Source organism: Thermofilum uzonense, assembly GCF_000993805.1.
Lineage (GTDB): Archaea > Thermoproteota > Thermoprotei > Thermofilales > Thermofilaceae > Thermofilum > Thermofilum uzonense.
Genome location: NZ_CP009961.1, coordinates 798,783 through 1,611,988, shown reverse-complemented (window position 1 = coordinate 1,611,988; position 813,206 = coordinate 798,783). Strand labels below are relative to the sequence as shown.

At 48.4% G+C, this 813,206-nt stretch carries 880 protein-coding genes, 40 tRNA genes, 3 rRNA genes, 2 other RNA genes and 7 pseudogenes (1 of these 932 only partly in view); 481 read left to right on the top strand and 451 right to left on the bottom strand.

Features of this window, described 5'->3' with window-relative positions; all coding sequences use genetic code 11:
- Nucleotides 1-3 precede the first annotated feature (3 nt).
- Nucleotides 4-111: transfer RNA gene (locus tag MA03_RS08485), tRNA-Asp, on the top strand.
- 73 nt (nt 112-184) lie between these two features.
- A tRNA-Trp gene (locus MA03_RS08480) sits at nt 185-277 on the top strand.
- Here the strand turns inward: MA03_RS08480 and MA03_RS08475 are convergent.
- Genes MA03_RS08475 through MA03_RS08460 form a run of 4 tightly spaced genes read right to left on the bottom strand, consistent with a single transcriptional unit; the run spans nt 259 to nt 4,270 of the window.
- Nucleotides 259-765 (bottom strand): DUF371 domain-containing protein, encoded by a 507-nt coding sequence (locus MA03_RS08475; RefSeq protein ID WP_236944882.1) that lies wholly within the window; start codon nt 763-765, stop codon nt 259-261. The genes MA03_RS08480 and MA03_RS08475 overlap by 19 nt on opposite strands.
- A gap of 1 nt (nt 766) precedes the next feature.
- Complete coding sequence (fen, locus tag MA03_RS08470) at nt 767-1,756, bottom strand: flap endonuclease-1 (protein ID WP_052884824.1); 990 nt, start codon at nt 1,754-1,756, stop codon at nt 767-769.
- A gap of 40 nt (nt 1,757-1,796) precedes the next feature.
- Nucleotides 1,797-2,075: a hypothetical protein gene (locus tag MA03_RS08465; RefSeq protein WP_052884823.1), complete on the bottom strand. Its 279-nt coding sequence runs from the start codon at nt 2,073-2,075 to the stop codon at nt 1,797-1,799.
- Nucleotides 2,072-4,270 (bottom strand): CDC48 family AAA ATPase, encoded by a 2,199-nt coding sequence (locus tag MA03_RS08460; protein WP_052884822.1) that lies wholly within the window; start codon nt 4,268-4,270, stop codon nt 2,072-2,074. The genes MA03_RS08465 and MA03_RS08460 overlap by 4 nt, the downstream gene beginning before the upstream one ends.
- 132 nt (nt 4,271-4,402) lie before the next feature.
- Between MA03_RS08460 and MA03_RS08455 the strand changes: the two genes are divergently transcribed.
- A complete protein-coding gene (locus MA03_RS08455) occupies nt 4,403-5,188 on the top strand; it encodes a peptidylprolyl isomerase (RefSeq protein ID WP_191118583.1) in 786 nt (261 codons plus the stop codon).
- Here MA03_RS08455 and MA03_RS08890 read toward each other — a convergent pair.
- Nucleotides 5,124-5,588: a UPF0179 family protein gene (locus MA03_RS08890; RefSeq protein WP_219731637.1), complete on the bottom strand. Its 465-nt coding sequence runs from the start codon at nt 5,586-5,588 to the stop codon at nt 5,124-5,126. The two genes, MA03_RS08455 and MA03_RS08890, sit on opposite strands and share 65 nt — an antisense overlap.
- A 46-nt stretch (nt 5,589-5,634) precedes the next feature.
- On the opposite strand from MA03_RS08890, the gene psmB (MA03_RS08450) reads away from it, so the two are divergent.
- Nucleotides 5,635-6,243 (top strand): archaeal proteasome endopeptidase complex subunit beta, encoded by a 609-nt coding sequence (gene psmB, locus MA03_RS08450; RefSeq protein ID WP_236944881.1) that lies wholly within the window; start codon nt 5,635-5,637, stop codon nt 6,241-6,243.
- Between the two features lie 111 nt (nt 6,244-6,354).
- Nucleotides 6,355-8,271 carry a beta-CASP ribonuclease aCPSF1 gene (locus tag MA03_RS08445; RefSeq protein ID WP_052884820.1) on the top strand — a complete coding sequence of 639 codons (1,917 nt, stop codon included), beginning with the start codon at nt 6,355-6,357 and terminating at the stop codon, nt 8,269-8,271.
- 24 nt (nt 8,272-8,295) lie between these two features.
- Here the strand turns inward: MA03_RS08445 and MA03_RS08440 are convergent, their stop codons facing one another.
- The gene (locus MA03_RS08440; RefSeq protein WP_191118581.1) at nt 8,296-8,823 is read right to left on the bottom strand and encodes a PUA domain-containing protein; all 528 of its coding nucleotides are present in this window, start codon (nt 8,821-8,823) and stop codon (nt 8,296-8,298) included.
- Nucleotides 8,765-9,391, bottom strand: a complete 627-nt coding sequence (locus MA03_RS08435) for a hypothetical protein (RefSeq protein ID WP_052884818.1) — start codon at nt 9,389-9,391, stop codon at nt 8,765-8,767. The genes MA03_RS08440 and MA03_RS08435 overlap by 59 nt, the downstream gene beginning before the upstream one ends.
- Before the next feature lie 97 nt (nt 9,392-9,488).
- Between MA03_RS08435 and MA03_RS08430 the strand changes: the two genes are divergently transcribed.
- On the top strand, nt 9,489-10,022 hold the full coding sequence (locus MA03_RS08430; RefSeq protein WP_191118580.1) for a MogA/MoaB family molybdenum cofactor biosynthesis protein: 534 nt from the start codon (nt 9,489-9,491) through the stop codon (nt 10,020-10,022).
- On the top strand, nt 10,019-10,480 hold the full coding sequence (moaC, locus tag MA03_RS08425) for a cyclic pyranopterin monophosphate synthase MoaC (protein ID WP_052884816.1): 462 nt from the start codon (nt 10,019-10,021) through the stop codon (nt 10,478-10,480). The genes MA03_RS08430 and moaC overlap by 4 nt, the downstream gene beginning before the upstream one ends.
- Here moaC and MA03_RS08420 read toward each other — a convergent pair.
- Both MA03_RS08420 and MA03_RS08415 read right to left on the bottom strand, forming a co-directional pair.
- Nucleotides 10,455-11,159 (bottom strand): molybdenum cofactor biosynthesis protein, encoded by a 705-nt coding sequence (locus MA03_RS08420; RefSeq protein ID WP_052884815.1) that lies wholly within the window; start codon nt 11,157-11,159, stop codon nt 10,455-10,457. The genes moaC and MA03_RS08420 overlap by 26 nt on opposite strands.
- A gap of 11 nt (nt 11,160-11,170) precedes the next feature.
- Nucleotides 11,171-12,394 carry a M20 family metallopeptidase gene (locus MA03_RS08415; protein ID WP_052884814.1) on the bottom strand — a complete coding sequence of 408 codons (1,224 nt, stop codon included), beginning with the start codon at nt 12,392-12,394 and terminating at the stop codon, nt 11,171-11,173.
- 92 nt (nt 12,395-12,486) lie between these two features.
- Here MA03_RS08415 and MA03_RS08410 point away from each other — a divergent pair, with 92 nt between their 5' ends.
- Nucleotides 12,487-13,752 carry a DNA double-strand break repair nuclease NurA gene (locus MA03_RS08410; protein ID WP_052884813.1) on the top strand — a complete coding sequence of 422 codons (1,266 nt, stop codon included), beginning with the start codon at nt 12,487-12,489 and terminating at the stop codon, nt 13,750-13,752.
- A gap of 45 nt (nt 13,753-13,797) precedes the next feature.
- Complete coding sequence (locus MA03_RS08405; RefSeq protein WP_052884812.1) at nt 13,798-15,501, top strand: ATP-binding protein; 1,704 nt, start codon at nt 13,798-13,800, stop codon at nt 15,499-15,501.
- On the opposite strand, the gene prs (MA03_RS08400) is transcribed toward MA03_RS08405, so the two are convergent.
- Nucleotides 15,472-16,359, bottom strand: coding sequence for a ribose-phosphate diphosphokinase (gene prs / locus MA03_RS08400; protein WP_191118579.1), 888 nt, complete (start codon nt 16,357-16,359; stop codon nt 15,472-15,474). The two genes, MA03_RS08405 and prs (MA03_RS08400), sit on opposite strands and share 30 nt — an antisense overlap.
- Nucleotides 16,360-16,480: 121 nt before the next feature.
- Here prs (MA03_RS08400) and MA03_RS08395 point away from each other — a divergent pair, with 121 nt between their 5' ends.
- Complete coding sequence (locus MA03_RS08395) at nt 16,481-17,029, top strand: type III PLP-dependent enzyme domain-containing protein (RefSeq protein WP_052884810.1); 549 nt, start codon at nt 16,481-16,483, stop codon at nt 17,027-17,029.
- A gap of 24 nt (nt 17,030-17,053) precedes the next feature.
- Here the strand turns inward: MA03_RS08395 and MA03_RS08390 are convergent, their stop codons facing one another.
- Complete coding sequence (locus MA03_RS08390; protein WP_191118578.1) at nt 17,054-17,740, bottom strand: VTT domain-containing protein; 687 nt, start codon at nt 17,738-17,740, stop codon at nt 17,054-17,056.
- A gap of 130 nt (nt 17,741-17,870) precedes the next feature.
- Here MA03_RS08390 and MA03_RS08385 point away from each other — a divergent pair, with 130 nt between their 5' ends.
- Nucleotides 17,871-21,008: a DEAD/DEAH box helicase gene (locus tag MA03_RS08385; RefSeq protein ID WP_052884808.1), complete on the top strand. Its 3,138-nt coding sequence runs from the start codon at nt 17,871-17,873 to the stop codon at nt 21,006-21,008.
- Between the two features lie 38 nt (nt 21,009-21,046).
- Entirely contained in the window at nt 21,047-22,435 is a 1,389-nt protein-coding gene (pyk, locus tag MA03_RS08380) for a pyruvate kinase (protein WP_052884807.1), read from the top strand.
- Between the two features lie 7 nt (nt 22,436-22,442).
- On the opposite strand, the gene MA03_RS08375 is transcribed toward pyk, so the two are convergent.
- Together MA03_RS08375 and MA03_RS08370 are read right to left on the bottom strand one after the other, a co-directional pair.
- Nucleotides 22,443-23,153: an RNA methyltransferase gene (locus MA03_RS08375; protein ID WP_052884806.1), complete on the bottom strand. Its 711-nt coding sequence runs from the start codon at nt 23,151-23,153 to the stop codon at nt 22,443-22,445.
- A complete protein-coding gene (locus MA03_RS08370) occupies nt 23,150-23,434 on the bottom strand; it encodes a hypothetical protein (protein ID WP_052884805.1) in 285 nt (94 codons plus the stop codon). The genes MA03_RS08375 and MA03_RS08370 overlap by 4 nt, the downstream gene beginning before the upstream one ends.
- 76 nt (nt 23,435-23,510) lie before the next feature.
- Here MA03_RS08370 and rpiA point away from each other — a divergent pair, with 76 nt between their 5' ends.
- The gene (gene rpiA, locus MA03_RS08365) at nt 23,511-24,221 is read left to right on the top strand and encodes a ribose 5-phosphate isomerase A (RefSeq protein ID WP_052884804.1); all 711 of its coding nucleotides are present in this window, start codon (nt 23,511-23,513) and stop codon (nt 24,219-24,221) included.
- Between the two features lie 36 nt (nt 24,222-24,257).
- On the opposite strand, the gene MA03_RS08360 is transcribed toward rpiA, so the two are convergent.
- Nucleotides 24,258-25,259 carry a MarR family transcriptional regulator gene (locus MA03_RS08360; protein WP_052884803.1) on the bottom strand — a complete coding sequence of 334 codons (1,002 nt, stop codon included), beginning with the start codon at nt 25,257-25,259 and terminating at the stop codon, nt 24,258-24,260.
- 40 nt (nt 25,260-25,299) lie between these two features.
- Nucleotides 25,300-25,443, bottom strand: a complete 144-nt coding sequence (locus MA03_RS08885; RefSeq protein WP_191118577.1) for a hypothetical protein — start codon at nt 25,441-25,443, stop codon at nt 25,300-25,302.
- A 377-nt stretch (nt 25,444-25,820) separates the two neighbouring features.
- Between MA03_RS08885 and pdo the strand changes: the two genes are divergently transcribed.
- From pdo to MA03_RS08345, 3 genes are all read left to right on the top strand, one after another.
- Nucleotides 25,821-26,606 (top strand): protein disulfide oxidoreductase, encoded by a 786-nt coding sequence (gene pdo, locus MA03_RS08355; RefSeq protein ID WP_052884802.1) that lies wholly within the window; start codon nt 25,821-25,823, stop codon nt 26,604-26,606.
- Between the two features lie 179 nt (nt 26,607-26,785).
- The gene (locus MA03_RS08350) at nt 26,786-29,215 is read left to right on the top strand and encodes a valine--tRNA ligase (protein ID WP_052884801.1); all 2,430 of its coding nucleotides are present in this window, start codon (nt 26,786-26,788) and stop codon (nt 29,213-29,215) included.
- 46 nt (nt 29,216-29,261) lie between these two features.
- The gene (locus tag MA03_RS08345; protein WP_052884800.1) at nt 29,262-30,680 is read left to right on the top strand and encodes a tagaturonate epimerase family protein; all 1,419 of its coding nucleotides are present in this window, start codon (nt 29,262-29,264) and stop codon (nt 30,678-30,680) included.
- 383 nt (nt 30,681-31,063) lie between these two features.
- Here MA03_RS08345 and hypF read toward each other — a convergent pair whose 3' ends face one another.
- Nucleotides 31,064-33,340, bottom strand: a complete 2,277-nt coding sequence (gene hypF / locus MA03_RS08335; protein WP_052884798.1) for a carbamoyltransferase HypF — start codon at nt 33,338-33,340, stop codon at nt 31,064-31,066.
- Between the two features lie 44 nt (nt 33,341-33,384).
- On the opposite strand from hypF, the gene MA03_RS08330 reads away from it, so the two are divergent.
- The gene (locus MA03_RS08330; protein WP_052884797.1) at nt 33,385-34,620 is read left to right on the top strand and encodes a M28 family metallopeptidase; all 1,236 of its coding nucleotides are present in this window, start codon (nt 33,385-33,387) and stop codon (nt 34,618-34,620) included.
- Nucleotides 34,621-34,719: 99 nt separating this feature from the next.
- On the opposite strand, the gene MA03_RS08325 is transcribed toward MA03_RS08330, so the two are convergent.
- Nucleotides 34,720-34,932, bottom strand: coding sequence for a hypothetical protein (locus MA03_RS08325; protein WP_052884796.1), 213 nt, complete (start codon nt 34,930-34,932; stop codon nt 34,720-34,722).
- Nucleotides 34,913-35,158: a hypothetical protein gene (locus MA03_RS08320; protein ID WP_052884795.1), complete on the bottom strand. Its 246-nt coding sequence runs from the start codon at nt 35,156-35,158 to the stop codon at nt 34,913-34,915. Before MA03_RS08320 ends, MA03_RS08325 begins: the two co-directional genes overlap by 20 nt.
- A gap of 21 nt (nt 35,159-35,179) precedes the next feature.
- Here MA03_RS08320 and MA03_RS08880 point away from each other — a divergent pair, with 21 nt between their 5' ends.
- Both MA03_RS08880 and MA03_RS08315 read left to right on the top strand, forming a co-directional pair.
- Nucleotides 35,180-35,356, top strand: coding sequence for a hypothetical protein (locus tag MA03_RS08880; protein ID WP_191118576.1), 177 nt, complete (start codon nt 35,180-35,182; stop codon nt 35,354-35,356).
- A 927-nt stretch (nt 35,357-36,283) separates the two neighbouring features.
- Nucleotides 36,284-37,759: an RNA-guided endonuclease InsQ/TnpB family protein gene (locus MA03_RS08315; protein WP_236944880.1), complete on the top strand. Its 1,476-nt coding sequence runs from the start codon at nt 36,284-36,286 to the stop codon at nt 37,757-37,759.
- Here MA03_RS08315 and thiI read toward each other — a convergent pair.
- The gene (gene thiI / locus MA03_RS08310; protein WP_052884794.1) at nt 37,713-39,176 is read right to left on the bottom strand and encodes a tRNA uracil 4-sulfurtransferase ThiI; all 1,464 of its coding nucleotides are present in this window, start codon (nt 39,174-39,176) and stop codon (nt 37,713-37,715) included. The two genes, MA03_RS08315 and thiI, sit on opposite strands and share 47 nt — an antisense overlap.
- A 31-nt stretch (nt 39,177-39,207) precedes the next feature.
- Between thiI and MA03_RS08875 the strand changes: the two genes are divergently transcribed.
- Nucleotides 39,208-39,366, top strand: a complete 159-nt coding sequence (locus MA03_RS08875; RefSeq protein ID WP_191118575.1) for a hypothetical protein — start codon at nt 39,208-39,210, stop codon at nt 39,364-39,366.
- Here MA03_RS08875 and MA03_RS08305 read toward each other — a convergent pair.
- The gene (locus MA03_RS08305) at nt 39,358-39,783 is read right to left on the bottom strand and encodes an EamA family transporter (protein WP_052884793.1); all 426 of its coding nucleotides are present in this window, start codon (nt 39,781-39,783) and stop codon (nt 39,358-39,360) included. The genes MA03_RS08875 and MA03_RS08305 overlap by 9 nt on opposite strands.
- A 128-nt stretch (nt 39,784-39,911) precedes the next feature.
- Between MA03_RS08305 and MA03_RS08300 the strand changes: the two genes are divergently transcribed.
- A complete protein-coding gene (locus MA03_RS08300) occupies nt 39,912-40,151 on the top strand; it encodes a hypothetical protein (RefSeq protein WP_052884792.1) in 240 nt (79 codons plus the stop codon).
- 19 nt (nt 40,152-40,170) lie between these two features.
- A complete protein-coding gene (locus tag MA03_RS08295) occupies nt 40,171-41,007 on the top strand; it encodes a metallophosphoesterase (RefSeq protein ID WP_052884791.1) in 837 nt (278 codons plus the stop codon).
- Between the two features lie 24 nt (nt 41,008-41,031).
- Here MA03_RS08295 and MA03_RS08290 read toward each other — a convergent pair whose 3' ends face one another.
- From MA03_RS08290 to MA03_RS08255, 8 genes are all read right to left on the bottom strand, one after another.
- Nucleotides 41,032-42,945: an anaerobic ribonucleoside triphosphate reductase gene (locus MA03_RS08290; protein WP_052884790.1), complete on the bottom strand. Its 1,914-nt coding sequence runs from the start codon at nt 42,943-42,945 to the stop codon at nt 41,032-41,034.
- A gap of 340 nt (nt 42,946-43,285) precedes the next feature.
- Nucleotides 43,286-43,645, bottom strand: coding sequence for an ATP synthase subunit C (locus MA03_RS08285; RefSeq protein WP_191118573.1), 360 nt, complete (start codon nt 43,643-43,645; stop codon nt 43,286-43,288).
- A 36-nt stretch (nt 43,646-43,681) separates the two neighbouring features.
- On the bottom strand, nt 43,682-46,519 hold the full coding sequence (locus MA03_RS08280) for a V-type ATPase 116kDa subunit family protein (RefSeq protein ID WP_052884788.1): 2,838 nt from the start codon (nt 46,517-46,519) through the stop codon (nt 43,682-43,684).
- Nucleotides 46,520-46,613: 94 nt separating this feature from the next.
- Nucleotides 46,614-48,107, bottom strand: a complete 1,494-nt coding sequence (locus MA03_RS08275; protein WP_052884787.1) for an acetate--CoA ligase family protein — start codon at nt 48,105-48,107, stop codon at nt 46,614-46,616.
- Nucleotides 48,108-48,215: 108 nt separating this feature from the next.
- On the bottom strand, nt 48,216-49,103 hold the full coding sequence (locus tag MA03_RS08270; protein WP_052884786.1) for a V-type ATPase subunit: 888 nt from the start codon (nt 49,101-49,103) through the stop codon (nt 48,216-48,218).
- Nucleotides 49,104-49,706, bottom strand: coding sequence for a V-type ATP synthase subunit D (locus MA03_RS08265; RefSeq protein ID WP_052884785.1), 603 nt, complete (start codon nt 49,704-49,706; stop codon nt 49,104-49,106).
- A gap of 5 nt (nt 49,707-49,711) precedes the next feature.
- A complete protein-coding gene (locus MA03_RS08260) occupies nt 49,712-51,127 on the bottom strand; it encodes a V-type ATP synthase subunit B (protein WP_236944879.1) in 1,416 nt (471 codons plus the stop codon).
- Nucleotides 51,120-52,928, bottom strand: a complete 1,809-nt coding sequence (locus tag MA03_RS08255; RefSeq protein ID WP_052884784.1) for a V-type ATP synthase subunit A — start codon at nt 52,926-52,928, stop codon at nt 51,120-51,122. The genes MA03_RS08260 and MA03_RS08255 overlap by 8 nt, the downstream gene beginning before the upstream one ends.
- Before the next feature lie 124 nt (nt 52,929-53,052).
- Between MA03_RS08255 and MA03_RS08250 the strand changes: the two genes are divergently transcribed.
- Nucleotides 53,053-54,135 (top strand): transglutaminase-like domain-containing protein, encoded by a 1,083-nt coding sequence (locus MA03_RS08250; protein ID WP_191118571.1) that lies wholly within the window; start codon nt 53,053-53,055, stop codon nt 54,133-54,135.
- Here MA03_RS08250 and MA03_RS08245 read toward each other — a convergent pair.
- From MA03_RS08245 to MA03_RS08230, 4 genes are all read right to left on the bottom strand, one after another.
- On the bottom strand, nt 54,128-54,799 hold the full coding sequence (locus MA03_RS08245) for a zinc ribbon domain-containing protein (RefSeq protein WP_191118570.1): 672 nt from the start codon (nt 54,797-54,799) through the stop codon (nt 54,128-54,130). The genes MA03_RS08250 and MA03_RS08245 overlap by 8 nt on opposite strands.
- Nucleotides 54,800-54,886: 87 nt before the next feature.
- A complete protein-coding gene (locus MA03_RS08240; RefSeq protein WP_052884781.1) occupies nt 54,887-55,234 on the bottom strand; it encodes a hypothetical protein in 348 nt (115 codons plus the stop codon).
- An 86-nt stretch (nt 55,235-55,320) separates the two neighbouring features.
- Entirely contained in the window at nt 55,321-56,589 is a 1,269-nt protein-coding gene (locus tag MA03_RS08235) for a M48 family metallopeptidase (protein ID WP_052884780.1), read from the bottom strand.
- A gap of 16 nt (nt 56,590-56,605) precedes the next feature.
- Nucleotides 56,606-58,528, bottom strand: coding sequence for a carboxypeptidase-like regulatory domain-containing protein (locus MA03_RS08230; protein WP_052884779.1), 1,923 nt, complete (start codon nt 58,526-58,528; stop codon nt 56,606-56,608).
- Nucleotides 58,529-58,803: 275 nt separating this feature from the next.
- Between MA03_RS08230 and MA03_RS08225 the strand changes: the two genes are divergently transcribed.
- The 4 genes from MA03_RS08225 to MA03_RS08210 all read left to right on the top strand — a co-directional run bounded on the left by MA03_RS08225 (nt 58,804) and on the right by MA03_RS08210 (nt 61,348).
- Nucleotides 58,804-58,903 (top strand) — tRNA-Asn (locus MA03_RS08225).
- Nucleotides 58,904-59,027: 124 nt separating this feature from the next.
- Nucleotides 59,028-59,369, top strand: a complete 342-nt coding sequence (locus MA03_RS08220; RefSeq protein ID WP_052884778.1) for an RNA polymerase Rpb4 family protein — start codon at nt 59,028-59,030, stop codon at nt 59,367-59,369.
- 30 nt (nt 59,370-59,399) lie between these two features.
- Nucleotides 59,400-60,041, top strand: coding sequence for a DUF655 domain-containing protein (locus MA03_RS08215; RefSeq protein WP_052884777.1), 642 nt, complete (start codon nt 59,400-59,402; stop codon nt 60,039-60,041).
- Between the two features lie 35 nt (nt 60,042-60,076).
- Nucleotides 60,077-61,348, top strand: a complete 1,272-nt coding sequence (locus tag MA03_RS08210) for a tRNA pseudouridine(54/55) synthase Pus10 (protein WP_219731636.1) — start codon at nt 60,077-60,079, stop codon at nt 61,346-61,348.
- Between the two features lie 36 nt (nt 61,349-61,384).
- Here the strand turns inward: MA03_RS08210 and MA03_RS08205 are convergent, their stop codons facing one another.
- The 3 genes from MA03_RS08205 to MA03_RS08195 form a co-directional block, all read right to left on the bottom strand.
- Nucleotides 61,385-61,687 carry a 50S ribosomal protein L21e gene (locus tag MA03_RS08205; RefSeq protein ID WP_052884775.1) on the bottom strand — a complete coding sequence of 101 codons (303 nt, stop codon included), beginning with the start codon at nt 61,685-61,687 and terminating at the stop codon, nt 61,385-61,387.
- A 142-nt stretch (nt 61,688-61,829) separates the two neighbouring features.
- Nucleotides 61,830-61,930 (bottom strand) — tRNA-Leu (locus tag MA03_RS08200).
- A 390-nt stretch (nt 61,931-62,320) separates the two neighbouring features.
- On the bottom strand, nt 62,321-62,590 hold the full coding sequence (locus MA03_RS08195; RefSeq protein WP_191118569.1) for a 30S ribosomal protein S17e: 270 nt from the start codon (nt 62,588-62,590) through the stop codon (nt 62,321-62,323).
- A gap of 134 nt (nt 62,591-62,724) precedes the next feature.
- Between MA03_RS08195 and MA03_RS08190 the strand changes: the two genes are divergently transcribed.
- Complete coding sequence (locus MA03_RS08190) at nt 62,725-63,009, top strand: histone family protein (RefSeq protein ID WP_191118568.1); 285 nt, start codon at nt 62,725-62,727, stop codon at nt 63,007-63,009.
- Here MA03_RS08190 and MA03_RS08185 read toward each other — a convergent pair.
- Together MA03_RS08185 and MA03_RS08180 are read right to left on the bottom strand one after the other, a co-directional pair.
- Nucleotides 62,998-63,288 (bottom strand): hypothetical protein, encoded by a 291-nt coding sequence (locus MA03_RS08185; protein WP_052884774.1) that lies wholly within the window; start codon nt 63,286-63,288, stop codon nt 62,998-63,000. The two genes, MA03_RS08190 and MA03_RS08185, sit on opposite strands and share 12 nt — an antisense overlap.
- Nucleotides 63,289-63,344: 56 nt before the next feature.
- On the bottom strand, nt 63,345-63,689 hold the full coding sequence (locus MA03_RS08180) for a hypothetical protein (protein ID WP_191118567.1): 345 nt from the start codon (nt 63,687-63,689) through the stop codon (nt 63,345-63,347).
- Between the two features lie 62 nt (nt 63,690-63,751).
- Between MA03_RS08180 and tgtA the strand changes: the two genes are divergently transcribed.
- On the top strand, nt 63,752-65,413 hold the full coding sequence (tgtA, locus tag MA03_RS08175) for a tRNA guanosine(15) transglycosylase TgtA (RefSeq protein WP_052884772.1): 1,662 nt from the start codon (nt 63,752-63,754) through the stop codon (nt 65,411-65,413).
- Here the strand turns inward: tgtA and MA03_RS08170 are convergent.
- Complete coding sequence (locus tag MA03_RS08170) at nt 65,379-66,116, bottom strand: proteasome assembly chaperone family protein (RefSeq protein WP_052884771.1); 738 nt, start codon at nt 66,114-66,116, stop codon at nt 65,379-65,381. The genes tgtA and MA03_RS08170 overlap by 35 nt on opposite strands.
- A 101-nt stretch (nt 66,117-66,217) precedes the next feature.
- On the opposite strand from MA03_RS08170, the gene MA03_RS08165 reads away from it, so the two are divergent.
- On the top strand, nt 66,218-66,610 hold the full coding sequence (locus tag MA03_RS08165; protein WP_052884770.1) for a 30S ribosomal protein S8e: 393 nt from the start codon (nt 66,218-66,220) through the stop codon (nt 66,608-66,610).
- Entirely contained in the window at nt 66,607-66,909 is a 303-nt protein-coding gene (locus MA03_RS08160) for a signal recognition particle subunit SRP19/SEC65 family protein (protein WP_052884769.1), read from the top strand. The genes MA03_RS08165 and MA03_RS08160 overlap by 4 nt, the downstream gene beginning before the upstream one ends.
- Here MA03_RS08160 and gatE read toward each other — a convergent pair.
- Both gatE and gatD read right to left on the bottom strand, forming a co-directional pair.
- A complete protein-coding gene (gene gatE / locus MA03_RS08155; RefSeq protein ID WP_052884953.1) occupies nt 66,896-68,800 on the bottom strand; it encodes a Glu-tRNA(Gln) amidotransferase subunit GatE in 1,905 nt (634 codons plus the stop codon). The genes MA03_RS08160 and gatE overlap by 14 nt on opposite strands.
- Nucleotides 68,797-70,143, bottom strand: a complete 1,347-nt coding sequence (gatD, locus tag MA03_RS08150; RefSeq protein ID WP_052884768.1) for a Glu-tRNA(Gln) amidotransferase subunit GatD — start codon at nt 70,141-70,143, stop codon at nt 68,797-68,799. Before gatD ends, gatE begins: the two co-directional genes overlap by 4 nt.
- A 170-nt stretch (nt 70,144-70,313) precedes the next feature.
- Here gatD and MA03_RS08870 point away from each other — a divergent pair, with 170 nt between their 5' ends.
- A complete protein-coding gene (locus tag MA03_RS08870; RefSeq protein WP_191118566.1) occupies nt 70,314-70,469 on the top strand; it encodes a 30S ribosomal protein S30e in 156 nt (51 codons plus the stop codon).
- Here MA03_RS08870 and MA03_RS08145 read toward each other — a convergent pair.
- The 3 genes from MA03_RS08145 to MA03_RS08135 are packed head-to-tail and all read right to left on the bottom strand — an operon-like array spanning nt 70,452 to nt 71,570.
- The gene (locus tag MA03_RS08145) at nt 70,452-70,751 is read right to left on the bottom strand and encodes a ribonuclease III family protein (protein ID WP_052884767.1); all 300 of its coding nucleotides are present in this window, start codon (nt 70,749-70,751) and stop codon (nt 70,452-70,454) included. The two genes, MA03_RS08870 and MA03_RS08145, sit on opposite strands and share 18 nt — an antisense overlap.
- Before the next feature lie 44 nt (nt 70,752-70,795).
- Nucleotides 70,796-71,086 carry an RpoL/Rpb11 RNA polymerase subunit family protein gene (locus MA03_RS08140; protein WP_052884766.1) on the bottom strand — a complete coding sequence of 97 codons (291 nt, stop codon included), beginning with the start codon at nt 71,084-71,086 and terminating at the stop codon, nt 70,796-70,798.
- Between the two features lies 1 nt (nt 71,087).
- The gene (locus MA03_RS08135) at nt 71,088-71,570 is read right to left on the bottom strand and encodes an SAM-dependent methyltransferase (RefSeq protein ID WP_052884765.1); all 483 of its coding nucleotides are present in this window, start codon (nt 71,568-71,570) and stop codon (nt 71,088-71,090) included.
- A 119-nt stretch (nt 71,571-71,689) separates the two neighbouring features.
- Here MA03_RS08135 and MA03_RS08130 point away from each other — a divergent pair, with 119 nt between their 5' ends.
- A complete protein-coding gene (locus MA03_RS08130; protein WP_052884764.1) occupies nt 71,690-72,154 on the top strand; it encodes an Lrp/AsnC family transcriptional regulator in 465 nt (154 codons plus the stop codon).
- A gap of 7 nt (nt 72,155-72,161) precedes the next feature.
- Here the strand turns inward: MA03_RS08130 and MA03_RS08125 are convergent, their stop codons facing one another.
- The 4 genes from MA03_RS08125 to MA03_RS08110 are packed head-to-tail and all read right to left on the bottom strand — an operon-like array spanning nt 72,162 to nt 75,251.
- Nucleotides 72,162-72,899 (bottom strand): hypothetical protein, encoded by a 738-nt coding sequence (locus MA03_RS08125; RefSeq protein WP_052884763.1) that lies wholly within the window; start codon nt 72,897-72,899, stop codon nt 72,162-72,164.
- The gene (gene cca, locus MA03_RS08120) at nt 72,854-74,245 is read right to left on the bottom strand and encodes a CCA tRNA nucleotidyltransferase (protein ID WP_191118565.1); all 1,392 of its coding nucleotides are present in this window, start codon (nt 74,243-74,245) and stop codon (nt 72,854-72,856) included. The genes MA03_RS08125 and cca overlap by 46 nt, the downstream gene beginning before the upstream one ends.
- A 24-nt stretch (nt 74,246-74,269) precedes the next feature.
- Complete coding sequence (gene thpR, locus MA03_RS08115) at nt 74,270-74,845, bottom strand: RNA 2',3'-cyclic phosphodiesterase (protein ID WP_052884761.1); 576 nt, start codon at nt 74,843-74,845, stop codon at nt 74,270-74,272.
- Entirely contained in the window at nt 74,835-75,251 is a 417-nt protein-coding gene (locus tag MA03_RS08110; protein ID WP_052884760.1) for a helix-turn-helix domain-containing protein, read from the bottom strand. The genes thpR and MA03_RS08110 overlap by 11 nt, the downstream gene beginning before the upstream one ends.
- Nucleotides 75,252-75,368: 117 nt before the next feature.
- Between MA03_RS08110 and MA03_RS08105 the strand changes: the two genes are divergently transcribed.
- The gene (locus MA03_RS08105; protein WP_052884759.1) at nt 75,369-76,151 is read left to right on the top strand and encodes an ATP/GTP-binding protein; all 783 of its coding nucleotides are present in this window, start codon (nt 75,369-75,371) and stop codon (nt 76,149-76,151) included.
- 69 nt (nt 76,152-76,220) lie between these two features.
- Here the strand turns inward: MA03_RS08105 and MA03_RS08100 are convergent, their stop codons facing one another.
- The 4 genes from MA03_RS08100 to MA03_RS08085 form a co-directional block, all read right to left on the bottom strand.
- Complete coding sequence (locus tag MA03_RS08100; protein ID WP_052884758.1) at nt 76,221-76,916, bottom strand: orotidine 5'-phosphate decarboxylase / HUMPS family protein; 696 nt, start codon at nt 76,914-76,916, stop codon at nt 76,221-76,223.
- 35 nt (nt 76,917-76,951) lie between these two features.
- On the bottom strand, nt 76,952-77,908 hold the full coding sequence (locus tag MA03_RS08095; RefSeq protein WP_052884757.1) for a coiled-coil protein: 957 nt from the start codon (nt 77,906-77,908) through the stop codon (nt 76,952-76,954).
- A gap of 112 nt (nt 77,909-78,020) precedes the next feature.
- Complete coding sequence (locus MA03_RS08090; RefSeq protein WP_191118564.1) at nt 78,021-78,899, bottom strand: TFIIB-type zinc ribbon-containing protein; 879 nt, start codon at nt 78,897-78,899, stop codon at nt 78,021-78,023.
- Nucleotides 78,886-79,167, bottom strand: coding sequence for an H/ACA ribonucleoprotein complex subunit GAR1 (locus MA03_RS08085; protein WP_191118563.1), 282 nt, complete (start codon nt 79,165-79,167; stop codon nt 78,886-78,888). Before MA03_RS08085 ends, MA03_RS08090 begins: the two co-directional genes overlap by 14 nt.
- A 244-nt stretch (nt 79,168-79,411) precedes the next feature.
- Between MA03_RS08085 and MA03_RS08080 the strand changes: the two genes are divergently transcribed.
- The 3 genes from MA03_RS08080 to MA03_RS08070 all read left to right on the top strand — a co-directional run bounded on the left by MA03_RS08080 (nt 79,412) and on the right by MA03_RS08070 (nt 82,419).
- Nucleotides 79,412-80,644, top strand: coding sequence for a C/D box methylation guide ribonucleoprotein complex aNOP56 subunit (locus MA03_RS08080; RefSeq protein ID WP_052884754.1), 1,233 nt, complete (start codon nt 79,412-79,414; stop codon nt 80,642-80,644).
- Nucleotides 80,641-81,342, top strand: coding sequence for a fibrillarin-like rRNA/tRNA 2'-O-methyltransferase (locus tag MA03_RS08075; protein ID WP_052884753.1), 702 nt, complete (start codon nt 80,641-80,643; stop codon nt 81,340-81,342). The genes MA03_RS08080 and MA03_RS08075 overlap by 4 nt, the downstream gene beginning before the upstream one ends.
- Before the next feature lie 81 nt (nt 81,343-81,423).
- Complete coding sequence (locus MA03_RS08070) at nt 81,424-82,419, top strand: NOG1 family protein (RefSeq protein ID WP_191118562.1); 996 nt, start codon at nt 81,424-81,426, stop codon at nt 82,417-82,419.
- Here MA03_RS08070 and MA03_RS08065 read toward each other — a convergent pair.
- The 7 genes from MA03_RS08065 to MA03_RS08035 all read right to left on the bottom strand — a co-directional run bounded on the left by MA03_RS08065 (nt 82,406) and on the right by MA03_RS08035 (nt 87,361).
- The gene (locus MA03_RS08065) at nt 82,406-82,840 is read right to left on the bottom strand and encodes a translation initiation factor IF-2 subunit beta (RefSeq protein ID WP_191118561.1); all 435 of its coding nucleotides are present in this window, start codon (nt 82,838-82,840) and stop codon (nt 82,406-82,408) included. The genes MA03_RS08070 and MA03_RS08065 overlap by 14 nt on opposite strands.
- An 83-nt stretch (nt 82,841-82,923) precedes the next feature.
- On the bottom strand, nt 82,924-83,499 hold the full coding sequence (locus MA03_RS08060) for a DNA replication complex subunit Gins51 (protein WP_052884750.1): 576 nt from the start codon (nt 83,497-83,499) through the stop codon (nt 82,924-82,926).
- A complete protein-coding gene (locus tag MA03_RS08055; RefSeq protein WP_052884749.1) occupies nt 83,486-84,103 on the bottom strand; it encodes a phosphoribosyltransferase in 618 nt (205 codons plus the stop codon). The genes MA03_RS08060 and MA03_RS08055 overlap by 14 nt, the downstream gene beginning before the upstream one ends.
- Nucleotides 84,104-84,151: 48 nt before the next feature.
- Nucleotides 84,152-85,135 (bottom strand): ribose 1,5-bisphosphate isomerase, encoded by a 984-nt coding sequence (locus MA03_RS08050; RefSeq protein WP_052884748.1) that lies wholly within the window; start codon nt 85,133-85,135, stop codon nt 84,152-84,154.
- Complete coding sequence (locus MA03_RS08045) at nt 85,135-86,100, bottom strand: translation initiation factor eIF-2B (RefSeq protein WP_052884747.1); 966 nt, start codon at nt 86,098-86,100, stop codon at nt 85,135-85,137. The genes MA03_RS08050 and MA03_RS08045 overlap by 1 nt, the downstream gene beginning before the upstream one ends.
- A complete protein-coding gene (prs, locus tag MA03_RS08040) occupies nt 86,093-86,989 on the bottom strand; it encodes a ribose-phosphate diphosphokinase (protein ID WP_052884746.1) in 897 nt (298 codons plus the stop codon). The genes MA03_RS08045 and prs (MA03_RS08040) overlap by 8 nt, the downstream gene beginning before the upstream one ends.
- A 60-nt stretch (nt 86,990-87,049) precedes the next feature.
- Nucleotides 87,050-87,361: an Rpp14/Pop5 family protein gene (locus tag MA03_RS08035; protein WP_052884745.1), complete on the bottom strand. Its 312-nt coding sequence runs from the start codon at nt 87,359-87,361 to the stop codon at nt 87,050-87,052.
- Nucleotides 87,362-87,571: 210 nt separating this feature from the next.
- Here MA03_RS08035 and MA03_RS08030 point away from each other — a divergent pair, with 210 nt between their 5' ends.
- Nucleotides 87,572-88,198, top strand: coding sequence for a hypothetical protein (locus tag MA03_RS08030; RefSeq protein WP_052884744.1), 627 nt, complete (start codon nt 87,572-87,574; stop codon nt 88,196-88,198).
- Nucleotides 88,199-88,275: 77 nt separating this feature from the next.
- Here MA03_RS08030 and MA03_RS08025 read toward each other — a convergent pair whose 3' ends face one another.
- From MA03_RS08025 to MA03_RS08005, 5 genes are read right to left on the bottom strand one after another with little or no spacing between them, the layout of a single operon-like run.
- Complete coding sequence (locus MA03_RS08025; RefSeq protein ID WP_052884743.1) at nt 88,276-89,025, bottom strand: PHP domain-containing protein; 750 nt, start codon at nt 89,023-89,025, stop codon at nt 88,276-88,278.
- Complete coding sequence (locus tag MA03_RS08020) at nt 89,022-89,480, bottom strand: RNA-binding domain-containing protein (protein ID WP_052884742.1); 459 nt, start codon at nt 89,478-89,480, stop codon at nt 89,022-89,024. Before MA03_RS08020 ends, MA03_RS08025 begins: the two co-directional genes overlap by 4 nt.
- Nucleotides 89,477-90,037, bottom strand: a complete 561-nt coding sequence (locus MA03_RS08015) for a 50S ribosomal protein L15e (protein ID WP_052884952.1) — start codon at nt 90,035-90,037, stop codon at nt 89,477-89,479. Before MA03_RS08015 ends, MA03_RS08020 begins: the two co-directional genes overlap by 4 nt.
- Before the next feature lie 49 nt (nt 90,038-90,086).
- A complete protein-coding gene (locus MA03_RS08010) occupies nt 90,087-91,337 on the bottom strand; it encodes a hypothetical protein (RefSeq protein ID WP_191118560.1) in 1,251 nt (416 codons plus the stop codon).
- Complete coding sequence (locus MA03_RS08005) at nt 91,285-92,217, bottom strand: helix-turn-helix domain-containing protein (protein WP_052884740.1); 933 nt, start codon at nt 92,215-92,217, stop codon at nt 91,285-91,287. The genes MA03_RS08010 and MA03_RS08005 overlap by 53 nt, the downstream gene beginning before the upstream one ends.
- Before the next feature lie 130 nt (nt 92,218-92,347).
- On the opposite strand from MA03_RS08005, the gene psmB (MA03_RS08000) reads away from it, so the two are divergent.
- On the top strand, nt 92,348-92,959 hold the full coding sequence (psmB, locus tag MA03_RS08000) for an archaeal proteasome endopeptidase complex subunit beta (protein WP_052884739.1): 612 nt from the start codon (nt 92,348-92,350) through the stop codon (nt 92,957-92,959).
- Between the two features lie 67 nt (nt 92,960-93,026).
- Nucleotides 93,027-95,396 (top strand): DNA-directed DNA polymerase, encoded by a 2,370-nt coding sequence (locus MA03_RS07995; RefSeq protein WP_236944878.1) that lies wholly within the window; start codon nt 93,027-93,029, stop codon nt 95,394-95,396.
- A 3-nt stretch (nt 95,397-95,399) separates the two neighbouring features.
- Here the strand turns inward: MA03_RS07995 and MA03_RS07990 are convergent, their stop codons facing one another.
- The 3 genes from MA03_RS07990 to MA03_RS07980 are packed head-to-tail and all read right to left on the bottom strand — an operon-like array spanning nt 95,400 to nt 97,356.
- Nucleotides 95,400-96,053: a DUF47 family protein gene (locus MA03_RS07990; protein WP_052884737.1), complete on the bottom strand. Its 654-nt coding sequence runs from the start codon at nt 96,051-96,053 to the stop codon at nt 95,400-95,402.
- Complete coding sequence (locus MA03_RS07985; protein WP_052884736.1) at nt 96,046-96,321, bottom strand: hypothetical protein; 276 nt, start codon at nt 96,319-96,321, stop codon at nt 96,046-96,048. Before MA03_RS07985 ends, MA03_RS07990 begins: the two co-directional genes overlap by 8 nt.
- Before the next feature lie 60 nt (nt 96,322-96,381).
- On the bottom strand, nt 96,382-97,356 hold the full coding sequence (locus tag MA03_RS07980; RefSeq protein WP_052884735.1) for an ATP-binding protein: 975 nt from the start codon (nt 97,354-97,356) through the stop codon (nt 96,382-96,384).
- A 52-nt stretch (nt 97,357-97,408) separates the two neighbouring features.
- Between MA03_RS07980 and MA03_RS07975 the strand changes: the two genes are divergently transcribed.
- Complete coding sequence (locus MA03_RS07975) at nt 97,409-97,858, top strand: RFA2 family protein (protein WP_052884734.1); 450 nt, start codon at nt 97,409-97,411, stop codon at nt 97,856-97,858.
- Between the two features lie 37 nt (nt 97,859-97,895).
- The gene (locus MA03_RS07970) at nt 97,896-98,243 is read left to right on the top strand and encodes a hypothetical protein (RefSeq protein ID WP_052884733.1); all 348 of its coding nucleotides are present in this window, start codon (nt 97,896-97,898) and stop codon (nt 98,241-98,243) included.
- Here MA03_RS07970 and MA03_RS07965 read toward each other — a convergent pair.
- From MA03_RS07965 to MA03_RS07940, 6 genes are all read right to left on the bottom strand, one after another.
- Nucleotides 98,240-98,638, bottom strand: a complete 399-nt coding sequence (locus tag MA03_RS07965) for a helix-turn-helix domain-containing protein (protein WP_191118559.1) — start codon at nt 98,636-98,638, stop codon at nt 98,240-98,242. The two genes, MA03_RS07970 and MA03_RS07965, sit on opposite strands and share 4 nt — an antisense overlap.
- A gap of 37 nt (nt 98,639-98,675) precedes the next feature.
- A tRNA-Gly gene (locus MA03_RS07960) sits at nt 98,676-98,767 on the bottom strand.
- A gap of 95 nt (nt 98,768-98,862) precedes the next feature.
- Nucleotides 98,863-98,955, bottom strand: a tRNA-Met gene (locus MA03_RS07955).
- A gap of 47 nt (nt 98,956-99,002) precedes the next feature.
- Nucleotides 99,003-99,905 carry a CBS domain-containing protein gene (locus MA03_RS07950; RefSeq protein WP_052884731.1) on the bottom strand — a complete coding sequence of 301 codons (903 nt, stop codon included), beginning with the start codon at nt 99,903-99,905 and terminating at the stop codon, nt 99,003-99,005.
- 134 nt (nt 99,906-100,039) lie between these two features.
- A 23S ribosomal RNA gene (locus tag MA03_RS07945) occupies nt 100,040-103,124 on the bottom strand.
- Between the two features lie 158 nt (nt 103,125-103,282).
- A 16S ribosomal RNA gene (locus MA03_RS07940) occupies nt 103,283-104,782 on the bottom strand.
- 337 nt (nt 104,783-105,119) lie between these two features.
- Between MA03_RS07940 and MA03_RS07935 the strand changes: the two genes are divergently transcribed.
- Genes MA03_RS07935 through MA03_RS07925 form a run of 3 tightly spaced genes read left to right on the top strand, consistent with a single transcriptional unit; the run spans nt 105,120 to nt 107,202 of the window.
- A complete protein-coding gene (locus tag MA03_RS07935; protein WP_052884730.1) occupies nt 105,120-105,392 on the top strand; it encodes a protein translocase SEC61 complex subunit gamma in 273 nt (90 codons plus the stop codon).
- A gap of 11 nt (nt 105,393-105,403) precedes the next feature.
- The gene (locus MA03_RS07930; protein WP_052884729.1) at nt 105,404-105,880 is read left to right on the top strand and encodes a transcription elongation factor Spt5; all 477 of its coding nucleotides are present in this window, start codon (nt 105,404-105,406) and stop codon (nt 105,878-105,880) included.
- Complete coding sequence (locus tag MA03_RS07925; RefSeq protein ID WP_052884728.1) at nt 105,880-107,202, top strand: UbiD family decarboxylase; 1,323 nt, start codon at nt 105,880-105,882, stop codon at nt 107,200-107,202. The genes MA03_RS07930 and MA03_RS07925 overlap by 1 nt, the downstream gene beginning before the upstream one ends.
- Before the next feature lie 174 nt (nt 107,203-107,376).
- Here the strand turns inward: MA03_RS07925 and MA03_RS07920 are convergent, their stop codons facing one another.
- Nucleotides 107,377-107,838, bottom strand: a complete 462-nt coding sequence (locus tag MA03_RS07920) for a hypothetical protein (RefSeq protein WP_052884727.1) — start codon at nt 107,836-107,838, stop codon at nt 107,377-107,379.
- 958 nt (nt 107,839-108,796) lie between these two features.
- Here MA03_RS07920 and MA03_RS07910 point away from each other — a divergent pair.
- Complete coding sequence (locus MA03_RS07910; RefSeq protein WP_052884726.1) at nt 108,797-110,329, top strand: RNA-guided endonuclease InsQ/TnpB family protein; 1,533 nt, start codon at nt 108,797-108,799, stop codon at nt 110,327-110,329.
- Between the two features lie 54 nt (nt 110,330-110,383).
- Here MA03_RS07910 and MA03_RS07905 read toward each other — a convergent pair whose 3' ends face one another.
- Nucleotides 110,384-110,764 carry a hypothetical protein gene (locus MA03_RS07905; RefSeq protein ID WP_191118558.1) on the bottom strand — a complete coding sequence of 127 codons (381 nt, stop codon included), beginning with the start codon at nt 110,762-110,764 and terminating at the stop codon, nt 110,384-110,386.
- Nucleotides 110,765-110,784: 20 nt separating this feature from the next.
- Between MA03_RS07905 and MA03_RS07900 the strand changes: the two genes are divergently transcribed.
- A complete protein-coding gene (locus tag MA03_RS07900) occupies nt 110,785-111,450 on the top strand; it encodes a hypothetical protein (protein ID WP_052884724.1) in 666 nt (221 codons plus the stop codon).
- Between the two features lie 25 nt (nt 111,451-111,475).
- Here the strand turns inward: MA03_RS07900 and argF are convergent, their stop codons facing one another.
- The 6 genes from argF to MA03_RS07875 all read right to left on the bottom strand — a co-directional run bounded on the left by argF (nt 111,476) and on the right by MA03_RS07875 (nt 114,669).
- Nucleotides 111,476-112,414 (bottom strand): ornithine carbamoyltransferase, encoded by a 939-nt coding sequence (gene argF, locus MA03_RS07895; RefSeq protein WP_236944877.1) that lies wholly within the window; start codon nt 112,412-112,414, stop codon nt 111,476-111,478.
- 50 nt (nt 112,415-112,464) lie between these two features.
- A complete protein-coding gene (gene ftsY / locus MA03_RS07890) occupies nt 112,465-113,376 on the bottom strand; it encodes a signal recognition particle-docking protein FtsY (RefSeq protein ID WP_052884722.1) in 912 nt (303 codons plus the stop codon).
- Nucleotides 113,377-113,381: 5 nt separating this feature from the next.
- Nucleotides 113,382-113,777, bottom strand: coding sequence for a prefoldin subunit alpha (gene pfdA, locus MA03_RS07885; RefSeq protein WP_052884721.1), 396 nt, complete (start codon nt 113,775-113,777; stop codon nt 113,382-113,384).
- A gap of 50 nt (nt 113,778-113,827) precedes the next feature.
- Nucleotides 113,828-114,082: a 50S ribosomal protein L18Ae gene (gene rpl18a / locus MA03_RS07880; protein WP_052884720.1), complete on the bottom strand. Its 255-nt coding sequence runs from the start codon at nt 114,080-114,082 to the stop codon at nt 113,828-113,830.
- 298 nt (nt 114,083-114,380) lie between these two features.
- Entirely contained in the window at nt 114,381-114,560 is a 180-nt protein-coding gene (locus MA03_RS08865) for a hypothetical protein (RefSeq protein ID WP_191118557.1), read from the bottom strand.
- A gap of 12 nt (nt 114,561-114,572) precedes the next feature.
- A tRNA-Ala gene (locus MA03_RS07875) sits at nt 114,573-114,669 on the bottom strand.
- 156 nt (nt 114,670-114,825) lie between these two features.
- Here MA03_RS07875 and MA03_RS07870 point away from each other — a divergent pair.
- Both MA03_RS07870 and MA03_RS07865 read left to right on the top strand, forming a co-directional pair.
- Entirely contained in the window at nt 114,826-115,110 is a 285-nt protein-coding gene (locus tag MA03_RS07870) for a hypothetical protein (protein ID WP_191118556.1), read from the top strand.
- 40 nt (nt 115,111-115,150) lie between these two features.
- A complete protein-coding gene (locus MA03_RS07865) occupies nt 115,151-115,669 on the top strand; it encodes a CDP-2,3-bis-(O-geranylgeranyl)-sn-glycerol synthase (RefSeq protein WP_191118555.1) in 519 nt (172 codons plus the stop codon).
- Nucleotides 115,670-115,684: 15 nt separating this feature from the next.
- Here the strand turns inward: MA03_RS07865 and MA03_RS07860 are convergent, their stop codons facing one another.
- The 4 genes and pseudogenes from MA03_RS07860 to fen (MA03_RS07845) form a co-directional block, all read right to left on the bottom strand.
- Nucleotides 115,685-116,671, bottom strand: coding sequence for an MBL fold metallo-hydrolase (locus MA03_RS07860; RefSeq protein WP_052884718.1), 987 nt, complete (start codon nt 116,669-116,671; stop codon nt 115,685-115,687).
- 3 nt (nt 116,672-116,674) lie between these two features.
- Nucleotides 116,675-117,190, bottom strand: coding sequence for a type 1 glutamine amidotransferase domain-containing protein (locus MA03_RS07855; RefSeq protein WP_236944876.1), 516 nt, complete (start codon nt 117,188-117,190; stop codon nt 116,675-116,677).
- A gap of 40 nt (nt 117,191-117,230) precedes the next feature.
- Nucleotides 117,231-118,808 (bottom strand): annotated as a pseudogene (locus tag MA03_RS07850) (ATP-dependent DNA ligase); the annotation flags it as partial.
- A 205-nt stretch (nt 118,809-119,013) separates the two neighbouring features.
- Nucleotides 119,014-120,033, bottom strand: a complete 1,020-nt coding sequence (gene fen, locus MA03_RS07845) for a flap endonuclease-1 (protein ID WP_052884715.1) — start codon at nt 120,031-120,033, stop codon at nt 119,014-119,016.
- A gap of 34 nt (nt 120,034-120,067) precedes the next feature.
- Here fen (MA03_RS07845) and MA03_RS07840 point away from each other — a divergent pair, with 34 nt between their 5' ends.
- Entirely contained in the window at nt 120,068-120,394 is a 327-nt protein-coding gene (locus tag MA03_RS07840; protein WP_052884714.1) for a thioredoxin family protein, read from the top strand.
- A 98-nt stretch (nt 120,395-120,492) separates the two neighbouring features.
- On the opposite strand, the gene MA03_RS08860 is transcribed toward MA03_RS07840, so the two are convergent.
- Genes MA03_RS08860 through MA03_RS07835 form a run of 3 tightly spaced genes read right to left on the bottom strand, consistent with a single transcriptional unit; the run spans nt 120,493 to nt 121,995 of the window.
- A complete protein-coding gene (locus tag MA03_RS08860; protein WP_191118552.1) occupies nt 120,493-120,639 on the bottom strand; it encodes a hypothetical protein in 147 nt (48 codons plus the stop codon).
- Between the two features lie 17 nt (nt 120,640-120,656).
- Nucleotides 120,657-120,791: a hypothetical protein gene (locus tag MA03_RS09035; protein WP_257719664.1), complete on the bottom strand. Its 135-nt coding sequence runs from the start codon at nt 120,789-120,791 to the stop codon at nt 120,657-120,659.
- A gap of 46 nt (nt 120,792-120,837) precedes the next feature.
- Nucleotides 120,838-121,995, bottom strand: coding sequence for a hypothetical protein (locus MA03_RS07835; RefSeq protein WP_191118551.1), 1,158 nt, complete (start codon nt 121,993-121,995; stop codon nt 120,838-120,840).
- 28 nt (nt 121,996-122,023) lie between these two features.
- Here MA03_RS07835 and MA03_RS08855 point away from each other — a divergent pair, with 28 nt between their 5' ends.
- Entirely contained in the window at nt 122,024-122,365 is a 342-nt protein-coding gene (locus tag MA03_RS08855) for a hypothetical protein (protein WP_191118550.1), read from the top strand.
- 358 nt (nt 122,366-122,723) lie between these two features.
- On the opposite strand, the gene MA03_RS07830 is transcribed toward MA03_RS08855, so the two are convergent.
- From MA03_RS07830 to MA03_RS07815, 4 genes are all read right to left on the bottom strand, one after another.
- Nucleotides 122,724-123,365: a hypothetical protein gene (locus MA03_RS07830; protein ID WP_236944875.1), complete on the bottom strand. Its 642-nt coding sequence runs from the start codon at nt 123,363-123,365 to the stop codon at nt 122,724-122,726.
- Between the two features lie 5 nt (nt 123,366-123,370).
- Nucleotides 123,371-124,024, bottom strand: coding sequence for a hypothetical protein (locus tag MA03_RS07825; protein WP_219731635.1), 654 nt, complete (start codon nt 124,022-124,024; stop codon nt 123,371-123,373).
- A 118-nt stretch (nt 124,025-124,142) separates the two neighbouring features.
- Entirely contained in the window at nt 124,143-124,469 is a 327-nt protein-coding gene (locus MA03_RS07820) for a translation initiation factor aIF-1A (protein ID WP_052884711.1), read from the bottom strand.
- Nucleotides 124,470-124,550: 81 nt separating this feature from the next.
- The gene (locus tag MA03_RS07815; RefSeq protein WP_052884710.1) at nt 124,551-124,922 is read right to left on the bottom strand and encodes a 30S ribosomal protein S6e; all 372 of its coding nucleotides are present in this window, start codon (nt 124,920-124,922) and stop codon (nt 124,551-124,553) included.
- A gap of 519 nt (nt 124,923-125,441) precedes the next feature.
- Between MA03_RS07815 and MA03_RS08850 the strand changes: the two genes are divergently transcribed.
- Nucleotides 125,442-125,609, top strand: a complete 168-nt coding sequence (locus MA03_RS08850) for a ribbon-helix-helix domain-containing protein (protein WP_191118549.1) — start codon at nt 125,442-125,444, stop codon at nt 125,607-125,609.
- Here the strand turns inward: MA03_RS08850 and MA03_RS07810 are convergent.
- From MA03_RS07810 to MA03_RS07800, 3 genes are all read right to left on the bottom strand, one after another.
- On the bottom strand, nt 125,569-126,663 hold the full coding sequence (locus tag MA03_RS07810) for an NMD3-related protein (RefSeq protein WP_052884709.1): 1,095 nt from the start codon (nt 126,661-126,663) through the stop codon (nt 125,569-125,571). The two genes, MA03_RS08850 and MA03_RS07810, sit on opposite strands and share 41 nt — an antisense overlap.
- A 9-nt stretch (nt 126,664-126,672) precedes the next feature.
- Nucleotides 126,673-126,993, bottom strand: a complete 321-nt coding sequence (locus MA03_RS07805) for a DUF424 domain-containing protein (protein WP_052884708.1) — start codon at nt 126,991-126,993, stop codon at nt 126,673-126,675.
- 153 nt (nt 126,994-127,146) lie between these two features.
- Nucleotides 127,147-128,016, bottom strand: coding sequence for an ATPase domain-containing protein (locus MA03_RS07800; protein WP_236944874.1), 870 nt, complete (start codon nt 128,014-128,016; stop codon nt 127,147-127,149).
- A gap of 37 nt (nt 128,017-128,053) precedes the next feature.
- Between MA03_RS07800 and MA03_RS07795 the strand changes: the two genes are divergently transcribed.
- On the top strand, nt 128,054-129,586 hold the full coding sequence (locus MA03_RS07795) for a radical SAM protein (RefSeq protein WP_052884707.1): 1,533 nt from the start codon (nt 128,054-128,056) through the stop codon (nt 129,584-129,586).
- On the opposite strand, the gene MA03_RS07790 is transcribed toward MA03_RS07795, so the two are convergent.
- Nucleotides 129,566-130,738: an HD domain-containing protein gene (locus MA03_RS07790; protein WP_052884706.1), complete on the bottom strand. Its 1,173-nt coding sequence runs from the start codon at nt 130,736-130,738 to the stop codon at nt 129,566-129,568. The genes MA03_RS07795 and MA03_RS07790 overlap by 21 nt on opposite strands.
- A gap of 162 nt (nt 130,739-130,900) precedes the next feature.
- On the opposite strand from MA03_RS07790, the gene MA03_RS08845 reads away from it, so the two are divergent.
- The 5 genes from MA03_RS08845 (at nt 130,901) to MA03_RS07775 (ending at nt 135,873) form a co-directional block, all read left to right on the top strand.
- Nucleotides 130,901-131,010, top strand: a tRNA-Cys gene (locus tag MA03_RS08845).
- A 285-nt stretch (nt 131,011-131,295) separates the two neighbouring features.
- Complete coding sequence (dnaG, locus tag MA03_RS07785) at nt 131,296-132,576, top strand: DNA primase DnaG (protein WP_052884705.1); 1,281 nt, start codon at nt 131,296-131,298, stop codon at nt 132,574-132,576.
- A 257-nt stretch (nt 132,577-132,833) separates the two neighbouring features.
- The gene (locus tag MA03_RS08840; RefSeq protein ID WP_191118548.1) at nt 132,834-133,013 is read left to right on the top strand and encodes a 50S ribosomal protein L24e; all 180 of its coding nucleotides are present in this window, start codon (nt 132,834-132,836) and stop codon (nt 133,011-133,013) included.
- A 64-nt stretch (nt 133,014-133,077) separates the two neighbouring features.
- Nucleotides 133,078-134,892: a translation initiation factor IF-2 gene (gene infB / locus MA03_RS07780; RefSeq protein ID WP_052884704.1), complete on the top strand. Its 1,815-nt coding sequence runs from the start codon at nt 133,078-133,080 to the stop codon at nt 134,890-134,892.
- A 75-nt stretch (nt 134,893-134,967) separates the two neighbouring features.
- Entirely contained in the window at nt 134,968-135,873 is a 906-nt protein-coding gene (locus MA03_RS07775; RefSeq protein ID WP_052884703.1) for an SDR family oxidoreductase, read from the top strand.
- Nucleotides 135,874-136,081: 208 nt separating this feature from the next.
- Here the strand turns inward: MA03_RS07775 and MA03_RS07770 are convergent, their stop codons facing one another.
- The 5 genes from MA03_RS07770 to rpl7ae form a co-directional block, all read right to left on the bottom strand.
- On the bottom strand, nt 136,082-138,301 hold the full coding sequence (locus MA03_RS07770; protein ID WP_052884702.1) for a DEAD/DEAH box helicase: 2,220 nt from the start codon (nt 138,299-138,301) through the stop codon (nt 136,082-136,084).
- Nucleotides 138,302-138,355: 54 nt separating this feature from the next.
- Nucleotides 138,356-140,449, bottom strand: coding sequence for a minichromosome maintenance protein MCM (gene mcm, locus MA03_RS07765; protein WP_052884701.1), 2,094 nt, complete (start codon nt 140,447-140,449; stop codon nt 138,356-138,358).
- A 1-nt stretch (nt 140,450) separates the two neighbouring features.
- Nucleotides 140,451-140,999 carry a DNA replication complex GINS family protein gene (locus MA03_RS07760; protein WP_052884700.1) on the bottom strand — a complete coding sequence of 183 codons (549 nt, stop codon included), beginning with the start codon at nt 140,997-140,999 and terminating at the stop codon, nt 140,451-140,453.
- A gap of 86 nt (nt 141,000-141,085) precedes the next feature.
- A complete protein-coding gene (locus MA03_RS07755) occupies nt 141,086-141,304 on the bottom strand; it encodes a 30S ribosomal protein S28e (RefSeq protein ID WP_052884948.1) in 219 nt (72 codons plus the stop codon).
- 116 nt (nt 141,305-141,420) lie between these two features.
- Complete coding sequence (gene rpl7ae / locus MA03_RS07750; RefSeq protein WP_052884947.1) at nt 141,421-141,801, bottom strand: 50S ribosomal protein L7Ae; 381 nt, start codon at nt 141,799-141,801, stop codon at nt 141,421-141,423.
- A gap of 81 nt (nt 141,802-141,882) precedes the next feature.
- On the opposite strand from rpl7ae, the gene MA03_RS07745 reads away from it, so the two are divergent.
- Nucleotides 141,883-143,052 carry a PUA domain-containing protein gene (locus MA03_RS07745; protein WP_052884699.1) on the top strand — a complete coding sequence of 390 codons (1,170 nt, stop codon included), beginning with the start codon at nt 141,883-141,885 and terminating at the stop codon, nt 143,050-143,052.
- Here MA03_RS07745 and psmA read toward each other — a convergent pair.
- Nucleotides 143,049-143,762, bottom strand: coding sequence for an archaeal proteasome endopeptidase complex subunit alpha (psmA, locus tag MA03_RS07740; RefSeq protein WP_052884698.1), 714 nt, complete (start codon nt 143,760-143,762; stop codon nt 143,049-143,051). The two genes, MA03_RS07745 and psmA, sit on opposite strands and share 4 nt — an antisense overlap.
- Nucleotides 143,763-143,883: 121 nt before the next feature.
- Between psmA and MA03_RS07735 the strand changes: the two genes are divergently transcribed.
- The 5 genes from MA03_RS07735 to MA03_RS08835 are packed head-to-tail and all read left to right on the top strand — an operon-like array spanning nt 143,884 to nt 147,187.
- On the top strand, nt 143,884-144,588 hold the full coding sequence (locus MA03_RS07735; RefSeq protein WP_052884697.1) for a ribosome assembly factor SBDS: 705 nt from the start codon (nt 143,884-143,886) through the stop codon (nt 144,586-144,588).
- 19 nt (nt 144,589-144,607) lie between these two features.
- Nucleotides 144,608-145,306 (top strand): exosome complex RNA-binding protein Rrp4, encoded by a 699-nt coding sequence (rrp4, locus tag MA03_RS07730; RefSeq protein WP_052884696.1) that lies wholly within the window; start codon nt 144,608-144,610, stop codon nt 145,304-145,306.
- Nucleotides 145,303-146,049 carry an exosome complex exonuclease Rrp41 gene (rrp41, locus tag MA03_RS07725; RefSeq protein WP_052884695.1) on the top strand — a complete coding sequence of 249 codons (747 nt, stop codon included), beginning with the start codon at nt 145,303-145,305 and terminating at the stop codon, nt 146,047-146,049. The genes rrp4 and rrp41 overlap by 4 nt, the downstream gene beginning before the upstream one ends.
- Nucleotides 146,042-146,869, top strand: a complete 828-nt coding sequence (rrp42, locus tag MA03_RS07720; RefSeq protein ID WP_052884694.1) for an exosome complex protein Rrp42 — start codon at nt 146,042-146,044, stop codon at nt 146,867-146,869. Before rrp41 ends, rrp42 begins: the two co-directional genes overlap by 8 nt.
- Before the next feature lie 45 nt (nt 146,870-146,914).
- Nucleotides 146,915-147,187, top strand: coding sequence for a 50S ribosomal protein L37ae (locus tag MA03_RS08835; protein WP_191118546.1), 273 nt, complete (start codon nt 146,915-146,917; stop codon nt 147,185-147,187).
- On the opposite strand, the gene rsmA is transcribed toward MA03_RS08835, so the two are convergent.
- A complete protein-coding gene (gene rsmA, locus MA03_RS07715; protein ID WP_191118545.1) occupies nt 147,153-147,974 on the bottom strand; it encodes a 16S rRNA (adenine(1518)-N(6)/adenine(1519)-N(6))-dimethyltransferase RsmA in 822 nt (273 codons plus the stop codon). The two genes, MA03_RS08835 and rsmA, sit on opposite strands and share 35 nt — an antisense overlap.
- 94 nt (nt 147,975-148,068) lie before the next feature.
- Between rsmA and MA03_RS07710 the strand changes: the two genes are divergently transcribed.
- Nucleotides 148,069-148,171, top strand: a tRNA-His gene (locus MA03_RS07710).
- An 87-nt stretch (nt 148,172-148,258) separates the two neighbouring features.
- Nucleotides 148,259-148,801: a DUF359 domain-containing protein gene (locus MA03_RS07705; protein WP_052884692.1), complete on the top strand. Its 543-nt coding sequence runs from the start codon at nt 148,259-148,261 to the stop codon at nt 148,799-148,801.
- On the opposite strand, the gene MA03_RS07700 is transcribed toward MA03_RS07705, so the two are convergent.
- Together MA03_RS07700 and MA03_RS07695 are read right to left on the bottom strand one after the other, a co-directional pair.
- Nucleotides 148,760-149,557 carry a TFIIB-type zinc ribbon-containing protein gene (locus tag MA03_RS07700; RefSeq protein WP_191118544.1) on the bottom strand — a complete coding sequence of 266 codons (798 nt, stop codon included), beginning with the start codon at nt 149,555-149,557 and terminating at the stop codon, nt 148,760-148,762. The genes MA03_RS07705 and MA03_RS07700 overlap by 42 nt on opposite strands.
- A 90-nt stretch (nt 149,558-149,647) precedes the next feature.
- Nucleotides 149,648-149,884, bottom strand: coding sequence for an Lrp/AsnC family transcriptional regulator (locus tag MA03_RS07695; protein ID WP_052884690.1), 237 nt, complete (start codon nt 149,882-149,884; stop codon nt 149,648-149,650).
- A gap of 120 nt (nt 149,885-150,004) precedes the next feature.
- Between MA03_RS07695 and MA03_RS07690 the strand changes: the two genes are divergently transcribed.
- A tRNA-Gly gene (locus MA03_RS07690) sits at nt 150,005-150,098 on the top strand.
- Between the two features lie 97 nt (nt 150,099-150,195).
- Here MA03_RS07690 and MA03_RS07685 read toward each other — a convergent pair.
- From MA03_RS07685 to MA03_RS07660, 6 genes are read right to left on the bottom strand one after another with little or no spacing between them, the layout of a single operon-like run.
- Nucleotides 150,196-150,723: a nicotinamide-nucleotide adenylyltransferase gene (locus tag MA03_RS07685; protein ID WP_052884689.1), complete on the bottom strand. Its 528-nt coding sequence runs from the start codon at nt 150,721-150,723 to the stop codon at nt 150,196-150,198.
- Nucleotides 150,720-154,502, bottom strand: coding sequence for a reverse gyrase (gene rgy / locus MA03_RS07680; RefSeq protein WP_052884688.1), 3,783 nt, complete (start codon nt 154,500-154,502; stop codon nt 150,720-150,722). Before rgy ends, MA03_RS07685 begins: the two co-directional genes overlap by 4 nt.
- 59 nt (nt 154,503-154,561) lie before the next feature.
- Nucleotides 154,562-155,497, bottom strand: a complete 936-nt coding sequence (locus MA03_RS07675) for a thiamine pyrophosphate-dependent enzyme (RefSeq protein WP_052884687.1) — start codon at nt 155,495-155,497, stop codon at nt 154,562-154,564.
- On the bottom strand, nt 155,497-156,663 hold the full coding sequence (gene porA / locus MA03_RS07670) for a pyruvate ferredoxin oxidoreductase (protein WP_236944942.1): 1,167 nt from the start codon (nt 156,661-156,663) through the stop codon (nt 155,497-155,499). The genes MA03_RS07675 and porA overlap by 1 nt, the downstream gene beginning before the upstream one ends.
- A gap of 25 nt (nt 156,664-156,688) precedes the next feature.
- Nucleotides 156,689-156,985 carry a pyruvate synthase subunit PorD gene (gene porD, locus MA03_RS07665; protein WP_052884685.1) on the bottom strand — a complete coding sequence of 99 codons (297 nt, stop codon included), beginning with the start codon at nt 156,983-156,985 and terminating at the stop codon, nt 156,689-156,691.
- The gene (locus MA03_RS07660; protein WP_191118796.1) at nt 156,982-157,542 is read right to left on the bottom strand and encodes a 2-oxoacid:acceptor oxidoreductase family protein; all 561 of its coding nucleotides are present in this window, start codon (nt 157,540-157,542) and stop codon (nt 156,982-156,984) included. The genes porD and MA03_RS07660 overlap by 4 nt, the downstream gene beginning before the upstream one ends.
- Before the next feature lie 146 nt (nt 157,543-157,688).
- On the opposite strand from MA03_RS07660, the gene MA03_RS07655 reads away from it, so the two are divergent.
- Nucleotides 157,689-158,741 carry an arginase family protein gene (locus MA03_RS07655; protein ID WP_191118543.1) on the top strand — a complete coding sequence of 351 codons (1,053 nt, stop codon included), beginning with the start codon at nt 157,689-157,691 and terminating at the stop codon, nt 158,739-158,741.
- On the opposite strand, the gene MA03_RS07650 is transcribed toward MA03_RS07655, so the two are convergent.
- Nucleotides 158,738-158,983 carry a hypothetical protein gene (locus MA03_RS07650; protein ID WP_052884682.1) on the bottom strand — a complete coding sequence of 82 codons (246 nt, stop codon included), beginning with the start codon at nt 158,981-158,983 and terminating at the stop codon, nt 158,738-158,740. The two genes, MA03_RS07655 and MA03_RS07650, sit on opposite strands and share 4 nt — an antisense overlap.
- Before the next feature lie 171 nt (nt 158,984-159,154).
- On the opposite strand from MA03_RS07650, the gene MA03_RS07645 reads away from it, so the two are divergent.
- The gene (locus MA03_RS07645; protein WP_052884946.1) at nt 159,155-159,475 is read left to right on the top strand and encodes an AbrB family transcriptional regulator; all 321 of its coding nucleotides are present in this window, start codon (nt 159,155-159,157) and stop codon (nt 159,473-159,475) included.
- Here MA03_RS07645 and MA03_RS07640 read toward each other — a convergent pair.
- Complete coding sequence (locus MA03_RS07640; protein ID WP_052884681.1) at nt 159,472-159,882, bottom strand: hypothetical protein; 411 nt, start codon at nt 159,880-159,882, stop codon at nt 159,472-159,474. The two genes, MA03_RS07645 and MA03_RS07640, sit on opposite strands and share 4 nt — an antisense overlap.
- Nucleotides 159,883-159,982: 100 nt before the next feature.
- Between MA03_RS07640 and serS the strand changes: the two genes are divergently transcribed.
- Together serS and MA03_RS07630 are read left to right on the top strand one after the other, a co-directional pair.
- Nucleotides 159,983-161,341, top strand: a complete 1,359-nt coding sequence (serS, locus tag MA03_RS07635; protein WP_052884945.1) for a serine--tRNA ligase — start codon at nt 159,983-159,985, stop codon at nt 161,339-161,341.
- 47 nt (nt 161,342-161,388) lie between these two features.
- Complete coding sequence (locus MA03_RS07630) at nt 161,389-161,787, top strand: translation initiation factor IF-5A (RefSeq protein WP_052884680.1); 399 nt, start codon at nt 161,389-161,391, stop codon at nt 161,785-161,787.
- 327 nt (nt 161,788-162,114) lie between these two features.
- Here the strand turns inward: MA03_RS07630 and MA03_RS07625 are convergent, their stop codons facing one another.
- From MA03_RS07625 to MA03_RS08830, 10 genes are all read right to left on the bottom strand, one after another.
- A complete protein-coding gene (locus MA03_RS07625; RefSeq protein WP_191118542.1) occupies nt 162,115-162,339 on the bottom strand; it encodes a hypothetical protein in 225 nt (74 codons plus the stop codon).
- 401 nt (nt 162,340-162,740) lie between these two features.
- Nucleotides 162,741-162,872 carry a hypothetical protein gene (locus MA03_RS09030; RefSeq protein ID WP_257719663.1) on the bottom strand — a complete coding sequence of 44 codons (132 nt, stop codon included), beginning with the start codon at nt 162,870-162,872 and terminating at the stop codon, nt 162,741-162,743.
- Nucleotides 162,873-163,018: 146 nt separating this feature from the next.
- Nucleotides 163,019-163,279: a hypothetical protein gene (locus MA03_RS07620; protein WP_052884678.1), complete on the bottom strand. Its 261-nt coding sequence runs from the start codon at nt 163,277-163,279 to the stop codon at nt 163,019-163,021.
- Nucleotides 163,269-163,487 carry a hypothetical protein gene (locus tag MA03_RS07615; protein WP_191118541.1) on the bottom strand — a complete coding sequence of 73 codons (219 nt, stop codon included), beginning with the start codon at nt 163,485-163,487 and terminating at the stop codon, nt 163,269-163,271. Before MA03_RS07615 ends, MA03_RS07620 begins: the two co-directional genes overlap by 11 nt.
- A 189-nt stretch (nt 163,488-163,676) precedes the next feature.
- Nucleotides 163,677-164,258: an HAD family hydrolase gene (locus MA03_RS07610; RefSeq protein ID WP_052884677.1), complete on the bottom strand. Its 582-nt coding sequence runs from the start codon at nt 164,256-164,258 to the stop codon at nt 163,677-163,679.
- The gene (locus MA03_RS07605; protein ID WP_052884676.1) at nt 164,258-165,343 is read right to left on the bottom strand and encodes an ATP-grasp domain-containing protein; all 1,086 of its coding nucleotides are present in this window, start codon (nt 165,341-165,343) and stop codon (nt 164,258-164,260) included. Before MA03_RS07605 ends, MA03_RS07610 begins: the two co-directional genes overlap by 1 nt.
- Nucleotides 165,343-166,104: a polysaccharide deacetylase family protein gene (locus tag MA03_RS07600; protein ID WP_052884675.1), complete on the bottom strand. Its 762-nt coding sequence runs from the start codon at nt 166,102-166,104 to the stop codon at nt 165,343-165,345. The genes MA03_RS07605 and MA03_RS07600 overlap by 1 nt, the downstream gene beginning before the upstream one ends.
- Nucleotides 166,105-166,438: 334 nt before the next feature.
- Entirely contained in the window at nt 166,439-166,666 is a 228-nt protein-coding gene (locus tag MA03_RS07595; protein WP_052884674.1) for a glycosyltransferase family protein, read from the bottom strand.
- A gap of 19 nt (nt 166,667-166,685) precedes the next feature.
- Entirely contained in the window at nt 166,686-167,216 is a 531-nt protein-coding gene (locus MA03_RS07590) for a hypothetical protein (RefSeq protein ID WP_052884673.1), read from the bottom strand.
- Nucleotides 167,217-167,274: 58 nt separating this feature from the next.
- Nucleotides 167,275-167,427, bottom strand: a complete 153-nt coding sequence (locus MA03_RS08830; RefSeq protein ID WP_191118540.1) for a hypothetical protein — start codon at nt 167,425-167,427, stop codon at nt 167,275-167,277.
- Between the two features lie 155 nt (nt 167,428-167,582).
- Between MA03_RS08830 and MA03_RS07585 the strand changes: the two are divergent.
- Nucleotides 167,583-168,482: pseudogene (locus MA03_RS07585) on the top strand (aconitase X); the annotation flags it as partial.
- Nucleotides 168,483-168,488: 6 nt separating this feature from the next.
- Nucleotides 168,489-168,923 carry an aconitase X swivel domain-containing protein gene (locus tag MA03_RS07580; protein ID WP_052884671.1) on the top strand — a complete coding sequence of 145 codons (435 nt, stop codon included), beginning with the start codon at nt 168,489-168,491 and terminating at the stop codon, nt 168,921-168,923.
- A gap of 114 nt (nt 168,924-169,037) precedes the next feature.
- Here MA03_RS07580 and MA03_RS07575 read toward each other — a convergent pair whose 3' ends face one another.
- Together MA03_RS07575 and MA03_RS08965 are read right to left on the bottom strand one after the other, a co-directional pair.
- Entirely contained in the window at nt 169,038-170,045 is a 1,008-nt protein-coding gene (locus MA03_RS07575) for a lipopolysaccharide biosynthesis protein (RefSeq protein WP_191118539.1), read from the bottom strand.
- A complete protein-coding gene (locus MA03_RS08965; RefSeq protein WP_191118538.1) occupies nt 169,972-170,568 on the bottom strand; it encodes a lipopolysaccharide biosynthesis protein in 597 nt (198 codons plus the stop codon). The genes MA03_RS07575 and MA03_RS08965 overlap by 74 nt, the downstream gene beginning before the upstream one ends.
- A 141-nt stretch (nt 170,569-170,709) precedes the next feature.
- Here MA03_RS08965 and MA03_RS07565 point away from each other — a divergent pair, with 141 nt between their 5' ends.
- Both MA03_RS07565 and MA03_RS07560 read left to right on the top strand, forming a co-directional pair.
- Nucleotides 170,710-171,744, top strand: a complete 1,035-nt coding sequence (locus MA03_RS07565; RefSeq protein WP_052884668.1) for a glycosyltransferase family 4 protein — start codon at nt 170,710-170,712, stop codon at nt 171,742-171,744.
- A 5-nt stretch (nt 171,745-171,749) separates the two neighbouring features.
- Entirely contained in the window at nt 171,750-172,061 is a 312-nt protein-coding gene (locus MA03_RS07560) for a hypothetical protein (RefSeq protein ID WP_052884667.1), read from the top strand.
- 30 nt (nt 172,062-172,091) lie between these two features.
- Here MA03_RS07560 and MA03_RS07555 read toward each other — a convergent pair whose 3' ends face one another.
- Both MA03_RS07555 and MA03_RS07550 read right to left on the bottom strand, forming a co-directional pair.
- Nucleotides 172,092-173,045 carry a glycosyltransferase gene (locus MA03_RS07555; RefSeq protein WP_052884666.1) on the bottom strand — a complete coding sequence of 318 codons (954 nt, stop codon included), beginning with the start codon at nt 173,043-173,045 and terminating at the stop codon, nt 172,092-172,094.
- Between the two features lies 1 nt (nt 173,046).
- Entirely contained in the window at nt 173,047-174,186 is a 1,140-nt protein-coding gene (locus MA03_RS07550; protein WP_052884665.1) for a glycosyltransferase, read from the bottom strand.
- A 6-nt stretch (nt 174,187-174,192) separates the two neighbouring features.
- Here MA03_RS07550 and MA03_RS07545 point away from each other — a divergent pair, with 6 nt between their 5' ends.
- The 4 genes from MA03_RS07545 to MA03_RS07530 all read left to right on the top strand — a co-directional run bounded on the left by MA03_RS07545 (nt 174,193) and on the right by MA03_RS07530 (nt 175,689).
- Nucleotides 174,193-174,438 carry a hypothetical protein gene (locus MA03_RS07545; RefSeq protein ID WP_052884664.1) on the top strand — a complete coding sequence of 82 codons (246 nt, stop codon included), beginning with the start codon at nt 174,193-174,195 and terminating at the stop codon, nt 174,436-174,438.
- A gap of 153 nt (nt 174,439-174,591) precedes the next feature.
- A complete protein-coding gene (locus MA03_RS07540) occupies nt 174,592-174,789 on the top strand; it encodes a hypothetical protein (RefSeq protein WP_052884663.1) in 198 nt (65 codons plus the stop codon).
- A 265-nt stretch (nt 174,790-175,054) separates the two neighbouring features.
- A complete protein-coding gene (locus MA03_RS07535; protein WP_052884662.1) occupies nt 175,055-175,300 on the top strand; it encodes a glycosyltransferase in 246 nt (81 codons plus the stop codon).
- Between the two features lie 116 nt (nt 175,301-175,416).
- Nucleotides 175,417-175,689, top strand: a complete 273-nt coding sequence (locus MA03_RS07530; RefSeq protein WP_052884661.1) for a PRC-barrel domain-containing protein — start codon at nt 175,417-175,419, stop codon at nt 175,687-175,689.
- Between the two features lie 63 nt (nt 175,690-175,752).
- Here MA03_RS07530 and MA03_RS07525 read toward each other — a convergent pair whose 3' ends face one another.
- From MA03_RS07525 to MA03_RS07510, 5 genes are all read right to left on the bottom strand, one after another.
- Nucleotides 175,753-176,046, bottom strand: a complete 294-nt coding sequence (locus MA03_RS07525; protein ID WP_052884660.1) for a nucleotidyltransferase domain-containing protein — start codon at nt 176,044-176,046, stop codon at nt 175,753-175,755.
- Nucleotides 176,043-176,198: a hypothetical protein gene (locus MA03_RS08825; protein WP_191118536.1), complete on the bottom strand. Its 156-nt coding sequence runs from the start codon at nt 176,196-176,198 to the stop codon at nt 176,043-176,045. Before MA03_RS08825 ends, MA03_RS07525 begins: the two co-directional genes overlap by 4 nt.
- A 434-nt stretch (nt 176,199-176,632) precedes the next feature.
- Nucleotides 176,633-176,914 (bottom strand): transcriptional regulator, encoded by a 282-nt coding sequence (locus MA03_RS07520; protein WP_052884659.1) that lies wholly within the window; start codon nt 176,912-176,914, stop codon nt 176,633-176,635.
- 514 nt (nt 176,915-177,428) lie between these two features.
- On the bottom strand, nt 177,429-178,310 hold the full coding sequence (locus MA03_RS07515; RefSeq protein ID WP_052884658.1) for a radical SAM protein: 882 nt from the start codon (nt 178,308-178,310) through the stop codon (nt 177,429-177,431).
- A 161-nt stretch (nt 178,311-178,471) separates the two neighbouring features.
- Nucleotides 178,472-179,197: a Rossmann-like domain-containing protein gene (locus tag MA03_RS07510; protein WP_191118795.1), complete on the bottom strand. Its 726-nt coding sequence runs from the start codon at nt 179,195-179,197 to the stop codon at nt 178,472-178,474.
- A 178-nt stretch (nt 179,198-179,375) separates the two neighbouring features.
- Here MA03_RS07510 and MA03_RS07505 point away from each other — a divergent pair, with 178 nt between their 5' ends.
- Nucleotides 179,376-179,849, top strand: a complete 474-nt coding sequence (locus MA03_RS07505; protein WP_191118535.1) for a pantetheine-phosphate adenylyltransferase — start codon at nt 179,376-179,378, stop codon at nt 179,847-179,849.
- On the opposite strand, the gene MA03_RS07500 is transcribed toward MA03_RS07505, so the two are convergent.
- The 5 genes from MA03_RS07500 to MA03_RS07480 are packed head-to-tail and all read right to left on the bottom strand — an operon-like array spanning nt 179,836 to nt 182,834.
- The gene (locus MA03_RS07500; protein WP_191118534.1) at nt 179,836-180,057 is read right to left on the bottom strand and encodes a hypothetical protein; all 222 of its coding nucleotides are present in this window, start codon (nt 180,055-180,057) and stop codon (nt 179,836-179,838) included. The genes MA03_RS07505 and MA03_RS07500 overlap by 14 nt on opposite strands.
- A 5-nt stretch (nt 180,058-180,062) precedes the next feature.
- On the bottom strand, nt 180,063-181,076 hold the full coding sequence (locus MA03_RS07495; protein WP_052884654.1) for an MraY family glycosyltransferase: 1,014 nt from the start codon (nt 181,074-181,076) through the stop codon (nt 180,063-180,065).
- Nucleotides 181,076-182,056 carry a deoxyhypusine synthase gene (locus tag MA03_RS07490; RefSeq protein WP_052884653.1) on the bottom strand — a complete coding sequence of 327 codons (981 nt, stop codon included), beginning with the start codon at nt 182,054-182,056 and terminating at the stop codon, nt 181,076-181,078. Before MA03_RS07490 ends, MA03_RS07495 begins: the two co-directional genes overlap by 1 nt.
- Nucleotides 182,057-182,059: 3 nt before the next feature.
- The gene (gene spt4, locus MA03_RS07485; RefSeq protein ID WP_052884652.1) at nt 182,060-182,269 is read right to left on the bottom strand and encodes a transcription elongation factor subunit Spt4; all 210 of its coding nucleotides are present in this window, start codon (nt 182,267-182,269) and stop codon (nt 182,060-182,062) included.
- A complete protein-coding gene (locus MA03_RS07480; RefSeq protein WP_052884651.1) occupies nt 182,259-182,834 on the bottom strand; it encodes a DNA-directed RNA polymerase in 576 nt (191 codons plus the stop codon). Before MA03_RS07480 ends, spt4 begins: the two co-directional genes overlap by 11 nt.
- A 102-nt stretch (nt 182,835-182,936) precedes the next feature.
- On the opposite strand from MA03_RS07480, the gene ffs reads away from it, so the two are divergent.
- The 4 genes from ffs (at nt 182,937) to MA03_RS07470 (ending at nt 185,183) form a co-directional block, all read left to right on the top strand.
- Nucleotides 182,937-183,251: signal recognition particle sRNA (gene ffs / locus MA03_RS08820), an RNA gene on the top strand.
- Nucleotides 183,252-183,316: 65 nt separating this feature from the next.
- Nucleotides 183,317-183,610: RNase P RNA component (gene rnpB / locus MA03_RS09105), an RNA gene on the top strand.
- Between the two features lie 59 nt (nt 183,611-183,669).
- A complete protein-coding gene (locus tag MA03_RS07475) occupies nt 183,670-184,626 on the top strand; it encodes a DNA cytosine methyltransferase (protein WP_236944867.1) in 957 nt (318 codons plus the stop codon).
- Between the two features lie 68 nt (nt 184,627-184,694).
- Entirely contained in the window at nt 184,695-185,183 is a 489-nt protein-coding gene (locus MA03_RS07470) for a RecB-family nuclease (RefSeq protein WP_236944866.1), read from the top strand.
- Here MA03_RS07470 and MA03_RS08815 read toward each other — a convergent pair.
- The 3 genes from MA03_RS08815 to MA03_RS07460 form a co-directional block, all read right to left on the bottom strand.
- Nucleotides 185,163-185,360, bottom strand: coding sequence for a 50S ribosomal protein L37e (locus MA03_RS08815; RefSeq protein ID WP_191118533.1), 198 nt, complete (start codon nt 185,358-185,360; stop codon nt 185,163-185,165). The two genes, MA03_RS07470 and MA03_RS08815, sit on opposite strands and share 21 nt — an antisense overlap.
- 11 nt (nt 185,361-185,371) lie before the next feature.
- A complete protein-coding gene (locus MA03_RS07465; protein ID WP_052884648.1) occupies nt 185,372-185,593 on the bottom strand; it encodes an LSm family protein in 222 nt (73 codons plus the stop codon).
- A gap of 102 nt (nt 185,594-185,695) precedes the next feature.
- A tRNA-Ser gene (locus MA03_RS07460) sits at nt 185,696-185,799 on the bottom strand.
- Nucleotides 185,800-185,921: 122 nt separating this feature from the next.
- Between MA03_RS07460 and MA03_RS07455 the strand changes: the two genes are divergently transcribed.
- Complete coding sequence (locus MA03_RS07455; protein ID WP_052884647.1) at nt 185,922-186,671, top strand: ATP/GTP-binding protein; 750 nt, start codon at nt 185,922-185,924, stop codon at nt 186,669-186,671.
- On the opposite strand, the gene MA03_RS07450 is transcribed toward MA03_RS07455, so the two are convergent.
- Complete coding sequence (locus tag MA03_RS07450; protein WP_052884646.1) at nt 186,664-187,857, bottom strand: Cdc6/Cdc18 family protein; 1,194 nt, start codon at nt 187,855-187,857, stop codon at nt 186,664-186,666. The two genes, MA03_RS07455 and MA03_RS07450, sit on opposite strands and share 8 nt — an antisense overlap.
- A 199-nt stretch (nt 187,858-188,056) precedes the next feature.
- On the opposite strand from MA03_RS07450, the gene MA03_RS07445 reads away from it, so the two are divergent.
- The 3 genes from MA03_RS07445 to MA03_RS07435 all read left to right on the top strand — a co-directional run bounded on the left by MA03_RS07445 (nt 188,057) and on the right by MA03_RS07435 (nt 189,570).
- Nucleotides 188,057-188,157, top strand: a tRNA-Ser gene (locus MA03_RS07445).
- A gap of 106 nt (nt 188,158-188,263) precedes the next feature.
- Nucleotides 188,264-188,355, top strand: a tRNA-Glu gene (locus tag MA03_RS07440).
- A 66-nt stretch (nt 188,356-188,421) separates the two neighbouring features.
- A complete protein-coding gene (locus MA03_RS07435) occupies nt 188,422-189,570 on the top strand; it encodes a tryptophan--tRNA ligase (protein WP_052884645.1) in 1,149 nt (382 codons plus the stop codon).
- 21 nt (nt 189,571-189,591) lie between these two features.
- Here MA03_RS07435 and MA03_RS07430 read toward each other — a convergent pair.
- The 8 genes from MA03_RS07430 to MA03_RS07395 all read right to left on the bottom strand — a co-directional run bounded on the left by MA03_RS07430 (nt 189,592) and on the right by MA03_RS07395 (nt 192,916).
- Nucleotides 189,592-189,715: transfer RNA gene (locus MA03_RS07430), tRNA-Lys, on the bottom strand.
- 47 nt (nt 189,716-189,762) lie between these two features.
- A complete protein-coding gene (locus MA03_RS07425; RefSeq protein WP_052884644.1) occupies nt 189,763-190,464 on the bottom strand; it encodes a restriction endonuclease in 702 nt (233 codons plus the stop codon).
- A 12-nt stretch (nt 190,465-190,476) separates the two neighbouring features.
- Nucleotides 190,477-190,902, bottom strand: a complete 426-nt coding sequence (rpl14p, locus tag MA03_RS07420) for a 50S ribosomal protein L14 (protein WP_052884643.1) — start codon at nt 190,900-190,902, stop codon at nt 190,477-190,479.
- 6 nt (nt 190,903-190,908) lie between these two features.
- A complete protein-coding gene (locus MA03_RS07415; RefSeq protein ID WP_052884642.1) occupies nt 190,909-191,241 on the bottom strand; it encodes a 30S ribosomal protein S17 in 333 nt (110 codons plus the stop codon).
- A 61-nt stretch (nt 191,242-191,302) separates the two neighbouring features.
- Nucleotides 191,303-191,587 (bottom strand): ribonuclease P protein component 1, encoded by a 285-nt coding sequence (gene rnp1, locus MA03_RS07410; protein WP_052884641.1) that lies wholly within the window; start codon nt 191,585-191,587, stop codon nt 191,303-191,305.
- Complete coding sequence (gene rpmC, locus MA03_RS07405) at nt 191,584-191,799, bottom strand: 50S ribosomal protein L29 (RefSeq protein WP_052884640.1); 216 nt, start codon at nt 191,797-191,799, stop codon at nt 191,584-191,586. Before rpmC ends, rnp1 begins: the two co-directional genes overlap by 4 nt.
- Nucleotides 191,800-191,837: 38 nt before the next feature.
- Nucleotides 191,838-192,452, bottom strand: coding sequence for a 30S ribosomal protein S3 (locus tag MA03_RS07400; RefSeq protein ID WP_052884639.1), 615 nt, complete (start codon nt 192,450-192,452; stop codon nt 191,838-191,840).
- Between the two features lie 8 nt (nt 192,453-192,460).
- Nucleotides 192,461-192,916: a 50S ribosomal protein L22 gene (locus MA03_RS07395; protein ID WP_052884943.1), complete on the bottom strand. Its 456-nt coding sequence runs from the start codon at nt 192,914-192,916 to the stop codon at nt 192,461-192,463.
- A gap of 108 nt (nt 192,917-193,024) precedes the next feature.
- Here MA03_RS07395 and MA03_RS07390 point away from each other — a divergent pair.
- A tRNA-Pro gene (locus tag MA03_RS07390) sits at nt 193,025-193,136 on the top strand.
- 80 nt (nt 193,137-193,216) lie between these two features.
- Here the strand turns inward: MA03_RS07390 and MA03_RS08810 are convergent.
- From MA03_RS08810 to MA03_RS07375, 4 genes are all read right to left on the bottom strand, one after another.
- Nucleotides 193,217-193,411: a hypothetical protein gene (locus tag MA03_RS08810; protein WP_191118532.1), complete on the bottom strand. Its 195-nt coding sequence runs from the start codon at nt 193,409-193,411 to the stop codon at nt 193,217-193,219.
- Nucleotides 193,412-193,562: 151 nt separating this feature from the next.
- A tRNA-Arg gene (locus MA03_RS07385) sits at nt 193,563-193,683 on the bottom strand.
- A gap of 175 nt (nt 193,684-193,858) precedes the next feature.
- Nucleotides 193,859-196,732, bottom strand: coding sequence for a leucine--tRNA ligase (gene leuS, locus MA03_RS07380; RefSeq protein ID WP_350339225.1), 2,874 nt, complete (start codon nt 196,730-196,732; stop codon nt 193,859-193,861).
- Nucleotides 196,733-196,825: 93 nt separating this feature from the next.
- On the bottom strand, nt 196,826-197,074 hold the full coding sequence (locus MA03_RS07375) for a hypothetical protein (protein WP_052884637.1): 249 nt from the start codon (nt 197,072-197,074) through the stop codon (nt 196,826-196,828).
- Between the two features lie 64 nt (nt 197,075-197,138).
- Here MA03_RS07375 and MA03_RS07370 point away from each other — a divergent pair, with 64 nt between their 5' ends.
- The 3 genes from MA03_RS07370 to speB are packed head-to-tail and all read left to right on the top strand — an operon-like array spanning nt 197,139 to nt 198,949.
- Nucleotides 197,139-197,732, top strand: coding sequence for a hypothetical protein (locus tag MA03_RS07370; RefSeq protein WP_052884636.1), 594 nt, complete (start codon nt 197,139-197,141; stop codon nt 197,730-197,732).
- 38 nt (nt 197,733-197,770) lie between these two features.
- Entirely contained in the window at nt 197,771-198,028 is a 258-nt protein-coding gene (locus MA03_RS07365; RefSeq protein ID WP_052884635.1) for a DUF211 domain-containing protein, read from the top strand.
- A gap of 9 nt (nt 198,029-198,037) precedes the next feature.
- Complete coding sequence (speB, locus tag MA03_RS07360; protein ID WP_191118531.1) at nt 198,038-198,949, top strand: agmatinase; 912 nt, start codon at nt 198,038-198,040, stop codon at nt 198,947-198,949.
- Here speB and MA03_RS07355 read toward each other — a convergent pair.
- The gene (locus MA03_RS07355) at nt 198,896-200,536 is read right to left on the bottom strand and encodes a DUF2070 family protein (RefSeq protein ID WP_052884633.1); all 1,641 of its coding nucleotides are present in this window, start codon (nt 200,534-200,536) and stop codon (nt 198,896-198,898) included. The genes speB and MA03_RS07355 overlap by 54 nt on opposite strands.
- A 55-nt stretch (nt 200,537-200,591) precedes the next feature.
- Between MA03_RS07355 and MA03_RS07350 the strand changes: the two genes are divergently transcribed.
- From MA03_RS07350 to MA03_RS07330, 5 genes are all read left to right on the top strand, one after another.
- Nucleotides 200,592-201,347 (top strand): RNA methyltransferase, encoded by a 756-nt coding sequence (locus MA03_RS07350; protein ID WP_052884632.1) that lies wholly within the window; start codon nt 200,592-200,594, stop codon nt 201,345-201,347.
- A gap of 99 nt (nt 201,348-201,446) precedes the next feature.
- Nucleotides 201,447-201,953, top strand: a complete 507-nt coding sequence (locus tag MA03_RS07345; protein WP_052884631.1) for a 50S ribosomal protein L16 — start codon at nt 201,447-201,449, stop codon at nt 201,951-201,953.
- A 23-nt stretch (nt 201,954-201,976) separates the two neighbouring features.
- On the top strand, nt 201,977-202,669 hold the full coding sequence (locus MA03_RS07340; protein WP_191118530.1) for a DUF2192 domain-containing protein: 693 nt from the start codon (nt 201,977-201,979) through the stop codon (nt 202,667-202,669).
- Between the two features lie 50 nt (nt 202,670-202,719).
- Nucleotides 202,720-203,016, top strand: coding sequence for a 30S ribosomal protein S26e (locus MA03_RS07335; protein WP_052884629.1), 297 nt, complete (start codon nt 202,720-202,722; stop codon nt 203,014-203,016).
- Nucleotides 203,001-203,600, top strand: a complete 600-nt coding sequence (locus MA03_RS07330) for an RNA methyltransferase (protein WP_052884628.1) — start codon at nt 203,001-203,003, stop codon at nt 203,598-203,600. The genes MA03_RS07335 and MA03_RS07330 overlap by 16 nt, the downstream gene beginning before the upstream one ends.
- Before the next feature lies 1 nt (nt 203,601).
- On the opposite strand, the gene MA03_RS07325 is transcribed toward MA03_RS07330, so the two are convergent.
- Nucleotides 203,602-205,458, bottom strand: coding sequence for an ArsR/SmtB family transcription factor (locus MA03_RS07325; RefSeq protein WP_052884627.1), 1,857 nt, complete (start codon nt 205,456-205,458; stop codon nt 203,602-203,604).
- Nucleotides 205,459-205,597: 139 nt separating this feature from the next.
- Between MA03_RS07325 and MA03_RS07320 the strand changes: the two genes are divergently transcribed.
- From MA03_RS07320 to MA03_RS07310, 3 genes are all read left to right on the top strand, one after another.
- On the top strand, nt 205,598-205,975 hold the full coding sequence (locus tag MA03_RS07320; protein WP_052884626.1) for a hypothetical protein: 378 nt from the start codon (nt 205,598-205,600) through the stop codon (nt 205,973-205,975).
- Nucleotides 205,976-206,031: 56 nt separating this feature from the next.
- Nucleotides 206,032-206,364, top strand: coding sequence for a hypothetical protein (locus tag MA03_RS07315; RefSeq protein WP_052884625.1), 333 nt, complete (start codon nt 206,032-206,034; stop codon nt 206,362-206,364).
- Nucleotides 206,365-206,617: 253 nt separating this feature from the next.
- Nucleotides 206,618-208,678: a hypothetical protein gene (locus MA03_RS07310; protein ID WP_052884624.1), complete on the top strand. Its 2,061-nt coding sequence runs from the start codon at nt 206,618-206,620 to the stop codon at nt 208,676-208,678.
- Here the strand turns inward: MA03_RS07310 and MA03_RS07305 are convergent.
- The 10 genes from MA03_RS07305 to MA03_RS07260 all read right to left on the bottom strand — a co-directional run bounded on the left by MA03_RS07305 (nt 208,667) and on the right by MA03_RS07260 (nt 220,131).
- Nucleotides 208,667-212,878, bottom strand: a complete 4,212-nt coding sequence (locus MA03_RS07305; protein WP_052884623.1) for a coiled-coil domain-containing protein — start codon at nt 212,876-212,878, stop codon at nt 208,667-208,669. The genes MA03_RS07310 and MA03_RS07305 overlap by 12 nt on opposite strands.
- Before the next feature lie 48 nt (nt 212,879-212,926).
- Nucleotides 212,927-213,751, bottom strand: coding sequence for a hypothetical protein (locus tag MA03_RS07300; RefSeq protein ID WP_052884622.1), 825 nt, complete (start codon nt 213,749-213,751; stop codon nt 212,927-212,929).
- Between the two features lie 25 nt (nt 213,752-213,776).
- A complete protein-coding gene (locus tag MA03_RS07295) occupies nt 213,777-214,181 on the bottom strand; it encodes a hypothetical protein (RefSeq protein WP_052884621.1) in 405 nt (134 codons plus the stop codon).
- Between the two features lie 10 nt (nt 214,182-214,191).
- Nucleotides 214,192-214,521 (bottom strand): hypothetical protein, encoded by a 330-nt coding sequence (locus MA03_RS07290; RefSeq protein ID WP_052884620.1) that lies wholly within the window; start codon nt 214,519-214,521, stop codon nt 214,192-214,194.
- The gene (locus tag MA03_RS07285) at nt 214,514-215,137 is read right to left on the bottom strand and encodes a hypothetical protein (RefSeq protein WP_191118529.1); all 624 of its coding nucleotides are present in this window, start codon (nt 215,135-215,137) and stop codon (nt 214,514-214,516) included. Before MA03_RS07285 ends, MA03_RS07290 begins: the two co-directional genes overlap by 8 nt.
- Nucleotides 215,124-215,345, bottom strand: coding sequence for a hypothetical protein (locus MA03_RS07280; protein WP_191118528.1), 222 nt, complete (start codon nt 215,343-215,345; stop codon nt 215,124-215,126). The genes MA03_RS07285 and MA03_RS07280 overlap by 14 nt, the downstream gene beginning before the upstream one ends.
- A gap of 86 nt (nt 215,346-215,431) precedes the next feature.
- Nucleotides 215,432-215,725: a hypothetical protein gene (locus MA03_RS07275; protein ID WP_052884617.1), complete on the bottom strand. Its 294-nt coding sequence runs from the start codon at nt 215,723-215,725 to the stop codon at nt 215,432-215,434.
- Between the two features lie 41 nt (nt 215,726-215,766).
- Nucleotides 215,767-216,348, bottom strand: coding sequence for a hypothetical protein (locus tag MA03_RS07270; RefSeq protein WP_052884616.1), 582 nt, complete (start codon nt 216,346-216,348; stop codon nt 215,767-215,769).
- A gap of 2 nt (nt 216,349-216,350) precedes the next feature.
- Nucleotides 216,351-219,062, bottom strand: a complete 2,712-nt coding sequence (locus tag MA03_RS07265) for a hypothetical protein (protein WP_052884615.1) — start codon at nt 219,060-219,062, stop codon at nt 216,351-216,353.
- 46 nt (nt 219,063-219,108) lie between these two features.
- Nucleotides 219,109-220,131 carry a hypothetical protein gene (locus tag MA03_RS07260; RefSeq protein ID WP_219731633.1) on the bottom strand — a complete coding sequence of 341 codons (1,023 nt, stop codon included), beginning with the start codon at nt 220,129-220,131 and terminating at the stop codon, nt 219,109-219,111.
- Nucleotides 220,132-220,216: 85 nt separating this feature from the next.
- On the opposite strand from MA03_RS07260, the gene MA03_RS08905 reads away from it, so the two are divergent.
- The gene (locus MA03_RS08905) at nt 220,217-220,522 is read left to right on the top strand and encodes a hypothetical protein (protein WP_219731632.1); all 306 of its coding nucleotides are present in this window, start codon (nt 220,217-220,219) and stop codon (nt 220,520-220,522) included.
- Nucleotides 220,523-220,544: 22 nt separating this feature from the next.
- Here MA03_RS08905 and MA03_RS07255 read toward each other — a convergent pair whose 3' ends face one another.
- The 6 genes from MA03_RS07255 to MA03_RS07230 form a co-directional block, all read right to left on the bottom strand.
- Nucleotides 220,545-221,798, bottom strand: coding sequence for a hypothetical protein (locus tag MA03_RS07255; protein ID WP_191118527.1), 1,254 nt, complete (start codon nt 221,796-221,798; stop codon nt 220,545-220,547).
- Nucleotides 221,779-222,093, bottom strand: coding sequence for a hypothetical protein (locus MA03_RS07250; protein ID WP_052884612.1), 315 nt, complete (start codon nt 222,091-222,093; stop codon nt 221,779-221,781). The genes MA03_RS07255 and MA03_RS07250 overlap by 20 nt, the downstream gene beginning before the upstream one ends.
- Entirely contained in the window at nt 222,083-222,403 is a 321-nt protein-coding gene (locus MA03_RS07245; RefSeq protein ID WP_052884611.1) for a hypothetical protein, read from the bottom strand. Before MA03_RS07245 ends, MA03_RS07250 begins: the two co-directional genes overlap by 11 nt.
- Before the next feature lie 6 nt (nt 222,404-222,409).
- A complete protein-coding gene (locus tag MA03_RS07240) occupies nt 222,410-223,627 on the bottom strand; it encodes a hypothetical protein (protein WP_052884610.1) in 1,218 nt (405 codons plus the stop codon).
- 37 nt (nt 223,628-223,664) lie between these two features.
- Nucleotides 223,665-224,027, bottom strand: coding sequence for a hypothetical protein (locus MA03_RS07235; protein WP_191118525.1), 363 nt, complete (start codon nt 224,025-224,027; stop codon nt 223,665-223,667).
- A 113-nt stretch (nt 224,028-224,140) separates the two neighbouring features.
- Nucleotides 224,141-224,578: a hypothetical protein gene (locus MA03_RS07230; RefSeq protein WP_052884608.1), complete on the bottom strand. Its 438-nt coding sequence runs from the start codon at nt 224,576-224,578 to the stop codon at nt 224,141-224,143.
- Between the two features lie 99 nt (nt 224,579-224,677).
- Here MA03_RS07230 and MA03_RS07225 point away from each other — a divergent pair, with 99 nt between their 5' ends.
- From MA03_RS07225 to MA03_RS07210, 4 genes are read left to right on the top strand one after another with little or no spacing between them, the layout of a single operon-like run.
- Nucleotides 224,678-225,346 (top strand): ParA family protein, encoded by a 669-nt coding sequence (locus MA03_RS07225; protein WP_191118524.1) that lies wholly within the window; start codon nt 224,678-224,680, stop codon nt 225,344-225,346.
- Nucleotides 225,347-225,369: 23 nt separating this feature from the next.
- Nucleotides 225,370-225,765, top strand: coding sequence for a hypothetical protein (locus tag MA03_RS07220; protein WP_052884606.1), 396 nt, complete (start codon nt 225,370-225,372; stop codon nt 225,763-225,765).
- A gap of 2 nt (nt 225,766-225,767) precedes the next feature.
- Nucleotides 225,768-227,069: an ATPase, T2SS/T4P/T4SS family gene (locus MA03_RS07215; RefSeq protein WP_052884605.1), complete on the top strand. Its 1,302-nt coding sequence runs from the start codon at nt 225,768-225,770 to the stop codon at nt 227,067-227,069.
- Nucleotides 227,059-227,277, top strand: a complete 219-nt coding sequence (locus MA03_RS07210) for a hypothetical protein (protein WP_052884604.1) — start codon at nt 227,059-227,061, stop codon at nt 227,275-227,277. Before MA03_RS07215 ends, MA03_RS07210 begins: the two co-directional genes overlap by 11 nt.
- Before the next feature lie 41 nt (nt 227,278-227,318).
- Here MA03_RS07210 and MA03_RS07205 read toward each other — a convergent pair whose 3' ends face one another.
- Nucleotides 227,319-228,224, bottom strand: a complete 906-nt coding sequence (locus MA03_RS07205) for a ParB/RepB/Spo0J family partition protein (protein ID WP_052884603.1) — start codon at nt 228,222-228,224, stop codon at nt 227,319-227,321.
- Nucleotides 228,225-228,320: 96 nt separating this feature from the next.
- Between MA03_RS07205 and MA03_RS07200 the strand changes: the two genes are divergently transcribed.
- Together MA03_RS07200 and MA03_RS08805 are read left to right on the top strand one after the other, a co-directional pair.
- Nucleotides 228,321-228,644 (top strand): hypothetical protein, encoded by a 324-nt coding sequence (locus MA03_RS07200; protein WP_052884602.1) that lies wholly within the window; start codon nt 228,321-228,323, stop codon nt 228,642-228,644.
- A gap of 41 nt (nt 228,645-228,685) precedes the next feature.
- The gene (locus MA03_RS08805) at nt 228,686-228,835 is read left to right on the top strand and encodes a hypothetical protein (protein ID WP_191118523.1); all 150 of its coding nucleotides are present in this window, start codon (nt 228,686-228,688) and stop codon (nt 228,833-228,835) included.
- Here the strand turns inward: MA03_RS08805 and MA03_RS07195 are convergent.
- The 5 genes from MA03_RS07195 to MA03_RS07175 form a co-directional block, all read right to left on the bottom strand.
- Nucleotides 228,789-229,391, bottom strand: coding sequence for an nSTAND3 domain-containing NTPase (locus MA03_RS07195; RefSeq protein ID WP_191118522.1), 603 nt, complete (start codon nt 229,389-229,391; stop codon nt 228,789-228,791). The two genes, MA03_RS08805 and MA03_RS07195, sit on opposite strands and share 47 nt — an antisense overlap.
- The gene (locus tag MA03_RS08800; RefSeq protein ID WP_191118521.1) at nt 229,355-229,726 is read right to left on the bottom strand and encodes a C2H2-type zinc finger protein; all 372 of its coding nucleotides are present in this window, start codon (nt 229,724-229,726) and stop codon (nt 229,355-229,357) included. The genes MA03_RS07195 and MA03_RS08800 overlap by 37 nt, the downstream gene beginning before the upstream one ends.
- A gap of 139 nt (nt 229,727-229,865) precedes the next feature.
- A complete protein-coding gene (locus tag MA03_RS07185; RefSeq protein ID WP_052884599.1) occupies nt 229,866-230,399 on the bottom strand; it encodes a hypothetical protein in 534 nt (177 codons plus the stop codon).
- On the bottom strand, nt 230,389-231,354 hold the full coding sequence (locus MA03_RS07180) for an AAA family ATPase (RefSeq protein WP_052884598.1): 966 nt from the start codon (nt 231,352-231,354) through the stop codon (nt 230,389-230,391). Before MA03_RS07180 ends, MA03_RS07185 begins: the two co-directional genes overlap by 11 nt.
- A gap of 41 nt (nt 231,355-231,395) precedes the next feature.
- Nucleotides 231,396-233,537 (bottom strand): helicase HerA domain-containing protein, encoded by a 2,142-nt coding sequence (locus MA03_RS07175; protein WP_052884597.1) that lies wholly within the window; start codon nt 233,535-233,537, stop codon nt 231,396-231,398.
- Between the two features lie 52 nt (nt 233,538-233,589).
- Between MA03_RS07175 and MA03_RS07170 the strand changes: the two genes are divergently transcribed.
- Entirely contained in the window at nt 233,590-234,378 is a 789-nt protein-coding gene (locus tag MA03_RS07170; RefSeq protein ID WP_191118520.1) for a hypothetical protein, read from the top strand.
- Here MA03_RS07170 and MA03_RS07165 read toward each other — a convergent pair.
- The gene (locus tag MA03_RS07165; protein WP_052884595.1) at nt 234,365-234,694 is read right to left on the bottom strand and encodes a hypothetical protein; all 330 of its coding nucleotides are present in this window, start codon (nt 234,692-234,694) and stop codon (nt 234,365-234,367) included. The genes MA03_RS07170 and MA03_RS07165 overlap by 14 nt on opposite strands.
- Nucleotides 234,695-234,810: 116 nt before the next feature.
- Here MA03_RS07165 and MA03_RS07160 point away from each other — a divergent pair, with 116 nt between their 5' ends.
- From MA03_RS07160 to MA03_RS07125, 7 genes are all read left to right on the top strand, one after another.
- Nucleotides 234,811-235,746: a helicase HerA domain-containing protein gene (locus MA03_RS07160; protein WP_052884594.1), complete on the top strand. Its 936-nt coding sequence runs from the start codon at nt 234,811-234,813 to the stop codon at nt 235,744-235,746.
- Nucleotides 235,743-235,997, top strand: a complete 255-nt coding sequence (locus MA03_RS07155; protein ID WP_052884593.1) for a hypothetical protein — start codon at nt 235,743-235,745, stop codon at nt 235,995-235,997. Before MA03_RS07160 ends, MA03_RS07155 begins: the two co-directional genes overlap by 4 nt.
- Nucleotides 235,985-237,385, top strand: coding sequence for a helicase C-terminal domain-containing protein (locus MA03_RS07150; RefSeq protein ID WP_052884592.1), 1,401 nt, complete (start codon nt 235,985-235,987; stop codon nt 237,383-237,385). The genes MA03_RS07155 and MA03_RS07150 overlap by 13 nt, the downstream gene beginning before the upstream one ends.
- A gap of 244 nt (nt 237,386-237,629) precedes the next feature.
- Nucleotides 237,630-238,448: a hypothetical protein gene (locus tag MA03_RS07145; RefSeq protein ID WP_052884591.1), complete on the top strand. Its 819-nt coding sequence runs from the start codon at nt 237,630-237,632 to the stop codon at nt 238,446-238,448.
- Nucleotides 238,435-238,860 carry a hypothetical protein gene (locus tag MA03_RS07140; RefSeq protein WP_052884590.1) on the top strand — a complete coding sequence of 142 codons (426 nt, stop codon included), beginning with the start codon at nt 238,435-238,437 and terminating at the stop codon, nt 238,858-238,860. Before MA03_RS07145 ends, MA03_RS07140 begins: the two co-directional genes overlap by 14 nt.
- A complete protein-coding gene (locus MA03_RS07135) occupies nt 238,850-240,649 on the top strand; it encodes a helicase HerA domain-containing protein (protein ID WP_052884589.1) in 1,800 nt (599 codons plus the stop codon). Before MA03_RS07140 ends, MA03_RS07135 begins: the two co-directional genes overlap by 11 nt.
- An 875-nt stretch (nt 240,650-241,524) precedes the next feature.
- The gene (locus tag MA03_RS07125) at nt 241,525-242,670 is read left to right on the top strand and encodes a zinc ribbon domain-containing protein (RefSeq protein WP_191118519.1); all 1,146 of its coding nucleotides are present in this window, start codon (nt 241,525-241,527) and stop codon (nt 242,668-242,670) included.
- A 118-nt stretch (nt 242,671-242,788) separates the two neighbouring features.
- On the opposite strand, the gene MA03_RS07120 is transcribed toward MA03_RS07125, so the two are convergent.
- Together MA03_RS07120 and MA03_RS07115 are read right to left on the bottom strand one after the other, a co-directional pair.
- Nucleotides 242,789-243,871, bottom strand: coding sequence for a pelota family protein (locus MA03_RS07120; RefSeq protein ID WP_191118518.1), 1,083 nt, complete (start codon nt 243,869-243,871; stop codon nt 242,789-242,791).
- Nucleotides 243,872-243,953: 82 nt separating this feature from the next.
- The gene (locus MA03_RS07115) at nt 243,954-244,649 is read right to left on the bottom strand and encodes a 16S rRNA methyltransferase (RefSeq protein ID WP_191118517.1); all 696 of its coding nucleotides are present in this window, start codon (nt 244,647-244,649) and stop codon (nt 243,954-243,956) included.
- 11 nt (nt 244,650-244,660) lie between these two features.
- Here MA03_RS07115 and MA03_RS07110 point away from each other — a divergent pair, with 11 nt between their 5' ends.
- From MA03_RS07110 to MA03_RS07100, 3 genes are read left to right on the top strand one after another with little or no spacing between them, the layout of a single operon-like run.
- Nucleotides 244,661-245,026 (top strand): ribonuclease P protein component 4, encoded by a 366-nt coding sequence (locus tag MA03_RS07110; RefSeq protein ID WP_052884584.1) that lies wholly within the window; start codon nt 244,661-244,663, stop codon nt 245,024-245,026.
- Nucleotides 245,023-246,513, top strand: a complete 1,491-nt coding sequence (locus tag MA03_RS07105; RefSeq protein WP_052884583.1) for a DUF402 domain-containing protein — start codon at nt 245,023-245,025, stop codon at nt 246,511-246,513. Before MA03_RS07110 ends, MA03_RS07105 begins: the two co-directional genes overlap by 4 nt.
- A 5-nt stretch (nt 246,514-246,518) precedes the next feature.
- Nucleotides 246,519-247,037, top strand: coding sequence for an HIT family protein (locus tag MA03_RS07100; RefSeq protein WP_052884582.1), 519 nt, complete (start codon nt 246,519-246,521; stop codon nt 247,035-247,037).
- 46 nt (nt 247,038-247,083) lie between these two features.
- Here the strand turns inward: MA03_RS07100 and MA03_RS07095 are convergent, their stop codons facing one another.
- Both MA03_RS07095 and MA03_RS07090 read right to left on the bottom strand, forming a co-directional pair.
- Nucleotides 247,084-248,352: a translation initiation factor IF-2 subunit gamma gene (locus MA03_RS07095; RefSeq protein ID WP_052884581.1), complete on the bottom strand. Its 1,269-nt coding sequence runs from the start codon at nt 248,350-248,352 to the stop codon at nt 247,084-247,086.
- 65 nt (nt 248,353-248,417) lie between these two features.
- Complete coding sequence (locus MA03_RS07090) at nt 248,418-250,337, bottom strand: arginine--tRNA ligase (protein WP_052884580.1); 1,920 nt, start codon at nt 250,335-250,337, stop codon at nt 248,418-248,420.
- A gap of 118 nt (nt 250,338-250,455) precedes the next feature.
- On the opposite strand from MA03_RS07090, the gene MA03_RS07085 reads away from it, so the two are divergent.
- Nucleotides 250,456-250,584: transfer RNA gene (locus MA03_RS07085), tRNA-Val, on the top strand.
- 42 nt (nt 250,585-250,626) lie between these two features.
- Here MA03_RS07085 and MA03_RS07080 read toward each other — a convergent pair.
- Nucleotides 250,627-251,811, bottom strand: a complete 1,185-nt coding sequence (locus MA03_RS07080; protein ID WP_191118516.1) for a hypothetical protein — start codon at nt 251,809-251,811, stop codon at nt 250,627-250,629.
- Here MA03_RS07080 and MA03_RS08795 point away from each other — a divergent pair.
- Nucleotides 251,762-252,256, top strand: a complete 495-nt coding sequence (locus MA03_RS08795) for a hypothetical protein (RefSeq protein ID WP_219731631.1) — start codon at nt 251,762-251,764, stop codon at nt 252,254-252,256. The two genes, MA03_RS07080 and MA03_RS08795, sit on opposite strands and share 50 nt — an antisense overlap.
- 221 nt (nt 252,257-252,477) lie before the next feature.
- On the opposite strand, the gene MA03_RS07075 is transcribed toward MA03_RS08795, so the two are convergent.
- Complete coding sequence (locus MA03_RS07075) at nt 252,478-253,344, bottom strand: methyltransferase domain-containing protein (RefSeq protein WP_052884578.1); 867 nt, start codon at nt 253,342-253,344, stop codon at nt 252,478-252,480.
- A 75-nt stretch (nt 253,345-253,419) separates the two neighbouring features.
- Between MA03_RS07075 and MA03_RS07070 the strand changes: the two genes are divergently transcribed.
- The 3 genes from MA03_RS07070 (at nt 253,420) to MA03_RS07060 (ending at nt 254,945) form a co-directional block, all read left to right on the top strand.
- Nucleotides 253,420-253,504 (top strand) — tRNA-Leu (locus tag MA03_RS07070).
- 118 nt (nt 253,505-253,622) lie between these two features.
- Complete coding sequence (locus MA03_RS07065) at nt 253,623-254,204, top strand: KH domain-containing protein (RefSeq protein WP_219731630.1); 582 nt, start codon at nt 253,623-253,625, stop codon at nt 254,202-254,204.
- A 3-nt stretch (nt 254,205-254,207) separates the two neighbouring features.
- Nucleotides 254,208-254,945 carry a serine protein kinase RIO gene (locus MA03_RS07060; RefSeq protein ID WP_052884576.1) on the top strand — a complete coding sequence of 246 codons (738 nt, stop codon included), beginning with the start codon at nt 254,208-254,210 and terminating at the stop codon, nt 254,943-254,945.
- On the opposite strand, the gene MA03_RS07055 is transcribed toward MA03_RS07060, so the two are convergent.
- From MA03_RS07055 to MA03_RS08790, 3 genes are all read right to left on the bottom strand, one after another.
- On the bottom strand, nt 254,942-255,646 hold the full coding sequence (locus MA03_RS07055) for a Kae1-associated kinase Bud32 (protein WP_052884575.1): 705 nt from the start codon (nt 255,644-255,646) through the stop codon (nt 254,942-254,944). The two genes, MA03_RS07060 and MA03_RS07055, sit on opposite strands and share 4 nt — an antisense overlap.
- Nucleotides 255,634-256,623: a KEOPS complex N(6)-L-threonylcarbamoyladenine synthase Kae1 gene (gene kae1, locus MA03_RS07050; RefSeq protein WP_052884942.1), complete on the bottom strand. Its 990-nt coding sequence runs from the start codon at nt 256,621-256,623 to the stop codon at nt 255,634-255,636. The genes MA03_RS07055 and kae1 overlap by 13 nt, the downstream gene beginning before the upstream one ends.
- A gap of 183 nt (nt 256,624-256,806) precedes the next feature.
- Nucleotides 256,807-257,004 (bottom strand): hypothetical protein, encoded by a 198-nt coding sequence (locus tag MA03_RS08790; RefSeq protein WP_191118514.1) that lies wholly within the window; start codon nt 257,002-257,004, stop codon nt 256,807-256,809.
- 2 nt (nt 257,005-257,006) lie between these two features.
- Here MA03_RS08790 and MA03_RS09025 point away from each other — a divergent pair, with 2 nt between their 5' ends.
- The gene (locus MA03_RS09025) at nt 257,007-257,135 is read left to right on the top strand and encodes a hypothetical protein (protein ID WP_257719662.1); all 129 of its coding nucleotides are present in this window, start codon (nt 257,007-257,009) and stop codon (nt 257,133-257,135) included.
- 51 nt (nt 257,136-257,186) lie between these two features.
- On the opposite strand, the gene MA03_RS07045 is transcribed toward MA03_RS09025, so the two are convergent.
- Nucleotides 257,187-257,345, bottom strand: coding sequence for a 30S ribosomal protein S27ae (locus tag MA03_RS07045; RefSeq protein WP_052884574.1), 159 nt, complete (start codon nt 257,343-257,345; stop codon nt 257,187-257,189).
- A 12-nt stretch (nt 257,346-257,357) separates the two neighbouring features.
- Nucleotides 257,358-257,681 carry a 30S ribosomal protein S24e gene (locus tag MA03_RS07040; RefSeq protein WP_191118513.1) on the bottom strand — a complete coding sequence of 108 codons (324 nt, stop codon included), beginning with the start codon at nt 257,679-257,681 and terminating at the stop codon, nt 257,358-257,360.
- Nucleotides 257,682-257,786: 105 nt separating this feature from the next.
- On the opposite strand from MA03_RS07040, the gene hsp20 reads away from it, so the two are divergent.
- Nucleotides 257,787-258,296 carry an archaeal heat shock protein Hsp20 gene (gene hsp20 / locus MA03_RS07035; protein ID WP_052884572.1) on the top strand — a complete coding sequence of 170 codons (510 nt, stop codon included), beginning with the start codon at nt 257,787-257,789 and terminating at the stop codon, nt 258,294-258,296.
- Nucleotides 258,297-258,312: 16 nt separating this feature from the next.
- On the opposite strand, the gene MA03_RS07030 is transcribed toward hsp20, so the two are convergent.
- Nucleotides 258,313-259,581, bottom strand: coding sequence for an MBL fold metallo-hydrolase (locus MA03_RS07030; protein ID WP_052884571.1), 1,269 nt, complete (start codon nt 259,579-259,581; stop codon nt 258,313-258,315).
- A gap of 56 nt (nt 259,582-259,637) precedes the next feature.
- Here MA03_RS07030 and MA03_RS07025 point away from each other — a divergent pair, with 56 nt between their 5' ends.
- From MA03_RS07025 to sucD, 3 genes are read left to right on the top strand one after another with little or no spacing between them, the layout of a single operon-like run.
- Nucleotides 259,638-260,537: a hypothetical protein gene (locus tag MA03_RS07025; RefSeq protein ID WP_191118512.1), complete on the top strand. Its 900-nt coding sequence runs from the start codon at nt 259,638-259,640 to the stop codon at nt 260,535-260,537.
- A 56-nt stretch (nt 260,538-260,593) separates the two neighbouring features.
- A complete protein-coding gene (locus MA03_RS07020; RefSeq protein WP_052884569.1) occupies nt 260,594-261,712 on the top strand; it encodes a succinate--CoA ligase subunit beta in 1,119 nt (372 codons plus the stop codon).
- Between the two features lies 1 nt (nt 261,713).
- Nucleotides 261,714-262,586, top strand: coding sequence for a succinate--CoA ligase subunit alpha (gene sucD, locus MA03_RS07015; protein ID WP_052884568.1), 873 nt, complete (start codon nt 261,714-261,716; stop codon nt 262,584-262,586).
- Here sucD and pyrH read toward each other — a convergent pair.
- Nucleotides 262,570-263,256: a UMP kinase gene (pyrH, locus tag MA03_RS07010; RefSeq protein ID WP_052884567.1), complete on the bottom strand. Its 687-nt coding sequence runs from the start codon at nt 263,254-263,256 to the stop codon at nt 262,570-262,572. The genes sucD and pyrH overlap by 17 nt on opposite strands.
- Before the next feature lie 72 nt (nt 263,257-263,328).
- Between pyrH and prf1 the strand changes: the two genes are divergently transcribed.
- Nucleotides 263,329-264,573: a peptide chain release factor aRF-1 gene (gene prf1, locus MA03_RS07005; RefSeq protein WP_052884566.1), complete on the top strand. Its 1,245-nt coding sequence runs from the start codon at nt 263,329-263,331 to the stop codon at nt 264,571-264,573.
- Between the two features lie 116 nt (nt 264,574-264,689).
- Here prf1 and MA03_RS07000 read toward each other — a convergent pair whose 3' ends face one another.
- On the bottom strand, nt 264,690-265,019 hold the full coding sequence (locus tag MA03_RS07000; protein ID WP_052884565.1) for a hypothetical protein: 330 nt from the start codon (nt 265,017-265,019) through the stop codon (nt 264,690-264,692).
- Here MA03_RS07000 and MA03_RS06995 point away from each other — a divergent pair.
- The 4 genes from MA03_RS06995 to MA03_RS06980 are packed head-to-tail and all read left to right on the top strand — an operon-like array spanning nt 265,019 to nt 267,290.
- On the top strand, nt 265,019-265,423 hold the full coding sequence (locus MA03_RS06995) for a zinc ribbon domain-containing protein (RefSeq protein WP_052884564.1): 405 nt from the start codon (nt 265,019-265,021) through the stop codon (nt 265,421-265,423). The two genes, MA03_RS07000 and MA03_RS06995, sit on opposite strands and share 1 nt — an antisense overlap.
- 35 nt (nt 265,424-265,458) lie before the next feature.
- On the top strand, nt 265,459-266,079 hold the full coding sequence (locus MA03_RS06990; protein ID WP_052884563.1) for an METTL5 family protein: 621 nt from the start codon (nt 265,459-265,461) through the stop codon (nt 266,077-266,079).
- Nucleotides 266,080-266,123: 44 nt separating this feature from the next.
- Nucleotides 266,124-266,687: an exosome complex RNA-binding protein Csl4 gene (locus MA03_RS06985; protein ID WP_052884562.1), complete on the top strand. Its 564-nt coding sequence runs from the start codon at nt 266,124-266,126 to the stop codon at nt 266,685-266,687.
- A gap of 3 nt (nt 266,688-266,690) precedes the next feature.
- The gene (locus tag MA03_RS06980) at nt 266,691-267,290 is read left to right on the top strand and encodes a DUF2067 family protein (protein ID WP_052884561.1); all 600 of its coding nucleotides are present in this window, start codon (nt 266,691-266,693) and stop codon (nt 267,288-267,290) included.
- Here MA03_RS06980 and MA03_RS06975 read toward each other — a convergent pair.
- The 4 genes from MA03_RS06975 to MA03_RS06960 are packed head-to-tail and all read right to left on the bottom strand — an operon-like array spanning nt 267,287 to nt 270,154.
- Entirely contained in the window at nt 267,287-268,126 is an 840-nt protein-coding gene (locus tag MA03_RS06975; RefSeq protein ID WP_052884560.1) for an NAD(+)/NADH kinase, read from the bottom strand. The genes MA03_RS06980 and MA03_RS06975 overlap by 4 nt on opposite strands.
- Nucleotides 268,127-268,170: 44 nt before the next feature.
- Nucleotides 268,171-269,283: an ATPase domain-containing protein gene (locus MA03_RS06970; RefSeq protein WP_236944864.1), complete on the bottom strand. Its 1,113-nt coding sequence runs from the start codon at nt 269,281-269,283 to the stop codon at nt 268,171-268,173.
- Nucleotides 269,284-269,335: 52 nt separating this feature from the next.
- Entirely contained in the window at nt 269,336-269,581 is a 246-nt protein-coding gene (locus MA03_RS06965; RefSeq protein ID WP_052884559.1) for a KEOPS complex subunit Pcc1, read from the bottom strand.
- Nucleotides 269,582-269,602: 21 nt separating this feature from the next.
- Nucleotides 269,603-270,154 carry a hypothetical protein gene (locus tag MA03_RS06960; protein ID WP_052884558.1) on the bottom strand — a complete coding sequence of 184 codons (552 nt, stop codon included), beginning with the start codon at nt 270,152-270,154 and terminating at the stop codon, nt 269,603-269,605.
- Nucleotides 270,155-270,284: 130 nt separating this feature from the next.
- Between MA03_RS06960 and MA03_RS06955 the strand changes: the two genes are divergently transcribed.
- A tRNA-Arg gene (locus MA03_RS06955) sits at nt 270,285-270,395 on the top strand.
- Nucleotides 270,396-270,457: 62 nt separating this feature from the next.
- Here the strand turns inward: MA03_RS06955 and MA03_RS08785 are convergent.
- The 5 genes from MA03_RS08785 to MA03_RS06935 all read right to left on the bottom strand — a co-directional run bounded on the left by MA03_RS08785 (nt 270,458) and on the right by MA03_RS06935 (nt 275,261).
- On the bottom strand, nt 270,458-270,604 hold the full coding sequence (locus tag MA03_RS08785) for a hypothetical protein (protein ID WP_191118510.1): 147 nt from the start codon (nt 270,602-270,604) through the stop codon (nt 270,458-270,460).
- Between the two features lie 123 nt (nt 270,605-270,727).
- Nucleotides 270,728-273,130, bottom strand: coding sequence for an AAA family ATPase (locus tag MA03_RS06950; RefSeq protein ID WP_191118509.1), 2,403 nt, complete (start codon nt 273,128-273,130; stop codon nt 270,728-270,730).
- Nucleotides 273,105-273,308 (bottom strand): hypothetical protein, encoded by a 204-nt coding sequence (locus MA03_RS06945; protein ID WP_191118508.1) that lies wholly within the window; start codon nt 273,306-273,308, stop codon nt 273,105-273,107. Before MA03_RS06945 ends, MA03_RS06950 begins: the two co-directional genes overlap by 26 nt.
- Before the next feature lie 4 nt (nt 273,309-273,312).
- Nucleotides 273,313-273,939 carry a hypothetical protein gene (locus MA03_RS06940; RefSeq protein ID WP_052884555.1) on the bottom strand — a complete coding sequence of 209 codons (627 nt, stop codon included), beginning with the start codon at nt 273,937-273,939 and terminating at the stop codon, nt 273,313-273,315.
- Nucleotides 273,940-273,995: 56 nt separating this feature from the next.
- Nucleotides 273,996-275,261, bottom strand: coding sequence for a hypothetical protein (locus tag MA03_RS06935; protein ID WP_236944941.1), 1,266 nt, complete (start codon nt 275,259-275,261; stop codon nt 273,996-273,998).
- Between the two features lie 68 nt (nt 275,262-275,329).
- Here MA03_RS06935 and MA03_RS06930 point away from each other — a divergent pair, with 68 nt between their 5' ends.
- The 3 genes from MA03_RS06930 to MA03_RS06920 are packed head-to-tail and all read left to right on the top strand — an operon-like array spanning nt 275,330 to nt 276,563.
- Complete coding sequence (locus tag MA03_RS06930; protein WP_052884554.1) at nt 275,330-275,719, top strand: hypothetical protein; 390 nt, start codon at nt 275,330-275,332, stop codon at nt 275,717-275,719.
- Nucleotides 275,720-276,091, top strand: a complete 372-nt coding sequence (locus tag MA03_RS06925) for a hypothetical protein (protein WP_052884553.1) — start codon at nt 275,720-275,722, stop codon at nt 276,089-276,091.
- A 34-nt stretch (nt 276,092-276,125) separates the two neighbouring features.
- Nucleotides 276,126-276,563 (top strand): hypothetical protein, encoded by a 438-nt coding sequence (locus MA03_RS06920; protein WP_052884552.1) that lies wholly within the window; start codon nt 276,126-276,128, stop codon nt 276,561-276,563.
- 22 nt (nt 276,564-276,585) lie between these two features.
- Here the strand turns inward: MA03_RS06920 and albA are convergent, their stop codons facing one another.
- Nucleotides 276,586-276,864: a DNA-binding protein Alba gene (albA, locus tag MA03_RS06915; protein ID WP_052884551.1), complete on the bottom strand. Its 279-nt coding sequence runs from the start codon at nt 276,862-276,864 to the stop codon at nt 276,586-276,588.
- Between the two features lie 100 nt (nt 276,865-276,964).
- Complete coding sequence (locus MA03_RS06910) at nt 276,965-278,554, bottom strand: PINc/VapC family ATPase (RefSeq protein ID WP_191118507.1); 1,590 nt, start codon at nt 278,552-278,554, stop codon at nt 276,965-276,967.
- Nucleotides 278,555-279,071: 517 nt separating this feature from the next.
- On the opposite strand from MA03_RS06910, the gene MA03_RS06905 reads away from it, so the two are divergent.
- A complete protein-coding gene (locus MA03_RS06905) occupies nt 279,072-279,464 on the top strand; it encodes a hypothetical protein (protein ID WP_052884550.1) in 393 nt (130 codons plus the stop codon).
- A gap of 121 nt (nt 279,465-279,585) precedes the next feature.
- On the opposite strand, the gene MA03_RS06900 is transcribed toward MA03_RS06905, so the two are convergent.
- Entirely contained in the window at nt 279,586-280,167 is a 582-nt protein-coding gene (locus tag MA03_RS06900; RefSeq protein WP_219731629.1) for a CBS domain-containing protein, read from the bottom strand.
- Between the two features lie 212 nt (nt 280,168-280,379).
- Nucleotides 280,380-280,508: pseudogene (locus tag MA03_RS09090) on the bottom strand (hypothetical protein); the annotation flags it as partial.
- A 490-nt stretch (nt 280,509-280,998) separates the two neighbouring features.
- On the opposite strand from MA03_RS09090, the gene MA03_RS06890 reads away from it, so the two are divergent.
- The 3 genes from MA03_RS06890 (at nt 280,999) to MA03_RS06880 (ending at nt 282,736) form a co-directional block, all read left to right on the top strand.
- Nucleotides 280,999-281,101 (top strand) — tRNA-Leu (locus MA03_RS06890).
- A 73-nt stretch (nt 281,102-281,174) separates the two neighbouring features.
- A tRNA-Ile gene (locus MA03_RS06885) sits at nt 281,175-281,274 on the top strand.
- A 67-nt stretch (nt 281,275-281,341) separates the two neighbouring features.
- Nucleotides 281,342-282,736 (top strand): hypothetical protein, encoded by a 1,395-nt coding sequence (locus MA03_RS06880; protein WP_052884547.1) that lies wholly within the window; start codon nt 281,342-281,344, stop codon nt 282,734-282,736.
- Nucleotides 282,737-282,822: 86 nt separating this feature from the next.
- Here the strand turns inward: MA03_RS06880 and MA03_RS06875 are convergent, their stop codons facing one another.
- Nucleotides 282,823-284,169, bottom strand: a complete 1,347-nt coding sequence (locus tag MA03_RS06875) for an acetyl ornithine aminotransferase family protein (protein WP_052884546.1) — start codon at nt 284,167-284,169, stop codon at nt 282,823-282,825.
- 49 nt (nt 284,170-284,218) lie between these two features.
- Between MA03_RS06875 and MA03_RS06870 the strand changes: the two genes are divergently transcribed.
- The 9 genes from MA03_RS06870 to MA03_RS06835 all read left to right on the top strand — a co-directional run bounded on the left by MA03_RS06870 (nt 284,219) and on the right by MA03_RS06835 (nt 290,204).
- Nucleotides 284,219-284,770 (top strand): 2-oxoacid:acceptor oxidoreductase family protein, encoded by a 552-nt coding sequence (locus MA03_RS06870; protein ID WP_052884545.1) that lies wholly within the window; start codon nt 284,219-284,221, stop codon nt 284,768-284,770.
- The gene (locus tag MA03_RS06865) at nt 284,754-285,008 is read left to right on the top strand and encodes a 4Fe-4S binding protein (protein WP_052884544.1); all 255 of its coding nucleotides are present in this window, start codon (nt 284,754-284,756) and stop codon (nt 285,006-285,008) included. Before MA03_RS06870 ends, MA03_RS06865 begins: the two co-directional genes overlap by 17 nt.
- The gene (locus MA03_RS06860) at nt 285,005-286,156 is read left to right on the top strand and encodes a transketolase C-terminal domain-containing protein (protein ID WP_052884543.1); all 1,152 of its coding nucleotides are present in this window, start codon (nt 285,005-285,007) and stop codon (nt 286,154-286,156) included. The genes MA03_RS06865 and MA03_RS06860 overlap by 4 nt, the downstream gene beginning before the upstream one ends.
- A gap of 1 nt (nt 286,157) precedes the next feature.
- Nucleotides 286,158-287,045 (top strand): pyruvate synthase subunit PorB, encoded by an 888-nt coding sequence (porB, locus tag MA03_RS06855; RefSeq protein ID WP_052884542.1) that lies wholly within the window; start codon nt 286,158-286,160, stop codon nt 287,043-287,045.
- 52 nt (nt 287,046-287,097) lie between these two features.
- Nucleotides 287,098-287,256 (top strand): DNA-directed RNA polymerase subunit P, encoded by a 159-nt coding sequence (locus MA03_RS08775; protein WP_191118505.1) that lies wholly within the window; start codon nt 287,098-287,100, stop codon nt 287,254-287,256.
- A gap of 151 nt (nt 287,257-287,407) precedes the next feature.
- Nucleotides 287,408-287,695 carry a stress response translation initiation inhibitor YciH gene (yciH, locus tag MA03_RS06850; protein ID WP_052884541.1) on the top strand — a complete coding sequence of 96 codons (288 nt, stop codon included), beginning with the start codon at nt 287,408-287,410 and terminating at the stop codon, nt 287,693-287,695.
- 140 nt (nt 287,696-287,835) lie between these two features.
- A complete protein-coding gene (locus MA03_RS06845; protein ID WP_052884540.1) occupies nt 287,836-288,291 on the top strand; it encodes an Hsp20/alpha crystallin family protein in 456 nt (151 codons plus the stop codon).
- 558 nt (nt 288,292-288,849) lie between these two features.
- Nucleotides 288,850-289,149 carry a 50S ribosomal protein L14e gene (locus tag MA03_RS06840; RefSeq protein WP_052884539.1) on the top strand — a complete coding sequence of 100 codons (300 nt, stop codon included), beginning with the start codon at nt 288,850-288,852 and terminating at the stop codon, nt 289,147-289,149.
- 53 nt (nt 289,150-289,202) lie between these two features.
- Complete coding sequence (locus MA03_RS06835; protein WP_052884938.1) at nt 289,203-290,204, top strand: RNA-guided pseudouridylation complex pseudouridine synthase subunit Cbf5; 1,002 nt, start codon at nt 289,203-289,205, stop codon at nt 290,202-290,204.
- Nucleotides 290,205-290,329: 125 nt separating this feature from the next.
- On the opposite strand, the gene MA03_RS06830 is transcribed toward MA03_RS06835, so the two are convergent.
- Genes MA03_RS06830 through MA03_RS06820 form a run of 3 tightly spaced genes read right to left on the bottom strand, consistent with a single transcriptional unit; the run spans nt 290,330 to nt 293,382 of the window.
- Nucleotides 290,330-290,848, bottom strand: a complete 519-nt coding sequence (locus MA03_RS06830; protein ID WP_191118504.1) for an RNA methyltransferase — start codon at nt 290,846-290,848, stop codon at nt 290,330-290,332.
- Nucleotides 290,845-292,155, bottom strand: a complete 1,311-nt coding sequence (locus tag MA03_RS06825; protein ID WP_052884537.1) for a signal recognition particle protein Srp54 — start codon at nt 292,153-292,155, stop codon at nt 290,845-290,847. The genes MA03_RS06830 and MA03_RS06825 overlap by 4 nt, the downstream gene beginning before the upstream one ends.
- 33 nt (nt 292,156-292,188) lie before the next feature.
- The gene (locus tag MA03_RS06820; protein ID WP_052884536.1) at nt 292,189-293,382 is read right to left on the bottom strand and encodes an FprA family A-type flavoprotein; all 1,194 of its coding nucleotides are present in this window, start codon (nt 293,380-293,382) and stop codon (nt 292,189-292,191) included.
- Nucleotides 293,383-293,456: 74 nt separating this feature from the next.
- On the opposite strand from MA03_RS06820, the gene MA03_RS06815 reads away from it, so the two are divergent.
- On the top strand, nt 293,457-293,720 hold the full coding sequence (locus MA03_RS06815; RefSeq protein WP_052884535.1) for a UPF0147 family protein: 264 nt from the start codon (nt 293,457-293,459) through the stop codon (nt 293,718-293,720).
- The gene (locus MA03_RS06810) at nt 293,720-294,754 is read left to right on the top strand and encodes a radical SAM protein (protein WP_191118503.1); all 1,035 of its coding nucleotides are present in this window, start codon (nt 293,720-293,722) and stop codon (nt 294,752-294,754) included. Before MA03_RS06815 ends, MA03_RS06810 begins: the two co-directional genes overlap by 1 nt.
- A gap of 398 nt (nt 294,755-295,152) precedes the next feature.
- Here the strand turns inward: MA03_RS06810 and MA03_RS06805 are convergent.
- Together MA03_RS06805 and MA03_RS06800 are read right to left on the bottom strand one after the other, a co-directional pair.
- Nucleotides 295,153-295,241 (bottom strand) — tRNA-Phe (locus MA03_RS06805).
- Nucleotides 295,242-295,346: 105 nt separating this feature from the next.
- Nucleotides 295,347-295,420, bottom strand: a tRNA-Gln gene (locus MA03_RS06800).
- Nucleotides 295,421-295,597: 177 nt separating this feature from the next.
- Between MA03_RS06800 and MA03_RS06795 the strand changes: the two genes are divergently transcribed.
- A complete protein-coding gene (locus MA03_RS06795; protein WP_191118502.1) occupies nt 295,598-296,008 on the top strand; it encodes a hypothetical protein in 411 nt (136 codons plus the stop codon).
- A 65-nt stretch (nt 296,009-296,073) separates the two neighbouring features.
- Here the strand turns inward: MA03_RS06795 and MA03_RS06790 are convergent.
- Both MA03_RS06790 and MA03_RS06785 read right to left on the bottom strand, forming a co-directional pair.
- Nucleotides 296,074-296,175: transfer RNA gene (locus tag MA03_RS06790), tRNA-Leu, on the bottom strand.
- A 38-nt stretch (nt 296,176-296,213) separates the two neighbouring features.
- On the bottom strand, nt 296,214-296,978 hold the full coding sequence (locus tag MA03_RS06785; protein WP_052884532.1) for a tRNA (adenine-N1)-methyltransferase: 765 nt from the start codon (nt 296,976-296,978) through the stop codon (nt 296,214-296,216).
- A 72-nt stretch (nt 296,979-297,050) separates the two neighbouring features.
- Between MA03_RS06785 and MA03_RS06780 the strand changes: the two genes are divergently transcribed.
- Nucleotides 297,051-297,509 (top strand): 30S ribosomal protein S19e, encoded by a 459-nt coding sequence (locus MA03_RS06780; RefSeq protein WP_052884937.1) that lies wholly within the window; start codon nt 297,051-297,053, stop codon nt 297,507-297,509.
- 158 nt (nt 297,510-297,667) lie between these two features.
- Here MA03_RS06780 and MA03_RS06775 read toward each other — a convergent pair whose 3' ends face one another.
- Nucleotides 297,668-299,449: an ATP-dependent DNA helicase gene (locus MA03_RS06775; RefSeq protein WP_052884531.1), complete on the bottom strand. Its 1,782-nt coding sequence runs from the start codon at nt 299,447-299,449 to the stop codon at nt 297,668-297,670.
- A 66-nt stretch (nt 299,450-299,515) separates the two neighbouring features.
- Here MA03_RS06775 and MA03_RS06770 point away from each other — a divergent pair, with 66 nt between their 5' ends.
- Genes MA03_RS06770 through MA03_RS06760 form a run of 3 tightly spaced genes read left to right on the top strand, consistent with a single transcriptional unit; the run spans nt 299,516 to nt 302,410 of the window.
- Nucleotides 299,516-299,752 carry a hypothetical protein gene (locus MA03_RS06770; protein WP_191118501.1) on the top strand — a complete coding sequence of 79 codons (237 nt, stop codon included), beginning with the start codon at nt 299,516-299,518 and terminating at the stop codon, nt 299,750-299,752.
- Nucleotides 299,742-300,677, top strand: a complete 936-nt coding sequence (locus tag MA03_RS06765; RefSeq protein ID WP_052884529.1) for a thiamine-phosphate kinase — start codon at nt 299,742-299,744, stop codon at nt 300,675-300,677. The genes MA03_RS06770 and MA03_RS06765 overlap by 11 nt, the downstream gene beginning before the upstream one ends.
- Nucleotides 300,674-302,410, top strand: coding sequence for a radical SAM protein (locus tag MA03_RS06760; protein ID WP_052884936.1), 1,737 nt, complete (start codon nt 300,674-300,676; stop codon nt 302,408-302,410). The genes MA03_RS06765 and MA03_RS06760 overlap by 4 nt, the downstream gene beginning before the upstream one ends.
- Here the strand turns inward: MA03_RS06760 and MA03_RS06755 are convergent.
- The 4 genes from MA03_RS06755 to MA03_RS06745 all read right to left on the bottom strand — a co-directional run bounded on the left by MA03_RS06755 (nt 302,334) and on the right by MA03_RS06745 (nt 303,896).
- Complete coding sequence (locus tag MA03_RS06755; protein WP_052884528.1) at nt 302,334-303,008, bottom strand: translation initiation factor IF-6; 675 nt, start codon at nt 303,006-303,008, stop codon at nt 302,334-302,336. The genes MA03_RS06760 and MA03_RS06755 overlap by 77 nt on opposite strands.
- 9 nt (nt 303,009-303,017) lie before the next feature.
- Nucleotides 303,018-303,317, bottom strand: coding sequence for a 50S ribosomal protein L31e (locus MA03_RS06750; protein WP_052884527.1), 300 nt, complete (start codon nt 303,315-303,317; stop codon nt 303,018-303,020).
- A 17-nt stretch (nt 303,318-303,334) separates the two neighbouring features.
- A complete protein-coding gene (locus MA03_RS08770; protein ID WP_191118500.1) occupies nt 303,335-303,487 on the bottom strand; it encodes a 50S ribosomal protein L39e in 153 nt (50 codons plus the stop codon).
- A gap of 61 nt (nt 303,488-303,548) precedes the next feature.
- Nucleotides 303,549-303,896, bottom strand: coding sequence for a DNA-binding protein (locus MA03_RS06745; RefSeq protein ID WP_052884526.1), 348 nt, complete (start codon nt 303,894-303,896; stop codon nt 303,549-303,551).
- A 584-nt stretch (nt 303,897-304,480) separates the two neighbouring features.
- Here MA03_RS06745 and MA03_RS09020 point away from each other — a divergent pair.
- Entirely contained in the window at nt 304,481-304,612 is a 132-nt protein-coding gene (locus tag MA03_RS09020) for a hypothetical protein (protein ID WP_257719661.1), read from the top strand.
- A gap of 66 nt (nt 304,613-304,678) precedes the next feature.
- Here the strand turns inward: MA03_RS09020 and hxlB are convergent, their stop codons facing one another.
- Complete coding sequence (hxlB, locus tag MA03_RS06735) at nt 304,679-305,287, bottom strand: 6-phospho-3-hexuloisomerase (protein ID WP_236944858.1); 609 nt, start codon at nt 305,285-305,287, stop codon at nt 304,679-304,681.
- 45 nt (nt 305,288-305,332) lie between these two features.
- Entirely contained in the window at nt 305,333-305,803 is a 471-nt protein-coding gene (locus tag MA03_RS06730) for an Lrp/AsnC family transcriptional regulator (protein ID WP_052884934.1), read from the bottom strand.
- A gap of 144 nt (nt 305,804-305,947) precedes the next feature.
- Between MA03_RS06730 and MA03_RS06725 the strand changes: the two genes are divergently transcribed.
- Nucleotides 305,948-306,059, top strand: a tRNA-Arg gene (locus MA03_RS06725).
- Between the two features lie 14 nt (nt 306,060-306,073).
- Here the strand turns inward: MA03_RS06725 and MA03_RS06720 are convergent.
- From MA03_RS06720 to MA03_RS06695, 6 genes are all read right to left on the bottom strand, one after another.
- Nucleotides 306,074-306,301, bottom strand: coding sequence for a hypothetical protein (locus tag MA03_RS06720; RefSeq protein ID WP_191118499.1), 228 nt, complete (start codon nt 306,299-306,301; stop codon nt 306,074-306,076).
- 14 nt (nt 306,302-306,315) lie between these two features.
- Nucleotides 306,316-307,707, bottom strand: a complete 1,392-nt coding sequence (locus MA03_RS06715) for a DHH family phosphoesterase (RefSeq protein ID WP_052884523.1) — start codon at nt 307,705-307,707, stop codon at nt 306,316-306,318.
- Nucleotides 307,708-307,752: 45 nt separating this feature from the next.
- On the bottom strand, nt 307,753-308,199 hold the full coding sequence (locus MA03_RS06710) for a 30S ribosomal protein S15 (RefSeq protein WP_052884522.1): 447 nt from the start codon (nt 308,197-308,199) through the stop codon (nt 307,753-307,755).
- A gap of 101 nt (nt 308,200-308,300) precedes the next feature.
- On the bottom strand, nt 308,301-308,744 hold the full coding sequence (speD, locus tag MA03_RS06705) for an adenosylmethionine decarboxylase (RefSeq protein ID WP_052884521.1): 444 nt from the start codon (nt 308,742-308,744) through the stop codon (nt 308,301-308,303).
- 32 nt (nt 308,745-308,776) lie between these two features.
- Entirely contained in the window at nt 308,777-309,340 is a 564-nt protein-coding gene (locus MA03_RS06700) for an adenylate kinase family protein (protein WP_052884520.1), read from the bottom strand.
- A 12-nt stretch (nt 309,341-309,352) separates the two neighbouring features.
- Nucleotides 309,353-311,161, bottom strand: coding sequence for a type II secretion system F family protein (locus MA03_RS06695; RefSeq protein WP_052884519.1), 1,809 nt, complete (start codon nt 311,159-311,161; stop codon nt 309,353-309,355).
- Nucleotides 311,162-311,222: 61 nt separating this feature from the next.
- On the opposite strand from MA03_RS06695, the gene MA03_RS06690 reads away from it, so the two are divergent.
- A complete protein-coding gene (locus MA03_RS06690) occupies nt 311,223-311,549 on the top strand; it encodes a hypothetical protein (protein ID WP_191118498.1) in 327 nt (108 codons plus the stop codon).
- 69 nt (nt 311,550-311,618) lie between these two features.
- Here the strand turns inward: MA03_RS06690 and MA03_RS06685 are convergent.
- The 4 genes from MA03_RS06685 to MA03_RS06670 all read right to left on the bottom strand — a co-directional run bounded on the left by MA03_RS06685 (nt 311,619) and on the right by MA03_RS06670 (nt 315,943).
- A tRNA-Ser gene (locus MA03_RS06685) sits at nt 311,619-311,705 on the bottom strand.
- Nucleotides 311,706-311,745: 40 nt separating this feature from the next.
- Complete coding sequence (locus MA03_RS06680; RefSeq protein ID WP_052884517.1) at nt 311,746-312,795, bottom strand: DUF711 family protein; 1,050 nt, start codon at nt 312,793-312,795, stop codon at nt 311,746-311,748.
- Nucleotides 312,792-313,895 carry a hypothetical protein gene (locus tag MA03_RS06675; RefSeq protein WP_052884516.1) on the bottom strand — a complete coding sequence of 368 codons (1,104 nt, stop codon included), beginning with the start codon at nt 313,893-313,895 and terminating at the stop codon, nt 312,792-312,794. Before MA03_RS06675 ends, MA03_RS06680 begins: the two co-directional genes overlap by 4 nt.
- Before the next feature lie 62 nt (nt 313,896-313,957).
- Nucleotides 313,958-315,943: a type II/IV secretion system ATPase subunit gene (locus MA03_RS06670; RefSeq protein WP_052884515.1), complete on the bottom strand. Its 1,986-nt coding sequence runs from the start codon at nt 315,941-315,943 to the stop codon at nt 313,958-313,960.
- Between the two features lie 600 nt (nt 315,944-316,543).
- Between MA03_RS06670 and ppsA the strand changes: the two genes are divergently transcribed.
- Nucleotides 316,544-319,021: a phosphoenolpyruvate synthase gene (ppsA, locus tag MA03_RS06660; RefSeq protein ID WP_052884514.1), complete on the top strand. Its 2,478-nt coding sequence runs from the start codon at nt 316,544-316,546 to the stop codon at nt 319,019-319,021.
- On the opposite strand, the gene MA03_RS06655 is transcribed toward ppsA, so the two are convergent.
- Both MA03_RS06655 and MA03_RS06650 read right to left on the bottom strand, forming a co-directional pair.
- Complete coding sequence (locus tag MA03_RS06655) at nt 319,013-319,555, bottom strand: hydrogenase maturation protease (RefSeq protein ID WP_052884513.1); 543 nt, start codon at nt 319,553-319,555, stop codon at nt 319,013-319,015. The genes ppsA and MA03_RS06655 overlap by 9 nt on opposite strands.
- Nucleotides 319,552-320,235: a hypothetical protein gene (locus MA03_RS06650; protein WP_052884512.1), complete on the bottom strand. Its 684-nt coding sequence runs from the start codon at nt 320,233-320,235 to the stop codon at nt 319,552-319,554. Before MA03_RS06650 ends, MA03_RS06655 begins: the two co-directional genes overlap by 4 nt.
- A 244-nt stretch (nt 320,236-320,479) precedes the next feature.
- Here MA03_RS06650 and MA03_RS06645 point away from each other — a divergent pair, with 244 nt between their 5' ends.
- Genes MA03_RS06645 through MA03_RS06630 form a run of 4 tightly spaced genes read left to right on the top strand, consistent with a single transcriptional unit; the run spans nt 320,480 to nt 325,671 of the window.
- The gene (locus tag MA03_RS06645; protein WP_191118497.1) at nt 320,480-321,745 is read left to right on the top strand and encodes an NADH-quinone oxidoreductase subunit B family protein; all 1,266 of its coding nucleotides are present in this window, start codon (nt 320,480-320,482) and stop codon (nt 321,743-321,745) included.
- Nucleotides 321,745-323,535, top strand: a complete 1,791-nt coding sequence (locus tag MA03_RS06640; RefSeq protein ID WP_052884511.1) for a nickel-dependent hydrogenase large subunit — start codon at nt 321,745-321,747, stop codon at nt 323,533-323,535. Before MA03_RS06645 ends, MA03_RS06640 begins: the two co-directional genes overlap by 1 nt.
- 7 nt (nt 323,536-323,542) lie before the next feature.
- A complete protein-coding gene (locus tag MA03_RS06635; protein WP_052884510.1) occupies nt 323,543-324,334 on the top strand; it encodes a hypothetical protein in 792 nt (263 codons plus the stop codon).
- Nucleotides 324,331-325,671: a (Fe-S)-binding protein gene (locus MA03_RS06630; protein ID WP_052884509.1), complete on the top strand. Its 1,341-nt coding sequence runs from the start codon at nt 324,331-324,333 to the stop codon at nt 325,669-325,671. The genes MA03_RS06635 and MA03_RS06630 overlap by 4 nt, the downstream gene beginning before the upstream one ends.
- Nucleotides 325,672-325,731: 60 nt before the next feature.
- Here the strand turns inward: MA03_RS06630 and moaA are convergent, their stop codons facing one another.
- Entirely contained in the window at nt 325,732-326,712 is a 981-nt protein-coding gene (moaA, locus tag MA03_RS06625; protein WP_052884508.1) for a GTP 3',8-cyclase MoaA, read from the bottom strand.
- Nucleotides 326,713-326,992: 280 nt separating this feature from the next.
- On the opposite strand from moaA, the gene MA03_RS06620 reads away from it, so the two are divergent.
- From MA03_RS06620 to MA03_RS06595, 6 genes are all read left to right on the top strand, one after another.
- On the top strand, nt 326,993-328,285 hold the full coding sequence (locus tag MA03_RS06620; protein ID WP_052884507.1) for an ABC transporter substrate-binding protein: 1,293 nt from the start codon (nt 326,993-326,995) through the stop codon (nt 328,283-328,285).
- Nucleotide 328,286: 1 nt separating this feature from the next.
- Nucleotides 328,287-329,051: an ABC transporter ATP-binding protein gene (locus MA03_RS06615; RefSeq protein WP_052884932.1), complete on the top strand. Its 765-nt coding sequence runs from the start codon at nt 328,287-328,289 to the stop codon at nt 329,049-329,051.
- Complete coding sequence (locus MA03_RS06610; RefSeq protein WP_236944857.1) at nt 329,044-329,763, top strand: branched-chain amino acid ABC transporter ATP-binding protein; 720 nt, start codon at nt 329,044-329,046, stop codon at nt 329,761-329,763. The genes MA03_RS06615 and MA03_RS06610 overlap by 8 nt, the downstream gene beginning before the upstream one ends.
- 21 nt (nt 329,764-329,784) lie before the next feature.
- Entirely contained in the window at nt 329,785-330,684 is a 900-nt protein-coding gene (locus MA03_RS06605; RefSeq protein ID WP_052884506.1) for a branched-chain amino acid ABC transporter permease, read from the top strand.
- Nucleotides 330,685-330,690: 6 nt separating this feature from the next.
- Nucleotides 330,691-331,728 (top strand): branched-chain amino acid ABC transporter permease, encoded by a 1,038-nt coding sequence (locus MA03_RS06600; RefSeq protein WP_052884505.1) that lies wholly within the window; start codon nt 330,691-330,693, stop codon nt 331,726-331,728.
- A 104-nt stretch (nt 331,729-331,832) separates the two neighbouring features.
- Complete coding sequence (locus MA03_RS06595; protein WP_191118496.1) at nt 331,833-333,950, top strand: acetate--CoA ligase family protein; 2,118 nt, start codon at nt 331,833-331,835, stop codon at nt 333,948-333,950.
- A 56-nt stretch (nt 333,951-334,006) separates the two neighbouring features.
- Here MA03_RS06595 and MA03_RS06590 read toward each other — a convergent pair whose 3' ends face one another.
- The 3 genes from MA03_RS06590 to MA03_RS06580 all read right to left on the bottom strand — a co-directional run bounded on the left by MA03_RS06590 (nt 334,007) and on the right by MA03_RS06580 (nt 336,301).
- A complete protein-coding gene (locus MA03_RS06590; RefSeq protein ID WP_052884503.1) occupies nt 334,007-334,420 on the bottom strand; it encodes a secondary thiamine-phosphate synthase enzyme YjbQ in 414 nt (137 codons plus the stop codon).
- Between the two features lie 68 nt (nt 334,421-334,488).
- Entirely contained in the window at nt 334,489-335,325 is an 837-nt protein-coding gene (locus tag MA03_RS06585; protein WP_052884502.1) for an isopentenyl phosphate kinase, read from the bottom strand.
- Entirely contained in the window at nt 335,288-336,301 is a 1,014-nt protein-coding gene (locus tag MA03_RS06580) for a polyprenyl synthetase family protein (RefSeq protein ID WP_052884501.1), read from the bottom strand. The genes MA03_RS06585 and MA03_RS06580 overlap by 38 nt, the downstream gene beginning before the upstream one ends.
- 177 nt (nt 336,302-336,478) lie before the next feature.
- On the opposite strand from MA03_RS06580, the gene MA03_RS06575 reads away from it, so the two are divergent.
- The 4 genes from MA03_RS06575 (at nt 336,479) to MA03_RS08765 (ending at nt 339,417) form a co-directional block, all read left to right on the top strand.
- Nucleotides 336,479-337,384 (top strand): PfkB family carbohydrate kinase, encoded by a 906-nt coding sequence (locus MA03_RS06575; protein WP_052884500.1) that lies wholly within the window; start codon nt 336,479-336,481, stop codon nt 337,382-337,384.
- A 48-nt stretch (nt 337,385-337,432) separates the two neighbouring features.
- Entirely contained in the window at nt 337,433-338,653 is a 1,221-nt protein-coding gene (ilvA, locus tag MA03_RS06570) for a threonine ammonia-lyase (RefSeq protein WP_052884930.1), read from the top strand.
- Complete coding sequence (locus MA03_RS06565; RefSeq protein ID WP_052884499.1) at nt 338,654-339,040, top strand: RidA family protein; 387 nt, start codon at nt 338,654-338,656, stop codon at nt 339,038-339,040.
- A 182-nt stretch (nt 339,041-339,222) separates the two neighbouring features.
- Complete coding sequence (locus MA03_RS08765; RefSeq protein ID WP_191118495.1) at nt 339,223-339,417, top strand: hypothetical protein; 195 nt, start codon at nt 339,223-339,225, stop codon at nt 339,415-339,417.
- Between the two features lie 30 nt (nt 339,418-339,447).
- Here the strand turns inward: MA03_RS08765 and MA03_RS06555 are convergent.
- Nucleotides 339,448-339,550 (bottom strand) — tRNA-Leu (locus MA03_RS06555).
- A gap of 96 nt (nt 339,551-339,646) precedes the next feature.
- On the opposite strand from MA03_RS06555, the gene MA03_RS06550 reads away from it, so the two are divergent.
- Together MA03_RS06550 and MA03_RS06545 are read left to right on the top strand one after the other, a co-directional pair.
- Complete coding sequence (locus tag MA03_RS06550; RefSeq protein ID WP_052884497.1) at nt 339,647-340,228, top strand: 50S ribosomal protein L6; 582 nt, start codon at nt 339,647-339,649, stop codon at nt 340,226-340,228.
- A 5-nt stretch (nt 340,229-340,233) separates the two neighbouring features.
- Nucleotides 340,234-341,604 (top strand): tRNA(Ile)(2)-agmatinylcytidine synthase, encoded by a 1,371-nt coding sequence (locus MA03_RS06545; RefSeq protein WP_052884496.1) that lies wholly within the window; start codon nt 340,234-340,236, stop codon nt 341,602-341,604.
- 29 nt (nt 341,605-341,633) lie between these two features.
- Here MA03_RS06545 and MA03_RS06540 read toward each other — a convergent pair whose 3' ends face one another.
- The 3 genes from MA03_RS06540 to MA03_RS06535 all read right to left on the bottom strand — a co-directional run bounded on the left by MA03_RS06540 (nt 341,634) and on the right by MA03_RS06535 (nt 346,054).
- Nucleotides 341,634-343,838 carry an elongation factor EF-2 gene (locus MA03_RS06540; protein WP_052884495.1) on the bottom strand — a complete coding sequence of 735 codons (2,205 nt, stop codon included), beginning with the start codon at nt 343,836-343,838 and terminating at the stop codon, nt 341,634-341,636.
- A 141-nt stretch (nt 343,839-343,979) separates the two neighbouring features.
- Nucleotides 343,980-344,156, bottom strand: a complete 177-nt coding sequence (locus tag MA03_RS08760; protein ID WP_191118494.1) for a hypothetical protein — start codon at nt 344,154-344,156, stop codon at nt 343,980-343,982.
- Nucleotides 344,157-344,446: 290 nt separating this feature from the next.
- The gene (locus MA03_RS06535) at nt 344,447-346,054 is read right to left on the bottom strand and encodes a hypothetical protein (protein WP_052884494.1); all 1,608 of its coding nucleotides are present in this window, start codon (nt 346,052-346,054) and stop codon (nt 344,447-344,449) included.
- Nucleotides 346,055-346,150: 96 nt separating this feature from the next.
- Between MA03_RS06535 and MA03_RS06530 the strand changes: the two genes are divergently transcribed.
- The gene (locus MA03_RS06530; RefSeq protein WP_052884493.1) at nt 346,151-347,434 is read left to right on the top strand and encodes a tRNA (N(6)-L-threonylcarbamoyladenosine(37)-C(2))-methylthiotransferase; all 1,284 of its coding nucleotides are present in this window, start codon (nt 346,151-346,153) and stop codon (nt 347,432-347,434) included.
- Here the strand turns inward: MA03_RS06530 and ahcY are convergent.
- The 5 genes from ahcY to MA03_RS06505 all read right to left on the bottom strand — a co-directional run bounded on the left by ahcY (nt 347,431) and on the right by MA03_RS06505 (nt 351,829).
- Complete coding sequence (gene ahcY, locus MA03_RS06525) at nt 347,431-348,735, bottom strand: adenosylhomocysteinase (protein ID WP_052884492.1); 1,305 nt, start codon at nt 348,733-348,735, stop codon at nt 347,431-347,433. The two genes, MA03_RS06530 and ahcY, sit on opposite strands and share 4 nt — an antisense overlap.
- An 88-nt stretch (nt 348,736-348,823) precedes the next feature.
- Entirely contained in the window at nt 348,824-349,042 is a 219-nt protein-coding gene (locus MA03_RS06520) for a hypothetical protein (protein WP_052884491.1), read from the bottom strand.
- 288 nt (nt 349,043-349,330) lie between these two features.
- Nucleotides 349,331-350,131, bottom strand: a complete 801-nt coding sequence (locus MA03_RS06515) for an S-methyl-5'-thioadenosine phosphorylase (protein WP_052884490.1) — start codon at nt 350,129-350,131, stop codon at nt 349,331-349,333.
- 48 nt (nt 350,132-350,179) lie between these two features.
- Complete coding sequence (locus MA03_RS06510) at nt 350,180-351,145, bottom strand: MBL fold metallo-hydrolase (protein ID WP_052884489.1); 966 nt, start codon at nt 351,143-351,145, stop codon at nt 350,180-350,182.
- A gap of 3 nt (nt 351,146-351,148) precedes the next feature.
- The gene (locus MA03_RS06505) at nt 351,149-351,829 is read right to left on the bottom strand and encodes a phosphoribosyltransferase (RefSeq protein ID WP_052884488.1); all 681 of its coding nucleotides are present in this window, start codon (nt 351,827-351,829) and stop codon (nt 351,149-351,151) included.
- A gap of 38 nt (nt 351,830-351,867) precedes the next feature.
- Here MA03_RS06505 and endA point away from each other — a divergent pair, with 38 nt between their 5' ends.
- From endA to MA03_RS06470, 7 genes are all read left to right on the top strand, one after another.
- A complete protein-coding gene (endA, locus tag MA03_RS06500) occupies nt 351,868-352,449 on the top strand; it encodes a tRNA-intron lyase (RefSeq protein ID WP_236944856.1) in 582 nt (193 codons plus the stop codon).
- Nucleotides 352,437-352,811 (top strand): hypothetical protein, encoded by a 375-nt coding sequence (locus tag MA03_RS06495; protein ID WP_052884486.1) that lies wholly within the window; start codon nt 352,437-352,439, stop codon nt 352,809-352,811. The genes endA and MA03_RS06495 overlap by 13 nt, the downstream gene beginning before the upstream one ends.
- Nucleotides 352,792-353,004 (top strand): hypothetical protein, encoded by a 213-nt coding sequence (locus tag MA03_RS06490; protein WP_052884485.1) that lies wholly within the window; start codon nt 352,792-352,794, stop codon nt 353,002-353,004. Before MA03_RS06495 ends, MA03_RS06490 begins: the two co-directional genes overlap by 20 nt.
- A gap of 185 nt (nt 353,005-353,189) precedes the next feature.
- Nucleotides 353,190-354,389, top strand: a complete 1,200-nt coding sequence (locus MA03_RS06485; protein ID WP_191118493.1) for a redox-regulated ATPase YchF — start codon at nt 353,190-353,192, stop codon at nt 354,387-354,389.
- Nucleotides 354,390-354,402: 13 nt separating this feature from the next.
- Entirely contained in the window at nt 354,403-355,260 is an 858-nt protein-coding gene (locus tag MA03_RS06480) for an energy-coupling factor ABC transporter ATP-binding protein (RefSeq protein WP_191118492.1), read from the top strand.
- Nucleotides 355,244-356,077 carry an energy-coupling factor ABC transporter ATP-binding protein gene (locus MA03_RS06475; protein ID WP_052884482.1) on the top strand — a complete coding sequence of 278 codons (834 nt, stop codon included), beginning with the start codon at nt 355,244-355,246 and terminating at the stop codon, nt 356,075-356,077. Before MA03_RS06480 ends, MA03_RS06475 begins: the two co-directional genes overlap by 17 nt.
- Nucleotides 356,064-356,786: an energy-coupling factor transporter transmembrane component T family protein gene (locus MA03_RS06470; RefSeq protein ID WP_052884481.1), complete on the top strand. Its 723-nt coding sequence runs from the start codon at nt 356,064-356,066 to the stop codon at nt 356,784-356,786. The genes MA03_RS06475 and MA03_RS06470 overlap by 14 nt, the downstream gene beginning before the upstream one ends.
- Nucleotides 356,787-356,801: 15 nt before the next feature.
- On the opposite strand, the gene MA03_RS06465 is transcribed toward MA03_RS06470, so the two are convergent.
- On the bottom strand, nt 356,802-357,014 hold the full coding sequence (locus tag MA03_RS06465) for a hypothetical protein (protein ID WP_052884480.1): 213 nt from the start codon (nt 357,012-357,014) through the stop codon (nt 356,802-356,804).
- Between the two features lie 222 nt (nt 357,015-357,236).
- Between MA03_RS06465 and MA03_RS06460 the strand changes: the two genes are divergently transcribed.
- From MA03_RS06460 to MA03_RS06450, 3 genes are all read left to right on the top strand, one after another.
- Entirely contained in the window at nt 357,237-357,953 is a 717-nt protein-coding gene (locus MA03_RS06460; protein WP_052884479.1) for a metallophosphoesterase family protein, read from the top strand.
- 72 nt (nt 357,954-358,025) lie between these two features.
- Complete coding sequence (locus MA03_RS06455; RefSeq protein ID WP_219731628.1) at nt 358,026-358,937, top strand: RIO1 family regulatory kinase/ATPase domain-containing protein; 912 nt, start codon at nt 358,026-358,028, stop codon at nt 358,935-358,937.
- A 77-nt stretch (nt 358,938-359,014) separates the two neighbouring features.
- On the top strand, nt 359,015-360,982 hold the full coding sequence (locus MA03_RS06450; protein ID WP_052884477.1) for a DUF460 domain-containing protein: 1,968 nt from the start codon (nt 359,015-359,017) through the stop codon (nt 360,980-360,982).
- Here the strand turns inward: MA03_RS06450 and MA03_RS06445 are convergent.
- The 3 genes from MA03_RS06445 to MA03_RS08755 all read right to left on the bottom strand — a co-directional run bounded on the left by MA03_RS06445 (nt 360,979) and on the right by MA03_RS08755 (nt 362,727).
- Nucleotides 360,979-362,202 (bottom strand): methionine adenosyltransferase, encoded by a 1,224-nt coding sequence (locus MA03_RS06445; protein WP_052884476.1) that lies wholly within the window; start codon nt 362,200-362,202, stop codon nt 360,979-360,981. The two genes, MA03_RS06450 and MA03_RS06445, sit on opposite strands and share 4 nt — an antisense overlap.
- Nucleotides 362,203-362,265: 63 nt before the next feature.
- Nucleotides 362,266-362,583 (bottom strand): LSM domain-containing protein, encoded by a 318-nt coding sequence (locus tag MA03_RS06440; protein ID WP_236944855.1) that lies wholly within the window; start codon nt 362,581-362,583, stop codon nt 362,266-362,268.
- 42 nt (nt 362,584-362,625) lie between these two features.
- Complete coding sequence (locus MA03_RS08755) at nt 362,626-362,727, bottom strand: zinc ribbon domain-containing protein (protein ID WP_191118491.1); 102 nt, start codon at nt 362,725-362,727, stop codon at nt 362,626-362,628.
- Between the two features lie 171 nt (nt 362,728-362,898).
- On the opposite strand from MA03_RS08755, the gene MA03_RS06435 reads away from it, so the two are divergent.
- The gene (locus tag MA03_RS06435; RefSeq protein WP_191118490.1) at nt 362,899-363,210 is read left to right on the top strand and encodes a hypothetical protein; all 312 of its coding nucleotides are present in this window, start codon (nt 362,899-362,901) and stop codon (nt 363,208-363,210) included.
- Between the two features lie 127 nt (nt 363,211-363,337).
- The gene (locus MA03_RS08750; protein ID WP_191118489.1) at nt 363,338-363,496 is read left to right on the top strand and encodes a hypothetical protein; all 159 of its coding nucleotides are present in this window, start codon (nt 363,338-363,340) and stop codon (nt 363,494-363,496) included.
- On the opposite strand, the gene MA03_RS06430 is transcribed toward MA03_RS08750, so the two are convergent.
- Together MA03_RS06430 and MA03_RS06425 are read right to left on the bottom strand one after the other, a co-directional pair.
- Nucleotides 363,493-363,969: a ribosomal protein L13e gene (locus tag MA03_RS06430; RefSeq protein WP_052884473.1), complete on the bottom strand. Its 477-nt coding sequence runs from the start codon at nt 363,967-363,969 to the stop codon at nt 363,493-363,495. The genes MA03_RS08750 and MA03_RS06430 overlap by 4 nt on opposite strands.
- 55 nt (nt 363,970-364,024) lie before the next feature.
- Nucleotides 364,025-364,354 carry a hypothetical protein gene (locus tag MA03_RS06425; RefSeq protein ID WP_052884472.1) on the bottom strand — a complete coding sequence of 110 codons (330 nt, stop codon included), beginning with the start codon at nt 364,352-364,354 and terminating at the stop codon, nt 364,025-364,027.
- A 242-nt stretch (nt 364,355-364,596) separates the two neighbouring features.
- Between MA03_RS06425 and MA03_RS06420 the strand changes: the two genes are divergently transcribed.
- Together MA03_RS06420 and MA03_RS06415 are read left to right on the top strand one after the other, a co-directional pair.
- Nucleotides 364,597-366,759: a CDC48 family AAA ATPase gene (locus tag MA03_RS06420; protein ID WP_052884471.1), complete on the top strand. Its 2,163-nt coding sequence runs from the start codon at nt 364,597-364,599 to the stop codon at nt 366,757-366,759.
- A gap of 125 nt (nt 366,760-366,884) precedes the next feature.
- Nucleotides 366,885-367,931, top strand: coding sequence for a 4Fe-4S dicluster domain-containing protein (locus MA03_RS06415; protein ID WP_052884470.1), 1,047 nt, complete (start codon nt 366,885-366,887; stop codon nt 367,929-367,931).
- A gap of 4 nt (nt 367,932-367,935) precedes the next feature.
- Here MA03_RS06415 and MA03_RS06410 read toward each other — a convergent pair whose 3' ends face one another.
- From MA03_RS06410 to MA03_RS06395, 4 genes are all read right to left on the bottom strand, one after another.
- Nucleotides 367,936-370,320, bottom strand: a complete 2,385-nt coding sequence (locus tag MA03_RS06410) for a tRNA(Met) cytidine acetyltransferase TmcA (RefSeq protein WP_052884469.1) — start codon at nt 370,318-370,320, stop codon at nt 367,936-367,938.
- 2 nt (nt 370,321-370,322) lie between these two features.
- Entirely contained in the window at nt 370,323-371,657 is a 1,335-nt protein-coding gene (gene truD, locus MA03_RS06405) for a tRNA pseudouridine(13) synthase TruD (RefSeq protein WP_052884468.1), read from the bottom strand.
- Nucleotides 371,658-371,696: 39 nt separating this feature from the next.
- The gene (gene pth2, locus MA03_RS06400; RefSeq protein WP_052884929.1) at nt 371,697-372,044 is read right to left on the bottom strand and encodes a peptidyl-tRNA hydrolase Pth2; all 348 of its coding nucleotides are present in this window, start codon (nt 372,042-372,044) and stop codon (nt 371,697-371,699) included.
- A 66-nt stretch (nt 372,045-372,110) separates the two neighbouring features.
- Entirely contained in the window at nt 372,111-372,608 is a 498-nt protein-coding gene (locus tag MA03_RS06395; RefSeq protein WP_052884467.1) for an adenosine-specific kinase, read from the bottom strand.
- 117 nt (nt 372,609-372,725) lie between these two features.
- On the opposite strand from MA03_RS06395, the gene MA03_RS06390 reads away from it, so the two are divergent.
- The gene (locus MA03_RS06390) at nt 372,726-372,965 is read left to right on the top strand and encodes a hypothetical protein (RefSeq protein WP_052884466.1); all 240 of its coding nucleotides are present in this window, start codon (nt 372,726-372,728) and stop codon (nt 372,963-372,965) included.
- 4 nt (nt 372,966-372,969) lie between these two features.
- Here the strand turns inward: MA03_RS06390 and MA03_RS06385 are convergent, their stop codons facing one another.
- Nucleotides 372,970-373,464 (bottom strand): hypothetical protein, encoded by a 495-nt coding sequence (locus MA03_RS06385; RefSeq protein WP_052884465.1) that lies wholly within the window; start codon nt 373,462-373,464, stop codon nt 372,970-372,972.
- The gene (locus MA03_RS06380) at nt 373,464-374,255 is read right to left on the bottom strand and encodes a hypothetical protein (RefSeq protein ID WP_191118488.1); all 792 of its coding nucleotides are present in this window, start codon (nt 374,253-374,255) and stop codon (nt 373,464-373,466) included. Before MA03_RS06380 ends, MA03_RS06385 begins: the two co-directional genes overlap by 1 nt.
- A gap of 194 nt (nt 374,256-374,449) precedes the next feature.
- On the opposite strand from MA03_RS06380, the gene MA03_RS06375 reads away from it, so the two are divergent.
- Nucleotides 374,450-374,668 (top strand): hypothetical protein, encoded by a 219-nt coding sequence (locus MA03_RS06375; RefSeq protein ID WP_191118487.1) that lies wholly within the window; start codon nt 374,450-374,452, stop codon nt 374,666-374,668.
- Entirely contained in the window at nt 374,646-376,139 is a 1,494-nt protein-coding gene (locus tag MA03_RS06365) for a hypothetical protein (RefSeq protein ID WP_191118486.1), read from the top strand. The genes MA03_RS06375 and MA03_RS06365 overlap by 23 nt, the downstream gene beginning before the upstream one ends.
- 8 nt (nt 376,140-376,147) lie before the next feature.
- Here MA03_RS06365 and MA03_RS06360 read toward each other — a convergent pair whose 3' ends face one another.
- From MA03_RS06360 to MA03_RS06320, 9 genes are all read right to left on the bottom strand, one after another.
- Nucleotides 376,148-377,281, bottom strand: a complete 1,134-nt coding sequence (locus MA03_RS06360) for a TGS domain-containing protein (protein ID WP_052884460.1) — start codon at nt 377,279-377,281, stop codon at nt 376,148-376,150.
- A gap of 71 nt (nt 377,282-377,352) precedes the next feature.
- The gene (locus tag MA03_RS08900) at nt 377,353-377,655 is read right to left on the bottom strand and encodes a hypothetical protein (RefSeq protein ID WP_052884459.1); all 303 of its coding nucleotides are present in this window, start codon (nt 377,653-377,655) and stop codon (nt 377,353-377,355) included.
- Nucleotides 377,656-377,754: 99 nt separating this feature from the next.
- A complete protein-coding gene (locus MA03_RS06350; protein WP_052884458.1) occupies nt 377,755-378,108 on the bottom strand; it encodes a hypothetical protein in 354 nt (117 codons plus the stop codon).
- Complete coding sequence (locus MA03_RS06345) at nt 378,101-378,670, bottom strand: hypothetical protein (RefSeq protein ID WP_052884457.1); 570 nt, start codon at nt 378,668-378,670, stop codon at nt 378,101-378,103. Before MA03_RS06345 ends, MA03_RS06350 begins: the two co-directional genes overlap by 8 nt.
- A 1-nt stretch (nt 378,671) precedes the next feature.
- Nucleotides 378,672-378,950, bottom strand: a complete 279-nt coding sequence (locus MA03_RS06340; RefSeq protein ID WP_052884456.1) for a hypothetical protein — start codon at nt 378,948-378,950, stop codon at nt 378,672-378,674.
- Complete coding sequence (locus tag MA03_RS06335) at nt 378,947-379,192, bottom strand: hypothetical protein (RefSeq protein ID WP_191118484.1); 246 nt, start codon at nt 379,190-379,192, stop codon at nt 378,947-378,949. The genes MA03_RS06340 and MA03_RS06335 overlap by 4 nt, the downstream gene beginning before the upstream one ends.
- Nucleotides 379,189-379,722, bottom strand: coding sequence for a hypothetical protein (locus MA03_RS06330; protein ID WP_191118483.1), 534 nt, complete (start codon nt 379,720-379,722; stop codon nt 379,189-379,191). Before MA03_RS06330 ends, MA03_RS06335 begins: the two co-directional genes overlap by 4 nt.
- The gene (locus tag MA03_RS06325) at nt 379,704-381,839 is read right to left on the bottom strand and encodes a hypothetical protein (protein ID WP_191118482.1); all 2,136 of its coding nucleotides are present in this window, start codon (nt 381,837-381,839) and stop codon (nt 379,704-379,706) included. Before MA03_RS06325 ends, MA03_RS06330 begins: the two co-directional genes overlap by 19 nt.
- 1 nt (nt 381,840) lies before the next feature.
- Nucleotides 381,841-383,265 carry a hypothetical protein gene (locus MA03_RS06320; RefSeq protein WP_052884452.1) on the bottom strand — a complete coding sequence of 475 codons (1,425 nt, stop codon included), beginning with the start codon at nt 383,263-383,265 and terminating at the stop codon, nt 381,841-381,843.
- Nucleotides 383,266-383,362: 97 nt separating this feature from the next.
- On the opposite strand from MA03_RS06320, the gene MA03_RS06315 reads away from it, so the two are divergent.
- From MA03_RS06315 to MA03_RS06305, 4 genes are all read left to right on the top strand, one after another.
- Nucleotides 383,363-383,761 carry a hypothetical protein gene (locus MA03_RS06315; protein WP_052884451.1) on the top strand — a complete coding sequence of 133 codons (399 nt, stop codon included), beginning with the start codon at nt 383,363-383,365 and terminating at the stop codon, nt 383,759-383,761.
- Nucleotides 383,762-383,770: 9 nt separating this feature from the next.
- Entirely contained in the window at nt 383,771-384,874 is a 1,104-nt protein-coding gene (locus MA03_RS06310; protein ID WP_052884450.1) for a hypothetical protein, read from the top strand.
- Nucleotides 384,867-385,007 (top strand): hypothetical protein, encoded by a 141-nt coding sequence (locus MA03_RS08740; RefSeq protein WP_191118481.1) that lies wholly within the window; start codon nt 384,867-384,869, stop codon nt 385,005-385,007. The genes MA03_RS06310 and MA03_RS08740 overlap by 8 nt, the downstream gene beginning before the upstream one ends.
- Nucleotides 385,008-385,134: 127 nt before the next feature.
- A complete protein-coding gene (locus MA03_RS06305) occupies nt 385,135-385,371 on the top strand; it encodes an Lrp/AsnC ligand binding domain-containing protein (RefSeq protein WP_052884449.1) in 237 nt (78 codons plus the stop codon).
- A gap of 59 nt (nt 385,372-385,430) precedes the next feature.
- Here MA03_RS06305 and MA03_RS06300 read toward each other — a convergent pair whose 3' ends face one another.
- Nucleotides 385,431-386,564 carry a DNA topoisomerase IV subunit A gene (locus MA03_RS06300; protein WP_052884448.1) on the bottom strand — a complete coding sequence of 378 codons (1,134 nt, stop codon included), beginning with the start codon at nt 386,562-386,564 and terminating at the stop codon, nt 385,431-385,433.
- Nucleotides 386,551-388,092 (bottom strand): DNA topoisomerase VI subunit B, encoded by a 1,542-nt coding sequence (locus MA03_RS06295; protein WP_052884447.1) that lies wholly within the window; start codon nt 388,090-388,092, stop codon nt 386,551-386,553. Before MA03_RS06295 ends, MA03_RS06300 begins: the two co-directional genes overlap by 14 nt.
- Nucleotides 388,093-388,301: 209 nt before the next feature.
- Between MA03_RS06295 and MA03_RS06290 the strand changes: the two genes are divergently transcribed.
- Nucleotides 388,302-389,483 (top strand): glucodextranase DOMON-like domain-containing protein, encoded by a 1,182-nt coding sequence (locus tag MA03_RS06290; protein WP_191118480.1) that lies wholly within the window; start codon nt 388,302-388,304, stop codon nt 389,481-389,483.
- A 35-nt stretch (nt 389,484-389,518) separates the two neighbouring features.
- On the top strand, nt 389,519-392,881 hold the full coding sequence (locus MA03_RS06285) for a glucodextranase DOMON-like domain-containing protein (protein WP_191118479.1): 3,363 nt from the start codon (nt 389,519-389,521) through the stop codon (nt 392,879-392,881).
- A gap of 11 nt (nt 392,882-392,892) precedes the next feature.
- Here the strand turns inward: MA03_RS06285 and MA03_RS06280 are convergent, their stop codons facing one another.
- Nucleotides 392,893-394,941: an alpha-amylase family glycosyl hydrolase gene (locus MA03_RS06280; RefSeq protein WP_191118478.1), complete on the bottom strand. Its 2,049-nt coding sequence runs from the start codon at nt 394,939-394,941 to the stop codon at nt 392,893-392,895.
- 147 nt (nt 394,942-395,088) lie between these two features.
- Between MA03_RS06280 and MA03_RS06275 the strand changes: the two genes are divergently transcribed.
- From MA03_RS06275 to MA03_RS06260, 4 genes are all read left to right on the top strand, one after another.
- On the top strand, nt 395,089-396,558 hold the full coding sequence (locus MA03_RS06275; RefSeq protein ID WP_191118477.1) for an extracellular solute-binding protein: 1,470 nt from the start codon (nt 395,089-395,091) through the stop codon (nt 396,556-396,558).
- Between the two features lie 44 nt (nt 396,559-396,602).
- Nucleotides 396,603-398,078, top strand: a complete 1,476-nt coding sequence (locus MA03_RS06270) for a carbohydrate ABC transporter permease (protein ID WP_052884442.1) — start codon at nt 396,603-396,605, stop codon at nt 398,076-398,078.
- Nucleotides 398,078-398,938 carry an ABC transporter permease subunit gene (locus tag MA03_RS06265; RefSeq protein WP_191118476.1) on the top strand — a complete coding sequence of 287 codons (861 nt, stop codon included), beginning with the start codon at nt 398,078-398,080 and terminating at the stop codon, nt 398,936-398,938. The genes MA03_RS06270 and MA03_RS06265 overlap by 1 nt, the downstream gene beginning before the upstream one ends.
- Before the next feature lie 306 nt (nt 398,939-399,244).
- Nucleotides 399,245-401,101, top strand: a complete 1,857-nt coding sequence (locus MA03_RS06260) for a phosphoadenosine phosphosulfate reductase domain-containing protein (RefSeq protein WP_052884441.1) — start codon at nt 399,245-399,247, stop codon at nt 401,099-401,101.
- A gap of 228 nt (nt 401,102-401,329) precedes the next feature.
- On the opposite strand, the gene MA03_RS06255 is transcribed toward MA03_RS06260, so the two are convergent.
- Nucleotides 401,330-401,701, bottom strand: a complete 372-nt coding sequence (locus MA03_RS06255) for a hypothetical protein (RefSeq protein WP_052884440.1) — start codon at nt 401,699-401,701, stop codon at nt 401,330-401,332.
- A complete protein-coding gene (locus MA03_RS06250) occupies nt 401,698-402,786 on the bottom strand; it encodes a DUF1512 domain-containing protein (protein WP_052884439.1) in 1,089 nt (362 codons plus the stop codon). The genes MA03_RS06255 and MA03_RS06250 overlap by 4 nt, the downstream gene beginning before the upstream one ends.
- Before the next feature lie 222 nt (nt 402,787-403,008).
- On the opposite strand from MA03_RS06250, the gene MA03_RS06245 reads away from it, so the two are divergent.
- From MA03_RS06245 to MA03_RS06230, 4 genes are all read left to right on the top strand, one after another.
- Nucleotides 403,009-403,593: a hypothetical protein gene (locus tag MA03_RS06245; RefSeq protein ID WP_052884438.1), complete on the top strand. Its 585-nt coding sequence runs from the start codon at nt 403,009-403,011 to the stop codon at nt 403,591-403,593.
- Between the two features lie 94 nt (nt 403,594-403,687).
- The gene (gene tes, locus MA03_RS06240) at nt 403,688-405,520 is read left to right on the top strand and encodes a tetraether lipid synthase Tes (protein WP_052884437.1); all 1,833 of its coding nucleotides are present in this window, start codon (nt 403,688-403,690) and stop codon (nt 405,518-405,520) included.
- Nucleotides 405,521-405,534: 14 nt separating this feature from the next.
- Nucleotides 405,535-406,017 carry a hypothetical protein gene (locus MA03_RS06235; RefSeq protein ID WP_052884436.1) on the top strand — a complete coding sequence of 161 codons (483 nt, stop codon included), beginning with the start codon at nt 405,535-405,537 and terminating at the stop codon, nt 406,015-406,017.
- Nucleotides 406,018-406,119: 102 nt separating this feature from the next.
- Nucleotides 406,120-406,443: a hypothetical protein gene (locus tag MA03_RS06230; RefSeq protein WP_052884435.1), complete on the top strand. Its 324-nt coding sequence runs from the start codon at nt 406,120-406,122 to the stop codon at nt 406,441-406,443.
- A 16-nt stretch (nt 406,444-406,459) separates the two neighbouring features.
- On the opposite strand, the gene MA03_RS06225 is transcribed toward MA03_RS06230, so the two are convergent.
- The 5 genes from MA03_RS06225 to MA03_RS06205 form a co-directional block, all read right to left on the bottom strand.
- Nucleotides 406,460-406,951 carry a PUA domain-containing protein gene (locus tag MA03_RS06225; RefSeq protein WP_191118475.1) on the bottom strand — a complete coding sequence of 164 codons (492 nt, stop codon included), beginning with the start codon at nt 406,949-406,951 and terminating at the stop codon, nt 406,460-406,462.
- A 69-nt stretch (nt 406,952-407,020) separates the two neighbouring features.
- A complete protein-coding gene (locus MA03_RS06220) occupies nt 407,021-407,527 on the bottom strand; it encodes a TFIIB-type zinc ribbon-containing protein (protein ID WP_052884433.1) in 507 nt (168 codons plus the stop codon).
- Nucleotides 407,527-408,069 carry a tRNA (cytidine(56)-2'-O)-methyltransferase gene (locus MA03_RS06215; RefSeq protein WP_052884432.1) on the bottom strand — a complete coding sequence of 181 codons (543 nt, stop codon included), beginning with the start codon at nt 408,067-408,069 and terminating at the stop codon, nt 407,527-407,529. The genes MA03_RS06220 and MA03_RS06215 overlap by 1 nt, the downstream gene beginning before the upstream one ends.
- Complete coding sequence (gene hflX / locus MA03_RS06210; RefSeq protein WP_052884431.1) at nt 408,070-409,308, bottom strand: GTPase HflX; 1,239 nt, start codon at nt 409,306-409,308, stop codon at nt 408,070-408,072. It lies immediately after the preceding gene.
- 3 nt (nt 409,309-409,311) lie between these two features.
- Nucleotides 409,312-409,788, bottom strand: a complete 477-nt coding sequence (locus MA03_RS06205) for a multiprotein bridging factor aMBF1 (RefSeq protein WP_052884430.1) — start codon at nt 409,786-409,788, stop codon at nt 409,312-409,314.
- Nucleotides 409,789-409,877: 89 nt separating this feature from the next.
- Between MA03_RS06205 and MA03_RS06200 the strand changes: the two genes are divergently transcribed.
- The 3 genes from MA03_RS06200 (at nt 409,878) to MA03_RS06195 (ending at nt 410,564) form a co-directional block, all read left to right on the top strand.
- Nucleotides 409,878-409,969: transfer RNA gene (locus MA03_RS06200), tRNA-Arg, on the top strand.
- Nucleotides 409,970-410,102: 133 nt separating this feature from the next.
- Nucleotides 410,103-410,282 (top strand): zinc finger domain-containing protein, encoded by a 180-nt coding sequence (locus MA03_RS08735; protein ID WP_191118474.1) that lies wholly within the window; start codon nt 410,103-410,105, stop codon nt 410,280-410,282.
- A gap of 9 nt (nt 410,283-410,291) precedes the next feature.
- A complete protein-coding gene (locus MA03_RS06195; protein WP_052884429.1) occupies nt 410,292-410,564 on the top strand; it encodes an elongation factor 1-beta in 273 nt (90 codons plus the stop codon).
- A gap of 16 nt (nt 410,565-410,580) precedes the next feature.
- Here MA03_RS06195 and MA03_RS06190 read toward each other — a convergent pair whose 3' ends face one another.
- The 6 genes from MA03_RS06190 to MA03_RS06170 form a co-directional block, all read right to left on the bottom strand.
- On the bottom strand, nt 410,581-411,252 hold the full coding sequence (locus MA03_RS06190) for a helix-turn-helix transcriptional regulator (protein WP_052884428.1): 672 nt from the start codon (nt 411,250-411,252) through the stop codon (nt 410,581-410,583).
- Between the two features lie 142 nt (nt 411,253-411,394).
- Nucleotides 411,395-411,568 (bottom strand): hypothetical protein, encoded by a 174-nt coding sequence (locus MA03_RS08730; protein WP_191118473.1) that lies wholly within the window; start codon nt 411,566-411,568, stop codon nt 411,395-411,397.
- A 199-nt stretch (nt 411,569-411,767) separates the two neighbouring features.
- Nucleotides 411,768-413,168 carry a helicase C-terminal domain-containing protein gene (locus MA03_RS06185; RefSeq protein ID WP_052884427.1) on the bottom strand — a complete coding sequence of 467 codons (1,401 nt, stop codon included), beginning with the start codon at nt 413,166-413,168 and terminating at the stop codon, nt 411,768-411,770.
- Nucleotides 413,169-413,175: 7 nt separating this feature from the next.
- Entirely contained in the window at nt 413,176-414,327 is a 1,152-nt protein-coding gene (locus MA03_RS06180) for an ATPase, T2SS/T4P/T4SS family (RefSeq protein WP_052884426.1), read from the bottom strand.
- A complete protein-coding gene (locus tag MA03_RS06175; RefSeq protein WP_052884425.1) occupies nt 414,324-414,671 on the bottom strand; it encodes a hypothetical protein in 348 nt (115 codons plus the stop codon). The genes MA03_RS06180 and MA03_RS06175 overlap by 4 nt, the downstream gene beginning before the upstream one ends.
- On the bottom strand, nt 414,671-415,390 hold the full coding sequence (locus MA03_RS06170; protein WP_052884424.1) for a ParA family protein: 720 nt from the start codon (nt 415,388-415,390) through the stop codon (nt 414,671-414,673). The genes MA03_RS06175 and MA03_RS06170 overlap by 1 nt, the downstream gene beginning before the upstream one ends.
- 95 nt (nt 415,391-415,485) lie before the next feature.
- On the opposite strand from MA03_RS06170, the gene MA03_RS06165 reads away from it, so the two are divergent.
- Genes MA03_RS06165 through MA03_RS06145 form a run of 5 tightly spaced genes read left to right on the top strand, consistent with a single transcriptional unit; the run spans nt 415,486 to nt 421,333 of the window.
- The gene (locus tag MA03_RS06165; protein ID WP_052884423.1) at nt 415,486-415,974 is read left to right on the top strand and encodes a hypothetical protein; all 489 of its coding nucleotides are present in this window, start codon (nt 415,486-415,488) and stop codon (nt 415,972-415,974) included.
- A gap of 4 nt (nt 415,975-415,978) precedes the next feature.
- Complete coding sequence (locus tag MA03_RS06160) at nt 415,979-416,758, top strand: hypothetical protein (RefSeq protein ID WP_191118472.1); 780 nt, start codon at nt 415,979-415,981, stop codon at nt 416,756-416,758.
- Nucleotides 416,759-419,215, top strand: coding sequence for a hypothetical protein (locus tag MA03_RS06155; protein ID WP_052884421.1), 2,457 nt, complete (start codon nt 416,759-416,761; stop codon nt 419,213-419,215). It abuts the gene before it with no gap.
- Nucleotides 419,208-420,281 carry a hypothetical protein gene (locus tag MA03_RS06150; protein WP_052884420.1) on the top strand — a complete coding sequence of 358 codons (1,074 nt, stop codon included), beginning with the start codon at nt 419,208-419,210 and terminating at the stop codon, nt 420,279-420,281. The genes MA03_RS06155 and MA03_RS06150 overlap by 8 nt, the downstream gene beginning before the upstream one ends.
- A gap of 8 nt (nt 420,282-420,289) precedes the next feature.
- Nucleotides 420,290-421,333: a helicase HerA domain-containing protein gene (locus MA03_RS06145; RefSeq protein ID WP_052884419.1), complete on the top strand. Its 1,044-nt coding sequence runs from the start codon at nt 420,290-420,292 to the stop codon at nt 421,331-421,333.
- Here the strand turns inward: MA03_RS06145 and MA03_RS06140 are convergent.
- Nucleotides 421,305-421,742, bottom strand: a complete 438-nt coding sequence (locus MA03_RS06140; RefSeq protein ID WP_052884418.1) for a winged helix-turn-helix transcriptional regulator — start codon at nt 421,740-421,742, stop codon at nt 421,305-421,307. The two genes, MA03_RS06145 and MA03_RS06140, sit on opposite strands and share 29 nt — an antisense overlap.
- 48 nt (nt 421,743-421,790) lie before the next feature.
- Here MA03_RS06140 and MA03_RS06135 point away from each other — a divergent pair, with 48 nt between their 5' ends.
- The 3 genes from MA03_RS06135 (at nt 421,791) to MA03_RS06125 (ending at nt 424,418) form a co-directional block, all read left to right on the top strand.
- Nucleotides 421,791-422,954, top strand: a complete 1,164-nt coding sequence (locus tag MA03_RS06135) for a geranylgeranyl reductase family protein (protein WP_191118471.1) — start codon at nt 421,791-421,793, stop codon at nt 422,952-422,954.
- 51 nt (nt 422,955-423,005) lie between these two features.
- Nucleotides 423,006-423,124 (top strand): 5S ribosomal RNA (gene rrf, locus MA03_RS06130).
- Nucleotides 423,125-423,374: 250 nt separating this feature from the next.
- A complete protein-coding gene (locus MA03_RS06125; RefSeq protein WP_052884416.1) occupies nt 423,375-424,418 on the top strand; it encodes a Gfo/Idh/MocA family protein in 1,044 nt (347 codons plus the stop codon).
- A 178-nt stretch (nt 424,419-424,596) separates the two neighbouring features.
- Here the strand turns inward: MA03_RS06125 and MA03_RS06120 are convergent, their stop codons facing one another.
- A complete protein-coding gene (locus MA03_RS06120) occupies nt 424,597-424,821 on the bottom strand; it encodes a hypothetical protein (protein ID WP_052884415.1) in 225 nt (74 codons plus the stop codon).
- Nucleotides 424,822-424,856: 35 nt separating this feature from the next.
- Between MA03_RS06120 and MA03_RS06115 the strand changes: the two genes are divergently transcribed.
- The 6 genes from MA03_RS06115 to MA03_RS06090 all read left to right on the top strand — a co-directional run bounded on the left by MA03_RS06115 (nt 424,857) and on the right by MA03_RS06090 (nt 428,756).
- Nucleotides 424,857-425,372, top strand: coding sequence for a class I SAM-dependent methyltransferase (locus MA03_RS06115; protein WP_191118470.1), 516 nt, complete (start codon nt 424,857-424,859; stop codon nt 425,370-425,372).
- Nucleotides 425,373-425,514: 142 nt separating this feature from the next.
- Nucleotides 425,515-425,588 (top strand) — tRNA-Pro (locus MA03_RS06110).
- Nucleotides 425,589-425,772: 184 nt separating this feature from the next.
- A tRNA-Leu gene (locus MA03_RS06105) sits at nt 425,773-425,879 on the top strand.
- 144 nt (nt 425,880-426,023) lie between these two features.
- Nucleotides 426,024-427,679 carry a thermosome subunit beta gene (gene thsB, locus MA03_RS06100; protein WP_191118469.1) on the top strand — a complete coding sequence of 552 codons (1,656 nt, stop codon included), beginning with the start codon at nt 426,024-426,026 and terminating at the stop codon, nt 427,677-427,679.
- A 51-nt stretch (nt 427,680-427,730) separates the two neighbouring features.
- Nucleotides 427,731-428,303, top strand: coding sequence for an AAA family ATPase (locus MA03_RS06095; protein WP_236944853.1), 573 nt, complete (start codon nt 427,731-427,733; stop codon nt 428,301-428,303).
- A gap of 3 nt (nt 428,304-428,306) precedes the next feature.
- Nucleotides 428,307-428,756, top strand: a complete 450-nt coding sequence (locus MA03_RS06090) for an RNA-binding domain-containing protein (RefSeq protein ID WP_052884412.1) — start codon at nt 428,307-428,309, stop codon at nt 428,754-428,756.
- Nucleotides 428,757-428,794: 38 nt separating this feature from the next.
- Here the strand turns inward: MA03_RS06090 and MA03_RS06085 are convergent, their stop codons facing one another.
- The 4 genes from MA03_RS06085 to MA03_RS06070 all read right to left on the bottom strand — a co-directional run bounded on the left by MA03_RS06085 (nt 428,795) and on the right by MA03_RS06070 (nt 433,359).
- Complete coding sequence (locus MA03_RS06085; protein WP_191118468.1) at nt 428,795-429,745, bottom strand: MBL fold metallo-hydrolase; 951 nt, start codon at nt 429,743-429,745, stop codon at nt 428,795-428,797.
- Nucleotides 429,714-430,643 (bottom strand): TRM11 family SAM-dependent methyltransferase, encoded by a 930-nt coding sequence (locus tag MA03_RS06080; protein ID WP_191118467.1) that lies wholly within the window; start codon nt 430,641-430,643, stop codon nt 429,714-429,716. The genes MA03_RS06085 and MA03_RS06080 overlap by 32 nt, the downstream gene beginning before the upstream one ends.
- A 165-nt stretch (nt 430,644-430,808) precedes the next feature.
- Entirely contained in the window at nt 430,809-431,885 is a 1,077-nt protein-coding gene (locus MA03_RS06075; protein WP_052884409.1) for a DUF373 family protein, read from the bottom strand.
- 124 nt (nt 431,886-432,009) lie between these two features.
- Nucleotides 432,010-433,359, bottom strand: coding sequence for a cyclic 2,3-diphosphoglycerate synthase (locus tag MA03_RS06070; RefSeq protein WP_052884408.1), 1,350 nt, complete (start codon nt 433,357-433,359; stop codon nt 432,010-432,012).
- A 252-nt stretch (nt 433,360-433,611) separates the two neighbouring features.
- Here MA03_RS06070 and MA03_RS06065 point away from each other — a divergent pair, with 252 nt between their 5' ends.
- The 5 genes from MA03_RS06065 (at nt 433,612) to MA03_RS06045 (ending at nt 436,966) form a co-directional block, all read left to right on the top strand.
- Nucleotides 433,612-434,019 (top strand): PIN domain-containing protein, encoded by a 408-nt coding sequence (locus MA03_RS06065; RefSeq protein ID WP_191118466.1) that lies wholly within the window; start codon nt 433,612-433,614, stop codon nt 434,017-434,019.
- A gap of 66 nt (nt 434,020-434,085) precedes the next feature.
- Nucleotides 434,086-435,048 (top strand): transcription initiation factor IIB, encoded by a 963-nt coding sequence (locus MA03_RS06060; protein ID WP_052884406.1) that lies wholly within the window; start codon nt 434,086-434,088, stop codon nt 435,046-435,048.
- A gap of 57 nt (nt 435,049-435,105) precedes the next feature.
- Nucleotides 435,106-435,939, top strand: coding sequence for a diphthine synthase (gene dph5 / locus MA03_RS06055; protein WP_052884405.1), 834 nt, complete (start codon nt 435,106-435,108; stop codon nt 435,937-435,939).
- The gene (locus MA03_RS06050; RefSeq protein WP_052884404.1) at nt 435,900-436,586 is read left to right on the top strand and encodes a DUF357 domain-containing protein; all 687 of its coding nucleotides are present in this window, start codon (nt 435,900-435,902) and stop codon (nt 436,584-436,586) included. The genes dph5 and MA03_RS06050 overlap by 40 nt, the downstream gene beginning before the upstream one ends.
- A gap of 191 nt (nt 436,587-436,777) precedes the next feature.
- Nucleotides 436,778-436,966 (top strand): hypothetical protein, encoded by a 189-nt coding sequence (locus MA03_RS06045; RefSeq protein ID WP_052884403.1) that lies wholly within the window; start codon nt 436,778-436,780, stop codon nt 436,964-436,966.
- A 49-nt stretch (nt 436,967-437,015) separates the two neighbouring features.
- Here MA03_RS06045 and MA03_RS06040 read toward each other — a convergent pair.
- Nucleotides 437,016-437,127, bottom strand: a tRNA-Pro gene (locus tag MA03_RS06040).
- Between the two features lie 80 nt (nt 437,128-437,207).
- Nucleotides 437,208-438,122: a type II methionyl aminopeptidase gene (gene map / locus MA03_RS06035; protein WP_052884402.1), complete on the bottom strand. Its 915-nt coding sequence runs from the start codon at nt 438,120-438,122 to the stop codon at nt 437,208-437,210.
- Between the two features lie 69 nt (nt 438,123-438,191).
- Between map and MA03_RS06030 the strand changes: the two genes are divergently transcribed.
- From MA03_RS06030 to MA03_RS06020, 3 genes are all read left to right on the top strand, one after another.
- Nucleotides 438,192-438,830, top strand: coding sequence for a translin family protein (locus MA03_RS06030; protein WP_052884401.1), 639 nt, complete (start codon nt 438,192-438,194; stop codon nt 438,828-438,830).
- Nucleotides 438,827-439,480, top strand: coding sequence for an endonuclease V (locus tag MA03_RS06025; protein WP_052884400.1), 654 nt, complete (start codon nt 438,827-438,829; stop codon nt 439,478-439,480). The genes MA03_RS06030 and MA03_RS06025 overlap by 4 nt, the downstream gene beginning before the upstream one ends.
- Before the next feature lie 269 nt (nt 439,481-439,749).
- Nucleotides 439,750-440,490, top strand: a complete 741-nt coding sequence (locus tag MA03_RS06020) for a DUF72 domain-containing protein (RefSeq protein ID WP_052884399.1) — start codon at nt 439,750-439,752, stop codon at nt 440,488-440,490.
- 8 nt (nt 440,491-440,498) lie between these two features.
- On the opposite strand, the gene MA03_RS06015 is transcribed toward MA03_RS06020, so the two are convergent.
- From MA03_RS06015 to MA03_RS06000, 4 genes are read right to left on the bottom strand one after another with little or no spacing between them, the layout of a single operon-like run.
- Nucleotides 440,499-441,605 carry a bifunctional phosphoglucose/phosphomannose isomerase gene (locus tag MA03_RS06015; RefSeq protein WP_052884398.1) on the bottom strand — a complete coding sequence of 369 codons (1,107 nt, stop codon included), beginning with the start codon at nt 441,603-441,605 and terminating at the stop codon, nt 440,499-440,501.
- A gap of 30 nt (nt 441,606-441,635) precedes the next feature.
- Nucleotides 441,636-442,925, bottom strand: coding sequence for a histidine--tRNA ligase (gene hisS / locus MA03_RS06010; RefSeq protein ID WP_191118465.1), 1,290 nt, complete (start codon nt 442,923-442,925; stop codon nt 441,636-441,638).
- Between the two features lie 4 nt (nt 442,926-442,929).
- Nucleotides 442,930-443,937 (bottom strand): radical SAM protein, encoded by a 1,008-nt coding sequence (locus MA03_RS06005; RefSeq protein WP_052884396.1) that lies wholly within the window; start codon nt 443,935-443,937, stop codon nt 442,930-442,932.
- A 21-nt stretch (nt 443,938-443,958) separates the two neighbouring features.
- Nucleotides 443,959-446,070 (bottom strand): hypothetical protein, encoded by a 2,112-nt coding sequence (locus MA03_RS06000; RefSeq protein ID WP_052884395.1) that lies wholly within the window; start codon nt 446,068-446,070, stop codon nt 443,959-443,961.
- Nucleotides 446,071-446,173: 103 nt separating this feature from the next.
- On the opposite strand from MA03_RS06000, the gene MA03_RS05995 reads away from it, so the two are divergent.
- From MA03_RS05995 to MA03_RS05985, 3 genes are read left to right on the top strand one after another with little or no spacing between them, the layout of a single operon-like run.
- Nucleotides 446,174-446,518, top strand: coding sequence for a prefoldin subunit (locus MA03_RS05995; protein WP_052884394.1), 345 nt, complete (start codon nt 446,174-446,176; stop codon nt 446,516-446,518).
- Nucleotides 446,515-446,799, top strand: coding sequence for a hypothetical protein (locus tag MA03_RS05990; RefSeq protein ID WP_052884393.1), 285 nt, complete (start codon nt 446,515-446,517; stop codon nt 446,797-446,799). The genes MA03_RS05995 and MA03_RS05990 overlap by 4 nt, the downstream gene beginning before the upstream one ends.
- Before the next feature lie 11 nt (nt 446,800-446,810).
- Nucleotides 446,811-447,827: a DHH family phosphoesterase gene (locus MA03_RS05985; protein WP_052884392.1), complete on the top strand. Its 1,017-nt coding sequence runs from the start codon at nt 446,811-446,813 to the stop codon at nt 447,825-447,827.
- On the opposite strand, the gene MA03_RS05980 is transcribed toward MA03_RS05985, so the two are convergent.
- Entirely contained in the window at nt 447,824-448,444 is a 621-nt protein-coding gene (locus MA03_RS05980) for a 30S ribosomal protein S3ae (RefSeq protein WP_191118464.1), read from the bottom strand. The two genes, MA03_RS05985 and MA03_RS05980, sit on opposite strands and share 4 nt — an antisense overlap.
- 121 nt (nt 448,445-448,565) lie before the next feature.
- Between MA03_RS05980 and MA03_RS05975 the strand changes: the two genes are divergently transcribed.
- Nucleotides 448,566-450,455: a DEAD/DEAH box helicase gene (locus tag MA03_RS05975; protein ID WP_052884391.1), complete on the top strand. Its 1,890-nt coding sequence runs from the start codon at nt 448,566-448,568 to the stop codon at nt 450,453-450,455.
- Nucleotides 450,456-450,464: 9 nt separating this feature from the next.
- Here the strand turns inward: MA03_RS05975 and MA03_RS05970 are convergent, their stop codons facing one another.
- Nucleotides 450,465-451,037, bottom strand: coding sequence for a ZPR1 zinc finger domain-containing protein (locus MA03_RS05970; RefSeq protein ID WP_052884390.1), 573 nt, complete (start codon nt 451,035-451,037; stop codon nt 450,465-450,467).
- A gap of 55 nt (nt 451,038-451,092) precedes the next feature.
- Between MA03_RS05970 and MA03_RS05965 the strand changes: the two genes are divergently transcribed.
- The 4 genes from MA03_RS05965 to MA03_RS05950 all read left to right on the top strand — a co-directional run bounded on the left by MA03_RS05965 (nt 451,093) and on the right by MA03_RS05950 (nt 453,396).
- On the top strand, nt 451,093-451,482 hold the full coding sequence (locus MA03_RS05965; RefSeq protein ID WP_052884389.1) for an Sjogren's syndrome/scleroderma autoantigen 1 family protein: 390 nt from the start codon (nt 451,093-451,095) through the stop codon (nt 451,480-451,482).
- The gene (locus MA03_RS05960; RefSeq protein WP_052884388.1) at nt 451,448-452,170 is read left to right on the top strand and encodes a nucleotidyltransferase domain-containing protein; all 723 of its coding nucleotides are present in this window, start codon (nt 451,448-451,450) and stop codon (nt 452,168-452,170) included. The genes MA03_RS05965 and MA03_RS05960 overlap by 35 nt, the downstream gene beginning before the upstream one ends.
- A 163-nt stretch (nt 452,171-452,333) precedes the next feature.
- Entirely contained in the window at nt 452,334-452,627 is a 294-nt protein-coding gene (locus MA03_RS05955; protein WP_052884387.1) for a hypothetical protein, read from the top strand.
- Entirely contained in the window at nt 452,608-453,396 is a 789-nt protein-coding gene (locus MA03_RS05950; RefSeq protein ID WP_052884925.1) for a geranylgeranylglyceryl/heptaprenylglyceryl phosphate synthase, read from the top strand. The genes MA03_RS05955 and MA03_RS05950 overlap by 20 nt, the downstream gene beginning before the upstream one ends.
- Here the strand turns inward: MA03_RS05950 and MA03_RS05945 are convergent.
- The 4 genes from MA03_RS05945 to aspS form a co-directional block, all read right to left on the bottom strand.
- On the bottom strand, nt 453,356-453,559 hold the full coding sequence (locus MA03_RS05945; protein ID WP_191118462.1) for a preprotein translocase subunit Sec61beta: 204 nt from the start codon (nt 453,557-453,559) through the stop codon (nt 453,356-453,358). The genes MA03_RS05950 and MA03_RS05945 overlap by 41 nt on opposite strands.
- A gap of 138 nt (nt 453,560-453,697) precedes the next feature.
- Nucleotides 453,698-455,128, bottom strand: a complete 1,431-nt coding sequence (locus MA03_RS05940) for a hypothetical protein (protein ID WP_052884385.1) — start codon at nt 455,126-455,128, stop codon at nt 453,698-453,700.
- Between the two features lie 22 nt (nt 455,129-455,150).
- Nucleotides 455,151-455,471, bottom strand: coding sequence for an SWIM zinc finger family protein (locus MA03_RS05935; RefSeq protein ID WP_191118461.1), 321 nt, complete (start codon nt 455,469-455,471; stop codon nt 455,151-455,153).
- A gap of 9 nt (nt 455,472-455,480) precedes the next feature.
- Nucleotides 455,481-456,752, bottom strand: coding sequence for an aspartate--tRNA(Asn) ligase (aspS, locus tag MA03_RS05930; protein ID WP_052884383.1), 1,272 nt, complete (start codon nt 456,750-456,752; stop codon nt 455,481-455,483).
- Nucleotides 456,753-456,818: 66 nt separating this feature from the next.
- Here aspS and MA03_RS05925 point away from each other — a divergent pair, with 66 nt between their 5' ends.
- From MA03_RS05925 to MA03_RS05885, 9 genes are all read left to right on the top strand, one after another.
- On the top strand, nt 456,819-457,082 hold the full coding sequence (locus MA03_RS05925) for an eL34 family ribosomal protein (RefSeq protein ID WP_191118460.1): 264 nt from the start codon (nt 456,819-456,821) through the stop codon (nt 457,080-457,082).
- Between the two features lie 6 nt (nt 457,083-457,088).
- The gene (cmk, locus tag MA03_RS05920) at nt 457,089-457,646 is read left to right on the top strand and encodes a (d)CMP kinase (RefSeq protein ID WP_052884381.1); all 558 of its coding nucleotides are present in this window, start codon (nt 457,089-457,091) and stop codon (nt 457,644-457,646) included.
- Nucleotides 457,647-457,717: 71 nt separating this feature from the next.
- On the top strand, nt 457,718-459,019 hold the full coding sequence (tuf, locus tag MA03_RS05915) for a translation elongation factor EF-1 subunit alpha (RefSeq protein ID WP_052884380.1): 1,302 nt from the start codon (nt 457,718-457,720) through the stop codon (nt 459,017-459,019).
- Nucleotides 459,020-459,084: 65 nt separating this feature from the next.
- Complete coding sequence (rpsJ, locus tag MA03_RS05910) at nt 459,085-459,393, top strand: 30S ribosomal protein S10 (protein WP_052884379.1); 309 nt, start codon at nt 459,085-459,087, stop codon at nt 459,391-459,393.
- A 151-nt stretch (nt 459,394-459,544) separates the two neighbouring features.
- Nucleotides 459,545-459,653, top strand: a tRNA-Arg gene (locus MA03_RS05905).
- Between the two features lie 69 nt (nt 459,654-459,722).
- Complete coding sequence (locus tag MA03_RS05900; protein ID WP_052884378.1) at nt 459,723-460,553, top strand: UbiA family prenyltransferase; 831 nt, start codon at nt 459,723-459,725, stop codon at nt 460,551-460,553.
- A 47-nt stretch (nt 460,554-460,600) separates the two neighbouring features.
- The gene (locus tag MA03_RS05895; RefSeq protein ID WP_052884377.1) at nt 460,601-460,954 is read left to right on the top strand and encodes a hypothetical protein; all 354 of its coding nucleotides are present in this window, start codon (nt 460,601-460,603) and stop codon (nt 460,952-460,954) included.
- Between the two features lie 6 nt (nt 460,955-460,960).
- Nucleotides 460,961-461,542 carry a hypothetical protein gene (locus MA03_RS05890; protein ID WP_052884376.1) on the top strand — a complete coding sequence of 194 codons (582 nt, stop codon included), beginning with the start codon at nt 460,961-460,963 and terminating at the stop codon, nt 461,540-461,542.
- Nucleotides 461,543-461,608: 66 nt separating this feature from the next.
- Nucleotides 461,609-462,172, top strand: a complete 564-nt coding sequence (locus MA03_RS05885; protein ID WP_052884375.1) for a hypothetical protein — start codon at nt 461,609-461,611, stop codon at nt 462,170-462,172.
- Between the two features lie 33 nt (nt 462,173-462,205).
- Here MA03_RS05885 and MA03_RS08725 read toward each other — a convergent pair whose 3' ends face one another.
- The gene (locus MA03_RS08725) at nt 462,206-462,376 is read right to left on the bottom strand and encodes a hypothetical protein (protein WP_191118459.1); all 171 of its coding nucleotides are present in this window, start codon (nt 462,374-462,376) and stop codon (nt 462,206-462,208) included.
- 119 nt (nt 462,377-462,495) lie between these two features.
- Here MA03_RS08725 and MA03_RS05880 point away from each other — a divergent pair, with 119 nt between their 5' ends.
- Nucleotides 462,496-464,688 carry an STT3 domain-containing protein gene (locus MA03_RS05880; protein WP_052884374.1) on the top strand — a complete coding sequence of 731 codons (2,193 nt, stop codon included), beginning with the start codon at nt 462,496-462,498 and terminating at the stop codon, nt 464,686-464,688.
- Here the strand turns inward: MA03_RS05880 and MA03_RS08720 are convergent.
- The 4 genes from MA03_RS08720 to MA03_RS05865 form a co-directional block, all read right to left on the bottom strand.
- Nucleotides 464,685-464,870, bottom strand: coding sequence for an RNA-protein complex protein Nop10 (locus MA03_RS08720; RefSeq protein ID WP_257719660.1), 186 nt, complete (start codon nt 464,868-464,870; stop codon nt 464,685-464,687). The genes MA03_RS05880 and MA03_RS08720 overlap by 4 nt on opposite strands.
- Nucleotides 464,871-464,873: 3 nt before the next feature.
- On the bottom strand, nt 464,874-465,674 hold the full coding sequence (locus MA03_RS05875; protein ID WP_052884373.1) for a translation initiation factor IF-2 subunit alpha: 801 nt from the start codon (nt 465,672-465,674) through the stop codon (nt 464,874-464,876).
- 155 nt (nt 465,675-465,829) lie between these two features.
- Nucleotides 465,830-466,027: a 30S ribosomal protein S27e gene (locus MA03_RS05870; RefSeq protein WP_052884372.1), complete on the bottom strand. Its 198-nt coding sequence runs from the start codon at nt 466,025-466,027 to the stop codon at nt 465,830-465,832.
- A 1-nt stretch (nt 466,028) separates the two neighbouring features.
- Nucleotides 466,029-466,316, bottom strand: a complete 288-nt coding sequence (locus MA03_RS05865) for a 50S ribosomal protein L44e (protein ID WP_052884924.1) — start codon at nt 466,314-466,316, stop codon at nt 466,029-466,031.
- A gap of 166 nt (nt 466,317-466,482) precedes the next feature.
- On the opposite strand from MA03_RS05865, the gene MA03_RS05860 reads away from it, so the two are divergent.
- The 13 genes from MA03_RS05860 (at nt 466,483) to MA03_RS05800 (ending at nt 483,015) form a co-directional block, all read left to right on the top strand.
- Nucleotides 466,483-466,815, top strand: a complete 333-nt coding sequence (locus MA03_RS05860) for a transcription factor S (protein ID WP_052884923.1) — start codon at nt 466,483-466,485, stop codon at nt 466,813-466,815.
- 84 nt (nt 466,816-466,899) lie between these two features.
- Nucleotides 466,900-467,643 (top strand): proliferating cell nuclear antigen (pcna), encoded by a 744-nt coding sequence (gene pcn, locus MA03_RS05855; RefSeq protein WP_052884371.1) that lies wholly within the window; start codon nt 466,900-466,902, stop codon nt 467,641-467,643.
- 3 nt (nt 467,644-467,646) lie between these two features.
- A complete protein-coding gene (locus tag MA03_RS05850; protein ID WP_052884370.1) occupies nt 467,647-468,711 on the top strand; it encodes a hypothetical protein in 1,065 nt (354 codons plus the stop codon).
- A gap of 2 nt (nt 468,712-468,713) precedes the next feature.
- Nucleotides 468,714-469,817, top strand: coding sequence for a DNA primase small subunit domain-containing protein (locus MA03_RS05845; protein WP_052884369.1), 1,104 nt, complete (start codon nt 468,714-468,716; stop codon nt 469,815-469,817).
- Nucleotides 469,818-469,967: 150 nt separating this feature from the next.
- Nucleotides 469,968-475,139: a carboxypeptidase-like regulatory domain-containing protein gene (locus MA03_RS05840; RefSeq protein WP_052884368.1), complete on the top strand. Its 5,172-nt coding sequence runs from the start codon at nt 469,968-469,970 to the stop codon at nt 475,137-475,139.
- Nucleotides 475,140-475,202: 63 nt separating this feature from the next.
- The gene (locus MA03_RS05835) at nt 475,203-475,955 is read left to right on the top strand and encodes an AAA family ATPase (RefSeq protein WP_052884367.1); all 753 of its coding nucleotides are present in this window, start codon (nt 475,203-475,205) and stop codon (nt 475,953-475,955) included.
- Nucleotides 475,939-476,472 carry a hypothetical protein gene (locus MA03_RS05830; RefSeq protein WP_191118458.1) on the top strand — a complete coding sequence of 178 codons (534 nt, stop codon included), beginning with the start codon at nt 475,939-475,941 and terminating at the stop codon, nt 476,470-476,472. The genes MA03_RS05835 and MA03_RS05830 overlap by 17 nt, the downstream gene beginning before the upstream one ends.
- A gap of 31 nt (nt 476,473-476,503) precedes the next feature.
- Entirely contained in the window at nt 476,504-478,339 is a 1,836-nt protein-coding gene (gene rqcH / locus MA03_RS05825; protein WP_052884365.1) for a ribosome rescue protein RqcH, read from the top strand.
- Entirely contained in the window at nt 478,323-479,042 is a 720-nt protein-coding gene (locus MA03_RS05820) for a hypothetical protein (RefSeq protein ID WP_191118457.1), read from the top strand. Before rqcH ends, MA03_RS05820 begins: the two co-directional genes overlap by 17 nt.
- On the top strand, nt 479,011-479,514 hold the full coding sequence (locus MA03_RS05815; RefSeq protein WP_191118456.1) for a Mut7-C RNAse domain-containing protein: 504 nt from the start codon (nt 479,011-479,013) through the stop codon (nt 479,512-479,514). Before MA03_RS05820 ends, MA03_RS05815 begins: the two co-directional genes overlap by 32 nt.
- On the top strand, nt 479,495-480,139 hold the full coding sequence (locus MA03_RS05810) for a TIGR00296 family protein (RefSeq protein ID WP_052884362.1): 645 nt from the start codon (nt 479,495-479,497) through the stop codon (nt 480,137-480,139). Before MA03_RS05815 ends, MA03_RS05810 begins: the two co-directional genes overlap by 20 nt.
- Before the next feature lie 83 nt (nt 480,140-480,222).
- Nucleotides 480,223-481,104 carry a thioredoxin domain-containing protein gene (locus MA03_RS05805; RefSeq protein ID WP_052884361.1) on the top strand — a complete coding sequence of 294 codons (882 nt, stop codon included), beginning with the start codon at nt 480,223-480,225 and terminating at the stop codon, nt 481,102-481,104.
- A gap of 105 nt (nt 481,105-481,209) precedes the next feature.
- A complete protein-coding gene (locus MA03_RS05800) occupies nt 481,210-483,015 on the top strand; it encodes an ATP-dependent DNA ligase (protein ID WP_052884360.1) in 1,806 nt (601 codons plus the stop codon).
- On the opposite strand, the gene MA03_RS05795 is transcribed toward MA03_RS05800, so the two are convergent.
- Complete coding sequence (locus tag MA03_RS05795) at nt 483,016-483,588, bottom strand: hypothetical protein (RefSeq protein ID WP_191118455.1); 573 nt, start codon at nt 483,586-483,588, stop codon at nt 483,016-483,018. It lies immediately after the preceding gene.
- A 121-nt stretch (nt 483,589-483,709) separates the two neighbouring features.
- On the opposite strand from MA03_RS05795, the gene MA03_RS05790 reads away from it, so the two are divergent.
- The 5 genes from MA03_RS05790 to MA03_RS05775 all read left to right on the top strand — a co-directional run bounded on the left by MA03_RS05790 (nt 483,710) and on the right by MA03_RS05775 (nt 488,387).
- Nucleotides 483,710-484,618, top strand: coding sequence for a carbohydrate kinase family protein (locus tag MA03_RS05790; protein ID WP_052884358.1), 909 nt, complete (start codon nt 483,710-483,712; stop codon nt 484,616-484,618).
- An 85-nt stretch (nt 484,619-484,703) separates the two neighbouring features.
- Entirely contained in the window at nt 484,704-485,030 is a 327-nt protein-coding gene (locus MA03_RS08715) for a hypothetical protein (protein WP_219731627.1), read from the top strand.
- A gap of 54 nt (nt 485,031-485,084) precedes the next feature.
- Complete coding sequence (locus MA03_RS05785; protein ID WP_052884922.1) at nt 485,085-486,905, top strand: threonine--tRNA ligase; 1,821 nt, start codon at nt 485,085-485,087, stop codon at nt 486,903-486,905.
- 25 nt (nt 486,906-486,930) lie between these two features.
- Nucleotides 486,931-488,115 (top strand): radical SAM protein, encoded by a 1,185-nt coding sequence (locus tag MA03_RS05780; protein ID WP_191118453.1) that lies wholly within the window; start codon nt 486,931-486,933, stop codon nt 488,113-488,115.
- Nucleotides 488,116-488,123: 8 nt separating this feature from the next.
- Nucleotides 488,124-488,387: a DUF504 domain-containing protein gene (locus MA03_RS05775; RefSeq protein WP_257719677.1), complete on the top strand. Its 264-nt coding sequence runs from the start codon at nt 488,124-488,126 to the stop codon at nt 488,385-488,387.
- 1 nt (nt 488,388) lies between these two features.
- On the opposite strand, the gene gap is transcribed toward MA03_RS05775, so the two are convergent.
- Complete coding sequence (gap, locus tag MA03_RS05770; RefSeq protein WP_052884921.1) at nt 488,389-489,414, bottom strand: type I glyceraldehyde-3-phosphate dehydrogenase; 1,026 nt, start codon at nt 489,412-489,414, stop codon at nt 488,389-488,391.
- 253 nt (nt 489,415-489,667) lie between these two features.
- On the opposite strand from gap, the gene MA03_RS05765 reads away from it, so the two are divergent.
- Complete coding sequence (locus tag MA03_RS05765; RefSeq protein WP_191118452.1) at nt 489,668-490,426, top strand: helix-turn-helix domain-containing protein; 759 nt, start codon at nt 489,668-489,670, stop codon at nt 490,424-490,426.
- A gap of 6 nt (nt 490,427-490,432) precedes the next feature.
- On the opposite strand, the gene MA03_RS05760 is transcribed toward MA03_RS05765, so the two are convergent.
- The 4 genes from MA03_RS05760 to MA03_RS05745 all read right to left on the bottom strand — a co-directional run bounded on the left by MA03_RS05760 (nt 490,433) and on the right by MA03_RS05745 (nt 493,518).
- Complete coding sequence (locus MA03_RS05760; protein ID WP_052884355.1) at nt 490,433-490,867, bottom strand: Hsp20/alpha crystallin family protein; 435 nt, start codon at nt 490,865-490,867, stop codon at nt 490,433-490,435.
- A 14-nt stretch (nt 490,868-490,881) separates the two neighbouring features.
- Nucleotides 490,882-491,640: a proteasome assembly chaperone family protein gene (locus MA03_RS05755; protein ID WP_052884354.1), complete on the bottom strand. Its 759-nt coding sequence runs from the start codon at nt 491,638-491,640 to the stop codon at nt 490,882-490,884.
- 59 nt (nt 491,641-491,699) lie between these two features.
- On the bottom strand, nt 491,700-492,938 hold the full coding sequence (locus tag MA03_RS05750; RefSeq protein ID WP_052884353.1) for a phosphoglycerate kinase: 1,239 nt from the start codon (nt 492,936-492,938) through the stop codon (nt 491,700-491,702).
- Nucleotides 492,939-493,014: 76 nt separating this feature from the next.
- Entirely contained in the window at nt 493,015-493,518 is a 504-nt protein-coding gene (locus tag MA03_RS05745) for a hypothetical protein (RefSeq protein WP_191118451.1), read from the bottom strand.
- A 65-nt stretch (nt 493,519-493,583) separates the two neighbouring features.
- On the opposite strand from MA03_RS05745, the gene MA03_RS05740 reads away from it, so the two are divergent.
- A complete protein-coding gene (locus MA03_RS05740) occupies nt 493,584-493,976 on the top strand; it encodes a hypothetical protein (RefSeq protein WP_052884351.1) in 393 nt (130 codons plus the stop codon).
- Here the strand turns inward: MA03_RS05740 and MA03_RS05735 are convergent.
- Complete coding sequence (locus MA03_RS05735; protein ID WP_052884350.1) at nt 493,973-494,710, bottom strand: hypothetical protein; 738 nt, start codon at nt 494,708-494,710, stop codon at nt 493,973-493,975. The two genes, MA03_RS05740 and MA03_RS05735, sit on opposite strands and share 4 nt — an antisense overlap.
- A gap of 125 nt (nt 494,711-494,835) precedes the next feature.
- Here MA03_RS05735 and MA03_RS05730 point away from each other — a divergent pair, with 125 nt between their 5' ends.
- A complete protein-coding gene (locus MA03_RS05730) occupies nt 494,836-495,660 on the top strand; it encodes a winged helix-turn-helix domain-containing protein (protein ID WP_052884349.1) in 825 nt (274 codons plus the stop codon).
- A 24-nt stretch (nt 495,661-495,684) separates the two neighbouring features.
- Entirely contained in the window at nt 495,685-497,004 is a 1,320-nt protein-coding gene (locus MA03_RS05725) for an RsmB/NOP family class I SAM-dependent RNA methyltransferase (protein ID WP_052884348.1), read from the top strand.
- 55 nt (nt 497,005-497,059) lie between these two features.
- Here MA03_RS05725 and MA03_RS05720 read toward each other — a convergent pair whose 3' ends face one another.
- The 5 genes from MA03_RS05720 to deoC all read right to left on the bottom strand — a co-directional run bounded on the left by MA03_RS05720 (nt 497,060) and on the right by deoC (nt 500,834).
- On the bottom strand, nt 497,060-497,392 hold the full coding sequence (locus MA03_RS05720; protein ID WP_052884347.1) for a hypothetical protein: 333 nt from the start codon (nt 497,390-497,392) through the stop codon (nt 497,060-497,062).
- On the bottom strand, nt 497,379-497,798 hold the full coding sequence (locus MA03_RS05715) for a Zn-ribbon domain-containing OB-fold protein (RefSeq protein WP_052884346.1): 420 nt from the start codon (nt 497,796-497,798) through the stop codon (nt 497,379-497,381). The genes MA03_RS05720 and MA03_RS05715 overlap by 14 nt, the downstream gene beginning before the upstream one ends.
- A gap of 1 nt (nt 497,799) precedes the next feature.
- Complete coding sequence (locus MA03_RS05710) at nt 497,800-498,966, bottom strand: thiolase domain-containing protein (RefSeq protein WP_052884345.1); 1,167 nt, start codon at nt 498,964-498,966, stop codon at nt 497,800-497,802.
- Nucleotides 498,967-500,013, bottom strand: a complete 1,047-nt coding sequence (locus tag MA03_RS05705; RefSeq protein WP_052884344.1) for a hydroxymethylglutaryl-CoA synthase — start codon at nt 500,011-500,013, stop codon at nt 498,967-498,969.
- A gap of 104 nt (nt 500,014-500,117) precedes the next feature.
- Nucleotides 500,118-500,834: a deoxyribose-phosphate aldolase gene (deoC, locus tag MA03_RS05700; protein WP_052884343.1), complete on the bottom strand. Its 717-nt coding sequence runs from the start codon at nt 500,832-500,834 to the stop codon at nt 500,118-500,120.
- Between the two features lie 44 nt (nt 500,835-500,878).
- Here deoC and uppS point away from each other — a divergent pair, with 44 nt between their 5' ends.
- The 3 genes from uppS to MA03_RS05685 all read left to right on the top strand — a co-directional run bounded on the left by uppS (nt 500,879) and on the right by MA03_RS05685 (nt 504,784).
- Nucleotides 500,879-501,667 (top strand): polyprenyl diphosphate synthase, encoded by a 789-nt coding sequence (gene uppS, locus MA03_RS05695; RefSeq protein WP_052884342.1) that lies wholly within the window; start codon nt 500,879-500,881, stop codon nt 501,665-501,667.
- Nucleotides 501,668-501,728: 61 nt separating this feature from the next.
- Nucleotides 501,729-502,163 (top strand): hypothetical protein, encoded by a 435-nt coding sequence (locus MA03_RS05690; RefSeq protein WP_052884341.1) that lies wholly within the window; start codon nt 501,729-501,731, stop codon nt 502,161-502,163.
- Nucleotides 502,160-504,784, top strand: coding sequence for a carboxypeptidase regulatory-like domain-containing protein (locus tag MA03_RS05685; protein WP_052884340.1), 2,625 nt, complete (start codon nt 502,160-502,162; stop codon nt 504,782-504,784). The genes MA03_RS05690 and MA03_RS05685 overlap by 4 nt, the downstream gene beginning before the upstream one ends.
- 4 nt (nt 504,785-504,788) lie before the next feature.
- On the opposite strand, the gene MA03_RS05680 is transcribed toward MA03_RS05685, so the two are convergent.
- Both MA03_RS05680 and MA03_RS05675 read right to left on the bottom strand, forming a co-directional pair.
- Nucleotides 504,789-505,478 carry a diacylglycerol/polyprenol kinase family protein gene (locus MA03_RS05680; RefSeq protein ID WP_052884339.1) on the bottom strand — a complete coding sequence of 230 codons (690 nt, stop codon included), beginning with the start codon at nt 505,476-505,478 and terminating at the stop codon, nt 504,789-504,791.
- A complete protein-coding gene (locus MA03_RS05675; RefSeq protein ID WP_052884338.1) occupies nt 505,479-506,741 on the bottom strand; it encodes a metallophosphoesterase family protein in 1,263 nt (420 codons plus the stop codon). It lies immediately after the preceding gene.
- A gap of 537 nt (nt 506,742-507,278) precedes the next feature.
- Between MA03_RS05675 and MA03_RS05670 the strand changes: the two genes are divergently transcribed.
- The 5 genes from MA03_RS05670 (at nt 507,279) to MA03_RS05650 (ending at nt 511,420) form a co-directional block, all read left to right on the top strand.
- Nucleotides 507,279-507,382: transfer RNA gene (locus MA03_RS05670), tRNA-Ser, on the top strand.
- Nucleotides 507,383-507,485: 103 nt separating this feature from the next.
- A tRNA-Glu gene (locus MA03_RS05665) sits at nt 507,486-507,577 on the top strand.
- Nucleotides 507,578-507,681: 104 nt separating this feature from the next.
- Nucleotides 507,682-507,777 (top strand) — tRNA-Thr (locus MA03_RS05660).
- Nucleotides 507,778-507,845: 68 nt separating this feature from the next.
- Nucleotides 507,846-509,774 (top strand): alpha-amylase/4-alpha-glucanotransferase domain-containing protein, encoded by a 1,929-nt coding sequence (locus MA03_RS05655; RefSeq protein ID WP_052884337.1) that lies wholly within the window; start codon nt 507,846-507,848, stop codon nt 509,772-509,774.
- Nucleotides 509,765-511,420, top strand: a complete 1,656-nt coding sequence (locus tag MA03_RS05650; RefSeq protein ID WP_191118450.1) for a glycosyltransferase — start codon at nt 509,765-509,767, stop codon at nt 511,418-511,420. Before MA03_RS05655 ends, MA03_RS05650 begins: the two co-directional genes overlap by 10 nt.
- Nucleotides 511,421-511,429: 9 nt before the next feature.
- Here the strand turns inward: MA03_RS05650 and MA03_RS05645 are convergent, their stop codons facing one another.
- The 5 genes from MA03_RS05645 to MA03_RS08710 form a co-directional block, all read right to left on the bottom strand.
- Complete coding sequence (locus MA03_RS05645) at nt 511,430-511,876, bottom strand: transcriptional regulator (protein ID WP_191118449.1); 447 nt, start codon at nt 511,874-511,876, stop codon at nt 511,430-511,432.
- Nucleotides 511,866-512,645, bottom strand: coding sequence for a KaiC domain-containing protein (locus MA03_RS05640; RefSeq protein WP_052884918.1), 780 nt, complete (start codon nt 512,643-512,645; stop codon nt 511,866-511,868). The genes MA03_RS05645 and MA03_RS05640 overlap by 11 nt, the downstream gene beginning before the upstream one ends.
- Nucleotides 512,646-512,676: 31 nt before the next feature.
- Complete coding sequence (locus tag MA03_RS05635; protein ID WP_191118448.1) at nt 512,677-513,993, bottom strand: hypothetical protein; 1,317 nt, start codon at nt 513,991-513,993, stop codon at nt 512,677-512,679.
- A 72-nt stretch (nt 513,994-514,065) separates the two neighbouring features.
- A complete protein-coding gene (locus MA03_RS05630; protein WP_191118447.1) occupies nt 514,066-516,834 on the bottom strand; it encodes a hypothetical protein in 2,769 nt (922 codons plus the stop codon).
- 133 nt (nt 516,835-516,967) lie between these two features.
- A complete protein-coding gene (locus MA03_RS08710) occupies nt 516,968-517,141 on the bottom strand; it encodes a hypothetical protein (RefSeq protein ID WP_191118446.1) in 174 nt (57 codons plus the stop codon).
- Between the two features lie 219 nt (nt 517,142-517,360).
- Here MA03_RS08710 and MA03_RS05625 point away from each other — a divergent pair, with 219 nt between their 5' ends.
- The 7 genes from MA03_RS05625 to MA03_RS05595 all read left to right on the top strand — a co-directional run bounded on the left by MA03_RS05625 (nt 517,361) and on the right by MA03_RS05595 (nt 523,241).
- Nucleotides 517,361-518,545 carry an aconitase X catalytic domain-containing protein gene (locus MA03_RS05625; protein ID WP_052884333.1) on the top strand — a complete coding sequence of 395 codons (1,185 nt, stop codon included), beginning with the start codon at nt 517,361-517,363 and terminating at the stop codon, nt 518,543-518,545.
- Between the two features lie 41 nt (nt 518,546-518,586).
- Nucleotides 518,587-518,997 (top strand): aconitase X swivel domain-containing protein, encoded by a 411-nt coding sequence (locus MA03_RS05620; RefSeq protein ID WP_052884332.1) that lies wholly within the window; start codon nt 518,587-518,589, stop codon nt 518,995-518,997.
- Nucleotides 518,969-519,625 (top strand): type-4 uracil-DNA glycosylase, encoded by a 657-nt coding sequence (udg, locus tag MA03_RS05615; protein WP_052884331.1) that lies wholly within the window; start codon nt 518,969-518,971, stop codon nt 519,623-519,625. Before MA03_RS05620 ends, udg begins: the two co-directional genes overlap by 29 nt.
- A 23-nt stretch (nt 519,626-519,648) precedes the next feature.
- Nucleotides 519,649-520,260 carry a hypothetical protein gene (locus tag MA03_RS05610; RefSeq protein ID WP_052884330.1) on the top strand — a complete coding sequence of 204 codons (612 nt, stop codon included), beginning with the start codon at nt 519,649-519,651 and terminating at the stop codon, nt 520,258-520,260.
- A 329-nt stretch (nt 520,261-520,589) separates the two neighbouring features.
- A complete protein-coding gene (locus MA03_RS05605) occupies nt 520,590-520,991 on the top strand; it encodes a hypothetical protein (protein ID WP_052884329.1) in 402 nt (133 codons plus the stop codon).
- 38 nt (nt 520,992-521,029) lie between these two features.
- On the top strand, nt 521,030-521,680 hold the full coding sequence (locus MA03_RS05600; RefSeq protein WP_052884328.1) for a hypothetical protein: 651 nt from the start codon (nt 521,030-521,032) through the stop codon (nt 521,678-521,680).
- Between the two features lie 58 nt (nt 521,681-521,738).
- Complete coding sequence (locus tag MA03_RS05595) at nt 521,739-523,241, top strand: CCDC158 family protein (protein WP_052884327.1); 1,503 nt, start codon at nt 521,739-521,741, stop codon at nt 523,239-523,241.
- Nucleotides 523,242-523,245: 4 nt separating this feature from the next.
- Here MA03_RS05595 and MA03_RS05590 read toward each other — a convergent pair whose 3' ends face one another.
- Both MA03_RS05590 and lysS read right to left on the bottom strand, forming a co-directional pair.
- Nucleotides 523,246-523,572, bottom strand: a complete 327-nt coding sequence (locus tag MA03_RS05590; protein WP_219731626.1) for a hypothetical protein — start codon at nt 523,570-523,572, stop codon at nt 523,246-523,248.
- 23 nt (nt 523,573-523,595) lie between these two features.
- Complete coding sequence (lysS, locus tag MA03_RS05585; protein WP_052884325.1) at nt 523,596-525,218, bottom strand: lysine--tRNA ligase; 1,623 nt, start codon at nt 525,216-525,218, stop codon at nt 523,596-523,598.
- A 97-nt stretch (nt 525,219-525,315) separates the two neighbouring features.
- Between lysS and MA03_RS05575 the strand changes: the two genes are divergently transcribed.
- The 3 genes from MA03_RS05575 to MA03_RS05565 all read left to right on the top strand — a co-directional run bounded on the left by MA03_RS05575 (nt 525,316) and on the right by MA03_RS05565 (nt 529,318).
- Nucleotides 525,316-527,253 (top strand): hypothetical protein, encoded by a 1,938-nt coding sequence (locus MA03_RS05575; protein ID WP_191118445.1) that lies wholly within the window; start codon nt 525,316-525,318, stop codon nt 527,251-527,253.
- Nucleotides 527,254-527,530: 277 nt separating this feature from the next.
- Nucleotides 527,531-528,151 (top strand): hypothetical protein, encoded by a 621-nt coding sequence (locus tag MA03_RS05570; protein WP_052884322.1) that lies wholly within the window; start codon nt 527,531-527,533, stop codon nt 528,149-528,151.
- A 12-nt stretch (nt 528,152-528,163) separates the two neighbouring features.
- A complete protein-coding gene (locus MA03_RS05565) occupies nt 528,164-529,318 on the top strand; it encodes a lycopene cyclase family protein (protein WP_052884321.1) in 1,155 nt (384 codons plus the stop codon).
- On the opposite strand, the gene MA03_RS05560 is transcribed toward MA03_RS05565, so the two are convergent.
- Together MA03_RS05560 and iorA are read right to left on the bottom strand one after the other, a co-directional pair.
- Nucleotides 529,262-529,867: an indolepyruvate oxidoreductase subunit beta gene (locus MA03_RS05560; protein ID WP_191118444.1), complete on the bottom strand. Its 606-nt coding sequence runs from the start codon at nt 529,865-529,867 to the stop codon at nt 529,262-529,264. The two genes, MA03_RS05565 and MA03_RS05560, sit on opposite strands and share 57 nt — an antisense overlap.
- A gap of 5 nt (nt 529,868-529,872) precedes the next feature.
- Entirely contained in the window at nt 529,873-531,738 is a 1,866-nt protein-coding gene (gene iorA, locus MA03_RS05555; protein ID WP_052884319.1) for an indolepyruvate ferredoxin oxidoreductase subunit alpha, read from the bottom strand.
- Between the two features lie 35 nt (nt 531,739-531,773).
- On the opposite strand from iorA, the gene MA03_RS05550 reads away from it, so the two are divergent.
- On the top strand, nt 531,774-532,172 hold the full coding sequence (locus MA03_RS05550; protein ID WP_052884318.1) for a hypothetical protein: 399 nt from the start codon (nt 531,774-531,776) through the stop codon (nt 532,170-532,172).
- 7 nt (nt 532,173-532,179) lie between these two features.
- Complete coding sequence (locus MA03_RS05545; protein ID WP_191118443.1) at nt 532,180-533,043, top strand: hypothetical protein; 864 nt, start codon at nt 532,180-532,182, stop codon at nt 533,041-533,043.
- Between the two features lie 109 nt (nt 533,044-533,152).
- Here the strand turns inward: MA03_RS05545 and MA03_RS05540 are convergent.
- Nucleotides 533,153-533,227: transfer RNA gene (locus MA03_RS05540), tRNA-Ala, on the bottom strand.
- Between the two features lie 163 nt (nt 533,228-533,390).
- Here MA03_RS05540 and MA03_RS05535 point away from each other — a divergent pair.
- On the top strand, nt 533,391-535,106 hold the full coding sequence (locus MA03_RS05535; protein ID WP_052884917.1) for a glutamate--tRNA ligase: 1,716 nt from the start codon (nt 533,391-533,393) through the stop codon (nt 535,104-535,106).
- Here the strand turns inward: MA03_RS05535 and MA03_RS05530 are convergent.
- Nucleotides 535,103-535,504, bottom strand: coding sequence for a Trm112 family protein (locus MA03_RS05530; RefSeq protein WP_052884316.1), 402 nt, complete (start codon nt 535,502-535,504; stop codon nt 535,103-535,105). The genes MA03_RS05535 and MA03_RS05530 overlap by 4 nt on opposite strands.
- Nucleotides 535,505-535,609: 105 nt before the next feature.
- On the opposite strand from MA03_RS05530, the gene MA03_RS05525 reads away from it, so the two are divergent.
- From MA03_RS05525 to MA03_RS05510, 4 genes are all read left to right on the top strand, one after another.
- Nucleotides 535,610-536,932 carry a phosphohexomutase domain-containing protein gene (locus tag MA03_RS05525; protein WP_052884315.1) on the top strand — a complete coding sequence of 441 codons (1,323 nt, stop codon included), beginning with the start codon at nt 535,610-535,612 and terminating at the stop codon, nt 536,930-536,932.
- 159 nt (nt 536,933-537,091) lie between these two features.
- A complete protein-coding gene (locus MA03_RS05520) occupies nt 537,092-537,415 on the top strand; it encodes a V-type ATP synthase subunit F (RefSeq protein WP_236944940.1) in 324 nt (107 codons plus the stop codon).
- On the top strand, nt 537,397-537,747 hold the full coding sequence (locus MA03_RS05515) for a hypothetical protein (RefSeq protein ID WP_052884313.1): 351 nt from the start codon (nt 537,397-537,399) through the stop codon (nt 537,745-537,747). The genes MA03_RS05520 and MA03_RS05515 overlap by 19 nt, the downstream gene beginning before the upstream one ends.
- 4 nt (nt 537,748-537,751) lie before the next feature.
- Entirely contained in the window at nt 537,752-538,396 is a 645-nt protein-coding gene (locus MA03_RS05510; RefSeq protein WP_191118442.1) for a V-type ATP synthase subunit E, read from the top strand.
- Nucleotides 538,397-538,400: 4 nt separating this feature from the next.
- Here the strand turns inward: MA03_RS05510 and MA03_RS05505 are convergent, their stop codons facing one another.
- Together MA03_RS05505 and MA03_RS05500 are read right to left on the bottom strand one after the other, a co-directional pair.
- Entirely contained in the window at nt 538,401-538,691 is a 291-nt protein-coding gene (locus tag MA03_RS05505) for a V-type ATP synthase subunit F (RefSeq protein ID WP_052884311.1), read from the bottom strand.
- A 50-nt stretch (nt 538,692-538,741) separates the two neighbouring features.
- Nucleotides 538,742-539,602: a class I SAM-dependent methyltransferase gene (locus MA03_RS05500; protein WP_052884310.1), complete on the bottom strand. Its 861-nt coding sequence runs from the start codon at nt 539,600-539,602 to the stop codon at nt 538,742-538,744.
- A 33-nt stretch (nt 539,603-539,635) separates the two neighbouring features.
- On the opposite strand from MA03_RS05500, the gene MA03_RS05495 reads away from it, so the two are divergent.
- The 4 genes from MA03_RS05495 to MA03_RS05480 all read left to right on the top strand — a co-directional run bounded on the left by MA03_RS05495 (nt 539,636) and on the right by MA03_RS05480 (nt 543,652).
- Nucleotides 539,636-541,117 (top strand): amidohydrolase, encoded by a 1,482-nt coding sequence (locus MA03_RS05495; RefSeq protein WP_052884309.1) that lies wholly within the window; start codon nt 539,636-539,638, stop codon nt 541,115-541,117.
- Between the two features lie 108 nt (nt 541,118-541,225).
- A tRNA-Ala gene (locus MA03_RS05490) sits at nt 541,226-541,322 on the top strand.
- 91 nt (nt 541,323-541,413) lie between these two features.
- Nucleotides 541,414-543,327, top strand: a complete 1,914-nt coding sequence (gene acs / locus MA03_RS05485; protein WP_052884308.1) for an acetate--CoA ligase — start codon at nt 541,414-541,416, stop codon at nt 543,325-543,327.
- Between the two features lie 67 nt (nt 543,328-543,394).
- Nucleotides 543,395-543,652, top strand: a complete 258-nt coding sequence (locus tag MA03_RS05480) for a winged helix-turn-helix domain-containing protein (protein WP_052884307.1) — start codon at nt 543,395-543,397, stop codon at nt 543,650-543,652.
- Here MA03_RS05480 and MA03_RS05475 read toward each other — a convergent pair.
- From MA03_RS05475 to rnhB, 3 genes are all read right to left on the bottom strand, one after another.
- Entirely contained in the window at nt 543,647-545,254 is a 1,608-nt protein-coding gene (locus tag MA03_RS05475; protein ID WP_052884306.1) for a xylulokinase, read from the bottom strand. The genes MA03_RS05480 and MA03_RS05475 overlap by 6 nt on opposite strands.
- Nucleotides 545,255-545,337: 83 nt before the next feature.
- Nucleotides 545,338-545,940: an acyltransferase gene (locus MA03_RS09015; RefSeq protein WP_052884305.1), complete on the bottom strand. Its 603-nt coding sequence runs from the start codon at nt 545,938-545,940 to the stop codon at nt 545,338-545,340.
- 46 nt (nt 545,941-545,986) lie between these two features.
- A complete protein-coding gene (gene rnhB / locus MA03_RS05465; protein WP_236944851.1) occupies nt 545,987-546,628 on the bottom strand; it encodes a ribonuclease HII in 642 nt (213 codons plus the stop codon).
- Between the two features lie 33 nt (nt 546,629-546,661).
- Here rnhB and MA03_RS05460 point away from each other — a divergent pair, with 33 nt between their 5' ends.
- The gene (locus MA03_RS05460; protein ID WP_052884304.1) at nt 546,662-547,189 is read left to right on the top strand and encodes a nicotinamide-nucleotide adenylyltransferase; all 528 of its coding nucleotides are present in this window, start codon (nt 546,662-546,664) and stop codon (nt 547,187-547,189) included.
- 5 nt (nt 547,190-547,194) lie between these two features.
- Here MA03_RS05460 and MA03_RS05455 read toward each other — a convergent pair whose 3' ends face one another.
- Together MA03_RS05455 and MA03_RS05450 are read right to left on the bottom strand one after the other, a co-directional pair.
- Nucleotides 547,195-548,163: a hypothetical protein gene (locus MA03_RS05455; RefSeq protein ID WP_052884303.1), complete on the bottom strand. Its 969-nt coding sequence runs from the start codon at nt 548,161-548,163 to the stop codon at nt 547,195-547,197.
- Nucleotides 548,164-548,222: 59 nt separating this feature from the next.
- Nucleotides 548,223-548,573, bottom strand: coding sequence for a twin-arginine translocase TatA/TatE family subunit (locus MA03_RS05450; RefSeq protein WP_052884302.1), 351 nt, complete (start codon nt 548,571-548,573; stop codon nt 548,223-548,225).
- Nucleotides 548,574-548,639: 66 nt separating this feature from the next.
- Between MA03_RS05450 and MA03_RS05445 the strand changes: the two genes are divergently transcribed.
- A complete protein-coding gene (locus MA03_RS05445; RefSeq protein ID WP_052884301.1) occupies nt 548,640-549,602 on the top strand; it encodes an isoaspartyl peptidase/L-asparaginase family protein in 963 nt (320 codons plus the stop codon).
- Nucleotides 549,603-549,625: 23 nt separating this feature from the next.
- On the opposite strand, the gene MA03_RS05440 is transcribed toward MA03_RS05445, so the two are convergent.
- Complete coding sequence (locus MA03_RS05440; RefSeq protein WP_052884300.1) at nt 549,626-550,126, bottom strand: hypothetical protein; 501 nt, start codon at nt 550,124-550,126, stop codon at nt 549,626-549,628.
- A 61-nt stretch (nt 550,127-550,187) separates the two neighbouring features.
- The gene (locus MA03_RS05435; RefSeq protein WP_052884299.1) at nt 550,188-551,072 is read right to left on the bottom strand and encodes an AEC family transporter; all 885 of its coding nucleotides are present in this window, start codon (nt 551,070-551,072) and stop codon (nt 550,188-550,190) included.
- A gap of 59 nt (nt 551,073-551,131) precedes the next feature.
- On the opposite strand from MA03_RS05435, the gene MA03_RS05430 reads away from it, so the two are divergent.
- From MA03_RS05430 to MA03_RS05405, 7 genes are all read left to right on the top strand, one after another.
- Complete coding sequence (locus MA03_RS05430) at nt 551,132-552,055, top strand: sugar phosphate isomerase/epimerase family protein (protein WP_052884298.1); 924 nt, start codon at nt 551,132-551,134, stop codon at nt 552,053-552,055.
- Nucleotides 552,056-552,058: 3 nt separating this feature from the next.
- On the top strand, nt 552,059-552,451 hold the full coding sequence (locus tag MA03_RS05425) for a cyclophilin-like fold protein (RefSeq protein ID WP_236944850.1): 393 nt from the start codon (nt 552,059-552,061) through the stop codon (nt 552,449-552,451).
- Nucleotides 552,439-553,227 carry a class I fructose-bisphosphate aldolase gene (locus MA03_RS05420; protein WP_052884297.1) on the top strand — a complete coding sequence of 263 codons (789 nt, stop codon included), beginning with the start codon at nt 552,439-552,441 and terminating at the stop codon, nt 553,225-553,227. Before MA03_RS05425 ends, MA03_RS05420 begins: the two co-directional genes overlap by 13 nt.
- 169 nt (nt 553,228-553,396) lie before the next feature.
- Nucleotides 553,397-553,702 (top strand): ArsR/SmtB family transcription factor, encoded by a 306-nt coding sequence (locus tag MA03_RS05415; protein ID WP_191118441.1) that lies wholly within the window; start codon nt 553,397-553,399, stop codon nt 553,700-553,702.
- Nucleotides 553,689-554,054 carry a hypothetical protein gene (locus MA03_RS05410; RefSeq protein WP_191118440.1) on the top strand — a complete coding sequence of 122 codons (366 nt, stop codon included), beginning with the start codon at nt 553,689-553,691 and terminating at the stop codon, nt 554,052-554,054. Before MA03_RS05415 ends, MA03_RS05410 begins: the two co-directional genes overlap by 14 nt.
- Nucleotides 554,051-554,182 (top strand): hypothetical protein, encoded by a 132-nt coding sequence (locus tag MA03_RS09010; protein WP_257719659.1) that lies wholly within the window; start codon nt 554,051-554,053, stop codon nt 554,180-554,182. The genes MA03_RS05410 and MA03_RS09010 overlap by 4 nt, the downstream gene beginning before the upstream one ends.
- A gap of 2 nt (nt 554,183-554,184) precedes the next feature.
- Nucleotides 554,185-554,868, top strand: coding sequence for a hypothetical protein (locus tag MA03_RS05405; protein ID WP_052884294.1), 684 nt, complete (start codon nt 554,185-554,187; stop codon nt 554,866-554,868).
- A 1-nt stretch (nt 554,869) separates the two neighbouring features.
- Here MA03_RS05405 and MA03_RS05400 read toward each other — a convergent pair whose 3' ends face one another.
- Both MA03_RS05400 and MA03_RS05395 read right to left on the bottom strand, forming a co-directional pair.
- Complete coding sequence (locus MA03_RS05400; RefSeq protein ID WP_052884293.1) at nt 554,870-555,742, bottom strand: SPFH domain-containing protein; 873 nt, start codon at nt 555,740-555,742, stop codon at nt 554,870-554,872.
- Between the two features lie 26 nt (nt 555,743-555,768).
- Nucleotides 555,769-556,995, bottom strand: coding sequence for an NfeD family protein (locus MA03_RS05395; protein ID WP_191118439.1), 1,227 nt, complete (start codon nt 556,993-556,995; stop codon nt 555,769-555,771).
- 181 nt (nt 556,996-557,176) lie between these two features.
- On the opposite strand from MA03_RS05395, the gene MA03_RS05390 reads away from it, so the two are divergent.
- Nucleotides 557,177-557,998 (top strand): DUF92 domain-containing protein, encoded by an 822-nt coding sequence (locus MA03_RS05390; protein ID WP_052884291.1) that lies wholly within the window; start codon nt 557,177-557,179, stop codon nt 557,996-557,998.
- Here MA03_RS05390 and MA03_RS05385 read toward each other — a convergent pair.
- The 5 genes from MA03_RS05385 to MA03_RS08705 form a co-directional block, all read right to left on the bottom strand.
- Nucleotides 557,985-558,620, bottom strand: a complete 636-nt coding sequence (locus tag MA03_RS05385) for a hypothetical protein (protein WP_052884290.1) — start codon at nt 558,618-558,620, stop codon at nt 557,985-557,987. The two genes, MA03_RS05390 and MA03_RS05385, sit on opposite strands and share 14 nt — an antisense overlap.
- A 74-nt stretch (nt 558,621-558,694) precedes the next feature.
- Entirely contained in the window at nt 558,695-559,018 is a 324-nt protein-coding gene (gene rpl12p, locus MA03_RS05380; protein ID WP_052884914.1) for a 50S ribosomal protein P1, read from the bottom strand.
- A gap of 125 nt (nt 559,019-559,143) precedes the next feature.
- On the bottom strand, nt 559,144-560,205 hold the full coding sequence (locus tag MA03_RS05375) for a DUF354 domain-containing protein (RefSeq protein ID WP_052884289.1): 1,062 nt from the start codon (nt 560,203-560,205) through the stop codon (nt 559,144-559,146).
- 15 nt (nt 560,206-560,220) lie between these two features.
- On the bottom strand, nt 560,221-560,505 hold the full coding sequence (locus MA03_RS05370) for a hypothetical protein (RefSeq protein ID WP_191118437.1): 285 nt from the start codon (nt 560,503-560,505) through the stop codon (nt 560,221-560,223).
- Nucleotides 560,506-560,723: 218 nt separating this feature from the next.
- Nucleotides 560,724-560,921, bottom strand: coding sequence for a hypothetical protein (locus MA03_RS08705; RefSeq protein ID WP_191118436.1), 198 nt, complete (start codon nt 560,919-560,921; stop codon nt 560,724-560,726).
- 236 nt (nt 560,922-561,157) lie between these two features.
- On the opposite strand from MA03_RS08705, the gene MA03_RS05365 reads away from it, so the two are divergent.
- From MA03_RS05365 to MA03_RS05355, 3 genes are read left to right on the top strand one after another with little or no spacing between them, the layout of a single operon-like run.
- Nucleotides 561,158-562,315, top strand: a complete 1,158-nt coding sequence (locus tag MA03_RS05365; protein ID WP_052884287.1) for a Cdc6/Cdc18 family protein — start codon at nt 561,158-561,160, stop codon at nt 562,313-562,315.
- A gap of 47 nt (nt 562,316-562,362) precedes the next feature.
- Nucleotides 562,363-562,944, top strand: coding sequence for an ASCH domain-containing protein (locus MA03_RS05360; protein WP_052884286.1), 582 nt, complete (start codon nt 562,363-562,365; stop codon nt 562,942-562,944).
- Between the two features lie 55 nt (nt 562,945-562,999).
- On the top strand, nt 563,000-563,995 hold the full coding sequence (locus MA03_RS05355; RefSeq protein ID WP_052884285.1) for a DHHA1 domain-containing protein: 996 nt from the start codon (nt 563,000-563,002) through the stop codon (nt 563,993-563,995).
- Here the strand turns inward: MA03_RS05355 and MA03_RS05350 are convergent.
- A complete protein-coding gene (locus tag MA03_RS05350) occupies nt 563,992-564,507 on the bottom strand; it encodes a hypothetical protein (RefSeq protein ID WP_052884284.1) in 516 nt (171 codons plus the stop codon). The two genes, MA03_RS05355 and MA03_RS05350, sit on opposite strands and share 4 nt — an antisense overlap.
- A 109-nt stretch (nt 564,508-564,616) precedes the next feature.
- On the opposite strand from MA03_RS05350, the gene MA03_RS05345 reads away from it, so the two are divergent.
- The 6 genes from MA03_RS05345 (at nt 564,617) to MA03_RS05325 (ending at nt 571,677) form a co-directional block, all read left to right on the top strand.
- Complete coding sequence (locus MA03_RS05345; RefSeq protein WP_052884283.1) at nt 564,617-565,996, top strand: TrpB-like pyridoxal phosphate-dependent enzyme; 1,380 nt, start codon at nt 564,617-564,619, stop codon at nt 565,994-565,996.
- A 52-nt stretch (nt 565,997-566,048) separates the two neighbouring features.
- Complete coding sequence (mvk, locus tag MA03_RS05340) at nt 566,049-567,008, top strand: mevalonate kinase (RefSeq protein ID WP_052884282.1); 960 nt, start codon at nt 566,049-566,051, stop codon at nt 567,006-567,008.
- Nucleotides 567,009-567,087: 79 nt separating this feature from the next.
- Nucleotides 567,088-567,201, top strand: a tRNA-Thr gene (locus MA03_RS08700).
- A 77-nt stretch (nt 567,202-567,278) separates the two neighbouring features.
- Nucleotides 567,279-568,727 (top strand): proline--tRNA ligase, encoded by a 1,449-nt coding sequence (gene proS, locus MA03_RS05335; RefSeq protein WP_052884281.1) that lies wholly within the window; start codon nt 567,279-567,281, stop codon nt 568,725-568,727.
- 74 nt (nt 568,728-568,801) lie between these two features.
- A complete protein-coding gene (locus MA03_RS05330) occupies nt 568,802-570,151 on the top strand; it encodes an AAA family ATPase (protein WP_052884280.1) in 1,350 nt (449 codons plus the stop codon).
- Between the two features lie 2 nt (nt 570,152-570,153).
- Entirely contained in the window at nt 570,154-571,677 is a 1,524-nt protein-coding gene (locus MA03_RS05325) for a glycosyltransferase family 2 protein (RefSeq protein ID WP_191118435.1), read from the top strand.
- Here the strand turns inward: MA03_RS05325 and rimI are convergent.
- From rimI to MA03_RS05310, 3 genes are all read right to left on the bottom strand, one after another.
- A complete protein-coding gene (gene rimI, locus MA03_RS05320; protein ID WP_191118434.1) occupies nt 571,659-572,102 on the bottom strand; it encodes a ribosomal protein S18-alanine N-acetyltransferase in 444 nt (147 codons plus the stop codon). The genes MA03_RS05325 and rimI overlap by 19 nt on opposite strands.
- A gap of 5 nt (nt 572,103-572,107) precedes the next feature.
- Entirely contained in the window at nt 572,108-572,869 is a 762-nt protein-coding gene (locus tag MA03_RS05315; protein WP_052884278.1) for an MBL fold metallo-hydrolase, read from the bottom strand.
- 88 nt (nt 572,870-572,957) lie between these two features.
- Complete coding sequence (locus tag MA03_RS05310; RefSeq protein ID WP_191118433.1) at nt 572,958-573,782, bottom strand: sugar phosphate isomerase/epimerase family protein; 825 nt, start codon at nt 573,780-573,782, stop codon at nt 572,958-572,960.
- Between the two features lie 142 nt (nt 573,783-573,924).
- Between MA03_RS05310 and iolM the strand changes: the two genes are divergently transcribed.
- Genes iolM through MA03_RS05290 form a run of 4 tightly spaced genes read left to right on the top strand, consistent with a single transcriptional unit; the run spans nt 573,925 to nt 577,989 of the window.
- Complete coding sequence (gene iolM / locus MA03_RS05305; protein ID WP_052884276.1) at nt 573,925-575,121, top strand: scyllo-inosose 3-dehydrogenase; 1,197 nt, start codon at nt 573,925-573,927, stop codon at nt 575,119-575,121.
- A gap of 49 nt (nt 575,122-575,170) precedes the next feature.
- The gene (gene iolN, locus MA03_RS05300; protein WP_052884275.1) at nt 575,171-576,082 is read left to right on the top strand and encodes a 3-dehydro-scyllo-inosose hydrolase; all 912 of its coding nucleotides are present in this window, start codon (nt 575,171-575,173) and stop codon (nt 576,080-576,082) included.
- A 50-nt stretch (nt 576,083-576,132) separates the two neighbouring features.
- Nucleotides 576,133-577,146, top strand: coding sequence for a glyoxylate reductase (gyaR, locus tag MA03_RS05295; protein ID WP_052884274.1), 1,014 nt, complete (start codon nt 576,133-576,135; stop codon nt 577,144-577,146).
- Between the two features lie 51 nt (nt 577,147-577,197).
- Complete coding sequence (locus tag MA03_RS05290; protein WP_052884273.1) at nt 577,198-577,989, top strand: GTPase; 792 nt, start codon at nt 577,198-577,200, stop codon at nt 577,987-577,989.
- On the opposite strand, the gene MA03_RS05285 is transcribed toward MA03_RS05290, so the two are convergent.
- From MA03_RS05285 to MA03_RS05275, 4 genes and pseudogenes are all read right to left on the bottom strand, one after another.
- The gene (locus MA03_RS05285; protein WP_052884272.1) at nt 577,981-578,829 is read right to left on the bottom strand and encodes an N-glycosylase/DNA lyase; all 849 of its coding nucleotides are present in this window, start codon (nt 578,827-578,829) and stop codon (nt 577,981-577,983) included. The two genes, MA03_RS05290 and MA03_RS05285, sit on opposite strands and share 9 nt — an antisense overlap.
- Before the next feature lie 12 nt (nt 578,830-578,841).
- Nucleotides 578,842-579,525, bottom strand: a complete 684-nt coding sequence (locus MA03_RS09005; protein ID WP_257719676.1) for a phosphohexomutase domain-containing protein — start codon at nt 579,523-579,525, stop codon at nt 578,842-578,844.
- A 288-nt stretch (nt 579,526-579,813) separates the two neighbouring features.
- A pseudogene (locus MA03_RS09000) lies at nt 579,814-580,167 on the bottom strand (phosphoglucomutase); the annotation flags it as partial.
- Nucleotides 580,168-580,201: 34 nt separating this feature from the next.
- The gene (locus MA03_RS05275; RefSeq protein ID WP_052884270.1) at nt 580,202-581,371 is read right to left on the bottom strand and encodes a sugar phosphate nucleotidyltransferase; all 1,170 of its coding nucleotides are present in this window, start codon (nt 581,369-581,371) and stop codon (nt 580,202-580,204) included.
- 170 nt (nt 581,372-581,541) lie between these two features.
- Between MA03_RS05275 and MA03_RS05270 the strand changes: the two genes are divergently transcribed.
- Nucleotides 581,542-582,081 (top strand): hypothetical protein, encoded by a 540-nt coding sequence (locus MA03_RS05270; protein WP_052884269.1) that lies wholly within the window; start codon nt 581,542-581,544, stop codon nt 582,079-582,081.
- 84 nt (nt 582,082-582,165) lie between these two features.
- Here MA03_RS05270 and tpiA read toward each other — a convergent pair whose 3' ends face one another.
- Nucleotides 582,166-582,852 (bottom strand): triose-phosphate isomerase, encoded by a 687-nt coding sequence (tpiA, locus tag MA03_RS05265; protein ID WP_052884268.1) that lies wholly within the window; start codon nt 582,850-582,852, stop codon nt 582,166-582,168.
- Nucleotides 582,853-583,219: 367 nt separating this feature from the next.
- Here tpiA and MA03_RS05260 point away from each other — a divergent pair, with 367 nt between their 5' ends.
- From MA03_RS05260 to dph2, 3 genes are all read left to right on the top strand, one after another.
- Nucleotides 583,220-583,432 (top strand): hypothetical protein, encoded by a 213-nt coding sequence (locus MA03_RS05260; RefSeq protein WP_052884267.1) that lies wholly within the window; start codon nt 583,220-583,222, stop codon nt 583,430-583,432.
- Nucleotides 583,433-583,607: 175 nt separating this feature from the next.
- Nucleotides 583,608-584,717, top strand: coding sequence for a radical SAM protein (locus MA03_RS05255; protein WP_052884266.1), 1,110 nt, complete (start codon nt 583,608-583,610; stop codon nt 584,715-584,717).
- A 12-nt stretch (nt 584,718-584,729) separates the two neighbouring features.
- A complete protein-coding gene (dph2, locus tag MA03_RS05250; RefSeq protein ID WP_052884265.1) occupies nt 584,730-585,755 on the top strand; it encodes a diphthamide biosynthesis enzyme Dph2 in 1,026 nt (341 codons plus the stop codon).
- On the opposite strand, the gene MA03_RS05245 is transcribed toward dph2, so the two are convergent.
- The gene (locus tag MA03_RS05245; RefSeq protein WP_052884913.1) at nt 585,701-586,582 is read right to left on the bottom strand and encodes a TIM barrel protein; all 882 of its coding nucleotides are present in this window, start codon (nt 586,580-586,582) and stop codon (nt 585,701-585,703) included. The genes dph2 and MA03_RS05245 overlap by 55 nt on opposite strands.
- Before the next feature lie 163 nt (nt 586,583-586,745).
- Here MA03_RS05245 and MA03_RS05240 point away from each other — a divergent pair, with 163 nt between their 5' ends.
- The 7 genes from MA03_RS05240 to MA03_RS05210 all read left to right on the top strand — a co-directional run bounded on the left by MA03_RS05240 (nt 586,746) and on the right by MA03_RS05210 (nt 592,209).
- Nucleotides 586,746-587,885: a PhoH family protein gene (locus MA03_RS05240; protein WP_052884264.1), complete on the top strand. Its 1,140-nt coding sequence runs from the start codon at nt 586,746-586,748 to the stop codon at nt 587,883-587,885.
- A 5-nt stretch (nt 587,886-587,890) separates the two neighbouring features.
- Entirely contained in the window at nt 587,891-589,801 is a 1,911-nt protein-coding gene (locus MA03_RS05235; RefSeq protein ID WP_052884263.1) for a DNA topoisomerase, read from the top strand.
- A gap of 26 nt (nt 589,802-589,827) precedes the next feature.
- Nucleotides 589,828-590,553, top strand: coding sequence for an ERCC4 domain-containing protein (locus tag MA03_RS05230; RefSeq protein ID WP_052884262.1), 726 nt, complete (start codon nt 589,828-589,830; stop codon nt 590,551-590,553).
- Nucleotides 590,537-590,842 (top strand): metal-sulfur cluster assembly factor, encoded by a 306-nt coding sequence (locus MA03_RS05225; protein ID WP_052884261.1) that lies wholly within the window; start codon nt 590,537-590,539, stop codon nt 590,840-590,842. Before MA03_RS05230 ends, MA03_RS05225 begins: the two co-directional genes overlap by 17 nt.
- Nucleotides 590,791-591,402, top strand: a complete 612-nt coding sequence (locus tag MA03_RS05220) for a methyltransferase (RefSeq protein WP_052884260.1) — start codon at nt 590,791-590,793, stop codon at nt 591,400-591,402. Before MA03_RS05225 ends, MA03_RS05220 begins: the two co-directional genes overlap by 52 nt.
- 13 nt (nt 591,403-591,415) lie before the next feature.
- Nucleotides 591,416-591,889, top strand: a complete 474-nt coding sequence (locus MA03_RS05215) for a pyruvoyl-dependent arginine decarboxylase (protein ID WP_191118431.1) — start codon at nt 591,416-591,418, stop codon at nt 591,887-591,889.
- 80 nt (nt 591,890-591,969) lie between these two features.
- Entirely contained in the window at nt 591,970-592,209 is a 240-nt protein-coding gene (locus tag MA03_RS05210) for an Lrp/AsnC ligand binding domain-containing protein (protein WP_052884258.1), read from the top strand.
- Between the two features lie 108 nt (nt 592,210-592,317).
- On the opposite strand, the gene MA03_RS05205 is transcribed toward MA03_RS05210, so the two are convergent.
- The gene (locus MA03_RS05205; protein ID WP_052884257.1) at nt 592,318-593,199 is read right to left on the bottom strand and encodes a hypothetical protein; all 882 of its coding nucleotides are present in this window, start codon (nt 593,197-593,199) and stop codon (nt 592,318-592,320) included.
- 239 nt (nt 593,200-593,438) lie between these two features.
- Here MA03_RS05205 and MA03_RS05200 point away from each other — a divergent pair, with 239 nt between their 5' ends.
- Nucleotides 593,439-593,804: a hypothetical protein gene (locus MA03_RS05200; protein WP_191118430.1), complete on the top strand. Its 366-nt coding sequence runs from the start codon at nt 593,439-593,441 to the stop codon at nt 593,802-593,804.
- A 248-nt stretch (nt 593,805-594,052) separates the two neighbouring features.
- On the opposite strand, the gene MA03_RS05195 is transcribed toward MA03_RS05200, so the two are convergent.
- Both MA03_RS05195 and MA03_RS05190 read right to left on the bottom strand, forming a co-directional pair.
- Nucleotides 594,053-594,592 (bottom strand): ECF transporter S component, encoded by a 540-nt coding sequence (locus MA03_RS05195; RefSeq protein WP_052884255.1) that lies wholly within the window; start codon nt 594,590-594,592, stop codon nt 594,053-594,055.
- A 67-nt stretch (nt 594,593-594,659) separates the two neighbouring features.
- On the bottom strand, nt 594,660-595,286 hold the full coding sequence (locus MA03_RS05190; protein WP_219731625.1) for a CPBP family glutamic-type intramembrane protease: 627 nt from the start codon (nt 595,284-595,286) through the stop codon (nt 594,660-594,662).
- A 52-nt stretch (nt 595,287-595,338) separates the two neighbouring features.
- On the opposite strand from MA03_RS05190, the gene MA03_RS05185 reads away from it, so the two are divergent.
- The gene (locus MA03_RS05185; RefSeq protein WP_052884253.1) at nt 595,339-595,707 is read left to right on the top strand and encodes a hypothetical protein; all 369 of its coding nucleotides are present in this window, start codon (nt 595,339-595,341) and stop codon (nt 595,705-595,707) included.
- Nucleotides 595,708-595,739: 32 nt separating this feature from the next.
- Here the strand turns inward: MA03_RS05185 and MA03_RS05180 are convergent, their stop codons facing one another.
- The gene (locus MA03_RS05180) at nt 595,740-597,032 is read right to left on the bottom strand and encodes a hydroxymethylglutaryl-CoA reductase, degradative (RefSeq protein WP_052884252.1); all 1,293 of its coding nucleotides are present in this window, start codon (nt 597,030-597,032) and stop codon (nt 595,740-595,742) included.
- 62 nt (nt 597,033-597,094) lie between these two features.
- Here MA03_RS05180 and MA03_RS05175 point away from each other — a divergent pair, with 62 nt between their 5' ends.
- Complete coding sequence (locus MA03_RS05175) at nt 597,095-597,883, top strand: metallophosphoesterase (RefSeq protein ID WP_191118429.1); 789 nt, start codon at nt 597,095-597,097, stop codon at nt 597,881-597,883.
- Nucleotide 597,884: 1 nt separating this feature from the next.
- Here the strand turns inward: MA03_RS05175 and MA03_RS05170 are convergent, their stop codons facing one another.
- Nucleotides 597,885-598,139 (bottom strand): YhbY family RNA-binding protein, encoded by a 255-nt coding sequence (locus MA03_RS05170; protein WP_191118428.1) that lies wholly within the window; start codon nt 598,137-598,139, stop codon nt 597,885-597,887.
- A gap of 71 nt (nt 598,140-598,210) precedes the next feature.
- Here MA03_RS05170 and MA03_RS05165 point away from each other — a divergent pair, with 71 nt between their 5' ends.
- The 8 genes and pseudogenes from MA03_RS05165 to MA03_RS05135 all read left to right on the top strand — a co-directional run bounded on the left by MA03_RS05165 (nt 598,211) and on the right by MA03_RS05135 (nt 605,151).
- Nucleotides 598,211-598,435 (top strand): MoaD/ThiS family protein, encoded by a 225-nt coding sequence (locus tag MA03_RS05165; RefSeq protein WP_052884249.1) that lies wholly within the window; start codon nt 598,211-598,213, stop codon nt 598,433-598,435.
- A 20-nt stretch (nt 598,436-598,455) separates the two neighbouring features.
- A pseudogene (locus MA03_RS09095) lies at nt 598,456-598,509 on the top strand (hypothetical protein); the annotation flags it as partial.
- On the top strand, nt 598,489-599,427 hold the full coding sequence (locus MA03_RS05160; protein ID WP_338034404.1) for a TIGR00269 family protein: 939 nt from the start codon (nt 598,489-598,491) through the stop codon (nt 599,425-599,427). The pseudogene MA03_RS09095 and the gene MA03_RS05160, both read left to right, overlap by 21 nt.
- A 106-nt stretch (nt 599,428-599,533) precedes the next feature.
- Nucleotides 599,534-600,340, top strand: a complete 807-nt coding sequence (locus MA03_RS05155) for a hypothetical protein (RefSeq protein ID WP_052884247.1) — start codon at nt 599,534-599,536, stop codon at nt 600,338-600,340.
- A 54-nt stretch (nt 600,341-600,394) separates the two neighbouring features.
- Entirely contained in the window at nt 600,395-600,907 is a 513-nt protein-coding gene (locus MA03_RS05150; RefSeq protein WP_052884246.1) for a hypothetical protein, read from the top strand.
- A gap of 73 nt (nt 600,908-600,980) precedes the next feature.
- Nucleotides 600,981-602,237, top strand: a complete 1,257-nt coding sequence (locus MA03_RS05145; protein ID WP_052884245.1) for a hypothetical protein — start codon at nt 600,981-600,983, stop codon at nt 602,235-602,237.
- On the top strand, nt 602,234-602,767 hold the full coding sequence (locus MA03_RS05140; RefSeq protein ID WP_052884244.1) for a hypothetical protein: 534 nt from the start codon (nt 602,234-602,236) through the stop codon (nt 602,765-602,767). The genes MA03_RS05145 and MA03_RS05140 overlap by 4 nt, the downstream gene beginning before the upstream one ends.
- A gap of 5 nt (nt 602,768-602,772) precedes the next feature.
- A complete protein-coding gene (locus tag MA03_RS05135; RefSeq protein ID WP_052884243.1) occupies nt 602,773-605,151 on the top strand; it encodes a PX domain-containing protein in 2,379 nt (792 codons plus the stop codon).
- A gap of 34 nt (nt 605,152-605,185) precedes the next feature.
- On the opposite strand, the gene MA03_RS05130 is transcribed toward MA03_RS05135, so the two are convergent.
- A complete protein-coding gene (locus MA03_RS05130; protein ID WP_052884242.1) occupies nt 605,186-605,740 on the bottom strand; it encodes an XTP/dITP diphosphatase in 555 nt (184 codons plus the stop codon).
- 121 nt (nt 605,741-605,861) lie between these two features.
- Here MA03_RS05130 and MA03_RS05125 point away from each other — a divergent pair, with 121 nt between their 5' ends.
- Genes MA03_RS05125 through MA03_RS05105 form a run of 5 tightly spaced genes read left to right on the top strand, consistent with a single transcriptional unit; the run spans nt 605,862 to nt 610,094 of the window.
- Nucleotides 605,862-606,941, top strand: coding sequence for a SagB/ThcOx family dehydrogenase (locus MA03_RS05125; protein ID WP_191118427.1), 1,080 nt, complete (start codon nt 605,862-605,864; stop codon nt 606,939-606,941).
- Nucleotides 606,942-606,984: 43 nt separating this feature from the next.
- On the top strand, nt 606,985-607,428 hold the full coding sequence (locus tag MA03_RS05120; protein ID WP_052884240.1) for a hypothetical protein: 444 nt from the start codon (nt 606,985-606,987) through the stop codon (nt 607,426-607,428).
- A gap of 56 nt (nt 607,429-607,484) precedes the next feature.
- Nucleotides 607,485-608,564 carry an ABC transporter ATP-binding protein gene (locus tag MA03_RS05115; protein WP_052884239.1) on the top strand — a complete coding sequence of 360 codons (1,080 nt, stop codon included), beginning with the start codon at nt 607,485-607,487 and terminating at the stop codon, nt 608,562-608,564.
- 5 nt (nt 608,565-608,569) lie between these two features.
- Nucleotides 608,570-609,331, top strand: coding sequence for an ABC transporter permease (locus MA03_RS05110; protein WP_052884238.1), 762 nt, complete (start codon nt 608,570-608,572; stop codon nt 609,329-609,331).
- Nucleotides 609,324-610,094 carry an ABC transporter permease gene (locus MA03_RS05105; RefSeq protein WP_052884237.1) on the top strand — a complete coding sequence of 257 codons (771 nt, stop codon included), beginning with the start codon at nt 609,324-609,326 and terminating at the stop codon, nt 610,092-610,094. Before MA03_RS05110 ends, MA03_RS05105 begins: the two co-directional genes overlap by 8 nt.
- On the opposite strand, the gene MA03_RS05100 is transcribed toward MA03_RS05105, so the two are convergent.
- Entirely contained in the window at nt 610,091-611,176 is a 1,086-nt protein-coding gene (locus MA03_RS05100; protein WP_052884236.1) for a polyamine ABC transporter substrate-binding protein, read from the bottom strand. The two genes, MA03_RS05105 and MA03_RS05100, sit on opposite strands and share 4 nt — an antisense overlap.
- A gap of 105 nt (nt 611,177-611,281) precedes the next feature.
- Here MA03_RS05100 and MA03_RS05095 point away from each other — a divergent pair, with 105 nt between their 5' ends.
- A complete protein-coding gene (locus tag MA03_RS05095) occupies nt 611,282-611,842 on the top strand; it encodes a zinc metalloprotease (RefSeq protein WP_052884235.1) in 561 nt (186 codons plus the stop codon).
- A gap of 61 nt (nt 611,843-611,903) precedes the next feature.
- A complete protein-coding gene (locus MA03_RS05090; RefSeq protein WP_052884234.1) occupies nt 611,904-612,791 on the top strand; it encodes an Mrp/NBP35 family ATP-binding protein in 888 nt (295 codons plus the stop codon).
- On the opposite strand, the gene MA03_RS05085 is transcribed toward MA03_RS05090, so the two are convergent.
- Nucleotides 612,760-613,440: an ACT domain-containing protein gene (locus tag MA03_RS05085; protein ID WP_052884233.1), complete on the bottom strand. Its 681-nt coding sequence runs from the start codon at nt 613,438-613,440 to the stop codon at nt 612,760-612,762. The two genes, MA03_RS05090 and MA03_RS05085, sit on opposite strands and share 32 nt — an antisense overlap.
- Before the next feature lie 128 nt (nt 613,441-613,568).
- Here MA03_RS05085 and MA03_RS05080 point away from each other — a divergent pair, with 128 nt between their 5' ends.
- Genes MA03_RS05080 through MA03_RS05070 form a run of 3 tightly spaced genes read left to right on the top strand, consistent with a single transcriptional unit; the run spans nt 613,569 to nt 615,850 of the window.
- Nucleotides 613,569-614,402, top strand: coding sequence for an ABC transporter substrate-binding protein (locus MA03_RS05080; protein ID WP_052884912.1), 834 nt, complete (start codon nt 613,569-613,571; stop codon nt 614,400-614,402).
- Between the two features lie 48 nt (nt 614,403-614,450).
- Nucleotides 614,451-615,107, top strand: a complete 657-nt coding sequence (locus MA03_RS05075) for an amino acid ABC transporter permease (RefSeq protein ID WP_052884232.1) — start codon at nt 614,451-614,453, stop codon at nt 615,105-615,107.
- Nucleotides 615,108-615,109: 2 nt separating this feature from the next.
- Nucleotides 615,110-615,850, top strand: coding sequence for an amino acid ABC transporter ATP-binding protein (locus tag MA03_RS05070; protein WP_191118426.1), 741 nt, complete (start codon nt 615,110-615,112; stop codon nt 615,848-615,850).
- On the opposite strand, the gene MA03_RS05065 is transcribed toward MA03_RS05070, so the two are convergent.
- Nucleotides 615,834-616,652 carry a dehydroquinate synthase/iron-containing alcohol dehydrogenase family protein gene (locus MA03_RS05065; protein WP_052884231.1) on the bottom strand — a complete coding sequence of 273 codons (819 nt, stop codon included), beginning with the start codon at nt 616,650-616,652 and terminating at the stop codon, nt 615,834-615,836. The genes MA03_RS05070 and MA03_RS05065 overlap by 17 nt on opposite strands.
- Nucleotides 616,653-616,719: 67 nt before the next feature.
- On the opposite strand from MA03_RS05065, the gene cysS reads away from it, so the two are divergent.
- A complete protein-coding gene (gene cysS, locus MA03_RS05060) occupies nt 616,720-618,141 on the top strand; it encodes a cysteine--tRNA ligase (protein ID WP_052884230.1) in 1,422 nt (473 codons plus the stop codon).
- A gap of 15 nt (nt 618,142-618,156) precedes the next feature.
- Here the strand turns inward: cysS and MA03_RS05055 are convergent, their stop codons facing one another.
- Nucleotides 618,157-619,116: an ROK family protein gene (locus MA03_RS05055; RefSeq protein WP_052884229.1), complete on the bottom strand. Its 960-nt coding sequence runs from the start codon at nt 619,114-619,116 to the stop codon at nt 618,157-618,159.
- A 251-nt stretch (nt 619,117-619,367) separates the two neighbouring features.
- Nucleotides 619,368-619,697 carry a hypothetical protein gene (locus MA03_RS05050; RefSeq protein WP_052884228.1) on the bottom strand — a complete coding sequence of 110 codons (330 nt, stop codon included), beginning with the start codon at nt 619,695-619,697 and terminating at the stop codon, nt 619,368-619,370.
- A gap of 115 nt (nt 619,698-619,812) precedes the next feature.
- Between MA03_RS05050 and MA03_RS08690 the strand changes: the two genes are divergently transcribed.
- Complete coding sequence (locus MA03_RS08690; protein WP_191118425.1) at nt 619,813-619,974, top strand: hypothetical protein; 162 nt, start codon at nt 619,813-619,815, stop codon at nt 619,972-619,974.
- Between the two features lie 55 nt (nt 619,975-620,029).
- Here MA03_RS08690 and MA03_RS05045 read toward each other — a convergent pair whose 3' ends face one another.
- Together MA03_RS05045 and MA03_RS05040 are read right to left on the bottom strand one after the other, a co-directional pair.
- Nucleotides 620,030-620,629 carry a hypothetical protein gene (locus MA03_RS05045; protein WP_052884227.1) on the bottom strand — a complete coding sequence of 200 codons (600 nt, stop codon included), beginning with the start codon at nt 620,627-620,629 and terminating at the stop codon, nt 620,030-620,032.
- Nucleotides 620,630-620,635: 6 nt separating this feature from the next.
- Complete coding sequence (locus MA03_RS05040; protein ID WP_052884226.1) at nt 620,636-621,082, bottom strand: hypothetical protein; 447 nt, start codon at nt 621,080-621,082, stop codon at nt 620,636-620,638.
- 59 nt (nt 621,083-621,141) lie between these two features.
- Here MA03_RS05040 and MA03_RS05035 point away from each other — a divergent pair, with 59 nt between their 5' ends.
- Together MA03_RS05035 and MA03_RS05030 are read left to right on the top strand one after the other, a co-directional pair.
- Nucleotides 621,142-621,882, top strand: a complete 741-nt coding sequence (locus MA03_RS05035; protein WP_052884225.1) for a DUF2208 domain-containing protein — start codon at nt 621,142-621,144, stop codon at nt 621,880-621,882.
- A 107-nt stretch (nt 621,883-621,989) separates the two neighbouring features.
- A tRNA-Gly gene (locus MA03_RS05030) sits at nt 621,990-622,081 on the top strand.
- A 245-nt stretch (nt 622,082-622,326) separates the two neighbouring features.
- Here the strand turns inward: MA03_RS05030 and MA03_RS09075 are convergent.
- Nucleotides 622,327-623,505 (bottom strand): annotated as a pseudogene (locus MA03_RS09075) (RNA-guided endonuclease InsQ/TnpB family protein); the annotation flags it as partial.
- 1,122 nt (nt 623,506-624,627) lie between these two features.
- Between MA03_RS09075 and MA03_RS05010 the strand changes: the two are divergent.
- The 4 genes from MA03_RS05010 to MA03_RS04995 all read left to right on the top strand — a co-directional run bounded on the left by MA03_RS05010 (nt 624,628) and on the right by MA03_RS04995 (nt 625,772).
- On the top strand, nt 624,628-624,897 hold the full coding sequence (locus MA03_RS05010) for a hypothetical protein (RefSeq protein WP_052884221.1): 270 nt from the start codon (nt 624,628-624,630) through the stop codon (nt 624,895-624,897).
- The gene (locus MA03_RS05005) at nt 624,878-625,090 is read left to right on the top strand and encodes a hypothetical protein (protein WP_052884220.1); all 213 of its coding nucleotides are present in this window, start codon (nt 624,878-624,880) and stop codon (nt 625,088-625,090) included. The genes MA03_RS05010 and MA03_RS05005 overlap by 20 nt, the downstream gene beginning before the upstream one ends.
- A gap of 5 nt (nt 625,091-625,095) precedes the next feature.
- Nucleotides 625,096-625,284, top strand: coding sequence for a hypothetical protein (locus MA03_RS05000; protein ID WP_052884219.1), 189 nt, complete (start codon nt 625,096-625,098; stop codon nt 625,282-625,284).
- 182 nt (nt 625,285-625,466) lie between these two features.
- Nucleotides 625,467-625,772 (top strand): winged helix-turn-helix domain-containing protein, encoded by a 306-nt coding sequence (locus tag MA03_RS04995; RefSeq protein WP_191118424.1) that lies wholly within the window; start codon nt 625,467-625,469, stop codon nt 625,770-625,772.
- Nucleotides 625,773-625,823: 51 nt separating this feature from the next.
- Here the strand turns inward: MA03_RS04995 and MA03_RS04990 are convergent, their stop codons facing one another.
- On the bottom strand, nt 625,824-626,582 hold the full coding sequence (locus MA03_RS04990; RefSeq protein WP_236944847.1) for an oxygen-binding di-iron domain-containing protein: 759 nt from the start codon (nt 626,580-626,582) through the stop codon (nt 625,824-625,826).
- Nucleotides 626,583-626,731: 149 nt separating this feature from the next.
- Between MA03_RS04990 and MA03_RS04985 the strand changes: the two genes are divergently transcribed.
- The 5 genes from MA03_RS04985 to MA03_RS04965 all read left to right on the top strand — a co-directional run bounded on the left by MA03_RS04985 (nt 626,732) and on the right by MA03_RS04965 (nt 631,021).
- On the top strand, nt 626,732-628,147 hold the full coding sequence (locus MA03_RS04985) for an FAD-dependent oxidoreductase (RefSeq protein WP_052884216.1): 1,416 nt from the start codon (nt 626,732-626,734) through the stop codon (nt 628,145-628,147).
- Nucleotides 628,131-628,607: a 4Fe-4S binding protein gene (locus MA03_RS04980; protein WP_052884215.1), complete on the top strand. Its 477-nt coding sequence runs from the start codon at nt 628,131-628,133 to the stop codon at nt 628,605-628,607. The genes MA03_RS04985 and MA03_RS04980 overlap by 17 nt, the downstream gene beginning before the upstream one ends.
- Nucleotides 628,604-628,876 (top strand): (2Fe-2S)-binding protein, encoded by a 273-nt coding sequence (locus MA03_RS04975; RefSeq protein WP_236944846.1) that lies wholly within the window; start codon nt 628,604-628,606, stop codon nt 628,874-628,876. Before MA03_RS04980 ends, MA03_RS04975 begins: the two co-directional genes overlap by 4 nt.
- Nucleotides 628,866-629,999 (top strand): NAD(P)/FAD-dependent oxidoreductase, encoded by a 1,134-nt coding sequence (locus tag MA03_RS04970; protein WP_191118423.1) that lies wholly within the window; start codon nt 628,866-628,868, stop codon nt 629,997-629,999. The genes MA03_RS04975 and MA03_RS04970 overlap by 11 nt, the downstream gene beginning before the upstream one ends.
- A 65-nt stretch (nt 630,000-630,064) precedes the next feature.
- Nucleotides 630,065-631,021 (top strand): DHH family phosphoesterase, encoded by a 957-nt coding sequence (locus MA03_RS04965; protein WP_052884212.1) that lies wholly within the window; start codon nt 630,065-630,067, stop codon nt 631,019-631,021.
- Nucleotide 631,022: 1 nt separating this feature from the next.
- Here MA03_RS04965 and MA03_RS04960 read toward each other — a convergent pair whose 3' ends face one another.
- Nucleotides 631,023-632,759 carry a M28 family peptidase gene (locus MA03_RS04960; protein ID WP_191118422.1) on the bottom strand — a complete coding sequence of 579 codons (1,737 nt, stop codon included), beginning with the start codon at nt 632,757-632,759 and terminating at the stop codon, nt 631,023-631,025.
- Between the two features lie 61 nt (nt 632,760-632,820).
- On the opposite strand from MA03_RS04960, the gene MA03_RS04955 reads away from it, so the two are divergent.
- Nucleotides 632,821-633,009 carry a hypothetical protein gene (locus tag MA03_RS04955; RefSeq protein WP_052884210.1) on the top strand — a complete coding sequence of 63 codons (189 nt, stop codon included), beginning with the start codon at nt 632,821-632,823 and terminating at the stop codon, nt 633,007-633,009.
- Nucleotides 633,010-633,023: 14 nt separating this feature from the next.
- On the opposite strand, the gene MA03_RS04950 is transcribed toward MA03_RS04955, so the two are convergent.
- Together MA03_RS04950 and MA03_RS04945 are read right to left on the bottom strand one after the other, a co-directional pair.
- The gene (locus MA03_RS04950) at nt 633,024-633,275 is read right to left on the bottom strand and encodes a TIGR00304 family membrane protein (protein ID WP_052884209.1); all 252 of its coding nucleotides are present in this window, start codon (nt 633,273-633,275) and stop codon (nt 633,024-633,026) included.
- On the bottom strand, nt 633,272-633,520 hold the full coding sequence (locus MA03_RS04945; RefSeq protein WP_052884208.1) for a TIGR00304 family membrane protein: 249 nt from the start codon (nt 633,518-633,520) through the stop codon (nt 633,272-633,274). The genes MA03_RS04950 and MA03_RS04945 overlap by 4 nt, the downstream gene beginning before the upstream one ends.
- On the opposite strand from MA03_RS04945, the gene MA03_RS04940 reads away from it, so the two are divergent.
- Nucleotides 633,456-634,067, top strand: a complete 612-nt coding sequence (locus MA03_RS04940) for a YkgJ family cysteine cluster protein (protein WP_338034398.1) — start codon at nt 633,456-633,458, stop codon at nt 634,065-634,067. The genes MA03_RS04945 and MA03_RS04940 overlap by 65 nt on opposite strands.
- Here MA03_RS04940 and MA03_RS04935 read toward each other — a convergent pair.
- Nucleotides 634,064-636,730, bottom strand: coding sequence for an ATP-dependent helicase (locus tag MA03_RS04935; protein ID WP_052884206.1), 2,667 nt, complete (start codon nt 636,728-636,730; stop codon nt 634,064-634,066). The genes MA03_RS04940 and MA03_RS04935 overlap by 4 nt on opposite strands.
- Before the next feature lie 185 nt (nt 636,731-636,915).
- On the opposite strand from MA03_RS04935, the gene MA03_RS04930 reads away from it, so the two are divergent.
- Together MA03_RS04930 and MA03_RS04925 are read left to right on the top strand one after the other, a co-directional pair.
- Nucleotides 636,916-637,335 carry a PDDEXK family nuclease gene (locus MA03_RS04930; RefSeq protein WP_052884205.1) on the top strand — a complete coding sequence of 140 codons (420 nt, stop codon included), beginning with the start codon at nt 636,916-636,918 and terminating at the stop codon, nt 637,333-637,335.
- Nucleotides 637,336-637,361: 26 nt separating this feature from the next.
- On the top strand, nt 637,362-638,687 hold the full coding sequence (locus MA03_RS04925) for a RuvB-like helicase (protein ID WP_052884204.1): 1,326 nt from the start codon (nt 637,362-637,364) through the stop codon (nt 638,685-638,687).
- Here MA03_RS04925 and MA03_RS04920 read toward each other — a convergent pair.
- From MA03_RS04920 to MA03_RS04910, 3 genes are read right to left on the bottom strand one after another with little or no spacing between them, the layout of a single operon-like run.
- Complete coding sequence (locus tag MA03_RS04920) at nt 638,680-639,102, bottom strand: hypothetical protein (protein WP_052884203.1); 423 nt, start codon at nt 639,100-639,102, stop codon at nt 638,680-638,682. The two genes, MA03_RS04925 and MA03_RS04920, sit on opposite strands and share 8 nt — an antisense overlap.
- Before the next feature lie 9 nt (nt 639,103-639,111).
- Complete coding sequence (locus MA03_RS04915; RefSeq protein WP_052884202.1) at nt 639,112-640,257, bottom strand: site-2 protease family protein; 1,146 nt, start codon at nt 640,255-640,257, stop codon at nt 639,112-639,114.
- Complete coding sequence (locus tag MA03_RS04910) at nt 640,223-640,921, bottom strand: MBL fold metallo-hydrolase (RefSeq protein WP_052884201.1); 699 nt, start codon at nt 640,919-640,921, stop codon at nt 640,223-640,225. Before MA03_RS04910 ends, MA03_RS04915 begins: the two co-directional genes overlap by 35 nt.
- Before the next feature lie 46 nt (nt 640,922-640,967).
- Between MA03_RS04910 and MA03_RS04905 the strand changes: the two genes are divergently transcribed.
- The gene (locus tag MA03_RS04905; RefSeq protein WP_052884200.1) at nt 640,968-643,202 is read left to right on the top strand and encodes a DEAD/DEAH box helicase; all 2,235 of its coding nucleotides are present in this window, start codon (nt 640,968-640,970) and stop codon (nt 643,200-643,202) included.
- On the opposite strand, the gene MA03_RS04900 is transcribed toward MA03_RS04905, so the two are convergent.
- A complete protein-coding gene (locus tag MA03_RS04900; RefSeq protein WP_219731624.1) occupies nt 643,192-643,854 on the bottom strand; it encodes a methyltransferase in 663 nt (220 codons plus the stop codon). The genes MA03_RS04905 and MA03_RS04900 overlap by 11 nt on opposite strands.
- Between MA03_RS04900 and asnS the strand changes: the two genes are divergently transcribed.
- From asnS to MA03_RS04880, 4 genes are all read left to right on the top strand, one after another.
- Nucleotides 643,853-645,142 (top strand): asparagine--tRNA ligase, encoded by a 1,290-nt coding sequence (gene asnS, locus MA03_RS04895; RefSeq protein ID WP_052884910.1) that lies wholly within the window; start codon nt 643,853-643,855, stop codon nt 645,140-645,142. The two genes, MA03_RS04900 and asnS, sit on opposite strands and share 2 nt — an antisense overlap.
- Nucleotides 645,143-645,236: 94 nt before the next feature.
- Nucleotides 645,237-645,476, top strand: a complete 240-nt coding sequence (locus MA03_RS04890; protein WP_052884198.1) for a FeoA family protein — start codon at nt 645,237-645,239, stop codon at nt 645,474-645,476.
- The gene (gene feoB / locus MA03_RS04885; protein WP_052884197.1) at nt 645,473-647,581 is read left to right on the top strand and encodes a ferrous iron transport protein B; all 2,109 of its coding nucleotides are present in this window, start codon (nt 645,473-645,475) and stop codon (nt 647,579-647,581) included. The genes MA03_RS04890 and feoB (MA03_RS04885) overlap by 4 nt, the downstream gene beginning before the upstream one ends.
- Complete coding sequence (locus tag MA03_RS04880; protein ID WP_052884196.1) at nt 647,578-648,366, top strand: radical SAM protein; 789 nt, start codon at nt 647,578-647,580, stop codon at nt 648,364-648,366. The genes feoB (MA03_RS04885) and MA03_RS04880 overlap by 4 nt, the downstream gene beginning before the upstream one ends.
- Here MA03_RS04880 and MA03_RS04875 read toward each other — a convergent pair whose 3' ends face one another.
- Nucleotides 648,367-650,211, bottom strand: a complete 1,845-nt coding sequence (locus tag MA03_RS04875) for an MFS transporter (protein ID WP_052884195.1) — start codon at nt 650,209-650,211, stop codon at nt 648,367-648,369.
- Between the two features lie 123 nt (nt 650,212-650,334).
- Here MA03_RS04875 and twy1 point away from each other — a divergent pair, with 123 nt between their 5' ends.
- The 3 genes from twy1 to nucS all read left to right on the top strand — a co-directional run bounded on the left by twy1 (nt 650,335) and on the right by nucS (nt 653,323).
- Complete coding sequence (gene twy1, locus MA03_RS04870) at nt 650,335-651,408, top strand: 4-demethylwyosine synthase TYW1 (protein WP_052884194.1); 1,074 nt, start codon at nt 650,335-650,337, stop codon at nt 651,406-651,408.
- Between the two features lie 100 nt (nt 651,409-651,508).
- The gene (locus tag MA03_RS04865) at nt 651,509-652,468 is read left to right on the top strand and encodes a zinc metalloprotease HtpX (protein WP_052884193.1); all 960 of its coding nucleotides are present in this window, start codon (nt 651,509-651,511) and stop codon (nt 652,466-652,468) included.
- A 93-nt stretch (nt 652,469-652,561) separates the two neighbouring features.
- Complete coding sequence (gene nucS / locus MA03_RS04860; protein WP_052884192.1) at nt 652,562-653,323, top strand: endonuclease NucS; 762 nt, start codon at nt 652,562-652,564, stop codon at nt 653,321-653,323.
- Here the strand turns inward: nucS and MA03_RS04855 are convergent.
- On the bottom strand, nt 653,301-653,936 hold the full coding sequence (locus tag MA03_RS04855) for a PD-(D/E)XK nuclease family protein (RefSeq protein WP_052884191.1): 636 nt from the start codon (nt 653,934-653,936) through the stop codon (nt 653,301-653,303). The genes nucS and MA03_RS04855 overlap by 23 nt on opposite strands.
- A 65-nt stretch (nt 653,937-654,001) precedes the next feature.
- Between MA03_RS04855 and MA03_RS04850 the strand changes: the two genes are divergently transcribed.
- Nucleotides 654,002-654,694 (top strand): hypothetical protein, encoded by a 693-nt coding sequence (locus MA03_RS04850; protein ID WP_191118421.1) that lies wholly within the window; start codon nt 654,002-654,004, stop codon nt 654,692-654,694.
- Nucleotides 654,695-654,697: 3 nt separating this feature from the next.
- Here the strand turns inward: MA03_RS04850 and MA03_RS04845 are convergent, their stop codons facing one another.
- On the bottom strand, nt 654,698-655,546 hold the full coding sequence (locus MA03_RS04845) for a thiamine pyrophosphate-dependent enzyme (RefSeq protein WP_052884189.1): 849 nt from the start codon (nt 655,544-655,546) through the stop codon (nt 654,698-654,700).
- Entirely contained in the window at nt 655,547-657,247 is a 1,701-nt protein-coding gene (locus MA03_RS04840) for a 2-oxoacid:acceptor oxidoreductase subunit alpha (RefSeq protein WP_052884188.1), read from the bottom strand. It lies immediately after the preceding gene.
- Nucleotides 657,248-657,292: 45 nt separating this feature from the next.
- Between MA03_RS04840 and MA03_RS04835 the strand changes: the two genes are divergently transcribed.
- Nucleotides 657,293-657,787: a GIY-YIG nuclease family protein gene (locus MA03_RS04835; RefSeq protein WP_219731623.1), complete on the top strand. Its 495-nt coding sequence runs from the start codon at nt 657,293-657,295 to the stop codon at nt 657,785-657,787.
- On the opposite strand, the gene MA03_RS04830 is transcribed toward MA03_RS04835, so the two are convergent.
- The 3 genes from MA03_RS04830 to MA03_RS04820 all read right to left on the bottom strand — a co-directional run bounded on the left by MA03_RS04830 (nt 657,784) and on the right by MA03_RS04820 (nt 659,727).
- The gene (locus MA03_RS04830) at nt 657,784-659,010 is read right to left on the bottom strand and encodes a nicotinate phosphoribosyltransferase (RefSeq protein WP_191118419.1); all 1,227 of its coding nucleotides are present in this window, start codon (nt 659,008-659,010) and stop codon (nt 657,784-657,786) included. The two genes, MA03_RS04835 and MA03_RS04830, sit on opposite strands and share 4 nt — an antisense overlap.
- Nucleotides 659,011-659,151: 141 nt before the next feature.
- A tRNA-Tyr gene (locus MA03_RS08675) sits at nt 659,152-659,308 on the bottom strand.
- 62 nt (nt 659,309-659,370) lie between these two features.
- Nucleotides 659,371-659,727: a hypothetical protein gene (locus tag MA03_RS04820; protein ID WP_052884186.1), complete on the bottom strand. Its 357-nt coding sequence runs from the start codon at nt 659,725-659,727 to the stop codon at nt 659,371-659,373.
- Nucleotides 659,728-659,868: 141 nt separating this feature from the next.
- Between MA03_RS04820 and MA03_RS08995 the strand changes: the two genes are divergently transcribed.
- From MA03_RS08995 to MA03_RS04790, 6 genes are all read left to right on the top strand, one after another.
- A complete protein-coding gene (locus tag MA03_RS08995; protein ID WP_257719657.1) occupies nt 659,869-660,000 on the top strand; it encodes a hypothetical protein in 132 nt (43 codons plus the stop codon).
- Between the two features lie 509 nt (nt 660,001-660,509).
- The gene (locus MA03_RS04810; protein WP_052884184.1) at nt 660,510-661,409 is read left to right on the top strand and encodes a CBS domain-containing protein; all 900 of its coding nucleotides are present in this window, start codon (nt 660,510-660,512) and stop codon (nt 661,407-661,409) included.
- A gap of 97 nt (nt 661,410-661,506) precedes the next feature.
- On the top strand, nt 661,507-662,358 hold the full coding sequence (locus tag MA03_RS04805; protein ID WP_052884183.1) for a QueT transporter family protein: 852 nt from the start codon (nt 661,507-661,509) through the stop codon (nt 662,356-662,358).
- A 58-nt stretch (nt 662,359-662,416) separates the two neighbouring features.
- Nucleotides 662,417-663,196: an energy-coupling factor transporter transmembrane component T family protein gene (locus MA03_RS04800; protein ID WP_052884182.1), complete on the top strand. Its 780-nt coding sequence runs from the start codon at nt 662,417-662,419 to the stop codon at nt 663,194-663,196.
- A complete protein-coding gene (locus MA03_RS04795; protein ID WP_191118418.1) occupies nt 663,169-664,014 on the top strand; it encodes an energy-coupling factor ABC transporter ATP-binding protein in 846 nt (281 codons plus the stop codon). The genes MA03_RS04800 and MA03_RS04795 overlap by 28 nt, the downstream gene beginning before the upstream one ends.
- A 5-nt stretch (nt 664,015-664,019) precedes the next feature.
- Nucleotides 664,020-664,823, top strand: coding sequence for an energy-coupling factor ABC transporter ATP-binding protein (locus MA03_RS04790; protein ID WP_052884908.1), 804 nt, complete (start codon nt 664,020-664,022; stop codon nt 664,821-664,823).
- Between the two features lie 16 nt (nt 664,824-664,839).
- Here the strand turns inward: MA03_RS04790 and MA03_RS04785 are convergent, their stop codons facing one another.
- Both MA03_RS04785 and MA03_RS04780 read right to left on the bottom strand, forming a co-directional pair.
- A complete protein-coding gene (locus MA03_RS04785) occupies nt 664,840-665,151 on the bottom strand; it encodes a hypothetical protein (protein ID WP_052884180.1) in 312 nt (103 codons plus the stop codon).
- A 2-nt stretch (nt 665,152-665,153) separates the two neighbouring features.
- Nucleotides 665,154-666,011 (bottom strand): aldo/keto reductase, encoded by an 858-nt coding sequence (locus MA03_RS04780; RefSeq protein ID WP_236944845.1) that lies wholly within the window; start codon nt 666,009-666,011, stop codon nt 665,154-665,156.
- A gap of 138 nt (nt 666,012-666,149) precedes the next feature.
- On the opposite strand from MA03_RS04780, the gene MA03_RS04775 reads away from it, so the two are divergent.
- The gene (locus MA03_RS04775) at nt 666,150-667,532 is read left to right on the top strand and encodes a thymidylate synthase (RefSeq protein WP_052884179.1); all 1,383 of its coding nucleotides are present in this window, start codon (nt 666,150-666,152) and stop codon (nt 667,530-667,532) included.
- Nucleotides 667,533-667,535: 3 nt separating this feature from the next.
- Here the strand turns inward: MA03_RS04775 and MA03_RS04770 are convergent, their stop codons facing one another.
- A complete protein-coding gene (locus tag MA03_RS04770) occupies nt 667,536-668,777 on the bottom strand; it encodes an aminotransferase class V-fold PLP-dependent enzyme (RefSeq protein WP_191118417.1) in 1,242 nt (413 codons plus the stop codon).
- A gap of 88 nt (nt 668,778-668,865) precedes the next feature.
- On the opposite strand from MA03_RS04770, the gene pheS reads away from it, so the two are divergent.
- The 6 genes from pheS (at nt 668,866) to MA03_RS04740 (ending at nt 676,033) form a co-directional block, all read left to right on the top strand.
- On the top strand, nt 668,866-670,413 hold the full coding sequence (gene pheS, locus MA03_RS04765) for a phenylalanine--tRNA ligase subunit alpha (protein WP_052884905.1): 1,548 nt from the start codon (nt 668,866-668,868) through the stop codon (nt 670,411-670,413).
- A gap of 4 nt (nt 670,414-670,417) precedes the next feature.
- On the top strand, nt 670,418-672,094 hold the full coding sequence (pheT, locus tag MA03_RS04760; RefSeq protein ID WP_052884178.1) for a phenylalanine--tRNA ligase subunit beta: 1,677 nt from the start codon (nt 670,418-670,420) through the stop codon (nt 672,092-672,094).
- Nucleotides 672,076-672,786, top strand: coding sequence for an HAD family hydrolase (locus MA03_RS04755; protein WP_052884177.1), 711 nt, complete (start codon nt 672,076-672,078; stop codon nt 672,784-672,786). Before pheT ends, MA03_RS04755 begins: the two co-directional genes overlap by 19 nt.
- Before the next feature lie 60 nt (nt 672,787-672,846).
- On the top strand, nt 672,847-673,197 hold the full coding sequence (locus MA03_RS04750) for a hypothetical protein (RefSeq protein WP_052884176.1): 351 nt from the start codon (nt 672,847-672,849) through the stop codon (nt 673,195-673,197).
- Nucleotides 673,198-673,300: 103 nt separating this feature from the next.
- Nucleotides 673,301-674,848: a glycogen/starch/alpha-glucan phosphorylase gene (locus tag MA03_RS04745; RefSeq protein ID WP_052884175.1), complete on the top strand. Its 1,548-nt coding sequence runs from the start codon at nt 673,301-673,303 to the stop codon at nt 674,846-674,848.
- A 48-nt stretch (nt 674,849-674,896) separates the two neighbouring features.
- Nucleotides 674,897-676,033 (top strand): iron-containing alcohol dehydrogenase, encoded by a 1,137-nt coding sequence (locus tag MA03_RS04740; protein ID WP_052884174.1) that lies wholly within the window; start codon nt 674,897-674,899, stop codon nt 676,031-676,033.
- On the opposite strand, the gene MA03_RS04735 is transcribed toward MA03_RS04740, so the two are convergent.
- From MA03_RS04735 to MA03_RS04720, 4 genes are read right to left on the bottom strand one after another with little or no spacing between them, the layout of a single operon-like run.
- Nucleotides 676,030-676,575: an NTPase gene (locus MA03_RS04735; protein ID WP_052884904.1), complete on the bottom strand. Its 546-nt coding sequence runs from the start codon at nt 676,573-676,575 to the stop codon at nt 676,030-676,032. The two genes, MA03_RS04740 and MA03_RS04735, sit on opposite strands and share 4 nt — an antisense overlap.
- A gap of 5 nt (nt 676,576-676,580) precedes the next feature.
- On the bottom strand, nt 676,581-677,369 hold the full coding sequence (gene surE / locus MA03_RS04730; RefSeq protein WP_052884173.1) for a 5'/3'-nucleotidase SurE: 789 nt from the start codon (nt 677,367-677,369) through the stop codon (nt 676,581-676,583).
- A 27-nt stretch (nt 677,370-677,396) separates the two neighbouring features.
- Nucleotides 677,397-678,134, bottom strand: coding sequence for a 5-formyltetrahydrofolate cyclo-ligase (locus MA03_RS04725; RefSeq protein ID WP_236944844.1), 738 nt, complete (start codon nt 678,132-678,134; stop codon nt 677,397-677,399).
- A gap of 10 nt (nt 678,135-678,144) precedes the next feature.
- Nucleotides 678,145-678,975 carry a nucleotidyltransferase domain-containing protein gene (locus MA03_RS04720; protein ID WP_219731622.1) on the bottom strand — a complete coding sequence of 277 codons (831 nt, stop codon included), beginning with the start codon at nt 678,973-678,975 and terminating at the stop codon, nt 678,145-678,147.
- A 90-nt stretch (nt 678,976-679,065) separates the two neighbouring features.
- Between MA03_RS04720 and MA03_RS04715 the strand changes: the two genes are divergently transcribed.
- Genes MA03_RS04715 through MA03_RS04685 form a run of 7 tightly spaced genes read left to right on the top strand, consistent with a single transcriptional unit; the run spans nt 679,066 to nt 685,877 of the window.
- Nucleotides 679,066-679,464, top strand: a complete 399-nt coding sequence (locus MA03_RS04715) for an HIT family protein (protein WP_052884171.1) — start codon at nt 679,066-679,068, stop codon at nt 679,462-679,464.
- The gene (locus MA03_RS04710) at nt 679,418-680,194 is read left to right on the top strand and encodes a diphthine--ammonia ligase (protein ID WP_052884170.1); all 777 of its coding nucleotides are present in this window, start codon (nt 679,418-679,420) and stop codon (nt 680,192-680,194) included. Before MA03_RS04715 ends, MA03_RS04710 begins: the two co-directional genes overlap by 47 nt.
- 16 nt (nt 680,195-680,210) lie before the next feature.
- Nucleotides 680,211-682,040 carry an ASKHA domain-containing protein gene (locus MA03_RS04705; RefSeq protein ID WP_052884169.1) on the top strand — a complete coding sequence of 610 codons (1,830 nt, stop codon included), beginning with the start codon at nt 680,211-680,213 and terminating at the stop codon, nt 682,038-682,040.
- Between the two features lie 60 nt (nt 682,041-682,100).
- Nucleotides 682,101-682,772, top strand: a complete 672-nt coding sequence (locus MA03_RS04700) for a cobalamin B12-binding domain-containing protein (protein ID WP_236944843.1) — start codon at nt 682,101-682,103, stop codon at nt 682,770-682,772.
- A gap of 8 nt (nt 682,773-682,780) precedes the next feature.
- Nucleotides 682,781-684,055, top strand: a complete 1,275-nt coding sequence (locus MA03_RS04695) for a uroporphyrinogen decarboxylase family protein (RefSeq protein ID WP_191118415.1) — start codon at nt 682,781-682,783, stop codon at nt 684,053-684,055.
- 45 nt (nt 684,056-684,100) lie between these two features.
- A complete protein-coding gene (locus tag MA03_RS04690) occupies nt 684,101-685,273 on the top strand; it encodes an amidohydrolase family protein (RefSeq protein WP_052884167.1) in 1,173 nt (390 codons plus the stop codon).
- 40 nt (nt 685,274-685,313) lie between these two features.
- Complete coding sequence (locus tag MA03_RS04685; RefSeq protein WP_052884166.1) at nt 685,314-685,877, top strand: ATP cone domain-containing protein; 564 nt, start codon at nt 685,314-685,316, stop codon at nt 685,875-685,877.
- A gap of 70 nt (nt 685,878-685,947) precedes the next feature.
- On the opposite strand, the gene MA03_RS04680 is transcribed toward MA03_RS04685, so the two are convergent.
- The 5 genes from MA03_RS04680 to MA03_RS04660 all read right to left on the bottom strand — a co-directional run bounded on the left by MA03_RS04680 (nt 685,948) and on the right by MA03_RS04660 (nt 690,492).
- On the bottom strand, nt 685,948-686,829 hold the full coding sequence (locus MA03_RS04680) for an SPL family radical SAM protein (RefSeq protein WP_052884165.1): 882 nt from the start codon (nt 686,827-686,829) through the stop codon (nt 685,948-685,950).
- A gap of 10 nt (nt 686,830-686,839) precedes the next feature.
- Nucleotides 686,840-687,778 (bottom strand): zinc ribbon domain-containing protein, encoded by a 939-nt coding sequence (locus tag MA03_RS04675; protein WP_052884164.1) that lies wholly within the window; start codon nt 687,776-687,778, stop codon nt 686,840-686,842.
- A complete protein-coding gene (locus MA03_RS04670) occupies nt 687,775-688,728 on the bottom strand; it encodes a hypothetical protein (protein ID WP_052884163.1) in 954 nt (317 codons plus the stop codon). The genes MA03_RS04675 and MA03_RS04670 overlap by 4 nt, the downstream gene beginning before the upstream one ends.
- A 93-nt stretch (nt 688,729-688,821) precedes the next feature.
- Entirely contained in the window at nt 688,822-689,856 is a 1,035-nt protein-coding gene (locus tag MA03_RS04665) for a hypothetical protein (protein ID WP_052884162.1), read from the bottom strand.
- 81 nt (nt 689,857-689,937) lie between these two features.
- Entirely contained in the window at nt 689,938-690,492 is a 555-nt protein-coding gene (locus tag MA03_RS04660; protein ID WP_052884161.1) for a hypothetical protein, read from the bottom strand.
- A 157-nt stretch (nt 690,493-690,649) separates the two neighbouring features.
- Here MA03_RS04660 and radA (MA03_RS04655) point away from each other — a divergent pair, with 157 nt between their 5' ends.
- Entirely contained in the window at nt 690,650-691,717 is a 1,068-nt protein-coding gene (radA, locus tag MA03_RS04655) for a DNA repair and recombination protein RadA (protein ID WP_191118414.1), read from the top strand.
- Nucleotides 691,718-691,832: 115 nt separating this feature from the next.
- Nucleotides 691,833-692,162, top strand: a complete 330-nt coding sequence (locus MA03_RS04650; protein ID WP_052884160.1) for a 30S ribosomal protein S25e — start codon at nt 691,833-691,835, stop codon at nt 692,160-692,162.
- Between the two features lie 6 nt (nt 692,163-692,168).
- On the opposite strand, the gene MA03_RS04645 is transcribed toward MA03_RS04650, so the two are convergent.
- Nucleotides 692,169-692,909 (bottom strand): hypothetical protein, encoded by a 741-nt coding sequence (locus MA03_RS04645; protein ID WP_052884159.1) that lies wholly within the window; start codon nt 692,907-692,909, stop codon nt 692,169-692,171.
- 123 nt (nt 692,910-693,032) lie between these two features.
- Between MA03_RS04645 and MA03_RS04640 the strand changes: the two genes are divergently transcribed.
- Nucleotides 693,033-695,858 carry a DEAD/DEAH box helicase gene (locus tag MA03_RS04640; protein ID WP_052884158.1) on the top strand — a complete coding sequence of 942 codons (2,826 nt, stop codon included), beginning with the start codon at nt 693,033-693,035 and terminating at the stop codon, nt 695,856-695,858.
- Here the strand turns inward: MA03_RS04640 and MA03_RS04635 are convergent.
- The 5 genes from MA03_RS04635 to MA03_RS04615 are packed head-to-tail and all read right to left on the bottom strand — an operon-like array spanning nt 695,855 to nt 699,282.
- Nucleotides 695,855-696,868 (bottom strand): Gfo/Idh/MocA family oxidoreductase, encoded by a 1,014-nt coding sequence (locus MA03_RS04635; protein WP_052884157.1) that lies wholly within the window; start codon nt 696,866-696,868, stop codon nt 695,855-695,857. The two genes, MA03_RS04640 and MA03_RS04635, sit on opposite strands and share 4 nt — an antisense overlap.
- A 34-nt stretch (nt 696,869-696,902) precedes the next feature.
- Entirely contained in the window at nt 696,903-697,424 is a 522-nt protein-coding gene (locus tag MA03_RS04630) for a hypothetical protein (protein ID WP_052884156.1), read from the bottom strand.
- Entirely contained in the window at nt 697,414-698,361 is a 948-nt protein-coding gene (gene radA, locus MA03_RS04625; protein WP_219731621.1) for a DNA repair and recombination protein RadA, read from the bottom strand. The genes MA03_RS04630 and radA (MA03_RS04625) overlap by 11 nt, the downstream gene beginning before the upstream one ends.
- Complete coding sequence (locus MA03_RS04620) at nt 698,354-698,908, bottom strand: hypothetical protein (protein WP_052884154.1); 555 nt, start codon at nt 698,906-698,908, stop codon at nt 698,354-698,356. The genes radA (MA03_RS04625) and MA03_RS04620 overlap by 8 nt, the downstream gene beginning before the upstream one ends.
- Nucleotides 698,905-699,282, bottom strand: a complete 378-nt coding sequence (locus tag MA03_RS04615) for a hypothetical protein (RefSeq protein WP_052884153.1) — start codon at nt 699,280-699,282, stop codon at nt 698,905-698,907. The genes MA03_RS04620 and MA03_RS04615 overlap by 4 nt, the downstream gene beginning before the upstream one ends.
- A gap of 110 nt (nt 699,283-699,392) precedes the next feature.
- On the opposite strand from MA03_RS04615, the gene tmk reads away from it, so the two are divergent.
- The 6 genes from tmk (at nt 699,393) to MA03_RS04585 (ending at nt 704,286) form a co-directional block, all read left to right on the top strand.
- Nucleotides 699,393-700,175 carry a dTMP kinase gene (gene tmk / locus MA03_RS04610; protein WP_052884152.1) on the top strand — a complete coding sequence of 261 codons (783 nt, stop codon included), beginning with the start codon at nt 699,393-699,395 and terminating at the stop codon, nt 700,173-700,175.
- A 130-nt stretch (nt 700,176-700,305) separates the two neighbouring features.
- Nucleotides 700,306-700,881 carry a phospholipase D-like domain-containing protein gene (locus MA03_RS04605; protein WP_052884151.1) on the top strand — a complete coding sequence of 192 codons (576 nt, stop codon included), beginning with the start codon at nt 700,306-700,308 and terminating at the stop codon, nt 700,879-700,881.
- Nucleotides 700,881-701,165: a hypothetical protein gene (locus MA03_RS04600; protein ID WP_052884150.1), complete on the top strand. Its 285-nt coding sequence runs from the start codon at nt 700,881-700,883 to the stop codon at nt 701,163-701,165. Before MA03_RS04605 ends, MA03_RS04600 begins: the two co-directional genes overlap by 1 nt.
- 41 nt (nt 701,166-701,206) lie before the next feature.
- A complete protein-coding gene (locus tag MA03_RS04595) occupies nt 701,207-702,601 on the top strand; it encodes a thiamine-phosphate synthase family protein (RefSeq protein WP_052884149.1) in 1,395 nt (464 codons plus the stop codon).
- A 122-nt stretch (nt 702,602-702,723) separates the two neighbouring features.
- Complete coding sequence (alaXM, locus tag MA03_RS04590; protein ID WP_052884148.1) at nt 702,724-703,446, top strand: alanyl-tRNA editing protein AlaXM; 723 nt, start codon at nt 702,724-702,726, stop codon at nt 703,444-703,446.
- A 174-nt stretch (nt 703,447-703,620) separates the two neighbouring features.
- Nucleotides 703,621-704,286, top strand: a complete 666-nt coding sequence (locus MA03_RS04585; protein ID WP_052884147.1) for a class I SAM-dependent methyltransferase — start codon at nt 703,621-703,623, stop codon at nt 704,284-704,286.
- Nucleotides 704,287-704,301: 15 nt separating this feature from the next.
- On the opposite strand, the gene MA03_RS04580 is transcribed toward MA03_RS04585, so the two are convergent.
- The 8 genes and pseudogenes from MA03_RS04580 to MA03_RS04545 form a co-directional block, all read right to left on the bottom strand.
- Entirely contained in the window at nt 704,302-705,363 is a 1,062-nt protein-coding gene (locus tag MA03_RS04580; RefSeq protein WP_052884146.1) for an NAD(P)-binding protein, read from the bottom strand.
- Nucleotides 705,341-705,717, bottom strand: a pseudogene (locus MA03_RS04575) (DUF488 domain-containing protein). The gene MA03_RS04580 and the pseudogene MA03_RS04575 overlap by 23 nt, the downstream one beginning before the upstream one ends.
- 52 nt (nt 705,718-705,769) lie before the next feature.
- Nucleotides 705,770-706,027 carry a hypothetical protein gene (locus MA03_RS04570; protein ID WP_052884144.1) on the bottom strand — a complete coding sequence of 86 codons (258 nt, stop codon included), beginning with the start codon at nt 706,025-706,027 and terminating at the stop codon, nt 705,770-705,772.
- A gap of 76 nt (nt 706,028-706,103) precedes the next feature.
- On the bottom strand, nt 706,104-707,417 hold the full coding sequence (locus MA03_RS04565) for a C69 family dipeptidase (protein ID WP_052884143.1): 1,314 nt from the start codon (nt 707,415-707,417) through the stop codon (nt 706,104-706,106).
- A 62-nt stretch (nt 707,418-707,479) separates the two neighbouring features.
- Entirely contained in the window at nt 707,480-708,196 is a 717-nt protein-coding gene (locus MA03_RS04560; protein WP_052884142.1) for an energy-coupling factor ABC transporter ATP-binding protein, read from the bottom strand.
- Nucleotides 708,197-708,199: 3 nt separating this feature from the next.
- Nucleotides 708,200-708,928 (bottom strand): CbiQ family ECF transporter T component, encoded by a 729-nt coding sequence (locus tag MA03_RS04555; RefSeq protein ID WP_052884141.1) that lies wholly within the window; start codon nt 708,926-708,928, stop codon nt 708,200-708,202.
- A 2-nt stretch (nt 708,929-708,930) separates the two neighbouring features.
- Nucleotides 708,931-709,227 carry a PDGLE domain-containing protein gene (locus MA03_RS04550; protein ID WP_052884900.1) on the bottom strand — a complete coding sequence of 99 codons (297 nt, stop codon included), beginning with the start codon at nt 709,225-709,227 and terminating at the stop codon, nt 708,931-708,933.
- A gap of 11 nt (nt 709,228-709,238) precedes the next feature.
- Nucleotides 709,239-709,853, bottom strand: coding sequence for an energy-coupling factor ABC transporter permease (locus MA03_RS04545; RefSeq protein WP_052884140.1), 615 nt, complete (start codon nt 709,851-709,853; stop codon nt 709,239-709,241).
- A gap of 116 nt (nt 709,854-709,969) precedes the next feature.
- On the opposite strand from MA03_RS04545, the gene MA03_RS04540 reads away from it, so the two are divergent.
- Nucleotides 709,970-710,866, top strand: a complete 897-nt coding sequence (locus MA03_RS04540; protein WP_052884139.1) for a UbiA family prenyltransferase — start codon at nt 709,970-709,972, stop codon at nt 710,864-710,866.
- A gap of 25 nt (nt 710,867-710,891) precedes the next feature.
- Here the strand turns inward: MA03_RS04540 and cyoE are convergent, their stop codons facing one another.
- Nucleotides 710,892-711,746 carry a heme o synthase gene (gene cyoE, locus MA03_RS04535; protein WP_052884138.1) on the bottom strand — a complete coding sequence of 285 codons (855 nt, stop codon included), beginning with the start codon at nt 711,744-711,746 and terminating at the stop codon, nt 710,892-710,894.
- A gap of 62 nt (nt 711,747-711,808) precedes the next feature.
- Complete coding sequence (locus MA03_RS04530; protein WP_052884137.1) at nt 711,809-712,474, bottom strand: hypothetical protein; 666 nt, start codon at nt 712,472-712,474, stop codon at nt 711,809-711,811.
- A gap of 71 nt (nt 712,475-712,545) precedes the next feature.
- Here MA03_RS04530 and MA03_RS04525 point away from each other — a divergent pair, with 71 nt between their 5' ends.
- The gene (locus tag MA03_RS04525; protein ID WP_052884136.1) at nt 712,546-713,805 is read left to right on the top strand and encodes an MFS transporter; all 1,260 of its coding nucleotides are present in this window, start codon (nt 712,546-712,548) and stop codon (nt 713,803-713,805) included.
- Here the strand turns inward: MA03_RS04525 and MA03_RS04520 are convergent.
- Entirely contained in the window at nt 713,777-714,607 is an 831-nt protein-coding gene (locus MA03_RS04520) for an NAD+ synthase (protein ID WP_052884135.1), read from the bottom strand. The two genes, MA03_RS04525 and MA03_RS04520, sit on opposite strands and share 29 nt — an antisense overlap.
- Before the next feature lie 21 nt (nt 714,608-714,628).
- Here MA03_RS04520 and MA03_RS04515 point away from each other — a divergent pair, with 21 nt between their 5' ends.
- Nucleotides 714,629-714,916, top strand: coding sequence for a hypothetical protein (locus MA03_RS04515; protein WP_052884134.1), 288 nt, complete (start codon nt 714,629-714,631; stop codon nt 714,914-714,916).
- A gap of 41 nt (nt 714,917-714,957) precedes the next feature.
- Nucleotides 714,958-716,223, top strand: a complete 1,266-nt coding sequence (locus MA03_RS04510; protein WP_052884133.1) for an alkaline phosphatase family protein — start codon at nt 714,958-714,960, stop codon at nt 716,221-716,223.
- A gap of 77 nt (nt 716,224-716,300) precedes the next feature.
- On the opposite strand, the gene MA03_RS04505 is transcribed toward MA03_RS04510, so the two are convergent.
- Entirely contained in the window at nt 716,301-716,879 is a 579-nt protein-coding gene (locus tag MA03_RS04505; RefSeq protein WP_052884132.1) for a DUF998 domain-containing protein, read from the bottom strand.
- A gap of 71 nt (nt 716,880-716,950) precedes the next feature.
- Here MA03_RS04505 and MA03_RS04500 point away from each other — a divergent pair, with 71 nt between their 5' ends.
- The 5 genes from MA03_RS04500 to MA03_RS04480 all read left to right on the top strand — a co-directional run bounded on the left by MA03_RS04500 (nt 716,951) and on the right by MA03_RS04480 (nt 722,107).
- Nucleotides 716,951-717,679 carry a hypothetical protein gene (locus tag MA03_RS04500; protein WP_052884131.1) on the top strand — a complete coding sequence of 243 codons (729 nt, stop codon included), beginning with the start codon at nt 716,951-716,953 and terminating at the stop codon, nt 717,677-717,679.
- A 2-nt stretch (nt 717,680-717,681) separates the two neighbouring features.
- A complete protein-coding gene (locus MA03_RS04495) occupies nt 717,682-718,578 on the top strand; it encodes a pantoate kinase (RefSeq protein ID WP_052884130.1) in 897 nt (298 codons plus the stop codon).
- Nucleotides 718,579-718,670: 92 nt separating this feature from the next.
- Nucleotides 718,671-718,943, top strand: coding sequence for an acylphosphatase (locus tag MA03_RS04490; RefSeq protein ID WP_052884899.1), 273 nt, complete (start codon nt 718,671-718,673; stop codon nt 718,941-718,943).
- A gap of 6 nt (nt 718,944-718,949) precedes the next feature.
- Nucleotides 718,950-720,152, top strand: a complete 1,203-nt coding sequence (locus tag MA03_RS04485; RefSeq protein ID WP_191118412.1) for a molybdopterin molybdotransferase MoeA — start codon at nt 718,950-718,952, stop codon at nt 720,150-720,152.
- The gene (locus MA03_RS04480) at nt 720,149-722,107 is read left to right on the top strand and encodes a molybdopterin biosynthesis protein (protein ID WP_052884128.1); all 1,959 of its coding nucleotides are present in this window, start codon (nt 720,149-720,151) and stop codon (nt 722,105-722,107) included. Before MA03_RS04485 ends, MA03_RS04480 begins: the two co-directional genes overlap by 4 nt.
- Here MA03_RS04480 and MA03_RS04475 read toward each other — a convergent pair.
- The 4 genes from MA03_RS04475 to pstS are packed head-to-tail and all read right to left on the bottom strand — an operon-like array spanning nt 722,104 to nt 725,823.
- Entirely contained in the window at nt 722,104-722,883 is a 780-nt protein-coding gene (locus MA03_RS04475; protein WP_052884127.1) for a phosphate ABC transporter ATP-binding protein, read from the bottom strand. The two genes, MA03_RS04480 and MA03_RS04475, sit on opposite strands and share 4 nt — an antisense overlap.
- Entirely contained in the window at nt 722,880-723,725 is an 846-nt protein-coding gene (locus tag MA03_RS04470; protein WP_052884126.1) for a PstA family ABC transporter permease, read from the bottom strand. Before MA03_RS04470 ends, MA03_RS04475 begins: the two co-directional genes overlap by 4 nt.
- A complete protein-coding gene (locus MA03_RS04465) occupies nt 723,713-724,648 on the bottom strand; it encodes a PstC family ABC transporter permease (RefSeq protein ID WP_052884125.1) in 936 nt (311 codons plus the stop codon). Before MA03_RS04465 ends, MA03_RS04470 begins: the two co-directional genes overlap by 13 nt.
- Before the next feature lie 41 nt (nt 724,649-724,689).
- Nucleotides 724,690-725,823 carry a phosphate ABC transporter substrate-binding protein PstS gene (gene pstS, locus MA03_RS04460; protein WP_052884124.1) on the bottom strand — a complete coding sequence of 378 codons (1,134 nt, stop codon included), beginning with the start codon at nt 725,821-725,823 and terminating at the stop codon, nt 724,690-724,692.
- Between the two features lie 147 nt (nt 725,824-725,970).
- On the opposite strand from pstS, the gene MA03_RS04455 reads away from it, so the two are divergent.
- The 6 genes from MA03_RS04455 (at nt 725,971) to MA03_RS04430 (ending at nt 730,934) form a co-directional block, all read left to right on the top strand.
- The gene (locus tag MA03_RS04455; protein ID WP_052884123.1) at nt 725,971-726,750 is read left to right on the top strand and encodes a KaiC domain-containing protein; all 780 of its coding nucleotides are present in this window, start codon (nt 725,971-725,973) and stop codon (nt 726,748-726,750) included.
- 59 nt (nt 726,751-726,809) lie between these two features.
- Entirely contained in the window at nt 726,810-727,748 is a 939-nt protein-coding gene (locus tag MA03_RS04450; RefSeq protein WP_052884122.1) for an NAD-dependent epimerase/dehydratase family protein, read from the top strand.
- 144 nt (nt 727,749-727,892) lie between these two features.
- On the top strand, nt 727,893-728,705 hold the full coding sequence (locus MA03_RS04445) for a biotin--[acetyl-CoA-carboxylase] ligase (protein ID WP_191118411.1): 813 nt from the start codon (nt 727,893-727,895) through the stop codon (nt 728,703-728,705).
- A 76-nt stretch (nt 728,706-728,781) separates the two neighbouring features.
- Nucleotides 728,782-729,228 (top strand): MarR family transcriptional regulator, encoded by a 447-nt coding sequence (locus MA03_RS04440; protein ID WP_236944937.1) that lies wholly within the window; start codon nt 728,782-728,784, stop codon nt 729,226-729,228.
- Entirely contained in the window at nt 729,200-729,415 is a 216-nt protein-coding gene (locus MA03_RS04435; RefSeq protein ID WP_052884119.1) for a hypothetical protein, read from the top strand. Before MA03_RS04440 ends, MA03_RS04435 begins: the two co-directional genes overlap by 29 nt.
- A complete protein-coding gene (locus tag MA03_RS04430; protein ID WP_052884118.1) occupies nt 729,387-730,934 on the top strand; it encodes a B12-binding domain-containing radical SAM protein in 1,548 nt (515 codons plus the stop codon). Before MA03_RS04435 ends, MA03_RS04430 begins: the two co-directional genes overlap by 29 nt.
- Nucleotides 730,935-731,034: 100 nt before the next feature.
- Here MA03_RS04430 and guaA read toward each other — a convergent pair whose 3' ends face one another.
- Genes guaA through MA03_RS04415 form a run of 3 tightly spaced genes read right to left on the bottom strand, consistent with a single transcriptional unit; the run spans nt 731,035 to nt 734,730 of the window.
- Complete coding sequence (gene guaA, locus MA03_RS04425) at nt 731,035-732,597, bottom strand: glutamine-hydrolyzing GMP synthase (RefSeq protein ID WP_052884117.1); 1,563 nt, start codon at nt 732,595-732,597, stop codon at nt 731,035-731,037.
- Complete coding sequence (locus tag MA03_RS04420) at nt 732,587-733,681, bottom strand: amidohydrolase family protein (RefSeq protein WP_052884116.1); 1,095 nt, start codon at nt 733,679-733,681, stop codon at nt 732,587-732,589. Before MA03_RS04420 ends, guaA begins: the two co-directional genes overlap by 11 nt.
- Nucleotides 733,681-734,730: an IMP dehydrogenase gene (locus MA03_RS04415; protein WP_052884115.1), complete on the bottom strand. Its 1,050-nt coding sequence runs from the start codon at nt 734,728-734,730 to the stop codon at nt 733,681-733,683. Before MA03_RS04415 ends, MA03_RS04420 begins: the two co-directional genes overlap by 1 nt.
- A gap of 80 nt (nt 734,731-734,810) precedes the next feature.
- Between MA03_RS04415 and MA03_RS04410 the strand changes: the two genes are divergently transcribed.
- Complete coding sequence (locus MA03_RS04410; protein WP_052884114.1) at nt 734,811-735,764, top strand: phosphate signaling complex PhoU family protein; 954 nt, start codon at nt 734,811-734,813, stop codon at nt 735,762-735,764.
- Between the two features lie 27 nt (nt 735,765-735,791).
- On the opposite strand, the gene MA03_RS04405 is transcribed toward MA03_RS04410, so the two are convergent.
- Complete coding sequence (locus MA03_RS04405; RefSeq protein ID WP_052884113.1) at nt 735,792-736,124, bottom strand: GNAT family N-acetyltransferase; 333 nt, start codon at nt 736,122-736,124, stop codon at nt 735,792-735,794.
- Between the two features lie 131 nt (nt 736,125-736,255).
- On the opposite strand from MA03_RS04405, the gene MA03_RS08665 reads away from it, so the two are divergent.
- Nucleotides 736,256-736,702, top strand: coding sequence for a hypothetical protein (locus MA03_RS08665; RefSeq protein ID WP_191118409.1), 447 nt, complete (start codon nt 736,256-736,258; stop codon nt 736,700-736,702).
- On the opposite strand, the gene MA03_RS04400 is transcribed toward MA03_RS08665, so the two are convergent.
- Both MA03_RS04400 and MA03_RS04395 read right to left on the bottom strand, forming a co-directional pair.
- Nucleotides 736,643-737,101 (bottom strand): ParB N-terminal domain-containing protein, encoded by a 459-nt coding sequence (locus MA03_RS04400; protein ID WP_052884112.1) that lies wholly within the window; start codon nt 737,099-737,101, stop codon nt 736,643-736,645. The two genes, MA03_RS08665 and MA03_RS04400, sit on opposite strands and share 60 nt — an antisense overlap.
- 285 nt (nt 737,102-737,386) lie before the next feature.
- On the bottom strand, nt 737,387-738,403 hold the full coding sequence (locus MA03_RS04395; RefSeq protein WP_052884111.1) for a PhoU domain-containing protein: 1,017 nt from the start codon (nt 738,401-738,403) through the stop codon (nt 737,387-737,389).
- A gap of 284 nt (nt 738,404-738,687) precedes the next feature.
- Between MA03_RS04395 and MA03_RS04390 the strand changes: the two genes are divergently transcribed.
- The 19 genes from MA03_RS04390 to MA03_RS04300 all read left to right on the top strand — a co-directional run bounded on the left by MA03_RS04390 (nt 738,688) and on the right by MA03_RS04300 (nt 755,986).
- Nucleotides 738,688-739,128 (top strand): NADH-quinone oxidoreductase subunit B family protein, encoded by a 441-nt coding sequence (locus MA03_RS04390; RefSeq protein WP_052884898.1) that lies wholly within the window; start codon nt 738,688-738,690, stop codon nt 739,126-739,128.
- On the top strand, nt 739,103-740,731 hold the full coding sequence (locus MA03_RS04385) for an NADH-quinone oxidoreductase subunit D-related protein (RefSeq protein WP_052884110.1): 1,629 nt from the start codon (nt 739,103-739,105) through the stop codon (nt 740,729-740,731). Before MA03_RS04390 ends, MA03_RS04385 begins: the two co-directional genes overlap by 26 nt.
- The gene (locus tag MA03_RS04380; RefSeq protein WP_191118408.1) at nt 740,725-741,420 is read left to right on the top strand and encodes a 4Fe-4S binding protein; all 696 of its coding nucleotides are present in this window, start codon (nt 740,725-740,727) and stop codon (nt 741,418-741,420) included. Before MA03_RS04385 ends, MA03_RS04380 begins: the two co-directional genes overlap by 7 nt.
- A 7-nt stretch (nt 741,421-741,427) precedes the next feature.
- Nucleotides 741,428-742,396 carry a complex I subunit 1/NuoH family protein gene (locus MA03_RS04375; RefSeq protein ID WP_052884108.1) on the top strand — a complete coding sequence of 323 codons (969 nt, stop codon included), beginning with the start codon at nt 741,428-741,430 and terminating at the stop codon, nt 742,394-742,396.
- Nucleotides 742,393-742,827 carry a hypothetical protein gene (locus MA03_RS04370; protein ID WP_052884107.1) on the top strand — a complete coding sequence of 145 codons (435 nt, stop codon included), beginning with the start codon at nt 742,393-742,395 and terminating at the stop codon, nt 742,825-742,827. The genes MA03_RS04375 and MA03_RS04370 overlap by 4 nt, the downstream gene beginning before the upstream one ends.
- The gene (locus MA03_RS04365) at nt 742,824-743,120 is read left to right on the top strand and encodes an NADH-quinone oxidoreductase subunit K (RefSeq protein ID WP_052884106.1); all 297 of its coding nucleotides are present in this window, start codon (nt 742,824-742,826) and stop codon (nt 743,118-743,120) included. Before MA03_RS04370 ends, MA03_RS04365 begins: the two co-directional genes overlap by 4 nt.
- A 1-nt stretch (nt 743,121) precedes the next feature.
- Nucleotides 743,122-744,792, top strand: coding sequence for an NADH-quinone oxidoreductase subunit 5 family protein (locus MA03_RS04360; protein ID WP_052884105.1), 1,671 nt, complete (start codon nt 743,122-743,124; stop codon nt 744,790-744,792).
- Nucleotide 744,793: 1 nt separating this feature from the next.
- Nucleotides 744,794-746,086, top strand: a complete 1,293-nt coding sequence (locus tag MA03_RS04355) for a complex I subunit 5 family protein (RefSeq protein WP_052884104.1) — start codon at nt 744,794-744,796, stop codon at nt 746,084-746,086.
- Between the two features lie 123 nt (nt 746,087-746,209).
- Nucleotides 746,210-746,551, top strand: coding sequence for an NADH-quinone oxidoreductase subunit A (gene ndhC, locus MA03_RS04350; protein ID WP_052884103.1), 342 nt, complete (start codon nt 746,210-746,212; stop codon nt 746,549-746,551).
- Nucleotides 746,552-746,560: 9 nt separating this feature from the next.
- Nucleotides 746,561-747,079: an NADH-quinone oxidoreductase subunit B gene (locus tag MA03_RS04345; RefSeq protein WP_191118407.1), complete on the top strand. Its 519-nt coding sequence runs from the start codon at nt 746,561-746,563 to the stop codon at nt 747,077-747,079.
- Nucleotides 747,057-747,536, top strand: coding sequence for an NADH-quinone oxidoreductase subunit C (locus MA03_RS04340; protein WP_052884102.1), 480 nt, complete (start codon nt 747,057-747,059; stop codon nt 747,534-747,536). Before MA03_RS04345 ends, MA03_RS04340 begins: the two co-directional genes overlap by 23 nt.
- On the top strand, nt 747,520-748,737 hold the full coding sequence (locus MA03_RS04335; protein ID WP_052884101.1) for an NADH-quinone oxidoreductase subunit D: 1,218 nt from the start codon (nt 747,520-747,522) through the stop codon (nt 748,735-748,737). Before MA03_RS04340 ends, MA03_RS04335 begins: the two co-directional genes overlap by 17 nt.
- Before the next feature lie 5 nt (nt 748,738-748,742).
- Nucleotides 748,743-749,765, top strand: coding sequence for an NADH-quinone oxidoreductase subunit NuoH (nuoH, locus tag MA03_RS04330; RefSeq protein WP_052884896.1), 1,023 nt, complete (start codon nt 748,743-748,745; stop codon nt 749,763-749,765).
- Nucleotides 749,758-750,234: a NuoI/complex I 23 kDa subunit family protein gene (locus MA03_RS04325; RefSeq protein WP_052884100.1), complete on the top strand. Its 477-nt coding sequence runs from the start codon at nt 749,758-749,760 to the stop codon at nt 750,232-750,234. Before nuoH ends, MA03_RS04325 begins: the two co-directional genes overlap by 8 nt.
- Complete coding sequence (locus tag MA03_RS04320; RefSeq protein WP_052884099.1) at nt 750,221-750,718, top strand: NADH-quinone oxidoreductase subunit J family protein; 498 nt, start codon at nt 750,221-750,223, stop codon at nt 750,716-750,718. Before MA03_RS04325 ends, MA03_RS04320 begins: the two co-directional genes overlap by 14 nt.
- Nucleotides 750,715-751,023: an NADH-quinone oxidoreductase subunit NuoK gene (locus tag MA03_RS04315; RefSeq protein WP_052884098.1), complete on the top strand. Its 309-nt coding sequence runs from the start codon at nt 750,715-750,717 to the stop codon at nt 751,021-751,023. Before MA03_RS04320 ends, MA03_RS04315 begins: the two co-directional genes overlap by 4 nt.
- Nucleotides 751,016-752,527 (top strand): complex I subunit 4 family protein, encoded by a 1,512-nt coding sequence (locus MA03_RS04310; RefSeq protein ID WP_052884895.1) that lies wholly within the window; start codon nt 751,016-751,018, stop codon nt 752,525-752,527. Before MA03_RS04315 ends, MA03_RS04310 begins: the two co-directional genes overlap by 8 nt.
- A 17-nt stretch (nt 752,528-752,544) precedes the next feature.
- Complete coding sequence (locus tag MA03_RS04305; RefSeq protein WP_052884097.1) at nt 752,545-754,614, top strand: NADH-quinone oxidoreductase subunit 5 family protein; 2,070 nt, start codon at nt 752,545-752,547, stop codon at nt 754,612-754,614.
- Nucleotide 754,615: 1 nt separating this feature from the next.
- Nucleotides 754,616-755,986 (top strand): NADH-quinone oxidoreductase subunit N, encoded by a 1,371-nt coding sequence (locus MA03_RS04300; protein WP_052884096.1) that lies wholly within the window; start codon nt 754,616-754,618, stop codon nt 755,984-755,986.
- 28 nt (nt 755,987-756,014) lie between these two features.
- Here the strand turns inward: MA03_RS04300 and MA03_RS04295 are convergent, their stop codons facing one another.
- Nucleotides 756,015-756,752 (bottom strand): sugar isomerase domain-containing protein, encoded by a 738-nt coding sequence (locus MA03_RS04295; RefSeq protein WP_052884095.1) that lies wholly within the window; start codon nt 756,750-756,752, stop codon nt 756,015-756,017.
- Between the two features lie 139 nt (nt 756,753-756,891).
- On the opposite strand from MA03_RS04295, the gene MA03_RS04290 reads away from it, so the two are divergent.
- Nucleotides 756,892-757,167: an HPr family phosphocarrier protein gene (locus MA03_RS04290; RefSeq protein WP_052884094.1), complete on the top strand. Its 276-nt coding sequence runs from the start codon at nt 756,892-756,894 to the stop codon at nt 757,165-757,167.
- A 31-nt stretch (nt 757,168-757,198) separates the two neighbouring features.
- On the opposite strand, the gene ptsP is transcribed toward MA03_RS04290, so the two are convergent.
- On the bottom strand, nt 757,199-758,926 hold the full coding sequence (gene ptsP / locus MA03_RS04285; RefSeq protein ID WP_052884093.1) for a phosphoenolpyruvate--protein phosphotransferase: 1,728 nt from the start codon (nt 758,924-758,926) through the stop codon (nt 757,199-757,201).
- A gap of 99 nt (nt 758,927-759,025) precedes the next feature.
- Here ptsP and nagA point away from each other — a divergent pair, with 99 nt between their 5' ends.
- From nagA to MA03_RS04270, 3 genes are read left to right on the top strand one after another with little or no spacing between them, the layout of a single operon-like run.
- Nucleotides 759,026-760,180, top strand: coding sequence for an N-acetylglucosamine-6-phosphate deacetylase (gene nagA / locus MA03_RS04280; RefSeq protein WP_052884894.1), 1,155 nt, complete (start codon nt 759,026-759,028; stop codon nt 760,178-760,180).
- Nucleotides 760,181-760,182: 2 nt separating this feature from the next.
- Complete coding sequence (gene glmS, locus MA03_RS04275) at nt 760,183-762,012, top strand: glutamine--fructose-6-phosphate transaminase (isomerizing) (RefSeq protein ID WP_052884092.1); 1,830 nt, start codon at nt 760,183-760,185, stop codon at nt 762,010-762,012.
- 20 nt (nt 762,013-762,032) lie between these two features.
- Entirely contained in the window at nt 762,033-763,277 is a 1,245-nt protein-coding gene (locus MA03_RS04270; RefSeq protein WP_191118406.1) for a neutral/alkaline non-lysosomal ceramidase N-terminal domain-containing protein, read from the top strand.
- A 49-nt stretch (nt 763,278-763,326) separates the two neighbouring features.
- Here the strand turns inward: MA03_RS04270 and MA03_RS04265 are convergent, their stop codons facing one another.
- Genes MA03_RS04265 through MA03_RS04250 form a run of 4 tightly spaced genes read right to left on the bottom strand, consistent with a single transcriptional unit; the run spans nt 763,327 to nt 766,319 of the window.
- Entirely contained in the window at nt 763,327-764,445 is a 1,119-nt protein-coding gene (locus tag MA03_RS04265; protein WP_052884090.1) for a Gfo/Idh/MocA family protein, read from the bottom strand.
- Nucleotides 764,446-764,454: 9 nt separating this feature from the next.
- Complete coding sequence (locus MA03_RS04260; RefSeq protein WP_052884089.1) at nt 764,455-764,958, bottom strand: PTS system mannose/fructose/N-acetylgalactosamine-transporter subunit IIB; 504 nt, start codon at nt 764,956-764,958, stop codon at nt 764,455-764,457.
- A 15-nt stretch (nt 764,959-764,973) separates the two neighbouring features.
- Complete coding sequence (locus MA03_RS04255; RefSeq protein ID WP_191118405.1) at nt 764,974-765,429, bottom strand: PTS sugar transporter subunit IIA; 456 nt, start codon at nt 765,427-765,429, stop codon at nt 764,974-764,976.
- Between the two features lie 5 nt (nt 765,430-765,434).
- Entirely contained in the window at nt 765,435-766,319 is an 885-nt protein-coding gene (locus MA03_RS04250; protein ID WP_191118404.1) for a DUF7916 family protein, read from the bottom strand.
- An 87-nt stretch (nt 766,320-766,406) separates the two neighbouring features.
- Between MA03_RS04250 and MA03_RS04245 the strand changes: the two genes are divergently transcribed.
- Nucleotides 766,407-768,011, top strand: coding sequence for a PTS system mannose/fructose/sorbose family transporter subunit IID (locus MA03_RS04245; protein WP_052884086.1), 1,605 nt, complete (start codon nt 766,407-766,409; stop codon nt 768,009-768,011).
- Between the two features lie 10 nt (nt 768,012-768,021).
- On the opposite strand, the gene MA03_RS04240 is transcribed toward MA03_RS04245, so the two are convergent.
- Both MA03_RS04240 and MA03_RS04235 read right to left on the bottom strand, forming a co-directional pair.
- A complete protein-coding gene (locus MA03_RS04240) occupies nt 768,022-768,723 on the bottom strand; it encodes an HAD family hydrolase (RefSeq protein WP_052884085.1) in 702 nt (233 codons plus the stop codon).
- Nucleotides 768,724-768,765: 42 nt separating this feature from the next.
- Entirely contained in the window at nt 768,766-769,494 is a 729-nt protein-coding gene (locus tag MA03_RS04235; RefSeq protein WP_052884084.1) for a phosphoribosyltransferase family protein, read from the bottom strand.
- Between the two features lie 85 nt (nt 769,495-769,579).
- Here MA03_RS04235 and MA03_RS04230 point away from each other — a divergent pair, with 85 nt between their 5' ends.
- From MA03_RS04230 to MA03_RS04220, 3 genes are read left to right on the top strand one after another with little or no spacing between them, the layout of a single operon-like run.
- Complete coding sequence (locus tag MA03_RS04230) at nt 769,580-770,374, top strand: hypothetical protein (RefSeq protein ID WP_052884083.1); 795 nt, start codon at nt 769,580-769,582, stop codon at nt 770,372-770,374.
- A gap of 3 nt (nt 770,375-770,377) precedes the next feature.
- Nucleotides 770,378-771,208 carry an energy-coupling factor transporter transmembrane component T family protein gene (locus tag MA03_RS04225; protein WP_052884082.1) on the top strand — a complete coding sequence of 277 codons (831 nt, stop codon included), beginning with the start codon at nt 770,378-770,380 and terminating at the stop codon, nt 771,206-771,208.
- Complete coding sequence (locus MA03_RS04220; RefSeq protein ID WP_191118402.1) at nt 771,196-772,848, top strand: ABC transporter ATP-binding protein; 1,653 nt, start codon at nt 771,196-771,198, stop codon at nt 772,846-772,848. The genes MA03_RS04225 and MA03_RS04220 overlap by 13 nt, the downstream gene beginning before the upstream one ends.
- Here the strand turns inward: MA03_RS04220 and MA03_RS04215 are convergent.
- Both MA03_RS04215 and MA03_RS04210 read right to left on the bottom strand, forming a co-directional pair.
- The gene (locus MA03_RS04215) at nt 772,814-773,845 is read right to left on the bottom strand and encodes a type I phosphoribosyltransferase (RefSeq protein ID WP_052884080.1); all 1,032 of its coding nucleotides are present in this window, start codon (nt 773,843-773,845) and stop codon (nt 772,814-772,816) included. The two genes, MA03_RS04220 and MA03_RS04215, sit on opposite strands and share 35 nt — an antisense overlap.
- A gap of 75 nt (nt 773,846-773,920) precedes the next feature.
- Entirely contained in the window at nt 773,921-775,384 is a 1,464-nt protein-coding gene (locus MA03_RS04210) for a DUF2139 domain-containing protein (protein ID WP_052884079.1), read from the bottom strand.
- A 167-nt stretch (nt 775,385-775,551) separates the two neighbouring features.
- Here MA03_RS04210 and MA03_RS04205 point away from each other — a divergent pair, with 167 nt between their 5' ends.
- Together MA03_RS04205 and bgaS are read left to right on the top strand one after the other, a co-directional pair.
- Nucleotides 775,552-776,829, top strand: a complete 1,278-nt coding sequence (locus MA03_RS04205) for a spinster family MFS transporter (protein WP_052884078.1) — start codon at nt 775,552-775,554, stop codon at nt 776,827-776,829.
- 1 nt (nt 776,830) lies between these two features.
- Nucleotides 776,831-778,384: a beta-galactosidase BgaS gene (gene bgaS, locus MA03_RS04200; RefSeq protein WP_191118401.1), complete on the top strand. Its 1,554-nt coding sequence runs from the start codon at nt 776,831-776,833 to the stop codon at nt 778,382-778,384.
- Between the two features lie 99 nt (nt 778,385-778,483).
- Here bgaS and MA03_RS04195 read toward each other — a convergent pair whose 3' ends face one another.
- Nucleotides 778,484-779,410: a helix-turn-helix transcriptional regulator gene (locus MA03_RS04195; protein WP_191118400.1), complete on the bottom strand. Its 927-nt coding sequence runs from the start codon at nt 779,408-779,410 to the stop codon at nt 778,484-778,486.
- A gap of 51 nt (nt 779,411-779,461) precedes the next feature.
- Nucleotides 779,462-780,478 carry a galactose-1-phosphate uridylyltransferase gene (galT, locus tag MA03_RS04190; RefSeq protein ID WP_052884075.1) on the bottom strand — a complete coding sequence of 339 codons (1,017 nt, stop codon included), beginning with the start codon at nt 780,476-780,478 and terminating at the stop codon, nt 779,462-779,464.
- Between the two features lie 35 nt (nt 780,479-780,513).
- Here galT and MA03_RS04185 point away from each other — a divergent pair, with 35 nt between their 5' ends.
- A complete protein-coding gene (locus MA03_RS04185; RefSeq protein ID WP_052884074.1) occupies nt 780,514-781,704 on the top strand; it encodes a galactokinase in 1,191 nt (396 codons plus the stop codon).
- Here the strand turns inward: MA03_RS04185 and MA03_RS04180 are convergent.
- Both MA03_RS04180 and MA03_RS04175 read right to left on the bottom strand, forming a co-directional pair.
- Nucleotides 781,697-783,691: a hypothetical protein gene (locus MA03_RS04180; protein WP_219731620.1), complete on the bottom strand. Its 1,995-nt coding sequence runs from the start codon at nt 783,689-783,691 to the stop codon at nt 781,697-781,699. The two genes, MA03_RS04185 and MA03_RS04180, sit on opposite strands and share 8 nt — an antisense overlap.
- Before the next feature lie 53 nt (nt 783,692-783,744).
- Nucleotides 783,745-784,197 (bottom strand): metal-dependent transcriptional regulator, encoded by a 453-nt coding sequence (locus MA03_RS04175; protein ID WP_052884072.1) that lies wholly within the window; start codon nt 784,195-784,197, stop codon nt 783,745-783,747.
- 153 nt (nt 784,198-784,350) lie between these two features.
- Here MA03_RS04175 and MA03_RS04170 point away from each other — a divergent pair, with 153 nt between their 5' ends.
- From MA03_RS04170 to MA03_RS04155, 4 genes are read left to right on the top strand one after another with little or no spacing between them, the layout of a single operon-like run.
- Complete coding sequence (locus tag MA03_RS04170; protein WP_191118399.1) at nt 784,351-784,653, top strand: FeoA family protein; 303 nt, start codon at nt 784,351-784,353, stop codon at nt 784,651-784,653.
- Nucleotides 784,595-784,831: a FeoA family protein gene (locus MA03_RS04165; protein WP_052884071.1), complete on the top strand. Its 237-nt coding sequence runs from the start codon at nt 784,595-784,597 to the stop codon at nt 784,829-784,831. Before MA03_RS04170 ends, MA03_RS04165 begins: the two co-directional genes overlap by 59 nt.
- Nucleotides 784,813-786,810, top strand: coding sequence for a ferrous iron transport protein B (gene feoB / locus MA03_RS04160; protein WP_052884070.1), 1,998 nt, complete (start codon nt 784,813-784,815; stop codon nt 786,808-786,810). The genes MA03_RS04165 and feoB (MA03_RS04160) overlap by 19 nt, the downstream gene beginning before the upstream one ends.
- An 11-nt stretch (nt 786,811-786,821) precedes the next feature.
- On the top strand, nt 786,822-787,310 hold the full coding sequence (locus MA03_RS04155; RefSeq protein WP_052884069.1) for a hypothetical protein: 489 nt from the start codon (nt 786,822-786,824) through the stop codon (nt 787,308-787,310).
- 68 nt (nt 787,311-787,378) lie between these two features.
- Here MA03_RS04155 and MA03_RS04150 read toward each other — a convergent pair whose 3' ends face one another.
- Nucleotides 787,379-788,416, bottom strand: a complete 1,038-nt coding sequence (locus MA03_RS04150) for a UDP-2,3-diacylglucosamine diphosphatase (RefSeq protein WP_052884068.1) — start codon at nt 788,414-788,416, stop codon at nt 787,379-787,381.
- 133 nt (nt 788,417-788,549) lie between these two features.
- Here MA03_RS04150 and MA03_RS04145 point away from each other — a divergent pair, with 133 nt between their 5' ends.
- Nucleotides 788,550-789,683: a hypothetical protein gene (locus tag MA03_RS04145; RefSeq protein ID WP_052884067.1), complete on the top strand. Its 1,134-nt coding sequence runs from the start codon at nt 788,550-788,552 to the stop codon at nt 789,681-789,683.
- A 64-nt stretch (nt 789,684-789,747) separates the two neighbouring features.
- Here the strand turns inward: MA03_RS04145 and MA03_RS04140 are convergent, their stop codons facing one another.
- The 5 genes from MA03_RS04140 to glpK form a co-directional block, all read right to left on the bottom strand.
- Nucleotides 789,748-790,095 carry a hypothetical protein gene (locus MA03_RS04140; protein ID WP_052884066.1) on the bottom strand — a complete coding sequence of 116 codons (348 nt, stop codon included), beginning with the start codon at nt 790,093-790,095 and terminating at the stop codon, nt 789,748-789,750.
- Nucleotides 790,082-790,462 (bottom strand): hypothetical protein, encoded by a 381-nt coding sequence (locus MA03_RS04135; protein WP_052884065.1) that lies wholly within the window; start codon nt 790,460-790,462, stop codon nt 790,082-790,084. Before MA03_RS04135 ends, MA03_RS04140 begins: the two co-directional genes overlap by 14 nt.
- Before the next feature lie 6 nt (nt 790,463-790,468).
- Entirely contained in the window at nt 790,469-791,140 is a 672-nt protein-coding gene (locus MA03_RS04130; protein WP_052884064.1) for a succinate dehydrogenase/fumarate reductase iron-sulfur subunit, read from the bottom strand.
- 10 nt (nt 791,141-791,150) lie between these two features.
- Nucleotides 791,151-792,314 (bottom strand): FAD-dependent oxidoreductase, encoded by a 1,164-nt coding sequence (locus MA03_RS04125; RefSeq protein ID WP_052884063.1) that lies wholly within the window; start codon nt 792,312-792,314, stop codon nt 791,151-791,153.
- 71 nt (nt 792,315-792,385) lie between these two features.
- Nucleotides 792,386-793,960 (bottom strand): glycerol kinase GlpK, encoded by a 1,575-nt coding sequence (glpK, locus tag MA03_RS04120; protein ID WP_052884062.1) that lies wholly within the window; start codon nt 793,958-793,960, stop codon nt 792,386-792,388.
- A 94-nt stretch (nt 793,961-794,054) separates the two neighbouring features.
- Here glpK and MA03_RS04115 point away from each other — a divergent pair, with 94 nt between their 5' ends.
- From MA03_RS04115 to MA03_RS04100, 4 genes are all read left to right on the top strand, one after another.
- On the top strand, nt 794,055-795,833 hold the full coding sequence (locus MA03_RS04115; protein ID WP_052884061.1) for an alpha/beta hydrolase family protein: 1,779 nt from the start codon (nt 794,055-794,057) through the stop codon (nt 795,831-795,833).
- Between the two features lie 91 nt (nt 795,834-795,924).
- Nucleotides 795,925-796,335 (top strand): thioredoxin, encoded by a 411-nt coding sequence (trxA, locus tag MA03_RS04110; protein WP_236944841.1) that lies wholly within the window; start codon nt 795,925-795,927, stop codon nt 796,333-796,335.
- 70 nt (nt 796,336-796,405) lie between these two features.
- Nucleotides 796,406-797,119, top strand: coding sequence for a DedA family protein (locus MA03_RS04105; RefSeq protein ID WP_191118398.1), 714 nt, complete (start codon nt 796,406-796,408; stop codon nt 797,117-797,119).
- A gap of 144 nt (nt 797,120-797,263) precedes the next feature.
- Nucleotides 797,264-798,001, top strand: a complete 738-nt coding sequence (locus MA03_RS04100) for an HAD family hydrolase (RefSeq protein ID WP_052884060.1) — start codon at nt 797,264-797,266, stop codon at nt 797,999-798,001.
- Nucleotides 798,002-798,304: 303 nt separating this feature from the next.
- On the opposite strand, the gene MA03_RS04095 is transcribed toward MA03_RS04100, so the two are convergent.
- A complete protein-coding gene (locus tag MA03_RS04095) occupies nt 798,305-799,015 on the bottom strand; it encodes an SDR family NAD(P)-dependent oxidoreductase (RefSeq protein ID WP_052884059.1) in 711 nt (236 codons plus the stop codon).
- A 68-nt stretch (nt 799,016-799,083) separates the two neighbouring features.
- Between MA03_RS04095 and MA03_RS04090 the strand changes: the two genes are divergently transcribed.
- From MA03_RS04090 to MA03_RS04070, 5 genes are all read left to right on the top strand, one after another.
- A complete protein-coding gene (locus tag MA03_RS04090; protein WP_052884058.1) occupies nt 799,084-799,956 on the top strand; it encodes a lysine exporter LysO family protein in 873 nt (290 codons plus the stop codon).
- 114 nt (nt 799,957-800,070) lie between these two features.
- A complete protein-coding gene (locus tag MA03_RS04085; protein WP_052884057.1) occupies nt 800,071-801,180 on the top strand; it encodes an MFS transporter in 1,110 nt (369 codons plus the stop codon).
- 169 nt (nt 801,181-801,349) lie between these two features.
- Nucleotides 801,350-802,348 carry an ABC transporter ATP-binding protein gene (locus MA03_RS04080; RefSeq protein WP_052884056.1) on the top strand — a complete coding sequence of 333 codons (999 nt, stop codon included), beginning with the start codon at nt 801,350-801,352 and terminating at the stop codon, nt 802,346-802,348.
- Nucleotides 802,349-803,131 (top strand): hypothetical protein, encoded by a 783-nt coding sequence (locus MA03_RS04075; protein WP_052884055.1) that lies wholly within the window; start codon nt 802,349-802,351, stop codon nt 803,129-803,131. It abuts the gene before it with no gap.
- Nucleotides 803,128-803,883: a hypothetical protein gene (locus tag MA03_RS04070; protein ID WP_052884054.1), complete on the top strand. Its 756-nt coding sequence runs from the start codon at nt 803,128-803,130 to the stop codon at nt 803,881-803,883. Before MA03_RS04075 ends, MA03_RS04070 begins: the two co-directional genes overlap by 4 nt.
- Nucleotides 803,884-803,911: 28 nt before the next feature.
- Here the strand turns inward: MA03_RS04070 and MA03_RS04065 are convergent, their stop codons facing one another.
- Nucleotides 803,912-804,472, bottom strand: coding sequence for a flavin reductase family protein (locus tag MA03_RS04065; protein WP_191118396.1), 561 nt, complete (start codon nt 804,470-804,472; stop codon nt 803,912-803,914).
- A gap of 106 nt (nt 804,473-804,578) precedes the next feature.
- On the opposite strand from MA03_RS04065, the gene MA03_RS04060 reads away from it, so the two are divergent.
- Nucleotides 804,579-805,481, top strand: coding sequence for a carbon-nitrogen hydrolase family protein (locus MA03_RS04060; RefSeq protein ID WP_052884052.1), 903 nt, complete (start codon nt 804,579-804,581; stop codon nt 805,479-805,481).
- Between the two features lie 17 nt (nt 805,482-805,498).
- Here the strand turns inward: MA03_RS04060 and MA03_RS04055 are convergent, their stop codons facing one another.
- The 4 genes from MA03_RS04055 to MA03_RS04040 form a co-directional block, all read right to left on the bottom strand.
- A complete protein-coding gene (locus tag MA03_RS04055) occupies nt 805,499-806,134 on the bottom strand; it encodes an HAD family hydrolase (RefSeq protein ID WP_191118762.1) in 636 nt (211 codons plus the stop codon).
- Nucleotides 806,135-806,168: 34 nt separating this feature from the next.
- Nucleotides 806,169-807,260, bottom strand: coding sequence for an ABC transporter ATP-binding protein (locus MA03_RS04050; protein WP_052884050.1), 1,092 nt, complete (start codon nt 807,258-807,260; stop codon nt 806,169-806,171).
- Between the two features lie 65 nt (nt 807,261-807,325).
- Nucleotides 807,326-809,461, bottom strand: coding sequence for a transaldolase family protein (locus MA03_RS04045; RefSeq protein ID WP_052884049.1), 2,136 nt, complete (start codon nt 809,459-809,461; stop codon nt 807,326-807,328).
- A gap of 53 nt (nt 809,462-809,514) precedes the next feature.
- Nucleotides 809,515-811,182: a CTP synthase gene (locus MA03_RS04040; protein WP_052884048.1), complete on the bottom strand. Its 1,668-nt coding sequence runs from the start codon at nt 811,180-811,182 to the stop codon at nt 809,515-809,517.
- Nucleotides 811,183-811,460: 278 nt separating this feature from the next.
- On the opposite strand from MA03_RS04040, the gene MA03_RS09070 reads away from it, so the two are divergent.
- The 5 genes from MA03_RS09070 to MA03_RS04020 all read left to right on the top strand — a co-directional run.
- Nucleotides 811,461-811,634, top strand: coding sequence for a YHS domain-containing protein (locus tag MA03_RS09070; RefSeq protein WP_191118761.1), 174 nt, complete (start codon nt 811,461-811,463; stop codon nt 811,632-811,634).
- A gap of 15 nt (nt 811,635-811,649) precedes the next feature.
- Nucleotides 811,650-812,417: an HAD-IC family P-type ATPase gene (locus tag MA03_RS04035; RefSeq protein WP_052884047.1), complete on the top strand. Its 768-nt coding sequence runs from the start codon at nt 811,650-811,652 to the stop codon at nt 812,415-812,417.
- Between the two features lie 180 nt (nt 812,418-812,597).
- A complete protein-coding gene (locus MA03_RS04030) occupies nt 812,598-812,843 on the top strand; it encodes a ferredoxin (protein ID WP_052884046.1) in 246 nt (81 codons plus the stop codon).
- 132 nt (nt 812,844-812,975) lie between these two features.
- The gene (locus tag MA03_RS04025) at nt 812,976-813,155 is read left to right on the top strand and encodes a hypothetical protein (RefSeq protein WP_191118760.1); all 180 of its coding nucleotides are present in this window, start codon (nt 812,976-812,978) and stop codon (nt 813,153-813,155) included.
- 2 nt (nt 813,156-813,157) lie between these two features.
- Nucleotides 813,158-813,206 carry the start of a 2-oxoacid:ferredoxin oxidoreductase subunit alpha gene (locus tag MA03_RS04020; protein WP_350339220.1) on the top strand. Its footprint extends 1,865 nt past the window's final position, so the window shows 49 of its 1,914 coding nt (coding positions 1-49); it begins with the start codon at nt 813,158-813,160; its stop codon lies beyond the right edge, outside the window.

Below are 813,206 nucleotides of genomic sequence, written 5' to 3'. Positions count from 1 at the left end.
GTAGCCCCGGTCGTCTAGTGGCCCAGGAAGACCTGGTCCTGGAGTGGCGGCCTGTCGAGCCGCAGAGCCCTGTAGGCGCGGAGAACCCGGGTTCGAATCCCGGCCGGGGCGCTTTAACCTTTTTACTATGAAGCTGCATCTTCGAAGAAAAGTTTATGAGTATAGATTGTAAGTTGCTTTGAGGGGGCCGGTAGCTCAGCTAGGTAGAGCGGCGGTCTCTAGTAAGAGGTCGAGGCTCCAGACCCGTAGGTCGGGGGTTCAAGTCCCTCCCGGCCCACCTTTTCTTATAAAATCTTCTAGCTTTGCCAGAACTGCGTCCGGGCTATTTGTTGCTATTAGCAGTACCCTGATTGTCGCATCGGGACTTTTCAAGTATTCTCGGATTTTCAGGTGTATGTCTTTCGCTGCTTTATTGGAGTTTATGGCTATTGTCCTGCCATCAATGTAGCTACTTTTACGGATCACTAGTGATCTAGAGTCCGTGAAAAGCAGGGAAGGAGAGCCCCTAGCTACAAGGTAGTCATACTCGTTTATCTTAAGCGCGGATATTATGAACACCAGCCAAAGTCCGTCTTTGAGAGCCTTCTTTAATTGGGGATTGAGATCAGAAGCAGACTTGTTCGATGAAACAGCTATTATACAGTCTCCTCTGGGTGTTAGCCATGCATCTTTGGTTATTTCAAGGGTGGTTCTATGACTGGCTTTTATGTTCGGATGCCCACGCGCTACTATTTCATCAATGACTCCTAAATCGTGCTCAACCAACTTAAAACCCGAACCAGCTTTCCAGGGATGATTGCTTGAAGTACATCTTAAACGCTTTTTCAAGCCTTTCCAAGGCGTTCTCAACACGTTCTAGCGAAAACTGGTGTTCATCTACTAATAGCCTCTTTACACCCTCCTTGTCGGGCTCTCTCCAAGTTATAGTATAGTTATCTGTTACTTGCGGCTTTAGGAAAAGCTCGAGGATTTTCTCGGGTGGAACATCGAATTCCCAGGGAACCGCGCGGAAGATTTTCTCGGGATTCCTAAGCTCTTTCACTAGCTTCAGAGCTTTCTTCGCACCATATCCCTTAACACCGCCGGGATTATAATCTGTGCCTACCAGGATTCCAATAATGATCAACTGCTCACGTGTGATGCCATGGTAGGATAAGAGCTCGTTTAGCTCTATCAGCTCTGGCTTTACCTCCACGTATACATCTTTCCTCGGAAGCTTTCTCTTGCCGGTAACTGCGAGATTTCGTACAAGCCTAAGACTCCCGAAGAGTAGGGAGTCGAAGTCCTGGCTTCCAGACGCCCATGCGTCACCTTTTTGAACAATATAAGCTGCTTGTGCTTCTCCCTCGCTTGGTGCTTGAACGTAAGGGATACCCATAAATTGGAGGAGCTTTTTAGCATCTTCAACCATCGACGTAGACAATCTGCTTGTTTGCTGTGCGTAAATTCTGGCTTCTTCAAGTTCCCCGCGCTCCAAGGCCTCCCTGTATCTTTTCTCGGCCTCAACTTTAATTTGCTGTCTCTTCTCGAGCTCCTTCGCCTTTAACTCTGGTGGTTTGCCATCAAAGACATAGACGGGTTTTAAACCACTCTCTATATAGTTGATCGTTCTATAAAAGAGCCCGTTGAGGTGGCTTGTAATGTTACCTTGTGCATCCAGTAGCGGGGTTCCGTCTTTTTGACGTATCGTGGCTAAAAACTGGTAGAGAATATTATAGGCATCTATGGCTAAAACTTTCCCACTGAGGGATGACAACTCAGACTCATGTGCAACAGGTTCAACTAGCTCTTTAAGGTCAACCCCCGTTGGAGGACACCTCCAAGTTTCTTCTTACTTCGCGCTCACTTAAAAGCTGTATGCTCCTAACATTCCTTTTCAAGATCGAGACCCTAATTAGGCCTCGGGTCTCGAGCACTAATAAAATCTTGTTGAATTCTCGTATAGACAATGTATTGTCACCAGTCGCTTCTAACCTCTTAGACAGGGATTCATAGAGTTCTCGTTCGGTAGCCTGCCCTCCTTTACTCTTCAACTCTTCAATTATCTCTGGAATAATTTTGTAGAGCGACTTCATACATAGAAACCTGTTACCGTCAACTGTTGTTTAGTAATCTTTCTCGCTCTCTCATTCCATGACTCATAGAATTTTATAATATCAGGTGTCAACGATGGATGAATCTTCCTCAATGCCTCTTCAAAATGCCTCATATGAACTTTTTCTGTAGAAATGTCTTCCCTTAGAGCGATAAGGCCTGCCTCACGAACAAGAACCTCGATGTCTGCTCCTGTGTATCCTTCTGTTCTTTTGGCTAGTTCTGCTAGGTCTACGTCTTCTGCTAGGGGCATCCTCTTGGTGTGCACCTTGAATATTTCAAGCCTGGCCTTCTCGTCCGGCGGCGGGACGTATATGAGCCTGTCAAACCTCCCAGGCCTTAAGAGGGCGGGGTCAATAATGTCAGGCCTATTAGTAGCAGCTATAACCACGACACCCTCAAGACGCTCAAGACCATCCATCTCGGTCAAAAGCTGGCTAACAACACGCTCAGTAACCCCTGAGTCGGTTGAGACTAATCCTCGCATAGGAGCTAGAGCGTCTATTTCGTCAATGAATATGACACTGGGAGCGGCTTGTCTTGCCTTCCTGAATATCTCCCTAATAGCCCTCTCGCTCTCCCCAACCCACTTGCTGAAAATTTCAGGACCCTTTATGCTTACAAAGTTTGCCTCGCTCTCTGTCGCTACAGCCTTGGCTAGCAGGGTCTTACCAGTACCTGGAGGACCATAGAGCAGTATACCCTTAGGCGGGTCAATACCGATTCTCTCGAAAGACTCAGGGTACTTGAGAGGCCACTCCACGGCCTCACGCAATTGTTGCTTAACATAGTCTAAACCTCCAATGTCACTCCAGCGTACAGTCGGCACCTCCACTTCTATTTCTCGCAAAGCACTCGGCGTTATTTCTCGATAAGCGCTGAGAAAGTCATCCATTTCAACTTCAATAGTCTCGAGAACCTCTATTGGGATCTCTTCTTTCTCGAGGTCTATCTTAGGCAAGACCCTGCGGAGAGCCTTCATTGCCGCTTCACGACAAAGTGCCGCTATATCCGCGCCAACGTAGCCATGCGTAATCTCAGCGAGCTTCTCCAAGTCGACGTTCTTGGCTAACGGCATACTGCGAGTGTGAACCTTTAAGATCTCGAGCCGTCCACGCTTGTCAGGTATTCCGATCTCAATCTCCCTGTCAAACCTGCCCGGCCTCCTTAAAGCCGGATCAAGAGCATTAGGCCTGTTTGTCGCCCCTATAACTATAACGTCCCCGCGGGCCTCAAGACCATCCATCAGGGCTAGTAGTTGTGCTACTACTCTTTTCTCGACTTCTCCTGTTACTTCTTCTCGCTTGGGGGCTATTGCGTCAATCTCGTCGATAAATATAATAGCGGGAGCATGCTCCTTAGCCTCCTCAAAGATCTCGCGGAGCCTCTGCTCGCTCTCCCCGTAAAACTTACTCATAATCTCCGGGCCATTAATGGCGATGAAGTATGAGTCCGTCTCATTCGCCACGGCTTTGGCTAGCAGGGTCTTACCAGTACCTGGAGGACCATAGAGCAGTATACCCTTAGGCGGGTCAATACCGAGCCTCTTGAAAAGCTCAGGGTGCTTTAGGGGGAGCTCCACCATCTCCCTTATCTTCTGCTTAGCCTCCTCAAGATCACCGATATCATCATAGGTTATTCTCGGGATCCGGCCGATGTCTACAGGTCTTTCGAGAATCTTAAGCTGAGTCTTCTCAGTGACCATGACAACTCCTTTTGGCTTGATACTTACAACGTTGAAGTGTATGACCTGTCCCAGTACTGGTATCTGAATTATGTCTCCTTCAATAATAGGTCTATCTAAGAGCCTCTTCTTAACGTAGGCTACGAAGTTTTCGTCGACCGCGAGAGTCATAGAAGCAGGTGCCAGCCTTACCATTTGGGCCGGTTTTACCTCGGCTTTACGAACCTTTACTTTATCGCCAATACTTACGCCCGCGTTCTTGCGTGTCCAGCCGTCCATGCGTATAACTCCCTTTCCCTTATCCTCAGCGTACCCTGGCCATGCCACAGCTACTGTTTTCCTCTTTCCCTCAATTTCTACAACGTCACCTGCACTTATCCCAAGTGCCTCCATTGCATCCTCGTCAATCCTGACTCTTCCACGACCAGCCTCGTGTTGTCGAACCTCGTAGACCTTCAATTCTATTTCATTTGGTCTTTCCTCGTTGCTCACGACAAATCACCAGAACCTGTATTCACAATCCCACCCCTATATAAAAGGTTGTCAGTGGGGAAGATTTTTTCTGAATCCAGGAAATGGCAAAGCTTATAGCGTAATACCTTGAAAGGCAAAGAGGTGGGAGATTTGAGCACTGAGTCAAAGCAGTTCCTGCTGGTAAACTACACCATTAGCGTACTAGAGGACACAGGAGAAAGAGTGATAGACACCACGATAGAAGAAGTTGCCAAGGAGCACAACCTTTCTTCACAGAACATTTTTGAGCCGGAGCTTGTAATTGTAGGTGAAGGAGTACTCTTTAAGCCTATTGAGGATGCCTTACGCGAGCTTAAAGAGGGCGAGACAAAAGAGGTCATTCTCGAACCCTCTCAAGCCTTCGGAGAGAAAGACCCTAAGAACATCAAAGTTATCCCTGCTCGTGAATTTACAAGACAAGGAGTTATACCGAGGGTTGGGGAAGAGGTTCAAGTGGGAGGCCAGAGAGGAAGAATAGTCAGGGTCGGCGGAGGACGAGTAACCGTCGACTTTAATCATCCGTTCGCCGGGAAAAAAGTCAAAGCCGTTCTGAAAGTTGAGAAAAACATCACGGGAGACGATGAAAAAATTCGTGAATTATTCCATAGATGGTTTAGGGGAATTCCTCGAAACGAGATAAACGTCGAAGCCAAGGATGGAGAAGCTCTCTTAACAGTTCCAGCTACAACTCTTCTACATGAGAACTCCTATCATCTCATGAACGCGTTCATAAGGGACCTCCAAAAATATCTGCCTAACATAAGAACAGTCAAAGTTATTTTCAAGTTTGAAATACAGCAGGAAAAAGAAGCTACGCAGACACAATCCCAGGCTACCGTTTCCCAAGGAGCTTCCTCCGAGCCCGAATCCAAAGCCGAGGGTGAGGCGGGTCAATAAATTCAACCTCAACAATTGACAGATTATTCTTCTTTTCAACCTCTCTTAATATCCGTATCCTTTCTCCCTCCTCTAAGTAGGGAGGATCACAATCTTCACTGTTCTCTTGACATCCCGGCTTCCTATAACGTATGACGGCTCCAGGCATCGCGTCCCGTAAATCAACAAGGATTTTTACTGGAAGCTCTTCTACCTCAACGGTAATTAACTCCTCAGCTAAGGCTGGACAATACACTGCGTGTTTCCGGATGTTCACAACTTTGTAGTTTGCTAACGGCCTTAGATTACCAATACAAGCATTGAAAAACTGACATTCTATACACTTCGAGGTTACGTAGGGCTGGAATATAGTCCCGGGCTTAGCTATCAAAGGGGTAACCATTGTGACTGTTCGGCGCATAGTGTGGTTTTTATATCGGGCAGCCCCCTTTTAAGCTTGAACGCTTATGATGCAACAGAAGCTTCCGCCAGGCGTGCTGAAGGGTACTACCACCGTAGGTTTAACGGGTAGAGACTTCGTAGTTCTCGCCGCTGACAGGCGGGCTACAAGCGGTTATTTTATTGCCAGTAAGCATGTATGGAAGATCCTGGAAATAGACTCACACGTAGCTGTAACTATTGCAGGCACTGTTGGTGATGCCCAGCAACTTATCGACCGTTTGAAAGTCGAGGCTGGCTATTACAAGGCCACGAACGGCGAACGCATATCTGTGAAGAGCTTAGCCACACTTGCCTCATTAATACTCTTCACCTATAGACCCATCCTCATGGTACAAATGCTCATAGGTGGGCTTGATAAGGAGGAGGGGCCCTCCCTATACTCGGTTGACTGGCTTGGCACTGTAACTCGCGAGAAATTCACAGCTACAGGCTCAGGCTCCCCCTACGCCGTTGCAATGCTAGAACAAGAGTATCGCGAAGACCTGTCTTTAGAGGATGCTGTAAAACTCGCAATTAGAGCGGTTCATACAGCCTTAGCCCGTGATCCTGGAAGCGGGGAGGGAGTTGACGTGGCAACTATAACAGAAGAAGGAATAACTTTTAAGCGAACTTAACTCGTTGCTGTGGAAAGCTTCTATTAGACTTCTACGAATAAAAAGAAAAGGTTTATTAACTTCATATGGTTTGCGAATTCACTGTCCTATTGTTTTTCCCGGTGAACCATTTTGGAAACCATAACGTCTGTGGCCCGAGAGGTTAGAGAGGCTATATTTAGCAATGTACCGCCCAATGCAGAGATTACTAAGATAGACTTTGAAGGACCTAAAATAGCCATATACACTAGGCGACCTCAGATCTTCTTAGATAACGATAGCGAGTTGATCAAGAGAATAGCAAAGACTCTTCGAAAGAGGGTGATAGTTAGAGGAGATGAAAAATCCAGGCTCCAAGAAGAGACTTCACGTGAAATCATATCTTCGCTCATACCACGTGAAGCTGGCCTAAAAGATCTTTACTTCAATGAATCTATAGGTGAAGTCGAGATAGAACTCCTTTCACCGGAAAAGGTGGATCCAAACATTCTTACAAGGATCTTCGTGGAAACACTATGGTACCCAAGAGTTCTGCGCAGACCTCCCGTCGTGAGCCGAAGCATTAAAGAGATCCGGGACATATATCGCGCAGAGGTAGATTATAGGCGGAGATTCCTCAAGGAGTTAGGAAACAATGTGTATAGAACGCCACTCTTCGAGACCGATCGCGTAAGAATAGTCTCACTTGGAGCATTTCAAGAAGTAGGCAGAAGCGCAGTCCTTGTCCAGACTCCAGAGTCCAACATACTCCTAGATGCTGGCCTCAAACCCACGAGTGGGGGAGACGAGCTCCCACTATTTGACCTGCCTGAATTCGACCCTCAGAACTTAGACGCAGTCGTAATAACCCACGCACACCTTGACCACGTTGGAGCGCTTCCAGTACTCTTCAAGTATGGCTATAAAGGCCCGGTTTACATGACGGAGCCCACACTACACCTCGCCAAGCTTTTATTCGAAGATTATATAAAGGTCGCTGAGCGAGAAGGTAAACCCCAAATATACTCAGCACGAGAGATAGCTTCCGTCATACTCCACACGTATACTCTCAGCTATGGAGAAGTGACAGACATAGCTCCAGAGATAAGGCTCACGCTCTATAGATCCGGACATATTCTAGGCTCATCCCTAATACATCTCCACATCGGTGAGGGTCTGGTAAACCTCATCTACACGGGAGACATAAAGTTCGCACGAACCATGCTACTCGACCCTGCACACACAAAGTTTCCACGCGCAGAAATCCTGATCATGGAGACAACATATGGAAGTAAGAGCGATCTGCTTCCCAGTGAGGAGGAAGCGGTGCTTGAGCTAGGCAAGATAATAAAGGAGACGATCGATAAGGGAGGAATAACTCTGATACCCGTATTAGCGGTCGGGAGAGCCCAGGAAGTATTACTTGCAATCCTAAACCTGATCAGAAATAAACTGATTCCGCCTATACCAATATTTATCGAGGGCATGATAGACGAGGTCTCAGCAGTTCACATGACTTTCCCCGAGTATCTCTCTCAGGCTGTAAGGAACCAGATATACAATGACCAGAACCCCTTCACCTCCGAGAATATACACATATATCGAGGTGAGAATAAGGAGGAGGTTGTAGGGACTAGACCAGCAGTGATACTCGCTACCTCCGGAATGCTGACAGGAGGCCCCGTCCTCGAATACTTGAAACTTCTTGCAGATGACCCGAACAGCAGCCTTGTGTTCGTTAGCTACCAGGTAGAAGGGACACTTGGAAGGAAAATACTTCAGGGCCTGAGAAAGCTTACCTTCATAGAAGATGGAAAAATCATAACCAAGGAGTTAAAGATGAGCATCTATAGGGTTGAAGGGTTCTCGGGGCACAGCGATAGAAGGCAGTTGGAAGCCTACCTCAGAAGAATAGAGCCTACTCCACGAACGGTGATCCTAAACCACGGCGAGAAAGGCAAGATTGCTGAATTCCAGTCATATCTTCTAAGCGAGTGGTTCAAGAAGAAGACACATCTCACCTTCAACGTCCTTGCACCGCAGAATGCCGAGGCTATAAGAGTAGTATAAACCTTATCTGCCTTTTCAGCCCCTTCATGAAGACATCTTCCATATCTCGTCTCCAAGATAATGTAAGTTCCTTATACCCTTACCCTTTTGTTTGCCAGCGATGTCATCCGAGGAGACTAGTGAAAGCCCAATAGCTATTACCCTAGATCCTCCCAGCTCCCTTACAAGCACCCTCTCCCCAGCCCCAAATGAGCCTTCGATTCTCTTGATGCCAGGTATCATAACATCTGCACCATTCAAGATATGAGGGACTGCGCCTGAATCAACATATACTGATGGAAAATTTACTCGTAGTCCCATTTTGTAGAGATAGAATAGGCTGGGTATTAGCCCTATACCTGAAAATCTAATCGCGGAGATGATGCCATTAACAAGGTATACCTCTTCTACATTTTCTGACTTGATTTTAGCTATCTCTACTTGCTCTGCTTCCTCAATCTTCTTCGCAAATTCTTCTCCTATAGAAGTTGCAGCCTCCTCGACCAAACTTTTCTTATCCTTCTTGTTCAACTTGTACCTCGTCACTATCTTCAAACTCCGGGAGTCCTTCACGTAAAACACCTTCGACTATGTAGTATGATATAACTCCCTCTTTATCAACTATTGCCATTACAAGCTCTCTATCACTCTCTAAAGCCCTTCGGAACATCTCTTCAAACTCTCTGAAGCTCAGCCTGGTTCCCTCCTTAACAACCCTAATAAGGTACCTTTTGGTCTTGGTCTTTCTCTTCCAGTCCAGGAGAAATTCTAGATTATGTACACCTGGCATCACGACCAGGGCTCTGTTTCTGAGATCTGTGTAGACATTCAGCCTTGTCCAAAACTCGGGGTCGTATTCACCACCCAGGCGAAGGAGTTCCTCAAAGTTTAGCTCCTTACCACTAGAATCCTTTACTGTTAGAAGCCCCCTGTAGAGAAGATATGCTGCTTCAAGCAGCGATAATTTGAGACACTCTCCCTCTGTAAAGCCATAACCGCGTCTATACAGTTGTGTCACACCTTCTCTATCACATACGATGATATCTACCCCTCTCAGTTCCCCTGTAAAAACTTCTCTCAATGGCTCCTCAGCTACATCGTTTCCCTTACCAGTGATCCGTTCCTCCCGAGACTCGGCCACAAAAATAGTAGGACACCCGGCCCTATATAAACGACTTGTGATGTCCTCAAAAATAATATAATGTGACCTAATGACTTTTAGCTGTAAGGCTTTAAAGATGAAAACTAGTGAGATTCATAAGAAAGAAGCACCTAAAAGCGTGAGATTTGCTTTCGTGACTATAAGTACATCAAGGTATCATGCGTTGAGAATAGGAGAAGAGTTTGAAGACATTTCATTTAATATCGCAAAGGAAGTCATAACGTCTACTGGACACCAGCTCACTAGATACGTCCTTATCCCCGACAGCCCACGGTTACTCCTGGCGACCGCCCTGAATCTCATCGAAGACAAAGACGTGGACGCTATTATATTCAGTGGGGGCACTGGTCCAACACCTGACGATATAACCGTCCAAACTTTAAGACCACTGTTTGATAAAGAGCTCGAAGGCTTTGGAGATGTATTCAGAGGAATAAGCTTTCAAGAGGCGGGGTCTTCTAGTTTTCTCTCAAACGCTACCGCGGGTCTGGTTGCAGGGAAAGTCTTTTTCCTCCTGCCTGGCTCTCCGACAGCTGTGGAGACAGCGCTCAGAAAACTTATCTGTCCTGAGGCGGGCCATATAATAGCACTGGCTAGGCGAAAACTATGAGTGGGAGAGAAGTAAGAATGGTTGATATTACGGAGAAACCCGCGGTTTACCGTGAGGCAACCGCAAGGGGATACATACGTCTGAAACCTGAGACGCTTCAGGCGATAATCGAGGGTCGAGTCCCGAAAGGCGACGTTTTAAACGTGGCACGCACGGCTGCCATACTTGCCGTTAAACGGACGTGGGAAACACTACCTCTCTGCCATCCCATTCCAATAACGTCTGTATCTGTAGACTTTAATTTGGACGAGCGGGGCGTAGAGGCAGTTGTAACCGTTAAGACTACGGCGCAAACAGGGGTGGAAATGGAGGCTTTAACGGGCGTAAGCATAGCATTACTAACTATATGGGACATGGTGAAAGCGCTGGAAAAAGACGAAAGGGGGCAATATCCTCACACGATTATCCAGGAAATAAGAGTTTTAGAGAAGGTTAAGGGTGAGCAGAATAGGGTCTAGGAATCCTCCTCCCGTCACCCAGTATCCAGAACTCCCCGTCCTCGCGCTTTTCAAGCTTCCACACGTATACTTCATGCTTGACCCTCTCGAGAATGTCCCGCAGAGCCCGCAAAGCCACATCGCGACGTTCCGAAGCGACGCCTATGAATAGGACAGGCTCACCCGGCTTGGCAGAACCCTTCTTGTGGTAGATTGTCGAGTATATCAACGAGTGTTTTTTAGCCTCCTCTTCTCCTATGCTTGTAAGGGTGGATGTAGCCAAGGGCTCTAGTGCCTCGTAGTAGAGCTCATTGACGCTTTTCCCTTGAACCTTCCCTTTGACCCTGCCTATAAATATGGCTACGGCTCCGGCACCGTCATCAAGAGCTTTAAGAAGGCCGTCAAGAATAAGGACGGGGTCTACCCGATCAATGAATGCATAGGGCGAGCCGCCCGAAACTGGTGGCATTAGTATGAGCTCTGAGTCTGCTGCGACTTTATCTGAAACTTGGAGTACTCTCCCGTTGTTAACTATTATGATTTCTCCGGCTTCGAAATAATCTTTTAGAGATGGATGCCTCTCGAGTACGAGGTCTAGAACAGTTTTCACTGTAGCCTCCTGGCCTTGTATCTCGAGGACTTCATCCCCTTTACCGACGAGATCGCGGAACAGGGAAAGATATCTTATTTTAACCTGCATCCTTTTACCCTCTATAGAAGTAAATTCGACATGAAGTGCTTGAACATCGTCATGTCTTCAATGTAGACGAACTCTCCTTCCGAGTGGATGTTTGTTCCTCCCCTTATTGTTCCGAAGGCGACCACGTCCATTCCATAGACGTCGAAGTGGGTTCCATCGTTGCCTCCCAACTCGGCTGCTAGGACCGGCTCGCCCGGTAAACCTGCCTGCATGTAGGCTTTCTTGGCAGCATTGAGGACCTCATTAACAAACGCATTGTTTTTGGCAAACCAGCCTGGCTGGGCCGAGATGATCTCTAGGGAAGCATCTATCCCAAGTTTGGCTACAGTCGAGGAGAAGTAGCTGTAGAGCTCGCTTAGCGCCTCCTCGATTCTCTCCTCTGGTAAAAGTCGCATATCAAAGCCGGCCCAAGCTTCCCCTGGGATCCTGTTGTGCTTCTCAGGCTCATGTTCAGGCAGCTTAACCACGGTTACCGAGAACCTTCCCCACACTTTGGGGACTGGGGAGCCGGGTGGGGAGGGCTGCCTGGAGATTTTTCCACTCCTCATACTCTTGAACGCTTGAAGTTCTGCAAGTAGCTTTAAGAGGTCTTCGACAGCATTCCTGGCGGCGTGCGGATAGCCGGCGTGACCAGATTTACCCCTAACCTTTATCCAGCCGTGGACTACTCCACTCGCTCCCACAGAAACGTATTCTGAGCCTGAGTCAACGATAATGACCTTGTCCCATCTATATCCCTGTTCTAAGAGTGCCTTAATGCCGGTGCCGCCTACCTCCTCGTCTCCAGTGACGATGAGAAACGGGTTGTAGCGAAGCTTATCCTCAGAACCCTTCAAGGCCATAAATCCATCTAGCACTGAGGCTATCGCAGACTTATCGTCGGCTGCCCCTCTCCCGTAAACTTTCCCGCCTTTAACCACCGGTTCATATGGATCAATCTTTAGCCCTTCGACTTCCCAAGGACCTTTCGCTGGAACAACGTCGTAGTGAGTCACAAAAGCCAAACTAGGCCTGCTCTTAGGAGCGTTTTGAAGCCCTATCAAGAGGGTTGGTATCTCGCCTCCTAAAAGGTCTATTCGCGTAACGCTTAAGCCGAGTTCGGTTGCGGTCTTCTCTATTAAATCCGAGACTTCACGGTAGTTTTTCCTCACAATAACGCTCCCCTGATAGCTCGACTCACTGGGTATCCTTACTAGCTCGACCAGGAACTTAACGGGGTCAAAAGCTAATGACATCGTTAACGCTACCACGAAGTGAAAAATATACTTTTAGTGTTTAACAGACGGGTAACAATATAAGCACCCTGGAGGTATATTGTTATTAAATCATGGAGAAGCTTCGACACTATTCCTTTATCGCCGAGATGGATAGGATACTATTGGAGGCACGTGAGAGAGTAGAAGAACCACTTAGTATCGAGGGCAAACCGTTGGAGAAGCTGTGGTTTATCGACGGGAGTCACGCGATTAGCGAGAGACAGGGGGCTTTCGTCTCCTTGTTTTCAGTGGCATCACTCGGCGTTATTTCCAGGAAGTACTTGGAGGGTCTGCCTGGACGTGAACACTTGTTAACACACTTGATAATCCCCAAGGTGAATGGTGAGTCCCGCGCAGCCCTTTTAATGAGTTCACTAGAAATCATGGAGGCGCTTAGGGCTTCATCGATGGAGATGGACGCTGTGATTTTTGACGGAAGTTACCTTGCTTTACTTCTCTCAGCTTATGGCTCAAGCTCCCAGCTATTCTCTGAAACGCTTAGATCAATCTCCGGTGAGAACGTTACTCTCCGGAGTATAGTGGAGGACACTGACGCAGGCAAAATAATAGATGAAACGGTCGATACCTGGATAGAGAGAATAGTTAAAGAGAGAAGCATGCATGGATTCTATAAGTCGGCTTACAGCATATTTACATCGATTTATGATCTTGCGGAAAAACTTCACGACAAGCTTGCCTCCAATAAATTTATTGAGAACAAGCTCGGGAAGCGTTTCCTGATCGACTATACTCTTTTTTTCGCCGAGACAACCCTCTACTTGCGAGTGCTCGGCAGCTTCTTGAAACATGTCGAAGAGAACGACATCTTACCCCTTTGGGTAGCAAAGGAGAGTACAAGTAGGTTCCTCTCAGAAATACTGGATTTAAAGAGTTGGCTCAGCGACACTGTTCTTTTAGACTCCCTATGGAGTGGAAAGGAAAAAGTATTCATAATACTTGAAAGTCGCGAAAACCCTAAAGCCTTGAGACCCGTTAACCCGCCTAGTGAGCCTGTAGCGTCCCGAGAAACTCTAAGCCTGGTTTACAGGTGGAACAAGTTTGACATAGTGTACCTTAAAGTTTCGAGACACGGGCCTGTGCTCCAGGCTTCATACCCTCATGACCTTGCCTCCCGTGAGAGAGTCGAGAGCGCCTTAGCAGCGCTGGCATCACTGAGTGATCCCAAGAGAGGTTACCCCAGACCACTCTCATTAGTCCACCACAAAACCCTTATTCCCGGCACTCTCGTCGAGGCACTAGCGTATAAGATGTGGCAGTCCTCCCAGGGAGTTCTAAGGGGATTGCTCCAACCCCTCGGGCGCGAAACAGTACTCTAATGTTTTTAAAGAGAGAATGTACTATCTCGCTTAGGGTAGAGCAAGTTGGGACGCGAAATAGGCAAGATAGTCAACGTGTACGGAAGGAATATTTTACGAATAGCCGTCCCCGACGACTCCTTCGGGCATATTGCTAAGCCAGGTACATATATCAAATTTAGGTCTTCAACAGGGGTCCAACACTATGCTCTTATTACAGGTTACCTTTTGAGCGACGAATTATATAGGAGGGGGAAGCTCATAGAGGAACTCGAAGGCTACGAAGACATCACGGTTACACGTAACGAGGTAACGGCCATCGTTATCGGCTATGCTCGCAACGGCAAGCTCATCAAGGGCGTTGAAAGCTTACCGGCTCCCGGTGAGAGGATATATACCGCGGATACTGAAGAACTAGCCGGTCTGCTTTCAAAATTTGACCTGGACATAGGACGTCTCGCGTCAGCATTAGAAGTTAGCTTTACGCTTGACCTCAACATGCTTGTCTCACGACACTTTTCAATACTCGCTATGACTGGCTCAGGAAAGTCTAACACGGTTGCTGTTTTGGTTTCGAGAATTCTAGAGAGGTATAAGCATCCAAGGCTCCTAGTAATAGATACCCACAGCGAGTACATCCCTCTTACAAATCTCTTCCCAGGAAAGGTGCGAGTATATTCTCCAAGTGGCCAGATGCTTGAAATGCTGAAGGTTAGGTACGGCATAGAGCCTTCACCACTAGAAGTACCCTTGTGGACACTGGGCTTCGAAGAAATAGCAGAAATCCTCAAGCTTGACAGCAGGGCAACAAAACAGCTCTTGTACCTCCGCGATGCATTGCTTAAGCTAAGACGCCAAAAATGGAGCCTTGCTACCCCGAATGACCCCTTGCACTTTACGGCTCAGGAGCTGCTAAGCAGTATAGGTGGAGATAAGACGAGAGATGACTCTGCCATAGACCTCAAGTTGAAGATAGCAAGCCTTATAGAGGACCCCGAGTTAAAGTTCATCACATCTCCCGTCCTTTCCGAGGAGCTTTACAAAAGAACTCCCGGAGACGAGCCTTCCAAGAGCATAAGAGCATATGCTCAGATTTACCAGTCCCTCTTCAGCGAGGGGGCCACGATTATAGCTCTTGGCGGGCTTCCAAGCGAGATCCAGACTACTACTGTTGCAACGATACTGAGGGCTTTATGGAGAGTTGCCTCAGCCCACGTACAGGCAGGGCGCGTGCTCCCAATCTTAGTTATACTCGAGGAGGCACATATATACGCTCCTAAGGATCGAGAAGTACCTTCCAAGCAGATAATCGAGAAGATTGCAAAAGAAGGCAGAAAGTTCGGAGTGGGACTGGGAGTCGTAAGCCAGAGGCCTAGAGAACTAAGCCCAACGCTGCTAGCTCAGTGTGGTACACTAATTGCGTTAAGAACATCAAACCCAGAGGACCAGAGACATATAATGAGTAGCGTGGAGGATATAGTCGGAGAGCTTGTTCAAGGCCTGTCCAGCCTAAGTGTTGGACAAGCACTCGTATCGGGTGCTGCCGCCCCCTTCCCGGCAATAGTAAACATTTACAGCTTCGCCGACCTCTACAAGACCGAGCTAGGCGGTAAAGATGTGGATTGGAGCACAGCCTGGAGCGAACCTCAAGATTTCATAGACATTACCAGGTTCCTCGTTTCAAGAGAAGATGCACACAAGAGGGAAGGTGTGGAAGAGTCTAAGAAAAAGAACGCTGATCTACAGGAGTTCTTCAAGAAGGGATCTTAACTCCTCCACAGCAGCTGGAACGACAGAGATCTTAGACACGGGGGACGGCACAGTGTCGGTGGCTGCCACCTCGCTTATACCAGAGGATATGAGTAAGTCAAGAGCCCCTCTCACCATTACAGCATGCGTACAAGCGGCATAGACTTTTTCCGCTCCCTGGGAGAGAACAGTCCTGGCAGCAAGAGCCATTGTCCCTCCTGTGCTTATTATGTCGTCAACTATCAAGACGGTTCTCTCCTCCACGGTGAGATTTTTAGGCATAGCTTTCACCTCACCCGTGACCCTGTCACGCTCCTTGACGAGATAGTCGTACTCCGCGTCAAGGTGTGCTGCCACTCTCTTGGCGCGCTCTAGGGCCCCAACGTCGGGTGCAAGGACGACGGAGTTCCTCATCTTAGGGTGGAAGTATTCCGCAATCAACCTGTCTATGAAGACATTTCTCGATGGAATAGAAGTATACTCTGAGAGCACGGAAGGTTTATGAATATCTACTACGACGAGACCATCGAGTCCAAGAGTTTCAAGCGACTTGAGGATAACCCTTATGCTTATCGGCTCCCCTTCAAGGAATCTCTTATCCTGGCGTGCATAAGCCATATAGGGGACTACAGCTATCAGAGGCTCGTTACTCAACGCCTTGATAGCCTCGACGCTCATTAGTAGCTCGAAAATCCTCTTGTCAGGGTTCGGGTAGAGAGAAGCGACGAGAATCGCCACGCCTTCTGGCTTTTGGGGGACTCTTACATAGCTCTCACCGTCAGGAAAAATCTTATATTCTAGCTGTACGAGCTTGTCGCCTATACCCCTAGCTATGCCGGCCGCGATACCGTTAGAATTCTCGAGAGCGTACACTGTCACGAGAAATTTTACGACACTGAATATAAATACTTACATCTTACCCTCTTCCTAGAAAAAATCGATAACAAATATTGAAAATAAATGCTTATATAGTATCAAACGTGGGCAAGCCGGTAAAAACATGGAGGCTAGGAGCTTAAGAATGAAATACTTAGAGGCGATAAAACAGATAGACCAGCTGAAGGATTACCCTGTGCTTACAAACGAGGACGGTAAAATAATCCTTGGAGGAAGAAGATGGATACTGATGGACGTGGAGGCCTTCCCATCCTATATGATCAAAACGGCTTCAAACCTAATGGGAGAGAAGCTCGCCCAAGAGTTCGTCTACTGGTTCGGCTTAGCTTACGGGGAAAAAGTTGCAGAGAGGTATCAGAAGGTGGGAATACCGAATGACAAAATAATATTCTTGCTCCCCATGATCATCTCTGTTACAACCGGTTGGGGAGTAGCTGAGATAGTAGAGTACTCACCCCAGGAGGGTAGGCTGGTCGCAAAACTTTACAATGACTTCGAGAGTGAGTCAGCAATTCTCAACGGTGAAAAACCCACCAACAATTTTCTAAGAGGGGTGCTGGCTGGCATCTTTGCCAAACTGTGGAATGTAAAGGTACGTACAAGTACTGAGTTCAAGGATGGATATACCTTGGTCACCGTCACTAAAAGGTAAATTGAGGAAGAGTATTGAGCTTCGCTACTTATTGCGCCTGGCTAAGAGAACTCCAGCTAGTCCTTTCTTGCTAATTTCATCCCTTAGCCCCTTTAGACCCTTTTCGCCTAGAAGAGTTAGGATACCCTCCCAGTCTAGTAGTGAAATAATCAGCATTACAGCGATGAATAGAACAATAGAGACTAGAAGCTCGTACCAGAACATCCCACCAGTCATTTGCGCCACTATGCGTCCGCTGTAAGCAGTCGCTATACTTATGAGTATTTTCCCAGCGGTTATTCCGATGAAGAACTTAAGTGGACTGTAGCCCATCAGTCCTAGCGGGATCACTATTGCATCGTCGGGACTCGGAGTAGCGGCAAATAAGAAGACTGCCAGCATACCCCAGTTCCCAAGCATCTTAGAAAGTTTGTTGTATCTCTCACGGGTATCTTCTGAAAGCACTACGCGTGAAGCCCCCCTGCTCACTAGATAGACTATCAGCTTTCCAACGCCCCCGCCCACACCACTGATAATCCCGACTAGTAGGGGATTCGAGCCGGGTATCAGGGCTGCATAGAGGTACACAGCAATTAAATACGGTATGGGTATGAATGGGATGAAATTCCCAAGTATCGAAACTACAAATATTCCAAGATAGCCTCCGACCCCGCTAGCTATATTTAACAGCCAGTCAATTACAGGGTGCACAGAGAAGAAATCACTACGCACTTATAGGTTTTACCACAGCTTGCTCGATTAAGCTTCTTCTCTATACCATGGAAAAGTTAAACAGGGTGTTGACTCAAAGCTTTTTAGCGGTTAACCCCTCAAGTATTTCGCTATTGGGCGTAGGAGAAATATGCTGGATACCGGTGAACTATTAAAGAGGCTAGGACTTGAGTTTTACGCATATGTTGAGGGAGGAATAGAGCCGGAGAAGGCAGAGGTAACGTTTCGAGAAATCCTTAAGGCTTCTCCCAGTAGCCCTCGCCTCGACTATCTCCTCGATAAGAGACTGTACAAGCATCAGTACATGGCGTACCAGGAGCTCGTAGGAGGGAAAAACATCGTGTTGAAGTCAGGAACCGGGAGCGGTAAGACAGAGGCCTGGTGGCTTTACGCTGCCACGCATCACAAGAAGGTTTTGGCAGTTTATCCGACCCTTGCTCTATCATATGACCAGCTGTCAAGGCTGTCAGAGTACTGCCGGGCTCTCGGGCTTAAGATATCCCAAGTTGACTCCACTTCACGGTCTAAGAGGGAGGGGAAGAGTTACCCCCAGGTTAAGAGCGAGATACGGGCCTCAGATATAGTTGTAACTAACCCTGCTTTCCTTCTTATGGATATAAAGAGGGTGGCGTCGAAGCCTTCAAGCTCACTCCTATTAGGCTTTCTGAATGAGTTAAATCTCCTTGTTCTCGATGAGGTTGATTTCTATAGCCCGCGTGAACTCTCACTCTTACTGGCATTAGTCAGGATAATCGCTTCGCTACGAGAGGGGATACAGGTAGCTGTGTTGACCGCGACTCTCTCAAACCCTGAGGATATGTGCTCCGTTCTCAGGGAGTATACAGGTCGCGAATGCAGCATTGTGGATGGAACGGCCTTTAGGCGTGAAGACAGATATTATATCGTTCTCGGAAGGAACTTAAAGGATTACTGGAACAACCTACGAGACTACAAGAGCTTGTTGATACAGTCGGGTAACAAAGAAATCATTGAAGCAATGGAAGACTATGAGAAGTTCAGAAGGAACATCTATAAGGTTTTGGACGCACTCCAGACCTACGGCGTTGAAACACACCCTCCGCGCGTCGACCCAGTGGATATCATTAAGCATTATATAGATGACGAGTACGTGACCTTAGTCTTTACACGCAGCATTAACCGTGCCGAGGAGTTATATCGCAAGCTGAGAGAGCTCCTCCCTGACGAGAAAAAAGAGCTGGTTGCTTCCCACCACCATCTCGTAAGCAAGGAGAAGAGACAGACTATTGAAGACCTCACTAGACAAGGGAAAATCAAGGTAATCATTTCACCTAGAACTCTCACGCAGGGTATAGACATAGGTTTGATCGCGAGGGTTGTCCATGTAGGTCTCCCAGATGACGTAAGAGAGTTTCGCCAGAGGAATGGGAGGAAGGGCAGACGAGAAACAATACCTTATACTGAGACAGTTATTTTCCCTGGCTCAAGATGGGATAGAGAGCTATTGAGTCGAGGCGTAGATGTCTTGAGAGAGTGGATTGACAGCCCACCGGAGATCACCCTTGTAAACCCTGATAATAGGTATGGCTTCCTATTCTACTCGCTTTTCAAGGTAAAAAGTGGTCAAAGGCTGAACCAAAGTGAGGCTGAATTTCTAGAAAAACTTGGACTCTACCTTAAAGGGCAGTTAACAAAGAAGGGTGAACGCACATGGTACAATATCAATTTTTACGAGTTTGCTCCTCCCTACGGTATTAAACGTGTATACGTTGACGAAGAGAGCGAGAAATTCCTGGAGGATATATCTTTCTCAGACCTAGTCGAGAAGTTCCAAGTTGGTTGTATAGACTACTCTTCCGACGGCGTGGTAACGTCTATTCAAAAGGGTGGAGAAGCCGGAAGAGCTGTCCGAAAAGTCGTCGTGCAGCCACTTAGCGAGAATATCCTCTACAGATTCGAACCCTTCACCTATGCAATAGAAGAGTATAAGAAAATAAAGGCTAAGTGGGGTGAAAGGGCTAGCCTCTTCTACGATTATTTGAGGGGGAGGCTCCTCAGCGAAGCTATAAGCAACGTGATACCGCCCACAAGCGGTTTTGGAATGTACCACAAGTATCCGTGGAAAACGGTGTGGATAGTAGAGCGGGAGCACGGGAGGCCCGTCGAGACAGAGGCTGGGACGATAATAGTGAAAGATAGGAGGGTTGTCGAGATACCAGCCCTTACAGCCGGTAAGTATCAGGACTACACTTATGGCCGGTTAATCGAGCTAGACCATGGTGAGGATCTTCGGCGGATAAGGCTGGGGCTAGCATTCCTTATGGTTTTCCTTCGAGAGAAGTACAGGCTTCCCCTTTTTACTTTCTCCTATTCGCTTTCAAGCCTAGGAGGCAGGAAAACACTCGTCTTGTGGGAGGAGGAGTGTGCAGGACTAGTCGAGAAAATGGATTGGGGCGAGATATATCGCGAGCTAGAGCTATTCACTCCTAGCCAGCTAAGCGAGGTTCTCTTGCTAGCTAGGGACGAGGAGGCACATATAGAATGGATTGGACTTGGTGGTCGGTGGAACGTAGCGAAGGAGCTTGCAAAAAAGGTTGTCGGGTACATATTGCTCTCTGACAAGATCGCTATATCTCTGAAGGGCAAGGAGTTATACGTGCCGAAGCCTGGAAAGCACCTTAAGCTAGCATCCTTGGATTTGCTCCTTGTCCCACTCGACGAGAAGGGTGACATCGTATACGGCTATCTAGCCTTCTTCAACGGTGAAGAGGTTATAGTTGAGAAGATAACGAAAGAGTTTTACACGGTGCAAGGTGAGGGAGAGGTGGTGCGAAGACTGCAGGATTCATTGAACAACGGCTTCAAAATACTGGTGTTCGATATTGAGAGGCTCAGGGAGGAAATGCACATGCTCGGATTGACATACCACGCTGCGCTTCTAAGCGGTCTAATACAGATGAAACTGGTCAAGGATACAAGGAAAACTGCAGAGCAGTACCTGGGTGTAGAGGTTACGGGTCTCGAGCATGTGATAAGCAACCTTCCAGAAAACGTCAAGGCGAAGCTTGGCATAAACAGCTCGGTTAGTCTAGCTGACGTTGAGAGAGAACTAGCTAACAGTAGAAACTGGCTGGGTAAGAGGCTTTACAGGGATCACTCTAGAGGCACCCGCTTCCTAGATGATGCTTCCATAGCCTTAGCCGATTCCTATGTGAGAACTATCTACCTCCTTGGACTTATCTTGGAGGAGGAAAAGAGGAGCACAGAGAACATGGAGCAGAATAACTAAGTATTAAAACGAGACTCTTATCTTGTCTTTGTGCATGTATGACTGGTCGTAAAACCAAAATCATTGCAACCATCGGTCCGTCATCCTGGTCAGAGGATATCCTAAAAAGGCTATTTCTAGAGGGAGTTGAGGGGTTCCGTTTCAATTTTTCGCATGCGGATTACGAGGTATTTCGGGGTATAGCGGCGAAACTTAGAAGTCTTGAGACCCCGCAGAGACCCGTAACGCTGATAGCGGATCTTCAGGGACCCGTCGTTCGACTTGGAGGCTTCGACCCGATCCAGGTTCATCCGGGAGACAAGGTCACTTTTGTACAGGGAGAGAGATCCTCAGAAGGAATCCCTATCCCTCTCAGGACACTATTCGAATTAGCCTCACAAGGGGATCTCCTATACGTTGAAGGTGGCAGGCTTGCTTTCCAGGTGCTTTTTAATGACGGTGAAAAGATTCAGGCAGAATCTCTACTTGAGGGTGAGTTGAAGCCCAAGAAGACCATTACCATTAAAGGCAAGGAGTATCCACTCCCATCATTGACGGAGAAAGACGTCGGTGACGTCAAGTTTGCTGTGGAAAACGGGTTCGACGCCATAGCCTTGAGCTTCGTACGTCACGAGGGAGACATAAGGAGGTTACGAGAATTATTATACGATCTAAAAGCGGAGGACGTGAAAATAATCGCGAAGATAGAAACTAGGAGTTCAGTTGAAAACCTAGAGCCCATTCTCGAGCATAGCGATATGGTCTTAGTCGCGCGGGGCGACCTTGCAAACTTCTACAACTTAGAAGAAATATATCGGGTACAGGAAGATATCCTGCGGAAAGCCCGACTTAAGGGAAAACCAAGCATTGTGGCAACCCAGTTACTCGAGTCTATGATAAACAACCCTGTTCCCACACGCTCGGAGGTGGTGGACGTGATAACAGCGGTGAAGATGGATGCAGATGCCTTGATGCTCGCCGGGGAAACGGCAGCGGGCAAGTACCCTGTCGTGGCAGTGTCCTGGCTTAAGAGGATTATCGTGGAGGCGGAAAAACTCGAAAAAGGACAGTTAGCAGACTATGAGCCTCAAGACCACTTTGAAGCTATAGCTAAGGGAGTGGCTCTGCTCTCCAATATCATTGGAGGCAAAATCCTCGCTTTTTCAGAGAGAGGTAACACGGCTAGAAGACTGGCAAAGTTCAGGCCTTCCGCTGAGATGATAGTCTACACAAACTGGCCTCCCACTGCAAGATATATCAACTTATTAAAGGGTGTGAGAGCTGTATACGAGCCCTCCCTAAACAAGCACTCGCCATCTCTTTTCTCAGAGTTACTCGACAAAGCCGTGAAGATGGGGTTCGTATCCGTAGGCGATATAGTAGTCTTCACGGCTGGGCGTAGAAGAGGGTCAACGGACCTAATCAGCGTGGAACGCGTGCAAGTCTAGAGAACGATTAGTCACAGATAGATGGGTGTTTGCCCTCCCCAAGAGCCCTCGCCTCGTCTTCTTCAAGTTCGTGTAGGATGTAGTGAATCTCTTCCTGGGATATAACCACCTTGCCGTTTTCAACGGGATAGGCGTATGGCAGGTAAACTTCGAAGTGTCTTTTCTTGAGAGTTAAGCCCACCTGTACCGGAATTGAATTTAAGGGTCTCCCAAGCGATACCATTCTAGCCATATATATCGCTCCGTCTATTGTATACTGACCGCTACCTATGTTCCTGAACAGTACCCCACCACTCGCTCTTTCCGAAATCTCCTTTCTTGTACGTCCCCGTGGGGGATGATCCCCCATAATGCCTCCTACGACTATGATGGTATTCGAAGAAAAGTCAGTGGGTCTAAGCTCTTCTGTTCCTGAAGGATCAAGTATGATAATATTAAAGTCCCTCTTTAGCTCTTCAAGCTTGTCTAAGAAACTCTGGCTCTCAACACGTGAGGCAATGGAGAAAAGCTTCTCCCTCTCACACTCCTTCTTTACGTTAAAGACCCATAGGCTCTCGCGCCCAACTATCTTGGACGCGTGTGAAAGCTCTATGAACATCCACTTGCTTATGAATGGCTCTACAACCTCAACCGTAAAGATGGGGGACGCATACACCATCAGCGGGGTTCGACTCTTCACTAGTCCGCCCTTACAAGGCTCGTCATCTGGAGCATTCATATTATTTCAAGCTCTGTTATAAAGTATTTTTTATTCAGTGAGGGAAGCTTTACTGAGAGCCAGGCCTTGACCTCGGCTCCAAGATGCTTCTCCATAACGACTAGAGCTCTTTTCCCGCCAAGGGAGTCCTCGCTGATCGTTACCGTGACTGGGAGCCTCGAGATTTCTTTCTCAATACCCTTCTTATAGAGAGAATACGGGAAGTTAAAGTAGACATTTTTCTCGTCCTCGACAATAAGTATTTCCTCCTCCATCAGGGGCCAGTTAGGTAGATTCTCCATATTCCCCAGGGTATACCTATTCCAACTGACCATATTTAAAAAACGTTTAAGAAAAACGGCCAATACCCTATTATTTGTGGGCACTCAAACAGTTGAGGCAGATGTAGCAGAGGCTCGTCTTAGGGCAGTAGAAGAGGCGTTAAAACTCGTCAAGGACGGGATGCTGATAGGGCTTGGCAGCGGCACAACGCTCAGGCTCTTTATCGAGAAGCTTGCGGAGAAGGTTAGAAGAGAAAGGCTCGAGATATACTTCGTTGCAACCTCTTACGACACGAGTTTAACGGCGTCGAAGCTGGGATTAACAGAGAGACCTTTGCTAGACGAGTCACCCGAGATAGCATTCGACGGGGCGGACTACGTGTTCCCTGATAAATGGGTGGTGAAGGGTCTTGGAGGCGCTCTTTTCCGGGAAAAGATAGTGGACTACTTCTCCAGGGAGTACATAATCATAGCAGACTGGAAAAAGCTAAGAGAAAGGCCTACAGGCATCCCAATACCCGTTGAAGCCCACCCCTTCGCCGCCCAAAAAGTGGTATCGGCTCTAAAGTCCATGCCAGGCGTCATCCAGGCCTCCATCAGGATCTCAGGTAGTGGGAAGCTGGGACCAATAATCACTGACAACGGCAACTTCATAATCGACGCGGTGTTCCGGGAGGTTGAAAACCCGGAAACATTGGAAAAAGAGCTGATGACGATTCCCGGAGTAGTTTCAAACGGGGTATTCGCGCTCAAGAGACCCTCAAAGGTGTTAATAGGATATCCCGAAAAAGTTTCCGTAATCGTATAATTGTATACATGTCTGGAATTTGGGGAAAGAAATCTTTCATGTTTTCTCCTGTAGTTTGATTGGAATTTTTTGTTCAGGCCACTTCCACTCCTTCTTGTCCCGATCGAGCATTTCCCAGAGTCTAGGAACATCAGTGTATAGATCTAGCTTCATGTAGGATATGCCATATGGTGCCTCAACGTTATATGTCTGCGGTATCTCTAAGAACAGGGGATGATAACCGCAGAGAGGCTGACCCATATATATTGCATGATTCTCGCCGATAAAAGACATTCCATGTCCAGGAAGTAACGCTAATGCCTTTGCTACTCTCTCTGACTCGATACCTTTTAGATAATAAACAATGAATGGAGCCTCCATTGTACTTTCAAGCTTAAAGTAGGTTGTATAACGCCAACCCGGCTGGAAGTGTGCCCTGTAGTGATAGCTGAGCACCTGTTTTGATGGCGATTCGACTCCTCTGATTTTAGAGAAAATATCTGAGGGTCTAGTAAAGGGACCATATAAGAGTTTCCCCCATAATAGTATAAGGTCGTATTCATCGGGCATGCTTAGGGGCTTCGCTCTTGTCCTGGGTGGCACGTATTCAGCTGATCTATCTACGAGTTTCTCAAAATCTTTAGGCGTAACAGCTTCAAGTTCAGGATTAGGAAGCCATGCAATATACTCTTTACTAGTGAACCATTCAGAAACATCAACTTCTTCCCTTAAGGTTTCCATGTATTTGTCGACAAGTCGCTTTGGAATATAACTCATTATAAGCGTGCCAGATCCTTGCTCTGAAATTAGGGTTCTTAGACCTGTGGTTCCGAAGGGTACATGTCTAGGTACCCTCCCTTCTTGATCTAGTACTATAACTCGTGTAAGACCCCAAAAACTGTCATCAGTTATAACTCTAAATACTCCTTGTGTGGATAATTCTTTTAGTAAGCGTCTTACAGCTGTGTGCGATACTCCAGCGTTCCTGGCTAATTCGCGGAGGGTTCTAGAGTGTGGTATAGCATAGAGTAATTTTTTAACGTCAATTCTACTCCTCATAGAACGTTCAAAAATCAAAAGAAAAACAATAATTTAAACTTTAGCCAGATACGTATGGAGTCGGATAAGGATCCCTTTTCGGATCCGCAAGCCCGATTGCCGCATTCACCAAGAGTATGAGCAGCGGTATGAGTATGGCTGGATTCTTTAGCTGTTCTAGGACCAGTCTAATTTTGGTGTCCATGTTGGTCGTGATATATTGGCATAGGGTGTACTATAATTGTTTTTATTTTGGAATTTTATAAAAGGATTTTGTATTCCAATATCAAAAATTTATCTAGATGTAGTTTTATCGTTTACGCATGGGAGATGATCTCAAAATTGATATTTAAATACAATTTTTTTGATACGATTTATGATATTTTCTCATATTGTAGGAGGGCATTCTATTTTTACTTTGGAACTTGGATATTTATATAATTGGTGGAGTGTCAATAAGGGAAATTGTTTCCATGTGCTATGTGAAATACGTTGGGTTCCTGGTTTCCTTGGAGGGGTTGTGGGGTAAGGAGGGTGTAGATAGACTTAAAAATTGGGAGGTTATTTGGCTTCGGATTGTATATGCCAGTTGAATACGATGAGGAGCTTGTGGGAGAGCTCACAAAGATGTTTGCACAGTTGAGGAATCCTGTGACGATAAGGTACTTTAGGGATCCTGAAGCAGAGTGTATGTATTGTGAGGATACGGAGCAGATCCTGGAGCTTATCACTAAGACGTCAGGCGGGAAAGTTAGAATTGTTAAGCATACGAGTATGGATCCTGAGGCTAAGAAGTATAACATCCCGATGTTCCCGGCTATCCTGATTCATGGCGTTGACGAGTGGAATGTTCGGTATTTTGGGATTCCAGCAGGCTATGAGTTTGGCGCCTTTGTAGAGGATATTATTGATGCTTCCACTGGGCAACCCGAGGTTGACCCGAAGCTAGCAGAGCTTCTCAACAAATATGTTACGCAGCCTACGCGTATTATGATCTTTGTAACTCCAACCTGCCCCTATTGTCCGTTGGCCGTGAGGGCTTCTCATAGGTTTGCCATGATAAACAAGAATATCTACGGCGATATGATTGAGGCGCTGGAGTTCAGCGAGCTTGCAGACCAGTACGGTGTCTACGCGGTGCCAAAAAATGTAATACAAGTAAACGGCGTGGACAGGGTTGAATTCGAGGGAGCTGCCCCGGATCACTACTTTGTCGCAAAGATACTTGAGGCTTACCAGGTGGAGCTGCCTGCAGAGCTACGTGAGGCTATAGTTGGGATCACGACAGAAGAATCTGTTGTGGATGTAGAAGAACACGAGCACCACCATCACCACCACCATCATGAGCATCATCATGAGCACTACTAGATTTATCGAGAGCATAAAACCTTGAGACATTCTTCTCCTTCTTTTATTCTAAGAATTCGCGGTTGAGTATTGGAATCGATGAGGAGGAAATAGATGTGCTAAGATAAACTTTCTCTGGAGAGACGGGTCTAAAGAGGAGGTAAGGTTTTTATTCTCTTCCCAGTTGAAGATACGATTTTATGAGTAGTGGACTCCCTAAAGTCTACGACTTCAAGGCTGTCGAGAGTAAATGGCAGAGGTATTGGGAGGAGAAAGGGATCTATAAGTTCAACCGTGAGGATAGAACTAGGCCCACATATAGCATCGATACGCCTCCCCCCTACCCAAGCGGAGAGCTTCACGTTGGTAACGCGTTGAACTTCTCTTACATCGATTTTGTGGCCAGATACAAGAGGAAACAAGGGTACAACGTCTTCTTTCCGCAAGGGTGGGATTGTCATGGTCTGCCCACGGAGGTTCGTGTCGAGAGGATCACAGGTAAGAGGAAGAGCGAGTTTGAGCCTCAGGAGTTCATAGCTTTGTGCAAGAAGTATACCCTGGAATGGATCGACTCGATGCGTCGGGCCCTGAAGGGCCTGGGAATGAGTATCGATTGGTCGACGGAGTATATGACCATGGATCCCGACTATTGGAGGAGGACGCAGCTGAGCTTTGTGGAGATGTATAAGAAGGGATTGATCTATAGGGGAGAACACCCTGTTATATGGTGTCCCCGCTGTGAGACCGCGATAGCTGAAGCGGAGGTAGAGTATGTTGAGACTAATAGGCCTCTCTATTATTTCAAGTTCAAGGTCAAGGAGAGCGGGGAGGATCTAGTAATCGCCTCCACGCGTCCAGAGCTCCTGGCCTCCTGCGTTGCGGTTGCTGTAAATCCAAAGGATCAACGCTATGAGAAGATTGTAGGACTTCACGCTATCGTACCCATATATGAACGTGAGGTTCCCATAATAGCAGATGACGCTGTTGATCCCAGCTTTGGCACAGGTGCAGTCATGGTGTGTACCTATGGAGACAAGACAGATGTCAAGTGGCAGGTCAAGTATTCGCTTCCAGTAATTATCTCTATTACCGATAACGGGAGGATGAATGAGAATGCCGGTCCTCTAAAGGGGCTCACAATTGAGGAGGCACGTAAAAAAATCGTTGAACTATTGAAAGAGAAGAATCTCCTCGTAAAGGTCGAAAACACCCGCTCAACGGTCGGGACGTGCTGGCGTTGCCATACTCCCGTGGAGATTATTCCGAAGAAACAATGGTTTGTAAAGTCCACCGCGTTAAACAGCGCAGTACTCGAGGAGGCAAAAAGAATCCAGTGGGTGCCCCCCTACATGTATAAAAGGCTTGAATCATGGGTCTTAAGCCTTGACTGGGACTGGGTGATTTCACGTCAAAGGTTGTTTGCAACCCCGATACCAGTTTACTACTGCAAGGATTGTGGTTATGAGATGGTGGTCGAGCCGGAACACCTACCGATAGACCCCAGGTTTGACAAGCCCCCCGTCGAAAAGTGTCCGAGATGCGGTTCTAGAAATATTGTTGGGGAAAAGGACGTCATGGACACGTGGATGGACTCCAGCATAACTGCAGCTGTTCACGCTGGTTGGCCTGATAAATTCGATCTTCGCTTATTTCCTTCGGATCTTCAGCCAAACGGTTACGATATCATAAGAACATGGGACTATTATCTCCTATTGAGGGGAATTGCATTATTCGGGAAACCTCAGTTCAAGACTGCCCTCATTAACGGTATGGTTAGAGGAACGGACGGTAGAATGATGCATAAGAGTTACGGTAACTACGTTGCGGTCAGTGATGTTCTCGAAAAGTACGGCGCCGACAGCTTTAGGCTTTGGGTTGCTATGGCCGCTTCAACTGGGCAGGATGTAAGATTCTCCTGGGAAGGAGTAGACTATGCGCATCGCTTTCTCGTCAAGCTGTGGAACGCTTCAAGGTTGCTCTACAATTACCTAACGAATTATATGCTTCAAGCCGAAGACATGGCGTTTACAAGAAGCGTTGACCACTGGATGCTCGGGGAAGCAGCTAAAATGGTAGAAACTGCCAGGGAGGCTCTTGAAAACTTTGATTTCCAAAAGGCTTCCCAAGTTGTTGTCGAGACGATGTGGCATGAGTTCTGCGATCATTACCTCGAAGCGATTAAATACAGGTTATCAAGGGGTGATAGGGGAGCTTTGTATACCTCCTACATTGTCCTCCTTTCGGCACTAAACATACTCTCTGTTTTCGCACCTCACATAAGCGAGGAGATATTTGACGTCCTATTTAGATCCAAGGAGGGTCATGCTAGTATAACTACCGCTCCATGGCCCGAGAAGCCGATCTTCGACGAGAAAAAATCCCAGATAGGTGCCATGATTATAGCCACTATCGCGGAAGCTAGGAGGGCAAAACACGATGCTCGTATATCCCTGGGAGCCCCGATGAAATCCATTCACGTCCACTCTGAAAAACACTTTGAAATCCTTGGCGAATTTATAGAGGATTTGAAGGGTACCCTTAAGGCCGAGAATGTCATATTACACCGCGACAACTCGGGGAGCCGCAAGGTCCCTGAGTTCCCAGATATTTCAATAGACATAGAGCCCTGACTTAGCGAGGAATAAATTAATCTGTCCCAGCCTTCTCTTAACACATATGCTGGATACACCCAGGTATCTGGGCAAACTACCTCATCTCTCGGTAGGTGTACGACTTCCCGAAGTGTTTCTCGAGGGAATAATGAGTGGGTTCAAGACCGGCAACAGCGCAGGAGGGGTAATGCTTTCTTACCATCGGGAAACAGCGCCCGAATATGTTATAAATGCTCCTCCAGGGGACTTCGAGCTGACAAGGGGTCATACAGGTACAAGTATAAGGCACTACATAGAAGCCTCCGTAGCGAAAGCTAAGGAAAAAGGCGTTGTCGTGGAAGTAGAGGCAGACCATGTGTCGGTTTCTGTCTCGAGCGAGGCGGTGAAGAGGATCTCAGGTGGTGGCACGCACAGAGTGCTTAGCGAGGAAGAGGTGAGGAGTGCTCTAAAATACATTGAGGACGAGATCAGGGAGGCTGTGTCGACGAGAAACATTTACTTTTATACTATAGACACTTGTGACCTCATCGATTACTCGTCAGAGAAGATCGCTGTGGATGAGCTACGAACAGTGTTCAAGGACCTCTATCCAGCCAGCCTAATAGAGCGTTACAAGGACATAAACGTGGTGGTCAATGGAACCAGGATAAGGTTTGACGAGGAAAAAGTGATGCGCTTATCGCTAAAACTTATGAGGAGCATCGATGTCTCAGAAAGGATTTACAGGATAATAAAGGAAATGACTCCCTGGCCCTTCGGCATCGAAATAGCTTTTGACGAGACCCCGGTTACGTCTGACCCCCATGAGTTATTTTTCGTGCTAAACGAGTTGAGGACGAGAGGCATACCTGTAGACTTTATAGCCCCTAACGTCGGGTTTCAAAAAAGAGAGGACTTTACAGGAGACCTTGAGACATTACACTCGCGTGTCAAAACACTTCACGAGGTAGCTTCCTTTTTTGGATCTTTACTCTCTTTCCATAGCGGTAGCGGGAGTTCACCCTACTCTATGAAGGGAAAAGGAGTTCACGATATAATAAGGAGGGCTGCAGGAGGGCTATTCAAGTACAAGATATCAGGCGTATACTTCGAGCTTCTAATGCAGTTGATGTCAAGGAGCGATATTCCAAGCGTTAGACGCCTTTACGAAGAGATATATGACGCGGTAATAGAGCTTCTGGAGGATCAGGTTAAGAGGAAGGGCGAGCTGTACGACGAGGTTCTGGTGAAAAGGCTGGAGGAACATCGTAAAAAGAGCTTGAACGGATATGTAAGAGATTCTGAAAGCCCCGTGTTCCGTTACTACTCGTTTTTAGCTTTAAACATTAGGAGGAATGGAGAGAGATATCTTAGGAATGCCATTGTAGAATTATATTTAGAGGATAAGGGGTTCAGAGAACAGGTAGACAGAGAAATCTCAGCTCTCACGGTAGCCTTTCTTGACAGCTTGGGTTTTCGCGGCAATGTGAGATTACTCCGTTGAATATATAAAATACCCACTAAAGAATTGATACTTATGAGGGGGAAAAGCAGGGATTGCTCTTCATTATGTGAGGAACTAGTAGAGGAGTGTCAACGTAAATGTGACAAAGAGGTATCTGAGTGTATGGAGGACTGCGCAGGCCTGGAGGATGAGAGCTGTTTAGATGTGTGTGAAGAAACTTGTGAAAGAATGAGTAAGGCTTGCATTGATTTTTGCAAGAATGTTGAGAATAAGTGTCAGGAGCTTTGTGAAGAAGTAGAGGAGTAAATTCTGAAAAAGCTCAGTAGCGACGGCCCCAGTCACGATACAACTCCAATCGGGTTCAAGTCATCATAGCGTCTTGAATACTCGCGTAAACCTATTAAACTTGCCGTGGGATTATGTTAGGCTAAGCCTCTTATCTTAGCAAAATATACCTGTCCAGCCGATATACCGCCATCCCCGGGTGGGAGCTTTCGGGGGAGAAAAACCCTGTCGGATCCGAAGACGTGTTTAACCCCTTTGAGGATCACTGAGTTTACAGCTGCTCCACCTGAGACGTATATCTCCCTAGCACCATTCTCGTGAGCGATCTCAGCAAGGGACCTGCCTATCTCGAATTGGATTGTGTAAGCTATATCTCTTGTAGCAGCATTGTTGAAGCGCCCGTTCAGCATGTAGTCGTAGAAGAAGGACTTCGTGTAGACTTCTCCGCCACCATGCTCAAGGCGATAGTCTAGCTTGCTGCCGCCCCAGCTGAACTCCTCAAGTGTTATGGCAGGCTCACCTTCATAGGTTCTCTCCCATGAGACTCCTAGTAGAGCAGAGACAGCATCCAGGAAACGACCGGCGCTTGAACACTTTATACTTGCTCCAGCCTGGTTAAAGGCTATTTTTAGCTCTTGTATGCCCCCGGGTACCCTTTTGTCTAGGTGGTTATAAGATGCAAGTCTCAAAAACTCTTGGAGATCTACATGTTCTGCTAAGACTCCAGCTATTATCCTGGCAGGATATAGTGTTGATCTATCTCCACCGGGTAAGGGGATGTATTCTAGTCTCCCCAGTCGCTCGTAGCTCCCGTCCTCCGAGATATAGATCACCTCGCCACCCCATATCATTCCATCGTCTCCGTAGCCTACTCCATCGATAGCTATTCCAAAGCCTTCTCGAGTACCTCTTTCCAGCAGCGCGGCGGCTATGTGTGCTACATGGTGCTGAACCTCATATAACTCTGCGCCTGCCTCTGCAACCAGTTGATCCGCGAGTTTCCTATTGAGGAAATAGGGATGCTTGTCCACTACAACTAGGGATTCTGGCAAGCGAATCGAGTACGTCTCTACTAGAAATTTAAGGGATTCATGCAAGAAGTTTAGTGTTTCCATATTCTCAAGATCACCTATGTGCTGTGTGGGGATAATGTATCGCTCTAATCCCAACGCGCCTGTATTGTTGAGCATCGCTCCCAAGCCTATTACGGGTCTCCTGTATTCATTCGGTGCTCTTATCCACCTGGGCGCAAACCCTCTAGATCTTCTTAGAAACAAAGGCTCTCCGTCGCTTAGTCTTATAACGCTGTCGTCAACCCTGTTTACAATCTCACGGTTATGTAGAAGGAAGTAGTCTGCAACGTTTTTTAACTTGAGTAATGCCTCCTCATTATCCTTTATTATGGGCTCCCCGCTCTCATTGCCACTCGTCATAACTGCAAACTTGTCCACGGTGGCTTCGAGAAGTAGATAGTGGAGAGGAGTATAAGCAAGCATGACACCGACTGTCTTCAACCCTGGAGAGACTTGGTCAGAGACTTCGCGTGTCTTCGGAAGAATCACTATTGGACGCGCGGGGCTCAGCAGTAATTTTTCAGCAGCTTCGTCTACTACAGCTATTCTCCTGGCAACGCTTGTGTCCCTTGCCATTACAGCGAAAGGTTTCCTACCCCTTTTCTTGCGACTCCTTAGCTTCAAGAGTACTTCGTCATCCGTGGCTTTGACTGCCAGATGAAAGCCTCCGATCCCCTTGACGGCTACGATATAGCCTTCATCAACAAGCTTCGCTGCCTCAACCAAGGGGTCGCTGACCCGTAAGGGTGCTCCCTCACGATCCACGAGATAGATTTGCGGGCCACATGTAGGGCACGAGATTCCCTGGATGTGGAAGCGCCTAGTGTTTCCAGGGTCTGTATATTCCTCGCGACACTTATAGCATAGTGGAAAAGAGCTCATAGAGGTGTTTTCACGATCATAGGGAATCCTCTTTATAATTGTGAAACGAGGACCGCACCAGGCACAGCTGTGGAACGGGTACCGGTACCAGCGTGAAGAAGGGTCGAGTATCTCACGTCTGCAATCATCGCACATCCCGAGATCAGGGGGAATCATGGATATCTTTGTAAGCACCTTGCCGCTCTTCCTGATCTCAAAGCTAGGATATCCTCTAGGTACAACCTCCTCTACTTGTATCTCTTCTATTTCAGCCGAGGGGGGTGTCTCACGGCGTAATACTTCGGGGAATTTCTCTACTAGGACGGGGTCACCTTCAACCCATATCTCTACCTCGGACCCGCCCAGGTTCACTACATAGCCCCTTAAGCCTAACTTTGTTGCTATCCTGTACACGTGGGGGCGGAAGCCAACCCCTTGGACTATTCCCGAGACATGGAGTCTAATGGCCTTGAGGCTCATTTCTTCAGTAAAGCATTTACATTGGAATAAAAATAATATTGTCAATGTTCGAACACGAGTACGCCTATAAAGTTGCGGTAATGCTGTCCAGCAAGCCACGCTTCACTGGAACTCCAGGAGAGGAGGAAGCTAGACGGCTCATCGTCTCAGAGCTTGAGAAGAGTGGTTATTCCCCTAAGATGGAGGAGTTCTCGACAAAGGTATACGAGGTGAATAATGTCGACTTGAGGGTTAGAGAACCTTTCAACGAGGAGATCCCTGCTAGTCCTCTTGGTTTTAGCGGGGAAACGAGCGGTGTGGAGGCAGATTTACACTATATAGAGAACTCTGATAGAGTGCTCATCCCGGGAAGCGGTAACTGGATTGGGCTTGCCGTTGGAAGACCCCCAGCAGAACAGTGGAAGTTCCTGGCTAAAAGAGCCTCAGGACTAATAATAGCGGAGGGGACGCCCTACAGAAGCCTTAGCCACGTAGCTGTCCCGTGGGAGTGGAGGGAAAAATTCGGAAGCCTCCCCGCTGTGTACGTGAGTTATTGGAATGCAGTACGCCTGCTCAAGGCTAAGAAAGTCCACCTTGTGCTGGAGCAAGAATATAGAGACGTTAATAGCTATAATATTATAGCCGAGAAAAGCGGTTCAAAGTACCCAGAAGACGTTATACTCGTCACGGCACACTATGATAGTGTTAAAAATGTCCCCGGAGCGACAGACAACGCCGGTGGCACCGCGCTAGTGGTCGCACTCGCCTCCGCCCTCAGCAAGCTTGGCCTCAAAAGAACTATTAGATTTGTTCTGTTCTCTGGTGAAGAACTCGGCCTCAGAGGATCCCTAGCTTACGTAGAGAAACACAAGGACGAGTTAAAAAACATCTCCCTTGTAGTTAACTTGGATGTCCATGGAGGCGTTCTAGGCTCCTCTGCTTCAATTGTGAGTGGCTCGAAATCGCTTCGAAACTATGTGGAGGCTAAGGCAAAGGAGATCGGGGTAAACTTGTCAGTCTCAGAGGATGTTATGAGTAGCGACAGTACATCCTTCGTATGGAGGGGAGTGCCCGCAGTGAACTTCTTTAGATCGAGCGGTAGCGGAGCTGACATACATACCGAGAAGGATTCATTAGAACATCTACATCCAATAGCGTTTCAGCTGATCGGCCATCTCGTCTTCAAATTTATCGTGGACATCGCAAACTCCGAGGATCTACCCTACGAGAAAGAGGTGCCTGAAGAAATAAAGAAGAAGGCAGACGAGTATTTCAAGAAGAGGCTTGCTCTTGTGGATTAGAAGCTGACCCCCTCTGGCTGGAGCACGCAGTTCTCTCTCGACGGTTTGAGTGCTAAATACTTCACGATCAGCTTGCCCCTGGTATGTCTTCTCTGTCTCCTATTCCTCTAGGAGGCCTTCGATCCTGCTTTGGAGTTCTTCCAGCTCTCTGAGCATCGCGTCCATGCTGTTGAGTGTTTTCCTGTATTCTGGGAGGATGTCCGCGTATGCTCTAAGGGAGGCGATGCGTGTGCGTCGAATGTTCACCTCCTCGAACGCCTCGCTTAGCGCCTGGTAAGCCCTCCCCGCGTGGTCAACCTGCCAGGCCTGCATAGCCCTGGACTCCCCCCGGGTTAACATTGAGGCCACCGGCGAGGGACAACGCCCGGCTGTAAGCCTCCAAGGCCTCCCTGTACTCCCTCTCGACCACCCTCGACGCGTAGACAGCCAGCCTCCCGGCGGCCTCGACGCTAGGAGGGTTGGAGACAGCCGTCCACAGGAGACTCTCAGCCTCCAGCCTAGCACCCTCCTCGCCCTCCACCGCAGAGACGAGAAGCACGGTGTAAGCGAGGTAGAGCTTATGCGCCTGCTAAGCAGTACCAATTGCCTAGCACTGGCACGCTTCACGGCGGGGAAAAGCACGCCAAATGAAAGAGCCCTCCTAGCACAGCTCAAGGCAAGGGAGGGGGGCAGGCTCACAAGGCTTGGAGAAGCATTACTAGAGCTGTGCAGGCAAGCATACGCTAAAAAGCATTAAACAGGAACATTAAAAAGGTAAACAATTAGTCTTTTTATACCTGAATAATAATATTAATCACACAGGCCGCCGCAAGGCCCTCAACCCCCGCGACGAGGGGGATGAGCGGGCACACGGCCTCGACGGCTACACAGTGCTTCCCCGAGAAAACTGGGGCACACACGCCCCTGCACTCTCGGGGAAAAGAAAGCAGGGCGGGAGAGGGGCACGCATGCCCGGCGCAGCAAATGCTATGGGCCGAAACCAGACCCCCTCAAAACATAAGCCTTTTTTTACCCTTCACTCCCGCCTTTAGTGGTGGCACCCCCTTGTGAGGGGGTGGAGGGTCCTGTGAGGGCCCCGCCGGCCCCGTGGGCCGCAGGGCCCGAGGGGCGCCCCCCGGAGTAGCCCGAGGCGAAACGGGGGCGCTGGGAAAGGCTTGTGTTTTGAGGGGGTTTGGCGGTCGCGGGGCGGGCGCTAGGGGCGCGCGCCCGCTACCCCTCACCGGGGTGCCCCCGGCCATCATGGGGGTGTCCGCCTAGAGGATCGCCCCAATAGCAGGCCGGCAGCCCGCCCCCAGGGCTCCGGCCACAGCCCCTGAAGCCCCCTGGGCGCGGCTAAGCCCACGCGGAGTTTGGAATGGGTGGGAGTGGGGGGTAAAGAGGGGGGTTGTCACTGGGGGCGGCTCCCGGGTGGGCTGCGTGGGCGCCGAGACGCGGGGGGCGTCCAGGCATGACGGGGCAGTGATACAGGGGGGAGGGGAGGGGTCTGGGGCAGGGTTCCCGGGTAACCACCCCTCGGGGGGCCCGGGCCTACAGGCCTGCGCCCCTTCACTGGGGCCCCGGGCAACAGTACAGGAGCCCGGGCTACGCTGTGACGCGTGGACGCTGGCCACGGTTGGCGGCTCCACGCCGAGGAACCCGGGCCCCCGAGAGGGGTGAGTAAGGGATGAGCAGGAAGAAAGAGAGCGGAATTGCGGTGGCCCCGCCCCTCCAGGGGGGTGGGGGTGGGGCGAAGTCCAGGGCTTCAAGGAGAAAGAGGACGAGGAGAACCAACATAGTTAAACTCGTTGTAGATAAGAACGTCCATGAGAGGCTCGTTGAACTAGCGGTTCATACGGCCAAGTGCTGGAACACAGTGAACTGGCTGCGAATGCAGCAGTTCAAGGAGAGGAGGAAGATAGACTTTACAAAGACGGAAAAAGAGGTCTACGAGAGATACAAGCACATATTAAAGGTTAATGCACAACAAGTTGCTAGGAAAAACGCTGAGGCTTGGAGGAGCTTCTTTGAGTTAGTTAGAGAGAAGAGGGAGGGGAAATTACCAAAGTGGTTCAAACCGAGACCTCCAGGATATTGGAAGGACGAAAACGGCGAGTACAGGCTGGCCGTCATCGTGAGGAACGACCGCTACGAGGTGGACGAGGAGGATAGAACCATCTACCTGAAGGACTTCAAGCTCTCGCTAGAGTTTAAGGGGAAACTCAAGTGGCATGGGAAACAAGGGAGGCTGGAGATAATCTACGACAAAACCAGGAGGAGTTGGTATGCATATATCCCAGTCGAAGTCAAAAATGTAGCTGAAAATAAAGGCGAACTGAGGGCTTCAGTAGATTTAGGGATCGTAAACCTGGCCACGGTTTACGTCGAGGACGGCACGTGGTACATCTTCAAGGGCGGTAGCGTGCTTTCTCTATATGAGTATTACAGCAAGAGGATAAGCGTAGTCCAGAAGGTTCTAGCTAGACATAAGCAAAAGGGGAGTAGGAAGCTGAAACTGCTTTACGACAAGAGGAGGAGGTTCTTGAAACACGCTCTGAACAGTATGGTGAGAAAGGTGATGGAGGAGCTACAAGGAAAGGGCGTGAGGGAAGTAGTCGTTGGCTACCCAAAGGAGATCGCAAGGAACCACGGCAATAAACTCACCGCGAACTTCTGGAACTACAACTACGTCATAAAACGTTTCGAGGAAATAGGGGAGGAACTAGGTATCAAGGTCGTCAAAGTGAGCGAGGCAAACACTTCCAAACTCTGTTCCTTGTGCGGGGAAGCCCACGAGGGTGGGCGTGTTAAACGTGGTTTGTTCAGGTGTCCCCGCACGGGGAAGGTCATAAACGCAGACCTAAACGGTGCTATTAATATCCTACATATCTCCCTACATATCCCCGAGTCCCTAGGATCTGGGAGCAGGGGGGAACTCCCCGTGAGGGATAGGGGTAATGGGCTGAAGACCCAGCCCGTGGTCTACCGCTGGACGAGTGGAGCGGGGTGGGTGCGTTGTGCACCCACTAGCAATGAAGCGGTGAAAATGAAGGCGGTAAACCACAAACCCATGATCCGTCCTGAGGGAACCCTCGCCCTTCAGGGCGGGGAGGAGGTCAGCTTTTTACGCCTGCACGCCAATAGCGCCTCAGACCACCTCTAAGGCTGTATGCATCTACTCCCATTTTTCTTAAGAGAAAAGCAGCTTCCCGGCTTAACCCTCCTTCATCACAAACAACAACGTATTTCTTCTCTTTACCTAGGCTGGTTACGTAGTCTTCGAGAGACCATATGTCTACGTTGATGCTTCCCGGGATTCTTCCAGACCTATACTTCTCTGGAGGTCTAACGTCGAGAACAACAGCATTACTAGGTATTTCGTCCACCTCTAACTCTTGGAAGTTAGTGCCGCAGCCCGCGTCAATAGGAGACGAGCTATGTAGGTCTATTATCTCGACATTATCCAATGACTTTTCAAGAACACTTACGTCGATCTTTGCCTCTTCTTCAAGGACTTCGTCTAGCCTAGCATGTGTTGTGGGATGGAAAGAGTAAACACCGCATATCTCTTTGACTTGGCTAGAGGCCTCATATGTCCCTATCTTGCGAGCCAACTCAACTATCTCGTCTTTGTCGTATGCTATTACGGGTCGTAGGACGATAAGGTCTGATGACTTATCTATCACGTTGAGATTAGCCAGAGTCTGAGAAGAAACCTGTCCAAGATTCTCGCCAGTTACTATCCCCTCAGCACCAGTCTTCAGGGCGATTCTGTTGGCGACTCTATACATAAGCCTCTTCAGGACAACCCCTATTAGCTCGGGCTTCACCTTTTGTTTAAGTTCGTGGACCACAGTTGTAAAGTCGACAATGTATAGTTTCGGATGATATCCATAGCACCAATTGTCAGCCAGCGTCTTAACAACCCGCAATACATAACATTTCGAGACCGGTCCCCCTAGGTTAAGATAGAGAAAATCCACTTCAGCGCCCCTCTTAAGCATCAACCAGGATGCTACAATCGAGTCAAAGCCTCCGGATACCAGGGATATTACCCTGCCCTCGCTTCCTACAGGTAATCCACCCCAAGCCTTGATAATTTCAGTGAAGAAATAGGCTTTGTTACCTCGAACCTCGACGTATGCTGTGACCTCAGGGTTCTCAAGGTCTACTTTTGAAGCATATTTGAGTAACCTCTCGCCGAGAAGCCTGTTGACATCTATCGAGCTAAACGTATGGGACCCTACGCGTCTTGTCCTTACGGCGAATCTCTTTCCTAGTACTTTCTCCTTGAAGTACTCCTCAGCAGTCGCAATTAAGTCTTCTAGGTCCTTGAACTCATACTCCACAGCTGGGGAAAGGGACTTTATTCCGAATACTCTCCTCAAGACGTCTATAGATTCATAGGGCCCATAGATATAAAAACGCCCGAACTTCTTCCTTAACTCCGCCTCAATACCCGCACGTCTCAGAGCATCCATTATGTTGCGCTTCAATAAGTTTTCAAAGTGTTTTCGCGTAGCAAGCCCTTTTATGGTCAGCTCACCCAGACGTATCAGGACAACTTTCTTGAGAGACATAGAAATATACCCCCTCTAGGAGTAACAATTTGTGCCCGAAATAGTTTTAGGTCTATGGGACTTCATAGGGTTGGTCATCGGAACCATTGCTTTGATTGTCGCGATAGTAATAATCGCCATAGAATACCATCACTGGCGGTTGAGACGTGAATTAAGAAAAGTGATAGTCAAGGCTTCCAAGTTACAGTGAAATGAGAATTAGGGCTATAAGAACGAGGAGCGCCGCAATCCCCTTTTTCAACGTGATCTCTTCGCCGAGAATTAACGCCGCTAATATGACGATAAAGAGAATACTGGACCTGTCCACAACTGCGACATTGACGGCTTTACCGTATTGTAACGCTACAAAGTAGAGCAACCATGAGAGAGCTCCTGCTACACCGCTCAAAATTATAAATAATATCTCTCTCGACGTAAGGCTTGATATAAGCGCCTTATCCCTAATGACAAGCATAAGGGAAACGGTAAATATCATCATCACGATGGATCTGAGGCCTGTAGCGACGACAGGGTCTACTCTGGACAAACCCATCTTGGCTAAAATCGTTGCTAGGGCAGCGAAAAATGCGTCGAGAAGTGCATAAATAAACCATGTGAGGTCGCTCATAGCTTGAAATGGAGATAATTCCGATATTTATTTGTTCCTAAAAAATAGGTTATTCAGATATTAGGATTCCTGAACCAGTTAGGAAAGTTAAAGATAAAATCATGTGAATCCTGGATAGTCTTGTGTCCATGCAGGACTACAAGTATGAAATTCCAGTGAAAAAGCTAGAAACGGCTATGAGTGTTGACAAGGAACTCGTAGAGCAGTTAAGCAAGGCTTTGTCAAAGAAGATGATAAGTCAAATGAAAAAGGAGGCCGTAGACTGCCCTGTATTGAATAAAACAGTGGCTTTTCTACAATGCTATGGATGTAAAAACTTTGTCAGAAGAGTTCGAGGCATAGTCTATTGTAGGGGTAACCCTTTATAAGCGTGTACGGGTTACACGCGTGAGCACAAGCAAATCTTTTGAGGATTTTTTAAAAGAGCTTCGCCCCCTCAGAAGAGACTCCTTAATTGAACTTCTGGACGATGTCACCACTATACTGAAGAGTGAAGAACAGTTGATCAAGATAGAAGCTCCAAGAATTCTGTTTGTGGGAGACACTCATGGAGACGTAGAGTCGAGTATTAAAGCCCTTAAAAGCGATGCAAACGTGAAGGTATTCCTAGGCGACTATGTTGATAGAGGTAAATTCCAAATCGAAAACATAGAACTATTACTCTTGGCAAAGAGAGAGTATCCCGACAAAGTGTTCCTACTGAGAGGGAATCACGAGTCAAGAGAGATGAACGAGGTTTACGGCTTCCTAAGAGAAATGCTAAACTATTACGATTACGAGGTGTACGAACTCATGCTTAAAGTCTTCTCGAACATGAGCGTTGCAGCCACCGTAAACAACGAGATCTTCGCTGTTCACGGCGGTATTGCAAAGGGGCTGTATAGTGCTAATCAGATCGAGAATCTACCCAAGAGTGAGCATAATATCGACGACGAGATCATTTTTCAGATGCTCTGGAATGACCCAAGCGAAGAAGTTGAGGACTTTGCACCGAGTCCCAGGGGGTGGGGGATATACCTTTATGGAAGAAAGCCTGTTGAGAGCTTCCTAGAGGAAAGTGGTCTAAAGTTCATAGTGAGAGCACATGAACCCTTCCCAGAAGGATACAAGATTTTCTTTGATGGTAAATTGATCAGTATATTTAGTTGTCGATTCTATCCTATAGAAAATCCTAGGGCACTGCTTGTTGAGAACAAGAAGAGGGAAATCCAAGACCTAGTATGAGCGATGATTGAAAATAGCTTGGAGTCAATAAGTGACTCTTAGCTTAAACTCGGCCTTCTTGCCAGGGTTCCAGTTGCTAACGGGTCTGTAGTAGCCTACTATCCTACTCCAGTGTTCTAATTCGGCGCTTCCGCAGTAAGGACAGCTGTCAACGTATCCTGTAACGCTTCTGCCACACTTCTTGCAAACTGTGATTGTTGGTGTTATACTGAAGTAGACTACTTTGGTGTTAGTTACTATTCGATAGATGAGGTTCTTTAAGGCCTTGGGATCTGGCTGCTCGTGGAGGAATAAATGCATCATGACTCCGCCGGTAAACTCTTTTTGAACCTCTCCCTCCCATATCGCTCTTTGGTATATTGGAACGTCAGCATAGTAGGGTACTATACTGTTGCTGTAGAAGGGACTTATACCGTCTGACGGTATTAGGAGCTCGCCTTTCTCATAGTCATCCTTGAACATCTCAATGTCAGCTTTAGCAAGTTTATAGCCTGTACTCTCTCCTGGAACCTCCTCGACATTGTAGAGATAACCATCACTTTCCTCGAATTCTTCTGCGAGCTTCCTTATCATTGAGACCATTTTCTTCTCTATCATTATGGCTTCCTCCATCTCCCTTGTAGAGCTTTCAAACCAGAGCTTCGGATTCCTCATGAAGTTAGCAGCGGCCTCGGGGAGACCTATAACTCCTATTGTGTTGAAGTGATGTCTCAAGTGTCCAAGGTATAACTTTGTCAGCGGCATAAGGCCAGCCTTCATAGTATCCTCATATCTTTTGCGCCACGCTAGCAGGACTTTTCGTGCACTTTCGCTGAGAGAAATTAATAATTCCTCGAATACGGTCCACTCTCCCTTGCTAAGGTGGGCAAGTCTAGGCAGGTTAAGGGTTACGACGCCTATACTTCCCGTTGCGTCTGGTAAGGCCCATATTCCGTAAGTTCTAGAGCTTTCCCTTGACTTAAGGAATTTTTCCAATGCTTCCTCCTGGCTCGCCTTGTCTAGCCTTAAGGTAAGGGAGCCGTTACCCTTTGAGACAACATGGTTCACGTCAATTGTTAGACGACAGCACATCGCGTAGAGGGCTTCAACGTTGCTTGAGTAGCCGTTAAGCAGGTATGCCGATCCCTTCTTTGCAAGAGTCTCAAATATTAAATCAGTGAGCCCGTCCCACCTTCGGTTATTCCAGTCAAAATTCTTTGTAAGCATCAAAGTCGGTATCGGGAAAGTAAATGGCTGTCCAATCGCGTCCCCTTCAGCGTACAACTGGAAGAGCGCCTTGTCGACCTTTATTGCTTCGTCTATATAATCTCCTAGGCTTCCACTCTTAATTCCCCCGATTATAGCCTCGCCCTCAAGCATATCCTTGCTTGTGTCCAAAACTAGTGTAATGTTTGTGAAAGGTGACTGGTAACCTGCACGTGCAGGATAGTTAAGTTCAAAAAGCATCCCCTGCAATATTTGTTTGATCCGTGTAAACTCAAGCGAATCCGCCTCAACAAAGGGTGCTACGTACAAGTCGAATGCACTTACAGCTTGGGCTCCGGTCCACTCCTGAGCCCCCATGAAGAAGAAATTAGTGAGGTGTGCCACGGCGGTGTCGAAATGTTTGGCGGGAGCCGAGACGATGGTGGGCGTCTTTAAACCAAGCTGTAATATTTTCTTAAAGCTCCAGCCAGCACAGTAGGGAATCCACAAGCTGTCAGGAAGCTTGTGAATGTGTAAATCCCCCCTATAATGCTGCTCGACGGCGACAGGAGGAATATATTTTTTAAGTACTTCTGGGGTCTCTACGAGCTTCTCGAAGAGATAGTTGCGAAAGTTACTATAGCTTACGTTGTGATTAGCATTCTCATGCTTCTCCCAATCCAGGTCTGAAAGATACTTTTTCTCAAGTCTAATTATTTCATCTTCATGTCTTAAAACGACTGGAGTAACCATGTGAGTCTAAAAGACCATGTCTCTTTGGATAATAATAAACGATAAGGGGTATAGATTGAAAGTTAATGTTTTTGGTTTTATCGCATCTTCTATTTTTAAATTAAATATAATACAAAAATATAAAGAAGAAAGGAATTCACGCATATAGATTCATCTCAGTTTTACTATTTTTGAAGTAAATTCCATTGTCATGTGTAAGTTTTTCGTATAGGTTATTTATTTCTAGTGTGACACTGAGGTGACAGAGATAAAAGGTATGACTGACAGATAAAGTTTATAACTTCCCTATGTTTCGGTAAGAGATAATTTAAACAAGAAAAATCAAAGCTAATACTGGAGCTTATATTTTTCCTAGAATGAGTATAGCCAGTAGAAGTCCGTACACAGCAATACCTTCAGCTAGACCTCCCATGATGAGCATCCATGTCGTCAACTCGGGTTTCTCGACTGCCGCCGCAAAGCCAGCAGTTGCAACGCTTCTTAACGCTATACCAGAGGCCACGGTGGATCCGGCAACAGCGATTGCTCCGGCTAGCAGGGCTATGGCATCAGCCATTTGTAACGTCTTTGCAGGGGCTTCTTGAGCTGGTTCTATACCCTTTGAGACCTTAATGACTGTCGATGCAAATACGCTAAGGGATACAGCAAGTATAACAATGTTAATCGCTAATAGTATTAACATCGCCTTTCTTACGTTCATAACAGAATTCCTCATACTAGACCATCTATAAAAATATTATTCGCTTACAGCCTGTGATAAGTAACCAATTGGTTTAAACTCAATGCCCTCACCTTTAAAGAACTTGGTCGAGAACTCATAATAGGTAAGCCTTAAGGCTTGAATGCCTACAGCTAGAGCCTCAATGCCTAAAACCAGGAAGTTTGCTACCAAGTAGCTTGCCAGGCTACCAACCATTAATGCCATGTTTTCGGCTAATATGCTGAAAGCCTCGTGGGCCATCGCAAAAGCCGCTAGTCGTATAAATGACAGAGAGTTCGCTGGAAATGCTATTATCATCTCGATAACTTCCGAAAGAGCGTGCATGAGTTTCTCTTTATGGTGTGAAGTTATAGTCTCGTATATTCCGAATGAAAGAACAATTATTAATGATAAGACTACTAGACTTAGGAGTAACGTTACATCCGGGGAAGCGAGTGCGGAGAAGCTAAAGTTGTTCAGAGCAAGCTTGTACGCTATGGCTACACCCGAAGAATAGAACAAGATGCCCATGCCACCCATTCCACTGAAAATCGCGCCTAGCGTGTCTCCGAAGCGCAGCAGATTCAAGACGTTGAGTGTCATTGCCAGTAGTAATTGTAGGACGCCGAACCATAGCGCTACTGCTATTATCTCATAAACATCATGAATCGGGCTGAGGATAGGGGTTGCAAGAGGTTTCAAGAAAAACATGAATCCATACATGGCTCCAAATATCATGCTTGAGATGCCTGCGAGGGTTGCTAATGCCCCGAGAGTGCCCGCCCCTTCACGGCTTATACCCAGTAAAGGATATTTGGTTTTCAGCATGAATAATCCGAAAACAAACAGGAGTAATCCTTGTCCAACATCTCCGAACATCATACCGTACATTATCGTGAAAAGTCCTGTGAAGATGATGGTTGGGTCGATTTCCCAATAACTTGGAGTACCACGCATCGAGGTAAGCCTGTAGAGGTATTTCTTTAGCCCCTTATTCTCGATGTAGGATGGTGCTTTTTCACTTCTCTTAACTTCGTCGAACTTTAGATACAAGAGCCTTGGAACCCTACTTGAAAGCTCTCGTCTAAGAGACTCTTGATATCTTACTGGTATGTATCCTTCAACATATGTTATTCTTCTTGTTCTAAACACTCTTATCTCGCTGAGAAGAGGTTGGGCTCGGTGCATGGCTTCAAGGGTTGTCTCATAGGAGAGATACTCACCTATCTTCTGCAGTATGTCTCTTAAGAGTATTTTTTGAGTAGCGAGTTTTGAGAGTATTACCTCGGAGGGAAGCTCAAGAATGTTGTTAACCTCTTCTTGTACTTGTTTAATATCCTCCACTACGCTATCAATACTCGTTAGTAAGTTTCTCAAGAACGTAAAACGATCTTCTGTCGGCAAAGGTTTAAGTTGAACGTGCTCGAATGCTTTCTTGTAAAGCTCGACTAGATTAAGGAATTCATCGTCGCCTAGTACCTCGCCTACCTTCTGTAAATCGACCTTGAAATGTATTAGAGTTGTCTTGAGGATTTTCGCTATAAGGGAATTCTTAACTGCTTGTTTCTTCTTATCGAGCTCCTGGAGAAGTGATTCTAGATCTGTTTTATCACACCTTGTTACATAGACAAGTGCATTATATTTTGATCTAAGAACTTCTGGAAAAGTTTCCTCCAGGGTCTCTGGGATTGTTAAAATACAGCCATAACCCCATTCAACACAACCTTTCTGGATTTCAGTTGCACCATAAAGATTTAAGGCTTGAGTTTCACACAGCTCTTTAAGACCTTCGTCACCGTATGAAACAACTATTCTAGCATTGTTGCTGCAAAACTCACTAAGATTTTTTGTTAAAGCCTCTTTAAGGATGCTCAGGCTACCTACGTATTTGTTGAGAAGTATTATGCTGTTTGAAATTGATTGGGGATCTCTACTAAATGGAGGTAGTCGTGTCAGCTTCTCAATTCTCTCTTTGGTAAAGACTTTTTCTTCTAGAACTGATTGTACAAGTTCACAGTACTCTTTTGCTACTTTTAAGCGAGGTAAAACTTTTGCGTTTTCCTTGCATTCCTTGTAGGCTAGTTGAAGAGAGGCATAAGTATATAGGATGTCAGCTAGGGCTTCCTTATTTTTTCTAAGCTCTTTTAAAGCCCTATAAGCATTACCTATTGCTTCTAGCCTAGAAGCTTTTTCAAACTCGAAGGCATCACGAAGAACATTTGCAACCTCCACTAGTAGATGATGCAACTCCCCACGGATCTCATTCTCCTCCTCATTAATCCTCTTTAAGACAATTTCAGGTTTGTCGTAAAACCACGAGGGCAGCTCTAAAGGTTTAGAGTATATTTTTTTAAACTCCTCTACTTTTTCTTTAAGGTCTCTCTTGTATATGAGAAGGAGGACGTGCTCATATTCAGATATCCTTCCTCGGCGAACGATTGCTCCTAAAGAGAGAAATGAGGATATCGCGTCGTGTAAATTCTCGTCAGTAACAATAATTAAATCAGTAACTAACCCTAGTTTCTCCTTGCCCATATCTTCAGGTGAGACGCCTACTTCATACAGCCTGTCAACAATTTTCCTTAGTTTCAAAAGCTGTTTATAATACTCGACCTTCTCCTCGATTTGCTTAAGGAGAATATCGTCTGGTCTCAAAACTTTTCTAGCGACGTCTAGCGCCTCATTCACATCGAGTGTCTGGGGAGATATTTTTCCTTCTAAAACGTCGACGAGCATAGGGGGGAGTACGCTCCTAGCCTCCATCGTGCTTTCAAGGTGGACAATTCCTACAGATGCAAGAGCGTCTAGGAGGTTTACCTCGTATTCTGATGGAACAGCTACCCTGAATTTGTTGAGAGGTTCAGGCGTAATCAAATTGATCCCGGTGATTAGAATCTAGGTTGCAAATATAAATAATTGTGTGTATTTCTAACTCCCAAAAACCTTTTTATATAATTCTTTATATAATTCAATTTTTATATTTTCCGCCAAGAAAGCTCTCGATATATCTTTCTAAAGAGTTTTTGCTTTTCAGAAATTCGCCGTATTTATACAAGGCCCATAATGCCTTAACCGCCCTTTCGGGTGTAGGATATGCTGGAATCCCGTTCTTGTCGAACTCTTTGCGCTCGAGGATCGCCGCCTCGCTCCAACCGGTATCTACGGCTACAACGGGTTTAGAATACTCTTTTGTTAGCCTTGAGAGTTCTTTGGCAAGTTCTACTGGGTCAGGTATTCCAGGAACTTGGTGTAAAGCTAGAATAGCTACCATGTCGACCTCTGAGCTCTCCAGTAATATCCTAGTGGCTTCTACGAACATTTCGCTAGAAGCCGAGCCTGTTAGGTCAACAGGATTAGATATTTGGGCAAACTCCGGTATTATACCATTCTTTTTCAATTCCTCAAGCTTTAAACGCGCCTCTAGTTTGAGCTCTGGAACCTGTAATCCAAGCATCTCTGCCATGTCTGTTGCCATAACGCCGGCTCCGCCGCCGTCAGTTACTATACCTACTCTTGGACCCCTGGGAGGGGGTTGGCTTGCAAATACCTTGGCGAAGTCAAAAAGCTCTTCTATGTCCTGGGCGCGTATAACGCCACTGCGCCTGAAGGCGGCCTCATAAATCTCATCTGATCCTGCAAGTGATGCTGTATGAGACGCGGCTGCCCTCTTACCGGCCTGGGTTCTCCCCGCCTTCATAGCGACTATTGGTTTCTTTAGTGAAACTTTTTCAGCTGTATCTACGAATTCTCTCCCCCTTTTGATGCTTTCAACATAAAGTAGAATAACCCTGGTCTTATCATCTTCGCCTAACTCTCTAATTAACTCAACCTCGTCTATGTCTGCCTTGTTTCCTATGCTGAAAAAGTATGACAAACCTATTCCTTCGCCGTGCATATAGTCTAATGCTGCCGTGCCGACTGCACCACTCTGCGAGATTAGGGCTACGTGGCCACGCGTGGGTCTAGGCGCGCTAAGTATCTCTCTACCATCCTTTAGTTTCTTAGTGTATGGGAGGAAAATCGTGTCTAGGCCGCTCCACGGGGAATATATGCCAACACAGTTTGGCCCTAGAATTCTGACTCCCTTGCTCCTGGCCTCCCTGACGAGTTCTTCTTCTAAATCCACACGGCCTATCTCGCTGAAACCAGAGGAAATAATTACGGCCGCTTTCACTCCTTGTTCGCCTAGTTCTCGAACAACAGCCGGAACTATCTTCGCTGGAACAACTATGATTGCAAGATCTGCCCCGCTGGGAACATCCTTTATGCTTTTATACACCTTATGTCCGAGGATTGAGTCAGCATTGGGATTAACCGGATAAATGGGTACGCGTAGAACCCCTTTTTCATAGTTTTCTAGAAGAATTTTGAATATCACGTGTCCAGGCTTGTCTTCCTCCCTAGAAGCGCCGACGAGTATTATTCCACTCGGCTCAAAGAACGGCTTAAGTTCATTGGGCAAATCCGACCCACCATGTTGAATTTCAAGACGACTAAATATTATTTATTATCGGTGTTGCTTATATCAACATAGTATTCTCAACAGGAGTTGAAACGGTCGATAAAAAGACTACACAAGAATTAGGTTTCTGAGAATAACTTCTTCTGGAAACCCTAGCTCTTTTCCAATGATGATTTTCTCCAGGTTTCTCGCCTCCAGGAAAGCGAGCGCATTATAGTAGTAGACGAAACCGATACTAACGGGGAACCTCAGGCTGATTTTTACCTCAATATCCTTTAAGAGGCTCATCTCAACGTTTTGCATAAGCTCTGTTGTCTTTAGGTTTTTCCAATCATCTGGAATGCCTGGTATTCTTACACGGAATCTTAGAGAACTTGCTAACTTGTAAATAATACTTGAATCGATTACCCGGGACCATACCAATATCTTTTTCTCAAGCTCTTCCCTTATTAAGTTCTGCAAAGCCTCTTTGGAGTCATTCGAGACTTTTAGCTCTTCGACTTTTCTTAGCAGATAGTTGTAATATAAGAGATCCAGCAAAAGCTCTCTTTCAGATTCTAGCGGCGTAGTGAAGTTGGGCGAAGGGGGAGCCTGGTAAACTGTCCTTGAGAGAGCCTCCCACAGCATGCCCTCCGTCTTAATTGTTGAGAGCTTGGCTGGGCCTAAATGACGCCCATAAGGATAGTAGATTACTGGACGCTGGGCTCCTAGAATGTAACGTAAATGTATCTTTATGTTTTCGACTTCAAGCTTGTCGAGTAAGGCTAGGACGAATCCAGATATCTCGGGGCCCGCTTTAGAGATAGTCTCGAGACGTGACACATATACCCTATAGATTTTTTCAAGTTTGGCATCAAGGGCATCTGTGTCGAGAATCGAAGAGTAGTCTTTGAAATCTGACAGTTTTTTCTCGCCTTTAAGAATGTCCTCGTAGTCTCCCCTTGACAGAAGTCTCGATTTGAGCCCGTGTGCCCTAACAGCCGCATAGGTCTCCATTTACACACCCCCTAGGAGTTTTACACGGACGAAGTCTTCTAACTCCTCCTCGACAACTCTCTCCTCAATCCTCCTGAGAACATCTGTTAAAGCCGGTATTAGGTTTTTCTCAAGACTGTTGACAACCCTATTTATATATAAGAGTTGTTCACTGATCTTCTCAACTGCCACTTCCTTATTAGCGACATCTATCATTGTCTTAACAGCGTTCCATAGCTGTTCGATTGTCTCCTTGTAGTCCGGGTCGGTTATCTGTGAAAAATCGGGATCGTGTACAATCCTAGCCTGGGGGACGGGTATGCCTTGATAACTCACGATTATGCTTGTAATTTTGGGAGGCTTTACTAATGAGGATACCGACCTGAATTCGAACTCTCCACGAGCTACACGCATTAAAGCGGCTCTTCGCGCTGCCTGGATAAATTCCTGCTCTGCTTTCGGCCTCTTTTGAAGCTCATCCATTATGCTTAATAATTCTTTGGCTAGCTGGTCGCGCCGCATCTGCAGGACGTCTTTCCCCCTCTTTACGAGCTCGAGTCTTCTTCGCAGGAGCTGTAAAGTTCCTCTTGAGGCTGGCAGAAAGGCCAGCTCGCTTAACACCATAGCTCTCAGCTCCTGTATGCTGGATGGTACTTTTCGATTAGTTTCCTTGGAATCCTTACGAGCTCCTCTTCAGGAAGGACCGCGAGAACCTTCCATCCCCTGTCAAGGGTTTCCTCTACGCTCCTGTTCTCGTGAAACGCCTGGCTCACAAAGTTATTCTCGAACTCCTCGGCAAACTTGAGGAACCTTCGCATTCGATCGCTGAGTCCCATTTCTCCAATAATTCTCGCCAGATCCCTGGCTCTAACGCCTCGGGAATATGCGTCGTATAACTGGTCGGCAAGGTACCTGTGATCCTCTCTAGTTTTTCCAGCACCTATACCCGCTTTCATGAGCCTGCTGAGGCTTGGGAGGACGTTAACAGGTGGATATATGCCTTGGGCATATAACTCCTGGCTGAGAAAGATCTGACCTTCAGTAATATACCCCGTAAGGTCCGGTATCGGATGCCTGAGGTCTCCACCGGGCATGGTGAGGATGGGAAAGAGCGTAATACTCCCCTTCTTGCCCTTTATTATACCTGCCCTCTCATAGAGGGTTGCAAGGTCACTGTACATGTATCCAGGGTATCCCATTCTACCCGGGATTTCGCCCCTCGCAGAGCTTACCTCGCGCAGGGCTTCACAATAGTTAGTCATGTCAGACATTATGACGAGTACATGCATGTCCAGGTCGAATGCAAGGTACTCGGCCACAGTCAGCGCGATTCTCGGGGTCATAAGCCGCTCAACAGCTGGATCGTCGGCAAGGTTAAGAACAGCTACAAGTCTTTCTATAGCTCCAGTCTCGCGGAATTGTTCCATAAAGAACTCTGCTTCTGTCTTCCTGAGGCCTAAACCAGCGAAGACTACGGCAAACTTTTCCCCCTCACCTCGGACTGTTGCTTGCCTTGCAACCTGTGCTGCCAGGAGGTTATGAGGTAGTCCTGAGACGCTAAATATGGGTAATTTTTGTCCTCTAACTATGCTGAAGAGGCCGTCGATCACGGAGACGCCTGTCTGGATGAAGTCGTGAGGGTACTCCCTGGCAACAGGGTTTATTGGTTCGCCTGTGATGTCGCGAAGCTCGCCCGTTATGACTGGAGGTAGGCCGTCTATCGGCTCGAAGCGCCCGTTAAAGATTCTACCTAGAATGTCTTCAGAGACTCTTATCTTAAATGTTGACCCCGTAAACTTCACGAGGGTATCCGTTTCGAGTCCCTCTCGGTCGCCTAAGACCTGGACTACAGCACTTCCTATGCTTGTCTCGAGGACTCTGCCGAATCTCTCCCTTTTGTCTTTCCCATATATTTTTACTACCTCGTCGTACGCAGCGTCTTCTACACCATCAAGTATCAATAGGCTTCCGCGGATCTCCTTTACACCGCGGTATATCTTCCCGGGGTATCGTTCTAAAATGCTACTGATTACTTCATCAGGCACTCCCCACCACCCCACCAACAGGTATGGAAACTTGAACCCCATGCCTCTCAGCTATCTCGTCTAGTTTCTGCATAATTCGGTTGTAGAGCTCTTTAACGGCTTCTAGTCCGCGCTCGTCCTCTTTTACTCTCATCATCTCATATACCTCAGGCAGCTTAGTGATTTCTTCTATTGAGACCCTCTTCTTTACTAGCTCGTAGGCCTTGTCGAAGAAGTCTATCATCATCTTTAACATCCAGTACTGTTTCTCAGGCTTGCAGAAAACGTCTTCACCGGTTAAAGCTGTCTGCCTTAGGAAACCCTCCTTAATTATCTCGGAGGTTAAGAGAATTAAGCGTTGGTCGTCAGGGAGAGCTCCCTCACCCACAACAGAGGCTATGGCTTCGATCTCGCTAGCAACAGTCATTAGTCGGAGGGCTCTTCTCCTATATTGAGGAAACTCAGGTGAGACGTTCTTGACCCACCATCTCTCAACGATGTCGGCATACTGGCTGAAACTTCTAAGCCAGTTTATAGCTGGGAAGTGTCTCCTGTATGCTAGATCCGTATCGAGCGCCCACATTACGCCAACAAATCTCAAGGTGTGTATGGTGACTGGCTCATTGTAGTCTCCTCCCGGCGGTGACACAGCACCTAAAACAGTAACAGAGCCTGTTCTCTCTGGTGTCCCTAAAGGCTTAACACGACCACCTCTCTCATAGAACTCGGCGATCTTGTCTGGAAGATAAGCCGGATACCCCCTCTCAACCGGGAGCTCGCCTAGCCTCCCAGCTATCTCCCGCAGGGCTTCGGCCCATCGGCTGGTGGAGTCTGCGATGAGCGTTACATCGTATCCCTGATCTCTATAGTATTCAGCTATGGTTATTCCCATGTATATGGAGGCCTCCCTAGCCGAAACCGGCATGTTTGAAGTATTGGCGATCACTATGCTCCTATCAATAATTGGTCGACCCGACTTAGGGTCTATTAGCTCAGGGAACTCCATCAACATTTCCGCTATCTCGTTACCTCGCTCCCCACAACCTATGTATATCACTATTTGTGAGTCGCTGTGCATAGCCACCTTATGTAGTGTTACAGTTTTCCCTGTCCCGAAACCGCCGGGAATTGCGCCGGCGCCACCTTTAGCTATGGGAAAGAACGTGTCGATGACCCTTTGACCTATTAGAAGGGGGACCTCGCTGGATAATCTCTCCTTATAGGGCCTAGCCTGCCTAACAGGCCATTCCTGCCTCATATATACGGCAGCTTCTCTCCCGTCTAGCTCTATTGTAGCAATAGGATCCTCAATGGTATAATCACCTTCTGGCACTATTTCCTTGATGCGTCCTTTCATACCTGGTGGTATCATAATTCTGTGCTCAACAAGGGGGGTTTCCTGTACTACGCCAATGATGTCTCCGGCTTCTACGCGGGTGCCCTTGCTCACCCTTGGTGTAAAGTGCCATTTCTTGTTCCTAGGCAGAGGGTTAACCTTTACACCTCTTTTAACGAATGGCCCCACGAGTTCTCGTATATCCTCTAAGGGCCTCTGGACGCCGTCAAAGACGCTTGCCATAAGTCCTGGTCCCAGCTCAGCCACCAGGAGTTTGCCTGTTCCTATAATCGGCTCCTTTGGTCGGAGCCCGCTTGTATCCTCGTAAACTTGGGCTGCGAAGTAGTCTGGACCTATTCGCACAACCTCCCCTAATAGGCCTTCTTGTCCAACGTATACAACTTCGCCAAGCTTGACGTCGCTTATTCCCTTGCCTATAACCACAGGGCCAGAGATTCTGGCTATATAGCCCCTACGATCACTCATAGCGATTTACCTGCCCTTGAGACTTGTAAATAAGACACATTAATTTTTTTCCACACCTAGATGTGGTCGAGATCACGGCATTCAGTAACGGCAATTGTAAAATATGGTTTTAGAGCCAGTTACAATGAAGACAATGATACTTAAAGAGGTAGTCACTGTCGCCCTAATTGCGCTTGCGGTCACTAGCATCCCTCTCGAGTACAACAAAACACGCTACGTAATTGTAGCTCAGATGATAATTCAGGGAAACGGCGTTGTGGACAAAGATGTTTTTGCTAGAGCCTTTCGCATCGCACCCGACATCCCTGGCTGGCAGGAATTAAAAAATGCCACCTTGCTAATCAATTCGAGGACAACTGCGTTTTCCATGGTGAAAGACGAGGACGGAAACAAGTTTGCGTATCCTGGCCCACTATCATTCGCGGGAAAGGTGAACATAACGCTTGTACAAACAGTTGAGGTAATACGTCCGCCATTTCGTAAGGTGGCTGAGATGCCCTCTGACGTCGAGGGGTATCCCGCTAACATAAATGAACTTTCCAAATCCCAATTTTGGGCATGCAAAGCACAGAACGCAAACTTTACAAGTCTACTAAGCATAGGACGGGAAATAAAAGCCGCCTCAACCAATATTCGAGAGTATGTTTCAAGATCAGCCGATTGGGTTTATAGAAACATCAAATATACCGCGAACACTTTAGGTGGTGTTCAATGCCCCGGGGTGACTTTGTCGCGGAGAGAAGGGGCCTGCGCAGATATCCATGCATTGCTCACTGCACTGCTTAGGATTGGTGGGGTTGATGCTTACTTGGCTTATGCCTATGTTTTTATCCCTGAGAGGAACATAACCCAAAACATCGATAAGTGGACCTATACCCTCTACGCCGTAGAGCCGCACGTTTTTACCATGATAAACTCCTCAGGCTACGTCTTCCCGATCGATTTAACTGCTAACACTGCACCAGTTTTTCCCGACTTCACTAGGGGCTCTGCAGTGAACCAGCTCGACAATATAATAGTCATGGGGTGGATTAAGAAGTCCACTCCAGACACTTTCCTAGCGATCTTCGCGCCTAACGGCGCATCGAGGGTTAGCTATACTGTAAAGATTAGAGAGGATACTCAAGGCCCTCCTAGCATGTGGTTAGTAGTGATCGCAATACTAGTCTCAGCAGCTCTGATAATACACAAGGAGAAGTCTACTTGAGGGGGGCACCGCAGAAGGGACATATTAGGTGAAGGTCGCCGTAAGGCAGTTCACGCCCGCAGTGGGGACAAACCTTAACTCCCTGCCTGGATGGCTGAATAGGTTGAGTCTCAAAGCTAGGTTGTCGCGCTTGAACAGGCTTCTGTAAAGGCTGCTGCGGTCTTGCATAAGCTGATACTCGAGCTTCCCCCCTAGCTTGTTGCGGCTGTTGTAACAACATGTCTGAGGCGCTTTGTAAAACGGCTGGCTGCTGCGGGACACGTCGTTGCGGGGCCTGCTGGGGGACACCCGGGTGTACGGGCTTTAGGGGGCTCTGAACGCGTGAAGGCTGGGGTTGAGGTTGAGCCTGTTGTAGAGTCGGTATCGGCTGCTCTGTCCTCTGAGTAAGAAGCCCTGCTAATCTCATGTAAAGCTTATAGTTGTAGGCCTCCTGAAGATAATAGTTCATCAAAAGTAGTCCAAGACCGGCAAGAACAACTGCCATGATTGAATACATATGATCATAGCCGGGCGCCAGAAAATAAGCAATAATGAATAGCAGGGGAGACAGTATTAACGTAAGTCCTATTATAAGAGCCTTCAGCCTCATTCTCCGAAACTCTTCATTTACAGGATCCACTGGAGCTTCCCGTGAAGACACCCTTCTAGGTTTAGACCGACTCACACACTTCACGCTGCACAGCTAACTATTTAAGATTGCGGATGAGGCTTGTTTAGAGTAGGCACACCGGGAAAGGAGTAGTTGCCTCTACTACGCCTGTGTGGTCTGCTGAGCCGCTACGAGTTTTCTTATTATGGCTTTCTCGCCCTCTATCTCTATGTCTGCCATCGCGCTTTCACTAATAGTTTTGACGAGATCCTCGTCCTCCAAGAGCAACCTTGGAGATGAGAGCTTAACTTCGAGGCCCAGCGTCTCGGCCAGCTCTTGAAGCGTGTAAGTAATATCTCGAACCTTGCTTTTCACATCTACAACACTGTCCAATGCGGTGAGAAGATATTTCTGGATCTGTAAGAGAGCTTTCCTATGCTTGTCTGGAAGATCCTCGCTTTCGAGGAGATCCTCGACAACCTCTAATGCTTTGATAACCTGACTACGCATACATCTATACGTATGGCGTTGAAGTAAAAATCCAGGTTAAACTTGGCAAATCTTAGCTTCAATTCTATTACAAACGTATTACAAGATTACTTAAGAGAGAGAACGTAAAGTATCCTGTTCAAAGGATGGGGATGAGACGAAGGGATACACCGTGATTTTAACCTTTCTAGTGGTTTCTCGCTTCTGAGAAGCACGGGATACTCCAGCTTTACCAGTGCGCTAACCAGGTTTTCTGCACCGGAAGCTTGTGCCGCTTCTCGATCGGCGGCGAATTCTATCCTCCAGAGAAGGCGGGAGACAACATACATGTATGCGAGCAAGTACACTGCGATTACTGGAAACAATACATAAAATGACGTAATAAGGTAAGTTCTCACAATGTACTCTAGGCTGAGTAGCGAAAAAACCTTTAATATGTGCCTGTTCTTGAGGTGGGCAAGCTCGTGAGCCAGAACCGCCTCGACCTCCCTTTGGCTCAAATCCAATAACAAGCCCACAGTCAAATATATCCTCGCAAGCTTTGGGATTAAACCCAAAGCGTAAGCGTTCCTTCGAGAAGAGGGCACAATACACAAATCAGCTTTCACCCCAACTTTTTTACACACGGATTGCAGAATATCAGCAAGGCTTATCTCTTCAACAGTTACCCTCTCATAACTTAACCCTATGTCATCCAACAATCTCTTTATTCTCTCTTCGTCTAGAACTCTTCTTTCCCGTGAAAGAATGTGTTTCACTATAGCTAAGAGTGTTACATCCTCGCTTGATAGTTCGATAAGCTGCACTCGAACAAGGAAGAGAGTTTTAGAGTCCCGAGGAACCCTTATACAGCTTGACCCACGATAGACGAGTGGAAGTATTGACAGGAAAACGAGCAAGGCCATTATTGTCACAAGCGAGGCTAGCAAAGGTGTCGCAATCCCATATAGGCTGAAGAGAATGGGGAGAGCGACGGATGCAATGATAAGAAAGACGGGGACTAGATTTTGTGTTGCCTGGAAAAACCATGAGCCAAGTCCCATTTCAGGGTACGCTTCAATCTGCTTACCATCCGATAATACAAGTATAACCTCAGGGTTATCGCGACACTCCAAGAGAAAATGATCTAGTATCGTCTTCCTAAATATCTTTAGAGCTTTTTCGCTCTCCGAACAGGCCCTTATCACGCCCCCAGTGTATTCTAGAGTAATATCGAAGCCTTCAAGTGTAAAGCTTATGACACCACCATTACTTTCACTGGGACTGAATCCAAACCCTTGAAGCTTAGCGAGAAAATCTGATTTTGAAAAACCAGGAGATAAACAAACAAGCGGTAAAAAGAATAAACTACACTTTTTCTTGGGATGACCGCTCATCTTATCCTCCAAGCGTTTAGCCGATCTCTATTTCGGCCACTTCCTCTTCCTTCCTAGGCCTGAAGAACAGCGCCGAAGTCACCGCCGCTGCAGCAGAGACAGCTGCTACTTCCATGGCTGTAACAGGCCCTACGAAGGGTATATCGAAGAGTATGCCAGTGTTTATGTCGACATTCTTGTCACCGTCGAGTGTGACTTTCATCGATGATGTTATCCTCTTGTACTGTGCCGTGACGGTGTACACTCCTACTGGCATCTGGTTGAAGACCACGCTTCCGGAAGAGTCGCTCTCCAAGGTTTGTGTATAGTTGCCGTTAGTTATAGTGACTGAGGCTCCGGCGATAGGGTTGCCCAGTGCGTTTTTCACGTTTACAGTCAACCTGTATACCTTGCACTCTATGTTGAAGTCAGTGTCTATCAGTGTTCCAAGAGTCAGTGCAGCAATAGTTGAACCCTTGAAGTTGGCCCTGATACTGTAAACTCCTGGTGTATAGACGTTAATTGACGCTACACCGTCAACCCCGCTTACCACCTGGGCGGTCTGTGGGCCTTCCACAGAGACTTGGACACCTGGTACAGGGTTACCTTTAGGATCAGTGAATATCATCTTTACCGGCTTCCATGATATCTCGACAAAGTAGTCTCCCTCCTCTATACTATCCCCGTTCTTTACCTGTATTGATGCTTCAGTCTTTTCAATCACGGCACTGCGCCAAGTCCCAAGCCAGTTGGATGTGAAGCTCTCGACTCCCTCGATCTTCTGGCCTCCAGGTAGTGTTATCGATTGAATGGTAGCGATTGTTGGTACCTGTACTACCAAGTACGCACTATAAGCATCAGCCACGTCTTTCTTGTTTATGGTGGCTACAAGCCCTTTAGGCGTCCATGTTCCTATTTGTCTGTAATAGATCGGTATCACGATGGCTTGGATATCATGTCCCTCGTTATTGGAGATGACGGCTGAGTTACCGTAAACGAGGAAGGCCTTTATCCAGTAGTTCATCAGTAAGGGTGGTATTAAGAGAGATGCTCCCCTTATTTCGAATTCTTCACTCCTCTCGAATGCCTTGTCAACTAGAGCGCCTGTTACGCGAGCGTCACTTGAAAGGGGACCTGGAGTGACTGAGTATAAGACGATAATGAAGCCCAGGGTGTTCCAGCCTGCCTTGCTCTTCAACATGTAGTTTTTAGAAGTCTTGGCCGGAATAGTGACCTCCATGTATCGATCCTCAATTACGAGAAAGCTGTTTGGCAGCTTGTAGTCGTCCCCCACATTAAAAGCTATTTTGTACTTCCCGAAGCCTATCGTCGTAGCATCAAATTCTACGTGCTTAGGATCTACCTTGAAGGCCCCAGCGGGAAGCTTGTCCTGCATACTAAGGCTTGTGAGCTCATTCCCCTTCGGGTCAGTCACGGATTTGACGGCATAGGGCGCGTAATTGTCAATGGTGACTTTTACGACTACCTGGAGCCCAGTATCCTTGAACTCGCTCGTATCGATAGTTAAGTTGTCTTGTAGAGGAACCCAACTGCTCCTCTTGAAGACTGTTACCAGCTTAGCCTTCACCGTACCATTGTAGCCATTACTACCTAAAGTTATCTCTCCAGAAAACGAGGTGACAGACGCCAAAACATCCATGTTTTTACTTATCTTATCATATTCGATCGGGATCACTTGAGCTGGAGTTTTTCCTTCGAACACTACGGTAAAAGATTCGAGCGTGAATCCCGGGGGAGCGGCATAACTGGAGAGCTTTATTATGCTCTTGCTTCCAAAGTCAAGCTCGACGTTCTCCTCGGTTCTGAGCAAATAGTCTACACGCGCATAAAACACGGGTGTTGTCTCTGCTGCAAGTATCGTAGCAGCTACACTGCTTAGCAAGATTACGAGCAATACGGATACTATCAACCTTCTCATGTACGTCAAATATTCAAACATGAAACAGACAAAATTATGCTTCAAATACAAATGTGAAAAAGACGGATATAGTATCTTTGTACTACGCTAAGCCTACTCTTCTTCTATCCATGATCCCAGGAGCTTTAAGAGGCTTAGAAGAAGAGGAGAAAAGCCCGACTATCCAAAGTTATCGAGATACATGTTAATGCTTAAAGAAGAGTTTGCATGTGCACACAACGGTAAAAGCGCATCTATGCATCTCACAACAAGCCAAACATAAATTTTAAATGAGTCAGCTTAAATAAAGGAGTTGAGCCGGGGTAGCTCAGCCAGGTGGAGCGCCCGGCTGTTAACCGGGCGGTCCCGGGTTCGAAACATAGCCTATGAGGCTATGCGGGAATCCCGGCCCCGGCGCTTTTTACAGTGTATAGAAAGTAAAGGTAGGGTCTCTTCATGGTTCTTTGTTTTCGGGTATTTTTTCCTTTTCTTAAAAAATAGAAAAACATTAAATAGTTAAAAAGATAAAAATAAAGAATAGGTGTCATCTACATTGCCAAGGATTATTAACGAGAGGAATCTGACGCTCGCTGAGTTACGGGAAATCCTTGAGAAAGAGGAAAGGGTTAGAGAGCTTACAAACCTCGAGCGATACACTCTGGAGTATGCTAGAAGGTTTTCTAAGGAAAATGACCCCCAGCGAGCAAGGGCTAAAGTTGAGGAGCTTATAAAAACCTTTGACATACCAGAGGATATTGCGGTTCAACTCGTTAATCTGAAACCCCAAGATCCGGGAGAGATCAGACTCGTATTTTTACCATTGAGTAAAGTCTTTTCAGAAGAGGATTATAAACGCATCTTGGAGATCGTTAACTCTGAGTAACTTTTCACAAGCTTCTCTTGGGGTTGTCACATGTTTAGGCATGATTTCAGAAGAACCCTCAGGACTCCTGAGAGCTCCCTAATTGTATTAGACGTTCTGCCATATGGGGATCCTATAAGAAGGATACCTTATCCTCTCGTCCAGGGGATAGGCGAGGAGAAACTTTTACTGATGGAGCTCAGAGTGGATGAAAAGATAATACCCCAGGTGAAAGTAGGGGAGAAAATGGATCTTGCGGCAGGCGTAGAGGCCGGCCTTATACATTCTGTTAGAATTATAAGACATGAAGACCTGACAGGGAACGCTAAGTCTATCTTAAGAGACATCGTGTCGAATATTGTCCTAGAGAGGGAGAAAAAATTCGTAGAATTCTTTAATAAAGCGCAACCACTGTCTAAAAAGGCCCATGAGCTCGAACTCCTAAAAGGGATAGGTAAGAAGACGCTCTGGAAAATTCTCGAGGAACGGAGTAAAAAGCCTTTTGAGTCATTTGAAGATCTTGAGAGGCGAACGGGCATCAAGCCCGTAGAGCTCCTTGTGGATCGGATCTTGGAGGAGTTGAGCGAGCCCCAGGTACGCTATCTTTTCGTTAATCCACCTTTCGGCCCTTCTTCGCGTCCTTCACCCCCCTACGAGGGGCGCAGAGATACACACTTTAGGCATGGTTTTTAAGATGCCTGAAAGCCTAGTTGTAGGTCAAAATGATCGTGGAGGTTGCCAAGGAAATACTCGAAAATGGATACGTGCTTTGCGATTCGTGCCTCGGTAGGCTTTTCGGCTTAAGAGGTTATGGTCTAAGCAATGCTGAACGCGGGAAGGCTATAAAGACCGTTCTTTTTCTAGAAGCATATAAGAGCTCTCCCCGAGAACTTAACTTGAAACTTTTGAGGAGTCTTAGCGCTGGGGGGTTTGAGCCTGCGAGAATTATTCTTTCAAGTTTAGAGGGACAAACTACCGTCCGTGAGAAGTGTCACGTTTGTGGAGGTATAACCGAAAGATACGAGGATATAGCCGCTCAGGCTGCTAGGGAGGCTTTAAGCTACGAGTTTAAGACCTTCCAGTTTGGAGTTAGACTGCCACTTGAAACTCTTAAGAGGGAAGAAGAGTTGTGGCGCAGATATAAGCTCAGTGACGCAGAGTCACTCAAAAATGAAGTGACTCGTGAAGTAGGGAAAATTTTTTCAAGAATCACTGGAAAAGAATACGATCCAGAGAAGCCTGATTTACTCATAATACTTGATTTAGAGGGGGACAATATTGAGATGATCCCTCAACCGGTCTTTGTATGTGGAAGATATAGAAAACTCGTCAGGGGGCTACCTCAGAACCCTTGGCCCTACTCAGACGACAGAATAAAATACAAGACCTCTATAGAAGAACTTATCGCACAGCCAGCTATAGAGCTTTTCCAAGCAACGGGTGCAAGATTCCATGCAGGGGGAAGAGAAGATATAGATGTTAGGACACTTGGTACAGGCAGGCCTTTCGTTCTAGAGCTAAGGCGTCCTAGGAAACGTAGTGTAAACCTGGAAGAACTCGAGCGTCTAATTAATACTCGCGCGGGTGGATTAATTGAAGTTGAAGGCCTTGCTTACTGCGAGCGTAGAAGTATCAAAACGCTTAAGAGTCTAGCGGAAATAGCCAGGAAAACATATCGAGCCCTTGTTACTTTCTCGTCACCAATATCGGATGAGGACATAGAAAAAATAAACAGTAGTTTTAATGGCGTGACAGTTGAACAGAAAACTCCTACTAGAGTCCTACATCGGAGGGCCGACAAGTTGAGGCGTAAAGTTGTATACAGGGTTGAGGCCTCCAGAGTCTCCGACCGAGAAATCGAACTTCTAATTGATGCCCAAGGAGGATTCTATATCAAGGAATTTATTCATGGAGACGGGGGCCGTACTAACCCCAGCATAGCCGGAATTCTCGGGAAGAGCGTAGAGAAGATAGAACTAGACGTTATAAATATCGACTAGAGGAAGAAATGGCTATCGAGAACAGACAATTGAAGGCTAAGAGCCTGCTTGTTTAAATGGGATAATGTGTTCAGATGTTGTTATGATTTTCTTGATCTTGTTCCCAACTCGGATCTCGATAACGTAAGCCCTTCCTCTGCGCTCTATTATCTTCCCCACCTTTCCTTGATATCTACGATGTGGCGCTGTTTCTATGAACGTTGGGTTGACATCAATAACAACAGTATCACCTATATTGTACTCTTGCATTAGCCTGCTTAACCCTCTATATCCTCGTAACCTGGGGGTTATCCTAAAGATCTTTCTTCCGCGGCTTCTATAGCCATGGGAGTGCCTCATCTAACAGTACACCGCGTTGAATGTCTCTGGAGGTAATTTAAATGTTTCTTTTCATAGTGTGCCCGACAGAAGTATTTTTCTATATTTTCGGAGGAGTAGGAACATAGATGCTACACTAGGATAAGGTTTTAAATGAGAGAGGTGCGGGGGCCGGGATTCGAACCCGGGCAGGCCGACGCCAGCGGAGCTCTTATCTCTGTGATCCTAAGTCCGCCCCCTTTGTCCTAGCTCGGGCACCCCCGCCAGTGTTGATAAGTTAGTAAAAGGGTAAAATATTTTTCTAGGCTATAGACCGTGAGGAGCATAATAATTTTCACTACAAATCCAGAGCACTTTTCTATGAGGCCCCAGGCAGGCCGAAGCCATTCCCACTCTCTATAATCTCGGGGGAGACCCCTAGTATGTCCTCCCCACCTCCCAGTCCTCGAGGAGGCCTTAAATCCCGCTTTGAAGTTCTTCTAGCCTACCTGAGCATCACATCCATGCCGTCGAATGCCTTCCTGTAGTCTGGCATGACGTCAGCCTAGGACCTCACCAAGAAGAAAAAGACAACATCATCAGGAGCCAGAGAATACCCCTAAAGAAGGGTAACCGGGAGCCGGCCCCGGGTGCGCACGCGGCGGTGACGGTCACTTACACTCCTTCGATCTGTCGTATATATTCCTCTTCGTCTGTAGTTGTTATTTCTTGCCTGAGGCTGAGCTGTGTCTCTATCATCTTTTTGCGCTTTATTTGACGCGTAACATACCCTGCTATTTGGTTTCGAAGCTTTTTTGATGGCGTATCTATAAGCTCGGATACCTTTTCCTTGTTAAACTGGAAATCTGTCGTGAAATAGTCTCCAAACTTTTCCGCAAGCATCTTCGAGGTCCTCTTGACGAGCTTTGTCCGTACATTACCCATTCTATCTCCCTGGTCTTTCGCTGATATCCACTCTTAAAAATTTTTGCACTTGCTTGCTTATGCAATGTTCCAATTGGAACTAGGGCTTCATAAAACCTCTTTCGTTCAACAACAGAGGAAAAAATTTTTAATATATGTTTGAAATAAAACAGAAGGATAAAATTATGCCTGTAAAGAAAAAAGAATACGAGATCCCCCTAGCCCCTATTGACAGGATACTTCACAGACAGGGAGCTGAGAGGGTTAGCGAGGACGCAGTAATCCTACTGAGGAATTTTCTCGAGAAAATTGCTCAGGAAATCGCACGCGAAGCGGTTGACGCATCTAAACATGCGGAGAGAAAAACAGTGAGTGAGGAAGACATCAAATTCGCCATCAGTAGGCTTCAAAGGATTATATGTACACAGTTAAACCTTTAATGAAATTGCGCGCGTCAATGCCTGGACGTTAGGGTATACCTCCTCTTTACCCTCAAGCCTTATTATAATCTTGTCGAGGGTAAAGGCTTCAAGAATGTCCCAGGGCTTTTTCGTGCCAAACGCCTTGGCCCAGGACACAGCATTCCCACTCTGGTCTACAGCGCGAAACATTTTGTCTATTCTGAGCCTGTAGTTTGTCTCCCGGAAAAAGAAGTCTATAACTGCGTTCTTAGCTCTGGCCCACTCAAGTAAAGCCTCAAGCTGCTTAACATTTAACATAACTTGGCAAATTCTTATTTGTGGGCTTCAACTAAAAATCTAACGTCCAACTCCTATTAGAAGCGAAGCTTCAGGTAAACCTTTTCACCAATATCAATTTTATCGCCAAGGATTTTCGAGGGTATTACGACTTGCAACCCGCCCGCCGAGGCATAGATTTTTCCCTGTGCCTCTTGTTTAAGATATGTTTCGGCTGACATGACTATTTGCCAGTAAGATAGGTCTCCAGGCTCCCTAGAGAGCTCGACCTCAACTTCACTTCCCACTCTGGGGTCAGCTCCTACTTCCTGTAGTAGTTTGTCAGGTATTTCTACGTCTAGTGTTTCTCCCTCGATCTCTATCTGGACACGCTTAACATTAGCGTAGGACACGATGCCCATGCTTGTGATTGTTCCCTTCATTTTTCTCTCTCCGCTACACACTTAGCGTGAATTATAATAAGTTTTATGTTTCCTAAGAACGCGTGGTTTGGAACGAGGTATTTGAGATTGAAGAGATCGATATCTTTGGGCGACGGGGGAAACTTTATACCAGGCGGGGCGTTGTTGAGACGCCCACTCTGACACCTGTGATTAATCCAAGCAGGCAGATTATTTCCGCAAAGAGAATAAAAGAGATAGGCTTTCCCATGCTCATCACCAACTCTTACATCATAAAGAGGAACTACGGCGACCTGGCTAAGGAACTAACAGTTCACGGTATCCTGGGTGTGGACGGCCCAGTTTACACTGACTCAGGAGCTTACCAGCTTCTAGTCTATGGGAAGGTTGAGGTAAGCCCACTCGAAATCTTCACATATCAAATAGAGATCGGATCAGATGTCGGGGTCATATTAGACATCCCAACAAGGCGTGAAACCCCCTTCCAACAGGCTCGTGCGGAGGTTGAGGAGACTCTCAAGCGGTTACGCGAAGCCGCCCAGGTAGATAGAAAAGGCATGCTGCTTGTCGCTCCAATTCAAGGCGGTGTTCACACAAGCCTTGTCGCGTATTCTGCTCGAAAGGCTTCCCAGATACCAGCAGATCTTTATGCCGTAGGGGGGCCGACACAGTTTATGGAGGAGTATGATTACGAGGAGGTCGTTAGGCTTGTAATGACCGCAAGACTAAATCTACCGTGGGGTGCACCATTACATTTATTCGGAGCTGGGCACCCGTTGATCTTACCTCTCGCCGTAGCCATGGGTGTAGACGTCTTTGATTCCGCATCTTACGCACTATATGCTAGAAACAATAGGATAATAACTTCCAGGGGGACATTGAGGCTGCAAGACGTTGAAGAGCTACCCTGTTCTTGCCCTGTTTGCTCCAAGTATACCGCACGCGAGCTGCGAGAGCTTCCATCACAAGAACGCGTGGAGCTGATAGCTCTCCACAACCTTTACGTTATTTGGGAAGAGATAAAACGGATAAAACAAGCAATACATGAGGGCAGGCTCTGGGAGCTAGTGGAGGAAAAGGCCCGGGCCCACCCCGCGCTTACAAACGCTTTTAGGGAGTTTTTAAGGTACTCCGAGTTCTTTGCTAAAATTCATCCTTCTACGAGGTCCAATCCAAGGGGGATATTCTTCCTTGGAGCTCCTAGCAGATATAGACCAGAGGTAGTTAGACATGTCAATAGGCTCAAGACTAGGTATAAGAGTAGAAGCGACATTCTCATCTTATTTGAAGAAACCCCGCAAAAACCCTTTACGCGGTTTGGACTAATAAAGGAGTTTCTTACCAATGCTATGAGCATTCTTAGTGAGTATGATGTAGCTGTCATTTCGCCAGCATTTTCCATAATACCTGTAGAGCTCGACGGCTTCTATCCCTTGTCTCAATACGAGGCGAGCAGGCTCGTGTTCGAAGAGGCAAAGGATGAAATCCTTGCGGACGTGGTTTGGTTTATCTTAAACAAGGCTTACCGGGGGGTTGTTCTCGCATATTATTCTCTTCCAAGCAAATTCGTGAGAAAAATGGGGAACAAGTTAAGAGACGAGGGGGTCATTTTTATGGAGGTAAGCCTTCCCAGCTATGAAAAAGCTTTGAGTGAACATGAGAGAACTTCAAAGAAGATACTAGATGCAGTGGCCATCCTTAAAGGGATGATTACACGTGATAGACAGGAGGCTCTCTCTCCTTAACCATCTCTCTCATTTTCCTCTCAACTTCCTCTAACTCTCTCTCAAGCATTGTGCCCTCCTCGATCAACTCATCAACCGTTACGCTATAGCCATAAATCTCGTTGAACATCCGTAGAGCCTCGGCGGCTGCCTTGGGATCAGGTCTGTCCGGGGCTGCGTATGGCAGTATCGCTACTGCCGGTACACCCTCAGCTTCAAACACTGAAAGAAGAATTGCTAGGGGGCCAACCACCCCTAAGCCCTCCTCGATGAGTTTAAGCTTACCGGTTTCGAATAATTCCCTCCGCTCGTTATAGAACGCCGTGGTCGGTGCTAAGCGAATCTTGTCATCCTCCTTAAAACGATGGTCGAGTCCTCCAAATAGTATAGCCTCTCGCACTCCAACCTCGAGTGCGAACTCTGCTAGGCTCAAAGTGACTATGGAGGCATCCTTTTGACTTAGCGGGACGTTCGGCAAGAAATACAGGGTGTCACCGGTAAGGTAGAACTCATAGGGAGTCTTGACCCCCTTCTTTATCGATACAAATGGCTGCATGTAGGGTGAAAAAACGTATCCTACTCTCTCCGCATTGGTTTTTTCGACTAGGTGCCTCACTGATATCCATCCAACGTGGCCTATTCCGTGAAACCCAGCTACGAGATAGTGAGGTTGAACATCCCTGTTTAAGAGTATTTTAATCCTTCCCTTTTCAACGACCCTCATAATAGACCCATAACATTAGGCATTACGAGTAAATAAACTTGTGTTCAAACGGTAGCGAAAAACTAAAAAGGCTCGTAGAGTAGGGAGATAGGGTATAGGTCATGGGAATATACCACGGTAACGACTTGAGAAAGATAAGCGGAGGGCTTAAAAGTAGGCATGTAAAGGTTAAGAGAAAATACCTTACCGGTCGATACCCACTTAACCCTACGGTCGGCAATAGGACTGAAGTTAAAGTAATCCGTGCTCGCGGAGGAAACTATAAGGTTAGAGTGAAAGTTGCAGCAGAGGCTAACGTATATATTCCAAGCCAAAAGAAGACTATTCGCGTAAAAATTTTGAAGGTTCTGGACAATCCCTCCAACAGGAACCTTGCTAGGAGGGGAGTTATAACTCGGGGAGCAGTTATTCAAACGGAAGCCGGTAAAGCCGTTGTGACCTCGCGTCCAGGACAGGATGGCGTTGTGAATGCTGTTCTTGTGGAGTCTTCATGAAGAAAAGAGAAGGCAAGATAATCTGGACCGTATACTTTGATTCTCTAAAACCCCGGGATAAGGGGCGCCGCGTCCCTAAAGTTTTATCTGTCGAAAAGCCTCGCGTAGATGAACTGGTGTTAGCAGCTAAAAACGCCGGCTATACTGACGTCTTAATAGAGAGCGATAAAAAATTCCCGGCTTTCTGGTATGAGAGCGAGGGAAGAATTATCGTGAGGACGGCAGACCGGAAAAGTGTTGTTTTAAAAAAGATAGCTGTCGAGTTGGTTAAGCTAAGGAGGGAGCCTAAGAAGAAATAGCCTCAGTTATCTTTTTACGCACAACCTCTGCGACTATTTTTCCGTCGATTTTACCCCTAACCTTCTCCATGACTATTCCCATGATTGGGCTAAAAGCCTTTTCCTTTTTCTCCATTATCAACTGCTTCCTCTCAGATATAATCTCATCCACCAAACGCTCAAGCTCCTGCAATGTTAGACCTCGTAGAGACAGCTTCTCAATCACGTCCTCCACACTAGACTCAGGGTTCTCGGCTAGTGCTCTTAAGACTTCCGGTATTGCCTCCTTCGCTAGCTTGTTCTCGGCAACCGCCTTTAAAACCTTCTTTATGTGCTCCTCTTCTAACACTTCGACGTTAACTCCCTCTCGTCTCAGGCTTTTCAAAGTATTCGTGAGCAGGGTAGCAGCTATAACTGGCTGTACGCCCGTCTCCTGTACTAGCTCTTCAAAGAAGAAAAGGTACTCTGAGCTGAAAAGCTGCTGGGCCAACACGTCTGAGAGACCATAGTGTTTCTTTAATCTCTTTAAGGTTTCCTCAGGTGGCTCCGGAAGCTCTCCTTTAAGTTTTTCTATCAACTGTGACGATATTACGATAGGTCTAATATCTGTTTCCGGGTACATCCTTGCTTTACCAGGCCTAGGCCGCATAAACCGTGTGGTTCCGTCAGTGTTTGCCGCCCTCGTCTCCTCTGGTACTCCGGAGAAAGCTTCCAATACTCTCTTGTAAACAGCTTCAAGTGCTTTCAAGGCTTTTTCTCTCTCGTCAAATACCAGCACGAAGGCATCGTTTTCTCCTAGACTGAGAACCTCCGAGAGGATTTTAACTTCCTCCTCCGAGATGCCATAACCCGGAAGCTCGTCGCTGTGAAATATCCCTCCAACCCTCGCCCAGTAGCGAGCCCTGTCAGCCAACTCCGTACCAAACCTTCTACCCGGCTGTATCTCCTTTCCAAGGATGCCCTTGAACCCCTTGAGCTTCAAGGCCAGGGCAACACCGCCCTTTTCCAGGGCACTTCTCGCCACCTTAGACTTTGTTTTTTCAAAGTACTTGGAGACGTCGACGGGCTCGAAAAGGATGTCCGTTACAGAGAGCCCACGGGCGACAAGCTCGTCTCTTATTTCGAGGAGTTTTACCTGTCTTTTAACCTCGTTTTCAACAACAAGCGGGATTAAATCTAGGTACTGTACTCCCTTAACCTCAACCCTTGCACCCCCCTCAACAGATATGTTAAGATCCTGCCTTATAGTCCCTAGCCCCCTCTTTACTTTCCCCAGAGATCTTAAGAGAAGCCCGATATAGTGGGCCACTTCACGAGCCTCCTCAGGGGACTCGATTACCGGACCGGTTGCCACCTCAATTAGGGGTATTCCTAGCCTGTCAAGCCGGTAAATTACTGTCTGCTGGTCTTTTCTTTCATCGATCTTCCTAGCCGCATCCTCCTCTAAGCATATTGTTTCAATTGGTATCTCTTTGCCCTTCACGTTTATCGAGCCGCCAACAGCCACAAGCATTGTTCGCTGAAACCCCGTGGTGTTAGACCCGTCTATCACTATTTTCCTCATCACGTGGATTTCATCAATAATTCTCGCGTTGACTAGTAGAGCGAACTTAAGCGCAATAGTCAATGCTTCCATGTTTGTAGGGTGGGGCGGCTCCTCGTCCATTTCCACTAAACAAACGCTGTCATTGTAGCCCTCATAGAGGAATTGGAGCCCTTTCTCGAATTCAAACAAGGCAGCAGGGTCTATCTCGCCGATCTCGCTTCGCGCCAGCCTCAACCTCCGCAGGAAAGTGAAGTCTGGGGGATCCTTTCTGATTTTCGTGGGACAGGAACAGAACAGTTTTGACTGGGTGTCTAGCATCTGGTGTATCTCTATGCCGCACTTTATCTTCCTTGACAGTGTCGTCATTGCCACCACCAGGCTCCAGGGTAAAACTTGTACTCGTTCCTCTCAGAGGTTTCGAAGGCTATGTTCTTTTTGAATAACTTGACGGCCTCTTCGACCTCGGTAGTTTGGCCGAAAACCCAGCTTAGCTTAACGTATGATGTCTCAGGAAGCATGTTTCCAGCTGGTAAAACTCCAGCTCTAAGTAGCTCTACTCCTGTACGATAAACGTTCATGTTGATAGACCCCCAAAGGCATTGCGAAGCCATTACAACAACCATCCCATCTTTAACGAGCCCTCCCAAAACGCTAATCAACTTACTGTTAACATGCCCCAATCCCGTGCCTTCTATTACTAGACCATGATACCCCTTATCTCGGTAGAATTCAAAGATCGATGGATCCATTCCAGGGTAGAACTTTACTAAAGCCACTTTCTCGCTAAATTCAGGGTATACTTCTAGATCATTGCTCTTCTGTTTGTACTCTTTTGTTAACAGGCTGAGTTTCTTAGAATATGGATCTACAGATGCAAGTGGCAACTCATTAATGCTTATGAATGCGTCTCTCCTGCTCGTATGCATCTTCCTAGCACGCACACCCCTGTGAACGAGAAGCTTGTCATCGTTAACACTCCCATGCATTACTATAACCGATTCGGCAAATGGGGCATCGACAGCAGTGATTGTGGCTCCGATTACGTTTAGCGATGCGTCGCTGGAAGGCCTGTCGGATGATCTCTGGGCTCCTGTGAAGACAATGGGACCCGGTGCCTTCTGAACAGCGAACGCAATCGCGGAGGCCGAGTAGTGCATAGTATCGGTGCCGTGGGCTACCACTACTCCTGCAGGAGCATTTTGCTCGAACACCTGTTTTATCTTTCTGGCTATCTGGCTCCATTGTGATGGTGTCATATCCTCACTGAAGATGTTGAAAATTGTCTCGCTCTCAATTAGTGCAATCTCCTCAAGTTCAGGTATCATCGAGTACAGCTCTTCAGCTGTGAAATACGGATAAACCGCGCCCGTCGCGTAATCTACCCTTGAAGCTATCGTCCCGCCCGTACCTATAAAGTGAACTTTTGCCTTCGCGAGAGTTTTTCTCGTAGATTCCAAGATCTGCTCCTGCTTGACATGAGCCTCTTCTTCGAGCCTGATTTCCTTGATCCTATCCACAAGAATACCTACGTTGTAACCGTTCTCAAGCTTAAGAACAAGTGCGTCTCGTTCCCCGGTCGAAGGCCTGGGTAAAATAATACCTCTTAGGTTGATCCCATCTTTTAATTGCACCGAGACGAGGTCAAAGACTTTAACACTATTACTCTCTAACAACTCCCTTACACGCGGACTGTATCCAGAGTCCTCCATAGTTAACGTTTTCCAAAGTCTATGTGAATTTTTAAGTTTAACACAGTTTACTTCCATTCTGCCAAAGCCTGAATCAAGAGAAAATATAATCGAAAAGAAACTGTTTCCGCAGATCAACATTAGAGAAAAGCTTATATTATTGAATAAAAGAGGGAATCCGGGAATAATTTATGCCTTCACACGGTAGTTTAACGAAAGCAGGAAAAGTAAGAAATGCTACTCCCAAAATACCTCCAAAGCCCAGAAAAAACCTCATCCCGCGAAGGAGGAACCTTCGAAACTTTAAGCGAAGGATACTCGCCGCACAGTCAAGCACATCGTCTTAAGATCTCGTTTACCAGGATTGACAGAGCCTCCTCAATACTTTTGCCATTTTTAACAGCTGAGTAGACAATTTCCGCGGCCACCTCACAACTTATACAGTTTTTCAGCCAAGCGAAGCCAAGAAGCGATTCTACGCTCTCTCCGGGCTCAACATGGTAAGGTAGGCGCATAGAAGACAAGCCTGATAGATGATAAACCTTGTTTAAAAGCTTGCCGGGTACTTTAACCCCTTTTATTTTCCCCGTGGCCAGCGTGAGTGCAGCTGAAACTACAAAGTTTACCAAAGCATCTCCTAGCCTGGCCAGATCCTTATTTGAAAGTATAGAAATTAAGTCGTCCCTTTCCGTAAGGACTCCCGCAATGCTTCCAACTTGTTTTTAAGTGAGGATGTTGCTTCACGCAGAGCCTCTATAGGGGATAGTGTTCCATCTGTTTGGATCAGTAGATGGGCAAAGGGTAAAAGAGGGTGATCAATCTTATACGATGCTGTAACATGGGGATTCTTGTTTAGTTCATCTACGAGCATGTTTAGTATTGTATGCCCCTCGCCCCTGATTTTGACTTCCATGGAGTTTTTCGAGATATTTTCAACTTCCACAATAACCTCTTCAGAAGACATATCATGTCCTCCTACTCTCGCCGACTATATAAAAATAGATTTTGTGAGTCCTGCCGCCCTCTTCAACAGTCACTACCTCCACAGGCTTCCAGCCCGTTATTTCAAAGTCGTGTGAGACTATCCTCGTGTCCGGCTTAAGCTCTCTTTCTAGTTTCGGTCTGAGACGTTCATTTACTGAAGTTAACAAATAGAGGAAAACAACATCGGCTGGAGGAAACTTTATATCGTAGAAGCTTCCGTGTATCAGTAAAACCTTATCCGATACCCCCTCGTCCACTATCCTTCTCATAGCGGTCTCGAGTAAATCCTTCCTAATCTCAATACCCACACCTCTAGCCCCGAAGTACTTGGATGCTATTACGAGAGACCTGCCATCACCGCACCCTGGGTCAAGAACGAGCTCGCCCGGCTTCAAGTCAGCTATTTGGAACGCCTTTTTGATGACTTCGGGCGGGCTAGGCACATATGGAACACTTATACTCATAACTCCCTCTTTGATTAACCATGATTAAAAGTTTATGAGGGGTATGCTTCGTGAAACGAGTTGCTGAATCACCTGGGTAAATAAGAAAAATTTATTTTTACATTTGTATTAATAGACTTATGGATTCAGGAACCCTTACTGAAAAACAATTTGAACTACTAAATTATTTCTTCAAAAAAAGTCAACCAATCCGTGTCTATACAGTCACTGAAACCCAAAGCTCTATAGCTAAAAACTTGGGCATTACTAGACAGGCACTAAACATGCATCTCAAGAAGCTACGCGAGCATGGTCTTATACGCACGGGAAGAGGTTTTATTGATCTAACTGAGAAAGCAGTCCAAATGATCTCAGGGCAAAGCGGTACAGCTTTGATCATGCTAAAACTTGAGCCTCAAAAACGACTTCACATATATTCTATACTTAGAGAAATGCCGCTTGAAAAAGTGTACAGAGTGACCGGAGAATATGATGTTGTGATACAAGTTTCACAAAGCCTTCTTGACCAGGTCTTGAACAAGATAAATACACTTGAAGGGGTACGCGAGACAAAAACATATATCGTGATCGAGACCTTAAAATGAGAATTTCTCACTCTAGAAGAGCATAAATATCATAGAGAGAGGCCCTTCCCTTCTTGTAATTTCTTAATGTTTGCACTATTTCTTCGCGAGACTTTTTTACCCCTAGTTTCTCGTAGAGTATTCTCGCAAGCCGTGAGTTCTCATTAAGCAGAAAGCCAAGGAATTGAGGAATATTGGATGCAAACTTGTTTTCCGAGGATGACTCGAAATCGATAATCACAGGCGTACCGTCTCTCTGGACGAGTATGTGATCTTTAAACCTCGAAAGCTCATTATGTGCTACACCTATCCTGTCAAGAGTCCAGAGTTGGCTGAGGATAAGGCTAAAAGTGAGGCGTATTTCTGTCGCACTGCTTTTCAGTATCCATTCATCTAGGGGGACGCCCTCAACAAATTTCCAAACCAGGAAGTTTCTGGAAGCTGCTATGAGCCTGGGACCTACATTTAAAGCATTGATCTTATGAAGTATTCTTGCTTCGCGTAGAAGAGTGGGGCGTGATGCATCTAGTCTTCGTATTTTCACGGCAACACTCGTTCCTCCAATGAATTCAGCCCTGACAACTATACCTACGGTTCCCTTTCCTAGAACTCTCTTTCCTAGAACCTCGACTCCACCTTCTTCGATAAACCGCTTGATGCCTAGCATTCTGAACTCTGTAACCCTCCTAAAAAGCTCCTCGGAGTAGGGTACAGGATACGTTATAATTTGTGCCCACTCACGTATTTCTTCAAGCAGTAGATCCAAATCTCGCTCCCCGCTAAGACTCCTTTTATCTCGCGGTATTCATCCTCCGCAATCTTCCAGTAGGATTCCTCTCCTCTCATAATCTCCCATTCAAAGCCCTTGTATACTTTCAGCGCGTTCATGATCACTTCCTCGGCCTTCCTTATTTTTCGTTCCGAGATAACAACCCATCTGTCGCCGTCTATGAAGGGTGCCGGTGTATGAGAAGCCCATTTTCTCAGAAAGTTTTTAGAGTTTGTATGCCATACGGGGGGACCAATCTTCTTTTCAAGAGGAGGCAGAACAGATGTTTCGAGCTGGAATACGAGAAAGAAATCCCTTCTTGCATGAACCATAAGCCCTCTGAGAACATTGAACCCGTTTCTCTCTAGTGTGTTACGCGTTGAGTCAAGAATTCTTCTAAGCTTGCCGGCTAGCGCGTCATCGGATAGGGGTGGATGAGATAATAGGCGGAGAATAATTATGTTCTCGTCCAACATATAGTCGGGAACCTCTCTCTTACCCTCTAGCATGCAGCACAAAATCTCAGGATTTTCCACGAAGATTTTAGAGAAAGCAATGAATTTCGAGAGCTGCTCAAGACCGACAGCGGCAGCCGCGTTACGCCTTAAATCAACCGGATCTAGAACTATTAGGGGTGCTGTACCTATCAGGCTCCGGGGAGCATCATGGGGGATAAGTACCTTCCAGGGTATCCACCTCGACGCGGCTTCCAAAAGTGGGACGAGCCCATCATAGGCTATCACCAGTACTTCGGATAAGTAGCCTGAGAATCCTCTGACCTCCAACTCGGCACCGTAAATTCCAAGTCTTTTAAGCAAGACTTTCAATACGCGTATCTCTTTTTTGAGCCATGGTTTCCTAAGAAGGGATGAGGTTATGTAGGATGTGTGGAAGGGGGTTCTATCCACAGCCGTCCTCATTTCCCTAATGTCTTCTATCTTATATGCCGGGACTATTTCTACTTCAACCCTGTTAAACCCGATGACATAGTAAGGGTGAGAGGCAAAACGTGTTTCAATAGAAGCTCCCAGCTTCACAGCAACCTTGCCGCTTATCAGTTCTGTCATCTTCCTCATTTGTTCGAAGTCGAAGCTCTTATCGAACAGCAGGAAAACATCTACATCAGTGTCCTCGGGCAGCCATGTGTCTCTAGCAAAAGACCCTTGTACGGAGACCTCTCGGATCACTCCTCGAAGCCCTAGCTCTTCGATAACTTCATTGATTTTCGAGATAACCTCTCTGGTTATTTTCTCGATATTCTCGCGTTGTTCAGGTGTGGGTTCATATAGATACGAGTAGTCATTGACACACTCCAGGTTTACTTCAAGCGATTTGTCAGCCATACCTCTCATTTATTTGCATTTAATTCATGTTTGAGACAGTGGGTAGACTGCAAGGTCTGTGTAAATGGGACCCCTAGGAGTTAAAGTACTCTTTATTAGATGGAATTGGTGAACCTCCTGTTCACCGAAATGCGTTGAGCCGTTACTCTCTAGTATTTTTCTGACCTCGCTGTTTATTGGTGCCTTCACACGAGCTATCGTCAAGTGTGGGGTGAATTCCTCTGACTCGAACCTTATGCGGGATAAGGCTACGGCTTGCTGTACAGCCCTCGCGAGGGCGGATAGCTCGTCAGCTCCTTTCTTGACACCGACCCATATGACCCTAGGGTTGCGTATGTTCGGGAAGGCACCCAAACCCTCAAACTCGATCGTGAAGGGGGAGGCCTTAACCTCTTGAAGATTTCGTTGTATGAGGAGAACTTTCTCGTGGGGGATTTCACCTATAAATTGTAGAGTAATATGCATGTTCTCCAGCTCAACCATTTTCGCTTTTATACCAGCTCTCTCTAGGTCTTCCTGTACTCTCTTTATCTCTTCTAGCACTTGACTGTTGGTTATCTTAACGGCTACAAAGACCCTTAGGACTCTCTCATTGGTCACTTTCCAACCACCTTTTTAGTAGAGGACAAGAGAGGAAGTCTACCTCGCCACTGGCACATCTTGCGAGGTTTGGGCAATAGAAACAGGGTATCTCGTCGAGAAAGGCTGGTAACTCTATCTCCTTCCTGGCCCTATGTGCGGCTCTCACAATGTAAGTTTTCCTGCCGCGTTGGATTACCTGTTCTCTTTCGATCAATCCTTGTTCCTCCAGCCGTTTGATGATTTTAAGGCCTTTCCTGCTGTCAAGGCCAAGCTTCTTCCACAACTCTTTTTGAAGGATCCCAGAGTCTCCCTCATTCACAATAGTCTCTAGAACTTTCTTGAGAAGCAGGTCGAACTGCACTGACGACTCTTCTAGCTTCTCGATGTTCTCCTCAGCTAGGGAGATCTTTGACCGCGAGGACATTAGAGCGATCGCCTAAATGATCTTTATGAAAACATGAATTTATTGCTTGTTATATCCCCCAAAGCTTTGTAGAGCAATGTTTAATGCATATCTTCTAGTCTATCTTATTTGAGGATCATGAAGCTGCTCGTATACATAATTGGCCCGGCAGGCTCCGGAAAGTCGACCTTCACGGCAAGTTTTCGAGACTGGCTTCAGAGCCACAATGTACCTACAGCCACCGTCAACCTAGATCCAGCAGTTGAGAACCTCGATTATGTACCAGACGTCGATGTACGTGAATACGTGTTTGTACGGGATGTTCTGGAAGAATATGGGCTTGGCCCTAACGGCGCCATAATAGCGGCTACCGATTTATCACTGGAGCATTTACCTAAAATTAGTAAAAGCATTGACGAGGAGGCTGAGGGGTATGTGCTTATAGATACACCGGGACAAATGGAGGTGTTCACTTTTAGGCAGAGCGGAGGCATAATGGTCAACACATTGTGCTCGAAGGATAAGGCCTGCGCTGTCGCCTTCCTGCTTGACGCGTCACTATCAATTGACCCTTATAACCTCGTATCACAAATATTCCTAGCGGCATCAGCTTTCTACAGGTTTAAACTCCCACTCATAGTGCTATTGAACAAGATGGACTTGCTGTCCGACAGTGAGAAGGAGAAGATCTTGAACTGGCTGGCACATCCAGAGACATTGGAGTTTGAGATATCTAAGGTTCCCAGAGACTATGACGCTCATTTCACGGGAAGTGTTGTTAGGGTTTTAACAGAGTTCCTGTCCATAATACCCGTGGTTATGGTGTCGGCAAAGAAGAGCGAGAACTTTGAAGAAGTCTACTTCTACCTTCAACAGATCTATATGGGTGGAGAAGATTTCGAAACACCTCAAAGTGAGTGATTGAGATTGAATATGAAAGCCCAGACAAATACATGATTAAAAATTAAAAAGTTTCATTAGAATTCAAGGCTATAAGAACTCCAGAATTTTGTCGATGGTTGGGTTAGAAGTTATGTATCTACCTACAACATAAATGTCGGCCTTGAGCGTTTGCTCGATCTCGCGTTTTAGTTGAGGCGTGATTCCCCCGGCAACCGCTATTGAAAGCTCGGGTAGTGTTTTTTTAAGAGCCCCAGCCACGTCGGCGACCTCTCCGAAGAACTCTTCCACGCTTATCCCTCTTTCTTCATCTATCCCTCTGTGAAATTCGAAAACCAGGTTCTCGGTGGGAAAATTAATCTCGTGTACAATTTCTAGTATTCTCTTAGACCTAGCTCTCAGATCAGAGACTCCAAGGAAGTCAATTACGACCCCCCTACCGTAGTCCTTCCCCGTGATCAACACGGACCTGATTGTCGAGAATGGTGCCGCTGCTAAAACAGAAACGCTGTCCGCGGAAAAAGAGTATGCTAGTTCCGCCTCAAGTCGACCGACATCGGCCGTCTTTAAGTCTGCCATAAGCTTTGTTTTCGGAGATGCTAGCTTCATCCTCGACAAAATACTCATACCGTACATCTTTATCAGTGGGGTTCCAGCCTCAAGGATGATCCTCTTACAATCTAAAAGACCCTGGTTGCATGCTGTATCTACTAATCCAGCTATCCCTAGAGCCTGTTTTTCATCAGTGACGTCAACCGCTATCTGTAACTTGGTTGTTGAGCTCACAAAATAGGCATTATCTGTGGAAATTAATGTTTTTGTTAGGGATTACTTTTTTGAAGCTCTTTTCCAAGCATGTTAAACTCGACAAGCAGCTTGAATTCGTCCAACGTTAGAGACTCTCCCCTCTGGTATTTTTCGTAGGCCTCTAGAGCCTTGCCGTAAAGCAACTTTTTCCTCTCTTCCAGATGCTGTGACAACTCCTTTGCCTTTAAGAGGACTGATACTCTCTCAAGCTCTTCACGTAAAGTTTTCTCCTCTTGTAGTAATGAGATAAGCTCTTGATGATATGCATTGGCCTTTTCGCGAATGGAATCCCTTTGTTGTCTAAGCTCCTGGATTTTCTTGAAGAGCTCGCTCCTCTGTGTTTTCAGCTTCTGAACCTCCTCTTTAGCTTTAAGGTATTCATCTACAACCTGTTTTAATTCCTGGGACAACTTTGAAATTTTATCTTTAAGCTGGGGGATCTTCTGCCTGGTTTCCTCGAGGCGCGATCTTAACTCATTGAGGTGTTTAACGTTAACGTAAATAGACTCGAGGCTTCTAATCTTGTTAATTAGGATCTTCTCGACCTCGGGCGGCAGAGTCATAGTCTGGTACTGCCATTCAAGCTGCTCAATTCGGCTTCTCAGCTCTTCTTCATCGTAAGTTCTAGAGCCTAGAAAGCTTCGTAGCGACTTGTACTCGGCATTTAATCTTTTCAGGTCTTCCCTGCTCTTGTTAAGCTCTTCGATAAGCTTACGCCTCTCATCACGGATGGCCACAAGCTTATCGTAAAGCTCTTTTTTCCTTGCAATTAGTTGCGTCGCTTGATCCCGCATTTGGAATAATTGTTCGCGTAGGGATTTTATCTCAGCGGATAGTTTTTTCACCTCCGAGTTTGATAGATCTCGGTTGCTACGCAGCTCAGAAATTCGCTCATTCAACTCTTGCAGTTTTTTGCGCAACTCAATGAACTGTTGTCTTAAAGTCTGAATGTCCTCGTTAACTATAGCCATATGGTCACCATATGAAATTGCGGTTTGTGGCGCTTTACGAGCATTTTTGCACAACTTAATTCCCAATATAAACTTTACATTTAAAAACTTTTACTTATTCATTGGAGTAATCTTATATCTTTAGAACAATATCCGTGGAGTTTGTAATTTCTTTAATAATCCTTCTCACCGTTAAAGGCGAGACCTCCGCAATATTAGCTATTACATCCTGGTTAAGCCTGATCCCGGTTACACGCAAGAAAAAGTAGATAGTTGCGGCTGCCAAACCGTTAGGCTTAGTTCCCTGAAGATACTTTGAAAACTCCTCCGAGGCCTTGAGCAGTAGGTTTTGAGGGATTCTGTGAAAAAACGTTAGAACCTTACCTTTCTCCGGCGAGCTCTTTAACTCTTGTTCTATTCGACTAGTTATCTCTGGCAAATAGTGCCCAGGCTTCCTAGGAGTTGAGGGCTTCGGCGAATCAATATAGCCTTCTCTTACGAGAAACCTATAAAACCTGTAAATCCTCGTAATGTCCGACTCGGATATTTTCTCAAGCGTTTCTCTAGTGACCTTAACGTTTGGGTATTTTTTCGAGACAACATATAGGAGCGTTGCTATCACGAGCTTATGGCTTCTACCCTTCAAAACCCTTCCCTCTTGTAGTTTTTGAAAAAGCTTCCGGACCTCTTCTATAACATACTCGGGCACATTATACGTGCGCTGAACGCTCGAGAGATACATATCATACCTAACAACTCTAGCCTCATCCTGCTTCAGTAACCTCCGTCCTAGGGGATATTTTTTAATGAGTGATTTAGGCGTAGTGTCAGGGTTCCGCGACATTTTCTCGCTGTGAACTTTCATCCTGTACTCGTCCTTCGACCTTGGGATAAATGGCTCCCAGACTGGACCGTAAATATATCCACAATCAGGGCATATATATTCCCCAGAATCAGGGTTAAAGACAGGCGGCTTGGTTGATCCACAAGAGGGACACTTAACGTCGACCACCGCCTCCCCCCTTCCTAACCTTCCTTGCGCCTCGGGGCGTCCCCTTCCAATAAAGAATCTTCCCTATAAATGCCTCAGGCTTCCATCGACTCTCATCAACCTTGACCAAGACATAGGGAGAATTCACCGGACCTATAATATCGTATATATATCCTATCTGCGCCATTTTCTCGTCAAAGACACGCTCCCCTATCTCCGGAACCTCCTGCGCCTCAACCAGGAGATTCTTAGCACGAGTATAAAGTCTAACTTTCCCTAGAGGCCTCATGAAAACTTCTCCTAAGTAAAGAGCATTCACTACTTTAAGATTTTCGCCGAAGGACTACAGGCTCTCCAAATATACAGGAATACCCGCCCAATCACTTTTACAACGTTACATGGATCAAAGCATGTCTTTGTCTCTTAATGAAATATAATTAAAGAGAAGTAAGCATTCCCTAGAGATCATTTACGTAACTTTAAACTCGGGAGAGGTTTATATTTGAGACCAAAACAAATCTAAAGTGGTAGATATGTCTGTACTGTATCTATTTCCATCGCCCTTCGCCCTCTACTTACTCAATGAGAACGCGGAGCCAATTAAATATTATCAGATGTACCAAGCCCCCGATTTGGCCTCTATTGCAAACTACTTATACGAACTAGAACAAGGGAGGCTATCTGAAAACGCTCTCAAGTTCATCATGGAATCAACGAAAACTGGTGATACGATAATAGTCGAAGACGAAGATCTTGGACGGTTTCTCTCCTCGAATTTACGGAATATTAAGGTGGAGCACTCCCCCAACAACACTGTTTTCGCGAGAGCACGAGAAAAAATTGTTGTTCTCGTCGAGAAAACGCTAGGAATAAAGGAGGACGAGTACTACAAGATTCTACGCGATGCAGCCCTACATCTTGCTAGGCTAAAAGTAAAAGAGGTAGCCGAAAAGAGAGACCTATCCATAGCCCAGGCCATTAACGCCCTCGACGATGTAAACAAGACGATAAACCTCTTCGCGTCGAGAGTAAGAGAATGGTATAGCTTACACTTCCCCGAGTTAGATTCATTGGTTGAGGAACACGAGGACTACTTCAAAATAGTCAGTAATGCTGGCTTTAGAGAAAAAATTACCAAGGAATCACTAGTCAAGCTTGGTATTAAGGAAGAACTTGCAAATAAGATCGTCGACGCGGCAAGCAAAAGCATGGGCGCGGATCTCACCGAATTCGACCTTGAGGCCATCAGGCTGATCTCAGATACTGGTCTTCGCCTCTACATCGTAAGACGAAGCCTTGAAAAGTATATTGACGAGGCAATGTACGAGGTTGCTCCAAACGTAAGGGGACTCGTAGGCTCGCTACTGGGTGCCAGGCTCATCGCACTTGCTGGTGGGCTAGAAAAACTAGCCAAACTGCCTGCCAGCACGATACAGGTTCTAGGCGCAGAGAAGGCGCTTTTCAGGGCACTCAGATACGGCGCCAAGCCTCCAAAGCACGGCGTGATATTCCAGCACCCCTTAATTCACAAATCGCCCCGATGGCAAAGAGGAAAAATCGCAAGAGCACTAGCTGCGAAGCTGGCGATAGCAGCACGTATTGATGCATTCTCAGGCGAGTATCGAGCCGATGAGCTTCGAGAAGATTTAGAGAAGAGAGTCGATGAGATAAAGAAACTTTACGAGAAACCTCCTTTAAAGAAGGAGAGCGAGAAGCCTAGAAGGGTTAAAAAGGGTAAAAAACATTGGAAAGGTGATAGGAGATGATTAGAGCTATAAGTGTTCAGGAACATACGAGTTTCCCGGCTGTCTACGTCGTGTCTTTCGAGGACGGAAGTGAAAGATTGGCAACGGTAAACCTGGCACCAGGGATAAAGGTTTATGGGGAACAGTTAATTGTCCTAGAGGGAAAAGAGTATAGGATATGGAATCCATACAGGAGCAAGCTAGCGGGTGCCATATCAAAGGGACTGAAAATCAATCCCATTCGGCCAGGTACAAAGGTTCTCTACCTAGGAGTCGCCTCGGGAACCACCCCCAGTCATGTCTCCGATATTGTAGGCCCGAAAGGTATCCTCTATGGCGTCGAGTTCGCCCCCCGCGTCATGAGAGAATTTATCGAGAAAGTAGCCAATCACAGGATGAATGTGATCCCTCTACTAGCTGATGCAAGGTTCCCCTCAAAGTACGCGCACATAGTTGAGTCAGTAGACGTCATCTACGCGGACATAGCGCAGCCATTCCAGAGTAAGTACGTGGCAGACAATGCTGACATGTTTTTGAAAAAGGGCGGATGGATAATGATGGCGATCAAGGCCATGAGCATCGACGTAACTAAAGCTCCATCCGAGACATACAAGAAAGAAATGGAGCATCTTGAACAGCGCGGGTATAAAGTGCAGGAGTCGCTACACCTAGAACCTTACGACGAGGCCCATGCATTCATAGTGGCTCAGAAAGAATAGCCTACAGAAAGCATCATTTTCCACCACCATAATAACTCTGCTCATGTGATCATTTTGAATATTGAACTACAAAAGAAAAAAATGGTACTAGCTTACCGTGAGCCTAAAGACCTCTTCGAAAGAGCCGTTGAGGCTTGCAAGAGACGACCACCTCCGCCCCGGGTGGAAAAACTCGAGAGAATGAGACTCGACGCTCAACGATGCATAGAAAGATCTTTTAAGGTTGTAGACACACGTCTCAGGGCAATAGTAGAGACCAGTCCCTATCTCGACGACCTTCACCCACTCTTCCGTGATCTTCTACTTCTGAGTGTGGATCCCAATGAGTATAAGAAATGTGCAGCAAAGCTTGCCTCTGCCAGAAAAATCATTAGGAAAATCTACTCTGAGTCAAAAAGGAGGATAAAATCCTCCGCAAGTCAAGCCGAGGCAGTCAAGGCGAGACGGGCGTTCTTTGGACGAACACTATCTGTCTTGAAAAGCTTGGAAAACTGTTTCTCCACAGTAAGAAACGTCCAGGAAGCCTTCCTAAAGCTCCCAGAGATCGACACTGAGATCCCATCAGTAGTGATAGCGGGAGCACCCAACGTTGGAAAATCAACCCTCCTGAGGGCACTCACGAATGCCAAGCCAAAGGTCAGCCCGTACCCGTTTACCACGAAAGAATTACAAGTCGGCATTCTTGACCTCAAATGGTCCAGGGTTCAACTATTAGATACCCCTGGTTTACTGGACACGCCTCTCGAAGAGAAGAACAGGATAGAGCTCCAGGCCGTACTCGCAATCCGACACATATCCAAGCTCATACTGTTCGTAGTGGATCCTACGGAGATGTGTGGATTCCCACTAGAATATCAGAGGGCTGTTTACACAGGCATAGCAGGAAACTTTCCCCATATCAGACAAATAATAGTCCTAAACAAGATAGATGCTGCTAACGATGAACATCTTACTAGATTTAGGCAAGTCTTCCAAAACCTGGAGTTTATCGGTATATCCGCCGAGAAAAAGCAGAACCTAGAGAAACTAATCGAGGCTATCGAGGAAGCAATTGAGGAAAAGACTAGAAAGGTTTAACCGGAGAAATTGCTCCGCAAGCCATGCATTTGATCTGCATGATCTTCTTCTCCTTTACGAGGAGTGTGTCTGGGCTTTCGCATATGGGGCACTTTACATACTCGTTGAAGAACCTCTCCAAGAGCTTGTTCAGAAGCTGTGGAGAGACCTCACCCTGAATAACAGCTACCCCCTCATCGTATACGCCTGGAAGAGCTACTTCTTTAAGAAGAAATCTAAGCAAGACGTGAGGATCCCTGTTGAGAGTTTCTGCGACTTCCTTAAAGTTTATAATATAGACCCTTTTACCCGTAATGTTTACCTCGAACCTCGGTAATACAAATCTCTCTCCCGTTGATTTTGACCTGCGCCGGGGCAGTAGTTTATACGCTCTTTCAAGCAGTTCATCATACGAGGCGAAGTCACCTTCCATACTAGTCATTATCCTCACTCTCTCAAGGATAGCAACATATTAAGCTTTTCCGGCTACCACTCAGCTTACAATGTACAACGTTAAGTATGAGGTCAGGCAGGCGGTGTTATCTCAACAATCTCCTCGACATAACCCGAGTTGACAAGCTCCTTGGCAAGCCTTTTGGGAAGATAAGCTATGTCACCCTTATTGAATGGCCCCAGACTCAAGTCATGGTCGATTATGCGTGGATACGCCTTCAAGAAGAAGACAAGGGTTTTCCCCTCCTGTTTCACTTCGCTAACTATTGGAGGAGATCTAGAGCTTTCACCCCCAGGCTTCTGGGTGGAGCTCGTTTCACCCGTCTTTGGGGCATTGTCTTTCACGTCCTGACTAGGCTCCAGGGATTTCAAGGCGTCGATGATTTCAAGGAGGATTTTCTTTTCTAGTATTGGCAATGTTTCCACGTCGAGCTTAGAGGGATCTGTGACGAGCATCATAAGCTCCTTGGAAAGCCTCAGGATCAACATGACCTTTAGAGTATTTGATATGCTTCTCGCTAAAACCCTCTCACCTCTAAGCTTGTTGAGCTCATTAACTGTCCTTTCATAGAAATCTTTCTCAAGTCTTTCTAAATTCCTGTTCAATAGCTCGCTTATGAATTTAGCGAAGATGTTAGAGTAATCCATTGGTATTCCCTTGAGGTTCTCTAGACGTCCCCTCTTTTTCGGCGTTGAACATGCCGATAAGTGTTTTTATCTCCTCTAGAGTCTTTTCATCCAGCCCCAAATTTTCAGCGGTGTTAGCCGGGAGGGTTTCCATTGTTTCCCGGAGTTCATAAGGAAAAACCACCCAGTCCTCTACGATTTTAACGTAGTAATCCGGGAAGGGGTTAGCCCAGGGCTTGACATACGGGGCAGCACTCCTAACAATTCTGGGTTTAAGACTCTCGACATAGGCCAGGACAGCTTTCAAGGTTTCACCCGTGTCGACAATGTCGTCGACTATCAGTACACTCCTACCCTTAATTATACTCTCATCTATATCTGCTGAGATTACGGGTTTGTCCCGAGTGGTTCCGACACCCTTGTAAAAGGAGACCGGAAGGTTTACGAGCTCTTTAACTTGCAGGAGATCTGAGAGAATCCGTCCGACGACTAATCCTCCCCTCACAACAACGATAAGTCTTTCAGGGATAAAGCCGCTTGAAATAATTCTCTTAGCCAACTCTAAGGTGTCACTGAATAGTTCGCTCCATGAGATCGTTGTAATTTTAGGGGATCCACCAACCATATATCTAATAGTTTAAACGGCAAATTAGCTTTATCGCCTCTTAAGGGGTTAAACCTCCCCCTCATCTAATCCTTGGATCGGCTCGTGTCCAGCCTCACGCCCGTATACTTCCTCTAGCACGAGAAGGGCAGCGTTCGGCGGTATTAGACCTATCTCCGTGATTATCCCTGTTATGTAACTTGATGGCGTGACGTCAAAAGAGGGGTTAAGTATTTTTAACTTGGGATGCTTGTCTAGAAACTCTTGAGATGCTACTTCTGTTGGAGCCCTCTCTTCTATAACTACTGGCTCGCCCCAGACCGTGTAGGGGCTGAACTTGTAGGTCTCAGTTGCCACATAGAAGTCAGTCCTCCTTTCGTGAGCTATCAAAGCTATAAGGCTCGTGCCAATCTTGTTGACAACTGCACCGTTAGCTGTCACAGTATCAGCACCCACTATGACCTTGTCAATTCTACGAATAATGCTTCTAATGCTTGAGTCCGGTATTAGAGTTATATCCGCGCCAGCATCGAGAAGCATCCTGGCAGTGATATGTCCCTGATACAAGGGACGGGTCTCCGTGGCAAACACCTTAATGTTTTTTCCCTCACGAATCGCACGCCGGATGATAGAGGCAACAGCCTCGCTGTTACAATGCGTAAGAATGTTATCTCCGTCCTGTACCAACCTGCTCCCGATCTCGGCTATTCTCTCGAGAGCATCCTCCGAATATTTTATGAATGCTGAGGCACGTTCTAAAAGCATTCTCCTCGCCTCCTGCACGCTTTTCAAATCCCGAGCCTTAAAGAAGGGATTCACCACAAAGCTTACCGCGTTCGGAAGCGAGACAGCCGTGGGACGAGTCTTTACAAGATACTCAGCAACGAACCCGATGTACCTCCTAAAGTCTTCCAAGTCGTCCCCAGAATATTTCTCCACGGCCATGCTGAGAGCCCGAGCCGCGGCTCTCGCAATCCTCCCAGCGCCCCGTATCCTCATATCCTTTATGTCACGCGCTATCTCGACAACCTCCTCAGGGAGAGCTCGCTCCATCATCTGTCAACCCGTGCCAATTCCATGAGAGTCTCTTCAAGAAGAGGAGGTTTAGGAGGCCACCCGTAAAGGTCGCGAACAGTCATTATAGCAAAGGATGGCGCTACAAGGCCCTTCTCAGTTATGATCGCGTCTATATACTCGGGTGGTGTGACGTCAAATAGAGGGGCCCTTATCTTTACCTTATCCAACCCTTTCTTTAGCAACATTTCCCGCATTTCACTGGTATCAGCTTCAGGTATCTCCACGAGTTCGCCGACAAGTGTTTCAGGGCTAAACTTCAAAGTTGACGTCACCACGAACACTCTGACTCGAGCCTCGTGGGCTGCGAGCGCAATCTGACTGGAGCCCACCTTTGTAACATTCGCTCCATTAGCGGTGACGCTCTCAGAAGAAAGAAAAACCTTGTCAACATTTTTCATTACAAACCTGACCGCCGAGTCAACGATTAGAGTAACGTCTAAGCCCAGTGAGACAAGCTCTGAAGCCATTCTGAATCCCTCGCTACCGGGCCGCGACTCGGTTACAACCACCTTTAAATCTTTCCCCTTTTTAACCGCGTTTTCAAGGGTTCTCTTCACGAAAATACTGTAAGAAGTTGTAAGCAGGGTGTCACCCGACTCGATTCTCTTCTCGGCTATCGCGGCGGAAGATTCAACAGAGTCATGAATACGCCCCTTTAACTCTTCCACCTTCCTTCTGGAAAGCTCCAATATCTCCTCAATGCTGCTTTCCTTGTTCTTCAGTATTACTTGTGCAAGTTCCCGTGTAGCGTTCACTAGCAAAGCAGACGTGGGACGCGATTTCACAACTTTAAGTGCAAAATTAGCAAAACTGCTGAGCTTTTTCTCGGACTCAAGAACGTCAACCATCTTATTCAAGGCGAAGATAACCACCTCGGAAGAACTATGAATTCGTCCCGACCTTATGCTTTCAATAACCTCCGAGTAATCGATCTTACTCATCACCCATCACCCTTTTTAAGCCGGCGGCTAAAGCCGGAGCTACACTAACGCGGGCAAATGGGTTAGGAACGCTGTTCGTGGATATAATATCTTGTACACCGGAGGCAAATATCTTTGACTCCGCACCGCTCACGAAAAGACCGTGCGTACAGGCAACAAGTATTTCGCCCGCTCCCATAGCTTTTATATTCGAGGCTGTCTCTGCAATGGTAGAGCCAGTACTAATAATGTCGTCAACTATAACTACTCTGCCTTTATACGGGAGACCTCCTCTGACCTCGACGTCCTCATCACCCCTTCTCTCTTTCCTTAGAACTATGTACGGCGCGTTAACCTTTTCTGAAAAAACCCTAGCCCACTGTTCAGCCTCTTCATCAGGACCGACGACCAGGGAAAAATCACTATATCTTTGGGAGAGATAACTTGCGAGTTCGTTCATGGCAGTCACATTGACTGCTTTGATGTGAAAGACCTGCTCCATACTCTTAAACCTGTGAAGGTGCATATCTACCGTAACAATGCCTGAAACCCCAAGCCCCTCCAGCATTTCTGCCACGATCCTCAGGCTCTCGGCTTCCCCGGGATTGAACTCCTCATCCTGCCGCGCATAAGGGAAGTACGGCAGGGCCAGTACAACTTCACGAGCCCCCTTCTTGAGAAGAGTCTTCACCGTCAGGACACTCTCAACTAAGGCTGAGTTAGGCCTTCTCCCAGCACACTCGACGAGGAAAACTCTTTTCCCACTAACACCTAACGGAACCCTTACATAGAGCTCTCCGTCGGGAAACTCACGGGTAATCACTGGCTGAAACTCTACTCCCAGTATTCTCGAGACCTCGAGTCCGATGGCTGTACATGTAGAACCGCCTAACACTATCAACTCATTCATGATTTTTCAGGATAAAGGCACACTAACTTCTTATTAGGCTTTCCTACTGCGCAGGGCGGTTTAGACTTCATCCCTCCAACTGTCAGCTATACGTGAAGCCTTCCTTAGAGTCCCAGTGGTTTTCATCACATATATGCTCGAGGAACGATCCAACGTTAAGGAAGCTCTAAAGATTTTCAAGCCCTCGCGTCTAACCCTTATAACGGAAATCCCACGGTCATTACGGTAGACAACCTTCGGGAGCACTCTAGAGAGACCATCAACGCCGAAGAGTTGGAGTATAAGACTGGTTACTAGTCCCTCGATCTCTTCTGGAGACTTTGAACTATCCTTGACACGGACCACGACGTATCTGTGCTTGACGTCCCTCATACCAGGGCAACAGTAATTAAGCCGTAGATTCAGCTCCTAAAATATTTTTCACCTGGAAGAGATCTACTAAGGATACTTAGAGTAGCAGGGAATGAAACACTTACAGCGTCTGGTTTACACGATGGTTTAAATAATCGAAAAAATGGGTAAGAGATATTGTTAGAACCGTTTAGGAAAAGAAATAAATTCCTTCAAGATATAATTCAAAACATGGCTTCAAAAACAGCATCTCTCCTGCCACTGTATAAGGAATTATACCTCCGCTCACTTACAGGAAGACTCGTTGGAGAACATCTCTTCGATGGGCTCAAGAGGGTAGCCGTTCTAACGTATCCCGACAGAATATGCGCCGCCATGGCCGCATCCGCACTAACATCCTTCACATATGTTACGGGATATAGAGATGGAATAGGCGTAGTTTTTACCTACGAGAAGGAGAGAATTGAGGAGATAGCAAAAGAGATAGTCGAGGAAAAATTCGAGGCAGTATATATCTCATACGGTGGGGAGCAGAAGCTAAGCACGGTCAATGAAGCCACCATAGAGACCCTTAAAGCCCTAGCAAAGGCGAGATTCAAGGGAGTACTAGCTATTCACGTGCGGGTATGGCTGGCGACAAAACAACTATCCACTGTACTGTCACACGAAGATCTTAAAAAATACTTGGAGCAGTTGCCTGAGATCAGGGTCTTCACAGCAGACATACCAAACAAGAAATTCCTGTTCCACAGAGTAAAGCTTTCAGAGGGCAAAACGAGCTTAGCCACATACAGGGAGTGTCTACTAACAGATGAACATGTAGACCTCCTTAAAGGCTCGATACCTCCTCCAGAATAACCCGGCAACCTAATCGAGTATCCTTTCAAAATTATTTCTCTTTTTCTCTTATTAACCTATTACGAGCAGTCGGCGTGTTAAGCTTTATCAGCTTTTACGCGCACACCCTCTACGGGTCTTATCCCAAGTATCCTTTCCCTGTTCTCATGCAATCTTTTCTCGATAAGCGTTGAGGCTGACTTGACCAGAACTGAGTAATCGGCTCCCAGTGTAAGCTCGGCGAAAGAGAACAGAGCCCTCGGATCAATACTTCCATCCCCTCCACTAGATACGAGTACTGGCAACTTCTTCGCTATAATCTTTTGCAGCGAGGTGCGGGCGTGCATAATCTTCTTGGAAAAGATTAATGGGTCCGCGTCCCACATGTATGAAAAGGGGACCTCTACCAGCTTCTCGTATTCTGCTATGTAAAGGATATCACCACGGAACAGCCTTGGAGAGACACCTGGGACTAACGTTAGAATGTCAATCCTCCTGTCACGACTCGCAAAGGCTATAGATTCACGAGTTAGTCCCTCAATAGATGCTAAGTCGCATAACCTTCTAGCCCTAGCTAGGAAACTCTTAGCCTTTCCCTGACCCGAGACCTTAAGGTGACATCTCAAGTATAATTTGTGATTATCCTCTTGGAGAATATCTAGAACCCTGCGAGCGGCTCTAAGTTTCTCAAATGCCTCTCGTACATCGCTGGAATCCTCGATTATATAGACAATAGCACAGCCGGCGTAGCCGAGTCTTGACGCTCTCGTGTAGAGACCTTTAAGTTCGTACGGGTCTAGGTTTCCGACGAGGCCGCAGAAAACGTCGTAGAAACGTTTCCGTTTCATGATAAAACTCCTAGCTCCTTGAAAACTGATTCAAAGTCGCCACGCTTGCGTAGATGGGGCTTAAACTTTATAACGCATTTAATCACTTCATCCCCCTCGCTGAGTTTCAGATTCCCGTAGTACGCCTCCTGTTTATCGAAACGCAGGTAGAGACGCCCCCTGGCAAATCTTTTCTCAAAATCATCTAATATGCTTTTGATGTCCCCCTTTGGGAGATGGGAGAGTATATAGAGCGTTATCTCGTCAACTTGGGACTCTGGGAAATTTAGGCTAAGGAAGACTATAGGGTTCCCATAGTAACCATAACTGATGCTTTTCTTTACATCAACATATTCTAGGTTCCTGAGGTCAGGAGGAAGAAGGTTTTTCACGGCTTGAAGGACTCTTTCCTCTTCCTCTGTAGCGTGGATAAAACTAGAGATCTCGACGGATGTTGCTAACCTTGTCTTTTTCATTTTGAGTCTTTCTCCTCGCCTCCAGGAGACCACTCGAGGTTTGCTTTCTGTAGGATCTTTAATAGCTTTTCACGGGTGATCCTGTAGTCCTTCTTCACGCTGAACCCGGATATCCACCTCCTCTCGGGGTCGTTCTTTACAGCAGGATGGTTAGGGTCAGCCATGACTACCTCATACCATTTGTAGACTCCGTCTTCACCAACCCAGTATGAGCCAAGGACTACTAGATTTGGGAACTTCCTAGCTGCTTTTTCTTCAGCTATCCATTGCAGGCTCTTGTGAGGACTGTAGCCCTCGACGCCCATTCTCTTCGGCCTCCTGCCACTGCTTGGACGTGGCCTGTTCAAGCCGCCCTTTCTGACACGAACCCTGGCAACGACATAGCCCTGTTTAGCCTTGTAGCCTAAGGCTCGTGCACGGTTTATCCTTGTAGGCTTCTCGATTCTAACCACGGTGGGCTCTCTTCGCCAGAATATGAATCTTTCCTTCATGAGCTTTCCGTGATCCCCCTTGAGGGGTCTCTTCCAGATTTCAGCGAGGTATTTCTGATAGCCCATGAGATTCTCCCACGTCAAGATTACCCCTCCATACATAAAGTTTTCTTTTTCAGATAGAGCTCCACGCGTCCAGAATCGTTTTCAGGTCTGCGCGTGTCCTGAAGCCCTTGTCGTCAAAGTGGGTGTGAGAGGAGGGGTAACCAAGAGAATTCAGCCGGGTTATCAGATCATCAGGAGATACTTCGTGCGGGAGCTGGAATCGGGAGGCTATACTCTCGGTAGTGAAGTAGAAGCTCTCGTGGTGCAGCTCCTCGACGACTCTTTTGGCGAGTCTAGCCCCCTTCTTACACAGCCCTAGGGCGGTCACCCGAGACGTATAATGGTCTAACACTTTATTAGCGGCCTCATCGCCCCATAAGCTTCCCAGCCATAAGGGGCCTCCCAATACGGCTACGCCGCTAGGTGCCAGCTTGCCAGGCAGTCCATAAAGCTCCCGTAGAATGATCTTGTGGCGCTCCAGCGTTTCAGGGTTGTAGAGTATGAGACCCGTGTTTTCCTCGAGAAAACTACTTTTGGAGCTCTTTTCAATTATGACGCAGACTCTAATGTGATGATCAAGATAATATGTATAGAAGGGCCTTATACGCCTTCCTAGCTTAGCCGCTTCACGGGCGATAAAATAAAGAAGGATTCTAGCCGCCAGTTCACGTGAAAACTCCGACTTGAAGCTTAGAGAGAAGTATTTCCTGACACAGGCTGCAGGGTATTTTCCCAAAAGAGGTGGAAGGTCCGTTGCCGTGACGCAGAGCAGTCCTTTGTGCCTCAAAGCCCTTATCGCTGGATGGACATAAGGGGCCGGAGTCCCGAAGGGGTCGACGTCCACAATATCCGCCCTGAGAGAGGCTAGCAAGATGTGCGCCTCCTTATTCTCAACCGATGCTACATCCCGCAACCCGTTCAAATCGACATTCTGTCTTGCAAGGTCTACCGCCCTGGGATTCACGTCGTTCAAAATCACCCTTGAGATGCCCTCGACCTCGAGCGCATACCGTATCCCCCTCACGCCTGTCGCACTCATCACGTCGATAACCGTCAGGTTGCTTCTCCCGGTTAGCTGTGCGTAAGCCGCGACAACCGACGTTGAAATATCTCTTGAGCAACGCATCCTAGGATTGTAGAAAACCGGGGCCCAGGCAGGGTCAACAAATCCAGAGGCATCGGCATACTCGCTTAGATCGCAATGTCGTAGTACGGCTTTCCCCTCGCAAGTCTCCCGTATCCTGCAAAAGTCGGTCATGAAGTCAGCCTTACTGGAAGTGAACTTGCTGGCCTTCTCTCTTGAAGATGTTAAGGATGGCATCTCTGACTTTGCGTGGGTCCTTGCTCTTAACTACAACGAGGTTCTCCTCATCCCCTACCTCGTCAAGCGTGTTAGCTATGACGACAAGGGGGGTGTGAGTGTGCTCGGAGACCTTGCTAGCTATCATGATGTCTTTACTCGAGGACTCCTCTTTTATAGCTATCTTGACGTTTATCTTCTCGCGTGCGAACTTCACACCCGCGTCGAAGGGCACCTTGGAGAATACATAGTTCTTGAAGCCATAGGATCTAAGCTCTATGAAGACGGAGCGAAGTATAGCATCCCTGGGTTCAGAGTCTGGGGCCTTTATTTTCTCGTTGAAGATTTCCTTCAACGACTCTGTCGAGACCTCCTCGAAAATAACATCCCCGAAAAGCTTTTCTAGCTTCCAAGCGACGTCCAGGCTAACGTCACTCTCTCCCTCCTCGTAGTTAACTATAGCCTTGTTAGAGACACCTATCCTCCAGGCCAGCTCTCCCCTGCTCAACCCCATTTTTTCCCGAAGCTCCTTGAGCTTTTTACCCCTCACTTTGACGTATACGCCGCCGTGAGAGAAGTAGATGAGAGGTGCCCTGCCTCCAGTAAATAGATGCTTGAAAGTCTCGTGGCTCACCACCGGGATGTTGTGGCGAGAATATACAATGCTCTCCTCCAGCTTTTCTCCTGAAATCTTATTGGAGAGTATAATGGGAAGCGCGTCCAGGAAATCAGCTATAGTTTTAAGGGTGTTCGCTGTCCCCGGCGTTATCTTAGATGCGTCGTCAGACTCCTTTGCGAGAACCACATTCTTCTCAGCTACTAGTATATAGTCTATGCAATATTCACTTTCAGGGAGTTTCACATAGAGCGGTGAAGCATGCCTGGGCTTCTCCTCAGTCATATCTGGAGCCACGATACCCCGCTCTCTTAATTAGAAGACCTAATGGAAACTTATAAACTTATGTACGGGAGGTTCTCAATAGACACAAGGCTTATAGCCTAGCATATTTTGTTTTTAAGCGGTGTAACTGATGGGAGAGGCAGAGTTCCTCCCTGGTACTACAGTGGGTATTAGGGTTGCTGATGGTGTTGTGCTTGCAGCTGAGAAGAGGGTCTCCTATGGTCTATACCTGATGAGCAAGTCGGGTAAGAAGGTCTACAGGATACTTGACCGAATGGGCATAGCTAGTGCGGGACTTATGGCGGATATGCAGACACTGGCGAGAATCGTTGAGGCTGAAATGCGTTTGTACGCGTTGGACGCTGGGATTTCGCCTAGTGTATGGACAACGGCTAAACTGCTCTCTTATGTTCTCTATGAAAGGAGACTTTTCCCCTACTTCGCGGAGATAGTTGTCGGAGGGATAGACGAGGGTGGCTCTCATCTATACTCGCTCGACCCTATAGGAGCTATTATTGAAGATGACTATGTTGCGCTGGGAACGGGAACCCAGCTGGCGATAAGTATCATCGAGGACGCATATGACTCCTCTTTAAGCATTGAGGAGGCGGAAAAGCTGGCCGTGAAGGCAGTAGAAGCCGCCATGAAACGAGACGCGGCTAGCGGGGATGGTATAGACGTTCTAACCATATCAAAGGAGGGTGCTCGAGAGAAAAATCTTACCTGGCCTCTCCCCCGCTGAGACAAGATATGCATCCCGCACATTATCTTTTTTAAACAGCTCCCGATAGATAGTCTTGAAGATGGTCGTGTCTGAGGAAGTCTTTTGGCTTCTCGACGTTAGCTATGATGTGGTTAACGGGGTACCGGAGGTTAGATTGTGGGGTATTAGCGAGGCTGGCGAGAGGATAGTTGTCATCGACAAGAGTTTCCGCCCGTATTTCTACGTGCTGCCGGCCGGCGAGAAAATAACCGATGAGCTGCTGAGGTCTCTCCAAACGAGTCTTTCCAAGATAAAAGTGTTATCTTTAGAGAGAGTAGAAAAGAAGTACTTCGGTAAACCGGTCGAGGTCGTCAAGATAACCTTGTCGGATCCTCGAAGTGTTCCAGAAGCGCGTGAAGCCGCTGCGAAAGCCAAGGGTGTAAAGGAGGTTCTAGAGGCCGACATCAGGTTCTACATGAGGTACATGGTTGACAATGATGTCAGGCCCAGCGCCTGGCACAGTGTAAAGGTGAAGGAGGCTGAGAAACCACGTGTATGGCGGGTAGACCGTGTATTCGAGGCTGTGACGCCTCCGGAGCCCGTAGAGGAACAGAGACTTCCTGGTCTAAAAGTGTATGCCTTCGACATAGAATGCTATAACAAGTTTGGAGAACCGGATCCCGAGAGAGACAACATTGTCTTGATAAGTAGGGCGACGAGGAATGGCATAGAGACATTCGAAGCAGAGGACAAGAATGATTCTAGGCTGATTAGAGAGTTCGTAGATGATCTCTTAGAGGAGGATCCGGACGTAATCGTCGGGTATAATAGCAATAGGTTTGACTGGCCGTATATTCTGACGCGCGCCCGTAAAAACGGGGTAAAGCTGGATATAGCTAGAAGTACTGGCGAGCCTGCCCAAAGCGTTTACGGACACTACAGCATAGTTGGGCGTGCTAACATGGACCTCTACGACTACGCCAGCGAAATCCCTGAGGTCAAGATGAAGACCTTGGAGAATATTGTCGATTATCTCGGGCTGGTAAAGAAAGAGGAGAGGACGCTAATAGACCCGATGCTAGTCTATCAGTATTGGGATAACCCGTCCCAGCGTGACGTTCTAAGGCGCTATAATAGGGATGATGCGTTAAGCACATACAGGCTTGCCGAGGCAGTTTTACCTTTTGCCATCCAACTTTCAAGCCTTGTAGGGCTCCCATTGGACCAGGTCTTTGCGGCTTCAGTCGGTAACCGCGTGGAGTGGCACCTTATCCGCAAAGCATATTCTTTTAATGAACTGGTGCCGAACAGTAAGGAGAGGCCCCTTGAAACCTACGCTGGCGCTATTGTCCTTAAGCCTGAGCCCGGCATACACGAGAACATAGCTGTTTTGGACTTCTCATCTATGTACCCTAATATAATGATCAAGTACAACGTGTCGCCTGATACCTATGTTCCTCCAGACCTCGAGGTTGATCCAGAAGAAGTTAATATAGCCCCGGGAGTCGGTCACAGGTTCAGGAAGAGTCCAAAGGGGTTTTACTCAAAGGTACTGGAAGATCTACTAGAGGCAAGGCGAAAGATCAGGGAACAGATGAAGAAGCTCGACCCTGACAGCGATACCTTCAGACTGCTTGACGAGAGACAAAAGGCCATAAAGGTTGTCACTAACGCTACCTATGGGTATAGCGGTTGGAGCGTTGCAAGGTGGTATATGAGGGAGGTTGCAGAGTCCACGACGGCCTGGGGTAGAGAGCTTATAAAGACCACCCTGTCACGCGCTAAGGGTCTCGGCCTCCACGTGATCTACGGTGACACGGACTCTCTTTTCCTGGAAAATGATCCCAAGAAGGTTCAGGAACTCGTTGACTATGTGGAGAAAAACCTCGGCTTTGAGATAAAGGTAGATAAGGTCTATGTCAAAGTATTCTTCACAGAGGCGAAGAAGAGGTATTGTGGGCTTTTACAGGATGGTAGGATAGATGTTGTCGGGCTTGAAGCGGTTAGGGGTGACTGGGCAGAGATATCCAAGGAGATTCAAGAAAAGGTCATAGAGATCGTCCTGAAGGAAGGAGATCCCTGGAAGGCTGTGGACTATGTGAGAAAGGTCATTGCAGACTTGGAGGCAAACAAGATTCCCGCACAGAAGCTAGTCATATGGAAGACGCTTTCTAAAAGCCTTGACGAATACGAGGTAGACGCGCCACACGTAAGGGCTGCCAAGATTATGGCCAGTCAGGGTTGGCGGGTGGGCAAGGGGTCTAAGATAGGCTATATCGTGGTTAAGGGCGGGGAGAAAGTCTCTGAGAAGGCTCTTCCCTTCTTCATGCTGAAATCGCTCAGCGATGTTGACACAGAATACTATACTAAACGCCAGATTATACCTGCAGCTTTACGCATCCTGGAATATTTCGGCATAAAGGAGGAACACTTCTATAAGGGTAAGAAACAGTCCTCTCTATTCGACTTTGCCTAGATGTTATAGGAGATAGAATAGGAGTATGTAGACGTTGGTTGTCAAGTCGTAGACAGTGTCGGAGATATCTTCAAGCATCTCGGCGACGCTTAGGAGTAGGAGGGAAGTACTACTTGAGACGTTCGAGTCTAGGATGCTGAAGATCGTGGATCTATAAATTGAATCTATCTTGTTTTCAAGCTCCGATATCTGCTTGATAGAATCTAGGGCCTGTGCGGGGTTTGACTGTAGTTTATTGAGAAGTTCATCCATGGTCTGTAGCATTCTTCCTAGTTCTTCACTCATGTTTATGAGCCCGTCCTTGATGTTGGCGGGGACAACCCAGTTGCGCTGTATTAGAAAGCTTAGCCTGTTCGTGATGCCGCTTAGCCTGTCTATGATTGCCATTATTCTAGAGCCTATTCTGACCCACTCCTCCTTGTGCTCAAGCATCCGCGAGATTTTGGAGAGATAGGAGAGGTACTCTGTTTGAAGATCCTTGGTCTCGTTCTTCATCCTCTGGGCGTTTTCCAAGAGTTTCTTCTGCTCCTCGCGTTGAGTATCGTCTTCGATGGTCTTCAAGACCCGGGCTATGTCGTTGAGTATTGCCTGTGCGAGGGTAAGCTCCTTGCGTAGGATGGCTATTAGTTTAGCGTCGGCTATTGAGACGCTAGACACTCGTGCTCACCTCTCTAGCTCTTATAGTTGCTATTGTGTTATCAGCCACCCCCAGAGTTTTAAGCTCGTCGGTGTTGCACCAAACCTCGTTGGGAGGTACCTTGTCGAATGTTTGGCTCGAGAAGTGTAGTTTTTTCTTGCCGGCTATCACGACTTCAATCTCGGAGGTTATCCCGAGCTCGGCCATTGTTGAAGGATTCATGTAAGCCTTGCCCTCCGGCACCTCATCTTTTCTACGAATCCTTAATCTCCTCTCCTTCCTCTGCATTCAGACACCGAAGCTTAAACGTCGAACATTAATATATTTTATTTGCGTGAAGCTTATGACTTAGAGGATGCTGGCACGCCTAACCCGTAGAGGCTTGACTGTGTCAGGATATACAGCGTAGATAATTCCCCGTTTAGCTTTAAACCTTGTTCTTGATATTGTATCAGCTTGGAAACCTATCTTGAGAAGATCCTGGGGGTACGGGTTATGAATCAAGATGAGTTGTGAGTTTCTCACGACTCGCTCTGAAAGGTCGTCAAGCCTCTGCGAGACAGCTATGACTTGTTCGCCGAACTTCCTGACTTCCAGGAAGAGCCTCTCACCTATGGAGGGGGGGTCCCACCTGGCCCTGTAAGGAATTATATTCCATGCCTCCTCGATCAACGTGGCGTGAAGTATCCTTCCTGTGATTCCTCTAGCGAACACTGAAAAATCATAAAGGTGTTTTAAAATGACCAGGGCTAGTAACCCTCTGTACTTTAATGGGAGCGTGCTTAGATCGACGATGACGTTGTCTTCAAAAAGGAAATAGGGGGCTTCATCACCGTTCAAAACCATGCCCATAACGCCCTCGTTTAGTAGAGATAGCCTGCGGAGCAGGGCTGCCTTGACTTCAAACTCCTTGTAGTCTCGTGAAGGTTGATCCTCCACGGCTTCTATAAGATACGAGAGCTTTAAGCCATCTTTGCCTCTCTCTTTAAGGCTTTTAACTAGAAAATACCATTGAGGTTCAGTCAACTGGAAGACCTGAGACAAGAGGTCGACCACAAACTCCACGTCGATCTTGTCGTGGCCGGCGAGGATATTCATCGACAGGTTCTCACCGGGAACATATCTCTTCAGACCCTTGTATTCACCGTGCCAATCAAGTATCAAAACACTTACCCCTTTCTTTACGTACTCCTCGACAAGAACCTTAGCGGTATTCGTCTTACCTGACCCGGTTGGACCTATGATAAGTATGTGGCTGTCAGGTATCTTCAGCTTGCCGAAGAACCTATTTGATAGGTTTACGCTCAACTGCCTAGAAAGCATCACCGTTTAAATTAGCGAGGCTTAAATCGTTGCGAGATATGTTAGACACGTAATGGCTGAAGAACGCGTGATAACCGTTGATGGACACCTGCGGGTGCTACCATCAGAGATTAGGGCAGAGAACATTGTAAAGATCGGGGCCGCTGTATCGTTGAATCTAAGTTTTAAAGATGTAACTCTGCGTGCAAGGAAAATAAGCACAATTGGAGTAGTAAAGAGTCTTTACAAGTGGAGATCGTTTCAAGACTACACTCTCAGCTTTGAAGAGCATGAAGTGATTGTTCGTGTCTGGCCAGATAAAATACCGGTGGAGACGATGGGTTGGCTTGTCGAGGGTACGCCCGTGCTGGTATATGGGATGATAAGGGAGTTCAACGGTGTCATCTATGTCTCGGCAACTCTCATTAAAAAAGTCCCTGAGACCTATTTCGAGGTATTTAAAAGACAATTAGTCGTTGACCGCGAATTGATTTTGAGAAGTATAACTCCCACGAAAACATAATAAGCAATTCTCCGATTTGAATAAATGGTAAAAGCGGATGCCCTCTAAACGAAAAAAGGAGGAAAAACAGCCTAGTGGTGTAGACCTCACAGCATTCCTAACACCAGGGTCAGAGGAGAAGAAAACTGTAGAGGGGGAAAAGAGGGAGGAGCCCGGTATAGGGGCTCTACTGACAGAGGAGGTTGAAGAGTTAATACTTGAACGTTTGAAGCCGGAGGGCGGGGGGCTTACGCGCAGTCAACTCTACGAGTGGAGTAAGAAAAAGGGGATTAAGCCCGCTGTTTTCTACAAGGCCCTTACATCGCTTATCGAGAAAGGTGTAGTCGTCAGAAAATTTGACCCTAGCAAGGAAGAATATGTTTTCCAACTCTCAGGAAGCCCTTAAACCTTGGTAAACTTCCTTTTGAGCTCTCTGTACTCCTCCTGAGGAACCTTCATGGCCTCCCTCTTACCGTCATCCGTCAGGTTTACCTCGTATCCAGTCATTGAAACATAGCCTTTATCCTTCAACCCTCTTAGAGCCTCCGCGAATCCAGCAACAACACGTGCAAAGTTCGGGTTCTTGCGGGGGAGAAACTCCTCAGTGATAAACTCTGCTAGATACTCCTCAGGGGTGTTGCTGCTAGCCTGGAAGTATATTTTCCCGCCATACTCATAGTAGATATATGCAAGCACGAACCTTTCGACTCCCGTAAGGCTCACGAAATCACCACTGAACCCTTCCATTGATGCCGTTATAAGCGTTTTGCAACCAGGATTAGGAGTAGGCTGAGGATTCATTCACGCTATCCCCAAGTGACCAGAAGTGCATATGAGGTGCGGCCGCCGGGATTTGAACCCGGGTTCTCCGCGCCTACAGGGCTCTGCGGCTTGGGAGGCCGCCATCCTACCAGACTAGACTACGGCCGCACCACACGTATTAGTAAGGGTTTCACTCAAAAATTTTTTGCCACACACGAGGCACTAGGAAATCGATGAACGAGAGACCGGCTAGTAGGATATAGTGCCGGGGCCGGGATTCGAACCCGGGAAGACCGGATAGCTCATCCCGGTTGATTATGAGTCCGGCGCCCTAGACCAGGCTAGGCGACCCCGGCTTGAAAAATAAACTACAGAAAGAAAATATATCCGTTACGCTGCTCCTCTAGAAGGAAACACGGGAAGCGTATATCTTCTGGCGCATCTCATCTATGAACGTCTCTACTCCTCTGATGCGTGGCAATCTAGACATGACGTCGCGTTCAGTAAGTATACCTATAGGCCTCTGACCCACAGCCACCATGAGGGCCCCTACATTGTGGTTCTTCATCTTTAGTATGGCTTTTCCCACGTCCTCTTCAGGATCGACTGTTAACACAGGCCTGCTTGCAATATAGGATAGGGGCACGCCGTAAACAGCCTCCACTCTCCCAGAGCTCAATGAGTTCAGAGACTCCTCTGATGCTAGGAAGCCTATCATGTCCTTAACAGTGACGATCCCCTCCAGAGCACCACCCGAGATCAATGGGAGTCGACGAACCCTGCGCTCAGACATAACCTTCATTCCCGCAGCAAGAGTATCACTGGGCGACAAACTGACAAAATTACTCGTCATGATCTCCTTGACTTTAACATGGGTTTCAATATCCGCGAAAAGAGAGATCAGATGACGCTCCGAGATAAGCCCCCGCAACTTTCCATCCCTGTCAATAACGGCCAAAGCCCCAACCCCCTTCTCCAGCATCGTCTCAACAACCTCCCTTAAATCAGAGTCGACATAGACGAAAGGAGGCTTATAACTCAGTTCTCGGGCCTTCGTCGCTCGGAGAGCCTTCAACACATCACCGCCGAAAAGCCCCCCTACAACCGTCTCGAACCTTTTACCACCTAAAAAGTCAATAAGATCCCTCACAGAGACCATGCCGACAAGCCGACCATTACCGTCCACCAGAGGACAATGCCTTACACGCTTCGAGGCCATTCCTAGGAACACGTCCATTAGTGAAGCCTCAACATCAAGATACAGGGCGGGAGGGTATCGACCAATATGAATCTCGCTAACTCTCATCGTCATATACGTAGAAGGGGAGGTTAAAATTTGTTATCCAACTAAAAATGAATTAACAGTTGACGAATAAAAACATCAAAAGAATGAAGAAAATGAATTCGCGCCGCGCAGGAGATTTGTGCTCAGGCTTACACCAGTAGACAGCCTCGGGCTATTGGGAGTGGCCGGCTCGCACCTCGGAAACCCTCGGTGCCTACACCGCCACCCCATCAACCCCGTCTTCTACGGGTGCCCTCGTCCCGGCCACAAGCCTCGTCGCCGAGGCCCAATGGCCGGGAATGGCCGCCTCGTCTCGGGGTGGGTTTCCCGCTTAGATGCCTTCAGCGGTTACCCCTTGCGGCGTGGCTGCCCGGCAGTGCCCTACCGGACAACCGGTAAACTAGAGGCCACGGCCCGCCGTTCCTCTCGTACTGAGCGGACCATCCCCTCAGGCGGCCAACGGTCCCGGCAGGTAGAGTCCGACCTGTCTCGCGACGGTCTAAACCCATCTCACGTTCCCCTTTAATGGGCGAGCAGCCCCACTCTTGGCCCCTGCTGCAGGGCCAAGCTGGGAAGAGACGACGTCTGGGTACCAAACCGCGGGGTCGATGTGAACTCTCGCCCGCGACGAGCCGGTTATTCCCGGGGTAACTTTTCTGTCATGCCCGGCCCCCACCGAAGGGGGCACGAGCGTTCGCTAGGCCCCGGTTTCCCGCCTGCGCCCCATGCGTTTAAGGGCGCAGTCAGCCCGGCTTTTGGCCTTGCCCTCTACGGCGGAGTTCTGACCCGCCTGAGCCGAGCTTTGGGCACCCCTGATACCTTTTCAGGGGTGTGCCGCCCCAGCCGAACAGCCCACCTGGCGCTGTCCCCCAGGATCGCCCCAGGGTTAGGGATACAGCCACGAGTGAGCGGTGTTTCATGATCGCATCCACCAGCCCCGGAGGACTGGTTTCATCGCTCCCGCCTACGCTCCGCACCCGCAGCCGTATCCCAACGCCAGGCTGCTGTGAAGCTCCACGGGGTCTTCTCGCCCCACCGGGACTCCCAGGACTCTGCACCTGGTTGCGGGTTCAGCGGGTCCCGGGCTGGGACAGTGGGGACCTCGTTGATCCATTCATGCGCGCCGGAACTTACCCGGCAAGGCATTTGGCTACCTTAAGAGAGTCAGAGTTACTCCCGGCCTTCAGCGGCGCTTCGCCCGGTTGTACCCGGGTTTCACGTACCGCCAGTGGCCAGGATTCAGCCCCCGTACTCACCCTTTCGGGCTCGCGGGGACCTATGTTTTTATTAAACAGTCGGGTCCCCCTTGTCACTGCGACCTGCGGTCCCAGGGGTAGGCCCCAAGACCGCAGGCACCCCTTATCCCGAAGTTACGGGGCTAATTTGCCGAGTTCCCTAGCCCGGGTTACCCCGCCACGCCTTGGGCTTCTCACCCAGGGGCACCTGTGTCGGTTCTCGGTACGGTCGTGGGGGATCCTTCCCCACTCCCTTTTCACTGGCCCCGGGAGTCGGGGGAACCCGCCTAACGGCGGGCCCATCACGCCTTCACCCGTTTCTCGCCATGACGGCACTCCACGGGCTTCAGCGCTTGGATAGGGCGGTGGCCCTACTCCCCCTATCCCGCGGCGTCAGGAGTGGGGCCTTGCGTTGCCGCGAAGCGTACCCCCACGGCAGGGGAATATTAACCCCTTTCCCTTTCGGCGGCACCGGTTAAGGGCCGCCTTAGGACCGGCTAACCCTCAGCCGACGACCGTTGCTGAGGAACCCTTGCCCTTTCGGCGGAGGGGATTCTCACCCCTCTTGCGCTCTTACTACCGCCGGGATTTTCGTTCCGAGCGGATCCATCGGACCTCACGGCCCGACTTCTAGTCCACCCGGACGCCCCCCTACCGGATCACCCCACAGTGTGGGGTGCCCCGGGGTCTCGGCGGCCGGCTTAGTCCCGCTAATCTTCGGGGCCCCCCGCCTCGGCGGGTAAGCTGTTACGCACTTCTTAGCCGATGGCTGCTTCTAAGCCTACGGCCCCGCTGTCTAAGGCGGGGGACACCCTTCTGGCTTGACACTTTAGCCGGCACTTAGGGGCCTTAACCCCGGTCTGGGTTGTTCCCCTCTCGGCCTGGCGGCTTATCCGCCAGAACCCGTCTCCGCCCATCTACGGTGCCAATCGGTTCGGGGTTCGAAAGGGAGCCGGGGCCTTTCGGCCCCTAAACCCCCAATCGGTGCCCTACCCGATTGGCCACCTCCGGGCGGGCCGGGCTGGGACCCGCTTTGGGGGGAACCAGCTATCACCGAGCTTGATTGGTCTTTTGCCCCTAGGCCGAGGTCATGGGAACGAATTGCACGTCAGAACCCCTTCGGGCCTCCACCCGGCTTTCGCCGGGCTTCACCCTGCCCCGGCCTAGATCGCTCGGTTTCTGGTCTCACGGCTGTGACTCCGGGCCCTTTCAGACCCCGCCCCACACCGGTCTGACGACCAGCTACGGGCTTGTCGGTTTCCCTGCGCCTTCGGGGCTTGACCCCCTTAGGCTCGCCACAGCCGTGAACTCCCCGGCCCGTGTTTCTAGACGTAAGGCGTGACCCCGGTCCCCTCCCCTCGTACTACCCGGTCGCCCGGGGTTCCTTTAGGGAGGATCGACCCTTTCGGGCCACGCCACCTGTAACCGTCCGGTTTCAGGCTCTTTTCACCCCCCTTCCGGGGTGCTTTTCAGCTTTCCCTCACGGTACTAAGTTCGCTATCGGTCTCGGGACGTATTTAGCCTTGGAGGTCGGTGCCCCCCAGCTTCCCACAGCAAAACCAAGCCGTGGTACTCAGGGACACCCGCCATCTCCCCCCTCGGGTTTCGCCTACGGGGCTGTCACCCTCTGCGGCGGGGCCTTCCAGCCCACTTCGGCTACCCGAGGCCGGGAGGACGCGGGGCCCTACAACACCACATCCGCCCAGGCTTATCGCCTAGGAGTTCGGTTTGGGCTCTCCCCCTTTCGGTCGCCCCTACTCAGGGGATCCCTGTTGGTTTCTTCTCCTCCCCCTACTAAGATGTTTCCGTTGGGGGGGTTCCCGCTCGGTACTCCCCGAGAGGGTTTCCCGAGCGTTACGGGCTATTCGCCCGTAACAGGAGGTCCCATTCGGCGATCCTCGGATCAAAGCCTGCATGCGGCTACCCGAGGCGTATCGCCGCTTGCCACGGCCTTCCTCGGCGCCCGAGCCTAGCCATCCACCGGACGGCTTCGAGCTGTCTACTGGTGTAAGCCTGATCTGCACACTCCTGCGCGGCGCTCATCATCCCCCATGGCGTCGCATGGGGGCTTGCGCCCTTCACCCAGGAGGCCTGGCCTCCGGGGTTGCATCCATTATGAGTAGGCGTGAGGCGCGGTGCGCAGGCTTTCCGACCGGATCAAAAAGGAGGTGATCCGGCCGCAGGTTCCCCTACGGCCACCTTGTTACGACTTCTCCCCCCTTGGGAGGCCCAGATTCGACCTCCCACCTTTCGGCGAGAGGCCTCACCTGGGCCTCCCTCGGGTGGAGCGACGGGCGGTGTGTGCAAGGAGCAGGGACGTATTCACCGCGCGTTGGTGACACGCGGTTACTAGGGATTCCACGTTCACGAGGGCGAGTTGCAGCCCTCGATTCCTACTGAGGCGGGGTTTACGGGATTTCCTTCCCCTTTCGGGGTCGGAGCCCGCTGTCCCCGCCATTGCAGCTCGCGTGTAGCCCGGGGGTTTCGGGGCATACTGACCTGCCGTAGCCCCCACCTTCCTCCGGCTTATCGCCGGCAGTCCCCCTAGAGTGCCCCAGCCCCGAAAGGCTGGGTTGCAACTAGGGGCGGGGGTCTCGCTCGTTCCCTGACTTAACAGGACACCTCACGGCACGAGCCGGCGACGGCCATGCACCTCCTCTCAGCTCGTCTGGCAAGGTCGTTAGCCTGGCCTTCATCCTGCTGTCGCCCCCGGTGAGGTTTCCGGCGTTGACTCCAATTAAACCGCAAGCTTCACCCCTTGTGGTGCTCCCCCGCCAATTCCTTTAAGTTTCAGCCTTGCGGCCGTACTCCCCAGGCGGCGGGCTTAACGGCTTCCCTACGACACTGGGCGGGCTCGAGGCCCACCCAACACCTAGCCCGCATCGTTTACAGCTGGGACTACGGGGGTATCTAATCCCCTTTGCTCCCCCAGCTTTCGTCCCTCACCGTCGGGCGCGTTCCAGCCGGGCGCCTTCGCCACTGGTGGTCCTCCTGGGATTATAGGATTTCGCCCCTACCCCAGGAGTACCCCCGGCCTCTCCCGCCCCCTAGCCCGACAGTATCCCCCCGCTCCCACGGTTGAGCCGTGGGCTTTAAAGGGGGACTTGCCGGGCCGGCTACGGACGCTTTAGGCCCAATAATCGTCCCGACCACTCGCGGGGCTGGTATTACCGCGGCGGCTGACACCAGGCTTGCCCCCCGCTTATTCGCCCGGCTTTTTAGACCGGGCAAAAGCCACCCTCATCGGGTGGCACTCAGGGTGGCTCCGTCACGGTTTCCCGCATTGCGGAAGTTTCGCCCCTGGTGCGCCCCGTAGGGCCTGGGCCCTTGTCTCAGTGCCCATCTCGGGGCTCCCGCTCTCACGGCCCCCACCCGTTATCGGCTTGGCGGGCCGTTACCCCGCCAACTACCTGATGGGGCGCAGCCCCATCCTCGGGCGGCTGCAACGGGCATGGCGTTGCAGCCTTTTCGGCGCGGACCCATTCCAGGAGTCTGCGCCTATGGGGGATTAGCCCCAGTTTCCCGGGGTTATCCCCCTCCCGAGGGTAGGTTAGCCACGTGCTACTGAGCCGTCCGCCGGAGCCGGCCGTAGCCCCGGCTCCTAGACTTCCATGGGTTAGCCCCACCCTGATAGCAGTCGGGTCCGGCAGGATCAACCGGAGTCTGGCCGCGAGCGGGCGGAGCACCATTTATGAGCCTGCGCACCGCGCCTCACTTTCTTTTCCCCGAGAGTGCAGGAGCACGTTCTTGTGCCCCAGTTTTCTCGGGGAAGCACTGTGTTGCCGTGGACGGAGGCCGCCTTTTCATTGGGGGAGGTTGCCTCCCCCGTGATCCAGGCGAGCCGCCGGGGTCCACGGCAGCATTTTAGTGTTGTATATCAGACCTTTATATACTTTACTTTAAGGAATATTCCTATTATTGCGTGTTTCAGACCCGTCCCACGCGGTCGGCGGCAAAGTTTTTTATGATCGAGGGTTGATGAGGTACAGGGTGTAATGTTGTGGGCCTCAGAGAGACCTTCGAAGACTGGGTTAAAGTGTTGAAGCTTGCTACTAAGCCGACGAAAGAGGAGTACATGGTTACACTCAAAACAGTCCTGCTTGGCTTGGGGCTTCTGGGGAGCATAGGCTTTGCGTTCCAGCTTGTAGGAAGCATGCTCGAGTTTGCAAGGTTCACGGCTATCCCCCGCGAGTACATGGTTGTGGGGGGTGTGCTCGTAGCCCTGGTTCTCGTACTCGTCACAATGTACCTTAGGGGTAGAAGCAAGATTTAGGGTGTATACAAGTGGGGGAGAAGAGCTCGAAGGGCACACGTTTCTATGCCTTCCGCGTCACTGTGGGCCAGGAGTACAACGTGGCCCAGCTGTTGTATAACCGTGCGAAAGGCGGTGGCTACAGGGTATACTCTATCGTCGTCGTGCCGGGGGTTAGGGGCCTCGTGTTTATAGAGTGTGATGCCCTGTACGAGGCCCAGAGGCTCGTAATGGGGATGAAGCATGTACGAGGAGCTGTCAGAGGGGCTATAAGCTATCAGGAGATGGAGGCCTTGATCAAGCCGAAGCCCATAGTCGAAAGCGTGAAAGTCGGGGACATCATAGAGATTATAAGGGGCCCGTTTGCGGGGATGAGGGGTAAGATAGTCAGCGTCGACCCCACCAGGAACGAGGTCAAGGTGGAGTTAGCCGAGGCCGTCTACGTGTTGCCTGTAACCATCAGCGCTGAGGACATAAAGGTGGTCCAGAAGGCTGAGGCGCAGTCCTGATGTCTAATACTGGGGGAGGAAGGCCCGAGCTAGATTTGAGGCTTTTTCTGAAAGAGCTCTCATCGAGGAAAAGGCTTGTATCGCCTTCTTCGATGCTAAAGCTAGAGTTCCAGGTCGCCAGGTTTATTCAGGAGGCTCAGCCTAGTCCCATCCTGGTCAACTCCGAGAAAGGACCTATAGTCTCGAATCTGCTTGCCTCACGGGAGGCCCTGTATTTGGCTTTGAACGTGTCTAGCGACGCTGAGGCTTATTTGCAGATGTCTAGGGCCCTGGCATCTCCGAGGAAGATCGAGCTACTGGAAACCCCCTCGATGGCCTCGCTGGGAGATGACCTTTACAAACTACCCATCCCAAAGTTCTTCGAGCTCGACGGGGGCCACTACATAACGGCTGGAATCTTTGTGGCCAAGGAGTGCGACGGAAACGCTATCAATGCTAGTATTCATAGGGCTATGCTGCTCGACGAGAACCACTTAGCCGTCAGACTTGTCCCTAGACACCTCTACCACATGTTTACGAAAGCCGAGAAGAAGAGGCGCCCATTAAGGGCCGCCATACTTATAGGCGCTCCCCCAATCTTCTACCTGACCGCCGCATCAAGTCCCCCCTACGGGGTATACGAGGCCGAAGTGGCGAACAGCCTGGCAGGGGGTAGTCTAGCCGCCACAGTAGACCTGCTCGAAGGAGTCCCCCTACCGGTTCCAAGCGAATACGTGATCCTAGGAGAGTTCCTCCTTGATAGGAGGGCTAAGGAAGGGCCCTTCGTGGATATACTAGGCACGTATGATGAGGTGCGTGAGGAGCCTGTCTTCAAAGTACACGAGATTCTTGCACGTCCAAGCCCAATGTTTTACTCGATTCTGCCCTCAGGAGAAGAACACATATTACTTATGGGGTTCCCGCGGGAGGTAACCATATGGGAGTCTGTCAGTAAGGTTGTCCCTAGAGTCCATAGGGTCAGACTCCCGGTTTCCGGGGGCGGGTGGCTTTACGCGGTTGTCAGCATCGACAAAAACGTGGACGGGGATGCCAAAAACGCTATCTTGGCCGCCTTCGCAGCACACCCCTCGCTCAAGCTCGTCGTAGTGGTTGACGGCGACGTGAATCCCGACAACCCCCGAGAAGTCGAATGGGCTATAGCTACAAGGATGCAGCCGGACGAAGACGTAATAATATTGAGGGGGGTTAGGGGGAGTAGCCTAGACCCCTCAGCTGACCAGAAGAGCCTCATGACATCAAAGATGGGAATCGATGCTACACGTCCCTTAGGCAAGCCGGACTGGATGTTCAAGCGTGCCAGGATACCAGAAGCTCGCCAGTAACGTCTTGATGTGAACTTGACGGAAGATGAACTTCGGCGAGCAAGTCTACTGTTCCCTCCATGTTTAACGCCTGGAATTCATGGTTGCTTCGCAATTTAAAGCTTTTTGCTTTATTTACTTGGTTTGCCAGAGCCTTTAAAGACCGATCCTCGAGGCAAAGCCTTGGCATGCTTCCTATTCCTCGAGGAGTCCTTCAATCCTGCTTTTGAGTTCTTCCAGCTCTCTGAGCATCGCGTCAATATCGTTGAGTGTCTTCCTGTATTCTGGGAGGATGTCAGCGTAGATCCTTAGGGAGGCGATGCGTGTGCGTCGAATGTTCACCTCCTCGACCGCCTCGCTTAGAGCCTGGTACGCCCTCCCCGCGTGGTCAACCTGGAAGGCCTGCATAGCCCTGGACTCCCCCGGGTGTAGGTTGAGGCCACCGGCGAGGGACAATGCCCGGCTGTAAGCCTCCAAGGCCTCCCTGTACTCCCTCTCGACCACCCTCGACGCGTAGGCAGCCAGCCTCCCGGCGGCCTCGACGCTAGGAGGGTTGGAGACAGCCGTCCACAGGAGACTCTCAGCCTCCAGCCTAGCACCCTCCTCGCCCTCCACCGCAGAGACGAGAAGCATTACTAGAGCTGTGCAGGCAAGCATACGCTAAAAAGCATTAAACAGGAACATTAAAAAGGTAAACAATTAGTCTTTTTATACCTGAATAATAATAATATTAATCATACAGGCCGCCGCAAGGCCCTCAACAATGGCCCTCAACCCCGACAAGGGGGGATGAGCGGGCACACGGCCTCGACGGCTACACAGTGCTTCCCCGAGAAAACTGGGGCACAAGGACGTGCTCCTGCACTCTCGGGGAAAAGAAAGCAGGGAGAGAGGCAAAGCACAGCACGCATGCCCGGCGCAGCAAATACCATGGGCCGAAACCAGACCCCCTCAAAACATAAGCCTTTTTTAATCCTCCATCCCAACCTTTAGTGGTGGCACCCCCTTGTGAGGGGGTGGAGGGTCCTGTGAGGGCCTCGCCGGCCCCGTGGGCCGCCTGGCCCGAGGGGCGCCCACGGAGTAGCCCGAGGCGAAACGGGGGCGCCGGGAAAGGCTTGTGTTTTTGAGGGGGTCTGGCGGTCGCGGGGCGGGGCGAGGGGCACGCGCCCGCTACCCCTCACCGGGGTGCCCCCGGCCATCATGGGGGTGTCCGCCTAGAGGAACGCCCCAAGAGCGGGCCGGCAGCCCGCCCCCAGGGCTCCGGCCACAGCCCCTGAAGCCCCCAAGGCGCGGCTAAGCCCACGCGGAGTTTGGAATGGGTGGAGGCGGGGGGTAAAGAGGGGGTAGTCACTGGGGGCGGCTCCCGGGTGGGCCGCGTGGGCGCCGAGACGCAGGGGGCGTCCAGGCATGACGGGGCAGTGATACAGGGGGGCTGCGCGCTGGGGCATGGCTCCCGGGTAACAACCCCACCCCTCAGGGGCCCGGGCCTACAGGCCTGCGCCCCTTCACTGGGGCCCCGGGCAACAGGAGCCCGGGCTACGCTGTGACGCGTGGACGCCGGCCATGGTCGGCGGCTCCACGCCGAGGAACCCGGGCCCCCGAAAGGGGTGAGGGGATGGCAGCTGAAAAAGCGGAGAAGCCTGCAAAGGCCCCGCCCCGAGCGAGGGGTGGGGGTGGGGCGAAGTCCAGGGCTTCAAGGAGAAAGAAGCGCGACAACAGGCCGGTGAGGGCTCCCGCTCCTCCGGGGCCAAGCGGGGGCGAGGAAAGTGGCCCGGTAACTGATGAGATGTGTGCCCCCGTCGAAACGGGGGGTGTCCGGGCCGTCGTCCTGCGCCTCAAATTGAACCCCGAGGTGGAGCGGGAACTCGAGGCCCTCGCTGACGCTACGGCTAAGATGTACAACGAGGTGAACTTCATCCTCAGAAAGCTATTCTTTACTAGAAACTACACAGACGAGAAAGTGAGCAGAATAATCAGGGTGTTCTACAGGGCCTACAGCAGGGGGCTCTGCGGCAGGCCCCGTCTAGGGAGCTACATCGCGGACGGTGTCAAGGAACAACTCCAACAAGACTGGCAGAGGTTTTTTGGACTACTCAAGGCGAAAAAGGAGGGCAAGCTGCCCGGGTGGATGAAGCCTAGGCCGCCCGGGTACAAGAAGGATCGCTTGCTCGGAAAACGGGAAAAAGTGCTATTCGTCGAAGGGAGAGGTTACAGAGTTGTCAACGAGGGGGGGCGGAGGGGCAAACTCATAGTCTCTGTTGCCGGGAAGTGGATATCCTTAGCGTACCGCGGGAAACTGCGCTGGCGCGGCAAGCAGGGAACTCTCGTTGTCAAAGAGGTCAACGGGCGCTGGTACGCCTACATACCAGTAAACGTGGGCGTGCCGGCGCCACGGGAAAGGAAGTATAGCTACATGTACATCAACGGTGAGCGTGACAGGATCCAGTTGCAACAACCCCGGGGTGGGGAGAAGGCCTTCATCGACCTCGGGGTCAACAACGTCATTGCGGCAGTGACTACCACAGGGAGGGCCCTCCTATATCGGGGAGGGCCCATTAAAGCAGAATACGAGTACTGGAGCAGGGAGGCGAAGACGTTTCAGAGCCTCCGCGATAAGTGCAAGAACCACGGTTTGCCCTGGCATCGCTGGCACCTGTTTTACGCCAGAGCTGTGGAGAAGAGAACTAGGCGGATGCAGAACCTGAAACGCAACACCGTCAAGCACCTCGTCCGCCTCCTCTGGGAGGAGGGCGTGGACACAATCTACGTCGGCCTCCCATACGACATAATCCACGAAAAGGGCAACAAGTGGAACAGCAACGTCTGGGGCTACAGGAAAATCATCACATGGCTCGCCGAGGTCGCCAGCGAGCACGGGATGAAAGTCTTCGTCGTCGACGAGAGCAAGACATCGATCACGTGCTCTCACTGTGGCTACGAGGACAAGGAGGCCCGCGTCCACCGCGGCCTCTACAAGTGCCCCCGGTGCGGCCTCGAGATACACGCGGACATAAACGCATGCTTGAACATCGCCCACAAGGCGGGATACACCCCGCCGACACCGACGAGAATCGAGACCTACACCCCGACCCACCAAGGCGTAGTGGCCGCTAAACGAGGAGAAAAAAGTACCAGCCGGAAACAATAACCCCTAAGAAGGGTAACCGGGAGCCCGCCCTAGTGGCGCAGAGCGGGTAGAAAGCTAGAGACGTGACACTATTACTGGGGAGACCGCAGCACATTTTTTCTTCAGCAACTCGACAATCCACAACCCGAAGACGTCAGCGTGCACACGTCCAACCCCCTTTATTCTCTCAATGTTAATCCTGAAGAGGGGCCCAGCCTCTTCAACGCATATTGAGAAATCCTCGCCCCAAAGCCACCCTTCACGCTTCCTTAACCCGATTCTCAAATACCAACACTCGCCACTCCTCTCAATCCTCTTCACGCGTACCTCAACCCTGGAGAGACCTTGGGGTGTCTCGATTTGAATGCTCTGGGTAAAGTCCTTCAGACTGCTCAAGGTCTCCGTAATGTCTACTCCACTGCAGCCATCAACCTCGATGACTGTTTTTTTAACCAAGAGCACCAGCTAAGTATAACATGAACACCGTGATGAAGAAAAGGTTTACGCGATCCTTGAGGGCTTTCAGCCCCAGGACAGATGACGTACTCGTCGCCGTGACACTGGAGAATCTCCAGTCACTCCTATTGCTAGACCTTCTTCTCGACATAGAGAAGGAGTACAACGTGAGGATCCACCACCTACATATCGGTGAATCGATCCCGCGCGAGATAGAGGAAAGAGTGTCACGATCCCCGATTATAGCTTCCACTAGACTAATACGGTTGAAGCCTAAAAACTACACAGACGTAAAACTCAACGTTGTCTCAAACCTTGGCCAATATCCAAGTGACAGCTTGTACGTGCTCCCCTTCACGGCAGACGACCTGGCATGCTACTTCCTTGAAGAGCTCCTTAAAGCAAATCTAACAGGACTAGCACTGGAGGCTGAAGCCCGTACAGCCTACCCCCTGTACACGACTACCAATAGCGAGGTTGGCCAGGTGTATAGGGGTACCAGTCTTCGCGCCGCTACTATTAGGGACTGCGATCTTCTCCAAGCTCTCGCCGGTAGAGTAGCTCTACAGGCTTTCGGAAACTTTTACGTGGAAGCCTATGTTAAAAGAAGAGGTGGAGCAAGAGTCAACGTAGAGGGCGAGTTCCAGGGTCGCCTCGGAGCAGCGGGAGGAAACGAGGATGAATAATTTTGAGAAAATAGGTCACGGAACTTCAAATTCTCTGCCTCCAGTGCGGATTAAGCAGGTAGAGCAGAACAGCCTTCGAGGTGTGGAGCCTGTTCTCTGCCTCATCAAACACAACGCTTTGAGGACTCTCTATCACATCGTCTGTTATCTCCTCCCCCCTGTGTGCCGGGAGACAATGCATGACTATGTAGTCGTCCCTGCCAACCCTCTTTAAGAGCTCCGCATTAACTTGATACCTCGGCAAAAATGTTTTAATTCTCTCCTCACGCTCCTTCTCTTGGCCCATGCTCACGAAAACATCCGTATAAATCACGTCGACATCCCTTACCGCCTCGAAGGGATCCTCGTATACCTCAATCCTCCTGTAAATCTCTTCCCCAAGCACCCCCGGGTCAGGCCCGTACTGCCTCGGAGCGGCTACCCTGACCTTAGCCCCGAGCTTAACGCCTGCTATCGCAAGCGAGTTGAAAACGTTGTCGCGGCCGTCGCCTACAAAGGCTATCTTTACACCTTCAATTCTGCCCTTCTTCTCCATGATCGTCATGTAGTCCGCTAGGGCTTGCAGAGGATGGTACTGGTCGCTTAAAAGATTAATAACCGGCACGCTCGAGAATTTGGCTAGCTCAACGAGGTCAGAGTGCCGGAAAACTCTAGCCGCGAGAGCGTGGTGGTAGCGTGACAGCACCCTACCTAGATCCTTAACAGGCTCCCCCCTGGATAGCTGTAGCTCCTGGGCAGAATAGGAGATTGGGAACGCGCCTAGCTCCTCGATAGCCACCGTGAACGAGGCTCTTGTTCTCGTAGACGGTTTCTCGAAAATCATAGCGATGTTAAGGCCTGTAAGGTATGGCAGAACTGTCTTCCCGTGCTGTCTTAGCCTCTTCAAGAGTATTGCGTCATCTATGAGAAGCCTTATCTCCTCAGGGGTATAGTCCCTAAGCGTAAGAAAGTCGCGTTTGTGCACATTTAATCTTCCTCTACAATAATAAATTTTTAACTGTCTAAAAGCGGGTGCTAGAAGGATAGAACTGAGTCTATAAAGCTCTTGTAATCGAAAGGCTCTAGGTCTTCGAGACGCTGCCCTGTACCCACGTACAGCACAGGCCTCCCAGTCACATAGACTAGCGAGACAACAACTCCACCCTTCACGTCCGCGTCAAACTTCGATACTATGCTTCCATCTATTCCCACCTCCGAGTGGAAAGAGCGGGCCATCTCAACCGCGTCATTACCTGTCAACGCGTCCCCAACGAATATTTTGAAATCTGGCTCCACCACCCTTATGATCTTCTTCATCTCATCCATTAGGTTTTTCTTTGTATGCATCCTCCCAGCGGTATCTATCATGACCACGTTGTAACCTCCCCTTCTAGCCCTCTCAACAGCCTCATACGCGACGGCTGCCGGGTCGGCACCATACCCCATGCTGAAGACGCCGGCACCGGCGAGGCTAGCTATCTGTGAAACCTGCTCTATCGCACCGGCTCTGAAAGTATCGGCTGCGGCTATCAATACCCTTAGCCCCTTCTTCGAGAATCGATAGGAGAGCTTTCCAATAGTGGTTGTCTTCCCGTGGCCGTTTGGGCCTAAAAAGATGACCTTGAAAACTCCTTTTTGCCTGGCCTGCTCCATGGCTAACTTCTCAAGGTCTATCCAGCCTGCCCTCTCAAAAACCTCTTGAAGAGTTGCACGAAGCTCGGATTCTAGAAACTCTTTTACGCTCCTCCCCCTTTGAATCCTCTGACCCACGACCTTACTCCTAAGATCCCCTATTATCCCCTCAGCCACCTCTACCGCTACATCGCTCTGCACCAGCTCTATGAAAAGCTTTGAAGCTGCCTCGTCAAACCTCTCAGGCGTGAGCTCTTTGAAGGCCAGCGTGTCAACGAACTCTCTAAAAATCTTGGAGAGCTTTCTAGCGGACATCAATTCTACCTTAGTGAAGCCTGTAGCTGCTGTAGCCTTCCAAGGACATTGTTTAGCTCGTCTACTCTTCTCTCGATGATTTTTTGCAGCTCGCCCCTCCTCTGCTCAAGAAACTGCAGCGTCTCGTTTAAATCCTTCTCAACGAGGATGTTGGAGCCGATGGCAACAAGGAACTTTTCCTGTCTATTGATCAAAGCCTTCGCGTAGACTCCCGACGAGATGGGTATAAGTATCTCTTTTGACTCTCCCAGGGAGCTTATGTTCTTTAGAGTTATTACAGTAGCGTCGACCTCCTGCAACAGGTTTTGCGCCAGTGTGATCTCTTTTTGTAGCTCCTCGGCCAACTGGCTCAGCACGGTGTATTCTTGGGCTATTCTCTCCCTCGACTGCTGTGACGACATCAAGGGCTTGAACAAAAGCCTAGAATAAATATTCTTTGGCAGATCAAAACTTAGGCGTACAAGACAACCCTATCCGTAGCCGCTAGCGCCTTCACATAGACGTCTTCGACGTCGTCAGGGCTTACTTCCCTTATACCCGTGATCTTGACGTGGTTACGGGTAACCTTGTGGCGACTCCCCAACAGGCTGTAGAGTTTCTCCAATACGTCTTTTTCTCCCAACCCCCTGAGATATATTCGGAACTTGCGACGCTCGCCAAGCCGAAGCTTCATCTCCCCTGTAACCTCGAAAGTGCGTACGGCCATTGTTTACCGCCTACCCATGGCTTGGCATAATGGATAGAAAAACCTTTTGCTGGAAAGACGTGGAAGTAATAACAATAGGTAAGAGCGGACCACCGCCGACCGCGTGGGGCGGCTTCCGGGTTACCATTCCAGGGGGTTATTCTCTGGATCCTGGTGCTCGTATCCTGCTTTTTTTTCTCGGCAAGTGATATGACTCCTTGATGCGTCGGTACAAAGGCTTCGTTTTTAGCCGGCGCTGAGGCGTTGCATCCTGTCTTGTGGTCAATGTCCAAGCATGCATTGATGCCCGCGTTTATCTCTAGGCCGAAGTTCTTGCACGCGCATCGCCACCCTCAGGGCTTACGCGAGCATCGTCCCAGGCCAAAGGAAGGCACTTAACGGCATCGATGCAATGCTCAGGGAGCTGGAAGAACTCCAAAGCAGGATCGAAGGCCTTCTCGAGGAATAGGAAGCATAGAAGACATGCTAGAACCCCCAAAAATATAGAGAGTGGACCGGCCGGGATTCGAACCCGGGACCTCCGCCGTACTCGGAGCCCCTACATTAGCCCTTGCGAAGGCGACATCCTCCCGCTAGACGACCGGCCCTCAAATAACAAATGAATGTCCCTGTTTAAAAAATTTCTATGGTTTGATTTCTCCTTACACTTTCAGCGTTCTTGTTTCACATGCCGAAACTTTCAGGGTATTTGGCAAGGATTTTTGAGTCTCTATACAGCTGTATTCAACTAGTAGGGTGAATGCTTGGAAAATGATTGGATAAAGCTTGAGGGGGCTAGTAGGATGGTGATGAAGGATCCAACTCTGGGGGTATTGTTTGTAGATGGCGGGGAGGAGTCCCGGACACTTTTGTCAAGGTTGGGAGATATATCAGGAAAAATAAGGATTGTGGACGTCTCTAAGAACGGTCTTAGAGGTTGGCTGCTTATGGAGTACGGCACCACCGAGGTGCCTCTACTAGTCACCGAGAATTCTATCCTGAGTGGAGTAAAAAACATCATGGAGTTTCTAGAGAAACTCGCCCGCTAGATGATCAAAAAAGATATTTTTTACCCATTGTTACCTTTGTGTGTCAGTTCAGGATACCGTTATAGGCGCAATTCTCTGGATACTCCCAGCCTACGTCGCCAACGCTGCTCCCGTGCCCACAGTGTATTTTCTACGAAAACTCGGGGGAAAAACACACCCCCTTGATCTGGGGTTAAACTTTATCGACGGGAAAAGGGTTCTCGGCGACAATAAAACACTCGAGGGCTTTATAGGCGGACTGTCGGCAGGCTCACTTGTAGGAGCCGGGTTGCAACTTTGGGGGCTGCACAGCTTCCCATTGGCGTTGATCCTCTCCTTTGGCGCTCTAGCCGGGGATCTCGCAGGTGCATTCGTAAAGAGGAGACTTGGATTGAAGCCTGGAGACCCTGCACCGCTACTGGATCAGCTGGACTTTGTGCTGGGAGCTACAATACTATACCAGTTGTTTGCCCCAGTACGCCTGGAGTACTTCCTAATAGTCGTGATAATGACGCCACTCCTACATCTCGCCACGAACACTCTGGCATATCTCTTAGGCCTTAAATCCAATCCCTGGTGAATCACAAGCCGGGGACTATAAGTCCGAGCACTTCAGGGTTTTCCTCCTGAGAGATTCTAGGTAGGAGGCGGGAGGGGGGTCTGTCTCGTACAAAAGGTTTCTATATGCTTCAAGAGGAGTAAACTCGAAGCCCGCTATCTCGCTGTAAAGCTTGACCTCAGCGCCTGGAGCATACTCTTCTAGAACCCCCCTCCAATCCGGATCCCTGAGGATGTGATGTGAAAGCACGTTCACACGGTTGACCCTTAAAGCCTTAGAAAGGTTCTCGAGCCCCTTCTTCACCCTATTATCCCCGGACTCCCGCGTCAAGTACGTTGGGGGGCCGCCGATAACCGCTACCCTGAACCCCTCGCCTAGAAGGACCTGAAGTGCCTCGTCAGAGACAGGGCCTTGAACATCAGGCATAAACGCGAGAATCGGCTCCCCGGCGACGTAGAGCTTAAAGCAGAGCACCCACCCTAGCCGCTCGTCGCCGTGCATAGCTAGAAAACCAGATATTAATGTGTCACCTGCTTTGAAGCTGTTATTATCCAGGTACACGAGCCTTGCCCCGGCCTTTGACTCTTCTAGTGCTTTGACGAGGGCTCTTGCCCTCAGCTTCTGGCTGTGATTTATGTTGCTCTCCTGTGACTTGGCTAGAATTGTTTTACCGCTATACACTTCAAAGAATGTATCCCTTTCAGTACACTCGTATAGCGAGGCATACGGCGGCGTGAAATGATCCCGGTGATAATGTGAAATTGTGACAATCTCAGCCTTCTCCGCGAACTCAGCGACTCGTTCTCGATGCAAGTTCAGGGCTCGAAACTCCTCCGGGTGTGGGGGCAGGCCGTACCTGTGAGGCCCAAGGCTCACACCGGCATCGAAGAGTATACGGGTGTCAGGTGTCTCGACGAAGAGGCTCATCGACCTGACGCCGAGGCTCTCGTCTGCTATAGGTGTTATCGCCACGCTTGAGACTCTCAGCATCACCGCCACTTTGTTCTCGAGGAATTTGATCAACTTTTAGATATTTATCCCCTTTTCGCGGAGCGCCTCAAGGATAAGCTTGAACATTCCGGGCATTGCTTCGGGACCTGTACCCGTGACAATGTTCCCGTCCCTCACGAACGATGCGTCTACTAGAATCGCCCCCGCGTTCCTCAGATCATCATGTATCGAGAAAAACCCTGTAAGCCTTCTTCCTTTTGCTAGGCCTGCTGACACGAGAAGCCAGGGAGCATGACAAACCGCGGCGACAACGCCCCTTTCAGCTGTCTTTCTAACAAACTGGATTATCTCCTTGCTTCTCCTCAACCTGTCAGGAGCATAGCCTCCTGGAATCCAAACTACGAGATATTCCTCCTGTAACGCTGACCTTACGTCCTTTGTCGCCTTTAAGACTAGCCCGCTCTTCCCCTTGTACTCTTTGACCTCGGGGCCGACAACGTCCACCTGGAAGCCTAGCTCCTGAAGCCTGTATAAGGGATAAATGAGCTCGCGCTCGTCAAATAAATCTTCTATAAGAACCGCAACCTTCATCAACTCTAAGACCGCTCAGCAATTTTTATCCCTATCGTCTCTAAAGGCCAAGATTGCCTATACCCTTAACTCTTTGCTGCTCCTCGTACCTTCTCCAGAGCTCCTGCAGAGTCGTAACATCGTCTGGAGACTTATCCGGGCGCAAGCGTTTTATGCGTGCGAAGCGGAGGGCCAGGCCTGAGGCGTAGCGCGGACTCCTCTGTATCTCTGCGTAGTCCACCTCGACAACTATCTCGGGCCTAACGTGGACAACCCATCCCTCCTCTCTGACCTTTATCGCAAGCAGCTTCTTTGTTATTTCCTCGAACTCTGCGTCTGTTAAGCCCTTGAAGGTCTTCCCAACAATTGCGAACCCACCTGTTCTCTCGTCGCGGACAGCGAGATAGTAATCGCTCAGCCATCCACTACGCCTCCCGTGACCCCACTCTGCAGCCACGATTACGCAGTCGATGGTGTCAGTCTTCTTCAGCTTCAGCCACTTCCTACCCCTGTTCCCAGGCTCGTAAGCAGACTGGGGGTGCTTGCAGATGACGCCTTCGTGGCCTTCGTTCAGGGCTTCCTTGAAGAGTTTCTCGAGTTCTTCGGGGGTCCTAGCATATGTCTGCCTGGCTAGAAGCTCACCTTCCAGTTTTTCCTCTAGAATCCTTCTTCTATTCGTGTAAGGCTCGTCTATGAGCACTCTGCCGTCTATGTAGAGCAGGTCGAAGAAGTACACGTGAAGCGGTATCGTCTTTAGGAAGCTCCTCAACTCGCTCTTCCTCCTAAATCGCCTGGCGATGTCTTGGAAAGGTAGAGGCCTCCCGTTAACTATACCTACAGCCTCCCCGTCTAGCACCGCAGAGTCCGCCTTGAAGTATCCTTTCACCGTGTCGACTACCTCGGGCAGATAGTCTGTGATCCTGTTCATACGACGCGAGTATACCTCTACTTTGCCGTTTTTGACGTGAACCTGAACCCTCATGCCGTCGTATTTGTATTCGGCGGAAGTATAGCCCGAGTGCTCCTTCAGGATCTCCAGTGCGCTATAAGCCATGTCCGCGAGCATGGGCTTGACGGGCCTGAAGAGCTTAAGGGACACTTCCCTAACGTTGACTCCTTCGACGACCATCTGAGCGAGCTCGCTTATGTCGCCCACTAGCATGTAGGCCCGCCTTATCTCCTCTGGGCTATAGTCTCGAATCCTCGCGAGAGACTCAAGAACCACTCCCACGTTAGCCCCTATCCGAACCTCGCCGAAGATTATCCTTAACAGGTACTCTAACTCTTCACGGCTGAGTTGCGAGAAGAGCCCGCGTAGTAGGTTCATCTTCCTGTTTCGCGCGCCTTCACCTGTGACGCGTGAGATTTTATCAAGCGTTGAGTACACGTCCTTGAGCGTAGGCGAAGCCTGGATCAGATGCGTAATCCTTGTAGTCTCTAGTTGTTTGACTACGCTGGAGATCGTTGAGAATCCTATCCCGAGCTCACGCTCGTCCCCCTCCGGGAAAATCCTACCAGTCAGGAGTAAGACTGCGATCTTGGCATCCTCCGGGGTTAGCTTGCTGAGAAACGATGAGAGAATCTTCACCTTGTTTAACCGGCTGCTTGTGTTCTCAACCTCCTTAGCCACTTTCACGAGCTCGCTAAAGCTTACCGTGACACCCCCCTTTACTAAAAGATTAAGTGGGTGGTTAAATTTGCAATCAACGTTGCATCGAAACTAGACTGGGGAGACCTTTCTATTACAGGCAGAAGCCGTGCCTTGTAAGCTTATGCCCTAACGTTACCCTTGACTCGTCCTGGTGGGAGCCGCTAGGAAAGCATGAAGAGAAATTGTGTTGTTACTAGAACATGTCTAGGTGGGCCTGTAATTGTTTCCCCCAGGCACGTCTCAGCCGCTCAAGCAGTGTCTTAACACGATCTTCAGAGAACTCATTCTCATCCACTAGGAAATGCTCTAGTCCTTCATAGTCAGGCTCCCTGAACTCTAGCCTGTAAGTCTCGTAGACTATCGGTTTCATGAAGATGTTTAAGACGTCCTCATAGCCGGGTATGGATTTCTTAATGCTCTCGGGGAGTCTCTCAATGCTCCCATACGTCCTGATAAGCTTCAAGGCTTTTTTAGGGCCAACTCCCCTTACTCCCTCGTTATAGTCCGTGCCCACAAGGATTGCGACCTCTACAAGTTGGCGCCTACTGATCCCTAGCTTTTCCAGGACAACACTCATCTCTACAAGCTCTGGTTCAAGCCGTCTAGCCCGCTGCTTGCTTGGAAGCCACTCTGTCCCTGTTATAGTGACATAGCGTACTAGCCTCGGAGCGTTGTAGAGCAGCGCGTCCCAGTCCAAGGTAGCTACAGCCCAGGCGTCTCCGCGGGACACTATGTGTGCTGCCTGAGCCTCGGCATCATGCGGGGCCTCTATGACAGGCCACCCCATCAGGGCTATGAGCCTTTTAGAGCTCTCAATTATCCAATCGTCAACAGTCACTGCTACGACTGCTTTCGAGAATGCCTTCTCGTACTCTCCTAAGGAGATAAGCCTGTAGAACTCTTCTTCTGCTTTCTTTCTCATCTCCCTCCTTTTTTCGAGTTCACGTCTTTTGAGTGGATGGGGAGGCCCGTCGAAGACGAAGATGAAGCGGCACGAGTAGTCGATTGCCAGCCTTGAATAGCGGAATGCTAGGCCGACGAGGTGGGAGGTTATTTTCCCGTCACTTCTCCTTAGAGGTTCGCCTCTGGGGCCTCTTATGAGGGCTAGGAACTGATATATAGAGTTGAGGGCGTCGACTGCAAGGACTTTTCCAGCTAGACCCCTTAGGCCTATGCGTGTACGTGTGATTATCGGCGTGAGGTAAGTTCCCACAACGTTTTAAAGACTTAAGGGTTATAATTTTTGAATGATTGAAAACGCCTCACTCAGAGAGGTGGAGGAGCATATAAGAAGCGGGAAGGCAGTGGTGCTAGACTTCTACGCTGACTGGTGTATCCCTTGTAGGGCTATCGAGGAAATGCTTGAACAAGTTGCTAAGCACTTTAAGGACCGCGAAAAAGTCGTTTTCCTGAGGATAAACGTTGACCTAGAGAAAGAGGCGGCCGAGAGATTCGACGTCTACGGCTTACCCACGGTGATCGTGATACACAGGGGTGAAGAGGTTAAACGGTTCTCGGGCGTGCCGAGAAACTTCTCCGTAGAACTAGCAAAGACGCTGAAATCTCTCCACTAGTATTCAAATATATTATTTACCCTATGGGTTGAAACCCGGTTCGGGCCCGCTATCGGCTCGTTTTACTTTCAATGTCCCTGGTATGTCTTCTCCGCTTCTCATTCATCGAGGAGGCCTTCAATCCTGCTCCTGCGCTCTTCTAGCTCTCTGAGCATCGCGTCTATGCTGTCGAGTGTCTTCCTGTATTCTGGGAGGATGCCCGCGTAGATCCTTAGGGAGGCGATGCGTGTGCGTCGAATGTTCACCTCCTCGACCGCCTCCGTCAGGGCGTGGTACGCCCTTCCTGCATGGTCAACCTGCCAGGCCTTGATAGCCCCTCCACCGGCTTGCCCTGCGCGGCGAGCGCCGCTGAGAGAGTGGCTGCTAGGAGCGCTAGCCCTACGAATGCTAGCCTCATCGAGTAAATGAGAGAAAAAGCCAGTATTTATTTATCACTCAGCCCCTTAGGGCTGGAGCGATACCCGCACTTTGAGCTTAGCGCTGGCCACCCTAAAGAGGAGGTAGTTCTCCCTGGCCTGCGGGTCGGGGCCGACAGTGCTATACCCATCTCCCAGGCACCAGTACTCGGGCTTCTCGAGGACTCTGCCGTCCCTGGCGAGGGTCATCCTCACGTAGCTGGGGAAGGAGCTGCAGGTGCCCGCCCCCTTGTAGCGGAGGACGGGGTTGTTGCTGGTGACGACATAGACGTCGAGGTAGGGCTTAACGTAGCTATCCACGAGCCAAGCCTCCACGGTTACGAGGGACCAGTTCGGGGGCACCGCGATGTAGAGGTCGTTGCCGACTGGCTCGTCGATGAGCCAGGTGCCGTTGCCGAGGTACTCCACCTTCGCGGTCCACGGCCTCACGTCAAGCCACACGTGCCTCGGCACCGCCTCCGCCGGGATCTCCCTGCCGGCGTAGAGGACGCCTCCGGGGATGGGGCTGGGTATGCCGCCGACCACTTTCTGCACGATTGCCTCGAGCTCGATGTCGTAGACGGGGGTAATGGTGGTGTTAGCCGAGGCCGTGGAGTTGAGCACGCCCGTAGGCGCGTGCACCCTGACGGCCCAGCCGACGATGCAGGGCCTCGCCTCGGGGCTCGGGGGGCAGTAAGAGGTGACGTTCACGGGCTCGCCCGCTGTAGCCCCGATGACCTCCGAGCCGTTGACCACGCGCTCCCAGCTCTTCGAGGCCAGCTTCGCGGCGAGGCCCTTAGCGTCGACGCGGAGCACAACCTTCCTGGGCTCGAAGACTGCCCTGAGCTCAGTGTCCCCGCGCACCTCCACCGCGTAGACCGGAGGGCAGGAGGGGCAGCGCTCCACGGGCGTGCCGTTCACGTAGAGCCTAGCCTGAAGGAAAGGGCTCCAGGGCTCTAGGCTAGCGAGCAGGAGCACGCCCGGCTCGGCTTCCAGCTCCTTGGAGCCCGTGCCGTTCACGGCTAAGCTACCGTTCACGTAGAGCAACCCGTCACCAGCCACCACTAACACCACCCTCACCTTTACCCGCTCGAAGACAGCAGCGATGCTCGTGTTGCCCCTGATCCTTAGCCAGTCAGCCACCCCGGGCGAGCCGTTGACGAGGAGCTGCTTGAGCCTCCACCCGCTTGCAGGCCTGGCCTCCAAGCTGACGACACCGGGCCCCAGGAGCAGGGTGCTGTTCGAGACTGGCGTGCCGTTGAGGGCAAGGCTACCCTGCCCCAGCACGGTGGCCGAGACGAGGACCTGCCTGGGCGCCTCCACCCCACCGCCCTGCAGGCCGTGTTGCCCACCGCTCTGCCTCGACGGCGGGAAGACGAGCAACAAGGCGAGCACTGCCAGGACAGCCGCCACGAGGGCTGCCAGCCTCCAGCCCATCAACTGGAACACTCAAAGCGGTGAAAAAAGCTTTACTGCGGGCTTCACGACTCGAAGCGGTAGAGCCGCGCTGGGCAGGCCGAACAGCTGTGCTGGTCAGCAGGGGGAACGGGACACCGCCAGGCTACCAGCTGGCTAGCCTGGGCCGCCAGGGAACACGGCGTCAGGATCCACCGCGGCCTATACGTGTGAAAGAACTGCGGCCTCGAGATCAACGCGGACATAAACGCATGCTTGAACATCGCCCACAAGGCGGGATACACCCCGCCAACACCAAGCAAGATCGAAGCCTTCATACCGACACACCAAGGCGTAGTAGCCGCCACCGAGAAGAAAAAACACGGCCACCAGGCCAGAAACAATAACCCCTAAGAAGGGCAACCGGGAGCCGCCCCCCAGTGGCGCAGGGCGGCGGAATTTTCGACGCCAAGAATATCTACCTTAAAGCCTCGCTCGATCGATAAAGGAAAGAAAAACCTCTTAATAGCTAGTTGATCTCAGGGAACATATATCGCCGTAGCATAACCGTTGTTGAGCCAGATATGATTACCCTCCACTCTGTAGGGCTCAGTGTTGTAGAAGTACGCCCAATCCTGGAAAGTCGCGTAGCCTTTATTTGAAGCAATGGAGGCTAGGTCTTTCTCAGCGTACTCGCTGTAACCACTCCAAGTTTCTAGCGGATACTGGTCGTAGTGAGCCGTAGCCAGCACGTATTTGCCCCAGTAGCTATTATAGGCGTAGTCGGGAGGGTTAGGCGCATACACCCTCATGTGAAGGTAGACCCAGCTGTTCAGGTAGCTAGAAAATACAACACCCTTAGTGCCGCGATCCTCGTCCCATATCCAACCGCTTCCATCGTTCATATAGAAATACATTGGGTTAGCGAAAATTGTAACGCCCCAGTAGATGTTTTTGACCTTGTTTACATCCGCGTTCCCATAAAAGAGTAACCCTACAGGCCAGTCAACGTTCGTAGAAGATACGCTCGTGGAAGTAAAGTCGTAATTATAGAAACAGTCCTCTGCAACGCAGAGCGTGGTCAAGTTAGATGTGGATGCAGCCAGCGTCGTACGATAAACCAGAACGGAAAGTAAAATAATTCCTATAGCCAGGTATAGAGACAATGTCTTTACATTCATGACACTCACCTCTTGATGACGGGAGCCGTATACTTGTCTTCAACACTCATCGTCGCAAGGTTCACAGCTATAAAGTACTCGCCTTTCATGTCTTTCACGTAAAAGAAGGCAAGTCCCGTTGGATACTTGTCAGTGTAGAAAACACCGTTGAAGACTATTGACTGAGCCGTGGGGACACGATTAGCTACAACTTGTCTAGCTTTTTCCAGTCCAGGCAATAATGGCTCGCTGTACTGCGGTGGTATGGTCATCCCCGGAGAAATCGCCTCCACTTTTCTCCCACGGAGGTCGACTAAGACGTGCAAGCTACCGATCCATAATGCCGCGCGATAACTCTTACCATCGAAGTCCGAGAAGGAGCCTTCAACCCATACCGGCTCGTTAAGCCTTATAAGTAGAGCCGCCCCTACGAGCTCTCCGTTCTGTGTCCATGAACCCGCTTCAACAAGTGACCAGTTATTACCACTTAAAATTTTGGCGAGGAGGGGGTGCTGGAATACCACGCTAAGGGCAGCTTTCTTCTCGTCCTCGCTGAGTCCTGTGACGGGTGGAGACGTGGTAGTTACTTGAGGGGCGGGAGGGTTAGGCGGACCTAATTTTGCAGCAATCATAACGGCGAGAATCGCTATAATTATGGACATTAACAGCCCTAAGGGCAATCGCATTTTCTCAAAAATAACAAAACTGATGAATATAAACGTGTTGTTCTAAGGGGGAAGAGCCTATGTAGATATAGATCAAGACAATACAGAGTTGGCTTTAAACACTATCATTTGGTTAGCCGAGAAGCTGGTGAAGATCCTTTAAGAGCCCCTTTCTTTCAAGCCTTTGGATCTCGGTCCCTGTATATCTGTAAAGTATGTCGCCCTTGTCTGGCTGAAAGTCCCAGGGAGCGACTAGGACGAGGTCTCCCACCTTCATCCACATGCGCTTTTTGAGCTTTCCAGGGATCCTGCAAAGCCTGATTTTCCCATCGCTGCAGAAGACTCTGGCTCTGTCGAAGCCCAGGAGCTGTTGTATGACGCATAGGAGGGTTGTCTGGCCATCGGGGAGGGGTATTTCGGATTCTTCTGTCTCTTCGGGTTCTTTGGGATTTTTACTCATACGTGGGTGAAGCTCGTATAAACTTATAAAGGTTTAGGTTTTTCTGCAATCCCCGAGAGGAGAAGTGAAAGTGAACTGGCTTTAGGATTGCTGGGCACTTGCCTGGCTCCCCTCGATGATTACAAGGTTGATCTGAACCACGTCGTCTGTGATCGTGTTCCCCCTAACGTACCTGCGCCTTCTTTCCCCTTTCTCCTTAGGCTTATAGCCTGGAGGACCGGATAACAGGAAGTATCCTTTCCTGGCTCCGGGTATGTCTGGTCTCATGGGCTCGCCTGCCCTGCCGGATCCTCCGCGTATTTGGAGCTTGACTCCAGGCCTGCCTATAAGCCCTCCATCAATGATGTCTCCGATCTTGTAGCCTATTAGTCTTGAAGCTTGATCTCCTTTGAGCTCAATCTGTTCAGCTTTTCCCGTTGTGGGGTCAGAGATTACGAGCTTGAACTCCGGCATATCGAACTCAGACCTACGTGAGCATTATATGATATAAAGATTTTTCGCGGGAGCCGGCAACCAGTGACGCAGGACGGTTTACATTCAATAAAGGGTTCTGAAAGAATTATGCTTCGGATTTCTCTTGATCAAGAGGAGTCTCCTCTAGGCTCATCCAATTTAACAATGGGCTTCTTTCGACTATTTTCCCCTGCTTAACTGCATCCATTAGAAAGAAGTGGATTTGCGAGCTCCTGTAGTACTCTGCAATATGCTTCTTCTCCTGTTTCAGTTCCGTGTAAGCAACCTCTAAGGTTGTACCTAGTGTGCCTTAGCCGCTTCTCATTCCTCTAGGAGGCCTTCAATCCTGCTTCGGAGTTCTTCCAGCTCCCTGAGCATCGCGTCAATATCGTTGAGTGTCTTCCTGTATTCTGGGAGGATGCCCGCGTAGGCCCTGAGGGAACCCTCGCCCTTCAGGGCGGGGAGGAGGTCAGGCAGAGTGGTAACAACTATTTATCCGTGTTTGCGATAAGGATAATTGTGTCAGATAAGCCTCCCAGCGACTTGGTTAAGGTTAATTTCAGGATTAAAGAGCGCGAGTACCTTGAGATGAAAAGGCTAGTAGCGTCCAAGAAGTACTCTTCGATCTCTGAGCTTGTCAGGCACGCTATCGAGTTACTTCTTGAGGAGTACACTGGAAAGGTATAAGGTAAATTTTCTCTCCAAAGAGAAGTATCTTAACCTTTTCTGATACCGGGAACATCGTAAGTGCCTCCGCTTTCTCTAGGTATACCTCGAAGGTCTCGTATGTTCTCAGGTTTAATACCTGGAGAAAATTCCCACTCTTAGAAAGAACCAGGCCCTCGGCCAGATCTTCTTCGCTGGCAACTACGTTCATCTTTGAGGTTACCTCACGGGTGAGGTTTAATCGAACCTTCGTGTATCGCTGCAGGTTCAAGAGCTCTACATACCGCTGCGATAAGGCTGAGACATAATATAACTCCTGGTCCAATTTTACTACATCTCCGGGAACGAAGCCTGGGAGCAGCAGCCTTATAGTCCTCTTGTACTTCTCGCGACCACTCCCATCTACACCGATAAGCTTGCTTGTCTCGAGAACCTCAACGTACATCCTCCTGGACAGGGCCTCGGCGACCTTTCTGGCAGCGGGATACCCGGAGAAGTATATGTCGAGACCCTCAGGTTTTTGCTGAACCTCCACGGGAACCGCTGAAGGGTCGCGTGTTGAAAGCTCGGTAAGGGTATCCTCGATGATCTTGGAAATTTCCTTAAGCCGTTTCTCGCCTAGTCTCTGGTCGCGTGCCCTAATCTGTATTAAGGCGTGCTTCCTTCTTGAGACTTGTCCGAGGCATGCCTCGCAGACGGTCTTCCTAGTCAACACCTTCATCACATGCTCCTCCACGTAGTCGCTTCGAAGCTCGTTTGACGCTCTACCTTTAGCCTTAATAATTATTAGGGAAAGGTCCTCCGAGACTTTTATGTCAACTTCTCGAAGGAGCCCACGTACCCGTGCTATCTTTGAGATGTTCTTCTCGAGATCCTCCTCCAGATCCTCTCGCGAGGAGAGCCACTTGTCCTTCCTTATACTAAGCGAGCCACAAATCCTGCACACATGTAGCTCGACATGATCAGACTTCAACTCGAGTAAGGGGTGCTCTTTCCTATAGCAGTCCTCGCATAGACCCTCAACTAGCTTATCCGTCTCCCTGCCACAGGCTGGACATATGAGCAGCCTCTGCATCACAACCCGTCACATCGACTCGAACGGCATCTTAAAAATTTGCACATGGGGTATACCGGCTACCTCGACGCTGGCCTCGCGCACAGTTGGAAAAATCTTGACAAGCTTCTCGACACATGTTCTGCCAAAAGCCGTTATGCTGTCTGCACGTGACAATACTCTTTCTAGCTCGGGGGAATCCACGTCAAGCAGCAAGCCCCCGAAAAACTCATGGGTAAGCCTTACTTTTATCTTTCCCTGGGAGAACTCCCTCCCAAGCAACTCCTCATCACACATGGCCACCATGGTGTACTGGCTGGTCTCGTGAACCTTGACGGATACCCGGGCCACCGTTGATATACCTCAGATTCTTTACCTTTTACCACGGATAAAAAACTTGCCTCCCAACCTGCAAAAGCCTTTTGAGCGTGAAGCGAGCATGAAAAGTGGATGATGAGGGTTGGTATTAACGACCGGTGAGTTGTGATACCAGGACTGACAGTTCTAAGCCCTCAAAATATTGGCGAGTTTGTCTTTTACAACTATGCCCTTGCCATTCTGGATGTCAAAGACGTATATATCGGGGGGCACAGGCCTCCACCGCATCTTGCGGACGAAGAGTGTACGGTAAAAGGTGTTCTTGACTCTCTCGAGTCCAAGCACGAAGACTCCTGCAGCTAGGAACTCCTCTACGCCGAAGCGGCTTAGTGCGGTGCTTCCTGTCGGTATCTCTGATACGATGATGTTTGTCGTTCCTATCCTCTTCTCAAGGTTTATTATAAGGTTTTTAATATACTCGCGAGTCCAAGCGACATCACCCTCATTCACCATAAGGGGGGCTATAGGGTCTATTACCAGCCTTTTCGCCTCAATCTTCCTCGTCTCTTCCAGTATACCATAGACTATTGAGTCCACGACAGTGTTTGCGGGCTTGTTCTTGAGCCTCTCGACGAAGTCGGGCATGAGGGTTAACACGTTCAGCATCCCCTGGCTTATTAGGGATTCCACGTCCCAGCCGAAGTCGTTAGCACCCCTCACAAAGTCGTCGTAGTCCTCGTCTACAAGCACGTATATGCCGGGTTCCCCCATCCTGATACCTTGTATAAGGAACGTCAACGAGAATAACGTTTTTCCTGTTCCCGTCTCTCCTGTAACGAGATAAGACCTGCCTCGAAGCAACCCCCCTATTCTCTCGTCAAGTCCCTCTATGCCCGTCTTGACCAGGTCGTATCCCCGTCTCTCACCGCCTACAAGTGCCTTTTCCTCGTGGACCAGCTGCTCATCCGGAGTAGCCTCCGACGGGGGCTGCGCGTCTTCAACAGGTATATTGGTGGGGGAAGGCATGTTTTTGTCGAAACGCTTACGCCCAAGCATATGTTCTTAACCTGGACCAGCTAAATAAGTGAATCGCATGGGATTTGTAGAGATAAACGCCATCGTCAAGAGGCCCAGGAGCGGGACATTGAGAGTTGCACTGCTATACCCTTCGCTTTACCTAGTGGCGGCTGACTCGTTGAGCTATCAAATGCTCTACTACTATCTAAACCAGCAGGATGATGTTCATGCCGAGCGCTTTGTCCTCGATACTGATGGATCTCCTAGGGTTGAAAGCCTGGAAACAGGCTCCCACCTACGCCAGTTTGACCTCATAGTCGTCTCGGTGCACTACGAGCTAGACCTTGTCAATATTTTACGCTTCCTCATAGCAGCCGGGATACCGCCGAGATCAAGGGATCGGGTGGCTCCCATAATAATTGCTGGGGGACCACCTGTTATAGCTAATCCCGTGCCACTCTCTGAGTATATAGATGTACTAGCGGTGGGCGAGATAGAGGAGATAATGCCGTTTTTCCTCGAGAAAGTAAGAGAGAACGGTTTAGACAAAGACCAACTACTGGATGCCCTCCCCGCCTCCAAGGGGTTCTACGTGCCGCATCATAATAATGGAGAACCCGTAGACTTCATTTTCCCGAAAAGCCTCCCACGAGAATTCCACCCAGCTGCTCAGTTCCAGCCGCTGGAGTATAAAGGGTGGAGGCGCAGGACAGCTGTAGAGACTTCACGGGGGTGTTACAGGAGCTGCAGGTTCTGCTTGGAGGGCAGGATATTCAACGTCATGCGCGAGAGGCCTCTGAAGGATGTCATCGAGATCGCCTTAGAGGGAAGTAGCTCAAACAAGACGCGGCTAGTAAAGCTTGTAAGCCTCTCCTATTTCGATCACAGTAAGGCCAAGGAGATCTTGGAGAGGTTGATCGAGGAGGACTTCATGTTTTCAACACCGAGTTTTCGCGCAGAGACACTCGACGAGGACAAGCTCGAGCTTGTCAAGCAGGGCGGGCAGAAGACGCTAGTCATGGCTCCCGAGACGGGATCCAAGAGGCTTGCCCTTGCTATAGGTAAGTACCTAAGCCTCGACAGAGCACTCGAGGTTGCGGCCATCGCCAAAAGGCACGGCTTTAAGAGCCTTAAACTCTACCTGATGGTGGGGATTCCGGGAGAGACTATTGAGGACCTTGTAGAGACAGTGAAGTATATCGAAAGGATTTCACAGGAGTCCGGCTTCAGAGGGGAGAGAGAGCTTAAGCTAACGGTGAGCCCGTTTGTGCCGAAGCCACACACCCCCCTTCAAGACGCGGCATTCATAGGGCTTAGAGAGGCTAGGAGGAGAATCGATTTCCTGCAGAGAAGCCTTGGGGCAATAGCTAGTATCAGGGAGTATGATCCCAGGCTTGCAGCAATACAAACGGTGATAGCCAGGGGCGATGCAGAGGTGGGCAGACTGCTACTGGAGTGGGCTTTCCTCGGAGGTGGTTTAGGGGCGTGGCGTAGAGCAGCACATAATGTTGGATTGAATGTTAAGAGGTACCTTGGCGTTCTAAGTCAGCCCCACCCGTGGGACTTTATACGCCTGAGTCCACGCGCTTTACGGCTTAAGGCGGGCTAGCCTGGGCTGAATACACTCCCTAAGCCTCTTAGCATGTTCTCGCCTCGTGTAAACCCTTACAGGAGAATATGCAAAGTCCTTGAGAGCCTTTAACAGGCTTCCGTTGACGTTCATGATGCTCTCGAGTCTGTCCCCGCGTATGATCAGCAGGCTGTCCGGATCCTTTACAGGGATGAGCTTTGGGATGTGCACGATAACCCATTCTTGAGGAATACCGCACTCGGCTGAGGCTTCCAGAAGCTCGCCAGTAACGTCTTGATGTGAACTTGACGGAAGATGAACTTCGGCGACAAGGACTGGGATCTCTCCGTGTAAAAACATGCGGGAGGCCTCGCCCAGCCACCCTCCCCGCCTTGAGAGGCCCTTGATCTTTTCGAGTAAGAAGCAGTCGTCGAAGAAGCACCATTCCCCGCTAGCAATGATCTCGGATGGGGGTTCTAATAAGTTCTCTTCAATCATGTTGTTGTAAATTTTAGCGAGGAGGGCTTCTAAGGCTGTAACATGCTTGTGGTAGTAAACTCGTCTGAAAAGCTCGAGCCTAGTAATGATGAGCGCCTCTACGGCGACTTCTGAGCCTTCGCTGAAGGCCATCACCCATCTGCTGCCCAACTTCACAAGCCGAGCGTGTCTGATAACCCTCTCTAGGTCAACCCCCTTGTAGGGCAGGCCTAAATGGTGTGCATCACGTATAAGATAGTCTAACCTGTCAGCATCAACCTCGCCTGAAATGATAGGGCTTAGCTCGTGTCGTCCCTTTAGAACATCTATGATGGTTTCAAGGTAACTTGCAAGGTCATCCGCGAGATACTGTTTGATAATCTTGATCCCGAGAGCCTCGTGGTCGCCGGGTAAAGCATGTGAGAAGGGCAGGTGGCCAACATCGTGTAGAAGCCCTGCTAGCCGGATCACCCGTCTCTCCTCTTGCTCCGGCTCGCTAACCGCGCCAGAGTACAGCTTATCTGCCAGAAGCATTGTTCCCAGGGAGTGGGCATAACGGGTGTGAGTAGCGGAGGGGTACACATTGTAAGCAGGGCCAAGCTGTAGTACGTGGCGGAGACGGGTTAAGGCGCAGTTTTCGAGAACTTCCACCTCTGTCTGGTAGAGGTCTATGAAGCCATGTATCTCGTCGAAAATCTCCTTAACGGGTCGCATCGGTTCCAATAGCTTTAGCGTGGACAGGCAATAAAAAAGTGTTCGCCAGTTAACCTTTGTTAAGTCATGAGGCAGACCCATGACGATGGTGAGCGTGGGCGCTCTCTTTTGCAGTGGGACCCGCAAATAATAAAAACCCTGACTTCTCTTTATTTCTCGAGAGCCGGGGTGGCCGAGAGGTCAAGAGGCTTTAGGCCTGATACGCGTCGGGCTGCAGTGGTACCTAGCCGGTGAAACCCGATCTTTCCCGGGTTCAAGTCCCGGCCCCGGCTCTAAGGCATTATTTCATGCGAATTAACGATAATCCTGTTATATTGTATAATAATGATGTTTTATTCAAAAATATTGTCGATATTTTTCATCATAACATTATTTTATTCAAGTAAAACAAAAAACTTTATAGTCGCCAAGCGTTCTAGTTGTGGAAGCTGCACGCGTATTCCGCCAGCAGAGAGCACCTCGAGCTTAAGACGGTGTACCGTCTGCAGCGGTGAAAAGGTGTGTTAACTGGCGGGTACAGCGTGCAGTTTTAGGCTCATCATGGATGGTGGTGTAACATGGGTGGTTTACCCGTTTCAGCAAAGTATGTAGTGAAGGCTAGGATAACAGTGTCTGGGATAGTTGAAAAGCACGACATAATAGGTGCTATCTTTGGGCAGAGCGAGGGAATTCTGGGACGTGAACTTGACCTGCGAGAGCTTCAGAAAGTCGGGAGGATCGGCAGGATCGAGGTTGCTACTCGGGAGAGCGACGGGAAGCTTATAGCAGAGGTGGAGATCCCCTCCAACCTTGACATGGCCGAGACTGCTATTATAGCGGCTACGATAGAGACCATTGACAAGGTCGGGCCTTACAACGCCTCAGCCGAGATTATAGCGATCGAGGATGTAAGGGCTGAGAAGAGGAGGAAGATTATAGAGAGGGCTGTTGAACTATACCGGAAGCTTGCGGAGACTGTTCCAGAATCAAGGGAGCTTGTCGAGGAGGTCCTCGAGAAAGTCAGGACAGCAGAGCTCGTCGAGTGGGGTGAAAGCAAACTTCCCGCTGGCCCTGATGTTGACACGTCTGACACGCTTATACTGGTCGAGGGGCGCGCAGACGTAATCAACCTATTAAAGCATGGCTATAGGAACGTGATCGCTATAGGCGGTGCAATGATTCCTAGGGGGCTGAAAGAGCTCTGTAAAGGTAAGAAGGAAGTCATTCTCTTTGTCGACGGCGACAGGGGTGGCGAACTGATAGCCCGGAACGTCTTAAACGTTTTAGACGTTGACTATATTGCTAGGGCGCCTCCAGGCAGGGAGGTCGAGGAACTCACAGGCAAGGAGATAGCTAGAGCGCTCCAAAACAAGATACCCGCGGGAGCCTTCCTCGAGTCGATTGAGAAAGAGAAGAAACAGCAGAAAGAGGTCAAGGCTGAGGTAGTAATACCCCCCTCAAAACTGATAAAGTTTTCACGCAATAATCCGAGCGTGGTACAGGAGGTTGCTTTGCCGAGCCAAGTCATTGAGAAGATAGAGCAGCTCAAGGGGACTCTCGAGGCCGTAATATATGATTCCGATTGGCGGGAGATTGCACACGTACCTGTCAAGGAGCTCGTAGATAGGCTCAAGGAGCTCGACGGAGTTGCCCACGTCGTTCTGGACGGTATAATAACTCAGAGGCTTGTGGACACTGCTTTCGCGAAAAATATCAAGACCTTAATCGGGGTAAGGGTGGGCGAAATAATCCGGAAGCCGGAAGATCTTGTCATTACAACGTTCCAGAACGTAAAACCCCTCGAGAACCCTCAGACTACACAGGGAGGAGAAAATCAACAGGACGAACAACAGCAATAACTTCAAGAACCCTCTCAATAACAAGAGTAGGAGTCAAACAGGCTTCAACAACACCTTGCTTTTACAGGACAGTATTTATTTTAAGGCTCCATGGAGGTGCATCTCATCACTTCGTCAGTCCAGGTCAATGATGTCATCGCCACCTAACACTACGCGTTCAAAGATAAAATCCTTACCACCTATCACCGTGCTCCCTGACGGGCCTGGAAAACAAAAATAATATATTCCATGCTTGTGTCCACGGCTTAGGTGGTTGCATGCCGCGAATGCTGACCTGCAGCTTTTGCAAGAAGCCTATAAAGCCGGGAGAAGGCTTGATGTACGTGCGAATAGACGGCACCGTTGAGCGGTATTGCTCCTCTAAGTGTTTCAAGAGCGCGTTGAAGCTCCACAGGAATCCTAGGAGGACAAAATGGGTCGTAAAAAAGAACGCCTAGCCGCGTAAAATCAATGCGTTAAGACTATATTGTTGCGCGGTTTTGTTTTCCGTTGTGACTATTCATGGGGATGCAGACTACTGGCCAGCAGGACACTTATATTAGAGCTCCTATCGTAGTCGTTCTAGGTCACGTCGACGCCGGGAAGACTACGCTTCTAGACAAGATCAGGGGGACGGCTGTAGCCAAGCGCGAGCCTGGCACCATGACGCAACACATTGGTGCTTCCTTCCTACCATGGAAAGCCTTGGAGGAGATATCGGGGCCGCTTCTAAGCCAGATTAAAGTCGAGATAAAGATCCCTGGTTTCCTCGTCATCGATACCCCTGGACATGAAGCTTTTTCAAACCTGAGAGTTAGGGGTGGCAGTATTGCCGACATCGCCATCCTAGTAGTGGATGTACAAAGGGGCCTCGAGCAGCAGACCTTCGAGGCTATAGATATTCTAAGGAGTAAGAGGGTTCCATTTATCGTCGCGGTAAACAAGATAGATAAAATACCGGGCTGGAAGAGCTTCCCAAACAAGCCTTTTGTCGAGTCAGTTAAAATGCAGGACGAGGCTACCGTTTTAAAGCTGGAAGAGCTCCTGTCATATATTATTGAGCAGTTTAACTCGCTAGGATTCCGCGCTGACCGCTATGACAGGATAAAGGACTTTACCAGGGTTCTTGCGCTTGTACCTGTAAGCGCGCTTACAGGAGAAGGTATGCCTGACCTCCTATTAGTCCTTGCAGGCCTGTCACAAAGATTCCTTTTGAAGCGGCTTGTCGCTCGTGTAGCTCCCGCCCGTGGGGTAGTACTGGAGCTAAAAGAGGAGGTGGGTTTTGGAACTACTGCAACTGTAATCGTGTACGACGGTGTCTTGAAGAAGGGGGATCTGATCGTTGTGGGTGGAATCGAGAAGCCTATCACGACACGCGTGAGACTACTCTTAATGCCTAAACCCCTCGACGAAATGCGTTCACCCGAGGATCGGTTCATAGAGATTGACAGGATATCCGCAGCGGCGGGCGTGAAAGTCATAGCTGATGGGCTTGAAGGCAGTATTCCAGGAGCCCCCTTAATAGTAGCAGCCAGCGAGGATGAAATTAGCAGAATACTCGAAGAAGTCCAGGCCGAGGTTCAAGCGACACGGTTCCAGAGCGACATTGCCGGTGTAGTGGTTAAGGCTGATACTCTGGGGACACTTGAGGCCCTGGTGGGATACCTCAAGAAGAACAATCTCCCTGTACGACTAGCAGATGTAGGCCCTGTTGTTAGACGTGATGTTTTCGAGGCGAGCCTGGTAAAGAACATTGACGCAAAGTATGCAGCAATATTAGCTTTTAACGTCAAGGTGACGCCTGAAGCAAGGGAGGAGGCTGCCCAGAAGGGAGTACAGATATTCACGGAGCGAATACTCTACAGGCTAGTCGAGAACTTCCTTAAATGGTTCGAGGAGCAGAGAGCATTAGAGAGGAGGAGGATATTCGAGAAGGTCACGCCACCAGCTGTTGTGCAGATACTTCCCGGATATGTTTTCAGGCGTCGAGACCCGATCATTGTGGGAGTACGCGTCGTATGCGGTAGGCTCCGCCCAGGGATTAAGCTGATCACGGGGGATGGAAAAGAAATAGGGGATATCATGCAGATACGAGAGCATGAAAACGTGCTTGAAACCGCCGAGGAGGGCTCGGAGGTCGCCATTTCTATTAGAAGCAAGGCGATTGTCGGCAGGCAGGTTGAGGAGGGCGACTACCTGTACTCAGATGTCCCCCTGGAGGAGATAAACCTGCTTCTAGAAAAATACGGTGATGAGCTTACAGAGAAGGAGAAGGAGTACCTTAGAAAACTCCTGAGGTTTAGACTGAAGTTCTCTAACAGGATAGAGTACCCGTAGATAGTACTCTTTTTCTCAACTAGTGAAAAGTGTCGAGAATAACCTTAACTATCTGATCTCATCTAATAGTTTCATGTGGAACGATTCAAAGGTAAGGTCGCCATAGTAACGGGGGGAGCGAGAGGCATAGGAGCCGCTATAACACACAGGCTCGGGAGCGAGGGGGCCCAGGTAGCGATCTTCGACATTGATGCAGAGGCAGGAAAGAGGAGACTCACCGAGTTAAGAGAGCGGGGAGTCGATGCAATCCTAGTACAGGGCGATGTTTCGAGAGAGGGGGACGTCAAGCGATGTGTCTCTCAAGTTGTGGAGACCTTCGGCAAAATCAACGTCCTAGTTAACAACGCGGGTATTGGATTCTCGGGCAAGCCGATATTCGAACAAAGCCTCGAGGAATGGAATAGGGTTATCTCAGTGAACCTCACGGGGCCTTATCTCTTCGCCAAGCACGCCGCGGAGGTCATGGTAAAGAGCGGGGGAGGAGTAATAGTCAACATCGCGAGTACCCGTGCACTGCAGTCTGAGCCTAACACGGAGCCGTACTCGGCGTCTAAAGGCGGGCTTCTGGCGTTGACTCACTCGCTTGCCGTTAGTCTGGCACCGTACAGGATAAGGGTCATAGCCGTGTCTCCTGGGTGGATCGACACCGCAGGGCGGGTCGTGCCTCCCCATAAGTCACAGTTGACGACACTGGATCACGAGCAACATCCAGCGGGTAGGGTTGGGACGCCAGAGGACGTTGCCGCTCTCGTAGCATTCCTTGCGTCCGATGAAGCCGGTTTCATCACGGGCACGAACGTCATTATAGACGGGGGAATGACTGTGAAGATGCTGTACCTCGACGATAAAATCGTGGCTGATAGTCTTTTCCATCTGACAGGTGACAGGGAGTTTTCGGAGCTTGTGAGAAAAGCTGTCTTAGCAGGCTCCCTAGAAAGAGTTAAGAAGGTTCTTAAAAGCGCACTGGAGGAAGGTTTTTGAGGCTCTTTCACGTGGAGAAAACAAGCTATGATGAAAAAACGCCTTCAGAGTAGTGAAGAAGAGGAGTACCTCTGAGCCCGAACCTGGGGGACTTAGAGCGAAGATTTATACCCCCTTAAACTATGTGGTAGCGGATGACGACTTTGCCGAGTTCTGAGAAGTGATGAAACCATTCATGCGCCGACACACCATGACGCGGGTCGAAGTCTTAAAAGTAGGCGTCAAGGCCTTGCTCTGGCAACTCTTGTATTTTCTCTTCCTCTTCATGAGATTCCTCGGCTTCGGAGGACAACTGCTTCTTTATTGATCTAGCGAGGGCTCTACCTATTCCTGGAATCATTGCCAGGTCTTCTTCCCGTGCTGTAACCAGGTCTATCAGGGACTTGTAGCCGTGGGAGTAGAGGCTCCTAGCCCTGACCCTACCTATGCCTCTCAGCGATACTAGCTCGAGAAGCTCCTCCTTTACGCCGTGCTCTATCCGTTTACTTAGTACGGCGAGCCTAACCGAGTGCTCGTTGAAGCCTGTGAGCTTGGCTATCTCAGAGAGGGCAAAGGCGACCCATTCAGCTGTCTGTATCAAGGAGTAGATGTCTCCCGGACCAACATCGTATTTCTCAACTATATGTTCCTCTGGAACCTCGTTTATCCAGTCCTCTAGGAGCAGGGCCGTTTTTAAGCGTTGTAGGAAGAATTCGTACTCAATCTCGTCCTCTGGTGGTCGAGCCACGGGTCCTAGGCTCGAGCTTTTAAGGATGTCTTCAAGCCACTCCTCATCCCCTCTCCTTAGATGTATCGTTGAGGCATCCGGGGTAGAGGCTATAAGGTATAGATACGACAGCGTTGAGGCTTGATCCACCTTTTTGAAGAAGTCTAAGCCTGTCACGGCCGTCTCAGGGTCTATGTAGAGTTCGGCGACTCTAATTCCAAGCTGCGTTGGTTCAAGCTTATCCCCCCTAACCTCAAGGAAGCCTGCCTGCGCCAATCTATTCAGGATTTTTTTCGCTCTTTCGATCACGAAGAAGTAGTCCCTGTTTTGGTAGGAGTAGAAGGTGTTCAAGAGGAAACGCCCTAGCGAGTCGAGACTCCTCACTAATTCACTCGTGGCTATGACTGACAAGAGGTGTGATCGAAGCACAGGCTCTGAAGCCAGCTGGGAGGAGAGGTTCTCGGGTTCTGCCTCTACATATTCCTTGAATAGGAACTCGAGCTCCTGGAGTGAGCGAGCTATCAGCACGGATTCCCCTTCTTTGTCATAGCGCGGCCTCCCAGCCCTGCCCGCCATCTGTTTATACTCCATTACAGGTATCCTCTCGTAATATCCCAGCTCTACATTGAACCTCCTATAATCAGTGACCACTACCCGCCTGGCGGGAAGGTTCACCCCCGCGGCCAGGGTTGGCGTGGCAACGATTACCTTGAGAATCCTATCCCGGAACATTCTTTCAACGGTACTCCTAGCCTCTGAGGCTAGGCCTGCATGGTGGAAGGCCACACCCTTTTGGAGAAGCTCTAAGAGTTGAAGGGTCACTTTGTCGCTGTGCTCTGACTTAAGCCTCCTTATGTTCTCCCGTATCACCTTGAGTTCCCCCGGCGATATGAATTTACTTGTAATCGCGGAGAGTTTCCGCGCGTCACTCACAGCCGACCTTCGTGTAGGGCTGAACACGAGGAGCTGCCCGTCTTCCTTAAGGGTGTCATAAGCTAGGTCGAAAAGCGGGGCTCCATGGTTCTCAAGGGAAACGGATTGTCCATCGTTGTAGAAAATCTCTCCGTTGTAATACACGCCCTCACGTAGAGGAACGGGTCGCCAGTCAACCCTAACAGGCCTGGCTCCAAGCCACTCGGTAAGTTCTTCGAGATTGCCTATGGTAGCGCTGAGGCCGAGCAGCTGGGGCCTTTCAGGCATAAGCTTTGTACGTGTTAACAGTACCTCGAGCGTTGCGCCACGCCTATCGGAACCAAGGAGATGTATCTCGTCAGCAACTATAACCGATACCTTGTCGAACCAGGGGGCCTTGTGGCGTAGGAGGCTGTCCGCTTTCTCGTTCGTCGTGACTATGACGTCGTACTTTCCAAGCCATGCATCGTCGCTGTCAAAGTCACCCGTGCTTATAGCTGTCTTATAGCCGAAGACACCGAAGAAGTTTTTGAACTCCTCGTACTTTTCTGAGGCTAAGGCGCGAAGCGGAACCATGTATAGGGCTTTACCCCCCTCTAGAAGCCTCTTCAGGATGGTTAACTCTGCAACCAAAGTCTTGCCAGATGCTGTGGGAGCTGCGATTACAAGGTCCTTGCCTTCAAGGGCTCCCTGTCTAACTGCCTCGTACTGGGTCGGGTAGAGCTGCGTTATGCCTAAACGGTTCTTAAGGGTCTCAAGTATGTTTCTGGGAAAAAACTTTGCAAGTATGTCGGTGCTGTAGTAAGCCATGGCATTCACTCAAATTCATACCAGGATTATTAATACCAGGATTAAAGATTCACCTTAAATATTAACGGGTTTTATGCACTCTCTTCTTGGAGTCATGAGTTCACCCTCCCTTACGAAGCTCTCGATAACCTCTCTAACCATGCTTTCATCGATCCCTCTTGATGTAAGCTCTTCTATGACAGTCTTGATCTCAACGCATTCCCCGTTGTTCTCCTTGACGAGATGGCGTATAGTGTCCAAGATCGTTATTATCTTCTCACGTTTCGACTTAGGCTGACCCGTCATTATGGTGTCGATGTCTATTGTCTTTGTTTGGGTATCAATGCCAACGTTCCTGAGGAAGAACTCCATGAGCTCTATCGCTGTCTCAGCGTCTTCCTCGATGACAACGGGGCGGAGGTGTAGCCTGGCCCTCGCCTCGGCGAGTCTTATTAGGGCTTCTAGCTGGCGTGGAGTTATCGCGATGGGAGAGTTTGGATCCTCGCTTTTAGACCTCATCGCTACATAGTACTCAACTATCTTGCTTTTAGCTTCTGCGGAGAGCTTGGGTCGGATGTTCTTCCTCGCATAGGCTACGTACTTTTTCAAAAGATCGGCTGGAACTGTATGGCTGAGAGCCTCGGGATACGTCTCGCCATGGAAGTCCACGACATACTGTGCAAGCTCCCTGTCCCTCTCCCTGTTAGGAGTATCTTTTATCACAAATATAAGGTCGAATCTAGAAAGTATTGTTACAGGGAGGTCTATATTCTCGGAGATATTCTTGCCCGGAATATATCTCCCGAACACGGGGTTGGCGGCTGCGAGGATGGACGCCCTCGCGTTTAAGGTAGCGACTATGCCTGCTTTGGCTATACTAACCGTTTGCTGCTCCATGGCCTCGTGTATACTTACCCTGTCCCTAGCCTCCATCTTGTCGAACTCGTCTATACATGCTACACCACCATCTGCAAGTACTAGAGCACCGGCCTCGAGGTAGAACTCGCCGGAATTCTTCTCACGAACCACTGCCGCCGTCAGTCCGGCGGCGGATGCCCCCTTGCCGGACGTGTATATGCCTCGAGGGGCTAGGGAGGCGACGTACCTGAGTATTTGACTCTTAGCAGTTCCCGGGTCACCGATTAGCAGGATGTGTATATCCCCCCTAACTCTCACGCCGTCAGGGTATATTTTCGGGACACCGCCGAAGAGCAATAAGGCTACCGCCCTCTTGATCTCCTTATACCCGTAAATCGATGGAGCTATGGAGTTCAGGATTAGCTCTTCAATATCTTCACGACGCGAGAGCTCCAGAATCTTCTTTTCATCCTCGGGCGTGATCTCTACGTCAAGGGACTCCTTCGTGGCAACCTCGATGTAGTTAGCCTCTATGTATGGGTGGAAGATTGGTGGAGTGTTCTTTAATAGCTTCTTGTCCTCCTCCACCCTCATAAAACCGATAACAGTCGCTCTGTCTCCTGGACGCACGATATCCGCTAGATCCTCCCTAACTACAACATCGATTGATCTTGGAAGCTGGCCAGGTGGTAGCTCTTCAGGCTTCTCCTGTAGGACGAACTTCTGTATATCCACGAACTTACTCTTCTCTATCACTAGAGTGAAGCCCTGAGACCTCCTGCCCTCCTCTTCGCATCTCGGGCAGACAGTAGGCTTTGTAAACCCCTCGGATTCCTGCTTTACCTCCTGCTCATGGCCACAAGTCTTACACCTGAAGACGCCCACTATCAGCTCGTGTTTTACTGGAGAAATCTTCGTTACAATACCCTCTATCGCCAGGAGCTTGCCCAGGTGCTTTGCTCTCACATCCCTTATCTTGACGTGAAGGGCCTCCGGGAGTTTCCGGATCCTCACATGGAAATCTCGTACCCTCTGGGCGTACTCCGGGTTCTCTACGCTCATTACCTCGTAGACAGCTTTTGAAGCTGCTTCCAGGAAGACTGAAGGTGTTTCTGTTAGGGTGTCTGCTAGCGTCTTATCATACAGTAATATGTCCTCAAAGTCGACGACTAGAGAGACGCTGTTCTCGGCGCTCATCCGCCTTATCATTTCCCTGTATTTTTCACGGCCGTCAGGTGCACGAAAATCCTTGAGAAACTCTGTTAGCCTCTCGACGAGCGGTATGCTTTGAACAATGACCTGCCCCGCCATACTACACAACACCTACAAGCCTCTTCATCGAGTCGCTCCAAGAGCTTATCAAGCTGCATAACTGTGTGTAAAGCAATTGCTCTTCGCGAGTCATATTCCTCATTTTATCCCTCTCGGCCTGAGCACTCGCAACAGCAAGGGCTACGATCTTCTTGAGCCTTAGACTTAGAAGATCCGAGAAGGCTATCCTCACGCTCTTAAGCTCAGCCTCACGCTCCGCGTCACCCTTAGACGCCTCATACTTCAAATGTGAAACGTATAGCATCAGCTTCAGGTAAAACCCTTCTTCAAGCGGTTGTAAAGCCTCGGACTTCGACTCGTTCCAGCTCAACTTCTTTAAATTTAGGCTTGCCTTGAACGCTTCTACGTCTATTCTAGCCTCCTTTCTAGAGATGAGCTCGAGGGCATAAGTGTAGGGCAACTTTATCTTCATTCCAGGCTTGAGCTTGATATCTAGGCCAGCTATGCTCTCTTTACCCTCCTTCTCTATTATGAGGGGCACCTCTATATCCGAGTAAAACAGAGTATCCAGCAACCCTGGAACAAGCACACTTTATAACCTTTTAGATAGGTTTTTTCAGTTTTTCATTTATAAATGTTGAAAGTAAAACGTCGTTATATCGTAATATAATTGTACTACCTTGTAGCTAGCTTGCGGGCCTCGCGCTCTGTTTCGCGGAGAAGAACTATATCTCCAACCCTAACTGGCCCCCTAACATTTCTCGTAAGTATTCTGCCCTTATCTCTCCCTTCTAAGACGCGCACGCGAACCTGGGTAACCTCCCCTGTGACGCCGGTCCTGCCTATTATTTGAACAACCTCTGCCGGTGTAGCATCGCTCCACTTATCGGCCATTTTTACTACCCCTCTCGTCCAGAAGACTTTGACCATTTAAATTTTTTTGGTTACTTGGGAAAAAGGAAAAACAACCCAGAATATTAATGAAGGGTAAAGATGCACCCTCGAAATCCTTAAGCGGAGACCTTAAGCTTGTTAACATGCTGCACTACCTCGTCGACGAGTGCCTTCGCATCGCCGGGTTCAATTATAGCTGCTGCAGACGCTGCTACATTGATGCCCGCAGCCTTCCCCAGTCTTTCCTTGGAGGGGACATAGACGTAGGGTACCTTCTTCTCCTCACAGAGGAGAGGGAGGTGTGCAACTATCTCGGGGGGATCGACATCCTCCGCAATGAGTACTAGTACTGCCTGTCCTCTCTCGATGGCTTTGGTTGTCTCGTTTACACCTTTCTTTATCTTTCCTTTTTCCCGTGCCGCTGAAAGAGCGTTGTAGGCTTTCTCGGCAAGCTCTCCTGGAACTTCAAACTTTACATAAAACGGCTTCTTGGACATATCGCTCACCTTTCGCTCATCTACCCCTCACACAACATGCCCTGTCTTTATAAATCTTTGCTTAATAGTGAACAAGGCAACATGAAGACCTCTACAGGACTATTCCGGGAGAGTATGAGGAGTTATCTCGGCAAGTTCTATAGCCGAGAATACGTCAGGGAGCTCGAGGAGAGCTTGAGAACCCCGGGCTCGAGATATTTCATGAGAGTAAATACTTTGAAAGCCGACCCCTCAGAGGTAGCGTACATATTACGGGAGGAGGGCTATGAGGTATATAATCATCCACAGGTTCGCGAGGCTATCTACACGCATGTGAAAGGCCCATTTGATGTCAACATACACCGGGGACGAGTTATCATAGACTGGAAAACAGCTGAGAGCGTTTACGTGGGGGCAAACGTGTACGCTCCCGGAGTCCATAAAGTTGTAAATGCTGATAAAGGAGACTACGTGACTGTAACTTCTCCAGATGGTACAGTGGTTGCAGAGGGCGTTCTCGAGATGAGTCCCCCTGAAATATTTCGTGAGAGGAGGGGGCTAGCGGTGAGAACGACGAACTCCGTTTTCAGAATAGTATCACTACGTGAACACCCCTTCTTCAGGGAGGGTGTGATATACCACCAGTCCTTGCCGAGCATTGTAGCCGTTAAAGCTCTCGCACCCAAGCCCGGCTGGACGGTTCTCGATATGTGTGCGTCTCCCGGCGGTAAGGCTACACATGCAGCTACACTAATGGAGGATTCAGGCGAGGTAATAGCTGTCGATAGGAGTGAAAACAAGGTTAGGGCGATCGAGGAGAATGCTAGGAGACTAGGGCTCCGTTCCGTAAGGCCGCTCCTCTACGATTCGAGGTATATATCTGAGGTGCTTGGCGTGAATAGCGTAGACGCGGTTATCCTGGATCCCCCTTGTACAACTCTAGGAATACGACCCAAGCTTATCTACACGCGAGAGGAGAAGGATGTCTACCAGCTGGCTGAATACCAGCGTCAATTCCTCTCAGAGGCGTGGAGGGTCTTAAGACGGGGCGGGCTCCTCTTATATACGACGTGCACTTTGACGCCCCACGAGAACGAGTTCAACGTATTATATGCTACCTCGAAGCTGGGCTTCAAGACCCTCCGCGTTAATACACCTCTTAAACTGCGCACCCCCTATCTTGGAATAGAGGGAGCGGTATTTGACCCTGTGGTGAATGATACGCCTGGTTTCTTTATATCAGTTTTAAGGAAAAATGGAGAAAGCGGTTAAAGCTTAGATATGAAGTCCTGCACTTCACTAGTTGAGAAGATTTTGAAGGTTCTATCATAGACGTCGATCTTAGCGAGCTCAATGTTTTCCGCCGTAAAACCGTCCTCCATCGACTCTTTAAGTGCCCTGAGCGCCAGCAGTATTGCTTGATCGATCTTTATATTGTCGGTGTATTCCCTTGTAAACAGGTCTATTGCCTTCTGAGCCCCCGTGCCAATCGCCCTTGCCTTACATCTCAAGTAGGTTCCTCCGGGGTCAGTCTGGATTAGATGCACGCCTTTCCTGTCTACCCCGGCGAATAGGAAAGCCACACCGAAAGGTCTAACGCCACCGTGCTGGGTATACATCTGCTTGATATCACATATCCTCTTGACAAGTAGCTCGATCGGTACCGGCTCGCCGTATACGAGGCGATGGCTCTGAGCATAGATTCGGGCCTGGTCTATGAGGACGCGGGCGTCACCGAAGAGGCCTGCAAAGGCTACACCCACGTGTTGATCTATCATTTTAATTTTCTCAGTGCCTTCTACGAGGGGGGAGGCACTCCTCTTCTCTACTGCCAGAACCACGCCATCAACAGCTTTCACGCCTAACGCTGTCATCCCTCTCTTGACGGCCTCATATGCGTATTCGACTTGGTATAGCCTACCTTCAGGGCTGAAGATCGTAATGGCTCTATCGTATCCCGCCATTGGTGCAGCAGGAAACATGGAAACACCGTGTATATTCAATTAGTGCAGTTAATAATTCTTGCGTTACAAAGCTCCAACCGAGTACTAGTGGCAAATGTTTAATTTAATGTGATGAGTGTGAAGGTTAGGTGTGTTAAAAATGTCCAAGAAAAAGCTAAGTATCGCGAGGCTCGAAAAGGGCGGGAAAAGGTTTGAGGTTTTCGTTGACGCCGAGAAGGCCTGGGCCATGAAGAACGGTGAAAAGGTCAATATCCGAGAAATTATCGAGGGCGAGTTCATCTACAGTGATGCAAAACAAGGATTGAAAGCATCTGAGACCGACTTGAAGAAGTTCTTCGGAACCACCGACCCCTACGTTATCGCTGAGAATATCATAAAAAAGGGTGAACTGCTCTTAACGGCTGAGCAGAGGCGTGAGCTCATAGAGGCGAAGAGGCGACAGATAATAGAGTTTCTGTCAAGAAACACGATAGATCCTAGGACAAATACGCCTATACCGCCTAAGAGGATTGAGCTAGCCCTCGAAGAAGCTAAGGTGAGCATAGACCCATTCAAGCCCGTCGAAGCGCAGGTAAACGATATTCTGAAGAGCCTAAAGATGATCTTACCCCTAAAGGTCGCAAGAGCCATTCTAGCCGTGCATATTCCCGCGCCCTACGTCGGCAAGGCTTACGGCGCATTACAAAAAATAGGGAAAGTCCTACGGGAGAGCTACGCCACGGATGGCTCGCTCAACGTGGAACTAGAGGTTCCTGCCGGAATGCAGTCCTCTGTAATCGAAACCGTTTCGAGCCTTACCAAGGGGCAAGGAGATGTAAAACTGCTCAGAACTGAACAGGTGTAGCTGGCAGGGGTGGTTTGAGGTGAACCTCTACGTTAAGGATAGGCAGATAGTAGTCCCAGGTGAGCCTGTAGGCGAGGCGGGAAAGGTGAGCATTGAAGGACATGTCTACCGCGTAAACAAGAAATTCTTCTCTAAGGTACTAGGGGTAGTGTACGTTGACGAGGAGAGAAAGGTCGCACGGATAATTCCTCTTAAAGGAAAATATATACCCGTTGAGGGCCACAAGGTCATCGGGAAAATCGTGGAGGTGGGTTTTACTAACTGGGTTGTCGACATCAACTCTCCCTACACTGCCGTTCTTCCCGTGAGCGAGGTGACCTCCAAGCCTGTCAACATCTCCCGCAACGAGCTTGCAAGAATCCTCGATGAGGGCGACTTGATACTCGCTAAGATAGTCTCCTTTGACTTCACAAAGGACCCGGTAGTCAGTATTAGGGAGTCAAAGCTGGGTAAAATCCCGAGGGGGTCACTGGTGGAGATCAGTCCTCAGAAGGTCGCACGGATAATCGGTAAGAAGGGGTCTATGATCTCTATGATTGAGGAGATGCTCGGGGTTCAACTCATAGTCGGTCAAAACGGCAGGGTTGTTGTGGTAGGTAGTGACCCCTTGAAGGAGGAGATAGCTGTCCTGGTTATAAAGAAGATAGACGCAGAAGCTCATATATCGGGCTTGACGGATAGGATTAAGGAGTTTATAAAGGAGAGGCTGGGAGAATGACGAGGAATAAAAACGTGAAACTGCTAGACGAGAACGGAAGGAGAAGCGATGGGCGATTGCCTGACGAGATGAGACCGTTGAAAATAGAGGCCGGGGTTCTTAGAAACGCTGACGGCTCAGCCTATGTGGAGCTCGGCAATAACAAGGTTATAGCCGCCGTATATGGACCTCGAGAGGTAACTCCGCGCCATGAGGCTCTAAGCGACAGAGCCATACTCCGCTGCAAATATTCGATGCTTCCATTCAGCGTCGCTGAGAGGAAGAGCCCGCAGCCTTCCCGACGCGAGATAGAACTCTCAAAGGTCATACGGGAGGCCTTGACCCCCGCCATATTCCTCAACGAATACCCCAGGACGACGATAGACGTGTTTATCAACATCCTCGAGGCGGACGGGGGAACCAGAACAGCCAGTATAATCGCGGCAGCCGTAGCCCTTGCAGACGCTGGAATAGCGATGAGAGACCTCGTAGCAGCTATAGCCGTGGGAAAAATAGGGGACATACTGGTTCTCGACATTAATGGTCTCGAGGATCAACACGGAGACGGGGACATGCCTATAGCCATGATGCCAAAGCTAGGAGAAGTTACTCTGATACAGGCGGATGGAGTCTTCACCCCTGAGGAGATAGAAAGGGCATTATCCATGGTCTCCAAGCCGATCAAGAGAATATACGAGGAACAGGTGAAAGCGTTAAAAAGCAAGTATGAGTCGATTAGGCAAGAGGTGACTGAGAGTGAGTGATGAAGCTTCTAGGCTTCGAGTGCTACCTGTAATTAAAAAAGAGCTTCTACTAGCATCGCTCAGGAAGGGAGAAAGACTCGACGGGAGAAGTCCCGAGGAAGTCAGACAAATTACCATTCAGACGGGGATAATAGGCAAGGCTGAGGGCTCCGCACTCGTACAACTCGGTGAAACTAGGGTGATTGCAGGCGTCAAGCTAGGTCTAAGCTCCCCCTTCGGGGACACTCCAGACGAAGGAGTCCTGATAGTCAATGCGGAGCTTTCACCCTTAGCTTCACCCTTCTTCGAGCCTGGCCCTCCAGGAGAGGAGGACATAGAGCTTGCTAGGGTTGTTGACCGTGGCCTTAGAAGTGCCGAGGTTATAGACATGCAGAAACTTTCTATCATTCCAGGCTCCAAAGTTTGGGCTGTCTTCGTAGACATATATCCTCTCGACCACGCGGGCAATATTCTCGACGCTGCTGGTCTAGCCGCGATGAGCGCCCTGCTCAACTCTAAAATGCCTAAGACCACGGTTGAAAACGGGAGGATAACAATCCTAGAGGAGAAAGTCCCCTTGCCTGTGCGTAGTAGGATAGTCTACGTAACCCTGGCAAAAATCGGGGATTATATGGTCGTCGACCCCAGCCTAGAAGAGGAGCTCGTCTGTGATGCAAAAATAACATTCGGTGTAACAGAAGACGGGAAGATCTCCGCTATCCAAAAGAGCGGTGACGGCTCTATAAAGCCAAGCGAGTTGCTTCGAGCCAGAGACATGGCGATAGAGGTATCGAAGAAGCTGTTCGAAAAGCTGCCTCCGATTAGTAGTCAGGAGCAATGATAAAAAATATATTCAGCGGGATTGAACCCTAAAAGGCGATGCTTTATGGGTAAGCATACAAAAATCGTTGGAAGAGCTGGGAGGTTTGGTGCGCGCTATGGCGCTACACTGCGCAAAAAAACGGCTGCCATTGAGAGCAAGATGAAGGCCAAGCATAGATGCCCAAGGTGCCAAACAGTGGGAAGTCTGAGGAGGATTAGCATCGGGATATGGTCCTGCAAGAAGTGTGGCTACACATTTGCGGGCGGAGCATACCTCCCGCGAACCGAGTCAGGTAGAACCTTCACCCCCGAGGAGTTGAAAGCCCTCGGCTTGTAAGAGAAAATTTTAGTGCTAAGCTTAAAGCTTCGTCGGGCGAAATCTCGTCTACCCTTTTATCCGGATCTACACCCGACTCGCTCAAGATCCTGCGCACCTCTTCCTTTTTAAGCCCATATCCCAGAACTATACCCGTCGAGAGTTTCTTTCTCCTATAAGGGAATACTGATCTTGTGAAGGACTCAACGGCTTCAATGCTTTCAGGTGAGAGCTCCTTCCGGGGTATCAGCTTCACCACAACGGTCTCAACGTGAGGCCTGGGCTTGTAGGCTTCACGTGGTATCGTGAATAGTTTCTCGACTGAGAAGCATAGCTGTGTAAGTATGGAGAGCCTTCCATAAATACTTGTTCCGGGAGGGGCAAGCATTCTCTCACCCACCTCTCTCTGAATACCTAGAACCGCGTAAACCAGGGAGGCGTCACGGCAAAGCATTGCTATAATTCTTGAGGAGAGATAAAAGGGAGTATTCGAGACGACAACGTGTCTACTTTTACTAGTTGTAAAGAAGACTGCATCCGTTAGAACAACATCTACTTTCCCCATCCCCCCTCTACATTCCTTGAGAAGTTTTACGAGTGAGGGGTCAATCTCGCTACAAAAAACGTAGCTTGCGACCCTCGATAAAGGCAAAGTCAAGCTTCCGAGCCCGCAGCCTATCTCGTACACAACGCTACCCTCATCCACGACCTCTGCAAACATCGAGGCAAACCTCTCATCGACGAGCATGTGTTGCCCTAGTTGTTTACGAAATCTTAGAGAGTACGCCCTCCTAAGGCACTCCACCACCAACAACCCGGGTTCAAATCATGCATATAGATTAAAACGTGCCGTCGGGAAAACCCGAAAACCATAAATTTTCCTAAAAATCCGGTTAACAGGGGCCCGGATGGTGTAGCCTGGATAACACGCTGGCCTGTGGAGCGCGAACCCACAGGCAGCGCGCAGAGAGCCAGTGAACCCGGGTTCAAATCCCGGTCCGGGCCCTCCCAGGTTTACCCCAATACAATTTTCGAGCCAACCCTTGATCCCTTCAACAAAGCTTATCATGATGCTTCCTCCCTTAGGTTTTTGTGAATACAAGGCTGGTCTTGAAAAATGAGGCACGCCAAGCGCTTTCTTATGGTTGGGGCTTCCTTGTATTCAGAGAGCCGCCGGAGTCCATCCGCTTTTCCATCCAGCTTATCAAGGATTTGGGGCTTTGCGGTCCTGAGCCCTTACTCATCACGGTTGGCGACGTCGTCTCTTACAACTTTGCCGCTTACGGGCGTAGCGATGTGGCTGTGGTAGACGGTAAGACTAGACGCAGCATGCGCATTCAAGGTGTTGTCGCGGCGAACTCCTATAATTGCGTTAATGACCCAGGTACGATTTCTCAAGAATGCATAGAGGCTATTAAAAGTGCAATTGAGGAGGCAAAGAAGGATAGAAAGAGCATAGTATATGTGGATGGTGAAGAGGATCTTTTATCACTCGTTGCGCTAAAAGAGTGCCCCCTTAATGAAAGCTGGGTTATATATGGTCACTGGAAAGGCTTCTTGTGCCTGTTACCCTGTACAGAATTCTTTAAGAGGCTAGCCAACGTATTGCTCGAGACCAGTTTCGAGAAGGAGTGACTCTACCAGCGCTACATTGGCACGCAAAGAACTATAGGGTATTCCTAGTGCCTTTGAGATAAAATAAAGATTCAACCTAACATCTAGCCGATTCAATACGACAGCTATAACCGCGGCTAGAACATTTCGCCTACTCCTACCCGTCGAGAAGCGTCTAATGCGGCCAAGTATTAATCTAACATGCCTTCTGACTTCCTCCCTTGGAGCTATTGCGGCAACCTTCTCTAGAAGCTCTTCCAACTCGCCGTCCCACCCGTCATGAAGAAAGCCCAGCGCGCGGACAACCGGTATTATGTGTATCAAGTCTCCTGTACTGAGCTTAAAGCCGCGTAGCCGAAAGACCTTTACAACCTCCCTTAATCCCGTCCTGGGCCTCGACCGCTTGACCTCAAAATATACAAGAAAAGCTAGGAGCGCCGACTTCTTCCAGATCCTCAACCCGTTCTTAGCGGCACGTCTCAACAAGATCTCGTATTCTTCAATGATACGTGTACGTGTCTCATGGGTCAAGTTGAAGTCCAGTGAGACCGCGGATAGTATTCTCCAGGCATGGCCTGTAGAAAAACGTCCCGTGACTACATCGTTAAGCTGTTTCAAGCGTGGATCCAGCTTTAAAACGGCCTTTCGAGCCTGGGAGCCCTCAGAGAATCGAACTGTATCATCGAAGCCCTGCTGTATAACCTTACCGCAGGACGTACAAACATAATGCCCCCTCGGGTCAAAAACCACTAATCCACCGCACTCGCTGCATCGCATGTGTTGAGACCTAGAAAACACTGTTATATGCGGTGAAGGCTTAACGTCGGGGGGAGGGCTCTAAAAACACTAATAAAAACTTTTCCCAACCTAGACCTCTACGACCGGCATCGTCAGGGTTCGCTTGACGCCCGGGAGAAGCCTAATCTTCGTTAAAACCGTCTCGCGAACCTCGCGCTCATCCTTTCCCGATATCTTGACTATTATATCATAGACGCCGTAAAGGAGGTTGGCCTCTATAACGCCTGGAACCTTCCGTAGCTCTTCTAAAACAGCTCTCTCCTTGCCTATGTCACAATTAATAAGAACGTAAGCAGTAGCCGTCATCGATTTATATGGTGAGTCCATGTTTTTAAAGTTGTCACTTTTCGAACGGTCTCAGGATGCAGTTCATCGTCCAGGAATAGAGAAAAATATATGAATTAAGTAGTCCTCTACAATTCTGGTGCGGCCGTGGTCTAGTCTGGAAGGATGGCGGCCTTCCACGCCGCAGAGCGCCCTGCACGCGCGGAGAACCCGGGTTCAAATCCCGGCGGCCGCACCTTCTCTCGGAAAAGTTCTCGGAAAGAAATGCTCAGGATTGTGACTCAGGCGTTGAGAATGAGTTTAGGGAGCCAGCCCCAGTCCACAGCTGGCAGTTAGACAATGCCGTGGAGCCTATATATCCTTTGAACCCTTTGCTCTCCGTTTATAGCGTCGATTACCTTGGCTGTTGCTTGGGGGACGAGGTCTCGCCACTGCATGCCTCGAGCCATAAGAAGCCTTATGGAAGTCCCGGAATACTTCTCTCTGTCGAAGAATGGTATGGGCGACACTTGGTAGCCGGCCTCCTCTAATAGTAGTCGTGAAAGCTCGTCGTTGGTGTATGCGGTGTCGAAGGTCGGAGCGTACGTCCTAATGTTGCATATCCACTTCGAGTGTTCAGAGTACGTGTCCGGCACCATAACTATTAAGGCCCGCTCCAACAGGTTTTCCTGTTTGAGCGCCTCCCATATCATGAGGGCGCGTTCTCCAGCCGTGAACGGGTTTTTCGGCTCGAAGCTTTGTTGTGCGCTGCCTATGCCTATGATTACCTCTTTTTCACGCGAGAGAATCCATTTCAAAGCGTTAAGGTGGCCCAAATGGAATGGTTGGAAGCGCCCTATATAGAATGCACGTCCATTCATACTCGGCACCTTGTCTCTTCGATCTTCAACAACTCTCCGTAAAACTCTTTCAGGACGTCCCTATAGTCACGCTCTCCTTTCTCAACCTCATCCATCCGCTCTAGGATGTTCTTCGTCGTGTCCTCTGATATGTAGTCCCTGAAGTTATCGTAGAGGAACTGGTACACGCGTTGACCGAGATTGGTTGGAACAAGCTTCCCACCCTTGACTTCTATAACGTAGTTGCGCGCGAAAAGCTTTCTTATGATTTCAGCGTAAGTCGACGGCCTGCCTATGTTCTTCTCCTTCATGAGGCCCACAATGTCAGCCTGGGAGTAGAGCGGAATCAAAGGCCTTCTCTTATAGTCTACGTCGACGACCCTGTACCTCCCCGGCTCCAGTCTGAACGCCTGGCGTAGAGGCTGAACCTTCAGAAACCCCTCCTCAACGACCCCGGCAACAAACCGGTACTCCTTTGCGAAGTACTCCGACTTTACCTCCACAACCTTCTCCTTGACGCGGGCGGGCATCATCTGGCTAGCCATAAACCTTGAAAATATCAGCCTGTACAGTGCGAAGTGTTGACGCGTTAGCTGGATCGGGAGCTGGATCACCCCCTGCTGAATCTGGAGAGACAGCGTCTCGGCGTCGATGGGCCTCGTGGGACGAATACACTCGTGGGCCCCCTCAGCCCCCCACCTCCTGGCAGTGAACATCTCCGATCCAAACTTCTCCGAGATATACGTCCTAGCCACGTTTATACCTGCGTCTGACACCCTTGTGCTATCCGTCCTGTGATAGGTTATCAAGCCGCTTTCGAAGAGCTGCTGTGCCACCCTCATGGCGACGTCCGCACTCATACCAAGCAACTCGTTCGCGTCGCGCAGCATTGTGTCCGTGGTGTAGGGTGGTGGCGGGTTTAGGAGCTTCTCCTCGGTAGCCTTTTCTTCAACGATGACCTCGCTCCCTTGAAGCGCCTTGGCTACAATGCTCGGACGCTTGCCGTCAAGTTGAACATCCTCTATTATGAGGTAAACGTTGTTTTCTAGAACTACCTTGAACACGGGTCTAACGCTCTTCATGGACTCCCTGTACCTATCGATAACCCATCCCAGAACTGGGGTTTGGACACGTCCTGCAGAGAGCCACGTCATCCCGAAGTTCTCCTGGAGCTTTTTGCTGAGCGCGAAGCCAACCCAGCGATCCTCGATCCTACGGACAAACTGGGACTTCACAAGGTTCATATTGACGTCGCGTGGGTTATCGAGAGCCTCCTGAAAGGCCTTACGCGTTATCTCGTGGAACTCTATCCTCCTCAAGACGCGTGTGAAGGGCTTCAAAGTAACGTAGATGTCCCAGGCAATCTTCTCTCCCTCGGTGTCCGGGTCGGTAGCCAGGAGAACTTCATCCACCTCGTAGGCGAGGTCCTGAAGCTTCAAGACAAGATCCATCTTGTCGACAACCCTGTCGCTACCGCAGTATGGGCAGCGCTTGAGAGTCGACCCCTTACCTCCAACGTTGTATGTGTTGCCGTCTGCCTTGTAGTCCGTGAACTGGCGCCCGCAATCCAGACACTTTTTCAGAGAAGTGAAGACGGGGACAAAGGCGTTCTTTTCGGGATTAACCAGCACGCCGTACTTGTTGAGGGAATAGTTCTTGAAGAAGAACTCCGTTGACGTTATAAGGTCGTACACGTGGCCTTGCGACGCGACGATCTGCAGGATCCTATTTCCCGTCGTGGTCTCGTATACGAAGAGACTCCCCATTCTACGCCTGTTAGGCTTCCCGAAGAAGCTTGCAATTGTCTTAGCCTTGGTGGGTGACTCGACAATAACTAGCACAGACTTGACGAGATCTTTGGCGAGAGCAGCTGAGGCTCTACCCTCAATTATGGCCTTGATGACCTCACGTTCACGCGAGACCTCCTCCATTGTTCTTCCAAGATCTACCTCCTCGAGTTTCTTCCATTGTGATTCACCAGTGTAGAATCTTATCGCCCTGAAGAATTTCTCTAGGAGCACAGCGTCGTTCTCGAGAATTATCGAAAGCCCTTTCGAGATACCCCCTGCATAAAGCCTGGAAGTCCTCCCGGATGCTTGCAGGTAAGTGTAGACGTCGGGCAGTATGACGTAGTATTGACCCTCCTCCCTAAACATCTTTACTGTAGTCTCTTCGGATAGCCTCTCCAGCACTGATGGATCCGAGAGGTATTTTACCACAAGGTCCCGAAGCCTCAGCAAGCTCTTCACGAGAAAAGCATAACGCCCATTGGTCACCCCCTGCATGTACAACTCCTGGAGAGCCCTGTACTGAGAGGCGTCAAGCTGGAGAATACGAGATCTTATGTTCGCCACTAGACGGTTTATCTCCACGGCATCGCCTTTCTCGACTATTGAAACGAGATTCGATGCAAGCTGTAAAAGCCTGTTCGGCGTGAGCTCCTCGGGCACAAGCCTAAACTTGAACCTTGGGACGCCGACAAAGACGGCATACTTGACGACGTGGGGTAAATCCAAGCCCCTCACGAGAAGGCCATAGTAACTCGCAACACCGACAAGAACTCCTACTTCCCCGCTGCTAAAACGCTCTAACAGGTTTCTTTTTGCCTTGCCGTAAACGTATTCAGCCTTCAATCCCCTTGCCGCAAGCCTCTCGACCATTTTCGCGAGCTTATCCTCTGGTGTACCGATTGGAAAGAACACTAGGCCTCCAGGTCCCAGAGTGGACACGAGCTCCACTGCTTTATCGGTTAAATCCAACTCGCTACTCAAAGCATAGACGTCTAGAACATTCCTCAGCTGCTCGCTCCTAGAGCCGACCTCGAAGCCAAGGAGCTCGCGGAAAAGCTTGACCCTCTGCCCCCTCGCACGCCCGGTGGCTGTCGACACGACGAGGACACCTTTCTTCCCGCTCCTAGCAAGCATAGATTCAAGCTTCGACTGAAGCTTCTCAAGCTCGTCAGCATTATTCTCCGCATGCTTCCTGTTCCGCTGCATGATCAGCATCCTTGCCCTAAGCGTGACTAGCTCCAAGGCTGTCGAGATCTCCTCCTCCGAGAAGCCTAGCAGGACAAGTATCCTGTCAATATTCTTCGAGGACTTCAAAACAGAGTCAACGTCATCCACGAATACAAAGTCGAACCTGGCACCTTTGAGATACTCGAAGTTCCTTGCGAGGAACTGCGCGGTCGTTAAAAGAATCGAGTAGTCACCCCTAGACACCCTGTCCAGTACCTCCTCCCTCTCTTTGGGTGAGAGTCCTCCGTGATAAGCCATTATCCTCTCTCGGTCAAAGCCCACCCTCGAGGCGAACTGTAGGGCCTTATCGTAGACCTGTCCGAGAAGCGTCGTGGTAGGCAAAACGAGGTAAACCTTACCGCCCTTAGAGGCAAGATAGAGGCTCATCGTAAGCCCGAAAACAGTCTTCCCGACTCCGGTTGGCGCTAAGACCGCGAAGCTGGAGCCCTTTAAAACCCTCCTAGCCCATGTGACCTGGGCAGACCAGGGCCTACTACCCACAGCCTTCTCGAAGAAATCTATGAAACTAGAAAGCTCCTCCTCCAGCTTGACTACCTCGCCTAACCTGCCAACGCGACCCCTCTTCTCAAGCCGTAAAACAAGATCCTTCATATATGAGACGTACTCCGGGGTGGAGAGGTTGTCGGGAGCCCCGCGGAGCGTTTTAGTCGAGGGGAGGCAGACCTGGCAGGGTAGCCTGTTCTCCAGCCTCTGATCCGTCACAGGCCCGCCGCAGTTAGGGCAGAGCTCGCGGAATATAGCATGTATATTGTTATCCTCCACGTTTTTCTCAAGAGAAAAAGTAAGCGTGCAACGTTATAAAAAATTTATTAGTGTTAGCCTTAACCCTGAGAGGCAAGCTTTACGAGGCGGTTCCAGTTGTTCTCCACATCCCTCTTAATCTCTTCCAGGAGCTCCCTGTTCTGGGGTTCGAGCAGGTGCCTGAACCTCCCCTGTAGCTTGAAGTAATCCTCGATGGGTTTCGGCTCCTTGACTGGGACGGTTATCCTAATCTTCCCGTTCTCATACTCGTAGAGGGGCCAGATCCTGGTTTGAACCGCTAGACGTGCAACCTCGATGCTCCTTGAAGGGTCGAAGTACCACCCGGTAGGGCATGGCGTATAGTAGTGGAGGACTACGGGACCTGTAATAGACGCAGCCTTCACGAGTTTGTTATACATGTCTACGGGGAATGCTGGGTTCATCGTTGCAGCGTATGGGATGCCGTGAGCTATGGCTATCTCTATGAGGTTCTTCTTCCTCTCCTGCTTGCCCGGGATAACCTTGCCTGCGGGGCTCGTAGTTGTATGTGCACCTTTCGGCGTTGCACCACTCCTCTGTATACCCGTGTTCATGTAGGCCTCGTTGTCATAGCATATGTAGATCATGTCGTGTCCTCTCTCCAGGGCGCCGCTCAAAGCCTGGAAGCCTATATCGAAGGTGCCACCGTCACCGCCGAAAACTACGACCTTTGGACGCTGCTTACCGTACTTCTTCTCAAGGATCTTGAATGCCGACTCTATCCCGCTGGCGACAGCTGCCGCGTTCTCAAAGGCTACATGAACCCAGGGAACACCCCAGCTCGTGTAAGGGAATATCGTAGTCGCCACCTCGAGACAGCCCGTAGCGTTCACTACAACCTTCGGGTCCGGGACAGCCTTCAAAGCCATCCTGACAACCTGTGGTATACCGCAGCCGGCGCAGAGCCTGTGCCCAGGTGCAAAGTGTTCTACTCGGGGAACCTCCTTTAAAGTCTTAATAAACCTGGCTTCACCCATTACTCCTCACCTCTAACTCCTACCCATACAGGTTCCTCGGGGGACTCACCCCTCCTTAAAACCTCCTCAGCCTTCATAACGATCTTCTCGACGTCTCCCGGTGTTAGATCCCTCCCGCCGAGCCCGTAGACGACGTTGAATAGTAAGGGTCTCCTCTTTGCCTTTAGGAGGGCCGTCGAGGTGTCCATGAAGAGCTGGGCGCCGGGGCTCCCAAAGCTGACGCTGCGATCCATGACCGCCACTACCGACGCGCCGCTCAACGCTTCGATAAGCTCACGAACCGGGAAGGGCCTGTACTGGGTAAGGCTTACAACACCCACCTTTTTACCCTTCTCGGCAAGCTTCCTGGATACATAGCGAACAGTTCCCGCCGAGCTGCCTAGAACCATCAGCACGACCTCAGCTCCCTCAACGTTGAAGGTCTTCACCGGCGTGTATCTTCTTCCTGAGAGCTTCCCGTACTCCTCGAAGACCTCCTTTATAACGGGAGGCGTAGACATGAAGGAGGCGTATTGCAAGCGCCTGTGCTCCATATACCAGTCGAAAAGGTCTAGGGGACCATAGGTCATCGGCTTACTCGGGTCGATCGGGTTCACAGGCTTCTTCTTGGGCAGGAATGCCTTAACGTCCTCATCATCCAACACATACAGCCCCTCAGTAGCATGCGTCAGTATGAAGCCGTCCAGGTTAACTATGCTCGGGAACAGCACGCGGTGATCCTCGGATATCCTGAAGGCCATCAAGGTCAAGTCATAGGCCTCCTGCACGTTCTCGGCGAAGAACTGCAGCCATCCCGTGTCTCGCGCCGCGTAAGCGTCGTCGTGAGAGCAGTGAATGTTGATGTTTGGAGAGAGGGCCCTGTTACCCATGGCCATGACTATTGTTGTCCGCAGGCCTGCGGCTATCCATAGTATCTCCCACATAAGCGCTAATCCCTGGCTGCTCGTAGCCGTGAAAACCCTAGCGCCAGCGAGCGAGGCGCCCACGGCTGCAGAGAGGGCGGAGTGCTCGCTCTCCACCGGGATGAAGGCCGCGTTAAGCTCGCCGTTGTTCACGTACTCGGCGAGCGTCTCGACGATTATCGTCTGGGGGGTTATCGGGTACGCCGAGATAACGTCGACATCTGCCTGCTTAGCCGCGAAGGCTACAGCCCTGTCACCGTTCATTCCCACAAGTTTACCCTTCATATACTCACACCCCTAGCTTCATCTCGATAGCGTGTACAGGACAAACATTTGCACATATGCCGCATCCCTTGCAGTAATCGTAGTCTATCTTCACGGAGTCGTCGTCCTTTCGTATTATGGCAGGCTCGGGGCAGTGGATCCAGCATAAGAGACACTTTATACATTTTTTCTCATCGAGAACCGGGGTCATGGCGCGCCAGTTCCCCGTCTTGTTATAAAGGCTCGTGCTGGGCTCCGGGATGACGCCTCCAATAGGCAGATCCTTCCAGGTCTTAAGCTTTAATACTATACTCTCACTCATAACCTTCTCACCGTCTCGTAAGCCTTCCTAACAGCTTGAACATTGCTCTCAGCCAGCTTTGACTCCTTGCCGAACCGCTCGGCTACAACATCCAGGACAGTGTTAATGCTCACCAATCCGCTTGCCTTCACGAAGGCCCCCAGCATCGGGGTGTTGTAGAAGGGACGGCCGAAAACCTCCATGGCGATACTATAGGCGTCGACAAACCATAGGCCAGCCTTAAGCTTCTTCGCCGCCTCGACTATACCCTCGTGAGGTGTTGACGCGTTGACTACCAGGAGGCCGCCCTCCCTCAACCCATGGGTCACGGATTGCACCTCACTTTGGAGAGAGGGGTCTATAACCACGACGGCGTCGGGAGTATATATGCTCGAGTGGAGCTCAATTGGGTGAGTACTTATCCGCGTGTAGGCCCTTACGGGGGCGCCCCGTCTCTCAGGGCCGAACTCCGGCGCATGATAGACGTGCTTACCCTCACGCAGCGCCGCAAGTGCTAGAAGCTCGCTTGAGGTCACAACTCCCTGTCCTCCACGACCATGCCATCGTACCTCATAGATCTCCTCTTTCATTTTCTTGTCGGATGTATTAAGAAGGTGTTTGTAATAAGCCTTGTCACTTACCATCATTTAATAACTTCGGTTGAAGTCTGACACGGCGGGGTAAGGTATTTCTGTACGGTTCTCGAAATAACCTTGTGGCAGTTATGCGTGAGGTTTACGTCGCCTACTCTGAGGAGCTTACAAGAATATCCTTCACGCCTGCCTCCCTTCGAGAAAACTGGACCCGGAGAATAAGACTATTCTACGAGGAGTTTCTCCCAAGACTCGAGAGAAGGCTCCCCGTGAGCAGGGTACCAGTGGAGCCTGCCACCGAGAAGGAGCTCCTGCTTGCGCACGACCCCGAATACGTAGACTTCGTGAAGCAGAAGTCGAGGGAGGGGAGAGGCCTCCTCGACTACGGCGACACCCCAGCCTATCCACAGGTATTCGAGGCGGCATTAAAGGCTGTAGGCAGTACCTTGACGCTGGCACGTCTCCTTAGAGAAAAGCCGGGCATAGGCTTCACCCCTAACGGCGGCTTTCACCACGCTAGGCGTCGCGCCGCAGGCGGCTTCTGTGTTTTCAATGACCTGGCCGTGGCAGCGCTGTGGCTGAGAAGCCAGGGGGTAGGAAGAATCGCGATAGTCGACATTGACGCACATCACGGCGACGGGACGCAGCAGATACTTTATAGTGAGGACGTCCTCAAGATAAGCGTTCACGGGTATGGCTACGGGTTCTATCCCGGAACAGGATGGATCGACGAACTAGGGGATGGCCAGGGGCTTTGCAAGAATATAAACATCCCCGTGCCCCTGGGCTCAGGTGATGACGTTTTCAAGCTTGCCCTCGAAGAAATCATAGTACCACAGCTAGAACACTATAAGCCCGAATTCCTGATCATCCAGGCGGGCGTTGACGGCCACGACGGCGACCCGCTTACAGATCTTAGATTCACCGAGAACTCCTATATACGATTCGCTGAGAGCATCAGTTCAATTGCGCGAAACATACCTGTCCTGGTGACTGGTGGGGGAGGCTACGTGCCTGAGACCGTGGCGAGGATTTGGGCGTTAGAATTAGCGTTGATGGCCGGCGGAGATGCTAGGGAGTTCACTGTGGGAGAAGTCGAAAGCTCGAGCAGCATGGCGGCAGTAAATGCCCTGAGAGACCGCTTAAACTGGCTGAAAAATAAGCTTGAAGAATGCTCTCACTAATATACCTCTATCTCAACTCCGAAGGCGCTCCCCTGCATGCTCACGATGACGTCCACGTCCTTCGTGCCCGCTACCTTCATTATAGACTCGACAAAGCCGCCTATCTTCGTGAAGAGCTCCCCTGGGGTCTCGCCTACTCCGTCTATAGCAACCTTTATCCCTTTGCCGTCTACCTGAACCTCGAACTGCGCGTCCTTGAAAATACTCCTCAGCTTCTTCTCAACATCAGCTTTCGACAACACTTGAACCACTATGAAGGCGAAACTACCTTTACTTAAAAAGATATCGCGTTTATTGGTCAATAATTTGCGAGGGATTAAGCCCAGAGTGTAGAGATCCTTTTTATTTAACTGGGCTCTTAATGACAAAAAATATAAAACAATTTGAAAAAGAAGATAAACGAGGTGGATAGCTTGGGAGAAAAGCCAAGGAGGGGGACCCGCGGCCTCACTATAGAGTCCCTTCCCTACAGGATAAGGGTCTACTCAAACAACCAAGTCCTCATACCTGCGAGTCTCGTTAGAAAGCTCAACATCCAAAGCATAGAGAAGGCAAGAATCACCATCAGGGTTGGCGGGGAAGAGCACAGCTTCACCGCGAGACTTCTAAAGACGAAGTACACAGACTCGCGTCAGTTCACGATACCCAAGGAGCTCAGAGAGAGGGTTTCACTTGTGCCTGGCTCGGATATAGAGGTAGTGGATATAAAACCGTTTGAAGAGCCGAAGACCTAGACTACTCCAAAGCTCTCCTCTGTCGAGGCCCTCCCCTGTATAGACGCGACTATAAGTAGAGCGCCCATTATAAAGTTGAATAGCTCTGAGACCGAGCTCGCTACAAGTCCTACCAGCTGCTCCTTTTCACCCAGCGCGTATATGGGAGACACGTACTTCAGGCCGTTCATGACCCCGGACACGTATGAAAGAGTACTCTCGTAGTTCTTCAGTATCTCCTGACCTATCTTTGCGACACTCGGGTCGGAGATGTTTGCAATTATCTCCTCGCTAGCAATCTTGAGAAGCTTCTCTAGAACCTGGAGACCCAGCTGTATAGCCGAGTCATAGTCTTTCCTGGCAACGTATTCGCTGAACTTCCGCGTGTAGCTTCTCATCATCTCGCTAAGCTCTCCGACACTCGTCATGTTACCATGAAAGAGTTGGCACTCCAAGTATTTTGTTTTTATGTTGAATAAAAGAATTTATTACATGCGAGAATATAACATCAAGCCCGGTAGAGCCATTATGTGGAGCATCCTATACTATCTGCGAAACAACCCTGAAAAGCTAAGATGGAACCTCAAGGCAAGGTTCATGGACACATCCCTTGTAGACGAGGCCATTCGCCTGGACGAGTTGTGGCGGGCAAAGAAAAGAGAGTACGATGACGCAAGGCATGAGTTGAATAAGATATCCGAGCAGATAAGTAGGCTGCCTCCCGGCGAAAGGGAAAAAACTGTATCACAGGCCAGGAGCCTCCGCGAAAAAATACAGGCCATAGAGCAGGAGCTTGCAAACCTCGAGAAAGAAAGGGAAAACATCCTCCGAAAGATCCCGAACGTAATCCATGAAAGCGTGCCCATAGGTCCTGACGACAGCCACAACGCCCCCGTCAGGTACTGGGGTAGGCCGAGGGTCCCCAGAGAGTTCCTCGACGCCTTCCTTGCTGAGACGGAGAGGAAGGGGTTCAAGGTGGACTACGAGGTTGTTGACTGGAGGCCCGTTGGACACGCGGACTTCCTCGAGGGGAAGAGGCTAACGGGGACCGAGAAGGCGGCTGAGGTCGCTGGCTCGCGCTTCTACTACACCTTCAACGACCTCGTGTGGCTTGACCTCGCGCTGACGATGTACGCCCTTGAGAGCCTCGCCAAGAAAGGGTTTACTATTCTCCAGCCGCCCCTCATGCTTAGGAGAGAAGTCCTCGAGGGCGTTATAAGCTTCGATGACTTCAGGGACATGGTGTATAAGATCGAGGGTGAAGAGCTTTACCTGATAGGCACAGCTGAACACCCTATAGCCGCCCTACATGTGAACGACGTGATCCCTGAGAAGGACCTCCCGCTCCTGTACGCGGGTATAAGCCCCTCCTTCAGGAAGGAGGCGGGCGCACACGGGAAGGACATGAAGGGGATTTTCCGTGTACACCACTTCAACAAGGTGGAACAGTTCGTGTTCTCTCACCCGGACGAGTCATGGGAGTGGCATGAAAGACTCATAAGGAACGCAGAGGAGCTCTGGCAGGGCCTAGGCATCCCATACAGGGTAGTAAACATAGCCTCTGGAGACCTAGGGGTTGTCGCCGCTAAGAAGTACGATCTAGAGGCCTGGATGCCGGCCCAGGGAAAGTATCGCGAGATGGTCTCCTGCAGCAACTGCACGGACTGGCAGAGCTACCGCCTCAATATTAGGTACGCCGAGGCTAGAGGCGCGCCGAGCAAGGGGTTCGTCCACACGCTGAACAGCACAGCCCTCGCCATACAGCGCACAATAACAGCCATAGTCGAGAACTACCAGACTCCAGACGGCGTGATCCGCGTCCCAAGGGCGCTTAGAAAGTATCTTGAGCCTGTCGAGCCAAAGCTCCAGGTCTTCGTCCTCGAATAAACCGGTTAAATTTTTAAGTATCGAAGTCGAAGAGAGCAAGAGCAAATATGAGTACACGTCCAGAAGAAGCGGGGAATATCAAGGTCGGCTCCTTCGTAGTAATCGACGGCGAGCCATGCAGAGTCGTAGAGGTTGAGAAGAGCAAGACTGGGAAACACGGCTCGGCTAAAGCTAGAATAGTTGGAATCGGGTTCTTCGACGGCGCCAAGAGGAGCATAGTGGTTCCCACGGATGCCCGGGTAGACGTCCCCATTATCAGGAAGTTCAACGCACAGGTAGTCTCGGTTACAGGCGACTCCCTGATGCTGATGAGCCTAGACGACTACTCCACAATAGAAGTACCTATGCCCACCGAGGAGGAGATAAGGAGCAAGATAACAGAAGGAGCAGAAGTAGAAGTATGGGAGGTAATGGGAAGATACAAGATAATGCGTGTAAGAAGCTAAGTTTTTAGGCCTACCCCGTCCCACTATAAAAGGGAGATGATGACCCAGGCAGGCCAAGACCCCTAATGGGATGACCGAGATCTTGAGTGCTGACCCCACTCGTCTAAGCCTTTCCACCCTCACCTGATTAATCAAAGCATAAAAACATCAAGGTAACCTTGTAATTTTTATAATAAAACAGCAGGATTTTGCATTACCCCATAATGAAAATCCTCAAAACCATGATAGCCGGTTATAGGATCCCGACCGAATCGTCAATCTTGTGATCTTCTTGGAAAAGTTCTCGTACACTTTTTAGCCTGCTTTGCCACAAAATGTTTCAAGCTCTCAGCTCTCTATTCTTCTTATAACCCTGTTGAGACCGTATAGCATGAGTGCTGTGGTTATCAGGATCATCCCCACCAAGCCTGCCCCAAGAGCTAGGATGGCTATAGGAAGGCTAGAGTATCTTGTTGCATTAAATAATAGTAAGATGTGTGTTCCCAGCGCTATTGCTATAATGATGAATATCGTCCCTGGAAGGCCTAGATAAAGTAGAGGTCTCTCCTCCACAACCATTTTTCAGTATTGTACCGATAATTTCTGCCTCATGTGAGAGAGGCTGCTTTTTTGATGTTCTTGGCAGCCCCCCTTGTACCTTACTGTTACCGGAACCTCCTTTATCCAATCCTATCTTCAAGCTCCTTAACCCTCCCCACCAACCAGTTAGCACGCTCAAGCTTCTTCACAATGCTCACAACAAACTCACTCCATATGCTCTTCATAATGCCATAAACATAATAACTCCCGTTATAAAAGATACTATATGCTCAACTCTAAATTAAGAGCATGCTTACACTGCCGTAGTCAGCAGTTTAAAAAAGATAGATAAATAAACATGAGTAGCAACTTTTACTTCTGAAGAGTGCTCCAGACGTGGGATGTTAAATCCCCCGAAGGGAGTGAAAGTGAATTCAGATAGAGGAGCTTTCTCCAAGCTCTTTGAAGCTTATGAGGGCTTGGAGCGAGTTCACCCTGACGGGGTTGTAGGAAGATGCTGAGCCCTCGATGAACTCAAGAGGGAGACAAGGCCTGATGAAGACCAAGAGCTACATAGTCTTTAAGACATATGTAGCTCAGAACCCGAAAGGAAGGGAAGGATCCTCCTGACACACGACCATGATTTCCTGAGAATAGAATTGTATAAAAATTGTATAAACCCGTTTCCGGCACGTTGATATTGCCCGTATATTCAATAGCTGAGATGAAGGAAGTAGCTCTTCTCAACAAGCTCCCTCACCTCACCAGTCTCATCAAGAGGGGTATAGAGGGCCAGGCAGTCCCTTCTAAGCCCCTCCGATATCCATGAAGTAGTCCTCTCAGATTCTATCTCATTCAGGACGTTCTCAGGGACAAAAATTACCTTAAAAAGCCTGAAAATAGAGTCCATTTTCCTGTACCTGAACCAGTCTATGAGGAAGCATGTGTCAGCTACTGTGAACTCATGCGGCATTTGGTATCCCAGCCCTGATCCTCAGCTCATTGAACTCCTCCACCTTCAGGCCAGCGAGCCGAGAGGCTATGTATAGATCCCCCTTCTCCACACAGTACTTTGGGGCCTCCCTTATCCTGGGCTTTTGTGCCTCTATGAAATTCCAGTCTGCATTCTTCCTCCTTATCTCCCTAGCCTCCTCCTCTGAAGCAACATAGCTGATCTGCACCTGAAGAGAGGCTTGTATTAAATATATCCCTGCGATATATAAAAAGGAAATTTTGTTAAAAAAGACTAAAATCCTTTCTGTTTTATAAATAGCTTGACTGTGGTAGGAAGGGGCTTCAAGTCTCCTTAAAGAGCTTATGTTAAGATTCAGACAGGGGGCTTGAACTCATGAGACCTCATCTCGGGGCTATCAAGGGCTGTGCAGATCAGAGCTCTCCCTTCTAAACATCTCTTGTTGTAGTGAATTCAAGGATTCTGCTATCATGCTGATATCCCTTACGTGAACGCATTTAACGCCAAGATCCCTGCACTCATCCAGATTTCTCTTAAGATCGTCGATGAATATGAGCTCGGATGGCTCTATTTTCTCTATCTGCAGTATTCTCCTCAACATCTCACGCTTCGTTGGGAAATCCTCCCTGCTAAACACCCCAGATATATGTTCAAGCAAACTAAATTTCTCGAGAAATCTCAGGATCGAGGACCTAGACTGCATGCTCACTATGTACACCTTAATTCCCCTCTTGAATGCCTCCTCCACAAGCTTCACAGCTTCCTCAAATGGCTTTGCTGTCTCAACAGCTCTTTCCTCAAATTCCCTTACAACATCACTGATATCTTGAAATATCTTGCTTCCGAAATTGTCCCTCCAGAAGTCGAGCAGGCTTTCTATTCTGAACCCAGCCCTCAGGGAGGCAACCTCCCTGACCCTTCTCCAGTTAATGTTCAAGCTGGTCAGAACTCCATCAAAATCTAGGGCAATGACCTTCATCAGAGCACCCTGAATACCTCCTCCTTGTGCTTCAGGAGGACGCCGCAGTCAATGTGCCTTATGAGGTAAAGCTCCTCAGGAAAGAGATTTATCTCAGGGATATCCTGTTTCACCTCTCCGTTCAGCCCTATCTCAACGTAGATATAAGCTATATTATACTTTATATCATTTTTAAACTTGCTGAATGCATAACCCCACAGAGGTGCTGTTGTGTGCCATTTCCCATCAACTTCCGTCACCCTGGGCTTGCCATCAGCATCCTCCTTGATGTCAACAGAGTAGAAGCCATGGGGCTTTGATGATAGCGCTTTCACAGCTGAGATCCCGACTTTTGTCACCTCATCATCGTGCACAATCCTCGCTACTGTAGGAGTCCCTGTGACGCCAGAGAGGGATATGTGAGCAAATGGGTACTCAAGCCTCTCCCTTGCGAATGAAGTCACAAGTTTCCCGTTGTACCAGAGGGAGTCGAAAGCCAGATCCCTGCCAGGAAGGTATTCCTGAGCAATGAAATCGCCTGGCTTTGCCCTTCCCTGCATTACATTCAGCTCGATCCATGCTCTTGCCTCCCTTGGATTGTTGACCTTCAAGCTGAGCCTTCCTCCAGCCCCAGCTCTCGCTCTGATCCACAGGGGGGATCCGAGCCTTTCAAATGCGCCCTCTAGATCCGATGATATGAGCAGAGTTTGGGGAACTGGCACATTCCTCTCCCTCAACTTCTCATAGATTGTGTATTTATCTGGGGCTATCTCCTCAGGCCTTGGCAGATAGTGCTTAACTCTCAGCTCATCAAGCTTATCCTTGTTCTGCGATACCACCTTTGCCTCTGAGCTCGGATGAGGATGCAGGAACTGTATGTCATATCTTCTCACAATGTCCAGGAGAAAGGGGATGAACTCTACATCATCATGCCTTGGAGATCTCATCCTCAGATTGACATCAGGGAAGAGGATGTGATACTGGTTGTAATCAGTCCCCACTATGAAGTACTTCAGCTTTCCCATTCTCTCAGCAAGCCTCAGAGCTCTCACAAAGTTCACACCCCCTATCCCTCCGGATCCCGTCACCAATATTCTGATCTCCATTAAATAACCCTCCTCAGCAGGTCAACTCCTCTCATTATTTCCAGATCCTCCCTTGAGTAGAGAAACTCCAGCACCTTTCCATATGCCCTGCCTCCTCTCATCTTCACAGAGGAATCGTGCCAAAGCACTGTGATCACATCTTTCTTCATCCTCTTAGCGATGTCAATGGCCTCCTCGAATACCTTGATAATCCTTTCCTCATTTACATTCATATATGTGAATAGATAAGCATCCATTATCGTCACAGGGAAGACGACAACACCATCTATCTGAAGGTGGCCCATGTCCTTTGGATCTATCCTGTCCCTGAAGCTCTTCAGGGAGGAGTCATATAGGAAGCCTGCATCCCTTATCTTTCGGTAATCCTCTGTCTTTATCCTCAGGTAGTGGACTCTGCATCCAAGGGTTCTGACAGATATCTCCTCAATTTTCTCCTTCTGGGCTTTTACTGCATCCACAGAGGAGAGATCGTTTAGGTGAACTCCTATCTCCCACCCCTTCTTTGAGATCTCTTTAATTATATCAGAATAACAGTTCACATCAGTGCCGTCATCATAAAAGGGCCTGAAGAAGAAGGTGGATCTTACTCCGAGCCTCTCCTCCATTTCAACAATATCTGGAATTCCAAAATAGGGATTATAGCCTCTTAACACTTTTTCTATTATGTTGTCCTCAAATCTATCCCTTCTTGCCATTATGTGATCCATGCCCGGCCCATGCCTGGGCCAGTCGACATCATGGCTCAGGAAGATTGCCAGCATTGCCCAAGCTGAACTAAGAAGCTATAAACTTATATATTTTTTAGTTTTGTAGTACCTTCAAGAGAATGTATCAGAACAGCAGGCCGAGATAAAAACCTATCCTCATGGAGATAGCCCTCAAGGGGATAAGCAGTAGCAGTGGGAGGATGGTGCATGGATCCATGCGTGCACGGTTTATGAGAAATCTGTACTTTGAAAAAGCTTTGCTCCCTCTTGAGTGCCAGAGGAGAAGTACTTGCTGAAGAGATCAGATTTTCCGAATTTGCACAAAGCGATTGCTGTCCCGATGCCCTATGTAATATCTCTTCATCACTATGGATCGAAGTGAAATGCTCTAATCGTGCAGGATGAATGCATCATCGACCAGCGGTATGGTGCTGAGCCTCATTCCTGCAAGTTCCATCCTTAAGAAGAGATCAAGATCCTCCACATAGGGGATTCGTGAATCCTGAAGGCCAACTTTATCGAAGACCTCGCGTCTGAACAGCCTGTAGTGAACAACTCTGAACCCCTGTGGATATTTTATTATGTTTTCAGCTCTGCTTAAGCATTTTTCTTCCATAAGGGAATCTCAGGGATCCTTAGGGCCTCAACACCACTTTTCTCAGCATATTTAATTGATTTTTCTTATCAAATTTTGAGCTTATAATAATTCTATAATCTATTGTTTTATATACTATATACTCTACTAAAAAGTTGTATAATTGAGCTATCTTATACCTTGTATAGTACCAAAGCATTTCCTTGCTCAGCTTCCTCTTCAGCAATTCCTTGCCCAGCTGAGTATGAACCATGGCCACCATCAACTTTGAAGTTCTGCTGATACCCTTGGTTTCTGTGGAGCCATGATGTATATGATAACTCATGATAACCCAAGGTGTTGTTCTAATGTTGCTGTAGAACAGAGGCATCCCTAGAACTGTTTCATCAGTTAAAAAGTACCTAATCCCAGCATCGATGTTTTTAAGGGACTCTTCGATATTTTCGAACATGGAGTAGTTGAGAGATTCGAGCAGATCTTTGCTCAGCCTGACAGCTTGTTTTGATCCTATAAAAAAGACGGTTTTCCATAAATTAAATGCTCTAAATCCATAGACCTCAATTTTCCTCACAATCCATTTTTATAGATCCCAGCTTTATGCTTCTATCCCACTACCCCTTCACTTTTGCTCACGCATAATCTATAACAGTGTAGAAGCCGAACCTTTTCACAAGCTCCCTGTCAAACCTGGCCAATCTTCCATCCAGCACGTTATCGCTGTCCACGACCAATGCATCTAAGCCTTCTTCTTTAGCATCTCTTAAAATACTCATGAACGTCATATTTCAGTCGCGCCAATTGCCATGCCTGATCTCTATATCCTCTAGGACAATCTTTTTGAGCAAATCCAATTGCCTGTCTGTGTATACATTGTCGATATAAACTATTCTACGATTGGTACCCATTATTTCAGCATTTTTGATTATACAGTAAGCAGGAACAACTTGAGGATTTATTGCTCAGGCTTGGGCTCATGGACCGCGAAGCGTTCACGTGTACCCCATACTATATAGGCAACAAGCCGAGCTACGGGGACGTGCTAGCATGGGCGGAGTCGTCCGCCGTAATCTACGCCAATTCAGTGATAGGAGCCAGAACAAACAGAAACTCATCTATTATAGAGATCTTCTCAGGCATACTCGGAGAAACCCCTGAATTCGGGCTACTACTCGACGAAAACAGGAGGGCCAGCTGGCTAGTAGAGGTTAAAACATCCTCAAAGCCAGACCCCTTCATCCTAGGCAGCCTCATAGGCAAGACAGTAGGCGAAGACGTCCCATACATCACGGGGCTAGAGAAATGGGGCCTAGAGGAATACGAGCTTAAAGACATGGGCTCAGCCATGGCGTCCTGGGGTGCTGTAGGACTATTCCATGCCGAAGGGCTTACCGCAGAGGCACGCGAGGAAGGAGCTAGGCTAATCAAAGACGCTCACAGACGCCTAGTAGTAGACGATAAAGCCTTGAAGGAAATGGAGGCGGAGATGGCTAAAGGTGCTTCCCCCGAGAAGACTGACCTCATCATTATAGGCTGCCCACACCTTTCACGAGAACAAGTCTCTCACTGGGCCCGGAGGCTCGAGGACAGGAAATTCATCAAGAGAACCCTCATGCTTGCAGCTCCCAAGATAATATCCGATGTTAAAGGCTCAAAGGATTACCAGCGTCTCAGAGAGGCCGGGGTAAGGCTGTCAAGCATATGCCCATTAATGTTCACCAATATTCCAACGTCCAAGAGACTCCACATCGCAACAGTATCGGGCAAGCTAGCATACTATAGTCACGCTGTTTTCTTCCGAGAGGATGCTCTTGTCGAGACGTTTACCGTGAGGAGGTGAGAAGGTGTGAGCAGGGAGGAGTTTAGAGGCCGACCGGTTGTCGCCGGAGAGGCTGAAGGAGAAGCTGTAGTTAGCAGGAGCGGTCTAAACTGGCTTGCAACATACCAGAAGACCATTGTATCGAGAACCAAGAAAGCTGTAGGTGCGGACAAAAACAACCCCGACATTTACGGGAAGGACTTAACGCATAAGATACTGGTGATACCGCAAGGCATAGGCTCAACCACGGGAGGACTAGTGATAGCAGAGATAGCCTGCATGAGGCTAGAACCAAAGGCCATCCTATGCACCCGTCAAGCAGACACACTGACGGTAAGCGGGGTCCTACTCGCCAACAACTGGTTTAACTCTAAGATAATACTCGTAGACCAGCTCGGAGAAGAAGTCTTGAAACGTATATCAACGGGGACAGGATCAAAGTATACCCGGACGGTAGAGTAGAGGTTCTGGGAAAACATAGCGTATAAACCTCTTCCCGGCGGGAAGGCGGAAACTAAGAGCCGGGCATTCATAAGAACATGCAGAAGAAGCATGACTGGTCAGGAATAAGGTGTTCTATACGAGTCTACCGTGAAGTTCCCGCGTGAGGGAGAGGTATACCTCCCTAAATGGTTTTAAAAGCCATCCAATATAGGGCGTGCTTGTCAGGAACCCCACGAGTCCGCTCAGAACCTTGTCATCGAGAAAGAACGGTAGAAGAAGGAGGTACAAGATGACGAAGATGAGGCCGGAGGCGAGAAGGGAGGCAAGAGTGGAGTTGATCCAGTACGCCACGGCGCTCGCAGCCGCGAAAGACGCTAGCGCCGGTATCAGCCCCTTAAGCGAGCCCCTAAGATCGATTCTCACACTGTAAACCCTGCTGGCGACAAAGTATATTGTGGTGGCCGCGACGAGTTCACCAATGCTATACGAGAGCATGGCTCCAGTGGCTCCCAGCTTCTCCACTAACAGCATTGCGGCAAGGATAACCGTAGCCCCTCTCACCGTTGCTACAAGGCCATTCCAGCGGGTAGCCCCAACGGTTATGAAGTGGCTTCCCAGTATGTAGCTCCCTAATACTGCGTCTGCCAGGAAGCCGGCAACGTATATGTTTGCGTAGCTAGCGGCAAGCGAGTAGCTTGAGCCGTAGAGCAGGATGATCAGCCACGGCTGCACAGCCATGTAGCCGAGCATGAGACCTGTGAGGGCTACCGAGGCGTATAGAGAATAGGAGCTTGCACCATTCCTGAGAGATTCCTCATCGCCTAGGAGCAGTGGTAGAGAGGTTAAAGCTGCTGTGGAGACAGAGGAGGTTATCACAGCTATAGGCGTAGCAGAGATCATTGCCACCTTGTAGTTTCCAATAACGGTATCCGAGACTCGCCTGGCGACGAGGGTGTCTACCATGGGCGGGACGAGTAACCCTGCTAGAGTAGCCAGGTAGAGCGGAAGAGACAGCCCGATAACATCCTTGACAGCTTCCCGGGAGAGCCTAGGCCTCCCGAAAAACTTAAGGAATAATAGGAGATAAAGCACTGACAGCAGGGTATAAGCGATTGTAAAGGAGGCTACCGCGCCGAACACCCCCCAAACCCGCGAGTATCAAGGCGACGGCGAAAACACCCCTTAAAGTGCTTAGAGCGAGGCTCACAGAGCCGGCGAGCGCATATCTCCCGAACCCGACATACGCGGAGGACACAGCTGAGAGAGCCGCACCAGCAAAGACATAGAGAGACAGCGTGCTGAGAAGAGGGGCAAGATCAGGCCTCATTAAAAGCCCCGCAAAGAAGTCCGCGTAAAGGAATACTATCAGGGAGCCGATCAAACCCAGTAAAAGCTTGAGGACCACGCCAGACCACACGTGTCCGAGCCCGTCCACCCCGTTTGCAGCGGCATACCTGGAAACCACCGTCCCGATCCCCAGATCCAGCAAGCCGGCGAGCAGAGAAGGGTAGACCAGTGCAAGGTTCACCAGCCCGTAACCCCCAGGTCCCAGAAGCCTCGCCACAAGAATGCTGAAAACCACCGCAACAAGAGCCGACAAGAGCTGGCTAGCGCTAAGGATTATTGTAGCCGAAGCCATGCGTCCACCTACACTACTCTGCAATGATTCCACCCCTAAACATTGCGAGAGCTACCCCGGTAGCTAGCTTTGCTGCCGAGATAAAGGTTTCCACAGGATGCATAGGTGGCTACCCCTCAACAAAACATTATTTTTCCGCCGTAATAAAACCATAGATGTCCGGCTATGAGAATATTGCTTGTCAGCCCCAAGGTCACTGGAATCGGAGGGATCTCAAGACACGTCTCGGCTCTCGTGGAAAGGCTTCGAAGAAAGGGCTTAGAAGTAGAGGTCGTTTCGGCTGAAAACACGCCACACATACCCGTTAAGGGGCTATACAACCCAAGCTTCGCACTCACATCAGCCGTTAAGACCCTACTTTTGCGAGTGAAGAGAGACGGCTTCGACATTGTACACGGGCACAACCTCCCAGTTTGGTTAAGCGTTAAATCAGCTCCGGCTAGAGTCGAGGTGCTCACCCTTCATGGTATATATTCGGAGAGCATAAGGATACTCTACGGGGGACTTGCCGGCGACATAGCAACCAAGCTAGAGTCGTGGATGCTTAAAAGAGTGGATGCTGTAACCTGCGTCTCCCCACGCGTCTGCGAGTACTACCAAAAGATTGGTGTAAAAACATACTACATACCTAACGGCCTGGATCTAGAGAAGCTTCCCCGCGAGGGGGTGAGGCTGTACGAGAGACAGGTGGTCTACGCGGGCAGGCTCAGCTACGAAAAGGGCTTCGACATACTTCTAGAGGCAGTGAGACTTGTGGACCCCAGCATCCATATTGTCGTTCTCGGCTCTGGTCTCAAGGAGCTCGAAGAGCGGGCACGAAGACTCTCAAAAGAACTTCCGAACTTCCACTACCTGGGCTTCAAGGAGCACTTCGAGACCCTCAAGATCATAGCCGGAAGCGATGCCCTCGTGCTCCCCTCTCGTGCAGAGGGTTTACCGACTGTCATCCTGGAGGCCATGGCCCTGAAAGTCCCCGTTATAGCATCGAGAATACCCGAGATAACCAGCGCCTTCGGCGAGCCCCTAGCAGTGCTCGTAGAGCCCGAGAACCCTGTTAAGCTCGCTGAGGCTGTAAACAACACCCTCATGAACCCCCCTCGACACATGATTGATAGGGCACGCGAGAAAGTTGAAAGAGAGTTCAACTGGGACGTCATAACTGAGAAATATGTTCAACTTTACGCGGAGATTCTCCGGTAAAGCGTATGGTCTCCATCGCTGTGGCTCACTACTCCTCCCACAATGTCGGAGGGGCTGAGAGGCTCCCGGGCTCTCTCCTCAGAGCACTACGCGAGAATGAGTTTAACGCCGAGCTCGTAACGAGAGGGCTTGACCCAAGGATCTTCACGCTTTTAGGACTCCCCGAGCTACCCTACAGGATCATCCCAGAGCCCTTGACCGTGAAGGCAGCAGAAAGTCTCAACAAAAAGTTAAGGAGACTCGGAAAGTTTCTTTTGTACAAGAATCTACACAGTATTATGGAGAACGAGGAGCCTGAGCTTGCACCTTCCGCGTAACATGCAGCCTCCCAGGCATCTCAGAGAGCCTTAGCGCCTCGTCCTTCTCGCCCTCAACTCTCTCAACATACCGTACAGGAAAGCCCATCGACGTAACGTCCAATAAGGGAGCAGTCGCCAATCCCCCGACCATACGGCGAGGTACAAACCCTTGACGGGCGCTAAAATGCATGCAAAGATTGGGTAAAGGTAAATGAATTTTCCAAGTAGTTTGTATACTATATGGGACCATCTATAACACTTCCAGAAATCATAATGAGTCCTGTACTTGATTATCACATGAGCGTACCCTCTTCCCCACCCCATTTGCTGCTTAACGAGATCCAATAGGCTCCTTCTGTGCCTACAGTAGGATCCAAGTGAGGATACCACGGAAATCTTAAAGCCGGAGCGGTAAGCCCTGTAGCTGAAGTCCAAGTCATCAGCTCCATAGGGAGGGTGTTCCCAGAACCCTCTGATCCTCTCAAAAACATCCCGCTTGAACGAGATGAAGGAGCCGCCGGCAAAGCACCTATCCCTGGCAAGCTCACTCGAATAGGCCCTCCCCCATTCCCACACCTTCTGTTCAAGCTCCTCAACGGGGGATTCCGCAACCCCTTTCCCACCCTTCACGTCCACCAGCTCTGCCCCCCCGTCCTCTATTGCGTTTACGACCCTCACGAAGTGATCTCTGCCCACCACGCAATCGGCATCAACGAAGCAGATTATCTCACCCTTCGCTGAGGAAACCCCTATGTTCCTAGCTATTCCAATCCCCCTACCCTCATCGTGAATCACCCGGATGTACTTCCTGAAGGCCTCAAGTATCCTCGGCGTGTTGTCACTGCTGCGAGCATCTACTACAATGATCTCTCTCTCCCAGCCCTCGGGCACCGCGGCGCGCAGTACGCTTAACAACGTGTAGCCGAGAGTCCTTCCGTTATTCTTCGAAAGGATGATCACGCTGAGAGTCTTCATACGCGAAGGAGGCTCGGATACCGGCATATTAACCCTCTCTTATGCTACGTACAAACTCAGCGTACCTAGGCGCCAGCTTTGTCCACGTGAAGAGGCGGGCTCTCTCGCGTGCCTTTGCCCCCAGCTCTTCCCTCAGCTCTTTATCCTCTGCGAGCTCTACTATGGCTTCGGCGAGGCTCTCCGTGCTCCCCAGCTCGACATACATAGCAGCATCCCCCAAGGCGCTTGTAGCTCCAGGGGTCCGCTCTGCCAGTATCGCTCTTCCCGCCGCCATGTACTGGAACATCTTCACACGCTCGGCATAGAAAACCATGGGGTGCCTGCTGTTGGGTGCGAGGAGGACATCAGCTGCGGCGAAGGCGCTCTGCCTCAGGAAGCTAGCATAGGGGAGGGAGCCCAAAACCCTTACGCGCCCGCGCAGCGCCTTAACGGCACGCAGAGTCGCGTTGTCCATCCTTGGAACCTGCAGCACTAAAACAGCGTTCCTGAGCCTCCTCGCGGCAGACGCGAAGGCTGCCAGCATTCGGTCAGTACCCTGGAGATCTACCCCATTCACCTTCCATATCCCGCCACTGTACATGAAAACAATGCTGTCACCGAGCCGGTACCTTTCCCTGAAGAACCTAGCGTCGCCAAAGCGTGGCGGATTAAACAAGGGATCGACTCCATAAGGTATATAAGTGAAGCGTTGGAGCCCGAGCTTACGCGCTGCAACCTCCATTAGAGCTCTGCTCCAGAATATTATGCCGTTGGCCTCCCGCAGGATCCTGACGTCCAGCGGGTGAATAGATCCCTGGGGATCCATCCAGACATCCATCCAGTCTACAATAATGGTGGCATTGTCTCCCCACACCCTACGTGACGCCAGATACGGGTTTAAGGCGATCACAAGGTCTACCTTCATGCCTGTGAGTGCCACCCGGCTGAAAAACTCTCGCAACAGCGCACTTACGTAGCGATCCCCTCCGCTTGTGCTGAGTTTTGTGAATAAACTCTCAACTTTTGCAATTCGTGGTACCATTTTTAAAGGAATGTAACTCAACTTTCCAAACCTGTTAATGAGATATTTGTATGAGATAATTTTCAGGCCTGGAATAGCTTTTTTTGCAAATAAGGGACGCCTGTAGGCAAGGGGGTCAAAGCCAGTGACAAATACACTCTGCGTCATCAAAGGATGTATAAAGCTAGGGACTTATTAAAGGTTCACTACGAACCGCGGAAAGCCTCTCATACAGTGCTAGCGCAAGATTCGGATATGATGCTACTACCAGGCTACCTGAAAGGAATCCTTTGTACATTTCAGGAAAACCCTAACACTGTGAGTGTTTCCGGCTACATAGTCAACATAGGAAAGGCCAGTAGCACGGCAAGGCTGCTAGTACTCAGAAACCTGTTCAACCTAGTATTCAAAGCCTATTAGAGGTACCTCCCAAACAGGTGCAAGTTCTTCGAATACCCTTCCCAGCTTACAAGAACCGTAAACTGCGAGTGGCCGACAAGTAGTAACACAGCCTATAAGCATGAAGTCTTCTTAAAGTATAAGTTTGACGAGAACCTGGAAGGTTACTCCTGCATGGCGGACGTACTCCTCTCATATAAAATCTTCCGAGACCACCTGAAAGGCTTATACATAACGCCCTTAGCTAAATTTATCCGCGAGGAGGGCTCCAAGGATATCTACGGAAGCAATTTAGACAAACACAGGAATGACTGCTGTAAATACATCCTCGCCAAGCTCCTCGGCTTCAAAGGTCTCTTACTGTATCATTGACGGAATCTGGGTAGAGCCATCCTCAAACTGTTAAATATCGCGTGGCTCACAAGTCGTCGGAGAAAACATTAAATACATTCTCGAGATGAGTTCAAAGTTTCTTCAAAGAGGGCCTGACCCTTCTCTACAGCTACTTTGAGATTCGAGGAATCGTATCTTTAAAAGCTTCGGAAAGACTCATTTCGAGGTATGTAGGGTATTGTGAAAAACTCCTATAACTTTTACGAAAGTAAACTTTAGCTATAAGTGACGTACTAATAGAGTCATGGATGCCCCCGCTAAAAACGTCTTACCACGTGTTACTATATGCACCGTAACGCTAAACCGTGAAAAAGTCATAAAAGAGGCGCTAAGATCGATGCTCTCGCAGACGTACCCTAAGGACAAGGTCTCCGTCATCATAGTCGACGGGGGCAGCAGCGACAGCACAGTGGAGACGTGTAGGAGCATGCTACAAGGCACTGGACTCGCAAGCTACGAGATTATAGTCCAGAAGAGCACTATCCCATGAAACCAAGAGGTACGGACAGACCCATTCACGGCTACCATCCAACACGCTTTTCCTAAAACCTCCCGGAATACACACAGTCAAGCGGTAACCTTATATCTAATACCCGAAAACCCCTCATGATGCTCACCCGCGACCTCGTAGGCAAAGTCGTGGTAACCCTCGACGGATTCCATGTTGGAAAAGTAGAGGAGTTGGAAATCTCGGAAGACTGGAAAGTCCAAAACCTCGTCCTCAGACTCACAAGCGATGCAGCCAGAGAAATAGGCATACGGCTCTCCTTCAAGCCACGGGGAATCGTAAGCACCGCCCATGTGAAGGGCGTGGCGGACTACATCACTATTGACGTTGAGAAAGCACAGCTAAAAGAAACCGTAAAACCCCACAAGTAACTAAGCTTTTTTCAAGCTGTTAGTCGAATCAGAGAGCCCTAGAGCTATCCACTAATACCAGAGCTACACCTCGACAAGCTCGCCGGACGGGATGAATCTTTTATACCATGTCTCGAACTTCACCCGCGTCGTGACATGACCCTCTACAGGCTCCAAAACCTCCTCATACACGCTGACCATGACGTCATACTTGCGATCCACAAACTCCGAGACCACAAGTACGTCGATGTCACCGGCAGCAGTCCGGGGGCCGCAGACAGCAGAGCCGAATAGGAAAAACCTCGCCTCGGGGTCTATACTCTGTACTATTCTTTTAACCTTCACCGCGACCTCGAGCGGGTTGTTACGACTCTTCATCGGACACCCTCCACCAGCGGCCTGAATACCTCCCTGATGAACCTGTAGAGGTCCGGAGCCTTCCTCTCCTCAGGCCTGAGCCCCCAGAAGACACCGAAACGCAATGCACGCCTGTAAGCAGCGTAAACCAGACTTGGAGTCAGAACAGGCATCGAGGACGGGGGAGGCTCAAAGCCGGGTGGGCATCAAACAAAGACTCCAATTCTAAAAATGATTGTTTTTATATTTTTCACGCGTTTCGTCGAAAGATAGCTCATTTATTGTCGAAAGTAAATTGGTTGCATGCAAAAAGTCATCTAGACATTGTGCTAGGGATTGAGAGGACTTGAATTTATTCCGCTCTTGGGTCTAAGGAGCTTCCGGTCTAGCGTCAGGTTAGCCGTATATATCCGTTGAGAAGGTATCAGACGATGTGGTCAAGAGATTAATCACTCGAATTTCTATTTTCGATATTACAAACAACCAACTATATTGAGGTAGTCGGCTTGGAGAGAAGAGGATTGCGTGATGTATCCATTTTTACTTATAATGTCTTCCAGTGAAATCTAACCTATCCTAGAAAACATTGGATTCTTCTGTTTATTTCTTACTGCTTCTCAGAGTTTTCCTGCTTTTGCTCGGCCTCAAGCTTCTTGAGCTCCTCCTCGATCTCCTTCTCTATCTCCTCTATCGGCTTGGGAGGCGGAGTCGTGGCCAGAGTATACCCTATCCAGGCCAGAATCCCGAACACCCCTACCACAGCGATAAAAGCCGACAACTGTAACAGTAGCATGCTCCACTCGGTGAAGAAGAGGATCCACCCGTATACGATGATAACCAGGATAGATATGACGGCTAGTGCAACGCCTATAAGCTGATCTCTCGACATATGAGGCCAATTAACTAAAAATAATTAAATACTTAATTCTTTCGCATATTATTGGAAAGCTGGAATACTGTATGTTCCAAGCTATGTTATTTTTTGGGACTTTCAAGCTGTTAAGTCCTTTTCTTTATGTATCTCTTTGTTTAGCAGTTTTTCTACTTCTTCTAGTTCTTTTAAGGTGTTTACGGGTAGCCATACTCCTTTGGTGTTTCAGCGTAACCCATCCTTTTGCCCTCTCCTCCAGCCATAATTACTACACGTGTTGCCTCAATCTCTTTTCTAAGCAACTCAATCGCTTTCATACCTCCACCCTATAGGTCTTGGAATATACGCATGAGGGGAGTTAGGGCGAGCTTTCATCATGTGAAATTTCTCACAATTATAATATTTATTCACATTTTTTCTAGGGAATAGACCTAATGAGAAGAAATCTCCCTATGATAGCCTGAATTTATTAGCTTGAAAAGGAGTATATTGAGTAGGCCTTATGGAGAGTAGATATTTGGCGTGGTTCGTCTTAGGATCTGTATGTTCTTGTGATGAACTTTTCTCCGCGGTATTCGACTATTCTGATGAGGTTTTTCTCCTTGAGGCTTGAGAGTAGTTTTTCAGGGTTTTCTCCCTTCTTCTCTAGGAGCTTGACGGCATAAGTGTATCTGAGGGGGTGTACCGAGGTCGTGGATAGGATCCACTGGGCTGGGTCGCCGTGGAGTGTCTCGGGGGGTGGTTCAGGCATGTTTAGTAGCTCGACCTTGTCTCTTCCTATGTGTTCTGTGAAGGTGTTGTAGGCTTCTACTAGCTTCTCGGGCGGAGGTGGTGTAGCGTATGGCTCTGCGGGTGGGCGTACCGGGACTGCTAGGTAGGCTTTATGGGGGTTTATGCTCGCGATGAACTCGGCGACTGCTCTTATCTCGCCTCTGCTGTCGTTGAAGCCTTCTACGAGCATGGTCTCCGTTATAAGCCTTCCCTTGAAGGTGTTCGCGAACTCGCGTATTCCTTCAAGGATCTCGCTTAGCCTTAGGCTGGGGTGGGGCCTGTTTATCCTCTTCCAGACCTGCTCGCTCGCAGCGTCCACTTTGACCGAGACTAGGTCTGCCTCTGCCAGGTCGAGCCTGCACTGCTCCTGGTAGAGTAGCGAGGCGTTTGTCAGAACCGCTATCCTTGAGCCTGTCTCGTGCCTGATCCCTGTTATCTCGGCGGCTATATTCAGGTCGAGGAGTGGTTCTCCGTCCGGGACGAAGGTCACGAAGTCTACTTCACCCTTGGTCTGGGCGAGTGTCTCTGCTACGTCGCGTACTATGTCTTGGGGGTCATAGAAGGGTTTTCTCTCTATGGTCATTTTTATTGTTCTACCGAGCTGGCAGTATATGCAGGAGTACGTGCAGAGCTTGTAGGGGATATTGTTGACGCCTAGGCTCCTCCCGAGCCTTCTCGAGTAAACAGGGCCAAATGCATATCTAAACGTAGAACGCCACCATAAAAATGGCTTTCATTACAATGACTAGAAGCAGGCCGGCAGTTAAAAGCTTTTAGCGTTTTTGTTGCCTGGTAAGGCCGCGTCTAGACTCTCAGGTCTATAGCGTATGGGCGTCCGAGTTGAGGGTGTAGGGCTAGAGATACGTAGTTTCCGAGTTTTAGGTGTTGTACTGCGGCTTCTACGTTGAACTTCATGGAGGCTAGGACGTGTATCCTGGTCCCCTTGACGATTTCGGGGTGGAGTCCTGCTGTGGGACCCGTGAGGATGTTGAGCCCGTTGGAGTTCTCGAGGATCTTGTCGAGGGTGAAGTTGAGTAGAGTCATCCCGGTTATCACCAGCGTCTTACACGCTGGAAGCAGTATCTCCTCCTCAACCTCTGAGAATGCGTGGCGTCGCAGCTCTCTGGATCTCTCGAAAACGTAGACCCTGCGTCCCTGCCTCCTTAGTTGCTCAGCCAGGGGACCCATATTTCCTATGAGGCAAACCGGCTCCTCCCCTATGTACTCGTAGATGCTGGCTGAAACAGGCTCGGCTAGATGGTATTGTGAGACCGCGTTGAGCATTGCGACTCCGAGAACCCTGTTAAGTGGGTTTAGATCGACTACGAATTCAGGCATCTCTTCGAGCCTCGGTGGCTTGGTATCGCCTAAGTCGTGCAGGTCTTCGTGCGGGATGTGTGCGAAGCCAAGTGCCCTGCCCCTTGGACCCTCGACGACAACGTAAGCAGCTTTAAGGCAGAGACAGTAGTCGACCAGCCGGAGTCCCCCGGCCATCGCTAGAGCGCGTTCTGCGAATAGCTTTACAAGCATGTGTTTGGTGTTATGTACATGTGTATCAAGAGGGGGTTCCCTGGCATGAATGCCCATGTTTGCCTAGTAGTGGGAGGGTGATATATGTATTACTGGAAGATAATACTGTATCGCACTTAAGGGTGTGCCGCCGCTTGACTCATAGTGTTAGAACGCGTGTTTTGCAGGGGAATTGGACTTGACGGGGAATAGTGTGTACTGCGGGAAGCCTTGCAGGAGAGGCGTTGTGGGGGGGACTTTCTCCCTCCTGCATGAGGGGCACAAGCTGCTTTTACGCACGGCCACTGTACTTTCATGTAGTCTTCTCGTCGGGGTTACATCGGACGAGTATGTTTCCCGTCATAAGAGGCATCCTGTCGAGCCGTTCGATGAGAGGGTGAGGGCCGTGCTGGGCTTCTTGAAGGAGGTTGATCCGAGTGTTGAGGTGAGCATCTACAGGCTTGACGATGCTTTCGGGCCGTCTGTCGAGGACGAGGGGGCAGACTGTATATTTGTCTCTGAGGAGACGTTTCGTGGAGCCTTCCTCGTGAACCTTCTTCGGAGAATCAAGGGGTTAGAGCCTCTTAAGGTGTACTCGGTGGAGATGTTGACTGTTGGGGGCTTGAGGCTGTCGAGCTCGCTCCTTTGGAGTAGAAGGGTTAATAACGCGTGATCCGTGGGAGTATTTTGCGTCTCAGGAGTTCTACGACTACGACGGCGAGGGCAAGGAAGGCTGCGAGGATAAGGAGGCCGGTGATGCTTCTCAGGGGTTCTCGGAGGGTTTTAGCTACCAGGTCTGCGGCAAGCACTACTGCTATTAGCCCTAGCCATGCGGCTACCAGGAGCGATCCTATGAATGCTATGACTCTTCCAAGCCTCAACCTACTCACCTCATGAGCCAGGCGGAGACCAAGGCTAGGGCTGCTGCTACTGCTTCGAGCAGGATGTATGCCTTTGCGACCTCGGGTTCCCTGGAGGGGCCGCCTACTGCGAGGATTACTCGTGTAAGGGAGAGTGGTGCGTCAGGGTCTGTGCTGGCGGTGAGGATACCGTTGTTGTCGACTTGTATTGGTCTTTTCCTTATTTGGCGGTGCTCTTTGAAGCCTCGGAAGCTGACGAGCACGAAGAAGCCGTTGAGCAGGTGTGGCAGGAGTAGTGTTAGGGCTATGAATTCCATGTGGTCTACGACTGCTATCGCGCCGATGAGTGCGCCGAGGAAGAGGCTTCCGCTGTCACCGTTGAAGACTCTAGCGGGGTACGCGTTGTACTTGTAGTAGGCTATCAGGGCTCCTAGCACGGCCAGAGACGCTATAAGGGTTGCCTCCCGGCCAAGGATCAGGCTTGCCACTGCCAGGGCTGAGAAGGCGATTATCGATGTCCCGGGGATCACGCCGTTCATCACGTCCAGCATGTTCACGATGTTCGCTGCCCCGGCTATCGAGAGGGGCATGAGGGCCCAGTAGATTATTGTTATCCTGAGCCTTCCGATAAGGGGTAGTACGGGTCGACCCCACTCTATGAGCTGGGGGGCTTGAACGCCTGCGACGAGGACCGGGAGTATCCCGAGGAGCGTGAGGACTGTTTTAACGCCTCCCCTGAGTATCTTGACGTCGTCTACGAGTCCTACGGCGAAGCACGTTGCCCCGCTGGCGAGCATTATGAGTATTTTCAGGGATAGTGGTGTGGAGGGGCCTGCAAGGAGGATTGTTGTTAGGAGTGAGGACGTGACTCCGAGGAATAATATTACTCCTCCGCTGTGGGCTACCGTGGGGTTTCCGGGCTTGTGTGCGTCGGGCCTGACTATGCCCATGCGTCTGAGGAGCTTTATGAGGGGCTCTGCTAGTAGGGCCGTCAGTATTAGCGAGGTGGAGAAGGCTAAAACAGCTAAATATAATTCCATCAGACCACCCCAAGCTCCCTTGCAGCGTAACCGATTATGACCGGGAATATTATGGTGGCGTCCCCGGGTACCGTGACGTGGTTGGCTTTCGGCTTAATCTTCCCCCAGCTTATCGCCTCGCGGGTCCTCGCGCCGCTCAGGCTGCCGTCCCACTCTGGAGCCGAGGTTACGGCTACTGCGTAGTCTAGCCCTCCCCTGAACTGGGCCCACCAGATTGTATGGTGTTTGGAGATTCCGCCGCCGAGCATTACTCCTCCAAGCTTTTCTGCGGAGTATATTATGTCCGCTATTTTCTCCATGTCTCTGACCAGGTCTATGCGTATCGGCTTGACTGTCGAGCTTGCCCGGCTCTTCTCGTTAAAGGTGTATACTGCCGTCCCGAACGCGCCGTCCACTACGCCAGGAGCGAAGACAGGGGTGTTCTTTAGGTGTGACGCTCTGAGTATGGATTTCTCGTCGCTGAGCCTCCTGCCGGCCTCGAATGCCAGCTCGCTTGGAGACCAGTCTGTCTTGACCTGTGAAAGCTCCTCGAGCATCATGTGCGTGAAGCCCTCCACGGGTGGACCATAGTTCTCGGCTGGGACGAGTATGTTGCCGAGGCGGTGAATCTCGAGCTCCTTGAGGTAGGCGTCGTCGAGCTCGAACTCTCCCACGTAGTACTTGTATCCCAGCCCCCTGGCTATGTCGTGGTCGAATGTACCTCCAGTGGTTATGACGGCGTTGACTAGGCCGTGGCGCACCGTGTCCGCTAGGAGGCCTCTAAGGCCCGTAGCTACTAGGTTTGCCGGGAAGCTATAGATGACTGTTGCCCCGCTCCTGTACATCTCGAGCAGTATGTTTGCGCTCCTCACAACGTATCTCGCTGAGAAGCCGCCGAGCTTTTCGAGGAGTTTTACGAGCTGGCCTGCGTTCTCCGCGGCTTCATCAAGGCTTAAATCGACTACAGGGGTTTGTAGTAGCGAGGATCTGTCACCGCTCATAGTTCACCTTACCTTTAAGGCGTACATGCTGGGCTTGGGGGTTTTGAGTAGCTTGGCAATGCTTGAATCCTCCAGGGAGATGATCGCCACAAACCCGTCCCAGTCGTCTGAGAACTCGCGTCCACCGCACACAGGGCATACCTCGATCTCGTCTTGGACGAGGGCCTTGCAGGTCGTGCAAGCCTTTAGGGGTAGTTTTCTCTTACGAGGCATCCTTCTCACCCTTCTTCTGCTTCTCGATTAGCTCCTTTATATGCTCGAGCTTGCCGAGGTAGGGCTGGCGCATGGTGAGCCTTACCCGCAGCTGTCCCCTCTGCACGTCGTATGTAACGCCCGTGACTCTAGCCCTCACAACGTCGCCTCTCCTTATTATCCTCTTGCCGCTTTCCGCTATCACGACGCCTTGATCCCTGTCATAGATGACCTCTTTGCTCGGGAAAACCTGGGACCTGTGGATGAACCCGTCTACCGCGCCTAGCCTGACGGTTATGCCTATATTCTCTACTAAGACCACCTCGCCCTCAACCACCTCCTGGTTCACGGGGCTGAAGACGAGGGCGGTGAACCTCGCCTGGTGGTATGAGCCTGCATCTCCAAAGGTGAGGTAGCCCTCCTCGGAGACCTCTGCACCCAGCACCGAGACTACTAGCCCTATGCCTTCTAGGACCCTCCCCTCGAAGTCCTCCTTGAGGACCTCTAGGGCCGCCTCATTCAACGGCTTCCCGAAAAGCTTTGGAGGTATCTTGACCGTGTCCTCGAGCAATATTAGCTTATACATAATATCTCTAGAGGCTCACACGTTGGCATCGTTATATTTATTTTTCTTATGAACACGACTAAGGCTACATTTAATAGTCACCCAGCCAAGATTATCACGGCCCGGCGGGAGCCCCGGGGGGCTAGCCCTCCCCTGTAACCGCAAACGGGCTCAGGGCGGGGGGTGTCAACCCTCAGGGGCGCCTGTAAGCTGCATGCCGGGGCGAGAAGGCCCGCCCATGAAGCCTGGGCCCACGGGACGCCTCGCTCCGCGCTAACCCCCTCGTAGGAGGGGCGAAGCGCGGCAAGGCTGAAACGGGTTAGGCCCGGGAGGGAGCGGCCCTAAGGCCGGCGGGGCGTGTTCGTGGAAGCCTGGGGTGAGGAAGGAGCCCTCTCGCCCTGGTATGCACGCCCAGGCCACCCTGGGGGGACGCCGCCGGGCCTTTCACAGCTTGGAGTAAACTAAAAGTTTAAGCGCTTCTGAAGCATATTTTTCACGGCGCGGTGGGCCGCCGGGCGGGCGCCGGCCAGCATCGGCGACGTGCTGGCTGTGGAACCCCCTCCCCTCCGCGGCGCGCGGCTGCGCAAGCAGCTCGGCGAAGAGCCGAGGGAGGGCGAGGCCTCCCAGCGCGAATGGAGATGACCCCCGAGTCACGGGGAGATGACGCTCTGGGTTTGCGTGGAATGTCCTCCCCGCGGGGTTAGGGTCAAACAGGCCCTGTGAGGGGCCGCGGTGAGGGCCGGGTGGACCCTTAGACGGATCCCGCCTAAACAGAAGAGGGGGTACGAGCGGTCCACCGCGCCCTTGGCCTGGGCCCTGGGTAAAATAAATAACCGTTTACTTGAGAGATTTTAACGTGTTTGGTGTAGTGGACCTGTTCTCGGGGGCTGGGGGGTTCTCGAGGGGGTTTAAGGAAGAGGGGTTTAGGATCCTCCTTGGGGTTGAGAACATGCCCCCCGTAGCCGAGGCTTACGCTGCCAACTTTCCGGAGGCAAAGGTGTTACCGCTCGACATAAAGGAGGTTCATTCACTGGACGTGTACAAGATTACCGGCAAGCCCGACGTTATCATCGGTGGCCCCCCCTGCGAGGCCTATACGCGGGCTAATCCTCGTCGGCGGGAGGACCCGTATGAGAGGCTTTATGATGACCCTCTCGGCTCCCTGGTGCTCCACTTTATAAGGATGGTGGGGGACCTGCAGCCGAAGGTTTTCGTTATGGAGAACGTGCCGGGCATAATGGACGACGGCCTGGATCTCGTCCTCAGGAGGGAGTTTGCAGAGGCCGGGTATAGCAAGATCTACTTTAATATCCTCCACGCGGAGGACTACGGGACCCCGTCCCACAGGACGCGGGTTTTCATCTCGAATATCCCGATAGAGCCGCCTAAGCAGCGTAAGGTTGTCGTCGCGGAGGCGTTGGAGGGGCTGCCTCCCCCGGACCCCTTCTATGGCGTCCCGAACCACGAGCCTGTTCCTCTGGGTCACCGTCGCTTGAAGCGTATAGCCAGGTTGAGGTGGGGCGAGCCCCTGGTGAGGTATAGGGGTTATAAGGGTAGGATACTTGGGAACATCGTGAGGCTCCACCCTTACAGGGTTGCCCCCACGGTTATGGGTTCTTCCAGGTTTGTGCACCCGTTTGAGGATAGGCTTCTCACAGTGAGAGAGCAGGCGCGTCTAATGGGGTTCCCCGACTACCACGTTTTCCTGGGGGGCAGGGATGTCCAGTTTAACGAGGTGGGAGAGGCTGTGCCTGTCCCGCTTGCAAGGGCCATAGCAAGGGAGGTGAAAAAGTATCTTGAGACTCAAACCTAGTGTCCATGCTCGTGCCGCCAGGCAAAAATTTTAATGCTTATGCTTGAGAAAGCGTGGAGGGGGATAGCTTGGAGAAAAACTCTATAATCCCTGTGCTCCATAATACTCAGAGCTCTCAGCGCCTAGCCGAGGTTGCACGCACAGTCTATGGGCTCGGATTTAACTACCTCATAGTCACGAAAGCTGTGGGGTCAGCCGCCCAGGTGGGTGTCCCCGAGGCCCAGAAGCTTGCATACAAGTTCGGTAGAAACCTCCTAGTGTTGGCAGACCTCTCAGAGGCTATAGAGCTCCTACAGCCCAGGAAGGTTCTCCTGGTTATGCCTGGCAAGTATGGTGGGCGGGGGCTCCACGAGGCCCTGGCAGAGGCGGCTAAAGAGTTGCGAGAGGGTGACAAGGTGTTCCTGGTGTTCGGGGGTGTAGAGCCAGGGCTGTCGCAGCGCGAGTTAAAGCTTGGAGAAATGGTTAGCCCGGAGGGGGTTGAGGAGGATATAGGGACTGTCGCCCTGGTCGCTATCTCGCTTTACAGGGTTAACGAGCTACTTAGAAGGCAGCCTTAGACGGGTTATTGTTTTCTTGTTTTTCCAGTCGTAGCTGCGTATCCTCTTTGAGCGCCCGAATCCGCAGTGTGCGCAGTAGCCTTTCCTGACGTTGAAGCTGTGGTGGCCACACCTCCTGCACCGTATGTGCGTCTTCCCGGAGCCCCTCTTACCGAAAGAAGTCGTCCCCTTGACCATCCCGCCTCACCTTAGGCTGGCGCGGGGCTTATTAAAACCACGTTGTCGCCCCTGACAATTATTGTTCCATACTGTCTTGTCTTGTTGCCTTTCACCTCCTCCGCGTTCTCTAGTATAAGATTCAAATGATAATCGAAGCTCTTAAGGGTGCCCCGTATCTCTCGTCCACCTTTCAGCTTGACAAGCACGCTTTTACCCACTGATTCGGCGAGCAAGTCTACTGTTCCCTCCATGTTTAACGCCTGGAATTCATGGTTGCTTCGCAATTTAAAGCTTTTTGCTTTACTTACTTGGTTTGCCAGAGCCTTTAAAGACCGATCCTCGAGGCAAAGCTTTGGCGCCGGGGCCGGGATTTGAACCCGGGCGCCCTTGCGGGCAACGGATTTCTTGGATCGTGGGATCTCGAGTCCGCCGCCTTAGGCCGCTCGGCCACCCCGGCACCATGACATCTCAGGCGGGGAGGGTAATGAACTTTACCGCAACGACGCCTACTAGCTGGGCGTTCAAGACGCTACAAACACGTTTTTAAGGTGAGTGTTTTTCCTTTCATTTTGAGTTTTTATGAAGAATATTGTCGTTTTTCTAGGCCCAGCCGGGAGCGGCAAAACCTCCCTTACGGCAGCCTTCGGTAGATGGCTAAAGGCTAAGATGCTGATACCGTCAACCTATGTGAACCTAGACCCTGGTGTCGAGTATCTCCCCTACAGGCCAGACGTGGACGTGAGGGACTATGTGACAGTAGAGAAGGTGATGCAGGACTACAAGCTGGGCCCAAACGGGGCGCTCCTTAAGAGCGCCGAGATAGCCTGTAAGCATCTTCCGGAGATTAGGGAGAAGGTTGAGAAGTACCCCTCGCCCTACGTCCTCGTAGATACCCCTGGCCAGATGGAGTTGTTTCTTTACAGGGATTTCGGGCCGCGTTTCGTGGAGGAGTTCCGGGAGGTAGGGTACATAATAGGTGTCGTGATACTAGACCCGACGCTTGTAGCCAAGGCCCACGACGTGGTCTCGCTAAAGCTACAAGCGATGATCGTAAGCCTCAGGCTGGGGATAGACGCTATACCCGTGGTAAACAAGGCCGATGCCCAGACTTTTAACCCAAGGCTACTCACGGACGCGGCTTACCTACGTGAACAGCTCGCAGGGACGAAAGGCTTGAGCAGCGAGATATCGGAGAGGATACTGGAATTGCTGGACGAGTACAGGCTAGCTATAAGGATACCCCTGATTTCGAGCATTACGGGTCAGGGGCTTGAAGAACTGTACGATCTTCTTCACGAGATATTCTGCGCATGCGGGGACCTCACATAGACTCGAGGAAGAATTTGAGGAGCGTATCGCTGGCAAGACCCTCCTCCACGTTTTTTAGTGGCACGCCTATCGAGACGACTTTTGTCCTGCCGTAGCGTCCAAGGCTTATAACCCTGGCGTTTATAATGCCCACGACGTCGAGCTCATTAATTATGTCGCTGATTCTCCGCGAGGTTACGGGCTCCATCCCCAGCTTGTTCACGAGCTCCTTGTACTTGTCGTAGACCAGGCCTGTTGTTATCATTTTTGATCCCTCGTTTTTGGAGAGGAGGTATATAGATGCCAGGACCAGTTTGACGTGGAGAGGCATAGTCTTTATAATGTCTACGGCTAGGTTCTTCTCTATCTCGCTCCTAGCCTTGTCCACGTGAGTCAGGGTAACCTTGCTAGCCCCTTCACGATCAGCGATATCCGCTGCCTTAAGGAGTATGTCCAACGCTAGCCGGCAATCACCGTTCTGCCTTGCGGCTATAGCGGCAACCTTCTTGATAACGTCGTCCTCGATTGCTCCCTCCTTGAGCGCCTCCCTAGCCCTTCTCTGCAAAATGTCTTCAAGCTGGACAGCGTTGTAGGGCGGGAACACCAGCTCCTCCTCTCCCAGGCTGCTCTTGACCCGGGCGTCGAGAAACTCGGTGAACTTCAAATCGTTAGTTATACCTATGAGGCTCACCTTAGAGTTGGAGAGCTCCTCGTTGACCCTCGTGAGGAAGTAAAGTACGTCGTCGCCCTGCCTCTTAACGAGGTTATCAATCTCGTCTAGGACGACTATTATTATGCTTCTCTGCCTCTCCAGGCCCTGGATAAGCCTCTTCATGACTTCTCCGAGGGCTAGCCCTGTGAAGGGGACTTTAACCCCGACGTGTTTTGCCAGCTCAGCTAAGACTCTGTAGCTAGTGTTGTTTTGTCTGCAGTTGATGTAGACGTAGTCTATCCTTCGCTGAGAGCTTTCACGCATCTTCCTCAAGACATATTTGGTGACGGCAGTCTTACCGGTCCCCGTCAACCCGTATATGAAAACGTTAGATGGGCGAGACCCCGAGAGGGCGGGCGCCAGAACCTTTGCCAGGGTCATGATCTGTTCATCCCTATGGGGCAGCTCCTCAGGTACATAGTCGGGTAGGAGCTTTTCCCGCTGCTTGAAGATTTTAGACTCTAAGTACTGGTGAAAAATGTCCTCTACCGACATTAGATACCCCTGATTTTCATAACAGGAGAAATAATTTTACCAAAACAATTTACAATGCAAAGGCTTTCGGCTTTATAATGCTTTAAATACAATCGTATTACAAAGCAGTATACACGAAACGGTGGTGTCTCGGAGGTACATGCCCCTCGTTTACCTGAAGCGATGTTTATATATCCATTAACGAGCCTAATAACTTTGAGCCGGGGTGGCCGAGCGGTCCAAGGCGATGGCCTGGAGTTAGCTCCTCGGAGAGCCATTGCCCGCAAGGGCGCCCGGGTTCAAATCCCGGCCCCGGCGCCACGTCTTTTTGAGGACTCTTATTCTCAGGCGAGGACGTGAAGTAGTCTCAAAGACCTCCCGTTTGCGAAAGAAAAGTTTATCAAGATTTTTAATTTCTTTGAGTTAGGCCCCGGTCGTCTAGCCCGGTCAACTGCACAAGGCTGAGAGGATAACGGCCTTTCGAGCCGTGGATCCCGGGTTCAAATCCCGGCCGGGGCACTTTCCCCGGTTAGGTTAAATTTTCGAGTAAAAACTATTAAACAAGCAGGATATTGGGGATGAAGGATGTCTCAGGAAGGATATAACGTAACACCCTGGGAGGCTAGGGGAAAAATAGACTATGATAAACTGATCCAGGAGTTCGGGGTTGAAAGGCTCAGCGAACCTCTGCTGGCCAGGATTAACACCCTAGCGGGTGGTCTTCACCCTCTCCTCCGTAGAGGCTTCTTTTTCGCACACAGGGATCTCAGCCTCGTGTTGGACGATTACGAGGCTGGCAGAGGCTTCTTCCTGTATACTGGGAGAGCGCCTAGCAAGGCTCCTATGCATATTGCTCACATTGTTCCCTTTATCGCCACGAGGTGGCTTCAGCACTCTTTTGGGGTTAACACGTACATAGAGATCCCTGACGAGGAGAAGTTTCTCGCAAAAAAAGTTGACTCTCTTGAGGAAGTTGAGCCCTATATCAGGCAGGACATTCTTAATATAGCGGCCCTAGGATTTGACGAGAACAAGACATTCATCTTTCGCGACAGCGAGTACATCGGCAAGATGTACAGGCCGGCCGTGCTGGTCGCCCGGCATATAAACCTCTCAACCGCCAGGGCTGTTTTCGGCTTCGACAACGAGACTAGCATAGGGCTTATCTTCTACCCTGCGCTCCAGATAGTCCCGACACTCTTCGAGAACCGCAGACCCCTAATTCCATGCGGTATAGACCAGGATCCATACTTCAGGCTTCAACGCGATATAGCCCCCAGGCTGAACAGGTACAAGACTGCAGAACTACTATCCAAGCTTGCATGGGGGCTTACGGGCCCAGAGAGTAAGATGTCTGCCTCCGAGCCTGAGACCGCTATAATGCTCAACGATCCTCCCGAGGTGGTGAAGAAGAAAATAATGAATGCTTTTACAGGCGGTAGAGCAACTGTCGAGGAACAACGTAAGCTTGGAGGAGTTCCCGAGGTTTGCACGGTCTTCCACTGGTATAGCCTTTTATTCGAGGAGGACGACAAGAAACTAGAGGAGAGATACTGGGCCTGTAAGACTGGGAAACTCCTGTGCGGTGAATGTAAAGCGGAGCTGGTTAAGAGGATCAATCACTTCCTAGCCCTGCACAACGAGAAGGTAAAAGACGTTGAAAAGAAGGTTTCAAAGTACATGTATGACGGGAAGCTTGCGCAGGAGATGTGGAACTGGGAGTTCAAGCCCTGAGAACGACACTTCTTATAATAACGGGCCGGCCGGGACTCGAACCCGGGGCTTCCGCTACGCCGTGCAGATGCACGGCGCCTCTACGGGTTAAGAGCTTCGACCAGTTTTATTCGACCGCCGCTCTACCTGGCTGAGCTACCGGCCCTTAGCGAGCTAATATGAGGGTGAGAGGATATTAAATTTTTTTCTATGCTAGAAAAGACGTGTTCTGGGTGAGACTTGGAAACGTATAGGCTGAATCTCTCCGGTCCTGAGGAACACTATCACGTCCTCTGAGGCTATCTGGGAAAGACTCCTGAGATCTATTATCAGTGCTCCAAAATACAGAGGTATGGATGACCTGTATAGGGAGACCACGACTGGTATCATCTCGTAATCCCCTACGGGTATGTCGACCTGGGGCAAGCCTCTCTCGATTACCCTTGCCAACGCCTCGCATCGATGCCTTTGAGCCTCGGCGGCTTTAAGAAGCATGCTTTCACGTAGCCTCTCCCAACGCTTACAGTCAACGCATAGGGCTAGCCTGGACTTTACGGCCAGGATGTCTACCTCGTAGCGCTTTCCCTGGTGCTTGAATCTCAGCGCCCTGTAGGCATTGAAGCCTGCCTCGCGTAAGGCTTGCGCTACGACTTCCTCAAATGTGCTCCAACCAGAATTCAGTGCAAGCGTGACTACATCGTAGCCGGCTAGCCAGGCTCGAAGTAGGAGACTGTTAAGCGGGGTCTTGACTATTCCTTGCTCAACAAGTACCCCGATGCTTTTCAAAAAATCTTCGACAAATAATTGGTCGACTCCAGAAGCCTGAGCTATATTTGAAACACTTACAGTTTTTTGTTGAGAAAGCAATCGAACAGTAGACGTAAGGACTATTTCGGCTCTAAGAACAGAGCCCAAGCCCCTTAACCTTTAAATGATTATGGAGGCCATAGGGGGTAGTTTAGGCCACCTCTCGGCCGCCTCCTTCGCGAGGGGCCCCCTTATCTCTGTGCCCTTGGGGTCGCCTTCAGGCGTTATTATTACCACGGCATTGTCTTCAAAGGCGATCCAGGTTCCGTCCGCTCTCCTGTATGGTCTCCGCTGCCTGATCACTATCGCCCTCATGACCTGCTTTCTAAGCTCCGGCTTGCCTGCCCTTATAGAGACAACAACCATGTCTCCCACCGCGGCGCCGGGGACCCTCCTCCAGACTGCCTTATAGTGGGGGACGCCTATAACCTTGGCGAGTGTCGCACCGGAGTTGTCAGCAACCTTTACCAGGCTCTCCATGAAGATGCCAGGGGTCAATCCAAGCCTGTATGAAACGCCAACTGTCTTTGGGCCTCTCTTGGCCATTTAATTTCACCTCTGAACCTTTGCAAGAACGACGTAGGATATAGATTTTGCGAGGGGTCTTGTCTCGCCTATTATGACTCGGTCGCCTGGCTTCACCTCTATGCACTCGGGAACCCTTACGTGCTTCTTTGTTTGCCGACGCTCATACCTCTTGTACTTCTTATTGTAGTAGAGGTACTCGTGTACAACGACGGCAGCCCTGTTCATCTTAACGTCCTCCACTGTGACCTCTAATACCTGCCCTCTGACGGGCAGCGTACCGTGCCACGGGCATAGTGGGTCGTCGCATTTCTTATCGGGCGGGTTGAGACCCGGGATACCAACGTGTTTCTTAGGCATAATTTAAACACCAGACTAAGAGTGCCAATAGCGCGGGGCTTTTTAAAATTTTACTATCCTTCTAGTAACTGTAAAGCTTAGCCTTCAGTCTCTCCGCAGGCCGCCCCACGAGGTATCTCCCGTCGACCATTACGCGTGTACCGTCGGGGAGCTCGAATAAAAAGTATGCCTGGTGCTTTATGACCTTCCTTTTCTTACCGCCGGGCTCGCCTATAAGCAGAGTGTTCTTGGTCTCGTCGAGGACTAACCCCTTTATCCCTATAAGGCTCGGGTTACTAGCCTCGACAACCTCGACCTGAAGCCCGATAAGCTCGTGCCTTAGGATATTGCGAGGAGTGATTTTCATTGTTTTTGAGCCTTCGCGGCCTCCCTCTCCACTGTGAGTATCATTGCTATGGTCCTTCTAGTCTTCCTTATGAGGGAGGGCTTCTCAAGAGAACCTCTAGCGGCCTGTGTTCTTAGTCGGGCCAGCTCCGCCCTGAGCTCTGCTAGCTTCTTCCTCCTGTCCTCTGGGCTCATCTCCCTGATCTCCTTAATCGAGAGTAATCCCTTAGGCATAGGTCTCAACCATGAGGTTTGTCCACTACATATAAAACTTATGTAGAGGTAACGGTCTGGGGCGCTTTTAGCTCGATAGTATCCGGCATCTTGGACGGTCTCATTATCCTGACCTTGACGCCGTACATCCCCAGCTTCAGCAGGACGTGGACTATGGCCTCGTCGACGAGCTCCTCACCGGGTTCACCAGATTTTGGCAGGTATCCTCTCGTGAACCTCTCTGTCCTGTGTCTCTGGCTTGTAAGCTTCCCGCTTATAACGACCTCCGCCCCTCTTGCACCAGCGGCCATAATCCTGTTAAGTGCGATCATCGCTGCTCTGCGGAACCTTACTCCGCGAACTAGTGCCCTTGCTATCCTGTACGCCATTATCTTGGCGTTGAGGTCCTGGTTTGGAACCTCGACAACGTCAACCTGGGGGTTTTCTAGACCGAACTCCTTCTCGAGAACGTCCGCGAGAGCCTTTATATTTGCTCCCCTGCGACCTATAACCATCCCTGGGACGCCGGCATAAATGATGACCTTGGTTCCGATGGGTGTCTTAAAGACCTGCGTGTGTACATAGCTTGCACGGACAAACTGCCTCTGGATGTACTCGTGAAGCATCATGTAACGGATTCCTTGAGATATGGTTTCACGCGTGACCGTCGGCATTTAACCACCTAGACTCTCTCCTCCCCTATGACCTCCACGTGGACAAGTTGGTCGTAGTAGGGAGTAGCCCTTCCAAAGGCCCTGGGAAGATAATTCCTTATCTTGAAGCTTTTATGGGCAGCAGCATGGACTATCCAGAGGTTCTCCACGTCTAACCCCTTGAACTCGGCATTGTTCTCTAGGTTCTCCAGGAGGCCTAGCAGCTTCTTAGCCACCTTGACGGGATACCTCCCAGGACCGCTCACACCCTTCTTGTGCCCTACTTTTCCATTAAACCTCCTGTATGGGACCGGCTTCTTCATGGATGCTACTTCTTCAAGGATTTTTTTAGCCTCGCTTAGCTTCTTACCTTTGATGAGTCTTAGAGTCTCCACTGTAGCCTTGTACGACATGCTGACATCTCGTAGAGACGCTTTAACCGTCTTCACCGGGTCAAGCTCGACACTATAGCGCCATGTAGGCATACTAACCTCAGACCCTACGTGTACAACATAATATAAAGATTTTTTCACGGCCCCTCAGGATTAAGACGGAGAAATACTTTAAAACAAGGTGTGGAAACACTATCTGAGGGGGCCGTAGTCCAGCCTGGTAGGATGCCTGGCACGGCTTTTAAGCCGCGGGACTCGGGATACAGTCCATCGGGAGCCCAGGTGGTCCCGGGTTCAAATCCCGGCGGCCCCATTATCGGCTTGTTTTACTTCCGATATCCCTAGTATATCTTCTCCGCCTCCCATTCCTCGAGGAAGCCTTCAATCCTGCTCCTATACTCTTCGAGCCCCCCCGAGCATTACATCGATATCGTTTAGTGCCTTCCCGTAGTCTAGCAGGACGTTAGGGTATATCCACAGCGAGGCTATACATGTGCAAGACTTGGGCCCCGAAAGCAATGCAGACGTAAACACTACAAACATCGCCCACCTGGCAGGACACAGCCCACCCACACTGATTAAAATCAAAGCCTACACCACAACGCACAGCAAAGCCACAGCAAAAGACTAGAAGCAAAAGCTACGACCACCAGGAGAAAACACTTCAGAAGGGTAACCAGGGGAGCCCCCAGTGGCGCAGGCCGGCCAGCAAAGCTTCCCGAATAAATATGAGAAATAGCGGGCCCGCCGGGACTCGAACCCGGGACCTACGGCTGTCCCCGCTTTTAAGCGTTTTGATACACCGAAGTGCGGCGCTCGTGGAGCGTGGCCGCCGCGCTTCCTGACTGCGCTACGGGCCCCAGCGGCGTCCATTCACCTCCTTTACATCATCTCTCAGTTGTCAACGCTTAGATCATCCGCCGGTTACTAAAGAAAGTAGAAGCTAGAATAAAAAATTGCTGTCAGGCTGATAAGGGTAACATTATTCGAGAGAGATGTAGAAAAATGCAGGGTAAGCCTAGGAGAGTTTGGGTATCAGCGGGCAGTTACGACTATGATTGCGGGCCTTGCCGGGAGCGATTGTTTAGCCTTCTGGGTGTCTGTGGCTTCGTCTTCATATATGACTTCTACTCTTTTACCTATAGCTTCTTCAAAAGCGTGCTGAGCGTCTCGTAGAGCTTTTTCTTCTAGTTCGGGTGTTACAAGCAGGTCTAGAATCTCGCTGTTCTTTATTATGAGCTCTACCAGCCTGCCCGCCTGCTTCTGCAGCTCGGGTGGCATGAGGTGCAGGGCCTCGCGTACCGCCTGTTGGACCTTACCGTGTTTTTGGAAGCTCTCCTTGATTTTCTCAATGAACATGTACTTCCACTTAGCGGGAAGGACTATTCTAAGCTCCTGTATGGTCTCGACCTTAACTATTCTGAGTAGCTCTTGGATATCCTCTAGTACTTTCTGGACTATCTTCTCGGCTCTTTCCACCTCGTCGTTTATCTTGGAAGTGTCTACAGAAGGCCACTTCTCCTGCTGTATAAGCCCTTTCTTTCCTATTTTATCCCATATTTCTTCAGCTATGTGGGGTGTTATGGGGGCGAGTATTAGGGTCTGTTTCTCTATGAATTCCTGGAGGAGCCGTCTGTTTGGAGACCCTCGGCGTTTCAAATACCACTTGAACGAGTTTTGTAGGTTGAAGAAACCGTAAATGATGACGTTTTTCATGTTTAGCCTCTCATACTCTTCCTCTACGGTCTTCAAGGTGCGGTTTAGCACGCTTTCAAACCAGTCGTCGATGAACTTCCATTCTTCGTCGCCTTTACCATAATTCTCGATGGCGAAGCTATACCACTCGTAGAGCAGGTCGACGGCCCTTGAGGCGAATTCAAGCTCGAAGTTTCCATCGTCGAGACCCGTGTTCCCGGCGTAGGCGTTTGCCAGACGTGTAGCGTCGGCACCCCAGTAGTCGAGGGCTTCCCTGAGGAGTATGAAGTTACCCTTAGACTTCGACATTTTTTCGCCGTTGATGTTGATCCAGCCGTTTATCGCTATGCCTCTGGGCCAGTGAGGGGATGGGAAGATGGCTACGTGGTGCATTATGAAGAATACTAGGTGGTTGGGTATCAGATCCTTTCCTGAAACCCTGAGGTCTACGGGGTACCAGTACAGGAACTCTTCACGCATCCTTCTGAGGAGCCCGGCGTCCACTCCGAGCTTCTTGGCTACGGTTTCTGCGTCCCCGATGCCCAGGAAGACATAGTCGTAGAGCGAGCGGTCTATCCGCTGCCAGTCTATGTTGTATAGCTCGGGGTGCTGGAGGTATTTCGAGATAGTGTAGTAAGCCATGTATATCGTGGAGTCGCTTAGAGACTCCAAGACCCACTTCTCATCCCAGGGAAGCGGGGTTCCAAGCTCCCTTTCGTGGGTGCAAGCCCAGTCCTCATACCAGTCTACGAGCCTGTGAAACTCTTCCCTGAGCTCAGCAGGTAGAAATAGCATCGAGTTTATGCACTCATGCGCCTTGGCCTTCCATGAGGGATCGCTGTACCGCAGGAACCACTGGTCCTCAACTATTTTCACGTGTGTACGTGCACCGCACCTGCAGTAGACGGGCCTGGGAAGCGTATAGTGCCTGAACGCGTAGCCGTTCTTGACCAGGAATTCTATAATCTCCTCTTTAACCTCGAAAACCTTACGCCCACCCCACTTCTCGCCGTACACCTCTACCTTGAGAACACCGTTGTAGAACTCCTTCGAGTAGATCTCCCTGGTGGCTTCTTCAAGCTTCGACCTGTCTCCCTGGAACTTGACACCATACTTCCTCACAACTGTCTCTGCAGGATACTCACCGTATCCTTCGATCGAGATAAGGCTGACGGGCTGTACCGCGTCGAGAATCGTCGGGTCAACACCATACCTGTCGAGGAGATGGGGATCCCTTTTCAAGTCTTCTAGAGCCGCCCAGTCGTATGGCGCATGGGCTGGTACAGACATCACTATTCCCGTACCTGACTCTGGATCCACAAAGGATGCTGGGAGTATTGGGATTCGAGCCCCGGTCACCGGGTTTACCGCGAATCTACCCACCAGTTCTTTACCCTTGATCTTCCCCAAAACCTGAACTTTATGCCCCTGATCCTTGAGCTCGGCTATACTGTAGTCTCCCAGGACGAGTTTTTCACCGTCAACCTCCGCTATAACATACTCGGCATCAGGGTTAACCCATACGTTTACAGCGCCGTACACCGTTTCGGGTCTATAGGTGAGACAGGGGTAGGTAAGCCCATCCTCTCCTCTAAACTTTATCACGACAACTTCTTCCGGACCTATCCCTGCATACTCGTCAGGCCTGTCGTGATCGCCGACGACTTTCCCCTCCTTTGGACACCAGACGACCGGGTGGGATCCCTTCGTGATCAGGCCTTTTTCGCGGAGCACGCTGTATTGCCACTGTATAAACTTGTTGTAGGGCGGGTTAAGATACGTGGTGAAGAACTCTCTTCTCCAATCTATAGAGAGACCATACCTGCTGAAGTCCTCCTTAAACCCCTTGGAGAAGAACCTGACCCAGTACTCGGGATCCCTAAACTTAGGGATCTCATCGTCGCTGATGCCCATGGACTTCAAAATGCTTATCTGTTTAGGATCACCCTCCCGAACCCTCAACGCGGCGGCGACGATTGGTCCACCCGTTGCGTGCCAGCCCTGTGCGAACAGCACATTGTAGCCTTTCATCCTCTTGAAACGTGCAAGGATGTCAACCCTGAGCACCGTGTATGCTGTCCCGAGGTGCGGATAGGAGTTTATGTAGGGGTATGGAAAGGTCACAAAGAACTTAGGTCTCGAAGGATCCGGCTCGGCTTCAAAAACCTTAAGCTCTGACCAACGCTTCTGCCATTTCTCCTCTATGCTCTTCAGGAAATTCCTTCTCTCTTTGTTGACTCCGGGAAAGCTGATGCTTCGCGCGTTAGCAATCAGGCTTCACCTCTTGCAAGTTTAAAAAAACAAGTTTTAAAAAGAGTTTTCGCTACTCATGCCCTGGACGACCCCGAGGTAATCGTAAATCTCGCCGCTCCTAACAAGCTCCTCATATATTTTCCAGATTCTCTTAGGTGTTACGAGTCCCGCGTAGAACCCTTTCTCTTCTAGGCTCTCGCGTACACGCTCAACGAACTCGTCTGGTTTAATAAGAGGATCCTTTGCTAGAACCTCTAGTACCGCACCGCGTATATCGTTATTGTGAGGATATGGTTTCTTCACAAGTTGTTAAGGCTCCCAGCAATATTTATTTGCATACTTCTTCCGTTATTATTGGATATAGGTCATGGGTTTACTCGAAGACCTGCACAACTGGCTTCATTCTCTCATGAAGATCCCCTCGCTTGGGAACCTGGTACCGGGCGTGGCGAGGCGGTACATGGCGGTAAACCTGTATGATGGCTCGCTCCTGGCGCTTGGCGTAATAGTGAGCTCCCTACTAATTAACTTGCCCCCGAGCAAGACTGTTCTCAACGGACTGGTATTGGGTTTTTCGTCGGCCGTCTCAGGGTTTATGGGGGCATTCCTGGTCGAGCGGGCTGAGCTCGCACGTGAACTAAGGGAGCTTGAAAAGCATCTCTTTATCCGGCTTGGGAGAAGACAGGTCTACGTCGCGGGAATCTTTCTGAGCACTGTAAACGCAGCTAGCACATCAACACCTATTTTCCTTTCCCTAGTACCTTTCGCGTTATGCGAGCGGGGACTCCTCCCCATGCAGGCCGCAAGCGTCTCTGCCCTCGTCCTCGTTCTTCTCCTGCTTCTCGGCCTTGGCTACACACTGGGTAAGAGTGCCAGGGAAAACCCATTAAAATATGGATTGCTTGCGCTAGCCTCCGGTCTCCTGATCATAATGCTGGAGCTCGTCTTAGGCAAAGACTAGTTTTAATAATAGCTTATTCGTTAATTTTATCCTGTACTATGAGTGCTCGCATAACCCGCCTTTTGATAGACGCGTTGAAGCCACGGGACGTTAGTGTAGTTGAGATCGCCCGCACACTCATTAATCTCGACTCAGTGGCACGCGTAGAGATAAACGTGGCTGAGGTAGACGTCAAGACTGAGACGCTTAAGATAAGCCTGGAGGGATCACATCTAGACATACGGGAGATCGAGGCCGCTCTTGAAAAGTACGCGACCGTGATCAGGAGTATCGATTTCGTGGCAGCTGAGAAATAGGTGTTTATCTTGAGCGTCTTAGACCTTTATTTCTCCCCGCCTAGCCAGCCTCTCTTCGGCAGACATGGAAGGGGCCATGAACCCCTCGTGGTTTTCGGGATTCCCTTCGACAGCGCAGCGACGAGGATCCCTGGTCAAAGGTTCGCACCCAGGAGGATACGAGAGGTCTCGGTGGAGCTCGAGACTTTTTCCCCGGAGCTCAACATGTATGTCGAGGAGCTTGAATACTTTGATGCTGGGGACCTCCCGCTCACGACAGAATTCTCGGTTTTAAGAGACATAGTCTCTAAGACCGTACGTGAGTTTATAGAAACAGGTAAAACCCCTCTGGCGCTTGGCGGAGACCACCTGGTAAGCTACCCGTTAATCTCGGAGATCGCGTTTAACCTGGATGAACTTCTAGTAGTTGTCTTCGACGCGCACATGGACTTACGCGACGAGTACCCTCTAGGCACGCGTTTTTCCCATGCAACGGTGATGAGAAGACTCCTCGAGAATAACGAGAAAATATCTATAGCATACTTCAAGCCGCGGGGGTTCTCGCGCGAGGAATACGAGCTCGCGAGGACTGAAAAAAGGATATTTATCGTGGAGGACATTCAACGGCTTGAACAGCTACTTGGCTCCTATAGGAATATCTACGTCTCCCTGGACATAGACGCTCTAGACCCAGCTTTCGCCCCTGGAACAGGTACACCTGAGCCCATGGGACTTACCCCTCACGGGGTTGTAGAGGCGCTACGCGTGATCGCGGGCCAGGCTAGATCTCTTGTTGGATTTGACCTGGTCGAGGTCAACCCTATGGTCGACTGCAACGATATAACCTCTCTGCTGGCTGGCAAGCTTGTAATGGAGTTATTGTTTTCGTTAAAGGAGAAGGAGAAGGATGGGAAGGCTCAGCAAAGCCAACATGGCGAGTAACAACCCATCACGGACGTTCAGCCTTGTAACCCTTGAGAGGCCTTTGAGTTTCGAGCCATCCATGAAAAGCGCGTTAACTGGGACAACCCTGTAGGATACTCTACACTCTTTCAGGTTCTGGGATGCTTCCAGTAGACAGTCCCTTATATTCCTTAATATCTGCTCTTTGTTCAGTGAACCCACCGGGTAGTAGTCCACGCCTTGGAAGAGTCCTGTCATGACATGTGTATCCGTTGTAGCCAAGAGAAGGTAATCTAATCCCGAGGCAAGCTCCCGGTTGACAAGCGCCTTGAATACTGGATCCATATTGTTGCCATCTACGCTCACTATGGCGAGCTTCTTGTCGTCTATTGAGAAGACTGCGCAGGATATCCCGCCCTTCCCAACACTAAGTTTGTCACTGTACTTGACCCGTGCAAGCCCGGCCTTTAGAACCCCCTCGGCTCTCACATCCCGTAGAGACTCCAGGATAGTTTGCTTAACGTCGAGATGGAGTTCAGGGTTTTCCTGTGGGTCTTCAGGCAGCTGGATAAAGTTGTCGTCGATCATGTTGTGGAGATCCGCAACAACTACATGATCTTCTTCGAACTCCTCACGGAGGGTTGCTGGTAAGTCCTCCATGGATACTTGGGGATCGAGGAGGCATAGAGAAACCCCATTGGAAAACCTTAAAGATATACTCCTGACAAGCTTTCCGTCAGCTACCCCTAGGGTAGCCGAGCCGGTCTGCTCAGCCCTACTGGTCTCGCCGCAGACTTTCTCTGCTACTTTCTCGACGTCTCTACTCAAAGCCAGGTTCTCCCCATGTCCCGCAGGGGCTTTCAAGAAGAGTGCAGAGTGACATTTCTCGAGTATGGCTTCAGGGAGAGTGCTGCTCCCAAGGGTTCGGAGTGGGCCGGGATGAACGCCTGATACAACTATCCTGCCTAGGAGAACGCCATCACTGTAGAGCTCGAATACGTGTATTGGAACTGTCTTCTTAACAGCAGCTGCACTGAGACACTCTTCCACCTCCTTCTTCTCACCAGCCAACGTGTACCTGAGAAACGATCTAAGATACTTTAGTCCACCCACTCCTGCTACAAGCTTCACCCTCCTGTTGATGTTGTAGAGGATGGGAAATGCCACTGTAATGTACACGGCTACCGGTATGATGACATAGAGTAGAAACTGGTGTTGCAGAAAGTAAATCGTTGAAAGGTAAGCTGCAAGGAATGATGCTAGTGCGGTTCTCCTTGCTATTGCAAGAAAAACCAAGAAGGAGAGAAGCACGAAGGGTATCGTGGCGAGCAGGAGCTGTTTACCGAGAAGTATGACTGGAAACAGAAATACAAGATATATTGAGTAAAGCCCGAGTAAACGCTTCAGGGTAAGCACTCTTCTATCAATAATGAAGGTAACCGTGAACGGGATGGCAATCGACGCCAAGGCGACGAGCAAACTGTTTAACTCGTAGCCCTTTAGAAGCCCGAGAAAGATAGCTACAAGTAATAATAGTATATTGTATAACAACACCAGCCAGAGGCTTGGAAGACTGAAGAGCCACCTGTAGCTTTTCCTGAAGCCCTCGTACCTATCATCAACCACGCACCCCTAGGACAAAGATTAATTAAAAACCTTTACCGCTACTCGACGAAGAATAGTGTCCTCCGCCTGCACAAGAAGCACCGATATTAGTGTGGCGTTTGTCGAGCCACTCTACGAGCAGAACATAGGTTATCTTGCGCGCTGCATGAAGAACTTCTGCTTGTACAACCTGGTCCTCGTTAAACCGCGGTGTAGTGTTGGCTTGGACGCTAAGCGTTACGCCATGCATGCGGCTGACATTGTGGAGAAGGCAAGGATCCTCGAGTCTTTCCACGAGGTTGTCAGGGAGTTCGACATGGTAGTGTGCACTTCAGGGGTGAAAGGGGACAGGGTGCTTCGCAGATACGTCTCGCCTCGCGACGCTGCCAGGATTATCGCGGAGAGTAGTGGAAGGAAGGTCATAGTCATAGGAAGAGAGGACTGGGGGTTGTCCAACGAGGAGCTGTCTCAGTGCGACCTGCTTGTAACCATAGAGGCTAACCCGGATTATCCCTCTCTCAACGCCTCTCATGCCGCTGTAATCATGTTCTATGAGATTTTCAACGCTTTGAACGAGGTAAGATCACCGAGTATTGAGAGACCTAGACGTGAAGAGATAGACAAGCTTCTCGAATTTATTGATCTCTTGGGCCGGGAGCTAGGCTATGGAGAGGAAAGAAGGCAGAGGAGTAAGATTATCATGCGTAGAGTTATAACTGAGGGAAGGGTTTCGGCAATAGATCTGAGGGTCTTGTTAAGCTATTTAGGAGACTCGTACCGGTTCATAAGAGATAGATGTAAAGCCAGTAGCCGGGATGAAGGGCAGAAATGATGTGGTGTGACGGTGTGCAGGCGGCAGAGAACGTGTCGATGAGGGGGAAGATTTATAACAGAATTGTGCAGGCTATAAGCGAGCACACTGGTGATGTAGATGCCACTTAGGCCGGGCAAATGCTATAGACACTTTGGGACACCCCCTTACACTAGGCTGGAGTATATTAAGAGCAATCCTCCGGTGCTTATACCAAAGTTTGATCTAGGCAACGCCAAGGGCTCGTTTAACACTACCCTTAAACTTATGGTCCTGAAGCCAGGACAGATACGGGCAAACGCCCTTGAGGCGGCTAGGCAGCACGTCAACAAGTATCTTTCAGCGAAGGTGGGTGACGCCAACTACTTTCTACGCATAGCTGTTTATCCACACCATATACTACGCGAGAACAAAATGATGGCCATGGCTGGAGCAGACAGGCTTCAGGACGGTATGCGTCTCTCCTTTGGCACACCTGTCGGGCGCGCGGCAAGAGTAGAGACTAACCAGCCCATAATAATCGTAAAGATAGATGCGAAGAACGTGGAGCATGCAAAGGAGGCCCTGCGTAGAGCCGCGTCAAAAATCCCCCTTCCAACGCGTATCGTCGTGGAGCAGGCGAGCTAGTTGGGGGTCGCTGGTGAACAGTGTTGCAAGAACTACATAAGAAGCGAGTTGAGGTAGCCATCAATATTTGGGGTGAAATTCTTTCAGGTGCTTTTACCGATAGACGAGAACTTGCGGAGTATCTTCGCGAGATTTACAAGGAGAATAACCTTGAGCCGATACGCGGGAAGACAAAAATAGATATATACGACAAGGAGTTGGCTACCGTCTACCTTGTCGGGAAGTTCGGTCTCGGATTAGAGGAGGAGTTCGATAAATTCTCAGATCTCTTCAACATCGAAATACATAGTGAGAAGGTGATTCAGAAGATTCAGAGCGGGGAAAGCCCTAAGACCGCGATGAAGGAGGTTTTCGGCTCCTTTGATGAGAACATGGTGTTCCGCGTGCTGAGGCTGGCGATGACAGCAGTCCTACTCGGCTTTATGAGTGAGGATACATTCATAAACATTCTTTTCGAGTTTGAGAAAGATTTCCCTGAACTTGAAAAGAACTTTCAAGGATTCAAGAGGTTCTATATAGCGTACCGTATTGCAGAGGAGATAGCTGCTGGTAGAGTAAGAAACAGGATTGAGAAGGAGACGCTTAAACATGCTATGTGTGTTCGTCTAAATGCGGAGAAAGCAGCTCCACCCGACTGGTTTATAAGGGAGATTGCCGTGGAGGCTCTCAGGATCCCCGAGAGAAAGGTTAACTTTGCGTTGAGTCTGTCCGAGTAGATTCAACAAGATTTATATAAGACGCTACTCCTAAGGGGGTAGGATAATCCATGCCTAAAAAGAGGAAAAGTCGTGGACGTCACAAGGGAGGTAAAGGAAAAGAGGATCTAGTTCAGTGCGACGAGTGTGGAGCACTTATACCAAGGTCTAAGGCCGTAAAGATAACGAAGCCTGTGGTTGCGGTTGATCCCCAGCTTGTGAAGGAGCTCAGAGACAAGGGCGCTATTATTCCTCAGTATACTGTAACCAAGTACCTCTGCTTGCGCTGCGCCATTCACCGCGGCATAATAAAGATTAGGCCTGAAGATGAGCGTAAGAAGGAAAATATTAAATGGAACTTCTTCTAGGCGGGAAGCTTCCCAAACGAGTATTTGTACTCTTTTCGAACACTGGCGTCACTGCACCTAGCTTTTCCGAGAAAGACTATACGACTGCCGGAGGCAGGATGGACGTCGTCGCGCGCAGCGCAATCTACGCATTGTGGGACTTAAAGGATACAATTCGAGAGGATTCATACTTTATAGCTGTGCTTAATGGCCCACCAGACCCCCCTCTAACCCTCTTGTTTGAACCATTCCCCGTAGTTCCGAGTGAGACGACGATCATTAAGGAAATATTGAGGGGGATTCAGGGGCTCTCCCGGGCTGTAAAGGCACAGCGAGCCGGGATATTTGAAGTCGTTCAGTGGCTTAGAAGGAATGGCTACAAAGTTGTATTACTGGTCGAGGACGGCGTGGACATAAGTAGGATTACCATTAGTCCTGGCGAGAAGTACGCGTTCATACTAGGTGACCAGATAGGCTTCCCCGCGGATGTCGTTAGAGAGCTCAGGAGAAAAGCTCACTTCACCGTTAGTCTCGGGACAACATCGTATCTAGCCAGCCACTGTATCGCCTTTGTAAACGAGTGGCTTGACAGCTTGAAGATATAGATCACGCCAAGACTACTCGGTTGTCCACCTCCTCGAGCGTCCATTTATCGAGCCTCTCCCTCTTCACGTAGAATAGCTGTGGCTTAACCATGCCGGAAAGGTCTCTCGAATAGCATCGAGGGCACCGCGAAGCCCTGGAGGGTATCACGTGTCCACACGTGTTACAGACGTGTAGCCCCGTGAGGGTTATCGTAAACTGTTTGAGACCCTTTCTTTGGGCAAGCATGAAAATCTCCTTGAGACGCGTCCCGGTGAGCGACACAGTCCTGATGTCGAGTATGCTTATGGAGTCTCTGAGAATCCCTTGTAGGCTCGACTCCAGCTCAAGCAGGTTCTCCGCGGTTCTAAGCTTTCGATTAAATGAAAATGGGCTTAACGGGTTAATGTTTAGATGGTTGTTGTGTTTGTAGTGAAATGCCGTTAAGAAGGAGAGGTAGGGTACCGGAGTATAGAAGGTTGAGAACATCGGGACGTCGTCAGCCGTCGAATGGTTTATTGTCTCTTCCAACAGCTCAGAGGCATAACTTAAGACAAGGCGTTTATAGCTTTTAGGGTCGTCGAACGTCTGTGAGAACACAGGCATGTGCAGTAGTAAACCGGCTTCAAGACCCGCGAATGTTAGGTGAAAGGTATAGCTAGGCTCCCGCGACAAGTCCAACTCTATAACCCTGGTGATCCTCATTGCAAGCTTCTTATAGCTCGAAACGATGCGCTCTAATGGGGAGAACGCCGCCGCTATAAAGTCTCGGGGGTCGCTTAGAACCCTTTTCCTGTCTAGAACAAATGGCATGTTAAAACTAGCTGCGCCAAAGTGTATAGTAGGCGTATCGTCGTCTTTGAAGGCGTATAATCTTCCTGAGGGGAATATGTTTCCCGACGAGAAAACCACTTGCAAACCACTGTTTATTAGACGGGTTAGCAGCAGGATCATCTTTTCGGACACATGTTCCCATCCTTTAAAAACAAGGATAATGTTTCCTAGGGGTAAACGCGTCTCTATAGTTGACAGAATACTGCCGGTAAGCTCACCTGTCTGAGAGATATCCATAAGCAGTGTCGCAGAGCCGCTTGGACTAGCGGCCAGTAACAGATCTAGCAGATAATTAATCTCTCCTCCCGTCTCTGGCGATATCTTTAGAACTATTTCGGGGAAGAGCTCTGCGTTCTTTAATATTTTTTTCAACTGCTCACTGTTAGGCGAGGGAAGAAAAATAGAGGAAGCACCTCTCTCCCATTCTGAGTCGAATAGGATAAGGTTTGACCTGACGAGATCCCATAACCCAGCCTCTGAAAGAATACTCACAGCTTGTTCTGTGATCTCGCGTCCCATGAGGCCGAGAACATTACCCTGGAGCTTAAGGGGACATCTTAGCCTGGCAGCGTATACCTCCGCCATAGAGTTCACGGTGGACTGAGGGACCCCCTCATCGCTTCCTATAGCCTCTTTGACCTCCTTGACAACTTCGCTGAGAAGCCTCTTCCTGCAAGAGACTGTGCTTGATGAGAGGATTAAGTCCAGGTACTCTTCCAATGGTACGGAAAAACCGTAAGTGGTGTATACTTGAACATCTTGTGCTGATATTACATCCATGTTTTTTATCAGGTAGAGTATTTTTCTTCCCAGTGATGTTGTCTTGTAGACTTCGTTTTTGTGCTCGACTAGCCCTGCAGCCTCTAACTTCTTGAGGTGGTGCGCAAGCGCGGCCTGCGTTACCCCAAGTGCTTCTGCAATTTCCCCGTAACGCCTCGGGTTTTGCTCGAGGAACTCAAGTATCATTATTCTGTGCGGGTTCGCAACGGCTGATAGGATTGTGGCAAGTCCTCGTAGCCGTCTACTGCTGGCCATGTCCTTCGACATCAATGATACCTTTATTACCACACATACCGAAACTAAAATGTTCAATGCCCGTGGAGCCTCGCAGGAAGTACAATGTATTTCTATTGAAATATGAAGGGAGTTCAAGTCATGTTAAGTGTTCAACTAATGGACTAAGAAGATGTTCTGTCTGAGTGTGAGCGTCCCTCCACTTTACCGTAACTATGGAGAGTTTAGCTCCAAGGTTATACTGACGATCCTTGAGATGATCAGACATACTAGGGGTGGAATGATAACTTTCAACACGAAGAAGATAGCTGTGTTGGCAGGCATAGACACTCACCCAGTCGTGCTTACACTGATTAAAGACGTTCTAGAGAGGCTGAAAGAGCGGGAATACATAAACGAAGTAGGCAAATCCAAGCATGGCGTGAAGTACTCGGTCACACGGGACAGCCCTCTCTGGGCTCTCGCCAAAAACTATGACAAGGTTACTCTGAGGAGCCTCGAAGACCTTGACGAGATAATAAGAAAATTTGTGCTGAGGGTTGCAGCTTAAGGCTCTCGAGTATTAATCCTTATTTTTTGCACCTTATGATATTAGAGATGGTTTAGGTGAATAGGGATCAGCTAGCTAGGTTGCTTGAGATCGCTAAGTCCCTAGCGATGTTTGAGGGCCTCCAGCCACCTGATCTTATAACCGTTAAAATCGACAAGAAAATTCCGCACGGAAACACTGTCACAGAAGGGCTTGTTGTCGACGAGTACACAAATATCTTGTATATAGAAGATACAACTATAGATAACCTGGTTTACAGGATACTAGCAGGCATCTTTTACCTGTCGATATGGAATACTTACATGGCTAAGTCTCCCGGGAAGGCTTGCGAGCTAGCTAGGAAGCACTTTTTCAAGACACTCATCAGGATTACAGGAGGAAGTAGATGAGAATACTCGCCGCCGACTGTGGCCTGGAGCCTGTTTATAAGGCACTGTTCAAGCTCGCATCAGAGGTTTTGGACCTTAGAGGGGCTCGTATTGCTTAGCCCTCGCCGTAAGATTATCGAGAAATGCTCGGAGAAATTAACCCAACCAGAGGCGTTAAGATTCAGGAGGGGGCCTAAGAAGCTGGACCCTGACATTTAACAAAGTGTAAGCTTTAGTGGAAAAGATAAAAGCTCGCTTTGAGAAAACTTAAGATGTGGGACTTAGTGGTAGAAGCCTAATCCTGCTGGTAATCCTGATACTTATCCTAGCCTTTGCGGCACGCGTATCCTTTTCTGCTCCTACTTATTCTTCCCAGAACTTTGACGTGTACGACAATGCTGGCGCTGGATCAGCATACGCACAGAGCGTTGCCAATGCATTTGAGGCTGCACGATCAGCTCTTGTCAACCGGGGAGTAGGGCTTTCGTCCTCTTGTAACGGTAACAAGTACGCTGTCTACATTCAGAGCCTTTCCGGTAGTGAGGCTGGACTTACCACATGGCAGTACTCTTACGACCCTAATACTGGGAAGATTCTGAGCACCTGTATAGTGGATATAAAGATAGCTCCGGGTCTATCCCAGTCTGTCCTAACACACACTGCTTACCACGAGATGAATCACGTAGCACAGCTAGCCTATGTACAGTACAAGAACGTACTGGAGAGTTATCCATGGTACGTAGAGGCCAGCGCTGAGGGGGTTGCCGGGGCGCTCTCGGGTATCTGCGGGTGGGAGCCTTCCTACTTCCTCCAGTACAACCTCTACACCACCAACCCCTACTCCTTCAGCAACGCTGCCCCGCAGAGCTACGCTTATGGAGCCTTCTACAACTGGGTCATCTCGTCGGGGTATGCGGGTGCCGCTACCTCTTTCTCAGCATCGTTTTCAGGCAGCTCGGTCATCTCGGACTGGATAAACTCCGCCTACACGAGTTTTCTCATTGCACTCGCTAAAGGTGTCCAAATATGCGGGACGACATACCGACCTAGCTACCAGCAGGTAACGCTGGCCCCCTCTGGCTGGAGCACGCAGTTCTCTCTCGACGGTTTGAGTGCTAAATACTTCACGATCAGCTTGCCCTCACCGGGCCTAGTCACTATCTCCACGACAGGGACTCTAAGGAGCAATCTAGCATTAAACCAGCCCTTCTACGTGTCAAACGGAAGCCTCATCTTGGTCCTGGTAAATCCTAGTCTCTCCCAGGCGAACTATCAAGTCTCAATAACATTCTCACCACCACTTGCGGCAGAGATAAGGGATGGCGTCTTTAACCCCATAGATAGAACCCTCCAGCTTAGACTTTACGTAACTTATGCAGGCAAGCCCGTAGACGGTGCTGTACTAGTTAACGGGACGATGCTCACAGCCTCCTCGGGCTACGTGGACCTCACACTACAGGGCGTGAGCTGGGGCGTTTACCCCCTCGGCATAGAGTATTCTGGCGAGAAAACCACTATCACCGTTAGCGTTGAAAAGCCCTCCCTCCAACTCGTAACCCCGACCCCCCTCTACCTGTCTTCCAGTGCATATGGGAGCATAATCACGAGGGTGATTAACCCCAACAAGTTCAAAGTCTTAGCATTCTTGAAGGTTGTCGAGCCCAAGGTTGACAACCAGAGTATACTCGTGTACACCAACGTCCCCCAGAGCCTTACACTGCAGCCTGGAGCCACAGAGGTAAGGATAGAATTCAAGACTGTTGGATCTATTAGTAGAGCCCTTGGGAAAATTATACTCCAGCTAGACCCTGCCAATAATGTTGAGGCAAGCCTCCCTGTGGAGCCCGCCTCGCTTGCCGTGACCCTTGCCTCGTATAACTCCGAAAGCGACAAGACGATTGTCAGCGTAACTATACAGCCTCTATCATTACAGACACAGGTTCAGATCTCCGGCTTCTCGGGCAGTGTTGCCGTGCCGTACGCAACTTACTATGTTGGAGTTGTGACAGTAGACCTGCCCCGCTATACTGTAACTCTGACAGCCTCGCCGAAGATCGTGGCGCCCAGATGGTTACTCGCGAGCGTCAACGCCACGGTATTCACTTCGTCTTGTCCAGCTTATCCCGTGGAATACGAGGTGACCGTTAGAGTGAACTCCTCCATCATCGGAGTCTCCAAATTTCAATGCGGCAGCAAGCCTCAACTGTCCACTGATCTAAACTTCACCCTGAACCAGCTGAACGATATTATTCTCATAGCTAACGGCAACCCTTCCTGGAGCACGCGTGTCGCTGTAAAGCCACCGCGTATAGCCTGGAGGATCCTATTCCTCTAGGAGTCCTTCTATCCTGCTTCGGAGTTCTTCCAGCTCTCTGAGCATCGCGTCAATATCGTTGAGTGTCTTCCTGTATTCTGGGAGGATGTCCGCGTAAATCCTTAGGGAGGCGATGCGTGTTCGGCTGGCATGTACCTCCTCGACCGCCTCCGTCAGGGCGTGGTACGCCCTCCTCGCGTGGTCCGCCTGAAAAGCCTGCATGGCCCTGGACTCCCCCGGGTGTAGGTTGAGGCTCCCGGAGAGGGACAACGCCCGGCTGTAAGCCTCCAACGCCTCCCTGTACTCCCTCTCGACCACCCTCGACGCGTAGGCAGCCAGCCTCCCGGCGGCCTCGACGCTAGGAGGGTTGGAGACAACCGTCCACAGGAGACTCTCAGCCTCCAGCCTAGCACCCTCCTCGCCCTCCACCGCAGAGACGAGAAGCACGAGCTCGGCGAAATCCACCTCGAAATCCTCCCGTACCTCCAAAACCCTCCTCCTCGCCTGCTCCACCGCGGCGTCGAGCCCCAGCCTAACTACGTCGTCCATGGCGCTCGCCGCGGCCTCCTCGACTACCGCGCCCCTCAACACGAGCTCGCCGAGCTGGAGCTCCGGCTGGCGACGCGCCCTGACGTATATCGCCCCTACGGCCTCCCAGCTCCCCTCCACGTGCTCGCCCTCCGCGGCGAGCAGCCCGCCCTCGAGTATCCTGGCGAGCCTCCCGTCGCCGACCCGTTGAAGGACTCGTAGAAGGTCCTCCGCGTCCCTGACAGCCCTCCAATCACCCCTTGCAAGCCTGTCAAGGACTACACGCAGGTCCCAGACAGCCTCCCCGAGCTCCAAGGGGCCCGGCGTCGCCGCAGCCCTCCCCTCGACCGCTGCGAGCCTTTCAAGCCTCTCCGCGAGCTCGCCCAGCCCGTGTTGCCTGCAAAGCCCGGCGGCCTCCACCAAAAGCCTTCTAAAACTGTCAGCGTCCCGGGTGCTGAACGCCTCGACGAGCTTTGACTCCACGCTGCTCGGCAGCCCCATAAGGTTGAGGGCCCTACCGGCAATCGCGAGCGCCTCCCAAACGTCCACCTCTGCCCTTCGCGCGGCCTCCTCGAACAACCTCGCGGCTTCACTCCTCCCTGCAGCCTCGGCTACACGCCTCAACGCCTCGAGCTCCCTTCGAAGAGAGCCCGGCTCCGGCTCCGATAGACCAGCGTTTAGCTCCACAAACCTCTCCCACTCAAGCCCCCTGAGAAACTCGAGCTCCTGCCTTAGGTACGACTTGACCTCCGGGTTGACTATCGTCTTCAAGGCCTCCTCCAGCACCCTAACGTACTCCTTGAGCATCCCCTCCTCGAGCCCTGAGCCCAGAGCCCTCTGCAACGCCTCGCCAGCCCTCCACACGGCCGTTAACGCGTTAACCTCGGCCTCGCTCAAACCCATTACTCGAAGCCTGCCGCTTACAACTCTCTCAACATCCTCCAAAACCCTGGCAGCCCCTTTGACATCGCCAGACATCAGCCTGGCAGAGGCCTCGACAAGCCTCTCCCTAGCCCTCCTAGCCTCCACGTCCACTACGCCTAACGCGCCTGTAAAGCTCATGGCACGGCTGATCCTCACGCCTAGAAGCGCCACCGCGAGCGCGTCCCTTCCTACCACGGTGCGTGGAGTGTTGTACAACGCCATACCCGTGATGAACACTGCACGCTTGTAGAGCTCCCGGGGGTTTAGGAATGCCTCAAGCCACTCTATCCTGCCCGCAATGCTCGCCAGCACGCTAGCCCGGGGGTGTAGCTGGACGGGCACCTCCCCAGCCATCCTGCGGGCCTCGCTTCTAAGCGTCCCGGCCACAGCTCTAAGAAACGAATTCACGGCATGCGTGTCACGTTCCTCCCATACAAGCCTCGCAAACGTGACGGTTATCCTGGCGACGTCGCTTAGCCTGGTGGCCTCCGCGAGCCCCCTAACAGCGCTAACCACCCGGTCTACAGCACTGACGCCCGACAACAGCCGCTTATGCCTATTCAAGGCCTCCTCCACTACTGAAAGCCTGCCACTCACGTCTGCAAGCAGGGCCCTGCCTTTCTCCCTCAAGGCCTCCTTGAGCCTCCGCAGGGGATACGTGGACGCGTGCTGCCGTATCAGTCGCGGCAAAGCCTCCACGTAGACGCTTAAAGCAGCGTCATACGCGACCCTCGGCACCGGCAGCGCCTTCCCAGCCAGTGCAGACGCGATGCTCGGGAGCCTAGACACAACGATGCTCCAGTAGCTCCTACGCAGCCCCCTCGGCATGAACGCGAAGGTGACCGAGGGCCCCTCGAGGAAACCCGACAACGCGTCAACCCCTGCGACCGCGAGGCCGAATGTTATGCCTAGCAGGGCTATGAACTCGTACACGTTGATGAAGAAGCCCCTAGCCCTCTCGTAGAGCTCCAGCTTTTGCTCCGCCACCCACTCCAGCGACGAGTCGTAGAACGTGGCCGCCACCGTGGACGCGCCGACGCTTATATGCGTGTCCAGCGCTAGCCAATGCCTCACCCTCGCGGGCCTCACGAGGTGGCCGCAGTACCTCGCCTCCGCGAACTCAATAGGGATAAAGTCGTACGGTATCCCCCACTTGTAAGCGGGGTTCTCGAAAGTCGTGCACTTCGCCCAGTAGCCGGGCCCGGTCGTGGGGCAGATGTGCATCTTCGCCACCGTGTTGTTCACCAGCTCCAGGTAAACGTGGCCTCGGAGCGTAGCGTTGAGGACGCGTGCGGACTGGTTGAACCACGGGGCAATGGTTCGGCGCATCATGGATAGGTACGACTCAGGGTCGACCCCCAGGTAGCGCCTAACGGTGACTTTTACCTCGGGCACCAGGTAGTGCCTGGTCCCGTTCACCTCGATGTAGGTTAACCCCCTGTCCACTATTTGCGGGTCGCCGAGGAGCGTGCCGTACACGTACGCCTCGACCTCCGTGCAGTTCACAGTCACCGTCCTGTTACCCGGCAGCGTGACGTTACCCGTATACATCTTCTGCCTCCCCACGCCCCAGAGGCTTGCCTCGACGTAGTCTGCACGCGAGAAGTACGTCGCGTTGAACCACGGCTCCCTGCTCCACTCCACATTGACCCACGGGAAGTGGAAGCCGTCCGTAGCCACCCACGACGCGCCCTGGCCCGGCACCCACGTGATCGTGAAGACGTCGCGGTCCCTGCCGCCGGGCCCCCAGTGCACAACTATCGTGACGTTGTTGAACTCCGTGTAGTTCAGGTCCCGCACCCTGCCGGTGAGTGCGTCGGGGACCTCGCGCCCGGGCTTCACCCTAGCCGCGGGCTTCACCTCGAATACGCTAGGCGCTATCAACGACTCGTTCGGGCTCACACGTAGGGGGCCGAACCACACGGCTCTAACAGTGTAGTTGCCCGCCAGATCCACGAAGCACCTCCCCGACTGCCTAACAACTGTCCTGTTATGCGTGAGGTCCCCGAGCTCGACAAGTGCTGGAAAGCCAGCACACGTCGTGTTACCCCACTTCCCCACGCTGCCGCACGTGACGACGTTGAGGCACACCGCTCCGAGCGCGCCTTGCGGCGCCCCGGGGGCCTGAACCTCCTGGATCCTCCACGCCACAACATTTAGAGCGAAGGGCATGGCGTAGCCGAAGAACACGCCCACGGCAACAATCACCGCTCCAAGGGGCCTCGTCCTCCTGGAAACTGCCAGTGCTAGGCCGACGGGGACAAGCGTCCTCGCGTAAGGAGCCAGCAGTCCGGCTAGCTCGTAGAGGCGTGAGACCGCGTACATCGCCTGAGCACTCATCGTCGCCGCGTCCAGCGTCGCCTTGACGAGTCCGAGGCCCGCCGCCGATGCGTAGCCTATCAGGAGGCTGAGCCCGCCGCTGACTAGGGCCGCACCCCATGCAAGCGTTTCAACTATGGCTATGCCCGTGCCGAGCCACGCTGACCACCTCGGTAGCCCGCTCAGGGTTTGGTTAGCGGCCTGCTGAACCGCGTACGCGTACCTAAGCGTGAGGCTGTAGTCCAGGTAGCTGCCTGGGACGCCGAAAAGCCCTGCGACCAGGGCGACATCGAGAAACATTAACGGGAGGGCTACGACCAGTGCTGCAAGGGTTGACCAGAAGCGCTCCTCGTAGTCCCTCCTGCCCCCCACGTACAGCTTGTATGATATGTAAAGCGTCTCGAGTAGGAATAATACGTACGCTATAACAGGCGCTAGGCCTGGATCCACATTATAATAAACGTTGAACGCTTTAATAAATAATTAATTTCAGATTAATTACAAGCCTCTTACACGCGACATCAACGTGTCCATCAGGCCCCCAGAAGCCCTCGACAGCGCCGCCGCCACCGCCGTGATAACCGCTACCGCCACGGTTGCCACGGTAGCTATATAGCTTAACAGCTTGCCATCCTCTATCAGGTCTCGTAGCCGGTCTGTGAACAGCTGCTTGAACGCCTCGCTCAGCACGTCTATTATTCCTGGCTTATAACTGAACCTGAGGCTTTGAAGACTGTTGTAGACGAAGGGTGCGAGAGAGCAGCTTGCCACCACTATAGCAATCACACTAAAGACAAGGTATGATCCTATACTCCTCACGCGCCTAACACTCGCCAGGGCTATGCCTATGCTGAACATGAGCGAGCCGTAGCCTTTAACTATATACGTCAGGAAGAGCATAGCCGTCGAGAAGAACAACAGGTATTGCGCCATGAAGCGGGCAAGTATACTGCTAGCCCCGACTGTACCGGCGAGGCTGCTGAAAACCACGGTCAGTGATAAGTCACGCTCGAGCAACGCTATGCTTAACAAGTAATCTGACAGCCTCTGCTGGGCCTCCGCCCACATCCTTTCCGCTGTAGCCACGTCCACGCCCTTCACCCATCCCAGGATCGGGCCCTCGAATACGGCGATGGATAGGAGCAGTAGAGCTCCAAAGGTGAACCCCTCGAGGCTCTCCCATATCAAACTGTAGCCTCGCTCCCGTACGGAGGGCACGGGGCTATGCGTTAAGTGTAGCCCCCAGAGGGCCTCTACAAGCACGGCTGAGAAGGCCAGTGCCATGTATGACCAGTTTACTCCGCTGAGCAGCCACTCAAGCAAGACTTACACCGGTGGAAAAAAAATGTTAAGGGCTAAGGGGGTTATGCGTGTAAATATACGTCATGACGTCCACGATTAACTGCGGGACCTGTGGAAGCCCTAAAGCACTTGCCGCAATGTAGGCAATCCAGGGTGCTGCCAGGAGGATTATCAGCGTCCACACCAGCCCTGAGACAGCCTCCCATGTCTCTGTGTACCCCCTAGATGAAATTCCAGGTACACCGGTACTCGCCTGTAGCCTGCCGTAGGCCAGCTTTACAACCATGATTATCAGCACTGTGAATATCACAAACCAGTACGCGAAGCTTGCGATGAACTTCAACGTATCCGTAATCTGTGGTATGTTCGGCTGTGGGAGCTGAGCATACGCGTGCCTTGCTATTATGAGGCTCATCATCAAAACAAATACAATAAAGTTGGCTTTCTTCATCGAATAATTATTACTGTTTAGAGTATTTAAAAATTACCACTGCCTCACTGCCAGACCGGTCGGAGTACACCAGGAGACGGACCCTTCCCTGCAGTGTGGTGCTGTTCGCCGTCGCTACCCTTGCGGCGGCGAGGCACTCCCAGCAGTATAAACCGGTAGCGTTCACAGTTGTTGGGGGTAGGTAGTACACTCCCTCGACCACGGCGCCGTGCAGCGCGGCTTGAACGTCCCTTGCTAGGCGCCGGGCGTCGCTGCAGCGGTCGGGGCTGGGGGGCCTGAACACAGCCAACGCCGCGCCCAGCGCTATGATGAAGGCTAGGCCCGCGATAAGCCTATCCACGCACCACCACCCTGACGGGGATACCGAACTCGTCCCTCAGGGTGTAGTTGCCCGGCACCCCGACCCTCCAGAGGCATTGCTCCAGGGGCTTCACGTCCGCGAGGCCGGAGGGGTCGTAGATGCGCGGGCACAGCTGGGGGACGTTGAAGAACGGAGAGGCATAGCTGTGCATGTACCACAGGGTCAGGTTGTACAGCGTCCACTCCTTGCCCAGCCAGAACTTCCTGTATTTTCCAGAATACGGATAGCTCGCCGCGAGCACATAGACCTCTACGCTCTCCGAGGACGCCCTCAGCGTCTTAATCGTGAACACGGTCCTGTTCGCCACGCTCCAGCTCGACACCTCATACCTCGTATACTGGAGCACGGGGTACATCAGCATGGGCTCCGTCGCGTTCACCGCTAATACTCTCGAGACAAGCTCCTGCAGCGTCTCGTTCGTGCACCTCCCCGAGGCTAGGCAGGCCCTAGCGACGTGGACGAGCTGCGCGCACTGCATATGCCCCCTCTCGTACGCGTATATTGGCTCCACCGGGACCATGCTGGCCAAGGCTAGCAGCGTCACGCTTAACACTATGACTCCCAGCAGTGCGAGCTGGCCCCTACGCCTTCGCACACACCCTCACCACGTGGTATTGTGTAGCGTTCACCACGACTACGGCGTAGCACTGGGAGGGCCCCCCGAGAGAGCCCGCCACGAGCACTCCGTCAACATAGATGGCTTGAACAGGGACAGTTTCCCTGGTAGCGTTGAGGAAGCACTCGAGCGACTGGCACTTGAGCAGCGCGAAGGCTAAGGCCCTCTGCGCGCCGACCTGGTGCACCGGGTATACCTGGCTCACGTAGAGCCTGTACAGCAGTGTGGCTGTCACCGCCACCACGGATGCGATGGCCAGGGCTTCGAGGTGCCTCACCCTCCCACCCCGTACCCCCTATCCACGATTATGTAATTCCAGGATGAACCGGTGAAGCCTGAGAGGCTTGCAGGGTAGCACTGCCCCGCGTAGCACACCTTCCACGCCTCGCAGTGTACAGGCTTAGGCAAAACTATCATTGTCTCCGCATCGCTGGCACTAGCGTTCACCGCCTTTGCTACGAGCATAGGGTAGGGATCTCCGTGGAAAAGCCATAAACGTGACGCGAGGATAAGTAGCCCTGCGAGAAATACCGCCTCGGCTAAAACTATTATAGCCTCGTCAATCACAAGCGTTAAAACCGCTGGGAATAATTAAACATTTCCACGCGTCAACAAGAGCCGACGACGCGCCTTAGCACAATCAAGCTCCTTGCTCCGCTCCAGCAATAACCCGATACGCATCCCTGCTTAGACGCGAGTGTGAGCACGGCGTTGCCCTGCGAGGACACGCATAGGCTTGAAGCCTTCCCTGTAATGCTTGCGGAATAAAAGTATACATGAACAGTGGAGCCGTCGTCACGCACCCCAATCCAGCTCACTGCACCAGCATGAGTACCGTTGCCCCAGGAGCGCCAAGGCCTCGCCGAGGGCTCCTCGTAGACGGGCGCGCCCCTAGCCCTGAAGCAGACCAGCACCCTGCTTGCCTGGACGACGTACTCCCTACCGTCCACGGTGATGTTCAACAGCATCGGCACCTGGGAGACGTGGACCTCTAAGCCCGAGAGCCTGCCGGCCGTTAGGGCGTCCCTCACAGCGAGGGCAGCCTCGTAGCCGGGGAGGGGCTTGCTACTCAGCACGGAGGAGCGGTACGCGTACAGGGCAAGCGTGGAAGCCACTGCTAGCGCCAATACAAGCAATACTATCCTGAGATCCACGATGGGTAGAAGGGTAAAGAAATATTTATTTTTCACCCTTATGAGCGTGGCGGGTAGACCGCGGGTAAGGGCGCTATCAGCGCGGGCAGGTTGCCCCAGGCGTAGCGCTTACCCGCGAGGGAGTAGTCCATCGGCACCACGTACATGCCCACAGCGAGTCCCTTGCTCCCCTGCAGGTTCACGTTGACGCTAACCTCGGTCCCGCTCGAGCCATACGGCCCATACAATACTCCATTGTACTGGGTGAGGGGCTGGCCGCCCACGATGTTGTAGAACTCGACCCACGCGTTCACGTAGCCCACGGGCATGTCCAGGGGCGTGCTCCTGTTCAGCCACGCGAGGAGCTGTGCCCTGAGCGTGAAGCCGTCGCCTTCCCGCCACTCGAGGGGGTAGGCCATCGCCGGCACGATGTAGAGGTCCATTGCTTGCTGCTGCTCCACGGGACCCAGGGGCTGCCCGTAGGCGCCGAGCCACCACGCCTCGAGCCTCGCGGGCGTGAGCCTCCAGTCCAGCGCCTCGACCAGCCGTTCAGCGTCGAAGCTGAAGGTGAAGAACAAGCTGTTACCGCTCTCGCTCCTATTGCCCGCGACTAGCAGGGGCCTGCCGGCGACCACCAGTGCAGCTGTGAGCTCCTGCCTGGGCGGGTGGAGCTTGATGCCTAGCTTCTGCGAGTCGCTCAGGCTCGGGAGGTACGCCCAGGTGATCTCGGCGGTGAGCGTTGCGAGGATCGGCCTGTGCTGCCTCTCCGCGTCGAAGCTGCCGACCACGTATCTGGCCTGGACGTCCTTGACCTTCAAAGCGGATACTACTACGGGCTGGAGGAAGACCACCATGGTGCCGTTCTTGAAGGTGTAGGTGTACGTGAGGTTGTAGACCGCCAGCGTAGTCCCGTTGCCTAGCCAGCAGCCCGTGTCCCAGCTACCCCTGCCGACGCCGAGCCCTGCTGCCAGGGGCGACTTGTACGGGTCCCACGCCGCCAACCCGATGAGGTAGTAGGTGTCCTGCGGGAGGCCCGGCACGCCCCCCACCACCCTGGGGAAGTACATTGAAAGCTCCGTAGTATTCCTCGGGATCACCATGACGCTGCCCTTCACGTACCTCGCCCCACCCCTGCTCCAGTTCACGGGCAGCGTGACGTTGAGCTGCCGCACGTCCCTGCCTAGGGACACGTAGAAGTCACGCCCGCTACCAACGCCGTACAGGTGCGCCACGACGTACTCGCCACAAGAATGCAGGGGGTCGGCGCGGATCGCCCAGTCCCCAGCCCAGCCCCAGCTCGAGTTGAAGAGAGGCGACGCTATCGCCTCACCCGGCAGGAACAGCGTGCCAAGCCGCTCAAGGCCCACGAGCCGGGTTTGCGTCTGTGGCGTGGGGGAGATGTGTACGCGGTCCTTCGGCGCGTAGTAGCGGCACCCCGACCACCAGGTCGTGTCGCTGCACGTCGAGGTGGTCGTAGTCCCGTTGCTGAACCTGAAGACGGCGTAGCTGTACACCACGTGGTTCCCCGCCATGCACTTCCCCATCTCCACGTTCACGGTGAGCCTACCGCCCGTGAGCCGCGAAGGGTCGGGGTAGCCGTCGAGGGAGCCGTCCCACCAGTACCTCTGCACCGTGTAGACCGCAGAGGCGAAGCCGCTCGGCTCCAGCACCACGCTCCACGTCTTCTTGTAGCACTGATACGTCTCAGTCGGGTCGGGGGGGGATCTGGAGTACCCGATGACCCAGCCGCTCGGGTCTACGGGGAGCAGGGTCGTGAACGTGTTGCCCTCAGGGTCGGTGATCGTGGCCTTCACCGTGGTGGAGAAGGGGGCCGTCAGGACTAGCCAGGCCTCCGCGCCTTTCGGCGGGCACGAAGCGCTCGCCTCGACGGTGGCGCTCTTGTCGAGCGTCAGCGTGGCGACGCACCACCCGTCCTGCCAGGTGCAGCTCAGCCACTCCCACTGCGTGCTCCCCTCCCACAGCACGTGCATCCCCTGCCACGCGGCCCCGCTCTGCGCCCTACCCTTCACCGTGACGGTGGAGCCCTTCGAGTACGTGTAGGTTCCAGGCTTGGGGTCTATCTCCGCGCACCCGTCGACCTTCGTGGTCAGGGTGACGCCCTGCCCCCCTCCTCCGCCGCCACCGCCGCCGGCCTCCGCGAAGCAAGCTGCGTCGAGGTATGTGTAAGCAGAGACACCGAAGTAGTCGAGGCCGCTCTGCCCCCCGTAGACCTGCAGCCACACGGTCCAGTTGTACACGGTCACATTCGCCACTGCCCCCCCAGCCTTCACCACGTAGTCCTCGAAGAGGGTGCCTCCGATACCGCCCCCATACACTACGTAGCCCTTCATCGTGCCGCTCCGGTTGACGTACCACGTGGGCTTCAGCGATCCTCCCGCGGTCCTGTTGACCAGCTTGACGTCGAAGCTGAACTGGACAGTGTAGTTCATGCGATACCACGCGTCCCACGAGGCCCCAGACGGGTACGACAGGTACGTGGCATAGCGCCTCCAGACCGCGTACCACAGCGTCGAGTTCCAGGTGAAGTTCCGCAGGTAGACGCCGGGCCGGATGCTCCCGTACCTCTCCCTTATCTCGTTTCGGGGCACGTACGAGATCCATATCAGGTTGAGGTCGTAGGCGACGTAGCCCTTGCTGCCGTTGGGACAGGAGACGCTGACGAGGTCGGGCGACGCCGCGGCGAGCGCCGCTGAGAGAGTGGCTGCTAGGAGCGCTAGCCCTACGAATAGCCCTACGAATGCTAGCCTCATCGAGTAAATGAGAGAAACAGCCAGTATTTATTTATCACTCAGCCCCTTAGGGCTGGAGCGATACCCGCACTTTGAGCTTAGCGCTGGCCACGGTGAGGAGGAGGTAGCCCTCCCTGGCCTGCGGGTCGGGGCCGATAGTGCTGTACCCCCCTCCCAGGCACCAATACTTGGGCTTCTCGAGGACTCTGCCGTCCCTGGTGAGGGTTATCCTCACATAGCTGGGGAAGGAGCTGCAGGTGCCCGCCCCCTTGTAGCGGAGGACGGGGTTATTGCTGGTGACGACGTAGACGTCGAGGTAGGGCTTAACGTAGCTGTCCACGAGCCAAGCCTCCACGGTCACGAGGGACCAGTTGGGGGGCACCGCGATGTAGAGATCATTGCCGACTGGCTCGTCGATGAGCCAGGTGCCGTTGCCGAGGTACTCCACCCTGGCGGTCCACGGCCTCACGTCGAGCCACACGTGCCTCGGCACCGCCTCCGCCGGGATCTCCCTGCCAGCGTAGAGGACTCCGCCGGGTACGGGGCTGGGTATGCCGCCGACCACTTTCTGCACGATCGCCTCGAGCTCGGTGTCGTAGACGGGGACTACGGTTGTATTAGCCGAGGCCGTGGAGTTGAGCACGCCCGTAGGCGCGTGCACCCTGACGGCCCAGCCGACGATGCAGGGCTTCGCCTCGGGGCTCGGGGGGCAGTAAGAGGTGACGTTCACGGGCTCGCCGGCTACAGCCCCGATGACCTCCGAGCCGTTGACCCCGCGCTCCCAGCTCTTCGAGGCCAGCTTCGCGGCGAGGCCCTTAGCGTCGACGCGGAGCACCACCTTCCTGGGCTCGAAGACTGCTTTGAGCTCAGTGTCGCCGCGCACCTCCACCGCGTAGACCGGAGGGCAGGAGGGGCAGCGCTCCACGGGCGTGCCGTTCACGTAGAGCCTAGCCTGAAGGAAAGGGCTCCAGGGCTCTAGGCTAGCGAGCAGGAGCACGCCCGGCTCGGCTTCCAGCTCCTTGGAGCCCGTGCCGTTCACGGCTAAGCTACCGTTCACGTAGAGCAACCCGTCACCAGTCACCACCAGCACCACCCTCACCTTTACCCGCTCGAAGACAGCAGCGATGCTCGTGTTGCCCCTGATCCTTAGCCAGTCAGCGACCCCGGGCGAGCCGTTGACGAGGAGCTGCTTGAGCCTCCACCCGCTTGCAGGCCTGGCCTCCAGGCTGACGACGCCGGGCTCCAGGAGCAGGGTGCTGTTCGAGACTGGCGTGCCGTTGATGGCAAGGCTACCCTGCCCCAGCACGGTCACGGACAGCTTCACCTTTACAGGGGTTGTGGGGGGTGTTGAGGGGTTGAGGGGTGCCTCGCCGGGCCGGGCAGCCTGTTGCAATGCTATGAGTGCTAGAATGATGGCTGACGCTACGCCTGTAATAAATAATATTTTTCTATCCATCAAGAAAAAACGCGACACACTATAACATATACTTAACTTTGCGGGGGCTAGAAGACGTAGCGGTAGACGCTCCTCCGGCGAAGCCAGAGAAAAGCTGCGGCAGCCACGCCGAGCAGTAAGAGCACGAGAAGCCAGCTGGCGCCCTGCGGGGGCGTGGCCACAGCCGGCGTGACCACGGGGCTCGGAGTAGCGTTTTGAGGCGCCTGTAACGCGCTAGAGGCGTTTCCCAGGCCGGGCTTATACCCGGTAGCCTGCTCAACGGTTGACTGCTGGGCCTCGGGCTCCAGCCGTGTCGTCTTGTCGGGTTGAGCTGTGTCGTTACGGGGCTTTACGGGTGGCGTCGAGTTTCCATGCTGGGGGGTAACGCTGGTATTCATGGGTTTTAGAACAAGCTTCAGCCGGCCCCCAGCCAGCAATACATAGTATGTATCGCCGTCAAGCACCACTGGAGGCTGGTATATTCCCTCCAAATCAATGGAGGCGTTGAGGCTAGAACACTCGTAGTCACTGCACGCGAGGAAGCCCTCGTTAACCCTGCTTACGGCCAGCCCCTTGCCCCTCGGCAGGGGGAGTGCCGCTGCCAGCCTGCCAGCCGTATCGTAGACCTTGACCTCCCTGTCCACGACTGCGAAGCCGTCGAAGCCGTTCACTGGAAGGGCTTGGCCCCCCGTAGCCACAGGCTTCCCGTTAAAGTACACCGTGGCGTTCTTCACCCAGAGGGCGCCGGAGGGCACAGCCCACGCGGCGACCAGCCCCGTGCTGAAGACGTCCCAGAGCCCGGTGTCGAGGTCGAAGAGGAGGACGTAGCTCTCGACGCGCATCCTCACTGGGCACGTGCACGGGCTAGCGACGGTCACCGCCTTGGAGGCAGCCCTCGTAGCCGAGAGCACCTTGACGCACTTGGGCGAGGAGAGCTCGTCCAGCCTGAAGGCCTCGAAGCCCCAGGGAAGCGCGAAGGCCCGGATCACAGCGTCGCCGGCCACGAGCAGGAAGCGCTGCCCGACGAGGGGCTTACCGCTCGCCTCCACGCTCGCGAGTAGCCTGCCGCTAGGGTCGTAGACGTCCACCCTCCCGTACCTCTGGACCGCGATGTAGCCGTTCACGTCGCAGGAGAGAAGGTTGCCGGCGTCGAATAGCCTCTGTAGCGTGGGGAGCGAGAGCACGGTGCCGTTGTAGAGCACGGCTACACGGCCGTCAGTGCACGCGACGCCCGTGATTACAGGGTCGGCTAGCGCTTGGACGGCGAGCACCGTCAAGGCAGCGAGGAGGAGGGCGAGCCGGCTACCCGTCGACCCTGACAAGGACGACCACCCCGCCCGCGTTCGCGAGGGCGTAGGCGTAGCACCGGGACCTCGACGCCGAGCCCCTGGCCACGACGGTCCCGTTTGAGTAGTAGAACGTCACCCTCAACCCCCGCGGTGGCGTGTAGGCGAGGGGGTTGGAGGCGTAGAGCGACGCGTTCTTGGCTACTCGCTGCGCCGCAGCGTAGCAGTCGAGAGCGCCGGCGTATGCACTGTAAAGCCTCGCGTAGAGCGCGAGTAGTAGCAGGGTGCCCCCCACAGCCACTGCCATAGCCACAACGGCGTCAACCCTCACTCTCATCACCCGCGAGGAAGAGGACAAACCTGACGGGGTCGTGCTCCTCCCTGACTAGCCTCCAGGTGCCACGGCCGAGGGGGTCGGGGAGGCCGTTGAGGAGGAAGAGCTCCCTGAGCACAGCGTAGAAGCCTGATAGGTTTCTGGGGTGCTTGAAGCCGGCTCGCTGGAGGCGTTTCAGCGTGAGCACCGCGACCCTGCCTCTCTGCGAGGCGAGGAAGCGCGTGAGCACTCTGCTCAGCTCGTGCCAGTCGCCACTAGTCGATGCTTGCAGTGCGCTGTGATCCTCACCCTTAACTCCAGCCTTCACGCCTCGTCACCCGAACAGCGAGGGGGCCAGCGCGCTCGCAGCAGTGTAGAACAGCCAGACCGCGCCGGCGGTTATGGGTAAGTATATCGTGAGGAGGTGGGGCCGGCCCTCCCTGGCTCCCGCAGTGGCGGCCGCCAGCGTTAGACTGGTCAGAGCGAGTACGGGGTCGATGAGTTGCTGGAGCTCGAGGAGGCCTGCGGAGCTGATGCCGGCCCTGGAGAGCCACTCCCCGCCGCCCGCGAAGAGCGCTGACGTGGCGAGCACCACGGCGTATATGGCTCCGACTATCCCTGCCTCTATCAACGTGTATACCATGAATACGCGGGTCTTACTCCTAAGCCTCTTTACGAACTCCAGGATCTGGCTCGTGTACTCTTCGAGCTTGTGCAGGTTCTCGTAGCCCCCGTGCAATAGCACCTGCCACAAGCCCAGGGTGGCAGCCCTGGCGAAGCCTTTCCACTCCGGCTTCAGTAGATCCTCGGGGTCCTGAATCAATCCCTCTCTAACCAGAGAGTGGAAGGGGTTAACGACGGCCCTGGACGCGACCCTTACCATCTCCCTAGCCCTCTCCAGGCTTTTAAGCTCCCGCCTGGACCAGTGGAGATGCAGAACCGCTGCCGGGACGCTGCCCACAGCAAGCGACAGGGTCAGCGGCTGCGGGGCGTGGAGCAGGTAGGCGAGCAGGGCCACCGGTAGAGCTGCCAGTAGCGCCAGGTAAGTGCGCAGGGGCGGCGTGGGGGTGCCGAACTCCCAGGGGAAGATGACCACTCCGCTGATGAAGGCGAGCACCAAGCCGACCGATATGAGCGTGAGCGCTGCCGCGCCTGCTCCGCCGCCTACGAGCGCTAGGGTGGCGACTATCGTGGCTGGCACCGTCGAGGTGAACGTGCTGACGAGCGAGTAGAGGTTGCTGATGTTGTAGTCCGCGGTATCGAGGGTCGTGCGGAGCTCCGAGAGGACGTCCCTTAGCCTCTCCTCGAGAGCGCTTCGTGAGCCGCTGCGCTGCACCTCAACCGCCGCTTCGAGTACACGCCTCATCCGCTCGCTGTAGCCGTCCAGCCTCGCAGAGCCTAGGGCTAAATCCTCGGGATCCGGGAGGTAGTCGAAGCCGTGGCGCCTCACCTCCCTCAAAGTCGTGAGGGGTAGCTGGGGAGAAGACAGCATTATAAGCGCTAAGGGTACTGCGTCTGCCTCGCTCCTTATCCATGTAAGGCTGAGACTCATTATGATTAACCAGAAAAATTAATTTTTTAGCTTTACGCTACGGCTTTACCACTCGAAAGCTAATAGCTAGGCTGTTTCCACCCATGACCACTTGCGCCGTGCACAAGTCGCCGTCGTTCACGTTTCCCGTAACCGTGGCTTTCACTACATTGGTGCCGCCCTTGAGAAGGGTAAGGGGAGTACTGCTGCTCCAGGAGAAGCTGCCGCCGGACTGGCAGTTGCCTGAAACACTGCTGATAGACACGTCTGCGCCGCCCAAGTTGCGGAAGGTTATGTAGAGGGTACCACCAACGAGGTAGGCATCGCTGACGTCTATGACTGGCTGCCTTGTTGCGCTGTAAGTGGAAGAGAAGATGAACCATGTTACGAGGCCCGCGGCCACAATGCTAGCAATTGTCACCAGCACAGTGACAATGGGTGGTATCCCGCCAGCGCGCTTCATCGTTTAGAAAACGCAACTTGTAACTATAAATATTACGCAAGGGAAAAAAAGAAGTAGATTTTTAGGGCTTTTTAGGGCTTGGCCACGGCGAAGCTAACCTGGGTGCCGTCCGCGGTCTGGAGGGTGGCCAGCGCGCCGTCAGGTATGTTGCCGAGGTTGAAGCCCGCGCCGGCGCTATACTTGCATGAGAGGCTCCTGCCGGGGTCTAGGCTGGTGGCGCCGCCCAGGCAGCCGGCGAAGGTGAAGGTGACGGGGTTCTTGTTGACGTCCCCGACGACGATGAGGCTGCCGGTGAGGCCCAGGGGGGCCGTGCCATCGTTCTTCAGGGTGACGTAGAGCGAGCCGTTCGCGTAGACTGTTGGCTGGCCGACTACGCTTACGAGCGTGGCCCTGGTGCCCCGGGCAGTGGAGGCGTAGAGGAAGTATGCGACGAGAGCGGCTGCGACGACGCTAGCTATTATGATTATCACTGTAACAATAGGGGGAATGGCCGCTCTTCTTCGAGTCATCAATAATACTCTTCTGGCGACCCTTATATATAATTTTTCAAGACGCCTGTGCGGAGGCAAAAAATTAATACCCGTAGCACCATATTTGTGAACAGAGATATGATTGTTGTAACCTTCAGCGGAAGCAAGGGAGGAGTCGGCAAGACGACTTTAGCCATAGCTTTATCAATAGTATTGTCGCCGAGCCTGCTAGTAGATGCTAGTAGCGAGGGCGGCGCAACCTCCTACTTGCTAGGGGATGCCCCGCCACCCTACCTTAGCCAGGATCCAGCCGGAAGCCTCAGGAGAGTTGAGCTTTTCGACGGAGTGCCACTGTTCATGGCTGTGAACCGCGGTGCAATAGACCCTGGTCGAGTAGCCGAGTTTGTGCGTGGACTTAACGAATTCGACATAATCATAATTGATTTGCCCGCCCTCACGGATATCGAAACCATGAGGAGGTACTTGCCGCTTTTCTACATTGCAGACACGATTCTAAGCGTAGTAGAGCCGACACAGCCCTCGATACTCACGGGCTTGAAGCGCTTCGGCGAGAAACGGGTGGTAGTGGCTCTAAACGTGCCTAGGCCGCTGCCAGGCGTAGCCGTTGACACGTATAGGAGGATAGTTGAGAGTTTCGCGAGGAGGCACGGCTATGGTTTCGTGCTCGTGCCCTACGAGCCCGCGATAACGAGGCTAAGCCCAGCCACAGTCAACGTCTTAAACTACACCTCCCCGAGCTTTGACAAGGCAATAGCATCGCTTGCAAGGCTCATAAAGAATAAATAATAGCGTCAGGTATACTGTTTTCGATGAGCTTCATACTTAAGAAAGATAAGGACAAGAGAATGGATCCGACCGAGGACTTCTTCAGCATGGTTCGGGAGCCAGTGGAGCAGGTTAAAGCTGGGCAAGACGCGCCTTACGCGAGCCTGCCCCAAGCTCTAGACAAGAATGTTAAAGAAGTAAAGCCATCGCCCCTAGGGAATCAGGCTGTCGGTGAACCCCCTCTTATCACAAAGCTGGACGAGATCATGAATGCACTAAGAGAGGCTGGAGTAAACCCCAAGCCCCTCGAGGAGCTTAAGAGCCTGACCTTAGAGCTGGACAATCGCATTCAAATGCTTGAGAAAGAGATAGAGGAGAAGAAAAAGCAACTTGAAACGCTCCGCTACGCCCGTAGCATTTTGGCGAAAATGGGCATCTAGGCATGCCGCTGACCAGGATAAAAATATCTAAAAAGCGTGAGCCACGAGGAGGGCCGGAAAGTCAGCCTACTGAGAAGAAGCCCTCAAGGTTCAAGCTGGGCCTTCAGGTTCTCAGACCCCCCAGGGGCAAGCTTAGCAGCGGGGAGCCACAGATACACGAGCCCATCCAGGGAGAGGCGTTGAGGGTTAAGAGTGGCTATATTGTATTTGGGAATGGTGTTGTAAGAGTATTTCCTACGGTTGAGGGGCCCTGGGGGCCCTTGCAGCCGCTCATCGACTACCCGGGCACCCAAGAGGTGTTTATCAGGGAGGATAACGGCGAAGTACACGTCACGGCCGGGATAGGTGGCAGACGATATGTTGTTGAGCACCAGGGGTTGAACGTCGAGGCCTTAGCACAGCGTATAGCCATCGTGAGCGGGATACCGCTTAGCGAGAAGAACCCACAGGACTCGGGCGACTTTCACGGCTGGAGGGTAAACATCTCTCTGCCACAATTATCAGGGGGCTGGCAGATCAGCGCAGCGAGGATAGTAGTCAAGACGGAGCCCTTCAAAGCGGAGCCCCTGCTGCTGGCGCGCCTTGTGACCCTCGCGGCGTCGCCGTCCAGCATAGTCTTCGTGGGCCCGCCGGGCAGCGGCAAGACCACCGCGCTCATCGGGGTCCTCAGCACAATCGTGAAGCTGTGGCCCTCTTTAAGGGTATCTATCGTCGAGGAGGAGCCGGAGGTGGCGACGCGGGTCTACGGCCCCAGCATCGTCAAGTACTTCAGCTTCGGCGGCAGGACGGTGACGGACAACATACGTGCAACGCGCAGGTACGACAGGCCCGACCTGCTCGTGGTGGGCGAGCTGAGGGGTGAGGAGGTGCCCTCCTGGTTTGAAGCTGCGGGCAGCGGGATCCCCGTCTTGACTACGGCGCACAGCACCGGGCTGGTGGACGCGGTCAAGAGGCTAGACACGCTTATTCAGGCTTCAGGCCTGAAGGCGAGCGTATTGGACGCGGTGAGGGTATGGGCGGTATGCGGCAAGACTATAAGCAGCGAGGGGGGGATTCAGCGGGGCGTACAAGCTGTCTACGTGCTGACAGAGGAGGGCTTCACGCCAATCTTCAAGGGGAGATACCTGCCCGAGGAGGAGTTCCTGAGCCTCCTGCCGCCCGAGCTCCAGCTGGGGCTTGGAGAATCAAATGAGGCTGAGACGGTATACAGTAGGGTGAAGGAGGCCTTGGACGCCAAAGGGAAGGATTACATATTCCAGAAGTTTGAGGCTATACCTCTCGGGGTGGATACAGGTGACTTTTAGAGTACTAGAGGAGTTGTTGAAGAGGCTTGGGCTCATGGACGAGGAGGATCCATTGAAGAGAGAGATTGAAGAGGCAAGGAGGCTAGCGAGAGCTACCGTAAAAGCCACTGTTGAAACCGAGAAGAGGGCGAGAAAAAGGAGGAGAGCGGGAGGGCTTTTCTCCGTACGCCTGGAGGAGGAGCCTGTTCTCCCTGAGGAGCTCACCTAGGCCGCTGACCACAATTGGACTCTACGAGCCAAAATTGGACTCTACGAGCCAATCTTGGCTCTCTTTGCCAGCCCCTCTTCAAGGAGCTCGTTCACAGCCTCGTCGAACGTTACACTGCGGGACCTCGCGTAGTCCTCCACACGCTCCACAAGGTCGCGGCGCAGCGCGACTACACGCTCCACCATTTCGAGCCGCGCGACCTCCCTCATCACGCGCTCGAGCCTTGAAGGCTCGGCGAGGCTGGGGTTAGTCCATACTCGCTTCGCAACGATCTCCAGCTCGGAGGTCGATAAGCCGAGCTCTCCCGCCCTCCTTGCCACGTAGTCGAGCAGGGCATCCCTCTCCTGGGGCTTTATCTCGCCCCGTGCCGACAGCCTGTCGAGAACCGATGCGACGACAGCGATACCCGTGCGGCTCACGCCCCTCCTCCTCTCCGAACTCGGAGGCCTGCCTGGCCTGCTCCCATGGACGCGCTCCTGGATATGCTGCACCTTCCTATACAGCCTCAGTGCACGCCTTACTTGGTCAAGGGCGAGCATTAAGCGGAGGGAGATTTCCTCCTCGCTGAGCCCGAGCTCGTGGAGCCGTGCGAGGCCTAGGCCCACTTCCTCTGGGGTGAGGGTGTTTTGGCGGAGGTTCTCGGCTAGGCTGAGCTCGAGGGCTTCCTGGTCGCTGAGCTCCCTGACCTGGCATGGGACGCCGTTGGCGAAGAGCTTCGCGAAAACCTCGGGCTTCTCCCTCTGCAGGAGCTTGATCGCCTCGAGCCGCATCCTCCCGCTGACAACACCATAATAGTCGTCCTCTCTTCTGACAACCAGGGGGTGCAGTAGCCCCCTAACAGCGATATCCTCCGCGAGGGCGCGAACCCGCTCGGGATCTACGCGCTGCCTCACATTAACGATACTGGGCTTCAGCTTATCTGACGGTATGAGAGTAATCTGCTCCACGGGGAAAACAAAAAGGCATAAACGTAATAAGTTTTGCACACGTCAATTAAAAGTCGTCCATGATGCATATCAGTTATAATGCATGATCAATAGTATATGTCTTGTAACGAGGAGGAAGCCCAGAGGAAAGCCCTAGAACTGGTCGAGTCAGGCAGGGATCCAGACATCCTAGTCCTGCTCTTCATGTCCTTTTATGACTACGTGACGCTAATGGACATACGCTACGCGTTGGGGGGTGGTAAGCGCTTCACCAGCAGCACTCGCGCCCTTTCCGCCATCAATGCACTGAAGCAGGCCGGCTTGGTCGATGAGCTTGTTTTCAGGACCGCGCGGCGAGTAGTGCGGCTCTACAGGCTCAACGAGTGCGGGAAAAGGGTAGCCGAAAAGCTTAAATACCTGATTGAGTCCCCCCCGGAGTAAAACCCCTACCCTTTATAGCCCTTCCCCGCGTTTTTCCAGGCATGAGGCCCGGTGAAAAGCCTAGACTAAGGAAAAGGCTTGAAAGAGTTCTTGTATATGCTGGGCTTGAAGAAGTAAATGGTCTAAGGTTTACCCGGAGGACGGCTAAGCTTGCCAGGAGGCTGTTAGCCCTGCTAGCTCGGCAAGCTTAAGAAGGGCTATGCGCGCGTTTCCCCCTCTGCGGACACCCTCCTCGGCTGCCAAGCGTATATCATAGTCGCTTAAAGGTAAGTTTAGACGTATTACTCTTTCTCTCAGTATTTCTTCTAGCTCTTGTAGAGTGTACGGCTTTAGCTCTACTATTGGTAGATCTTTGAGCTCCTCTGCTTGGAGCTGCGGGTGAATTACGACGAGCTTCCAAGGGAGCTCTTTAACTAGCCTCACCAACTGGGCCGTCCTTTTAGCCAGGGTATAGTCGTCCAGTATGATTAGCCCCGGGGCTATACGCCGACGTATGCAGTCGTAAGTCCTGCACTGGAAGCAGTTGATGTAGGTTTGCTTGAAGCCTTTTGCAGCCATTAATGCCAGGGTTGTCTTGCCGACTCCTACTGGACCCCTGATGACTAGGCTTTCCCCGCCTCTAAGTAGCTCGAGAGTCTCGCGTAGCTTGTCCTCACGGAAGAGGAGCTTTTGAGGCGGGGCCAGCAACTGCTCTATAAGCTTGACCGCCACTACGTGTCCCTCTTCTTGTGAAGGACCTGCAGCCATGGATTGTCCTTCACGAAGTCCGGCAATTCCTCGTTAGTCGCAGGGTGAGGGGTGAGAGGCTGTCTTTGCAGTCCATGCAGGGCAGCCTCTAGCCTCTCGACGGCCTGGCGCAACTCTTCAACCGTTTTTCTAAGCTCTTCCAGCTCTAGAACAAGCTCCCGTAGACTCGGGTCATCATTCCTCCTGTGTTTCTTCATGTGGGCTGCGAGCTGTTGTGCGGTTGAGAAGGCTTCACCGCATATGCTGCAGGTGTAGAACTCGTTGCCGCACACCAGGCAGCGGCACTTGGAGCCACTGCATTGCACCTCATTGCTCCCGCACTTCGGACACTTCACAGTGATAATATAATTAGCACTGATTTAAAGATGACGCAGTGCGACGCATTACGCCCGCGCAATGCGACGTATTACGCTCAAGACAACGTAATGCGACGCATTACGGCGACGTAATACGTCGTAATGCAGTATTTTGAATTCAAGATAGCGCATTGCGGCGCATTACGCCGGCGCATTGCGACGTATTACGCTTTCTACAAAACGAGACTAAAGCCTCTATCGCTATTTCCTCCCAGTTGTTTATCTCCAGCTTCTCGTTCATGCCTATGATCGAGACTCTTGGACGGTATTGAAAGTTAAGCATAACTAGGAGGCCGTAGAGTGAAGCTTGTACTTTCTCATAGCTCTTGAAGCCGTCATAACTCTTCAGCTCGGCAACCTCTACAGGCAAGCCGTCTACAAATAGAACCTGGTCAACCACACCGAGAAGCCAGCCAAACCGGAACCTCCAAGCCACTGGGAGGGGGAGCGATATCCTTGAATGATTCAAAACCTCGAATGGGTCTAGACCCCATATCTTGGAGTGTACTCTGCGACCCTCGGAGACGCCCCTGCCCTGGCCACGGGACCCGGAGGCGACCTCGGTGACGTAGTATACGTCTTTCGCGGCCCGGGCTTTCTCCCACCTTTCGAGTGTAGCCCTCAGCTGGGCGTCTAGAAGGCTACCTGGCATCGTGGAGCCCGTCTTCCTCGATTCTAAACTCTACACTCGCGCCACGGGCGACGCGCGGGCTGTCCAAGACCTCGAGGAGGAATGCATCGCCCGTTTTCTTCAAAAGGAAGCGGTGCGTACTTGCATGGGCTATAATGTTGCCGCCCGCCGGTATCTTCAACGCGATACCGCTGGGCAACGGGTGGGTGAGGACCTGGTTGGTGATGACCGCGACGGCGCCGTACACCCTAGCCCACCTCTTAACCCAGTCAAGCAGGTAGTTGATCGCCTGCTGGCGCCTCGCGAGCCACTCGATACCCCTGTACTGGGCTCTATAAAGCGCTATAACAGAGTCCACTATGACAAGCCTGGCACCGGCTTCAAGGTAGCTGTTCAGCTGGCCCTTTACGAAGCTCTCGAGCTCGCCCGTGTTTAGCGGTCTATAAACAGTAATACTCTTTAGCGCCTCTGTGCCGTCTATGTTGAACCTCTCCGCAATCTTTTGTACCCTCGGAGGACTGAAGGTCCCCTCCGTGTCGATGTAGACAGCCTTGCCCTGCAGGCCGCCCTTTTCCGCGGGCAGCTGAACCATCACACTGAGCTGGTGGCAGAGCTGGGTCTTCCCGGTGCCGAACTCTCCGGCGAACTCGTAGAGGTCCCCGGGCCGCAGGCCTCCGCCTAGCAGCTCGTCCAGCGCCTTGACTCCGGTGGTGAGCCGTGGCCCCGCCTCCTCGAGCTCTAGGAGCTCCGCCGCCGTCACCGCGCGATTGTCGAAGCCGACGACCGACTTGGCGGCCTGACGAAGCCGCTGTGCGACATCGTAGCCGGACAAACCGAGGAGCTCGATCAACTCATCTGGTGTTGACGCGATGATGAAACGCATGCCACTCTCACTCAGGAGGCCCTGTGCCTTTAGCTTTCCTATGAGTGTCGGTCCCAGGCCGAGCCCTTTCAACTTTTCCAATATGTCTTCCACAATGAATTAAATGTACGCTACTCAATTTAATTTTTTACGATTCATGCTAATTGCGAGTATACCTCGGGCTTCGCGTACTCCTCCGGCTCGATCTCCAGCAGGACGTTATGAGGCTCGAAGCCCCTCCTGAGGACGGCCCTGCCCCTCAGGCCTCGCTGAAACCACGTCAGCTCAGCAGGCGTCAACGACATGTAGAACGCCGTGTCCTGCACGTACTCCGGAGAGCTGTGCGAGAGCGCTAGCTTCCAGCCGCAGTGTCTTATGTACGTCTCGTCCACGTCCCGCCAGTCATGCGTAATGAGGATTACTGCCAGGCCGAACTTCCGCAGCATCCTCGCCAGCGTTACCACCTCCGCCTCCCGCTCGCGGTGGGGCGGCCTCGCGAAGAGGTGGGCCTCGTCGACGATGAGCAGCCACTTTGGCTCTTGAACCCCCTTGGCGATGACGTGGTCCCGCATCATAGCCAGCATGACCGAGACGGCGAAACGCTGGTACTCCACCGGGATTGGCACGTACCTCCCGCTGGACGTGGAGCCTAGGCATAGTATGAACGGCTTACCCGAGTCTAGCAGGTCTTCAACCCTGAGCGTAGCGCGTGAGAAGTACGGCTTAATCAGCTCCAGCTTTCCCATGTTCAGCTCCCAAAGACTCTTCCCCGCCTCTAATGCCCTCTTCAAGACTAGAAACTCGTAGTCCGTCAACGGGCTAATATAATCGAAGGCGCGGCGGAGGTCGTCCGGTGAGACACGCGAGATGTCGAGCTGCCGGTCCCAGAGGTCGACTACCTCGAACCCCGCTTTGGCCCACAGCCTGTACTCCCCCGATGGGTCGATTATGATAGGCGTATACCCATGCTTCAACGCCCTGAGCGCCAGCGTGCGCGCGGTAGTACTCTTACCGCTACCCATGGGCCCCACGATGAGCCCGTGCACGTTCTCCAGGAGGTCGAGCTCCAGCCACACCTCCTCGTCCTTACGAAGCCCGTGGCCCAGGTATACTGCCTTGGGCGTGCGCCTCGTGCGGGGGCGAAGGAAGGCGTAGGGGCTCAGCGGGGCGAGCTGGTGGCTGATGTATATGTCGGGGTACGAGGGTAGGACTCCAAGCACTCTCAACGCCGATATGCGTGACCGGTGCTTCGGGGTGAAACCGGCCTTCATGAGCTCCCTGGCGAGATCCGGTGTGGAGGCGAGGCTGACGTGGAACGGCGCGGCGCCCTCCTGCAGCCTACGCCATAGAGTGAATATCCTCATAGCCTTGAACTCGTGGGCTAGTCTTCCCACCCCGGCCCTCGCGGCGTCGAGTACCTCCATGGCCCTCCTGGCTTGAGCCTCTAGCAGCGCTATGTCCGCGGGGGCTAGCGAGGCGAGCAACATCGCGCCCTCGGGCACCGTCATGGACAGGGTTGAAACTACTCGAACCGCTGAGGCGGCTGCCGCCTCGTCGGCGAGCGTGCTACGGTACTCGAGCTCGACCAGAGGCTCGACGACAACCGTCTCGCCGCCCCTCGCGACCTTGAGGTCGAAGGGTATGAGCGGCAGGAGGGGTATCGCTGCGAGTGCGAGAAGGGGCGCGTGGGTCAGCGCCACGGCTACTAGTATCCCGGCCGCGAGGAGCGTGAAGCGTGGAGCGCAGAGCCCGAAGAGCCTGGACTCGTGCGGCAGGAACTCAGCGGGGTCGGCTGCCTGGACGTAGACGCCGTTCGCTAGGAGCTGCCTGTGCGTGGATGCTATTGCCTCGCGGAGCACGTGCTTGTCCTCAGAATACATTGTCACATAGTAGTAGTAGCCGCCCTCCTGTAGCCTTGCAGCGATGCTGACACGGGTTGATGGGTTGTGGAGCGACGCGATGAAACGCTCCGCAGCACGCCCCAGGTTTTGGGGAGGATCATAGTCGTTGACGCGTAGCGAGGCAGCGTATAGTGTTTTCTTGGCCTGGCGTATGACAGCGTGGTCTCGCCGCCCCTTGACCTCTACAAACTCAACCAATGCTGGGTGGAGGAGGAGGACGCGCTCCCCGTAGAGCAACTCAAGAATCCACTCCCTCCTGGTATATACTATGTAGGCGAGAAGGATTGAAAGCGCTAAGAGTGGGAGCTGTGGGCTCACGGTTAGTGCCAGCAGGGCTAGTACAACTATAACTAAAAGCACGATTAAGTCTCTTAGGCCTGGGAGATATGGTATCACGTGTTACTATTCCATCACAAAAATTAAATTTCTTGTCATCGTAATGGATACGATGAGTGTAGACGAGTTCAGGAGGGCTGTAGAGAGAGTCGAGGAGGTAGCGTCGCACGCGGCGAAAGCCGACTTCTACCCGCTCCCCCCTCTCCCCCGGGACTTCTGGCTCGAGGACTACATAAGAAAGTACACAGGGCTTATGGTCGATCTACTGAGGCGGCCGAACGAGGAAACAATGCGTCTCTCGGCGAGGTGGCTCAACGCTATACTTCAAATCAACAGGCTGCTAGTGCTGACATGCCTCCGCCTCTACTCCCTTGCACTCGAGAAGACCAAGCGGGACCTCGAGGAGGCTGTGGAGGAATACGTGCTACACGTCACCGAGAGCGTGGGGGTACGCCTGGACTACCCCGGGAAGAGCGAGAGGTGGGTGATCGGGCGCAGGGATGGGAGGCCACTCGTCACCGGGGACCACGTACTAGTAATGCTCTCCAGAGTGCTCGTCATCAGCAGCCGCATCCACGACATAAGCACCCTCCTAAACCACGCGTCCAATCACCTGGACGAGCTCGCCGGCATGCTGGAGGCATTAAAGCCGCCCGACTACCCGTACCTCGAATCGGCTTACAAGGAGGCCGCGCTGTACAGGTCCTGGGCCGGCGAGCTCAGGAGGGAGCTCAACCGCCTCGACAAACTGCAGGCCATAGCGGTGGAAACATTGGAGTGGGGGAAGAAGGTAAGACCCCACGAGGACATCAACGTGAGAATAGGCGTGCTAGAGCAAGTGCTCGGCCCACTCTACGGAGACAAGATATCCCTGCTACGACTAGCCTTCAAGCTGCGTTAACAATATATGACCGTTTCTCGCCAATTATTACGATGAACCCGGCCACAAGGATGACGATGAACCCGTAGAGCCCCGCGTGGCCGGGGGACGGGGAGGAGGCAGGGGCACGCCAGCCCAGCCTAGACGCTAAAACACTCCACAACCTAATCATTGGCCCGCGGGTTGGCTCGGGTCCCACCGGGTAGGAGGGGGAGCGGGTAGAGCCGGGACCAGCCCCTACATCCTTTTCCAGGAAAAAAAGGAGTAGAGGGGGCTGAGCCCCGGCGATGAAGCCCGTGATGAAACTTTCCTCCCGATGAGGCCCACGCCAACCCACGCGGGGCCAATGATTAAGATCCGAACCACTGATATAAACCTTACCGCCTATATAAGCTTTACGGCAGAGCCGGGGCCCAGCCCTCTCCCAGGGGATTGCCCTGGGGGTGAGAAGAAATGAAGCTTTTTTCCCTCCGGGTTTGGGGGACCCGGGTTAAGAAAGCGTTCAGTGACCGCCGCCAAAGCCCCCGGGCGGCGGCACCGCACCCCCAGGGGGCGCTGTGGGGGAGGGCGAAAGTCACAGACCTCCTCATGCGCTCCCCGTCCCACATTGCCCTAATAGGGAGGACGGGGAGTGGGAAGACAACTGCGGCAAAGTGGCTCGTTACCGCTGCCATCACCTTTGGTGTCAAAGTTCACATCCTGGACTTCGACAATGAATACAGCGATTTGCCTCTACCTCGCTTCACACCGCCCTTCATTATTACCTCCAGTGCCCCGCTCCCCTGGCTCTTAGCACAGATGGAAAGGCCGGGGGAGGGGGGACATGGCATCGCCCTTGCCGTGGCATCGGCATCGGCAGCATCCCTGGAGGCGGTCGAGCGCGAGCTGCGGGCCATGTACAACGACCGAACCGCCACAGCTGCGGCGGCGCGTCTCCGGGTACTGAAGAAGTACATCGTTTTGAACAACGACGAGCCCCCCGCTCCGGGGATCTGGGACCTATCGATGATCCCGGATCCCGAGGAGCGGGCGATGCTCTCCCAGTTTTTGGCAAGTTATATCGTTGCCGCCTCTCCCGGCACCCATCCCAGCCTCCTGGTGATTGAGGAGGCCGGGATGGGGGCCACACAATATTTTCTACGTTCACTCCTTTACTTGTCGCGGCGGCGGGGTGTGCGTATCATTTACATCTCGCACGCCCTGCCGCCCACAGAGCTCATCGCAGATTTTGACTTACTGCTGTTTGATGCCGGTTCGATAGCTTACAAACTCCTGTCAGAACTTCGCTTGCCTATCCCCGCGCCCGCCGGGCTGAGGCCTGGCGAGGCTTGGTGGGTGCGGGGAACAAAAGCACGGAAAATACAATTTCCACCCTGGGTGAAAATATGAGGGGTAATAGTGAGTCTCTCGGCAAAGGCATAAGAAATCTTGAGGCGTTTTTGCGGAGCCTCGGGGTTGAGGAAAACATCTCTGCACGGATAACGAATAGGCTTAACGAGATTGACGGGGAGCTAAGCAGAATAAACAGTGAAATAGCAAGGCTAGAGCGTGAGAAAGAGAAGCTTCTGGCAGAGCGCGAGAAGATCATCAGAGCCTTGAGACTATTCTCCGGAGAGGTGGCAAAATCTTGCGTGTCCTAGAGGTATTCGAGAAGGCCGGGCTTAAGCCTAGGCCCGGACAGGTTGAGGCTGCTGAGGCTTTAGCTGGTGTCGAGGGTGATGCATTACTGGTAGCGCCCACAGGGTTTGGAAAAACCCTTGCCGTATTGTCTGCTTTTAGATCTTCTGGGAGGCTTCCTGTCTTGTGGCTGGTGAGGAGCCTGGAGCTCGGAAGTAGGATAAGCGGGGATGCCTTAAGGCTAGACTTGAAGCCCTTCATCGCAGCCGGGAGGGCCAGGTCCTGCAGCGTGAAGACGGACGACCCGGAAGAATACTGCTTGATTAACAGGTCACGCTGCCCCTTCTTCCAAAACTTGAAAGAGGGGGTTCCAGACCTCTTCTATACGAGTTGGGAGGAGATACCCTCCCATCTCTGCAGGTACTATGCACAAGACTTCTACATCGCCGCCGCCGACGTAGTGGTTCAGAACTATAGGCGGAGAGTAGTTGGAAGCTACAGAGCAGTAGTTGTGGACGAGGCACATAACCTCTTGAAGCCCAACATTGTTGAGATAAAGGGTTTAGGAGAGGCCCTAGACGCCCTAGACGCACTGAACCCGGAACTGGGGGAGAAGATAAGAGGGATTATCAATAAGGGGGTAGCCTCAATAGACTTGGATGTCATAGAAGAGACGCTCATCGTTTACAGGGAAGAATTCGCGAAGGGGTCATTCATGGCCCGGAGACTACTACCCCTGGTAAGGTTTCTCAAAGCCGCTTCTAGGGGAATCGTCTACAGGGAAGAGGGTAAAGTCATGGTCGCCCTGCCTCCCTGGAGGCCCAGCATCGGCCCCCGCATCTACCTTAGCGCTACTATTCCTAAACCCATCGAAGACCTCTTTCAAGCCGCCGTTATCCGGGTGCCTTCAGAGCCGAGGAAGGCCCTCGTGGTCGGCGACGTGACCACTAAGTACGGGGAGGAGACGATATGGGGGTACATGAAGCTGCTTTCAAGCCTGAAAAAGAGGCATAAACGCATCCTGGCATTCGCGACTGACAGGATCATAGTCAAACTGGTGAGCGTAATAGACTTTCTCGACGAAAAGCCCCCGGACGACTGGCGCGGCCTGGCAATGTTTAATGTCTTCGGGCGTTTCAGCGAGGGGGTAGACCTGCCGGCAGACGCTGTTGTAATGGTTGGGGCCCCCTTCCTTCCACCCGACGTGACGGAGCGCCTGCGAAAGTACTACTACCGGATGGGCATCGACCCCGACAACGCCTGGTGGATACCCATGGTTACAGCAACACTCCAGGCTATAGGCAGGGCCACGCGCAGCCCAGAGGCAAGCCCAGAGATCATTCTCGCCGACTACCGCTTCAAAAAGTTCGCCAAATACTTCGAGCCAGTACTCCACATTCAAGATTCCTAGTTCAGCCCTCCCCTAAACCTCTTTTTTTACCCTCTACTCCCACCTTTAGTGGTGGCACCCCCTTGTGAGGGGGTGGAGGGTCCTGTGAGGGCCCCGCCGGCCCCGTGGGCCGCAGGGCCCGAGGGGCGCCCACCGGAGTAGCCCGAGGCGAAACGGGGGCGCTGAGGGGGGTTTAGGGGAGGGGGCTGGCGTGCCCCTGGGGGCTCGCAATTTTTATTATTTTGTTTTCAAGCCGGTATAATGTATGCGTTTAGTTTTCAACTACAGGGATAGCTATGACTATACCATTAGCTTCAGGTGTGGCGCCAGGCTATACCTGCCTTTAAATTGCCGGGAGCTATGCTTCCTCACCGAGGAAAAAGACGTCCTAGAGGCGTACGCGGAGCTCGGGGGCTGCAGACTAGAGCAGGTGGCAGTGGTGAGCGATAACTGGCGCTACTGGTGGGCCCTGGCTTCGCTGGTCGACTACGACGCCCCCAGCCCGGTGATGTGGGCCCCGACGCCCGAGCTCGGGGCCTTGTCATCGCTCTACCTTGCGGGGAAGGGGAGGGTACTACTGGAGGTCCCGTGGCTGACGCCGAGGGTTGCCGTGCTGCTGGCAGGCGTAGACGTTGACGTGCTAGCGGTTCACGGCGGCGGGGCGGGCGACGTTGTAGTAGCGGCTAGACGTCCAGGGTTTAGAATTAGCCTACGCGAGATGAATCTAAGCGGTATTCAGCTTGAGCGGGACCACGCGCCCCGCATTGACCACAGCGGCGAGGTGGTTTTCGAGCCCTACCGCTCCCCCTGCACGCAGCCTCCCCCGGGGCTGGAGCAGAGGAGCCTGCCCGACCCGCTGGAGGTCGCCTTCCCGGGGGGCTCGAGCGATGCGAGGGCCATGTTGAGGGAGGTCTTCGCGAGCGGGACCATACCCGTCAAGACACTCGCGGACTTGGCGAGGGCGGAGCCGCAGCACTTGCGGGTTATGGAGCGGCTCGTGAGGTGGGGCTTCCTGGAGGTGTCGAGGGAGCTCGTCGCAGTGACTGCTAAGGGGTTGTGGGCGCTGGGCTATGAGGAGGCCTGAATACTATAACGAGAAGGTGGTGAGGCTGGCGTTGATCATGGCTCGCGAAAAGGTCAAGCAGTGCCTAGAGGGGAGGGACGTGAGCAGCATATGCAGCGTCGTGAGGGAGCTATATGACAGCGTGCCACGCGTGAGCTGGCTCGAGAGGGGGTTGGCACGATACGCGTTGAGGACCGTGCACCAGGTTTCACAGGGGGTTTGGAGGGTTGACGGAATACCTGCTCTGGGCGACAAGCACGCCTCGTACTTCGTAACGTTCAGGGATGGGAGGTACGAGTGTACGTGCTTCTCGCACACCTACGGCTACTCTAGGCGCGCCCGCATCTGCACCCACATCGCCGCCGTGATGCTCGCACGGCGGCAGGTAAAAATAACCGAGTACCGGCCGGAGGGTGGGGGAAGTGAGGGCTAGGTGGTTTGCAGCCGGCGTGCCCAGCGTAGATGGCGTGTGGATAGAGCCGATCATCGTATCATGTTCGAGGTTCGCGCTGGCGAACTACGGGAGGGGCCTGATGGTGGGGGTGCCCTCGGAGCAGGCGCCCCGATTCCTTCAAGCCGCAGAGGAGTACGGCTGGAGGTTAACGCCCGTGCAGGAACCCGGCCTGCCGCCGGCCAAGCCCTACAGCATCCCTGTTTGGCCCGTCACGCGTGGCCCCCGCCTCGGGGGCGTGGTGTGCCACGCGAAGCCTGCGGGAGGGTGGGTGGTGAGGCTGGAGAGGGCGTTCATCGACAGGAGGACTGGGCTACGTATACAGATGCCCCGCAGCGTGCAGGAGGCTAGGGACACCGCGATACAGTACGGCACCGTCTACAAGTGCTTCGCCTTCACCTTCGGGGAGGGTGGGGACGCTCGGCTTTCGAGGCTGCTTGAGAGGCTGGACATGCCTCTGCTGGCGAAGATATCCAGGGCGAGGGTGACGCCGCTCGACGTCGCGAACCTGACGCGGGATCTTACACATGGAGAGTACGAGCCCCCGCTGCCCAAGATGGTTGAGAGCGTACAGAACGTGCTAAGGGGCTTGTTCTTTGTAAGGCTGGTAGACGGCTATAATCTTCGCTTCGCCCGCGGCATGGACAACAGCCTCGCGATCATCGGGGCCCCGGGGACGGGCAAGAGCGTGCTGCTGGACTACATGCTCTCTCACGTGCCGGAGGACTACAACGTGCTGGTGCTCGACGCAACAGGCGAGCACGCCGGGCTCAAGGCCTTCGGGTACGAGGTGGCGCTGTCAGGCCTTGACGTCAAGCTGAACCCGCTCGCACTCGGCGAGGCTGAGGCACTGGAAGTCGTCGCCGGGGCCATCGAAGCGTATTGGGGCGAGCGGCTCACGCCGATAGTTTTGCACACGCTACAGAGCTGCCTGAGGGGCGCCGAGGACCTCGCTGAGGCGCTGGGCCGAGCGGAGGAGGTGGCACTGAGCAGCCAGCGAGAAGACGAGCGGAATGCGGCCGCCGCACTGCTTAGAAGGCTTCAACCCCTCTTGAGCCCTTCCCTGCTTGGCTTTGAGCCCCTGCCGACGGGTAGGCTGGTGCTAGACCTGAGCGTTGTGCCCGGGGAGGAGGCTAAGACCGCCTTCACGCTGACGCTGCTCTACGGGGTGTACGCGGCGGCCAGGCGCGGAGAGTGGGACGGTATTGTGGTGGTGGACGAGGCTGACAGGCTGGGGGACACTGAAATAGTGAACCGGATCGCGGACGAGCTGAGGAAGTACAACGTCTCGATATGGGCTGTAGGCCACAGCGTGTCACGCGTCGCTAAAAAGCTGATGGACGCCAGGGTTAGGTTATTCTTCGCCTCCAGCGACCCCGAGAACATACGCTACCTACAAATGCTTAACGTCAAGGCTGACCCTTCACGGCTCCAGACGGGGCAGGCGTTAATCCTAGCAAGGGGCGAGCCATACAGGCTGATAAGTATAACCGTGCCCCGCGAGATACTCGAGGCGAGAGGGGCGTGGAGGCCCAGGAGGCCACTATCCATCCACGAGACAGCCGAGAAGCACGGCGTGAGCGTTGTAGAGCTTATGCGCCTGCTAAGCAGGACGAATTGCATAGCACTGGCACGCTTCACGGCGGGGAAAAGCACGCCTGAGGACAGGGCACTCCTAGCACAGCTCAAGGCAAGGGAGGGGGGCAGGCTCACAAGGCTTGGAGAAGCACTACTAGAGCTGTGCAGGCAAGCATACGCTAAAAAGCATTAAATATTAACTTTAAAAAGGTAAACAATTGGTTTTTTATACCCGAATAATAATATTAATCATACAGGCCGCCGCAGGCCCTCAACAATAACCCTCCCGCGAGAAAGGCGATGAGCGGGCACAAGGCCTCGACGGCTACACAGTGCTTCCCCGAGAAAACTGGGGCACATGAACGTGCTCCTGCACTCTCGGGGAAAAGAAAGCAGGCAGGGCGGGAGAGGGGCAAAGCACAGCACGCATGCCCGGCGCAGCAAATACCATGGGCCGAAACCAGACCCCCTCCCCCTAAACCTCCTTTTTTTTACCCTTCACTCCCGCCATTAGTGGCGGCGCCCCCTTGTGAGGGGGTGGAGGGTCCTGTGAGGGCCCCGCCGGCCCCGTGGGCCGCAGGGCCCGAGGGGCGCCCACCGGAGTAGCCCGAGGCGAAACGGGGGCGCTGAGGGGGGTTTAGGGGAGGGGGCTGGCGGTCGCGGGGCGGGCGCTAGGGGCGCGCGCCCGCTACCCCTCACCGGGGTGCCCCCGGCCATCATGGGGGTGTCCGCCTATTGGATCGCCCCAATAGCAGGCCGGCAGCCCGCCCCCAGGGCTCCGGCCACAGCCCCTGAAGCCCCCTGGGCGCGGCTAAGCCCACGCGGAGTTTGGAATGGGTGGGAGTGGGGGGTAAAGAGGGGGGTTGTCACTGGGGCGGCTCCCGGGTGGGCTGCGTGGGCGCCGAGACGCAGGGGGCGTCCAGGCATGACGGGGCTATAATACGGGGGCACGCTCACCCAGCCCCGGGCTGGCGACAGGGCCCGAGAGGGCATGAAGCCCGACGGTGCGAGGCCTGCGCCATCCCCATCCCACCCCCGCACCGAGCGGGCGGATGGGGTGGGACGGGGATGGAGAAAAAATTCGGTTACAGGGTCTGGAAAATATCGGCTTCAAAGGAAGTCAGAACGAAGCTCTTGGGCTTCCGCTGCAGCTTTCTCAACGAGCCCAAGGATAATCTAAAGAAGTACTGGCAAGCTTGGCAAAAGGCGTTCGAGGAGGCCCGAGAAAAGTCGAAGAAGCGGACGCGGTTTAAGTCGCCGCCCCTCTTCCTCCCCGTCCGCTTCCAGTTGGGCGGGGTCGTGAGGGGCAACCATAATGCGCCCGTCGTCATCGACTTGCGTTCGCAGGGGGAGCTCCGGATCTCCCGCGCCGGGATCCGGTTCCCCCTCAAGCCCTCGCTGACGAGGGCGCTCAGGGAGGAGAACAGCCTTACACCGAGGCCCGAGTTCATTGCGCAAATCACTTCCCAGGGCAGGCTGCGCATCATCGCTTTCAGGCGCCCACGGGCGGAGCTGCGGCTCCCGATCCGAGTCATTGGGGTCGACATCAACAGTAGGCACGGAATCACAGTCGTTAGCCTCGACATTGAAGCTACCGGAGCTCGGCTCGTCAGCCGCCTCCGGCTCAAGCCACCCAACCACGGATGGCGGAAGCGGCTGACGAGCGAGCTGCAGCGTCACGCAGACACGGGCAGGGGCGAGGTGCCGCTGGCCCTCCCTTTCGTCTTAACGACGGAGAGAGCCGGGCGCCTCGCACGCAAGATGCGTCACAGGGAGAAGGGGCTCAACGCAGCCTTCGTGCAGCACGTTCTTGCCCTGCTCCGCCGCCTCATCCGCGAGGCAGTGGGGCGGGGCTACTCCGTGCTGGTCGCAATGGATCCCATAAACCCGGAGACGCTCAGGGGTACAGGGCTACAGGGTACGCTGCTGAGGGTCGTCCGACGGGTGGAGAACCTCGCTCTCTACGAGGGCGTGGCGCTGGCGCTCTTCGGCAGGAACGGCAACGGCGTCAGCGGCAAGCTCTGCCCCCTCTGCGGGGGGAAGGGGGTGGAGGTCGCCCCGAGGAGGTACCAGTGCCCGCACTGCCACATAGAGTGGAATCGAGATTACAATGCATCCTTTCGCGCAATCTTACTAGTCTTACAGAAAAGGGCGCCGGAGTCGGCCGAGGCCCTCCGGCGCTGGCTTCAAGAACACCCAAGAGCGCTTCTGTAGCCCCACCCCCTCGGGGCCCGAACCGTTGCCCCCGAGCCCTCAGGGCTCAGGGGGCGCCCTGCCGCCCGGGGCGACGAGGGATGAAGCAGACCCATGACGGGCGAGGGATGAGGCAGACTCATGACGATGGTGAGCGTGGGCGGCCAGCCGCTGGAAGCGTGTAAAAAGTCCTAGCTACGATCCCGCCCAACCTCTTTAGGACTCTTCCAGTTTCACTCTCCCCGTCAACGATTAGAAACTTCGAGTTTTGAAGTCTCGAAATTATGTTGAAGATCCTTTCCCTCGTAGCTTCATCGAAGAAGAGCTCATCGAGGACAATCAACTTCTCCACCACCCCCCACTCTGTAACGCGTTCAACATTTTCAATGCCCACGATCACTCTCTGCGAACCTTTAAGAAGCTCCTCTATAAGCGCATTAGCCTCTTGTGCCTCAGCCAGAGATCTGATCTCGGTGAAGAGATGCCTGAGATCCTGACGCCTCAAAAGCTCGTAGATTCCTGCCTCGCCCCCCTCGCTGACTTTTATAATCCGCGCCTTGATGCCCAGGCTCTCTAGAGTCTCCTTTACGGCCTCGACAAGCCTCTCAGTGGTAAGGACAAGTATCTCATCGTAGTTTGCAGGATCGTAAGCACTCCTAACAACTTCCAGGTGTTCCTTGAGAACAGGAAGTACCGACTCCCTAATACTGGCATCCTTGTCTGTCCTCCTTGGATAGTATGGGAAGCTACCCTTCAACTCAACACCTATGGGCGAGAGTACACCTATGCTGACCTCGTCGTCGCCAATAGAGATTGCGAGAACCCTCCGTATGATGGAGGTAGCCCTTGAAAGAATCTCCCTGTCAAAGTAACCGAGGCCTTCTTTCCTTATTATTGTGACCTCGTCTCCCACTCCTATGCTTAGCGTGTGGAAACTACCCTTTATGTGGAGATCCTCTGGAGCCTCAACAACCCTCCCGGTCAGCCTCATCGTCTTCGTGAACTTACTGTAACCTATCTTCTCAAGCTCGATCCCTACATACACCCTGACCCTCTCACCCTTCTCACTACCCAGCTCCCGCTCAACCCTGAGTTGACGGAAAGTCCAGGCATAGACTAAATCCCCTTTTCTCAGGATCATGGACAGGTAGTAGAGATCCTCAGGCGTCTCGATGATCACTTGCAGCCTTCCACGTCTCTCGTCCAGTTCGAGCACCCGCATAGATGAACCCTTCATTGACCGCAAGTCACGTAGAAAAATACTTGGTTCAAAAGACCTCTACTACTCCTTGAGTCTAGTAGTGTCACAGGGCATCCCAGAGCCCAAGGGCGTCCTCCAGGCTCGCGATAATCCTGGCTAGAACTGTCCAAGCGTCAAGGCTACGGCCCCCGAGAGAGAAGACCTGGTTTGCCACATTATAGACTTCATCGCTGAAGTCTCCATGAGGGTAGGCACCTATTATCACTGCGGGGTTCTCGTAGCCTATCAACTTTTCCGCTAGCCTCTTAGGGGTTGTCGGAGCGCCGGACTCGTTGAGGAGTGCCACGAAATCGGTATTATTCTCTTTTAAATGGTCGGTGAGGGACTTTCCAGTCTTCCACATCAAGATAGGCTCGCCCGAAGGGGGGACTCTCCCTATTGAGAGAAGTTGGCTCATAACCCCTAGGAACCTATTGTAGTTTCGAGGGACTCTCGTAGATGGGTTGACTTCGATCACTTCGCCGCTAATGGTGTGAATGGTTGTCTTCAGGAGGCCTAGCTGGTTTAGCAGGCTACCCTGGCTAATGAGGAGGCATACGTGTACAATGTCGGGGCGACCCCTCTTTTCCCTATACCTCAGCGTGTGCATAGCCGGGTAATGTAGGGACTTATCAAGAAGGATCTCTCCCGGCTTCTTACCCATTCTCCTCGCTGAGTTAAGTACCGCTGGATGCCACTGTATCTCTTTTGGAACCAGTTCGAGACTGGCGTCGGCAAGAATTAAATGTGCTTTCCGCATATTCGTCACGGATGAGGAAGCGCTTCGAGCTAAAAGATTTAGCCTTCGAGAGGATTGAGAGACTATTAGAGTTTGCGGAAAAAATCCACAGTATAGAGCCGGAGCTCGCCGACAGGTATGGCAGCCTCGCCATGGCTATCGCAAGGAAGGCGAGATTAAGATACCCTGACTTTCTCAAGTCGCGGGTCTGCCGAAAATGCGGCGCATTCCTTGTACCGGGTGTCACCATACGCGTCAGGGTTAAGAACAGGGGAAAAATGAAATATATCAGTGTGACTTGTCTGAAGTGCGGGTATACTCGGAGGTATCCCCTGAACTGGAAGGACCGCTTGACGCGTAGACCGTGGCTTGCCCTCTACCAGAGGTGGGAGACTTGATCCGTCTACGCGGGATATACTCGACAGCCCTTGCCGGTCTTTTATCTGAGGCCGGCTACACTTTCAGCGACATCAGCGAAAAGACTAGGAGCAGGATCCCCGGCTTAAGGTTTTCACCGGAGAGTGTTCGTGCAACGATAAAAGATCTAGAACACCATAAGGGAATAGTCATTATAGGCGAGGAGGATGCTGTCGCAAACATTTACTCTATAATCGAGTCGAGCATAGGGAGCGAGTACTCAATCTTTGTAAGGGATGGCCCCTACACCGTCTACCGGGCCCGGATAATTGAGGCTGTGAAGGGGGGCTACACTGTCGAGCTCCCGGGTAGGAGAAAGGGTTTTCTCAGGACCTTTCAAAGACACACTATTGGAGATGTCGTGACAGCCCATGTCGTCAAACCGGCTATTTTTTCCCCAGTACTAGAGGAGGGAATAGCAGTGTCGGGAGACTATGTACGCGTGGTTGAAGGGAAGAGACACTCTGTAAGTGAACACATACACGACCCTCAATTCACTCTAGAGCTTCTGACGCTTGCCTCGACCAAGGCTAGAGGAAAATGGGGTGTAAGGTTCAGAAGCTCGTGCCGGGGAACAGAGATATTAAGGATTATGGAGGAGCTGGAGAAGCTACTCGGAGAGGCTGAAAGAGTCAAACAGGCCTCCGAGAAGATAGACGCACCCGCGCTGGTTAGGGCGGGTGAGTCGATAGCCCTCATGTATTTCTCCTTCAAGAGTTTTGAGCGGTTCGATACTATCAGGAGACGGTATTACCCGACTGTGCAGGGCCATCACCTCGTGAAATCCCTTGGCGACAACAATATCAGCAATAAGGTGGACGAGCTTGAGGCCTCGGCTAGTGATGATTCCGTCAACTTCTCGGAGAATTACTTCGACGAACTGATAAGGGTACTGTCAACGGGGACCGTCAGGGTGGTCCACGAGAAGGCGATGGGTAGAGGCTACACTTGGCTAGCCAAAGCGAGCATCAGCCCCACCGGCTATATACAGCTAGAACGTGAAGTGGAATCCAATGGATGGTATGATGGGCTGAGGGTAGAGAAGGTGAAGGGGGACCGGATTTTCACCCTTACATATCCGTCTAGCCGTTTCCTGGTTCACAAGTACGTTGACAAAGAGGATAACTTGAAGGGCATCTATGTTAACCTCAACACGCCTCTAGACTTTTCTCTGATACCGCCGAGCCTCTGGTACCTTGACCTTGCGCTAGACATCGCGTGGACTCCAGGCGAGGAGGCTAGGATAATAGACCAGGCAGAGTTCGAGGTGCTTCGAGTATCGGGGTTATACCCCAAGGGAAGTATTGAACACTACCTGGAGGCGGCCCGAAAGATACGGGAGCTTTTATCTCACGAACCTTTAAAGCTTTTAACAGGGCCGGACTTCCTGGTGAGACTGCAAGACTCTGTTTGGGGGGATGAAGCGACAAAAATACTAATGTCCTTTTCGAATAGGTTGAGGGGCTGATAACATTGGATATTCTATGGGCCCCCTGGCGAATGAAATACATCGAGTATGCGAAAATCGAACAGGATAGTGAGTGCTTCATCTGTAAGGCCACCAATAGCAATGAGGACGAGAAAAACCTCGTCGTGTACAAGGGGGAAAGCGTGATAGTGCTTATGAACAGATACCCTTACAACACCGGTCACTTGTTAGTTGCTCCTACACGCCACATCCCCGAGCTAAAGGCACTTACAGACAAGGAGCTGTGCATTCTCCTAAAAACCGTTAAAAACTCGGTGGAAGTCATCAGGGAAGCCCTGAAACCTGACGGGTTCAACATAGGGGTAAACCTTGGACGGGTCGCAGGCGCAGGGCTCGAGTCGCATGTACACATTCATGTTGTTCCTCGGTGGAACGGCGACACGAACTTCATGCCCGTCATCGCGGATGCAAAAGTTATACCGGAGGCTCTTCAAGACACTTACAGGAGGCTCGTCGCCCACAAGGACCTCTACAGGAATTCTGAAAACTGCGAGCTCGCTTAAGTAACTCCTTCAGAGAGAGGTACCGCTAGCATCCTTCTAGTAAAAATTATTTGAGAAAACCATATCCTATAAGGCGCCATCGCCCCGCTATCTGTCTCGACAATGCTACCCTTGTCCCTTCATCCGCAACCACGGGAATCTTGAGCTTCATGTGTACCTCGTCATGCCTAGCCGTGGTGACCACGCCTACTGAAAGCATTGTCCCAACATTGACCATCAGTACTTCCCCGTTCCGCACGGGATCCACTTTAAGCGGCTGATCTGTTCCCACGACCCTCTCTAGCAAATGCACCTCTAGATCTATTTCATACAAGGGCTCCGGCAGGCTTCCAGGCTTGCCCACAACATTGCCTATCAGGTTGTCAGCCTTGGATATGCTTGGATCGAGCTCTGTCCCTATCGCTATAAGTCCCCCCGGATAAGCAACCTCTAGGGGCTCCTCGCCCGACTTGAGGGACGTTATAGTCGTATAGAGCGGCTCCCAGACCTCCTGGCCGCCCTTCTTGAGCTTGACGCCGGGCTTTATCTCTACCTCGTCGCCTACCCTGAACTTTCCCTGCACGATCGTTCCTCCAAGAACTCCCCCTACAAGCTCGTGAACCGGCGTCCCAGGCTTGTTCACGTCAAAGCTACGAGCCACGAGCATCCGGGGTGGTAGCGAGTGGTCGCGCTCGGGCGTTGGCACGTACTTCTCGATGGCCCAGACTAGTGCGTCTATGTTGACCTTGTGGAGCGCCGATACAGGGATTATGGGAGCGTCTTCAGCCCAGGTGCCCTCGAGGAACCTCTTTATCTCGTTGTAGCTCTCCCTGGCCCTCTCCCTACTCACCACGTCTATCTTGTTCTGGACAACTATGATCCTCCTCACGCCAATTATGTCGAGAGCCGTAAAATGTTCTCTGGTCTGCGGCTGTGGGCACTCCTTCGTAGCGTCTATTACAAGCAGCGCTGCATCCATCATGGCTGAGCCTGCCAGCATGATCGACATGAGCATCTCGTGGCCGGGCACATCCACAAAAGAGACCTTCCTCACATATTCCAAGGGAGTCCCACAATACTTACATTTCATATCGCTAGGCAGGTTAGCAGAAGTGTAGTATTTTTGCGGTGGTGGACACTTCGGGCACTGGTAGATAGCTGTGTCAGCGTAGCCAATCTTAAGGGTTATACCCCTCTTAAGCTCCTCGCTGTGATGAGAAGCCCAGATACCTGTTAATGCTTGGATGAGTGTGGTTTTACCGTGGTCTACGTGACCTGCGGTACCTACGTTCACGAGAGGCTGCTTCTTGAGAGCCTCCGCGTACTCACTGTCCATAAGATCCCCCTCTTTTTCTTAAACCCTACCTTATAAATAATGTAACCCCCGGTGCGGCGGTAGGATTACATCCTTTGGGGTGGTTGTATCCCTAGGAGACTCATGCCGTTGCTGAGGACCTGTGCTACGGCTCTAACCAGCTCTAGTCTAGCCTCGCGTAGGCCTTCAGGCGCCTTCAAGACGGGCGTCGAGTCATAGTATCTGTTGAACTCTGATGCTAACGTGTTGAGGTAAGATGTTACAATGTCTGGTCTAAGGTTGTCAGCAGCCTCGACCACGGTTGAGGGAAACTCTCCCAGAAGTAGGATTACTGTCTTTTCCTCGCTGCCCAGGAGCCTTGGATCGCCCTTACCCGTGATTCCCTGCTCGCTTGCCTTCCTCAGGATACTGGCGGCCCTGACGTAGGAGTACTGTATGAAGGGTCCACTGTTCTGCTCGAAGTCTAGGACGCGTTCCCAGCTGAAGGTTATGACGCGGTTGGGCGTCTGGCTCAGCATGAAAAACTTCAGTGCGCCGAGACCTATCTTCTCAGCGTCTTCCTCGGTTCCCAGACCCCTCTTCTTTATCTCGGTTCGTGCCCTGTCAACGGTTTCCTGGATTATCTCGTCAGCAGAGACGTATACCCCCTTCCTGCTACTCATCCTTGTCCCGGGAAGCATTACTATCTCGTAGGCGTAGTGCAGCAGCCTCCTGCCTATATCCCGGTAGCCGAGAGCGTATAGCGCTAGCCTGAGCTGAGCCTGGGCCAGGGACTGCTGGGTAGCTATCACGTTGATCACTTTGTCAGCCCTTGCGAGCTTCCAGATGGAGTAGGCTATGTCCCTAGTAGTGTAGAGCGTCGTGCCGTCTGAGCGTTTAAGGGTTAAGGGAACAACCGTGAAGCCTGTTGGGATTCCAGCTGCCTCGCGCACCTCCCGCGACTCAGCTAAAAGGTCGGCTCGAAACACGAGGGCCCCGTCCTTCCTCTCGACAAGCCCGGTCTCTGAAAGCTTCCTGAGGGCATCCTCTGTCGCCTCGCTCCAGACTGTTATCTCGCTCTCCCAGTCCCAGCTGTCGAACACTATTCCGAGTCTGTGGAGTGTCTCCTTTATCCCGTCCAGACAAGTGTTTATCGTTTCACGTGTTGCTTTGACGGCCCAAGGCTCTCCTTCCTCGTACCCACGGTTTATCCTCCTTATCTCTGCCTCGGGATCCTCGCTCTCCCGGACGAGGTCAGCCAGAGTGTTGAATACTTCGGGGTACTGCTCGCTGTACTCTTTGAGCCTCGAGACATACTCGTCTATCCTGGAGTTGATCTGGGCTACCTTGTGGGGATCCTGCTCTTTCTCAGCCTCTCGTTTAAGCTTCTTGAGCTCGACTAGGAGATTGACCATCGTGTAAATGGCTCCCACGAAGTGGTCTGGCTTCTCGCTGCCGCGTAGACCCTTGACTCGCTGGAACCCGTAAACGGCAAACGCTACCTGGAGCCCTACATCGTCGATATAGAAGTGTGCCTTTACGTCGTGGCCCCGTGACTTGAGAAGTCTTTGAAGAGCATCGCCGAGAATCCCGTTCCTCAGGTGTCCGATGTGCAAAGGATGTATAGGGTTGGCGCTTACAAACTCGACGATTACCCGCTCCCTCTTCTCTGAAGCGATATGCCCGTACCGGTCGCCATGGACACGGATGGATTCCAAGACGACCGGCGCGTACTCGCTTGGGTTTACCTCGAGGTTTAGAAACCCGTTCACGACGCCCTTGAATCTTAGAAGATTGTCGGGAACTCTCCCCGCGGCTTCCCCAAGCCTCTTGAAAAACTCCTCGGCAGATAGCCCCGTTGCCCTGTAAAGCTTGAAAAGGGGCACTGAGACGTCCCCGTACTGTTTTTGAGCCCTTTTGGCCTCGATCAGTCCAAGATTTACCTCTACCCCGGCCTCGGCAGCAATCCTCCCGATATATTCTTTGACCTTGTCTCTGAGGAACCAGGACGGCGATTCAACAGCCATGAGACACCAAGCCTTGTCTATCCACAATAGTACTGTCTTAAAAGCATTCCACCCCTGTTTCTCATCGCTCCCTTTTGCGCAAGGCTTTTATAATTCCTGCAGACCTTTCCCGTGTAGAGGGCCCGTAGTCTAGTGGTTAGGATGCCGCCCTAGCTCGGCGCAAGGCGCTGGGCGGCGAGTACAAGATAGTTGATGAAGGGGTTCCTAGGAGCGGCGGTGGTCCCGGGTTCGAATCCCGGCGGGCCCACTCTCTATAATCTCAGAGGGAGACTCTAGTATGTCTTCTCCGCTAGGGCTCCACCAAGACTTGAACCTCGATGTCGAGGTCGGATACGTCTATACGAAGCCAGCCGGCCTGGACGCCCGGCATGATCCTCCCCTTGTCGCTGGGCCCCCATTGAAGGTGCCCTGTGAAGGGCAGCTTGGGGGTTATCTGGAAGCATTTTTCCCAGTTTGGGTTCGCGGCGTCCAGTATGCACCTGTAGAAGGTGAAGGTGAACTGGCTCCCGGTATACCTCTCCAAGCCCGACTCCCAGCTGTCCCCCCTCGCCAGGAAGTACTCATCGTTCTTCAACACCACGGTGAAAGCAGCGTAGCCCCCCAGGTCCTCCCTCACGTTGACCCTGAGGACAACCCTGCTCCAGTTCCTGGGCAGCTCGACGTAGAAGGTCCCGAGCCCGCCCCAGAACCTCCACGTGCCGTTGCCGAGGTAGCTGTAGTTCCCGGTGAAGGGGATCACGTAGAGCTTGCTCGCCTCCACCCTCGCCGGGACCTCTACGCCCCCGTACAACACGCCCCCCACGCCGCCCCTTGGGCTCCTGTAGCCGACAAGCCACGCTGCATCGATGAGGGTGTCCCCCCTGACCACGAGGCTCGCGTTGGGGGTATTCAGCGTGTAGTTCAGCCAGGCGCCAGCCTTCTCGATGAACGTGGATACACGCCACACGGGGACCTGATCCCTTTTCTCGTCAAGGGGTATTATCTCGCCCCTGAGGAGGAGCGTGGAGTTGTAGGGTAGCGCGAGCTCCACGGGCTCGTCGACCCTGGACCCGTTGACGTAGACGTGCCCGCCCGCCGGGTTGACGACGACCCTGTAAAGCCTCCGCTGGAAGCGCGCCTCCACCACGCTGTCCGAGTCAAACCTGTACCCCACGCCCGCGGCTCCCCCGCATCCAGCGCAGGGCTTGAACGGCTCACCGTTCACGCTCAGACTCGCGTTGAAGCCCTCCAAAGGCACAGCCTCGACGAAGAGGAGCACGGGCTCTTCGAATACGAGGGATGCGTTGCCCACAGGGGTCCCGTTCACGTACAACTTGCCCCCGAGTCCATACACTGTGAACCTGACCTCGAACCCCCTCCAGAACACAACGGTTACGCTCGTGTTGCCCCTGATCCTTAGCCAGTCAGCGACCCCGGGCGAGCCGTTGACGAGGAGCTGCTTGAGCCTCCACCCGCTTGCAGGCCTGGCCTCCAAGCTGACGACGCCGGGCTCCAGGAGCAGCGACGCGTTACCAACGGGTGAGCCGTTCACGTACAACGCCCCCTCACCCAGCACGGTGGCCGAGACGAGGACCTGCCTGGGCGCCTCCACCCCACCGCCCTGCAGGCCGTGTTGCCCACCGCTCTGCCTCGACGGCGGGAAGACGAGCAACAAGGCGAGCACTGCCAGGACAGCCGCCACGAGGGCTGCCAGCCTCCAGCCCATCAACTGGAACACTCGAAGCGGTGAAAAAAGCTTTGCTGCGGGCTTCACGACTCGCAACGGTAGAGACTCCTCCACCGCTGCCAAAGCACCACCGCCTCGGCTACGAGGACAAGGAGGCCCTCGCCGCGACCTCGAGGCCAACGCGGACATAAACACATGCCTGAGCATTGCCCACAAGGCAGGATACACCCCGCCAACACCGACGAGAATCTAGACCTACATCCCCACACACCAAGGCGTCACACCACTCAACGAGAAGAAAAAGACAACCACCGGGAGCAAAACAATAACCCCTAGAAGGGGTAACCCGGGAGCCCGCCCCAGTGACGCAGGGTGGCAGGCTGACTTTATGCTTATAACCTTCTCCGTTTATTTAGTACGGCTGTGAAGAGCCTTTGCGAGGACTGATCTGTGCTGAGTCGGACCCCGCTGAGCCTATGTTTTGAGTGCAAGAATCCCGTAGCCCTTCACGACTTTTATTATTTTGAAGCCGGTGAGTCTGAGCCTCTCGGCTACTCCTCGCTGGATATTCACTCCTCTCTGCCTCCCCGGTGCACCCGTGTAGTGGAAGACCCTGGCTCCGGGTTTAAGTACGCGGTGGAGCTTTGCGTAAAATTCGCGGCTGTAGAGGCGTGGGGAAAACGCGAAGACAGGCGGGTCGTGGAGCGCGAAGTCGAAATTTTTCTCTGGAAGCTCGTCGAGAACGTCTAGCGCGTCGCCTAGAACTATGTCGGCGTCAGCCAGCTTCCTGGAAAATGGGTTGTGCTCCGCAATCCATAGCACGTTTGGGTCAGCCTCTATGGTCGTCACCACTGCTCCCCGGTTTAAAGACTCGATCGCGGTGTAGCCGAGACCAGTGCATATGTCGAGCCCTACCTCTCCCCTCTTGACCCTGAGCATCCCCACCTTCCGGCTAGCGTCTTGTAGGGGGGTTGTTTCCTTTATGTTGTGCATGTGAACGCCGTCTATCTCTATTGTCGGCGCCACGTTCTCGCCAAGGTACATCAGCTTGTAGTAATGCTTAGCTCTTATCTCAACAAAATAGAAGTCGCCCTCTGCTGATATGAAGAGAACTTTCTCGGATTCTGCAAGCCTCTTTACAACTCCTAACTCTATCATCGACTCTCCCAAAGCATGAGTAAGTATAACACCCTCGTCATTCCTCACAGCCTCGGCTCGACCAAGGCCAAAGTCTACGGGAACCTTTACGGGTCGTCCCAGTGGCAGCTCGAGAATTATTCGTGCAGTAAAGGGGGTCAAGACCGTCCCTTTTCTCGGCTTGAAGGCAATCCTCTCAGGCATTTAAAGACCGCATAGAAGGTACTCTGAATTCGTAGAAAAAATTATTATGCCCCTCAATACTTGATTCTTTTTGACGCGGGGGTGCCCGAGCTAGGTCAAAGGGGGCGGACTGAGGCTCCGCTGGCGTCGGCCTGCCCGGGTTCGAATCCCGGCCCCCGCACTATTCTACCTCACAAGCTCAAGTTTGATAATAGTAATAACCCGTGAGAGGGGTAGCCGGGAGCCCCCGGTGACGCAGGCGGTGGTGTTTTATAATTGTGGGTGCTTATCTTAGGCAGGTGTTGGAGTTGAGTACGGCTGGACGCCTTCCCGTGCCCGTCGACCCTGATCGTATAGCGCTTGTTATTGGGCGTGACGGATCGAATAAGCGGAGGATAGAGGAGGCATTCAATGTGAGGGTTAACGTTGACAGTGAGAAGGGGTTTGTGTTTCTGGAGCCTGGGGAGAATTCAACGATGTATAATGTCTTTAGGGCTAAGAAGGCCGTGGAGGCTTTGGCCCTTGGATTTAGCGTTGACGATGTTGTCCTGCTCGCAGAGGATGTTTATGATTTCGAGGTCGTTGATCTTGGTGAGGCTGCAAGGAACCAGGCTGATCTGGCCCGTATAAAGGCCCGCGTGATAGGCTCTGAGGGCAAGTTTAAGCGTACTCTCGAGGAGATAACGGGAGTAAAGATAGTAATTGGCGAGAAAGTAGTGGGGCTTATCGGGGACTATGAGCAGCTGAGGCTGGCCAAGGATGCTATCTCGCGTCTTATTCGTGGCCAGTCACATCAGACTGTTCTCAAGCTCCTTGAGCGTGAAAGTTATGGATTGAGGAGGCGTAGGCTTGACTTGTGGGAGAGGATGAGCCAGGTATAGGTTATGTGTCCGGACCGGCTTGAGAAGGACTCCGAGCTTAGGAAAGTCTTAGAGGATGTATTCGACTATCGGACAATCATGGCGGTTTACAGGCTGATGAACAAAGGTGTTCTTTCTAAGCTCTATGGAGTCGTGTCTACGGGGAAAGAAGCAAGGGTTTACAGGGGGGTTACCCCTGAGGGCGATGACGTAGCAGTCAAGATCTATCTTGTCTGGACGTCGGAGTTTAGGAAGAGTCGTCTTAAGTATATCCTTGGCGATCCCAGGTTTGAAAATGCTCCCCGAGACCCAATAGGTTTTATAAACGCGTGGTGCAGGAAAGAGTTTCGAAACCTTAAAAGGGCTTACTCTATTGGTCTCCCGGTTCCTCGGCCCATAGCCTTCGAGGAAAACATTCTGATTATGGAGTTTCTTGGTGAGAGCGGCGTCCCATACCCCCTTTTGAAGGATAGACCCCCCGATGACCCTGGAAAGGTTTTAGAGGATATAAAGGGCTTTATTAAGAAGCTCTACCTAGAAGGCGAGCTGGTTCACGCGGATCTCTCAGAATATAACATCATGATAAAGGAGAACGACGAGATCATGGTCATCGATTTCGGGTCGGCGGTTCTCAGGTCGCACCCCAACGCTGTAGACTTTCTGAGAAACGATATCATCAATATTTACAGGTATTTCAGGAGCCTAAACGTGGAAACTGGTAGACCGGAAGAATTCTTGGAAGAGATTCTGCATGAACGTTAGGATGTTCCAGGCAAGCCTTTGCGCCTCGATGCAACATAGCGACCTCTAAGCCGTATCTCGCGCATCCTGCTCAGAACCCTCTGCGTAGATTCGTCACCTGCCCGCTCCCTATACCCTTCTATGAAATGCGAGAACAACAAATCAGTTGAGATTGGATGCGTGCTTTCGAGCACGCGGAGAAAAAGGTGGAGATCTGTGCCTTTGTCCTCTTCTCTCTGCGAGAAAAAGCCGAGACCAAAGTCCACGAGCCACACATCGTTCCCGCTTACAAGAAAGTTGCTGGTGGTTAGGTCACCGTGTATTATCCCGTTCATGTGTAGTGATGCAACCATGGAGCCTGCACGGTGCAAGAGATGCGGAATTTCTTCATTGCTCCCCTTTTCAATTACCTCCTTTAGTTTCAGGCCCTCAATATACGACATAACCAGTAATCCATCTTCCGCGTCTAGGTAGACGATGTCCGGGACATTTACCCCTAAGAGCCCAGCCTTGGCCAACAGGCGTGCCTCTAAGCTTGTCCTAGCCTTGCGTAGCTTCACGTCGAGTTGTGGATCCCTGTATGGTTTCGGCAACCTGTATTTAGCCACGACTTTCTCACTTGAGAGGACGCCTTCCACGAGAACTGCTTCCGCCCCGACAGCGATGATCCTTGCAGGCGAGAGCCCTATCTTCTCCTCCAGTAGTCTAGCTACTTCCTCCAAGGTATGTCCACCTCGTCAAGCCTCCAGAGAGGCCTTATCCTGCTCTCCTCTACCGGGATCGTGATTCCGCTCGTGTATGCGAGTGCACCTGTATACGCGATCATCGCACCGTTATCCCCTGCTAGTTCTCCCAATACCCTCGCAAAGGAAACCCCTCTAGACTCAGCCATTAGCTGTAGTTTCCTTGAGAGTAGCTCGCTCCTGGCGACTCCCCCCGTCAATACAACTTCTCTCTTGCCCGTGTGAGCCACTGCACGCTCTGTGACCTCCACAAGCATGGAGTACGCTGTTTCTAAGAGGCTGAAACAGAGATCCTCGAGCTTATAGCTTCCCTCCTTGTAGAGTTTTAACGCATATGTTAAGAGCCCGCTGTATGAGAGATCTTGACCCTTGACTACATAGGGAAGCTCGATATAATTGGATCCTTTCCTTGCAAGCTCTTCCAGCTTTGGGACACCTGGGAAGCCTAAGCCTATCTCGCGGGCAAAGGTGTCGAGACAGTTTCCAATGGGTATGTCTAGAGTTTCCCCGAAGACCCTATACCTGCCAGCGTTAAATGCGGATATGATTGTGTTCCCCCCGGCTACGTAGACTATTACGGGATCCTTAAACCCCGTAGTTAGCAGTGCAATCTCGATGTGTGCTACCGCGTGATTAACAGGCACGAGGGGCTTATCATACTTTAAAGCCAGGTATCTGGCCAGAGTCGCCCCCACGCGAAGGCATGGGCCCATACCCGGGCCGAGGGCTACGGCTATAGCGTCAAGATCCGGGGGATCAAGTGAGGCCTTCCTCAGGGCCTCCTTAAGAACTCCAGGGGCTACCTTGCTGTGATGCTCGGCAGCCTCGCTTGGCTTTATACCGCCCGAGGGGGGCCGATACGTCTTAAAAACGTTTGCGAGAATCTCGCCGCGCTCTGTAGCTATGCCTACCCCGAAAGTGTGCGCCGTTGACTCGATGCCGAGAACAATCGTCATGTTACCATAGAAAGATCTGGCACCCCAGTATTTTGTCTTTACGTTGAATGGTAAGAGAAGTCCCTCCACCTGGTGTTGCACGACTCATAAAGCCAGCTTATCCAGAGACTGACTGAAGAATAGGCTGCTCAGAGAGATTGAATGATTGTAAAACGCCCGTTTGAGGGGTGAGGTGATAGCTTCTCAAGTCAAGGCTAGAGAAAGAATCCAGCCTCCGAGAAGGACTTCAATCCTGGCTGAGAGTTCTTCGAGCTCCCTGAGCATTGCATCTATGCTGTCGAGTGCCTTCCCCAGGTCTGGCGGGATGCCGGTGTACGCCCTGAAGGCTTCGATGCTTGTGCAGGAACTGTGGCCTAGAGATCGACGCTGGCATAAACACATGCTTGAACATCGCCAGGAAAGCAGGATACACCCTGCCGGCACCAAGCAAGATCGAAGCCTTCATACCGACACACCAAGGCGTCACACCACTCAACGAGAAGAAAAACACGCCACCAGGAGCCAGAGAATAACCCCAAGAAGAGTAACCCGGGAGCCCGCCCTAGTGTCGCAGAGCGGGTCAGTTATACAAACTCGGTGTAGCCGCACTTGCCGCAGGCCCAGCGCTCTACGGGCTTCTTATGGTGGGCCATTATGGAGCCGCATCTGGGACACTTCTTGTTTTTTAGCTTGATTGTGCCAGTCTTGTAGTCGTACTCGTATAGCTTGTTTATCTCGGCCACCTCTGCTCACCCCTATTGTGTCTGCTGGGTAGCCTGCTGTTCCTGGACTAGCCCATTCCTCTTGAGGATGTATTTTGGCTCGAATGCCTTTGCCCTCTCGATCGAGTCATAGACGTGGAGTAGTGCCCGTGTCACGTAGGAACCATAGGCTGTCACGGCTTTTCGCACCACGACGACTTTGTTTGCTGGGATGGCCAGTGCGTTTTTAACTCTCTCAGCTATCTGTTGTCTGCTAGGGGTTCCTGAGCCGAAATGGTTTATCTCCACGATAATCTCCTGTCTGGGTATCAGCTTGTTGAACCTATCCTTAATGACCTTTATGTCGCCTTGAGACATACTCTCCTTTTCCGGCAATGCTTTTACTCTTTTAAATATTTTCTTGCTTGTCGAGCAGTAAAGATATTTATCCAGCCTCCACGGATTTAAGAACCGGTGATCCATATGGAGGATTTTGACCAGTGGTTTAGGCGTGTTAGAAAGCTAATGGAGGAATTCGACAAAATGTTCGAGGAAATGGTTCGGGAGCCCTTCATCGGAGAAGGGGGAAGGACGCGAGTGATAGGCCCATACTACTACGGGTTCTCAGTCGAGATTGGACCAGACGGGGTGCCTAAGGTGCGTGAGTGGGGTAATATCCGCCCCGGTCCTGTGCGGCCTGTTGTTAAGGAGAGTATCGAGCCTTTCACCGACATATTTGACGAGGGAGACCATTACCGTGTAATCATGGATCTCCCCGGCGTCGAGAAAGAAGAAATCAACATCGAGGCGACTGAGAACTCGCTTGTAGTTTCCACGACTGGCGAGCGGAAATACTACAAGGAGGTTGCCTTCAAGGAGCCGATCAAGCCTGACACAGCGAAGGCACAATACAAGAACGGCGTTCTGACAGTAACTGTAGAGAAGAAGGAGAAGAAGGCAAAGGAGAGGGGAGTAAAGATAAAGATCGAGTAAAGGTCGACCACTGAAATTACATTTTTATTTCTACTTCTTCTCCGAGGCTTGGGGCAATAGCCATCCTGCCGTTTTCCTCAACATGCTTAGCCATGGTCTTCTCGGCCTCCGGCTCCCCGTGTACTAGAAGGAACTTGGCACTATTCTTGGATATCATGATGGACTCTATTAGCTCGCTTCTCCCAGAGTGCGCAGAGAAGTCGAACCATTCTATCCTTGCCTTTACGTTTCCCTTCTTCGTGGGGGAGGCGAAGACCCCAGTCTCGAGAACTTGCCTTGCAGGAGTCTGGGGTATTGCAAAGCTGACGAAGACCACGGCGTTTTTCTCGGCCTCCATTATCTTCTCCATGTACCACTCGCTAGGGCCGCCGTGAAGCATACCCGCGGGCGAGATTATAACTGATGGCTCCTCGACTGCTTTTTTGCGGTCGTTCCAGTCTCTGATTTTCCGCGCCATATCCACAGCCTTCTCGAAGAGCCCTGGATCCCTCAACAGATAGGCATCTTCGAGGATCAGATCGTTTGCGGCTCTTGCCATTCCGTCAACGTACACTCTGTGCGGGAAGTCATACTTGGCTAGTACACATAAGATTTCTTGAGCCCTTCCAACAGCGAAAGAAGGTATTAGGACTGTCCCCCCGCTCTCTACGACTTCGCGTACAGTGTTTATAAATTCTCTTTCGACCCAGTCCCTGGGCGGGTGATCATACTCCGCGTAGGTTGACTCGGTTATGATCAGGTCGGCCCTCGAGAACTCTGACTTGCTTCCCATGCGGAGGAGGCATGTATCGTGAAGCGCGTAGTCGCCGGTGTATAGTATCGTATAGCTTCCCGTGTCTATGCTTATCATTGAGCTCCCTGGGATGTGGCCGGCGTCTGATAGCCGTATCGTGATGCCGTCTATATCGTATTCCTCATTGTATCCCTTCAGTATGGCGTTATCCATGGCCTTCTCCACTTCTGCGTACTCGTAGGGAACATAGTACTTTGAGAGTTTCAGGAAGTCTCTTATTAGAAGGTCGGACAGGCTCAGAGTTAGAGGCGTCATTAGAAGTTGGGGTGAGCCCGAGATGTAAAGCAATGGAACTGCCCCGCTGTGGTCGAGATGTGCATGTGAGACCGCGACAAGGTTTATCTCTCTCGGCTTGACTGGTAGGGGAAACTGTGGTTCTTCACCCTCAAGGCTGACTCCATAGTCTAGCAGTATTTTCTTCCCGTCCTCTAGCTCAACGAGTATCCCTGATCTCCCAACCTCTTGAGCTGCTCCTAGGAGTTTTACTTTCATTAAATTATACCCAGTCAAGCATTTTAAAAACCAAAAATAAAGCTTTTTGATATCTATTGGATGTTCAGGCTATGCTTTGCCGCGAAGTATATGAATCATTGGAGCCCCTCTCAAGCAAAACTCGTGAGAGTAGGGACTTTTTCGGGGAGACCGTAAAGATGTTCGAGTTCGGATCACAGGATCATCCGCCCATCCTCCTAGTGAGTGATTTCTATGGGTGTCCACGTGCGACGGAAGTTATAGCTGACGCAGTGCTAAGGTTTACGGGCGACACACACCTGTTCGTCGTCCCCTGTGTTTTTCCCAGTATTGCCGGGGGGATCAAGACTCTCTCAAGGATAATGACTGGCGTTGAGCTCGTAGACTATGACTTGTTTAGAGAGTCTCTTCTAAAGCAATACAAGCCCATTTTCGACACAGAAGCTCAAACAGTTTTTATTCTGGGAAACGTTGTCCTGGTATTCACAGATGAGGATGAGGTGGGCCAGCTTAGTGAACATCTCGCGAAAGAGTACAAGGATTATTTGATCTTGGGTATACGACGAGATGGATCGGTCAAGGTGCTAAATGTTCCGGGAAGTGAGATTTTAACATCTCCTCTGGAAGTGCTACTTAGGGATCTCCCGGAACCTCTTCTAACGTTATATTTTAGCTGTCGTGATGCAGATGAGTCGTGCTTTATCGTCTCTGAGAGCTATGCAAACGTGCTTGCTGAGCTTTCGGGGCTTGCCACAAGTCAGCTTGACGAAGATATGCTCTGCGTCGAGGGCAGCGATGAGGATAGGTTTACAGCGGGTAGAGGAGTAAAGATCACAACTACTCTCTATGAGAGGTTGTCTGGGAGGCCTGCTAAGGTTATTGAGGTAAGCTTGGGACTGAAGAATTACGTTGAGGTCTCTAAGTCTGTTATAGCTTTGCTAAACGCTTCCTACATTCTTCATGCTCTGCTACGATAGCAAGGAGCGGGGTTACCTGCTAAAATTATATTAAAATTTACTTGTGTAATTAATTCGTGATCCCGTACGAGTTCGAGATAAAGAATATTATTTCACAGCGTGGAATCCCCGTCGAGCCTCACTGTATAATCTCGAGTGAAAACCTTGACAGCCTCGAGTCATGCCTTGACAGTTTTCCTCCCCCTTATGTCGTCAAGGCTCAGGTTAGGGGCTGGGGGAGGGCAAAGGCAGGGCTTATAGGCTTCGCCGATAACGCCGGGGAGGCTAGACGATTAGCCCACGAGTATCTTTCACGTAGCTTTAATGGGAAGCCGGTAAGATATGTCGTAGTTTCCAAACGTATGAGTGTCCAGAGAGAACTCTACTTGTCCATGATGATAGAATACAGTCCTCCCGGGATCCTATTGCTTGCGGCTCGTGAAGGTGGAATAGATGTGGAGTCCCAGGCTTCCTCGGGAGAGCTCCTTAGAATCCGTATTGACCCGTTTGAGGGGCTACGCGCGTATATGGTGCGGCGTACGGCAACGTTTCTCGGAATTCCGCATGAATCCGCACAGGTTATACTGGGAGCCATGTTCTCAACGCTCTGGGATTACAATCTCCACCTGCTCGAGCTTAATCCTCTAGCCGTGACCGAGGAGGGAATATTCGCCTTAGACTCCAAAGCCATTGTAGATGATGATGCCCTCGACATGAACCCGCTTCTTTCTGAGATAAAGAAGCGTTACGAAGCCGAACTCGAGCCCGAGGAAGCCGTGGCCAAGAAGGCGGGCTTCTCGCTGGTCCTGCTCAACGGGGACACAGCGGTGATCGGCAACGGGGCTGGCCTCACTATGGCGACTCTTGACGCAGTTGTATCTCTAGGTGCCAAGCCCGGCCTTTTCCTCGATCTTGGGGGAGGAGCTAGTTCCGAGAGAGTTAAAACAGCCCTAGGAATAGTCTTAGAGAAGTCAAGCGTAAAGCGTATACTAGTAAATATTCTCGGTGGCATAACGCGTTGCGACGAGGTAGCAACAGGGGCACTTGAGGCATTAAGGAATTCAAAGAGGAACGATGTCAAGGTTGTTTTCAGGCTTTCAGGCTTCAAAGAAGAGGAGGGCCGCAGGATACTCAGCGAGGCTGGTATCCCCGCGTATCGTGAGTTCCATGAGGCTCTTAAAGAGGTGGTGAGATAGCATGGGCGTAATCGTGGGTCCTGACACCGTTGTAGTGGTACAGGGTATTACAGGTCGTCAGGGGGCAATGCATACTGAAGAGATGTTAAAGTATGGAACCCGTATCGTCGCAGGAGTCTCGCCTGGAAAGAGGGGGTCGACTGTTCACGGGATCCCTGTATACGATAGTGTCGACGAGGCTGTGAGGAATCATCCTGAGATAAACACTTCTATAATTTTTGTGCCGGCGCCAGCTGCACCGGACGCAGTCTACGAGGCGGTTGACTCTGGGATCAAGAGGATAGTCGTAATCACCGAGCATATACCTGTTCATGAGACCCTTAAATTCGTCTCCTATGCGCGTAGCCGTGATGTTACCATAGTTGGACCGAATACACCAGGTGTTATCACTCCGCCCTACGCTAAGGTCGGCATAATGCCGGGTGAATATTTTAAGCCAGGCCAGGTTGGACTGGTTTCTAGGAGCGGGACCCTTACCTACGAGGTATCGCTTGAGCTTTCCAAGCAGGGTTTTGGTGTTTCTACTGCTATCGGTATAGGGGGTGACCCTGTAACCGGTCTTTCCTTTGAGGACGTGTATCTCTTGTTTCAGCGGGACCAGGCCACTAGGGCAATCGTGTTGATCGGTGAGATTGGGGGAAACAAGGAGGAGAAGTTCGCGGAGTTCTACGCGAAAACTGAGAACAGGAAGCCCGTAATTGCCTTTATAGCTGGGAGAAGCGCTCCGCCTGGAAAAAAGATGGGTCACGCTGGTGCGATTGTGTATGGACGTCAAGGCACTTATGAAAGTAAGGTTGAGGCTTTGACGCGTGCAGGGATAATGGTTGCGCGTACCCTCGAAGAGATACCTGTGCTTCTCAAGCAGGCTCTATGAGAGTCCCTATGTCCTCGCCTTCAATGGCTCTTATTATGTTTTCAGGTGGGTCGCCCTTTAGAACTCTTGTATGAATCTTGGCTCTCTTAATTATCTGTAGCGTGAGTGAGTCAAACAGCCTGTATTCTCCTGCCTTCTGAACCTTTGAAAATATGTCAATGAGGGAATCAATGCTCACGCTTTTGAGGAGCTTGGCGCTGGGATCACGCTTAGGGTCTGCCGTATACACCCCCTCAACGTCCGTCGCGATTATGAGTTGACTGCCAGTGGCCTCGGCAGCTAGTGCTGAAACCGTTGTTGTCGATTGTCCGGGTTGAAGACCCCCCATAAATATCACCGGGAGCGCTGACGCAACAATCCTGGCTAATTCCTCTAGCGAGCTAGGTATAACGGGGAACGTCTTATAATATATTGAGTGGAGTAAGGCAGCGTTTAGACGCGAGGCGAGTATACCCAGCTGGTCGAGGGCTGACTCGTTCTCTACATAGGGGCGGGCTTGGTGTATGTACTTCCTGGCAGTAACTCCTCCCCCCACGACGACGATTATCTTGGTATCGTCTTTAGCAGCTTCACGAAGCACTGTAAGAGTGTTCTTCACGAAGTCTATCTTGACCAACCCATCATCGTCGAATAAGAGGCTGCCCCCGAGCTTTACAACGAACCTCTTCATCGTCTCGTCTTGTCAAATGCTCAAAAGTAATAAAAACTTATTAGGTTTGTTTAACCGCGTAAGGGGTTCATAATGAGTACGCAGACTCACGTTGAGATCGAGCGCTACAAGATTGAGAAGCTCATAGAAGAGTTAAAGAAAAAAGAGGGGAGAGGTACTGAGCTCGTCTCCCTCTATATCCCAGCCGGCAGACCTATCGCTGACGTTTTGAACACGCTTAACTATGAGTACGCTACTGCCTCCAACATTAAGGATAGGACGACGAGGCATCACGTGCTAGATGCACTGGCAACGATTATTAACAGGCTTAAACTGTTCCGGGAAACTCCTCCTAACGGACTTGTCATGTTTGCAGGATATACGGCGAGTGATGTTCCTGGCCGCGAAAAGATGGAGGTCTATGTATTGGAGCCTCCGCAAAAGCTAAAGGTGTGGCTTTACCGTTGCGACTCGAAGTTCTACACAGAGATTCTTGAAGACATGATTAAGGTCAGAGATGTTTATGCGTTGATACTTATCGAGAGGGATGAGGCAGCAATAGCCATCCTACGGGGGAAAAGCCTTGAAATAGTCGATGAACTAACCTCTGGGATACCTGGAAAACACCGGGCCGGAGGACAGTCAGCTCGGCGTTTTGAGCGAATCCGTGAACAACTGGTGCATGAGTTTTATAAGAGAGTTGGGGAGCACGCTAACAAGATACTTTTACCAATCAAGGACGAGTTGAAGGGGATTATAATCGGGGGACCCGGCCTCTCCAAGAACGAGTTCGCGGAGGGGGACTACCTGCACTACGAGTTAAAGAACAAGATTATCGGTATATTTGACACAGGCTACGGAGGGGCTGCGGGTGTATATGAACTCCTCGAGAGGGCTAAGGATCTTATAAAGGATGTACAGTTTATGAGGGAGAGAGAAGTTGTTAATGAGTTTCTGTATCACCTCTCACGCGACGACGGGCTTATAACCTATGGTGAAGAGGAGGTTCGAGAAGCCCTAAAGAACAACGCTGTGGAAAAACTGCTTATCTCGGAATCGCTTAACAAGACACGCGTCAAGGCAGCCTGTAAGGTTTGCAGGCACGAGTTTACAACTACCGTGCAGGGTGAAGGCCAGATGCAGCTGCTTAAATGTCCTAAGTGTGGGGGCGAAGTGGAAATTCTAGAGGCCAAGGACATTGTCGAGGAGCTGGCCGAGCTGGCCGAGCAGGGGGGAGCCGAGGTAATATTGATCTCAGACCAGTCAAGTGAGGGGAAAGAGTTCCTTAGAACGTTTGGAGGCATTGGGGCAATACTAAGATACCGCTTGCAAAGGTAGCTTTACCGGATCCTTCCACGTTTGATGGAGTTCCTTGATTCAAAAATCGGTTTCTCATTACATCGCGAGATCAATTGATCTATATTTTTGGGGTTCTAGTATGTCTTCCCCGCTTCTCATTCCTCGAGGATGCTTTCAAGAGTGTCTCTGTGCTCTTCTAGCTCTCTGAGCATCGCTTCTATGCTGTCGAGTGTCTTCCTGTAGTCTGGGGGGATGGCCGCGTATATCCTTAGGGAGGCGATGCGTGTGCGTCGAATGTTCACCTCCTCGACCGCCTCGCTCAGGGCGTACCACGCCCTCCTTGCATGGTTCACCTGAAAAGCCTGTATAGCCCCTACATCCTCTTCTAGGAAAAAAAAAGAGTAGAGGGGGCTGAGCCCCGGCGATGAAGCCCGTGATGAAATAGTCCTCCCGATGAGGCCCGAGCCCAACCCGCTCCGGGCCAATGATTAAGATCCGAACCACTGGTATAAACCTTACCACCTATATAAGCCTTACCGCAGAGCCGGGGCCCAGCCCTCTCCCAGGGGGTTGCTTTGGGGAGAGGTGGATCGCGGAGAAGGCACAGGAGTACGGCGTCAAGATCCACCGCGGCCTCTACAAGTGCCCCCGGTGCGGCCTCGAGGCCAACGCGGACATAAACGCATGCTTGAACATTGCCAGGAAGGCCGGCTACACCCTGCCGGCACCAAGCAAGATAGAAGCCTTCATACCGACACACCAAGGCGTAGTGGCCGCCACCGAGAAGAAAAAGACAACCACCGGGAGCCAAAGAATAACCCCTAGGAGGGGTAACCGGGAGCCCGCCCTAGTGGCGCAGGGTGGATCAGTCATTAAGAGTCATTTATAACAATAATTAAGGCCGAGACTTCTATTAGTGTATGAATGCTTAAGCGCGAGTTGGAGCGTGTCCTTAACACGGTGCCTCATCACCCGAGTCCAAAAGCTGAGCTGGAACAGTATGCTACGCCATCAACACTAGCCGCAACCCTTCTATGGCTAGCTGAACACCACTTCGGGGACATTGCTGACAAGGTTGTCGCGGACCTGGGTGCGGGTACTGGAAGGCTTGGGATAGGTGCTGCTCTTCTAGGCGCATATAAGGTCGTGCTTGTCGAGGTGGATGATGAGAGTATCCGACAGGCATGGACTTGGGTTAAGGACTACGGTATTGACATACGCTTCGACGCACTTGTTGCCGACGTAAACAATCTCCCGTTGCGTTCAGGGTTTTTATTCGACACGGTCGTACAGAACCCTCCTTTCGGGGTTCACAGGAGGGGGGCTGACATGGCGTTCTTGAGAACCGCTTCTCGCGTAGCGAGGGTGGTCTACTCTATCCACAAGGAATCAAGTATTGATTACGTTGTTGAGAATGCTATAGGTTGGGGGTTTAAAGTATTGAAAGTCTACAGCGAGAAGATATGTTTGCCGTGGATGTTCGAGTGGCATAAGAAGAGAAGACATTGTTTTCCGGTCGTCGTTATACGCCTGGAGAGAGTGTAAAGCTGATTGATTATATATACCCGAGAAATTACTATGGTGGTAATATGAGTGAGGGCGACATAGTTGTACCCGGAGATGCTCTAGGCGTCGAAGAAGAGTATCTTCCCGGGTACGGGGTATATGTTGATGGAGGGTATTTGAAGGCTAAACTTGTCGGAACCCCTCAACTAGATATGATTCACCGTGTCCTCGAGTTAAAGTCTGTTAAACGTACGGCTTTACCCTTATCACCGAAGGACATAGTGTATGCGAGCGTTGAGTTCATCCGGGACCCTGTTGCTTACGTGAGGATCTTTTATGTTGAAAATAAGAAAACAGAGCTGCAGCCACCTGTCTCCGGAGTACTGACGGTTTCAAACATCTCCTCATCAAGGGTGAAAAGCCTCTACGACGTCATAGGCTATGGGGACATACTTAGGGCCTATGTAGCTGAACCTGGGGGACCACCATACCTGTTATCGATTAAAGGACGGGAGTACGGCGTCTTGGTTGCCCGGTGCCCTAAGTGCCTTACTCCCATGAAGCTGAGGGGGCTACGGTTGGTCTGTCCAGCTTGTAGGGCCAAGGCTCGGAGGAAGACTAGTAGTAAGTACGCCCTGAGGGGTTAGTTTTTGAGGGGGACTACCTTTACGCTTGTCTTCTCGTCTCCCGAGGAAGCATTGGAGTTTCTCGAGATGCTTGAGAGAATTCTGCCTGGGAAGAGTTTTCTAGGCGAGCTCAAGACTAACAAGGTTAAAGTTTTTGTCCCTGAGTCGGAGAACTCTGAGCAGGTTATTCGTAAAATCAGAGAGCTGTATAATCAGAAGAGAAGGCCTTACGCTTATGGCCTTGTGAAAGACTATGATATTTCCACCGTTTTTTCCTTGTCAAGACTTGAGCAGCCTATTCCTCTTTCGCTTCTCATAACTACCCTGAGGATACAGGGGTACAAGGCAGAGGCGGTTAGAGATAAGCTGCGTACCAATGCCCCTCTGGACCAGCTCACGAAAATGGTTGAAAAGCTTTCAAAACTTTACGGTGAGCTTCTCGAGATAAAGGCAACTGCTCAAGCCCGCCGCCTAATAGCGTTGTACTCGCTGACAAAAAACCTCCCTACGGAGGAGGCGATCAGACAGCTGTCAGAACAGGGATTCTTGACGGAGGATCGTGGAAGGATATCCCTCAAGCTCAATTATGAGACGGCGCTAAGAATAATCTTCCAGAAAACCTAGATTATCCGTGAGAGACCTCTATCTGTAAGCCTTAGTCTTATCCTTTCGTTGAAGGATCTCATGTAATCGCTGACTTTGACCAGTTTAAGCGCCATGTCTGAGGGCTTTACGCGTATAATGCTCGCATGTTCAAGGTTTGTAGTGTTTTGCCCGTCAACTGACATGAGAGCAGGTAACGTCATAACTTGAAGCTCTATTTCATGGGAATATGTTATTAAGGGTTTGATCAATGGTGAGAGCACGCCGGGAAAAACAACCTCGAGAACGGGAGTGTCAGGTGGCATTATTATTGGTGAGCCATATGAGAGAGCATGCGCAGTGCTTCCCGCCGCTGTTGCTACTATTATACCGTCTGATCTAGCATGGTAGAGTTTTTCACCCCCCACACTAACCTCGAACTCGATTAGCCTGCCAGTGTGCGGCCAGACAGATAACTCGTTGAGAAAAACCCCCTTAAATCTCTCGGCGACGTATTCTCCAAGCCTTACGCTTTCCACCCCGTACTTTCCTGAAAAAATGTTTGCTAGAACTTTCGGGTAGTCTTCCACTTTATAGTAAAGGAAGAAACCCACACCAATTACGGTGAAGCCGATTACAGGTGGTAGTCGGCCATTACTCTTTTGGACGGAGCGTAAGAGAGCCCCATCACCTCCCAAAATTATCGCAAAATCCGCACGCTCAGCTTCTGACTCAGGAAGAACCTCCCTCCTTAACACGTGCCCTAGAACAGGATCTACGTAAACCTCGACTCCGTTATTCTCGAGAAAAGAATCCAACTTTTTCACCCAGTCAAGTATATTAGAGTCTATACCGCTCGACTTTACCCATACACGCATAACTGCTCTAGAATTAAATTCTTGGTTGTTTTAAAAAATCTTGACTAGGCTCGGGCCCTCGTGACTCTTTTGAGATATTCGCTGAGCGGTTCTCTTATAACTATTCCTTTGCCCGATACAATGTCGAAGACGTACTTGCTTGGTTTTACTGGGGCCCATCTGGCCTTCCTTATATACATTATACGCTCAACGTTACCGTATATCTCCTCGATTCCAAGGACAATTATTCCAGATGCTAGAAACTCTTCTACCCCGAATCTGCTCAGCTTGGAGCTGCCGGTGGGTATTTCACTCGTCATTACGGTTGTAAGTTCTCCAGTCTTCTCGATCGCAAAAACCATTTCTCTTAGAAACTCTCTAGCGTAGAGAACGTCCTCCTCCCTGCCTCCGTATACTAGGGGCGCAATGGGGTCTATAACGAGCCTCTTCGCATTTATCCTTTTTGCGGCGTTGAGTATTTGCTCGATTATGTAACGAGGTTCAATATGTTTCCTTTCTTCACGCATGTATATCTTGCTAAAGTGTGTTCTCATATCTAGGAACATTAACTTACGCGAGGATATCAGGTCGCCTAAATCCCAGCCGAAGAGCCTAAGCCCCCTTAAAAGCTGATTTGTAGGCTCGTCAATAGCTATGTATAGTCCGGGCTCGCCCTGAAGAGCGCCATGTATTAGAAACTGGACTGAGAGGATCGTTTTTCCACAGCCTGCTTCACCAGCTACGAGGTACGTTTTACCTCGGAGGAAACCTCCTGCGAGGATCTCGTCGAGACCCGGTACGCCGGTCGGTGCGAAAAGATCTAGTCGGCGTGTCATGAGCCCTGTATTCGAGACCAGGGATCCTGTCTCGTATCCTGTGTATTCCGGAGAGGGATTATAGTAGTCTTCCACTGGCTCCTCGGGCTCTGCTCTGGCTACAGGTGTGGCATAGGCTACCTGTTCGACTGGAGAATTAGCAACCGGAATTGCGACCGGTGTCGATGTGGGTTCAGCCGTTGCTTCAGGAACGGGGGGCTGAGGTGCTTGAGTGTCTCCAAAGAGGCACGGAGGGTGTAGTGGATCCGGAACCTGTGTTTTTAGCTTGAGACAGTATGACCTTGAGGCTATATATAGCGGGCAATTATTACATGTTCTCGGCTTTCTCAGCCCATTCGCCACGCTAAATCACTGTTCTAGTTTTTAGAAAACCTAGAATATATATGTATGTTTTTCAATCTGGCGTTTCTAATTCGACTATCATCGATAAAAGCCTTAGAAAAGTGTTGAAGGCCGCTCTAAAAGAGGAGAGACGTTCAGCTTCTATACACACCTGAAGCATTTCCCCCTCGTATTCTACAGAAGATTTCGACTTATACCTTCTAGTCCCAAGTGTTTCTGGCTGTAATGCCTTGAAAACGTTGACGAGCGAGTCATCGCCATAAACGTATATGCACCCCTTATATGCGTGGTGCTTCATATCCAATCCTCGCGAAATTCGTTAAAAATAAGTTTTTATCTTTCTCACCAGGAGCTTCGGCCCGATAGGCTCCCCCATCTCCAGGAACTTTAAAACCAATGTAATGCCTTTAGATTCCACTCTTTCCACTGCAATTACACGCGAGTAAGATGTGAAGCTCCTCAAGTCTTCCAGCGAGTATCTGCCCAGGTATACTGTGTCGAATGCTAACGCAATGTCCTCTCCGTACTCTTCGCTTGAGCCTATGGAAACCACTGGTAACTTTGTCTCAGGAGTTTTAGGTCTGTTACTCACTCGAGAGAAAACCACTCCTCTAAGTCTTAAACTTAGAATCTGTTCGCTGGTCCCGTCATCGCTGATCTTAAGGAATGAAACACCCGCCGGGTTTCCGTGAAGCCCGCGACCTACAATAATTACACGCGACGCTCTCATGCTTTGTGCTAGTAGAGCTACCTCATTCATGCTCATTTTACCCCTGTTTATCCTCCTTGCGTATCCTAGTACCCATGCTAGCTCCTTTGCAAGCCTCCTTACGGGTGGAGTTGCATGTCGAGTCGTTGTAACTAGAATCACAAAGAGTCACTCTAAATCAGGTTCTTTGTAAATCCTTATATGTACTTATCATTACTCTACCCTCGTTTCAACCTTAGCATACTCCTTGTAACGAGAAAAATTTATCTTACCCCCCACCTAAGCTTCACGAGGGCCCGTAGCGCAGTCAGGAAGCGCGGCGGCCACGCTCTAGGAGCGCCGCAGTTCTATGTGCTGGCGCGAAGCCAGCCGCAGGTCCCGGGTTCAAATCCCGGCGGGCCCGCTCATATTCTAGCTTCGTGTTTTGAACATAAATTTTGAGAAACATAAGCGCTGGTTGCAAGGTTAATCATGTCTCACTATACTGTGAAAAGTGTTTGACTTGCACTTAGGACAATAGATGTATATCTTTTTAAACTCGTAAAGGTTGAAGCCCACATCCAGTATTTTTTCATTCCCGCAGCTTTCACACTTCAGAATCCAGCGTGTCATTAACAATCACCTCTGAGTATTTGAGGTTTGAGTCAGTGGCTGCTCGCACGCTCATACATCGCATAATAAGTATCTTCATCATCCCATCCATACTTTAAATTCGAGTTTAAAAACCTGAGGGTGCTATCTAAGCCTTATAATGTTTATACCTGATACCTTGGTTGTCAGCTCTTCAGCCTGCGTCGTAACTATGACCTGTGGTATGTCCTCACTCTCGGCGAGGGTTGTAAGGAAAGCCAGCTTTATCTCATCGTCAACGTTAGGTAGTGGTTCGTCTAGCATTATGAATCCAGCTTTGTGTCTGGTCTGCGAGTATATAGCGAGGAGTACTGAGAGTATTACTATTGTTTTCTGACCGTCGCTTAACAGCTCGTTAAACTTGTATCTACCACTACCTGTATTCACATATATGTCATAGTAGCTTGCCGGTGGAGCCCCCTTTCTAGTGTATTTTTCAATTATTTCCAGCTCTACGGAGCGGATACTCTCCGATGGGTAAACTTTTCTTATAATTTCATTTATTCTCCTGTTCAGAGCTTCAATCTTTTCGCGCCGTTGCTTATCGAGAATTTGTCTAACAGTGTTTCTCACTTTTTCTAGCTTGACGTAAAGGTTTTCAAGGTTTGATATCTTGGATTCGAGTCCGGAGATTTCCCTGCTAAGTTCTTCGAGGTGCTGTTCAACGTAAGATTCTTCCAGCGCGCTGAGCTCTGCCTCGACTTTTGTTAATGCGTCGGTTGCCTGTTTTTCCTCTTCTTTCAGTTTCGTGTACTGGGTAAAGTAGGGTTCTAACTCTTTCCTTTGTTCTTCAAGCTCAGCAATTTCCTTCTCGGTCTTCAGAATCTCGAGGCTTAATGAATACTCGTTTAATTTTCTTTTTAGATCACCTATCTTTTCATCTAAACTCGTCAGGACGGCGGAGATACTCCTATATTCGTGTTCTTTGCCTTTTATCACTAACTCGTCCTCTCTTATCTCCTCTTCTAGATCCTCTTTCCTCTGAATAAAATCTCTATACCTGTCATAGTCGGGCTCACGGCTAACAAGTGTGACTTTTAGCCCTCTTATATCCTCAAGTAGAGCGCGTAGCTCTTTGAGCCTTTTCTCGTTTTCCTGTATTTTCTTCTCGTAATCTAGTACTTGTTTTGCGATTTGGCTTAACTCGCTCCTTAACTCGTCTATAATCGAGGAATCAATTTGGGAGCCACAAACTGGACAGGTTACGCTAGTCCGGCGTAGGGCACTCTCGGCCAGGGACTGTTTAAGCTGCTGGATGCTCTTCAGCTGTTGTAGTTTTTTCATATTTTCGCGAAGTTCCTCCTCAATTTTCTTAAACTCTTTCTCCAGCTTTTCTTGTGTCCCATACTTAGCTTCCAGCTCTTGTAGCCTCTCCTCAGCCTCCTCGTACTCGGATATAATCGGCTCGAGCTCGACAAGCAGTTTTTCCAATCCTCTCAGCTCGCCTCTCCTCTGCTCGAGCTCGTTAACCGAGCTCTGGAAAGCCTCCCAGACCCTGTCATACCTCCTCCAAGCATCGTCCAGCAGCTTTTCCAGTAATGCAACTGTTTGGTGGAGATTTTCACTCGAAACCTGTACTTTTTCGAGAGTATTGAAGTAATCCTGTGAAACCACGAGCTTCTCGAAAACGTCCCGCAACTCACGTTTGACATACTCCACTTCTTCCATTATCCTGTAGGGGTCTAGTTCAGAGGGTGAGTGTTTGATTTTCTCTCTGAGCCTGTTAGCGTAGTTTTTATTGTCCTCGATTTTACGGCTTAGGTCTAAATAGTTTCTTACAGGCTCCTCAAGTTGTTTAAGCTGACCCTGAATGTCGGATAGCCGTTTTTGAAGCTCACTTTTCTTTGATTCAAGCTCTCGTTTCCTTGTTTTGACACGAGAGTAATTTTCCTCTGTCTCACTGTACTCTCTTCTCAGGTCTTCAAGATTTCTGCGTAGCTCATCAACTTCTTTCTTAATCCTTCTGGGATTGAGGGACTCGTAGAAAGCCCTTATGGATCTAATCCCTAGAAGAATGTCGAGGGCCCTACTCCTTGAGGCCTGACGCCCATAGGCCAACATATGCACGAGAACATATCCAAGCGAAACGGAACGTATAAACTCCTGAAAGTCTAGCCCTAGAAGCTCCTCGATTATTGCTTCAACTTCCACTGATCCGTTTACAACATCACCTTGGGGTGTTTTTAGAAATACTGTTTCGCGTAGCCTGCCCCCGCTTCTATCAAGGCTCCTACCTACCTGGTACAATCCATCCCCTGGAACCTCAAGGGTTAGCTGAACCTCGGCTCTCTCACATTCAACGTTTATAAGGCTCTCGCGCTGATAGAGATTCATTGCGGTGTTAAAGTCGAAACCATATAATGCGAACTGAATTGCGGAAAGTATGCTAGACTTCCCGGATCCCACGGGACCTACGACAACGGTTACACCGTCGGGAAATTCAAACATCCTTTGACTTCTAAATCCTCTGAAACAGTTGACTTCAAGCCTCCGTAGCTTCGCTTTCAATGTTCCCAGCCTCTAAAAGCTCGGCTATTCGTCTTCGTACGCCTCTTGACCCCTCCTGAACATATCTTTCAAGCAAGCTTAAAGCGATGCTTAAAGCCTCCTGATCGTCGCCAAGCAATTCCTTTAACTCCTCTCGAATGCTCTCCTCTAATCCCTTACCCATATGCCTGACAGACATTGCTTCAACCACCGCCTGCTCTACGCCTACTCAAAACACTCAGCCACGGATTGTCCTTGACGAAATCCGGTATCTTCTCCTCAGAATCAACCGTAGAAGGCCTGGCTATGTTCTCTGAAGGCATCTCTGGACGCTCTGAGCTCGGATTAGCAGGTAACCGCACCTCCTCTGAGAGTCTCGGCTGTATGATCCTTTCAACGACGGGGCTTTTAGGTTGAACAGGCTTCTGGATTCTCAAGCTTGAAGACATTACTTCGACAGTGTCTCCATGAGCATAGACCTCTATAAGCCCAACGCCTTTCTCCTTGAGAATTTCACGTGTGCGTTTCGCTATGTATATGAGCTTCTTGGAGGGTATCGCGAGATAAACGTAGTCTGCGTCAATCTCCTCTGCTTCATGAGCTTCATGTGTTACCTCGGTGTTTACGTAACTTATCGGAATTCTAGAAGATATCAGACGTACGGCGAGGCGAGCCCCCGTCGAGTCTACGCCAATTATCTCGATAGTATTGTCACGTGCAGAAACCCTGTCCACTCTACCCCTCTTCACATCTACTATGAACTTTTTAATATAATCAACATACATCAAGTCTTCACGGCTAAGAGTAGCCTCTTTCGACTCAACCCCCATTATCGATTACAATACATGAACACGATATAACCTAAAAGAATTTCGTACAACCCCCTTTAGTAGTGAACCCCACGCTTATACCACCCCTCACGACTCCTCCAGTCCCACTCAACGTCCTCGGGGAGCGCTATGCTGTAAACTATGGCACCCTTCCATACCGAGTACAGCGGGTCAGCTACGATGTGAACCCTTGAGTCTATCCCTAGCTCTGCAAGCCCAAGCCTGATTTTCTCAGCACTGTCAACAGCTACATCTTCCAGCCCTTTAGGCACCCTCCATGAGAAATTACCCCCACTGAGTATGATGTCATTGTACAGCCTGGGGAGAAGCTCTATGGACACCCTGCTTAAAGCCTCTTGTATCGCATTCACTAATGGGAGTGTCCCACGCACCACGAATTCTCCCATCACAGTGTCCCTTGGCCTGGGCATCCCCCTCTTATAGTAGCTTTCAAAGACCTCGTGTTCTGGGTTGAAGATAACCTCTCCAATTAGAAATCTCATCCAGCCATTCCTCTCAAGGTTTACCTCAATAGTTGTCCCGGGTATCTTGAAGGCCACAGCAAATCTCTCGGGGTTCTGCCGGGCAGCCTTTATAGCCGCGTCAAGGTTTCTGGGCACGAGGCCGACCGCCTCCTTAAACAATCGAACAAATTTTTCTTCACGAACCCTGTCGCCGAAGCCTAGATCCTTCAATATCTCCGCAGCTATGGCATCGGCCTCGGCTCCGCCACGGTTAAGAGCCACGATGGCGTTTCGAATAGGGTAGGCTGATATCGGCGTGATTTGAGTATTCCCGTGTCCACTCTCAACAACAACACATGTGACAGACTTCTCTGCGATCGCTACCGCAAGGGGCTGAGGGATTACAGTTACAGCTTTTACGCTGCGCTCCTCCTTATCGATCTTTGCATGTATCTCGAATAGTCGTTCATACATGTAGTCCGGCGCAATCGCGCTGAGCGCGGCTGTCACATAAAAGCCGTCGAAGTCGCGTGTCTGGGGTCTTGAAACTAGAAAGCCATACCTCGTGAGCTCCTCTATAATTCTCCAAGAGCGTCCATCATTCTTGTCTATTAGCCCGTCGCGCATCGGGTAGACAAGGTGGCGTGAGACATCCTCTATGCTTCCAAGATACTTTACGACGTCGGGACCTACGACGACTTCCTTCTCGATTCCATAAATTTTTAATAGTGTCCTGGATTCGCCTAGGAAGAGCCCACGGTTCTCTATAACAATCGGTTTTTCTCCAATGGGACCGAACTTGAACTGGCTTGTACCGTAGTCCTCACCGTAAGCATACCTTTGTTTATACGTCGCCACCGACAAAACAGTCACCCTAGCCTTACCCACTATAAACGCTTAAATAAATACGTGTTCCACAAAAGCCCGTGAGCGAAGTATTAGAGATAGAGATAAAAAAGTTCGGCTCAACCATCGCTAGAGGAGAAATACGTAGACAACTTGTACCCCTCAACTTCGACGCGATTAAAAAACTCGGCAAGACTCTCACAAGCGTTATCGCGATGAGCGGCTACCTTATAATAAACCTACCATTAAAACTGGTAAACGAGGGCAGCATATACACTGACTTCAAGCCAGGCGATATACTACTGGCTCCCGCGGCTGGCTCGCTTGCCATAGTCTTGAGTCGCCCCCCAGAAGCGAGGTTCCGCTTCTATAAGGCTGGCGAGATAACCGAGGGGCTTGAGGCATTATCAACGCTTAAAACAAACGACACGATAACACTCTCAATTACTGTTCGGGCCGGTGAAGGCTAGATGCCTGACAAAGATATTGAGACGATGATACCTGTAAAGCTCTCCACGCTTAACGATCTAGCCAGGCTAGCGGGCAGTACAAGCGCACTTGGCCACGTGACATATATTGTACACTTCACTGCTGCCTCAAAACACTACTACGGGATCTTCATAGTATTCCGTGACTACTACAAGCTATACGGCCTCCCAATGTTCTATTACATTGAGTTTGACAGAGAACTGCAAGGAAATTACGTATTGTTTAAGTCCGATGAAGCCGGCGAAACGGTTGAAGTGTCAAAGGGGACGCGGCCTGGTTTCATGGCGCTTCCCATAATAAACATTCAGCCTGACACTCCCTTACTGCAGAAAATTATCCCACTACTCGGGTAATCCGTCTTATAAATATCTCAAAATCTAATTAAGGATGGATAAACAAGAGAGTCGGCCCCGCGTTTTACCAAGCGGGAATCTGATCTACTCATATCTAATATTCAGTGGTATTGCAAAGGCCTTCAGTTCGAGTATTAAGCTTTTAGAGGATGGCGAGGAGGCCACGCCTGAGAGGGCTGCTGCAACGTACCTCCTACTTTTACAGCTTGAATTCTCGCTCCGGGACCTAGGATCAAAACTTCAACTGTATCAATTCTTTCAACGTGACGAGGTAACGAGGGTTGTTTATGGGTATATCGCTCGAGTAACCGATCTCGAGGCGAGTGTCGAGAAACTTAGAAAGATTCAAGCTGGAAGCTTAAACCCCCTGCTCCGTTCAATGCTTTCAAGAGTCCTGGAGGAGAGTCAGAGAGTTCTCGCTGAGAGTAAACGGTTGGATAGACTTATTGAGAAAATACTTGAAAAAGTCTAAGAAAAGAAAACAGGGCTAGCGATTATTTCCTCGCTAGCACGATCTCTATTGTAGAGATTGTTCGCTTCTTGTCAGCCTCGCCGACCTGCTCACTTCCAATCTTGATTGTCTCAACGTCGACTTCGCCCTTGAGGAATCTGCTCTTAACGATCTCGGCAACGTCTACTGCGCGGGAGATTGCACGGCCTCTAGCCTTGATTGAAACCCTTTTCGCTCCTTGGTTGAATTGAATTACTGTTGCTAAGACGTAGTTCATTACGTTTTTGTTCCCTATCAGTACGCTTCCTTCTGCTGCGCTCATTTATTTCACCGTTTTAGCGAAACGCATTATATTGGTTGGCCTAATAAAGGTTACGCATACCTGTGAGATAGACCTTCCTACGGGACCAAGACTCGGGGCTCTAAAATGAAGGTTTAAGCTCTAGACCGTAGCCGTACCTCCTAACTATTCTCTCAAGCTTCCTGCGCGGCTTGCCAGTGAGGTAGTTGTAGTACTCGGCGGATACTTGAATCACAACCATAGACGTGTTGGGATCAACGGTTACCTCGAAGCCCCCGTCTCCAAGCATCTTGCTCAGCGTCCTTTCAAGCGCTGACCTCATCTTATAGTCCTCCACGCTCACCCTCGCTGGTCCCCGCCTGACGGGAACCACGAAGGTCCTCTCGCCGAAGACATAAAGCTCGTACTCGGGGTCTCCCGTCATAAAGTCCCTGACAACGACTACAGGTCGCGCTAGGTCCTCTTCCTTTAAGCCATGTGGTATCTTTACCACGGTCTCGAGCGAGTAGACTTTCTCGACCTGTCCGTTCTTTATGTAGATTACAGTGTCAACTATCGAGGGTATCATGCCGAGCTCGACTCTGCCTATGAACCTCTGTACCGCGTCTATTGGACTCGTAGCGTGAACTACTCCAACCATACCTACGCCTGCAAGCCTTAAATCTGCGTAGATCTGAAAGTCCCGAGTGTCCCTCATTTCGTCGTAGAAAGTGTAGTCGGGCCTCGATAGAAGCAAAACGTCATGTATTTCCTCGGATGTCGCGTGTGACTTCGAGTACTGTGTGATTTCTGGTGGCAGGTGCATGTCTCTAGGGGACTCTATGGTCTTGACGACTTTACCCTTCCTGTGATAGTACTCGGCCAGGGCCTGCGCGAAGGTCGTTTTACCCATACCGGGCGCGCCCGCGACAAGAATGCCCTCGGCTTGCTTCTCAAGTCTGTCAATGAGTTTTTTCGGAAGGTTGTAGTCTTCAAGTCTTAACTTGGCTACCGGCCTGACCGCGGTTATCTCTATGCCATCCGAGAAAGGTGGCTTTGTTATGACGATTCGATAGGTGTCCAGCTGTATTATCACGACACCGACGCCTTCATACTCGATGAACCCTGTCTGGCTCTCATTCCTAACTCTCTCAAAGATCTGCCTCACATAGTCTTCGAGCTCCTCTCGAGTTAGCGGCTCCTCGCGTAGCTCAACAAAGCTCCACTTGCCAGGTACCCCCTTCTTTGCATAGGGTCGTGCCCCCTCCTTCAAGTGAACCGACATTATATCATGGTCGAAAAGCTCTTCGAGTATGAACTTGTCACGACCTCTTGTCGGAATGTAGAGAACCTCGATGCCAAGCGCCCTAGCTGCCTTAGCTGAGACATCATCGCATGTTACCAAGATCCCCCCGTGCTCATACGCTACAAGACGCGAAATTATATCAGGGTTAGCTTCACGAACCCCCCTCAGGGCCTGCGGCATATCGTATGCATATTCAAGCTCCACAAGCTCCTGCATTGACTCAATAGTCTCGCGTAGCAGGCTAAGCTCCCTTAAACCAGAGAGTCCACTACTCGCACCCTTCCGCGCAAGCTCCTCAAAATAGTTAATGAGGCTTACATGCAGGATGATACGCCCAGCTACCGTGCCCTCTTTAAGGGCTTCCCGTAGAACCCCGCTTAATATAGCGGAAGTATCAGGTATGTATATCTTCTCGTCTATACTCATTACTTTTACTCGATTCCAGCTACACTAATCGATTTTTAAAGGTTTCGCACAACCTCGATCCAGGGTCAATGATCTACCGTCAATTCTCGTAGACTTTTACAGGAAGAATGCCACCCCTCAGTTTCTACTGGAAATAGCTTTTATGAGGCGAAAATCAAGTTGTGTATAAAGATGTTTACAGCTTGAGCTTTATTCCACATGTTCCACAAGAAATCAAGGGGTCTGAGAAGGTTATACAAGTTCAGAGGATATTATACAGTTATAAACGTTAATGGTGGGGTGTTGAACGGGGGTTTAAATAACCCCTTGATTTCCACTGGAGCAAGTGGAAGAGTTGGTTAAATCACTGTAGTAACATTATAAACACAGAAATATTTTCTGTTTACCATAAATATTGGAGTTAGTAATGAAAAAAGGATAAAAAGCCGTTTTTGTTTTTATACATCTTCTACCTGTACCGTATAATTGTAAGGGTTTAAGTTATATAGCTCAATAACAAATACTTTAACAGGGATTAATGGCGCCTAAGATCAAAATCGAGGACACTCTGCCCTCAGGGGAAAAAGTCACTCTGTCTATCGAAGGAGGCGAACTAGACGAAGCTAAGATACTCCAGCTCGTCTCCGCGTTGAAGTCCCTTAAAGAAACATCCTTGATCGCGTCCCCAGATCCTGACGAGGAGTCTATCAAGGATAAGATATGGCGCATCATCGTTGAAAACTTCGGCGACGGGACCTGGTTTTCGCTTAAAGACGTGTATAATCTCGCCTCGCGGCAGATCCCGGATCTTAAAATCACAGCCGTATCCACATACGTTACGCGTTTGGTATCTGAAGGTAGGCTTGTAAAGCGCGGGACCAAACCGAACACGCGTTACAGGATAAAGAGCTTGATGGTTAGGGATGTGTAGGTCGCAAGGTCCCCGTAGTGGCTCGCTACGGGACCTGGATCACGGGAAAATATTTAGAGGGAATCGTAAGCCTTTTGCGATGAGAATGTACAGCCCCCTTCCTTGATTGAATTACATTGTGTTAGGTCTTCCGGGAGTACTCGGGTAATAGGAGCTTAGCTATATCGCTCTTTGTAATGATTCCGACCACACGCATCTCTTGCTCTACAAGAACCGCCGGTATGCCCTTCCCAAGCATACGCGCAATAATTCTCACTTTGGTCCCGCAAGGTACTATAGGGAGGGGATCCGACATAACATCAGCTACAGTCAATTGAGGAGCCCTGTCTCCTTCATGCATGAATGCCGTCAATATGTCATCGTCAAACAAGGTCCCGACGTTTTCGCTATTCTCGTCCCGCATGACGGGGAGCTGACTAAACCCTTTTTCCCACATTATCTTTGCCGCCTCTACGAGGCTCGTCTGAGGCTTAACAAAGACGACCGGATAACTCATGACGTCGCACGCGGTTAATTCGTCCTCGACGAAGCTCTTCAAGGCAGAATAAATCCGTATCAACGTTGATACACGAGGGTTAACTTTACCAGCCTCGATCCTAGCGATGAGGCTCTGACTCACTCCTGCCCGTCTTGCTACCTCGCTCTGCGTTAGGCCCGCTTTAATCCTTAACATTCGAAGCTCCTCTGGTGTAGGTATGGGCATACCGTAAAAATGATTAAAGTAATGACTGATATGCATTACGCTTTAGGGAGCAAAGAGTTTTCTTCCACTTTCACATCCATGAGAAAACCTTAACGGCGTAAGCAATCTATTTGCCCGATTCAAGATACTCTTGCAAGCCCACCCTGCGTCACTAGGGCGGGCTCCCGGTTACCCCTCTGAGGGGTTATTGTTTTACTCCTGGTTGTTGTATCTTACTTCTCGGTGGCGGCTGCGACGCCTTGGTGTGTTGGGATGTAGGTCTCGATCTTGCTTGGTGTTGGCGGGGTGTATCCTGCCTTCCTGGCAATGTTCAAGCATGCGTTTATGTCCGCGTTGATCTCGAGGCCGCACCGGGGGCACTTGTAGAGGCCTTGGAGGCTTACAGCCGGGCGTTGTCCCTTGCCGGTGGCCTCAACCTACACCCGGGGGAGTCCAGGGCTATGCAGGCCTGGCAGGTTGACCACGCGGGGAGGGCGTGGTACGCCCTGACGGAGGCGGTCGAGGAGGTAAACATTCGACGCACACGCATAGCCCCTCTAAGAATCTACGCGGGCATCCTCCCAGAATACAGGAAGACGCTCAACAGCATGGACGCGATGCTCAGAGAGCTAGAAGAACTCCGAAGCAGGATTGAAATCCTCCTCGAGGAATAGGAGGCGGAGAAGACATACCAGGGGTCTACCCGAGATTATAGAGGGTGGGAATGGCTTCGGTCTGCCTGGGGCCTCATAGAAAAGTGCTCTGAGTTTGTAGTGAAAATTATTATGCTCCTCGCGGTCTATAGCCTAGAAAAATATTTTACCCTTATTACTAAATTATCAACACTGGCGGGGGTGCCCGAGCTAGGACAAAGGGGGCGGACTTAAGATCCTGAGATGAAAAATTAGAAATCCGCTGGCGTCGGCCTGCCCGGGTTCAAGTCCCGGCCGGGGCGCTTTATCGCTTTTACTGTGAAGCTGCATCTTCGAAGAAAAGTTTATGAGTCTAGATTGTAAGTTGCTTTGAGGGGGCCGGTAGCTCAGCCAGGTAGAGCACCCGGCTCATAAACAGGCTCAATCGGCCTGTTTGGAGACCGGGGGGTCCCGGGTTCAAGTCCCGGCCGGCCCACTTTAGGGTTACGATTTTTGGGGTGACGATATATATCAGGAGATAGTATTGTATTATGGAATAGAAAATGGTGTTTGTGTTTTCACTTAAAAAACTCGCCGTTGTTTTCTCTTTTCTTGCGGTATTAATACTGGTAGTTGTTTTCTCTCGGAGCATTCTCCAGGAGCCCCCGGTGTATGGGCAGGCTGTAGCTCAGTCGCCTGTACAGTTGGATGCTAGGGTGGCTGTGATTAGCGAGGATCAGGAATTTGCCCGTTATGTTAGCGTCGCGTTGAAGCCTAAGACGCTTGCAGTCCTTTCAGTATCGAGGGCTGGGGAGGCGAGAGGCTATGACTTGGTGATCATCGGCTGGGATGCTCTGCCGAGAATTTCAGAGGAGCCGGGGTTCATATTATCTCTTTTAAACTCGTCCAGGGTTCTCGCTGTAGCCGAGCCCCGGCAAGACGCTTTGACGACCCTCTTCTCGCGCATTGTTAAGCCTGTGAGGCTCGGAGAGAAGGGGAGGCCTAGCGACCCGTTTGCGTTCTTGCCGTTGGTCGAGAGGGAGGGCTATCTTGTCCCTGGTTGTGGCTGCAGCGTGATTTTTCTCGGCGCGAAGAGGTCGCCGAGCGGCAAGTTTGTCGTGGACTATGTTGCGGCCGAGCTGCCCTCGAGGGAGATGCTTCCCAGGGCACTCGTTTCAATCATGGAGGATATAGGCGGGCCTCCCCGTGGGGTGAGACCGGAGTCGCTGGAAAACGCTGTCACGCGTATAAGTGTCCCGCTCTTACAGGTGAGTCCTACCTGGGTCTACATCGGAAAATATACGAGCAAATCTTACGATGTCACCGGTAGGTCTTCCGGCTCTACAGTGGGATACACCGACTTTGAGATTGACGCGGGCTGGGGCAGCAACTCGTACGACCCGACATGGCACACATACCAGTGGATATTTATGTTATATTATCATCGGGAATTGACCTTGAACGGATATAGCCCTCCAGTCAAGGTCCCTCTAGCATGGTTTCCGAATACTGTTACTTTTGACTCTCAAACCTATCTCTGGCCCAGTCAAAGGATAAACCGTGCGGAGCCAGGGGGGCCTGGGCAGGATGGGCAGATCAGCGTGACGATCTCATACCCATGGGGTGGAGCCATTACTTACACCCAAAATGTTAATCCCAACGTAACCTACGAGTCATATCTTTCAAGTAGCTACAGCGCGTTCTATGACGGGTACGTCCCTAGTAGAGCGTGGTGGAAGTGGGGGCTTACGAGTTATGACGGATCAGGACAGCAATATTATATGGCGGCCCTCACGACTATGGAGGCCCAGTCCCTCTTATACTTCAAGGTGACGATCAACGCTAACGCATACCTCTATATACCTTCTCTTGGTATCTTGGATACTGCTAGCTCTGGCGAGCACACGATATACTTCCGGGCGGATACGACGGAACTGAGAGCAGTAAGCGAGTCTTAAACTGGTGAATTTTTTACGGTGTCCTCGATCGCTCGGGGAGTTACAACCATTAGATTGTCGAGAATTGTTGATATGTATTAATGGGTCTAGGTTTGCTCGAGTGCTTTTTTCAGGGAGGCCTTCAGGATTTCTAGGCCCACGTCCATTTCCTCACGTGTTATTACGAGTGGCGGGGCGATTCTAATCGTGCTTAGACCTGACCCTATGACGAGTAGCCCTGACTTGAAGGCGATGTCTAGCGTGTTTTTAAGGAGCTCGGGGTTCGGCGAGCCGTCCGGCTTAACGAGCTCAACGCCTATCATCAAGCCTTTACCTCTGACGTCGCCTATGGATGGGATCTCTTCTTTCATCTCGTTTAGCCTCTTCATAGCGTGCTCGCCGACTTTCTGGGCATTTTCCAGGAGGCGTTCCTGCTCGATTACCTCCAGTGTGGCTATCGCTGCTGCACAACTTACAGGGTTTCCTCCGAACGTACTGGCATGGGTTCCTGGAGGGAGGTCCATTATTTCCCGTTTGCCTACGAGGGCGCCTAGTGGGAGTCCAGATGCTATGCCTTTAGCGATGGCTATGAGGTCTGGCTCTACGCCCCAGTGCTCTATCGCAAACCATTTTCCTGTGCGGCCGATGCCTGCCTGAACCTCGTCGTCAATGAGTAGTATCCCGTACTTGTCGGCGAGTTTTTTAAGCCTCTTGAAGAAGTCAGGGGGTGGGACTATGTATCCCCCCTCACCGGCTATCGGCTCGAAAGCTATAGCAGCAACCTCCTCTGGCGGGACGTATTTCTTCAAAACCCATTCCTCTATGAAGTCTACGCACCACATGTTGCAGTCGGGATATTTTTGCCTGAAGGGGCACCTGTAGCAGTAGGGGTAGGGAACGTGTACTACGTTTGGGACGAGGGGGCTGAAGCCTTTTCTCTGTACTGGCTTGCTGGCGGTCAGTGAGAGTGCCCCCATTGTCCTGCCATGGAATGAGCCTGAGAAGGCAATGATGTAGGGGCGGGATCCTTTGAAGTGTCCTCTAGCAACCTTTATTGCAGCTTCGATTGACTCGGCTCCGCTGTTCGTATAGAAGACTTTTTTCGGGAAGGTCCCCGGTGTGATCTTTACTAGTTTTTCTGCTAGTTGCACAGGCGTCTCATATAAGAAGTCGGTAAGCGAGTAGTGGAGAAGTAGCTCGGCCTGACGCTTTATAGCCTCTATTACCTTTGGGTGAGCGTGTCCAGTATTGTTTACGCCTATTCCCGAGTTAAAGTCAAGGTATTTGTTACCGTCGGGGTCTTCAAGCCAGACACCATAACCTCTTTTAGCGACGAACGGATACCAGCGTGCGAAGCTCTGCATTATCAGCTCTTGATCTTTCTCGATAATGGACTTGGATTTTGGTCCCGGAGGAAGGGTTTTAATTTCAGGCTTTGACACAGATTTAAGCATAAACAATAAAATATAAACTCTTCCACATTAATTTAGTAATGGATTTGAAATGAATGTATCAGTTGATGTAGTATGGCTTGGGAGAGGAGGACAAGGGGCTGTAACAGCTGCAATGCTGCTGGCCCAGGCCGCTCTCAACAGGGGGTTGTACGCGCTTGCGATACCCTTCTTCGGTGCTGAGAGACGTGGAGCGCCAGTATTTGCATACAATAAGATATCGAGCAGTACTATTTATTCTAGATCACGAGTAGAGCAAGGTGATATAGTCGCAGTTATGGATCCTTCACTGCTCATGTCCTATAAGCTTGAAAAGATCGCTAAGCCGGGAGGCACTATCATCGCATCCGGGACCAAGTGCCCCGAGATCCCCGGGGACTTTAAGACCTATATGTTAGACGCTGTCGGGATAGCCGAAGACCTGGGTTTAAAGGTTGCGGGGTTTGCTCTAGTAAACATGCCAATGCTAGGTGCGGTAGCCAGGGCTAGCGGGCTCGTTGGTAAAACGGAATTAGAGGAAGCGGTGAAACAACTTATCAAGGCGCATGTTGATAAGAACATTGAGGCTGTCAAGAGGGGATGGGAACATGTCAAATCGTGTTGAAATTCTTCTAAGCAAGCCCGTCGTGGGTGCCGTACCTGCTGGAACCTGGAGAACCGAGAGGCCGGTCGTGGATCAGTCAAAGTGCACTCTCTGCGGGATATGCTGGCTCTACTGCCCTGACGGGGTAATCGAGATCACCGATAAAGGGGTCGAGATAGACTATGAGTACTGTAAGGGGTGCGGGGTCTGTGCAGCTGAGTGTCCGATGAAGGCAATAAGCATGGTGAGGGAGGTATGAGTAGGCTTCTCTTGACTGGGAACTATGCTGCGGCTTACGCGGTTCGTGATGCTGAACCCGATGTGATTTCAGCTTATCCTATCACGCCCCAGACTCCCGTGATAGAGAAGATTGCAGACTTTATAGACGGTGGGGAGCTCAACGCCAAATTCGTGCGTGTTGAGTCTGAGCACAGCGCGATGGCAGCACTTATAGGCGCGGCAGGCGTCGGCGCCAGAACGTATACCGCTACTTCTTCACAGGGGCTCTTTTATATGTACGAGGTTATATGGTGGGCTTCAGGCGCGAGGCTTCCGATTGTTATGGGGGTTGTTATGCGTGCGTTGGGTCCCCCTTGGAGCATATGGAGCGAGCACACAGACTTCTATGCACTCAGGGACAGCGGATGGAACATGCTCGTGGCTTCCTCTGCCCAGGAGGTATACGACTTTACACTTCTATCGTATCGCGTTGCAGAGGATACGAGTGTGCTCCTGCCAACCGTGGTGGGATGGGATGCCTTTGAGGTTTCACATACATATGAGCCTGTAGAACTCGTAGAAAAATCTAAGGTAAAGGGATTCCTCCCCGCCAAGGGCTCCTGGAAGCCACCGCTGGATGCTCAGGATCCTGCGAGTCTCGGAAACCTAGCTTATCCTGAGGAGTATATACGCATAAGACACGAGATGAGGAAGGCAAGTGAACGGGCTCTCGGAGTAATCGAGGCAGCACTCAAACACTTTTCTATAGTATCGGGTCGACAATACTCCTTTTTTGAATGCAGACATTGTGAGGACGCGGATACAATCTTTGTGGTTCAAGGTTCTATTTACGGCGAGGTTCTTAAAGCGGTTGAGGAGCTACGGAGCGAGGGTGTTAAGACAGGTGTTATGAAGCTCTGGCTCTATAGGCCTTTCCCCTATAAGGCGGTCTCAAGGGCCCTTGAAGGGGCAAAGAGAGTAATTGTCTTAGCTAGATCCTCTGTATTTGGCTCCTTCAGTCCACTGGGCGCTGACGTGTCGTCCGCTATTAATCTCAGTGGCGGTGACCAGAAAGTCTTTGATGTAGTGCTCGGTGTTGGCGGGGTTGACGTTAAAAGCAGCGACATAGTATCGATATATAGGATGGTGGCGTCCGGTGGAGAGAGAACTTTCTGGTGGGTGAGATAGGATGGCGCATAAGGTTTTTCCCCGCGAAGAGTACCTGTTGAAGGGACACGCGGCCTGTCCGGGTTGTGGAGCTACCCTTTTGCTACGACATGTCTTGAAGACTCTAGGACCCGACACATACTTAGTAATACCTGCATGTTGTACCTCAGTGATAGCGGGGCCTCATCCGCGCAGCGCCTTCAAGGTGCCTGTTCTACACATCGCCTTTGCAGCCAGCGCTGCAGCGGCATCGGGGATGTCTGAGGCTCTCGAGAAGCTCGGAAAAAAAGGCAACGTGGTCGTCTGGGCTGGTGACGGCGGGACTGTTGACATAGGACTTCAAGCTCTAAGCGGTGCAGCAGAGCGTGGAAACAATATCATCTATATATGCTATGATAACGAGGCATACATGAATACGGGGATTCAGAAGTCGGGTTCTACCCCGTATAAAGCATGGACCACCACGACCCCAACGGGCAATCCTGGACACAAGAAAGACGTTCCCTCGATAATGGCGGCGCACGGGATTCCTTATGTCGCGACCATCAACCCAGCCTACCCGAACGACATTGCGGCAAAGCTGAAGAAAGCGTCCAATATGCATGGCCTTAAATACATCCACGCCTTCTCACCATGCCCTCCTGGGTGGAGGTATGACCCGGCTCTAACAGTGAAGATCGCGAGGTTAGCTGTAGAAACCGGAATTTGGATTTTATACGAGGTGGAGAACGGCGTTTTTCGACTCACTGGTCCAAGTGTAAGATTAATAGAGAAGAGGAATAGACGGCCCGTAGAAGAGTATCTAAAGCTCCAGGGTCGGTTTTCACACCTAAGTAAGGAGGATATAGAGGCAATACAGTCTAGCGTCGATCAACGCTGGGAAGAGATAGCCTCTCTAGTAAAACAGTGACGCAGACCGGCGTAGAAAACTATATAGGTTTGTCTTTCCCTTCTCTAAAGCTATGAGTTCTGGCGAGAAACCCTACAAGTGTCTACAATGTGGGAGAGAATTTACACGTGAAGAAGTCTTGATGCTGCCTGGCTTCAGATGCCCTTACTGCGGGTTTAGAATAGTGGAGAAGACGCGGCCTCCAATACCTAAACGCGTCAAGGCGATATAACCCCTAAGAGGGGTAACCGGGAGCCCGCCCTAGTGGCACAGGGCGGCGTGGATACATTACACTATAAGAAGGATCGTTTAATAAAAGCTGGTTTTCCACCATAAAAAATAAAAGGGTGAAAATCTAAGGAGTTAGTGCAAACAGGGTCGAAATGAGCGCCGAGATACTTGATAATATATTAAAGGGCGTCTTCAAGGAGCAACAAGTAATAAAGATAAGGGTTGAGAAAAGGAAGGGTCACAGAGATGTGACCATTATAACAGGGCTTGACACAAAGGATCCAGAGTTGAGGAAAATGGTATCAGAGCTAAAATCAAAGCTTGCATGCGGCGGCACCATAAAGGACGACCACGTGGAGCTACAAGGCGATCACAGAGACAAAGTTAAAGAGTACCTGATAGCTCACGGCTTCCCTGAAAGCAACATTTTAGTCGAGTAGTTTCTTTTGAACATTTTATTTTTCTTTTTCACTGCTCTTACACATTCTCAACTTAATTGTTTTCCAATGACCTATATAACTAAAAATGGTCGCGGTAATTCAACTAATCTATTTATACATGTTCAACAAATCTATAAACTGTGAGTGATCCCACACGTATTGCCGAGGAGCTAGCCGAGGCTATGGCTAAGGTTCAGAAAGAGCTCAACGAGACACTTCGAAATATCTGGGCGAAATATTCTTCACTGTACCCAGAAAAGCTTCGAGTGTATGACCCCCTCTACGATATAGAGGACAGAGGTGAGAGCATTGCAGTCTACTTGGACGTGCCAGGCTTCAAGAGGAATGAGATACGGATAAGGGTAACTGAAGACTCCCTTGAGGTGATAGCTGAGAAAGCCGAGGAAAGAGTAAAGGAAGAAGGCGAAAGGAAGTATGTCCAAAGGCAAAGGCTATACAAGCAAATATACAAGAAGATAATCCTACCCGTAAAGGTAAGGCCTGAACAGGCACGAGCAAGGCTGGAAGACGGAGTCCTAGTAGTTATACTGCCTAAGAGCGGAGCGGAGCGCGAAGTAGAAGTCAAGCTGGAATAGCCACCCGTCCCGCGGCACTGGGACCGGCTCCCGGGTCAACACTCTCTTGAGGTTATTCTCTGGCTCCTGGTGGCTGTATTTTGCTTTTTTCTTGACGGGTGATACGACTCCGCTGTGTGGGATGTAGGTCCCGATTCACGTTGGTTTGAGCGAGTTGTATCCCACTCTTCTGGTTATGTTCAAGCAGGCATTGATGTCAGCGTTTATCTCTAGGCCCCAAGTCTTGCACACGCATCGAAGCTTTCAGGGGGTATGCTGGCATTCTGCCATACGACAGGGTAGCGCTTGACAGCGTGGATGCAGTGCTCAGGGGGTTAAAAGAGCACAGGAGCAGGGTTGAATACTTCCTCGAGGAATAGGAAGATCATTCTCCCACTCCCTAGCCTTGGCTTGGGAAGCTACCACATTAACCCTCAAACCAACGTCTAATAATTATTCAATAAATAGCGAAGATAAATAATGATTACTCTGTAAACCTCAGGGGTGGGTTGTCTAGCCTGGCTTGTAGAGGCGAAAATTTTTAAAGTCTTGGTTTTAGTGAAGGGGTGAGGAATCGATATGCCGAAGGTTTTCGACGTCGGTAGGATATGCGTGAAGACAGCTGGACGTGAGGCGGGAAGAAAGTGCGTAGTCGTGGACATAATCGACGAGAACTTCGTAGTAGTTACAGGTCCAAAGAATATTACAGGCGTTAAGAGAAGACGTGTAAACGTGAAGCATCTAGAGCCCCTCCAAAACAAGATAATCATAAACAAGGGAGCTAGTGACGAGGAGGTTCTCACGGCTCTTGAGAAGGCTGGACTGATAGAGTTTATGCGTGAGAAAGTACAGCCAGTGATTGCTCCTGTTTTCTCATAGCTAACCCTTTTTAAACCCTCACTCTCTCTTGTATAAACAGAGGCTAGGTGGACTTGCAGAGCCTGCACCCCAAATATTTACGAGGGTCACCGCGACGCGAAGTCCTTATCAGGGCTGACTCTGAGACGGATCCAAGCTATGGTTTTCCGCCTGACAAGCGTCCAGTAGAGGTTCTTCTCAAATACTCTGTCATAAATCTCGACAAGCCTGTGGGTCCAAACAGCCATGAGATTGTTGCATGGCTTAGACGTGTCCTCGGGATTGATCGAGTTGCACATGCTGGGACGCTCGATCCCAAAGTCTCAGGTATTTTGCCTATAACGCTTAACAACGCTGTTAGGGTGCTCCCAGTTCTGTTACACGAGGATAAAGAGTATATCTGTGTGATGAGACTCCACGGGGACGTTGACCGTGAGAAGGTCGAGAGAACTGTATCCATGTTTACCGGGTCGATCTATCAGAGACCGCCGCTTAGATCAGCGGTGAAGAGAAATCTACGGGTCAGAAAAATCTTCGGGATAAGACTTCTTGAAATCCAGGGCCGGAACGTGCTTCTTCATGTGTGGTGCGAAGCTGGAACTTATATGCGCAAGCTCTGCCATGATATAGGAGAGGTTCTAGGTGTTGGTGCACATATGCAGGAACTAAGACGCATAAGATCCGGTTCTCTTACAGAGGAGAGCGGGCTCGCTACTCTGCATGACGTGGTGGACTCATACTTAATATGGAAGTCTCACGGCATAGAAGAATACTTGAGACGAGTCTTTCTACCCGTAGAGGAATCGATACAAAACTTGCCGAAGGTCTGGATTCGTGATACAGCTGTTGATGCTGTCTGTCATGGAGCTCCATTAGCCGTGCCTGGAATAGTTAAACTCGAGAATAATATACGTGTAGGAGACGAGGTAGCTATTCTTACATTGAAAAACGAGCTTGTAGCTGTTGGCAGAAGTAGAATGACGACTGAACAGATGATGTCTGCGAAGAGTGGGATTGCGATCGATGTAAAGCATGTAGTTATGGATCCTGGCACTTATCCTAAGGCATGGAAATGAGACCGCACTCGCTCTTTTGGATATTTTCTTAGAAGCTTTATTACTTATATTCTTAGACTTCACGGAAAGGAAGACTCTGAGACTTTTAATCAATGTTTTGACCCTGGCATTGAATATCGGGTGTTCTACAGGTATAAGCGATCAAGCTTCATATTTAGTATTGCTATCACTACATCTGGTTGTTTAGGCTTAGAAGTAACTTTAACCCTCTGGTTTTCTCTTACATCGTTAGGAAGCGTATTATGCAGCGGTATAATAAAGACAGGGCTTCCCGTAATTTTTGATATTACCAGTTCCAGCGGGGTTCCATGCTCATCAATAATAAAGCCAGGCTCGTCGCCAAACTCTACACTGCCTTCGAGAGTTATACCGTCATGAATTTTTATTTTCCTTGAAGCTACGGGGATCCTGGCCTCGATTTTTCTTATGATTCCAATAAGGGAAGCCTCGTCCACGTGCACATGTTTGAGGCTGCCCCCTTGAAACACAATTCTCCGCTTCGCGTCCCACAAGTAGAACTCGAGGGTTACATCGCGTCTTATACCGTGAGAGAGATAAAAAGACGATGAGATTATCCTTGTAAGAAGTGGTCTTCGTGATGAGAGGTCTTGTGAACCCATTACTACTATAAACCTGCGTTTCAAAGGTTCAACCCAGGGATACGTCTTCTAGAGCGGTAGAGCTGTCTGACTAGCTTCCTCATCTGGTGATACGAGTCAAGAAGCTTCCTGACATCCCTAACGCTTGTCCCAGACCCTCTAGCGATTCGCATCATACGGGACCTATCTATTATCTCGGGCTTCAAGAGCTCTTCTTGCGTCATAGAATTCATGATCGCTATCCACTTATCGAATTCTTCCTCACTACCCTCGATCGACCCCTTTAAGGGTAATGATGAACCTCCTAACATCTCTAAAACTTTCGATAGAGGGCCAAGCTTCCTGACCTCTAAAAGTTGTTCTTTAAGATCTAATAGAGTAATTTTTCCTGAGGCTATTAGTTTTGCTCTCTCCCTCTCCACAGCTTCAACTGCCTGAAACCTCTTGATTAGGGCCTCCAGGTCAGGCATTCCTAGGAGACGTGCAACAAACTTCTGGGGCACAAACGGTTCGAGATCTTCAAGCTTCTCGCCTGTTCCAATAAAGGCTATCCTCGCACCCGTTGCCGCTACGGCTGAAAGAGCTCCACCACCACGGGCAGAGCCGTCCAGTTTTGTAATAATGACGTGTCCAAGAGGTATACGCTCGTGAAAGGCTGCAGCCTGACGCGAGACCTCCTTCCCAAGAGTAGCATCGATAATCAACATGACATCGTCGGGTTTTAATGACTCATGGATTTCAACAACTTCCCTCATTAGGGCTTCTTCGTCTTTATGCCTGCCAGCCGTGTCGATTATGAGGATCTGAACATTCTTCGAGGTCAACTCCTTAACTCCTTCCTCGACTATCGCGAGGGGGGTCTTCGAGTGCGGGTTCCCATAGAAATAAACGCCTATTTTTTCGGCAAGCTGTTTTAACTGGTCATGGGCTCCTGGCCTGTACGTGTCAGCTGCGATCAAGCCTACCCTGTAACCTTGCTCCTTGAAATACTTGGCAAGCTTAGCTGCCGTTGTAGTCTTTCCTGAACCCTCGATTCCGACAAGCATGATTGTGTATGGAGTTTTAGGCACAACGTAGGGTGTAGTGTTTTCCCCTCCAAGTAAGGTTACAAGTTCTTCGTAGAGGATTTTTATTAAAACATCCCTCTTAGAGAACCCCGAGGGGATCTCCTGTGAGAAGAACCTCTTTTTAATCCTCTCGGATAGGTCAAAGACCAGCTTAACGTCTACATCGGCCTTTAACAATACACGTTGAAGATCTCGTATAATAGCGTCTACATCCCTTGTGTCGAGAAGTACGGAGTTTCTAATCTTTTCAACAACGCCCAAGAGGCTTGCCCGCAAACTCTCCATGAACAGACCTCCAGGAGAAACAATTAAACGATATTATATAGCTAATCGCCCAATAATATTCTGTAGCCTTTCGAATAGTTCTGCACCGGCTGCACCCTCCCATTCCACCGTTTCAACAATCGTGAACCCAGCACTTTTAAGGATCTCGGCGAGTTTTTTACCAGCCACACCGCTCCATGCGTATGGAGATAGTATGAGGAACTTCAAGTTCTTCCTATAGGAGAGTTTCTCTACTATAACGTCTACTATCCATTTCATGAGAGGCTGAACGTCTGCCTCGTAGGTAGCGCCGCCTATCACAGCAATCTTGGAGTCAGTGAGGCTCTCTAGGACGTCGGAGATTTTAGCCCGTTTCTCATCAGTGAAGCCGTAAGCTTCGACTTGTAGGCCGTGTTTTTCGAGATTTTCCTTGACCCCGGTGATTACGTTTTCCACATTCCCATACATCGAGACGTAAACTATCGTGGCCTTGTCCTTGTACTTGCCCTCTGCTATCTCACTGTAAATAGATATAACTCGGTCTATGTGACTTCGGATGATTGTTCCGTGTCCCGGAGCTATAATCTTAGGTCTCACCCCAAGAGTATTCAGCTTCGATATGGCTTTGGGGACAAAAGCGGTGTAGTGTCCTATCACCGTTACAAAGTACCTTCTTATCTCCTTCTCCAAGAGTTTGCCATCTATAGAGTCGTCGTATAGGGGCATTAGGCCATAGCTTCCGAAAGCATCACAAGTGAGCAGAACCTCCTCCTCCTCAAGATAACTCATAGCTGTTTCTGGCCAGTGGAGCCATGGCGTGTGTATGAAGCGTAGAGGAGTGCCAACATCCAGAACCGCGCCATCACTGAGGGGCTTGAATCGCGTCACCTTGTAGAAGCTAGCAAGCATTTTACCCGCGAGTGGATGACCGTAGAAGGTGGCTTTTGAATTGACACTGGCTAGCTTTGAAATGCTTCCGCTGTGGTCGGGCTCCATATGGTGGACTATGACCTCTGTTATGTCTCTAGGATCAACAACTCTCTTGATAGTCTCGATAAACTCGTCGGAGTATCTGGCCTTCCAGCCGTCGAAAAGCACCACGTGGTTTCCGCGTGTAAGGAGATATGCGTTATAGGATATTCTTTCAGGTATCTCCCATAAGGCTTCAAAGTAGTTGACACGGGTGTCGTCCACGCGTAGAACATATAGATCCTGTGTAACCTTGTCCACGTGAATGTGTTCACTCATAAGAAGAACTTAATCTAAGGGCTACATAAACATTATATCTGGCCCAGCTTTTAGCTTCAAAATGGTGTTAGGGTATGGCCCAGGAGATGGCTCCTCAGGTTAGAACTGCCATAGAGATTTTAAAGCAAATTGCTGATGACCGGGGGGTGCCCAGGAATATTCGCCGCGTCGCCACGGAGGCTATCGAGATACTGATGGATAACAAGATGTCTACCGGCCTGAGAGCAGCTACAGTCATCTCAAAGCTAGACGAGGTATCTACAGACCCCAACATGCCTCTGTTTGCACGCACCAAGATCTGGCAGGTAACCTCTCTACTAGAGCAGGTCAAAGATTAATGAATACACGTAGTCTTCCCACGGGCAGTATAGTCTACGGTAGACTACCCCCTGGCTGCAAACTGTGTCAGGAGGGACTTAAAACCATCATTTTTCTCACTGGTTTGTGTCCTCTCAGCTGTTTTTATTGTCCTCTAAGCACTTTCAGAAAAAACCGGGATGTGACCTTTGTAAACGAGGTTCAGGTGGATGAGTCAAACTTGGACAGAACAGCTGTATTGGAAGTGTTGAGATCCGCTTCAAGGGGAGCAAGCTTAACGGGCGGCGAGCCACTCATCAAGGTTGAAACGGCCTCAAGGATTATCCGGAGCTTAAAGGACACTTTTGGGGAGAAGTTTCACATACACCTGTATACCAGTGCGGTTCCACTCACAAGCCGCTCGGTTGAGAAACTGGTCGACTCTGGACTCGACGAGTTGAGGATACATGCGCCTCGAGACATTTTAGAGGAAAAACTTAGGATAGCCTCCGAGTACAAGGATAAGCTTCTGATAGGACTCGAATATCCCGCTCTCCCGGGGAATTCTGAGAGATTGTTCGAACTAGCCGAGACAGCTGAAAAGTACGAAGCAGCATTTATGAATCTAAACGAGCTTGAGTTTACAGAGACGAACAGTTCCTCGCTTCTGCTCCGTGGGTATAAGATGCGGAAGGATTACAGGAGTGCTATGGGCAGTAAGGAGACTGCATTAGACGTCATTCGAAGGGCTGAGGAGAAGGGCCTTAATCTTACAATTCACTTCTGCCCGGTTAGGGTGAAAGACTACCAGCAAACAGGTCTACGATACTATCGTGCAGCTAATCTCCTCGCTCGTCCCTACCAGTTGGTAACAGACGATGGTACCACCTTAGAGGTTACTTACACGGAACTAAAACAGGAGAAGAAGCATATTGCAGAGTACTACAGGAGCTCGCAAATCCACTTCTTTCTAATGGATGCAGTTAAGCAGGGAAAAATAGTCGAAAGAAGCCCATTGTTAAATTGGATGAGCCTAGAGGAGACTCCTCTTAATCAAGAGAAACCCGAAGCATAATTCTTTCAGAACCCTTTATTGAATGTAAACCGTCCTGCGCCACTGGGGCGGGCTCCCGGGTCACCCCTCTCTTGAAGTTATTCTCTGGCTCCTGTGGTCTTATCTTTTTATCCCTTGTCTTTTGGTGTGGCTTCGCTGCTGTGGGCGGATTTTATCCCACTCTTCTGGTTATGTTTAAGCACGCGTTTATGTCAGCGTTTATTTTGAGGCCCAAACCCCGCACACGCCTCGCTGAGGGCCTACGCTGGCATCCTCTTAGACCAAGGGAGGGCACTCCAAAGCATGGAGGCAATGCTCAGGGGACTCGAGGAGTACAGGGGCATGCTTGAAAGTCTCCTCGAGGAATGGGAAGTGGGGAAGACATACTAGGGATATTGAAAGTAAAACGGGGCCGAGAATGGTGCCGGGGCCGGGATTTGAACCCGGGACCTCTCGGTTTCTACTGGGAGACTTCAGCCGAGCGCTCTCCCAGCTGAGCTACCCCGGCTGACCCTAAAGTTGTGGTTTATTGGGGAAATAAATGGATTTCGCTCTTCGATTAATACAGTAAGTAATGTTCCTATGTAGGAACATTACTTTAAGAAACACGAAGTAGCCCGGCGGGGATTCGAACCCCGGATCTGCGGGGCCAGAGCCCGCCATGCTTGACCGCTACACCACCGGGCTCTACTTCTTTATTTAGTTGAAGGATTTAAATCTAGCTCTACTGGTGTCAAGAGACGTAAGATTAGAGTTTGTAAAAGTATTATGTGTTCAGACTCATATACATTGAAGGTCTACAGCGGGCACAACGAAGAGCTTATTTAGTGGGGGGTTTTTCGGGGTCTGGGAGGTCTTGTGCGGATGCGTGGTCTTAAAAGTATAGCCGCATTCTATGTGAACAGAGATGCAGAAGTTTTTTGGCTTGATTTAGGGGTTCTAGGCCTTAAAAAGACTAGGAGTAGTGAAAGGTACGCGATGTACTTTAAGAAGATTATTGAGTGGCTTGTGGAGTATGGATTGAATCCAGAAAGATACGTTGTGTCCGAGCACGTTTTGCGTTATCAATTACAGGGTGATCCGCCAAGAAACGCTTTAGTGCTTGCTGTGACCTTGTCGCATAAGGGACGCGTTATTTACGCCGTCCTGGCGTCCTTCACACCTGGCGTACTAATAATTCTTAGCAGTAGATTTCGGAATGCAGGCTGGAAAAGCGAGTTCCTTTTGGATATGGCGGCTGAGAGAATTCAAGGTTATAGCTCTACGGAAGAGTAAACCCAATTAGTCTTCCACTTTTATTCCTTAAAAACGCTAGAAAATGAGTATTATTCCAGGAGAGGTGCGGGGGCCGGGATTTGAACCCGGGTAGGCCGACGCCAGCGGATCTTGAGTGTGGGCCCTCATAGGGACCGCCCCCTTTGACCTAGCTCGGGCACCCCCGCTTGTTTTCTATAATTCAGATGGGGTTAAAAGCATTACACTATGGTTTCCGAGCCCTGATTATGTAGCCGGTATGCATGACTCCAAGCGTTAGTGGGCGTAGCTCGCCAGGAGTGACTTGGTATTTTCTCTGAATGCTCTCGGAAACCTCTATGAGTTTAAAATCAGATGATCGAAGACTGCGAAGCGTTTTTTCAACCTGCGTGAGAGTTGGTACAAACACTGTCAGGGAGCCTCCATGTGTTAGCTTAGCGTAAGCCTCATGAATAATTTCCCACGGGGATGGAAGATCTAAAAGAACCGCATCCACATCTTCCTCTTCAATACCGTCTCGGATGTCCCTGTTTTTCGCGGTTATATATGGTAGGACTCCAAGAAGCTCGAAGTTCTTTAGGGCCTGCTGGTAGAAATCCTTACGTATCTCATATGTGTATACGCGTCCACTCGGTCGCACGTACCAGGCCAGAGTAGCAGTTAGGAAACCAGTCCCCGTTCCAGCTTCAACTACAACACTTCCAGGTCCTACGCCTGAAGCAAGTAATATGTAACCCAGGTCTTTTGGATAAATTACCTGAGTTGTTCTTTGCAGCCCTTCAAGCCTCTCCATGAAGCTCGTTTTTGTCACTAGTAGTTTTTCACCTATATTCGTCTCCACGTAACTGCCGTATGGTACACCAATTAGTGATGAGAGGTCTATTGAGCCATGTGTTGAGTGAAACGTCTTTCCTTTTTCAACGCGTACGACATAGTTTTTTCTTTCATTGTAATACAACAGTACCCAGTCTCCTTCTTTCACATTGGACATAAACAAATCCTTTTCTTCTAAGAGACATAAATTTTATAAGTTGTGTCGAAGTGTGTAGGGAAGGTGAACTGTTTGGTAGATGCACGTTTCGTTCCCCCAAACATACTGATTGAAGAATTGGCTAAATATCTAAAAGAGAATGTAAAGGAAGTCCAGCCACCCGAGTGGTCATATTTTGCGAAAACGGGACCCACCCGGGAACGCATACCAAGTGATCCTGACTGGTGGTATAAGAGGTGTGCAGCTCTTCTCAGGAAGGTATACCTCTACGGGCCAGTAGGTATAGAGAGGCTGCGCACAGCGTATGGTGGTAGAACCAAGAATACTGTCAAGCGGAAACATTTCAAGAAGGGTGGCGGGGCAGCGGTCCGTAAAGCGCTTCAACAGTTAGAAGCTGCCGGTCTTATCGTGAAGACGAGCAAGGGGCGGGTTGTCTCCGATCAGGGCAGAGCGCTTGTAGACAAGATATCTATCTCGTTGTTCAAGAAAATGGCAGAGCAGAGACCCGAGCTAAAGAAGTATATAGAGTAAGTTTACCACTGCCTGCACCGCTGGGTGCCGGCTCCCGGTTACCCGTCTTGAGGGGCTATTATCTGGATCCTGGGGGTTGTATCTTTTTCTTCTCGGGGAGCCGCCCCGGTGACGCTGGCGGTAGTATTAGCAGAATGATAGGAAATGCAACGAATACTCTAATTCTTGCTTAATGAAGATATTATAGAAAAACTCAGCCCATAATCCTTTAAATACTCCAGGGCTTTCTCGTCTATCACCCGCTCATCTAAGAGATAAACTCTCACCCTGTCGTTTTCTGATCTAAGTCCTCTCCCAATGATTTGCAATACCTTATTAAGTGCTGGGTAAAGATATACCTGTCTCCACGCCCATTCCTTGTCGGATGAGAACGTCTCTAAGTGCTCTTCAAGCTTCTTATTTACGGGAGAGGGGGTTGGTACAGGTAGCCCCGCTATTACTATGGTATCAATGAGGTTGCTTCTCATAGCCTTAAATTCTACTCCTTCCGAAAACTTTCCCCATGCTGTTATTATCACAAGACATTTCTCATGACGCATCAAAAACTCGAGAATATCATCCAAGTGCGTGTCGTGCTTTTCTAATAAGCGCGGTGTAGATTCTATAAATGGATACGTATTCAACATGAAGGAGTAGGATGGAAAGACCGCTAACACATGTCGACTTTCCGGATCCTTGTATACCGAATCAATAAGATGTGCATAGAATTTGAATAACTCCTGGGTTCGCTCGACATATCTCGATGAAATACCTCTCTGAATAACTAGTGTGACATTTTCTCCCCATGTGAAAGGATAAGATATTTCTTGTAGTCTTTCTCTCTTTACGCCTAGAATAGCTGTATAGTAGTCTGCGGGGGGCAATGTCGCTGAAGTAAGTATTGCAGATCTAGAATCATCAAACACTCTTCGGGCAACTCTAGGAATGTTATAGAAGAAGATCTTATACGCGAGGCTAACATCCTCCCTAAGGGCTATTAATATAGAGTCACTAGGCATTTTTTCAACCTCCTCTAGGAAGTATACTATATGCCAAAGACTTGAGAAAACGCCAGTCTTTCCTTCATAGGATGTCGCAACTCTAGCAAGAATCCTGGAGTTAGGGGCAATCTCGAGAAAGGTTTCCACCGGAACTTCACTTCCATTTTCTGTTGCCGTCTTATGAAGATAGGCGAGCAGCTTTCTCAATGACTCTGCAATATTTGAATCCTCAGCGAATCTAGCCCTTTGAATCTCCCTCAGGGCTGCCCTTATAGAGCTTGCATGTAGTTCACTGCTAAGGCTATCTGTTATAAACCTGGGAAGATTATGCGCTTCATCAACCACGATCACGCTTTCGGATAAGTTTATCCCACCTTTACGGAGTAATATAATAGATAGGCGTGGATCAAACAAATAAGAGTATGAGGCAACTATTATTCTTGCAGTCCTAACAGCCTCCCATGCAATCTCATAGGGACATATCCCAGCCTCTCTTCCAATTCTTCTTAAGGTGTTTAGCGTAAGCAAGCTTGGTAACTCGCCTTTGTATCTCTTTTTGATATATGGACATTCACCGCTCAGCTTTTTCCTTGCACAGAACCTGAGAAATCGGTGAAAGTCCATACCCGATGTCAGGGAGCGAGGAAGCAGACACATATCAAAACGGCTCGCGAGGGTTACAAGGGATAATTTAACCCCGGTTTTTTCTAGTCTAACAACCTCTCTTATCGGTGCCTGGAACTGAGACTTTGTATGAGCCAGATAAATTATCCGGGGTACATCGGCAGCTAATAATCCCGCGAAAACAGCTGCAGTTTTACCAAACCCTACCGGGTAGCGAGCAAGGAGTATTTTAGAATTGACTACACTCTCGTATACCTTCCTAGCTAGCTCTAACTGACCCGGCCTCGGGTGTTCATAGGGAAAAAACTCTTTTATCCTTGAGGTAAGCCTCTCCATTACCAGGTCAAGTATCCTAACACAACACCTAAATACTTATTTTGTTCCACTTGTCTGGTGACGGGTTTGGAGCAAAAGCAACTGCGCTACTTCCGTCAGATCCTGGGATTGATCACGATCGTGGTTCTGGTTATTAGCGCCTACTATTCATATAAGGTGTTCGCTTATATAATGAACTGGGAAACCGGCTCCTCTCAGACCTACAGCGAGTACATGCGCTACCTGATCTACATGCTTTTCCTTCTCACCTCGGCTTTCATATTCTATGAGACATTTAGGAGAAGGGAAAATCGTGCTCAGTGAAAACTTAGTAGTTGAATGGATCACCTCAACTCTAGGCATAACATGGGGGGACGCTACAGTCATACAGATTAACAGTCATAAGAGAATAGCAGTAAACGTTGATGCCTTCGACGGGGAATTACACTGGCCCTCATTCTTAGACGCGTACTCGGCAGGACTACGGGCGTATCGTGGCTCGACCAGTGATATAATTGTGCGCGGAGCAAAACCCCTTGCCGTTCTCGTAGCTTTACGCGTTCCGCGCAACTTCCCCTTTGAGACACTAAAGGACTTCGTAAAGGGTATTTCAGATGCTGCACAGGAGTTTGATGCGGTCTACTTGGGGGGAGACACGGACATCGTTGAAACAGACTCTTTTAGAGCTGAAGTGGTCAGCATCGGAGCTCTTCATGGCGAACCTCTTACAAGAGGAGGTGCCAGACCCGGAGATCTCGTAGTGGCAGTTGGCGATTTCGGGGTTTCAAGTCTACTCTACGATGCTATTCAGGGTAATACTCCACCTTTACCGCTTAGAGAAGTTATAAGGACGTGGCTCAAGCCTAAATGGCCTCCTGTAAACAAATGGCTGGAAAACACCGCTTATGTTACCGCATCCATTGATAACAGTGATGGTCTCGCACTCTCACTCCATTATCTTTCAGAGAATTCAAACGTGCGAATTGAATTAGATGAGATACCTATTTATCCTCCTCTACTCGAGCACTATACGGAGAAGGAGGCACTGGAGCGAGCTCTCTACTTGAGCGGCGAAGAATACAACTTTATCTTTACAATTCACCCTAAGCACGAAGCATTACTGGATGAGCTCAACGCCAGAATACTCGGCCGAGTCACGACGGGAAGTGGCGTCTTTCTGAAAGGATACGGCCCAATACAGAAATCGGGATGGATCAGTGGGCTCGGATACGCCCGAGGCTCAAGATGACGCTTGCCGTTATTATTGACGGTTATACCGACGAGCCGGCAGGTTTAGGCGTGCCTCCATATATCGACGTTTATCCGCGTTACATCGCAGGCGCTATTTGGCATGCGGATAAATCTGCCCAAATACACTACTTTACGATAGATACCTACAGACTACACGAGGAGGAGATTTCCAAGCTTATCTCACGAGCCGATCTCCTAATCGTGATTGGTGGTGTTGTTGTTCCGGGACGATATCTTGGCGGAAAGCCTATCACGTCCCGCGAGGTAATTACTCTTCCAAAAAAGTATGAAAAACCTATCAAAGTTCTCGCGGGTCCGATAGCGCGCTTTGGTACAGGCGAGAAAGGGGGAGAGAGAGCGGTTACCCCCAGACAACTGGAAGATGCATACGACGTTGTAATTAGAGGAGATCCCGCCCTGGTTGTACACGACCTAGTGTCTACGAAGAGCCTAGAGAAGGTGAACCCATTTCGAATAGCTGGAAATTACAATCTAATCAACGTTTTCGCTACTATTGGTGCCCGAATAGTTACACAGCACCCAAACCATGGTTTCAACTTAACAGCAGAAATAGAGACTTTCAGAGGCTGTTCCCGATGGCTTACTGGTGGCTGCTCCTTTTGTATTGAACCGCGTTTTGGAAGAGTTATTGTGCGTGACCAGGAGGATATAGCTCGTGAGATCTCTCTACTATATGAACTAGGCGTAAGGTCTTTCAGGCTGGGCAGACAGAGTGACTTTCTCGCATACAAGGCTAATGGGATGAACGAGGTGGAGTATCCGGAGCCCAATCCTGTGGAGCTGAGGAAACTCTTCCAAATGATAAGGGCAGCTGCACCAAGCCTTGAAACACTACACATCGACAATGTTAACCCTATGACTATCGCCTTACACGAAGAAAAATCACGAGAGGCCTTAAAGATTATAGTAAAGTATCACACACCAGGCGATGTTGCTGCTTTTGGTCTAGAAAGTGCGGACCCCCGTGTCGCCCGCGAAAACAATCTGGGAAATGATCCTGAAAGCGTTATTAGGGCTATCGAGGTTGTAAACGAGGTTGGAGCTAGGAGGGGGTGGAACGGTTTGCCGGAGATGCTACCAGGCCTAAATTTCGTGCTTGGCTTGAAAGGTGAAACACGTGAAACATTTGTGCTTAATAAGGCTTTTTTGGAGGAATTGTTAGAAAGGAATCTACTTGTTAGAAGGATTAACTTACGAGAAGTCCTCCCCCTGCCTGGCACGCCGATGTGGGAGGTGGGCAATAGCATCGCAAGAAGACATACAAAGTATATTACAGGCTTTAAGAGGTGGGTCCGCGAGGTTTTCGATGAGAAAATGATCGAGAGAGTATTTCCTCGCGGCCTGATCATCAGACGCTGTTATGTTGAAGCCCTGGTAGATGGAAGATATGCTGCTCGCCCAACAGGGAGTTATCCCCCTACAGTCTTCCTTGACGATGCTCGTGTCGGTAGCAGGATTGACTGTATAGTTTACGGCCACAAGGCTAGAAGTCTACTAGGGGTAAAATTTCCCTTGGATATAAGCGAAAAAACATTTCTCCGGGTTTTCGGAAGTCGTGGAAAGGAGTATTACGAGAAGGTGAGAAGTGAACGAGTTAGCGACCTCCCATCGTGTGTTCTCAAATACCTGGGCGTCATGACTGGGAGAATATCCTCTGTATCTGCATTAGCTCATGACCAGTCGTCTCTGAACCGGCAAGAGCACCCTTAGTGTTTGCGACTAGTCCCGATCTGAGAAACATTCTGCCCTTGTTGATTGTTAAGAGCCCGCCTTGAACCTTAAAGATCTTCTCAAGTCTCTTCAATTCATCGTCCGAGACGAAGGGAGGGAGTGCCAGGCCCCTATTGGTGACTACTGCGAGCGAGCCAACAAAGGGGCTTCCACCGAGATCCGCTACAACGCATTCGACTCCCAGAGTATCAGAGATCAACTTTGAGGCGTTTTTAGGTAGTAGAGGACTAACCAGGCAAGCATTGTCGTTGGCGAGTACTAGATTCCCGAGTCCGGTTTCTTTTACTCCCTCGAGCACAGTCACGTTGAGCTTTAGGTTGTTTTTTATGATTTCAAGCTCTGAATCTAGGACGTTGCGTGGCAAAACTATCCCAGAGTTATTACCACATGCTAGGGACCCGATTAGCCTAGACCCAGCCACTGAGACTTTTAAAATCTCTACTTCTAATGCTTCCCTAACCTTAGCTTCAAGCTTCTCAGGGATGTCGGGTGGTACTAGAGCGTACTTATCATTGGCGAAGATGAATATACCAACCTGGGGGGTTCCGTAAATCTCGACGAGCTCAACTGAAAACATACAAGTGCACTAATCCTTTTTTTCTCCTGAGTGCAGATCCACCAAGGCTTCCACTGCTTCACCCTCCTCGACGTTTATTTTAACGGTAACTTTAACCTTCCTAGGCGGCTTCTCGATGCTTCTTGACCAGATATACTCGTTCAGTAAACCTCCTATCTTGACTCCACCCGTGAGGTGAAAATGCCTTGAAACCCATTCCCTGACTATACGGATTGCAACTTTCGCCCTCTTCTTCCTGGGAGCGCGGCGCGCGTCACGTAATGGTATAACAATGTCAAAGACATTTTCTCCCTCCTGGAGCTTAGGCATGCTTAATCACCTTATCCTTAGAGTTGCATTCTGCTTCTGCGCCAGTTTCTTCTCGGCTTTCTACGAACCTCGCCAAGAGTCTTTGAGATAACCCATATAGGAATTTGATGGTTTTCTCTGACAGCCGCAATGAGCCTTATTTTCTTACCGAAGGGTTTGTTGCGAGCCATTTATGCAAGCCACCCCTCCACCAAACGGGGCAGATTATAAAAAATTTTTCTCGGAGTTATGTTAACTAAAGCTGAACTTAACTTTGAACTCTTTCCTTGATGACGAGAACCTCGCCAAGATCTCTTTCAGAGTGTCATCGTCTATGGGAACTCTTATAGACCCGGTAGAGGCGAGTTGTATGAGCTGGATCTCGAGTGCCTCGACGAGTTCGGGTTTCACAAGTTTTAGATTCGACAACCTGGCGCGTGCCTCTGGAGTCAGTATCTTCCTTAGTATTTCCTGGCGCCTTGCCTCCTCGGCGGCCCGCTGGGCCTCAGCTCTCTGAGCCTCCTGAGCCTGTCTCTGATACTCTAAGAGTTTTCTCCGCTTTATCTCTTCAAGCTCCTCAGGACTATCCTCATAACTCATAGTATCACCACTAACACTAGCTTACAAAGCTAAAATCCTTATCGCTGGCGACGATGCTCCCTCAAGGTTAGGGGAGGATTTCTAGCCCTCTGGATGGACCTTCAATCCTGCTCCTGTACTCCTCGAGCGTCCCGAGCCTCGCATTCATGTTGTCGAGTACCTTCCTTTGGTCTAGCAACCGGCCTGCGCCATTAGGGGCCGGCTCCCGGTTACTCCTCCTAGGGGTTATTCTCTGGCCTGGTGGCCGTATCTTGTCTTTCTTCTCGGTGAGTGGTGTGACGCCTTGGTGTGTCGGGATGTAGGTCTCGATCTTGCTTGGTGTTGGCGGAGTGTATCCCGCCTTCCTGGCGATGTTCAAGCATGCGTTTATGTCCGCGTTGATCTCGAGGCCGCACCGGGGGCACTTGTAGAGGCCTTGGAGGCTTACAGCCGGGCGTTGTCCCTTGCCGGTGGCCTCAACCTACACCCGGGGGAGTCCAGGGCTATGCAGGCCTGGCAGGTTGACCACGCGGGGAGGGCGTACCACGCCCTAAGCGAGGCAGTCGAGGAGGTAAACATTCGACGCACACGCATCACCCCCTCTAATGATCTACGCTGACATCCTCCCAGACTACAGGAAGACGCTCAACGATATTGACGCTATGCTCAGGGAGCTAGAAGAACTCAAAAGCAGGATTGAAGTCCTTCTCGGGCTAGAAATCTTTCCTAGCTTTTAAGAAGCATTACCTTTTTAGTTAACAACAACAGGTTAAATAGATATAGTATTGATTTTCGATTTTCTATTATATACCCTCTATATTGGCATGCCTCTTCTTCATGTCTTCCTCTGCGATGCCTAGGAGATTCATAAGTGCATATACTACGCCGTCAAAGAATATCATAACGGTATCTTCGAATAGTGTCCCTAGAGGGGCTAACGGCTCGTAGAGACCCATGACTTGTCTTGCAAAGTAGTCTGTCTCTGTAGCGACCTTTGTTCTTCCAGGGATTTTTACGATAAAATCACTCATCTTGCCCAAGGGCGAGTCTTCGAATGAGGTAACTGCTACTACAGTAGCCTTAGCCCTCTTTGCGGCCGATGCTACAGAGAGAACTATCTGTGTACTCCCGGAGCCTGAAACAGCTATTAAAACATCGTTTTCGTGAACAGAGGGGGTAATTGTCTCCCCAACCACATAAACGTCAAATCCGAGATGCATTAACCTCATAGCGAAGGCCTTCGCGACAAGCCCGCTACGCCCTGCGCCGAGTACGAGTATCTTGTTTTTATTTGCGAGGGCGGAGGTGAGTATCTTTAGGAAACGCGTCGTGGTTTCATTGTCTATTTGTTGAGATGCTTTAATTATGAACTCAGCTATGCTATTCATGGCTTTCTTTACGTCCTCTGCCACACAGTGATAATGGTACTTATAGAAAAAGCTTTTTCGTATAACAGGTTACTCAATCTTGATCCTTGTATCCTCCTTAATGACTCTCAACACGTACATGGTTTTCGTATTTTCAACACCATCAATGTTTCCAATCTCGTCGATAAGCTTTGCAAGCTCCTCCTTGTTTTTAACTCTAACCTTCAGGATGGTGGAGTATTCTCCCGTAACGTCAAATATTTCGTAGACCTCAGGCATTTTCTCAAGTTGTTTCAATACTTGACTGTACTTTTGAGGTATAGCTACAACAGCTATTATCGCGGTTACTCTCTTACCCACCTTTTCAGGATCCACGACAGCCTGGAATCTCTTAATTATGCCAGCATTAACCAGCTTTCGGATCCGTAGATGAACTGTAGCCTCAGATATTCCAAGCTGGCTTGCAATCTGGGAATAAGGCGTTTTAGCGTTGTCCTGCATAATCTCTAGGATTTTTTTGTCAATGTGGTCGATTTTTCCCTCAGCAATCTGCTCACTCATAATTTTCACCAATATACTAGCGAATCACTGGTTAAAAAAATTTTAGCTAACATCGTAATCTATCGTTACGGTAGCCTAACGTCAAATTGAATCATTATACTAGTTGCAAAACATTTTTCTGGTAATTCCCTGTTTTGGAAAGCGGGGCCCGTGGCGTAGCCAGGAAGCGTGGCGGCCACGCTCTACTAGCGCCGCACTCCGGTGAGAATTGCTTGGAGATAGCCGTAGGTCCCGGGTTCAAATCCCGGCGGGCCCGCTTCGAGACGAGTTCTACTTCTCGAGAAGCTCTAACATTTGTAATAATCTGAGTATCTCGTTGATTATACCTTTCGCCTCGCCTAATCTTTCAGGTCTAAGTCTTATAGTGTAGAGTACTCTTTCTTCTTTCCAGTCAGAGGATAAGGACACTTCACGGGTACTGTAATCATCGACACTGAGGGCTTCATGAAACTCTCTTGATCCGGGAAGCTCAATTTTTATAGAAATTTCCCTTATCAAGACTTTCAACCCTACTATATTTTTTCGAGTAATTTATCCAATATTTTTTCATCGATAAGTGCTCCTCCAGCTGCTGGATGGCCACCACCCATGAATCCAAGTTCTCGAGACAGTTTTTGTAAAATATTTCCTAGGTCTATAGATTCATCAATCCTTCTAAAGGAGATCTTGTACTTTTCCCCGGTTGTCGGTGCAGCTATTCCAATAATTTTAATATGCGACGCCTTGAATTTCTGAGAAAAATCATTTGCAATAATTGAGCTCAAGGGACCCGTAAGTTTTGGGAGATTTTCATCGAGAAAATAGATTACACACTGTTTACCATGTCGTGCTATTTCTTCACCTTTCTCGAAGATCCTGGATAGCTGCTTAGCAAGAAGTCTCCTATATTCCTTTATGCTTTCCTCGACCCTAACTATGTATTTCCCCCTGAAGCCAAGGTTGAGCGCCATGGCTGTTCCATAGTGGTCAAGCCGGCCTAGCGCGTTTAGAACAAAAGCATATTCTCGAAGATCTTTTAATGGGCTAGCGTCAGGCTCTGGAACAAGATAATAGTTATATCCAAAGATTTTTTCGGCTTCCTTTACGTTTACGCCGTTACTAATCATGTATTTTATAAGCTCAGAAGCCAAGAGTTTTATCTCTTCCTGGGATAGAGAAGACGCTAATCGCGCGCTGTCGCCACTTCGAGGCTGGATACCTATCGACTCAAGAAACTTTATACATGCTGAGGGATTCCCGCTTAACCCCGGTATAAATGGATCCAGGGTGGAAGCTATGGCTTCAACTATGGTTTTCTTCTTGATGCCGAAAAGCCTGAGTGAAACAAACTCCTCTATTACTCCTAGCTTTTTTCCCTTCTCGACAATTTCCTTGTTTAAACCTGTAAGTGAGAATTTCTCACCAACATCGAGCCTGTCCCCCAAAGCCCCTGCAACGGCCACCGGGAGGAGACTAACTGAGTCTCCCAACACCCGCGATACAATACTGTAAGACAGGGAGGATGAACTTGTTTGAGTTGAGGCATCAACACCTACTAGGTAAGGATTTATCTCGATTAGGCCTTCCCAGCCATCACTTTTTGCAGGGACGTGGTGGTCAACTATTAATACTTGCTTGTTACTCGCGAACGTTTTTATAAAGTCTTTGTATCCGCTCCCAAGGTCGAGGAAAATAACGTGTTTGTAGTTAGAGAAGGGGAGCTCCTCTAGAGTATCAGGATATGTTTGTTCCACAAAGACTAGCTGGAAGGGGACATCGAGTCTTGTAAGCATCCACGAAAGGATGGATGCTGAGGACAGGCCGTCGGCATCATAATGTGAGACAACGAGCACAGGGCTTTTTTCTCGTTTTATACCTTCAAAGAAGGGCAAAGCATGCGAGAGAAGGTCCTGTATACCAGCCATCATAAAGCTTCCTTAATGAATCGGGCAGATCTAACCCTAAAACCTTTACGTGTACAGGGCCATTTTTTCTGGCTCGTACTTCCAGTCGGGAGGTAACACTCCTTCACGTTTATAGTACTTGGACAATCTGTGGATTTTACTCTCAGTTAGTTGCAGGCCCCTCTTTGAATGATAATCCTTTGGGTGTTCCTCTAGGTGTCTTCTTATTCGCAATGCTCTCTTTATGAGGTTCATCAGATCTTCAGGTATCTCAGGTGTAAACCCTCTTTCTCTCAAAATTTTCAAAATACTCTTACCGGTTACAGCTTTAACCAATGGGATACCATACTGGTCGCGGAGAATAAGTCCAATCATCGAAGGGGGGTAGCCTTTCCTGTAAAGGGAAACTACAAGTTCTTCGACTTCTTCTTTACGCATTGTAACCCATTCCGGCTTCTTCAACTCATGCGGTCTCTTTGAGCCCGAGCGGCCTTTTTCCTTCGATTTTCGCATGAAGACCCCTGGTTAATTGATTTCCAGTATTTAAAAACTTTCGTTGCGCAGGATTCTAGACGGCTAACCTGTGAAAAGATAATAAGGAAAGTAAAGAAGAATTATTTTGAGGTGACAAGGGCCTCGGCCTTCTTCTTCTCGGGTGGAATCCAGTAGCCTTCGTAGTTTTCAATTCCTACACCACGGACAATCTCTAGGACAGTCATCTTTTTAGCCCGTAACCGGTCCCTTAGCATGTCAAGCCCCTTCCAGGGATCGGTATGCTCTCCACATGTGAAAACGTCTATCGCTGCGTAGCCATACTCAGGCCAGGTATGAATTGATATGTGAGATTCAGCTACCAATACATATCCGCTAACTCCATGAGGCTTGAACCGGTAGAAGTCATAGCTCACTACAGTGCTGTTTGAAGCAACTGCAGCGTCTATGAGGGCAGAGCGAACAATGTCTACACTGTCAAGTACCGTAGGGTCGCACTCGAACATTTCTACTATGAGGTGGCGTCCTACGCCTCCTCCTCTCACCCCACGAGTTTTGCCAGCCATTTTTCTACATTAAGGTGTAATGAACTTCAAATTTAAATAATTCCCCCTTTCTTCTCAATGAGAAAATAGTATTTTGTTAGCCAATCAACTGATCCAGGACGGTATTCCTTACTGTTTTCTTGGATAATTTTCGTAATAATTTCAACAATTTCACCTATAGTTTTTCCCGTAGTGTCTACTTCATATAATCTATCTCTTTGAATCCTCTTCACAGCTTTAATAAGCACGTAATCTAGAATTTCTGCCTCCAGGTTTTCTTCAATCTTTTCATAAACATACCCCCTCTCTTTTAGCCGGTCACGTAGTACAAGAGGGTCTAGCCTTAGCACAATAGCTTTAGAAATTTTTTTAGGAGGTACAGCCTCTACAAGGTGAGTGTCCAAGATCTCCTTACACGTCAGAATCTGCTCAAGATAACGGCGTGTTTTTTTCAAATCCACGATATAAGAGTCTGTACGCGCATCGTATTGAGTATAGAGTCCTTTATCTTTAACGATGTCTCCGAGGTTAAGATATTTTAAGCCAAGCTTCGAGGCGAGTTGGTGTGCAACAGTTGTTTTACCCACTCCAGGGGTGCCCGTGATTAGTATTGACATCTGTTTCCCGTTCTATAACCTTGGCATCATACCCGCTGTTATCTGCGGAGCTATTATCATTGAGACAAGGTTTGCCAACATGAGTAAAAACGCGTGCAGGAAGCCGGCTGAAACTCTCTCAGAACCAATCTTACCCGCTGCTAAACCCATCATGTAACTGTTAATTATAACTGGTGGGAGGAATGTACTAGTCAACTGCTCGGTGGAGATGCTTTGCCCGGCAAACTTAAGCATAGAGCCCATGAAACTAACCAGGATCAAAACGACGATTGTTATGATGAGGGCACCCACGTAGGGCATCAGCATTAAAGGCCTCAGAGCAGCCTTCTTCTCCTTCTCTACCTGTTCAAGTGTCTCGGCGTAACTCGCGAGGGCCTCCAGTGTCTGTGGCGTCCCACCCCCCACCTCGATACTCTCAACGAGGAGGAACATGGAGATTAACGCGAACCAGTTTTTCATACCACGTGAAAATCTTTGAAAGATCTTGCCGAGGGATACACCCCATCCAACCTGTGTAGCCATTTCTTGAAGATATGGAGTGAATCGACCGTAGTCTCGATCTTTGAGGTTCGTGATGCATTTTTCGGGAGCCATGCCTGTCTTCCTCACCTCTACGAGGTCTCTCAAGAACCGGGTTAAGCCGTACTGTATGCCCCCGAACTTTAGGGTAGAATAGTTTTCGGCTATCATGGGTGGAATCAGGCCTATGCTTGTGGAGATAATCATGCCGACGCCGCTCTCATATCCACGCTGCATTCCCAGGGCCTTTGTAATTGACTCTACAAGTGTGACAAACGGATAGAATACCGTGCGCAGTGCTGTGGAGAGTGGTGGAGGCACGAGGAAGGGTAGTGTTGTTGCAATGAAAAGAAATATTGTTAGTGGAAGCCCTAGTGCGAAGTATATTATGTATGGGGTGCTATCGTAGACGGGGTACTTTGGTTGCATAAGGTCAGCCAAGTAAATGAAGAGCCCTGAAAGCATGGGCATCACTATGTAAGATACTATCACGAACTGGAACGCACCCTGCTGGAGCCCGAGACCCGCCTGTGCTAGAGCCATGTTCACGACGTAAAGCACATATAAAGTCATCGATGTGAGCAAAACAATTGCCATGTATGATTCCATCAGTGCACCTATTCTCTCTCCAACGGTCTTTACTTGTGATACTCGTTCACGTAGCATGACTTCCGTCTGTCTCTGGAGATAGTGTACAACGTCCCCTCCAGCTCTCAACGTTGCTGCATAGCCTAGCATGAGCTGCTTGTAGCCATTGTGAGGGACTCTTTTGGCGCTCTCCTCTATGGCGGAAAGCGGATCCATACCAATAGCCTTTACGCTTATGAAGAAGCGTGTAGCCTCCTTCCTGATTTCCTGGAACAATACCTTGGGTGCCTTTGCGAGGCGTTCAAAGCTTGTATAGGGAGAGATTCCACCAGTAGCCATAACTGTTATGTATACGGATAGGTAGGGTATCTCCAGGTCAAACCTAGATACACGGGACGACACTTTTAACCTAGGATAGAAAAGAGCAAGAATAAACGTCAAAGATGCCAGAATTATCGGAGCGAGAATTGAAAGGGAGACTATCTGTAAGAGCCCCGCGCCTAGACGACTCATTATCATGACGAGAGGAGCGTCGAAGGCAAAGCCCAGTGCAAGGGCTATCAGAGACAACATGACAACCCTCGCAGCATACGCAGGTGGATATACCTTCATGTCGGCTGAGGCTATGTCGTCCTTGAGCGGTGGGTAAAGCCGTATAATTGCCTCGCCGGCCCAGCCGAACAAGCTGTAAGCAATACCATCAAGAGAGGACATGCCTTTCGTAAACAAAGCTAGGAGTTTTGACAAATTAATTTTTTGCCGTGAGTCAACACAAATGCTACCCTGCGCCACTAGGGGCGGGCTCCCGGGGTTGCTCTTCTTGAGGGTTATGTTTCTCGCCTGGTGGTTGTATCTTTTTCTTCTTGGTGAGGTCTATGATGCCTTGGCATATTGGGGTGTAGGCTTCGATTCTCGTCTGTGTGGGCGGGCTGTATCCTGTTTTGTGGGCGATGTCCAAGCATTCGTTGATGTCTGCGTTTACCTCGAGGCCTCAGTCTTGCACATGCTTCGCTACGCTGACGTCCTCCCAGACCACAGGAAGGCAATCGACAGCATCGATGCAATGCTTAGGGGGCTCGGGGGGTACGGGGGGCATGCTTGAAGGCCTCCTCGAGGAATGGGAAGCGGGGAAGACATATTGGGGATATTGAAAGTAAAACAGGGCCGAGAATGGCGCCGGGGCCGGGATTTGAACCCGGGTTCCCTTTCGGGAAACGGATTAGCAATCCGTCGCCTTGGGCCGCTCGGCCACCCCGGCCTACTAGAGTAAGGGTTATGGGTTTTTATTATTTACGGGTTTAGGTCAACGGGGATATGACAGGGGTCTTACCGAACATTCCAAGGTCTATTTCTTCTCCCTCTTGATTCGGTGCTAGGATGATCCTCATACCTATAGTTTTTTTCTTGAGAAGATGTATCTCCCACAGATCTCTTAAAATGCCTTCTAACACGGTGTTTTCTGTTGAGTCTGGGATAACTACCATGTCTAGCCCGGCTACACAGTATGAGGCATAGTTTATCAAGTGGCTAAGTCTCAGCTGTCCTAAGCGTGCAAGTTCTTTAAGTCTGTTATCTTCTGCCAATGGGAGCATTAATTCGTTAAAGCCTGTACTTCTCAGGCTCCGACTCAAGTCTTCTAGATCCCTGTTAATTCTTCTTATAGCGGCTATCGTTCCTGGGAGAGTGAACATGACGCCAGATATGCGTTCAACAAGGCTAGCAACGCTGCGCTCCATCCATGGGCTCAAGGAGAAGTCTGTTCCGATAAAGTTTGGCCAGCTTGAAGCCGCGTTAGCCTGGAGATTCTCTAACAAGCGCTTGAGCTCAGGTAGTCTGCTCTGAGCATAGGCCTCAACGTAGAGCAGGCTCAGTGTTACGCCTTCTTTAATTGTTCGAGTTGCCGGGAAATACGGTGTCTGCAACAGGGGGCCAAAGCTCACGGCGTAGCGGGTAGCCTGTAGATGAGATTTCTCCGTTATTCTTCTAAGTGTTTCAACGATCTTTCCCTCATCCTCAGGCTTGTATTCTGTGGAGATAAAGAGCCTAGGATAATTTTCTAAGAGTTCAGAAGTTTTCTCGGGGTCTGTTTTCAGAATCGGGAGGCCTACGTAGTTTATACCGTTTGCCTCAGCTTCCTCATAAAGACCTATGGCTAACCTAGCACTCTCATATGTGTGTATCGGCGCGGCCACTATTCTCTTGCTCACCACCTTGAGACTAGTGGTTCTCGTGAAGTTGTCTAATCCTTCAAGGAACCGGGATATGGAATTGCTAAGCTTTTTACGATCCTCAATGGTTTCATTATTTACGTGTAATACAGCTGCCCTAATGTCTATCGAATCGGTCATAGCTTCTCAGCTTCCTGCAAGTAATCTAATAAACTGTCAACGTCTTTGAAAAGCTTTGTTGTATAATACTCAAAGAAGGGGCTAGCCTCTTCAAAGGGGAATATTGCGTACACTTCCTTGTTATGTGTATATCCGTACTTTATCTCGCTTAGAACACCAGGTGAAAGCATCCTGGTAGGGTAGAATACGACAATAATGTCGCTTTGGTTTATCAGCTGGTAATCACGCACCACGATCTGATCCTTGATGTCTCCCACCGCACTCATAATCTCGTGGATGTTTATCTCTCCTCTCTTTCCGTCCACCTCAACTTCAACCTTGTCCTTTCCCTTAGACGCGGCATCGTGCGCCATGTCAATCAATATCGAGTCCTCGATAGATATAGGGTCGAAGACGACTATCCCGGCATCCTTCAGCTTCTGCTTAGTCTCGTCTTTAGCCTTCATTACCTCAGGGCTACCCTTCACGTGAGTGATTGGATAGCTGAGGTAAGCTTTAGGCATAGGCTTCTCGCCTGCCCTTTTTGCTCTCTCAACTTTGAATAGAATTCGTTCCAGCATGTGTGGATCTTCGCGGCGCGGGAAGAGGTAGAATGGCTTCTTCTGGTATTCTGCAAGCATCCTTGTGATGAAGGCTTCCTCGTCCCTCCATATAAGGATCTCCTTTAACGTCAGTCTGTCGCGCCAAGCCTTGTCGTGTTGTAGGTTCACGTAGATGTTGTGAACGTTGTCCAGGACGTTTATATAGACGTCCGGGTTAAGGGTGTTTACATAGTGGAAATTAAAGGCGCTTATGAGATGTTTTTTCCAACGAAAACATACATGAGTGCTGATTGCTCCCACATCTCTTTGAGTCCTTATTAACTCTGCTTCCCGCAGGACATCTTCAAAGGTTGCAGCCCTGAGATAGTCAAGGGCTAGAGGGTCCATGTCGAGGATCTTCCCGTCAGGGATTGAAATCCCGAGGTCGTCTGACTTCTTGTACATTCTCGACCCTATGTCTATAATCCTAAAGGAGGGGTTGATTGCTTGGATTTCTCTTAAGAGGGGTAATCGACCAGCACCACTAACACCTGTGACGAAGGCTATGAGGGACTCCATTTTTTACTCGAAACTACTTTTCATAACTCGATAAAAAACTAACTATTATAAGCTTTGAAAGACTATTTCAGCCCAAGTTTCTTTACAAGAGCCTCGCCCTCGCTCGTCAGCCTGTAGCCCACGGTGGGTCTGCCCTCAACATATATAAGGGTTGGAATAACCAGACGCTTTCCACTCAGATCGCCCACGGCTTTCACGAACTGCTCACGTGAAAGTGCTGTTAGCGAGAAGACAGAGGCATGGTCACCCTCACCGCCCAGCACGGCAAGGGCTTTAAGGACGGCCGTCCCCTCAGGCGGTAAGGATGGAACGGGTTCTGCTATTGGCGTGCTATTATTCTCCTCTGGTATTTTCACCGTTGTTGATGTCTGTGCGGCAACTTGGGCGGCGGGCTGGATAGCAGGCTTGGCTACGACGGGTCGGGCCTGTGGAATGACTTCAACCACGGCCTTCGGCGTTATCTTTAAGGGTTGTGGGAGCGCGTTGGCCTCCTTCAGCTCGGCGTAGGCCGTCGCATAAACCTCATCCGGATACATATAGTACCTGTTGATCACTGTGAAGACGTCTTTAGTCTCCTTGATGCCTTTCATCTGCATCCACTTCAGCACCACTCTTCTACGCTCTATCTCCTTGTACATATCCTCGGGGGTTTTTCCAGTCCTTTCCGCGATGTGTTTTATATGATAGCTTTCAGAGATAACCCTATGAGTATCCTTTACCGGGTCCCATCTGACAACCTCTCTATATTTTTCGAAGTCTTCAACTTCCCAAACATGCTTTACCCTACGCGCAAACCCGCCTGAAGGAAGAACTGTTCTCTCAGATAACAGAGCTATGTTGAGAGAGGGGATATAAGCGGGTGAGACGTTCATAGGGGGGCTTGTGAGCCTCTTAACAGCACGATCAAGGGAGTCAGCGTGCATTGTCGACATTCCTCCGTGGCCCGTACTCATGGCCTGGAAGAGTACGAAAGCCTCCTCACCCCTAACCTCTCCGACTATAATGTAATCAGGACGATACCTCAAGGACACCTTAACGAGATCGTAGAGGGTTATCTGTCCAACCTTGCTCTCACCTAGACCATAGCTCTCCCTGCTGACCAGTTGAACCCAGTTCTCGTGCGGAAGGTTTAGTTCAGGCGTCTCCTCTATAGTTACTATCTTGAAGCCCGGCTTAAAGAAGTTCGCAATGGCGTTCAAAAGCGTGGTTTTGCCTGCGGCGGTAGCACCTATCACCATCGCCGTCATCCTGTTCTCAATCATCAGCCAGAGGTATGCAGCGGTCCAGTCATCAAGGTTCCCACCTTCTACCATCTCGACTATTGAGAGTGGCTTCTCACGGAACTTGCGTATAGTAAAGGTGCTACCCCTTGGAGAAACCTCTTCACCGTAAGTCGCCGCGAGTCGGTGTCTCCCAGGAAGCATCGCGTCGACTATCGGGAAAGCTGCAGAGATATGCTTACCTGACATGTGAGCGAGCTTGACGATAAACTCCCTCAGATAATCACGGCTCCTAAATACGATGTTTGTCGGTATACTCTCATATTCCCTGTGCCATACGTGTATAGCCCTGTCGACACCATCACAGCTGATGTCCTCGAGCCTGTAGTCTCGCATCAAGACCTCGATTGGTCCATAGCCGACAAGGTCACGCTCAATATAATATATCACCTTCCCCCAGCTCTCCTCCCCGATTCCACGAAGAGACCCCTTATATTTCTCAGCGAGACGTCTAGCCTCATCTATCACGTGTTGCCTCAAATCAACGTCAAAAGAGGCTGGCGGCTCAAGCTCCACGCTCAAAATATCGATGAGCTTGTCCACCGCCTTCCTCTCCTCCTCCGTAAGCTGAACCTCCTCCACAAAATACGCCCTCTGATTGCCAGCCTCAGGTATCTCAACTATCTTGACCTTAGCGTAGGGCTCCACAACCCAGTACTCTGTGACGACTTTGTAGTCCTCTCGAACCGGTAGATGAACTACTGTCTCCTCAGGCTTCTCCTCCTTCTTCCCCTTACCCGTGGCTTTCTTTGGCTTTCTCTTGGGCATTAGATTACGATAGATAATCCCCTAAAAGTCATATTTAATATTTTACGTTCCGCTCCACGTTCAAAAGAACATTTACTTATTCCTAACTTTCTCTTATCTGTAGCTTGACTAATCCCCTTTTTATTAATCGTCATAATACTGCAGTGTGTATCGTTGCTCGCATTCAAGTATCGGGTCAAAAAACTTTAAAAATAACTTATTATTTAATATGTGAGGGCGTGCCCTGAAATTCCACCCCCCGCTACCAGCAGCGGGGTGGGGAAGCCAGGTATCCCGCGGGGCTCATAACCCCGAGGTCGGTGGTTCAAAAGGGCACGCCTAGAATTCTATCTATCCATAACGGTGAAGCCCTCTCCCCACGCCCCCTTTCGGGAGCCTTTCGGTCATAGAGGGCATCCCATATATCTCCAACGTAATTATTTAATTTTGTGTCCACGAAACATAGTACAGGCCGAGACGCCTTCTTTTGCACAGGTCGAGTAAAGGTATAACTAACCTCAACACCCTCAAACATATATCCTTATTCTAGCCTAATATATTAATACAAGATCTTAAGGATGAAAAGTTTTAAACCACGCAGGGCTTTTAACCCTGACAAACATGAGCGGTAAGAATACCAGACTCATTCTCTGGTTTGAAGAGCTTACAAAAGAGGATGTGCCAATAGTTGGTGGCAAAAACGCCAACCTCGGCGAGATGATAAGAGCAGGCATCCCAGTCCCCCCCGGCTTTGCTGTAACAGCCTATGCCTATAAAAGGTTCATAGAGGAGAAAGGGATTAAGGACAAGATATACGAGATTATTCGTAAACACGTACCTCAAGGTGCAGCCAAGCCTGAAGACTACATGGAGGCATCCCAGGAGATTAGGAAGCTCATTGAGAGCACTCCAATGCCTAAAGACATCGAAGAAGAAATAAGGAAAGCCTACCGCGAGCTTAGCAAACGCGTCGGCAAGACAGAGGAATTCGTTGCCGTACGTAGCAGCGCCACCGCTGAAGACCTCCCTGACGCAAGCTTCGCTGGACAGCAGGAAACATATCTTAACGTCAAAGGCGAAGACGATGTCGTCGAAAAAGTCAGGAAGTGCTGGTCGAGCCTTTTCACTCCCAGAGCAATATTTTACAGGGAATCTAAGGGATTCGAGCACGAGAGAGTCCTCATCAGCGTTGCGGTGCAAAAGATGGTCAACTCTAGGTCTGCAGGAGTAATGTTCACACTCCATCCAGTAACTGGAGACAGAAACAAGATAGTCATTGAGGGACACTGGGGACTCGGCGAGTCGGTTGTAAGCGGTAAAGTAACCCCCGACGAGTGGGTAGTAGACAAGAAGTCCATGCAGATAGTCGAGAGGAATATCGTAGAGAAGAGGGTGGAGCTTGTGCGAGACCCCAAGACAGGCAAAAACATTGAGCGCGAAATAGAACCCGAGAGGCGGAATGCTCCCTCTCTCACAGATGAGGAAGTGCTGAGACTAGCGGAGCTAGCAGTAAAGATAGAGCAGCACTACGGGAGGCCAATGGACATCGAGTGGGCGGTTGACAGAGACCTCAAGTTCCCCGAAAGCGTCTTCATTGTCCAGGCCAGACCCGAGACGGTATGGAGCACCAGACAGCAAACGGGTGCCGAGACAACCTCAGTTAAAAGCGTCACGGAAGCCAAACCAGTTGTTAAGGGTCTTGCAGCCAGCCCTGGAGTAGCTTTCGGCAAGGCCAAGATCTGTCTCACACTTGAAGACGCCAAAACCAAGATGCAGCCCGGCGACATCCTCGTCACAAAGATGACCGATCCCGACTGGGTCCCGTATATGAAGATTGCGGCGGCCATCGTTACCGATGAGGGTGGAATGACGGCGCATGCCGCCATTGTTAGCAGGGAGCTGGGTATTCCGGCGATAGTGGGCACGAGAGAGGCGACTAAGGTAATGGTTGACGGGAAAGAGTACACTGTTGACGCGAAGACCGGGGTGGTCTATGAGGGGCGTGTCGAGGAGCTCCTCGGGAAGAAGGAGGAGAAGGCGGCTGCCGCTGCTGCCGCTCCGATCGAGATCATCTACAAGCCTATCACGGGAACAAAGATATACATGAATCTCGGTGTTCCTGAGAAGATTAAGGAATATAAGAACCTACCCTTCGATGGCATCGGCCTGATGCGCGTCGAGTTCATAATGGCGAGCTATGTGGGCGAGCACCCGCTATACCTCCTTGAAAGCGGGAGAGGCGACGTCCTCGTTAACAAGATGGCTGAGGGCATAGCTCTGGTAGCCCGTGAAATCTATCCGCGACCAGTAGTCGTTAGATTCAGTGACTTCAAGACCAACGAGTACAGGCAGCTTAAGGGAGGAGAGAAATACGAGCCACAGGAAGACAACCCTATGCTCGGCTGGCGTGGTGTAAGCAGGTACATCAGTCCGCAATACGAGAAGGCCTTCAGGCTTGAGGTGCGCGCCATCAAGAAGGTTAGAGAGGAGATGGGCCTCGGCAACGTATGGGTGATGGCGCCCTTCGTGAGGACGCTCTGGGAGGCAGAGAGGTTTGTAAAGCTCTTGGCAGAGGAGGGGCTTGAGAGTAATAGGGACTTCAAGGTATGGGCTATGGCCGAAGTTCCAAGCATAATCTTCCTCGCCGAGGAGTTCTCAAGGTACTTTGACGGCTTCAGCATCGGCAGCAACGACCTCACCCAATTGACGCTGGGTACGGACAGGGACTCCGCCATCTTGCCCAAGATAGATCCTAGATACTTTGACGAGAGGGATCCCGCGGTGAGGACTGCAATAGCGATGCTTATCGAGAAGGCTCACAAAAGTCCATATGGGTACAGGACCGTGTCCATATGCGGTCAGGCCCCCAGCGTTTATCCGGAATTTAGCGAGTTCCTGGTTAGACATGGTATAGACAGTATAAGCGTTAACCCCGACGTCGTGATGCAGACGAGGGAGCTTGTGGCCCAGATAGAGCACAGGATACTATTGGAGAAGACACTGGGAATCGAGAGAGTCGAAGAGGATCTTGGCTGGCCTGTAAGACGCGAGAAGCCGAAGCTTCCAAGGTTTGCAAGAAGAGTGGACGAGCTAGAATAACTTCTTCTTCAACTCTTCAATTTTTTCACTGAATCTTTTCCTTACACAGTCTTTGTCTAGTTTCTCGTGTAGTGTTTCCTCTAAAACTCCTAGTATCTTTTCGATGGAGTTGATTACAATGTTGCTTGGGGGTTGGCCAAACATTGTTTCTTTGACCACGGGTCCTATAACCCAGGCCTCGCCATTGAATGTACCCGAGGCATATGCCAGCGCGACAATATGTGCAGGTGTGACATCATGCGCACCTGTTTCACGGCTAATGAGTAGGGATAACTCCTCTCGGGATAGTTTCCTGGGATCTATCCTAACTCTTACTACTTCTCCCTCAGGGCCATATGACGGGTCAAATACATCTAAGAATATCACCGATCGAGACCCCTCTATGTATGAGGCAGATGTGAAGGCATCTGTCTCGGCGTTGATGCTGTTAGCTCCGCACTCCGCGAGCGACTCGGCAAGTAGAGGGCCTAGTGCGTCATCACCATAGAGTAAGTTGCCTACACCGACTATTAGGTATTTTTTCTCGGCTTTCATTGACAGTGTTCCCTGTGTATAGCCTCGATCACGGATGTGAGCTTGTCTGAGCAGTAGGATGGGTCCCCGCTACCCGGATCACACTCGACGACTTCTAGCTCGAGGCCAGGAGTGAATACGCGGAGGCCAGAGAGGAGGTCGTCAATGTCTAGGGATCCTTCTAGCGTAGCTCTGAGCGCGTCGGTTGCCTTTTCTTGAGGCTCAGGGGCCAGCTGAACAGTATAAGTGTAGAGGCCTGGCTGGCGTCCGCGCCTTTTGAGGGTTATTATCTTTGTCTTGGTTGGATTGTATTTATCTATGAGGTATTTTACCGTGAGGCTGTCTGTCGAGAAATCTTCAAACACTACGTGGCTGCACTCAGGAAGGGTTTGGGCATGCTCGAAGGCTTTGTAGACGACTTCCCCTTCTTCCCCGTAATAAGAGAGGAATCCTATCAGTATCTTTATCTGTGTTTTTTCAAGCTTCTCGAGGATCTCGGCATGGCCGCTCTCAACGAGGGTTCTCTTCATCTCGTCTATGTTTTCCTCGCGCGGCTTGAAGCTTGTGATGCGGTTGTATAGAGGTTTTGTTGCATCGGTGGCTTTGACATCGGGGATTAGCGACTTGGTTCCCTGCTCGAGTGCCTTGTAAGTCTTCATTAATGCTACTATAAATTTGACTAGCTCGTCTTGTTGACTCAAGGAGTTTAACCCCTGCTATAAATCTGATGAATCTTCTATGATAAAGCTTATGTTTTGATAATTATAAATATATTTATATTTTAATATGTAAGAAATAGTATTAAATAAAACGAATCTATTATAAAGAATTGATAAAAGTAGATTTGAAATTTTATTTTTTACTTAGTCTTTTCAAATTATCGCTAATTATATATGAAAGCTTTATTATAAACTAATATTGTTAAGTTAACGACAAGGTGGTAAAATGGTCTTATCAGGCTTGGGCTTGAACCGTCGCGATTTTCTCAAAATGGCAGGGACTACTGCTTTTCTAGCTTCGCTCAACTGGCGTGAGCTCGTAAAGCTTGCCGCGGCTCAGGCTCAAAGTGGGTCGATCAACATTGTATGGTTTGAGGCTCAAGACTGCGCAGGCAACACTACGGCTCTGATACAGGCAACTGAGCCTGACCTTATAGATGTTCTCGGCGGCTCTTTCTACCTCGTGGGACCCGGTAACGTGAAGCTGGTTTTCCACGAGACCGTGATGCCTCAGTGGGGTGAGAGTGCCCTTGACATCGCTAAGGCGGCGGCCGAAGGAAAGCTTGACCCGTTCGTCCTGGTGCTGGAAGGGAGCTTCCCACAGGATGAGAAGGCCGGAGGGCCTCCCGGAAGCGACTACTACTGTTTTATAGGGGAAGAGAACGGTAAGCCAATTAGCTGTGTAGAGTGGATGAGGAGGCTCCTACCCAGAGCTGTTGCCGTCGTGTCCATTGGCAATTGTGCCTCTTATGGCGGCCTTGTCGCAAACAAGGTTCTTGACAGGGTTCCAGGGCTACCCTCCTCAAGTTGGGGCGACAGCCCCACGGGAGCTGTGGGCTTCTTCGATGACCCCATCCGGGGGATCAAGGGACTTGTAAACCTTCTCCCAGAGGCGGAGCCATTCAGAAAATTCATATCAGGGCAGTGTAGCCTCGGTCCCGGAGAGATACGCCAGGATTGTAGGCCAGCGATGGCTGTGCCTGGATGCCCAGCTAACGGTGACGGGCAACTGAGGTCTCTTGCGGCTCTGGTGTTATGGGCCAAAGGGTTGCTACCCCTGCCGGAGCTGGACAGATACTGGAGGCCTAAATTTATCTACGGGCAAACTGTTCACGAGCAGTGTCCCAGGGCGGGTTCATACGCAGCAGGGGACTTCAGGGCATACCCGGGCGAGAACAGCTACAGATGTCTCTATGCGGTAGGCTGTAAGGGGCCTATCTCCAACTGCCCGTGGAACAAGCTGGGCTGGGTTAACGGCGTTGGAGGCCCTACGAGGACGGGTGGTGTCTGTATCGGGTGTACTATGCCCGGTTTTACTGACGCGTACGAGCCGTTCTACAAGCCTCTCCAGGCTCCACGTGTTCCCAGCGGCCTGGAAAGCGTAGCTGCGGTTGCCGCACTGCTCGCGGGTATCGGGCTAGCCTATGGTATATCTAAGGATATTGAAAGTAAGAAGGCAAGTTCATTAAAGGAGGTGGGGGGTGAGGCTTAATGAGTGTTAGGGAGGTTTTTATAGACCCTATTACGAGGATTGAAGGCCACCTTGCGCTGCGGGCTCTTGTGGATACGACTACAAGGAAGCCTAGTGAGGTATGGGTATACGCCACAATGTTCCGCGGTTTCGAAGTTTTTCTCAGGGGTAGACCGCCAGAGGACGCGATCCACATAACCTCGAGGATTTGTGGAGTGTGTGGAGCAAGCCACGCGAACGCGTCGATGCATGCCGTCGATATGGCTTACGGTGTTGTTCCAGAGCCTCTAGGCGTGGTGCTAAGAAACATGGCTTTCGCTATGACTGATCCCCTATACGACCACCCCTTGATCTTGAATATGCTCGGCGGGCCCGACTATAGCGAGCTCATAGTGAAGAAGCTGACACCCAGGGTATGGGCTGACGCTGAGAGGACTGATGCTCCTCACAGGGATATTCACGGGTTCTCAAAGATATCCGATATAATGCGTGCTTTAAACCCCATTGAGGGCAAGATATGGCAGCTGACCGTTAAATATCAGCGCATAGCTAGGGAGGGAGGTGTCTTAATATACGGCAGGCACAGCCACCCGAGCACTATAATTCCGGGCGGTATTTCTACTGATCTCACGAACGCAGAATACCTGCTTATAGGCTACACATATCGTTTGACAAAGTTAACAGCGTGGGCGAAATTCCTATACGCTATCTGGCAGGACATAACCTGGTTCTACGAAGAGTATGAGAACTACAAGGATCAAGGGCTAACCTATAGAAGACACAACATGGTTAGCGGTGGTGTCTTCGACGATCCGGAGGTTTATTCTTCTCTCGGCGAGACGCCTGAGGACATTTACAAGAACATCGACAAAGCCGCCTCAAAGCGTACCATTAAGCCGGGGGCATTCGTGAACGGCGAGCTAGTCACAAAGAGCTACAAGGAGATAAACCTGAGTATCATGGAACAAGTAGATAGATCCTTCTATGAAGACTGGGCAGGAAAGTTCCCATTATATACGGACAAGGATCCCGAAGGTAACCCGCTCCTATGGGGCAAGCAGGACCCAGCATACCATCCCTGGAACAAGATAACGATTCCTAAACCGGGCGCCAGGGACTGGAACGGAAAGTACAACTGGGCTGCAACAGTACGCTTTGTCTGGAAAGATGGTACAGTGGTTCCATTCGAGGTTGGGCCAATCGCAAGGTTAACGGTAACGGCCTACCAGCCAAACGATTTCGGCAGCGGGAACGGCGTATTGAAGGTTACCCTGCCTAGAAGCGGCGGCGCTGACGACCTACCGGCAAGTGTGGTGGAAGAGATGACCCTCGAGTGGAAGGCTCCACAATACTCCACTACGCTTCAAAGAGTCCTTGCACGAGCATTTAATGTGGTCGTGGACGTAGCTGATGCATGGCATAATGTCTTGAGAGCTGTAGAACTCGTCCGAAGCGGGAAGACAAAGACGTCTAGGCCATGGGTTGCCCCATCCCGAAGAACCTTTGGTGTAGGCTTCACGGAGGCGCCTAGGGGAACAGTCAGACACTGGGTTATACAGGAGGGAGGAAAGATCGTTAACTATCAGATACACGCGCCGACAACCGGCAACGTTTCACCCAAGGACAAGTGGGGCATGTCTCCCTTCGAGCAGAGCGTGGCTAACAGTGTCATCACAGAGGAAGTGCCTCCCGAGAAGTGGGAAGGTCTTGACTTTGTAAGGGCGATCAGGAGCTTTGACCCTTGCATAGCCTGTGCAGTCCATATACAGGTTGGGAACATAAAGACAATAAAGAAGATGATAGTGAGGTGAAAAAAGAATGGATCTCCTTGACATCGCGATATACCAAGCCCCCCCTATAGTCATAGCAATCTTCCTTTTGGGAGTAGGCTACCGGTTAGGGAAGTATGTCTTCCTATGGCGGGGTAGACCATCAGCTCCTAGGAGGGAAAGACCATTCCTTAGCCTGCTAGTGGGTCTAGTTTTCACTTTCCTGGATCCACTAATTCAAGGACTGAAGCGCAGGAAAAGCGACTTTATCGGCGGGCTAGTCCTGTTACATATCCTAGGAGTCATCCCCCTAATATTCCTATTAGCACAGCACGTAGCAATGTTTTCATACTGGTTCCCGCCATACTCGCTTCTCAAGCCCCTAGCTATACCATCTTCGATCACCTCATCGGATCTCGTCGTCTTGTCACACGTAACACCCGCCTCGGACATGTCCTGGACATTCGTCAACACGCTCTGGGGGCCATTGGTAGTGCTTCTCAACGGGGATCTGTTGGCAATACTTGCGATCCTGGGAGTCTCGTACAAGATAGGTGACAAGATAGTAAGGGCTTTTCACAGGCTAGGAAACACCCGTATAGGTGACTGGTATGCTTTAATCCTACTACTAGCCATACTCGTGACGGGCTTCATGGCTACTCATCATCTGCCTTCAGGTGAGATAGGGACTTATCGTTTTGTCCTCGGGACTCATATACTCCTTGCAGAACTCCTGGTCGCGACACTACCCTTCACCAAGTTCTGGCACTTCGTCTTCGGTTACTGGTACGGTAAGCTTCACGAGTGGTACGACCTTAAATTTAATAGGGGAGCACTATGAGTGGCTGGGAAAACTTCAACCCTGAGGAGGCTAAAGTCGCGATGGGCTCTGCTCTAAAACACCTTGACCCAGTTATGCTACACTTTTTCGAGAACTGCGTGAACTGTGGGTTATGCGAGGTCAACTGTCCATACACCGCGGCCGGTGAAGAGTACGGTCCAGTAGAAAAGGCTGAACTACTTAGGAAGCTTTACAGAGCCCAGGTACAAATTCTCCCAAGGATATTTCCTTGGCTCTTTGGAGCAGGACCGCCTAAAACCAAGGAGGAGGTCGATGAGTGGGTCGAGAAGGCCTACAGGTGCACAAACTGTGGGCTATGCTACGTTACATGTCCCTTCGGAATCCACAGCGGAGAAATGATAAAGGTACTTAGAGGGTACTTGGCGAGGGTTGGAAGGGTTCCCACCCTGCTTAAAGCCATGATAGATGCTGAAGCCTCGAACACCCTTCTAGAGAACAAAGGCCTAAAAGAGATTTGGAGTAATATGCTCGACAAGTTAAGGGAGGAGGGTGTGGAGTTCAACAAGAAGAACGCCAAATACCTCTATGTAACATCACTGGCTGAGGCCATGATGACACCGGGCTCCGTTATAGGCGCAGTTAAGCTCTTCAAAAAACTTGGGATAGACTGGACGATGTCTGACCAGCCGCTCTCGATGAGGGCTCCTATAGGGTCTTTGGCCGGGGACGATGAGGCGACACGTGTAGTGGCGAGGCGCATCTATGACTACATTAAGGATATGAATCCAGAGTACATTGTCTTGAGTGACGGAGGGTATCCTTATACATTCTTCAGGTTCGACCTTCCTAGAATCATCGGAGAGAAGCCGAGTTTCAAGGTTGTTCACATTGTGGAGCTTGTTGAGGAGGCACTGCATGAAGGCAAGATAAAGTTTAAGACGACCAGCGAGAGCGTCACATGGCACAGTCCGTGCAAAATGGGCCGTTTCGGAGGGCTTATCGAGGAGCCCGTGAAGGTTTTAAGCCAGGTTTCCAGCGGCTTCGTGAAGCTTGGGAGTCACGGTATATTCAACAAGTGTTGCGGGGGAGGTAGTTCGATAGCATGCATCGTGCCACCGACACAAGAGATGATGGAAAAGATTCTAGGTATGAGCCTTCAATTGACAGCCTCTGAGAAGTCTTTCCTCGACAAGCTGTACAAGGACATGCTCGTGGCAGGTAAGGCGAAGGTCGACGAGATTAAGGAAACGGGAGCATCAACAGTTGTAACGGCATGCGTCGGCTGCATGCATACTATCGGGATGACGACAAAGGCTTACGGAGTAAACGTAAAACTTAAGATGCTATCTGAGTTTCTCGCTGAAAATCTCGAGTAATTTTTTATTTTTTACCCTCCTTCATTGTTCATTTTCGAATTAATATTAAAAAATTTAACATTATATGTCCCTCAGCTGACAGCTGGAGCCATCAGCCGTTACAACTTTGCCATTAACCAGCCTGAAATAGGGCTCACGTTTAGAGTTTACCTCTTTTATTGCCTCCATTAGGGCATTTATTTTCTCGTCCCCGTTGAGGCTCGGAGTTCTAAGAATTGGAAGGATATTTACGGTGTTGTCGTTTCTATTGAGACAAGGCTTTAACTTTGCATCATGTGTTAGCCGTATCCGCGTACACTTCTGGCAAAAGAAGGGATTACAGAAGTTGGCCAATATCTCAACTCTGACACCGTTATTAAGGACATAGACAGGCCTGTTATGTAGTTCTCTCCTTTCAACTTTAACCGTCATACTCTCGATTAATGGAAGGATTTTTTCGACTGGAAAATAGATCTTGTCGAACTGTTCCTTTCCCCTACCAGTAGGTATAAGCTCTATTATGTTGACATTCGCCTCAAACCTAGACGCGAATTCGAGTAAGTCGCGTACCTCGTTGGCGTTCAGGGCTGTCAGTACAAAGTTAAGCTTTACAGGGACTCCGTGCTCCCTCAAAGCCTTTAACCCATCTATTACTCTGTCTCGTCCATCGACTCTGGTTATGACACGGTATTTTTCGACGCTCACCCCGTGGAAGCTCACATTTATCCTGTCTAAACCTGCCTCAGTCAGTTTTCCAGCATATTCGGATAGATAGAACCCGTTGGTTGTCATTGATACTTCCACGTCTTTTCCAAGTTGCTTAATGCGGGAGACAATCTCTGCGATATCCCGTCGAATAAGAGGTTCTCCACCTGTAAGTTTGAAAGACTTTATTGAATGCTTATAGGCAGCACTCGCTACAAGCTCTATATCGTCGGCTGTCAGCTCATCCGGGGTATTTTCTTCACCTTCTCGGTGACAGAATATACAGTTGTAGTTGCATTTACCTGTCACAGAGATTCTAAGGTTATTCAGGGGCCTGCCAAATCTATCGACAAGCAATCAAACACCATTACGAAACTATTCGGGAAAAGATTTAAGCGTTATGTTCAGCTAAAATAATGATAGAGGTATAACTAAAGTAGAGTCTTTTTTGATAATCTTGGTTTTATTATTAATACTTGTCTACTCGGTTTTTGAACCTAACGATTTGTTAGGTGGCTCCGCTACATCCCTTACGGATCTTCTCAAGAAAGATCTTCCAGTATTAATATAACTTTCTGTAGAAAATTTTAAAAGCCAAGACACGATCGCTTGAATCAAACATAACAATTGAAGCGGAATGCTTAAAAAATCACTTCTAAGAGAGACCACAATGACTCAGCAGGGATTTAAAAACAAACGTGCACTAGTCGGAACGACTGCACTTGTAGTTGTAGCCCTTTTCCTTGGAGTCATACTAGGATACTTTATAGCCCCTAGACAATCATCCTCAGCATCCACTCAGATAATAACGGTTCCTATAGGAGCACTTCTACCACTTACAGGAGACCTTTCATCCTTCGGTAAGAGAAACCAGCACGCCCTCGAGCTTGCGGTTCAGGATATTAATGCTTTCGCCGAGAGTGTTGGGTCTCCTTTCCGTTTCAAGCTTTTAGTCGAGGATACTGCTACTAGCCCTGAGCAGGCTAGGGCCAAGATACAGGTTCTAGCTGCTCAAGGCGTCCAGGCCATAGTTGGCCCCATGGCGAGTAGCGAGGTGAGCAGTGTTAAACAGTTCGCAGACGCCAACAAGATAGTTATAATTTCTCAGTCGTCAACGGCCCCCTCTCTAGCTATTCCGGGTGACTATATCTTCAGGGTGGTTCCCAATGATAACTATCAGGGTAGGGCCCTGGCCAGGCTTGTGTGGAGTAGTGGCTTCAAGTCTGCGGTCGTCATATACAGGAACGACGCCTGGGGCAAGGGGCTTTACGACTCCTTCACTGCTAGGTTCCAGGAGCTCGGCGGGAGGGTTGCAGGCATACCCTACGACCCCAACGCCCAGGACCTCTCAGGGGAGGCTGCGAGGCTCGCGCAGCAGGCCGCGGCCCTAGGCCCTGACACAGCAGTTGTGCTCGTGAGCTTCGAGGACGACGGGATAAGGGTGATACAGGCTGCAGCACAAAACCCCACGCTAGCCCACCTCAAATGGTTCGGAACAGATGGTTCCTCAGGCTCGTCTAAGATGGCTCAACAGATCGGAGACATTATCGTTTCCTTAGGAGGTCTTCCAAGCACCAACTGGGAGCCGGCTTCAAACCCGCTTCAGACAGCCTTTAAGGCCCGCTTCAAGAGTATTTACGGAGAGGATCCGGATGCTTATTCTATGAATGCTTATGATGCTGCCTGGCTAATAGCCCTAGCAGTAATGACGACAGGACAATACAACGGCGAAACAATAGCAAAAGCACTACCAACAATAGCACAACACTACTACGGAGTAACAGGAAACACAGCACTAGACCAAAACGGAGACAGATCAGCGGGAGACTACGCTGCATGGGCAATCGTAAAAACACAGGAAGGTTACAAGTGGGTCACCGTGGCAACATACACAACAGCTAGTGACACCTGGTCACCTGTGGGGAGCTAAGATGCTGAGTGAAGGACTACTAATGACTAGGAATGTTTCAAAAAGCTTTGGAGGAGTTGTAGCACTAAAAAATGTTAGCGTCTCAGTTAGGCCGCAAACCCTAACCCTCGTAATTGGACCCAATGGTAGCGGGAAAACGACGCTGATAAATGTCATAGGCGGGATCCTACAGCCGGACGAGGGACACGTGTATTTTTCCGGATTAGACATCACCAAACTTTCACCACATGAAAGGTTTCGGCTTGGTCTCGCACGCACTTTTCAAACCCCCCAGTTATTCACCAGTCTAAGTGTGCTTGAGAACGTCCTGGTCCCCGATAGAAGCTATTACGAAGAAAGAGTGATAGAGATACTTTTAAACAATGTTTGGAGGATAAAGGAAAAAGAGTATGTCGAGAAGGCGTTCAGCATTCTCCGTTTACTCAACCTTGATAGACTCTGGGATGCATCTGCACGCGAACTCAGCGGAGGTCAAATGAAACTCCTAGAACTTGCTCGTGTACTCATGAGCGACCCTAAGCTAGTCATCCTAGACGAGCCCCTAGCCGGAGTAAATCCATCCCTGGCAAATGAAATAATGGGGTATCTTACCAAACTGCGAAGCGGTCTCGGGACAACGTTCCTAATCATCGAGCACCGTTTAGACATAGCTCTGAAATATGTAGACCATGTGATCGCCATGCATCAAGGGCAAGTTATTGCCGAAGGATTACCGGATGAGATAGTGAAGCATCCGGCAGTCGTAGAAGCCTACCTGGGTGGCTAAGTTGGGATTACTAGTTGTCGAGAATCTCTCTGTTGGCTATGAAAAAATGGAGATTGTATCCGGTGTTAACTTTACCGTAGAGAAGGAAGAGATCTTTGTGATCGTGGGACCTAATGGTAGTGGAAAAAGCACCTTGCTAAAAGGCCTGTTTGGCCTCGTTAGGATTTTTGGGGGGAGAGTTATACTCGGGGGTCGCGACATAACACACCTTCCACCCTACAAGCGTTCTCTCCTGGGTCTAAGCTACCTGCCACAACTCGGAAACACCTTTGAAAGCCTTACCGTTTGGGAAAACCTCGTTCTAGCGGCACATGACCTGCCCCGAGACGAGTTTACGGGAAGGTTAGAAAACGTCCTAGAAATCCTCCCAGATATTAAACGCTTCATGAATAGGAAGGTTCATACGCTGAGCGGAGGTGAGCGGCAAATGTTAGCCCTAGCGATGGGGCTTCTCAGAAATCCCTTCCTACTTATGATGGATGAGCCTACAGCAGCCCTTTCACCTAAGCTAGCCTCGAGAGTTTTTCAACAAGTCCTCGAACTCAGAAAGAATCATGGTCTCTCGATACTATTAGTTGAACAAAACGCGCTGAAGGCGCTTGAAATTGGTGACAAGGCCCTCCTATTAGTCTCCGGACAGCCAAAGTTCTATGGCCCTGCCCAGGATTTATTAAAAAGCGAGGAGCTTGCCAGGCTCTATCTAGGAGTCTAAGCCGTATATGAGGGTTGGATTATGTTAGAAGAGATTTTTCTGAACGGCCTCATTTACAGTAACCTGCTAGCACTGCTCTCCATAGGATTGTCATTGACCATGCTAACCTCAAAGGTCTCAAACTTTGCGCAAGGTGATTTCGCAGTCGTTGGAATATATGCAGCCTATACAACAAGTCTACTCACGCGAGTCACGCCTTACATGCTTCTTCCAATAGCGTTTCTTGTCGGAGCTGCTGTAGCTGCAGGAGTATACTTGCTCGTGTTTGACAAGCTTAGAGGCAAGGCCAACCTAGTAACACTGATGATTGTCTCGATCGCGATTGACATCATCCTTAGAGCCTCAACCCAAATCTACGCAGACTTGCTTCAATCATCACTACACGTGTTTGGGAGAGGCTTCATATTCAACGACATAATGTATAATGTAGCCGGCACGAGGGTTAGCGGTGTTCTCATATACTCAACGGTAACAACCATTTTCCTGCTTGCTCTACTATACGTCTTACTCTTTAAGACTAAACTTGGTATCGCTATGAGGGCATCAATTGAAAACCCCTCTCTGGCAGAAACACTTGGCATAAATGTAAGAAAAGTCTTCACGATAAGCTGGGGCTTGTCAGGTGGGCTTGCAGCAGTTGCCGGGGTATTTTTACCCTTCAGAATGCCAGTAAACCCGGACACAGGATTCGCGATCCTACTTTCCATATTCGCAGCCGCTACTGTCGGAGGCATGACGAGTCTTGCAGGAAGTGTCCTTGGCGCGTATATCCTAGGCTTTTCAGAGACAGTCTTCACATTCTTACTCTCAAGCATTGGTTTAAGCACCGCGTACCGCCCGGCACTTGCCTTTACAGCTATAATTCTTACTCTCCTGGTAGCCCCAGGAGGACTATCATCGCTCTGGAACAGGAAAGGGTGAAAACTTGTGGACCTATTACTTTTCCTATTGGATCTCGGTGTTCTCTACAGCATCTACGCGATTCTAGCCATCTCTGTTGAAATAGAGTATGGTGAACTAGGCATACCAAACTTTGCCAAATCGGCTATGTATGCTCTGGGAGCTTACTCTGTTGGAGCTCTCGCGACACGCATAGGTGTATGGCTGATGGGCGTCACATGGCAAGGTGAGTTCAAGAATACAAGCTGGGTGTATGCGACTCTAGTCTCTTCAAATATTTCGAGAAATCCCTTGCTAGGGATAATCATCTTTGTGATTCCACTTATCGTGGCTTTGCCAATTGCAGCGTTCCTAGGGTTGATCGCATCCTATCCTGCGCTGAGACTGCGCGAAGATTACCTAGGCATAACCCTTATAGCCTTCAGTGAGCTGGTTCGGGTATTTGCTCGAAACTACGAGCCCTTGCTGGGCGGAACCTTTGGTGCTGGTGTACCCAATTTTCTTGCTTTTCTCCCTGTTCAGCTGAGAAGTCTTGCTTTCTTTGCCATTGCTATTGGTCTTCTGCTCTTGATATGGGCTTTATATTACAGGCTTACAACATCGCCCTTTGGAAGGGTGCTGCGCGCTATTCGTGATAACCAGGTGGCAGCTCAAAGCCTCGGCAGAGACATAGTTAAGATTAGGGCAATCGTACTTGTCATCGGCTCCATGCTGGCTGCCATTGCAGGGGTACTCTACGCCTTTTACGTAGGGTCTGTCAATCCCGATGATTTCACAGTTATGAAGACATTCATTGTTGTCTTGATGGTCGTTATCGGGGGTAAGGGAAGTCCTATGGGTCCTCTTGCCGGTGCTGGAGTATACATCGCTTTAGACAGATCCATAACGTTTCTAAAGCAGCAAGTAAGCCTACCCATCGACATAAACTATTTCTCGTATATCTTGTTCGGGGTTCTCCTAATCTCGGTTATAATGTGGCGTCCCGAGGGCCTTATACCTGAGAAACCTCCCCTAACAGTAAGCGGGTCTACCCTGGAGGTGCGCGAAAAACAAGGCTCTAGCTGAATTCGTCATTTGTTGAATATAGCTTTAGGAAATTGTTAAGTATTATAGTCTTTAATTATAAAAAGACTTTTAATACGATTACATGAATAGAATGGTGGCAATCATTGTCCAAGTCTTCCCTAGAATTATTACTCAGACCCGAATCTATAGCTGTTGTCGGCGCCTCTCGTAGTCCTGAAAAAATTGGTTACCAAGTTGTGCGGAATCTTCTAGAAGCCGGGTTTCCAAGGGAGAAGATATTTCCTGTGAATCCCCATGCAGATGAAATCCTAGGCCTGAAATGCTATAGGTCTCTGCTAGAGATCCCCTACGACGTTGATCTCGCCGTTATCGTCGTTCCAGCCCCCGCGGTTCCCGACATCATAGACGAGGCGGGCAAGAAAGGGGTGAAGGCCATAGCTGTGATAACTAGCGGGTTCAAGGAAATTGGTAACTACGAGCTTGAGCGAAAACTCGTCGAGGTCGCGCGTAAGTATAATATGCGTCTGCTCGGGCCGAATATAGTAGGAATATGTGACACCGTCAAAAATGTTAATGCAAGCTTTTGCCAGGGGCTTCCGAGCCGTGGAGAGATAGCGTTTATAACGCAGAGCGGCGCCTTGGGAATAGCGCTGGTAGGCTGGACTAAGCTTAAGGGTATAGGGTTATCGGATCTGGTAAGCTTGGGGAATAAAGCCGACGTGAATGAGATCGATCTTTTAGAGTTTTTCGAGGATGATAATCACACCCGTGTAATAACAGCTTATCTAGAGGGAATCGAAGATGGACGCCGTTTCATGGAGGTTGCCAGACGTGTGGTCAGGAAGAAGCCAATAATAATCCTGAAAGCCGGACGGGGTGCCAGGACAGCAGGTGCAATAAAGTCTCATACAGGCTCACTTGCGGGAAGCTTCGCAGCCTTCGAAGCTGCATTCAAGCAAAGCGGAGTGTTACTTGCTGACAGCTTTATCGACCTCTTCGACTGGGCTGTTGCGTTAGCGAAAAGCTACTTGCCTACTGGGCCAAACGTCGTTATCTTGACTAACGGTGGCGGAGCCGGTATAATGGCTACCGATGCCGCTGAAAACTGGAAAGTCAAGTTGATGGATATACCTGAGGATCTTGCTGGAAAACTAAGGAAACACATGCCACCTTTCGGCAGTGTTTTCAACCCCATAGATTTGACAGGCATGGCTGATGCTGAACAATACTATGGAGCTCTCAAAGACCTCCTGTTAGACACACGGGTGAATGCCGTAGCGGTTTTGTATTGTCATACAGCGATAACTAACCCGCTCGAGATAGCACAGGCCCTAGTGAGAGCTGTGAGAGAGACAGGAAGCAAGAAGACGATCGTGGCTTCCTTCATCGGGGGAGAAGAGGTAAGCAATGCATGTAGTTTTCTCACTGAAAACAACATACCATGCTATGAGTCACCCGAAAAGGCGATTGCGGCTCTCGGCATACTCTACAAGTATTCTAAGATTCGTGAACGGGTCGAGAAGAAAACACACATCAAGGTACAAGCGGATATTGATAAGGCACGTGAACTAATTTCGAGCGTTTTAAGGGAGGGCAGATATGTTCTAACACCTGCTGAGGCTGCAAGACTCGTGTCGTTCTACGGGATACCCGTTCTACAGAAAATCCTAGTAAGGTCACCGGAGGAGGCCTTAAGGACAGCCAGAGCTCTCGGCTATCCCGTGGTTATGGAGGTGGAGTCGCCGGACATCCTCCACAAGAGTGACATAGGTGGCATAATCCTAAACATTGATAGTGATGAGGCGGTTTTAGAGGCTTATAACAAGATCATGGATAACGTGGCTAAGAAAGCCCCCTCTGCTAGGGTGCAAGGCATAATTGTACGAAAGATGGCGGAGAAGGGTAAGGAGGTCGTTATTGGTATCCATCGAGACCCCGTCTTCGGGCCACTCGTAATGGTTGGGAGTGGTGGAGTACTAGTTGAACTGATAAAAGACGTAAGCTTCCGAATAGCTCCTCTCGCACTCGAGGATGCCGCCGAAATGCTTGAAGAGACCAAGGTCTACACTATACTGAAAGGCTACCGGGGCGAGCCCCCCTCAGACATAGACTCAGTTATCGACACCTTAGTGAAGATCTCTCAACTCGCCCTGGATATTCCCGAAATAGAGGACATAGACATCAATCCATTCTTCGTTTATGAGCAAGGTCGGGGAGCACTAGCAGTAGATGTGAAAGTTACCTTGGTGAAGCCAAGATAAATTATTGATTAGGTTAAATCATTATCCCAGTATTTTTAGTTTTGAGATTGTACGCTCTACTCACCCAAGACTTGAACTACTACCTTGCGGCTAGACCTAGGGCCATCCATTTCCACGAGGAATATTTCCTGCCAAGTTCCGCGGAGGAGTTGGCCGTTAAGTATCGGGAAGACAAGGTGAGCCCCTATTATCGCGGAGGCTATGTGAGCGTGTGCATTATCATCTATCCTATTATGAAGCCAGGGCTTATTTGGCGGTATCAACTCCCTTAATTGATTCAGGATATCTCTTATGAGGCCTGTCTCGTTCTCATTAGCTATGAGTGCGGCTGTCGCGTGAGGTACAAATATTAGGCAAATACCATTCTTAACATTCGACTCTCTGACTATTTTTTCCACGTAACCGGTTATGTTGATCAACTGGAACTTCTCACTCGATGAGACTTCTACAATTCTCGTGAAGACATGCATCGATTTGCTGTATAGAGTATAAGCTTATATAATTCGCCTTCTCAGAGCTTCCACTATCAATAACAGGATTAATCCGGTAAGACTCGTGTGTATGGAGCCTCTATACCATAAACCATTTCTTCCAAGTATTGAAGACCTCCTATAGCAACTCGTACCCCGCTCTTAACGGCTTTAAACGCACACTCCAACTTATGGGCTAGCCCTCCTGTGACATCTATCCCAGCCTCGGTACTCTCAGGCAAAGTTGAGCCTGGTCTTATTGCGGGCAATAACTTAGCCCCCGGCTGACCTGGAGGTCTATCGTACACTCCTCCAGAACCCATGACGAATACGAGTGTATCAGCCTTAAGCTCTACAGCAAGATATGAGGCTATGTCGTCACCCGACAATATCGACAAGCCGCGAACAGTGTCTATGACGGCGTCGCCGTAGAGTACAGGAACTATTAGTCTCTCCAGGAACATTCGCACAATCTCAACGTCGAGTTTTCTCATGATGCCGTTCATGCTGACCGCTATAGCGGATGTCTGGATCCCGACTGCCGGGATCCCCTTACTTAAGAGTTTTTCGACAACCTGTAGGTTGAGATAGCTCATCCAGTACCGCGTTTCTGCGAACCCGAATGCTTTCTCAAGTGATATTCCTCCCGCTGAAAGACCATACTTAGCAGCTGTAGGGTGGCCGAAGGAACCGCCTCCGTGGACAATAAGGAGACTAACACCCTTACTGTACAAGTTGGCTATGCGCTCCGAAAGAGTCTTAAGGTTATTTTCTCGTAGTGTGTAGGGGCTGTTTTTATCGGTGATGGCCGAGCCTCCTACCTTGATGACCGCTAGCATGCCCTCTGCTCCCTCGAAATCTCCTTGACTAAAACTCTCTTTTCTCGATAAACACTGCAAGCTCACGCAGCATTTCCCGGTAATTACTAGCAGGTAGTTTCTGCAACGCGGAAATCGCATGAAGAGTGTATTCCGATCGTAGTTTCTCAGCACGTCTAAAGGCATTAGTTTTCTTGATCTCGTCGACGGCTGCCGCAACCTCTTCCCAGGAAACCTCGGGCTTCGAAATGGTCTTATACAAAAGGCTATCTTCACCTAGCTCCTCGAGGGCCAGTTGAACCACAACGTTTCCCAGCTTATGTTCCTTTATATCTCCTCCGACCTTTTTGCCTGTTTTCCTCGCGTCCCCAAAAATATCAATTATGTCGTCGCTGATTTGGAAAGCGATGCCTATATTACGGCCGTATTCTCTTAATGCCTGAATAATTTCCTCTTCGACTATTCCCACCGAAAGGCCTCCAAAAACACATGACGTCTCGATGAGCACGCCGGTCTTCTTCTCGATCATGTTAAGATAATCCTCTAGTGAGATTTTTCGGTACCTGTTAGCCACAATGTAGGGTTCGTCCTCGCGTCCACTCTGCTCAAAGAGTATGTCGAGGCGTTCTCCGTCTGTTAAGAGTTTTATGGTGCGAGCCATGATGTCGTGGAATGTCTTAGGATCCCGTGTATCAGACAAGGCGTCAGCTATACTCTCGCGATAGTGAACTGCTACAAGGATCGCAGTGCTGAGCCCATACTTTTTCCAAACAGTGGGATAGCCCCTCCTAACCTCGCTATGATCAATTATGTCGTCTAGGATAAGCGAGTAATTGTGAGCCAGCTCGACGGCTGCAGCTGCCGGGTAAGCCTCCTCGGCCTTACCCCCTACAGCTAGTGCAGAAATAATAGTCAGGGCAGGCCTGACTCTTTTACCACCGATCTTAATTGGGTAGAGAACTGCTTCTTGGAACTCCGGGTTAGCATTTTTTAACAAATATTTCTCCATTATTGGGTCTATTTTCTTGCCATATTCTGCAAGTAAACTGACAGGATCACTCATTTACACGGCACCATGACAATCTTATCCGGCCTTTCAAGCTTTTAACAATTATGTGGTTATTTATGACGTTATATGCCGCGTTATAATGGTTAGAGGTGATTCATCACAAAAGTGTTTTGCAAAGTGTCACCGAAAATAATTTCTAACTTATCTTTATAACTAACCACGGGTTTACGCATGGATGTATTTCTTCTTGGACACCTAGTAGTAGACATAATCGTGCGAAAGGGCAACGTGAGGCGAAATCTCGGCGGAACAGTGACCTATGGCGCCATGGCGGCGCTTAGACATAGAGCAAGGCCACACATTATCTCAAAGATTGGCATAGATTTCCCGGACGAGTACTTCTTATTCCTCTCGAGAAGCGGTGTAGATACCACCTATATAACTGTCTCAAAAGATCTTCCTACTACTAAATTTAAACTAATTTATGAGGACTCTGACCGGACACTCTACCTGCTCTCACGCTGCGAGGATATCTTGTCAAGTGATGTTCCCCTAGAGAAACTCAAAGGTAATATAGCGATTATAGGGACACTCATCGGTGAAGTCTCGCCGGGAGTTGTCCAAGAGGTTTCTGAGAAAGCCGCACTAGTGGCTAGTGACCTGCAAGGCTATTTAAGGCGTGTCACACCTGATCGAAGAGTCATATTAAGCTCATCTCGTGAGGCATCTCTTGTGGCATCTCTCTCTGATATCGTCCATGCAGAGATCAGTGAGGGTAAAACACTCCTCGGCGATCTTCCGCCAGAGATTATTGCCAAAAAGCTCGTAGAGCTGGGTGCTGGAGTAGCCCTTGTAACACTTGGGGAAATCGGGGCGTATATCGCTACGTCTAATAAAACCTTCTTTGTACCCCCAGCTGAATCCAGCCGTGTGGTCGATAGAACTGGAGCCGGGGACGTCTTTACAACTGTCTTTGCTATTGAGTATCAGCGCTCGGGCGACATAAAAGAGGCTGCAAGTTATGCGTCTGCAGCCACCTCTTACCTTGTCGAGAAACCCGGAATAGATGGCTTGAAGAATAGATGGGAACTAGCCGGTAGGGCTGAGAAGGTTTTAATGAATATAAAGGAACTATAAATTCTTCGCCGTTAATTTTTTTATAATATTATCATGAATATATGCAATATGAGCTCACTGGTTGAAGACATAAACATCAGGATTAGAGAGGCCTATGACATCCTATCACCAGTAATTCACCACACACCTTTAATGCCGAGCAAGACTCTGAGCGACATGACTCAAGGCGAAGTTTTACTCAAACTAGAGAACTTTCAGAAAACAGGAGCATTCAAGGTTCGCGGCGCCTACTATAAGCTCAGCAAGCTCAAGCAAAAGGAGGGGGTTTCCCGAGTGGTGGCGGCAAGCTCGGGGAATCATGCTCAAGGCGTGGCTTATTCGGCGTCACAGCTAGGCATTGCGGCGACGATTTTCATGCCGCGTTACACTCCTTTCTATAAAGTCAACGCCACTAAAAGTTATGGCGCGCAAGTGATTCTGCACGGTGAAACATACGACGAATCATACAGGAAGGCTCTGGAGTTTGCTAACGCCCAGAAGATGCCCTTCATCCATCCGTTTGAGGATCCAGACATCATAGCAGGACAAGGTACCATTGGTGTCGAGATTTTCAAGGATGCACATCGAGTCGACGTTGTAGTCGTACCTGTGGGGGGTGGAGGGCTAATCTCAGGTATTGCTGTCGCTCTCAAGAAGCTAAATGATAAGATAAAGATCATTGGTGTTCAACCCTCTGGTGCGCCAGCAATGTATCTCTCTTATAAGCAGGGTAAGCTTGTGGAGACACCTAACGTGTTCAGCATAGCCGACGGCGTCATTGTTAAAAAGCCTGGGGAACTGACGCTGAAGATAATGGAGGAGGTCGTTGACGACATGGTTCTAGTGGACGACAAGGACACTGCGAGAGCGGTGTTCGTCCTATTGGAGAGAGCTAAGACCGTCGCCGAGCCCGCGGGTGCACTATCTGTGGCAGCACTTCTTTCAGGGGCCATCGACGTTAAAGGTAAGCGGGCTGTTGCTGTGGTCTCGGGCGGTAATGTTGAACCCTCCCTATTGTCACGGATAATCACACAAACGCTGTTCGTCGAGGGTAGACAGGTCAAGATTCGGGGAATGCTTCCCGACAGGCCAGGACAGTTGAAGAGAGTTATTGACGTAGTCGCTGACCTGGGATTAAATATCATATCTATAGAGCATGAACGTGTGAATCCTCTTGTGGCTCCCGGCCTCGCAGAGGTAACTCTTGGTATTGAGGTCCCCTCACGTGAAGTTATTAACCTGCTAATTGTAAGATTAAAGGAGCAAGGTCTCAGCTTTGAGGTGGTTTGAATGTCAAAGGAGGTAATTTTTACTGATAAGGCTCCAAAGCCTATAGGACCTTACAGCCAGGCAGTCAAGGCGGGAGGATTCATTTTTGTAGCTGGACAGATTCCGATAGATCCTAAAACGGGGGAACTAGTGACGGGGGGTATAAGGGAGCAGACGAAGCGCGTATTTGAAAACATAAAGGCGATCCTTGAAGCAGTGGGCGCCAGTCTCGAGGACGTTGTTTACGTCACTGTGTACCTTAAGGATCTAGGGATGTTCAAAGAGTTTAACGAGGTATACTCCTATTACTTTCAGAAAGACCCCCCGTCTAGGGTGACAGTCCAGGTAGCCGACCTCCCTCGAGGGGCTCTCATAGAAGTCTCCGTGATAGCAGCATCAAGACGATAAACACTGCTGCCGCCCTGCGTCACTGGGAGCCGGCTCCCGGTCATCTCTCTAAAGAGTTTTTCTCCTGGTGGTTGTAGCTTTTGCTTCTAGTCTTTTGCTGTGGCTTTGCTGTATGGGGGCGTAGGCTTCGATCTTGCTTGGTATTGGCGGGTTGTATCCCGCCTTTCTGGTGGTGTTCAAGCATGTGTTTATGTCAGCGTCGATCTCTAGGCTGCAGTTCCTGCACATGCATCGGAGCTTTCAGGGCGTACACCGGCATCCTCCCAGACTACAGGGTGGCGTTCGACAGCATGGATGCAATGCTGAGGGAGCTAGAAGAGTATAGGAGCAGGATTGAAGGCTTCCTCGAGGAATGGGAAGCGGAGAAGACATACTAGGATCTCTCCAAGATTATAGAGATGGGCTAGTGCGGGGGCCGGGATTCGAACCCGGGCAGGCCGACGCCAGCGGAGCCTGAGTGTGGGCCCCTCATAGGGACCGCCCCCTTTGACCTAGCTCGGGCACCCCCGCTAGTGATCATAACTGAGTGAAAAGTAAAATATTTTTCTTCCGTGAAGGCGGGAAAACATATATAAATTGTTTTTTCTTTATGCTGAGAGGGTTTCAATGGTCAAGGTATTTCAAGTCGAGGAAAGAGTTCCAGTACCAGAGAACGTAAAAGTTTCCATCAATAACAAGAGAGTTGTAGTCGAGGGGCCACTCGGAAGGACTGAAAAGGACTTTAGCTTTGCTAAGAAAATAGAGATCACATATGAAGACAATCAAGTGAAAATAGAGGCTTTTCTCGCCAACAAGAGGGAATACTCTCTTGTCAAGACAATCGCTGCGCACATCAATAATATGATTGTAGGGGTGACTAAGGGATTCCGCTACAAGATGAAAATAGTGTACGCACACTTCCCGATGAACATAAAGGTCGACAAGGATAAAGTGATCATCGAGAACTTTCTCGGGGAAAGAGGTAAGAGATATGCTGAGATTCTCCCAGGAGTTAAAGTGAAGGTCGAAAAGGAAGACATTATAATAGAGGGCATCGACAAGGAGGCTGTCGCCCAGACAGCCGCTAGGATTCATCAAGCAACTCAGTTGAGGGGCGATAGGAGGCCAAGTCCTCATGGACGCGAAGGAACAGGTCCTGGCGTGCTCGACGGGATCTACCTATACGCTGTAGAACACATGAAGGCTTAAACCTCATGCAGGTTCACATAGGAGTCGACGACACAGATTCTCCACAAGGGTTTTGCACGACATTCCTTGGTTTTCTACTTACTCTCGAGTTTAAGAGGCTTGGCCTCACATTCCTGGATTTGCCATATCTGGTCAGGCTAAACCCTAATGTTCCATTCAAAACGCGCGGCAATGCGGCTATATCACTTCACCTAGAAGCACCCAATTTGACCATAGAAGAAGTGGTGAAACTACTCTCGAATCTAATATCAAAGTATTCAGAGAAACATGGAAAGACTTCTCCCGGCTTTGTAGTTGTTGTTGGAGAAGTCAACGAGGAGTTAAGGAAGCTCTACTCCAGAACTTTGAGGGAAGTCGTCCCGCTATCATACGTCAAGGAACAGATCAAAAAAGGTGCCTACGGTGAGGTCGTGGTAGGAGGTATAGGTAGGGGTAGAGGCGTCGTAGGGGCTCTAGCAGCTGTGGGGGCTTATCCCCTCGAGGATTACACGTATGAGTTGCTCCTTTACAGGGATCACATGGAAAGAGAAACAAGTAAGTTGGTTGACGAAGAAATACTCATAGAGTTCGACAGGAAGCACAGACCGCTGGTATTCGCTACATATGACTACGTAGAAAAACGGCTGCTCGCGGTACCACGCGGAGCAGATCCCGTGCTGCTTGGAGTTCGTTCACTAAGCCCTAGACCTCTCTTAGAGTTTCTCGAGGTTTATGCCTCAAGGGCTTTAAAGAGCAAGCCGGTTGGCTACATCATCTATAAGACAAACCAGGCTACGAACAGTCATCTGCATCTTAAAAAAGAGGTGGGCCAGGTACGGCCATATGACTCCGTGGTAGTTGAGGGAGTCGTTAAGGGATACCCCAAGATAATCGAGTCGGGTCATGTTGTTGTCGAGCTCTGTGACGGTGAGGGTTGTGTTGAAGTAATGTTTTATCGCGAGACAGGCAGGCTTAACAGAGTTGCGAGGCTTCTTAGGCCAAGCGATAGGATCGAGGTTGGAGGTGGAATTATTCCTAGAAAAGGCTTAACCTTGAACGGAGAGTACGTGCGCATTATATCACTTCAGATGGACGTTATCATCCGAAACCCTATTTGTCCCAGATGTGGAGCACGGATGAAGTCGGCTGGTAAAGGAAAAGGTTACAAGTGTCTAAAATGTGGTTACAGGGCAAAAACACTCGAGAAATCTATAGAAGAGCGGCCCCGCATCTTAGAGCCGGGACTATACGTCCCCAGCATGAGAGCGTATCGTCACTTGACTAGGCCAAGAGAGATTGTAGGATTAGCACCGGAGCCTCTAGGAATTCTGCTTAGCAAAGGCGTCTTTGCTTCAAGAATGATTAGTCTGAATCCAGGGAAACAAGAAGAAATATGAAGACTATAATGTGGATGGTTTTCCGGGGGTTATGGGCCAAGGAAGTCCTCTATTCTTGGAAGCTTCTTTGGTAGACCCTTACGTTCCCTAATAGCGAGGGCTATCTCTTCTAGCTGTGAGGATGGGACGGGAGCCCATCTGTAGAATTCGTATGCAAAGAAAGCCCTCCCCTGTGTAGCCTCTCTTAACTCGTCTGCGATGTTAAAGCTTTCGGCAACGGGCAGCTCTGCCAAGACACGCATCACCATGCCCTTCTCCTCCATACCCATGATTTTCCCTCTGTGCCTGTTAAGGACATTAAGTACGCCGCTTACCTGAGCTGTAGGGACCTTAACGTCTACCTTCAGGATTGGTTCGAGAAGTGTTGGCTTACCCGAGAGAAGGGTTGCCATTATACTGTTCTTTGTCGCCGGCATTATCTGGGCGGGGCCTCTATGGGCAGGATCCTCGTGTAGCACGGCATCTACCAGAACAACTTTAACGCCTCTGACTGGTTCCTGGGCAAGAGGTCCAGCCTCCATTGTCCACCTGAAGCCCTGAACTATTGTGTCCTTTACTTCGCGAAGGTACTGTATACCCGAGGTCTTGTTTAATATTATGTTGAAGTTCTCATCGATGTCCCATATGTTGCGAGCCTCGTCTGTGTCCCATCCAGCGTATTCTCTTAGTATCTGAGCCCTTTCCCGCCAGTCTTGGTCCGCAAAAACCTTGCCTTCCTGGAGAAGTTTTATTGTTTCCTCGTTAAGTGGCTCTGCATAGAAGTAGAGCTTATTGTGCTTATTGGGTGATTTTCCTTCAAATACCTGGCCTTTCTCTCTTATAGTTTCCCTGTATCTCACGATAGGCGGAGACGTGACTATTTCAATACCCGTTCTTTGCTTAAGCTCCCAGAGTGTGATTTCTAGGTGCAACGTGCCCACACCGCTCAGGAGGTACTCGCCGGTCTCCTGGTTAATATATACTTTTAGCGTGGGGTCCTCTATGGCCAGTTTCCTCAAAATGTCCACGAGTTTTGGTAAGTCGCTACTTTTCTTAGGCTCCAATGCGATTGTCACAACGGGCTCCGCAACGTATGTCAGGTGTTCAAAGGGAGTCATTGAATCCTTGAATTTGGTGTCAACAACAGTTTCACCTGCTCTAGCCTTCTCCAAACCAAGCATAGCAACGATGTTTCCGGCAGATATTTGTTCTGTCTTCTCTCTATAGGGTCCCATGTAAAGGCCCACCTGGAGTACTCTAGCTGAGTCTTTTGCGTTGAGCAGGTAGACTTCTTGACCCTCTGTAACCGTTCCGCTGAAAACACGTCCCGTAGCGACATGACCTGCGTGCGGGTCTATAGTTATCTTGCTAACAGCGACCACTGTTGGCCCGTCGGGGTCACATTCGAGCATGGCTTTACCTATCTCGCTATTAAGATCTCCGCGCCACAGTTTCGGGACTCTATATCTCTGGGCCTCGCGTGGATTCGGTATGTGTTCTACAACCATGTCCAGAAGCGCAACGTACAGGGGGAACTCCTGGGCGAGCTGTTCCTTGTTATCATGCAGGTAAGCGTCCACAATATAGTCGAATTTCACCCCCTTCTCAATCGCGAGAGGGACGGTGAGCCCCCACTTGTGAAGCGCGCTTCCAAAGGCAACTTGTCCTTTCGAAAAATCAACCTTCCACTTGTCTTTGAACTCCTTGTCCGCGTAAAGGTCTATTAGAGCATTGAACTCCTTAACTATCTCGATAAAACGCTGCTGGATTTCTTTTGGCTCAAGCCGGAGCTCCTTAATCAGCCTATCAACCTTGTTTATATAAAGTAAAGGTCTAACATACTCCTGTAGCGCCTGTCTTACCACGGTTTCGGTCTGAGTCATTACTCCCTCAACAGCATCTACTACGACAATACCGCCGTCCATCATTCTAAGGCTTCTTGTTACATGTCCAGTAAAGTCAACGTGTCCAGGAGTGTCCACAAGGTTGATCACATAGGGCTTGCCATGCCACTCGTGGTAGAGTGAAACGTTGGCCGCTTTCACCGTCATCTGTCTCAGCTGCTCGATCTCGACGTAGTCTAGCGCTAGTGCCTGTCCAGCCACCTTAGGACTCAGGATGCCTGCCCCCATCAGGAGGGAGTCAGAAGTCGTAGTCTTCCCATGATCCACGTGGGCTAGAGTACCTATATTCCTCACTTGCTCGACGTTCCTCATTATTTTGACGATATCGGAGACCTGTTTATAGCGGACCATCCTTCACACCCATTTCGCTAACGAAAAACGGCTAACCTTTTATAAATCTTGTCGGGGTTCTCGTAGAGCCCGCCTACTTATACTGTTTTGGTTAAGCCGCCTGCGCCACTGAGGGCCTGCCCCCTTCACCCCTCTGGAGGGTTATGATTTGCTCCTGGCGGTGTTGTCTTTCTTCTTGGTGAGGTCTATGATGCCTTGGCATGTCGGGGTGTAGGCTTCGATTCTCGTCTGTGTGGGCGGGCTGCATCCTGTTTTGTGGGCGATGTTTAAGCATTCGTTGATGTCTGCGTTTACCTCGAGGCCCCCAGTCTTGCACATGCTTCGCTACGCTGTCGTCCTCCCAGACTACATGGTAGCGTTCGACGGCATCGATGCATTGCTCAGGGATCTAGAAGAACATCAAAGCAGGATCGAAGGACTCCTCGAGGAATAGGAGACAGAGAAGACATATTAGTGATCCCGCAAGATTATTGTTCGGTTTATCCTGGCTATTTTCCCGACTGGGACTTGACCAGAGGATGTAGAGCCACGTATTACGTCATAGGAAGCAGGGGGTAAGGTTGCATTATAGCTTACCTGTGAAGTAGAGGATCTGCCTAAATAAATTTTTAAATGTTTTTCTCCGCAAGTTCACGGAACTTTTGCGCAAGATTTCGCAGCTCGGTTTCCAATGATTCAATTCTCACATTGTATTCCTTTTTATCAAGTCTACCCACGCGGTAGTTTCGCTCTATTTTTTCAATCTCGTTCATCCTCTGATGTATTCCCTCCTTTATTCTCACCATCTCATTGGTTATTTCACGCCCAGCATCGCCTAGCTGCCCTAAAAGCTTCGAGACCTCTGTCTCGAGTGCGGTGTCTCTTTTCTCGTATTCCCGGATCACGGATACGATCTTCGTGGTTCCGGCTTTTCTGGCACGTAGGCTGTTCAGGTTCTCGATGGCTGTGATCAGAAGTTCTTCGCGGCGTAGGAGTATTTTATATATTGCTTCTGAAACCTCTCTCGGAACAGTTGTAGCGGTTAATACCTTTTCCTTTGCCTTCTCGACCTTGTTACGTCTAATTCTCGCAACTGCGAATACACCTGTAGCTAATAAGAGGATTAAAACAAGTAGAATCATTACCGTCTCGGCCAAGCTCAGACCTGTTGAAGGCTTAAAAACAATGTTCGAAACAGGTACTCTCGGATAGAGGTCAGCCTGGAAGAGGGGTCCTACAGGCTTTAAGACGTAGCATTGAAGGCTTCCAGTTACTGTCTCACCTGTGGTAAATTCCTGCGGGACTGTCAGCGACCCTCTTATACACAGCTTAACACTGTAGTCCGTTACGACAAAGCCAAGCCCCATGTATGCGTTGATCATGTTGCTACGGTTCGTATGATACCTTAGTGTCAGGACGGTTCTCTGTCCCACAAGCTGAACGGATGACATGAGTGTGATTAATATCAGAGTAGAATTTGAAGCGTTGTAGCTGTGCCAATAGTTCCTGGGATAGGGGCCCAGAAGCCCCTCGGCTCCATCAAAGACATAACTTACTGGAAGAGCTATCGCTAGGGACGTTATTGGATAGTTTGACAGTTGAAGTATCTCAACTGTGTCCTCGTAAACTATTTTGTCTGCCTCCAAGATTATTGTTCGGTTTATCCTGGCTATTTTCCCGACTGGGACTTGACCAGAGGATGTAGAGCCACGTATTACGTCATAGGAAGCAGGGGGTAAGGTTGCATTATAGCTTACCTGTGAACCCATTACTTTTCCAAAGGTGCTGTTGACATTTATCCCCGTGGAAAACGATGCAGTGCCACTAACGTTTGTAGCGTAGCCGAACGGGCTTAGAGGGATCGGGAACCTTATCTCGATCGTGGTGAGATTACTCGTTACTATGTCAAAGACAAAAGTAATGTTGACCTGCCTGGCGGGATCACTAAATGCAAACTTCATCTGACTCTTATCCACGACGGCTAACACATTCCTCTGCCTCTCCGTCTGAGCTACAGCTAGTACAAGTTTCCCAGTATAGCCTGAGACATTAAAAGAAAGTGAGGTCGTGGGCTCGGGAAGCTCTATATGATAAAATACTAGTCCATAACCATACTCGATGCGCGCACTAACAGTGGCCTTGGCCGGAATTGAGGGCTGAGCCGTCAGCAACGGTGCTAGAAATAGGGGCATCCATAATAGGATTGCTAGTATCTGGCTCAGAGTTTTGCGGTCCATTTAATCCCCTCTTGCTTAATCATCGCAGTTATAATTCTTTTTCCAGAGCCACTAGTTTTTTAATTTCTACTTCTTGTAGGTTCAAGGGAATATTAAGTGAAGGTTTTCATCGAGACGTTTGGCTGCTGGCTGAACAAGGGAGAAAGCGACATAATGAAGACTCTCTTAAGAGAAAGAGGACACGAGGTTGTAGACACACCAGAAAAAGCTGACACCGTGATTGTCAACACATGCGCTGTGAGAGGGGACACTGAGACGAAGATCTTTAGGGAACTAACGAGGCTCGAAGCCCTGAGGAAAAAGACCGGCTTCCGACTAGTCGTGACGGGCTGCCTCACAAACGTTCGACCCAAGTCTATCCTTGAGATTGCTCCCGAAGCCAGCCTAGTGGAGCCCGACTCCCTTGAGAGAATAGTAGAGGTTGTCGAATCCGAAAAACAGTTGCTTCTTCTACGCAGCTATCCTCGCATGAGAAACGTTCTGCCGGAGTTTGAAGGAGGCGTGACATATATCCTCCCAGTCCAGTCGGGTTGTCTCGGAGCGTGCTCCTTTTGCATCGAGTGGGTTACCCGTGGCTTAGGAGTAAAGAGTTACCCCTTGGACAGCATTGTCAAGGCCGTAGAAAATGCAGTGAAAAAAGGGGCAAAGGAGGTATACCTCGTCGGTCAAGATCTCGCCACTTACGGCTACGACCTTGGAACAAACCTCACGGCCCTGATCGAGGAGATTCTCCAAACAGTGAAAGGAGAATACAGAATAAGAATAGGAATGATGGAACCCATGCTCCTCAGGTCGCAGATAGATGGACTTCTAACCCTTGCGAGAGATGAGAGGCTCTATAAATACTTCCACATACCTGTACAATCAGGAGACGACAACGTCTTAAAGCTGATGAACCGAAAGTACACGGTTTCCGAGTACAGGGATCTAGTAGGTCGGATCCGGTCCCAGGGCTTATCCTCAAGCATAGCTACCGACATAATAGTAGGCTTCCCCGGCGAGGACGAAAATGCTTTCAACAACACTCTCAGGCTGCTAGGCGAGCTGATGTTCGATAAGGTTCACATAGCGAGATACACTTTGAGGCCCTTCACGAAAGGCTATCTTATGAAAGGACCCCCAGAGCCCCTCAAGAAGCTTAGAAGCAAAATCGCTACAGAACTCTCGTTCAGAATAGCCTATGAGATTAACAGGAAATACCTTGGAATGACAAAAGAGGTTCTAATAAACTCAGTTTCAATGAGAGGCGATTTTACCGGGCGAACACCAGAATACAAACCGGTGGTATTCAAAGACTATGACCTCGAACTAGGTGCCTTTGTAAAAGCGAGAATAGTAGATGCTTCACCCTTACATCTCGTAGGCGAGGTTGTAGACTAGCCACTCCAGCTCTCTAGGTACTTCTTCTGCTCCTCTGTAAGCCTCTCTAGGCGGACACCTAACGCCTTGAGCTTTAGCAGAGCTACGCGGTTGTCTATGCTGCGCGGGAGCTTATACACCTTTTTGTCCAGCTTTTCCCACTTTTTCACTATTGTCTCAACAGCGAGCGCCTGGTTCGCGAACGACAAGTCCATCACTTCACTTGGGTGCCCCTCAGCTGCGGCAAGGTTTACAAGCCTTCCCTCACCTATAAGATAAACTTTCCTCCCGTTAGGGAGCCTGTATTCCCGGACATTCTCGTTTATATCTCTTGAGCCTACGGCTATCCTTTCGAGATCGCGAACAGATATTTCGACGTTAAAATGCCCAGCATTTGCAAGTATAGCCCCATCCCTCATCTTTAGCAAATGTTCCGCACGGATAACATCGGTATTACCAGTCGCTGTTATGAACACGTCGCCGGTCTCGGCAGCAGAGGACATGTCAGTGACGTAGAAGCCCTCATAGTATGCTTCGAGGGCCCGGACAGGATCGACCTCTACAACAGTCACGCGTGCACCCATCCCTCTTGCCCTCCAGGCTATTCCCCTTCCAACCCACCCGTAACCAGCAACTACGACGTTTTTACCCGCGAGAAGAATGTTAGTAGCTCTCAATATTCCGTCAATAGACGACTGCCCTGTGCCAAACCTATTATCAAACATGAACTTGGTCAAGGAGTCGTTTACTGCAAAAACAGGGTAAAGGAGCTTTCCCTCCTTTTGGAGAGCTTTAAGTCTGATGACACCTGTGGTTGTCTCCTCAGTCCCCCCTCTTATCTTCTCCACGATGGAAGAGGAGAGAACCTTAGACCCTATCTCGTAGTCTATCCCACGCGCTTCACCTAACGCTACCTTGTGCAACATGACTGTTAAGTCTGCTCCATCATCCATCGTAACGTCTGGTCCCATCGAGGCTGCAGACGCGATCGCGGCGAAGTAGTCTTTCTCGCTCATCCCCCTCCAGGCGTAGACATGTATTCCCTCCTTAGCCAGGTATGCTGCGACATGGTCCTGAGTCGATAGTGGGTTTGAAGCCGCTAGAGCGATCTCGGCTCCGCCGTCTCGCAAGGTGAGCATTAGTACAGCGGTCTCCTTCGTTACATGCATACATGCAGCTATCCTCACGCCTTTCAAGGGTTTCTCTTTTTGGAATCTTTCGCGGATTAGTCGAAGCACCGGCATGTTCTGCTCTGCCCACTCGACTGCCAGTTTGCCTCGGTCAGCGAGTGAGATGTCTTTAACCTTATATTTTTCAGGCATTTTTGTTTCCTCGTGTTAATTCAAACAGGCACGGCTTTAACTAGTTTATTGTCGCTAGCCTAAGATTAGCCACCCCTCCTGCCCTGCGTCACTGAGGCGTGCTCCCGGTTACCCTTCTAGGGGTCATTGTTTTTGCTCCTGGTTGTCGTATCTTGTCTTTCTTCTTGGTGAGGTCTATGATGCCTTGGCACATCGGGGTGTAGGCTTCGATTCTCGTCTGTGTGGGCGGGCTGTATCCTGCTTTGTGGGCGATGTTCAAGCATGTGTTTATATCAGCGTCGATCTCTAGGCCGCAGTTCCTGCACATGCATCGAAGCCTTCAGGGTGTATGCTGACATCCTCCCAGACCACAGGAAGACACTCGACAGCATCGATGCAATACTCGAGGAGCTAGAAGAGCACAGGAGCATGCTCGACGGCCTCCTCGAGGAATAGGAAGCGGAGAAGACATACTGGGATCTCTCCAATATTATAGAGATGGGCTAGTGTGGGGGTCGGGACTTGATCCCGGGACCACCACCGCTCTGGAGGATCCCGCCAACCATGATTGGACTATGAATAGAAAAGAACGAATGAATACGGAGGAATACAAGGCTTAGAGAAGAGCTTCATCAAGGTAGTGTGCGCACTGGCATCCACGCTTCTCGGGTATTCTCGGTACCAGTGCAACTAGGAGTCTGCGAACTTTTTCCGTGTTTTCGGACATTACCCTTGCGACTTCCATTGCTGTAACGGGTTTCTCCGCCCAGACATCGTAGTCCGTCACCATGGCTATGTTCAGGAAACACATGCGGGCTTCCCTGGCCAGGTTCACCTCAGGCACTAGCGTCATACCTACTATGTCTGCTCCGAACTGTCTCCATAGCTTCGACTCAGCCCTAGTAGAGAACCTCGGCCCTTCGATGCACACATAGGTTCCCTTCTCATGTACCTTGATATTTAATTCTCGCGCAGCGTCTAGACAGAATCTGCGAAGCTCGGGACAGAACGGGTCAGCCATGGATACATGGGCGACTACCGGCCCATCATAGAATGTGTAAACTCGATTTTTAGTCATATCGATGAACTGATCAGTGCAGACGAAGTCGCCGGGCTTATATTCCTCTCGTAGGCTTCCTACCGCCGATACAGAGATTAGCCTCTCAACACCTAGTTCTCTCAGCGCCCAAATGTTTGCACGATAGTTTATTTTGTGTGGCGGTATAGAATGCTTCTTACCGTGCCGTGGTAGAAATGCTACTTTTACCCCTCTTATGTGTCCGATCATTATATCCGATGAAGGCGGACCGTAAGGGGTGTAGACCTTTATTTCCTGGACGTCTTCTAGGAAGTCTGGAGAATAGAGCCCGGAGCCCCCGATTATTCCTATCTTGACCCTAGGTATTTCTTTGCTCATTAATAGAAACGAATCACCTAAATTAATAAAATTTTACCGTTGGAAGATTTACAAGTTTAGTATAATTTCCTCTCCATTCGCTGTGGAAAAACCGTGTTCTCCTAATAGATAGGAAGACAACTCTTCTCTGAAGCCACATACAGGTATAACAATGTCCGGGCTGCTTCGACGAACGTAATCGATGATCTGCTTGAAATCTCCATGACTGCTCAATGGGATTCCGTTCTTCATAGCCCAACCCGTTAAGGGGATGCTCTGAATCCCTCTTGGGAACTTTCGAGAAAGACGAGCAACGAAGGGGGCGCCACGGGACGGGTTATTATTGATAGCATATCTCCCTAGAATTTCCCCAAACTTCTCATATATTTCATTGTAGACTGCTATTTCAGGCTCCACGAGAACAGGAAGATCTGTGGCCATGCTGAGCAAGGCTGTTACTTCTTGGGCCACCCCCAGTTTTCTAGCCTTTAAAGCTATTTCTCTATCGCTACCCTTTTCTCTTACTAAAGAGAGCAGCTGAGAATATATTTCCTGGCGTTTAGGAAAGACGTAGACGGGGAGTCCATATGTAGCATCGATCAAGAGTACATCCGAGCTCAACGGCTTGGCGGGTTCGAGGATAATTCTCTTCTCTAAATTGAAGTCTCCCGTATACACGAATGTCACATCAGCTAGCTCTATCCGAAACTGGAGACTACCGATTATGTGTCCAGCATCAAAGGCCTCAACCGTGAACTTCTCGGACTCAATTTTCTCTCCTGGATTAATTTCAACCACGTTTTTCAACCGTTTTTTAGGGTCTATGATCATCCTGCTAGCCGTGCTCATGAATATTCTGACACCGGTGGAGGATATCCGCCTGAGAACTCCGGGCGTGTAGTGGTCGCTGTGAGCATGCGAGACTAGTACGAGGTCTGGCCTCTTACTAGGTAGGACTAGCGGGTCGATTAGTATGTTTGTTGCGTCTCCTTCCAGAAAAACACCCTTGGAAATGTGTATCCTGAATTGTCGCATGATCTAACGCTGCTGTACGATGATTTTTTCTTCTCCCACTATACGGATTTTACCCTGTCGTGCCAACTTGTCTATTGCCAGTTTATAATAGCGATCCCCCACGTCTATCCCATACCACTCCCGGAATGTCTCTATGAGTTCCTTAAGCGTCAACTCGTTCCTCCCGCTCTTGGAGTACTCGACTAAAATTTTCTCTATGAAGTTTGTCGTGTCCTCGGCACGGGTCCACGGGTACTGGTACCAGACCCATTCCTTGACCTCGTCAACGTAGAAGTCTGGCTTTATCTTTGCAACGCTGCTTATCCACTGCATCACAGCAACTTTTATCTCTCCAGGCGAATAATTCTTCTCAATATACTCTTTTGCCACGATAATCGAGTCTCCCGTGTCGCAGATATCGTCGACTATGAGAACCTTTTTACCTTTGAGGTCGGCCTGAAAGCCATACCTCACGTGCGCGGTGGCAGTGATTTCCGCGGCCTTACCCCAGTGGAGGACCTGTATGCTTACAAGATCATTTATGTCGAGGAAATCGCATACCAGTCTGGCTGGGATGTACCCCCCGCGAGCAATCGAAACAACTATATCCGGGCGCCAGCCGCTTTCCTCAATCTTCTTCGACAAACTGTAGGTCCAGTTGACTATCTCATCCCAGGATACAAGCTTTGTGTTAACCTTGGGCACAATTAGTTTTAATTTATATGCCTTGATAAATATTCTTTGTGGCGAATTGGTTGCGGGAGGAAAGGATGGGTGAAAGGATAAAAGCTTTCCTGGTTGGTGGTCGGATCATCGTACTTGACCGTGAAAGGGCAAACACTCTTTATTTCCGGGAGGGGTTCTACGGCCGTTTTTTTACTGTCCCAAAGCCCAAAACGCCGGATGTTAAAAAAGAGCTAGAGCTCTCCCCGTTTGACGCGCTGTACCTGCTCGAGAATGGGGTCCTAGAGTTATACGACGAGAAACACGAAGTCATATCTATTGAGAGGTTCAAGGACCTCGCAAGGAAGTCCTATGAAAACTTTGATGATGCCTATGCTGTCTACAAGGATCTTCGAGGCAAGGGGTACGTCGTGAAGTCCGGGCTAAAGTTCGGTTCTACTTTTGCTGTGTACAAGGTGGGACCAGGCTTCGACCATGCCCCCTTCCTGGTTCACGTCCTAGCTTATGATAGTAAGCTTGACCCGCTCGAGATAATCAGAGCAGGTAGGCTCTCGCATTCAGTCAGGAAGAAGTTCCTCCTAGCCTATCGGGATCCTGTAGACGGTAACATAAGGTATTTCATTTTCCGGTGGCTCATGTAGGCCGCCCACGCTCACACGTCATGGGCCCTAGAAGGGGCCTCGACGCCGCGGTGGAGCAGGCGAGGAGGAGGGTTTTGGAGGTACGGGAGGATTTCGAGGTGGATTTCGCCGAGCTCGTGCTTCTCGTCTCTGCGGTGGAGGGCGAGGAGGGTGCTAGGCTGGAGGCTGAGAGTCTCCTGTGGACGGCTGTCTCCAACCCTCCTAGCGTCGAGGCCGCCGGGAGGCTGGCTGCCTACGCGTCGAGGGTGGTCGAGAGGGAGTACAGGGAGGCCTTGGAGGCTTACAGCCGGGCGTTGTCCCTTGCCGGGGGCCTCAACCTACACCCGGGGGGAGTCCAGGGCTATGCAGGCTTTTCAGGTTGACCATGCGGGGAGGGCGTACCACGCCCTGATGGAGGCGGTCGAGGAGGTAAGCATTCGACGCACACGCATAGCCTCCCTTAGAGCATACGCGGACATCCTCCCAGAATACAGGAAGACACTCGACAGCATGGACGCGATGCTCAGTGAGCTGGAAGAACTCCGAAGCAGGATTGAAGGCCTCCTCGAGGAATGAGAAGGAAAAGATATTGGAGCTAAATGTAGAATTATTATAGGAAGCCACAAATCAGAAATCGATGGCTCTATCACTTTTCAGGCTCGAGCTGCTTCATCATCGCTTGTTTTCCAGCTTGCTTGGATATTAGCTTTTCCCTATGATGTATGAAAAAGGATATTTCTTAGCCTGTTGTGAGTCAAAACGTGCCTATTCAGGTTGGCGTAGTAGGGAAACCCAACACCGGGAAATCTACTTTTTTCGCGGCAGCGACGCTTTTAGACGTTAAGAGAGCTCCTTATCCTTTCACAACTATAAACCCGAACATAGGGGTGGGATACGCGAAGCTGAAATGTGTATGTACGGAGCTTGGAGTAAAGGATAATCCTAGGAATTCTATATGCATTAACGGCTGGCGCTTTGCCCCCATTGAGCTGATAGACGTAGCTGGCCTTGTCCCAGGAGCATGGCAGGGTCGAGGTCTGGGAAACATGTTTCTTGACCATCTTAGGCGGGCCCCCGTCTTGTTGCATATTGTGGATTCGGCAGGGACTACGGATGAAGAGGGGAGGCCGGTTAAGCCGGGGACTCGCGATCCAGTCGAGGATGTTGCTTTTCTCGAGAAAGAGATATCAATGTGGATGTTCCAGATAATCAGTAAGGACTGGGAGAGGATTTCCAAGCTTATAGAGTTACAGAAGAAGTACGACGAGTTGTACACCCGCTTTAGCGGACTGGGAATCAAACCAGAGCTAGTATACGGGGTCTTAGAAGAGCTCGGTCTCCACTCTAAAAAGGCCACGGCATGGACCCAGGAGGATCTTCAGGCTTTAGTTGCTCTAGTTCGAGAAAAAGCTAAACCTATGGTCATCGTGGCAAACAAGGCAGACCTTGATACGGCTGAAGACAATATTAAAAGGATGAAAGAAGAGCTTGGGAATAAATACAGGATAGTACCGGCCAGTGCTGAAGCGGAACTGGCTCTCAAGAAGGCGGCAAAGGCAGGACTCATCGAGTATATTCCCGGTGAGAGTGATTTCCATGTAAAAGGGCCTCTAAAGCCTGAGCAGGAGAAGGCCTTAGAGTATATTCGCGAAAAGGTTCTCAAGCGCTGGGGTAGTACCGGAGTTCAAGCCGCTATAGACACGGCTGTTTTCGATGTTCTAGGGATGATAGCCGTTTTCCCCGTTGAAAACGAGAAAAAGTTCACGGACAGTCTAGGCAATGTACTTCCTGACGTATTCCTTGTTCCCAGGGACACGACTGCTAGAGGCTTTGCCTTCCTGATTCACACAGATCTTGGCGAGAGGTTTGTATCGGCGGTAGATGCGAGGACCGGTAGGCGTATCGGCGCTGATGAGAAACTCTCTCATCGAATGGTTATCAAGATAATAGCTCGTGCCTAGTCTGGGGATTCCTGTGCTTGTCGAGCTAGAAGGTGTCTACTACAGGTATCCTGATAGTAGTGACTGGGTATTAAAAAACATAAACTTCAAGGCGGGAGAGGGCGAGTTCATACTTATTCTAGGGCCCAGCGGTTGCGGGAAGAGCACGCTGGCGAGAGTCCTCAACGGGTTAATACCTAACTTTTACGGTGGTCTTTTAGATGGCAAGATCAATATAGTCGGGAATGATCCCAGGAAAGTTCCAACCTATGAAATGTCCAGGCATGTTGGTTTTGTCTTTCAGAACCCCGAGAACCAGCTGTTCTTCACAAACGTCGAACGCGAGGTGGCATTTGGCCTGGAGAACCTCGGATATCCTCCTGACGAGATTCGCAGAAAAGTCGTAAAAGTGTTGGAGGAATATGATCTCTTGGAACTCAGGGAAAAGTCTCCCTTTGAGCTGAGCGGTGGACAGCAACAAAAGGTTGCACTGGCTTCGGTGATGGCCCTTGAGCCTCGCGTATTAATTCTCGATGAGCCTACGGCGAACCTCGACCCGCTGAGTGCGTTGAAGGTTCTGGGCCTAGTCAAGAAAAAAACCCTAGAGTCGAAGCTAGCAACACTTGTCATCGAGCATCGGCTTGAGATAGTTCTTCCTTTTGCAGAGAGAGTTGTGGTAATGGCTGAGGGTGAAATCGTCTACGATGGGGATCCTCTAGGAGCTCTAGAAAGGTATGGTTACCTCACGGGTAAACCTTTCATCATAAGGCTTATCGAGAGATTGGAAAAGGAAGGAATACAACTTAAGGCCAAGTCCCTGTCCCCTGAGGATGTTGCCGCTAGTCTGTTAGATATTCTAGAGAGGGGTGTGACGCGTGTCGGAGGTAATTAGAGTAGAAGATCTATATTTTGAGTATACTGAGGGGGTACAGGTTTTAAAAGGTATTAATCTCTCGATACGTGCCGGGGAATTCATAGCCATCATGGGAGAAAACGGTGCAGGTAAAACCACGCTGATAAAACACTTTAACGGTGTCTTGAAGCCTATAAGAGGAAGGGTACTCCTTAAAGGCAAGGATACGCGTCACCTCTCGGTAGCCGAGGCTTCAAAGATAGTAGGCTTAGTGTTCCAAAACCCGGATCACCAGCTTTTCAACGAGACTGTTTACGATGAGGTTGCGTTTGCGCTTAGAAACTTTGGATATCCAGAGGATATAATTGAGCGGCGTGTCGAATGGGCTTTGAAACTGATGGAGCTTTATAAGTACAAGGACAGGTCACCCTATACGCTGAGCGTTGGCGAGCGAAAACGTCTAGCGATTGCAGCGGTTCTGGCTTATGATCCCGAAGTATTGGTTCTAGACGAGCCGACTGCTGGACAGGACTATGTGCAAAAAGAGAAGATATCCGAGACTCTAAACCTCCTGAGAACCTTAGGAAAAACCATAGTCATCGTTACCCATGATGTCGAGTTTGTTGTCGAGCATGTTAACCGCATCGTTCTGATGTCTTCGGGTCGTATTATAGCATCGGGCCCCCCTTTAGAATTATTTAGGAATCCAGCGCTGCTGAGAGAGGCCCGCCTGCTCCCTCCACAGGCTGTGAGATTTTCAAGGTTTTTGACGAGTAGAGGAGTGCTAATCAAAGACTGTTTTAACATCGATGCATGTGTGCAAGAGCTTCTAGGTGGTTTGCGTGGAGGCTCTTAAGGCGTTTAAGTTTACCCGAAAGAACAGTGTTGTTGATAAATTAGATCCCAGGACAAGGTTCTTCGTGACTCTCCTGTTAGCAGCGCTTTCGCTCTTAACGCTTGAGGTGAAGCGTCAACTACTACTCTTAGTACTGGTCTTCATAATTTCAATTATTGCAAAAAGATTCTCCCTGCTTATAAAGGGGCTTAAAGGCGTCGTTCCTATTGCCGTTCTTATCTTTCTGCTAAACTGGATAACAGAACTATCTCAAGGCTTTGCCACACCCTTAGCTATGACTCTTCGTTTCCTAGTGCTTACATCCTCATTTTCCCTCTTTTTCCTAACAACTCCTCCCGATGATCTAGCTCTCGCCCTAGAACAGATGCATGTTCCACGTGATTATTCTCTCCTTGTAACGATGTCCTTCAGGTTTGTTCCGACTCTAGCACAAGATGTCCAACTTGTTTTGGACGCTCTCAGGAGTCGGGGGCTGGAGGTCGAGAAAGGTAAACTGAGAGACAGGGTGAAAAATTATGTTTACCTTATGGTACCCTTGGTGGTGTTCGAGGTTCGTCGAAGCCTAATGATAGCTGAAGCTTTAGAGGCGCGAGGGTTTGGTGCGAGAGTGAAACCTTCTCGAATGGTAACATTGAAATTTGCGAAGAGAGATGCTATTGCGTTAGCTTTGATTTTAGGCTTTACTGCAATATTTCTCTCTATGAAATAAAGCCGCCCTGCGCCACTAGGGGGCGGCTCCCGGGTTACCCCTTCTAGGGGTTATTGTTTTGCTCCCGGTGGTTGTCTTTTTCTTCTCGGTGAGTGGTGTGACGCCTTGGTGTGTTGGGGTGTAGGTCTCGATTCTGGTCGGTGTTGGCGGGGTGTAGCCGGCCTTCCTGGCGATGTTTAAGCATGCGTTGATGTCCGCGTTGCTCTCTAGGCCGAAGTTCTCGAACACGCATAACCCCGCTTAGAGTATAAGCTGTCACCCTGCCAGACTACAGGGTAGCGTTAGACAGCATCAATACAATGTTCAGGGGGCTAGAAGAACTCCAAAGCAGGATTGAAGGCATTCTTGAGGGCTAGAAATCTTTTACTCTCCAGTCTTGGGGAAAGCTGTCACCCCATCCCTAAAACTAACGTTATAACAACCGTTACAATAAAAAGATAGGCTGAGACCATGAAGCTGCTCGCATTCGGTGATGTTCACTCGCCCGAATACCTTCCTATCTTAACGTCATCGTTGAAGAGAACAAAGCTCGATTCAGTTCAGCTCGTGCTCATTGCGGGTGATGTCGTTAAGAGGGGGGATTATAGGATGTGTGTTCCTGTTGAAAAAACTCTGCGAAATTACTTGCCCAATGTGGAGATAGTTGCTGTTTTCGGGAACGAGGATTACCCAGAAGTACGCGATAAGATGAGGGATGAATGCACAGAGATAAGATGGCTTGACGATGACTATGTTAGGCTCTCTCTTATATTAGAGACAATAGTCTTGGGTACGACTGGTGTTCTGGATAGGCCTACGAGATGGCAGCTGAAAAACGTCCCGGAGATAGTGAAAATTTATAATGAGAGAATTATCTGGCTCTCAAGGCTGCTTGAAAGTCTTCCTCAAGGCAAATTAACTTTACTTTTAACACATTATCCACCTAGATCCAAGACGTTGACCGGGGAGCCGCCCGAGGCCTGGGATGAAATGTCTAGCCGTCGGCTTACGGAAGTCTTGATTCATAGACCCGTAGACGTGGTGGTGCACGGGCACCTACACTACAGTGTGGTGCACAGGGACGTGATAGGTTCTGTGCCAGTCTATAATGTAGCGTTGCCTGCAACCAGAAATGTGTCGATAATAGATCTCAAACCCACGGGGCTAACCCAGTGGCTCTCCTATTGAGATGTCAGTTTGGTAGGATGTGTATTAGCCTTAATGGGAAAAGAATATCTCTACGTGAAAACTATTTTTCTCGTGAGTGTTAGGTTTTCCGTTTGGAGCCTACGTGAACTTACACAAAGAGATTTGCGAGTTCTAGTCTCAATAGAGCGAGGAATGATAAATCACGAGTACGTAGACGTTGAACTTATCTCGTCTATTTCTCGATTGGATTCAGAGCTGGTCGAAAGCATACTGAAGAAGCTAAACAAGCTAGGACTGGTTCAAAGATATCGTGGTAGCTATACTGGTTATGTTTTGACTAGTAGAGGGTATGACGTTCTGGCTTTAAACGTACTAGTTAAGCGGGGGGTTCTTGCAGCGGTCTCTGAGACGCCTATGGGCGAGGGGAAGGAGAGCGAGGTTTATATGGGTAAGACTCCAGGTGAACGCATTGTAGCGGTTAAGGTCCACAGGGCGGGTCGGACGAGTTTTAAGGGGGCTAAGAGGGTGAGAGGCTATGTTGGCGAGAGGAAACACTTCTCATGGCTCTACTTGTCGAGGCTCGCTGCACAGAACGAGTTCGAAGTCTTACGAATCTTATGGAAGAACAAGGTTGCCGTTCCAGAGCCTATTGACTGGAACCGGCATGTCGTAGTTACAAGTTTCGTAGAAGGAGTTGAACTTTCCGAGGTTCCTCCCTTAGAAGACCCTTTTACAGTCTTGCAACTCATAATCGAGGAGATTAAGAAGGTGTATAAAGCTGGAGTCGTTCACGGGGATCTAAACGAGTTCAACGTCCTTATTACCCCGGAAAACAAGGTCATCCTCTTAGACTGGCCACAATGGGTGCCAAGCTCCCATCCAAATGCCCTCTTTTATCTTCAAAGGGATCTTGAGAATATTATCGACTTCTTCATCAGGAAATACAGGCTTCGCGCTGATAAGGAGCTGTTGCTAATTGAATACATGAAGATGATAACCAAGAGCGATGAGAACCAGAGTTGACATCTCGCCTTGAGAAGAAAAGGACAAGTTTAAAGCTCAGAATAGAGTTTCCACTTAGGGGTTAGGGACTGCGTAGAGTGCTAGGCATTGATATACTCCCAGGGCACTCGCCTCAAGCCGGAGAGCCAGTTTTTGCAGCGGCCTTAGTTGAGGATGGGAAGGTTGTACTAAGACTTGAAGAGACTTCGCTGTCAGAGGTTTTGAAAATTATCGAGGAGAGGCGGGTTGATGCACTTGCAACTGACAACGTGTTCGAAATAGCCAGCGACTTTAACGAGTTGACGAGGATCTTCGGGAAGTATTCAGGTTCGGGTTTTCGACTAATAGAGGTAACGAGGATAGGTGATGAAAACGTAAAGATTGAAACGATATGTGCGCTAGTCGGTCTTTGCAAGGGAAAGCCCAACCCCATCGAGACAGCCGAAGCTGTTGCTCTTCTAGCCTACAAGGGCATCGGTTCCGAGGTTCTTCTCTTCGAGGAAGAGACGAGAATACAAGTTGGCAGAGGAAGAGTTCCGGGATCCGGAGGAATGAGCCGCGAGCGTTACAGGAGAAACATAGAGTTGCTTATCAAGCGTAAGGTGGCAGAGATAAGGGAGCATCTTAACAGGACAGGCATTGACTACGACCTTTTCATCAGGAAGAGCGGTGTCGGGCTCGTAGGAGCGACCTTCATAGTTTATGCTCCTAGAGATAAACTCAACGGAATTGTTAAACAGGAATCAGGACATGACCTCTTTGTCGAGATTCAGCCGATAAAACGTGAAAGCATAAGCTATAGACCTCTTGGAAAGGTCGAAAACAGAGCCTCCAAGAAGAGTGACAGGTACCTGATCGTAGGCTTGGACCCTGGGATAAGTACTGGTGTAGCAGTCCTGGGGCTCTCAGGAGAAATAATCAGCGTTTTTTCACGGCGCTGGTTGAGCAGGAGTCAACTCTTAAGGATAATCCTCCAATACGGTCGACCAGTAATTGTTGCAACCGATGTAAATCCTCCCCCCTCTTATGTGAGAAAGATCGCAGCACAGGTCGGGGCTACTCTATACGTCCCTCCGCGGTCACTCAGTGTTGAGGAAAAGAGAAGATTAGCCGAAGGTTATATGGGTGTTGAAAACACGCATCAGCGGGATGCACTAGCCGCGGCTATGAGGGCGTTGAGGGAGTACCGGGGTAAGTTTGACGAGGTAGAAAGGGAAGCAGTAAAATACAACGTGCCTTTCCCGATGGATTATGCAAAATATCTTGTAATTAGAGGTGTTCCTGTCTCCAACGCTATACAGGATGCTATAAAGGAGTACTTACACCTGACATCTAAAGAAGAGAAGTCGTTAAATGAAGCATTAGAGCAGGGACCTGAGGAGCTCCTTAAGTTCTACCAGAGATTAGTTGAAAAGATGGCTAACGAGAACCGCGCACTTCAAGTTGAACTGCGAGATATGCGAGAAAAGGTCAACAACCTAGAGGCAATCCTCAAAAATATTCTCGAAACACGAGTTGAGCTTCGTAGACAGAGTATGGATTACTCCAAGCTAGAGTTGAAAATCGAGTCACTTAACACAGAGCTAAACAAGATTCGGCTGCAATTAGATGAGAGTAGGAACGAGATTAATGTACTAAGGGGGGTTTTAAGGAATGTGGCTCTCGGCCGCTATATACCTGTGTTAAACATTTCACTATTATTGGAAAATCTGGGTCATCTGGAGAAACAGGTACAGCCCGTGATATTTATTGACAAGAATTACCCTGTGAGCACGCTCAAGGCGTTACTAGATGACCTGGCAGAATCCGGACGACAAGTTATCGTTATAACACGTAGCGGTAAGGAACTGCAAACCATCAGGAAGATTCTTCCAATTGGTTCACGTGCTACTTCCCTGGAGTACATTGATGAATGTATACAGCTTGAGGAAATGTTGCTCGTAAGAAGTGATAGTCTCAGTAGGGCCCTGGTGATGGCTGAGTCAGATGAGGGCTCTAAGATAAGGGACATCTTTGAGGAATATAAGAGAGAAAGAATACGTTCCTTTGAGGGGTTGCAGCGCTAAAAGAGCATGAGCTCGCCTCGTAGGAACCTTTCCCAGAGCCTGTTTATGCCATCAAGGTGATTTTCGAGAATTTCCTCTGCCTTGTGTTTGACTCTTGAGAGGGTGGCGTCATCCGCGTTTATAGCTACATAAGCTAATAGTGGCTCGTTTATAGGTTTACCTATCTGGCTTATTAGCTTGACATAAGCTTCCTTTATGTTGTCAAGCTGGATGATTTCTTGCGCAGCATTGAAGGCTACTACGTTGTAGAGCTTGCCGATATGGCTTACCGGGTTTTTACCGGCTGTTGCCTCTAGGGACATGGGCCTAAAGGGTGTTATAAGACCGTTTGTACGGTTGCCTCTTCCAGTAGCTCCGTCGTCTCCGTGTTCGGCGGAGGTTCCTGTTACAACGAGGTAGAGACCCCCCTTGTCACCTTTCGCTGGATTATCTCCTGTATTAATGTAGACCTCTACTTTTCTCTTTGTGATATCTGTGGCTTTCTCAATAACGAGCTTCTTGATCTGTTCCTTGACTGCAAGATATTCGTCAGTAGAAGAAACATGTCTCGAAATAATAGCAGCGGCAATAGTCAGGTATATTACATCGCCTTTTCTAACACCCATAACTTTTATATCCTCGCCCACAGCGGGCAGCTCCCTTTTAACCTTGGGAGAATTTAACAGTCTCTCAACCTCAAAGACAAGCCTCTCAGTTTCAGACAACGGTGCATATCCTACGCCCATAGATGTATCATTAGAGCCCGGATAGTCTTGTTTACGCTGATATATGTCTACGAGGTCACTAGAACCTTTGCCGATCCTATAATCAACTATGACGTGCTCGTCTGGATCAAGATACCTGAAGTTTTGTTTAATCCACTGTCTTGTTGCCCTAAGTAGTAGTGGTCCTACAGGAATAGATATTCTGGAACCATCAGTGTCAATAACTTCAGTTGTGGCTCTTCCAGAGATTAAAATGTATATTGGCTGTAGTAGCTCGCCTCCGCCAAACCTAGGAGCCGACTGGCCTCCGACTATCAGAACCTTGTCCAGGTTGTGGTGTAGGATACGTTTAAACCTGTCATAGTAGTATTTTGAAAGCTCCCTACTAGCTGCCTCAGAGATAGAATCAGCGATGTAGTCCGGATGCCCGGTGCCCTTTCTTTCAACTATTTCGACAGGCAACTGTTCGGGTGGAACATACGTCGATTTCTCGATTACGGTGTTTTTCTGCATCATCAAGAGTCTAGGCTATGTCACATTTGTTTATATGATTTTTCAATAATTACTCGTGGTAATAAGCTAATCCTCCTCTTCCTTCTTCTGTTCCTGTTGCTCCTCAGGTTTAGGCTGCTCTGGCTCTAGGAACCTTACTTTTTCAGGCTCGATCGAGATGAAGAGGAGGTTGCTTCCCCGTATGAATACGTTGCCGAAAATGGCAAGAATCTTGTTTGTCTCTGTAACCTCCTTGGCATCTGTGAGCACCACATTCATAGAGGGGTCGGCAATCATGAGCTTGCCCATGTATTCAGAGCCGTCTTTCAACTTTACAAAGACGTTTTTCCCATTATGGTGCTTCAGATATTCAAGAGGAAGCATTGTCTTCGATTGGGATTTCATTGGCTGGGTCACGATGACTCCCATGCAAAGATACTATAAATACTATTTGTTTCTCCCTCGCATGAGAACATCTACTGCTTTCCTGGCGATGTTTAAGCATGCGTTGATGTCCGCGTTGATCTCGAGGCCGCAGTTCTTGCACACGTGTATGCCGCGGTGGATCTTGACGCCGTACTCCTGTGCCTTCTCCGCGATCCACCTCTCCCCAAAGCAACCCCCCTGGGAGAGGGCTGGGCTCCGGCTCTGCGGTAAGGCTTATATAGGTGGTAAGGTTTATATCAGTGGTTCATATCTTAATCATAGGCCCTGAGCGGGTTGCCCTCGGGCCTCATCGGGAGGATGGTTTCATCACGGGCTTCATCGCCGGGGCTCAGCCCCCTCTACTCCTTTTTTCTGGAAAAGGATGTAGGGGCTATACAGGCTTTTCAGGTGGACCACGCGAGGAGGGCGTGGTACGCCCTGACGGAGGCGGTCGAGGAGGTAAGCCTTCGACGGACACGCATAGCCTCCCTTAGAGCATACGCGGACATCCTCCCAGAATACAGGAAGACGCTTGACAGCATCGATGCGATGCTCAGAGAGCTGGAAGAACTCCGAAGCAGGATTGAAGGCCTCCTCGATGAATAGGAGACAGAGAAGACATACTAGGGATATTGAAAGGAAAACAAGCCGAGAATCTCATGAGTTGTTTGGAATTGGAGTGGATGGTGTAAAAACATATAGTAATGGCTTGGTTTTAATTGGAGCGGACTAGATGTCTACCGGGAAGCCTAGGTGTAAAATCTGCGGGAGCGAGAATGTTGTAGCGAAGATAGAGGGAGAATACTACTGTGCCGTGTGCGGTATGCAGCTTGTGTTAGATCATTCAAGGGTTATTGTAGAGAACTACGAGAAAAAATTCCTTAAGCCTTAATCTCCTCCCTTAGTTCTAGCAGCCTCATGCCTCTTCTTCAGTAATCGTTCTCTTTTCTTCTTTTTCCATTTATAATGGTGCGTGTACCTGTATTTCAGAGATTGTAGACCGCGACCTCTTCTGCCTGCAGAAGTCTTTCCTTTGAAAACACGTGATGGGTCGGACTTGGAGACCACGAAGGTCGGTAATGCCGGTTTCGGGAGATTTGCGCCCTCCTCAAGCTGTTTTTTAAGGTTTGAGAGGTATTCTTTTAGGGTCTTGATGTTTTCCTCATGTACAGTTTTGCGCCTGGTGTCGACTCTTATGCCTAGGAGTCGGGCTTCTCTCTCGCTTAGATTAATAGCTTTTATTTCTCCAAGACTAAATCCTCTGCCTGTCCTAGCCGATTTTGCAACTATTCCACCATATCGCTTCAGGGGAACTGGACTTACTTGTGGTTGTGGAGGCAGAGGCACAGGAGTTTTTCCCGACATTTTAACCCGGAGTTTCACAATATATCTTTAATAAAAATGTTTCCTTATTAGTGACCTAGACCGTGTCTAGGAGTTGTTTAGCCTTATAGACTAATAATCCGACTATTACGAACCCGCCGATCAACGCGAATGGAACAGTTATAGGCAGTATGGATCTGGCCGAGCTCAAAGAATAGTCTTCAATTGCTCTGCGTAAATAGTATACCAGCAAGAGTGATACAACGGAGAAAAACAGCAGCAGTAATGCTGCGTACGTGTGTAGGCCTATCGGACCTGAAAAGAAGATATAGATTGGAGGTATTAGTACGAGGAAGGTATTGGCTATCAATGCTCGGGTTAATATTGATGAGGCTTTCTTTATAACATCCTCACGTTTCACAAACATAGGTTTCAGCCTTCTGATCTTCCAGTGATATTAAACTCTATCCACGGAGATTGCGTCTTACTTGGCTGTTCTTATAGATTAGAAGGAGTGGCCTAATGATTCAGGGGTCACTGATAGCCGCCGCCCGCGTCTAATACTATATTTTTTTTCATTTTTCATTTTCTAATACTTTTACCTTCTATTACTTTAGTGTTCCCTTTGTAGTAGAAAAATTATATATTTGTTGCAAGGAAATTTTCTTTATGTCTAGTACTCCAGAAGTAGTTTTACGAGTTGCAGAGGCGCGTCCACGGGACGTAGGACGGGGAATAGTGAGGATTGACAGAGGTGCAATGAGTAAGCTTGGTGTCGACCCCGGGGATGTAGTAGAGATCGAGGGTAAGAAAATTACAGTTGCGATTGTATGGCCGCAGGCATTAGAGGATGAAGGCGCTGGCATAGTACGTATGGACGGTCTTATTCGCCGTAATGCTGGTGTGGCAATTGGAGATCAGGTGAAAATCAGGAAGGCAAAAGTCGCTCCAGCTAAACGGGTGGTTTTAGCTCCGACGCTTAAGATGGGGTTCGAGATAGTGCCTGATCTCTTAGAATACGTTAAGAGCAAGCTGTTGGGACGACCTGTCATAAGGGGGGACATTGTTGAGATACCGGTATTCAGTGCATCTCTCCAATTCACTGTTGTTTCAACGTTTCCAGCACAAGCGGTTCAAGTCACTGAGGAGACAGAGATTTCCATCAGAAGCGAGCCAGTGAGTGGAGAGCTTACTATTCCACGCATAACTTACGAGGATATAGGGGATCTTGAGGAGGCTAAGCAGAAAATTAGAGAGATGGTTGAGCTTCCGCTACGTCATCCTGAACTCTTCAAACACCTGGGTATTGACCCGCCTAAGGGTGTTCTCTTTTATGGTCCTCCAGGTACTGGTAAGACCCTGCTAGCCAAGGCTGTGGCGAATGAGACGGGTGCATACTTTACAGCCATTAATGGCCCGGAGATTATGAGTAAGTTTTACGGGGAGAGCGAGCAGAGGCTCCGCGAGATCTTTGAGGAAGCCACCAAGAATGCTCCCGCTATTATATTTATCGACGAGATTGACGCAATAGCTCCCAAGCGAGAAGAAGTAACAGGAGAAGTCGAGAAAAGAGTAGTAGCACAACTACTAGCCCTGATGGATGGTTTGAAGGAGAGGGGTCAAGTAATAGTTATCGCTGCTACTAATAGGCCTGATGATATCGACCCCGCGCTTCGGAGACCTGGCCGGTTTGACAGGGAGATAGCGTTCCCGGTTCCCGATAAGAGAGCCCGAAGAGAAATACTTCAGGTTCACACGAGAAACATGCCGCTTGCCGAAGACGTGAACCTTGACGAGTTAGCTGAGATAACACATGGCTTTACGGGTGCGGATCTAGCAGCTCTATGCCGCGAAGCTGCTATGCGGGCTTTAAGGAGAGTTTTGCCTAAGATAAAGATTGAAACCGAAAAGATTCCTGCAGAAATACTAAACGAGTTAAAGGTAACTAGGATGGATTTCATGGATGCCTTAAAAGAGATCCAGCCAAGTGCGCTCCGGGAGGTTTACATAGAGGTTCCTGAGGTTCATTGGAGTGATATAGGGGGACTGGATGACGTTAAGCAGCAGTTACGCGAGGCTGTAGAGTGGCCATTAAAACACCCTGAATACTTCAAGGAAATGGGTATTGACCCGCCTAAGGGTATACTGCTCTATGGTCCTCCAGGTACTGGTAAGACCCTGCTAGCCAAGGCTGTAGCGACGGAGAGCGAGGCAAACTTCATCGGGGTCAAAGGTCCAGAAGTTTTAAGCAAGTGGGTTGGGGAGAGCGAGAGGGCTATTAGGGAGATATTCAGGAAGGCAAGACAAGCCGCTCCCTGTATAATCTTCTTTGATGAGATTGACTCCATAGTGCCAAGGAGGGGGCAGAGGTACGACGCCGGGGTTACAGATAGAATAGTCAACCAGCTTTTGACCGAGATGGATGGTCTTGAGCGTCTTGAGGGTGTCGTGGTTATAGCTGCTACTAATAGGCCTGACATTATTGACCCCGCCCTCTTAAGGCCTGGGAGGTTTGACAGGCTCATATACGTCCCGCCGCCAGACGAGAAGGCCAGGCTTGAAATATTCAAGGTGCACACCAAGAGGATGCCCCTAGCAGAAGACGTAGACCTAGCAGAACTAGCCAAAAGAACAGAAGGATACACAGGAGCAGACATCGCCGCTGTTTGTCGCGAGGCTGCGATCAGCGCCTTACGCGAGGCCGGTAAACCTACAAAAGTTACAATGAAATACTTCTTGAAAGCTCTTGAAAGCGTAAAGCCGAGCGTTACCAAGGAAGATCTCGAAAAGTACAAGAGGATAGCAGAAGAGTTTAGGAGAATGCTTAGCTAGCAACCTCATTAGATCAGTTGAGAGTTCTCATATCACAAATCATCTTTGGTACTCCTCATCATTTCAAAGTATGGTTGTCAGTATAATTATTTAAATTTTACAAAGAATAAATTCTCTGGGTCACATTGTCAAGACCTATATACTTCGCTGGTCTATCCTTGACCTCTCCCAGGGGCGTCAGCAGTGAGGATGTGGTGCTCTATAATATCCCAGAGTTCGCAACGGCATACAAAGAAAAGTTCGGCGTCTTTTTTTTGCCCACAGTAACAGACTCAGAATTGAGTTTCGAGAGAAATAAGACCCGAATACTCGTACACTATTTTTCTTCATGGAAGGACTATGTGATTGTCACGCGTCCATTCTCTTTTTCCGTGGAAGAGGTTGAAGCAATAGCTAGAAAAATACGAGAGGAATCAAAAGTGATAGCGTCGATCGCAGCATCGAGACTATCTTCACTTACAAGACTCTCGTCCCGCTTCATGGGGATCGTGGACGGTTTTGAAATCGACCTGGGTCTCACGAGTCTTCTCATTGGTGAACATAGGAGTTTCGAATCCTATGCTATAGATGTTATCGAAGAGTTCGTTTCTGTCTCTAAAAGACCTGTTTTTGTGAAGGTTTCGCCGAGCGTACAATTAAGCAGTGAATTCCTAGAAAATTTGAGGCAAACCGGTATTGCAGGAATGGTCTTTACGCCTCACATCGTATATTCGATTGGTAGAGAGTTTTTTAGAGTTCATTCACCATACCTATCGAAATTATATGCTCTAATATGGGCTAAGCTGATCGCTAGCACAGATATTCCAACAGCTTATATTAGCGACATTCCAGAACACCTACTCGGAGAGGTGTCGGTTGAGAAAACATTCGATATATTATTGTTCGACACGGCTCTTCTCTCCACTCTTGTTGATATGCCTGGAGTAGTAGAATTAGACAAAGAGATGCCTATTAGGTGGAGGTATATCCCTGACCCTCTAAGACCTGCCATTGACGTAGTACGTGAGCCACAGTGTCTCAATGTTTGTCCTTATAGAGCTTTTTCCAAGGAAAAGAACCTCCATGATTCTCCCTCAGGTCTAGCGGTTGCAGACGAAAAGTGTAATGTTTGTGGCTTGTGTCTCTCAAGTTGTAAGGACGTTAAACTTATGGCGACTCTTACGCCTGAGTAGACTTTCACAAAACGTCGTCCAGCCGTAAAAAGTAGAACTTTTCCGCCTCTTCAGGGCTATTAACCCCAAGAAAAGCGGCTGAAAATATTTTCGCTATTTCCTTCAACTCGGCTGTGACCTGTGACATGTTTGACTGGAGATCATCAAGAGTCGCACGCCAACTCTTCGCCTGTAAGACCTTAGAGATGAGGAGGAGTTTTTGAAATAGAGTTAATTCAGGGCGCTTTGAGACCTTAAAGTAGTGTTTTGTAAGGTAACCCAAGACATCCATCGAGTTTTCGACGGTCATATCTCCCCAAGCGTACATCAAGAACCTCGCTTTCTTCAAAAGGGGTAAATTGATTGGTGGGTCGGGGTTAGGAGTGGATTCCAACAGTAGCAGAGCGACAGGTGGTTCCAAGTCGTAGTACGGTGATGGAAGTGTGTCCAATAGTTTTTCCTTAAATTCTCTCGCTATAACGTTAACTATTCTTTCAGCCTTCTCACTTAACGGTTTGATCACTATAACCGTGTACTCTCCGCTGATGGGATTCCTCTCGGGACTTAGATGCACAGGGATAAAGCCGTTCTTAACCCAGAATCTGAGAAGCTCCTCGGTTACTCCGAAGCCAGCTCCTATCCAGTCGTAGCCCCCTCTCCGCGCCTCTTCCTCAATATGTTTAAGGGCAAAGCTCCCAAGCCCCCTTCTCATTACTTGCGGATGTGTGGCTATTCGGACAATCCGAATACCCTTCAGCTCTCCAAAGTCCACAATTTTATAATGTTTTATTATCCTATCCGGTATGATGTTTCCCATAAGCCAAGCCCCCTTAGCTGACTCACGCGAGAGATCAGGACCCAGGGGGCCCTCAATAGCCAGCTCGAGAGAAACTACCACCTTTCCAGAGGGGGTCTTGACGATTCGAGTAAAGTGATGCGGGGCCTCCATCATGATGCCTAGGTCGTTTGGGTTGTTCCTGTAGTGCGCCATTATGTATATGCCGACAAATTGTCGTAACTCGTCTTCATTTTCTAAGAACAGCTTTTTCTCGTCTGGAACTTGATAGAGAAGATTCGTCTCGTTGATGGCCTTAATATCCTCATCTGTCAGTTGGGCAGGTTCAGCGTCCAACAAGAGCGTATCAAATATCCATTCCTCAATCGGGTCTTGCTTGGCATAACGTATTGGCTCATCCATCTCGTACTCTATAACCTCCACATCGTTACGTGCGCGAAGACGTGTAAGAAACCTTACCGAGAAGCCGCGACCTGCACCTTCATACCCGTGTATCGTGGTGGAAAAAACAATTTTATCATACCTTTCCAGGAACTTAAACAACATTGTCACGGGTATTGCCGCTGCTTCATCCACAACAAGCACATCTCCACGGCTCTTTAAAGCTTCGAGAGGTGGTACGTATGAGATATCGATTCCTTTCCCAGAAATTCCCACTATTCTGTTTTCGCTATGGGTTAGCTCAACTGGATGATTGTAGAGCCTGAGAACACGGTCTGCGAATCGAAAAACCTCCTGCACGTTGGTCTCACTGGGCGAGGTGACTACTACCTTGCATTTTCCTTTGGCTCTGCGTAACCTGTGTACTAGCCACCCTAATCCTATACCGACTACAGAAGATTTTCCTCTACCTCTATCAGCCGTCAACACTAAGACCTGTTTTTTCAGGCTCTTAGCGTAGAGAAACTCGAATCTCTTGAGAACCTCCACCTGATCCTGTGTAAGGGCAAGCTTGTATACTTTAAGGGGAATTCGCGTCTTCTCAGGAATGATTATTTCCCGCGAGGTGTAATCCGAGGTTTTTTCTTGAGAGAATTTTCTGAGAAAGTATCTATTATCCGCGTCATATATCGCTATTCCATTGTGCTCGTAGAGCTTCTTTAACAATCGCTGTGTAAAATATCTCTTGAGCTGATCGGGAGTATAACCTGGGACGATTAAATTGCTTTGAAATCGCGTTATCGTCTCAAATATTCTCTGCTGAGAAGGTAAGAGAAGAATGTATAGTCCTCCTCCCCTAACTACACCCATTAAGCGACCGAGGTCGTTTGGCTCGAGGTTGTTTAACAGGTCTGCAATGCAGAGAGAGTACGTTCGCCCAAGTATTACATCCAGCTGGTGGTAAGATACATATTCTATGTTTAGATCCTTCGGTACCCCCCTAGCGAATAACTCCCGTCTCATGCCACCATCAGAGTAGAAAGCGTGATAAGTGTAGAGAATGGGATCCTCACCTACAAAGTCTCGTAACTCGTAGAGGAAGTCGAGGGCGGCAGTTACTAGACGGGAGTCGTCGTCGCTGAGTATTACAAGTAAACGTCTGTGGTGTTCACGCCTAGCCTTTATTAACTCATCGTGCACTTCGTCCAAGTGTTCTTTCGGGATCAACGGCATAATTAAAAACCCTGTAAGACAGGGTCTTTTGGCTTTATAAATTCACGCAAGAGTGTTGTCGCATACATTCCCTTCCTTAAAGCAAATGAGAAAATAATATCATCTCCATCTTCGTGTATTCTTAGATCTAGGGGCTTGAGACCCGCAGGGCGGTAAGTACCAGCCGAGGAGGCTTCAGGTATACTTTTCACGTAGAAACGTGTAACATCTATCCCCTCTTCCTTGAGTATGATCCTCTCTATTTCGCCCTGTTTACCCTGAGACAGTTGAGTATTATACCCAAATATCGGCAGGAGAAGCAGTGCTCTTCCATCCAATACAAGCTTGCGAAGTTTATCTATATTAGCTTCGTTAGCTACAAGTACTGAAGTATACTCGTGATGGTATGTGCTTGGGAAAATGCCAACGTAATCGCCAGGGGAGGGGAGCATCCAAGAGAGGTCCTCCTCTATTCTTCTGCTTAGAACCTTGTTAAAGAGATAGGCCTGGTATGCTCCAACGTAGAGCTTTCTGATGTAGCTAGAGATGCTTCTGAGAGCCCCAACATAGTCGTTAGGCCTTTTGGCAAGGTGGGCTATCACGCTTCTCTCGCTCTTCATACTCTTAGGAAAGATTTCTAAAGTTCCTATGTAGTCGCCCGTTGATGCAAGATATTCTCTTGCTTTTTTAGCGATGTCTGATTCATAAGGAAAAATCCTTAATAGAAGCTCCTCTACGGCTTCTTTAAAGTTTCCCATAACTATGTTTTTTCCAACGATATGAGTGATAGGTCTTATGCTGCCAAACCGTTGATAGCCAACATAGTTTGGAATGTAACTCACTTCTTTCAGCTCCTCTGTTAACCTTTTTAAGTTGCTTCCATCAGCCTCTCTTACACGTACGGTGAATTCGTTACCAAAAAGAAGGCCAGGCCGCAGCGCAAATGGTCGCCGGAAGGGACAATGTATTTTTATCCGTGTATTTGACTTGTTGAATTCCTCGATTAGTTCTTCATTTATGACCCCTTTAATGGATACAAATTGGAAAGTTACCGCTGATGTGTCTTTTAGACCTGCAAATCCGATGTCTTTCTTCCTCACATTCAGATATCTTTGTATTCTTTGTACAGCAGTAACCGAGTCTAGACCTCTCTTCTCGACAACTACCCATGTGTATTCTCCGCTTCCCTTTGGAAGATTGGTGCAAAGAGAAGTGGCTTTAATACCATCGATGCTTATTTCTTGCACAATGAAGTCGTCTATCTCTCTACGTATTCTTCCCCCTATACCATCAGAGTCCAGGCCATAGTATCTCATTTCTAAAAGGTTGTCGAGTTCTGCCAGAGCTGGACGAACCATCTTTTACACATGTCGAGGAATCCCCCCTATCTTAAAAATTCATAGTAGTTTAAGCTTCCCGGTGACCTTGTCCAGAAGGCTTGCAGGTGCAGGACCTATGCCAACGGACGTTATCGTACCAGGCTCGAGTTGCGTTAATCCCATATCTCTTACTAGTGAAACGGGTAAGCCTAGGCTTTTAGCCTCCTCATAAACACTTAGAAGCTCTTCAAGGGACTCGACCCTAACTACTATCTTCTTCTGCCCGCTTTCAAGCCATCTTTCTACCCACTCGGGCTTCATCCTTTGAGCCTCCAGGAACGCGCCAAGGGAAGCGTGTGCACCCTGAGCTACCATTTTGCCTCTTCCCATTTGGAGATCCCGTCTAACCACTATGACCTGCTTGATTTCTTCCTCCACAAGGCGTCAACTCTAACTTATTATCTTAGGATTCCCGCAGATTACAAGCAAGAGCTAGCCGCGCTTATAGCCAATTTTCCTGAGAAATTCGATTCTCTTCCTTTTGTCCGTCTCCGTCTCCACACCCACGACAGTGTAACCATCAATTACTCCCAAAACCCCTCTACCCTGCACGGTCTCGGCGACAATGACCTGGACAGGGTTTGCTGTTGCACAAAAGATATGTGCTATTTCGTCTATGTTTCTTAACTTGCTAAGCACGTTTATAGGCCAAGCATCTCGGATCAACAAGACGAAAACATGTCCAGCGCCTATTCTCTGCGCATTCTGAATTGCGGCATTTTTCAACTCTTCATCGTTTCCATCCCACCTGATGAGCCTATCACCGCTGGCCTCGTTGAAGGCTAGCCCGAATTTTATTCCTGGAACACTCGTAACCACTGCCTCGGCTATGTCTTCAACGCTCTTTATGAAGTGGGTCTGGCCGATTATAATGTTAGACTTCTCCGGCAGAATCATATCGATAATTTCGATTTTGACCCCATTGTTCATACAAGAACAAGTTTTTAGCTCTGCTAGAAAAAAATAACGCACTAGCTCATCATCCGTGTCTAGGTTATAGTAAACATTTTTTAATGTTCTTGATTTTCACAAACGTGGCATATTCCTATGGTTGATGACCCACAGAACTGTATGATGGAGAACTGTACGCGGCATGCCGAAATAATGCTAGAGGTAGGCGGACAGGTTATTTACCTTTGTAGACCACATTTCAGCCAACTTGTTTCGAGAATGGAGAAGGCTGCTGAAAGGAGAGGCAATATATCACCGAGAAGCTTGAAGATAGAAAAGTTAAACAATGGTAAAATAAGGGTACGCATAGCCCGGGCCAGGGCGGGAAAACGCTAGTTGTCTAACCTGTAAGGATTCTTATTTGTTCCTCTACAGTTTTCCTTAGTTCCTCGTATACTTCTTTCGAACTTATTATGCCATCTCGAAAACTATTCTCAATCTCTTCAAGTTTTTTCTTTGTCTCCTCTAAGCTCGTGTCTAGCGGGATGCCGATACGTTTCATGTGCTGGATACTCTTGAGAGACGCGTGTTCATAAGCAACCCATAGATTTTCAAGTTCATGAACCATAGTGACCGTTTCGGATGAAAGTTCATCGAACTTCTTCTGCGACTTCTCTTCTTCCAATAGCCCCAGTTCAACTTTCAATTGTATTTCCTCGAGTTCGCTGAGATTAGAGGATATCCTGGTTTTGAGGACAGCTATTTTTTCGAGCAAGGCAGGCCTTGTCTTTTCCCACTGGAGAAGGGCTTGTTTCGTTGTGGAAACATATTCTTCCCATGCCTTGTCGGCGCCGTCAAAGATATTTTTTATTTCTTCCAAGGCCATTGTAGCCATTACTCCTCGACCTCCTCCCGTATTCTCTCTAGTCTTTTAAGTTTAGCCTCCAATTCTGCCCTAAGTCTTCGGTATGTCTCCTCAGCCACCTCCCCCTCTTTGAACTTCTGTTCAAGCTTGTTTAGGGCTAGCCTTATCTTTGCTATTTCGGGTTTAACCTCAGCTACTTTTACGCGTTTGTAGTGAGGAATGACGAGCCTGTCAAGCTCATCCAGCTTACGCTTTATGTTATCCATCTCGGAGTTTTTCTGAGATATCTTTGAGTCGATCTCCGACCTCAGTTCTTGATAATGAGTGTCATCTAGAATACCTAATTTATGTTTTGTCTCTATCCTTTCCAGTTCCTCGGTTAATGTGTTTATCGAGCTTTTAACGCTGAGTAATTCTTTTTCCAGATAGTCTCTTAGGTTCTCCCACTTCTCGATAACCTCACGTGCATCGCGCTCATATTCCTCCCAAATTCTGGAGAGCTCGGAAGCGCGAGTTATCAATGTGTCTATTTCCTCTGTGATTTTTTCTAAGCCTGTTCTCTCTTCTTTGACTTCGGGGCTCAGAGTCTCTGGTTTTTCGATTTTAATTTGTGTCTGTGGTTGAGGAGCCGGGACTATTTGCTCGACAGGCTTTTTCTCCTCAGTGGATTTCTTCCTCCATTCTATGTAGTAGGGGCATTCCCAATATTCCATAAGGCAAGGCATGAATGCCGGGTCTACTTCAACGCCCCCAGCGTACTTGCAATAAAATCTTCCCCTTGTATCCCGATAAAGGCCCGGACAAACGCCGCCTGTAGACATCCAAAACCTATCACTATAGTGAATAGCCAATATTATTATTATCGTTGTGAATTGTGTTCAAAGCACATACAAATAGTGTTATTTTCTAGTGGTTTACCCATTACACACATAGGAGGCATGCAGCCTAGAGCCCCTATATGTTGCATGTGACGGTAGAGCTTATTTATCGCAGGGCGGTTTTTAGAGGGTTGTTTATGCTTGAGGAGTCGGTTTGCAGGTATTACAGACCAACAGCGAAGGGTAGTAGGTGTGTTTTCATAGGGGTTTCTGAGTGGAAAGCCCTTAACAATAAATACCTGCAGTATTGCAAAGCAGGGGGTTCGGGCTGTCCGGTTCTGGCGACAATAACGAAAAAGATGTCTAACAACCAAGCTAGAAAGGGTGGCGGTCGTGTCTTGCTTGAGGAGGGCTGACTATCTCCTATCACTTGGGGTCGTTCTGGCTTTTACGGGTGTTGTGGTAGTTTTGTTCACTTCAAAGGAAAGGGCCATGAGCCTTCCCCTGATTTTAGCCTTGTTGCCCGTGATCTCCATGCTCTTTTTGGGGGCATCAAGGCGTGGAAGAGACAGAATCGCAGTTTTACTGGTTGCCTCCATAACTATTGTTTTCTCATCACCTTTCTTGTCCCTAGCGATTGTAGGGCTAGAGGACAAAGTCAAGAGTGGGGTAATATCCTCTATATTCATAAATAATTTGACTACAGGTGATGGAAGGAGTACCCTCCTAATATACTCTTTACTAGTCTTTGCCTCCTTTATTTCATCCTTGTTGTTAAGTAGGATCTTCATTAGCTATTTTTTGCCTAGTTTAAGTGTAGATGGGATAGTGAACCCTATTTCAATGCTTACTCGTTTGGCAAGCATAAAGTCTTGGTCGATTTTTGGATTTCTCGTCGGTTTTATCCCTTTATTAATCTTCCCGGGAACTCTTCCTGAGTTTTTAACCTTAATTTATATGCTGGTCGCACCCATCCCTGTACAGTCTGCACTCTTGACTTTCGAGGTCTTGAGATACTTTGGCCTGGACTCATTGATAGGTTTTCCCGGAGTGCTCGTCGCATTGACAGTTTACTCTATTATAGTTTCACGACAGGGTGTTAAGACTGAAAAAGGAGCAGCTTCATTTCTTTTATTGTTTGCATCAAGTATACTTCTCATTCTTCTTACTTTTTTTATTCTCTTCGGGACAAAATTTCCCTTGTATGCCTTTCTCTACATACTTTCCCTCTTCTCGTTAACACTAGTTTTTCTTCATTCCGAAGCTAGAGGCTTCTTGTTGAGCCCATTTCTAGCTATGCTGGTTATTTCCTTGTTTTCAGGTATAAGCGTGGGAGAGAACAAACGTATTCTTAGCCCTCTTACCCCTCTCCTTATCGCTGCTGCGCCAGCAACTCTTGCAACTCTTTATGAATTCATTGCTATACGTGCAATCCCTGAAGAAGAGGATTGCTCTTATCTGAGAGTTGTCCTCATAACTTTTGTAGTACCTCTGGTATCCTATCTATATTACACGGGCGGGAGTTACGGTTTCACGTTTACCCAAACATCTTCATTACAGGAATTATCATGGATGAGCGTATTTGCTGCCTTTATCGCCGTATTGTTCACAGTTATTCAGCAGAGAGTGGCTAAACACTTGTTGAGTAGAGGCTCTGCTCTATTCATTCCATTATCCCTAACTATACTACATCCTGTAGGCCTTGCACTGGGTTACATATTTCTTTATGCAAATACGATGGAATCTCTTATATTTATAATTCCGGCATCCATCCTAATCCTGACCGTTAAAGTGTTAATCTTTTTCAAGCAAGTTTCGTTGAAGGAATTCAACTTTATGGTTCTTTTGGGCTCAGGATCCGCGTTGCTACTTCTTTTGCTTCTTTAAGCCTAACGTTACCCGCCAGCAATTTGAATGATATCACCATCTCCCAGCTCAAAATCTTTTCCAACTTTACGCGGATTGAATGTGAAGCGGTTGCTCCAGACCCAAGCATACTTGAAACTCTCGCCTAGCTGCGAATGTATGATTCTCGCCACTTCGATTACCTTAGCTCCACGTCTCACCACGATGGGTCTTTCTTCCACCTCTCCCGTTCTAGGATTACGTGTGTAAACCCTTATCAGGTCCAACTCTCGGAAAATATATTCGGCCATCCTTCCGAAATCTATGGTTTCACAACCTTTAATGAGGTGTACAGGAATACCAAATTCACTCTCGAGTGTTCCACGCACTACTTCCGCGTCCTGGATATGGTCTCCTGGCGAGTAAAGAACAACAATGGTGGGCTTGTAAGCTATTTCCCCGAATAATGCCTCCTCAACATCGTCTAACGTGGCTTTTCCAGTAACTTTGACAACGGCATGGTAAATTCCATAATCGCGAAGGAGAGCCGCTACATCTTGGAGTGTTGTGCCCTCGAGTTCACCTATCACGACAACTCCTCCCGTCGATCTTCTCTCTATTTCGACGCTTGCTCGCGGCTTCTTCCAAGCTATCCTAGACTCTTCCAGGGCGTCAAGCAAAGCCTTAACCTCGCTTTCTACTCCCGGTACCATGTCGAGGGCTAAAATGATTGCATCGGCATTTCGTGCTAAAGCCATCAAACGAGATTGCGATGAAGCGTCGCCGAAAAGTGGTGGGGCACTGATTATTTGGAAGTATACACCCTCCCAAGTTTTCATGCCTGGAATAGGCTTCTTGGAATCTGTAACTTCTATCCCGGTGATGCAGCGAAACACAGCCTCACGACCGGGTCCGGGATAGCCCAGCACAACTACCTGGATATCGCCCTCTTTTTCTACAAAGAATTGTTCACCGCCGCCAACCTTTTTCTTTCTCTTGAGTTCTATTTCTCTTCGGAGTGCAGCAATTTGACGAGTAACCTGCATGCGAAGTCTTTCCGTCCCCTTGTGCTTCGGGACGGCAGAGAGGAACTCCTGTAGAGCTTGAAGTTTTTCCTCTGGCGTCTTCGCGTCCATAGCTTTCTTCCATTTACTCTTTGCCTCGGCTGGGAGATTCGTGGGCATTTTATCCTATGGTGTTAGGAGTATTTTTGACACTTTTTAACTTTCCTTTTAATCAATCAAGTTTTCAACTACTACCGCCTGCCACCCTGCGTCACGGGGGCCGGCTCATGGGTTGCCCTTCTAGGGGTTATTGTTTTGCTCCTAGTGGTTGTATCTTTCTCCTCTCCGTGGCGACTACGACTCCTTGGTGTGTCGGGGTGTAGGCTTCGATTCTCGTCGGTGTTGGTGGGCTGTATCCTACTCTTCTGGTTATGTTTAAGCATGCGTTTCTGACTAGGCCGCAGTTCTTGCACACGCATCGAAGCTTTCAGGGCGTACACCGACATCCTTCCAGACCAAAGGAAGGCACTCGACAGCATCAATGCAATGCTCATGGAGCTAGAAGAACTCTCAGCTAGGATTGAAGGATTTCTCGAGTCCTTGTTTAAAGATAAGCTTACCTGAAAGCCGGAAAATTACAAAGTACACTATTTTTAGGGTGTTCTTACGAGGATTTTACCATTCTTCTTGAGCAATAAGAGTTGGATTTTTCCACCAATCCTCATTGCTCTCTCAACGACAACTGGAGCGAGAATGGCTGTCTCATTTAACCTCTCGAAGCACATACTAGACACAGGTACCCTGGTCACTATCAATCCGTTCTCGATATACAAGTCAAGATTATATTCACTACGTAGAGAAGTACCCTCAGGTGAGTTAGCAAGATAACATAGGTCTCTAATCAAGGCTGCATCCTCGTGAACGGGAGAGTTAAAAACCGCTAGCCAATACGTGAAGACAAGCGTACTCACAATGACGTCTAATAGGATCACTATTGCATCATCCACCGCTTATCACCAGCTTGTTCCCCCATTTGTCCATAAGTGTACAGGGATAGTTTCCTTTAATGGCAAGAAGTGTTCCATTGACGTAATCGTGAGGACAGAGCGGTTTTAGATAGACTTTTATCTTGATAGCGTAACTGTAGCTTGCTAACTTGAAGACTTGATAACTGGAGGTTTCATATATTCTCAGAATTCTTCCCGTTAACGGGTCGACCTTCAACCCGACTAGTTTATATGAGTATTGTAATTCGAACACATCTTTTCCAACGTTCGTCACAACATACCCCCTGCAAACTAAGGCCCCATGATCATAAGATGATTCATTCACCAGCAGATAGAGATTATACGAGAGGAAGTTAACCGGGTATATATACCGAGAAATCTTTTGGAGTTTTACATTAGCTTTACCGGGATCCGAGCACGAAGCTCTAAGGGCTACCAAGAGCGCTGTGTGAGCATCCTCTCCACGGTAATCTGTACGATAAAAATTGTGTTCCGAGCTCTCTAAAACTAGAAAGCTTAAAAGCACTATAGCGAGTAATCCAATTGTTCCTCTGCGCCTCATATTATCTCTTCCAGCTGAAAGATATCACTCTAGGCTCCTCACCGCACCATACAATAATATTGCCTACCGGGTAATCGGGTAAAGGAGCCGTGGCATTGACACTCCTCATTATCTCATCAACGTCGTCGCAGCTGGCGTAAAGCATGACATAGGCCGCGATAGTTGCCGTGTTACGTGCCTGAATGAAATTATATGTGAGCGTTTTGACTTCATGGCTTGAGACTCTAGTCAGAGTCAATAGGACAACTATAGCTATGATTGCCGCTGAAAGAGTTCTCAAGGTTTGACCACCTCAACTCTAGATCCGTTTTTGCATAATGTAATGCTGTATCCGTGTATTGAGTCGTTGTAATAGATTGGTTTGGATGCATAGATAGTCAGACAAGATCCCTCGGGCATAAGGCTTGCAATACTTTCCACCTCTCTTTTACTGTGGTTTGAATATACAATATAGAAGCTTAGGAGAGAGCCTAAGAGCAGTATTTCAAAGAAAGCCAGCAGATTATCTCCTATAGACTTCAACACCTATTCACCTGATAGATAACAACTTTCAACTCCTGAGGTCCTTCCAGTTCCACATTTCTACCACAATAGCTTAGAGAAAGGTCATATACCCTGACGGCGAAACTCCTTCTCGAGAAACATAGCCTGTCGGCAAATCCATCAAAGGAAGAGTCATATAGAACCAGGGTGTTATTGCCTTCAAGGAGTTTTGGAAGGAAATATATTTTACATTTACTTCCCTCGTGTATTATCGACAACCATGATTCATTGAGAGGGGTTATGCGGCATTTTTCCAGCTCGATAATGGGTAGACTTGCCCTTGTCACTGTAAGGTTGTTTGCCTTAACTTCGCAAATGGTCCTGTTTATATAGACCTTCGAGTTTAGATCCACGAGAGTAGCCTGGGCTAGAACGTTGAGTTGGGAGGGCTCAACAGTAAAATGCCTTGACTGGCCCTGCACTAAAAGAAGTATAGTGGTAAGGACTGTTATAGTAAACGAAGCGAGGATTACTAGCCTTATTGTATCGATCAAAGCTTTTCGAGCCATGGTATCACCAGGACCTCTCTCGTCATTCCTGGAACGTAGAGAACCTCAAGTGAGTGCCTGTTGCCATCGTATAAGGGAATGATTATTGGCTCTAAATACCTCTGCTCGTTTTCCCAGAGTACAACTCCGCTTTCCCTTGATATCAGTCTGACGTACAATCTCCCTGGTATCCAGGTTTCATTTAACGTGAAGAGTTTTTCTCTAAGCGTTCTCTTTTCTCCGAGTACAACAGGCTCTCCCCAAAGCAACTTCGTGTCTCCGTTGACCTTTGTGAAGGTCACCGGAGTCGATACGGGTACAAGTATGAGTTCTAGCGTTGTATTAGGGATGAGGAGATTTCTCCCCCAAGAAGCATAAATCTTAATCCTTGAGATTCTTGTAACATTCTGCAGAAGGGAGTAATTTATAGTCAGTCGTCCATTTGAAGCGGGTACTGTGGTAAGTATCAAGTCGTTATAGCTAGCTGTAACATTATAGTTTTCCCACGGCGGAAATGAAGTAAAGATTATCTCAGCTTTATTCAAGCTATACTTTATTTCTTTTATTGAGATTACAGGGACGATTGTTCGAAAATAGTAAACCGAGTCGTTAAGCTTGAGATAAACCGCCATGTTAGGTTTTTCGGGTGCCATTATGGAGAAAAGATAGAATTTAGAGGATCCATTCTGGAATAAAGGTAACTTTATTGACGGTGTTCTATCTTTGACAGCCTTTGTCCCCGCTCTAGCACACTCGCCGTACTGTTCTGAGACTATGAGAGATCCGCTAGCACCTTGAAGTGTTATAATTTTGCTTCGAGTCGTGTCGAGCAATATTAGGCTTGCATTTGTTGAGAAGGTGTAAACTCCTGGCTTTATGGGTATGAAATGTGTACCGTTGGCTGGCTGGAAGTCCATTCCCGGTAATAGATATGTAACTGGAGCTTTTTGACTGAGAGAATAGACGGCCCTGACGTATATGTTAGAATTTATAGTTCCTGTGAGACTGTTTGTCTGTATTTTTGTAGATCCTATAAGCCAGTAGTCGAAGAAGACTTTGTCCTGAGATTGACCTTCGAGAGTTAGCTTCAAGAAACCCTTGGTATTCGAATCAAGTTGAGCTGAAACGTCGATTGTTTCGGCTTCTAAGGTTATGTTTCTAAGAACGATGGTTCCATTGCCGGGGATCAAGAAGCCCGTGTAAAGGGTTTTACGTAAACCAGTAACGCTAACAGCGTTAATTCTCAGGGAGTATATTCTGCTTGTGAAGCTAAAGCTAAGGGTTATGTCGAAGCTTCCCGTATAGTACTCTCCACTGCTACACGTTCTTATGGTGGAGCTACTGTTTGTCTCGTCCCATGAACAATATTTTGTCAGGGTTTTTCGTACGAGCAAGGTGGTCTCGCTTGGAGCTCTAAGAATATATCTTGTTCCCTCCTTTAACTGTAATGAAATACTCTTACTGGTAGTAGAGCCCTCGAAAACTAAATTAACGTTGAGCTGTGAGGGCTCACCACTTAAAGTTATCGTTCCATAAATGGCATACCCTGGGGGAGATTGAATAAGAGAGTCTATGTTAACGGTATACTTCTTTTCGGTGACGACGGGCTGGGTTAAACCGAGGCTAGCATATGCTACGCTGTAGTCTTCAGGTAGTCCCTCAAGTGGATAATTATAGCCATAGGCATGTGCCGTTCCTGTAGTAGCCACTTTTCCCCCTATAGACATTATTGTGGGTCCAGAATACGAGTTGAGGTCAAAATATGCCCTAGGGTCATCGGTTTGAGGCAATATCCAAGATAAGCCCCCGTCTACCGTCGAAGCGCTGATTGAAACTATTTCTATTATTGTTTGAAGCGTCTGGTGTTCACCGGAGGCAGTAGCCTTTAGGTTTGCCCACCCTGAAGCCAGGGTGGGCGTTCTGATGATCCAGTTTGTGTAAAGTTTTGATGAAAGTGCAACGGGTAAGGGGCTCTCTCCTGTGGTCAATGAGGAAGTTAAGTCCACGTTCCTTGATGCTTCACCCGTTTTACCGGATCCCGGAGGAACCATTATCCAGATCACCAAGGAGTCGTTCAGCGCTAATGCTAGGGGTGCATAGAGGACCATGACAATGAGGAGAACATATTGTTTCTTCAAGTTAATCACCAATGAGACAGAGGCTCAGACTGTCACCTTGGAGATATATGTCCAGTGCAAACTCGCCCGTATTAGGTAGTACTCTGAGTTCCTTTGTCAGGATGTTAAGTGAATATGAGTATTCTATAAAGTCGAGGCCGCTCACAATTACGCGTGTAGCATTGTATGTTTTTCCCTCAAAATATTCTTTCAGATTATCGAGATTGACTGTTATTATATATGTTCCGCCCTGTAAAGTGAAGGAGGGAACCCTGTCGTAGGGTTTTCCATTCAAATAGACAAGACCAATATTGTTATGCCATGTTGTCGTAGTCATCCTCAACGTTATATGTCCTGAGGTTTTGGGTAGGATTACTAACAACCTTGCAATGGAATCCGTACTTATTTGTAGACAGCCATTACTAGTAGTAATATTGTATCTATCAGTCAATCCGAAGACTTTCCGGTAATCCATAAAAGGGTCTTCGACTCTCTTGAATCCACCACACTTCTCGCATATGATTATAGAATCTGAGGAAAATTTTCGCTTTAAGACGTATTCTAAACTCTCGCTGAACTCACCCCCTGAAAGGACACGTATCTTTAAGGCAATAGGGGGAAGTGTACTGTTTGAAATCCAAGGAGGAGTGATCCAGCCTCTTATACATAAATAATGTGTCGAGTTATAATCAATGCAACCCGTCGCCGTGTTTCCGCTACTGTATAGCCCGATCTCGAGAGTGGAGTTTTCCACAGGTCTCAATTCGAAGAATCCTTGCCGGTAAGATCCATTAACCCAAGCTCCTACGGGGAAATTAAAGCGTAAAATGTAGAACCGAGGTCCTCTCACTATTATATGCGTATCGTTTTCTAATCTAAATGAGACATTGATAGGATAATATTCCACCAGCTTCTCGCGTGGGATAATCACGGTAGTAGAACACATCAACGTATAGTCGTCGAGATGGTCGCATGTAGAATTGAGATTAATGGTGGAGTTGATAGGGATCTTCAAGGTTGCTTTCCCGTAAAGCCGCGTCCCATTAAGGAGGAGTGGCGCTTCAGCATTCAAGATTAATAGGACATATTTCCTTCTGTATTTAATCTTGACTATTGTGTCATCGAGAATCGTTAAATTAATCTCGGTGCTCAAAGGCTCATATAATCCGACGGGTTGTGGACGAATAATAATCACTGTGCCATTAGGAACTCTCAGTTTAACTGGTAACTCATAAACATCTCTGTTGATTTCGACCTTGCCTCCCCCTATGTCTGACTCGATGTAAAGAATTTTCAGGCTTGCTGAGGTTTGTGATAAAGGAGGTAGAATTACTTTGCTCTTAGTACTTACATCGATGTTTTTATGATACGTCCGTGACGTCAAGGCGGCAATCAAGCTTAAGAATAATATGGTGGTTAAGATTGCCAATAACTTTTTCCTCTTCATCGTGTAAACCCATTCCAGTGCCTAAAAAAACAGGGAAAACAGTGGGTTCCCTATTATCCGTTTTAAAAACCTTGCTCCATAACTCTACGAGAAGGATATGAGCGAAGAGGTTGGTAGATCCATAATGCTTATTATAACGTTGGCTGTTGTCTCATTAATAGGCTTCTTTATCTACCAGGTAGCCTCTACTACAACGAGCAGGCCTGTACTCGTCCAGGCGGGAGACGCTGTTCTTACATCCTTAGGAAACACTTACTCAGTGATTCTATGGCTCCAAAACGCGGGCTCATCCTCGGCTGACCTTACATCCGCAACTCTAGTTATTAATAATTACAATGTTAGTGCTCCGCTTACATGTTCACCTGCTATAATTCCTAGCGGAGCCACGGCAACATGTAGAGCCTCTTTTGCATCTACAAGTGCTATAACCACGGCTGCGACAGGTTATATCGTCACGAGATATGGAGTGTACAAGGTGGTAATGGTTAGAAGCTAAGGTGCACACATGAAAGATCTCCTAGAGGACTTGGAAATGCTTTTTCTTTTATCCTTTATCGACGCCCCACCTAGCTACGTGATGACATGGCTTAAGAACAGAGGGATAGGTTACAAGTTCTCAAGTGAGAGGATAGAAGAGAGAATTAGAGAAGACGAGAGAACAGGGACAAAGGAAGGTATTAGAAGTGTACTGGAAGAGACTATTAAGAGCTTGGAGTTTAAGCTTGAAACTTTCTCTAATCGCGTTGATAACATAAGTGAAGTCTATACAATTACTCTCCTAGTAGCGCCTGTCATGCTCTATGCTGTGGGGTTATTCCAACCCGAAACTGTAAAGGTCTCACTATGGGTTCTTCTCTTACTGAATGGTCTTCTTTTAGTTCTTTTCAGGGATCTTCATCCACGTGTATTTAAGTTAAAGACGAATTCGTCTTCCATCCTTGGAAGTATCGCCTTATCGGTTGTACTCTCTTTTATTTTTTTAAAAATAGAAAATCTAAGGGTTTCTCTTGTGGCACAAATCCTGACGAGCCTACCGTTTGCTGTATCCGCGCTTAGGCGTTGGCGAAGAATGGAGAGTGAGCTCAGGGAGAATCATACTATCCTGTTAAAGGCTCTCACAGAACCCTTCCACCTCTTCCGTGCCGTACCTCCAGGGCTTCTGACGGCCGAGACATACTTTGGTATAAGCCGGAGCCTACGGCTCACGCTTTATCTATCCTCATTCTGGGGAATTGAGGAAAAAAGCGCGCTTCTCTTCACGTATGAAAAGATATATAATTTCTACAAGAAAACTACCAGGAAAGGTTTCCTAAACGCTGCAATGAACCTGCTCACGATATTTCTTTTAGGCTTCGCCTCAGCTATAGTGAAGAACATTCTGAAGACTCTACCACTAGATGCGATGCAACAATGGGTCACAATTGGAGATAAATCTGAACTCTTTTGGACCATTGATGTTTATGTAATGCTGGCATCGATTCTATACGCGTTAGGTCTAAGCATCATCTCGTTGGGAAGTCTGGAAATGGCACCGTTTTGGATACCTCTCGTCTCTACAGCATTACTTCTTGGAGAAGTGCTAGGGGAGAGGTTGCTCGTGTATGGATAAAGTCCTCTATGCCTCTATCCTTATACTCGCAATTTTGCTCTTATTTTCTGCAATAATCCTACTAGAAGTTTCACCCTTTATCGGGACAATCACTATAACTGAGGACGGCTCTTTACTTGTTCCAAGGGTTTAGTTATCCTAATAAACCCTAACCTAAGGATTCTGTCATAGAATCAGAAAAAGAAAAAAATCCGTGTCTGATTGAAAAACAAATTTATATCACTTTTAAAGAATTAGAACAGTCACCACGGAGAGAGCCGATGGTCAAAGGATACATACTGGTGATAACAAAGCCAGGCAAGGAATATGAGGTTGCACGAGAAATACTCAAGATGCCATTCGTAGACGACGTTGATGTCACCTATGGATTGTGGGATCTAGTTGTCAGAGTTAATGCTCCCTCGTTCCCGGAGCTAGATAAAGTTATCATGACTATTCGAAGTCTAAAAGATATAGAGCAAACCGCCACACTTGTGTCCCAAGAACCTGGAGCATAGCTTTGAAGTTTTCATTAAGTTGAGTCAAGAATCATAAATTAGAATGAAAGCTGTGAATCCTAGGCTATCCATTCTCCCTTACTGATCTTCTCAGGAATATAAGTATTTGAAAGGAACCTGAATCCATGCCCACTTAATGCCTCTATCTCTACTTTTTGTCCTTTCTCTATGAACAGGTTTAACTCCTCCATCCATCTTTTTGATTCTTTGAACCAGGGATAGTTTAGAAGCTCTTTTGCTCGTTTTATATCTCTCTCTGTAGCCTTAATGATGAAGTTTTTCGGGATCTTATACTTCTCAATATCTGTCACAGAAACTCCGAGGAACCTAGCTTCGGGTGTTGCAAGCCGTTCACTCTCATAACTAAGAGTTATGGAACCACTCTTGTATACACTATAAATATAGAATCCATAGCTATCTCCATCGGTTAAAACATAAACAGGCAAGTCAAACTCCTCCCAAAGACGCCGTACCATTCGACGGGTACTCCTATCCGGCTGACCCTTTCCAGTGATAAGGATACAGTTGTTTTTCCTCCAAAACTCGTCCTCGTTTAATTGCTCGAAGATCGCACCTTTCTCAACGACAAGGACATAGTCCGCCTTAACATCTAATATTTCTAGACTGTCAACGTTCGAAGGAATTGCGTATGCACCGCTACCAAGTCTCGAGAGCTCTATCACTTGGCCCTTCGACCGTATAGACATGTTTCCTACTATTCTACCCTTTGCATCATGCATGAGACCCATATGTTCTCGAAGAAGCCCTGTGGTGACTTCGATATCCTGGATCACCGCATTGCTTTCTCTCTGATCATCCCATGTGTTCTCCCCGAGATTCTTTCCACTCTTATCCGTTAAAGTGTGCTTACCTCTATAGTAAAGATCCCTTATGGTTGGATGAACGCCTTCACGCCTAGCCTCTAATATCAGTTTCAGCATGAGAATTGTCTGCATAAATCTCTTAGACTCTCCCACGTCGAAGAACTCTCTCCTAGCGGTTTTAGAACCCAGTAATAGCATCTTTCTTTTCTTGTCCCATATAGTGTTGGCTAGAGTTCTCACGGGGACTTCGAGGTAAGGTGCCTCGCCTCTAAGTATTTGGTCTGCTACTCTTCTACCTAGTTCCTCGAGGCGTCTTATTACTTCCTCCTCGGGAGGAGCCTGTATCGCGCCGCGTCTAACTGACGACATGTTGCTCTACACCCTTTTTACCAAGTTCTTTCTTAAGAATTTCCTCGAGTTTTGACTCTAGGAGGGCCGCGTCGAGAGAGAGAATTTCAGCCAAACTGGATACCACCTCTGGCATGTAGCGTCTGATGGTAGCCTCCTTTCTCTGAATCTCGTGCAGCCTCTCCATCCTCGTGATATAAGATCTCAGCCTCCTCGCAGCCTCTCGTATTGCGATCTCCAGCTCATGTTCTAGTTCTGGGACGTCTGCAATAGCTTCCTTACCTACACCCTTAAAAGGTATCTTCGTGGAACAGACGTGAGTGATGACAGCAAGTGGTGCAGGGAACTTCACCTTGTATACACTCCAATCAATTTCATTAACAACTTTCCTGGAAACATCTACCCCTTCATCGTAAAGTAAAGGCATCTTATTAGCAAAGCGAAGCACCATAGGCTGATCCTGAGGCGGTATTTCACCCCCATATGCTACGGCCACCTCAACTATGAACGGATGCCCCCCATAGGAAGAAGGTGGTCTAGTCACTGCTTTCACAAAGCTTGGCTTAAGGATGTTCTTAACGCCATCCTTTAGGAGTTCCTCTCCGATCGGTGAGAGAGTGACAGGACGAGGGCGTCTCCATTTATCAAAAGTACGCATCTTCGAAGCCAAAGCCTCGAGATCACTGAGCCTGAGCTCCTTAACCTTTAATGATGGATCAAATCCTGCCCACACTATAAACTCACTCGCTATTTTTTCACCAACCCCTTCGAAGCTCTTTACCAAGAAATCCTGGAGCGTGATGCTATGATCGTTCAACGATCTTATGAGTTCCTTTAATATTTCAACGTCGACGCCTTTAGGATGGTATCGGCCTATTCGAGGAGGCTCCGGAAGTTTTTTGGAAACTCTCCTGAAGATGAGCTCCTCATCGGGAGTCTTGTACTTTATAGTAGCATAGGGCGCTATAAGTGCCGTGCGTCTGATATATTCTTCAATACGCTTTTTAGCCTGAAGCCATGATCCCTCCAGGGTCAGTCTAACAACAGTCCCATGAATCTTCGGGTTATCCTTCTTCTTTATTCGCATTTTAACAATGTGAGGGATATTCTTGTCAACGTCGATGTAAAGAAGATATTCTCCTATGAATTCAGAATTTCTGGGAGCACTTTTAACATAGATGGGCTGCGCGGTCGTCATTTGAGCATAAAGGACGGCCATCTTGACGCCAAGACCAAAGACTCCTCTTGTCTGTCTAACGACATATTTGGAGCCATAAAAGACCCGGCCGAAAACATTAGGGATCTCATGGATAGGTATTCCTATACCATTATCTGCTACTTTCACAGTGACCTTGTCCTGGTTCGAAGGGTCAAGCGATATCTCCACACTAATATCAGGCAGTATGCCGTGAGTCTCTGTGGCATCAAGTGAGTTCTCTACTAGTTCTCTCACTGTTTGATACAGCGCTCTTGCTGGATTGGAGAACCCTGCAATCTCCTTGTTTCTATGAAAGAACTGTGCAGGAGATAATCCACGGTACTTTTCCAATCATAATCACCTCGTGTAAGTCTTCACGCTGCAAGTGACCACTGTTCATCAAAGACCTACGCTTTTACATTAACCAAAGTTATTAGGTTTTCTTTTCCTTTTTGAGAGTGATCTATCTAAAATTAGATAAAATAAAGTAATATAAAAAATGATAACGAAATATATAAATAAAATCGACAAACATACTCATATTACTAAAGGTGAAAAACTTGGAGAAAAAACAGGTCATAGTTTTAACGCTACTACTTCTCGCGTTCACACTACCAGCTATAAGAATAGCACGAGCCGAATCTCCCGTCATCCAGGTTGTGGATCCCACAGGCGACGATAAAGGTCCAGGCTACTACGGCTACCCTACTGCCGACGTCTTTAAACCAGGTGTTTTCGACATCGTCAAATTCGAGATCTATACGGACAACAAGACCTTAACGTTTAAGACCTACTTTAAAGACCTTGGGGGTAATCCTTGGGGTGGCAAAAATGGTTTCTGCTTGCAGCAACTACATATATACCTGCATACAGATGCACCAGCTAACATACCCTCAAGGTCGAGCACTATAGGATTAAATGTGAATCTTGACCCAACCTGGGCGTGGCATTACGCTATCCTAGTAGGTCCCTGTTGGGAAACTCCACCCCAACCATTGCCTACCGGACAGTGTGCCGTCATTTACAGACCTTTCGATTATGTTGTCCAAGATGATAGACTAAAGGTAAGCGTAGCTGGGAACGCTATTGTTGTACAGGTGGATAGGGGTCTTATCGACTACGGTGATGTAGGAAACATTAAGAACTGGAGAATTATAGTAGCTGTAGCTAGCCATGACGGCTTTGGACCCCTAAAGATAAGAGGAGTAGGGCTCAGTAAAGGAGACTGGAACATATGGGCCACTGCAACCGCGAATGACCAGCAAAAAATAGCGATTGCCAATGCCATTAAGTTCGGTATCGAGCCTAGAGTAATGGATATAGCGGTATACTCACCCGAGTATCCCAACGGTATAAGTGCAGACCAGCAATACGCCTGGCTTAGCAGCTTTGACCCTAACACTAAAACCCCAGCCGTTATCCCGCCACTCACACTAGACTTAAAGGCCCAGCTAGCTTCTATAACAAAGGAAAGGGATGACTTAAAGACACAGGTATCCTCTCTTCAAGGCCAAGTATCAACTCTTCAAAGTCAAGTAAACAGCCTACAAGGACAAATCAAGACCCTACAAGATCAAAACAAACAGTTACAGGATCAATTACAGACTCTCCAAGCCTCAACAGTGAGTACCACAATTGCCATGGGCTTGGCTATAGTACTCTTCATCATAGGCTTTGCCGTAGGGTATCTCTTCGCTGGCAAAAAGAAGTCGTCCTCGGGCACTACGGCAAAGCAAAGTTAAAGAAAATATCATTATTTTTTTTTCCGGTGATCATTTTGAACAGGAAATATTTCCTTGTGTTCTTATTCATATTCATAATTTCACTAGAGAGTATAGCCCTGAATGTTACTGGTCAACAGTCAAAACCGCTCTACGTGGCAATAGTGTGGCATTACCATCAACCATGGTACTACGATGTCAACGGCACAGCTTTCATTTTACCGTGGACGAGAATGCATACAGTTGGAAATTACTACAAAATGGCATACATACTCTCAAAATACCCCCAAGTAAAGGCTACGTTTACCTTCTCAGGCTCCCTCATACAACAGATACTTGACTACAACCATGGAGTGAAAGACTATAGACAAATAATCTCTGAAAAAATAGCCAACGGACAATCCCTAACACTCGAAGAAAAGTTTTCAATGCTCGTAATGCCTGGAGGGTTCTTCGACGTGAACTGGGATAGAGTGGTCAACGTGGTTAAGAGGTATAGCCAGCTAAGGGACAAGGCTCAGGCAGCTCTCTCCAAATATATATATTTACCAGAGCAAGAATACAAGCTGAAAGTAACGGAAGAGTTTACAGAACAAGACTATATAGATCTGGCCGTTCTATTCAACCTCTTCTGGATTGACCCCCTAGTTTTAAGGGAACAATACCCAGATATTTACACTCTTAGACAACAAGCATTAAACGGAGGTAGTGGCTTTACGAGGCAACAGCTATCAGCAGTACTCAAGGTTCACAAGGAGTTGCTTCAGAGAGTCCTAGGTTTTTACGCGGATCTTGCACATAAGGGGCAGGTCGAGCTTATTCCAGTTCCATATAGCCATCCTCTGGCCCCTATTTTAGCTGACTTCGGCCTTAACGAGGATATTAAGCTTCATGCAGCCTTGTCTAATTCGCTTTTCCAGCAGGTATTCAACTACAAACCTCAAGGTGTTTGGCCAGCGGAGCAAGCGGTTAACGATGTTGTTCTCTCGATCTTTGCCAACGAGGGATACTCATGGACGATAACAGACGATGCTTTGTTAGTTAAGGCTGGGTTTAACCCTACAGACCCTTCCGTAGGGTTAAAGGCATGGTATGCAACGTATAACGGTAGACGCATATATGTTTTCTTCCGGAATCACCAGCTGAGCGATCTTATTGGTTTCCAGTATAGCAGACAAGACTCGATCCAGGCAGCACAAGATCTCGTGAACAGACTGTTAGACCTAGCAAAAAGCAGCGATGGCACAAATCTGGTCGTAATAGCGCTAGACGGAGAGAATCCGTGGGAATCCTACCCCGAATTTGGTGATGTATTCCTTCAGACTCTCTATTCCCTTTTGAGTGATTATCAATCAAAAGGTGTCTTAATTACAACCACGCCTGGCGAATACACTTCGAAACAAGCTTCGTCTGCGAGAGCTCTGCCATTTAAAGACTATCCATATCTCGATTTAGCCGGCAAGGACATATCAGATGTTCCCTTAAGCTACACTGACGATGCTTACACCCAGCTTCCACGTAAGATTGTGAACGCTCAGATCCCCGAGGGATCCTGGTCGGGAGGCGAGTTGGCAGTATGGATAGGCCAGAGACAGGAAAATGTGGCATGGATGATGCTCATCAAGACACGAGAAGATGTTCTCAGAAAGCTTGGAGCTAGGAGCCTGCAAGAAGCGCGTTCTGTTAATCCAAAGGCAGTCGAAGACATATTAAGGGCTGAAGCAAGTGATTGGACATTCTGGTATGGGGGAGACATGGGTGGAGGCTTTCCCGCGAATCCCTTTTATAAGGGATACTTGAGGAAGGCTTACCTAGACGCGGGTCTGCAGCCCCCAGACTACCTTTTAACGCTGTTCAATCCCGATGCAACCCCCGTAGGTGTTCTGAACAGCGAGTATCCCAAACCGCTTTCAGACAAACTCAAGCTTGATGGTGAGCTCACGGAGAAGGAGTGGTCTAAGGCACTAAATATGTCCATGGGAAACAAAATAATTCGAAATGTTCTCGTTTTACCGGCTTATAGCGGCATGTACATAGCTGCTGTACCAGTAAGTGAATCTGTTCTTTCAATCCCAGAGGTGACAGTGGCTCTATATTTCACTACTCCCAGTAGAAGCGTAAGCCCATACCATCCTGGATATAATTCCTTCCCGAGATATGCGAATGTAGATCTCGGCATGGGATTATTCTTCGAGGTTCTAATGGTTCCAAGAAACTCCACAGTCATCGTCAGCGCTGCGGATGGTAGAGGCTCATGGATTCCAATGTATTATTTCAACTTAGCCGTCAAAAATGTTATGGAGGCATATGTCCCCTGGAACGCTCTAGGACTAGAACCTGGTCAGCAAGTTTACCTGACTGCAGTCTCATATAAAGGATCAAATGTAGCGGAAACGGCTTCACGTGTAGGATCCGTGTACCAGCTAATGGTACCTAGAGCAACACTGGTTTCCGGTGCTAAGGTATTGTTTGAAGCAAATGACCCCGAAGGTGACGATGATGGAGCTGGAGGATACAAGTATCCTAAGGCGGATGTTTTCAAGCCAGGCGTCTTTGACATGATTAAGTTCCGCGTCGTTGATTCTGGGGAAACATTACTCTTCGAGGTATACTTCAAAGATCTGGGAGGGAATCCCTGGGGAGGCCCTAACGGGTTCTGTCTCCAGTACCCACAGATCTACATTCACACCACACTCCAAACACCCGGACGCAAGGATACCTTTGGCTTAAACGTCAACCTAACCGACGATTCTGCTTGGCATCTAGCCTTGCTTCTCGCTCCTGGATGGGGCTCTGATCCCGTTCCAAACGGAGAAAAGGCGGCTCTCTACCTTTCTGACGGTACGGTGTTAGTACAAGGGGATGTCTTCAAAGTATATGCGGATCCTGCACGGAATGCTATTATAGCGGAAGTCTCGAAGAAGTTTTTACCTGACGTGGAACATGCCGACAAGTGGATCTATACTGTCGCAGTTACTAGTTATGATGGATATGGAAGCATGAAGGTTAGGGCCTTTGGAATAGATCCAGCTGAATGGGTTGTAGGTGTCGGCTCTAAACACGCTAAGGCCGTTCTCTTCAATGTCGTGCCTAGGGTGATGGACTTACTCGCCCCGACGGCGCAAGACCAGTATTCACAGCTTAACTCCTATGTTGCTGAGAAAAATGGTACTCTAGCTAAGATTCACGGTGTGTCGAGTTTCTCAACACAGCCAGCGCAACAACAGTGCTCCTGCCCGCAACCTCCGCAGCAGCAATGCCCGACTTGTCCCACATGTCCAGTACCTCAGCCTATACAACCCTGCAATTGTCCAGACCCAACCAGATCTTTATTCGTGGGCATTATTGCGGGAATCCTTGTTGGTGTGGCTGCAGCATTGTTTTTAAAAACTGGAAAGAGAGAACCTTCTACATCTTGAATATTTTTTAATTATTTCCTCTTTTTAATTAAGATATTCCAAGAGTAGGGTTCTAACTCAACTCTTTCAACTCTTCTCTGTCTTAAAAAATCAATATAATCTATTGGTGGTTCGTATACTACTCTGGTTTCCCTGCTAAACAATGCAAGGATATCTTCGTCTTCCCACCACCTATGGATTATGAAAGACTCATTATTAATTACCTCGGCATCAAAAAAGCCTAATCGAAGAGATTTTAGGGTTCTACGCATCCACCCCAGCCTTTTAATTAAACACATCAGTTTTCTATCCCACTTTTCCTCATCCCATAACATGGGTTGCCTGTTATCAGGATCATCACCACCGAGCATTCCCACCTCGTCACCATAGTATATCGAGGGTGCTCCCGGTAAAATGAAGAGGGTTGCATATAGCGTCTCTAAACAAGCTTTGTTTTGAGTAGAAGCTAGGGTAGCGATACGGGGCGTGTCATGACTGCCGAGCAAGTTGTACATAGAGTTGGCTGCGGAGATCGGTATGCTAGTATAAAGCTCTTTGACTCTGTCAATAAAATCATATGCGTCTATTCTTTTGTTCAGGTAAAAGTCTAGAAGTAGAGCTCGAAGATCGTAATTCATTGCGGAGTCACTGGTGTATCCATAAGGATAAAAGCTTACACCTTTAGAGATTTCTAGTATAACTATACAATCTTCGCAAGAATCCTTCACTTTTTCATACATTATTTTTAAAGCATCATCTGGTATGGCGTGTCCTACATCGATCCTTAGTCCCTTAGCACCTTTTTCGAGCCAATACAAAGCCAAGCTGGAAAGTCGTTCCCTCACCCTAGGATTTGAATAGTTCAATTTAGGCATGCCCCAGTTGCATAGGAACGTCTCGTAGAAAGGTACGCGTCCCCTAAGTTCCGAAGGGAAATATTTGCAATCCCTATCAATAACTTCTTGCAATGCCTCAAGTTCATCTTTTCCCGGTCGTCTTATAAAACGAAACCACTCGTGGTAATTTGAGCTATCGTTCCTAACGGCTTCTTGGAATTCCCTACTACAAGGAGAGAGATGATGGGCTACAATGTCTACCACTATCTTAATGTTTCTTCTCTCAGCCTCCTTAACCAGCTCCCACCAGTCATTCCAGTTCCCCAAATTGTCGTCCAATGATTCATGATCTATAATGTCGTAACGATGATAACTGGCCGCCTTATATATGGGGGTAAGATAAATTGCATCCACGCCAAGCTCACTTAGATAATCAAGGCTCGAAGTTATGTTCCTCAACTTGCCTCCAAGTATTGATCGGGGCCTATGACCCTCGAGACTCAATTTTTCTACGATAAAACTGTCGGGAAATATAAGGTAGTAAAAACTACCGATAAACCAATATGGTTTCCTAATTTCGAGAACCCTTCCGGGTCTTATAAATTCCTCGCTGTATAGACCATCATTGCCGAAGTATTCTCTTCCGGCATCGGTTTCTAAGAGGAATCTATATGCGTTAACGTGACCTTCTATTATGCCTTGGAAGAATGCAGAGTATTTATTTTGGTAAAATCTTTTCATCTCGTAACGTTTCTTTTCTTCGGTTTCAAGAAAAACTTTTTTTACAAGATTTTTAGGCGTCTTGAGCCGGACTACAGTATAGCCTAGATAGTAACTTATAAATGTCGGATCCCCCTCGTCGTGAATTATAAGTTCAGGCAAGAGTCCCTTTACTTCCAGAGCGCTTTCATAATCTGAGGTTCCTATTAGGGCCAGTGAAAACTCTTCCTCGCTATTGCTGTCAGGCCAAATCTTTATTCTAGCCTTTAATGGGTTTTCTTCGTCAAGCAAAGTCATACCGCAAGTGGTAGAAAACTTGTAAGGATACACTCCCTCCCATAGCTTAACAGTAATCTTACCTCTATCACCTTCACGGGTAAGCTCGTAACGGCCTGGGAAGAAAGAGCTAAAAACTGACACAAGGTAAAGATGCTTTGTTTCTTCAGGCCATTTAAATGAAAACTCCACAATGTACTTCCCTAGGCGATTTCCACGTATTACATCTCTACTAATAACCCTGTACAATCTAGTTCCCAGCTAGTCGATAATAAGTCAAATATGAAAATTGTGTATTCAACAACATTCTCATCATTTTAAACATTACTAATAAAAGTAATTATACAGTAATCTTTATTTGTCACATTTTTTAAAATCACATGCAGGTGAAAACATTTGAGTAAGGGAGTATCTCGCAATGTTCTAATTGGCATCATCCTTGTACTCGTGGCAATAGGGGTTATCGGGGTCTATTATCTAACACTACCCCCACCCAGTCAACCCCCACAGCCTTCTCAGCCTAGCCAGCCTTCTCAACCCTCTCAGCCCTCTCAGCCATCCCAACCCTCAACAAATGCAACCCAGCCTCAACCCACACTGCAAACATTAACAATAGGTAGTAGCAAGATACGTGTACCCAATGATTTCTATGATTTCATTAATAAAGTAAAATCGGGAGAGATCAAAGTAACCATAAACTTCTGGACCGGCATGAGCGACTGGGAAGTCAGTGTTATGAAGGAAGTAATAGCGAGGTTTCAACAAGAATACCCAGGCATAACAATCAAATACACGAATGTTCAAAACTTAAAGGAGCAGGTAAAGGCTGGTGTTCTTACGGGCGACGTTGAAAACACTGCTCATGTTTTTACATGGGCACACGACTGGACCGGCGACCTGGCTGATAGTGGCGCGATTATTGCATGGGATCAATATCTTCCCGCTGAAACTCTAGCTGACCTAAAAGCACAGTACATGGCTTCCGCTTATACAAGTGGATTGTACAAGCTGCACTTATACGGCTTGCCTTGGGCCGCTGAGGCAATAGCACTGGTATGTAATAAGGATGTGGTGCAGACGGCGCCGCAGAGTTGGAGCGATTTCGAGAAAATAATGCAACAGTGGTACAATCCCTCCAAGAACACCTATGGAGTAGCGTATCAGGTGGATCCCTATCATGTTTACCCGTTCGTAACCGCTTTTGGAGGCTTCTACTACGATGACGACAAGAATACAGTTGGTGTTAACAGCACCGGAACACTCAACGGTCTGAGCTTCTACGTCACTCATGTAATGAAGTACATGTATACCTCAGATGTCGGCATGGAGACCCAGCTGAAAATACTTCTTGAAGGAAGAACTCCATGCATGGTCACGGGCCCATGGAATATCCCAACAATAAAGCAAAACATAAAGAATGTCGTAGTCTATCCGATTCCTCCAATTGACGGAAAAGTCCCGAAGCCCTTCTCAGGAATAAAGCAAATGTGGATTACCAGCGTCGTCACTGGTGACAAGAACCGGTTATACGCTTCAATTCTCTTCACAATGTGGTTCACCTTGAATGATAATAGTCTCAAGATCTTAGTTGATGCGGGATACATTCCCGTCAAACTTTCAATACTACAATACCTTCAGTCGAACGCTGACAAATATCCGACAACACTCGGTTTTGCCCAGGCAGTTTCAAACAGTATCCCGATGCCTAAGTCTGCTAACATGAACTATGTTTGGAGCCCTGTAGCAGATGCGTTAAACGCTATTGTAACGAAGTATAACGAGCAAGGTCCTGATGCGGCAGTCAAGATCATACCACAGCTCCTTAACGACGCCCAGGCTAAAATACTAGCTAAGATAAAAGGGTGAAACTCTCTCGCAAGTAAAAAATTGTTTTTTTGAAAGTGATTTTTATGGCTCGAGGCAAGGGTACGACCTTATATCCCTGGCATGTAGCATTCTTGCTTATCATGCTCAGCCTGGCCATGTATCTATTTTTTTCTCTATGGCCCATAGCATATTCCATTTACATCGCATTCACCGATGCAAACAACTTCAACATAGCATCTGAACCCAGAATACGGGAACTTATGTCTCAGCGCGCCATGGTATCAAGCTATCTTCAGGCAAATAAGGAAAATATTCTAAAACAAGTTTATCAGGTTGATACATACCTCGATGAAGTGTCATCGTATCTAAGAGAACTTAGAAAGATAATCCTACAGAGTACACCTCAAAACTTTTCAATCGCACGGATATCAGAATTACGAAATAATGTCGATTCAAGGCTAACATATGTTACAAGTATAATATCCAGCAACACAACCTACCTTTACTACTTCCCGGGAATCGGAGGAGAAATGACGCGGGTCATCACTATAGTCGACGAGGGTATATGGGGAGACATAGATAGGACATTAGGCTTCAAGCTCGTCGTCACACAGGAAGACCTGGCACAGCTACGTAACACAACTATACCAAAAATAGACAAGGCTCTTGACTCCATTCAAAAAATACAGCTTTCCCTTAAACAGGTAGAGTCCAATTATCAATCTCTCATAAGCTCTGTTACAAGAGGGCTAGATGAAGAGATTGACCGCATCTCAATGCACTTTGTAGGATTAAATAACTTCGAACAACTTTTCTCAGATTCTAGGTTCCCATACTCGATCTTCAAAACCCTCTTATTTGTCCTTACTAGTGTTCCTATAAAAGTTGCCGTCGGTGTATCCCTAGCTTATATTTTTTCAAGCCCACTAATCTATGGTCGTAGGGTAATGAGAGCAGCCCTCCTAGTTCCATGGGCTCTACCTGTCTTGTTATCCATTACGACCTGGAGAATGTTCATGGCGCCAAATATGGGGCCACTGGCCCTCTACCTTAACAGTATCGGAATAGATTTAAACATCTATAATAGAGAATGGGATGCATTCCTCGCCTACAACATAGTTGAAATGTGGCTAGCATATCCGTTCATAATGACAGTCACCATGGCTGCAATCTCTTCCATACCCAAGGAGCTACTAGAGTCAGCTCTCGTTGACGGCGCCTCAGCATGGGAAAGGTTCAAGCAGATAATGCTTCCTCTTACAGCGCGCCCCATACTCTTCGCAAGTATTCTTACGGCCGGAGCATCACTTCAAGCCTTTATGGTTCCATTGCTTCTGAACAACGGGGGACCCACAAAGGAGTTACAGTTCCTTTGGTTTTCCCGCACAACGAGCGCCGTTAACGAGATGATGGTATTGTTTGGCTACAACAGAGCATATCTGGATCAGCAGTACGGTCTTTCAGCGGCAGCCTATCTTGTTGTAGTATTTATTCTGTTACTCTATGCAATCGCATGGTACTTCCTTATCTACAAGAGAACAGCGCCGGGTGGTGTGTGATGAGTGTTGGATCAGGCTACTGGATAAGATTCATCGCTTCGATTGTCCTTACTACTTTTGCTGCATTAATTGTCTTCATACTGCTCTATCCCGTCTTCTATGCTGTTCTCTCAAGCTTGGTAAGGGGACAGATACTTGTAACGGATCCAACCCAGATAATGCGTTCAGGCCTATCTCTAGAGCACTACGTTAAAGCTATTAGCGATCCTCGTTTCGTTAGTGCAACCGGATTAAGCTTACTTGTTGCATTAACAAACATCATGTTTGCACTTCTTGTTATAACTCCGGCAGCGTATGCTTTCTCTAGATTCAAGTTTACTGGGCGGGACGCAATGTTGGTTGCATACCTTGTATTGAATCAGGTTGGAGGGGGCTTTGGAGTTGCCTCCGTAATAGCTCTCTATGTTATGCTCTTAAAACTAAATCAGATAGGGATTCCAGTAATAGGTAATCCTGTTGTCCTCGCTGCTATCTATACTGCAGGCGCTGTGCCATTTCAGACATGGATGGTAAAGAACTATCTTGACGCTCTTCCTCGAGAGATAGATGAATCCGCATTTATAGACGGAGCCAGTTGGAGGCAAATAATTTTCGACGTTGTGTTACCCGCTTCAAAGCCAACAATGGTAGTGATAGCTCTATTTGCCTTCATGGGTGCGTGGGGCGAGTTTATAATTGCAAACTTCCTTCGGGTGGAGACTCTCGCTGCATACGTATACGAAACGGCCACAGGGCAGACGATTTTTTGGAGTGACTTCGCAGCTAGAACGATTCTTTTTGCTCTTCCAATAATAGTGATCTATGTCTTCACACAGAGATACATAGGAGAAGCCATGAGGTACGGGGCTGGAAAAGCTTGATCTTTTGACAGATTATAGGATCAGCCGAGGACCCATTAATCTTATCTTTACTTTCTTTCGGTTTCGAATGCATTTAATTTTTATTAGCTCATATGTTGTGAAGATGACTAAGATGAATGTAACCAGTAATACAAGCATACTACGATTATACTTACTCTTCCCAATATAAAACAAACGTTTAAAAGGTTCGCATAGCACTCCCGACATTGCCACTAAATATCAACTTATTCAAGATTTTGGATCTGGGGTGTATATCTACGACAAAACACCTTTAAAACTGTACGTTATGACAGAGAGGGGTCTTGTGTGGCGAGCGCCTATAAAACTCTGGAGAGGGTAAGGGCCAAGCTATATTGGGATTTACGAGAAAATTTTCCATTGGCTTTCAGGACGGGAAACCTAGTAACGACACTACACTTAACGCCTCCCGGCGACGCATACCCAGTCGTAGGAACCTTCTACAGGCACGTATTTAACGTAATACGGGATTATTTTGAGTCCTCAGGTTCCTCGTTTGAAGGAATTATTCCTAAGAGAAAAACGATTCTCGCAAACAAGGTTCAATATGCTGATCTAGCTGTTGAAATTGTAATAGATTCGCAAGTAGTTGGTCATATTATTTATGACATCGCACATTCAAGGTGGCGGTTCAGACCGCTCTACTCTACTGTTTACAAGATGATTGAAAAGGAAACAGGCTTCTTTGCCAAGACATCTCTCCCCAGGCTCTCCAGGGGATTTGTAATTAAGTCGGGAGACATAATATCTGCAAACCTACCGAAAAGTGATGAATACATCGCACTGGCCTCGAGAGATTACAGGTACCTTGGAGTTGGCGTGTTGTTGAAAAATAGGAGAATATATGTCTTAAAAAGCTGGACGCGAACACCCTACGGAAACTTAGAGGGGGATCCTAACTGGTCTAAAGTTGTTTCAGTTCATCGTCAATACCTGGAAGAGAAAAAAGAAGAGGCGGTCTCTTTTATAAGGAGCATTTACGAGAAGTACAAACTACCAGTTGTCATCTCTTTCTCGGGAGGAAAGGATAGTTTAGTGACTTTACACTTGGTTTTGGAAGCTCTCGGCAATGAAAAAGTAACAGTGCTTTTTAACAACACAGGTATCGAGTTTCCGGAAACCGTAGAATATGTTAAGAAGACTGCCGACTTTATGGGACTGAATCTTATTATTGCTAACGCCGGTGAGGCCTTCTGGAGGGGGTTTTCAGTCATGGGACCTCCTGCACGTGATTTTAGATGGTGCTGTAAGGTGACTAAATTTGCACCAACAGCCAGAGTGCTAAAGCAGATTTTTCCTGACGGTGCTCTCAGTTTTGTTGGTCAGAGAAAATTCGAGTCTGTTCTGCGGGCACGATCGCCAAGGGTATGGCAGAATGCATGGCTTCCCGGGATTATTGCAGCATCACCCATCCATGAGTGGACAGCTCTAGATGTCTGGCTTTACATCTTTATGGAGAGGCTCCCACTAAATCCATTATATTATTATGGTCTTGATAGGCTAGGGTGCTGGCTTTGCCCCGCATCCGAAATGGGAGAGTTTGAATTGGCAAAGAGTGTTAGAAGGGATCTGTATGAAAGATGGGAGAAGGAGCTCGAAAGCTTTGCGCTTAGCCACTCGCTAGGACGGGATTGGCTTAGACTGGGGCTTTGGCGATGGGTAAAGGTTCCTAAAGACATTTCAAGGCTCGCTGAGAGTGTTCAAGAGGATAATGCTCGAGGAGCCACCGTATCCTGGCATCTGTTAGATTCAATGGTCGTCTTTAAATTGGAGAATCCTCGACAAGTTCCCACATTAACAAAACTCCAAAACCTTTCTCATACCTCTAAGGAGCTTCTAGAGAGCATCGAAAGTATTTCCTTTGATGAAAAAGAAATTACTGTTAAGTTGACTCGAAGAGATAAGTCGATTGTTGAACAGCTAGAAAGGGTGGTCATAAGAGCATTTTACTGTGTCGAATGTCTTGAATGTGCAAACTGGTGTCCTCGAGGAGCGATACGCCTAGATAAGGAGAGAGGAGGGATACTTATTCTCGAGGATAACTGTATTCAGTGTGGAATATGTAATGCAAAGTGTCCTATTGCTGAGTATACTTTGAAATTAAAATCGAGTAAGGCCGACAAACAGTCAAGGTCTTTTAACTAAAGGTTGGCCACAGATCTGGCATTTCCCGAACGTTTTCTGTGCACAGTTAGGACAATACGAAACGCCACACTTCTCGCAATAATAATAGTCATCTCCTTTGAAGATTTTTTTACCACATCTAACGCATCGTCCCAACATTAGGGTTTTCGGAACATACGCCATGCCCGTATACACCTGCTCTGACAGCAATATATTCTAGTAATTTAAACCTTTGCCTCGACCCCTTTATTATGTGTGCTCTACTCTGAGGAAGATAGCCTCGACCACCAGTTTTCCGACCTTGCATTTCGGGCAAGTTTCTACATCTTTAAAAAGGGAGTCTCCTTCCCTAAATTCTCGCTCCATCTCATAGCCACAATTACTACAGCGCAGATGTGTGACTAGGTATTTCTTCTCTGATTTTATAGAGATAAGTTTGTAAAGAGACCAGGCCACGTAACCTTCGATTAGTAGGAGTAATATCACACCTGAGAGATATGTGTCCATGTTAGTTTTAAAGTAAAGGTACAGGAGAGCAATAATTAAGATAAATCCTCCAACCAATAATGTAATATAAGCTGGGAGTCGCTGTCTTTTCACCTGAGAGATCACGTCGCTCATGGGACACCCACCGTGTTACCAACACCTATTACTACTACAACGGATCCAGCGGGTAGGCCTCGTATGAATTCTTCGAGTACTTGCAAGCCGTTCTTTACGCCTTTGTAAATATTTTCCGTCATCACTGAGAGGGCCTCGGCCTCCGACATCTTAATCAGCAGAGCATAAAGAGGTATATTATTCTTTGTAGCTAGTTCCTCGATTATGAAACGCTCTGCGCCGATTCCTCCCATGGCCACTCCATAGCCATAAGCTAGGGAGCCGGATTCCTCACCCTCGTATTTAAGTGCTGCATCAATAGTTATTATAAGCGTGGGGGTCGTACGCTCAAGAATCCATTGTAGCGCCTCGTCAAGGTGTCCAACTGTGCCTCCTGGTCCCTTCGCCTTCACGACATACACTTTCTTATTGTCAAGTTCAAGGTCATAAACTTCGGTGTCTTTAACGGGTTCCAAAGGACGCTTTTCTGGGGCATTTTTTCTAACGAGGTAACTCGCGACGAGCGGGCCGGCCGAGTCACCTATAGGGACCCCGTACTTAAACGATTCTAGCGCCCCCTCGATGGCCCTTACTCCTTCAAGAACAAAGGGCATTTGAGCGCTGAGCTGCATGAGAAGCCATAGACTTTTAAATCTTCGAGCTATCAAATAATAATGGTTCACTTGCTTATATATTATGTTGAGCGCTCTAGCGACTTCAACTAGATTAGACAAATTCAGGATCTCGTCCCTAGAAGCGGTAGGAGCAACAAGATGCAATCTTTCCTCTAAACCCTTCTCCCCAACTTGAACGATATGTTTTATCTTTTTGACAATTCCAAAGGGATCAAGATCTACAGGAAGAATAGTGTAAGTTTCAACCAGTTCTGTTACTTTTGTTTCAATCGTCTTATCATCCTTGATTCCACTATAACGCTTAAGCTGAGCTGCAAGAAGCTTCAAGGACTTATCTCGAGTCTCACGAAATATGATCAGGTAATTTTCAACCTCGCTAATAGCTCGAAAGATTTGCATCTCCTGTGTTAAAAACGAGAAAAACATCAATACTATAATCCACATGATTAAGCTGTAGGTATCTCCGTTCATCGACTCACACCGGATACATATGCTACTCAACAAGCACCCGTTATATAGTTTAGGCTACTCATCCCATTTATTATTATAAAACTGTACACAAACCACGGAAAGATTATGTACTAACTCAGCATTCATATCCAAGTAACATGGCTGTATTACAAACGCCTTATAACAAAAAATGATGTTTTCCTTCTTAAGTAGAAATACTGAAAGAATTAATGTAGATGTAGGATGAGAGGAGTTGTTCTCAGCGAGATAAACGATAAACGTCTTCTAGAAAAGATAGTAAAAAAAGATGTATATGACGCTAGAGAAACAAGAATTGGTATTATCTGGAAGATCTATATAGCTAAAAAGACAAAGCAGCCCTTGAAAGTTGTAATAAAGAAGACAACAGGAGAAATCATGGAGGTTTCTCCCGATAGACTACGCATATCTGGTAAAAAGATTGTTTTAATTAGTGATGCTTACGAGGGCGCTGTTGCAGTCATTGAAAAAATATGGGAAATAGCGCAGGAACTTAAAAAAATTAAGAACGAGCTGCTCTTGCTGGCTGAACGGCATCTTGTTCTTAGGGAACTTACCTATGAGCAGTACGTTGAGGAGAGAAAAGCCTTGGAGAAGAAGAGACTGATGCTAAAGCTCGAAGCATATACTCTTCTCGATACTCTGAACTACTTAATAGAATCTGAGGGGTTACAGCTCTCCGAGGATGATGAGAAGAGATTGTTTTATTCCTTGGATGTTCTCAAGAACAGCTTTCCAATAATATCCTTTGAAAAGCTTCAAGAGGTTTTTAAGTATTCTCGTACCTAGCTCTCTAATGCCGTTGTCATAACGGTAAACTTTATAAAATACCAAGGAATTACTTTTAATACAAGCCTGGATTTAGGGAATAATTATGACTGATATGCGGATAGAGGTTTCTTCGAAGGGTGAAACTCCGGTCATAGATTACAAGTCTCTTCATGGGGCCTCTTATAATACCATAAAAGAGACAGCTGAAAAAGTCAGACCCCTTCTAATGCCTAGACCCGGAGTAGACTACAAGATATATCTTAGCAAACGACCAGCTTTGAAAGAAGGCGAGGAATTAATAACATATACACAATCAGTATGTCCCGAATGCAATTCGCTGCTAACCGCAGCGGTGTTTAAGAGAGACGGTAAAGTATGGATAAGGAAGGTCTGTCCCGAACATGGTGAATTCGAAGAGTTATATTTCGGCGATGCGGCAGCATATGAAAGGTTCCGTACCTTCCAGCGTGACGGCAAAGGTAATACTGTCACGCATGTTCCGCTATCGGCACTCTGTCCCTACAACTGTGGGGTATGTCCCAGGCACAAGTCAAACGCAGCCCTTATCAATATTGTTTTAACGAATAGATGCGACCTTTCATGCTTTTACTGCTTCTTCTATGCATCGAGAGCTGGCTACGTCTATGAACCTACACTTGAACACATAAGGTACATGTTAAGGCAGGCAAGGCTTGCTGAACCAATTAAACCTCCAGCTATTCAACTCACTGGAGGCGAACCAACGCTACGTGAAGATCTAGTTGACATAATAAGGATGGCCCGTGAAGAAGGATTCACCCACATTCAGTTGAACACGAACGGGATAAGACTGGCATTCGACCCGGAGCTAGCAGTTAAGGTTAGAAAAGCCGGGACTAATGTCGTCTACTTGAGTTTTGACGGCGTTTCTCCCTTCACGAACCCGAAGAACCACTGGGAGGTTCCCTATGCATTAGACAATTTACGAAAGGCAGGTCTCGGAGCTGTCTTAGTACCAACAGTTATCAAAAGTTATAATTTAAATGAGATGGGAAGCATAATCAGGTTCGGTCTACGTCACAACGATATTGTTAGAGGTGTCAATTTCCAGCCTGTATCTATCACCGGGAGAATGCCAAGAAAGGAGCGAGACAAGGAGAGAGTAACCATTCCAGACGTGATAAAGACCATTGAGGTTCAAACGAATGGTCAGATACGAAGCGAAGACTGGTATCCTGTTCCAAGTGTTGTTCCAATATCACGTTTCATAGAAGCTTTAACGGGTAAACCGCAGATAGCTTTTACGACACACTTTGCATGTGGTGCAGCTACATATGTGTGGCAAGAAGATGGTGAAATAATTCCGATAACTAGATTTGTTAACGTGGATGAGTTTTTGGCGTATCTCGACGAGAAGGCTCAAGAAATTGAGAAGGGTAAAAACAAATACTTGGTCATGCTGGATGTCACATTAAAACTTAGGAAATTTGTGGATCTCAAGAAAGCCCCTAAGAGGCTACGTGAAGGAAACAAGTTCCTAAGAATACTATACGAGGTCTTCGTGAAGCACAACTATGAGAGTTTAGGAGAATTTCACTACAATACGCTTTTCTTGGGAATGATGCATTTCCAGGATCTCTATAATCACGATGTGGCCAGGGTTATGAGGTGTGACATCCACTATATCATGCCAGATGGAAGACAAGTTCCCTTCTGCTCTTTCAATGTGATTTCAGATCTCTACAGGGATAGGGCCCAAAAAGCTTTCTCCTACTCTATAAGCGATTGGGAGAAGCTTACAGGGAAATCTCTTAAAGACATTGGGTATAAGCGAAACATTAAGAAACTTATTTCGGGAGAACCTTATAAGAGACACTATAAGGACATCATCGATATAGATGCCATCAGCTACGAGCAACATGTATTAGCATCTAAGAGGTTTGGAATACCCGTAATCGAGGACTAAGATGCGCGGTCGAAATGAAACTCAAGTTATTTAATCTTAGTATTGAGACACAAGACCCCAGGCCTCTGCACATAAGTGTTAAGTCTTTCTTATTCCTTGTAGATAGAGGAGAATTACACCCGGTCTCGCCGAATTTATCGAGGGAATTCACAGAGGAAGACTATCTCGATTTTGATAATTTGTTTCCTCCAATAATAGGATTATCACTCAATGACATCGCCCATGGCAACGCTGACGTTAAAACCCTTGAATTTAATGATCTTTCCGAGGGCATGTACCTATGTGTTTTTGAAGTTGAAGATAAAATAATGCAAAGAAAACATGTGAATTTTCTAGCTTTTAAAATATCGGGCCAGGAAATTTCTAAATTATATTCAGACGACATGTACTCTAGAGAACTTGTTCTTAAAAGGGTGGAGAAAATAGCCGAGATATTCGGCATTGATTTCCGCGATATCCTGAAAAATCTCCGGACAATAGGTCTTCATATTGATTGAGATTCATTCGTTAAACGTCGATTAAAGAATTTTCATACACGAAAAAAATAAATATTTTTTCATGAAATGGACATTAAGCTTAAATGATAACCTGTGGTTCATATGGAGGATAAGCCTCGTGAGGAAAAGGAAAAACTTCTTGAACATCTCGTTGCAGTGGTTGAGCAGCTTTTGTCAACCACTAAGTCGAATCAAATTTCAATAAAGCTCCGTACCCTACTTAGATACGCTTATGTGTCTTACGTTAAGAGAACAACGGACATAAATGTTATAAGAGGACTAGTACCGCGCGTTAGACCCCCTGCATGGTTGACCAATCAATATTATTATAGGGAAATCGAGGGCATACTTAGGCAAAGGTTCAATGCGCGTATTGAGAATCGTAGACAGTTCCGTTATGTCGTCTTTCAGAGAAATAAGGGTTAATTTTTTGCTCTAACTTCTAACTATTTTTAGCTGTTTTTCTAGTTTTAACGGCCTTACCTATTCTAATTATTCCCATCTCAGTTCCTGGAAGGATAGCTTTACCTGATGCTATAATTTCGCCTTTTACGGTCTTTATGCAAACTTCGTCTCCAGGTAGAATATCTGCGTGTGCTCTTACAACATGTTTCGAGAAAAGGGTCTTACCATCCGCTATGAATTGCGCTATGTCTTCCTTTATCTCTATGCATGGCAGCGTCGAAGCTGAAGCAGATGCAATATACTTCCAACCATAAATACTAGGTATTATAAATCCATCTTTTGCTCTTAAGGAAGCAAAATATTTTTTATTCAAAAAAATCTGCTTTATACGTCCTGTTTTTCTGGATCTCGTAACTTCTATTTGGTTGCGTTCAACATCTAGAGAGAGTTCTACTCCATATTGATAATATATTACAGCCTCTAGCTGTCTCTTCTCGAGGATGTTCACTGAGTTTTTCTTAGTATCCATAATTCTGTTACCTTCCAGGAGGGAATACATGATAAAAGGTTTTCGCCTATACTTTTTTTCTATTGTGCTTCACTCGTTTTCAATAATCCACTTCTGAAGCTTCTTAATACTATTCTCTAATTTTGCTATAGCGTTAGAGTTATCGAAGGGTTCTAAGATAGAGCCGCACTCATCGCAGATATAATTGTTTTCATCCGCTTCAGTAAGTGTAAAACGTTTTTTACAGTTGGGACATACGTAAAACTCTGTACTTTTCTCGTAGTTTAACGCTTTTTGAAGCACACTTAATGTGAGTCTTTTCCTGTCTTCCAATATCCTACCTATCGGCTCGTCTGTTATCCTCCAGAAATACTTATACCATCCGATGATCTCGTCTCTTGCACGTCTGTACTTAACTAGACGCGACTCAAACAACTCGTTCAGGATTCTCCTAACCTCCTCGACGTTCGTACCTAGCTCCTTTGCTATATCTTCGTCAGACATCTCTACCTTCTCGATCAGGAGCCGTATAATCTGTTCTGCGCGTTCTCCATGTATCTTCCTTGCTAAGGAGGCTATTATCTTCTCAGAGGACATCACATCACCCTCTGAATCTTTTTCCCACGAGATGAGGGTATAATACGTACCCTGGCCCCTGGAAAGTTCCTCAGCAGTTCTCTTCCATCAAAAAATCTATCTAAAAATATCGCTAACGCAGCTACCTCACTGTGCGGTTGATTCCCGATTGCAATATTATAGTCGGCAAGATCGTATAATATTCTAGGAACCTTCTCGCCTCCCACTACTACCAAAATATCTCTCTCACTGCTTTTTATTAAATTTAACATGCTTTCATCTGCTATGTTTAAGCCGTACATTGTTAGATGGACAACAATACCTTTATTCTTCCATTCGCGAACAAAATTGATAGGATCTTTGAGTTTTTCAACTTTAAAATCTCCGCCCCAGGTGTAGCAAACCTTACGAATGGTTTGTACAACGGAATCTTCAACCTTTTCCTCTAGGAACAAGCCGTCCGCGCCAAAAGCTCTGGCTACAAGACCTACATGGGTTGTAACACGGTGATCACGAACCGGGCGATGTCCTATCCTCAAAACATATATTCTACGGAGATTCATTTAAGAGCACCTGGCTTTTAATCTCTCAATTATCTCCGATCTACCTTCGATAATAATCCGGATTCTGCCCTCACCGTCAGGCGTCAGCTCATGAACCTTACACTTAATGAGAGCTTCCTCCAGAACATCCTTGTGATTTGGTTCCACTATCAGTGTTTCTGATTTTTTGTCGGGTAGCTTTGAGACTATGACCTTGGATAAAGCGTCTATACCGATACCTTTGGAAGCAGATATCGGGATCACAGGTAATTTGCTTGCGGCCAGGAAGTTCACTTTTTTGTGAACATCAGAGGAGTCGGTCAGATCAATCTTGTTAGCCGCTACGACAATCTTATTGAAGGAGACCCCTAGATTTGAAAGAATCTCAATGCTAGTATTGAATTTTCTCATTACTTCATCAATCTCTTCAGAAATGTCGACAACTAAAATTATCACGTCGGCGAACAGTGTTTCACCAAGTGTCGTATAAAAAGCATCAAAGAGTTGATCGGGAAGACTATCTATAAAACCTATGGTGTCAGTCACTACAACGGGATAACCCGAGATCTTTGTTCGTCGAGAAAGCGTTGACAAGGTCGCGAAGGGTTTACCATCTATATAGGCTTCCTTTCGCGTTAATTGCTCGAATAGAGTAGATTTACCAGCGCGAGTATACCCACTCAAGGAAACCAAGTATAGTCCTCCTCCACTACGCCTAGACCATCTCATGCTTTTCTGTAGCCTGGCCTTCTCAAGTGTATGTTCTATCTGGGAGATACGTCGTGTAATGTAAGTGTAATAGGCATCGACAGCGTATTTTCCTCCTCCTAGGAAGCCGTGGAGTTCGCCACGCTTTTGCAAATTGATGTACTCTCGGGCAAAACTCAACTCCCTTTTTAACTTTGCAAGCTCTATCTGCATCTTAGCTTCTCGGCTACCTGCTCTGCTAGCGAAAATTTCCAAGATAAGCTCGTACCTGTCCATTACCTCGACTTTAAGCTCCTTTCTTAGATTATAGGCCTGACTAGGCCGAAGCATGTTGTAGAAAATAACCTTTTTAATGTTATTTTCCAATATTACCCTCTTTAATTCCTCAACTTTTCCAATACCAATGTTGTACCTTGGGTCTTCCGCTCGGGTCTGGGTAATGATATCGACCACATGATAGCCAGCCGCTTCTGCGAGGTCAATCATTTCCTCTATGAGAGACCTCTTTACTTTATCTTCAAATCTAAAAACTAATATAACGTTGGCAGACATAGATTAATCCTTAAACTCGGCTATGTCCCCTAAGGTCAGCTCATACTCGCTTGACCCTCCGCCGTAATCTTCATCGCCGATCTCATAGACCTCAACCAGTTTAACCTTTAATACTTTCTCGAGTTTACGGGCAAGTTCAATGGGTGGTTCAAGCTGCTCTGACTCTATACGGCGTATAGTTGATTCCTTTTCGCCAACCATCACAGCTAGCAGTTCACGCGTTAGACCCATTTTCTCTCTGGCTTGCCTAATTATCTCGCCGTATCCTTCGACGATAACTTCTTCTGTATCTCTTCTATTATACTTCACGGGAGCTTTTGCCTTAAAAGTTTGCCTTGAAGGCTCCACCCCTATTTTTATGCTTCCCAGTACAGTTTTTCCTCTAGCACAGCGAGCGCACACGATCATTTCAGCGCCGTCCAATACTATGCGGTAAGCTATACCCCTTAACTCAGCACCGCAGAGCTCACATCTAGCCATGCTACGATTAAATACGCTGAATGTATTATAAAAGCATTTATCTATTCTCAGGGAAAAATCTTATAAGGCTAGTGGAGAAATTTCTCAAGGGGCCCGTGGCGTAGCATGGAAGCGTGGCGGCCTGCGGAGCATACGGCTCGTAGATAGCCGTAGGTCCCGGGTTCGAGTCCCGGCGGGCCCGTGAGTTTGTTCTCGGTATGGATTAAGGGTACCTTGCTACGAGCGAATACTTGGACGATTTACTAGGATGGGAATGCGCACATAGAAATTGCAAAAGATTTAAATGAAGCAGAGTTCTCTTATCACGGTCACGTATGGCTAAGGCTTTAACCCTCCCTAAGTGTACTTCCTGTGGGAGACCAATACCTCCCTTCGAAAAGGCAACAAGCTTCAGATGCCCTCAATGTGGTGAAGTTATTATATGGCGTTGCGAAAAATGTAGAATGCAAGGTAATCCATATGTGTGTCCCAAATGTGGCTTTAGGGGACCGTAGGTGAGTGGAATGGCTAAAATTGCTATATTGGTAAGAGTTTTGCCTGAAGACGCCGAAATTAAACCCGAGGACTTGTACAAGATGATTTCTGAGAAACTTCCCGAGAAATATCAAGTGGCTCAGTACCAGTCCGAACCTATAGCTTTTGGTCTCGAGGCTCTGCGTTTAGTAATTCTGATGCCTGAGGAAACTGAAGGAGGCACCGAGGAGATAGAAAACATCTTATTAGGTACACCAGGCGTAAGCCAAGTAGATGTCTTGAACGTTACGAGAGTGTCTTAAGAATCTGGAAAAGTTATTATCTTAAACTACTAGTGCTCTTGGTCTTTTTCTGTAATACCTCAATCCAGGGGTTGTTTTGGACAAAACTAGGCAGCATTTCATTATTTCCGTGGTTATTGTCTCCAGTACTATACTGTAGGTAGCTTATTTTCTGCGTTAGCTGTCCCCCATTGAGGTTTTCCAGTTTAATCGATAATTTCTCAATGTTATAGTTCAGGCGTTCAAGGTTTTCAGCAAGCCTTCTATATATGGTTATATCAGGTTCCTCTGAATTGAGCTGAGGGGTTCTCATTGGAGAACTTCTTCTAAGAGTTGCACTTGAGGCTAAAGAGAGTTCCTCGAATGCACTTAGAACAGCCTCGTGAACGCTTTTTTCAAGTATTTCAGCGAGTTCCTTTAGCAATTCTTTCTTAAGAAGCTCAATATGATCTGGTTGTATCACAGGAGAACTGTTAGACGATCTTGCCGGTACTTGAATTGTTCCTCGAAGATAGAAAGCGCTAGGGTCAATACCTTTTTCACGGGCTATCTTACGGTACTTGTAAAGTGCTTTGTATACTGTACGCTCAGATACGTTGAGCGACGAGGCAATTTCACGTGCAGTTCCACCCTGTTTAATGAAAAACTCGACGATCTTCCGCTCAGTGTCCGTTAGATCCCCCATTATTACCTCAAGGTCGAACGTCATACAGACGTAATACATTTCTATCCTAAACTTAATAACCCTACCGTTTAGAGCGAAAGTGCTTCCAAAATGTTGCCGGCGGCCTGCACCACTGGGGGGTGGCTCCCGGGTTATTCCTCTGGGGGGTTGGCTCTTGCTCCTGGTGTTATCTTTCTTCTCGTTGAGGGCCTACGCTGTCATCCTGCAAGACTAAGGGAAGGCTCTCGACAGCATAGATGTAATGCTGAGGGGGCTGGAAGAACTCCAAAGCGGGATCGAGGGCATTCTCGAGGGCTGGAAATCTTCTACTCTCCAGTCTTTTGGAAAGCTGTAACCTCACCCCTCAGACTAACGTTTAACAATCATTCAACAAGTAGAGAAGAAAATAGAGAAGATAAGCAACAATGATTATTCTCTAAACCTCATGGGTTGGCTTTCTAGCCTGGCTACCAGAGGCGAAAATTCTAAAACCGAACAGGTCGAGCGTAAAGGAGACCCTTATCCGGGTGGGTGATGAAAAACGTTGAACATTTTCCGAACTAGGAATCTTGAAGGTGTAGCACTGGCTCGAAGTATTTCGCGAACTTTTTGAAGCGGTAGTCGGCGAGAATGATCTCTGGGCTTGCCTCTGGACTGCGCGTGGCCCTGCCTATAGCCTGGAGTGTTGCTGTAACCATGGGTATCCACCGGGCGTTGTCGGGGTCGATGCCCATCCGGTAGTAGTACTTTCGCAGGCGCTCCGTCACGTCGGGTGGAAGGAAGGGGGCCCCGACCATTACGACAGCGTCTGCCGGCAGGTCTACCCCCTCGCTGAAACGCCCGAAGACATTAAACATTGCCAGGCCGCGCCAGTCGTCCGGGGGCTTTTCGTCGAGAAAGTCTATTACGCTCACCAGTTTGACTATGATCCTGTCAGTCGCGAATGCCAGGATGCGTTTATGCCTCTTTTTCAGGCTTGAAAGCAGCTTCATGTACCCCCATATCGTCTCCTCCCCGTACCTAGTGGTCACGTCGCCGACCACGAGGGCCTTCCTCGGCTCTGAAGGCACCCGGATAACGGCGGCTTGAAAGAGGTCTTCGATGGGTTTAGGAATAGTAGCGCTAAGGTAGATGCGGGGGCCGATGCTGGGCCTCCAGGGAGGCAGGGCGACCATGACTTTACCCTCTTCCCTGTAGACGATTCCCCTAGAAGCGGCTTTGAGAAACCTTACCAGGGGTAGTAGTCTCCGGGCCATGAATGACCCCTTCGCGAATTCTTCCCTGTAAACGATGAGCGTCTCTTCTATGACATCCAAGTCTATTGAGGCTACCCCCTTATTGATAATCCCTCTTATCTTCTCCCCCAGTTCCGGGTTCAGTGCGTCTAGGGCGTCTAGGGCCTCTCCTAAACCCTTTATCTCAACAATGTTGGGCTTCAAGAGGTTATGTGCCTCGTCCACAACTACTGCTCTGTAGCTTCCAACTACTCTCCGCCTATAGTTCTGAACCACTACGTCGGCGGCGGCGATGTAGAAGTCTTGTGCATAGTACCTGCAGAGATGGGAGGGTATCTCCTCCCAACTCGTATAGAAGAGGTCTGGAACCCCCTCTTTCAAGTTTTGGAAGAAGGGGCAGCGTGACCTGTTAATCAAGCAGTATTCTTCCGGGTCGTCCGTCTTCACGCTGCAGGACCTGGCCCTCCCGGCTGCGATGAAGGGCTTCAAGTCTAGCCTTAAGGCATCCCCGCTTATCCTACTTCCGAGCTCCAGGCTCCTCACCAGCCACAAGACAGGAAGCCTCCCAGAAGATCTAAAAGCAGACAATACGGCAAGGGTTTTTCCAAACCCTGTGGGCGCTACCAGTAATGCATCACCCTCGACACCAGCTAAAGCCTCAGCAGCCTCAACCTGTCCGGGCCTAGGCTTAAGCCCGGCCTTCTCGAATACCTCTAGGACACGCAAGATTTTGCTACCTTTCGGGTGTCAATCCATATCTCTGGAATATTTCTCTCATTGTTTTTGCGGTTGAACCGATGTAGAGCTGATCTGGTAAAGCCTTCTCGAATATCTCTTTGGGAGCGGCTTGTCCGTCAGAGTATATTGGGATGAGTCTTTGACCATCGCTCAAAAGTATGTTCTCAACTCCTCTTTCCACTCCTTGCGGGGTAACCCTTTTAAAAGTTTGAACAAATACGTCGATGTATTGCAGTGCACTACTTTCATCTCCATATCCTAGCTGAGCCCTCAGAGAGTCTGAGAGAATTTTTATTGCTTTTCTGATGCTGGGCGAGTGAAAAGTTGTAATTGTTGGTAACCCGCTACGGCTAGGCTCGATAACGCTCCAGAAGTCTTCAGCCATTATTTCCCCTATTACAACCATGTCGGGTCTGTAGTAGCGCATCGCCCACCTTACCCCCTCCACGAGATTTTCGCTGACTATCCAAGAGAACCAACCCTCCCTCAATGTAAGCTCTTTATACTTCTCAATAACTGCGATGTGGAGATGTGGGTACATCTTACCAACTTCGCCCACGATGCTGTTAAGGAGAGTAGTCTTCCCAGAGCCAGGTGGACCGAGGATCACTACTACGGAGGGCCTCAATAAGAGGAGAATCATTCTGGCAGCTGTTAGAGGATCCAAGAGACTCTTTAAGGGAGGGATACTTGAAAGCTTTGTTGCAACGATTTGTGTTTGTCCACCGCTTGTTAACTGTACAGACACTCTCCACTCGTCCACGTCTACGACGCCTCTAGGCCTTCTCATATCTACCTTTAAACCAGTCGAGGCTATTATCGAGACTATGATATCCTCAAGTTCTTCTTTACTTGGAAGCCCCTCTATACTAATTCGTCCTAGATTCTTTATGGTCACAACAGTTCTCGACTCGAAAACCCATATCTCCTCAACTTCACGCGCCATGAAAAGAGGGGAAAGATTTTTCCAAACAGGATGCGTTTTAAGGGGAAGTATCTCCAGCTTCGAGTCATAACTGAAGAGAAATCCCGAGTGGTTCTTTAATATGATTTTAGCTCCTTCAGGTAAAAGGGTATTTACTGCGACCTTAGCAATGGTCTCATCTCCTTTTTTCTTGTTTTTTAAAAAGCTAAGCGATAGCTTCATTCCGTGATCCCGGAAAATAGTCTCAAGGCTTTGGTGATTTTCTCGCGCTCTGCCAGAAGGTTCTCTTTCTCGCGCTCTAGCTTTGCTATTTCACTGTTTATTCTGCTTAGCTCCCTGTCAATCTCGTTAAGCCTATTTGTTATCCGTGTAGAGATGTTTTCCTCAACCCCGAGGCTCCGCAAAACCGCCTCAAGATTTCTTATGCCTTTGCCGAGAGACTCACTGTTATCGCTTATGTTTTTATCCTCTATTTTTACCGGGCTTTTTTGACTCAAAGAGGGTAGCGGTAAAATAGGGGGTTCCTCGTTATCCTTAACAGAGGTAAAAGGTCTTCTAAAGCTCATTAGCCAGTCACCTTAAGTAAGGGCTTCTGGAGTCTGTAAGTCAATACCTCAAGGTCTTTTTTGACACGGTTACTGGCGTTCTTGTAGGCTTCACCAATATTTCTTGCAAATGAAAACTGCAGGGCGGCATCGAAGGGCATTGTGAACACTGTTCCAAATTCATCCCGGGCGAGATCTTTCCAGTCCCCCATGAAGAGAAAGTACTTGTTTAACAAAGGCAGGATAAGCTTCCTCCTGAAAAAATCTCGACGTTTAAGCCATGTGGATACCGCCTGGAATGATAGAAAATCCGGGTTAAACACTGTGATAATAACTTCGGCTAATCCTACCACTGGGTCGTACAAGCTTCCAGGGTATGCCGGCAAATCCAATATTATATACTCGAAGTGTTTTGAAGTCCTATCAATTAGGTATTCAAGCGACGTGGGATCAACAGGGCCCACTTCTCCACTGCATGGAACAATCATCAAGTTATCTGACAAGTTTGAAACGACTATAACATCAGACCATGTGGCTCTGCCTAGGAAAAAATCGCTTATGTATGGAGGTCCTGGGTCCTCCTCGAGGAGAAGTGTCGTACTGCTGCCTGCTTCTCCTAGATCTATAACCAGTACTTTCTCCCCGATGCGTGTCGATAGATGGTAGCTCAAGAGAGAAGCCACGACAGTCTTGCCGGTACCACCTTTATGTCCAGAAACTGTAGCTACTACTAAGGTCATGACTCCCACTAGAAAGCCTAGTATCTTTAAAAATCGATATTCGGGAGCACTTATACTATGTCTGGCTTTTAAGAGTTTATAGGAATCAACTGTTGATGTTCATAAGGAAATTAAAACTGAGATTTCTCCAAGTAGTTTACGAAGGATATCTAAAGAGGAGTCGTCCCCGTTTGAAACGAAGAGTAGACTGGAAAGAAGTAGACGATAACTTAGCGCTTATGCTTACACCTCCAGCCACCTTACTTACTGTTAGCCCAGAAGAACTACTTTCCAAGATTTTTCAACCATTTGTGGACGTGATTGCATTATTAGCTGCTATAACATTCGGGATAGGAATCATTGGCTTCATATTGCTCATACTCGATGCAGCTCTCTCCTGGGTCACCGGAGGAAGTTTCGGACGCAGTATAGCGGTTTCGAAATTCATCAGGGCTGCTGAAACACTGGCCATATTACCACTGTTGTTTTTCGTGATAATGATACTTAACTCGCTTGGAATTCCAGAAATCTCCTCAGTCGCTAAGATCATGGAAAACCTACTGCAGCGGGGATGGCGTCTAATAACAACTTCCCTAGGTGGTTGACATCATGCTTTTAGCCGACTATGCTGCAGGCCTTGCCGCCATTATATACATTCTCTCTGGTTCTGTAAAATGGATTCTTGGGAAAAGGAGAGAGGCCATCGAGAGTCTTGAAGCTGTCGTAGACATATTAATCCACCTGCTCGCATTACAAGTGATTTTTTGGATTGCAGACCTGATCGCATCATATATTCAAATTCCTCTAAGTTTTAATGCAACGGGTACAGTAAGCGAGAAGATTTCATATTCAAGCAGCGTGTTTTGGGAGGCCAGCCAAAAAGCTATCTCCACAATTATGTATGTGCAAACAGAACGTGCTCTCTTAGCTTCGGCTCCGTTAACATCACCGCTCTCAAGTGTTCTAGGAGCTGCAACAGGTTGGGCCATCTCAGAGCTCTCGATATTAGCAATTTTCTATATGCATCTAAGCTATGCAGCAAAATTCTTCTCGGTGCTTGCCCCTTACTTAGCTCTTATAGGCTCTATTCTTCTACCTGTGCCAAAGATTAGACGCGTAGGAGCATCACTTCTGGCCATATATCTTGCTACAAGCATCTCATTTATCCTCAGCGCACAAATAGTTTCAAGAGATCTTGAAAAAATCCCGGAAATTTCTCCATTAAACCCTGTAGACTGGATAAGTGTTTCCTCTAAGGTCAGCGACATTACGATCAAGTTGGGCGAAAGTGCCACACTCATAGCTTTAGCATTTAGTATTTCGATAGTAGCAGGTTATGGTTTAGCGGGGGTGTTTGACTCTATTTACGTTTCAGTGGTGAGGATCTAATTGCCTCAAGATGAGCTGGTATTTGGAGTCGGACTTGCCTCTACAAGTATTGTCGTTTTACTTTACTGGTCTCTGGGATTCAAGAAACGTGCTCTGAGAATATTCTTATCCGAGTTGATAGGATTTCTAGCATCTTTTTCTCTGCTAGTTATTTTCTATCCTGAACTGAGTAAGGTTGGAAACAGCTTATACTGGGCGGTCTCGGAGACCCTTACCCAGTTGATTTCAAGGATGAAAGAATATCACAGTAGGATAGTCTCCTTATCCTTGTCTATAGCGGTTTTTGATATAATCATTGGGATAGTCTTCGCCGGAGCAGGTGGACCCGCAACTGCAGAACTACTCTCACTATATCAGCCTTGGATGCATGTGTCTCTTAGCTTTTTAGAGACCCTCGGTAACCTTATTGGAACGACGGCATTTATCTCTCATTTATTGTTGAGGCTGACGACCCTTTTACCCTTCATCTATTCTCTACTACTAACACTTATACCTCTAATTTTCATTCCACGCCTGCGAAGACTAATACTTCCTGTATGGTTACTTTTTTTGGCAGTAAGTGTAATTCTACCATTACAGGTAAGGAATTTCCCTGAGATAAGATTAAGTGAAGTTCCTGGAATAAATCCTCCAAGTGGTCTAGGTTACCTTCACGTTCAAGTACGGGAAGCATCTGGAACTCCGATATACAGACCGCTTATTTTGTTAGGTTTACGGGACCACGAAGGAAATTTGTACGTTTCAAGAGTAAGGGAAGGGTCAATCCTGATACTTCCTGCTGGGAAATACAAGGCTCTGTGGGTTACCGAGTATTGGACAAACTTTACTCTCAATAGTTGCTGTTATCTGGAAGAGAAGGATAGAGCGTGGAGTTATTGCAGTTGTTACGTATGGCCTGCTGTCTTTAACGTCAGTAGTGGCTTAACGGTAAACTTGACTGTTTCACTCCCAGTAGACATAATTGAGACCCCACAAGGTCATACGGGTCATGTGATAGCCTTCGCAGGAGACAAACCTATTCACCCCTCTGTGAGAGGAGAGGGTTATGTGAGCTACTATCTAGGGGAAAGTAGTTTGAAAAAGGGGGTCTTCATCAGTTTTAGAGGCGGCGGATTTACCATAGAAAGATTCGAGTCAGAAGGTCTTTCATGCCTCATAAACATTTCAACTTCTAGGGCTCTACCCCCAGGACGAAGGATAGATGCCTTGTGGTATCAGCGTGCTTTACAAAGGAGTGCGGAATGGCTCAAGAGAGTAAGAGTCTTTCCAGAAATGGATGTTTTTCTTGAATCCAACGTCACAAACTTCCCTATTCCACGATTCGAGGAGCAAACAGTATATCTCTCACTAGACAAGTGCAACGAGACCAAAATCTTCCAACCCATTTTGAATATAACGATAATAGGCAGGGGAGTTTGGAACGAGTCCTTTATACCCATTTATGTCTCGCACTGGGAAATAATAAGTCAAGTGTCTGAACACTTAATTAGTGCACCTATTAATTTTCTTGGCTCATTCATCGTTCTCTATAATGCTCTCTTTGTTATTTTAATTGAAACTACTAGCATTGTAGGCTTAGGTGGCAGCTTAGAAGTAGCTTTATCCACTTTCTTCCGTCAAACTATTTCAAAGACTAAAATAGCAAATCTCTCAAGAACCATAAATGTATTTTTCTCGACGAGGTCGAAGCCTGGTGATCGGGATAAAATTTTAGTTAAAATAATTACTCCTTCGGGTGTCAGAATTACAAGCATACCAAACAAGAGTCGCCTGATCTCAGCACTTGAAAAAGTCAACGAGGCACCTGTACCCTTATTCTTAAAGGTAGTTAATGAGAGAAAGAGAAATATATTTCTCCATAACTTCTATCTTTTATCGAAGAAGAAATTCAGGATTTCCGCGAGACGATTCGATATCGCAATAAGTCATGGTGCTCAAAGAATCTTGAGCCCCCTTAAGAGAATACTAGTCTCTAGTTTAGGTTATCATGCTTTTTCACGCGGACAGCTTTACTTCAAACTCAACGATATAACATTAAGGAAGCTAAACCCAAAATTAGCTGAGCTGATGACCATAAAATACCGTGAACTAGTTACTGTTGATATCCGAAAGATTAGATCTGAGCACACTAAGGAGTTATCTGACCTTGTGGAAAATAGTACAAGTATAGAGAGCATAGATAGGATTCTTCTATTTATCTGGCTTGCAAATCCTCGCGTCTTTAAGGAATTACTTAGACTTAACAAGCTGTATGCTGAGAAAGGATACGAGGTCGAATCACTCCAGCTCCTCTATCGGTTAAAAGCTCTTGACCAGCTTAAAAACGAGAACGAGTCTATAGTGAAGATGGCTAAGAAAATGTATCTGGGTAAGGATCCGGGGCTTACTTTTGGGGCTGCAAAAAATGATCGCTGGAGAATAATATGGGAGAAATTGAGGTCGGATATTAGTGGGTAGGGCTATAATCTTTCTCATGTTCTTAATAGCTGGCTTCTTTACACGAGCATATTCCATTGAGCTATCCTTAATATTACTTGGATTATCTATCGTAGTTATCTCAAGAGAGATTTATCCGTATATAGTGCATATGATGCATGGTGGTCTTCCATTAAATCACCTGGAATGTTTAAGGAAGATTTGCTTCTCTTACTCAGGTAATAAGCCTTGCGTATATCTTGGATTCCAGGTTTTGGACTGCCGTCATGGTTGCTACGATCTTAACGAGAAGGATTTCTGGTTAAGCTCACTTTCTTTTTTCTCTACTGCTTTCACAGCAGGTGGTGAATATATATTCATCACTGTTAAAGGAGAGATGTTTATTGTCCTTAAGGTCTGTGAATACGAGGGAAAAAGGATCAAAGACGAGCTGAAAAGCATGAGGGAAGCATTTTTAAGAGGTTTTGAACTTCTAGGTTGCTCCTATCGTGTTCTGGCTGGGTCGGAGTTAAAAGGCTTATTAAGGCCTCCTGAGCTGATCGAGGTGAAAACGAATCCTGTACGACAGCTCCTAACCCTTATATCTACGATACTTGTATCCGGGTTATTCCCACCTCTTGTAGTAATCCTGGCACTAGAGATACTTGCTCTTTCATCGGGCAAGGGAATTGTTTATAAAGTAAGCATACAGAACGGAGGTTTAAAAGTATGGGGTCTAAAAAAAGCTACAGTTACCTATACCTATCCATCCTTGAGAGAAATATACACCAGAGCCCGCGTCGTATACAGTATTGTGTCCACTATACCCTTCATGGCCATGAGGTTAAAGCCTGCGCCATGGGAAATTGCTGCCAGCCTAGATTCTCATGCTTACAGGGTTTATGAAATGGGAACAGCTCTTGATAAGCTGAGCATGCTCCACGAAAGTCAGAAATATTTTTTCGCCTCTAGGAGAAGATGGGAAAGAAGAGAACCTGTTTTCCTGGTTAACGGCTTACTAATAGCACCTAAAGAAATTAGAGATACCATGGAGCGTATGGGCTTGCACTTCGAACCTGATATGTTGGCCTTAAAAACTCTAGAATAATTATCACCGTGCAATCACTACGCCATTTACTCGAGAAGAGGTACGTTATGGTTCTAGCGGGTGATGTGATACCCGTGCTCTCTCCGCTGGCTGTAGTACCACCTCGTGAAGAAGGACAAGGAATATTATTAGGCGTTGATGACAAGGGGAGGAATATATATCTTAATCCTTACAGTCTACCCAACGTACATGGTGTAATACTTGGAACGAGTGGTAGTGGAAAGTCGACGCTTTCAAGGCATATAATTTTGGAGGCACGCGAGAAAGGGGTCAAGGCCTGGGTAATCGATCCTCATGGCGAGGAGGCATACAAACGATTATTTGATAATTCAATAAAAATGACAGTTGATAAGATAAACATTCTAAGTATACCCGGCTGGTCACACGAAGAGTATGCAAGCGAGCTCAGCAGGTATATCGAGTTAATCTATGCATACTATGGGTCTAGAAACGTGATCAGAAAACTCATACTTAGATGTCTCAAAGAGGGATCGCTTTCTCCCATGGAAAAATTTGTGGACGAGGATCCCGATATAAGTCGGCTCTATGATGATTTAATAAGAATTCACGGGGACGCTCCAACGATCGCAGAGCTCTCCGATAGGGACATCTATTTCTATTTTCCAACTATGGTCTCCCAAGAAATAGGGAGACTTTCAATACAAGTCTTACTCTTACTACTACAGGGCTACCGCCGCTCACAAGGGGTAAAGAAAAGATTAGAACAGATCATAATTCTAGAGGAAGCGCACTTGTTCTCCAAATATCTACTATCGCTCTATAAGGAAATCCGAAAGTGGGGGTATAGTCTTATAGCTATTTCGCAGCTTCCGCGAGAGTTTGACATCAGATTATATCAATTAGCTGGTTTTGTCTTGGTCCTCAGTGGATCTGAGAGCTATATTAGGGACATCGCAGCTCTATTCTCCATAACAAACGACGAAAAAGACCACGTCTTGTTTGCGTCGCGGGGTACCGCACTCTTCTTCAGACAAGGAGATCCAAGACCACGGAAAGTATTTCTTAGAATTCGTGAAGAGGCATTTTCTTAGATACATAGTAGATGAGAGGAATCATAAGTAATGCAGTGTCTCGTCCTGTCTGTGTGAGAGTATAATGCGTCGAAATCGGAGGCTCTGTCCTAACAGTTCTTTTAATGAATCCTCCCTTCTCAAGCTCCTTCAGCCTAGTTGAAAGACTTCTTTTGTTTACTCCTGTAACTTCGTGTAGTTTGCTAAACGAGGAAGGACCCATTAGGAGAAGAGTGTAGAGGATTAGAAGCCCCCACTTCTTCGTAATGATTTTAAAGCTTGGCTCTAAGGACTCCAACAGCTCCTTTGCTTCAACTATTGAAAGGTTCCTTTCCTTGACATATTTTTCCAGAGTTTCTGAAACACCCTTTAACACATGCTGAACCTTTTCTTCAACTTCCCGTTCAAGCCCAGCTCCATCTAACTCCATCAACGGTATAATTTTTATACCAGGTATAAAACATAAACTATGATCCCAATGAAGTACGACGCCATAGTTGTCGGCGCCGGGCCCGCAGGCCTCATGTTTGCTAGGAAACTGGCCGAGAAAGGGTTCAAGGTCTCTGTTCTTGAAAAGAATGAAACACTATCGGTTAAGCCCTGCGGTGAAGGTATTAGTTCGAGAGTTATCACTACCGCTGAGATCTCCCAGTCGGATGCAAATCGTTTCATCTCAAGATCTATCAGGGGTGCTATAGTAGTTGCACCAAACGGCAAACAGCTGAGCATAACGTCCGAGGGCGACTTGGGATATATCATAGACAAAAGGAACTTTTTAAGAGTATTAGGCGAGTACGCTGCCTCGGCTGGAGCTGACATCTTTATGCGGGAACAAGTCAAACAAGCTACGGTCACTGGTGGTTTAGTTAGGGTCACTGCAAGAACCCTTACTGTGGAGGCACCACTCCTCGTAGGTGCTGATGGATATCTATCATTTACCTCAAGGGCTTTCGGTTTAGAGAGACAAGCCGAGAGAAAAGTGATACCCACCGTCCAATATCTGATGACTAACGTTTCTCTTGATAACCCGGACTACACATACTTCTACATAGGGAATGAGGTGGCTCCAAAAGGCTACGTGTGGATTTTCCCCAAAGATGGCACGCTCGCAAACGTTGGCATTGGGGTTCAGGGCTCTGCTCCAAAGATTTACCTGGACAAATTCATAAAGGAACACCAGGAGATCTTTGCTAAATCCAAGATAATCGAGTTCAAAGGAGCAGCTGTGACAATTGGAGGAATGCTAGAACGGATTGTTACGGATCATGTCATGCTTATCGGAGAAGCAGCCGGGCAGGTCATACCTTTGACGGGGGGCGGCATCCATACTTCGATTGCTGGTGGAAAGATAGCGGCTGAGGTCGCTTCAAAAGCACTTGAGCTTGATGACTTTTCCGCAAAAACACTAGGTGAATACGTCTCAAAGTATAACGAGTACTGGGGTAAAAGGATAAAGGACAGCCTAAAAGGACTTAATGTAATTGAAAAACTCAGTGATGAAGAGCTAAATCAGCTCGCCGAGATACTCTCGCCAGAAGACGTTGTAAACCTAGCAAATGGAGAAAACGTTGTACAAGTTGCCACAAAACTTCTCAGACATCCTATCTTCAGCCTAAAGGTCGCGAAAGCCCTCCTCTCATAAGAATCTAATAAACCGTAAGTTTTTTATATTACAGACAAAGTTAAGGCTATCGGCTCCGGCCATAGCACCCCTGCCACGCCCGGACTCATTCCGAACCCGGAAGCTAAGGGGGGTGCGCCAACCCGAGTACTGGGGTCCGCGTGCCCCGGGAAAGGGTGGTGCTGGAGCCGTTTCTCAATACGCGCAGTTTACCTGTATATCCAATAAACAGGTATCGGTGCAAGGATTATTTTTGTTTCAGTGTCATCTAAGAGCGGTGTCCTCAGAGTCAAAGGTGTTACCTTAAGATCCCCGCTGAAGAGGAGTGAAGGGTAGACGATGTATTCTTTCTGCTTCGCGGCTGGCTCTTAAAACTCACACTACAGAACAGGATCTACGGAAACATAATCAATTTTAATGCAGATGAATGTAGGGGGTTGTATGAGTTTGAATGTAGCTGTCGTTGGGGTAGGAAGGTGGGGTGTAAACCACGTCAGGGTTTTATCGCTTTTACAATCCCATCTAGTTGGAAGACTCGTAGTAGTAGATTCTGATATTTCACGTGCCAGCCAAGTAGCCAAAACTTATCATGCAGACACATTTTACGGTAGTGTCGAAGAATTGTCTAGGAGGGAGAAGGATCTTGACGCGGTCATTGTCGTTGTTCCAACAATCTACCATTACAAGGTTGTAGATAAATTGCTTGACAACTATGACGTTTTTGTTGAGAAGCCCCTTGCTGAAACGATAGAGCAGGGGTTCAACTTAGTCCAAAAAGCTAGAAGGCTTGGGAGAGTCCTTGCTGTGGGGCATATAGAGCGCTTTAATCCCATCGTGCTTGTTTCTCGAAGAATGCTTGAACAACTCAATGGAAAAATACTTTCGTTCGAGGCTAAAAGGCTTGGACCGGGTCCTGCGAGAAGCTATTCGCTCAACCTAGGTGTTGCACACGATCTTCTAGTACATGACCTCGATGTTTCCGTTTTTCTCTTGGGAAACTTACCAAGCAAAGTCTATGCGCAAACTTTCCGCACGAATGATTTTCCATATGAAGTTGAAGTCGAAGCAGTTTATCAATATCCTGGTGGGAAGACGGCACACCTTATCGCTAGTTGGAGGACAAGCCCAAAGTATAAACATCGAAGCTTCTCCGTTAGAACAGAGGACTTCATTCTCACTGCAGACTATATTCTCAGAAGGATAAATATAGACAACGGAATCGACTCTATCGATGTACAAAAGATAAAGACTGCTATACACAATGAAGTTACAAGCATAGAGATATCCTATTTACAGGAGGAACCGCTTAAGCTTGAACTTATAGACTTCTTAGAGTCTGTCTCCACAAGAAGAAAACCGATAGTCTCAGCGTTGGAAGGATATATTGCGCTCAAAGGTGTTGTAAAAGCCTTAGAATCAGCTGTCAAAGAGGCTCCTGTTGAAATCTCATGGGAAGAGCTCGCGAATATTATGGACACTGTTTAAGCCATGCAGCCTGCCGCCCTGCGCCACTAGGGCGGGCTCCCGGTTACCCCTCTTAGGGGTTATTCTCTGGCTCCTGGTGTTATCTTTCTTCTTGGTGAGGTCCTACGCTGACATCCTGCCAGACTACAGAGTAGTACTTGACAGCATCGATGCGATGCTTAGGGAGCTTGAAGAACTCTCAGACAGGATTGAAGGCCTCCTCGAGGAATGAGAAGCTGGGAGGACATACTAGGGGTCTACCCGAGATTATAGAGGGTGGGAATGGCTTCGGTCTGCCTGGGGCCTCATAGAAAAGTGCTCTGAGTTTGTAGTGAAAATTATTATGCTCCTCACGCTCTATAGCCAAGAAGTCTATCGTTGCTACTGTCAGGCCAAAACCTTTTATGAGAACCCTTCTCCACATCTTATTTAAAACTAAGGAGTATGGGTAAAAAGACTATGTCTCTCTCGTATGACGATCTTGCCCCCCTCTATGACGAGCTTTATGGCGAAGAGCAAGGCAGGAAGAATTTTATAGCCTATGGATTTTTAGAGGGTTCAAAAAAGATACTTGATGTGGGTTGTGGTACTGGAATCCTTGGTGAAATGCTCAAAAAGGCTGAATACTACCTATGCCTAGACCTTTCTAAAGGAATGCTTAGAATATTCAAAGGCAAAAATCATCGCGTTATCTCAGATGCTCTGCGCGCGGACGCCAAGATACTTCCTATCCGAGATAATGCCTTTGAAGCTGCAGCCTGCATAACCGTTCTCCACGAGGTTCCGGAAGCAATAAGGGAGATTCATAGGGTGCTGAAACCAGCTGGAATTGCTGTCATCTCCATAAAGAAAAAACTTACCAAGATTGTTTCCCTTGAAGGCTTCTCGATTCAAAAGCTTATTGAGAGTGCGGGTGATGAAATCTTCGTTGTCACGGCGGTCAAACAAATGCCTTCTCATCATTCTTCAGAATAACTCTGAAATTTCATCCCGTTTAGAAACTATGGTTCTATCTTAAAAAGCTTGTCTCGTAAACGCGAGAAGTGCTATGAGATGCCCTATTCTCAGAGTAGCGCGTAAAAATTATATTAAGGGTTCTCCTTACACAAAGACGCGAGGGGCCGTAGTCTAGCTTGGTAGGATGCCAGCCTGGGGCGCTGGTGGTCCCGGGTTCAAATCCCGGCGGCCCCATGTATGCTGCTTTCTCCTGGAATGTCCATGCCAGCGGGCCCAATTTTTTACCCTTCGCTTTAATCAACTGGCCTGCCTGGGGCCTCATAGAAAAGTGCTCTGAGTTTGTAGTGAAAATTATTATGCTCCTCACGGTCTATAGCCAAGAAAAATATTTTACCCTTTTACTAAATTATCAACACTGGCGGGGGTGCCCGAGCTAGGACAAAGGGGGCGGACTTAAGATCCTGAGATGAAAAATTAGAAATCCGCTGGCGTCGGCCTGCCCGGGTTCGAATCCCGGCCCCCGCACTTTACATTGCATTAGACGTTTCATGCAAACCTTTGAGGATTTTACTCGTTAGAAATGAGGCTTAACCAATAGAAAGGTTTTTATAGAAGTGATAATTTGCTTGTACTGCAGGCGATACAATGGCACTACCCGGTGGTGAGGCTATGGCCTCGGTAGCTCAATTGGGAGGGGTTCCTGTACTAATACTCAAGGAAGGAGCTTCTAGACAGGCTGGGCGAGAGGCCATACGTCTAAACATAATGGTTGCCAGGGCAATCTCAGAGACTATAAAGACTACACTTGGACCTAAAGGCATGGACAAGATGCTAATCGATACTCTTGGTGATATCACAATATCTAATGATGGAGCTACCATCCTTGATGAGATGGATGTACAGCATCCTGTTGCAAAGCTTATGGTGGAAGTTGCCAAGGCTCAGGACAAGGAAGTAGGCGATGGTACCACTACTGCTGTTGTCCTGACTGGAGAGCTATTAAAAGAGGCTGAAAAGCTTCTAGACAGAAACATTCATCCAACGATTATAGTGGGCGGTTACAAAAAAGCAATGGAAAAGGCTCGCGAGGTAATTAGGCAGAAAGCCATAAAGGTCAGTCTCGACGACGTCGAGACTCTGAAGAAAGTTGCGTCCACCTCTATGAGGAGCAAAGCCGTAGCTGCGCTAAGAGACTATTTTGCGGAGCTCGCTGTAAAAGCTGTTAAGCAGGTCGCAGAAGAGGTTGATGGAAAAGTTATTGTAGATATCGACAACATTCAAATTATAAAGAAGAAGGGAGGAGCCTTCCTAGACACTCAGCTTATCTATGGCATAATTGTAGACAAGGAGGTTGTACATCCAGCCATGCCTAAGAGGGTTGAGAACGCGAAAATAGCGCTTCTAGACGCCCCGCTCGAGGTTGAGAAAACCGAGATAGATGCAGAGATACGTATTTCCTCTCCTGACCAGATGCAACAGTTCTTGGAAGAAGAAGAGAAGATACTGAAAGAAATGGTTGACAAGATTAAGGAGAGTGGTGCTAATGTTGTTTTCTGTCAGAAGGGTATTGATGATGTTGCTCAGTATTATCTTGCCAGGGCTGGTATTCTTGCTGTGAGGCGTGTTAAGAAGAGTGATATGGAGAAGCTTGCCCGTGCTACTGGTGCTAAGATACTTACAAGGGTTGAGGATATTTCTCCAGAGGCTCTCGGCACTGCAAGGCTCGTGGAGGAGAGGAAGGTCGCGGACGAGAAGATGGTCTTCGTTGAAGGCTGCCCCAACCCCAAGAGCGTGACAATACTCGTCAGAGGCGGTTTCGAAAGGGCTGTCGACGAGGCTGAGCGCTCCATCAAAGACGCCCTTTACGCTGTAGCAGATGTCCTGAAGCATCCGTACATAGTTCCTGGAGGTGGAGCTATAGAGGCCGAGATTGCGAAGGAACTCAGGAAGTATGCTACAGAGGTTAGCGGCAAGGAGCAATTAGCCGTAGAGGCCTTTGCCAATGCTTTAGAATCTATTCCGAGGACACTGGCTGAAAATGCTGGCTTAGATCCTATCGACGTCATAGCCGATTTAACAGCGGCTCACCAGGATCCATCTAAGTGGGGCTACGGCGTTGACGTGAATAACGGAGGTGTAGCCGATATGATTTCACAGGGAATCTTTGAGCCGGCCAGTGTCAAAGACCACGCGATAAAAGTTGCGACTGAGGCCGCCTCAATGATTCTGAGAATAGACGATATAATAAGTGCCTCCAAGCTTGAAAGCAAGAAAGAAGAGAAGAAGGGCAAAGAGGAAGGGGAAGAGAAAAGCGAGTTCGATTAGAGTTTCTTAAATCTAAAGAATATTTTTATTCTTTATCGATACTTCTGGCTTGTGACGTTACGTTTGTGCAGTATAGAGAAGCTATTGCTTGTGACAGGCTTGCCTGGTTCAGGAAAAAGCATTTTTGGAAAAACAGCATCTCGTAGGGGAATACCAGTAATAAACATGGGCGATATTGTACGAGAACACGCGCGTGAAAGGGGTCTAAAGGTTACTGATCAAAACTTAGGAACCATAGCAACCGAGTTACGTCAAAAGCTAGGAAAAGCCGCGATTGCCATCATAGCCTTTGAGAAAGCCTGTCAAACTGGGAGAAAGCTAGCAGTAATCGAGGGGCTTCGAAGTCTCGAGGAACTCGACTACTTCAGGGGGAAGGTTCCCAAATATGTTCTGGTGGCGTTTCACGCGTCACCGAGTACAAGGTTTAAGCGTCTATTAAGCCGTGGTAGGGAGGATGATCCCAAAACTTGGGAGGAATTTGAGTTGAGGGATAGACGTGAGCTCGACTTCGGTATAGGATCTGTAATAGCACTTGCTGACATAATGGTGGTGAACGAGAATATTACTCTAGAGCAACTTTCAGCTGTAGTTGAAAATTTACTTGAAAGTATAATTGAGGGGTAAGTCATGCGCGTAACGGCTCGTGCACCATTATATGCAACAGAGTCCGAAGAGAAGGTTCTAAAAGCCATTCGTAACGTACTAGACTTTAATAAGGACGAATGTCACGTGGATCGGTACGATAAGTACCAGGAAGTGGTATGTTCTGCTGAGTCTCCCAGACCCCTAGAGAGACTGGCTTACCTATTGAGATCCCAGAGAATTCTTGACGCAGCCCGGAGTTACATTTTAAGGGGGAGAAGTGAAAACGTCTTCAAGTTCCACTTGAATAAACAGGCAGCTTTTCAGGGGCGTGTCAGCTTTTGCTCATTCGAGATAGGTGAGAGTCCCCTAGGAGCTATTACTCTGATGATAGACATAGGCGAATGTAATCCCGAGCTTTTTATAAACTGGATAGCGCCTGAAACTAAAGAAGGAAAACCCATCAATGAAGAAGCAACTTTTCGATGTGTCTGAAATGGCTAACTTTCTTGAAGCTGTCATGTCGGTGCAGGCTACGTACTAGGCGGAGGGAAGATAACACGGATCAGTCGAGGACGCTTCACAAAAATTTCAATTATCAGGCCTTTTTGAGCTAATATTGAGCGTGCAAAAATAAGCCTTGCCTCTTCAAGGAGGAGGGAAAGATCAGTGTATCGGGTGCTGAAATGTGTTAATACTAAAACGTTTACTTTGGCCAGACGTGCCAGGTATGCTGCCTCGCTAGCCGAGGAGTGTGCAACTTCCTCTCTTCCCTCTCTATCTTGAAATGCAAAAGTGCTTTCATGGATAAGTAGGTCGGCACGGTAACTCTTCGCACCGAACCTTGCATTCGGTAAGGTGTCGCCACTATAAGCGATCTTTAATCCTGGAATCTTCTCCGAGATAAAATCTTCTAGCTGGTATTGTCTACCTCGAAAACGTACATAGCCTTTCTCGATTAATCTACGGCGCAGCCTGCCCGGTATACCTTCTCTTTGAAGTTTTTCACCATTCAACCTTATCTTTTCCTTTGTTTCGATTATATAGGAGTAGGATACATGTGAGTGAGGGCTCTGAACATAAACGGCTCGGATTCCCTCTTTATCATCTATCGTGAATACGCCTTCAGGAGATGACAGCTCGATTACTCTTATAGTAAAATTTGCTTTAGCTATGTTTCTTAAAGGTATAATTTCTTCTAGTCCTAGAGGTCCTACCACCTCAATCGGGGTCTTCCTCCCTGCCAGTTGCAGGGATTCAATCAAAGGAGCTAAGCCGTAGACGTGATCACCATGCAGATGAGAGATAAGAATGCTTAAAGGAGAGTTGTGGCTTAGTCGAAAGTATTCAAAGGCCCCCTGACATAATTCGCCAGCATCAAGCACTATTAACCTAGTATTTATCTTAACAATTATGCAAGGGGGCAATCTGTCTTTAAAGGGTCTTGTGCTACTAACTCCCCAGAACATGACCCTGGCGCTCATCACGCAAGCACCACAAAGATCTTGTCAACCTTGAGTGCTCGAATATTTTACACTCTTCCGTAAATCCCATTTTAGTCAACCTGTCCGTCTCACGTCCACTTGGATAAAGGAATATACAGGAGCCGTTTTTCTTCAATATATACCTTACAGAGGAAAGAAAATTTATTAGAGGATCAACAGACTCTCGCCCCTTCACCGGGGAAAGTCGTCCATAAGGAGGATCAAAGGCTATCGCATCAAACGATTTCTCTCTAAAGGGTGGAAGTGATGCATCCGCTAATATAAGATCCACATTTGTGTAAAGATTTAACTGAATAACATTACGACGGGCCCCTCTAACAGGTTTGTAGAATATTTCCAGTCCTACGGCATAATAACCTAGCAAAGCAGCCTCTATCAGGACGCCGCCAGAGCCGCAGAAAGGATCCAGAAAAGTCATGGGCTTTTTCCTACCCTTAGCCCTCGTGGATAAATTTACCATGAAAAGAGCCATCCTTGGTGAAAGAGCTGAATACTGCATGAACGCTCTCTTCTCGGGTGATCGGTAGATAAATCTATCCCTTCTCATCCTCTTCAGGAAGACTCCCAGATAACCTTTTTTCTCGAGACAATTTATAATTAGGTGAGGTCTTCCCTCATAGGGATAAATTTTACTAAAGGAAAGCTGGTCAGCTATTGAGAGAATATCTTCAAGGCATGTTAGTGAACCTGTTATGGAAGGTAACTTTGACAACTTGTCTATGCTTAGCACTCTTATCACTGGGTTTTCAACTTTTATTCCTGTTCCTTTAGTACAGAGTAAATCCATAAAGTCAAGGCAACCTGAAAGGTCTACATGTTTTATGACCAAAAATACATCCTGAAGTGTCGCCGACCTGTATACATACTCCTCAAGCATGACTATATCAAGTAATCCTGAAACCTCTATGATGTTAGGGGATAATTGCCTCATTTTTCCGGAAATAAAAATAGCCTCAACTAGTGTCTCAATATCTTTACGGCTACAGTCACTCAAATTTCTTTTGAAAAATAATATAACTCTTTTTTCTTCCAGTGGTAAAACTCACCCCTTGCCACGTCTCTCGAGAGGTAATATGGATACGAAAAACACAATGAATCCTAGCACAATAAAGGACCACGTCAAAACTCCACGGATGTCGCCTCCACCGGATAGGTACTTAGCCACTTCAACGAGTAACTGCCTAGAGATTAGGATTGTCATCAATGCAAATGCATCTGAGACTCGCGGAGGTTTATAAGATATAAAGGTATCTACGATTCTTCCAAATATTGGGAGAGCTGCAGCTAAAACGAAAAGATCCGTAGTAATTAACTGCGCTCCAATAGATGCCAGCATCATATCTCCCAGTGCAGCGAAAAACCCCTTAGGGATGTTTTGTACAAGAACAGAAACACCTTGTATTGTTCCAAGCAAAACCAGCAGTGCAGAAAGTATGAGCGCGGCAAAGGTTATTGGCTTAGAGGAATAGATTCCACGCAGGGTCTCATCAAGGTTGTAGCCCTTCACAACTAAAACTAATCCTGTGAAGCCAAGGATAATAGGCCAGAGAAACTGGGGTAGCAGTGTTGAAAGGAAAACATATACTATTAGAAAAACCCCTGTGAGACCGAGTGAAAACCTACGATATTTTTCTTCCATGAATAACTTCCTTACATAATTAACGAGGAGAACAAAAGTCTCTTCTACCCCTCTAGACTGTTGGACGATTACTCTCCGTATCGAGATCAATGGGAGCCTTGACTGAATTAAAGGTGCAACTGCCTCATCAGTTGGTCCATCTGAGACTAATATAGCTCCTGTAAACTTCTCTTTGGAAAGAATTTGGTCGAGCTCTCGTAGTATTTTAATGTCTGCCTCAACCCCCTCTTGCGTCTCACCTGCTAAAAGGGCTATCTCGACTCTATCTTTGTACCCCTTGTTTACTAGTTCTCGGTATGTTTGGACTGCTGCGAATAATGCATTTGAATCTGAGTCCTCGGGGCGGCGCAAAATATATTCTAATGCCGTTCTCAAGATATTCTCCTCGCCCATCACAGGGGTAGATATACCTAGAACATCGCCTACGTCATTGTCTCGATCAACGCAGAGTACGAGTATTCTCTCCTCCCCACCATTCACGTCAAATCACAACTCTATTCTGGTATATTTTTATTAGTGCTTATTATACTTCATGCGATCACATACACCATACAAGGTACTTTTCCGACATGATCGAAGACATAGAAATTAGAATGTGTAGTGGCTAAACCTTTAAGCGGCTACTTATAAATTCGTGGATTATTTCTCTAAGTCCTGGAACCGATACTTCTCGAGCTTCATAGAAAACCCTGACAGCAGGCTTGTTTAGCTTCAAATATCGGCGGAGATCAGATGGTGTGCCCATTACAATGGCGTCGGCGGGTATACGATTCAATGTCTCTTCCAGTTCCCTAATTTGTGCCTCAGAGTACCCTAACGCAGGGACTATAGGTCCAAGGTGAGGATACAATTTGTAAGCATCGGCGATGGAGCCAACAGCATAGGGTCTAGGATCTATTATCTCGCGGGCACCGAATTGTCTTGCAGCGTTGTAGCCAGCCGCAAAGCTTAGTGAGCCGTGTGTAACCGTAGGCCCATCCTCAACTACAACTACTTTTTTATTCCTTATAAGTTCGGGAGCATCCACGCTTAACTCTGATGCAGTGTATACTATCTTAGCTTTATCGTTTACCTCTCTTACACTCTTCAACACAACTTCCACGGCTTTTTCCTCAACAGCATTTACTTTGTTGATTACTATGACATCTGCCAACTTTACGTTTACATACCCGGGATATGAGCCTAAAACATCATCTGGACGCGTGGGGTCCGCTATTGTTATGTAAAGGTCTGGTTTAAAGAAAGGCCAGTCGTTATTTCCGCCATCCCAGATTATAATGTCAGATTCTTTCTCGGCCTCTCTTAATATCTTCTCGTAGTCTACACCAGCATACACAATATTACCCATAGCCAGGTGCGGCTCATATTCTTCTCTCTCCTCTATTGTACAATTGTAATAGTCAAGGTCGTCAAAAGTAGAGAATCTCTGGACAACACTTTTCCTAAGATCTCCGTACGGCATCGGGTGTCTCACTACAGTAAACCTAACTCCAGCTTCTCTTAGTATCCGCGTGACATACCTCGTAATCGTGCTTTTTCCTGCACCGGTTCTGGACGCGGTAACAGCAATCACGGGCTTCACGGATCTCAGCATGGTTTTTTCAGCCCCGAGGAGGATGAAGTTAGCACCGGCAGCAGTAACACGACTAGCCTTGTCCATTACTTCGTGGAATCTAAGATCACTGTAGGAAAGATACACCTCGTCTACCTTATATTTTTTAATAAGTTCCTCAATCATACGTTCGGGATAAATTGGTATACCCTCAGGGTAAAGCGGGCCTGCGAGCTCAGGAGGATATTTACGATTATCTATAAATGGAATCTGAGTAGCCGTAAAAGCAACAACTTCATATGAAGAATCATTCCTAAAAAGGACATTAAAGTTATGAAAGTCTCGCCCAGCAGCACCCATGATTATAACTTTTCTTCTTCGATATATGGCTACTTCTTGCATCTAGCTCGTATGAATATGTAGAGAAAGAATAAATAAATTCTTGTAAATATTTTTTGAAGCTATGTTATTTTTTGTATAAATTATTGATGAATACGTCTTTTTAAGCGAAAAAACTCTTGTTTGGATCTTATCGTCTAAAAAATATTATAAAATACAACTTATTAAGTCAAAGTTATCTGGCTCTTGAGTAGGCCTCGAGGTGATGCTTACTAGAAATATTAAGAGGTTCTAACTAGGGATCTTGTCTGTAATATGTGTAAAACAGTACTTATCGATACAAGTGTTCTCATGTATATCGTTGAAAAGAGGCTAAATCCGATCGAAGTACTTTTCCCCGCTGAGAAGCCAATATGTCATGTAGTAATCCCAGATGTTGTTCATAATGAACTCCAAAAACTTTCAGCCGATAAGGCATCGAAAAAAGGCGTAATTGCTGCAAGTGCTATTATTTTGGTTGAACAGATTCTCAAAACAAATCCTAATCTTTTCAGTTACATTAAGATTGCAGGCACCCATGAAGACATTGATAGTGTTTTAATTGGTGAAGCCAGGCTAAGGGGGTATATCTTAGCGACCGCTGATCGAGAGATGAAGAAACGTGCCGAAAAAATGGGGGTTGAGGTTTTGTTTTTAAGAAGGGCTAAAGGAAGACTTATATAGTTTTTGGATAGAAAGGTTTAAATAGGTTGGAAAAGAAATCCTTAAATAGATTTCGGGTGAGAATACATGGAAAAAAAGAATATTAGAGAGGAGGAATCGCCGGGCGAAGCGGAGTTAGAGCTTAGATGTCCACAATGCGGAAGTACCAAACTTATATATGATGCTACAAGAGGCGAAATAATCTGTGCGAATTGCGGATACGTGATGAGTGAGCGTGAGATTGATCGAGGTGCGGAGTGGAGAGCCTTCACACCAGAAGAAAGGGAGAGACGTAGCCGAGTTGGAGCACCCATTTCAAGATTTGGAATCGAGAGCCTTGTAACAGATATTGATTGGGCTGGAAGAGATGCGGCGGGACGGGAGATAAGTCTTAGGAAGAAAATTGAAATGTTGAGACTAAGAAAATGGCAGGTAAGGGCTAGAGCTCAAAGCTCAATGGAGAGGAATCTCGCTCAAGCAGTTGTCGAGTTAGAAAGGCTAGGTGCTCAGCTAGGGCTTCCCAAATCAGTCCTAGATAGGGCTATAGAGATATATCGCAGAGCACTAGATAGTAACCTTGTTAGAGGCCGGAGCATTGAATCCGTGATGGCTGCAGCCGTTTATGCAGCCTGCCGTGAGATGAGGCTTCCCAGGACACTTGATGAGATAGCTATTTACACAAGGGCAGGACGTAAAGATGTTGCAAGATGCTATAGGCTCTTGCTAAGAGAAGCAGCGATAAAGGTTCCCCTCCCTAATGCCTCTGATTTTGTTCCAAGGATCGGCTCTTTGCTAAGATTATCCGGTTCAACAATAAAAAGAGCAATGGAGATAATTGAACAGGCTAGAAGTGCAGGACTTACCGCTGGCAAGGATCCTGCAGGACTTGCGGCGGCAGCCATTTACATAGCTGCTATCCAGAATGGAGAGATGCGTACACAGAAAGAAGTTGCCCGGGCGGCAAAGGTTACCGAGGTAACTGTACGCAACAGATACAAGGAGCTTGTAAAGAAGCTCGGTATAAAGTTGCCCATCAAGCCCAACAGGTAGAATGAGTTTTCCTCTTTGACATATATTTTATAGAGCCTATAACCACGAATTATCTTAATGCTTGTAATAGGAGGGCTAGGGCTATACGGTTTACGTGATGTTTCGCTAGGTTTAATGGAAGAAATAAAGACCGCGGATATCGTATTCTTAGAAGAATACACAAGCATAACACCGGATTTCTCAAAATCTGTTTTCGAGAAGATTACCGGGAAAACCCTAAGATCTCTTAGCCGCAAGGATTTAGAGAACGGTATAACCGAAGAAATATTGGAAGCCTCTCAAAAACTGAAAGTAGTCTTTCTTACATTTGGAAATCCACTTATAGCTACGACACATGCATACTTAGTCGCGGAGGCTTACAAGAGGGGTATAGAAGTAAAAATCATTCCAGCCCCATCAGTAATAGATGCCATTTTGTGTTCAACTGGACTCCACATCTATAAGTTTGGACGGGTAGCCACGCTTGTTTATCCGCAGAAGGAATTCAACTTTTATCCCTACACGTCATACAGGGTTATAGGAGACAACCTAGATCGCGGTTTACATACACTGCTGCTACTCGACATAAAGGCTGAAGAGAATAAGTATATGAGTATTCCTGAGGCTGCAGAGTTACTCATGATGCTAGAGGAAAAGTTCCGCGAGGGAGTAATAAGCCCCGACACTATAATTATAGCTGTTTCGCGAGCGCTTACACCAACGGAAGAAGTCTTTGTTGGTAAAATAAGTGAAGCGATATCTCTTAAGAAAACCGCGCCGCCCCACTCTATAGTTATCCCTGGTATTCTCCACGATACAGAAATAGATTTTTTACAGTATAAGCTTCGAATGAGCCGAGAGGTGTTTATTGAATGGAACAAGTCTGTCGGGAAAAGGCTTCGAAGTATATAAGCAACGTCAATGCTGCGTTAGAGACACTCAAATTTACGAGTGATGGAAAAGACATTGAGACTGTGATTAACCAGGCAAGACTGTATTTGTCTGACTCGCAACACTATTCTAAATTGGGTGACTGTTTAACAGCCATAGCTTGCGCCTCCTACGCGGAAGGCCTTCTAGACGCGTTGAGAATACTTGGCAAGGCTGAGTTTGAGTGGAGAAAACCGCAAGACAACGTGGCCACTCACAGAGTACTCGTAGGAGGTGTTTTTGACCTCCTTCATCCCGGCCATATATATTTTCTTAGGAAGGCAGGCGAGTATGGAAAGGTCTACGTTGTTGTTGCAAGGGATGCGACGGTTATTGAAACCAAAGGAAAAAAACCTTTAATGAAAGAAACGGATAGAGTTTTACTACTCAACAGCCTGAAGCTTGTGGAAGAAGCCTTTCTAGGCGATTACCCGCCGAACTTTGCAAGTGCGATTGAAAGGGTTAAGCCTGACTATGTCGTCCTTGGTGCCGATCAGATATGGCTTAAGCCTAAGGTCGAGGAGTCATTAAAGGAGGTTGGTTCCAAGGCCAAAATAGTTTTCATTGAGGAAAGAATAGAGGGTTATTCCTCGAGTAATCTTCAAAAGCTTCTAGGCTACCCCCAGTAAATTCATGCTAGTTCTAATACGCCCTGCCTGACCTCCTCCCCGCCCTGAAGGGCGAGGTTTCCCTGTTAAAGGGTTATTTTCTGAATCCCGATGGGCGTATCTTGCCCTTCTTCTCGGCGAGTAATGACTCCACTCCGTGTCGACACAAAGGCTTTGATCTCGCTTGGTGTTAGTGGGCTGTATCCTGTCTTGTGGGCGATGTCCAAGCATATGTTTATGCAGCGTTTATTTCGAGGCCCAAGTCCTGCACACGTATAGCCCCTTTCAAGGCATATGCTGACATCCTCCCAGACCACAGGAAGGCACTCGACAGCATCGATGCAATACTCGAGGAGCTAGAGGAGCACAGGAGCATGCTTGAAAACCTCCTCGAGGAATAGGAGGCGAAGAAGATATACTAGGGATATCGGAAGTAAAACAAGCCGATAATGGGGCCGCCGGGATTTGAACCCGGGACCACCTGGGTTCTTGTCCCCAGATCCCAAGTCCCGCGGCTTTTAAAAGCCGTGCCAGGCATCCTACCAGGCTGGACTACGGCCCCTCAGGCAATCTACTTTCAGAAGCTTATCTTTTTTTCGTCAAACCTATCGAAACGTTTAAAGGAAGAGTAGCGGAGGCGGGTCAGATGTCGACAAGGCTCCTGTAGAGAGATGCCGAATTTGCTAACTGGATTGCCTTTTCTTTTGTGACAATCAAGGTGTCTTCAAATTGGCTTACGAAGCCTTGAGAATCTTCGACGAGTCTAGGATAATGATAAACTCTTTTTATGTTTACAAGTTCTTCTAGCTGCCCTCGTTCAAGTATTTTATCAACCACCCATCTCTCTGAGAAGGGTAGTCCTCCAACCTCTCTCCAAAGCGCTTCTAGCACCTCGTTAAGTGTTTCATTTTTAGGAACTTTTTTAACCGAGATCACCCTGTAAATGTTACTGGGCCCTCTCTCACTCACAAAACCTGTTCCGTCGGTCGCGAAGGGTTCAACTGCGTAGACTTCATTTTCTAGTATACGGGATGCTAAGTATTCCGGGCCTGGAACATTAGGGACGCTTTTGCCGGCATGGAGATTATATCTCTCGATTTTGTGCCCGGTTAAGTTTCTGATAGGATGAAGACCATGCGAATAGATTTTTCTAGAGATTGCCTTGGCAATGTCATTCACTCCAACCCCAGGCTTAATAGTGGAAGCTGCTTCTTCTAAAGCTTCGAGAGCAGCTTTAACATGGAGGCGAAACTTATTGTCAAAGAATATGGTCACCGCCGTATCAGCTATATATCCATCAATGTGAACTCCTAGATCGACCTTCACGATGGAGCCACGTGGGATAACTTGTTGGTCCTCAATGCTTGGAGAATAGTGCGCCGCTACATCATTGATGGATATGTTCACCGGGAAGGCTGGTTTTCCGCCCTTAGCTCTTATGAAGCCTTCCAGTTTTTCGGCTATATCTATGAGAGGCGTTCCCTCAGCTACAGTATCAATTGCTAGTTTGAGAGCCTGCCTTGCGATCTCTCCAGCTCTAAGATATTCCTCGAACATACCGTGATGCTAGCCATTCATTGCATCCAAGGTATATATTTAATATCGCGGCTGCCCCAATAAATTATTATGTCCTTAGACGAAGAAGTAATAAGGGAGAATATTAGAAAGGCCGGACAAGAATTGACGATCCTAGACGAGAGTAGGGAAGAGCTTCTCGCTCTCACCCGCGAAATAACTAGGAAAACTCGTGAAGCGATCTTTGCTATGCATAGGGGGGATTTCGAGAAAAGCATGCAGATGTTAAGGGAAGCCGAGACTCTTTTAAGAGAGGTTGAGAAATACAAGAAAGAGTCCCCTAACATTTATTACGGTGGCTCCACGCTTTCCGCTCAAGCTGAATATGTAGAGGCTACGACGCTCTTCGCGATTCTATCGCATCAAAGGATCCCGACGATCGATGAGTTGAGGGTAGAGCCACAAGCTTACCTGTTGGGTATGGGCGATCTGGTGGGAGAGATTAGGAGGAATATTTTAGACAATCTACGTAAAGACGATGTTCAGAGAGCTTGGGATCTCTTGCAGCTAATGGAGACCGTATTCTTCGAGCTAAGTAAGCTGTCGTTTCCCGAGACTCTAGCTCCAGGCTTACGTCATAAAATAGACGTTGCGCGTGCCTTGATCGAAAACACTCGAAAAGACATCTTGTTCTCGGAAAAGTCTAGTGCTCTCACGAGAATGTTTCAAAAAGCCTTGAAGGAAATATGATACCTGTGAACTTTTCAATCGAGAAGGCACGGCTCGCCCAGAAGAAAATAGCTGAAAAGGTTGTGGAGAGAGATGAAATAGAACTTCCACTGAGGCTAGCGGCGGGCGTCGATGTGGCTTATAAAAACGACAAGGCATTCGCAGCCGGTGTTGTAGTCGACGTGCAAACTCTTTCACCCGTGGAAGTCTCAGTAACAGAGGTGGAGGTGAAATTTCCATATATCCCGACGCTGCTCGCTTTTAGAGAAGTATGGCCGGCATTCAAAGCTCTCAAGAAACTGCGCTCAACATACCAGGTGCTATTCGTAGACGGCAACGGTCGCCTACACCCTTACAAGGCGGGCTTTGCTTGTCATCTTGGAGTTGTAGTAGGGAAGCCGACTATAGGAGTTGCCAAGAAGCTTTTGATGGGTAGCGTCGAGCGATTAAGCGATAAGCTAGGGATGGTAATCTATAACGGTGAGGTTTTAGCCTACGCTGTGAAGTTAGGTCGTTCGCGGAGAGACATTTACATTAGTGTTGGAAATAAGCTGACATTGAATACGGCGTTGAAGCTCGCGATAAGTCTAACCAAGAGTAATGCTTCTCTTCCAGAGCCAATCAGACTGGCCCACATCTACGCTACGAGTGCCAGGAAGAGAAACTCCTAGGGATACCTGTGTGCTAAGAGCTCATGATGTCGATCCACGTCTATTCACAGTGCTCCATCTTTTACCTTCCAGTGCTTCTTATCAGATCGCTCCCATAACTCCTTCATAAACTCTTGTTCAAGAGCATAACCAGGAACAGTGTCAACGGGAAATGCGCTAAAGAATAGAGTAGATTTAGGAGTAATCTATGGTGGTGGAAGTGTATTGGACAGTTCTTCTAAAAATATGCGGGAATAAGTTTTTACATCTCATTCTCGTGGTAATTTCATGTGGAAATTATAATCGGAACTTGCGGTTTTTCAGGTAAAGGCGGCCGTAAAAACTATTACCAGGTTTTCAGAGCGGTAGAACTCCAGGAGACGTTTTATAGAGTGATATCGGAGGAAACATTGACGAAGTGGAGGAAAGAGAGTCCTGAGGACTTTGAGTTTACCATTAAAGCTTTCCAGGGTATAACACACCCCCCTAGTTCCCCAACGTGGAGGAGGGCCAGAGGCTTTAAAGCTACAGAGGATCACGGCTTCTTCAAACCCACCCAGCAAGTACTGTCAGCTTGGGAATACACTAAAAGAGCCGCTCATACTTTAAAGTCATCGTTTATAGTTTTCCAAACGCCTCCCAGTTTCACTCCTACAAGCGAGAATGTCAAAAACCTAGAGTTCTTCTTTAACAGGATAGAAAGGGATAATCTAGTACTAGGTTGGGAACCCCGAGGCGCTTGGTACGAAGATGAAGGGTTTTTGGCAGATACTTTAGCCAGGCATAAGCTTGTCCACGTTGTGGATCCTTTCAGGCATACTCCTCTCTCAAAGGAAAAAATCTATTATTTTCGGCTTCACGGAATAGGGAAAGGAGAGGTAAATTACTCGTACAAGTATACTGATTACGACCTTAAAAAATTGATTTCACTGATAGAGTCGCTGACTGCCTCACGCGTATATGTTTTCTTTAACAACATTCAGATGTTTGACGACGCTCTCCGTCTCAAAAAAATGATTGAGAGGTTATAGAGAAATTATCAATTGATCTCGCGATGTAATGAGAAACCGATTTTTGAATCAAGGAACTTTTTAAGCTGCGTTATTGTATCAACGGGCGTAGGATCCACGCCTAGAAGAAGAGCTAGAGCGATTGACACCACGTCAGCTTTCATTATGAGTGAAAGTAGCTCACAAGCTCTCTTTTCACAATTTCCGTGGAGGTTGTAAAACCTTATATTGTTTTTATCGAATAAATTCTCAAGAAACTCTATACGTGCCTCCATATACTTTGGCTCTTCTCGGCCCCTCACGAAGACAACGGTAAAGCTTTTTAGTACGCCGTTCCAACCCATTATCTCGTTGTGGTTTACCTCCGGCAGCTCGCCGAAGAATGCATGGATCTTTGAGTTTTCGTTTATCTGTGTTTTGAATCTATATGCCGGGGATAGATAGGGCGAATAACCATAGATAAGAGGCGTTAAATTATTCTGGACGTCGCTAAATAGAAGACGGGACAAGGCTAGGCCATCGCTTAAAACGGAGTCCTCTCTTTTTGCGAGTTCATCTATAGCTCTTCTTAGCTCGCCCAGAAGATCTAAGCCTAGTACTGATGAAGTCAGAGCTGCAATTGCAGCCGTAAGGTGTGGAAAGGCTGCGCGAGGAGGGATTCCAGGTGGTAAGCGAATAACAGGCTTACCCAGTTTCTCAGAAACTGCAGCCAGCTCACCTCCAGAAGTTACAGCCACAACTGGTATATTCCTTCTCAATCCTTCAAGGTAAATCCGCAGTGTTTCTTCAGTGTTTCCAGAATAGCTGACAGCAACCAGTAATTTCTTCTCGTCTATAAATCTAGGGAGCCTTACATCCCTGTTCAGTATAATGGCTTTAGAACTTCTATCAGATGCTAGATCTTGCAAAAAAAGACCGCTTATGAAAGAACCGCCCATACCGCTTATAACTACCCCATCAAACGTGGAAGGATCCGGTAAAGTCAGTTTTGAGACGTCTTCTTTATATCTTACAATACTCTCGGAAAGATACTTTGGCATGCTCAAAGCATGAAGCAACATCCCAGAGCTGTCGAGTAGTTTAGCTTTCGGAGATACCAAGCTATAAATATCGTCTATACTTATTCCTGCGCCCACATGTCAAAAACACAAATGCTAGTTAAAAAATCATTGTAAAGCGACAAAATTAACAATCTCATCAAAGTCTACGGTGGTCTCGCTCCATCTTTTAAGGTTTCTCACATTAGCCTTTTTTAGCTTAACCTCTTTTTCTCCAACTATAATTGCAAAAGTAGCCCCTTTCTTAGACGCCTTCTCGAGAGCCTTTGAAAGCGAACCAGTCTCATACTCCACAATGCTTCGAATGGATCCTTTATTCCGTATCATTTCAGCTATTTTTATTGCATACTTAAGCACTTCAAGGGATTGACCTACTGGTATAACCACCGCGTCAAACGGTGATGGTGCTTGAGGGGTTTTACCCTCAGAAGCCAAAGCCTCGATAAGCCTTTCAACCCCGATAGCCATACCCGTGGCCGGTATCCTGGGTCCTCCTAGTGAACTTATAAGATCATCATATCTCCCGCCCCCCGCGATGCTGCCTATCTCGCCTCCTAGAGGTGTTTTTACTTCGAAGACGGGTCCAGTATAGTATCCGAGCCCTCTCACGATTCCAAAGTCAACGCTTACTTTTATGTTATAGGCGTCCTCAAGAATTTCTATGAGGCTCCTGAGATACTTCAGGCTTTCTATTCCTGTAGGTGTTGAAACCTCGATGTCGAGGCCTGAGGTTAGGAGTTTTTCCAAGGATCTATCCACGGATGCCTCGCTTGCTCCAAGCTTAGACAGCTCGCTGACAACGTAATCTCTACCTCTCTTATCAAGCTTGTCGAGAATCCGAAACGCCTCCTGGAGCTTCTCCCTGGGTATTCCCGAGGATATGAGTATGTCTTCGACGATCACCCTATGACTTATTCTCAAATTAAATTGTTCTAATCCTGTGTGTCTTATAGCATGATGAGCGACGGCTATTACCTCAGCGTCCCCCTCGGGTCCTGAAACACCTATAAGTTCAACGCCCGCCTGCCAAAACTCCCTGAGCCGGCCACGCTGTGGCTCTTCATACCTCCAGACGGGTTGAATATAATAAAAACGTAGAGGTTTAGGCATCTCAAGCCTTGACGCCACGATCCTAGCTATCGGTGTCGTCAACTCAAACCGAAGCCCTAAATCTCTTCCAGCTTTGTCTTTAAAAGTATAAATCTGTTCAACGACTTCTTCACCGGCTTTAGCAACCAAAACCTCTAGGTTTTCAAAAGCCGGTGTTTCTACCTCACCATAGCCATAAAGCTCGAATACACTTCTCAACTTTTCACAGACCTCTCTCATTATAAAAGTTTCATCGGGTAGTTTATCCTTAGTACCACGCGGGGGACGCAAGGATATCTGCACGGGCATCTTGTCACCACAAGAGCTTGGCAATATATATATTGTCCTTATTCCTTACAATCTCTACACGCATCTGTTGCCCTACAGGTGATTGTCCCGTAACGCCTACAACTGTAACAACTCGGTTCCTGGAGGTAGCCAGCCATTGGCCTTTAAGCCAACCGGGGCCAACGACTTTTACCATTGCCTTCTCTCCGACCTCGAATGCTAGAGGGACTCTGGGAGCCTTCACTATCCCGAAATCTTGCGGACTAAGAATAAGTCTGATGCCATACTGTTCTTCCCAGACTCTAAGACGTTTGTAAAAATCACGCCATCGCAATGGCTTAACCCCAGGTACTTTCCTGCCATATTTATGAGCTTCATATTTTTGAATTCCAAGCGGCGGGTGTTTTTTACCAGCCCCTATCCGCAGAGCCCATTCTATTATTCGGGATATGTCTTCGTCGTTATAGCCAGGAACCCAGACAGGCGCTATCAGCAAGTCAATGCTCAGGTTTTTAGCGATATGCTCTGCGACTTTTATAACACGCTCAACGTCGAACCATGGTGTCCCAGACAACACTCTTGCTTTCTCTTTGTCTAGAGAATCTATGGAGAGGTTAATCCTGTCTAGACCTGCCTCTTCAAGCTTTTCAGCCAGCTTTTCCGTAAGTAAAGCACCGTGTGTCTCCAATGATATACTTATTGCCCGACCAGTGTTCTTTAGGAGGCGTACAAGCTCAATTATTCTCGGGTGCGTTAGAGGATCCCCGACTGCATCTATGTAGGCATGGGCACTCTCAAGTTTCTTGACCTTTACTGTTTCTACAAACCATTCTACTAAATATCTCTCGTCAACCATAAATTCTGCTATTCTATTCCTAGATCTAGGACCAGCATCTACTGAGCAAAAGATGCATGAGAGTGGGCAAAAAGAAGTGGGGCGCACCTGCAAAAGATTAGTCCCCCTGTCGATTATGCCGAACGCTATATGACCTATCAGTGGAAGATTACCCGATATAGTATAAAGAGCCCTCATTTAGACCACAGCTAAATTGAACTAGAAGAATATGTCTTCCTCTTCTTCCTCCTCCTTTTTCTTCCTGAACAAGTTTTTTAGTCTCTGGATGAGTGATTCTTTTTCTTCCTCTTCTCCAGCACCTACCTCGAACATGTTTTTGAAAGCTGAGATATGTTCATGCCTCCTAAGAACAATGACTGTGGCCAATCCCAGGCTCAGAAAAATTATGCCGGTAATTATTACTTGAGAAAAAGAGAGCTTTAAGAGTGGTGTGTCTATTAAGATGTCTAGAAATACTCGTACAGTGTTTTCATCGCCTTGTAAGCGCTGGATGTATACGTATGAGCCGTACTCAACGCGGAGCATGAGCTGGCTACCCGGCAAGACGGGGACGTCGGTCAGAAAAGCAGTCCCACTTTGATCTGTTACATCTGAGGCAGAGTATAAAGTCCTGTTTCCTGAGAAAAGCGTTACAGTGACTCTTGAACCTACGACGGGTCTATCAAACCAGCTCTTTACTACAACCCTTAGAGTCGTTAAGGGGGCGGTTAGCGTTATGTTGCCCGAGGCAACAGGTATAATTTCATCGATAACAGTTACACCCTTACAAACCACTGTGACCCTGGCATCACTCTTAGGGATGCTTGGGAAGAAGGCTTGACCGCCACGTAGCCTTGTCGATAACTGTAAATTTCCAGCAGTTAGATTAAGGCTACATCCGCTTAAGGGATCACCACTCCTATCGTACACCTTAATTATTAAATCGTAAAGAGGGAGGGTTACCTGGATCGATCCGACACCACTCACCGTTGAGAAAGAAGTATATTTTATTCCGGCGTAGAGAACTTCGACCTTAACACTACTTCCCACAGGTAATACGCTGAGAGGAACTCTCTTGATACTCTCACTTCCATCTGACAAGCTCGTAGTAGTCCATAAAAGTATCTCCTTGCCGCCGGAAATATAGAATACTCGCACGCTTATATCTCGCGGTATTACGCTAGAAGCCTCAGGTTTAAATATCAAGGAAGTATAAAGAAGAGGCAACTGGATCTCGGCGCTGTCACTCGTGACGGTAAATTTCCCATCATATACGACGCCGATAAGCGTGCTTGTTATTCTAAGGTTATAGTCACCCGGAGTGGTTTGAGGAATGATAATTACATTGCTCTCGCCCAAGGATTGATTAACAACTATTCCTATAGGAGTTCTTACTTCACCGACGAGGTCTTGCGAGACTAATGGACGATTGTTCGCGTCGTTGAGCCTGACAAACAGGTTACGCAAGACATTCACACTAACGTTGTATTGCCATGACTTCTCGTCTACAATCACTGTTTTTTCTCCAATCTTTTTTCCATGAAGGTAAATACGGATCGTGTAGGGCCCGGTAAGAGCCCCCTCCAATTTCAGTTTATCATCACTCTTAAAATCTATTTTTCCCGTTAGCTTTCCGAGATAGTATACCTCGGCCGAGCCGTCAAGCCCTAATACGGAGGAGCCATCGTTCAGGCTAAAGCCAAAGTAGAGAATATTCCAAACTGGTAGTCTAACAACAGCTAAGTTCGAGGAACACGAGACTCGTAGATTGCCGGAAGCTGTAGTGTTTCCCCAATCCCCCCATCTATATATAACAGTGTATTGTATGTTACCGAAGGGAAGCCATACTGATACAGTATCGCTTGATCCACTGTTGAACAGCAGCCCAAATGTATCGACTGACAATGTATACCCTCGAAGAGGCTGTGAGGACAGTAACCCCATAACTTTGAAGTCGACCCTGGTAATATTGGCTTTTAAAGTTACCTTAGTATTGTTGACCACCGACAGGTTATAACGGGAAACAATTGATCCTAGATACTCTACTATTATACTATAATTACCTGGCAGTATTTGGAACAACTTAGTGTCCTCTCCAGCAGATCGATACGTTTCATTACCCTTTATCTCCACTCTCAAATATTTCAAATAATTTGGATCGAGTTTTCCACCATCACAAGTCAGAACAGACACCGTCACGTTGACCACACTAGAGGTATTGGCATAGAGGGGCTTGATGTTTACCGTATTAGGGGTCATTGCATTCAGACTTTCAACTAGGCTTACCAAGAAGTATAGGAATACGAGCGTGACTAGCAGTTTCCTCATCATTGAGCTCGGCTAGGCTTAATACCAGGCTTCCGATAAAATAGTTGTTGTTTGAAAGTTTCCTTTTAGCAAAAACATTTTAACTTTACTCGGGAATATGAAACGTATGTCTGTGGATCAGAGTCTACTCATAAAGTATCAACAGACAGTCGACGAGCTGCGCGCAGTAGTATTGAATTTACAACAATACAGGGCCAGACTTCTTGAAATCGAGAAAACGTTAAAAGAGCTAGAAAAAACACCCGACCAGTTTGTCTACAAGGCTATGGGCGGGATCCTTATGAAGACTCCTAAGGATGAGATCCTCAAGGATCTTTCATCCGAGAAAGAGCTCCTACAGGTTAGGATAGAGGAGTTCTCTAAGCGGGAAAAAATGTTGCGTGAAAGGGCTAGTTCGCTTGAGAAGCAGTTGAAATCAACGCTCACTAGTCCAGGTGGTACGGCTCAGTGAGCAACGATGCTCTCCAAGGTCTCCGAGAGGCTCTAGACAGGCTTATAGAACGCGTTTCGAAGCGTGTCGAGGAAGAGTTTTCTCACGACCCTAGCCTTCAGGTGACTATCACAGCTTTTCTAGGTGAAGACTGGCCATACGAGCTCTTGATAGAGGTAGAGGCGCGCTCTAGAGTTTATAATAGCGACTATATTAGGAGAGTTCTTGAAAGAATACTTGACGAGGAGTTAGGAAAAGCGGAAGAGGAGCTTAAAGGAATAGGGCTCAGAGTATTGTCTTAAGGGTGTAAAGTTTGAACCAACGAGTAAGCGAGGCAGCTTATTATTTTTCATCCATAAAGGGAGCAAGGGCCTTGATAATCACTCACCGAAATGCCGATCCCGACGCAATAGGTTGTGCTTATGTCCTCCAAAGCATCTCCACCACGCTTGGTTTTGAAGCCGAAGTATGCCTACCTGAAGGGCCCGACAGGCTGTCTAAGAGGATACTCAATTCTCTTCGGGTACCGTGGCAGGAAGACTGTGACACAGCTGACCTTCTAGTTATCTGCGATACTTCAAACAAAATGATGCTAGGGGGAGCGGCTAGCTTAATCGACAAGGCAAAAGAGATAATTATTATTGATCACCATAGTCCTCCGGGAAACCTGATTTCCAAGGCTAGTTATAGCTTAATAATTGGAGAGCCCTCTGCAACAGTGATAGCTGTTCTTCTAGCGGACGCTCTGAAAGTTCGTCTCACGAAAGAGATTTCCACTATTGCTCTCTCGGGAATTCTTTACGATACACGTAGGTATCTTTCCACGACGCCAAACACCTTCCTAGCTTCCAAGATACTCCTGGAAGAAGAAGGTGACTATGACATGGCTCTAAAGTTGCTAGAATTTCCAGAAGATCGATCAGAGATTATTGCCAAGCTTAAAGGCGTTCAGAGGGCAAGCATACTCGACATATGCGGCTACCTGGTAGCTGTGACGGAAGCGAGTGCCCACGAGGCCGCCGTGGCTAAAGCTCTCGTCTCTCTTGGTGTGGATCTTGCGATAGTTGCTGGCGGACATGAGTTTTCACGTACAAGTATACGAGTTTCAAACAGGCTCCTCGAAAAGGGTTTTGATAGCTCAAAGCTTGTAGCAGATGTGGCAACTAGCCTAGAAGCTGAGGCAGGGGGTCACCCTGGAGCATCTGGGATCAGTATATACAAGAGGGGTATAAAGCCGAATATAATACGAAATGAGTCTTTAAGACGCCTATTGTGGCATTCAGTTGAACTTTTAAACGAGATTTGCAGGAAAGAAGCTCTAGGACTCTAGGCCTTAACTTGAAGGCTCTCGGGTTTTGTTAATGGGATCTCGAATGTATTGGTGAGAACCTTAATCTTCCTAATCTCAGCTTTTTTTAATGGATAGATCTTTCTTGCATTCACCTCTATTTCTGATGCTATATTTCCAAGGACTGCCTGCTGGATAAAGGTGTCAAAATCGAGTTGGCTTGCCTTCTCCTCTATCAGTTGAAACATTATTTTCCTAATGGCTTTTCTCTGTGAAGTTTTCACCCTCGTTATTGTAACAGCCATTCCCATGACTCTGAGCTTTACACCATCTTTTGTTTGAACGTCTATGATCGCATCGATCCTGGAGGTTCCCCTCCTTACAAGGCTCCTGATATAGTCTCGCGTCAGTTCCATCAGCTTAAGCTGAGTATATGCCGTTGTACCTTCTACTTTGACTATTTGGAACTTAAGCTTTATGTGAAGTTGAGAGGGATCCTTGGTTATATCATAAAAGCTGACTTCGACTGTCCTCCCGATAGTTTTCTCAGGTTCGTTCGCCGGAATACTTCCTAGATCAGCGAAGCCGAAAGCCTTCGGGGCCAGTACCCGAACCCAGCTCTTCATTGCCCATTTATCTCGAGTTTTCCTTGTGCTCACGACACAAACCCTTGCTAGCCTACATTCAAACTCATTTAAATTTTCCGTTAATCGGCGAGCTTATATCTGGGGGAAGTATTTTACTTTCGGCCGATGAAGAAGGAGGTGATCTGTGACTTCCATGGTGAACGATGACGACAAAAAGCTGAGGCTCTATTTTAAAAATAAAAAGGGTCTAAGCCGGTATGAGTTTGAAGAGTTTCTGGCTAGTGCTAGAAAAATAGCTGTCTTCAACCCGGACGACAAGACATGGGTCGCTGTTCCGCAGAAGATAAATGAGTTGAATAGAAGCGAACTCGAGGCAACTCTACATGTACTCCGAAGATTCTCCACGCTAAACGAAGATCAGGTTCGAGAAATATTGTTAATTCATACTTCACAGAGAGAACACGTTGGCTCAAAAGATTCTCTTATTCTAACAGAGTTTTTACAGATAAGAGGATCTAAAGAGGTCTTGGATAAGATAATAAGGGATGAAAAATTATCCGAATTTTTGGAGATAAAGTATGGGAGAATTTATCTAAAGTCGCTGGTAAACTTATCCGTTTTCACTGAACTCCTGCATAAAGAGCATGGGATTAGGCTAGAACATGATCCGGACTTGATGACGGTAAAAGTTTCGCGCAAGGATGCAGTGCTTCAGATTCAGTTTAAAGTCGTGGATCGGACTTTATCTAAAATATTGTTGGATGAAGGGGTCTTAACTTACAATATTGAAAAACCAATACTAGGTCCTAATAACGAGTACCAAGGCTCTGAACTAGTGACTAGGACTTTTCGTGTGTCAAAGTGGAATTGGATCGAAAAGACGTTAGTAGCCCCTATCGCGCTAATTGACAAATATATCGCTAAGCTCCAAAGCCTCGGATTCAAAGTCGAGACGCTTATAGAGGAGAAGCCTTCTTTTTCGCTTACCTTGAACAAGGCTTTTTCGCTCCTACCACATCAGCAGGAAGCGCTTGAGCTATGGATGCGCCGTAAAAGGGGAACCATAGCTATTTTCACCAGAGGAGGAAAATCATTCATAGCTCTGGAAGCCATTTATAGGTTGCGAAAGCCAACTCTAATTCTCGTTACCACACAAGAGCTTATGACGACTTGGCTTGACTATCTCGAAAAATATTTAGGGCTTCCCAGACGTTTTGTAGGAATCTTAGGCGCGGGTGAACAGAAGATTAGGGAGATAACGATTGCAACATACACAAGTGCTGTAAAATACATAGACCACATTAAAGATAAATTTGAACTAGCCATCTTTGATGAGGCTCACCACGTCCCGGCTACAACATTCAAGAACGTGGCTCTAAGACTGGACTCGCTCTATAGGCTCGCCCTTTCAGCGACTCCTACTCGCAGAGATAACAACCACAATTTACTCTACGAGCTCTGCGGAGAACTGCTTTACACTCTCTCTTACGAAGACCTCGTAAGGCTTAAAGTAGTCGCCCCCATAGAGGAGTACCGCTCGTACTTCGTACAGAGCGAGGAGGAAAAATTGGCAAAACTTGTAGAGATTTTGAACACTTATCCTTCAGCCAAAACTCTAGTGTTCACCCAATACCTGAAGACAGCTGAGAAGATATATTCCAGTCTACGTGAGAGGGGTTACAAGGTCGTAATGATTACCGGAGAAACCCCCACAGCTAAGAGAGAGCTTGTATTCAAGGATTTCCTTGAAGGGAGAGCCAACATAATCGTCTCTACAACCGTTCTTGACGAGGGAATAACTGTTCCAGATGCAGAGATAGCCGTAATATTTGAGGGAAGTGGCGAGGTGCGACAGATGATACAGCGTATAGGGAGGGTACTAGGATACCAGCCAGGAAAAACATCAAAGGTATTCGAGATAGTAAACATATCTGACCCCCATGAAAAATACGCGTACATTAGGAGGTCCTGGGTACGCGAACTCTACTTATTTAAAGGCTTGGATAAATACGTAAGGGCTGTTAAGAACGGAAAAATAGATGAAATAAAGTCAAGCTATCAAAGGAGACTAGACACATTCTAGCGCAGGCAATTATTCGACTTCTTCCGTGATAACTAATATATTCTTTCCTTCAGGCAAGAAGAGACTTAACCCATTAACATCCTCTAAGATCACGGTAAACCCCCCTTTCTGTTGCTCTATTATTTCTTCAAGCACTCGCTCAGCGCTGCTCGTGTCTACCTCCTTATCAAGAACTTTCAGCCTCTTCAAGGCGTCAAGGAAGAGATAAAGCAAGCCCTCAATATTTGTTACAAACATTTCAGCATCTATGCCAGGCTCTACCTCAAGTCCAAGTTCGGGAATCAATATCCTAGTCGTAGGAGAGCGAACAACTTTAACCCTAAAGTCTTCAGGAGCCTCTACCTTCATGTAAAGCCTTGTATGCCTGCGATACTCTAAGGGGATTATGTCATTTCTCTTATAGCCGCACTTTGAGCACTTCTTGCTAATAATTAAAACTTTCCCCAGCATGGGTATCTCGTACTCGGCCTCTGTGACATTGAGGGGCCCCCCACAGAAGGGACACACCATTGTAAACTCGCCAACTTTCCTGCCGAAATTGGTTACTTTATCGATGTTTTGTAGTTTGTCCAGGCTCCCCATACTTACACAATAAATTTAGCTGGGCTGGCAGGATAAAAAATATAGGTGTTCCGGAATGGCAGAGGAGGAAAAAGCGGTTCTAGCAAAGATGGCTTCTCTGTTGAAGTCTGGGGCCACAATGCTGGATAAGACTTGCCCTTATTGCAATGTACCACTGTTCCGTTTGAAGTCAGGAGAAGTTATATGTCCTAAGTGTGGTCAAAAGTTCATTCTTGTTATGAGCGATGAAGAGGAGTTACGTGCGCGCTCTGGGCTTGTGCTACAGTCTTTGGAGCAAACCGTTGTAGAGAAACTTCAGATTCTGCAAAATAGCCTTAGTGTTGTCTCCAGTCCTGAAGATATGTACGAGATTGGAAAGGCCATAATGATGCTATTGCAAATACTTGAGACTTCTTATAAAGTGAAAGCCCTTGCCAAAAATACTGCCAGTAAAGTTCAGGGATAGAAGGCCAGTTGTCTATTCTGAGTCTACTTGGAAGCTTTTAAACTCTCTAAGAGCGAAAGCGCTTCAAGTGCTTAAAGCCTTGGAAAATTTAGAAGAGAAACCCTTGGTGATAGGCAGTCTGGCCAGGGGGGATGTAACCCCTTCGAGCGACATAGACATTTTTTACATGAGATATGTTCCTAGCTGGCGGATAGCCCTATCCCTAGAGCAGGCTGGATACGATATTCTACTTTATCGAATAGTACAAGCTACCCCACAAACGTCTCCTAGATTTACGGCTGTAGTTGAAGAAAATGTCGAGATTTCCGTCCCACTCTCGAAGCTCAAGAAAACAGAAGAAGAGTTCCCATTTTTTGCGGGTGCCGTCAGTATGCACCAAATTGTGGACGGGGTACGGGTTAGGGGGGTTAACAAGCAACTATTGTTTATAGAACCGACAGGCTATGGGCATGAGGAGTGGTCTATCATAGGCAGGGAAAAAGAGGCTGCGGAAATGTTAGGTATCTCGATTGAAACTGTTCTTGAGCGTGTAGCAATGCGTGAAAAACGTGCACGCGAAGGTAGAACAGGATTTTTCATAAATGTTGAAATCCCAGGAGAAGAAAATCCTGAAAGCATTGCATGTAAACTTGCTCGCCAAAATGCTATTATGAGAAGGGCCATTGAGGGCCTAATAGATTGTGAGTAATTGTAGGTGCATTTTTGTAATACAATCTCCTAAAAGCCGTTGTCAGAGGAAGCGGATACATACTGATCTTCTCTTTTGTGATTTTGTGAATATAATTTGAATACACGAATTAACGGCATAAACTTATATTCTTCATCTAATTCGCATATCTTAGGCTAGAGATATGGGAAGACGACGTAAACGGTCACGTCCACGCTTGGTACCCAAGAGGAAGCTTCCAACGGTGTTTCAATGTCCGGCGTGTGGTGCAACCGCAGTGAGTGTTAGTGTGTTGAAAGGTAAGGAGAAGAAGGTTATTGTGACGTGTGCTAATTGTGGTTTGAGAGGTGAGTACGAGTATAACCAGTATCTCCATCCTGTAGACTACTTCAGCAGGTTTTTAGACGATTATGAAGCTGGAAAACTTACTGTGATCTCAAAACATGAGGATGAGAATAATGCGGAAAACGAAGGTTAGGGATTATCTGCTACAGCTACTCAAAGATAAAGGCGCTATTCACATGACGCTCATCGACCCAGATAAGACTTCTTCAGAAAAAGCCGCCCGTATAGCGGTTGAAGCAGTTGAGGCTGGAACATCTGCTATAATGGTCGGAGGAAGCATCGGGGTCTCTGAAAGTATGACCGATGAAGTTGTACTTGCCATTAAAAATTCGACGAATGTTCCTGTAATACTCTTCCCTGGGACTCCTTCGGCACTCAGTCGCCACGCAGACGCTGTATGGTTTATGTCTGTCCTCAACTCTCAGAATCCCTATTTTATTACTGGAGCCCAGATGCAGGGTGCACCAATAGTCAAGAGGTATGGACTGGAGGCTCTCTCCTTGGGCTATATCATATTAGGGTCGGGTGGCGCCGTCTCCCTAGTAAGCTATACAAGGCCTCTCCCCTTTGAAAAACCTGATGTGGTTGCAGCATATGCGCTTGCAGCAGAGTATATGGGATTTAGCTTTGTTTATCTTGAAGGGGGTTCTGGAGCGGATCCTATTCCTCCGATAGTAGTAAGGACTGTTCGAAAAACTGTCTCACTGCCGATAATAGTCGGGGGCGGCATACGGGAGCCGGAAACGGCGAGAGAGCTTGTTATGGCTGGTGCAGATATTATAGTTACAGGAACGCTCGTCGAAGAGGTTGATAACGTTAAGAAGAGACTTCATCCCATAATAACTGCTATTGAGGAGGGAGTTACGGCCCGAAAATTCCAAGATGAGCCATCACGACGATAAGCGCTAGAAGGAAAGTACCTGCAACAACAAACTCAGGTCTAATCTTTATCCCCCCAATGTCCTCTTCGTAGAATGTCAAGAGACCGGCTGCCGGGAGAGCTGTTGGTTTCCTCTCTTTCTCGCCTTTTCGGCTTTTCTTACTTTTTGACCCGCTCTTACTCATAAAAACCCCGAACTCTTCAAAAGAGAGGCAATGTATAAGCATTTCGCTATGCTATTATTTCCTCATAAGACGACAATAAGACGACTAATAGTCGATGACGTGCTGGTTTTATTCAAGTATAGGTAAGGAAGACACAACCTAGCCATTAAAAATGACATCTCTAACTATAAGCGGTTGTCGATAACCTCCAGGAAGCATCATCCCTTTGAGTATAACCTCGCTTCCTTGAAGCTCTTCGGTAAGATAAGATATAAGTAAGTCTAGGGTGCTTGGCGAGAATTCACACGCTTCCTCTGGGGGCATCGCGAAAATCTTCTTGAAAACTACAGGGTCATTACATATGCCTCTTCTTGTCGAAGTCCCATCGTCGAAGAGAAAATTCATGTGAAAGAGTGGCTTTCCCTCTACACACCTAACACGGGCGCTCCACGAAAGAATTACAGCTCTATTCAAGACAAAGGTCTGTATTCCAATGAATTTCGAAAATTCGTATCGCGGGGGCTTTTTTAACTGTTCTCCAACAATTACCTTGAGACAGGGCGTTTCCCTATAATATCCTTCAGAGGAACGTGCTCCCACGATTTCACAGGTATGATCTAGTCCAATAGTGAACTCCACTAGTGGTTTATCATGGGAGACAACTAGAGAATCTATCGTCTCCCTGCCACCACTCAATAGTCTAAGGTAAACTCTTCCTCCATTTTTCCGGAAGAGGACATAGCCCAATACATCGGCTTTAAAACCAAAAAAATCGTTAGCCATGGCCCTGCGGCAGTTGAAAGGTTTTTGTTTTTCAAGATCCTCATCGAGGACTTCCTGGGACGATGCATCACATTGCGCAAAGCTTATATCACCCATTGTGAACTCTCGACAACCACTAAAAACAATGAAATGATTTTCGAGGGGGGATACGTTAAAAGGAGTAAGCACGGCCACTGGAGAACAATTCGTATCCATGCCTAAGATGCATTTTTTGTTGTCAATTGAAATCACTCTAATTGTCTTAACTAGTCGCGTCCCAGGATTATACTTGTCAATATACTGGAGTAGCTCATCCAATTCCAGCTTGGAAACGAGCTTTATCGAGGAGTTTTTCTCGAAGAAGATTTCGTTCTTGTCGCGGTACTTCCTCACGGAAACCTTAAGGAGTCGTACCCTCGCTCCAATATGTAGTAGATCGTAGTATTTTTCCACATTTTCCTCCCACACCACCCCCCAGATTATACCGCTTTCATCAGCCAAGGCGTAACGGAAATATCTTTTCCCATTGGCTAGCCTCCTTATACCTGAATTGAAGACGATTATACCTTCAACATCGACACCTCTAAACCCCGCGGCGAGATCCCTAATCTTAAGAGTTGTAAGCGATGCGGGTGCGACTTCTCGCGATAAAACTACCCCTAGCTCTTTAGCCAGCATCAATGCTGCAGCATCCCGACGAATTATCTCGCCAAACTCCCTGACTTTTTCCTCGATCATCTCCTCTATTTTCTCCCGTGTCAGCTGGGGTCTTGCTTTAAGTATATCCTGGATGATCCTTTCGATTTCATCTTTTTCTTGCGAAGACATGATCCAACCTAAGTAATATCCTTCAAAGCGAGGCTAAAAACGATTTATAAAATTCTTCAAATGAGACTTTTTCTCTTTTAAGTTCAATTCCCTCTTTTATAGCTAGTTCCACAGCAAGCATATGGTAACAAGCCTTTGATTTTTCACGATAAACCGCGTTGAAGAGGAAGTCCTCGCATGAACAAAATAAACCCGGGATTACAATGTAGGAACGCCTCCTATCCTTGCTCTCCACCATATATACTTCAACATCAACGTTTTCCCGTACATTCTCAACTATTACCTGCTTGACCCTTCCCTCCATTAACGCCTTTCGAGCACGCATAAGGTTTCTTGAGGACAAATCTAACCCCTAAGGAATCAGTCTGAAACGATCTCTTGGAAATAATACCACTTCTCGTATATTAGAAAGGCCAAGAAATGTCATAAGGAGCCTGTCGAGTCCAAGCCCAAATCCGCCATGGGGGGGCATACCGTACATGAAGGCTTTTATATAGAATGAAAACTCCTCGAGGCTGAGACCCTTAGCCTTCAGGTTTTGAACCAGCTCATGGTACCTGTGTTCTCGCTGTCCTCCAGAGGCAACCTCGATGCCTTTTATATCTAAGTCAAATGACTTGCTCAAATTGTCGCCTTCACGCATGATGTAGAATGGTTTTGCATCCCAAGGGTATTTCGTGATGAAATAAATTGGAGTACCTTTAGCGGAGAGGTATTCGCCTAGGCTCTTCTCTGCCTGCGTGTCTAGATCTTCCCCCCACTGTATATTATATCCTATGCTATTTAAAATGTCAATAATCTCACTGTATGTTATCCTAGGTATCGAGGAAGGAGGGTCTATAAGCGAGAGCCCTACGGTTTTCAGCATGTCTCCGACCTCCATCCTTAAATAGTTGATTGATGCCCCGATGAACTCTTCAAGGACTTTCATCACATCCTCTTCGTCCTCTATGAAACCCATCTCAACGTCCAACCCCCAGCTCTCGTTGAGGTGTCTAGGCGTGCTAAACTTCTCAGCCCTGAAGTATGGGGTTATTTCGAATACTCTTGGAACACCGCACATCAACATTTGCTTGTAGAGCTGCGGGCTCTGGGAGAGATAGGCTTTCTGGCCAAAATAGTCGACAGTGAATAGCGTAGCACCCCCCTCGGCACCTGCGCCTACGAGCTTAGGCGTGTGTACCTCTAAGAAGCCATTTTTCGCGAAAAATTCCCGTGTAAACTCAACTAGTTTGGCACGAGCTATAAAAACAGCTCTGAATCGAGGTAGACGAAGGGCGAGGTACCTGAAATCCACGTAAAGGTCAAAGCTCGCTGGAGTTTTCCCTGTAAGATCAATCGGAGGCAACTCTATGGGCTCTGAAAGTACAGTAATTGCTTTGGCTTGGAGCTCACGTCCTTTTCTGCTAACGATAATATCGGGAAAAACACCCTCTACCCTTACCGCCGAACCAATCTTCATGGACGAAGCCTTACTCCATGTCTCGGCATCCACACTGTCTCTTTTCACAACGACGGTAACAGGTGATATAGAAAGATCGTCTATAACCTCAATGAACGTTATTTTTCCAACAGTCTTAACGTTTGATACCCAGCCTTCAACAACCCCAGCTTTTTCACTCATCCCTCGACACCGACGGTTACCCGAAAATTTCTTAAATTCATGCACATAAAGCCTTTGGTGCTCCTGATGGTTAGACCCAGCCTAAGGTCACGTACAAAGAAGCGTAGACATGTCAGAACACCTGGGGGGCGCCTTGTACTGAGAGTTATGGACAAGAAGCATGACTACCCAAAATGCGCTGTTTGTGGCATGCCTCTCCAAGGAATACCCAGGCTGACCTTGAAAGAAGAGCGAAAAGGTGTAAAGATGCCAACCAGAGCCTTTGGTGGTTATCTCTGCCATAGGTGCTTAAAGCTGGGCATTAAGGTCTCAGTTCGTACGAGAGCCTGATAAGCCGTGCCCTGCGTAGTTATAGCTGTAAGTGGGACGCCAGGCAGTGGGAAAACAACGTATTCTCGTTTTATCTCCGAGTACTATGGTTTGCGCTACGTGTCAAGCGGGCATCTCTTCAGGGAGATCGCCAGGGAGCGAGGGATAGACTTTCTCCAACTGCATAGGGAAGCTGAGAAAAACATGGAGATAGACATGATGATAGACCAGAAAGCTATTATAGAAGCTCTGTACGGAGGGGTAGTTGTTGAGGGACACCTCGCAGTATGGGTTCTCAAGGACATAGCTCACATTAAAGTTATTTTCGATGCACCGCGAGAAGTCAGGGCTGAGAGAATAGCTAAACGGGATGGCATAAGTTTCGAGGAGGCTCTTGAGGAGATTATTCAACGCGAGAAAAGCAACTATGAGAGAGCCTTAAAGTACTATGGGCTCAACATCAGGGATTATAGTGTAGCGGATCTCGTTGTCTCTACCCAGCACCTACCACCTGAAGCTATCAAGAGAGTGGTATCCACATATATAGACGCATACAGGGAGAAGTATCCTCAGCTATTTGCGTAGAAATATCGAGGCTAGCTAGATAAATTTTTATAATTCTCACTACCTACAATTACGCTGAAATAGGTGAGACAATGTCTGAGAAGAAGCCACACCTTAATCTAGTGGTAATCGGTCATATAGACCACGGAAAGAGCACCACCATGGGTAGACTCCTCTATGAAATTGGTGCCGTAGACCCCAGAACAATCCAGCAATACGAGGAAGAAGCAAAGAAGCTTGGCCGGGAGTCCTTTAAGTACGCTTGGGTTCTCGACAGGTTGAAGGAGGAGCGCGAGCGCGGAATAACAATAGACTTGGGCTTCTACAAATTCGAGACAAAGAAGTACTTCTTCACGCTTATCGACGCTCCTGGACACCGCGACTTCGTCAAGAACATGATTACTGGAGCAAGCCAGGCTGATGCTGCAATTCTGGTCGTGTCTGCTAAGGAGGGTGAGTTCGAGGCCGGTATAAGTCCGGCTGGTCAGACGCGAGAGCACATTTTCCTCGCCAAGACAATGGGTGTCGACCAGCTCGTGGTAGCCATAAACAAGATGGATACTGTGAATTATAGCCAGCAGAGATACGAGGATATCAAGAACCAGCTCTCAAGGCTACTGAGAATGGTCGGCTATAAGCTTGAAGAGATACACTTTGTACCAATCTCCGCTTGGGAAGGAGTCAACATAGTTAAACGCTCACCCGAGAAAACTCCATGGTACAACGGTCCCTCCCTCTACGAGGCTCTAGACACCTTTAAAGAGCCTCCACGACCCATCGACAAGCCACTAAGAATTCCAATCCAGGACGTCTACTCCATCAAAGGCGTTGGAACAGTTCCTGTAGGCAGGGTTGAGACAGGCGTTCTCAGGGTCGGCGACAAGATAATAATAAACCCGCCAAAGGCTGTGGGAGAAGTAAAATCCATCGAGACACACCACACTCCTATTCAGGAAGCAATACCCGGCGACAACATAGGCTTTAACGTGAAGGGTGTCGAGAAGAGTCAGATCAGGCGCGGCGATGTTGTCGGTCCCACAACTAACCCACCCACAGTAGTGGACGAGTTTATAGGACGTATCTTCGTATTGTTCCACCCGACGGCGATAGCGGCAGGCTATACCCCGGTACTACACGTTCACACCGCAACGGTTCCTGTGACCTTTGAGGAACTACTCCAGAAACTAGATCCCAGGACAGGTAGCGTCGCAGAGGAGAAACCTCAGTACATCAAACAAGGCGACTCAGCTATCGTAAGGTTTAAGCCTAGAAAGCCAGTGGTCGTCGAGAAATACTCTGATTTCCCGCCATTGGGCAGGTTTGCGGTACGCGACTCTGGCAGAACTATAGCGGCTGGAGTAGTCATAGACGTTAAAAAGGCTGAAGGATACTAGTAGCCGTCTTTTAGAGATAAAATTTTTATACTATACAGCCTTCACCTTTTTGCCTGTGATGCTGTATGCCAACCAAGGTTCGCATCCGTCTCTCAAGCACATCTGTCGAAGACCTAAACGCAGTATGCAAAGATATAGTTGAGATAGCCAAGAGAACAGGCGTTAAGATCCGTGGCCCTATCCCCCTGCCCGTCCAGGTAGCAAGAGTCGTCACAAGACGCGCACCCTCAGGTCAAGGATATGAAACCTTCGATAGGTTTGAGCTCAGAATACATAAAAGGCTCATAGACATGGATGCCGATGAGAGGGCAACCCGCCTGCTACTTCGAACCCGTGTGCCACCAACGGTGCGTGTAGAAATCGAGGTCGTGTAAAGAGAAGCTTCTAAAACGCCATTATCGTTAATACTCGTTGACATTCTTCAATTCTAAAAGCAAAAACTTGTAACCCTGGCTATTTTTCTAGATGAGTCCTTAATCAGATGGAAAGTAAAATTTATCAGAAACATATGTCTAGCCTTCACGAGGGCCCGTAGCGCAGTCAGGAAGCGCGGCGGCCACGCTCCAGGAGCGCCGCAGTCCTAGGCTTTCCCAGAGAAAGCCGCAGGTCCCGGGTTCGATTCCCGGCGGGCCCGCTTAACAAAATCCGTCTTTCATCTCCTATGGGCGCCATGTTTTATATCGGGGAGTAGCTCCGTAAACTTGTGGGAAAAGCTAGAGCCTATTTAAGGTTAACGAGAATCGAACACGGCGTCATGACCGGCCTTGCGGTCATGGCAGGATTCTTAGCTGTCAAGTGGTGTCTGTGTGAGGCGTTGATAATCGCTTTTCTAAGCTCTGTAATGGTTGAAGCCTCTCTCTTCGCCTTTAATGATATCTTTAATATGGAAGAGGACAGGATAAATTCGCCTGATAGGCCCCTCGTCACAGGAGAGGTGTCAAAAGACGAAGCCGTAATTATTGCAATCCTACTAGCATTTTCCTCAATAATCCTCGCCTCACTCCTGGGTAAAGCACCCATGCTCCTTTTAATCATGGCGTTATCTCTCGGTAATCTTTACAACGCGTATTTGAAGAGGTTTTCAATAATCGGTAATATCACTGTCGCAGGGTTAACGGCGAGCAGTTTCCTTTACGGATCGCTGGCAACCGGCCTCGATGTACCCGAGAAGACGATATTATTCTTTATGATAGCATTTTTAGCAAATGTAGGAAGGGAGGTTGTTAAAGGTGTCAGGGATCTTGAGGGCGATGTGAGGGTGAACATATGCACTCTAGCGTGTGAGATAGGATCAGAAAAAGCAGGAAAAGTTGCATCGGTCTTCATGCTTCTCGCTGTTGCACTAAGTTTTGCAGCCATAAGTTACTTCGCGAACAAACTGTTCTTCACAGCGCTAATATCTCTGACAGACATTATTTTCATCCATGGTGCTTACCTTATGCTGAAGGAGCCAACCCCCTCCAATGCCGGCAAGCTGAGAAACACTACTCTAATCGGCATGCTTATAGCCCTGGCATCCTTCGTGATACCCTAGGTAGCTGGAAAAGACAAAAATAAATAAGCGGGCCTGGTGTAGCAGTTATGCCTGAAGGAAGATTTACTATATTAGAGAAATTGGTATCCGAGAATAACCTTGCATGGCTCCTACTAGTAATCTCAGTTTTAATCGCATCAGGACTAGTCTTCATCTTGGCGGAGCGACCACCCTTCTCTCTGGGCACCTACATAATCTATCCTGGGACAGCTTCACAGACAACAGGCGAATTTCTCACGATATTTTTCCTATATTCTCTATCGATAGCCGGGCTTATCTTGCTCTACGAGGCTCCTAGGTATCGCTCCCGGCCAAACCTCGCAATAATGTTTCTGATATCAGGCCTACTCGTAGTGTTAATCTCTGTCTTGCTACTATTCACCGTATATGGGATGAAGTAATCAATTATGAAGAGTATACTACGCCTTTACAGACTCCCAGGAATACATGTAATCTATGGTTCGCCAGGTTCCTGTAAGACCCGCTTCTCTATATTCACAGGTCGCTTGATAGCTGGTACCTCCCCCCTTCTTTATGCAGGACTTGGAAGACATTCTATTATCTCGCCTGAGGAAAGTGAGGAGATAAAGGTTGTAAGAATTCAAAATCTGAAAAGCGAGATAAGCTTTCTACTCAGTCTCGAAAAACTATCTGGAAATTTTGGCTCCCTGGTATACGATGGCTTCTCAATATACTTTCTACCGCTTAGATTCTATATGCGTGAGACTTCTATATCAAAACTCCAACTTTTCGCGGCCTCAAAGCTTCATGAGTTCTCTCAAAGAAGAAGCATCCCCTTGATAGTTACGGCCCAAGAGATCTCTGGCCGAAAGCCACTTGCCTACAAGATTCTCAGAAGATTCTCCCGAGACTTTACCAGACTTGAAAAAGTAGACGAGAAGATAGTTGTTCATGTTTACGACAGGAATCTTAAAGAGAAGTTTACCGAATCCATTGATGGGTGCTTTGAAGAGAAGGCTTCTCGATAAGTATGTCCATACTCGTGGCCTCTCGGCGCTAAACTATATAAACCTGAAACTAGCACGAGTACACAGGTGTCTGACCCAATACGCGTCTCCTCTGAATGTCGCGAGAAGTTACTAATTCTTTCTCACTATCTGAGTAGGATAGCGGGTCACTATGAAATAGATCCCGAGAACCCCCAAGTAATCATACCTTGCGAAATATTAAATGACGATATTGCTGAACCACTTATCAACGTATTTTTAAGATCACCACCTCAAAGACACAAGGAGGTTATAATAGCTGTTGACCCAGGCGAAGCTAAAACAGGCTTCGTCATGGCCGCAGACGATGAAATACTCTATGCATCGTCGACAACCCCCGAAACATTTAGGAAAATATTCCAGGCTCTCTCCCGATACTATGCCCGTGTGATTCTTTTCATTGGGAATACCCCCGCGGCGCATAAGCTCCTTGAAGTCAAACCACCCAATGTGGTGGTCGAGTTTCTGGATGAATCAAAGCTTCCCATCCCTCACACAGACATAAAATCAAAGGATGATGTACTCGACGCCTTAGGAATATACCTTAAAGGTCGCGCACTCCTGATAATGAAGGCTATCTCGAATAATCGTCGTATGTATGAGGGGAAGTAAGTTTACACAAGGAGCCCTATAGGCTTTCTGGAGCTAGCCCCTTGTTTTCCTTCTCTTAACCTCGATATCCTGTGGAATCCAATCTATCGCAGTACCACATTTTGGGCATTTTCCCCCGACAGAGGCGTATATTTTATAAAGGTTGGGGAGCTTTTCCCCCTTGTAGAACACATAGCCACACTTCTTGCAGACAACTGTTATCATTGAGGATAACAGCAGGAATCAAACGTTATTAATATTTTCTCAATTTGGAGCATATCCGAGTCAGCCTGATTTCTCGTATAAGCTCAAAAATAAATACCTGTATGTGTGAAGCGTAAACTGTGTCTGGAAGAAAGACTACCATCAAGGACAGTCTTGCTTCAGCGTTGCTCAAGGGGCTTGAAGCTCTAGGAGATCCAAGACTCGTGGTTGGAGTAATTCTGGCCATCTCGTTTACCATAACGCTCCTGGCACGCCTAGCCCCCCTCCACTGGGGCGTTTATCTCAACGAGTTCGACCCCTTCTACGAGTATTACCTATCCGTGAAGACGCTGGAAAACGGTAATGGTAGCCTCCTTGGAGGCATAACTTGGTGGTATCACTGGTGGTTTGAAAACCCCAAGCCACTCGACACATTATTCTGGGCCCCGCATGGCAGGGATCTTAGGGGCTCGAGCCAGCCTGGAGCCGCACTTTTTACGGTGGCTGCCTACGAGTTTCTCCGCACCTTAGGGGTGAAAACCGACCTATATTTTGTTCACGGGATCTCGGTCCCAGTTGGAGCCGCCCTGGCTGTTTTCACTGCTTATCTATTGGGTAAAGAGCTGAAGGATGAGAGAACAGGCGTGCTGTCAGCCGTCCTTATAAGCCTAAGCTGGGCTTACATGTACAGGACCAATTACGGGGCTAAGCACGAGGGATTTGCAATCCCCTTCATGCTGCTAGGCTTCTACCTCTTCCTGGTGGCTTACCGAAGGAAATCACTGGGACTCTCCATCTTAGCCGGGCTCTCCTTCGGAATGGTTGTCCTATCGTGGGGCGCATACCTGTACCCCTGGAACTTCATAGCCCTCTTATCCCTGATTTGGCTTCTATTCCACCCTACTGATAAAATCATGGCAAAGATCTATATAGCCAGCAATGTAATTACAACCCTCTTTGTCGCAACCACACCTAGGTTTGGCCCGAAAACGGCATTCTTATCTCTGGTAGGTTTCCTGCCATTAGCTACTACTCTCTATGCGGTCTTCTTGTTAATAGGGTATTCCCGGCTAAGAGCAGCAACTCCCTCTAAAATAAAGAAAATAGGTATTGGAATAACGGGAGTAGTAGTTATCTTTTTCATTGTCGCATATGTAGCAGGGTTAACCTCCTTGATCTCTGGAAGGATACTAGCAGTTGTACTGCCAACTATTAGAGAACCCGGAGTGACTACAGTTGCTGAACACGCAGTACCCTCATGGAACCAACTCTTTGATGATTTTCAGTCCTCAATAATTTTCGGGATATTTGCTGTGTATCTCTTCGCCAGGAGGCTGAAGACAGACCTTAACGCAGCCTTCGCCGCCCTCTACTTTGCTACTTCTCTCTACTTTTCATCATCGATTGTGAGGCTCGTACTGCTTTTGTCGCCAGCCATATCAGTCGTAGCCTCTATGGGACTTATCGAGTTATTCGATAGGATTCGCATGCTGTCAAGTCCGTCAATATCCAGGAAAAAAGAGAAGTCTGTCTCGCCGGCACTAGCTGTCCTGGCAATGATTATACTCCTCTTACTCTTCTCGCCTTCAATACTTGGTTCGAGAGTACCTCTATATTCTCACCAGCCAGCACTTATACTTACTTCATCAATACCGATGATAGACTACAACTATCAATATATGGACTGGATCTCAGCACTAGAATGGATAAAGATCAACGTCCCGAAAGATGCTACCATTGCGACATGGTGGGACTACGGCTACTGGATAAGCGTCAACACTGAGCGCAAAACAACTTGTGACAACGCTACAATCGACACGAAGCAGATCCAGAGGATAGCTACTGCGTTCATGTCAGACGAGGACACAGCCCTGAAAATCTTCAGGGAGCTAAACGTAACCTATGTAGTAGTGTTTGAGCCGCTGCAGAGCCTCCAACTCTCAACGGGTATGAGCGTATATTTCTCAATGATACACCCAGCTCTAGGAGGAGACATGGCTAAAAGTCCCCAGATGCTGAAATGGATAGGACTTGATGCAGGAAAGTATATCTACGGATTTAACAACGGCTCCTACGCGTATCTAGATTTAGGGAATAACCAGAGGTTATACCTCCTTGTTCCCGCACCCACCCCGCAGGGGTTAAACGCGACACTCTACAGGATGATCTTCACTAGGAACTATAAACAACAGCTCTTCATCTTCGACTCCTTCCTAGGTCAGCTCCAAGGCTATAACGGTCCACACTACTTATTATCCCCTCTAAAACACTTTGAGCTCGTATATGTCTCGGAACCCAACGGCTGGGTAAAAGTCTTTAAAGTAAAAGGTTAATTTCGCTTATCGAGAAGAATCTCCAGCTTCATTTTTCTCCTATAATCTCCATAAGGGTCTTCAGGCGAAAACTTAGCTGGGTGAGCGGCCCTCAGTTCCCCTCCACAGTACGGACACTTATCAGAACGCAATGTGTACATCCCGCACTGTGAACACTTGTGTAAAAGTGTATGCTTTCCCACCTCTTATTCACCTTTTAATCTTTCAAACGAGAAGCTACAGCCGTGGGTTTTCGCGCCCTGTTCAATAGCTTTTAGAATATCTGATGATATTTTCTCACCATCCTTATAATTCAACGCCTCGACATCTAACTTATACCTGGGAGCTCCCAGTGTATAAAACCTTACAGAGGTATTCGATGGCAGCTTCACGCTTCTTTCCCAAGATGTTAAAATATCTTTCAACGCTTTAACCCCACCCTCCAGGCACTGAAGATTAATGATAAAGCTGAGCTTCACCCGTGGGAGTCTAATGTTTTGACGGGCTATCTCCGCGACAACTTCGGCCCATTTTTTCTCAACGTTGGCCTCTAAGAGAGCCTCTTCGCCCCTCAGACTAGCTTCTTCGAGTCCTTTAAAAATCTCTCCATAATAGTCTTCAAGCGGCCAGCCAACCTTCTCGTAAGCCTCGTCGAGGGTCTTACGTAGCTTTTTAGCTGCAAGCTCGAGAATCTTTTCAGCCCTCTGTGCCCTCTTCCACTCTATAAGTTTCTCTTTTCTTTCTCCATCTGAGACTCTCTTTAACGATAAGTCAACCAGCTTTCTTGAGGGATCTACACGTATAACCTTGAACACAGCCTTCTGTCCCACCCTTAAAACATCTCTTATATTCCTAAACCAGCTATGGCTAGCCTCTCCAAGCGGGACATAGGCCCTCAATCCCCCGTACTCGTCCAAAGCTACAAAGGCTCCATGCTCGTGAATCTCCTTTACAGTAGCCACAACCAATTCATTGAGGCTAGGAACCTCTTCTCTACGTCTAACCACAGTCTATCGCCGGAGAGAATAAGTTTAGTGACAGATATTTTTTGCCTCTCAAGCCTGTCGCGAGAAAGTTTGAAAAAAGAGGACATCTACAGGAGAATTAGCTTAATGGGCGACTATTCTTAAAAGGATCAGTGTTTCTCCACGATAATGTCTGGTTACGTCAAGAATTCCACGATTTCCGCTATTATTAGAGCTTTGCCCCCTCTAGGCTGTACAAGAACCCTGCCACACTTGAAACACTTAGCTGTAAGGGAGGAGTGACTGAACACTACCTGGACGTTACCACAGTCGGGACAGCGAACCTTTACGAACCTGCTCCTAGGCTTTGGAACGAGCTGCTCCACCTCAACCATATCACTTCACCTTCTCTACTATTTCCAGTTTCTTCAGCCTAATGCCTTCCTTGTGATAGGTATATCCACAGACCTTACACTTAAGCTTCAACACCTGTTTCTTCGTAACCTTTGCAGTCCTCTTCTGCTCAGGCTTCCTCTTAGACCCATAACCCCTCTGCTTCCTTAGATACCTCCGCTGACCCTCAGCCAACGTTCTCCTCTTTCCAGCCTTATAAAGCGTAACCTCGTGCTCTGTATGTGTCTTACACTTTGGACAATAGGTCCTTATCACTGCAGGAACCTTCATTCCAACCCCCACGCTGCACTTTCAACCCTACACGCATAATTTAAGCTTTTCCAGCCTGCATAGACGCATGCATCTAGAATGACTGAATACTTTTGCCTAAACCGCTAACCTCGCCTTGGAAAAGGTTTATAGGCGAGGCCTAGAGCATGGGTCTCTAGGTGGATACATGGAGTTCTGCCCTAAATGCGGGGGGCTAATGCTACCAGCCGTTGTGGACGGCAGGAAAGTATTAAAGTGTAGAAGCTGCGGATATGTTAAGGAGAGCAATAATCCTGGAAACGCGTACCGTCTCGAGGAAAAAGTTCAACGACACCCCCTCGACAAGATCACCGTCTTGGATGTGAACGTGTCTACACTCCCAGTGGTGCCCTTCAAGTGTGAGAACTGCGGCAACGACAAAGCCTACGTGTACGAGGTTCAGACAAGGGCTGGCGACGAGCCAGCGACAAGGTTCTACATATGCACTAAGTGCAGGAAGGTATACCGCGAATACGCCTGAAGAGGAGATCCCACGTTATTCTTGACGCCAACCTTAATGATAGTTTTATATTCAGTATCCAACTTCTTTAAACGAGGGTCAAAAATGGTCAGGTTCACCTTCCCGGATGCCCGCGAATGGAGGTATATTCTTGAAAGCCTTTCAACAATAGTCGACGAGGCAAACTTCCTTGCATCTCCAGACGGGTTACGCCTCAGAGCTCTAGACCCAGGCAGAGTAGCGATGGTTGACCTCTTCATGCCAGCCGGGCTCTTCGAGGAATACTCCGTGGACTCGGAGACTAAGATTGGCGTTGTACTCGACGACATCAACAAGGTCTTAAAGAGGGCTAAGTCCGACGACAAGCTCGTATTCGAGGTCGGCGAGGGCAGGCTCACAATAATTCTACAAGGCAGGGCCGAGCGGAGGTTCAGGTTCCCCCTCCTCGACATTGCAGGCCAAGAACTACCCTCTCCCAAGCTCAACTTCACGGTTGCAGCCAAGATGCTCAGCGACACCTTCAGGGATGCGCTCAAGGACGCGTCTCTGGTATCAGAGGCTGTAAAGCTCAAGGCCGAAGACGAGTCCCTCCACCTATCTGCTAGGAGCGACAGGGGCGAGATAGAGACAAAGTTCACCATAGAGTCGGGAAGCCTGCTCGAAATAGACGTGAAGGAACCCTCAGAGGCCAGCTACGGGATAGATTTCCTGGACAAGATCGTCTCGAAAGCCTACAGGGTGAGCGACATAATGGCTCTACGATTCGCGACAAACATGCCCATAGAGATGAGCTTCGACATAGCCGGAGGCGGTACGCTGAAATACCTCCTAGCCCCGCGCATGGAGTAACCCATGGGTTCAGAGCATTTAAAAGTGGTCATTGGTCCCGAGGACTATTTAAAGTATCCATTCCTGCCGGAGGCCATCAAGATTGTTAAGGAGCTAGGCCTCACCATCGAGGAATTAGGCGAGACACCCCTAGGAAACGAGATACTAGAACAGGCTAAGAGAAAAATCCTCTCCGTTATTGAGGACGGCAGATACCCCATATCCAGCGACGACTACAGACTTGAAGTATCGGCCTTTGCAACGGCCATTCTCCTTCTATCACAGGTAGGCGATAAAGCCCTAACCGAGAAGTTTGCGACAGCCTTCTCCAAGAGCATCTCGCCCAGCCTAGAAGCCGACTCACGCGAAAGGGTACAGCTACTCTTCTACATCTCACAGGTTCTAGGATGGGATGTCAGGATTAAAGACAAAATCTACGTGCACTTCAAGAACTATATCCATGCACAGCCGGACTTCACGGGTAAATGGAAGCTCGTAAACAGGGCCCTCAGAGACGGCTACGTCGAGGTCTCCACGCATGAGTTAGCGAGACTTATACAGACAGGAGTGAAGAAACATGTCTCCAGGCTAGTGGAATCCGCGAGCGTGGATTCCTCGCTACTACCAGAGAGGGTCTACGCCGTTGTAGAGGAGCTATCACAGTCCTGGGCTAAAACGAGGAGGGAAGTTTTAGAGTTCGCGCAGGCCGGATACAGGAAGAGTGGCATGGACGCCTTCCCCCCATGCATCAAGACTCTAATGGATGAGGCGAAGAGCGGAAAAAACCTTCCTCATAGCGCCCGCTTTGTACTAGCATCATTCCTGCTTAACGTCGGCTTCACAGTGGATGAGACACTCGAGATATTCAAATACTCCCCCGACTACAGGGAGGATCTAGCCCGGTACCAGGTTGAGCACATAGCTGGCCTGAGAGGCTCCAGGACAAAATACACACCCTACAAGTGCGACAACATGAGGAGCCTAGGACTCTGCAGGTGGAGGTGCGAGGGGGTAAAGCATCCTCTCCAATACTTCTACAGGGCCCTTCGCGGGAAGACCCCCAGGGTGGTTGAGAGCCAGGTGTCGTAGAAGTGGACATACAAGGCTTGTTCAAGGAATACTATCGGAAAAACCCAGTCCCTCCCCCTCCAAGCATAGAGAGGAGAGAGTTCGCCTTCACCACTTTCTCGTCCAGCGGGATGATCAGACACATATCTTTCAAGAACCCCGAGGAGATGAACAGATACATTATTGAAAGAATACCGCGGCACGCCTACTACTCCACCGCGTACTACTCCGACCCCTCAGCCCCCGAAATGGAGGACAAGGGCTGGCAAGGCGCAGACATGGTCTTCGACATAGACGTAGACCACATAGACACCCCCTGCAAGCCCCTCCACGACACGTGGAGGTGCAAGGCCTGCGGCGCCCATGGAAGAGGCTTAGCTCTCAAGTGCCCCGTTTGCGGGAGCGAGAGCCTCGAGCGTCAAACCTGGGTCTGCGACCGTTGCATAAGCGTGGCCCGCGAGGAGGCGCTCAAGCTCATAGACATACTTGAAGAAGACTTAGGCATCTCCAGGAGCGAGATGATCCCAGTCTTCTCCGGGCACAGGGGCTTCCACATACACGTCGAGGATAAAGCCTTAATCGACCTCGAACAGGAAGCCAGGCGCGAGATAGCCGACTATGTGCGGGGCCTCGGCATAGACCCCGATCTATACATCGAGAGGACAGGAGACCTCTACAAGTACAAGTACCCTTCAACGGCCCCAGGGTGGAGAGGCCGTATAGCCATGCACCTCGCCCTTAGGGGGAAAGAGGACACCCCCCTCCCGAGGGAAGAGCTCAAAAAACTCATAATGGAGTGCGTCGCCGAGGCCAGGGCAAACATAGACGAGAAAGTCACAATGGACGTCAAGAGGCTCATACGCCTGCCAGGAACACTCCACGGCAAGACAGGCCTCAAAGTACTCCCATTAACGATCCAGCAACTCGAGGCAATGGACGCCGCTAGCATAATCGAGAGGGCAGTCGCGCTCCCAGACACCCCCGTCAGTGTCGAGATGGAAGAGTGGCCCCGCCGAGTACTAGGCTTCACATTCAGCGAAGACGGTTCTAAGAAAACAGTACCGCTCTACCTGGCAGTCTACCTGGTGCTCAACTCTCCTACTGCTCGAATACTATCCATTGGGTAAAACAGCAATTTAAACCTCAGAGGAACACGTTTCATTTTTAGTCGAACAAATATTAGTCTGAAGCCGGATTCTAATTAACAGAAAAGGTTGCCTATAAATACCCTGCAAGCCAACAACCCCTCGAACCCCGAAAAGGGGTGAAGCATGCATATGAGTAAAAAATACATCTTTGGAATACTAGCACTAGCAATACTAGCACTAGCACTAACCACCACGGCACAGGCAGCTCCAGTAACCTCAGCCTATGAAATACTTGTAACTCCATGGGGCACACCCTTCGCCAACCAGAACGTAATAATCGTCGTGTTCAACCAAACACAAGGAGGAAACTGTATCATAGCCTATGCACAGGGCACAACTGATGCAACAGGCAAGATAAACCTCCAAATAGCCAGCAAGATTCCAATAGATACATCTAAAACGTATTCAGGAATATATAACGTATCCGTATTCTGGCAGGCCTACGGAAAAACCTTCCTCCTAAACACCACAAGGTACACTACAACTCCTTTCAGCGTCTCAAGCATCTTCAATAAGACTATAACGCTCACATACCTCTGGAACTTCTCGTTTAGAGCCTTGACGACAGTCAATGGGACTAAAGTCCCGCTCTACTACCGGGATCCCGAGAGCGGCCGCGAGGACAAGGCCTTCTTCGAGGTAAGGCTTGACCCCAACGGCCCCATCGTGTTCTCAGACTACGGCGACGCGAACGGCAACACTACAAAGACTTTCCTCATAGGCGCAATACAAGTTAACATAAAGCCGACGCTATCCCCCAACTGCTACCACATCGAGAGCTACTGGAACACCACGTTCTACAAGGACATCTACTGGATGATGACCGGAGGGGCTTCACCGCTAAAAGTAAAGGTTGGCAGCGAGAAGCTGAACTTCACTACTACGGGCTTCCAACTTAAAAACAACGGGTCAGCTACTAGCACAACACTATATGTAATCGAAAATGTTCCAGGGGTACAGCCAAAAAGCGCGCCCCTTGTCCCCATACAAGGCGGCCACAAGACTGTTAATGATACAGCTTACACCTTCCTAGCCATAGTGACAGTTACAGACCCATGTGGTAATAGACTGACAGGTTGGGAGTGGCCACCCATAAACGTTGAATTCTCCACCCCCTCACTGGGCAAACTCCGTGTAGGCAAGGTCAACCCCGTGACAGGGACAGCCCCCGAAGAAGGCTACAACGGCACCTTCTGGCTGCCCAACGTAACCCTCTTCTACAAGGAGAACGTCACGATAAACGCCGAGATAAACGGAATACAAGTATTCACCTGGACCTTTAACACTTCAATGCAGCTTCCGAGCAGCGGCACTTTACCTGTGGTTAACAAACAGGTATTCAATGTAACTAAGGGTTCAAACGGTGCCATCAACCTAACGATAGCCTTATCGGTCGTCAAGGTTCAGACAATTGTAAAGGACAGTGGCGTAACACCCGTCCAGCCGCTCGAGGGGGCAATCGTAATAATACAGGCCCCCGGCTACGACCCCATAAACACCTACACTGACGGCGCAGGCTACATAGCCTTCCCACCATACACAATAGTTGCAGGTGGAAGCACACCCTCAGCCACTCCAATAGTGGCGAGGAAGGGCAGCAACCCCGGCTACCTGCCAGTACCCTTCGACCTCGCAACCACTGGTAAACGCTACAGGTACACTGTAACCGTGCTTTACGCGCTGCCCGGCACCGAGAACTTCGTAGACGTTACGCCTGACAACAACGTCATCACGCTCAACCTCACCGACTACTTCGTAAAATGCAGTGTCCAGAGCTTCCAGCTCATAGCGAAGGTCTACAACGTGAACATGAAGGTCGTAGACCTTTGCGGAAGACCTCTCACAAGCGCTGACGACCCCAACGCAACCCTGATTCTAACATACACGCCGCCACAAGGGTCCCCGATAACCTTCAGCGCAGGCCTGGGCAAGGACGGCACAGTCTTTATAGGCAAGGTTCCAGGAGGCACCTTCACCGTCAAGCTCGCATTCAAAGGCGTGTTAATGAGCCCGGTAAGCGGTCCCAGCCCACTTGTAGTAACGGGCAACATCGCCAACTACAGCCAGGCAACGTACACGTTCCCCGTAGGCGACATTAAGTTCAGGGTGACCCAGTGGGACGAGAAACTCCCACTAGTCAACATAAGCGTGACCCTTGACTACTACAAGGGCACAAGGAAGACCTACACTCAGAGTGCAACAACCGGGTGTGACGGCATAGTCTCATTCACAAAGGTTCCACTCTCAATAGACACAAGCCTCAACTCCGTCATAATCACGCTCAAGACAACGAAAGACACACCCTACATCAGGCACCCCAAGGATGACAACCTCGTAATCGGCAAGTGGGATCTCACAAAGACTCTTGCAGGCATCCAGCCAGCCTGCACAATCGGCCCGATAGACATCCCAGCATGGGTCTTCAGCTTCACGCTCGAGGCTGTAGACCACGCTGGGAACATACTCAAAGAGCTGCCCACGAGCAACGGCACAGCCCCCGTAATCGTGGCCCTCAACGATACTTACAATGCAATATCCTATAATGTAACGCAAGTCTGCCAGGGAGGCCCTGGCTGTCTCTGCTGGCCATCCATAAGCGTGACCTACCAGATCTTCAACGCTACAAACAACGCTGGCAAGCCATGGGGCAACGGCATAAGCGAGGCAAGGTTCAAGTTCACCGGGACCCAGTGGGACAACAGCAACTACCCGCACCTCTTCATCGCCGGGGCCAGCTACAGCTTCAAAGTATGGTATGGAGGCGTGATGGTCTACAACTACAGCTTCACAATGCCGGCTCCAAGCGCGGCGCTAGACTATAACAGCGTCATCAGCGCCCAGGTGATAAGATTCAACGAGACCACGGGCGCCCAGACTCTAGTACAAACCGACAAGCTCGACTACACCTGGATACTCGGGAAGAACGGTGCTACCGAGCACCCAATAGTCAGGTTCTACGGAGCGCCGGCGTGGAGCGGCAGGTACAGCGTTAAGCTCCAACTCGTAACCTGGGTCGTCAACCTCGACATCTACACGGTGAGCAAGCTGGGCCAAGGCCTAATACCCGGCCTCAACGTAACCCTCGTCAGGAACGATGTAATCAACTGGAGGTCACTACTGAGTGGCGGGTACAACGCTATAGTTAAACCAAACGCCTCCTCCCTGGGCGTCGGCATGATAGCGTGGAGCGCCGTCGACACTGCGGGCAACGGCAAGATAAGCCTCCCAGTAGCCATCTGGATGCCCAACCACAAAGTCAAGAATGCACCAGTAAAGTTTGGAGCCAACATAACCAATGCATACGTCTTCGCGGGCAAGAAGTATGGAACCCCCGGAGTCCCAGATACCCCCAAGTATGGATCAATAGAAGTAGGTACTGCTTATGGATACCTTGTTGGACCATACAATATAACGACTAACAGTATCAATACTCTTGTCACTACGAGCGGTAACGACATAAGCAGCCCAAGCCCAACATGGTACAAGCTAGGCAATGCATTCCGTGGCAACAACCACGACTACATGCTTGGCGGAGCATGGAACGTCACTTACTGGAGCGGTGTAGCCAAGGTGGTGTACACCACGGCGATGGAGGGCTTCTGCGTCCAGGTCACAGGCCCCAACCTCCGTTCACAGCAGGTAGGCCTCGCTAACCAGCCTGTAACAGTAACTGTTATCGGCTCAACCGGCGCCACGTCAGGCCTAGTCAGCGGCACGACAGGGTCCGACGGCACGGTTACGTTCTACCCTGACAAGGGTGCTACAGTCAGCACTCCTGTAGGCAGCCTCCCCGTCTTCACGGGCAAGTTTGCATTCCTGGGTGTAAGCAGACTCAACTACACGCTTTCAACCAAGCTAAACTTCGACCCTATACTATCCCCGTACAACCTGAAGACCGAGAACGTGTTAGACCCTGACACCCTCACCACCACGGTTACATTCAACCTCACAAACAACATGCCCGGCGGAGTCTGTGTCCCACTCCAGTGGAGCGGCATACTTGTAACAGTCTTCGACTGGTCAGGCAAGCCCTTGCAGAACGCCATGGTTGCAGCCTACCTGAGAGAACCAAACGCAAAGGCCTATCCAAGCACCATTAACTTCACTAACGCCAACGGTAACACAATCCTCTACGTCCCGCCTGGTACTCAGAAATACCAGCTCCTCGTCTACTGGCGTGACAGCTACCTCCTCAGGGCAGCGGGCAAGATACCCAAGGAGATAGTGATCTTTGACACAGTCACAGACTACGACACTCCAAGGCTTTACACGCCTGGAAGCGGGACAACGCTTGAAACCTTCGTCTATGTCGCTAAGCTCGTGTTGACCAACGCCCAAGGAGGGTCTCTCAGCCAGAGTATACTCAATAACATAACTGTTACCGTCACGTGGCCCGACAGCGTGGTAACTAAACACAAACCAGCCTCAGACGGTAGCGTAATACTGAGGCTCGCAAAGGACACCGTGGTAAGCTGGCCGTCTGATGCAAGCGCCAAGTACAGTCCTGAGACACCCGCTGACCACGGACAGGCTCCGCACGGAGCCTACCAGGTTAAGGTAGACCTCGCCGGCGTAGGCACAATAGCCACTCAGAGCATCAAGATCGAGAAGGGCAGGTTTGAGACCAGCCTGCAGATCTTCCAGGTTAAGCTCGACATCTACGACGTCCAGCTGACGTTCACGTCACCCTTCGGCACACCACTTGCCAACGCTGCGGTTCAGATAACCACGCCTGACGGCAGAACCATAAGCGATACTCTCGACAGCAGCGGAAGCATAACAGTCAAAGAGGTACCACCAGGCAAGATTAGCTTCTCCGTCGTCACATGGAAGGGCCTCAACATAGGCTACTCCGATAGCGTAAACAGGCAACCCTCTGTGGGCATAACAGTCCCAAGCATCGGAAAGCTCACCGTCAAGGTAGTTGGCGCCAGGGGACAAGGCGTTGAAGGCGCAACCGTCACCGTACAGAATGTTGGAAGCTTCACATCAGACGCTAGCGGAATAGTAACACTTGAGATACCGCAGGGCACATACACTGTTACCGCCAGCAAGGGCGGAAGAGAGGCCAGCGGAACAGCCACTGTAACGGGCGGCAAGGAGTCAACACTCGAGTTAAAGCTCGACATCTTCCTGACCATTGCTGGATGGGAGATGAGCAGCAGCGAGTTCCTCGGACTCATACTGCTCCTCATACTGATAGTCCTAGTGATCTTCATAATCGCCCACGAGTACAGCCTGTACAGGCGCCGCAGACTCGCAAAGGTCATTGCTCCAGCCGAGGGCACCCAGGCAAAGTAAGAAGCCTAGTCTCTCTAAAACTAAAAAAATAGTTTTTTACCTTTTTTCTTTCTATATCTTCTGATGAATGTTTCAGATGTTTTGGGAATTCTTCAACTCCCGAATGTGTCACATATGGAGGCTCATACTGTACCTCAACACAAGCTCGTTTTACAGAGTAATGTTGGGCCAATAGACGTATTGCTGGATGGAGGCTTCCAAATGGGTTGTCTATATGATGTAGCTGGTGAGGCTGGAAGTGGAAAGACACAGCTCTGTATGCAGCTTGCTGTTAACGCTCAAAAGCCAGTCGGTCAAGGTGGTCTAGGATCCCGCGTTGTTTTTGTCGATACAACAGGCGATTTCTCCCCAGAGCGGGTCGTGATGATGGCCGCTGCTAGGGATCTAGATCCTAGCTCTGTATTGGCTGGCATACTATATGTTCGTGCTCACAGTCTACAACACTTGTTGGTTCTCCTCGAGAAAGCCTTCAAGGAGGTCGTGGCTGGAGATGTAGGCCTATTAATCCTGGACGAGCTTACACGGCTAGTACGCACCGAGGCGCTGAGTGCACGTGAGAGAACCGAGGCTTATGCAAAGGTTATTTACTCTCTCTGGCGCGTGGCGCGTGCCGGCGCGGTGGTCATAGCTACTAGACAGGTTGTCCAATCGGACGGTATAAAGCCAGCTGGAGGCGCGGCCCTCGACACATACGCGTGTCTAACACTACTTCTCCGCAAGCGCGGCGTGGTTCGAGAGGCAGAGGTACTATCAACGCCATGGAAGCGTGGAACAGCAACCTTCAGGATAGGTGAACATGGTGTCGAGGAGGCGTAAACCCCAAGATATAGGCTTTCTCGGTCAAGGCTTTGTAATTGAAATATCGGGGTCGTCAGGCTCAGGGCGGCGTGAAGCTGTGCAAAGGTTTATCTCAGAAATGGGGACTGAAACCCTTTACATAGACTACGCTCAGACCTCCTGGCGGTCAAGGGGAAAATGGCGTAACGTTAAATTCCAAACGCCCGGTGATCCTCTTGAACTGCTCTCTATTATAGCAGGGGCAAACTACAAGCTAATCGTGGTGGACAGCGTTCCAAGGGTTTTCTACGCTTTTAACCTCGAGTACAGGGCGAGATGGGGGCTAGTGGCTTCCCTACTGGCACTGGCGCTCGATAAAGCCAGCAGGGGATTAAACTCAATATTCATCAACTATAGTTCTGACTCCAAGAGTTTTGGGGAAAACATTTTCGCAGAATACTTTACCCATAGAGCCCTCGTCCGACGCGAGGGAGACAAAATAACGCTATCCTTCTATCACCCCTACAAGGCCGATATTGTTATGCCCTCGGAGTAGGTTTTTAATGATGCTATACCCCTAGTTACCTGTGGCTTATGGCTTGGGATGGGATAGCGTAAGCGTTCTAGACCTTTACAAGATATGGGATCTGCTTGAGAGCCTTGAAGGCTCGAGGATTAAACGCGCGCTAGAATACAAGGGGGTCTACGTCATACAGCACTCTAACGGTATACTATTGTTTAGTCCTAAACGAGGCGTATCCCCTCTAAGTGAGGACATAGAACTCAAAAACCCCGTTCGTTCAAGACTTCTACATGAGATAGAGGGGCGTAGAATCCGCGAAGTCAGCATTATTAACGAGGACAGAGTATTGGCCCTAGACCTGTACTCGGCCACCCTTGTATTAGAGTGGGTCAGAGAGGGTAACGTGGTACTCCTAGACCACGAAGGTAGGATACAAGCAGCAGCGGCCCAAAAGACTATGAAGGACAGAACGGTAAGGAGAGGCGAGCCCTACAAACCCCCACCCAGGCTAGGCGACGTTTCAAGGTCTCCTTCAGAGATAGTGGAATTAGCTTCTAGACTATCGAGAAGAAGCATCATCTCCGCCCTAGCTTACGCCTTATCCCTGCCACCAGAGCTCATATACGAGGCCGCTTACAGGCAGGGCTTAGAAACAGCTTCTCCGGGCATTGACGTAAAGGATATAATACGCATAGTCGAAACGGCGAGAAACATATACCTCGAATCAATTGAGCGCAAAGAAGAGGGCTTCAAAACAACCATCGAGGGCAAAGTGTTGATCTACCCTTTTGAGCCATTTCACCTTAAGGCTGGCTTCGAGAAGATAGAATATCCTAAACATTTTCCCTCTTACGTTGCAAGCCTCATGCTATCGGACTCCTCCGCAGGTGAGATCGAAGCAAGTCCTGTGGAGAGGGCTCGAGAAGCATTGGCGAGGCTCGAGCTTGAAGCTAGGCTAGTCATGGATCATGCGTCTAGGCTTCAAAGACTTATAGAATCCTATAGAAGAATGCGTGAGAGTAGGATTCCCTGGGAACAGTTAGAGAACGATTTGAGGAAAGATTTCCCTGAGGTCAAGGCGTTCAACCACGAGAAATGGATTATACAGGTGGATCTAGGAGGCCTAGATATTCACGTCAACGCAAGGATTTCGGCATACGCCAACGCTGAGATGTTATTCGAGAAGGCCAAGTCGCTTAAAAGCAAAATCCAGGAGCTCCAGGAAGTAAGACATGATCAACCCACAAAGGTGGTTGTAAGGATAGCAAAGGAGACAGGTCGTCCTTGGTATAGGGATTTCAGGTTCTTCGTGACGACAAACGGCTTCCTTGTTATAGCCGGGAAATCCGCGGGGCAAAACGAGCTTCTAGTTAGGAGGTATATGGATGAGCACGACTTGTTCCTACACGCGGACATTCACGGAGCTCCAGCCGTAGTTATAAAGACTGAGGGAAAAGATGTTCCTGAACAGGACATACTCGAGGCAGCCCAATTCGCCGCAAGCTATAGTAGCGCTTGGAAGGCTGGACTGCTAACAATGGACGTGTACTGGGTTCCAGGAAGCCAGGTGTCTAAAAAAGCCCCTAGCGGCGAGTACCTTGGCAAAGGAGCCTTTATGATATACGGTAAGAGGAACTGGCTGAGAGGGATAAAACTAGAACTCCTTATAGGCGTTGGAAGTAACGGGCTCGAAGCCATACCAGCCCTCAAGAAACCCCAAGGAAACTGCTACGTAAAATTGTCCCCGGGTACGATCTCCAGAGAACTCACAGCTAGGAAGATACACGAGTTCCTTCAACATAGCTGCGGGTATAAGGTAATGCTTGAGGATATCTTGAGGCTACTGCCACAAGGAACATTCCATGTGGAGAGGTGGCGGAACGTTGAAAGCCGACTATAGCGAAGGCGTTTTAACGGCTGAAAGCCCCGAGGAAGCATTTGGGATCATGCATCAAGAGGGCTTTAAAAGCCTGGTAGCAAAAATAAAGGGGACATATCTCCCGCTTCATTCTCTACACCACTTTACCACGGGACGCAGATTAAAAACCAATATATCCTTCATAAGCTCAACACCGGGCTTTTCAACAGCATTGCATCGTGTCTCGAAGGGATACTATCTGGTACTCCGCAAGACTGGGAGAGCTTATACTCCTCGATCCCTAGTATCCTGGATGCTTGCTAGCGGATTAATTAGCATTCAGGTTCTAATCTCGAAACTAAAACCCTTCAGGCTACCATGTTTAAAATGCAACTCGAAGGTAACAACCGCTTATCGAGCCTTCAACGAAACAAACGCCCTAGTCCTCCCCATCTGTCATAGAGGTCAGGTAGTGAATATACTCACAGTTCCAGACTTAGCTCATTATGCACTGAGAGTCGGTAGAACTGAAGTGCTGAGCGGCACGGTCTCCGTATCCAAGATAGCTGGTCAGTTCTTGGACGTTTATACGGTGAAGAAACTGGAACCAATGGAGAGTCTCAGGAAGTACTCCATTGTCTACGCTGACTTCGGAGACGATGTATTCCTCTTTGATTCTTCAGCACTGCAAAAATTCTTGTCGGCGTATACGGGTGGTTCCAGTCTTGCTAGAAGTAGTGGCTGATGGGATGCTCGGTAAACTATCAAGATGGTTGAGGCTCCTTGGGGTCAGGACAATCTATCTCAGGGACTTTAAGGACGCAGAAATTAAGCTTTTCCTCGCGACGCATAATAAAGCGGTTTTCCTTACCCGAGACAAGGTCCTTTATCGGGAGCTTATCAGGAAAAACATAAAAGCTCTACTCGTTCCAGATGGTCCCGAGGAGGACGTACTGGCCTGGGTTCTTTCAAGGCTGGATATCAAGCCAGAATTTAACCCGGAGAAGGCGTTATGTTCGTTGTGTGGAGCCCCCCTAGTCAAGGTTGATAAGGAGCAAATTAAGGATAATATTCCCCTCAAGGTCAGGGACACATATAACGAGTTTTACATGTGCACAGGATGTGGACAAATTTATTGGCTGGGCACTCATGTAGTAGAGATAGAGAAAAAAATTGAAAAAGTGAGGTGTATAATCTATGGAAAAACTATCTGTTGAAGAAGGCAAGTTCCTCGTTAGTCTTGCCAGAAGGGCTGTTGAAGAGTACCTTAACAGGGCTGTCATAATTGAGCCACCTCGAGATACGCCTGTAAAACTTCTAGAGAAATCCGGTGTCTTCGTAACTCTTGAACGTATAGAGGTGAACCCAGTCACAAGGCAGGCTAGGCGCGAACTTAGAGGGTGCATCGGCTACCCTGAACCCCTCTTCCCTCTAGCCGAGGCAACGATACGCGCGGCCGTCGCAGCCGCAACAGAGGATCCTAGATTCCCCCCAGTAACCCCCCGTGAACTGGATGAAATAATCTTTGAGGTCAGCGTTCTGACAAAGCCCGAACCTTTAATATACTCTGACTATAAAGAGCTCATAGGAAAGATAAAGATCGGCAGAGACGGACTCTTAGTCGAACACGGAATGGCCCGTGGCCTGCTCTTACCCCAGGTTCCTGTAGAGGAGGGCTGGGACGTTGAAGAATACCTAAGCTATGCTTGCCTTAAGGCCGGCCTCCCTGAAGACTTCTGGAGGTCCGGAAAGCTCAAGGTTTATACTTTTCAGTCCCAAATATTCGTCGAAGTTACGCCAGGAGGCGAAGTTACTGAAAGGATACTCGAGTTCTTCCCCTAGTTTTCCACCAGATTGAAAGTATCGAAAAGATAACTTAATTATCAGGTTCTTCCTAGAAAACATAAGGTTTAGTGGTGGGCTAGGTGGTCAAAGAGATAAAGGTCTTCCTACCACGCACACCCGAGGCACAGGCCATGCTGGAAGCCTTTAAGGCCGAGCTAAACGTTATACCGAAACAGCAGCGGCCACGCCTCGCGGTTAGGCTCTTAATGAATCTTAAAGACCCCTCTAAATACCAGGAATGGCTTGAAAATCTGGATGAGCTCTTCGGGGGCATCTATACGGCTGAGTTCAAGAAGTACGGGATCAGTGCCATTCCAGCAGTAGTGGTAGACGGTGAGAAGGTCGTTGAGGGCCGATATCTAGGCAGAGAAGAGATAAAACTCCTTATTCAGGGCTTATCGCCTGACCTCGCAAACATTCCGGCTCTAGAAAGCCAGCAGCCATTAGAACTCAAGCCCGTGCAACCAACTAAACCCCCCGTACAGGCCAAGCAACCCCCTCCCACAACCACCCCCGAAAAACCGCCAACGCCACCTGTCGTGGAAACACAGAAAGAACCACCACCTATAGAGCTCGCTCCTGTTGAACTAGAGGAAAAACCAATAAGACCTGCAAGGCCGCAGCCGAAAGCTATACAGCCTGAACAGCAGCCCCCTCCCAGGCAAACCGCTCCCCCCAAGTATCCAACCCCCCCTGTTTCCCCCGCCCCACAAGCCCAGCCATCTAGACCTCACCCCTCACCTACAGTTCAACCTCCAGTACAACAAACTCCACCCCCACAGCCTAAACCCGCGCCACAAATGCAGAGACAGGAGAAACCACAACCAGGCATAAGTGATCTAACAGGAACATGCTTTACTTGCGTATTCTACGACCAGGCCAAGAGTAGGTGTAAACTTCTACACGTCAACGTTCCAGATCCTACAAACCCCCCTTGTGGCAGACGCAAACCCCGCACCTAAGCAGCAATATTGAGGTAAACAAGGGCCAAAGCTTCAACCCTAACCCCAACCCAGACGCGACTAAACCTTTAAACATCCTTCTGTACAAATAATATAAGGGCGATTATGGAGCAGAATGACCTTCCATATGGTGTCCTAGTCGATTTCTACGAGAAAATCGAGGCGACAACAAGCAGGCTAGCCATGACAGATTATCTCGTGGCCTTGTTCAAAAAGACTCCCACCAATGTCTTAGACAAGGTTATATATCTAACACAGGGACAGCTACGACCGGACTACGAAGGAGTAGAGCTCGGCGTTGCCGAAAAGCTTACTTTAAGGGCAATCTCTAAGGCTAGCGGTGTCTCTCTCAAATCTGTCGAGGAACTCTACAAGAAAACCGGGGATCCTGGCTTAGTAGCGGAAGAACTCCTCTCTAAGCCCAGACAGTCCGCCGGTCTCTTAGGCTACATAGGAGAAGAAACTGGTAAACGTGAGTTGATGGTCTCCCATGTTTATAACTCGCTGATGAAGATAGCACTGGCTTCAGGGGAGGGAAGCCAGGATACAAAAATCAACACGCTTGCAAGCCTCCTATCAGATGCCTCACCGAAGGAGGCGAAGTATATCGTTAGGACAGTCACGGGTAAGCTTCGCCTTGGTATAGCTGACATGACAATTCTGGACGCCCTGGCTGTAGCCTTCACAGGCACAAAGTCGGCACGCGACGTTCTCGAGAGGGCATACACGCGGAGGCCCGATCTAGGCTTTATTGCGCGTACACTTGCGGAGAAGGGCTTAGAGGCTGTGAGATCGATAAGGATCGAGGTTGGAGTACCTATTCTCCCAATGTTGGCTGAGAGACTGGGTGATCCCGGCGAGATTCTAGAAAAGCTGGGAGGATCATGTCTAGCCGAGTTCAAGTATGACGGTGAACGTGTTCAAGCCCACAGGAAAGGTGATAAGGTCTGGCTTTTTAGCAGGCGTCTTGAAAACATAACAAGCCACTACCCAGACGTCGTGAACTTCATGTTAACACTAAAGGCAGATGAGTTTATAGTAGAGGGAGAAATAGTAGCTTATAACCCAGACACGGGAGACATGCTGCCCTTCCAGGAGCTCATGCACAGGCGCCGCAAGTATGATGTTAAGAAAGCGATGGAGGAGTACCCGGTTAGAGTATATCTCTTTGACATAGTCTACCTTAATGGAGAGGAGCTAATCGAAAAGCCCCTCCCGGAAAGAAGAAAAATACTTGAATCTATAACGCCACCGCGGGACGAGAACATACTCCTCTCCCAGGCTAAACTCGTTGATAATGTAAAAGACCTCATGCTCTTCTTCGAGGAGGCCATAAGCGAAGGATGTGAAGGAGTAATGTGTAAATCCACTGGGAATCAGAGCATATACCAGATGGGAGCTAGAGGCTGGTTGTGGATAAAGTTCAAGCGGGACTACAGGATGGAGATGACAGACACAGTGGACCTTGTCGTGGTTGGAGCTTTCCATGGTAGAGGAAAACGTGCCGGAACCTATGGAGCCCTGCTGATGGCAGCCTATGACCCTAACAGCGACACGTTTAAAACGGTTTGCAAAGTTGGCTCTGGTTTCACCGACGAGGACTTAGCAAACCTGCCAAAGCTCCTAGAGCCCTACAAAATCCCGCACCGTCACCCACGTGTGGTTTCAAAACTAGAGGCTGATGTGTGGTTTGTCCCAGCCGTTGTACTCGAGATTATCGGAGCGGAAATTACTCTGAGTCCTCTTCACACCTGCGCGCTCGGAAAAATAGAGCCAGATTCGGGTCTAGCAGTGAGGTTCCCCAGGTTCACGGGTCGTTATAGGTTTGACAAAAAACCCGAGCAAGCTACTACTGAGTCTGAGCTGATAGAAATGTATAAGTCCCAGAGGAAAACAGTGGTTCAGGCCTGATTACTCGGACGAGGATCTGGAAAGCATTTTATTCAAAGTCCAACGTAAAGTACTTTTGATCTCGTTTATGACCTTCTTGTCGCCATAGTTCCTTATTATAATCTTCTTTAAAACTCCCTTATCTTGGATGATCTCATAGTCAAATATCTCATCTGGAGCTTTCTCACCTTTCGCGACGGAGTCTTCGGCTTTTCTCTTGAATCCTTCCAGGACCTTTCTCAAAAAGAAAGACTCAAAAGGAGGCGTAGATGATTGAAATTCTTTTTCAAACAAAATCTCAATGATGTTGGGATATACGAGGATGCGTGCCAAATGTTCGCCTGTAGGGGTCGCGGTTATTACAGATTCTTCTATCGCCTCCCCTTTTTGCACCGGCGGAGATTGTCTTTGTTGCTCAACAGCGGGTTGGGGCCTAGATACAAGCTCTGAAGCCCTGATGAAACTCGCAGATGAGAGAGCTTGGTTGACGAGATTTAGCATCTCCTCAATAAGCTGTTCTTCGTGACGCAGTTCCTCAAGCCTTCTCTCGAGAAATTCCTTTATTTCTGCCAGTTTTTTCGTGTCTTCTCCCAATATCAACCCCTAATCTATAGGTGACAGGTCCACGTTATATTTTTGTTCTTATGTAACAAGTATAGTCTCCCAGGGTTCACTGCACGTAAGACAGAAATACATATTCTTCGTCCTTAAAAAAGTGGATCCTAAACTCGTCTTTGCCGTCTCAGGGAATGCCAGCATTGACGAGTACTATCTAGTGGATAGCATACCCAGAGCGGATGAGGCACAGGAAGCAAAAGACTACTTTCAAAGAGTGGGTGGTGCAGCCTCCAATGTTGCGGTGGCTATGGCGAAGCTAGGCGTAAAGGTATTTTTCATCGGCGCGGTTGGCGGCGATAAGCAAGGAGACTTCATACTCGATAATTTTTCAAGGGAGGGTGTTGATACGAAGTGGATAGTCAGATCTTCTAAACCAACGGGACGGGTAATAATACTGCTTGATTCAAATGGGGATAGGGCGATGGTCGCCCTTCGTGGAGCAAATACAGATTTAACTCCCGGCTTCCTGAATCTCGAGGAGGCTCTAAGAGGAGTTGAACACGTCCATTTAAGCAGCACGAAGCCTGAATACACGTCTTGGGTGTTCGAGATAGCTAAGAGTAAAGGAGTTACAACAAGCTATGATCCAGGAATGACGATAGCATCTAAAGGATTTTCATACGTTCGGGAAACGCTGAGGATGGTTGATATTTTATTTGTGAATAAAAGGGAATATGAAACCCTTGGACCTGAATACCTAGACTCACAGTTTAATGGGCTATTAGTTTTAAAAGAGGGTAGCTTGGGATCTCGTTTGCCTAAACTCGGCATTGGGGTTCCAGCGTTTAAAGTGCACGCTGTAGACACTACTGGGGCTGGAGACGCGTTTAATGCGGCATTTCTCGTTGCGTGGAAACTCGGCTTCTCCCTTGAACAGTGTCTCCTAGTAGCAAATGCTGCCGGCGCATTAAAAGCGACTCGGGTTGGGGCACATTCTTCACCTACGTTAAGCGAACTAAACGAGTTTCTAGTAAAAAATGGATATGAGCCACTAACACTTGTATAATTTTAAACTTTAGAGAGAGTAAAGTTCAATAATCTCGTCTGAGAGTGTAAAATGCTATGCGGGGAATTTTATGCAAAAGAATGACGTGAGTTGTTCCCCACTTTGCCCCTTCAAAGCTTTCACCTGCTACAAGAACGCTCTGATCTACAGGCGTACCAAGCGGGGACTTGAAGCTTTTTGTTCATGGACGGGCGATACTTGCATTGGATACAGGTGCCAGTTCGCTGGCTGTTCAAGGCACGCCCTGTTACCTGATGGAACCTGCAGGCTTAAACTGGAGATGGTGCAACCCAAAAAGACGGAAGAGGAGTTCTCTATCGAGGAAGAAGCGAAGGTCCTGGACAGGCAGGTCTATAGCAAGTTGCGGAATAAGCTCAAGAAGCTTGGATCTAGGGTGAACGACCTCGAATAGCGAAAAGTATAGGTTAGGCTCAAGAATATTTATTCTGTAAGAGGGGTGGACGAGTTGAAGTTGCTCCTTATCCATGCTAAAAGCTTCGAGTACGAAGCGCGCGAGAAAGCCCTCGAGGGTGCTGAGGATATTGACGGGCGCAGGGTTGGGAAGGCTGAAAACGCCTTAGTGGTATTCGTCACAGTCGAGGAGGGAGATTCTAGTGACCCCGGTGTTGTTAGTGCCGCGGTTAGGGAAATAGAAGATGTATTCAGAAGAGTAAAGGCTTCAGAGGTAGTGGTTTATCCCTATGCCCATTTGTCAGAGAATCTAGCTAGTCCCGGTGAAGCCCTGGCAATACTAAAGTCGATAGAGTCACAACTTTCAGAAAAGGGGCTAAAAACTCAGAGAGCACCCTTCGGCTGGTATAAGCGTTTCACACTTGACTGCTATGGACATCCTTTATCGGAGCTTTCGAGGAGTATAAGACCGGGAGAGCCTCCTAAGCGGGGTTTCGAAGACTTCGCGGTTATGTTCCCCGATGGTAGGGTAGTTAGTGTTGAAGAGCTTCCCAGCGGCCTCCCAGCGGACTTTGTAGCACTATTAGAGTCGGAGGTGTTTAAGCGGAGACGTGAAGGTGGGGAGCCTCAATTCCTCGAGTATTGTAAAAAGTTTGGATTTGAATGGGAGCCTATGAGTGACCTTGGTCATATGCGGTATGGACCTGAGGCTACAATAATGGTGGAGGCTGTTTCAGAATATGCTTGGCAAGTATGTCGTAGCTTAGGTATACCTGTATATAAGGTTAGAGGCACTAATACATTCAACTTGGAATACAAGCCGGTTCTTCAACATGCTCAACTATTTGGCGATAGGCTTTACCAGTTCGAAGTCGATGAAAAGAAGCTGGTCCTAAGATACGCTGCCTGTCATCAACAATTCGCGATGATCAAGGACTGGGAGATAAGCTATAGGGACCTGCCTCTAGGCATGTTAGAGATCGCCGACAGCTACCGCCTAGAACAGCCTGGAGAACTCCTTCTCTGCTTTAGGCTTAGAAAGTTCACGATGCCTGATCTCCACATCTTCTGCAGGGATCTAGCTCAGGCCCAGGAAGTCTCTTTCTTGGTTCATAGGAAGATATATGAGGAAATGAGAAGGCTCGGCAGAGACTACGTGAGTATATATAATCTCACAAGGTCATTCCTAGATGGACACAAGGAATATCTCAGGAAACTTGTAGAGATGGAGGGGAAGCCCGTACTTCTCCACTTTGTCCCTGAAGGCAAGTATTACTGGTTCCTGAACATAGAGTACAACATAATTGACGAGCTTGGTAGGCCTAGAGAAATAGGTACATTTCAGATAGATTTCGGTAATGCGGAGCGCTTCGGGATAACCTACACGGACGAGAAGGGTGAGCGGAAACACCCTGTCATAATACACACCGCTCTCATCGGATCCATAGAACGCTACATCTTCGCTGTCTTCGACACTGCTGCTCAAAAATCAAAGAGGGGAGAACAACCCTCCCTCCCGTTATGGCTTGCTCCTGTACAGGTAAGAGTTATCCCGTTCTCGAAAGAGTACCTCAAAAACGCGGATGAGGTCGCGGATAAATTTGAGAAAGAGGGTGTTCGCGTAGATGTTGATGACCGAGACGAAAGTGTCGGCAAACGTGTTCGCGATGCCGAAGTTAAATGGATCCCCTACGTGATTGTTATTGGCAAAAAAGAGGCCGAGACTGGCAAGCTGAGTGTGAGAATACGAGGTCAAGGACAGCTCGAAATGACCCTAGAGGAGCTAGTCGAAAGAATAAACAAGGAGTTACAAGGTTATCCCAAAGTCTCAGCCATGCTCCCAAGATATCTCAGCAAGAGACCCAGCTACAGATAACATAAAGCACTTCATGGTGCTATTGGTGGTTTTAGAGCTATCACTGAAGGATTTCTTATACCGTAAGACATTATTGTTGAAAATGCTTGAAGAGCGGCTTCCCGCAGAAAGTCAAAGGAAAGTTAAAGGTGATTACCATTCCAGGAAAAAACCTCGACCCTGCGGAGTAACAGTTCACAGCGTGATTGGCTGCAAGTACGGTTGCACATACTGTTATCTGCCTGAGATGGGGGTAAGCTTCTCAAACTACCACGTTTATGGACTCAGCGGAGACGAAATGAGTTATGCTCTACTGCTAAACCCCTACTTCCTGCCAGGCCGTTTTGGATCCCTTATAGCTATAGGAAGCGTCGGGGAACCATTCGTCGATGAGCATGCCTTCACACGGACACTGGAATACATACATTCATTCAGTAAGCATCTTGGAAATCCCACTCAGTTTTCAACAAAAGCAGCCCTCTCCGAGGCTCAGGTAAAGGCTTTGGCATCCGTGAAACTTCCAATAAGTCCTCTGGTTACAGTCGTTTCCCTGGCTTATTATCGTAAGCTTGAGCCCAACGCTCCAACTCCGGAGAAGCGTTTCGAAACCATACGCTTAATGAGAAAGAATGGTCTACATCCCTTGCTCTTTCTTAGGCCGCTTATACCCGGGGTAAACACTGAGGAGATCGAAGAGATAGTTGATGAAGCCAAGCAAGCCGGAGCCATTGGAGTTGTTATCGGTGGTCTACGAATAACACCTATGATTCTTGAGCGGCTGGAGAAGGCTGGCTTCCAAACCACGCAAATACGTGAAAGGGTTAAAGGGGTTCTAAGAAGGGGGGTACAGCTATCCGTAGATGTCAGTGATATAAAGAGGCAAGCCGTCGAAGTAGTACGGGAAAAGGGTTTAGTTCCTTTTCTCAGCGCGTGTTGTGCAAACAACTATACTGCTATGCTCTATGATGGTATACGCGCGCCATGCCCTGGCCTAGACTATATTGACGGAAGATTCTGCACTTTATGCCCCGTCCAATGCCCTAAAATAAAGACAAAGATTGATCCGGACGAGGCTCGTGAGATGATCGAGAAGATAGCACACACGCGTGTTCTTGAGCTAAATATAGACGACAAATATATCCGTGTCAAGCTGGAAGGAAAGAAGAACTTTTCATTGAAAGAAAAAATATTGATAGAAGTTGGATACAGGAGGAGGGTGCTGCTACAGTGAAAAACCCCATGCGAAACTTCTTCCAACGAGTTCTCTGGGATAAAAACATGGATAAAGGTAGTCTTCGGGTAAAGTTTATCTCGCGTGGAGTATCGGGGGAGCTAGATGAATTCACCGGGGAACAGATAAGGGAGGTTACAAGGGATGGGGTTGTAATCGTTGTTGATGGGAAAGATAAATTTATCCCTTTTCACAGGATAACAGAGATAACTTATAAAAATGGGAAGATAGTTTTCAGCAAACAAGGAGCTTTTTATGATTTTAAAGTGTGATTTAGAGCCCTTTCTCGGCCATGTACACCATTAAGTCTACTAGCCTGTTTGAGTATCCCCACTCATTGTCGTACCATGCGAAAACCTTTACCATGTCCCCTCTCTCTCCAACGACCTGACTTGCAGCTGCATCGTATATGGAGCTGTGCGGGTTCCCGATAATGTCCGTACTAACGATTGGCTCTTCTGTGTATTCCAGTATGCCCCTCAGTTCCCCTTCAGCATACCTCTTGAATGCTGAGTCCATTTCTTCCTTGGTGACAGGCTTCTTCAGTAATGCTGTAAAATCGACAATTGCTCCATCTGGGACTGGGACTCGGATAGCCATAGCCGTTAACTTACCCTTAAGCTCCGGATACACGTCCATTATAGACTTGGCTGCTCCAGTCGTAGTAGGAATGATGTTCTGTGCAGCAGCCCTTGCTCTTCTCAGATCCTTGTGGACAAGGTCAAGTATCCGCTGATCATTGGTATAAGCGTGTACAGTGGTCATCATGCCCTGGATAACTCCAAAACTCTCGTGGAGTACCTTTACAACGGGTGCGAAGGCGTTGGTAGTGCATGAAGCGTTAGATATTATGTGATGATTACGGGGGTCATACTGGGCGTGGTTTACACCCATAACTATCGTGATGTCGGGGTTCTTAGCAGGCGCGGAAATCACAACCTTTTTAGCTCCTGCTGAGAGGTGTTTGGAGGCGTTTTCCCTGTCCGTGAAAAGCCCTGTGGACTCTAAAACTATATCAACATTCATCTTAGACCATGGTAGCTGAGACGGGTCTTTGAAGGCAAGAACCTCTATTTCGTAGTCTTCTATCAGGAGCTTTGTATCCTTAACCTCAACTCTTCCCTTGAACCTCCCGAAGACGCTGTCGTACTTGAATAGATGTGCAAGAGTTTTGGTGTCAGATAAGTCGTTAACTGCGACTACGTTGAAAGTCTTAACGAACTTCTCGTTTTGAAGGGCGGCTTTAAGGAAATTTCTACCTATCCTACCAAATCCATTTATCGCTACTGTGTACTTCATATCCATTTTCGATATATTTCACGATGCAGTCTATTAAAGGGTTTTTTTACTATACGCTCATATTTATGACGATTAAAGCAGGCTCCGCCCTGCACGAGTTCCCCACCAGTCGGGCCTTCCGAGCCTCTTCATCGCCTAAGATGAAGTTGGATAGTCACTTATTATTTTACCGCCTTAATGCCCAGTCTAAAATTACCATTTTTGATTCGACAAATCCCTAAAACTTTTATAACAGATGGCAATATCCTCCATGATGCAGAGACGGGTAAATTCAGAAGGATGGCTGAGCGATCCTTCTCTTCGAGAAGTAGCCTCTAAGATAGCCGGAGAAATAATCATGTCCGACAACCCAGGAGCCGAGATGAGAAAATGGCGGGAAAAATTCAGTCTTACACAGGTGGAAGTGGCAACGCACATGGGGGTATCGGCTTCAGTGCTCAGCGACTATGAGAGTGGAAGACGAAAGTCTCCAGGCTCAAGGTTTGTTGCCAGGTTTGTGAAGAGTCTCATCATGAAGGACATCGAACGAGGTGGAATAGTTCTCTCCGGTCTCAGAAGGATCCTATTAGGCTCCGATCTTCTAAGGGAAGCAGTCCTAGACATGAGGGAATTCAGCATTCCACTCTCGATTGCAAGGTTTTGCGAGGCTATTGAAGCAGATTTAATTGTAGGGGCGGCTTTCATATCAACACCCATACTTGGCTATACTGTAGTGGACAGCATTAAACTGGTTCTAGACGTTCCGTCCTACGACTATATCAAGCTATATGGTGCAACGACTCAAAGGGCAGCTATTTTTACAAAGGTTGCTTATGGTAGGAGCCCGATGGTAGCAGTGAAGTCTATGCAGGCGGGTATGGGAGGCCTTAGACCAGCCCTGGTTGTTTTACATGGCGCGCGCAAGGTGGACGAGCTAGGGCTTGAAATTGCTAAACGTGAAAATATACCTCTAGCGGTAACTAGGATTGAGGATCTTAACGAGCTAATTAGTAGGTTGAGAGCAATAAAGTGAGAAAAACTACTCCACCTTTATCTTAAATCTTTCAACTTTTAGTGGTATCTCGATTTCAAGAATTCCCTTCTTGAGTGTTGCCTTTATCTTGTCCAGGTCTATATTTTCGGGTAAAGGAATTTCAAGCTTGTACCTTTGAAGCCCCTCCCGAAGGAAGGTGAACCCCTCCAACTTAAAAGGTTTAGAGAATAATGCCTCTATTTTCAACGTCCTTCCCTCCACTCTGACATCGACGTTATTCTTATCACGAACACCGGCCAGATCAGCCCATACAATTATCTTGTCTGATTCGCGTCGAACCTCGTATAGAGGAACTACTGTTTTCTCTTCGGGATGAAATAGCGGCTGCAACATCTCTTGTTCCATCCTAGCAAATTCGTCTCGAAGCCTCTTAAACTCTTTTAGCATTTCTTCAATTTCACGCCTTACCCATTCCTCCATTTTTCAGCCACCCCTTACACATAGAGTGCGGGGATCGTGTACTCATACTCTTTTCCTGTTCCTTTCATGCTCTCCATGGTTCTCTTCATAAGTTCCCGCAGCTTGAGCCTTATTTCCTCCTCTTGCTCTATAAGCTGTTTCACGTCCACGTCTTTTCCCGTAAGTTTTGAGAAGGCTTGTAGCGTGCTCGCAGATGCGCCTGGATCAGGATAATTAAGGAAGCATTCAGCGAGGAGGGCTAGGACATTAAGCCTATTTTTAAAAGCCTCCTTGATTATTTGGGCATAAATACCCCCTATGTATCCTTCCTGTATGGGGTCAATACCTTTGCTTCTAGCGTATTGTAATGCCTCGGGGTCGATCGACGCGGCGTAAGTCTTTGGGGTCTGTATGTTTAACCTGTCTTGAACCGCGATTCCTCCCAAAAGGAACAACCTTCCCGCCTTCTTTTCGAGGAGAGTAGAAACCAGGAAAGAAGACAGTTCGTGGATTGCTTGAGGGGGTATGGCCACGTCGGAGTGAATTACGAGTACAAAATCGTTTCCCTTATACCCGCCGTACACGCGTATAGGGAGAAGAGGTGAGGACTCATGAAACAGAATAACGGGAGGTATACTCGGCGAATCCACATAGCCTATATTCCTCAAACCCCACTGCTTAACAAGATGAGAAGTGGCTATGGGACCCACCAGTCCAACGTCCGGGAGACCTATAACAACTAAGCTGGGAGCAGGTATTTCCTCATAAAGAGAGAAGATCCACTCGGCTCTCATACAGATATATTGAAGTAAAAGTGAATATATTTGCTTTTGCTTTTTTGATAGAAGAGTGTTTATCTAGTTTGACCGTACTTCTTCAGGACCTCGACTACAGGTAGTGTTCCCTTTATTAAAAACTCGATAAGTGCACCTCCCCCAGTACTTACATGGGATATTTTTTCAGAAAATCCAAGCTTATCTGCCGCTGCTAGCGTGTGGCCACCCCCGATGAGCGTGAAAGCACCCGAGCTGACCATTGACTCAAAAACTTTCTTCGTCCCTATAGAAAAGCGATCGTCTTCGAAAATTCCCATAGGTCCATTCATAACCACTGTCTTGGCATTTTTAATTAAGCCTGAATATAGGTCGGCAGTCTTAGTTCCGATATCCTTTATAATGCCTCGTGCGGGTAACCTGGAAACTTCCACTTCTACTCTCTTACCGTCAATATCTAAGGCAAGGTCAACTGGGAGCAAAACACGATCCTTGTATTTGTCTAAAAGAATCTTCAACTCTTTCTCTAGGGATAAAAACCCTTTTTCCTCTAATATCTTAACGTTTTCTAAGCCTATATTGTATCCAGCGCTATGTAAGAGCAGATTAGCCACGAGGCCACCAGTCAGGATCTTGTCGGCTATATTTTCACCCAGAACGCTTTTTATAATCTCCGCCGTGTCCTCCGCTTTAGCCCCTCCAATAACGTAAACACATGGTCTCTCAGGGTTGTTTCTGACACGGTAAAGGGCGCGTAGTTCTCTCTCCATAACTCTGCCCGCAACGTAGTGTTTGACTACAGGAGCGAAGCCTACCAGTGAGGCATGGGGTCTATGCGCTGCAGAAAAGGCATCTACAACATAGACTTCAAAAAAGGGGGCTAGCCTTGCTACAAGCTCGCTTTTCGAATGTTCTTCGGGGGAAGCATTCTTTGTCTCGCCGTCCCAGTAGCGAACGTTCTCCAACACGAGGATTTCGCCCTCTTTTATAGATCGAATTTCCTCGACTGCCTTGTCCCCGAAAACGTCGGGTACAAACCTAACACGTCCCGGGAAGTACCGCTCCAGTATTTCAGCATGCTCCCGTAGGCTGGTAAAATCAGGGTCTCCCTTCCTGCCCTGGTGAGAAATCACAACAACCTTAGCTTTTTTCTCGACTAGTTCTCGAATAGTTGTCTCGGCGTGTACAGTTATCCTCGTATAGTCTAAGAGTTTTCCTGTCTTGGGGTCAATTGGTGAATTAAAGTCGGCGCGCACACCAACTGTTTTCCCTTTAACGTCAACGTCGTCGAGCGTCTTAATACCAAAACCTTCAAGCATGCATTTTCACCCTCGATTTAACTTATTCAAGCCTTGATATTTTAAGCTTCAGGAATAACGAATTTTAAAACATCGTTTAAACCGCTTCAAGAACTGCTGAGAGCACAGCAAGAGAGACCTCCAGGGTTATAACTGCTAGCGAATCGAATAAGTCTGCCCTCATTCTGCGGTAAACCAAATATGATTGGAGTAGTCCCTCCCCGCCGGCTATCGCAAGCGCTAGTAACTGAACAATGACCACTGACTCGGATAGAGAAGTGTAGAGTGCATTGTGACCTGTCGCTATGTATTCGGCCTTAATCGTATAACCAGCGTTGAATGAGATGAAGAGTACTGTTACAGGACCGGCAAAGGGAATATTGGACACAATCACTATAGGTGCGAAATCTGTGAAAAAATTCAAAATGGTTGTCTCGACATCTCCTGCTGATCTGAGTTTTTCATCGTAATTTAGAGCCTCCTTGTAGAGTCGCACGGCATCATCACTACTGATTTCCTGTGTATATCCAATAATCATCGCTAAGAGAATGAGCGCTAGCATTATCGTCGTTATTTTTATTCTGATTCTCCAGGATATCAAGTGGTCCCCCCGGTAACTAGTCTACAACAAATATATTCTTGTGCCACTCAATTAATGTGTTTGGGATGACAGATACGGATACATTTTTCAACATAGTAACCTGTTCCGGAGAAGTCTGCATAGAATTTGATTGCTCTGCTCGAAAATATGTCGAGGTTACTCTTGGCTTCAAGGTGGAAGAAGGGGAAGATGTGTGTTTTTCAAAAACGAGTTTTCAGGAAATCACGCGGGCTATTGAGTATCTCTTGTCGAAGGGATTACCTGAACACAGGATAGCCGTCGAAGGTAGACCTCTAGCTCTGGAATTCTCAAGACAACGTTCCTCCTCCATCCTTGTATGTCCCATTTGTGGTAGCACAAGAATTTCACCCCTTGGAGTCGCAGGCTTAACACCACCCTTATACGTGTGTGCAAACTGCGGATACAGAGGCGCACTTGTGCTTGAGGTTGAAGTCTAGTCCTTCTTCTCGCTTAGAGTGGCCAGCTGCTCTTTTAGACTGAAAAGCTCCCGTAGCAACCACGTGTCGTCTGTCATTTTTTTTGAATAACATATTGTCAGAAAGCCCTCGAACTGATTTCTCATGAGAAAGCGTAAAAGCATTGGATTATTATACTGAGAGGGTATGAGTATTGGGGCGGGTTCAGTTCCATCATAGTTTGAAATCTCTATATTCCTAGCGACTTGTAGATATCCTCTTATGCTTGATATAAAGGTCTCCGTAGAAGAGTACTTTTCCTGGACAAGAGAGAGTCCAAGAATCCCTCCCATGAAAGATCCGATTATACTAGAAATTTGTTTAAGATTTTCCGGCTTTTCAGGCTCAAGTAGAATTTTCACTTTATACATGGCCGCCAGCTCGTATATTCTCTCCAGAGTAGTACTACTCAAGCTTAGTGGTTTGGAAATAATTATGGTTCTACCTTTTGTTTCATCAGCTATAGTTATTATCTTCTCGAAGACTTCCTGATCAATTTCTCCTACAGATTCGAATTTCAGGGAAGCAATGTTGACGTCGTGATCGATAAAGACATCGGTAATGTCGCTGACACCCATGTCCGAGAAAAACTTGTAGGAGGATATGAGTTGAACCCAGACATGGGATGTCTCAAAACGCGACAAGCGGTTTGGCAGCTTTCCCAGTGACTCTTCATCTTCAACGCGTATGCCTACTGCGGGAACAACGTGTTGCATTCCAATACTTCAATTGTCAGTTAATCGTCATAGTTTTTATTATTTGTGTGTACGCCCCGGGCCAGGCGGGTCGTGTATATGGAGCTAAGGTTAATAACCTGTGACGCTTATGTGTGTTCACGTCTATGGAGAGTTCAGGGCAGGACATAGACCTTGATCAGATATACTCTGTAATAGGGAATCCTTATCTAAGGGCGATTATCAGAAAGATAGGAGAGTCCGGGGAAGCGTCCTTTAGCGAGTTGAAAGAGGCTATTAAGACCAGTACTGGAAACCTATACTATAATCTGGATAAGCTTTCAGGACTTGTTGAGAAGAATGAGAGACGCAAGTATGTGCTAACAGAGAAAGGCGTTAAGCTCTACAAATTCTTAACGGAAAACGAGGCCAGAGTTAAAAGTCTTCTATTAGAGAAGCGGGGGCTGTCCCTAGTTATTGAAAAATACATCTTACCGGTTATAGTTCCTGAAAACTTAGTTTCCTACATGTACTCGCAACCAGTTATTCCATTCTTAGCCTTACTCATTTATTTTACAACGGCAGCGGTGGCGACGCTTACGGGAAGCTACGTAGTCTTTGGTCTGGATCAACTATTTGTTCCGATAGTGTACAGGGAGGCACGTATAGTTTTGTGGATTTCAGGGATATCGTTAACACTATCTATTCTAGAATTTTCATCTCGCCTGTTGGGCGGAGATCCCCGGATAGGACTCGATTATTTCTCAAGCATGTTTCTGGCGACAATTCTACTCGCAATACCAGCCCTTGCAAACCTGGATATTATTCTAACAAATATTCTCTACAGAGTCGTTCAGGTTATTGTACTAGGGCTTCTAACAGCTATAATCAAAGTTTACAAGAAACTGCCAACAGAAAGAGCATTCATAAGCGTCTTCGTAGCCTATTATGCAAGCTTTACCCTGGCAATACTGGTTCAAAGGCTATTCTAAGAAAAGTTCCAGGAATGACCTTTCATGCCTAGAGACAAAGAGCTTGTAGAGCTTGTTTCTCCAATTGCTTTCCGGGCCGCTACAAGGGTCATAGAGAGAATTGAAGCTAAGTCGATATCCTTTGATGCAGCATTTCAGGAGACTATGCAAGAATTCAAACTCTCCGCTGAAGAGCAGAAGATATCTTTTCTTCTCGCGAAGAGAACGCTTGAAAACATTGGGCCACCCATCTACCTATTAAGGAAGAACAACAAACAAGACTTGCCTCTACGGAGAAAAGGAGCTTTTTATGTCGCTTTCTATTTAGCCTCCTCATCTCCCAGCTTCACACTAGATAGGATAAGAGCCCTAAGGGGTGGCCTTGTTAGCGACTCTCTACTTAACCTTCTAACACCTAGAAACTTAGATCGGCTTTTTAACGAGCTCGAGGAAATGCCTATTACGTTGCGTTTATCTTACAAGGAGAGCGTCCCACCTCTTATAGTGGAAACATTTCTCTCACGTTTCGGCGAGAAAGCAACCCCCGAGATATTAAAGTCTCTAAGATATCGGCAAGTGTGGGTTAGGCTGAATGATACTGAGAGAAAGGATTGGCTTGAAGACTACTTGAAGAGGAAAGGGTTCAGGTTTAGGCAAGATAAAGATTATCCATATCTTCTAGAGATTTTGCCGACACAGGAGATACCTCTTCCTTCTCTACCACCTGAAATTGCAACTTATCAGGACAAGGCGAGCATTATAGCAGTCGAAGCTCTCGTATCGCTTAGACTAAAAGGAGTAATAGTTGATTTAGCTGCAGCTCCTTGCATGAAGGCCTCATTACTTTGCCGTAAAATAGACCACGACGCAATTCTGTTGGTAGATATCTCAGAAAAAAGAACAAGAGCATGTATCGAAATAATGAAAGCTACAAACTGCAATTATCAAGTAATTAACTCAGATGGTAGATTTTTCTCGAGCTCAAAGCTCTTTAGCGCAGCCGTAGTCGATGCTCCCTGTACAAATAGCGGAGCTATATCGCGGGATCCCGGGCTAAGACTTGCTCTCTGGAGCTTAAGAAGGGAGGATCTAAGCAGAATGAAACAAGTCCAGCTAGAACTACTTACAAACGCTTTAAAACTTGTTCATCGTGGAGCCCTGGTTCTATACTCCACATGTTCTCTTTTCCCGGAAGAAGGAGAAGAAGTAATCTCTTCTCTGAAGATCCCGATCAAGCCACTTCAGCCATTCCTGCCGCCTAACATTGAGCGGACTATACACAAGACGTGCGGGTACTGTTATAGACTCTACCCACATGTTCATCGAACAGACGGTTTCTTCTTTTCTATTCTCTCCCCCCGATAAATACTTCTATCGAAGCGAAGAGACTCCTTTATAAAACAAACTGAAGGCTTGAATCTTACTCTTTTCTCAAAAGAATGAATGAGGGTGGAATTATCCTTTCACTTTTACATCTAGGGCATTTGCTCGGCATTCTGGCTGACTCCAGGTCACGGAAGATGTATCCACAGTCTAGACATGTCGGAGGACGCATGGCAAGGTAGGCTTTGCCCCCGGTTAGTCTTTTGATACTCTTGGCTACATGATTTATGTTGTTCAGTAACTGTTTAGCATCGCGTTCTTTTAAATTAAGTCGCAAGAGAAGCTCGTTTAAAGTGAACTCTACCCCCGGGTTATTGAGAAAAATTTCGATTAGTTTCTCACGTGTTGTCTTCTCTTCATTTTGACTCAAGGTTGACCACAGGCCTAAACTTTATGCCGTACTCGATGATTCCCTTCTCACCCTGCTCTCTGTACCTCCTGAATACCGCCTCGACGCGCATCCCCACTTGAACCTCTTCGGGCTCAACGTCAGTTATCTGTGCCGGGACAAGCGTGCCATCGTCTAGCCTAACCAGCGCCACCACATAGGGGGCTTGACCTGTAAATTCTGTTGGCGGTGTTCTAACAACGCTAAATGTCTCTATTGTACCCGTCTCAGGTAGCTTCTTAGCTTCCACATTGCTCGAGCCACATACTGGGCATATTCCCCGATAGGGGTAGAAGGTCTTGCCGCAGTCCTTACAGGTCCCTCCTATTAACCTGTACTTGTTTTGTCTCTCCCTCCATGCTCTCGGAACACTCCTCACATAGGCCATCTTATCTCACCCTTCTCACAACATTTATTGCAACAGTACCTCCAACACCACCAACACTTTGTGCCAAACCTATTTCAGGGTCAGGGACCTGATTGGCCCCTGCATCACCTCGCAACTGTGTTACAAGATCATAGATTTGGTATACGCCCGTTGCTCCAACAGGGTGTCCTCTAGCCTTAAGACCCCCCATGGTGTTAGTGGGAATCTTGCCGTCTTTCTCGAGCTGGCCCTCCTTTAGTAGCTTCCACCCTTCACCTTTCTTGGCAAATCCTAGGTCCTCCAGGTGAATAACGCCCAGCACTGTAAAAGCATCATGGACTTCCAATATGTCAATATCATTCACGTCTATCCCAGCCTGCTTAAATGCCATGGATCTTGCCTTCACTGTGGCAGAGAGCGTGGTCAGATCAGGCCTGTCATGGAGGCTTAAAATATCCGTGGCGAGGGCGCTACCTGCAAGCTCCACGAAAACATCCTTATTAAGTCTCCTAGCCTTTTCCTCCGAGCAAATAACTAGGGCGGCACTTCCATCTCCCAAAGGTGCGCTTTCAAGTAATCTTATAGGATCTGCTACAAGGGGTGATTTTAAGACATCTTCGAGGCTAACAGGCTTATTGTATTGGGCTAACGGGTTATTTGCTGCATACTTGTGGTCATGCACCGCGAAGAGCGCGATGTCCTCTTGTCTTACCCCAAACCTCCTCATATACTCTCTGTATACAAGAGCGTTTAAGGCTACAAACGAGAAGCCAGCAAAAGCGACGTACTCCTGATCCTCTGCCATTATCAAAGCACTTGTTGCATCACTGGTAGGAGCATCGGTTAACTTCTCCACGCCCACTGCTAGCACGCAGTCGTAAAGACCGGATTTAACAGCCAGATAAGCCGCGTGGACTGCTGCACCACCGCTGGCGCAGGCAGCCTCGACTTTGTTTGCTGCTACCCCGGGTAGCCCCAACCATGTGGCCAGCAGTGATCCCAAATGCTCCTGACCTTGTAAATAACCAGATGACATGTTTCCTACAAATATAGCTTGGATCTCCTTCTTCGATATTCCCGCATCCTGTATGGCCCTTAGTGAGGCTTCAGTCATCAGGTCGCGTATACCCTTTTCCCAGTGTTCGTCAATTTTCGTGGCGCCGATTCCGACGATATAGGCTTTTCCCAACTACATCACCCCTAGAATAAACCTTCTATATTTTAGGTAGAACGCATAATCAACATACTTTGCCCTCTTGATGTAATAACTGACACTAGGGGCTAAGGGTTTTCTCTCTACTATACCATCCTCAACGATGATGCTAAGTGCATCTGAGCCTGCACCGCTTCCAAATGATACAACGAGTATTCTCTCCCCGGGCTTCGCGTGATCCAACACGTTTGCCAGTCCCACAAGGGACGCTGCAGCATAAGTGTTTCCTATTTCTCCAGAGAGCAGGCCAAGCTTTAATTGTTCAGGAGTAAATCCTAGGATCTCCGCCATGCGCTGAGGAAACTTAACGTTTGGCTGATGAAATACCACGTAGTTAAAGTCCCCAGGTCTTAGGCCTGTTTCCTCCATCAGGCCTCTCGCCGCACCTTCTATGTGTTGAAAGTATGCTGGCTCTCCGGTAAACCTAAAAGTATGCATTGGAAATTTCTCCCCTTCTCGTCTCCAAAAGTCTGGCGTATCACTCACATAGCTATAAGTATGTTCGATAGTGGCCACACTCTCTCTTGACAAGGGGCCCAATAGATAAGCTGCAGCTCCAGCAGCTGCGGTATATTCAAGCTCGTCGCCTGGGCGGCCTTGCGCAGTGTCCGTCCCGATACCCATTCCATACTTTATCACTCCAGAAGATATAAGTGAGGCGACGCTAATAACGGCTGTAGTGCCTGCCTTACACGCGAACTCCATGTCTATGCCGTAAAGCTTTCGAGAGAGGCCCAGTGCCTCCGCGATTACTGTGGCCGAGGGTTTGACTGCATAAGGGGGGCTCTCGGAGCCAATATAGAGAGCCTCTACAAGTGAGGGGTCGATTCTCGCCCTTTTGAGAGCGTTTTTAGCTGCCTCATAAGCCATGGTTAGAGAGTCCTCGTCCGGTCCGGGGAGGCTCTTAGATTTTATGGGAGCTTTCTCACCACCCTTCGTGTGCACCCTCGCGATCTCCTTAGCCTCTATTCTGTAAACCGGGATATATGCGCCGTAACCGTATATCGATGCGATGCCTTTCATCTATGATCGGCCTCATCTTAGTGATTGTCGTATATTTCTTTTACGCTTGTTTAAATTTCACCACCCCAGCCCAAAGAGAAAGGGCGCTTCTGGAAAGTAAAATATCATGACTTGAATATTCTTTTAAGATCGCTCAGTATTTGTAGGCTGCTGCTTGTGCCTATCCTATCGACGCCTAATAGGTAAAAATACATTGCCTGAAGACCCGTTCGGATGCCGCCAGCGGCCTTTATCTTTGTCCCCGTCCCCTTTACTGCATCCCGCATAATCAGGATGTCTTCTGGCGTAGCCCCACGCGGACCAAACCCTGTGGATGTCTTTACAAAATGGACTCCTGTCGCGGCTAGGGCCTTTGAGACCTCGTAAATTGTTTTCTCTTCTAAATATCCAGTTTCAATAATTATCTTCAAAACTCCCCCATAGCTTCGCGTTACCTCAAGTAATCTTTTCACCTCTTCTAGAGCCTCATTGATCCTTCCACTCCTTACAAGAGAAATATTAATTACAGCGTCAACCTCGTCTGCCCCACTTTCAAAGGCCCTCTTGACTTCAAGCTCCTTAGCCTCAACGGGTGAGTTACCATGGGGAAAGCCCACCACCGTTACGACTTTAGTCTCGCCCCTAACTAGTTGCCTGGCTTGCTTTACAAAGAATGGTGGTATACAGCAAGCATAGAAACCGTACTCGTTTGCTTCTTTACAGGTTTTCTCAAGATCTGAAAGGGAGGCTTCAGGTCTCAGGTTCGTATGATCGATTAAGTGTTTTATTTCCTCCACTGGGTTTTCTAACTCCTCTAAACTTCGAGAAAAAAGCTTTAGCATAATGATTAATATTTTAAGCCTCCTCAAAAAGCTAGTGGTCTCTAATGTCTTGGAGGTCAGTAGCCCACATCTTGGGCTTATATAGGGTCTACGAGTATCTTCTAGAACAGGAAGTTAAAAGAGGCGACATTCCTAAACACGTTGCCTTTATACTGGATGGTAACAGAAGATGGGCTAGGGTCAGGAGGTTCCCACCTTGGTTTGGACACAGACATGGTGCCGAAAAGGCCGAGGAGGTTCTTGACTGGTGTTACGATCTTGGAGTAAAAACGGTGACCTTGTTTGTTTTGTCGACAGAGAATCTTAAAAAACGGAGTGAGGAGGAGATACGAGAGATTTTCAAGGTACTGGAAGAGAAGCTCGTGAAGCTTAGAGACTCGGGTGAGATCGAAAAGAGAAAGGTTCACGTGAGGTTTATAGGGGACAAGTCTCTTCTACCCTCTAGTGTTCGTGAGAAGATAGAGGATATTGAGAGAAAATCTTCGGTATACAGTGAAAGATTCTTGAATATTGCTATTGCCTATGGGGGGAGATGGGAAATCGTTGAGGCTGTTCGGAGACTAGTCAAGGACGTCAAGACAGGTAAGCTCGACGAGGATGAAATTAGTGAAGAAGTTTTTGCACGGTATCTTCTCACTGGTGACCAGCCACACCCGGATCCTGACCTCGTCATACGTACCAGTGGCGAGGAGCGAATAAGCAACTTTTTGCTCTGGCAGATTGCGTACTCTGAGCTCGTCTTCCTGGACGTATACTGGCCTGATTTCAGAAAGATTGATCTTCTGCGTGCTATAAGGATTTATCAATCGAGACATAGAAGGTTTGGAGGGTAAAGGTTACTGTATTTATACGTTAATTTTTTTAAACGCTGAGTATAGCACATATTGAGGAGTCGTGTCTTACAATATATATCAGTTTAATGGGTTCGACGAGTTGCTCAGGTATATTGAGGCTCAGATAGGAACCCTCCAAGATACACTACAACAGCTCGAGCAGAGGTATGAGAGCGTAAAAGTTAGAGCTGAGCGTATGAAAGCTTTAGAGCGTGTCCTAGAGGATCTTATAGGCGAAAAGCTTTCTTCTCTTAACGAGATCGATTTTATGGGTCTTAAAGTTGTAGTGAATGCAAGAGCTGTTGATGAGCTAAACGTTCTTGAGGAAACGATTGAGTCGCAGAAGGAGTCCCTGGAGGCGCTTTTACGTATCAGAGATATACTTTACAAGCTTAACAGTTCACTATCGTCAGAGGAAAAACTCTCGGGTATCACAATACTTGTTCAGACACTTAATGAGATACCTGTAAAACTGTTATTGAAGGAAACAGAATGATTAATGGAAAAACCTTCCTAGTGCTTCTTGTACTACTTCTTGCCTTAGCAGCTTACTCGTTTTCAGCACCGATGTATACAACAGCCACAATAGACTTTACAACAGCTTTCGAGGCCTTTTTACCCTATGGGAATAAGCTATTCGTCATGTTTACTAATGGAACTATCTCTAAAATAGACTTTGAAACCGGAAAAGTAAACTCTCGAATAATTTTTCCCTTCGGAGCTGATATTTCATGCTTAGCGACTAACGGCTCTGTTTTTGTGGTTGTCGACAGGACTGGGACGGTTGTCATTTTAAACTCTTCTAGTCTTCAAGTCTTAGCCTCCTTAAATGCCAAGGCTAAGAGTGATGAGATCGAAGTCGCTCGTTGCGCCCTAAGCGCTGATGGAAGATTTCTTGCCATGAGCATGATTTATTCAGTCGAGAAGGTCAAACTTGACAGACTGATAGTTCTAGATCTTAAGAGAAACCTCCGCATATTTGAAAGAGATGTAAATTCCCGGGACGTTCTCGTGAGGATATTTTCAATGGATTTTTCCAATAACTTTCTTGTCGTTGAGACCATAGATACTCTATGCGAGCTGTGCCAGCTTACAGATAACAGGATCGAGGTATACAGGGTGTCCGGAAACGGAGTGGAGAAGGTAGCTACACAGATAACAGGTCTAACCTCGAAAGCTATCGGGAACAATTTTATTTTGTTCCAAAAAGTTAAGGACGAGAACGGTCTCCACAACACCTCAATACTCACATTACCTAACCTTCAGCTAAGGGCCACAAAAATGATGCCTCCTATAAAACAGATGATTCCTCTTAAAAACGGTTTTGCTATAATCGGATCCGATGGCATCCTAAGTCTGTGCACATACAACCTTGAATGCAACAGTGTACTTAAACTACCAGCTTCACGTTCTGTTAACCTAGTCACAGATGACGGGGTTGCTGTGTTCACTGTTAGTGACGTGACTTTCTATACATTCGACAGGAAAGGCGCTCCAACTCTCCAGATGAGACAACAGGTTAACTGGAGCAGCGTTCCTTTTGATCCGGAATCTGGAAAAAACACAGAAACCTTATATGTTGCAGCTTACGGTAGCAGGAGACTAGTCGTTATATATCCACTCACACGTGCTCTTTTTTATTTAAGGGTTATTGACAGTGAGGGAACCCCCGTCTCTAATGCTACAATAATTTTATCTGATTCCTCTAAAACCCTTACACTTTTCACGAATTCTACAGGTTATGCTACAGGTCTAATACCAATAGGTAATTATACTGTTGAGATACTGAAACAGGGATACTCGCAAAACACCTTCACACTACAGCTAGCTCAACCTATCATGTATATGACTGCGACGTTGTCCAAAGAACCCCCTAAAAGGGTTACACTTACGTTTAATGTTACAGACGAAAACGGGAAACCCATTCCCGGTGCGAAAATAACAGTAAAGGGACCTGAAACCTATGAATTATGGACGACGGCTCAAGGCATCACCATGGTTGAGGCTCTAAAAGGAAACTATTCAGCGACCATTGAGGCTCCGCTATACCAGTCTAGAATCCTCGACATATCTCTCAAGACACCATTAACGCTTAAAGTGACGCTTAAACGTTTAACATTTAACTTAATAGTGAAATCCACACAAAACTCTACTGGTAGGATTGCGGTCACAAGGTTGGACGAGGCTTCGGATACCATTTTCCTTGATATACAACCATCTTCGATGTACGTCAAGACGCTTGAAGCCGGATCCTACCAGCTGTCAATTACTGGTTTCCCGGAAGGGCTCCGATGCACTCTAAATAATACAAGTAATATATTAGTGAATTGGCGGGAAGGTATAAAGGAAATATTCATCAATTATTCCTGTGTCAGACTGGAAAATGTTAATTTGGTCTCAGTAGAGCGTGTATTACAGGTTCTTTCAAACGAGACAATAGCTAGTAGAAGACTGAATAAAACGCTAAGCCTCGGATATGTGACTATTCTTGGAGGCAGTAATCTCGACTTATCGTATCTATCCCATGACAAGATACTGATAATAGAGCTGTTCTATACTCAATGCACAGGCTGTAAATACCTGCTTCCGACACTTAAACTGCTCTCGAGTCAGAACGACACAGTGGTAGTATCTCTCACCGTATCCCCATCAGATACCCCCGAAATGCTTCGAAGATATTCTATTGAGAATAACATCACTTGGCCCCTGGGGATCGACAGTCTCAACGTTAGAGCTCAAGTTAATGCCTCAAGTTTTCCCACAGTTCTAGTAGTTAAAGATGGGAAGCTCATCTTCATGGGAATAGGCGCGCGAAAGGAACTCGAAGAAACAAAAGCAAAATACTCTTTTCTCTTCAACTCAAGTTCCATACCGTTAAACTTTATCACGAACAAATCCGTCTTACCAGAAATGTTAATATTGTCGGGAACTCTAATTATTCTGTTCGCATTGGTCCAGGGTGATTCAAGTGCCGGTAAGGAGAGAGAAGATGAAACGCATAGTTTCGGCTCTTATAGTGGCGATGTTTATCCTATCAGTGATAGCTTACGTCGCGACGACACTGAAACCCTAGAGTTAGACGCAGACTACTTTAATGAAGACTATAACGCATACTGAATTTTTATAGCGGATGCCTCTCAGGTAGCTTTAGGATAAATGCAGCAATAGTTGTGAAGAAGGGAACTGTGAGATTATCTTCAGGGGAGAAATACTCTGAGAGCGTAGCTACCGCTGAAACTAGAATGCTTTGAAGCACCGGAACTCCGAGACTCATGAGTATTATTGCAAAGGAGAGAAAAGCTATTGCCTCGCCACCCATGGTTTTACCTTTATTCCAAATCAAAAGGCTGGACATAGACGCCAAGACATCTACAACTGCCAGCGCAACTATCCCGTAGAATGCATGGCTGGGGTCAACGAGAAGGCTTGACGTCGCCCCGATTATTCCGTAAAGAAGTCCAACGTAACCTTCTCTTTTCTCGTAGTCTCTTTCTAGCAGTGAAAGCTGCTTCTCGACAAAACTATGAAAATCTGTGAGAATCTCCTCTAGTATCGATATTGGCATTTTAGCTATGTCTCCAATACTCTCCGCAAATCGGTGTAGTTCATCTCGTAACGCGTTTATCTCTAAGGTAAGTTTATCTTTCTTCACCACAACGCTGTTTATAAATGCTGCCAAGAAGAGTCCAAGCGAGTAGTAACTATAGGGATTTAGAGGAGGAGGAAGCTTGAAGTAAAAAGGGGCAAATAAGAGAAGACTTAAAGCGACGTGAACAATCTTCCTATAAATTTCGCGCCAGGTGGTGCTCACTTAGATCGCCTCAAATTTGTAGGATATTACTCTGAAGTTAATGTCTGCGAGCTTTTTCAGGAGTTGTGACTCAGGTAATAGAATTCCTTCTCTGAATAGGATAAACTCGTTCTCGATGCTTAGGGGGTTGTTCTGGTTTATTCTCCAAAATACATGTGCTCTTTTATCGACTGAGAAAACCTTCATTAGAAGACAGAGTTTTTGCTCCTTAATTTTTTCATTGCATGCAAATAGATACTCGCTAAAGGGAGTCAAAGGCTCACGCCTGTTGCCGTAAAACTCAATAACCTTATCTTTTGGAACTTCAAGTATCCGCGTCCCGTCCCTTGTGAATGTCTCCTTGAATACCCTGGTCACTATAATGTCTAGGAAATCATCCAATGTGACATTGTCTCGTATAGTGTAGAAAGGTATTTTTACTTCTTTCTTTGCTAAAACTTCTCTGGTTACACCATCGCTGAACACAAGCATGTTTCTATATGGTACGCCTGTCACCTTTGTAAACTTCAAATCGGACTTATGAGCACACTTACGGCAAAGAGACCATTTTTCAGGGATATGTACGATCCTCCCACAGCTAGAACACTTCTTCCATACCCCGTTAATGAAACGCCACTCGACTTTTACTTCACCACTGCTTGATACATCTATTATAGCGTAGTTGCCTATAGGCTCGCCGGACTTCAAAAGCCGGTCAAGTCGAGCGACGTTCACGTACAGTGTTCCGTTATGTTCTATTTCCAATCCTCCAAAGCTGTGGCTGTGTCCAAAGATGTGAACATTAGGGCGATAATAGTCTATCAGATAGTTTATTTCAATAACTCCTGCATGCGGTGAATGATGATAGCTGTCTATTACTTTACCCTTATCGAGTATGCTGAAAGGAGGGTAATGGGTAACAAGTATGATTGTTTTGACCTGATGCTCGAGCCTGAAGGGCTCCGCGCTCCTACCATGCCCGACGAGAGCTATATCGTTTAAATATATTGGACCTGTTGCGTCAAGGTTGAAGACTTTTGGGACGTCACAGTCGTCTTCAACATCCCAATTTCCCTTAACATAATAGACGGGTTTCTGTAAAACCCTAGATATCTTAGCTAGAATTCTACACATGCTCCCGGGTCTCTGGGGATTTCCTATGTCTCCTGCGGCTACTATAATATCATATGAAACGTTGTCCCTCTTAACCCATTCTAGGAACTTATCAACTATATCCTCCTTGCCATGGACGTCGGAAAGTGCAAGTAGACGTATCCTCCCCATATCTTAGCACCAAGCAAGCCACACATTAACGCGTCAACACTGTATTCAGCTTTATAAAAATGACTTGTTGTTTTTCCGCACCCTGCATCACTGGGGCGGGCTCCCGGGTTACCCCCTTGAGGGTTATGTTTTGCTCCTAGTGGTCGTATTTTTTCTTCTCGTTGAGGGCCTACGCGGGCGCTCTCCCAGAACAAAGGAAGGCCCTCGACAGCATAAATGTAATTCTCAGATAGGCTAGAAGAACTCTCAGCAAGGATTTAAGGCCTCCTCGGGGAATAGGAGACAGAGAAGACATACTAGAACCATCAAGATTATATAGAGCAAGCCGGCGGGATTCGAACCCAGAACCTCTCGGTTTATACAGGGAGGTTTTGCCGCTCCCGGCTGGGCCTAGAAAAACGACAATGTTCCTCATAGAAGCTCAGATTTAAGGGGAGGGTACTCACCTTAAAAACGTGTTTGTAGCGTCTTGAACGCCCAGCTAGTAGGTGTCGTTGCGGTAAAGTTCATTACCCTCCCCGCCTGAGATGTCATGGTGCCGGGGTGGCCGAGCGGCCTAAGGCGGCGGACTCGAGATCCCACGATCCAAGAAATCCGTTGCCCGCAAGGGCGCCCGGGTTCGAATCCCGGCCCCGGCGCCACGTTTTTCTGAGGACTCTTATTCTCAGGCGAGGACATGAAGTAGTCTTCAAACCCCCCCTGCGAAAGAAAAGTTTATCAAGATTTTTAATTTATTTGGGTTAGGCCCCGGTCGTCTAGCCCGGTCAACTGCACGAGGCTGAAAGGATGACGGCCTCTCGAGCCGTAGATCCCGGGTTCAAATCCCGGCCGGGGCACTTTAGCTCCGGTAATTCCTCAACTGATTTAAAGGAACCTGTCGTTTTTTCAAGCTTTATGAGACGTGAAAAATTTTTTAATCTCTGTCTAAGATAATCTCTTAGCCCCGGTAGCTCAGACTGGTGGAGCGTCGGCCTCGTAAGGTTTACTATAATCTCGGGGTAGCCGAAGGTCCCGGGTTCAAATCCCGGCCGGGGCTCTGTTGGCATGGGATTTACTTCCAATTTTAAGAAAAACTTATCTCATTGAACCGGACAAGGATATAGTATGAAGAGTACGTTTATCTTTATACTACACTTTCATCAGCCTATAGGCCAGCTAAAAAGCATCCTGAGGAGAATTCAGTCGAACTCCTATGAGATGCTTCTAGATCTCTTCTCATATTTCAAGGATCTGCCACTCACCCTACACTTCAGCGGCCCTCTTCTTCTTTACTGGCGAGAATACTATCCTGATTACCTCGAGCGTATGAAAGATATCATACAGAACAGCCGTTTCGAGGTTTTAGGGGGTGCTTTCTCAGAAAGTATTCTTTCGATTCTCCCATATGAGGATAGAGTTGAACAACTGAAACGGGGCAGAAAACTGGTAGAGGATTTACTCGGAGTTAGGCCCAAGGGGTTATGGCTTGCCGAAAGGGTCTGGGATCCCACGCTCCCATCAGCCATAAAGGAAGCTGCTTATTCCTATGTTATTGTAGACGACGAAGTTGGGTATAGGTCAGGGTTATGGCGGGATGATACTCACACAGCTATCCTCACAGAATACGCTGGTAGAAAAATAGGTGTTCTCTTTATAGATGCAAACATCAGGTACATATTACCCTGGAGAACACATACGGAAGTCCTCGATTATATTAGAAGCTTCCGAACACCTAACGGATTTAAATACGTCTTATGGGGGAGCGACGCGGAGAAGTTTGGCGAGTGGTGGCCCCGTGAAAACGCGGAGCCCTGGCTAAGACTATTTTTCCACCTTCTTAGGGAAAGCAATGACATTCAAACTCTCACTCCATCTGAATACATTAAACGCTATGGTTTCACAGGTCTAGCATACCTTGGTCCATGGAGCTATGATAAGATGATTGAGTGGAGCGGAGGCTATTTTCCTAACTTCCTTCGAAAATACCCTGAAGCAAACAACATGCATAAGAAGCTCCTTCGCGTACGCGAGAAGCTTGTAAGGCTCAAGGCCCCTCCACATGCCTGGGAGAATTATTATCTTGCACAGTGTAACGACGCGTACTGGCATGGTCTGTTTGGCGGTACCTATCTACCGATTCTCAGGCAAGCCATATACGAACATCTCATAAAGGCTGAAAGGATTTCAGAGAGCTCAGCGTTGTACTATGCAAGTGGTTTGAGAATATCCGAAGAGGATTTTGATTATGATGGCCGAAGCGAAATACTCATCGAATCTCTTTACACGAACTTTTATATCAAGCCCAGCGATGGCGGCTCCTTGTTCGAGCTCGACATTAAACTTGAGGGCTACGAGCACAACCTAATTAATACAATGTCACGATATGCAGAGCCATATCTAAGTGGGATTACAGACTATAGGCCAGATTGGTACCGCAGGGTATCATTCCGGGAACATATATGGAAGCGTGATGCGAGTCTTAGAGACTGGATAGAAAACACTCCTTTTGTAGACGTGAGCGATCTAGCCCTTAAACACTACTTGGTCGAACATATAGGGGATGGAGGCGTAGTCCTATCTGCAATGGGACGTGACTGGAGTATAAGAAGTCAACCTTCACGAATTCATGTTACCAAGGTTTATGAAGTTGAAGATGAAGGAAAGACTCTTAGAGTCAAATACATCTGGAGAAACATGGAGAAACGATTCATAGACCCTAAAATATCTATCGAGCTATCCTTGATGCCCAAACTCCCCTGGGACGAGGAGAGCACTCCTAATTACACCGTGGACGATGCGTATAGCCGAAGCTTTACAGAGAGGTTTGAGAGTCCATGGTCACGCACGATTCGAATCTCCTCGAAGGATTATAAGGAAATAGTAGTCGAGAACAACAAGCACGCTGAAGTCTGGGTGGCTCCGATCGAGACACTTGCCAGAACCGAAAAAGGGTTAAAGAAGGAGCTTCAAGGAATAGGCATAACGTTTAATCACATAGTGGCATTGAATCCAGGAGAGTCGTTTGAGACTCAGGTGACTCTACGTTGGCTTTGAAGAGTGTCTGGATGGTTACCTTTGAAGCAATACCTTTCGCAAAGGTTGGGGGCCTAGCCGAGGTTCCGACAAACCTTCTAGTACCCCTTTCCAAAAAGGGAATATTCTCGGCTATAATCATGCCGTCTCATTCCCCGGTAATAGATCCTCGTGCAGAGATTGTAGAGAGGTTAATTGAGGGGAAAAAATACGTCTTCGAAAAAACAATGTACAAAGGCATCCATTTCCTCCGTGTTCACAGCGATTTTCTAGATGACTCCAGAGTATATTCAGAGGACGTTTTATTAAACAAAGTGGTGGATCTCGCAAAGGCTCTTCCATACATATTCACGTGGGCAAGTGATCTGGGACTAGTAGAGCCAGACATACTCCACTTTCATGACTGGCACTCTGTAGTACCATTGCTTAAAGCTAAGGAGAAGAGGGGAGAGGATGAGAAACCTTACCTGGTATACCACGTGCACCTCTTAGTTAGGAGAAAACTAGACTGGGCCACGATAGAGGCAGCAGGTCTTAGAAGGGACTGGGTTCATAAAGCATACCTAAATGGTAAAACCTTGCATGTTACCCTGCGAGAGGTTTTCAACTCGGTAGAAGGCTTTGCAGAAAAACTGGGCCTAGCGGAGTCAGACCAGTTGATCACCGTGAGTAAGTCGTACCTAGAGGAGGATCTTCTCGGCTTCCTAGGGAGAGATGTAACCCGTAGAGGGCTCGTAGTTTACAACGGCACTGACTGGCAGTATGAGACACTCATACAAGAGGTTTTGTCAATACATAGAGATAAGATTGAGAAGACCGTTGGGAATACTTCTAATCGATCTTCCCTTAGAAAATACTTGTTGCTTCATGCTCTGGGACAGTTACCAAAGGGTGAGCCAAAAATTCCAGATGAAAAAATAAAGGAATATATACTGGAACGGGTTGCTCCACCATTTCGTGAGGAATTGAAGCTAGACCCGTTCCCCTTTGATGGTCCCTTAGCGATAACAACCGGTAGGCTCTCCCGCCAAAAAGGCTTCGACACCATGGCTGAAGCCATCGAGATACTTCTTAGAGAATTCGGTGAGGCCAGGATAATTTTTCTTGTATTACCTGTATGGGGGGGAGAGAAGTACGTTGACGTACTTATCGAACTGTCTCGCGAGTATCCTTATAACGTCCGGGTGATTTTCGGCATCGCTCCCTCGGTCTATAAACTTTCACATCTCGCAGCCGACATTTTTGTGGCACCTTCACGCTGGGAACCATTCGGAATAATGGCTATAGAAGCCCTTGCCGCCGGCTGTCCTGTTGTGGGGAGCAAGGTGGGGGGTTTAAAGGAGACTGTTCTTGATATCCACGAGCACGATATTAAGGGAACAGGTCTGCTTGTCCCGCCCGATAACCCCTACGAGCTCGCAGACGCGATGCGAAACATGCTGGCCTTTATGGAAGCTTCAAACCAAGGCAGCTTAGAGAGATACCATAGGAAAATAGGGGATGAAAAACTTCTCTCCATCCTTGAAGAATACCTTGATGCTGGGGAGATAATACGCAAGAATGCGATTGACAGGGTGAGTAGTACGTTTACTTGGGAGAAAGCCGCAGACATGCTTCTTGAGGCCTACTCTAGGCTAGCCGGGCCTAACACTAAAGGCGGCGTTTAGATGAAACAACTAGATATTTTTGAGAATCTCCTCTAGTGCTTTCTTAACAGTTTCAAGCTTTTTCTCTAACTCCTCGACGCGTTTTCTTAGAGCTCCAAGCTCCTCCTCAGCCTTTGTAGAAAATATATCTAGCTCAAGCTTGCCGCCACTCTGCAAGAGCTTGTCGTATGTCTCCTTCACAAGCCTGCCGGCTTCAGTTTTAGCAGTAAGGTGATTCCTAATAGTGGACTCTGTTCTACCCAGTTCCTCGGCAATTCGGACAATAGAGTAACCAGCTCTCTCACGTGCGAGCGCGCCAGCAGCTACAACGAGGGAGTCTAGCCAAGTGATTTTATCCTCAGCGCTCCTAACCGCATCTATAACGTCTGGTCTTAAAAGGGTGCCGAGGATGAGTGAGAGTTCAAGCTTTCTTATCTCATCTTTTCCTAAAGGCTTGAGTGGAATCTCACTGCTCACTAGACCCCCCCTCTTCAACTCTATAAAAGATTCCCTTAAGCTTTACGACCTTATTACTGTAGACGACGACTCCCTTATCAGTGATATCGAAAGGTCTCCTCCTCATGTCATGTTTGGTTCCCCTCATTTTCCATATAACAAGGGATCTTACGAGTTCCCCATCTACCTCATCAAGGTCAAGGCGTACGATACCGTCAACGGCGTGTTCCACGCCAGGCCCGCCGAATCCTCTCTCGGTCACGCTCACTTGGGAAACGAAAATAGAAGTAGCTCCAAGCCCAGCCAGCACACGTTTCAGCTGCATCAGAACACCGCGCGCCATGGCAGGCTTTGTCAGATACAGTGTTGAGACAGAGTCGATGACAACTCTCTCAGCCTTAGATTCTCTTATAGCTTGCCGTACAACGTCTATGAGTTCACTGACATCATCTACGCTCTTAACAACGTACCTTTCCCTCTTGGCAGCCTCTCCGATTCCTCCAGTAAAGGCATCAACTATGGCAAATTTGCCTTCTTCTTCAAAGCGGCGAACATCCCATCCAAAAGAAGCCATGTTTCGTCGGATTTGAACCGGGTGCTCCTCCAAGGCTACGAGAACAGCGGGCTCACCATTGACAAGACCATAGTAGAGATATTGTTGCGAGAAGATGGTCTTACCGGTTCCGGGACCTCCCGACAGCAAAACGATGTTTCTCTTCGGGATGCCACCATAAAGTAAATCGTCGAAACCCGGGATTCCAGTTTTTACTTTTTCGATAACACCACTCATGATACGAATCCCTAGTAAAGATACTATCATTCTACATGATAATCTTTGCGTCAAGAATAGGGGGAATATTGTTAGCAAGGGTTGACAACGCTATCATTGTATTCTCAGGACGATAACTCGACTCATAGTATGCCTCATACAAGGCTCTCTCGACAAACCAAGGTTTTAAGAATTCCAGGATTTCAGAAGGCGACGTCGACTCTACTATGTCTCTCTTGACATACCTAGCATACTCTTCTATTAGCTTCTCGGCCACGTGTATCGTCCATTCTCTTGCTAGCTCGACTTGTTGACTGTTACTGTATAAGAGCTGCATTGTTCTTTGCTTGTCAATCCTGTTTACTTCCAATAAAGCGAAAAAGGCTATATAGGATAATGCACGTAGAGTGGAGGCGAGGTCACGCAAGGGGGGTTCGAGGTCGCGCCTATACTCATCGGGGCGTCCAGGCTCACCCTCGAAGTCAATTATAAAGAGGTTCTCCCCCCATTTCAGCATCTGTGAAAAGTGAAGGTCCTGGTGAGTCGCAATTATCCTCTGATCAATAAATTCATCGAATAATGGATTCTTCAAATTGAGGAGTATGCGTTTGATGCTCTGGGATGGCTCAAATTTTAGGATATTGGAAAGGTAGAAAAGAGTTCTTTTACGCCACCTATCAACATCTGTCTCGTTTGCTGTTCTGGGAGTACACCAGTTTTCAGTACAAGAGAGCATCACGTTGTGAAACCTTGCGATGGTTTGACTAGCTGCCTTTATATCGTCTAAAGGCACAATGAGGCCTTCACCCGTAAGCGTTCTAACAAGTGAACTGTAGAGAATAGAGCCCGGATCAATTGCTCCCTTGATGAACTCTGTTAGAATTCCGAGGGGGGAGCCCTTATACGAGTAGGATAACTTCAATTTCGGCGTCAGCTGTTTATCACTAAGGAAATGTAGAAATAAGGGCTCAGGGTTCCATGAGGTATACAGCCTATAGCCTTTAAGGACGAGGTCTTCCCCATTCGAAGATAGGAGGATATGCGGGTTAGTCGCGTCCTCGGCTATCGGATGTTTCACAGAGAAGCGTCTAAAGGCGGGATTTTCAGCGGTTATATTTATCCCGTCGCATCTTGAAATTTTTTCAAGGAAATCGCTACAGTATTCTGCCTCGCAATAAGGGGTTCCATTTATCCTCACAGTATCCCTTTCCCTGCACGAGCACCTCATCACAGGAAAAAGGTACCTTGCACCCCCTAGGGTTGTCTCCACTATATATATTCCTTCGCAAAGCTCAATTACGTTAGCTGTGGCTCTATAGGTATTTGAACGTAACCACCTTTTAGACCCGAGTTCAACTATTACCTTCATCTTTTTCACTCTACAAGATTCAACGGTACATGTTTTTATAAGGAAATTGAGAACAAAAATGTTTGCTATTGGCTAGTGGAAGAACACGATAAATACTCCTAGAAGAACCAGGATTATTCCAAGCAGTATTCCAGTCCACCTACGTAACGCGTTGAGTTGTACTGTTGCAAAATCCACCATCATTAAGAGCTTTCCCCCGATTATGACCCCAGCGGCTATCAGTACTAGTGGAAGCACAAAGACAAGATTATACAATAGAAGCACTCCTATAGCTGTCGCAGTATCCTCCTGTGAAAGGACGTAAGATGCGACCAGGTAGGGTCCGCTACTGCACGGTAGAAGTGTGAAACTAACTAGAACCCCGGCAAGAAATGACGCGTAAATACCTCCGCTACGAGCCTTAGTTAGGAGGTTTTGCTGTACTACGTTTACTTTATCCTTAAGCTTGTCCAGTCCTCTTAGTCTCTCGCTCAGCCTCATGAGCCCCCTTGGGAACGCTCTTTTATCTTCACGGCATCCTTCCCGCCAGGCAATGGTACCGACGGCAAGAGAATATGCACCAGCAATTATTGAGAGAAGTCCGACTACGTATTTTAGCCAGGTGAACGAGGCTATAAAATGTATTAACCCGAGACCTAAAGTCATGTAAGATATATACACTGCTGAAATAAAGGAAGCGGCGGTAATCGTAGCTTTTCTCCTTCCAGAGAAACTCATAACCGCCGTAACGAGTACGGCAAAAATCATGAATGTGCATGGGTTTACGGAGTCTGAGGCTGCGAGCACCAAAATCAATGGTAGGATGTTTTCCTTGGGCTTCGAACTCGAATTTAATGAAGTTAAGCCTTTAACTGCTATCTCATAGATAAGCGTTGAGTTGAGGTCTCTTAAAGCTTGTCCGCCATTATCCATTATGACAAGCGTCTTTCCCGAAAAATTCATTTTCAGCACCTCACTCCATCCTTCAGCCGGGAGAGAACCTGCCACTACAGCGATAAGATTGTTCCCTTTAAAGACGAGGGTTAACGGTACTATTCTCAAATTGCCAGCTCCGCACAACTGGTATAGGGTGTCGTACTCGTTAAGATATGTTTGATTACCAGCAATATCCTTGAAGAAAACTTTCACGGAAAGTTTTTGGAGAGTCTCTTTAGTGCGTTGACATTCCGGACACGTTTTCTCCCCATACATGATAATATACTCTGCTTCCGTGCTATTCATGGGTGGTTGTGTGCTAGTTTGATTATGAGGTTTTTCAGGAACTAATGGTGGTGTAGTATTGAGTGTGATAGAAATCTCTGTGTAATTCAGAAGTTCTACTTTTTTCAAAACAGAGGTGTTCCCATAACTGATTTGTAGCGTATAATTGCCAGGTAAAAGGTCTACCTTAAGGATGCCTACTCCACGGGCTATAGGGGTGTTCCCACGGTAAACGAGCACATCAGGTTGGTCTCCCGTTGATGTCGATGCATGGACGATAAGAGAATACCTTATCCTTTTCAGAACAATGCTTTTCCTTATATCAGAGGAAAGGTTTAGTGTAAAGGTTGTCGAGTAGTGTTTAGGTGAGCTCACGGTTATATTATAAACCCCTCTGGGAAGCCACAAGCTTACTGACGAGTCATTTGAAGAAATCCTTTTGCCGTTAATTAATACCGTGAAGTTGCTTATCGGCGTCCCGTCCTCGGAGAACGCGTCTAGTCGAAGTGAATGAAGTTCTGAGGGTATTTTTCTCTCGAAAATTGTTACTCTGTTCGGAGAAGCCACATATATTTTTTCTCCGGCATAAAAAGCGTCTATAACCCGTGTTTCCGCTTTTATAATACCCTCAAAGCCTGCGAGGCTGCCTAGCACTATAGTGTCGTTGTCCCAGGCCAAAAAGTAGCCGTCATCGTAAACTCTTAGACCAATAATATCCCCTTTTGCATATGGGAGAGGTAAGTGGTATTTTCTTGTTATACCATCGCTCACATTGAATACAATCAAATTTACCTCTAGACCCGCGATGTTAAGTGCGTATAGCAACTTGTAGTTGGGCTCGGAGGCTAAGTTTACAGGCACGGGCACCTGAGTTTTGCCGTAACAGAAAGGCGCCCCTCCCTGGACAGTACATTCAGCTAGAGTGCCATTATCGTATAATATTCCTGCCCTATTATTTGGTAGGTTAACCATTTGTAAAACATGACAATAAGTGATCGATTTTTCACCGCTGGGCGTCACTATCGTTAAATTTTTCTCGTTCTGCATTAGACAAAGCGGACAATGTGTCTCAACAGAGAGTATGAATAGGCTTTGATTTATTGCTAATAGCTCAAGACCCCTATTAAGAAAGCCCCTAATGTAGGTCTTCGAAAGAGTATCAATATCTAGTCCCAAAAGATACCTTGGTGTAAGCAGGTAAAGAGTTCTACCGACAACCACAGCCTTGTTTATCGATTGGAGATAAGTCGCAGGTATTTTAGGAGACGTTAATAGTTTTCCCTCCTTCAGGTTTAAGAGGTGAATATAACTAAAAGGAACCTGCGAGCTCCAGATATACTCGGCTATTACTAAATACGTGTCGTTAAGGAATGAAACACTCACCTCACTAAAGCTGGATAACTGTAATGTATCGACAACGTTAAGACTTGCGTCGTATATCCTTAGAGTCCTCGAGTAATACGACCTGTCCCCTAGAACTACTGCAAAATATCTTCCGGAGGGGCTGACAGCCATACTCAGTAGATCAAACCCATTAAAAGTAAGTGTGGAGCTGCTCCAAGTGGATGTTTCAGACAGGGTTAAATGTGCTGTTAATATCAGGAATGTAAGTAAAAGGATGATGATTCTCGAGGTTTTCATTAGACCAGCTCACTACAACAGACCGAAACGTAGCGATATTTAATGGTTTTCATATCTCCAAGCTCGCCGGCCTGCACCACTGGGGGGTGGCTCCCGGGTTATTCCTCTGGGGGGTTGTGTCTTGCTCCTGGTGTTATCTTTCTTCTCGTTGAGGGCCTACGCTGTCATCCTGCAAGACTAAGGGAAGGCTCTCGACAGCATCGATGTAATGCTGAGGGAGCTGGAAGAACTCCAAAGCGGGATCGAGGGCATTCTCGAGGGCTGGAAATCTTCTACTCTCCAGTCTTTTGGAAAGCTGTAACCTCACCCCTCAGACTAACGTTTAACAATCATTCAACAAGTAGAGAAGAAAATAGAGAAGATAAGCAACAATGATTATTCTCTAAACCTCATGGGTTGGCTTTCCAGCCTGGCTACCAGAGGCGAAAATTCTAAAGTCTTGGTTTTGGTTGCGTTTGTAGAGAACTATAAGCTGGCAAAGACCTAAACCTATTTTAATAGAGATCTCTATAACTGTCTATCAGGTATGTACCTCGATCCTGAAGAGGAAAAAATGCTGGACGGAGAGTATGGAGAAGCTATCGCAATGGCAATGAAAACGGTTCTAAGAGTGGCTGAGGCGCTTAAAGCTGAAAGGCTTGTAAGGGTAAAAAACGCACATATATCAGGTATTTCGTACAAGAATATTGGAGACGAGGGCCTCCAATTTCTGGAGGAGCTAGCAGCCAAAGGTGGGAGAGTAAGCGTCCCCTCTTCAATGAATCCAGCTGGCTTAGACCTAGCCCAATGGAGGAACATGGGCGTTGATAAGGGCTATTTTGAAAAACAAATGAGAATAATAAACGCCCTGGCAGCACTGGGGATTAAGCCCACGCTTACCTGTACCCCTTATCTCTACGAGGATATAAGTTACGGGGATCATCTTGCATGGTCTGAAAGTAATGCAGTGCTGTACGCTAATAGCATCATAGGCGCTAGATCCAACCGTGACGGAGGCCCCCTTGCGCTCTTCGAAGCTATTGTCGGACGAGCCCCACTAGCCGGCTTACACGTCGAGTCGAACAGGCGACCAGAACTTGTCATAGATTTTACAAGTGTCTCAAAGGAGGTAGAGGAGCAAAACATGTATTCGGTGGCAGGGCTACTCGTAGGCGCACTTACAGGAAACCGGGTTCCTCTTGTGCGGGGTCTCAAGCTATCAAAGGAGAGGTTAGACTATATTAAACTTTTTTTAGCCGCAGTCGGGGCAACGGGGGGTACAGGGCTAGTCCTCATAGAGGGGACTTCGCCTGAAAATTATCCGGCAAGCGGGGTTGACACAATAAAAGTGGATTTCAAGATGCTCCGCGAAACACTAGATAATTACTCGGGGGCCGATGAAGGAGCCATAGTTCTTGGATGTCCACACCTCTCGTTAGATGAGATAATGGACATCATCAGCCGTCTACCTGAAAATGGTACCGCTACAAGAAAGATTTTCCTTTATACGAGTAGGGAGGTCTATGAGGCGTTAAGCGCATACATGCCAAGGCTAAGGGAGAAGAATGTTTATGTCTTTGCCGACACCTGTATGGTCGTCTCACCCCTAAACATATATGCTGGCAAGGAGGTTATCACCGATTCGGGTAAAGCCGCCTTTTATCTCAAAGCACAAGGTTACAAGGTCAAGCTTGTTTCGCGGCAAAAAGCTATAGAAATGGCTTTCACATAGTAGTTGTAAATTATATCTCTGTTCGCGGCGTGTGAATAGATATGAAAATACCTGGTCATCCGGTCTCGGAGGGGGTAGCAAAAGCCGAACTCTTAGTCTCTCCTGAGCCCATAACATTTTATGGCGGTGTGGATCCTCTAACATCTAAGGTTACCGAACCTGGGCATCCTTTATACGGGGAAGTCTTAAAGGATAGGATACTGGTTTTTCCCCATTCAAAGGGGAGTACAGTCGGATCCTACATCATACTGCGCTTGGCCAGGCGTGGGATAGCACCAGCCGGAATAGTTACACTCAAGCCGGACGAGGTAGTAATAGTTGGCTGTGTAATAGGAGGTGTGCCCTCGATGACCGGAATAAGTGAAGAAGCCTTTAATACGCTTAGAACTGGAGACAAGGCTGAATTAAGGGTAGACAGAAATTATGCCGAGCTCCTCGTCGAGGAATTGTGAGGAGATAAAACGGGAACTTGAAAAGATAGCAGAGGAGATCAGAGTATGCACTCGCTGCCCTCTACACTTGAATCGTACTAATGCCGTGCCCGGGGAAGGAGACCCCTGCAGTGGAGTCGTTTTCATAGGAGAAGCCCCGGGGCAAAGCGAGGACGTCCAGGGTAGACCTTTTGTGGGCTCAGCAGGACAGCTTCTCACACAATTGTTGAGCTCAAATGGTATCTCTCGGGAATCTGTATTCATAACGAATGTCGTGAAGTGTCGTCCCCCTGGAAACAGGGAGCCTCGCGAGGAGGAGATTAAAGCGTGTCTGCCCTATCTCAGAAGACAACTTGAGGCGATAAAGCCCAGGGTGATAATAACGCTAGGCCGACACAGCACTAGGACAGTTCTAGGCATGCATGGACGCGCTGTGAATTCGATAATGGGTGTGAGGGGCAGGGAGTTCATGGTCGAGGAGAGCTGGGGGTCTCTAGTTGTTTTTCCAACGCTTCATCCAGCAGCCGCGCTTTACAACCCAGGCATGAGATCGTCTCTTGAGGATGATTTCAAGAGGATTTCTCGCATTATAAAGGGGGAAGAAACGAAAGGGCAAAAGACTCTTGACAGTTTCTTCGCAAAGTATTAAATGATGATGCTTTAAATTGATACGTGTCTCTTACGCCTAGAGAGAAATCCCGTAGAAAGGCAAAAATTATAAAGGAACTTATTGAGGAGTTGGATGCAATACGAGCTTTTAGACTCTTTAATACGAGCCGTGCCCTGCGATACATATCAGAGTTGAGGTTAGAGGGAGATTTGTGGAGGGAGGTTCAGATCGTATTGAAAACTATAGCCCTTTGGCCCACACAGGACAAATCTTTTCCAAGGATAAAGAGGGCCGACTCCATAGCAGACATTCTGTTTATGGCATCATTTGCAGGAATGATCGGCTCACTAATACTTATGTTATTAAACCTTGAACTTTTTCTGGCCTACATTTTTCTACTTTCAACACTTGTCCTGATGAACTTATCATATATCCTGAAGTTTTACGTTAGCGTAAAAATTAGAAACATATATCTATCGAGGAGGAGCGAACTTGAAGGCTATGATGGACTCTTGAAAAAAGCCGTTGATAATCTTCTGTTCAGGCTTAGGGGCGAGTTAAAGAAGGCGGGGATTGGGTTAAGTGAGGTTGATTTCAAGTTATATAATGGGGATTACGCGGGACTAGTGGTCGAAGAGGAGAAAAAGGGAGTCTATAAGTTAAAGTTTAAGTGAAAGTCGCTCAATTTTCTGATAACACTCTCTACACACAAGCGCAGGACCTATTTCCATGGAACAGTCTTCGCATACTAATCGTCCGCAGTAAGCACAGTTCCCGATTGAGAGCTTGTTACCGCAAACCTCGCACAACGTTTCAGCGCAAGCAACGCAAATATTTCTCTTCTCATCAAAGTGCTCCGGGCATACTTTCCTACCACATATTTTACAGATGCGGAGTTTACCCGCTCTCCCGCATATTTCGCAGCCAGCCACTCTTTACCTCGGAGTTGAGAATGGAAATATTTTTAAATTTTAACTTTTGAAAAGCGAATGGTGGTTTTTAATTGCCTATAAAGCTTGATCAAGCTGAAAAGAGACTGCTTTACCTTTTTTACGTGTACGGCAAGGCCGTATCGAGAAAACGTATCCATGAGCTAGTATATAAGCTGCAAACTGAGTATGGAGTAGCTCTTGGATTCACTTTCGCAGGCCAAGTTCCGTTTTCCAAGCAGCTAGACGAGAAGTTGGAAGAGCTAGTAAAAAAAGGCTACCTTAAGCTTATCTACTCGACAGGTGGAGGCTATCTAAGCCTCTACCGACCTTACTACAAACTTTCGGAAAGGGGTGCTAAGGTAGCTGCCAAGAGTGATTTCTCAAAGACGGATAAGGAAACAATCGAAAAAATGGTTAATTCTTTGCGTGGCGCGAAAGAAAAAGGTGGCACAGAGACTGCTGTCCAACAATAGTGATTTATTCAAGTAGCTCGTGATCATAACCAGGGCTCATGTCCGGCTCACGTCGAGAAGATGATATCGAAATCGTAGAGGTTGGGGAAGGAGACATCGCAGTTCTCCTCGCGGCTTTGCAAAGACTTAATAACGGCGTGTACGCCCTTAAAGTCACCCTGGACTTTCTAAACTCTAGAGTAGGAGCTCTGCAGGAAAATATCCGGGAACTCGAGGGCTCTCTTGAAAGTCACCTCCAGAGCTTTAAAAGCGAGAGAGAGAAATTCTCGGATGAAGCCAAAAAAACCTTAACGGAGCTAAAACAAGAAACTCAAAGCACTAAAAACGAGATAAGACTCTCTCTCGATTTATTTCTAGAAAAGCTTTCAAGCGAAACTGGGCGTTTATACGACTCTCTACATCAAGTCGAGTCTGACATTAATGCCATTATCTCCAAGTTGAAAGAGGTAGAACTAGTTTTAATGGATACTACGACAGCCGTTAAAGCTGAGACAAGCGGTCTGCGATCGAAATACTCTGATACGGAGGTTCTTCTAAGCGAGCTTTCACAGAGAATTGGAAGACTGGAGGAGAACATCCTGGCCGCGCTAAACGAGCTTAGGCTTTCAACTCAAGAACTCTCCCTCAAACTCTCATATTTGGAGAAGAACATCTTGCAACAAGGGGAAAGCAAGGTCAAGGAAGAGTGAATTTTATTAAGCGATACTAAATTATAACTCTTTTACAAGAATAACTGGAGGTGCTGATATGTCGTTTCTACGAAAGCCAAAGGAACGTGAAGAATCAACCGAGAAAATCTTAGTAGAGATCCAATCGGCTCTCAACAGCATTGACCGCAGGCTCAGCGCTATCCCTGAGTCATTACAAGAACCTCTTAGAGCGCCTCTCAGAACTCTTCAGGCTCAAGTCCAAGCCTCTCTTGAAGAACTGAGAGGCATGCTCGCCGACACCATAGAGCTACTTCAGAACCAACAGTCGGCCATCGAGAGTTTATCCAAGTTATCAGATCTCCCTGCAGACTTAGAAGAGATGATGTCGAGATTGTCTATCACCTTGAAAGCAATTGACGAAATCAAGGCTGAAACTGGCAAGCTCGATCAACTTAACGAAATAACTAGAGAATTGCAAGGCCTGAGGAAACCTATAGAAGAGCTTGCAGCTGCTGCAGGCAAGCTTGAAGAGTTAAAGAAGGTGATATCAGAACTGGAAAGCATTTCTGAGACTCACGGTCTGCTTCGTGAATCTCTAGATAATATTGCCAAGTTGCTTGAGGGTCTCAGCACAACCTTTGCGAACTCAGAGAATCTTGTAAAGTCTCTCATGGAGGAGACTCAAAAGTATACAAAGCTAGTCGAAGAATACTCCCAGCTTTCAGCTAAAGCTGAAAGCTTATCGAAACAGGTGAAGGAATTAGAGGAGATGCGGATTCGCCTCGAGGAGAAAGAGAAGATACTACTACAGCGAGAGCAGGCTTTAACACCGCTCTTCGAGCAGCTTAACAAGGCTGTCTCGAGGATCCCCGAAGTAGGGGATCTCGTCAAATACATAGAGTTTCTAAAACAAAAGGAAACTGAGCTCAACACTAAGCAGATAGAGCTTGAGAGAAAAGAAAACGAGATTAAACTTTTTGCTAACAAGGTTGCAGCTGAAAGCGACGAGCTTAGAAAGCTACGCATAGAGTTAGCTGAGCTCCAAAAGAAGCTCAAGTCATGGGAAGAAGATCTCATGAGAAGAGAAAAGACATACTCCGAGAAAATGGAGGAGCTTGCCAGGCTTGAGCGAGACCTCTCAGAAAAGGAGAGACGGGTGAGCGCTCTTATCAGCCGCTACGAGGAGCTTTCTCGACAAGTGGCTCAGAAAGAGGCTGAGCTCAAAAAGCTAAACGATGAGATAGCTTTAAGAGAGAAGCGTATTAGAGAGGAGTTAGAGCCCTACCGTGACAAGCTTATAAAGGAGAATGAGCGCTTGGTAGAGTGGGAGAAGCGTCTACTCGAGAAGGAAAGAGAGCTAGTCGGGTACCAGCGCATGGTGGCCTCGAAGGAAAGCGCGCTCATAGAGCTCAGGGAGCGTCTCGAGGCAAGGCAGCTTGAACTCGATTCACGTGAGAAGGCTTTGCAGGACAAGCTGAAGAGGCTTGCCGAGCTCGAGAATATGGTTCAACAAATGGAGAGAGAAAACGTCAGCCTTCGTGAGGAGCTTAAAAAACGGGAAGAAGAGATACAGCGTCTCAGAGAGCTTTGCGGTAAGTAAATCTCTATATTCCTTTCAGGAAGTATATAAGGACTACGAGTAATGCGAATACTATCGATAATAAAATTGAGAAAACGTTCATCGCCTCAATAACCTTAAAGGGGATTTTCGACCCCCATTCCGGTTCCTCGTCCCGAGCCATCGTGAAGCCTATAATGGATGCCAGAACAGCTATAACAGCCATAGCTAGGGTTCCAAACATGTAGAGGAAGGGTGGTGTTGTAGGATTGACGTTGAAGCCATCGGTTATAATAAAGATTGCCACGTTTAGAAACAGCGGAATAAGAGTTACAATGATGAGGAGCGTGCTTGGCTTAACTTTCTCTCCCATGTAGTCTGACCACGACGTTTTCATCACCTTATGAGAGATGATGCTTGTCTTAGTCTTGTGACTACGAAGTCTTTATTAAGCATAGCGAGATATGGGGCGATCCTAGGCCCGCTGGGTCTGCCGAAGAAGACCAGGTAAAGCGTGGTGAAAAGTTTTTTCTCTAATTCCTTGTCCTTCTTCAAGCCCATCATAACATTCTTTATTGAGTCCTCGTTCCAAGAGTCGAGAGACTCTAACAATGACGCTAGTTCTCTAAGCAGACCTGCAGTGGATGCGTCTAGAATCTGGGTAATCTCCTTAGTTGGGGGCTCTGGAACTATGGATATGCGGTAGTACTCAGGTGCATATAGCTCCAACCATCTCCTTGCTAAGGATATGCGGGTCTTTATTCTTTCGAGTTCCCATGGATGCAGATCTCGATTGAGCTGCTTTGTCTCGCGTAACCTCTGTAGAACTTCCCCGGTATCTCTTCCTCCGCTGGGGAGTACCTGTGCCAAGATCATCGCGGTTAAATATCTAAGCTGGAACGGGGGCTCCTTGGGCGGAGAGTGTAAGAGCGACAACCTGTAGCTTTCAGCAACATCCTCCTCGCCCTCTTCTAGACCAAAGAATACCCTTTCTGCCTTGTCAAAGTTGTCATAATAGCTCGGCACTTCTTCCAGGCTTAGCACTACTCGTCTCATCGGAGGCGAGATAAGATATATAAACCTGAGGATCTCGGGTTCCGCAACCTCTATCCATGCTTTAGGAGAGAAGCCTATGAAGTCACTTGAACCCATATCACCCACGTCTCTTCCCTTGGTCCTGTATCCAACCCACTCATATGCAAGTCCCAAAGGTGGTTCGAACCCGTAAACATTCCTCGCAAGATCGTTACAGCTGTCTCTCGACCCCCCTGGGGTGGCATGATCTTTACCGTAGGGCTCGAACATGACCTTCAAAGAATACCATACGCCAACCCACTCGACCCTCCAGTTCAGTTTACCCTTTGTAAGACTTTGCCAGCCCTCATTACCACAATGTTTACACACGTATCTAGCACGATAGTTAGCTGGGTCGACCTCAACGACCTCCGTGGTATCGATTCTGCCGCACTTATCGCAAATCGGCTGGAAGGGGAACGAGTCTTTACCTAGCTTTTTCTCACCCCTGTACTTGTTAATTGTCTCGATAACTTTTTCACGATGTGTGGTCAGTGAGAGAAGTACGAATTCCTTCATTCTATCGTTATTTTCGTAAAGTTCCTTTGTCGTCACGACTTTAACATCCTCTGCAAACCGGTTAAGATAAGAGCCAAATTCCTCCCAATAGTGATCTACCCAGTTATCATGGCATCCATGCGGGTCGGGGACACGATACAAGGGCCATCCCGTATACGAGCGCGCCTCGTTGACGTCCTTGAACTGCTTAAGCTGCCCCTCCTTACCCTTCCATGAGTCCACAGTGTACAAGGTGAGCAGATGCCTGGTCTCTTTCCCGCTTAGCTTACGGGTTATTCTTAAAACTGTGTCTACAATTGTTATCTCTCCTCTCAGCCTTCCAACGTGTTGGAGCCCCGAAACAGACAAACCGCCGTTCCCTACAATCACGTCTTCTTTACTTGTAATGGAGAGTAATTGCCTAGCTACGTTCTCCGTCCAGTGCACGTTATCCAGCTACCTTAACATAAATATATAAATGCTTATCCCGAGCCATTTGACAAAACTTTTACCTCCCGTTGCCATGGTTCCATAGGCTGTTTTTATGAGATTATCAGCAACACTTTCAAATCCTGGATCTGAGGTTGTTGCATGGTCATATATGCGTGCTGCGCTAGCGGTACTTTTAATATTCCTGGCTTTGCCTCCCATGCTGGAGGCTGTGCCAACAGTATACGTTAACTACGCGGAGGTTCTTGAGTACGATGGCGTTTCATGGAAAAGCTCTTACCTCATGATCCCTGGGACGACTCTTTCGATAACGACATCTTCAAAAATACTAATTATCAGAACCGATGCGGCATCAGGGAAACAGCCCACCACAGTACTTGTGGATGGGGTGGACTACAAGCCGATAAGAGGAACCGGGGTTCTCTGGAATACAGCAATCCTGATGCTTGATGGGACTCCCCACAAGGTAGAAGTCACATTCTCTGATGTACCGCCTCGACAACCTATTCTAGCTTTCTTTGCACTCCCAGGTGGCTCAACGACCTCGCCTCTTAACATCTCTTCTCCTCCAATCCCAGGCTTCAAAACTTTAGGAATAAGGTTAGTACTCCTACTTCGCGGCGGCGAGTTCAAAAACGTGGTGAATAAGCCTTTTTGGGTTCTTAACCAGACAAGTATTACTCTTCTCGGAGAGAGTCTTCAAGTAGTCGAAGCAATAGTTCCTTTTGAAAATGTATCCCTGCGTGGAGATTTTCTCAAGGCTACGTATTCCTACCTCTATGGCATAGAGGCCAGATTTGGCGTTAGAGTGCAGTTACCCCCTTACCCGGAAGTTTTCATCTTCGTCAATGCTCCTACCCATACAAACCTTAGCAGATTTCCAGCTAACCTGATTGTAGGGGGGCCTCCTAAGTTATTAATGACAAGGTTCAACGCTACTTCCATATCTCTTGATGCCTTGGTGTATCCTGTGTCATTCAATGTTGCTCAACCGGCTTCTCTCTGTGGGTTGACAGGTGTGAGTTTCCGCGTGTTTTCCTCTGAAAAGTCTTTGGGTACAAGTGATAGTTCAGTTCTGGTGAATGGAGATAATACAACGCTTCTATTCAGGTTCTTTTCGAGCGGCTTGTCGCTTGTAGACGTGATTGTAACTACTCCTCCTCCAAGGTTTACTCTGACGCCGCCAATCTATACCTTAACCTTTACACTCCTCGATAGAAGTGGGGGAAAGGTTCGCAACGCGTACTATACCATCTACTCACAAGGTAAGATTGTGGCCTCTGGCCTCACACGAAATGGAGATGCTGAAGTCTGCCCCTTACCGCCTGGAGAATATGTGATACTCATTTATTTGGCCGGTAACGTCATTGCCCGCACAAAGATCCAGGTGCAGGGAGACTCTTACCTTCCAATAATTACCAATACTACAACCGTTCAAATCACTCTCTTGAGAGAAGGTACTGAAAGCCTTCTCACAAACTACACGCTAATGCTTGAAGGGAATGCCCTTTCCTATAACTCTTCCTCGAGCAGTGGTAAGGCAAAGATTGAGGGGGTTATCCCGGGAAAGTATACTTTCACTGTTTATATAGCCCAGGACAAAGTCTACGAAGGTGAACTGGAAGTCACAGAGGCTCAGAATGTTTTCGTATTCTCTCTTCCAATCTATCAGCTTAGAATACAATTGCTAGGCGCGCTTAATCAACCCATTGCAGGCATGCCCGTAGTAATATATGGTTCTGGGATAAGGAAAACCTTGAGCACAGACATTTATGGCCGCGTGGATGCAGGATTCCTGCCGCAGGGTCAGTATACTGTGCGTGTAGGAGACAGAGCCTACAATGTGACGTTAGTTTCAGACTCGTTCAAGAGTATAACGTTAGATATTATTGCCGTAGTAAACGGGTACATTATAACCACTCAATATCTTGAGTTGGCGGCATTACTCGTATTGATAATTATTGTTGTTGTCGTCGTTAGGAAGATTGTTAAAAGTTTAAAAAGGGAGCCCTCAGACATAATAGAGGTGTAGCCTGCTGCCCTGCGTCACCGGGTGATGGCTCCCGGCTACCCCTCTTGAGGGCTGTGTCTTGCTCCTGGTGTCATCTTTCTTCTCGGTGAGGCCCTACGTGGGCATCCTGTTAGACTAAAGGAAGGCACTCGACAGCATGGAAGCGACGCTCAGGGGACTCGAAAAGGACAGGAGCATGCTTGAGGGCCTCCTCGGGGCCAGGAATCTTCCATAGCTTTGATGGGAGCACTGTTACAAGCGATAAGGATTTTATCTTTGGAGGCTAGTGTTGGTGGTGATGACATTATTGACGTTGGACTGGCACTTTGAGATCGCGGAAAAGTTGGAGTTAGCCCCCATATACGAACCAGTGCTCGATGATTTCCTTCTCCTATTCCTATATTTGGATGGGAGGACGCCCTTCTATGGCGAGGAGACCCTTCACTTATGCTTCTTCCTATATCCATATGTTTCTGTAAAGGCTTCTCCCTCAGTATTCCTTCCTTTCTCACAAGAGATAGAGGACGCAATTTTAAGGCTCAGGGCGAAAGATTTAGTCGAGGAGGGCAAGGACTTTAGGGGCGGGAGATATGTTTCCATGCTAAAACTTTCTGATATAGGTGTGTCAGAGGCCAGGAAGGTTTTTTCGACTTTTGCGAATAGCTGGATCCTTCTGAACGGCTTTGTACTCAGGAGAGGATCTGAGGTACTCTCGGAGCTTGAGGCACTAAAGAAGACTTATAATGGTAAATCCCCATTAGAGCTTCTCAGGGTCATGGCTTTAAAGATCGACTCCGAGGGCGAAGTCATAATTAAGAGGCTAGGGTTTTCCTCGGAGAGGCAGGGAAAAATGATTATAGACATGGCTAAACAACTAGCACGCGAACTAAAAATCCTCATGAGAGAAAATCCCTATTGATCGGCATCCCACATGAAACCCGAAGTGATAGTTCTAGGAGCAGGTTCTGCGGGTCTGCAAGCAGCCAGAAATATCTTAGAGAGAACGAATCTCGATATATTGGTAATTGAAGAGCACGCTAGGATAGGTTATCCGGAACACTGCACAGGGCTTATTAGTTTAAACGGCGTAAAGAATGCGCTACGGGTGCCTCTGCAAAATCTAGCCGTAAACTACATACATGGAGCATACATCTATTCTCCTTCCGGGATTCGATTGCTTGTTGCGAGGACGGAGCCCGTAGCGGTTGTGATCAACAGACCTTTGTACGAGTACATGCTCTATAAATTGGTTGCTGACAGGGTAAAATTTGTATTGGGTGTAAAGGCTAGTCTCGCGAATGGAAAAGTCTACTTTAGGGACACGACCCTCAAACCCTCCTTTATCGTTGATGCAAGGGGGCTTCAAAGTCTAACCTCTAGAAGACCCGAAGCCAGAAAACACGTAATACCTGCGTTGCAGTTTGATATGAGTGCGCGACTCGAGGAGTATAAATATGTACACGTTTTTCTAGGCGATCAGTTTTCTAAAGGATTTTTTGCCTGGGCTGTTCCTCTCGACGACAATCGGGTTCGAATAGGGTTAGCCTCTAAAGGAAATGTTCTTCTAAGGTTAAAGACTCTCGCTAATCGTCTCGAGAAGATCACAAATGGTATTATAAAACCCACTTCTAGGTTGAGGGTGCTTGGTGGAGCCGTCTATACCGGTGGGCTGGCGGATCAGGTGAGCGGCACAGTATACTATGTTGGGGACTCGGCAGGTCAAACAAAACCGACGACAGGGGGAGGACTCGTGTATCACTCCTATGCCTCTCTTTACTTGGCCGAGGCCCTCGCGAAGAACTCGCAGGCCCACTACGACTATAGCATCAGGAGACTCTTAGGACGGGAGATCAAGCGCCAGCTATTGCTGCGTAGGCTTCTTGACGGGATGAACGATAAAGAGTTAAACGAACTATTCCTGGTTCTAAAGAGGATAAATGGGGAAGAGCTCGTCTCCAAGTATGGGGACATGGATGTTCAGACAAGCTTGCTCCGGAAGCTAGGAATGGAACTTATGAAAAGAGAACCACTATTTTACCTGAGAGCTATACCTCTTCTTTTCAACCTCCTCGTAGCCCAGTTTTAACGCCTCCAGATTTATTCTCAGTAACTCTCCTTTAAACCGCCTAGTCAAAATACGCTCGATATCTTCTACACTGACGTCGATTACACGCGTGGCAAGGCTGGCCCCAATCATAACCATGTTCACAGCTATCTCCGACCCAGCCTTTAAAGCCAGTCCATTTGCATCGATTACAAAATCATTTAATCCTGAGCCTCTAATGCTTTTCAGCAGCTCTTCGCGGCTCGGCACTTTTCCGGCGGCAGGTGGAGGCAGTAGAAAATCATTCACAATAACGAAGCCTCCTTTGCGAGCCAGTTGGAGACGCCTCGCCGCCTCTATTAGCTCCAAGCCGATAATTAAGTCGGCTTCACCCGTAGTCACGATGGGAGACACTGATCCATCACCATACTTCAGGAAGACTACAACAGAGCCACCCCTCTGCGACAAACCATGTACCTCGCCTACGCTCACATTGAAGCCCTTCTCGCTTAAAGCTTCACCCAGCACACCTCCAATGGTTATAAGTCCCTGTCCCCCAACTCCAGCTACAACTATACTTTTACGCGCCATAGAGATCACCCCATCGCCGGTCGGATAGCTTTCGCAGGACATATAGAGGCGCATACGCCGCACCCTACGCAAAGCTCGGCAAGAATTCTCGGCTTTCCGCTATTCTCTCTAACTATGGCGGGACAGGCAAACTTATCCAAACAGATACCACAGTTGATGCATTTTGCCTCATCGATTATATATGGTCTAATTTCCTCACCCCTACGACGCCTATTTCTAACATCAAGCAATGCGCATGGACGACGGGATACTATGACCGCCACCTCTCCTGTTTCCTTAATGTATCGCAGTGCTCGCTGTACAGTGTCTCGCACAATCGTTACATCATAGGCGTCCACCACCTCCACGAATTTGACGCCTACCGCTCTGGCCACGTCCTCTATTTTTATCTGTGGCCTTGACTCACCACTGGGCCCTACCCCGGAACCGGGGTGAGGCTGATGTCCAGTCATGGCAGTAATACTATTATCCATAACAATTACGAGGAGAGGTGTTTTGTTATACACGGCGTTTATCAGGGCTGGTATACCTGCATGATAGAAGGTGGAGTCTCCAATAAACGCAATCACAGGTTCTTTGCTAAAACGTGCTATGCCCAGTCCTATACCAATAGAGGAGCCCATACTCCACGTGAAGTCAGCCATCTCGTATGGCGGATAGAAACCAAGAGTATAGCACCCTATGTCGTTAGCATATATGGGCTTGACCCTCGCCCTCTGTGCAGCCAGCTTTACAGCATAGTATGTCGATCTATGTCCACAACCAGGGCAAAGTACAGGCGGTCTCCGCGGGAGTCCCGGAGGGCTTAGAGCTGCCTCCGGAGGCTTATATTCTATACCCGTTACAGCGGCGATCCCGGCTTTGGCGAGCTCCTTGTTCAGCTCGCCCACCCTCGGGAACACAGTTTTACCATATATTTCGGCTCCAGTTTTTTCCTCATAGCCGATGATCTTAAGCTGCCACTCGATCACAGGCTCTAGTTCCTCCACTACAATGACTTTCTCATAATTTAAGATTTCAAGAGCAATTTTTCTCGGAAGCGGAAACACCGAGGAAAGCTTATATATTGTTGGCTTTACTCCCAACTCCTCGACAGCCTCTAGGACGTAGTTGTATGTGATCCCGGAAGTGACTACTGCAACGTTGTCCTCGCCCTTAACCACGGAGTTAAACCTGAACTCAGAGAGGTACTCTTCCAGTTTCTTGAGTCTCTCTAAAACTTCGCGGTGTTTTACTAGATTGTAGGGGGGTAGGAGGGCCCATCTCTCAGGGTTCTTGTGAAAAGAGGCGTCGCGTGAAGGACGGGTAACTTCACCGAAAACTACAGGTGACCTGCTGTGTGAGAGGCGAGTGGTTGTTCTTAGAATGACACTTAACTGGAATTTTTCCGAGACTTCAAAGAGGGCTTTAGTCAAGTCTTTAGCTTCCTGTACAGTAGAGGGCTCAAAAACTGGTATGTTTGCATGAATTCCGTAAAGTCGATTATCCTGCTCGTTCTGGCTGCTGTGAGCATTCGGGTCATCCGCGGTGACGATGACCAGCCCACCAATAACCCCGGTATAGCCAAGGCTCATCAATGGATCGGAGGCCACGTTAAGTCCCACATGCTTCATCGCTACCAGGGACCTAAGCCCCATCATCGACACACCGATTCCAAGTTCGAGGGCTACTTTCTCGTTCGTACTCCATTCAACATAAATTCCATACTCTCCTGCAACATCGACAAGTGACTCTATGATCTCCGTTGAGGGGGTTCCCGGATAAGCGGCGGCAGCAGATATTCCTGCCTCCAGAGCTCCACGAGCTATTGCCTCGTTTCCAAGGAGAAGCTTTCTTTCACCAGCATTACCGCTAATAATAGCCTTCGGCACAATATTTAAGTGTTGAATTATAATTAAAGGTATTCGTGCAGACAACTATAGCGTTCACCTATCTACAGGCTGAAAAATTCGCAGAGCCTCCCCCGACGCCGTTAAACGTAAACATGCAAGTTAATTTTCCGCTTAATATATCGTTAAGTGAAAAACAGCTATCAGCCGAGTTCGTCGTTAGCGTTGAAAGCGTACCCGCTGTTTTCTCAGTTAAAATTAAAGGGAAATTCACGCTCACAGGCGACTCAAAGGAAATCGAAGAAGTAAACCTAAAACTCTCAAAAGGGTCACCTGATCCACAACTTCTCCAGATGTTGACCTCCCTAGTCTTCTTCGAAGTGATGCTCCTGTTAAAAGAACTTGGTTTTCCACCAATGCTCCCATTACATCCACCGCCGCAGCAACCACCGCCGGAGACATTCAGACCGGCGTGACTACGAAATGCAAGTCCTAGTCATTTATGGGGACAAGTGCCCCGATAATGTATTCTCCGTGACACCCGAGGGCGATTGTCCACCATGGACGCTCGCACCTGAATGGCTTGTCTCCAAAGCCCTGGCTCACGACACTCGCCTGGCGAAGCCCGAAAGGCTCTCATTTCTCTTAAACTTAGCTCCTGGTCCTCATTCTGTCTGGAAAGCCGCTGCAGTCGAGCCCGAGGAATGGTGGGGTATTCTCTCCATCGCAACCTACACAGGCACATATAGCGAGTGCAGTAGCGTATTGCTACTCCCCAACGCTCCGGCAACCTCGACGCTATCTGCTATCAGCAAAAAAGAAGTATGCATCTACGCGACCAATATACGAGGAGATTTTTTATCCATTCTTATACAAGCCCTCGGCTCACTGGGAACTGAAAAACTCATACTTTTAAACCCCACAGATCCCAGGGACTGGCACACTTTACGTCTTCATGGAATACTCGGATACATCTATGCAAAACGCCTCAGTCTCCCCAAAGCGTTACAGCTGAGGGCTTTGGCTGAAGGCGACATAGATGTTGAAAGAGCCGAAGCCAAGACTAAAGGTTCCATGGCGCCACGCGCACCGCGTCCAGGCGTACCACAGGATCTCCTCAAAAATGCGTTCGGCGAAGACAGCGAGGTAGCCCTAAGTCTCCTCTCCGAGGTCGAAAACGGAGGCGGCGTAATGAGCTATAGAGCCCTGCTTGACATCACGCGTGAACTTTCCGTGAGGGGATCAGATATAGCTCGACGGCTCATTCTTTTCGGATACCTTCACCTCCGTCAAGCTCAGGTAGAGCTAACAAGCAAGGGACTCTACACTTTACTGCATGCCCGATAGGTTCCCGTGGTGCTCTTTCACAGTTTCTATAGATATAAGGAGTACAGGCGAAGCTTTTCACACTAAGATCCCGATTAGAATTTCGCCTTTATAATGAGTTTACAGTGGATGGTGGACCGGCCGGGATTCGAACCCGGGACCACCCGCATGCCAAGCGGACATCCTCCCACTAGACGACCGGCCCTCTATCAAAACGAGAATATGAGACTTTTAAGTTTTTTGTCTCCTTGGACAAGGTGATACCTGTAGGAGATAGGAGTTCCTGTTGGCACTCAATGCTAAACGTGCCCAAGGCTTCGCAAAAGCATTAATTTAGTCGTCGACTAGAATACAGCTTGGCAAGAGATATGGAGGTAGATGTTGAAAAAGTAGCCTTGAAATACGCGCTAGCTAACGCTGTAAGGTTTGGGGGAAAGGCTGAGGTTAAGGCAGTCGTAAGTAAGGTATTCGCAGAGCTCCCGGAGCTGAGGACACGAGCTCGAGAAATTGTTGCTGTTGTGACGGACGTCGTTTCACGGGTTAACAACATGACTCTGGAGGAACAAGAAAAACTTCTACGGGAAACATGGCCCGAGGCCCTAGTACGTGAGAAGAGGGTGGAGGAGGAAAGAAAGCTCCCTCCACTTCCGCGCGTTGAAGAATTTAACGGTTTCGTTGTGACTCGTTTTGCCCCGAACCCTGACTTCGTCCTACACCTTGGCAGCGCGCGTCCAGCCATACTAAACTATTACTACGCTAAAGTCATGTACAAGGGAAAATTCATCCTCAGATTCGAGGACACAGACCCCAAAACAAAGAAACCCATGCTAGAAGCCTACGACATGATTAGAGAGGACCTCAAATGGCTTGGTGTTAAATGGGATGAAGAGTATATTCAGAGCCTCCGGATGCCCATCTATTATGAGCATGCGAGGAAGCTCATCGAAACTGGAGGGGCATATGTCTGTACTCACCCGCGAGATGAGATAAAGAGGATCCGTGATGAGGGCCGGCCGGATCCATGCTCGCTTCTCCCACCTGAGACACACCTCGAGAGATGGGAGAAAATGCTGGCTGGCGAGTACGGGGAGGAGCAAGCTGTACTGCGAATAAAAACTGATCCCGCGCATCCAAATCCCAGTGTTAGGGACTGGATTGCTTTTAGAGTCCTAGACACAAGTAAAAACCCCCACCCGCTCGTGGGTGACAAGTACACTGTTTGGCCGACCTACAACTTTGCATGTGCTATTGACGACCATCTTATGGGTATCACCCACATTCTAAGGGGGGAAGAACACGCGGTTAACACGATTAAACAGGAGTATATCTACAGGCATTTCGGCTGGAAGCCCCCGGTAGGCATACACTTTGGTAGACTTAATCTTGAAGGGATGATTTTGAGCAAGTCTGTGATACGTAGAGGGATTGAGAAAGGAGCGTATCATGGCTGGGACGATATTAGGCTAGGGACCTTAATAGCTCTGCGCAGGAGAGGTATACTCCCTCAAACAATCTGGGATCTAGTCTTTGAGGTCGGGATAAAGCCTTCCACTGCTACCCTGAGTACTGAGAAGATACATGCCTTGAATAAAAAGTATCTCGAGCCCATTTCTAATAGGTATATGTTTGTAGCCGAACCCGTTAAGGAGTATGTTCTTTCCGGGGTTACGCTGCCAGTTGTCGCCGAGGTTATGGTTCACCCATCTTATCCAGAGAGAGGGCGTAGGAAGATAATTCTCGAATCACCTCACATTCTAGTTGAAGAAGGTGCTCTCGCGGGTAAAGGGGAAGTTCGACTAATGGGGCTCGGGAATTTCATGATAGGTGAGGAGGGCAGGCTAGAATTTCTCAATAATGACGTGGCGTATGCTAAGGATCACGGGCTCCCAATAATTCAATGGGTTCCTAAGGACGACAATTTCCCTGGAACAATTCTGAAGGCTGAGAGAACGGAGGTTCGGGTAATAAAAGGTTACGGGGAGCCTGCGACACGTGAACTAAAAAGTGAGGATAGGGTACAATTTGTCAGGATAGGTTTCATTAGGGTGGAGAAGCCAGGTGTCTATATATTCACGCATGATTAGGTTTGTTTCTGGAGGTTCCAGGGCTTCCCCTCTTTAATTATTTTCTCAGGCACTTTGTCCTTAATGCTTTCCAGGAATTTGAGATCGCTCTCCTTTTTACGTAAATGGTCTGGAAGTATTATGGGTATCTCGTCTTTTATCGGCCACCAGCGCCCGCACTGAGGACAATATAAAATTCCGGTCTTCACCTCGAATTTTATGCATTCATCGCAACCAGGATCCCTGCCTCCCAGATCCTCTACCTTCACACCCCTATAGGCACAGTATAGCTCGCAGGCAGGCTTTGTCTTGAAAGTAAATGTTCTCCCCTCGTACTCCACCTTCTCAACCACGTATAGCTCTAGCGGGAAATGCTTGTCGTAGGGGCAAGCCAGGAGATCCATTAACCGGTATTTCATATCTCTTCTTCACAACTAATCGAGTCCTCAATATTTAGATATTTCTCTCCTGGATCATTTTTGGCACGGTAAGAATTTTTAAGGCAATTGAAAGTATCGAAATGTATGAGAGTCCCATCCAATATATTTAGGGCTTATGATATTCGTGGTGTTTTTGGAAAGGATCTCACGCCTGACGTCGCAACAATAATAGGGGGGGCTCTCTCAAATTTTGAGCAAGACGAGTACTGTGTCTGCCACGACACTAGGTTCAGCTCCCCCATACTAGCGAAAGCCCTTATTAGTGGTCTCCTAGGAGCAGGTTCAAGTGTTGTGGAAGCTGGAGCAGGACCCATAGGTATGGCTATTTACGCCTCCAAGCATCTTGGTTTTCATGTAGCGTATATCACGGCATCCCATCTGCCTCCAGAGTGGAACGGGTTTAAACTCTTCCGAGGAGGTGGAGACCCGATTTGTCTGGGAGATATCGAGAAGATCCGAACTCTTGCAGAGAAAGGCGTGGCCTGGGCTGATCTGAAAAACTACGGCAAATCCAAGGAGCGAGAAATACTTCCAGAGTACTACGAGTTTCTACACAGGATAGGGAGTCATAAGGGAGGCCTAAAAGTCGTACTCGACTGCGGTAACGGTGCGACATCCCTGATGTTGCCTCACCTGTTGAGAGACCTTGGATATGAGGTCTACACTGTAAACTGTGATGCTGATCCACGCTTCCCAGCGCGCGGCTCTGAACCAACTCCTGATAACACGAGGTATATGGAGCATCTTGTCAAGTATTATAAAGCTGATCTCGGGGTATCCCTGGATGGGGATGGGGATCGAGTAATATTTTTTGATGAAAATGGTGAGCCCTTAACCCCGGAGCAAGCTGCAGTGGTCATGCTTAACCGGTTAAGCAGAGCAGAGGTTGCCGCGAATGTTGAGTGTTCTAGCATAGTTGATAAGGCGGTGGCTGCGAGGCGCGGAAGAGTTGTCAGGGTGCCTGTGGGCAGGATCTTCATGATTCTCGACGCGATCAAGGCGGGCGTGGAACTGGGTGTCGAGAGTAGCGGACATTTTGTGACTTACAAAGGGGTTAACCTGGACGATGGTATAGTTTCTCTTCTCTTCATGCTTGAGACGATTGAAACGCTTGATGGGCCTCTCTCATCATACAGGGTTCCAATGCCTCCTGTAAAGAAACTCAAATTGGATGTTCCAGACGAGAAGAAATTCGGTCTTGTCGAGGCATTACAGGAGAAGTATTTGAGGGAATATCAAAGAGTGACTACTCTCGACGGTGTTCGAGTAGATACCGATAAGGGTTGGTTTCTCGTTAGAGCCTCTAACACCGAACCCGTAATACGTATAACAATAGAGGCCGAGGATATGGAGACACTCCAAGATCTTGAAAATAAAGTAACGAGAGATATAAAGCAACTACTCTGAGTCTGGATTCCCGGCGCTTTAACTAATCTTCAAAATAGCTTACCCTTTCCAGACTTTGGCATAAGAATTAGCTCCTAATCCTTCCTTGCATGGGGGATTGAGATATGGGAGAAAAAATAAATAAGAATCATTGTTACCATTAGGGGGTTGTATTTGAGCGTGGTAGCCATAGGAGCTACGGAAACCATAGACCCCCTACGGCTTCTGGGGTTCGAGGTGATAAAGGTTAGCGAGAAGCCTAGTCAGGAGGAGGAAGAGGCAATTATTTCAAAGATACTTGAGAGCAAGGTCGCTATGATTGAGGGAGAAATATACGCCTTGATAAGCAACAGGCTCAGCGAGGTAATGGCCGTAATGAAGGAACCTCCTTTGCTGGTTGTAGTGCCCTCCTCCTCCAAGGCATCTACTCACAGGTTGGAAGAATTATATAATAAGCTCTCTTTAGCAGTCGGGGTGAGGTTGAAATGGGTCAAGAGAGAGTAGAGTCTGTTCAATCTTTTACCAGTGAGATAAACATAAAATTGATACTTGAGGAGCAAAGGAAGGCTGAAGCTCGAGTAGCTGAGGCGAAGAAGATTGCCGACGAGATTCTAAACAAGGCTAAGGAACAAGCCAAATCTATACTAGCTAAAGCACAAGAGGCAGCGCTAGACGAGGAAGTGCAAAGGCTTCTAGAAGAGGAACGCAGGAAGCGCGAGGAAAGCCTTAAAGCCTATGAGAGTCAGGAGCTAAAGAAGCTGAACGAGGTCAAGTCAGCTCTTGAATCCCGCAGGGAAGATTTGAGAAAACTTCTCCTGGAGACTTTGATAGGGTGAGATGATGAGCGAAAATCAGAACTTTATGGAGGCTATAATAAAGGAGCTGAGAAGCGCGGCAGAGGAGGAATATCAAAGGATTATTAGAGAGGCTGAGGAAGAGGCCAAAAGAATATTAGATGAAGCAAACGTGAAGGCAGAGGATCTCAGGAAGCAGAAGATCAATCAACTTCTCACCGAGACTAGGCAGAAAATTGAGGCAGAGCTTGCCCCTAGGAGGTTGGAAATAAGGCGGAAATACCTAGCCGAAAGATACAACTACATATTCAATCTCCTCGAGGAAGTGCTATCACAAGTGGCTCTAGAAGTTTTAAGGGACGAGAATCACTACTACGCATTTTTATCCAAAAGATTTGAGGAGGCTATTCAAAACATGAAAAACAATCAAATAACGATCAGACCGTGCCGGGGGAGTAAAACAATCATCGAAAAAGTGATAAGGGATAAGACATCAGCCCTGACCAAGGTTAAGCCCGGATTAGTTCTAAGCGTCGGCGAGGAGATAGACTGTCAGGGCGGCTTTGTAGCAGAGTCAGCTGATGCGAAAGAGTACTTCAACGCCACTCTTGAAGCCAGACTGACAGAGATACGTGAAAGAGTACTGCCCGAGCTTCTCAAAAAACTCCTCTACGAGAACAAGGAAAAATAGAATTTTACGAGCTGAGCGGCTTCTTTATCCTGTTTGTTTCTAGTTCAATGATCGCCGGTAAAGGGCTCTTATACTTGATCTCTGAGAGCTTTCCTTTTCCTATCTGTCTGGCAAGCACATCGTCAATAAGTAGCAAGTCAACCTCTTTTTTGTTTACGACCTCCTCTATGACCTTCAAAGCTTCTTTCCAATTGTCAACAACGTATACCTTGTCTACGCCGCTGGCCTCAATCGCCTTCTCGAGATCAGATAAAACAACTGCCCCTATCTTCAACCTAGCACCCACCTTGAACATATCCAGGACCTAATAACATTAAACTATCCCCCTTTAGGGGTATGACTGTATTAAATACCTACCTTTTTAATCTGTACGTCGAAGACGACTTTGTAAACATGCGGAGCATATGGGGCTACCACCCTAGCTTCAAGCAGGCTGGCCTGATAGCCTTTCAGTTCAGCCACCTTACGCACGACCTCGAAGCCTCTCTGAAAAAGAGTGTCTTCTCGATCCCAGAAGTAGAAGTGTATCACGCCTCCAGAGGGCTTGAGAGAGCCAAAAGCCTCCTGCAAGAACATATATGCTCCCTTGGGAAGAGGCATGACGACCCTGTCTGCAAATCCCGAGAATTTTAATGCCTCTAGGCGTACGTCGCCTAGTATGGGTAATATCTTATCTTCCAGCTTGTTTAGCCGTATATTCTCAACCATGTACTTGTAGGCTACCGGGTTGATTTCTATTGCGACCACCTTATTCACTAAGGGCTGTTTCCTTGCTATTGCTATAGCGTATGGCCCGACACCCGCAAACATTACGATAACGTTTTCTCCGGGCTTTACCTTACCGGCAACCCTCTGCCTCTCAGTTGCCTCGCGAGGAGAGAAATACACCTGAGTAACGTCAAGCTTTAAAACATAACCGTGTTCACGATGAATTACCTCTCTAACCTCCTCGCCAGCGATCAATACTAGTTCACGTACCCTATACTCTCCTCTCCTCTCCCCCATCTTCCTATACACTGCTTTCACGCTCTTATGAATCTCCATTATCTTCTCGCCAATGATTTTGCTGTATGGCTCAAGCTCATCAGGAAGCTCGATGATCGCTACAGCCTTTCCTTTCGAGCCTACTATGTCAAAGCTTGTCGGCACCATTCCTAGGATATTGTCGGGTAAATACCCCTTAAGTTTATCCCGAAGTGTAACCATACCTTTAATAAAAACTGATTCAATCCTAACTTTATGCGTTTAGCCGTCGTCAACGCATCATATCCGCTCTCTGAAGATGTAGACAGCATCGTTTTCTCATTCGAAAGCGGGGTTCTTTACACTGGGAGCGAGAGCGGCATTAATAGATTTCAGCCTCTGAGAGTAATAGACGCCGACCAGCGTATAGTTATCCCGGGACTTACCGATGCCCACATGCACTTATACTCTACTGCTCTAGCTCAGGGACGCCTAGATTTGAGAAAGGTAAAGTCAATTGATGAGCTAAAGGAACTGGTAAGGAAAGCATACGAGTCATCCGCTAAGAACGAGTGGATCGTGGGCAGGGGCTGGGATCAAGATAAGATGGAGGAAAAACGACTCCCAACCCGATATGATCTCGACGAGGTGGCACCTGAAAAACCAGTCGTTCTCGTAAGAGTTTGCGGTCACGCAGCTGTTCTTAATACAAAGGCTATGGATATCCTCGGCTTAAAGGAGAAGTACGATAAGATGGCTAAATTTATCCAAATTGAAGACGGGAAACCCACAGGAGTTGTACTCGAGGATCTCGTATACTATGTCTTATCTAAGATTCCACCACCTCCAATGGATAAAGTTGTGAGTCTGGTGAAATCTTTACTGGAGGAATATTTGTCCTACGGAGTGGTACAACTCCACTCCATGTCTGTCACCGAGGATGAGCTTGAAGTTATCGCTCGCTTGGAGGATCTCGGAGAACTTATCCATGAGTACAACGCATATATTGAGCACTCAGAGTTCTTGAGAGGAGTTCAAAAGAAATACCGGGGCCTTATAAGAGGAGTTAAGCTCTTCTCCGATGGCAGTTTTGGCGCCAGGACTGCAGCCTTGAGGCAGCCCTATTCAGACGCAGGAGTAAGCGGCGAACTCCTCCTCGACGCCAAGGCAATCCTTGAGTTATCCTCGGGCGTTGTTCGTGAAAATCTTGAAGTTGCTGTCCACGCGATCGGAGACAAGGCACTTGAACAAGTTTTGGAAGCGGCAAAGCAATTAAAAAACACGCTTCGTATAGAGCATGCTTCTCTAACTCCTTTAGATCTACTCGAAAAAATTTCCCAGTTAAGGCCTCGAATATCTGTCCAACCACACTTCATTCTAAGCGACACCTGGATAACAGACAGACTGGGCGACAGAACCCAATGGGTCTATGTCTTCAAGTCTCTCCTTTCGAGTGGAGCCCGCCTCATGGGATCATCGGACTCCCCGGTAGAGCCTTTTAATCCATGGCTAGGCGTCTATGCGGCAGTGGAGAGGGGAGGACCAGAGGGGTTGCCAATATATAATTACACCTCCTTCGAGAAACTCACCTTTACAGAGTCCTTGCGATTATACTCAGAAAACACCTCTCTTGGCAGATCCCTTGTAGTCACAAACCTTCGAAATATACCACGCAGCAAGCAGGACTATGAGAGGGCGAGGGCTGAGATTGTTATCACTAGGAAGGGGGTAAAGGAGGTAATTTCAAAAGCCCAATGAGGCTTGTCAGAAAAGACCAATCATTTCATCTCTCAAGCTGACGTGCAATAATCATCCGACATTCCATTAGAAAAAGAGTTAAATAATGATTACTCTCTAAACGTTAAGGGGCCGGTCGTCTAGTGGGAGGATGCCGCCCTTGCAAGGGCTAATGTAGGGGCTCCGAGTACGGCGGCGGTCCCGGGTTCGAATCCCGGCCGGTCCACTTCTCAGACGGCTAATATCCTATAATTTGTCATTATGGATTTTCGAAAATTGATATTAGCAATCGTAGAAGCCATGTTAGTCGAACAACTATGGGAGTTCTTCCAGTCGAAGAAAAAAGAGTAATAACAGCCCAGATGGAGGAGCTCAGGAAACAGGCACTTGAGAATCCGGAGCAGTTTTGGGACGAAAAGGCACGCGCACTCGAGTGGTTCAAGATATGGGAGAAGGTTCTCGATGACTCTCAGAAGCCGTTCTTCAGGTGGTTCGTCGGGGGGTTGATTAATGCTAGCTACAACTGCCTGGATAAGCACGTTAAGACTTGGCGGAAGAACAAGGTCGCGATAATATGGGAGGGCGAAGGAGGAGAGATACGAAAATATACTTATAGGGATCTCTTTGTGGAAGTCAACAGGGTTGCAAGCCTTTTAAGGAACTTTGGAATAAGGGAAGGTGACAGGATAGCCCTGTACTTGCCAATGATACCGGAGCTCCCGATCTTTATGCTTGCAGCTGCGAGGATCGGAGCTATACATACGGTTGTTTTTTCAGGATTTAGTAGTGACTCTCTAGCTAAGAGGATTAACGACTCCAAGGCAAGGCTTCTCGTCACTGCTGACGGCGGGTTTAGGCGTGGGAAGATAGTTCCTTTGAAGGAAATCGCCGATAAGGCCTTAGAACAGACCTTCTCTGTAGAGAACGTGATAGTCGTAAAGAGGGCCGGAAACCCAGTAAATATGGTGGAAGGCCGGGACTTCTGGCTACATACTCTACTTGAGGGTGTTAGTAAAAACACATACATAGAGCCTGTAAAGGTTGATTCAAACCACCCCCTCTTCATATTGTATACCTCAGGTACAACAGGGTCTCCCAAAGGTATTTATCACTCCACGGGGGGCTACTTAGTCTGGGTGTACTGGACTTTCAAGTGGGCTTTTAACCTAAACGACGAAGACATTTGGTGGTGCACTGCGGATATTGGATGGATCACTGGTCACAGCTACGTCGTCTATGGTCCACTGATGCATGGTCTAACCACGCTGATGTATGAAGGTGCCCTAGACTACCCGGCTCCTGACCGAGTCTGGAGTATAATTGAGAAGCACGGAGTGACTGGGTTCTACACGTCTCCCACAGCGATAAGGATGTTCATGCGGTACGGCAAAAACTGGGTCGAGCTACATGACCTATCCTCATTAAGGATACTTGGCAGCGTGGGTGAGCCTATAAACCCAGAAGCCTGGGAATGGTACTTCAACATTGTTGGCAAGGGGAAGTGTCCAATAATAGACACGTGGTGGCAGACAGAAACGGGAGGATTCATGATCTCTCCCGCAGCAGGTATCCAGCTTTTACCATTGAAGCCTGGCTCTGCAACGATCCCGCTCCCGGGTGTCGAAGCAGACGTCTACACCGAAGATGGAGAGCCAGCCCCCCCTGGGACGCAAGGATACCTAGTTATCAAGAAGCCTTGGCCTGGGATGCTTTTAGGAGTTTGGGGGGATCCAAAGAGATATATTGAAACTTATTGGAGCAGGTTCCCTAACTGCTACTACCCTGGCGATTACGCGATGCGTGACGAGGATGGCTACTTCTGGATACTTGGTAGGGCGGACGAGGTGCTCAAAGTCGCTGCGCATAGAATTGGAACCATGGAGATCGAGAGCGCACTTGTATCCCATCCTGCTGTAGCAGAGGCTGCGGTAATTGGAAAGCCCGATCCAATAAAGGGAGAGGTTCCCGTGGCTTTCGTTGTGCTACGTGAGGGATACGTTCCAAGTCTTAAACTAGAAGAGGAGTTACTCAACCTTGTATCCGAGACAATCGGACCAATCGCGAAGCCAGCCAACATATTCTTTGTACACAAGCTTCCAAAGACTAGGAGCGGTAAGATCATGCGTAGAGTTCTTAAAGCTATCGTTAAGGGTGAGGAGAGCCTAGGCGATCTATCCACAATAGAGGATGCCTCCGCCATTGAAGAGCTGAAAAGCCTAGTGGGAGTCTAAGGATTTCTCAAGCTGAACTTGGAACGTTATTTTATATTCTAGTTCTTTCAAGCATATCTTGTAGATAATGCGGCCCGACATAATCGTCATAGCGCGGATCCTCGATGCGCTATATAATGAGGGAAGAATGAAGAAGACCCACCTGCAGATGGCGAGTAGGCTCAATTATCCTGCTTTTATTAAATATATTGAATGGCTCCAGGAGAAGAAGCTCGTCCGATTAATAGAGGATAAGGACGGTGAATATTTAGAGCTCACACAACAGGGTCGAGAGAGCTATGAGAGGGTCGTAACGTGGCTAAAAGACTATCTAGGAAAACTATGACTCTAGCTTCATTAACAGATGGATAAGCCGCTCAATGTCCCATGAAGGTGTAGGCGGTGTGATTTCTCCAAGTTGCGAAACCTCCTTGAAGTATGCATCTAATACTTCTGCTAGCTTCTCATAGAGAGCATAATACTTGTCGTATATTTCTATCTGTGATTTGTCTGGGGTTATTCTTAGTTTTTCCTTAAAGAATACTCTTGAAGCCTCATCATAGCTCGAGAGGGCGCCGCTAGCAACTGAAACAAGTATAGCGTCTCCGCCTAACGCAGCGTCTAGTAGTTCTGGTAGAACCACCTCCAAACCAGTAACATTAGCTTTGATCCTTGCCCAGGTCGGCGACTTGGCTCCACCACCCATTAATACAAGTTCTCTTGGCTTGACGTTCACTTCTCTAAGAACTTCCAGGATTTTTCTCACCTCGTAGGCAATACCCTCCATCATAGCCCTGAAAACATGTGCCCTCGTATGGAAGACTGTCAATCCGAATATTACTCCTCTAGCATAAGGATTCCACCTTGGTGATCTAGCACCCGAGAAGAAGGGCAAAACTATTAGTCCATTGGAACCCGGGGGTATATATTCTGCCTCCATGTCTAGATACTCGTAGGCTCGGCGTCTCGTGGATGTGGCGAGAAGGTTAACTCCTTCTGCTAGTTGATCCCTGAACCAGCGCAAGATAGCTCCCGCGGTGGACATGCCTGCCTCTAGAGCCCAGCTTCCAGGAATTGGACCTACGCCAACCGAGTATCTCATCTTCGGATCCAGCATGGGAGTGCCTAGAAGAGTGGCGGTTGTCGAACCTGTACCTGTTGACTCTTCTACTTTATCAGAGGAAAGAATACCTGCACCTAGTATCTCGGCGGTTCTATCTCCTGTCCCTGCAAGCACAGGAGTTCCCTCGGCGAGACCGGTTGTCTGGGAAGACTCAGGTGTGACCTCGCCGACTATTTCCCAGCTTGGGAGAGATTCGGGTAGAAGATGTGAGTATTCCTCTAGTCCGAGCTCCGATATTAGTTCGTGATCCCACTGGCTCGTGTTTATATTGAATAGCATAGTTCTGGAAGCCACAGTGTGGTCGGTTACAGCCTTTCCAGTCAACTTGAATATGATATAATCCTTGGGCTGTAAACCTACCTTCGCCTTTTCCAAAAATTCGGGGTTATTCTCCTTAAACCATAAGAGCTTAGTCGCTGTAAACGTGGCGTCGACCACAAGTCCAGTTTTCTCATAGATTCTCTTAGGGCTTAAACGCTCTTTTATCTTTTCAGCCTGAGGCGTGCTACGTCTATCCATCCATATAGGGACTCTACCTAGGCTACGCCCATATGAGTCTATGAAGGCCATCGTCTCGCGTTGACTGCTTGCACAAATCCCTAGAATTCCCTTGGGGTTTACCTTTGTACGTGCAAGGATGTTTCTCACGATTTGTACGGTGGTATTCCACCAATCCTCCGGGTCTTGTTCAGCCCACCCGGGTCGGGGATAGTATGTAGGGTATTCGCGGCCCTCTACTGCTAAGAGTTGACCGTTTATATTGAATAGCGCCGTTTTTACCGTGGTTGTCCCAACATCTATCGCGAGAATATACTCTTTCTCCATCAAGATTATATCAAGTAATCTAGAGATAAAGGGTTCTTACTAATCGTTATTATTTGTTACCCATGTTGAGATTTAAAAATAAATCACTTTTTCCTCTCGAGAATTCTGAGGAATTCCTTCCTTATACTCACCTCTCTTCCACAATGGGAACACTTGAATACTACTTCTTCATTGGTCTCGGCTATTCTATCCTTCAGAGGCCTCCCACAATAACAGACAAACCCTATGAGTCGTGCAGGGTTTCCTACAACCAGGCCATGAGGGGGCACGTCTTTTGTAACTACGCTTCCAGCGGCCACCATCGCGTATTCCCCGATAGTAACACCGCAGACGATCGTTGCATTGGCTCCTATCGATGCACCCTTACGGATCCTTGTCGGAACTACTTGCCAGTCAGTTGAAAAGGCGCGCGGGTACTTATCGTTGGTGAATACGGCGTATGGGCCGATGAAAACGTCATCCTCGATTACAACTCCCCTGTAAATTGAGACTCCGTTTTGTATCTTAACCCTGTCGCCTACAACGGCGCCTGAGTCTATATAGACATCCTTTCCTATGTTACAACCACTTCCGACTATTGCCCCGCTCCTTATATGCGCGAAATGCCATATCCTAGTGTTCTCTCCAATTTTCGCCCCATCCTCTACAACAGCTGTGGGATGGGCGAAGTATTTACTTTGGCTCATGGGCTTTCCTTGAAGCTATAAGATTAGGGGCTTTTTAAGCACCACGTCACATTAATCTACTTAATGTTTTCCAGCTCCTCCTGACTATCGGGGGCAACTCACGATTGTTTTCCAAGAGTCTTTTCAGAAACTCTCTCGTCTTAGGGTCCGAGGGATATCCGGAGCCGAAGTCCCCGTATACTCGCTTCAGCTCGGAAATAATTTTTTCTCTCTCGCTCTTCGCTATTATGGAGGCCGCTGAGACAATCGGGTATTTTATGTCGGCGTGGTTCTCAGCAACGACTACGATATCCTTGTTTATCCTCGTTGCAAGGATTCTGCCGAACCTCTCGGCAACCGGATCAGGAGAGTCCACATATACCCGGCTTAAACCTATTTTCTTTAACGCCTGGAGGACAAGGTCAGCTATAACTGTAGCCTCTAGGCTGTTTAGATTCTCGGAACTTATTCCCTCAACTGCCTCGTCTATCTCCCTAGGTTGGACAACCCTTATTGCGGTATACTCCAAAATCTCCTCCAGAATCTTTCTAATCCTCTCTCGACGGCTTGGAGAAAGCATCTTAGAATCTTTGACACCGATGTTTTCAAGAATGCCGATTCTCGACTCATCGAGGGCTACTAGTGCTACAACCATAGGGCCTATCACGGGGCCCCTGCCTGCCTCGTCTACGCCCGCTATCCAAGCCACACAGTTTATCTTATGAAAAAACAATTATACGTTATGTTCAGTCGTGTACTTTTCCCGGGTCGATTTCAACCTGTGCACAACGGGCATGTACAAGTGGTAAAGTGGCTTCTCTCGATTAGTAAAGAGGTCATTATTCTCGTTACCGCGGGGCAGTACAACTATACGGTTGAAAATCCATTTACGGCGGGAGAAAGGCTCGAGATGCTTCGACTTGCCCTCTGGGAGTTTTGGGACAGGCTCTTCGTCTTGTCTCTCGACAATATACCTGATAATTCACTCTGGCTTTCATACGTGTCGAGGCGTGTACCTCGCTTCGAAGCAGTATGTACTGGAAACGCCTTTGTAAAGATGCTCGCCGAGGCGAGCGGATATAAGGTTCTCGAGGCTCCCCAGTATAATAGGGAGGAGCTTCAGGGTAGGAGAATTCGGGAAGCCATGGCAAAGGGTGACAGGTGGGAAAACACGGTTCCAACTCGTGTAGCGGAATATATTAAGAGTATCAGAGGAGTCGAGCGCGTGAAAGCCCTTTCCAGCTCCGAAAATGTCGTCGTTAAGCTTTAACCCTTCTAAGACAATATTCTTGTTACCAGTTTGACCGCGCGAGCCTTTGATAGCTTGTAAAGTATCTCAAGTGTCTGATTCCACGGCACACCACTCTTCCTGCTTACCATCTCGACAAACTCTGCGAAGTCTAGTACCTTGCTTTCGCCCCCCGAGCGGAGCCATGAAATTGCCTCAAACACCTTTATTTCCTCAGGCGTCAAGCTTTTCTGCATCATGTCTTGGGCGAGTCTCTTAATTCTATCCAGCTCAGAGTAAAACTCTCTAGTCTCGAATGGTTGGGGATGCATTTTAAGTTCATTAATTTTTCTAGCAAGTTCGTCGAGAATCCCGAGTTCACGCGTAAGTATTGACCTATCCTGGAGCATGGTCACGCTCAAAGCCTTTTCTACGAGCTCGCGTGTAATATTCAGGTCTCTTTGTATAAAGTCGAGGGTTTTCTCGTATTCAGCGAGGAGTACTCTATTAGTTCTCTCGATATCTTCTAAACCTTTCTCGAGATCTATTAGAAGCGCGGGTTTAGGGTCATTTAATACAAGTTCTTGTATACGTCTGACCTTTGAAACTTGTCTATAAGCTGTGTTGACAAGACTTGGATTTATTGGTTTCAATAGCTCCGCTGTTTTCTCCACCTTCTCTATACCGCTCTCAACTTCGGGCAAAATTTTTTCAACCTTATCCAGGAACTTTAAAATCTCTCTTAGGTTCTCCTCAAGACTCCTCAGGTTTTTCTCGTACTCCTCAAGACTCCTGGGAAGTTTATCGGCCTCAGGCGGCAAGGGTGGCTCGGGGATTCTTAGTTCTCCAATCAAGCGGTCAATAAGGTTTTTCAGAAATGGGTTGGACTGACCCTTTCTAAGAAGGTCCTCATATAATTTCTCGACAAGCTCGATTTCCTCGCTTACCCTTTGGCTTGACTGCGCTAGGAAATCTAAAAGCTCCTTCTTTGGTTTTTTCTTTAAAACAACCTCCATAATTTCTCTAAATATGAGGGTCTCTGCTATAAGAAAAGAGTATTGTTGAAAAAAGTATTCTAGATTAACCCCTTCTCCTTAGCTTTCTTTATAACTTCATTTATCAATTCTTCTCGAGACTTTCCTTCGCTCTTCACACCGAGTTTCTCGGCAAGTTTCTTCAGATCCTCGTCGGACAGAGAGCTCGCTGATGAGGCGGAAGTCTTTGTAGAGGTAGATTCCTCGATAGAAGAGGTTATCTTTTGGCTTTCCTCCCTGAAGATCCTGACAGCCTCTCCGGCGGCTTTCGCTAGCTCTGGGAGCTTTCTCGGCCCAAATAGGATCAGGGCGATTATGATTAACAAGAGGATCTCGGTGGGACCTAGATTAAACTGTAGGGGAATTATTGGGGAGCCGCTTACAGGATACATTCTAGCACCTAATGAGCTGTTTCAACACATAGTAAAAAATATTTCTACAGCCTCCGTTTATTGAGCATGAGCAGGGAAGTACTAGTTATACACGGGGGCGCCGGCAGATATAGACAGTCTCTACAGGAAGAGAGAAAAGAAATTGAAAAGACCCTAAGAGGGGCTCTAGAAGACGGTTTCAAGGCATTAAAGTCCGGCAGTTCACTCGATGCTGTTGAGGAAGCCGTGAAAGCAATGGAGGCCTCCGGCATACTCAACGCCGGCAAGGGTGCAGCCTTAAACCTTCTTGGAGAACAGGAGCGGGATGCAAGCGTAATGTTCGGCAAGAATCTAAGCTTTGGCGCGGTTGCCTCCGTAAAGTACACCTGGAATGCAGTGACTCTTGCACGAAGAGTTATGGAGAGGACGGACCATGTTTTCCTTGTCGGGTCAGGAGCCGATAAGCTTGCTGAAATTCTAGGCCTGGATCCTGCCGGCAAGCCAAGTAACAGGCTACAGGAAAGGTATGTCGAGCTCATAAAAATGGTGGGTGAGAAGGATTACGAACTCTGGAGAAAAAACTTTGAGGTTGCAAAGCACTTCTTCTCAGACACAGTCGGTGCAGTGGCCATAGACAAGGAAGGAAACCTTTCGGCTGCGACCAGCACAGGAGGCTTATGGTTGAAGCTCCCCGGGCGTGTGGGAGATACTCCTCTGCCGGGGGCGGGTGTGTATGCTGAGAATGGTGTTGTAGCTGTGTCAGCAACGGGTATAGGTGAGCTTATTGCACGGTATCTTGCCTCGGTGAAAGTCGCTTTCAAGGTCAAGAGTGGTTTGATCGTGGAAAAGGCCGTTGAAGAAGTTGTAGGAGAGATAACTCAGCTTTTCGGCCAGGAAAACAGCATTGGTCTTATCGCGTTAGACTCTCATGGAAGAATCGGCCTAGCAACTAATTGCGAGGTCTTCATAAGGGGATTTATAAGCACCGAGAAAGGTCCTATGATAGCTCTACTTGCTAATGAAGAATTGGCGGGAGCATATAAATCGTAACCTGAATGTGAGACAATAAGGCCCTAGAGTAGTTCATTAAGTGTTTTCAAGGCGCGACGTGACCTAACATATAATACAAGTGACCCTAGTAGTACTATTAAGGATAAAAGGGAAATAAGGGGTTTATCTAAAAAGAGATTTAAGAGCAGAGAAACAAGCGAGGCAACTAAACTCGAGAGTGAGGCACTCCTGGCAAGGGATAGTTTTCTCACAAGAGACCCCAACCTTCCCTCTCTATTTCTTAAGTAGTTTACCAAGGTTAACATAGATAATGTTATCAGGGAGATCGGAAGCAGTATAAGAGTTAACGAGACAACGTAAGGTATGCCACTTAAGGGAGTCGATGCCTCCTTGGTTGTTGTGTTTTCTTCAGGATGCTTCTCAGTCGCAGCAATCTTAAGAGGCCCTGTACTGGTAGGAGTCGTCTGTGTCCCTATCTTTGAACTCGATTCGAAGCTGTATAAAGCATAAATGGAGTACAGAAGCAGAATAAGGGCTCCCGTAAGCAGCACTAGCGATTTCATCATTACACTCCTCTTTACCCCCTTTTATTCATATAAATTAAACGTAGCCACAGTACATACGCTAAAAAAGTAGACCCATCGCGTATACCACTATGGGAAGAGCGACTGCTGTTGAAAGCAAAGTCGAGGTAAAAATTATTCTAGCAACTTTAGACGCATCTAGTCCAAGTTCCCGCGAGATAGGTACGCAGGAAACAGCGCCAGGCATAACGCTCTCGATTATAGCTACGTTTCTGTCGACCCCCCTCATAGCCACGTTATTTGTGAAAACAAGGGTGAGAGGTATTACTATTGCAAGGCGGTAAAAGTATGCTTTGAACCCGTCTAAGTCCAAGCGAGGGTTCATGCTGAACTCGAGCCCTAGTTCAAGAAGCGCTATTGATGCGGCTGAATCTGAGAAGGGTTTTAAAACCATTATCAAGGAGTCTGGTATTTTTAGTCCGGACAAGCCTATAAGCGAGCCTAGGAGAATAGCCGTAACTGGAGGAAAAGTTACAACTCGAGTTATCATATTTTTCAGATCAACTATTCTGTGTTTGGACAGGGTTGGTGCTAGTATATTAGAAGTGGCATTGTTGCCCAGAATATAGAAGCCAACGCTTGCAACGCCTTCTTCACCATAGAGAGACTGCGCTATGCCTACAGGAAGGTATCCAGCGTTCGCATACATTGCGGTGAGCGTAATCTCTGGATTCTCCCTCATCAACCTTGTAAAAATAAACGTGAGTAGGGAACCGAGGCTGCTCAGCAAAGAGAGGATAAGAACTTGGGGGTCAGGGTTCCTTGAAAACCTTGTATAGGCTGCCACGAAGAGCAAAGATGATAGAAATATGTACACGACGATTTTTGCTAAGAAGGCAAGCTCCTCATTAGTTGGCTTAAGTAGTAGGCCGATCAGGACCCCAAAAATAATTGGCGTGTAAATGTTGAACAGTTCTTGAAACATAATTCCAGCTAGTAAGCAACCTTTAATAACTCTTCCATCAATTTCAATAACGATCTAAAATGTTCGCAGTTCTCTCTAAAAAAGGGAGATACATTCATGCTGTCCCCTTCCCCTGGAAGGTTAGCATCGTCGCATTTATGGCCCATCCGCTCCTAATGAAAAATGATTTGCAGTCCTCTCTCGAGGCTATACGTGTTCTCACGAATGACCCGTTCTTCGACATGATCGAGGTGAACCTTTTAAGCGACGATATATGGCGCCAGCTCGAACCTGTGATCAAGAACTCGGGTGTCGACCTAGCAATTGGCTTACAACCCATGACCACAGCACAGGGTTACAACCCTGCCTCGATAATTGAGCAAAAAAGGAAAGAGGCTGTTGAAGCCCTGTCTCAGGCAATCAGGAAGGCGGCTGAAAGGGGTGTAAGGAAGGTGGGTTTCTCTAGCGGAGCGGATCCTGGGTCAGATAACAGGGAAGCCGCTAAAGATTCATTAGTCAAGAGCCTTAAAGAGCTCGCAGCTTTCAGCTCGAAACTAGGGGTTAGCTTGATCTTAGAGACCTTCGACCGAGACTGGGACAAAAGACAACTCATTGGTCCGATTCGTGAGGCTGTGAGTGTTGTCGAGGAGGTTAGGCAGGAGTACAATAATATTGGATTGCTCTGGGATCTCAGCCACGCTCCAATGTTGGGAGAGAGCCCTGAAGACCTAAAGATCGCAAGAAACTATCTATCTCACATTCATATAGGCTGTACCAAGAAACTACCCGACGGAAAGCTAATGGATTGGCACCCAGGCTTCTACAGGCCCGGAGCTATAAACGGGGTCGAGGAGGTTTCTCATCTTCTCAAGGTTTTAGACGAGATAAACTATGTGGGCGCTATTGGCTTCGAGGTGAAACCTGAAGAGGGTCAGCACTGGAGGGAAGTTGTAGAGGCTGCGAAAGGCGTTCTATATACGGCATTCGCGAAACTAGTTTTTTAAGGGGTGATTGAGACGGGAAAGCTTAAAATAATATTCCCTGAGAGCATAGGGGTCGTAGAGGTAGAGCTTACTGGGAAGAATCCCAAGACTGCTGAGGCCATTATAAAGGCAACCCCCTTTGAGAGTAGAGTTCATCTTTGGGGGGATGAAATCTACTTCTCAACCCCTGTTAGCATTGGTCAGGAAGTAGGCTCCGATGTTGTTGAGAAGGGTGACGTAGCTTACTGGCCACCCGGGGACGCTCTATGCTTATTCTTTGGCCCAACACCAGCAAGCAGGAGAGGTGAGATTAGGCCAGCTAGCCCCGTAAATGTTTTTGGGAAGATCGTCGGAGACCTCACCCTCCTTAAAAAGGTAAAGAGTGGGGAGAAAGTGCGAGTAGAGTGGGAACCTTGAGCCCGGGGAAAAAGATAAGGATTAAGAGGCTTTTCAAGGACGGCAGGGCTCTCATTGTTGCCCTTGACCACGGGCGACGGCATGGGCCGATACCGGGGATCGAGGACATGGCTTCTACGCTGGAAAAGGTCTTAGAGGGGCGGCCGGATGCTGTGATGCTTACTCCTGCCATGATCCAAAGATACCATGAGCTTTTGTCCAACGTTTTTGTAGTAGCCAGGATAGATGGAACCGGGACGACGCGAAGCCAAGACGAAACCGATGATAGGCTTATCTCCTCGGTAGCACGCGCCGTTTATTCGGGAGCGGACGCTGTCAGCGTCATGATATATCCGGGAAGTAGAAACGAGTCTATGCTCTGGGAGAAACTAGCCAGAGTGGTCGAAGAAGCAGAACCCCTAGGCATACCGGTAATGGCAGAGGTGGTTCCCAAACCTCCTGTCTTTACCAGTGTAGATGCAGAGGTCGTGGCATACGGGGCTAGAATAGCAGCAGAGCTCGGCGCTGATATAGTGAAGACCGTTTACGCTAGTGACTTTTCCATCGTTACGAAAAAAACACCGGTGCCTGTGGTTGTTCTCGGCGCATCAAAGGCTCCACTGAGTGAAGTTCTTTCCAAGGTCGAGGAAGCCGTGAAATCTGGTGCTGCCGGTGCGGCGATCGGGCGTAATATATTTCAACATGAGAGCCCTGACAGGGTTGTCAAAGCCTTAATGGAGATTATTCATGGTGGGGCCTCTCACTTGGAAGTTTTGAAGAAGTATTCTCTCTCGTAGAGGCTGTAATTTCACAAATTTTCTTCTCTTCTTGTTTATAATGTTCTCAACCTATTTTACTCGAAAGCAACTCGAAGTTTTAGCTGTTGCAACGATAGACGAGATTTTTCATTCAGCCAAGTATAAGATTAAATTTATATATAAGTTTGACATTACATTATTTGATGCAATGGCACATGAATATAAAATCGAAGAACTCGCAGAGGTGTTACAAGTGCTTGCAAACCCTATACGTTTAAAGATGCTTTCCCTAATAGCTGTAAAGCCAAGGCATGCATATGAGCTCTCGAAACTTCTAGGGCTCTCATACCCGCTTACACACCTTCATGTTTCCCTACTGGAAAGAACAGGCTTTATAAAGGGAGAAATAGTCCCAGGTCCTCGCCCCAAGAAGGTCTACTCTCTTACAGAGTTCAAAATAGTGGTTTCACCTGATCTTTTAAAGAGGATGGGTGAGAAACTTGAAGCTGAGTAACATAGTAGTTTTTGTACTGATGCTGGGGCTTGTAGCCCTTCTAGTCTTCTATATTCCTCTCGAAGTTATAAAAGGTGTATCCGCCCGAACCCTTGACCCGCTTTTTGGTGGTGTTGTGGCGGCTCTAAGTATCCTGTCTGGTGCGGCGCTAGGCTTCTTCAGTCTAGTTTTCACACTTGTAAAACCATTAGAGGAAGTGGGCGACCGAGGCATTGAGCTCAAAATGAGAGAAACAGAGAAGAAGATCCTAGCTTATCGTGCACGCCAGCGCGCAATGCTTGAAGAACTTGACGCGATCAAGAAGGAGCTCGAGGAGATACGTGATATCTTGAAGGAGGGGATGGGGGTTTGAGTGAAAAAGAGCTGAAGTATGTGGAACTCAGCGATGAAGAGGTTGAGGAGCTTGTGCTTAAGAGGCTTAAGGAGATAAGGGAGCTTCTTGAAGAGATAAAGAGAATATTCGAGAAGGCAGGTGTTTAGTTATGAGCGAGTTATTCGACTCGTACGAGTCAGCCTTGAGTGGGAAAAAAAGAAGAGGAAGTCTCAGCATCTCGGGGGCTGGAAAGGCTAACGGCGGATACTATCAGGAGATTAAGATAAGCGGGGCGGGGAAGGTTGAAGGCGACGTAGAATCCGAGAGGGTGAGTGTGGCTGGCTCCGCGGTCTTCAGTGGGAATGTAGTTGCAGTCGAGGCGAAGCTGGCGGGAGCAGTTAAAGTGCTAGGCTCTCTTAAGGCTAAAAGGGTTAGCTCTGCCGGCGCTTTAAAGGTTATGGGGTGTCTAGAGGCGGAGGAGGCACTATTAACCGGTGGGATTTCTATCGGCTGTCTAACGTTCACCTTCGCTAGAATTGAGGGGGGTATCCGTATCTTGGGTAAGACGGAGGGGGAACATTTAGTGCTGAATCTGTCTGACGAGTCAAAGGTTGGGGAGGTCTCAGTTAAGAAGCTTGAGGTCAAGACGGCTGAAAAGTATGGTGTGGTGAAGCTTATCAAGTTGCTTTCAGGAGGAGATGTGCCTGTCCTTGAGGCTTCAAAGATAGATGCTGAGGAGGTCACTATCTACAATGTGACTGTGAAGGCGCCTGTGCGTGCCAGGCGTATCATCCTGAGGGGTAAGGCACGAATAGAAGGCGAGGTTCAAGGAGAGGTAATACAGGAAAAATAAATCATTTATCTTCTTTCTTCCCAGCGAAGTACTCCTGAAGGGGCCCAAGTAGTTTGAAGAGTTCCATGGGAAGCACTATCTTTGTAGATGGGGAAGATGCTATCGCCTCGAGCGCTCCAAAGTACTGTAGGAGGACGGTCTTCGAGTCCAGTTTTCTAGCTTCCTCATCAACGTAGCGCAGGGCTAGGGCCTGACCCTCCGCCTTTAGTATAGCTGCTTGTTTTTCGCCCTCCGCTTTGAGGATGAGCGCCTCCTTTTCTCCCTGAGCCACACGTATGGCTGCTTCACGTTTTCCTTCAGCCTCGGTTACCATGGCTCTCCTGTTCCTCTCGGCGGACATCTGTTTAATCATAGCCTCTTGAACCTCCCGTGGAGGTATTATTTCACGTATTTCTACGGCTGTCACCTTGACGCCCCACCTTGCTGTCACTTCATCGAGCTTCTCACGGAGCACCTCGTTTATGTACTCCCGTTTTGCCAGAACCTGGTCTAGGTCAATATCGCCGACGACTGCACGTAAAGTTGTGGTAGCTATACCTATAGCCGCCCCCCTAAAATCGGATACTTCTACCACGCTTTTCGTCGGGTCTATGACCCTGAAGTATATGAGGAAGTCGATGTCTACGGGAGCATTATCCTTCGTGATGCAAGTCTGCTTCGTGACTTCTATATATTGTTCTCGAAGATCGACAACTATACCTCTATCGATGAAAGGAATTAGCAGCACGAGCCCTGGACCCGCGACCTTTACTACTCTTCCAAGCCTTAAAACAACTATTCTTTGATACTCTGGAACTATACGAATACTCGAGGCTATTATGCTGGCAAAGACTATCAAGACTACAAAGGCTAAGAAAACAGAGAGGGGACCCATATCAAAACATACACGGGGGTACTGTTTTATTTGCTTTCCGCAGGCCTCACCTTTAGAACGAGGCCCCTCACAGCTTCTACAATTATTCTCTGTCCTTCTCGTATTTCATCGTCGCTTTCTGCTGTCCAATCCTCTCCCTCTACATATACTACTCCTCTCTTTCCGGGTGTTATTCCTGTTTTCGCGTAACCCGTTTTGCCTATGAGTTTCTCCTCAAGGCTTAGCGTCTTCATCCCGAGGGTTTGAGAAGCCTTGTAGATTATGAGGGCTATAAAGACTCCAATTAATCCCAACAGGACTAGTGCAGTTACAGTGAATGATGAGAGAGCATGGTAGGGCTGAGTATAGTATTCAACAGCAATCCCAATACCGACTAGAAGTCCACCGCTAAGCCCAAAGACCTGTATACCCGGCTTGAAGAGCTCAAGGAGGATAAGCACTACGCCGAGTGAAACGAGTAAAAATGCATAAAGGTTGATCCCGATTAGGTTGAACGTGTAAAGTGCCGTTAAAATAAGGGCGCCCCCTATCACACCCCATCCCTGAAACCCCGTAACATGGAACTCCAGTGCTAGTAGAAGTACTCCTAGGACAGCCAAGAGGAGCGCAATACCAGGATCTATTAAAAGAGAGAGCGCCTCGCTGACCAGATCGTCTCTGAGGTATGAGATAGGCAATCCCTCAAGACCCTCCGCCCTTAATACCTCGCCGAGGCTCCCTGCCCTCGCGTCTGCAAGGCCTAAATCTAACGCCTCCCTCGCGGTAAACGCTTTATTTTCTATGACGAGTTCACGGGCAAGTAGATCAGGCTTTTGGATCTTTTTCTCTTCAAGAAGCCCAGTGAACCTCGAAATCATATAGGCCTCTGTCTTGTCATTTGACGGTGTTGGCTTACATGCTCCAATGACTGCGCCGTCACCGACATAGAGTTTTGAGGCTGCTAGCGCTACGCCGGTGGCTGCTGAGACGGCTTTAGAGCCTGGAGGCAGGAAAGCTATGGTTCTGCACTGGCAGGTCTTGAGGAGAGAGATTATCTCGTCCATGGACTTGACGTAGCCTCCATAACTATCAATTACCAGTATGAGAATGCCCCCGTTGACAATGGATAAGCCCTTCTTTACAAGGTAAACTTTCCCCTCATCAATACCGCCATGGATCTCTACTACAGCTACACTTTCTGGTTGTGCTTTACTGAGAGCAGCCAGAAGGAGACCGAGTATAATCACAAAAATTATGAACGAAGTTCTACGCATCTCGTGTTTTAAACAGCTCTTCCCTTATAAAGATTATAGTTTGCCTAGCAGATAAAGAGTTATAAAGCTTTAGAATCGTTTCCCCCTCCTAAAGGAGGATAGGACTAATCAATGCCTTAAAGCAATACTTGGAGCCTTTAAAACGCGAGTATATATACCAAGCAAAGTTTTCCTATTTTCCGTGAGTGAGATTAACGGCGTCATCTTCAACTTTGCATTCGGGCTCGCGTTAGGCTTACCTCTAGGCCTAGCAGCTTACAAGCTAAAATATCTCGACGCCAAAGCTGCGGCTTTAAGCATTATGTTCTCAGGCCTTTATTTCATGGGGGGTATCGGGCTTTACCTTGCGTCCCTCACATTTTTCTTCTCATCTTCACTTATAACAAAACTCGGCTATGCAAATAAGAGGCAAAAGGATGCTGCTGAGCGCGAGGGAGGGCGTTCTTCTAGCCAGGTGATAGGCGCCGGGCTTGTCGCCGCACTATTCACGGCTCTCCATGGACTCTTCATAGATTACCGTCAGAAACTACTGCCTACTGCTCTAGCCGTTCTTGCGGCATCAAACGCTGATACCTGGGCAGCTGAGCTAGGAGCCATTTATCCGGGTAGACCCCGGCTTATTACTCGTCCCTGGGTTAAGGTAGAGCCAGGCACCTCAGGCGGGATAACACCATTGGGCACAATGGGAAGTATTCTTGGAGCCGCGATTATAGGTGTAGTTGCGCTTCTAGAAAGCAATCTAGGCTTACTTAATATCAATCACGCATGTGTTCCTCTTATAATCGCGTTGGGCTGGCTGGGCGAAGTTCTTGACAGCGTTGTTGGAGCCACTTTACAGAGAAAATACTATTGTCCGCGTTGCAAGACGCTTACCGACAAAACAACGCATAGCTGTGGCGAGAAAACACTGCCGGCCGGCGGGTTCTCGTTTATAACAAACGAGGTGACAAACCTTATTGCTACTGGACTCGTGGGCTTACTTGGCTTTCTTATCCTTTGCTAAAGAAGGTAAAGGTGTAGGAGTAGTACAACACAATATATATGAGGAAAGCTATTGCCAGCAGCGTTACATATGGTAATAGTACCACGGCCCAGAACTTCTCCGTCGTGGGGGTTTCCATTGACTGGTCCGTTTTCGTGATAAATGAAGGGTCTAGAGGGTTGGCAGGTGTATACATGTATCTCTTCTCCTCGTATTCTCGGGAAGTTATCATTCGCATAGTCATATAAGCTATAATCTTGAGGTAAAGCGGCGTACGCTCAGGGAAGGTAGCCCTATTTCTCCAGTTATAGTATACGTTATAGGCTATATAACCCATAGATAGTATCCCTGCAAGAATTACAATTGTTGCGGGCGGGACGAGTGTCAGAATATTTCTGAGGCTTGGTGGCTCAGCGAAGGATATAAAGATAAGGGCGATAATGTCAGCCTCCCCTACTAGCTTAAACTTTAACGCTAAAATAGCCACTAGGAGAATAGTTATAATAGACACCGCATATAGTACCAGTTGTATTGTTTCCGAGAGGAACTCAAGGAGTAACAAGGGGGCTATAATAAGCGAACCGATAATCCATACTTTATCATCGACTTCTCTGCTTTGGTAGTCTGTAAAACCAGCTAACATCAATGTTGAAAAAGCAATCAGCCGTCGGATTAAAGGCAGTAAAGCAAAAATGTTGAACAATGATATCCCTGTTCTCAGAAGCCGAAAAGGCTTGAAAGACCCTCTTCAACAGTCTCCTCGGGCGCCTCCTCCTTTTTCTCTTCCTCTTTCTTAGCCTCCTCCGTCTTAGCCTGAACAGGGGCTGTTGTAGCGGGGGCCGTTGCAGGAGCCGCGGCAACAGGTACGGCCGCGGTCTTTATGGCTTCTTCGATGTTTATTTCCTTGAGAGAGGCTACCAAAGCTTTCAATCGTATCTCGTCGACCTGGATACCTGCCGCTTCAAGGATTTTCTTCACGCTTTCCTCTGTTATCTCTTTTCCAGCATGGTAGAGGATTAAGCTTGCATATACATACTCCATTCTTTCCACCGCGATTCTGCTTTTTACGCGTCAGTACTTAAAGCTTTTGCTTGATGTCTCTATGAATAATTATATAGGCGTCCCTGGGTTTCAAGAAGCAAACTTTGGTTTGGCAATAGGCAACACTAGTTTTCATTTCTATTGATAATTCTTGTGATTTCCCGTGCGAAAACGCTAATGGGGTCTTGTAAAGTTTTCTTAGCTCTCTGGATATATCGTTCGCGTTCTCCTGGTCCTGTCTCGAGAAGTAATAATTTTTCAATAAAGCTTTGAGGCAGAGGGGCCTTATAAAGTGGGAATCCTCTCTTTCTTATAAACTTGTGAACTTTTAGCTCGCCGGGATACGTCGAGATTGAAGGGGTTCCGAGGAGCGCGGACTCTGTGGCCATTGTGCCACCACCTGTAATGACAAGCCTTGCGTGGTACTCCAGGCTCACGAAATCTGTAGCCCCTTCAAGAATCTTTACCCTATTATTCCACCTAGAAAGCAGTCTTCTATATAGCAAGGCTTGATCCGGATAGCGTGGATACACGATAACTGTGAGATCTGTCCTCCTCAGAATCATTCTAGCTATAGAGAGAGGCATCCTAGTCGCGAAGGCAGGGGAAGGGTAGTAATATGATTTCTCCTCTCCTGGTCGTACTAACGCGTAACTGAAGGGCTCCAATCCGAGCTCCCTTGGGACCTTTGGGTCAGGTTTTTCACGTAGAATCCATGCTAGCTCGAAAACTCCTTCAAATCCCACTACTTCCACAAGCCTATTGTATTTTTCAAAATCTTCCAATAGGAAGTAAGGCGTCACAAATATCCTAGAGAGAGGAATCGTTAGCCTTGACACTGCATCTGAGTGCGGCGAGTCACTACTAGTTATAACTGGTATGCCGAGACCAAAGGCCACACGTACTGAGTCAGGTGAGACAAAGGTAAGGTGAACGTCCGGTTTTTCAGAAGACACTATATCAATAAGTTTCTCTTGCCGCTTTATACTTTCTCGAGTTTTGGCTATAGACGATGCTCCGGGATAGCGGCCTACAAGAAAGTGTTTTGACCATCTCTTGCTAGCCAGGTTGGCGTTAAGATCATAATCGCGAGTCGTTAAAAACACATTTTGCCTGCCGAATATGTCTTGAATATAAGAAAATAGGAGAATCTGTTTAGGGGTAAGCGCTTCTACCCATATCTTCACGCGTTTACCCTCTCCTCACCACTCAACACTTGTAGCGGGCCTCTCCTTAGGCTCCTCGTATGCCTCCTCAGGACCAACTTCTTCTAATTTTTTCGTGATGTAATACATTATCGCCGTTAGCGCCAGGAAGGTAACTGTTATTGCGAGACCGATGATTATCATTGTGTTTTTTGACGGTTCGGGTGCTAACCATGGGTATCCTCCGAGAACATAACTACCTATAATTATTGGGACTGGAAACCAGTAGAGAGTGATTCCTATCAGGGACATCAGCAGGACGACGACAAACTTCCCATTCATAGCCAACAAAACGCTAGAAGGCAGTGTGGTAAATAACGGTTTTGTTAAAAGATTACCCTGCGCCACAAATGCTTATATACTATGTCGACACTTATCCGGGTGGATGATGACGCCGTCCCAGTTGTGTGGAGAAGGGGATGACAGCCTCGCGACGATCTGATTAAATCTTTGCTCATGAATACTGCCACCCGCTCTGCGCCATTGGGGCGGGCTCCCGGTTACTCTTCTAGGGGGTTATTCTCTGGCTCCTGGTGACGTATTTTGCCTTTCTTCTTGGCAAGTGATACGACTCCGCTGTGTGAGATATAGGTCCCGATTCTCGTTGGTGTGGGCGGGCTGTATCCTGTCTTGTGAGTGATGTTCAAGCATGCGTTGATGTGCGCGTTTATCTCTAGACCCGCAGTTCTTGCACACAAATCGTAGCCTTCAGGGCGTACACCGGCATCCTGCCAGACTACAGGAAGGCACTCAACGGCATTGATGCAATGCTCAGGGAGCTAGAAGAACATCAAAGCAGGATCGAAGACCTCCTCGAGGAATGGGAAGCTGAGAAGACATACTAGGGATCTCCCTCTAAGAATCACTTTCACCGTTTACTCTTTCACTGTAATTTTTATAAGAGCTGCCACAGGTTATTTACCCGAGTCTAAGGATGGCTATACTGCGTAACCCCAGCGTCCTTTCACGTCAACATATACCTAGTCGTCTCCCACACCGTGAATCTCAGCTTGACATGCTTCAGACTCTCCTAAGGGACGCTGTCGAGGGCCCGCCCTTTTTTAAGGTGATACAACTGATCGGCCCGAAAGGTACGGGAAAGACTACTTCTTCACACCTGCTCTTGAAGTCTTTACGAGAGGAAAATCCACTCATCCAGCACGTCTACGTTAACCTCCGTGCTCTGGCAGACATATCTCCCTGGGTATTCTATTCACAGTTGCTTACAAAGATGGGCGGCAAAGCTTCACGCAGCCTGAGCGCGGGCGAGCTGTTTGACAAGTTCGTCTCATCCCTGCGCAAAGAAAAGGGAAAGACATTCATTTTAACCATCGACGAAGCAGACCAGCTTTCGGGCTACCGTTCGCTAAGAGGTGGACAAATAGTTTACAACTTGACCAGGCTTTCCGAGCTCGGCGTCGAGAATGTTAGTGGTGTGATATTCATTTCGAGGGATGAGAGCTGGTCTCAACGCCTTGCTCCTGAAGAGCAGTCCTCGCTCGGCAACATGATAGTAAACTATCCCGCTTATACTCGTGATCAATTGGTCGATATAATCCTCTATCGGGCATCCGAGGCGTTTGTCATTGGAACTTTTCCCGAGGCTGTTGCAGAGTATCTGGCCGAGGTCACTGTTACTCTCTTCGACTCTGACTTGAGGAAGGCTCTTGATATCCTGCTTATTGCAGCGCAAATAGCTGAGACCAGCAAAGATGAGAAGCTCTCCTATAACCACATAAACAGGGCCATAGAGCAGGGCTTGCGTGAAAAATACCTTTTCTCTATCAACCCTGAAACGCTTGGAACAGCTGAACGCGTAGTATTGTCCGCTATATTATTGGCTTCAAGGCAGCTGAACCAAAGCTTTATCACTCTCAGAGATATCCAGAGGTACATTGAGCTAATCTGTGAAAATTATCGGCTCAGGAAGCTCACACCCCGCGAAACGGACGAGGCTCTACAGAGGCTCACCGACGAGGGGTACATACAGTTCAAGGGTCCTTTGAGAGTATATATCACCATGCTGCCGCCCCCCGCACGTCAGGAGGGCTTGCCAGACCTGGTAGAGAAGCTCCTAGGAGTTAGCGCCTAAATACGTGATAAAAGTTTAATTGGCGTTAACTTTTACATGAAAGCGGGATGAGTGGTCACACCACGCGTAAGCTCGGGAAAACACTGAGCTTTAGACTAAGGTACCTTGAGAAAATCCTAAGGGGTGAAAAAACTACCACCATTAGGAAGGGTATTCTTCAACCGCAAAGCGATGAGGTCTTCCTGGAGAGTGGAGGACAGATATATGGAGAAGCGCGCGTAAAATCACTTAGGTTTACGAGGGTCTCGGAGCTCACAAAGGATGATGCCTTGAAGGATGGTTTTAATAGCCTAGAAGATCTCCTGGATGCCTTGAAGGAAATCTATCCAGATATAAAGGAGGACGACTGGGTCACCATAATCTCTCTCGAAGAGATTACACGTTACTCATCTCCCGTTCCAGTGAATGAAATAAAGAGTTTAAAGGCGGTAGATCCTTCTCTAGTGGCCCGCTTAGCATTAGCTTACGGCATCGACGAGTCCCAGATACATCGCGTTGTATTAGCGAAACTAGCCTTAGGATATACCACCGGGAAGGTAGCTGAAGACCTCGGCCTACCCGAGCCTCAAGTAAAAGAGATCTTAAACAATTATGCGCTAAAACTTCGGTCGAAAAATCTTCTCTTATAGCTTGTCTAGCTATAACGTTATTAAACTTGTTATGCGACTTTAAGCTCAGAGTTTAATGATGCTAACAATAATAGCTCACGGCGACATAGACGGCATGGTCTCCGCAGCTATAATAATTTCATATTATCTCAAAAACAAGGAGGGGGTGAAGTATAAAGTATATTTCTCGCAGCCTTTCTCTCTTCATAACACCCTTCAAAGAATACACTTTACCTCGGGTGAAGTCTATATTCTTGACATCGCATTCAACGAGGAGTACTGGGAAACAACTAGTCAAGCCCTCTCGTTCCTAACCAGAGTCGCGCAAACAACATGGATTGATCATCATCCCTCAACAATTTTTCATAAAGATAAAATTACAGCTACAGGTGTGAATGTCCTGGCCACACCCGCCCCATCTACAGCCTCGCTCCTGGCCAATCTAATACCGCTTACCATCGACCCAGACTTCTCTCTAAGACTAATAAAGCTTGCAGAGCTAACAGACACACCAAACCCTGATCCTAGCGTAAGGGAGTTAGGGCTTGAGTCGGCAGCCGAGATACTAACCGGCGCTATCGCCTTAGAGCCTCGTGACGACGATCTAAGGAAAAAAATAATCGAGAGCTGGGTTAAGAAGCGCATACTTGTTCCTGAAGAGGCGGTATTAAGGTTTCAAGAAAGTGAAGAGAAGCTGCAAAGACTGCTTAAAGAGGTAAAAAACAGGGTAATATATGACTCACCTGTCTTACGCATTATAGATCTAAGAGACCTTAGAGTATATGGGTTCTCAGGCAGAATAGCTTCACAGGAGGCTGCTGCACAGAGGAAAATTATCTTAATACTCTTCCGGATAGGTCAAAACATAGTCGTGATAACGGGTAGAGCACCAACAGGTTTTCCCGTAAATCTAGCTCAACTATTCTCACGTTTCTCCGAGGAATTAGGGGTAAGCGGGGGTGGACACAACTACGCCGCCTCCTTGAGAGTTCCAGCAGGCATTGCAGACAAGGTGGTTAGACAAATCATCAACGAAGTGGAGAAGGCTCAAGAGGTTCTAAATCAAGGTTAGCTAATTGAGACTCGCTTTATTGCTGGGTGTTCGAGAATTCTATCGATAACCTCGCCCGGAACATTCGAAGAGACTACGACGTATAGTTTCGGCTCCTCATAGATGTTTGGATCCTCGGCGACCACTTGGAGAATATTTATGTTTTTCTCAGCAAGTGCGTTCGCTACCCAGGCCAGTATGCCAGGCTGGTCTCTGTGAGTTTCCACGATAAGACACCTATACCCTAGAAGCTTCGAGACCTCGACTAGAGATGGACCTGCGGGTCTCAATCGACGGAAAAACTCTCTGAGGAAACTATCCTCGCGTATAGCTCGGAGAGTCTCTATAACTGTTCGCCTATCGACGCCTGCTTCAAGCGCGATTGACTTGAAAGGCACCTTGATTCTCTCGCCTAAGGTTACAGTATTTTCACGGACACTCAAGCCGTACTTTAGTAAGACTTTGAGTACCTCAAGTTTTTTCGTATGACCCTTTACGGTCTCTGTAAATTTCTCTACAAGCTTCTTATCCACGCATAATCCTTGCGAATACAGAAATTTATAATATATCCTCTCCCCCATCCTCCTTTGAGGAAACATTTATATACTATAATGAATAAAAAAGTGATCTTGTGAACAAAAAATGACAAAAAAGTACATGTTAGATGAAAGCCTCTTACCCAGACAATGGTACAACATCTTACCGGACTTACCTGAACCCCTTCCTCCACCCATCTCCCCGGCTACGGGCAAACCAGTAAATCCAGAGGAGCTTGAAGCGATCTTTCCCAAGGAGATTGTGAGACAGGAAGTGTCTCAAGAGAAATTTATACCTATACCTGAAGAAGTGCGAGACGTCTACCGCATTTGGAGACCTACCCCTCTTATAAGGGCTACGCGTCTTGAGAAGGCTCTCAAAACACCCGCCAGAATATACTTTAAGTTTGAGGGAGTGAGTCCTCCAGGAAGCCACAAGCCTAACACAGCTGTAGCCCAGGCTTATTACAATATGAGGGAGGGCGTAGAGCGACTTACAACCGAGACAGGTGCAGGCCAGTGGGGCAGCGCTCTAGCGTTTGCAACAAATCTCTTCAACCTGAAGCTAACCGTCTACATGGTCAAAGCCAGTTATCTTCAAAAGCCGTATCGAGCCATACTCATGAAGATTTGGGGTGCCGAGGTATTGTCGAGTCCCAGCGATAGAACCAAGACCGGCAGAGAGGTACTGGCAAAGGATCCCGAAAACCCAGGCTCCCTTGGAATAGCGATCAGCGAGGCTATAGAGGACGCTGTGACACATGAAAATACAAAATATAGCCTCGGCAGTGTTCTCAACCACGTCCTCATGCACCAGACGGTTATAGGCCTAGAGGCTATAGAGCAGATGAAGCTCGCAGACGACTTCCCCGACTACGTGGTGGGATGTGTCGGCGGCGGCAGCAATTTCGGGGGACTAGCGTACCCCTTCTACATGCTTGTACACGACGGGAAAGCACCGAAAAAAGTAAGCCTAGTGGCTATAGAGCCGACCGCGGCCCCCTCTCTTACAAAAGGAGAGTACATATACGACTTCGGAGACACAGCCGGGCTTACACCGCTCCTAAAAATGTATACGCTAGGCCACGATTTTATACCGCCCCCAATTCACGCCGGAGGCCTCAGGTATCATGGAGCTGCCCCAACTCTAAGCCTTCTCAGGAAACACGACATAGTGAAAAGCGTCGCCTACGACCAGGTTTCAGTGTTCCAGGCTGCCGATTTCTTCGCTAAGACAGAGGGCATAGTTCCTGCCCCCGAGAGTGCGCACGCGATAAAGGCTGTTATTGATCTTGCTATGGAAGCAAGGCAAAAGAATGAGGAGAAAGTCATACTGTTCAATCTAAGCGGTCATGGGCTTCTCGATCTAGCTGCCTATGCGGATTATCATCAAGGAAAACTGCCTGCCTATGAATACCCTGCGGAGAAGGTCCAGGAGTCCATGCAGAAGCTGAAAGCTTTCCTCGCTACTATAGGGCAGTCCTAAACTTTTATTGTCTTTTGTAAGGTTTTTTAGTCAAATCTCCGATTAAACTCCTATGAGAGCTACAGCTTCCGCGCCAGGCAAGGTAATATTATTCGGAGAACACTTCGTAGTGAAAGACCAGCCTGCCATAGCGGTCGCCGTCTCTCTAAGAGCCTACGTAACAGCTACTCTTTTGAAAGAAAAAACAATAAGAGTCTACAGTAGGAATCTGGCATTGAGTCGTGAGTATACTCTCCCCCCTGCGGACGATAAAAACCCTCTATACCCTGTAGCTCATGCAGCCTTTACAGTTCTAAATAAGCTGGGGGCCTACCATGGCATTAGCATCGAAATAGACTCTGAAATTCCTCCTTCAGCGGGTATGGGCAGTTCGGCCGCAGTATCCGTAGCTACAATAGCAGCAACCGCTAAGGCCATGGGCGAGGATTTGCGTTTAGAGGAGATTTCAAGGATGGCTTACGAGGCAGAGAGGATAGTCCATGGCCGACCGAGCGGCATAGACAATACCATTGCCACATATGGGGGAGCAATAGCTTATCGTAAAAGTGAAGGATTCCTGAGACTCAACGTTGACTTTAAGGATGTGTCGTTAATTTTAGCCGATACCGGGAAACCAAGAAGTACGGGGCTACTCGTTAAACGTGTACTTGATCTTTACGATGCTTTTCCCTCTGTGTTAGAACCGATTTACTACGCTGCGGGTCGGCTTGCTGTAGAGGCCGCCAAGATGATGGAGCGGGGAGACTGGGAGGCTGTAGGAGCCTTGATGAATGTAAATCACGGACTCCTTTCAGCCATCGGTGTCTCAACGATCGAGCTAGAGCAGATAGTATACGCTGCGAGAGAGGCAGGAGCCCTTGGGGCTAAGCTTACAGGTGCGGGGGGAGGGGGTTACGCGGTGATACTTTGCAAGAGAGATCATGAAGGAAAGATTATAGAGGAACTGAGAAAAGTAAGCCCTAGGCTCTTGAAGCTCAATGTTGAAAATACAGGTGTTTCTACTAGCCTCTAGTTTTTACCTGAGCTGAGCCCCGATCCAGTGTCAAAACCGCGAAAACCATAAATTGCCCTGTTTTTCTCATATAATCACAGCCCCGGTAGCTCAGTCCGGTAGACTTGGAGGTGCCGACAGCACCGCTCTGGTAAACCTAGCCCTCAGGCATCCAGAGAGGCGGGGGTCCCGGGTTCGATTCCCGGCCGGGGCTCTTCTAGACGGAATACTTCTGTATCATCAAACGCATTGCGAAAAATATTTCTTTATAGATCCTTTATAGGTTAAGCCATGTCGTCGCTTGGTATAACAGTAAAGAAGAGTGAGGATTTTTCGGAATGGTATTCTCAAGTACTTGTTAAAGCGGGTCTTGTTGATCTCCGCTACAATGTTCAGGGATTTGTTGTACACAGGCCATGGCTTATGAGGATAATAAGGGCGATCTACCGCTTCTTTGAAGAGGAACTTGAGAAAACGGGGCACGAGCCGGTATTATTCCCGTTGGTGATACCGGAGGAGAACTTTGAGCGTGAAAAGGAGCACGTGCAGGGTTTTAAGCCAGAGGTTTTCTGGGTTACGGAGGCTGGTGACGAGAAACTGGAGCGAAGGCTGGCCTTACGTCCAACCTCGGAGACGGCCTTTTACTACATGTATAGCTTCTGGATTCAGAGCTGGCGCGACCTCCCCTTAAAGCTCTACCAGAGCGTCAGCGTTTACAGGAACGAGAGCAACACGAGACCACTCATTAGAGGGAGAGAGTTTCTCTGGATCGAGGCACACTGTGCCTTCTCCACTCACGAGGAAGCTCTGAGACAGGTTGAGGAAGACATGGAGAATTCTAGGAAAGTTATCTGGGAGAAACTCGGAATACCATTCCTCTTCCTTAGGCGACCTCCATGGGATAAGTTTGCGGGAGCCGAGGACACATATGCTGCCGATACACTTATGCCCGATGGTAGAGTCCTGCAGATATCATCTACACATGACCTTGGACAACGATTCGCCAAGGCGTTTGATGTAACCTTTCTTGACAGGGAGGGGACCAGGAGGCATGTATGGCAGACATGTTACGGACCTGGTGTCTGGCGCATAACAGCAGCTCTTATAGCTATTCATGGCGACGACAAGGGTTTAGTGCTTCCCTTCAGCGTCGCTCCAATACAGGTCGTTATAGTCCCGATATATTACAGAGAGGAAGACAAGAAGTCTGTGCTCGAAAAAGCTCACAGTATAGAAGAGATGTTAAAACAGAAAGGGTATCGTGTCTTTTTGGACGACCGGGAGGAGTACACTCCGGGCTGGAAGTTCAACGACTGGGAGCTTAAGGGAGTCCCCGTGAGGATAGAGATAGGGCGTCGGGAAGCGGAGAGTAAGACACTGACTATATACCGTAGAGACACTGGGGAAAAGAAGCAAATTGAAGAAGCAAAGCTTCTTGAAACGATACAGGAGCTCGAGAAAAGTATTCTTGAGAACCTAAAGACTAAGGCTAGGAGATTCATGGAAAGTCGCACGGTAGAGGCTCGTACACCAGAAGAGGTTGTAAAAGCTCTAAAAGAAGGCTATCTTGTCAAGATGCCGTTTTGCGGGAGGGAGGAATGCGCGATGGATCTTAAGGAAAAAACCGATGGCGGCAAGGTAAGGGGCACAGAGATCAGCTTCAAAGAAGGGGACTATGGGAAATGTGCCTGGTGCGGCGCGCCCGCCCGACAAATAGTCTATGTGGCTAAAAGCTACTGATGCCTGCATATTTGTCTTATAATTTAAGCGAAAGGCTTATCCTTTTGATATATTGAAATTATAATTAGGTATAGATGAGGATTGTTGTTTTACGCGCGAAAGGGGGCTCAGGTGGATCCACAGTCAGTCTCTCCCTTGCTAAGCATTTTGCCTATAAGGGTAAGAAGGTTCTACTTGTAGATTCGGATGTTATAAGTACTATAAGCTCTGTTTTCGGTCTTAGGGGTCTAGGGCTGATACAACTCGTTAAGGAGGGGCAACCTCCTGAAAAGGCTGTAGTAAATATGTCTCTTAGGAATGGCTCTCTTACAGTTTTGAAAATATTTAGTGATGGTGTTCCTGTAGAATATGAGAGGATTGATCTAGTTAAGAACATCGAGGATGTTAGTGAGGCTTATCTTGGATTGTTAAAAAAAGGCAACTTTGATGTAACGATAGTGGACACCCTTCCTGCTACAACGCCCCTCGAACCCATAGTAGGGTGGGAGTCATCTACATACCGAAAACACGTCAACGAAAAAACAAAGTATATAATGGTCAGCGAACCGGTCAAGCCATCAATTGAGGCTTCCATCAGATATTACGGTATCCTTAAAGAGAAAGAGCATATAACGAGTGGAATCGATGTTGCTGTTCTAAACAAGGTGGATACGCGTGTACTCAGCTATAACGAGATCTTTTCGACACTGCTGGAATTTATGGAGAGAATTGACTCACATGTAGGCGTGGTTCTAGCCTATCAGCCCGAGCTCTCCAAAACTCTTGAAGACTTTGAGAATATGAAAGTCCCCGTCCAAATCATGGAACTAGCGCACTACCTTGAACGCCCTCCTCTAACAAAAAAGGTCGTAATCCCCCAGAAGGGAGATTTATTAAAGAAAGTCGTCTTCCAAAACGTAAACGTCCTCTTAAAGACAAGAAGCATAGGAGGTGCAGAAGACACAATAAGATTACTCGCGAACATGGTGCGCGAATACTACAAGGAGTCCTCTCTTTTCCTCTTTAGCGCGACTAGTACAATGAGTACGCCGAACATAATCAATTTTAAAACAATTTACTCGTTCTTATCCGAGCGATCAAAAGCCAAGAGCCTGGACGATGCTATACGGCTCGCTAAAAGACTCGCGATTGAAATATCCGATGAGGTCAAAAAGTACAAGTTTGAAAAGAACATTATTGTATTCTATCTGTCAAACGACATTGAGCCTATAGTAGCACAATGTGACTTATTCCTACTTTCTAAATCATTCTGGAATGAGCTGCTTGTGCAGTTAACATTTACACTGGAGAATACTTCTGTAATCGTCGTTTGTAATCCTCAGAGAGCTAATTGCCATCCTCTTGAAGAACTCGTCGACATGACTCTCGAAGTAAGCCCCGATCAGGAAGGACTAAACTATCTTGTAGAATTTAGCAAGGTATGATGATGTCGGTAAAGCTACTCAAGGTCGCCTTCTTTGCTCTTCCATTTCTTTCGGCAGCTTTACTAACATGGTTTACTCTTTCTTCTCTCATCTTCATATGGTTAAACTATGCCATTTGGTTAACAACAGTGACAGGCTTCCTTGTTTTTCTTCAATATTTCGTTGTATACCTGCGCTCATTCAGGTATTCGCCAAGGTTTATAGGTGGTCCTACAAGCCTAAGAATTGCAGTCTTTGTAACGAGCTTCAACGAGGATCCGAAAATAATAAAGGAGACGCTCCTCTCGGCAAAAGCTGCTCTCAGGGGGCGAGGCGATGTTTACCTACTAGACGACTCTACAAATCAGATGATAGTAGAGGAGCTTAAGAAGTTCTGTGAAGAGCATGGAATAATATATGTTCACCGTAAGGAACGGCGAGGTTTTAAAGCTGGAGCGATAAACAACGCATTGAAGCTTTTCGGAGATAAATACGATTTATTCGTCATATTCGATGCTGATCAAAAGCCAAGGCTGGATTTCCTGGATCAAGTTCTCCCATATTTTGAAGACCCTCAAGTCGCATTTGTCCAAGTACCCCAGAGATATACTGAGCTTAGATCCCCTATCGCCTATGGGGCGAAATTTCAGCAAGAGCCCTTCCTGAGAAGAATAATGAGGGGTAGAAGCCTGATCTCAGCTTTCTCCCTCGGTTCGGGAACAGTCTTTCGCGTTAAAGCAGTAAAGGAGGCCGGATACTTCGACGAGAACAGCATAACTGAAGACGCGGAGATATCGGTTAGAATACACTCGAAAGGCTGGAAGTCAGTCTATCATGACGAAGAATTGATTTGGTATGGAGAGCCCCCTCAAGACGCAGCCGCATATATTCAGCAGCAAAATCGCTGGGCCTTCGGTTACTTCAAGCTTACGCCTAAAATTATAAGAAGCGATTTATCCTTCGCGGCTTTCTTCGACTACATAGCCGGCTTCCTCTATTGGCTAAAAGAAGGACCACTTACTTTCTTCGAGATACTCGCTCCCATCGTTTTCCTATTGCTAAAACAACCATTCATACGCATGGATCCTTATCTCTACGCCTTAGCCTACTTTCCCTACATGTTTATCTCGGTCACAGTATTTGTTCTAAGCATGAGGGGCTTCGAATACGGTTTTAAGGGCTTCCTAGCCCATCAGGCGAACGAGTATCTGGCATTCACCGGTATAACTGCAGCCTTTATCTCATTCCTACTGGGTAGAAGAATACCATTCAAGGTTACTCCGAAAGGCAAAAGCATGAGGAACCTTCGAGTCCTCGTGATCCATCTAGTCCTTTTAGTACTCCTCTTACTGTCAATTGTAAGTGGCCTCTACTGGTATTACACTTCCAGTAACCCGAGCGAAGTGGCAGCGATAATAATTAATTTGTTCTGGGCTTTTTGGCACTTATTCTTCCTTTCCCTCGCAATATACAATGGAGCTAAAACACCAGGCGAGGAGAAGCCAACGGTATTTTTCGAGAAGCTCGACTACAGGGTTAACAGATAGACATACGCATCGCTACGATCTTCGTAGAAATTCCTTAAGATGTCCTTCCTTACAAAGCCGAGCTTCTCGTAGAGCTTAATGGCTGCAACGTTCTCAGTCTTTACCTCAAGCCTGATACGCCTTAAACCTCTCTGGCGAGCAAGGTTTATCGTCTCCTCCATCAGCCTCCTGCCAACTCCTTTCCCCCTAAACCATTCCACCACGGCTATACTGTGAACATGAAGCTCCTCCTCAGACTCACGACAAGAAACAATATAGCCAACCAGTAGTCCCTTATAGTCAGCTATAAGGAAGTAGTCTCGGCATTTCTCGAAAAGGTAGAAAACATGGTTAAACCCAAAGGCGTCAGGGCCAAAAGTCTTCTCCTCTAACTCGACTATGTAAAACAAGTCCTCGGGTCTAGCCTCTCTAATAGTGATGTCCAAGATGTTCACCCGAGCTCCACGACCTGTCCCGGTTTTGGGATGATCGTATTTGGAAAAATTTGCTGGGAGGATGCGAGGAAAGCCTCATCTATTTCTCTCCCATACCTTGCATATGGTAAATGAACTAGAGCCAACATTTTAGCACCAGCCCTCCGCGCAATCTCAGCAGCCTGACGAGGTGTTGAGTGGCCATCCCTAACAGCCTGTTCCTCAAGCCCCGACGGGTAAGTAGCTTCATGTATAAGCAAGGAACAATCCCTGAATGACTCCACGACAGAATCCGATGGTGCCGTGTCACCTGTATAACAAACAGAGAGGCCATCTAAAGTTAGCCTGTAGCCAACCGCTACCACAGAGTGCTTAGCCTCAACAACTCTTATTTTCCCGTTATCATAGCCAGGATAAACTTCCCGCATTTCGTAAAAACTCAGCAGTTTCTCAGCCAGGTTCCCTCCAAGAATCCTGAACGCATCAACGACCCCCTCCAAGACACCTTGGGGAAGATACAACGTTATTCTCCTCTTGGATAGTACTGTCCCCAGATGCCAGGCCAACTCATATATCCCGAGAGAGTGGTCCAAGTGGGTGTGAGTGAGAAGAATTGTGTGAACAGAATCCAACAATCCTAGGCTCAAGAGTCGCTGTGGGCACGAGGCCGGGCAGTCGAAGAGATAGCCTTCAACGTAAATACATGGCTGGATGTTGTCTGGAGTGAACGTGCTTCCTGAAGTTCCTAGAAAAATCGCTCTTATTTTACCCGTTGTCATCGAGACATCACTTGTACCGTCTCAAATACTAAACTTAAGGATGTTAAACAACAATAAATAACTGTTCTGTCGACTAGATCAGTCGATGCTACCTGTTCTCTTCTTCGCAACCGGAGGCTATTCTTAGAGTGTTGAGAGTCAGCCTGGCAGCAGATTCAAAGTCAGGCTTTACAATTATCTCAGCCGATACATAGCCTGAGTACCCTGTATCTTTTAGCGCTTTTAGAATCGATGAGAAGTCCAAGTGCCCCATACCAGGCGCATACCTATTACTGTCAGCAACGTGAAAATGCCCTATCTTATCGCCAGCAACGCGTATGGAATCCTCGATTACTGGCTCCTCGATATTCATGTGGAAAGTATCAAGCAACAAGTAAAGGTTGGGGCAGTCCACTCTTCTTAAGAAATTCAATGCTTCCCCTACCGTGTTTATTATTTTCGACTCGTACCTATTTAAAGGCTCGAGGAACAATTTGACGTCCGCGTCAACCGCTTGTCTACACAGTGTCGAAAGTTGTGCTGCCAGGAGATTCAAAGCCATTTCAGGCGAAGAATAAGAGTCACCACGCCCCCTTATCAGACCTATTATAACTCCTCCGGCTTCACTCCTCCCAGTGTACTCCACGAAACTCTGGAGACGATTAAGTGTCCGTGCACGAACTCCCTCATCAGGACTTGTAAGATCCAACCCGTAATGGATATAATTCAGGCCAGTTCCTATAGCGGGCACACGCAGGCCATAATCGGAGGCTATTCTTACAAGCTCTATAATTGTCTCGGGTTCAAGCACGGAATATTCAATCCCGTTATACCCCAGTTCCGATAATAATAATGCAAACTCGGCAGGACTGCCCTTAGCAACAGCCTCGAACTTAGCGTGTAAAGGCGTAACTGCCATCGAGAATTTAAACACATTATCGTAGTTGTGCGGATAACTTATAAACACTCGCTAATACCTGGTCGTTTTACGCCTATCTCCCCTGTCTTTATAAGTTTTTCTCGTTTTTAATATATGTGGTGATAACTTCAATACAATACGGATCAGAATGACACATATGAGAGCCGTATTGGTTTACGCCGATTTCGCCCCCAGGCCCGGATACAAGATTACACAGGATGAGCTCCGAACTCATAAGGTCAGGGAAGGTAATAAGGTATGGAGAAACCCGAAACTAGTTCTCCGCACAGACTATCCTGTACCAGAGCCCAAGCCCGACGAGGTTCTGATAAGGGTAAAAGCTGTCGGCATCTGCGGCAGCGACATACACTTCCTTGAAACAGATGAGGAAGGCTACATCATCTACCCCGGACTCACAAAGTTTCCCGTAGTAATCGGCCACGAGTTCTCTGGAGTTATTGAAAAAGTCGGAGCTAATGTCAGAAACCTGAAACCCGGGGACATGGTGACTTCAGAGGAAATGTTCTGGTGCGGTGAATGTGATGCATGCCGCGGCATAGATTTCAACCATTGCACCCGCCTCAACGACCCTGCTGACTTAGAGTATGGAGAGCTTGGATTCACTCACGATGGTGCCATGGCTGATTACGTTGTTGTCAAGGCTAAGTATGTCTGGAAGATAAACTCTCTCCTAGAGGCATACGGAAGTGAGGAAAAAGCATTCGAAGCGGGAAGCCTGGTCGAGCCCACGAGCGTTGCCTACCATGCGATGTTCACTCGAGCGGGGGGCTTCAAACCCGGGAGCTATGTAGTGGTTTGGGGAGCAGGCCCCATCGGGTTAGGCGCCATTGCCCTCGCTAAGGCCGCTGGAGCCGGTAAGATCATCGTCTTCGAGGTTAGTCCGGTGCGAAGAGAATTAGCGAAGAAGGTTGGGGCAGACTACGTCTTTAATACTGCGGAGCTGCAAAAGAACAGCGTTGAACCATGGGAAAAGATAATGGAAATAACGGACGGGCAAGGAGCAGACTTCCACGTTGAGGCTGCGGGAGCCCCGCAGCACACGCTACCCCAAATGCAGAGGAGTCTAGCAATAGACGGCAAGATAGCATGGATTGGTCGCGCACCCAAAGAGGTTCCCATATACATCGAAGTATTCCAGGTGAGGAGAGGACAACTGTTTGGAAGCCAAGGGCACTCAGGTTTCAGGAACTTCGGCAATGTTATCCGCCTTATGGCTGCAGGCAGAATAGACATGACCCAAATAATAACCTCCAGGTTCAAGCTCGACGAAGCTCATAAAGCCTTTGAAAGGGCGCATCAGAGGATTGATGGTAAAATAACTCTAAAACCGTAAATTATAATAATATGATATGACATAGTCATATCGATTAGGGGGAATAAAAATGGTCGAATATGAGTCCCGTTTTGCACGGCCAATCTACAACAAATTTGGGGAAAAAATTTATCTTGATCAACTTACCATGGCTGAACTAGCAGAAAGGGTCAAGAAGAACGATATCATCTACGTGCCCTGTGGCTCCGTTGAGGCTCATGGCTTGGCACAGGCAACAGGGGAGGACACGATAATAGGCACCTACATCGCGGAGCGAATAGCCTTCGAAACAGGAGTCACGGTAGCTCCTCCAATATATTATGGAAGCCACCCAAGTCACCATTATGGAATGCCGGGAACAATACCTGTAAAGAAAGAGGCATATATCGACTATGTTACGAGCGTCGTAAAGTGGCTGAGCAATGCAGGCTTCAAGAAGATCATCCTTTTCAACTCTCATGGACAGGAATACGTGCTCCCCATCGTCAAGGACAAAGCGATAATCGAGGAGGGCGTGAAGGCCTTTATTATCGTGACGAGTTGGTGGCGCTGGGCAGTCGATAAGCTCCAGGTGGGTACAGAGCTAAAGCCAGGTCTCTCAATCGAGACACCGTTCATTCACGCTGACGAGGTTGAGGCTAGTGTGCTTTGGTACGTGGCACCAAAGCTTGTTGATCCTAGCAAGCTCAAGGAGTCCGATGCTGAGAAGATGGTCGGCGTCATACCGGACAAGTGGATCGACAAGGCGGGGAACGTGTACAACAGACCACTAGCATGGTATGATGTAAGCGCCTACATGGAGATTCATCACTATCCGAAGGGTAGCGTCGGTTATCCAAGCAAGGCTAGCAGGGAGAAGGGAGAGGCTATAGTGGAGACTGCTATTCAGCGCCTGGTAGAGTTCACGGAGTGGCTTCACAAGACGTATCCACCAGGGGTTGTTCCTCAGGTTTGGCCTAACCCCGGCGACTTCAAATATTAGATTGTTTTTTTGGGGAAATATTTAAATACAACCGTTTTTTGTATATATCGATGTCAAAACCAAAGGTCTATGTTACACGGATAATTCCCGAGCCTGGCTTATCTATGCTTAAAGAGTGTTGCGACATAGAGCTTCACAACTCAAAGGAGTGGCCTCCCTCACGCGAGGAGCTTATCCAGAAGGTTAAGGACAAGGACGCGCTTCTCTGCCTCCTCACCGATAAGATCGATGCTGAGGTTATGGACTCTGCACCCAATCTCAGAGTTATAAGCACATATAGCGTGGGCTTCGACCATATCGATATTCCTGAGGCGACAAAGAGAGGCATTTACGTCACGCACACCCCCGGCGTCCTTACTGACGCCGTAGCCGAGTTCACCGTAGGTCTTATCCTTGCTGTAACCCGCCGCATAGTCGAAGCCGACAAGATAATCCGAACAGGTCAATGGGACAAGCCCTGGAACCCATACTTCCTTACCGGCCCCGAGTTAAAGGGTAAGACTATAGGTCTTGTAGGCTTGGGACGCATAGGCGTCGCCACAGCCAAGAGGCTCTCAAGCTTTGACGTAAAAATCCTCTACTACGATGTCGAGAGGAGGTGGGACGTCGAAAGCGTCCTCAACATGGAATATGCAGACCTCGACACTCTCTTGAAGGAATCCGATATAGTCTCAGTACACGTCCCATTAACTAAAGATACTTTCCACCTGATTAACGAGGAAAGGTTAAGGAAGATGAAGAAAACAGCGTACCTCATTAACACAGCTCGTGGACCAGTCGTCGACACAAATGCACTGGTAAAGGCGTTGAAAGAGGGATGGATCGCGGGGGCAGCACTTGATGTCTTCGAGCAGGAACCCCTCCCGGCTGATCATCCACTCACAAAGTTTGACAATGTGATTCTGGCTCCTCACATAGCCAGCGCTACTATTGAAGCCAGACAGCGAATGGCGGAACTCGCAGCCCGTAACCTCATAGCAGTGCTGAAGGGAGAGATGCCTCCCGCGCTCGTGAACAAGGAAGTGTTAAAGGTCAGGCCACTAGAGAAAGTGAAGATGATTTAAAATTCTTCTATTTCTATTATAATTTAAATTACAGCTATCAAATACCTTTATATGTCACAGCGTACATCTCCTGGATCCTGGCGTCTTCTAAGAAAAATAATCGCAAAATCAGACGTCGTTGTTGAGGTGCTTGACGCGAGGGATCCATGGGGTACTAGGAGTCCACAGTTAGAAAAGCTAGCAGACACCCTCGGCAAACCCCTCGTAATAGTCGTGAACAAAGCAGACCTTGTTCCTAAAAACATAGCCGAAAAGTGGAAGAAAATTCTTTCAAAAGAAAGGCCAACAGTTTTCATTAGTGCCTCTAAGCGGCTTGGCACGCGCAGGCTCTGGAAAGTACTACGTGAGGCGTCAGGGAAAAGGCCACTCGTAGTAGCAGTCACAGGCATCCCCAACGTTGGAAAATCAACAATAATTAACTACCTTAAAGGGGCACATGCAGTTGGCACTTCTCCAATACCCGGATATACCCGCAACGCAACCCGTCTGAGAGTCGCTAGATGGCTCAGCGTAATAGACACACCGGGGATTATCCCACCTAAGCTGGGAGAGTTGGCGCTTATAAGCGCTCTCCGACCCGAGTCTCTCGATGATCCTATCCCCGTGGCATTCAGACTGCTGGAACTCATAGGTAAGAAAAACCCGAAATTGTTAGAGTCTCTTTATGGGGTTGAGTGGCAGCAAGATGCCCAGAATTTCCTCGAAAAGCTTGCGCTTAGACGGGGACTCCTCGGGAAGGGCGGTGTCCCCCTCATAGAGGAGGCAGCTAGGATCATCATACGCGACTGGCAGACGGGGCGTAACACTTTCTTCCTAGAGCCAGAGGACTACGGCTTAGCCTAGACACTCTTCAAGAGTCGACCAAAGAATCCTAACAGTACGGGTATGGTATTCACTGATCCCGTACTTTTCCCCAAGGCATCGTTCAATGAGTCCCGGGTTAGAAAGATGCTCGTCTATGCATCTCCCAGTTACCCATACTATACTGTCTAGAAGAAATGGGGGCTTGCCCGCCACCTCGGCTACTATCTTCCAGAGCCTGATAATGGTCTCCTTTTGCCTGGTCCTGGCCTCCCGTGCAAGTCTTCTCAAGTCTTCACCACAACTCCATCCCCTAAAAAGCCCTGATGTGAAAGATACGAGACTAACGCGGTAGTCGACAGGTATCGGTATGTCTATCCCTCCATGGAACCCTTTCCCGCTCGAGAGGAGCGAGTAGTAAAGCATCTTTATTGCAAAGACCACTGTCTTGTCTTCTTTTCTAGCTTTAAGTAGCCTGGCCAGCTCAAGGTGTATTGTATCAAGGTCAACCTCATTCTTCTGAAGCTGTTCACGCAGGCTGGGTAAAGCCTTGGAAACATATAACTCAACCCTCTTTTTCCTTTGGTCTCGAAGCCAGTTTATGGAGGGGCTTTTAGTCACAAATTCCTGTAAGGCCTTAATACACCCCCCTTCAGCATACTTAGAGGCTATACGCCAATGTTCCTCTCCTCTACTACTGAGCATATAGCTTATGAGTGCGACTCCTATGACGTAGAGCGAGCCCTCAACGTACCCCATCTTTCGAACGATCTCGGAAACACTTTCGTACTGCGGGTCCACCTTAACGAAGGCTTCAGCTAGTAGTGGATCACTTAGCGAGACTCCTATAACCTTAGCCTTTTCCTCATCCGGAAAAAACATAAGACAACCTAGCTATTTGAGGCTCTCTATGAGTTCTCCTAGCCTCTCGTACTCTTTTTTAGCTATCTCAATTGCCGCCTTGTTAGAGGAGTCAACGCTTACGTATATCTTGCCTCCATCCAGGTCTTGGTGAACTTTAACCCATGTCTCTCCAACCCTATACTTAACCATGCCCGGCGCGACTGCAACTTCTGTGTGTTCTAGGAACACAGCATCCAAAACCTTACCTGCAACTGATTGATCTGCCTCCAACTCTAAGGTGTATAATGAAGCTTCTGGGATAGCTTCGACAAGTGTGGAAAGCCTAACTTCTTCCGTGGAGAGCATTTCTAGAAGCTTTGCTGTCAGAATCATCCCATCGGGAGAAAGTGAGAATTGAGGGAATATAACTTCGCCTGAATCGGTAGCTCCCAGGTTAACCCTCAAGCGTCTCACACCTCTAGCGATATCTCCGGCGATACCTTTGACTCGGATGAGAGACAGTTTATTCTTTTCAGCTATCGCATCGACTATTCTCGAGGCTGAGTCCGTGATAGCAAGCCTAGAGCCCTGAGGTATCATCAAAGCTACGATAGCAAGGAAAATATCGGGGTCGACGTACCTTCCCTTATCGTCGATGAAGTAGGCATGCGATGCATCACTGGACAGTGCAACCGCAAAGCTCGCGCCTGTGGCCTTGCAAAGCTCTCCTAACATATTAAGCGTTTTAAGGGAGGGGAGTTGCCTTGGCACAAGGTTAGGTGGGGGTCTTCCCGAATTGACTCCTATGAATCTAGCTCCTATAGAGCTTAATATGTTTGGGAACACCTCGCTTGCGGGTCCAAAGTTCATGTCTACAAGGACTAAGGGCTCCTTAGCCGTGATTGGAGCAGAGTCTATATAGCTCGTAGCTGATGACGCGTAGATGTCGTGTATGTACTCAGCATAAGTTACCCAACCTATTCGAGTGGGAATAGCTCTGACTGCATGGTGTGACTCGAACATGGATAATATGTCTTCAAGCCTGTCGCCCGTTATCTCGATACCCGCTGAGTCTATAATCCTGACCTGGATACTGTTATCGTTAAACGGGGTAACCGAGAAATGTACACCTGCTTTAGCGCCAAACCTCTTGACAGCGAATGCTACCTCTGGTAAAGTAGCTGCGTGAAAATCAATTACAGAGACACCCGTAGACATTAAGCCGGCTGTAAACGATCTCTTGAGCATTCTACTAGGTGGGTAGTAATCCCTGGCCGCTGTCACAAGTGCGCCTTCGCCAACGATTGTTCCAAGGACTGCTCCAAGCTCCGCGGAGTTCTCAGGGGTCATCTGGCTGTTTGCGACACCGTAAACCTTGTTATTGTAAAAGGGAAGCGGGGGACGCCTCGTATCAACTCACCTCTTGTTTAGCGACTCTTGAGCCTGGGTTAATGTGGGTAGTTGGTCCCACAGACAAGCCACTTTCAATCACGCTATTATCACCTATAACGGATTCCGTAACGCTACTACCTCTTTTCACTAATATGTTTTTCGCCAAAATGCTATTCATAAGAATCGTTTGATCTTCAAGCACACAGTCATCCATTACTATTGTATTAACTACTGAAACCTTTTTTCCAATTTTAACACGACTTCCTATTATCGCATAGGGTCCTATAACAGCGCCCTCATCGATCACAGTATAGTCGCCTAGAGCCACTGGAGGATTTATGACTGCAGACTTGCTTATAACAGTGTCTTCACCAACCCACACGTTGTTCACGTTTTTCCCGTAGGGGACTAGTGGTAAGGCAGCCCCATCTAAGAGATCCATGTTGGCGACAAGATAAGTGGAAGGTCTTCCCACGTCCATCCAATAGGCCTCGCCAGCATTCCACCCCATCACCGTATAGTTATTCTCCAGAAGCCAGGGAAAGACATGCCTTCCAAAATCCATCAAGTAGGGGGTATCGGATAAAATGTCTAGTATTTCTCGTTTAAAGCCGTAGAAGCCACTGTTAGCCAAGTTGACATAGGGTCTAAAGTGTCTGTGCGAGAGCGTTGAATAAGCGACTGTAGCCACATACCATTCGCTTGTCCCCGGCTTCTCCATGAAATGCAAAATCCTGCCTTTCTCATCCAATATAACTGCGCCAAAATCCCTTACAGATCCCACTTCTATAACTGCCACCGAAGCTATAGCTTTGCTCCTCTCGTGGAAATCAGCGAAGTCCCGGAGATTCATGTTGGTGATCACGTCCCCCATTGTAACTATGAAGTCTTCATCTATGAACCTCGAGAGCTTCCTCACTGCGTCAGCTGTGTCGTGGGGGGTGATCTCGGGAATTAGTATCTCTACGCCGGCATCAAGATACTTCTCGAGGAAATGCGAGGCGATCTTGTGTCCCAGATAGTTTACCGCTACTATTATCCTCTCGAATCCGTAGGAGATGAGGAGTGATAATATGTGTTCGATAATTGCTTTGTTGCCGACGGGCAATAATGGTTTGGGAGTGGTCAATGTTAAGGGTCTGAGACGGACACCTTTCCCGCCCGCCAGGACTACGGCGGTTTTAATCATCAAACTCTAAATATTTATCAAATTAGGCATGCTTATTTTACTTTTGTTATATCCATGTGCTCGAGATATATGTCTCTTTAAAGCCAACTTCTCATTGTATAATGAAGCCTACTCCTCTGGACTGGCTTAAAATGAAAAAATATATCAGGAATGCTTTTTTCTTGTAGAAAATGGAGCAACTGCAACCTTTAAGCGCTATGGGTTTCTTCCATGTGACAAGCAAACTTGAAGTCTACCAATCACTGATCTTCGAGTATTTTGACCCCGAGTCGTACTACTCGGTTCTCGTCGAAGATGAAGAAGAACTTGAGAAAGAACTGAAAAGGTTAGCAGCGGTGATGCAGGATTTCCTTGACGAGGAAGAAGTCATAATTAATGGTGAAAGAGTAAAGCCTCGCGTGAGAGCGGTTGATGTAGGCTTCAAGGGATCTCCCGACGAGGTCTTCATAACTTACTTTATATTCTTCAAGGGTAAACCACTACAGGGCTTAAATTATTACGAGAACCTCTACGAGAACGAGACCGCAGAATACCCTATAACCGCCTACTGGGTCTTCCCACCTGGCTCAAAGATAGTCAACGTTCAGATGTCCGGGGATGTGATCATTATCAGTCCCAATGTTCTGTCTGTTCATCTGGAGGAGGGGGAGAAAATATACGGATACGAGAAGATAGAGTTCGAGCTCCCGAGGAGGAGGGCGAAACAATAATAACTTCAACGGGTTGGTATCAATGGGCTATGATTAAAAACTCGGGTTCTGAGAGGTGAGGAACAGGGCTAGGTGATGAGCCTTCTAGGCTCTTTTAAGTATAGGTTCTACAAGTTCCCTTATAGCCTTCTCCCAATCCTTAGCCTTAACAACTCCCGAGGCGAGCAGGACTCCTACTGTTCCCAAGCGTAACGCGGCCGCAACATCTTCTCCAGTAGTGATACCGGCACCGCATAATACTTTTACAGCAGGGTTAATCCTCCTAACAAGCTCGACTGAGGATGTGACGACCTCAGGCTTCGCTTTTGACACCGGGATACCCGTGCCTATGAGCTCAGGAGGCTCTATGGCTACTATATCGGGGCCTAGAGCCGCCATGGCGGCTGTAACTTCTGGAGTATTTGTACACACGACTGTTACGAGGCTTAACTCCCTGGCCCTTTTGACTATAACGTCCACCTGGTCTGCTCGAACCCTACGCTCTGAGTGGTTTATCATAGTTCCAATAGCACCGGCGTCTTTGACAGCCTCTAGAGTTACGTGACCCGTATAACTGCCGGGTGAAACATCGTCGACATGTTGTGAGAAAACAGGGATTTCGACGTTAGCGGCGACAAAGTGCAGGTCGGTTAGTTGTGGAGCTACGGCGATCGTCAAGCCTGTGTCACGGCTAACTTTCTGAGCGGTTCGAGCAAGTTCAAGCGCCTTCTTCCCACTAGCCTCACGATATGATTTAAAATTTATGAGGATTAAAGGGTATTCGAGTCGCATATTTAATAAATTTATCATCAAAAATATACAGAGAGTGTAATACTAAGCCTTAATTATTGCCGCCCTGCGCCACTAGGGGGCGGCTCCCGGGTTACCCCTTCTAGGAGTTATTGTTTCCGGCCTGGTGGCCGTATCTTGTCTTTCTTCTCGTTGAGTGGTGTGACTCCTTGGTGTGTCGGTATGAAGGCTTCGATCTTGCTTGTTGCTGGCGGGGTGTATCCTGCCTTGTGGGCGATGTTCAAGCATGCGTTTATGTCCGCGTTTATCTCGAGGCCGTACCGGGGGTACAGGGAGGCGTTGGACGCTTACAGCCGGGCGTTGTCCCTCGCCGGTGGCCTCAACATTAACCCGGGGGGGGTCCAGGGCTATGCAGGCCTGGCAGGTGGACCACGCGAGGAGGGCGTACCAGGCGCTAAGCGAGGCGGTCGAGGAGGTGAACATTCGACGGACACGCATCGCCCCTCTAAGGATCTACGCGGGCATCCTCCCAGAATACAGGAAGACACTCAACGATATTGATGCGATGCTCAGGAAGCTCGAGGAGCAAAGGAGCATGCTTGAAGGCCTCCTGGAGGGATAAAACCTTTCCTAGTTTTAAGGGCTTATGTGCTTGCAGCTCCTGTGATAGTTTAAAAATTCCTTGTTGAATGCTCCATCATAATCGTAAGGAAAGGTCAGGTGGCAAAAAGCTCACGATGCCGCTTCAAGGCTCCACGACTTAACCTTTTATACTAAGATATCCACTATTCCTTGAAATGGGTCTAGTCGAGTATCTACGGCCCGACGCGTTTACTGTATGGCTAAACGAGGAAGTTAGGCACAGGCTAAGCCACTACTACGCGGTCTTGAAGGGGGAGAGACCTGCAAAATATCGTGTAGCGAAGAGGGTTAAGGCGGATTTTGAACTTAGGATGACTTTAGAAGAGCTCTACGAAGTTCATCAGCTCGTCTCTAAAGAGTTTCAAGAAGAATACCTTGATCTTCTCGATAGAAAAGTTGAGTTGTCGTCGAAGACCCCCGAGAAATCCTACCTGGACTTAAAGATTGAAATACTGAGAAGAATTATAGCTAAGTGTCACCTCTGTGAGTGGCGTTGCGGAGTAGATAGGGCCTCCGGCATGAAAGGGGTTTGCGGGCTTGACTCAAGGGTTAGAGTGGCCTCCGCCTTCCTCCACATGGGTGAAGAGGCCCCCTTGGTCCCTTCGGGGACGATATTCTTCACGGGCTGCAGCTTCAAGTGTGTTTTCTGCCAGAATTGGGATATCTCGACGAAGCCCGAGAATGGTGTTGAGGTTTCGCCGGAGGAGCTTGCTGAGATCGCGGTTCAACTCTATCTACGGGGGGCTAGGAACATCAATTACGTGGGGGGGAATCCAGACCAGCAGGCTCACGTAATTGTAGAGTCGCTAAAATACATGGACGTAGACGTCCCCTTGCTTTGGAACTCGAATATGTACATGACCATGGAGCTGCTAGAGATATTATACGACTTGATAGACATATGGCTTCCAGACCTCAAGTACGGAAATAACGAGTGTGCCCGTAGACTTTCACGAGTGCCAAGATACTTTGAAGTTGTAACGAGAAACATCAAGTATGTCTGTGACAGGGGAGGAGACATCATCATTAGACACCTAGTACTTCCCGGTCACGTAAAATGCTGTACGAGACCGGTTCTAGAATGGATATCCAAGAATTGCCCCCGCTCTCTCGTCAATCTCATGGAACAGTACCGGCCCGACCATTTAGTCGCGCGCGAGCCTAACAGGTGGCCCGAGATAGCCAGGAGGCCAAGCGCTGAAGAGCTAGAAGAGGCGTATAGATATGCCGATGAGCTGGGCATTTGCTGGCGACCAGTCAGTTAAGGGCGGTTCACGATGAATGTAAACGGCTACGAGATTGATGAAAGAGAAATAGAGAGATGGGTTAAAAGAAACACTCTAAGGAGAATCCTGGTACAAGCCCCAGACGGCCTCAAGAGCGTTGCTCTAGGAGTCATTGACTATCTCGAGAGTCTAGGTATGAGTGCACTCTTATCAGCTGATCATACCTGGGGAGGCTGCGACCTAGCGTTAGATGAGGCCAAGTCTGTAGGGGCTGACGGTATTATACACATAGGTCATCACGGTCCCGTATGGTTTAAGCCTCCGGAAAACCCTCCCATACTATTCATCCCAGCTTATTCTATAGTTGATCCTACACACGTATTTGAAAAGCTATTGGATGAGCTGGAGAGGAACGGTGTAAAGTCCATAGGGCTTGCCACGACGATACAGCATATCACATGGCTCACCAGCCTGAAGGAAACTGCTAGAAAACGTGGGTTCACCGTTGAAACTGGACGTTACGCGGGTTTTGAGGGGCTCGTGGTGGGTTGTGACTATTCTTCTCTTGGTACAGGTAAAAGCGATGCGATAGTGGTTGTTGCAGGCGGGTCTTTCCACGCGTTAGGAGCAGCCATCTGGTCAGGCCTGCCCACCTGGGGGCTTGACCCCTACACGGGGGTCTACAGGCGGGTAGAGTTGAAGAGTGTTCTAGCTTCCAGGCTCTACGCACTCTCCAGGGCCATGGATGCATCAAGTTTCCTGTTGATAGTCTCGGTGAAGCCGGGACAGAAGAGGATGGAAATAGCGATGAGGGTTAAAGAGGCGTTAAAACGGAGAGGCAGGAAAGCGATCATAGCTGTTTTCAACGACCTGTCTAGGGAGAAGATTGAAAACCTTGGTGTATTCGACGCATATATCAATACAGCTTGTCCCCGACTGGTTATAGATGATCCCGAGATTTTTCCAGGCCCCTCACTGAATATCGGAGAATTAAAATATGTTTTACAGGGCTCTCTAGAGGGCTACTCATTAAGAGACTCTCTTTTCCTTGACTTGCGTTTCCTTGAAGACCCATAAAAGAGATCTCGTAGCAGGATAGCATCGCCTTCAAGGTTTGGGCTTTCAGATATGATAACCCCCTTTACATTAAATTCTTTAAGGGCTTTAACGAGCAGCTTGTAATCCAGATCGGCTTCTTGAAGGTTGAGATGCCTGATTTCACCCTTTTCACCGTACTCTATTCCCGAGACATGTATATGCATGTTCTCTAATCCTTCTCTCCCAAGCTTCTCCTCGATAAGTTCCAGTATTCGGGTAATATCCTGGTACTGTTTAAAGGCTCCCTTTCCACGCGCGTGAAGGTGTGCAAAGTCAACCACGGGTAGAACCATCTCGAGCTCCAGGCTCAGATCAAGTATTTCTTCGAGAGAGCCGTACTGTGAGGGCTTTCCGGTTGTCTCTGGTCTAACCCATATCTCGATCCCCTCATCTTTCAATGTCTTAACAATTACCTTCACTCTCTCCTTCATCACTTCATGCGTTTTCTTATTATCTAGGTTGCCATAGTATCCTGCATGAAAACAAACGCTCCATGCCCCAGCTTTGTAACCTATCCTGGCAGACTCAACGACGCGCTCGATACTGGCCTTAACCTTGCCCTCGTCATCACTGTTAAGGTTTACATAATAAGGGGCATGTACGGTCAGGACGACTCCTAGTTGTGTAGCAGCACTTTTAACGTCTAGTGCGCTCTTCTCGTTAAGGAATATCTTCCTTACAAACTCTATCTCCATCGCGTCGAGACCAAGCCTTTTAACTTCAGCGATACCCTCTATAACACCTCCCTTCTTTACAGTCGTCGGCATGCCTGCCGGGCCGAAATACACACGCTCAGGCCTCCAAATAACCATGAATATACCAATGGAATGTTAGCGTTTATCGCGTTTATATCTTTACTTTTCGTTTAATTTGAGATCAAAGAGGGATGTGCTCTAAGCGGGCCTTGTCACGGTTGAGATAAGAACATATTTTTAAAAGCTGGGGTGTTTTTTTCCAGAAGGATCTGAGATGTCTGTGAAGGAGTTTCAGCCCGCGACTCAGAAACAGAAGCTCCTCTACAATGCATTAGATAATAGGGAAGTCGACCTCCTAGGTGTTTTTGGCCCAAGCGGCACTGGGAAGAGCTTTGTAGTGCTTCTATACGCCGTTAACGCGCTCCTCGAAGGGAAGTTTAAGCGTGTAGTCGTTGCAAGACCTTTAGTTAGCTTACTGCAATACCGTGTATTCAACTCGGTTGAGCTTGGAAAGCTCTACTATGAGCTGGCCTCATCTTATCTCTATGACATAGTTACTGGTCATGTTGACGAAAAAAGCCTACAGGATCTCGTATCCAGCGGGAGGCTCATTTTCATTGATCCAGGCTTTCTGACAGGTAGAACCTTCGACGATACCCTTGTCTTTCTAGACGACGTCCAGTTTCTTGATTCCTCGATACTTCCAGAGGCCCTAATCCGGATGGGCTCTAACTCTAAGCTAGTTATAGCAGGGGATCCTGTTCTTCAAATTTTAACCGGGAATGAACGCAATACTGCTATTATAGCCAGGGAGCTGCTTCTAGGAGAGGAGAGGGCACTTGTAATCGATTTCGGAGTGGAAGACATTGTGAGGCCGGGTTCAAAGAGAGGGTTCAGGCTTGCACTAGAGACGAGACTTAGGAGACGCCAACTAAGAGAGGAGGAGGTTAGGGTTAAAAGTATTCTATTGTCTCATGCACCTGATGCGGATATAATTAGCGTCGTATGGCTTCACGATCTTAAGGAGAAATACTCCTGTAAGACTTCTCCTGATGTACTTGTAATAGTAAAGGAAAACTCCCTGAGTAGGTTGATCGGGAGGAAGGGTGAGAGGATAAATAAAGCACAGGAAGAAGCCGGGGTACAGATAAGAGCTATCGAGCTCACCAACGACCTATCAAGTATAGTTAAGGCCATCCACCCTGTGGGTTGGATACACAAGCACATCGTAAAGGTGGAGCTAGCTGGGGGCGAACTGGAGGTATACGTCAACCCAGACGAGTACGGAGCCTTTGTGGGCAAAAGCGGCGCTTACGTGCGTTTCCTGGACGATGGACTAAAGAGGATGCTTGGGATAGGGGTAAGAGGAAGGCACGCCGAGCCCCCTAAGACGGAGGAGAAAAAGAGGAAGTAGCCTTAATGCCCTACGATGCCGTTATTGTTGCTGAAAAGCCTGCTGTTGCCCTCGCTTTTGCACGTTATTTAGCCGAGACGGGTTACAAAACAGTTTACGTAGATGGTGTTAAGGCTTTTTTGTTCCGCTATAAGGGTGGAGATTACCTCTCAATAGGACTAGTTGGGCATGTCTTAGACTTTGACTTTCCCCGCGAGTACAACAAATGGGACTCGGTCGAGCCAAAACAACTCTTTTTTGTGAACCCGATCTGGGTGGTGCGTGAAGGCTCTTACAAGTACGTCAAGGCCTTAAAAACGTTAGCAAATCAGACATCCACCGTTATCTTAGCACTCGATGCCGATGTCGAGGGAGAAGGGATAGCCTTCGAGGTCATAAAAATAATGAGCCAGGTCAACCCATCACTTGAGTTTAAACGAGTCTGGTTTTCGGCAGTCACAAAAAGTGATATTTTGGCGGCTGTAAACAAGCCGCGAGCCCCCAACGAGCTCTGGGCAAAAAAAGTCTTCGCTAGGATGATGCTTGATTTGACAATCGGTGCCTCGTTTACCCGCCTCCTCACACTATCAGTCCAGAGGCGTAAGTCCCAACTACCTTCCGGAAAGTTTCTGAGTTATGGACCTTGTCAAACGCCAGTCCTTTATCTTGTTGTCAAGCGGGAACTAGAACGTGAACAGTATAAAAAGAAGAAGTACTATGTTCTCATTGCAGAGCTTGAGGTTGACGGTGAGATATTCTCGGCATCGGTAAATCTAGGTGAAGATAAGGAGAAAGCGATAAAAATATACGAGAAGCTTAAGGAGGTAAAACATGCTGCAGTCACTAGTGCTGAAGCGGTTATAGTGGACGTTAACCCTCCTATTCCTTTGAATACCATCGACTTCGAGAGTCGTGCATCATCCTTCCTCAATATAAGGCCTAAGGAGGCTTTGGCAATAGCTGAAAAGCTCTATCAGTACGGCTACATATCCTATCCGAGAACTGAGACCACAATATATCCTCCAACCTTGAATCTCAACACTTTAGCCAGCATGTTCACGAACTGGGAAGATGCAGGTTGGTATGTGTCTAAGCTCCTCACAAAAGGTTTTACTCCTACGCATGGGAGGGAGGATGACAAGGCTCATCCACCTATACATCCTACAAGAGCGGCTACGAGAACACAACTGGAGAGACACATGGGCTCTAAAGCCTGGCTCATATACGAGCTCGTTGCACGCCACTTTATCGCGACACTTAGCGAGAAGGCCCAAGTCGAAAGGCAGAAGATCTTGGTGAGCTTGGCTGGTGTCGAGCTCCAAGCTGAAGGTAGACGTATAGTCTACCCGGGGTTCTACTATGTTTACCCCTATGCGAAGCCCGAGGAGAAGCCTCTCCCCTACCTAGTTGAAGGCGATGTGCTGGACGTGAGGAACATAAAGCTGGAAGAGAGGACCACGCAGCCACCACCCTATCTGAGTGAAAGCGAGCTCCTCGCCCTCATGAAGCGGTACGGTATTGGCACGGATGCTACGATGCAGGATCATATACACACCAATATCGAGAGGAAGTACTTCGTTGTGCGTCAGAAAAGGTGTATTCCAACTCCACTGGGCAGAACGCTTATTGTATCGCTTCTCGAGGTGGAGCCGAGGCTTGTTTTACCTGAGATAAGAGGGAGAATGGAGGCCCAGCTTGCACGCATAGCGACCGGTGAGAGAGATTCGTCAGAAGTTGTCGACGAAATGAAGCAACTGTTCTTAGAATACTACGAGAACCTGGCCTCGAAGATCGATTATGTTTCCGAGAAGCTTCTACCAGTTATAGCTGAGGTCTACAGACAGGCGTCTGAGGATAAGTCCCGTAAAAATTCACGGAATAGAACTAATCATAGGAGGACTTTTTCTCGATATTTGAGGAAAAAAGGTCAGAAATAAATCTGTGAATATCAGATGATACGAACATGGAGGTTATCATAGATGACCGAGAGAGGAGGTCGCCTGTAATACCAGAGCTTGCAAGGCTAGGTGTAAGATTCGAGTTTAAGAGGCTTGACATCGCCGACTACGATATATCTGGAACCTATGGGATTGAACGGAAAACAGCTGGAGACTTCCTAGACTCAATATTAGACAAGAGGATATTTGAGCAGTCAAGATATCTCAAACAGGCTTATCCTATCCCCTTAATCATTGTTGAAGGCTCTCTATCTCAAGAGACAAAATACCGGGGTATTTCACTTAATCAGGCTTACGGAGCCATACTAGCTTTAGCTGAGAGAGGTGTTTCAGTGATAACGACGGGGGGTCCTCACGAAACAGCACTCTTCATCTACATAACTTCTAAGCGTGTCGAGAGGAAGGGTTCTCATTATGTCCCTCCGGTTAAAAGAATCGTAAAAGTGAATACGAGCATACCTGTGGCTCAGATAAACCTGATTGCCTCCTTACCCGGCATAAGCCACGAGCTGGCAGAGAGGATACTAAGCGAGTTTAAAACTCCAAGGAAGTTTTTTACAGCAACCGCAGCCGAGTTGAGGAAGGTGCCTGGACTAGGTCCAAAAAAGATCCAGAAGATTCTCGCGGTTCTAGATACCATTTATGTCTCGGCCAAGACCTTATCGGAGAGCGAAAAGCCTATTAACTCAGGCTCGGATATGACAAGGGGATATAATGAGTACGATAACTAAGGAGGCAGTTATTGAGGCACTGAAAGAGGTTTACGATCCAGAGATACCCTTCAACGTTGTGGACTTAGGACTCATATATGGTGTCGAAATCGAGGGTAAAAAAGTTAAAATCAGGATGACGTTGACCGCGGTCGGGTGCCCGCTCTCCTATTTTCTAGTCGAAATGGTTAAGGATGTTGTAAAAGAGAAGGTTCCAGGCATCGAAGAAGTAGAAGTCGACCTGGTGTTTGACCCGCCATGGACTCCGGACCGCATGAATCCAGAGGTCAGGAAGCTTCTGGGTCTCTAATAGCATACATTTACGAGGGCGAGGTTTATCCCCCATCAGAGGACACTTTTTTCCTGGCGGATTACCTGGAACAACTCGGCCCTATAGATGTAGTTCTCGAAGTAGGATTTGGTAACGGCTACCTTACAAGGCTTCTGGCTAAGAAGGCGGACTATGTTGTTGGTAGTGATATCTCTCTCAGGGCGGCTATGAACTTGATAAAAAGGCTAAGGGAAGAGTCTATTGGAAACGTTGACATCTTAGTATCGGACTCAGTATCAGTCTTTAGAAAGAAATGCTTCGAGCTAATAGTCTCTAATCCTCCATATCTTCCATGCGATTACGAGAAGGAGCCCATGTGGTGCGGGGGAGCGAATGGAATAGAGTTTTCGCTTAGACTTGCAAGGGAAAGCATGGAGCACTTAATAAAAAATGGTTCATTAGTCTTTCTAGTCTCGTCTTTGTCAAATTTTCGAATTTTGATCCAAGAGTTAAAGAAATTTTATAAACGGCTCCTTGTTGTAAAAACGAAGCACATCTCGCTGTTTGAAAAACTTTTTATTATTCAATGTGTCCGTTGACAGGTCTGCATATATGATAATACCAAGAAAATACTTCGTAGTCAAAGGAAAAGGCTTAAGCAAGATATCAGAACTAATGGCGTTCAATAACGCACTCCGAAACGCAGGAATACACAACGTAAACCTTGTACCCGTATCCTCTATACTCCCTCCAGGCATAGAAGAAGAACCCCCCCACCCCCTACCCCCTGGCTCCGTGGTCTTCGTAGTTATGAGTGAGCGCAGGCTTAAAGGTCCCGCGAAAATAAGCACCGGACTCTCGTGGGCGCACGGAAAGCCCCACGGTTACGTGATAGAATTTCATACGGGGGACTCGAACTCTTATACACACGCAAGGCTAGAGGAGATGTGGGAAGAAATACGACTTGAGAGAAACCTTGTTATAGAGAGACCCCGGTATCTAACAGAAGAACTAGAAGTGCCCGAGGGGTTTTATGGAAGTGTAGTTGTAGCATTAGTTTTCAGCGAAATAGATTTTTTAAAATAAAGGGAACCCATAAAATTAACCATTAACTAAACGCGTAAATTTTTATAATTCCTTCTGAGTTATGTAAAATTGACTTCGAAATGAGTGAGAAGATAACCGTATACATACTTGTAAACACACAGGTTGGCAAGGAGGACGAGGTCCTCAAAGCTATTAGAAGCATGGAATTCGTGGAGGAAGCCTACGTCGTCTATGGAGAGTTTGACATTATTGCGAAACTTAAACTGCCCGCGCTCGAACTTCTCGAGCAAGCTGTATCGAATATTAGAAAGATGGGAGGTGTAACGAAGACTTCAACTTTAATAACTTCCTCTAGATAGTAATCTAGGGGATGAAGAACGCGTTGGTGTATGATGCTGGATGAGTATCAACGGGCGTGCTGACCCTTTTTTCTCCCATTTCTCCAATAGTATAGAGAAATGTATTCTTCATGGGAAAATATTGAATAACATAATGGTTGCGAGGTAAGCTATCACTGAAAGCGTAACGGGAAGCGGGAGAGCGGGCATAAACCTTCTTTTTCTCAACATTAATAATGTGAGTAGAAAGCCGGCCAGGAGCATTAGAGAGGCTAAACTCCAGCGAATCAGTGAAGGTGAGGGATACAAGAGGAAGAGCGGTGACAACATGGAGTATATAAGGACATCTCCCATCCCTAATGCCAGGCCACCAATATAAACCACGGCTCCTCTCAGACTACTAGGAGGTTCCTGCCGAGCGCTCTCACCGCTCACTGTGCTTTCAAGAATCCTCCTTAAGGGGCCTCTAAACACGGAGTAGAGATCGTATGCAGCTAGCGTGACGGCTATCGATAAGATGCTCCAAGGAGGCAAGACCGCGTAAAACAAGGCTCCAGCCATGGAACCGTACAGCATTAAGAGAAGGTTAAGTAAGACTAAACTGAAAGGTCTTAGAATCAGAATTGCCGTCAGGAGGGGGATTCCAATGGCCAGTAGCTCACGCCATTGCTCAAAGCCTGGCGGGAAGGGTGCTACGAGCTCTAAGATGAGCTCCAGGATCCCCCAGAAAGAGAAAAGAATGGATCCGGCCATGATTACGGGTAGTATATGTGTTCTTCTAGACCTAATAATCACCATAATGATTAGAGTTCCGATAAGAACAAGCCCCAGGAATACTACGCTATTAATTAGAACAGACCCTACACTGTTCTCGGATGCGAATGGTAATCCAAGATAGCCGAGATCTAGTGTTGAGAGGATGGATCCAAAATACGCTGAGAGCAAGAGAATAACTCCGACAGATAGTAGGCTTAAGGCCACGACTCTTTGGTCTAAGATTCGCTCTGCCATTCTATTACATCCATTCACCTCACATGAACCGATACATAATAAACATGTCTCTTATGTCCTCGCCATGGTTGTACATATAGCATTACCCTAGCCGACCTGCGCCACTAGGGGGCGGCTCCCGGTTGCCCTTCTTAGGGGTTATTGTTTCTGGCCTGGTGGCGTGTTTTTTCTTCTCGGTGGCGGCCACTACTCCTTGGTGTGTTGGGATGTAGGTCTCGATTCTCGTCGGTGTTGGCGGGGTGTATCCCGCCTTGTGGGCGATGTTTAACGCCGCGTTTATGTCCGCGTTGATCTCGAGGCCGCAGCGGGGACACAGGGAGGCGTTGGACGCTTACAGCCGGGCATTGTCCCTCGCCGGTGCCCTCAACCTACACCCGGGGGAGTCCAGGGCTATGCAGGCCTGGCAGGTTGACCACGCGAGGAGGGCGTACCACGCCCTTACGGAGGCGGTCGAGGAGATACATGCCAGCCGAACACGCATAGCCTCCCTCAGGGCCTACGCGGGCATCCTCCCAGAATACAGGAAGACACTCAACAGCATGGACGCGATGCTCAGAGAGCTGGAAGAACTCCGAAGCAGGATTGAAGGCCTCCTCGATGAATAAGAGGCGGAGAAGACATACCAGGGCCAAGATGAGACTTCCGTTTGACACGTAGAAGGGCTGGTTTAATGCTAGATTGCTCCTTAGAGTCCCTGTCGTGGAGATAGTGACTAGGCCCTTTAACGAACCTAGTATTTCGCGAGTTCTCCCTTACTACGAGCCTCGACCTCCCATCTCTCATATACAAACCTCCCCAGGATTAAGTAGAGTAGGCTAAGTCCCAGCATAATTGCAATTTTTTGTTGCTCGCGTCAGGCTGGTACCCTTAAACGGATTTTTATCTCCTTAAAGACAAGCCAGGAAATTCCCATACTTACAAGCGTATGAATCAGATTGAATACAGCCGTGTAAACGTAAAGGAGGTAAACACCTCCAGCCATTTTAACAGCATAATCTAGAAAGTTGGGGAACAGGAAGGTGAAATAAGCCCAGTTTGCAAAGCTCATCGCAAAGATGCGGGTTACGGCTCCACCAGCGAACTCAAGTGTAATGCTCTTCATAATCTTCCTGAACAAGCGCGCCCCGATTAACATGGAGATGACAGCTGAATACTTTAAGAGGGCTCCTACAGGCTCTGCCCCTCTAGCGAGTAAACCTAAGAGGTGTAGTGTTTCTGCTGCCAATCCCCACCTAAGACCGGCAAGGAAGTATAGGATAGTGACGGGGATTTCTGCGAGGTCGAATTTCAAGTAGGGCAGCACGGGATACGGTAGCTCTAGCTTTAACATTGAGAAGCTTAACGCTAGTGAGGCCATAAGGGCTGTTAGTACTACTCCTTGTGTCTTCTGCATATGTCCCCGAAGAGGAATATATGTAAATTTATTAACATTATCTGAACAAAAAATAACTGTAGAAAATTTATTTTATCAGGTTAAAATGTAAAAAGAACAATAAGATTGCGATAATCATAAGGTCTGCAGCGAATAACATAGCTACTTTTACAATGTCGAATCCTAGTAAAAGGTTGATTCCCATAAGGTTGTATCCCACATGCAGAACTGAGGAAGCCATGAATCCCTTTTTCTCTGCTATCAGTCCCGCCGAAAATCCGAAGGAAAAGTAATGCGGTGCTAGAAGCGCAGTGTTGACGAGGAAAACAGGATCAGTTACGTTTAGATGCGAGTACATAAATACAAGCGCCTGTAATGGAAGACCCAGCCGATAGAGAAGGAACCCTCTGAAGAAAACTTCCTCGGTGACTGCTGCAACAAAGGAGAACGCGTAGACGTAGACAGGCTGAAACTGAATCCTGTAATAGGGTAATAATGGGACATGCCATAGAACCGCTAGCAAGAATAACACAGGCAGGTCTTTTACGCTCGAGGTTGAGGGGTTTTCACGTCTCCATAGGAACGCGAAATACGAGTATATCAGTAGAAGAAGATAAGCTGTTGTGGCAAGACTTAGATTCACCAAAATAAAATACGCTAGGAGGATTGGAACCCATAAATTAGCCATGAAATTTGAGGGGCAAAATTGCTTCATAGGGACAGGTAAAGCACGACACACTTATTTAGCCTTAGCCACTTATTAGTATGTGGAAACGTTTATCTCGCAACTGAAAGCAGGACAAGACCAACTCTCAAAGCTTAAGCTAGACGTTCTCAGGGCTCTAATAGCCTTTGGCGGTGCCATATGGTTTTCAGAACTCTTGGACGCGATAAACCGCCTTCACCTCGGAGAAGCTTCTCCGGTGGATCAACGTGAACTTCTGAAAGCGGTGGAAGAGCTGGAAAAACAACATGTTGTGAAAGCTGAAAGGAAAATTAGGGCCAGCGATAAGTCAGGCGGGGTCAAAGATATTCTCATAACGTTATTAAGTGAGGAGGTGCGGCTAAGCCTCTCCTCAGACGAGGTGCTCAACAAGTATTATCTTAGCTTGAGCGAGATCTTCGAGAAGAGTTAAGAATGTATTAGAAGAAAAAGAGAAATGTCTCTCTATTTTTTATCAGCGACCCCCTCCTTTGAGAGCTTTTCCACAAGCTCCTGGGCATATGCAAAATTAATCTTGCCCTCTGATACCATTATCTCAACAACCTTATCTACTAAATCCCCTGAGGCTCCGGCCATGATTGCGAGGTTTCTCGCGTGTAGCCTCATATGACCCCTCTGGATCCCCTCCGTAGCTAAAGCCCGCAATGCTGCAAAGTTCTGGGCGAGGCCCACGGCACCCATAACCTCTGCCAGTTCGTTGGCACTCTTGACTCCAAGGATTTTCAATGCGACCTTTGCCACAGGGTGCACTTTTGTTGCACCCCCGATGGTGCCTACTGCCATTGGCATCTCAAGGCTTCCAACTAGGTTCCCGTCAGAGTCTTTTTCCCATCTTGAGAGGGGCTCGTATCTGCCGTTTCTTGCTGCATACGCGTGGGCTCCGGCTTCAATGGCACGGTGGTCCTGCGCGGTTGCGAGGGCAACGGCTATAACACCATTCATTATACCCTTATTATGCGTGGCAGCCCTGTAGGGGTCTGCGGCTGCAAACGCCCATGCGCTGACAATGCCATCGACGACTTCTTCTCCGCCTATATCTTCCTTGTAGACCTTAACATAGCTGCGGACAAGTCTTTTGTCAGCGAGGTTTGAAATGATCCTGAGTAAGACCCTCCCTCCAGTTATTCTTTCAATTAATGGTGAGACTTTTTCAGCCATGGTATTAACAGCGTTGGCCCCCATGGCATCTTTAACGTCCACTATAAGGTGAACTATAAGCATGGGGCCAGTGGAATGCTCCACTACTCGAGCCTCTACGTCCCTCGCGCCTCCACCTGCCTTTACGAGTGCAGGATCTACCTCGTTTGCCTTGGAGAGTATCTCGTCCTTATGCTCTAGGACAAGCATGCGCTTATACCATGGGTCAGACAGACCCACGACCTGTATCTGTCCTATCATTAGGCTTCCAGTGGTGATTGATCTTATCCCACCGTTCCTCCGCATAACTCGCGCCGCATTACTAGCGGCCGCGACGACGCTGGCCTCCTCTATGACCATTGGAACAAGGTAGTCCTTCCCGTTTATCAGAAAATTCACGGCTACTGCTAGTGGGTAGCTCATAGCTCCAATCACGTTCTCAATCATTGAATCGGCTATCTTGGGGTCGAGGTTCCCGAAGTTCTTGAGGAGCTTAACCTCGTCCTCAGTTAAACCTGCAAAATCAGCGACTATCTTCAACCTCTCTTCAATACTCCTCTTATAAAACTCTGGGATTCGGGATGTTTTCGTACCGCTCATCGTTCAATCAAAAAGCGTATATGATATAAATATGTCTTCATCCAATAGGAAGGGGTTATGTGTTGGCGGATGCAGCTAGCTTGCCCCGTCTAAAACTTTCAAGGAACCTTGAACTGGTCGGGCTAGGACTATATATCTCAGATGAAGATACACTTTTGATCGCAGACCTACACATAGGATACGAGGAGGCCTTATCCGAGGACGGGATTTTTATTCCCCCTGTTCAGACCGCCGAGATGCGCGCCCTCATATCACGAATGGTAAGGGAGACGGGTGCATCGAAGCTCGTCCTCCTAGGTGACATTAAGCATGAGTTTGGGGATGTGACGAGGCAGGAGTGGCGTGAAACAAACGAGTTATTAAGTTTTCTCACAGAGGAGCTGAGACTGAGTGTGAGCGTGGTGCGCGGGAACCATGATAATTACCTTATACCCATCCTGAAGAAGATGAACATCTCCCTATACGACCCTCATGCGACCGTAGGGTCGTCATTACTTATACACGGCCACAAACCGTTACCTGTGGAGGGTTTTGCGGAGAGTGTCAAGCTTATAGTGATGGGGCACGAGCACCCAGCCATAGTTTTACGAGACGAACTAGGAGCCAAGGTGAAACTCAAGGTGTTCCTTGACGGCGAATACATGGGGAAGAGAGTAATCGTCCTGCCAGCGCTTAGCCCCCTCATGCCCGGAACAGAGGTCAATGTTGAGAGAAAGCTCCTATCCCCCCTGCTACGGGAAGCTAGAGTCGACGACTTCAGGGTCTACGCGGTTGACATCGAGGCAGGAATCTATGATTTCGGGCTTATAAAGCATTTAAGATTAGTTAGCAGTACGCCTTCCGAGCTATAAGCTACCCTCTTCTCTTTTTCAGGGCTATGACATAACCTCTTATCCCGACAACCTCCGCATTGAGCCTCTGTGAGAGAATAATAGCGACCTCTTCTCGAGTATAACCATAGGCTTCCCTGAAGTTTTTCAGCAATCGAATCTTCACGACTCCACGAGCCCTAAGAACGTTTTCGACCTCCTTGATAATCTTCTCGTCTATGCCGTTTTTCCCTATGTTTATTGTAACTACTGTCGGATCTTGAAAAATGCTTGACAAGCACAGCACCTTTACACACTCCCCGAAAAACTCATCTTTAACCTTAACGCCTTTCTGTATGGCTATTAAGCATGGCGGGAGAATGTAATGGCTTCAAAGTGCGAGTAGACAAGTTTGGACGCGAGTACTTTGAAGTCTGTGTAAGTAAGGGAGCTACGGTAAGAGACCTTCTTAGGATTCTAGGATTATCCGAGAGTGAGGTTGTAGTGGTTCTTAACGGTGAAGTTGTTGCTGAGGACGAGGAGCTCGGACCAGACGTACATGTAAAGATACACTCTGTGGTTTCGGGTGGTTAGAGACGGCTAAGTGTGCTGTATGCGGTGCCAAGGCAGTTGCATATGTACCCTACCTGGGAGAATATCTTTGCAGGGAACACTTCATAGAGTATTTTGAGAGAAGGGTCTATGAGACAATAAGACACTTCCAACTTATCGAAGAGGGAGACAGGGTAGCTGTAGCTGTGAGCGGGGGAAAAGACAGTTTAACGACACTCTACCTGCTCACCAAGTTCTCGAAAGAGTTGAAATCAGAGGTATTCGGAGTCGCTGTCGACGAGGGCATAGCAGGCTATCGTGAATACAAGCTTCAAGCCCTCTCAAAGCTCGCAAACGATCTCGGGGTCAAGATATTCATAGGACGTTTTAAGGACTACTTTGACATGACTCTGGATGAAGCAGTTGAAAGGCTCAGAGGTAAGGGGATGAAGATTAAGCCGTGTAGCGTCTGCGGAGTTTTCAGGAGGTTCATCATGAATAAGATGGCGCGCGAACTTGGTGCCACCAAGCTAGCTACGGGCCATAATCTCGATGACGAGGTTCAAGTCTTCGTAATGAATGCGCTGAAAGCACACATTGAAGGCGTTGAGCGGGAGGGAATTAATTCAAGGACAACAGGGGAAGGACTGGTACCACGAATAAAGCCCCTTTACCTAATAACTGAAAAGGAGGTTCTGACATACACCCTCCTAAAAGGAATACATACCCCCTTCGTGGAATGCCCGTACATTGTTTATGCGCTTAGACATCCTATAAGGCACTGGATAAACCACGTCGAAGACGAGACTCCGAGCTTCAAATACAAGGTTCTAGCGCTCAAAGAGTTAACTCGCAAGCTGCTCCCAAAACCCCTTGAGGGTGCGCAGAGGTGCTTGGTGTGCGGGGAGCCATCATCTAGACCTGTCTGTAAGGCTTGTCTATTTAGAGCCTACCTCGACAAGGACTTTGAACAAAGGCTCATACAGAAAATATCTCTATATGAAGCCTCTACGAGGCTGAAGAGTGATTTTTGATAATTTTATTTTAGGAGCTTTATACAATATCTCCTGTCTTGATCAGGCATTTAAAAGGGACTAAAATGATTTGTACTAGTGGTGCTATATCAGAACGTGTGGTTTCATGATGAGACGTGGTTCACGTGTCGTTAAGGGGATATCGCCAGTAATAGCTACTGTGATACTGACGAGCATTATGCTCACGATAATATCCGTAGCCCTGTTTTACTCTACCTCCCTCATAGATATGAACAGGCAAACAATGGAGTACGAGTATGCAAAGGAGCAGCTAACATATGCAGCCTCTGCACTGGAACAGGTAGCTTTCGGGACTGGAGGATCAAGGTACATCAGGTTCAGCCTAACATCCACACGGCTTTCATTCCTCAACTCAGGCCAGACATTACGCGTCAGCGTTACTCCAGGATCCCTAAAAATTTACGAGGACACCCCCCTATACCTGCAGGTTTGCGGGGGGCCACTCGTAACGACAAGTCAGAGGCTCATATACCCTGAAACAGGCAGCCTCGAACAAGAACTCTCAAAGCTCGTAGTTGGGGCCGGAGAGCCCATCGTGATAGTCTACGAGAACTTTTCAGGAGCAGCATGCTCCTACCTAGTGCCACGGCTTAGAGCATTTTTCAGCGGGCAGATCAACGTAACGGTGAACGGGGTGCTTAAGAGGTACAACTACTACACTCTGCATATAGTTAAGCTCAAATTCGGGAGACTGGGAGGCACCGGAACTATTCCGGTGGTTTTCCGCAGCGTCAACATGACCGTCAACGAATACCGCTTTGATAACACCAATACTCTAACCCTAACCATAACTAGAGGCAGTGCAAGTCAGACTGTAACTCTAACAGGCCCACCCTCAGATGGCTCAGTGCTAGTCGTGAAGATAGCTCTCGTCGACATAAGCACGTCCTAACCGAATACCTTTTAAGAATCCTTTCGCATATAAATTTTCAAGGTTAACAACGCAATGCCTAGCCCGGTAATCTCTCACATTATAGGGACTATAGCCGTACTTCAGGCCGTAGTTGTAATGCTAGCCGTTTTCAGCTTCGTCAGCTTCGTATTCAACATGAGAACGCAAAACCTGATGCTTGGAGAGGTCGCTGAGAGCGCTGCCAGAGAGGTTGTAGAGCTCATCTCCGTTTACACTCTCGGCGGAAACTCTACCAGTTACATGTTCCTCTCCCTGCCAGACACTCTTGGAGGACAGCCCTACATGCTAACAATCGGTGAGAGCTCACAGAACGTACTAAACATTACTGCAAGGCTGCAGATTTACAGTCAGGTTCGGGTGGTCGTTACGCCCAACTTTGGAAGAAACCCTGTTCATGCAGTGAGAGGTACGAGAATCATAGGAGCACTCAAAATCTCCGATAGCCTTTACATGCCTCTACCCCCGGGGTTTAAACCCGTTGTAGTCGCGTTTAGAGATGGCGACTCCATTCTAGTAGGCTTCTCGTCTGTCCGAGTTCCTCCGTAGAAACCATTCATGAAGCGGGGTTATTGAACGTAAAGATATTAATATGGAATAGCGGGTGTTATACTGAAGCTTTATGGAGGCTACCCTGGAGTACCTCGCGGTTGGTCTCCTGATAATCGTACTTGTGACCGTATCCTATCATATGGTCGAGGCAGCAACATCTACCCTAGCAACAACCTACGAGGAGCAACTTTACACTATAGCCGAGAGAACCATGGACAAGATTGTCTTGACGCCCGGCTACCCCGAGGACTGGGGTACAAACATAAACGTCACCCCAGACACCCTGCAGGACTTCGGCCTCTCACTTTACGGGACGCGAACCCCATACACAGTGGATCCCGACAAGGTCATGAGGCTCGCAAACCTCTCAACCCTCCCCAACCCACTCCTGCTAAACACGACAAGGCTAGCCCAGCTCCTCAACCTCCAGGGCTACGGCTTCAGGCTCAGGATACGCCCCATGCTTGTCGTGAATATTACCGTATTAGACTATACACCTATAAATAATCTCAAATTCGCCTCCAAGTTCAGGGTCACAGTCAGCAACTACTACGGCCTCGGGATACCCAACGTGAACGTAACCGGCATGTACGTCATTTTGAGAGTACAGCCAGGAACCGGGAACCAGGGCGACCTAGAGCTAAAGACAATCTTCACCAAATCCAACCTCACCGACCCTCTAGGACAGTGTATCCTCAACTACACACCCGACCTTCAAGCATACTCCGCTGGTGCTAAGCTTGACAAGTGGTTCTTCGCCTTCCTCATAGTCCGCGCCGAATGGCAGGGCTTGGTGAGCATTGCCGGCTATGCCACTACAGCACAGGGCGGAGTTCCGGCCCAAGGGTATATCATTGGCAACTATGTCTTCGTGGACAAGGGGCTTAACATAACGACGGTATTAAAGAAAGGGCAGAACTCAGGTGCTGTTCTCGTAAAGGATGAGCTTCTCCAGGCGGTTCCAGAGTACCAGGAGTTACTAAACTTCACAACAGTTACCTGGTGTAGGGATGCGACTGGGGCATTCAGGAGTAACGATCCACTCTGCAACAATGCCGGCAAAGTTCTGCCCAGTGCTCAAAAATGGTACCTTATAGGTTACATTAATTACGTTGAGCCACTGTCCAGCCACATCTTCGTGTTTGCACAGTTCAGGGGCAACCCCGTGGCTATCGTGATAAGCCGGCTACCCAACATCGACATAGCATACGGCGGCACAGGGGCTGTTCCCGCGAACTCGGTGTCCCTGAGGCGCATGTGCACACTATACAACTACCCGTATATAGTAGAGCTGACGATATGGAGGCGTGTTGAGGGTTTCCCGTGATATATTTGCTGAGAAAACTTTCAAGAGGCAAGCGTGAAAAAGGACAGGTTAGGATAATAGAGGCGATACTCGCAACATTCATGGTTGTCTCTGTGATAATGCTTGTCATGGCCTTTACCCGGCCTTTAAAAAGTGTTTATGTTAGAGAGACGGCGGATCTAAGGCGTCTTGCCTACAACCTCCTAAACACCCTGGCGGACAACATGGTATTTGAGAAAACAATCTCATCGATGCCTCAAGGCTCGCCACAGGCAGGCAACGAGTGTACGCTGTATAACCTGGGCTTCACGGCTACCGCTAGCCTACCGCCAGGCTTGTTGTTCAAAATGGATGTCTATAAGGTAGAGTTTAACTTGACTACGGGAAGCTCTACACTCAAATGGATAGGCTGTGCCTCTAATTACGACTGGAAGAACATAAGACTAGTAGAATCGGAACCGATAATATATACATATGTCTGTACAGGCGATCCTGACAGCGTCAGGGGGACAACGCTTCTTATACACCTCGTCATCGGTTATTCAGGGTGACATGCATGACTAAACGTAGAGCCCAGATGGTGGTCGCTGCGGTTCTCATAATTGGTCTACTGGTGATGTCCATCCTCGTAACCGTATACGAGGCCCACACGCTTTTCCTAACTACTAGAAGCCCAGTGGTACGGGAGACGGTAGGCGCTATAACAGCCGACTTTAAAAGAGCTATCGCGGCCATGCTAGCCTTAGCCACAAGGGCTTACTTTAACTACTCTGAGTTCACAGATTTCACTGACAGGTTTGGAGGCTTCGGCGTGTCCGCGTATAACAGACACAACTTTACGGTGGCGAGGATAGCCGCCAAAACCTACCTCGAGTACTGGAGGCAGTCCATAATGAAGGCGTACGGCGAGTACGGTGCCCAAGTATCCTACCAACTCTTAGAGCTGAACCTGTCCCAGGAACTAGGGAGACCCAGGAGTGTAAATAACCTTATGAAGGGCTACTGGTACCTCCCGGTCTCTGGGAGCTATGCGTACGCCAAGCTCAAGCTGAACCTAACGGCGCTAGGATTCTACAACTGGGAGAGCGATGTATTTGTCGGGCTGACCGTGACGGTATACAGGAATCCCGTCAGCGTCACGGCCTCCAACGTCACGATAATATTAAATGTCCGTCAAGACGGGGACCTCGACTATTCAAGAAACCCGCCGAGCGTCCGTGGCGCTCCCTACGGTAGGCTCATCACAAGCGGATGGGTCCGCATCTACTACCCAGAGAAGGACGCCCAAGGCAGGTACACAGGCGCCTGGAGGCAGGCGAGAATCAAGGACATAACCTACGGAGGCATGGGCAACTATTCGATAACATTCGAGCCAGCAGTAGATGTTCTGACTGACCCGCTAACGAAGGAGCAGTACGTGCCAATCATGGTTGTTGTCTCGGACGAGAGAGGAATAATCGTGGAAGCCTCCACCTACAAGTATATAGTCTTCTCGATACAGAGGAACACCCCTGATACGCTTGTCTACTACGACTCTTCAGGGCAAAAGCAGACGCTCAACAGGCCGAGCGATATAAGTAACGAGGTCTACACGCTCGAGATGAGTAGCAACCTGTCCTTCTACTGGCTGAACACTAAGCTGCAAATAGACCCAAATCTAAAGCTGCCCCCATTCCCATATATTCCCATCAAACAGATAAGGGTCAACACCACCCTCAGAGGGACGAATGATGTTCTAAACGAGAGGCCTATCCAATACGAGAACTGGACCACCACCATATGGAGGCTAGCAAACATTCCTGTTAACCTGCCGGTAGGACTTTCCGACCCCCAGATGGACTTCGTAAGGGGAGACAAGTACAACACGAGGCTTGTCTTCCAGGTGAAATTCCCGTCAACTTCCATCAAGCAGCAGCTGGTAGCACTCTGGTGGAAAGATGACCTCGACGCGCAGCCCGCAGCTTACCCTACCCAGATAACGTACATTTGGGACTCCACACATAAGGATATTATGCACCCGCTCTATGACGTCGAGCTGGTAGACTTAGAGCATCCCCAGTCTAGAGGTTACCTCGACTATGAAGGCGTCGCTGCTGCTGTGCTACGCGACCCTCAAACAGACTTTGCTTTTGGCCCCTACAACCTCCATGCTTTCGACACATACGGGTCATCTTTAGGGAGATATAGACCCTACGGGGTGTGGAAGGTCTACTATAGTTACCTTAGGTACAGCTGGATTCAAGCCCCCATCAGGATTTTTGCCTTGCTCAACACTACATTTGTCGGTAATGTTTATGCCAGCGGTGACGTTAGGAGCGACTATTACGCGACACTGAGCATACTATCAGTCGTGAACGGGACGAGGTATGTCCCAGTCCTGACCTACGTCTACTGGATGAACAACCAGGATGGCGAGGGGTACTGGTTGGCCACAGAGATGGGCAGAGGGGTTGCCGACTGGTTCCTCTACTTGACAGCGGGGCTACAAGCCATAAGCAATGTAAAGCTGCAAAACCGGACATATAATTCCCCCTTCCCCTGGAGGAGTGATCCTCCCGTCGAATGCTATCCGGATCCCGGTATCATGCTTGCTCATTGGAGCTGGAGCGGTGACCTGGGCAGAGCCCTCATACTTAACTGGAACGGTGTTCAAAAACTGTACAGCGTGGGCGGAAGTGACGCAAGGTTCTGTACAACAAAGTATGCTCCAGGGGGTACAAAGCAGGGATCCATTGAATATGTTTTCTGGCCGTCGGATGTCGAGCGCACCGTTAATAAAGGTACTTTAGTAGCGTTCTGGAACGTGATTTTCGATTTCCGCAGTAGCGGCCCCGGCTTTGGCACATATCCTGGGAGCGATGCATGGAAGAATGCCTACATTTATGCATCCATGTTTCTAGAGAACTATGCTCCCAAGGTAGGCCCGCCTCCATAGAAGCCTATAATTATTCTCTTTAGTCTTGTCAATCTTAAATGATCCCTCTCAACCACCATGCCAGCATTTTAGCAGCTTTGCCTCTATGGGAATAAATGTTTTTCTCCTCGATGCTCATCTCCGCGAAGGTCTTGTTTGACCCGAGCGGCTGGAAGATAGGGTCGAATCCGAAGCCATGTTTTCCTCTGGGCTGGAGGGTTACAGTGCCCTTTGTCTCTCCTTTAAAGGCCTTGATCTCGCCTTGAGGGGTCTTCACCGCTATTACTGAGATGAAGGTAGCGGACCTGTCAGCTACTCCCTGCATGAGCTTTAGTACCCCTTTTATTCCTATCGTCTCGTAGACATAGCTGCTGTATGGTCCTGGAAAACCGTTCAGCTCGTCTATGAAGAGTCCCGAGTCCTCGACGGCTACGGGAGCATCCTGTGGCTCTATACTCTCCACGGCTTTAAGCGCTATCTCCTCAATGTTCTTAGACTGTAGCTCTAGCTTCTTGAAAGGAGCAGCTATTACTTGTATGCTGTAAGGGGCTAGAATCATCGCGATTTCATCTATCTTGTGTTTATTCTGTGTAGCTAGGTACAACTTCACGTGTCTCGTACTCCTACTAGTAATTTAAACCTAAGGGTTTTTGATAAGGAGTAGGATTTAGAAGCGTGATTAGAAAATATAGAAAATATTATTAGAATGATAGGTCAATGTTTTCGAGGTTATGTCAGTCCCGTCTAAGCTGCCGACTCCTAGCCTGCGTGATAAGCCGACTCTTCGAGAGGCTCTATGGTGTCTAGCCAATGCAACCCCCCTCCAGTGCCCCAGGTGTGACCTGGAAGGCTTGTCCCGCATTCTTTTCCACCTTCAAGGTATACGGCGCGGGGGTTTTAGAACGGTTCCCTCAGCCGGTGCTACATATCCGCTGGAGGTGTACGTTTTTTCAAGGAATGATCTTTTACCTATAAAAAAGGGGATATACAAGTATGTCCCGGCGAAGAACGCTCTCGAGGATGTTGACGCGGAGGCAGAGTTCGAAGGGTTTGTGATAGCAGCTGTCACCGCTAGAACCACGAGCTTCTACGGTTTAAGGGGCTATAGATACGTTAGGCAGGAAATCGGGCATGCGCTACAAAATCTTTTCTTGTCGTTGATAAGCCATGGTTTTTCCTGGTCTCTAAGGTTTTTGAAGCCTAGACTAGAAGAGGAAGAGTCCCCCTCAAGAGTTGCCGGAATCGAGTTAAAGAACGTGGAAAACTATTGTAGAGGTTTCCTGGTAGAGCGCGCATTTCCCCTAGACAAAGTCATAGCCTTGAGGTCGAGCATACGCAACTATAGAAAGGAGGGCCTCTCGGAAGAACAGCTCATAACAATTCTAAGATGGTCCGTCGGCGAGGTGGTTGAGGGTGGCAGAGTCTATCCAAGTCTCTTCGGGAAGCCAAGAGTCGAGACCTATCTCTCGGTGTCTTTAGTCCGAGGCATAGATTCAGGCGTGTACTACGTGAACCCGCAGACGTTAACCCTAGAGCCTATAAAGATGGGGGATTTCTCTGAAGCTCTCTGGAGATATTCTCTCAGACAGCAAGCCCTGTTAAAGGCTCCAGTCGTGGTCATACTCTCGGGAATAGGTCCCGAAGCAGAGGTAGAGTCGGGGATCGTTTCCCAGAACATTTACCTTAATGTAACTCACGAGGGCCTAGGGACAGTTGCTGTAGGCGCGTTTGACGACGAGAAGATAGCAAGCCTAACAGGAATTGATAATCCATTGTATCTAATGCCCATCGGGAAGCCTGCTCGGGAATAGTGGAGGTAATAGAATTATATACTTCTCCATACATAACTTTAGTGTGGATTACTGGAAGCTGCCTCCAAGAGTAAAAGTTCTTGAGGCGCTGGGTTGTATTGGAGATTCGCGCATACAATTTGTAAGTGAGAGGGAGGCTAGGGTCGTAGGGTCTGACGGGAGTCGAGTGTACAGAGTAGTCTGGGATGGTGGAAGAGGTATTGCATCAAACGATAACGGCTCTGTCTACAGGGGCTATCTAGGCTATCCCTCCATAGCGTTTCTCATGCTTAAAGGTGTCTTACCGTTCGACGAGAAGCTTGCGGAAGCACTGCGTGGTATTCCGTGGCGCGAGATCAATGAAAAGTTTAAGAGCTACAGGGACACGGAGAAGTACGTCAAGGAGGTTCTCGCCGGCAAAGGTGTAAACTGGGCATACGTGGAGGCTTACGTGGTGAAAGTTTTAAGAGAGATAGAGGGATTAAAGTTGTACAAGATCCCATTGTAGCTCTTCCCATATAAACGATATGCTTTTAAGCGTAGACGTTTAAACGTCCCGGAGAGATGGTCAGAGGAGTTAGCGTCAGGGTTGAGGATGTCAGCAAGACGTATAAGGATAGAGGTACAACTACTGCTCTAAAAAGCGTAAAACTGGACATTAGGGCTGGGGAGCTCTTCAGTATTCTAGGGCCCAGCGGTTGCGGTAAGACGACTCTCTTGCGGATCATAGCCGGGCTTTTGAAACCAGATGCTGGCCGCGTGTTCTTTGACGAGTTGGACGTTACAGACAAACCTGCCTACGAGAGGCCTATCGGGATGGTTTTCCAAGACCTCGCACTCTTCCCTCATCTAACAGTTTATAAGAACGTCTCCTTCGGCCTAGAAATTGCAGGATGGCCAAAAGACAAGGCTGAGAGAAGAGTGAAAGAGGTTCTTGAGCTCGTCAGGCTACCATTCGATGTTTTTGCTCATAGAAGAATAAGCCAGCTCAGCGGTGGCCAGCAGCAGAGGGTGGCTTTAGCTCGTGCCTTGGCTAGAGATCCCAGTGTCCTCTTACTCGACGAGCCCTTCAGCCACCTGGACTATAAGATAAGAATCGAGCTTATCAGAGAGCTTAAAAGGCTTCAAAGGGAGACGGGAGTCACAATGATTTACGTGACCCACGACCAGAACGAGGCCATGATGCTCTCAGACAGGCTTGCAGTAATGTATGAGGGTGTTCTCCAACAGGTGGGGTCTCCACTAGAAGTATACACCAGGCCGGCGAACGAGTTCGTCGCCTCTTTCCTTGGCGAGGCTAACATAATCTCTGTTGAAGCCAGAGGGGGTGTAGCCGAAGTAAAAGGTGTCAAAATTGATCTCTCCCTCTTTTCACCAGAGCTTAGTGGCTACGATGGCCGCGTCCTCCTATTTTTCCGCCCTGAAGACGTGAAACTATCGGGTGATCCATCCAGGATGATTCAGCTAGAAGCTGTAGTCATCGAGAAAACTTTCCTGGGTCCCCTAACGAAAATAGTCCTTGATGGCTGGGGCGACGTTAAATTTGAAGCTTTGGCTCCAACACGTGAAAGCTGGGGGATAGAAGTGGGTGAGAGAGTCAGAATGTACCTTGAACCATCCTCGGTTAAGATCTTCACCAGGTAGCCGCAATGCGGAAAAACCCTGTTTTTCTCATAGCGATTCTACCGCTTCTCTATGTATTAACGACGTTTTATGTTCCAATAATACTGATGGCCATGGAGAGCCTTAAAGCCGGCGGAGTACAAGTTTACACGTCGGTTTTAACAAATAAAGACTTCACCTCTATAATCTTATATTCTGCAGCTATCGCTTTCATAACGACTCTGATTACACTAGTACTCGCTTTTCCAGCTGCCTACTATCTGTCCTTTGGGGTCGAAAACCCACAAACCAAGAACAAATTTCTAGTTGCATTCACTGTTCCCATGCTTATAAACTTCCTACTAAGGGCCTATGCATTAATGAATATTTTATCTCTTGTGAACCTTACGAATACCATCCAGGGAATGATAATAGGCATGGTTTACGAGTTCCTCCCATTCATGCTTTTACCAATATATTCCACTCTTGAACGCATAGAGAGGAGGTTTCTCGAGGCCGCAGAGACACTTGGTGCCAAGCCCTGGCAAGCCGTCTTAAGGATAACACTCCCATTAGCGACTCCAGGTATAGCGTCAGGTGTTATACTGGTATTCCTAATGGCGTTTACGGAGTTCGTGGTTCCTGGACTCCTGGGAGGCGTCTATGGATATACAGTCGGGTACCTTATATGGGATCTTTTCCTGAAGTATAGAAACTGGCCTGTAGGCTCCGCACTAGCCTTCATAGTCACTTTGACCTCTATTTTTGCGGTATACTTCTATACACGTTACGGTGGCGGTAATGATTAGGAAAGTTCTCAAGATATACACATATCTTCTCCTAGCATTCATATACGCGCCTCTCATCTTTGTAATAATACAGTCCTTCAACGTCTCGAAATATCCAGGAGACCTAAAAGGGTTTACACTAAGATGGTACTCAGAGCTTCTGCTTGACTCTGAAGTCCTTACAGCAGCTTTAAACGGGGCTTCCGTCGCACTCATCTCATCGATTTTATCAACGATACTAGGGGGTTTAGCAGCGTATTATTTTGCTAGGAGAAGATCATCACCACTCGTTGATAACTTCTTCTACGCCCCTATAGTCATCCCTGAGATCGTAGAATCGGTAAGTCTTCTCATGCTCTACTACTATGTTGGTGCCGAGCTGGGCTTTTGGACCGTCCTGATAGGACACACCGCATATAATGTGTCATATGCCTATGTTGCGCTCAAGCCACAGTTTAGGCTGACAGCTACCAATGTAGAAGATGCAGCGTACACGCTGGGCGCTAAGCCTTTTGATGTATTCGTTAGGGTATACTTTCCTCTTGCACTCCCAGGCATCATATCCTCGCTTCTCATTACATTCTCGATGTCCTTCGACGATTTTATAAAGACAGCTTTTACGACAGGGCCGGGCTTCAAGACTCTTCCATTGGTTATCTGGGCGCGAGCGGCGCGTGGCAGAGCTACTTCCGAGCTTAACGCGCTGGCTACAATACTCATTGCTGTATCGCTGCTGACAAGTTACATATATACAAGGCAAGTCTTTAAAGGTAAAGAAGACTAAACCCTCTTTACACTTGTACTTATCCGTTCAACAATTGCCAGTATGTTTTCGTCCACAGGATTCGTAAACAGCAGTTTAGCATCCTTTGGCGGATATACCGCTGGATTGCTTAGGATCTCATCAGGGACTAACCCCTCTAATAGGCTCTTCTTTATGGGGCTCGGATAATAAGTATAGCTGACGTTTTTGACAGCACTCTCTCTTTCAAGAATAAAGTTTATCCATTCATGGGCCAGGTCGACCTCCCTAGCACCCGTTGGAATAGTCATGAAGTCGATCCAGATGAAAGCGCCCTCTTTTGGTAGGATATAACCTACAGCTTTTTCCTCACTTTGCGCTTGCATTACGTCGCCACTCCAAGCCTGTGCAGCGTGCAAGTCGCCCTTCGCCAGTTGGGGTATATATATGCTAGCACCATAGTAGCCTGCCAGATAGTCTTTTTGTTTTCGGAGTAAATCTATTATCCTGTTCACGGCATCGTCAGACCAGTCGTCTAAGGGAATATTAAGGTAGAGCTTTGCAGCGTTCACAACTTCTAGGAACTCCTCAAGCATAGAGACTTTTCCCTTATGCCTTTGAAGGAACCCTTGAGTATCAAAGAGCTGTTCGTATCCTTCTATCTCTCCAGCATTTACAAACTTACCGTTAAAGCCGATACCTGTTGTACCCCAAGCATAAGGTATGCCGTAGTTGAGACCGGGGTCGAACTTATTGTTTAGAAAGAGGGGGTCTATGTTTGCAAGGTTTGGGATCTTAGACTTGTCGAGAGGCCTTATAAGGTTTTTCTTAACGGCTTGTGTCAAGAACTGATCTGTCAGAACTACGACATCATACCCCCCGCCACCATACTGTAGCTTCGCATAAGCCTCTTCAGCGGACTCGTACTCATCGTAGATTACCTTAACATTGTACTTGGTTTCGAACTCCTTTATTAGGTCTGGGTCTATGTATGTGCTGTAATTGTATACTCTTAAGGTCTTCTGTCCTCCCGTTGACTGTCTCTCGAAATAGTAATAGCCAAGAGCTGCTGCCGCTGCTATAATTCCAGCGCTTAGGATGAACTGTCTTCTTGTAATCTTCACGTATCACATGGGTTTAAAACCGAAAATATAAAGGTAATGCTTTAGTTCATTCTTTTTTGGGAGGAGACAAAAAGGAATATATTCCGTGTAATTATACCCTCTCTTGTGCATGGCGAAACGTTTTATCCACGTGAGGTACAGGAGCTGACTCTCGCTACCCTTGCAGTGTTTGCTGTAATTGCAGGGGAGTATCTCTATCCGTTCTATACACCGAGTTTTCTCCAATTACTCAGACTTCTAACTTTATCCTTCGTTATCTACGTACCCCATGAGCTTGCCCACAAGTTTATCGCGATGTACTTTGGTTACCCTGCAAGGTTCTCTATCGTATGGGAATTCTTTCTTTTAACCCTCATCTCTGCAATACCCGTGATCCCAATTAAATTCATAGCTCCGGGAACCGTCTACATATATACTGGGCCTTTTATAGACAAGAAGACCGACGGGATGATATCGGCTGCTGGACCCGTGACAAACATCCTACTAGGACTGGTCGGAATGATTGCTGGTGGGACATTTGCAAAAACAGTAATGAATTTTAGCGGTTGGATTGCTTTTTTCAACCTACTACCGTTTGGTCCCTTGGATGGGCGAAAAGTTTTAGCCTGGAACGCGGGTGTATGGGCGGCTCTAATGCTTGTGTCACTAGCAATGGTTATTCTCTAAGTTACTCGTATTGTAAGCAGTGAGTCAAAAAACTTATATCATACGATTACCGGCATTGACTGTGTCATCAGCTAAAGAACGCGAAGCTAAAATTCAAGCTTTGAGGCAGGTAAGAGAACAAGAGGAGGAAGCTAGAAAAAGACTCAGCCAAATAAAATACAAGTTGGTTATTCTAAGCGGAAAAGGCGGTGTGGGAAAGAGCTTTGTTACAGCCAACCTCGCCGCCGCGCTTGCAGCAAAGGGATTCCAGGTTGGTGTTCTCGACGCAGATGTGCATGGTCCCTCTATACCAAAGATGTTTGGCCTCCACGGTCAGGCGATATACGCAGGTCCAGGAGGACTGCTACCCCTCGTAGGTGTTGGAGGTGTACGCGTAGTCTCAGCGGATCTAATGCTACCCGACGAGGAAACCGCACTTATATGGCGCGGCCCCATGAAGACGGGTTTCATAAGAGAAGTTCTATCAATGGTAGCGTGGGGGCCCCTGGACTTTCTGCTTGTAGATCTCCCGCCTGGTACAGGCGACGAACCCCTAACAATAGCACAACTAATCAAAGATTTAAGCGGGGCTATAGTTGTCACCACTCCCAACGACTTGACACGTATAGTCGTAAAGAAGGCTATCACGTTTTGTAAGCAGCTAAAAGTTCCCCTGCTCGGCGTGGTTAATAATATGAGCCATTTCACGTGTCCCGTATGCGGCACTAAACACTATATATTCGGTCAAGGAGGTGCAACGAGACTAGCAGAGGAGACTGGTGTGAGAGTCTTAGCAGAAATACCCATAGATCCACGTATAGGCGAGTCCGTGGATAACGGGGTTCCCTTTGTTCTCGCCTACCCTGACACCGAGACAGCTAAAAGCCTGATGAGTCTGGCTGACAAGGTTCTGGAGGCTTTAAAAGCTGAGGCGAAGCCTAGTCAAGAAGGCTCCTCAAACTCACAATAAAGTCTCTTAAAATACTATATGCCCTACTCGACTCGCTCGAATCGACAATAAATATTATGTCCCGGTAACTTGAAACAACCTCAGTCAGGTTTATCCCTCTAACAGAAAGAGCCATTGCAACAATTGAGACAACTCCAGGCGTGACGAGGATCTCGGGAGGACCCGTTAGGATTATTGCAGATTGATTTCTAAGAAACTGTTTCACGCTTTCCCTCTTTATACCCGCATAAATTTTCTCCAGGAAATCCTCCCGTCCTATGATTGTTAAAGCACTGGTTCCCTGAACAAGCTGTAGATACCCATTACTAGAGGTTTCATTATGGATGCTTTTAATAATCGTGGATGTCTCAAGAGTATCTACCGAGAGAACCCCGAGCTTGTCAAGGAGTCTTATCTCGCTTCCCACAAGCGCTGTCGCAATTTTCCTTGCCTTTACGCCTTCCTCTAATAACTCCTTCGAGGCCCTTAACACGGCCATCTTTACGGAGATACCCGTAAGTTTGCGACCTGAAAGCTTTTCAACTTCCTCGTGTAAAAGGCGTGCTAGTGCCGAGTAATTTACAATACCTAGGCGCATAGATTCTAGGATGTATGGCCTAGTCATGAGAACCATTTTCACGTATTTTACAACAGTATCCTTAGCAGGCACGCTGGATGATGGGGAGCTTAGTTTAAAAACATTTTTAGGAAAAATTAAAAAATAAATTATTTTAAATGAATAAAAATTTTTTAATAAATAGAAATGTTTATAAAGACAAAAGTTTTCAAAAAGCCTTGATGCAGAACCAGGTAAAAAAATCAAATAAAATATTACTTACAGCTGTATTCATTATAGGACTTTTAATCGGTGGTGGACTAGGGTATCTACTCGGACATACATCACCATCACTACAATCTAGCTATATCGATAAAATTAAATCACGTGGAAAACTTATAGTTGGAACATCGGCAGACTGGCCGCCATTCGAGTATGTCGATAAGAACGGGAACTTTGCAGGAATAGACATCGAGATAGCGAAGCGAATAGCACAGGCGTTAGGAGTACAGCTCGAGATAAAGGATATGCAGTTTTCAGCCTTAATTGAAGCTGTAAAGAACGGCGATGTGGATATGGTTCTAGCAGACATGACCCCCACTTCTGAACGCGAAAAAGTAGTAGACTTCTCATTTCCATACTATTTTGCTAGTAAGGGCGTGGTTGTAGTACTTAAAAATTCAAACATCGCAAAGCTGGAGGACCTCTACGGAAAAAAGGTCGGAGTCCAGCTTGGAACAATACAGGAGGACTATGCTAACGAGTATCTGAAGGGGAAGGCTGAGATAAAAACATACGACAAAGTATACCCAGACATGGTAATGGTACTGCAGAGGGGCGACGTTGACGCGATAATAATAGGAGAAAAAATTGCAAACGCCCTCATCATAAAGAATCCTGATCTCAAGACAGCTTTCATTGTTGGCAAGCCAACAGCGGGTGCTGCGGTCGCTTTGCCAAAGGGAGCAACCGACCTGAAGGTATTTGTCGACAAGGTAATTGAGGATCTTATAAACAGTGGGGAGATGGACCAGATATTCCTAAACGAGACCCTTAAATGGCTTGGTGGAAGCTGAGCAAAGAATATTGAATAGATAGTAATGATTTTTTTACGTGGGTTGAAGATGGACTTTATTAGCTTTGTTATTGAATATCTACCCTTTATCTCTCAGGGAATGCTCACCACTCTTCAACTCTCAATAATCTCTTTTTTGATGGGCTTGATACTCGGTGCTTTTCTCCTAGCGCTCACGTTATCCCCTCTAAGGCCGGTTGCCCGGGCATATATTGAGCCGATACGTGGGACTCCTCTACTCGTCCAGCTCTTTGTTCTCTATTTTGGTTTGCCGTCCATAGGAATAAAACTAGATGCCTTTACAGCCAGTATTCTAGCCCTTGGCCTTAATAGCGGGGCTTATCAAGCAGAGATATTCCGGTCTGCGGTGAAGGGAATACCGGATGTTCAGATACTCTCAGCCGAGTCTCTAGGTTTCACACAATACCAGACTTTCCGGTATGTTATATTACCACAAGCCTTACGGATTTCGATACCTTCGCTTGTAAACGAGTTTGTAACCGTGATTAAGGAAAGTTCGCTGGCCGCGGTGATAGGTATCGTAGAGCTTACGAGGCGTGGGCAGTACGTGGCAGCGTATACCTATAGGGCGTTTGAGGCATACTTGATAGTAGCTTTCCTCTACTTTGTTTTATGCTATGTCTTCTCTCACGGTTCCCGTGTTCTAGAGAGAAAGGTCAGAATACCAGGCTACACGGGTGCGTAGTGATGACAGAGATAGTGCTTGAAATGGAAGATATTTGGGCAGGCTACGATGAGCAACCCGTAGTAAAGGGTGTTTCTCTCAAGGTACAGAAGCACGAGAAAGTTGTGATAATGGGTCCAAGCGGAAGCGGTAAAAGTACCTTGCTAAAAACAGCGGTACTACTTGTTAAGCCCTTTAAGGGCAGAATATACTTGGACGGCGAAGAGCTCACCGCAGAGAACGTTGACCTTAGAGCAGCTCGCGCAAAGACAGGTTTTGTCTTTCAAAGCTATAACCTATTCCCCCATCTAAAAGTGATCGACAACATAACTCTGCCGCTACGCATCGTGAAAGGATATACTAGAGAAGAAGCAATTAAAAAGGCTCTTGAGGTTCTCGAAGAAGTCAACCTTCGAGGATTCGAGGAAAAATATCCTTTACAGCTAAGCGGTGGACAACAACAAAGGGTTGCCATTGCAAGGGCCCTCGCCATGGATCCTATTCTGCTCCTCTTAGATGAACCAACCTCTGCACTTGACCCAGAGTTAAAGGCTGAGGTTTTGGACACTCTCAAAGAAGTTGCTCGTAGAGGCATAGCAATGCTCGCCGTAACCCATGAATTGGACTTCACAAAGGAGATCGCTGACCGTGTAATAATAATGGAGGATGGCGCCATTGTGGAGAGCGGTCAGGCTAAGGAGGTGTTGGAAAATCCATCCACGGAACGCACGCGGAAATTCCTAAGGCTTATCCAGAAGGTTTGAGACCCAGATAGCGCCGGTAGAGCTCACCTCTGTTGTTTACCCCCCAGTAGATTAAGAAGTTCATATAGAAAGACCAAGAGTGTTCGACAAGGTGGTCTATCTTTTTCTCTATCAAGGTATGTATCTTATCTACAACATTCACGTCGCAGCTGGCAGCCCTCGGATAACCTGTGGCCTTGGCCACACACGGTATGACGCTATCCAGCTTGAGGCCTGTGAGTGCGGCTAGTGAAAGCGAGATGATGAAGTGGACACCGAATAGTCTCTTTGACAGTCTCAGGCAAAGAGACACGTATTCTCCAGTCGAAAGACTCCTCGTGTCGCTCTCCAAGAGAAGCGCGACAAGTTCATTACCTTTGATATTTTCCATGAAGACTTTTTCAGGTATAACAATTCTCTCGGGCCTGATGAACAAAGCATAGTAAACTGGTACTGTCTCGTCGAAAACAAGAGTTAGAGAGCTCACCTCGCTACAGAGTGCTGGGCGGAGCGGGACAAGAGTTACCGGGATGTGAGGTCTGGGAGACTCAAAAATTGCTTGTTTGAGCCCGCCCTTCCTGAGCCTTTTTACCGAGAGAATCTTTGCAGCGTTTACGGCTTTAAATCCTCCTATCCCTAAAATCCTCTGCTGCAAGCTATTCTGAATTATGAGATGTGGAGTATCAAGCTTGGTGAGCTCTAACTCATCTACGAGTATCGAATTAGCGTTTTTAATAACAAGTCCCGGATCATCGTAGACTATCACCGCACCCTCTTTATCTATTAGTTCCAAGCTGTCGATGAAGGAGACTATCGACACCATTCCCAAAACTTAAAGAAAAGTATAAAAACGATGCCTTACGTGCTATAGGTGCCGGTGAAGGTCCATTGTGTTACAAGTCTATAACACTCTATCGCGAAGTCTTGAGGTGTTTCAGCCTGTAAACCCTGGAAGAGTTCTGATGTATGTCTGCGGTCCGACAGTCTATGATTATTCCCATGTTGGGCACGCCCGAACCTATGTAGCTTTCGACGTGATAAAACGTTATTTGAGGCTTATAGGCTACGACGCTTTTCATGTTCAAAACATTACTGACATCGACGACAAGATCATAAACAGGGCACGTGACGAGGGAAAGAACTGGAGGGAAATCGTCGATGAGTACAGCAAGGACTACCTAGATGCGCTGAAAAAACTCAATGTTTTTGTGGACATCCATCCACGAGTCACAGAGCACATAAGCGAGATCATAGATTTCATCCAAAAGCTCATAGAAAAGGGTCACGCTTACGTGGCGCCAAGTGGCAGCGTATACTTCGACGTGGACACGTACGGCGACTACGGCAGGCTGAGTGGCCGTCAGGATAAAAAGATGTGGAGTCAAGAGGAGTTTGCTACTGAGAAGAAAAACCCTTATGACTTTGCGCTTTGGAAAGCCCGTAAACCAGGCGAGCCATATTGGGACTCACCCTGGGGTCCCGGGAGACCTGGCTGGCACATCGAATGTAGCGTGATGTCCTCACGCTACCTTGGAACCAGATTTGACATACATGGAGGAGGCTCTGACCTGATCTTTCCTCATCATGAGAACGAGAGGGCCCAAAGCGAGTCATTGTTTGGAGAGAAGCCTTGGGTGAAGTATTGGATGCACACCGGGATGCTACAGGTTGGTGGTGAGAAGATGAGTAAGAGTTTAAAGAACATTGTGCCTCTCAAAGACTTATTCAACTCCTACGACCCCTTAGTGGTCAGGCTCTGGCTGGCCAGTGCCCATTATAGGACTATACTTAGTTTCTCCGATGAGATTCTCCAACAAGCGCGCTCTAACCTGGAGAGGTTGAGGGGGGCCGCGTTACTAGTACAGAAGCTCTTCAAAGAGGTGGAGCCGGCTGGCAGGCTTTCAGATGAAGACCTTGTCACCTTGAAAGAAATGTCCCAGCTTCGCAGAGATTTCTATGAAGCCATGAATTCTGACTTTAATGCTAGCGCCGCGTTTGCCTCCGTCATGCAATTAACCTCGATTATATACTCCCGGATATCTAGCAAACCTTCTTACACAACGGTCTATATAGCATACAGGTTGCTTGAGGAGTTTAACAGAGTATTGGGTGTTTTAGATGACATAATGTATGAGACTCCGAGTGAGACGATACCAGTAGAGCAATTGGTAGATCTCATAGTCGAGGTTCGCAACGTGCTACGCTCACAGCGTAACTGGGAGCTAAGCGACTACATCAGATCTAGGCTCTCAGACCTGGGAATAGTGCTAATGGATGAAAAGAATAAAACACGGTGGCTGTTGCGCAGGTAGCCTCCCTATTTTGTCTTACCTGAGAGGGATTTTTGGCTCTAAGCCCAATCCCAAGGCAAGTGCTCCCGCAATCCCTATGTTTTGGCCTAGTTTCGTCGGCTTGATGTCCGGAACCCTGTTGATGGCATACTTCTCCACTTCCCCCCTAATGTTGTTCAACAGTATGTCGACGTTGTTTAGGGCTACAGAGCCTCCTACAGTTATTATCTCAGGGTCGTAGTAGTTTACAATAGCTGCAAAACCGTACGCGTTTAACCTTCTAACCTCTGATATGACGAGGAGTGCTAACGGGTCCCCCTTACGATAAGCTTCGAAAATTAGGGGTGCATCTAAATCTTTTCTATCCTTCAGTACGGAGCCTTCAATTTTCTCGCGCTCGACCTCGGCCAGAAACCTTGCAAACCTAGGAATCCCGCTCCCAGAAGAGTATGCCTCCCAATGTCCCTTCTTCCCACAGCCACAGGTCAACCTTTCTCGGGAGTCCACTACCAAATGACCTATTTCATGCGCGTTGCCATCCTTGCCTAGAAGAAGGGATCCGTCAACGTATACTCCACCACCTATACCAGTGCTAATAGTCACGTAAACAATGTTTTCATGCTTGGAACCCTCTCCCCAGTACCTTTCACCGACAACGGCTGTTACTGCATCGTTTGCGAAAGCGACGCGTAGACCTGTAAACTCTTTGAGGAGTTTAACGAGTTCGAGCTTCTTGAATGGCATGTTTGGCGCATTGATTATCTCACCTTTCTTGATGTCGAGTGGACCTGGACTCCCGACTCCCATCCCTACGACCTCCACGTTGAAGCTTTTTAAAATTCCATTAGCTACTCTGGCAATATGCTCTACGTATTTTAGTGGGTCTTGGAAGTCCCATGTCTTAAAACTTTCTATTTGTAAAAGCTCTCCATCCGAGTTTCCAATGCCCACACGGGTGTTTGTAGCTCCAATGTCAACCGCGAGCGCGTATTTCACGGGTCTAAAGCCCGCGCCCAAAAGTATTAAGCTTAACGCGAAATGTAACTATTTGATGATGAGGGTCTAAAGCAGGGAATAATGACCGTAAACCGTCGCGGCTGACCCTTTTCACCTTTCCTCTTTATACGTCGCGTGAAGGGAATACAATTCTCTAAAAATCCACGGCACGTCGCAGAAAAATATACCCTTTATTCAATCCATAGAAGGTCATTCTCTAATTCTAGCTAGCGAGCTTAGCGTGTCAGGGGTTAACTTATAAGCAGGCTAACAAGCATAACGATGACATCAAAGTCTGCAGGGTTGATAACCCCTTCAACAGCTACTAAAAGATCTCCCCTCTTGAAAATAAGGACACTTTTGGATCCCTGTTTTAGCGCAAGCCAGGGATCAGAGTAGCCTAAAACCGTTAACGTCGATCTTACATATGCCAGGAGGTCAGATACCTCTACCTTAGGAGGATATTGATAGAGTATTTTATCCGAGTTGAACGCTACGATACGGCTAACACCAAGGCTCTTCAGCGACTTCAACACATCCTCGTCCTCAGCAAAGACTTCAAGCACAGGCTTACTGCTCATCCAAACGCCCCATTACTACCTCAATGCTCTTTAATGAATATTTTCCTATGATACGGGCTTCAAAAGAGAACGATAAAAATATATGCATGAATCTTGGCATGGGAATTGACAGACCATGAAACCTTACGCCTTTAGTGAAGAGGAAGAGGAATGGGACGAGGAAGAATTCGAAGAGGAAGAGGAGGAAGAATTCGAAGACTTCGGTGAAGAGGAGGAATTCCTAGAAGAAGAGGAAGAGGAGGAAGAGTGGGAGGAGGAAGAGGAGGAAGAATTCTAAAATCTTTTTGACCGCGTTAATTATTTTAAATATCGTTGTCTTGTCTTTGTCTCCGTTAACTTTTCCGTTTTTTCTTTTTACTCGAGCGGGTCTTCAAGAACTTTGATCTATTATTTATGTAGATTCCCAGCAAGGTCAAAGCCCCTATGATAGCGAAGACTACAACTATTAGGTGTCCATTCGAGGAAATTGTACTTTCTCCCGTTGGAGCCTCTGATTCTACAGCCGTAATTACAAAGGAGGACAAGCTTGGATCGGCATTATCTGCTATCAAGCTAATCTGAACAGTCGCGTTTTCTTTTCTCAGAAGCTTAACAAAGAATGTGACAGGGACATCTTTCCCGCCAGGAACGGCTCCAAGCCTTACTGTTAGATTACTTCCCCACCTTATTCCATCCGAGGTGAGATTTACATAGCTAGGTCCGAGAACATGTAGAGAAGTATTAATGGCAGGGCTGCTCCCATAGTTATGCACGAGTATTCTCACAGTTCCGGTAGCACCTTGCCTCAACTGTAAAACACTTGGATATACATAGATTACAAGTATTGGTCCTTGCTGAAAGCCTGTCAAGGCTTGGTTGGGGGGAATTAAGGCTAAGGTGATCTCGGTTAATACAACCACTATTAAAAAAAGAATGTGTATGTTATGTCTCATACACCCCTAACCGCTACAACTCAAAATTAAGGTTTCCCCACCAAATAAAGGATAATCGGGTGGCACCCTCAGCCAGGAGTCATTCTTATAAACGAGTAATGACCAGTTCTTACACTCCGGGACTTTTCCCAAAGACAAGATTGTTAAAGTGTTATTTCTAACCCCGATTGTTACATCGGTTATCCTGGCTATCGCCGTTACAAACGTCTCTCCAGCGTGTACAGGATGATTGTAGAAGCATTCTTTATGATCACTGTGCTTAATGCATACATTTACAAGCACAATTCTCCCAGTATTATTACCTAGGTAGCTGGCCATCGTCTTAATCTCTTCAGTTACTCGGTATATGTCTCTCTGAACACTAATAAGATTATACACGATGGTTGCTGTTATTAAGAGACTCAGAAAGGCTAAGGCAAAGGCTATTCGAGTAATCAGTTGTGTCTCGTCCACAACCTCCTTGAAGTGTTAAAGTATAAAAACATGGATGTAACCTTACTCTGGGTCCGTCTATGAGGCATGCATTACTGCTGCAATACCTGCTAGGATTTGTTCTCATGGTACTTTTCTCCTACATGAACGCACACTACCCTGATAAGACATGGCTCTTTTTCACACTTTACCTGTTAGTTTTTATGGGCATAATCTTCTTCGTAACTGGTAGGCAAGCCCAGAATATCTTTAGAGACCTAGAGGAGGTTAAGAAAGGCGAGATAATATATCAGGCCGATCCGGATCAGAGCCTTAAGCTTCGCGAGAAGGACATGGAGAAGACTCAGGGTGAGCTCGCAGCTCAATTCAAGGTGTCATTGATTCCCATGTTGACGATGATCCTTTTTCTCATGGTTTTTTACATACCTTCCTTTCGACAATTCTTTCAGAACATAGGAAACACACTCACACAGGATCAGAAAATGGCGATGTTCTATTCTTTCCTGGCTATGTACGGCTCATTCTATCTAATCTCGATGATCACTGGCCTCTATACCAGGCGTGTTCAATCTAAAACGGGGACACTTACAATAGCGACAAAATACACAATAACCTCTAGAGGTATTATAGTGGACGACAGGCTTCCAATAAAGTTTCCACTAAAAGGCTCTATCGGCACCGATAACAAGAGGAAGTTCGTAGAGATAACACTAATCCAGCAAGTCATGGGTAGCCAGGTCAAGCAGAGAATAAGGCTTTACACGCCTGAACCCTCAAAGCTTGCCAACCTTCTTAAAGAAAAAGGTATGATGCAAAAGTAACAACTTCAGTCATGAAATTCCCGGCTCAATCCATCTGGGAAGCTTTAGGTACTCGCTCGAAAGAGTCGACAAAAATATAAAAACCCCCAAACCAGAAATAGAAGACGGCGGCCGTAGTCTAGTCTGGTAGGATGGCGGCCTGCCACGCCGCAGAGCCCTGTAGGCGCGGAGAACCCGGGTTCAAATCCCGGCGGCCGCACCTTTTCTCACATTTAACGGGTCTATACAGCCGCCCTGCGACACTGGGGGGCGGCTCCCGGTTACCCTTCTAGGGGTTATTGTTTCTGGCCTGGTACTTTTTTTCTTCTCGTTGAGTGGTGTGACGCCTTGGTGTGTCGGGGTGTAGGTCTCGATTCTGGTCGGTGTTGGCGGGGTGTATCCTGCCTTCCTGGCGATGTTGAGGGCTGCGTTTATGTCCGCGTTTATCTCGAGGCCGCAGCGGGGGCACCTGAAGAGGCCCCTGAAGACGCGGGCCTCCTTGTCCTCGTAGCCGCACCTCGAGCACGTGATAGACGTTTTGTGCTCGTCGACAACGTGTACCCTGATGCCGTACTCCGCCGCGGCTACCGCCAGCCATGTGAGGAGCTGGCGGTATCCCCAAATGTTATTGTTCCACTTGTTCCCCTTGCTGTGTGTTATCATGTACGGATAGCCGGCGAAAATCTCGCTGACGCCCTCGAGCCAGAGCTCGCGAACGAGGTGTCTCACTGCCGCGCGCTTCAGGTTCCTCACTCTCCTCTGCCGTTTCTCGTACGCCTTTTTGAGTAGCAGGTGCCATCTCTCCGTGGGGAGGCCCGCATTGCGGCACTTATCATGGACGCGCTGCCATAGTGATGCTTCCTTGCTCCAGTACTCGTATTCTGCTTTGATGGGACCTCCCCTGTAGAGGAGGGCCCGGCGGCCTGTGGTAACGCAGGTGATGATGTTGTTCACCCCGAGGTCGATGAAGGCCTTCTCCCGACCCCGGGGCCCTTGGAGCTGGACTTTATCCCTTTCGCCGTTGATGAACATGTAGCTATACTTCTTTTCCCGTGGCGCCGGCACGCCCACTTCCACAGGGATATGGGCGTACCACCGCCCGTTGAGCTTCCTTATCACTAAGGTGCCCTGTCTCCCCCTCCATCGTAGGCGGCCGCTGTACTCTAGCGTCAGCCTCCTCCCGGCAATGCTGATTATCAACTTGCCCCTCTTTGGGGAAAGTGGGATCACTCTGTAACCCCTGTCCCGCACAAAAAATATTTTCTCCCTCTTCCCAGTCACTTTGTCCTTCTTGTAGCCCGGAGGCCGGGGTTTGAGCCACCCGGGCACTCTGCCTTGCTTCTTCGCCTCGAGTAGCTTGAAGAAGTTACTCCAGTCAATGAGAAGCTGTTTCACTACTGCATCGCTTACGTAGCTGCCTAGCCGGGGCCTGTAGATGTTGTACCACCTTTTCAGCACCTCGTTCGCGGCCTTAGTCAGCCTGCCGGCGAAGAAGAGCTGCCTCAGCTCATAATTCGCCTGGTTGTACATCTTCGTGCAGAGGTCGGCTAGGGCCTCGAGCTCCCGCTCCTGTTCGGGGGTGAGGTGGAGCCTGAGGGTGACGGCCCGGACGGCCTCTACATCCTCAGGGGAACACCCCGTCATAGTCGAAGTTACCGGGCCTTCGCCCTCGGCCCCCGGCCCCGGAGGAGCGGGAGCCGCTCGCCCTCGCTGACACCTCTTTCTCCTGGATTTACGGCCCTTAGCCCCGCCCCCACCCCCCAGGAGGGGCGGGGCCACTGCAGGCCTCTCCGCTTTTTCAGCTGCCATCCCTTACTCACCCCTCTCGGGGGCCCGGGTTCCTCGGCGTGGAGCCGCCGACCATGGCCGGCGTCCACGCGTCACAGCGTAGCCCGGGCTCCTGTTGCCCGGGGCCCCAGTGAAGGGGCGCAGGCCTGTAGGCCCGGGCCCCTGAGGGGTGGGGTTGTTACCCGGGAGCCATGCCCCAGCGCGCAGCCCCCCTGTATCACTGCCCCGTCATGCCTGGACGCCCCCTGCGTCTCGGCGCCCACGCGGCCCACCCGGGAGCCGCCCCCAGTGACTACCCCCTCTTTACCCCCCGCCTCCACCCATTCCAAACCCCGCGTGGGCTTAGCCGCGCCTTGGGGGCTTCAGGGGCTGTGGCCGGAGCCCTGGGGGCGGGCTGCCGGCCCGCTCTTGGGGCGATCCTCTAGGCGGACACCCCCATGATGGCCGGGGGCACCCCGGTGAGGGGTAGCGGGCGCGCGCCCCTCGCCCCGCCCCGCGACCGCCAGACCCCCTCAAAAACACAAGCCTTTCCCGGCGCCCCCGTTTCGCCTCGGGCTACTCCGTGGGCGCCCCTCGGGCCAGGCGGCCCACGGGGCCGGCGAGGCCCTCACAGGACCCTCCACCCCCTCACAAGGGGGCGCCACCACTAAAGGCGGGAGTGAAGGGTAAAAAAAGGCTCATGTTTTGAGGGGGTCTGGTTTCGGCCCATGGTATTTGCTGCGCCGGGCATGCGTGCTGTGCTTTGCCCCTCGCCCTGCTTTCTTTTCCCCGAGAGTGCAGGGGCGTGTGTGCCCCAGTTTTCTCGGGGAAGCACTGTGTAGCCGTCGAGGCCGTGTGCCCGCTCATCCCCCTCGTCGGGGGTTGAGGGCCATTGTTGAGGGCCTTGCGGCGGCCTGTGTGATTAATATTATTATTATTCAGGTATAAAAAGACTAATTGTTTACCTTTTTAATGTTCCTGTTTAATGCTTTTTAGCGTATGCTTGCCTGCACAGCTCTAGTAATGCTTCTCGTCTCTGCGGTGGAGGGCGAGGAGGGTGCTAGGCTGGAGGCTGAGAGTCTCCTGTGGACGGCTGTCTCCAACCCTCCTAGCGTCGAGGCCGCCGGGAGGCTGGCTGCCTACGCGTCGAGGGTGGTCGAGAGGGAGTACAGGGAGGCCTTGGAGGCTTACAGCCGGGCGTTGTCCCTCGCCGGTGGCCTCAACATTAACCCGGGGGGAGTCCAGGGCTATGCAGGCCTTTCAGGTTGACCATGCAGGGAGGGCGTACCAGGCCCTAAGCGAGGCGATCGAGGAGGTAAGCATTCGACGCACACGCATAGCCTCCCTCAGGGCCTACGCGGGCATCCCCCCAGAATACAGGAAGACACTCAACAGCATGGATGCAATGCTCAGGGAGCTGGAAGAACTCAAAAGCAGGATTGAAGGCCTCCTAGAGGAATAATATGTGTGAAGAAGGCTATTGCCAGCAGCGTTACATATGGTAATAGTACCACGGCCCAGAACTTCTCCGTCGTGGGGGTTTCCATTGACTGGTCCGTTTTCGTGATAAATGAAGGGTCTAGAGGGTTGGCAGGTGTATACATGTATCTCTTCTCCTCGTATTCTCGGGAAGTTATCATTCTCATGGTCATATAAGCGATTATCTTGAGGTAAAGCGGCGTACGCTCAGGGAAGGTAGCCCTATTTCTCCAGTTATAGTATATGTTATAGACTATATAACCTATAGATAGTATCCCTGCAAGGACTATGAGCGATGCGGAGAATTTATTTGTAGCCTTGCATATTCTTGCGTGTTAAGCTTACCGAGGATGAACAGTATGCCCGACAAGGTCCTAACTCTCCGAGAAGCATTAAGTCATCCTCTAAGGCGGGCAATAGTATCCTGCCTTATCGAGAACCCGGGCCTAAGTGTAAGACAACTAGCCCGTGAGCTAGGCGTTAGTATAGGCTCTCTCTCGGGACACCTTGTGATCCTAGAACGAGTGGGGCTTATCCGGGAAGTGCGCTTATCGAAAAAATTACAGCTCTACGTGAACGAGGAAATGTTGATGCCCAGAACTCTCGATAGGCGGCACGATCTGAGCATAATATGGAGTGAACATGGTGGTCTTTCCTCCGTCTGAGAAATACGAATTAACCTAAAGCCTGGCATCTGTATAAGGCTTCCTTCAAGATTAAAGGAGATCAATTCCACACTTAAGGCTCTCGATCCACTTTAGAGCTTTTTCAACGACATCTTTCCCGCTAAGTATAGCTCCGTGTTGAGGCACAATTGTCTCGATCTCCAAACCCTTTATTCTGTTAAGCCAGGCCTGAATAGCTTTGTTTCCCGCCATGTATCTCTTGTGGAAAGGCTCCATGTATTTGATGTGTCCATCAAAATCCTTGACAAAGTCGTAACCAACCTGATCCGGAAACACCGACGCGAAGAGATCTCCGGAGAACAATATCTTTGAACATGGATCGTATATCTGGTTGTTCCCAGGTGAGTGCAGGAAATGCGCAGGTATTACTTTAAGCTTGCAATTTCCGAGCTCTAGCTCTGTACCCTGCTCCGGGACTAGTAGAAAACGGTTACCCGGCGATACTTCTGGGGGAAACACGTGTGGCACGAAGCGAGCCCAAATCTCAGGGAGCACTATCTTTGCGTTAGGTAACGCCGTATACCAGCTTGAAGCAGCCCCGATTACGTCGGGATCCTGGTGCGAAAAGAAAAGGTACTTTATCTTAGGCGCTGGAACTATGATTGAGACTTCTGCTAAAAGCCTCGAAAAGATAACCCTACCGCTTGGATCAGCTAAGAGGCCTTCGCCTGAGTCTGCTATAACAATCTGGTTTGCTTGGACGTAGCCTTGTGGTGTTAACTCTCTGAAAACGGTAAATGAGTGTGCATCCTTCGAATATAATGTCAGCATGGTTTCAGATGTTTGCATATATCTCTGTATTTATAAACTATTATTAGTAATAATCATAATTAAAAAGAAAATGCAAAAGTTAAATTTTATCCTAGATTTTATCCCCTACATCATATATATCTTTTTTTACAGAAAAATTTTTTAAAAGATTGAGTGATATCCTAGCTGTGCGAATCAGGGAACATCCTATACTAGATTTCACCCGGGGTCCCCCTCTAAAATTCACCTTTAACGGAAATATCCTTGAAGGATACCCTAACGAGAGCGTACTCGCTGCGCTATGGGCTAACGGTATAAAAAGTTTAAAGAAGGGAGGTCCCCCTCAAGGCCCTTTTTGCCAAATAGGCTATTGCTCGGGCTGCATGGCGCGGGTAAACGGACGACCCCGTGTTAGGACGTGTCTGGAACCTGTCTCTGAGGGGCTTATCGTTGAGATCGAGGAAGAACCACTTCCCCCGAAGGTCACACATGAAGCCGAAGAAGGAAAAGCAGAGATAATTGAGACAGACGTGATGGTTGTGGGGAGCGGGCCCGCCGGTATTTCCGCGGCTATAGCTGCTAGAGGGGAAGGATTGAGGGTAGATGTTTTCGAGAGGCACTTCAGGCCGGGTGGACAACTAGTGAAGCAGACACACAAATTCTTCGGCTCAGGCAAGCTTTTTGGTGGTCAGCGGGGTTTCCAGATAGCTCGGAGGCTAATCCAGGATGCTAACTCTCTCGGCGTGAGAATACATACGAGAGCCCCGGTGATAGGGTGGTTCAAGGAGGGCTTTTTCGCTGTGGCGGCTCAAGATAGACTCGTTCTTGTTAAGCCTCGTACTGTTATCGTATCAACGGGCGCCGTTGAGAGGTTTCTGCCATTCCCGGGAAACACGCTTCCCGGTGTAATGGGTGCAGGAGCGGCGCAGACGCTGATGAACGAGTACGGGGTAAAGCCTGGAAACAGGGCAGTGGTGGTCGGTGCCGGAAATGTCGGGCTTATTGTGGCGTATCAGCTTCTACAGGCAGGTGTTGAGGTTGCAGCCGTCGTTGAAGTCATGAAAGAGATAGGGGGCTGGCTTGTCCACGCTGCCAAACTCAGGAGGAGGGGTATACCTATACTTACTAGCCACACAGTGATAAGAGCGGAGGGAAAGAATAGCGTAGAGCGCGTCATCGTATCTCAGGTCAACGATAAATTTGAGCCAATACCGGGTACCGAGAAGACTTTTGAGGCTGACCTTCTACTCCTAGCCGTGGGTCTCACGCCTGAAGCTAGGCTACTAGCAGAAATGGGTGCTAGAATGGTTTGGACAAGTGAGCTTGGAGGTTATGTTCCATATAGGAACAAATATATGGAGACAAGTATTCCAGGAGTATTCGTTGCAGGCGACGCGTCCGGCATAGAGGAGGCGACGACAGCTATACTCACTGGGAGGATCGCCGGATACTCTGCTGCAATCAATATTCTAGGACCACGTGACGAACTTCTAAGGAAAAGAGAGGAGGCCATACGGGAACTCGAAGCAGCGCGCATGACGCCATTCTCTACCAAAGTTTTGAAGGGAGTAGGCAAGGTGATGCTGAGTGAGCTACAGGCTTAGAGGTTATGCTACGGTTGAAGAGCTACGAGACGCTGGCTTCATCCCGCCCGAAGAGCTAGTCGAGTCTAAGGCTATAGCCGTCTCAGAGTGTATTGAGATGATCCCATGCAACGTCTGTCAGTCTGTTTGCCCAGTTAAGGCCATACGTGTCGAAGGTCTCAGTGGGAGACCGAGAATAGACTGGGATAGATGTACGGGCTGCGGTGTATGTGTTGGTTCATGTCCTGGACAGGCCATGTTCATGGTGGGAAGGGCAGGCAATGATTACATAGTAGGACTCCCATACGAGTTCCTGCCACGCGCAGAGAAGGGTAAGCGGGCAGTACTAATGGGCCGAGACGGTCGGGAGCTTGGAGAAGGTGAAATTACGAGAGTTTTTGAAATTAACAAGACTCAGGTTGTATTTGTAAAGGTGCCAAGGGATCTTATATGGGAGGTGAGAAGCATACGGGTGAAGTGAAAGCCTACATATGCATGTGTGAAAAGGTTACTCTCGAGGATGTCGACAAGGCTCTAAAGGAGGGTATAAGGGATCTCGAGTCGCTCAAAAGGAAACTAAGAATAGGGATGGGTCCGTGCCAGGGTAGATTCTGCATCCCCGCACTCATTTCCTATGTTAGTAGAAAGCTAGGTGTTCCACCCGAGAAGCTTGCCTACCCAATAGTTAGACCACCATTAGAGCCCGTTCCCGCAAAACTCTTCCTGCAGGTGAAGTATGATGAGATATGAGACTATCATAATAGGCGGGGGTATTACGGGCCTGGCTACAGCTTTCAGCCTTGCAAATAAGGGTGCTGGTAAAGTTGTGGTCCTGGAGCGAAACTATCTCGGTTCCGGTTCCACCTTCCGTTCCGCGGGGGGGATCAGGGCGAGCTTTACCAGCAAAGAGCATATAGCACTAATGAAGCGAAGCATCGAGTTATGGGGGAAGCTCGCAAGTGAGCTGAGCATAAAATATGCGAGAAGCGGATATCTCTGGCTCTCCTCAACCGAGAAAGGTTTTGAGAAGCTTAAAGCATACATGAAGTTGCACAACGAGAGCGGGGTTCCTACACGTATAGTGGAGGAGGACTTCGTAAAACAGGTAGCGCCTCACGTGGACACAAGTAGGCTTGTAGGGGCCCTCTTCGACCCTTTAGCCGGGAAGGCCAGTCCATTCGACACTATTTACAAGTTATACGCGGCGGCGAGATCGCTTGGCGTGGAGTTCCGCACGGAGGAAAATGTCGAGGAAATAATAACGCATCAAAACGTTGTACAGGGTGTTCGCACTTCAAACCAGCGTCTAGAAGCGGAAAACGTGGTCGTAGCTACAGGTGCTTATGTGCACGAGTTACTGAAGCCCTTAAGCGTAGACCCCCACGTGGAACCGATTCCACACTACGCAGCAATAACTGAGGAGTTTGGAAGACTATTCGACCCGTTAATAATAGACTTTGAGAGTGGTGCTTATGCCGTCCAAACATTTCATGGCAACGTAATCATGGGCGTGGAGACTCCAGAGAAACCCTACTCTAGTCTTGAGGTAAGCATTAAGTTCCTCTACAAGGTTGTAAAAGAGTGGTCTAAGTGGCTTACCTGGCTTCCCGAAGTAAACATTCTAAGACATTGGCCTGGCTACTATGAGGTTACACCCGACCATCACCCTGTGCTCGGCCCTGTCAACAAGTATGAGGGGCTCTATGTTGCGACCGGCTTTAGCGGACACGGCTTTATGATGGGGCCTGTAACAGGAGAGATTATAGCGAACTGGATACTCAGAGGAGATCCTGGAATTCCCGAGGCTAGGAACCTTACCCTGGAAAGGTTCGAGAGTGGCAAGCTCATCCAGGAGCTAGCGGTTATCGGCTAGAATATCTTCTCAAGCAATAAATAACCTTAATAAACGATAAGGCTTGTGTCGTAGGAGAGGTCTCAATGTGGCTCTATCATGGATTATACAGGATATTCTTGATAATTAAGGCTAAGCTCACAAAATCCGAGCTTGCCCTTGTAGATGAGGGAGACCCGGATGGAATTGTCAGCGGCGCCCTCTTCAAGATGAGGTTTCCCCGAGGCGTTGTTGTCACAGCATACCCCCCGGAGATTAAGAGTAACTATCTCATAAGAGCTATTCGGTGGGACTTTGTTGCTGATCTTCCCTGCCCTGGTAAGGCCAGGCTGCGGGCTGATCACCATCTTTCAAATACTCCTTGCGCCGCTGTAGAATTCTACGATCCGAATGCTCCCGCCTCTGCTCTCCTGGCCTTAAAAGCGCTTGGGCTGGAAGAGAACCCTACGGCTTCAAAACTTGTTAGCCTTGCCGTGGAAACCGATACCGCCCAGATAACGAGCCAGGAAGCCATGGATCTCGAGGCAGCAGTCAAGGGTGCAGACTTCAAGGGGAAGCTTCACCTGATTGAGGTGCTTGCAAAGAAGGGGGTTGATGCACTTAACGATGAGAAGGTTAAAGAGTATATTGAGCGTTACAGGAAGAATAAGAGCAGGACTGAAGAGTTCGCCGCTCTTCTCCAACCGCCTCCAAAGGAGGTTATAGTCTTCTTCAAAAAAGACTACAAGCTTTCCTACCGCTACCTCACAATACTACTCGAGAAATCCGGCGCAGACTTCACATTCATCTTAGTTCCTAAGGGCCTTTTCAGGTACCGTGTATATGCTGGGGCTAAGCCTGAATCCGGCTATAACGCTGCCAGCATTGTCGAGCCGCTCGGCGGTGGGGGCCATAAATTCGCGGCTGGGGCTACTTTTAGGTCTATCAGTTCTGCTAAAGCATTAAAAAAAGTTTTGCCTCTCCTGAAACAGGCGCTCGGACGCGACTCTATAGATATAATAGTAGTTGAAGATGATGGCTTAAAGAAGACAACCCTCTCGTAGCTTATCTCTTCAGATTCTCTATCATGCCCACGAGACGCTCAACATCCTCCTCGACTATTTTTTCCAATACCATGTAAGTATGCCTAAGGAATTCGGGCTTGGTGAGAGGTCTTCCATAGAAAACGGGCTCTACAGAAGCCAGGGTCTCCTCGTAACCCGGTATTCTTCTTAAGCCCCTCATACTTGTCACCTCCTCGGGGCTCCTAACTCCTGAAAGAATGTCATGCAGCAAAAGTAGATCATCGATGGCATCCGTATATGTAGGATAGAAGACGACGCTATCCTTGAAAACTCTGTCATATCTTCCCCAAAACATAGGGCGTGTCAGCAAGCGTCTAATTGTTCGGGCCTCACTCTCACTCTCTACTTTAAGTCCTTTAACCAAGTTTAAGGCTTTGCGGGCGCTTGGGAGAAAGGACACCTTTTCTAAACTTTCTGAGATGCTCCTTATAAGCTCTTCATACTTAAACGCCTTTGCACCCCGCTTAATAAGCTCTGATGCAACGTGCTCTAAAAGCTTAAAAGCTCTCTCAGTAGACTCCCAATCCACCGTATCGGCAACGTCGAGGTCTGTGTGATAAACAGGAATAATTTCGGGGAAAGTGTGAAAGGTCATAGCAGGGAGTCCTTTAAGTGCGAAACTTAAACTGTCAAAGAGGACTTGATCAGAACACACAGTGACAACACTACCCATAAAGTCTGTAAGCCAGGCCTGGATATCCGGCGACGAGGCTGAGATTCTTAGAGAAGATCCACCCAGCGTGTCTACGTTGAGAAGTACACCAAACTCCTCTAGAAGTCCATTCTTTTCAAGAAACTCGGCGAAAACACGCGATCCCCATGTCCAGTACCATGGACTGAAGCTGGGTGCACCAGACTCCTCAGAGCCGAAGATTATATACCCCGCCCTCTCTCTGAACAAATTGGCTGCGTGAAGCACTAAGCCAACTCCTAGAACGTTGTCACGAAAACCTGTTAGCCACTTGTCAACATGCGCCGAAAATACAGGTCCCCTCAGGTTTCCTGCGTATATAACCGCGCTTCTACCGCTTGGATCTATTCGAGTCTCTACCTTCAAGAAGAGCTTCCTATGCTCTCTTGCCAGCTTTAGGATGCGAAGTCCGTCCTCGAGAGTAACTGCTACCGCCGGTATAGGGGGTGGCGTGCCTGCACTAAACCGGTAATCAGTGTTCAAGGTTAGAACCATCCTTCTAACTCTGGAGGGATAACGATCCATGAAAATCACAGCGTCAGCTCCAGCTCTAACGGCCTGAAGGTATTGCCACTCGACTTCGTCAACTTTGTCGTAGATCTTAATCAACACGATTTTCCCAGTGAGGTCTATAGACGCCCAGTCCTCCTCTAAGATACGGCTTCCGGTATAAACAACCTTTCCCTCGACTTCCCCGCTGAGCGTGTAAGGCATAGCGACAGCCCTTAGCCTAAGATCTCCGGCTGATAGCTCTACGTAATTTTCACGCCATGAGAGTGCCTCAAACTCTAAAACCCTCGCCTCCAAGCCAAGCTCCTCAAAACGTTTCTTTAAATGTTCTATTGCAGCCCGCTCCTCGGGCGTGCCTGCTACAATGTCATAATTGTCCAAGAACTCTGTTTCTCTAATAATGGTCTCCTTGAAATTCACATAGCCGAAAAACCCGGACATGGATAAGCTTATCGTTCCATGCATAAACAAGGTTATCAACTGGACAGCTGCACGGAAATCAAAAGTATAACACATAGACCGCAGCTAGAGTATTGATAGAACACGTTATATTTCAGAGCTCCCAATATTAATCCCGATGAAGAGAGTGAATGAGAAAATCCGAATAGCCCTAGACAATATAGATGAAGCTATTAATCTACTCCGCGAGATTGCACGTGAAGATAGAAAGATCGCTGCAGCTCTAGAGGATATTATTTACTATCTGGAGGAGGCTGGAGAGGCGCTCAACACCATATTAGAGCAGAGCTATGAGGCTGAAAAGTAGAGTAGTGGCCGACTTTATTTTTCTTCTTCAACATACAGCGGGAGTATGTAGCCTAAAACTAGAATCACTGCGAGCGATACTAGAGAGAGCAGTATTAAGATTAAGGGATTAGACCCAAAGCCTACACAGATAGGTATTGGACCGATAAGTATACAGCCACCGAACGAGGCCCGCGTGTTCTCGGGAAGGGAGAGTAATACGAGGCCTACTATCATGATGAGTATTCCGAGCGTAGAAAGTGTCAGACCAGCTTTGTATTTCTTCATCGCCAAACCACCATTAGCACATATGCTAGAAAAACCATCAGTGTCAAAACCAGTGCAAAAATCATGAGGTCTTTTGCAATAGCCCTGTTTGAGCCAAAGACTATGGGTACCGGCCCTATAATCACCACAGCTCCAGTCTCCACTTTTCCTCCAGTCTCCTTAGATTTCATCTCTATAAACATGAGAAAGAGCCCTACAATGAAAAGGATGAAGCCGAGGAATAACACGTATACCCCTATGTTCATCAGTATATTAACTCCTAAAACTTTTAAAAATCCTTGTTGGTGCGAGTGCGAAGCGCAAGAAATTAGGCCATCCCGTTTGCAAGAATATCCCGTGTTTCAGAGCATAAAATGCTTAACCTGTGGAAAATGTTGCATGCAAACCGAGATGATCCTAACCGATCAAGACGTTAAACAGATCGAGAAGCTTGGCTACAGTCGCAAATACTTTACGGTATGGGACGGAAAATTCCTAAGACTCAGAAACGAAGGAGGCAGCTGTGTGTTCTACGACAAGGGTACAGGAAAATGTATCATATACCAGCATCGCCCCTCAGGCTGCAAACTCTACCCATTAATCTTCGACGAGAATAAGGGTCTACACCTTGATCCCGAGTGTCCGCTTGTAGAGGATTTTGCAAATAGGACAGAAGATCTTCGAGAAGCAGTTAAACTCATGGAGAAGGTTCTTCGGGATCTAGAGAAGGAATATAAATACAAAGTCAGGTGGGATCTCTTTTACACCAGCGCTCGAAGACTCCAATCAAACCTGAAAAGCGATACAGGCTAGACACTTTTCTCCTGTAAGAACCGTGAAACTCTTTGCATTACTTGTTGATGGAAGTGTGCGATGAGGGCACGCTTATCCTCCATAAGTACAATATCGCTAAGACCCTCCAAAACTATATTGTAGGCGAAGGGGCTTGGCGTATCAAGGAGAGGCGTCTCAACAATCCTGATCTTCCCGTCTCTTATAGATTCCAGAACCTCTCTTGCATGATTTATATCCATGTAATCCTCGAGTATTTCCCTGTAGGTCTCTTTCAGGACCGGGAAGTCCATCCATCGCTTCACAACCTTGATGAGAGTCAAGGCGTTTACCTGCTGTCTCTGAACACTTATCTCGTATCCTTTATAGTTCCTGAGGATCATCAGCCCCCTTACAGCGACGTGCCTAAACCGTCTCCGCATAAGCTCCGTGTTGAATATAGCCTTTTTCAGTAGATCCTCGACCTCTTCGGGCTTCAACTCGCTGAGGCTAACGGCCGGCTCTACCCCTCTCGGATATATTAGTGCAAAGCCGTTATCGTGAAGAGCTATACCGATGTTGGTTCCGGTCTTCCTGGAGGCTAAGTAGGCTAGTGCGTGGCTGAGAGCATCATTAGTCCTCCTGCCGAATAAAGTGTGGAAAACCTGATGGATTCTTCCATTTTCGTCGCGCCACTTCTCTACAAGAATAGTCTTGTCACTTGGGTACTCCCTAATTCCGAGCGAACGCAGGAAGTAGTACATCTCCCTAAAGTATCCGATAATCGCCTCGGCTGAGTTATCGTCAACACGGCACTCCCTCTTAAGGTACTTTTTAATCTCTTCCAATGGTTTTCCACTCTCAATCCACTTAAACATCTGTCCTCTGAACTCCGAGATTTTCACCGCGAGGTCGTAGCTGAGGGGTAACATCTCGCTAAACCAGGCGGGAATAGTGGGCTTCTGCTCAAAGGCGGGCTTCACGTAAGCGATCATACCATCGCTTTTAACGAATTCGTACACCTTGCCTCCGAGGACGAACCTGTCGCCGGGCATCAGCCTTTCCAGGAACTCTTCCTCTATGTTTCCCACGTATTTTTTCTCAGTAGTATACACTTTTACGCTGACCTCGTCGGGGATGGTTCCAACATTCAAGGAGTAAATAACCCTTGCATATTTCCCCCTTCTACCGAAGACGCCCTCCACAGGGTCGAACCATATCTTTCCATAAACTTTATGGCTCTCCAATTCGCTGTATCCTCCGGAGAGATACTTTAATACATTCACGAAGTCGTCGTAGCTAAGTTCATGGAAGCTATAGCTTCTTCTAATTATCCTGAAGGCGTCTTCAACCCTCATCTTCTTCTCGATTGCCATGCCCACTATATGCTGAGCCAGAACGTCGAGAGCGTTTCGCGGAATATGGATTTTGTCGAGATGATGCCTATAAGCTTCCCGAACCATCACTGCAACCTCAACAAGGTCGTCCCTATCTACACACACCATTATTCCCTTACTTGTCTCGTGAAGCCTGTGCCCGCTGCGCCCAATCCTTTGAAGGCACCTTGTGACCGACTTGGGCGATCCGACCTGTGCGACAACGTCGATATAACCAATATCGATACCTAGCTCGAGACTCGTGCTGCTCACGATGGCTTTTAGCTCCCCCCGCTTAAGCTTCTCCTCAACGTCCAAGCGAACTCCTCTTGACAGGGAGCTGTGATGTGCGGCTATAGAGTCCTCCGGGAGGTCTTTTCTCTTCCTGGCGAGTTGCTTCAAGTGAAAAACAACGCGTTCGGTGCCGCTACGGGTATTCGTGAATATTAGCGTTGTCCGATGGCGCTTTACTATATCGTAAAGTGTTTCGTACATCCTCTGTGTAACCTCCTGGGAGGGCGTGTATATCAGGTCGGATACAGGCGACACGACCTTCAGGCTTTTACGCTTGGCGTACCTTGCGTCAACTATTACACAGTTCCTCGGAGTCCCGTCATCGTCATAACCTGCCAGGAATCTAGCAACATCCTCAAGCGGGTTTATCGTGGCTGAGAGTCCTATTCTCACAAAATCCCGTTCTGTAAGCTCGCGGAGCCTCTCAAGCGATAAGGTCAGGTGTGCACCACGCTTATTCTCGGCTAGGCTGTGGACCTCGTCTACAATCACCCATCTAACTGTTTTAAGCTTCTCGCGGAACTTTGGTGCTACGAGGATGATCGCAAGCGTCTCAGGGGTTGTGATAAGGATATGGGGTGGCTTGCGGAGCATGTTCTGGCGCTGTGTATTCGTTGTGTCGCCTGTTCTAACGACATGTCTTATCTCCGGGAGTTTGATTCCCTTCTTTTCGGCGAGCTCCCTGATCTCTCTTATTGGTTCCTCAAGGTTCCGGTAAATGTCGTTGTTTAATGCTCTTAACGGCGAGACATAGAGGACGTATACGCTGTCCCCAAGCTCACCCCTTAAACCCATCTCGATAAGCTCGCTGATAGCTATAAGGAATGCCGTCAGCGTCTTACCGGTGCCGGTCGGGCTAGATACTAGAACATTGTTGCCCTCGTGAATAGGGATGAGTGCAAGCTTCTGCGGCGGGGTCAGGTCTGGGAATTTGGAGTTAAACCATTCAGCTACGACAGGATTGAGTATCCTTAAAACCTCCTCCTTTGTGTACTCCTTATCAGCGTAAACTAGATTTCTCCTCGACTCAGACACTACACCACACAAGAAAAGGGGGATAAAAACACTTATGGTGGATTAAGGGTCTCGAGGTGTAGGGCTTTGCAGTGTCAGATACCCCAGGACAAGCTCACCAATCGCGCTTGCATGACTTTCATCATCCGATATAAAAAGGCGAGTATCTTTAAATTAGTTTGTTTCAAAGAAAAACGTGTAAAGGTATGGTTAGCGAGGTCGTGGCAAGGCGGCGAAACGCGTTCAACGTCGAGAGGAGGCTTGTCAAACTCCTTTCCACAAACCCGGAAAACCACGTCTTTAGAGTACCTGTGAGCGGGGTGGGAGAGCACTTCCCCGATGTTTTTATGGTAAACAATATAGAGGACAGAATCGTGGCTTTTGAAGTTAAGGTTACATCAGGTAAGAAGGTTAAGATCAAGGGTTTCCAGGTTTCAAAGTTATTCCGTTTCCTGGACGCTTTCAAGAGGTACTCAAAGCGAGAAGCTGTCCTAGCTGTATGGTTCTCCTCAGCACAGAAATGGGTTTTCAAGAGAGTTGATTCCCTCTTCAGCGTAGATATGGTAGTCACGGTTGAAGACGAAAGCGATTGGACTCCTAACGTCAGATTGAGAGGAAAGGCTTAAATTATCGCTTCTAAATAAGTTTTTCGATGTCTGCAACGTTTGAACGCGTTGGAACACACAGCCATATAAAAGGACTAGGCGTGCGAAATGGGGAAGTGCTTCCTGTTGGAGACGGGCTTATAGGCCAGACAGAAGCCCGAAAGGCAGCCTGGCTCGTCGTTCAACTTATAAGATCAGGTAAAATGGCTGGCAGGGCTATACTTCTCGTCGGCCCTCCCGGTACAGGAAAAACGGCTATAGCTGTGGCCATCGCTAGGGAACTAGGCCCCGAAACGCCCTTCATGGCCCTGACTGGTAGCGAGGTTTACTCTGCCGAGCTCAAGAAAACAGAGGTTTTGATGCAAGCGATGAGGAAATCGATAGGAGTCAGAATTCGTGAGAGACGGTGGGTCTATGAGGGCGTGCTAGAGAAGCTTGATGTGCGGTATGATCGTCATCCCCTAAACCCATACACCCAGGTCCCAGTCGGCGGCTCGATAACTCTCAAGACTGAGAAAGAAACACGTAACCTGAGGGTGGACTCTAACATAATCTACCAGATTCTCCAAAAGGGCATAACAGAGGGGGACGTGATATGGATTGACGAGGAGACGGGCAGAGTATCACGCGCGGGGAGAGCCAAGGGATATGGGGAGTTCGATGTCCAGCCAAAGGACATCGTTGAAGTGCCGAGTGGACCGATATACAAGGAGAAGGAGTTCGTGTACACCCTGACCCTCCACGACCTGGATGTGATGGAGAGCCGCAGCGACAGTATACTTTCGATCTTCTTCGGAGCTCCATCCCAGAAAGAGATACCTCCAGATGCCAGAGCACGTGTTGACAAGACTGTCAAGGAGTGGGTTGAAGCTAAAAAGGCAGAGCTCGTACCAGGAGTTCTCTTCATAGACGATGCGCACATGTTGGACATAGAGACATATAGTTTTCTCTCGAGAGCAATGGAGAGCGAGCTCAGCCCTATAATTATACTGGCAACTAACCGTGGCTACACAAGGATAAGGGGCACAGACATAGAGGCGCCACACGGTATGCCTCTAGACCTTCTAGACAGGCTACTCATTATCAGAACGCGACCCTACACTCCAGATGAGATTCGCGAGATAATAAAAGTTAGGGCGCGAGAGGAGGGAGTGGAGCTCGAGGCTGACGCACTTGAAGAGCTAGTGAAACTTGGAGCTGAGAAAAGCCTGAGGTATGCGACGCAACTGCTCTCCCCAGCTCTGCTCTATGCTAAACAGAATGGGAGGGAAAAAGTATCTAGGGAAGACGTAGCCGAGGTTTCTAGATTGTTCATAAGCACGGCCGAGTCTTCGAGCTATCTTAAAGAGCTAGAGGAGAAAATGCTCAGGTAATCTTTCTACCAAGAGTAGATATTTCTCCCTTAAATGAGAAGAGTGTTAGTATCATAACAACCTGGCCGAGATCAACTATGGGGGGACTTGCTCCGGTAAAGTATACGAGAGGGTAGAGACGTACACTGAGATAATGCGACAAGATAAACAAATGCCAGTAGTGGAAAACTGTGAAGGAGATCGCCGAGCCTAGGAAAAACATTTTTAACCAGTAGTATTTCTCAGTGTATATTGCGCCACTTATCAACCATAGTATTAATGAGACGACAACCCCCCTCCATGGCACGTACCATGCAAAGCTAGGGGGCACCAAATACGCGCTTAAGAAATTCTCAATGGGGACGAAGGTGAAAATAGAGGCTATGAGTGCAGGCATCACTATTGGGAGAATATCTTCAAAATTATCTATTTTCATACGAACCCCTTACGGAAACGGTACAAGTCCATAAAAGTTTGTTGAAAACGCGATGTTCAGGACGACGATAAGTGCTGTGTAAATTGTTATGCTGAAAGCAAGCTTCTTGGCCTTCTCAGCTGAAAACATTTTCTCCAGCAACGCCTGGAGAATCCGTCCGCCGTCTAGAGGTATGGCAGGAAGCATGTTTATAATAGCTACGCTTGAAGTAAGAACTAAACACCAGTATAGAACATTGTAGAGAAGAGGATTATTCACTGCCTGCTGGATCTGAACACCCAGGAAGCCCCTAGAGGTGTTTCCGGGACGTGGAGCCAAGATTACTTCAATGCTCTTAATTTCATTCCCTCTCTTGACTGTGAGAAGAACCGCCTCGCCGGGCTTTGTGGTCTCCATTACTCTTGTGAAGTCCTGAAGCGTATTTGTCGGGACTCCATTAACTGCAATCACCACGTCGTTGGGCTCCAGTATTCCTTGAGCTGGATAGCCAGGTATTGTTGAAGCAATAAGGACTCCTGTGGGCTGGATTAGTAGAGAGGTTAGGAGAGCGAAAACGATGAAGGACGCCAGGTTTGCCGAGCTGCCCGACGAGAGGACTCTCAGTTTCGCACGCAGGCTTGCACTACCAAGTTTTTCCTCATCAATCTCAGCAAAGCCACCGGGGAAGACCAGGGCAAGGAAGAGTCCTGTAGACTTCAAGGGTAGCCCTTCAGCTGAAGCGGCAAACGCGTGGGCCAGTTCATGCGGTACTATTGTTAAGAAGACGGCGATGAGAAAGTATGGGAGAGCATCCAAGCCCAGAGTAACCCCCGGTATGATAGGCGCTACGGGGCTAGCCGCTTCGGGACGGATAAAAAAGCTGACAAGATTTGCATGGAAATAAAAAAGTCCAAAGATCATCAAGCCTATCCCTATGATCGTCGAGACATCCCCTAAGAGACGTATCAGCTTGGGATGCCTACCTGCAAAGGAAACTATAATCGTGTTGAGTCTCCTGGTCTTGAGCAGTATGACTGCCCCCTCCAGACTAATTCCAAGCTTCTCAAGGGCCTGTGGCTTTAACCTTTGGACAATTATTATTCCCGCATAAATGAATAGTATGGCTCCGAGATATACTGCGTTATTTATAGAAACTAAAATCTGACTGGACGCCACATCCGCTTACCTCGTAGCCGAAATCGATCATATTAATCCCATCTAAAATTATTTTTCGGGCATCCATGCTGACGCTGTGCAGGGGCATAACTAGCTGTAACCCTTTTCCCTTTAGCTTTCTTAAGAAAGACAAGTTTACGTTATCCCTTGTCGAGATGTTTAAGCCCCCGATAAGTCCCCAGATCCTTCCAAGTCGCAGCAGGCTTGAACCAAAGGTCCTCCGCAAGCCGTGAACGCTGCACCCGAGGAAAACCACCCATCCCTTACGTGTCATTAAGGCGAGTCCCTGCTCGTTCCAGTGGGTGTCTCCATGAAGCACATATGCTCCCTCGACTCCCGGTAAGTGGGTTAACCCTCTTTTTGATGCGTGTGCGAGAGGAGGGCTAGGGATAACGTGTACAGCTTCCCGGAATTTGTCTAAGGCTCCTATGTGATGCCAGTGCGGCATGCTTCCAAATATTAGATCGGGCTTGAGTTGCACGCCAAGAGTTTCAGCGTTCTTAAAAAGGATCTTTGAGTCTGGCCCCGTGTCGAAGAGAATACGCTTGAAAACGCCCTTGTCATCCCTAGTCACAATATATATCGAGAGACCGTGTAAGGGTAGTAGATCCTCAACAGAGGGTATGTCGTCGACAAGTACGTCTATGTGGATTTCCTCTATCATTAGACTCGTACGGGATTTATAACTCCCCCAAAGCTATTTAATTTATGTGTCTGCTAGTGATCTGCTCGAAGAGATAAGGAGTGACGAGGGGCACAGAGTAGTCTACGAGTATTACGAGGATGCAAGAGAGCCCGAAGTAGGCTCCAAGGTTGAAGAGGTTATAAATGAGCCTGTGCTCGTAGAGGCTTTAAAGCGGCGAGGAATTTACAGATTTTATAGGTTCCAGGAGGAGGCTATCAGGAAAATAAGAGAAGGAAGGAACGTCTTCATAGTTGCTGGCACCGGTGTTGGGAAGACCGAGGCATTTCTAATGCCTGTCTTAGAGAAACTCATACATGAGGATGAAATACTAGGAGTTCTTGTATATCCGACAAAGGCGCTTGCAAGGGACCAGTTAGAGAGAATAGAGTTCTATATAGGCGGGATATTTGGTTTCAGGTCAAGCGTTTTTGATGGTGACACGCCAGAGGAAGAAAGAAGGAGAATGCTAGAATATCCCCCAAAGCTTATCGTCACAAACCCTGACATGCTCCACCTAACTCTTCACTCTACGCCCGATTACAAAGAGCTGTTTCGGAGGACACGTTTCGTAGTCATGGATGACTCACATATTTACAGCGGTGTCTTCGGCTCCCATGTCCACTACGTGCTTCGAAGGTTCAAGAGGATACTCAGTTCCACGCCACTGTTCATAGGAGCCTCAGCCACCATAGGCAACCCGGGTGAATTCGCTGAAAAGCTTTTCGGCGAGGCCGTGGAAGTAGTTCAAGCCGGCCGCACGCGGAAAGCACCAATCTATCACCTAATGCTAGCACCTCGTTCAAGGTCGAAGACCTCAGAGGTTCTCTGGCTCTTGAAAAAGCTTACAGAGAGGGGTTTGAGGACGTTGGTGTTTGTTGACAGTCACAGGATAGCGGAGTCGCTTTCAATTCAGGCGTCAAGCATGGGAATCAGGGCCGCCGTCCATAGGGCTGGCTTGCTCCCCAAAGAGAGGAGAAAGGTTGAGTCTCAGCTAAAAAGCGGGTTACTCGACGCACTGGTTGCAACTCCTACCCTCGAGCTAGGCATAGATGTCGGTGAGCTCGATGCAGCTATCCTATATGGTGTTCCACCTACCTTCTCGAAGTATCTTCAACGAGCAGGCCGCGTGGGAAGAAGGCATAAGACCGGGTATGTCTTTCTAGTCTTGGGCAATGACCCCATAAGCTCGTATTATGAGAGAAATCCACAGGAATTCTATGGTCAGGCTCCCGATCCAGTATTCCTAGAGCCAGTGAACTATGAGGTGATGAAGACGCACCTTATAGCCATGGCCCTCGACAGTCCTCTGAAGCTTGAAGAGTTATACCCGTCTGAAAAACAACAGCTGGAGGAGCTTCTGAGGATGGGTTATCTAAAAATTGCGAGAGACGGGTTTATCCGTGCCACAAGGCTTGGGATAAGGTTTCTACGAGAGCACGAGAACCTTAGGGGTGTGGGCGAGCAGGTCAAGATATACAGCGACACGGGTAAACTCATCGGGTTCCGGGAAAAACAGATGGCAATCAAAGAACTTTTTCCTGGAGCCATATACCTCCACTCCGGAAGGAGCTTTCTATCCCTGCGCTTTGAGGGTGGAAAAGTGATCGTTAAACCACTCCCAAAGAGTATACCACCTGTGACCACCTCTCCCCTCTACTATACGCTACCCGAGGAGGGAGCTGTACATCAGGAGGGGGAGGTTATGGGCGTGAAGATTTACTACCTCGACCTAACCGTCACGGATGTAGTCTACGGATATGTTACAAAGACGTTTCCAGAGGGGCAAACGATAAACCAGCGGCTACTAGACAAGGAGCTCGAATATCGCTTCTCTACCAAAGGCATCCTCCTCGAGTTTCCCGCTGTATCCGACTGGAGCGAGCTCCAAAACGCCGAGGCCTTCCACGCAGTTGAACACGCGCTCATATATGCTGGGCAACTGGTTCTAGGCGCGGCTCCAACAGACATGGGTGGTATAAGCTTTCCCTCGGGGCACATCTACATCTATGACGCTTTCCCAGGCGGCTCAGGGGTAACCAAGGCCCTCTACTCGAGGATGGAGCACGTCATAAGGAAAGCCTACGATATCGTTTCAAGGTGTACTTGTGAGGACGGCTGTCCACGCTGCATATTTTCACCCTATTGTGGAAACAACAACAGGATACTTTCAAGGAGAAGGGCCGCCCGGATACTAGGCGAAACCCTTGAATTAAAGCTTATATCATCTCATAGGACGAGAAGCGGAAAGCCTATCGTCTAGACGCAAAGACGTAGACCCTGTCCCCAAGACCACTAGCCTCGAGGATTATTCTTCCCCTAGCTTTAAGCCTCAGCCCAGTCGAAAGATCGCTGAGAGTATAAAAGACCAGTCCGCCACGCTTGGACACTCTAAAACAGTCCCTTATCATTCTTATAGCTGTCTTAAGGTCGCGGCCTCCTGCAAAGGGAAGATCCAGTTGATCCCTCAAGTCATATGGTAGAAAGGGCGGATTCGTGTAACAGAGCTCGGCCGAGTTATCCCTTATACAGCTTCCGGAGTCACAGACGATGAAGTCTGTTTTCGAGTAGACTCTGTTTAAGATGGAGTTTACGCGTGCCGCTTTGATGCATTCGTCGCTGATGTCCGTGCCTATAAAGTATTCTGTATCACTGCTCAACGCCATTGCTATAAGCAGGCTTCCAGGACCACAACCTATCTCGACGACCACTCTCTTAAACCCTGCCAGGCCCCCCAGTACTTTTAGTAATGCCTCCGTACTAATAGTGTGGATCGGGGGGAAGCATGTCTTAGGCGCCATGATTTCTGCTCCATGGAAGAGGAGTCTTCTTGACCGTCGCGTGTACAAACGGAGCAAAGTTTTAGTAATTAATGTGAATAGGGATTCCCGTATAGTAGAGGCTGGGGTGGGCATGTCGCAGGTTATACCTGTTCGAGAGGCTTTAAAACTTAGCCAGGGGGAAGAGGTCACTGTTAGAGGCTGGGTTTACAGGCGCCGTGATCTCGGCGACAAGGCCTTCGTCGTAGTTAGGGACTCAACCGGCATAATTCAGGCTGTGTTCTCGCCCTCAGCCCGCGGACATGATGCTGCGCGGAGAGTCACGGTTGAAAGCTCGGTCATTGTTTCTGGACGTCTACGGGATGATCCAAGGGCTCCAGGAGGAAAGGAAATCCAGGGGGAAAACTTGGAGATAGTGAGTCTTGCCGATAACTTTCCCATTAGAAGGGATGCGTCCAGGGAGTTTCTACTAGAGGTCAGACACCTCGCGGTAAGGTCGAGGAAGCTCACCGCGGTTCTAAAGATAAGGGATACCGCGTTTGCCGCGTTACATGAATGGTTTAGAACTAATGGCTACTATGAGGTTCAAGCACCGATGTTCGTATCAGCTGCTGTTGAGGGTGGCGCAACCCTCTTCCCCGTCAAATATGTGGATGGCTCCACGGTATATCTTACCCAGTCCTCGCAATTTTACCTGGAGGCGTTGATATTCTCCTTGGAAAAGGTCTACACGGTTGCTCCCTCATTCAGAGCTGAGAAGTCCAGGACCAGGCGCCACCTAACAGAGTACTGGCACGCCGAGGCCGAAGCGGCTTGGATGGGCCTGGAGGGTATTCTAAAGGTGGAAGAAGAGCTTATTTCGCACATCGTAAGGAGAGTATTGGAGAAGAACCATGATGAGCTTACATTCTTGGGCAGGGATTTAAGCAGGCTTAAGCTTGTCGAACCGCCTTTTCCAAGAATCAGTTATGACAAGGCGATCGAGATTCTCCAGAATAAGGGTGTAGGGATAAAGTGGGGAGACGACCTGGGAGCAGACGAGGAGAGAGTCCTTACAATGGAGTTTGATAAACCGTTCTTTCTCTACGGCTTCCCGGAGTCGGTAAAGGCTTTCTACCATAAGAATGACCCTTCGCGGCCCAGCGTCACGCTCTCGGCAGACTTGCTTGCGCCCGAGGGCTACGGCGAGATAATCGGGGGCGGGGAAAGGATAGATAAGCTTGAAGAGCTCGTAGAAAAGATAAAACGTTTTGGGCTTAACCCCTCAGACTATGAGTGGTATCTCGACCTGCGCAGGTATGGCTCTGTTCCACACGCAGGGTTTGGGCTTGGTATGGATAGACTGGTTATGTGGATAGCAGGGCTAGACCATATAGTTGACTCGCTCCCGTTCCCAAGAACAACGTCACGGACATATCCTTAAGACTTTCTGGTTCACCTAATAGAGCGTTCTTATGTATTTTCACAGTGATTTAAAAATTTAAAAACAACCCTGCTGTCTAACCTCTTGCGTGATTATGGCGCTGTCTAACAGAATACCCTTACTCTTCGCTAAGCCTGGCTCTCGTGTGAAGGTTATCAGTTTTGAAGGAGGAAGAGGTTCGATGCGTAGACTCTTTGAGCTTGGAGTTGTTCCGGGAGAGGAACTAAGAGTTGTTTTCAACAATGCAGGTCCGATAGTTGTAGAACGCTCTGGGACGAGGATAGCCATAGGAAGGGGTCTTGCAGCACGCATCATCGTTGAGGTGATAGAATGAGTAATCCCAGCAGAGCGCGGGAAATAGTAGTGGCACTAGCTGGGTCTCCCAACGTGGGCAAGAGCACTCTTTTTAACATTCTTGTTGGTGCTAACAGGTTCGTTGGTAACTGGCCTGGGAAGACCGTAGACAAATATGAGGGTTTCTTCGAACACATGGGGTACAGGATCAGGGTCGTCGACCTTCCGGGAACGTACAGTCTAAATGCTTTAACTGAGGAGGAGGCGATAGCCCGAGATTATATCGTAAGCGAAAAGCCTGACGTCATTGTCGTGGTTGCCAATGCCGTGTCATTGGAAACTTCTCTCTATCTCGCCGTTCAAACCCTAGAGCTTTATGACAAAGTTATAGTCGCAATAAACAAGATCGATGCTGCCTCTCGGCGTGGCATACATATTAATACTGAGAAGATTAGCCGCAGGCTAGGGGTCCCAGTAGTAGCGATATCGGCACTGAAAAGGGAAGGCATCCATGAGTTAACAGACTATATTATACAGGTAGCCGAAGGCAAGTACCCCTCCCGAAAACTAAGCCTTGACTATGGTGGGCTCGGCTACTATGCTAAGGACCTCGTTGAAGCTCTAAGCGCGTGCAAGGAGATGAGCCGATATCCTTTACAATGGGCAGCGCTCCGTTTGCTGGAAGGAGATGTTGAGCTCGAACAGCTAATTAAAAAGACGGGCTGCTCTTCCCTCCAAGTCCTGGTTGAGGAGACTAGGAAAAAGATCGAGCAGGATCTAGGGGATCCCGCTGCTCTCATCACGGCGAGCGTTAGGTATGATTTTATAGGAAAGCTAGTCGCTGAGAGCGTGACCTATACTAGTGTAGCTGGGCGAGAGTTCACGGAGAACCTGGACAAGATATTTTTACATCCTCTAGCTGGCCCACTAGCTTCTTTACTTCTAATATTTGCTGTGCTAGTTCTCGTATTATCCGTGAACACAGGCTTTCCAATAAAGCAGATACTAGAGCTCACCGGTAACAAGGAACTTGCACAATTATTTGAGACGTATACTCTGTCAAGCATATTATCATCCCTCTTTGACACGGTCAGCCAGTTCGTATCAGATTTTATGACTATTCATGGAGCCCCTCCCTACTTGATCTCATTGATTACTGAGGGGATAATAGGCGGTGTAGGCGCTGTTTTAACTTTCCTCCCATTGATCTTCATAGTGTTCGTGGCATTTGGATTCCTGGAAGACACGGGGCTTATGGCTAGGATTGCGACGGTCTACCATGGCCTTATGAGTCGCCTTGGCGCTTCCGGGAAAGCACTTATGCCTTTGTTGCTCGGCTTTGGCTGTAACGTTCCTGCCATAATGGGCACCAAAATACTTGACACCGACAAAGAGAAGATTCTCGTCTCAATGATAGCCCCCCTCATTCCATGCCAGGCTCGCCTGGTTATTCTACTCTTTTTGGCATCTGCGATCCCGGCTACTTCTACTGCTAAGATAATAGCAGTACTGGCGGTTTACGCTTACTCCCTTCTCCTTGTAGCAGTCGCAGCAAAGATAGCTTCAAGGTTGATGGGGGGAGGTGCAAAAACGGAGCTTATTCTTGAGTTGCCCCCATATCATAGGCCTAGCTTGAAAGTCATATGGTGGTATGCTTGGGATAATACTCTACACTTCCTGAAAAAGGCTGGAACGATAATCTTCATGCTTACAATCCTCGTTTGGGCACTCCTACATACCGGGCCTCAAGGTTACGTACAAGAGGCCACCGATTCTTATGCTCGATCAATAGGAGAAGCAATAACTCCCCTTACTTCTCTTATAGGAATCCAATCGTGGCAAATATCCCTCGCCCTCATAACGGGTTTTATCGCGAAAGAAGCAGTGGCTTCAACCCTGATAGTAATGACGGGGGCTACAAACCCATCCGAAGCTGTTCAGTCCCTTGCACTAACCCCTGCACAGCTGGCTAGCCTCATGATCTTTACAACCGTTTACACGCCATGCCTGGCCACGGTCTCAGCCTTTCATGCACAGTTTCGCGACAGAAGGCTGACGTTAATCCTAGTACTTTATACGCTCATTATAGGAACTTTATCAGCCTCACTTGTATACCACCTATTAAGCCTGGTGATGCCCGGTTGAACACCCAAGTTTTATGGGTGGGAGGGTGGAAAGAGAATAGTCTAGTTGATGTATTAGAGAGTGTTAGCTTCACCTTATGGCTTAGCTTCTGCAACTTCAAGTGTCCCTGGTGTGCCAACTCTGTGCTCGCCAGGGGGGTTGAGAAGAAGCCTGTAAGCGTGGACGAGATAGTCGCCGCTGCTAGCAGGGCTGCGAGCTTCGTGGATTATTTCCACGTGACTGGTGGTGAGCCCACGCTACAGTTTAGAGCACTTGGAGAGCTTTTCGCCAGGGTTAAGGCTATGACCGGGTTGAAGCTTAGCCTGGACACGAACGCGAGTATACCCGGGGCGATAGAGTATATTCTTAGCCGTGTAGCCCTCGACCACATAGCTATAGATATCAAGGCCCCGCTCGAGGATCCTGTAAAATACGCACGAGTTGCAGGGCTACAGCCAGGCGTTGCGGTAAAGATGACGGAGAGGGTTAGAATGGGGATACAGGTTTCACAGCGTGTAGAGGACTTCCTAGAGCTTAGAACACTCCTAGTCCCCGACCTTCTAGGTGTAGAGGATGTAGAGAAGATAGCACGAGAGATCCTCGAGATGCGCCTCGACAAAGCTCCTCGCCTTGTATACGTTGTCCAGCAGTTCATCCCCTATACAGGAGTCCCAGAAGAGTACCGCCGCAAGCCGAAAACGCCAAAGGAGCAAGTCTTAGAAGCCGCTAAAAGGGCAAAAGAAATTCTACAAGGATACGCTGAAATATACTATCGTACCATTGAAGACGGGAGCAGAAAACTATAGTTAGAGTGTCTCTACCTTCTCAGGCGGCAACGCCGCGTGCTTGTAGGCTATTATTCTTATGATATCTGCTGCATCCTGGAAGTCATCCGATGAGAGCTCAATCAAGTTAACGGCGTCCATAAGGTTTAAGGCTGACATGACGTCGATCTTGCCCTGATCTACTAGTTGCCTTATCTTAGATAGGGTCTCGGACCTGAGTCTATCCACTTTTCTTTCACCGCTGTCTATCTCTCGTGATATGTTTACAGCGTAGGCAGGGGACAGTCTCAACATCTGGATGTTCTCGATAAGTTTACCTGCGAGCCCCTCTGTTTCGCTAACCATTTCAACAATGGAGGGCTCTAATTCGCTGAGCTCTGGAACAAACTTGACCCAGAGGAGTCTCTCGTTGCACTCTATTACCGCACCGGCAACCTTATCTATTTCCTCTACGAGTTTCTCAAAATCCATACGGCTAGATATCGGAAGGAAACCCGACCATATCCTCCAAGCCACCTCTCTTTTAATCCTGTCAGCCTTTCTCTCAAGCTCTTTAATCTCCTCCGTTTTCCTTTGAGCCTCACCCAACCTGCCCTCGAAAATGTCTTTAACAATGTCCTTCTGTAAAGAGAGAATTTTCTTGATAGTTTCCACATGCTCCACCACAAGGTCGAAGAAAGGCCATGTTGGCCTGGTCTCCCTGAAGAATACCGAGTAAAACGCTGCTGTTATAGCGACCAGAACGCCGACGTTGGTGAAGACAGAGGGGTATCCTCCCCCGGCTCCTTGCAAAAGGAAACTAGCCAGAATAGCCCCAGTCGCGTAGCCTGAATCCCTCGCAAAACGGTAGAATCCTACAGATATGTCCCGGATCGAGGGAGGGCTCATGTCAGAGATGGGGGCAGGGAGAACAGGGTAAAACATCGCGTAACCTATTCCGAGACCCAGAGCTATTAGTAGAATCTCTGGAAAAGAACGTGTGCTGGGAAGGGCTATGAGCATGAAGGCTGTAAACATTAGCCCCAGCATGGATATAAGCCGTCTTCCAACCCTGTCGGAATACGAGGACCAGAAGGGCATTGTGGCAGACCATACTATCAAAAGTACGGATTGTGCATAGCCAGCATAGTAGACGTCGAGCCCCCTGCTAAGCATGAAGAGCGGCATTACGCCCCATACGATACTATCAGCCATCTTTGCAACGTGTGCAGCTATGAGAGGAGAGACTAGACTGGGATTCGATATTATAAGTTTTAGGGCAGCTTGGGGTCTAGGTTTTGCACTGAATTTTTTCTTGTCAGACTCGAGATAAGTGCTCGTTTCACGGCTACTGATTGCAGTGCCTAGTGCTAGGGCGGATGAGACCACTATGATCATAAGGGCTGTAGTACCTCCTAAGGTGCTCCAAGCCCATCCTCCTATATATGCTCCAAACGCATAACCAATGTAACACGCGCTCTCTATGTAGCCGAAGGTAAGCGATGATCTTTCAACTCCAAGAATGTCCCCTATAGCTATGGCGGACGTCGCGAAAACTATACCCTCACCTATACCAACGAAAATATTACCTATCACGAAATTTAGTGGGGGTTTAGCGAGGAAGATTAAAGTGGCTCCGATAAGATACGCCGTTGTACCTATAACAAGTGAAGTCCTTCTGCCCTTCTTGTGTGAGATATATCCTGCTGTTAAATCGAATGTGGCCTTGAAAACACCGAATGAAACTAACGGAAGTAGGACGGGTAAGCCTTGAAGACTACCACTAGTCGCTACTGATGCTATTGCTCTCTGAACACCTGTGGCACTACCAACTAACACCTCTGTTGCTAGAATGAGTAGTAAAGCCTTGTTCTCTTTTTTCAACATTCATCCCTAAAAATCTCCCTCCCTCCCTTATATAAAATTATATTTATATAGGTTATTATGTAACTGCAAAACCTTATTGTTACATATATAGAAACGAATTTTAATAACCACGGCATATACGAAATGATGGCTCTATCTTTTCAGGAGCGAATAAATGTTGAGAAATATCTACGAGCAGGCTACAGGCTCGTCGGCAACCATAGCGCAGTTTCCATTTGCCGATGGACACGATCAGCGTTAAGAGGCGAAAGGTTATGCTATAAAAACTGGTATGGTATACAGAGCCACCGATGTGTTCAGATGACCCCCGTGCTGAACTTCTGCGATTTCACTTGCAAGTTCTGCTGGCGTATGCACCAGCCGGGGAGGTTCAAGCTCCCCCTCAATTGGCGGTGGGATTCCCCTGACGAAATAATCAATGGCTCCATAATAGCTCAAAGGCTACTCCTCATAGGCTTCAAAGGAAATCCCAAAGTGGATAAGGAGAGATTTCTCGAAGCAATGTTTCCCCGTCACTTCACGATGAGCCTAGATGGAGAGCCAACTCTTTACCCCTTACTGCCGGAAATGATAAGGAAGCTTAAAGAGAGAAACCTCACCGCTTTCCTGGTAACTAACGGCTCGATACCAGTGAGACTTGAGCAGCTAATCAAAAAAGATGCCCAGCCATCCAATCTCTACGTAAGCGTGTACGGACCAAACGAGGAAGTTTTCAATGCTGCCGCAGAGCCCAAGATACCTAGAGCATGGGACATGGTTATGCGTAGCCTCGAATTACTAGAAAAATTCAATGAGAGCCGCACAGTAATACGCTTAACCCTAGTCAAGGGGCTCAACATGGTTGACCCCGATGGATACTCACGAGTGATAAGGCACGGGAACCCCATGTTCGTGGAGCTGAAAGGTTATACCTGGGTTGGGGAGAGCCAGAAAAGGCTACCTATAACTGCGATGCCCACCATGGAGGAGATGCTGAAATTCGCGGAGCAAGTTTCCCAGCGCACAGGATACAACGTTAAACTGACGGATGAAAAAAGTCGGGTCGTTCTTCTCGTAAGAGACGAGGGGGCTTGGGAAAAGAACTTGAAAATGCGAGAAGAATGGCTAAAAAAGGTTCAGCAATTAGACGAATCCTGGAAGAAACATGTGGTGGATTTCACGATGGAGGAGCACGGTTATAAAATGCTCTATTACTGACTTTCCTCACTCCTAGCTCATACCTAAAGAAATTATAAGAGTTAGCAGTTGGACTAAATTTTTAAGTGTTTCTCTATTACTATAGTCTACGGAGAGGCTTATGGCTCTTGAAGACCTCAAATTATCAATGATATTGACGCTAGGCTTCATCTTCGGCTTAACTACACTAGCATTTGTATTCATTCTGGATTTAATGGGACTGGCATCTCCTATCGCCGCCCTCATACTTGCTTTAATCTTCAACGTAGGGCAATGGCTTATTTCTCCCTACCTGGTAGAACTATTTTACCATGTTAGGGAGCTACCCTATAGTGAAGCCCCTCACGTACATATGGCTCTTGAAGAAGTAGTCTCCCGAAGTGGCTTACGTGAAAAACCAAAATTAATGATCGCTGAAGTTCCCTATCCTAACGCTTTCGCCTACGGCTCGCCGCTAACCGGACACAAGATTGCAGTAACGCGAGGACTTCTAAACACTCTTAACCGAGACGAGATAGCCGGAGTCCTCGGACACGAGGTTGGACACATAGTTCACCGGGACGTCCAACTCATGACCTTCGTCTCGGTGTTGCCAGCCTTCTTCTATATCATTGGGAGGATGTTCCTCTATTCAGGTGGTGGTAGAGACCGCGACAGAGGCGGGGCTATTGCCCTAGGCGCTCTAAGCATCTTCTTGTACTTTATTCTGAGTCTAGCAAATCTACACCTAAGCAGAATACGTGAATACTATGCAGATTACCACAGCGTCAAAACCGCCCCCAACCCCAGCATAGGTGCAGCACGGCTCATGTCCGCTTTAGCAAAAATAGTTGGTTACACTGGCAGGCTTAAACTCCAAGGAGCACAGCTACACGTTGCAGGATTCAAGGAGCTATTCATAGCCGACCCTGACAGTGCCGTCCAAGACATGGAAGCACTAGAAGGATACGAGGCTGCCAAGAGGATAGCCCAGAGCAAGGTTACCACGGCTGACAAGCTAATGGAGCTTTTCTCAACACACCCCAACATTGTAGAGAGGCTCAGACGCCTCGAGGAGCTCGGAAAACTTCAGGCACTTTAAACTGTATTTTCTGTTCTGCATCACTGTCCTGATATCGATTGCTTCAGTTTTCCCATTATAAATAAATAGAAACCATTCTTACTATTTTTCGGAATGAGTAAAAATCAGACCCAGGGCCTCAGCATACAAGAGGCTGCAGTGAAGCTTAGAGAGAGCTTTAACCAGAGAGAGACTATAATCTTGGTTGCTGATTGCGAGGTAGAATACTCTGGTCGTGCATCCTCAAAACTAGGTAGAGGAGAACGCATAGTACTGATTAAAGGCGATGGAACAACGATAGTCCACAGACCTTATGGGTCTACGCCCGTGAACTACCAACCCGAAGGAAGCATACTATCTGTTAGAGCAGAGTCTAACAGACTTGTAATCTCAGCGGTTCGCCCGAAACCCAGTGAAGAGTTAAAAATATATGCTTATAGGGTTCTCGGCCTTTACACCTTCAAACTAGAGGATACGGCAAAGTTTGACATGTGGGGTGATGAAGACGATATCAAACGTGCAATTATGGCGTATCCCTTGGAGGTTTTAGGTGAAGAGCTTAAGCCAATCGAGGAAGAGGTTAAACTGGGGACAGCCGGGTTTGCAGACCTTTTAATGATTGATAATAATGGAAACTACGTCCTTATCGAGGTCAAAAAAGATACGGCGGGAGTCGACGCAGTATATCAGCTTAAAAGGTATATTGACAGGCTCAGTATGAGTACTGGTCATCATGTGAGAGGGATTCTCGTTGCCCCCGGATTCACTAAATCCGCGTTGATCGCGCTTGAGAAGGAGAGCATCGAATATAAGCAAATTAGTCTACAAAAAGTCTCCAAGATACTGCGTAATACTAAGGTGGGCCTTCCTCTCTAAAGCCGATACAGCGATCCCTAAATTCACAATACTCGCATAGCCATCCTTTCTCGGGGGCCGGAGGAACAGCTAGTCTAAGTGAGTTACTGAGGCTCTCTGCTCTCTCTAAGAGTGTCTGTATTCTCTGCTCATCACGTATAATCGGGAATGCTTTAACTTGACCTGTCGTCTTCGACACGTATACTAGGAAACCCTTGTTTTTCTCTGCTAGCCAGAAGTAAAGCTGCATTTGATCAACATGATGTTCACGCGGTTCGCGCGGGATATTGCTGGCCGTCTTAAACTCAAAAATCAGTTCTCCGGCTATCCTATCAACACGTCCCTTTATAGTTACTCCTTTGTATTCTCTCTCGAAACTTTTCTCGCCTTCTCCAAGAGGAAACTGACTGTTAATTAGATAGTGGACATCATCCCCTAAAAGAAGTATTACTATTTTCTCGTCAGATATTGGCCCTGCCATTGTCCTCATGTACCAGGAGCGGAGAAGGCAACCGGTAACCTCAGTAACGTAGATCACGTTAGGAGGTGCGGTCCACGAGCCTCTGTCTTTTTCATAGGCCGTTCTAAGAGAGCGAAACACTATTCTTTCGACATCTTGTGGAGTTAAGGACATATCACGGATGATATTAAACGTTTAGTATAATAAATAAAGATTTGTGACAAAAATTGGGGGGCGCCTTGCCTAAAGCGATTACTGTTTTTGAGGTTCGCGAGAATATAAGTAGTAAAGACGTCTACGATAAATTGAAGGGATTTTCTCTTGCCAGAGGGAGCCTAGAAGCATTTGGGCGTAAATTCACCCTGGGGGTGAGGGTTGTCGAACTTGAAGGTGGGGAGAGTGAGGTTTCAGGGGTATATGAGGAGGTAACGCCACACTCTCTAAGTCTTGACAGCGAATCCGTAAAACTTCCACGCTACATTCGGATAAATTTCCACTTCACTTGGTTACGGCAAGGAATATTCCTGCTTGTTGCCTCAGGGAAGCGGAACGGCATGAGAGTGTCATCAACTTTTTCACAAGCGCTCTTTGAGCGTCCCGATGGGATCATGCCGGTCTACCTTCCACCACAAAGGCTTCGAGAATTATACATGGTAGATGCTGAGCCCAGACAGGTTATCTTCACGGGGCTACGAGAAGTGGCTGGTGTCGACACGGTAGTTTTATACGGTAAAGCCTTATCGCAATCCACTCTTTTGAAGAGGTATATGCAGGTTGGCCAGGAAAAATACGTGGTGTTTAAGACTGAAAAAGGATTACTTGGGGCATCTGTAGGGGGTCTTATTCTCGCTTTCAGCAAGCTGGACGAGGACGAGTTTCGTCAATTTGTAATAGAAAAGGTTATACCAAGGGTCGAACCCTTACCCGTCTAAAAATCATCTAAACCTTGTTAAAGCCTTGGAAAGGTCTACCTTTACGGGCAATCTCTCGGCTGGAGGTGGGTTCATAGCATGCTTGAAAGTGTCTTCAAGTGTAGGCTCTTCCCTCTTATAAAAGACGCCTATCGGAATTCTCTTATCATTCTGCATTGCTAGTCTGAACGCCTCCTCGAGATTTGAGGGGTCATGTCCGGACTCCTCAAGCTTATACACTCTTTCACGCAAAACCGTATAGGTGTTAAAGAAGGTGACGCACGGCTGGAGTACATCAATAAAGGCAAAGCCCCGGTGACTGATGCCCTCCTTTATTATCTCCTTTAGATGATCTATTTCAGCGCTGAACCCTCTAGCTACAAAAGTTGCCCCACTAGCCAGGGCTAGCAATAGAGGGTTGATCGGCTTCTCAAAGTTTCCAAAAGGAGTAGACTTTGTTTTGACACCTATCGGGGTAGTAGGAGTGACTTGTCCGGTAGTAAGACCAAACACCATGTTATTGTGGACTATAAGTGTTATGTCAATGTTCCGACGGGCAGCATGGGGAAGATGGCCCATCCCAATGGCGTAAGCGTCCCCGTCTCCCGAGTGAGCTATCACAGTCAGCTTGGGGTTTGCTAGCTTTATGCCCGTAGCGAGAGGCAGTACTCTTCCATGAATCGTGTGGAAAGCATTTGTCTTCATGTAGTCACTGATTCGTCCGTGACACCCGATTCCGGTGACTATGACGACCTCTTCGGGGGCTAGTTTTAACTCCGCTAACGCCTTCCTTAAAGCTAGCAATATTCCGTAGTTCCCGCAGCCTGGGCACCAAACCGGCCTCCTCCCAGAATCATACGTCGTGATATCCATTTATACCCACCCCAATGAAGCAATATAACTTTCTATTTCCTCTGGGTCGAAAGGCCTGCCGTCGTATTTTCCAAGGAATCCATGAGGCTTGACGAGCAATTTTTCCCGTATAACAGATACAAGTTGACCTGTCATGTTGTTCTCGATTACCACGAATTGTGATCCAGCTAGCTCCTTACGTAGCGCCTCTTCAGGGAAAGGCTCAAGCCAGAGAACCTGTACAACCCGGATATCTTTAAGGCTCTTAAGGGCTTCAAGTATAGGCATCTTCGTAGAACCCCAGGTAACTATAATCTTGTCCCCTTTACCATACGTTTTTACTCCCTCTTTCTCAGCTATGCTTTTTAGGCTTTCATATTTCCTAAACCTTTTCTCATTCATTGATCTCACCATCTGGGGATCGATGGTTCCTCCACCATACTCGTCGTGCTCGCTGCTGTTAGCGTACACAAGAGCATTCTTCGTCCCAGGTAGTGCCATGGGTGACACTCCATCCTCGGTTATCCTGTATCTAGCATAATCTCCCTGATACTCTCCGCGTATAACGGAGCCTGGGCTGGGCGTTAGAGACGGGAACTCGTCGATGCTCCAGTAACTCTCAGCGAGGAATTTATCAGAGAGAAGAATAACGGGCACTTGATACCTCCACGCTATCTCCATGGCTTTAAAGCTCAATGTGAAGGCTTCGCCAGGATCACCTGGAGCTAAAACTACACGCGGAAACTCTCCTTGAGAAGCATGTATGACGAACCTCAAATCGCCCTGCGCCGTATGGGTAGGTAGCCCCGTCGAGGGTCCAGGTCTCTGCACCTCTACTATCACTATAGGTGTCTCGGTCATTGCTGCTTGACCAAGCGCCTCAACCATGAGTGAGAACCCCCCGCCACTCGTGGCGACCATCGCTCTAGCGCCAGCATAGGCGGCTCCTATAGCCATGTTTATGGCTGCAAGCTCGCTCTCTGGCTGAAAAACCACGATTCCGTAGTCACGTTGAATTTCGGCTAGGAAATGGAGGATTGGGCTGGCGGGAGTCATAGGGTATGCGGCGAAGAAGCTCATACCGCCGGCGAGAGCGCCTAGAGCTACGCTAGAGTTCCCGTCTATAAGGAGTCTCCTTTTTTCTTCCACCTTTTTCGAGAGTTGTGGGAACTGGCCCACTGAAAGAGCTACGCCAAGCTCGTAACCCTTATTTATGAGTTTTAAGTTAAGTTCAGCGTACTCTTTTCTATGCTTGAACTGTTCGCTGATAACCTCACTTACCGTATCCTTCGATGCACCGAGGATACCAAAAATGACGCCAGATGCCAATGTGTTTAATGCGACTTGAGGAGCCTTGTACTCTTCAAGTACCTTTCTAAAGGGGAAAGCCCTAATATGTTCGTTGTAGTTTTGGCCACAATCCTTCTCATCACAAAGAATAATTCCTCTCTCGCTAAGCTTCGAAATATACGCTCTTGCCGAGTAGTTATCTAACGCGAGTACGATATCGGCAAGTCTCCTATGGGAAAATATGTATTCATCGGGAGAACTTCTAATTAGGGCCCACTGGTTACCTCCTCGGATAAGGGATGGGTACTCGTTAGTTATAAACACGTTGACTCCATGTCTAAACAAGACGCGTCCTATGATTAGGCTTGCTGCAAAGACACCTGCTCCCGCGGGGCCGGCCACAAGGATTGAGAGAGGCCAATCTTTACCCACAACTACACCTGTCCTTTTAACTATGTCAATTAAGTTATAAATTTATTGTACGATAGATTTAAAGAGGTGTACATCAATATGCATGAAACTTTAAAAGGAATCTATGCCTTAATAATAAAAGTTCAAGAACCCATACATTTTATGTTTAAAAGGGAAAATGTGTGTTTGAAGCCTGGGATTTACGTTTACATAGGCTCTGCTAGAGGACCTGGAGGAGTAAAAGCACGCGTAGACAGACATAGAAAGCCTCTAAAAAAGATCAGATGGCACATAGATAACGTAACCTCTTCCCCCCATGCACGTGTACTTGGAGTGGTTTTTGCCAGCTCTCCCGGGCCAGAGTGCGTTTTAACTCCCATTTTGGAAGATCTCGGCTTTACGCATCCCATCAAAGGCTTTGGTTCATCTGACTGCAAGCTGGGGTGCTACTCACACTTTTTAAGATGTAATAGTGAAATCATCAAATGCTATGATGATGTCCGAGAAGCTTTCAAGCAAAGTTTTTTGAATGATATTCGAATAGTTCATTTTGAATCTTAAAGTTCAAGCTTCTGGATTGATGCTAAGACTCTTTTTCTTACCTCTTCAGCCGGTGGAGGCTCCTTAATCACTACGCCCTCTTTGATATATGTTTCAAGAAGAGGCCTCATTTCTCCTCCACACTTTGGGCATTTAGGAGGCTCACCCCCCTCCAGTGTGACTACATCGATAAGACAGTTGTTGCACCTGTAGACCTCCTTTCTTCCCGAGAGTTTACCTCGCTTCGCCACAGGCACCCATCTTCCATCCTTCTGCACAGCTGTGATATCCATTGAGAAGTCTATGGGAGGAGCAGTTGATATGGATGCCCCTACGCCAAAACCATCAGCACCAGCTTTTACTAACGCGGGAATCCTCTCTTCGTCAATGCCTCCCGATACAATGACTTTTATATCCTTAAATCCTCTAGCTTTGAGCTTCCACTTAACTTCTCTTATGATATCTTCAAAATTCCCCCGTCGGCTCCCCGGAGTGTCAAGTCTAACACCATAGAGTTTTTCTCCTAGAATGTCCGCGGCTAGCATCGACTCCTCTACTTCATCGAAAAAGGTGTCAGCTAGGACAATTCTAGGAACATCCTTTTCGATAATCTCGTCGAACGCTATCCATGCCAACGTGTGATCTCCTTTATAAGCTCTGAAGAGTATCATCAAGCTATGAGGCATCGTTCCCGTGGCCCTTATACCCAGGGCTTGGGCCCCAAGAACAGCAGAAACCCCGTCAGCGCCACCAATATATGCATAAAACTCGATGAAGGGGGCTAGAGCTGGATGCTGGCGTCTAGCTCCGAAGGAAAGAACGATTTTCTCTCCAGCTGCTTTTTTCACTCGGGCTGCTTTAGTGGTTATGCCTGAGGCCGAGGCGAGGAAGCCTAGTAGAGGTGTTTCAAGTTCTAGGAATTCACCTATAGGGCCCTCTATTGTCATCACGGGAACCCTGATGCCGGAAAAATCGCTAGCAGTGAAGATCTCCCCCTCAGGCAAAGACCGCAGAGTTATTTTTCGTCCTTTCAGGAGCTTTATAACTTCGCGTAAACCCGCGAAGACGCCCCATCTATAGCTCTCGGGAAGTTTGCTGGCAGTTACTTCCATATGAACAACAGCGTCTATAAGGCCGTTTTTTTCAAGAATTCTTCTGGTACGCGTGAAATACACGTCCGTCGTCAAACCCTCCTTTATTTCATCGAACGTGGCGTAAATAAAGCGTTCATTCCAATTATTCATATACATCAAGTCATAGATTCTCATGATGGGAATTAATGTGTTTCGACATGACTTGGCTTGTAATATTATTCTTCTGCAGGAAGATTAAAGATCCTTAGAGTCCTTGCTAAACTCAAAGAACGTGAACACCCAGATATAGAATGGTCCCCGGGCCGGGACTTGAACCCGGGACCCTCCGGCGCGTCTTAGACGCGTTGCCGGTTTCCAGCCGGCTGACACGGCTTCACAGCAGGGATTTACCCCTCTCGCCGTGCGCTTCGAGCTACAGCCGGCCGCGATACCGCTACGCTACCCGGGGACAAAATAAAAACAACTTAACGGTTTTATGAACATTTCGCTAGATGTGAAGCCTTTCAGTAACTAGACTCTCTTAATCTTCACTTGTAGTCTTGTTGCCTCCTCCAACGCTTCCTTGGTTACTCTACTCTTCAACCTTCCCCCGCTATAAATTACGATTACTGGCTTCGAATTAAGCAGTTTAGCCTTCTCAGCTACAGCCTGTACGTCTCTTGGATGTAAGGGCTTTGGACTCGTGTACACCTCTACTACAAGCCTGTTGCCGTTTCCTTGAACTATTATATGGGCGTCCCCCAGTCTTGTCGGATGCCGTATACGGACACTTAACCCGGCCTCTAGGTACCTTGAAGCCACTTTTCCTATAATTCCATACCTTTTGATTAGTTGTTTTTGCAAATAGCGTACTCTTGCGAGCGTCATAATCCTCGCAATTAACCACAATTACACGTTTTGAAAAATTTTTCTGGGGAAACACAGCTGCCCTGCGCCACTGAGTCGGGCTCCCGGGTTACCCCCATGAGGGGTTATTGTTTTATTCCTTTTGCCTCTGTCGGTCATATCTTGCCTTTCTTTCCAGTAAGGGCCTACGCTGAAATCCTGCCAGACCAAAGGAGCGCACTCGACAGCATAGACGCGATGCTCAGAGAGCTAGAAGAACTCTCAGCCAGGATCGATGGCCTCCTCGAGGAATAAGAGGCATCTTTCTTTAGGATCCTCACAGACCTATCACTCATATTAAAACCCTACGCCTCCCATATAATTATGAAAACATAAATCCTATCCGGGATATAGTACCGTCCTCCTCCAATACTACACGTATAGTGTAGGAAAAGGAGTAAAGCTCCAGACCCTTGAAAAGCTGATGGATGAACACGTATGCATGGAGGGCAAAGGATGTGTGATCATAAGGTAGATGTACATTGCTCTAAGCACACCCGAATCTCCTCTGAGAGGTATCTCCTTGACAGGGTGCAGGAGACGAAGAAACCCTAGGCTTGTGTGATTGGAGGAGAGGGGTCTCTACACGTACTAATTAAGCTTTAGAGACGCTATGAAGCTTGTTGAGCATTTTTTAACCGGGTAAAGTTTACCTTTGATCTCCTGAGTTAACAGTGAAAGGGTAACCGCTTTAATTTTTAAGTAAATGACGAAGCTTTATTCGACGAGTTAAAGATTAATACCTTATAATAATAACACTAAATATGTCTCTTTCGAGTACTCTTTACGAGCTACTAGTTGCGGTGGTCACACTATTTGACTCTCTTCAACGTCCCGTTACGAGTAGTGAGATAGCTACGCACCTTGGGAAGAGTGAGGGAACTGTAAGAAACTCTATATTAGCTCTTAAAGCGATGGGACTCATTGAAGCTAGGACGGGACCGGGTGGAGGTTATCTCCCAACGGTTAAGGGTATTGAAATAGCAAGGTCCCCCCAATACTTGGAGAATTTTATTGAGCCTACACCAATAGTTATTGACTCTCATCCCTCGCGAATCTATGCCCTAGAGCTCGACATCCTTGGACTAGCGGATCCCGCTGGAGTTAAGGCTGTTCTCAAGGTGTTTGGCAGCATAAACCAGTTGAGGGAGGGCGCTCACGTCAAACTCGGCCCTACGCCCAGAACCAGACTAATAATTGATGGATATGTTTTGAAAGTGGATTACAAGCGACACGAGATACTAATAGAGGTTAACTCCCTTATAGCGGTGCCCAAAGCCACTGCAGGCGAGGTGATGACGCCTAGCCCTGTGGTCGTCAAGAGAAGTGTAGACCTTACTGCTGTAGGGGATCTTTTACTCTCTAATGACATTAGAGCCATACCGGTCGTTGACGATGACGGGAAGCTCTGCGGAATTATAAGTGCATCGCATGTCGTCAAGGCTTATCTCAGGCGTGATTATAAAGGAAAGGTGGAAGACTTCATGGAGACGAACGTTCCAAGGGTGGGAACTGGGGCTGACATAATGGATCTCATGAAAATTCTTGCCTCGAGAAAAACGGGAAGAGCAGTCGTGGTGGATGAATTAGAGAGACCTGTAGGAATAGTGACAAGAACGGACGTTCTTAACAAGCTTGTACGGTACACCCTGTCATATCAATAGGTAGAGCCTTCTAATAGGCTTCCAGCATACACACCGTTATGCAAATTCTCCTTAGGAAAATATATTTAAGTAGAAAGACTAATTAATATAACTTGATATGAGCGCACAAAGCTCAAATAGCAAACTTTACAGTTACTTAATTTTAATAATAGGTCTTCTGATCGCGGCTGCCATACTTTATGAATTCTATCAAGCCTACACTGTTAACCCCCAGGATCCATGGAGTGTATTCCCCCTCTCACGTTTCTTCACCCAGTTCACCAACATAATCTTCTACATAGGCGCGGTTGTGTGGGTTATAGGAACTCTGGTCTTCCTAGTCGAGCTAGCCGGATACACAATCACTCTTAGCGGCCTTAAAAAGACAGGTCAAGGCGTAAGCAACTGGGGCGTGCTGGACGTAGCCTTAGCAGCTCTTAGCGCAGCAGTCTATGGAGGTCTCCTAGCAGCTACAGCCCCTATAACCATAGTGCCGGGCTTTACATGGATAAGACCCGCCAACTCACTAGCACCCCTCTTCGGCATGTTCTTCGGTATTCCAGGGGCACTCGGGGTAGCCTTCGGCAACCTAATCGCTGACGTTCTTGCCGGTTACTTTGGCGTGGGATCCATAGGAGGCTTCGTGGGCAACTTCCTTATAGCTTACATTCCTTACAAATTTGTACGTGACCAGACTTTCAAGTCGGCCGTATCCCTAGCCGACTTTTACATCTGGGGAGTAATTGTTCAGGCTCTCGTCAGCGCAGTATACATATGCTGGTGGCTTGACGCTATGCAAGCCGTCGTAGGACTACCCCTCTTCGTAATCTGGGGAATTATTGCCCCCAGCATTCTCAGCAACAACATAGTGGTTAACGCGATTCTCTCGCCGATTCTAGGCGCTCTACTATTCCCTTATGTTAAAGGGAGAGGTTTATACTGGAAGGATAGGGTGAAAAACCTAGCATAAAAACGATAATTTTATAATTTTTTCAACATTACTCTGTTAAACCCTTGGTGTCTTACTCATGTTTACTGGCCTTTACATTGAAAGAAAATCATTCATGCACGGTCTCGACCCGCGGTCAAAGCTTATATGGTCGATACTGGTGCTTGCGGCCTCGATAGCTACACAGTTTAACGGTATAAAGGGAATACCTGTCTTCATCTCCACACTCATGGCCTTATCACTTTCAGGACTAGGTACGGGGGTTGCCCTCCTCCTGATCTTCAACTCTTTAATATTCTTCCTTGTCTCCACTATTATATGGGCCGGCATTTATAGCTCGCAGGGAACTGTGTTGCTCGAGATGGGCTGGCTCCGAGTTACCGATGTTGGCCTCTTAGTAGCTTTGGGCAAGTTTTTCCTCATAGTCAATCCGATAATCGCATTTGTAGTATTTTTCGCATCTACTAAGCCCTACCATTTAATGTGGACTCTTGAGAAGATCAAGGTTCCCCATAAACTAGCGTTAACCTTTGTTATAGCATTGAGTCTACTGCCCTCAATGGTGAAAGTGGCAGGCGACGTAATAGACGCGCAAAGAGCGAGGGGATTGTCATTGGACAAAGGAAGCTTGGTGGAAAGAATCAGGAAGCACATCCCTATCATTGTTCCTCTTTTCTCCAAGATGCTGACTGACGTGTGGGATCTAAGCCTCGTCCTAGCTACTAGAGCTGTAGGATACGGTAAAAGAACATATGTATTGGAATCGAATTGGAAGAGTTCGGACACTATATTCATCTTAGTTTCCCTAGTATTTTACGGGGTGATAGCGGCTTGGGGTATGGGTCTGATACAGTTGTAAGGTTAAGAGAGGTGTACGCTAAGTATATTACTTCGGATAAATGGATTATAGAGAACGTCTCTTTAGAGATATCAAAGGGAGAAACTGTCGTATTGATGGGTCCCAGTGGCTGCGGGAAAAGCACGCTGCTCAACATTATCTCAGGGCTCCTCCCAGGAGTGATTCCAGGGCACGTCAAGGGCGAGGTCTTCGTCGACGGAGTAGACCCCGTTAAGCAGGGCTACAAGGCTTTGACAGGCAAGGTGGGCATCGTCTACCAGAACCCCGAGATCCAGATAATTACTCGTTCGGTATTCGAGGAGCTAGCCATGGCGCCCGAAAATCTTGGCCTCTCTAAAGATGAGGTTCTCGCTCGCGTTGAGTGGGCGCTTGATGCGCTTGGGCTCAGAGGGTATGAGCAAAAGGATCCCCAAACCCTCTCGGGCGGCGAGAAGCAGCTCCTGGCAATAGCAAGCGTATTAACCATGAAGCCCAAAATACTCCTCCTAGATGAGCCTACCTCCATGCTTGATCACTTGGGCACACAGATGGTTCTAACAGCCATCTCGAGGCTAAAAGAGGAGTACGGCTTGACAATTATCGTAGCAGAACACAGGGTCGAGTGGGCCGTCAATGTTGCCGATAAAATTTATCTCATGGATGAGGGCAAGATTCTCCTAGGAGGCACCCCGCAGGAAGTCTTCTCGCAAATGGATTTGGTGACCAAGCTAGGCGTTAGGCCCCCAGGTGTAGCGGAGATCGCCTACCAGCTCATGAAGAAAGGTGTCAGGGTGAAAATTCCCGTCCGCCTTGAAGACTTCAAGGAGCTCAGCTGGTGAAGGGTATGATAAGGTTTGAAGAGGTAGAGTTTGTTTATCCCACGGGGGTAAGGGCCCTTCAAGGTATTTCCCTCGAGATAACGCAGGGTGAATTTATAGGCATAATAGGACACAGTGGCTCAGGGAAAACAACCCTAGCAAAGCTAGCGGCATCGCTACTTAAGCCCACGAAGGGGCGTGTCATAATAAATGGCGTGGATTCTAGAAAGCTTCCAGCATCTGAGGCTGCAAGGACGGTGGCATATGTGTTCCAGAACCCTGATATAATGATATTTTCTCATACCATAAAGGATGAAGTTGCTTTTGCCCTTAGAAATCTTGGATTCGCTGAAAGAGACATAGAACCGCGGGTTCGTGAAGCCCTAAGGACTGTCGACCTCGACAAACCTCTAAACACCCCTCCCCATACACTAAGCTTTGGACAGAAACACAGACTAGCAATAGCAAGTGTTCTCGTTATGGGGTCTCAAGCAATAATATTGGATGAGCCAACCACGGGCCTAGATTACGGTAGAAGCCTCATGCTTTTTGAAACCCTTAGGGTCTTGAACGCGATGGGGAAAACAATCATCGTTATAACTCATGATTTGGATCTGCTCGGGAGATATGCGAGTAGGATTATCGTCCTTGAGAAGGGAAAAATCATCCGAGATGGCGAAGCTCTCGAAGTGCTCACAGATACGGATTTTCTTGAGCAACACGGCTTTATGCTTACGCAGCTTCAAAGAATTGCCAAGGAGCTCGGCGTAAAAGAGCTTAACCCTGCAAAGCTAGCCGAAGTACTCCTTGAGCGGCGTTACCGCAAATAACTTGTCTTTAAGAGGGCTAGCTTTTATTGGGCTCTAATATCGACTCAAGCTGAGAGAAAATCTCCTCCTCGCTTCTACCAGTCTCCAATAACTGATATTCAGCGTATCCCTCCTTTTGCCCACTAACTCTTTGGGATACCAGCTCCACAGCCCTCTTAAAAGGATGCGTCACAACATTCATGTAAGCCCTGACTATCGCCGCCGCTGTCGCCTCCTGGATTACAACAGCTCCATCGACGAATTCCAGGAGAATCCTAACGTGTCTGTGACCCTTAGGGATAAAAGCTATTATTCTCCTCACATCTTCGTTTCTATATACTCGCACCATCTTCAAGCAATCACTCTCTTATATTTTTCAGAGATGAGTCTCCAGTCCTCAATGCTCAGCCTCCAACCCATAGCACCGACGTTTTCCTCAACGTGTCTTTTGTCCGCTGCCTTGGGAATTGGAACCACAGGGTTAAACATTATCAGCCAGTTGAGAGCCACTTGCACTGCGGTTTTCCCGTACTTTGACCCAATACTTGCAAGGAAAGAGTCCTTTGCCAGCTGGCCTTTCTCAAGGGGGGTATAAGCCAGGTAAAGCATGCCCTCGCGTTCAGCATAGGGAATAACAGTATTCTCGTCTCGCCTGTCGAGAAGGCTGAACTTGTTCTCTATCGCAGCGACATCATTCGTGCTCAGGCAGCTCCTAGCCTCCTCCAAGAGTTCTACGCTAAAGTTGCTCACACCGATAAACCTGGTGTACCCTCTTTTAACAGTCTCCTCGAGCCCCCTCATCGTCTCACAAAGCTTAACGTTCTCGGGAGGCCAGTGAATCAGGTATAAGTCCATGTATGTCCCAAGCCTCTTAACACTGCCTTGAGCGGCCTTTATAACATCATCACGGCTTGCATGCGTGTGCCACACCTTTGACACAATGAAAATCTTCTCGCGCTCGAACCCCTTTATAGCCTTACCCACGATTTCCTCTGAGTGTCCACCTCCATACATCTCAGCAGTGTCAATTAGAGTTGCACCCAGCTCCAGGCCATACCTCAAGGCGTCAACCCATGCATCATCCTGTGAGTTATCAGGGGTCCAGAATCCACCGCCAATACCCCAGGTACCCAGACCTAGCACGGGTAGCTCTGCCCCGATCTTTTTGAAAAACTTCTTATCGTTAACCCTGCGTTGCAGAATGATCACCGAGCGATATTCTCCTCAGACGTTATTATCTTTATTGCTTCCTCAATCCTACTTGAGCAGTGTTTTGAAAAGACTTTCACTTTTTTCAACATTCCCTTTTTATTCCTTCGCTTCCATCTTATAATCAGTGGGCGTCTAATGCCTGATGTTGTCGTACTGAACCCGAAGTCAAACGTTAGCATCGTCACACTGTGGACCAAGAAGGAGTTTGTCCTGGATCTTCTCAAAAGGCTAGAAGTAGACGCCAAAGTAAACATCGTAGGAACGCTCTACACGATGTACGGGATAAACCACTTGCTATATACACTCTCGAAGCATCCTGAAATAAACACTCTCGTGGTCTTCGGCGCAGATCTCTCTGGAAGCGGGAAAGCCTTGATAGAGCTGTTTCAGGGGTCAGTCCCTGAAGGACTCAGGCTAATGTGGCCCTTAGAGAAGCTCAAACCAATACTTGGAACAGTTAAGGTCATAGATTTACGAGAAGAATTCAGCAAGGGGGCTTACCAATCAATAGCACTGGTCATCAATCGGGAATTCGCTCCCGGGATCTACAGGGATATAGTTAACATTGAACTTGTAGAAGTACGGTCAACCTCGTGGCCTAGCCAAATATCCGGTTTACACATCGTCGAGGATAACCTTGTAAGAGCATGGGCTAAGCTTGTCGATGCCGTACTCACATGGGGATACCTAAAAGGCACCGAGTACGGGGAGATGCAGAAACAACTGCTTGGCTCTACGATTGTATTATACGCGGAAGAAGCCTTAAAGACTTCTCACAAACTACAGCGATATTTCTCTCGTGAAGAGCTCGAGAGACACGTGGAGGCACTCCTAGAAGGCGTTTCCGGTGCAAGCTACTCGTATGGTGACAGGCTTCGCAGGCACAGGGTTGCCGGGGATCAAATAGCCACCCTCGTCTCAAAGCTTGCCTCAAACCCCAGCACTAGGAGGGCAGTAGCCTTAACCTGGGATTTCGAAATAGACCCTAAGAGCAAAGACCCGCCATGCCTTATAATAGTGCAGGGTGACCTGTCGGGATACAGGTACAACCAGCTCGCTTATTTCCGAAGTCACGATGCCTACGCAGGCTGGCCAGTAAACACTTATGGTCTTCTACGCCTGATGGAAGAGATTTCGAGGCAGCTTTCAGATAAGACTGGGAATAATGTTCGCCCTGGTTTTTTAACAGTTATCAGTGGCTCCCTGCACCTCTATGAGCATGATTGGGCAAGGGTAAAGGAGCTGGTGGAGAACGAGAGGAAGAGTTTCACGGCTTTCGTACCAGACCCTAAGGGCAACTTCATAATACGGGTTGAGGACGGCCTAATACTACTAGAGCATAGGGATCAGACGGGCGCCCTTGTCACCTCCTTCCGTGGAAAGAGCGCCAAGGAGCTTTTAGAAAAGATCAACCTTGATGCTTTACTCCCCAGACATGCCGCGTACCTTGCAAGAGAGTTGTATCGCGCTGAAAACGCTTTAAGGGAGGGGGAAGAGTACATTCAGGACGCCGTCTAGGCTCTAGCTTGCGAGGATCTTTATCTTCCTTAATACTTCGCCGAAAGTTTCCAGTTCTTCCAGAGTGTTGTAAAGGTAGAAGCTAGCTCTAACCGTACCCATCGGGGCGCCAAGCCTTTTAACGAGGGGGAGCGCACAGTGATGACCGCTTCTTACAGCTATACCTTCACTGTCAAGTAGCTGAGCCACCTCATGCGGTGTCATGCCCTCTATGTTAAAGCTTAAAACACCTATCCTTTCCCTTGTCTCTTCAGGGCCATAGAGTTTGACACCTAACCCAGAGAGAATTTCCATGCCTTTCTCGAGAAGCCTTTTCTCATGAGCCTCAATATTCTCAAGCCCTATTTTTTCGAGATATTCTACGGCTACAGACAAGCCTAGTGCTCCGGCAACGTTTGGCGTCCCAGCTTCGAACTTGTGAGGCATGCTAAGCCACTCCGCCGTACACCTGTCTACCTCGCATCCCACAAGCGATATAGCTCCTCCCCCTGGAAAAGGCGGGTCAAGCCTCTCTCCCAACTCTCTCCTAATGAAAAGTCCACCTATTCCCATGGGACCAAGCATTTTATGCCCGGAAAAAGCTAGAAAGTCTGCCTTCATGGTGTTAACGTCAACCTTCATGTGCGGGACGCTTTGAGCCCCATCCACAAGGCAGAGTGCACCGTGCTTGTGAGCCTCCTCACAGATCTCGCGTACCGGGTTGACGACTCCTGTAACATTACTAGCATGCGTGACTGCGACGACGCGAGTTTTATCGCTCAACTTTCTATAGAAGTCATCCATGGATAGCCTACCGTTATCCGAGACCTCTACAACCCGTAGCTCGGCCTTGGCCAGTTTAGCAACGGTAACCCAGGGGAGAAGATTGCTGTGATGCTCCATCCTCGTGATCATGATTTCACTCCCTCTGTCGATAATACCCGAGACAAGCAGAGAGTAAGCTGCCATGTTAATGCTCTCCGTTGTATTCTTTGTAAATACTAGCTCGTCAGGCTTAGCCCCAAGGAAGGTCGCCACAATCTTTCTGGACGCCTCGTAGGTTTCAGTGGCGGATAGAGCGAGCTCGTGTACACTCCGTCCAATATTCGCATTCTGGTTCCTATAAAAGTTCTCTATAGCTTCAAGGACCTGTATGGGTCTCTGGCTTGTCGCCGCGTTGTCGAAGTAAATTAGGCTCTTGCCGTGTACCTTCCTGCTAAATATGGGGAAGTCCTTTCGTATCTCGTAAGGATTAATCAAGTGCACCCCTATGAAAAGAGAATGTTAAACAATATAAATAGTTCTAAACTTAAGTATGCAAGCCAGTCTCGAAAATCTTAATAGGGAGGGAGGTATGAGCGTTAATGGTGACCATGACTCGCCAATTTTGACGAAAACCTACGTTTCTCCACGTCAAATGAGAATCCTGATGGCAATTCAAGAGTCAGAGCTCGACGTCGACGAGCTTGCGTCGCGGCTTAACGTTAAGCGCGAAGACCTCATGCGGGACATAGAGGAGTTAAAGTCGAAAGGACTACTCGAGGTTGAGAGAGTAGAAGTACCCGTCTACGTGCTTACAAAAGAGGGAGAAAGGTGTCTAAAATCAGGCCTTCCCGAGGAAAACGTTCTCAGCCTTCTCTCCTCTCTAGGTTCTATAAGTAGGGAAGAGTTAACACGAAAGGGCGTCGAGAAGGGTTTTAAGCCTGAGGAAATAGAGATCGGCATAGCCCAGCTGGCAGCTGGGAAAGCGTTGATCGTGGAGTCTGGGCTTCTAAAGCTTGTAGAGCCTAACGCGCATGAGCTCGTCGAGAGGAATAAGAGCGCTTTGGAACTCATAGCTCGAGGACAGCTCCCTGAGCAACAACTCCTAAACACGTTGAGGAGGAGGGGCTTAGTCGAGCTCAGGAAAAGGACCAAGCTGAGGCTCAGAGCAACAGGGACACTTTCAATGCTATTAAGCAAAGGGCTCCTGGCGGAAGCTCCCGTCATCACCGAGCTTACTCCAGAGATACTGGAGAGTGATAGCTGGAGATACGCCGTCTTTAAGCCCTTCGACCTTAAAGCCGAGCCTCCAAGTATTCCGGCTGGGCGCAAACACCCATATCTCGAATTCCTAGACTGGCTTAGAGAGATACTTGTTGAAATGGGCTTCGAGGAGATGAAGGGGCCTCATGTCGAGCTAGAACTTTGGAACTTTGATGCCTTGTTCCAGGCTCAAGACCACCCGGCCCGCGAGATACACGACACGTACTTCGTGAAAGGTAACATGCTAGGCGAGATCCGCGACCTAGAACTCTTAAAGAGGATCGCAAGCGCCCACGAAAACGGGGGCGGGACAGGCTCTAAGGGTTGGGGCTACAAGTGGGATCCGCTCAGGGCTGCAAGGCTTATACTCCGGACGCAGACGACAGCCGTCTCGGCGAGAACCTTGTACCAGAGGGGGGCTGGCGAGTATATGTGTTTCTCGCTCGACAGAGTGTTCAGGCCTGAGAACCTCGATGCAAAGCACAGCATGGAGTTCTACCAGCTCGAAGGAATTATCGTTGGTAGAAAAGTGACCTTCCGAAACCTACTCGGATTCTTCAACGAGATGGCCAGAAGGTTGGGTCTAGGCGAGGTCAAGGTGAAGCCGGCCTATTTCCCCTTCACTGAGCCAAGCGTTGAAGGCTTTATAAAACACGAGAAGCTGGGCTGGATAGAGGTTTTTCCAGGGGGTATGTTTAGACCCGAGATGCTTGCAGCTCTAGGCGTAAAAGGGGTAAACGTTGCCGCCTGGGGTATAGGTATTGACAGGATAGCTATGACTGTTTTAGGAATCGATGATATACGCCTCCTCTTCACCCAGGATCTAGACTTTATTCGGCGGGCGCCTAGACCCCTCCCCACAAGCCTTCTGAGGTGAGTGTATGCCAGTAGTTGAGGTCAAACTTTGGGACCTGGAACGCTTAGTTGGTGTAAGCCTCTCAGAAAGCGAGCTGAGGAACATACTACCCCGCTTAAAATGCGAGGTCGAAGACATAGCGGGAGACACTATATCCTTTGAGGCTACCCATGACAGGCCAGACTTGTACTCCGCAGAGCTTCTCTCGATCTACGTGAAAGGACTCCTAGGGTTAGAGAAAGGGCTCCCTAAAGTGTCAATCAGCGACCATACTTACGAGGCCCATATTAACGGGCCATCTTACCGTCCCTATGCTTTCTTTGCAGTCGTGAAGGGTGTTAGTCTAGACGACGAAAGTATTCGGCAGCTTATGCAGCTTCAGGAGAAGATACACCTGACATACGGTAGAGACAGGCGAAAGGTCTCCATAGGGCTTTATGACCTAACTGGCGTCGAGTTTCCTGTAAAATATTCGTCTGTTAAACCAGATGCTGTTAAGTTCAAACCGCTCGGCTTCACTATAGAGATGACTCCAAGAGAGGTTCTAAAGACCCACCCCAAGGGTATAGCGTACAGGCACCTTCTAGAGGGCCAGGAGGAGGTTCCGCTTATAGTTGACGCGAGGGATCAAGTTGTTAGCTTCCCGCCAATCACAAATAGTGAGGACTATAGACTAACAGAGAACTCAAAGGACATACTCATCGATGTTACAAGCACGGACCCCGAGGCTGGGAAGCGTATCATCACTCTTGTCGCCTACGCTGTAGCCATGCGAGGAGGTACAATACATGCTGTGCGTAACATTTACCGGGAAGATCTAAGGACAACTCCTATTACGGAGCCTGAAAGGATAGTCTACGACACGGCTCTGAATCAGATGCTCCTCGGACTTGATATTGATATAGAAAATACGGTCGAGCTCCTTGCAAGAATGAGGATGAAAGCATCACCGCTTTCACCTACAACACTCTCGGTAGAATACCCATATTTCAGAGTAGACATCCTTCACCCCGTTGACATAGCAGAAGAGGTTGCAATGGCATATGGTTTCGATACAATCGAGCCGAGCTACATGCCTCCACTCCACCCTGGACGTGAGGATGGCTTGGAAGTTTTCTCGAGAGCTGTCAGGGAAGGGATGATAGGGATGGGTTTTGTGGAGGTAAACAATTACATCATGACTAGCAAGGCGCTGATGTTTGATAGGATGAACCTCCCGGCAGGAGATATAATAGAGGTCGAGAACCCTAAGCACGAAACATTCCACGCCCTACGTGTCTGGATTTCTCCACAGCTTCTCGCCACTCTCTCGGCAAGCAAGCACGCAGGATACCCTCAAAGGATATTCGAGGTGGGAGACGTGGTAATACCAGACCCTATGCGCGAAAATAAAGCTAGGGACGAGAGGCACCTTGCCTTTGCTATCGCAGGTAGGGGCGTTACACTCACCGACGGGATGGCAGTCCTGAAGACACTTGCTTCTCAATTCGGGGTAGAAGTGACTTACCAGCCCCTAGAACACCCAAGCCTCATTCAGGGAAGATCAGCGAAAATCTATTCAAAGCTCGGAGAGCTAGGGATTATCGGCGAGGTTCATCCAGCCGTGCTACAAAGCTTTGAATTAAAAGTTCCAGTAGTTATTTGCGAGTTAGACCTTTCACACCTCAAAAGGTGCTTTGAAGAGTGCAGAAAGGCCTCCTAATAGATTTCTGGGGAACGCTATTCTACCCAGTGGTTACAATAGAGGAATACCATAGGCTTCGCTCCCTAAAGGTTGCCGAAGCCCTGGCTAGCAACGGGTATGAATTCGATGTCGAAGATGTCTACCGGGCATACATTGAAGCCCGTCTCCTAGCCGATGAGATAAGGAACAACACGTTCCGCGAGGTGGATCTCCAGGGAGAGATAATAATATTCCTGAATAAATTAAACGTCAAGCCCAACCGTGAATTACTCAAATCGCTTAGCGAGGCATACATGTATCCATACCTGAACTCGATGACCATGGCACTGGGCGCACCGGAGCTACTCATTCATGCCAAGAGTCTCGGCTACAAGGTTATAATAGCATCCAACACTTTTAGTGGGGAGCATACTCTAAAACTTCTCAAGCACAAAGGGCTATCAACACTCTTTGATGCTTTCGCTTTTTCCGATGAGATAGCCTACAGGAAACCACATCCAAGGTTCTACTCCTGGATAGTTTACAACACCGGTATAATCCCAACAAAGAGTATCTTCGTCGGGGACGAAGAAGCCGATATCATAGGGGCGAAAAACTTGGGGATGAAGACGGTGGCATACACAGGTTTCCATGAGTACAATGGCCGGGAGAAACCGGACTATACGGTTAAGAATATGAGCGAGATAAAACTTCTCCTAGAAACTGTTTAGACATAGGAAACCCATTGAACTAAATTACTTTTAAATGGCTTGGAGTTAGACAATGCGGTGATGATGAAAATGAATAATTTGGTAAACAAACATGCTGGAGGAGCAGAGAGCATCGGCATCGTCAGGAAGCTCAAACTTGAGAATGAGGAATTCCTTACGAATGAAGAGGGCCTTCCCCTGAGTAATAAGGGAGATCTAATGATCTCAGCAGCATCTGCCGCCATGGTCAGCATTGCAAGAAAGCTCTCAGAAGTTCTCGGCGAAAGTTTAAGCTATATTGAGCTACACTTCGAGGATGGCGGAAGGCTTCTTCTAGTTCCCCAAAACAACGGGATAATAAAGGGCTACTACTTAAATAACAGAGGCGATTATCAAAAATTACATCTTGGGTCAGATGACAATCGAAACTGAAGAACTTCCTCACACTTTATTTTATATCCTAATTTCGTGAAATTATTAAAATATTATTAAAAAAGAATTTAAGGATGCACAAAATAACCGCTTCTGAGTCATAATGCCCGCTGAAGCCATAATAAGCATTACACCCGAAATAGCTCTCGATGAGGGATTCACGTACGCCGGCGGACTCGGTGTACTAGAGGGGGACAAGTTTTACGCAGCTTCACGTCTTGGATTAAACTATCACGTCCTCTCGCTCCTCTATCGTGGAGGCTACGTAGACTATGAGTTCGACGCTGACGGAAGCCCCAGGCCAGTCCCGCAAGGTCAACCCAAGAGCTTTCTCGATAAACTTCAACGATGCTGTGAGCTCGAAGTAACGCTTAAAGGTGAAAGAGTAGGCGTTTCCACATGGGTCTACACTAAAGGTAGTGCTAGAGTGGTATTCTTTGAGCCAGTGGAACCGGACTGGGCCAAGAGTATAGTTGATAGAGTCTTTATCGAGAGAGACCCAAAAGAAAAATTCCTGAAGTATGTTTTCCTCGCCCGTGCATCAGCGGAGTATATAAAAAATGTTGTTGGAGTTGAATACGTCAAGTATATCGACTTGCAAGAGGCATATACTGCACTGCTACCCCTCGTACTCAACCTTCCCGGATACTTCAGACTAATCATCCATACGCCCGGCTCATGGGGACACCCGTCATTTCCCAGAGAATACTTTGAGCAAGAATTTGGATACAAAATGATAGAGGACAAAGTTGTTCTGACAACCCTGGGGGCCATAATGTCTCGAGAGCTAATAATGGTTTCAGCAAAGCACTTTAATGTTATGAGGAGGGTAATACCTCACCTTATTGACAAGGCCAGATTCGTTACTAACGGTGTTGACATTGAGAGATGGATGCATCCGAGTATTCGTGACCATCTGTTGAACGGGGGTCTGAACAACGGTGTTCTAGCGGAGGCCAAGAAAAAAATTCGTGAAGAAGCTGTGCGTCTCGTCGGCTCGCGTAAGCACGTGAGTATAGACCCTGAAACCCCCATAGTCGTGTGGGCGAGACGTATCACCAAGTATAAACGCCCATACTTTGCCTTGAAGTTGATAGAGGAAGCGGACAGAGATGTCTTCTTCCTGCTTGGGGGTAAGGCTCACCCCGAGGACAAGGAAGGTCTCGGGTACATGAGAAAGTTTAAAGAGCTAGAAAAGAGTAGACCGAATGTAGTATACTTTCCCGACTACGATGTGCAGAAGGCCAGAACAATCCTTGCAGGCGGAGACATCCTACTATTCACCCCGTTCTCGGGATACGAGGCCAGTGGGACCAGCTTCATGAAGGCTGCACTAAACGCTACAGCATCGATAGCTTCACGCGACGGTGCTGCCATCGAACTGATAAAGGATGGGGTGAATGGATGGCTCTTCGGAAACGATATACGAGACCTTATAGACTTTGCCAGGGATCCCCGCGTCCCCGAGATTGATTCGCGTGAATACGAGGAGCTTAAAGTTAAGCTGGCGAAGGCCCTCGATCTCTTCAGGTCGGATCGCGAAGGGTTCCTGAATATTGGGCTAAATGCCGTCTTGACATTCACACCAAGAGTAGACATTACAAGGGTTCTGACTGAGTACTACCCGGACCTTGCACACTCAAACGCATAAATACTGTTTGGGACAATACTTTTCATTCAGGGTTTCAACATGACATTTATGACGGAGACAACTCCCTTTAACTTGTGGCTTCCCACTAGGATAATTTTTCGGCGGGGGGCAATTGAAACCATCGGGCAGCTCGCCTCTAAGCACGGAAGAAAAGCCCTCGTTATTACGGGGCGGACCTTCGCCCGTAAATACGGCTATGACGCGAAGATTAGACAAATACTTGAAGATTCAGGCTTAACGTGTAGCTTTTTCAGCGATGTTGAACCGAACCCTACTTACACGACTATTAGAAAAGCCATGGAAGTAGCGAGTAAGGTTCAGCCAGACGTGATAGTAGCATTTGGGGGTGGCAGTGTGATTGATGCTGCTAAAGCCTTAAACGTGGTCTACACACTCGGAGGCAGCATAGAGGATTATGTGTATCCAAAAACGGTCGATGAAAGGCTTACTCCATTGATAGCAATTCCTACGACTCACGGTACGGGTAGCGAGGTGACTAAGTACTCTGTTCTTGTGGATGAGACTAACAAGATGAAAATAGCAGTTTCCGGTGATGGCATATATCCAGACTACGCAGTTCTCGACCCTCTGGTTCTAAATTATCTCCCACGTGATCAGTCCGCGAGTACAGGTCTTGACGCTCTGAGCCACGCCATTGAAGCTTATTTTAGCCGCAGGAGCAATCCATACTCCGACCTTCTCGCCTTGGAGGCAGCAGGAATAATATTCAGGTATCTGCCCTGTGCCGTGACTGGTCTTTTTGAGTGCAGAGAGAAGGTATTCTATGCTAGCATGTTAGCAGGGATAGCGATTAACTATAGTGGCACGAACCTGGGTCATGGTCTAGGCTATGCGCTCACAGTCGAGCTCGGTCTACCTCACGGGCTTGCAAACGCGATGATTCTACCCGGAGCAGCCCGATTCTATGAAGGAATACTCCCAGCAAAAAGTGAAACGTTCTATCTCAAAACGGGGGTTGCTAGACCGCCCGGCGGTTTAGAAGAGGCAATACAGAGACTAAAGGCGAGTGTTGGAGCACCTCTGAAGCTTCGGGATCTGGGAGTTACGCGGGAGCAGCTAGAACACTATGTCAAAGAAGGGCTTCGCTATCAGAGAAACCTAGCGAACGCGCCTTTGGATGTAAGTGAAAGCATTGTTCGTAGTATTTTTGAGGCCGTGTACTAGGCTGCCACCAGCTGTGCTATTTTTCTTGCAAGTTCAACCGGGACCTGCTCACGGTTAGATATTGTTAGCTCGACAACCTCTACGTCAGGTCTGCTTAGGATCATCCTGCCAAATGTAGACTCACGTGCTCTAAAATGGATGGATGCCAGTACAGGCTTTGGAGAATCTAGTGCCGCTGTCACCGCCTCCCGGAAAGCTTCACTAAACAATTCCATTGGTCCAATTTCATCAATTATCACCACTTTTGCCTCCCTGAGAGCTCTCCTAATCGCAGTAACACCAATCTCCTCGAGGTCCTGAAGGTTTACCCAATATTTTCCCACCCTTGGCCCCTTGTTTAGGTTTACGTCGGCAAGTTTTCCTTTTCTACCACTTATCAGGTCAATGATTTGGAAGCCCTGCCTTATACCACCCTCCCTAACCTCTAGCGTTAACATACCCCCGACTACGACGTTTCTGCTCAAGAGGATTTCAGCGGCGCGCCTTAGACAAGTAGTCTTCCCTATGCCGGGTCTACCTGTGATTAGAAAGTTCTTATTCATGTCCTTCATCCTTCAAGTCTGTTTTTGATTTCCTTGAGAAACGTGTCTATTGTCTCAACTTTGTGTTCGAACAGCATACCAAGCGATATCGGCGTTATTGCGATCTTGCCGTCCTCGAGCACCGCGTAGACGTCTGTGTCTTTCTCGACCTCGACGGGCTGTCCGTATAGCCAGTAATAGGGTCTTCCCTGGGGGTCTCTCCTCTTCACGACGGCCGTAGAGAACCTTCTCCTTGCCGGACGCGCAACGACTACTTCACTCGTGATAACAGGTGGGAAATTTACGTTCAAGGCGTCCACTCCTTCTGGGAAACCAGTTTTGAGAAGGCTTTCCAGTATTATCCGTGAGGTTCTCGTTATAAACTTTCTGTACTCAGGTTCTTCCAACTCCTCAGGGGAGTCCACGGATGCGCTAAAAGCCACTCCAGGTATCCCTTCTATGGAGGCTTGTAGGACAGCCCCCAGGGTACCCGATGAGAGGATGACTTGGACGCTCAAGTTATCTCCTATGTTTACTCCTGAGACCACCAAGTCAGGCTTACCCGTCACAACGTTCATGGCTATGTAGATAACGTCGCTGGGAGTTCCACTTACCAGATAAATGTGCTCCTGATCAACCTTTAACTTGTTCACGCGTACTGGTTTGTGGAGGGTTAGACCGAGTCCCGTGGCGGATTTGGGAGTCTCGGGCACAACGGTGAAGACCTGTCCCAGGTCTTTAACTGCTTCGCGTAGAATCGCTAGGCCGGGTGAGAAGGGACCGTCATCGTTTGTTAATAGAATTTTGAGAGCCATTCGCATACCCTTAACAATTTGGGTTTTTCATCTGTTTAAGTTTTTATCCCTGAGAATCTTCAACAGAGGGATTTCCTCAAACTTTTTTATGGGGATGAGGTCCCAGTAAATACCTTCGGGCTTCTTTAATTTTCTAGTAGTGTAAATCTTCTTTTCAGGGGTATACAAAGCGTCAAGTGGGACGTCGTGTTTAAGCATGGGAATAGCCTCAACGAACTGCAGGTCATGTACAGTCGTAACCACTGGTGTCTCATCGACTATTACGCCTATTGTCTTGAGAATGGCAAATTCCAGGTCGCTAAACCCTCCTCCCTTACCAACTCTGCCGCCATCCCGGCTTACAGCCACGCTACCCGTAACCTTCAAATCTATAACTGGTAGGTCTAGAGTGACAAGTCTCCCATACTTAAACGCGCCTTTGATTGTTGCCGCTTCATGAAATACTTTTTCCTCTATTTTGCGCGGGTCAAGCACGATAAACCCCTCGCGTAGACGTGGTGTAGCCATTACCAGTATTTTACCGCTCCTAAGTACAGCTTCTCGTACATGCCTTTGAGGTGAATCCGGGCTGCAGAAGACAACCTCCGCTTCTTGGAAAAGTTTATCTTCAACGAGTCTCTTTGCAGCCCGATCAGCTCCCTTAAAATTAGGTATACGTCCCTCTATTGGAAAAGGGGGTAAGGCTACCTTTTCGCGTATCATCCTCTCCCATATCTGCCTCCTTATCTCGCTTTTTATCTTGGAAACGTCGTTGGAAGCAGTCAACCCTTAACCCCTATTTTCGAAGCGAGATGAGTATTTCATGGTTACTGCCCTTGTTGTTTAAGCCTGTGACGTGAAGGGTTGGGGAACCATTCTCTAATCGAAACTTAACGTCTGAGACAAATCGAAACTCTTTCTCGATGGTTTCAATCACCTGATTAATTTCCAGGGGTTCAAAGCCTAGGATCTTCATGGATGACTTGAGGGCTACATTGAGCACGCTTAGAAGTTCCCCTTTTCTCACTCCCTTGAACCTCCTGTCACGGAGTTCCCGGTAGACAGCTATAATGTCTTGCATTCCCTTCTTCTCAAGATAGCCGAGCATCTCGCCGTCCGAAAGGATAACAAGCGAGTCCTCGACTGCTAACAGACGACAAGCACTTCGAAGGGACTTAAACGCATAGTTTAGTGATAGGCTGAACCGTCCATTGAAATAGTTCTCGAGACACAGTCCGAGACAAGCCGTGGAATGTCTCCGTAGATAAGATTTTGTACGCTCCGTAATTGGTGGAGTTTTCGCTAACTCCCTAGTTGCTTCTTCATCAGCGTAGAGTATCCTTCCTCCTCTAATAATCTCGTGAGCTATGAACTCGCCCTCCTCTCTTAACCTTTTCAACTCGTCTATCGTTAGGAAGAGCACTGATACGTCAGGGCCAAGCCTGTCAGTAAGAGAGGCCATAGTCTCAATGGAGGGTTTTTTGCGTAGGAGTACTGCTATGTTAATGTCGCTTAGAGGGGAATGGTCTGCTGGGACTGTGGATGACCCGTACAACACTACTCCCTTTACATCTTCTCCAAGCATTTCGGTGATGATTGGTACCAGGGGCTCCACTAGACTCATCATCTATACTATAGGGCTTGTTAAAAAGTCTAGCATCCTGAAGCCTAACCTCAACTAACCTTAATAACAGCTCATGCTATTCCATCTTGGCTTATGAGGGACTGCGTGTTCTGCGCTATAGCTAGGGGAGAAGAGGAGGCCTTCATAATATACAAGGATGATCTGCTCATAGCTTTCCTAGATAAATTTCCTGTAAGTGTAGGGCATGTACTTATAGCTCCCATTAAACACTTCACAAACATATTTGATATGCCAGAGGATATAATCGGGGAGGCCTTTATACTAGCAAAGCGAGTTGCAGAGGCTCAGTCGCGGGGTCTGGGTGCTCAAGGCGTTAAGATACTCATGAATAACAACCGTGAAGCTGGGCAGGAGATAATGCACGCTCATATACACGTGATACCCTACGGGGTTCCGCGTAGAGGCAGGCTTCAGCTGAGCCGAGATGAGGGTGAAGAGGTTGCAAGGATTTTACGGGAAGCGCTCGTCTGAAGAGGTTTGCGTGTTATATTCTGGAGGTAAGGACAGCACATATGCTCTTCACTGGGCTGTCTTGAAAATGTTCAACGTCTCATGCCTGGTATCTATTAAACCACGGTCACAGGAGTCAATGATGTTTCATGTTCCATATGTTGAGCTTACAAGGTTACAGGCTCAGGCGCTGGAGATACCTCTGGTATACTACGAGCAGGGATATGAGAGCGACGAGGAAGCTCTGAGAAAGGCTCTCGAAATAGCATTGAGGGAGTATGGTTGCTCAGGTGTTGTCACGGGAGCCTTGAGATCAGATTACCAGAGGATGCGCGTGGCTGAGAGTGCTCATATGTATGGGTTGAACTTATACAATCCGTTGTGGTGGCGCAGCCAAGAAAGATACATGTTTCGACTTGTGGATATGGGATTTCATTTTATAATCACATCTATAACAGTAAAGGGGCTTGACCCACAACTTCTAGGTAAAGAATTGAGTCGTGAAGATATAACCAGTATAATCAATAGCTCAAAGATACATGGTTTTAACCCTGCCTTTGAGGGTGGCGAGGCAGAGACCCTGGTCCTCGATGCCCCCCTCTTCAAGAAAAGGTTAAGAGTGAGGGGTGAAGCCTTGAGAACGGGAGAGTATAGCTGGTATTTCAGGATAAGTGACGCGCGACTTGAAGAAAAGTCTCATGAAGAGGGTATTTCTGACGTTACTAAAATGGGAAACTCTATATACGAATAGGTTTCTCGATTAATCCGTGGTAAAGGTCGTTATAGAACCCTACAACATAACGGTGGAGGTGGCTAAGGGGGTTAGGGCTTATGACGTTTTGAGAACGACGGGAATACCCTTTAGAACAGAGTGTGGCGGAAGGGGTTTGTGCGGTAAGTGTAGAGTTGTAATAAAGTCTGGAGAGGTATCACAGCTCTCTTCAACGGAGAAACGCCTACTCAGCGTGGAAGAGATCAAAGCTGGATATCGTTTAGCTTGTCAGGTGGTTCTCCAAGGTGATGTTCGGCTCTTTGTTCCACCTGAAACAAGGAGCAAGGGGATAGAAGCGGCAATACAGGGCTTGACTCGCGATGTGTTGTTTAGCCCGCTCGCTAAGAAGATCTATTTACGGGTTGAGCCTCCAAGTCTTGAAAAGCCCCACCCAGATGTTAACTCCCTACTTAAGGCTCTGGGCTCCAGTGAGCTTACTGTTGAGTTCAATGTGTTGAAAGAGCTTTCAGCTAGGCTTAGAAGGTCTAACTGGGCCGTTACAGTAACTTTGTGGCGTGGGAATAAAGTAATAGGTCTTGAAGAAGGTGACACCTCCCGTGAAAACCTGGGTATAGCGGTTGATATTGGAACAACAAAGATAGTTCTACACCTCGTAGACCTTGCAAATAAAAAAACGTTGGCAATGTTATCCACCGAAAATCCACAGATAGTATATGGAGACGATATAATCTCGAGAATCCACGCGGCCGTTCTCGACGCAAAAAACCTGGAAGATATGAAACACCTCGTTGTTCGAGCCGTGAATAACCTAGTTAGAGTTGCTCTTGTCACGGCGGGTATAGAGAAAGAACATTTGACGTCAGCCGTCATAGTCGGCAATACAGTTATGCACCACGTCTTCCTCGGCCTCGACGTTAGCGGTTTAGGGGCGTCACCCTACGTACCAGTTACGAGTGATCCATTAGAGTTACCAGGATACCAGTTAGGTCTTGAGAGCGTTGCGTATGTCTATTTTCCACCGATAATCGCAGGCTACGTGGGAGGGGATGCCCTAGCTGATATAATAGCAACCGGAATGCATCTTAAGAACAGACCTATACTCTTAATCGACATCGGCACCAACACGGAAATTATACTGAATACAGGCGAAAAGCTTCTCGCATGCTCAACTCCTTCCGGGCCCGCATTCGAAGGTGGGCACATAAAACATGGCATGAAGGCAGTTCCAGGAGCCATAAGGAGGGTAGTAATAAGAGACTCCGAGAACGTTGAGTACGAGGTTATTGGAGGCGAGAAACCTCTAGGAGTAGCGGGTTCAGCCCTTATAGATGTGGTTGCCGGCCTCCTGGAGAACGGCTTGTTATCATGGCGGGGCCTCTTCAACAAAGGTATTCATAGCTCTAGGCTCCTAAACCTTCCCAACAGTAATGGCTATGAATTTGTCATTGTAAGAGCTGAGGATAGTGCTACGGGCAGGGATATAACTATATCTGAGAAGGATATAGCGGAGATAAGACTTGCAAAAGCTGCCATATACAGTGGTATTATGGTTCTTCTTGAAAGAGCGCATCTCGACCCTAAGGATATAGAAGAAGTCTTAATAGCAGGATCATTCGGGTATAATCTCGACATAGGGAACGCTGTAAGGATAGGACTCCTACCAAATTTTGATCTTTCAAAGGTAAGGCTTACCGGTAACACGGCTATAGAAGGAGCTAAACTCATGCTTATATCCGAACAGGCTGTCCAGGAGGCCGAGAAGGTAGCTCGCGAGACCGAATATATCGAGCTTACAGTGGCTCAGGAATTCAAGAAAATTTTCCCTAGGGCATTGACTTTTCCGCGAGAGAGTAATGAAGGCTGATAATTGGAGATAAAAAATTACTCTCATGCATTAAATAAATATCTTAAAATACTCTCTAGAATGGATAGCAGAACTAGGCTGATTCCCTTGTCTATGGAGAATAACCTCTTGAAGGCTATAGTTGAGCTCGATGAGGAGCGAGCCTTGGAAATTGCGAGGAAAGAGTTGGAGAACTCAAAGTCACCTTTCAAGATGCTTGAGGTTCTGCGTAAGGCTGCTGACATTATAGGAGAAAAATACTCCAAGGGAGAATTTTTTGTAGCAGATCTCGTTATGGCTGGTGAGATACTCAAGGAGATAAGCGAGATGATCAGGCCTCTTCTCCAATCAGAGCCAAGACATGAATACGTCGGACGCCTAATTATAGGTACTGTTCAGGGGGACATCCATGACATCGGGAAGAATATAGTTGTAAGTATGGCGGAGGCTGCCGGCTTTGAAGTTATTGATCTCGGGGTCGACGTTCCACCTGAGAAGTTCGTTGAGGCGATTAAGACGTATAAGCCTGACATTGTCGGTCTCTCGGGTCTGCTAACCCTTTCTATAGAGTCAATGAAGCGAACCGTTGATGTCATAAAAAACACTGGTCTTCGTGATCAAGTGAAGATAATAATAGGTGGTGGAAGAGTAGACGAGTCAGCATGCAAATACGTTGGGGCTGATGCTTGGACAACCGACGCGGGGCGAGGGATAAAGATTATGCTAGAATGGGTGAAGGAAAAGAAGAGGTGAAGAGGAACATGGCGTCTCTGGAGCCCCAAGAGACTTTAAAGCTCAGGAGAGAGAGGTTGGAGAGAGCCTTCACTGGTGGCACACCTGACAGGGTTCCCTACACCTTTCTTCCCGCAATGGATCTACAAGCCAAATATGCAGGTATCACGGTAGCTGAGTATTGCTTTAACTGGGATTCATGGGTGAAAACCGCCGTTAAATGGGGAAGAGACTTTAACGTGGAGGGAGTGGATCTTCTACCGTTTTTTCCTCCGGGTTTAGAAGGAATGATTTTCGCCGTTGCATGGGCTGACTATCCGGAGTGGATAGCCACACGCTTCATTACCGGACAGTTCCATGATGCTCTACGCGACAAATGGACAAGGTGGCCGGGCAGGGAGCTTCCTCCGGATTTTCATCCCCAGTTTATCGGGGGAACATTCATGGAGCCCGGGGAGTACAGGAAGCTCATAGAAGACCCTCTGGAGTTTATCACTAGTACCCTACTTCCGCGCGCTGTAGAAGCGCTGAGAAAACCTTATTCTCCTGAGGCGGCTGCAGCATTAATGAAACTGGGGGCTGAGACAAAGAACTTTAACGCTACAATGACCCGTATAGGAGTTGAATCATTCCAAATGGGGTTCCCTACGTTCTATATGGGATATGGTTATGCACCGTTGGATCTTATAGGGGATTTTATGAGAATGCCAACCGGAGTAATGCTTGACCTAAGGAGGCATCCAGAGGAAGTATTACAGGCGACAGAAGTATTAACTCCCCTAATTAAAAAGGCAATAAAAAACTCTACGATACCTCAAGAGCTCTCCGAAAAATTGTTTGGTACACGGGTGGTGCTGGTTTTCTGGCCACTGCACTTGGACGAAATGTTGCCTCCTAAGCTCTTTGAGGAATTCTATTGGCCAAGCCTGAAGGAGACAATAATTTATGCCATTGAGCTAGGCTACACGCCCTGGGTTTTCTTCGAAGGCGACTTCACTCCTTTCCTACATTACATTTTAGAGCTCCCCAAGGGCAGGGTCTTCGCATACTTCGAGAAAGCAGACCTCAGAAAAGCCCGAGAAATCCTAGGGGATCACGTAAACATTGGAGGAGGTATACCCGTATCGATACTTATGCATGGCTCCAGGGAAAAAGTCTTCGAGGAGTCTTGTAACCTTCTCAATGATATAAAGGAGCCCGGAGGATTCGTCTTTTATGGCTCAGGTGTTTCCCCGGGTGCTGCCACAAGGATAGAGAACCTCTGGGCACAGGTAGAGGCAGTAAAAAAGTGTGGCTACTACTAACTTTATCTTTCAGAAAAGTTTAGTTTTAGCGAATGGGTTTTCGCGATGGCATACGTTTTCAAACAATGTTCGCTGGTGTATTCGTCCGAAGGTATTCTCAGAGACGTAGACATCCTTGTACATCCTGACGGTAGAATCAACATTGGAGAAGAGCTTGCAGGGGAGGAAAAAGTACCTTGTAAGGGTCTTCTAGTGGTTCACGGTTTTGCAAATCTTCACACCCAGCTGACGCATTATTTCTATAAGCGGGAATTTCTCTCGAGACTTAATTGGTCGAGTCATCACGACGAGCCTCTACCAAAAGAGTCTGCAATCAGCTTAGCTGTCTTATCTCTTTACAACACACTCGAGACAGGGACCACTCTCATTGTAGACGCATCCTTATACGCGGAGGAGATTAGTGTTCATGCAGGAAAAATAGGACTAAACTATATCATCTCTGCGAGGTGGCCGAAGAAGGAGGTTTCAAAGGGAAAAGTTATCCTCATAGATAATTTTGATTCGATTGAGGAAGATTTAGAGGATCTGCGGGAATACCAGGAAAAGGCAAAGGCTTTCCTTATGATACACGTATCCAATAGCAAGGAGCAAGTATTCGGGTTTAAAAGAAGGAAAGGCAGATATCCTATTGAATACCTCTACATGAAGAACCTCCTAGGTTCGAGAACAATACTCATCTCCCCCGCTTGGCTCACAAGCTGGGAGTTAAGTTTACTCGCTGAGACTGAAACCCGCATCGTTCAAGCACCAATAGCTGGGCTCTACACAGGCGAGGGCCTGTTACCCCATGAACAGTTACGCAACCGGGGCGTCACACCAGCCCTCTGTAGCGAGTCGCCGAGTCTAGGGCTCACACTAGACATGCTTGAGCAGCTTAAAACTTATTACCTCTTCCAGCGGGGTTTCTTCGAAAATATTGATTACACGATATCTGATGCCTATCTGTCTGCGACTAGTGCGGGTTACAATACTTTAATGTTTGAGGGTGGAGAAATCAGAGATGGTGCAAAGGCTGACCTTCTATTTTATTCTCTCGAAGAATTGTCCTTACCGACATACCAGGATGCAAACCTACTTTTCTTTGGATTAAACACCAAGTCTCTTGAGTATGTCGTGGTCAATGGGCAGATTATATTCTCTCCTGAAAAGAAGCAGGAGATTCTCGCTGAAAAACGCAGACTTATAGAAAAACTGATGGATCAAGAAGTGTTAGGGTAAACATCACGCTTAAATCCTTGCATTTACCCCAAGTATCATAATGGCTTCTAAAAAAGTTGTAAAGCAAAGCGGTAAAGTCGAGGATTTTAATCCGCAAAAAATATATAATGCATGTATAGCTGCAGGCGCCCCTCCTGAGGTTGCCCACGAGATAACGAAGGAAGCTGAGGAGAAGATAAAGGATGGTGCCTCTACAAGCGAGATACGCCGCTTTGTTCTACTCAGGTTAAAGGAAATGGCTCCGCATGCTCATGACGCTTGGGTCTTCTACGACAGAATAATGAAAGGTAGGCTTACTATCGAGGATGGGAAAGCGGTTGTAGTCCAAAAGGGCCACCTTTACCTGGGGCGAGAAGTAAAAGACATAGGTCCCCCCGGCCTCTCTTCCGCTGAGGAGGTTAAGGGCATCCTGAAGGAGCTAGAGGATGACCTCGACTTCGGCATATCCAAGGCTACAATCAACGCGAGGCTATACGCCCTCTTCATGGGAGTTCTTAAATCCTCGAAGATGCCCAAAGAGGAGAAAGAGAAATCTATACAGCTCATAAATGAGTTTCGAGAAAAACTTGGATGGAAACCCTATGAGTTAAAGAAGCTCCTTTAGCCTAAAAACATTTTTTATTTATCTTCTTTTCATCATCAAATAACCTAAGGAATCAAAAACACTTTAAGATTTAGATTATTGCTTTTCTCAGGGCTAGGTGAGTACCATCGCAACTCACCCCTGGTGTGTTGAGGTTTGATAAGCCTTCCCTGCACGTTGCAAAGGTCATCCCTCTTTTCTCAGCTTCGACCTTGACGAGCTTCAGAATCTCGGCTCTATAACTTCTAGAAGCATAGATATATCCGTGAATTTTCTGACCCTTCTCGAGATAAAGCTCCTTTACCCTTGGGATGACTTCTGGGAACACCTTGGAAAGCCGTCCCAGATTATCGGGTTTAACCTTGTAAGTCGAGCTTACTATGTGATTTGCGCCAGCTAGCGATACGGCTTCGAGCACCTCTATGATGTTTTCAATGTCGTCGTTTAAACCCGGGATGAGAGGATCTAAGCGAACAACAACGGGAACACCCGCCTCCGTGAGACGCTCTATCGCATCCACTCTTCTCTTAGGCGGCGGAGCGCGAGGCTCGAGTAGTCTAGCAATGCCTGAGTCCAGAGTTGTCACTGTTATCGATACCAGTGACCTTGAACTTGAGAGTATGTCGACGTCTCGGGTTACGAGATCCGACTTCGTTACTATCTCAATAATGAAACGATCCTTTAGCATCTCGAGTAGGTGTCTCGTATACCTGTATTTTTCTTCTAAGGGCTGATAGGGATCACTGCTGCTCGAGATATTTATTATGGAGCCTTCTTTTATCTTCTCCAAGTCTCTCTGAACTCTTCTTAGAAAGTCTTCTTTTGGCCGTGGGTTAAAAAAGTCTTTAATGTATGAGGAGGCGTAACAGTAAAGGCATCCATGAAAGCAACCAGTGTAAGGATTTACGCTGTACTTGAAAGGACACGTGCAAAGGCTTGTCTTACGCCAAGGGTCAAAAGGCCTAACATACATGTTCTTTTTTTCACCGAAACTCCATATACTCGCTTGCCCTGGCAACACGAGTCGCAGACCTCGTTAGAGCCGGCAAAGCCGTCGCGCCGCCTACGACGAGCCCTCCAAGAAGTGCTAGGAAGCCCTCACCTACTAGATACGAGTAAAGCAAAGCGCCTGCTACGCCCATAACAACTGAAAGCAAGGCGTAAACAGCCAGGGAGATTCTTCCCCTCACTGTCTGGGGATACTCGGAGTGTATAACAATTCCACTAGCGCCGTCAACAATTGCTTGGTAACTCCTCCCATTATAGTTATATCCTAAAACCCAGATGGGATAGTGTATGAGTCCACGATTTTCAATTTTCTTCTCGATAATCTTAACTGAGTACAAGGTGTTGAAGCTCTCTGAAGCCTCTAGCCTCACCTTCGAGGTTACGAGTTGCTCTACTTTTTTCTGGGCAGCGTTACCGTCAAGAGCCGGATTTAAGTAAAGGCCCCTAGAAGTTATCTCTGGATTGAAGGGGAGTTTTCCGCGGACGGGGAAAGGATATTTGTTCAGGATTTCGTCAAGCCAGGTTCCAGAGGCGGGAATAGAAACAAGCCTGGTCTCTCTAATCTCGGAGGTTTGTTCGCCATACATGTTGCTATGCCCCCTAGCCTCAGCCGTGACATCGGCAAAGAAGAAGTAAACGGGTACCCAGTACAATTCCCTCTTATCTACAGTGAAACTCTTAGGGAGATCTATTGGAACCGCGTATTGTCGCGAGATGAACTTGACGAGCTTCTCAAAGGGATCCAACGTCTTACTTAAGGGGAAATAGTAATGGTTTTCCTCCTTAACCGTAAGTTCCCTGGCGTCGAAGACGGTGAAGCAGTAGGGACAAGTCACTCTCGAGGCGCTTAGAGGAACTTGAAACTCAGCTCCGCAGTGAGGACATCTAACAGTATGCTCTTTTGCCACGCTCATGCATTTTCCACCCTTGCTGAGGCCATTGCGCTCTTAGTTATCGTGTAGCCGGCTGTCGCTAAGAGTCCTAGGAATAGAAGGGATGTTTCAAAACCTGTAAGCGATGCGGTTGCCGCAAAAATAGGGCCGGAGAGAGAGGACAGGGCTAGGCCTAACGAAAAGCCTGCGATTCTCTCCAAAGAAGTTAAAGGTTCCGAGCGATAAAGACACGTCAAATCATACCCGTCAAATACCGCCAAATAAACAGAGTCGTGGGCCGTGTAGGAAATTGTCCAAACAGGAACGTAAAGAAGCACAGGCTCCTCAACCTTAACTATGCTTGCTGAGAAGAAGTCCAGTTGCTCTCCTCTACTCTTATACTCCTCTCTGAGCGAATCGATGAATTTGTCCGTAAGTATCCTAAGCGCTTCTTGCCTCCCAATTTCTACACCTAGAAATTCTAGCTTAATTTTTTCCCAGTCAAAGTCTTCACGTGTAGGTGAGATAGATTCAGCCTTTTTCACCGTGTAGCTTGCTAACGCATTAAGTACTGGTTCTGAGGGAATACGACGCCTGGCAGGCAGGAAAATCTTCCTTGAAATAGTGCGTTCCTCATGTTGGAGTACGCGACGAGTAATAACCCTGTTATTTCTCTCTTCTATCACTGTGGTATACCAGGAAGCCCTTACATTTGCCCTGATGATAGTAGTATACCATGCTGGAAAATATGCTCCTGAAATCTCTAATACCTCGATGTCTTCAATCTTTGAGAGCTGGGGATCCTTCTTCACGACCTCAATAAATTTATTCTCAACAACTTCCCTTGTCTTCGACGGTATTATACTAACATGTTCGCTTGAAAAGTCACCTCCAATAATGTTTGGATACCCACAGTAATCGCAAACGGCTATTAGAGACTCGGGATCAACCGAGAGAGGCGCCCCGCATCTCTTACAAGATAATGACTCCATCACAAGTTTATAAAGGGTTCTGCTTGATAAGTCTTCTCCGTAGTATCACTCCAAGAATCAGAATTATTTTTCCCATTACAGCCTTATAGTTCTTTACGTGATTTCGTAGAGCATCCACCCGGATGCTTTTGAGGGAACTTGAACCGCCTCATACATTGGCCTAAGATTGTATGGGTCCTCCCTAAAGGCTTCACCAAAAGGAGGTGTATACTCCTTTATCTCATCGATAAGGACTCCATAAAGTCTTAAGTCCTCTATCGAATCGGATTCTTTCAAGAATTTATAAAGATCCCATAACTCCCGTCCTTGAAGATATGTGAGGGCGTACACGTTCCCGTCGGATGCTGAAAAGGCTTCCCTTATATAAGGATGGTTTGTAAGCGCCCATGCCAGTTGATCCGCCATTCCATTCTTGACAGAAATTTCGAGAAAAACCCCGGGAATATTCAAAGAGGAAAACCTAGGGGTGACAGCATTAAATATGTGGAAAGGCCTTACATGTTGTAGGTAATGATAGCTTGCAACTTGTTGTTTTATTCCCATACTTCGGGCTATGCTGGACAGTTTAACAAATGGGTTCCTGGCGAGCTCAGCTATTATCCATAAATCGATGTGATCGGGTCTTTGTCTAATCGGGGGCTCAAACGAGGGTACTACCACTTTTTCAAAGTTTTCCCTTATATAATCTATGTCGAGATTAAGGTCGGCGTCTTTGAGTGTTAAACCGCGCGCAACGTCGGGTCTCCAAACAAATCTTCTCACAGGGGTTACAGTATCTGGGTCAACTTTCAATATATCAGCTACCTCATCTCTGCCTTCAGGGGGTCCCATGACGAGATAGAATGTTAAGGATCTACTTTTACTGACCAAAACAGGTATTTTTTCAATAATGAAGGGCACAAGTCTTATGTGTAGAATCGGGTCAAACTCTTTCCTCACTAAATACAACTGGTATCCGAGCCCTGAAAGATGAAAGAAGCCCCTTATAAGAAAGCTCCTCCTAATCCTCTCTAGAATATCTCGAACACTAGATGGGCTAATCCCTGAACTCCTCACAATATCTGTAAAATCCCTCGAGGTGGGGAGAGACTTCAGAACATCAAACTCTATCCGTTTTAATTTAATCACAGGTGCTCACTCGAGAGTAATGTTTTAGATAAAGGTAAATGTTTGCCTTACACACAAGGAGCCTCATACTTTTGGGCTTAATCAACAAGTATTCTTGACGCCTTGTGCCTCATGTGCTATCGAGGGATAAATCTTTTCGATGAGCGAGAATGGGGTGTATTTCCCATCTTCAAAGTATAGTCTCGGTAATGTGACGGCTATTATTTTAAAAGCATCGCTATTCTTCTTTTTGACCTCGTTGAGAAGCCTCAGAGTTTCCCGGGCATCCTCGACAATTTGTTTAGCGTCCTTCTTGTTTGTCCAGTCATAAAGCGCATAGAGGACTGCTCCAACAATTCTTCCTTCATCGAATTCCGGGAAAAGAGAATAAGGTTTAATCAACCTTGCAATTTCTACAACATACTCCACAAATGTTTCACCAGGACTTGTGAGGACAAACTTTTCCCCAGTAAGGGAAATAAGACCTCTCTGGATGAGACCCTCAACAATTATATATGGGGTGTCGAGGTGGAAGCCTATTCCTTGCTGGATTCCGCTCTTCGAAGCCCTTAATCCTTTTCTCTTGGAGATTCCTACTAATCTTTCAAGAATCAGGTTTAGAGCCTCTTCGAGAGATGGAGCTCTCGCATATTCCATAGTCATATCGTGTTTTACATCTAAATTGCTACTTAAGCTTGTCGTACGTTAGAGATACTCCTGCTCCCAGGTATTAAACGTTAGATTTCACTTTCACCATACTTGTAAGATATCTTTAAATATCTTACGCAAGAATTTCGAAATAGGTATCCTGAGAATGCCGAAGAAACTAAAGGAGAAGGAGGCAGAGGCAAGTGAAAACGAGAGTCTAGACGAGGAGCTCGAACGAGTAATTCTCGGAGAGGAAGAGTTTACAGGTGGGGCCGCCGAGGAAATTGAGGAAGGAGAGATTAGGCTTGAAGATCTCGAAGGGGTTGGTCGTATTACTGCTCAAAAACTTCGAGCAGCTGGGTACTACTCAGTGAAGGATCTTGCTTTCGCCTCTGCGCACGAGCTCGCGTTAATCCTAGGCTCCGAGGATCGAGCAATGGCTATTATCAGGGCTGCTCAAAGGCTGGTAAGCCGTGGCGAGGAGTTCATTACAGCTAAGGAGCTCTTCGAGAAAAGGAAAAATGTCGAATACATTAGTACCGGCGTCAAGGCTCTAGACGACTTGCTTGAGGGAGGAATAGAGGTTGGGAGTCTAACAGAATTCATAGGTGAGTTCGGCGCCGGTAAGACCCAGCTCTGCCACCAGCTCAGTGTGATGGTTCAGCTGCCAAAGGAGAAGGGAGGGCTCGGGGCTAGAGCACTCTACATAGACACTGAGGGAACCTTTAGGCCTGAGAGGGTTGTTCAAATAGCCAGGGCGAAAGGGGCCGACCCTGAGAAGGTCTTGGAGAACATAATCTATGCCAGAGCGTATAACAGCGATCACCAAATGCTCCTAGTGGATGAGGCCAAGAAGTATATCGAGAAGAACAACATCAGGCTGATCATAGTAGATAGCCTGATAAACCATTTCAGATCCGAGTACCCTGGCAGGGAGAACCTTGCCTCCCGTCAACAAAAACTAAACAGGCATATCAGCCAGCTCCACAAGCTAGCAAGCCTATACAATCTGGCCGTCGTCGTGACAAACCAGGTAATGGCTGCCCCAGACATATTCTTTGGAAACCCATTAAAGCCCGCGGGTGGAAACATAATGGCTCACGGCTTCACATACCGGATATGGTTTAGAAAAGCCAAGGAGGGCAAAAGGATCGCGAGGATAATAGACAGTCCAAAACACGCCGAGAAAGAAGCAGCCTTTGCGATCTCAGAGGATGGAGTGACAGACATCTAAAATGAAATAACGTCATAGCACACGATAGAATAGTGAAGTTTGAGATAGGCTCTCGACCATTAAATCCGCAAACAATAAAAACCCATGTATATGATTACCTTTCTAGGTGTAAACCTTGGGCGGCGGGAAAAAAAGACCAACAGTCTCCTCACTAGAGAAGAGGGCAAAGAAAGCGACGGAGGGGAAGAAAGAAGAAGGCGGTAAAAAACCTCAAATGAAGCTCTCAGGTACAACCGGAGAGCTTACCGAAGTATCCATGGATGCGCTCATAAAAGACATAAAAGGCCTGAAATACGTCACTCCATACGTGCTCGCTTCTCGTCTCGGCTTAAAGCTTAGCAGAGCTAAACGCGTCCTACGTGAACTCGAATCACGAGGCATACTGGTGGCCATCGACAAGAACAGTAGGGTTCCAATCTACGCCCCGCCAAGTAAAAAGTCCTAGATTATCTTACGAGAAGATATCGTAGAGAGGGGTTTGCGACTGGGTTTGCTTGTAAAGTTCTCGTAGTGCGTCCTTAGCGTTTATAACGTTGTTTTCCGAGACCTCAACCAACCCTAATCTAGCTAGCTCTACGATAATTTTCTCAGCTTTTTTAGGCTGTATGTTCTCATTGCTCATATCTATAAGGAATCGAAGTTTTCCAACACTCCAATATCTTCCAAGGTACCGTATAGCTTTTGCAAAGTCTTGGTCGCTAAGCAGATTACCTAGCTCCGGGTTGTCCGTTATTTCCCTTGTTAAAATAATGTCTTTCTTTATCGGCACACTCGCACTACTAGTTGATGTCTTTGCGGCGTCATTAGTTGCCTGAGTTTCTTTTCTAGGTGGTTGGCTCGCCTCCCCGGTACCCTCCTTTTGTTGAATATACGGCATTAGGGTTTGAGAAGAGTGTCTTCTAGGCCTTTGCTTTGTCTTTTGCTTATGCTGAGGAGGTTTAGTTATCCTGACCTCCTTTTTGGGACAGACTAACCGGGAAGGTATTTCGAGATTAATGTTGGTTTCAATTAGGAATTTTTCCCCCTCACCTTTAATTTCTCCTGTTTCTAAGAGGTCCTGGATTAGCAGGTATAGCGTGAATACTCCGACGTCATTCTCATTCGCCCAGGAAATTATCTCTTGAGCTGTAACCACCCCCTTGTTCTTAACAAGGTTTATCAGGGATTCCTTGAGCTTACTGTACTCCTCCACCTCTTTTTCGCATGTATTACCTGGATAGGAGTATAAAATTGTTTTTCCGTCCCTTGAACATGTTATTCCCCTAGTGAAAATTTTTTACAGCGAAATATCACTCCAATCTAGGCCTGTACTGTAATGAGGGAATTATCGCTGAGACAGATCGGGGATCTGCTGCCTAACAAGTTGATAGATGTATTGGAGAGTGAAGGCTATCGCAGCCTGAACTATATCCAGCTACAAGCGCTCAAGTTTAGAGCGTACTCAAATCTCTTAATCATAGCTCCGACTGGATCGGGAAAAACAGAGGCATCGATTCTACCCGTGCTCAGGGGGATTATAGAGGAAGGAGGACAGCCGATCTACGCTCTCTACGTCACTCCGTTGAGGGCCTTAAACCGTGACATATTTGTAAGGATGCGCAATATTTTTCTCTCAATAGGTTTTTCAGCCGAAATTCGTCATGGAGACACACCGATGCGTCAGCGTAGGAGGATAGCAGAGAGCCCACCACACCTCCTCATAACGACGCCTGAAACCCTCCAGTTTATCCTCGTCGACAAGAGGTTCAGAGAGCACCTTAAAAACACTCGTTGGGTCGTGGTGGATGAGCTTCACGAGCTGATAGATGACAAGAGAGGGGTTCAGCTCACGCTTGCCCTGGAAAGGCTTCGCCTACTATCCAAGCATTTGAAAGTAATAGGATTATCCGCGACGCTACGAGACCCCATGATCGCCCTGAACTTCATAAGCGGGGGGAGAGGAGGCGCGGTCATAGAGTGGGCAGAAAGAAAACAGTACAGGATAACATTAGCGGATATTCCGGAAAACGACAAGGCCCAGCATGAATATCTTCCACCAGAGCTGTACGCCCGTGTCAAGCTTCTAGTCGAAGAGGTCTCAAAGGGAGGCGTTATAATATTCACGAATACGCGTGATACTGCAGAGCTTATAGGTAGAATTCTTTCGCATGACTTCAACCTGAACATAAGGGTACACCACGGGAGCCTCTCACGTGAAGAAAGAGAGGAGGCAGAAGCTCTCTTTAAGGAGGGGAAGATAAAAGCGATTGTTGCGACTTCAAGTCTCGAGCTGGGAATAGACGTCGGTTACGCAAGGCTCGTCATACAATTCGGGTCCCCACGTCAATCCATAAAACTCGTGCAAAGGATTGGCAGGTCCAAGCACAGGTTAAACGAGGTTTCTCAAGGGTTGATAGTCCCCCTGGGCATAGAGGATGCTATCGAGTCAGCCGTACTAGCTAGGAGAGCTGTGAGCGGTATACTCGAGAGCCTAGACTTGTTCCACGAGCCGCTAGACGTACTTGCACACCAGATCGCAGGCTTACTCATAGATTATCGTGAGCTGTCACTTGAGAGGCTTTACGCAATAATCACAAGGGCCTACCCCTACCATGATCTGAACTTCTCTAAGCTTGTTGAACTACTAAGATTCCTGGATTCAATAGGGATTGTTCGACTATTGGACGATGTGGTAAGAATGGGTAGAAGGACGATAAGCTACTACTTTAACTCCGCCTCAATGATACCTGATAACCCATCGTTCGACGTGGAGGACATCGCGTCTAGGAGAAAGATCGGTCACCTAGACTACTCCTTCGCCTCGCTGATAGACAGGGGAAAAGTCATCATACTTGGCGGTCGAGCCTGGACCATAGAGGAGATCAGCATCGAGCGCAACAAAGTCTACGTAACCGAGCATACCGGTGACCTTGGCGAGCCTCCTGTTTGGACAGGACAAACCCTGCCCGTCGAGTGGCGTGCGGCTAGGGAGCTTGGAGCCCTGTACCGTAGGATTGCTGAGAGTATAGACCGGGAGGAGAGTATTAAACTCTATGAGTCGTACATGATACCTCCTAAGACGGCCGAGAAACTGGAGGAGATCGTAAGGAAGCAGCTTCAGTTAGGCTTCATGCCTTCCGACAGGAGTCTCGTCGTGGAGTTTACAAGGAAGAACGGTAAAACCCTTGCTGTCTATCATACTTTCCTTGGCACTAAGGGAAATAACCTCCTAGCATTGCTACTGGCCTTTGCCCTGAGAGGATTCTACGGTGTAACAGTAAGATACTACTCGGATCCCTATAGGATACTCATCTATGCAGACGCGGAACTAGGACCTGAAAAACTTCGCAATGCCTTGCTGGAGGGTATTGATTGGGCATTGGAGAGGGCTGAGGAGGCCATTAGGGAAAGTAACGCCTACATGCTAGAGCTACTCCAAGTCGCTACGCGGATGGGGGTCATAGATAAAAGCAAGGGTAGAATTGAGGCGGGCTACCTCTCTCTACTTAAGAGGAAACTAAAGGGCACACCTGTCGACAAGGAGGCCGTAGATTCCTCCCTTGTAGAATACTACAATGTGGATGTCGTTGCTAAACTAGTAGAGCAGATAAAAACTGGCGCCAAAAGGGTGACTGTCCATCAGGTTCAAGAACTAAGCCCATTGGCCCAGCTAATCTTCGAGAAGCCCTTTGTCAGGACAGGTATTCTAGCTTCGGGACTACCCATTACCGCAGTCCTCGATGCGGTATTGAAGAGGTTAGAGAACACACGTGTTCTACTCTACTGTTTACACTGTGGCGAGTGGACAAGCGAGCTCAGGGCGGGCGAGGCAAAAAGTATAAGGGAGTGTCCCAGGTGTGGCTCGCGAGCCATAGCAATTCTCAGGCCATATGACTCGGAAAACCTTCCGATCTTAAGGAAGTGGAGGAAAGGTGAGAAGCTTTCAAAGGAAGAGGAGAAATTCGTCGAGAAGGTCAGGCAGTCTGCATCTCTATTCATGTCTTACGGTTACCCAGCGGTACTCGCAATGGCGGGTCACGGTATAGGACCAACAACAGCGCGTAACATTCTATCGAAAAGCCGTGATATAGAAACCCTTGTAAAGAACATTTTGCAAGCGGAGGCCAACTATACGAGGACACGCCAATATTGGGAGGACTAGATACTCCTAGTTACGCTCACCGGTTTACCCTCTCTTAAGCTCTGCCAGCACGCCTCGGCGATTTCAACAACTCTAAGACCATCCAACCCCGTAATGGGGGGAGTCTTATCCTCCAAGACAGCTTTAACAAACGCCTGATCCTCGCGTACATACGCCTCATAAAAGCGAGACCAGAACCATTGCACTCCACGGAATAAAACCCCACTCTTTGTACCTAAGGCGAGGTTAGGGTCAACGCTATTACCGACGTAAATAGTTCCATCCGTTCCAAGAACCTCAGTCCTCAAGTCGTAGCCAAACACGCTTTTACGGCTACCGTGAAGAACCCCGTAGACGCCGTTTTCGAACTCGAAGCTTATGTTTACAAGGTCTAAGTCGCCCTTAGCCTTTATCTCATCATATAGGACAGCTGAGCCCATGACATGTAATCTTTTCACCTCGCTTCCGATAAGATAGCGCGCCATGTCAAAGTCATGGCTCAACATGTCCAGGAATATCCCGCCACTCAACTTCGGGTCCTGCGCCCAGCCTGGGGGAGCACCAGGATCCCTAGCAATATTAAGGAAGGCTACAGGTTTGCCTATAGAGCCCTCCCTAATCCTCTTCATAGCCTCCATGTAGGCATCGTCGAATCTTCTCATATAGCCTACCATCAGCTTCAAGCCATGCTTCTCCGCCTTCCTAACGACATTCACAGCCTCCTCGACAGTAACTGTGATCGGCTTCTCGGTAAACACGTGTTTCCCGGCCTCAAAGGCCTTAACAATCATGTCATGGTGCAGATATGTGGGTGTGGCCACGAAGACGGCCTCTACCTCCGGATCACTTAAAAGCTTGTCATAATCTGTGTAATACTTAACCTTAAACTTCTCGCCCGTCGTTCTAGCAAGTTTTTCAACAACATCTGTTACTGCAACGAGACGAGCCCCTTCAACCCTGTACGACAGTATCTCAGTATGAACGACACCGATACGACCCAGTCCTGCAACAGCAACACCGAGAGGTTTCACGTTATCACCGAGAAAGAGGTCTTTAATACCCTAGTTATGTTTTCCTAGAAACGTTTTTAAGCAAAACATTACTCCTAACAAAACTCTCCAATGCATTCACTGCCAAATCCTCCCAGTTGTTTATCTCCAGCTTCTCGTTCATGCCTATGATCGAGACTCTTGGACGGTATTGAAAGTTAAGCATAACTAGGAGGCCGTAGAGTGAAGCTTGTACTTTCTCATAGCTCTTGAAGCCGTCATAACTCTTCAGCTCGGCAACCTCTACAGGCAAGCCGTCTACAAATAGAACCTGGTCAACCACACCGAGAAGCCAGCCAAACCGGAACCTCCAAGCCACTGGGAAGGGTGTCGAAGCCTTGTCCTCCTGCAATATAAGGCTCAAGTCACCCCAGAACTTCCTATGAAGAATAACACCTGCTTGAAGCCCTCTACCCCTCCCTCTCCCAAAAGGTTTAGCCACCTCCGTAACAGTGAAGGCCTCCTTCCGTGAAGACATTGCGTGTTCAAAACGCTCAAGACAGGATCTCAGCTGAGCTCCTAAAAAGCTACCTGGCATCGTGGAGCCCGTCCTCCTCGATTCTAAACTCTACACTCGCGCCACGGGCAACGCGCGGGCTGTCCAAGACCTCGAGGAGGAATGCATCGCCCGTTTTCTTCAAAAGGAAGCGGTGCGTACTTGCATGGGCTATAATGTTGCCTCCGGCCGGGAGCTTTACAGCGACGCCCCAAGCGCTAGGCACACTCACGACCTGATTCGTGATAACCGCGACGAGACTGTAGAGTCTAGACAGCCTCTTAACCCAGTCCAGCATATAATTTATCCTCTGTTGCCTCATGGCCAGCCACTCCCTACCCCTGAACTGAGCTCTATACAGCGCTATAACAGAGTCCACTATGATGAGCCTAGATCCACCTTTTACAAGCCGGGAAAGCTCCCTCACAACAAACTCTTCCAACTCGTCTACGCTCAAAGGTCTAAACACGTAAATATTAGCCAAGGGATCCTCTACACCAAACCTGGCAGAGATAGACTCAATTCTTTCAGGGCTAAAAGTCCCCTCCGTGTCGATGTATACCACGCCTCCTCCTAGACCACCTCTCGAAGGTGGCAGCTGAACAGTAACCGCGAGCTGATGGCAGAGCTGTGTCTTGCCCGAGCCAAACTCTCCGGCAAATTCGTGAATGTCATATACTGCTAACCCGCCACCAGTCAGTGCATCGATGGAGCTAACACCGGTAGTGAGGGCCTCTCTCTTCTTCAGCAATGAAGCATATTCCTTCCCAGGGATAGCCCGTGCCTCCCAGCCCACTATCCTTCTGGCGGTCCGTATAACTCTTAAGGCTCTCTCGAAGTCTATCCCCGTCAATTCCTCCAGCTCCTCAGGATTATAGAGGACAAGATCTTCGAGGTTCTCGATACCAGCAGCTTTAAGCCTCGAAATAGTGACTCTGCCTATATTCTCCTCTTTTGCGAGCTCGTCTATACTATGCACCCTCCTCACCACAGAACAGCTCGCCGTCAAGGAAGCATGTCCCACTCTTGTCACAGTAAAGCCTCCTCGTAAAACGCCAGGAACTAGCTAGAGAGGTAGTCCCATACACAACGACCGGGATCCTATAAGTTGATGAGATGCGGTCCAGAATATCAAGTGCATAGAGTATCCCTTCACGAACGTCCCTGGTGAAGCGCTGATCAACGTCCTCGACCACTACAGGCTTCCTGTTCTCATCTAGCTTCCGAGGCAGGTCGAACAGCAGGAATTCTAGAAATTCTCCGTCAAGGAGGGCAGGGACATATATGCAGCCTGGAATCTCGAGCTCGACGCCACTCGCTAGGCTGACGCCAAATGGTAGGCTCACTTTTCTACCACAGAACTCTACAGATACTGAGAGAGGTTGAAACAATACAAGCGTATCCCTGCTAAGCTTTAAAAGCTCCTCAGACATCTCTCCAAAAATAGCACGCACCTCCTCCTCCCTGAAAACCTTCAGGTGAACCCGCGAAAACTCCTCCCTACCAACAACTATAAGACCATTCATAAACCAACCCTCTCTCTCCCCCTCTGGGCTAGAACCTTCAGCCATGGGTTATCTGCCACGAAAGTGGGAACACTCTCCAGGCCAGTTAAAGCTCCTTGACTCTCAGTTATAGCTGGCTGTTCTCGCCTCTCAGATGGCACAGGTATTCCCAGGAATTCCCTAAGCTCCCCAAGCTTTCTATAGACGTTCAGACCTTTTTCTGATAGGGAGACAAGGTATATTCGACCCTTTTTACGTACGACTACCAGCGAGTATTTTTTTAAGAGCTCGAGTGCCTCCTTTGCAGTAGCCGCATTTCTCGACAATTCGACAAGTGTCTTTTCGCTATCCCCTATCCTCCAAACCCAAAAAATTATCCTCTCGAATTCATCCACAATATGATCGTTCTAATCGAGTATAAAAATATTATTCTACAACGTATCATTGTTATTATGCTTGAAGGCTGCGAAAATGACTTTAAAATGTAGATAGCTATCAAAGAGTTATGTCCGGATACTCCAGGAAAAAAGTCTTCTGCCCTCAATGCCAGGACTACGTAACACCTAAGGTTGTTCGTAACCTTACGCTTACCGGTGAGATTGTAATTGAGTATTATTGTCCCAAACACGGCTTTATAATGTCTGAGAGAAAAACCCTGGATCTCCCAAAGCGTAAAGTTACGCCGGGAGGAGTATACATAGTCTTCGAAGGGATAGACGGGAGCGGTAAGACTACACAGGCTGTAATGCTCTACGAGTACCTCTCAAACAGAAATTTCGAAGTGGTCCTCGTAAGAGAACCTTGGGTCAAAGCCATAAAGGACTTCCTTTACAAGCATGACCTTGACCCTGATGCCGAGGCTTATCTTTTTGCAGCCGACAGAATAATACTTCAAAAGGAAGTTGTACTCCCGGCTCTTGAATCAGGAAAAATTGTGGTTTCTGATAGGTCAGTCTTCGCAAGCCTCGCCTATCAGGTTGTTCGTGGTCTACCCGCAGACTTCATAATGGCAATCAACCGCTCTATAAGGCTGCCTGACATAGTTGTACTTCTAGACCTTCCTCTCGAGCTTGCTGTCAAACGCTTGGAAGCCAGAGGAGAAACAACGAGGTTTGAGGATCCAAGCTTCATGCAGAAGGTCAGGGAAAGATATCTAGAATTGGCTCGGGAATATAATTCACTCTTCATCGTTATTGATGCTTCTAGGACGATCCATGAGGTACACCAAGAGATTCTAACGAAACTAGCCGAGAAGTTGAAAAACAAGTCGATAAAGATCGATTTATAGTACTTTTTCCAGGAGCCACCAACTCTTTGAGAACACTGAAAACCCAGATCTTATAGCAGGCTGGATTCAACTCTTAGACCTTAGGAAAATAATTATAAAACATCTCGCTATATTCATGTCGGGTGTCTAGATGCGTAGAGGGTCTATAGGATCAATCCTTCTCCTCGTAGTTCTATTAGTCGGTATATCCTTTCTTGGAGGCTACTACCTCGGTAGTAGAGGAAGAACGATCACCATTGAACAGCCGCCTGCAACGGCGCCTTCCGGGATCAAGGTTGAAATTATAAACGACAGGGACTATTATCCAAAGCTCCTCTCCCTCCTCTCCTCTGCTAACAGGTCTATATATGTAGCGATGTTCGAGTTTAAGAGCGATACCGATGAGATTTCCCGAATAGTCGAGATCCTCATCGGCAAGTCAAAGAAGGGCGTCGACGTAAAGGTGGTTCTCGAAAACACCATCGATGACAATGAACTCACATACAGGAGGCTGCTCGCAAACGGAGTCCCGGTAAGGTTTGATACACGAGCCAAGACGACTCACGCGAAGCTAATCATAGTTGATGGAAGGTTTGTCATAGTGGGATCCCATAACTGGAGCTATATGGCCATGATGCGTAACCACGAGGCCAGTGTACTCATCGACAGCCCCGAGATAGCTAACGCGGAAACAGAGTACTTTATGCAGATATGGGGTGGCAACTAGTGGACAAGGACAGGCTTGTAGGATTCATATTAACGCTTTTCTCGTTGTTTACGGGGACTATCTTTATCTACTCCCTGTTCTTTGCCGGTGAAGCTATAAGCATGCTTGTCCTCAAATTAACAGCCGCGGTCACGATGGGATCCTTTTTGCTTGTAACTCTTGTTATAGGCTTATCTCTCCTGTTATCACCGCCCACAGTAAAGGTGGAGGAGATCGAGAGAAAACTTGCTGAAGAATTAAAGAAGTTGAAGGAGCAAGGTTATCCCTTTCCATGGCACCAGTAGTGGGCCAAGCTTGAAATACGACGTTTCCGAGTATTTTCTCGATGAAGCTCGGAAAAGTTTCTATTGATAACCTTCGTAGAATTCTTGAAACCGTAGGGCTTAGAGCAGAGCTAGACGCTAACCCTCTCAGTGAAGAAGAGGTTGTTTCAACAAATCCAGCTATAGGAGTCCCCTTGAAAACGCTCGGATTCTTTGCCTTTCACTACACTGCCTCGAATGTCGCCGTTGCCTTTGCCAAACCCATGTATGCGACACTCAACGTTTTAGGCCCACCCTCAACCACCGACGAAGAAATGGAAGAGGTGGTGAAGAGCTTCGTCGCCGAATGCAGGAAGTATCAAGTAGAGTTAAGAGGCGGGCATACAGCGCGCTACGAGGGCATCGAGTACCCCTTAGCCGTCTCAACAATAATTGGTAAACGGGTCAGACCAAGGCTTAACCCATCACCGGGTGACAAGGTATACCTTATAGGCACAATAGGAGCAGAGTCAGCCTGGCTCCTAGGAAAAAGCATCCCGCTTGAAGAAATGACCCCTCTCCCGAATGCATTGAAGCTAATGCGATTTGAACAGGTCAAGCTTCTCCACGACGTCTCGGAAGGCGGCGTACTCGGAGCCTTACTAGAGCTTAGCAAACATTATGGCTTCATCATAAAAGTTACAGCCCCAAGTATGCCCACCAATAAGGATCTACCAAGAGACTTTGACCCCCTCACCGCACCAACATACGGTGCACTTCTAGCAGTGACCTCCTCGCCCCAGGAGCTCGAAGCGGTCTGTCGAGACGAAGGAGTACAGTGCACCTCCCTAGCTGTCATAGTTGGTAAGGGGGAAGGAGTCGAGTACAAGTCTAAACTGTACTCTGAGCCACTGAGTACTCCTCTCATAGAACTTTACAACCCCTACACGCCTGGAGACCCTGAGCTGGCACAAGTCCTGCTCGCAGCAACCATGTTGATTAAGATTAAAGATATAGAGAGATTCATACCCGAGGTAGGCGCCAACATTGCTTATGCCAGGCGAGGCGCTTCCCGAACAGAGGATGTCGTCGCTCTAGACGGCAGGATAGTGAGAACGTCAAAGGGAGCAAGGATCTGCGGCAAGCCATCTTATGGATCCTCAAGGCACCTTGCACGGGTAATCCTCCAAGCCACTAGAAACAACCCTGACCTCAGGGCGGCTATAAACCTCAAGCCAGAACCAGTGCTCCTCAAGGGGCTAGAGCGGATAGGTCTAAACCCACTCGAGGTCAAAGCAGTTCCATCAGAGTGTCCCATAGAGCAGGCCTTACATGAGGGATCGAAGGCTTTAGCTCTCTACTACCGAAACCTGCCGAACCTTGAGCCTTCTCTCGTAATACTAGGTGACGATCCAGTGAAGCTTGTAGAGCTGGTTAGACTGGCCTTGTCTAATATCGGTGCTCAGGAAAAAACTTAATACCAGGAAGCCCCTCTAAAAGAAGGAATGATGACTAAGCTTGCCCCCCGGTGACCTGTGATCCGGATTGCCGCGGACTGATAAGAAAACATATAATATGTTCTAACCATAACTGGAAATCTATGACAAAGCTCCTATACCAGATCGACAGCTACCTACGTGAGTTCGAAGCAACAATAACGCGCGTAGAAGGCGAGAAAGTATACCTCGACCAAACAGCTTTTCACCCTGGTCCAAGCGGGGGACTAGACACGGATACAGGTTGGCTTATTCTCCCCGACGGAACCAAGTTGGAGGTCATTAGGGCTGTCGAGGAGCCCAATGACGTGGCCCACATCCTATCATCACCTACAGTCCTCACAACCGGAACAAAGGTAAAGGGGATAATAAACTGGGATCGACGTTACAGGATGATGCGCTTACACACAGCCAGCCACGTCTTAGCCGCAATTCTCTACAAAAAATACGGTGCACTCGTAACGGGAGGCCACATCCAACCGGAAGGCGCACGGGATGATTTCGACTTGACGGGAGTCGATGACTGGAAAGCGGCACTGAGCGAGGCTATTTCCGAGACAAACAAGATTCTAAAGAGCTGCCTCGAGGTTAAGGTATACTGGCTCAAGCGGGATGAGGCTCTCAAAATCCCGGGCATCGTAAAGCTAGCCGGCCGCCTCCCTCCAGAAGTAGAGGAAATCAGAATTGTTGAGATTCCGGGTGTTGACATACAGGCGGACGGTGGACCGCACGTCAAGAACACTTGCGAAGTCGGAGAGATTGTTCTACAAAAGACGGAAAGCAAGGGTGCAAAGAGAAAGAGAATCTACTACACTCTCACACCCTGATCAAATATAGAATTCTTCTAATATAGAATTTTGACTCTTTTAGCCCTCAACTAAAGCTACGTTTTTTAGAGTTCGTTATATTTAACTGGATAGAAACGTCTTCAGCATACACAATATGTTCTCCTATTCTGTCAGAAGGTGAAGTTTTTGAGCAAGAGAGTATAAGGTTTACACGTGAGCCTAGAGGTTATAGAGGTCTTCTCCAGATACTCAGTTGAATACGACTCCTGGTATAAAACGCCATATGGTCGAGCTGTTCTCGAATCAGAGGCAAACCTTCTCAATCTCCTTCTCCCAAGCGGGGTCGGGTTAGACCTCGGCTCTGGCACTGGAGTCTTTGCCGAAAAACTAGCCCTTAACCGGGAGATAGTATGCCTTGATCCTACCTCTGAGATGCTCGTGTTGGCCAAGTCTAGGTGTCAGCATTCCGTGCTTGCTGTCGGCGAGCATCCCCCGTTAAGGGTTGGTTCTCTCGACTTCATTTACGCTGTGACTGTTTTGGAGTTTTTAGAGACCCCTTTGGAAATGATGGTAGCTGTTAAAGGTCTCCTAAAGCCTAACGGCAGGCTAGTACTGTTGTCTATTGAAAAGAATAGTCCTTGGGGCAGGATGTATGCAGAAATTGCTGAAAAGGGAACAGACCCCGTGATCTCGATGGCCAGGTTATATACCTTGAGCGAAGTCGAGGAGTATCTGAAAACTGCGGGATATAAGGTTTATGAGAGGGCATTCACGCTAGACTATGAACCATTAACAACTCCAAGCAAACCCCCTAGGCTCTATATTGGGGAATATTGCTCATCATGCGGCGTTTTTGCTGTCGTAGCAACACCTACCTAGCATTTTTCCCCTTGTTTAATCCGACTTTCCCGTTAATTGTTTAATATTAAGTCCCGTTACTTTTCCCGCAATTTTTGAAAAGAATCCCGGCCACCTGGCTGCAGCCTCTACTAGAAAGGATAGCGTCACTGTTCCAGCTGTCACCCGCTCTAAGATTTCCTGAGGGGCTCTCTCAAGGAGGGCTGCTCTCTCACTGGGAGGGCTTTCCTCGAGAAATCTAAGTATTCCGAGCTGTACCTTGAGGTTGAGGTCCAGACCGAAGCTAGAGATAGTCCTGTTAAAGCTGGCCTGGCCCGTGAGGTCTCTGTGCAGAGCTACAGCAGTTATCATCGAAGGCCTTATGCCCTCCCCTGATAGAGGCATCACTGCACCCAAAGCTTCTCCTATCCTGTAAACGCCATCACTATAATGGCCTAGGAGCCCGCCTGAAGCTATAGGGCTACCCTTGACACCCGTTATCTCTCTCAGTCTTATACGTCTGATCAAATCGTTTAGAAGCCTTTGAAGCACATCATGCTCAGCTAGCCCACCAAAACCAGCCTTAACTCTCTTATCACCAGTAGGGAAGACCCAAGCATATCCAACAATTTCGGGGAAAAAGTAAATCTGAATCTCGTCCTCGACAATCTCCTCTGACATACCCTCAACCTGCAGAGCGAGAGCCTTCTTTCCACTATAAACCGGATGCCCCCTAGCATCAACGATTAAGTCGAAGTCTTGAAGTTTCTCAGGCGAGGTCCACTTCCTGACAACCTCGACGCCCTCTAAGAGATATTTAAGCAAAGACTCCTTATCCACAATATACCCGTAAAACTTCCCATGACTCTCCTTGGAAACTTTTGCACCAACGTAAACCTTGTACCCCTTAACCTTAACAAGCACACTTTCCTCGGGAACCCTCAAAACCCTCTCAACACTAAATGGTAAGCCGCCCCCACAGGGCTTTGAGGCAAGCCTTGGAGCCCCCTCAAAAACCTTAACCTCGAAGCCGTCGTCAACTAATAGCCTGGCAAGGTAGGCTCCCGCAGGGCCAGCCCCAACTATTGCGACTCGCCTAAACCCTCCTCCAGTGCTCATACACTACACCCTTCTCAACAATATGGAGAATCTTAAAGCCGTCCCTTACCAGTGATTCTGCAATAAATCTCCTATGACACCTGAACCATAGGCGCTCAGCACACAGCACCGCTACAATGTGACTCCTGGCGATTTCCTCGAGTCTGGACAGGCCCCTACGGTACTCTTCAGTCTCCATATATGACTCGTAGCCCCCCTCCTGTATCCCCCCAGCGTGTCTCCAAGCCATACATATTTTATCCCATGTTTCTCAAGCGTTTTTCTCAAGTTATCCCTAGTGAACAGGGGGATTCTGCTGGACTCTGGCCATCTACGTACATCAACTACAACCTCTACGTGAAATTCAACGAGAATGGATAATAACTCACTTATGTCTCGGCCCCCATAACCAATTGTATAAACTATGTTATTGGAGGTTTCTGAGGAGTTGCTCGAACTCGTCTATCGTCACCTTGCTAAATTGGAGGATGACTTGAACCTTGTCCGGCTTAACGATGGTGACGATAGCGTCTCTGTATACCCCTTTAACTAGGGGGCCAAACCTTGCTGTAACCTTCCCCTCTTTCTCGATGAGGCCGACTATTTTGTCGATGCAGTCTTCTTTCACGTTGAAAACGTAGGTTTTGGAAGAGGCACATACAAGTGTGCGCGAGATAACGCACATAAGGGCTCTTGAGTCCTATTCAAAAAGATATAATATATTTTTGTTTCGAGTGCTCCGCAGTCATTTTCGCTGAGAGTTATGTGGGAATCCCGGCTCTTTTGTTTGCTCTACTCCAGTAAAACTCAAACAGCAAGTTGAAGCTACGTCTCGCCCGAACAGATTTAGTCCACTTTTCATCGATTATTCTACCTGTAGTGAACGCCTCCTGCGTTAGCCTGAATAAGTCTTCTCGAGTAGTCTTGCCGTAAAGATACTCCTCGCGTAGCCTCATAGCCCTTTGGAAGAGCTCCCTCTCAAAAGCTTCTATTTCACTTCTGATATCCTTTGCGTAATCCGGGTACGATGCAAGCAACTTCCTGTGCAACCTCTCGTGTATCCACCAGTAAGCCTCAGGGTTGTAGCGATTCTCCGGCCTAGGACCAAGGTCGGGGAGACCAGCCTCAAGGAAGACAGGCTTATAGAGCGATATGCATGGTGAGGATGTTCCCGTGACGAATATGATTGGCGTCTTCTCGTAGAGAAGTGCTATCATCGAGTTCGCGGTCTGGCTTGGCCTTGTAGGTCCCCCGGCATGCATGCATATATCCCGCATCGATCCTCGTATCGGTGAATAGTTTGCGTTTACGGTGTGGCTTCTCAAAAGACGGCTTACTCCTACGAAGTCGATTGAGCCCTTATGCGCTTCGAGATAGCTCTGGGTAAATCTATGCCTTTCCCTCCCTCTAGCAACCGTGGTAAAGAATAAGTCCGAGAAATGCTTAGCAAAGTCAAAGCTCTCCTGACGTCCCAGCTTTTCCACGTACTGGGTTAAGCTACTGCTGCACCTGTCCCAGCCTTTACTTATTGAGAGAGCGTTAGATATGCTTCTTACATCCTTTACTCTCTCTGCAACCCAGTATTTTCCCGCAGTCTCGAGAACCCAAGCCTCATTAGGGTCAGATATTATGAACGAGTTGTGATAGTAGAGCTTGCCTTCTCGGCTGCAGTTTCCGCCCTGACCGTACTCCTCGATGAGCCCCGTTATGACTTCGAGAGCTTCTCCCGCCGTCTTAGCCCTTTCTAATCCTAGACGCACTAAGTCCATTCCTGTGAGTCCTTCCTTGCTATAGGGAACCTTTGTGAAGACGGCCTCGTTCCCGATAGCAACCCCGAACTCGTTTACTCCCATCTCAGCACCCCACATCCACCAGGGGCGAGAGAGAAAGACAGCATATGTCTCATTGACCTGCGGAACGGAGATATAAGTGCACTTGACGTAATCCTCTTCGTGTCTTTGCCTGGGTATAATCTCTATGTACTGGGCCTCGTTGGGCTCCCTATCGCTATTCTTTGCAAAAATAGTAACCTTGTAAGCAGTAGAATCTTTTAGGGCGACAATAGTATCGCACACACTGTGCTAAGGCTTAAGAGATATATATTTACAAGCTTTCACTTAAGTGGAGCTGAGCCTTTTTATTGGCATGCCACTTGCCCGGTTTTCAATCCAGCCCTTACAAGCACTTCTTCCGGGATTTCGGGCCCTCCGGACCATATGATCCTACCCTCGTTCATCACGTAGACTCTACTCGCTAGCCTGTTGACTAGATCAACAGCCTGGGTAGCGAGGAGTATACCCTTGCCGGCTTTCCTCAGAGAGCAGACCACTTTCAGCATAATATTAAGGTTGCCCGGGTCAATGTTGGCTGTGGGCTCATCTAGGAGGAGGTACTCTGGATCGTAAACCAGTATCGATGCAAGAGCAACACGCCTCTTCTCTCCAAAGCTTAGACTATACACTGGCCTGTGAAGTATATGCTCGATGTTGAGCAGGGAGGCTACTTCCTTTACTCTCCTCTCCTTATCTTGGGGCGGCAATCCTAGCTGGTCGAGCGTGAACATTAACTCGTCCATCACTGTAGGGTTAAACAATTGATCGTCAGGATCCTGGAACAAAACCCCTATTCTTCTCCTCGCCTCTGGCAGCTGAAGCCGAAGCTCCACGCCTTCAAGGGTTACCTTTCCCGATCTAGCGTTTAGAAGCCCGGCTAGGGCGAGTATGAGGGTTGTTTTCCCGCTACCGTTTGGCCCGAGAAGAGCTACTATCTCCCCCTTGTTGACTACAAGGCTTACTCCTTTCAAAACTTCACCGGTTGTGGGTAGTGACACCCAGAGATCCTCGCAGCCAAACACGATTTACACCAAGCAGGCGACGATTAATATAGCTGCTAAAATGACGATCGTAATTTCCCCTAAATCTGCTCTGTATGATCCTCGCTTTACTCTCAACTCTCCAAAGTTCCTTGCGGTAAACGCCAGTCTGGCCCAATACGCCTTAATAAAGCTTGCAGCCAAAATGTCTCCCACAATGCTAAGTGAGATCCTCCACGTCGGCTCTCTATTCACCGTGAATACTCTGGCTTCACGTGCAACAAGCATCTTGTCAGCCTTAAAAGCGAAGAGCGGTATGAACCTTAACGTAAAGGCTACATGTTCACCCATATCTCCTAGAGCTTTCAAGCCCCTCAGCCCGTTTAAGAGTCCACGCCACCCCATGTAGCTGTAAAAAGCGGTGAAGACTGAAGCCGATGCGGTAGCCCTAGCTATGAAGGTTGCTGCGTCAACAGAGCCTTTGAAGTTAAGCTGTGGACTTACGTAGACTGGAAAGGAAACAATAAAGGAGAATAAGGCCGAGATTACTGTGACTATAAGCCAACTTTTCTCCTTCCTAGACGCAAAGGCTAGAACACCGCTAAAAACCACTACCGCGGCAAGCGCCAGCAAGGAGTTTGAAAAGGAGGACACAGCGGTGAGCAGTAAGCCTGCAATGAGAACTAAACTGCTGTAGCTCAAAGATGTCTCACTGCTTGAAAGCTCTTCGAGAATCCTTGCGGTCAGGGAAAAAACAATATCTTTAGCTTTCAACCCTACAACCTCGTCAGCTTAAGGAAAACAAATGCTAAGACAAGAACGACAAGCACGCCTATGACACCGGAAACGATATATCCTAGCCAGTCAGGGAGACCGGGCACGGTGTAGTCGAGCAAGGGTGTCCAGTTTATCTCCTCTGTAGTCTCGTTCAGGCCAAGCATACTAGCGGCGATGTCGAGGGGCTCGTGATACCCGATTAGGCTTGCCAAATACACTCCGAAAATTGGACTAATGACGAGTAGCAGGCCGATAAGGGTAAAAGCCTTCTTATATTTTATGAAATACTCTCTCATACTCAAGTTAATCACCCCTTGATAAGGGTGGGATGCCTGGCTTTTAGATAGGCGTATACACCAGCGGTTATAGCCCCCTCAACAACACCTAGAACAGCGTGCCATCCACCCATCACTGGAACAGTGATTCCTAGCCCATAAAGAAAGCTCGAGGATAACCCCAGCTCGACCCCGCATACAATTCCTGCTAAAGTTATGCTAAGCCAGCCCGCCAGAAAGCTCGCTATGACCTTATATTTCTCCGGGGCAAGCCTGTAGACAAAATAACCTGTGAACACGGCTACCACCCCCATGTTGAGAATGTTTGCTCCGAGGGTTGTGATACCCCCATCGTGGAATATTAGCGCCTGTGTCAACAGTACAAGAGCCATTGCGAGGTAAGCTAGCCAGGGCCCCACGAGGATTGAGGCAAGAGCCCCGCCTACAAGATGCAATGATGTGCCTCCAGGTATAGGCCAGTTCAGCATCTGGGCGACGAAGATCGCTGCAGCAAGAACAGGTAGTAGGGCTTTAGTCTCCTCGGGAGCATGCTTGGCCTTTTTAAACGCATAGAAGCCTACGGCCAGAGAAATAAGATAGGTGACCGCGCACGTTAAGGGGTCAAGGTATCCGTCGGGGATGTGCATGTTTATCGCATAACATCCTATATCCGATTATTTATGCTTAACTCATTATAATATGTTTTGGTAATACAATAATCTAATAGATGAAAATATAAGTTTTTTCGGGAAGAATATGTCGTATGAAGAACCTTAGAGCCTGGTTCATAGCGACCCGACCCTGGTCATTTGTCATGACGGCTTCCTCTATCACAGCCGCTACGGTCTACACCTACTTCCTGACAGGTATCCTAAACCTTCCATTTTTCATAGCGACACTTCTAGGGGTAACTTTGCTACATGCCTCGGCAAACGTGCTGAACGACTACTACGACACGAAACGAGGCGTTGACATCCCAGGAGCGCCTACAACCCAGTATCGCCCCCACCCCCTTATAACCGGCTTGACAACCCCAGAAAAGCTCAGGAATTTTGCTCTCACACTTTTAGCCGCCGGGCTCTTTTTCGCCTTTATACTTGCAATCTATAGAACCCTCATAGTAATCCTCCTTGCACTCTCCGGCGTGTTCTTCGTGATAGGATACTCCGGATTGTTGGGCTTGAAGTACAAGGCTCTTGGAGAACTCTCAGTCTTTCTGAGCTGGGGGCCACTCATGTGGCTTGGAACCTATTATGTTCAGACGGGCCTTCTCGACCTACAACCGGTCCTCGCAAGCATACCAATAGGCTTGCTAGTGGCTGCTGTTCTTACCGCAAACAACCTGAGGGACATAGAGTTCGACAAAAGCCGGGGGGCCACAACCCTTGAAGTTCTGCTCGGCCGTGAAAAGGGGTTAAGATTCTTCGCCTACTTTGAAGTGTATCTAGCATATATGGTTCTTGTCGTGTTGACGGCTCTTCGACTAGTACCCTTAACCGCGCTTCTCCCCATCTTAACACTCCCGAGTGCTTTCAGACTTGTGAAGATGTTCCAAAAAGAGATTCCTGCCACAGCAGACCCTATGACGGCAAAGCTGGTACAAGACTTCGCTATATGGTATATTTTGGGCTTGGCTCTCGGCCTTGTTATTAGATTCTAACCGGAGGCAATGAAGGCATGAATCCTTATCGCAATATTAACGCTAGAAACACTATAGCCATGAACATATTGGCAATTTTGAAAGCCTTGTAAGACCAGGTCTTGTATTCTTTTGTCATTAATCCCTTCGTTAGATAAAAGAGCACGATCACAAGCGGAACTATAGATAGGAGGAACCCATATGTTGTTAAGACGCCTAGAGTATAAAGGGAATATACGATCAGACCCACTATGATAGCTGATGTAATGGAGCCTAAAACCCCGGCTCTCTCGCCCATTACTACGGGAAGCATCGGGACGCTTGCTCTCCTATAATCCTCGACATAGTACGTTGCGAGAGTCCATATGTGAAGGTTGCTCCAAACGGCTACAAGGAGCATGAGGAGGACACCATGCATGTCTAGGCTTCCTGTAGCTCCTACCCATCCCCCCAGAGCTGGCATACCACCCGCAAAGCCGCCGAAGACAGTGCTCCAGGGGCTCCTTCTTTTCAGGAGGTATGTATACAAGATTATATCTATAGTGAAGCCTAAAAGTCCCGCTAAGAACACCCAAAAGTTGACCATTACACCTAGAACGAGACCAATAGCAACCGCGAGAAGGCTTAGAAGAGCCCCCTCCTGCTTGCTCAGTCTACCTGAGGGAATAGGTCTCCTATGAGTCCGAAACATTAAGGAATCTATATCAGCATCCAATACCATGTTAAGCCCAACTGTGCCCGACATTGTAAAAAACATAGAGAGGAGGGTCAGGACGAGATGAGAAGGGTTAGGCTTCACGTTGCTTGCCGCCAGGAAGGCGAAGAATCCGGTCCAAATCAATAGCAAACTTTGTTTAAGTTTGAAGAAGTCGAACAGCAACTCTTTAAACGTTAGATTCATAGCGTGAGAATCTCACCTGGAGAATATTAAATTTTTAGTCTACAATCCGCTATAATTAGGCTTTACGGCTTGATGATTAATGGCTGTTCATTATACGGGATAAGGTCATACTCCAACCTGCATACCCCTTTTTCACCCTTAAAGACGACCACCAGGCTTTCAGGCTGCCCATTCAAGGTCAACTTTATCCTGCCCGAGACAACAGAGGGGCTAGAAATCTTCGTCTCGGTTAGAGCTGCCGTAAGGGTGAAAACATCCAAGCATGTTTTGCCGCAAGTGGAATTGAATAAGATGACTTTTCCTTCAGGAATCCCTCTAATATATATCTCGGTCGAGTTCATGGCCACGTCGAGAAGCCTTAATACTAGTAGGTCCTCTACATCCCATCCTCTCCCCCTCGAGATCCACGCCCCCTCAAGATTTACAAGCGAGGTGCTCTTATTCGAGTAGAAGAGGTAGGCCTCGGGGCTCCCCTGCTTAGGCACCACGGATATGCTTGTCGAGATTTCATGTGTAGCCAAGCTCACATTACCCTTAACGAAGACGTAAGTGTCCGAGCAATTAATGCGTTCCTCGAAGCCCCAGCCCTTCCAGCTCAAAATGGAGCTCTTTGCATGCGATAAAAGGACCTTTGCGTCCTCAAAACTCGAAGTGTAGATGTAGTAGATTACTCCTGCAAGGATTATCCCTGCAATGATTGTCAAGAGCACGGGTCTCTTCACTTCCAACCATTGTTTTTATCAAGTACACTTAAATAAAATTTAAGACTAGGTGTCTATGATTTCTCGAGGTATATATGATGAGAGAGTTCCGGGAAGTCTTCTCGAAGGTTAAGGGCCTCCCCAGGAACATAAAAGTGCTTGCAGCGGGATGGCTATTATGGTCGCCTGTTCAAGCAATGTCAGGCCCATATATACAGCTCTATGTAAGCCGGCTTGGCGCAACAACAGAGGATATCTCGATAGTACAGTCTTTCCAGCAGCTTGCTAATGCTGCCTCCAGGGTAATTGGAGGATATATAGCGGACAGGCACGGCAGGAAAAAAATAATAATCATCGGGACTCTACTCGTTTCCCTTATCTACCTTTTAATGGTCTTTGCCCCCGACTGGCGCTCCTACGCTATCTTAACAGGGCTCAACAGCCTATCACTTTTCTACCAGCCTGCCCTTGAAGGAATACAAGCTGACTCTGTTATGCTCCAGACAAGGGGGCGAACCTATGCTTTTGTAAACTTCCTGAGCGGACTAGCCTCCTCTGTAGCCCCCTTGGGCGGCGCCGCAGCCGTAAACGCTCTAGGGATAGTCGATGGTGTTAGGCTTAGTTTCCTGCTTAGCGCCATAGTCGGCTTCTTCATAACTTGGATGCGTCTACGATACATGGAGGAAACCCTCCCCACAAGCGATAATCATGGAGGCTTCGTGGAAGCTTACAGGAAAGCTCTCGCTGTAATGAAGCAGCACATAACCAACTTAATACTAGTCGACGTCATTCTAAACTTTCTGGGAGGTGTAACATTCCTAGGAAACTATTACATGTATTATTACCTGGGCGTGGATAAAACTGGACTAGGACTCTTAGCCACTCTAGGAGGAGTTACAGGACTCCTGTTTACCCTTCCAGCAGGATACATAGCTGACAAGCAGGGGAGAGGCTTCTCGATTCTATGGGGGCACATCTTAGGAACCTTGAGCCTTCTTGTCTTCGTCTTAACCCCGCCCCACACAAGTTACACGATGCCACTCTTGGCCTTTTCTTCGCTGATGGGTTCTCTCGGCGGCCCCCTCTACGGTATAGCCTACTCGACGCTCAGAGCAGACCTGGTTCCCAAGGAGCATAGAGGACGTGTATACGCGCTCATGGGCATCCCCCCGGTGATAGCCTGGAGCATTGGAGCAATAATAGGGGGCTGGATGTACAACGCTCTAAGTCCTCACACACCATTCGTGGCCGGCCTTATTCTCAGGGTGCTCCTCACACCCTTACTCATCGTGCTCTTTAAGTCCGTAACCCTGGTCATAGATCAGCAGCTTACAGGTAACGGATCACCGGCTCGATAACGGGTGGAGGCCTACGCTTATGATCGGTTTTCAGGTGCATGTTTATTACACGCTGTATAATCTCCATACTGATGCCGGTTTGCTTGCTAACCTCCTCGGGTTTTAGCCTTTTATCGAACAACCCGAATAGTATCTCGTCGATAATCTCGTAGCTTAATCCAATCTCCTTCTCAGCCTCGTGATCCGGCCATAATCTAGGGCTACTCGGCTTAAACGCTATTCTCTCGGGGAGACCCAGGTGCAGAGCCATTTGCCTAACGTATGTCTTGTATAGACCGCCGATCGGCAGTACATCCACGCCTCCATCGCCATACTTTGTGAAGTAGCCTATTAGGAGCTCACTCTTATCACCTGTACCTATAACTATACTGTTGTACTTGTATGCGCGCTGGTGCAGGATCGACATCCTGACGCGAGCCGCTAGGTTACCCCTCTCCATATGCGTCATCGGGCCCAACGCTTTGTCGAAACATCTAAGTATAGGCTCGATTTCTATAACCTCCACTTTTTCCCGTGTAACGCCCGCTTTTTCCGCAACCAAGAAGGCATCCTCAACATCCTCCTTAGGAGTGGCCAAGCTGGGAAGAATAACCGGGTGCAGGTTTTCACTCCCTAAAGCCTCCGCTGCAAGTAGGGCCGCCACGGCACTGTCGACTCCACCGCTCACACCTATGACGCCGCCTTTCTTACCAGCTACCTGAAAAACATAGTTTTTCAGTCCCTCGACGATGGACTTTCTCGCCAGCTCGAGGTCTATTCGGGGCAGCACAAATCTCTCGAAAACCTTAATACCGTCCTCCATATATCCCTTTCATAGATATCAATGATTATAACGAAGGAAAAGCTTCTTTCTTTCACATCTAAAAGTGGTTTATACAGTGTTGAGGAATCCGGCGGCAGGCTGACACTAAAGTTCTCCTCGGTTATCCTAGAAGAGGTTCTCGGCGAGTACTCAGAGATAACAATATCTGGGAGAGTTCTCGGCGAAAAGATCGATATAGATAAGGTGGTTATTCTTAGGCCTGGCTACCGAGAGGAGGTGGATCCTGGGGTTTTGGAAGGCTGGCTTCGCTACATTGAACAGACAGAAAAAGTAACTAACAAGCCTTAACACCAATTGGATTAATAATCCGGATGATGATTTAGCATCATATGAAGCTAATATACCTTGTACTGGATGGTGTTGCCGACAAGCCTGAAGACGGCCCGACCTCTCTTGAAGTGGCTAAGCATCCGGCGCTAGATAAACTTGCAAAGGAGGCTAAAGGTGGCCTGATGTACACGATAGGGAGGGGCATCGCCCCCGAGAGTGATGCAGCGGTAATCTCAATCCTCGGCTACAACCCTCACGAAGAATACACGGGTCGAGGACCGCTCGAGGCCGTCGGCGCAGGTCTTTCTCTCAGAGAAGGATACGAGGTTGCCTTCCGTGCAAACTTCGCTACAATTGATCCGGAAACTCGAAGAATTATAGATAGGAGGTGTGGCCGGAATCTCACAGGCGAGGAGGCACACGAGCTTGCAAAAGCACTGGACGGGCTTGATCTCGGCGTGCATCACGGCTACGCGAGGGTTGTAGCAACCGTGGGGCATAGGGCCGTAGTTATTATAGGCAGTATTACGCACAGGCTCAGTGATGCTGTTGACAACACGGATCCAGCCTACGCTAAGCATGGATATGTATCTGTAGCTAGGGCCACGTTTCAGCCCTTTGTTGCGAAAGCAGACCCTCTAGAGGACACGGAGGAGGCAAGATTGACTGCAGAGCTCGTCAACAGGTTTACAGAGATGGCTATTTCTATCCTTAAGGATCATCCCGTGAACCATGCGAGAATGAGAGAGGGTAAACCCCCTGCAAACGCTATACTCTTGAGGGACTCCGGAGGCCGTCTACCGAGGCTGCAGCCTATAGGTGAGAAGTTCGGCCGGCGTTTCGGCGCAGTGGCAGAGATGCCTGTCGAAATAGGCATTGCACGAGTCCTCAAGATGGATGTTGAGCCTGTCTCTCCTCCAACAAACGATAAAGAGTCGGATTACAGGATAAGGCTTGAGGCAACTTTGAAGCTTCTTGCCAGGAATGATGTGGTCTATGTTCACCTCAAGGGTCCTGATGAGCCGGGTCATGACGGGGATTTCAAGGCTAAGGTGGCTAGCATCGAGGCGATCGACAAGTACTATGTTGAACCTCTCCTAGCCGAGATAGAGAACAAGGATGTCGCGGTCCTAGTTACGGCGGACCATGCGACTCCTTATACGCGGAGGGCACACACAGACGATCCTGTCCCGATTTTGTACTATCACCCTCTCCTGGAGAACGATAAGCTTTCACGCTTCACAGAGAGGGAGTGTGCTAGAGGCACCCTAGGAATATTTGAGCATGGATGGAGTATGTTGCCCAGGGTGTTGGAGCTACTCTAGTGTTGTAGACCTGATTTTCCCACCGTTGTCTATATTCGACTAAAAGACAAAAAATCTTTATCAGATAACCAGGGTTCTTACTCCTTCGATAGGATTACTGATACCATATGCGTTATTGCAGCGGCTAGGATGAAGATAGCCCCAGCTAGCTCGAGTATCGCTACGCTCGGCCAACCAACAGTCACATGCACAAGGTATGCGAGGGGGATCGCTGATACCCCTAAACCCAGTAGGATGATTCCTGTCTGTCTCTTACGCTGTAAAAGGAAGCTTAAACCAAGGACAGAGATTCCAAGTAAGCTTTGAATGTAGAACCACGTCGAGACAAATGTGTGAGGCCTTGTACCGCTCGGATATACTCCTATCAGCGCGAGGAATATGCCTGCTGTGAAGAGCAGTCCAGCGGAAAAAGAGTCTAGGCGTGATCTGCTGTAGGCCAAGACTCCCATAGAGTACAGTATGTATAAAATTCCCGAGATGATGAGGGTCCAGTTGAATATCCAGGGATCAGTTGCCCTGGGTCCACCTAGATCACTGAACGCGTTTCTGATTAAGCTCCACCATGTGTTCTCGCTGGCTGAAACGAGAACGCCCAGGGTAAACGCGACGAAGGCTAGAGGCCCTGCAGCCAATAGATACATTTTGATGGTTTTCATGCTCGCGTGTAACATAAAATGTTTAGCATGTTAAACTTAACGTTGATAAGCCCGCAGCTCTTCCCTTCATTGTGAAAAATCTTCCAAGGTCTCTCCAAGTCTCGTTGATCGCTGTCAACGCCACCTTGTACGCGGTACTTGGCTATCTGACTTATCTTGGAGTATTTGCACCGGCCTTGGGCACGGTGAGATTCTGGCCAAGCGTCTTTGTTCCGGCTGTATTCGCAATCGCCTTCTCGCCTCTCATCGGTGGTCTAGGGGCCGCAATAGGGATATTTATAAGCGACATGATGATTCATGGAAACCCTCTTCTCAGCTTAACCGTGGGTGTACCAGCCAACTTTCTAGGCTTTTACACGGTTGGCGTCGTCTATCGTTATGTTAGGAATACTAGAAATGCACTAACCCTTACACTGATTGAGATTTTAGCAGTTTCCGCATCTCTTTACCTGGTATCTTCTCTGGGAGTTCTAGACAAAGGTTTTGTTTTCTCGGCAACACTGGCGATAGTGTTTACAATAGCCTTGACGCTTGCCTTCATGCTCATTTATAAGGGGGAGGCTTCTAGAGTAGCATTTGCCGGGTCCACAGGGCTAATACTAGGCTCGGCCGTTATAGGGATAGGCGTCTGGCTTTATAGTCAGTTCTTTCTACTGCCTACCGGTGAGAAGGGTCTTCCTCTATGGGCAGCCCTTGTATGGTTTTTGTGGACATATATCACGGAGGTACCCTTTATTGTCCTACTGGCGCCTCCTGTGATACACCTTCTCGAAAAACTAGGCCTGGCTAAGAGTGGTTAGACATGAGATGCACCAAGGCTTGGAGTCCTGCAGGGCTCTCCGCTATTTTCGAGGCAGTGGTTGTCGAAGGAGACCCGATGCGTTCCGGGGCTAGGGGTGCTGGTTTAGCCCTCGAAAAGGGTGTAATGGTAGAGGTATGCCTCTCAGAGGAGGGAGTCTATGAAACCTATCTCAATGATATTAGAGGCGATTACATTGTTGCGAGGATGGCAGCAGAAGAAGTTGCTAAGCAGGCCAAGTATACGGGTGGCTTCATAATCAAACAATGGGTCGAGGTTCCAATCGGAGGAGGGCTAGGAACCAGCGGGGCGAGCTCGCTTGCAGTAGCGCTTGCTGCGTCAAGACTTCTCGACTTAAAAATTACCTATACTTCAATTGCACGCATAGCCCATAAGGTCGAGGTCTTAGCAGGTACTGGCTTAGGAACGATCTCGGGCCTAGCATTAGGCGGAGCCTGCATTGTTCTTGAGCCAGGGCCACCTGGCTACGACAAGGTAGAAAGGATACCCATAGGCCAAGACTACGTTGCTGTGGTTGGATTCTTCGGGCCCATAAAGAAGAGCACGGTCTTGAGGTCCACAAGTTTAAACGAGATAAACAGGCTGGGCAGGAGACTTGTAGAGGAGCTTGCACGCGAGCCAACAGTTGAGAAAATGCTCGATATTTCTAAGAAGTTCTCCATTGAGACGAGGCTTGCCACAGAAAAAGTGGCTAGGGCTTACCAGGTCTTAGAAGACCAGGGTTTTCCACACGCGGGTCAAGCAATGGTGGGCGACACGGTCTTTACCGTGGTCCCCGAGAACAAGGCTGACAAGGTTGTGGAAATACTTGAAAGGCTCAACGCTAGGGTGATTACCTCGCGTATCTCCTGGAAGCCAGCCGTTCTCCTAACCTCTTGACCCTAAATCGATATTATCGTATTTCAGTAATCCCGGTAAAAGTTAAAATTCCTATATCCTCATTGATTATTAGGTGTTGTTTCTTGGCAAAAATGGTGAGGGCGCACCTGTTAATCTCAGGTCACGTGCAAGGAGTCTTCTATAGGGCTTCGATGCAGGAGGTCGCCAGACAGCTTGGCGTTACAGGGTGGGTTAGAAACCTTCCTGACGGGAGGGTGGAGGCGGTAGTCGAGGGCGAGGAGGACAAGGTATTAAAGATTATAGAGTGGGCTCACAGGGGTCCAAGGTTTGCTAGAGTTGAAGAAGTAAAGGTTGACTGGGAACAATACAAGGGAGAATTCAAGGACTTCTATATAAGGTGGTGAATGAGTTTGAGAGAGCTACACAGTGTAGCCAAAGTTATCAAGGATGCTCTCCCTCTTCTCCGCCCCCCTCCTGAAGTAGCGATAGGCGTAGAGCAGTCCCTTGGAAGGTATTCAGCTGAGAGCGTCTACTCGACGTTCAGGCTTCCTCCTCGTGGTAAGAGTGTCGTTGACGGCTACGCAGTGAGGGCAGTCGACGTTGAAGCAGCTTCCCCTAGTGCTCCCGTACCATTAGATTTGAGACCAGAACTTCTAAGACCTCTAGGAGGTGTGGACTTCGTCCTACAACCTGGCCAGGCTGTAAGGATAGAGACCGGCGCTCTACTACCTGAGGGTGCCGACGCGGTAATTCCGGTCGAGGATGCCTTTGAGGACAAAGGTAAGGTCTTCATCTTGAAGCGCGTGGCGCCATACGAGAACGTCTCATTGCCCGGAGAGGAGTACGATGCAGGTTTACCCATAATAAAGAGAGGAGAGATTGTAACACCTCCTGCAATAGCGGCGTTAATTCTCGAGGGTAGAGAACATCTTCGGGTTTTCGAAGCCACTGCAAGGATTTTAAACGTCGGCGACGAGATAGTAAGCGGGTCTTTCTTCAGGCCCTTCACGCATATGTTTGTGAAAGCCTGGCTTGAACAACACGGCTTCAAGGTATTGGAAGTGGATTTCTCGCGTGACGAGGAGGGCGACATACTTGAATGGTTGAAGGGAGGAGAGTCGTATCTCAACATCATGCTTGGAGGCACATCTATGGGTGGCCATGATTTCACTGTGAGGGCTCTGGAGAAAATGAGGCCCGAGTATATGGTACACGGTTTCGCGGTTCAACCTGGGAAAACAGCTTGCCTAGCCATAAAGGATGGTAGACCATTCATAGCTATGAGTGGTCTACCAGTTGCAGCACTCTCAACACTCGAAGTCGTCCTTAAACCCCTGTTTAGGGCAGCGGGCCTCAGGCTACCGGAATATCCAGTAGTTAAGGCTCGCCTCACGCGTAGAGTAACCGTTAAGATGGGCGTGATTGGATTTGCTAGAGTCAGAGTCTACAAGTGTGGCGAGGAGCTCTGTGCTGAACCAGTGATGCTGGGGGGCTCTGGCTCGCTGGCAAGTCTTATTAGGGGCAACGGCTTCGTTATAGTACCGGAGGGGGTGGAGGGGTACGAGGAAGGGGAAATCGTCAAGGTACATCTCTACAAGGGTGTTGATGAGTGACAAGTGAGAGAAAAATATACAGGAACCTGGTGGGGGTCGACGAGGTTTTAAAGATAATAGAGTCTTATCGTCGTCTAGAACCCCTAGGAGAAGAAGAGGTTCCCCTGGAGGAGTCTGTCGGGCGTGTTCTAAGCCGCAACGTTTACTCCCTTATAGACTATCCGCCCTACACTCGCGCGTTAGTCGACGGGTATGCTGTTTTAAGCAGTGATCTGGTCGGGGTTTACGAGGATAGGCCAAAGACCCTGAAGCTTGTGGGGAAGCTTTCGACAGGGGAGACTCGAGTACCCCACATAAGTTCGGGTGAAACCGTTGAGGTCTCAACTGGCGCGATTGTACCATATCCGGCAGACGCTGTGGTTCCCGTGGAGTACACGCATGCCTCGGGGGATAAGGTTACCTTTTACAGGAGCGTAAGCCATGGGGAAAACGTCGACACGGCTGGCTCAGACATTGCTAGGGGGGAAGTTGTAGCCTGGAAGGGTGAACTCGTTACGCCTCTCCTGGTTTCGTCACTTGCAGCTACGGGGCTTAAAACAGTCTGGGTTTACAGGCAGGCTCGTGTAGGCATAATACCCACTGGCAACGAGATAAAATACCCGGGCGAGAGACTCGAGTACGGCCAGATCTACGACTCCAACTCGCACATGATTTATGCCTTCATGAAGCTTCTCGGTGCAAAGCCAAAGATATACGAGAGGGCGCTCGACGATCCCTCTCAGATAGGCGAGTACATAGACAGGGCACTGGAGGAGAACGACGTAGTTGTAACAATAGGTGGTACAAGTGCGGGTCTAGAGGACTACACCTACCGGGCAATGTCGAGGCTAAAACCAGGGATCATCATTCATGGTGTCAGGGAAAAGCCAGGGAGGCCTTTGGTTGTTGCTCTCCACGGAGACAAGATCCTCCTAGGCCTGCCGGGCTTTCCAATGTCGTGTATGCAAACAGTCTACTTGTACCTTATCCCAATCGTGTCTAAGCTCCAAGGATTACGAGAACATTCGATCGAGGCTGTGAGGGCCGAGCTGGCATTGCCTCTGAGAAACGAGCCAGGGATAAGGTCATTTATACCCGTCATACTTGTCCAGAAGTATTCCGGAATGAAGGTTTTCCCTCTTCCCGGACATAGTGGGAGGGTCTCCTTAATTTCTCTCTTTGATGGCTTCGCAGTACTCCGCGAAGACCAGGAATATCTGCCCGCGGGATCTATGGTTGAGGTACTTTTAAACCCGTTCTCGAGGCGCCCAGAGGTAAACATTATCGGTAGCCACGATCCTCTTCTCCAAGAGGTTGTAAGCGAGACATTAGGGGCATCTGTTAGGCTCGTCAATGTAGGGAGTACGGGTGGCTTGCAAGCCGTAAAGAGCGGTATAGCGGACATAGCGGGGAGCCACCTCTTAGACCCCGCCACCAACGAATACAACATTCCATACGTAAAAAGCTATGGCATTGACAAAGTCATCCTCATAAGGGGATATCTCAGAGAGCAGGGCCTCGTTTACCGGAAGGAAAAAGAACCCGTTCAGTCCATTTCCGAGGTGATCGACAAGGGCTTAAGCTTTGTCAACAGGAATCCTGGCAGCGGGACCAGGGTTCTCATCGATAAACTCCTCGAAGATGAGGCCGCGCGGAGGGGTATAACATCCTCCAAGCTTAAAGCACAGCTAAAGGGCTACACGTTCGAGGTTAAAACGCATGAAGCAGTAGCCCACATCGTGGCTAGCGGCGTGGCTGATGTTGGTGTTGCTTTGAGATACTTCGCAATAAAATATGGCTTAGGCTTCACAAGTCTCGCGTGGGAGAGATACGATTTAATTGTCAGCAAGGAATCCCTTCAAAAACCCAAGGTAGCTAGGCTTCTCGAGAGAGTAAAAAGCCTCAAGGGCGAGGACATCGAAAAGTTCCCCGGCTACCGCGTGGATGGAGAGACAGGTAAAGAATACGAATTCTAATCACTCACTCCTCTCTGTACAGCGTATTCTTCAGTCAGCCTTTGGATAAGCTGGCTATACGAGTCATGCAATACCGAGTGGAGCGGCCCCTCTCTTACAAGCCTCCCCATGAATAATATGGCGGCACGGTTAGCAACCCGTCTCGCCTGGCCAGGGTCATGTGTTACGATGATCACTGTGACATCACGTGAAAGCTCCCTTATAACCTCCTCGATTTTAGCAGCGTTTACTGGATCCAAGTTTGCCGTCGGTTCATCCATCAGTAGTATCCTGGGCTTCAAAGCGAGAGCTCTCGCTATGCAGAGGCGCTGCTGTTGCCCTCCACTAAGCGTGGATGCTGGATCTCGGAGGCGGTCCTTTACTTCGTCCCATAAAGCAGACTTCTCGAGAGCCCACCTAACCAGGCTATCGAGTTCAGATTTCTTAACTGTATTGTGTAGCCTTGGACCGATAGCCACGTTATCGTAGATGCTGAGGTGTGGGAAGGGGTTTGGTGTCTGGAAAACCATTCCCGTAAGCCTCGCGAGCTGGTCAGGCCTGACCGAGTCACCGTAAATGTCTAGGCCCATCACCTCAACCCTTCCTTCGACTCTGCTTTCAGGTCTAAGCAGTATAAGCTTGTTTATCACTCGGAGTATAGTTGACTTACCGCTACCTGATGGCCCCATAATAGCGTACACGGTGTTCAAGGGAACACTCAGATTAACGTTGAACAAGACTTGTCTCTCACCAAACCACACGTTCAAGTTCGAAAGCCTAACTGCAACACTACTCATGCGTATCTCACCTCACCAACAACCCTTCTAACTAAGTAGGAAAGGGAGAGAGAGCCTAGTAGTAGGATAGCGGATGCAGTCCAAGCTAAAATCCTATAATTGTCATAGGGTGTCTGAGCGAACTTATAAATCAAGAGAGAAACGGTATTCGAGGGTCCCAGTAGCCCGTAGAAGCCGTAGAGGGCGAAGCCCGCAGTTAGAAGAACGGGTGCGGTCTCCCCTAGAGCTTTCATATAGCCAAGCATTATCGCGGAGGCGACCCCACTCTTACTCATAGGCACTAATAAGAACCAAACGGTTTTCCATCTCGGTAGACCAAGCGAGTAGGCTGCTTCCCGGTAAGTCGAAGGAATAGACATAAGGGTTTCACGCACCTGTGTCACGATATATGGTAGTGCTGCTATAGCTAGGCTTACAGCGCCAGCCAGCATTGAGTAACCGCCGAGCGGGAGACATACGACACTGAATACGAAGAGCCCTATAACTATCGTAGGCATCTCAGATATCATCTGGACCGCTTGGCTCACAATTTTAGAGAGCTTTCCGTTACGGTTCTCGCTCAAGTAGACTCCGACAACCACACCTAGCGGTGCCGCGAACGTGATGGCTAGCCCTGTTATGAAAATAGTATTTAGAATCACGGGTCCAAGCCCTCCTATCTCGGAGCCCCCCGGCATACCCGGTGGCTTAATGAATAAGCCCATCCCCTCCGATAGTAGAGCTTTAAAACTCCAATAAATGGAGCTTCCAGCTATTAGCCCTGTAGCAAGAACAGGCATGGCTGTCCCTAGAGTGACCAGCAATAGGAAGACTTTATCGAGAATATATCTTATCCTCCCCACTCACCACCACCTATCACGAGTCTCCTGGCAACCCACATCCCCAGGAGTATGAACAAGCTACTAGAAACGAGCATAACGAGTGCTGCGGCGAAGAGCGCGCCCGTCATGTAGTTATAGAGTGACGTCTCTGAGACGTAGTTCACTATCAGGCTAGAGATCGTGATGCCCGGCATGAGAGGGGAAAGCGCAAGGTTAAATGAGTTCCCCACTACCATTGATACTGCCGTGGTCTCACCCACACACTTTCCAAAGACAAGCAGCGAGGCTCCTAGGACGGCTCCCTTGACCATCCCATACTTAATCCGAAGCCTCTCATAGCCGAGAGCGCCAAGGCTGTGCATGGCCTCGATGTAGGTGAACGGGATTTTACCGTATACTTCGCTTATAATCAAAGACATGTATGGGATGTTCATAAAGGCTAGCACTATCGCGCCGGCCAGTATGGACTGTCCAGTCGGTGAAGCCGTTAAACCCCAAAACTCAATGAACTTCCTGACAGCGGGCACGACGAACTCGAGACCCCATATACCGTAAACGACCGTGGGTATGGCTGCTGCGTAGTAGAGGGCGCTTTTTATTGTTTCTCGTATAGTTATAGGCATATATTCGTAAGTGAAGGCCACAAGGCCAAGAGAGATGGGAAGAGCTAAAAGCACGGCTATCACAGAGGTGTAGAAGGTCCCGGTTAGAGCTGGTAGGATTTGATATGTTTCAGATGAGGGGGACCAGTTGGAGCCGATCAGGAAATTTATACCCTCCCTAGTGAAGGTTGTCATAGAGTTCGCTAAAAGTACTAGGAATACTCCAACCACGATGGCTAGCACTATCACTAAGAATGGAAGTGAGAGCAAATTCAGGTCATCGTGTATGTTCATCTTCCTCTGACCTATAACCCGTATATAGTGATATAAAACTATCGTCATTAGAAAAGAGAAAATATAGATATAAAAAATAATTATATATTTTACTTGCGAGCTAATAGCTCTTCGGCTACCTTTAATCCGGCCTTTACAAAGCTTCCCCCTACAGGCGCGTATCCTTCAATTATACTGCTAGTTTGCTGGCCCTCAGTGAAGACATACTTCAGGAAGGCGCCAAGGGCCCTCGCCTTCGCTGTCGGATATTGTGCGGGGTCTTTGACTATGACATAGCTCATCGAAACAATTGGGTAAGCACCTGACGCCTTCACGTTAAGTGTTTTGGATAGCAGGTCTATCTTGCTTATATCCTCGGCTGGATCGAATTGTATAGTGAGCCCTGAGAGCGCCTTTGACACAGATTCAGGCGTGAGGTCGACGTATTCACCTACACCGTTTTCGATCAAGGCGACTTGAAGTCCTTTCGTGTAAGCCTGCTCAACGTAGCCAAGGGAGTACGGGGTTGCCTTTACGTTTTGTGCCACGCCAGGGTTGCCCTGTGCTCCGACGCCTCTACCCACGGCGTCTAGCGGCCACTTAACGGTCAAGCCACTGCCCACTTTTTCCTTCCATTCAGGTGAGATAAGGGACAGATAGGCCGTAACTATATTAGTCGTTCCGCTAGCCTCGCTCCTATGCACAAATATAATCTTCTGATGGGGGAGGTTTAGATCTGGGTTATCCTTCTTTATTACGGGGTCGTCCCAGTATTCTATCTTTCCAAGGAGTATTCCTACTAAGGCCTCACGAGAAAGCTTTAACCTTTTACTTCCTACTTCAGGTATATTATAGACAAAGGCAACTCCTCCCGAAATCCATGGTATCTGATACACCTTTCCATACTTCGCCTTGGCCTGCTCCCAATTCTCAGTCTTCATTGGAACATCGCTTCCCGCGAAGTCTACGACTCCCTGTAACAGGTCAGTCTGACCCTTTCCACTGCCACCACCACCATACTCTATTTTGACGTTTGGATACTTCTTTGTGAATGCCTGGATCCATGCATTTATCTGGGGTTGTGGGAAGGTGGCACCGCTTCCAACCAGGAGAACATTCTCAGTTATAGCAGGCTCCTGGCTCTGGCTACTTCCAGTGAGTATGAAAGCCAAGATGCCTATCAGAATAATCACTGCAGCAACTATGCCTAGCATCTTTCTATCCTTGAATACTTTTTCGGCCATTTTTGTTCGTTACAAAGAAACGGGCACTAATATATAAAACTATCTATTTTCGGCTCAAACTATATAGAATTTAGAGAGACTTCCCCGCTTCCTCTTCTTGAAAGTTAACATTTTATCCATCTAACCCTATTCGATACATGAAGCGATTTGGAGAGGCTCTCCACAGGCATATCATCACTTGACTCTCTTCTAGCTGGTGGCATACCCGAGGGCTTCTTCGTTGCGCTAGTCGGGATGCCTGGAACAGGCAAGACAATAGCCTGTCTCCACTTCATCAACGCTGGCCTGTTAAAAGGCGAGAAAGCTGTCTATGTAACCACCGAGGAGAGCAGGGAGAGCATAGTAAGACAGGCCTCGCAGTTCAACATGAACTTCGACAAGGCGTTACGGGAGAACAGACTCATAATAATAGACGCCTTGATGAGAGCCACCAGTGACGAGTGGACCTTAAACCTGGTAACGGTCGAGGAAATGCTTGACAAGGTGATACAAGCTAAGAAGCTCCTGGGATCCCAGGCCAGGCGGCTGGTAATCGACTCTATGAGTGCCTTCTGGCTCCGAGCACCTGTAAAGGCTCGCGAGGAAAGCTACCTCGTGAAGAGGGTTTTGGCAAAATGGGACTACACGGTCTACGCGACATCACAGTACGCCATTACTACAGGAGGAGCCTTTGGATGGGGTCTAGAACACATAGCAGACGGTATAATTCACTTCAAGAGGCGTATCATAAACGGCACACTGACACGCTACCTGATCGTAGAGAAGATGCGACAGACCCCTCATGATCTAAGAGCCTGGGAAATATCCATAGTCGATGGCCAGGGGCTAACGCTGACGCGTCCTCTCACGCGCAGAGTAGAAGATGAAGCGCTACCCGACAGTGTCGCAAAGAAGATTAAGAGAGTTATCAGCGAGGAGGAGCACTGACTTGAAAAATACAAAACTAATATAATAGTAAAGTCTTCAGATTTAGAACACGGCAAGTTATGCAAGTATTGATAACCGGTGGTGCCGGCTTCATCGGACATAACGTAGCTCTTATCCTGAAAGGGAAAGGGTACGACGTGATTGTCCTAGACTCTCTGGAACGTTCAACAACGTTCGCTCTCCAGAGGCTTTCTTCCTCAGATGTCCCCTTAATCAGAGGGGACATAAGGAACGTAGCTCTTCTAAAGAAACTTGTCTCGAAAGGAGACATCGTGGTTCATGCTGCAGCTTACATCAGTGTTGAGGAATCGATGAAGAACCCCGAAGTATACATCGACAACAACGTGATGGGCTCTCTCGCAGTCGCAAAAGTATGTCTTGAAGCGGGTGCCAGCATGATATACATTAGTTCGGCTGCAGTCTACGGCGAGCCTGTCAAACTCCCGATAGACGAAGCACACCCTACAAAACCTATCTCTCCTTATGGTCTAAGCAAGCTCTTCGGCGAGCAAATACTAGAACTTCTCGCAAGACAAGGGCTTCGATACACGGTCCTACGCCTATTCAATGTTTATGGTCCAGGACAATCAAGCGCATACGCAGGAGTAATCTCAAGGTTCATAGAACAAGCACTTGAATCCCAAAGGCTCATAATATACGGCGACGGTCTCCAGACCAGAGACTTTGTACACGTCTACGATGTCGCCCAAGCCGTAGAACTGGCATTAGAGAAGGAAGCTTACGGGGAGAAGTTCAATATTGCGTACGGGAAGCCTGTCTCCATACTCGAACTGGCACAGCTCATAAAAAAACTAACATGTCCTGACTGCAGGGTAGAGCACTACCCGCCGAGACCCGGGGACATAAGATACAGCTATGCAGACATAACAAAGGCCAAGAGTGTGCTCGGCTACCAGCCGACCATAGACCTAGAAAAAGGAATAAGTGAACTAATAAGGCTTAAGAGCAACGGACAGAATTCCAACAACGCTTTGTAATTCCTCAAAGTCTTCGATTTTCTCTTAGCGACCTATAACGTGATCGCGTCCAGAGTTCTCATGAATCTGAGCATTCTCGCTAGAGGCTTGTAGTACTCACGGGATTTGAGAGATCTTATTCACTGTGAAAAGCAATGTTTTTTGGTGTGTTGTATTGTACGCGTGAACAAGGGTCGTGATGCTATGCTTAACAATTTAGAGAGATCTCTGCCAGAGTTGCTGGTAAACGTGTGGCCTGGTCTTAAAATGTTTTTGTTCCAGAGATGCGAAGAGTCCTCACAGGAGCTGGCCAAGGGTCTCTTTAACAGTTCACAACCTGTGCTCGTTGTATGTAGGGAAATTACGAGTGCTAGAGGCAGGCTAGGTAGGCCGTGGCATGCTCCTAATGGTGGTCTTTGGTTTAGCCTTGCTTTTAAGCATGGAACAGCGAACCTTGGAATACTAAGTCTCGCAGCCGGAGCCTCTGTAGCTAGAGCAATTCAATCGGTAACGGGGCTGAGGGCTCTTGTTAAGTGGCCCAATGATATACTCCTGGATGACAGGAAGGTTGGGGGCATACTATTGGAGGCTGAAACTCTTGATTCCGGGTTCCTCGTCATCCTGGGTATTGGAGTCAATGTTAACAATGAAGTTCCACATGATCTTATATCACGTGCTGTCTCGCTTAAGGAGTATCTTGCCAGATGGGTAGACCCTGACAAGCTATTAGTGGAGATTTTAAGCGAGCTTTACCGCGCAATCAGCCTTATAAGTGATGGTGAAGGGGCTAGGGTTCTAGACGAGTGGAGATCCCTCTCAGCTACTCTTGGTCGCGATGTAAGAGTGGAAATTGAGGAGGGAGTAGAAATCGTCGGGAAGGCATTAGACATAAACGAGGAAGGAGCACTGCTAGTCGAGTCCGATGGTAAGCTTCACGTATTTTATGCGGGTGATGTAGAGCACCTTAGACACCTATAGCTCTTTCCTAATAAATAACCTTCATTAAAAACAAAATTTTTTGTATTTCCAGATTTCTGTGGAATTAGTGGTTCTCATGAATATGCAGCTAACATTTCTCATGGAGATCCTTTCCATCCTTTCGACAACTTTTGCACCGTTAAACTTGCCTAGGTCCAGTGCCTTAATACTGGCCCTACTATATGCTGTTAGGAGGCCTCTCAATTGTAGTGAAATTCAAAGTATGACGGGTTACAGTAAATCTGCAGTATCCGCTGCCCTAAAAGTGCTTGAGAGTCACAGGCTAGTCCATAAGGTGAAAAGTGGTAGAAGAAATCACTACTCTCCCTCACTAACGCTTCCTCGGCTAGTGGCAGAGTCCCACCTCATGATGCTGAGATCTGCTCGGGATAGAATCCGAGAACTTTCAAGGCGCTTTCCACAACACGGTGACAGCCTGAGCCTTTTAGACTCTGAGATATCTAGTGTTATAAGCACCTTCGAGGCGAGCCTCCATGGAGTTGGAGGCACAGGTGAGGACTAGTAGCGAGGCATATCGTGTAATTAGGGAGGCAAGGAGGAACGGCTACAGGAAGATAATATTGTACGTGCCCGCACAGGATCCTGCAGGTGCCGCTGAGGTTGTGCGAGGTGCGTTGGCAGAGGCGTCTTTCCTCACCGTTGAGGTACGGGTGATGCGGGATGCTGGACGTAGTAATAACAACCGATAGGACTATGATGACAAACCATCACAGGAAGGAGTTTCTAGGCTTCTTTACCACAGCTCCGCCTGTGGGACTACCGGAGCGGGCCTGGATGTGGCTAAGCGCGCCAAAGCCTAAAGTGGACAGACTTGGACGACCCATCGAGGCGCCCTATGGTCTTAGGAAAATAGAGGCAAAGCTTCAAGAGGCGGGCTTCAATGCTGCCATCATAGATCCTGACCACCTGGACAAGTATCTTAAGAGCGCTAGGCTCCTCATGGTGGGGCATCACGATTACTTTGCGATGAACTCTCCGAGTGTTGAGTGGTGGGCAATAACGGGTGAAGAGCCTGTTAATTCAAGGAGTTTCAAGAGGCTTATGAGGCAAAAGAGCATAAGGGAGGCTAAGCGCAACGGCTTAAAAATAATAGCGGGTGGCCCAGCAGCCTGGCAGTGGCTATGGAGAACAGAGTACTGGCGCGAGTTCGGGGTGGACACGGTCATAGATGGGGAGGCGGAAAGAGTAATTGTAGACATAACCCGGAAGGCTCTTGAAGGCGAGGAGCTCCCAGCATACCTCTACGTGGGTCCAGAGGACGCTCCCAGTATAGATGAGATTCCGGAGATAAAGGGTGCAAGTGTTAACGGCTTTGTCGAGATAATGAGGGGTTGTCCTAGAAGGTGTAGGTTCTGCCCAGTAACCCTTAGACCTGTTAGGTACTACCCGTTGGAGAAGATCGAAAAAGAGCTTCAAGTAAATGTGAAAGCAGGGATACGCTCGGGTGTACTTCACTCAGAGGACGTCCTATTATATGGGGCGAAGGGAATCGAGCCGAACCCTGATGCCATTCTAAAACTGCACACCCTTGTGAAAAAGTATTATAGAACAGTTGCCTGGAGTCATGTGACGCTTGCAGGCGTAAAGTACGCGGAGGAGAAGTACAGGCTAATCACTAATCTTACAGAAATATTGTACGACGAGCACCAGGACTGGCTAGGTGTGCAAGTGGGGCTTGAAACTGGGAGTCGACGCTTGGCCAGGATAATCATGCCCGGGAAAGCGGCACCCTACCCCATTGAAAAATGGCATGAGGTTGTAGGGGACGCCCTAGCTATAATGCACGACAATAGGATAGTTCCAGCCTTAACACTTATACTGGGGGTTCCTGGAGAGACGGAGGAGGATCTTATAGAGACTAGCGAGCTAATCGATAACATAAAGGACTACCGGAGCCTTATAGTGCCCATGTTTTTTGTCCCGCTAGGATACCTGAAAGATAGGGAGGGGTTCATAAGGGATAGGATCACTGAGGCCCACCTAGAGGTCATGTGGCGTGCCCTAAACCACTCTCTACGTTGGGGAGAAGACATAGCCTTCAACATGTACCTGCGCTCGCCAAAGTATCTTCCTGTAAGAATACTCTTCAAGGCTTTTCTAATGTATGTCAAGGCAAGGGTGCGTGAGCTCGTGCGCGTACTTGACGAGAAGGGACCTGAGGCCCTCTTACCCTCTTCTACCGTTACCAAGAATCTCGTGGCTTCATGATAACAATTATAGGGTCCCGCTTATCAAATAAATGGATGATGAGTGACTCCAATCCCGATCTGTGAGGATTGGTGACAAGGCTGACACACCATTATAAGGTCTACTCGAACTCAATAGTCGCAGGCGGTTTATGAGTGATGTCATATAAAACCCTATTAACCCCATCAACCTCATTTACAAGGCGCTCGGCCAGCTTTTCAAGAAAATCCCAGGGAAGCTTTACAAAGCTAGCCGTCATCGCGTCCTCGCTTTCGACCACGCGGAGGGCGAGCACATACTCGTAGCTTCTAACGTCGCCTTTCACGCCTACGGATTTCACAGGGAGTAGTACGGGGAAAGCCTGCCACACTTTCTCATAGAGACCTGCTTTTCTAAACTCTTCCTCAACTATCATAGTAGCCTTTCGTAGGATTTTGAGCTTTTCCTCTGTAACCTCTCCTAAAACCCTCACGGCTAAACCAGGCCCCGGGAACGGGTGCTGCTTCACAAGTTCTTCTGGCAATCCGAGGATTTCAGCTATACGCCTAACCTCATCCTTATAGAATTCCGCCAATGGTTCCACGAGCTCCAGCCCAGGGATAGCCTCCATCACAACGTTATGGTGACTCTTTATCTTGGCTGTAGCTTTGCCGGTAGCCCCACTCTCCACACGATCTGGATAAATGGTTCCCTGTGCTAGGTATTTGAAACCGCCCACAGTATGGCTGAGCTGTAGGGCTTTATCCTTGAAGACCTCTGCAAATGTCTTGGCGATTATCCTCCGCTTCTCCTCCGGATCAGTAACTCCTCTGAGTCTCTCTAGGAATAGCTTGCTGGCGTCAACATAGTGAACGTTTGTGAAGCCGAGTTTCTTGAGGATTTCGAGGACACGTTCGCTTTCATTCTCTCGGAGTAAGCCGGTGTTAACGTGGATTAGGTATAGATTCTCGCCTCCAATGGCTTTTTGAAGCATGAGGGCTGTTGTTAAGGAGTCAACACCCCCACTTACGGCTAGGAGCACTTTCCCCTTAATGTTTTTTCTCATCTCTTCAATGATATGCATGGCTTCGTCTTCGATAAACCAGTTCGGTGTAAGACCAACAACTCTTCTAAGAAAGTTTGAGAGGATAGTTTTTCCATGTTCCGTGTGCTTTACCTCAGGGTGAAACTGGACACCGTAAGCGGGTAGCGTTCGATGTTTATAAGCTGCTACCTCCGAGTAATCGGTAGATGCAAGGACTACAAGATCAGAAGGAAGCTCTACCACGGAGTCCCGATGAGACATCCAGACACGCTGTATGCTGGGGGTATCGAGGAAAAGTTCGTTCTTCTCTACTACCCTCAGGACACTGGAGCCGTATTCCCCCTTCTCTTTGCGGGCAATTCTTCCCCCAAAAAAGCTAGCTATAAGCTGGTGTCCATAACATACACCTAAGATTGGGATCTTATTCCTTAACAGAAACGAGACAACTTCTTCTCTCGGCCTGGGAGCGTCTTTCTCAAGTACACTTGCAGGCCCCCCTGAGAATACTACAGCAGCAGGATTTGACCTTTGTAAATCCTCTAGAGATATGTCGTAGGGCAGAAGCTTAGAATAGAAGTTGAGTTCTCTGATACGGCGTGCGATAAGATGTGCGTACTGGCCCCCAAAGTCCAGGACTACAACGCTCTTCCTAGATTCCATACTGCTCAAAGGCAAGCCTCACAGCCTGTTCTTTAACCTTTTCAATATCTTGACTCGATAAGTTCAAGTCAATCATAACATTCTCATAAACAACAAGCCTACCGTTAACGACTACAGCCCTGGGTTTCAATTCGCCCCTCATCACCTTGTCGAGGTTCTCATCGAAGGCAACAATATCTCCCGAAGTCTTCATTCCGAAGACCCTGTATCCCCCGAGCGTGGCTTTCTGCAGTAACTCGTAGCTAGCACCGTGGACAGCCACAGCATCCCTGTAAGTCTTAGCTATAGTTCCAGTTACAAGCGGCCAATCACTACCCAAAGCGTCGAAAAGTCCGAGACCTCTCAGGGTTCGCTCGTAAAGGTAGAGGTTAGAAGTTGGACAATGAACAACCTTAAACCCGAACCTCTTACACTTCTCGGCGCCTTCAAGGCAATGGACGGCTACCACGTTCCCTGCAGGCTCACCTATCACCTCTATGAAACTTTCAGTCTCGTCCACGCCCTCTGATAAGTGAATAGCGAAAGGAACACCAAGCTTGATAGCCGTCTTATACGAGGCGACAAGAAAAGATTTGCCCGTCTTTCGAAGCGAGTGTACGAAGAAGCCCATATTGAAGTATCCATCCCACCTTGAAAGGTATTTCACGTGTTCTGCATAAACTCTCTCCGGAGTACTCCAGCCCTCCCGATCCATTACCGTTGGGAGGACGACCACTCGTGGCGTAGCTGGAAGCGATAGTATAGCGGAGATATTCCCTTCAAGACTTCCCGTTACCGCTATAAGCGTAGCCCCCTCCATCAAGGATTTTAGAAGAGTAGCCTTTGTGAGAAGAGAGGAAAGCTCCTTGTCCCTTCTAATACCAGCCTCGTTAACCCTCAGCTTTCTATTCTCGAGCCACTCATAGGAATGCCTCCACCCCCCCTTCTCACCGACGTCAATGACCTGTGGATGAGCATGCGCGTCACTAAAACCTGGTGCAATCGCAGACACAAAGTACAAATCTTCACTCCCGTTGTAGGGAATCTTGACATTCCTCCGGAGCACTCCGTGGTCGAGAAGCTCTGAGACCTCAATAACACCCATCAATACCTCACCTCATATAGTCCTCTAGGACCACTTTCCCGTACACCTGAGGGCGTTAGTTTCACGAAGATACTCTTCTCCTGTAGCTCACGTATGTTCCTAGCTCCAACATAACCCATCCCTTGCTTAATCCCGCCTATTATCCACTCAACAACATTTCTTACACTTCCACGACACTCAACAAGTCCCTCGACACCCTCAGGTACGCGTTTAAACTCTCCATATCTCGCTGAGCCACTAGCTAAAGCTCCCCTACTACCCATACCCCTGTACACTTTAAAGCAACGACCCTCTTTGGCGACGAGAGCCCCCGAAGCCTCATCGGTTCCAGCGAAAAGATAGCCTAGCATTAGAGCATCTGCTCCAGCCGCTAGGGCCTTAACTGCGTCAGCAGGCTTCTCAATCCCCCCGTCAGCTACAACGCTAACACCGTAAGCTCTAGCGACATCGGCTACGCTTGCGATGGCCGTAAGTTGTGGGCATCCGACCCCTGCCACCTCTCTAGTTGTACATGCGTGGCCGGGCCCTACCCCAACTCTAAGCGAGACAGCCCCAGCCGAAATTAAGTCCTCCGCGGCTTCACCTGTGACTATGTTCCCAGCCATCACGACAGCGCCCATCGATGAGTACCTTCGCGTAGCCTCCAGGACATTCTTGCTATGGCCATGAGCTGTATCTATAACTATCATAGAGACACCGGCATCCAAAAGCCTGCCTACCCTTTCATCGTCAAATGGTCCAACCGCAGCAGCCACGGGAATTTTTTTAACTGATGCTTCTCGAACTATCCCTACTGCCTCGTCAATTGGGAGATTTCTCGGCAGGACTCCCAGACCACCGATCTCTCCCAGTGTCAGCGCCATCTCGCGGCCTGTAACAGTGTCCATTGGGGAGCTTAACAGAGGTAGAGAGAGGTCCAGTTTAGGGGCCAGCTTTGTCGAGACATCTATTTCACTTATACTTACATCAGAGTATCTGGGCAGTATGAGAATGTCATCGAAGCTTAGAGCTGTTTCAGCTGTTTTTAGTTTCTCTACAAATCTCCCCATATTCGTGAAACGCTTGGCTTAGCCTATAAGACTTGTTTTAATACAAAACTAATTTATATAAACAAGTATATACCTGTATTATGTCTACGACAAGAAAACTTTTAAAGCTGGGAAAAACAAGCCTCGCAGTCACACTTCCACGGGAATGGGTTGAGAAAAACAGTCTACGCGAGGGAGATACTCTATTTCTGGAAGAGTACGACAACTACTTGCTTATTTCGCCGATAATGCGTCGAGAGGAGTTCATAGAGGAGACCAAAGTTCTGGAAGCCGCACAGGGGGACGAGGACACCGTCGAGAGAATGATAATAGCTTTGTATCAGGCAGGCTATTCATCGATTAAAGTTGTATCCACCTCGGGAAGAGTTCCCCTAAGCTTACGCGAAACGATCAGGAAAACTCTAAAACGCCTAGTAGGGTTAGAAGTCTTCGAGGAGGGCTCCGACTACATCCTTCTCCAGATGCTGGCGAACACAGCATCAACAGAGGTTCCTAAGGTTTTGAACAGAATGGAAGTACTCATCCTTAACAGTATAAAGGACCTCGAAGAGTTCGTGCGCACGGGGGACATGTCGTACCTGAAAGACATACTAGAGAGAGACGAAGAGGTGGACAAGTTTTATTTTCTCTTAAGCAGGCAAGTCAACCTCTCGATATTATACTCATGGTATCTGGCCAAAGTGGGCATTCCTAATAAGACCTTGCTCCTTCCAATCTTCAACTACGGCAAGACTCTTGAACGAGTGGGAGACGTTATAGTGAACATAGCAAGGATAGCTCATATAGTTGAGTTATCAGAGGAGGATATCCGAGTAATCCGCGAGGCGTTCGAAGCAGGGATAAAGGCTTTCAAGACCGGCGACGAGGAGTCAAAACTTGTCATCACGAAAACGTACCGAGAGTATTTCGAGAAGTTCGAGTCTTCAAGCCTTATAGATCATCTTTTAGGAAACATAATTTCACTCATACTTGACATGCTCGAGTCCAGAGTGGAGCTAGAGGTCTTCAGCGAATTTTCGTCGAGAAAAAGATGAGAAAGTACATGAGAAAAAATGAACTGGCTACTCAAAATCTATCCTGAACTCGTAGCCGTAAAGCTTGAAACCCAGCTTCTGATACCACTGGTGGAGCTCACCCCGTCCAAAGCGACTGGTAGCGATTATTTTATAGCAGTTTAATTCTCGCGCAAGGTCGATAGCCTTTTTCACTAAAAGCTTTCCGATTCCTTGCCCCCTATTACTCTCATTCACATAGACATCTTCTAGTAACGCATAAGGTCTGTCGTGAAGATCATTCTTGATCAGATAAATAAAGCAATGTCCTAGTTCGCGACCATTCTCCTCTATAGAAATCCTGAAGCCTCTAGTCTCCACCTGAGATGTCCTGATATCCATGATTCCCCAACCGCAAAACCTTTATTATATATGTTATTTATCTACGGTTCTTCAAAGCCAAGCTGAAAATTTAAAACGTCCTACGAAACATTTATAGCCGACTCAACCCAAAGGCGAAACCGAGCATACCCTTGACTCGTGTCAGTATATCAGGAGAACTTCACAAGCGTGTAAAGAAAGGTAGAAGGGTCTACAGAGGCTTCTTTACCATCGTTGTGGATGGAAAGGTACAGATGAACCTGGGCATCCGCAACGATGAAGGGGGCTTTGATGGCGATAAAAGCATTACTTTTTCAAGAACACTATCCATAATCGGTAAGTCCGGGCCTAGTGGGCTTGAAGGCAGCAGGCCTGATGGTGGAAGGTGGCTTATACTACACCTGGTACCCTCCGATGCATCCAGAAAGCTGATACTAAGGCTTCCCATAATAGATCAAGAATATATCAGGCTTGAGGTCTCTGGTTTTTTCGACGTCTCCGGATTCGAAGTGTGTAGCAACTGCGATTACTCAGAGATTCTAGAATTCAAGCCTCTCCCCAATACTGAGAGGCATAGTTTTAAAGCTCTTCAAGGGTAAGTTGACATCGGGAAGAATCTCGGAGATGTGAAGCTCTCTCCCGTCAAGTTGAACCACGTGTCTCGTTGTGCGTGGAGGGAATAATTCTCCTTTAAGGGCTCTCCTAAGCACTTGGTCTTTATCAAAAATGTACCCATTTTCCCAGCTTTTAACGACAATTCTAGGATCCTGGTAGTCTACTACAGCGGCAGGGATATACTGGAGTCCTAATCTCTTAAATGCTTCAAATCGATGATGACCGTCCAGCAAAACATTGTGTTTATTTTCTGCGACCACCGGTTTTCTTAGGATACCAGTCCTCATCATATCTTCTAACAGGAAAAGTACTCGTTCCTCTATGTATTTTTCATGGGGTTTTAGCTCTGAAATATTCATCAATGTAATTTTAAGATAGATCATGATCAAAAATATGCATTAAAGCTGTATAAAAACCTTGTGTTAAACCTCAAGTAAGTTGCTGTCTATTAATGCGTAGAACAGCGGTTTGCCTTGTCTGAGTGGTTACTTATGTGTTGAAAACCGAGCTGAAATTTTCATGAGAGATAAAATTCCTGGACTATGCATGTATATTGCAGAATTCGTATGATCTGAAAGATTAAGGTTTTTTAAGACTAGCTTTTGGTTTATGAAATTATCTCTATGTTTTTCCCATCCAATTTGTTTTGAATTTTTCCTGGTTTCCCTCTATCTAATGTCGTGAAGGTCTATGGTTGCTTCAAGTATATCCGTGGAGTAGTCGGCTACCCGTCTATAGCTTCCAACAATAGTTCTTATCGTCGTGAGAACCCTAGCGTCCTCAACTGTATAAATGTTTGAGAGCTTCCTCTCCATTTCCTTTATCTCTTCAATCTTAGCGTCTAGGAGATCGTTTGCCTGTTTCTTGTTTCGGTCAAGGAAAGTCTTTACACTCTGCATGAAAAATTCGGTTACAGCTTCACCAAAGGCAAATATGTCCTTTACACCCTTAAAGTCAATGGGAATCTCTTGCAGATGGGTCGCTATAGTTGCGGCGTGATCGCCTATCCTCTCCATATTCTTCAGAACCATACCGTAAGACAGGATCTCCTCGCTTCTTGAGAGACCGATCTCCTCCAGACTCACGTAGCCCTTCAACGCGGTGTTTAGTTGACGGAGCCCATAAAGGTAGAGTTTATCCACTATGTCATCACGCATTGCAAGCTCTCCAATATAAGTTTTATCCTTAAGCCCCTTCCTGAAGAGCTCGATAGCATCTAGTAACATGCTCTTATCAGTATCCCCCATTTTTTGAATGATGTTTATGAGGGGAAAGTCCCCCACATTAACGAGAACCTGTATTGTCATTTCTCGTGAGTCTTCGTGCAAGACCTCGGCCCCTATAAGCTTCTTTACCGCTATCTCCTTGAGCTTTCCCCTTAAGATGGGATTGTCTTGCTGGAATCTCACATGAATCGTTTTATAGCCTACAAGGTACTTTGACATTATTTCCCTTAAAACAGCTCCTTCAGAGATCTCCTTTTTCACAAATATCTCGGCTACATTCGTAGACTGTAGCTTCTTCCCACTGGGTATGACCCGTATGCTCCCATCGTGCTCCAGCGAGAGTGTAACCATACTGCCTCTGTCTATGCCAACGCTTGAAGCCCACTCCTTGGGTATGGAGATTATGAACGTGGATCCCCCAGTTACTTGTACACGCCTGACAACTCTTTGAGCCGACATGTTCTACCCTAGATATTCTCGTGAAAGTCAATTATATAGTTTTTTGTAGACTATTTGTCTTTTAGAATCAGCCTATAAGGATCTACTAGTACGATCTGAGTATTTATTTTTATGAGAGAATTAGATCTAATAGTTAATAAGAGTATCTCTCCTATTATTTTAAAAAATTATTATTTATTTTGTCCAATGACAATAATTATTCTCCTATACTTTAAAAAATATTAACTGGAGTTATTAAATTCTCTTTATATGTAAAAATTTTGATAAGTATAATAGGGTATATAATGGTGAAGCTATCGCTCCTGCAGAGGAAAAGCCTCTGGCTTTATCATTTCAACTCAGGTGGGTGCAATGGATGCGATATAGAGCTTGTGGCATTTCTCACCTCTAGATACGATCCCGAGCGTCTTGGGGTACAACTAGTTCCTAGCCCCCGCCACGCTGACGTACTTGTTGTTACTGGCCCCGTTACATCTCAAGTCGTGCCGGCTTTACGCTCTATATATGATCAAATTCCTTATCCCAAATATGTTGTAGCCCTAGGTACATGTGCTTGTTCTGGAGGTGTTTTTGCCGACTGTTATAATGTTCTGGGAGGAGCAGGTGAGGTAGTCCCCGTGGACGTCAAGATCCCGGGGTGTCCTGCCAGTCCACGCGCGCTTTTAAAAGCGCTATCTAAGGTCGTGGGGGTGTCTAATCATGGGGGGAACACGAGTCCAGAGTAAGAATAGGGTTAGCCTAGACGATTTACTAAAGGAGGTGGAAAAACTAACAAGCTCCGGCTTCACCCACCTAGTAGCTATTACAGCCGTCGATAGAGGAGATAAAATAGAGGTGATATATCATTTCTCAAGCCTTAATGGGTCAATCGTTCATTTATCAGTAGAAGTATCAAAACAAGCACCCGTTGTTCCAACTCTCACATCAATAGTCCCTGGAGCAGCATATTATGAGAGAGAGTCTGAAGAACTCTTCGGCCTTAAAGTAGAAGGGTTGCATAATACCAGCCAGCAACGATTCATACTACCAGACTGTTACCCACAGGACGCTCCACCCCCTCTCCTTAAGGAGGTGAAAAGTGAATCAATCAAAGAAAAAATCGCGAAAACACAAAGTTGCGGCCCAGTACAATTTACACCCTTGGCACCTTTATCCCCTGAGAACGTGGTTCTCCCGCTGGGTCCATATCACCCTGCGTTAAAGGAGCCGGAGCGTTTCAGCTTAATTGTAGAGGGTGAGACTATACGGAAAGCTTACCTGAGGATAGGCTTCGTACACAGGGGGGTAGAGAAAGCAGCTGAGGGAAGAACGTATCTCCGCGACATATTCCTTTTAGAAAGGGTTTGTGGGATTTGCAGCACACATCATGCATGGACCTTTGTAGAGGCGGTCGAAAAACTACTCAGCATAGATATACCTAAGCGGGCTCTCTATCTTCGAACACTGATAGCCGAGTTGGAAAGGATACACTCACACTCGTTGTGGCTTGGGCTTGTAGGCTACTGGATGGGGTTTGAGACCATGTTTATGTGGGTGTGGAGCCTACGTGAGACTATTCTAGATTTGCTAGAAGAGGCTACCGGTAACAGAGTACACAAGTCGTTTGTAACCATAGGAGGGGTTCGTAAAGACATAGATGACGCAAAACTGAAGAAGATGTCCCTTAAAGTCGGCGAGTTTTCAAAGCAAATAGAAAATGTTATCGAAACCGCTATGTCTAGCGATCTCTTCGTAGAGAGAACACGAAACATTGGCGTATACACACTAGACCAGGCGCGCAAATATGTGACCGTTGGTCCCGTTAGGCGAGCCGCGGGCGACCCCTACGATATTCGAAAAATAGAACCATATGGAGCCTATGGAGACCTGGAATTTGAGACTATAACCTCAGATAGAGGCGATGTCTATAGTCTGGTATTATGTCGTCTTAAAGAACTTATTGAATCAGCACGCATTATTTCGCAAATAACAGAAAAAACTCCAAGCGGAAACCCTGTACCCTCCAAGTATTTCATGGGTACTGTTCCTGCAGGGGAATCCTATGCACGGACAGAGGCCCCAAGAGGCGAGCTTTTTTATTACGTGATATCAAATAATACTCATAGCCCCTATCGTGTCAAAATTAGGACACCGACTCTCCCAAACATACAACTTGCCGCCATCCTCCTTGAAGGAGCCGCTCTCTCAGATCTCCCACTTATAGTGACCAGTATCGACCCCTGTTTCAGCTGCATGGATCGCGTGCAAGTCTATAACCAATCGGACGGGACGGTCAAGGTATTGTCTCTAGAAGATTTCACTAAGAAGAGAGGTGCGAGTTCATGGTGAAAAGTGGTTTTGTAAAGTTGCTGTGTATGTCGTTTGCGAACCTTCTCGGAAGACCAAGAACTCTAGCTATTGATGAAGCTGCTCAAAACAGCATGTCTCGAGGGCGCCCCGTCTTAAATATAGAGAAGTGTCTTGGATGCGGGTTATGCGGTAGGTCTTGTCCACCTGGAGCTATAACCATGATAACTGTAGGAAAGCAAATTGTTGGGGGAAGGGAAATAGACAAGAAGGCTCCAAGATTTGACTATTTAAGGTGCATTTACTGCGGCTTGTGTTCTGATGTGTGCCCCGCGCGTGCCATTCGAATGGAAAAAAGTTTTACCATAGAATATGCTTTTGAGGTAGCTCTCCTGCCACTTTCAACAGATCCAAGAGTGGGGGCCATCCTAGCGTTTGCATTTATTTTCCTTGTAAGCTTGAGTGTGTATTTAATCTCTGGCCTTTTATCTCCTAAGGGAGAACACACCGACAAGGCTTTTGATCCGTTTACTGGGGGGACACCTCAAACCACACATCTTGAAAGATATTATATTCCAGGATTGTTTTCATTTGTACTGTTTTTCCTGATCACCGAGATCGCTGTATTCCTCATACTACTGCGTCCAGCTCTATATGTTCTTCTCCTAGTACTAATCACCTTAGCGGCCCTTATGGTCGAAGGAATCGAACTACTAAGGAGGTTGCGGTGAGCATGACATGATTGACATATTATTCCAATCTCTAATCTTTCCAGGTCTATTGTTCAGCGTGGCTATGGCTTTCTGGTTTGAATACATTGAGAGAAAGATAACAGCGAAGATTCAAGGGCGAGTAGGACCCCTCTACACAGGACCTAAAGGGCTTTTGCAACCACTGGTTGATTTTATAAAGCTGCTTGTAAAGGAAGAGATCGTACCCCGGAATTGTGACATATTGCTTTACCGAGTAGCACCCGTATTAGCCATTTCAATACCTGTTTTCGCCATGTGTTATATCCCGGTAGCTACGACCCAGATGCCCTTATCTTTTCAAGGAGATGTACTCCTCGTATTCTTATTGTTAGCCCTAACAGCCCTAACGGTGGCACTAGCGGGTTATGCGGCACTCACACCCTACACAGCAATAGGTGTAGGAAGGCTTCTCTTGCAGTACACTATGTATGAGAGCATCTTTGCTTTGAGCCTAGCGTCCGTAGCGTTGCAAGCATCATCTCTAAGCTTCAAAGACCTAATAGAATACCAGGCCCAGCATGGCCCCTTGGTTCTTTATCAACCGATTGGCTTTATAACATCATTATTTGCCTTACTCGCTAAACTAGAGAAGAGACCCTTTGATCTCCCCCACGCGAAGCAGGAGGTTGTAGCGGGCTGGTTGACAGAATACTCCGGGAGAAGCCTAGCTTATCTCAGGCTCTTCAACGATCTGAGCATGACTTGGGGAATATCGCTGTTGACCAGCTTTTACCTTGGAGGACCTCTGGGTCCTGGATACGAAAAAATTGGGCCCCTAGCAGGTTTCCTTTGGTTTGGATTCAAAGCCCTAGCTCTCAGTTTCCTCTTAACTTTCATAAGCGCATCAATGGCTAGGTTTAAGGTGAGTGGTCTTGCGAGAGTTTTCTGGGGTATACTTTACCCCCTTGTTTTCATTCAACTTCTTATAGCTTTCCTTTTCAGGTGGCTTGTATGATTGAATATTTGTCTCTTATTGGTGTTGTCTTGATAGTCTGGGGTCTCTATTCACGCCGAATAATTGCAAGTCTAATCGCGATGGCTACCGGTACTATAATGATATCAATAGCACTGTCTGAGACCGCTGGTTGGACGCCGGCAATCCTTGTCGCCACGCTGTTCGCAGGAGGTTTAATAGCTCTGATGATCGCTTGGATGATGCTTGTAACCAGGGAGGAAGTAAGAGTAGACGTTACATATGCCTTGGCCGTTTCCCTGATGCTCCTAACCCTCCTATCAATATACATACTTGTCGGGACAGGAAAGATAAAGTTCGAAGTATCACAGGTTACAAGAATTGCTGACATAAATGATTATTCTCTTCTAACAATCCTACTCGTAACTGTTCTCATTGGTGGTTTACACATTGTGAAAGGTGAGGGGGGATGATGGATTTAGTGGTAGTGTGTTCGGCTCTAACGCTTCTCATAGCTGGTTTAGCCTCCATAGCCGCCACCAGAAACATGGTGAAGGTGATCATGGGCTTACAGGCGATGACCCTAGCGAGCCTACTCCTCCTCTCTCTCGCGTTTAGAACGGGTGGAGCCAGCGCCGATGACATGTTCCTTCTCATAGCTTCAGCTACAGCTACAACAGAAGCGCTTGGGATCGCGATAGCTCTTCTAGTATGGGAACGTTTCAGGAGGATTAACCCCCAAGAGGTATCTGATTTGAGGTGGTAGTATGATTCCTGAGCTTTTACTACTAGAATTGTTTATCGCAAGCGCTACAATCACAGTTCTTAAACAAAGAAGGCTTGTGGAGGGCTTAAGCGTCATAGCTTCTCTAACTGCCGCTCTTCTGTCAATAGCATATATCCTGATTCCCGAGAAAACAACCCAGATAGGGGTTACACTCTACAGCGACGCTTTGTCTAAGCTTATGCTGGGAGTTGTGAATGTTCTAGGCTCTCTAATCGTTATTTACAGCGTGGGATACATGAACCACGACCCATCATACCGACGCTACTACTCACTGATGTTATTCTTCATAGCTTCTATGAGCCTACTCGTTCTAACAACAAACCTGCTAATCCTATACGTTTCCTGGGAGCTTGTCGGCGTTTGCAGTGCTCTGCTAATATCCTTCTGGTGGGATAAGCCTGAGGCGCGGAAAGCTGGACTGAAAGCTTTTACTGTTACAAGAATAGGCGATATAGGATTCATAGCTGCAATTGCCCTACTTTTATCACGCATTGGGACATCAAATATACCTTTAATCCTAGACTCTGCAACCGAACTAGGAGACCTTATAACACCCCTTGCGATTTTGCTGCTTCTAGCCGCTATAGGAAAATCTGCACAGTTCCCCCTTTTCGTCTGGCTACCCGACGCGATGGAAGGACCCACATCTGTTAGCGCCCTTATACATGCGGCGACAATGGTAAAGGCTGGAGTATACTTGTTGTCACGCTTCTACCCTCTCATAACCCTCAGCAGTAAGGCTCTAGAGATAGTAGTTTGCCTCGCAATCATCACAATTTTCCTCTCAGCGCTAGCAGCCCTCGGAGCCTCTGACATAAAAAGGGTCTTAGCATACAGCACTATAAATCACCTAGCACTCATGTTCTTAGGCTTAGGTCTTGGAGCATGGGGCGCGGCTCAACTACACTTGTTATCGCACTCACTCTTCAAAGCCCTATTATTCCTTTGTGCAGGACTCATAATACACGAAGCTAAAACCCGTAGTCTAGACGAGCTGGGAGGACTATGGTCGTCGGGGCTCAGAGTTACAGGGATAGGCTTCCTTATAGGCTCGCTTAGTTTGGCAGGCGTTCCCCCTCTCCCAGGATACTTTACAAAAGACCTCATACTTATGGCGATAGAGCATAACTTTAAGGAGGGACTCGGTTATCTGCTAGCGTTCACGATCTCTCTTCTCTCCTCTCTATATATATTCAGGCTTTACTTTAGGCTCTTCAAAGGCTCTCCCCGTAAGAAGATGCAGGAGCACAACCCGGCTATGATAGTTCCCATCATAGTCCTATCTATTCTCACCTTCACAGGTATATTGATTTTAACTCAAGCCTCCCGAATGCTAGGTGTAGCGGCTGAGTTTGCCGAGCTAGACCCCAGCGCCCTGTTAGGATTGGGATTAGGTATTCTAATAGCTTATTACCTCTGGGGGAAGGACTCTTACACGTGCGTGTATGTCAGGTCAGTCTATAAGCCTCTCGCACAGATTGCCGATAAGGGCTTTTACATAGACGAAGCCTACAGCATTATAGCATCTAAAGCAATCAATTTAGCATCGGACCTTTCCCGCAAGCTACAAACAGGTATACCCTCCATCAACACGCTGTGGCTAATCGGGCTCTTGCTCGTTATCCTACTTATAGTTATGGGGGTGATGTAGATTGCTCGAGGAAGCATTGATCAATATCGGCCTATGTGGCGTTCTACTATACCTGGTGGTCAGGCTACTACCACAGAGATTTAGAAAACCGGTTTCCACGACAATGGCGGCAATCCTACTCTTAATCGTACTGTACCTATCACTCTCCGAGAGAAGTCCAGTAGGACTCATAGGTCTTACTTCCTCGCTTATAGGAATCGCGGCAGTTGTGACTGGGTATTCTCTCATCGAAGAGGACGTATCGACTCATAACCTGTTAATTCTTGTCCTATGCGTTTCCTCTATACTGATAACTCACACGAAAGATTTAGTAAAAGTCTTCCTTGAGTGGGAAATCCTGAGCACTGCGGTTGTCTCCCTGACAGCATACCATAGGAATAAGGAGGGCGCTGAAGCCGCATTTAAATACCTAATGCTATGCGGAGCTGGAACGGCTCTAGCGCTAATAGGGATAATTCTTGTATTCATAGAAACTGGGTCAACTTCAATACACTCTGTTCCCTCATCTAGCATATTAGCCAAGATTTTCCTCCTTCTAGGTTTCGGGACCGAGGCCGCCTTATTCCCGTTACACTTTTGGCTCCCGGACGCCCACATGGCTGCGCCAAGCACTGCAAGCGCAGTATTGTCAGGTGTGGTTATCGAGTCAGCAGCAATCCTAGTCTATAGACTGGTATTCGGCGAAGAATTAATACGCTACATAGTACTACCTCTCGCACTAATAGGTGCGTTCATAGGAAATCTTTCCGCATACAAGCAGGATGACCTCAAGCGTCTACTGGCATTCAGCAGCTTTGCAAATGTAAACTATATCTTGCTGGCATGGGCTACCGGCAACAACCTGGCGACGGTCTACGCATTCCTACATGTATTCGCGCACGGTCTCCTAAAATCAGCCCTCTTCATAGTTTCCGGTGTTTTGCTAGCCGAATATGGAACACGCCATCTCTCAAAGCTCTATGGAGTGGCCTCGAAGAACAACGTGCTAAAGTTCACGGTTATTCTAGCCTCTCTGGGACTCACAGGAGCTCCTCCACTATTAACATTTTGGAGTGAGCTCTACATGGGTGTCGGGCTCTTCCAATTCAATGTTCTGGTAGGGCTTGGCTTCATGTTTTCAATCATAATATCTTTCGCCTATTACTTCCGCATCTTCTACACCCTTGCCAGCGGCTCCAACGATGCTGTGCATCTAAGACACAGAGTTGCATTGCTTACAAGTTTCCTATTAGTGCTCTTCAGCCTTGTCGCATTCATTTTCTGTCCGACGATAGTATCCTATTTTGGTCTTTAGCTTTCTAAAATTTTTTGGTAATTTTTACAAAAATGTAAAATTCGCGCTTGATATATTCAACAAGCATAATATTTATAGTAATTTCTCGGAAGAATATACTGGTGAACAGCTCTGGGCCCCGCCTTGACACTGCTCCTAGTCGTCATCCTGGGGATATTAGCGGGACTTCTCGTTATACTCTTAGCGCTTCTCCTCGAGCGAGGTCCTGCGAGACCCTTTAAAAGGTTACGCTACGAGGCAGGTAATCCTCCAAAGGGTGAGGCTAAGAAACGTATCCCCTTCCAGTACTACGGGTATCTAATTCTCTATCTTGGTATAGAACCCCTAATAATTCTCCTCTATATTCTCCCATTCTCTAATCTTCAACAAGGATTGGTAATAGTAGGGGCCATGCTACTGGCAGTCATCCCGGTTGTTTGGTGGGGGCTCAAGCTGGCGGATGAGATAAGTTTATGGCGAATCTAGGTGTAATTCATGTCCTGTCCCTTCAGCATGCTATTAATCGGGAACCTTGACCATACAGCTCGCCGTGCAGCTCAATGGCTTGTCGAGAAGACCCCCATCCGTTCTCTGCGGGACTGGGCTATTTCCTTCAGCCTCTGGCCCGTGCACTTTACGACCTCGTGCTGTGGAGCAGAATTCGCAGCAGCCTCTGCCCCTAGGTTTGACGCGGAGCGTTTTGGTTTTCTACCGTTTAACTCTCCCAGGCAGACAAATCTACTTGTTGTAGAGGGGACGCTTACAAAGAAGATGGGTGAGGCCGCCAAGATAGTCTATGACCAGATGCCCTCACCCAAGTTCGTGATAGCCATGGGAGCCTGCGCTATAGATGGAGGCCTATTCTACAACAGCTACAATATTGTAAGGCCAAAAGACATCCTCCCAGTTGAGCTCTATATACCTGGCTGCCCGCCTAGGCCAGAGGCAGTTGCCCGGGCGGTGATCATGTTACAGGAAAAGGTGAGGAAGGGTGAGTGGAGGAGAGAAGGTTAAGGTCTTAGAGGAAACCTTCACCCGCCTGGGGGTACAGGTCTCTGTCCTCGACAGGAGGGTAAGAGTCATAGCCCTCCCTGAGAGTCTCCGGAAGGTAGCCGAAGAAGCCCTCAGTCTTGGATTTGACCACTTGGTCTCCATCGAGGGTATAGACTGGCCGCAGAACAACACGATCGAAGTAGTCTATCACGCTGAAAGCTATAATGATGATCTAAGATCGTTGCTCTTAGAAATACGTGTAAGAGTCCCACGTGATAATCCTAGACTAGAGAGCCTTATAGATGTTTGGCCCAACGCGATACTACTGGAGCGTGAGACCTGGGAGATGCTAGGGGTAGTATTTGAGGGAAACCCTGATCTCAGACACCTGCTACTACCCCCGTGGTGGTCCGAAATACCCCCGCTCCGCAAGGATTATAAGGTGCAAGAGGAGGGTATCTATGTCGACCTCGAGTGAAAACGGCGTTGTTTACAGTAGGCTCATCGCCAAGGAGGGAGACGAGTCCATCTATGAGCTCTTCATAGGTCCTCAGCATCCCTCCTCAGGGCACATGCGCTTCATAGTCCGCCTCGAAGGAGATATAATCGTAAGTGTGGATCCGGACATAGGCTACGTACACAGAACAATGGAAAAACTGGCTGAAGGTAGAGAGGTCATAAAAGCTATACCTCTTCTAGAGAGAATGACAATAATAGACAGCCACAACGTCACATTAGGCCTAGTTCTCGCATTGGAAAAACTTCTCGACGTAGAGGCGCCACCAAGGGCCCAATACTTGCGTGTACTCCTGTCCGAGATTAACAGGATCTCAAGCCACCTCTACGGCTTAGGAATCGCCGGCATAATGCTAAATCATTCAACGATGTTCATGTGGGCCTTCGGCGACCGTGAGGTGTGGATACAGCTCGCGGAAGATCTCACGGGCGCTCGACTAACCCATACGTACAGCGTTCCAGGAGGGGTAAGGCGCGACATGCCTCAGGCGTTTCCCGAGAGGGCTGAGAAGGCTATAAGGTACATGGAGAGAAGACTAAAAGACTACATGGAGATTTTCCTCGATAACCCTCAGGTCAGATCCAGGTACGAGGGGGTAGGGGTCTTAAAGAAGAGCGAGGCTAGCAGGCTTGGCATAGTAGGTCCAAACCTCCGCGCAAGCGGTGTAAAGTACGATGCACGTCTTGCCGAGGGATACGCAGCTTACCCTGACCTTGAGTTTGAAATTCCTATGCGTGAAGACGGCGATTGCCTTGCCAGGATGCAGGTCAGGGTAGAGGAGATAAGGCAGAGCATGAGCCTTATAAGACAAGTAATTAAGAAGCTCCCACAAGGCCCTATCTTTGCTGAGAAGTATACGCGTCTGCTCCCACCAGCCATAAGACAGCAGGTTGCACAGACAGGCCAAGTCAAGTTTCCCGGAATCTTTGCCTCTCTCAAACTCCCCGAAGGGGACGCCGTAAGCAGGGTCGAAATGGGGCACGGCGAAATATTCTATCACGTTACCGGTGCGGGCAGCACTAAACCTTACAGGCTAAGAGTAGTGACACCCAGTTTCCGCAACGTGATCCTCTTCCGCTACCTTATGCCCGGTCACAGGTTTATGGATTTCCCAGCCATTTATGGTAGTCTCGACTACTTCCCGCCGGAGGGTGATAGGTGAGGGTTATGAATATTGAAGGAATAATCACATGGTTATTGAAAATAGTACTAAGCCCACAGGTCTTCGCCCCGATAGTCTTTCCAGGGCTTTTAACGGCTCTCATGGTCTTACTCATCATAATCTGGGCTGAGAGGAAGATTGCAGCCAGGGTACAGATGCGCGTAGGCCCTCTTTATGTTACCAGGAGGCTGGGAGGAGTTTTGCAGATGTTAGCAGACGGAGCCAGATACATGTTTCAAGAATTTATAATTCCAGACTCTGCTGACAAGACTCCCTTTGTAGTTGCACCGGTTATGGCTCTAACACTCGCCATAGTTCCCTTCGCATTTATACCCTCTGCCCCGGGCTTCGTACCCATAAAGTCTCAGTACTCTCTGCCCGCCGTCCTGGCACTGATATCCTCTATACCGCTTTCCGTAATGCTCATGGGCTGGGCCTCTAACAATAAATTCGCCATCCAGGGCGCTGTAAGGGAGGCCTTTATGGGGCTAGCATATGAAGCCGTCGTCTTCCTTAGTGCTCTCGCAATGGGCCTTCTATACGGGACTCTCGATCTCGAAGAGGCAGTCACGAAGCAGTGGCTACCAGGACTACTTCTCAACCCTATTGCAGCCTTTACGTTCTTTGTCGGGATGGTGATGAGTGCAGGCAAGTTGCCCTTCGACATCGTCGAGGGTGAACAGGAAATAGTTGCTGGACCCTACGTGGAGTATAGTGGTATTATTTTCGGTATAGGGATGGGGCTTGCATACCTTAAGCTCTATTCTCTCACTCTGATATACAGTATACTCTTCCTCTCAGGCTGGAACCCCGTTATAACACCGCTATACTCCATTTACCCGGGATTGGCAGGAATATTCTTGTTCATCAAATCATTCCTTCTGATGTTATTCATAGTGTTCCTTCGAGCGGTTTACGGGAGGTACCGGCTCGACCAGGCTTTAAGGGCGGGGTGGAGGGTTTACCTTCCCCTATCACTCATCGCTGTTCTCCTATCAATTTTCTTAAGGGTGGTGAATATTGTCTGAACCTATTGAATCGTTTGGTAAACATTTAAAGGCCATAAAGACGGGTCTAAAGTACCTTATATCACCGAATCGCATTACAGTGTACTATCCAGAGGAGTACATAGAGCTTCCGACGGGTTATAGAGGGTTAATAAGGTATTACCCGGAGAAGTGCATCCAGTGCAGTCTCTGCGCCATGATTTGTCCAGCTGGCGCGATGAAGATGTATCGTACCCGTGAGGACAAGAAGGGGAGGCCAGGCGTGAACTATCAGCGCTGTATTTTCTGCGGTTTCTGCGTTGACATTTGTCCTCAAAACGCTTTGGAGATGACAAAGGTTCACGACGTAGCTTTCAAACAGCTAGAAGAAATGATTTTCACTCCTGAAAAATTCTCGCAAGAGCCCGTATCCCCAGTAGTCGCTGAGGGGGCCAAAAAACTGAAAACAGTAATAGATGAGGAGAGGGGGTTGAGACATGAGCCTGCCTAGTGGCGTAGAATTAAGCTTCCTGTTGAGCTCCCTAGCAGCTATATTCTCTGCAGTATATGCGGTCAAGTCGGAAGAAGACTTTTACGCCGCTATACTTTTAGGCGTTACAGGCCTCTCGACAGCATCACTGATAGCGCTCCTTGGCTACGGCTTCATAGGTGTTTTTCATGCATTAGTCTACGTGGGGGCAACAGTCATGTTCGTAGTCTTCGGAGTAGTTCTAATAGGTCGCACGGCAGGCCTCGAGAAGAAAGCCTTACTCCCAGCACTCTTAACCTCTACGTTGTTGGCCGCATCTCTTCTAGCGTTATTTTTCGAAGTTCAGAGATATACGATAAATGTAGTGAACCTGGATCTTGAGCGCTTAGGGGAGTATCTCTTCCATCAAAACCCCCTCGCAATAATATTCCTTACGATTTCCTTGGCAGTCCTGATAGTTTCCGGTATCATGTTGGCCTCTGGTGATGAGGTGGGTAACACATGATCATGGAGTCCCTACTTGTCGTTTCAGCTATTCTAATACAGGCCGGTGCTTTTGGAGCCATCTCGAGCAGGAGCGCGGTGAAGGTGTTAATTTCGCTTGAGGTCATGTTTAACGGGGTGCTTCTAGCCGTCCTGGCTTTATCAACGAGGAGCCCCGAGCTGGCCTCTTCTCTTGCTATTCTGGCAATATCACTCAGTAGTGTTGAGGTGGGAGTATTGGTTTCTATTTTTGTTCTTTTATTTAGGAGGCTTAAACATGTGGATGTTTATCAGGTTCCTGGTTTAAGGGGTGAGGAGGTTGAGTAGCATACCCTTTTTATGGATAGCGTTGTTATCCCCGTTAGCGTCGGCTTTGCTTATACTTTTCTTTAAAGATAAGAAGATCACAGCGCTATTGGCCTCCGGCTCTTTATTTGTCTCGGCGGGAAGCCTGCTAGCCGCCTACGTTATTCATGCGGCAAGTAGACCATGGAGTGATCCTCTAAGCCTCAACGTTGTCGGGCTAGGAACGTTCGGTCTACTCCTCGACGCACCATCGTTCCTCGTGGCCTTCTCCATAGCGGTAACAACGGCTCTAATAGCACTTTACAGCCTACCCTACATGCATCACCGCTACGAGGAAATGAAACACGAAGGAATTAGTCCTCCTGGATGGCGTTCCTACTACTTCTTGTTCCAGCTTTTCTCGCTGGCCATGATAGGAACAGTTCTCTCTACAAACATTATTGAATTCTATGTCTTCCTAGAACTCACACTCATACCCAGCTTTCTCTTAATAGCCTTCTACGGTTATGGCGACAGGATAAGAATAGCGATCATGTACCTATTATGGACCCATGTAGGCGCACTACTGTTCCTGATAGGTGCTCTTACAGTGGGGTTCCAGAAGGGATTCGACTTCATAGATATGACGAGTGGATATAAACTGGGAATGGGTGAAGGAATAACTCTAGCCGTCTATGCCTTCTGGCTCATGATCATCGGCCTATCCGTTAAGCTTGCAGTCCTTGGTGTACATATGTGGCTTCCCTACGCACATGCGGAGGCCCCCACACCGATCTCAGCACTCCTAAGCCCTAACCTCATCGGTCTAGGCGCAGCCATGATGTTCAAAATAGTTTACGTAGTTTTCCCTAACACCTTCGCGTCAAACAGCCCACTCCTTGCCCTATGGGCTTTAGCCACAATAATATATGGTGGTCTCATGGCCCTAAACCAGACAGACTTCAAGAGGCTTCTTGCTTACAGCAGTATATCACAGATGGGCTATCTATTGCTAGGACTCTCATCAGTCACGTCTTACGGATTCGCAGGCACATTTCTACACTATATGGTTCATGCGTTCGGGAAAGCAATCCTCTTCGGGGTCGCTGGGATAATTATAGTCACATACCATGGCCTTAGGGACATCACCAAAATGGGAGGGTTAGCCGAGAAAATGCCGTATACTGCGGCGCTAGCGCTTCTCGGCTTCATGCATATAACAGGCATACCTCCCACGGCGGGCTTGTGGAGCGAGTACCTTATAATCCGTGGGGTTGTTGAAAAAGCCCTTGGGCTTGGCACGGCCTGGTACGTCGGAGTAGCCGTTGCACTCTTAATAGGCATAGGTCTCTCGACAGCTTATGCCTTCCTCACGATGAAGCGAGTCTTTTACGGCTCGTTAAAAGTGGGCAACGCCCACGAGGCGGTAAGCCAGCTCTTGGTTCCTCTAGTTATCCTTGCTGCCCTCGGAGTACTCTCATTCCTTTTAGCCTCACCGCTGATCGACCCACTGGTAACCCAGCTCACTCAGATAACGCCGCATTAGAATCAGGGGTGAAGCGAGTGACTAAAGCACTCTTGCTTGCATGGCTCGGCCCTTACATTGCGACCTTCATGGTATTGATTCTCTCAAAGGCTTCCTGGAAGGCTAAATCAATAATAGCCATCACGGGCATCCTGTCCTCAGCTCTAGCTTCAACCCTCGGCCTCCTAGAATTACTCACGGGTCACGAGCCACACTTGTCCTACACCTGGATAAAAACACTTGGCGTCAATGTAGGCGTCTATTTCGATGGGCTCTCAACACTCATGGCACTAGTCGTCTCCTGGCTCAGCTTCCTGATAGCCGTTTACAGCTATGAATACATGAGAGGAGAGGGAGGGGAGACCAGATACTGGATCTTTTTCACCTTCTTCGTGGGAAGCATGATGCTCCTCATCCTCTCAGACAATCTTCTAGCTATGTTTGTAGGCTGGGAGGGTACGGGTTTAGCAAGCTACGCTCTTATAGGGCACTGGTTCACAGACGAAGAAGAAAGATGGGTAGGAGATCCAGGAAGGAAGGCCCTCGGGATACCGATGTGGTTTGAGCCAAGCCACTCTGGTCTAAGAGCACTCACCTTTACAAGGATAGGCGACGTCGGAATGATCTTTGGCATAGCCACGCTCCACACTTTACTAGGGACAACGCTTCTTTCAGAAGTTTCTAAAGCTACCTGGGCCTCGAGGCTCTTCACTGCGGGTGTATTGCCAGCTTTCCTATGGCTTCTCTTCCTAGGTGCGATAGCGAAAAGTGCCCAGTTTCCCTTCCACGAGTGGTTGGTGACGGCTATGACCGGTCCCACCTCAGTAAGCGCCCTTATACACGCAGCCACGATGGTCAAAGCCGGCGTCTACTTTCTACTACGCTTCGCACCCTTCCTAGTTGCCGCACACCTAGCCCTGAACGCTATAGGAGCCCCCAATATCATTCCATCCTTCTTGGAGAACATCGCGCTTCTCGGCGCATTCACAGCATTCATAATGGCTACAATGGCTATCGTCAGCAGAGAGCTAAAGCTCGTACTAGCGTTTTCCACCGCCAGCCAGCTCGGCTACATGTTCCTGGGCGTTGCCACTGGAACACTAGCCATTGGCTCCCTGGGGGGACTAGCATCAGGGTTCTCGCACCTTATGAGTCACGCTGTATTCAAAGCCGCGCTTTTCCTTGCTGCAGGCGCGGTGATACATGCTGTTCACAGCAGGTTTATAGACGACATGGGTGGACTAGCAGCATCCATGAAGTTTACTACTATTGCATTCCTCTTAGCAGCTTTGAGCCTCTCCGGCATCCCTCCCTTTGCCGGGTTCTGGACCAAAGATGAAATAATTCACCTAACAGCAGAGGATGGATTAGTCATTCCAACAATCCTAGCAGTCACAACAGCTGGCCTGACAGCAATCTATACAGCTCGTGTATTCGCTAGAGTGTTCACGGGCCCTCCAAAGTCCGAGCATGTCCATGAACCCCGTCCTGCAATGTTAGTACCTTACCTATTTCTCGGCGTTCTCAGCCTTCTCCTCGGCCTCGCATGGCCTATTCTAAACACTGGAATAGAAGGCCTCTTGGAGCACACGCTTGGGGTTCAAGGACAACTAAGGTTGACAGAGCATACCGGGATTTCGGGAGCCACGGAGGCAACCCTAACCTTAGCCCTGGGTGGTTTTCTCGTTGTTTTGTACCTATACTCTTCCAAGAAATGGACTCCCTATCCCCGTATTCAGGCAAGCAAGCTTTTATCATCCCTGCACGGCTTCCTCTACGACAGGTGGTACCTCAACGCTGTCTATTACAGGACAATAGTGGCCGGATTCCAAGCCCTGTCAAGCTTCACGTCGAAATATATAGACAGGGGAGTAATTGACACATTCTATCACAGGGTATTGCCCGCGTCCTTCATCGCTCTCTCTACTTCAACGAGACTCATTGAGTCAGCATATGACGCGATCCTGCACGTGAAGCTTGTAAACGGCTTCAAGGCACTTTGGTCTGGCTTCAAGCAGATGCAGACAGGGCGTGCCCCACACTACCTCATCTATTTCTGGCTCGGCTTCTCGATAATCCTTCTTATCATAATCCTGTGGGTGATCTAGTATGACGACGGAGCTCCTCCTTGCAAGCATCATCGTGCTTTTCTCGAGTATGCTCTTAACGCTCTTTCTTGAAAGAAAACATAACATATCCTTCACTATAACCATCATTTCCCTAGGCTTAGCCTCGATTTTAAACGGGATATCACTACTCAACCCACCTTCGCAGCCCATCGGAGAAGTTTCCACAGATGCCTTCTCGCAAGCACTTCTCCTTATAGCTCTATTAGACATGATAATTGCTTTGATAGGATTCCGCGACCCGTCCCGTGAATACAAGCATCCAGGCGGCTTATTCCTGCTCGTTGCAGCCTCTGTTTTAGGATTATTGGGAATCGCATGGTCGGGAAGCATACTCATGCTCTTTGCGTCATGGATGCTCTTCTCCGTCTCAAGCTACGCCTTGATGGCCATCCCGCGCGATGGTTTCTCAGCTAGTGGGGCCGCCAAGTACGGGCTGATGGGCCTTGCAGCTACCAATCTTTTCCTGCTCTTCCTTGGAATACTTGTATCCTCCACGGGGACCCTATCACTCTACACACATACACCCCTAGCTATAACCACAGCTCTGGGACTCATGACGCTAATACTAGCATCTGTTGGCTTCAAAATTGGTGTCTTCCCATTCCATGCTTGGCTGCCAGATGCCTATGGCTACGCGGATCCTCTACCAATCTCGGTTATAGCGCCTCTCTCCAAGACTGCTACTGTTCTAGTTCTTTACAAGTTGTCAGTTACACTCATTCCTAGCGCTAGAGATCTCTGGACTCTTCTATTCGGCACTATGGCTGTTCTGACAATGACGTATGGGAATATAACTGCTCTACTACAGCCAGGCCTCCAAGGACTCTTAGCCTACAGCAGCATTGCTCAGGCTGGATACCTCTTGATAGGCGTAGCTTCCCTGGCAATCCAGGGAGGCGAGACTCATCGATACGCGCTCTACGGTCTCGCCATACAGCTCCTGGCTTACTCTTTGGCCAAGACAGGCCTATTCCTCTTCGCAAAAACTCTCAGGAAGAAAGAAGGGAGACCAATCCTGCTTAACGAGCTCGGCGGTCTCGGACAAGTTGACCCCCTCCTATCCGCATCGGTTGCCATTCTAACTCTCAGCCTCATGGGAATGCCTCCTCTGACCGGCTTCTGGGGGAAGCTTTATCTGTTCCTCGCGCCAGCGTCACAGGCTCCCTGGCTGACAGGCCTAGCGCTTCTCAACACGGGCATAGCTGCAGCCTACTACGTACGCCTTATTAAGGCGTTATACTGGGGTAAAGGAGAGCCCAAGCCGTCTTACCCTGCAACCACAGCTGCTGTAAAGATTCTAGCTGTCCTTACGTTGATAACTGGTGTTATTCCATTTATACTAGGGCCTTGAAGAAGAATTTTTAAAAAATAGTGTGTTTTTAAAGGTATTTAATCTTTTCAGAGTATTTTTCTATATATCTTTTATTTCTCTCATCTCCACCGGGAACATTTGCGCTCATCCATACTTCGGGCTCCAGGCCCCTCTCAAGAAGCTTTTCTACCACGCGCGCAGCGATTGACTGCAAGATAAACGCGCAGACTATCGTGGATATGGGTGCCACTTTTTGCGTGAATCCCTCTATTTCTAGAATAGCATCCCCCTCCGGAACCTTATTGTCTATCACGATGTCTGCCAACTCGTACAGCTTTTTACCTAAGGGATTAGAAGCCGGTACCCGGCGACTATATTCAACGCTTGTGATGGCTATCACTTTTAACCCCCTCCTATGGGCCTCCTCTGCCATCTCAACGGGAACAGAGTTCTTTCCCGAGTTGCTCACAATAATGAGGACAGAGTTTGGATAGACAGATACAGAGTCAAGAATAGCCTTTGCATAATTTGGGGTTCTCTCCAGGAACGTGCTCCTGACGGCCCCCCCGAGGCCTGACAGGCTTAAATCAAACAAGGGATATACTCTGACTAGGCCTCCAGCCCTATAAAACATTTCCAGGGCCATTATCATCGAGTGCCCCGTCCCGAAAACGTATAGGAAGCCCCCTCTTGACATTGAATCAGCTATCTCCTCGGCTGCTTTCTCCATGTTTTCCCTTTGTGAGAGGAAAACGTTATGCAGGTGCTCAGTTACACTGTTATAAAACCTCTCGAGAGCGTTCATTTGCTTATCAATTAGTATTCACATTGGAAATATAAAAGCATGATTTATTCCTGAGAGACAATATACTCCTAAACAATACACTACTAAATCCTCAATTATCAAAAAAGCATATAAATTTGTAGGGAGAATCGTTTACCTTGTGGCTCGGCAGGTTCGACTTAAAGTGCGCAATAAAAGCGGCTTGCATGCTAGGCCTGCAGCGATTTTTGTCCAACATGCCAAGAGCTTTACGTCGAAGATAACGGTTAAGAAGAATGGAAAATCTGCCGACTCAAAAAACATTTTGCAAATACTCTCTCTAGGAATAGATATGGGTGATGAGATAGAGTTGATTGCCGAGGGTCCCGATGAGGATAAGGCTGTTGAGGAGCTGTCAAAGCTCATCCTCGAAGTATTGCCTGAACAGGACAAATAACCTTCATCGGAGCCATTCTTAAGATTTGATATCACTCGATAAAGGTTATCCCGCTACTCCTAAGCAACGCCTCGGACCACTTCTTTATATCGATGTTCGTCTTCGCGACTTCAATGATGTTTTCAACCTCGCCCTTTATTTTCGACAGGGTTACTCTTCTAATGATGTACTTTACCTTTCCCACAAACTGTGGTGAGACGCTAAGGCTTTCCACACCCAAGCCAATGAGTAGAGGTATCGCAAGAGGCTTCGAAGCTACTTCCCCACAAACCTCTATCTCAGCCCTACCCTTAGCCCTTTTCGCAGCAAGCGAGATGAGTCTTAGGACGGAGGGGTTAAGTTCGTCGTAGAGGTAGCTGACAAGACTGTTTCCTCTGTCCGCAGCTAACACGTATTGTGTCAAATCATTTGTACCGAAGCTTATGAAGCTTAATCCCCCTCTTTCAATGAGATCGTTTGCAAGCAGTGCGGCAGACGGAGTTTCGATCATAACTCCTAGTTCGAGCCTACCCGTCCTCACTCCACTCGACTCTAAATTCTTCCTCTCTCGCTCCACGACCTCCTGGAAATACAAAACCTCATCTACCGTGCTTACCATGGGAAGCATAAGCCTGAGCTTGCCATGGACTGAAGCCCTTAGAAGGGCTCGGACTAGTGGAACGAGTAAGAGGTCCTCGTATTTAAATAGGAGTCGCACCCCTCTGAGACCGAGTTGAGGGTTAGCCTCATTTGGGAGCTCGATAAAAGGTATGGGCTTATCTCCCCCGATATCGGGGGCTCTTACAGTTAAAGGCTTTTCACCCAATATCTGAGCTGCTTTTGAGAAAAGCTCGTAGAGTTCCTCCTCGGTTGGAGGTGAAGAGCGTTGCATATACGCAAATTCCACGCGGAATAATCCTACACCCTCGCACCCGTACTCGTCTAGAATTCTGAGCTCTTCAAAATTTCCAATATTACAATATATATTTACTTTATGCCCATCAAGAGTCAACGCCTCTAGCTTGCTTTCACGTGAAAATGCCTCTAAGAGTTTCCTATATTCGATCGCTATTGCCTCGTACTTTTTAAGTTCTTCTTCACTGGGTTCGAGTATGATTAGGCCGTTTAAAGCGTCTACAATGACTGTAATGCCATCTCTTATCTTGTTGATATCGAGTTTACGGGCTATGATATAGGGGATGCCGCGGAGACGAGCTAGTATGGCTACATGGGATGTAACTCCTCCTTCCTTGGTCACGAGACCTTTTACGCCGCTGTTGGCTAGCTCGAGAAATTCTATAGGGTCTATCTCCTCTCCTATAACTACCTCATATCTTGCAGAAGTAGAAATGCTTTGCTCCGATAATAGACCTACCAGCCTGGATGCTAGGTCCCGGAGATCCTGTGCCCTCAGTGCGAAAAGCTCGCCTCCCTGCCTCATCATCTCGCCATACTTCTCATAGATTTCGCGAACAGCGAATGCTGCCGAGTATCCGAGGCTCTTTATAAGCTCTGAGGCCTCTGAGACAAAAGAGTCGAGAATAAGGAGTTGGGCATCAATTATTTCCTGTTCCTCCTTTGGAAGTAGCCTTTTAATCTCATTAAGCTTCTCAGCCAAGATATTTCCTGCGTTTTTTAGCTTTTCAACTTCTACTGTGACGTTTTGGACTCTTTCACTCCTTATTTTCTCCAAGATATCTATCTTTCTTGATACATGGGCTCGTCCGACAGCTATTCCGGGTGAGGCTACAATACCCTCAGCCAGCACGTTTTCATCCATGACCCATACTAGATAAACATTGCCTTGCCTTCATTGCTTAAAAGAGATTATTTAAGAAGCTTTTTAGCCATAAGCTTCTTTAATTACATAGCGGTAAGTATGAAGTTGGTTATTAAGGGGGGAAGAGTACTAACCCCATTCGCAGATATAGGTTCAAAGGATATTGCTATCGAGTCCGGGAGGATCCAACAGATCGGTGAGAATCTTACCGGGGATAAAACGATAGACGCTACCGGGCTGATAGTAGCTCCAGGTTTTATAGACACGCACTTTCACGGCTATGGAGGCGTTGATTTCACGACAGCAAGCTCGAGTGATATACTAAAAGTCTCTGGTCTTCTTGTAAAGCACGGAGTTACTGGTTTCCTTGCATCAACTGTTGCCGCTCCCCACAACCAACTAATAAAAGCCTGTAACGAGATAGCTCAAGCGGCGCATGCATGGAATGAAGGACGAGGTGCACGTATTCTCGGAGTACATCTTGAAGGTCCATATCTAAACCCCAAGATGAGGGGGGCTATGAATCCAGGCCACTTCAAGAACCCCTCTCTTCAAGAGCTCTTAGAGTTTCAAGAAGAGGCAAGGGGTCTTTTAAAACAGGTTACCGTTGCCCCTGAGTTACCTGGTGCATATGAATTCATTAGGGAGGCTGTAAAACGGGGAATTGTTGTAAGCCTGGGACACAGTGATGCAACCTATGCTGAAGCGATGAATGCAGTACTAGCGGGGGCATCGAAAGCCAACCATATATTTAATCAGATGCGTGGCTTCCACCATCGAGAACCCGGCCTAGCCATGGCATTGCTTGATCAGGAGAATGTTTACATTGAAATGATATCGGATTTCATACACTTACACCCAACTACCATGAGGCTAGTCGTTAAAACGGCTGGGCCTAGAAGAGTTATTCTAATCACGGACGCAGTTGCAGCTACAGGCCTCCCAGATGGCGAGTATACACTCGGAGGGCTCAAGATAATCGTCAAGAATGGTGTTTCGCACCTAGCTGAAACAGGAGCTCTAGCTGGAAGCACGTTAACCCTTGACAAAGCAGTATCCAACATGGTTAAACTCGGGGTAAGCATCCAGGACGCTCTCAGAATGGCTTCAACGAATCCCGCTCAGAGTATTGGTCTGGGCGGAGAGTTCGGTGTTATAGCTCTAGGCTATAATGCCGACCTGGTCTTATTGAATGATAAGCTAAGTGTTGAAAAGACTATTATTGGCGGTGTAGAGGCATATCAAGGGGATTAGACTTGGGCGGAATATTTGCGGTTGTCTCTAGGAAAAACGAGAATGTTGTCCCTCAGGTGATTTCGGGACTAAGAAAGCTGCGTTTTAAAGGATTCGACAGTACAGGCTTTGCACTCATCGAGGATGGTATACTAAACGTCTATAAGGAGGTCGGCTGGGTAGATATCGTAGTTGAAAAACTCGGCCTCAGCGAACGAAAAGCCTCCATTGCCCTAGGACAGACCAGGTATGCAACCCATGGCAGACCAACTGCTGAGAATGCTCACCCATTTACTGACTGCAGGCAAAGAATAGCTGTAGCTGGCGACGGCTCTATCGGAAATTATGAGAAAATAAAGGACCAAGTCCTCATGTCTGGACACAAGCTTCAGTCCAGGAGCGACTTTGAGCCGCCAGCCCACCTCTTGGAAGAGTCCCTAGAACGAGAGGATAACCTATTGAATGCTCTCGAGACTCTCAAGGAGAAACTTGAAGGGTTTTACACGGTTTCCGTGTTGGATCGGGACACAGCCAGTATAGCTGCATACTCATCCATGACGAAGCTCTACGTCGGAGTATCCCCAAACGCTTTCTACTTGACAAATACGCTGACAGCACTCCACGGGTTTACCGATCACTACATTATCATTGACCCTTCTGAAACTGTCTTTGTCACAAGCGAAGGAGTAAATGTATACTCAAAAGGACATGAGACAACCCCGAGACAAGTGTTGACTCTCGAGGTAGACCCTGCACTCGTTGATAAGGGAGGCTTCCCACATCATATGCTTCGAGAAATATATGAGGCACCACTTTCACTACTGCGAACGCTATACACCCTCCAAGAGAAATACCTGCAGCTCGCCTCACGTCTAATCCTTGGCGCCGACAACATATACATTATTGCTAACGGCACAAGCCTCCACGCTGGAATGGTAGCCTCATACTATCTTTCCGAGCTAGTGGGCGTAAGCCCTGTAGTTACAAGTGCCGCGGAGTTCCCACTTTACTATGTAGAAAATATTGGTCCTGGAAGCCTGGTAGTCGCAATATCGCAATCTGGCGAAACAGGAGATGTTTTATCCTCACTATACGAAGCAAAAATCAGAGGAGCTACGATTCTTGGACTTACAAACTATATAGGCTCTAGACTAGCGAGGCTGTCAAATGTTTATCTTCCAATAGCGGCTGGTCCAGAGCTTTCAGTACCCGCAACAAAGACTTTCACCTCGACTCTTCTCCTGCTCTACCTGGTCTCACTAGCGGCGTCTAAGGAATCCGGACGCATAGATTCAATTACCTATAGAGAAAAAATGGAGTCAGTAAAATCTGTGGCCTCCCGGCTCTCAGAGACAATGACGAGAATGGATGAGGAGGTTAAAAAGGCAATTATCCATGCGAGGAATTGCCGCGGCGGATATATTGTCTCGAGAGGAATAACATACCCATTAGCACTGGAGGCGGCTTTAAAGCTCAAGGAAGCCTCCTACTTCCACGCGGAGGGTGTTGAAGCAGGCGAGTTTAAGCATGGTCCCTTTGTTCTCGTTGAGAAAGGCTTCATGACGGGATTCATAATTCCTGTCGAGAGACTGGCCGCTGAAGCCACCTACCCGTTAATTCTCTCAGCTATCGAGGCGGGGGCCTCCACAGTGGTTTTCAGTCTAGAGGGCGACGAGAAATTATCTCAAATTCAAACCGAAACAGTTTCCCTTATAAGAACTCCGAGAGCAGAGCGACACCTAGCACCAATCGCCTACTCGATACCTCTCCAGCTCTTTGCATATCGCCTCGGCGTGGATCTAGGTAGGCCAATCGATGCTCCACGTTATTTAACTAAGGCAGTCTTAAGGTGAACTATAAAGAGCGATATTCAATGCTTCGAGTAGGGTGTGGTAAAGCTGTTATTACTCCAGAGAATCCGGCGGGTCACCCCCTTGCCGGGTACATTAGGAGGAAGGAGCCCTCGCAGGGAGTACATGATGACATATTTGTCAAGGTGTTATTACTGGAATCTGGAGGGCTTCGAGTCCTGATAACTAGTTTTGACCTACTGGGAGTTGATGAGAATTTGTATGCTTCGGCAAAATCGAGGGTGGCGAGTAGCCGGGAAGTGTTTATAGCGGTTGGAACTCATACTCACTCAGCTCCAGCCTCATTGTTTAAATCACCTTTACTGACCTTTGGAGACGAGGTGTTTGACAAACTTTACTTCGACTATGTCTTAGATTCCCTCGAACATGCTGTCCTAGAGGCCGAGGAAAAACTTTCTCAAGCCAGTGTAAGCCTCTATACAGCAAAGGTGAAGGGTGTAGCTACCGACAGGGATGATCCTGCACGTGAGATAAACGATAAGTCTACGCTTCTAGTTTTTTCTTCAAGAAACGGAGATAAGTGTGGTCTACTCCACTTTGGTGTCCATCCCACTGTACTTGGACCCGAGAATCTCCTCATCTCGCGGGATTTAGTCGGGTATGCTACAGATTATATCGAGGAAAAACTCGGCGTTAAGACATGTCTCTTTGTAAATGGAGAGGCGGGTAACGTTTCAACAAGGTTCGTCCGCAAAGGACAGAATTTTTCGGAGGCTCAACGTTTGGGAGTCCTACTTGCAAGACAAACCATTGGCTCTGCACCCATATTTACCACTAAAGAAGCACGAGCTGAAGACATCTCAGTCGAACAGCACCAGGTGGATCTTAGGCTTAAACATCCATCTGAGAAGCTTAGCGAAGTTTCATTCTTTTCTGAAGTAGGTAGAGAGAAAACGGATCGTAGGTCTGAAGCCGCAATGGAAGGAAAAGAGCTCTTAGAAAAGCTTTCCGGTTTAAAGGCTTGGCCAAGGAATGTCCAGGCAATAATCGTAAGATTGACACTTAAGGGAATATTGCATAGCATCTGGCTGCCTTTCGAGGTTTCTTCAGGCTTGTTTGAAGCACGTGCTAGCACCTCTTTACCAACACTTATCGTCTCCTACGCAAACGGTTACTACGCGTATCTAGCTCCAGAAGCAACTAAAAGCTATGAGTATATTTTCGAGCTTGTCTCTAAACAGGATAAGGTCAGGATACGAGGTCAAATACAAGCTATGATCAATGATAGATCTTTGAAGGATAACTAATTAAGTTGAGACTGTTCGGCTTTACAAGTTATCTTGTAAGTAGAGACATTTAAAGAATGGCTTCTATGGGTTTCCCGCTAGCAGCAGATTCGTAAAAACTGCTTAGAAGTTCCTGGCTTCGTAGACCATCTTTGAGGTTTGGATAGGGGCTCTCGTTTAACCCAGCAATATTGTCCACAAAATTTTTCACAAGAACAAGGTAAGAGTACACCCATCCCTCAAAGCTTTTAGGTGCCGGCCAGTTGAGCCATGGATATATCTCCTCGAATCCCTTGACTATTTTCTCAATCCTCTGAGTCTCCCTCTTAAACAGGTATACTGTGTGTGGCTCTGTTAGCGTGAACCGTACACCTCCTCTTGATCCGTGGATCTCGACCCGCATCTGCTCCTCAAATCCAGGAGATAACTTGGAAGCCTCCACTATTCCAGGAGCTCCGTTTTCGTATTCGAATAATGCGAAGCCAACATCCTCAGTATCAACCTTTACGCTCTGCCTTGTTACAGGATCCTTTCGCTCCACAATAACAGTGTATGTTCGTCCCAAAATCCTCTTTATCCTGCGGGAAGTTATACTCTCAGCGAGATCTAAAGCATGGACGCCGAGATCCGCGAATACCCCTCCACCCGCAACCTGTTTACTCATACGCCACTCGAACCGTGTGTCCTCGTAGGCGTGCTTTGCATGGGCTATAACTGCCCTGAACTCTCTTATTTCTCCCAGTTCACCTCTTGAAATCATGTCGCGAGCAATCACGGAAGCCGGAATAAGCCTCGAGACTAGACATATAGCGCCTTTTCTCCCCAGCTTTTCGGCTCTCGAAACAACGTCTTTCGCCTCTGATAGCGAGACGGTGAAAGGTTTTTCTATAATAATATCGGCTCCAGACTCCATTGCCTTAATAGAGTATAAGGCGTGTGTGTTATTAGGCGTACTTATAGCAATCAAGTCTAAATCTCCCTTAAAGAAATCGGTCTCGCTGGTTGTCCACTCCTTAAAGCCGTACTCTCGCGCAAAGGCCTCGACTTTCCTGGCTGTTCTACTCATAGCACGGACTAGCTCTATTTTAGGGAACTTCTCCTCTCTTACACTAAATCTAACCGCATTAAACGCCCATGCTAACGCGTTTGCAGACCAGCCAGATCCTATAATCCCGACCCTTATTTTCAAACAAATCCCCTAAAACTTAAGGCTTCTAATTTTCTGCTCCATGTCTATGGGCTTGGGCGGAAAATCCGGGAGTTGCTGGTAGTATAATTTTATGCCCATATCAAGTATTCTCAGCAGAGCCTTATGGTCCTCGGGACCTATGTCGAATGTCTTTTCAATTTTTACTCTCCCGGCCCTATAACCCATCTGGCCTAGAAGAACGTATTCGACTTTTATACCCGACTTTTCTAGAAAGCTGGCAACATCCACGGGGTTCTCGAAGAGCATAAGAACTTTCTCGTTATTGTTGAGCTTTTTTGCTTTTTCGGATGCCTCTTCTACCTTAAGAACCTGAACCGATACCCCTGGGGGAGCAAGCATTAACTGCAGCTGTTTAAGTGCCGGGTTCGACGCTATCTTATCGTTGACGACCCATATTGAAGTCGCGCCGAACCGTTTTGTCCAGGCAGCCGTAACTTGTCCATGTATGAAGCGGTCATCAATCCTGATGAATATGTTTTGCTGATAGCCCACCTTGACCCCCTACCATTAACTTTTTACTCTTCTTAACAACTGCTGGATAAAAGATTTTTCTTGGGTTTCCTGGGTGTCAATAAGTTCACGTAAATCTGTGCCTACAAAGGCTCTAACACCATCACGGCCTGCTCTCCTCGCGTTTTGAATAAGTTCTTCAGTAGTTTTAGCATCGCTTGATAGAATCTCTATCATCATTGCCATGTTAAAGCCTGTTAATACAGCCTTTACCTTACCCTCTTGGAGAAGCATTAGTGCGGCTCGACTCGGGGTTCCCCCGAAGAGGTCTGCGAGCACGACTGTGTCCTTGTCGACAGTCTTTGAGAGTTTCTCGTAATAATTTTCTAGGCTTTCTCCCTCGAGGAGCTCTACACAATTGGCTTTCTCCATTATGGAGACGCCTAGTATCATTGCCACGGCTTTGATCATTTCACAGCCAAGGCTCCCGTGGGAGGCTAGTACGAGTTTCAAGCTTTTCACCTTAGGTGAGACATAGCTATACGCTTATAAGTGTGTCTTACTCCTCGCACAGCTATCGAGAGCTCCAGTATGTTTTCCGGTCTAGCGATGCCCATCGAGTAGCCTGAGTCACCGATATGGTGAATGTCACACCCGCAAGCCTTCGATTGCAAGGCTATGCTTCTTATGACTTCCGGCTGGGCCCCCTCCTGGGACGTCCCGATTGTACACATTACTAAGACATCGTATTTCTCCGCCAGTGAAACAACCGTTCTAACATTCTCGGGCGTTGATGATGGAACTGTATAAGGCGCAGGTATTAATATGCCGTCAGCCCCCCTAGCCAGCACTTCTTCGATAAGATTCAAGTCAAACATTTTTTCAACCCTTAATCCACCACTATGCATCTTACCCCCCATAACAATGGATTTTTCTGCAGCTACCGATTTAGCTGTCTCAACTCCTAGAGCTATTCGCCTCCACGTCACCCCTAGACCCGGATTACCTGTAACCAACAAGAGGCGAGAACCATGTTCAATACTTTTGAGCACAGATTCTCTGGTAAGTCTCCTACCCTCTGGGAGCATCCCTGCATCTACAGGCTCAAGATTATTTCCTGTAAATCGCTGGGTGAAGACAGAAATTCCTCCAATTGAACTATGCTGAGGTGGCACTCCTTCAACCTTGGGATCAAAAACGTCATACATGTTTAGAATCAGAAGGTCAGCCCCGAACCTCGCTGCGAGCTCAACATTGGAAACACCGTCTACCAGCGGCCGTGCAATTACAACGACTTCAGCAGCCACTACTCTGCCCTCCGAGGCCTTAACCGCCTCAAGGAAGTCCTTAGCAGTTATAGAGGCAAGTTCTTGCCCTGTTAAATCTAACACTCGTTTAACCATGTTCTCATTGACTTATAACAAGTCATAAGTATATCATGTTTTCTTCTTAAGAAAACTTTATAAAAAAGTATACCAAAACACTAATGTATGACAGCACTAGGACCAGTTGAAGTCGGACTTCTAGGACTGCTTGCCTTCATCTTCGGACTCGACTACATATGGGTCACCCCCCTTGGAATATGGCGCCCCGTAGTCGCAGGCACCCTTACAGGAATTATCCTAGGCGACCCGATTACAGGTCTAATCGTAGGCTCACTACTAGAATTCGTATTTGCAGGACTCTTCACTATAGGCGGCGGAACAGTCCCTGAGGCTGCTACAGGAACAATTGCTTCAGTCGTAGTTGCAATCACAGCGGGGATAAAGCCTGAGGCAGCCGTTCCACTAGCAATACCAGTGGCAGTCCTGACGATGAACCTGGAGATCGTCGTAAGATCCTTCGACGCGGTATTCACCCACTGGGCTGACGCCGAGATCGAGAAAGGAAACTTCGATAAAATACCCCTCATAAATATCCTAGGCGCCGTCCCGTGGGCTCTCAGCAGAGCTATTCCTATATGGGCCTTCGTGGGTGCGCTAGCGATAAACCCGCAGGCCGTGAAATCTTTCATCGAGGCACTACAAGTAGTACAGCTAGGCCCGCTAACGATTCGATTCTGGGACGCGATGGGAGTCGCCGGAGCAGTTCTACCAGCTCTAGGTGCCGCTATAATGATGAAAATGATGCTTTCAAGGGAGACGGTAGCCTTCTACATTCTCGGATTTGCACTAGCCGCCTACCTCAAACTCAGCCTACTCGCAATAGCATTAGTTGCCGGCTCAATCATTTTTGCTCTCTACCTGTTCACCCACCGCGAAGCACTCCAACAGTTAACCCTTTCATCCGGGTCTCAGGGGGTTAAAGGCTCAGCGACTTCGAAGGACTTCTTCAGATGGTTTGGATTATCATGGTTCATACAGTCTTCATGGAACTATGAGAGAATGATGGGCACGGGCTTCGCACATGGTATGCTAGAGGTTGAAAAGAAGCTCAGAAAAGACCCCGAGGAGTTGAAAGCCTGGATGAGATTACATAACGAGTTCTACAACACGGAGCCCCACGTGCACAACGCGATATACGGGATGGTAATATCACTTGAGGAGCAGGGCGCCGACCCAGATACAATTCGTGGAGTTAAGACCGCCCTCATGGGACCATTTGCAGGGCTAGGCGACTCCATGCTCTGGTTCACCCTACTTCCCATAGCCTTCCTCCTTGGAGCATCTCTAGGAGTCAACGGTAACATTCTGGGCCCGCTAGTAGCACTCCTCATATGGATTCCCGTCTCCTGGGCTATCAAATACTACTCCCTAGTGTACGGCTACAAGTACGGTCTCTCGCTCTCAGAAGTCCTCAAGGGAGACGTTTTGAAGGTCTTCCGCGAAGCCGTAATGGCGTTCGCTATGGCAGTGATAGGTGGGATTACAGCAACCTACGTGAGAGCCACAACGCCAATAGTTCTAGCCCAGTTCCACGGGCAGGCCATAAAGCTGCAACCAGTCCTAGACCAGCTTATGCCCTCACTACTCCCGTTACTCTTCACACTCTTCACGTACTGGCTAATCAAGAACAAGGGCTACAGTTACGGCAAAGCGGTGATAGTGCTCTTCCTCGTAGCCTTCATACTAGCCATCCTTGGAATCCTCGGATAAAACAATTCTTTTAAAAATACTCTTCTTTTTTACCTGATGTTTTTTCCAGAAAGAATCCTATGCCCTCAACTACGCCCTCACCATAGAGACTTTTTGTCACATAGTCGGCCTCAACCTTTATACGTTCTTCAGCATTAGCAACAGCTATCCTAAACCCGGCAGCCTTGAATAGGGGCATATCTGACATGCTGTCCCCAATAGCTATAATCTCAGCTTTTTCCAAGCTTATAAACCTTGAAAGCCTTGTAAGCCCCACTCCTTTGTCGAGTCCCTGTGGGGCGAATACATGAGTTCTAGAGCCGACCTTCTTAACTTCTACCGGGTGTGTAGGACTTATAATGTTTAAAACCTCGAGGGCCTGTGGCAGATGATTCTCGTCAAAATAATATAATAGCTCTCCTTTATTGACCGGTGGGACTCTGAGAGCAATTTTTTCAATTACCATATTCCACCACTTTGGCTTGAAGACTACGATATCTGAGGGTGGGAAATGAAGAACTCCTCCAAGTTCAAGAATCAAAGCATCGAAAATCCCTGCATTTACAAATTGCTCGATATCCCTAAAAGGCCTTGCCGTCGCAAGTACAAGTTTAAATCCATAAGTATTCTTCAATGAAAGAATGGCGTTAAGTACTTTCTCTTCGACTGGTGTATTTTCACGAGATAGTGTTCCATCATAGTCTACAACAAAAACAGGTGCTTTACTGCCCATCACTTGAGGAAGTTTGTTGTATGATATATATAGTGTGGGCTTTCATACGTTTAGAAGAGTTACGATCTCAAGCCCGCTCGGAGCTACTTCTCTCCAAGCGTTGCCCATAGCTATAAGGGCAAACCCTCCAATAGGATTCCCGCGCGCCTCCTCGACCATATTTAGCAGTGCCTTTAGTGTCCTACCTGTGCTAAAAAGATCGTCGGCTATGAGAACTCTGTCACCCCGCCGAATAGAATCAGCGGGAAGGTAGAGGTGGACATAACTAGGAGGATCCCTCAGAAACAATCCAGTTGTTATATATTTAATGCTAGGGCTCTCTCTTTCACGTCTAGCTACAGCAAGTCTGGCCCCCAGGAAGGATGCAATGGTAGAAGCCAGTGGTATGCCGTTCGTTGCAGCAGTAACGACTAAATCCACTCTACCCCTAAATAACAGGAATGCAACCGCGGAGGCCAGCTCCAATATTCGAGTATCGAAGGCTATGTCTGGGACATTGACGACCCCATGAGAGTCTACATGAACCCTTACACGGAGCACTCTCTCAGCTAGCCCGGTTTTATAGATCGCCTCCAATATCTGCAACGCTTTATCTGGCGCAGGTAAAACAAGACCGCCAAGATACCTGCTTAGGTCCACCGGCGACACATCTATTCCTGCCCTATTCAGTTCTTCGAGAATTTCCTTTGGGGGGATATGTGCTCTAACGGCCTTCAAGGCTTTGTGACATATGACCTGTGTGGTAGCTTCCTCGATTCTTTTCGAGTACATTGTTATCACGAATAAGATAATAGTATAAAAATTTTATGTTTTAAAATAAAGAAAATTTTATAAATAGATGAAAAAACTCTAGCTTGTGACGCAGGGAAAAGCCTTTAAAAGAGGGGTTACATGGGCCCACATCGTTACCTTCATCCTTGCCACAGCAATGGCGTATGTGCTTGCCGTGCTCTCATCGCTGATTTTCCCAGTTCTAGGAGCCCCAGGTGTCTCCGCTCTCTACGTTGCAAGCTCGGTTTACGTCCCCTTAGGGATTTGGATGGGTGGTTGGGGAGCACTTGCGGGGTACCTAAGCTGTCTTTTCCTCGGACTATACCCGAGCGGCTATACGCTGTACCAGTCGGTCATCTGGGCTTTCGCAGACTTTATAGAGGCCTTTATCCCAGCCCTCTTATTTAGAATCCTACGCATTGATCCAGACTTCACGGTTAAACGTGGAGCTGCGGCTAGATTGTTCCCAGTATTCGTCTCAACAGGCTTCATTATACTTATCCTTGGAATAATAATACAGGTTTTACTGGGATCCCTAGGAGAACCGTTTACCTCTATCTATGTGGCGAGCGTGTATACTGGACTGGGGCTTGCAGTCATAGGAATAATGCTTGGCCTCCTGGTAGGCGATGCGAAGACATGGGGCGTGTACATTGCCAGCATAATACTCACCTCGGTAGCGTCTGGTATATGGGGAGCGGCCACCCTGACTCTATATAATGTTCCACCGCCCCTACCAGCCGAACTCTTCTGGCCTATATTCACAGGCTGGGTTATAGGAGACTTTATCGTGCTCTCGGTTCTATCCACGGGAATCCTGACAGCATTAACACCCATATTCAAAAGGACTGGACTATATGTCGAAGGATGGTGGGCCTAGCCCATGCCCACAATACTTGAGGAACTTGCAGGTGTGTATGTAAGACATACAAGTTACAGTGAACTCGACGCTGTTACTAGAATAATTGTTCCTTTTTTTCTGTCGCTTGACGTGTTCTTCGTCAAGGACATTACCACAGCTACCCTGTTGGCTGTCACAGCTCTCGTGTTTCTATTATGGGCGGGCGTCCCATTGAGGTTCCTGAAAAACTACTTATTCCTAATTCTGAGTTTATCTTTCTTTATCGTCTTATCCTTCGTTTTCTTTAAAGAGGTTCCAGGTAACACCCTCTACTCCACGACAATCTTGCGCGTTAACGCTGAACGAGGAGTATGGGAGTGGAAGATACTGATTACAGACACAGCTCTCCTGCAGACGGCTTTCTTCATTCTTAGAATACTCGCGATGATTTTCACCGCAACGCTTTTTATAGCAACTGTATCCGACCGGGACATAGTGTGGGGGTTAAGAAGGCTAAAATTACCTGCATGGGTGAGCATCTCAGCCTCTCTATTCTTTAGGGGTATTAGTTTCTTCGTCTCAGATTTCCTTATAGTTCGGGAGGCTATGATTGCACGCGGAGTTGATTTTGAAAAATCAAGTCTCGCAAGAAAATTCAGAATTTACCTCAACGCTTTGATACCATTACTCTCCCTTATGGTAACCAGAAGTCTAGAGATATCCCTTGCACTAGAGTCTAGAGGGATACAACCCTCTACTACTTTCTCGGCAAGCCTACACAGAGGCAAGCTTACAATAAAGGATTACCTCGTATTAGCTTTCACGGTATTCCTGACAATTTTCCTTGCGTGGTGGTTCACATGGCGATTCTAGAAGCTAAAGAAGTTTACTGGCGATACGCTGGGTCCAAAAAACCCATTTTAGAGAATATTAATCTGAGGGTAGATGAGGGAGAATTCGTCGCTATCACAGGGCCTAGTGGTGCGGGAAAAACCACCCTCGTTCTCACACTTATAGGGGTCATTCCACAGAGGCTTCCAGGAGAATTTCAAGGTAAAGTATTACTCCTGGGTTACGATACGTCAAGAACCCAGATTTCCGAGATAACTAGGAACGTCGGCGTCGTATTTGAGGATCCAGAGATCCAGTTCGTGATGAGTAACGTTGAGGACGAAATACTACTGGGCTTGGAGCCCTTGCAGTTAGATGAGCATGAGATACAGGAGAGAATCGAATGGTCGCTAAACCTTGTAGGCCTTGACAAGTCGTTTCTCCCAAGGTCACCTCTACAGCTATCTGGGGGTGAGAAGCAACGCGTGGCCATCGCAGCGGCGGTTGCCAGGAGACCAAAACTCCTAATACTCGACGAGCCCACATCCGACTTGGATCCCCAGGGTAAGGAAGAAGTTGTCTCGGCCCTGAGAAGCCTGATAAATGAATACAGGACAACAGTCGTAATGGTTGAACACGAGCCAGAACTCATAGTAGAGTTTGCGGACAGGCTCCTGGTTATGGATGAAGGACGAATAGTTCTAGAAGGAGAGCCCAGTGAAGTATACGAGTTAGGCGAGACGGCTTTAAAACACGCGGCTTACCCGCCCGACTATATACAACTTGCGAGACAGCTCAACATCAAAGCTAGAGACACCGGCGACCTCTTGAGACAGGCGTACTCCAACGCTGTGAAGTTTAACGGCGTGTGCAACCCTAGAGTCATAGAAGGGCGTAAAGGGGATGTGATAGTATCGATTCGAGATGTTTGGTTCGAATACAAGCCTGAAAAACCAGTCATAAGGGGTGTGGATCTTGAGTTACGACTAGGAGAGTTAGTTTTCCTCATGGGTCCCAACGGGAGCGGTAAGACAACTCTCTCGAAGCTTGTTGCTGGGCTTCTCAAACCCTCTAAGGGCGAGGTTCTAATCGACAAGAGGGGGGTAGGTGAGTATACGCGGGAAGAGCTATCCAGCATTATAGCCTACATATATCAAAATCCACAGCATCAGATCTTTAATCAGACTGTCTGGGATGAGGTAGCCTTCGGATGGAGGCTTAGGGGAGTCCCCGAAAGGTTATACGCTGAGAAGATTGAGGAAGCCCTCAAGCTTTTCAACCTTAAAGGGCTGGAGGAAGAACATCCGTTCTTTCTGAGCAAAGGGGAAAAACGAAGACTCGCCATAGCAAGTGTATATGCCCTTAACCCGAAGGTTCTAGTAGTCGATGAGCCCACGACCGGGCAGGATAGAAGACTCGGCGAGCAGCTCATGTCTATTTTTAGGTCGCTAGTCGATAAAGGCAAGACTGTGCTAGTTGTCACTCATAGCGTAGGGCTGGCTTACAAGTACGCGGACCGTCTATTAGTAATGGTAGACGGCAGGATAATAGCTGACGGTTCTCCTAGACTTATCCTGGAGGAGGATGATATAGTCTACAAGGCACACCTGCGCCAGCCAGTAGAAGTACAGGTTTGCAAGATCCTAGCTAAAGCTCGGGAGCACAGTAATCCTTTCTCATAGCTTTTCTGAGACCCTTCTTCCTCTCCTGGTAGACTCGACCCATCCAGTTTTCAAACCAGTCTACAGCCTTTATCGCTGAATACAGATTTTCAAGGGCGCTCATACTGTTTTCTAGATGCTTCTCTATCCTGCCGCGCTCATAAGATGTTCCGTTGAATAAGAGGCACTGTCTCTCGCTCCAATCGCCAGGCTGGTCCAATCCTGGAAAATAGTGTTCAAGCATGGATTTCAGGGCAAGCGGAATCGTAGAGCCAGCTATCAGTTTATCAACCTGGATTTTGTCGCGCGTCACGTCGGGACCATAAAGGGGCATATCGAACATGTTAGACGCGAGGGCTGAAAAGTTTTCAATAGAGATTAAAAATGGGGTAATTCCGCGCTTTTCCAGGAACTCTGAAACTTTTGTTGCGCCGTTCTCGGAGATGAATCCATATACTATGGCCTGTTTGAACTCTACTCCCTTAAACTGGGCGAGATCGAGTAATACCCTGAGAGCCTCAAGTAGTGTTCTCCCCGTAGCCACAGTATCAGCGACGACCAGGACTTTCTCTTTTCCTGAAAGCTCACCGAACAGTACTCTACCAATGCGTGGGCTTGAATCCAGATGCTTCTCCCCTGTTCCCTCATAGACCACCCGCACAAACTCTTCCCTGATCTCAAAGCCAGCCTCACGCAAAGCCACATCAAGACGATACCCTTGAGACCCTCTGAGAACGTGTAGGAATACGATATCCTCCACACCCTCGAGTCTTTGCTTAAGAAAAGAGGCTGTTACGCGTGCCGGCTCTATGATGGCGCTATCGAGTTCCCTGCCCACTATCTCGGGCTTACTAGCAACCGAGGACCCCTCAGGTGTATGGACAACAAAAGCCTCAGCATTCAAAGGTAGATCGATGGAAGCGAGAACACCTTCTTTGCCGCTCTCAAAAACGATCTTTCTCTCGCACAGTTTAATGCCGAACTTGTCGGATATCTTCTCCAAGCTGGCTACCTCCATTTACCTCTTACAATTCGCATTAGGCAAAAAACCCGAGATAAAAGCTTAACCATTCAAGGGTAATTTACGGGAAGATTATTCGAGCACTATCTTAGCTACAAGAGATGGGTCTTCTTCTATAAGTTGGAAGGAGAGAATCCCCTTATATGCTCCGAGCTCAATAATATTCCTACCCTTCGTAAGTTTAATTCTTTCCTCCTCAGCCTTACTGGGTGACAAACTAAAGTCATACTCTCGTAGAATCAACTCGTTTTCACGGCTAGTCGATACTATAATTCTTGGATTCCTGTACCCATATAACGGTATACCTCCCCACGCCATATCGAGAATCCTTGAACCGTCAACTCTGAAGACCACTGGAGGTGCACTGTTCAAAGCCCCGGCTAGATCTAAACCTACAACTTCTTTCCATCCTGCATCAACGGGCCCGGCGTCAAGCGCACCATAATTCGCTGTAGTAGAGGTTCCGAGAAACACCTTGCCCCCGGCGCTCTCAATGGATGTGATTCTTGCTCCAAACGCGCCCACTATACGAGCTATAGGCGGAGTAATGTAAAGTAGAACACTTGGCCCGACTATCGTATTCATAGCCTTAGCCGCCTCCATTTCATCATTGTTTCTAGGATATTGAACTCCATGAGTGAACGCATTAAAGGCCACGAGGATACCGCCAGCAAAAGGCACAGCTGAGGTTCGAAGAGGTCCATAACCCGAGAGGCCGAAATCGAAGAGTCTGAGGAACGACAGCCCCTCATAGTTCAAGGGATTACCCACTAGGACGCCTCCTCTAACAAAGTGCATGTATCTCCCATAAGCTGAAATTGCGGGTCCACTCATAGTGAAAAATGCTGGGCTACCGTCAACACTCATCTTAGAATAATCTATGTCGAATAACTCCCACTTTCCTGATATAAGGTCATGACACTGTACAGCCTCAACGCCTCGCCTCCAATCTTTTATCACATCGAAGCATGCATAATCTCCGAGTAAAGCCCCCTTAAGAGAGGGGTTCTCGCTTATTTTTTCGGCTGCTCCACCTCTACGCGGCAGAGCGTATACGCCCAGGTTCTTGTGTCCATCCGACCTAGAAAGTAAAAGCCTGTCATTCACTGGGTCGTAAATGATGTTGGAAATCTCTCCTGCCCACTCTGATTCGTGTCTAATGCTCTCCTTCCACAATAGTTTAACCCTTTCCTCACTTATCACATACTCGTGGACGTGGCTGTACTTATTGTAAAAATGAATTAATCCTCCTCTACCAACCCGACCCGCATATATGGCTGGAGCATGAACCCATCCACCGAAAAATATAGAGTCGTCCACGACATCCACAGCGTTGTAGGTGTCACCTCCACTCGTGGGCAGGTAGCCCACTTGCTCAAAACGGTAAATTTTATGCTCATCATCTTGGACGAAGTGTGCCTCAGCCTCAAAAGCAAGGGTGAAGTATAATGTGTCTTTATAGTATTTTAGGCCGAAGACTCCCCCGCTTCCCCACTCGGGCCCATAGCGAGGAGGGAAAGTATGGATCTCTTTCACAAGTGCTAAGAATTCTGCGTTTATTTTAAACTATTCTTATTCCTTTTCATTCGAAGATCCGCCTCCCACTCTTTATTTAGATGGTGAGAAGATTCTCACATAGTATTCCTTTCGGGTTAACAGTATAATAAAAAAATATATTAAGTGCAAACTAAGATTTATTTTGTATGCAAAATAAATATAAATGGTTCGTCGTTGCATTTTTCGCCATCTTTTTGACCCTCCACCAAGCGGATCGCTTCATAATTTCGGCTGTCGCTCCGAATATTGAGGAAGAATTCAAAATATCTCACGGTCAGCTGGGAATTGTATTCTCTTTGACCGTTCTAGTAGCCGCGGTGTTATATCCTCTATGGGGGTATCTCTATGATAGGTATTCAAGGAAGATCCTTGCTGGCTTAGCTGCAGCGATTTGGGGATTCACAACAATATTTAATGCTCTTAGCAGGACATTTAACGAGTTTTTCGCGACGCGAATGGCGACGGGCATAGATGATGCGGCTCCACCCGGGATATACAGCTTAGTCTCAGATTACTTCGAGCCCCACCAGAGAGGTAAAGCCATGGGTATTCTTAACGCTTCGGGCCCGCTCGGCTCTATATTGGGGACAATCCTAGCTCTCACGATAGTATCCGCCGGATATTCCTGGCGAAACGCTTTCTACATAACAGGGCCAATAGGCATCCTTATCGGTGTTCTGACAATTCTTGTCATAAAAGATGTACCTAGAGGGAGCTCTGAACCAGAGCTTGAAGGACTCCTGAAAGAGGATATCTACAAGGCAAGGGCCTCAGATTTGCCGAAGCTCCTTAAAAACAGGTCGTTGCTCTTGCTCTATCTGCAGGGCTTCTGGGGTGTATTCCCATGGAACGCTATAACCTTCTGGATAATAACCTATATGGAGCTCGAGAGAGGACTCACACCAGAACTAGTAATGTTGGTAATGGTTCTCTGGCTCATAGCGATGACTTTCGGCAACATTACAGCAGGATACCTTGGCGATAGACTCTTCAAAAGGACGAAAAGAGGGAGAGCGCTGCTAGGCGCCGTTGTGGTTCTATTCTCAGCCATCCTCATCTATCTAACTATAAACTCACCTACAACCGATGAGTTCCTCTTTTTTGGCCTCCTGACAGCCTTCGTAATCCCCATGGCCGGGCCTAACGTTGTAGCGGCTGTTACAGATATTACGGAGCCCGAGCTGAGATCCAGTGCTACGGCTTACCTAAGGTTTTTCGAAAATATTGGGAGCGCGGTGTCTCCAGCTCTTACAGGGATACTCGCGGAAGGATTATCTCTAGGAAAATCCATAACCCTTGTCAGTGTGTCCACCTGGCTGCTCTGTTTCGTCTTCTTCCTAGCGCTTACGATAATAATACCTAAGGATATAGACAGGCTTAGAGTCCTAATGCAAGAGAGAAAGATGGAATTAAAAGGTGGTTAAATTGTTCCCGAAAAACTTCCTTTGGGGTGTCTCACTCGCAGGCTTCCAATTCGAGATGGGAGACCCTGAAGGGAGAGCAATCGACCCTAACACAGACTGGTTTGTCTGGGTTCACGACGAATCCAATATTAAGCGAGGAATCGTGAGCGGAGACCTGCCCGAAAAGGGGATAGACTATTGGCATCGTTTCCGTGAAGACCACGATATCGCTAAGTCTCTAGGCATGAATGCTTACCGCTTAAATCTAGAGTGGAGCAGGATATTCCCAAGACCCACCTTTAACATCAACATCCACGTCGAGAAAGACGAGTCTCTACTAGTAAACGCAAGTCTAGACGAAGAAGACCTGGCGAAGCTTGACGAGCTGGCCGATAAGTCAGCTGTACAGCATTACCGTGAGGTGATAATGGACCTACGCGAGAAAGGATTCATCGTCATCTTAAACCTTGTACACTTCACGCTACCCATATGGCTCCATGACCCTATCCAGGCTAGAGCCACGAACCTAAAAAGAGGACCACTGGGCTATGCAGACCCACGCTTTCCGATCGAGTTTGTAAAATTCGCAGCTTACGCAGCTTGGAGGTTCGGAGACCTGGTGGACATATGGTCAACATTCAACGAGCCCAGCGTAGTGGCTGAGGCTGGCTTTCTCTTCAAGAACGGAAAGTTCCCTCCTGGATTATTCAACTTCGACGGTTACCGGAAAACCCTAGTAAATATAGCTCAAGCCCACGTCTTGGCTTATAAGATCATAAAGAGCATAGACAAGACAAAAGCGTATCCAGAAACATCTAGCCCAGCTGAGGTCGGAATAATTCACAACATGATACCCTTCCACCCTCTAGACCCAAGGCGTCATCTCGACGTAATAGCTGCACGTTTCTCAGACCATCTACACAACAGGTGGATCCTCAACGCTGTAACGCGCGGATGGGTTGACAAGGACACGAACATGAAGGAAGAACCTAGCGAGATGTACGCGGCATATAAGGATAAGGTAGACTGGATAGGCGTCAACTACTACTCGAGGCAAGTTGTTCACGGCAAAAGAAACCCCCTCTCCTTCATCCTAGGTATTCCAGTCTTCCCAGAGATGGTAAAAGGCTATGGAAACGAGTGTGTCCCAGACTCCTATAGCATGGCCGGTCGACCTACAAGCAACTTCGGCTGGGAGATCTACCCTGAGGGCTTAGCAGAGGTTCTAGACATCGCAGCCGGTTATGGAAAACCTATAATTGTGACTGAGAACGGTATCGCAGATCGCGAAGACAGGCTTAGACCACACTTTATAGCCTTACACCTCAAAACCCTAGAAGAATACATTCAGGAGAAAAACACTGTGAAGGGGTATCTGCACTGGGCGCTTGTAGATAACTACGAGTGGGCCGACGGCTTTAGGATGAAGTTCGGCCTTTACGCTGTAGACCTCGAGTCTAAGAAGAGGATCAGGAGGCCTAGCGCGGATGTTCTAGCGGAGATTATAAGGGAAGGATATGTACCAGATAAGTATGTAAAAGAGGCATTAAAAGTCATAAAGCCGTCTAGGCAGTGAAGCAAAAATAAAGCTATATAAAACATAGGATCTCATTTTTAACTCCCCCAGCGTATGAATGAGATGCTTGCCCACCCCTTCAAACCTAATAGTTTTCACTCACCGGGAGAGTCTGATGTAGTTTCTCCCAAACCTCTTCTCCACAACCACGATGCCGCTAGACTCTAGTTTCCTTATATGACGCCAGACAGTCGTAGTGGGTAGCCCAAGCTTGTTGACAAGTTCAGATTGAAAAAGTCCTCCACCAGCACTCCTTAATAGCTCAATTATCTGCGCGTCAACCTCTGAAAAGCCCTTAGCGCTCTCTCTCCTTCTCAGAAGTAAGAAAAGTACCAATACGGCGACCGTAGCTAGGGTGATAGCGCCTAGGATTATAGGGCTTGTAAGACTTGTAGAGGGCAGAGAGGGGCTCGAAGGCGATTGTGGTGTAGTTCCTGGACTCGTTGTGCTACTGGTGTTACTCCCAGGTGGTATTGCGGGATTGGAAGGAGGCGTTATAGGCTTTTGTACAACGACGTTAACAGGGGGTTGAACATAGCCTATAAGGACTGGGCCTTGTTTGAAGGACAAGACTATGCTTCCATCCTGAGTGGAGATTCCTTCTGGAATGGTGTAAATCGCTGAGAGTGTTGCATTTGGGGGAAGCTTCAATATGACTGGGAGTGGAGATGTAAAGTTTACGATCCATCTGCCTGCTACTTTGGAGGTTATAGATGAGGTATAATAGTCTACTTTTAACTGAGACGACCCTAACGTAATTATAGTCATGTAGCCAGTAGTGTCATTTATCGAGTATGGTAGTGGCTCACCCTTCTCGTTCTGGACAATTACCAGGAAGTTAGGGTCTGGAAGACCAATCAGTTTCAGATCAACTATGAGTGACCCATTTACTGGAAGAATATAGACGACATGGGCGCCTCCCGTAGGAAAAATCTCGACGTTTACTACGCCTGTTTGCTGAGCGAAAACCAGGTTAGGGATAACTAGGAGCCCCAGGGTGATTAAGACCACGTATCTGATGCTCACAATGCACACAATTAAAGCTTCAGATATAAAAGCGTAGTCCGATAAGCCTTCTCATTTCTCGGGGACTCTTCCAAATGGTTTTAAACCCTTCGTCTCGAAATCGACTAGGGCTCTTTGAAACGCTTTTCTCAGCTCTCCCGCCCTCTCCTCGGGCAAGCCGTCATACGTGAAGATCCACCCTCCCCACTCTATACCCGCGGGATACTTTAACTTATCCTGGGATCGGTGAACAGGGTAGAATTCGACGTGGAAGTGGAATTCGCCGGAGTCGCGGCAGGGGGACTGGTGGAAAACCATAATGTAGGGGAGGCTGAAGCCAAAGAGCCGATTATATGCCCCGACAACCATTCTAATAGCGTCAGCTAGGCTTTGGAGCTCCTCAGGGTCTAGTTGAGGAAGTGATCCGACATGCCTTTGAGGGTATATATGTACCTCGTAAGGCCACATAGCGAAAAACGGGAGAAAAGCCGTGAAGTGACTATTTGAATACAATATTCTCTCTCCATCTGATTCTTCAGCCTTCAGGATATCGCATAGAAGACAGGAACCTGTCTTTTCCCTATGCTCCTTAATCATTGATAACTCCCTCTTTACCCGTGGCGGTATAAAGGGCAAAACGTATACCTGTGAATGGGGGTGAGTGAGAGACACGCCTATGACTTCCCCTTTGTTCCTGAATGGCAAAACATACTCTATTTTTGGATCACCACAATGCTTCTCTGTAAGATCTGCGATTACTCTCAGGTATTTTATGAGGTTCACGAAGGGTATCGTGTCTAGGTCACCTTCGTGATCTGGTGTCTCTACAACTACTTTCGAATAACCATATGCCCTTTCAACCTTATACAATCCCCTGCTTCCTCGAGAGGCTACCGCATCAACCCTGAGAGCTGGAAATCTATTGTCTAGCACGAGGACATCCCAGCCGACCCCCGTTTCCTCGGACCCAGGGCAAAAAGGGCACTTCTCGACTTGCCTCCAGGGCCTGACAGCCCTTTTACTAGAGACTATGATCCAGCTACCAATAAGTGGATTCCATCGAAGCTCGTTGTAAGTTTCCCGCCGCACGTGAGATTTATTTTCAGAACGACGTTTTATTTCTTGTGAAGATACCGTATGAGCTTTCTTCCAGTCTGGACCGGACGCCTCTACTCGTAGCCTCTGCACCTGGACGCATTGACTTCCTTAATACCCATCAGGACTACAAGGGCCTGCCTGTAGTTCCAGTCGCGGTAAACTTGAGAACCTACGTGGCAGTTTTATCAGAAAGCTACAACTTCCAGGTAATAAGCTTGAACCTGAAAAAGGAAGGAGCTGAGTTTCAAGATGTTTTCTCGGCAACCAACCCTGAGCTACATGTGCGAGGCTGGTGGGGAAACTATCTCAGGGCTGTTGTTATAGCCCTAGAAAAATACAGGGGATTGAAGCTTACAAGGGGCTTCAAAGCGGTCATATACAGCGAGGTGCCAATAGGCTCTGGGCTCTCGAGCAGTGCTGCCCTAGAAGTAGCCTTCCTCAAGGCCTTAGACGCCCACTACAACCTTGGCCTATCACCGGAAGAAGTAGCCGAGCTTGCCTTTCTGGCCGAAAACAGAGTCGCCGGTATCCCCTGCGGTAGGCTGGACCAGTATGCGTCCTCCCTGGGAGGAGCGATACTATTATACCCCAAACCTCCAGTACGTGTAGAGAAACTCGAGATAGGAAAGCTGAACTTAATCATAGCAGATTCCGGGATCAGACACAGCGTTGCTGATATTCATCCAAAGAGGCAGGCTGAGCTCAACGAGGCTTTACGTACTCTGTACTCTATGGACGATATTCCACCTGACGTTAAAGCGAAGATCAAGCCGAGCCTCGATGAAACGTTGTGGGATCAATTGAGTTTTGATGAATTAGAAGGCTATCTCAGCAGGCTACCTGAAAAGCTTGCTAAGAGAGTTACCTTTACTCTCCTAATGCACCAATCGACAATGCGAGTAGTGGAAAGCTTGAAGACGGGACGTGTCGACCTAAACCTTATAGCATACGAGGTAAATTACCAGCACGAGCTATTAAGAGACCTATACGATGTAAGCCTCCCTGAGCTCGAAAAAATAAGAAGCGCCATGCTCGCAGCCGGGGCGCTAGGCGTGAAGATAAGCGGTGCGGGATTGGGGGGAAGCCTCCTTGGATTAACACAGCCAGATTCAAACGTGCAGCACAAGATATTAGAGGAGGCAATGAGGGCCGGGGCTCAGATGGGGTGGAGTGTAAGAGTCGATAGAGGCGCCTCAATTGACTTCCAGCTCAGCTAAAACATCCATACGAACCTGCGAGGTCTGGATACCCGCATCGTGTAAGGGAGGCGCAGACTGCGTAATTGTTTTTACCTTTTAGTTGCTTTTCCCTGATAGCCGCCTCAAATAGGAGATCCACTAAGGTGCACTCAGCCCTAACAAGCTCCTTGACGATGCTCTCAATCTCTTTGACCGCCTCATCCCTCCTACCCATTCCTAGCAAGGCGTCAACGATAAGTATTCTAATTGAGTAAGTCTCACGCCTCGAATTCCCCTCTTGGGACAACCTCAGTGCTTCCTGTAGGTGAGTAAAGGCTCTCTCGTACTCGCTTATGTTTAAGAGCGACGCACCTCTTATCCACTCGGATCTTAGCCTTAATGATTCATCTCTAGGTGAGAAGCCGCTGAGTGTTCGCAGGGCAAGCTCTGGCAACAATCTCTTAGCCTGAATCTCAGCCAGCTCCACTGTCAGAGCTTCCAGCTCTTCCGCAAGCACCTCTCCCCCCATTGATTTAAGGATATTAGTGGATAGGCTTAGGAGCTCCTCCGCCAATGCCAAGCTTCCCATTTTCTCTGCGACTCCAACAAGCACCCTTAAACGGTAAACAGTAGAGCTCCTAAGGAGCCGCGCAACCGTACCTGGAGACAGCGTAACAACAGCTTCTAGAAGCGGGTAAGACTGCTCCTCGTACAACTCACTTAAGGCTTTAGCGGCTACATAGCTCCCGATCCTGGGAGAGCTGGAGAGAAGAGACCATGCGCTGTGGAACGGCGACTCCGATGAAAAGACCACCTCGTAGGGATTATACGGGAAGGCAATCTTCCTACTAAAGGCTTCTCGAGATACAAGACTCCTCCATGAATAAAGCCCCAAGGGATCATATTTTAGAAACACACGGTTAAAGAAGTCCTCCTCATCTTCACCTACTTCCAAGAGCCCGGTTGGGAAGCAGCGTGCGGAAATCAAAGACAAGTTAGTGAGCTTTTCGACGAGTGCTGGAGGAAGATCAGCCCTCAACTTCGCCTTTAACTTTTCCATAGAATCGGGCACCTCGCATCGCCTCTGGCTCATCTCGCAAAGCGCGAGATGAAGCAAAGCCGCCTCAACGAATCCAGGATTCCCGCCTGAATGCTCAACAAGTGCCCCTAGCATAGACTCGGAGATCTTAACACCATCCCAAGCTCCGATCCTTAGGGCTATTTCTTTGAGCTCTTCCAGTGTTAAGCGGCCTGAAACGTCAATTTCCTTAATGTCCCCCTTGTTTCCCGCAGGTGACAAGTAATATCCCCTAGGCGAGAAGACAACCTTATCGCCGCTCAGCAACTGTGCATAGTTCGGGTCACCTGCATAGACAAGGTAACCCTCAGTTATCAGGTGCTTTAGCGTAAGGTATGTTAACGCTAGTTTACCCGACCCAGGGGTTCCCTTCAATCTTACCGCTATACCCTCATATATGCTACTTTGAACCTCCTTCAAGACTCCCTCAACACCCTTACCTTCCACTTGATCCAGGAAATACGGCCAAAGGTAACCCAGAGCCCACGGCAGGTCCTCGTCACTCAAGGCGATGAGAGGGGTTGCTGAGCCGCCTTCAACCCATAGAACATTTTTCTCGAGCCTCAGCTTTACCTCCAAGAGAATTCTCTCCCATAAACGACGCCTATCCTCTGGCATGATACCCTTCTCCACTAGAATATTGAGGATCATTTCAAGGTTAGATACTAAAATCGGGCTGGCTAGAGTCATATCAAGGCTTCCCAGGAAAACTTCAAGTAGCTCTGAAACAACTTTGAAAACCTCATGAGATTCTTCTACTTCACCCAACTTTAAGCCTTGATTCAAGACGCTGTAAATCTCCTCAGCCCTTTTCGAACCATAGAGACTTGTAAAGATTCCCGCGATACTATCCCAATGTAACCTTGCGCAATCTAAGATTCCCTCTAGAGAAAAACTTTTATTGCCTATCTGCTTTGCACAGCACTCTAAATATTCTCCTAGACCCATAGAGGTCACAACAGTAGTCCGGATAAATTAATTATTATAACTTTTAATACGTACTAAAGGGTACCATGAACCAAGCCATGGCTTTTTCTCCTGCAGTAAGCACTGAACTCCTCTTCAAAGTTCTGGAATCTTGTCTCAAGAAATTCAACCAATCTTATAAACTGCAAGGTGGTTTTAGGGTCCAACATGTGTTCAAGAACATGAGCATCCTTTAAAGCAATGTCTTCAGGTACGAGTATTAACCTGAGTAGCTTGAGAAACGTGTAGTATCTCATTTCAATTATCTCGGCAACCTCTTTCCCCTTGGGAGTCAAAGTCACTCCTCCATATTTCTCATAATTGACATAACCCTCTGCCTGTAGTTTGCGAACCATCTCGACCACGCTTGAGGGCTTTTTCTCAAGTTCTTTAGCGATATCTCTCACTCGAGCATAGCCTTTCTCCTTTGTAATCCTGTAGATTGCTCGGAGGTAGTCCTCTTTTCGGGGAGTGATCTTAAGTTTCATGTAAACCTATTTTTTACATTATTCTCTCTTCTTTAAGTATTCCGATGCGAGCGGTTTGTCCTCTCATTGATCTCAGAGCAAAAATATGAACCTAAATTTTTTAGGGCAAGCAATAAATATTAGTGAAACCTAAAATTTCTCAATGGGGGGAAAATGAGCGAAAAACCTCTGGCTTCCTTGAAACCTGGAGAAAAAGGTATCGTTTCACGCGTCACAGGCGAGCCAACTCTACGTAAAAGGCTGATGGATATGGGCTTTGTCAAGGGCGCGGAGGTAGTTGTTCTCAGAAAGGCACCATTGGGTGACCCTATAGAGTATCTTGTTAAGGGATACAATATTAGTTTGAGGAAGAGTGAAAGCGAGCACATATACGTCATTGTGAATGAGGTGAGGGAAGGTGAGGCTCCCGCTAGCGTTTCTTCCGGAGAACGCGGAAGCCATAGTCGTCGAGGTTAGAGGAGGTATGGGCATTATGAGGAGGCTCTTAGATTTAGGCCTTACCCCTGGTGCCAAGGTAAAAGTCATTCATTCTGGTTCTGCGGGGCCTGTTCTCATAGAGGTGAGGGGATCTAGAGTCATGGTGGGGCGAGGTATTCTGATGAAGATTATTGTCGAATGGGGTGGATCGCCGTGACTATAAGGGTAGCTCTCATTGGAAATCCTAATGTCGGTAAAAGTCTAATATTCAACAATCTCACGGGGGGTAGGGTTCACGTCGGAAACTGGCCTGGTAAAACTGTTGAGAAGAAGGAGGGGCGATGCAGGCATAGAGGAGAGGATATCCAGATTGTTGATCTTCCTGGAGTATATAGCTTGACCGCTCAGACTATTGACGAGATGATAGCGCGTGACTATATAGTGAAGGAGAAGCCTGATGTCGTGGTTGACATAGTCGACGCGTCGAACCTCGAAAGAAATCTATACCTGACACTTCAATTGCTCGAGCTTGAGGCAAATGTCGTCGTTGCCTTGAACAAGTATGACCTGGCAAAGAGCCTTGGCTTTCAAATAGACGTTGAGGGCCTTTCGAAAATGCTTGGTGTAAGGGTTATACCGACAATCGCAACGACGAAGGAAGGTATGCAGGAGCTGTTAGACGCCATCCTTGAAGCCTCAAAACAGAGGAGGAGAGGTAGCACGCTACGCTATAATGAACGCGTCGAGAAAATAATCTCAAGAATGGAGCAGCTCATCCAAGAAGACAAGTTACTCGCTGAAGCGTATCCTACAAGATGGCTTGCTATAAAAGTGTTAGAGAGTGATGAAGAAGTATTAAAAGAGATTGAGAAAAGTTCTCAAAAGGAAAGAATATTAGCCCTCAAAGAGAGCCTCCAGAAGGAACTCGGCGGAGATGCTAGCGTAGTTTTAGCTGAGGCACGTTATGAGTTCATAAGTGGCGTGCTTGGTAAAACTGTAAGAGGAGCGAAACCATTAACGGTCACCGACCTACTCGACAAAGCGCTGCTAGACAAGTATGCAGGAATACCTGTTTTCCTATCGTCTATGTGGCTCCTCTTCAGGTTTACCTTCGACGTCTCAGCACCCCTCACGAGTTTGATAGAAATGTTCTTTGGCTGGCTCGGCACATTAGCCTCCGCATCCATACCAAATGAGCAACTCGCCGGGTTCGTGGTTAACGGACTCCTGGGAGGTGTTGGCGCCGTCTTGACGTTCATTCCACCTATATTCTTCCTGTTCTTCGGGCTCTCACTTCTCGAGGACAGCGGCTACCTTGCAAGGGCTGCCTTCGTAATGGATAGGATCATGTATAGGCTGGGTCTCCACGGGAAATCGTTTATCCCCTTGCTTCTAGGCTTTGGTTGTAATGTCCCAGCAGTCATGGCAACCAGGATAATAGAGAGTGATGAGGACCGAATAATAACAATACTCGTTAATCCGTTAATGTCGTGTAGCGCTCGGCTACCCGTCTATATTCTAATAAGCTCGGCTGTTCTGGGATCTTATGCAGCTATAGGCGTTTACTCGATGTATCTCCTCGGAATAGCGTTAGCCCTAATTATGGCCCTCCTTTTCAGGAGGACAATACTCAAGGGTAAACCCTCACCGTTCATCCTAGAGTTACCACATTACGCACGACCAACTCTACGGAATACTGCGCTACACATGTGGGAAAGGGGCTCACTTTTTCTGAAGAAGGCGGGGACAATAATAACACTTACCATGATTGTGGTGTGGTTCCTTTCGAGTTATCCATGGGGGTCACACCTCGAGGAGTCATACGTGGGAATGCTGGGCCGCACACTTGAACCCCTCTTCCGTCCTCTTGGCTTTGACTGGCGTGCTGTCGTAGCACTCTTCTTCGGCTTTCTGGCCAAGGAGGTAGTCGTGGGAACCTTCGGTCTACTCCTTGGAGCCGAGGCGACGGGGTTGCCTGAGGCTCTTAGGAGTCAGGGGATTTTCACTCCACTCACGGGCTTCGCATTCATGGCCTTTACCCTCATATACATGCCTTGCGTCGCGACTATCGCAGCGATATACAGGGAAACTAACTCGCTGAAGTGGACGTTGTTTGCTATCGTCTATTCAATGATACTGGCATATGTTGTTGCTTTCGCGATTATAATCGTGGGTCATCTGTTAGGTTTCGCATGAGGTGAAGAAAAATGGTAAGAACCCGGAATAATCAAGGAATACTGGTTGTATATGCTTTGATCATGGGATTGCTCTACGTTGTAATTGGCTTAGCGGAGTTTATCCTGGCCATCTGGAACTGGTTCATAGATCCTTCAGGAAACTTAAGCTTGCCGTATCTTCCTAGCAGAGACCTCTTTGGAGGATTCTCATCCCTCACAATTGGAGCAGTATATCTCAGGAGCCTAGACCTCTTAAAGGGGAGGAACGAATCGCTGGGTTTCACACTCGTAGGTGCGCTCCTTGCCGGGGCTTACAGTGTAGTATATATGCTCATTATAGGTGCGGATGGCCTCAACGCTTATCTCTCCCATATCTCCGGGGAAGAATTTACATGGGAGTGGTTAACACAAGGAACCCTTGAAACCGGCATACTGAGACCCGAAATATGGCTTGGCCTAGCTTCCCTGCCCCTGCTCATCTTGACTTTAAAAAATCTAGAGAGCCAAAAATCAGAGTAATGATTTAATTTATCTTTACTTGATTCAAGAGTACAAGAGCTTGTCCACTTGGAGGAGCTAATGTGTAATCAGCTTCCAGGTAAACTTGCCTCGTGGATCTTTGTTTCTCTCCCATTATCCCATTTTCCAAGTGTGATCATGTGAGACGTGATCCTAACGAAGGTACAGGTACTGTTGTGTCCGTTTTCGATCCAGGATCCAGTATTGGCGTAAACTCTCCCCTCCTCAACTAGCAGCTCTGGCACATGTGTGTGTCCTAATACTACTCCATCGATTCGCCCGATTTGGGGTATACTTTCAAGGGATCGGAGGAAGCGGTTGAGCGGTTTGCTTACAGACAAGTGTCTAAGGCTTTTCCCGCGAAGCCTACTCTTTGATAATTTCATATTTAATTCCTCGAGAAGACCATACCATATTCTGTCCTGTAGTTTCCTCCACAACATAACTAGAAGAGGGGAGAGGAGTAGGATAGATACCAGGAAGAGGATAAACTCCTGTAACACATTGTCCGCAGTTATAGATGCTAGCAGGAATGCAAGTGATCCAGCGCTCAAAGCGGCAAGCATCCATTCCGATGGCCCCGGTAGCGAGAACAGCGACTCTGAAAGTATATACACGTAGCTTTGAATCTTCCACAAGCCCTTAAATCTTGTAAAAAGAGCATCAAGCTGGTGTCCATGCAGCAGCAAGTATTTTCTTCCGTCCACGTTCAGGATGAAAAAATCCGGAACTGTGTAAATGTCACCTTTCCCACGACTACTCTCAAGTTTTATCCATGAGACTATCCTGTCGTGGTTACCCGCGACATAAACTATCGTTTTATCAGAGCCAACCAAGACTTTTACAGGATCGTAAGCGCTCCTAATGATATCCCCTACTTTTGCGCTCCAAAAGTCAAAAATATCGCCTAGGAGTATTATTAACTTCACATTATTGTCCCCTAGTATTTTCTCGAGAAACTCTGAGAGCTCCCGGCTCTTAGAAAGCTCTCTACCCTTGTACTTTAGCCCCAAATGGGTATCTGATATAGCTATTGCTTCCTCAGCCTCTGTTAATTCAACCTCAAGTATTTTTCCTATCTCGCTCTCCAGCCAGCCTATCCTCATGTCATCAAGAAGGCTTTTTCACTCTAGGCAATAAACCTAATGTAGTTTTTCTCGTTATGAAAAGATCTTTTCTCATGTTTTTCCATGGTTTTCCTAAATAACCCCCTCCGCGATTAAAGTGCCGGGTTAAGCCATGACCAAAAAATTGGTAGGCATGCTACTGGTAACACTGCTGCTAGCCTCGATGTTATCCTACTCTGCGAGCGTTAGTGCCTCAAAAGATAACTCTGTCGAAATACTGATAAGGAATGCCCAAAAGCTCAAAAAGATAGCCTACGAGAGGCTAAACGTCACGCTCTCTGTCCTGAGCGCAAACAAGTCTCTGTTGAACATGACAAAGTCTCTCAACTTATCATTGATTGAAGGACTACTCAGCCAGGCTGACACATACCTGAACTTAAGCATCCAGTTATACAACTCAGGAAACTTTACGGGAGCCAAGCTTTATGCAATCTATGCTATAAACACTTATGATAACGTTATTGAGATCCTAGAGGAATTCGCTGAGAAAGCTGGAATAAATCTAGAGTTTGAGGAAGCAGAGGAACACCTAAACCAAACCGAGGTAAAAGAGGTTGAGGAAGCCCTCAACAAGACAGCACTACTCCTGCAGCTTCAAGTACTTGAGGCTAGAGTAACTGCGCTCGAAGCATCACTTTCAAAGCTAAATCAGTCAGAGTTCAACCTCACCTTTGTCTTCCAACTGCTTGACTATGCTAAGACAATACTAGCCCAGACGAGAAACCAGCTTGCCCAAGGTAACATCACTGTGTCCATTTTAGCCCAAAACCTTGCAGTTGTCAAAAAGATCCTCGGACTTGTAAACGCTGAGCTAAACAGACAGTCATTACACGTCACTGTAATCAAGGCGATGAAGCTAGGCCTCTTAAAGAAGAATGACACAGCATTCCTTAACCAGTCGCTAATAATTCATAAAATCCCCAAGTTAAAGGAGGTTCGCAATCGGACTCGCACAGGTATCAATGAAACAGCAGCTGAGCTGGAAGAGATACAAGCCGAGGTAAGAAACATGTCCAAAAACATATCAAAGCAAATCAAAGAGATCGAGAAGAAGATAAAAGAAGAGGTCAAAGAGGAGGGTAAACACGTGAAAGAGATAGAAGAGGAGGTGGATATACCTACAGCCTCAAAACCCCCTAAGGAGAAAATCCTTCCGCCAGGCCTCGAGAAAAAAGGACACGGAGACAATGATGAGGAGCACGAGGAAAACCCACTAACACAGAGCTCACAGGGTAAAAGAAAATAAGACTTTTTTCTTTCCATTTTTTTAATAAATTAACTTTTTTCCTAGACTTGTTCTAAAGTCAAGTTTATGGTTTAATTGCTAGGATAATCGACAGGATTAATGCATAGATGAACATAGCTGAACCTAATATGGTTAGAATTTTCCTAGATTTTTCTTCTTTCACTAAGTTAGCTTCAACTAGAACCATGTGGAGTCCGTACAAGGCGTGGTAGATAGCCGCACCGGCCAAGACGAGTTCCATGCCGAGTACAAGAGGGTTCTTGAAGGCCGCTATCACGTCTTGGTATGTTGGCAGCCCTTTATAAGAGCCCCAGATGTGTACGCGTAAGAGGTGGGCAAGAACAGCTACGACTAGGATTACCGCTGTAATTACCTGGAAGATCCATCCAAGGCTTTTTCTACCTGAGGACATTTATAATCACCTCTACACCAAGCAGAATGAATAAGAGAGCACAGATCCATGCAATAACGAGAAGTTTACGCCTATGCTCTAGAAGGAACCCCATTTCAACAATAGCGGAATAGATACCCAGAGTTCCATGAATAACGAGTACAGCCCATAAAAACGAGTCTATCACGACTCCCATGGGCCCGGCAAAGAGGTTTAAAAGCTGCGAGTAAGCCTCGGGTCCAGCCAGCAGCGTCGTAATGTCAACAAGGTGGCCGAGAAGATAGAATGCCATAATTATACCTGTCAGTCTCCTGATAGCGAAACTTACATGCTCCAGGCTTCTGCCCTTAATCCTAAACCAACTAGTAAAAGCATCTCTTAAACCCACAAAACCTCACCCCTCAACCCTAACCCTACCACTAATAATGTTCCTTCTAAGCTTCAGGATCGACTCCCCGGGCTTGAAGTTTACAGGACACCTAACACTACACTCGAAAGCCGCATGACACCCCCAGACACCCCTACGCGAGTCTACGACACGTGGAACTCTCTCGTTGCCCGACCTAGAGATCAAGGCTAGCAATGAAGGCCCGAGATACTCGGGGAACGTGTTAGCAATCGGGCATGCTGAATAGCAGATGCCGCACTCCAGGCAGTCGTATAGCTTTTCCCGCGGAATTGACACAGCATTATTCAACCTTAACTCGAGCTTTTCAAGTGTAGACGGGGCCACATGCCTATAACGTCCAAACATTCTCGACTTGTCCACGGCCAGGTCGCTTATCACCTTAAAGCCCCTTAAGGGTTCAAGTACAACAACCCCATTCCTAGCCACGTCTCCGATCCTCGTGATGCAGGCAAGCCTCTCCACACCGTTAATCACCATCCCGCAAGCGCCACAGACGCCATGGTGACAAGCGTGCTCGAATACCAGTGTCTTGTCCTTTTCGATGCTTATTCTCTCGACAACATCAAGAACACTCTCGCTGGGATTTGCCTCTACTTCGAAGGTATCGAAGCTAATCCTTCCATCCTTATATCTCCTTATCACAACCTTGTATTTCATCCATTCTCACCTATTCGAAGTAGAGCCAGTAGGGGCTCATGGGTAATTCCGAGGTCTTGGACCGCACAGAAACGCCAAGTCTCTCGGCAACAAAATCACCCATTTTTTCGGCCATAAGCCTCGCAGTAGTAAACTTCCCACCTATGATGCTCGCGAAATTCTCGACTCCGTCACGAGAGTGATCCAGTATTGCAAAGCTCCTGCTAACCTCCCTTCCAGTCGTGGCCGCTCCTTCTCCTATTAGTGGCCTAGACGAGACGTATACAGCCTTCACCCTCAGCTTTGACACGATCGGAGCTAGCTCGGAACCCCTTTTGATCATCAGCTCTACGTGATCCTGGGGAGCTCTAACAATGTCTGGATCCTCGACGACCCACGAAGTGGTTCCCACGACGCTAGTCCCTCTATGGTGAACTATTATATCCCCATCCCCCGGCTTGTTAAGCCTGTTAAACACCATGTACCCAATCCTACCATCCAGCGCCACCATTACCCCCGGGCTAGGCTTCACGGGAACCCTGACGCCTGCCAGCCTTGCAACCTTGTCAGCCCAAGCACCTGTCGCGTTTATGATGAAGTCAGGGGTAAGCTCGTACTCCCGAGCCCTTACCTTGTCCAGGACACGTACTCCGACGATTCTACCATCCGAGACTCTAAAACCTACTACCTCGTTGTAAGGCCTAAACTCAGCCCCGTATTTTTTAGCCGAAGCCGCGAAGCTCAAGATGACCTTCAGGGGGTCAAAGGTTCCATCCGGCACCTCTACTGCTGCCTTGAGTTCAGGATTAAGGTTAGGTTCAAGGCGCAACGCCTCCTCTCTTGATACCTCGCGAACAGGTATCCGAGCCCGCTCACACTGCTTTAGGAAAAAGTCTTTGTACTTTAAATCATCCTCTGTAATAGCGATGAAAAGCCCTCCATTCTTTTCGAAGAGGAAAGGCGCTATCCTCCTCAATATGACATTCTCCTCATAACACTCACGTGCAACCTCCACGTCGGCAATATACCTGCAACCACTATGTAAGAGTCCATGAGTTCGCCCACTCGTCCCCGCGCCGAGAGAGCCCCTCTCGACAACCTGAACCTTGAACCCGCGAAGGGCAAGGTCATATGCTATAGCTGCACCCGTAACGCCGCCGCCGATGACTAGTATCTCCTTGTCCCGTCTTTCCACAGCGACATTACCCCTACATAGTATTTCAATTTTTTGTAACAAAAATATTTAAAATAAGATATATTATTTTCTTACTCATACCCATAAGCCCAGGGAACCTCCTTGGCCCAGCCGAGTGAACGCTTAACCGCAGCCCTCCACCCGCTGTAGAGTTTTTCTCTTCTCCCCGCATCCATCTGGGGTTTGAAAACTCTCTCAGCTCTCCATAATTTGCGGATCTCGTCAAGGCTCTCCCAAACATCAACCGCAAGACCTGCTAGGTACGCCGCGCCGAGCGATGTTGTCTCGCTAATCAAAGGCCTCTGGACTTCGACGCCGAGGATATCGGCCTGGAATTGAAGCAAGACATTGCTTTTAGCAGCTCCGCCGTCCGCCTTCAAGATCCTGATCCTACCACCGATGTCTTTCTCCATCGCCTCTATAACATCTCTCGTCAAGTATGCAATGCTCTCTATAACAGCCCTTGCAATATGTTTTCTCGAGGTTCCACGCGTTATACCGATTATTAATCCTCTAGCGTAGGGATCCCAGTATGGGGCTCCAAGACCAGTGAAAGCTGGGACAAAGTACAATCCCCCAGTGTCATCGGTAGACTCCGCTAGTGGGTCAATCTCCGGTGAAACCTCTATTAGTTTAAGACCGTCTCTAAGCCACTGAATCGCGGCACCCGTTATGAATATGCTACCTTCGAGTGCGTAAGTCGCCTTCCCCGGCTCAAGGCTGTAAAAAACAGTTGAAAGTAAATTATTCTTGGACTTGACGACATTCTTCCCAGTGTTCAAGAGTATGAAATTCCCCGTACCATACGTTGACTTAACATCCCCCTCATCGAAACCCACTTGTCCGAACAAGGCTGCCTGCTGATCCCCTGCATCGCCTGTCACAGGTACACTTTTTCCATTAAACACACCGTTAACTTCTGGTCCCGTGTAGCCGTAGGCATCTCTTTCGCTTGAAGGTCTAGGTAGAGGAAGACTTTCCACGTCGATGCCACCTAATAGCTCCAACAACTCTGGATCCCAATCCAGCTTATGCAGATTGAAGAGCATTGTCCTAGAAGCGTTAGAGTAATCCGTGACGTGGGCACCGCCCTTATCCGGGGTCAACGTGTTCGGCGACCCTCGGGTCAGGTTCCAGATAATCCAAGAGTCAATGGTTCCAAAGAGCGCTTCTCCCTTACCCATCTTGTCACGGAGGCCCGGGATGTTTTCCAACAACCACCTGATCTTGCTACCTGAAAAGTACGGATCGGGGACCAAGCCAGTCTTCTCATATATCAGCTCGAAATGTCCCCGGCGGAGCTCATCAGTGATAGGTGCGGTCCTTCTGTCCTGCCAGACTATGGCGTTGTAAAGGGGCTGTCCTGTACGCGGATCCCAAACCACAACAGTTTCACGCTGGTTGGTCACACCTATAGCGGCTATTTCCTCTGCTCTAATCCTAGAGCGATCAAGAACCTCCTTCATACATATCAGTGTTTTCTCCCAAATCTCTAGAGGGTTGTGCTCAACCCAACCGGGCTTTGGAAAGATCTGTGAGTGCTCCCTGTAAGCCCAGCCCCCTTGTACGGGTTTCCCCTCCTCGTCGTAAATAGCTACACGCGTCCCAGTTGTCCCCTGATCTATAACGAGGATTTTTTCACTCATGCGTTTAATATTTAGTATAGAAACTCTAATAAGTTTTCCATTATTAACATAGCTTACAAAATACATAAATATATGTTAGATTCCATTAGGCTCAATGACGAAAATCAATCCGGGATTAATATCATTGGCCCTCCTTCTAACAATGATCATAAGTTCTTTCCTCGCATACTCCGTCATGAGTAGCTTCGGATACGTAACTGTACAAGACGTCAGATTCTACGGTCCAAACAACGAGCTCATCAGCGCACACCTTTACGTCCCAGCAGATGCAACACCGCAGAAGCCCGCACCAGGTATACTAGCCATTCATGGTTACAATAATCAAAAAGAATACATGGACAATACCGCGCTAGAGCTAGCCAGGAGAGGCTACGTCGTCTTGGCAATAGATATGACGGGACACGGTTTTTCAGAGGGAGCTGTAGGCTTGTTCTCGTATGGTGCGGTTGCAGGCTTAAACTACTTGAGGTCGCTTGCCTACGTTGATAAAAACAACATAGGACTAGTAGGGATGTCCATGGGTGGCTGGGCAATACAAGCCGCCGCCCTAGCGGTCCCCGACGGTTACAAATCAATGTTTTATATGGACTCCTACGTGCTTCCTCCAAGCGTAGCTCCCAAGCTTAAAAACGTTGCAATACAGATGGCCTTCGCCGACGAATTCACACCGTATTGGCTGCAGGTGCCTACAGGAAAAGATATACCTCGATCCCCTGTTCTTAAGCAGATCTTCAACGTCAGCGAGGACATAGTGCCCGGGAAAGTATACGGTGATATTTCAAAGGGCACGGCCAGAATTCTCTACAGCCCATACATCGACCACGCAGCCTCTACAGATGATCCGACTAGCATAGGCAATGTTATTGAATGGATGCAAATGACGCTTAAAGGAGGTAAAGACATCCCTAGAAACGACCTTATTTTCCCGCTAAAACAACTATTCACAAGCATAGCATTTCTAGCAGCCGTCGCCTTCATATTCTCCTTTGGGACATTCCTCCTTGACACAAAATATTTCCAAGACCTTACCGCCCCAACACCTGAGTATAGAGGCTTCACAGGTAGTAGCTACTGGATAGCCGCTGCAATTACAACCCTGCTAGGACCGCTCCTATTCCTCCCAACATTCATTGAGTGGGGCATGAATCCACTATTCTTGAACGTGCTCACCCCTCAAGCTCCGACGAACCGTTATCTAGCGTGGATGGACACGGTTGCGTTAGTGACAGTTATTCTCCTTGCAGTATTCTATTACCTTAGTCTAAAGAAGAAGGGATTTAACTTCGAGAACACAGGACTAAAACTTCCTCTCGAGAAGATATTGAAGAGCTTTGTTTTCGCAGTATTTGTCTTAGCACCTGTATACCTGACCCTGGCATACTGCTATGCCTTCTTCAGGGTTCCATTTACTCTCGCCGGGTTACCAGAGCCCATTGTTCTGAGGCCCATGAGCATGGTTCGTTTCGGTTTCACAGTTATGTACTTCCTACCTTTCCTTTTCTACTACCTGGTTATAGCAGTCCTCTTCTATGGTTTTATGAGATTTAAGGCTGGAAATGTCAGCCTGTCAAAAGAAATAATAATTAATTCCTTGATAATCTCCCTGGGTTCTATCGGATTCTTACTCTACTACTACATACCCTTATACCTTGGAATGCCCCAGACACTCTCATGGAACTATGTATTCGGAGGCGTACCCCTAGCAATGATTTACTATATCGTTGTCCCTATAATAAGCATCATAACTGTCTCTATTATTACGTACTATAACAGGAGAACAGGAAATGCTTGGATAGGCGCCTTCATAGCTGCACTACTAATAACATGGTACAACGTGGCTTTTGCCGCCTTCCACGTTGCCATGCCTCCTTAGACTCATATCAAATTTTTTCTTATTTTTATTATAACTGATCAAGATTTTGCCACGTGAAAATAAAAGACATTCCGTTTTTTGCGTGGAAGGTATGAGCGGAGATCTTGAACTCATAAAGCAGCGTTTATTAAAACAAATGTTGACCAAAAAGCCCGTAGAACAAAAGTGTACTGTTGAGAAAAGAGGAGACAAGGTTAAGCTGGAAGAGGCCTTGTCCAAGTGTAGGGTTGTGTTAGTTGACTTCTGGGCTGAATGGTGTGGTCCTTGCAGACTAGTCGAGCCCGTAGTCGAAAAGATAAGTGAGGAATACGGGGACAAATTAGCTGTTGTCAAGATAAATGTGGACGAGAACCCAGACGTTGCCGCCTCGTTTGAAGTCTACAGTATACCGACCCTCCTACTCTTCCACAGGGGGAAAGAGGCAAGGCGTTTTATAGGATATTCGCCCATGCTTTATAGGAACATAACGGGACTGCTTAACTCCTACTTTTCAAGTGTCTAGAAGACTATATTGAGTAGCCCTAGTAATGGTTTTTAATAGGAGCTTACTGAAGGCTTTGGTGCTTTAGGAAATGCTCAGGCAACGCCTACTCGTCCCCCTACTGCTCTCGCTAGCAGTTATAGTGGCTGGATCCGTGTATATAATTCACACTTTACATGGACACTCACTGCTCGAAATCATTGTCCTTTACTCGGCAGCCATTATAGAGAAAATAGGGTATTTGGGAATATTCATATTGATGACTTTAGAAAGCGCACTCGTACCAATCCCAAGCGAGATCGTTATGCCCTTCGCAGGATTCCTGGTCTGGAGCGGGAAGATGGACTTGACCTTGGTTGTTCTCTCAGGTACACTTGGTAATCTAGTTGGATCCTTTATTCTTTACAAGCTGGGCGAAGGACCCGGCCTCAAGTTCATAGAAAAATACGGGAAATATTTCATGATAGGAGAGCCCGAGGTGGCACAGGCACAACAGCTCTTCTCAAGATACGGGAGCCTTATCATTTTCACTGGTAGGATGCTCCCAGCAGTGAGGACAGTTATCTCTCTACCTGCTGGCATCTCGCGGATGAACCTGCCTAAATTCCTAGCGTACACCTTTCTAGGCTCTGTCCCGTGGAATCTTGCTCTCACGTACGTTGGGTTGGTTTTGGGGGAGCACTGGGTTGTCATCGAAAAATACGCTAGGGTATTAGACTATGTAGTTATTGTACTCGCAATAATAGCTGTCTTGGCTTTCTACATATATAAAACTAGAAATCGCAAGGAGTACCAGCGTTCATAAATTTTAATACCCCCTGGTTAAACAGTTTTTCCAGGCAATAGGCTTTCTAAGCTTTTATCGGCCCAATAGGCTCCGTAGCCCCTATTTTCTCTGCGCATGTGCCCTAAACTTTTTTAACATCAGGGGTATCAAGCATTGGTAGCCATGCAGGATTTAAAATCCCTCGTTGAAAGCGTGAAAATGTTTTCATTCGACATCGACGGGACGATCATAGACAGTTATAGCTACATGCGAGACGTTATAGAGATACTGCTCTTGTACCTTGGCGTCCCTCCAGGCATGCTCCAGCCTGTTTCGAATATGGCGGTTGAGGCCTGGTACGAACGCGAGAAAAACGCGACAATGGATTATTCCCGGATGTACGACTTGTTAATAGAGTCCGCCGAGAAAAACGGCATAACTCTAATCGGGAAGCGTGAGGAGTTCAACGAGCTCCTACTAGAGGCACGGGTAAAAGCCTCCCAGACACTACCATGCGCGGTCCGCGTGCTACGTCAACTGAAAGCAATAGGGAAAATAGTCGTAACAGTCTCAGGTGGTGACGGAGTCCCGGGGATGAAGAGAAAAAGAATCGAGTTGGGGGGTCTCTCGAAGTTTTTCGACTTGATAGCTGTTGTCCCAGAAGACTATCCCTCAAGGATCGAGGCTCTAGCTAGGCTTGCCTCTCAATATGGCTTAAGTTATAATGAAGTAGCTCACATAGATGATAGGGCTGAGTATGTGAACAGTATAGCAGAGGCTGGCTTTAAGGCTGTACTTGTAAAGACAGGTATGCTCAACACAAGCATTCCTCTAAGAGATGACATTATCGTGCTTGACAACCTCTGCATACTCTATGAGACACTGGTAGGCAAGGAGCAAGCGGCTAAAGAAAAACCCTAGAACTCTTGCAACTTTTTATCCATGGCTTTGAATTATCTGTTCTCAGAGACTTCACGTGTAAGATCATTCTGATACAAGTTTTCACGATCCATTCGGCAGAAGTATCGCAATATGGCTTCTTGAAGTCTTTTTAGCGACTTTCCAAAACTAAAATATTTTTTCTATTTTACCGACTACTAGAAATTTGAAAAATCTTTATCAATCTATAAAGATTTTTCTACCATTATTAGATGAGGAGATTGGATGAAAAAGGTTTGAGTAAAAGAAGTCATGATTAATGATGAGTGAGGTGACCAACAATTCCTACACTCTAATTTTCGGTGAGAATAACTCTAGGAACCCCAATACCCAGGGTATGTAGAGTTTTCTGCATCGCTTTTTTATGCATCTCAATATCTTGTCTGCTACGGTTTCAGCTTTTAGAGAATACCAGGGTGTATTCAAGTTAATTCTCTCGAAAAAGGAAGTGGACGTTGCTCCGGGGTAAACTCTTAGCATCCTTATTTTTCTAGAAGCCAATTCCCTCTCAAGTTCAAGCGAGAGAATATGTAGCGCAGCTTTAGTGGCCGTGTATGTTGTCATGTTCTTTAAGAGAACAAAGGCCGCTGGCGAGACCACATTTACGACCAGGCTGTTCGGAGGCATAATGTCCAGTAAGGAGATGATGAGTTGGACGGGTCTAATAGTGTTCACTAGGAAGATTCCCTCCACTTCCTCGATCGTGTGATTGAGAATCGGTTTGTAGTAAGCAAAACCTGCATTGTTTACGAGGACATCTAATCTGCCGAAGTCGTTTCTCGCGCGGTTTACTATTTCTTGAAGGCAGCTTTGTTGGGCGAGATCGCAAGAGACGTACTGGAACTTATCAGCGAATTCCCCTCTTAATTGTTCCAGTATTTTCTTATTCCTCCCGGTGCCCAGAACTTGATATCCTTCCTTTAACATTCTTCTCGTCAATTCAAGGCCAATGCCGCTTGATGCCCCCGTAATTAGAGCGTAAAGGCTCTGTCGCATATTGTAAACTATCCTTTCTAGGGTTAAAAATCTTTAAAAATCCTGCATGTAATGCTTCAATGCGTTATATGGAGGTAGGATCGCTGGGCATAATGGTGGTGTTTGCAATAACCATATTTATAGGTAAAGCCTTGAGGCTGAGAGTTCCAGAAATCCTTTTCAGAATAATAGTGTTGATACTAGTATTCACGATTTCTATGTGGGCCACACTAAACGGCTTAGGAGTTATTCTCCAAAGCACGGCTACCTCCCTTTTTATATTATCTCTCATCATACTCTCTTTATTAGCAATAGGATACCTAGTTGACAGAAGAGGCGCGGATAATGCGATAGCCGAGCCAAAAGGCCGAGTAGACATACCCCTAATCGTTGCTGTTATAGCAGGTTGGCTCATCGGCCTATCCGGTGCAAAGCTGCCTCAAGATATTGTAGAGGAGGTCGTTGCACTAGAGGTTTATCTCGTTATAGCGGTGACGGGCCTGACTGTGGCCAACTCTATAAATCTTGAGACACTAAAACGTGGAGGGCGATCGGCGCTCACTGCAGCGATGCTGAGCCTGACCTCCGCTCTTATCTCTGGGCTTCTAGCAGCGTACATCTTGAACGTTCCCCCCAGAATCACGCTTGGCATTGCTTTCGGTCTAGGGTGGTATAGCTTCGCCGGCCCCTTCATAGCTCAAGCATATGGGCCCCTATGGGGTTTCACAGCGTTCCTGGTCAATGTTCTACGTGAGCAGGCCACCTTTATCCTGGTTCCACTACTCCGTAAACCATTCCTCTCTATGGTGAGCCTTGGAGGCGCTACAACCATGGACAACACGCTTCCCGTCTACGGCTACGTGTACGGTGAGGAGGCCTCAGTGGTTAGCATAATTCACGGCTTCGTACTTACCCTTCTCATCCCCTTCCTTCAAGGATTTATCGTGGGGCCTCTGGCCTAACGATGCTCTAGGATTGATGCGTATGAAGACAGTGACCCATGCGTGAGTACTTGTAAGCTCCTAGAGTGTTTTTCTTTCAAAAATTTTTATATGTGTTTAAATACGGGTGGCAGGATGCCCAGAGATTTTGGAGTTGCATATGTTTCATCATTCGTAGCCTCCTTTCTTCAATCCGTCTTTATACCTACCTTGGTAGTCTATGCCTATCTCTCTTCTTTGAGGGAACTAGAGATAAGCCTTATAACTGGTTTTGCCTCGCTCGTCTACATTCCCGGCGCATTGGCGTCGGCAGGCTTATACTCAAGGATAGGTGCACGGAGGATAATAGTCCTGGCTTTCGGGATACTTGCGGCGGGGCTGGCAGCTCACCTGTTCTCCCATGATTTCTATAGCATTTTACTAGCTGCAAGCATCGTTCTTTTAAGCCTTGGTGTCTTCTGGCCGGCCTTAGAGACGTACATGTCGCACAGCGGGACAAGTGTTTCGCTTTTCTCCTTCTCTTGGAGCTCTGGCTCCCTCCTCGGCGCCTTTTTAACATCCACCCTGTTACGCTTCGATGCGAGGCTTTTATTCGCCAGCTACGCTCTTCTTTCAGTTATACAGGCTCTTATTGCACTGAAACTCAATGAGAAGGTATCTGTTAATGAATCAGAAGTCAAGCATGATAACAATATCTTCTCACTGCTTCTACTCGTGACTCCCTGGCTTTACTGTCTAGCTTATGCGTCCTCTGCAAGCGGCGTTTTCACATTTTACCCGCTCTTCGTTGAAAGAAACGGTTTATCAAAAGACTACATCTCCCTTGTGAATTTCTCAATGCTCCTATCAAGGACGATAACTTTCTTTTTTTATGAAAGGATTCCGGTCCTTGTACGGGATCCGTTATTAGCCTCAGCTCTCTTCCTAGTAGGAGGCTTTCTCACAAAAACTCAACAACCACTCCTAGTAGTCCTCACATCAATGCTCATAGGTTACGCCCAGGGAGTGATCTACGCTACAGCACTTGAACAAGTTTTCAAGCGGGGGCAAGGCGTTGAGAGGGCTACCTCGCTCTTCGAGTCATTCATAGGACTAGGATATGCAATCGCACCCCCGATCAGCGGTCTGAGCCATGTATTACTGCATGCTGAACCCATAAGTTTCTCAAGTATGCTCTCGCTTCTAATAGCGCTACCGGGCACTATAATTTACAGACGCAGGAAAATCAAGAATGCCTCTAGCTGATAATTTTCCGGGCCTTCACGGGGTATACCATAAGCAATCCACGCTAATCCTTAATCAATCTCTTATAGGAAACTACCCCAAACCTCATGTGAAATATTATTTAAACACCGTCATACATAGAATATTGAGGAACGGAATATTCTAAGGGATTAAAGGTAAAGGTGTCCAAATGTCAACGGTTATCGTATCAGAATTGAGGAAGAAGTATGTCTCGAGGATCCGGAAAGGGTTCCTGAAGTATGAGGTCAAGGTAGTTGAGGCTCTAAGAGGAGTATCTTTCACTGCGAGAAAGGGAGAAGTATTCGGCATCCTCGGCCCTAATGGTGCCGGAAAATCAACCCTTGTAAAAATACTAGCCACACTCCTGCTACCGGATAGCGGAGAAGCACGCATCCTAGGCTATGACGTGGTAAAGGAGAGGGACGAAGTCAGGAAGCGTGTAGGAATCTCGATGAGCGTGGAAAAGGGTTTTTTCTACAAGCTTACCGCAAGGGAGAACCTGAAGTATTTCGGAATGCTTTACGGTATAGAAGGTCCAAGGCTGAAGACTCGTGTTGATGAGGTTCTACGGGAGGTGGGCCTCGTAAAACACGCTGACAAGATGTATGAGGAGATGAGCCTGGGAATGAAGGCTAGACTAAGCATTGCCAGGGCCCTCTTAAGCGACCCTGAGGTTTTAATCCTGGACGAGCCCACCCTCGGGCTAGACCCCGTCTCGGCCAGGAGGATTAGAGGGCTCCTCTTGGAATTAGCGCATAAGCAAGGCAGAACGATTCTGCTCACAACACACAATATGTTTGAAGCAGAGATTCTACTGGACAGGGTCGCCATACTAGTTGATGGAAAAATAATCGCGATAGACAGCGTCGACGCTTTAAAGCAAAGTGTAGCCGACTCTGTTTTCGTCGAGGTGAGACTCTCAGGCGCACCACAGGAGTCCTTAAAGAAAGTTCTGAGTAACTTCCAAGACATAAGGCTAAGCACGCACCATCGCGACGGTACAGTCGAAAAACTAACACTTGTAGTGCCTGTTAAAGCCGCAGATGAAGCATTAGAGAGAATCGTCCATGAGTTCAGGAGTCAAGGCTTAAAGGTTCGTGGTGTCTCTGTAAAAGAGCCAACTCTCGAAGACGTTTTCATAACACTGACAGCTCACAGGTCGATGTGAATGGATCTCAAATTGTTCCTATGCCAAATAAAAGCAGGAATCTTCCTTTGGTTTTCACTCTACAAACGCTCCCCCCTCCTCGTATCCGTTTTACTCCTCAGACCCTACCTCGTCCTAATAGCTTTATTCGCCATAGAGCCCTCCACTAACCCTCTCAGCATAATTAGAAACGTCCTCATCAGTATACTCGTAGTTTCCTCCATTGACATACTCTGGGATGTAGCCTCCAACGCGCTCTCTCTAAGGTTTCTAGGAATACTCCCCTACATAATCTCGGCGCCATCCTCACCCTTCCTCTCCCTGCTCCTCAGCTACCTGCCAAAGTACATCCTCGAATCCGTATTAAAGGCCCTCGAGTTTCTCCCACTGCTATTTGTCCTTAACTCCCCCCACTCTGCTGGTTTTCTACTCATCCTCCTACTCTTTTCACTGGTGGGGGTTCTACCCCTACTGGGTCTCAGCTCCCTTATAGCTTACACGGTACTATCATCAAAGGAAGAGACAGTCTGGCTAGACTGGCTTGCACCACTAATCCTTCTAGTCTCTGGTGCACTGTACCCCGTCTCGCTCCTACCACCCTGGCTACAGCTACTATCACGGCTATTCCCGACTACGTATCTCTTCGAGATCATTCAATTGATCACAGAGAATGGTGCCAGCGCCCAGACGCTTCTCGGACTAGCTATAATGTATTTAACAACGAGTATCCTCTTAAACTCTATCCTATACCTTCTAGTCTCTAAGGGTGAGTCTGAACTGCTTAGGAGGGGGATCCACCTTTGAGGAAAATAAAACCCTTGATCTGGCTCCACGCTATTAGGGTTCGCCGATACCTTCTAAGCATCTTATCTGGCTCAGTCACCGATTCCATATGGATGGCAGTGTTCCTTATAGGAGCGTACTCTTCTCAAGGCCCCACATACGCTAGAGAAGTGTTTTGGGCCCTAGCGGCCTGGAGTATAATAGCAAATGCAGGGTGGATGATAGGAGGATGGATTGATTACCTGTCAGAGCTTGGCCTCCTTGAGCCACTTGATTTTTCAGGCGTTTCTCCAGTGGTTGCAGCAGCATCCAGGAGTTTTGTTATCGCTATTCCTACAGGGCTCTCCTCACTCTTCACGCTGCTCATTTCATTTCAACTCGGGTTTAACCCGTTAGAGATTTCCTCGCCTTGGCTTCTCGCACTCTCCCTTCTTATACTCTGGACCCAAGCCACAGCATACGGCGCGATACTCGCTTCAACAGTGCTGTTAACCAGCGTTCCCAGTGCTCTTCTCGATATAGCCGCCTTAGCCTATCTGGGGCTTCTACTCGCAAACTATCCCGCTGGAAATCTCCAGACTTTTGCATTTCTACCACTCCTAGGACCAGGCTACGTGGCAAGGCAGTGCGTCTCTGGAAAACCGCCGCTCGGCGTCTTCCTTGCGGTCACCGTTACAACAATCGTACTTTCGTTATTCGCTATTTCTTATTCGAGGAGTGTTGAAAAGCTAGTCAAGAAACGCGCGGGATACAGGGCTATAGCTCTACACTAGGCAACTCTTTCTGGTAGAAATCCAACGGTTAAGGAGCGAAAACATCACCTGTAACTGTAGTATAGTTGTCTCCTCCAAGATGGAAAAGAGGCTTTGCAACATCTAAGACGTAACTATCGTTTCTCCAAGCCTTACCGAGCACACGTGCAGCCATAACCCTCCCCACCACAAGCACGTGGTCCCCAGCGGGATACTGAGCCCACAACTTGCACTCAATACACGCCAGTGAATCATCGATGCAGGGAGTCGATAAGGCCTTTGGTTCTAGGAGCCTAATACCAGTACCCCGCAGCTTGTCAGTCTCTCGTCCTGACACGGATCCAGTATAGTCGACTACCTTAAGCATGTCCATGGATACAGGGTTCACAGTGAACTCGTTCTTCGACTGTAAAAGCTCATAAGTGTACCGGCGAGGCGATAATGCGAGAGTAACGAGTGGAGGATTTACGCTTGTAGGCATCACCCAGCTTGCAGGCATGATGTTTATCTTCCCAGTGCTAGACGACGTAACTATCAAGACCACGAGCTTGGGGTGTAGGAGCCTTGTATGCCTTCTTATATCGACTTCAATATATTTGATATTAGACATGTAGTCTAAGTCCACTGTTCACGGTTATAAACTAAACGGGCTATCTAAACTTCAACTGGACCGTGGGGACGTCAAGGCTAAATCCCAATGCAGATAAGTATTACACGTGAAGCTGGTAGCTGTACAATACGAGTTCAAGCTCGAGAAATATTATAGCTTGGAGGTCTTCCTAGAGTCTCTTGAAAAACATTTCTCAGATGCGGAGTCGAGGCTGGGCAGGCTTGAGGGCAGCATAGTAACATTCCCAGAACACATCGGGACATTTCTGATTTTTATGGATGAAAGACTGGGAGTAGGGAAAATCGACGAGGCATTAGCTAAGATCGCTATTAGGAGATTCCCCTCTTTCATTCTTAAAGCTTTACAGGCCAGAAGTTTCAAAAAAGCTATTCTCACGGTGAAATGGAAGGATATATGGAAAACATACATGGAGGCTTTTAGAAGGCTAGCCCTCGAATACAAGTCTGTCATAGTGGCTGGCTCGCTAATCGAACCCGTCGAACCTGGCAGGATTTACAACATGTCTTATGTCTTCAACGCTGAGGGTAAAGTAATCTGTAAACAAGCTAAGGTACACCTAGACATACCCGAGGTACAACTAGGGATAACCCCAGGTGATCTGAACACTATAAGCGTTTGCAGAGCCAATGAGGCTAGACTCGGCGTGGCTATATGCCTAGACGCATTCAAGGACGATGTTGTCTCACGTCTGGTCAGGCAGGGCGCCAATATTCTTGTCCAGCCCTCCGCTAACCCCGAACCATGGGATGAAAGAGTGGAGAGGGAGTGGAAGAATAGCAGCTGGTTAATGGTCCAGAAATACCCGGAGCTTAAGTACGGGATAAACCCTATGGGCGTCGGCAGAATCCTTGACTTGGAATTCGAGGGCCTTAGTAGCATAGTTGCAAAACCAGATGAGACGATGAATGGAACAGGATACCTTGCTAGAGCAGATAATCCTAGGATACCTCAAACTCTAGCAGTGGAAATCGAAGAGAATTTGAAATGATTTTGTGACAGCTGTTTTTATATAATACCGTCTAGAAGCACTCTAAGATCGTGACCCTTATTACGCTCGACAAGCACAGCATTTATCCCGGCCTCTAATGCGTTTTTAAGATCGTTTTCCTCATCGTCCCCAATATGTAGCATCTCGGAACTATCGATATTCAAAAGCTCTAAGATTTTCCGGAAGAAGGCAGGCGGTTTACCCGCGAGGCCGAAGTCTGAGGATGACGAGAAAATACTCTTGAAGGAGTAACGGTAAAATGGCACTCTCTCTAAGACCAGGTTTACAAAGTCTCTCGCGGCGCTCGTACTGATGACGAGCGTGTATTTCCCGCTTAACTTTTCCACGGTTTCGAGAGCGTCCTCATAAGGCTTTATCCTCTCAGCGGCTTCTCTAAGAGCCATCTCAAGGTGTTCCTCGATCCCAAAGCGCCTGAACCAGTAGCTCGGCATATACCATCGTGTATCACGGGACCCGATCTCTTCGTATGAAGCGAAGACCTTTCTCTTTGCCTCTTCCAACTCGACTCCATACTTTTCAGCATAAAGCCGCGGGACAAGATCAAGCCAGAAATAATCAACATACTCTCGTGTTACTAGAGTTCCGTCTAGGTCAAAGCTGACCACCGAGATTCTGCTGCGATTACGAAGCACGTTTTGGGATAAAGGAGAAGGTAGAAAAATTTTTTCACACGATAGCCTTACCCGTCTTCTTATCAAATATATGTGCCTCCTTCATCTTGAAACGTACCCAGACTTTATCGCCGTGTCTAGCCTCGAAAAGCCCTGGATACTTAGCCTTTACTATAGCATCGCCATGCCTGAAATCAATAATCGTCTCAGAGCCCAGGGGCTCCGTAACGAAAACCTCTACCTCAAACCCCTCAGGCGTCTTCTCACGGCTTATCTCGATATGCTCAGGCCTAATGCCTAAAATTACTTCTGACGGCGCCCCTGCCTCCTCTATAAATTGGACAAAATCCTTTGGTAGTGGAACCTTAAATACCCCCGTATCTAGAACATACTCTCCATCGCGCTTTACAAGTGAGGCTTCAATGAAGTTCATCGCTGGCGCCCCTATAAACCCGGCAACAAAGGTATTGGCAGGTTTATAATAAAGCTCTGCGGGCTCCGCGAGCTGCATTATCTTCCCCTCGTTCATCACTGCTACGCGATCCGCCATCGTCATTGCCTCTGCTTGGTCATGAGTAACGTATATCGTTGTTATACCGAGCTCCCTTTGGAGTCGCTTAAGCTCTGCTCTCATGTAAACCCTGAGCTTGGCGTCAAGGTTACTTAACGGCTCATCCATCAGGAAGACCTGAGGTTTCCTGACGAGAGCCCTGCCCAATGCAACCCTCTGCTGCTGGCCACCGCTGAGCTGTCGTGGATACCTGTCGAGAAGGTCTTCTATTCTTAGAAGCTTAGCGACCTCTCTCACGCGCTGATCGATTTCGTCTTTAGGTACTTTTCTTACGCGGAGAGGAAAGGCAATATTATCATAGACCTTCATGTGGGGGTACAGCGCGTAGTTCTGGAAAACCATGGCTACATCGCGGTCCTTTGGAGGTAGATCGTTTACGAGCTTCTCCCCGATATATATCTCTCCCTCATCAGGTGTTTCGAGTCCAGCTATCATGCGCAGCGTCGTCGTCTTGCCGCAACCACTGGGTCCTAGCAGCACTAGGAATTCGCCGTCGCGGGCCTCAAAGTTCACGTGATCCACTGCAAGGACTTTCCCAAACCTTTTAACAAGATCCTTTGCAGCTACACGGGCCATGTCTTCTCAATTTTTATAGTTAACCATGCATATTTATATGTTAACCCTAATCATAGTGGTTATTATTAAACGTTTTTAGCTCTTTTCAAACACTCTTCCCGGAATTTATTATAAGCCTCAGTGAACCCCCTCATGGTCTTCTCCCTAGGCCCGAAGGACTTCCACTCATCAACTCTCAGCCCCTCTTCCCCTAGTTCTCCAGCCCCCTTAACGCCTACCTCTAGTAGTACTGCTTTTATCTCTCGGGTCACCTCGTAAGCCTTCCTAAATTCAGGCATCTTCAAGAGTAGGTCGAGAGATTCAGGCCCCCAGTTGACTCTAACGGCCTCAGCCAGGTCCTCTAGCCTTAGACTTTTCTTCTGGTACTCTAAGTGCACGTTAAGCTGATGATTAGGGAATTCAGTGTTGGTCATGTTCCTAGCCGAGAGAGTGTAGTATGTGTCCTCCGGCCTCCTCTTCGAGGCTGGAAGCACGTCGATCCCATCTAGAACTTCCTCTGCCTGCTCAGCACTAAGTCCATACTTCCTCATTATATAGGAGAGCCACAACCTCCTGTTTTCCTCATCGAAAAAGAGATACCAGACCCGCTGAGCGACGAAGGTTCCACTTAGCGACAAGGCACGCTCCCATGCCTCAAGGCATTCTCTAACCTCATCTCTACTGGCTCCACAAACACCTACACGCGCGAGGAAGTCTATGAGGGCATCATTCAATAGTGTTCTAAGATAAGCCTGGCTAGACACCAGTTCAACCTTCTCATCAAGCGTTCTTGCCACGATGTCATAACCCCAGCCACTCGGCCCCCTCCAAGTACCCCCCTTCTCCAGTACGGGGACACCCAGACTTCTAGCCAGCTCAAGGAGCGAGCCCTCAGGATCCTCATAGAACCTCAGAGCAGTCCTGATGAGCTCTGCCGCCTTAACCTCTCGAAGATGCGCCTCGAGCCTGCCACCCATATTCGTCATATAAACCTTGGTGAGTCTAACCCCTCTCTTTGCCGCCTCAGACCTGCCTCTTATCTTCTCGAGGATTAGACTAACCTCCTGGGACACGCTGAAAGTTACGGTATTGTTGGTTCCAATCCCTAGGCTTTCAAGGATCCTTGTTATTTCAAGTGAGGCTGCACCACTCCCGGCAACCTTGAATACTATGTTTGGTCTACCCCTTGTCATGCCGTCAGGCCAGCCCCATAGCAGGTACGCGTCGTAGAGCTTGAAGTACTGCGCGGCGAGGGAGTATATCTTCAACGCGTCCCGTATGCTATCCTCGACACTTTCGGCAAAGTTCGGGTTTAACTGGTAGCTCACCATCCCGTCCTTAAAGCCTAGCAGGAATGCAACAGGTCTGAAGACCTCCATGTTAGGGATCAGGGCTAGCAGTGTAGCGGTCATGGCGAGATCGTCTGCCCTTTCCTCTGGGCGTTCGAGCAGTTCGGGATGCTTTGAAAGATATTCCTCGTATCTCTCCCATAGCCTAGGATCGTCCTTGTACGCTTCAGCTGCCAGGACAGGGTTAGTGGATACCTGGACGAACCCCAGCCTCCTAAGCCATCTCAAGCCTAAAGCATAGTCGTTCCCAAAACGGCATAGGCCGTTGAGGGTCATTCGGTAATAGGCGTTCCCGTCTATGAGGCTTCTCATAGCTATTATGAAGCTTGAGAGCGGATGATCAGGATCTATGTGTCTAGAGACCTCGTCTGCCATCCAGGCGAGCATGCTTTTGGCCTTGGGGTTGCTAGACATCACCTTCCTCATGTCGTCAAGGTAACCGTTCACAGATTCAGCTGCTACACGTGTGTTTCCAAAACTCTTTTTCTCGAGCTCCTCAAGACTAGCTATTTCGCCCAGAATAAATTCCAGTGATTTACTCCTCTCACCAGGGGGTATGCCAGCCCACCTCATCTCCATTCCGATTGTGTTTAGTGCTAGCTCCCCCAGCAAGTAGTAAAGCCTTAAACTCTCTAGAAAGTTTCCTTTCTCGAAGGCACTTAGCATTGAAAGGTGAACTACCCGGTTTACTTCACCTATAACCCGTGAGTAAAGCGTTGCAAGCCTCGGGTTCAAAAGGTTGTCAGCGCCGAGATCCGGGTAACCCCTTAGAGCCACGTAGACTGCGAGCGAAACTTGGTCAGACACCGGTGGGGTCTCAGGGAGTTCCTCTCGTCTAAACGCTGACCGATAGTCGTAGATATTCGTGTCCATGAAAAATAAAGGAGTTAAAACCTTATTTATTGCATAGTAGAAAAATTATTAAATCATGCTTTCCTCGACTTCTTGTATTCCAGAACGGCTTTTATAAAGGCCTTATATACGGGAGACGGCTTACCAGGCCTACTTTTGAACTCTGGATGAAACTGGACTCCGACGATCCACCCCCCTTGCGGGTACTCAATCGAGTTCACAATACGTCCAGAAGGATCTGTAGAGGAAACCACGAGTCCTCTCTCTTCTGCCAGTCCCGTAAAGGCAGGGTTGATATGAAACCTATGCCTGAATCTTTCATAAACCAATTCCTCGCCATAAGCCTCATAGAGCATAGACCCCTTCCTTATCTTTACTGGGTGTGCACCAAGCCTCATAGTCCCGCCCTTAAGAGTTGCCTCCTTCTGCTCGGGAAGCAAATGCACCACTGGGTAGCGGGTGTTCGGGTCTATCTCCGTGGAATGAGCCTCCTTCAAGCCTACAACGTACCTCATAAAAGCTATAAACATCAACTGGGCCCCAAAGCATATACCTAGGAAGGGCTTTCTCCGCTCCAATGCGAACCTTGCAGAGTAAATCATCCCGTCAACGCCCCTAGTGCCAAAACCAGGGGTGAGAAGTATTCCGTCAGCCTTCCCAAGTATCTCTTCGACCTTCCCGGGATTTTTCTCAAACTCCTCTCCTTCTATATATATCCTTTTAACTCTTACACCGAGAGAGGCTCCCGCATGGTTAAGAGCCTCGTTAATACTAATATAGCTGTCCTGAATCATCGTGTACTTCCCAGGCATCGCCACTATAACCTCATCCTTGAAACTGCTGAACTGCTCGCTTACCCCTATCCACTCTTTCATTTTACCCGGAATAGGATCCCTTGGGAGGCCTAGAATCTTGCCCAGGTATCTTCCCAGCCCCTGTTCCTCCAGCAGGAGTGGAAGCTTATAAATGTTCTCAAGATCCGGGTCGGAGTACACAGCCTCGGGGGGTACGTTGCAATACAGGCTTATTTTCTTCCTAACGTCCTCGGGAAGCTCTCGGTCAGACCTCCCTATTATCACGTCGGGTTGAAGCCCCATGCTCTGCAGCTCCTTTACACTGTGCTGTGTTGGCTTCGTCTTTAGCTGGCCCAGGCTCGAGAGGTACGGAACCAAAGTGACGTGCACAAGCGCTGTGGTTCCAGGTGGTTGTTCAAGCCGAAACTGCCTTATAGCCTCTAGGAAGGGCATTGCCTCGATGTCGCCAACAGTACCCCCAACCTCGACGATCAATACATCGGGCTTGCTGCGCTCAGCCACAGCCCTTATACGAGACTTGATTTCGTCTGTAATCTGTGGAATAACCTGTATAGTCCTGCCCAGATATATTCCAGCCCGCTCCTTCAATATGACTGATAGGTAGACCTGCCCCGAGGTTATATTGTTTGAGGGGTGCATGTTCACGTCCAGGAACCGCTCATATGTCCCAAAGTCCTGGTCAATCTCAGCGATCCTGAACTTATATCCCGGGGCCGGCTCAAACTCCCACACATCCTCGCAGACAAAAACCTCGCCGTGCTCGATGGGGTTTAGGGTACCAGGGTCAACGTTCAGGTATGGATCAGCCTTAATCACGTCCACCCTGAGCCCACGCATTTGGAAAAGCTTCCCTATTGAAGCTGTTACAACTCCTTTCCCAAGGCCGCTTACAACACCTCCCGTTACGAAGACAAACCTTGTATGCATACAATAGGAAGAAACGTAGCTTATTAACTTTTCCAGGTTAGTGGCGTCAAAGCGAAAGGCCTATGAGCTGAGGCTATACTTATCTTTATAGGATAGATAAATCTTATCTGTAACCACCTATAAAAAACCATGTGAGGATTAGGTGAATCTGAGTCTTCAGAGGTTTCTATTTTTCACATAATGGCAAAGATATCTAATCAAAAATATCGAATTGTAAACATAATTATTAAAACATTTACATTTTTATTATGTGAAAGCTTAATGTAAGACAAAACATTATGAGTTTTGAAATTGATATAGTATGTGGAATGCAGGTGAATTCTAAGAAAGCTAAGTATAAGACGATCTACAAGGGTAAGATATACTATTTTTGCAGCAGTGCATGCAAAAGAGCCTTTGCGAGTAATCCCGAATATTATATTGAGCACGGCCCTACCGGACACCCTGATTAAGCCCGGTGTTTTCTTGTGCCGTATACCAAGGAGAGAATCAAAGTGGTAGGAGTTGACTGTGCCGCCTGCGTCTATGCAATACAAAAAATTATCGAATCGTTTTCAATCAAGACTTCCTCAGAGGTCGAAAAGTTATACATTGAAGAGACGGGCAAAGGTTCTACAACATTCCTTGTAGCGATAAATAGTAAGCTATCCGCAGCGGTAATTGTCAGCGACGAGCTCAGAAAGGAGGCAAGCAAAGTAATCTCCTTTTTTAAAGAGAAAGGAATAAGGACTGTCTTAGCTACAGGAGATGCAGAAAACGCGGCACGATACGTAGCCTCTCAGCTGGGTGTAGACGAGGTTTACGCCGAGCTTAGACCAGAGGACAAGGCCGACCTTGTTGACAAGCTCCAGGGCTCTGGGCGCAGAGCCCTCTTTGCGGGAGACGGGGTCAACGATGCACCGGCGATCGGAAGGGCATTCCTGGGGGTAGCAATGGGTGGCGGTGCAGACACATCAAAAGAAGCTGGAGACGTATTTTTAATAAACGGGAATCTGGAAGCACTTGCAGATCTATACAGTCTAAGCATCCATGCTCGGAAAAAAGCAGTCCAGAACCTCGCGTGGGCTTTTGCATACAATGCTACGCTAATACCTGTAGCTGCAGGCGTCTTATACAAGAGTCTCGGCATAATGATTCGACCAGAGCTTGCTGCAGCAGCCATGATTTTAAGCGACATAACAGTCATATCTAATGCGCTCACCCTGATGAAATGGAGGCCTCACTCGGGAAAATGATAGTAGGCCTTTTCCTCTACATTTGATATGCATCCTACGAAGTATGCATGTATTTTCTAGAAAAAGCTTAAAAGTACGGTATTTTAACAAATGAAGAATACTAAAAGATATAATTGTTAATTTCTAAGAATAGGACAGAATTTATTTATACAGGATAGTCAAAAAATTAAAACGAAACACATGAAGAAATATCGTGTTGTAGTTAATAGAGCTGCATGCATTTCTTGTGGTGCTGCTCCCGCTGCTTGTCCCGAGGTCTTCGAGCTTGGGGACGATAATGGGAAAAACAGAGTAGTAGCCAAATATAGTGTTAATACTGACGAGAACATCTCTGTTGGAGAGATACCCGAGGATCTCTACGACTGCGCTCGCTCGGGTGCTGACGTGTGCCCCGTCAACGCTATATCAATTGAGGATATTGGGTGAGCACAGGGGATGCGGGTAGTCCCCTGTATGAGGTGTTTATACTTTAAGCCCCACTCGGCCTTTGACGACTTGGGTTATTGCTCCGCTAGGAACATGATTGTATATTCAAGGAATGTCGATCCAGATTGCCAAATGGCCAAGGAGGTGACCACCGAGGAACTAAATGAAGCCTTAACCCAACAGGGTTGGGCTTATTGTTTAACCTGCAAGACTACAGTTCCAGCTGAAGAAATCGAAAAGCACGCTAACCATGTTTTAGCTGCTTCTCTAATATCCGATGAAGCGCTAGCAGAATCTCCCCCTGCAGACTAGAGGTGTCAGCTTTGGATGAAATTTGCCTAATTATAGGAGGACCGCAGGGCT

Bases quoted from the DNA above. Each gene is read 5' to 3' on its own strand.
- MA03_RS08465 (WP_052884823.1), bottom strand. From the start codon at position 2,075: ATGAAGTCGCTCTACAAAATTATTCCAGAGATAATTGAAGAGTTGAAG.
- MA03_RS08890 (WP_219731637.1), bottom strand. From the start codon at position 5,588: ATGCGCCGAACAGTCACAATGGTTACCCCTTTGATAGCTAAGCCCGGG.
- psmB (WP_236944881.1), top strand. From the start codon at position 5,635: ATGATGCAACAGAAGCTTCCGCCAGGCGTGCTGAAGGGTACTACCACC.
- MA03_RS08430 (WP_191118580.1), top strand. From the start codon at position 9,489: ATGAAAACTAGTGAGATTCATAAGAAAGAAGCACCTAAAAGCGTGAGA.
- moaC (WP_052884816.1), top strand. From the start codon at position 10,019: ATGAGTGGGAGAGAAGTAAGAATGGTTGATATTACGGAGAAACCCGCG.
- MA03_RS08420 (WP_052884815.1), bottom strand. From the start codon at position 11,159: ATGCAGGTTAAAATAAGATATCTTTCCCTGTTCCGCGATCTCGTCGGT.
- MA03_RS08415 (WP_052884814.1), bottom strand. From the start codon at position 12,394: ATGTCATTAGCTTTTGACCCCGTTAAGTTCCTGGTCGAGCTAGTAAGG.
- MA03_RS08410 (WP_052884813.1), top strand. From the start codon at position 12,487: ATGGAGAAGCTTCGACACTATTCCTTTATCGCCGAGATGGATAGGATA.
- MA03_RS08395 (WP_052884810.1), top strand. From the start codon at position 16,481: ATGGAGGCTAGGAGCTTAAGAATGAAATACTTAGAGGCGATAAAACAG.
- MA03_RS08385 (WP_052884808.1), top strand. From the start codon at position 17,871: ATGCTGGATACCGGTGAACTATTAAAGAGGCTAGGACTTGAGTTTTAC.
- pyk (WP_052884807.1), top strand. From the start codon at position 21,047: ATGACTGGTCGTAAAACCAAAATCATTGCAACCATCGGTCCGTCATCC.
- MA03_RS08375 (WP_052884806.1), bottom strand. From the start codon at position 23,153: ATGAATGCTCCAGATGACGAGCCTTGTAAGGGCGGACTAGTGAAGAGT.
- MA03_RS08370 (WP_052884805.1), bottom strand. From the start codon at position 23,434: ATGGAGAATCTACCTAACTGGCCCCTGATGGAGGAGGAAATACTTATT.
- MA03_RS08360 (WP_052884803.1), bottom strand. From the start codon at position 25,259: ATGAGGAGTAGAATTGACGTTAAAAAATTACTCTATGCTATACCACAC.
- MA03_RS08885 (WP_191118577.1), bottom strand. From the start codon at position 25,443: ATGGACACCAAAATTAGACTGGTCCTAGAACAGCTAAAGAATCCAGCC.
- pdo (WP_052884802.1), top strand. From the start codon at position 25,821: ATGCCAGTTGAATACGATGAGGAGCTTGTGGGAGAGCTCACAAAGATG.
- MA03_RS08350 (WP_052884801.1), top strand. From the start codon at position 26,786: ATGAGTAGTGGACTCCCTAAAGTCTACGACTTCAAGGCTGTCGAGAGT.
- MA03_RS08345 (WP_052884800.1), top strand. From the start codon at position 29,262: ATGCTGGATACACCCAGGTATCTGGGCAAACTACCTCATCTCTCGGTA.
- hypF (WP_052884798.1), bottom strand. From the start codon at position 33,340: ATGAGCCTCAAGGCCATTAGACTCCATGTCTCGGGAATAGTCCAAGGG.
- MA03_RS08330 (WP_052884797.1), top strand. From the start codon at position 33,385: ATGTTCGAACACGAGTACGCCTATAAAGTTGCGGTAATGCTGTCCAGC.
- MA03_RS08325 (WP_052884796.1), bottom strand. From the start codon at position 34,932: ATGCAGGCCTGGCAGGTTGACCACGCGGGGAGGGCTTACCAGGCGCTA.
- MA03_RS08880 (WP_191118576.1), top strand. From the start codon at position 35,180: ATGCGCCTGCTAAGCAGTACCAATTGCCTAGCACTGGCACGCTTCACG.
- MA03_RS08315 (WP_236944880.1), top strand. From the start codon at position 36,284: ATGAGCAGGAAGAAAGAGAGCGGAATTGCGGTGGCCCCGCCCCTCCAG.
- thiI (WP_052884794.1), bottom strand. From the start codon at position 39,176: ATGTCTCTCAAGAAAGTTGTCCTGATACGTCTGGGTGAGCTGACCATA.
- MA03_RS08305 (WP_052884793.1), bottom strand. From the start codon at position 39,783: ATGAGCGACCTCACATGGTTTATTTATGCACTTCTCGACGCATTTTTC.
- MA03_RS08300 (WP_052884792.1), top strand. From the start codon at position 39,912: ATGCAGGACTACAAGTATGAAATTCCAGTGAAAAAGCTAGAAACGGCT.
- MA03_RS08290 (WP_052884790.1), bottom strand. From the start codon at position 42,945: ATGGTTACTCCAGTCGTTTTAAGACATGAAGATGAAATAATTAGACTT.
- MA03_RS08285 (WP_191118573.1), bottom strand. From the start codon at position 43,645: ATGAACGTAAGAAAGGCGATGTTAATACTATTAGCGATTAACATTGTT.
- MA03_RS08270 (WP_052884786.1), bottom strand. From the start codon at position 49,103: ATGGAGACCTATGCGGCTGTTAGGGCACACGGGCTCAAATCGAGACTT.
- MA03_RS08265 (WP_052884785.1), bottom strand. From the start codon at position 49,706: ATGGTGTTAAGCGAGCTGGCCTTTCTGCCAGCCTCAAGAGGAACTTTA.
- MA03_RS08255 (WP_052884784.1), bottom strand. From the start codon at position 52,928: ATGAGTGATCGTAGGGGCTATATAGCCAGAATCTCTGGCCCTGTGGTT.
- MA03_RS08250 (WP_191118571.1), top strand. From the start codon at position 53,053: ATGAAGACAATGATACTTAAAGAGGTAGTCACTGTCGCCCTAATTGCG.
- MA03_RS08240 (WP_052884781.1), bottom strand. From the start codon at position 55,234: ATGCGTAGTCAGGTTATCAAAGCATTAGAGGTTGTCGAGGATCTCCTC.
- MA03_RS08235 (WP_052884780.1), bottom strand. From the start codon at position 56,589: ATGAGCGGTCATCCCAAGAAAAAGTGTAGTTTATTCTTTTTACCGCTT.
- MA03_RS08230 (WP_052884779.1), bottom strand. From the start codon at position 58,528: ATGTTTGAATATTTGACGTACATGAGAAGGTTGATAGTATCCGTATTG.
- MA03_RS08215 (WP_052884777.1), top strand. From the start codon at position 59,400: ATGTTTAGGCATGATTTCAGAAGAACCCTCAGGACTCCTGAGAGCTCC.
- MA03_RS08205 (WP_052884775.1), bottom strand. From the start codon at position 61,687: ATGAGGCACTCCCATGGCTATAGAAGCCGCGGAAGAAAGATCTTTAGG.
- MA03_RS08195 (WP_191118569.1), bottom strand. From the start codon at position 62,590: ATGGGTAATGTACGGACAAAGCTCGTCAAGAGGACCTCGAAGATGCTT.
- MA03_RS08190 (WP_191118568.1), top strand. From the start codon at position 62,725: ATGTTTGAAATAAAACAGAAGGATAAAATTATGCCTGTAAAGAAAAAA.
- MA03_RS08185 (WP_052884774.1), bottom strand. From the start codon at position 63,288: ATGTTAAATGTTAAGCAGCTTGAGGCTTTACTTGAGTGGGCCAGAGCT.
- MA03_RS08180 (WP_191118567.1), bottom strand. From the start codon at position 63,689: ATGAAGGGAACAATCACAAGCATGGGCATCGTGTCCTACGCTAATGTT.
- MA03_RS08170 (WP_052884771.1), bottom strand. From the start codon at position 66,116: ATGAGGGTCGTTGAAAAGGGAAGGATTAAAATACTCTTAAACAGGGAT.
- MA03_RS08165 (WP_052884770.1), top strand. From the start codon at position 66,218: ATGGGAATATACCACGGTAACGACTTGAGAAAGATAAGCGGAGGGCTT.
- MA03_RS08160 (WP_052884769.1), top strand. From the start codon at position 66,607: ATGAAGAAAAGAGAAGGCAAGATAATCTGGACCGTATACTTTGATTCT.
- gatE (WP_052884953.1), bottom strand. From the start codon at position 68,800: ATGACGACACTGTCAAGGAAGATAAAGTGCGGCATAGAGATACACCAG.
- gatD (WP_052884768.1), bottom strand. From the start codon at position 70,143: ATGGAGGACTCTGGATACAGTCCGCGTGTAAGGGAGTTGTTAGAGAGT.
- MA03_RS08870 (WP_191118566.1), top strand. From the start codon at position 70,314: ATGCCTTCACACGGTAGTTTAACGAAAGCAGGAAAAGTAAGAAATGCT.
- MA03_RS08140 (WP_052884766.1), bottom strand. From the start codon at position 71,086: ATGTCTTCTGAAGAGGTTATTGTGGAAGTTGAAAATATCTCGAAAAAC.
- MA03_RS08135 (WP_052884765.1), bottom strand. From the start codon at position 71,570: ATGAGTATAAGTGTTCCATATGTGCCTAGCCCGCCCGAAGTCATCAAA.
- MA03_RS08130 (WP_052884764.1), top strand. From the start codon at position 71,690: ATGGATTCAGGAACCCTTACTGAAAAACAATTTGAACTACTAAATTAT.
- cca (WP_191118565.1), bottom strand. From the start codon at position 74,245: ATGGCTGACAAATCGCTTGAAGTAAACCTGGAGTGTGTCAATGACTAC.
- MA03_RS08110 (WP_052884760.1), bottom strand. From the start codon at position 75,251: ATGTCCTCGCGGTCAAAGATCTCCCTAGCTGAGGAGAACATCGAGAAG.
- MA03_RS08105 (WP_052884759.1), top strand. From the start codon at position 75,369: ATGAAGCTGCTCGTATACATAATTGGCCCGGCAGGCTCCGGAAAGTCG.
- MA03_RS08095 (WP_052884757.1), bottom strand. From the start codon at position 77,908: ATGGCTATAGTTAACGAGGACATTCAGACTTTAAGACAACAGTTCATT.
- MA03_RS08085 (WP_191118563.1), bottom strand. From the start codon at position 79,167: ATGAGGCCTCTAGGGAAAGTTAGACTTTATACTCGTGCTAAGAATCTC.
- MA03_RS08080 (WP_052884754.1), top strand. From the start codon at position 79,412: ATGTCTGTACTGTATCTATTTCCATCGCCCTTCGCCCTCTACTTACTC.
- MA03_RS08075 (WP_052884753.1), top strand. From the start codon at position 80,641: ATGATTAGAGCTATAAGTGTTCAGGAACATACGAGTTTCCCGGCTGTC.
- MA03_RS08070 (WP_191118562.1), top strand. From the start codon at position 81,424: ATGGTACTAGCTTACCGTGAGCCTAAAGACCTCTTCGAAAGAGCCGTT.
- MA03_RS08065 (WP_191118561.1), bottom strand. From the start codon at position 82,840: ATGACTAGTATGGAAGGTGACTTCGCCTCGTATGATGAACTGCTTGAA.
- MA03_RS08060 (WP_052884750.1), bottom strand. From the start codon at position 83,499: ATGGATTACTCTAACATCTTCGCTAAATTCATAAGCGAGCTATTGAAC.
- MA03_RS08055 (WP_052884749.1), bottom strand. From the start codon at position 84,103: ATGGTTGGTGGATCCCCTAAAATTACAACGATCTCATGGAGCGAACTA.
- MA03_RS08050 (WP_052884748.1), bottom strand. From the start codon at position 85,135: ATGGAGCGAGCTCTCCCTGAGGAGGTTGTCGAGATAGCGCGTGACATA.
- MA03_RS08045 (WP_052884747.1), bottom strand. From the start codon at position 86,100: ATGAGTAAGATCGATTACTCGGAGGTTATTGAAAGCATAAGGTCGGGA.
- prs (WP_052884746.1), bottom strand. From the start codon at position 86,989: ATGAATGAGTTGATAGTGTTAGGCGGTTCTACATGTACAGCCATCGGA.
- MA03_RS08035 (WP_052884745.1), bottom strand. From the start codon at position 87,361: ATGAGGGACGTCAAGCACAGATACGTCGTGGTCCGTGTCAAGGATAGT.
- MA03_RS08030 (WP_052884744.1), top strand. From the start codon at position 87,572: ATGGCTTCAAAAACAGCATCTCTCCTGCCACTGTATAAGGAATTATAC.
- MA03_RS08025 (WP_052884743.1), bottom strand. From the start codon at position 89,025: ATGAAACGGAAACGTTTCTACGACGTTTTCTGCGGCCTCGTCGGAAAC.
- MA03_RS08020 (WP_052884742.1), bottom strand. From the start codon at position 89,480: ATGAAAAAGACAAGGTTAGCAACATCCGTCGAGATCTCTAGTTTTATC.
- MA03_RS08015 (WP_052884952.1), bottom strand. From the start codon at position 90,037: ATGGGCTATCAGAAATACCTCGCTGAAATCTGGAAGAGACCCCTCAAG.
- MA03_RS08010 (WP_191118560.1), bottom strand. From the start codon at position 91,337: ATGCCATCCTTAACATCTTCAAGAGAGAAGGCCAGCAAGTTCACTTCC.
- MA03_RS08005 (WP_052884740.1), bottom strand. From the start codon at position 92,217: ATGACTGAGGAGAAGCCCAGGCATGCTTCACCGCTCTATGTGAAACTC.
- psmB (WP_052884739.1), top strand. From the start codon at position 92,348: ATGGGAGAGGCAGAGTTCCTCCCTGGTACTACAGTGGGTATTAGGGTT.
- MA03_RS07985 (WP_052884736.1), bottom strand. From the start codon at position 96,321: ATGCAGAGGAAGGAGAGGAGATTAAGGATTCGTAGAAAAGATGAGGTG.
- MA03_RS07980 (WP_052884735.1), bottom strand. From the start codon at position 97,356: ATGCTTTCTAGGCAGTTGAGCGTAAACCTATCAAATAGGTTCTTCGGC.
- MA03_RS07975 (WP_052884734.1), top strand. From the start codon at position 97,409: ATGGCTGAAGAACGCGTGATAACCGTTGATGGACACCTGCGGGTGCTA.
- MA03_RS07970 (WP_052884733.1), top strand. From the start codon at position 97,896: ATGCCCTCTAAACGAAAAAAGGAGGAAAAACAGCCTAGTGGTGTAGAC.
- MA03_RS07965 (WP_191118559.1), bottom strand. From the start codon at position 98,638: ATGAATCCTCAGCCTACTCCTAATCCTGGTTGCAAAACGCTTATAACG.
- MA03_RS07950 (WP_052884731.1), bottom strand. From the start codon at position 99,905: ATGAGAGTTAGCGAGATTCATATTGGTCGATACCCTCCCGCCCTGTAT.
- MA03_RS07925 (WP_052884728.1), top strand. From the start codon at position 105,880: ATGTCTAATACTGGGGGAGGAAGGCCCGAGCTAGATTTGAGGCTTTTT.
- MA03_RS07920 (WP_052884727.1), bottom strand. From the start codon at position 107,838: ATGCTTGCCTGCACAGCTCTAGTAATGCTTCTCGTCTCTGCGGTGGAG.
- MA03_RS07910 (WP_052884726.1), top strand. From the start codon at position 108,797: ATGGCAGCTGAAAAAGCGGAGAAGCCTGCAAAGGCCCCGCCCCGAGCG.
- MA03_RS07900 (WP_052884724.1), top strand. From the start codon at position 110,785: ATGAACACCGTGATGAAGAAAAGGTTTACGCGATCCTTGAGGGCTTTC.
- ftsY (WP_052884722.1), bottom strand. From the start codon at position 113,376: ATGTCCGCTAGAAAGCTCTCCAAGATTTTTAGAGAGTTCGTTGACACG.
- pfdA (WP_052884721.1), bottom strand. From the start codon at position 113,777: ATGTCGTCACAGCAGTCGAGGGAGAGAATAGCCCAAGAATACACCGTG.
- rpl18a (WP_052884720.1), bottom strand. From the start codon at position 114,082: ATGGCCGTACGCACTTTCGAGGTTACAGGGGAGATGAAGCTTCGGCTT.
- MA03_RS07855 (WP_236944876.1), bottom strand. From the start codon at position 117,190: ATGAAGGTTGCGGTTCTTATAGAAGATTTATTTGACGAGCGCGAGCTC.
- MA03_RS07840 (WP_052884714.1), top strand. From the start codon at position 120,068: ATGATTGAAAACGCCTCACTCAGAGAGGTGGAGGAGCATATAAGAAGC.
- MA03_RS09035 (WP_257719664.1), bottom strand. From the start codon at position 120,791: ATGAGGCTAGCATTCGTAGGGCTAGCGCTCCTAGCAGCCACTCTCTCA.
- MA03_RS07830 (WP_236944875.1), bottom strand. From the start codon at position 123,365: ATGAATGTAAAGACATTGTCTCTATACCTGGCTATAGGAATTATTTTA.
- MA03_RS07820 (WP_052884711.1), bottom strand. From the start codon at position 124,469: ATGAGTAAAAATCCCAAAGAACCCGAAGAGACAGAAGAATCCGAAATA.
- MA03_RS07815 (WP_052884710.1), bottom strand. From the start codon at position 124,922: ATGCCGGAGTTCAAGCTCGTAATCTCTGACCCCACAACGGGAAAAGCT.
- MA03_RS07810 (WP_052884709.1), bottom strand. From the start codon at position 126,663: ATGCAGAGGCTGCTCATATGTCCAGCCTGTGGCAGGGAGACGGATAAG.
- MA03_RS07800 (WP_236944874.1), bottom strand. From the start codon at position 128,016: ATGCTTGGGCGTAAGCGTTTCGACAAAAACATGCCTTCCCCCACCAAT.
- MA03_RS07795 (WP_052884707.1), top strand. From the start codon at position 128,054: ATGGGATTTGTAGAGATAAACGCCATCGTCAAGAGGCCCAGGAGCGGG.
- MA03_RS07790 (WP_052884706.1), bottom strand. From the start codon at position 130,738: ATGCGACCCGTTAAGGAGATTTTCGACGAGATACATGGCTTCATAGAC.
- dnaG (WP_052884705.1), top strand. From the start codon at position 131,296: ATGGGTGGTTTACCCGTTTCAGCAAAGTATGTAGTGAAGGCTAGGATA.
- MA03_RS08840 (WP_191118548.1), top strand. From the start codon at position 132,834: ATGCCGCGAATGCTGACCTGCAGCTTTTGCAAGAAGCCTATAAAGCCG.
- infB (WP_052884704.1), top strand. From the start codon at position 133,078: ATGGGGATGCAGACTACTGGCCAGCAGGACACTTATATTAGAGCTCCT.
- MA03_RS07770 (WP_052884702.1), bottom strand. From the start codon at position 138,301: ATGGCTTACTACAGCACCGACATACTTGCAAAGTTTTTTCCCAGAAAC.
- mcm (WP_052884701.1), bottom strand. From the start codon at position 140,449: ATGGCGGGGCAGGTCATTGTTCAAAGCATACCGCTCGTCGAGAGGCTA.
- MA03_RS07755 (WP_052884948.1), bottom strand. From the start codon at position 141,304: ATGGCCGATAAGTGGAGCGATGCTACACCGGCAGAGGTTGTTCAAATA.
- rpl7ae (WP_052884947.1), bottom strand. From the start codon at position 141,801: ATGTCCAAGAAGCCGTTTTATGTAAAGTTTGAAGTTCCAGGAGAGCTT.
- MA03_RS07745 (WP_052884699.1), top strand. From the start codon at position 141,883: ATGAAGACCTCTACAGGACTATTCCGGGAGAGTATGAGGAGTTATCTC.
- psmA (WP_052884698.1), bottom strand. From the start codon at position 143,762: ATGTTTCCTGCTGCACCAATGGCGGGATACGATAGAGCCATTACGATC.
- MA03_RS07735 (WP_052884697.1), top strand. From the start codon at position 143,884: ATGTCCAAGAAAAAGCTAAGTATCGCGAGGCTCGAAAAGGGCGGGAAA.
- rrp41 (WP_052884695.1), top strand. From the start codon at position 145,303: ATGACGAGGAATAAAAACGTGAAACTGCTAGACGAGAACGGAAGGAGA.
- MA03_RS08835 (WP_191118546.1), top strand. From the start codon at position 146,915: ATGGGTAAGCATACAAAAATCGTTGGAAGAGCTGGGAGGTTTGGTGCG.
- MA03_RS07700 (WP_191118544.1), bottom strand. From the start codon at position 149,557: ATGCGATGCAGCGAGTGCGGTGGATTAGTGGTTTTTGACCCGAGGGGG.
- MA03_RS07695 (WP_052884690.1), bottom strand. From the start codon at position 149,884: ATGACGGCTACTGCTTACGTTCTTATTAATTGTGACATAGGCAAGGAG.
- MA03_RS07685 (WP_052884689.1), bottom strand. From the start codon at position 150,723: ATGAATGGACGTGCATTCTATATAGGGCGCTTCCAACCATTCCATTTG.
- MA03_RS07675 (WP_052884687.1), bottom strand. From the start codon at position 155,497: ATGGGTGAAGCCAGGTTTATTAAGACTTTAAAGGAGGTTCCCCGAGTA.
- porA (WP_236944942.1), bottom strand. From the start codon at position 156,663: ATGAACGGTGACAGGGCTGTAGCCTTCGCGGCTAAGCAGGCAGATGTC.
- porD (WP_052884685.1), bottom strand. From the start codon at position 156,985: ATGAGTGAGAGTATAGTATTAAAGCTTAAGACCTGGAAGGATCTGCCT.
- MA03_RS07655 (WP_191118543.1), top strand. From the start codon at position 157,689: ATGCGTGAGGTTTACGTCGCCTACTCTGAGGAGCTTACAAGAATATCC.
- MA03_RS07640 (WP_052884681.1), bottom strand. From the start codon at position 159,882: ATGACGAGTGTCGGAGAGCTTAGCGAGATGATGAGAAGCTACACGCGG.
- serS (WP_052884945.1), top strand. From the start codon at position 159,983: ATGTGGAGCATCCTATACTATCTGCGAAACAACCCTGAAAAGCTAAGA.
- MA03_RS07630 (WP_052884680.1), top strand. From the start codon at position 161,389: ATGAGTACACGTCCAGAAGAAGCGGGGAATATCAAGGTCGGCTCCTTC.
- MA03_RS07620 (WP_052884678.1), bottom strand. From the start codon at position 163,279: ATGCCGCATGAGTTCACAGTAGCTGACACATGCTTCCTCATAGACTGG.
- MA03_RS07610 (WP_052884677.1), bottom strand. From the start codon at position 164,258: ATGAAGGTCATTGCCCTAGATTTTGATGGAGTTCTGACCAGCTTGAAC.
- MA03_RS07605 (WP_052884676.1), bottom strand. From the start codon at position 165,343: ATGGAGATCAGAATATTGGTGACGGGATCCGGAGGGATAGGGGGTGTG.
- MA03_RS07600 (WP_052884675.1), bottom strand. From the start codon at position 166,104: ATGCTGGCAATCTTCCTGAGCCATGATGTCGACTGGCCCAGGCATGGG.
- MA03_RS07595 (WP_052884674.1), bottom strand. From the start codon at position 166,666: ATGGAAGAAAAATGCTTAAGCAGAGCTGAAAACATAATAAAATATCCA.
- MA03_RS08830 (WP_191118540.1), bottom strand. From the start codon at position 167,427: ATGACGTTCATGAGTATTTTAAGAGATGCTAAAGAAGAAGGCTTAGAT.
- MA03_RS07565 (WP_052884668.1), top strand. From the start codon at position 170,710: ATGAGAATATTGCTTGTCAGCCCCAAGGTCACTGGAATCGGAGGGATC.
- MA03_RS07560 (WP_052884667.1), top strand. From the start codon at position 171,750: ATGGTCTCCATCGCTGTGGCTCACTACTCCTCCCACAATGTCGGAGGG.
- MA03_RS07555 (WP_052884666.1), bottom strand. From the start codon at position 173,045: ATGCCGGTATCCGAGCCTCCTTCGCGTATGAAGACTCTCAGCGTGATC.
- MA03_RS07550 (WP_052884665.1), bottom strand. From the start codon at position 174,186: ATGACGCAGAGTGTATTTGTCACTGGCTTTGACCCCCTTGCCTACAGG.
- MA03_RS07545 (WP_052884664.1), top strand. From the start codon at position 174,193: ATGTATAAAGCTAGGGACTTATTAAAGGTTCACTACGAACCGCGGAAA.
- MA03_RS07540 (WP_052884663.1), top strand. From the start codon at position 174,592: ATGGCGGACGTACTCCTCTCATATAAAATCTTCCGAGACCACCTGAAA.
- MA03_RS07535 (WP_052884662.1), top strand. From the start codon at position 175,055: ATGGATGCCCCCGCTAAAAACGTCTTACCACGTGTTACTATATGCACC.
- MA03_RS07530 (WP_052884661.1), top strand. From the start codon at position 175,417: ATGATGCTCACCCGCGACCTCGTAGGCAAAGTCGTGGTAACCCTCGAC.
- MA03_RS07525 (WP_052884660.1), bottom strand. From the start codon at position 176,046: ATGAAGAGTCGTAACAACCCGCTCGAGGTCGCGGTGAAGGTTAAAAGA.
- MA03_RS08825 (WP_191118536.1), bottom strand. From the start codon at position 176,198: ATGCCTGTTCTGACTCCAAGTCTGGTTTACGCTGCTTACAGGCGTGCA.
- MA03_RS07520 (WP_052884659.1), bottom strand. From the start codon at position 176,914: ATGTCGAGAGATCAGCTTATAGGCGTTGCACTAGCCGTCATATCTATC.
- MA03_RS07510 (WP_191118795.1), bottom strand. From the start codon at position 179,197: ATGCTTGTAAAGCTATTCGCAGAACGCGCTCTAGCGATGGCCGGGGGA.
- MA03_RS07495 (WP_052884654.1), bottom strand. From the start codon at position 181,076: ATGGAATTATATTTAGCTGTTTTAGCCTTCTCCACCTCGCTAATACTG.
- MA03_RS07490 (WP_052884653.1), bottom strand. From the start codon at position 182,056: ATGAGCGGTGACAGATCCTCGCTACTACAAACCCCTGTAGTCGATTTA.
- spt4 (WP_052884652.1), bottom strand. From the start codon at position 182,269: ATGCCTCGTAAGAGAAAACTACCCCTAAAGGCTTGCACGACCTGCAAG.
- MA03_RS07480 (WP_052884651.1), bottom strand. From the start codon at position 182,834: ATGTATAAGCTAATATTGCTCGAGGACACGGTCAAGATACCTCCAAAG.
- MA03_RS08815 (WP_191118533.1), bottom strand. From the start codon at position 185,360: ATGGTCAAGGGGACGACTTCTTTCGGTAAGAGGGGCTCCGGGAAGACG.
- MA03_RS07465 (WP_052884648.1), bottom strand. From the start codon at position 185,593: ATGGAGGGAACAGTAGACTTGCTCGCCGAATCAGTGGGTAAAAGCGTG.
- MA03_RS07455 (WP_052884647.1), top strand. From the start codon at position 185,922: ATGAAGAATATTGTCGTTTTTCTAGGCCCAGCCGGGAGCGGCAAAACC.
- MA03_RS07450 (WP_052884646.1), bottom strand. From the start codon at position 187,857: ATGTCGGTAGAGGACATTTTTCACCAGTACTTAGAGTCTAAAATCTTC.
- MA03_RS07435 (WP_052884645.1), top strand. From the start codon at position 188,422: ATGTCTCAGGAAGGATATAACGTAACACCCTGGGAGGCTAGGGGAAAA.
- rpl14p (WP_052884643.1), bottom strand. From the start codon at position 190,902: ATGGCCAAGAGAGGCCCAAAGACAGTTGGCGTTTCATACAGGCTTGGA.
- MA03_RS07415 (WP_052884642.1), bottom strand. From the start codon at position 191,241: ATGCCTAAGAAACACGTTGGTATCCCGGGTCTCAACCCGCCCGATAAG.
- rnp1 (WP_052884641.1), bottom strand. From the start codon at position 191,587: ATGAAAATCACTCCTCGCAATATCCTAAGGCACGAGCTTATCGGGCTT.
- rpmC (WP_052884640.1), bottom strand. From the start codon at position 191,799: ATGCCTAAGGGATTACTCTCGATTAAGGAGATCAGGGAGATGAGCCCA.
- MA03_RS07400 (WP_052884639.1), bottom strand. From the start codon at position 192,452: ATGCCGACGGTCACGCGTGAAACCATATCTCAAGGAATCCGTTACATG.
- MA03_RS07395 (WP_052884943.1), bottom strand. From the start codon at position 192,916: ATGCCTACATGGCGCTATAGTGTCGAGCTTGACCCGGTGAAGACGGTT.
- MA03_RS07370 (WP_052884636.1), top strand. From the start codon at position 197,139: ATGGGTTTACTCGAAGACCTGCACAACTGGCTTCATTCTCTCATGAAG.
- MA03_RS07365 (WP_052884635.1), top strand. From the start codon at position 197,771: ATGAGTGCTCGCATAACCCGCCTTTTGATAGACGCGTTGAAGCCACGG.
- MA03_RS07345 (WP_052884631.1), top strand. From the start codon at position 201,447: ATGCCACTTAGGCCGGGCAAATGCTATAGACACTTTGGGACACCCCCT.
- MA03_RS07335 (WP_052884629.1), top strand. From the start codon at position 202,720: ATGCCTAAAAAGAGGAAAAGTCGTGGACGTCACAAGGGAGGTAAAGGA.
- MA03_RS07330 (WP_052884628.1), top strand. From the start codon at position 203,001: ATGGAACTTCTTCTAGGCGGGAAGCTTCCCAAACGAGTATTTGTACTC.
- MA03_RS07325 (WP_052884627.1), bottom strand. From the start codon at position 205,458: ATGTCGAAGGACATGGCCAGCAGTAGACGGCTACGAGGACTTGCCACA.
- MA03_RS07320 (WP_052884626.1), top strand. From the start codon at position 205,598: ATGTTCTGTCTGAGTGTGAGCGTCCCTCCACTTTACCGTAACTATGGA.
- MA03_RS07295 (WP_052884621.1), bottom strand. From the start codon at position 214,181: ATGAAGAAAGCCAACTTTATTGTATTTGTTTTGATGATGAGCCTCATA.
- MA03_RS07265 (WP_052884615.1), bottom strand. From the start codon at position 219,062: ATGAGGCTAGCATTCGTAGGGCTATTCGTAGGGCTAGCGCTCCTAGCA.
- MA03_RS07240 (WP_052884610.1), bottom strand. From the start codon at position 223,627: ATGAGTCTCAGCCTTACATGGATAAGGAGCGAGGCAGACGCAGTACCC.
- MA03_RS07230 (WP_052884608.1), bottom strand. From the start codon at position 224,578: ATGACTCGAAGAAGAGCGGCCATTCCCCCTATTGTTACAGTGATAATC.
- MA03_RS07225 (WP_191118524.1), top strand. From the start codon at position 224,678: ATGATTGTTGTAACCTTCAGCGGAAGCAAGGGAGGAGTCGGCAAGACG.
- MA03_RS07220 (WP_052884606.1), top strand. From the start codon at position 225,370: ATGAGCTTCATACTTAAGAAAGATAAGGACAAGAGAATGGATCCGACC.
- MA03_RS07215 (WP_052884605.1), top strand. From the start codon at position 225,768: ATGCCGCTGACCAGGATAAAAATATCTAAAAAGCGTGAGCCACGAGGA.
- MA03_RS07200 (WP_052884602.1), top strand. From the start codon at position 228,321: ATGTCTTGTAACGAGGAGGAAGCCCAGAGGAAAGCCCTAGAACTGGTC.
- MA03_RS08805 (WP_191118523.1), top strand. From the start codon at position 228,686: ATGAGGCCCGGTGAAAAGCCTAGACTAAGGAAAAGGCTTGAAAGAGTT.
- MA03_RS07195 (WP_191118522.1), bottom strand. From the start codon at position 229,391: ATGGCTGCAGGTCCTTCACAAGAAGAGGGACACGTAGTGGCGGTCAAG.
- MA03_RS07185 (WP_052884599.1), bottom strand. From the start codon at position 230,399: ATGCCAGGTAGCCTTCTAGACGCCCAGCTGAGGGCTACACTCGAAAGG.
- MA03_RS07170 (WP_191118520.1), top strand. From the start codon at position 233,590: ATGAGTGTAGACGAGTTCAGGAGGGCTGTAGAGAGAGTCGAGGAGGTA.
- MA03_RS07160 (WP_052884594.1), top strand. From the start codon at position 234,811: ATGAAGCTTTTTTCCCTCCGGGTTTGGGGGACCCGGGTTAAGAAAGCG.
- MA03_RS07155 (WP_052884593.1), top strand. From the start codon at position 235,743: ATGAGGGGTAATAGTGAGTCTCTCGGCAAAGGCATAAGAAATCTTGAG.
- MA03_RS07145 (WP_052884591.1), top strand. From the start codon at position 237,630: ATGCGTTTAGTTTTCAACTACAGGGATAGCTATGACTATACCATTAGC.
- MA03_RS07140 (WP_052884590.1), top strand. From the start codon at position 238,435: ATGAGGAGGCCTGAATACTATAACGAGAAGGTGGTGAGGCTGGCGTTG.
- MA03_RS07125 (WP_191118519.1), top strand. From the start codon at position 241,525: ATGGAGAAAAAATTCGGTTACAGGGTCTGGAAAATATCGGCTTCAAAG.
- MA03_RS07120 (WP_191118518.1), bottom strand. From the start codon at position 243,871: ATGCGGGTGCTCGAACTGGACGAGAGACGTGGAAGGCTGCAAGTGATC.
- MA03_RS07115 (WP_191118517.1), bottom strand. From the start codon at position 244,649: ATGCGGAAAGCACATTTAATTCTTGCCGACGCCAGTCTCGAACTGGTT.
- MA03_RS07110 (WP_052884584.1), top strand. From the start codon at position 244,661: ATGAGGAAGCGCTTCGAGCTAAAAGATTTAGCCTTCGAGAGGATTGAG.
- MA03_RS07095 (WP_052884581.1), bottom strand. From the start codon at position 248,352: ATGGACAGTGAGTACGCGGAGGCTCTCAAGAAGCAGCCTCTCGTGAAC.
- MA03_RS07090 (WP_052884580.1), bottom strand. From the start codon at position 250,337: ATGGCTGTTGAATCGCCGTCCTGGTTCCTCAGAGACAAGGTCAAAGAA.
- MA03_RS07075 (WP_052884578.1), bottom strand. From the start codon at position 253,344: ATGCCTGAGAGGATTGCCTTCAAGCCGAGAAAAGGGACGGTCTTGACC.
- MA03_RS07060 (WP_052884576.1), top strand. From the start codon at position 254,208: ATGTGTCCGGACCGGCTTGAGAAGGACTCCGAGCTTAGGAAAGTCTTA.
- kae1 (WP_052884942.1), bottom strand. From the start codon at position 256,623: ATGACGATTGTTCTCGGCATCGAGTCAACGGCGCACACTTTCGGGGTA.
- MA03_RS08790 (WP_191118514.1), bottom strand. From the start codon at position 257,004: ATGTGTTTATGCCAGCGTCGATCTCTAGGCCACAGTTCCTGCACAAGC.
- MA03_RS07040 (WP_191118513.1), bottom strand. From the start codon at position 257,681: ATGTCTCAAGGCGACATAAAGGTCATTAAGGATAGGTTCAACAAGCTG.
- hsp20 (WP_052884572.1), top strand. From the start codon at position 257,787: ATGGAGGATTTTGACCAGTGGTTTAGGCGTGTTAGAAAGCTAATGGAG.
- MA03_RS07030 (WP_052884571.1), bottom strand. From the start codon at position 259,581: ATGAAAGTAAAACTCCTAGGAGCAGCTCAAGAGGTTGGGAGATCAGGG.
- sucD (WP_052884568.1), top strand. From the start codon at position 261,714: ATGGGCGTAATCGTGGGTCCTGACACCGTTGTAGTGGTACAGGGTATT.
- pyrH (WP_052884567.1), bottom strand. From the start codon at position 263,256: ATGAAGAGGTTCGTTGTAAAGCTCGGGGGCAGCCTCTTATTCGACGAT.
- prf1 (WP_052884566.1), top strand. From the start codon at position 263,329: ATGAGTACGCAGACTCACGTTGAGATCGAGCGCTACAAGATTGAGAAG.
- MA03_RS06995 (WP_052884564.1), top strand. From the start codon at position 265,019: ATGATTAAGATCCGAACCACTGGTATAAACCTTACCACCTATATAAGC.
- MA03_RS06990 (WP_052884563.1), top strand. From the start codon at position 265,459: ATGCTTAAGCGCGAGTTGGAGCGTGTCCTTAACACGGTGCCTCATCAC.
- MA03_RS06985 (WP_052884562.1), top strand. From the start codon at position 266,124: ATGAGTGAGGGCGACATAGTTGTACCCGGAGATGCTCTAGGCGTCGAA.
- MA03_RS06975 (WP_052884560.1), bottom strand. From the start codon at position 268,126: ATGCGTGTATGGGTAAAGTCGAGCGGTATAGACTCTAATATACTTGAC.
- MA03_RS06965 (WP_052884559.1), bottom strand. From the start codon at position 269,581: ATGAAGCACCACGCATATAAGGGGTGCATATACGTTTATGGCGATGAC.
- MA03_RS08785 (WP_191118510.1), bottom strand. From the start codon at position 270,604: ATGACACGCTGGATTCTGAAGTGTGAAAGCTGCGGGAATGAAAAAATA.
- MA03_RS06945 (WP_191118508.1), bottom strand. From the start codon at position 273,308: ATGTCTGTCAGGCATATGGGTAAGGGATTAGAGGAGAGCATTCGAGAG.
- MA03_RS06940 (WP_052884555.1), bottom strand. From the start codon at position 273,939: ATGGGGGTTGAGTCGAAAGAGGCTACTCTTAGCCGTGAAGACTTGATG.
- MA03_RS06925 (WP_052884553.1), top strand. From the start codon at position 275,720: ATGCCTGACAAAGATATTGAGACGATGATACCTGTAAAGCTCTCCACG.
- MA03_RS06920 (WP_052884552.1), top strand. From the start codon at position 276,126: ATGGATAAACAAGAGAGTCGGCCCCGCGTTTTACCAAGCGGGAATCTG.
- albA (WP_052884551.1), bottom strand. From the start codon at position 276,864: ATGAGCGCAGCAGAAGGAAGCGTACTGATAGGGAACAAAAACGTAATG.
- MA03_RS06910 (WP_191118507.1), bottom strand. From the start codon at position 278,554: ATGAGTATAGACGAGAAGATATACATACCTGATACTTCCGCTATATTA.
- MA03_RS06905 (WP_052884550.1), top strand. From the start codon at position 279,072: ATGGCGCCTAAGATCAAAATCGAGGACACTCTGCCCTCAGGGGAAAAA.
- MA03_RS06900 (WP_219731629.1), bottom strand. From the start codon at position 280,167: ATGCCCATACCTACACCAGAGGAGCTTCGAATGTTAAGGATTAAAGCG.
- MA03_RS06880 (WP_052884547.1), top strand. From the start codon at position 281,342: ATGGTGTTTGTGTTTTCACTTAAAAAACTCGCCGTTGTTTTCTCTTTT.
- MA03_RS06875 (WP_052884546.1), bottom strand. From the start codon at position 284,169: ATGCTTAAATCTGTGTCAAAGCCTGAAATTAAAACCCTTCCTCCGGGA.
- MA03_RS06870 (WP_052884545.1), top strand. From the start codon at position 284,219: ATGAATGTATCAGTTGATGTAGTATGGCTTGGGAGAGGAGGACAAGGG.
- MA03_RS06865 (WP_052884544.1), top strand. From the start codon at position 284,754: ATGTCAAATCGTGTTGAAATTCTTCTAAGCAAGCCCGTCGTGGGTGCC.
- MA03_RS06860 (WP_052884543.1), top strand. From the start codon at position 285,005: ATGAGTAGGCTTCTCTTGACTGGGAACTATGCTGCGGCTTACGCGGTT.
- porB (WP_052884542.1), top strand. From the start codon at position 286,158: ATGGCGCATAAGGTTTTTCCCCGCGAAGAGTACCTGTTGAAGGGACAC.
- MA03_RS08775 (WP_191118505.1), top strand. From the start codon at position 287,098: ATGAGTTCTGGCGAGAAACCCTACAAGTGTCTACAATGTGGGAGAGAA.
- yciH (WP_052884541.1), top strand. From the start codon at position 287,408: ATGAGCGCCGAGATACTTGATAATATATTAAAGGGCGTCTTCAAGGAG.
- MA03_RS06840 (WP_052884539.1), top strand. From the start codon at position 288,850: ATGCCGAAGGTTTTCGACGTCGGTAGGATATGCGTGAAGACAGCTGGA.
- MA03_RS06825 (WP_052884537.1), bottom strand. From the start codon at position 292,155: ATGGAGAGTTTGCGGGCAAGCCTCTTGGGCGTTGTTGAAAAGATTAGA.
- MA03_RS06820 (WP_052884536.1), bottom strand. From the start codon at position 293,382: ATGAGTGAACACATTCACGTGGACAAGGTTACACAGGATCTATATGTT.
- MA03_RS06815 (WP_052884535.1), top strand. From the start codon at position 293,457: ATGGCCCAGGAGATGGCTCCTCAGGTTAGAACTGCCATAGAGATTTTA.
- MA03_RS06810 (WP_191118503.1), top strand. From the start codon at position 293,720: ATGAATACACGTAGTCTTCCCACGGGCAGTATAGTCTACGGTAGACTA.
- MA03_RS06795 (WP_191118502.1), top strand. From the start codon at position 295,598: ATGCGTGGTCTTAAAAGTATAGCCGCATTCTATGTGAACAGAGATGCA.
- MA03_RS06785 (WP_052884532.1), bottom strand. From the start codon at position 296,978: ATGTCCAATGTGAAAGAAGGAGACTGGGTACTGTTGTATTACAATGAA.
- MA03_RS06775 (WP_052884531.1), bottom strand. From the start codon at position 299,449: ATGGAGAGGCTTACCTCAAGGATAAAAGAGTTTTTTCCCTATGAACAC.
- MA03_RS06760 (WP_052884936.1), top strand. From the start codon at position 300,674: ATGACGCTTGCCGTTATTATTGACGGTTATACCGACGAGCCGGCAGGT.
- MA03_RS06755 (WP_052884528.1), bottom strand. From the start codon at position 303,008: ATGTTTTCAGTTGAGCTCGTCGAGATTTACGGAACCCCCCAGGTTGGT.
- MA03_RS06750 (WP_052884527.1), bottom strand. From the start codon at position 303,317: ATGCCTAAGCTCCAGGAGGGAGAAAATGTCTTTGACATTGTTATACCA.
- MA03_RS08770 (WP_191118500.1), bottom strand. From the start codon at position 303,487: ATGGCTCGCAACAAACCCTTCGGTAAGAAAATAAGGCTCATTGCGGCT.
- MA03_RS06745 (WP_052884526.1), bottom strand. From the start codon at position 303,896: ATGAGTTATGAGGATAGTCCTGAGGAGCTTGAAGAGATAAAGCGGAGA.
- MA03_RS09020 (WP_257719661.1), top strand. From the start codon at position 304,481: ATGATCTACGCTGACATCCTCCCAGACTACAGGAAGACGCTCAACGAT.
- MA03_RS06730 (WP_052884934.1), bottom strand. From the start codon at position 305,803: ATGAGTGAGCAGATTGCTGAGGGAAAAATCGACCACATTGACAAAAAA.
- MA03_RS06715 (WP_052884523.1), bottom strand. From the start codon at position 307,707: ATGGCTGGTATACAGGACCTTCTCTCGCATGCTTTGCCCTTCTTTGAA.
- MA03_RS06710 (WP_052884522.1), bottom strand. From the start codon at position 308,199: ATGCGAAAATCGAAGGAAAAAGGCCGCTCGGGCTCAAAGAGACCGCAT.
- speD (WP_052884521.1), bottom strand. From the start codon at position 308,744: ATGGCTGGCAAAACTCGTGGGGTGAGAGGAGGAGGCGTAGGACGCCAC.
- MA03_RS06700 (WP_052884520.1), bottom strand. From the start codon at position 309,340: ATGTCAATACTAATCACGGGCACCCCTGGAGTGGGTAAAACAACTGTT.
- MA03_RS06695 (WP_052884519.1), bottom strand. From the start codon at position 311,161: ATGTCCTCTCTTGATGGTATTGCTTACAGCTTGTTCGGCTGGGCCGGC.
- MA03_RS06690 (WP_191118498.1), top strand. From the start codon at position 311,223: ATGCTACCCTGCGCCACTAGGGGCGGGCTCCCGGGGTTGCTCTTCTTG.
- MA03_RS06680 (WP_052884517.1), bottom strand. From the start codon at position 312,795: ATGACCGATTCGATAGACATTAGGGCAGCTGTATTACACGTAAATAAT.
- MA03_RS06675 (WP_052884516.1), bottom strand. From the start codon at position 313,895: ATGGAGTCCCTCATAGCCTTCGTCACAGGTGTTAGTGGTGCTGGTCGA.
- MA03_RS06670 (WP_052884515.1), bottom strand. From the start codon at position 315,943: ATGCCCAAGAGAAAGCCAAAGAAAGCCACGGGTAAGGGGAAGAAGGAG.
- ppsA (WP_052884514.1), top strand. From the start codon at position 316,544: ATGAGCGGTAAGAATACCAGACTCATTCTCTGGTTTGAAGAGCTTACA.
- MA03_RS06655 (WP_052884513.1), bottom strand. From the start codon at position 319,555: ATGAAAGCCGAGAAAAAATACCTAATAGTCGGTGTAGGCAACTTACTC.
- MA03_RS06645 (WP_191118497.1), top strand. From the start codon at position 320,480: ATGGTCTTATCAGGCTTGGGCTTGAACCGTCGCGATTTTCTCAAAATG.
- MA03_RS06640 (WP_052884511.1), top strand. From the start codon at position 321,745: ATGAGTGTTAGGGAGGTTTTTATAGACCCTATTACGAGGATTGAAGGC.
- MA03_RS06635 (WP_052884510.1), top strand. From the start codon at position 323,543: ATGGATCTCCTTGACATCGCGATATACCAAGCCCCCCCTATAGTCATA.
- MA03_RS06630 (WP_052884509.1), top strand. From the start codon at position 324,331: ATGAGTGGCTGGGAAAACTTCAACCCTGAGGAGGCTAAAGTCGCGATG.
- MA03_RS06620 (WP_052884507.1), top strand. From the start codon at position 326,993: ATGCTTAAAAAATCACTTCTAAGAGAGACCACAATGACTCAGCAGGGA.
- MA03_RS06615 (WP_052884932.1), top strand. From the start codon at position 328,287: ATGCTGAGTGAAGGACTACTAATGACTAGGAATGTTTCAAAAAGCTTT.
- MA03_RS06605 (WP_052884506.1), top strand. From the start codon at position 329,785: ATGTTAGAAGAGATTTTTCTGAACGGCCTCATTTACAGTAACCTGCTA.
- MA03_RS06590 (WP_052884503.1), bottom strand. From the start codon at position 334,420: ATGCATGTCTTCACGAGAATTGTAGAAGTCTCATCGAGTGAGAAGTTC.
- MA03_RS06580 (WP_052884501.1), bottom strand. From the start codon at position 336,301: ATGAGTGATCCTGTCAGTTTACTTGCAGAATATGGCAAGAAAATAGAC.
- MA03_RS06575 (WP_052884500.1), top strand. From the start codon at position 336,479: ATGGATGTATTTCTTCTTGGACACCTAGTAGTAGACATAATCGTGCGA.
- ilvA (WP_052884930.1), top strand. From the start codon at position 337,433: ATGAGCTCACTGGTTGAAGACATAAACATCAGGATTAGAGAGGCCTAT.
- MA03_RS06565 (WP_052884499.1), top strand. From the start codon at position 338,654: ATGTCAAAGGAGGTAATTTTTACTGATAAGGCTCCAAAGCCTATAGGA.
- MA03_RS08765 (WP_191118495.1), top strand. From the start codon at position 339,223: ATGTGTTTATGTCAGCGTCGATCTCTAGGCTGCAGTTCCTGCACATGC.
- MA03_RS06550 (WP_052884497.1), top strand. From the start codon at position 339,647: ATGGTCAAGGTATTTCAAGTCGAGGAAAGAGTTCCAGTACCAGAGAAC.
- MA03_RS06545 (WP_052884496.1), top strand. From the start codon at position 340,234: ATGCAGGTTCACATAGGAGTCGACGACACAGATTCTCCACAAGGGTTT.
- MA03_RS06540 (WP_052884495.1), bottom strand. From the start codon at position 343,838: ATGGTCCGCTATAAACAGGTCTCCGATATCGTCAAAATAATGAGGAAC.
- MA03_RS08760 (WP_191118494.1), bottom strand. From the start codon at position 344,156: ATGTGCAAGACTGGGGGCCTCGAGGTAAACGCAGACATCAACGAATGC.
- MA03_RS06535 (WP_052884494.1), bottom strand. From the start codon at position 346,054: ATGGACCGCAAAACTCTGAGCCAGATACTAGCAATCCTATTATGGATG.
- ahcY (WP_052884492.1), bottom strand. From the start codon at position 348,735: ATGCCTGAAAAATATAAGGTTAAAGACATCTCACTCGCTGACCGAGGC.
- MA03_RS06520 (WP_052884491.1), bottom strand. From the start codon at position 349,042: ATGTGCAGGAACTGCGGCCTAGAGATCGACGCTGATATAAACACATGC.
- MA03_RS06515 (WP_052884490.1), bottom strand. From the start codon at position 350,131: ATGAGCAAAGAAATACCTAGGGTCAAGATAGGAATAATCGGGGGCTCC.
- MA03_RS06510 (WP_052884489.1), bottom strand. From the start codon at position 351,145: ATGCGACAATTCAGGATACACATTTCCAAGGGTGTTTTTCTGGAAGGA.
- MA03_RS06490 (WP_052884485.1), top strand. From the start codon at position 352,792: ATGCAGGCTTTTCAGGTTGACCATGCGGGGAGGGCGTACCACGCCCTG.
- MA03_RS06460 (WP_052884479.1), top strand. From the start codon at position 357,237: ATGAAGCTGCTCGCATTCGGTGATGTTCACTCGCCCGAATACCTTCCT.
- MA03_RS06445 (WP_052884476.1), bottom strand. From the start codon at position 362,202: ATGATGCAGAAAAACACCGTAATCGAGAAATCGACGTATGTTCCACCC.
- MA03_RS06440 (WP_236944855.1), bottom strand. From the start codon at position 362,583: ATGAAATCCCAATCGAAGACAATGCTTCCTCTTGAATATCTGAAGCAC.
- MA03_RS08750 (WP_191118489.1), top strand. From the start codon at position 363,338: ATGTCTACCGGGAAGCCTAGGTGTAAAATCTGCGGGAGCGAGAATGTT.
- MA03_RS06430 (WP_052884473.1), bottom strand. From the start codon at position 363,969: ATGTCGGGAAAAACTCCTGTGCCTCTGCCTCCACAACCACAAGTAAGT.
- MA03_RS06425 (WP_052884472.1), bottom strand. From the start codon at position 364,354: ATGTTTGTGAAACGTGAGGATGTTATAAAGAAAGCCTCATCAATATTA.
- MA03_RS06420 (WP_052884471.1), top strand. From the start codon at position 364,597: ATGTCTAGTACTCCAGAAGTAGTTTTACGAGTTGCAGAGGCGCGTCCA.
- MA03_RS06410 (WP_052884469.1), bottom strand. From the start codon at position 370,320: ATGCCGTTGATCCCGAAAGAACACTTGGACGAAGTGCACGATGAGTTA.
- truD (WP_052884468.1), bottom strand. From the start codon at position 371,657: ATGGTTCGTCCAGCTCTGGCAGAACTCGACAACCTTTTAGAAATGAGA.
- MA03_RS06395 (WP_052884467.1), bottom strand. From the start codon at position 372,608: ATGAACAATGGGGTCAAAATCGAAATTATCGATATGATTCTGCCGGAG.
- MA03_RS06390 (WP_052884466.1), top strand. From the start codon at position 372,726: ATGGTTGATGACCCACAGAACTGTATGATGGAGAACTGTACGCGGCAT.
- MA03_RS06385 (WP_052884465.1), bottom strand. From the start codon at position 373,464: ATGGCTACAATGGCCTTGGAAGAAATAAAAAATATCTTTGACGGCGCC.
- MA03_RS06380 (WP_191118488.1), bottom strand. From the start codon at position 374,255: ATGTCTACAGGCGGCGTTTGTCCGGGCCTTTATCGGGATACAAGGGGA.
- MA03_RS06375 (WP_191118487.1), top strand. From the start codon at position 374,450: ATGCTTGAGGAGTCGGTTTGCAGGTATTACAGACCAACAGCGAAGGGT.
- MA03_RS06360 (WP_052884460.1), bottom strand. From the start codon at position 377,281: ATGCCCACGAATCTCCCAGCCGAGGCAAAGAGTAAATGGAAGAAAGCT.
- MA03_RS08900 (WP_052884459.1), bottom strand. From the start codon at position 377,655: ATGAGCATTGCATTGATGCTGTCGAGTGCCTTCCTTTGGTCTGGAAGG.
- MA03_RS06345 (WP_052884457.1), bottom strand. From the start codon at position 378,670: ATGAGGCGCAGAGGAACAATTGGATTACTCGCTATAGTGCTTTTAAGC.
- MA03_RS06330 (WP_191118483.1), bottom strand. From the start codon at position 379,722: ATGGCTCGAAAAGCTTTGATCGATACAATAAGGCTAGTAATCCTCGCT.
- MA03_RS06320 (WP_052884452.1), bottom strand. From the start codon at position 383,265: ATGAAGAGGAAAAAGTTATTGGCAATCTTAACCACCATATTATTCTTA.
- MA03_RS06315 (WP_052884451.1), top strand. From the start codon at position 383,363: ATGAGCGAAGAGGTTGGTAGATCCATAATGCTTATTATAACGTTGGCT.
- MA03_RS06310 (WP_052884450.1), top strand. From the start codon at position 383,771: ATGAAAGATCTCCTAGAGGACTTGGAAATGCTTTTTCTTTTATCCTTT.
- MA03_RS08740 (WP_191118481.1), top strand. From the start codon at position 384,867: ATGGATAAAGTCCTCTATGCCTCTATCCTTATACTCGCAATTTTGCTC.
- MA03_RS06305 (WP_052884449.1), top strand. From the start codon at position 385,135: ATGGTCAAAGGATACATACTGGTGATAACAAAGCCAGGCAAGGAATAT.
- MA03_RS06300 (WP_052884448.1), bottom strand. From the start codon at position 386,564: ATGTCGTCAGTTAGACGCGGCGCGATACAGGCTCCTCCCGAGGAGGAA.
- MA03_RS06270 (WP_052884442.1), top strand. From the start codon at position 396,603: ATGGCTCGAGGCAAGGGTACGACCTTATATCCCTGGCATGTAGCATTC.
- MA03_RS06265 (WP_191118476.1), top strand. From the start codon at position 398,078: ATGAGTGTTGGATCAGGCTACTGGATAAGATTCATCGCTTCGATTGTC.
- MA03_RS06255 (WP_052884440.1), bottom strand. From the start codon at position 401,701: ATGAGCGACGTGATCTCTCAGGTGAAAAGACAGCGACTCCCAGCTTAT.
- MA03_RS06250 (WP_052884439.1), bottom strand. From the start codon at position 402,786: ATGAACGGAGATACCTACAGCTTAATCATGTGGATTATAGTATTGATG.
- MA03_RS06245 (WP_052884438.1), top strand. From the start codon at position 403,009: ATGAGAGGAGTTGTTCTCAGCGAGATAAACGATAAACGTCTTCTAGAA.
- tes (WP_052884437.1), top strand. From the start codon at position 403,688: ATGCGGATAGAGGTTTCTTCGAAGGGTGAAACTCCGGTCATAGATTAC.
- MA03_RS06235 (WP_052884436.1), top strand. From the start codon at position 405,535: ATGAAACTCAAGTTATTTAATCTTAGTATTGAGACACAAGACCCCAGG.
- MA03_RS06230 (WP_052884435.1), top strand. From the start codon at position 406,120: ATGGAGGATAAGCCTCGTGAGGAAAAGGAAAAACTTCTTGAACATCTC.
- MA03_RS06225 (WP_191118475.1), bottom strand. From the start codon at position 406,951: ATGGATACTAAGAAAAACTCAGTGAACATCCTCGAGAAGAGACAGCTA.
- MA03_RS06220 (WP_052884433.1), bottom strand. From the start codon at position 407,527: ATGTCCTCTGAGAAGATAATAGCCTCCTTAGCAAGGAAGATACATGGA.
- MA03_RS06215 (WP_052884432.1), bottom strand. From the start codon at position 408,069: ATGAATCTCCGTAGAATATATGTTTTGAGGATAGGACATCGCCCGGTT.
- hflX (WP_052884431.1), bottom strand. From the start codon at position 409,308: ATGTCTGCCAACGTTATATTAGTTTTTAGATTTGAAGATAAAGTAAAG.
- MA03_RS06205 (WP_052884430.1), bottom strand. From the start codon at position 409,788: ATGGCTAGATGTGAGCTCTGCGGTGCTGAGTTAAGGGGTATAGCTTAC.
- MA03_RS08735 (WP_191118474.1), top strand. From the start codon at position 410,103: ATGGCTAAGGCTTTAACCCTCCCTAAGTGTACTTCCTGTGGGAGACCA.
- MA03_RS06195 (WP_052884429.1), top strand. From the start codon at position 410,292: ATGGCTAAAATTGCTATATTGGTAAGAGTTTTGCCTGAAGACGCCGAA.
- MA03_RS06190 (WP_052884428.1), bottom strand. From the start codon at position 411,252: ATGACGTTCGACCTTGAGGTAATAATGGGGGATCTAACGGACACTGAG.
- MA03_RS06180 (WP_052884426.1), bottom strand. From the start codon at position 414,327: ATGAAGCTATCGCTTAGCTTTTTAAAAAACAAGAAAAAAGGAGATGAG.
- MA03_RS06175 (WP_052884425.1), bottom strand. From the start codon at position 414,671: ATGAGCTTTAGAAGACCTTTTACCTCTGTTAAGGATAACGAGGAACCC.
- MA03_RS06170 (WP_052884424.1), bottom strand. From the start codon at position 415,390: ATGACCTTAGTAGTAGCTACAGTTTCTGGACATAAAGGTGGTACCGGC.
- MA03_RS06165 (WP_052884423.1), top strand. From the start codon at position 415,486: ATGTTCATAAGGAAATTAAAACTGAGATTTCTCCAAGTAGTTTACGAA.
- MA03_RS06160 (WP_191118472.1), top strand. From the start codon at position 415,979: ATGCTTTTAGCCGACTATGCTGCAGGCCTTGCCGCCATTATATACATT.
- MA03_RS06140 (WP_052884418.1), bottom strand. From the start codon at position 421,742: ATGGAGTTAGATGGAGCTGGGCTTGAACGGGAAGTTGAAGAAAAGGTT.
- MA03_RS06135 (WP_191118471.1), top strand. From the start codon at position 421,791: ATGAAGTACGACGCCATAGTTGTCGGCGCCGGGCCCGCAGGCCTCATG.
- MA03_RS06125 (WP_052884416.1), top strand. From the start codon at position 423,375: ATGAGTTTGAATGTAGCTGTCGTTGGGGTAGGAAGGTGGGGTGTAAAC.
- MA03_RS06120 (WP_052884415.1), bottom strand. From the start codon at position 424,821: ATGTGGAGAAGGGTTCTCATAAAAGGTTTTGGCCTGACAGTAGCAACG.
- MA03_RS06115 (WP_191118470.1), top strand. From the start codon at position 424,857: ATGTCTCTCTCGTATGACGATCTTGCCCCCCTCTATGACGAGCTTTAT.
- thsB (WP_191118469.1), top strand. From the start codon at position 426,024: ATGGCCTCGGTAGCTCAATTGGGAGGGGTTCCTGTACTAATACTCAAG.
- MA03_RS06090 (WP_052884412.1), top strand. From the start codon at position 428,307: ATGCGCGTAACGGCTCGTGCACCATTATATGCAACAGAGTCCGAAGAG.
- MA03_RS06085 (WP_191118468.1), bottom strand. From the start codon at position 429,745: ATGAGCGCCAGGGTCATGTTCTGGGGAGTTAGTAGCACAAGACCCTTT.
- MA03_RS06080 (WP_191118467.1), bottom strand. From the start codon at position 430,643: ATGCTTGAGGAGTATGTATACAGGTCGGCGACACTTCAGGATGTATTT.
- MA03_RS06070 (WP_052884408.1), bottom strand. From the start codon at position 433,359: ATGCAAGAAGTAGCCATATATCGAAGAAGAAAAGTTATAATCATGGGT.
- MA03_RS06065 (WP_191118466.1), top strand. From the start codon at position 433,612: ATGTGTAAAACAGTACTTATCGATACAAGTGTTCTCATGTATATCGTT.
- MA03_RS06060 (WP_052884406.1), top strand. From the start codon at position 434,086: ATGGAAAAAAAGAATATTAGAGAGGAGGAATCGCCGGGCGAAGCGGAG.
- dph5 (WP_052884405.1), top strand. From the start codon at position 435,106: ATGCTTGTAATAGGAGGGCTAGGGCTATACGGTTTACGTGATGTTTCG.
- MA03_RS06050 (WP_052884404.1), top strand. From the start codon at position 435,900: ATGGAACAAGTCTGTCGGGAAAAGGCTTCGAAGTATATAAGCAACGTC.
- map (WP_052884402.1), bottom strand. From the start codon at position 438,122: ATGTTCGAGGAATATCTTAGAGCTGGAGAGATCGCAAGGCAGGCTCTC.
- MA03_RS06030 (WP_052884401.1), top strand. From the start codon at position 438,192: ATGTCCTTAGACGAAGAAGTAATAAGGGAGAATATTAGAAAGGCCGGA.
- MA03_RS06025 (WP_052884400.1), top strand. From the start codon at position 438,827: ATGATACCTGTGAACTTTTCAATCGAGAAGGCACGGCTCGCCCAGAAG.
- hisS (WP_191118465.1), bottom strand. From the start codon at position 442,925: ATGCCCGTGCAGATATCCTTGCGTCCCCCGCGTGGTACTAAGGATAAA.
- MA03_RS06005 (WP_052884396.1), bottom strand. From the start codon at position 443,937: ATGAGGGCTCTTTATACTATATCGGGTAATCTTCCACTGATAGGTCAT.
- MA03_RS06000 (WP_052884395.1), bottom strand. From the start codon at position 446,070: ATGATGAGGAAACTGCTAGTCACGCTCGTATTCCTATACTTCTTGGTA.
- MA03_RS05995 (WP_052884394.1), top strand. From the start codon at position 446,174: ATGTCTGTGGATCAGAGTCTACTCATAAAGTATCAACAGACAGTCGAC.
- MA03_RS05975 (WP_052884391.1), top strand. From the start codon at position 448,566: ATGGTGAACGATGACGACAAAAAGCTGAGGCTCTATTTTAAAAATAAA.
- MA03_RS05970 (WP_052884390.1), bottom strand. From the start codon at position 451,037: ATGGGGAGCCTGGACAAACTACAAAACATCGATAAAGTAACCAATTTC.
- MA03_RS05965 (WP_052884389.1), top strand. From the start codon at position 451,093: ATGGCAGAGGAGGAAAAAGCGGTTCTAGCAAAGATGGCTTCTCTGTTG.
- MA03_RS05955 (WP_052884387.1), top strand. From the start codon at position 452,334: ATGGGAAGACGACGTAAACGGTCACGTCCACGCTTGGTACCCAAGAGG.
- MA03_RS05950 (WP_052884925.1), top strand. From the start codon at position 452,608: ATGCGGAAAACGAAGGTTAGGGATTATCTGCTACAGCTACTCAAAGAT.
- MA03_RS05945 (WP_191118462.1), bottom strand. From the start codon at position 453,559: ATGAGTAAGAGCGGGTCAAAAAGTAAGAAAAGCCGAAAAGGCGAGAAA.
- MA03_RS05940 (WP_052884385.1), bottom strand. From the start codon at position 455,128: ATGTCTTCGCAAGAAAAAGATGAAATCGAAAGGATCATCCAGGATATA.
- aspS (WP_052884383.1), bottom strand. From the start codon at position 456,752: ATGAGTGAAAAAGCTGGGGTTGTTGAAGGCTGGGTATCAAACGTTAAG.
- MA03_RS05925 (WP_191118460.1), top strand. From the start codon at position 456,819: ATGGTTAGACCCAGCCTAAGGTCACGTACAAAGAAGCGTAGACATGTC.
- tuf (WP_052884380.1), top strand. From the start codon at position 457,718: ATGTCTGAGAAGAAGCCACACCTTAATCTAGTGGTAATCGGTCATATA.
- rpsJ (WP_052884379.1), top strand. From the start codon at position 459,085: ATGCCAACCAAGGTTCGCATCCGTCTCTCAAGCACATCTGTCGAAGAC.
- MA03_RS05895 (WP_052884377.1), top strand. From the start codon at position 460,601: ATGCCTGAAGGAAGATTTACTATATTAGAGAAATTGGTATCCGAGAAT.
- MA03_RS05890 (WP_052884376.1), top strand. From the start codon at position 460,961: ATGAAGAGTATACTACGCCTTTACAGACTCCCAGGAATACATGTAATC.
- MA03_RS08725 (WP_191118459.1), bottom strand. From the start codon at position 462,376: ATGATAACAGTTGTCTGCAAGAAGTGTGGCTATGTGTTCTACAAGGGG.
- MA03_RS05870 (WP_052884372.1), bottom strand. From the start codon at position 466,027: ATGGTTGAGGTGGAGCAGCTCGTTCCAAAGCCTAGGAGCAGGTTCGTA.
- MA03_RS05865 (WP_052884924.1), bottom strand. From the start codon at position 466,316: ATGAAGGTTCCTGCAGTGATAAGGACCTATTGTCCAAAGTGTAAGACA.
- MA03_RS05860 (WP_052884923.1), top strand. From the start codon at position 466,483: ATGGAGTTCTGCCCTAAATGCGGGGGGCTAATGCTACCAGCCGTTGTG.
- pcn (WP_052884371.1), top strand. From the start codon at position 466,900: ATGGTCAGGTTCACCTTCCCGGATGCCCGCGAATGGAGGTATATTCTT.
- MA03_RS05850 (WP_052884370.1), top strand. From the start codon at position 467,647: ATGGGTTCAGAGCATTTAAAAGTGGTCATTGGTCCCGAGGACTATTTA.
- MA03_RS05840 (WP_052884368.1), top strand. From the start codon at position 469,968: ATGAGTAAAAAATACATCTTTGGAATACTAGCACTAGCAATACTAGCA.
- MA03_RS05835 (WP_052884367.1), top strand. From the start codon at position 475,203: ATGAATGTTTCAGATGTTTTGGGAATTCTTCAACTCCCGAATGTGTCA.
- MA03_RS05810 (WP_052884362.1), top strand. From the start codon at position 479,495: ATGGAAAAACTATCTGTTGAAGAAGGCAAGTTCCTCGTTAGTCTTGCC.
- MA03_RS05800 (WP_052884360.1), top strand. From the start codon at position 481,210: ATGGAGCAGAATGACCTTCCATATGGTGTCCTAGTCGATTTCTACGAG.
- MA03_RS05775 (WP_257719677.1), top strand. From the start codon at position 488,124: ATGCGAAACTTCTTCCAACGAGTTCTCTGGGATAAAAACATGGATAAA.
- gap (WP_052884921.1), bottom strand. From the start codon at position 489,414: ATGAAGTACACAGTAGCGATAAATGGATTTGGTAGGATAGGTAGAAAT.
- MA03_RS05765 (WP_191118452.1), top strand. From the start codon at position 489,668: ATGCAGAGACGGGTAAATTCAGAAGGATGGCTGAGCGATCCTTCTCTT.
- MA03_RS05760 (WP_052884355.1), bottom strand. From the start codon at position 490,867: ATGGAGGAATGGGTAAGGCGTGAAATTGAAGAAATGCTAAAAGAGTTT.
- MA03_RS05755 (WP_052884354.1), bottom strand. From the start codon at position 491,640: ATGAGAGCCGAGTGGATCTTCTCTCTTTATGAGGAAATACCTGCTCCC.
- MA03_RS05750 (WP_052884353.1), bottom strand. From the start codon at position 492,938: ATGCTTGAAGGTTTTGGTATTAAGACGCTCGACGACGTTGACGTTAAA.
- MA03_RS05740 (WP_052884351.1), top strand. From the start codon at position 493,584: ATGACAGATACGGATACATTTTTCAACATAGTAACCTGTTCCGGAGAA.
- MA03_RS05735 (WP_052884350.1), bottom strand. From the start codon at position 494,710: ATGCAACACGTTGTTCCCGCAGTAGGCATACGCGTTGAAGATGAAGAG.
- MA03_RS05730 (WP_052884349.1), top strand. From the start codon at position 494,836: ATGGAGAGTTCAGGGCAGGACATAGACCTTGATCAGATATACTCTGTA.
- MA03_RS05725 (WP_052884348.1), top strand. From the start codon at position 495,685: ATGCCTAGAGACAAAGAGCTTGTAGAGCTTGTTTCTCCAATTGCTTTC.
- MA03_RS05715 (WP_052884346.1), bottom strand. From the start codon at position 497,798: ATGGCCTATGTGAGGAGTGTTCCGAGAGCATGGAGGGAGAGACAAAAC.
- MA03_RS05705 (WP_052884344.1), bottom strand. From the start codon at position 500,013: ATGAAAGGCATCGCATCGATATACGGTTACGGCGCATATATCCCGGTT.
- deoC (WP_052884343.1), bottom strand. From the start codon at position 500,834: ATGCTAAAGCTTTTTTCTCGAAGTTTAGAGGAGTTAGAAAACCCAGTG.
- uppS (WP_052884342.1), top strand. From the start codon at position 500,879: ATGTCTTGGAGGTCAGTAGCCCACATCTTGGGCTTATATAGGGTCTAC.
- MA03_RS05685 (WP_052884340.1), top strand. From the start codon at position 502,160: ATGATTAATGGAAAAACCTTCCTAGTGCTTCTTGTACTACTTCTTGCC.
- MA03_RS05675 (WP_052884338.1), bottom strand. From the start codon at position 506,741: ATGGGGAGGATACGTCTACTTGCACTTTCCGACGTCCATGGCAAGGAG.
- MA03_RS05655 (WP_052884337.1), top strand. From the start codon at position 507,846: ATGAAGAGTACGTTTATCTTTATACTACACTTTCATCAGCCTATAGGC.
- MA03_RS05640 (WP_052884918.1), bottom strand. From the start codon at position 512,645: ATGAGTGGTGTTATCGAAAAAGTAAAAACTGGAATCCCGGGTTTCGAC.
- MA03_RS05635 (WP_191118448.1), bottom strand. From the start codon at position 513,993: ATGAAGGTAATAGTTGAACTCGGGTCTAAAAGGTGGTTACGTTCAAAT.
- MA03_RS05630 (WP_191118447.1), bottom strand. From the start codon at position 516,834: ATGAAAACCTCGAGAATCATCATCCTTTTACTTACATTCCTGATATTA.
- MA03_RS05625 (WP_052884333.1), top strand. From the start codon at position 517,361: ATGTACCTCGATCCTGAAGAGGAAAAAATGCTGGACGGAGAGTATGGA.
- MA03_RS05620 (WP_052884332.1), top strand. From the start codon at position 518,587: ATGAAAATACCTGGTCATCCGGTCTCGGAGGGGGTAGCAAAAGCCGAA.
- udg (WP_052884331.1), top strand. From the start codon at position 518,969: ATGCCGAGCTCCTCGTCGAGGAATTGTGAGGAGATAAAACGGGAACTT.
- MA03_RS05600 (WP_052884328.1), top strand. From the start codon at position 521,030: ATGTCCGGCTCACGTCGAGAAGATGATATCGAAATCGTAGAGGTTGGG.
- MA03_RS05595 (WP_052884327.1), top strand. From the start codon at position 521,739: ATGTCGTTTCTACGAAAGCCAAAGGAACGTGAAGAATCAACCGAGAAA.
- MA03_RS05590 (WP_219731626.1), bottom strand. From the start codon at position 523,572: ATGGGAGAGAAAGTTAAGCCAAGCACGCTCCTCATCATTGTAACTCTT.
- MA03_RS05575 (WP_191118445.1), top strand. From the start codon at position 525,316: ATGAGATTATCAGCAACACTTTCAAATCCTGGATCTGAGGTTGTTGCA.
- MA03_RS05570 (WP_052884322.1), top strand. From the start codon at position 527,531: ATGACATTATTGACGTTGGACTGGCACTTTGAGATCGCGGAAAAGTTG.
- MA03_RS05565 (WP_052884321.1), top strand. From the start codon at position 528,164: ATGAAACCCGAAGTGATAGTTCTAGGAGCAGGTTCTGCGGGTCTGCAA.
- MA03_RS05560 (WP_191118444.1), bottom strand. From the start codon at position 529,867: ATGGCGCGTAAAAGTATAGTTGTAGCTGGAGTTGGGGGACAGGGACTT.
- MA03_RS05545 (WP_191118443.1), top strand. From the start codon at position 532,180: ATGCAAGTCCTAGTCATTTATGGGGACAAGTGCCCCGATAATGTATTC.
- MA03_RS05535 (WP_052884917.1), top strand. From the start codon at position 533,391: ATGGAGGTAGATGTTGAAAAAGTAGCCTTGAAATACGCGCTAGCTAAC.
- MA03_RS05530 (WP_052884316.1), bottom strand. From the start codon at position 535,504: ATGAAATACCGGTTAATGGATCTCCTGGCTTGCCCCTACGACAAGCAT.
- MA03_RS05525 (WP_052884315.1), top strand. From the start codon at position 535,610: ATGAGAGTCCCATCCAATATATTTAGGGCTTATGATATTCGTGGTGTT.
- MA03_RS05515 (WP_052884313.1), top strand. From the start codon at position 537,397: ATGGGTCAAGAGAGAGTAGAGTCTGTTCAATCTTTTACCAGTGAGATA.
- MA03_RS05510 (WP_191118442.1), top strand. From the start codon at position 537,752: ATGAGCGAAAATCAGAACTTTATGGAGGCTATAATAAAGGAGCTGAGA.
- MA03_RS05505 (WP_052884311.1), bottom strand. From the start codon at position 538,691: ATGTTCAAGGTGGGTGCTAGGTTGAAGATAGGGGCAGTTGTTTTATCT.
- MA03_RS05500 (WP_052884310.1), bottom strand. From the start codon at position 539,602: ATGGTTACACTTCGGGATAAACTTAAGGGGTATTTACCCGACAATATC.
- MA03_RS05495 (WP_052884309.1), top strand. From the start codon at position 539,636: ATGCGTTTAGCCGTCGTCAACGCATCATATCCGCTCTCTGAAGATGTA.
- acs (WP_052884308.1), top strand. From the start codon at position 541,414: ATGGGAGTTCTTCCAGTCGAAGAAAAAAGAGTAATAACAGCCCAGATG.
- MA03_RS05480 (WP_052884307.1), top strand. From the start codon at position 543,395: ATGCGGCCCGACATAATCGTCATAGCGCGGATCCTCGATGCGCTATAT.
- MA03_RS05475 (WP_052884306.1), bottom strand. From the start codon at position 545,254: ATGGAGAAAGAGTATATTCTCGCGATAGATGTTGGGACAACCACGGTA.
- MA03_RS09015 (WP_052884305.1), bottom strand. From the start codon at position 545,940: ATGAGCCAAAGTAAATACTTCGCCCATCCCACAGCTGTTGTAGAGGAT.
- MA03_RS05460 (WP_052884304.1), top strand. From the start codon at position 546,662: ATGTTCAGTCGTGTACTTTTCCCGGGTCGATTTCAACCTGTGCACAAC.
- MA03_RS05455 (WP_052884303.1), bottom strand. From the start codon at position 548,163: ATGGAGGTTGTTTTAAAGAAAAAACCAAAGAAGGAGCTTTTAGATTTC.
- MA03_RS05450 (WP_052884302.1), bottom strand. From the start codon at position 548,573: ATGTATCCTGTAAGCGGCTCCCCAATAATTCCCCTACAGTTTAATCTA.
- MA03_RS05445 (WP_052884301.1), top strand. From the start codon at position 548,640: ATGAGCAGGGAAGTACTAGTTATACACGGGGGCGCCGGCAGATATAGA.
- MA03_RS05440 (WP_052884300.1), bottom strand. From the start codon at position 550,126: ATGAAATCGCTAGTGCTGCTTACGGGAGCCCTTATTCTGCTTCTGTAC.
- MA03_RS05435 (WP_052884299.1), bottom strand. From the start codon at position 551,072: ATGTTTCAAGAACTGTTCAACATTTACACGCCAATTATTTTTGGGGTC.
- MA03_RS05430 (WP_052884298.1), top strand. From the start codon at position 551,132: ATGTTCGCAGTTCTCTCTAAAAAAGGGAGATACATTCATGCTGTCCCC.
- MA03_RS05415 (WP_191118441.1), top strand. From the start codon at position 553,397: ATGGCACATGAATATAAAATCGAAGAACTCGCAGAGGTGTTACAAGTG.
- MA03_RS05405 (WP_052884294.1), top strand. From the start codon at position 554,185: ATGAGCGAGTTATTCGACTCGTACGAGTCAGCCTTGAGTGGGAAAAAA.
- MA03_RS05400 (WP_052884293.1), bottom strand. From the start codon at position 555,742: ATGGGTCCCCTCTCTGTTTTCTTAGCCTTTGTAGTCTTGATAGTCTTT.
- MA03_RS05395 (WP_191118439.1), bottom strand. From the start codon at position 556,995: ATGCGTAGAACTTCGTTCATAATTTTTGTGATTATACTCGGTCTCCTT.
- MA03_RS05385 (WP_052884290.1), bottom strand. From the start codon at position 558,620: ATGTTAGCTGGTTTTACAGACTACCAAAGCAGAGAAGTCGATGATAAA.
- rpl12p (WP_052884914.1), bottom strand. From the start codon at position 559,018: ATGGAGTATGTATATGCAAGCTTAATCCTCTACCATGCTGGAAAAGAG.
- MA03_RS05370 (WP_191118437.1), bottom strand. From the start codon at position 560,505: ATGAATGGGAAGTTTGTCGTCGTCCTGCTGATGTCCCTGATAGGAATC.
- MA03_RS05365 (WP_052884287.1), top strand. From the start codon at position 561,158: ATGGCTATACTGCGTAACCCCAGCGTCCTTTCACGTCAACATATACCT.
- MA03_RS05360 (WP_052884286.1), top strand. From the start codon at position 562,363: ATGAGTGGTCACACCACGCGTAAGCTCGGGAAAACACTGAGCTTTAGA.
- MA03_RS05355 (WP_052884285.1), top strand. From the start codon at position 563,000: ATGATGCTAACAATAATAGCTCACGGCGACATAGACGGCATGGTCTCC.
- MA03_RS05345 (WP_052884283.1), top strand. From the start codon at position 564,617: ATGACAAAAAAGTACATGTTAGATGAAAGCCTCTTACCCAGACAATGG.
- mvk (WP_052884282.1), top strand. From the start codon at position 566,049: ATGAGAGCTACAGCTTCCGCGCCAGGCAAGGTAATATTATTCGGAGAA.
- proS (WP_052884281.1), top strand. From the start codon at position 567,279: ATGTCGTCGCTTGGTATAACAGTAAAGAAGAGTGAGGATTTTTCGGAA.
- MA03_RS05330 (WP_052884280.1), top strand. From the start codon at position 568,802: ATGAGGATTGTTGTTTTACGCGCGAAAGGGGGCTCAGGTGGATCCACA.
- MA03_RS05325 (WP_191118435.1), top strand. From the start codon at position 570,154: ATGTCGGTAAAGCTACTCAAGGTCGCCTTCTTTGCTCTTCCATTTCTT.
- MA03_RS05315 (WP_052884278.1), bottom strand. From the start codon at position 572,869: ATGACAACGGGTAAAATAAGAGCGATTTTTCTAGGAACTTCAGGAAGC.
- iolM (WP_052884276.1), top strand. From the start codon at position 573,925: ATGAGAGCCGTATTGGTTTACGCCGATTTCGCCCCCAGGCCCGGATAC.
- iolN (WP_052884275.1), top strand. From the start codon at position 575,171: ATGGTCGAATATGAGTCCCGTTTTGCACGGCCAATCTACAACAAATTT.
- gyaR (WP_052884274.1), top strand. From the start codon at position 576,133: ATGTCAAAACCAAAGGTCTATGTTACACGGATAATTCCCGAGCCTGGC.
- MA03_RS05290 (WP_052884273.1), top strand. From the start codon at position 577,198: ATGTCACAGCGTACATCTCCTGGATCCTGGCGTCTTCTAAGAAAAATA.
- MA03_RS05285 (WP_052884272.1), bottom strand. From the start codon at position 578,829: ATGTTTTTTCCGGATGAGGAAAAGGCTAAGGTTATAGGAGTCTCGCTA.
- MA03_RS09005 (WP_257719676.1), bottom strand. From the start codon at position 579,525: ATGTTAGGAGAGCTTTGCAAGGCCACAGGCGCGAGCTTTGCGGTTGCA.
- MA03_RS05275 (WP_052884270.1), bottom strand. From the start codon at position 581,371: ATGATTAAAACCGCCGTAGTCCTGGCGGGCGGGAAAGGTGTCCGTCTC.
- MA03_RS05270 (WP_052884269.1), top strand. From the start codon at position 581,542: ATGGAGCAACTGCAACCTTTAAGCGCTATGGGTTTCTTCCATGTGACA.
- tpiA (WP_052884268.1), bottom strand. From the start codon at position 582,852: ATGCGACTCGAATACCCTTTAATCCTCATAAATTTTAAATCATATCGT.
- MA03_RS05260 (WP_052884267.1), top strand. From the start codon at position 583,220: ATGCAGGCCTGGCAGGTGGACCACGCGAGGAGGGCGTACCAGGCGCTA.
- MA03_RS05255 (WP_052884266.1), top strand. From the start codon at position 583,608: ATGGGTCTAGTCGAGTATCTACGGCCCGACGCGTTTACTGTATGGCTA.
- dph2 (WP_052884265.1), top strand. From the start codon at position 584,730: ATGAATGTAAACGGCTACGAGATTGATGAAAGAGAAATAGAGAGATGG.
- MA03_RS05240 (WP_052884264.1), top strand. From the start codon at position 586,746: ATGTCTGTGAAGGAGTTTCAGCCCGCGACTCAGAAACAGAAGCTCCTC.
- MA03_RS05235 (WP_052884263.1), top strand. From the start codon at position 587,891: ATGCCCTACGATGCCGTTATTGTTGCTGAAAAGCCTGCTGTTGCCCTC.
- MA03_RS05230 (WP_052884262.1), top strand. From the start codon at position 589,828: ATGGAGGTTATCATAGATGACCGAGAGAGGAGGTCGCCTGTAATACCA.
- MA03_RS05225 (WP_052884261.1), top strand. From the start codon at position 590,537: ATGAGTACGATAACTAAGGAGGCAGTTATTGAGGCACTGAAAGAGGTT.
- MA03_RS05220 (WP_052884260.1), top strand. From the start codon at position 590,791: ATGGACTCCGGACCGCATGAATCCAGAGGTCAGGAAGCTTCTGGGTCT.
- MA03_RS05215 (WP_191118431.1), top strand. From the start codon at position 591,416: ATGATAATACCAAGAAAATACTTCGTAGTCAAAGGAAAAGGCTTAAGC.
- MA03_RS05210 (WP_052884258.1), top strand. From the start codon at position 591,970: ATGAGTGAGAAGATAACCGTATACATACTTGTAAACACACAGGTTGGC.
- MA03_RS05205 (WP_052884257.1), bottom strand. From the start codon at position 593,199: ATGGCAGAGCGAATCTTAGACCAAAGAGTCGTGGCCTTAAGCCTACTA.
- MA03_RS05195 (WP_052884255.1), bottom strand. From the start codon at position 594,592: ATGCAGAAGACACAAGGAGTAGTACTAACAGCCCTTATGGCCTCACTA.
- MA03_RS05190 (WP_219731625.1), bottom strand. From the start codon at position 595,286: ATGAAGCAATTTTGCCCCTCAAATTTCATGGCTAATTTATGGGTTCCA.
- MA03_RS05180 (WP_052884252.1), bottom strand. From the start codon at position 597,032: ATGAGCGGTACGAAAACATCCCGAATCCCAGAGTTTTATAAGAGGAGT.
- MA03_RS05165 (WP_052884249.1), top strand. From the start codon at position 598,211: ATGGCGGGAGAATGTAATGGCTTCAAAGTGCGAGTAGACAAGTTTGGA.
- MA03_RS05155 (WP_052884247.1), top strand. From the start codon at position 599,534: ATGATGAGACGTGGTTCACGTGTCGTTAAGGGGATATCGCCAGTAATA.
- MA03_RS05150 (WP_052884246.1), top strand. From the start codon at position 600,395: ATGCCTAGCCCGGTAATCTCTCACATTATAGGGACTATAGCCGTACTT.
- MA03_RS05145 (WP_052884245.1), top strand. From the start codon at position 600,981: ATGGAGGCTACCCTGGAGTACCTCGCGGTTGGTCTCCTGATAATCGTA.
- MA03_RS05135 (WP_052884243.1), top strand. From the start codon at position 602,773: ATGACTAAACGTAGAGCCCAGATGGTGGTCGCTGCGGTTCTCATAATT.
- MA03_RS05125 (WP_191118427.1), top strand. From the start codon at position 605,862: ATGTCAGTCCCGTCTAAGCTGCCGACTCCTAGCCTGCGTGATAAGCCG.
- MA03_RS05115 (WP_052884239.1), top strand. From the start codon at position 607,485: ATGGTCAGAGGAGTTAGCGTCAGGGTTGAGGATGTCAGCAAGACGTAT.
- MA03_RS05110 (WP_052884238.1), top strand. From the start codon at position 608,570: ATGCGGAAAAACCCTGTTTTTCTCATAGCGATTCTACCGCTTCTCTAT.
- MA03_RS05105 (WP_052884237.1), top strand. From the start codon at position 609,324: ATGATTAGGAAAGTTCTCAAGATATACACATATCTTCTCCTAGCATTC.
- MA03_RS05080 (WP_052884912.1), top strand. From the start codon at position 613,569: ATGCAGAACCAGGTAAAAAAATCAAATAAAATATTACTTACAGCTGTA.
- MA03_RS05075 (WP_052884232.1), top strand. From the start codon at position 614,451: ATGGACTTTATTAGCTTTGTTATTGAATATCTACCCTTTATCTCTCAG.
- MA03_RS05070 (WP_191118426.1), top strand. From the start codon at position 615,110: ATGACAGAGATAGTGCTTGAAATGGAAGATATTTGGGCAGGCTACGAT.
- MA03_RS05065 (WP_052884231.1), bottom strand. From the start codon at position 616,652: ATGGTGTCGATAGTCTCCTTCATCGACAGCTTGGAACTAATAGATAAA.
- MA03_RS05050 (WP_052884228.1), bottom strand. From the start codon at position 619,697: ATGAGCAGTAAGCCTGTGCTTGAAGTCTTTGCTGAGGACGAGGATGTG.
- MA03_RS08690 (WP_191118425.1), top strand. From the start codon at position 619,813: ATGAAACCTTACGCCTTTAGTGAAGAGGAAGAGGAATGGGACGAGGAA.
- MA03_RS05045 (WP_052884227.1), bottom strand. From the start codon at position 620,629: ATGAGACATAACATACACATTCTTTTTTTAATAGTGGTTGTATTAACC.
- MA03_RS05035 (WP_052884225.1), top strand. From the start codon at position 621,142: ATGAGGCATGCATTACTGCTGCAATACCTGCTAGGATTTGTTCTCATG.
- MA03_RS05010 (WP_052884221.1), top strand. From the start codon at position 624,628: ATGCTTGCCTGCACAGCTCTAGTAATGCTTCTCGTCTCTGCGGTGGAG.
- MA03_RS05005 (WP_052884220.1), top strand. From the start codon at position 624,878: ATGCAGGCCTTTCAGGTTGACCATGCAGGGAGGGCGTACCAGGCCCTA.
- MA03_RS04995 (WP_191118424.1), top strand. From the start codon at position 625,467: ATGCCCGACAAGGTCCTAACTCTCCGAGAAGCATTAAGTCATCCTCTA.
- MA03_RS04990 (WP_236944847.1), bottom strand. From the start codon at position 626,582: ATGCAAACATCTGAAACCATGCTGACATTATATTCGAAGGATGCACAC.
- MA03_RS04970 (WP_191118423.1), top strand. From the start codon at position 628,866: ATGAGATATGAGACTATCATAATAGGCGGGGGTATTACGGGCCTGGCT.
- MA03_RS04965 (WP_052884212.1), top strand. From the start codon at position 630,065: ATGTGGCTCTATCATGGATTATACAGGATATTCTTGATAATTAAGGCT.
- MA03_RS04960 (WP_191118422.1), bottom strand. From the start codon at position 632,759: ATGTGTTATACTTTTGATTTCCGTGCAGCTGTCCAGTTGATAACCTTG.
- MA03_RS04955 (WP_052884210.1), top strand. From the start codon at position 632,821: ATGAAGAGAGTGAATGAGAAAATCCGAATAGCCCTAGACAATATAGAT.
- MA03_RS04950 (WP_052884209.1), bottom strand. From the start codon at position 633,275: ATGAAGAAATACAAAGCTGGTCTGACACTTTCTACGCTCGGAATACTC.
- MA03_RS04940 (WP_338034398.1), top strand. From the start codon at position 633,456: ATGAGAAAGAGCCCTACAATGAAAAGGATGAAGCCGAGGAATAACACG.
- MA03_RS04945 (WP_052884208.1), bottom strand. From the start codon at position 633,520: ATGAACATAGGGGTATACGTGTTATTCCTCGGCTTCATCCTTTTCATT.
- MA03_RS04930 (WP_052884205.1), top strand. From the start codon at position 636,916: ATGGTTAGCGAGGTCGTGGCAAGGCGGCGAAACGCGTTCAACGTCGAG.
- MA03_RS04925 (WP_052884204.1), top strand. From the start codon at position 637,362: ATGTCTGCAACGTTTGAACGCGTTGGAACACACAGCCATATAAAAGGA.
- MA03_RS04920 (WP_052884203.1), bottom strand. From the start codon at position 639,102: ATGAAAATAGATAATTTTGAAGATATTCTCCCAATAGTGATGCCTGCA.
- MA03_RS04910 (WP_052884201.1), bottom strand. From the start codon at position 640,921: ATGATAGAGGAAATCCACATAGACGTACTTGTCGACGACATACCCTCT.
- asnS (WP_052884910.1), top strand. From the start codon at position 643,853: ATGTCGCAGGTTATACCTGTTCGAGAGGCTTTAAAACTTAGCCAGGGG.
- MA03_RS04900 (WP_219731624.1), bottom strand. From the start codon at position 643,854: ATGCCCACCCCAGCCTCTACTATACGGGAATCCCTATTCACATTAATT.
- MA03_RS04890 (WP_052884198.1), top strand. From the start codon at position 645,237: ATGGCGCTGTCTAACAGAATACCCTTACTCTTCGCTAAGCCTGGCTCT.
- feoB (WP_052884197.1), top strand. From the start codon at position 645,473: ATGAGTAATCCCAGCAGAGCGCGGGAAATAGTAGTGGCACTAGCTGGG.
- MA03_RS04875 (WP_052884195.1), bottom strand. From the start codon at position 650,211: ATGTTGAAAAAAGAGAACAAGGCTTTACTACTCATTCTAGCAACAGAG.
- twy1 (WP_052884194.1), top strand. From the start codon at position 650,335: ATGATGGCTCTATCTTTTCAGGAGCGAATAAATGTTGAGAAATATCTA.
- MA03_RS04865 (WP_052884193.1), top strand. From the start codon at position 651,509: ATGGCTCTTGAAGACCTCAAATTATCAATGATATTGACGCTAGGCTTC.
- nucS (WP_052884192.1), top strand. From the start codon at position 652,562: ATGAGTAAAAATCAGACCCAGGGCCTCAGCATACAAGAGGCTGCAGTG.
- MA03_RS04855 (WP_052884191.1), bottom strand. From the start codon at position 653,936: ATGTCCTTAACTCCACAAGATGTCGAAAGAATAGTGTTTCGCTCTCTT.
- MA03_RS04845 (WP_052884189.1), bottom strand. From the start codon at position 655,546: ATGGATATCACGACGTATGATTCTGGGAGGAGGCCGGTTTGGTGCCCA.
- MA03_RS04830 (WP_191118419.1), bottom strand. From the start codon at position 659,010: ATGAATAATTGGAATGAACGCTTTATTTACGCCACGTTCGATGAAATA.
- MA03_RS04820 (WP_052884186.1), bottom strand. From the start codon at position 659,727: ATGACGCTCGCAAGAGTACGCTATTTGCAAAAACAACTAATCAAAAGG.
- MA03_RS04810 (WP_052884184.1), top strand. From the start codon at position 660,510: ATGTCTCTTTCGAGTACTCTTTACGAGCTACTAGTTGCGGTGGTCACA.
- MA03_RS04805 (WP_052884183.1), top strand. From the start codon at position 661,507: ATGAGCGCACAAAGCTCAAATAGCAAACTTTACAGTTACTTAATTTTA.
- MA03_RS04800 (WP_052884182.1), top strand. From the start codon at position 662,417: ATGTTTACTGGCCTTTACATTGAAAGAAAATCATTCATGCACGGTCTC.
- MA03_RS04790 (WP_052884908.1), top strand. From the start codon at position 664,020: ATGATAAGGTTTGAAGAGGTAGAGTTTGTTTATCCCACGGGGGTAAGG.
- MA03_RS04785 (WP_052884180.1), bottom strand. From the start codon at position 665,151: ATGGTGCGAGTATATAGAAACGAAGATGTGAGGAGAATAATAGCTTTT.
- MA03_RS04775 (WP_052884179.1), top strand. From the start codon at position 666,150: ATGCCTGATGTTGTCGTACTGAACCCGAAGTCAAACGTTAGCATCGTC.
- pheS (WP_052884905.1), top strand. From the start codon at position 668,866: ATGAGCGTTAATGGTGACCATGACTCGCCAATTTTGACGAAAACCTAC.
- pheT (WP_052884178.1), top strand. From the start codon at position 670,418: ATGCCAGTAGTTGAGGTCAAACTTTGGGACCTGGAACGCTTAGTTGGT.
- MA03_RS04750 (WP_052884176.1), top strand. From the start codon at position 672,847: ATGATGAAAATGAATAATTTGGTAAACAAACATGCTGGAGGAGCAGAG.
- MA03_RS04745 (WP_052884175.1), top strand. From the start codon at position 673,301: ATGCCCGCTGAAGCCATAATAAGCATTACACCCGAAATAGCTCTCGAT.
- MA03_RS04740 (WP_052884174.1), top strand. From the start codon at position 674,897: ATGACGGAGACAACTCCCTTTAACTTGTGGCTTCCCACTAGGATAATT.
- MA03_RS04735 (WP_052884904.1), bottom strand. From the start codon at position 676,575: ATGAATAAGAACTTTCTAATCACAGGTAGACCCGGCATAGGGAAGACT.
- surE (WP_052884173.1), bottom strand. From the start codon at position 677,369: ATGGCTCTCAAAATTCTATTAACAAACGATGACGGTCCCTTCTCACCC.
- MA03_RS04720 (WP_219731622.1), bottom strand. From the start codon at position 678,975: ATGATGAGTCTAGTGGAGCCCCTGGTACCAATCATCACCGAAATGCTT.
- MA03_RS04715 (WP_052884171.1), top strand. From the start codon at position 679,066: ATGAGGGACTGCGTGTTCTGCGCTATAGCTAGGGGAGAAGAGGAGGCC.
- MA03_RS04710 (WP_052884170.1), top strand. From the start codon at position 679,418: ATGAGGGTGAAGAGGTTGCAAGGATTTTACGGGAAGCGCTCGTCTGAA.
- MA03_RS04700 (WP_236944843.1), top strand. From the start codon at position 682,101: ATGGATAGCAGAACTAGGCTGATTCCCTTGTCTATGGAGAATAACCTC.
- MA03_RS04695 (WP_191118415.1), top strand. From the start codon at position 682,781: ATGGCGTCTCTGGAGCCCCAAGAGACTTTAAAGCTCAGGAGAGAGAGG.
- MA03_RS04690 (WP_052884167.1), top strand. From the start codon at position 684,101: ATGGCATACGTTTTCAAACAATGTTCGCTGGTGTATTCGTCCGAAGGT.
- MA03_RS04685 (WP_052884166.1), top strand. From the start codon at position 685,314: ATGGCTTCTAAAAAAGTTGTAAAGCAAAGCGGTAAAGTCGAGGATTTT.
- MA03_RS04680 (WP_052884165.1), bottom strand. From the start codon at position 686,829: ATGTATGTTAGGCCTTTTGACCCTTGGCGTAAGACAAGCCTTTGCACG.
- MA03_RS04675 (WP_052884164.1), bottom strand. From the start codon at position 687,778: ATGAGCGTGGCAAAAGAGCATACTGTTAGATGTCCTCACTGCGGAGCT.
- MA03_RS04670 (WP_052884163.1), bottom strand. From the start codon at position 688,728: ATGGAGTCATTATCTTGTAAGAGATGCGGGGCGCCTCTCTCGGTTGAT.
- MA03_RS04660 (WP_052884161.1), bottom strand. From the start codon at position 690,492: ATGGAATATGCGAGAGCTCCATCTCTCGAAGAGGCTCTAAACCTGATT.
- radA (WP_191118414.1), top strand. From the start codon at position 690,650: ATGCCGAAGAAACTAAAGGAGAAGGAGGCAGAGGCAAGTGAAAACGAG.
- MA03_RS04640 (WP_052884158.1), top strand. From the start codon at position 693,033: ATGAGGGAATTATCGCTGAGACAGATCGGGGATCTGCTGCCTAACAAG.
- MA03_RS04630 (WP_052884156.1), bottom strand. From the start codon at position 697,424: ATGCCAGGTAGCTTTTTAGGAGCTCAGCTGAGATCCTGTCTTGAGCGT.
- MA03_RS04620 (WP_052884154.1), bottom strand. From the start codon at position 698,908: ATGAATGGTCTTATAGTTGTTGGTAGGGAGGAGTTTTCGCGGGTTCAC.
- tmk (WP_052884152.1), top strand. From the start codon at position 699,393: ATGTCCGGATACTCCAGGAAAAAAGTCTTCTGCCCTCAATGCCAGGAC.
- MA03_RS04605 (WP_052884151.1), top strand. From the start codon at position 700,306: ATGCGTAGAGGGTCTATAGGATCAATCCTTCTCCTCGTAGTTCTATTA.
- MA03_RS04595 (WP_052884149.1), top strand. From the start codon at position 701,207: ATGAAGCTCGGAAAAGTTTCTATTGATAACCTTCGTAGAATTCTTGAA.
- alaXM (WP_052884148.1), top strand. From the start codon at position 702,724: ATGACAAAGCTCCTATACCAGATCGACAGCTACCTACGTGAGTTCGAA.
- MA03_RS04580 (WP_052884146.1), bottom strand. From the start codon at position 705,363: ATGAGCACTGGAGGAGGGTTTAGGCGAGTCGCAATAGTTGGGGCTGGC.
- MA03_RS04570 (WP_052884144.1), bottom strand. From the start codon at position 706,027: ATGTGCGTTATCTCGCGCACACTTGTATGTGCCTCTTCCAAAACCTAC.
- MA03_RS04550 (WP_052884900.1), bottom strand. From the start codon at position 709,227: ATGAGAGAGTATTTCATAAAATATAAGAAGGCTTTTACCCTTATCGGC.
- MA03_RS04545 (WP_052884140.1), bottom strand. From the start codon at position 709,853: ATGCACATCCCCGACGGATACCTTGACCCCTTAACGTGCGCGGTCACC.
- MA03_RS04540 (WP_052884139.1), top strand. From the start codon at position 709,970: ATGAAGAACCTTAGAGCCTGGTTCATAGCGACCCGACCCTGGTCATTT.
- cyoE (WP_052884138.1), bottom strand. From the start codon at position 711,746: ATGAATCTAACGTTTAAAGAGTTGCTGTTCGACTTCTTCAAACTTAAA.
- MA03_RS04525 (WP_052884136.1), top strand. From the start codon at position 712,546: ATGAGAGAGTTCCGGGAAGTCTTCTCGAAGGTTAAGGGCCTCCCCAGG.
- MA03_RS04520 (WP_052884135.1), bottom strand. From the start codon at position 714,607: ATGGAGGACGGTATTAAGGTTTTCGAGAGATTTGTGCTGCCCCGAATA.
- MA03_RS04515 (WP_052884134.1), top strand. From the start codon at position 714,629: ATGATTATAACGAAGGAAAAGCTTCTTTCTTTCACATCTAAAAGTGGT.
- MA03_RS04510 (WP_052884133.1), top strand. From the start codon at position 714,958: ATGAAGCTAATATACCTTGTACTGGATGGTGTTGCCGACAAGCCTGAA.
- MA03_RS04505 (WP_052884132.1), bottom strand. From the start codon at position 716,879: ATGAAAACCATCAAAATGTATCTATTGGCTGCAGGGCCTCTAGCCTTC.
- MA03_RS04495 (WP_052884130.1), top strand. From the start codon at position 717,682: ATGAGATGCACCAAGGCTTGGAGTCCTGCAGGGCTCTCCGCTATTTTC.
- MA03_RS04490 (WP_052884899.1), top strand. From the start codon at position 718,671: ATGGTGAGGGCGCACCTGTTAATCTCAGGTCACGTGCAAGGAGTCTTC.
- MA03_RS04475 (WP_052884127.1), bottom strand. From the start codon at position 722,883: ATGAGTAGTGTTGCAGTTAGGCTTTCGAACTTGAACGTGTGGTTTGGT.
- MA03_RS04465 (WP_052884125.1), bottom strand. From the start codon at position 724,648: ATGACGATAGTTTTATATCACTATATACGGGTTATAGGTCAGAGGAAG.
- pstS (WP_052884124.1), bottom strand. From the start codon at position 725,823: ATGGCCGAAAAAGTATTCAAGGATAGAAAGATGCTAGGCATAGTTGCT.
- MA03_RS04450 (WP_052884122.1), top strand. From the start codon at position 726,810: ATGCAAGTATTGATAACCGGTGGTGCCGGCTTCATCGGACATAACGTA.
- MA03_RS04440 (WP_236944937.1), top strand. From the start codon at position 728,782: ATGAATATGCAGCTAACATTTCTCATGGAGATCCTTTCCATCCTTTCG.
- MA03_RS04435 (WP_052884119.1), top strand. From the start codon at position 729,200: ATGGAGTTGGAGGCACAGGTGAGGACTAGTAGCGAGGCATATCGTGTA.
- MA03_RS04430 (WP_052884118.1), top strand. From the start codon at position 729,387: ATGCTGGACGTAGTAATAACAACCGATAGGACTATGATGACAAACCAT.
- guaA (WP_052884117.1), bottom strand. From the start codon at position 732,597: ATGGAATCTAGGAAGAGCGTTGTAGTCCTGGACTTTGGGGGCCAGTAC.
- MA03_RS04420 (WP_052884116.1), bottom strand. From the start codon at position 733,681: ATGGGTGTTATTGAGGTCTCAGAGCTTCTCGACCACGGAGTGCTCCGG.
- MA03_RS04415 (WP_052884115.1), bottom strand. From the start codon at position 734,730: ATGGGGAGATTTGTAGAGAAACTAAAAACAGCTGAAACAGCTCTAAGC.
- MA03_RS04410 (WP_052884114.1), top strand. From the start codon at position 734,811: ATGTCTACGACAAGAAAACTTTTAAAGCTGGGAAAAACAAGCCTCGCA.
- MA03_RS04405 (WP_052884113.1), bottom strand. From the start codon at position 736,124: ATGGATATCAGGACATCTCAGGTGGAGACTAGAGGCTTCAGGATTTCT.
- MA03_RS04400 (WP_052884112.1), bottom strand. From the start codon at position 737,101: ATGATCTATCTTAAAATTACATTGATGAATATTTCAGAGCTAAAACCC.
- MA03_RS04395 (WP_052884111.1), bottom strand. From the start codon at position 738,403: ATGTCGGCTCAAAGAGTTGTCAGGCGTGTACAAGTAACTGGGGGATCC.
- MA03_RS04390 (WP_052884898.1), top strand. From the start codon at position 738,688: ATGGTGAAGCTATCGCTCCTGCAGAGGAAAAGCCTCTGGCTTTATCAT.
- MA03_RS04385 (WP_052884110.1), top strand. From the start codon at position 739,103: ATGGGGGGAACACGAGTCCAGAGTAAGAATAGGGTTAGCCTAGACGAT.
- MA03_RS04380 (WP_191118408.1), top strand. From the start codon at position 740,725: ATGGTGAAAAGTGGTTTTGTAAAGTTGCTGTGTATGTCGTTTGCGAAC.
- MA03_RS04375 (WP_052884108.1), top strand. From the start codon at position 741,428: ATGATTGACATATTATTCCAATCTCTAATCTTTCCAGGTCTATTGTTC.
- MA03_RS04370 (WP_052884107.1), top strand. From the start codon at position 742,393: ATGATTGAATATTTGTCTCTTATTGGTGTTGTCTTGATAGTCTGGGGT.
- MA03_RS04365 (WP_052884106.1), top strand. From the start codon at position 742,824: ATGATGGATTTAGTGGTAGTGTGTTCGGCTCTAACGCTTCTCATAGCT.
- MA03_RS04360 (WP_052884105.1), top strand. From the start codon at position 743,122: ATGATTCCTGAGCTTTTACTACTAGAATTGTTTATCGCAAGCGCTACA.
- MA03_RS04345 (WP_191118407.1), top strand. From the start codon at position 746,561: ATGTCCTGTCCCTTCAGCATGCTATTAATCGGGAACCTTGACCATACA.
- MA03_RS04335 (WP_052884101.1), top strand. From the start codon at position 747,520: ATGTCGACCTCGAGTGAAAACGGCGTTGTTTACAGTAGGCTCATCGCC.
- nuoH (WP_052884896.1), top strand. From the start codon at position 748,743: ATGAATATTGAAGGAATAATCACATGGTTATTGAAAATAGTACTAAGC.
- MA03_RS04320 (WP_052884099.1), top strand. From the start codon at position 750,221: ATGAGCCTGCCTAGTGGCGTAGAATTAAGCTTCCTGTTGAGCTCCCTA.
- MA03_RS04315 (WP_052884098.1), top strand. From the start codon at position 750,715: ATGATCATGGAGTCCCTACTTGTCGTTTCAGCTATTCTAATACAGGCC.
- MA03_RS04300 (WP_052884096.1), top strand. From the start codon at position 754,616: ATGACGACGGAGCTCCTCCTTGCAAGCATCATCGTGCTTTTCTCGAGT.
- MA03_RS04295 (WP_052884095.1), bottom strand. From the start codon at position 756,752: ATGAACGCTCTCGAGAGGTTTTATAACAGTGTAACTGAGCACCTGCAT.
- ptsP (WP_052884093.1), bottom strand. From the start codon at position 758,926: ATGGATGAAAACGTGCTGGCTGAGGGTATTGTAGCCTCACCCGGAATA.
- nagA (WP_052884894.1), top strand. From the start codon at position 759,026: ATGAAGTTGGTTATTAAGGGGGGAAGAGTACTAACCCCATTCGCAGAT.
- MA03_RS04270 (WP_191118406.1), top strand. From the start codon at position 762,033: ATGCTTCGAGTAGGGTGTGGTAAAGCTGTTATTACTCCAGAGAATCCG.
- MA03_RS04250 (WP_191118404.1), bottom strand. From the start codon at position 766,319: ATGGTTAAACGAGTGTTAGATTTAACAGGGCAAGAACTTGCCTCTATA.
- MA03_RS04245 (WP_052884086.1), top strand. From the start codon at position 766,407: ATGACAGCACTAGGACCAGTTGAAGTCGGACTTCTAGGACTGCTTGCC.
- MA03_RS04240 (WP_052884085.1), bottom strand. From the start codon at position 768,723: ATGGGCAGTAAAGCACCTGTTTTTGTTGTAGACTATGATGGAACACTA.
- MA03_RS04235 (WP_052884084.1), bottom strand. From the start codon at position 769,494: ATGTACTCGAAAAGAATCGAGGAAGCTACCACACAGGTCATATGTCAC.
- MA03_RS04225 (WP_052884082.1), top strand. From the start codon at position 770,378: ATGCCCACAATACTTGAGGAACTTGCAGGTGTGTATGTAAGACATACA.
- MA03_RS04220 (WP_191118402.1), top strand. From the start codon at position 771,196: ATGGCGATTCTAGAAGCTAAAGAAGTTTACTGGCGATACGCTGGGTCC.
- MA03_RS04215 (WP_052884080.1), bottom strand. From the start codon at position 773,845: ATGGAGGTAGCCAGCTTGGAGAAGATATCCGACAAGTTCGGCATTAAA.
- MA03_RS04205 (WP_052884078.1), top strand. From the start codon at position 775,552: ATGCAAAATAAATATAAATGGTTCGTCGTTGCATTTTTCGCCATCTTT.
- MA03_RS04180 (WP_219731620.1), bottom strand. From the start codon at position 783,691: ATGGGTCTAGGAGAATATTTAGAGTGCTGTGCAAAGCAGATAGGCAAT.
- MA03_RS04175 (WP_052884072.1), bottom strand. From the start codon at position 784,197: ATGAAACTTAAGATCACTCCCCGAAAAGAGGACTACCTCCGAGCAATC.
- MA03_RS04170 (WP_191118399.1), top strand. From the start codon at position 784,351: ATGAGCGAAAAACCTCTGGCTTCCTTGAAACCTGGAGAAAAAGGTATC.
- feoB (WP_052884070.1), top strand. From the start codon at position 784,813: ATGGGGTGGATCGCCGTGACTATAAGGGTAGCTCTCATTGGAAATCCT.
- MA03_RS04155 (WP_052884069.1), top strand. From the start codon at position 786,822: ATGGTAAGAACCCGGAATAATCAAGGAATACTGGTTGTATATGCTTTG.
- MA03_RS04150 (WP_052884068.1), bottom strand. From the start codon at position 788,416: ATGAGGATAGGCTGGCTGGAGAGCGAGATAGGAAAAATACTTGAGGTT.
- MA03_RS04145 (WP_052884067.1), top strand. From the start codon at position 788,550: ATGACCAAAAAATTGGTAGGCATGCTACTGGTAACACTGCTGCTAGCC.
- MA03_RS04140 (WP_052884066.1), bottom strand. From the start codon at position 790,095: ATGTCCTCAGGTAGAAAAAGCCTTGGATGGATCTTCCAGGTAATTACA.
- MA03_RS04130 (WP_052884064.1), bottom strand. From the start codon at position 791,140: ATGAAATACAAGGTTGTGATAAGGAGATATAAGGATGGAAGGATTAGC.
- glpK (WP_052884062.1), bottom strand. From the start codon at position 793,960: ATGAGTGAAAAAATCCTCGTTATAGATCAGGGGACAACTGGGACGCGT.
- MA03_RS04115 (WP_052884061.1), top strand. From the start codon at position 794,055: ATGACGAAAATCAATCCGGGATTAATATCATTGGCCCTCCTTCTAACA.
- trxA (WP_236944841.1), top strand. From the start codon at position 795,925: ATGAGCGGAGATCTTGAACTCATAAAGCAGCGTTTATTAAAACAAATG.
- MA03_RS04105 (WP_191118398.1), top strand. From the start codon at position 796,406: ATGCTCAGGCAACGCCTACTCGTCCCCCTACTGCTCTCGCTAGCAGTT.
- MA03_RS04100 (WP_052884060.1), top strand. From the start codon at position 797,264: ATGCAGGATTTAAAATCCCTCGTTGAAAGCGTGAAAATGTTTTCATTC.
- MA03_RS04095 (WP_052884059.1), bottom strand. From the start codon at position 799,015: ATGCGACAGAGCCTTTACGCTCTAATTACGGGGGCATCAAGCGGCATT.
- MA03_RS04090 (WP_052884058.1), top strand. From the start codon at position 799,084: ATGGAGGTAGGATCGCTGGGCATAATGGTGGTGTTTGCAATAACCATA.
- MA03_RS04085 (WP_052884057.1), top strand. From the start codon at position 800,071: ATGCCCAGAGATTTTGGAGTTGCATATGTTTCATCATTCGTAGCCTCC.
- MA03_RS04080 (WP_052884056.1), top strand. From the start codon at position 801,350: ATGTCAACGGTTATCGTATCAGAATTGAGGAAGAAGTATGTCTCGAGG.
- MA03_RS04075 (WP_052884055.1), top strand. From the start codon at position 802,349: ATGGATCTCAAATTGTTCCTATGCCAAATAAAAGCAGGAATCTTCCTT.
- MA03_RS04065 (WP_191118396.1), bottom strand. From the start codon at position 804,472: ATGTCTAATATCAAATATATTGAAGTCGATATAAGAAGGCATACAAGG.
- MA03_RS04050 (WP_052884050.1), bottom strand. From the start codon at position 807,260: ATGGCCCGTGTAGCTGCAAAGGATCTTGTTAAAAGGTTTGGGAAAGTC.
- MA03_RS04045 (WP_052884049.1), bottom strand. From the start codon at position 809,461: ATGGACACGAATATCTACGACTATCGGTCAGCGTTTAGACGAGAGGAA.
- MA03_RS04040 (WP_052884048.1), bottom strand. From the start codon at position 811,182: ATGCATACAAGGTTTGTCTTCGTAACGGGAGGTGTTGTAAGCGGCCTT.
- MA03_RS09070 (WP_191118761.1), top strand. From the start codon at position 811,461: ATGAGTTTTGAAATTGATATAGTATGTGGAATGCAGGTGAATTCTAAG.
- MA03_RS04030 (WP_052884046.1), top strand. From the start codon at position 812,598: ATGAAGAAATATCGTGTTGTAGTTAATAGAGCTGCATGCATTTCTTGT.
- MA03_RS04025 (WP_191118760.1), top strand. From the start codon at position 812,976: ATGGCCAAGGAGGTGACCACCGAGGAACTAAATGAAGCCTTAACCCAA.